General features: G+C 69.2%; 804 protein-coding genes, 12 tRNA genes, 3 rRNA genes and 46 pseudogenes (2 of these 865 running past the window's edge). 386 read left to right on the forward strand and 479 right to left on the reverse strand.

Features of this window, described 5'->3' with window-relative positions; translation table 11 throughout:
• Positions 1 to 829: the 3' portion of a helix-turn-helix transcriptional regulator gene (locus OG306_RS15365; RefSeq protein WP_266746738.1), read on the forward strand. It extends 134 nt beyond the left edge of the window; only the last 829 of its 963 coding nucleotides appear in the window; the start codon falls outside the window, past its left edge; the stop codon is at positions 827 to 829.
• Positions 830 to 1,064: 235 nt separating this feature from the next.
• Here the strand turns inward: OG306_RS15365 and OG306_RS15370 are convergent, their stop codons facing one another.
• Positions 1,065 to 2,063 carry a sigma-70 family RNA polymerase sigma factor gene (locus OG306_RS15370; protein ID WP_266746739.1) on the reverse strand — a complete coding sequence of 333 codons (999 nt, stop codon included), beginning with the start codon at positions 2,061 to 2,063 and terminating at the stop codon, positions 1,065 to 1,067.
• Between the two features lie 148 nt (positions 2,064 to 2,211).
• Between OG306_RS15370 and OG306_RS15375 the strand changes: the two genes are divergently transcribed.
• Positions 2,212 to 2,751 carry a GNAT family N-acetyltransferase gene (locus OG306_RS15375; protein ID WP_371665381.1) on the forward strand — a complete coding sequence of 180 codons (540 nt, stop codon included), beginning with the start codon at positions 2,212 to 2,214 and terminating at the stop codon, positions 2,749 to 2,751.
• A 135-nt stretch (positions 2,752 to 2,886) separates the two neighbouring features.
• Here OG306_RS15375 and OG306_RS15380 read toward each other — a convergent pair whose 3' ends face one another.
• Positions 2,887 to 3,669, reverse strand: a complete 783-nt coding sequence (locus tag OG306_RS15380; protein WP_266906352.1) for a dioxygenase family protein — start codon at positions 3,667 to 3,669, stop codon at positions 2,887 to 2,889.
• A gap of 136 nt (positions 3,670 to 3,805) precedes the next feature.
• On the opposite strand from OG306_RS15380, the gene OG306_RS15385 reads away from it, so the two are divergent.
• A complete protein-coding gene (locus OG306_RS15385) occupies positions 3,806 to 4,318 on the forward strand; it encodes a MarR family winged helix-turn-helix transcriptional regulator (protein WP_266746742.1) in 513 nt (170 codons plus the stop codon).
• A gap of 88 nt (positions 4,319 to 4,406) precedes the next feature.
• On the opposite strand, the gene OG306_RS15390 is transcribed toward OG306_RS15385, so the two are convergent.
• A complete protein-coding gene (locus OG306_RS15390) occupies positions 4,407 to 5,939 on the reverse strand; it encodes an MFS transporter (RefSeq protein ID WP_266746743.1) in 1,533 nt (510 codons plus the stop codon).
• Positions 5,940 to 6,262: 323 nt separating this feature from the next.
• The gene (locus OG306_RS15395) at positions 6,263 to 6,925 is read right to left on the reverse strand and encodes a TetR/AcrR family transcriptional regulator (RefSeq protein ID WP_266752216.1); all 663 of its coding nucleotides are present in this window, start codon (positions 6,923 to 6,925) and stop codon (positions 6,263 to 6,265) included.
• 437 nt (positions 6,926 to 7,362) lie between these two features.
• Between OG306_RS15395 and OG306_RS15400 the strand changes: the two genes are divergently transcribed.
• Entirely contained in the window at positions 7,363 to 8,643 is a 1,281-nt protein-coding gene (locus OG306_RS15400) for a M6 family metalloprotease domain-containing protein (RefSeq protein WP_266746744.1), read from the forward strand.
• Here OG306_RS15400 and OG306_RS15405 read toward each other — a convergent pair.
• From OG306_RS15405 to OG306_RS15415, 3 genes are all read right to left on the reverse strand, one after another.
• A complete protein-coding gene (locus OG306_RS15405; RefSeq protein ID WP_371665382.1) occupies positions 8,630 to 10,387 on the reverse strand; it encodes a class I adenylate-forming enzyme family protein in 1,758 nt (585 codons plus the stop codon). The two genes, OG306_RS15400 and OG306_RS15405, sit on opposite strands and share 14 nt — an antisense overlap.
• Positions 10,388 to 10,543: 156 nt before the next feature.
• Complete coding sequence (locus OG306_RS15410) at positions 10,544 to 11,062, reverse strand: DUF1203 domain-containing protein (RefSeq protein ID WP_266752217.1); 519 nt, start codon at positions 11,060 to 11,062, stop codon at positions 10,544 to 10,546.
• Between the two features lie 120 nt (positions 11,063 to 11,182).
• Entirely contained in the window at positions 11,183 to 12,193 is a 1,011-nt protein-coding gene (locus OG306_RS15415) for a hypothetical protein (protein ID WP_371665383.1), read from the reverse strand.
• Between the two features lie 647 nt (positions 12,194 to 12,840).
• Between OG306_RS15415 and OG306_RS15420 the strand changes: the two genes are divergently transcribed.
• A tRNA-Arg gene (locus OG306_RS15420) sits at positions 12,841 to 12,916 on the forward strand.
• Positions 12,917 to 13,158: 242 nt separating this feature from the next.
• Entirely contained in the window at positions 13,159 to 13,365 is a 207-nt protein-coding gene (locus tag OG306_RS15425) for an Imm32 family immunity protein (RefSeq protein ID WP_371665384.1), read from the forward strand.
• A 226-nt stretch (positions 13,366 to 13,591) separates the two neighbouring features.
• Here the strand turns inward: OG306_RS15425 and OG306_RS15430 are convergent, their stop codons facing one another.
• Positions 13,592 to 15,388: a serine/threonine-protein kinase gene (locus OG306_RS15430; protein ID WP_371665385.1), complete on the reverse strand. Its 1,797-nt coding sequence runs from the start codon at positions 15,386 to 15,388 to the stop codon at positions 13,592 to 13,594.
• Between the two features lie 168 nt (positions 15,389 to 15,556).
• Here OG306_RS15430 and OG306_RS15435 point away from each other — a divergent pair, with 168 nt between their 5' ends.
• The 5 genes and pseudogenes from OG306_RS15435 to OG306_RS15455 all read left to right on the forward strand — a co-directional run bounded on the left by OG306_RS15435 (position 15,557) and on the right by OG306_RS15455 (position 21,830).
• The gene (locus OG306_RS15435; protein ID WP_371665386.1) at positions 15,557 to 15,826 is read left to right on the forward strand and encodes a hypothetical protein; all 270 of its coding nucleotides are present in this window, start codon (positions 15,557 to 15,559) and stop codon (positions 15,824 to 15,826) included.
• Positions 15,827 to 16,109: 283 nt separating this feature from the next.
• Positions 16,110 to 16,370 (forward strand): annotated as a pseudogene (locus OG306_RS15440) (UTRA domain-containing protein); the annotation flags it as partial.
• Between the two features lie 981 nt (positions 16,371 to 17,351).
• Complete coding sequence (locus OG306_RS15445) at positions 17,352 to 17,636, forward strand: DUF7336 domain-containing protein (protein ID WP_114245052.1); 285 nt, start codon at positions 17,352 to 17,354, stop codon at positions 17,634 to 17,636.
• A 310-nt stretch (positions 17,637 to 17,946) separates the two neighbouring features.
• Positions 17,947 to 19,209: an IS701 family transposase gene (locus tag OG306_RS15450; RefSeq protein WP_371665068.1), complete on the forward strand. Its 1,263-nt coding sequence runs from the start codon at positions 17,947 to 17,949 to the stop codon at positions 19,207 to 19,209.
• 542 nt (positions 19,210 to 19,751) lie between these two features.
• On the forward strand, positions 19,752 to 21,830 hold the full coding sequence (locus tag OG306_RS15455; protein ID WP_371665387.1) for a restriction endonuclease: 2,079 nt from the start codon (positions 19,752 to 19,754) through the stop codon (positions 21,828 to 21,830).
• Positions 21,831 to 22,168: 338 nt separating this feature from the next.
• On the opposite strand, the pseudogene OG306_RS15460 reads toward OG306_RS15455, so the two are convergent.
• Positions 22,169 to 22,390 (reverse strand): annotated as a pseudogene (locus OG306_RS15460) (tyrosine-type recombinase/integrase); the annotation flags it as partial.
• A 75-nt stretch (positions 22,391 to 22,465) separates the two neighbouring features.
• Here OG306_RS15460 and OG306_RS15465 point away from each other — a divergent pair.
• From OG306_RS15465 to OG306_RS15475, 3 genes are all read left to right on the forward strand, one after another.
• Complete coding sequence (locus OG306_RS15465; protein ID WP_371665388.1) at positions 22,466 to 22,642, forward strand: hypothetical protein; 177 nt, start codon at positions 22,466 to 22,468, stop codon at positions 22,640 to 22,642.
• 316 nt (positions 22,643 to 22,958) lie between these two features.
• Entirely contained in the window at positions 22,959 to 24,242 is a 1,284-nt protein-coding gene (locus tag OG306_RS15470) for an ISAs1 family transposase (protein ID WP_371665389.1), read from the forward strand.
• A 314-nt stretch (positions 24,243 to 24,556) separates the two neighbouring features.
• Positions 24,557 to 25,213 (forward strand): transposase, encoded by a 657-nt coding sequence (locus OG306_RS15475; RefSeq protein ID WP_368082241.1) that lies wholly within the window; start codon positions 24,557 to 24,559, stop codon positions 25,211 to 25,213.
• On the opposite strand, the gene OG306_RS15480 is transcribed toward OG306_RS15475, so the two are convergent.
• Positions 25,123 to 26,280: an IS30 family transposase gene (locus OG306_RS15480; RefSeq protein WP_432762221.1), complete on the reverse strand. Its 1,158-nt coding sequence runs from the start codon at positions 26,278 to 26,280 to the stop codon at positions 25,123 to 25,125. The genes OG306_RS15475 and OG306_RS15480 overlap by 91 nt on opposite strands.
• A gap of 49 nt (positions 26,281 to 26,329) precedes the next feature.
• Here OG306_RS15480 and OG306_RS15485 point away from each other — a divergent pair.
• A pseudogene (locus OG306_RS15485) lies at positions 26,330 to 27,076 on the forward strand (IS256 family transposase); the annotation flags it as partial.
• A gap of 168 nt (positions 27,077 to 27,244) precedes the next feature.
• Positions 27,245 to 27,394 (forward strand): hypothetical protein, encoded by a 150-nt coding sequence (locus OG306_RS15490; RefSeq protein WP_266746749.1) that lies wholly within the window; start codon positions 27,245 to 27,247, stop codon positions 27,392 to 27,394.
• 1,034 nt (positions 27,395 to 28,428) lie between these two features.
• Here OG306_RS15490 and OG306_RS15495 read toward each other — a convergent pair.
• The 5 genes from OG306_RS15495 to OG306_RS15515 are packed head-to-tail and all read right to left on the reverse strand — an operon-like array spanning position 28,429 to position 33,525.
• Complete coding sequence (locus OG306_RS15495; protein ID WP_266746750.1) at positions 28,429 to 29,631, reverse strand: PucR family transcriptional regulator; 1,203 nt, start codon at positions 29,629 to 29,631, stop codon at positions 28,429 to 28,431.
• 43 nt (positions 29,632 to 29,674) lie between these two features.
• On the reverse strand, positions 29,675 to 31,057 hold the full coding sequence (locus tag OG306_RS15500; protein WP_371665390.1) for an NAD-dependent succinate-semialdehyde dehydrogenase: 1,383 nt from the start codon (positions 31,055 to 31,057) through the stop codon (positions 29,675 to 29,677).
• A gap of 34 nt (positions 31,058 to 31,091) precedes the next feature.
• Positions 31,092 to 31,745: an RraA family protein gene (locus OG306_RS15505; protein WP_327259123.1), complete on the reverse strand. Its 654-nt coding sequence runs from the start codon at positions 31,743 to 31,745 to the stop codon at positions 31,092 to 31,094.
• Entirely contained in the window at positions 31,742 to 32,167 is a 426-nt protein-coding gene (locus OG306_RS15510) for a RidA family protein (RefSeq protein WP_266906343.1), read from the reverse strand. The genes OG306_RS15505 and OG306_RS15510 overlap by 4 nt, the downstream gene beginning before the upstream one ends.
• Positions 32,164 to 33,525 carry an MFS transporter gene (locus tag OG306_RS15515; protein ID WP_266746754.1) on the reverse strand — a complete coding sequence of 454 codons (1,362 nt, stop codon included), beginning with the start codon at positions 33,523 to 33,525 and terminating at the stop codon, positions 32,164 to 32,166. Before OG306_RS15515 ends, OG306_RS15510 begins: the two co-directional genes overlap by 4 nt.
• 339 nt (positions 33,526 to 33,864) lie before the next feature.
• Between OG306_RS15515 and OG306_RS15520 the strand changes: the two genes are divergently transcribed.
• Both OG306_RS15520 and OG306_RS15525 read left to right on the forward strand, forming a co-directional pair.
• Positions 33,865 to 35,547, forward strand: coding sequence for a thiamine pyrophosphate-dependent enzyme (locus OG306_RS15520; RefSeq protein WP_371665391.1), 1,683 nt, complete (start codon positions 33,865 to 33,867; stop codon positions 35,545 to 35,547).
• Between the two features lie 160 nt (positions 35,548 to 35,707).
• Positions 35,708 to 36,985, forward strand: a complete 1,278-nt coding sequence (locus OG306_RS15525; RefSeq protein WP_371665392.1) for a M20 family metallo-hydrolase — start codon at positions 35,708 to 35,710, stop codon at positions 36,983 to 36,985.
• Here OG306_RS15525 and OG306_RS15530 read toward each other — a convergent pair.
• The 3 genes from OG306_RS15530 to OG306_RS15540 form a co-directional block, all read right to left on the reverse strand.
• On the reverse strand, positions 36,954 to 37,091 hold the full coding sequence (locus OG306_RS15530; RefSeq protein WP_371665393.1) for a hypothetical protein: 138 nt from the start codon (positions 37,089 to 37,091) through the stop codon (positions 36,954 to 36,956). The two genes, OG306_RS15525 and OG306_RS15530, sit on opposite strands and share 32 nt — an antisense overlap.
• A gap of 315 nt (positions 37,092 to 37,406) precedes the next feature.
• Complete coding sequence (locus tag OG306_RS15535) at positions 37,407 to 38,357, reverse strand: hypothetical protein (RefSeq protein ID WP_371665394.1); 951 nt, start codon at positions 38,355 to 38,357, stop codon at positions 37,407 to 37,409.
• Positions 38,354 to 38,902: a SigE family RNA polymerase sigma factor gene (locus OG306_RS15540; RefSeq protein ID WP_266746758.1), complete on the reverse strand. Its 549-nt coding sequence runs from the start codon at positions 38,900 to 38,902 to the stop codon at positions 38,354 to 38,356. Before OG306_RS15540 ends, OG306_RS15535 begins: the two co-directional genes overlap by 4 nt.
• Positions 38,903 to 39,435: 533 nt before the next feature.
• Between OG306_RS15540 and OG306_RS15545 the strand changes: the two genes are divergently transcribed.
• Complete coding sequence (locus tag OG306_RS15545) at positions 39,436 to 41,253, forward strand: glycoside hydrolase family 15 protein (RefSeq protein ID WP_266906339.1); 1,818 nt, start codon at positions 39,436 to 39,438, stop codon at positions 41,251 to 41,253.
• Positions 41,254 to 41,298: 45 nt separating this feature from the next.
• On the opposite strand, the gene OG306_RS15550 is transcribed toward OG306_RS15545, so the two are convergent.
• Positions 41,299 to 42,138: an SDR family oxidoreductase gene (locus OG306_RS15550; RefSeq protein WP_266746761.1), complete on the reverse strand. Its 840-nt coding sequence runs from the start codon at positions 42,136 to 42,138 to the stop codon at positions 41,299 to 41,301.
• A 473-nt stretch (positions 42,139 to 42,611) separates the two neighbouring features.
• On the opposite strand from OG306_RS15550, the gene OG306_RS15555 reads away from it, so the two are divergent.
• Genes OG306_RS15555 through OG306_RS15565 form a run of 3 tightly spaced genes read left to right on the forward strand, consistent with a single transcriptional unit; the run spans position 42,612 to position 45,460 of the window.
• On the forward strand, positions 42,612 to 42,839 hold the full coding sequence (locus OG306_RS15555) for a ferredoxin (RefSeq protein WP_266746762.1): 228 nt from the start codon (positions 42,612 to 42,614) through the stop codon (positions 42,837 to 42,839).
• Entirely contained in the window at positions 42,836 to 44,227 is a 1,392-nt protein-coding gene (locus OG306_RS15560) for an NAD(P)/FAD-dependent oxidoreductase (RefSeq protein WP_266746763.1), read from the forward strand. The genes OG306_RS15555 and OG306_RS15560 overlap by 4 nt, the downstream gene beginning before the upstream one ends.
• Positions 44,228 to 44,239: 12 nt before the next feature.
• Positions 44,240 to 45,460, forward strand: coding sequence for a cytochrome P450 (locus tag OG306_RS15565; RefSeq protein ID WP_327259120.1), 1,221 nt, complete (start codon positions 44,240 to 44,242; stop codon positions 45,458 to 45,460).
• 29 nt (positions 45,461 to 45,489) lie between these two features.
• Here OG306_RS15565 and OG306_RS15570 read toward each other — a convergent pair whose 3' ends face one another.
• The 6 genes and pseudogenes from OG306_RS15570 to OG306_RS15595 all read right to left on the reverse strand — a co-directional run.
• On the reverse strand, positions 45,490 to 46,167 hold the full coding sequence (locus tag OG306_RS15570; RefSeq protein WP_327259119.1) for a GAP family protein: 678 nt from the start codon (positions 46,165 to 46,167) through the stop codon (positions 45,490 to 45,492).
• Between the two features lie 269 nt (positions 46,168 to 46,436).
• Positions 46,437 to 46,862: pseudogene (locus OG306_RS15575) on the reverse strand (tyrosine-type recombinase/integrase); the annotation flags it as partial.
• 80 nt (positions 46,863 to 46,942) lie between these two features.
• Positions 46,943 to 47,365, reverse strand: coding sequence for a DUF2785 domain-containing protein (locus OG306_RS15580; protein WP_371666245.1), 423 nt, complete (start codon positions 47,363 to 47,365; stop codon positions 46,943 to 46,945).
• Entirely contained in the window at positions 47,257 to 47,763 is a 507-nt protein-coding gene (locus tag OG306_RS15585; protein ID WP_371665395.1) for a hypothetical protein, read from the reverse strand. The genes OG306_RS15580 and OG306_RS15585 overlap by 109 nt, the downstream gene beginning before the upstream one ends.
• Positions 47,764 to 48,153: 390 nt before the next feature.
• Entirely contained in the window at positions 48,154 to 48,336 is a 183-nt protein-coding gene (locus tag OG306_RS15590) for a hypothetical protein (protein ID WP_266752741.1), read from the reverse strand.
• Positions 48,319 to 48,517: pseudogene (locus OG306_RS15595) on the reverse strand (hypothetical protein); the annotation flags it as partial. The gene OG306_RS15590 and the pseudogene OG306_RS15595, both read right to left, overlap by 18 nt.
• A gap of 357 nt (positions 48,518 to 48,874) precedes the next feature.
• Here OG306_RS15595 and OG306_RS15600 point away from each other — a divergent pair.
• The 4 genes from OG306_RS15600 (at position 48,875) to OG306_RS15615 (ending at position 53,824) form a co-directional block, all read left to right on the forward strand.
• Entirely contained in the window at positions 48,875 to 50,290 is a 1,416-nt protein-coding gene (locus tag OG306_RS15600; RefSeq protein WP_371665396.1) for a phenylacetate--CoA ligase family protein, read from the forward strand.
• Complete coding sequence (locus OG306_RS15605) at positions 50,287 to 51,210, forward strand: hypothetical protein (protein ID WP_266746768.1); 924 nt, start codon at positions 50,287 to 50,289, stop codon at positions 51,208 to 51,210. The genes OG306_RS15600 and OG306_RS15605 overlap by 4 nt, the downstream gene beginning before the upstream one ends.
• Positions 51,211 to 51,669: 459 nt before the next feature.
• Entirely contained in the window at positions 51,670 to 53,196 is a 1,527-nt protein-coding gene (locus OG306_RS15610) for an alkaline phosphatase (protein ID WP_266746769.1), read from the forward strand.
• 82 nt (positions 53,197 to 53,278) lie between these two features.
• Positions 53,279 to 53,824: a hypothetical protein gene (locus OG306_RS15615; protein WP_266746770.1), complete on the forward strand. Its 546-nt coding sequence runs from the start codon at positions 53,279 to 53,281 to the stop codon at positions 53,822 to 53,824.
• A 76-nt stretch (positions 53,825 to 53,900) separates the two neighbouring features.
• Here the strand turns inward: OG306_RS15615 and OG306_RS15620 are convergent, their stop codons facing one another.
• On the reverse strand, positions 53,901 to 54,380 hold the full coding sequence (locus OG306_RS15620) for a DUF1772 domain-containing protein (protein WP_266746771.1): 480 nt from the start codon (positions 54,378 to 54,380) through the stop codon (positions 53,901 to 53,903).
• Positions 54,381 to 54,472: 92 nt separating this feature from the next.
• Positions 54,473 to 55,126 (reverse strand): maleylpyruvate isomerase family mycothiol-dependent enzyme, encoded by a 654-nt coding sequence (locus tag OG306_RS15625; RefSeq protein ID WP_327259117.1) that lies wholly within the window; start codon positions 55,124 to 55,126, stop codon positions 54,473 to 54,475.
• 70 nt (positions 55,127 to 55,196) lie between these two features.
• On the opposite strand from OG306_RS15625, the gene OG306_RS15630 reads away from it, so the two are divergent.
• On the forward strand, positions 55,197 to 56,198 hold the full coding sequence (locus OG306_RS15630; protein ID WP_371665397.1) for a LysR family transcriptional regulator: 1,002 nt from the start codon (positions 55,197 to 55,199) through the stop codon (positions 56,196 to 56,198).
• Between the two features lie 86 nt (positions 56,199 to 56,284).
• On the opposite strand, the gene OG306_RS15635 is transcribed toward OG306_RS15630, so the two are convergent.
• From OG306_RS15635 to OG306_RS15695, 13 genes are all read right to left on the reverse strand, one after another.
• Entirely contained in the window at positions 56,285 to 57,103 is an 819-nt protein-coding gene (locus OG306_RS15635; RefSeq protein WP_266746774.1) for a fumarylacetoacetate hydrolase family protein, read from the reverse strand.
• A 42-nt stretch (positions 57,104 to 57,145) separates the two neighbouring features.
• Positions 57,146 to 58,342 (reverse strand): acyl-CoA dehydrogenase family protein, encoded by a 1,197-nt coding sequence (locus tag OG306_RS15640; protein WP_266746775.1) that lies wholly within the window; start codon positions 58,340 to 58,342, stop codon positions 57,146 to 57,148.
• Entirely contained in the window at positions 58,339 to 58,935 is a 597-nt protein-coding gene (locus OG306_RS15645; protein ID WP_266746776.1) for a flavin reductase family protein, read from the reverse strand. The genes OG306_RS15640 and OG306_RS15645 overlap by 4 nt, the downstream gene beginning before the upstream one ends.
• A gap of 98 nt (positions 58,936 to 59,033) precedes the next feature.
• The gene (locus tag OG306_RS15650) at positions 59,034 to 60,413 is read right to left on the reverse strand and encodes a purine-cytosine permease family protein (protein ID WP_266746777.1); all 1,380 of its coding nucleotides are present in this window, start codon (positions 60,411 to 60,413) and stop codon (positions 59,034 to 59,036) included.
• A gap of 152 nt (positions 60,414 to 60,565) precedes the next feature.
• Complete coding sequence (locus OG306_RS15655; protein WP_266746778.1) at positions 60,566 to 60,967, reverse strand: RidA family protein; 402 nt, start codon at positions 60,965 to 60,967, stop codon at positions 60,566 to 60,568.
• A gap of 11 nt (positions 60,968 to 60,978) precedes the next feature.
• Positions 60,979 to 62,529, reverse strand: coding sequence for an aldehyde dehydrogenase family protein (locus OG306_RS15660; protein ID WP_266746779.1), 1,551 nt, complete (start codon positions 62,527 to 62,529; stop codon positions 60,979 to 60,981).
• A gap of 57 nt (positions 62,530 to 62,586) precedes the next feature.
• A complete protein-coding gene (locus OG306_RS15665; protein ID WP_266746780.1) occupies positions 62,587 to 63,009 on the reverse strand; it encodes a cupin domain-containing protein in 423 nt (140 codons plus the stop codon).
• A 3-nt stretch (positions 63,010 to 63,012) separates the two neighbouring features.
• A complete protein-coding gene (locus tag OG306_RS15670; protein ID WP_266746781.1) occupies positions 63,013 to 63,747 on the reverse strand; it encodes a dimethylmenaquinone methyltransferase in 735 nt (244 codons plus the stop codon).
• 14 nt (positions 63,748 to 63,761) lie between these two features.
• A complete protein-coding gene (locus OG306_RS15675) occupies positions 63,762 to 64,697 on the reverse strand; it encodes a VOC family protein (protein WP_266746782.1) in 936 nt (311 codons plus the stop codon).
• A gap of 94 nt (positions 64,698 to 64,791) precedes the next feature.
• Positions 64,792 to 66,357, reverse strand: a complete 1,566-nt coding sequence (locus OG306_RS15680) for a 4-hydroxyphenylacetate 3-hydroxylase N-terminal domain-containing protein (protein ID WP_371665398.1) — start codon at positions 66,355 to 66,357, stop codon at positions 64,792 to 64,794.
• Positions 66,358 to 66,771: 414 nt separating this feature from the next.
• On the reverse strand, positions 66,772 to 67,677 hold the full coding sequence (locus OG306_RS15685; protein WP_266746785.1) for a LysR family transcriptional regulator: 906 nt from the start codon (positions 67,675 to 67,677) through the stop codon (positions 66,772 to 66,774).
• Positions 67,678 to 67,881: 204 nt separating this feature from the next.
• Positions 67,882 to 69,816 (reverse strand): MFS transporter, encoded by a 1,935-nt coding sequence (locus OG306_RS15690; protein WP_371665399.1) that lies wholly within the window; start codon positions 69,814 to 69,816, stop codon positions 67,882 to 67,884.
• A 171-nt stretch (positions 69,817 to 69,987) separates the two neighbouring features.
• A complete protein-coding gene (locus tag OG306_RS15695; protein WP_266746787.1) occupies positions 69,988 to 72,579 on the reverse strand; it encodes a D-alanyl-D-alanine carboxypeptidase in 2,592 nt (863 codons plus the stop codon).
• Between the two features lie 164 nt (positions 72,580 to 72,743).
• On the opposite strand from OG306_RS15695, the gene OG306_RS15700 reads away from it, so the two are divergent.
• The 3 genes from OG306_RS15700 (at position 72,744) to OG306_RS15710 (ending at position 74,993) form a co-directional block, all read left to right on the forward strand.
• On the forward strand, positions 72,744 to 73,466 hold the full coding sequence (locus OG306_RS15700; RefSeq protein ID WP_266746788.1) for a GOLPH3/VPS74 family protein: 723 nt from the start codon (positions 72,744 to 72,746) through the stop codon (positions 73,464 to 73,466).
• Between the two features lie 225 nt (positions 73,467 to 73,691).
• Complete coding sequence (locus OG306_RS15705; protein ID WP_266746789.1) at positions 73,692 to 74,561, forward strand: helix-turn-helix domain-containing protein; 870 nt, start codon at positions 73,692 to 73,694, stop codon at positions 74,559 to 74,561.
• Between the two features lie 225 nt (positions 74,562 to 74,786).
• Complete coding sequence (locus OG306_RS15710; RefSeq protein ID WP_266746790.1) at positions 74,787 to 74,993, forward strand: DUF397 domain-containing protein; 207 nt, start codon at positions 74,787 to 74,789, stop codon at positions 74,991 to 74,993.
• 136 nt (positions 74,994 to 75,129) lie between these two features.
• Here OG306_RS15710 and OG306_RS15715 read toward each other — a convergent pair whose 3' ends face one another.
• Positions 75,130 to 75,978 (reverse strand): hypothetical protein, encoded by an 849-nt coding sequence (locus OG306_RS15715; RefSeq protein ID WP_327259114.1) that lies wholly within the window; start codon positions 75,976 to 75,978, stop codon positions 75,130 to 75,132.
• 228 nt (positions 75,979 to 76,206) lie between these two features.
• Here OG306_RS15715 and OG306_RS15720 point away from each other — a divergent pair, with 228 nt between their 5' ends.
• Both OG306_RS15720 and OG306_RS15725 read left to right on the forward strand, forming a co-directional pair.
• Entirely contained in the window at positions 76,207 to 76,557 is a 351-nt protein-coding gene (locus OG306_RS15720; protein ID WP_266746792.1) for a hypothetical protein, read from the forward strand.
• 71 nt (positions 76,558 to 76,628) lie between these two features.
• Positions 76,629 to 77,411, forward strand: coding sequence for an SDR family oxidoreductase (locus OG306_RS15725; protein WP_327349612.1), 783 nt, complete (start codon positions 76,629 to 76,631; stop codon positions 77,409 to 77,411).
• Between the two features lie 7 nt (positions 77,412 to 77,418).
• Here OG306_RS15725 and OG306_RS15730 read toward each other — a convergent pair whose 3' ends face one another.
• From OG306_RS15730 to eccD, 3 genes are all read right to left on the reverse strand, one after another.
• Entirely contained in the window at positions 77,419 to 77,550 is a 132-nt protein-coding gene (locus OG306_RS15730) for a hypothetical protein (RefSeq protein WP_266746794.1), read from the reverse strand.
• A gap of 186 nt (positions 77,551 to 77,736) precedes the next feature.
• Complete coding sequence (locus OG306_RS15735) at positions 77,737 to 78,852, reverse strand: ADP-ribosylglycohydrolase family protein (RefSeq protein ID WP_266746795.1); 1,116 nt, start codon at positions 78,850 to 78,852, stop codon at positions 77,737 to 77,739.
• 404 nt (positions 78,853 to 79,256) lie between these two features.
• Positions 79,257 to 80,726 carry a type VII secretion integral membrane protein EccD gene (gene eccD / locus OG306_RS15740; protein ID WP_266746796.1) on the reverse strand — a complete coding sequence of 490 codons (1,470 nt, stop codon included), beginning with the start codon at positions 80,724 to 80,726 and terminating at the stop codon, positions 79,257 to 79,259.
• Between the two features lie 169 nt (positions 80,727 to 80,895).
• Here eccD and eccCa point away from each other — a divergent pair, with 169 nt between their 5' ends.
• Positions 80,896 to 84,861, forward strand: a complete 3,966-nt coding sequence (eccCa, locus tag OG306_RS15745; protein ID WP_327349610.1) for a type VII secretion protein EccCa — start codon at positions 80,896 to 80,898, stop codon at positions 84,859 to 84,861.
• Positions 84,862 to 84,964: 103 nt separating this feature from the next.
• Here eccCa and OG306_RS15750 read toward each other — a convergent pair whose 3' ends face one another.
• From OG306_RS15750 to eccB, 17 genes are all read right to left on the reverse strand, one after another.
• Positions 84,965 to 85,132, reverse strand: a complete 168-nt coding sequence (locus OG306_RS15750; protein ID WP_371665400.1) for a hypothetical protein — start codon at positions 85,130 to 85,132, stop codon at positions 84,965 to 84,967.
• Between the two features lie 241 nt (positions 85,133 to 85,373).
• The gene (locus OG306_RS15755) at positions 85,374 to 85,733 is read right to left on the reverse strand and encodes a hypothetical protein (RefSeq protein WP_327350192.1); all 360 of its coding nucleotides are present in this window, start codon (positions 85,731 to 85,733) and stop codon (positions 85,374 to 85,376) included.
• 261 nt (positions 85,734 to 85,994) lie between these two features.
• Complete coding sequence (locus OG306_RS15760) at positions 85,995 to 86,255, reverse strand: hypothetical protein (RefSeq protein ID WP_327349609.1); 261 nt, start codon at positions 86,253 to 86,255, stop codon at positions 85,995 to 85,997.
• Positions 86,256 to 86,429: 174 nt separating this feature from the next.
• On the reverse strand, positions 86,430 to 86,726 hold the full coding sequence (locus OG306_RS15765) for a hypothetical protein (protein ID WP_327349608.1): 297 nt from the start codon (positions 86,724 to 86,726) through the stop codon (positions 86,430 to 86,432).
• A gap of 319 nt (positions 86,727 to 87,045) precedes the next feature.
• Entirely contained in the window at positions 87,046 to 87,339 is a 294-nt protein-coding gene (locus tag OG306_RS15770; protein ID WP_327349607.1) for a hypothetical protein, read from the reverse strand.
• A gap of 126 nt (positions 87,340 to 87,465) precedes the next feature.
• Entirely contained in the window at positions 87,466 to 87,813 is a 348-nt protein-coding gene (locus OG306_RS15775) for a hypothetical protein (RefSeq protein WP_327350191.1), read from the reverse strand.
• A gap of 111 nt (positions 87,814 to 87,924) precedes the next feature.
• Positions 87,925 to 88,332, reverse strand: a complete 408-nt coding sequence (locus tag OG306_RS15780; protein ID WP_327349606.1) for a hypothetical protein — start codon at positions 88,330 to 88,332, stop codon at positions 87,925 to 87,927.
• 39 nt (positions 88,333 to 88,371) lie between these two features.
• A complete protein-coding gene (locus tag OG306_RS15785) occupies positions 88,372 to 89,106 on the reverse strand; it encodes a hypothetical protein (RefSeq protein ID WP_266906324.1) in 735 nt (244 codons plus the stop codon).
• A 12-nt stretch (positions 89,107 to 89,118) separates the two neighbouring features.
• Positions 89,119 to 89,424: a hypothetical protein gene (locus OG306_RS15790; RefSeq protein WP_327349605.1), complete on the reverse strand. Its 306-nt coding sequence runs from the start codon at positions 89,422 to 89,424 to the stop codon at positions 89,119 to 89,121.
• A gap of 21 nt (positions 89,425 to 89,445) precedes the next feature.
• Entirely contained in the window at positions 89,446 to 90,210 is a 765-nt protein-coding gene (locus OG306_RS15795) for a hypothetical protein (RefSeq protein ID WP_327349604.1), read from the reverse strand.
• 69 nt (positions 90,211 to 90,279) lie between these two features.
• Entirely contained in the window at positions 90,280 to 91,488 is a 1,209-nt protein-coding gene (gene mycP, locus OG306_RS15800; protein WP_327349603.1) for a type VII secretion-associated serine protease mycosin, read from the reverse strand.
• A gap of 95 nt (positions 91,489 to 91,583) precedes the next feature.
• Positions 91,584 to 93,104, reverse strand: a complete 1,521-nt coding sequence (locus OG306_RS15805) for a WXG100 family type VII secretion target (RefSeq protein ID WP_327349602.1) — start codon at positions 93,102 to 93,104, stop codon at positions 91,584 to 91,586.
• A gap of 31 nt (positions 93,105 to 93,135) precedes the next feature.
• Complete coding sequence (locus OG306_RS15810; RefSeq protein WP_327349601.1) at positions 93,136 to 93,642, reverse strand: hypothetical protein; 507 nt, start codon at positions 93,640 to 93,642, stop codon at positions 93,136 to 93,138.
• A 111-nt stretch (positions 93,643 to 93,753) separates the two neighbouring features.
• The gene (locus OG306_RS15815) at positions 93,754 to 94,035 is read right to left on the reverse strand and encodes a WXG100 family type VII secretion target (RefSeq protein WP_266746809.1); all 282 of its coding nucleotides are present in this window, start codon (positions 94,033 to 94,035) and stop codon (positions 93,754 to 93,756) included.
• Positions 94,036 to 94,072: 37 nt separating this feature from the next.
• On the reverse strand, positions 94,073 to 94,423 hold the full coding sequence (locus tag OG306_RS15820; protein ID WP_266746810.1) for a WXG100 family type VII secretion target: 351 nt from the start codon (positions 94,421 to 94,423) through the stop codon (positions 94,073 to 94,075).
• Between the two features lie 89 nt (positions 94,424 to 94,512).
• The gene (mycP, locus tag OG306_RS15825) at positions 94,513 to 95,706 is read right to left on the reverse strand and encodes a type VII secretion-associated serine protease mycosin (RefSeq protein ID WP_371666246.1); all 1,194 of its coding nucleotides are present in this window, start codon (positions 95,704 to 95,706) and stop codon (positions 94,513 to 94,515) included.
• Positions 95,707 to 95,885: 179 nt separating this feature from the next.
• Entirely contained in the window at positions 95,886 to 97,436 is a 1,551-nt protein-coding gene (gene eccB, locus OG306_RS15830; RefSeq protein ID WP_371665401.1) for a type VII secretion protein EccB, read from the reverse strand.
• Between the two features lie 317 nt (positions 97,437 to 97,753).
• On the opposite strand from eccB, the gene eccE reads away from it, so the two are divergent.
• Positions 97,754 to 98,932: a type VII secretion protein EccE gene (gene eccE / locus OG306_RS15835; RefSeq protein ID WP_323184048.1), complete on the forward strand. Its 1,179-nt coding sequence runs from the start codon at positions 97,754 to 97,756 to the stop codon at positions 98,930 to 98,932.
• 11 nt (positions 98,933 to 98,943) lie between these two features.
• On the forward strand, positions 98,944 to 99,699 hold the full coding sequence (locus OG306_RS15840) for a hypothetical protein (protein ID WP_371666247.1): 756 nt from the start codon (positions 98,944 to 98,946) through the stop codon (positions 99,697 to 99,699).
• 266 nt (positions 99,700 to 99,965) lie between these two features.
• Here the strand turns inward: OG306_RS15840 and OG306_RS15845 are convergent, their stop codons facing one another.
• Positions 99,966 to 102,545, reverse strand: coding sequence for a bifunctional FO biosynthesis protein CofGH (locus OG306_RS15845; RefSeq protein ID WP_266906316.1), 2,580 nt, complete (start codon positions 102,543 to 102,545; stop codon positions 99,966 to 99,968).
• A 93-nt stretch (positions 102,546 to 102,638) separates the two neighbouring features.
• Positions 102,639 to 103,406: a FadR/GntR family transcriptional regulator gene (locus OG306_RS15850; protein ID WP_266746815.1), complete on the reverse strand. Its 768-nt coding sequence runs from the start codon at positions 103,404 to 103,406 to the stop codon at positions 102,639 to 102,641.
• Between the two features lie 245 nt (positions 103,407 to 103,651).
• Here OG306_RS15850 and OG306_RS15855 point away from each other — a divergent pair, with 245 nt between their 5' ends.
• The 6 genes from OG306_RS15855 to OG306_RS15880 are packed head-to-tail and all read left to right on the forward strand — an operon-like array spanning position 103,652 to position 109,793.
• Positions 103,652 to 105,025, forward strand: a complete 1,374-nt coding sequence (locus OG306_RS15855) for an MFS transporter (protein ID WP_371665402.1) — start codon at positions 103,652 to 103,654, stop codon at positions 105,023 to 105,025.
• The gene (locus OG306_RS15860) at positions 105,025 to 106,761 is read left to right on the forward strand and encodes a dihydroxyacetone kinase family protein (RefSeq protein WP_266906312.1); all 1,737 of its coding nucleotides are present in this window, start codon (positions 105,025 to 105,027) and stop codon (positions 106,759 to 106,761) included. The genes OG306_RS15855 and OG306_RS15860 overlap by 1 nt, the downstream gene beginning before the upstream one ends.
• Entirely contained in the window at positions 106,761 to 107,282 is a 522-nt protein-coding gene (locus tag OG306_RS15865) for a ribose-5-phosphate isomerase (protein WP_371665403.1), read from the forward strand. Before OG306_RS15860 ends, OG306_RS15865 begins: the two co-directional genes overlap by 1 nt.
• Positions 107,282 to 108,130: a triose-phosphate isomerase family protein gene (locus OG306_RS15870; protein ID WP_266746819.1), complete on the forward strand. Its 849-nt coding sequence runs from the start codon at positions 107,282 to 107,284 to the stop codon at positions 108,128 to 108,130. Before OG306_RS15865 ends, OG306_RS15870 begins: the two co-directional genes overlap by 1 nt.
• The gene (locus OG306_RS15875) at positions 108,115 to 108,912 is read left to right on the forward strand and encodes a sugar phosphate isomerase/epimerase family protein (RefSeq protein WP_371665404.1); all 798 of its coding nucleotides are present in this window, start codon (positions 108,115 to 108,117) and stop codon (positions 108,910 to 108,912) included. Before OG306_RS15870 ends, OG306_RS15875 begins: the two co-directional genes overlap by 16 nt.
• Positions 108,912 to 109,793 carry a phosphogluconate dehydrogenase C-terminal domain-containing protein gene (locus OG306_RS15880; protein ID WP_266906308.1) on the forward strand — a complete coding sequence of 294 codons (882 nt, stop codon included), beginning with the start codon at positions 108,912 to 108,914 and terminating at the stop codon, positions 109,791 to 109,793. Before OG306_RS15875 ends, OG306_RS15880 begins: the two co-directional genes overlap by 1 nt.
• Before the next feature lie 219 nt (positions 109,794 to 110,012).
• On the opposite strand, the gene OG306_RS15885 is transcribed toward OG306_RS15880, so the two are convergent.
• From OG306_RS15885 to OG306_RS15895, 3 genes are read right to left on the reverse strand one after another with little or no spacing between them, the layout of a single operon-like run.
• Positions 110,013 to 110,381: a helix-turn-helix domain-containing protein gene (locus tag OG306_RS15885; protein WP_266746822.1), complete on the reverse strand. Its 369-nt coding sequence runs from the start codon at positions 110,379 to 110,381 to the stop codon at positions 110,013 to 110,015.
• Positions 110,382 to 110,383: 2 nt separating this feature from the next.
• Positions 110,384 to 110,752 carry a type II toxin-antitoxin system RelE/ParE family toxin gene (locus OG306_RS15890; protein WP_266746823.1) on the reverse strand — a complete coding sequence of 123 codons (369 nt, stop codon included), beginning with the start codon at positions 110,750 to 110,752 and terminating at the stop codon, positions 110,384 to 110,386.
• Positions 110,753 to 110,797: 45 nt separating this feature from the next.
• On the reverse strand, positions 110,798 to 111,082 hold the full coding sequence (locus OG306_RS15895) for a hypothetical protein (RefSeq protein WP_371665405.1): 285 nt from the start codon (positions 111,080 to 111,082) through the stop codon (positions 110,798 to 110,800).
• A gap of 108 nt (positions 111,083 to 111,190) precedes the next feature.
• Between OG306_RS15895 and OG306_RS15900 the strand changes: the two are divergent.
• Positions 111,191 to 111,478, forward strand: a pseudogene (locus OG306_RS15900) (RNHCP domain-containing protein); the annotation flags it as partial.
• Between the two features lie 227 nt (positions 111,479 to 111,705).
• Here the strand turns inward: OG306_RS15900 and OG306_RS15905 are convergent.
• Positions 111,706 to 112,518, reverse strand: coding sequence for an isocitrate lyase/PEP mutase family protein (locus OG306_RS15905; RefSeq protein ID WP_371665406.1), 813 nt, complete (start codon positions 112,516 to 112,518; stop codon positions 111,706 to 111,708).
• A gap of 99 nt (positions 112,519 to 112,617) precedes the next feature.
• Positions 112,618 to 114,246, reverse strand: coding sequence for an IS200/IS605 family accessory protein TnpB-related protein (locus tag OG306_RS15910; protein ID WP_371665407.1), 1,629 nt, complete (start codon positions 114,244 to 114,246; stop codon positions 112,618 to 112,620).
• A gap of 178 nt (positions 114,247 to 114,424) precedes the next feature.
• Between OG306_RS15910 and OG306_RS15915 the strand changes: the two are divergent.
• The 4 genes and pseudogenes from OG306_RS15915 to OG306_RS15930 all read left to right on the forward strand — a co-directional run.
• Positions 114,425 to 114,718: pseudogene (locus OG306_RS15915) on the forward strand (Scr1 family TA system antitoxin-like transcriptional regulator); the annotation flags it as partial.
• A complete protein-coding gene (locus OG306_RS15920; RefSeq protein ID WP_266746826.1) occupies positions 114,715 to 114,960 on the forward strand; it encodes a DUF397 domain-containing protein in 246 nt (81 codons plus the stop codon). The pseudogene OG306_RS15915 and the gene OG306_RS15920, both read left to right, overlap by 4 nt.
• A 184-nt stretch (positions 114,961 to 115,144) precedes the next feature.
• Complete coding sequence (locus OG306_RS15925; RefSeq protein ID WP_266746827.1) at positions 115,145 to 116,326, forward strand: hypothetical protein; 1,182 nt, start codon at positions 115,145 to 115,147, stop codon at positions 116,324 to 116,326.
• A gap of 21 nt (positions 116,327 to 116,347) precedes the next feature.
• Complete coding sequence (locus OG306_RS15930; RefSeq protein ID WP_266746828.1) at positions 116,348 to 116,998, forward strand: HAD family hydrolase; 651 nt, start codon at positions 116,348 to 116,350, stop codon at positions 116,996 to 116,998.
• A 115-nt stretch (positions 116,999 to 117,113) separates the two neighbouring features.
• Here the strand turns inward: OG306_RS15930 and OG306_RS15935 are convergent, their stop codons facing one another.
• Together OG306_RS15935 and OG306_RS15940 are read right to left on the reverse strand one after the other, a co-directional pair.
• On the reverse strand, positions 117,114 to 120,611 hold the full coding sequence (locus OG306_RS15935) for a hypothetical protein (protein WP_371665408.1): 3,498 nt from the start codon (positions 120,609 to 120,611) through the stop codon (positions 117,114 to 117,116).
• 236 nt (positions 120,612 to 120,847) lie between these two features.
• Positions 120,848 to 121,693, reverse strand: coding sequence for an LLM class F420-dependent oxidoreductase (locus OG306_RS15940; RefSeq protein ID WP_371665409.1), 846 nt, complete (start codon positions 121,691 to 121,693; stop codon positions 120,848 to 120,850).
• 272 nt (positions 121,694 to 121,965) lie between these two features.
• Between OG306_RS15940 and OG306_RS15945 the strand changes: the two genes are divergently transcribed.
• The 3 genes from OG306_RS15945 to OG306_RS15955 all read left to right on the forward strand — a co-directional run bounded on the left by OG306_RS15945 (position 121,966) and on the right by OG306_RS15955 (position 124,114).
• Entirely contained in the window at positions 121,966 to 122,589 is a 624-nt protein-coding gene (locus OG306_RS15945; protein WP_371665410.1) for a hypothetical protein, read from the forward strand.
• A 215-nt stretch (positions 122,590 to 122,804) separates the two neighbouring features.
• Positions 122,805 to 123,449 carry a DNA polymerase ligase N-terminal domain-containing protein gene (locus OG306_RS15950; RefSeq protein WP_266746832.1) on the forward strand — a complete coding sequence of 215 codons (645 nt, stop codon included), beginning with the start codon at positions 122,805 to 122,807 and terminating at the stop codon, positions 123,447 to 123,449.
• Positions 123,446 to 124,114, forward strand: a complete 669-nt coding sequence (locus tag OG306_RS15955; RefSeq protein ID WP_266746833.1) for an endonuclease — start codon at positions 123,446 to 123,448, stop codon at positions 124,112 to 124,114. The genes OG306_RS15950 and OG306_RS15955 overlap by 4 nt, the downstream gene beginning before the upstream one ends.
• A gap of 96 nt (positions 124,115 to 124,210) precedes the next feature.
• Here the strand turns inward: OG306_RS15955 and OG306_RS15960 are convergent, their stop codons facing one another.
• From OG306_RS15960 to OG306_RS15990, 7 genes are all read right to left on the reverse strand, one after another.
• A complete protein-coding gene (locus OG306_RS15960; RefSeq protein ID WP_327259095.1) occupies positions 124,211 to 125,656 on the reverse strand; it encodes an APC family permease in 1,446 nt (481 codons plus the stop codon).
• Positions 125,657 to 125,875: 219 nt separating this feature from the next.
• Positions 125,876 to 126,823 (reverse strand): PDR/VanB family oxidoreductase, encoded by a 948-nt coding sequence (locus tag OG306_RS15965; RefSeq protein WP_371665411.1) that lies wholly within the window; start codon positions 126,821 to 126,823, stop codon positions 125,876 to 125,878.
• On the reverse strand, positions 126,820 to 127,863 hold the full coding sequence (locus OG306_RS15970) for an aromatic ring-hydroxylating oxygenase subunit alpha (RefSeq protein WP_266906296.1): 1,044 nt from the start codon (positions 127,861 to 127,863) through the stop codon (positions 126,820 to 126,822). Before OG306_RS15970 ends, OG306_RS15965 begins: the two co-directional genes overlap by 4 nt.
• 70 nt (positions 127,864 to 127,933) lie before the next feature.
• Positions 127,934 to 128,737 (reverse strand): SDR family NAD(P)-dependent oxidoreductase, encoded by an 804-nt coding sequence (locus OG306_RS15975; RefSeq protein ID WP_266746837.1) that lies wholly within the window; start codon positions 128,735 to 128,737, stop codon positions 127,934 to 127,936.
• Positions 128,734 to 129,210 (reverse strand): VOC family protein, encoded by a 477-nt coding sequence (locus OG306_RS15980; protein ID WP_266746838.1) that lies wholly within the window; start codon positions 129,208 to 129,210, stop codon positions 128,734 to 128,736. Before OG306_RS15980 ends, OG306_RS15975 begins: the two co-directional genes overlap by 4 nt.
• 26 nt (positions 129,211 to 129,236) lie before the next feature.
• Positions 129,237 to 130,325: a C45 family autoproteolytic acyltransferase/hydolase gene (locus OG306_RS15985; protein WP_266906294.1), complete on the reverse strand. Its 1,089-nt coding sequence runs from the start codon at positions 130,323 to 130,325 to the stop codon at positions 129,237 to 129,239.
• Entirely contained in the window at positions 130,322 to 131,254 is a 933-nt protein-coding gene (locus OG306_RS15990) for a polysaccharide deacetylase family protein (RefSeq protein WP_266752221.1), read from the reverse strand. The genes OG306_RS15985 and OG306_RS15990 overlap by 4 nt, the downstream gene beginning before the upstream one ends.
• Before the next feature lie 246 nt (positions 131,255 to 131,500).
• Between OG306_RS15990 and OG306_RS15995 the strand changes: the two genes are divergently transcribed.
• The 4 genes from OG306_RS15995 (at position 131,501) to OG306_RS16010 (ending at position 133,573) form a co-directional block, all read left to right on the forward strand.
• The gene (locus tag OG306_RS15995; RefSeq protein ID WP_266746840.1) at positions 131,501 to 131,974 is read left to right on the forward strand and encodes an Lrp/AsnC family transcriptional regulator; all 474 of its coding nucleotides are present in this window, start codon (positions 131,501 to 131,503) and stop codon (positions 131,972 to 131,974) included.
• 117 nt (positions 131,975 to 132,091) lie between these two features.
• The gene (locus tag OG306_RS16000) at positions 132,092 to 132,568 is read left to right on the forward strand and encodes a DUF3995 domain-containing protein (RefSeq protein ID WP_266746841.1); all 477 of its coding nucleotides are present in this window, start codon (positions 132,092 to 132,094) and stop codon (positions 132,566 to 132,568) included.
• 55 nt (positions 132,569 to 132,623) lie between these two features.
• Complete coding sequence (locus tag OG306_RS16005) at positions 132,624 to 133,064, forward strand: RNA polymerase sigma factor (RefSeq protein WP_266752223.1); 441 nt, start codon at positions 132,624 to 132,626, stop codon at positions 133,062 to 133,064.
• The gene (locus OG306_RS16010) at positions 133,061 to 133,573 is read left to right on the forward strand and encodes a hypothetical protein (protein ID WP_266746842.1); all 513 of its coding nucleotides are present in this window, start codon (positions 133,061 to 133,063) and stop codon (positions 133,571 to 133,573) included. Before OG306_RS16005 ends, OG306_RS16010 begins: the two co-directional genes overlap by 4 nt.
• A gap of 13 nt (positions 133,574 to 133,586) precedes the next feature.
• On the opposite strand, the gene OG306_RS16015 is transcribed toward OG306_RS16010, so the two are convergent.
• From OG306_RS16015 to OG306_RS16065, 11 genes and pseudogenes are all read right to left on the reverse strand, one after another.
• Complete coding sequence (locus OG306_RS16015; protein WP_371666313.1) at positions 133,587 to 133,769, reverse strand: hypothetical protein; 183 nt, start codon at positions 133,767 to 133,769, stop codon at positions 133,587 to 133,589.
• Positions 133,770 to 133,849: 80 nt separating this feature from the next.
• Entirely contained in the window at positions 133,850 to 135,310 is a 1,461-nt protein-coding gene (locus OG306_RS16020) for an aldehyde dehydrogenase family protein (RefSeq protein ID WP_266746843.1), read from the reverse strand.
• Positions 135,307 to 137,046 (reverse strand): N-acyl-D-amino-acid deacylase family protein, encoded by a 1,740-nt coding sequence (locus OG306_RS16025; RefSeq protein WP_371665412.1) that lies wholly within the window; start codon positions 137,044 to 137,046, stop codon positions 135,307 to 135,309. Before OG306_RS16025 ends, OG306_RS16020 begins: the two co-directional genes overlap by 4 nt.
• A gap of 227 nt (positions 137,047 to 137,273) precedes the next feature.
• Positions 137,274 to 138,395: an LLM class flavin-dependent oxidoreductase gene (locus tag OG306_RS16030; RefSeq protein ID WP_266746845.1), complete on the reverse strand. Its 1,122-nt coding sequence runs from the start codon at positions 138,393 to 138,395 to the stop codon at positions 137,274 to 137,276.
• Positions 138,396 to 138,539: 144 nt separating this feature from the next.
• Positions 138,540 to 139,337 carry an SDR family NAD(P)-dependent oxidoreductase gene (locus OG306_RS16035; protein WP_266746846.1) on the reverse strand — a complete coding sequence of 266 codons (798 nt, stop codon included), beginning with the start codon at positions 139,335 to 139,337 and terminating at the stop codon, positions 138,540 to 138,542.
• Between the two features lie 10 nt (positions 139,338 to 139,347).
• Positions 139,348 to 140,256, reverse strand: a complete 909-nt coding sequence (locus tag OG306_RS16040) for a TIGR03619 family F420-dependent LLM class oxidoreductase (protein ID WP_371666248.1) — start codon at positions 140,254 to 140,256, stop codon at positions 139,348 to 139,350.
• A gap of 218 nt (positions 140,257 to 140,474) precedes the next feature.
• Positions 140,475 to 140,642: pseudogene (locus OG306_RS16045) on the reverse strand (isocitrate lyase/PEP mutase family protein); the annotation flags it as partial.
• 25 nt (positions 140,643 to 140,667) lie between these two features.
• Positions 140,668 to 141,489, reverse strand: a complete 822-nt coding sequence (locus tag OG306_RS16050; protein WP_266746848.1) for a M23 family metallopeptidase — start codon at positions 141,487 to 141,489, stop codon at positions 140,668 to 140,670.
• Positions 141,490 to 141,723: 234 nt separating this feature from the next.
• Complete coding sequence (locus tag OG306_RS16055) at positions 141,724 to 142,092, reverse strand: hypothetical protein (RefSeq protein ID WP_323183872.1); 369 nt, start codon at positions 142,090 to 142,092, stop codon at positions 141,724 to 141,726.
• Between the two features lie 1,665 nt (positions 142,093 to 143,757).
• Positions 143,758 to 144,060 (reverse strand): annotated as a pseudogene (locus tag OG306_RS16060) (hypothetical protein); the annotation flags it as partial.
• 400 nt (positions 144,061 to 144,460) lie between these two features.
• A pseudogene (locus OG306_RS16065) lies at positions 144,461 to 144,819 on the reverse strand (hypothetical protein); the annotation flags it as partial.
• Positions 144,820 to 145,006: 187 nt separating this feature from the next.
• Here OG306_RS16065 and OG306_RS16070 point away from each other — a divergent pair.
• A pseudogene (locus tag OG306_RS16070) lies at positions 145,007 to 145,234 on the forward strand (SDR family oxidoreductase); the annotation flags it as partial.
• 3 nt (positions 145,235 to 145,237) lie between these two features.
• Positions 145,238 to 146,110 (forward strand): MaoC family dehydratase, encoded by an 873-nt coding sequence (locus OG306_RS16075; RefSeq protein WP_266746849.1) that lies wholly within the window; start codon positions 145,238 to 145,240, stop codon positions 146,108 to 146,110.
• Here the strand turns inward: OG306_RS16075 and OG306_RS16080 are convergent.
• Positions 146,055 to 146,693 carry a TetR/AcrR family transcriptional regulator gene (locus OG306_RS16080; RefSeq protein ID WP_266752226.1) on the reverse strand — a complete coding sequence of 213 codons (639 nt, stop codon included), beginning with the start codon at positions 146,691 to 146,693 and terminating at the stop codon, positions 146,055 to 146,057. The genes OG306_RS16075 and OG306_RS16080 overlap by 56 nt on opposite strands.
• Positions 146,694 to 147,326: 633 nt before the next feature.
• Between OG306_RS16080 and OG306_RS16085 the strand changes: the two genes are divergently transcribed.
• Complete coding sequence (locus OG306_RS16085) at positions 147,327 to 148,460, forward strand: glycosyltransferase (protein ID WP_266746850.1); 1,134 nt, start codon at positions 147,327 to 147,329, stop codon at positions 148,458 to 148,460.
• Between the two features lie 89 nt (positions 148,461 to 148,549).
• On the opposite strand, the gene OG306_RS16090 is transcribed toward OG306_RS16085, so the two are convergent.
• From OG306_RS16090 to OG306_RS16110, 5 genes are all read right to left on the reverse strand, one after another.
• A complete protein-coding gene (locus tag OG306_RS16090; RefSeq protein ID WP_266746851.1) occupies positions 148,550 to 149,899 on the reverse strand; it encodes a dicarboxylate/amino acid:cation symporter in 1,350 nt (449 codons plus the stop codon).
• 482 nt (positions 149,900 to 150,381) lie between these two features.
• Positions 150,382 to 150,636: a DUF4229 domain-containing protein gene (locus OG306_RS16095; RefSeq protein WP_266752228.1), complete on the reverse strand. Its 255-nt coding sequence runs from the start codon at positions 150,634 to 150,636 to the stop codon at positions 150,382 to 150,384.
• A gap of 164 nt (positions 150,637 to 150,800) precedes the next feature.
• Positions 150,801 to 151,325, reverse strand: a complete 525-nt coding sequence (locus OG306_RS16100; RefSeq protein ID WP_266746852.1) for a GNAT family N-acetyltransferase — start codon at positions 151,323 to 151,325, stop codon at positions 150,801 to 150,803.
• A 128-nt stretch (positions 151,326 to 151,453) separates the two neighbouring features.
• Complete coding sequence (gene mqnE, locus OG306_RS16105) at positions 151,454 to 152,617, reverse strand: aminofutalosine synthase MqnE (RefSeq protein ID WP_266746853.1); 1,164 nt, start codon at positions 152,615 to 152,617, stop codon at positions 151,454 to 151,456.
• A 97-nt stretch (positions 152,618 to 152,714) separates the two neighbouring features.
• Positions 152,715 to 153,170, reverse strand: coding sequence for an Lrp/AsnC family transcriptional regulator (locus OG306_RS16110; protein ID WP_266746854.1), 456 nt, complete (start codon positions 153,168 to 153,170; stop codon positions 152,715 to 152,717).
• Positions 153,171 to 153,302: 132 nt separating this feature from the next.
• Between OG306_RS16110 and OG306_RS16115 the strand changes: the two genes are divergently transcribed.
• On the forward strand, positions 153,303 to 153,437 hold the full coding sequence (locus OG306_RS16115; RefSeq protein ID WP_266360696.1) for a hypothetical protein: 135 nt from the start codon (positions 153,303 to 153,305) through the stop codon (positions 153,435 to 153,437).
• Between the two features lie 8 nt (positions 153,438 to 153,445).
• Here OG306_RS16115 and OG306_RS16120 read toward each other — a convergent pair whose 3' ends face one another.
• From OG306_RS16120 to OG306_RS16150, 7 genes are all read right to left on the reverse strand, one after another.
• A complete protein-coding gene (locus tag OG306_RS16120) occupies positions 153,446 to 154,126 on the reverse strand; it encodes a UbiX family flavin prenyltransferase (RefSeq protein ID WP_266746855.1) in 681 nt (226 codons plus the stop codon).
• 107 nt (positions 154,127 to 154,233) lie between these two features.
• Entirely contained in the window at positions 154,234 to 155,169 is a 936-nt protein-coding gene (gene mqnP, locus OG306_RS16125; RefSeq protein ID WP_266906288.1) for a menaquinone biosynthesis prenyltransferase MqnP, read from the reverse strand.
• Positions 155,148 to 156,605: a menaquinone biosynthesis decarboxylase gene (locus tag OG306_RS16130; protein WP_266746857.1), complete on the reverse strand. Its 1,458-nt coding sequence runs from the start codon at positions 156,603 to 156,605 to the stop codon at positions 155,148 to 155,150. The genes mqnP and OG306_RS16130 overlap by 22 nt, the downstream gene beginning before the upstream one ends.
• A 229-nt stretch (positions 156,606 to 156,834) precedes the next feature.
• Positions 156,835 to 158,118 carry a Gfo/Idh/MocA family protein gene (locus OG306_RS16135; RefSeq protein ID WP_266906287.1) on the reverse strand — a complete coding sequence of 428 codons (1,284 nt, stop codon included), beginning with the start codon at positions 158,116 to 158,118 and terminating at the stop codon, positions 156,835 to 156,837.
• 12 nt (positions 158,119 to 158,130) lie between these two features.
• A complete protein-coding gene (locus OG306_RS16140; RefSeq protein WP_266746859.1) occupies positions 158,131 to 159,045 on the reverse strand; it encodes a carbohydrate ABC transporter permease in 915 nt (304 codons plus the stop codon).
• 32 nt (positions 159,046 to 159,077) lie between these two features.
• Positions 159,078 to 160,016, reverse strand: coding sequence for a carbohydrate ABC transporter permease (locus tag OG306_RS16145; protein WP_371665413.1), 939 nt, complete (start codon positions 160,014 to 160,016; stop codon positions 159,078 to 159,080).
• Positions 160,009 to 161,313, reverse strand: coding sequence for an ABC transporter substrate-binding protein (locus OG306_RS16150; RefSeq protein WP_266746861.1), 1,305 nt, complete (start codon positions 161,311 to 161,313; stop codon positions 160,009 to 160,011). Before OG306_RS16150 ends, OG306_RS16145 begins: the two co-directional genes overlap by 8 nt.
• Positions 161,314 to 161,507: 194 nt before the next feature.
• Between OG306_RS16150 and OG306_RS16155 the strand changes: the two genes are divergently transcribed.
• The 6 genes from OG306_RS16155 (at position 161,508) to OG306_RS16180 (ending at position 166,607) form a co-directional block, all read left to right on the forward strand.
• Positions 161,508 to 162,662 carry an ROK family transcriptional regulator gene (locus OG306_RS16155; protein ID WP_266746862.1) on the forward strand — a complete coding sequence of 385 codons (1,155 nt, stop codon included), beginning with the start codon at positions 161,508 to 161,510 and terminating at the stop codon, positions 162,660 to 162,662.
• 277 nt (positions 162,663 to 162,939) lie between these two features.
• Positions 162,940 to 164,226 carry a glycoside hydrolase family 16 protein gene (locus tag OG306_RS16160; protein WP_266906286.1) on the forward strand — a complete coding sequence of 429 codons (1,287 nt, stop codon included), beginning with the start codon at positions 162,940 to 162,942 and terminating at the stop codon, positions 164,224 to 164,226.
• Between the two features lie 162 nt (positions 164,227 to 164,388).
• Positions 164,389 to 165,057 carry a hypothetical protein gene (locus OG306_RS16165; protein WP_266906285.1) on the forward strand — a complete coding sequence of 223 codons (669 nt, stop codon included), beginning with the start codon at positions 164,389 to 164,391 and terminating at the stop codon, positions 165,055 to 165,057.
• Positions 165,058 to 165,406: 349 nt separating this feature from the next.
• Positions 165,407 to 165,802: a PLD nuclease N-terminal domain-containing protein gene (locus OG306_RS16170; RefSeq protein WP_266906284.1), complete on the forward strand. Its 396-nt coding sequence runs from the start codon at positions 165,407 to 165,409 to the stop codon at positions 165,800 to 165,802.
• Between the two features lie 70 nt (positions 165,803 to 165,872).
• Complete coding sequence (locus OG306_RS16175; protein ID WP_266752229.1) at positions 165,873 to 166,301, forward strand: nucleoside deaminase; 429 nt, start codon at positions 165,873 to 165,875, stop codon at positions 166,299 to 166,301.
• A gap of 123 nt (positions 166,302 to 166,424) precedes the next feature.
• Entirely contained in the window at positions 166,425 to 166,607 is a 183-nt protein-coding gene (locus OG306_RS16180) for a hypothetical protein (RefSeq protein ID WP_266746866.1), read from the forward strand.
• Positions 166,608 to 166,620: 13 nt separating this feature from the next.
• On the opposite strand, the gene OG306_RS16185 is transcribed toward OG306_RS16180, so the two are convergent.
• The 8 genes from OG306_RS16185 to hemL form a co-directional block, all read right to left on the reverse strand.
• Entirely contained in the window at positions 166,621 to 167,148 is a 528-nt protein-coding gene (locus OG306_RS16185) for an SRPBCC domain-containing protein (RefSeq protein WP_266746867.1), read from the reverse strand.
• 55 nt (positions 167,149 to 167,203) lie between these two features.
• A complete protein-coding gene (ccsB, locus tag OG306_RS16190) occupies positions 167,204 to 168,292 on the reverse strand; it encodes a c-type cytochrome biogenesis protein CcsB (RefSeq protein WP_266906283.1) in 1,089 nt (362 codons plus the stop codon).
• The gene (resB, locus tag OG306_RS16195; protein WP_266746869.1) at positions 168,289 to 170,064 is read right to left on the reverse strand and encodes a cytochrome c biogenesis protein ResB; all 1,776 of its coding nucleotides are present in this window, start codon (positions 170,062 to 170,064) and stop codon (positions 168,289 to 168,291) included. Before resB ends, ccsB begins: the two co-directional genes overlap by 4 nt.
• Before the next feature lie 5 nt (positions 170,065 to 170,069).
• Positions 170,070 to 170,834: a cytochrome c biogenesis CcdA family protein gene (locus OG306_RS16200; protein WP_266746870.1), complete on the reverse strand. Its 765-nt coding sequence runs from the start codon at positions 170,832 to 170,834 to the stop codon at positions 170,070 to 170,072.
• Between the two features lie 4 nt (positions 170,835 to 170,838).
• Positions 170,839 to 171,450 carry a TlpA family protein disulfide reductase gene (locus OG306_RS16205; protein WP_266746871.1) on the reverse strand — a complete coding sequence of 204 codons (612 nt, stop codon included), beginning with the start codon at positions 171,448 to 171,450 and terminating at the stop codon, positions 170,839 to 170,841.
• 67 nt (positions 171,451 to 171,517) lie between these two features.
• Positions 171,518 to 172,771: a hypothetical protein gene (locus tag OG306_RS16210; protein ID WP_266752230.1), complete on the reverse strand. Its 1,254-nt coding sequence runs from the start codon at positions 172,769 to 172,771 to the stop codon at positions 171,518 to 171,520.
• Positions 172,772 to 173,120: 349 nt separating this feature from the next.
• Positions 173,121 to 173,813: a histidine phosphatase family protein gene (locus OG306_RS16215; RefSeq protein ID WP_266746872.1), complete on the reverse strand. Its 693-nt coding sequence runs from the start codon at positions 173,811 to 173,813 to the stop codon at positions 173,121 to 173,123.
• Positions 173,810 to 175,117 carry a glutamate-1-semialdehyde 2,1-aminomutase gene (gene hemL / locus OG306_RS16220; RefSeq protein WP_266752232.1) on the reverse strand — a complete coding sequence of 436 codons (1,308 nt, stop codon included), beginning with the start codon at positions 175,115 to 175,117 and terminating at the stop codon, positions 173,810 to 173,812. Before hemL ends, OG306_RS16215 begins: the two co-directional genes overlap by 4 nt.
• Positions 175,118 to 175,443: 326 nt before the next feature.
• On the opposite strand from hemL, the gene OG306_RS16225 reads away from it, so the two are divergent.
• A complete protein-coding gene (locus OG306_RS16225; RefSeq protein ID WP_266746873.1) occupies positions 175,444 to 176,034 on the forward strand; it encodes a hypothetical protein in 591 nt (196 codons plus the stop codon).
• A 257-nt stretch (positions 176,035 to 176,291) separates the two neighbouring features.
• Here the strand turns inward: OG306_RS16225 and OG306_RS16230 are convergent, their stop codons facing one another.
• A complete protein-coding gene (locus OG306_RS16230; protein ID WP_266746874.1) occupies positions 176,292 to 176,852 on the reverse strand; it encodes an NAD(P)H-dependent oxidoreductase in 561 nt (186 codons plus the stop codon).
• Between the two features lie 123 nt (positions 176,853 to 176,975).
• Here OG306_RS16230 and OG306_RS16235 point away from each other — a divergent pair.
• A pseudogene (locus OG306_RS16235) lies at positions 176,976 to 177,617 on the forward strand (TetR/AcrR family transcriptional regulator); the annotation flags it as partial.
• A gap of 109 nt (positions 177,618 to 177,726) precedes the next feature.
• Here OG306_RS16235 and OG306_RS16240 read toward each other — a convergent pair.
• Both OG306_RS16240 and OG306_RS16245 read right to left on the reverse strand, forming a co-directional pair.
• Positions 177,727 to 180,429, reverse strand: coding sequence for a glycoside hydrolase family 65 protein (locus OG306_RS16240; protein WP_371665414.1), 2,703 nt, complete (start codon positions 180,427 to 180,429; stop codon positions 177,727 to 177,729).
• Entirely contained in the window at positions 180,429 to 181,190 is a 762-nt protein-coding gene (locus tag OG306_RS16245) for an HAD family hydrolase (RefSeq protein ID WP_266746876.1), read from the reverse strand. The genes OG306_RS16240 and OG306_RS16245 overlap by 1 nt, the downstream gene beginning before the upstream one ends.
• Positions 181,191 to 181,713: 523 nt before the next feature.
• Here OG306_RS16245 and OG306_RS16250 point away from each other — a divergent pair.
• Entirely contained in the window at positions 181,714 to 182,622 is a 909-nt protein-coding gene (locus OG306_RS16250) for a universal stress protein (protein WP_266746877.1), read from the forward strand.
• A 311-nt stretch (positions 182,623 to 182,933) separates the two neighbouring features.
• On the opposite strand, the gene OG306_RS16255 is transcribed toward OG306_RS16250, so the two are convergent.
• Positions 182,934 to 183,506 carry a TIGR03086 family metal-binding protein gene (locus tag OG306_RS16255; protein WP_266746878.1) on the reverse strand — a complete coding sequence of 191 codons (573 nt, stop codon included), beginning with the start codon at positions 183,504 to 183,506 and terminating at the stop codon, positions 182,934 to 182,936.
• Between the two features lie 90 nt (positions 183,507 to 183,596).
• On the opposite strand from OG306_RS16255, the gene OG306_RS16260 reads away from it, so the two are divergent.
• Both OG306_RS16260 and OG306_RS16265 read left to right on the forward strand, forming a co-directional pair.
• Positions 183,597 to 184,430, forward strand: a complete 834-nt coding sequence (locus tag OG306_RS16260) for a helix-turn-helix domain-containing protein (RefSeq protein WP_266746879.1) — start codon at positions 183,597 to 183,599, stop codon at positions 184,428 to 184,430.
• Positions 184,431 to 184,469: 39 nt separating this feature from the next.
• The gene (locus tag OG306_RS16265) at positions 184,470 to 185,006 is read left to right on the forward strand and encodes a GNAT family N-acetyltransferase (RefSeq protein WP_266746880.1); all 537 of its coding nucleotides are present in this window, start codon (positions 184,470 to 184,472) and stop codon (positions 185,004 to 185,006) included.
• 2 nt (positions 185,007 to 185,008) lie between these two features.
• Here OG306_RS16265 and OG306_RS16270 read toward each other — a convergent pair whose 3' ends face one another.
• Complete coding sequence (locus OG306_RS16270; RefSeq protein ID WP_266746881.1) at positions 185,009 to 185,446, reverse strand: GNAT family N-acetyltransferase; 438 nt, start codon at positions 185,444 to 185,446, stop codon at positions 185,009 to 185,011.
• 68 nt (positions 185,447 to 185,514) lie between these two features.
• Here OG306_RS16270 and OG306_RS16275 point away from each other — a divergent pair, with 68 nt between their 5' ends.
• Positions 185,515 to 186,255 carry a Mut7-C RNAse domain-containing protein gene (locus OG306_RS16275; RefSeq protein WP_266746882.1) on the forward strand — a complete coding sequence of 247 codons (741 nt, stop codon included), beginning with the start codon at positions 185,515 to 185,517 and terminating at the stop codon, positions 186,253 to 186,255.
• Between the two features lie 259 nt (positions 186,256 to 186,514).
• Here OG306_RS16275 and OG306_RS16280 read toward each other — a convergent pair whose 3' ends face one another.
• Positions 186,515 to 187,090, reverse strand: coding sequence for a TetR/AcrR family transcriptional regulator (locus OG306_RS16280; protein WP_371665415.1), 576 nt, complete (start codon positions 187,088 to 187,090; stop codon positions 186,515 to 186,517).
• Between the two features lie 134 nt (positions 187,091 to 187,224).
• Between OG306_RS16280 and OG306_RS16285 the strand changes: the two genes are divergently transcribed.
• Positions 187,225 to 188,682, forward strand: coding sequence for an FAD-dependent monooxygenase (locus tag OG306_RS16285; protein WP_266906279.1), 1,458 nt, complete (start codon positions 187,225 to 187,227; stop codon positions 188,680 to 188,682).
• Between the two features lie 64 nt (positions 188,683 to 188,746).
• On the opposite strand, the gene OG306_RS16290 is transcribed toward OG306_RS16285, so the two are convergent.
• Positions 188,747 to 189,121, reverse strand: a complete 375-nt coding sequence (locus tag OG306_RS16290) for a hypothetical protein (protein ID WP_323183873.1) — start codon at positions 189,119 to 189,121, stop codon at positions 188,747 to 188,749.
• A gap of 324 nt (positions 189,122 to 189,445) precedes the next feature.
• On the opposite strand from OG306_RS16290, the gene OG306_RS16295 reads away from it, so the two are divergent.
• Together OG306_RS16295 and OG306_RS16300 are read left to right on the forward strand one after the other, a co-directional pair.
• The gene (locus OG306_RS16295) at positions 189,446 to 189,781 is read left to right on the forward strand and encodes a YnfA family protein (protein WP_266746886.1); all 336 of its coding nucleotides are present in this window, start codon (positions 189,446 to 189,448) and stop codon (positions 189,779 to 189,781) included.
• Positions 189,782 to 189,835: 54 nt separating this feature from the next.
• A complete protein-coding gene (locus OG306_RS16300) occupies positions 189,836 to 190,594 on the forward strand; it encodes an SDR family NAD(P)-dependent oxidoreductase (RefSeq protein ID WP_266746887.1) in 759 nt (252 codons plus the stop codon).
• Between the two features lie 103 nt (positions 190,595 to 190,697).
• On the opposite strand, the gene OG306_RS16305 is transcribed toward OG306_RS16300, so the two are convergent.
• A complete protein-coding gene (locus tag OG306_RS16305; RefSeq protein WP_266746888.1) occupies positions 190,698 to 191,891 on the reverse strand; it encodes an RtcB family protein in 1,194 nt (397 codons plus the stop codon).
• A gap of 170 nt (positions 191,892 to 192,061) precedes the next feature.
• On the opposite strand from OG306_RS16305, the gene OG306_RS16310 reads away from it, so the two are divergent.
• The 3 genes from OG306_RS16310 to OG306_RS16320 all read left to right on the forward strand — a co-directional run bounded on the left by OG306_RS16310 (position 192,062) and on the right by OG306_RS16320 (position 195,587).
• Complete coding sequence (locus tag OG306_RS16310; RefSeq protein WP_371665416.1) at positions 192,062 to 192,913, forward strand: DUF3558 domain-containing protein; 852 nt, start codon at positions 192,062 to 192,064, stop codon at positions 192,911 to 192,913.
• Positions 192,914 to 193,124: 211 nt separating this feature from the next.
• Positions 193,125 to 193,913 (forward strand): DUF3558 family protein, encoded by a 789-nt coding sequence (locus OG306_RS16315; RefSeq protein WP_266906276.1) that lies wholly within the window; start codon positions 193,125 to 193,127, stop codon positions 193,911 to 193,913.
• Between the two features lie 249 nt (positions 193,914 to 194,162).
• The gene (locus tag OG306_RS16320) at positions 194,163 to 195,587 is read left to right on the forward strand and encodes a DUF2637 domain-containing protein (RefSeq protein ID WP_266906274.1); all 1,425 of its coding nucleotides are present in this window, start codon (positions 194,163 to 194,165) and stop codon (positions 195,585 to 195,587) included.
• Positions 195,588 to 195,740: 153 nt separating this feature from the next.
• Here the strand turns inward: OG306_RS16320 and lysS are convergent, their stop codons facing one another.
• Positions 195,741 to 197,507 carry a lysine--tRNA ligase gene (gene lysS, locus OG306_RS16325; protein WP_266746892.1) on the reverse strand — a complete coding sequence of 589 codons (1,767 nt, stop codon included), beginning with the start codon at positions 197,505 to 197,507 and terminating at the stop codon, positions 195,741 to 195,743.
• A gap of 227 nt (positions 197,508 to 197,734) precedes the next feature.
• Here lysS and argS point away from each other — a divergent pair, with 227 nt between their 5' ends.
• On the forward strand, positions 197,735 to 199,507 hold the full coding sequence (gene argS, locus OG306_RS16330) for an arginine--tRNA ligase (RefSeq protein WP_371666249.1): 1,773 nt from the start codon (positions 197,735 to 197,737) through the stop codon (positions 199,505 to 199,507).
• Between the two features lie 47 nt (positions 199,508 to 199,554).
• Here argS and OG306_RS16335 read toward each other — a convergent pair whose 3' ends face one another.
• Complete coding sequence (locus OG306_RS16335) at positions 199,555 to 201,036, reverse strand: helix-turn-helix domain-containing protein (RefSeq protein WP_371665417.1); 1,482 nt, start codon at positions 201,034 to 201,036, stop codon at positions 199,555 to 199,557.
• Positions 201,037 to 201,348: 312 nt separating this feature from the next.
• Between OG306_RS16335 and OG306_RS16340 the strand changes: the two genes are divergently transcribed.
• Positions 201,349 to 202,101 carry a DUF4232 domain-containing protein gene (locus tag OG306_RS16340; RefSeq protein WP_266746894.1) on the forward strand — a complete coding sequence of 251 codons (753 nt, stop codon included), beginning with the start codon at positions 201,349 to 201,351 and terminating at the stop codon, positions 202,099 to 202,101.
• A 93-nt stretch (positions 202,102 to 202,194) separates the two neighbouring features.
• Here OG306_RS16340 and OG306_RS16345 read toward each other — a convergent pair whose 3' ends face one another.
• Together OG306_RS16345 and OG306_RS16350 are read right to left on the reverse strand one after the other, a co-directional pair.
• Positions 202,195 to 202,998, reverse strand: a complete 804-nt coding sequence (locus OG306_RS16345) for a class II aldolase/adducin family protein (RefSeq protein WP_266752236.1) — start codon at positions 202,996 to 202,998, stop codon at positions 202,195 to 202,197.
• 5 nt (positions 202,999 to 203,003) lie between these two features.
• Positions 203,004 to 203,984, reverse strand: a complete 981-nt coding sequence (locus tag OG306_RS16350) for a C-terminal binding protein (protein WP_266906272.1) — start codon at positions 203,982 to 203,984, stop codon at positions 203,004 to 203,006.
• A 279-nt stretch (positions 203,985 to 204,263) separates the two neighbouring features.
• Here OG306_RS16350 and OG306_RS16355 point away from each other — a divergent pair, with 279 nt between their 5' ends.
• The 5 genes from OG306_RS16355 (at position 204,264) to OG306_RS16375 (ending at position 209,896) form a co-directional block, all read left to right on the forward strand.
• A complete protein-coding gene (locus tag OG306_RS16355) occupies positions 204,264 to 205,163 on the forward strand; it encodes an Lrp/AsnC family transcriptional regulator (RefSeq protein ID WP_266746896.1) in 900 nt (299 codons plus the stop codon).
• A gap of 180 nt (positions 205,164 to 205,343) precedes the next feature.
• Positions 205,344 to 206,999, forward strand: a complete 1,656-nt coding sequence (locus tag OG306_RS16360) for an amidohydrolase (protein WP_266746897.1) — start codon at positions 205,344 to 205,346, stop codon at positions 206,997 to 206,999.
• Positions 207,000 to 207,189: 190 nt separating this feature from the next.
• Positions 207,190 to 208,569 (forward strand): MFS transporter, encoded by a 1,380-nt coding sequence (locus tag OG306_RS16365; protein WP_327349591.1) that lies wholly within the window; start codon positions 207,190 to 207,192, stop codon positions 208,567 to 208,569.
• Between the two features lie 228 nt (positions 208,570 to 208,797).
• Positions 208,798 to 209,274 carry a hypothetical protein gene (locus OG306_RS16370; protein WP_266746899.1) on the forward strand — a complete coding sequence of 159 codons (477 nt, stop codon included), beginning with the start codon at positions 208,798 to 208,800 and terminating at the stop codon, positions 209,272 to 209,274.
• A 214-nt stretch (positions 209,275 to 209,488) separates the two neighbouring features.
• Positions 209,489 to 209,896: a hypothetical protein gene (locus tag OG306_RS16375; RefSeq protein ID WP_266746900.1), complete on the forward strand. Its 408-nt coding sequence runs from the start codon at positions 209,489 to 209,491 to the stop codon at positions 209,894 to 209,896.
• A gap of 65 nt (positions 209,897 to 209,961) precedes the next feature.
• Here OG306_RS16375 and OG306_RS16380 read toward each other — a convergent pair whose 3' ends face one another.
• On the reverse strand, positions 209,962 to 210,414 hold the full coding sequence (locus OG306_RS16380; RefSeq protein WP_266746901.1) for an ATP-binding protein: 453 nt from the start codon (positions 210,412 to 210,414) through the stop codon (positions 209,962 to 209,964).
• A gap of 151 nt (positions 210,415 to 210,565) precedes the next feature.
• Here OG306_RS16380 and OG306_RS16385 point away from each other — a divergent pair, with 151 nt between their 5' ends.
• From OG306_RS16385 to OG306_RS16400, 4 genes are all read left to right on the forward strand, one after another.
• Positions 210,566 to 211,351, forward strand: coding sequence for a helix-turn-helix domain-containing protein (locus OG306_RS16385; RefSeq protein WP_266746902.1), 786 nt, complete (start codon positions 210,566 to 210,568; stop codon positions 211,349 to 211,351).
• The gene (locus tag OG306_RS16390) at positions 211,348 to 211,599 is read left to right on the forward strand and encodes a DUF397 domain-containing protein (RefSeq protein ID WP_266746903.1); all 252 of its coding nucleotides are present in this window, start codon (positions 211,348 to 211,350) and stop codon (positions 211,597 to 211,599) included. Before OG306_RS16385 ends, OG306_RS16390 begins: the two co-directional genes overlap by 4 nt.
• A 24-nt stretch (positions 211,600 to 211,623) precedes the next feature.
• A complete protein-coding gene (locus OG306_RS16395; protein ID WP_266746904.1) occupies positions 211,624 to 212,292 on the forward strand; it encodes a maltokinase N-terminal cap-like domain-containing protein in 669 nt (222 codons plus the stop codon).
• 63 nt (positions 212,293 to 212,355) lie between these two features.
• Positions 212,356 to 213,147 (forward strand): DUF4253 domain-containing protein, encoded by a 792-nt coding sequence (locus tag OG306_RS16400; RefSeq protein ID WP_266746905.1) that lies wholly within the window; start codon positions 212,356 to 212,358, stop codon positions 213,145 to 213,147.
• Positions 213,148 to 213,212: 65 nt separating this feature from the next.
• On the opposite strand, the gene OG306_RS16405 is transcribed toward OG306_RS16400, so the two are convergent.
• Positions 213,213 to 213,767: a hypothetical protein gene (locus tag OG306_RS16405; RefSeq protein WP_266746906.1), complete on the reverse strand. Its 555-nt coding sequence runs from the start codon at positions 213,765 to 213,767 to the stop codon at positions 213,213 to 213,215.
• A 41-nt stretch (positions 213,768 to 213,808) separates the two neighbouring features.
• A complete protein-coding gene (locus tag OG306_RS16410; protein WP_327259081.1) occupies positions 213,809 to 214,423 on the reverse strand; it encodes a hypothetical protein in 615 nt (204 codons plus the stop codon).
• Between the two features lie 546 nt (positions 214,424 to 214,969).
• On the opposite strand from OG306_RS16410, the gene OG306_RS16415 reads away from it, so the two are divergent.
• The 4 genes from OG306_RS16415 (at position 214,970) to OG306_RS16430 (ending at position 217,917) form a co-directional block, all read left to right on the forward strand.
• Positions 214,970 to 215,206 (forward strand): hypothetical protein, encoded by a 237-nt coding sequence (locus OG306_RS16415; protein WP_353962461.1) that lies wholly within the window; start codon positions 214,970 to 214,972, stop codon positions 215,204 to 215,206.
• Positions 215,207 to 215,411: 205 nt separating this feature from the next.
• Positions 215,412 to 215,756, forward strand: coding sequence for a hypothetical protein (locus OG306_RS16420; protein WP_266746908.1), 345 nt, complete (start codon positions 215,412 to 215,414; stop codon positions 215,754 to 215,756).
• Between the two features lie 174 nt (positions 215,757 to 215,930).
• Complete coding sequence (locus tag OG306_RS16425; protein WP_266746909.1) at positions 215,931 to 217,130, forward strand: PLP-dependent aminotransferase family protein; 1,200 nt, start codon at positions 215,931 to 215,933, stop codon at positions 217,128 to 217,130.
• A 220-nt stretch (positions 217,131 to 217,350) separates the two neighbouring features.
• Positions 217,351 to 217,917, forward strand: coding sequence for a GNAT family N-acetyltransferase (locus OG306_RS16430; protein WP_266746910.1), 567 nt, complete (start codon positions 217,351 to 217,353; stop codon positions 217,915 to 217,917).
• 137 nt (positions 217,918 to 218,054) lie between these two features.
• Here OG306_RS16430 and hemB read toward each other — a convergent pair whose 3' ends face one another.
• The 6 genes from hemB to OG306_RS16460 form a co-directional block, all read right to left on the reverse strand.
• Positions 218,055 to 219,053 (reverse strand): porphobilinogen synthase, encoded by a 999-nt coding sequence (hemB, locus tag OG306_RS16435; protein ID WP_266746911.1) that lies wholly within the window; start codon positions 219,051 to 219,053, stop codon positions 218,055 to 218,057.
• A 126-nt stretch (positions 219,054 to 219,179) separates the two neighbouring features.
• Positions 219,180 to 220,850, reverse strand: a complete 1,671-nt coding sequence (locus OG306_RS16440; RefSeq protein WP_266746912.1) for a uroporphyrinogen-III synthase — start codon at positions 220,848 to 220,850, stop codon at positions 219,180 to 219,182.
• On the reverse strand, positions 220,847 to 221,833 hold the full coding sequence (gene hemC, locus OG306_RS16445; protein WP_266746913.1) for a hydroxymethylbilane synthase: 987 nt from the start codon (positions 221,831 to 221,833) through the stop codon (positions 220,847 to 220,849). The genes OG306_RS16440 and hemC overlap by 4 nt, the downstream gene beginning before the upstream one ends.
• A complete protein-coding gene (locus tag OG306_RS16450) occupies positions 221,830 to 223,323 on the reverse strand; it encodes a glutamyl-tRNA reductase (RefSeq protein ID WP_266746914.1) in 1,494 nt (497 codons plus the stop codon). The genes hemC and OG306_RS16450 overlap by 4 nt, the downstream gene beginning before the upstream one ends.
• Complete coding sequence (locus tag OG306_RS16455) at positions 223,320 to 224,087, reverse strand: redox-sensing transcriptional repressor Rex (protein WP_266746915.1); 768 nt, start codon at positions 224,085 to 224,087, stop codon at positions 223,320 to 223,322. The genes OG306_RS16450 and OG306_RS16455 overlap by 4 nt, the downstream gene beginning before the upstream one ends.
• Before the next feature lie 272 nt (positions 224,088 to 224,359).
• Positions 224,360 to 224,635, reverse strand: coding sequence for a glutaredoxin family protein (locus tag OG306_RS16460; protein ID WP_266746916.1), 276 nt, complete (start codon positions 224,633 to 224,635; stop codon positions 224,360 to 224,362).
• A 170-nt stretch (positions 224,636 to 224,805) separates the two neighbouring features.
• Between OG306_RS16460 and OG306_RS16465 the strand changes: the two genes are divergently transcribed.
• The 3 genes from OG306_RS16465 to OG306_RS16475 all read left to right on the forward strand — a co-directional run bounded on the left by OG306_RS16465 (position 224,806) and on the right by OG306_RS16475 (position 228,328).
• Entirely contained in the window at positions 224,806 to 225,780 is a 975-nt protein-coding gene (locus OG306_RS16465; RefSeq protein ID WP_266746917.1) for an HAD family hydrolase, read from the forward strand.
• Positions 225,781 to 226,136: 356 nt separating this feature from the next.
• Positions 226,137 to 226,913, forward strand: a complete 777-nt coding sequence (locus OG306_RS16470; protein WP_266746918.1) for an ECF subfamily RNA polymerase sigma factor, BldN family — start codon at positions 226,137 to 226,139, stop codon at positions 226,911 to 226,913.
• 224 nt (positions 226,914 to 227,137) lie between these two features.
• Positions 227,138 to 228,328, forward strand: coding sequence for a DUF5667 domain-containing protein (locus OG306_RS16475; RefSeq protein WP_371665418.1), 1,191 nt, complete (start codon positions 227,138 to 227,140; stop codon positions 228,326 to 228,328).
• A gap of 65 nt (positions 228,329 to 228,393) precedes the next feature.
• Here OG306_RS16475 and OG306_RS16480 read toward each other — a convergent pair whose 3' ends face one another.
• From OG306_RS16480 to OG306_RS16560, 17 genes are all read right to left on the reverse strand, one after another.
• On the reverse strand, positions 228,394 to 229,470 hold the full coding sequence (locus OG306_RS16480) for a lysophospholipid acyltransferase family protein (RefSeq protein WP_371665419.1): 1,077 nt from the start codon (positions 229,468 to 229,470) through the stop codon (positions 228,394 to 228,396).
• A gap of 15 nt (positions 229,471 to 229,485) precedes the next feature.
• The gene (locus OG306_RS16485; RefSeq protein ID WP_266746921.1) at positions 229,486 to 230,580 is read right to left on the reverse strand and encodes an NAD-dependent epimerase/dehydratase family protein; all 1,095 of its coding nucleotides are present in this window, start codon (positions 230,578 to 230,580) and stop codon (positions 229,486 to 229,488) included.
• Positions 230,581 to 230,764: 184 nt separating this feature from the next.
• On the reverse strand, positions 230,765 to 230,863 hold the full coding sequence (locus OG306_RS16490) for a 30S ribosomal protein bS22 (RefSeq protein WP_003948845.1): 99 nt from the start codon (positions 230,861 to 230,863) through the stop codon (positions 230,765 to 230,767).
• 109 nt (positions 230,864 to 230,972) lie between these two features.
• On the reverse strand, positions 230,973 to 231,185 hold the full coding sequence (locus OG306_RS16495; RefSeq protein WP_014046653.1) for a helix-turn-helix domain-containing protein: 213 nt from the start codon (positions 231,183 to 231,185) through the stop codon (positions 230,973 to 230,975).
• 128 nt (positions 231,186 to 231,313) lie between these two features.
• Positions 231,314 to 232,129, reverse strand: a complete 816-nt coding sequence (locus OG306_RS16500) for a phosphatase (RefSeq protein ID WP_266746922.1) — start codon at positions 232,127 to 232,129, stop codon at positions 231,314 to 231,316.
• Between the two features lie 122 nt (positions 232,130 to 232,251).
• Complete coding sequence (locus OG306_RS16505; protein WP_266746923.1) at positions 232,252 to 233,424, reverse strand: acetoin utilization protein AcuC; 1,173 nt, start codon at positions 233,422 to 233,424, stop codon at positions 232,252 to 232,254.
• Positions 233,393 to 234,598 carry an MFS transporter gene (locus OG306_RS16510; protein WP_266746924.1) on the reverse strand — a complete coding sequence of 402 codons (1,206 nt, stop codon included), beginning with the start codon at positions 234,596 to 234,598 and terminating at the stop codon, positions 233,393 to 233,395. The genes OG306_RS16505 and OG306_RS16510 overlap by 32 nt, the downstream gene beginning before the upstream one ends.
• Before the next feature lie 42 nt (positions 234,599 to 234,640).
• Complete coding sequence (locus OG306_RS16515; protein ID WP_266746925.1) at positions 234,641 to 235,285, reverse strand: HAD family hydrolase; 645 nt, start codon at positions 235,283 to 235,285, stop codon at positions 234,641 to 234,643.
• Positions 235,286 to 235,357: 72 nt separating this feature from the next.
• Positions 235,358 to 235,474: ribosomal RNA gene (rrf, locus tag OG306_RS16520) — 5S ribosomal RNA — on the reverse strand.
• 77 nt (positions 235,475 to 235,551) lie between these two features.
• Positions 235,552 to 238,676 (reverse strand): 23S ribosomal RNA (locus OG306_RS16525).
• 297 nt (positions 238,677 to 238,973) lie between these two features.
• Positions 238,974 to 240,499 (reverse strand): 16S ribosomal RNA (locus OG306_RS16530).
• The 16S, 23S and 5S rRNA genes sit together here, the layout of an rRNA operon.
• A gap of 790 nt (positions 240,500 to 241,289) precedes the next feature.
• Positions 241,290 to 242,099, reverse strand: coding sequence for a pyrroline-5-carboxylate reductase (gene proC, locus OG306_RS16535; protein WP_266746926.1), 810 nt, complete (start codon positions 242,097 to 242,099; stop codon positions 241,290 to 241,292).
• Between the two features lie 69 nt (positions 242,100 to 242,168).
• On the reverse strand, positions 242,169 to 242,957 hold the full coding sequence (locus OG306_RS16540; protein WP_327349589.1) for an ABC transporter permease: 789 nt from the start codon (positions 242,955 to 242,957) through the stop codon (positions 242,169 to 242,171).
• Positions 242,954 to 243,721 (reverse strand): ABC transporter ATP-binding protein, encoded by a 768-nt coding sequence (locus OG306_RS16545; RefSeq protein ID WP_327349588.1) that lies wholly within the window; start codon positions 243,719 to 243,721, stop codon positions 242,954 to 242,956. Before OG306_RS16545 ends, OG306_RS16540 begins: the two co-directional genes overlap by 4 nt.
• Before the next feature lie 94 nt (positions 243,722 to 243,815).
• Positions 243,816 to 244,583: a class I SAM-dependent methyltransferase gene (locus OG306_RS16550; RefSeq protein ID WP_266746929.1), complete on the reverse strand. Its 768-nt coding sequence runs from the start codon at positions 244,581 to 244,583 to the stop codon at positions 243,816 to 243,818.
• A gap of 69 nt (positions 244,584 to 244,652) precedes the next feature.
• Entirely contained in the window at positions 244,653 to 245,207 is a 555-nt protein-coding gene (locus tag OG306_RS16555; protein WP_266746930.1) for a hypothetical protein, read from the reverse strand.
• A 70-nt stretch (positions 245,208 to 245,277) separates the two neighbouring features.
• Positions 245,278 to 245,601: an SH3 domain-containing protein gene (locus OG306_RS16560; RefSeq protein ID WP_266746931.1), complete on the reverse strand. Its 324-nt coding sequence runs from the start codon at positions 245,599 to 245,601 to the stop codon at positions 245,278 to 245,280.
• A 124-nt stretch (positions 245,602 to 245,725) separates the two neighbouring features.
• Between OG306_RS16560 and OG306_RS16565 the strand changes: the two genes are divergently transcribed.
• A complete protein-coding gene (locus OG306_RS16565; RefSeq protein WP_371665420.1) occupies positions 245,726 to 247,996 on the forward strand; it encodes a serine/threonine-protein kinase in 2,271 nt (756 codons plus the stop codon).
• Between the two features lie 32 nt (positions 247,997 to 248,028).
• On the opposite strand, the gene ilvD is transcribed toward OG306_RS16565, so the two are convergent.
• The 4 genes from ilvD to OG306_RS16585 form a co-directional block, all read right to left on the reverse strand.
• Positions 248,029 to 249,879, reverse strand: coding sequence for a dihydroxy-acid dehydratase (gene ilvD, locus OG306_RS16570; RefSeq protein ID WP_266746933.1), 1,851 nt, complete (start codon positions 249,877 to 249,879; stop codon positions 248,029 to 248,031).
• Between the two features lie 157 nt (positions 249,880 to 250,036).
• The gene (locus OG306_RS16575) at positions 250,037 to 250,681 is read right to left on the reverse strand and encodes a TetR family transcriptional regulator (protein WP_266746934.1); all 645 of its coding nucleotides are present in this window, start codon (positions 250,679 to 250,681) and stop codon (positions 250,037 to 250,039) included.
• Positions 250,678 to 251,505: a sugar phosphate isomerase/epimerase family protein gene (locus tag OG306_RS16580; protein WP_266746935.1), complete on the reverse strand. Its 828-nt coding sequence runs from the start codon at positions 251,503 to 251,505 to the stop codon at positions 250,678 to 250,680. Before OG306_RS16580 ends, OG306_RS16575 begins: the two co-directional genes overlap by 4 nt.
• A 116-nt stretch (positions 251,506 to 251,621) precedes the next feature.
• Entirely contained in the window at positions 251,622 to 252,587 is a 966-nt protein-coding gene (locus tag OG306_RS16585) for a Ppx/GppA phosphatase family protein (protein ID WP_266746936.1), read from the reverse strand.
• A 40-nt stretch (positions 252,588 to 252,627) separates the two neighbouring features.
• Between OG306_RS16585 and OG306_RS16590 the strand changes: the two genes are divergently transcribed.
• Entirely contained in the window at positions 252,628 to 253,470 is an 843-nt protein-coding gene (locus OG306_RS16590; protein ID WP_266746937.1) for a hypothetical protein, read from the forward strand.
• Positions 253,471 to 253,552: 82 nt separating this feature from the next.
• On the opposite strand, the gene OG306_RS16595 is transcribed toward OG306_RS16590, so the two are convergent.
• A complete protein-coding gene (locus OG306_RS16595; protein WP_406735209.1) occupies positions 253,553 to 255,460 on the reverse strand; it encodes a BACON domain-containing protein in 1,908 nt (635 codons plus the stop codon).
• A gap of 215 nt (positions 255,461 to 255,675) precedes the next feature.
• On the opposite strand from OG306_RS16595, the gene radA reads away from it, so the two are divergent.
• Entirely contained in the window at positions 255,676 to 257,088 is a 1,413-nt protein-coding gene (gene radA / locus OG306_RS16600; RefSeq protein ID WP_266906265.1) for a DNA repair protein RadA, read from the forward strand.
• 80 nt (positions 257,089 to 257,168) lie between these two features.
• Positions 257,169 to 258,293, forward strand: a complete 1,125-nt coding sequence (gene disA / locus OG306_RS16605) for a DNA integrity scanning diadenylate cyclase DisA (protein ID WP_266746940.1) — start codon at positions 257,169 to 257,171, stop codon at positions 258,291 to 258,293.
• A 135-nt stretch (positions 258,294 to 258,428) separates the two neighbouring features.
• Here the strand turns inward: disA and OG306_RS16610 are convergent, their stop codons facing one another.
• Complete coding sequence (locus OG306_RS16610; protein ID WP_266746941.1) at positions 258,429 to 259,238, reverse strand: hypothetical protein; 810 nt, start codon at positions 259,236 to 259,238, stop codon at positions 258,429 to 258,431.
• 173 nt (positions 259,239 to 259,411) lie between these two features.
• Between OG306_RS16610 and OG306_RS16615 the strand changes: the two genes are divergently transcribed.
• The 6 genes from OG306_RS16615 to cseC all read left to right on the forward strand — a co-directional run bounded on the left by OG306_RS16615 (position 259,412) and on the right by cseC (position 264,799).
• Positions 259,412 to 260,095 carry a phosphatase PAP2 family protein gene (locus OG306_RS16615; RefSeq protein ID WP_266746942.1) on the forward strand — a complete coding sequence of 228 codons (684 nt, stop codon included), beginning with the start codon at positions 259,412 to 259,414 and terminating at the stop codon, positions 260,093 to 260,095.
• Between the two features lie 155 nt (positions 260,096 to 260,250).
• The gene (locus OG306_RS16620) at positions 260,251 to 261,153 is read left to right on the forward strand and encodes an A/G-specific adenine glycosylase (protein WP_266746943.1); all 903 of its coding nucleotides are present in this window, start codon (positions 260,251 to 260,253) and stop codon (positions 261,151 to 261,153) included.
• A 173-nt stretch (positions 261,154 to 261,326) separates the two neighbouring features.
• A complete protein-coding gene (locus OG306_RS16625; protein WP_266746944.1) occupies positions 261,327 to 261,977 on the forward strand; it encodes a SigE family RNA polymerase sigma factor in 651 nt (216 codons plus the stop codon).
• Complete coding sequence (locus OG306_RS16630; RefSeq protein WP_371665421.1) at positions 261,965 to 262,702, forward strand: hypothetical protein; 738 nt, start codon at positions 261,965 to 261,967, stop codon at positions 262,700 to 262,702. The genes OG306_RS16625 and OG306_RS16630 overlap by 13 nt, the downstream gene beginning before the upstream one ends.
• Before the next feature lie 10 nt (positions 262,703 to 262,712).
• Positions 262,713 to 263,420, forward strand: coding sequence for a two-component system response regulator CseB (cseB, locus tag OG306_RS16635; RefSeq protein ID WP_266746946.1), 708 nt, complete (start codon positions 262,713 to 262,715; stop codon positions 263,418 to 263,420).
• Entirely contained in the window at positions 263,417 to 264,799 is a 1,383-nt protein-coding gene (gene cseC, locus OG306_RS16640) for a two-component system sensor histidine kinase CseC (protein ID WP_266746947.1), read from the forward strand. Before cseB ends, cseC begins: the two co-directional genes overlap by 4 nt.
• A gap of 129 nt (positions 264,800 to 264,928) precedes the next feature.
• Here cseC and OG306_RS16645 read toward each other — a convergent pair whose 3' ends face one another.
• On the reverse strand, positions 264,929 to 266,545 hold the full coding sequence (locus OG306_RS16645) for an MDR family MFS transporter (RefSeq protein ID WP_371665422.1): 1,617 nt from the start codon (positions 266,543 to 266,545) through the stop codon (positions 264,929 to 264,931).
• 127 nt (positions 266,546 to 266,672) lie between these two features.
• Here OG306_RS16645 and OG306_RS16650 point away from each other — a divergent pair, with 127 nt between their 5' ends.
• Complete coding sequence (locus OG306_RS16650; protein WP_266746949.1) at positions 266,673 to 267,257, forward strand: TetR/AcrR family transcriptional regulator; 585 nt, start codon at positions 266,673 to 266,675, stop codon at positions 267,255 to 267,257.
• A gap of 20 nt (positions 267,258 to 267,277) precedes the next feature.
• On the opposite strand, the gene OG306_RS16655 is transcribed toward OG306_RS16650, so the two are convergent.
• Both OG306_RS16655 and OG306_RS16660 read right to left on the reverse strand, forming a co-directional pair.
• A complete protein-coding gene (locus tag OG306_RS16655; protein ID WP_266746950.1) occupies positions 267,278 to 267,988 on the reverse strand; it encodes a M23 family metallopeptidase in 711 nt (236 codons plus the stop codon).
• A 607-nt stretch (positions 267,989 to 268,595) separates the two neighbouring features.
• The gene (locus OG306_RS16660) at positions 268,596 to 271,124 is read right to left on the reverse strand and encodes an ATP-dependent Clp protease ATP-binding subunit (RefSeq protein ID WP_266746951.1); all 2,529 of its coding nucleotides are present in this window, start codon (positions 271,122 to 271,124) and stop codon (positions 268,596 to 268,598) included.
• A gap of 428 nt (positions 271,125 to 271,552) precedes the next feature.
• Here OG306_RS16660 and OG306_RS16665 point away from each other — a divergent pair, with 428 nt between their 5' ends.
• A complete protein-coding gene (locus tag OG306_RS16665; RefSeq protein ID WP_327259073.1) occupies positions 271,553 to 272,161 on the forward strand; it encodes an SCO3374 family protein in 609 nt (202 codons plus the stop codon).
• On the opposite strand, the gene OG306_RS16670 is transcribed toward OG306_RS16665, so the two are convergent.
• The 10 genes from OG306_RS16670 to OG306_RS16715 form a co-directional block, all read right to left on the reverse strand.
• A complete protein-coding gene (locus OG306_RS16670) occupies positions 272,140 to 272,475 on the reverse strand; it encodes a histone-like nucleoid-structuring protein Lsr2 (RefSeq protein WP_266746953.1) in 336 nt (111 codons plus the stop codon). The two genes, OG306_RS16665 and OG306_RS16670, sit on opposite strands and share 22 nt — an antisense overlap.
• A 144-nt stretch (positions 272,476 to 272,619) precedes the next feature.
• Positions 272,620 to 273,177, reverse strand: coding sequence for an amino-acid N-acetyltransferase (locus OG306_RS16675; protein WP_266746954.1), 558 nt, complete (start codon positions 273,175 to 273,177; stop codon positions 272,620 to 272,622).
• A gap of 9 nt (positions 273,178 to 273,186) precedes the next feature.
• Positions 273,187 to 273,699: a BlaI/MecI/CopY family transcriptional regulator gene (locus tag OG306_RS16680; protein ID WP_266746955.1), complete on the reverse strand. Its 513-nt coding sequence runs from the start codon at positions 273,697 to 273,699 to the stop codon at positions 273,187 to 273,189.
• A gap of 109 nt (positions 273,700 to 273,808) precedes the next feature.
• Positions 273,809 to 273,988 carry a hypothetical protein gene (locus OG306_RS16685; RefSeq protein WP_266746956.1) on the reverse strand — a complete coding sequence of 60 codons (180 nt, stop codon included), beginning with the start codon at positions 273,986 to 273,988 and terminating at the stop codon, positions 273,809 to 273,811.
• Positions 273,989 to 274,049: 61 nt separating this feature from the next.
• Positions 274,050 to 274,640 carry a hypothetical protein gene (locus tag OG306_RS16690; RefSeq protein ID WP_371666250.1) on the reverse strand — a complete coding sequence of 197 codons (591 nt, stop codon included), beginning with the start codon at positions 274,638 to 274,640 and terminating at the stop codon, positions 274,050 to 274,052.
• 138 nt (positions 274,641 to 274,778) lie between these two features.
• Positions 274,779 to 275,576: a type III pantothenate kinase gene (locus OG306_RS16695; RefSeq protein ID WP_266746957.1), complete on the reverse strand. Its 798-nt coding sequence runs from the start codon at positions 275,574 to 275,576 to the stop codon at positions 274,779 to 274,781.
• A complete protein-coding gene (gene nadC / locus OG306_RS16700; RefSeq protein ID WP_266746958.1) occupies positions 275,576 to 276,619 on the reverse strand; it encodes a carboxylating nicotinate-nucleotide diphosphorylase in 1,044 nt (347 codons plus the stop codon). Before nadC ends, OG306_RS16695 begins: the two co-directional genes overlap by 1 nt.
• Before the next feature lie 2 nt (positions 276,620 to 276,621).
• Positions 276,622 to 278,427, reverse strand: a complete 1,806-nt coding sequence (locus tag OG306_RS16705; protein WP_371665423.1) for an L-aspartate oxidase — start codon at positions 278,425 to 278,427, stop codon at positions 276,622 to 276,624.
• Positions 278,424 to 279,476 (reverse strand): pantoate--beta-alanine ligase, encoded by a 1,053-nt coding sequence (gene panC / locus OG306_RS16710; protein ID WP_327259663.1) that lies wholly within the window; start codon positions 279,474 to 279,476, stop codon positions 278,424 to 278,426. Before panC ends, OG306_RS16705 begins: the two co-directional genes overlap by 4 nt.
• A 122-nt stretch (positions 279,477 to 279,598) precedes the next feature.
• On the reverse strand, positions 279,599 to 280,549 hold the full coding sequence (locus tag OG306_RS16715; protein WP_327259071.1) for a Rossmann-like and DUF2520 domain-containing protein: 951 nt from the start codon (positions 280,547 to 280,549) through the stop codon (positions 279,599 to 279,601).
• Positions 280,550 to 280,739: 190 nt separating this feature from the next.
• Here OG306_RS16715 and OG306_RS16720 point away from each other — a divergent pair, with 190 nt between their 5' ends.
• Positions 280,740 to 281,984 (forward strand): threonine aldolase family protein, encoded by a 1,245-nt coding sequence (locus OG306_RS16720; protein WP_327259070.1) that lies wholly within the window; start codon positions 280,740 to 280,742, stop codon positions 281,982 to 281,984.
• On the opposite strand, the gene OG306_RS16725 is transcribed toward OG306_RS16720, so the two are convergent.
• Positions 281,963 to 282,148: a hypothetical protein gene (locus tag OG306_RS16725; RefSeq protein WP_327259069.1), complete on the reverse strand. Its 186-nt coding sequence runs from the start codon at positions 282,146 to 282,148 to the stop codon at positions 281,963 to 281,965. The two genes, OG306_RS16720 and OG306_RS16725, sit on opposite strands and share 22 nt — an antisense overlap.
• A gap of 105 nt (positions 282,149 to 282,253) precedes the next feature.
• Here OG306_RS16725 and OG306_RS16730 point away from each other — a divergent pair, with 105 nt between their 5' ends.
• Complete coding sequence (locus OG306_RS16730) at positions 282,254 to 283,369, forward strand: DUF5937 family protein (protein WP_266752240.1); 1,116 nt, start codon at positions 282,254 to 282,256, stop codon at positions 283,367 to 283,369.
• A 115-nt stretch (positions 283,370 to 283,484) separates the two neighbouring features.
• Here the strand turns inward: OG306_RS16730 and OG306_RS16735 are convergent, their stop codons facing one another.
• The 3 genes from OG306_RS16735 to OG306_RS16745 form a co-directional block, all read right to left on the reverse strand.
• Positions 283,485 to 284,093: an AAA family ATPase gene (locus OG306_RS16735; protein WP_327259068.1), complete on the reverse strand. Its 609-nt coding sequence runs from the start codon at positions 284,091 to 284,093 to the stop codon at positions 283,485 to 283,487.
• A 3-nt stretch (positions 284,094 to 284,096) separates the two neighbouring features.
• Positions 284,097 to 284,771 carry a response regulator gene (locus tag OG306_RS16740; protein ID WP_266906260.1) on the reverse strand — a complete coding sequence of 225 codons (675 nt, stop codon included), beginning with the start codon at positions 284,769 to 284,771 and terminating at the stop codon, positions 284,097 to 284,099.
• Positions 284,772 to 284,916: 145 nt separating this feature from the next.
• Positions 284,917 to 286,119: a sensor histidine kinase gene (locus OG306_RS16745; protein WP_266746965.1), complete on the reverse strand. Its 1,203-nt coding sequence runs from the start codon at positions 286,117 to 286,119 to the stop codon at positions 284,917 to 284,919.
• Positions 286,120 to 286,215: 96 nt separating this feature from the next.
• On the opposite strand from OG306_RS16745, the gene OG306_RS16750 reads away from it, so the two are divergent.
• Positions 286,216 to 287,199 carry an SAM-dependent methyltransferase gene (locus OG306_RS16750; RefSeq protein ID WP_266746966.1) on the forward strand — a complete coding sequence of 328 codons (984 nt, stop codon included), beginning with the start codon at positions 286,216 to 286,218 and terminating at the stop codon, positions 287,197 to 287,199.
• A gap of 154 nt (positions 287,200 to 287,353) precedes the next feature.
• A complete protein-coding gene (locus tag OG306_RS16755) occupies positions 287,354 to 288,496 on the forward strand; it encodes an NADH-quinone oxidoreductase subunit D (RefSeq protein WP_266746967.1) in 1,143 nt (380 codons plus the stop codon).
• A gap of 32 nt (positions 288,497 to 288,528) precedes the next feature.
• Here OG306_RS16755 and OG306_RS16760 read toward each other — a convergent pair whose 3' ends face one another.
• The 4 genes from OG306_RS16760 to OG306_RS16775 all read right to left on the reverse strand — a co-directional run bounded on the left by OG306_RS16760 (position 288,529) and on the right by OG306_RS16775 (position 292,154).
• Positions 288,529 to 289,539, reverse strand: coding sequence for a hypothetical protein (locus OG306_RS16760; protein ID WP_266746968.1), 1,011 nt, complete (start codon positions 289,537 to 289,539; stop codon positions 288,529 to 288,531).
• A gap of 92 nt (positions 289,540 to 289,631) precedes the next feature.
• Positions 289,632 to 290,621 (reverse strand): ABC transporter substrate-binding protein, encoded by a 990-nt coding sequence (locus OG306_RS16765; RefSeq protein ID WP_266906258.1) that lies wholly within the window; start codon positions 290,619 to 290,621, stop codon positions 289,632 to 289,634.
• A gap of 132 nt (positions 290,622 to 290,753) precedes the next feature.
• Entirely contained in the window at positions 290,754 to 291,428 is a 675-nt protein-coding gene (locus OG306_RS16770) for an ABC transporter permease (RefSeq protein WP_266746970.1), read from the reverse strand.
• Between the two features lie 3 nt (positions 291,429 to 291,431).
• Positions 291,432 to 292,154 carry an ABC transporter permease gene (locus OG306_RS16775; RefSeq protein WP_266746971.1) on the reverse strand — a complete coding sequence of 241 codons (723 nt, stop codon included), beginning with the start codon at positions 292,152 to 292,154 and terminating at the stop codon, positions 291,432 to 291,434.
• A gap of 162 nt (positions 292,155 to 292,316) precedes the next feature.
• Between OG306_RS16775 and OG306_RS16780 the strand changes: the two genes are divergently transcribed.
• Entirely contained in the window at positions 292,317 to 293,507 is a 1,191-nt protein-coding gene (locus OG306_RS16780; RefSeq protein WP_266746972.1) for an ABC transporter ATP-binding protein, read from the forward strand.
• Between the two features lie 152 nt (positions 293,508 to 293,659).
• Here OG306_RS16780 and OG306_RS16785 read toward each other — a convergent pair whose 3' ends face one another.
• Positions 293,660 to 294,781, reverse strand: coding sequence for an alpha/beta hydrolase (locus OG306_RS16785; RefSeq protein ID WP_266746973.1), 1,122 nt, complete (start codon positions 294,779 to 294,781; stop codon positions 293,660 to 293,662).
• Between the two features lie 141 nt (positions 294,782 to 294,922).
• Between OG306_RS16785 and OG306_RS16790 the strand changes: the two genes are divergently transcribed.
• From OG306_RS16790 to OG306_RS16815, 6 genes are all read left to right on the forward strand, one after another.
• Positions 294,923 to 296,764 (forward strand): phosphatidylglycerol lysyltransferase domain-containing protein, encoded by a 1,842-nt coding sequence (locus OG306_RS16790; protein ID WP_266746974.1) that lies wholly within the window; start codon positions 294,923 to 294,925, stop codon positions 296,762 to 296,764.
• A 93-nt stretch (positions 296,765 to 296,857) separates the two neighbouring features.
• Positions 296,858 to 297,655 carry a dihydropteroate synthase gene (gene folP, locus OG306_RS16795; RefSeq protein ID WP_266752241.1) on the forward strand — a complete coding sequence of 266 codons (798 nt, stop codon included), beginning with the start codon at positions 296,858 to 296,860 and terminating at the stop codon, positions 297,653 to 297,655.
• Positions 297,652 to 298,131, forward strand: coding sequence for a nuclear transport factor 2 family protein (locus OG306_RS16800; RefSeq protein WP_266746975.1), 480 nt, complete (start codon positions 297,652 to 297,654; stop codon positions 298,129 to 298,131). The genes folP and OG306_RS16800 overlap by 4 nt, the downstream gene beginning before the upstream one ends.
• 192 nt (positions 298,132 to 298,323) lie before the next feature.
• Positions 298,324 to 298,683 carry a dihydroneopterin aldolase gene (folB, locus tag OG306_RS16805; protein WP_266746976.1) on the forward strand — a complete coding sequence of 120 codons (360 nt, stop codon included), beginning with the start codon at positions 298,324 to 298,326 and terminating at the stop codon, positions 298,681 to 298,683.
• Positions 298,680 to 299,291, forward strand: coding sequence for a 2-amino-4-hydroxy-6-hydroxymethyldihydropteridine diphosphokinase (folK, locus tag OG306_RS16810; RefSeq protein WP_266746977.1), 612 nt, complete (start codon positions 298,680 to 298,682; stop codon positions 299,289 to 299,291). The genes folB and folK overlap by 4 nt, the downstream gene beginning before the upstream one ends.
• A gap of 144 nt (positions 299,292 to 299,435) precedes the next feature.
• The gene (locus tag OG306_RS16815; protein ID WP_266746978.1) at positions 299,436 to 299,918 is read left to right on the forward strand and encodes a DUF3180 domain-containing protein; all 483 of its coding nucleotides are present in this window, start codon (positions 299,436 to 299,438) and stop codon (positions 299,916 to 299,918) included.
• Between the two features lie 38 nt (positions 299,919 to 299,956).
• Here OG306_RS16815 and folE read toward each other — a convergent pair whose 3' ends face one another.
• The 6 genes from folE to dacB form a co-directional block, all read right to left on the reverse strand.
• Complete coding sequence (gene folE / locus OG306_RS16820; RefSeq protein WP_266746979.1) at positions 299,957 to 300,562, reverse strand: GTP cyclohydrolase I FolE; 606 nt, start codon at positions 300,560 to 300,562, stop codon at positions 299,957 to 299,959.
• A gap of 147 nt (positions 300,563 to 300,709) precedes the next feature.
• Entirely contained in the window at positions 300,710 to 302,740 is a 2,031-nt protein-coding gene (ftsH, locus tag OG306_RS16825; RefSeq protein WP_266746980.1) for an ATP-dependent zinc metalloprotease FtsH, read from the reverse strand.
• A gap of 212 nt (positions 302,741 to 302,952) precedes the next feature.
• Positions 302,953 to 303,492, reverse strand: coding sequence for a hypoxanthine phosphoribosyltransferase (hpt, locus tag OG306_RS16830; protein ID WP_266752243.1), 540 nt, complete (start codon positions 303,490 to 303,492; stop codon positions 302,953 to 302,955).
• A 100-nt stretch (positions 303,493 to 303,592) separates the two neighbouring features.
• The gene (gene tilS, locus OG306_RS16835) at positions 303,593 to 304,675 is read right to left on the reverse strand and encodes a tRNA lysidine(34) synthetase TilS (RefSeq protein WP_266746981.1); all 1,083 of its coding nucleotides are present in this window, start codon (positions 304,673 to 304,675) and stop codon (positions 303,593 to 303,595) included.
• Between the two features lie 199 nt (positions 304,676 to 304,874).
• Positions 304,875 to 306,008 (reverse strand): zinc-dependent metalloprotease, encoded by a 1,134-nt coding sequence (locus OG306_RS16840; RefSeq protein ID WP_266746982.1) that lies wholly within the window; start codon positions 306,006 to 306,008, stop codon positions 304,875 to 304,877.
• Positions 306,009 to 306,057: 49 nt separating this feature from the next.
• A complete protein-coding gene (dacB, locus tag OG306_RS16845) occupies positions 306,058 to 307,563 on the reverse strand; it encodes a D-alanyl-D-alanine carboxypeptidase/D-alanyl-D-alanine endopeptidase (RefSeq protein ID WP_371665424.1) in 1,506 nt (501 codons plus the stop codon).
• Between the two features lie 86 nt (positions 307,564 to 307,649).
• On the opposite strand from dacB, the gene OG306_RS16850 reads away from it, so the two are divergent.
• On the forward strand, positions 307,650 to 308,144 hold the full coding sequence (locus OG306_RS16850) for an inorganic diphosphatase (protein WP_003968257.1): 495 nt from the start codon (positions 307,650 to 307,652) through the stop codon (positions 308,142 to 308,144).
• A 189-nt stretch (positions 308,145 to 308,333) separates the two neighbouring features.
• Entirely contained in the window at positions 308,334 to 310,046 is a 1,713-nt protein-coding gene (locus tag OG306_RS16855) for a threonine/serine ThrE exporter family protein (RefSeq protein ID WP_266906250.1), read from the forward strand.
• 23 nt (positions 310,047 to 310,069) lie between these two features.
• On the opposite strand, the gene OG306_RS16860 is transcribed toward OG306_RS16855, so the two are convergent.
• A complete protein-coding gene (locus OG306_RS16860) occupies positions 310,070 to 310,765 on the reverse strand; it encodes a DedA family protein (RefSeq protein WP_266746984.1) in 696 nt (231 codons plus the stop codon).
• Between the two features lie 146 nt (positions 310,766 to 310,911).
• On the opposite strand from OG306_RS16860, the gene OG306_RS16865 reads away from it, so the two are divergent.
• The gene (locus OG306_RS16865; protein WP_266746985.1) at positions 310,912 to 311,277 is read left to right on the forward strand and encodes a YbjQ family protein; all 366 of its coding nucleotides are present in this window, start codon (positions 310,912 to 310,914) and stop codon (positions 311,275 to 311,277) included.
• 56 nt (positions 311,278 to 311,333) lie between these two features.
• Here the strand turns inward: OG306_RS16865 and OG306_RS16870 are convergent, their stop codons facing one another.
• Positions 311,334 to 312,092, reverse strand: coding sequence for a MerR family transcriptional regulator (locus tag OG306_RS16870; protein WP_266746986.1), 759 nt, complete (start codon positions 312,090 to 312,092; stop codon positions 311,334 to 311,336).
• Between the two features lie 137 nt (positions 312,093 to 312,229).
• On the opposite strand from OG306_RS16870, the gene OG306_RS16875 reads away from it, so the two are divergent.
• The 3 genes from OG306_RS16875 to OG306_RS16885 all read left to right on the forward strand — a co-directional run bounded on the left by OG306_RS16875 (position 312,230) and on the right by OG306_RS16885 (position 315,866).
• A complete protein-coding gene (locus tag OG306_RS16875) occupies positions 312,230 to 313,516 on the forward strand; it encodes an ion channel protein (RefSeq protein ID WP_266906248.1) in 1,287 nt (428 codons plus the stop codon).
• A 176-nt stretch (positions 313,517 to 313,692) separates the two neighbouring features.
• Complete coding sequence (wrbA, locus tag OG306_RS16880) at positions 313,693 to 314,352, forward strand: NAD(P)H:quinone oxidoreductase (protein ID WP_266746988.1); 660 nt, start codon at positions 313,693 to 313,695, stop codon at positions 314,350 to 314,352.
• Between the two features lie 89 nt (positions 314,353 to 314,441).
• Positions 314,442 to 315,866 carry a glutamate decarboxylase gene (locus OG306_RS16885; protein WP_266906246.1) on the forward strand — a complete coding sequence of 475 codons (1,425 nt, stop codon included), beginning with the start codon at positions 314,442 to 314,444 and terminating at the stop codon, positions 315,864 to 315,866.
• Between the two features lie 114 nt (positions 315,867 to 315,980).
• Here the strand turns inward: OG306_RS16885 and OG306_RS16890 are convergent, their stop codons facing one another.
• The 4 genes from OG306_RS16890 to OG306_RS16905 all read right to left on the reverse strand — a co-directional run bounded on the left by OG306_RS16890 (position 315,981) and on the right by OG306_RS16905 (position 319,694).
• Positions 315,981 to 316,622, reverse strand: coding sequence for a PadR family transcriptional regulator (locus OG306_RS16890; protein WP_266746990.1), 642 nt, complete (start codon positions 316,620 to 316,622; stop codon positions 315,981 to 315,983).
• 18 nt (positions 316,623 to 316,640) lie between these two features.
• Complete coding sequence (locus tag OG306_RS16895; protein ID WP_266906244.1) at positions 316,641 to 317,192, reverse strand: DinB family protein; 552 nt, start codon at positions 317,190 to 317,192, stop codon at positions 316,641 to 316,643.
• Positions 317,193 to 317,300: 108 nt separating this feature from the next.
• Positions 317,301 to 318,758, reverse strand: coding sequence for an aldehyde dehydrogenase family protein (locus OG306_RS16900; RefSeq protein WP_266746992.1), 1,458 nt, complete (start codon positions 318,756 to 318,758; stop codon positions 317,301 to 317,303).
• Between the two features lie 54 nt (positions 318,759 to 318,812).
• A complete protein-coding gene (locus OG306_RS16905; protein WP_266906242.1) occupies positions 318,813 to 319,694 on the reverse strand; it encodes a helix-turn-helix domain-containing protein in 882 nt (293 codons plus the stop codon).
• Positions 319,695 to 320,019: 325 nt separating this feature from the next.
• Between OG306_RS16905 and OG306_RS16910 the strand changes: the two genes are divergently transcribed.
• Positions 320,020 to 320,520, forward strand: a complete 501-nt coding sequence (locus tag OG306_RS16910) for an ATP-binding protein (protein ID WP_266906240.1) — start codon at positions 320,020 to 320,022, stop codon at positions 320,518 to 320,520.
• Positions 320,521 to 320,626: 106 nt separating this feature from the next.
• On the opposite strand, the gene OG306_RS16915 is transcribed toward OG306_RS16910, so the two are convergent.
• A complete protein-coding gene (locus tag OG306_RS16915; protein WP_266746995.1) occupies positions 320,627 to 320,869 on the reverse strand; it encodes a DUF397 domain-containing protein in 243 nt (80 codons plus the stop codon).
• Positions 320,870 to 321,145: 276 nt separating this feature from the next.
• Between OG306_RS16915 and OG306_RS16920 the strand changes: the two genes are divergently transcribed.
• Positions 321,146 to 321,637 carry a hypothetical protein gene (locus tag OG306_RS16920; RefSeq protein ID WP_266746996.1) on the forward strand — a complete coding sequence of 164 codons (492 nt, stop codon included), beginning with the start codon at positions 321,146 to 321,148 and terminating at the stop codon, positions 321,635 to 321,637.
• Positions 321,638 to 321,670: 33 nt separating this feature from the next.
• On the opposite strand, the gene OG306_RS16925 is transcribed toward OG306_RS16920, so the two are convergent.
• Together OG306_RS16925 and OG306_RS16930 are read right to left on the reverse strand one after the other, a co-directional pair.
• Positions 321,671 to 323,908 carry an FUSC family protein gene (locus tag OG306_RS16925; protein WP_371665425.1) on the reverse strand — a complete coding sequence of 746 codons (2,238 nt, stop codon included), beginning with the start codon at positions 323,906 to 323,908 and terminating at the stop codon, positions 321,671 to 321,673.
• Positions 323,909 to 324,074: 166 nt separating this feature from the next.
• Positions 324,075 to 325,277: a DUF2786 domain-containing protein gene (locus tag OG306_RS16930; RefSeq protein ID WP_266746998.1), complete on the reverse strand. Its 1,203-nt coding sequence runs from the start codon at positions 325,275 to 325,277 to the stop codon at positions 324,075 to 324,077.
• Positions 325,278 to 325,398: 121 nt separating this feature from the next.
• Between OG306_RS16930 and OG306_RS16935 the strand changes: the two are divergent.
• The 6 genes and pseudogenes from OG306_RS16935 to OG306_RS16960 form a co-directional block, all read left to right on the forward strand.
• Positions 325,399 to 326,205: pseudogene (locus OG306_RS16935) on the forward strand (ABC transporter ATP-binding protein); the annotation flags it as partial.
• Positions 326,206 to 326,546: 341 nt separating this feature from the next.
• Positions 326,547 to 328,696: pseudogene (locus tag OG306_RS16940) on the forward strand (ABC transporter permease).
• Between the two features lie 162 nt (positions 328,697 to 328,858).
• Complete coding sequence (locus OG306_RS16945) at positions 328,859 to 329,860, forward strand: DUF1259 domain-containing protein (RefSeq protein ID WP_266746999.1); 1,002 nt, start codon at positions 328,859 to 328,861, stop codon at positions 329,858 to 329,860.
• 241 nt (positions 329,861 to 330,101) lie between these two features.
• On the forward strand, positions 330,102 to 331,307 hold the full coding sequence (locus OG306_RS16950) for a cytochrome P450 (RefSeq protein WP_266747000.1): 1,206 nt from the start codon (positions 330,102 to 330,104) through the stop codon (positions 331,305 to 331,307).
• A 542-nt stretch (positions 331,308 to 331,849) separates the two neighbouring features.
• Entirely contained in the window at positions 331,850 to 332,908 is a 1,059-nt protein-coding gene (locus OG306_RS16955; protein ID WP_266747001.1) for a type III polyketide synthase, read from the forward strand.
• 143 nt (positions 332,909 to 333,051) lie between these two features.
• A complete protein-coding gene (locus OG306_RS16960; protein ID WP_266747002.1) occupies positions 333,052 to 334,746 on the forward strand; it encodes a bifunctional 3'-5' exonuclease/DNA polymerase in 1,695 nt (564 codons plus the stop codon).
• Between the two features lie 504 nt (positions 334,747 to 335,250).
• Here OG306_RS16960 and OG306_RS16965 read toward each other — a convergent pair.
• Complete coding sequence (locus tag OG306_RS16965) at positions 335,251 to 336,633, reverse strand: alpha-lytic protease prodomain-containing protein (RefSeq protein ID WP_266747003.1); 1,383 nt, start codon at positions 336,631 to 336,633, stop codon at positions 335,251 to 335,253.
• 127 nt (positions 336,634 to 336,760) lie between these two features.
• On the opposite strand from OG306_RS16965, the gene OG306_RS16970 reads away from it, so the two are divergent.
• The gene (locus OG306_RS16970; RefSeq protein ID WP_371665426.1) at positions 336,761 to 337,864 is read left to right on the forward strand and encodes a DUF2804 domain-containing protein; all 1,104 of its coding nucleotides are present in this window, start codon (positions 336,761 to 336,763) and stop codon (positions 337,862 to 337,864) included.
• 107 nt (positions 337,865 to 337,971) lie between these two features.
• Here OG306_RS16970 and OG306_RS16975 read toward each other — a convergent pair whose 3' ends face one another.
• Positions 337,972 to 339,126 carry a glutathione-independent formaldehyde dehydrogenase gene (locus OG306_RS16975; RefSeq protein ID WP_266747005.1) on the reverse strand — a complete coding sequence of 385 codons (1,155 nt, stop codon included), beginning with the start codon at positions 339,124 to 339,126 and terminating at the stop codon, positions 337,972 to 337,974.
• 1,208 nt (positions 339,127 to 340,334) lie between these two features.
• Between OG306_RS16975 and OG306_RS16980 the strand changes: the two genes are divergently transcribed.
• The 10 genes and pseudogenes from OG306_RS16980 to OG306_RS17025 all read left to right on the forward strand — a co-directional run bounded on the left by OG306_RS16980 (position 340,335) and on the right by OG306_RS17025 (position 346,372).
• Positions 340,335 to 340,748: an SseB family protein gene (locus tag OG306_RS16980; RefSeq protein WP_266747006.1), complete on the forward strand. Its 414-nt coding sequence runs from the start codon at positions 340,335 to 340,337 to the stop codon at positions 340,746 to 340,748.
• Positions 340,745 to 341,401: a hypothetical protein gene (locus OG306_RS16985; protein WP_266747007.1), complete on the forward strand. Its 657-nt coding sequence runs from the start codon at positions 340,745 to 340,747 to the stop codon at positions 341,399 to 341,401. Before OG306_RS16980 ends, OG306_RS16985 begins: the two co-directional genes overlap by 4 nt.
• 2 nt (positions 341,402 to 341,403) lie before the next feature.
• Positions 341,404 to 342,036: pseudogene (locus tag OG306_RS16990) on the forward strand (putative T7SS-secreted protein); the annotation flags it as partial.
• A gap of 159 nt (positions 342,037 to 342,195) precedes the next feature.
• Positions 342,196 to 342,501 (forward strand): hypothetical protein, encoded by a 306-nt coding sequence (locus OG306_RS16995; protein ID WP_266747008.1) that lies wholly within the window; start codon positions 342,196 to 342,198, stop codon positions 342,499 to 342,501.
• A 297-nt stretch (positions 342,502 to 342,798) separates the two neighbouring features.
• Positions 342,799 to 342,942, forward strand: a complete 144-nt coding sequence (locus OG306_RS17000; RefSeq protein WP_266747009.1) for a hypothetical protein — start codon at positions 342,799 to 342,801, stop codon at positions 342,940 to 342,942.
• A 214-nt stretch (positions 342,943 to 343,156) separates the two neighbouring features.
• The gene (locus tag OG306_RS17005) at positions 343,157 to 343,912 is read left to right on the forward strand and encodes a hypothetical protein (protein WP_266747010.1); all 756 of its coding nucleotides are present in this window, start codon (positions 343,157 to 343,159) and stop codon (positions 343,910 to 343,912) included.
• 335 nt (positions 343,913 to 344,247) lie between these two features.
• Positions 344,248 to 344,658: a hypothetical protein gene (locus tag OG306_RS17010; RefSeq protein WP_266747011.1), complete on the forward strand. Its 411-nt coding sequence runs from the start codon at positions 344,248 to 344,250 to the stop codon at positions 344,656 to 344,658.
• Positions 344,659 to 344,961: 303 nt separating this feature from the next.
• Entirely contained in the window at positions 344,962 to 345,351 is a 390-nt protein-coding gene (locus OG306_RS17015) for a RidA family protein (RefSeq protein ID WP_266752247.1), read from the forward strand.
• A gap of 473 nt (positions 345,352 to 345,824) precedes the next feature.
• Positions 345,825 to 346,115, forward strand: coding sequence for a hypothetical protein (locus OG306_RS17020; RefSeq protein ID WP_266747012.1), 291 nt, complete (start codon positions 345,825 to 345,827; stop codon positions 346,113 to 346,115).
• Complete coding sequence (locus OG306_RS17025) at positions 346,112 to 346,372, forward strand: hypothetical protein (protein ID WP_266747013.1); 261 nt, start codon at positions 346,112 to 346,114, stop codon at positions 346,370 to 346,372. The genes OG306_RS17020 and OG306_RS17025 overlap by 4 nt, the downstream gene beginning before the upstream one ends.
• A 485-nt stretch (positions 346,373 to 346,857) precedes the next feature.
• On the opposite strand, the gene OG306_RS17030 is transcribed toward OG306_RS17025, so the two are convergent.
• The 11 genes from OG306_RS17030 to OG306_RS17080 form a co-directional block, all read right to left on the reverse strand.
• A tRNA-Thr gene (locus OG306_RS17030) sits at positions 346,858 to 346,931 on the reverse strand.
• Positions 346,932 to 347,073: 142 nt separating this feature from the next.
• Entirely contained in the window at positions 347,074 to 348,609 is a 1,536-nt protein-coding gene (locus OG306_RS17035; protein ID WP_266747014.1) for an alpha/beta hydrolase, read from the reverse strand.
• Between the two features lie 157 nt (positions 348,610 to 348,766).
• Positions 348,767 to 349,972: a DNA polymerase III subunit delta' gene (locus OG306_RS17040; protein ID WP_266747015.1), complete on the reverse strand. Its 1,206-nt coding sequence runs from the start codon at positions 349,970 to 349,972 to the stop codon at positions 348,767 to 348,769.
• A 188-nt stretch (positions 349,973 to 350,160) separates the two neighbouring features.
• Positions 350,161 to 353,334, reverse strand: a complete 3,174-nt coding sequence (gene tmk / locus OG306_RS17045; protein WP_266747016.1) for a dTMP kinase — start codon at positions 353,332 to 353,334, stop codon at positions 350,161 to 350,163.
• Between the two features lie 299 nt (positions 353,335 to 353,633).
• Positions 353,634 to 356,501 (reverse strand): type I DNA topoisomerase, encoded by a 2,868-nt coding sequence (gene topA / locus OG306_RS17050; RefSeq protein WP_266747017.1) that lies wholly within the window; start codon positions 356,499 to 356,501, stop codon positions 353,634 to 353,636.
• A 340-nt stretch (positions 356,502 to 356,841) separates the two neighbouring features.
• The gene (locus OG306_RS17055; RefSeq protein ID WP_266747018.1) at positions 356,842 to 357,039 is read right to left on the reverse strand and encodes a hypothetical protein; all 198 of its coding nucleotides are present in this window, start codon (positions 357,037 to 357,039) and stop codon (positions 356,842 to 356,844) included.
• Between the two features lie 424 nt (positions 357,040 to 357,463).
• Positions 357,464 to 358,978 carry a N5-glutamine methyltransferase family protein gene (locus tag OG306_RS17060; protein WP_266747019.1) on the reverse strand — a complete coding sequence of 505 codons (1,515 nt, stop codon included), beginning with the start codon at positions 358,976 to 358,978 and terminating at the stop codon, positions 357,464 to 357,466.
• A gap of 128 nt (positions 358,979 to 359,106) precedes the next feature.
• Positions 359,107 to 359,730, reverse strand: a complete 624-nt coding sequence (locus OG306_RS17065) for a small secreted protein (protein ID WP_266747020.1) — start codon at positions 359,728 to 359,730, stop codon at positions 359,107 to 359,109.
• Between the two features lie 365 nt (positions 359,731 to 360,095).
• On the reverse strand, positions 360,096 to 362,558 hold the full coding sequence (locus tag OG306_RS17070) for a sodium-translocating pyrophosphatase (protein ID WP_266747021.1): 2,463 nt from the start codon (positions 362,556 to 362,558) through the stop codon (positions 360,096 to 360,098).
• Between the two features lie 306 nt (positions 362,559 to 362,864).
• Positions 362,865 to 363,341, reverse strand: coding sequence for an ATP-binding protein (locus OG306_RS17075; RefSeq protein ID WP_266747022.1), 477 nt, complete (start codon positions 363,339 to 363,341; stop codon positions 362,865 to 362,867).
• Positions 363,342 to 363,903: 562 nt separating this feature from the next.
• Entirely contained in the window at positions 363,904 to 364,257 is a 354-nt protein-coding gene (locus tag OG306_RS17080; RefSeq protein WP_003967428.1) for an STAS domain-containing protein, read from the reverse strand.
• Between the two features lie 78 nt (positions 364,258 to 364,335).
• On the opposite strand from OG306_RS17080, the gene OG306_RS17085 reads away from it, so the two are divergent.
• Positions 364,336 to 366,873: a DEAD/DEAH box helicase gene (locus OG306_RS17085; RefSeq protein ID WP_266747023.1), complete on the forward strand. Its 2,538-nt coding sequence runs from the start codon at positions 364,336 to 364,338 to the stop codon at positions 366,871 to 366,873.
• Here the strand turns inward: OG306_RS17085 and OG306_RS17090 are convergent.
• The 7 genes from OG306_RS17090 to ssd are packed head-to-tail and all read right to left on the reverse strand — an operon-like array spanning position 366,755 to position 371,819.
• Positions 366,755 to 367,288 (reverse strand): Rv3654c family TadE-like protein, encoded by a 534-nt coding sequence (locus OG306_RS17090; RefSeq protein WP_323183876.1) that lies wholly within the window; start codon positions 367,286 to 367,288, stop codon positions 366,755 to 366,757. The two genes, OG306_RS17085 and OG306_RS17090, sit on opposite strands and share 119 nt — an antisense overlap.
• The gene (locus OG306_RS17095) at positions 367,285 to 367,695 is read right to left on the reverse strand and encodes a TadE family type IV pilus minor pilin (RefSeq protein ID WP_266747024.1); all 411 of its coding nucleotides are present in this window, start codon (positions 367,693 to 367,695) and stop codon (positions 367,285 to 367,287) included. Before OG306_RS17095 ends, OG306_RS17090 begins: the two co-directional genes overlap by 4 nt.
• Complete coding sequence (locus OG306_RS17100) at positions 367,682 to 367,882, reverse strand: DUF4244 domain-containing protein (protein WP_266747025.1); 201 nt, start codon at positions 367,880 to 367,882, stop codon at positions 367,682 to 367,684. Before OG306_RS17100 ends, OG306_RS17095 begins: the two co-directional genes overlap by 14 nt.
• A 58-nt stretch (positions 367,883 to 367,940) precedes the next feature.
• The gene (locus OG306_RS17105; protein WP_266906230.1) at positions 367,941 to 368,738 is read right to left on the reverse strand and encodes a type II secretion system F family protein; all 798 of its coding nucleotides are present in this window, start codon (positions 368,736 to 368,738) and stop codon (positions 367,941 to 367,943) included.
• Positions 368,735 to 369,616, reverse strand: coding sequence for a type II secretion system F family protein (locus tag OG306_RS17110; RefSeq protein ID WP_371665427.1), 882 nt, complete (start codon positions 369,614 to 369,616; stop codon positions 368,735 to 368,737). The genes OG306_RS17105 and OG306_RS17110 overlap by 4 nt, the downstream gene beginning before the upstream one ends.
• A complete protein-coding gene (locus OG306_RS17115; protein WP_266906228.1) occupies positions 369,613 to 370,761 on the reverse strand; it encodes a TadA family conjugal transfer-associated ATPase in 1,149 nt (382 codons plus the stop codon). The genes OG306_RS17110 and OG306_RS17115 overlap by 4 nt, the downstream gene beginning before the upstream one ends.
• The gene (gene ssd / locus OG306_RS17120; protein ID WP_266752254.1) at positions 370,758 to 371,819 is read right to left on the reverse strand and encodes a septum site-determining protein Ssd; all 1,062 of its coding nucleotides are present in this window, start codon (positions 371,817 to 371,819) and stop codon (positions 370,758 to 370,760) included. The genes OG306_RS17115 and ssd overlap by 4 nt, the downstream gene beginning before the upstream one ends.
• Before the next feature lie 565 nt (positions 371,820 to 372,384).
• Here ssd and OG306_RS17125 point away from each other — a divergent pair.
• Positions 372,385 to 373,224: an HAD family hydrolase gene (locus tag OG306_RS17125; RefSeq protein ID WP_266747032.1), complete on the forward strand. Its 840-nt coding sequence runs from the start codon at positions 372,385 to 372,387 to the stop codon at positions 373,222 to 373,224.
• Positions 373,225 to 373,802: 578 nt separating this feature from the next.
• Here OG306_RS17125 and OG306_RS17130 read toward each other — a convergent pair.
• Positions 373,803 to 374,627 (reverse strand): oxidoreductase, encoded by an 825-nt coding sequence (locus OG306_RS17130; protein ID WP_266747033.1) that lies wholly within the window; start codon positions 374,625 to 374,627, stop codon positions 373,803 to 373,805.
• 102 nt (positions 374,628 to 374,729) lie between these two features.
• Between OG306_RS17130 and OG306_RS17135 the strand changes: the two genes are divergently transcribed.
• Positions 374,730 to 375,725 carry an ATP-binding protein gene (locus OG306_RS17135; RefSeq protein WP_266747034.1) on the forward strand — a complete coding sequence of 332 codons (996 nt, stop codon included), beginning with the start codon at positions 374,730 to 374,732 and terminating at the stop codon, positions 375,723 to 375,725.
• A 210-nt stretch (positions 375,726 to 375,935) separates the two neighbouring features.
• Here the strand turns inward: OG306_RS17135 and OG306_RS17140 are convergent.
• Positions 375,936 to 376,674: pseudogene (locus OG306_RS17140) on the reverse strand (hypothetical protein); the annotation flags it as partial.
• A gap of 395 nt (positions 376,675 to 377,069) precedes the next feature.
• On the opposite strand from OG306_RS17140, the gene OG306_RS17145 reads away from it, so the two are divergent.
• From OG306_RS17145 to OG306_RS17170, 6 genes are all read left to right on the forward strand, one after another.
• Positions 377,070 to 379,892, forward strand: coding sequence for a bifunctional SulP family inorganic anion transporter/carbonic anhydrase (locus tag OG306_RS17145; RefSeq protein WP_266747035.1), 2,823 nt, complete (start codon positions 377,070 to 377,072; stop codon positions 379,890 to 379,892).
• 229 nt (positions 379,893 to 380,121) lie between these two features.
• Positions 380,122 to 382,122, forward strand: a complete 2,001-nt coding sequence (gene acs, locus OG306_RS17150) for an acetate--CoA ligase (protein WP_371665428.1) — start codon at positions 380,122 to 380,124, stop codon at positions 382,120 to 382,122.
• A gap of 335 nt (positions 382,123 to 382,457) precedes the next feature.
• Complete coding sequence (nhaA, locus tag OG306_RS17155; RefSeq protein WP_266747037.1) at positions 382,458 to 383,870, forward strand: Na+/H+ antiporter NhaA; 1,413 nt, start codon at positions 382,458 to 382,460, stop codon at positions 383,868 to 383,870.
• A gap of 47 nt (positions 383,871 to 383,917) precedes the next feature.
• Entirely contained in the window at positions 383,918 to 384,451 is a 534-nt protein-coding gene (locus tag OG306_RS17160; protein WP_266747038.1) for a phage holin family protein, read from the forward strand.
• On the forward strand, positions 384,448 to 385,617 hold the full coding sequence (locus OG306_RS17165) for an alpha/beta fold hydrolase (protein ID WP_371665429.1): 1,170 nt from the start codon (positions 384,448 to 384,450) through the stop codon (positions 385,615 to 385,617). Before OG306_RS17160 ends, OG306_RS17165 begins: the two co-directional genes overlap by 4 nt.
• 105 nt (positions 385,618 to 385,722) lie before the next feature.
• On the forward strand, positions 385,723 to 385,926 hold the full coding sequence (locus OG306_RS17170) for a hypothetical protein (protein WP_266747039.1): 204 nt from the start codon (positions 385,723 to 385,725) through the stop codon (positions 385,924 to 385,926).
• A 197-nt stretch (positions 385,927 to 386,123) separates the two neighbouring features.
• On the opposite strand, the gene OG306_RS17175 is transcribed toward OG306_RS17170, so the two are convergent.
• The 3 genes from OG306_RS17175 to nth all read right to left on the reverse strand — a co-directional run bounded on the left by OG306_RS17175 (position 386,124) and on the right by nth (position 389,223).
• Positions 386,124 to 387,329, reverse strand: coding sequence for a MarP family serine protease (locus OG306_RS17175; RefSeq protein WP_266747040.1), 1,206 nt, complete (start codon positions 387,327 to 387,329; stop codon positions 386,124 to 386,126).
• 88 nt (positions 387,330 to 387,417) lie between these two features.
• Positions 387,418 to 388,314, reverse strand: coding sequence for an NUDIX hydrolase (locus OG306_RS17180; protein ID WP_371665430.1), 897 nt, complete (start codon positions 388,312 to 388,314; stop codon positions 387,418 to 387,420).
• A 63-nt stretch (positions 388,315 to 388,377) separates the two neighbouring features.
• Positions 388,378 to 389,223, reverse strand: a complete 846-nt coding sequence (gene nth, locus OG306_RS17185) for an endonuclease III (RefSeq protein ID WP_371666252.1) — start codon at positions 389,221 to 389,223, stop codon at positions 388,378 to 388,380.
• A 346-nt stretch (positions 389,224 to 389,569) separates the two neighbouring features.
• On the opposite strand from nth, the gene OG306_RS17190 reads away from it, so the two are divergent.
• Entirely contained in the window at positions 389,570 to 390,244 is a 675-nt protein-coding gene (locus tag OG306_RS17190) for a Crp/Fnr family transcriptional regulator (RefSeq protein WP_123460131.1), read from the forward strand.
• Between the two features lie 120 nt (positions 390,245 to 390,364).
• On the opposite strand, the gene OG306_RS17195 is transcribed toward OG306_RS17190, so the two are convergent.
• From OG306_RS17195 to OG306_RS17210, 4 genes are all read right to left on the reverse strand, one after another.
• A complete protein-coding gene (locus tag OG306_RS17195; RefSeq protein WP_266747042.1) occupies positions 390,365 to 391,195 on the reverse strand; it encodes an MBL fold metallo-hydrolase in 831 nt (276 codons plus the stop codon).
• On the reverse strand, positions 391,192 to 392,127 hold the full coding sequence (locus OG306_RS17200; protein ID WP_266906222.1) for an NUDIX hydrolase: 936 nt from the start codon (positions 392,125 to 392,127) through the stop codon (positions 391,192 to 391,194). The genes OG306_RS17195 and OG306_RS17200 overlap by 4 nt, the downstream gene beginning before the upstream one ends.
• A gap of 269 nt (positions 392,128 to 392,396) precedes the next feature.
• Positions 392,397 to 392,867: a RidA family protein gene (locus OG306_RS17205; RefSeq protein WP_266747044.1), complete on the reverse strand. Its 471-nt coding sequence runs from the start codon at positions 392,865 to 392,867 to the stop codon at positions 392,397 to 392,399.
• A complete protein-coding gene (locus tag OG306_RS17210; RefSeq protein WP_003967454.1) occupies positions 392,867 to 393,025 on the reverse strand; it encodes a DUF4177 domain-containing protein in 159 nt (52 codons plus the stop codon). The genes OG306_RS17205 and OG306_RS17210 overlap by 1 nt, the downstream gene beginning before the upstream one ends.
• A gap of 71 nt (positions 393,026 to 393,096) precedes the next feature.
• Between OG306_RS17210 and OG306_RS17215 the strand changes: the two genes are divergently transcribed.
• Positions 393,097 to 394,089, forward strand: a complete 993-nt coding sequence (locus tag OG306_RS17215) for an ArsA family ATPase (RefSeq protein ID WP_266747045.1) — start codon at positions 393,097 to 393,099, stop codon at positions 394,087 to 394,089.
• On the forward strand, positions 394,086 to 395,585 hold the full coding sequence (locus tag OG306_RS17220; protein ID WP_371665431.1) for an ArsA family ATPase: 1,500 nt from the start codon (positions 394,086 to 394,088) through the stop codon (positions 395,583 to 395,585). The genes OG306_RS17215 and OG306_RS17220 overlap by 4 nt, the downstream gene beginning before the upstream one ends.
• A gap of 14 nt (positions 395,586 to 395,599) precedes the next feature.
• On the opposite strand, the gene OG306_RS17225 is transcribed toward OG306_RS17220, so the two are convergent.
• Positions 395,600 to 395,950 (reverse strand): WhiB family transcriptional regulator, encoded by a 351-nt coding sequence (locus OG306_RS17225; protein ID WP_187438703.1) that lies wholly within the window; start codon positions 395,948 to 395,950, stop codon positions 395,600 to 395,602.
• Between the two features lie 386 nt (positions 395,951 to 396,336).
• Between OG306_RS17225 and OG306_RS17230 the strand changes: the two genes are divergently transcribed.
• Positions 396,337 to 398,577, forward strand: a complete 2,241-nt coding sequence (locus tag OG306_RS17230) for a transglycosylase domain-containing protein (RefSeq protein WP_266747047.1) — start codon at positions 396,337 to 396,339, stop codon at positions 398,575 to 398,577.
• A gap of 128 nt (positions 398,578 to 398,705) precedes the next feature.
• Here OG306_RS17230 and OG306_RS17235 read toward each other — a convergent pair whose 3' ends face one another.
• A complete protein-coding gene (locus OG306_RS17235; protein ID WP_266747048.1) occupies positions 398,706 to 399,170 on the reverse strand; it encodes a GatB/YqeY domain-containing protein in 465 nt (154 codons plus the stop codon).
• Between the two features lie 79 nt (positions 399,171 to 399,249).
• Between OG306_RS17235 and OG306_RS17240 the strand changes: the two genes are divergently transcribed.
• Positions 399,250 to 400,188 carry a metallophosphoesterase gene (locus OG306_RS17240; RefSeq protein ID WP_266747049.1) on the forward strand — a complete coding sequence of 313 codons (939 nt, stop codon included), beginning with the start codon at positions 399,250 to 399,252 and terminating at the stop codon, positions 400,186 to 400,188.
• Between the two features lie 101 nt (positions 400,189 to 400,289).
• Positions 400,290 to 400,363: transfer RNA gene (locus OG306_RS17245), tRNA-Pro, on the forward strand.
• A gap of 123 nt (positions 400,364 to 400,486) precedes the next feature.
• On the opposite strand, the gene OG306_RS17250 is transcribed toward OG306_RS17245, so the two are convergent.
• Positions 400,487 to 401,446 carry a hypothetical protein gene (locus tag OG306_RS17250; protein ID WP_371665432.1) on the reverse strand — a complete coding sequence of 320 codons (960 nt, stop codon included), beginning with the start codon at positions 401,444 to 401,446 and terminating at the stop codon, positions 400,487 to 400,489.
• Between the two features lie 123 nt (positions 401,447 to 401,569).
• Here OG306_RS17250 and OG306_RS17255 point away from each other — a divergent pair, with 123 nt between their 5' ends.
• Positions 401,570 to 403,267: a PE-PGRS family protein gene (locus OG306_RS17255; RefSeq protein ID WP_371665433.1), complete on the forward strand. Its 1,698-nt coding sequence runs from the start codon at positions 401,570 to 401,572 to the stop codon at positions 403,265 to 403,267.
• Here the strand turns inward: OG306_RS17255 and OG306_RS17260 are convergent.
• From OG306_RS17260 to OG306_RS17275, 4 genes are all read right to left on the reverse strand, one after another.
• Positions 403,197 to 404,039: a PE-PGRS family protein gene (locus OG306_RS17260; protein WP_371665434.1), complete on the reverse strand. Its 843-nt coding sequence runs from the start codon at positions 404,037 to 404,039 to the stop codon at positions 403,197 to 403,199. The genes OG306_RS17255 and OG306_RS17260 overlap by 71 nt on opposite strands.
• A gap of 182 nt (positions 404,040 to 404,221) precedes the next feature.
• Entirely contained in the window at positions 404,222 to 405,745 is a 1,524-nt protein-coding gene (locus OG306_RS17265) for a LacI family DNA-binding transcriptional regulator (RefSeq protein WP_371665435.1), read from the reverse strand.
• A gap of 30 nt (positions 405,746 to 405,775) precedes the next feature.
• Positions 405,776 to 406,135 (reverse strand): helix-turn-helix domain-containing protein, encoded by a 360-nt coding sequence (locus OG306_RS17270; protein ID WP_371665436.1) that lies wholly within the window; start codon positions 406,133 to 406,135, stop codon positions 405,776 to 405,778.
• Positions 406,136 to 406,338: 203 nt separating this feature from the next.
• Positions 406,339 to 406,590, reverse strand: coding sequence for a helix-turn-helix domain-containing protein (locus OG306_RS17275; protein ID WP_351086281.1), 252 nt, complete (start codon positions 406,588 to 406,590; stop codon positions 406,339 to 406,341).
• Positions 406,591 to 407,216: 626 nt separating this feature from the next.
• Here OG306_RS17275 and OG306_RS17280 point away from each other — a divergent pair.
• From OG306_RS17280 to OG306_RS17310, 6 genes and pseudogenes are all read left to right on the forward strand, one after another.
• Positions 407,217 to 408,134 (forward strand): hypothetical protein, encoded by a 918-nt coding sequence (locus OG306_RS17280; RefSeq protein WP_371665437.1) that lies wholly within the window; start codon positions 407,217 to 407,219, stop codon positions 408,132 to 408,134.
• On the forward strand, positions 408,131 to 408,829 hold the full coding sequence (locus OG306_RS17285) for an ATP-binding protein (protein ID WP_371665438.1): 699 nt from the start codon (positions 408,131 to 408,133) through the stop codon (positions 408,827 to 408,829). The genes OG306_RS17280 and OG306_RS17285 overlap by 4 nt, the downstream gene beginning before the upstream one ends.
• Before the next feature lie 97 nt (positions 408,830 to 408,926).
• Positions 408,927 to 410,219 (forward strand): hypothetical protein, encoded by a 1,293-nt coding sequence (locus tag OG306_RS17290; protein ID WP_371665439.1) that lies wholly within the window; start codon positions 408,927 to 408,929, stop codon positions 410,217 to 410,219.
• Between the two features lie 527 nt (positions 410,220 to 410,746).
• A complete protein-coding gene (locus OG306_RS17295) occupies positions 410,747 to 411,040 on the forward strand; it encodes a mobilization protein (RefSeq protein ID WP_371665440.1) in 294 nt (97 codons plus the stop codon).
• Positions 411,037 to 412,131: pseudogene (locus OG306_RS17300) on the forward strand (relaxase/mobilization nuclease domain-containing protein); the annotation flags it as partial. The gene OG306_RS17295 and the pseudogene OG306_RS17300, both read left to right, overlap by 4 nt.
• Before the next feature lie 121 nt (positions 412,132 to 412,252).
• A complete protein-coding gene (locus tag OG306_RS17310) occupies positions 412,253 to 412,795 on the forward strand; it encodes a DUF6882 domain-containing protein (protein ID WP_266745167.1) in 543 nt (180 codons plus the stop codon).
• Positions 412,796 to 412,871: 76 nt separating this feature from the next.
• On the opposite strand, the gene istB is transcribed toward OG306_RS17310, so the two are convergent.
• Positions 412,872 to 413,642: an IS21-like element helper ATPase IstB gene (istB, locus tag OG306_RS17315; RefSeq protein WP_266745168.1), complete on the reverse strand. Its 771-nt coding sequence runs from the start codon at positions 413,640 to 413,642 to the stop codon at positions 412,872 to 412,874.
• A complete protein-coding gene (gene istA / locus OG306_RS17320; RefSeq protein ID WP_371666206.1) occupies positions 413,639 to 415,234 on the reverse strand; it encodes an IS21 family transposase in 1,596 nt (531 codons plus the stop codon). The genes istB and istA overlap by 4 nt, the downstream gene beginning before the upstream one ends.
• 307 nt (positions 415,235 to 415,541) lie before the next feature.
• Here istA and OG306_RS17325 point away from each other — a divergent pair.
• Together OG306_RS17325 and OG306_RS17330 are read left to right on the forward strand one after the other, a co-directional pair.
• Positions 415,542 to 416,192: pseudogene (locus tag OG306_RS17325) on the forward strand (mobilization protein); the annotation flags it as partial.
• 102 nt (positions 416,193 to 416,294) lie between these two features.
• Positions 416,295 to 416,675: a hypothetical protein gene (locus OG306_RS17330; RefSeq protein WP_351083224.1), complete on the forward strand. Its 381-nt coding sequence runs from the start codon at positions 416,295 to 416,297 to the stop codon at positions 416,673 to 416,675.
• A 105-nt stretch (positions 416,676 to 416,780) separates the two neighbouring features.
• On the opposite strand, the gene OG306_RS17335 is transcribed toward OG306_RS17330, so the two are convergent.
• Positions 416,781 to 417,605, reverse strand: a complete 825-nt coding sequence (locus OG306_RS17335) for a DUF317 domain-containing protein (RefSeq protein ID WP_371665442.1) — start codon at positions 417,603 to 417,605, stop codon at positions 416,781 to 416,783.
• Positions 417,606 to 418,178: 573 nt separating this feature from the next.
• Between OG306_RS17335 and OG306_RS17340 the strand changes: the two genes are divergently transcribed.
• The 3 genes from OG306_RS17340 to OG306_RS17350 all read left to right on the forward strand — a co-directional run bounded on the left by OG306_RS17340 (position 418,179) and on the right by OG306_RS17350 (position 420,660).
• Positions 418,179 to 418,883 carry a nucleotidyltransferase domain-containing protein gene (locus OG306_RS17340; RefSeq protein ID WP_371665443.1) on the forward strand — a complete coding sequence of 235 codons (705 nt, stop codon included), beginning with the start codon at positions 418,179 to 418,181 and terminating at the stop codon, positions 418,881 to 418,883.
• A 239-nt stretch (positions 418,884 to 419,122) separates the two neighbouring features.
• A complete protein-coding gene (locus OG306_RS17345) occupies positions 419,123 to 419,791 on the forward strand; it encodes an HAD family hydrolase (RefSeq protein ID WP_371665444.1) in 669 nt (222 codons plus the stop codon).
• Positions 419,788 to 420,660: a DUF1932 domain-containing protein gene (locus OG306_RS17350; protein ID WP_371665445.1), complete on the forward strand. Its 873-nt coding sequence runs from the start codon at positions 419,788 to 419,790 to the stop codon at positions 420,658 to 420,660. Before OG306_RS17345 ends, OG306_RS17350 begins: the two co-directional genes overlap by 4 nt.
• On the opposite strand, the gene OG306_RS17355 is transcribed toward OG306_RS17350, so the two are convergent.
• Together OG306_RS17355 and OG306_RS17360 are read right to left on the reverse strand one after the other, a co-directional pair.
• Positions 420,636 to 421,187: a guanylate kinase gene (locus OG306_RS17355; protein ID WP_371665446.1), complete on the reverse strand. Its 552-nt coding sequence runs from the start codon at positions 421,185 to 421,187 to the stop codon at positions 420,636 to 420,638. The two genes, OG306_RS17350 and OG306_RS17355, sit on opposite strands and share 25 nt — an antisense overlap.
• A complete protein-coding gene (locus OG306_RS17360) occupies positions 421,187 to 422,194 on the reverse strand; it encodes an AAA family ATPase (RefSeq protein WP_371666253.1) in 1,008 nt (335 codons plus the stop codon). The genes OG306_RS17355 and OG306_RS17360 overlap by 1 nt, the downstream gene beginning before the upstream one ends.
• A gap of 209 nt (positions 422,195 to 422,403) precedes the next feature.
• On the opposite strand from OG306_RS17360, the gene OG306_RS17365 reads away from it, so the two are divergent.
• Genes OG306_RS17365 through OG306_RS17390 form a run of 6 tightly spaced genes read left to right on the forward strand, consistent with a single transcriptional unit; the run spans position 422,404 to position 428,334 of the window.
• Positions 422,404 to 423,096, forward strand: a complete 693-nt coding sequence (locus tag OG306_RS17365) for a class I SAM-dependent DNA methyltransferase (protein WP_371665447.1) — start codon at positions 422,404 to 422,406, stop codon at positions 423,094 to 423,096.
• Positions 423,093 to 424,409 carry a N,N-dimethylformamidase beta subunit family domain-containing protein gene (locus OG306_RS17370; RefSeq protein WP_371665448.1) on the forward strand — a complete coding sequence of 439 codons (1,317 nt, stop codon included), beginning with the start codon at positions 423,093 to 423,095 and terminating at the stop codon, positions 424,407 to 424,409. The genes OG306_RS17365 and OG306_RS17370 overlap by 4 nt, the downstream gene beginning before the upstream one ends.
• Before the next feature lie 13 nt (positions 424,410 to 424,422).
• A complete protein-coding gene (locus OG306_RS17375) occupies positions 424,423 to 425,565 on the forward strand; it encodes a glycosyltransferase family protein (RefSeq protein WP_371665449.1) in 1,143 nt (380 codons plus the stop codon).
• Between the two features lie 6 nt (positions 425,566 to 425,571).
• Complete coding sequence (locus OG306_RS17380; protein WP_371665450.1) at positions 425,572 to 427,167, forward strand: hypothetical protein; 1,596 nt, start codon at positions 425,572 to 425,574, stop codon at positions 427,165 to 427,167.
• The gene (locus OG306_RS17385; protein WP_371665451.1) at positions 427,119 to 427,673 is read left to right on the forward strand and encodes an FkbM family methyltransferase; all 555 of its coding nucleotides are present in this window, start codon (positions 427,119 to 427,121) and stop codon (positions 427,671 to 427,673) included. The genes OG306_RS17380 and OG306_RS17385 overlap by 49 nt, the downstream gene beginning before the upstream one ends.
• Positions 427,674 to 427,695: 22 nt before the next feature.
• Complete coding sequence (locus OG306_RS17390; RefSeq protein WP_371665452.1) at positions 427,696 to 428,334, forward strand: histidine phosphatase family protein; 639 nt, start codon at positions 427,696 to 427,698, stop codon at positions 428,332 to 428,334.
• Between the two features lie 32 nt (positions 428,335 to 428,366).
• On the opposite strand, the gene metG (OG306_RS17395) is transcribed toward OG306_RS17390, so the two are convergent.
• Entirely contained in the window at positions 428,367 to 430,088 is a 1,722-nt protein-coding gene (metG, locus tag OG306_RS17395; RefSeq protein ID WP_371665453.1) for a methionine--tRNA ligase, read from the reverse strand.
• Between the two features lie 335 nt (positions 430,089 to 430,423).
• Between metG (OG306_RS17395) and OG306_RS17400 the strand changes: the two genes are divergently transcribed.
• From OG306_RS17400 to OG306_RS17415, 4 genes are all read left to right on the forward strand, one after another.
• Positions 430,424 to 431,719 (forward strand): nucleotide sugar dehydrogenase, encoded by a 1,296-nt coding sequence (locus tag OG306_RS17400; RefSeq protein WP_371665454.1) that lies wholly within the window; start codon positions 430,424 to 430,426, stop codon positions 431,717 to 431,719.
• A gap of 12 nt (positions 431,720 to 431,731) precedes the next feature.
• Positions 431,732 to 432,682, forward strand: a complete 951-nt coding sequence (locus OG306_RS17405; RefSeq protein ID WP_371665455.1) for an NAD-dependent epimerase/dehydratase family protein — start codon at positions 431,732 to 431,734, stop codon at positions 432,680 to 432,682.
• A 433-nt stretch (positions 432,683 to 433,115) separates the two neighbouring features.
• Positions 433,116 to 433,400, forward strand: a complete 285-nt coding sequence (locus tag OG306_RS17410; RefSeq protein ID WP_371665456.1) for a hypothetical protein — start codon at positions 433,116 to 433,118, stop codon at positions 433,398 to 433,400.
• Positions 433,397 to 434,329 carry a hypothetical protein gene (locus OG306_RS17415; RefSeq protein ID WP_371665457.1) on the forward strand — a complete coding sequence of 311 codons (933 nt, stop codon included), beginning with the start codon at positions 433,397 to 433,399 and terminating at the stop codon, positions 434,327 to 434,329. Before OG306_RS17410 ends, OG306_RS17415 begins: the two co-directional genes overlap by 4 nt.
• An 89-nt stretch (positions 434,330 to 434,418) precedes the next feature.
• On the opposite strand, the pseudogene OG306_RS17420 reads toward OG306_RS17415, so the two are convergent.
• From OG306_RS17420 to dndB, 9 genes and pseudogenes are all read right to left on the reverse strand, one after another.
• Positions 434,419 to 434,955, reverse strand: a pseudogene (locus OG306_RS17420) (HNH endonuclease); the annotation flags it as partial.
• 115 nt (positions 434,956 to 435,070) lie between these two features.
• Positions 435,071 to 436,780 carry a hypothetical protein gene (locus tag OG306_RS17425; RefSeq protein WP_371665458.1) on the reverse strand — a complete coding sequence of 570 codons (1,710 nt, stop codon included), beginning with the start codon at positions 436,778 to 436,780 and terminating at the stop codon, positions 435,071 to 435,073.
• A 227-nt stretch (positions 436,781 to 437,007) separates the two neighbouring features.
• Positions 437,008 to 439,176, reverse strand: coding sequence for a hypothetical protein (locus OG306_RS17430; RefSeq protein ID WP_371665459.1), 2,169 nt, complete (start codon positions 439,174 to 439,176; stop codon positions 437,008 to 437,010).
• A gap of 222 nt (positions 439,177 to 439,398) precedes the next feature.
• Positions 439,399 to 441,141, reverse strand: coding sequence for an ATP-binding protein (locus OG306_RS17435; RefSeq protein ID WP_371665460.1), 1,743 nt, complete (start codon positions 441,139 to 441,141; stop codon positions 439,399 to 439,401).
• A gap of 385 nt (positions 441,142 to 441,526) precedes the next feature.
• Positions 441,527 to 441,997 carry a hypothetical protein gene (locus OG306_RS17440; RefSeq protein WP_371665461.1) on the reverse strand — a complete coding sequence of 157 codons (471 nt, stop codon included), beginning with the start codon at positions 441,995 to 441,997 and terminating at the stop codon, positions 441,527 to 441,529.
• Positions 441,998 to 442,300: 303 nt separating this feature from the next.
• The gene (gene dndE / locus OG306_RS17445; protein ID WP_371665462.1) at positions 442,301 to 442,678 is read right to left on the reverse strand and encodes a DNA sulfur modification protein DndE; all 378 of its coding nucleotides are present in this window, start codon (positions 442,676 to 442,678) and stop codon (positions 442,301 to 442,303) included.
• Positions 442,668 to 444,659, reverse strand: coding sequence for a DNA sulfur modification protein DndD (dndD, locus tag OG306_RS17450; RefSeq protein ID WP_371665463.1), 1,992 nt, complete (start codon positions 444,657 to 444,659; stop codon positions 442,668 to 442,670). Before dndD ends, dndE begins: the two co-directional genes overlap by 11 nt.
• Complete coding sequence (gene dndC / locus OG306_RS17455) at positions 444,646 to 446,139, reverse strand: DNA phosphorothioation system sulfurtransferase DndC (RefSeq protein ID WP_371665464.1); 1,494 nt, start codon at positions 446,137 to 446,139, stop codon at positions 444,646 to 444,648. The genes dndD and dndC overlap by 14 nt, the downstream gene beginning before the upstream one ends.
• Positions 446,136 to 447,263, reverse strand: a complete 1,128-nt coding sequence (gene dndB, locus OG306_RS17460) for a DNA sulfur modification protein DndB (RefSeq protein ID WP_371665465.1) — start codon at positions 447,261 to 447,263, stop codon at positions 446,136 to 446,138. Before dndB ends, dndC begins: the two co-directional genes overlap by 4 nt.
• Before the next feature lie 77 nt (positions 447,264 to 447,340).
• On the opposite strand from dndB, the gene dndA reads away from it, so the two are divergent.
• Positions 447,341 to 448,483: a cysteine desulfurase DndA gene (gene dndA / locus OG306_RS17465; RefSeq protein WP_371665466.1), complete on the forward strand. Its 1,143-nt coding sequence runs from the start codon at positions 447,341 to 447,343 to the stop codon at positions 448,481 to 448,483.
• Positions 448,484 to 448,487: 4 nt separating this feature from the next.
• On the opposite strand, the gene OG306_RS17470 is transcribed toward dndA, so the two are convergent.
• Together OG306_RS17470 and OG306_RS17475 are read right to left on the reverse strand one after the other, a co-directional pair.
• Entirely contained in the window at positions 448,488 to 449,933 is a 1,446-nt protein-coding gene (locus tag OG306_RS17470; protein ID WP_371665467.1) for a DNA phosphorothioation-associated putative methyltransferase, read from the reverse strand.
• Between the two features lie 194 nt (positions 449,934 to 450,127).
• Positions 450,128 to 450,277, reverse strand: a complete 150-nt coding sequence (locus tag OG306_RS17475; RefSeq protein ID WP_371665468.1) for a hypothetical protein — start codon at positions 450,275 to 450,277, stop codon at positions 450,128 to 450,130.
• A gap of 1,448 nt (positions 450,278 to 451,725) precedes the next feature.
• On the opposite strand from OG306_RS17475, the gene OG306_RS17480 reads away from it, so the two are divergent.
• Positions 451,726 to 453,801, forward strand: coding sequence for a type I restriction-modification system subunit M/S (locus OG306_RS17480; RefSeq protein ID WP_266752268.1), 2,076 nt, complete (start codon positions 451,726 to 451,728; stop codon positions 453,799 to 453,801).
• 35 nt (positions 453,802 to 453,836) lie between these two features.
• Here the strand turns inward: OG306_RS17480 and OG306_RS17485 are convergent, their stop codons facing one another.
• The 5 genes from OG306_RS17485 to OG306_RS17505 all read right to left on the reverse strand — a co-directional run bounded on the left by OG306_RS17485 (position 453,837) and on the right by OG306_RS17505 (position 459,756).
• Positions 453,837 to 455,174, reverse strand: a complete 1,338-nt coding sequence (locus OG306_RS17485; RefSeq protein ID WP_266904326.1) for an IS630 family transposase — start codon at positions 455,172 to 455,174, stop codon at positions 453,837 to 453,839.
• A 169-nt stretch (positions 455,175 to 455,343) separates the two neighbouring features.
• The gene (locus OG306_RS17490; protein ID WP_371665068.1) at positions 455,344 to 456,606 is read right to left on the reverse strand and encodes an IS701 family transposase; all 1,263 of its coding nucleotides are present in this window, start codon (positions 456,604 to 456,606) and stop codon (positions 455,344 to 455,346) included.
• Between the two features lie 92 nt (positions 456,607 to 456,698).
• Entirely contained in the window at positions 456,699 to 457,418 is a 720-nt protein-coding gene (locus OG306_RS17495) for a GNAT family N-acetyltransferase (protein ID WP_371665469.1), read from the reverse strand.
• Between the two features lie 160 nt (positions 457,419 to 457,578).
• Positions 457,579 to 459,276 (reverse strand): recombinase family protein, encoded by a 1,698-nt coding sequence (locus OG306_RS17500; RefSeq protein ID WP_266906214.1) that lies wholly within the window; start codon positions 459,274 to 459,276, stop codon positions 457,579 to 457,581.
• A gap of 132 nt (positions 459,277 to 459,408) precedes the next feature.
• A complete protein-coding gene (locus OG306_RS17505) occupies positions 459,409 to 459,756 on the reverse strand; it encodes a hypothetical protein (protein ID WP_266906212.1) in 348 nt (115 codons plus the stop codon).
• A gap of 429 nt (positions 459,757 to 460,185) precedes the next feature.
• Here OG306_RS17505 and OG306_RS17510 point away from each other — a divergent pair, with 429 nt between their 5' ends.
• From OG306_RS17510 to tatA, 3 genes are all read left to right on the forward strand, one after another.
• Positions 460,186 to 462,732, forward strand: coding sequence for a terpene synthase family protein (locus OG306_RS17510; RefSeq protein WP_266906210.1), 2,547 nt, complete (start codon positions 460,186 to 460,188; stop codon positions 462,730 to 462,732).
• A 389-nt stretch (positions 462,733 to 463,121) separates the two neighbouring features.
• Positions 463,122 to 464,168 (forward strand): sporulation protein, encoded by a 1,047-nt coding sequence (locus OG306_RS17515; RefSeq protein ID WP_371665470.1) that lies wholly within the window; start codon positions 463,122 to 463,124, stop codon positions 464,166 to 464,168.
• Between the two features lie 2 nt (positions 464,169 to 464,170).
• Positions 464,171 to 464,404, forward strand: coding sequence for a twin-arginine translocase TatA/TatE family subunit (tatA, locus tag OG306_RS17520; RefSeq protein WP_371665471.1), 234 nt, complete (start codon positions 464,171 to 464,173; stop codon positions 464,402 to 464,404).
• A gap of 132 nt (positions 464,405 to 464,536) precedes the next feature.
• On the opposite strand, the gene OG306_RS17525 is transcribed toward tatA, so the two are convergent.
• A complete protein-coding gene (locus OG306_RS17525) occupies positions 464,537 to 465,040 on the reverse strand; it encodes an FBP domain-containing protein (RefSeq protein WP_327259055.1) in 504 nt (167 codons plus the stop codon).
• 1,377 nt (positions 465,041 to 466,417) lie between these two features.
• Between OG306_RS17525 and OG306_RS17530 the strand changes: the two genes are divergently transcribed.
• Entirely contained in the window at positions 466,418 to 467,224 is an 807-nt protein-coding gene (locus tag OG306_RS17530) for an SGNH/GDSL hydrolase family protein (RefSeq protein ID WP_266747087.1), read from the forward strand.
• A gap of 305 nt (positions 467,225 to 467,529) precedes the next feature.
• Here OG306_RS17530 and OG306_RS17535 read toward each other — a convergent pair whose 3' ends face one another.
• A complete protein-coding gene (locus OG306_RS17535) occupies positions 467,530 to 468,369 on the reverse strand; it encodes a class I SAM-dependent methyltransferase (protein ID WP_266906206.1) in 840 nt (279 codons plus the stop codon).
• 143 nt (positions 468,370 to 468,512) lie between these two features.
• Here OG306_RS17535 and OG306_RS17540 point away from each other — a divergent pair, with 143 nt between their 5' ends.
• On the forward strand, positions 468,513 to 470,333 hold the full coding sequence (locus OG306_RS17540) for a S9 family peptidase (RefSeq protein WP_266752270.1): 1,821 nt from the start codon (positions 468,513 to 468,515) through the stop codon (positions 470,331 to 470,333).
• Between the two features lie 164 nt (positions 470,334 to 470,497).
• Complete coding sequence (locus tag OG306_RS17545) at positions 470,498 to 471,394, forward strand: SURF1 family protein (RefSeq protein WP_266906204.1); 897 nt, start codon at positions 470,498 to 470,500, stop codon at positions 471,392 to 471,394.
• Positions 471,395 to 471,500: 106 nt separating this feature from the next.
• Here OG306_RS17545 and OG306_RS17550 read toward each other — a convergent pair whose 3' ends face one another.
• The 5 genes and pseudogenes from OG306_RS17550 to OG306_RS17570 form a co-directional block, all read right to left on the reverse strand.
• The gene (locus OG306_RS17550; RefSeq protein ID WP_266906202.1) at positions 471,501 to 472,781 is read right to left on the reverse strand and encodes a hypothetical protein; all 1,281 of its coding nucleotides are present in this window, start codon (positions 472,779 to 472,781) and stop codon (positions 471,501 to 471,503) included.
• Positions 472,778 to 473,353 (reverse strand): SigE family RNA polymerase sigma factor, encoded by a 576-nt coding sequence (locus tag OG306_RS17555; RefSeq protein ID WP_266907678.1) that lies wholly within the window; start codon positions 473,351 to 473,353, stop codon positions 472,778 to 472,780. The genes OG306_RS17550 and OG306_RS17555 overlap by 4 nt, the downstream gene beginning before the upstream one ends.
• A 370-nt stretch (positions 473,354 to 473,723) precedes the next feature.
• Entirely contained in the window at positions 473,724 to 474,788 is a 1,065-nt protein-coding gene (locus tag OG306_RS17560) for an aspartate-semialdehyde dehydrogenase (protein ID WP_266747092.1), read from the reverse strand.
• Positions 474,785 to 476,056 carry an aspartate kinase gene (locus OG306_RS17565; protein WP_266747093.1) on the reverse strand — a complete coding sequence of 424 codons (1,272 nt, stop codon included), beginning with the start codon at positions 476,054 to 476,056 and terminating at the stop codon, positions 474,785 to 474,787. The genes OG306_RS17560 and OG306_RS17565 overlap by 4 nt, the downstream gene beginning before the upstream one ends.
• 390 nt (positions 476,057 to 476,446) lie before the next feature.
• Positions 476,447 to 476,724: pseudogene (locus tag OG306_RS17570) on the reverse strand (substrate-binding domain-containing protein); the annotation flags it as partial.
• 89 nt (positions 476,725 to 476,813) lie between these two features.
• On the opposite strand from OG306_RS17570, the gene OG306_RS17575 reads away from it, so the two are divergent.
• Entirely contained in the window at positions 476,814 to 477,038 is a 225-nt protein-coding gene (locus OG306_RS17575) for a hypothetical protein (RefSeq protein WP_266747094.1), read from the forward strand.
• Between the two features lie 111 nt (positions 477,039 to 477,149).
• Here the strand turns inward: OG306_RS17575 and OG306_RS17580 are convergent, their stop codons facing one another.
• The 3 genes from OG306_RS17580 to OG306_RS17590 all read right to left on the reverse strand — a co-directional run bounded on the left by OG306_RS17580 (position 477,150) and on the right by OG306_RS17590 (position 478,969).
• A complete protein-coding gene (locus tag OG306_RS17580) occupies positions 477,150 to 477,809 on the reverse strand; it encodes a DUF5063 domain-containing protein (protein WP_266747095.1) in 660 nt (219 codons plus the stop codon).
• A 167-nt stretch (positions 477,810 to 477,976) separates the two neighbouring features.
• Positions 477,977 to 478,576, reverse strand: coding sequence for a recombination mediator RecR (gene recR, locus OG306_RS17585; protein ID WP_266747096.1), 600 nt, complete (start codon positions 478,574 to 478,576; stop codon positions 477,977 to 477,979).
• 57 nt (positions 478,577 to 478,633) lie between these two features.
• Positions 478,634 to 478,969 carry a YbaB/EbfC family nucleoid-associated protein gene (locus tag OG306_RS17590; RefSeq protein ID WP_266752272.1) on the reverse strand — a complete coding sequence of 112 codons (336 nt, stop codon included), beginning with the start codon at positions 478,967 to 478,969 and terminating at the stop codon, positions 478,634 to 478,636.
• A gap of 356 nt (positions 478,970 to 479,325) precedes the next feature.
• Between OG306_RS17590 and OG306_RS17595 the strand changes: the two genes are divergently transcribed.
• Positions 479,326 to 480,111, forward strand: a complete 786-nt coding sequence (locus OG306_RS17595; RefSeq protein ID WP_266747097.1) for an SLATT domain-containing protein — start codon at positions 479,326 to 479,328, stop codon at positions 480,109 to 480,111.
• Between the two features lie 101 nt (positions 480,112 to 480,212).
• On the opposite strand, the gene OG306_RS17600 is transcribed toward OG306_RS17595, so the two are convergent.
• The 3 genes from OG306_RS17600 to OG306_RS17610 form a co-directional block, all read right to left on the reverse strand.
• On the reverse strand, positions 480,213 to 480,863 hold the full coding sequence (locus OG306_RS17600) for a hypothetical protein (RefSeq protein ID WP_266752274.1): 651 nt from the start codon (positions 480,861 to 480,863) through the stop codon (positions 480,213 to 480,215).
• 277 nt (positions 480,864 to 481,140) lie between these two features.
• Positions 481,141 to 481,905 (reverse strand): GntR family transcriptional regulator, encoded by a 765-nt coding sequence (locus tag OG306_RS17605; protein ID WP_266747098.1) that lies wholly within the window; start codon positions 481,903 to 481,905, stop codon positions 481,141 to 481,143.
• Between the two features lie 142 nt (positions 481,906 to 482,047).
• Positions 482,048 to 483,421 (reverse strand): aspartate aminotransferase family protein, encoded by a 1,374-nt coding sequence (locus tag OG306_RS17610; RefSeq protein ID WP_266747099.1) that lies wholly within the window; start codon positions 483,419 to 483,421, stop codon positions 482,048 to 482,050.
• Between the two features lie 85 nt (positions 483,422 to 483,506).
• Here OG306_RS17610 and OG306_RS17615 point away from each other — a divergent pair.
• From OG306_RS17615 to OG306_RS17635, 5 genes and pseudogenes are all read left to right on the forward strand, one after another.
• Positions 483,507 to 483,959: pseudogene (locus tag OG306_RS17615) on the forward strand (DJ-1/PfpI family protein); the annotation flags it as partial.
• Positions 483,956 to 484,426: a MarR family winged helix-turn-helix transcriptional regulator gene (locus OG306_RS17620; RefSeq protein WP_266747100.1), complete on the forward strand. Its 471-nt coding sequence runs from the start codon at positions 483,956 to 483,958 to the stop codon at positions 484,424 to 484,426. The pseudogene OG306_RS17615 and the gene OG306_RS17620, both read left to right, overlap by 4 nt.
• 166 nt (positions 484,427 to 484,592) lie before the next feature.
• Entirely contained in the window at positions 484,593 to 486,476 is a 1,884-nt protein-coding gene (locus OG306_RS17625) for a protein kinase domain-containing protein (RefSeq protein WP_266747101.1), read from the forward strand.
• Positions 486,477 to 486,593: 117 nt separating this feature from the next.
• A pseudogene (locus tag OG306_RS17630) lies at positions 486,594 to 486,845 on the forward strand (MFS transporter); the annotation flags it as partial.
• Positions 486,842 to 487,534 (forward strand): pyridoxamine 5'-phosphate oxidase family protein, encoded by a 693-nt coding sequence (locus OG306_RS17635; RefSeq protein ID WP_266747102.1) that lies wholly within the window; start codon positions 486,842 to 486,844, stop codon positions 487,532 to 487,534. The pseudogene OG306_RS17630 and the gene OG306_RS17635, both read left to right, overlap by 4 nt.
• 46 nt (positions 487,535 to 487,580) lie before the next feature.
• Here OG306_RS17635 and dnaN (OG306_RS17640) read toward each other — a convergent pair whose 3' ends face one another.
• On the reverse strand, positions 487,581 to 488,708 hold the full coding sequence (gene dnaN, locus OG306_RS17640; RefSeq protein WP_266747103.1) for a DNA polymerase III subunit beta: 1,128 nt from the start codon (positions 488,706 to 488,708) through the stop codon (positions 487,581 to 487,583).
• Positions 488,709 to 489,078: 370 nt separating this feature from the next.
• Here dnaN (OG306_RS17640) and OG306_RS17645 point away from each other — a divergent pair, with 370 nt between their 5' ends.
• On the forward strand, positions 489,079 to 490,557 hold the full coding sequence (locus tag OG306_RS17645; RefSeq protein ID WP_266752276.1) for a helix-turn-helix domain-containing protein: 1,479 nt from the start codon (positions 489,079 to 489,081) through the stop codon (positions 490,555 to 490,557).
• Positions 490,558 to 490,692: 135 nt separating this feature from the next.
• On the opposite strand, the gene OG306_RS17650 is transcribed toward OG306_RS17645, so the two are convergent.
• Positions 490,693 to 491,286, reverse strand: a complete 594-nt coding sequence (locus OG306_RS17650; protein WP_266747104.1) for a TetR/AcrR family transcriptional regulator — start codon at positions 491,284 to 491,286, stop codon at positions 490,693 to 490,695.
• 112 nt (positions 491,287 to 491,398) lie between these two features.
• On the opposite strand from OG306_RS17650, the gene OG306_RS17655 reads away from it, so the two are divergent.
• Together OG306_RS17655 and OG306_RS17660 are read left to right on the forward strand one after the other, a co-directional pair.
• Positions 491,399 to 492,220, forward strand: coding sequence for an SDR family oxidoreductase (locus OG306_RS17655; protein WP_266906190.1), 822 nt, complete (start codon positions 491,399 to 491,401; stop codon positions 492,218 to 492,220).
• Between the two features lie 48 nt (positions 492,221 to 492,268).
• A pseudogene (locus tag OG306_RS17660) lies at positions 492,269 to 492,603 on the forward strand (phosphate ABC transporter substrate-binding protein); the annotation flags it as partial.
• A gap of 71 nt (positions 492,604 to 492,674) precedes the next feature.
• Here OG306_RS17660 and OG306_RS17665 read toward each other — a convergent pair.
• Positions 492,675 to 493,958: an adenylosuccinate synthase gene (locus OG306_RS17665; RefSeq protein ID WP_371665472.1), complete on the reverse strand. Its 1,284-nt coding sequence runs from the start codon at positions 493,956 to 493,958 to the stop codon at positions 492,675 to 492,677.
• A 185-nt stretch (positions 493,959 to 494,143) separates the two neighbouring features.
• On the opposite strand from OG306_RS17665, the gene OG306_RS17670 reads away from it, so the two are divergent.
• Together OG306_RS17670 and OG306_RS17675 are read left to right on the forward strand one after the other, a co-directional pair.
• Positions 494,144 to 495,001 (forward strand): diacylglycerol kinase family protein, encoded by an 858-nt coding sequence (locus OG306_RS17670; RefSeq protein ID WP_266747106.1) that lies wholly within the window; start codon positions 494,144 to 494,146, stop codon positions 494,999 to 495,001.
• 68 nt (positions 495,002 to 495,069) lie between these two features.
• Positions 495,070 to 496,491 carry a hypothetical protein gene (locus OG306_RS17675; RefSeq protein ID WP_266747107.1) on the forward strand — a complete coding sequence of 474 codons (1,422 nt, stop codon included), beginning with the start codon at positions 495,070 to 495,072 and terminating at the stop codon, positions 496,489 to 496,491.
• Positions 496,492 to 496,582: 91 nt separating this feature from the next.
• On the opposite strand, the gene OG306_RS17680 is transcribed toward OG306_RS17675, so the two are convergent.
• Positions 496,583 to 497,128, reverse strand: a complete 546-nt coding sequence (locus OG306_RS17680; RefSeq protein WP_266747108.1) for a GbsR/MarR family transcriptional regulator — start codon at positions 497,126 to 497,128, stop codon at positions 496,583 to 496,585.
• A gap of 99 nt (positions 497,129 to 497,227) precedes the next feature.
• Between OG306_RS17680 and OG306_RS17685 the strand changes: the two genes are divergently transcribed.
• The 3 genes from OG306_RS17685 (at position 497,228) to OG306_RS17695 (ending at position 500,226) form a co-directional block, all read left to right on the forward strand.
• On the forward strand, positions 497,228 to 498,151 hold the full coding sequence (locus tag OG306_RS17685) for an ABC transporter ATP-binding protein (protein ID WP_266747109.1): 924 nt from the start codon (positions 497,228 to 497,230) through the stop codon (positions 498,149 to 498,151).
• Positions 498,148 to 499,788, forward strand: coding sequence for an ABC transporter permease (locus tag OG306_RS17690; RefSeq protein ID WP_266747110.1), 1,641 nt, complete (start codon positions 498,148 to 498,150; stop codon positions 499,786 to 499,788). The genes OG306_RS17685 and OG306_RS17690 overlap by 4 nt, the downstream gene beginning before the upstream one ends.
• Before the next feature lie 147 nt (positions 499,789 to 499,935).
• A complete protein-coding gene (locus OG306_RS17695) occupies positions 499,936 to 500,226 on the forward strand; it encodes a hypothetical protein (RefSeq protein WP_266747111.1) in 291 nt (96 codons plus the stop codon).
• A gap of 94 nt (positions 500,227 to 500,320) precedes the next feature.
• Here the strand turns inward: OG306_RS17695 and OG306_RS17700 are convergent, their stop codons facing one another.
• From OG306_RS17700 to OG306_RS17770, 15 genes are all read right to left on the reverse strand, one after another.
• Complete coding sequence (locus OG306_RS17700) at positions 500,321 to 501,568, reverse strand: cytochrome P450 (protein ID WP_266747112.1); 1,248 nt, start codon at positions 501,566 to 501,568, stop codon at positions 500,321 to 500,323.
• Positions 501,569 to 501,680: 112 nt separating this feature from the next.
• On the reverse strand, positions 501,681 to 502,361 hold the full coding sequence (locus OG306_RS17705) for a response regulator (protein ID WP_266747113.1): 681 nt from the start codon (positions 502,359 to 502,361) through the stop codon (positions 501,681 to 501,683).
• Entirely contained in the window at positions 502,358 to 503,707 is a 1,350-nt protein-coding gene (locus tag OG306_RS17710) for a sensor histidine kinase (protein WP_266747114.1), read from the reverse strand. The genes OG306_RS17705 and OG306_RS17710 overlap by 4 nt, the downstream gene beginning before the upstream one ends.
• 104 nt (positions 503,708 to 503,811) lie before the next feature.
• Complete coding sequence (locus tag OG306_RS17715; RefSeq protein WP_266747115.1) at positions 503,812 to 504,687, reverse strand: alpha/beta hydrolase; 876 nt, start codon at positions 504,685 to 504,687, stop codon at positions 503,812 to 503,814.
• 100 nt (positions 504,688 to 504,787) lie between these two features.
• On the reverse strand, positions 504,788 to 506,017 hold the full coding sequence (kynU, locus tag OG306_RS17720; protein ID WP_266747116.1) for a kynureninase: 1,230 nt from the start codon (positions 506,015 to 506,017) through the stop codon (positions 504,788 to 504,790).
• Complete coding sequence (locus OG306_RS17725; protein WP_266747117.1) at positions 506,010 to 506,858, reverse strand: tryptophan 2,3-dioxygenase family protein; 849 nt, start codon at positions 506,856 to 506,858, stop codon at positions 506,010 to 506,012. Before OG306_RS17725 ends, kynU begins: the two co-directional genes overlap by 8 nt.
• A gap of 256 nt (positions 506,859 to 507,114) precedes the next feature.
• On the reverse strand, positions 507,115 to 507,528 hold the full coding sequence (locus OG306_RS17730) for a DUF3151 domain-containing protein (protein WP_093899369.1): 414 nt from the start codon (positions 507,526 to 507,528) through the stop codon (positions 507,115 to 507,117).
• Positions 507,529 to 507,660: 132 nt separating this feature from the next.
• Positions 507,661 to 509,184 carry an MFS transporter gene (locus OG306_RS17735; protein WP_266906180.1) on the reverse strand — a complete coding sequence of 508 codons (1,524 nt, stop codon included), beginning with the start codon at positions 509,182 to 509,184 and terminating at the stop codon, positions 507,661 to 507,663.
• A 68-nt stretch (positions 509,185 to 509,252) separates the two neighbouring features.
• Positions 509,253 to 510,419, reverse strand: a complete 1,167-nt coding sequence (locus tag OG306_RS17740; RefSeq protein ID WP_266747119.1) for a MalY/PatB family protein — start codon at positions 510,417 to 510,419, stop codon at positions 509,253 to 509,255.
• Between the two features lie 95 nt (positions 510,420 to 510,514).
• On the reverse strand, positions 510,515 to 511,546 hold the full coding sequence (gene fbaA, locus OG306_RS17745; RefSeq protein ID WP_266747120.1) for a class II fructose-bisphosphate aldolase: 1,032 nt from the start codon (positions 511,544 to 511,546) through the stop codon (positions 510,515 to 510,517).
• Positions 511,547 to 511,759: 213 nt separating this feature from the next.
• Positions 511,760 to 512,299 carry an orotate phosphoribosyltransferase gene (pyrE, locus tag OG306_RS17750; protein WP_266747121.1) on the reverse strand — a complete coding sequence of 180 codons (540 nt, stop codon included), beginning with the start codon at positions 512,297 to 512,299 and terminating at the stop codon, positions 511,760 to 511,762.
• A gap of 130 nt (positions 512,300 to 512,429) precedes the next feature.
• Positions 512,430 to 513,227 carry an aldose 1-epimerase gene (locus OG306_RS17755; protein WP_266747122.1) on the reverse strand — a complete coding sequence of 266 codons (798 nt, stop codon included), beginning with the start codon at positions 513,225 to 513,227 and terminating at the stop codon, positions 512,430 to 512,432.
• A gap of 22 nt (positions 513,228 to 513,249) precedes the next feature.
• A complete protein-coding gene (locus OG306_RS17760; protein ID WP_266747123.1) occupies positions 513,250 to 514,278 on the reverse strand; it encodes a carbon monoxide dehydrogenase in 1,029 nt (342 codons plus the stop codon).
• 158 nt (positions 514,279 to 514,436) lie between these two features.
• Positions 514,437 to 516,038 (reverse strand): polyamine aminopropyltransferase, encoded by a 1,602-nt coding sequence (locus tag OG306_RS17765; protein ID WP_266747124.1) that lies wholly within the window; start codon positions 516,036 to 516,038, stop codon positions 514,437 to 514,439.
• Between the two features lie 85 nt (positions 516,039 to 516,123).
• Positions 516,124 to 516,645: a DUF2617 family protein gene (locus OG306_RS17770; RefSeq protein ID WP_266747125.1), complete on the reverse strand. Its 522-nt coding sequence runs from the start codon at positions 516,643 to 516,645 to the stop codon at positions 516,124 to 516,126.
• Positions 516,646 to 517,471: 826 nt separating this feature from the next.
• On the opposite strand from OG306_RS17770, the pseudogene OG306_RS17775 reads away from it, so the two are divergent.
• From OG306_RS17775 to OG306_RS17810, 8 genes and pseudogenes are all read left to right on the forward strand, one after another.
• Positions 517,472 to 518,227, forward strand: a pseudogene (locus tag OG306_RS17775) (aminotransferase class I/II-fold pyridoxal phosphate-dependent enzyme); the annotation flags it as partial.
• Between the two features lie 110 nt (positions 518,228 to 518,337).
• Complete coding sequence (locus OG306_RS17780; RefSeq protein WP_266747126.1) at positions 518,338 to 519,504, forward strand: pyridoxal phosphate-dependent aminotransferase; 1,167 nt, start codon at positions 518,338 to 518,340, stop codon at positions 519,502 to 519,504.
• Between the two features lie 614 nt (positions 519,505 to 520,118).
• A complete protein-coding gene (locus OG306_RS17785) occupies positions 520,119 to 520,811 on the forward strand; it encodes a hypothetical protein (protein WP_266747127.1) in 693 nt (230 codons plus the stop codon).
• 78 nt (positions 520,812 to 520,889) lie between these two features.
• Positions 520,890 to 521,051 (forward strand): hypothetical protein, encoded by a 162-nt coding sequence (locus OG306_RS17790; RefSeq protein ID WP_266747128.1) that lies wholly within the window; start codon positions 520,890 to 520,892, stop codon positions 521,049 to 521,051.
• A gap of 11 nt (positions 521,052 to 521,062) precedes the next feature.
• A complete protein-coding gene (locus OG306_RS17795; RefSeq protein ID WP_266752277.1) occupies positions 521,063 to 521,281 on the forward strand; it encodes a YbaB/EbfC family nucleoid-associated protein in 219 nt (72 codons plus the stop codon).
• Positions 521,282 to 521,573: 292 nt separating this feature from the next.
• Positions 521,574 to 522,059 (forward strand): hypothetical protein, encoded by a 486-nt coding sequence (locus tag OG306_RS17800; protein WP_266747129.1) that lies wholly within the window; start codon positions 521,574 to 521,576, stop codon positions 522,057 to 522,059.
• An 8-nt stretch (positions 522,060 to 522,067) separates the two neighbouring features.
• Entirely contained in the window at positions 522,068 to 522,823 is a 756-nt protein-coding gene (locus OG306_RS17805) for a LamG domain-containing protein (protein ID WP_266747130.1), read from the forward strand.
• A gap of 142 nt (positions 522,824 to 522,965) precedes the next feature.
• Entirely contained in the window at positions 522,966 to 523,550 is a 585-nt protein-coding gene (locus OG306_RS17810) for a sigma-70 family RNA polymerase sigma factor (RefSeq protein WP_266747131.1), read from the forward strand.
• Positions 523,551 to 523,553: 3 nt separating this feature from the next.
• On the opposite strand, the gene OG306_RS17815 is transcribed toward OG306_RS17810, so the two are convergent.
• Positions 523,554 to 524,525 carry a hypothetical protein gene (locus OG306_RS17815; protein WP_266747132.1) on the reverse strand — a complete coding sequence of 324 codons (972 nt, stop codon included), beginning with the start codon at positions 524,523 to 524,525 and terminating at the stop codon, positions 523,554 to 523,556.
• 1,964 nt (positions 524,526 to 526,489) lie between these two features.
• On the opposite strand from OG306_RS17815, the pseudogene OG306_RS17820 reads away from it, so the two are divergent.
• A pseudogene (locus OG306_RS17820) lies at positions 526,490 to 527,149 on the forward strand (FtsK/SpoIIIE domain-containing protein); the annotation flags it as partial.
• Positions 527,141 to 529,150, forward strand: a complete 2,010-nt coding sequence (locus tag OG306_RS17825; protein WP_371666254.1) for an FtsK/SpoIIIE domain-containing protein — start codon at positions 527,141 to 527,143, stop codon at positions 529,148 to 529,150. The pseudogene OG306_RS17820 and the gene OG306_RS17825, both read left to right, overlap by 9 nt.
• 109 nt (positions 529,151 to 529,259) lie before the next feature.
• Here OG306_RS17825 and OG306_RS17830 read toward each other — a convergent pair whose 3' ends face one another.
• The 4 genes from OG306_RS17830 to OG306_RS17845 all read right to left on the reverse strand — a co-directional run bounded on the left by OG306_RS17830 (position 529,260) and on the right by OG306_RS17845 (position 531,913).
• Positions 529,260 to 530,495: a hypothetical protein gene (locus tag OG306_RS17830; RefSeq protein WP_266906176.1), complete on the reverse strand. Its 1,236-nt coding sequence runs from the start codon at positions 530,493 to 530,495 to the stop codon at positions 529,260 to 529,262.
• 25 nt (positions 530,496 to 530,520) lie between these two features.
• On the reverse strand, positions 530,521 to 531,219 hold the full coding sequence (locus OG306_RS17835) for a hypothetical protein (RefSeq protein ID WP_266747134.1): 699 nt from the start codon (positions 531,217 to 531,219) through the stop codon (positions 530,521 to 530,523).
• A 31-nt stretch (positions 531,220 to 531,250) separates the two neighbouring features.
• Positions 531,251 to 531,547, reverse strand: a complete 297-nt coding sequence (locus OG306_RS17840) for a hypothetical protein (protein ID WP_266906174.1) — start codon at positions 531,545 to 531,547, stop codon at positions 531,251 to 531,253.
• A gap of 66 nt (positions 531,548 to 531,613) precedes the next feature.
• Entirely contained in the window at positions 531,614 to 531,913 is a 300-nt protein-coding gene (locus tag OG306_RS17845) for a WXG100 family type VII secretion target (protein WP_266747136.1), read from the reverse strand.
• A 392-nt stretch (positions 531,914 to 532,305) separates the two neighbouring features.
• Here OG306_RS17845 and OG306_RS17850 point away from each other — a divergent pair.
• Positions 532,306 to 532,725 (forward strand): annotated as a pseudogene (locus OG306_RS17850) (aminotransferase class I/II-fold pyridoxal phosphate-dependent enzyme); the annotation flags it as partial.
• Between the two features lie 137 nt (positions 532,726 to 532,862).
• On the opposite strand, the gene OG306_RS17855 reads toward OG306_RS17850, so the two are convergent.
• Together OG306_RS17855 and clpB are read right to left on the reverse strand one after the other, a co-directional pair.
• Positions 532,863 to 533,423, reverse strand: coding sequence for a YbjN domain-containing protein (locus OG306_RS17855; RefSeq protein WP_266747137.1), 561 nt, complete (start codon positions 533,421 to 533,423; stop codon positions 532,863 to 532,865).
• A 158-nt stretch (positions 533,424 to 533,581) separates the two neighbouring features.
• Entirely contained in the window at positions 533,582 to 536,167 is a 2,586-nt protein-coding gene (gene clpB / locus OG306_RS17860; RefSeq protein WP_266906172.1) for an ATP-dependent chaperone ClpB, read from the reverse strand.
• A 305-nt stretch (positions 536,168 to 536,472) separates the two neighbouring features.
• Between clpB and OG306_RS17865 the strand changes: the two are divergent.
• Positions 536,473 to 536,819: pseudogene (locus OG306_RS17865) on the forward strand (nitrilase).
• 181 nt (positions 536,820 to 537,000) lie between these two features.
• Here OG306_RS17865 and OG306_RS17870 read toward each other — a convergent pair.
• Entirely contained in the window at positions 537,001 to 537,321 is a 321-nt protein-coding gene (locus OG306_RS17870; RefSeq protein WP_266747139.1) for a (2Fe-2S)-binding protein, read from the reverse strand.
• Between the two features lie 427 nt (positions 537,322 to 537,748).
• On the opposite strand from OG306_RS17870, the gene OG306_RS17875 reads away from it, so the two are divergent.
• Complete coding sequence (locus OG306_RS17875; protein ID WP_266747140.1) at positions 537,749 to 538,756, forward strand: helix-turn-helix transcriptional regulator; 1,008 nt, start codon at positions 537,749 to 537,751, stop codon at positions 538,754 to 538,756.
• Between the two features lie 541 nt (positions 538,757 to 539,297).
• On the opposite strand, the gene OG306_RS17880 is transcribed toward OG306_RS17875, so the two are convergent.
• The 4 genes from OG306_RS17880 to dnaK all read right to left on the reverse strand — a co-directional run bounded on the left by OG306_RS17880 (position 539,298) and on the right by dnaK (position 543,524).
• On the reverse strand, positions 539,298 to 539,744 hold the full coding sequence (locus OG306_RS17880; protein WP_266747141.1) for a heat shock protein transcriptional repressor HspR: 447 nt from the start codon (positions 539,742 to 539,744) through the stop codon (positions 539,298 to 539,300).
• Between the two features lies 1 nt (position 539,745).
• Positions 539,746 to 540,930 (reverse strand): molecular chaperone DnaJ, encoded by a 1,185-nt coding sequence (dnaJ, locus tag OG306_RS17885; RefSeq protein WP_266747142.1) that lies wholly within the window; start codon positions 540,928 to 540,930, stop codon positions 539,746 to 539,748.
• 93 nt (positions 540,931 to 541,023) lie between these two features.
• Positions 541,024 to 541,674, reverse strand: coding sequence for a nucleotide exchange factor GrpE (gene grpE, locus OG306_RS17890; RefSeq protein WP_266747143.1), 651 nt, complete (start codon positions 541,672 to 541,674; stop codon positions 541,024 to 541,026).
• Positions 541,671 to 543,524 (reverse strand): molecular chaperone DnaK, encoded by a 1,854-nt coding sequence (gene dnaK / locus OG306_RS17895; protein ID WP_266747144.1) that lies wholly within the window; start codon positions 543,522 to 543,524, stop codon positions 541,671 to 541,673. The genes grpE and dnaK overlap by 4 nt, the downstream gene beginning before the upstream one ends.
• A gap of 453 nt (positions 543,525 to 543,977) precedes the next feature.
• Between dnaK and OG306_RS17900 the strand changes: the two genes are divergently transcribed.
• The 3 genes from OG306_RS17900 (at position 543,978) to OG306_RS17910 (ending at position 548,076) form a co-directional block, all read left to right on the forward strand.
• Positions 543,978 to 544,595 carry a sugar transferase gene (locus OG306_RS17900; RefSeq protein ID WP_371665473.1) on the forward strand — a complete coding sequence of 206 codons (618 nt, stop codon included), beginning with the start codon at positions 543,978 to 543,980 and terminating at the stop codon, positions 544,593 to 544,595.
• A gap of 102 nt (positions 544,596 to 544,697) precedes the next feature.
• Positions 544,698 to 546,965, forward strand: coding sequence for a (Fe-S)-binding protein (locus OG306_RS17905; protein WP_266906170.1), 2,268 nt, complete (start codon positions 544,698 to 544,700; stop codon positions 546,963 to 546,965).
• Between the two features lie 184 nt (positions 546,966 to 547,149).
• Positions 547,150 to 548,076, forward strand: a complete 927-nt coding sequence (locus OG306_RS17910) for a Yip1 family protein (RefSeq protein ID WP_266747147.1) — start codon at positions 547,150 to 547,152, stop codon at positions 548,074 to 548,076.
• A 109-nt stretch (positions 548,077 to 548,185) separates the two neighbouring features.
• Here the strand turns inward: OG306_RS17910 and OG306_RS17915 are convergent, their stop codons facing one another.
• Complete coding sequence (locus OG306_RS17915) at positions 548,186 to 548,686, reverse strand: phosphoribosyltransferase (RefSeq protein WP_266747148.1); 501 nt, start codon at positions 548,684 to 548,686, stop codon at positions 548,186 to 548,188.
• Positions 548,687 to 548,692: 6 nt separating this feature from the next.
• Positions 548,693 to 549,268 (reverse strand): dCTP deaminase, encoded by a 576-nt coding sequence (gene dcd, locus OG306_RS17920; protein WP_266747149.1) that lies wholly within the window; start codon positions 549,266 to 549,268, stop codon positions 548,693 to 548,695.
• 466 nt (positions 549,269 to 549,734) lie between these two features.
• Between dcd and OG306_RS17925 the strand changes: the two genes are divergently transcribed.
• Positions 549,735 to 549,805, forward strand: a tRNA-Gly gene (locus OG306_RS17925).
• Positions 549,806 to 550,025: 220 nt separating this feature from the next.
• Here the strand turns inward: OG306_RS17925 and OG306_RS17930 are convergent.
• The 3 genes from OG306_RS17930 to OG306_RS17940 all read right to left on the reverse strand — a co-directional run bounded on the left by OG306_RS17930 (position 550,026) and on the right by OG306_RS17940 (position 553,647).
• The gene (locus tag OG306_RS17930; RefSeq protein WP_371665474.1) at positions 550,026 to 551,234 is read right to left on the reverse strand and encodes a tyrosine-type recombinase/integrase; all 1,209 of its coding nucleotides are present in this window, start codon (positions 551,232 to 551,234) and stop codon (positions 550,026 to 550,028) included.
• Positions 551,234 to 551,446, reverse strand: coding sequence for an excisionase family DNA-binding protein (locus OG306_RS17935; protein ID WP_371665475.1), 213 nt, complete (start codon positions 551,444 to 551,446; stop codon positions 551,234 to 551,236). The genes OG306_RS17930 and OG306_RS17935 overlap by 1 nt, the downstream gene beginning before the upstream one ends.
• A gap of 1,829 nt (positions 551,447 to 553,275) precedes the next feature.
• Positions 553,276 to 553,647 (reverse strand): hypothetical protein, encoded by a 372-nt coding sequence (locus OG306_RS17940; RefSeq protein ID WP_371665476.1) that lies wholly within the window; start codon positions 553,645 to 553,647, stop codon positions 553,276 to 553,278.
• Between the two features lie 303 nt (positions 553,648 to 553,950).
• On the opposite strand from OG306_RS17940, the gene mobC reads away from it, so the two are divergent.
• The 4 genes from mobC (at position 553,951) to OG306_RS17960 (ending at position 558,188) form a co-directional block, all read left to right on the forward strand.
• A complete protein-coding gene (gene mobC / locus OG306_RS17945) occupies positions 553,951 to 554,397 on the forward strand; it encodes a plasmid mobilization relaxosome protein MobC (protein WP_371665477.1) in 447 nt (148 codons plus the stop codon).
• Positions 554,398 to 556,119 (forward strand): relaxase/mobilization nuclease domain-containing protein, encoded by a 1,722-nt coding sequence (locus tag OG306_RS17950; protein ID WP_371665478.1) that lies wholly within the window; start codon positions 554,398 to 554,400, stop codon positions 556,117 to 556,119.
• A 118-nt stretch (positions 556,120 to 556,237) separates the two neighbouring features.
• On the forward strand, positions 556,238 to 557,038 hold the full coding sequence (locus tag OG306_RS17955; protein ID WP_371665479.1) for a hypothetical protein: 801 nt from the start codon (positions 556,238 to 556,240) through the stop codon (positions 557,036 to 557,038).
• Positions 557,019 to 558,188: a helix-turn-helix domain-containing protein gene (locus tag OG306_RS17960; RefSeq protein WP_371665480.1), complete on the forward strand. Its 1,170-nt coding sequence runs from the start codon at positions 557,019 to 557,021 to the stop codon at positions 558,186 to 558,188. The genes OG306_RS17955 and OG306_RS17960 overlap by 20 nt, the downstream gene beginning before the upstream one ends.
• Before the next feature lie 162 nt (positions 558,189 to 558,350).
• On the opposite strand, the gene OG306_RS17965 is transcribed toward OG306_RS17960, so the two are convergent.
• The 5 genes from OG306_RS17965 to OG306_RS17985 all read right to left on the reverse strand — a co-directional run bounded on the left by OG306_RS17965 (position 558,351) and on the right by OG306_RS17985 (position 563,014).
• A complete protein-coding gene (locus OG306_RS17965) occupies positions 558,351 to 558,788 on the reverse strand; it encodes an NUDIX hydrolase (protein ID WP_371665481.1) in 438 nt (145 codons plus the stop codon).
• 30 nt (positions 558,789 to 558,818) lie between these two features.
• Positions 558,819 to 559,610, reverse strand: coding sequence for an SDR family NAD(P)-dependent oxidoreductase (locus OG306_RS17970; protein WP_371665482.1), 792 nt, complete (start codon positions 559,608 to 559,610; stop codon positions 558,819 to 558,821).
• On the reverse strand, positions 559,591 to 560,709 hold the full coding sequence (locus OG306_RS17975) for a hypothetical protein (RefSeq protein ID WP_371665483.1): 1,119 nt from the start codon (positions 560,707 to 560,709) through the stop codon (positions 559,591 to 559,593). Before OG306_RS17975 ends, OG306_RS17970 begins: the two co-directional genes overlap by 20 nt.
• On the reverse strand, positions 560,706 to 562,613 hold the full coding sequence (locus OG306_RS17980) for a nucleotidyltransferase domain-containing protein (protein ID WP_371665484.1): 1,908 nt from the start codon (positions 562,611 to 562,613) through the stop codon (positions 560,706 to 560,708). Before OG306_RS17980 ends, OG306_RS17975 begins: the two co-directional genes overlap by 4 nt.
• A gap of 131 nt (positions 562,614 to 562,744) precedes the next feature.
• Positions 562,745 to 563,014, reverse strand: a complete 270-nt coding sequence (locus OG306_RS17985; RefSeq protein WP_371665485.1) for a hypothetical protein — start codon at positions 563,012 to 563,014, stop codon at positions 562,745 to 562,747.
• A 187-nt stretch (positions 563,015 to 563,201) separates the two neighbouring features.
• On the opposite strand from OG306_RS17985, the gene OG306_RS17990 reads away from it, so the two are divergent.
• Together OG306_RS17990 and OG306_RS17995 are read left to right on the forward strand one after the other, a co-directional pair.
• Positions 563,202 to 564,521 (forward strand): tetratricopeptide repeat protein, encoded by a 1,320-nt coding sequence (locus tag OG306_RS17990; protein WP_371665486.1) that lies wholly within the window; start codon positions 563,202 to 563,204, stop codon positions 564,519 to 564,521.
• Between the two features lie 144 nt (positions 564,522 to 564,665).
• Positions 564,666 to 565,583: a restriction endonuclease gene (locus OG306_RS17995; RefSeq protein WP_371665487.1), complete on the forward strand. Its 918-nt coding sequence runs from the start codon at positions 564,666 to 564,668 to the stop codon at positions 565,581 to 565,583.
• A 123-nt stretch (positions 565,584 to 565,706) separates the two neighbouring features.
• Here the strand turns inward: OG306_RS17995 and OG306_RS18000 are convergent, their stop codons facing one another.
• Positions 565,707 to 566,612 (reverse strand): hypothetical protein, encoded by a 906-nt coding sequence (locus tag OG306_RS18000; protein WP_371665488.1) that lies wholly within the window; start codon positions 566,610 to 566,612, stop codon positions 565,707 to 565,709.
• A gap of 415 nt (positions 566,613 to 567,027) precedes the next feature.
• On the reverse strand, positions 567,028 to 567,579 hold the full coding sequence (locus tag OG306_RS18005) for an aldo/keto reductase (protein ID WP_371665489.1): 552 nt from the start codon (positions 567,577 to 567,579) through the stop codon (positions 567,028 to 567,030).
• Positions 567,580 to 567,605: 26 nt separating this feature from the next.
• On the opposite strand from OG306_RS18005, the gene OG306_RS18010 reads away from it, so the two are divergent.
• From OG306_RS18010 to OG306_RS18025, 4 genes are all read left to right on the forward strand, one after another.
• Complete coding sequence (locus OG306_RS18010; RefSeq protein WP_371665490.1) at positions 567,606 to 568,916, forward strand: UDP-glucose dehydrogenase family protein; 1,311 nt, start codon at positions 567,606 to 567,608, stop codon at positions 568,914 to 568,916.
• A gap of 1 nt (position 568,917) precedes the next feature.
• Entirely contained in the window at positions 568,918 to 569,382 is a 465-nt protein-coding gene (locus tag OG306_RS18015; protein ID WP_371665491.1) for a hypothetical protein, read from the forward strand.
• A gap of 107 nt (positions 569,383 to 569,489) precedes the next feature.
• The gene (locus OG306_RS18020) at positions 569,490 to 570,812 is read left to right on the forward strand and encodes a UDP-glucose dehydrogenase family protein (RefSeq protein WP_371665492.1); all 1,323 of its coding nucleotides are present in this window, start codon (positions 569,490 to 569,492) and stop codon (positions 570,810 to 570,812) included.
• A 27-nt stretch (positions 570,813 to 570,839) separates the two neighbouring features.
• Positions 570,840 to 571,337: a MazG-like family protein gene (locus OG306_RS18025; protein ID WP_371665493.1), complete on the forward strand. Its 498-nt coding sequence runs from the start codon at positions 570,840 to 570,842 to the stop codon at positions 571,335 to 571,337.
• A gap of 111 nt (positions 571,338 to 571,448) precedes the next feature.
• Here OG306_RS18025 and OG306_RS18030 read toward each other — a convergent pair whose 3' ends face one another.
• On the reverse strand, positions 571,449 to 571,775 hold the full coding sequence (locus tag OG306_RS18030) for a nucleotidyltransferase domain-containing protein (protein ID WP_371665494.1): 327 nt from the start codon (positions 571,773 to 571,775) through the stop codon (positions 571,449 to 571,451).
• On the reverse strand, positions 571,726 to 572,115 hold the full coding sequence (locus OG306_RS18035) for a hypothetical protein (protein ID WP_371665495.1): 390 nt from the start codon (positions 572,113 to 572,115) through the stop codon (positions 571,726 to 571,728). The genes OG306_RS18030 and OG306_RS18035 overlap by 50 nt, the downstream gene beginning before the upstream one ends.
• Positions 572,116 to 573,161: 1,046 nt before the next feature.
• Between OG306_RS18035 and OG306_RS18040 the strand changes: the two are divergent.
• From OG306_RS18040 to OG306_RS18050, 3 genes and pseudogenes are all read left to right on the forward strand, one after another.
• Positions 573,162 to 573,582 (forward strand): annotated as a pseudogene (locus OG306_RS18040) (UTRA domain-containing protein); the annotation flags it as partial.
• 293 nt (positions 573,583 to 573,875) lie between these two features.
• The gene (locus OG306_RS18045; protein WP_371665496.1) at positions 573,876 to 575,006 is read left to right on the forward strand and encodes a hypothetical protein; all 1,131 of its coding nucleotides are present in this window, start codon (positions 573,876 to 573,878) and stop codon (positions 575,004 to 575,006) included.
• 14 nt (positions 575,007 to 575,020) lie between these two features.
• Positions 575,021 to 576,673: an ATP-binding protein gene (locus OG306_RS18050; RefSeq protein ID WP_371665497.1), complete on the forward strand. Its 1,653-nt coding sequence runs from the start codon at positions 575,021 to 575,023 to the stop codon at positions 576,671 to 576,673.
• A 617-nt stretch (positions 576,674 to 577,290) separates the two neighbouring features.
• Here the strand turns inward: OG306_RS18050 and OG306_RS18055 are convergent.
• Positions 577,291 to 577,631: pseudogene (locus tag OG306_RS18055) on the reverse strand (tyrosine-type recombinase/integrase); the annotation flags it as partial.
• A gap of 75 nt (positions 577,632 to 577,706) precedes the next feature.
• Between OG306_RS18055 and OG306_RS18060 the strand changes: the two are divergent.
• From OG306_RS18060 to OG306_RS18085, 6 genes and pseudogenes are all read left to right on the forward strand, one after another.
• Positions 577,707 to 578,234: a SigE family RNA polymerase sigma factor gene (locus OG306_RS18060; RefSeq protein ID WP_326604919.1), complete on the forward strand. Its 528-nt coding sequence runs from the start codon at positions 577,707 to 577,709 to the stop codon at positions 578,232 to 578,234.
• 19 nt (positions 578,235 to 578,253) lie between these two features.
• Complete coding sequence (locus OG306_RS18065) at positions 578,254 to 579,219, forward strand: hypothetical protein (RefSeq protein WP_371665498.1); 966 nt, start codon at positions 578,254 to 578,256, stop codon at positions 579,217 to 579,219.
• A gap of 318 nt (positions 579,220 to 579,537) precedes the next feature.
• Entirely contained in the window at positions 579,538 to 580,080 is a 543-nt protein-coding gene (locus tag OG306_RS18070; protein ID WP_371665499.1) for a UDP binding domain-containing protein, read from the forward strand.
• 26 nt (positions 580,081 to 580,106) lie between these two features.
• The gene (locus OG306_RS18075) at positions 580,107 to 580,532 is read left to right on the forward strand and encodes a MazG-like family protein (protein ID WP_371665500.1); all 426 of its coding nucleotides are present in this window, start codon (positions 580,107 to 580,109) and stop codon (positions 580,530 to 580,532) included.
• Positions 580,519 to 580,807, forward strand: a pseudogene (locus tag OG306_RS18080) (penicillin acylase family protein); the annotation flags it as partial. The gene OG306_RS18075 and the pseudogene OG306_RS18080, both read left to right, overlap by 14 nt.
• Before the next feature lie 135 nt (positions 580,808 to 580,942).
• Complete coding sequence (locus OG306_RS18085) at positions 580,943 to 582,028, forward strand: LysR family transcriptional regulator (RefSeq protein ID WP_371665501.1); 1,086 nt, start codon at positions 580,943 to 580,945, stop codon at positions 582,026 to 582,028.
• On the opposite strand, the gene OG306_RS18090 is transcribed toward OG306_RS18085, so the two are convergent.
• Positions 582,000 to 583,427, reverse strand: a complete 1,428-nt coding sequence (locus OG306_RS18090) for an erythromycin esterase family protein (RefSeq protein ID WP_371665502.1) — start codon at positions 583,425 to 583,427, stop codon at positions 582,000 to 582,002. The genes OG306_RS18085 and OG306_RS18090 overlap by 29 nt on opposite strands.
• A 252-nt stretch (positions 583,428 to 583,679) precedes the next feature.
• Between OG306_RS18090 and OG306_RS18095 the strand changes: the two are divergent.
• Positions 583,680 to 583,874: pseudogene (locus OG306_RS18095) on the forward strand (SDR family NAD(P)-dependent oxidoreductase); the annotation flags it as partial.
• Positions 583,875 to 583,939: 65 nt separating this feature from the next.
• On the opposite strand, the gene OG306_RS18100 reads toward OG306_RS18095, so the two are convergent.
• A complete protein-coding gene (locus OG306_RS18100) occupies positions 583,940 to 584,947 on the reverse strand; it encodes a helix-turn-helix transcriptional regulator (protein ID WP_371665503.1) in 1,008 nt (335 codons plus the stop codon).
• 126 nt (positions 584,948 to 585,073) lie between these two features.
• Here OG306_RS18100 and OG306_RS18105 point away from each other — a divergent pair, with 126 nt between their 5' ends.
• From OG306_RS18105 to OG306_RS18120, 4 genes are all read left to right on the forward strand, one after another.
• Positions 585,074 to 585,811: an NIPSNAP family protein gene (locus tag OG306_RS18105; RefSeq protein ID WP_371665504.1), complete on the forward strand. Its 738-nt coding sequence runs from the start codon at positions 585,074 to 585,076 to the stop codon at positions 585,809 to 585,811.
• A gap of 551 nt (positions 585,812 to 586,362) precedes the next feature.
• Positions 586,363 to 586,605 carry a hypothetical protein gene (locus OG306_RS18110; RefSeq protein WP_266752281.1) on the forward strand — a complete coding sequence of 81 codons (243 nt, stop codon included), beginning with the start codon at positions 586,363 to 586,365 and terminating at the stop codon, positions 586,603 to 586,605.
• A gap of 683 nt (positions 586,606 to 587,288) precedes the next feature.
• Positions 587,289 to 588,530 carry a PP2C family protein-serine/threonine phosphatase gene (locus OG306_RS18115; protein WP_266747150.1) on the forward strand — a complete coding sequence of 414 codons (1,242 nt, stop codon included), beginning with the start codon at positions 587,289 to 587,291 and terminating at the stop codon, positions 588,528 to 588,530.
• A gap of 455 nt (positions 588,531 to 588,985) precedes the next feature.
• Entirely contained in the window at positions 588,986 to 589,216 is a 231-nt protein-coding gene (locus OG306_RS18120) for a hypothetical protein (protein WP_266747151.1), read from the forward strand.
• 374 nt (positions 589,217 to 589,590) lie between these two features.
• Here the strand turns inward: OG306_RS18120 and OG306_RS18125 are convergent, their stop codons facing one another.
• The 4 genes from OG306_RS18125 to OG306_RS18140 form a co-directional block, all read right to left on the reverse strand.
• Positions 589,591 to 590,034, reverse strand: a complete 444-nt coding sequence (locus OG306_RS18125; protein ID WP_266747152.1) for an NUDIX hydrolase — start codon at positions 590,032 to 590,034, stop codon at positions 589,591 to 589,593.
• A 30-nt stretch (positions 590,035 to 590,064) separates the two neighbouring features.
• On the reverse strand, positions 590,065 to 590,643 hold the full coding sequence (locus OG306_RS18130) for an SDR family NAD(P)-dependent oxidoreductase (RefSeq protein ID WP_266747153.1): 579 nt from the start codon (positions 590,641 to 590,643) through the stop codon (positions 590,065 to 590,067).
• Positions 590,640 to 590,855 (reverse strand): SDR family NAD(P)-dependent oxidoreductase, encoded by a 216-nt coding sequence (locus OG306_RS18135; protein WP_266747154.1) that lies wholly within the window; start codon positions 590,853 to 590,855, stop codon positions 590,640 to 590,642. Before OG306_RS18135 ends, OG306_RS18130 begins: the two co-directional genes overlap by 4 nt.
• 123 nt (positions 590,856 to 590,978) lie before the next feature.
• Entirely contained in the window at positions 590,979 to 591,449 is a 471-nt protein-coding gene (locus tag OG306_RS18140; RefSeq protein WP_266747155.1) for a hypothetical protein, read from the reverse strand.
• Positions 591,450 to 592,299: 850 nt separating this feature from the next.
• On the opposite strand from OG306_RS18140, the gene OG306_RS18145 reads away from it, so the two are divergent.
• The 6 genes from OG306_RS18145 (at position 592,300) to OG306_RS18170 (ending at position 595,836) form a co-directional block, all read left to right on the forward strand.
• Positions 592,300 to 592,572 (forward strand): hypothetical protein, encoded by a 273-nt coding sequence (locus OG306_RS18145; protein WP_266747156.1) that lies wholly within the window; start codon positions 592,300 to 592,302, stop codon positions 592,570 to 592,572.
• Between the two features lie 110 nt (positions 592,573 to 592,682).
• On the forward strand, positions 592,683 to 592,955 hold the full coding sequence (locus OG306_RS18150; RefSeq protein WP_266747157.1) for a hypothetical protein: 273 nt from the start codon (positions 592,683 to 592,685) through the stop codon (positions 592,953 to 592,955).
• A 268-nt stretch (positions 592,956 to 593,223) separates the two neighbouring features.
• Entirely contained in the window at positions 593,224 to 593,646 is a 423-nt protein-coding gene (locus OG306_RS18155) for a YjbQ family protein (RefSeq protein WP_266747158.1), read from the forward strand.
• A 228-nt stretch (positions 593,647 to 593,874) separates the two neighbouring features.
• A complete protein-coding gene (locus OG306_RS18160; protein WP_266747159.1) occupies positions 593,875 to 594,465 on the forward strand; it encodes a DUF5994 family protein in 591 nt (196 codons plus the stop codon).
• A 355-nt stretch (positions 594,466 to 594,820) separates the two neighbouring features.
• Complete coding sequence (locus OG306_RS18165) at positions 594,821 to 595,168, forward strand: transcriptional regulator (protein ID WP_266747160.1); 348 nt, start codon at positions 594,821 to 594,823, stop codon at positions 595,166 to 595,168.
• Positions 595,165 to 595,836: a nucleotidyl transferase AbiEii/AbiGii toxin family protein gene (locus OG306_RS18170; protein ID WP_266747161.1), complete on the forward strand. Its 672-nt coding sequence runs from the start codon at positions 595,165 to 595,167 to the stop codon at positions 595,834 to 595,836. The genes OG306_RS18165 and OG306_RS18170 overlap by 4 nt, the downstream gene beginning before the upstream one ends.
• A gap of 291 nt (positions 595,837 to 596,127) precedes the next feature.
• On the opposite strand, the gene OG306_RS18175 is transcribed toward OG306_RS18170, so the two are convergent.
• On the reverse strand, positions 596,128 to 597,138 hold the full coding sequence (locus OG306_RS18175) for a helix-turn-helix transcriptional regulator (RefSeq protein ID WP_266747162.1): 1,011 nt from the start codon (positions 597,136 to 597,138) through the stop codon (positions 596,128 to 596,130).
• A gap of 126 nt (positions 597,139 to 597,264) precedes the next feature.
• On the opposite strand from OG306_RS18175, the gene OG306_RS18180 reads away from it, so the two are divergent.
• Positions 597,265 to 598,002 (forward strand): NIPSNAP family protein, encoded by a 738-nt coding sequence (locus OG306_RS18180; RefSeq protein ID WP_266747163.1) that lies wholly within the window; start codon positions 597,265 to 597,267, stop codon positions 598,000 to 598,002.
• A gap of 487 nt (positions 598,003 to 598,489) precedes the next feature.
• Here OG306_RS18180 and OG306_RS18185 read toward each other — a convergent pair whose 3' ends face one another.
• The 4 genes from OG306_RS18185 to OG306_RS18200 form a co-directional block, all read right to left on the reverse strand.
• Positions 598,490 to 600,733 carry an APC family permease gene (locus OG306_RS18185; protein WP_266906131.1) on the reverse strand — a complete coding sequence of 748 codons (2,244 nt, stop codon included), beginning with the start codon at positions 600,731 to 600,733 and terminating at the stop codon, positions 598,490 to 598,492.
• A gap of 204 nt (positions 600,734 to 600,937) precedes the next feature.
• On the reverse strand, positions 600,938 to 601,777 hold the full coding sequence (locus OG306_RS18190; protein WP_266753019.1) for a transposase family protein: 840 nt from the start codon (positions 601,775 to 601,777) through the stop codon (positions 600,938 to 600,940).
• Positions 601,778 to 601,822: 45 nt separating this feature from the next.
• Positions 601,823 to 602,302, reverse strand: a complete 480-nt coding sequence (locus tag OG306_RS18195; RefSeq protein WP_371665505.1) for a hypothetical protein — start codon at positions 602,300 to 602,302, stop codon at positions 601,823 to 601,825.
• Positions 602,303 to 602,463: 161 nt separating this feature from the next.
• The gene (locus OG306_RS18200) at positions 602,464 to 602,988 is read right to left on the reverse strand and encodes a DUF5994 family protein (protein ID WP_266747165.1); all 525 of its coding nucleotides are present in this window, start codon (positions 602,986 to 602,988) and stop codon (positions 602,464 to 602,466) included.
• A gap of 276 nt (positions 602,989 to 603,264) precedes the next feature.
• Here OG306_RS18200 and OG306_RS18205 point away from each other — a divergent pair, with 276 nt between their 5' ends.
• From OG306_RS18205 to OG306_RS18225, 6 genes are all read left to right on the forward strand, one after another.
• A complete protein-coding gene (locus OG306_RS18205; RefSeq protein ID WP_266747166.1) occupies positions 603,265 to 603,825 on the forward strand; it encodes a DUF5994 family protein in 561 nt (186 codons plus the stop codon).
• Between the two features lie 226 nt (positions 603,826 to 604,051).
• Positions 604,052 to 604,327: a hypothetical protein gene (locus OG306_RS18210; protein ID WP_266747167.1), complete on the forward strand. Its 276-nt coding sequence runs from the start codon at positions 604,052 to 604,054 to the stop codon at positions 604,325 to 604,327.
• A gap of 93 nt (positions 604,328 to 604,420) precedes the next feature.
• Positions 604,421 to 604,693 carry a hypothetical protein gene (locus OG306_RS18215; RefSeq protein ID WP_266747168.1) on the forward strand — a complete coding sequence of 91 codons (273 nt, stop codon included), beginning with the start codon at positions 604,421 to 604,423 and terminating at the stop codon, positions 604,691 to 604,693.
• 443 nt (positions 604,694 to 605,136) lie between these two features.
• Entirely contained in the window at positions 605,137 to 605,289 is a 153-nt protein-coding gene (locus tag OG306_RS40920; RefSeq protein WP_327259022.1) for a hypothetical protein, read from the forward strand.
• Positions 605,290 to 605,625: 336 nt separating this feature from the next.
• Positions 605,626 to 605,706 (forward strand): tryptorubin family RiPP precursor, encoded by an 81-nt coding sequence (locus tag OG306_RS18220; protein ID WP_351032151.1) that lies wholly within the window; start codon positions 605,626 to 605,628, stop codon positions 605,704 to 605,706.
• A gap of 128 nt (positions 605,707 to 605,834) precedes the next feature.
• Entirely contained in the window at positions 605,835 to 606,881 is a 1,047-nt protein-coding gene (locus OG306_RS18225; RefSeq protein WP_266747169.1) for a cytochrome P450, read from the forward strand.
• A 422-nt stretch (positions 606,882 to 607,303) separates the two neighbouring features.
• Here OG306_RS18225 and OG306_RS18230 read toward each other — a convergent pair whose 3' ends face one another.
• Positions 607,304 to 608,080 (reverse strand): polysaccharide deacetylase family protein, encoded by a 777-nt coding sequence (locus OG306_RS18230; protein ID WP_266906129.1) that lies wholly within the window; start codon positions 608,078 to 608,080, stop codon positions 607,304 to 607,306.
• 140 nt (positions 608,081 to 608,220) lie between these two features.
• On the opposite strand from OG306_RS18230, the pseudogene OG306_RS18235 reads away from it, so the two are divergent.
• Positions 608,221 to 608,408, forward strand: a pseudogene (locus OG306_RS18235) (IS1380 family transposase); the annotation flags it as partial.
• 97 nt (positions 608,409 to 608,505) lie between these two features.
• Here OG306_RS18235 and OG306_RS18240 read toward each other — a convergent pair.
• The 3 genes from OG306_RS18240 to OG306_RS40925 form a co-directional block, all read right to left on the reverse strand.
• Positions 608,506 to 609,105 carry a hypothetical protein gene (locus tag OG306_RS18240; RefSeq protein WP_327349557.1) on the reverse strand — a complete coding sequence of 200 codons (600 nt, stop codon included), beginning with the start codon at positions 609,103 to 609,105 and terminating at the stop codon, positions 608,506 to 608,508.
• A 1,524-nt stretch (positions 609,106 to 610,629) separates the two neighbouring features.
• Positions 610,630 to 611,919, reverse strand: a complete 1,290-nt coding sequence (locus OG306_RS18245) for an LAETG motif-containing sortase-dependent surface protein (RefSeq protein WP_266747172.1) — start codon at positions 611,917 to 611,919, stop codon at positions 610,630 to 610,632.
• A gap of 231 nt (positions 611,920 to 612,150) precedes the next feature.
• Positions 612,151 to 612,399, reverse strand: a complete 249-nt coding sequence (locus OG306_RS40925; RefSeq protein WP_432762235.1) for a hypothetical protein — start codon at positions 612,397 to 612,399, stop codon at positions 612,151 to 612,153.
• 310 nt (positions 612,400 to 612,709) lie between these two features.
• Between OG306_RS40925 and OG306_RS18250 the strand changes: the two genes are divergently transcribed.
• Entirely contained in the window at positions 612,710 to 613,267 is a 558-nt protein-coding gene (locus tag OG306_RS18250; RefSeq protein WP_266747174.1) for a hypothetical protein, read from the forward strand.
• Positions 613,268 to 613,338: 71 nt separating this feature from the next.
• A complete protein-coding gene (locus OG306_RS18255; RefSeq protein ID WP_371665506.1) occupies positions 613,339 to 617,958 on the forward strand; it encodes a cation-translocating P-type ATPase in 4,620 nt (1,539 codons plus the stop codon).
• 95 nt (positions 617,959 to 618,053) lie between these two features.
• On the opposite strand, the gene OG306_RS18260 is transcribed toward OG306_RS18255, so the two are convergent.
• On the reverse strand, positions 618,054 to 619,184 hold the full coding sequence (locus OG306_RS18260) for a site-2 protease family protein (protein WP_266747176.1): 1,131 nt from the start codon (positions 619,182 to 619,184) through the stop codon (positions 618,054 to 618,056).
• Between the two features lie 463 nt (positions 619,185 to 619,647).
• Between OG306_RS18260 and OG306_RS18265 the strand changes: the two genes are divergently transcribed.
• The 5 genes from OG306_RS18265 to OG306_RS18285 all read left to right on the forward strand — a co-directional run bounded on the left by OG306_RS18265 (position 619,648) and on the right by OG306_RS18285 (position 623,389).
• On the forward strand, positions 619,648 to 620,379 hold the full coding sequence (locus OG306_RS18265) for a Na+/H+ antiporter NhaA (RefSeq protein ID WP_266747177.1): 732 nt from the start codon (positions 619,648 to 619,650) through the stop codon (positions 620,377 to 620,379).
• Positions 620,376 to 621,434 carry a PucR family transcriptional regulator gene (locus OG306_RS18270; protein WP_266747178.1) on the forward strand — a complete coding sequence of 353 codons (1,059 nt, stop codon included), beginning with the start codon at positions 620,376 to 620,378 and terminating at the stop codon, positions 621,432 to 621,434. Before OG306_RS18265 ends, OG306_RS18270 begins: the two co-directional genes overlap by 4 nt.
• Positions 621,435 to 621,777: 343 nt before the next feature.
• The gene (locus tag OG306_RS18275; protein WP_266747179.1) at positions 621,778 to 622,188 is read left to right on the forward strand and encodes a VOC family protein; all 411 of its coding nucleotides are present in this window, start codon (positions 621,778 to 621,780) and stop codon (positions 622,186 to 622,188) included.
• 126 nt (positions 622,189 to 622,314) lie between these two features.
• Entirely contained in the window at positions 622,315 to 622,755 is a 441-nt protein-coding gene (locus OG306_RS18280; RefSeq protein WP_266747180.1) for a helix-turn-helix transcriptional regulator, read from the forward strand.
• 10 nt (positions 622,756 to 622,765) lie between these two features.
• Positions 622,766 to 623,389 (forward strand): glyoxalase, encoded by a 624-nt coding sequence (locus OG306_RS18285; RefSeq protein WP_266747181.1) that lies wholly within the window; start codon positions 622,766 to 622,768, stop codon positions 623,387 to 623,389.
• A 138-nt stretch (positions 623,390 to 623,527) separates the two neighbouring features.
• Here OG306_RS18285 and metG (OG306_RS18290) read toward each other — a convergent pair whose 3' ends face one another.
• Both metG (OG306_RS18290) and OG306_RS18295 read right to left on the reverse strand, forming a co-directional pair.
• The gene (gene metG, locus OG306_RS18290) at positions 623,528 to 625,132 is read right to left on the reverse strand and encodes a methionine--tRNA ligase (RefSeq protein WP_266747182.1); all 1,605 of its coding nucleotides are present in this window, start codon (positions 625,130 to 625,132) and stop codon (positions 623,528 to 623,530) included.
• Between the two features lie 42 nt (positions 625,133 to 625,174).
• The gene (locus OG306_RS18295) at positions 625,175 to 625,402 is read right to left on the reverse strand and encodes a hypothetical protein (protein WP_266747183.1); all 228 of its coding nucleotides are present in this window, start codon (positions 625,400 to 625,402) and stop codon (positions 625,175 to 625,177) included.
• Positions 625,403 to 625,470: 68 nt separating this feature from the next.
• Here OG306_RS18295 and OG306_RS18300 point away from each other — a divergent pair, with 68 nt between their 5' ends.
• Together OG306_RS18300 and OG306_RS18305 are read left to right on the forward strand one after the other, a co-directional pair.
• The gene (locus tag OG306_RS18300; RefSeq protein WP_266752283.1) at positions 625,471 to 626,124 is read left to right on the forward strand and encodes a response regulator transcription factor; all 654 of its coding nucleotides are present in this window, start codon (positions 625,471 to 625,473) and stop codon (positions 626,122 to 626,124) included.
• Positions 626,121 to 627,371: a sensor histidine kinase gene (locus tag OG306_RS18305; protein WP_266747184.1), complete on the forward strand. Its 1,251-nt coding sequence runs from the start codon at positions 626,121 to 626,123 to the stop codon at positions 627,369 to 627,371. The genes OG306_RS18300 and OG306_RS18305 overlap by 4 nt, the downstream gene beginning before the upstream one ends.
• Here OG306_RS18305 and OG306_RS18310 read toward each other — a convergent pair.
• A complete protein-coding gene (locus OG306_RS18310; protein ID WP_371665507.1) occupies positions 627,305 to 628,999 on the reverse strand; it encodes a VWA domain-containing protein in 1,695 nt (564 codons plus the stop codon). The two genes, OG306_RS18305 and OG306_RS18310, sit on opposite strands and share 67 nt — an antisense overlap.
• A gap of 524 nt (positions 629,000 to 629,523) precedes the next feature.
• On the opposite strand from OG306_RS18310, the gene OG306_RS18315 reads away from it, so the two are divergent.
• Complete coding sequence (locus OG306_RS18315; protein WP_266747186.1) at positions 629,524 to 629,925, forward strand: RNA-binding S4 domain-containing protein; 402 nt, start codon at positions 629,524 to 629,526, stop codon at positions 629,923 to 629,925.
• Positions 629,926 to 629,975: 50 nt separating this feature from the next.
• Here the strand turns inward: OG306_RS18315 and OG306_RS18320 are convergent, their stop codons facing one another.
• The 4 genes from OG306_RS18320 to OG306_RS18335 all read right to left on the reverse strand — a co-directional run bounded on the left by OG306_RS18320 (position 629,976) and on the right by OG306_RS18335 (position 634,281).
• The gene (locus OG306_RS18320) at positions 629,976 to 631,934 is read right to left on the reverse strand and encodes an FUSC family protein (protein ID WP_266906125.1); all 1,959 of its coding nucleotides are present in this window, start codon (positions 631,932 to 631,934) and stop codon (positions 629,976 to 629,978) included.
• Positions 631,935 to 631,956: 22 nt separating this feature from the next.
• Positions 631,957 to 632,220 carry a DUF2630 family protein gene (locus tag OG306_RS18325; protein WP_266747188.1) on the reverse strand — a complete coding sequence of 88 codons (264 nt, stop codon included), beginning with the start codon at positions 632,218 to 632,220 and terminating at the stop codon, positions 631,957 to 631,959.
• 88 nt (positions 632,221 to 632,308) lie between these two features.
• Positions 632,309 to 633,307: an NADP-dependent oxidoreductase gene (locus OG306_RS18330; protein ID WP_266906123.1), complete on the reverse strand. Its 999-nt coding sequence runs from the start codon at positions 633,305 to 633,307 to the stop codon at positions 632,309 to 632,311.
• A gap of 89 nt (positions 633,308 to 633,396) precedes the next feature.
• Positions 633,397 to 634,281 carry a hypothetical protein gene (locus OG306_RS18335; RefSeq protein WP_266906121.1) on the reverse strand — a complete coding sequence of 295 codons (885 nt, stop codon included), beginning with the start codon at positions 634,279 to 634,281 and terminating at the stop codon, positions 633,397 to 633,399.
• 121 nt (positions 634,282 to 634,402) lie between these two features.
• On the opposite strand from OG306_RS18335, the gene OG306_RS18340 reads away from it, so the two are divergent.
• On the forward strand, positions 634,403 to 634,813 hold the full coding sequence (locus OG306_RS18340) for a hypothetical protein (protein WP_266906119.1): 411 nt from the start codon (positions 634,403 to 634,405) through the stop codon (positions 634,811 to 634,813).
• A 77-nt stretch (positions 634,814 to 634,890) separates the two neighbouring features.
• On the opposite strand, the gene OG306_RS18345 is transcribed toward OG306_RS18340, so the two are convergent.
• From OG306_RS18345 to OG306_RS18360, 4 genes are all read right to left on the reverse strand, one after another.
• The gene (locus tag OG306_RS18345) at positions 634,891 to 635,313 is read right to left on the reverse strand and encodes a universal stress protein (protein ID WP_266747192.1); all 423 of its coding nucleotides are present in this window, start codon (positions 635,311 to 635,313) and stop codon (positions 634,891 to 634,893) included.
• A 189-nt stretch (positions 635,314 to 635,502) separates the two neighbouring features.
• On the reverse strand, positions 635,503 to 636,156 hold the full coding sequence (locus tag OG306_RS18350) for an FMN reductase (RefSeq protein ID WP_266907676.1): 654 nt from the start codon (positions 636,154 to 636,156) through the stop codon (positions 635,503 to 635,505).
• Positions 636,157 to 636,179: 23 nt separating this feature from the next.
• On the reverse strand, positions 636,180 to 637,271 hold the full coding sequence (locus OG306_RS18355; RefSeq protein ID WP_266747193.1) for an LLM class flavin-dependent oxidoreductase: 1,092 nt from the start codon (positions 637,269 to 637,271) through the stop codon (positions 636,180 to 636,182).
• Positions 637,272 to 637,505: 234 nt separating this feature from the next.
• A complete protein-coding gene (locus OG306_RS18360) occupies positions 637,506 to 638,903 on the reverse strand; it encodes an FtsW/RodA/SpoVE family cell cycle protein (RefSeq protein ID WP_266747194.1) in 1,398 nt (465 codons plus the stop codon).
• Positions 638,904 to 639,377: 474 nt separating this feature from the next.
• Between OG306_RS18360 and OG306_RS18365 the strand changes: the two genes are divergently transcribed.
• Complete coding sequence (locus OG306_RS18365; RefSeq protein WP_371666255.1) at positions 639,378 to 639,740, forward strand: DUF6461 domain-containing protein; 363 nt, start codon at positions 639,378 to 639,380, stop codon at positions 639,738 to 639,740.
• Between the two features lie 189 nt (positions 639,741 to 639,929).
• The gene (trpS, locus tag OG306_RS18370; RefSeq protein WP_327259016.1) at positions 639,930 to 640,982 is read left to right on the forward strand and encodes a tryptophan--tRNA ligase; all 1,053 of its coding nucleotides are present in this window, start codon (positions 639,930 to 639,932) and stop codon (positions 640,980 to 640,982) included.
• A gap of 238 nt (positions 640,983 to 641,220) precedes the next feature.
• On the opposite strand, the gene OG306_RS18375 is transcribed toward trpS, so the two are convergent.
• The 4 genes from OG306_RS18375 to OG306_RS18390 all read right to left on the reverse strand — a co-directional run bounded on the left by OG306_RS18375 (position 641,221) and on the right by OG306_RS18390 (position 651,434).
• Positions 641,221 to 643,218 (reverse strand): NAD(P)-binding protein, encoded by a 1,998-nt coding sequence (locus OG306_RS18375; RefSeq protein ID WP_266906115.1) that lies wholly within the window; start codon positions 643,216 to 643,218, stop codon positions 641,221 to 641,223.
• Between the two features lie 30 nt (positions 643,219 to 643,248).
• Positions 643,249 to 648,285 carry a DNA repair ATPase gene (locus OG306_RS18380; RefSeq protein WP_371665508.1) on the reverse strand — a complete coding sequence of 1,679 codons (5,037 nt, stop codon included), beginning with the start codon at positions 648,283 to 648,285 and terminating at the stop codon, positions 643,249 to 643,251.
• A 166-nt stretch (positions 648,286 to 648,451) separates the two neighbouring features.
• Complete coding sequence (locus OG306_RS18385) at positions 648,452 to 650,590, reverse strand: flotillin family protein (RefSeq protein ID WP_266747198.1); 2,139 nt, start codon at positions 650,588 to 650,590, stop codon at positions 648,452 to 648,454.
• A 163-nt stretch (positions 650,591 to 650,753) separates the two neighbouring features.
• Positions 650,754 to 651,434 carry a hypothetical protein gene (locus OG306_RS18390; protein WP_266747199.1) on the reverse strand — a complete coding sequence of 227 codons (681 nt, stop codon included), beginning with the start codon at positions 651,432 to 651,434 and terminating at the stop codon, positions 650,754 to 650,756.
• Between the two features lie 314 nt (positions 651,435 to 651,748).
• Here OG306_RS18390 and OG306_RS18395 point away from each other — a divergent pair, with 314 nt between their 5' ends.
• Positions 651,749 to 652,819 (forward strand): PucR family transcriptional regulator, encoded by a 1,071-nt coding sequence (locus tag OG306_RS18395; protein WP_266747200.1) that lies wholly within the window; start codon positions 651,749 to 651,751, stop codon positions 652,817 to 652,819.
• A 188-nt stretch (positions 652,820 to 653,007) separates the two neighbouring features.
• Here OG306_RS18395 and OG306_RS18400 read toward each other — a convergent pair whose 3' ends face one another.
• On the reverse strand, positions 653,008 to 653,463 hold the full coding sequence (locus OG306_RS18400) for a tellurite resistance TerB family protein (RefSeq protein WP_266747201.1): 456 nt from the start codon (positions 653,461 to 653,463) through the stop codon (positions 653,008 to 653,010).
• A 164-nt stretch (positions 653,464 to 653,627) separates the two neighbouring features.
• Here OG306_RS18400 and OG306_RS18405 point away from each other — a divergent pair, with 164 nt between their 5' ends.
• Together OG306_RS18405 and OG306_RS18410 are read left to right on the forward strand one after the other, a co-directional pair.
• Complete coding sequence (locus OG306_RS18405) at positions 653,628 to 654,194, forward strand: BlaI/MecI/CopY family transcriptional regulator (RefSeq protein WP_371665509.1); 567 nt, start codon at positions 653,628 to 653,630, stop codon at positions 654,192 to 654,194.
• 7 nt (positions 654,195 to 654,201) lie between these two features.
• Positions 654,202 to 655,206, forward strand: a complete 1,005-nt coding sequence (locus OG306_RS18410; protein WP_266747202.1) for a M56 family metallopeptidase — start codon at positions 654,202 to 654,204, stop codon at positions 655,204 to 655,206.
• A 45-nt stretch (positions 655,207 to 655,251) separates the two neighbouring features.
• Here OG306_RS18410 and OG306_RS18415 read toward each other — a convergent pair whose 3' ends face one another.
• Positions 655,252 to 656,544, reverse strand: coding sequence for a cation:proton antiporter (locus tag OG306_RS18415; RefSeq protein WP_266747203.1), 1,293 nt, complete (start codon positions 656,542 to 656,544; stop codon positions 655,252 to 655,254).
• Positions 656,545 to 656,546: 2 nt separating this feature from the next.
• Positions 656,547 to 657,017 (reverse strand): cation:proton antiporter regulatory subunit, encoded by a 471-nt coding sequence (locus tag OG306_RS18420; RefSeq protein ID WP_266747204.1) that lies wholly within the window; start codon positions 657,015 to 657,017, stop codon positions 656,547 to 656,549.
• Positions 657,018 to 657,211: 194 nt separating this feature from the next.
• Between OG306_RS18420 and OG306_RS18425 the strand changes: the two genes are divergently transcribed.
• Positions 657,212 to 657,607 (forward strand): nitroreductase/quinone reductase family protein, encoded by a 396-nt coding sequence (locus OG306_RS18425; protein ID WP_266747205.1) that lies wholly within the window; start codon positions 657,212 to 657,214, stop codon positions 657,605 to 657,607.
• Positions 657,608 to 657,863: 256 nt separating this feature from the next.
• On the opposite strand, the gene OG306_RS18430 is transcribed toward OG306_RS18425, so the two are convergent.
• Together OG306_RS18430 and OG306_RS18435 are read right to left on the reverse strand one after the other, a co-directional pair.
• Positions 657,864 to 659,324 carry a flotillin family protein gene (locus tag OG306_RS18430; protein WP_266747206.1) on the reverse strand — a complete coding sequence of 487 codons (1,461 nt, stop codon included), beginning with the start codon at positions 659,322 to 659,324 and terminating at the stop codon, positions 657,864 to 657,866.
• 69 nt (positions 659,325 to 659,393) lie between these two features.
• Entirely contained in the window at positions 659,394 to 659,903 is a 510-nt protein-coding gene (locus OG306_RS18435) for an NfeD family protein (protein WP_266747207.1), read from the reverse strand.
• A 264-nt stretch (positions 659,904 to 660,167) separates the two neighbouring features.
• Between OG306_RS18435 and OG306_RS18440 the strand changes: the two genes are divergently transcribed.
• Complete coding sequence (locus OG306_RS18440) at positions 660,168 to 660,440, forward strand: DUF1876 domain-containing protein (protein WP_266747208.1); 273 nt, start codon at positions 660,168 to 660,170, stop codon at positions 660,438 to 660,440.
• A gap of 99 nt (positions 660,441 to 660,539) precedes the next feature.
• On the opposite strand, the pseudogene OG306_RS18445 reads toward OG306_RS18440, so the two are convergent.
• The 7 genes and pseudogenes from OG306_RS18445 to OG306_RS18475 form a co-directional block, all read right to left on the reverse strand.
• Positions 660,540 to 660,857: pseudogene (locus OG306_RS18445) on the reverse strand (hypothetical protein); the annotation flags it as partial.
• Positions 660,858 to 661,146: 289 nt separating this feature from the next.
• On the reverse strand, positions 661,147 to 661,446 hold the full coding sequence (locus OG306_RS18450; RefSeq protein ID WP_371665510.1) for a GNAT family N-acetyltransferase: 300 nt from the start codon (positions 661,444 to 661,446) through the stop codon (positions 661,147 to 661,149).
• 65 nt (positions 661,447 to 661,511) lie between these two features.
• On the reverse strand, positions 661,512 to 662,135 hold the full coding sequence (locus tag OG306_RS18455) for a hypothetical protein (protein WP_371665511.1): 624 nt from the start codon (positions 662,133 to 662,135) through the stop codon (positions 661,512 to 661,514).
• On the reverse strand, positions 662,132 to 663,430 hold the full coding sequence (locus OG306_RS18460) for an MAB_1171c family putative transporter (protein ID WP_266747210.1): 1,299 nt from the start codon (positions 663,428 to 663,430) through the stop codon (positions 662,132 to 662,134). The genes OG306_RS18455 and OG306_RS18460 overlap by 4 nt, the downstream gene beginning before the upstream one ends.
• A gap of 39 nt (positions 663,431 to 663,469) precedes the next feature.
• Positions 663,470 to 664,090, reverse strand: coding sequence for a toxin (locus OG306_RS18465; RefSeq protein ID WP_266747211.1), 621 nt, complete (start codon positions 664,088 to 664,090; stop codon positions 663,470 to 663,472).
• 6 nt (positions 664,091 to 664,096) lie between these two features.
• A complete protein-coding gene (locus OG306_RS18470) occupies positions 664,097 to 664,558 on the reverse strand; it encodes a hypothetical protein (RefSeq protein ID WP_266747212.1) in 462 nt (153 codons plus the stop codon).
• Positions 664,559 to 665,044: 486 nt separating this feature from the next.
• A complete protein-coding gene (locus OG306_RS18475) occupies positions 665,045 to 665,812 on the reverse strand; it encodes an SDR family oxidoreductase (protein WP_266747213.1) in 768 nt (255 codons plus the stop codon).
• A gap of 515 nt (positions 665,813 to 666,327) precedes the next feature.
• On the opposite strand from OG306_RS18475, the gene OG306_RS18480 reads away from it, so the two are divergent.
• A complete protein-coding gene (locus tag OG306_RS18480; protein WP_266747214.1) occupies positions 666,328 to 667,071 on the forward strand; it encodes a polyprenol monophosphomannose synthase in 744 nt (247 codons plus the stop codon).
• A 60-nt stretch (positions 667,072 to 667,131) separates the two neighbouring features.
• On the opposite strand, the pseudogene OG306_RS18485 reads toward OG306_RS18480, so the two are convergent.
• A pseudogene (locus OG306_RS18485) lies at positions 667,132 to 667,758 on the reverse strand (phosphoribosyltransferase); the annotation flags it as partial.
• A gap of 133 nt (positions 667,759 to 667,891) precedes the next feature.
• Between OG306_RS18485 and OG306_RS18490 the strand changes: the two are divergent.
• The gene (locus tag OG306_RS18490) at positions 667,892 to 668,701 is read left to right on the forward strand and encodes an HAD-IIA family hydrolase (protein WP_266747215.1); all 810 of its coding nucleotides are present in this window, start codon (positions 667,892 to 667,894) and stop codon (positions 668,699 to 668,701) included.
• 46 nt (positions 668,702 to 668,747) lie between these two features.
• Here OG306_RS18490 and OG306_RS18495 read toward each other — a convergent pair whose 3' ends face one another.
• On the reverse strand, positions 668,748 to 669,530 hold the full coding sequence (locus OG306_RS18495; protein ID WP_371665512.1) for an ABC transporter permease: 783 nt from the start codon (positions 669,528 to 669,530) through the stop codon (positions 668,748 to 668,750).
• 13 nt (positions 669,531 to 669,543) lie between these two features.
• Between OG306_RS18495 and OG306_RS18500 the strand changes: the two genes are divergently transcribed.
• Together OG306_RS18500 and OG306_RS18505 are read left to right on the forward strand one after the other, a co-directional pair.
• Positions 669,544 to 670,743 (forward strand): sensor histidine kinase, encoded by a 1,200-nt coding sequence (locus OG306_RS18500; RefSeq protein ID WP_266747217.1) that lies wholly within the window; start codon positions 669,544 to 669,546, stop codon positions 670,741 to 670,743.
• Positions 670,740 to 671,432 carry a response regulator gene (locus tag OG306_RS18505; protein ID WP_266747218.1) on the forward strand — a complete coding sequence of 231 codons (693 nt, stop codon included), beginning with the start codon at positions 670,740 to 670,742 and terminating at the stop codon, positions 671,430 to 671,432. Before OG306_RS18500 ends, OG306_RS18505 begins: the two co-directional genes overlap by 4 nt.
• 32 nt (positions 671,433 to 671,464) lie before the next feature.
• On the opposite strand, the gene OG306_RS18510 is transcribed toward OG306_RS18505, so the two are convergent.
• Positions 671,465 to 672,262 (reverse strand): VOC family protein, encoded by a 798-nt coding sequence (locus OG306_RS18510; RefSeq protein WP_266747219.1) that lies wholly within the window; start codon positions 672,260 to 672,262, stop codon positions 671,465 to 671,467.
• A gap of 309 nt (positions 672,263 to 672,571) precedes the next feature.
• On the opposite strand from OG306_RS18510, the gene OG306_RS18515 reads away from it, so the two are divergent.
• Entirely contained in the window at positions 672,572 to 673,522 is a 951-nt protein-coding gene (locus OG306_RS18515; protein ID WP_266747220.1) for an ion transporter, read from the forward strand.
• A 184-nt stretch (positions 673,523 to 673,706) separates the two neighbouring features.
• On the opposite strand, the gene OG306_RS18520 is transcribed toward OG306_RS18515, so the two are convergent.
• The 14 genes and pseudogenes from OG306_RS18520 to OG306_RS18585 all read right to left on the reverse strand — a co-directional run bounded on the left by OG306_RS18520 (position 673,707) and on the right by OG306_RS18585 (position 686,166).
• Positions 673,707 to 674,297, reverse strand: a complete 591-nt coding sequence (locus OG306_RS18520; RefSeq protein WP_266747221.1) for a CAP domain-containing protein — start codon at positions 674,295 to 674,297, stop codon at positions 673,707 to 673,709.
• Between the two features lie 414 nt (positions 674,298 to 674,711).
• Positions 674,712 to 675,536 (reverse strand): enoyl-CoA hydratase/isomerase family protein, encoded by an 825-nt coding sequence (locus tag OG306_RS18525; RefSeq protein WP_266747222.1) that lies wholly within the window; start codon positions 675,534 to 675,536, stop codon positions 674,712 to 674,714.
• The gene (locus OG306_RS18530) at positions 675,533 to 676,663 is read right to left on the reverse strand and encodes a cytochrome P450 (RefSeq protein ID WP_266747223.1); all 1,131 of its coding nucleotides are present in this window, start codon (positions 676,661 to 676,663) and stop codon (positions 675,533 to 675,535) included. The genes OG306_RS18525 and OG306_RS18530 overlap by 4 nt, the downstream gene beginning before the upstream one ends.
• A 327-nt stretch (positions 676,664 to 676,990) precedes the next feature.
• Positions 676,991 to 678,391, reverse strand: a complete 1,401-nt coding sequence (locus OG306_RS18535) for a cytochrome P450 (RefSeq protein WP_266747224.1) — start codon at positions 678,389 to 678,391, stop codon at positions 676,991 to 676,993.
• Positions 678,392 to 678,579: 188 nt separating this feature from the next.
• Entirely contained in the window at positions 678,580 to 679,170 is a 591-nt protein-coding gene (locus tag OG306_RS18540) for a GTP-binding protein (RefSeq protein ID WP_266747225.1), read from the reverse strand.
• Positions 679,145 to 679,519, reverse strand: a complete 375-nt coding sequence (locus tag OG306_RS18545; RefSeq protein WP_266747226.1) for a DUF742 domain-containing protein — start codon at positions 679,517 to 679,519, stop codon at positions 679,145 to 679,147. The genes OG306_RS18540 and OG306_RS18545 overlap by 26 nt, the downstream gene beginning before the upstream one ends.
• Complete coding sequence (locus OG306_RS18550; protein ID WP_266747227.1) at positions 679,516 to 679,920, reverse strand: roadblock/LC7 domain-containing protein; 405 nt, start codon at positions 679,918 to 679,920, stop codon at positions 679,516 to 679,518. The genes OG306_RS18545 and OG306_RS18550 overlap by 4 nt, the downstream gene beginning before the upstream one ends.
• Positions 679,917 to 681,158: an ATP-binding protein gene (locus tag OG306_RS18555; RefSeq protein WP_266747228.1), complete on the reverse strand. Its 1,242-nt coding sequence runs from the start codon at positions 681,156 to 681,158 to the stop codon at positions 679,917 to 679,919. Before OG306_RS18555 ends, OG306_RS18550 begins: the two co-directional genes overlap by 4 nt.
• A gap of 419 nt (positions 681,159 to 681,577) precedes the next feature.
• Positions 681,578 to 682,546, reverse strand: coding sequence for an SCO2400 family protein (locus tag OG306_RS18560; RefSeq protein WP_432762236.1), 969 nt, complete (start codon positions 682,544 to 682,546; stop codon positions 681,578 to 681,580).
• Positions 682,547 to 682,855: 309 nt separating this feature from the next.
• A complete protein-coding gene (locus OG306_RS18565; RefSeq protein ID WP_266747230.1) occupies positions 682,856 to 683,437 on the reverse strand; it encodes a Uma2 family endonuclease in 582 nt (193 codons plus the stop codon).
• 66 nt (positions 683,438 to 683,503) lie between these two features.
• Entirely contained in the window at positions 683,504 to 684,322 is an 819-nt protein-coding gene (locus tag OG306_RS18570; protein WP_266747231.1) for a L,D-transpeptidase family protein, read from the reverse strand.
• Positions 684,323 to 684,647: 325 nt separating this feature from the next.
• A pseudogene (locus OG306_RS18575) lies at positions 684,648 to 685,036 on the reverse strand (dioxygenase); the annotation flags it as partial.
• Between the two features lie 69 nt (positions 685,037 to 685,105).
• Positions 685,106 to 685,303, reverse strand: coding sequence for a DUF397 domain-containing protein (locus OG306_RS18580; RefSeq protein ID WP_266747232.1), 198 nt, complete (start codon positions 685,301 to 685,303; stop codon positions 685,106 to 685,108).
• An 11-nt stretch (positions 685,304 to 685,314) separates the two neighbouring features.
• Positions 685,315 to 686,166, reverse strand: a complete 852-nt coding sequence (locus tag OG306_RS18585) for a helix-turn-helix domain-containing protein (protein ID WP_266747233.1) — start codon at positions 686,164 to 686,166, stop codon at positions 685,315 to 685,317.
• A gap of 214 nt (positions 686,167 to 686,380) precedes the next feature.
• Here OG306_RS18585 and OG306_RS18590 point away from each other — a divergent pair, with 214 nt between their 5' ends.
• Entirely contained in the window at positions 686,381 to 686,803 is a 423-nt protein-coding gene (locus tag OG306_RS18590) for an ATP-binding protein (RefSeq protein WP_266747234.1), read from the forward strand.
• 185 nt (positions 686,804 to 686,988) lie between these two features.
• Here OG306_RS18590 and OG306_RS18595 read toward each other — a convergent pair whose 3' ends face one another.
• The 5 genes from OG306_RS18595 to OG306_RS18615 all read right to left on the reverse strand — a co-directional run bounded on the left by OG306_RS18595 (position 686,989) and on the right by OG306_RS18615 (position 692,712).
• Positions 686,989 to 687,864, reverse strand: coding sequence for an acyl-CoA thioester hydrolase/BAAT C-terminal domain-containing protein (locus OG306_RS18595; RefSeq protein ID WP_266747235.1), 876 nt, complete (start codon positions 687,862 to 687,864; stop codon positions 686,989 to 686,991).
• 148 nt (positions 687,865 to 688,012) lie between these two features.
• A complete protein-coding gene (gene aspS, locus OG306_RS18600) occupies positions 688,013 to 689,797 on the reverse strand; it encodes an aspartate--tRNA ligase (RefSeq protein ID WP_266747236.1) in 1,785 nt (594 codons plus the stop codon).
• A gap of 255 nt (positions 689,798 to 690,052) precedes the next feature.
• Complete coding sequence (locus OG306_RS18605; RefSeq protein WP_266747237.1) at positions 690,053 to 691,117, reverse strand: AI-2E family transporter; 1,065 nt, start codon at positions 691,115 to 691,117, stop codon at positions 690,053 to 690,055.
• Between the two features lie 50 nt (positions 691,118 to 691,167).
• A complete protein-coding gene (locus OG306_RS18610) occupies positions 691,168 to 692,124 on the reverse strand; it encodes a pirin family protein (RefSeq protein WP_266747238.1) in 957 nt (318 codons plus the stop codon).
• Between the two features lie 147 nt (positions 692,125 to 692,271).
• Positions 692,272 to 692,712, reverse strand: coding sequence for an SseB family protein (locus OG306_RS18615; RefSeq protein ID WP_072487501.1), 441 nt, complete (start codon positions 692,710 to 692,712; stop codon positions 692,272 to 692,274).
• Positions 692,713 to 692,884: 172 nt separating this feature from the next.
• On the opposite strand from OG306_RS18615, the gene OG306_RS18620 reads away from it, so the two are divergent.
• From OG306_RS18620 to OG306_RS18640, 5 genes and pseudogenes are all read left to right on the forward strand, one after another.
• Entirely contained in the window at positions 692,885 to 694,711 is a 1,827-nt protein-coding gene (locus OG306_RS18620; protein WP_266747239.1) for an acyl-CoA dehydrogenase, read from the forward strand.
• Positions 694,712 to 694,784: 73 nt separating this feature from the next.
• Positions 694,785 to 695,106, forward strand: a pseudogene (locus OG306_RS18625) (Uma2 family endonuclease).
• Between the two features lie 88 nt (positions 695,107 to 695,194).
• Entirely contained in the window at positions 695,195 to 696,493 is a 1,299-nt protein-coding gene (locus tag OG306_RS18630) for a M18 family aminopeptidase (RefSeq protein WP_266747240.1), read from the forward strand.
• 118 nt (positions 696,494 to 696,611) lie between these two features.
• Positions 696,612 to 699,632, forward strand: a complete 3,021-nt coding sequence (locus tag OG306_RS18635) for an AfsR/SARP family transcriptional regulator (RefSeq protein WP_371665513.1) — start codon at positions 696,612 to 696,614, stop codon at positions 699,630 to 699,632.
• A gap of 168 nt (positions 699,633 to 699,800) precedes the next feature.
• Positions 699,801 to 700,505: a DUF4232 domain-containing protein gene (locus OG306_RS18640; RefSeq protein ID WP_266747242.1), complete on the forward strand. Its 705-nt coding sequence runs from the start codon at positions 699,801 to 699,803 to the stop codon at positions 700,503 to 700,505.
• 108 nt (positions 700,506 to 700,613) lie between these two features.
• On the opposite strand, the gene OG306_RS18645 is transcribed toward OG306_RS18640, so the two are convergent.
• Complete coding sequence (locus OG306_RS18645; RefSeq protein WP_266747243.1) at positions 700,614 to 702,440, reverse strand: NHL domain-containing thioredoxin family protein; 1,827 nt, start codon at positions 702,438 to 702,440, stop codon at positions 700,614 to 700,616.
• 82 nt (positions 702,441 to 702,522) lie between these two features.
• Here OG306_RS18645 and OG306_RS18650 point away from each other — a divergent pair, with 82 nt between their 5' ends.
• The gene (locus OG306_RS18650) at positions 702,523 to 703,014 is read left to right on the forward strand and encodes an LURP-one-related/scramblase family protein (RefSeq protein ID WP_266747244.1); all 492 of its coding nucleotides are present in this window, start codon (positions 702,523 to 702,525) and stop codon (positions 703,012 to 703,014) included.
• A gap of 126 nt (positions 703,015 to 703,140) precedes the next feature.
• Here the strand turns inward: OG306_RS18650 and OG306_RS18655 are convergent, their stop codons facing one another.
• Positions 703,141 to 703,941: a carbon-nitrogen family hydrolase gene (locus OG306_RS18655; RefSeq protein ID WP_266747245.1), complete on the reverse strand. Its 801-nt coding sequence runs from the start codon at positions 703,939 to 703,941 to the stop codon at positions 703,141 to 703,143.
• Between the two features lie 170 nt (positions 703,942 to 704,111).
• On the opposite strand from OG306_RS18655, the gene OG306_RS18660 reads away from it, so the two are divergent.
• The gene (locus tag OG306_RS18660; protein WP_266747246.1) at positions 704,112 to 704,936 is read left to right on the forward strand and encodes a maleylpyruvate isomerase family mycothiol-dependent enzyme; all 825 of its coding nucleotides are present in this window, start codon (positions 704,112 to 704,114) and stop codon (positions 704,934 to 704,936) included.
• An 81-nt stretch (positions 704,937 to 705,017) separates the two neighbouring features.
• On the opposite strand, the gene OG306_RS18665 is transcribed toward OG306_RS18660, so the two are convergent.
• Positions 705,018 to 706,328 carry an MFS transporter gene (locus OG306_RS18665; protein WP_266747247.1) on the reverse strand — a complete coding sequence of 437 codons (1,311 nt, stop codon included), beginning with the start codon at positions 706,326 to 706,328 and terminating at the stop codon, positions 705,018 to 705,020.
• Positions 706,325 to 707,005 (reverse strand): GntR family transcriptional regulator, encoded by a 681-nt coding sequence (locus tag OG306_RS18670; RefSeq protein ID WP_266747248.1) that lies wholly within the window; start codon positions 707,003 to 707,005, stop codon positions 706,325 to 706,327. The genes OG306_RS18665 and OG306_RS18670 overlap by 4 nt, the downstream gene beginning before the upstream one ends.
• Positions 707,006 to 707,333: 328 nt before the next feature.
• Here OG306_RS18670 and OG306_RS18675 point away from each other — a divergent pair, with 328 nt between their 5' ends.
• Positions 707,334 to 708,233 carry a D-alanyl-D-alanine carboxypeptidase family protein gene (locus tag OG306_RS18675; RefSeq protein WP_266747249.1) on the forward strand — a complete coding sequence of 300 codons (900 nt, stop codon included), beginning with the start codon at positions 707,334 to 707,336 and terminating at the stop codon, positions 708,231 to 708,233.
• Positions 708,234 to 708,355: 122 nt separating this feature from the next.
• A complete protein-coding gene (locus OG306_RS18680) occupies positions 708,356 to 710,365 on the forward strand; it encodes a PA14 domain-containing protein (RefSeq protein ID WP_266747250.1) in 2,010 nt (669 codons plus the stop codon).
• 75 nt (positions 710,366 to 710,440) lie between these two features.
• Here OG306_RS18680 and OG306_RS18685 read toward each other — a convergent pair whose 3' ends face one another.
• Genes OG306_RS18685 through pdhA (OG306_RS18695) form a run of 3 tightly spaced genes read right to left on the reverse strand, consistent with a single transcriptional unit; the run spans position 710,441 to position 714,037 of the window.
• On the reverse strand, positions 710,441 to 711,844 hold the full coding sequence (locus OG306_RS18685) for a dihydrolipoamide acetyltransferase family protein (RefSeq protein WP_266747251.1): 1,404 nt from the start codon (positions 711,842 to 711,844) through the stop codon (positions 710,441 to 710,443).
• 10 nt (positions 711,845 to 711,854) lie between these two features.
• Positions 711,855 to 712,835, reverse strand: coding sequence for an alpha-ketoacid dehydrogenase subunit beta (locus tag OG306_RS18690; RefSeq protein ID WP_266747252.1), 981 nt, complete (start codon positions 712,833 to 712,835; stop codon positions 711,855 to 711,857).
• Between the two features lie 2 nt (positions 712,836 to 712,837).
• Positions 712,838 to 714,037, reverse strand: coding sequence for a pyruvate dehydrogenase (acetyl-transferring) E1 component subunit alpha (gene pdhA, locus OG306_RS18695; RefSeq protein WP_266747253.1), 1,200 nt, complete (start codon positions 714,035 to 714,037; stop codon positions 712,838 to 712,840).
• A gap of 341 nt (positions 714,038 to 714,378) precedes the next feature.
• Between pdhA (OG306_RS18695) and OG306_RS18700 the strand changes: the two genes are divergently transcribed.
• The 3 genes from OG306_RS18700 (at position 714,379) to OG306_RS18710 (ending at position 716,782) form a co-directional block, all read left to right on the forward strand.
• Entirely contained in the window at positions 714,379 to 715,038 is a 660-nt protein-coding gene (locus tag OG306_RS18700; protein WP_266752290.1) for a response regulator, read from the forward strand.
• A 195-nt stretch (positions 715,039 to 715,233) separates the two neighbouring features.
• Positions 715,234 to 715,668 (forward strand): pyridoxamine 5'-phosphate oxidase family protein, encoded by a 435-nt coding sequence (locus tag OG306_RS18705; RefSeq protein ID WP_266747254.1) that lies wholly within the window; start codon positions 715,234 to 715,236, stop codon positions 715,666 to 715,668.
• Positions 715,669 to 715,789: 121 nt separating this feature from the next.
• Entirely contained in the window at positions 715,790 to 716,782 is a 993-nt protein-coding gene (locus tag OG306_RS18710; RefSeq protein ID WP_266752292.1) for a phosphotransferase, read from the forward strand.
• 47 nt (positions 716,783 to 716,829) lie between these two features.
• Here the strand turns inward: OG306_RS18710 and OG306_RS18715 are convergent, their stop codons facing one another.
• A complete protein-coding gene (locus OG306_RS18715; protein WP_266906081.1) occupies positions 716,830 to 718,479 on the reverse strand; it encodes a protein kinase domain-containing protein in 1,650 nt (549 codons plus the stop codon).
• Between the two features lie 295 nt (positions 718,480 to 718,774).
• On the opposite strand from OG306_RS18715, the gene OG306_RS18720 reads away from it, so the two are divergent.
• The 6 genes from OG306_RS18720 (at position 718,775) to OG306_RS18745 (ending at position 726,592) form a co-directional block, all read left to right on the forward strand.
• Positions 718,775 to 720,427, forward strand: a complete 1,653-nt coding sequence (locus tag OG306_RS18720; protein ID WP_266747256.1) for a protein kinase domain-containing protein — start codon at positions 718,775 to 718,777, stop codon at positions 720,425 to 720,427.
• A 365-nt stretch (positions 720,428 to 720,792) separates the two neighbouring features.
• Positions 720,793 to 721,350 carry a hypothetical protein gene (locus OG306_RS18725; RefSeq protein ID WP_371665514.1) on the forward strand — a complete coding sequence of 186 codons (558 nt, stop codon included), beginning with the start codon at positions 720,793 to 720,795 and terminating at the stop codon, positions 721,348 to 721,350.
• Between the two features lie 84 nt (positions 721,351 to 721,434).
• On the forward strand, positions 721,435 to 722,064 hold the full coding sequence (locus OG306_RS18730) for a PadR family transcriptional regulator (protein WP_266747258.1): 630 nt from the start codon (positions 721,435 to 721,437) through the stop codon (positions 722,062 to 722,064).
• Between the two features lie 204 nt (positions 722,065 to 722,268).
• Positions 722,269 to 723,048 carry an ABC transporter ATP-binding protein gene (locus tag OG306_RS18735; RefSeq protein ID WP_266747259.1) on the forward strand — a complete coding sequence of 260 codons (780 nt, stop codon included), beginning with the start codon at positions 722,269 to 722,271 and terminating at the stop codon, positions 723,046 to 723,048.
• Positions 723,045 to 725,891 (forward strand): ABC transporter permease, encoded by a 2,847-nt coding sequence (locus OG306_RS18740; RefSeq protein WP_266906079.1) that lies wholly within the window; start codon positions 723,045 to 723,047, stop codon positions 725,889 to 725,891. Before OG306_RS18735 ends, OG306_RS18740 begins: the two co-directional genes overlap by 4 nt.
• A gap of 152 nt (positions 725,892 to 726,043) precedes the next feature.
• The gene (locus tag OG306_RS18745; RefSeq protein WP_323183884.1) at positions 726,044 to 726,592 is read left to right on the forward strand and encodes a bacterial proteasome activator family protein; all 549 of its coding nucleotides are present in this window, start codon (positions 726,044 to 726,046) and stop codon (positions 726,590 to 726,592) included.
• Positions 726,593 to 726,852: 260 nt separating this feature from the next.
• Here the strand turns inward: OG306_RS18745 and OG306_RS18750 are convergent, their stop codons facing one another.
• From OG306_RS18750 to pdhA (OG306_RS18780), 7 genes and pseudogenes are all read right to left on the reverse strand, one after another.
• Positions 726,853 to 727,839 (reverse strand): NAD(P)H-quinone oxidoreductase, encoded by a 987-nt coding sequence (locus tag OG306_RS18750; protein ID WP_266747261.1) that lies wholly within the window; start codon positions 727,837 to 727,839, stop codon positions 726,853 to 726,855.
• 235 nt (positions 727,840 to 728,074) lie between these two features.
• Positions 728,075 to 729,211 (reverse strand): potassium channel family protein, encoded by a 1,137-nt coding sequence (locus OG306_RS18755; protein WP_266747262.1) that lies wholly within the window; start codon positions 729,209 to 729,211, stop codon positions 728,075 to 728,077.
• Positions 729,169 to 730,620: pseudogene (locus OG306_RS18760) on the reverse strand (molybdopterin molybdotransferase MoeA). The gene OG306_RS18755 and the pseudogene OG306_RS18760 overlap by 43 nt, the downstream one beginning before the upstream one ends.
• Positions 730,621 to 731,012: 392 nt before the next feature.
• Positions 731,013 to 731,861, reverse strand: coding sequence for an NTP transferase domain-containing protein (locus tag OG306_RS18765; protein WP_266747264.1), 849 nt, complete (start codon positions 731,859 to 731,861; stop codon positions 731,013 to 731,015).
• Between the two features lie 97 nt (positions 731,862 to 731,958).
• Positions 731,959 to 733,488 carry a dihydrolipoamide acetyltransferase family protein gene (locus OG306_RS18770; RefSeq protein WP_266747265.1) on the reverse strand — a complete coding sequence of 510 codons (1,530 nt, stop codon included), beginning with the start codon at positions 733,486 to 733,488 and terminating at the stop codon, positions 731,959 to 731,961.
• Positions 733,488 to 734,519 (reverse strand): alpha-ketoacid dehydrogenase subunit beta, encoded by a 1,032-nt coding sequence (locus OG306_RS18775; RefSeq protein ID WP_266747266.1) that lies wholly within the window; start codon positions 734,517 to 734,519, stop codon positions 733,488 to 733,490. The genes OG306_RS18770 and OG306_RS18775 overlap by 1 nt, the downstream gene beginning before the upstream one ends.
• Positions 734,516 to 735,679 (reverse strand): pyruvate dehydrogenase (acetyl-transferring) E1 component subunit alpha, encoded by a 1,164-nt coding sequence (pdhA, locus tag OG306_RS18780; RefSeq protein WP_266747267.1) that lies wholly within the window; start codon positions 735,677 to 735,679, stop codon positions 734,516 to 734,518. Before pdhA (OG306_RS18780) ends, OG306_RS18775 begins: the two co-directional genes overlap by 4 nt.
• 264 nt (positions 735,680 to 735,943) lie before the next feature.
• On the opposite strand from pdhA (OG306_RS18780), the gene OG306_RS18785 reads away from it, so the two are divergent.
• Complete coding sequence (locus OG306_RS18785; RefSeq protein WP_266752295.1) at positions 735,944 to 736,450, forward strand: Lrp/AsnC family transcriptional regulator; 507 nt, start codon at positions 735,944 to 735,946, stop codon at positions 736,448 to 736,450.
• Between the two features lie 155 nt (positions 736,451 to 736,605).
• On the opposite strand, the gene OG306_RS18790 is transcribed toward OG306_RS18785, so the two are convergent.
• The gene (locus OG306_RS18790) at positions 736,606 to 737,199 is read right to left on the reverse strand and encodes a TetR/AcrR family transcriptional regulator (protein WP_266747268.1); all 594 of its coding nucleotides are present in this window, start codon (positions 737,197 to 737,199) and stop codon (positions 736,606 to 736,608) included.
• 123 nt (positions 737,200 to 737,322) lie between these two features.
• On the opposite strand from OG306_RS18790, the gene paaN reads away from it, so the two are divergent.
• Complete coding sequence (gene paaN / locus OG306_RS18795) at positions 737,323 to 739,023, forward strand: phenylacetic acid degradation protein PaaN (protein WP_266747269.1); 1,701 nt, start codon at positions 737,323 to 737,325, stop codon at positions 739,021 to 739,023.
• Between the two features lie 194 nt (positions 739,024 to 739,217).
• On the opposite strand, the gene OG306_RS18800 is transcribed toward paaN, so the two are convergent.
• From OG306_RS18800 to OG306_RS18810, 3 genes are all read right to left on the reverse strand, one after another.
• Positions 739,218 to 739,847, reverse strand: a complete 630-nt coding sequence (locus tag OG306_RS18800) for a TrmH family RNA methyltransferase (RefSeq protein WP_266752296.1) — start codon at positions 739,845 to 739,847, stop codon at positions 739,218 to 739,220.
• A gap of 140 nt (positions 739,848 to 739,987) precedes the next feature.
• Positions 739,988 to 741,280 carry an HTTM domain-containing protein gene (locus tag OG306_RS18805; protein ID WP_266747270.1) on the reverse strand — a complete coding sequence of 431 codons (1,293 nt, stop codon included), beginning with the start codon at positions 741,278 to 741,280 and terminating at the stop codon, positions 739,988 to 739,990.
• Positions 741,277 to 742,038 carry a DUF5819 family protein gene (locus OG306_RS18810; protein ID WP_266747271.1) on the reverse strand — a complete coding sequence of 254 codons (762 nt, stop codon included), beginning with the start codon at positions 742,036 to 742,038 and terminating at the stop codon, positions 741,277 to 741,279. Before OG306_RS18810 ends, OG306_RS18805 begins: the two co-directional genes overlap by 4 nt.
• A gap of 119 nt (positions 742,039 to 742,157) precedes the next feature.
• Here OG306_RS18810 and paaA point away from each other — a divergent pair, with 119 nt between their 5' ends.
• The 6 genes from paaA to OG306_RS18840 all read left to right on the forward strand — a co-directional run bounded on the left by paaA (position 742,158) and on the right by OG306_RS18840 (position 747,105).
• Positions 742,158 to 743,174 (forward strand): 1,2-phenylacetyl-CoA epoxidase subunit PaaA, encoded by a 1,017-nt coding sequence (gene paaA, locus OG306_RS18815; protein ID WP_266747272.1) that lies wholly within the window; start codon positions 742,158 to 742,160, stop codon positions 743,172 to 743,174.
• On the forward strand, positions 743,171 to 743,461 hold the full coding sequence (gene paaB, locus OG306_RS18820; RefSeq protein ID WP_266747273.1) for a 1,2-phenylacetyl-CoA epoxidase subunit PaaB: 291 nt from the start codon (positions 743,171 to 743,173) through the stop codon (positions 743,459 to 743,461). The genes paaA and paaB overlap by 4 nt, the downstream gene beginning before the upstream one ends.
• Entirely contained in the window at positions 743,458 to 744,159 is a 702-nt protein-coding gene (gene paaC / locus OG306_RS18825; RefSeq protein WP_266747274.1) for a 1,2-phenylacetyl-CoA epoxidase subunit PaaC, read from the forward strand. The genes paaB and paaC overlap by 4 nt, the downstream gene beginning before the upstream one ends.
• Positions 744,153 to 744,659, forward strand: a complete 507-nt coding sequence (gene paaD / locus OG306_RS18830; protein ID WP_266747275.1) for a 1,2-phenylacetyl-CoA epoxidase subunit PaaD — start codon at positions 744,153 to 744,155, stop codon at positions 744,657 to 744,659. Before paaC ends, paaD begins: the two co-directional genes overlap by 7 nt.
• Positions 744,660 to 745,718: a 2Fe-2S iron-sulfur cluster-binding protein gene (locus OG306_RS18835; RefSeq protein ID WP_266747276.1), complete on the forward strand. Its 1,059-nt coding sequence runs from the start codon at positions 744,660 to 744,662 to the stop codon at positions 745,716 to 745,718.
• A gap of 151 nt (positions 745,719 to 745,869) precedes the next feature.
• On the forward strand, positions 745,870 to 747,105 hold the full coding sequence (locus OG306_RS18840; protein WP_266747277.1) for an acyl-CoA dehydrogenase family protein: 1,236 nt from the start codon (positions 745,870 to 745,872) through the stop codon (positions 747,103 to 747,105).
• A gap of 95 nt (positions 747,106 to 747,200) precedes the next feature.
• On the opposite strand, the gene OG306_RS18845 is transcribed toward OG306_RS18840, so the two are convergent.
• The 4 genes from OG306_RS18845 to OG306_RS18860 form a co-directional block, all read right to left on the reverse strand.
• Positions 747,201 to 747,545, reverse strand: a complete 345-nt coding sequence (locus OG306_RS18845) for a rhodanese-like domain-containing protein (RefSeq protein WP_266747278.1) — start codon at positions 747,543 to 747,545, stop codon at positions 747,201 to 747,203.
• 46 nt (positions 747,546 to 747,591) lie between these two features.
• Complete coding sequence (locus OG306_RS18850; RefSeq protein ID WP_371665515.1) at positions 747,592 to 748,557, reverse strand: hypothetical protein; 966 nt, start codon at positions 748,555 to 748,557, stop codon at positions 747,592 to 747,594.
• 58 nt (positions 748,558 to 748,615) lie between these two features.
• Positions 748,616 to 750,076 (reverse strand): DUF2252 domain-containing protein, encoded by a 1,461-nt coding sequence (locus OG306_RS18855; RefSeq protein WP_266747280.1) that lies wholly within the window; start codon positions 750,074 to 750,076, stop codon positions 748,616 to 748,618.
• Between the two features lie 162 nt (positions 750,077 to 750,238).
• Positions 750,239 to 751,381: a hypothetical protein gene (locus tag OG306_RS18860; RefSeq protein ID WP_371665516.1), complete on the reverse strand. Its 1,143-nt coding sequence runs from the start codon at positions 751,379 to 751,381 to the stop codon at positions 750,239 to 750,241.
• An 89-nt stretch (positions 751,382 to 751,470) separates the two neighbouring features.
• On the opposite strand from OG306_RS18860, the gene OG306_RS18865 reads away from it, so the two are divergent.
• A complete protein-coding gene (locus OG306_RS18865) occupies positions 751,471 to 751,935 on the forward strand; it encodes a MarR family winged helix-turn-helix transcriptional regulator (protein ID WP_266747282.1) in 465 nt (154 codons plus the stop codon).
• Here OG306_RS18865 and OG306_RS18870 read toward each other — a convergent pair.
• The 3 genes and pseudogenes from OG306_RS18870 to OG306_RS18880 all read right to left on the reverse strand — a co-directional run.
• Positions 751,887 to 752,244 (reverse strand): annotated as a pseudogene (locus OG306_RS18870) (response regulator transcription factor); the annotation flags it as partial. The gene OG306_RS18865 and the pseudogene OG306_RS18870 sit on opposite strands and share 49 nt — an antisense overlap.
• The gene (locus OG306_RS18875) at positions 752,232 to 753,014 is read right to left on the reverse strand and encodes an ATP-binding protein (protein WP_266747283.1); all 783 of its coding nucleotides are present in this window, start codon (positions 753,012 to 753,014) and stop codon (positions 752,232 to 752,234) included. The pseudogene OG306_RS18870 and the gene OG306_RS18875, both read right to left, overlap by 13 nt.
• Positions 753,015 to 753,493: 479 nt before the next feature.
• Positions 753,494 to 753,576: transfer RNA gene (locus tag OG306_RS18880), tRNA-Leu, on the reverse strand.
• 315 nt (positions 753,577 to 753,891) lie between these two features.
• On the opposite strand from OG306_RS18880, the gene OG306_RS18885 reads away from it, so the two are divergent.
• From OG306_RS18885 to OG306_RS18915, 7 genes are all read left to right on the forward strand, one after another.
• On the forward strand, positions 753,892 to 754,764 hold the full coding sequence (locus OG306_RS18885; protein ID WP_266747284.1) for an FhaA domain-containing protein: 873 nt from the start codon (positions 753,892 to 753,894) through the stop codon (positions 754,762 to 754,764).
• A gap of 10 nt (positions 754,765 to 754,774) precedes the next feature.
• Positions 754,775 to 755,290: an FHA domain-containing protein FhaB/FipA gene (locus OG306_RS18890; RefSeq protein ID WP_266747285.1), complete on the forward strand. Its 516-nt coding sequence runs from the start codon at positions 754,775 to 754,777 to the stop codon at positions 755,288 to 755,290.
• Between the two features lie 129 nt (positions 755,291 to 755,419).
• Complete coding sequence (locus OG306_RS18895) at positions 755,420 to 756,916, forward strand: Stp1/IreP family PP2C-type Ser/Thr phosphatase (RefSeq protein WP_266747286.1); 1,497 nt, start codon at positions 755,420 to 755,422, stop codon at positions 756,914 to 756,916.
• Between the two features lie 22 nt (positions 756,917 to 756,938).
• A complete protein-coding gene (locus tag OG306_RS18900; protein ID WP_266747287.1) occupies positions 756,939 to 758,339 on the forward strand; it encodes an FtsW/RodA/SpoVE family cell cycle protein in 1,401 nt (466 codons plus the stop codon).
• Positions 758,336 to 759,793: a penicillin-binding transpeptidase domain-containing protein gene (locus tag OG306_RS18905; RefSeq protein ID WP_266747288.1), complete on the forward strand. Its 1,458-nt coding sequence runs from the start codon at positions 758,336 to 758,338 to the stop codon at positions 759,791 to 759,793. The genes OG306_RS18900 and OG306_RS18905 overlap by 4 nt, the downstream gene beginning before the upstream one ends.
• Positions 759,794 to 759,960: 167 nt before the next feature.
• The gene (gene pknB / locus OG306_RS18910) at positions 759,961 to 761,946 is read left to right on the forward strand and encodes a Stk1 family PASTA domain-containing Ser/Thr kinase (protein WP_266906076.1); all 1,986 of its coding nucleotides are present in this window, start codon (positions 759,961 to 759,963) and stop codon (positions 761,944 to 761,946) included.
• A 217-nt stretch (positions 761,947 to 762,163) separates the two neighbouring features.
• A complete protein-coding gene (locus tag OG306_RS18915; protein ID WP_266747290.1) occupies positions 762,164 to 763,225 on the forward strand; it encodes a restriction endonuclease in 1,062 nt (353 codons plus the stop codon).
• A 98-nt stretch (positions 763,226 to 763,323) separates the two neighbouring features.
• On the opposite strand, the gene OG306_RS18920 is transcribed toward OG306_RS18915, so the two are convergent.
• Genes OG306_RS18920 through OG306_RS18945 form a run of 6 tightly spaced genes read right to left on the reverse strand, consistent with a single transcriptional unit; the run spans position 763,324 to position 767,879 of the window.
• The gene (locus OG306_RS18920; RefSeq protein WP_266747291.1) at positions 763,324 to 764,058 is read right to left on the reverse strand and encodes a class E sortase; all 735 of its coding nucleotides are present in this window, start codon (positions 764,056 to 764,058) and stop codon (positions 763,324 to 763,326) included.
• Positions 764,059 to 764,085: 27 nt separating this feature from the next.
• The gene (locus tag OG306_RS18925; protein WP_266747292.1) at positions 764,086 to 765,498 is read right to left on the reverse strand and encodes a class E sortase; all 1,413 of its coding nucleotides are present in this window, start codon (positions 765,496 to 765,498) and stop codon (positions 764,086 to 764,088) included.
• Positions 765,495 to 766,133 carry an aminodeoxychorismate/anthranilate synthase component II gene (locus tag OG306_RS18930; RefSeq protein WP_266747293.1) on the reverse strand — a complete coding sequence of 213 codons (639 nt, stop codon included), beginning with the start codon at positions 766,131 to 766,133 and terminating at the stop codon, positions 765,495 to 765,497. Before OG306_RS18930 ends, OG306_RS18925 begins: the two co-directional genes overlap by 4 nt.
• The gene (locus OG306_RS18935; protein WP_266747294.1) at positions 766,130 to 766,312 is read right to left on the reverse strand and encodes a hypothetical protein; all 183 of its coding nucleotides are present in this window, start codon (positions 766,310 to 766,312) and stop codon (positions 766,130 to 766,132) included. The genes OG306_RS18930 and OG306_RS18935 overlap by 4 nt, the downstream gene beginning before the upstream one ends.
• A 56-nt stretch (positions 766,313 to 766,368) precedes the next feature.
• On the reverse strand, positions 766,369 to 767,085 hold the full coding sequence (locus OG306_RS18940) for a class E sortase (protein WP_266747295.1): 717 nt from the start codon (positions 767,083 to 767,085) through the stop codon (positions 766,369 to 766,371).
• A gap of 26 nt (positions 767,086 to 767,111) precedes the next feature.
• Complete coding sequence (locus OG306_RS18945) at positions 767,112 to 767,879, reverse strand: DUF881 domain-containing protein (protein ID WP_266747296.1); 768 nt, start codon at positions 767,877 to 767,879, stop codon at positions 767,112 to 767,114.
• Between the two features lie 140 nt (positions 767,880 to 768,019).
• On the opposite strand from OG306_RS18945, the gene crgA reads away from it, so the two are divergent.
• Complete coding sequence (gene crgA / locus OG306_RS18950) at positions 768,020 to 768,274, forward strand: cell division protein CrgA (protein WP_265543105.1); 255 nt, start codon at positions 768,020 to 768,022, stop codon at positions 768,272 to 768,274.
• Positions 768,275 to 768,575: 301 nt separating this feature from the next.
• On the opposite strand, the gene OG306_RS18955 is transcribed toward crgA, so the two are convergent.
• Positions 768,576 to 769,475, reverse strand: a complete 900-nt coding sequence (locus OG306_RS18955; RefSeq protein ID WP_266747297.1) for a rhomboid family intramembrane serine protease — start codon at positions 769,473 to 769,475, stop codon at positions 768,576 to 768,578.
• Between the two features lie 154 nt (positions 769,476 to 769,629).
• Positions 769,630 to 770,157, reverse strand: coding sequence for a peptidylprolyl isomerase (locus OG306_RS18960; protein WP_266747298.1), 528 nt, complete (start codon positions 770,155 to 770,157; stop codon positions 769,630 to 769,632).
• A 501-nt stretch (positions 770,158 to 770,658) separates the two neighbouring features.
• Here OG306_RS18960 and OG306_RS18965 point away from each other — a divergent pair.
• Entirely contained in the window at positions 770,659 to 771,402 is a 744-nt protein-coding gene (locus OG306_RS18965; protein WP_266752298.1) for a DUF5324 family protein, read from the forward strand.
• Between the two features lie 167 nt (positions 771,403 to 771,569).
• On the opposite strand, the gene OG306_RS18970 is transcribed toward OG306_RS18965, so the two are convergent.
• On the reverse strand, positions 771,570 to 772,343 hold the full coding sequence (locus OG306_RS18970) for an IclR family transcriptional regulator (RefSeq protein ID WP_266747299.1): 774 nt from the start codon (positions 772,341 to 772,343) through the stop codon (positions 771,570 to 771,572).
• 137 nt (positions 772,344 to 772,480) lie between these two features.
• Between OG306_RS18970 and hutH the strand changes: the two genes are divergently transcribed.
• Positions 772,481 to 774,016 (forward strand): histidine ammonia-lyase, encoded by a 1,536-nt coding sequence (gene hutH / locus OG306_RS18975; protein WP_266747300.1) that lies wholly within the window; start codon positions 772,481 to 772,483, stop codon positions 774,014 to 774,016.
• A 520-nt stretch (positions 774,017 to 774,536) separates the two neighbouring features.
• Here the strand turns inward: hutH and OG306_RS18980 are convergent.
• Both OG306_RS18980 and OG306_RS18985 read right to left on the reverse strand, forming a co-directional pair.
• A complete protein-coding gene (locus tag OG306_RS18980) occupies positions 774,537 to 775,220 on the reverse strand; it encodes an ABC transporter ATP-binding protein (protein WP_266747301.1) in 684 nt (227 codons plus the stop codon).
• Positions 775,217 to 776,305: an ABC transporter permease gene (locus tag OG306_RS18985; protein WP_371665517.1), complete on the reverse strand. Its 1,089-nt coding sequence runs from the start codon at positions 776,303 to 776,305 to the stop codon at positions 775,217 to 775,219. The genes OG306_RS18980 and OG306_RS18985 overlap by 4 nt, the downstream gene beginning before the upstream one ends.
• Positions 776,306 to 776,566: 261 nt before the next feature.
• Between OG306_RS18985 and OG306_RS18990 the strand changes: the two genes are divergently transcribed.
• Both OG306_RS18990 and OG306_RS18995 read left to right on the forward strand, forming a co-directional pair.
• The gene (locus tag OG306_RS18990) at positions 776,567 to 777,775 is read left to right on the forward strand and encodes a sensor histidine kinase (protein ID WP_371665518.1); all 1,209 of its coding nucleotides are present in this window, start codon (positions 776,567 to 776,569) and stop codon (positions 777,773 to 777,775) included.
• Entirely contained in the window at positions 777,772 to 778,407 is a 636-nt protein-coding gene (locus tag OG306_RS18995; protein ID WP_266747304.1) for a response regulator, read from the forward strand. The genes OG306_RS18990 and OG306_RS18995 overlap by 4 nt, the downstream gene beginning before the upstream one ends.
• 44 nt (positions 778,408 to 778,451) lie before the next feature.
• Here OG306_RS18995 and OG306_RS19000 read toward each other — a convergent pair whose 3' ends face one another.
• Positions 778,452 to 778,685, reverse strand: a complete 234-nt coding sequence (locus OG306_RS19000; protein WP_266747305.1) for a hypothetical protein — start codon at positions 778,683 to 778,685, stop codon at positions 778,452 to 778,454.
• Positions 778,686 to 778,772: 87 nt separating this feature from the next.
• Positions 778,773 to 778,845: transfer RNA gene (locus OG306_RS19005), tRNA-Ala, on the reverse strand.
• A gap of 171 nt (positions 778,846 to 779,016) precedes the next feature.
• Between OG306_RS19005 and OG306_RS19010 the strand changes: the two genes are divergently transcribed.
• Positions 779,017 to 779,565, forward strand: a complete 549-nt coding sequence (locus OG306_RS19010; protein WP_266747306.1) for a helix-turn-helix domain-containing protein — start codon at positions 779,017 to 779,019, stop codon at positions 779,563 to 779,565.
• An 81-nt stretch (positions 779,566 to 779,646) separates the two neighbouring features.
• Positions 779,647 to 780,984, forward strand: a complete 1,338-nt coding sequence (locus OG306_RS19015) for a serine/threonine-protein kinase (RefSeq protein WP_371665519.1) — start codon at positions 779,647 to 779,649, stop codon at positions 780,982 to 780,984.
• Between the two features lie 53 nt (positions 780,985 to 781,037).
• Here the strand turns inward: OG306_RS19015 and OG306_RS19020 are convergent, their stop codons facing one another.
• From OG306_RS19020 to OG306_RS19030, 3 genes are all read right to left on the reverse strand, one after another.
• Positions 781,038 to 782,465, reverse strand: a complete 1,428-nt coding sequence (locus OG306_RS19020) for a hypothetical protein (RefSeq protein ID WP_266747308.1) — start codon at positions 782,463 to 782,465, stop codon at positions 781,038 to 781,040.
• Complete coding sequence (locus tag OG306_RS19025) at positions 782,465 to 784,300, reverse strand: vWA domain-containing protein (RefSeq protein WP_371666256.1); 1,836 nt, start codon at positions 784,298 to 784,300, stop codon at positions 782,465 to 782,467. Before OG306_RS19025 ends, OG306_RS19020 begins: the two co-directional genes overlap by 1 nt.
• A 234-nt stretch (positions 784,301 to 784,534) precedes the next feature.
• Positions 784,535 to 784,669: a DLW-39 family protein gene (locus OG306_RS19030; protein WP_003958712.1), complete on the reverse strand. Its 135-nt coding sequence runs from the start codon at positions 784,667 to 784,669 to the stop codon at positions 784,535 to 784,537.
• 307 nt (positions 784,670 to 784,976) lie between these two features.
• Here OG306_RS19030 and OG306_RS19035 point away from each other — a divergent pair, with 307 nt between their 5' ends.
• Complete coding sequence (locus tag OG306_RS19035; protein WP_327259002.1) at positions 784,977 to 785,348, forward strand: DUF6344 domain-containing protein; 372 nt, start codon at positions 784,977 to 784,979, stop codon at positions 785,346 to 785,348.
• A gap of 245 nt (positions 785,349 to 785,593) precedes the next feature.
• Here the strand turns inward: OG306_RS19035 and OG306_RS19040 are convergent.
• From OG306_RS19040 to dnaA, 9 genes are all read right to left on the reverse strand, one after another.
• A tRNA-Ile gene (locus OG306_RS19040) sits at positions 785,594 to 785,667 on the reverse strand.
• Between the two features lie 70 nt (positions 785,668 to 785,737).
• On the reverse strand, positions 785,738 to 786,346 hold the full coding sequence (locus tag OG306_RS19045; protein WP_266747310.1) for a DUF3566 domain-containing protein: 609 nt from the start codon (positions 786,344 to 786,346) through the stop codon (positions 785,738 to 785,740).
• A 93-nt stretch (positions 786,347 to 786,439) separates the two neighbouring features.
• On the reverse strand, positions 786,440 to 789,064 hold the full coding sequence (gene gyrA / locus OG306_RS19050) for a DNA gyrase subunit A (RefSeq protein WP_266747311.1): 2,625 nt from the start codon (positions 789,062 to 789,064) through the stop codon (positions 786,440 to 786,442).
• A 46-nt stretch (positions 789,065 to 789,110) separates the two neighbouring features.
• The gene (gyrB, locus tag OG306_RS19055; protein WP_323183886.1) at positions 789,111 to 791,216 is read right to left on the reverse strand and encodes a DNA topoisomerase (ATP-hydrolyzing) subunit B; all 2,106 of its coding nucleotides are present in this window, start codon (positions 791,214 to 791,216) and stop codon (positions 789,111 to 789,113) included.
• 399 nt (positions 791,217 to 791,615) lie between these two features.
• Entirely contained in the window at positions 791,616 to 792,188 is a 573-nt protein-coding gene (locus OG306_RS19060) for a DUF721 domain-containing protein (protein ID WP_371666257.1), read from the reverse strand.
• A gap of 11 nt (positions 792,189 to 792,199) precedes the next feature.
• Positions 792,200 to 793,330: a DNA replication/repair protein RecF gene (gene recF / locus OG306_RS19065; protein WP_266747312.1), complete on the reverse strand. Its 1,131-nt coding sequence runs from the start codon at positions 793,328 to 793,330 to the stop codon at positions 792,200 to 792,202.
• A gap of 141 nt (positions 793,331 to 793,471) precedes the next feature.
• The gene (gene gnd, locus OG306_RS19070) at positions 793,472 to 794,350 is read right to left on the reverse strand and encodes a phosphogluconate dehydrogenase (NAD(+)-dependent, decarboxylating) (protein ID WP_266747313.1); all 879 of its coding nucleotides are present in this window, start codon (positions 794,348 to 794,350) and stop codon (positions 793,472 to 793,474) included.
• 131 nt (positions 794,351 to 794,481) lie between these two features.
• The gene (gene dnaN, locus OG306_RS19075; protein WP_371665520.1) at positions 794,482 to 795,612 is read right to left on the reverse strand and encodes a DNA polymerase III subunit beta; all 1,131 of its coding nucleotides are present in this window, start codon (positions 795,610 to 795,612) and stop codon (positions 794,482 to 794,484) included.
• Between the two features lie 1,061 nt (positions 795,613 to 796,673).
• On the reverse strand, positions 796,674 to 798,482 hold the full coding sequence (dnaA, locus tag OG306_RS19080; RefSeq protein ID WP_371665521.1) for a chromosomal replication initiator protein DnaA: 1,809 nt from the start codon (positions 798,480 to 798,482) through the stop codon (positions 796,674 to 796,676).
• 381 nt (positions 798,483 to 798,863) lie between these two features.
• Between dnaA and rpmH the strand changes: the two genes are divergently transcribed.
• The 9 genes from rpmH (at position 798,864) to OG306_RS19125 (ending at position 805,751) form a co-directional block, all read left to right on the forward strand.
• Positions 798,864 to 799,001 (forward strand): 50S ribosomal protein L34, encoded by a 138-nt coding sequence (gene rpmH, locus OG306_RS19085; RefSeq protein ID WP_030930485.1) that lies wholly within the window; start codon positions 798,864 to 798,866, stop codon positions 798,999 to 799,001.
• Positions 799,002 to 799,019: 18 nt separating this feature from the next.
• Positions 799,020 to 799,391, forward strand: a complete 372-nt coding sequence (gene rnpA / locus OG306_RS19090; protein ID WP_266747316.1) for a ribonuclease P protein component — start codon at positions 799,020 to 799,022, stop codon at positions 799,389 to 799,391.
• Positions 799,388 to 799,747 (forward strand): membrane protein insertion efficiency factor YidD, encoded by a 360-nt coding sequence (yidD, locus tag OG306_RS19095; protein ID WP_266747317.1) that lies wholly within the window; start codon positions 799,388 to 799,390, stop codon positions 799,745 to 799,747. Before rnpA ends, yidD begins: the two co-directional genes overlap by 4 nt.
• A 3-nt stretch (positions 799,748 to 799,750) precedes the next feature.
• Positions 799,751 to 801,010: a membrane protein insertase YidC gene (gene yidC, locus OG306_RS19100; protein ID WP_266747318.1), complete on the forward strand. Its 1,260-nt coding sequence runs from the start codon at positions 799,751 to 799,753 to the stop codon at positions 801,008 to 801,010.
• 14 nt (positions 801,011 to 801,024) lie between these two features.
• Positions 801,025 to 801,534, forward strand: coding sequence for a protein jag (locus tag OG306_RS19105; protein WP_114245516.1), 510 nt, complete (start codon positions 801,025 to 801,027; stop codon positions 801,532 to 801,534).
• A 109-nt stretch (positions 801,535 to 801,643) separates the two neighbouring features.
• Positions 801,644 to 802,360, forward strand: a complete 717-nt coding sequence (gene rsmG / locus OG306_RS19110) for a 16S rRNA (guanine(527)-N(7))-methyltransferase RsmG (protein ID WP_266747319.1) — start codon at positions 801,644 to 801,646, stop codon at positions 802,358 to 802,360.
• Positions 802,361 to 802,653: 293 nt separating this feature from the next.
• Positions 802,654 to 803,730, forward strand: a complete 1,077-nt coding sequence (locus tag OG306_RS19115; protein WP_323184049.1) for a ParA family protein — start codon at positions 802,654 to 802,656, stop codon at positions 803,728 to 803,730.
• The gene (locus OG306_RS19120; RefSeq protein ID WP_266747320.1) at positions 803,727 to 804,827 is read left to right on the forward strand and encodes a ParB/RepB/Spo0J family partition protein; all 1,101 of its coding nucleotides are present in this window, start codon (positions 803,727 to 803,729) and stop codon (positions 804,825 to 804,827) included. The genes OG306_RS19115 and OG306_RS19120 overlap by 4 nt, the downstream gene beginning before the upstream one ends.
• A gap of 306 nt (positions 804,828 to 805,133) precedes the next feature.
• A complete protein-coding gene (locus OG306_RS19125) occupies positions 805,134 to 805,751 on the forward strand; it encodes a GNAT family N-acetyltransferase (protein WP_266747321.1) in 618 nt (205 codons plus the stop codon).
• Between the two features lie 86 nt (positions 805,752 to 805,837).
• On the opposite strand, the gene trxA is transcribed toward OG306_RS19125, so the two are convergent.
• The 7 genes from trxA to OG306_RS19160 all read right to left on the reverse strand — a co-directional run bounded on the left by trxA (position 805,838) and on the right by OG306_RS19160 (position 815,479).
• Positions 805,838 to 806,167 carry a thioredoxin gene (gene trxA / locus OG306_RS19130; RefSeq protein ID WP_266747322.1) on the reverse strand — a complete coding sequence of 110 codons (330 nt, stop codon included), beginning with the start codon at positions 806,165 to 806,167 and terminating at the stop codon, positions 805,838 to 805,840.
• A 47-nt stretch (positions 806,168 to 806,214) separates the two neighbouring features.
• Positions 806,215 to 807,177: a thioredoxin-disulfide reductase gene (gene trxB / locus OG306_RS19135; RefSeq protein WP_266747323.1), complete on the reverse strand. Its 963-nt coding sequence runs from the start codon at positions 807,175 to 807,177 to the stop codon at positions 806,215 to 806,217.
• Between the two features lie 134 nt (positions 807,178 to 807,311).
• Entirely contained in the window at positions 807,312 to 808,268 is a 957-nt protein-coding gene (locus OG306_RS19140; RefSeq protein WP_266906067.1) for an anti-sigma factor family protein, read from the reverse strand.
• Positions 808,265 to 808,972 carry an RNA polymerase sigma factor SigM gene (sigM, locus tag OG306_RS19145; RefSeq protein WP_266747325.1) on the reverse strand — a complete coding sequence of 236 codons (708 nt, stop codon included), beginning with the start codon at positions 808,970 to 808,972 and terminating at the stop codon, positions 808,265 to 808,267. Before sigM ends, OG306_RS19140 begins: the two co-directional genes overlap by 4 nt.
• A gap of 155 nt (positions 808,973 to 809,127) precedes the next feature.
• Complete coding sequence (locus OG306_RS19150; RefSeq protein ID WP_266906065.1) at positions 809,128 to 810,840, reverse strand: protein kinase family protein; 1,713 nt, start codon at positions 810,838 to 810,840, stop codon at positions 809,128 to 809,130.
• 126 nt (positions 810,841 to 810,966) lie between these two features.
• Positions 810,967 to 813,132, reverse strand: coding sequence for a murein biosynthesis integral membrane protein MurJ (gene murJ / locus OG306_RS19155; protein ID WP_266747327.1), 2,166 nt, complete (start codon positions 813,130 to 813,132; stop codon positions 810,967 to 810,969).
• Positions 813,133 to 813,181: 49 nt separating this feature from the next.
• Positions 813,182 to 815,479, reverse strand: a complete 2,298-nt coding sequence (locus OG306_RS19160; RefSeq protein WP_266747328.1) for a DUF6049 family protein — start codon at positions 815,477 to 815,479, stop codon at positions 813,182 to 813,184.
• A 183-nt stretch (positions 815,480 to 815,662) separates the two neighbouring features.
• Here OG306_RS19160 and OG306_RS19165 point away from each other — a divergent pair, with 183 nt between their 5' ends.
• Positions 815,663 to 817,105 carry a CCA tRNA nucleotidyltransferase gene (locus OG306_RS19165; RefSeq protein ID WP_266747329.1) on the forward strand — a complete coding sequence of 481 codons (1,443 nt, stop codon included), beginning with the start codon at positions 815,663 to 815,665 and terminating at the stop codon, positions 817,103 to 817,105.
• Between the two features lie 127 nt (positions 817,106 to 817,232).
• On the opposite strand, the gene OG306_RS19170 is transcribed toward OG306_RS19165, so the two are convergent.
• From OG306_RS19170 to OG306_RS19180, 3 genes are all read right to left on the reverse strand, one after another.
• A complete protein-coding gene (locus OG306_RS19170; RefSeq protein ID WP_371665522.1) occupies positions 817,233 to 818,510 on the reverse strand; it encodes an MFS transporter in 1,278 nt (425 codons plus the stop codon).
• A gap of 124 nt (positions 818,511 to 818,634) precedes the next feature.
• Positions 818,635 to 819,717, reverse strand: a complete 1,083-nt coding sequence (locus tag OG306_RS19175; protein ID WP_266747331.1) for an inositol-3-phosphate synthase — start codon at positions 819,715 to 819,717, stop codon at positions 818,635 to 818,637.
• A gap of 61 nt (positions 819,718 to 819,778) precedes the next feature.
• Complete coding sequence (locus tag OG306_RS19180) at positions 819,779 to 820,486, reverse strand: PadR family transcriptional regulator (protein ID WP_266747332.1); 708 nt, start codon at positions 820,484 to 820,486, stop codon at positions 819,779 to 819,781.
• Between the two features lie 389 nt (positions 820,487 to 820,875).
• On the opposite strand from OG306_RS19180, the gene OG306_RS19185 reads away from it, so the two are divergent.
• Positions 820,876 to 823,602 carry a transglycosylase domain-containing protein gene (locus OG306_RS19185; RefSeq protein WP_327349543.1) on the forward strand — a complete coding sequence of 909 codons (2,727 nt, stop codon included), beginning with the start codon at positions 820,876 to 820,878 and terminating at the stop codon, positions 823,600 to 823,602.
• A 111-nt stretch (positions 823,603 to 823,713) separates the two neighbouring features.
• Positions 823,714 to 825,207: a glycosyltransferase family 87 protein gene (locus tag OG306_RS19190; protein ID WP_266747334.1), complete on the forward strand. Its 1,494-nt coding sequence runs from the start codon at positions 823,714 to 823,716 to the stop codon at positions 825,205 to 825,207.
• Positions 825,208 to 825,264: 57 nt separating this feature from the next.
• On the opposite strand, the gene OG306_RS19195 is transcribed toward OG306_RS19190, so the two are convergent.
• The 3 genes from OG306_RS19195 to OG306_RS19205 all read right to left on the reverse strand — a co-directional run bounded on the left by OG306_RS19195 (position 825,265) and on the right by OG306_RS19205 (position 828,047).
• On the reverse strand, positions 825,265 to 826,296 hold the full coding sequence (locus tag OG306_RS19195) for an alanine racemase (protein WP_093895066.1): 1,032 nt from the start codon (positions 826,294 to 826,296) through the stop codon (positions 825,265 to 825,267).
• A 104-nt stretch (positions 826,297 to 826,400) separates the two neighbouring features.
• Positions 826,401 to 827,519 carry a lipid II:glycine glycyltransferase FemX gene (locus tag OG306_RS19200; RefSeq protein WP_266747335.1) on the reverse strand — a complete coding sequence of 373 codons (1,119 nt, stop codon included), beginning with the start codon at positions 827,517 to 827,519 and terminating at the stop codon, positions 826,401 to 826,403.
• Between the two features lie 207 nt (positions 827,520 to 827,726).
• Entirely contained in the window at positions 827,727 to 828,047 is a 321-nt protein-coding gene (locus OG306_RS19205) for a hypothetical protein (protein WP_266747336.1), read from the reverse strand.
• Positions 828,048 to 828,325: 278 nt separating this feature from the next.
• On the opposite strand from OG306_RS19205, the gene rpsF reads away from it, so the two are divergent.
• The 4 genes from rpsF to rplI all read left to right on the forward strand — a co-directional run bounded on the left by rpsF (position 828,326) and on the right by rplI (position 830,038).
• Complete coding sequence (rpsF, locus tag OG306_RS19210) at positions 828,326 to 828,616, forward strand: 30S ribosomal protein S6 (RefSeq protein WP_015609864.1); 291 nt, start codon at positions 828,326 to 828,328, stop codon at positions 828,614 to 828,616.
• A gap of 74 nt (positions 828,617 to 828,690) precedes the next feature.
• Entirely contained in the window at positions 828,691 to 829,293 is a 603-nt protein-coding gene (locus OG306_RS19215) for a single-stranded DNA-binding protein (RefSeq protein ID WP_266747337.1), read from the forward strand.
• Between the two features lie 43 nt (positions 829,294 to 829,336).
• Positions 829,337 to 829,573, forward strand: coding sequence for a 30S ribosomal protein S18 (gene rpsR / locus OG306_RS19220; RefSeq protein ID WP_003967857.1), 237 nt, complete (start codon positions 829,337 to 829,339; stop codon positions 829,571 to 829,573).
• 18 nt (positions 829,574 to 829,591) lie between these two features.
• Positions 829,592 to 830,038, forward strand: coding sequence for a 50S ribosomal protein L9 (gene rplI, locus OG306_RS19225; RefSeq protein WP_266747338.1), 447 nt, complete (start codon positions 829,592 to 829,594; stop codon positions 830,036 to 830,038).
• A gap of 94 nt (positions 830,039 to 830,132) precedes the next feature.
• Here rplI and OG306_RS19230 read toward each other — a convergent pair whose 3' ends face one another.
• Positions 830,133 to 831,470 (reverse strand): MATE family efflux transporter, encoded by a 1,338-nt coding sequence (locus OG306_RS19230; RefSeq protein WP_266747339.1) that lies wholly within the window; start codon positions 831,468 to 831,470, stop codon positions 830,133 to 830,135.
• A gap of 477 nt (positions 831,471 to 831,947) precedes the next feature.
• Between OG306_RS19230 and dnaB the strand changes: the two genes are divergently transcribed.
• Positions 831,948 to 833,408: a replicative DNA helicase gene (gene dnaB / locus OG306_RS19235; RefSeq protein WP_266752307.1), complete on the forward strand. Its 1,461-nt coding sequence runs from the start codon at positions 831,948 to 831,950 to the stop codon at positions 833,406 to 833,408.
• Between the two features lie 225 nt (positions 833,409 to 833,633).
• Positions 833,634 to 833,816, forward strand: a pseudogene (locus tag OG306_RS19240) (hypothetical protein); the annotation flags it as partial.
• A 222-nt stretch (positions 833,817 to 834,038) separates the two neighbouring features.
• Here the strand turns inward: OG306_RS19240 and OG306_RS19245 are convergent.
• Positions 834,039 to 834,167 (reverse strand): annotated as a pseudogene (locus tag OG306_RS19245) (IS3 family transposase); the annotation flags it as partial.
• A 294-nt stretch (positions 834,168 to 834,461) separates the two neighbouring features.
• On the opposite strand from OG306_RS19245, the gene OG306_RS19250 reads away from it, so the two are divergent.
• Positions 834,462 to 834,974, forward strand: coding sequence for a SigE family RNA polymerase sigma factor (locus tag OG306_RS19250; protein WP_371665523.1), 513 nt, complete (start codon positions 834,462 to 834,464; stop codon positions 834,972 to 834,974).
• 41 nt (positions 834,975 to 835,015) lie between these two features.
• On the forward strand, positions 835,016 to 836,290 hold the full coding sequence (locus OG306_RS19255) for a hypothetical protein (RefSeq protein WP_266747341.1): 1,275 nt from the start codon (positions 835,016 to 835,018) through the stop codon (positions 836,288 to 836,290).
• Between the two features lie 634 nt (positions 836,291 to 836,924).
• Here OG306_RS19255 and OG306_RS19260 read toward each other — a convergent pair.
• Positions 836,925 to 837,524 (reverse strand): TetR/AcrR family transcriptional regulator, encoded by a 600-nt coding sequence (locus OG306_RS19260; RefSeq protein ID WP_327259000.1) that lies wholly within the window; start codon positions 837,522 to 837,524, stop codon positions 836,925 to 836,927.
• A gap of 123 nt (positions 837,525 to 837,647) precedes the next feature.
• On the opposite strand from OG306_RS19260, the gene OG306_RS19265 reads away from it, so the two are divergent.
• A complete protein-coding gene (locus OG306_RS19265) occupies positions 837,648 to 838,232 on the forward strand; it encodes a dihydrofolate reductase family protein (protein ID WP_266747343.1) in 585 nt (194 codons plus the stop codon).
• A gap of 98 nt (positions 838,233 to 838,330) precedes the next feature.
• A complete protein-coding gene (locus OG306_RS19270; protein WP_327258999.1) occupies positions 838,331 to 839,713 on the forward strand; it encodes a serine hydrolase domain-containing protein in 1,383 nt (460 codons plus the stop codon).
• A 94-nt stretch (positions 839,714 to 839,807) separates the two neighbouring features.
• Here OG306_RS19270 and OG306_RS19275 read toward each other — a convergent pair whose 3' ends face one another.
• Together OG306_RS19275 and OG306_RS19280 are read right to left on the reverse strand one after the other, a co-directional pair.
• Positions 839,808 to 840,260, reverse strand: coding sequence for a GNAT family N-acetyltransferase (locus OG306_RS19275; RefSeq protein WP_266752308.1), 453 nt, complete (start codon positions 840,258 to 840,260; stop codon positions 839,808 to 839,810).
• A 93-nt stretch (positions 840,261 to 840,353) separates the two neighbouring features.
• Positions 840,354 to 840,828: pseudogene (locus tag OG306_RS19280) on the reverse strand (MarR family winged helix-turn-helix transcriptional regulator); the annotation flags it as partial.
• Between OG306_RS19280 and OG306_RS19285 the strand changes: the two are divergent.
• Positions 840,793 to 841,109: pseudogene (locus OG306_RS19285) on the forward strand (MFS transporter); the annotation flags it as partial. The pseudogenes OG306_RS19280 and OG306_RS19285 sit on opposite strands and share 36 nt — an antisense overlap.
• A 150-nt stretch (positions 841,110 to 841,259) precedes the next feature.
• On the opposite strand, the gene OG306_RS19290 reads toward OG306_RS19285, so the two are convergent.
• Entirely contained in the window at positions 841,260 to 842,129 is an 870-nt protein-coding gene (locus OG306_RS19290; RefSeq protein ID WP_266747345.1) for a GNAT family N-acetyltransferase, read from the reverse strand.
• Between the two features lie 27 nt (positions 842,130 to 842,156).
• Between OG306_RS19290 and OG306_RS19295 the strand changes: the two are divergent.
• Positions 842,157 to 842,601, forward strand: a pseudogene (locus OG306_RS19295) (globin domain-containing protein); the annotation flags it as partial.
• Between the two features lie 55 nt (positions 842,602 to 842,656).
• On the opposite strand, the gene OG306_RS19300 reads toward OG306_RS19295, so the two are convergent.
• The 4 genes from OG306_RS19300 to OG306_RS19315 all read right to left on the reverse strand — a co-directional run bounded on the left by OG306_RS19300 (position 842,657) and on the right by OG306_RS19315 (position 845,866).
• A complete protein-coding gene (locus OG306_RS19300) occupies positions 842,657 to 843,136 on the reverse strand; it encodes an NUDIX domain-containing protein (protein ID WP_266747346.1) in 480 nt (159 codons plus the stop codon).
• A gap of 63 nt (positions 843,137 to 843,199) precedes the next feature.
• Positions 843,200 to 844,096 (reverse strand): LysR family transcriptional regulator, encoded by an 897-nt coding sequence (locus OG306_RS19305; protein ID WP_266906054.1) that lies wholly within the window; start codon positions 844,094 to 844,096, stop codon positions 843,200 to 843,202.
• A 195-nt stretch (positions 844,097 to 844,291) separates the two neighbouring features.
• Positions 844,292 to 845,422, reverse strand: coding sequence for a cystathionine gamma-lyase (locus OG306_RS19310; protein ID WP_266747348.1), 1,131 nt, complete (start codon positions 845,420 to 845,422; stop codon positions 844,292 to 844,294).
• A 66-nt stretch (positions 845,423 to 845,488) separates the two neighbouring features.
• A complete protein-coding gene (locus tag OG306_RS19315; protein WP_266747349.1) occupies positions 845,489 to 845,866 on the reverse strand; it encodes a phage holin family protein in 378 nt (125 codons plus the stop codon).
• A gap of 68 nt (positions 845,867 to 845,934) precedes the next feature.
• Here OG306_RS19315 and OG306_RS19320 point away from each other — a divergent pair, with 68 nt between their 5' ends.
• The 4 genes from OG306_RS19320 (at position 845,935) to OG306_RS19335 (ending at position 848,184) form a co-directional block, all read left to right on the forward strand.
• Positions 845,935 to 846,252 (forward strand): cupin domain-containing protein, encoded by a 318-nt coding sequence (locus tag OG306_RS19320; protein ID WP_266747350.1) that lies wholly within the window; start codon positions 845,935 to 845,937, stop codon positions 846,250 to 846,252.
• Between the two features lie 165 nt (positions 846,253 to 846,417).
• Positions 846,418 to 846,630, forward strand: coding sequence for a DUF5326 family protein (locus tag OG306_RS19325; protein WP_114249160.1), 213 nt, complete (start codon positions 846,418 to 846,420; stop codon positions 846,628 to 846,630).
• A 244-nt stretch (positions 846,631 to 846,874) separates the two neighbouring features.
• A complete protein-coding gene (locus OG306_RS19330) occupies positions 846,875 to 847,645 on the forward strand; it encodes an IclR family transcriptional regulator (protein WP_323183888.1) in 771 nt (256 codons plus the stop codon).
• A gap of 101 nt (positions 847,646 to 847,746) precedes the next feature.
• Complete coding sequence (locus tag OG306_RS19335) at positions 847,747 to 848,184, forward strand: SsgA family sporulation/cell division regulator (protein WP_266747352.1); 438 nt, start codon at positions 847,747 to 847,749, stop codon at positions 848,182 to 848,184.
• A gap of 81 nt (positions 848,185 to 848,265) precedes the next feature.
• Here OG306_RS19335 and OG306_RS19340 read toward each other — a convergent pair whose 3' ends face one another.
• The gene (locus OG306_RS19340; protein WP_371665524.1) at positions 848,266 to 849,588 is read right to left on the reverse strand and encodes a YibE/F family protein; all 1,323 of its coding nucleotides are present in this window, start codon (positions 849,586 to 849,588) and stop codon (positions 848,266 to 848,268) included.
• Positions 849,589 to 849,783: 195 nt separating this feature from the next.
• Here OG306_RS19340 and thiC point away from each other — a divergent pair, with 195 nt between their 5' ends.
• The 3 genes from thiC to OG306_RS19355 all read left to right on the forward strand — a co-directional run bounded on the left by thiC (position 849,784) and on the right by OG306_RS19355 (position 852,566).
• The gene (gene thiC / locus OG306_RS19345; protein WP_266747354.1) at positions 849,784 to 851,613 is read left to right on the forward strand and encodes a phosphomethylpyrimidine synthase ThiC; all 1,830 of its coding nucleotides are present in this window, start codon (positions 849,784 to 849,786) and stop codon (positions 851,611 to 851,613) included.
• A gap of 168 nt (positions 851,614 to 851,781) precedes the next feature.
• Complete coding sequence (locus OG306_RS19350; RefSeq protein ID WP_266747355.1) at positions 851,782 to 851,991, forward strand: hypothetical protein; 210 nt, start codon at positions 851,782 to 851,784, stop codon at positions 851,989 to 851,991.
• 407 nt (positions 851,992 to 852,398) lie between these two features.
• Positions 852,399 to 852,566, forward strand: a complete 168-nt coding sequence (locus OG306_RS19355; protein ID WP_266747356.1) for a hypothetical protein — start codon at positions 852,399 to 852,401, stop codon at positions 852,564 to 852,566.
• 130 nt (positions 852,567 to 852,696) lie between these two features.
• Here OG306_RS19355 and OG306_RS19360 read toward each other — a convergent pair.
• Positions 852,697 to 852,807: transfer RNA gene (locus OG306_RS19360), tRNA-OTHER, on the reverse strand.
• A 234-nt stretch (positions 852,808 to 853,041) separates the two neighbouring features.
• On the opposite strand from OG306_RS19360, the gene OG306_RS19365 reads away from it, so the two are divergent.
• The 4 genes from OG306_RS19365 (at position 853,042) to OG306_RS19380 (ending at position 854,546) form a co-directional block, all read left to right on the forward strand.
• On the forward strand, positions 853,042 to 853,377 hold the full coding sequence (locus OG306_RS19365) for a hypothetical protein (RefSeq protein WP_266747357.1): 336 nt from the start codon (positions 853,042 to 853,044) through the stop codon (positions 853,375 to 853,377).
• A complete protein-coding gene (locus tag OG306_RS19370; RefSeq protein WP_266747358.1) occupies positions 853,358 to 853,738 on the forward strand; it encodes a hypothetical protein in 381 nt (126 codons plus the stop codon). Before OG306_RS19365 ends, OG306_RS19370 begins: the two co-directional genes overlap by 20 nt.
• A 36-nt stretch (positions 853,739 to 853,774) precedes the next feature.
• On the forward strand, positions 853,775 to 854,209 hold the full coding sequence (locus tag OG306_RS19375; RefSeq protein ID WP_266747359.1) for a hypothetical protein: 435 nt from the start codon (positions 853,775 to 853,777) through the stop codon (positions 854,207 to 854,209).
• Between the two features lie 142 nt (positions 854,210 to 854,351).
• Positions 854,352 to 854,546: a GNAT family N-acetyltransferase gene (locus OG306_RS19380; protein WP_266747360.1), complete on the forward strand. Its 195-nt coding sequence runs from the start codon at positions 854,352 to 854,354 to the stop codon at positions 854,544 to 854,546.
• Positions 854,547 to 854,622: 76 nt separating this feature from the next.
• Here the strand turns inward: OG306_RS19380 and OG306_RS19385 are convergent, their stop codons facing one another.
• The 3 genes from OG306_RS19385 to OG306_RS19395 all read right to left on the reverse strand — a co-directional run bounded on the left by OG306_RS19385 (position 854,623) and on the right by OG306_RS19395 (position 857,973).
• Positions 854,623 to 855,447 (reverse strand): hypothetical protein, encoded by an 825-nt coding sequence (locus tag OG306_RS19385; RefSeq protein WP_266906052.1) that lies wholly within the window; start codon positions 855,445 to 855,447, stop codon positions 854,623 to 854,625.
• 181 nt (positions 855,448 to 855,628) lie between these two features.
• Complete coding sequence (locus OG306_RS19390; protein WP_323183890.1) at positions 855,629 to 856,687, reverse strand: metallophosphoesterase; 1,059 nt, start codon at positions 856,685 to 856,687, stop codon at positions 855,629 to 855,631.
• Positions 856,688 to 856,860: 173 nt separating this feature from the next.
• On the reverse strand, positions 856,861 to 857,973 hold the full coding sequence (locus OG306_RS19395) for a LacI family DNA-binding transcriptional regulator (protein ID WP_266747362.1): 1,113 nt from the start codon (positions 857,971 to 857,973) through the stop codon (positions 856,861 to 856,863).
• A 402-nt stretch (positions 857,974 to 858,375) separates the two neighbouring features.
• Here OG306_RS19395 and hisC point away from each other — a divergent pair, with 402 nt between their 5' ends.
• The 5 genes from hisC (at position 858,376) to OG306_RS19420 (ending at position 867,877) form a co-directional block, all read left to right on the forward strand.
• Entirely contained in the window at positions 858,376 to 859,455 is a 1,080-nt protein-coding gene (gene hisC, locus OG306_RS19400; RefSeq protein ID WP_266747363.1) for a histidinol-phosphate transaminase, read from the forward strand.
• Positions 859,456 to 859,760: 305 nt separating this feature from the next.
• On the forward strand, positions 859,761 to 861,269 hold the full coding sequence (locus OG306_RS19405) for a cytochrome ubiquinol oxidase subunit I (protein ID WP_266747364.1): 1,509 nt from the start codon (positions 859,761 to 859,763) through the stop codon (positions 861,267 to 861,269).
• An 18-nt stretch (positions 861,270 to 861,287) separates the two neighbouring features.
• On the forward strand, positions 861,288 to 862,289 hold the full coding sequence (gene cydB / locus OG306_RS19410) for a cytochrome d ubiquinol oxidase subunit II (RefSeq protein WP_266747365.1): 1,002 nt from the start codon (positions 861,288 to 861,290) through the stop codon (positions 862,287 to 862,289).
• 190 nt (positions 862,290 to 862,479) lie between these two features.
• Positions 862,480 to 865,998: a thiol reductant ABC exporter subunit CydD gene (gene cydD / locus OG306_RS19415; RefSeq protein ID WP_266747366.1), complete on the forward strand. Its 3,519-nt coding sequence runs from the start codon at positions 862,480 to 862,482 to the stop codon at positions 865,996 to 865,998.
• A 172-nt stretch (positions 865,999 to 866,170) separates the two neighbouring features.
• Complete coding sequence (locus OG306_RS19420; RefSeq protein ID WP_327258996.1) at positions 866,171 to 867,877, forward strand: GAF domain-containing sensor histidine kinase; 1,707 nt, start codon at positions 866,171 to 866,173, stop codon at positions 867,875 to 867,877.
• A 96-nt stretch (positions 867,878 to 867,973) separates the two neighbouring features.
• Here the strand turns inward: OG306_RS19420 and OG306_RS19425 are convergent, their stop codons facing one another.
• The gene (locus tag OG306_RS19425) at positions 867,974 to 868,840 is read right to left on the reverse strand and encodes a Cof-type HAD-IIB family hydrolase (protein WP_266747368.1); all 867 of its coding nucleotides are present in this window, start codon (positions 868,838 to 868,840) and stop codon (positions 867,974 to 867,976) included.
• A gap of 230 nt (positions 868,841 to 869,070) precedes the next feature.
• Positions 869,071 to 869,970 (reverse strand): LLM class flavin-dependent oxidoreductase, encoded by a 900-nt coding sequence (locus tag OG306_RS19430; RefSeq protein ID WP_266747369.1) that lies wholly within the window; start codon positions 869,968 to 869,970, stop codon positions 869,071 to 869,073.
• A gap of 103 nt (positions 869,971 to 870,073) precedes the next feature.
• On the opposite strand from OG306_RS19430, the gene OG306_RS19435 reads away from it, so the two are divergent.
• Together OG306_RS19435 and OG306_RS19440 are read left to right on the forward strand one after the other, a co-directional pair.
• Positions 870,074 to 870,385, forward strand: a complete 312-nt coding sequence (locus OG306_RS19435) for a hypothetical protein (RefSeq protein ID WP_266747370.1) — start codon at positions 870,074 to 870,076, stop codon at positions 870,383 to 870,385.
• 52 nt (positions 870,386 to 870,437) lie between these two features.
• Positions 870,438 to 871,646 (forward strand): hypothetical protein, encoded by a 1,209-nt coding sequence (locus tag OG306_RS19440; protein WP_266906050.1) that lies wholly within the window; start codon positions 870,438 to 870,440, stop codon positions 871,644 to 871,646.
• A 77-nt stretch (positions 871,647 to 871,723) separates the two neighbouring features.
• Here the strand turns inward: OG306_RS19440 and OG306_RS19445 are convergent.
• The 5 genes and pseudogenes from OG306_RS19445 to OG306_RS19465 form a co-directional block, all read right to left on the reverse strand.
• Positions 871,724 to 871,900 (reverse strand): annotated as a pseudogene (locus OG306_RS19445) (LLM class flavin-dependent oxidoreductase); the annotation flags it as partial.
• Positions 871,901 to 871,985: 85 nt separating this feature from the next.
• On the reverse strand, positions 871,986 to 872,528 hold the full coding sequence (locus OG306_RS19450) for an RNA 2'-phosphotransferase (RefSeq protein WP_266747372.1): 543 nt from the start codon (positions 872,526 to 872,528) through the stop codon (positions 871,986 to 871,988).
• Positions 872,529 to 872,693: 165 nt separating this feature from the next.
• On the reverse strand, positions 872,694 to 873,674 hold the full coding sequence (locus tag OG306_RS19455; protein ID WP_266747373.1) for a MerR family transcriptional regulator: 981 nt from the start codon (positions 873,672 to 873,674) through the stop codon (positions 872,694 to 872,696).
• Entirely contained in the window at positions 873,671 to 875,452 is a 1,782-nt protein-coding gene (locus OG306_RS19460) for an SDR family oxidoreductase (RefSeq protein WP_266747374.1), read from the reverse strand. The genes OG306_RS19455 and OG306_RS19460 overlap by 4 nt, the downstream gene beginning before the upstream one ends.
• Positions 875,449 to 876,300 carry a M24 family metallopeptidase gene (locus OG306_RS19465; protein ID WP_266747375.1) on the reverse strand — a complete coding sequence of 284 codons (852 nt, stop codon included), beginning with the start codon at positions 876,298 to 876,300 and terminating at the stop codon, positions 875,449 to 875,451. The genes OG306_RS19460 and OG306_RS19465 overlap by 4 nt, the downstream gene beginning before the upstream one ends.
• A 273-nt stretch (positions 876,301 to 876,573) precedes the next feature.
• Here OG306_RS19465 and OG306_RS19470 point away from each other — a divergent pair, with 273 nt between their 5' ends.
• The 6 genes and pseudogenes from OG306_RS19470 (at position 876,574) to OG306_RS19495 (ending at position 881,435) form a co-directional block, all read left to right on the forward strand.
• Positions 876,574 to 877,659 (forward strand): ABC transporter ATP-binding protein, encoded by a 1,086-nt coding sequence (locus OG306_RS19470; RefSeq protein WP_266906048.1) that lies wholly within the window; start codon positions 876,574 to 876,576, stop codon positions 877,657 to 877,659.
• Positions 877,659 to 878,567, forward strand: a complete 909-nt coding sequence (locus tag OG306_RS19475; RefSeq protein WP_266747377.1) for an ABC transporter permease — start codon at positions 877,659 to 877,661, stop codon at positions 878,565 to 878,567. Before OG306_RS19470 ends, OG306_RS19475 begins: the two co-directional genes overlap by 1 nt.
• On the forward strand, positions 878,564 to 879,475 hold the full coding sequence (locus tag OG306_RS19480; RefSeq protein ID WP_266747378.1) for an ABC transporter ATP-binding protein: 912 nt from the start codon (positions 878,564 to 878,566) through the stop codon (positions 879,473 to 879,475). Before OG306_RS19475 ends, OG306_RS19480 begins: the two co-directional genes overlap by 4 nt.
• A 30-nt stretch (positions 879,476 to 879,505) precedes the next feature.
• Positions 879,506 to 880,225: an ABC transporter permease gene (locus OG306_RS19485; RefSeq protein ID WP_266747379.1), complete on the forward strand. Its 720-nt coding sequence runs from the start codon at positions 879,506 to 879,508 to the stop codon at positions 880,223 to 880,225.
• 270 nt (positions 880,226 to 880,495) lie between these two features.
• Positions 880,496 to 881,038, forward strand: a pseudogene (locus tag OG306_RS19490) (hypothetical protein); the annotation flags it as partial.
• Between the two features lie 309 nt (positions 881,039 to 881,347).
• Positions 881,348 to 881,435, forward strand: a tRNA-Ser gene (locus tag OG306_RS19495).
• Between the two features lie 72 nt (positions 881,436 to 881,507).
• On the opposite strand, the gene OG306_RS19500 is transcribed toward OG306_RS19495, so the two are convergent.
• From OG306_RS19500 to OG306_RS19540, 9 genes are all read right to left on the reverse strand, one after another.
• On the reverse strand, positions 881,508 to 882,305 hold the full coding sequence (locus OG306_RS19500; protein ID WP_266747380.1) for an HAD family hydrolase: 798 nt from the start codon (positions 882,303 to 882,305) through the stop codon (positions 881,508 to 881,510).
• A complete protein-coding gene (gene serS / locus OG306_RS19505) occupies positions 882,302 to 883,591 on the reverse strand; it encodes a serine--tRNA ligase (protein WP_266747381.1) in 1,290 nt (429 codons plus the stop codon). The genes OG306_RS19500 and serS overlap by 4 nt, the downstream gene beginning before the upstream one ends.
• An 862-nt stretch (positions 883,592 to 884,453) precedes the next feature.
• Positions 884,454 to 885,389: a prephenate dehydratase gene (gene pheA / locus OG306_RS19510; RefSeq protein ID WP_266747382.1), complete on the reverse strand. Its 936-nt coding sequence runs from the start codon at positions 885,387 to 885,389 to the stop codon at positions 884,454 to 884,456.
• A gap of 27 nt (positions 885,390 to 885,416) precedes the next feature.
• Entirely contained in the window at positions 885,417 to 886,661 is a 1,245-nt protein-coding gene (gene efeB, locus OG306_RS19515; RefSeq protein ID WP_266752311.1) for an iron uptake transporter deferrochelatase/peroxidase subunit, read from the reverse strand.
• Positions 886,662 to 886,810: 149 nt separating this feature from the next.
• Positions 886,811 to 888,772, reverse strand: coding sequence for a copper resistance CopC/CopD family protein (locus OG306_RS19520; RefSeq protein WP_266906045.1), 1,962 nt, complete (start codon positions 888,770 to 888,772; stop codon positions 886,811 to 886,813).
• Between the two features lie 14 nt (positions 888,773 to 888,786).
• Positions 888,787 to 889,236, reverse strand: coding sequence for a copper chaperone PCu(A)C (locus OG306_RS19525; protein ID WP_266747384.1), 450 nt, complete (start codon positions 889,234 to 889,236; stop codon positions 888,787 to 888,789).
• On the reverse strand, positions 889,233 to 889,889 hold the full coding sequence (locus tag OG306_RS19530) for an SCO family protein (RefSeq protein WP_266747385.1): 657 nt from the start codon (positions 889,887 to 889,889) through the stop codon (positions 889,233 to 889,235). The genes OG306_RS19525 and OG306_RS19530 overlap by 4 nt, the downstream gene beginning before the upstream one ends.
• A gap of 87 nt (positions 889,890 to 889,976) precedes the next feature.
• Entirely contained in the window at positions 889,977 to 890,723 is a 747-nt protein-coding gene (locus tag OG306_RS19535; RefSeq protein WP_266906043.1) for a YcnI family copper-binding membrane protein, read from the reverse strand.
• 224 nt (positions 890,724 to 890,947) lie between these two features.
• Positions 890,948 to 891,751 (reverse strand): hypothetical protein, encoded by an 804-nt coding sequence (locus OG306_RS19540; protein WP_266747387.1) that lies wholly within the window; start codon positions 891,749 to 891,751, stop codon positions 890,948 to 890,950.
• A 259-nt stretch (positions 891,752 to 892,010) separates the two neighbouring features.
• Between OG306_RS19540 and OG306_RS19545 the strand changes: the two genes are divergently transcribed.
• Complete coding sequence (locus OG306_RS19545) at positions 892,011 to 892,538, forward strand: ATP-binding protein (RefSeq protein ID WP_266747388.1); 528 nt, start codon at positions 892,011 to 892,013, stop codon at positions 892,536 to 892,538.
• A 64-nt stretch (positions 892,539 to 892,602) separates the two neighbouring features.
• Here OG306_RS19545 and OG306_RS19550 read toward each other — a convergent pair whose 3' ends face one another.
• Positions 892,603 to 894,066, reverse strand: a complete 1,464-nt coding sequence (locus tag OG306_RS19550; protein WP_266747389.1) for an aminopeptidase P family protein — start codon at positions 894,064 to 894,066, stop codon at positions 892,603 to 892,605.
• Positions 894,067 to 894,206: 140 nt separating this feature from the next.
• On the reverse strand, positions 894,207 to 895,631 hold the full coding sequence (locus OG306_RS19555; RefSeq protein WP_266747390.1) for a PP2C family protein-serine/threonine phosphatase: 1,425 nt from the start codon (positions 895,629 to 895,631) through the stop codon (positions 894,207 to 894,209).
• A 567-nt stretch (positions 895,632 to 896,198) separates the two neighbouring features.
• Between OG306_RS19555 and OG306_RS19560 the strand changes: the two genes are divergently transcribed.
• The gene (locus OG306_RS19560) at positions 896,199 to 896,939 is read left to right on the forward strand and encodes a bifunctional DNA primase/polymerase (protein WP_266747391.1); all 741 of its coding nucleotides are present in this window, start codon (positions 896,199 to 896,201) and stop codon (positions 896,937 to 896,939) included.
• A 781-nt stretch (positions 896,940 to 897,720) separates the two neighbouring features.
• Here the strand turns inward: OG306_RS19560 and OG306_RS19565 are convergent.
• The 3 genes from OG306_RS19565 to OG306_RS19575 form a co-directional block, all read right to left on the reverse strand.
• On the reverse strand, positions 897,721 to 898,686 hold the full coding sequence (locus tag OG306_RS19565; RefSeq protein ID WP_266747392.1) for a DUF5926 family protein: 966 nt from the start codon (positions 898,684 to 898,686) through the stop codon (positions 897,721 to 897,723).
• A gap of 363 nt (positions 898,687 to 899,049) precedes the next feature.
• A complete protein-coding gene (locus OG306_RS19570) occupies positions 899,050 to 899,655 on the reverse strand; it encodes an ATP-binding protein (RefSeq protein WP_266747393.1) in 606 nt (201 codons plus the stop codon).
• 53 nt (positions 899,656 to 899,708) lie between these two features.
• Complete coding sequence (locus tag OG306_RS19575) at positions 899,709 to 900,542, reverse strand: glycerophosphodiester phosphodiesterase (RefSeq protein WP_266747394.1); 834 nt, start codon at positions 900,540 to 900,542, stop codon at positions 899,709 to 899,711.
• 219 nt (positions 900,543 to 900,761) lie between these two features.
• Between OG306_RS19575 and OG306_RS19580 the strand changes: the two genes are divergently transcribed.
• Both OG306_RS19580 and OG306_RS19585 read left to right on the forward strand, forming a co-directional pair.
• Entirely contained in the window at positions 900,762 to 902,273 is a 1,512-nt protein-coding gene (locus tag OG306_RS19580) for a S1C family serine protease (RefSeq protein WP_371665525.1), read from the forward strand.
• 45 nt (positions 902,274 to 902,318) lie between these two features.
• A tRNA-Ser gene (locus OG306_RS19585) sits at positions 902,319 to 902,408 on the forward strand.
• Between the two features lie 290 nt (positions 902,409 to 902,698).
• Here the strand turns inward: OG306_RS19585 and OG306_RS19590 are convergent.
• A pseudogene (locus OG306_RS19590) lies at positions 902,699 to 903,626 on the reverse strand (bifunctional DNA primase/polymerase).
• Positions 903,627 to 903,952: 326 nt separating this feature from the next.
• Between OG306_RS19590 and OG306_RS19595 the strand changes: the two are divergent.
• The 8 genes from OG306_RS19595 to OG306_RS19630 all read left to right on the forward strand — a co-directional run bounded on the left by OG306_RS19595 (position 903,953) and on the right by OG306_RS19630 (position 912,172).
• Positions 903,953 to 904,264: a hypothetical protein gene (locus OG306_RS19595; RefSeq protein WP_266747396.1), complete on the forward strand. Its 312-nt coding sequence runs from the start codon at positions 903,953 to 903,955 to the stop codon at positions 904,262 to 904,264.
• Positions 904,265 to 904,499: 235 nt separating this feature from the next.
• A complete protein-coding gene (locus OG306_RS19600) occupies positions 904,500 to 905,675 on the forward strand; it encodes an acyl-CoA dehydrogenase family protein (protein WP_266747397.1) in 1,176 nt (391 codons plus the stop codon).
• A 5-nt stretch (positions 905,676 to 905,680) separates the two neighbouring features.
• Entirely contained in the window at positions 905,681 to 906,640 is a 960-nt protein-coding gene (locus OG306_RS19605) for a bifunctional MaoC family dehydratase N-terminal/OB-fold nucleic acid binding domain-containing protein (protein ID WP_323183891.1), read from the forward strand.
• A gap of 1 nt (position 906,641) precedes the next feature.
• Positions 906,642 to 907,844, forward strand: coding sequence for an acyl-CoA dehydrogenase family protein (locus tag OG306_RS19610; protein ID WP_327258992.1), 1,203 nt, complete (start codon positions 906,642 to 906,644; stop codon positions 907,842 to 907,844).
• Entirely contained in the window at positions 907,841 to 908,284 is a 444-nt protein-coding gene (locus OG306_RS19615) for a MaoC family dehydratase (protein ID WP_266747400.1), read from the forward strand. Before OG306_RS19610 ends, OG306_RS19615 begins: the two co-directional genes overlap by 4 nt.
• Entirely contained in the window at positions 908,281 to 909,447 is a 1,167-nt protein-coding gene (locus OG306_RS19620) for a lipid-transfer protein (protein ID WP_266747401.1), read from the forward strand. Before OG306_RS19615 ends, OG306_RS19620 begins: the two co-directional genes overlap by 4 nt.
• Positions 909,448 to 909,733: 286 nt before the next feature.
• Entirely contained in the window at positions 909,734 to 910,378 is a 645-nt protein-coding gene (locus OG306_RS19625; protein ID WP_371666258.1) for a SigE family RNA polymerase sigma factor, read from the forward strand.
• A 144-nt stretch (positions 910,379 to 910,522) separates the two neighbouring features.
• Positions 910,523 to 912,172, forward strand: coding sequence for a long-chain fatty acid--CoA ligase (locus OG306_RS19630; protein WP_266747402.1), 1,650 nt, complete (start codon positions 910,523 to 910,525; stop codon positions 912,170 to 912,172).
• 87 nt (positions 912,173 to 912,259) lie between these two features.
• Here the strand turns inward: OG306_RS19630 and OG306_RS19635 are convergent, their stop codons facing one another.
• Both OG306_RS19635 and OG306_RS19640 read right to left on the reverse strand, forming a co-directional pair.
• Positions 912,260 to 916,312 (reverse strand): PAS domain-containing protein, encoded by a 4,053-nt coding sequence (locus tag OG306_RS19635; protein ID WP_266906040.1) that lies wholly within the window; start codon positions 916,310 to 916,312, stop codon positions 912,260 to 912,262.
• Positions 916,313 to 916,493: 181 nt separating this feature from the next.
• Positions 916,494 to 916,952, reverse strand: a complete 459-nt coding sequence (locus OG306_RS19640; RefSeq protein ID WP_266747404.1) for an SSI family serine proteinase inhibitor — start codon at positions 916,950 to 916,952, stop codon at positions 916,494 to 916,496.
• 198 nt (positions 916,953 to 917,150) lie between these two features.
• Between OG306_RS19640 and OG306_RS19645 the strand changes: the two genes are divergently transcribed.
• A tRNA-Ser gene (locus tag OG306_RS19645) sits at positions 917,151 to 917,241 on the forward strand.
• Positions 917,242 to 917,448: 207 nt separating this feature from the next.
• Positions 917,449 to 917,521: transfer RNA gene (locus OG306_RS19650), tRNA-Arg, on the forward strand.
• Positions 917,522 to 917,790: 269 nt separating this feature from the next.
• On the opposite strand, the gene OG306_RS19655 is transcribed toward OG306_RS19650, so the two are convergent.
• From OG306_RS19655 to sigJ, 4 genes are all read right to left on the reverse strand, one after another.
• Positions 917,791 to 918,237: a DUF6174 domain-containing protein gene (locus OG306_RS19655; protein ID WP_266747405.1), complete on the reverse strand. Its 447-nt coding sequence runs from the start codon at positions 918,235 to 918,237 to the stop codon at positions 917,791 to 917,793.
• Between the two features lie 75 nt (positions 918,238 to 918,312).
• Entirely contained in the window at positions 918,313 to 918,468 is a 156-nt protein-coding gene (locus OG306_RS19660; protein WP_266747406.1) for a hypothetical protein, read from the reverse strand.
• A 442-nt stretch (positions 918,469 to 918,910) separates the two neighbouring features.
• Positions 918,911 to 920,107, reverse strand: a complete 1,197-nt coding sequence (locus tag OG306_RS19665; protein WP_266747407.1) for an NAD(P)/FAD-dependent oxidoreductase — start codon at positions 920,105 to 920,107, stop codon at positions 918,911 to 918,913.
• Between the two features lie 93 nt (positions 920,108 to 920,200).
• Positions 920,201 to 921,145 (reverse strand): RNA polymerase sigma factor SigJ, encoded by a 945-nt coding sequence (sigJ, locus tag OG306_RS19670; protein WP_266747408.1) that lies wholly within the window; start codon positions 921,143 to 921,145, stop codon positions 920,201 to 920,203.
• Between the two features lie 311 nt (positions 921,146 to 921,456).
• Between sigJ and OG306_RS19675 the strand changes: the two genes are divergently transcribed.
• Both OG306_RS19675 and OG306_RS19680 read left to right on the forward strand, forming a co-directional pair.
• Complete coding sequence (locus OG306_RS19675) at positions 921,457 to 922,338, forward strand: DUF2797 domain-containing protein (protein ID WP_266752314.1); 882 nt, start codon at positions 921,457 to 921,459, stop codon at positions 922,336 to 922,338.
• A gap of 62 nt (positions 922,339 to 922,400) precedes the next feature.
• Positions 922,401 to 922,746 carry the 5' end (the start) of an amidohydrolase family protein gene (locus OG306_RS19680; RefSeq protein WP_266747409.1) on the forward strand. 533 nt of this gene lie beyond the right edge of the window, so 346 of the gene's 879 nt are visible here — the first part of the coding sequence; it begins with the start codon at positions 922,401 to 922,403; its stop codon lies beyond the right edge, outside the window.

The raw sequence follows: 922,746 nt of genomic DNA on the forward strand, positions 1-922,746 counted from the left end.
CGAACTCGGCTATCCGGTCGAGGCCTCACGCGGTTCGGTCGGCGGCTACCGCCTCGTCGCCGGCACCGCCATGCCGCCGCTGCTCCTCGACGACGAGGAGGCGGTAGCCATCGCGGTCGGCCTGCGGGCGGGTGCCGGGCATGCCATCGAGGGGGTCGACGAGGCGTCCGTGCGGGCTCTGGCGAAGCTGGAGCAGGTGCTGCCGTCGCGGTTGCGGTACCGGGTCTCGACCCTGCAGAACGCGACGATGCCGCTGACCCGTGGCGACGGCTCGACGATCGATCCGCACACGCTGACGGTGATGGCGTCGGCGGTCACCGGCCGGGAGCGGCTGCGGTTCGCCTACCGCGCGGGCGACGGCGCGGAGACGAAGCGGGAGGCCGAACCGTACCGGCTGGTGAGCACGGGGTGGCGCTGGTATCTCGTCGCGTACGACCTGGTGCGCGAGGACTGGCGTACGTTCCGGGTCGACCGGGTCAGCGAGCCTTTCGCGACCGGGACGCGGTTCACACCGCGTGAGCTGCCCACGGGGGACGCGGCGGAGTTCCTCGCCGGCTCGATCACCCGGCGGCAGCCGGAGCTGGCGGTGGATGTGGACTTCGCGGCCCCGGTGGACTTCGTGTCGGCGCGGCTGCCCGCCTCGTTCGGCCCGCTGGAGCGGACCGGCGAGAACAGCTGCCGGCTGCGGGCGGTGCTGTCGGACTCGCTCGAGTGGTTGGCGCTCCGACTCGCGCTGGTGGACTGCGAGTTCACCGCCCACGAACCGCCGCAGCTGGTGGAGTATCTGGGCGATCTGGGCGCCCGCCTGACTCGCGCGACGGCGCGCTGACTCATTGCCCGCCGGACGCGTCCAGGGGCGACGGCCGGGCGACCGCCGGGCAACGGCCGACGGCCGACGGCCGAGCGTCAAAAAAATACCTGCGAGCACCAAAATGCGTGCGAGAGCCAAAAGACGTGCGAGTGCCAAAAAAGAATGAGCCCCGGCGCCAGGGGGGGGTGGGCGCCGGGACTCAGCTCAGGGGGTCACGCGAAGCGACCTATTTGGGAGGATACTGGACCGAGGCTCAGGCCGCAGCGTCAAAACCCGTGTCGTGGGCCATTCGCTTCAGTTCGAGCAGCGCGTGCTTCTCGATCTGCCGGATCCGCTCACGGGTCAGGCCGTGCTGCTTGCCCACCTCCGTGAGGGTCCGCTCGCGGCCGTCCTCGATGCCGTACCGCATACGGATGATCGACGCGGTGCGGTTGTCGAGCTTGCCGATCAGGTCCTCCAGTTCCTCGCTGCGCAGCAGCGTCATCACCGACTGCTCGGGTGACACCGCGGAGGTGTCCTCCAGCAGATCGCCGAACTGCGTCTCGCCCTCGTCGTCGACGGACATGTTGAGGCTGACCGGGTCACGAGCCCAGTCCAGGACGTCGCCCACGCGCCCCGGCGTGGAGTCCAGCTCGGCGGCTATTTCCGCGTGCTCCGGCTCGCGCCCGTGCTCGCGGTTGAATTCGCGCTGCACCCGGCGTATCCGGCCGAGCTCCTCCACCAGGTGGACGGGGAGCCGGATCGTACGGGACTGGTCGGCTATGGAACGGGTGATGGCCTGACGGATCCACCACGTCGCATACGTGGAGAACTTGAAGCCCTTGGCGTAGTCGAACTTCTCGACCGCGCGCACCAGGCCCGCGTTGCCCTCCTGGATCAGGTCGAGCAGAGGCAGCCCGGCCCGCGGATAGCGGCGGGCGACAGCAACGACGAGTCGGAGGTTGGAACGGATGAATACGTCCTTGGCGCGCTCGCCCTCGGCGACCAGCGCCTCCAGCTCCGCGCGTGATGCTCCGCCGGCTTCGCTCTCCACCGTACCGTCGAGAATCTGCCGCGCGTACACACCCGCCTCGACGATCTGCGACAGCTCGACCTCCTTCGCGGCATCCAGTAGCGGCGTACGCGCGATCTCGTCCAGGTACATGCCGACCAGGTCGCGGTCGGCGATCTCTCCGCCCGAGGCGCGAACACTGCTTGCCCGGCTGGTCCCACCGGTGGCGGACGAACGACGGGCGACGGCACGGGTTGCCATGCGTGCTCCCTTGCTGAGTAGGTCGCGACACCCTCTCGGGTGCCCTGCATCCGATGGAAACAACGACTGGAATCCGGACAGAATTCCCATGCCTGGCATTCATTTTCGCGATCATGCAGTACCCTGTGCCGCCACGAGGGGAGATCGCATGCCGAACGCCCGGACAAAAGCGCTGGTCAGGCCGGGCACCGAAGGTGATTTGGCGGCACTCACGGACATCTACAACCATTACATGCGTGAGACCGCGCTCACATTCGATACGGACCCCTTTACACCTGAACGGCGTCTGCCGTGGCTTCGTTCCCACCCTGAAGACGGCCCGCACCGTCTCCAGGTTGCTCAGGATGTCCGTATTGTCGGCCCCGCCTCGATCCTGGGCTATGCCACCAGCAGCGCATTCCGCCCCAAGCCGGCGTACGCGACCTCGGTCGAGGTGAGCGTGTACTGCGCTCCGTCGGCCACCGGCCGCGGCATCGGCACGCTCCTCTACTCGTCACTGTTCGAGGCGCTGGCCGGTCAGGACCTGCATCGCGCGTACGCGGGCATCACTCAGCCCAACGACGCCTCGGTCCGACTGCACGAGCGCTTCGGCTTCCGCCACGTCGGCACGTACGCCGAGGTGGGCCGGAAGTTCGGCACGTACTGGGACGTGGCCTGGTACGAGAAGCGGCTGGGACCGCGACCCTAGAGCCCGGCCCCGGCCCGACCCCAACGCGGACCCCCGACCCCAACGCGGACCGGGCCCGCCGCCCGTTGCGGGCCGCGGGCGCCACGGGCCGCCCGGCTCCGCTCGCCGTCGGCCTCAGCCGAACTGCACCGGCCCTCAGCCGAACTGCACCGACCGCTTCGCGAGTCCCATCCAGAACCCGTCGATGACACTGCGACCCCGGTCCAGTTCGTTCCCCGACGCGCCGAGCGTCACGAAGAGCGGCGCGAAGTGCTCGGTGCGCGGGTGGGCCAGCCGACCTGCCGGGGACTTGTGCTCGAAGTCCAGCAGGGCGTCGATGTCCTGCGCCTGGAGCGCCCGGTTCCCCCAGTCATCGAACTCCGCCGACCAGCCGGGGGTGCCACCGCCCGCGTGCCGCAGGGCGGCCAGGTTGTGCGTGAAGAAGCCGCTGCCGACGATCAGGACGCCCTCGTCGCGCAGCGGCGCGAGCTTGCGCCCGATGTCCATCAGCCGCTGCGGGTCCAGGGTCGGCATGGAGATCTGGAGTACGGGGATGTCGGCGTCGGGGAACATCTCCACCAGCGGGACGTACGCCCCGTGGTCGAGCCCGCGGTCCGGGATGTCCTGGACCGGCATGCCGGCACCGCGCAGCAGCTTGCGTACGTTCTCGGCCAGCGCCGGGGCGCCCGGGGCCGCGTACCGCACCTGGTAATAGTGCTCGGGGAATCCCCAGAAGTCGTACACGAGCGGGACCGCCTCCGTGGCGCCGAGGGCGAGCGGGGCCTCCTCCCAGTGTGCGGAGACCATCAGGATCGCGCGGGGGCGGGGCAGAGAGGCGGACCAGGCGGCCAGTTCGCCGGGCCAGAGCGGGTCGTCGGCCAGCGGCGGTGCGCCGTGGGAGAGATAGAGGGCGGGCATGCGCTCCGCGGTGACAGTCATGACACTCCCCATCCGCTGCTGATCGAGGTAAGTCTTTTACAGGTGTCTTTGAGAAGGAAGGATTCTTTAAACTTCAAGCTCCTACCTCCCGAGACCTTAGCTCTATCTAGTTAAACTTTCAAGAAAAGGTCGTACAGTGGAGTACATGACCCCGGCATCCCCCGGCGAGCCGCGCTGGCTCTCCGACGAAGAGCAGTGCGTCTGGCGTGCGTACCTCCACGCCACGACGCTCATGGAGGACCATCTCGACCGTCAGCTGCAGCGCGATGCCGGCATGCCGCACATCTATTACGGGCTGCTCGTCCAGCTCTCCCAGGCGCCCCGCCGCCAGAAGCGGATGACCGAGCTGGCCAAGGACGCCAAGATCACCCGGTCCCGGCTCTCGCACGCCGTCGCGCGGCTGGAGAAGAGCGGCTGGGTGCGCCGCGAGGACTGCCCGTCCGACAAGCGCGGCCAGAACGCGGTCCTCACCGACGAGGGCTACGAGATGCTGCGCCGGTCCGCGCCGGGTCATGTCAGCGCCGTGCGCCAGGCGATGTTCGACCGGCTGACTCCCGAGCAGATGCGCTCGCTGGGCGAGATCATGCAGGTCGTCGCCACCGGACTGCAGCCGGAGGGCACGGACGCGGATCTCCCCTGGCTGCGCTGAGCCGCCCGCCGAAACGGCTCTGCCCCGGTCCCGTCGAACGGAACCGGGGCAGAGCCGCGTTCATACCACTTCAGTCTTCACGGCCACGTCAGTGGGCGACGACCGGGACCTTGAACTCGTCCTCGACACCGCCGGCGTCGCCCGAACCGGCGCCCCCGCCCACCGCGGCCGCCGAGGGACGACCGGCGTTGATGAAGGTCAGCGCGATCGCGGAGGCCGCCACCAGGATGCCGACGGCCCACCAGATGGCGCCGGTGAAGCCGTGCACCATCGCCTGGAGCTTCAGCAGCTCCGGGTCGGTGGCACCGAGCGCGGCGTGCGAGGTGGCGTACGCCGTCGCGGCCGAGGCGGCCACGGTGTTCAGCAGCGCCGTACCGATCGCGCCGCCCACCTGCTGCGAGGTGTTGACCATCGCGGACGCGACGCCCGAGTCCCTCGGCTCGACACCGTGCGTGGCCAGCGACATGGCCGGCATGAACGCCGTACCCATACCCAGGCCCAGCAGGAGCTGCGCGGGCAGGATGAGCAGGGTGTAGGAGGAACCGATCTCCAGCTGCGTGAGCAGCAGCATGCCGACGGCGGCGGTCAGGAAGCCGGGGCCCATCAGCTTGCGCGCCGGAACCCGGGTCATCAGCCGGGCACCGATCTGCGTCGAGCCGGTGATCATGCCCGCGATCATCGGGAGGAAGGCGAAGCCCGTCCTGATCGGCGAGTAGCCCCTCACGACCTGCAGGTAGTACGTCAGGAAGAGGAACAGCCCGAACATCGCGATGATGGCCAGACCCAGCGAGAGGTAGACGCCACCGCGGTTACGGTCCAGCAGGACGCGCAGCGGCATCAGCGGCGACGAGACCCGGGACTCGGTCACGACGAACGTCAGGAGCAGCACGCCGGACGCGACGAACATGCCGATGGTCAGCGCGTCCGACCAGCCCGCGGACTCGGCGCGGGTGAATCCGTACACCAGGGAGACCAGCCCGAGCGCGGACAGGACGACACCGGGGATGTCGAGCGACGAGCGGTTGCGGCTGCCGGCCGGCTCACGGATCACGAAGTACGCGCCGAGGGCCGCGACGATCGCGAACGGGATGTTGACGAAGAACGTCCAGCGCCAGTTCAGCGCCTGGGTCAGGAAACCACCGAGGATCAGGCCGACGGCGCCACCACCACCGGCGATCGCACCGTAGATTCCGAACGCCTTGGCGCGCTCCTTGGCATCGGTGAACATCACGGCGAGCAGGGACAGGGCCGCCGGCGCGAGCAGCGCGCCGAAGACGCCCTGGAGCGCACGGGAGCCGAAGAGCATGCCCTGGTTCTGCGCGGCACCCCCGAGCGCGGAGGCCAGCGCGAAGCCGATCAGGCCGACGACGAAGGTCCGCTTGCGGCCCCAGAGGTCGGCGATCCGGCCTCCGAAGAGCAGCAGCCCGCCGAAGGCGAGGGCGTAGGCCGTGATGACCCACTGCTTGTTGGCATCGGAGATACCCAGTGCCGTCTGGGCGTGCGGCAGCGCGATGTTCACGATCGTGGCGTCGAGTACGACCATCAGCTGCGCGAGGGCGATGAACGCCAGCGCTTTCCAGCGGCTGGGGTCCGGGAGTCGGATGTCGGCTGTTTTTGGCATGGCGGTATCCACCTAATGGCGCGCGGGAGCGCGGAGTCATGAACCGAGAGGTCGGCGAACGGGCAGTCGGTCAGGGACGGTCGAAAACAGCGACCGTCGGCGAAAGGCGGGCGGTGAAAGGCGGGCAGTGAAAGGGAAGACGGTGGGCGGGAGGACAGCGAAAGGGCTGGTCGCGAAAAGGCTGGCCGCAAGGCCGCGGCCCCGTGAGGACGCGGCCCGTGGGAGCACGAGGTGTGTGAGGGCGAGGCGTGAAAGCCCGGGTCATGAAAGGCATGGCGTGGTCGAGGTGCACCGGCCGCCCGGTGGCGGGCCCGGTGCGGGCGTCATGACCGGCGCCGCAGATCCTCCAAGGTCGCTGCCGTTCCGGGCAGCCGGGACCGGGCCGGGGTCTCCAGTCCGTCCAGGAACAGCTGTAGATGGCGGTGGGTGAACCGGTCGATGTCCAGGCATCCGATGCCGGGCAACGGCCGGGTGAGCTGGGAGAGGGCGACCAGTACGTCACCGACGGCAATGTCGGTGCGCAGGCGCCCCGCGGACATGGCGCGCGACACGAGCCCTTCGACGGCCTCTTCGAGACGTCGGCGCTCGGCGAGCAATTCGGGATGGTCCTTGTCGAAGCCGCCGGACAGCATCGGGCACAGCGCCCCGATCCGTTCGTCGGCCGCCGCGTGCACGAAGCGGCTGAGTGCGGCGAAGGGATCGGCCTCCTCGGCCGTCGCCTCCTCCGCGCGTTCGGTGGTACGGGAGGTGACCGCGAGCACGACTTCGTGCGTCAGCGCGGCCCGGTCGGGGAAGTTCCGGTACAGCGTGGCGTTGCCGACGCCGGCGCGGCGGGCCACCTCGTCGAGCGGCACGTCCGGCCCGAACTCGACGAACATCTCGCGCGCGGCCGTCACGATCCGCTCCCGGTTGCGCAGCGCGTCCGCCCGCGGACGGGGCGTCCGGGGCTGCGCCGCTCCGGTGGCGGTGCGGGTGACGGTATCCACGACGGCTCTCCCTGCCTTCCGACTCTTGCTGCTCGTGTTGCTCTTCTGGACCTTCTGGAGCTTCTGGCTCTTCTGGTCCTTCTGGTCCTTCTGGTCCTTCTGGTCCTTCTGGTCCTTCTGGTCCTTCTGGAGCCTCCGGGCCCGCTGACCCGTCCGGCTCTCGTCGCCACGCCCTTCGCCGCCGCGACGCTCTTCGTTCTTCATGGCGACCCCCTTCCGTAACCGGGGACCACCTCCCCGGTTCGCGGGGACACACGGTCAAACGGGGAAATGGTCCCCGGATATTTCCCCAGCACAATGTGACCTGACCCACATCTCCAGATCGGAAATACCAACCGATCGGCGCACTCAACGAGCGGTGCCGCACCACCCGTCACAGGCTGATCCGCAGAGCGCAGTCCGGGCCGGCCGACTGCCGCGGACCCCGAGGCGCCTCTATGCAGAATCCCCGCCACCGGATACGCAAGCACCGCCACCCGATCGCGCTCGCTTCGGCAACCGCCCTGATCATCGCCACTTTGGCCTCGGCCAGCAGCAATCTTCCGGTATCCAGCCGGGCCTCGGGCGGCCCGGCGGTGGCCACCGCCCGGGCCGCGGGGACAGCCCCGTGCCGCATACCGGCGACCATGGGCGTACAGATGTCGGAGGGCCTGCCGACACCGGAGGGCTACGCCCGCTCCACGGGTCGGATCCACGCCCTCATCCTGATGATCGACTTCCCGGACGCGCCGGGCCCCGGACCGGCGATGGACCGGTTCGACGAATTCTTCCCGCAGACCATCCACTGGTTCCGGACCGCCTCGTACGGGCGACTCACCTACGTCCCCGACGCCCCCGTGAAGTCCTGGCTGCGGATGCCACTGCCGTTCTCGGAGTACGGGATCGAGCGCGGATCACCCTACGAACCGGGCTACCGCCACCTCGTCCAGGACATCGTCGCGACCGCCGATCCGAAGGTCGACTTCAGCACGTACGACCTGGTCAACATCCTGGTCACCCCGAACGCCGGACCCTCCGCCCTGGACACCGTCCTGTCCGTGACCTTCTCCGGCAATCAGGACGCACCCCACGCGGACGGCGCGCCCCTCGGCAACACGTCCTTCATCTACAGCCACCAGGACGACGGCTCGGGGTCGTTCAAACGGAACGGATTCCGCGTCCTGCCGCACGAGAACGGGCACATCTTCGGCCTTCCCGACCTCTATACCGTGGAGGGCGGCGGCGCGGTCGGGCACTGGGACATCATGTCCGAGGACTGGGGGGCCGACAACGACCTGCTCGGCTGGCACAAATGGAAGCTCGGCTGGCTGGACAACAAGCAGATCAGCTGCGCCGCCAGGCCCGGCACCAGCGACCACGTCCTCGAACCGCTGGCCACCCGGGGCGGGACGAAGCTGGCGTTCGTCCCGCTGAGCGACGTGTCCGGCTACGCGGTGGAGGTACGGACGCAGGCAGGCAACGACCAGGAGGTCTGCCGGCCCGGCGTGCTCATCTACAAGGTGAGCACGGACGTCGACACCGGTCAGGGGCCAGTGTCCGTCATGGACAGCACCAAGGACAGCAGCGGCTGCACCCGGCTGCCCAATGTGCACGCCGAGCTCTCCGACGCCACCTTCCGGCCCGGCCAGACCTTCACCGACCGGGCCCACGGGATACGCATATCCGTGGTCGACAAAGAGGACAACGGGAACTACCGCGTACGGGTCACTCGCCCCTGACCACACCCCCGGCCGCCCGCCGCACCTCCGCCTCGGCGGGCCCGCGCAGCTCCCGCTTGAGGATCTTCCCGGTCGGATTCCGGGGCAGCGGCTCCTCGCGTACGAGCACGTGGGCCGGGACCTTGTACGCGGCCAGGCTCCGCCCGACGTGCGCCCGCAGCTCCTCGGCCGTGACGGTCGCACCGGCCCGCAGCCGGACCTCGGCCACGACCTCCTCGCCCAGGACCGGGTGCGCCACCCCCAGCACCGCGGCGTCCTCCACGTCCGGATGGTCGTGCAGGACCGCCTCGACCTCCACGCAGTACACGTTCTCGCCGCCGCGGATCACCATGTCCTTGATCCGGTCGACCACCTCGACCCGCCCCTCCCGCACCACCGCGAGATCACCGGTCCGCAACCACCCGTCGGTGAACGCCCGAGCGGTCGCCGCCTCGTCCCGCCAGTAGCCGCGGACCAGGGACTGGCCGCGCAGCCACAGCTCACCGACCTCACCCTCGGGCAGTGCCTCGCCCGCGGGACCGGCGATGCGTACCTCGGTGACGGGCGTCGGCCGGCCGACGCTGCCCGGGTGGAGCCGGTACTCGGCGCCGAAGTTCGCGAGGACACCCCCGCTGGTCTCGGTCAGGCCGTAGCCGTTGCGCGGCTCGATCCGGTCGCCGTGGCGGGCGGTCAGCCGCGCGACCAGATCGGGCGGGGCGGCGGCCCCGCCGGTGTTCAGCATCTGGAGGCTCTCCAGGCCGTCGCCCGTCCGCTCGGCCGCGGCAAGCAGTTGGAGCGCGGTTGTCGGGACACCCGCGTAGTGCGTGATGCCGTGCTCACGGATCAGCCGCAGCGCCTCCTCGGCGTCCCACTTCCGCATCAGGACGAGGGTGCCGCCCGCCGCCATCGCCGAGTAGAAGCCGGTGAACGCGGCGACATGGAAGAACGGGAACGTCAGCAGCGTCACGGGGGCGGGCCCCTGCCCCGGGATGATCCCGCGCCCGAGCGCGGAGGCGGCCCCGTGGTAGCGCGGGTTGAGTACGGCCCCCACCTGGGCGAGATGGGTGGCGACGGCGCCCTTGGGCCGGCCGGTGGTGCCCGAGGTGTAGATGATCGTCGCGTCGTCCTCGGGCCGGATCTCGACCTCGGGGGGCGCGGCGAGCGGATCGGGCCCGGGCAGGTCCTCGTACCGCTCGACGCCGTCCGGAACCGCGCCCTCCGCATGGCAGACGACGACGCGCGCACCGTTCTTCGCCGCCCAGCCGGCGACCCGCGGCAGCCGCTCGCCGTCCACCAGGAGCACCCTCGGCCCGGAGTCGTCCAGCGCGTACGTGAACTCGTCCTCCGTCCACCAGGCATTGAGCGGTACGGCGATCAGGCCGGCCAACTGCGCAGCCCAGAAGGCAATCTGCCACTCCGGGTGGTTGCGCATCGCGATGACGGCCCGGTCGCCCCGGCGGAGCCCGTACGTCCCGGTCATCCGGCACGCCAGTGCGGACGCGGCGGCGAAGAATTCGGCGTACGAGTAGCGGCGCTCCTGCGCGATCAGGAACGGCCGGTCCCCGAAGGCCCAGGTGGTCTCCACGAACTCTCGGAGCGTCCTGGGTCCGTCCGCGTACACGAGCGAGCCCGCGTGCGGCCCGTCCTCCACGCGCACCACGGCGAACGGGGCTCCCGGGTTGGTCAGCGCGGCTTCGATATGCGGCACGAACGACCTCTCTAAGCGCTTGCTCAGTACTCTTCGCGACGGTATGCCCGCGCTCATTGCCCGTCAAGGGAGCCGTCCGGCCCGGTCCCGACCGCAGATCGCCGCCTGCCGGCGTTCTACCCGGACTGTGCAACGGGATGACGGACAGTGGACGCCGAACCCGCGACAAGGCTGCAAAAGGGCAGCCCGATCCGCCGATCTGCTGGACGCGGTCTACGGTCGCCGCACCTCGAACTGGAAGCAGCCGTACTCCAGCGCCCGCACATGTACCAGCGCCACCTCCGGCTCGGCGAACGCCTCCTCGAAGACCCGGTCGAACCCGGCCTCGGCGTCGTCGGGGATCTCGAAGAAACGGCCCCCCACGATGTGTCCTTCGGCGTTGTAGCGGCGGATGGTGCGCAGCGCCCCGGGACGGGCGAAGGGATAGCCCCGGACTCCCCGCGGGGCTCCGCATTCATCGGCGTGGATGAAGACCGGCCCCGCCTCGTCGTAGGCCCCCGGCTCGGCGCCGGTCGCCATCGCCCAGCGGCGCAGCGGCGCATAGGAGACGAGTGCGACTCGTTCGCCGGGCTCGATGGCCCGCAGGCAGCACCGCAGCGGACTGCCTACGCAGTCGAGGGGGACACCGTCCTCGCGTGCGGTGTACGGCCGCAGTGGCTGTCCGGCGTCGTCGACGTGGCGGAGTTCTTCGAGTGCGGCGGGTGGGATGGGGCGGGGCGTGTACGTGGTGATGGATGTCATGGGTCCAGCGTTGGCGCATCCCCGGTGGCCCGCTGGCGGAATTCGGACGCGATGGTCCACCCGGACACCTGCGACGGATCCGGCGGCGTGCGCGGTACGCGGCGGAAGCGATCAGGGGGCGGGGCAGCCGTGCCGCTCGCCCGAAGCGGTGGCGTACGACTCCAGAATCCGCTTCAGCGCCGCGGGGTCACTCGCTCCATCCGTTCCGACGGCGCCGTCCGCCGCCTTGCCCTTGGCGCGCTCGAGCTTGAAGTAGGCGGTCCCGATGGCGCCCCCGCATTCGACGGTGCGGGTGTAGGCGCCCTTCACCGTGCCCGGGTACTTGTTGTCGAGATACATCTCCTCCTGCGCCGACGGCCCGTAGTAGCCGGTCATGCTGAACAGGCCCGACTTGCCCCGGCCCATCGCGCATTGTTCCGTCAGCGCACGCCCCGCGGGCTTCTCGGTGACGTCGGTAACGCGTAGCCGGGCAGCTTCACGCCCGGTCACCACGCCGCCGCACGTACCCGTCGCCCGGCCGACGGGCCGCGTCGTCCACTCCGCGCGGTCGACAGTTCCCGGACGTTCACCGAGCACGCCCTCACACTCGGCGCGACCGGCCGCTCGACGCGCCGTCTCCGTCGCGACCCGTGCCACTTGGAGCAGCTGCCGGGCGGAGAGGTCCTCCGTCTTCCTGCTCGTCTCGGCCGTGACGAGCAGACCGGCGCCCGCCATCGCCTTGCAGTCGACCAGCACAGCGGCTCCCGGCGAATACCCGCTCACGAAGGACCCGGTCCAACCGTGGCCGATCGGCGTCGCCGACGCGTCCGCGGCAGTCCCGCTCGACCGGTAGGAGGCCCGCGGCCATACCCGGAGCTTGAGGACCGGTCCGCTGTCATCACCCTGGGCCCAGACCGAGCACCACTGGGCGTCGTGCCCGCCCCAGTCGGCGGTGTGGCCGCGCGCCTTCAGCCTGGCACCGTCGAAGAACTGCCGCGCCTCCTCCACCGCGAGGGAACCCTGGCACCGGTCTGCGAGGTCTTCGCCGTCACCGCCCTTGGACCAGGCGCTCCAGGCCAGCCCGCCGGCAACCAGCACGAGGAGCAGCCCCCCGACGCACAGGGACAGTCTCAGCCGCGTCATTCGTTCCCCCCGGAAGCGGTTGCATCAGTCATACGCCCACAGCGGTCGGGCAGGCCTTGCACCCACCACGGTCCGCCGCCCGCCGACGCGTTCCGCAGGGGCGACTCCGCTTCAGATGATCTCCCCTGCACCCTGCCGTCCCTCCATAGCCTACGAGTTCGAACATCCGGGGCGACCAGGGCCCGGGATGGACGAGCAAGCATCGGCGTGACCGGGCCGGCCCGTACGTACAAGAGCGCAGCGAGAGGCGCGCCACGGGCCACAGCCACCGCTTCCGACCGAGAAGGGCGACCACTCGACCACCACGAAACGCCGGGCCCGGAAAGAACGGAGAGCCAGAACTCCTGGTCCGCGGCAAAGCGTTCACACGCCAGAAGGACCACGGCCCCAGGACCAGCCCGCCCGAACCGGCCCACCCCAGAAGCAGCAGGTGAGAGGAGTGCAGCCCGCGTCTCGCGCGGCTAACCCGATAGGGAAGCCCTTCACCGACACGGATCCGCTAGGCTGTCCCTGGTCGGTCGTTGGTACGTCCCGCTCTCTGCCCGAGCAAGATCGCAGAGGTAGCGCACCGCATCCGACCAGCGGGCTTGTGAACTTTGCCGGACATCCATTTCTTGTGTTTTCGGCAAGGTTTCCTTCAAGCCCTCGCCTTCGTAGCTCAGGGGATAGAGCACCGCTCTCCTAAAGCGGGTGTCGCAGGTTCGAATCCTGCCGGGGGCACCAGCGCAAAGGCCCCGGACCGATCTTGGTCCGGGGCCTTTGACAAGCACTACGCCGACCAGGCAGCGACCGAACCAGTGAACGTGAAACAGCGTCAACCCGCCCTGACCAACTAGTCAGCCACTCCGGCGCAGCGGGGGAACCTCAGGGGCGCCGTTCGCGAGTGCCGGCCGGAGCGTGGCGAGTGTCGTGGGGCTGAGTGGTGGGTTGGGATAGGGGGTCAAGGCTCGCTGTAGCGTGACCGCATGGATGAACCAAGGATCAAGGTGTACGGCTCGGGCACCGAGATCACCGTCGCAGCGAACGCCGCCGGTATGCGAGACCTGGCCGAGCGGCTTGTCAGCCTCTCCGATCCCGAGCTCCGAGACGGCTACCACGAGCATCTTGAGAGCGGCATCAACCTCGAAGACGGCTCGATCAGCTTGATCCTGGAACGCGACGACAACCTGTAGGGCTCTCGACCGCGGGCAGCCTTGTCAAGGCTGCCCAGCTTCCTGACATCAGCGCCCGACACCAACGAGCACGAACCGCACCGGCCAACGGCGAACGATGTCGGCTGGACAGCCAAGGAACGGCGGAGGTTCGTAGACGTCGCGCGTGTCCAGCGATCGACCTGATAAGGATGAGGCCAGGCCGCAAAGCCCGCGCGCAGCACGGGTCACCGTCCTGGCCAGGGCTCTAGCTGTTCTGCGCTGGCACGGTATCCCGCCAGATGGTGATATCCAGGGTGACGTACTGGCTGGCACTGGTGCTGGGCGACTGGCCCTCGAACGTCACGAGGGCGATGAGGCCGTCCTGTGTGGTTGCGCAGAGGTGCCTGCCTTGGGAGAACCGGCTCACGGAGATCTCCTGGGGCAGATAGCGGGTGTCCTGCTTGCAGGTGTCCAGGGAGCCCTGTTCGCCCCGGTCGAGCAGGACGAGCTTGGTGTTGTAGTGGCCGAAGGCACAGTCGGCGGTGCCGCCACACGACAAGTACAGGTCGTCGAAGTTCGAAACGTGTGGCACCAGTGGCTGGTCGCTGAACTTCAGGTAGTAACCGTCGGGCAGGTTGACCTTCTTGTGGATCTCCGGTTTAGGGGCGCTGCCTGTGGACGACCCGCCCGAGGGGTGCGCTGGAGAGGTCGCTCTGCGGGACGCAGTGGCGACGGGACCGATCCGCTTAGCGTCGTCGCCAGTACCGGAGCCACCGCCCCGCCCGAGATATCCGACGAGAGCGGCGGCGAGGAGTACGACGGCTCCGGCAGCACAGCTGAGGACGATGCCGGTCTTCCGACGCCGGACAGGAGGGGTGCCGGGTACGCCCGGCGCGACGGGCTGAGCAGGCCAAACGGACCGAGCCGTCTGCGTCGGTGCATACGGCGGGCCCGCCAGTGCCGGTGCTTGCCGAGGATGCGCTGGCACCATCGGAGGGTGCGACGCCATCGGTGCCTGCTGGGCCGATGCTCCGGCTGCCACGGCCGTCGGAGGGTGTTGCATCCCGCCGGGTGTGTTCGCCGGAGGCTGCTGCGGTACGGCAGGCCGGAATACCGCAGGCCGCTCAGGTGCCGTCGGCCCCGGCGATGGAGCGGCGTACCGCTGGGCGATGGCCGTAGTCAGGGCGCCCGGCAGCCAATCCTCGGGACGGCGCAGTTGAGTGGCGTCGGACGCCGCACTGCACAGGGCGAGGACTTCACTGAGCGACGGACGCTCGCCTGGATCCTTTGCCAGACAACGGCGGACAAGTTCGTCCAGTTCGGCTGGTAGTCCGGCGAGATCCGGTTCCTCGTGGACGATCCGGTAGAGGACCGCGTGGGACGGACCGTCCCCATGGGCGGACCTGCCCAGCACGGCGAAGGCGACGACCTGCCCGAGTGCGAATACATCTGACTGCGGCCCCACGGTACGGCCCGCCGCCTGCTCCGGCGACATAAAGGCAGGGGTACCGACGGTAACGCCGCTGCTGGTCAGCGCGGTGGTGTCGGCGGCACGGGCGATGCCGAAGTCGATGACGCGGGGGCCGTCGGCGGCGAGTAGCACGTTGGACGGCTTCAGGTCGCGGTGCACGATGCCGGCGCCGTGCACCACTTGCAATGCCTCGGCAACCCCGGCGGTGAGCAGCAGCACGGTGGGGGCGGGCAGTGGCCCGTGCTCGGCGACAGCGGAGGCCAGCGTGGGCCCGGACACGTAGGCGGTCGCCAGCCAGGGCTGCGGCCCCTCCGTGTCACTGTCGATCACTGGTGCTGTGTACAGGCCCTGCACCCGCTCGGCCGCCCGTACTTCCTGCGCGAACCGCCGCCGGAATTCCGGGTCCTCGGCGAACTCGGACCGGATCACCTTGAGCGCCACGGGACGTCCGCCTGGGGTGTGCGAGAGATACACCTTGCCCATGCCGCCCGCACCGAGCCGGGCAGCCAGCCGATACCCGCCGAGACTCAGCGGATCGTCAGCCCCCAGCGCCTGAAAGACCGCTTGAGTAAATCTGTCTGCACCGTTCATCGATCCCCCGAGACGCCTGTCACTCAGCAGCGCAAGAAGCTTAACGCGGAGCAGAAGCCCGACCGGGGGCATCGAACGAGCGAGACATCCGTAGCTTCCCAAGCTGAGATCCCACCAGGACACCGAAGTTGGGGTCGGTCAGGCCGGCCACTGTTGGACGATGACCGCGTGCATTACTTCAACAGGACAGGCTGGCTCGCGATCTTCACCGGCACGGAGACGGTGATCGGTCGGACCGTGGACGTGGACGCCTGGGACGAGGCCCCACCTGGAGCGAGCCGACCAGGTAGTGGCCGCCATACCCGGAGGGGCTGGCGCGCGTACTGGAAGAAAGAGGGGCCCAATAACGGGCCACTGACCGAGCAGCTGCTCGCATGGCCGGTCACCGCCAAGGAACGTGCCACCTCGATTACCGTCGACGCGCACGGACCCACGTAGACGACGCTTAGAGCGCCGATCGCCTCATCCAACCTGGGGACGAGTGAAGCGGTACCCACCGGGTGCGTGTCTAACTGCGTGACAACGCCGACGCACAGCGGCGGACAAACTCGGACACTTGCTGACCATCGCCGCAGGTCAGGAGCAAAGCAGGCCAAGGTTGCGCGCCCGCCCAACTTGCTTCGGGACGAAGCGGTTCTCGGACTGTCCAAGGTGGGCCGAAGTCGGCAGACAACACCAAAGCCCACGGCGTCTGAGCTGGTCAGAGCCGTGGGCTTCTCTTGAAGGAGGCCCCCACGCGGGAGCGGGCGTAGTGAACCGGATGGCAGCGATCGGCATCACGGTCAACCATGCGGTGGAGCAGCCGGAGCCGAGGCAAGCGACTGCCGAGGAGGCGTCGTTGCTCGGTGTCCAGAAGGCGGCGCTCGTCACGCACATCCGGCGGACGTACTACAGCGACGACGGTCGGCCCGTGGAGACGGCGGACATCGTGGTGCCCGCCGCTCATTGCGAGATCGTCTACGAGATCCCGATCAACCGGTAACTGACGGCATCCGCCGTAGCTGCGGCTCCCTTCGACCCGCCCGCCAGCTGCCGATTCCATTCGCCAGGATTCGCCACCCCCCACAAGGCGCTCACCAGGCACTTCTAAATGATCTACGTCAGCCGGAGCCTGCGCCAGTCCTCAACGCCACGGTTCGCTACGGGTTTTCGCCATGATTTCGATCATGGTTCTGGTTCGGAGGCTTGATGCTCCTGGTGACTTGGGGTTTCCTCTTCGTGGAGCCGAAAGGCTCCCGCCCTGCGCATAGGGCCTGGCTCCGGGCGACACCCCGGAGCCAGGCCCATATGCGGGGCTAGAGGCGGGTCCGGCCGAGTAGATCGCGGCCGGGCTCGCTTGCCGCCCAACCAGCCGTCCGGACTACCTCTGGCGCATCACATAAAGTGCTCGACGCACCCCGCGATGGCAGTGACCGCTGTAAGAATCAGGGCCGCTAACTGAACCCAGTCCGGTAACTGGCTTTGTCTGCGACGCCGTCTCCGCCGTGTCGATCGCTCCATCTGATCCGATCCCATCTCTCAATGTTCCCAACAGGGTTGGGACCCACCCGATTCAGGCAGGCGTGCGGGAGAGAGACGCATCGGACCCTCCACAAGTTAACCGGCGCTCCAGTGGCGCCAGCGGTAGTTCGGGGTGGCGAATGCTGGCGAACGAGCGCACACCAACTTCACTTCCCGCGTGTAGGGGAGGGGCCCTTGGGCCACCAGAAGACCGCGTAGAACGAAAGCCCTTGGGCTGACTCCGCCCGTGCCCCTTCCCGCCCGATCGGGCGGGAAGCCACGGGGAGAAACGGTGACTGGCAGGCAGCGCACAGCACAACGGCCCCTGACCGTTTCACCTGGTCAGGGGCCGTTCTACCTGGCGGTGGGTGTGGGATTTGAACTCACGGTGACATCGCTGCCACGACGGTTTTCAAGATGGCTGAGGACTTGACTCAACTCAAGCACTGATAGCTTCGGGAGCGTGATCGTTTACCCGCTTTGGCATGTTGGCCACCAGAACGAGGCCGGCAACAAACACTCGACCGTTCATGTCGACGAGTGCGGCGTCTTCATCGACGAGCAGGACGGCGACGACGTAAAACTGCTCGGCATCTACTCGACACGGGAGCGGGCAGAGGAGCGCATGAAGCGAGCCCAGCTGCTCCCGGGCTTCCGGGACGAGCCGGAGTGCTTCATCCTCGACGGTTACGAACTCGATGAAGACACCTGGACCGAGGGCTTCGTGCGGATCCCACCAGGCGAATAGCGGCAGTGACTGCCGCGAGAAGTATAGCAGCAAAGTACAGCAAGCCCACCAACCGCAGCCGACCGTCACCAGCCCCAGATAGCCGACTGACCAGGCGGGCAGACCCCAGCGACCGCCCTGCCTGCAGTTCGCATCGAGGGCAGTTGACATCCACAGCTGACATCAACGACGGCAGCACTGGGCGGCCACCAGCAGCGCCGAAGGCCGTGGCGCGAGCAGGGATGACAACTATCCGGCCGAACTCCTAATAGGGCTTTGTTAGGTACCCCGAATGTTCGGCCAGGGGTAGGGTTGTGATCTTCTTTCAGGTGTGACACCTGAGGAGATGGAGACGGTCCGCCCGCGCTTGGAGGCGTTCGCGGCGGAGATGCTCGGTTCACTGGCGCGGCGGGACCAGCGGGCCAAGGGTGAGTTGTACCTGCGCGGGCTGATGCTGGACGGTAAGCGCAAGTCGATGCAGCCGATGGCCGAGCGTCTGGGTGTGGACCATCAGCAGCTCCAGCAGTTCGTCTCCTCTTCCACCTGGAACTGGGGCAAGGTCCGTGAGCGGCTGGCCCGTTGGGCTGCGGCTCACATCTCGCCCGAGGCGTACGCGATCGATGACGTGGGCTTCCCCAAGGACGGCTACGACTCGCCGGGGGTGGCGCGGATGTACTGCGGCGCGCTGGGCAAGCGCGGAAACTGCCAGGTCGGGGTCAGTGTCAACCTGGTGTCCGACCGTGCCTCCTCGGCGGTCGACTGGCGTCTGTTCCTGCCCGAGAGCTGGGACGACGCCAAGAACGCGGACGATGCGCTGCTGGCCGAGGCGATCCGCCGCCGCCGGACGAAGGCCGGCATCCCCGACAGCGAGCGGCACCGGGAGAAGTGGCGCCTGGCCCTGGACATGCTGGACGAGGTTCGCGGGGACTGGGAGCTGCCCGACCTGCCGGTGGTCGCCGACGCCGGCTACGGGGACGCGACAGGCTTTCGCGAGGGCCTGAGCGAACGTGGGCTGGCCTACGCGGTCGCGGTCAAGGGCAGCACCACCGCCTACCCGGGTGACGCCGTCCCCCGGCGCCCGCCCTACAGCGGCCAGGGCCGCCCGCCCGGCCCGGCGTACCCCGACCCCCACACCACCTTGCGCCAACTCGCCCTGGACGAAGGACGATCCACGCTACGGACGGTGACCTGGCGCCAGGGCAGCAAGACCACCAGGAACAACCCCCGCGCCGAGATGCGCTCACGATTCCTCGCACTGCGCGTCCGCCCGGCCAACCGCACGATCCGCCGCGCCGTGGACGGTTCCCTGCCCGAGTGCTGGCTGCTGGCCGAGTGGCCGCCCGGCGCCGCCGAGCCCACCGACTACTGGCTGTCCACCCTGCCCGCCGACACCCCACTGCGCGAGCTGGTCCGCATCTGCAAGATCCGCTGGCGCATCGAGCACGACTACCGCGAACTCAAGGACGGCCTGGGCCTGGACCACTTCGAGGGCCGCAACTTCCCCGGCTGGCACCGCCACACCACCCTCGCCTCCCTCGCCCAAGCCTTCTGCACCCTGCTCAGACTCGACCCAAAAGCCCCTGCGCCGGCCTGACCCTCTACGCGGTCCTCCGCGAACTCCAAGCCCTCCTGGCCACCTGGACCGGCGCCTGCTCCATATGCGGCCAACCCGCCCCGGCACCCGAACCACACCACCGCACCTAACAAAGCCCTACTAAAGCGGGTGTCGCAGATTCGAATCCTGCCTGGGGCACAGCAAAGCAGCAGGTCAGGAGCCTTCCGTCCGTAAGGGCGGGAGGGCTCCGGCTTGCGGCACACATACAGCACACGCCCTCGTGTGCCCTTGGCGTGGGGAGCTGTGGCTGGTGATCACGAAGGACGAATTGACCCGGCGCCGCTACGAGCACCTCGTCGACCGTCTGGAAGGGCTCCTGCGGGCGAACCTGAAGCCGGAGTACGAGGGGTATTACGGCCAGCTGATCCTTGGTGCCGAGCGCCTGGACGAGCTGGGGTCAACTGTGGCAAGGACATGGGCGCACAACTGGTTGCCGACTAGAGTCGCCTCATCACTGCTGGTTATGGGGCCAGGGCTTGGTGCACGCACGCCGAGTCTCTGGTGGGGAGGGCCTGTAGAGCATGAGCCGTCGCTCCAATGGGTTGGTCGGTGTCTGGGCTGAAGCGCAGCGCCAACAGCAACGTCAACGTGAGGCGCAAGCCAGATACCAGCAGGATCAGGAAAGGCAACAACGCGCCTACCAGCGAGAGCTGGCGCGCAGCCACCGCGAGCAGAGAGCGGCCTACCGAGAGCAGCGCGAGGCAGAGGCCCGGCGGCGCACGGAGGAAATCGACGCGCGGGTCGATTCGTTGCAGGGTCTGTTGGCGGCAGGGTGCCGGGCTCCGGCGTTCAGGGCCGATGCACTGACTCGGGCGGAGCAGATCGAGGCGTTCTCCCCGGGACAGCTCGCGCACCCCATCCGCATGCCGGACCCGAACCAGTACCAGCCGCAGGGTGGTTGGACCGCCGCAAGGCGAGCTCAGGCGCAGGCGGAGGCCCGGTCCAGGTTCGAGCGTGACTGGCAGGCCACACAGGCTGCGGAAGCACAGCGTCAGCACCAGTTGGCCACCTACCAGCTGCAGTACCAACAATGGGCCGAAACCCAGCTGGGCGAAATCCGTCGGCATAATGCCGGCATCGCAGAGATGACAATGGGGCTTCGCAACGGAGATCCCGAGGCCGCGGTGGAGTATTTCTCCGCCGCTCTCTACGCCTCGACCGGTTGGCCTGAGGACCTGCCCCGTCAGGTGTCCGCAGCGTACGACTCCGGTGCGCGCCAGTTGGTATTGAACTGGGAGCTGCCCAAGTACGACGTCGTCCCGGAGGCGAAGTCGGTGCGCTACATGATCAACGCCGATCAGGAGAAGGAGTCGCCCCGACCGGTCACGCAGCGCCGCGCCCTGTACCGGGACGTACTCGCACAGTGTCTCCTGTTGGTTCTGCGTGACCTTTTCGCAGCCGATGAGTTCGGTGCGCTGGAATCGGTCGCGTTGAACGGGTTCGTGGACGATCACGACCCGACGACTGGCAGACGAGCACCCATGTTCCTCGGCACTGTCATGGCCTCGCGTTCAACTTTCGCAGAACTGCATCTGGAACAGGTGAACGCTGTCAACTGCCTGGTGGACGGACTTCGGGGGCAGCTGTCGTCGCGCCCCGATCAGTACGCGTCCGTGCGGCCCGGCCGGGTTCCCGAAGACGTCGGTAACGGTGTCGTCACCCATGGAGGCGACGAAGAGCCGGATCTGTACGAGATGGATCCAATCGCCTTCGAAGCGCTGGTCGCCGATCTGTTCCGAGCCATGGGCATGCAGGCCGTGACCACACAGCGCTCGAACGACGGTGGCGTGGACATCGATGCGCTGGATCCGACCCCGATTCGCGGGGGCAAGATCGTCGTACAGGTCAAGCGCTACCGCAATACCGTGCCCCCGACAGCCGTCCGCGACTTGTACGGCACCGTCCAGGACGCCGGCGCCAACAAGGGTGTGTTGGTCACGACGTCCGGATTCGGTCCCGGCTCGCACACCTTCGCCAATGGCAAGCCACTGGAACTGGTGGCAGGCTCCGAACTGGTCGACCTGCTGCACCGCCACGGGCTGCGCGGGCGACTGGGCAGCGGCGAACGCTCGGTGCCCGCCCAGCGGACAGCGCCGGAAAGTGAGACCAGCACGGACGACCACAACGTGCTGGGCATGTACTGGTCGGGCACCGTCGCCTTGGACGTGTGTGCGCTCGTCTGCCACGGCAACCGCGTTCTGGACGACGACCACTTCGTCTTCTTCAACAACCCCCAAACACCCGACGGCACGGTCCGGGCGCTCATCCCCGTCGCGCCGGACAGAGCCGCCATCCAAGTCTCCTTCGACGCCCTACCGGCGCGCGCTGACCGTCTCGTCGTCATTGCCGCGGTCGACCCTGTCGCCAACCCCTCGGCCGACCTGTCCGGCTTCGCCGACGCCGGCATTCGGCTGCTGGACTCCGAGAGAACTCCACTCGACCAGTTGGAAGTCTCCGACGGCCGCACCGGCGAAACCGCCCTCGTACTGGGGTCCTTCCGTCGCCGCGCGAACGGCGACTGGGAGTTCGTCACCGGAGGCAAGGGATACCGAGGCGGCTTGGAGGAACTGGTCCAGGAGTACGGCATCGATGTGGATTAGCGCCCCTGCCGACATGAGACCTCAAGCGGGGTGCCGCCCATCCTTCGTGTCTGTCACGAAGACCCGCTGCCGACCGCCTGCCGAGTAGCCCCCGCTTCAGAACGGATTCAGCACACATCAGGACGGGAAACCACGCGAACACGTGAGAACCCGGGAGAGGATTTCTTCCAGGCGAGGCACCCTACGCCCAATATTTCTGCAGGTCACAACCTCGCCCCGAGAAAACTCCTAAAGCGGGTGTCGCAGGTTCGAATCCCGCCGGGGGCACCAGGAAAAAGGCCCCGGACCGATCGTGGTCCGGGGCCTTTGACATCAGTTTTTGACATCAACGAGGGCGGTCACTCACGGCCGGGGCGCCTCTTGAGCAGCCGGTCCATGTGGCTGATGGCCTCGCGCTGCGTGTCGTGGACGACGTGCGTGTAGACGTCCATGGTGATGCTGATCTGGCTGTGCCCGAGGATCTCCATCACAACGCGTGGCGCGACCCCGGCCGCGGTGAGCAGCGTCGCGCAGCCGTGCCGGGCATCGTGCAGCCGGACGGCGCGGAGGCCGGCGGAGTCGGGCCTCGCCATTTGAGACTCCGTCGACCACATGCCAGTCTCAGGCTGAGTACGCTCCTCACGAGAGGAGGGCTCATGGAGTCAGCCGGGTACGCGTTCACGCTTCTGCTGTGGGGCGCCGCCATCGCTGTGTTCACAGTCGGTGTGATCGCCGCAGTGGTGGTGCCACGTTGGCGCCGAAGGATCATCGCCGGACTGGAACAGGCCGAGCAGGACCAGGAGGGCCGTGCCCTTCACGTGCCCGATCAGTAGGCGATGAGCGGGGAACCACGGGGAATCACGGCGCTTGGGTACCCGGGCCCAGGTCAGCGTCTTGCCTGGTCAGACCAGACCCGGGTACGTGGTCTTCCAAACTGGTGCACCGCCGATCAGGAGTAGAAGCCCCGGCCGTACTCCTCCGGCCCGACAGTGAAGTCGTTCGGACGATCACGGCGCAGCTCCTCATACCCAAGGCCCCGGGGAGAGTCGCGTTCGCCCGATTTGACCATGTGGCGGGCTCCGGACGCAGAGCGGGCACGGCACTTGTAGATCATGGAGTTCTCTACGCTTCACGATCTGCAAGGTTGCCGTGCCCGCTGCCTCATCTTCTCTCACCGCTGCTGCGCCCGTCACGACGCCCTCGCCCGTCGACCCGGCGGCGGTCGTGCCGCCCGGGCTCCTGGATGCCCTGGCCCGCGTGCCCGACCCACGCGCCCGTCGGGGGCGACGTTTCCAGCTGACCACCTTGCTCGCCGTCGGCGTCTGCGCGATGACCTGTGCCGGGCACAACTCCCTTGTCTCCATCGCGGAATGGGCACGGCGGTGTGAGCAGGAGGTTCTGGCCCGGCTCGGCTGCCCGTACGATCCCTTTGCCGGGCGCTACCGCGCTCCGGGTGAACGCACCCTGCGTGACGCGTTTGCCAGGGTCGATCCCGCGGCGCTGACCGCGGCCGGCTTCGCCCACCTGACCGCTCTCGCCACCGCACCCCTTGCGCCGGTGAACCCGGACGGCACCCGCGAGCGTGAACAGCGCCGCGCCCACCGCACCGCCCGACGCGTCCGTCCAGGCCACCAGACCATCCGCAGACGTGCGATCGCCGTCGACGGTAAATGCCTGCGCGGTGCAGTACGCGCCGACGGATCGAAGGTGTTCGTGCTCAGCGCGGTGCGCCACGACGACGCGCTGACCGCGGCCCTGCGTGAGATCGGCGCGAAAACCAACGAAATCCCCGAGTTCGCCCCGCTGCTGGACCAGATCGCCGATACCGACCTCACCGACGCGGTCGTCACCGTCGATGCCCTGCACGCCCAGACTGCCCATGCCCGCTACCTCGTGGAGCAGCGCAAAGCGCACTACCTGCTGTCCGTGAAGCACAACCAGCCCACCCTTGCCCGCCAGTTGGCGAAGCTGCCCTGGCGTGAGATACCCATCCAAGACCGTTCCCGCGACCGTGGTCACGGCCGTGAGGAAGTACGCGAGGTCAAGGTCGCCAGCGTGGACAACCTGCTGTTCCCGCACGCCAAACAGGTCGTACGCATCCACCGTAAGCGTCGCCGACTCGGCACGAAATGGTGGAGCACCGAGACCGTCTACGCAGTCACCGACCTCGCCGCCCACCAGGCCGACGCCGCCGAGATCGCCGCCTGGGCCCGCGGGCACTGGATGATCGAATCCACCGTCCACTGGTCCAAAGACGTCGTCTTCGGCGAGGACCTGCGCCAGGTCCGCCGCCACCGCACCCCCGTCGTCGTGAGTGTCTTCCGCGACCTGGCCCGCGCCGCCCTCCACCGGGCCGGTTGGGCCAACATCGCCAGTGGCCGCCGCGCTCACACCCGCCCCGAAGCCATCCTCACCCTCCACGGCATCCCGTGATCAAATCGGGCGAACGCGACTCTCCCCGGGGCCTTGCCTCATACCGGGCCGCGAACACGTCGATGGCTTCATGAATCGTGCAGCTCAAAGTTTCGCGGATCGTCCTGATCGCGAACATAATCCGATGATCGAGGATGTCGCGGTCTACGCTCGCCGGCAGTGCGGTCACGGGTCCTCCGAAGTCGCTGTACAGCAGCGGAGTACAGCAACGGCGCGGACCGCAGTCAACCGAGTAAGACCCCCTTGCCAACCTGCTGGACGCCCATGGGTCTGTACGGTAACCGGTGTAACTCCCGAGCTGGAAGCGACAGTTGATGACTGACGTGATGAGTGACATCAAGGCCGGGGAGGCCGCCGTGGGTGCGCTGGATGCTGTGGATGACAGTCTGGTTGCCGAACTGGTGGCCCGGGCCCAGGCCGGCGGAGTGAAGCTGACCGGCGAGGGCGGCCTTCTGGCGGAGCTGACGCGCAAGGTGCTGGAGTCCGCGCTGGAGGGTGAGCTGACCGACCACCTCGGACACGAGCCCGGTGAACGGGTCGAGGGCGGCCGGGAGAATTACCGCAACGGCCACCGGTCCAAGACCGTGACCACCGAGGTCGGCCCGGTGGAGATCGCGGTGCCGCGGGACCGGGCGGGCACGTTCGAACCGCAGCTGGTCAAGAAGCGCCAGCGGCGCCTGGGCGGCGTGGACGAGATGGTCCTGTCCCTGTCCGCGAAGGGCCTTACCCACGGCGAGATCTCCGCCCACCTGGCCGAGGTCTACGGCACGGAGGTCTCCACGACCACTGTCTCCACGATCACCGACAGCGTGATGGCCGGCATGGCCGAATGGCAGAACCGTCCCCTGGACAGCGGGCGGTTTCTAGCGGTGATTGCGAATCACGGAAACTGTGATGCTATGCCCCAGTCTTGCATGACCTCGGACGGAGTACGGTCTCCCAGGACCATTCGGGGGCGCTCGTTGAGCTGACGGGCCACGGCCGTCAGGTTGCGCAGGGAGTGGACCGTAAGGTCGGTGCCCTTGGGGAAGTACTGCCGCAGCAGCCCGTTGATGTTCTCGTTGGTGCCGCGCTGCCAGGGAGAATGAGGATCGCAGAAATAGATCCGGAAGCCGGAGAGGGCCTCTATCTCTTCATGGAGCACGAGCTCGCGCCCCTGGTCCCAGGTCAGGGTCCGCCGCAACGCTCGTGGCAGATCGGCGGTCTGCGAGACCAGGGCGTCGCGCATCGGCTGGGCCTTCCAGCCGTGCGGCAGGTGGATCAGGCGAACGAAGCGGGTCGTGCGGTCGACGAGGGTGCCTATAGCGGACCGCTGAGCGCGTCCGATGATGAGGTCTCCCTCCCAATCGCCGGGCGTTTCACGATCGTTGACCGTGGCGGGTCGGTCATGGACGAGCGTCATGTTCTTGATCTTGTTGGGTGAGACGACGCCACGGCGTTGCCGCTTGCGGCGGGTGCGTCCGGTGCGCAGTCGGCCCTCACGCTTGCCCAGAAGGCCAGCGAACAGGCCACGGTAGATCGTCTCCGGACAGGCCCGCATGCGAGGGTTGTTCGGGTGCTCGCGTGCGAGGTGTCGAGCAATCTGCTGCGGGGACCACTTCTCGTCGAGCTTCTCGCGCACTGCCGCGCGCAGGGGTCCGTGGTCGCGGAGTTTCTCTTCTTTGGGGCGTTGGCGACGCAGGAGCGCCTGGTTGTGTGCCCACCAGGGTTCGTACTCCCCGTTCTCCTTCCGGCCGCGTCCAATCTCCCGGTAGACCGTCGAAACGCTCTTGCCGATCTCGGCGGCGATGACGACCGGGCTCCGCCCGGCGCGCAGACCGTCGGCGATGGCGATCCGGTCGTCCTGGGTCAGGAAGCGTGGCGAGATGGGAGGGTCAGGAATGATCATGCTTCCAGCATCGATGAACCAGTTGGACCCGCAGCTCACCGATACGCCCACTTGGCGGGCGGCCGCTGCCCCCTTCAGGCCCTTGCGCCGCAGCTCGAAGTACCGCCGTCTGGCCGACGACGGCATGCGATTGGCTCCTCCACGAGGCATGCGAACCATCTCCCCTTGGATGTTCGCAACCACCGATCGAATTCAAGGCGTGTATCCGGTCGTCTTCATCGACTGCGTGAACGTGAAGGTCAGGGATGGGCAGGTCGCCAACCGGCCCGTCTACATGGCCTTGGCCGTGACGGCGGAGGGGCATCGGGACATCCTGGGCCTGTGGGTCGGCGACGGCGGCGAGGGCGCCAAGTACTGGCTGCAGGTCCTTACCGAGATCAAGAACCGGGGCGCCCGTGATGTGCTGATGCTGGTCTGCGACGGCCTGACCGGTCTTCCGGACGCGGTCAACACGGTCTGGCCTGCGACGATCGTGCAAACGTGCGTGGTTCACCTCCTGCGGAACAGCTTCCGTTACGCGGCCAGGCAGGACTGGGAGAAGATCGCGAAGGCGCTCAAGCCCATCTACACCGCGCCGACCGAGGACGCCGCCCTGGAACGCTTCATGGAGTTCAATGAGGCCTGGGGAAGGAAATACCCGGCGATCGTGCGGCTGTGGGAAAGCGCCTGGGCGGAGTTCGTCCCCTTCCTCCAGTTCGATATTGAGATCCGGAAAATCGTGTGCACCACCAACGCAATCGAGTCCGTCAACGCCCGTATCCGCAAGGCCGTGAGGGCCCGCGGGCACTTCCCCACTGAACAGGCCGCGCTCAAGTGCGTCTACCTCGCGGTGATGAGCCTGGACCCCAAGGGCACCGGAAGCAAGCGCTGGACCATGCGCTGGAAAGCCGCACTCCAAGCCTTCGACATCACCTTCGACGGCCGGCTCACTGCCGGACGCCGGTAGAAACAATCAACCGAGTCCCACCGTTCGCTGTACAGACCCCAGCCCATCGCCCCTCAGCGACCGGCGCGCCCATAGTTCGCATCGAGGGGGCGTCGACCCGTCGGAATGGCTCAGTCACTTATTAGACTCCGCCGACCACCGCTGAGCAGTGCGGCCAAGGGGAGACTCATGAGTGGTCAAGGCCTGATGCGGGACCCGCTCACGGCAGCGGACCGCCTACTGATCTTCCTGAAGATCATCGTGGCGGTGATCGTCTTGCCAGTTGCGCTCATGTGGGCTGCGGCCCTGTTGTTCTACGTACTGGTCGGCACGGCATAGCTCGCGTTGAGGTGAACTATCGAAGATGGGGGATTCAGACGCCCCAACCTGCCCTGAGTGCAGCCAAGCCATGCAGTTCGGCGGATTCGTCCTCTGTGTGCGGGAGGACGACGGTAGCGGACGTGCCGTGCTCTGTGGAAGTGCACCAGTCGCCATGTGTGGTGGAAATGGAAATGGGCCGACCGGCCGGATGAACCGTTGGAGGTCTGCCCAATACCGGAGCTGTTCCGCTGACATCCAGCGTTGACATCAACGACTATGGACAGCCGCAGCGTTCAGCGGTCGCGAATGGCCCGAGTGTGCACGGGTGGAGCCCTGACAGGCAGCGGGTGGATCGAACCCCTAAAGCGGGTGTCGCAGGTTCGAATCCTGCCGGGGGCACCAAGCGTTACCGCTCTGACCTGGGGTTTCTCCCCCAGGGAGGGGCTTCACTCGGCCTCGGACCTCTCGTCCGGGGCCGTTTGCGTGAGCGGAAGGACGTCCTCGTCGAGGGTGTCGGCACGGTGTCGAGGTCACGGTGACCCTGGTCGAGGGCGGCTCCGCCCGGGTCCGGCCAGTGTGCCGTGCATCGTGCGCCGCTCGACGGCTGGGCGACCCGCGCAGGCGACCGACATCCTGGTGCGCCCCTGCTCCTCAGTTGCGTCCAGGCGGTCCTTCGCGAGGCAGGGCCGCGTATCGGGGCCAGAGACGCGGCCGACCCGAGTTCGGCCGGCAGTACGTAGGCCGCGTGGGCCGGCCTTGCGGCACCGTAGCGCAAGTCGTGGAGCCGGACCGGCGGGAGACCGATCTCCTCGCACAGCTCGACGAACCGCCGTGTGGCGCGTTGGCGGGGTGGAGCATCTCGCCGTTCCCTCGGGGCACTTCTTGCCACTGCTCCGGCTGGTCGAACGCATAGCCCCCGGGGCCGATGCAGGGCGGGGCGCCGCTGCACGTTCGAAGTCGCCTACTGGATCGACGAATTGGGTCGGCGAGCGTGGCGCTGATCTTTTCCCTGGCGGTGTCGGCTTCGTCGCGTTGCGCGTCGGCACTGGGCGTCACATCTGTTGCAGGCGATGCGCGCTGAGGGCCAGGACGACCAGGGCCGCGTCCTCGGGGCGTCGGGGGTCGCGGCCGGTGATTTCGGCGAAGCGGTTGAGGCGTTGTTGGATCGTGTTGCGGTGGCAGTACAGGGCGGCGGCCGTGTCCGCCACCGATCCGCTGCCCGACAGATGGACCTGGACGGTTTCCAGCAGGCGTTCCGCCTCCGCAGCAGGAACCGCGGGAACTCCCGTGTACAGGCCGCCGAGCACGTCGGACGCCAGGTCCCGACCGAGGTCGCCGGCGCGGTGGACCAGGACGTCGAGCCAGTTGTCCTCCAGCCGGTGCGGTTCTGTGGCATCGGGCGGCAGCACGCGGGCCGTGGCGGTCGCGAGCGTCACCGCGCGGGGCACCTCGGTGAGTCCGGTCACCACGCGGGAAACGCCGCACGGCGTCCCGTGCAGCTGTGTCAGCACCACTTCCCGGGTGAGGCGCGGGCCCAGCTGGACCACCAGGACCATGTCCGAGGCGACCGCCTGCTGTTGCAGTGGGGCGTCGAGGTTGCGGAGGGCGTTCGCGACTCCCCGTAGCAACGCCTCGCCGCCTCCGGGCGCTACCGCGCACAGGAACTGCCCGGGCACCTGGAATCCGAGAGCCCGCGCCGCGTCCTGCAGCACGGTGGGGTTGCGGCCGTCGGTGTCCAGGAGCCGGCTGAACCACAGACGCCGCTCGTCCTCCGTCCGCCGCCCCATCTCCAGGACGGTGCGCTGATAGGCGGTCATGATGCCGGTGACGTGGCGCTCGACCGCCTCCCACACGTAGTAGGCGGAGGTGACCAGCTGCGCCCTGCCTTCCTCGCCCGCGCGGCGCACCAGGGCGGCCCAGACGACCCGGAAGTCCACACGGGCGGCCTGCAGCAGCGCATCCAGCGGAACGCCCTGCCGGGCACGCTGCTCGCCGACCCGCTCGGAGACGCCGGCGATGTGTTCCGGCACCGGCAACTGCGCGACGGTGCGCAGCAAGAGCTCGAACGCCTGCCAGGCGCTGTCGCGGAACTCGTGCCGGGAGACCAGGTCCGAGTAGGAGGCGCGGACCGGCCCCACGTACTCGGCCCACTCGTCGACCAGGCTGTCGATCTCCTCCAGGCACTCGCGGGCCAGAGCGACGACATGTGGGTCCGGCGAGGGCAGGGCGGCCGGGTGCGGATTCGGGGTGTGCATGTGCTCCATCGTGCCTCGTCCCCGCCGGGGTGGAAACGCCGAGTCAACTCGCCCGGCCGCGTACGCGGATCACCTTCCGGTTCACGAACTCCGCCATTCCGTAAGCCCCCAGCTCCCGCCCCACGCCGGACAGCTTGACCCCGCCGAAGGGGAGGTCCTCCTGGGTCTGGGAGGAGCCGTTGATCGAGACCATGCCGACGTCGAGCGCGTCGGCGACCGCCTTCGCGGCGGCGAGGTCGCGGCCGAAAACGACGCTGCCGAGGCCGTACGGGGTGTCGTTGGCGAGGCGGATCGCCGTCGCGGTGTCGGGGACTCGGTGGACGACCGCGACCGGGCCGAAGATCTCCTCCTGGTACGCCCGCATGCCGGGGGTGACCCCGGTGAGGACGGTCGGTTCGACGAAGGCACCCTCGCGGGCCGGCCGCTTGCCCCCCGTCACCGCCGTCGCGCCCCGCTCCACCGCGTCGTTCACCTGCGCGATCACGGCCCGGGCGGCCTCCTCGGAGGAGAGGGGACCGAAGGAGACGCCGTCGTCGGTGGGGTCTCCAACGGTCAACGCCCGCACCGCGTCCGTGAAGGCGCCGAGGAAACGGTCGTAGAGAGGGTCTACGACTATGAACCGCTTCGAGGCGGTGCACGCCTGGCCCGCGTTGCCCATCCGGCCCTCGACGGCCGCGGCGACGGCGGCCTCCAGGTCTGCGTCGGGAAGGACAACGAAGGGGTCGGAGCCGCCGAGCTCGAGGACGTACTTCTTGAGGTGGCGGCCCGCGACCTCGCCCACCGCTCTCCCGGCCCGCTCCGAGCCCGTGAGCGACACCCCCTGGACCCGAGGGTCCGCGATGACGCGGGCGACCTGCTGGTTGGTGGCGTACACGTTGATGTACGCACCCGCCGGCAGTCCGGCCGCCCGCATGATGTCCTCGATGGCCTGCGCCGACTCGGGGCAGTTCGGCGCGTGCTTGAGGACGACGGTGTTGCCGAGGACGAGGTTGGGGGCCGCGAAGCGGGCGACCTGGTAGTACGGGTAGTTCCACGGCATCACGCCGAGCAGCACGCCCAGCGGCTCGGACCGTACGACCACGTCGTCGCCGCCGTGGATGTCGAGCCGCTGGTCGGCGGCCAAGTCGGGGCCGTACTCCGCGTAGTACGCGAAGATCGCCGCCGACAGGTCCACCTCACCCAGGGCTTCGCGGGTGGTCTTGCCCATCTCGCGGGTGACGATCGCGGCCAGTTCCTCCCGCCGGTTCTCGAACTCCCGGGACACGGCGAGTACGGCGTCGGCCCGCTCTTCGACCGGGCGTCGCCGCCAGGCCGTGAACTCCGCTGCCGCCGCCTCGACCGCGCGGTCGACCGTGGCGTCGTCCGACGTCGGGTACCGCCGCACGAGAACGTTCGTGGCCGGGTCGACGATCTTGTATTCCGTCACGCGTGTCTTCTTCCTTCGCATAGCCAAAGGTGGATCAGCCGAGGTGCAGAAGCGTCCGGAGGTCCTCGCCCGCGCGGATCCGCCGCAGGAGCTCCGGCTCCGCCGCGTCCGACAGTTCCGCCTCGTGCACTACGGCGGCCAGCGCTGCCGGCGGCAGGGCGATCACGCCGTTGGCGTCACCGATGACGATGTCCCCCGGCGCGATGCGGACACCGCCGATGTCCACGGGCACCTGGTGCCGCCCGCCCCGACCGTCAAGCCTCTTGGTGGTCAGGCAGCTGGTGCCCCGGGCGTGGACCGGCAGGCCGAAGGCCGGGTCCGTGAGCGCGTCCACATCCGTCACCACTCCGTCGACGAGGATGCCGGCGGCCCCGCGCGCTCGCGCCGCCGCTACCGTGACGGCGCCGATCGGCGCGTGGGTGTGGTCGCCGCGCATGTCGACGACCAGCACCTCGCCGGGGCGCAGCGCGACGAGCGCGCGGTTCACCGCCACGGCGTCCGGGGCGTCGAGGGCGAGGGTGGCGGCCGTACCGGCCATCCGCCGTGGCCCGCCAAGTCGCCGGACGGCCGAGTCGACGAAGCCTTCTTCCAGGAAATGGCCAAGCGTCGGGAGGTCCACTCGACGCAGGCGCTCCAGCAACTCCCCGTGTGCGAGTCCGGCCTGATCGGAGGCGGCGGTGACGCTCACTGCCCCGCTCCTTCCTTGACCACCGCGATGCAGTCGATCTCCAGGGACACGCCCCACAGCCCCACGCAGACCGTCGTCCGCGCCGGCCGACGGCCGGCGAAGAACGCCTCGTACGCCTGGTTGTAGGGCGCGAGCTGGTCCGGCGAGCTGAGATAGGTGTTGACCTTGACGATGTGGTCGAGATCCGAACCCCCCGCGTGGAGAACGGCTTCGAGGTTGCGCAGCGTCGCGTGCACGTCGTCCTCGAAGGTGCCGTTCGACTGCCCCGGGGCGGCGGGTATCTGACCGGTGGTGAAAACGAAGCCACCGGCGGACGTCGCCTGGACGTAGGGGCCCACGGCGGCCGGGACGCCCGGCGCCGAGTCGATCCGCGTGATCCCGCATCCATTTGTCGCTGTTGCCGCCGTTGTCGCTGTGCTCATGCGACCGCCCCGATCGGGCGCGCGGCGGACCGGGACTCCACGCCCGGCTCGTCGATGTCCCCGAACCGTGTCTCCGCGAGCAGGAGCAGGGCCAGCAGGGACAAGGATGCCGCGCCGAGCACGTACCAGGCGATCGAGGAGCTGCTTCCGGTGGCCGACAGCAGCCAGGCGGTGACGGCCGGAGTCGCCGCGGAGCCCAGCAGGCCCGACAGCATGTAGGCGACCGAGAGGCCCGAGTACCGGACCCGGGTGCCGAAGAGCTCGGCGAGGAAGGTCGCGATGGGGCCGTAGTTGGCGGAGAACGCGAGCATCATGAGCGTGTAGGCGACGAAGACCCCGAGCGCCGATCCGGTGTCCAGCAGCCAGAAGAACGGGAAGGCGAGTACGGCCTCTGCCGCGATGCCCGCGTAGATGACGGGCTTGCGGCCCACCCGGTCGGACAGCCGGCCGAAGTACGGGATGGCCAGGAACGCGATGGCGCAGGCCACCATGACCGCCCACAGCATCAGGTTCTTGGAGTGTCCGAGGTCGTTGGTCCCGTAGCTCACGCCGGAGGCCACCATCAGGGTGAAGGTCGACCCCGTGGACAGGGTCGCTACGCCGCCCAGCAGCACCTGGCGCCAGTACCGGCTCATCAGCGCGAAGAACGGGATCCTGGCCTTGACGCCCTCCTCCCGGACTGCCTGGAAGGACGGCGTCTCCTCGATGTGGAGCCGGATGTAGAAGCCGATCCCGACGAGGATCGCCGAGGCCAGGAAGGGGATCCGCCAGCCCCACGAGTACAGCGCGTCACTGCTCGTGGTCGAGGCGACCAGCAGGAACGCCCCGTTGGCGAGCAGCGTTCCGATCGGCACCCCGATCTGGACCATGGAGCCGAAGAATCCGCGCCGGTTCTCCGGTGCGTGCTCGACGGTCATCAGTACGGCACCGCCCCACTCGCCGCCCAGCGCGAGACCCTGCACCACGCGGAGGCCGAGCAGCAGGAGGGGCGCGGCCACGCCGAGGGTGGCGTAACCGGGCACGAGGCCGATGGCGAAGGTGGCCACGCCCATCGTCGTCAGGGAGATCAGCAGCATGGACTTGCGGCCGAGACGGTCTCCGAAGTGGCCGAAGAGCACGGCGCCCACCATGCGCGCCAGGTAGGCGGAGGCGAAGGTCAGAAACGAGAGGATCGTGCCTACGGCCCCGTCGAACTCGGGGAAGAACACCTTGCCGAAGACCAGCGCGGAGGCGGTGCCGAACAGGAACAGGTCGTACCACTCGACCGTGGTGCCGACCATGCTGGCGAGGGAGATCCTGCGCATCTTCGTCGCGTCGAGCCGGCTGCCGGTGGTCGGCGGGAAAGCGGGAGCGGTCATGGGGACTCCGGTCTGAGGTCTGAGCCGAGGAATCGTCTGGGGGACTGGGGCTGAGCGGGCGCCGTCCGGTTGGCCAACGGTGCATCGACGACTTCGCCGACCACAAGGAGCAGAAGCACACCGCCACGGGGCGACGACTGTGCACATGACCAATGCGCCACGTCGCGCTCCGAATTCCGAGGGAAAACTTTCGTGTTACGGACCTGGTCCCCTCGCCCACGCCTGTTCATCTGCACATCGCAGCGCCGCTATCCGGGGGCCTTTGCCCCGTGTCTCCGGCCGCCTCGAAAGCAACACTGGCCGGGCAACCGCGGCCTCAAGAGAAGGAACAGACCCCCGATGGCGAACGTCGCACCCGAGCCCACCGACTCCCCCGAGCGCTCCCTCTCCGCCGGCCATCTGATCGTCGCGCAACTGGAGCGCGAGGGCGTCCGGCGGGTGTACGGGGTTCCCGGTGAGTCCTTCCTCGACGTTCTGGACGGCCTGCACGACTCGTCGATCTCGACGGTAGTGACCCGGCACGAGGGCGGTGCGGGCTTCATGGCGCTGGCGGAGGGCAGGCTGACGGGCCTGCCCGGGGTGGCGATGGTGACCCGGGGGCCGGGCGCCGCCAACGCCTTCATCGCCGTCCACACCGCGTACCAGGACGCGACCCCGATGCTCCTCTTCGTCGGGCTGGTCCCGGTGCCCGACCGCGGCCGGGAGGCATTCCAGGAGTTCGACCTCAGCGGGTGGTTCGGCAGCACGGCGAAGAAGGTCGTCATGCTGGACGACCCCACCGCCGCCGCCCGCGTCGTCGCGGAGAGCGTCCACGCGGCCCGCAGCGGCCGGCCCGGCCCGGTGGTGATCGGCCTTCCCGAGGACGTACTCACCCTCCCCGCGGGCCCCGCCCTCGGGGTTCGGCCGCTTGCGGTGCCGCGGCCCGGCGCCGCAGAAGCGGAGCTGAAGGAGCTGGTGCGCCGGTTCGAGGGCGCGCGGCGGCCCCTGGTCGTCGTAGGCGGAGAGGGCTGGACCGCGGAGAGCGGCCAGGAACTCATGCGCTGGGCGACACGGCACTCGATCCCCGTCCTCGCCGACTTCCGCGCGTACGACGCCGTCCCCCACGACCTCGAAGGCCTCGCCGCCTATGCCGGCTCGCTCGGCTACGGCCGTGGCGACCATGCGGCCCGGCTGCTGGACGAGGCCGACCTCACGGTCTTCCTCGGCGCACCGCGCGGTGACGTGCTCAGCGACGGATACGCCCGCGGCCTCGACTCGGAGACGGTGCTCGTCCTCCCCGGCGACGCACAGGGCCACTGCGGCCGCATCGACCAGTTCGTCTCGGCCCACGCGCCCGACTTCGTCCTCGACCTCGTCACCACGCCGGCGGCGCCGGACGCCGACGCCGCGTGGTTCGGGGCGGCCGTGGACACCCAGGCCCGCTTCGCCACTCCCCCCTCCGAGCCGACCGAGGAAGACACCCACGACACCTACGTCGACCTCACCGCGGTCATGGGCGTGCTGCGGGAGGAGCTCACCCACGACGCCGTCATCACCTATGGCGCCGGAAACCACGCCCTCTGGCCGGCCCGCTACCTCCCGCACCGCGCCCCGGCCTCCCTCGTCGCCCCCCGCAACGGCGCCATGGGCATGGGCATACCGGCCGCCGTCGCGGCCTCGCTGGCCTTCCCCGGACGCGAGGTCGTGTCGGTCGCGGGTGACGGCTGCTTCCTGATGAACGGTCAGGAACTGGCCACCGCGGTGGGACACGGCGCCGCCTTCGTCGCCCTGGTGGTCGACAACGGCTGCTACGCGACGATCCGCGAGCACCAGGAGGGCGCCTACCCGGGCCGCCCGTCCGGCACCCAGCTGACCAACCCGGACTTCGCGGCATGGGCCCGCTCGTACGGTGCGTACGGCGAGACCGTGACCTCGCACCGCGACTTCCGCGAGGCATTCCGGCGGGCCCGCGCGAGCGGCCTCCCGGCCGTGCTGCACCTGATCCAGGACCCGGCGGTCCGCGCTCCGGCGACCGCCGCCTGAGCCCCGAAGCCGCCCGCCCGATGAGCCGCGAGGCCACCCGCCCGATGCCCCCCGCCCCGCCCCACGATCGCCGGCGCCCCACCCGCCTCCGCCGAGGTGACCTCCCTCCCTCCGTGGACGCGTTCCCGCACCCCACCCCGCAAACCGACAGGACGTGATCATGAGCAACCCCGCCACCTCTTCCACGGCTCCGACCGCACACGACGTCACCCTGCTGGAGGACTTCGCGACTCTCTCGGCGTTCGGTGCCACACCCGGCGGTGGGGTCGACCGACAGGCTGCCACCCCCGCCGACGCAGAACAGCGTGCCTGGCTCCACCGGTGGCTCACCGCCCGCGGCGCCGAAGTGCGCTACGACGGTGTCGGCAACCAGTTCGGTCTCTTCACCGTCACACCCGGAGCCCCGTACGTCCTCACCGGCTCACACCTGGACAGCCAGCCGCTCGGTGGTCGCTACGACGGTGCGTACGGCGTCCTGGCCTCGGCCCACGCCGCGCACCGGGCCGTGGAACGGTACGGCGTCTCGGACGCCGCACCGAAGTACAACGTGGCCGTGGTCAACTGGTTCAACGAGGAAGGATCCCGGTTCAAGCCGAGCATGATGGGGAGCTCGGTGTTCACGGGGAAGCTGCCGGTCCGGACCGCCCTCACGACGACCGATCCTGCGGGCATCACGGTCGAAGCCGCTCTCCGCGAGATCGGAACGATCGGCGACTACGCCGGGCCGGACGTGGCAGCGTACGCCGAGATCCACATCGAGCAGGGCCGCGACCTGGAGAACAAGGGGATCACGATCGGCCTGGTGGATGCCACCTGGGCGGCACGCAAGTACCAGGTCGTGGTTCGCGGCGAGCAGTCGCATACCGGATCGGCGATCATGGCGGACCGACGCGACGCCCTGTTCGGTGCCTCACTCCTCGTCGTGGCGGTGCGCGAACTGGCCGAGCAGAGCATGGACATCCCGTTGCACACCTCGGTGAGCGAGATGACCATCGAGCCCAATTCTCCCGTGGTGGTCGCGCGCGAGGTGCGCATGCACGTCGATCTGCGTTCGCCCGACGAAGCGTTTCTCGACTCGGCGGCCAAGAAGCTGGCCGAGTCGATCCCCGGCATCGAGGAACGTGCGTCGGTCACCATCGAGCAGGTTCAGACACACGGTTGGGGCGTGGCGCCGTTCCCGGCGGCCGGGGTCGAGCTCGCAGCACAAGCGGCCGACGAACTGGGGCTCAGCCACCAGACCATGATGACCATCGCGGGACACGACTCGGTGAACATGAAGGATGTCGCGCCCTCGATCATGCTGTTCGTGCCCAGCATCGAGGGAATCTCCCACAACGAGGGCGAGTTCACGAACGACCAGGACATCAGCGCGGGCACCGATCTGCTGACCGAGGTGGTCCGCCGGCTCATGTCGGGTGCTCTGGACGGCGCACGGTGATCCGCGAGCAGAAACGGATGAGCTGGTACGCCTTGACGACCGTCGGCGCGCCGATGCCGGCCGTGAGCAGCTTGCCGCGCCGGCTCCGTACGCGAGCAGTCGTCACGTCAGCCACCGTTCCAGCCCCGAAGGTGGACAGGATGTGCAGCCGCATCACCGACCCGTTCCGCTCACGGGTGCGGTCGGTCGGCCGCGGTCTGGACCCAGCTCGACCAGTTCGAGCCGAAGCCCGAGCCCACGGAGTCACCCCCACGACGTTTCGCCGCATCATCGAGGCCCTGAACCTCAGCGGCTCGCAGCGGGGCCTTCTGGCTCGGTGTGGATTGCCACATCTGCACCGGCGGCCAGAAGGGCCCTCGTGCCGCACCGCTGACCGAAATCCGGGGCGCCACCCCCTGTGTGGCGCCCTGGCCGGGTGGCGCTACGGCAACCGCTTCTCGTAGTTCTTGTCCTTGTCGGAGTCGTAGACCAGCTTGCTGTCGGCGTCATAACCCTTGATGCGCGGGGCCGCGGTGACCTGCTGGTTCAGGACACCAGAGACGACGAACCAGCCGTGGTCCAGGGCGGCCTGGCTGGTGGCGCCGCCGTAGGAGACGGTCACCCGGGCCACTGACGGCTCGACGGTGCCGATGACACCCCACCTGAACGGTAGCTTCCAGTTGCCGCGGTCGAGGACCGACTGCTGGTAGAGCTTGCCGCCGTTGATGTCGGCCATCACGGGGCCGGCGCCCGGCACATCGTCGGAGCCTACGCTGGCGTTGAGGCCGTTCGCCTCGCCGTCCTTCACGTTGCAGATCAGTCGGGTCTGCTTCGGTTGCTCCTTCACCGCGACGACGTACATGCCATCGCCGATCACGTTGGAGTCGCCGGTGCTTTTCATCGCCAGGATGATCCGGTACTCCTCGGCCGCGCCCAAGTCCGTGCTGAAGTCGGCCGGGCCACGTGTGTGCGACTGGTCATATGCGAGGCACTTCTTCAGCCCGTCGACGGCCTGCCCGAAGGTGATCCCGTCGAGGAGCTGGTCCTCCGTGGCCGGCCGCGCGGGCCTCGCCGGCGAGGCGGACGGCGTCGGTGTCGGCGTCGCTGACGTCCGCGGTGTGGCGCTGACCGGCGGTGTCGATGCCACCGTGTTCCCACCCGCATCCCCGTCGGCCAGCGCGTACGCCCCCACGGGCATCGCCGCCAGCGTCACCAGGGCCGCCCCGGTCGCCGCCACCCGGCGTCGCCGCTCGACCGTGCCCCGGCGGCGGATCGCCGGATACGGTCCCGGCGCGGGCCGGATCGTGTTCGCGTCCTCGGCGAGCAGCTCGCGCAGCTGCTCCTCGAAGTCCCCGCTGGTTCCCGTCCCCTGCTGCTTCTGTTCCTCGTTCACTTGCTGCCTTCCTGCCCGGACGACACTCGGCTGCGGACAGGTTCGTCCACGACCTGCGCGAGCCCCGGATACGTACGCAACTTCGCCAGCGCCTTGGACGCCTGGCTCTTGACCGTGCCGGGCGAGCAGCCGAGCACCTCGGCGACCTCGGCCTCGGACAGGTCCTCCCAGTAGCGCATGACGACCACCGCCCGCTGCTTTGGCGGCAGTCCGGCCAGCGCCGCGAGCAGGGCGCTGCGCTCGTCGGCCCACGAGACGGCCTCGTCGCGCCCGGCCACCTCCGGCGGCGCCGCGGTCAGAGCCTCCGCAACCCGCCGCTTGCGGAACCGGTCGCTGTTGCAGTTGACCAGTATCCGCCGGACGTACGCATCCGGGCTGTCGCTGCGCGAGACGCGCCGCCATGAGCGGTACGCCTTGGTCAGCGCCGTCTGAGTCAGGTCTTCGGCGTAGTGCACGTCGCCCGTGAGCAGATACGCGGTCCGTACGAGATGGGACCACCGCGCTCTGACGAATTCTTGGAACTCGGCCTCTTGTTTGGCCTGCATCAAGCACCCTCCCTCGCCCTCCAGACCACAGTTTCGGCGGATTCGGTTGCCCGGGATCCGGTGCCTCGGGCAAACCGCGTGGCGGCCCTCGTCGAACAGAGGCGGTACACGGAGGCGGAGGTCGAAGCAGACGGCATACTGCGGGCCGCGACCCGTCTCGCCCACCTCACCAAGGTGTGGGAAATCGAGCTGTCCACTTTGGCCAACCTGGCAGCTGCCCACGCACCACTCAACCTCCGGCAACACGGCGCAACTCGGGCCTGGTGCCGTGCCGGCACACAAGCTGTCTACAAGCTGCGGTGACGGCAATCTCGGACGGCAACGTCGGCAGACTGACGCGGACTTGACCGCTTCCCGGAGCGCGTCCTGCGCCTTGCCGCCGGCTGGGCAAGCAGGTGATCCGTCCGAACGGTCGCCTCCTGACGCCTGCCGTCGCACCGCCCGCCCCTCGTGCCGCGTCCCATGGCAGCCTCGTCGCACAGGGCGGACAGTGGGATCAGGGGCATCAGGGGCATCAGGGAAGCGAGATGGTCATGGACCGTTACCCGCCCATTGCCGACCACGGCCTCGTCGGCGACCTGCAGACCGCTGCTCTGGTGTCGTCCCAGGGGGTCGTCGACTGGTTCGCGGCTCCCCGGTTCGACTCGCCCAGCGTCTTCGCCGCCCTGCTCGACCACGACCGCGGCGGCTACTTCCTCTTCGCGCCGGAAAGCCGGACCACCACCTGCAAGCAGCTCTACTACCCCGACACCGCAGTCCTGGTTACGCGGTTCATGTCGCCGGACGGGGTCGGCGAGGTATTCGACTGCATGCCGCCGGATCGCACCGGCACCCCGACGGACAGGCACCTGCTGATACGCGGAGTGCGGGCGGTGCGCGGAACGGTGCGCTTCACTTTGGAGTGCCGTCCGCGCTTCGACTACAGCCGGGCCACCCACCATCTCGACTTGCAGGACGGTACCGCCACGTTCCATGCACCGAACGTCACCGCCTTTCTGCAGAGCACCTTCCCCCTGCAGCAGGACGGCAGGGACGTGCGGGGTGCGGTGACCTTGAGGCCGGGTGAGGTGGCCGCAGCGGTGTTCACCGTCGGCGGACCCGATGGTGACCCTCCGCCGCCGGTCACCCCGGACTCGGCGATGGAGCAGTTCTGGGACGTGGTGGAATTCTGGCAGCGCTGGGTGCGCTCCTCCCGGTATCGCGGCCGGTGGCCGGGGGTGGTGCACCGCTCGGCCATCACGCTCAAGCTGCTCACCTACGCACCCACAGGTGCTCCCGTCGCCGCCCCTACCATGGGCCTGCCCGAGCAGATCGGGGGTGAACGCAACTGGGACTACCGCTACACCTGGGTCCGTGACGGCTCCCTGTCCGTGCGTGCCCTGCTCGACCTGGGGTTCGCCGAGGAGGCGGCGCAGTTCACGCGCTGGCTGAGCGACCGCCTCCAGGACCGGGAGGGCGTCGATGGCGAGCCGCTGCAGATCATGTACCGCGTCGACGGGGACCCCGAGCTGCCGGAAGAGGTTCTCTCGCACTTCGAGGGCTATCGGGGTTCGTACCCGGTGCGGGCCGGGAACGCAGCAGCCGATCAACTGCAGCTGGACATCTACGGCGAGGCGCTCTATGCCTTGTCGGAGGGGCGTGAGATCGCCGTGGGAGGCAGCTACCACGGCTGGAAGAACCTCGCGCGGACGCTGGACTGGCTCGCCGATTCCTGGGATCGCCCCGACGCAGGCGTCTGGGAGACCCGTGGTGGGCGCCAGGACTTCACCTTCAGCCGGGTGATGGCGTGGGTGGCCTTCGACCGGGGGCTGCGCCTGGCGAGAGAGCACAGCCGTCCCGCCGACGCTCCTCGTTGGACCACGGCTCGCGACGCGATCCTCGAACAGGTGATGGAGCGGGGCTGGAACGAGACGGAGCAGGCCCTCGTCCAGCACTACGGAAGCGATGTCCTCGACGCTTCGTTGCTGCTCATTCCGCGCGTCGGGTTCCTGGCGCCCAGAACGGTCAGCTGGCTGTCGACCCTGGACGCGATGGAACGCACCCTGATATCGGACAGCCTCGTCTACCGCTACGACCCTGCGGCCTCCCCGGACGGTCTGCGGGGCTCCGAAGGCACGTTCAGTCTCTGCACCTTCCTCTATGTGGACGCTCTTGCCCGCGCCGGGCGGATTCGTCCGGCGCGCTATGCCTTCGAGAAGATGCAGACCTACGCCAACCACGTCGGCCTGTTCGCTGAGGAGATCGGACCCAGTGGCGAGCAGCTGGGCAATTTCCCGCAGGCTTTCACGCATCTGTCCCTGATCATGGCCGCCGCCACCCTGGACAACGCCCTCGATCAACAGCGGGACTGAGAACGAAGGCCGCGCCTGCCCTCTCTCGAAGGCCGCCGTAGCGGTTCAGCCGCCGGTGGCGAAGCCGGGGAAGAGGGTCATGCCGCCGTCCACGTAGAGAGTGGTGCCCACCACGTAGTCCATGAGGTCCGAGGCGAGCCCGACGGCCGCGTGGGCGATGTCCTCCGGATCGCCGACGCGCCCGTAGGGAATCAGCTGCAACAGGTCCTTCTCGGCGTCGGGGGTGTTCCAGGCGCTGCGATTGATGGGAGTCCTGATGGCTCCCGGAGCAATTGCGTTGACCCTGATCCTGTGGGGCGCGAGCTCCTGGGCGAGCGTCTCCATCATCATCTGCACGCCGCCCTTGGAGGCCGCGTAGTTGACGTGGCCGGCCCAAGGGATGAGTTGGTGCACCGAGCTCATGCAGATGATCTTCCCGGCCGCTCGCGACACCTCGGGGACGACTCCCCTCCTCAAGAACTCCTTCGTCGCCTCCCGGGCGCACAGGAACTGGCCGGTGAGGTTGACGTCCAGCACCTTCTGCCACTGGGCCGTCGTCATCTCGGTGAACGGAGCGTCGCGCTGCAGCCCGGCGTTGGCCACGAGGATGTCGATGGTTCCGAACTCCTGCACCATCCGTTCGATCATCGCGACGACCTGGTCCTCCTGGGACACATCGGCCTCGTACGCCTTCGCGCGCACGCCGAACCCGGAGATCTCCCCGACCACCTGCTCGGCCTCCTCGCGCCCGGCGACGTAGTTCACGACCACGTCGGCTCCGGCGCGCCCCAGGCCGATGGCCGTCGCCTTGCCGATGCCGGAGTTCGCGCCGGTGACGAGTGCCTTCTGGCCCTTCAGCAGATGCGAGGGAATGACGCCCTGCGGGGTTCCCTGAGTCACGCTCACGCCGGTTCTCCTCCTCGACTGGCTGACCTCACGACCGCATGCGAGTCAGGTCGGCTCCTGTCGACACCGAATCATCCGAAAGCCCGGGCCACACGCCGGGCACGGACAGATTGCGCCGATCAGTCGAACGCGACCGGGCCTCGGAGACATGGGACTGCAGGAGCCGATCGGCAGCGCAGCCTTTCCCGGAGTGCGGGCAAAGTACGCGCGGGATACGCTGTTTGACAGGAAGGTGGAGTATCTCTGGGCGGTTCTACCCGCCAGTCGCCTTGCAGGCGATAACCAACCTTCTGCGGCGACCCGACGAGCGCGGTGCATCTCCTCGCGTCCGCGGAGCTGGGCAACGGTTACATGCCTTTTCTCGCGCCGTGTGCTCCTTGCGCTCCTTACGCTCCTTGCGCTCCTTGCGCTCCTTGCGCACCGAGTGGCGCCGGCTTCCGGGCCCGCAGCTTGTAGTCCCTGTGGAGGTCGGGATGAGAGTTGTCGTTGATCTTTCCCGATGTGAAGGGTATGCGCAGTGCGCCTTCCTGGCTCCGGACGCGTTCCGGATGCACGGCGAGGAAGCGCTGATGTACGACCCGAACGCCGACGACGCCCAGCGCGACCAGGTGCTGCGCGCCGCGGCGGCCTGCCCGGTCCAAGCGATTCTGGTCGACCGGCTGGAGGGACCGGACGCACCGGCGGAGGCGTCGCCGTCATGACCAGCGCCGACAATCTGCACGCGTTCAAGCGCGATGGCCGCATCGTGGTTGTCGGGGCGTCGCTGGCGGGCCTGCGGGCCGCGGAGGCGCTGCGCGACGAGGGTTTCACCGGATCGCTGACCATGATCGGCGACGAGCTGGGCGAGCCCTACGACCGGCCGCCCCTGTCCAAGCAGGTGCTGACCGGATGGGTGCCGGCCGAAAGCACCAAACTGCCGCGACGTCGTGACATCGATGCGGAGTGGCTGCTGGGTGTGCCTGCCGACGGGCTGGACCTGGGGACCAACCACGTGCGTCTCGCCGACGGACGCGACGTCCCCTTCGACCGGGTGTTGATCTCCACCGGGGTCCGGGCCCGGCCTTGGTTCGTCGAGAGCGAGGCGGCTCTGGACGGGGTCTTTGTCGTGCGTACGCGCGAACACGCCGAGGGCCTGAAGCGAGCCCTCGCCGCTGGCCCCTCCCGCGTCCTGGTCATCGGTGCGGGATTCACCGGCTCCGAGATCGCCTCGGTCTGCCGCGAACGGGACATCCCGGTGACCGTCGCCGAACTCGCGCCGGCCCCGCTGGTCGGGGCCCTCGGCGCCATGATCGGTGAGGTTGCGGCGGACATGCAGCGCGCTCACGGTGTAGATCTGCGCTGCGGTGTCAAGGTGACGCGACTGGAGGGCGACGCGCAGGGACGGCTTCGCCGCGCTCACTTCGACGACGGCACCACGATCGACGCCGACGTGGCGGTGGTGGCACTCGGGGGCATCCGCAACACCGAGTGGCTGCAAGGCTCGGGACTGGCGGCGGGTGTCTGGGGAATCGCCTGCGACACGGGCTGTCGCGCCCTCGACCTCAACGGCCTCGTCACCGACGATGTCTTCGTCGCCGGAGACGTGGCACGCTGCCCGAACCCGATCTACGAGTACCGGCTCATCTCGCTGGAGCACTGGGCCAACGCAGTGGAGCAGGCCGAGGTCGCGGCGCACAACATGGTCAGCTCCCAGGCGGATCGCTGGCCCCATCTGTCCATCCCGCTGTTCTGGTCGATCCAGTTCGGCGTCAACATCAAGTCCGTCGGCGTGCCGACCTTCGCCGACGAGGTGGTCGTCACCCAGGGGTCGGTGCCCGACCACCGCTTCGTCGCCGCATACGGCTACCGGGGCCGCGTCACCGCGGCAGTGAGCTTCAACAACGCGAAGTGGCTGGACCACTACCGAACGCTCATCGAGACGGCCGCACCCTTCCCGCCTCCCTGTCCCACGCCCGACCGGCCCGCCGACATGAAACCGGTGCCCGTCGACTTCCCCGGGCCCGTTCTGCTCGCCCAGGGCGCCACCGTCGTCGTCACCGGCCACGATCCGGGCGAGCGACGCGTCACGGCCGCGCGCCAGCACCGGTAGGAGGGACACGAGATGACCACGACCAAGACGCCCGACCTGCTGCGCCGGGTCCTCGACCACTCCTCCCGGGCCGACCCGTATCCGCTGTACGCCGAGCTGCGCAGGACACCGGTGGCCCGGCAGGAGGACGGCAGCTACGTCATCAGCACCTATCGCGAGATCACGGACATCCTGCACAACCCGCACCTGAGCTCGGACACCCGCAATCTCTCGCATCCGACGGCCGGAGCCGAGGAGCAGACCACGCCGGCGTTCATCAACCTCGACCCGCCCGAGCACGACCGCCTGCGGCGGATGGCGATGCGCCATTTCGGCCCCCCGCACACCCCGGGGCTGGTGACCGGCATGGAACCCGCCCTGACCGCCACCGTCAGCGACCTGATCGACGACTTTGCGGGCAAGGAGCAGATCGACGTCGTCGACGACTTCGCCTACCCGTTCCCCGTCACCGTGATCTGCCGCCTGCTCGGCGTGCCCCGCGAGGACGAACCGCGGTTCCGTCTGTGGGTGAACGACATCATCAACTCGATCGACTACGACCCCAAGACCGATCCGAGGGAAAAACTGGACAACGGCGTGCAGGCCCGCAAGGACTTGCGCCAGTACCTCGGCGGGCTGCTGGAGCAACGCCACGGCCGGCCGGGCGACGACCTGCTGTCACGGCTGGCCAACGACGACGGGCCCGACGGGCGGATGACCGACGAGGAAATCGTCAGCACCGCCAACCTGCTGCTGATCGCCGGCCATGAGACCACCGTCAACCTCATCACCAACGGCATGCTGACGCTGCTGCGTCACCCGCAGGTGCTCCAGCGCCTGCGCGACGAACCGGGCCTCGTCATACCCCTGGTCGAGGAACTGCTGCGATACGAGCCGCCCGTGCACATCATTCCCTGGCGGGCGGCGTACAGCGACATCGCTGTCGCCGACACCGTGATCCCCAAGGGCTCGCAGATCATGCTGATGCTGGCCTCGGGCAACCGCGATCCGGACCGCTTCCACGATCCCGACCGCTTCGACCCCGATCGGCGTGACAACCAGCACCTCGGCTTCGGCAGCGGCATTCACCTGTGCTTCGGCGGCCCGCTGGCCCGAAGGGAAACCCACATCGCACTGACCGAGCTGGTACGCCGCCTCGACCGGCCCAGGCTGGTCGCCGACCCGCCACCGTACCGGCGCAGCCCCGTTCTGCGCGGGCCGATCCATCTGCACATCGAGCAGGGCGACGGTTAGCGCGACGTTCGACGGTTAGCGCGACGATCTCACGTGGCGAGGATGCTGATGCCGTCGCCCAGGAGCTTGAGACCGAGCACGAAGAACAGGACGGCCATGACGGCGACGTTGTGCTGCGCGGCCCAGTCTCGCCAGTTGCCGAGGATGCTTCTGGCACGTTCGCCCATGGTCAGGTAGACGGCAAGTGGTGCGAGCACTCCGAGGGAGGCGACGACCACGAAAATCGCGAGCGTTCCGATCTGCTGTGGCACGGGGAGCCCGGCAGAGCTGATCGAGGCGCCCGCGGCGATGGTCAGGGGCGCGTTTTTGAGATTGGCCGCCGAAAGCAACAGCCCTAGACCGAGGATCTTGACGGGAGTGAAGCGGTCGATCGCTGCCATCCACTTCGGGAGCTGCGCCCGGGAGGCGTCTTGGGGGCGGCGCTGCCATTGACGGGCGCCGAAGAGGGCAAGGAGTGCGCCCAGGGCGAGCTTGAGGGCTCCGACCCAAGTGGCTGGGTGCTTGTGGGCCGAGGCTCCGCCTGTGCCACCGACAGCCAGCATGATCGCGCCGAGCGCTGCGAGCCCTAGCACCCAGCCGAGAGCGAACAGCAGTCCGCCCAGGCGCCCCTGCGGGGTGGCCAGGATGAGGATGATCGCCACGATCGGAAGGGGGCTGACTGCGACACCTGCGGCCAGGCCCAGCACATCACCGACGGCGTGTCCCACTGCGGCCTCCGGGGAGAGAGACGGATGATCCGGAGCGGACTGCCCATGTCGGCTGACTGGAAGCCGGCATGCCTGGCCCTTGTACAGGCGCAGCCCTCTTCGCCATCGTGAGGGTCTCCGGGCCCGGCATCCATCGGCCGGTGGCGAACGGGTGATCTCTGACCACCGGCCTGATGGCCTTGATCCTGCCTGGGGCACCAGTGCAAACGCCCCGGACCGATCTCGAGTCCGGGGCCTTCGACATCCACGTCTGGCATCAACGACGGCGGTCACCCACGGCCGGGCCGCCTTTTGAGCAGCCTGTCCATGTGGCTGATGGCTTCGCGCTGGGTGTCCTGGACTACGTGCGTGCAGACGTCCATGGTGATGGCTGATCCGGCTGTGCCCGAGGATCTCCATCACGACGCGAGGAGCCACCCCAGCCGCGGTGAGGATCGTGGCGCAGCCGTGCCGGGCAAATCGTGCAGGCGGATCATCCGGAGGCCGGCGGATTCGGCGACGCGAGTGAAGGAGCGGTAGACGTTCCGCGGCTCGACCGGGCGACCGGTCCGAGTGACGAAGACATGCCCGCCTTCTTGCCCCGACTCCCCTGCGCGAGCCTTGGCATCGACCTGGCGCATCCTGTGCCAGTGAAGGGGCGCGATGCACCTAGCCGGCAGCGGAACAGCCCGTCGGCGCCGCCCCTTGGGATCGTCCCTGCCTGGAGCGAGTGCAATCACGTCGAAGGCCTCACACAGCCTGGAACGATCTGTGCTGATGCTGGAGCTGCCCCGTGTCAGGCGAGCCAGCGGTAGGGCACGCGAAGGAGATCGCAAGCGTGGATGGCAACCGCATCGGCGTGCGGCGGGATGCCTTCGTCGGCAAGGCCACGAGTCAGGTGCAGGTGAAGGGACTGGAGGGTGGCAAAAGTGTTGAATGCCCAGACCGGGGCCGGCCCGGGGTCTATACCGTCCAGGGCTGCCACCACCACGGTCAGCCAGCCGGTGGCCTCTTCCTGCTTCAGACCAGGGGCCTGGAGAATGCGCGTGAGCGCACGGGCAAGCCGCGCATCCTCCAACTGGCTGTAGCGGTAGTCGGTCTGCTTGGCCGTCATCCTGCGGGCACACAGTTCAAGCAGTTCGGTGCGGCGGTCAGGCAGGGCCTTCGCGAACGCAGCAGCAGCGTCGGCGCCGTGCGCGACGGCGTGCAGCCACCCCAGGGAGTCGTCCCAGCCGCGTGTGCCCGATTCTCGGCCAGATACCAGGTCGAGAATCGGGCAAACCAGCGCTCAACAGCCTCCTTCGGCACAAGGCCGGGGACGGCGTTGCCCCGCGTCAGAACGGAGCACAGAACCAGCGGTGCGAAGGTTCGGGCCTGTACCTCGGGGTGGCTGAATCGGGTGGCGGCGGTGTCGCCGAGCGCCTGGAGGACCTCATCGAAATGCCCTTCCTTAATCCATTGCGCAACGCCGGTATAAGCGTAGTCGTCGCGGATCTCAGGATCCGCAGATACCAGCATGGCCGACAGCTCGGCGGCGAGCCGAGAAGCCGGGACGCCCTCGGGGAAGGGGAAGCCGTCGGCCGCGATCGACGCCCAGTCGACAAGATCAATATTCATCACATAAGGCTATACGCAGGGCGGACTTGGGGACGCCAGGGCACTGGGCACACGTCAAAGAGCCACACATGCCACCTGCGCGCCCGATCGAGCAATCATGGACGGGGAATAGCAGGGAACACCGGCAAGTGTCCCGGGAATGCACTCCTGCGGAGCTCTTACGGACACGGTGACACGTTGGCCGATGCACTCGGCTCCCTCCAGCTCCTTGGAATAACCGGGAGGTCTCGGCGTCGATCCGTACGGGAATACGTTGATGAACGAGCAGCGGTCTGCCGCCGCCCTCCAGGAGATCCGCGGTCTGAGGCAAAGATGCGGTGATGAGGGTCAGTTCGCAGCGCTGGACGAACCCGCAGCGATGCTGGAGCAACGCGCGGCCACCCCAGGCAGTTACCTGTGGTTTGCGCGCGACTGAAGCTCGAGCCACCACCGCGCCAGATCCAGCGGGGAGTCACGGGTGATCTCTGCTCGCTTGATGACGATCAGCCCTCCGCGATCGGGCACGGCCTCGATGTACCAGAAGCCGCCCTCCTCGTCAGCGTGGCGGAAGTGGTGCGCGTCGGGAACGAACACGTGACGCGGCACGGTCCGCAAGGCGGTCTCGACGGCGGGCGTACGGGCGTTTCCGTCAGCGCGGAGCTACTCGACCAGGGCGTTACGGAGGCGCTCGGCGCCCGCCGTGGGGGGGGGCGATCGTGTCGGTGTTCACCGCGCCGACGTCATCGGCGCTGGTCGTTGCCTCGTCGGGCGACGCGGCGGGGAGGCTGGGTGCGCTCCATGTGGCGGGAACTCGCAGTAAAAACGGGCCGATTGCATGTTTAGCGACGGGAGGTCGATCGTCTGATGACTCCTTGACAGGAGAATATTGCGCCATTGAGTATCGTCCTGCCTCTCCTGACCGGTGGAGGCTCAGTTATGAACGAGGCAGGGGGTTTTCGAATGTCCGCGATCGTTTCCACGCTCAAGCACACGAAGTACGTCATGGGTTCTCTGGCGGCGGTGCTCTTCACGAACTGCCCCAGCTGACGCGAGGGTGGGGTGGGCGGCCACGGTCGCCCACCCCACCACGTCGACGGGGCCGGGGGCGAGGGCGAGGGCGGGGGAAGGATCCATGTTCGACGCGGGGATACGGCAGTTCCGGATGGCGCTGGCCATGGTGCTCGGCCGTCCGATCAATGTGCGTTCCGCCGAACGGCTCGTCGAGGACGCGCTGGCAACACTCGCCGAGTTCGGCTCGCCCGGCGAGGACGTCGAACAGTTGCTGCGCGGCGCCGCTGCCGACCCGCAGATGCGCACCGACCTCACCAACAAGGCCCTGCGCCGCACCGCGAAACGCCTCGCGGCGAAGTCGCCTTTCTATGCCGACCACTTCGCGGCTGCGGGGGTCGACCCGGGTGCACTGACCACCGAGAACATCGACGCAGTGCCCGTCACCACCAAGACCGACCTGGTCAAGCGGCCCCGCGACTTCCTCTGCGGCGAGCCCTTCCTTGCTTCCCGGACCACTGGGACGACAGGCCGGCCCACCGAGATCTGGTACTCCCGCTACGAGGAGCGCCTGTGGCCCGCACTCGTCGCGCTCTCCCAGGTGCTGCGCGGCAACGTCCGCACCACCGACCTGGTCCAGTTCAACGTCAGCTCCCGTGCGACCGGCACGGCGTACGCGGAGATGCAGGTCGCCCGCTTGGCCGGAGCGGCGATCCGGATGGTGGGCCTGGTGCCGCCCGCGGAGACACTGGACCTCACGGCGGGCACCGACGAATCGGCGCCAACCCTGATGGCCACCTATCCCAGCTATCTGGGGCAGCTGATCCGACTGGCTCGCGAACGGGGACTCGGCCCCGCGGACTTCCGGCTGCGCCGCATCAATGTCGGCAGCGAAGTGCTCTCACCCGCCCTCGCGGCCGCCGCCGAGGAGACCTTCGGCGTCACCGTCCACGACGGCTACGGCATGACCGAGGTGACGCCGGTGGCGGGCGCGATCTGCCGGCAGCGGCATCTCCACATCGACGCGGGCATCGGCCTGGTGGAGGTCTGCGACCTCGACACCGGAAGGAAAGCCCTGCCCGAAGCGCTCGGCACGATCGTCGCCACGCCCTTCTTCCCCTACCGGGAGTGCATGCCGCTCTTCCGCTACGACACCCGGGACCTGGTGCGGCAACTGCCCGACGCGCCGCTCACCTGCGAGATGGCGAACGTGCCGGCGACCTCGCACATCCTCGGCAAGGCGGACCATGTGCTGCGCACCCAGGATGGCCCGGTGACCCCGCGCGAGATCATCGAGGTCCTCGACGCGCTGCCCGGCGCGCGCTGGCCCATGCGCTATCGCGCCGACGTGGTGGACGGTCGGCTTCATGTGGAGGTGGCTGCTTCCTCGGTGCCGGAGACGAGCGGCATCGCGCATCATTTCGCCGAGGCGGGCATCGCCGCCACCGTCGACGTCGTACCGGTGGAAGGACCTGAGCTGCGGCGCTACCGCTGCGATCTGGTCGAGAACAGCTTCGCCTTCGCCGGGTGGGCCTCATGACCGCCGCGCAGAGCGTGTTCTTCGTCCTCGTGACGCTCGCCGTCGCCCTGGGTGTCTCACTCGCCTCGGTCGCCTACTTCCGGCGGGTCACGCTGCCGCGCCCGGCCGTCGGTGCCTTCAACGGCAATGACATGGTCATCATGATGGGCTTCGTCGTCGCGCTGCCCTTCCTCTACCTCTCCCTTCCGGGCTGGCTGCTGCCGCCCGTGCTGGGGCTGACGCTGGCCGGTGGTCTCGCGGTCGGTTACGGGCCCGTCGTCCGGCGTGGACTGGTTCGCTGGTCGCTCATCGTCGGTCTGCTGGCCGCCGACTGGCTCGCCGCGCGCGCCGCCGAGGACGATCCCACCCACGCCCTGCCGTACTGGCTGGTCAACAGCGTGGTCATCATGATGATGGCGGTCGGCGCCGCCAACCTCAACGCGCAGGGCGGCTTGAAGCTGCGGCACATCTCCCGCTTCGCGCTGGCGCTCGCCGTGTATGACCTCTTCTTCGCCACCGTCGTGCCGCTCACCCAGAAGCTGTTCGACGCTGTGCAGGGCTACGCCTTCGCGCCATCGGCCGGGCTGCGCATGGGCGAGTTCGGTGCCGTCCTCGGCATGGGCGACCTCCTCGTGTACGCCCTCTTCACCACCGTGGCCTACAAGGCGTACGGACGTTCGGGGCTGACCTTGGCTCTTGGGCTGGTCGCCGTGTTCGGCGCGCTCGTGCCGACGCTGACACCCATCACGGTCGAGGCGCTCACCGGACACCTTCCGAAGGTTGTGCCCGCGCAGATCTTCTTCGGTCCGGCCGCGTTCTTCGGTTACGTCGTGCTGCGGCGGCGCGGCCCGGAGCGGCGCATGGCCGATGTCCGGCCGCCCGCGCGGCTCGCGACAGCCCACGGACAGCTGGAGGCCGCGAGCCCCCGCACTCGCGCGTGAGCCGTCAAGGGCCCTCGGGGCCCGGTCCGGCCTCGGGCTGAGTCCGGCCCGGGGCTGATGCGCCCCGCGTACAGCCTGGCCCGTCGACACAGAGCAGCGCGATCTCCCCGGACCTGTGCCTGCCGCACTGCCGGGGTGGCTCGGCTCCATGGCCGATCAGATCAACGACGAACAGCGGAGAACAGCCGCCTTTACGGCTTCCCGCCCGAGGAACACCCGCCATTCGTCCGGGCCCGCGGGATTCGCCCGCCACTGGCCAATATCGGAGCGAAGCAGGATCAGGACCGCGCCCTTGACACCTATGAGTTATCCGGTTGCGACATTTTTAAAGCATTGGGTTGGCGTTCTACATCGGCACGGCGCCCGGTATTGGTGCCGCGTTCATGTCCTGCTCCTACCGTTTGCCTCGCCCGGCCTGTCCCGGCGCATCGTCCAACGTCCGAGGAGAGCACCCCGCAAATGCGCAGCAGACCAAGCAAGATCCTGGCGGTTCTCGCCGTGACCGGTGCACTTGCCGCCAGCACCGCGGCGACCGCCAACTCCGCGCCCCAGCAGGGCGGCAATGGCAAGAAGCCGGAGATCCGTAACGTCATCTACCTGCTCGGCGACGGCATGGGCCGTACCCATGTCACCGCCGGGCGCGAGCGCTACTACGGCGCCGAGGGCAAGCTGAACATGGAGCGGCTGCCGAGCTATGGCGCGGTGGCGACGTCCGCCGTCGAGAAGGGCAGTGACCGGCCGGCGCTGGTCACCGACTCCGCCAGCGCGGCCACCGCGTGGTCCTCCGGTGTGAAGACGTACAACGCGGCCATCGGCGTCGACTCGTACGAGAAGAAGCTGCCCACGCTGATGGAGCAGGCCAAGAAGTCGGGCTTCGCGACCGGCAACGTGTCCACCGCCGAGATCACCGACGCCACCCCGGCCGCCCAGATGAGCCATGCTCTGCTGCGCGGCTGCCAGGGCCCGGTGTACTCCGACGCCGCGTGCCTGCCGAAGAAGGACGACGGGTCGTACGAGGACAAGCCCGCCGACAAGACCCTGATCACGCCGATCGCCCAGCAGATCGCCCGTAACGGCACCGCCGACGTGATCTTCGGCGGCGGCCTCGCACGCTTCGCGCCGGACGACCAGAAGGCGCTGGGGTCGCAGGGCTACCAGGTGCTCGGCAGCTTCGGCGACCCCGCGCTGCCCGCCCAGACCGCTGAGAGCCAGAAGGTCGCGACCAAGGCCGATCTCGACAAGGTCAAGAGCGGCAAGGTCGTCGGACTGTTCAACCGCGGGAACCTGACGGTCGAGACGTCCAAGGCCGGACTGCCCGCCGCCGCTCCGGAGAAGAAGGAGCCGACGCTCGCCGAGCTGACCAAGAAGTCGATCTCGCTGCTCGACGGCCGGTCCAAGAAGGGCTTCCTGCTCCAGGTCGAAGGCGCACTGATCGACAAGCGCTCGCACGCCAACGACGCGTCGCAGACCCTGGGCGAGATCAAGGCGTTCGACGACGCGGTCAAGGCCGCCACGGACTTCGCGAAGAAGGACGGCCACACCCTCGTCGTCGTGACGGCGGACCACGAGTGCGCCGGCTTCAACATCATCGAGAAGGGCACCTTCACCAACGCCGAGGCGGCGGCCCCGCCGGCCAACAACGACTCGGGCAACACGGCCAACAACTCCGTGCCCGCGCGCTCGTCCTCGGCCAACGTCAAGGACCCGGCCCGCTCCTCCGGCATCGTCAACGGCTCGGGTGCCGGCGACGCCAAGAACTTCGGCCCGGCCACCTTCCGTACCCCCGACGACCCGGCGGGTGTGAAGGACGGCAGCGAGGACGCCAGCCTCTGGCTGACCTACCTGTCCGGTAACCACACCGGCGCCGATGTGCCGATCTACGCGTACGGACCGGGTAACAGCGCCTTCGCCGCCAGCCAGGACAACACCGAGCTCTACGGCAAGATGTACCGCTCGCTGTTCGGCACCGCACCGCGCGGCCACTGACCCTCGCTCAGCCACACGATCCGGGGCCGGGAGGGGGTGCCCCTCCCGGCCCCGGGTCGTTCGTATTCCAGGAGCATGTCCGATGAGACACCCGATCCGCATCACGACGGCCGCCGCGCTGGGCGCTCTCGCGCTGACCGCTCTCACGGGCTGCGGCACCTCCGGGGGGACCGACCCGGGCAAGGGCGAGCCGCTCGCGGCCGCCACCTCGGCCACCGGTCTGCCCCTGCCCCCTCCCCGTTCCGCGCCGTCCCCGGCCGCGACGCTCCCGGCGCCCCCCGAACAGGGCGAGGTACGTGTCGAGGAAGGGCCGTTCACCGACCGCGTCCGCCTCACGCGGCTCACGCTCACCGGCGGGTCCGCCGTCAGCGGGCATCTGGCCATTACCTCCGACGTCAGCGATGTGCTCGCGCTGGAGCTGAGTGCCGCCTACTACGATTCCCAGGGTCGTTTCATCGGCACCGGCAGCTTCCAGTACCAGGAAGAGGGGCAGGACGCAGAGGGCGGCCATCACCACGACGGGCCGCGCGCGGCGGGCGAGGGCATCGACTTCAAGGCGCCCGCCACCAAGCTCACCGGCACCGCGGCGGCCGCCGTCGTCTCCGTCCCCGTCCTGGTCAACGAGTAGCCGGGCTGGTCGACGAGCAGCCGTCCTGGTCAACGAGCGGTCGGGCGTCCGGTACGGCCGGGCGCCGGACGGAAGGTCACTCCTCACCGTCGCCCTCGGCCGGTGGTTGCTTCAGGGCAAGGACGATCAGCAGCACGAACGCGGTGAGGGCGGTGAGCGTACGCAGGTTGTTGAACAGCTCCCAGCGCCGCAGGATTTCCGCGTGATCGACCGGGGCAGAGGTGAGCACCCACTCCTTGATCCGGCCGTTGATCGGCACGTTCCCGAGCCTGGTTATCAGGAAGGACGCGAGGGCCAGCAGACCTGCCGTACCCGCGAGCAGCCGGGCGCGGCCGCGTGTCAGGGCGGCGAGCGTCAGGGAGCTCAGCGTCGCTGCGGCCATCGCGGTCTGCATGGTGATGCCGTTCGTCTTCATCAGTTCGGCGTGGAACGACAGCCGCATGTCGAGCGGTACGGCGTTGAACGTGGGGACGAGGTTGGCCGCGCCGTAGCCGAATGCGCCGGCGAGAAGGCCGGTGGCGAGCAGGGCGAGTCCCTGGAGGAGTCGGATGCGCACGTTCGTCGGCTCCAGTACGTGGGGCTGATGGGGGACGGGTCCGGTGCACGGCCCGAGCGATGAGGACGGTGGAGGCCGGCGGGCTCCCGCAGTCACGCCTGAGCTGCCTCGAAGCGTTCGCACGGTCCGCCGTGGAGGCGCCCCGGAGGGAGCCTGCGGCCGTAGGCGAGCAGGAGGAGGTCCTGTGCCGCACCGGACACAGGCGTTCCGGCACCGAAGGACCAGTCGAGATCGTCGGCGCGGAGTTCGATGCCGTCGAGGTCGGCTCCGAAGAACTTGAGGGTCCTGGCGTCGATGCCCGCCAAGAGGATGCGCACGCGGTCTTCGGGAACCCGGCGGCCGAGGTCCAGTGCGACCGTGATGTCCAGGCCGTGGACCACGTCATGGCCCAGAGCCGCCTCGATCCCGCCGACCGGCGGCTTCCACGGGTGATCCGCGTTGTCCCTGAGAAATGCCGCGAGTTCGCCCGTGGCATGGCTGGCCGCGTCCCTACGGGCACAGCGATCGGTCATCGCGTGGAGCTTGCCGCGCGCCCGGACGAGCTCCCACACCATCGTGGGGAACGAGTACCGGAAACCCATCGTCATATGGGCCGCGACCTCCCGTACCCGCCACCCCGCGCACAGGGTCGGCGCGTCCCACTTCTCGGGCGGCAAACCGTCCAGCACGGCCGCCAGTTCCCGGCGTTCGGCCGCGATCGCCGCTCTGATGTCCCCTGTTGATCTCCGGTCCGTTGTGTTCCCCATGCCTCAAGGGTCGCGGCGGCCCTGCCATAAGTCCAAGAGTTTGTATTTCTCGCAGCTAGCATCATCCGTTATGGACATTCGGCAGTTGCGGTACTTCGTCACGGTGGTCGAGGAAGCCAACTTCACCCGTGCCGCCGCCCGATTGCACCTGGCACAGCCGGGGGTGAGTGCCCAGGTCCGGCAACTGGAGAAGGAACTCGGCCGGCCGCTGCTCGACCGTTCCGGCCGGTCTGTGACCCTGACGGAAGTGGGCGAGGCCGTCCTGCCGTACGCGCGGGCCGCGCTGGCCGCAGTCGAAGCGGTACGGCAGACCGTGGACGAGTTCACCGGACTGCTCCGCGGCCATGTCAACGTCGGCCTCATCTCGGGCACCGCGGGCGCCGCCATCCGTGAATTCGACGTGGCCACCATCCTGGCCGACTTCCACGACAACCACCCCCAGGTGGAAATCGTCCTGACCGAGGACACGTCGGAGCGGATGCTCGCCGCACTGCATCGCGGGGAACTCGACATCGCCGTCATCGGGCTCGCGGACGAGGAACCCCCGCCAGCCATCTCCTTCCAGGTCGTGATCGACGACCCCCTGGTGGCCGCCGTCGCCCCGGACGACCCCGCCCTCACGCACGCGGGCCGCACGAGCATTGCGCTGGCCGAGCTCCGCGATCGCCCGCTGATCAGCCTGCCGCGCGGCACGGGCATCCGCGGAGTACTCGACCGCGCGTGCGCGCAGGCCGGATTCCGGCCCCGCATCGCCTTCGAGGCGGCCTCCCCGCTGTTCCTTGCCCGGCTCGCCGTCCGCGGTCTCGGCGTGGCGGTGATTCCGGCCCTTCGGAACGACGCGGCGTCGGCCTCCGGGCTGCGGACGCTGGAGATCACCGGGCCACGGCTACGCGCCCGCATCGCTCTGGCCTGGCGGACGGACGGCCCCTCCGGCCCCGCCGCCGCGGCCTTCCTGGACCTGCTGCGTGCAAGCCTCACCGTGCCTGACGTGCGGGACTCATCGCAGAGCGAGCCTCGCCCCGTACGAGAGCACGGAGTACGGGAACACGGAGTACGGGAACCCGGCCTATAGGAGCACGGCGTACCTGGGCGCACTCCCCGACGTCATCGTGGGGCGTGAAGTGCCCCGGCCGCACCTGTGGACGTACGGCGCGGCGTTCAGACGATCGGCGTGGACACGGCGCCGATTCCGTCGATCGTCACCTCGACCACGTCGCCGGCCTTCAGGTACACCTGCGGCGTACGAGCCCGCCCCACTCCGCCGGGGGTTCCGGTGAGGATCAGGTCCCCGGGACGCAGCGGCAGCATGGTGGACACGTACGCGACCAGGTGGGCCGGGGTGAACAGCAGGTCCGCGACCCCGTGTTCCTGGACGGACGTCCCGTTGACCGTGGTGCGCAGGACCGCGGTGGTGGGATCGAATTCATCGGGCGTGACCAGGACCGGGCCCACCGGGGTGGAACGCGCCCAGATCTTGCCCTGCAGCCACTCCGTCGAACGGTACTGCCAGCCCCGCATCGAGATGTCGTTGGCGACCGTGAAGCCGGCGATGTACTCGCCCGCTTCCTCCTCGCCCACCTTGTACGCGGTCCGTCCGACGACGACGCCGAGTTCGCCCTCCCAGTCCATCTCGGGATCTTCCGCCACGGCCGCCACGGAGTCGGTGGGGCCGGTCAGGGTGTCGGCGAACTTCGCGAAGAGGGTGGGGTACGAGGGAAGGTCCCGGCCCATCTCCTGGATGTGGCCGGTGTAGTTGAGGCCGGCGCACAGCACCTTCGACGGGTTCGGTACGACCGTCTCCAGTTCGGCCTCGTCCACGCGGTGCCGGCTGCCGGTGGCGTTCCTCGCGATCTCCCGCCAGTTCTCGTTCGCCAGCAGGGCGCCGACGTCGGCATGGCCGGGGATCTCGGTGAGCACGTCACCGTCCAGCCGGGCCGCGATCGTCCCGTCGTGGGTGCGCAGGGTTGCCAGTTTCATGTCTCTCTTCTCCTCTTGTCCCGTTCGACGGCGCCGGCGCCGTCAGGCGTCGGTGGCGGCCGGCTCGGGGACGACCAGGTCGAAGAAGCCCCAGTGCGAGCCGGCGGGCAGCGTGCCCGACAGCATCCGGCCGCACTTCTGGGTCACGATGTGCGAGGAGCCCCGGTGCTGGCTTCCGGCATGGCTGTCGCGGAAGAAGCGCTGCAGGACGCCGTCCCGCATGACCTGCGCACCCGCGAATCGGTGCACGAGCTGGCTGATCTCCAGCGCGGTACGGGTGGCGAGGCTGCAGGCGAGCCGCGACATCGTCTCCTGCTCGTCGTTCAGCTGGGCTCCCGCGGCGAGCGTCGACTCGTTGTCGCGCAGGGTGTCGCGCAGCAGCGCCATCGTGCCCCGGACGTGCGAGAAGTGCCGCGCGAACTCGCCGAAGAACTCGTCGCTGGTGACCAGGGAGCCCTCCGCGGGGTCCTTGCGCCGGGTCAGCTCGCGCAGTTCGTCGAGCATGCGCCGCCCGACGCCCTGCGACCAGGCGGCCTGGTGCAGGCCGGCCAGCAGAGCAGGGCTGAGCCAGTGCGTGGAACGGCCTCGGCGGGCGTTCTCCGGGCCGATGCCGAACACGTACTTGTCCTCGACCAGCACGTCCTCGGCCCGGTAGTCGAGACTGGCGGTCGCGCGCAGTCCGAGCATCTCCCAGTTGTCGCTGATCCGCACGGCCGAGCGGGGAACGAGGCAGACCAGCCGCTCCCCGGTCTCCTCGACCGTCGCCGCGAGATTGAGGTGCGTGGCCATGGACACCCCGGGAGCGAACTGCCAGACGCCGCTCACCCGGTAGCCGCCGTCGACCCGTACGGCCCGGCCGGTGAACGAGGTCGACTGCCCCGCCACCAGCGGGCACCCGCCGTCGGCGAAGAGCTCGGTCACCGCCTCGTCGCCCAGGTAGGTGGCCGCCGTCGCCGTCTCACTCGTGACGGCGCGCACGAGCCAGCCCAGCGAGGCGTCGGCGTGCGACAGCTTCTCCACCACATGCAGGACCTGCAGGGGCGAAGCCTCCATGCCGCCGAGTTCGGCCGGCACGTGCAGCTTGAAGATTCCGCTGTCGCGGAGTGCGTCCTGCACCACGGGGGTCGGACGGCGCAGCCGCTCGCTGTCCGCGGCCTCGCTCTGCAGGAGCGGGTAGATCTCGTCCAGTTTCTCCAGCAGCCCGGAGAATTCCTCTTCCACCTGCGTGTGGACCGTCACGGTCGGCTCCTTTCGGACTGCGCGCCGTCCTTGGCGTTGTCTTCGGCGTCCTGGGCCAGCGCGCTCCACTGGCCGCGGTAGAAGAGCAGGGGCCGGGTGTCGTCCTGCTGGCCGTAGGACAGCACACGCCCGAGCACCAGGGCGTGGTCCCCGCCGTCGTAGCCCGCCCATGGCGTGCACTGGAAGTACGCCAGTGAACCGTTGATCCGCGGCGCCACGTCGTCCCCGACCCATTCGATGGGCTGGGACTGCGGCTTGCCCGCGAAGTGGAGCGCGGTGTCGAGCTGGTTGTCGCCGAGGACATTGACCGCGAAGGGGCGTTCGAGCAGATACGTCAGTGCGCGCGAGGTCCGCTGCATGGAGACCAGCACCAGGGGCGGGTCCAGGGACACCGAGGTGAAGGAGTTCACCGTGACCCCGTAGTAGCTGTCGTCCGCCTGGTAGGTGAGCACGACGACGCCGGTGGCGAAGTTGCCCAGCGTATTGCGAAGTTGACGGGGATCGGCGAGCGATGGGATCGCGGCGCTGGACGCGAGGGTCTTGGCGTCAGCGGCTTTCTCATAGATCTCGGAGTCCCACATGATGTCGGTCATCCCGAACCTCCTGGATGAATCGTGGGTTCGGCCCCCGAACGGAGGCCGGGGGCGGTACCGGCAGCCGCGTGCGTCGGACGCGGCTGCCGGCCTGGGGGTCAATGCGCCTCTGCGACGGCTTCCTCGCCCGCGACGAAAGAGGTGCCGGTGCCTTCGGGCAGCCATTTCCGCAGCACCGGGTAGAGGGCGAGCGACAGGGCGAACGAGACCAGGAAGCCGAGGGCGAAGACATCGGTGGCCATCAGGACCATGCCGACGGCGCCGGACAGGACCAGCGTGATGACTCCGGCCCAGTTCCACTTCTCCACCCGGTGCGTGCGGGCGTCGTACCGTGCCCGTCGCACCAGGTAGTAGTCCGCGATCATCACGCCGCACATGCCGAGGGTCATGGCTCCCAGATACGCCAGGTAGGAGCTGAACTGCTCCAGGATTCCGGCGGCGATCATCACCAGGGCGATGATGTTCCCGACGACCACCATCAGTGCCCGGCCAGGCTTCCTGCCGGTGAGGGAGTTCACCAGGTTGACCAGCGAGAGCGATCCGGAGTAGGCGTTGATGGCCTGCGCCTTGGCCTGGGCCGCGTAGATCGTGATGAAGCCCAGCCAGGCCGCGAATATGACGAAGAAGGCCCCGGTGTTCTGCATGACGAACGTGCTGCCCGCGGCGGCGGCCGCTTCCTGGCTCATGCCCGCGTTGTGGTGCATGAGGTAGTTGACGACGTCGGGCATGCCGCCGATCACGACGAGTGATCCCAGGATGGTCATCACGACGTTCTGGGTGATCGGCCCGGCCGCGGCCAGGATCGTGACGTCCCTGCGCGTCCGGCAGTAGCGGGCGAAGTCCGTCGTGACCAGGGCGATGGTGCCGGCCGTCGCGCCCATGACCGATATCGCGGCTTCGAAGCGCGGCCAGAGACCTCCGGGGACGACGCCCCCGTAGCTGAACACGTCCATCGGGTCGGCGCCCTGGATCACGTAGATCTGAATGATCATGTAGATCGTGACGAGCAGCGTGACAGCCGTCAGAACCCCGGACGCGCGCAGCGCGAGCTTGAGACCGAAGATGGCGAGGGCGATCCACAGTAGCGTCATGAGGCCGTAGATGAGGATGCGCATCGTCCACGAGTCGGGCAGGTCGAGCATCAACAGCGTGCCCTGGTAGAGCAGCGCCGCCTCCATGGCCAGGAAGCCGAGGATCATGAACGCGAAGATGACCGAGCCGATCGCCGAGCCCATGAAGCCGAATCCGAAGAACCGGGAGGTGATGGTGCTGGACATGCCCGTCTCGAAGGCCATCCGCCCGAGGGCTTTACCGAGGAACACGGCAAAGCCCGCGACGAGGACACCGACGATCAGGCCCACCGTGAAACCGGCCAGCACGACGGTGAAGCCCGCGATGGCGAACACGACGAGCGCGGTGGCGACACTGATCGGGCTGAGGGCGAGCTGGTACCCGCTCCTTCTTTCCGACGTGGGCACGCTGACCAGGGAGTGGTCCTCCGCCGCGGTCGCCAGCGTTGAATCGGTGGATCTGGGATTTCTTGTTTGTGAAGACACAGTTCCTACCCATCGGATGAATAGCACCGCGGCGGCGTTCCGCAGGGGGACGCTTCTGGTGTCGCCGCGAACGGTCAGTCCGTGCTGCAGCCCGCCACGGCGATGGCCTCGATCTCCAGCAGGATCTCGGGCTTGGCGAGGGCGGCGACCTGGACCAGGGAACACGCCGGGAAGTTGCCGGAGAAGAACTCCTGACGGGCCTTCCACACCGCGGTGTTGTCACTCATGTCCGTGACGAAGATCGTCATCTTGACGACGTCGTCCATGACGGCGCCGGCCGCCTCGACCAGGTCCTTGATCTTCTGGAAGACGACCTTGGCCTGTTCGTAGGCGGTGTCGCCGAGGAGGGTCTCCCCGTCCTGACCGCGGGCGGTCATTCCGGAGATCATGATCAGGTCGTCGATGCGGAGGCAGTTCGACCAGGTCTTCTCCGCCGGCTCTCGCACGGCGTCGGAGGAGAAACGTTCCTTCTTCATGGCTGTGATCCTCAGAGCTCGATCCGGCTGTCCCAGGCGGAAGTCCCGCCCCAGTTGACGCATACGCTCTGCCGGCGCATGAATCCCTTCCAGGCGTCGGAACCGGCCGTACGGCCACCGCCGGTCTCCTTCTCGCCGCCGAAGGCGGCGCCGACGTCAGCACCCGTGGTGCCCATGTTGATGCGCACGATGCCGCAGTCGCTGCCGCGGGCCGACAGGAAGGTTTCGATGTTGGTCAGGTTCGTGCTGTGCATGCCCGAGGCGAGCCCCTGGGCGACACCGTTGTGGATCTCGATGGCCTCGTCGAGATCGTCGTAGGTCAGCACCGAGACGATCGGTACGAACGTCTCCGACTGGGCGATCTCGAAGTCCGGTTCGACCCCGGTGACGATGGCCGGCTCGACGTACAGGCCCGGGCGCTCGATCACCTTGCCGCCGTACACCACGGTGGCTCCGTCGCTCTCGGCGCGGGCGAGGACGCGTCGGTAGTCCGCCACCGCCTGCTCGTCGATCAGGGGACCGACGACCGTGTCCTTCTCGCGCGGATCACCGATGGTGATCTGGTCGAAGGCCTTCTTCATCAGCTCGACCAGCTCGTCGGCGATGCTGGTGTGGGCGATGACGCGGCGGGTGCTCGTGCATCGCTGGCCGGTCGTACCGACCACACCGAAGGTCAGCGCCTTCGCGGCGAGTTCGAGGTCCGCGGTCTCGTCGACGATGCAGCCGTTGTTGCCGGAGCACTCCAGCTGGTACCGGCGGCCGAGCGTCTGTCCGACGATGTCGGCGACCTTCCGGCCCACGGTCGTGGAGCCCGTGAACGAGACCATGGCGACACGGGTGTCGGAGATCAGCTTCTCGGCGACCGCGTTGTCATCGGGGATGAACAGCGAGAAGACACCCTCGCATCCCATCTCCGCCGCGGCCTTGTTGACCAGCTTCTGCACCGCGATGGCGGTCAGCGGCACCTTCGGGCTCGGCTTCCAGACGACCGTGTTGCCGGCGATCGCGGAGAGGAACCCGTTCTGCGCCCAGACGGCGGCCGGGAAGTTGTACGCGCTGATGAGCCCGACGACGCCCAGCGGCAGCCACTGGTCGTACATGCGGTGCTCGGCACGCTGGGACTGCTGGGTGAACCCGTACATCATCCGCGCCTGGCCGGCGGCCAGCGTGGACATGTCGATCGCCTCGCGGAGCTCGCCCTTGGCCTCCATCGTCGACTTGCCGGTGTCCAGCGAGACGACGGCGGCCAGGCTGTCGAGGTTCTCCTCGATCAACTGGCCGATGCGGCGCACGAATTCACCGCGCCGCGGCGCGGGCACCATCCGCCACTTCTGCTGCCTCTCGACGGCGGCGGCCACGATCAGCTCGTAGTCCTGGGCGTCCGAGGCCGCGACGCGGCCCACGAGCTCGCCGTCGGCGGGGCAGTGTGCCTCGATGACCGGGCGGCCCTCGGTGGTTCCCCAGCCGAGCGAGTCCGTGTAGGTGCCGGAATGCACCTGGTCCAGGCCGAATTCAGCCAGCACCTTCTCGGTGTCGAACAGAGTCTTGGTGGTCTCGGTCATCATCGTTCCCCATCAACATCGCGGGTTCGGCAGGAATACGAAGAGGGCGCCGGCGCATCATTCCTTCGCAAGGAAGTCCCCGATCGTCTCGTCGGTGTGGTACTCGGGCTTCTCGTAGTAGTGCGGGCCGTCGTAGATCTCGACGAGCACGCTGCGCTCGTGTGCCAGGGTCGGGCCATGGGGGTGGTCCTTCGGGTTCATGTAGAACGAACCAGGACGCAGCCGGAGGCCGGAGTCGGTGTACTCGTAGTCGCCTTCGAGGCAGTACATGAACTGGTTCGAGGCATGCGTGTGCCTGGTCGGGATCGTGCCGCCCTTCTCGTACTCCAGAAGGGCGATGCTGGCGCCGGTGTCCGGGTTCTTGAAAAGGAAGTACTGGCGGAACCCGTAGTCGGGGTAGTCGATCCAGTCCTCGTCCTTGAGATCAGTGGCATGGATCAGGACTTCGAGCGACTTCATGCTTGCGGGGTCGATGTCCACGGTTCACTCCAAACCCGGGCGGCCGGCGGCCACCCACGTGTCGTATTCCTGGCGGCTCTCCGGTGTGGCGGGGAAGAGCCCGAAGAGGGACCGGCCTCGCTGGAGTTCGAGAGCCGCGAACTCCTCGTACGCGGTGGCGTCGGCGGCCTCCGCGGCGATTTCCGCGACCATGTCACGGGGGATGACGGCGACGCCGTCGCTGTCGCCCAGCAGCACATCGCCCGGGTAGACCGCCACTCCGCCGCAGCCGACGGGTTCGTCCAGCGCGACCGGGTGCAGGGCGATGGGGGTGGCCTTCGGCGCGTTGTCCCGCTGGTAGCAGGGCAGGCCGGTCTCCCTGATGGCCCCGGAGTCCCGGTAGCCGCCGTCGGTGACCGCGCCCGACACACCGCGGTGCCTCAGTCGCGCCGCCATCATGTCGCCCATGGACGCCGCGGCCGTGGAACCGAACGCGTCGATCACGAGCACCGCGCCGGGCGGGCACTCCTCGATCGCACGCCGGTGCAGGTTCTCGCTGCTCGCATAGTTGGTGAGGGTGTCGAGATCCTCACGTGCGGGGATGAACCGCAGCGTGTAGGCCGGACCCACCAGCGGCTGCTGGCCTTCCGCCAGCGGCCGGACGCCCGACATGATCACGTTCCGCAGGCCGCGCCGGAGCAGCATGTTGGCCACGGTGGCCGATCCCGCCAGCGTCAGCTGGGCGCGAACGGACTCGGGCAGCGGTTCGGCGCGGTCCACGCGCGCTTCCCCGGTCACTGGAAGAACTCCAGAGGCGGACGGTTGCCCCACTGCGTGGTCTCGCTGGCGGTCCCGTTGAACTTGGTCGGCCGGTAACTCGCGTCCACCGTGTCGCCATCGGTGTAGTGCTCGATACGGAAGCCGAACGGGTCCTTCCAGTAGTCGAAGATCTGGCTGCCGAGCATGTGGCGGCCGACTCCGACGTCGAGGCTGTAGCCCTCCTGGAGGAGGTAGTCGTGCGACGACATCACCGCATCCATGTCGGTGACCTCGAACGCGCTGTGGTGGACTCCCACCCAGTCCGACTGCAGGACGAGCATGAAGTGGTGGTCCACGAGCTGCTCGCCCAGGTCCAGCCGGACGAAGGTGCCCACGATGGGACCCTCCTCGCCCGGCGGGACGAAGTAGTCCGAAGGCAGGAAGTTGAACCTCTCGTTGAGCCAGGCCATGGACGCGTCGTGGTTCTTCACGTGGAGGACGAAGTGGCCCAGGCGCGCGATGGTGCACGGCGCGACGGAGACGCGGACGGAGGCGTTCACCCGGTTCTTGTCGCGGATGTTGTTCACCGCGAAGGGTTCCCGGTCCGCGATCGGCTCGGCCTTCTCGCGGCCCCAGATCGCCCGGATCCCGATGCCGTCGGGCATGGTCATCGAGACCTCGTAGCCACCGCCGGGCTCCGTCGACTCCCGGACCGGGGAGGACCCGGGCTTCGCGGCGAGCTCGACGAGGTCGTCGAAGGCGGCGACCTCGATCGAGGCACCGCCGAAGCGCTGCTTGTCGGCCTTGCGCGTCACATGGATGTGATGCTGAGCGCCCGTCCCCCGCATGTACAGGGTCTGGTCGTCGCTGCCCTCCGCCTTCGTCATTCCGAAGGCGGTCAGGAACTTCTCCATCACCTCGAGATCGGGCGCCTCGTAGGTGACTTGGGCAGCATCAATTGCCGTAGCCACGGGTCCTCCTGTGGTGGGTGGGAGCGCGGCGGCGAGCTCAGTCGCCCGCCGCCGGATGGGCCGGGGCTCCCTCGATGGAGAGCCGCACGGACGGTCAGCCCTTGAGGATGCTGACGTCGTCGGGGCCGATCAGGTCCGGCACGGTCCAGCCGTCCAGGTCGTATTCGTCCATGGCGCTCTGCGCGAAGTCCTTGCAGTAGTCAAGGAGACCGCTGCCCCGGGCGCCGAACAGGTTGGTCTGGCGCGTCACGTCGTTGCTGCCGATGTAGTTGATCTCGTACAGCTCGTGGCGGGCGCCGAACTCCGTGCCGATGGAGTCCCAGAGCATCTTCATGACCTTGACGCGCTCCTCGGCGTCGATGCCGCCCGTACCGCGCAGGTAGGTGTCCAGGTAGCCACGGATCTCCGGGGTCCTGAAGTCCTTGGCGTGGGAGTTGAGGTAGATCAGACCGCTGGCCACGACCTGCTCGATGATGTTCTTGATCTTCGGCATGGCCAGCTGGTTCATCACGCGGTACGCGCCGGCGAACTGCGGGTCGGGCTGGATCATGCCGCCCTTCCACGGCACCGCGCTCTTCGCCATCGCGTCCGACAGCGCCCAGAACGTGTTGCGCCAGGCGATGACCTCGCCGAGCTGCGACATGACGCCGTGGAACTGGCCCGCCCCGGTGACGTCGAGGGCCCGGGACAGCATGCCGACCAGGAAGTCCATCTTGACGGCGAAGCGGGTGCACCCGTGCAGGGAGGCGCGCTCCAGATAGCCCGAGTGGATGTTGTACTTGTTGGCCTGCTCGAGGTCGTTGTAGATGAACGCGTGCTCCCAGGGGATGAACACGTTGTCGAGCACGAGAATCGCGTCGTTCTCGTCCAGCCGGCTCGACAGCGGGTAGTCGAACGGGCTGCCCAGCACGGCCGCGCGGTACTCGTTGGACGTACGGCAGAGCAGCTTCACGCCGGGGGCGTTGGTGGGCATGATGAAGACGGGCGAGTAGGCCGGGTCCTGAACGGCGACCTGGCCCACGTGGCCGACGAAGGTGTAGTGCGTCAGGGCCGAACCCGTGGCCACGACCTTGGCGCCGGAGACGTAGAAACCGGCGTCGGTCTCCTTGGTGACCCGGACGAACACGTCCTTGCCCGCGTCGGCACCGAGACCGCGATCGACCGGCGGGTTCATGATGGCGTGGTTGATGTACCACGTCTTCTCCTGGGCCTTGCGGTACCAGTTGCGCGCGTTGTCCTCGAACCCGCGGTAGAACTCCGCGTTCGCGCCGAGGGTGCCGAGGAAGCAGCCCTTGTAGTCCGGGGAGCGGCCCATCCAGCCCCAGGTGATCTTCTGCCACTCGGCGATGGCGTCGCGGGAGGCCAGCTGCTCCTCGACGGTCTTCGGTGCCTGGTAGAAGCGGTGGGTGTAACCACCCCACTCCGTGGGCGCGGTGAGGATGTCCTTGCGCGCCGGGTCGTGCAGGGCGTCGTACATGCGAGCGATCATGCGGGCCGAGTTACGGAACGCGGGATGCTCGGCGATGTTCTCCACCCGCTCGCCGTAGATCCAGACCTCACGGCCGTCGTTGAGGCTTTCGAGATACTCATCTCCGGTGAAGGGGAGATATTCACGGCCGGCAGGATTGCTTGCCGCCTGATTCGCGCTTCCCTTGTTCATGAACCGAAAACCCTTCTGCTCACCCATGGATCGGGTCAAGGCGCCGGTTCAGGCAATACGCGATCAGCGATCCACCGAGAAGGATTTCCCTCACCGATCCGAAGCTGCCTGCGGCGTCGAATTGCCCGGAAGACTTACATGGCCGGTACTCCGGGGCAATAGATGGCAGGAGTCGCAGAGAGGCCCGGGCGCGCCGGTCGATGACCTGCTCCTCGACCGGCATCCAGCCCGAGAACAGCCCCTGAACAGGCATTTCGCAGATCGGCAGGGGCGCGGCAGGGAGGCCGCAGGGCACCCGCGAGTGATGCACGTCACACCATATTCATCTCGGTTTACGAGACGTGCACTTGCTTTTTCCCTCCCCTTCCATACGTGACTCAATAGAGGGGAGCATAGTTTCTTGTATGGCTCCGCTCACGATCCGATCGCACGTCGATGCTCAGCAACAATTCGAGTCGCTTGCAGCCAGCGCTCCATCAGCGGATTGATCTCGCCTTCGCGCCGCCACAGGAGCGTCGCCTGCATGGGAGCCAGCCATCGTGGGGGATCGAGGAGGGCCACCGAATCGCTTTTCCCCGCAATGCGCTCGGTCACGGGAGCGACACCCAGTCCGGCAGCAACAAAAGCGAGGGCGGTCTGCGGCGTGGAGACTTCGAGCACTTCGAAGGATTCATCATCCGACAGGGCTTTCTCGACGGCGTCGGGCATGCCGGCGAATGCCGAAATTCGATACGGCAGAATCCAACGCCCCCACCCTTTACCGCCGGGGTGCTGCTCTCTCGCCCGATAGCGCGGAACAGCGAGCTTGATGTCGATTCCCATGATGGGATACCAGTCGCAGAATTCGGCGACGAATCCAGCGAATTGGCTCGGCCCGAAAGGGATGCATCCCATGTCCAGCTCGCCGGCCCGGAGCCCCTGGATGATGACGTCGGGAGTGACGTCGGTCAGGCTCACGCGTGCGCCGGGGGCCTGTTCGAGGAACTCGGCCAGGACGTCGGCGATGATCTCGTTGATGACCATGGGTTCCACGCCGATGCGCAGATCTCCCACCGCGCCCTCGCCCATCAGCTTGAGCGTCTCCACGGTGCGATTCCGGTCGGCCACCAGGCGCTCGCCCTTGGAGAGGAGGTAGAACCCGGCCTGGGTGGGATGGACGCCTTTTGCCGTCCGCTCAAGGAGACGCACCCCGAGCTCCGCCTCCATCTTCGCGATGGCGTGACTCACCGGCGGCTGCGTCATGTTGAGGTTCTTGGCAGCCTGCGAAACCGAACCGGCCTCGACGACGGATCTGAAGTATTCGATTTGACGGAAGTCCATGCTTCCTGCCTTTCATGGCCCCCGAGAAATACCGACAAGCAGGCAGATTAGCCGCGATCGTTCATGAGCCCGACAGCCCCTCGGGCGTGCGGCACCCGTTGCCGGGTGGCTCAGGACCACGTGATGCGACACCCGCTGCCGGGTGGCTCAGGACGACGCAATGCGGCACCCCTTGCCGGGTGGCTCAGGGCGACGTGAGCGCGCTCAGCGCAGTTCCTCCGGGCACGGCGTACCGGGAGGCAGCTGGTAGGGGGCGGCGAGCCGGTACACGCCCGGCCGCGGCGCGAGCAGTTCCGTCCACTCGTCGCCGTCCTCGTTCTCGTCGGTCTTGATCAGGCAGCCGTTGGTGTTGAGATACGTCGGCGGGCTGTTCTGGTCCTCGCGCCGCTTGGACTCCTCGGTCTCCTGCGGCCGCTCGACGCTCTTGCCCTGGTCGTCGACCAGGGCAAGCCAGCGCGAGTACGGAATGCGGATCAGAATCCGGCCGGCGCTCTTCACATGGATGGTCAGCTCGTCCGCACCGGCCCGGTCCACCGTGGCGGGCGGATCGGCCAGCGGTACGGGGCTGTCGACCTCGAAGAGCCGCCAGTTGGCGTCGGACCAGACCGGCTTCAGATACGGCAGCCCGCCGTCGACGAGCTCCGCCTCCTGCACCGCGCCGGTGGAGTCCGGTGTCCCCCGGGGCAGCACCACGTAGTGCACCGCCCAGCGGTCGAGCCACTCGCGGTAGGCGGCGCTGTTCAAGGTGTCGTCGTAGAAGAGCGGGTTGCGCTCCATGTCCGCCTGCCGGTTCCAGCCACGGGCCAGATTGACGTACGGCGCGAGCGCGGACGCCTCCCGGTGGCTGCTCGCGGGCACGACCTCGACCCGCCCGCGCTCGGCCCCGACCTCCTGGAGTTCGTTGACCAGCGGGGCCAGCTCGCGCGTCCAGGACGCGGCGGGGGCGGTACGGACGATGTCGTCGACGCCCTTGAAGCCGATCCAGAAGTTCAGCCCGGCGAAGGCGAGAACCAGCGCGTACCAGCGCCGGGAGCGCGGCTCCGCGTACGGCAGCGCGGCGAGCAGCACCACCCCGGCGAACAGCATCGCCATCCGCGTGACGTTCGAGCCGATCTGCGAGTCGATCACATAGGTCAGCAGCGTCCCGACGCCGTACACGGCGGCCGCGGTACGGACCGTCTTCCAGTCGCGCGGTACGAGGACGAGGACGAGGACCGCGAAGAGGAACGGCAGCGACAGCGTCGCGATCGACATCGGCTGCGTACCGGAGAACGGGAACAGCCACGCGGACAGCGCCACGACCGCGACCGGTGCCAGGCCCAGCGCGTACGCGCCGGGGCGCCGTTTGTTCAGGAAGAGCGCGGCGGCGACCACGCCCAGGAACAGACCGGCGACGGGGCTGCTCGCCGTCGCCAGCGCGGCGAGCGGAGCGGCGACGGCGGCCTTCGCCCACCGCCTACGGGGGGCGCAGCGACAGCTGCTCCGGTGGAGCCGGTGCTCGCACCGGAGGTGGGGCCAGCAGAACACCGCGGCCACCGCGCCCACCGCGAACATCATGCCGAGCCCGAACGTCACCCGCCCGGACAGCGCGTTGCACAGGTACGCGAAGACCCCGGCGAGCGAGCAGGCGAGCGGATTGCGGACGGCCCGGACCCGGACCACGATCAGCGCGGTCAGCGCCGCCGACACGGTCCCGGCGACCATCATCGTCGTACGCACACCGAGCACGGACATCAGATACGGCGACACGACGCTGTACGAGACGGGGTGCATGCCCCCGTACCAGGCGAGGTTGTACGCGGTACCCGGATGCCGGCCGACGAACTCGGCCCAGGCGTCCTGGGCCGCGAGGTCGCCGCCGCTGTTCGCGAAGAAGAAGAACCACAGCACGTGGGTGACCGCGGCGGCCGCCGTCGCGATCGTCACCGGGTGCCGCAGCAGCCGCTCGGCACGGGTCCGCCGCGCCGGAGCGGTGCGCGGCCCCGGGGCGTCCGGGGCGGGGCGGTCCGGGGCGTCCGGGGCGGGCGCGGCTGTCCGCGTGCTGCCACTGCTGCTACCGCTACCGTTACTGCCCCTGCTGCCCCTGATGCCGCTGCTGTCGGCCGCCTCACGGCTGGGCTTCGGCTCCGCGGTGGTCACTACGGCTCTCCCCGTCTCCCCGTATCCGCCGGCCCCGTGCCCCGTACACCTGTGAGGACGCCTTCGCAGCATCCTTGAGTTGCTCCGGGACGCTAACACGTACGCAGTCGGGAAGAGGGTGCCGGGACCGGCACCCTCTTCCCCCACCGGGCCGTTCCGGCCATCGGCCGGTCAGCCGATCCGGGTCAGCTTGTCCCCGAACTTCGGCTCCGCCAGATCGCTCTGCAGCGCGACGGGCACCTTCACCTGACTGGCGCCCTCGCCCACGGTGAGCGTGCCGACGTGGGTGCCGGCCGCCGCCGAATGCGGGATCGTCTTTCCGTCGTCGGTCAGTTCGATCCTGACCGTGAGACCGGGCCAGCCGACCGCCGTCACGTCCTTGGTCGCGACCACCGGGGTGCTGCCGCCCAGCCCGTCGGAGACGGCGCCGACGACATCGCCCTTCTTGATGACCTTCGCGTTCTCCAGCAGATCCTGCGTCGCGATCATGACGTCCTTGCTGACCGCGTTGACCGTGTCGATGATGGACGGCTTGTGCTGGCCGAGAACGGCGCCGACGATCAACTGGTCGGTGTCGCCGACCATCTTGTGCGCGGCGAAGAGCAGGTTGCCACCGGCCTTGGTGGTGGTGCCCGTCTTGATGCCGAGCGAGTTGTTGTACGGAACCAGGCTGTTCCAGTTCGGCCACTGGTGGCCCGAGGGGTCGGTCCACGACGGCAGCACGGTGATCGCCATCAGCGCCGGGATCTCCACCAGCTTCTGGCCGAGCTTCACCTGGTCCTCGGCCGAACTGACCGTGGTCTCGTGAAGACCGGACGGATCGGTGTAGGTGGTGTTCGTCATCCCGAGCGACTTGGCGGTGTCGTTCATCTTCTTGACGAACGCCTCCTCCGAACCCGCGTCCCAGCGCGCCAGCAACCGCGCGATGTTGTTGGCGGAGGGAATCATGATGGCCGCGAGCGCCTGCTTCTCGGTGAGCTTGTCGCCCTTCTTCACCGTGTTGAGCGTCGACTCGTTCACCGCGTCGAGCCCGCCTTCCGCCTCGGCCTTGGCGTCGACCGTGATGGACGGACCCTCCTCGCCCTTCTTCAGCGGGTGGTCCTTGAGCACGATGTACGCGGTCATCGCCTTGGCCACGCTGCCGATCGGCACGCCCTTCTGCTCGCCGAACGAGCCCACCGTGCCCAGGCCGGTGGCCGCCATGTAGCCCTGGCCCTCGCCCGGCCACGGCAGCGACGGCTTGCTCCCCTTGAAGGTGTACGTCGGATTCGCCGACATCCGGAGCTCGGAGTCCGGGAGCGGGCGCACCATCTGCACGATCGCAAAGACGATCAGCAGGAGCAGGACCAGGGGGGTCCAGATCTTGACCCGGCGGACGGCGGTGCGGACCGGCGTCTCGGGCGGCGGGGGTGTGTTCGTCAGCTCGGCCAGCAGGTCGAGCGGCGGCTTGGGCGGCATCGGCTGCTGCGTGGTCCGCTCGGCGCCGGAGAGTGCGGGGGCGGCGGAGAGCGCGGGAGCGGCGGCCGGCGCCGGTCGTACGTCGTCCCCGCGCAGGGGTACGAACGTGCTGGTCCGCCCGGCACCGGCCCCGGGCTTCGAATCCGGCTCGGAATCCGGCTCCGGCGGGGTCTTCGACGCGGGCGGGGTGATCTTCAGCGCGGTCGTCGGCTGGTCGACCCTGGCCGCCGCCGGCGCCCTGAAGACGGCGGTCGGCTGATCGACTCCGCGCTTGCCCTCGGCGGTGTCGGCCTTGTCCGCGTCGTCGCTCTTGCCTGCGTCCTTGCCTGCGTCGTCCGCATCGTCCGCGTCGTCCGCATCGGCGGCGTCAGCGCGGTCCTTGGCGTCGGCTTCGGCGGCATCGGCGGCGTCAGCGCGGTCCTTGGCGTCGGCTTCGTCCGCATCGGCGGCGTCAGCGCGGTCCTTGGCGTCGGCTTCGGCGGCCTTCGCGGCCTCGGAGGAGGCGTCGTCGTCGGACGACTCGTCCGCACCGTCGGGCTGCGCCGCGGCGTCGGTGTCCGTGCCGTTGGCGCCATCCGCACCACCCGGGCTTCCCGTGCCGGACGCGTCGGCCTTCGGGCTCTCGTCGCTCCCGACGGGCTCGTCGCTTTCGGCGTCGTCCTTCGACACCCATGCTGCGACCGCCGCACGCAGCCGCGCGTCGCCCTCCTCGGGCTCTTCGGGCGCTTCGCCATCGGCATCGTCATCGGCGTCGGCGGGCTCGGTGCCATCCGCGTCCTCGGAGCCCTTGGGGCCCTCGGACTTCCCCGGGGACTCGACCGCCTTGTCGGCAGACTTTTCGGCGGGCTCCTCAAGGGGCTCCCCGACCGGCTCCTCATCGGCCCCAGAGGCCTCATCAGGCGCCTCCTCCGGGCCCGCGGCAACCTTCTCGGCCCCCTCGGAGCCCTCGGAGTCCTCGGAGCTCTCAGCCGCCGAGGAGCCCTCTCGCGCCCCGGGGTCGCCGGAGTCCGAGGAGTCGTCGCCCCGCCCGCCGTCCCCGACGGTTTCACTGCCCTCGCCGTCATCGGCTCCGGACGGCCCCGGCCTCGATCCCGTCCCCGTCCCCGGCCCCGTGCGGAAAACGGCCGTCGCCGTGTCCGTACCCCCGCCGGCCCCGGCCCCGGCCTCGGCCCCGGCGGACGGTTCGCGGAAGACGGCAAGCCGCGGATCGCCCTCGCTCCAAACCGTCCCCGACGACTTCTGCTGCTTCGACTTGTCGGGGGACTCGCCCGCCACCGATGCCTCCTCCATGCGGCGCGGGGACATCCCCGCGCTGTCCGAACCATCTACCAGTGTCCCGTGTGAACCACTGACCCGGCTGCTAGACGAGAACGACATACCTACTGGTTCCCGTATAAAGCACCCAGGCGCCCTCGACAGACCAATGTGAGAGGGGTCACCCTGTCATTCATCCACGCGGGGAGGCATGGATGGGCAGGAGCCGCAGAACAATTCCGGAGGAGCTTCTGCTGCTCGCTCTGGACCCGGCCACGGGTACCACAGCGCAGCCGCAGTCGCTCGACCTCGGCCTCGCCGGAGCTCAGCTAGTGGAGCTGGCTCTGGCAGGACGGATAGCCCCTGACGGGGATCGTATCGCCGTGGTGATGCCACGGCCGACAGGAGATCCAACTCTGGACTCCGCACTGGAACTGCTGCGCCGACGCGGCAGCCCGGTTCGGGCGGTCCACTGGATCGGCGGACCCCGGCTGGGGCTGCGCCAGATCTACCTCGCTCATCTGGAGCGGTGCGGCATGGTGCATGCCGTGGCGGGCCAGATGTGCGGAGTGCTGCCGACGACTCGCTACCAGGCGACGGAGACGGCAATCAGCCGGGACATCAGAACCAGGCTGGACAGTGCGATCCGCACCGGCGTACCACCGGACCCGCGGACCGCGGCGCTCGCCGCGCTGGCCCACGCGGTCGGACTCGGCAAGCACCTTTATCCCGGGAACGAGGGGCGTTCATCGCGCTCCAGGCTCCGGGACCTGATCAGACACGACCCGATGGGCGGACTCGTGGCCCATGCCGTGATGGACGTCCAGAACGGGGCGGTCGCACAGCCGCGCCGCAACCAGGCGGCCGGAATGCCGTTGCAATCGCAAGTCCAGTCGCAGTCACGCCGCGGCAGCATGGCGCACACCGCGGCCCACTAGGGCCTGTCGCCGTACGCACCGCAGCACCAACCGCAGCACCAACCGAATACCGCCGCACCGTCGTCCCCAAGACCCGGTTCGGGAGCCGCACCAAGCGCGGGGCAGCCGGAATACTGGCTGCCCCGCGCCCTTGCGTGTGACCATTTCCCAGCGCAGCCGGGGTCGGAGGTGGCAATCTGCTCAGCAGTAGATACGCACAGCTACATAGCCGGAGGTGCCGTTTCCGTGCCGTCCAACGTCAATCCCACCGTCAGACGACGCCGGTTGGGCCAGGAATTGCGCCGACTGCGCGAACTCAAGGGCATGACGGCCGAGGAGGTCGCGGAGCGACTGCTGGTCTCGCAGTCGAAGATCAGCCGTCTCGAAAACGGCCGCCGCTCCATCAGCCAGCGCGATGTACGCGACCTCTGCGGGGTGTACGAGGTCGAGGATCACCGGGTCGTCGACTCGCTCATGCAGATGGCCAAGGACTCGCGCCAGCAGGGCTGGTGGCACGCCTTCGGCGACATCCCGTACAGCGTCTACATCGGCCTGGAGACCGACGCCGAGTCGCTGCGGGTGTACGAACCCCAGGTGGTCCCGGGCCTGTTGCAGACCCGCGGTTACGCCGAGGCACTGATCAACGGCGCACTGCCGGAGGCCCCGCCGAGCGACATCGACAAGCGCGTCAACGTCCGGGCCCGCCGCCAGGACCGCATCACCGCCCTGGAGAATCCACTGCGGCTGTGGGCGGTGATCGACGAGTCCGCGCTGCGCCGGATGGTCGGCGGCAAGCAGGTCATGATCGAGCAGTTGGAGCAACTGGTCGAGCTGTCACACCTGCCTCATGTCACCGTGCAGGTACTGCCCTTCGACATGGGTGCGCACCCCGGCATCAACGGGCAGTACGCCATTCTCGAATTCCCGGACGCCGCCGACTCCAGCGTCGTCTATATCGAGGGCGTCACCAGCGACCTCTATCTGGAGAAGGCCAATGACGTGCAGCGGTACAGCGTCATGTACGAGCACCTGCGGGCACAAGCACTGAATGTCGAGCAGACCCGGCACTTCATCAGCGACATCGCGAAGCAGTACGCCGGGCGCTCGGGCGCGTAGATCCGAACAGCCCGCAAAGTCCGGTATGCAGGAAAAGAAGTGATGTCACGAGGAGGGGCGGCGGTAAGGTACACCGCCGCCCACCCGCAGCGGAAGGTCTTGGTGGTATATACCATCCGGTCGAGTGAACGCGCCCTTCACTCAAGAGACTTGGCGAGTAGCGTCGATCACGCCAACCGGAACGCTGTTGGTGTCCTTCACACGACTCTCTGAACCGGAGTGAACATGGCCATTCGTCAGGGTGCTACGGACAAGTGGACGAAGTCCTCGTATTCCGGGGGCAACGGCGCCTGCGTCGAAGTCAGGTCCCCTCTCACGCGGGCGATCGCGGTGCGCGACTCAAAGGCCCCCGAGGGCCCTTCGATCACGTTCGTCCCCGCCGCGTGGAACGCCTTCGTGCGTGACGTCGGCACGGGTGCCATCGACGCCTGACCACCCCTTCCCCCCATACGCATCGCAGCATCGGTTCCGGGGCTGCCGGTAGCCCTCTCGACTGGTCCGCCGTCCTGGCCGAGGGGGCTAGATGCCACTCGATGCCAGGCCGGCGGCTCAATGCCCGACCGGGCGCTCAGCGCAGCCGGTCGACATACAAATCGGTGCCGGGCACGGTCGGGATGAACGGCGCCACCAACTCCACCCGCCCCAGCCCCGATTCCGCGACCTCGGCGTCGAGCCCGGTGAAGTGCCCGGCCCAGCAGTCCCGCGGGTCCTCCTGAAGGAACCACAACAGGGTCAGCCGGGTGTCGACGCCCTCGACCTGCTTCACATAACTCATCCGGTCGCCCGGCAGCGGCGTGGGACGGAAGACGGTCACCATCGCCGCCGGCGAGCCGCCCAGCCGCTTCGGCAGCCAGCGCGAGCGCAGCCACTCCAGCAACTCGGCGCGCTGCTCCGCCCCTTCGGCGTCGATCACCTGAAGGACCAGCCCGCAGTAGGGGTGGTCGAGCGCATGGAAGTCCCGCGGCCCCGCGGCGCCGTCCCGGTAGACCGTCACCTCGTGGTCCTGGAAAGACGTGAACACATGGGTGCGGTCCTGGTAGACCCGGCCGTCCCGGTTCAGCCGCTTGTTGATCCCGACGGTCCACTTCATGTGATCGTCGTAGCGCCCGTCCGTCACCCAGTACGTGGACAGATAGCAGCCGGCGCCGACGGGCTGCGCGACCGCGGACTTCTCCGGGTAGCGCAGTTCCCGCAGCTCCCGGGTGGCCACCCAGCGGCGCCCGGCGAACATCCAGGGCATCGCCATCGCGCCCGCGTAGTAGTGATCGTCTTCATACCATCTGTGGTAGGCGTGCTCATGTCCAGCGTGAGGCTCGACCATGGTGATCAATGCATGCCCCACCTCAACCCGGTACGGACCAACCGAGGCCAACTTGGCGTAGAGATCCGAGTAGGTCCCCTCGCTGCCGTCACTCATCGCACTCCCTCCTCATTCCGCCCGGAACAGCCACCTGACGGTATGTCACTTCCAAACCAATGGGAATGCCTGTGCGATCGCTCATTCGCCTGCGTGAGCAGCGCGCAATGCGCCGGTGCATTCGCGGGCAATGGCTACGTTCAGGGGTGCCATGAACGTCCTGCCAGGAGGCACCATGAACCCGCTCGAGCGTCGACCCCTTCGCCGACCGAAGAGCCTTCCGAACCGGTGGCCGACGTCCACTCCCGCATCTCAGTGATCAGCACCCGCAAACAGGAGCTCATTACCGCCTGGGCCAAGGGCGCTGCCAGCGTGCGCGCCATGCACCCAGACGACTACTACCAGCTACTTTCCTCGATGAATGCCGAACTGACCACTCTGGAACAGCGGCTGGCGAATGCCACGACGCGACCAGCGGGACTACCGACCCGCAACTACGAGGCAGAGTGGAAGAACGGCAGTTTCGAACATCGACGCGCCATCGTAGGTGAGGCATTCACGGCCGTGTATGTCATGCCTTCCGGAAAGGGTCGAGCACCCTTCAACCCCGCACATATCCGCCCCGAGTGGGTCGAGTGACTTCCCTCCACCGACAGCCAGCCCTACTCTGGCGCCCCGTCAGGAGAACTGCCAGAGCCGGGAGGCCACCGATGTTGCTCGCAGGGAAGACCGTCATCGTGTCCGGTGTGGGCGCCGGACTCGGACATCAGGTCGCGGCGACGGTCGTCCGGGACGGCGGCAACGCCGTGCTCGGGGCGCGTACCGCCGCCAATCTCGCCAAGTCGGCCGCGGAGATCGACCCGGAAGGCCGGCGCACCGCCCATCTGACCACCGACATCACGGACGAGGCGCAGTGCGAGGCACTCGCCGCACTGGCGCTGGAGCGGTTCGGACGGATTGACGCGGTGGTCCATGTCGCCGCCTGGGACAGCTACTTCGGCGGGATCGAGGACGCCGACTTCGCCACCTGGCAGTCGGTCATCGACGTCAATCTCCTCGGCACGCTACGGATGACCCGCGCCTGCCTGCCCGGCCTCAAGGAGCAGGGCGGCTCGGTGGTCGTCATCGGCACGCAGTCCTCGGTGGCCGCACCGTCCCAGGTGCAGCAGGCGGCATACGCGGCCTCGAAGGGGGCGCTCACCTCGGCGATGTACTCCATGGCGCGGGAGTTCGGCTCGCACCGGATCCGGGTGAACACGGTACTGCCGGGCTGGATGTGGGGGCCGCCGGTGCAGGCGTACGTACAGTTCACGGCGCACACCGAGGGGGTACCCGAGGCCGAGGTCCTCGGCAGACTCGGCGAGCGCATGGCACTTCCGGACCTCGCCACGGACGGCGACGTCGCCGACGCCGTCGCATTCCTGGCCTCGGACCGGGCGCGGGCGATCACTGGGCAGTCCCTGCTGGTCAACGCCGGCGAACTGATGCGTTAGGACCGGCTCACGCACGGAACCGGTCATCCTTCTCCCTCTCGCCCCACCCTTCCCTCACCAGGTGCTCCTCGGACGCCAACGCCATCGCGGCGGTCTTCACCCGGGACATCGCCCCGGTCTTCTCCAAGGCGGCGCGCATACGGGGGACGCGGCGGTCACGGAGGGCGTGAAGGACTGACGCTCGCCGCCCTACGAGGTGGGGTGCGGAAAAGAACGTGACAGAGAACCGTTTCACTGTCACGTTCTTTTCCGCACCCCTGCCCTCGCCCGTGCTCCGCATGCCGGCCGCGCGGGCAGCGCGGGTCAGCCGCATGGGCAGCGCGGGTCAGCCGCGCGGGTAGCGGGTCAGCCAGCCCGGTGCGGCGGCCGACGGGCTGTGCAGGGCGGGGCCCTGTGTCATCTCCATCGCGAAGTCGTCGGCGAGTTCCAGCAGGGTGGCCCGGCCCTCCAGTTCGGCGAGCCAGGCCGGCGGCAGCGCGGTCTCGCCGTGCAACGCGCCGAGCAGCGCCCCGCACAGGGCCCCGGTGGCCGCGGAAGGGCCGCCGTGGTTGACGGCCAGCCGCAGGCCGTGCCGGATGTCCTCGCCGACCAGGGCGCAGTACACGGCGACGGCGAGGACGTCCATTGCCGAGTCCGTGGCGCCGAGCGACTCGATCAGGGCCGGTCCCGGGATGCCCTGGCGCACGGTTCCAAGGGCCCGCTTCAGCGCTTCGGAGACCGGTTCGTGCCCGGGCCGCTCGGTGAGCAGCGCCAGCGCGTGCTGGACGGAACCGTCCAGGGTCTCGGCGCGGGCCAGCCCGTGCACTATGACGGCGAGGGCGCCCGCGGAGAGCAGGGCGGTGGGGTGGCCGTGGGTCTGCGCGGCGCATTCGACGGCCAGTTGGAGGACGAGCTGCGGCTCCCAGCCGACGAGCAGCCCGAACGGCGCGGACCGGGTGAGGGCCGCCGAGTCCCGTGCGGTGGGGTTCTTGGGCTGGTCGAGGGTGCCCATGGTGGCGTCTCCGAGCCCGGTGAGGCATTCCCGGGTGGGGGCGCGGCGGGCGTAGAGCCACTCCTGCTGGGCGAGCCAGCCGTTGTCCTTGCGGCGCTCGTCGGGTCCCCAGTCGTGCTGGGTCGCCGCCCAGCGCAGATAGGCCCGGTGCACATCGGTGGGCGGGTGCCAGGCGCCGGTGTCGCGCCGGACCTGGGCGCGGATCAGCCCGTCGACGGTGAACAGGCTGAGCTGGGTGACGGCGGTGACGGTGCCCCGCCCGCCGTGCGCGGGCACGAAGTCGGTGAGGGCGTCGTCGCCGTGGGCCGCCCGGATCTCTTCGAGAGTGAGCCCGTCGACCCCCGCCCCGAGTGCGTCGCCGATGGCCCCGCCCAGCAGAGCGCCGCGCACCCGGCTGCGGAAGTCCTGCTGCTCGGCACGGCCCCAGACAGCTGTGGTCCCTGTGCTCACCGTGCCCCTCCCCGTTGGTCCGATCCTGTGCGACTGCGCGGTAACTGCGCAGCACTGTAATCGAGCGACCACGCGGATCACGGGGCGGAACAGTATGTACGAAGTGCTGGTTCGGTTCAGTTTTGCGCGGCATTCTCCGGGGATTCCCCCTGCATCCAGCGCCCCCTGCCGTCCGCGATCCGCAGCACGTCCCCGAGCGATTCGGCGGCCCGCGTCAGCGCGAACCGGAGCGCCCGCTCCCAGGTCGTTCTGCCCGGTCTGACGGGCCATCGGGACGTCGTCGCCGACCGCGCGTTGGCCCTCACCGCTTCGATGTGTGTATTGGGGGGGCGGCCCGATCGCGAAGGATGAAAGCGGGCACCGGGTTCAGCGCATCGCGCCGAACGTGTTACGAGCCCGGAAATCTAACCGCTGGTCATGCTGCGTGCCGAGGAGTACACGTCGAGGACGGCCAGGCAGAGGGGGACGAGCGCGAGGAGGAGAACCACCTCGGCCAGGTCGGAGAGACGGCCCCAGAAGGGTGACAGTCCCCCCTTCGGAATGATCAGAGCGATGCCGATCAGCAGGGCGGCACCGGCCGTGACGGCCGTGGCGAGCCACAAGGTACGGATGTCGAGCGGCCCTCGGTCCTGTTCCGTCAGGAGCTTGATGACAGCGCCGGCAGGCGGATTGAGCGACAGCCCCAGCACCAGCAGACCCAGGGCGGCGAGGCCCGCGCCCAGAACGGCGGCGACTTGGGCGGTGTAACGGAAGAGCCGTGCTCGCAACAGCATGGCCAGGCCTGCGACCAGCGCGAGGGTCTGGCCCCAGACGTCACTGGAGAAGCCCAGGACAGCGGCGGCCGCGACCACCACGACGCAGCAGCCTCCGACAAGGCCCAGCAGCAGCTCGTGCCCGCGCCGGGCCTGGGCCGCGATGCGTTCGGCGTCGACAGGATCGGGCTCGCCGACGCCCGGCTCGTTGTCGAGGTCGGCGTCCGTCGTGGGGCGGGGGGCGGCGTAGCCGATCGGCAGGTGGGCCACCCGCGCGGAGAGCCCGGGCAGGAAGGCGACGGCGCCGATCGCGACGACCGCGCAGACAGCGGCGGTCTCGCTGGGACGGGCGTCGGTGAGGATCGCGCAGAACGTCGCGAGGGTACCGACCGCCGAGGCGAAGACCAGGGCGACGAAGGGTGCGTCGCCGGTCGGCATCGCGGCGACGAGCACGGCCGAGACGCAGAGCACCGTGGCGCAGCCCAGCATGAACTGGAGACGTCCGATACCGGTGCCCGGGTCGAGTGCGAGGAGGCCGGACCCGGCGATCATCAGGTGCGGCAGGGCCGCGAGGCCGAGCGCGATTGCGGAGGCCCGGTCGCCGTAGCTCCGCGCCCTGACGCCGGCGAGCGTGACGAGCAGCGTGCCGACGGCGGCGGCAACGATGCCCGGCAGTCCATGCATGTCATGCCGGACCGGGTCGGAGAACCAGAGCACGAAGCCCATGAGCACGAGAAGGAGCGCGCCACCGAAACGACCGGAGACGCCCAACAGCTGGTCGCTCCACAGTGCGCGGTCGCGGCGGACGGCGGACGCGACCGCGTCGGCGACATCGTCGAAGACGGCCGGGGGGAGCGATTCGGCGAAGGGCCGAAGCCGCAGGACGTCACCGTCCAGGACCCGCTGGACGGCCAACGGGTGGGTGGCGTCCAGAAGGGTGCCGTCGCGGCGGGCCAGATGGTAGCCGGGGGGCGCCCCCGCTGGTGTGACCTGGCCGGTCAGCCGCAGGACCTCCGGCAGGAGATCGGCGACAGCGACATCGTCCGGGAGGGCGACATCGACACGGCCGTCCGGCGCCACGACCGTTACTCGGCAAAAACCGGTTGTCAGGGTCGAACTCACCTGGTGGATCCCCTCGTTCGCTGTACACCACGCTCCGGGCCAAGGGCGCCACCCTATCGGGGTCCCTCCCATGGCCTGCACGTAGGATTATTGGCGCGCGGAGGTAGGTCGCTGCCACGGGGGTGCCGGCCCGCAACTCTCCGGGCCGCACTGAGGGATTGATTCGCCGGTGACCCAGATCGTCGTCAAGCGCCCGCCCCGAGCCATGCCACCTGAGACATCTGCGGCGGAGGTGCGACTCGAGTCGCCTCCTGAACTGCCGCGTGGGCAGCAGGAGGGCATGGCCATGCAGTTGCTGCCGATGCTCGGCATGGGCTCATCGGTGGTGTTCTTCTTCATGCCCGGCTCACAGCCGTTCATGAAGATCATGGGCGTCATGATGCTGCTGTCGACAGCGGCCATGGCGATAGCGCAGGTGATGCGGCACCGCAAGGGAACCCAGGGCGAGGCCTCGGAGGGGCGCCGGGACTACCTGAAGTATCTCGCGCAGACCCGGCGGAAGGTGCGCCGTACCGCGCGGGTCCAGCGGGACGCGCAGTTCTATCTGCATCCGGATCCGGACCAGTTGTGGTCGCTGGTCGCCGAGGGCGAGCGGCTCTGGGAGCGGCGGATCGGCGACAAGGACTTCGGACAGGTCCGCATCGGTCTGGGACCGCAGCAGTTGTGGACACCGCTGGTGGCTCCGAGCACCGCGCCGCTGGATGAGCTGGAGCCGCTGTCGGCCGGTGCCATGCATCAGTTCCTGGCCACTCATGGTTCGCTCGACCGACTTCCCATGGCGGTATCCCTTCGCGCCTTCTACCACGTCGTGGTTTCGGGCGAGCCGGGTTCGGTACGCGACTCCGCCCGCGCGATGGTGGCCGGACTGGTCGCGCTGCACTCACCTGACGACCTGGTGGTCGCGGTGGTGGCAGCTCCGGATGTGACGGACCAGTGGGACTGGACGAAGTGGCTGCCGCACGCTCAGGTTCCCGGGTCGTCCGACGGGGCCGGCACGAAGCGGCTGTTCGGCGACAACCTGATGGAAGTCGAGGCACTGCTCGAAAACACCCTGGCGGGCCGGTCGCGGTTCAATCGCGAGGGATCCCCGCTCCTCGACCAGCCGCACGTGGTCGTCGTGCTGGACGGCAGTTTCGTGCCGGCCGAGTCGCTGCTCGCCTCTCCGGAGGGGCTGCAGGGTGTGACCGTCGTGGAGATCGTTCCGGAAGAGCTGGACGAGCCCCGCGGCGGACTGCACATCGCCGTGCGGCCGGGCCGGCTACGGCTGGAATCGGCCGCGGCCACCTATCACGGCACACCCGACTTCCTGCCGGTCGAAACCGCGGAGGCCCTGGGCCGTCAGCTCGCCCCGTTGCGGATGGGCAGCGGTACGGAGGACGACGAACCTCTGCTCGCCAACCTGGACTTCACGGATCTGCTGGGAATCGGCGATCCGGCCGCGATCGACACCAATACTGTCTGGCGGCCCCGCTCGACGGCCGACCGGCTGCGCGTACCGATCGGCATCGGCGAGGACGGCTCGCCCGTCATGCTCGACCTCAAGGAGGCCGCGCAGGAGGGTATGGGCCCGCACGGGCTGTGTGTGGGAGCGACCGGTTCCGGCAAGTCCGAGCTGCTACGCACCCTGGTGCTGGGCCTGGCGGTCACCCACTCCTCCGAGACGCTGAACTTCGTCCTGGCCGACTTCAAGGGTGGCGCGACGTTCGCCGGAATGTCCGAGCTTCCGCATGTCGCCGCGGTCATCACCAACCTGTCGGACGACCTCACCCTGGTCGACCGTATGCGGGACTCCATCACGGGTGAGCTGCAGCGCCGCCAGGAGCTCCTTCGATCGTCGGGCAACTACGCGAACCTCACCGACTACGAGAAGGCGCGCGCCGCCGGGGCCCCGCTGGAGCCCCTGGCCTCACTGGTCCTGGTGATCGACGAGTTCAGCGAACTCCTCACCGCCAAGCCCGATTTCATCGACATGTTCATCCAGATCGGCCGCATCGGACGGTCCCTGGGCGTGCACCTGCTGCTGGCCTCGCAACGTCTGGAGGAGGGCCGCCTGCGCGGCCTGGACACCTACCTGTCCTACCGGGTGGGCCTGCGCACCTTCTCCGCCGCCGAATCCCGTACTGCCCTCGGTGTGCCCGACGCCTATCACCTGCCCTCGGTCCCCGGCTCCGGTTTCCTGAAGTTCGGTACCGAGGGGATGACCCGCTTCAAGGCCGCCTACGTGTCGGGTACCTACCGGCCGGGAGTCGCCCCGGTCACCGGCGGCGGGGAACTCCCCATCGACCGACGCCCCGTGCTGTTCACCGCTACTCCGGTGGCGGTCCACTACCCCGAGCCCGATCCGGACGTCTCCTTCGCGCCCGGACAGCGAACTGACGATGCGCTGGCGGACACCGTTCTCGATGTCATCGCACGCCGCTTGGAGGGTCAGGGGCCCCTCGCCCATCAGGTGTGGCTGCCACCGCTCACCGAAGCACCTTCCCTCGATCAGATGCTGCCCCCGCTGGCGGTGACGCCCGAGCGCGGACTCCACTCCTCGCAGTACGCGCAGAACGGCGCTCTGATCATTCCCTTCGGTCTGGTGGACAAGCCCTTCGAGCAGCGGCGCGACTCCCTGGTGCGGGACTTCTCCGGCGCCGCCGGCCACATGCTGATCGTCGGCGGTCCCCGCTCCGGCAAATCCACCCTCCTGCGTGCCCTCATCGGCTCCTTCGCCCTCACGCACACACCGCACGAAGTGCAGTTCTACGGAATGGACTTCGGCGGCGGCGGCATGATCGCCGTCGAAGGTCTGCCCCACGTCGGTGGGGTGGCCTCCCGGCTCGACCCGGAGAAGATCCGCCGCACGGTCGCCGAGGTCTCCGGGATCCTCAACCGGCGCGAGGAGTTCTTCCGGGACAACAACATCGACTCGATCACCACCTACCGCCGGCTTCGCGCCGCCGGCCGGCTGCCGGGCGAGCCGTGGGGCGACGTCTTCCTGGTCATCGACGGCTGGCAGTCCTTCAAGACGGACTACGAGTTCCTGGAGCCCGTCGTCGCCGACATCGCTGCCCGGGGCCTGGGGCTGGGCGTGCACCTGATCGCCACCGTCGCCCGGTACATGGAGATGCGGGCAGCGCTCAAGGACCAGTTGCTCAACCGGCTGGAGCTGCGCCTCGGCGACCCGACCGACTCCGAACTGGACCGCAAGATCGCGGTGAACGTCCCCGTCGGCACACCGGGCCGCGGCCTGACGGCGGAGAAGCTCCACTTCATGGGCGCGCTGCCGCGCATCGACGACTCCGCGGGCGCCGGCGACGACCTGTCCGAGGCCACCGCCGCCTTCGTCCGGGCCTCGTCCGACAACTGGCCCGGCCCGCACGCCCCGCAGGTCCGCATGCTGCCCAGGAAGCTGTCCGCGCGTGAGCTGCCGAGCGGCCCCGAACAAGCGCGCGGTGGTGTCGCGATCGGCATCGACGAGATGAACCTCGCACCGGTCCTCGTCGACTTCGACACCGATCCGCTGTTCGCGGTCTTCGGTGAGTCGGAGTCCGGGAAGACCGCCCTGTTGCGGCTACTCATCAAGCAGATCACCGAGCGGTACACCCCGGAGGAGGCGTTGATCTGCGTCGGTGACTACCGGCGCAGCCTGCTGGAGTGCGTGCCCGAGCCGTACCTGGTCGGCTACGCGACGACGCACAACGCGTTCGAGACGTACCTCAACGACATGAACACCCTCATCAGCAGCCGCATCCCCGGACCGGATGTGACCCCGCAGCAGCTGCGCACGCGCAGCTGGTGGCGGGGGCCCCGGGCGTTCATCATCGTCGACGACTACGACCTGGTCGCCACGTCCTCCAACAACCCCATGGCGATGCTGGTCGACAATCTGCCGTACGCCCGCGACGCCGGGGTGAACTTCATCATCGCCCGCAGCAGCGCGGGGGCCGGCCGCTCCTCGTACGAGCCCTTCATCCAGCGCTTCAAGGAGCTCGGCGCCCAGGGCGTCGTCCTGTCCGGTCACCCCAGTGAGGGCGAACTTCTCGGCGATGTGAAGGCCCGCCCGCTGCCGCCGGGCCGCGGCCTGTTCGTCTCCCGCCGTAGCGCGCCTTCCCTGATCCAGACGGGCTGGCTGCCGACGGACCTGGACTGAGCGGGTCACCGCGGGAACGAGGAGGGGGTCAGCCCGGCCACGGGCTGACCCCCTCTTACGCTCTCAGTGGTACGTCACGAAGGAGGCGTGCGTCCTGAGCGGGTCAGGCGCCCTCGAAGGTCTCGCCGTCCAGCCCCGAGCCATCCGGCTCGTGCTGGAGCGCGCTCGTGCCGTCCGCAGGGATGTCAATGCAGTCCGACCGTTCCCGACGGCGGGGGGGGGACTTGTCCAGCTGGCCGCGCGGCTCGGCGTCGGCGGGGTACATGTCCACGCGGCGCACGCGAGTCCGTGCACGGCGCTCCGGTATTCAATCTTCGGTGAGACGGGACGCCGATGCCCGAACTGCGCATACTTCGACTACACCGAGGCGCCCGCCCCTTTCGCGCCGCCCTTGCCCAGGTTCCAGGGCTCGACGGTGTACCTTCCCGGGGCAAACCGCTCGACTGCGTTAACGATCAAGTCATGGTGAGCCGGCCTCCGTCGGCGCCAGAGGGAGTTTCCGAGCGAATACATCACAACCACTCTCGGCCCGCCCGTAGCGTTCCGCCGCCCCGGGGAAGCCGGCGCTTGACCTCCCGCACCGCATTGGCAGACCCCTTCTCGTCGCGGATGCGACGCAGACCCTGCTCGTCAACGGCCTGCCGCAGGGCGTCGATCGAGCCGACGTTCTGGGCGTACCAGCCGCGTTGCTCCGCCTGGCGCACTTTCTGTTTCCGGTGTGCCACCTGGCCCTCGGCCACCAACGGGCAGGCCAGGGACAAGACTGCGGAGAGCATCAGGACCGCCTCGGGGAGATCCGATCTCATCAAGAAGAACGAACACCCCAAGGCCACCAGGCCGATGGCCCAGAGAGCGACCCGCAATCCGTACATGAAGTCCACCCTGCCTGTTGATCCGAGAATTCCGCGCGCCCGGTCATGCACTGGGCGAAAGTCGGGCGTCGGACGGTGCCCAGGAGAAGGCAACGGCACCCGGCGCCGCGATCGCGCCGCTCAGGGTCACGACGTACTCAGCCGGGATGACGCCCGGCGTGACGTAGAACGCGCCCCGACAGCGCCACGCAGCGCTGGGCCCATGACGGCCTTATCCGTGCTTGTTCCGACCTTGACGACCGCGGTGAGCGAGTGGAGCGGTCACAGCGACTGGATCATCTTCAGGGCTTCACTCAAGGGACACCGAGGAAATTCGCGCCTGAACCGGCGAGCAGCCACTAGCAACCCTTTTTCGTCACGGATCCGCCGGAGCTCTGCCTCGTCCGTCACTATCAACCGCAGTTCGTCGACGGACGCAAATCTCTGTTCGTACCAATCTCTCTGGCGCCGCCTTTGCGCGTATCCCTCGAACCAGCTCGGGAGGAAAACGGCCAGGCCGTAGAGGAGTGCGAGCAACACCACGTTACGAGGCGTATGGAAGAACGTCACGTAAAAACAGGCCAGGGAGGCACACCAAAGCGGTAGTCGAATCCAGTACATGCGAAACCATCACCCGTCATTCAGAAGGTCCTGCCTTCCCGGCGTCATCAAGCACTGCCGAGCTAGCAGAATCAATTCGGCAGCGCCGCACCTGCATCAAACAGTCGCAGACGGCCACTTGCCTCCCCGGAAGGCACTGTTGTCGTTTGCTTCACCCTTGGCAACGGCTATTTGACCAGCCTGCGCTGTGAGCACCCCCACCAGCGCTACCACAAGTCCGGTGATGATGCCAGCATCCGACAGCGCTCCGGCTACGGCAGCCAGAAAGCCCACCGGCGCCCCTACGCCGGTGGCCGCGGCAGCGGCTGCCGCGATCATAATAACGATGGCCTTGATCAGAACGGCCGGCAACGCCAAATAGAATGCCGCTCCGGCCACCGCGCAAAGCGTCATGCCGTGGCAAGCTTATCGGAAGTCGTCTCGATCTGAGTGGCTGCGATGGGCTGACCCTTCACGGCCCCGACGTACGCTGTGGCGCCCTCACCCTGCGAACCCCGCGTGTGCGCTAACCGCGCTTCTTCCGCCGTATCTCATGCACCTCTGCGGCAATTGGGCAAAAAACCACCAGAACACTGAGGACGGCAATCAGGCTTTTAGGGGGAAGATCGCTCACGTTACCGGTGAACAGCGGTAGGCAGAACCATCCGAATGATGCCACTGCAACACCCCAGAGGGCCACGCGAGTTCTATTCATATCATCTTCCTCTTCAATTCAGGAAAAGCGCAGCGTCCATCGCCACGGACATCGCGACACCAGGGCGATCAGCGGCAGCAGGGTCACTACTCCTCCCAACACCGGTAGTCCCACATAACCGGCGACACCCGCCTCGCCCATGAACCCCATGTCTTCACCCATGATCAGCACGCCGACCACAAGGAAAATGAGTCCTTCGAAGAGCACCAGGCAGAACATCGCCGCGAGGAGCAAACCGAGGTAGAACCCGCCGCGGCGCACCCGCTCAGCGGGGAGCCAAAGCCCTTCGGTGGTGTTGGAGGGTGTGGTCATGATGTTTCCTTCGTTGAGTCTCGGGCGGCGAGTGCACGTCTCACAACTCTCCGCGGCCAAGCCGATCGGCATCTAGAGCACCGCACAGCGCCGAACCTTGACGGCCTTGGTGAGCGGGTACAGCGCTCACAGCGATTGGATCAACTTCAGGGCTTCAGGCAAGGGGCACCGAGGAAACTGACGCCTGAATCGGCGGGCAGCCACCAGCAACCCTTTTTCGTCACGGATCCGCCGGAGCTCCGCCTCGTCCGTCACGATCAACCGTAGTTCGTCGACGGACGCAAATCTCTGTTCGTACCAATCTCTCTGGCGCCGCCTTTGCGCGTATCCCTCGAACCAGCTCGGGAGGAGAATGCCCAGGCCGTAGAGGAGCATGAGCAACAGCACGTTACGAGGCTGATGGAAGAACACCACATAAAACAGGCCAGGGAGGCGCACCAAAGCGTTACTCGAATCCAGAGCATACGAGACCATCACCTGTCATTTCGTGGATGCCGCCTTCCCTGGCACCAACACGAACTCAGGGAGGGCACGCCGCCTCGCAGCACACCCTCCCTGATCCGGACCCGTCTGTGGCACGCGGGCTCACAATGCCTTGACCAGGGTTACTGCCACGTCCAACGGAAGCCGGGGAAGCTGGCGCTTGACCTCCCGTACCGCGTTGGCAGGCCCCTTCTCGTCGCGGATGCGACGCAGACCCTGCTCGTCCACGGCCTGACGCAGCGCGTCGATCGAGCCGAAATTCTGGGCGTACCAATCCCTCTGCTCCGCTCGGCGCGCACCCGGTGTCTGCCATGCCGAACGACCCTCAGCCGCTGTCGGGCAGGCCACAGCCAGGACGATGCAGAGAATCCAGACCGCCTTGGGGAGACCCGATTTCAACGAGAAGAACAGACCCACCAATGCCACCAGGCCGACGCCCCAGAGAACTACCCGCAATACACGCATTAAGCCACCTGCCTGTCGATCCGAGAACTCCACGCGTCCGGTCACGCTTTGGACGAAAGTCCGGCGCCGGAATGACGCCGGCCCTTACGGTGCTGCGACGGGCCAGTGGCCGTGAGGATAGGTCGACTCGTCACGCGCTTCGCCCTCGATCGCGGACATTTGCTGGGCCTGAGCACCCAGCAGCGCCAGTAGAGCGGTGGTGGCGGTGATGATGGCGGCAGTGCTCGCCGTAGTCTCTGCGACGACGAGGGCCGCCCCCGCCCAGGAGAAGACAAGGGAACCCAGCGCCACGATCGCGGCGATCATGCTCGCGATGAGCTGATACAGGACGACGCCCAGCGCGACGTAGAACGCGAGCCCGGCAGTGGCGCACAGCGCCAGCCCCGTGGCCACCTTGTCCGCGCTGGTGCCGACCTTGGCGGCCGCGATGGGCTGGGCCTTCACCGCCGTCGTGTAGGCAGTGGCAGCGTCACCTGTCCAGTGCTTGAGGGATTGAAGTTGGTCGGACGTGGTGCTGCCGGCGACGCCGCTGGCTTTCCCGCGGACATCCGACTGCCAGTCCCAAACATGGATGGCCATGTAGACGGGCGCCGCGATTCCTTGCAGAAGCTCCTTGATCTTGTTGAGGATCCAAGAGCCTGCCTCAATGAGCTTGTTCGCGGTCCAGATGATCGCATCCGCGACGAAGTCGGGCACGTACCAGTGATTCGCTGTGGATTCCGCCTTCGGGCCGACCTGATTCAGCTTGGTCGAGAGAGTCTCAATTCCCGAGGTGAGCTTTTTGGAAATCTCTTCGTATTGCGCCGCGTTGAAAGCCATTCGATTCCCCGTCTAGTAGGCGTGATCTACGTGCTTCTTCGTGTCGACTTCGTGATCGTCGTACGCCTTCGCATTCTTGTACAACGCCGTAGCGACTGCCGCCATCTGCACCTCACCCTCAGTGCTGCGTGCAGAAATCTGATCGATGACAGATTCGTAGGCCGAAACGAGGAGCTGGAACACTCCAGCCTGAAGGTGATTCATTCGCGTTCCTTCCACCGCGTTATGAACCGCCTTCATCGCGCCGCTCTGCTCATCCCACATCACCGCATCGGAACGCAGTCCGTCGGTGATTACTTTGAGGTCGGGGTCACCCAATGTCCTCAATCCCTTCAGGAGTTATTCAGCAAGACGCCGTGGGTCGCTCAGAATGGCCAGCGCTTCGTTCAACAGCCCACCGAGTTGCAGATTAGCCGCACCGTCCTCGGCGGCAGCCTCAAGAGTGCTGAGTTTGTCGCGGGCATCGGCCAGGGCCTCGTCAAACGCCTGGTTGAGCCCGATGGACGTCTGCCTCGCTGCCCACTGAGGATCCACCTCGCAGGAGAGCAGGGCACCCTTTGTCACGGTGAGAACGACCCGATGAGCGGTTGATCTGCCGGTGGCCCGTACCGGCTCGGGAACCGCCGCCGCGAGCTGCTCCACCGTGCTGAATGCCGAGAGTGCGTCCTCGGTCACCTCATCGAGGCTCCGCGGGACGACGTAGCGCAAATCCGGTTCAGGGAGTCCGGTTGTTGCCGAGGATGTCTCCGCCGCAACGGAAGGGCCGGATGCGGCAAAGGAATCATCCACCTGGTCGGCCTTGGCTCGCCAGTCCGCATCGGCAAAGGCCCGTGACAAGCCTTCCATCTGCGCGCTCATCGCCGCTCCGTAAGCCTCGCTGACGACGGCCCCGATAGCCTCGGGCGGCTGCCGACGCTGCCAGTCCGAGGCAGCCTTGATGAACTCCGGAAGCCCATCCGATGCCAATCGGATGGCCACAGCACCCTGTGCATCTGTGCCTTCGACACCCTGGGGCATCTGGTTCTGCATGTCCGTCATCATGTTCTGCAGCTTCAGAGCGTGCTGCTGGAACTGCTGCAGGCCGCTTATGAATTCTTCGTCCACAATGCCTACTCCTGGCCTATGCCCGTACAGGTGACTTCGAATGGATCGGTGGTGAGTGATGACACGAATTCAGCGCCGGAGAGCGGAAGCTCTCCGGCGCAGCAGGAACACCGCGCCGTCGATGACCACCACGGCGACTCCGATGGTGATCCAGACCATCGCGCCGACGCCCTTGCCGTCATCCGACTTCTCAGAGGCAGCGGAGGACGCCGGCTGCTTCGAGGGCTTCGAAGGGCCGGATCCGCCGGCGTCCGACGCCGAGGGCGACGGGGACTTCTTCGGGGACCGGGCGGCCACCAGGGGGTTCACGTCGGCGGGGCCCGGGTCTCCGGGGTCACCGAGGACGGCCACGCGGGGGCGGACCGTGCCGTAGCCGATGTAGCGGCTGGGGATCGCGCCCTCGGTCGGTTTGCCCGCGGTGTTCATCAGGACGCGGAGGACCTGATTGCCGGTCCAGGACGGGTGCATGGACCAAATGAGGGCGGCTGAGGCGGAGGCGATGGCCGTCGCCTGACTCGTGCCCCAGCTGCTGCAATATCCGGGTGTGCCGCCGCCACAGAGGATCGGGATGTCCTCACCCGGGGCGGCGAGCGCCACCTGGGGTCCTGACACCGAGAACTTCGCGACCGAGGACGTCTTGTCGACGGCCCCGATGCCCGCCACCCCTGCAGTAGCCGCCGGGTACCCGACGTAGTTTCCCGAGTCGCCGGTGTTGCCGCTCCCCGCCAGAAGCAGCTTCCCGCGCTGCACGGCGTAATCCACTGCCTGTTGGATCTGGGCCCGCTCGTCCTGATCGAGCATGAAGTACTCCCAGGCCAACGACATGTTGATGATCTTGGCTTCACTGTCGGCGGCGTACCGGATGGCCGCAAGCAGAGCCGAGAGGTGATTGGTGCCCGCCTCTTTGGAGGATCCGAAAACGGTCAGCGGGAGAATGCGCGCGTCCGGCGCAAGACCCTTCACACCCGAACCGTTCACCCCGTTGCCCGCGATGAGCATCGCCATGGCGGTGCCATGCCCGTCCTTGTCCTTGTGCGCACCCCGCTTGGGCTCGACGAAGTTCTTCCCGGGGAGCACTTTCCCCGTCAGTTCAGGAACGGAAGGGATTACGCCGGTATCGATTAGAGCGACAGTGATCCCTTTGCCGGTGCTGACTTTCCACATCTCAGCGGCCTGCATCCGGTCCAGGTACCACTCGCGGTCGCGCATGGTGTCCGCGGACGCGGCTGGGGCGATGGCGCCGCCGATGAGGAGCAGGAAACCCAGGACTGCCACCACCGCCGACGCACGCCTGCGTTGACGCCTGACCGTTGACCTCATGCCACCCACTCGTTCTCTGTCCGCCGTCTGGCGTCGCTGCTCCGGAACCGGCTCTAGTCGATCACGGGGGGAACAACGCCGTCGTCCCCCGTGGCCCAGGTCTCTTCGTCCTCGGCGAGGTATCCCGGATGCGCGCCATCACGTCGCTGCGAACGTCGCCCTGTGCCCTGGGACGCGCTGCCCATCGCACCACCCATCGAGCCCATCGCACCGCCCGTTCGCGGCGATTCGCGGACGAGCCCGGTGCCGCCCGGGGTGAATTCCCGTCCCACCCCCGGCTGCGTTCCGCGTGGTGTCCGCACGGTGCCACCGGGCTCGGTGACCAGGCGCTGCGAGCCGCCACCGAGGCCGACACCGGACCGCCCCCCAGTCGCTCCGGGACCGCCACCAGCATGGCCTGGCATCATTCCGTGGCCGGTCGACTGCCTTTCGCCGCCGATCACCGTTCCACGCGACGTGCCCCGGACCGGGCCGACCTCGGTCCGGCCCTGAGCCGGCGTACCGCCGTGGATGCCGGTGTCGGTCCGGGTGGTCATGGGAGGCCGGACGCTTTCCACGCCACCCCTGCCAGGGGCGATCATCGGAGGCCGGACGCTTTCCACGCCACCCCTGCCACCCGGCCCGGTGGGGGAAGTACGCCCGGCGCCGCCTCCGGGACCGAATGGACCCGAACGCGAGGGCATCACCACAGGCGGAAGAGGTGCCTGGTGTCCGCCGCCACCCGGGCCCTGAGGGGGGAATCCACCAGTGGGCGGGGGCGCGTTGGGTGCCGGGGCCTGCGGCATCGTCACCGTGTCGATGTTCGTCCCCGTGGTGTCCGGGGCCCCGGGCACCACGGCGACGTGCTGCGGCGTGTGGACGAGGGTGCCGTCCGGGGAGGACGGGGTGACGTCACCGGGGCGCACGGTGCTGTAGTGGTGATCGACCGTCGACGTGTTACCGGTCTGCGGACCTGTCCCTGAGCCCGTACTGCCGGAGTAGCTTCCCGGAGCCCCGTACCTCGTCTTCCCGCCGTCGACCGGCATGTCCGGAACTACTTCACTCGGCAGCGGCTTGAAGTTCGGCTCATCCTGCGAGGAGATCGACTGCTGGGCCATCAGGTAGTACGAGGCAAGCTTGTTCATCTGCGGAATGGCTTCGTTCCGCGCCGTCTCGACGGCCTTGATCCGGGCCTTTTCCTTCTCTTCGTCCGCGAAGCACATCTGCACGGCATCAGGGTGTCCCTGAATCACCTTGGCGACCTCGCTGAGCGCCTGGCCCGCCGTCTGCAAGGCGCTGCCCGCGTTGCCCGCGTAGTCGGCCAGCTTCAGGGTCTCCAGGGCGAAGTCGTTGCCCCACTCACGGAAGGCGTCACCGCCCTTGCCCTTCCAGGTAGTACGGCCGACGTGCTCCTTGAGCTCGGTGCCGATCTTCTCGATCTCGGTCTGCGCGTCGACGAGAGCGGTGCCGCGGGCAATGATCCCCGTGGGGTTGACGCCACTGACCATGTTGAGCATGTCCTGGTACGACGCGTGCTCGAAGTCGCTCGTGTTGTAGCAGGCATTGAGTGGTGGCAGCTTCTTTGAGTCACCCATGCTTGTCCCTGTCCCCCGTTCACTTCACGTGTTACAAGCCGTCTGTTCCGCTGGACGAACCCCCGCCGGTCTTGGCCCTGTCCTCTGCAGGCACTCCGGGATCCGTATCGGAGCCCGGCTTCCTGTAGTTGACCTCGGTGCGCTGCTGGATGGCGTGCAGACGATCGGCGTGTTCCTGGTCGACGTTCTGGTAGCCGCGGTCGGCTATGTCGACGGTGATGCCCATCGCTTCCAGTTGATCACCGAGCGTCTTGGAGAGCAGCGCCAAGCGCGCGTGCACCATGTCGTAGGCGCTGGACAGCCCCAGGGCCTCCGGGAACCCGGTGCCGTACGCGGCCGGGGTGACCTTCTGTTCAGTGATGCGGCTGTGCGCGGCCGGTGACCCGTCGAGCGTCGTGAGCAGTCTGTCCACGCGAATCTTGAACTTCTGCAGAGACTCGGTGGGCGTCTCCAGATCCGGCGCGCTCGGTCCCTTGCCCGGAAGGAACGGGCCGTACAGCGGCGTTTTCGGTCCATCGTCCGGAAGTTGATAACCCATGGAAGCACCTCCCCTAAAGTGCCGCGGAACCGCCCGCGCGGGTGTGGGACGCGGTCAGCGCATCCCACACCCACAGCATGCCGGTTCCGTCGTGATTCATCTGAGCCTGGGTCAGCCGTGGAAGCGCCTGGCCTGGGCCAGGTCATTCGCGCGGTAGCCCTCGGTGGCTTCCATGAGCTTCCTCGAAATGGTCGTCAAGGTCTCGTGCATGTGGTTCACCCTGATGTCCCAGCCACTGTGCCGGTCGTGGAACGCCTGCTGCGTCTCACCGTCCCACGTGGCAACGACGGCCTTGACCTTGGCGTTCAGCTCGTCGAGCTGGGTCTTGATGGTGTCGGCGGTCGACTTGACCTGGTTCGAGGCTTCGACGACCCCGGAGTACGTGATCTCCATTGAACGGTCTCCTGATGCGAGGCGGGATGAGGACGGGTTACGAAGAGACCTGGAACCGGTCCAGAACGCCGTTGCTGCCCAGGTTGCCGCCGTCGACGCCCTTGAAGCTGTTGAGCCGCTCCACTTCCTCCGCGTCGAAGCCGTCACGGCTCATCTCAACGGCTTCCTTGGTGAAGGCGAGGAGCTCCTTCAGGTTGCGCACGTCGAGGTTGACCTGCGTCTGGAGGCCGTTGTACGCGTTGGCCGCAACGCCCTTCCAGTGGCCTTCGACGGCGTCGATGACCCCGTTGAGGTGGGTGATCCTGCCTTCGAGCGTGTCATGCATATTGCCGAGTTCGCCGATGAGCTTGTCGATCTGATCGGCTGAAAGCTTGAGCTTGTCTCCCATAACGCACCTTCCCCCATGAATCGGATGTCGCGGGTTCCCCGAATGCCGAGTGCCACGTGTACATCGGACCAAAGTTGTCAATTATCACTTTAGCTTCGGCCGCCACTGATTCCAACCGCCTTCGCTCCGCGTCGAGTTGTTGAATAATCACCGGAATACCGGCGACGACGGTCTCGCAGCACGATCGCGGTGCCCGCGATCACTGCGATGAGAAGGCCCGTGGTGGCCAGCACATAGACCGAGATCCGGGTGATCCGCTCCTGCCGGGTCTCCCCCACCTGGAGGGCGATCGCCTCCGGTCCGACGGGACCGTCCGACACCGCACGATCCGGGACAGGGGCGTTCACCGGGTGTTCGTCGTCGTTGAGAGCGCGCACCGGATCGACCACTCCCCACCCGATGAAGTCATCCCGGCCCTTGACCGCGCGTTCAGCGGTCTGCTCGATCTGGGCTACCACCTGGGACTGCGTCCAGCGCGGGTGTTTCGCCCGTAGGAGGGCAGCGACTCCGGCGACGTAGGGGGCCGAGAAGCTGGTGCCGTTGTCGACACACTGGCCGCCCTTCGGCACGGTGGACACCATGTCGACACCTGGCGCCGCGACCCCCACGAAGGCCCCGGTCTGGGAGAACGGCGCCCGCTCGTCGTTGCGGTCCGAAGCGGCCACCGCCAGGACGCCCGGATAGGCCGCCGGGTACGTCGCCTTGACCTTGCCGGCGAGACCGTCGTTACCCGCGGACGCGACCACGACGATGTTGCTGCTCAGAGCCTCGCGCACCGCGAGCGCCAGGTCGGAGTCGGCCCGCAGGGGCTTGACGGTGTCCTGGGAGATATTGATGACGCGGGCGTGCTTCGCGATGGCGTGGCGGATGGCCGCCGCCATCGTCGCGGCGGTGCCGGTGCCTTTGTCGTCGTTCTGCCGGATGGGGATGATCGTCGCTTCCGGGGCGAGACCGACGAACCCCGTGCCCTGACGCGGGCGGGCCGCGATGATGCCGGCGACCTTGGTGCCGTGGCCGACGAGATCGGTGGTGCCATCACCACCGCCTCCCTTGCCCTTGGATTTCGAGGCATCCGTGGCCGGGTCCTGGGACTCGTCCTTCGACGGCGGAAGCAGGTCGGTTCCGGACGCCCGGTCAACAGCGGACTTCAGCTGCGGATTGGTGTCGTCGACACCGGTGTCGATCACCGCGACCCGGACCCCCTTTCCCTTGGTGTCCTGCCAGAGCTGGTCGAAGACCAGCCGCTGGAGTGCCCAGGGACGGCCCTGAATCTGCTTCGTCATCGGAAAGGTGCACTCGCCGCTGCCCTCGGAACCCGTCTGCGGGTCGGAGCCCTGTGCTGCCGCGGAAGCCTGCGCGAACCCCGGCAGGCCGGCGCCCGCCGCGCACATCAGGAGCAGCACGACGGCCGAAGAACGGAATCCATTGCGTGTGATCATCACGCGCTTCCTCCTCTCCGCTCTCAGGAACTCTGGGGCTGTTTGGCACTGTTGGTGTCGAGCCGGGGTCCCTTGGGCAGGAGGCCGGACCAGTTGTCCGGTACCGGCAGCGGCCGTACATCCTGGTAGCCGAGCCTGATCTGGGCCTGGTTGACCTCGGCAGCCGGCACCTCCGACGTCCCGGGCGTCGGGTCGGCCCCGATCTTGGAGGGATCCGCGCTGCTGTCGTTGTTCGTCTGCACGGCGTAGCGCAGCCCGGTATCCGTCACCAGAAAGAGCGAACCGGTGTTGGGGGAAGCTCCGTTGAACTGCCGGTACAGCACACCGCTGCCCGGCGTGACGTACGCGCTGGTGGCCCCGTCCTGGAAGCGGACCGGATACCCGGGGCCGGCCCAGGTGGTCAGTTTCGGCACGCCCGCCGAGGTGACGCCGTGCAGCACGTTGCAGACGGTTCCGGTCCGGGCCGACGTGTCGTTGGCCTGTGTCGGGACGTTCTTCGGCCAGCCGTACTTCGCGTAGAACTCGTCCGGGGAAGAGGTGAAGGACTGCGGTCCGACTTCGGTGGCCTGCGCCTTCTGGCCCAGCACCTCCGCCTCCGGGCTCGTCAGGAGCAGCCTGGCGACGAGGTCGGACACGGGCGCAACCGCCCCCGGCAGGACGACGTACTGCTGCATGCCGGTACCGGCCACGGCTTTGAGTACCGTGCCCACCTTGTCCAGGCGGGGGTCCAGGCCGCTGACGCCGGCCGGATCACCGACCTTGCCGGGCAACCGCGGGAAGTCGATGGGCTTGCCGGCGTGCAGGGTGCCGAGCCAGTCCTTGGTGACCTTCTGGGGCTGTGCGCCCTCGCTGAACAGTGAGCGGCGCAGCACCTCGTCCCGGGCCGAGGGCTTGTCGCCTCCGGTGGTCCCGATGACGTGCTGTGTGCCGTCCGCGTCCACCAGGTAGCGCGTGCCACCCCCGCCGTCCGCCTCGACGTAGAGGGCCTGGCCGCCGTGGAGCTGCTGCTTGCCGCCCACCTTGTCCGCCTCTCGGTCGGCGAGCAGGAAGACCGCCTTCTGCACGGTGTCACCGGCGCCGGCGCCCGGCTGCTCGCAGACCGCCCAGAGCTTGTTCCGGCCCGCCTCGTCCGCGCTGGGCAGCCGGTCGGGTGCGTACGGTATGCCGAGCATCGGACCGCGCTGCAGCTTTCCGTTGTCCAGTTCGGACTCCGCCACCTGCATCACCGAGGACTTGTCCGGATCCAGGAGCAGTTTCGCGGAGGAGAAGTTCAGCACCGGGTGCAGGCGCTTGACGCCTTTGGTCTCCAGGACGACGTATCGGGTTGTCGATTCACTCCCGACGATGACGTGGGCACCGGGGTCGTCCCAGCCGTCGGGAACCTTGGGCTTGAAGATGCCCCAGGCCCCGAAGCCCGCCACCAGCAGGGCGCCCACCACCACTCCCGGCAGCAGGGCCCGCAGCGGGCGCGGCGCCCCCTCGTCCGAACCGGCTGCGGACGGTTGCAGAAAGGAGGCGACCAGCCGCTTCTTCGCGAAGGTGTAGGCATTGAGTTCGTCCCGCCGTGATGCCATCTGCCCTACTTCTCCCCGTGGTTGTAGATGCCTCGCGAACCGCCCCCACTATGCCCGGCGCCGCTCGTTCACCGCCGTGCGGGTACATGCTTCAAGGAGCCGGCCGACGCCCCTGCCCGACCGGGCAGGCCGTGAACCCCCTTCGAACCCCTCATCGCCGGGCGTGGGACAGTGGGCGGTCGCGGGCCGGTGTGCGAAACGCGTCGGTCCGACTCGCACACGCCTTAGTGCCGTGACACGGAGGGACATACCGGGGGATGAGCAGCGCGACGACCGCAGTGATGAGTGTGCACCCGCAGCCGGGGCGGATCGGTGGAGTGCGGCTGCACCAGGTGGTGTTGATGGAGGTCGCCGGCGCGCTGATGCTTATCGCGTGGGTGACGAACAGGATCCTGTTGGTGCCGATGGGCCTGGTTGCGGCGGCGCTGGTGCTGCTGGCGGTGCTGCGGCGGCGAGGGCGGCCGGTGATGGAGTGGCTCACCGCCGTCATGGCCCTGCGTCGGCGGCTGAGGGCCGCGCGACGGCCGTGGTCCGCGGAAGGGGTGGACCCCGCGCTGGCGCCGGTCGTCGAGTGCGAGGCGGCGCTGCGGACGTACACCTACACCGACCGGCAGCGCGAGCGCACGATCGGGATGGTGGGTGACGGAACGTTCCTGACAGCCCTGCTGCTCGTGCAGCCACGGGACGAACCGCTGCGGATGGCCCGGGAAGCGCGTCCGCTGGAACTCGGGTTGCTGCACGACGCCCTGGAGGTGGACGACATCCGGCTGGAGTCGGTACAGGTCGTGCAGCACACGCAGCCCGCGCCCGGACCGCACCTGCCTGAACAGGCCGCGGCGGCACGGTCGTACGCGCCGCTCCAGGCCCAGGCCGGTACCCCCGCGATCCGGCTGACATGGATCGCGCTGAAACTCGACCCGGAGCTGTGTCCGGAGGCGGTGCAGGCACGCGGCGGCGGCATCGACGGAGCGCAGCGCGCGCTGTTGCGGGCCACGGATCAGCTGGCAAGCCGACTGGCAGGGGCGGGATTCGACGCTTCGGCCCTGACCGAGGCGCAGGTGACGTCCGCCCTCGCGACCTCGGCCGGGGTGAACCCGCAGGCCAGCGCGCTGGCGGTGCGGACGGATGCGCCGCTGCGGCGCACCACGGAGTCCACCCGCGCCTGGCGCTGCGACGACCGTTGGCACACGACCTACTGGGTCGGCCGCTGGCCGCACCTGGGCGCGGGTGCTGCGCCATCGGCACAACTGGTGGCACTCCTGACGTCGATGCCGGCGCTGGCCAGCACCTTCAGCCTGACGGTGTCGCGCGGAACCGGTGGCACACCGGCCGTCAGCGGATATGTCCGCCTCACCGCCCGCGGGAGTGATGAACTGGTCTCGGTGCGACGGCAGTTGGAGCGCGCCGCACGAGGAGTGAAGGTCGGCCTCGTACGGCTGGACCGCGAACAACTGCCCGGCGTGCTGGCCACCTTGCCCCTCGGAGGTACCCGTTGACCGCCCCCCGTATGACGCCCCCCGGCACTACCGGTCCGGCTGCTCCCGCCCCACCGGCGGCCGGACGGGGCAGGGCCGGGTTCGGACTGCTCGGCCCACGCCGCGGCCGGCACGTACTGCCCGTGGAACAGCTCGCCGCGCTGTCGCTGCCGCTCGGTGACGACGGAGTCGTAGCGGGCGTCGACGCGAAGGGGAAGCCCGCGGTACTCGGCTTCTTCCGCCCCTCCCAGCTCGATGTCGTGGTCATCGGCAGTGTGTGGACGGCGCAAGTACTGGCGCTGCGCACAGCCGGCACCGGTGCGCGCGTCGCCGTCGAGACGGCCAGGCCGCAGGCGTGGACGGGACTCGCGCAGGCCGCGGGCGGCGGGCAGCAGTGCATGACGGTGCACGACGTCAAGCAGGTGGGACCGCAGGGCGCGTCGGTCACCAGCCCCGTCCTGGTCGTGAGGGACTGCGGTATGCGCCCGCCGCGCAGCCGGCTGGCGACCGGGCCGTGGCAGTCCGTGCTGACGCTGCTGCCGTTCCTGGGCCCGACGGCGCCGAGGCTGCTCGGCAACGCGGGACTGGTCGGGATCCAGCGGGTCTCCCCGGAGGAGGCCGCGGTCCTCGCCCGGATTCTGCGGCTGCCCCGGGTACAGGCGGAGGCGCTGCCCGTACTCGGCGACGACATGGTGCTGTGGTGTACGACTCAGCACCGGAAGTTGGTCAAACTGCAACCGACCGATGTCGAGGCCGGGCTCATCGGAACCCCGCGCCGCCTGGACTGACTTGATCCTTGATCTGTGCGGTGGGTCCGCGGGTCCGCTCGTCGGGGAGCACAGCTGGTGCCGGGGGGCGTCGCCCGCCCACTGACGACGAGGAAATCCGACGCTGGACGACCACGCTGGACGGGCCACGCCGGTCGGCCGAGTCGGACGGGCCGCGCTGGACGGCCACGCCGGCGCGGGCCGGAAGCGGGCCGCCCCCGAACCGCTCGTGATCGACGCCGTGCCGGCCGATCGCGAGCGGTTCGGCTGACGAGCCCCCCGCCCTGCTAAGGCAGCACCGGCAGCAGCACCGGCAGGTGGCCGTCCGAGGCGGCGGCCGCCGTGACCCGCTCCTCGGGGACCTCCCCGTACAGCGTCGTACGCGGCTTCGCCGGCCGCCCGGCCAGCTCGGCGATGGCGACCAGGTCCTGGATGGAGCGGTACGAGCCGTAACTGGAGCCCGCCATCCGGGAGATGGTCTCCTCCATCAGCGTGCCACCCAGGTCGTTGGCACCCGAGCGCAGCATCTCGGCCGCGCCCTCCGTGCCGAGCTTGACCCAGCTGGTCTGGATGTTGGTGATGTGCGGGTGGAGCAGGAGGCGGGCCATGGCGGTGACGGCCCGGTTGTCACGGTCGGTGGGGCCGGGGCGGGCGATGCCGGCCAGGTAGACCGGAGCGTTGGTGTGGATGAACGGGAGGGTGACGAACTCCGTGAAGCCGCCGGTCTCCTGCTGGAGCCGGGCCAGGGTCCGCAGGTGGCCGAGCCAGTGGCGGGGCTGGTCGACGTGGCCGTACATCATCGTCGACGAGGAGCGCAGTCCCACCTCGTGGGCGGTCCTGATGACCTCCAGCCAGGTCGCCGTCGGCAGCTTGCCCTTGGTGAGGACCCAGCGGACCTCGTCGTCCAGGATCTCGGCCGCCGTGCCGGGGATCGAGCCGAGCCCGGCCTCCTTCGCGGCGAGAAGCCAGTCGCGGATCGACATGCCGGTGCGGGTGGCCCCGTTGACGACCTCCATCGGCGAGAAGGCGTGCACGTGCATGCCGGGGACGCGTTCCCGCACCGCCCGCGCGATGTCGAAGTACGCGGTGCCGGGCAGGTCCGGGTGGATGCCGCCCTGCATGCAGACCTCGACCGCGCCGACGTCCCACGCCTGCGCGGCCCGGTCCGCGACCTGGTCCAGGGAGAGGGTGTACGCGTCGGCGTCGGTGCGCCGCTGGGCGAAGGCGCAGAAACGGCAGCCGGTGTAGCAGACGTTGGTGAAGTTGATGTTCCTGGTGACGATGTACGTGACGTCGTCACCGACCACGTCACGGCGCAGGGTGTCCGCGATCCGGCAGAGTTCGTCGAGTGCCGGGCCGTCCGCGTGGAGGAGGGCGAGGGCCTGGTCGTCGGTGAGTTTCGTCGGGTCGTCGGCGGCCTGGCCGAGTGCCTGGCGTACGTCGGCGTCGATGCGGGACGGGACCATGCCGGGGGCGGCGGCCTCGCGGAGCGCGTCCCAGTCCCCGTACACCTCGTCGAAGTCCTCGCGGCGGTCGCCGGTGCGGCCCTCGGTGTCGATGGTGCGGTGCAGGTCGGTGCGGCCGGTGGCGCCGAACTCCTCGTCGGGTTCCTGCCAGGGCAGACCGGCGGGGATCGCGTCTTCGCGGGCCAGTCCCGTCTCCGGGTCGGCGAGGGCGCGGACGTGCGGGAGGAGGCGGGGGTCGAGCCAGGGTTCGCCGCGCTGGATGAACTCCGGGTAGATGGTGAGGCGTTCGCGGAGCGTGAAGCCCGACTCGGCGGTCTTCGCGGCCAGTTCATCGATGTGGGGCCAGGGGCGTTCGGGGTTCACGTGGTCGGGGGTGAGCGGGGAGACGCCGCCCCAGTCGTCGATGCCCGCGCCGATGAGCAGCGCGTACTCGGCGTCGACGAGGTTCGGCGGGGCCTGGATACGCGCGGACGGGCCGAGGATGTGCCGGGCGACGGCGATGGCCGCGGCCAGTTCCTCCAGCTCGACGTCCGGCATGCCGCGCATCGCCGTGTCCGGCTTGGCGCGGAAGTTCTGGACGATGACTTCCTGGATGCCGTGGTAGGCGCGGGCGGTCTTGCGCAGCGCGAAGAGGGAGTCGGCGCGCTCCTCGTACGATTCGCCGATCCCGATCAGGATGCCGGTGGTGAACGGGACGTTGGAGCGGCCCGCGTCTTCGAGGACGCGCAGGCGTACGGCCGGTTCCTTGTCCGGGGAGCCGTGGTGCGGGCCGCCCGGTTCGGACCACAGACGGGTGGCGGTCGTCTCCAGCATCATGCCCATGGACGGGGCGACGGGCTTGAGCCGCTGGAGGTCGGTCCAGGTCAGCACGCCCGGGTTGAGGTGCGGGAGGAGGCCGGTCTCCTCCAGGACCCGGATCGCCATGGCACGTACGTACGCGAGGGTGTCGTCGTACCCCTCGGCCTCCAGCCACTCCCGCGCCTCGGGCCAGCGGTCCTCGGGCCGGTCGCCGAGCGTGAACAGCGCTTCCTTGCAGCCCATGGCGGCGCCCTCGCGGGCAATGGCCAGCACCTCGTCGGGCGACAGGAACATCCCGTGACCCGCGCGCCGGAGCTTGCCGGGGACGGTGACGAAGGTGCAGTAGTGGCACGTGTCGCGGCAGAGCCGGGTCAGCGGGATGAAGACCTTGCGGGAGTACGTGATGACACCCGGCCGGCCCGCGGCTTCGAGCCCGGCGTCGCGCACCCGGGCGGCCGAGGCGGCGAGATCCGTCAACTCGTCGCCGCGCGCCTGGAGCAGAACGGCGGCCTCGGTCACATCGAGAGCGACACCGTCGCGGGCCCGCTTGAGGGCCCGCCGCATGGAGTTGGTGGTCGGGCGTCCGCGCTGAGGATCGGTCATGGAGCGAGCATACGATCGAGGCGCGCGGCCGAAACCCGGGCACTCCACTGAGCAGGACACCCCGGACCGGAAGTGCCCGTACAGGCAGCCGTTCTAGTTCGGCCGGTCCTCGCGCAGCGACAGGTTCAGCCGCTCGCTCGCCAGCCGCATGTGCTCCGCCATGGCCGCGTCCGCCGCCTCCGGGTCACCGGCCCGGATCGCGTCGAGCACCGCCCCGTGCTCGTGGAGTGTCCCGCTCACCGTGCCCTCGATGTCCCCGGCCCGCTCCATCCACACCTGGAGCAGCGCCCGGATCGAGTGCAGGATGTCGCTCAGGACGGTGTTGCGGGCGATGTTCGCCGTCTCCAGATGGAAGGCGATGTCGGCGTCGATGAACGCCTTGACGTCCGTGCCCGCCTCCCGCATCCGTTCCAGGTGGCCGGCGAGGCGTTCGACGTCCTCGGCGGAGGCCCGGTCCGCGGCGAGCCGCGCCGACATGCCCTCCATGAACGTACGGACCTCCACCAGGTCCTGCGTACGCCGCTGACCGAGCATCAGCCCCCAGTTGATCGCCCGCGGCAGGAACTCCGACGTCCCCTCGCGCACGTACGAACCCGACCCCGGCCGGATCTCGATGATGCCCAGCACGTCCAGCGCGGAGAGCGCCCCGCGCACGCTGGAGCGCGCGACCCCGAGCGCGTCGGCGAGCTGCCGTTCGGCGGGCAGCCGTGTACCCGGCTTCAGATTGCCCTCGGAGAGGTGGTCGAGGAGCCGCTTGGCCACCTCGCTGACCGAGGATTCACGCACGACAGGGCGCAGAAGTGACGTCAGATCGGGCACTTCGGACTGCGTGGAATCGGGCTCTTCGGGCTGCGTGGACACGTCGCCAAGTACATCAGACGTCGCCGTGTCCGGCTGGGGCGGGAGCACGGTAGCGCGCTCATCGGTCATCTTGACCCGCTCGTCGGAGCGACGTACGTCACTTTGGTTAATTGGTGACCAATTTTGGATTCGGGGCTAGCGTGTGTGCTGTCAGCGGGCCGGACATGGGTGTTTCTCCCCTATCCCCCCTTTGTCGCCATGTGACATAGAGCCGGACAAAGCGGTCCGGGAACCGAGGAGTCTCCATGGGCGCCACCGCGCATTCAGCCGAGAGATCAGCCGTCGAGAGATCGGCCATCAAGAAGGTCTCGGTCCGGCTCGTCCCGTTCGTGGCCCTGATGTTCTTCGTGAACTATCTGGACCGGACGGCGGTCTCCTTCGCCGAGCCGAACGGAATGGGTCAGGACCTCGCCCTCACCGCGGCGCAGTTCGGCTTCGCCTCGGGGATCTTCTTCATCGGCTACATCATTCTCGAAGTGCCCAGCAACATGGCGCTGCACAAGTTCGGCGCCCGCCGCTGGCTGGCCCGGATCATGGTGTCCTGGGGCATCGTCGCACTGCTGTTCACCTGGGTGCAGAACACCGAGCAGCTCTACACGCTGCGGTTCCTGCTCGGTGTCGCCGAGGCCGGCTTCTTCCCCGGCGCGATCCTCTTCCTGAGCCAGTGGGTGCCCTCCCGGCACCGTACGAAGGTGCTCGGCCTCTTCTACCTCGCCCAGCCGCTGACCACCGTGATCGGCGCCCCGCTGGCCGGCTGGTTCATCAACCAGCACGGGCTCTTCGGCCTCGAAGGCTGGCGCGTGATGTTCCTCGGCGTGTCCATCCCGGCGATCCTGCTCGGGATCATCGCCTGGTTCTACCTGATCGACCGGCCGGCCGATGCGAAGTGGCTGACGGCCACCGAGAAGGAGTGGCTGACCGCCGAACTGGCCGCCGAGAACGCCACGAAGACCGGCGCGGACGAGAAGACGAACCACGGCCGCGAGGCCCTGAAGGCCGCCTTCACCAACAGCCGCGTCTGGACCCTGGCGCTGATCTACTTCGGCTTCATCTACGGCCTGTACGCCCTGGCGTTCTTCCTGCCGACGATCATCAACGGCTTCCAGGAGCAGTTCGACACCTCGTTCAGCGTCATGGACAAGGCCCTGATCACGGCCATCCCGTACCTCCCGGCCGCGATCGTCCTGTTCTTCTGGTCTCGGCACGCCACCAAGCACGGCGTCGGCAAGTGGCACATCGCGGGCCCGGCCGTCGTCGGCGGCGTCTCCATCCCGATCGCCCTCTACATGGGTTCGCCCGCCGCCACCGTCGCGGTCATCACGATCACCGCGTGTGCGATCTTCGCCGCGCTGCCGGTCTTCTGGTCGGTGCCGTCGCAGTTCCTCACGGGCGCCGCCGCGGCGGCCGGTATCGCCCTGATCAACACCATGGGCAACGTGGCCGGTTTCGCCGCCGGATACGTCACCGGCTGGCTGAAGGACTTCAGCGGCGACTACTACCTGCCGCTGTTCCTGGTCGGCGCCTTCATGCTCATGTCCGCCGCGCTGATGCTGTGGCTCGCGAACCGGTCCAAGGGCCAGGACGCGGGCCGGGGCCGGTCCCTCGTGGAGGCCCACTGATGACCCGTCTGTTCAACGACCCCGCCGCCTTCGCCGACGAGGCGCTCGAAGGCTTCGTCGCCGCCCACCCGCGCCGGGTCCGTCAGGTCCCCGGCGGCGTGGTCCGCGCGACCCGCACCACACCCGGCCAGGTCGCCGTCGTCGTGGGCGGCGGCTCCGGCCACTACCCGGCCTTCTCCGGACTGGTCGGCCAGGGCCTCGCACACGGCGCCGCGGTCGGCAACGTCTTCGCCTCGCCCTCCGCCCACCAGGTCCGCCAGGTCGCGAAGGCCGCCCAGACCGGCGGCGGTGTCCTCCTCGCGTACGGAAACTACGCGGGCGACGTCCTCCACTTCGGACAGGCCGCCGAGCAGCTGGCCGCCGAGGGCATACCCGCCCGCACGCTCGGCGTCACCGACGACATGTCCAGCGCCTCCCCGGCGGAGGCCCACAAGCGCCGCGGGGTCGCCGGTGACCTGGTGGTCTTCAAGGCGGCGGCCGCCGCCGCCGAGGCCGGGCACGATCTGGCCGAGGTGACCCGTATCGCCGAGCTGGCCAATGCCCGCACCCGCTCGTTCGGCGTCGCGTTCTCCGGCTGCACGCTGCCGGGCGCCGGCCACCCGCTGTTCACCGTCCCCGAGGGCCGGATGGCCGTGGGCCTCGGCATTCACGGCGAGCCCGGCATGGGCGAGCAGTCCGTCCCGACCGCCGACGGGGCGGCCGAGCTCCTGGTGGAGACCGTGCTCGGTGAACTCCCCGAGGGCGTGGACAGCCCGTACGGACAGCGCGCGGCCGTCATCCTCAACGGGCTCGGCTCGGTGAAGTACGAGGAGCTGTTCGTCGTCTACCGCCGGGTCGCCCAGCTCCTCGCCGAGGCCGGGGTGCAGGCCGTCGACCCGGAGGTCGGTGAGCTGGTGACCAGCTTCGACATGGCGGGCGTCTCACTCACCCTGTGCTGGCTGACCGACGAACTGGAGCCGCTGTGGACGGCCCCGGCGGATACCCCCGCGTACCGCAAGGGCGTCGTCGAGGCGGCGGACCTCGTCACCGTCGATGTCGAGGAGCAGACCGCCGACGACACCGTCCCGGACGCGACCGACGAGTCGCGCGCGGCGGCCCGTACCGTCCTCGCCGCCCTCCGCACCCTCAAGGACACCGTCGACACGCACGCCGACGAGCTGGGCCGGATCGACGCGGTCGCCGGTGACGGCGACCACGGCATCGGCATGCAGCGGGGCGCCACGGGTGCGTACGAAGCAGCGGTCCGCGCCGCGGAGTCGGGGGCGGGCGCCGGCACCCTTCTGCTCCGGGCCGCCGACGCCTGGGCCGACCGGGCGGGCGGCACCTCCGGCGCCCTGTGGGGCGTCATCCTGCGGGCGATCGGCACGGCGCTCGGCGACACCGGTCGGCCGACGGCCCCCGTGGTCGCCGCCGGGGTCGCTCAGGCGTCGGAGGGCGTCATGCGGCTGGGCGGGGCCGAGGTCGGCGACAAGACGATGGTCGATGTCCTCGTCCCGTTCGCCGCCGCCCTGACCACCGCCACCGGCGCGGGCCGCCCCCTGCCCGCCGCCTGGGACACGGCCGCGAGCACCGCGCGAGCGGCAGCGGCGGCCACCGCCGGTCTGCTCCCGCGCATGGGCCGGGCCCGCCCGCACGCCGAGAAGAGCCTCGGCACCCCGGACGCCGGAGCCCACTCCCTGGCCCTGATCGTCCGCGCAGTCCACCCCGTTCTCGCCACGACCCTGGAGAAGCACTGATGCCCGACCAGCCGACGCCCGGCCAACCGCCGTCCGGCCGCCCGACGTCCGACCGGCTCCGCATCGTCGTCGGTTCCGACGACGCCGGTTACGCCTACAAGGAAGCCCTCAAGAAGGACCTGGAGGCCAGCGACCTCGTCGGCACCGTCACCGATGTGGGTGTCGACGCCGACGGGCACACCGCGTACCCGAAGGTCGCCATCGCCGCCGCGGAAATGGTCGCGCGCGGCGAGGCGGACCGCGCCCTGCTGGTCTGCGGCACCGGCCTCGGGGTCGCCATCGCCGCCAACAAGGTCAAGGGCATCCGGGCCGTCACCGCCCACGACTCGTTCTCCGTCGAACGCGCGGTCCTCTCCAACAACGCCCAGGTCCTCACCTTCGGCCAGCGGGTCGTCGGCCTGGAGCTGGCCCGCCGGCTGGCCGCCGAGTGGCTGACGTACCGCTTCGACGAGACATCGGCGTCGGCCGCCAAGGTCGCGCTGATGAACGACTACGAGAACCAGCAGGAAGCCGCAGCCTGATGCCCGCCGCTCCGCAGAACCACCCCCGGGTCACGATCGGGGTGAGCCTGAAGATGTACTTCGGCCACCACGAGACCCTGAACTGGGCGCGCCGGATCGCCGACACGGCCGCCCACCACCCCGCCGTGACCAGCGGCACCGCCGAACTGTTCGTGCTGCCCGCGTTCCCCGCGATCGTCCCGGTGGCCGGCATCCTCGCCGGTACGGGGGTACGGACCGGCGCGCAGGACCTGGCGACCGAGGACACCGGCCCGTACACGGGCGAGGTCAGCGGCACCCACCTCAAGGAGATCGGCGCGAGCTACGCCGAGGTCGGGCACGCCGAGCGCCGCCGCCTCTTCGGCGAGGGCGACACCGTGGTGGCCGCGAAGACGGCGGCCGCCCTGCGCAACGGCCTCACCCCGGTCCTCTGCGTCGGCGAGCTCGACCCGGTCGCCCCCGCCGAGGCGGCGGCCCGCACGGTCGCGGAGGCGGCACGCATCCTGGCCACGGCCGCCCACGACGGCGCGCCCGCCCCGGTCGTCATCGCGTACGAACCGCAGTGGGCGATCGGCGCTCCCGAACCGGCCTCCCCCGAGCACATCCGCACGGTGTGCGAGGCCCTGACGGCCTGGCTGGCCACCGGGCCCGCCCTCACCGGCAGCCGGGTGATCTACGGCGGCAGCGCGGGCCCCGGCCTGCTGACCGAGCTGGGCACGGGCGTCGGCGGACTGTTCCTGGGACGTTTCGCCCACGACCCGGCGGCGGTGGAACGCATCCTCGACGAGGCGATGGCCCTGCACGCCCCCGCTACCGCCCCCGCCGCCGCCCACTCCGTGGAAGGAGCGGCCCGATGGCCTACGGACTGAGCACGTACGCCTTCTTCTGGCGGATTTCCGAGCGGGCCCCGAAGCCGCTCACCGTGCACGACATGCTGGCGCAGACCCGGGACTTGGGCGGCGAGGTCTTCCAGATCTGCGACTACCCGCTGATCGAGACGTTCGACGACGCGCAACTGGACGCGGTACGCGCCACAGCGGCCGAGTACGGCATCACGCTGGAACTGGGCACGCGTGGCGTGCGCACCGAACACCTCCTCGACCACCTCCGCATCGCGCGGCGCCTGGGCGTCACTCTGGTCCGCTCGATGCTGAACACGGCGGACCACCGGCCTTCCGTGGCCGAGGCGACCGCCCTGCTGCGCGAGGCCGTCCCCGCGTACGCGGCGGCGGGCGTGACGCTCGGCCTGGAGACGTACGAGCGGGTCTCCACCGACGACCTGCTGTCCGTCGTACGCGGCGTGGACAGCCCGTTCCTGGGTGTCGTGCTCGACCCGGGCAACAGCGTCGCCCGCCTCGAACGCCCGGTGGACGTCGTCGACGCCACCGCCCCCTACGTGGTGAACATCCACGTCAAGGACTTCTCGTTCTCCCGCCGTGACGGCTGGGTCGGCTTCACCTTCGCCGGCTGCCTCCTCGGCGAGGGCCTCCTCGACTACGGCCACCTGATCGACAAGGTCCGGCCGGACGAGAAGGGCATCAACCAGATCGTGGAGCACTGGCTCCCCTGGCAGGGCGATTTCACCGCGACCGCCCGCCTGGAGGACCAATGGACCCGGCACAGCATCAACACCCTCATGAGGAGTAAGTAATGGCCACCGAAAACACGACCGCATCCACCACCGTTGCCGTCATCGGGGCCGCCGGCAAGATGGGCCAGCGCGTCTCCGACAACCTGGTCAAGAGCGACTTCACCACCCTCTTCGCCGAGAACTCACCGGGGGGCCAGGAGCTGATCCGCGAGCTCGGCCGCGAACTGACCGACGGCGCCGAGGCGGCGGCACGGGCGGATGTCGTGATCCTCGCGGTGCCGGACGTCGTGCTCGGCAAGGTCTCCGAGCAGCTCGTCCCGGTCATGAAGCCGGGCGCGATCCTGCTGACCCTGGACCCGGCCGCCGCGTACGCCGGTCTGCTGACCCGCCGCGCGGACGTGCACAACGCGGTGGCGCACCCCTGTCACCCGTCGGTGTTCCTGGAGCGCACGACGAAGGAGGAGTGGGCCGACACCTTCGGTGGCATCGCCGCCCCGCAGGAGGTCGTCGCCTCCTTCGAGCCCGCCGCCGAGGCCGCCGACCCGAAGGCCCAGGAGCTGGCCGAGGCCGTCATCTCCACGATGTACGCCCCGGTCGTCGAGGTCCACTGGGTGACCGTCAAGCAGCTCGCCGTCCTGGAGCCGACCCTCGTCGAGACGATCGCCTGCATGGTCGGCGCCCTGCTGACCGAGGCCCTCCACGAGACCGTCCACACGGTGGGCGTACCGGAGAAGGCCGCCCGCGCGATGCTGCTGGGCCACACCCAGGTGGCGCTGGCCAACACCCTCAAGGGCTCGAACCCGTTCTCCGACGCGTGCCTGATCGCGATGGACTACGGCCGCGAGTCGATCGTCCGCGACGACTGGAAGAACGTCTTCGACGACGCCGAGCTGGACAAGGTCATCACGCGGATGCTCAAGATCAAGGAGATCAAGCGCTGACCTGACGCTTTCGGCACTTTCGGTTCCGTACGGGCCGGGCACCCCGCCACGGACGGGCGCCCGGCCCGTACGCGTCATGACGCGGGAGGGAGGCGGGGCTGCCCGCACACCTGGTGCGTGGACGCGGGCCGCGTCGGCCGGCCGTCACGTGAACCTGTGGCACGCGTACGCGTCGAAAGGGCCCTCGCCACCCCTCGGCCACGCTCCATGCCACCATCGTCAGGCTGCCGAGGAACGCCCGTCCGCAGAGACTTCATCGGGTCGGCCGCTGTCGTGCGCGGTAAAGGAAAACGCTGAGGTATCACCGTCCAGATCGATGGTGAGTGAGGCATCCAGCGCCTTGGCAAGGCGCGTCAGCAGGGCCAGGGTCGGCACGGAGTCACCGCCCTCGATGTGGGAGATCTGCGGTTGTGTCATCCCTGCACGACGGGCCAGTTCAGTCTGCGACAGTCCCAGTTCGGTTCGTCGGTCGTAGACGGCCTGTCCCAGCGCGAAGGCGTACCCGGCCTCGACGTACGCGGATGACTCCTCAACCGTCTCGCCCAGGAGCTTCCTGGTCTGTCGCGTCTTCCACTGGGAATGGTCCACGGCTATTTCTCCTCACTCCGGTCATAGCTGTGTTCTGCCGCGCCGTGGTCTGCCTCGCACACCTTTTGCGCTTGCTGAGCACGCTCCACCTCAGCAGTCTCGCGCTGCTTGGTCTTCCGGAACACCGTCAGCAACACAATGCGCTTCTCGGGAGCGAGCCAGTAGGTGATGCGCACTGCACTGCCGTCCATGGTGAAGCGCAGCTCACGTAACTTGCCACCAAGATGTCTGGAGTAGGGCTCGGCCAGAGTGGTGGGCTTGTCCGCGAGCATGTCAGCGGCCCGTTCGACCTTGTCGTACTGGGCATCGGCAAGCAGTGCCAGCCATTGCCGAACCTCCGGCTCGATTTCGATTCGCCAAGGCACGTCCACGAGCACGACTATACAAAAATTTATATAGAGCGGGAGTCGAAACGTTCACTTGTGAGCTGCGAGCCCCGTTCGGTCCTGACGCCGGATCGCGTGTCGTTCTCCTGCCGGTACGGGCCGGGCGCCCCGCCACGGACGGGGCGCCCGGCCCGTACGCGCGTCGTAACCGTGCCGGCTCCAGGCCGTGCGGCGCGAACCGCCGGTCGGCATCGGGCCCGTCGCGACAGGACGGTCCACGGCACCGGGAGGCCGTCGCGTACACAGCTTCGGCAGCAGATCCTTGCCCATGGCCTGCATAGCCTCGAAGGTGATGTCCAGGCCCTGCCCGTTCATCGGATTCTCGTTGATCCTCTCGGACGGGCCTCCCGACCCCTGAGCCGGCCCGTAACCGGAAGCTTCTGTGCGTCCCGATAAATCGCTGGATCCGGCCTCGACACATTCGCACCGGGCACCGGGCACCGCAATCACTGCCCGCACTGCCTGACCAGCCTGCACGTCGATCTGCGGATACCGGGCGACCGCGCGTCCGACTGCCGCGGGCGGATGACGGCACTCAGTCTGTCCGTAAGGCAGGACGGCGAGTGGGCGGTCATCCACGAGTGCCTGACCTGCGGCGAGTTGAGCGCCAACCGCATCGCGGGGGACGACAACGCCCTCGCCCTGATGCGGATGGCGGTACGCCCGCTGTCGGACACCGCCATCCCCGTACGAGCACTGCTCACGCTCTGACACGGGGGCGCCCGGTCACCGCCGTCACGGCGACGGCGGTGACCGGGCGCCGAGGGCGGTGCGCGCGCCGTCTGGCGTGTCCGGGTCTGGCCGGCCGCTCGCGGAGCCGCGCGGCTCGGGCATGGTCGAGAAAAAACGTGACGTGTGGGGGGTGTGGTGTCACGTTGTGCGGATGGGTGTCCGGGACCCGTGAGCCCTGCGCTTGCGGCCGGTGACGGTCGGACGTATCACTCGGAGAGCAGCGCGTTGAGTTCGGGGAAGGCGATGCCTTGGGCGAGGGAGTCGTAGTCGCCGGTGCCGAAGAGCTTCTGTGCGGCGCGGCGGGCGACGGCGTAGGCGGCTTGTGCCACGCCCGAGCCGAGACTGATGCGAGCCACGCCGAGGGCGCCGAGCTCGGCAACGGTCGGGGCGCCGGGACCGGCCATGACGTTCAGCGGTACGGAGATGTCCCTGGCCAGCGCCGCGATGGTGGCGGTGTCGGTGACGCCGGGGACGAAGACGCCGTCCGCGCCCGCATCGACGTACATGTGCGCCCGGGCCAGGGTTTCCTTCAGCCGCGTGTCCGGGTCGCCGAGCCCGAACAGGAAGGTGTCGATACGGGCGTTGAGGAACAGGTCCGCGCCTGCCCGGTCGGCGCTCTGCCGGGCCGCGGCCAGCCGCGCCGCGAGCTCTGCCGGAGGCCGGGTGCCGTCCTCGATGTTGACACCGACGGCGCCCGCCGCGAGCACCCCGGAGACCGTTTCGGCAACGCCGGCGGCGTCGTTCCCGTACCCGCCCTCGATGTCAGCGGTGACCGGAACCGCGACGGCGGCGACGATTCGGGCGATCAGGTCAAGTGCTCGGTCGCGGCTAAGGACGTCGCCGTCCGGAGAACCCAGCGACCAGGCGACGCCGGCACTGGTGGTGGCGATCGCCGGGGCGCCCGCGGCCTCGATGACGCGGGCGCTCGCAACATCCCAGGCGTTGGCGAGCGGGAGGGGTACGGGCGGGATGTGCAGGGAGCGGAAGAGGCGGGCTTTGTCCGACTGTGTGGTGGTCACGGACGCAGTCAAACACCGACCGCCGCCCATCGTCTGGCAAGAATCCGACATGGACGTCGGCCTCGGATCAGTCGGGCAGAACGAGTGGTTCGACCGTTCCTAGCCAGTGTGCATGAGTGAGTCTTGGACCCACTGATGTGTACTGGGCGCATCCCGAACGGTGTTGGATGCACTCGGTCCCCGCTTTCGCGTCCCGTTCGGCGGCACGTCTCCAGGGGCGTGGTCCGTTGCGGGTGGGCGGGTTCCGTCACGCCCCCGTGCACCTGGCCCGGCCTGGGCGGTCCGATGCCCCGCACGATCTCTCCGGTCGTGTGGGGGCGGTGCCGTCCGACGCCGGACCGGGTGTCCGAGGGCGCGTCGTCCGATCGCGATACCGGCGGCATCATGACGGGACATCTTTCGCTTGGGGGTGACCAGTGGCTTCTGCCAGTGCTGGGCACCCCACATCGAGGTGTAGGCGGGGTCGACCGCGACAATGCTCAGGCCGTGTTCGGCGGCCATGGAGACCAGCCGGGCCTTGAGCTTCCCGGTCGGAATACCGGAGATCAGCTGCCGGAACCGTTTCCTGCGACCATGTTTCTCGCGGGTCTTCTCGGTCGTGAAGTCGAGGTCTTCGATGGCGATCGCGGTAACACCGGCCTGCTTGGCCCAGTGGAGCAGGCGGGTCAGTGCGTGGCGGATCTGTGCGTCGCGGTGAGCGGTGGTGCCGGACAAGTCGTAGGGGAAGCGGTGCGGGTCGCCGATCGGATTGCCATGCTGGTCGAGGTGGTAGGCGGCGAAATGATCAGCGTTGGTGTCCACGCCGATCACGCCCCGGGCGCGGGCGGTGGCCAGCGGGATGGTCTGGACGGCGGGGCGTTGCCAGGACGCGGTGAGGTACCAGCGGCGACGGTCGGTGTCGAGGTGGATGCGGTAGGCGACGGACCGGTTCGCGACAATGCGGTCGGCCCACTCCTGGCCCCGGTGCGTGAATGCCACGGTGGGGGTGAGGGTGTACCGGCCGTGCTTGGCGTTGGCCAGGTGTGCGAGCGGGGCGGGCAGTTTGATGCTGACCTCGCCGTCCGGGGTGACGCGGATCGTTTCGTTCCCGAACCGCTTCCCCGACTCGCCGTCGGCAGCGATGAACCAGCGCTCCGCCTCCCAGCGTTCCCGCCACTGTTCCTCGGTCAGCCGGGCCTGGGTGAGGTGGTGGCGGGTGTTGAGAAGGCGTCTGCCGCCCCGCACGACCCGGACGCGTCCGGCCTGCCGGTCACGGACCGCGGCAGCATGCCGCGCTTCCAACGCCGCGAGACGGCGGGACTTGTGGAACCACTCGCCCTTGGAACGGTAGCCACCGGCTGCCCGCTTGGTGCCCCTCGCGCCGACCGGGAGGGACAGGCGGTGCCGCAGCGTCCCGATCCCGGCCTCCAGACTCCGGATGTGCGCGGCCTGGCAACGGCGCGCCAGCGCCCACTGATCATGCGTGGCCTTGGTGATCGCCCCCGCGATCCGCGACGACGACTGTGCGGTCAGGTCCCGCTTGCGCGAAGCCCAGGTCTCCTTGCTGTGCTCCAGACCATCCGCACAACGGGCCCTGAGATCACGGGAAGCGAGCGCGCCCTGATGCTCACCGACCGCCCGCAGAACCTTCTCGTCCTGGGGCGTGAGGTGCTTGAGACGGTCCCGAACCGCCACCCCGCAAGGCCCGGGCACCACGAACGGTGCCGCCAGCTCCCGCACACCACCCACCACAACACCCCCTCCCACGAGACCGGACACCCGCTACCCAGCCCAACGAGCACCAGCCGCCAAGGTCACCCATTCGGCCCCAGAACCCCCGTTCCCACCCCCGCGAACCCGCCGACAGGACCCACTCCTGCTCACTAAAACTCACTTCAGCTCAGCAAACCGACAGCAGCTCACAACCGTTCACAGACAGCAGTTGCAGAGGCTCTTGGGTGCCGGCCGCATGCGAACTGTGGAACTTCAGGTCATGACAACCGACCGGGAAGAGCACCCCAGCCTGGATGCCTCGTTCACGCTCCTCACGCCCAAGGGCCGCCAGGAGGCGGCGTACACGGAGACATACGGTCATGCGCGGCTGATCACTGACCCAGAGGAAGTCCGGGTCTTCAGCGAACGCTATGGGATCATCCGAGCGCAGGCTCTCACCCCGAGGGAGTCCCTGACGCTGATCGAGAAGATGCTGGGAGAGCTATGAACACCGAGCAACTGCACTGGTTCAAGAGCAGCCACAGCGACGGCGAAGGCGGCAACTGCATCGAGGTCGCCTACGACTGGCGCAAGTCCAGTCACAGCTGCGGAGAGGGCGGCGCCTGCGTCGAGGTCGCGACCTGCCCCACCACCGTCCACATCCGCGACTCCAAGGTCACCCAGGGCCCCCACCTCGACGTCGCCCCCGCCACCTGGTCGGCGTTCGTCGCGTACGCGCAGCTGGGGTAGCCGCCCTGGGGAAGGCCAGGGAGACGATGTGGCCGTCGAAACCGAACGAACCGGCGATCCCGGCGGCCCAATTCCCCCGACGGTGCAAGCCCATGCACGATCGTGATCCCCGCGTGATCCCCACCCCGTAACCTCCCGTCGGCCAGGGGATTTGCGGGGTACGCAATCAAGGCGGGGGCAGGACATGACATACCGGCGCGCAGCGATACCGGCACTGGCCGGAGGACTGCTGCTCACGGCACTTCTGTGGTGGGCGGGGGCGAGCGTGAACGCGCTGCACCTGTCGGGCACCGCCGACGCGATCGGCGGGCGGGCGGCCGCCGATCTCGAATACTGGCTCAGTCCCTGGTCGTACGATCCCCCGGACTCGGTCCGGCTCGGCGCCGAGGTGTCCGGCGGGATCGGGGACACGGCCGTGACCGACGGCAGCCGCTACCTCTCGCTGTACGCGACCGGGATGCAGATCAGGTTCGTCGCGGTCTTCGCCTTCTTCATACCCGGGGCGCTGCTCCTGGTACGCAGGCTGCCGCCGGTACGCGGCCGGCTCGTGGCCGCACTGCTCGCGGTGTGGGCCTGGGGCCTGGTGGCCGGGACGCTGGCGGTGACCGTCTCCGCGCCGTGGCTGATCGCCGCGCGGGGGCGCGGCAGTTACCGCTTCCTGCCCCAGTTGGCGGGGGTGATCTCCTCCGGGCGGCAGATCCTGACGTTGATCGCGCTCGTCGCGGCGGCGGCCACCGTGCTCGTGGCGTGGGTCACCGCCAAGGGTGCCGGTGTGCTGCCACGGCAGAACGTTCCGGCACGCGCCGCCCGCCTGGCCGCCACCTCCGGGACCTTCGTCGTCGCGCTGTCCTTGGTGGTCCTCTCGTACCAGCCGGTCGCCGCGACCCTCCAGAGCGTCCCCGTGTCCGGGCGGCTGCTCTCCGAACCGGGCGATCTCCTGCGCCAGTGGCTGCTGCTCGGGGCCTGGGCGGGCCCGGCGGGTGCGCCGGTCGGCCACTGGCTCCTGTACCGCGCCCCCGACGTACTGCTGCTCGCCGTGGTGTGGTGGTCGCTGCGGTGGCTGCCCGCGCTGCTGACCCGGGCCACTGTTCCGGCGATGGCGGTCGGCACGGTCTGTGCGACCGTTATCGGGCTGCTGGCGAGCCAGTTGCTGCAGATCGTGACGACTGCGTCGGACTCGGGCATGCGCTGGGGGCTCGTACACCTGTCAGCCGGCCTCGGTGGCGGCGTCCCGGCCGCCCTGACCTGCGGTCTGGTGGCGGGCGTCGCGGCTGTCGTGACACTGCGGTTGACCGCAGGCCGCACGGAATCCACCGACGCCACGGCCCCCGGCCCGCCTGCCGCAATGCCGGACCCGCACGGGTGAGGGTGTCCCTATCCTGTCCGGATGACCACTTTCCCAGAACTCGTCATATTCGACTGCGACGGCGTACTCGTCGACAGTGAACGAATCGCCGTGCGCATCCAGGTCGAAGTGGGTGCCGAGCTGGGGTGGCCGCTCACGGCGGACGAGGTGATCGAGAAGTTCGTGGGCCGGTCGGCCGCGTCCGTCGGCGAGCTGATCGCCGCCCGTCTGGGGGCGGGCCCGGCCGCCGCCTGGCAGCAACGCTTCGAGGACCTCAACCGCGACGCCGTGGACACCGAACTCGTCGCGGTCGACGGCATCCACGAGGCGCTGGCCGCCCTCACGTTGCCCACCTGCGTGGCGTCGAGCGGCAGCCACGAGAAGATGCGCCACACCCTCGGCCACACGGGTCTCCGCGCACACTTCGAGGGCCGGATCTTCAGCGCGACCGAGGTCGCACACGGCAAGCCCGCCCCCGACCTCTTCCTCCACGCGGCCCGGCAGATGGGGGTGGATCCTGCGGCCTGCGTCGTCGTCGAGGACAGCAAGTACGGGGTCCAGGCGGCACGTTCGGCCGGTATGCGAGCGCTCGGCTACGCGGGCGGGCTGACCCCGGCACACTGGCTGGAAGGTCCGGACACCGTGGTCTTCGACGACATGCGCAAACTGCCGACACTCCTGACGGAGATCTGACTGCTGATCACCCCGGTTTCCTCGCACGTAGGGAACGTCGGGGCGAGCTCCACTCTGTTGGCCGGGCCCCTCACTCCCAGTGAGGGGCCCGGCCTTTTTGATCACACTGCCGATGTCAGCGGGCGACCGCCTTCGTCGCCTTGCTGGTGGCGGAACCGCTGGCGTGGCCGGTGCGGCGGGCGGTCACCTTCACGGTGATCTTCTTGCCGCGCTGCGCGGACTTGAGCGTCAGCGACGACTTGGTCGCACCCTTGATCACCTTGCCGTTCTCGTACCACTGGTAGGCGTACGAGGTCGGGGCGGGCGTCCAGGTGCCGTGGGCGGCCTTGAGCGTGCGGCCCACCTTCGCCGTGCCGGAGATCGTGGGCTGCTTGGTGGCCTTGGGCGCGCTGCCCGTGGCGATCTTGACCGAGGCGGTCGTCGCGGAGCCGTTGGCGTGGCCGGTTCGGCGGGCCGTGACGGTGACCGTGACCTTCTTGCCGAGCAGTGCCGCCGGGACGGTGTACGTGGACGCGGTCGCGCCCTTGATCGCCTTGCCGTCGGCCTTCCACTGGTAGGCGTACGAGGTGGCGGACGGAGTCCAACTGCCGGACGCGGCCGTCAGCTTGGCGCCCACCTTCGCCGTGCCGGTGATCTTCGGGGCGGTCGTCGCCCTGGGCGCCGCGCCCTGGGCGGCCGTGACCGCCGTCGAGGTGGCCCGGACGTCCGGGGTGCCGGTGCGGCGGGCCGTGACGGTGACGGTGAGCTTCTTGCCGAGCAGTGCCGCCGGGACGGTGTACGTGGACGCGGTCGCGCCGCTCACCGGCTTGCCGTCGGCGTTCCACTGGTACGCGTACGAGGCCGGGGCGGGCGTCCAGGTGCCGGTGGTCGCGGTGAGGCGGTCGCCGACGCGGGCCGTGCCGCCGATCGTCGGCAGTGCGCTGTTCCTGAGCGAGGCCGCTGTGACCTCGAAGGAGCCGAGCCCGTACTCCCAGTTGTTGTGGGTGATGACGCCGAGGTACCAGGTGCCGACGGGGGCCCCGGTCAGGTCGAGGACGGCCGTCAGGGTCTTCCGGTCCGCCGAGACCTCGACGGTGGTCGATTCGATCACCTTGCCGGAGAGCTGGATCTGTACCTTGTCGTCCTTGTGCAGGGACGTGCCGGTCACCCGGACCGTGACCTTGCCGCCGGCGGCGCCGGTTGCCGGGGAGACCGACCCGACGCTCACCTTCTCCGGGCCGCAGATGTTGGACGAGCAGACCGCCTCGGCCTTGTACGAGGTCCTGGATGCCGTCTCCGGCAGCGAGAGGACGAGGATGCTCGGTGTGGTCTCCTTGGTGTACGGCTCGCTCACGCCGCATTCGTAGCCGGTGGGGATGAAGCGCATGCAGCCGTTGTCGAGGCTCGAGTCGTACAGCGCGGGTACCGCCGTCTCGGTGGCGCCCGTCGTGTCGCTGATCTTCATGTCGAAGCGGTCGCGGTACGCGGTGGGCAGCGCGGCGCAGACCGCGGTGTGCTGCTCGTCGAGGGTGCCGGTGACCGGTCCGTATCCGTAGGCGACGCTGGGGACCTTCTCGCACTCGGCGGCCGGTCCCTGCGCGCCGGCGATGCGCAGGGCGTCGAAGCGGTAGGAGTCGGCGGCCTTCAGCTCCGACCGGACGGTGACCAGGACCTGGTAGTGGGTGGAGCCGGTGACGGCGCACGCCTGGTTCTTGTTGCACAGGGCGGTGCCGTCGGCGTCGTACACCACCACGTTCGCGGTGCCGAGCGCATCACGGACGTTGATGTGCAGGCTGTCCTTGGCGTCGGCGGTGGTCACCTGGCGGCAGCGCAGCTCGCCGGGGGCGCCCATCGCGCCGCCGGTGGACGGACCGCCGACCTTCGTCGCCGGATTCGGGGTACAGCTCTTCGCGGTCGCGGTGACGTCACGGCGGGTCAGGGTGTAGTCGGCGGCGGTGTCACGGCCGGTGACGAGCACGGTGTGGGCTACGCCGGGCGCCAGTTCGCAGGTCGTCCAGGTGGAGAGGGACGAGTAGATCGAGCAGACCTGCTTGCCGTGGGGGTCCAGGACGGTGAAGGCGGCGGCGGCCGTGGTGCCGGGGGCCGCCTGGAGCTGGAGGTTCTCCTGGGCGCTGTGGTCGTCGGCCGGAATGCTCAGGCAGTGCGAGAAGACACCGTCACCGGTGGAGAGCCGGGCCGTCGGACTCGTCGTGGTGAAGTTCCCCGCCGGAATGGCGGGACAGTTGCTCGCCGCGTCGGTGCGGTGCAGGGCGAGGGCGTACGAGCCGGTCGGCTCCGACGAGTCGTCGGTGGAGACCAGGGCGCGGAACGGGGCCTTGCCGGTGAGTGCGCACGTACCTGCCGAGAGGTCGCTCCGGTCGCATCGCTGAACGCCGTCGGCGTCGACGACGGTCACCTCGGGGCGCGGCTCGGTCCCGTTGAGGGACTTCAGCACGGCCAGGCGGGCGTCCGCGGGGAGCGGCAGGGCCAGACAGTCGATCTCACCGGCCGAGGTGAACGTGGAGCGGTACAGGCCGAGTTCGACGGGCTCGCAGCCGGTGGTGGCGGAGCCGTCGAAGATGAGGGTCGGGTCGTCGGTGAAGACGGTGTAGTCACCGGCGGCGGGAAGGCTGCAGCCGTTCCAGGTGGTGCAGACGGTCTTGCCGTCCCGGTCGTACACGGCGAGCACCGAACGGGCGCCGTCGTGAACGGAGTACACGTTGTAGCGTCCGGCGGCCGGGGCGGTGAACGTCTTGCAGCCGCTGGCCGGGTCCGCGGTCGTGGGTGCGGAGTTGTACGCGCTCAGGGGGACGTGGGTGCAGCCGGCCGGGTCGGAGATGCGGCGGACGGTGAGGGTGTACTCGGCCGGGAAGCCCCGCTCTGCGTAGCTGACCTGGGAGAGGACCCGGTACGGGCCGTCGCCGGACAGTACGCAGCCCTCACTGTCGTCCTCGTTGAAGGGGTGGCAGATCCGGGCACCGGTCTCGTCGGTGATCCACGACATGCTCTGGCCGTACACGGTCGTCGTGATCTTATTGGTGATCCGCTCACCGGGCCTGCCCGTGAACGGCTGGCACTGGATCGCGTTCGCCCCGGTCGCCGAGCCGACGACGGGTGCGGTGTCCCAGGCGGTGCTGATCTCCGGGGCGCAGCCCTTGGTGGTGCCGAGGGGAACGACGGCGACGGTGAGCCTGCTCGGCTCGGCCCAGGTGTTCACCAGTTGGAGCGTGAAGGCGCCCGCACGGGGCAACTCGCACCAGCCGGCGCCCCATTCGGGGTCGTAGCAGTCGATCTCCGTCTCGCCGTCGAAGACATGGGCGTACGTGTTCGCCGCGCTGTCGATGAGCACGACCTTGTGCAGGCCGGGCGCCTCGGCCGTGATGGTGAGGCAGGCCGTCCCGTCCGAGGGAACGGTCACGACGCCTTCGGCCGGGACGTCTTCGCCGAAGGCGGAGAGAGGCAGCGCGGCACAGTTCTCGTCGGCCGGGGCGGCAGCCGCGGGTGCGGGGGCCGCCTCGGCGGCGTACGCCCGGCCGGCGCCCGCGGGAATCAGTAGGGAGAGCAGGACGGACAAGGTGAGCAGCAGAGCGGTGTGTGCCGCGAATCTCGCGGCCGTACCTGGGCGGTTGGGCATTCCGTTCCCCCCGGACCGGTGAAGTGAGCACGTTCCGCCGGGACTTCGCGAACGACGAGCGAACGCGGTGCGGCCCGGAACGCACGCAACATGTGTGCGATTTGTAAAGACCGCATATGATAATCGCACACACGCGCCGTCCTGCGAACCCGTATTGCGGCCGGATGCCGGATGCCCGGAGAAGCGCCCCGCTACGGGGCGGGCGGCAGAGCCCGCGCCCCTTTGTCGGCGGGCCGCTACAGGTACTCCGCGTACGCGTCCAGCGTCCGCAGCACCTCCGCCTCTTCGGCCGGGGGCAGTTGGAGGACGACCTCCTCGATGCCCAGATCCGCGTAGTGCGCCAGCTTCCCCGGGCTCGGGAGTACCGCGTAGGGGACGACCTGGAGGTGCTCCGGGTCACGGCCGGCCGATTCCCAGACCTCGCGGAGCTTCGGTACGGACTCCGCCAGGCCCCGGCCGCCGATCGGGAGCCAGCCGTCCGCGTACTGCGCGATGTGCGCGAACAGCTTCGGGCCCGCCGCCCCGCCGATCAGGGTGCGGGGGCCGTTCACCGGGCCGCGGGGCTCCTGGATCGGCTTCGGGTACGCGTGGCTGGCGCGGACCGAACCGAACTCGCCCTCGTACGCCGTCGGTTCGTCCGCCCACAGGGCACGCATCAGGGCCATGCGGTCGCGGACGAGTTCCCGGCGCGTCGACCAGTTCACACCGTGGTCCGCGGCTTCCTCGATGTTCCAGCCGTAGCCGAGGCCCAGTGTGAACCGGCCGCCGGAGAGGTGGTCGAGGGTGGCGATCTGCTTCGCCAGGTCGATCGGGTCGTGCTGGGCAACGAGGGTGATGCCGGTGCCGAGGGCGAGGCGCTCGGTGACCGCGGCGGCCTGGGCGAGGGCGACGAAGGGGTCGAGGGTGCGGCCGTACTCCGGCGGGAGTTCGCCGCCCGCCGGGTGGGAGGTTTCCCTGCTGACGGGGATGTGGGTGTGCTCGGGCAGACAGAGCCCGGCGAACCCGCGCTGTTCGAGCTCGCGGGCGAGCCGCAGCGGCGTGATCGTCTCATCGGTGAGGAAGATCGTGGTGGCGATCCGCATACGAGGACTCCTCCGTCATGGTCCGGTGACGGCCCCAACGTATGCCGTGCGGTACGCGAAGCCGAGCGTCCGGAAGCCCGGAGGTCCGGAGGTCCGGAAGTCCGGAAGCCCGGGAGGCCGGGAGTTCGGAAGCCCGGGAGGCCGGGAGTTCGGAAGCCCGGGATCGGTCAATCCTCCCGCCATGTCCCGGGAGTTCACGGCGCGCGGCCAGGGCCGGGTACGTACGCTCGTCCCCGCCCGGCGCCGATTGCGCCCTCGGTAGAGTGACGGCCATGCGGATAAAGATCGTTACAGCCGTCATGGTCGGTGCGGTGGGCCTGTTGGTCACGGGGTGCGGGGGCGGAGATTCCGGCTCGGACGATGCCGGTAGCAAGTCGGCGGCGGCCTTCCCCGTGCTTCCGCAAAAAGTACCCAAGCCGCCGGCGATGCCGGAGGGGGAGCTGCAACCGTCGCCGGACGCCGACGCCCCGTTCAGCAGGAATTTGGCGTACGAGCTGCGCCGCAAGACCCTCGACATGGCCAAGGCCGAAGGGAAAACGGTCGGCGAGTGCCCGGATGACGTGGCCTCGAAGGCCGGTACGCGGGTGACCTGCACGATCACCTACGAGGGCCTCGAAGTGGTGTGGGATGTGACCATCGGCGACAAGTCCGGCTGGTCGGACAACGTGGTGGAATACAAAGCGGTCCCGCGCAAGGGCGTCCTTACCCGAGACGGCGCCGCCCGCCTGCTCTACGGCAACTACGACCCCGAACTCGTGCGCTGCAACAACATCCCCAAGGCCGTGCTGGTGCCGCTGAACGCGAAAACCAAGTACACGTGTCAGACCGTGGACAAGGGCAAGCCCGGCCTGGTCGAAGCGGCGAGGGTCACCGACGCCGGACCGCGGTTCTACTGACCACGACGCGTCGCTGCGCCGGCGGTCCGCAGGTGGGGCGCCCGAACCGGGCGGGCCCACTTCACCGACACCGACCGCCTCCACGTCAAGATACTTGACGTCGACATATGTGCCGTCTGCGCCGGTTTCGGCGTCCCTGTGCACGTCACGCCCGGGAGCGTCACAGTGGAAGGGGGGAGGGGGCACCCGGCGGGGCTGCCGGAGGAGGTATCCCGATGAACGTGACCGGCGAGAGCGGCGACCGGCTCCGGGACTACCGCGGCAAACGGCACTTCGACGCGACCGCGGAGCCGCGCGGAGACGGCGGGCGAACGGGTTCGGCGCCCTGTTTCGTCGTCCAGATCCACCAGGCCCGGCGCATGCACTTCGACTTCCGGCTGGAGGTCGGCGGCGTACTGAAGTCCTGGGCGGTGCCGCGCGGCCCGTCCGAGAACCCGCGCGAGAGGCGGCTTGCCGTCCCCACGGAGGACCACCCGCTGGAGTACCGCACCTTCGAGGGAGTGATCGCGAAGGGCGAGTACGGCGGCGGCACGGTGATCGTCTGGGACCAGGGCACCTACCGTCCGCTCAGCCACGACCGCTGGGGCGCGCCGGTGCCGTTCGAGCAGTCCCTGGAGGACGGGCACGCCACTTTCTGGCTCGACGGCACCAAGCTGCACGGCGAGTTCGCCCTCACCCGCTTCAAGGGCGGCAGCGGGAACGACGCCCCGGGCGAGGAGGTGTGGCTGCTGATCAAGGCGAAGGACGGCCAGGCCACCCATGACGGGCCGGACACGCCCGACCCGTACCGGGCACGGTCCGCCCGTACGGGGCGCACGCTGCAGCAGGTCGCCGCCGAGGAAGGGGGCGGGGCCCCGTGACCGCGCGCAGAACCGTGGAGGTGCTCCTCGACCGCTACGGCACCACCTATGCCGCCGAGGCCGGCATCCGGTTGCGGAACACACCGCAGCCGCTGTACCAACTCCTCGTGCTCAGCGATCTGTTGAGCGCCCGCATCCGGGCGTCCGTGGCGGTGGCGGCGGCCCGTGCACTGTTCGCCCACGGCCTGCGGTCCCCGGACAGGATGATCGGGTCGACCTGGCAGGAGCGCGTCGACGCCCTGGGCGAGGGCGGCTACCGGCGCTACGACGAACGGACCGCCACCCAGCTCGGTGCCGGGGCGGAGCTGCTGCTCGTCGAGTACGGGGGCGATCTGCGGCGGCTGCGCAGGGAGGCCGACGGCGACCTGGACATCCTGCGGTCCGGACTGCGCCGGACCCCGGGCATGGGCCCGGCCGGTGCGGACATCTTCGTCCGCGAGGTGCAGGCCGTGTGGCCGGAGACGGCACCGTTCCTGGACGGGAAGGCGCTTCAGGGCGCCGAGAAACTGGGGCTGCCCGCCTCGCCGGCGAATCTCGTACGGCTGGCGGAACAGGCCGGGCAGGCCGGGCAGGCCCACGAACAGGGGCCCGCCGAGCTCGCGGCGGCTCTGGTGCGTGCCGCGCTGGACAAGCACGTCGTGGACGACGTCGCAGCGTACGCGTGAGGCGTGAAGGCCCGAGGCCGAGGCCTCGGACCTGGGTCCTGAGGTCCGAGTACGCCCCGGCCGCCCCGGTGGGCCCGCCCCCGCACGGCGTACGCCCTACTCCGGCGGTCGCAGGTCCTGCACCCTCGTCCGGTACACCCACAGCAGCACGCCCGTCACCAGCACCGCCAGCGCGACACCGAGTTCCTTGTAGCCGCCGTACCCGGTGACCGAGAACCCGGTGGCGCCGACGACCAGGACGAGCGTCATGATCGCGGCGAGCAGCCAGGCCAGCGGGACGAAGAAGCCGGGGAGGCGGATCGGCCTCGGCAGGTCCGGGCGGTCCCTGCGCAGCAGCGCGAAGCCGGAGATGGCCAGGACGTGCGTGAGGATGTAGCCCAGGTTCCCGGTGACGAGGATGGCCAGCGGAGTCTTCAGGCACACCAGGACCAGCACATTGATGACCAGGGCGACCACCAGCGCACGGGTCGGGACGCCGCGCCGGTTCAGCACGCCCATCTGGCGGATCGTGATGCCTTCCTTGCCCATGTTGAAGAGCACCCGGGAGCCGTCGGCCAGTCCCGTGATCATGATGAGCAGCAGCGAGGCGATGAGGAAGACCGTCATCAACCCGCCTGCCCCGCCGGCGAGTTCCTGGAACGCGCCGACGTAGAACGTGGTCGGTTCCTCGCCGATCTTCTGCTCGCCCAGGTATCCGGAGAGGGCCAGCGGCAGCAGGACGAACACCCCGAGGGAGAAGAGCACTCCGGCCCGCAGGGCCCGCGAGGTGTCGCGGACGGTGTCCTTGTACTCGGGGGCGAAGGTGGCGCACACCTCCACGCCGAACGACGTCCACGCCATCACGTACAGCCACACCAGCGCCTCGCGGACCCCGCTCAGCCCGTGCAGGTCCCAGTGCAGTCCGGCCGTGGACCACTCGCCGCTGAGGAACGGCATCACGAGGAAGACCACGAGCGGCACCATCAGCATGCCGCCGGTCAGATAGATCACCCACATCGCGACGTGCAGCCCGATCGTGGCGGCGCAGAACAGCAGCACGATGACTGCCAGGCCCACAACGATGGGGAAACTGAGCTGTGCGGGCCCGAGTTCGGCGGTCCAGTTCTGGCCGGGGAACCACTGGGCCCGGACGAAGGAGCCGATGATGCCCGCGTAGATGGCGAGCGAGGTCGTCCACGGGAACCAGTAACCGACGCTGGCCAGCGGGCCGACGACCGGGGCCCGGGACTTCCAGCCCTCGGCGGCGTAGTGCGCGATGCCGCCGGACGACTCGGGGAACATCGCGGCGAGTTCGGTGTAGATCCAGTTGGTGGCCGTGGCCAGCACCATGGAGGCCGCCCACAGGGCGATGGCGCCCCAGGCGCCGAGACCGCCGATCGACGCGCCGAGCGAGGCCACGAGGGCGGCGGGCATCGTCAGCGACATGGCGAAGCCGTCGTACCAGCGCATCCGTTTGGCGAGGGCGGGCTGCTCCTGTCCGGTCTGCGGGGGACGGTCGGTGCCGTCGTGGTCCGTGGACGACGACGTGACGGGGTTGGACATGGGTGACCCCTTGGAAGAGCACGCGGAGTGCGGTGGGAGAAGGGGGCCGTACGGGCTCCGGCGGGCGCACCGCGCCAGGGTCCTTCGTTTGGATCAGGCCGGATCAGGGAGCGGGGCACGGTGCCGGGGCACACGAGCCCGGCGTGATCCAAACGAAAGGCCCCGGGTGCGTCACGCCGGAGCCCGTCCGGCAGGTGTGGGCGGGCGGGTCCGGCCGGCTCAGAGGTCGAGGACGAGCCGTGCCCCGCGGCAGCGGGATACGCAGATCAGCATGGTGGCGTCGGCTTCCTGCTCCTCGGGCGTGAGCAGCGCGTCGCGGTGGTCGGGAGCCCCGTCGATCACGGCGGTCTCGCACGTGCCGCAGATGCCCGCCTCGCAGGAGGACGGCACGTCGGCCCCGGCCGCCCGGACCGCGTCCAGCACGCTGGTGTCCGCGGGCACGCGCACGTCGAGGCCGCTACGGGCCAGGCGTACGTCGAAGGCGTGGTCGCCGTCCGGGGCCGGGGCCGGCGCGGTGAAGCGTTCCGTGTGGACCGGGCCCGGGTGCAGCTCGCGTACGGCATCGAGCAGTCCTCCGGGGCCGCACGCGTAGACGGTGGCCCCCGGCGCCGCGGCCAGGTATCCCGCCAGGCCGGGGTGGCCCGCCTCGTCCTGCGGGACGACGGTGACCCGGTCCGGCGGGAGTTCGCCGAGAAACGCCATCGTGGTGCGGGAACGGCCGCCGTACAGCATCCGCCACGGCTTGCCGACGACGGTCAGCCGGTGGGCCATCGCCAGCAGCGGGGTGATCCCGATACCGCCCGCGACCAGCAGATACTCGGGGGCGTCGACCAGTTCGAAGTGGTTTCGGGGCGCCGAGACCGCCACCCTGCTGCCCGCCCGCAGGCTCTCGTGCACGGCCGCCGAACCGCCGCGCCCGTCCGGCACCCGCAGCACGGCGATCCGGTACTGGCCGGTGTCCTCGGGGTCCGAGCACAGCGAGTACTGCCGGACGAGCCCCGGCGCCACATGGAGATCCACATGGGCCCCGGGCGTCCAGGGCGGCAGCGGCGCCCCGGACGGGTCGGCGAGCGTCAGCGACAGGACCCCGTCCGCGACGGCCCGCGCCTCCCGCACCTCCAGCACCCGGGTACCCGCCGGTGCCGCCACGTCGCACACCTCGGTCATGACGGCGTGCCGCCCGCCGCGTCTGCCTGCTTCGCCGTACGGTTCATCAACTCCACGAAGGCACGACGGTAGTTGATGGTGAAGAGGTCGGCGGGCACGGAGAACTCCGGCACCTCCGCGTCCCACGGGACCTCGCGCGGCGAGAGGTTCTCGACGACCGGCATGTCCTCCAGGTACACCATCTCCTCGATCCGCAGGCACTCCTCCAGGGAGTCGCCCTTGAAGTCGCGGTCGTTGGCAACTCCCCAGAAGATCTTGACCTGTTCGTAGCCGACGGGTGACGGGAAGCCCGCGACGACCCGGAGTCCGGCCTGCTCGTAGTGGTAACTGATGCTGGCAAAGCCGGGGGCCGTGCAGTGGTACGACATCATGCAGTCGCCCTGGTTCGCCCAGTCGCCGTTACCGGCGTCCAGCGGACGCTCCATGTGGACGTCGATGCCGTCGCGCCGCACCTGGAGCGGTTCGACGACCTCCGGGGTCGGGCCCATCGACACCTGGTGGACGAACGGGAAGTGCGCGACGTCGCGGAAGTTCTCGATCGCGGCGGCGACCCCGGTCGGCGAGTTCAGCGGGTTCGCGGCCAGCCACACCAGGTCGTGGCCGCGCCACTCCTCGGGGTCGTACAGCTCGGTGACCGGCTCCTCCAGCACCGTCCACACGTGCCCGAACCGCTCCACGGCCGGGTAGGTGCGGATCGCCGCCTTCGGCGGGATCTTCGACTGGTCGGGCAGCGAGGGCACGTAGGTGCAGCCGCCCTCGGCGCCGTCGAACCGCCAGCCGTGGTACGGGCAGCCGATCGAACCGCCGGTGACCTTGCCCTGCGACAGGTCCGCGCCGCGGTGCGGACATCGCCGCGCGGTCACCCGGGCGACGCCGTCGGCATCCCGGAACACGACGAGTTGCTCGCCGAGGAGCACGGCGGGTTCCGGGGTCTCCAGATCGACGGACCGGGCCACCGGGAACCAGCTGTGACGCATGGCCCGTTCGGCCTGTTCCCGTTTGGTCATGGGGGTGTCGGTGGTGCGGGGGGAAGTGGACATGAGGAACGTCCTTGTTCACGAGGGAGCCGAGCAGCGGCCCGGGAGTGGTATCGGAGGGGGTGGCGTCAGGTCAGATGCCGACGAGGAGCGCGCCGCCGTTGACGGGGATGGTCTGGCCGGTGACGAACGCACCGGTGTCGGCGGCCAGGAACGCGACCGCCTCGGCGATCTCGTACGGCTGGGCGAGCCGGCCGACGGGCACGGCGGCGACCTCCGCCTCGTAGTTCTCCGCCGGGACCATGCGCGTGGCGACGGCACCGGGAGCCACCGCGTTGACCGTGATCCGCTCGGCCGCGAACTCCTTGGCCAGGGTCTTCATCAGGCCCAACTGCCCTGCCTTGGACACCATGTAGCCGTAACTGTGACCGTCGGGCACCTGGCCCCACTGCGAGGACACGAACACCACCCGCGCGGCGGCGCTGCGCCGCAGATGGGGCAGGGCGGCCCGGGTCAGGTACAGCGGAGCCCGCACGTTGACGGCGAGCAGCCGGTCGAAGTCGGCGTCGTCGGTGTCGGCGAGCCCCGTCATGGAGAACATCAGGCCCGCGTTGTGGACCAGGATGTCGAGTCCGCCGAGCGCCGCCGCAGCGGACCCGATCAGGGCTTCGGCGCCCTCGCGGGAGGTGATGTCGGTGGTGAAGGTGTACGCCTCACCGCCCGCCTTCTCGACGGCGGCGGCGGTCTCGGCCAGCTCGGACGCGTCGAGGTCGGCGAGCGCGACCTTGGCGCCCCGGCCGGCCAGGGTGAGCGCGTGGGCGCGGCCCATGCCGCGGGCGGCGCCGGTGATCAGCGCGGCCCGGCCGGTCAGATCGTGCACGGAACCGGGGGCACGGACCTCCCCCTGGACGGCGGCGGTCGCGGCCACGGCGCTCATGCGGCGGCCTCCGGGTCCGTGCCGGTGCCGGCGTCCGTGCCGGTGCCGGCGTCCGTGCCGGCCTCCGGGTGCGGCTCGGTGACGTACAGCATGTTGCCGTCGGGGTCGTAGAAGGGCCGGTAGCGGTACCAGACACCGCTGGGGTGCTTCCAGACGATCTGCTCCTCGGTGACCCACTCCACCGTGCCGTCCAGCTCGGCGACGGCCGCGTCGAGGTCGTCGACCTCGAAGGCGAAGGAGTCCAGGCCCGGCGCGTTCTCGGCGTTGATCTCGGTGCGGCGCGGGGCGTGCTCACCCACCTCGGAGGTGAAGAGGTAGAGCGTGACGTTGCCCAGGTCGATGGCGGCCCAGCCCTCCTCCGGCTCGTAGGGGAGGTGGAAGGGCAGGCCCAGGACGCCGTGGTAGAAGTCCGCGAGGCGCGGCACGTCGTGGCTGAGGATGTCCATGTTGTCGATGCGCTTCAGTTGCAGCACGGGATCACTCCTTCGTGGATCAGAGGTCACCCGACAGCCTCTCCGGGCTTCGGGCGGGTGCAGGGCGGTCCGGGGATCACCCGCAGGGCGCGGGCGGCGGTGTCGAGGAAGACGGTCGCCAGGGTCCGGAACTCGTGGGGTCCTTCGGCGGCGGGATGCACGCACACGCCGCCGGTGTGGTCGCTCAGCGCGGCGAGCGCCTCGTCCGGGGTGAGGTCCGCGCCCCGGCCGTGGAGCCGTCGGCGGAGCACCTCGTACCGCACGATCGTGTCGGGGTCGGTGACCGGTTCGGTGTCGCCGTCGGCGGCGGGGCGGGTCAGGAAGTGGTTGGTGTGCAGCAGCAGACCGTCCGGATCGGGCAGCACATGGCCGATGCCGCCGGGCCATAGTTCGGCCGAGACGGCCGTCCTGCCCGCGGCGAGCGCGCCGACGACGGTGAGCGTGGTCGATCCGGTGGTCCCGGTGGACCCGGCGCTCCCGGCGATCTTCAGGGCGTGGGTGACGGTGGCCGCCTCGTCGAGGAGCCTGCGGGCCACCACGTGGACGGGCACGCCCATCCCGGAGCCGTCGCGCCGGTGGTGCAGGATGTTGAACAGGCAGCCCACGCCCCGGTCGTTGATGCCGATCTTGCCGACGACGCCGAACTCGGTGAGGGTGCGGGTGACGCGCCCGTCGGGGTGCGGGATCTCCCACTCCAGCCAGCTGTCGGCCAACGACTCGTACCAGTCCCAGTTCTGGGCCGCGACGGGCTCCGTCCCGGGCCCGCCGAGCGCCACGACGGTGGTGCACTCCCCGGGGCCCGGCCGGCCCGAAGCGAGGATCTCCGTACGGGCGTTGAGCGCGGCGACCCGGTTGACCGGCAGTCCCGCGCCCTCCGCGATGCCCCGGATCTCGTCGGCGAGGCCCGGCGCCCACGTGTGCACCCGGGCCAGTGCCGTCACACCGGACGCGTCCGTGTCGGGTACTCCGGCCCGGCCGAACAGCTCACCGTAGGCGTCGGCGGTGGCCCGTACCCGCTCGCGCCAGATCTCGCCGAACTCCCGCCCCCGGTCGCGGGGTTCGGCGACGGCGGAGGTGAACCGGGTGTGCGCCGACCGCACCGGCACGGCACTCACCGCGGGTCCGGGAGCAGCGCGGCCGGGAACGGCGGGGCCGGCAGCAGCGGGCGGACGTGGGTGGCGACGTCCGCGAGCGTGGCGTGCCAGGCGCCGCCCTGCCGCTCGATCTCCTCGACCAGCCGCACCAGTTCGGCGAAGCGCTGCGGGCGGCCGATGACCTCGGGGTGCATGGTGTACGTGACATGGCGGCGCTCGGCGCGGGCCGAGGTGTATTCGGTGAGCCAGGAGGTGTACAGCTCGCCGGGGGCCGCCGTGTTGCCGCCGGTGTCGATGTTCCAGCCGTAGCGCGGCCAGTCGTCCAGCGACCAGTGGACGGGCAGTTCGAGGAGCGAGCGCCCCTCCCAGCTCTCCCAGTACGGGCGGTCGTCGCCCATGCAGGAGGAGTCGTACCCGAAGCCGTGCTCCAGCAGCAGGTCGAAGGTCTCCGGGGTCATCTCCCACGAGGTGGAGCGGTACCCGGTCGGCACGGGTGCCCCGGCCCGGTCCAGCGCCTCAAGTCCGCGTTCGATCTCCGCGCGTTGCTCGTCGGCGCCCACCTTGTCGCTGCGCAGATGCAGATGCCCGTGGTGCGCCACCTCGTGGCCGTCGTCCAGGATCGCGCGGACGGTGTCCGGATACAGCTCGGCGGTGTGGCCCGGCACGAAGAAGGTGGAGCGGATGCCGTGCGCGGCCAGCAACCGCAGGATCCGGGGCACACCCCGGACCACGCCGTAGCGCCCCTCGGAGAGGGTGGTCAGCCGACGGGTGTACGAGGGACCCTCGCCGAGCCAGCCGGCCTCGGCGTCGACGTCGAAGGTGAGGGACACCGCCGCGCCGGCGCCGCCGGGCCAGGCGAAGTCCGGGGACGCGGAGAACACCGCGTACGCGGAAGGTTCGGAGGATTCGGGGGGTTCGTGCGGCCCGTGGGCCTGATCTGCCGGATGCATCGTCACGACTCGCTTTCGTACGCGACCACAACGGAAAACTACGCATCGCGTAGCTCTGGAGAGGCATGACTACGCGTTGCCATGCGCGAGCCAATGTACGGTGCGCAATACGCCATCACAAGGGGCTGGAGGGTGTGAAGTGCAGAAGATATTCAGGTGAAGTCACGCATTGCGCACCCACGCGATCTCACGGCTGCGCATTGCACGACAGACCGTCGCACCGAGAGAGTGCTTAGGATCGACAGCATGACCGACCTGGACGACCTCGATCACGCGATCATCGCGGCCCTGGAAGAGGACGGACGCCGCGCATTCCGCGAGATCGCCCGCTCCCTGAACGTCTCCGAAGGGACCGTACGGGCCCGGTTCCGCCGCCTGGAGGAGACCGGCGTACTCAAGATCGCCGCCTTCGCCGACCCGGGCCTTCTGCGCGCGGGACGCCTGGCCCTGCTGTTTCTCAAGGTCACCCCGTCGCACCACGAGTCCGTGGTGGCCGCGCTGTGCCGGCACCCCGAGGTCAGTTACGTCTCGACGATGCTGGGCAGGGCCGATGTCTTCGCCCAGGTCCTGGTCGCCGACGACAACGAGCTGTGGACCTTCCTCCAGCAGAAGGTCCGCCCGTTGGAGGGCGTCGAGGACACCGAGGCGGTCCCCGAAATCGCCGTCCACAAGCTGTGGTTCAACGGCAGGATCCCCCTGCCGACCCCGACGACGGACTGAATCAGCGGGCGTACCGGAATCTCCCGAACTCGCCGGAACGAATCGGCGATCCGGCTCCTCTGTGGGGTGACGCATCCCGTCACCACCGGCCACCGGCCCTCACAGAGGAGCACCCCCATGAACCCCACCCGGCGCGCACCCGTCGCGGCCGCCGCCGTCGCCACCGTCCTCACCGCCGACGGACTGCTGCACGTGCTCTGGTCCACCGGCATCACCTGGCCCGCGCACGACGCCACGTCCCTCTCCTACGCCGTACTCGGCATCGACGCGCCCTTCACCCCGCCCGTGGTCCTCCCCCTGGCCGCCGTGCTGTTCACCGGCGCCGCCCTGGTCACCGCCCGCGCCCGCCTGGGCCGCACCCACCGCCTGGGCCGGCTGCTCCAGGCCGGCACCGTGGCCGTCGCCTGCGGCACCGCGCTGCGCGGCCTCGCCGGGACCGCCTGGGCGTTCGGGCTGCGCACCGGGCTGGACGACGGGGCGGGCGACACGTTCCACTGGCTCAACCTGGCGCTCTACACCCCCGTCTGCCTGCTGCTCGCGGCCGCCGCACTCCGGGTGGCGGCCGGGGAGGAAGCCCCGACCCGTGACCGATGACCACGACCGCACCATCCGGCTGGTGCGCGCGGCCCAACACGGCGACACGATCGCCATGAACGAACTCCTCGACGCCCTCACCCCGTACGCGGACCGCATCTGCACGCCCATCGCCCTGGCCGACGGGCCGGACGCCGTCCAGGAGACCCTCGTCGCCGTCTTCCGCGGCCTGCGCTCCCTCAAGGAACCGGCGGCGCTGTACGGATGGATGCGCGCCATCGCCTGCCGGGAGGCGGTCCGTGTCGCGCGCCGCACCGCACGCTCCGTCCCGGCGGACCTCACCACCGTCCCTCAGCGCGGCGACCCGCAACTGGCCACCGACATAGGCGACGTCCTCGCCCGCCTCTCCCCCGAACACCGCGCCGTCCTCGTCCTGCGCGACGTCGAGGGCCTCGACGAACAATCCGCCGCCGCACTCCTCGGCCTGCGGGTCGGCACCGTCAAGTCACGGCTGCACCGGGCCCGGGACTCCTTCCGGAAGGCATGGACGTCATGACCGAATTCCCCCGCCCCCAGTGGCCCACCACCCCCGGCCTCGACCCGGTCCGCCGCCTGCACGCCCTCGCGGCGGGCGTCCGCGGCGCCCGCGTCACCACCCGCGAGATCCCCGCCCCCTACGCCACCGTCCACCCGCTCCTGGCGGACATCGACGGCGAACTGTCCCACCTGGTCCCCGACATGCGCCGCCTGAAGCTCACCCGCACGGACGGCGACCGCATCGAGGCCATGGCCCACAGCCGCTTCGGCATGCACGCCCGCTTCCACGGCGTGCGCCGCCCCGGCTGGCTCTGGCTGCAGAGCCGCTTCCTCCTGATCGGCCTGGCGGCCACCCCGTCCCCCACTGCCCCCGGCCACACCCTGGTCGCCTTCACGGGCGGCGTACGCGTCCCGGGCCGCGCGGCCCTGATCCCCATCGGCGTGGGCCGAGCAGGCCGCCGGGTCCTGGACCGTCTGGACGCCCGCCTGGGGGAAACCGGGCCGCACCGGGGCGGGCACGGTCACTGAGGCGATCCGGCCCTCAGTCCTCGACGACCAGCGCCGGAGTCTCCTTCGTCAGCACTTCACCGCGGAAGAACGAAGGGCTCCTGCGCGGGTAGAAGACACCGGTCGCCACGCCCGCCGTGACCGTGGCCTTCCCCGGGGTCCGCAACCGCGGGTGGACGCGGGCGTACGAGGCGGGCAGGGCCTCGTACGCGGACATCGCCAGGACCGTGCGGGCAAATTTTCCCGTGGGTGTCCGCTCAGCGGACACCCACGGGAACACGTACACCGCTCGCCGGTTCAGCCCGGCCAGACGATCGCCTGGAGTTCGCTGTACGCGTGCAGGGCGTACGAGCCGACGTCACGCCCGACACCGCTCTTCTTGAACCCGCCGAACGGGGCCTCCATGTTGCGCCCGATGGTGTTCACGCCGACCCCGCCGGCGCGCAGCCGCCGGGCCACCCGGAAGGCGCGTGCCACGTCCGAGGACCAGACGTAGTCGATCAGTCCGTAGTCGCTGTCGTTGGCGAGCGCGATGGCCTCCTCCTCGTCGTCGAAGGGGACGACCACGACGACCGGGCCGAAGATCTCCTCGCGGACGACGCGCATGTCGTTGGTGCAGTCGGCGAGGAGGGCCGGCGCGACGTAGAAGCCCCGGTCGGGTCCGGCCGGGCGTTCGCCGCCCGTGACGATCCTGGCCCCCTCCTTCCGCCCCAGCTCGATGTACGACTCGACGCGGTCGCGGTGGGCGGCGGAGATGACCGGCCCGACGACTGTTCCCCTGACCGTCGGATCGCCCACCGTCAGATGGCCCGCGTACGCGGCGAGCCGTTCGATCAGGGCGTCGTGGGCCGCGCGCTGGACGAGGACGCGGGTCGGGGCCGTACAGATCTGTCCGCTGTAGAAGGAGAACGTGGTGCCGATGCCCGCCGCCGCGGAGTCGAGGTCCGCGTCGTCCAGGACGACGGCGGCGCCCTTCCCGCCCAGCTCCATCAGCTGCCGCTTCATGGAGCGCCCGCACACCTCGGCGATGCGCTGCCCGACGGCGGTGGAGCCGGTGAAGCTGACCATGTCGACGTCCGGTGAGTCGACGGCCGCCTCCCCCGCGTCCGGGCCCGACCCGGTGACGACGTTGACGACGCCCGCCGGGACACCGGCCGCTTCGAGCGCCTCGGCCATCCGGTAGACGGAGAGCGGGTCCTGCGGTGCGGGTTTCACGACGACCGTGTTGCCCATGGCGAGTGCGGGGGCGATCTTGCCGGCCGGGTTGGCCCAGGGGTTGTTGTACGAGGTGATGCAGGTGACGACGCCGACCGGCTGGCGTACGGCCAGCGCCCCGAAGATTCCGGCCCGGCCCATCGGACCGGCCTCGTTGATCTGCGGTGCGACGGCTTCCTCGACCGGCTCCAGGGCGCCCTTGGCGTACCGGCGGAAGCGGGCGGCGCCGACGGCGACCTGCATGCCCCTGGCCGTTGCCGTGGTGGCGCCGCTCTCCGCCTGGGCGAGCGCGGCGTTGCCGGTCAGGTCGCGCTGCATCAGGTCGGCGGCCCGGTCGAGGATCGCGGCCCGCTCCTCGGGGCGGGTGCGGGACCAGGTGGCGAACGCCTCGCGGGCCGCGGCTGCCGCCGCGTACACCTGCGCGCGGCTCGCCTCGGGGGCGAGGCCGACGGTGTCCTCCGTCGCCGGGTTGATCACCTCGTAGTGGCCGTGATCCGGTTCGGTCCACTCGCCGCCGATGAAGAGGCGCTGGGGTGTGGTCACAGTGTGCTCACCGTCCGGGTGTCGCGGCCCGAGCGGAGCACCGTACCGGGGACCGCGCCGGTCACTTTGTCGTCGCGCAGGGTCTCCACGCCGTTGACGCGGACCGACACGATGCCGATGGCCTTGGCGTCGAGACGGGGGCTGTCGCCGGGCAGATCGTGTACGAGGGTGGCGGGCCCGGCGTCGATGCGTTCGGGGTCGAAGAGGACGAGGTCGGCGTGGAAGCCCTCCTCGATCCTGCCGCGGCCTCGAAGCCCGAAGAGGCGGGCGGGGTCGTCCGTGAGCATCTTGACGGCCTGTTCGAGAGGGAGGAGCTTGCGTCGGCGCAGGCAGTCGCCGAGGAAGCGGGTGGTGTACGGGGCCCCGCACATCCGGTCCAGGTGCGCGCCCGCGTCGGAGCCGCCGAGCATGACGTCCTCGTGTTCCCAGGTCTGCCGGCGCAGCTCCCAGGAGTCGGGGTCGTTGTCGGTGGGCATGGGCCACAGCACCGTACGCAGGTCGTCGGCGGCGCAGATCTCGACGAGGCAGTGGAAGGGGTCCTGGCCGCGTTCGGCGGCGATGTCGCGGACGACGCGTCCGCTCAGTCCCTCGTTGGCCGCGCTGTACGTGTCCCCGATGACGTACCGACCGAAGTCGGCGAGCCGGCGGAAGACGCCGGCCTCCTTGCTGTCGGCGCGGCGCAGCATCTCGGTGCGGGTGGCGGCGTCGCGGAGCCGTTCGATGCGTTCGGGGACGGGCAAGGCAAGGATGTCGCCCCAGCCGGGGATGAGGTTGAGGGCGCAGAAGGTGCCGAGCGACATGTTCATGGGCGTGAGGATCGGCATGGTGAGGGCGACGATCCGGCCGCCGGCCCGCCGGGCGCGTTCGCTGGGGACGAGCTGGCGGGGGACGCGTTCGGGGATGGCGGCGTCGATGGTGAGGACGTTCCAGTTCAGCGGGCGTCCGGCGATGGCGGTCATGTCGACGAGGAGGTCGATCTCCTCGTCGGAGAACTGGTCGAGGCAGCCCGCGACAATCGCTTCGAGCTGCGTTCCCTCGTGTTCACCGACGGCACGGGAGAGGGCGAGGAGCTCCTCGGGCAGCGCGTGCCGGGAGGCGACGGGTTGTCCGTCCCCGTCGGAGTGGGTGGCGGACTGGGTGGTGGAAAGGCCCCAGGCCCCGGCGTCCATGGCGTCGTGGAAGAGCGCCAGCATGGCGGCCAGCTGCCCGGGTGTGGGCTGTCCGCCGATCGCGTCGGCGCCCATGACGTGCCGGCGCAGGGCGCAGTGGCCGACCATGAACCCGGCGTTGACGGCGATCCGCCCTTCGAGGGCGTCGAGGTATTCGCGGAAGCTGGACCAGGTCCAGTCGACGCCCTCCTCCAGGGCCTTGAGCGCCATGCCCTCGACCCGCGCCATCATGCGGCGGGTGTAGTCGGCGTCCTCGGGGCGTTCGGGGTGGAGCGGGGCGAGGGTGAATCCGCAGTTGCCACCGGCGACGGTGGTGACGCCGTGGTTCATGGACGGGGTGGCGTACGGGTCCCAGAAGAGCTGGGCGTCGTAGTGGGTGTGCGGGTCGACGAAGCCGGGGGCGAGGACGAGTCCGGTGGCGTCCTCGGTGGTGACGGCCTCCTCGGTGAGCGTGCCCGGTTCGGCGATGACGGCGATGCGCCCGTCGCGCAGGCCGATGTCGGCGGGGTACGAGGGTCCGCCGGTGCCGTCCACGACGGTCGCTCCGCGGATGAGGTGGTCGAGCATGACGGGGTTCCCTTCTGTGGTGTGTGGGGGGCCGGGGTGCGCACGGCCGCACCGCGCACCCCGGCCCCACGGAGCGGCGGTCCGGGAAGACGCCGCTGGTCGGGGGAGTCAAGCCCCTCCGGCGAGGCTGAAAACCAAGCCCGACCGGCAAAATCAAGCCCCTCCGGCGATTGAGGAGCGGGGGTCCGGGGGCAGCGGGGTTCGGGGGCAGCGCCCCCGAGACTCCCCTACGCCGCGCCGCGGAACCGCGAGGTCCGATGCACCGGATCCGTATCGATCTCCGGAATCACGTGTTCCCCGATCAGCTTGATCGAGTTCAGCGTGTCCTCACGGCTCATCCCCACCGGCAGCCCGAAGCTCAGCTGATCCGCCCCCGCCTGCTCCCACCGCTTGCACTGCCGCAGCACCTCGTCGGGATCGCCGCAGATCATCAGCTCCTCCGCGATCAGGAGCTCGATGATCTCCTCGGAGTACTCCGGCAGCAGCTCGGGCCACTCCGGTATGCCCTCGGGCCGGGGGAACGTGTCGTGGTAGCGGAACAGCAGCGACTGCAGGTAGTTCAGCCCGCCGCCCACCGCGATCTCGACGGCCTTCGCGTGCGTCTCGGCGCAGATGGCCGTGGACGTGACCATGACGTTGTCATTGACGAAGTCCCCGACGGGTTCGGCGTCCTTGACCGCCGTCTTGTAGGACTCGACGACCCACTCCATGTCGGAAACCTTCTGCACGCTGAAGCCCAGCACGCCGAGCCCCTTCTTCCCCGCCATCGCGTACGAGGACGGCGACCCGGCCGCGTACCACATCGCCGGGTGCGACTTCCCGTACGGCTTGGGCAGGATCTTGCGCGGCGGCAGCGACCAGTGCTTGCCCTGGAAGCCGACGTACTCGTCCTGGAGCCACATCTTGGGGAACTCGGCGATCGTCTCTTCCCAGAGTTCCTTGGTGTGGTTCATGTCGGTGATGCCCGGCATGAAGCCCAGGATCTCGTGGCTGCCGGCCCCGCGCCCGGAGCCGAATTCGAAGCGGCCCTCGGAGAGGTGGTCGAGCATGGCGACCTTCTCGGCCACCTTCACCGGGTGGTTGACGGGGGCGAGCGGGTTGAAGATCCCGGATCCGAGGTGGATGCGGTCGGTGGCGTGCGCGAGGTAACCCAGGTACACATCGTTGGCCGAGAGATGCGAGTACTCCTCCAGGAAGTGATGCTCGGAGGCCCAGGCGTACTTGAAGCCGGACTTGTCCGCCTGGATGACGTACTCGGTCTCCTCGATCAGCGCCTTGTGCTCAGCCCCGGGGTCGGTCCTGGCCCGCGCGGCGGGCACGTACCCCTGTACAAAGAGCCCGAATTCCAAGGGGGTTCACCGTCCTCAATCGTTTCTGACGCATCGTCAGTTCTTGATGCTCCAGACTGTTCCACCGGCACCCGCACCCGTCAATACCTGACGCACCGTCAGGTCCACTGGAGGGGATCCCGGGGAACGGCCGGAGGCGGCCGCTCAGAACAGGCTGACGCCCGCCAGCCAGCCCCCGTCGATGACGAACGGCTGCCCGGTGATGTACGAGGAGTCGTCCGAGGTCAGGAAGAGCGCCAGCGCCGCCACCTCCTCCGGCCTCCCGATCCGCCCCAGCGGTACGAGCTTCCGGTACAGCTCGGCCACCGCCTCCCTGGACTCCTCCGGGTCCGCGGTCGGGTCCAGCGCCGCCGGGTTGGTCATCGCGGTGTCCACGGCCCCGGGGCACAGTGCGTTGACCCGTATCCTCTTTGCCGCCAGCTCCACCGCCGCCACCTTCGTCAGCCCGAGCACCGCGTGCTTGGTGGCGGCGTACGCGCCCACGAACGCCATGCCCGTGAGCCCCGTGTACGAGGCCGTGTTGACGATGGTCCCGCCGCCCGCGGCCTCGATCTCGGGCGCGACGTTCTTGATCCCGAGGAACGCGCCCACCTGATTGACCTGCACCACCTGCTGGAACTCCTCCAGCGGCGTGGCCACCAGCTCGTTGAACCGCAGGATCCCCGCGTTGTTGACCAGCCCGTCGATCACCCCGAAGGCGTCCTTCGCCGCGGCGACGGCGGCCTGCCAGTCCTCCTCCCGGCTCACATCCAGATGGACGAACCGGGCGACGTCCTCCCCCAGTTCCTCCCTCAACCCCTTGGCCAGCGCCTCGCCCTGCTCGTCGAGCACATCGGCGATCACCACCCGCGCACCCTCCGCCACGAAGAGCCGCGCCTCCTGCTCGCCCTGTCCGCGCGCCGCACCGCTGATCAGCACGGTGCGCCCGTCCAGCTTGCCCATGACCTGACTCCTACCTGTCGAGATGGGGTGCGACCTCGGCGGCGAACGCCGTCATCTGGTCGGTCAGTTCGCTACGGCTCCGGCTGCGGAACCGCACCTGGATCTGGTGAACGCCCATGGCCCCGTACGCGCGCAGCGACTCGGCGAGCACCTCCGGCTTTCCGGCGAGGGTGCGCCGCCCCACGGACCACTCCGGCTCACCGACGTACAGCGGCTCGGTGATCGCACCGATGACGATCGGATCCTCGATCCCGGCCGCCTCGCGCAACTCCTTCAGCCGGGCGATCTGCGCGGGCAGCTTCTCCCGCGGATCGCCCTGCGGCAGCCAGCCGTCGCCCCGCACCGCGGCCCGGCGCACGGCGGCGGGCGAGGAGCCGCCCACCCAGAGAGGCACCCGCTCCTGGGCCGGCCGCGGCAGCTGCCCGAGACCGGCGAAGGAGTACCGTTCCCCCGCGAACTCGGGGTACTCCTCGGGACCCAGCGCCGCCTTCAGCGCGTCGATGGTCTCGTCGAGGACCCCGCCCCGCCCGTCGAAGTCCGCCCCGAGCGCCTGAAACTCCTCCGGTACGTGCCCGGCCCCGACACCGAGGATCAGCCGGCCGCCGCAGAGGTGGTCGAGGGTGGCGTACTGCTTGGCGGTGGCCAGCGGGTGCCGCAGGCCGACGACGGCGACATGGCTCATCAGCAGGACCCGCTCGGTGATCCCGGCGAGAAAGGAGAGAGTGGCGACCGGGTCGTACCAGACGGTACCCATGACTCCGGCGAGCCGCCGCGGAATCGCGACGTGGTCACAGCTCGCCAAATAGGCGAAGCCGGTACGGTCCGCGGTGCGGGCGATCTCCGCGAGATCGGCGGGGGTGGCCACGGCCTCCCACCCCTCGGCATAGATGGTGCTCTGTGACTGGACCGGAAGCTGCATCCCGTACGGCAGCGGCCCGGTGAGCGGTATCGGCACCGACCGGCCTCCTCCCCGCTTGAATCTGACGCATCGTCACTTGACGGCGCGGGGGCCATCGTCGTACCTGGCGTCGCATCAGACAAGGGGCGGGAGCGGTCGACCCGGTACGCCGCGGCGGGAGGCGACCGCCGCCGGGCCCGGCACAAGAGGGCCGCCATGGCTCTGACACGGCCCGCCGCGGCATCGGTCTCGGCAGGCGCCTCGGCCCGGCGCAGGATCTCGTCCTCCTCCGCGGCGTCCGTGCGGTCGCGCCTGCGCTCCCGTACGAGGTTGAGCTTCTCCAGGTACTGATCCAGCGGGAGCACCTGCTTGCCGTCCGCGTGACCGCACCGGCGCGGACGCTTCTGGTGGGGAGCCGCGCCGGCCGGCCGGTCAGCAGTCCGGGATCACGGCGCCGTTGTTGTCCCGGGCCTCGTCATTGCCCCAGCGGGACAGGTAGTAGGCCGAGACGTACGCGCCGCGCCCGTTCTTGCCCGCGTACACCGTGTCCAGGTCCGTCTTCAGCCACCAGTGGTTGTAGCTGGAGCCCGAACCGACCTGGGCGCCCCACGCCTTGCAGTAGACGTAGTTGGTGCCGGCGTTCAGCACGCCCTGGGCGTCGGCCGTGTTGGGTGCCGCGTAGCCCGTGGCGTTGGCGAAGGTGTCGACCCAGTACTTACCGCCTCCGCCGCCACCGCAGCCGTTGTCGCTGGTCAGGTACTTGCTGTAGTACGAGCCTGGGTAGGGGGCCAGCGACTGTCCGTTGATCGCGATGGTCTGGCCCACACCGTTGTACAGCTGCTCGTAGTGGATGTGGGCACCGCTGCTGTTGCCGGTGGAGCCGGTGACGCCGATCTGCTGGCCCTGGGAGACGGAGGCGCCGTCGGCGACGGAGTACGAGGCGAGGTGGAAGTAGTACGTCTGCCAGCCGCCGCCGTGATCGATGGCGATGTAGTTGCCCGCACCGCTGGGCTGGGAGTAGCGGTGGGCGGTTCCGCCGGACGAGGCGAGGACCGGGGTACCGGCCGTGGCGCCGCCGTCGGTGCGGACGAAGTCGAGGGCCGATCTGACCTCGGCCGAGTGGTGGCTGTAGGTCCAGGTCTGGCCGCAGGGGAACGGCGCCTTGAAGTTCGGGGCCGCGGCGGCGGGGGTCGCGGTGAGCAGCCCCGCGACGAGGGCCACCAGGCCCAGCAGGGCGATACGTATCGAGCGCATGCGCGGTCATCCTCCGAGTCGATTCCGAGTGGAGCACCGAGGTACGGGAGAGCCTTCCGGGTTGAACGGACCCAAGAGTGCCGGAAGTTCGATTGCCCCGTAAGACCTGTGGAGCTCGGCGGAAACGACATGGAGCTGCCGCAGCAGACGACCTTCATCTGCTGCGGCAGCGACTTCGGGAACTGTCCCGAACCCTAAGCGGGTTCCTGGCCATTCCCCTTCGAACTAGTCACGTCACGCGCTGGCGGGAATGCAGACCGCGTAAGACTGGACGGTCTGCGGACCGGCACCGTTGTTGTACGCGGACACGTGCCAGGTGTTGGTCGGGGTGTCCGGGTAGCTCGCGGTCCAGCTGATCTCGTTGTTCTGGTTCTGGTTCAGGGCACCGCCCCCGGTCAGCACGGTCCCGGCAGGGCACACAGCATTGATGTCCTGGACGCTGCCGCCGGCGGGGATGAGCGTGGCGGCGCTGGTGGCGGTCTGAGACGGGCCGACAGGCCCCGTCGCGCCGGTGGCGCCGGTCGCGCCCGTCGGACCCGCAGGCCCGGTCGCACCGGTGGCGCCGTCAGCACCATTGGTACCAGCCGCACCCGTCGGACCCACAGGACCCGTCGCACCGGTCGCACCATCAGCACCGTTAGTACCAGCCGCACCCGTCGGACCCACAGGACCCGTCTCACCGGTCGCACCATCAGCACCGTTAGTACCAGCCGCACCCGTCGGACCCACAGGACCCGTCTCACCGGTCGCACCATCAGCACCGTTAGTACCAGCCGCACCCGTGGCACCCGTGGCACCGGTCGGACCCGCAGGCCCGGTCACACCATCAACACCGTTGGTACCAGCCGCACCCGTGGCACCGGTCGGACCCGCAGGCCCGGTCACACCATCAACACCGTTAGTACCAGCCGCACCCGTGGCACCCGTGGCACCGGTCGGACCCGCAGGCCCGGTCACACCATCAACACCGTTGGTACCAGCCGCACCCGTCGGACCCACAGGACCCGTCGCACCGGTCGCACCATCAGCACCGTTAGTACCAGCCGCACCCGTGGCACCGGTCGGACCCGCAGGCCCGGTCACACCATCAACACCGTTGGTACCAGCCGCACCCGTCGGACCCACAGGACCCGTCGCACCGGTCGCACCATCAGCACCGTTAGTACCAGCCGCACCCGTGGCACCCGTGGCACCGGTCGGACCCGCAGGCCCGGTCACACCGGTCGCACCATCAACACCGTTAGTACCAGCCGCACCCGTCGGACCCACAGGACCCGTCGCACCGGTCGCACCATCAGCACCGTTAGTACCAGCCGCACCCGTGGCACCCGTGGCACCGGTCGGACCCGCAGGCCCGGTCACACCGGTCGCACCATCAACACCGTTAGTACCAGCCGCACCCGTGGCACCCGTGGCACCGGTCGGACCCGCAGGCCCGGTCACACCATCAACACCGTTGGTACCAGCCGCACCCGTGGCACCGGTCGCACCCTGCAGACCCGTCGCACCCGTCGGACCGGTCGCACCAGTCGCACCAGTCGCACCATTAGCACCGTTGGCACCGGACGCACCCGTGGCACCGGTCGCACCCTGCAGACCCGTCGCACCCGTCGGACCGGTCGCACCGGTCGGACCGTGAGCACCGACCGCACCAGACGCACCCGTGGCACCGGTCGCACCCTGCAGACCCGTCGCACCCGTCGGACCGGCCGGACCGGTCGCACCATTAGCACCGTTGGCACCCGCCGGACCCGTGGCACCGGTCACACCCTGCAGACCCGTCGCACCCGTCGCACCCGTCGGACCGGTCGCACCGGTCGCACCATTAGCACCGTTGGCACCCGCCGGACCCGTGGCACCGGTCACACCCTGCAGACCCGTCGCACCCGTCGCACCCGTCGGACCGGTCGCGCCATTGGCACCGTTGGCACCGGACGCACCCGTGGCACCGGTCACACCCTGCAGACCCGTCGCACCCGTCGCACCCGTCGGACCGGTCGCGCCATTGGCACCGTTGGCACCGGACGCACCCGTGGCACCGGTCACACCCTGCAGACCCGTCGCACCGGTGGGACCGGTCGGACCGGTCGTGCCGGTCGTGCCGTGGGCACCCGTCGGACCCGTCGGACCCATGGGCCCCGTGGGCCCCGTCGGACCGGTGGGACCGTTGCCCGGGAAGCTGTCGCAGAACGGCACTGCGGTCTGCGTCGAAATGTAGCGGGCGCTCATCCAGCCACTGCCATTGGACAGCAGGTACCACAGCGAGTTCCCGCCGACGTTCTGGCCGTCCACCTGGCAGGCGATGGACACTGTGCCGCCGGACGGCACGTTGCCCACGATCTGCGACTGGGTGGTGGGGCCGCTGCGGATGTTCTGAGAGGTCTGGGAGATGACCGTCCCGGACACGCTGGCCGCCACCCGGCTCGCCATCACTCGGTTGACCGCCTGCGAACCCGTGAGGTTCGGCGTTCCGTGAGCGATGTCCATGGGGCACAGCGCCAGGGTCATTCCCAGCGACATGGCACCCAGGATGGAACGGGACAGAACGTCCCGGCTTCTCGATTTGCGCATCTTGATTCCTTACCGGATCTGCATGGATCGGAGCCTGGACTGTGGCAGCAGCGGCAAGTCAATGGCATATGCGCCACGCCGGTCATCTACCGTCTGGATGCAGACCGCTCCCCATGCGAGTGAGAAGAGCTTCGGCCATCTGCCCCTTTTTTCAGCCTGGTTAAGCCGGTTGAGCATTTCGACCCGATGCCCGGATTAACTGCAATCCATCTTCCGCGCCAATTTACCTTGGACATTGCTCCATTGAGCCGGATTGGCAGACGTATATGACTAATCCAGGATCCGGAAAAGGCTCGGAAACCGTCCCGCCCGGTGACAACGGCCGCCGCCTGTGCGGTCACTTCCGGTACATCGCCTCGATCTCCTTCTCGAAGTCCCGTGCGATCGCGGTGCGCTTCAGGATGACGAGGTCGTCCAGGAAGCCACGTCCGTACGCGGCCGCGAGGCGCTGGTGGCTGGTGGCCGCGAGGCGATCCTGCTCCTCGCGGGTGATGCCCCGGCGGCGGGCGGTCACCGCCGCGTGGTCGCCCATCGAGAGGCCGGTGCGGGGTTCGGCGTTGCGCGGGATGTCCGGGACGAGATGCCGTGGACGTACGCGCGCAAGTGCCTTGATCCCGGCCCCTGTCGACGTTGCCCGGCGAGCGGTGAGCAGCTGCTGGTCGGAGACCTGCGCGTACGGACCGCCGGAGCGGGCGAACGGGGTGCGGCTGCCGCCGATCACCGCGACCCTGCGGGGCTGCGGAGTGCGAGGGGCATCATCTCGGCCGGCTCATCTCGACCAGCTCCTGACCCTTCAGTAACCTTACTTTGGAGTAAATCCAGGATCGAGCAGGGAGTCCGGACAATGGCCGATCGCTATCTGCACTTCACCGGCACAGCACCCGGCCGGTTCCTGACCCGGCGGCTCGGCCTCCCGCAGGCGCAGGACGAGTTGACCCGTACCACCGACCACGGTGTCACGGTCAACGCGGTGGCCCCGGGCTTCATCGAGACGAAGATGACCGCGGCCGTCCCCCTCTTCATCCGGGAGGCGGGCCGCCGGATGAACTCTCTTGCGCAGGGCGGTTTGCCGGTCGATGTCGCCGAGACCATCGCCTGGTTCGTCCAGCCCTCGTCGACGGCCGTCAACGGCCAGATCGTGCGGGTCTGCGGCCAGAGCCTGCTGGGTGCGTGACCCATGCCGAATCTGAACGTGACACTCGTACGGGCAGCTGTCACGTTCCCGTTCAAGAGGGCCCCTCGCCCGGGCGCCGCCGTACCCACCGGCCGGGCGGTCCTCCCGGCCGCGCCGATCGCACCGGGCCCCCTCGCCTCGTACCGACGGGTCTGCGGCTTCTCCGGAACGGGCGCGCTGCCGCTCACGTACCCGCATGTGCTGGGCTTCCCGCTCGCCATGCGGCTGATGACGGCCAGGGGGTTCCCGCTGCCGGTCGTCGGGCTCGTCCACACCTGGATCGAGATCACCCGCCACCGGACCCTGCGCCCGGCCGATCCGCTCGAACTCACGGTGTACGCCGACGGGTCGGCCCCGCACCGGCGCGGCACCGAGGTCACGTTGGTCACCGAGGCACGGCTGGCGGGCGAGCTGGTCTGGGAGTCCCGCAGCGGCTATCTCTCCCGGCACGCGACGCGCGCGCCCGTCGCCACGGGGGCCCCGGCCCCGGACCCGAGCCCGGTCCCCGAGCTTCCCGCCGTCGCCGAGTGGTGGCTCCCCGGCGATCTGGGGCGCCGTTACGGTGCCGCGTCGGGCGACCGCAACCCCATCCACCTGTACGCGCTCACCGCCCGGCTCTTCGGCTTCCCCCGGGCCATCGCCCACGGCATGTGGACCGTCGCCCGCTGCCTGGCCGCGGCACCGCGGCCCGATGAAGTCCGGTGGGTCCGGGCCGACTTCAGGGCTCCCGTCCTGCTGCCCGCCACCGTCATCTACGCGGCGGACCCCACCGGCTTCCAGTTGCGCGGCGCGGACCGCATCCACCTCACCGGGACGACACTCAGGTCGCCCGGTCCGCGGCCCGGTTCGTCGGCTGCCACGGACGGCCGTTCATAAGGTTCTCCAGCCCCGCCCAGGAGAAGTTCATCAGAGTGGCCGCGGCCTCCTTCGCCGAGATGCCCGGGGTCTCGTTCGCCCACCCGGCGAGCGATTCCGCGGCCCCCACGAGCGCCTGCGCCAGCCCCGCCACATCGCGGCCGGGGAGCGCCGGGTCGTGGTGCGCCTCGCGTGCCGCGGCCCCGATCAGACCCGTCACGAACGCCACGATCTCGTCCCGCATCGCCGTGACCTCGGCGGCGAAGGGCTCCCCGTGCGTGCGCGCCTGGCGGTGCAGCACCGACCAGCCGTCCGGATGCTCCGCCGTGTGCCTGAAGAACGCGCGCAGCCCGGACCACAGTTGCCGGTCGGCCGGAAGTCCCGGCTCCGCCCCGGCACGTACCGCGTCGACCAGTGCTTTCGCCTCGCGCCGGATGCAGGCGGTGAAAAGCTCTTCCTTGGAGTTGAGGTACAGATACACCAAGGGCTTGGACACCCCGGCCAGCTCGGCGATCTCGTCCATCGACGCGGCACGGTATCCGCGCTGCCCGAAGGTCCGCACGGCGGCGTCCATCATCTGCTGCTCACGCACGGCACGCGGCATCCGTCTGCTCTTCACAGCACCCACGTCGACTTCCTCCCGCCCCGCTGCGCCACTCCCCGGTAAGAGTACGGCGCGGGTCTCCTCGGCGTCGTACGGAGCAGTGGCGGCCCGGTTCCGGTTGATCGGTTCGCGGACGGGGCCCATGCGCACCGTGCCCGCCGGAACACGACCCGGAAATTGTCGCCGCCCGACGGAACGGCAATGCCGCTGCCGGCAACCGGACGCGCCTGCGCCGCCGCGGCCGCGGGGCTCGCAAACCCGGCGACGATGAGGGCGACCGTGGTGCCGGTCGGCCACGCACGCCGCCGCGGAACCGGGCCGAGAGAGGACCGGGTCCTGTGTTACCGGGTCCTGTGTTACCGGGTCCTGTGTTCAGGACTCATTCACTGCTCCCTCCAGAGCTGGCTCAAGTAAAGCCACAACGAAGGAAGTTCACGCTTCCGCCGGTTCATCGGATCGCGGCAGGAGTCCCTTGACCGCCGAGCGGGTCCGTTTAACGCATGGGCCTACCGGCCACGTCCAGCCGGGTGTCCTCGCCTTGATGCATCCGGGCTGTTCCGGCGTGCCGCAGTCGCGCCGCCCGGCCCCGTACGTAAGGTCACGCGCACCTGTCCGCCGGGAATTGGTGTTGCCATGAAACCGTCCATCTGCCTGTGCATGATCGTCAAGAACGAGGCCGCGGTCATCGAACGTTGCCTCACCTCCGTCCGCAACCTGATCGACACCTGGGTGATCTCCGACACCGGCTCGACCGACGGAACCCAGCAGCTGATCCGCAACGCACTCGACGGCCTCCCCGGCGAGCTCCACGAAGAGCCCTGGGTGAACTTCGGCCACAACCGAACGCTGAACATCGAGCACGCCCACGGCAAGGCCGACTATCTGCTGCTCCTCGACGCCGACCTGGTGATCCGCCGGGAGGGTCCGCTGCCGCCGCTGACCGCCGACTCGTACATGCTCCGGCACGAGGGCACCACCGAATACCGGATCAAACGCCTGGTCCGCGGCGACCTGCCCTGGCGGTACGTGGGCGTCACCCATGAGTACCTCACCACCGACCGGCGTGACGACCAGCGGAATCTCGACGCCCTCGTCATCGAGGACTACGCCGACGGCGGCTCGCGGCACGACAAGTTCGAACGCGACGCCCGGCTGCTCGGCGCCGAGCTGAAACGCGACCCCTCCAATGCCCGTACGGTCTTCTACCTGGCACAGACCATGCGCGACATGGGCAACATCGCCAAGGCGGCCGCCCTGTACGAACGCCGCGCGCAGATGGGCGGCTGGGACGAAGAGGTGTACTACGCGCTGCTGCAGGCCGGGATCCTGAAGGCCGAGGCCGACGACTGGCCGGCCGCCATGGACGCCCTCTCCCGCGCCTGGGAGTCACGCCCGCAGCGACTCGAAGCCTGCTACGAACTCTCCTCCCGGCTGCGCCGCCTCGGCCGCTACCGCACCGCGCACGCGTTCGTCCGCGCGGCGCTCGACCGGGAAGCACCGCCGGACGACCTGCTGTTCGTCCAGCCGTGGGTGTACCGCTGGGGCCTGCTCTTCGAGTTCTCGATCACCGCCTACTGGGTCGGCGACTACGCGGGCTCGCTCCGCGCCTGCGACCGCCTGCTGGCGATGCCGGACCTGCCCGACGCCTATCGCGAGCAGACGCGCGCCAACCGGAACTTCGCCGAGCAGCGGCAGTCCGCCCGGAACACGTCGTCGGTCTTTCGCCAGGCCGGGCCGGCGGCCTCGCCTGTCGGGGCGGCCCGGTAGCCCCGGGCCCCGCCCCGTACACGACACGACAGGGGCGCCCCCGGTCCGTGCCTACGGACCGGGGGCGCCCTTGCGTACGTCACATGCGGCTACGCGGCGACCGGCACGCGCTGCGGCTCGTCGTCACGCACCTCGGCGTCGACCGGGGAGGACGAGGCCGCGTTGTACGCGTCGCGGTCGAGGATCTTCTCGCGGGCCGAGACGATCACCGGGACCAGCGCCTGGCCCGCCACGTTCGTGGCCGTGCGCATCATGTCCAGGATCGGGTCGATGGCCATGAGCAGACCGACACCCTCCAGCGGGAGGCCCAGCGTCGACAGCGTGAGGGTCAGCATGACCGTGGCGCCGGTGAGGCCGGCGGTGGCCGCGGAGCCGATCACCGAGACGAACGCGATCAGGACGTAGTCACCGACACCCAGCTGGACGTCGAAGATCTGCGCGATGAAGATCGCGGCCAGCGCCGGGTAGATCGCGGCGCAGCCGTCCATCTTGGTGGTGGCGCCGAACGGGACCGAGAAGGAGGCGTACTCCTTCGGGACGCCGAGGCGCTCGGTGACCTTCTGGGTGACCGGCATCGTGCCGACCGAGGAGCGGGAGACGAACGCCAGCTGGATCGCCGGCCAGGCGCCCTTGAAGAACTGCAGCGGGCTGAGCTTGGCGACGGTGGCGAGCAGCAGCGGGTACACACCGAACAGCACCAGGGCGCAGCCGATGTAGACGTCTGCGGTGAACGTCGCGTACTTGCCGATGAGGTCCCAGCCGTAGTCGGCGATCGCGTAGCCGATGAGGCCGATGGTGCCGATGGGGGCGAGGCGGATGACCCACCACAGGGCCTTCTGGAGGAGCTCCAGGACGGACTCGCTGAGGGTGAGGATCGGCTGGGCCTTCTCGCCGAGCTTGAGCGCGGCGATGCCGGCGACGGCGGCCATGAAGACGATCTGGAGCACGTTCAGCTCGGTGAACGGGGTGATCACGTTGTCCGGGATGATGCCGGTGAGGAAGTCGAGCCAGGAGCCCGCGTGTTCCGGCAGCTTGCCGTCCTTCGGCGTGAGACCGGTGCCGGCACCCGGGTTGGTGATCAGGCCGATCGCGAGGCCGATCGCGACCGCGATCAGCGAGGTGATCATGAACCAGAGCAGCGTGCGGGTGGCCAGCCGGGCGGCGTTGTTGACCTTGCGCAGGTTGGTGATCGACACCAGGATCGCGAAGAAGACGAGCGGCGCGACGGCCAGCTTCAGCAGCTGGACGAAGATGTGGCCGACCTTGTCGAGCGTGGTGTAGAGCCAGTTGATGTCGTACGTACGGGCAAGCCATCCGAGGACGACACCGAGGACGAGACCGGCGACTATCTGGGCCCAGAACGGGACCTTGGGTATACGGGAACCGGAGCCGGATGGGCTGTCGGTCGCGGCGGCGGCGGACGCGGGATTCGCGGACACGGAAACACTCCAGGGGTGGCGCACCGGGGCGCACGGGGGATGTTGTGCGAGGGACGGGGGTGCGGCGCCCGCGTCAGGGGCGGCGCCGCTGCATGGTGCCGGTTCAGACGTTGCGGCAACAGACCGCGGACATACAGCGGCAGAGATCGACATGCAGGCGCTCCACGAGCGGGACGCTCGCGGCGAATCGATGGCGCACTACTGTCTTCATGGCGAACACGTTAACACTTGAACTTTGAGAACCTCAAAGGTCTTCTTTGATCCTGCTCGGGTGGCGACACGGCCCCCAAAGCGCCCAATACGCCTGCAGGAACGGCAAAACCCCAGCACAGGAGCAGCCGCTCCAGCGCTGGGGTTTCGTACGGAAAGGGTGCGGGTGTGAGGAAACTTACGTAGCCCTTACGAGGTCTTGCGCAGCCTTACGGGGCTTGCGCAGCCTTACGGGGACTTGTGCAGCCGCCCGCGTCGTCCTCGGCCGGTCGTCACTGGGTGACGTGGTCCTCGCGGGTCCGGTTGGCTTCGAGCCGCGCCTTGGTGCGGCCGACCGTGGACACGATCTGCTCGGACATCTCGTCACGCTGCTTGCGCAGCAGCACGTAGCTGAGCGGCGCGGACAGGACCAGGGCGAGGAGGATCACCCAGATGAGATTGGAGCCGCCCGCCCCGGAGGGCAGCAGGCCGAAGTGGACGGCCACGGCCGCGACGGCGAAGCAGCCTACGAAGATGCTGAGGCGCATCGCGGTGTACCGAATGGTCGCGCTCGGCTTGGCAGCGGACACAGTTGGCCCCTCTCTCTACGTACGACAGTCCTGCGATCCTGCCCGACCAGTGAAGCATGCCCCGGAATCGATCACTTCGGAGGGCTGCGCCGTAAGGGGTGCGCCGCGTCCGCCGCGGGACCTCAGCCGAGCGGCAGGAGCATGATGATGTCGTCGCGGTCGTCCCCCTCGGCCACCCGGATCGCGTCGGGCACCCGCCCCACCTCCTTGTATCCGCACGAGGTGTAGAACCGGTCGACTCCGGTGCCTCCGCGGCAGGTGAGCCGGATGGCCTCGATCCCCCCGATGCCCCGGGCGGCGTCCGCGGCGGCGTCCATCAGGTCGCGCCCATAGCCCTTGCCCTGATGACGGGGATGGACCATCACCGTGTAGAGCCAGAGCCAATGGGTCATCAGCCGGTGCGTGTTGAGGGCGAGGAAGGCCGTGGCGGCGACGGCACCCTCCTGGTCGCGGCCGACCAGGAGGCGGGTGTGCCCCTCGGCCATGGCGACGAGGTGCCTGACCAGCTCGGGCCGGACGTCGTCGATCGTGACGGGCGGTACGAAGCCGACCGCGCCGCCCGCGTCGGAGACATCGACCCACAGCTCGGTGATGCCGTCCCGCAGGGCGCGGTCGACCTTCGGGTCCAGCTCAAACGTAAGTGCCATAGCGGCAGATTAACTATTACCGACCCGTCGCCTCAAGCCATGTCCAGTACGCGAGAAGGCCCCTGCACGAGCAGAGCCCCGGCCGACGGCCGGGGCTCTGCTCGCACGGGGCTACTGACGACGGAACGTCAGACGCGCATCGGCTGCGGCGACTCGCGCCGCCCGGCGTCCGGGCCCAGGTACTCGCGGATGATCTCGTACCGGGTGTTGCGCTCCACGGGCCGGAAGCCCGCATCCCGGATCAGGTCGAGCAGATCCTCGCGGCCGAGCTTGTTCGGCGTGCCGTAGTTGTCCGCGTCGTGCGTGATCTTGTACTCGACGACCGAGCCGTCCATGTCGTCCGCGCCGTGCTGGAGCGCGAGCTGGGCGGTCTGCACGCCGTGCATCACCCAGAAGACCTTGACGTGCGGGACGTTGTCGAAGAGGAGCCGCGAGACGGCGAAGGTCTTCAGCGCCTCGGCGCCGGTCGCCATCGTCGTCCGGGCCTGGAGCTTGTTGCGGACCTTGCCGTCCTTCATGTCCACGAAGTCGTGCTGGTAGCGCAGCGGGATAAAGACCTGGAAGCCACCGGTCTCGTCCTGCAGCTCACGCAGCCGCAGCACGTGATCGACGCGGTGCCGGGGCTCCTCGATGTGCCCGTACAGCATCGTCGCCGGGGTCTTGAGACCCTTCTCGTGCGCCAGGCGGTGAATGCGCGACCAGTCCTCCCAGTGGGTGTCGTGGTCCACGATGTGCTGCCGGACCTCCCAGTCGAAGATCTCCGCGCCGCCGCCGGTCAGCGACTCCAGACCGGCCTCGATCAGCTCGTCGAGGATCTCGGAGGCGGAGAGCCCGGAGATGGTCTCGAAGTGGTGGATCTCGGTGGCGGTGAACGCCTTGAGGGAGACCTGCGGCAGGGCCTCCTTCAGCGCGCTGAGTGAGCGCGGGTAGTAACGCCACGGCAGGGTGGGGTGCAGCCCGTTGACGATGTGCAGTTCGGTGAGGTTCTCGCCCTCCATCGCCTTCGCGAGCCGGACGGCCTCCTCGATGCGCATGGTGTACGCGTCCTTCTCGCCCGGCTTGCGCTGGAACGAGCAGTACGCACACGACGCGGTGCACACGTTGGTCATGTTGAGGTGCCGGTTGACGTTGAAGTGCACGACGTCGCCGTTCTTGCGCATCCGCACCTCATGGGCGAGGCCGCCGAGCCAGGCCAGGTCGTCCGACGCGTAGAGGGCGATGCCGTCCTCACGGGTCAGCCGCTCCCCTGCGCGGACCTTCTCCTCCAGCTCGCGCTTGAGCCCAACGTCCATGCGGCTGCCTCCCAGGTGTCGACGTGCTGTGCGTTTCCCGGTGACAGGTGATACCGGGCGAAACCCCCGGTCCCCCGGGGGCTCCACCACGGTACGCCTACACCTCTTCGGGAAGTTCCCCGACCCGGTTCTCCCACTTGGTGGAGAGCACGATCGTGGTACGCGTACGCGAGACGCCCCTCGTACCGCTGAGCCGGCGAATGGTCCGCTCCAGGCCGTCCACGTCACCGACGCGCACCTTGAGCATGTACGAGTCGTCGCCCGCGATGAACCAGGCGTCCTCGATCTCCGCGAGGTCCTTCAGCCGGCGTGCCACGTCCTCGTGATCGGCCGCGTCGGAGAGCGAGATGCCGATCAAGGCCGTGACACCGAGCCCCAGGGCGGCGGCGTCGACGGTGGCGCGGTAGCCGGTGATGACACCGGCGGTTTCCAGCCGGTTGATGCGGTCGGTGACGCTGGGCCCGGAGAGCCCGACGAGCCGTCCCAGCTCGGCGTACGAGGCCCTGCCGTTCTCCCTGAGGGCCTGGATGAGCTGCCTGTCCACCGCGTCCATATGACTGAAACCTTCCATTGTTCAGCAGTACCGCGAGTTTACGTGTAGAATCTAAGGCATGCAGGCGCCATCGCCTGCAAATCTTCTCGAAAATCCAAAAAACGCTTTCGAATCCTCAGGAGTGAGAACACCGTGTACACGATCGAGATGGCCTACGCCCGGATGCGCGAGCTGCAGGACCTGGCCAACCGCTCGCGTGCCCACCAGCCCGCCGCCGCGCACCGGGTCGACAAGACCCGCACCCCGCGCGCCAAGAAGAAGCGCTGACCACCGGCTCAGCCATCCCTGCGAGAGCCGCCACCGAGCTCTCCCTCCCACCGGCGGTACAGGCCGTGCGGCACCCCCGCCGCGTCCAGCACCCGCCCCGCGACGAAGTCCACCAGATCCTGGATGTGCGTCGCCCCCGCGTAGAACGCCGGAGAGGCGGGCAGCACCACGGCGCCCGCCTCGTCCAGGCTCACCAGATGCTTCAGCGTCTGCCCGTTCAGCGGGGTCTCCCGCACCGCGACGACCAGCTTCCGCCGCTCCTTGAGCGTCACGCTCGCGGCCCGCTGGAGCAGATCCTTCGAGAGCCCGAGCGCCACCCCGGCCACGCACGCCGTCGACGCCGGGACGATCAGCATCCCCTTCGCCGGGTACGACCCCGAGGACGGCCCCGCGGCGAGATCACCGGCCGGCCAGTGCCGTACGCGCTCGATGTCCGCGTCGCCCACGTCGAAGGTGTGCGGCTTGCCGTCCGCCCCCCGCGCCAGCCAGCTGCGCAGATCCTCCCGCCAGTGCGCGTCGCGGAACGCGATCCCGGTCTCGTCCAGCAGCGTCAGCCGCGAGGCCCGGCTCACCACCAGATCGACGCTCTCCCCCGCAGCCAGCAGACCACGCAGCACGGAGGCCGCGAATGGGGTGCCCGAAGCGCCGGAAACCCCGACAATCCAAGGCTGTCGCTGGTGCTGACTCACTGAAGTCCCGGAATCCACACACCCGAGCCTATCCGGCGCACCAAGCGGCCACGCTCAGGAGTTCGGGTCCGCCGGGAGGCTCGTGGGCGGCATCCGCCGGACCGCCCCTATACCGTCAGTCCGCGCACCAGCAGGTCGAGCAGCGCGCACGCGAACAGCGCCATCCCGATGAACCCGTTGACCGAGAAGAACGCCCGGTTCAGCCGGGACAGATCGTGCGGGCGCACCACCCGGTGCTCGTACACGAAGGCGACGGCGACGATCACCATGCCGATCCAGTAGAAGAGTCCCGCCTGAGTGGCCAGCCCGAACCAGACCAGCAGCCCGGTCGTCACCACATGGCAGACCCGCGCCCCCCAGAGCGCGGCCGGGATCCCGAACCGGGCCGGTACCGACAGCACCCCGTGCGCCCGGTCCGCCTGGACGTCCTGGCAGCCGAAGATCAGGTCGAAGCCGCCGATCCAGATTCCGACGGCGAGACCGAGGATCACCGCGTCCCACGACCAGCTGCCGGTCACCGCCAGCCAGGCGCCGATCGGCCCTATCGCCTGCGCGATGCCGAGGATGGCGTGCGGGTAGTGGGTGAACCGCTTCCCGTACGGATAGACCACCATCGGCACGACGGCGACCGGCGCGAGTGCCAGACAGAGCGGGTTCAGCAGCGCGGCCGCCCCGAGGAAGACGACGACGGCGATGATCGCCCCCGTCCACGCCGACTTCACGGACACCGCGCCGGTGACCAGTTCCCGGCCCGCGGTGCGCGGGTTACGGGCGTCGATCTCCCGGTCGATGATCCGGTTGCAGGCCATCGCGAACGTCCGCAGCCCCACCATGGCGATGGTGACGAGCAGCAGCGTGAGCCAGTGGATGGACTTGTCCGCCTGGAACATCGCGGTCAGGGCGGCGATGTAGGCGAAGGGCAGCGCGAAGACCGAGTGCTCGATCATCACGAGCCGCAGGAACGCCTTGACCCTGCTGTTCGGCTGTACGGGCCCTGAGCCCAGTGCTGCTTCGGCGGCGCTCACAGTCCGTATTCCTTCCATCGGCGGTCGACCTTCGCCGCCGTCCCGGGGTCGGACTCGACCATCTCCGGCCAGCCCCCGTCCCGCGTGTAGCCCTCCTCGGGCCACTTCCTCGTCGCGTCGATCCCCGCCTTACCGCCCCAGAACTGCTGGTAGGAGGCGTGATCGAGATGATCGACGGGTCCCTCGGCGACGGTCAGGTCCCGCGCGTAGTCCGTGTTTCCGAGCGCCCGCCAGGCCACCTCGTGCAGATCGTGGACGTCGCAGTCGGAGTCCACGACCACGATCAGCTTGGTCAGCGACATCATGTGCGCGCCCCAGACGGCGCTCATCACCTTCTGGGCGTGCTTCGGGTACTTCTTGTCGATCGAGACGATCGCACAGTTGTGGAAGCCGCCCGCCTCCGGCAGGTGGTAGTCCACGATGTCCGGCACGATGATCTTGAGGAGCGGCAGGAAGAACCGCTCGGTGGCCCGCCCCAGCGGTCCGTCCTCGGTCGGCGGCCGGCCCACCACGATCGACTGGAGCAGCGGACGCTTCCGCATCGTCACGCAGTCGATGGTCAGTGCGGGGAACGGTTCCTGCGGCGTGTAGAAGCCGGTGTGGTCGCCGAACGGTCCCTCGGGAAGCATCTTCCCGGGCTCCAGCCACCCCTCGATGACGACCTCCGCCTGCGCCGGGACCTGCAACGGCACGGTCTTGCAGTCGACCATCTCGATCCGCTTGCCCTGGATGAACCCGGCGAAGAGGTACTCGTCGATGTCCCCCGGCAGCGGCGCGGTGGAGGCGTACGTCACCGCGGGCGGCGCCCCGAACGCGATCGCGACCGGCAGCCGCTCCCCGCGCTTGGCGGCGACCTGGTAGTGGTTGCGGCTGTCCTTGTGGATCTGCCAGTGCATTCCGATGGTGCGCCGGTCGTGGCGCTGGAGCCGGTAGAGGCCCAGGTTCCGTACGCCGGTCTCCGGGTGCTTGGTGTGCGTGAGCCCCAGGTTGAAGAAGGAGCCGCCGTCCTCGGGCCAGGTGAAGAGCGCGGGCAGCAGGTCCAGGTCCACGTCGTCGCCGGTGAGAACGACCTCCTGCACGGGGGCGCTCTCGGACTTCACCTTCTTCGGCGGCACGTGCACCATCGACCCGAGCTTCCCGAAGGCCTCCCGCACCCCGACGAAGCCGTGCGGCAGCTCCGGCTTGAGCAGCCCGCCGATCTTGTCGCTGATATCGGCGTACGACTTCAGCCCGAGCGCCTTGAGCAGCCGCTTGTCGGTCCCGAAGACGTTCATGGCCAGGGGCATCGACGACCCCTTGACGTTCTCGAAGAGCAACGCGGGCCCGCCCGCCTTGTTCACCCGGTCGACGATCTCGCCGACCTCCAGATACGGGTCGACCTCGACCTTGATGCGCTTGAGCTCGCCCTCGCGCTCCAGGGCCCGGAGGAGGGAACGAAGATCGTCGTAAGCCATGCCGTCCAGTTTGTCATTACCGTCGGCGATCCCCTGGGGTGCCCCACCTCGGTGACCCTCGGACGGAACAGGGACGCGCCCGCGCCACGGTCGTCCGGACGCGTCCGGACGACCGGCTTCGCCGGGGCTACGGCCGCTGGAAAGAAGGAGGCCGGGAGAACAGGTCGTCCTCACTGTTCTCCCGGCCCGTCCTCTGCGGAGCCCGGAGGCCTCCGATACGCCCGGCGGGTCAGCCGGCGACCACCGCCGCCGACGGGGTCACCGCGTCGTCCATCCGGACCACCGTCCCCGTGTGACGGGCGTGTTCCGCCGCCCAGACCACCAGGTGGGACTGGAGTGTCTCGGCCGGTCCCGACGACACCAGCTCACGGTCACCGGAGGCCACCGCCGCGACGAACGCGCGCAGCATCTCGTTGTCCGCGCCACCGTGGCCGTCCGCCGCCGACGCCCCGCCGTCCGGGTCGAAGTCGAAGACCTCGCGGGTGTCGGTGAGGAAGTCGTGGAGCGTGACGGTACGGCCGTCGCCCTCCAGCGATCCACGGGTTCCGAAGACGCGGGTCTTGCGGAAGTCCAGGCCGGTGAAGGCCGTCATGGTGAACGAGGCGGTGGCACCGCCCTCGTACTCCAGATTCACCACCTGATGGTCCACGACGTCATTGCGGCCGTTGTAGACGCACTCCCCGTACGGGCCGTCCGTGAGTGCCTTGGTCACGCCCGCCGGGGTCACGTCGTCGGTGAGCACGCCGAGCGGCCACCGCTCGAAGACGGGGTCGCCGAGGAAACGCTCGTAGATGCGTACGGCGGAGTATGCGCAACTCCGTTCGATCGGGCAGCTCATGCAGCGGTTCCCCGCCTCCGCCGGCTTGTTCTCGGGGCGGAAGTGGTACAGGCCTCCGAAGGAGGAGACCTGCCGCACGGGCTTGCCGACCACGTGTCCCAGCCAGTCGATGTCATGGCACGACTTGGCCAGCAGCATCGAGGACGACTCCGCTTCGACGCCCCACTGCCCACGTACGTAGGAGTGCGCGTGGTGCCACCAGCCGACGGGTTCGAGGTGTTCGACGCTGACCACGTCACCGATCCGGCCGGACACGATCAGTTCCTTGAGCTTCAGCGAGTACGCGGTGTAGCGCAGGACGTGGCAGACGGCGAGCAGCACGTCGTTGCGGGCGGCCGCGTCCACGATCCGCCGGGCGTCCGCCTCGCTGGGCGCCATCGGCTTCTCCAGCAGCAGCGCGTAGCCGCGGTCGGCGAGTGCGACGGCCGGTTCGGCGTGCATCCGGTCGGGGGTGGCGACGATCGCCGCGTCGGCGAGCCGGGGCCCGGCCGCCAGTTCCGTCCAGTCGGCGAAGACCCGGTCGGGCGGCAGGCCGAACTCGTCGGCGAGAGCCTGTCGGCGTACGGGATCGGGGTCGGCGACCGTGGTGACGGCAGCGATGCCTTCGGCCGCCGCGATACGTGCGTAGGAGGCCCCTCGGGCCCCGGCACCGACGATCGCAAGGGTGACGGTCACGAGAAACTTCCCTTACTTGACGGCACCTTGGAGGATGCCCTTGATGAAGTGACGCTGGAAGAAGAGGTAGAGCAGCACGATCGGCGTGATCACGATGATCGTGCCGGCGGAGAGCAGGGGGATGTTCTTGCCGAACTGCTGGACGAACTTGCCGAGTCCGGACGGTGCGGTACGCATGGCCGGATCCTGGATGAGCACCAGGGCCAGCAGGAACTGGTTCCAGGCCCACATGAAGTAGAGGATGCCGAGCGTGGTGAGGGCCGGTCCCGCGGTCGGCAGCAGCACTCGGGTGAGCGTCCGCCAGCTCCCGGCACCGTCCACGGAGGCGGCTTCGGTCAGTTCGCGGGGCAGCGACTCGAAGTGCGTACGCATCCAGAAGACGCCGAAGGGCATGAACAGGCCGATCAGCGGCAGGATCACGGCCCAGTAGGTGCCCAGCAGGCCGACGCTCCCCAGGTCGTAGTAGAGGGGGATGACGATCGCCTCGTACGGCAGCGCCATGCCGAGCATCAGGAGCGCGAACAGCGGACCTTTCGCCTTGAGCTGCATCGTGGCGAGGCCGTATCCGGCGAGAGTCGCCATCGCGAGCGCCAGCGGTACGACGCCGAGGGCGATGACGGCGCTCGACTTCAGCAGCGAGCCGAACCCGGCCGTCGTCCACGCGGTGGCGAAGTTCTCCCAGTGCGGATCGGACGGCCACTCCAGGCCCGGCGAGAGGTTCGTCTCGGGCTGGAGTGCCGCGGAGAACAGCGCGAGGAAGGGGAAGAGGACCGAGACCGCGGCGATGATCAGGGCCAGTCGGGGCAGCTGCTTCGTCACCAGCCCCGTCATGGGCCGCGCCTGCTGCCCGGCGTGGGTGGGTACCTGCCGCCCCTCGCTCGAAGGCGCCTGCGGCCCGGTGTCGTGCTGTGTCATCTGCATGGTCATCCGTGGTGCTCCAGAGAGGTGCGTGCCATCGGTCAGCGCTCCTGCGAGAGCCTGTTCAGGCCGTACATGACGGCGCAGGTGAGCAGGGACAGCACAGTGGCGAGTGCGCACGCCGTACCGACGCGGCCCGCGGTGAAGACGAGTTGGTAGACCTGGACGCCCGGGACCATGGTCGAGTAGCCGGGCCCGCCGCCGGTCATCACGTACACCACGTCGAACCCGGCCAGGGCCGCGATGACGGTGACGGTGCAGGCGACGCCGATCTCCTTGCGCAGACCGGGCACGGTGATGTGCCAGAACTCCCGCAGCTTGCCGCAGCCGTCGAGCCTGGCCGCCTCGTACAGCGACGGCTCGATCTTGCCGATGCCGGAGAGCAGCAGCAGGAAGCAGAGTCCGGTGCAGACCCAGGTGCCGATCAGGCCGACCGCCGGGAAGGCGTAGGTGAAGTCACCGAGCCAGGCACGGGCCACACTGCCGAGACCGACGGCGCGCAGAATCTCGTTGAGCGGGCCGTCCTCGCTGTAGATCCACTTCCAGACGACGCCGACCGCGACGAGCGGAAGGACCTGCGGGAGGAAGATGACGGTGCGGATGACCGGCATGGCCCGCCACGGGGTGGCCGCGGTGAGCGCTGCCAGCACCAGGCCGAGGGCGACCGGGACGACGGTATAGAAGATGATGAAGCCGAACGCGTGCAGCAGGGCCGCGCGCAGTGCGGGCTCGTTGAACACGGCGGTGTAGTTGTCGAACCCCGCCCAGGTGGCGGCGCCGATGCCGTTCCAGTTCCAGAACGATACCCACACGCTGTGGATCCAGGGCGCGATGACGAAGAGACCGTAGAAGAGCAGCGCGGGCGCCGTGTAGAGGAGCGGTACGAACCGGCCTCGGCGGCGGGGCTGCCGCACCGCCCCCCGCCGGGCGGCGCCGGTGCGCGGCGCCGCCCGGTGGGTACGGACGAGCGTGTCAGCCATGCGTGTTGGCCCACTCGCCCTGGATCGCCTTGATGAATCCGGCGCTGTCCGTGCGGCCCGCGAGGAGTTCCTGCGTGGCCGCGGTGAGCTTGTCGTTCATCGTCGCCGTGGCGTTGTTGTTGAAGCCGACGAGTCCGTTGTCCGCGTTGACCTTGGACCACGCGGCCACCACGTCCGCCATCACGGTGTTCGCCTCCGGCTTGGCGACGGAGAGGTCTGCCGGCATGAAGCCGGCCTTGAACTCCGCCGCCGCCGCCTGGGGCGAGTGCAGGAAGTCGAGGAAGGCCGCGGCCGTGTCCGGATTCTTGGAATGGCTGGAGACGGCGTATGCGACGGACGTACCGATCGCGGTGGCCTCGGTGCTGGGGAACGCGATGAAGCCCGCGTCCTTGCCGAGCTTCTTGCCGATCGTCGCGGCGTCCCAGTTGCCGTCGACGAGGTAGACGCCCTCACCCTTGGTGAACTTGTCGACGGCCGTCTGCAGGTCCGCTCCGTTGGCACCCTTGGGCAGATAGCCCTTCTTGTTCCACTCCGTGAGCTTGTCGACGGCGGTCCGGTTGCCCGCGGTGTCGAAGGTGGCGCCCTTCTGGCCGAAGGTCCACTTCGCCGCCTGCCCGGCGCCGTCCTGCGACTGGCCGATCAGCTGGATCGGGAAGGAGGCGTGACCCTGTGCGTTGCCGAGCTGGAGCGGGAGTTCACCGGCCGCCTTCGCCTTGCCGAGTGCCGCGTCGAACTCCTCCAGAGTGGCCGGGGGCTTGGTGATGCCCGCCTTGGCCGCCTTGGCCTTGTTGTAGTAGACGCCCACGAGCGAGAAACCGGCCGGGGCCGCGTACAGACCGCCCTGCCCCAGCGTGCTGCCGTCCTTGTCGACGCGCCACTGGTTGAGCTGGGTGCTCGGGTACGTCTTCTCCCAGCCGTAGGCCTTCGCGTACGGGGACAGATCGCGGACGAGGCCGTCCTTGACCGTGGTGCCCACCGAGTTGAGCAGCACGATGTCGGGGCCGGTCTTGGAGTAGAGCGCCAGGTTGAGGCTCTTGTTGTAATCGTCGTAGTTGGTGTCCTGGTACTTGACGGTCACATTGGGGTGCTTGGCCTCAAAGGCCTCGATGATGGCCTTGACCGCGGAACCCGACTCCGGCGTGGAGACCAGCTCGAGTGTCACGTTCTTGTCCGGAACACCCGTCTTGACCGGGCCGGTCGCCGAGTCGGCCGCCGAGTCGCTGCCTGCCCCCGGGGCACACGCGGTCGCGGACAACGCGACCACGGCGGCTCCGGCCAGAACCTTGCTGATCTTCATCGACGTTGCTCTCCTGTGCACAGGGGACGGAAGTGCTGATGTGGCAGGATGACGCGCAGAGGGTGCCAACTCAGCGACATTCGAAAGAAACTTTCCTTCGAAAGGATGAGATACGTGCTCTCGCTCGTCAAGAGGCAAACAGCGGGCAAATTACCCGGCACCGGAAGATGGCGGCACGGAGGCACGAGGGGGACATGAAGAACACGGACGTTCTGCCCGGCGGCGACCAGAGCGCACTGCGCCACCTCAACACCAGCCGGATCCTGCAGCTCCTCTACGAGGGCCCGCCCTTGGCGATCAACACCATCTCCCAGGTCACCGCCCTCTCCCGGCCGACGGTACGGGGCATCGTGGGCTCCCTGGTCGAGGCCGGCCGGCTCACGCTCGCCGGTCAGGACACGGCTCGCACCGGCGGCCGGCCGGCCCAGCGGTACGCCTTCGACGACAACGCCGGACGCCTCGCCGGTGTCCACATCGACGCCCACGGCATCGCGGTACGGATCACCGACCTCAGCGGCACCGAACTGACCACCGCCCACCGCGAGACGCCCACCCCGCTCGATGCGGACGAACGGCTGCGGGCAGCCGCGGACCTGGTACGCGAGCAGCTGCCCGCGGGCGGCTCACCGCTGTGGGCGGTCGGCGTCGGCACCCCCGGGATCGTGGACGCCGAGGGGGCCGTACGGCTGAGCGTCGCCATCCCCCAGTGGTCCGGCGTACGCCTCGCCGACCGGCTGGCCGAGCTGCTCGGCCGCCCGGTCGTCGCCATGAAGGACACCAACCTGGCGGTCCTGGCCGAGCACCGCGTCGGCGCCGCCCGGGGCACGCCGGACGTCCTGTACGTCCACATGAGCAACCGGCTCGGCGTCGGCATCCTGGTCGACGGCAGGCCGTTCACCGGGCGGACGGGCGCGGCGGGCGAGATCGGCCGCCACCCCGGGCTGGGCTGGAACGAAACCCCCGCGAGACTCCGCATCGACGCCGGCACCGCGCACGACGACACGGAGGAGGCCGCCCGGCTGGTCTTCGCCCGCGCCCGGCACGGCGACCCGACGGCGCGGACCGCGGTGGACGCGTACGTAAGGGCGCTGGCCGCCGGCATCGGCGCGATGGTGCTCGCCGTCGACCCGCAGCTGATCGTGCTCGGCGGCAGCCTGTCCGGCGCCGGTCCGGACGTCCTGGAGGCGGTCCGTCACCAACTGACCCAGGTCTGTTACGAGGTTCCGCCGCTCACCCTCACCGCGCTGAGCGAGGACGCGGTGTCCGTCGGCGGGGTCGAGGCCGCCCGCGACCTGGTGCGCGACCGGCTCTTCTCGGCGGAACCCCGGGCGGGCGGCCCGCAGAACTGACGCGGTGCCGGTACGGGGCACCCGGCGCCGAGAACGTCGGGTGCCGGGTGCCGGACATCGGGTGCGGGACATCGGGTGCGGGACGCGGATGTCGGACGGCCGGTCCGCACGCACCGGCCGGCGGTCCGGTATGCCCGTGACTGTTGACAGCGTGCAAGCGCGACGGCACATTACGCAGGAAACTTTCTTTTGAAAGTCTCTCAACTGCCTTGCGAGCTGCCCTGTGCGCCGCTCGGGCAGCCCTCCCGCTTCTCCTCTCCTCGACGAAGGAGTCACCTTGAGACACCGCCGTCTCCGCATCCCCCTCATCGGCGCACTGACCGCCGCGCTCGGAGCGCTGGGTGCGCTCGCCGGTGCACCGGCCGCCACCGCCGCCGACTTCCCGCCCAACCCGACGGCCAAGTCCGGCTATTCGCTGGACTTCCAGGAGGAGTTCAACGGCACCTCACTGGACTCCGGTAAGTGGCTGCCGTACTACCTCCCCCACTGGGCCGCCGAACGCGAGAACGCCAAGGCCCGCTACACGGTCGCGAACGGCGTACTCACCGAGCGTCTGGACCAGGACACCCCTGCCTGGAACCCGAGTTACGACGGCACGGTGAAGATCTCCAGCATCCAGACGTACGAGAAGGACTGGTGGCACCGGTTCAACTCCTCCATGCCGAACGACCATCACGAACCCGACTTCGACGGATACTCGACCAAGTACGGCTACTTCGAGACCCGCGCCAAGCTCTCCGACGCGGGCGGCGGCGGCCACCAGGCACTGTGGCTGGTGGGCACGGAGGACACCAGCAGCGCCTCGGCCAACTCCGAGATCGACTTCATCGAGACGTTCTTCAGCAAGCCGGACACCTGGCGGATCGCCGCGTACGGCTGGGGCGACCCGGACTTCCTCGGCAGCTGGGAGGGGTACGAGGACCCGGTACCGAGCGGGAAGCCCACTCAGGAGTTCCACGTCTACGGCATGGAGTGGACGCCCACCCAGCTGAACTTCTACTACGACAACCAGCTCTACAAGACCATCAACGACGCGCCGGACATGCCGATGGGCATGATCCTCGGTATCTACACGGATGCCGGTTCGGGGCAGCACAACGACGTCTGGCCGAAGACATGGTCGGTGGACTATCTCCGGGTCTGGAAGAAGAACGGCGGCTACCCCGACAGCGGGTACCAGCGGCTGAAGAACCGGCAGACGTCCCAGTACATGCACATCGAGAACAAGACCGGCAAGGTCGAGTACGGCACTTTGCAGCCCACCGCGTGGAGTTCGCAGTGGGCCAAGGAGACCACCTCCGGCGGCTACACCCGCTACCGCAACCGCTGGACCGGCGAGTACCTCCAGGCGTCGCCCGCCGACGGGTACGTCCACCACGGGGCGGCGACGGCGGACGCGACCACGGCCGACTGGACGGAGGAGACCACCGAGGGCTATCGCCGCTTCAGGAACCGGGCGACCGGCGGCTACGCACACACGGAGGATCTGACGGGGTACGTACAGCAGGGCAACGTGCCGGCCGGCTACTGGACGAGCCAGTGGTCGCCGGAGCCGGCGCAGTGAGCCGCCGTACGACCACCCGGCACCACGCCCGGTGAGTCCTCGTACGGCCCCCCGGCGCCTCGCCCGGTGAGCCGTCGCTGACCGTCCACGGGCGTGCCCCGGGCAGCACCGCCTCGACGGGGCTGCCCGGGGCACGCCCCCCTGCCTCAGGAGCCCTCCCCCATGCGTGCACGCCTCGCGCTGCCTCTCGCTCTGCCCGCCGTCGCCGTTCTGCTCGTCGGCGGCTGCGACTCCGCGCCCTCCGCGCCCCGTACGTCCACCGCGCCGGGCGCCGCACGCGGCTCCGCGGAGTCCGGCGGACCGCCGTCCGGTCCGCAGAACCGTTCCCTGTGGACGCTCATCGACGACCGGGGCAAGGCGGTCACCACGCTCGCCGACGACGATCCGGACGTCACCGCCATCCGCAAGACGGTGGTCCTGCACTCGGGTGCGGTCGACAACCGCGACGCCGACTCGGCCGAGACCGGCGTGAAGGCCGAATTCTCCTTCTACAGCGCCGAGTTCGAGCGCGCTCTCGACTCGCAGCACTACGGCACCCGGGTGGCCGCTCTCTTCCACGACAACGCCCTGGCCACCCACCAGGTGAAGATCGCCTGGTACCGGTCGACGGTGTACCGGGACCGGCGGACCGCGAAGGCGGAGATGGACAGCGTCACCGAGTTCACCGCCGGTGATTCCGCCTACCTCAAGAAGCACGGACTGACACTGAGCACCCCGTACACCCAGCACCGCACCCTCGATCTGATCAAACGCGACGGAACCTGGGTCATCACCGGCATCCAGAAGACACCGCTGCAACGGCCGGCGCCCAAGCCCGTCCCCCGGTCCTGACCGAGCGGCGGGCGGTCCCACGACCGCCCCGGCCGCCCGGATCACCGCTGCCCCGAGCCGGCGGCCGACATGCGTGTGGCGGGCCTCACCTGCACCCGGGTGTACGGCGTCGAGGGCCCCGCCCGGGCCCAGCTGAAAGCGGCCGAGCAGCACACCGGAGGGTCCCTCACCGCATCGCGGATGTCCGCCTCCGCGCCGACCGCGGCCCGCATGGCGCAGCCGTACCCCGGCCTGCCGGCCGCCGGTTTCCCACCTGCTCGCCGTGGGACGTCATGGACACCGGCTACTCTGGGCGCGTCACCGGGGCGGGACAAGCCCCGCCATCTCTCCGCGGGGGGACCTTTCCACCATGTTCCGGGCCCTGATCTATCTCCTGCCTCTGGCGCTGACGATCTACGCGTTCATCGACTGCCTGAACACCCCCGAGGACGAGGCCAAGCACCTGCCGAAGATCGCCTGGGTCTTCATCATCCTGCTGTTCTGGATCGTCGGCCCGATCGTCTGGCTGGCCGCGGGCAAGATGCGCGAGGTGCCCGCCGGGGGCCGTACGCCCTCCGAATGGCACCGCAATCACCGCTCGCAGTGGGTGGCGCCGGACGACAATCCGGAGTTCCTGAACGCGCTGAAGGAAGAGAACAAGAAGGACGAGTCGCTCCTCAAGGACTGGGAGGCGGATCTGCGCCGCCGCGAGGAGGAACTCAAGCGCCGCGAGAGCGGGGAGAGCTCAAGCCCCTCCAGCGATTGAGGAGTGGCGGTGCGGGGGCAGCGCCCCCGGCAACGGCTACCAGGAGCACGCACGCGTGAACGACAGGGCCATGCTCGCCACCGCCCTCGCCGAAGCCCGGACCGGGCTCGCCGAGGGCGGCATCCCCATCGGCGCCGCGCTGTACGGGCCGGACGGCTCGCTCCTCGGGCGCGGGCACAACCGCCGGGTGCAGGACGGCGATCCGTCGCTGCACGCGGAAACGGCCGCCTTCCGCGCGGCCGGGCGGCAGCGTTCGTACCGGGGCACGACGATGGTGACGACGCTCTCCCCGTGCTGGTACTGCTCCGGCCTGGTACGGCAGTTCGGGATCTCGCGGGTGGTGATCGGCGAGGCGCGGACGTTCCACGGGGGGCACGACTGGCTGGCCCGGCACGGGGTCGGGATCGTGGTGCTCGACGATCCCGAATGCATCGCGCTCATGCGGGACTTCGTACGGGATCGGCCCGGCCTGTGGAACGAGGACATCGGCGCCGGCTGATACACCCGGCCCGTCCCGCGGGCCCATCGTTCGAAAACCTGCACCTCACTCCAACACCCGGCAGTCCGGCGACCGGCGGCTCCCCCGGCGGACTGCCGGAGCTTCCTTGAACTGCCGGCCACGGTGGCGAAGAAGCCCGCGGGCCAGATCGGTCCGACCGGTCACCAGGATCTGGCCGACGGCCAGATCATGAACAAGGCGGTGCCGGTGGTGGAACCGGCGCCCGAGAACGCCCGGCAGCGGTTCGTCGCGATCGCCCGGCCGGAGGGAGCGCCGCCCGGCCCGAGGTGCCTGCCGCCGTCGTAGAGGGAAGTCGCGGTCACCGCGCGGCGGCCGCGTACTCCTCGCGCAGCTCCGCCCACCGGACCGGGGTCCATCTCGTCCAGTCGGCGGGATAGCCGTCGAGCGCGTCCACGAGGAAGCGGAAGTGGTCGTGCCACTCGGCGAGGCGGTCCAGGCACAGCGCGTCGTCGCCCCGGAACTCGTGCCTGAAGCGCAGCAGCACATGGTCGCCGCGCGGTGGCTCCAGGTGGAAGCGGACGCGGCCGTGGGCCCCTTCGAGGGTGTATTCGGCGACCCGCTCGACGTCCCAGGCGGTGACGGTACCGGAGGCGGCCGAGGCGCGCCCGTTCCGGTCGGCGGTCAGCCGGCGCAGCGTGATCGCGCCGCCGATGTGCGGTTCGAACGGATCGGCGGCGCCGAGCCAGCCGGCCAGCCCCTCGGAACTGGCAACGGCTGCCCACACCCGTGGAACGGGGTGGGGCAGCCGTAGCAGAAACCGCAGAGTGTGCAGGTCACCGTCGGTTTCACTGGTGCCACGCTCGATGACGGGGGTCGCATCGGTCATGGTTCCAGCGTGGCCCGGTGCACCGGGATCCGCACCCTTACGGGGCGGGCGCGGGTCAGACCCCGGCGTAGGAGTGCTTGCCGGTGACGAAGATGTTCACGCCGTAGTAGTTGAAGAGCCAGCAGCCGAAGGCGATGAGGGCCAGGTAGGCGGCCTTGCGGCCCTTCCAGCCGGCGGTGGCGCGGGCGTGCAGGTAGCAGGCGTACGCGACCCAGGTGATGAAGGACCAGACCTCCTTGGGGTCCCAGCCCCAGTAGCGGCCCCACGCGTCGCCCGCCCAGATGGCGCCCGCGATGATCGTGAACGTCCACAGCGGGAAGACGGCGGCGTTGACGCGGTACGAGAACTTGTCCAGCGTCGCGGCGGCGGGCAGCCGGGAGAGCACGGACTGGGCGAACGAACCGGGCTGCCCGCCGTCCGCGAGCTTGCTCTCGTAGCTGTCGCGGAAGAGGTAGAGCAGGGTGGCGACCGCGCCGATGTAGAAGACGGCACCGCAGATGATGGCGGTGGAGACGTGGATCCACAGCCAGTACGAGTGCAGTGCCGGCACCAGCTGGGCACTGGAGGTGTAGAGCACCGTGGTCGCGATGCCGAGGTCCAGCAGGACGGTGGTGACCAGGAGCAGGCCCATCCAGCGGACGTTCTTCTTCAGCGCGAGGAGGGTCAGGTACGCGCCGACCGCCACCGTGGAGAAGGTGATGGAGAACTCGTACATGTTGCCCCAGGGCGCACGCTGCACGGACAGCGCACGGGCGATGACACCACCGGCCTGCACGACAAAGGCGAGCACGGTCATGGAGACCGCCATGCGTCCGTACAGGTCGCCCTTGAACGTGCCGCCGGCCGCGCCGGGCCCGTCCGGGACGTCGCGGGAACCGGCGGCGGAGCGCGTGATGATCTTCGGGCGGTCCAGTACGGCGGTGCCGCCGCCCTTCTGCGCGACCTGCACCTTCACCGAGGCCCCGGCGGCCTCGGCACCGGCCCCGGTCAGCGCGGCTGCGGTACGGCCGACCTTGCTGCGGCTGCCGAACACCCACTCTGCGATGTGCGCGAAGAAGGCCAGGGTGTACACGGCCATCGACGAATAGATCAGGACATTACTGGTGTGCGCCAGGTTCTCGTTGGTTGCGGCGGCGAGATTCACTTCTCAGCCCCTTCGGCAGGTTCTACGGAGGATTCTTCGACGGAGCCGGAATCGGATCCGGGGTCGGTGTCGGGGCCGGGCGCGGTGGGCGCGACGGCGTTGAGCGTGACCGCGAGATCGGCCAGCTCCTCGGGAAGCTTCGCGGACTCGCTGCGGCCGAGACCCGCCATTTCGACGACGGTGACGCCGTCCGCACCGCGTACGGCCCGCACCCAGATCCGGCGCCGCTGGATGAACAGCGAACCCGCGAGTCCGGCGATCGCGGCGATGGCTCCGGTGAGCGCCCAGCCGCTGGCGGGCTGCTCGGAGATCTGGAAGCTGGCCCACTCCTCGACGCCCTCGAAGGTGATCGAGCCGGCGCCGTCGGGCAGCTTCATCGTGTCACCGACCGCCAGGCGCTGCTTGAGCTGATTGCCCTTGCTGTCCTTGAACTCCGTCATCTTGGACTTGTCGAGCTGGTACACGTTCTGCGGCAGTCCGGAGTCGACACCGAGGCTGCCGTAAGAGCCGTTGAGAGCGAGCCGCGGGTTGTCGGCGGCGGGGAACTGGGAGAACATCGTGCCCTGGTTGTCGCCCGCGAAGGTCGGCACGAAGAAGGCCTGGAAGCCCAGCTGGGTCTTCTTGCCGTTCTTGTCGCGGTAGCCGTCCATCACCTTGATCGCCCCGGTCGAGGTGACGTTGCTGTCGATGGGCAGCAGCGGCACGGCGTTCCGGTAGACCACCTTGCCGCTCGCGTCCTTGACGGAGACGACGGGCGCGTAGCCGTGCGCGTTGAGGTAGACCTTGGTGCCGTCGACGACGAGCGGCTTGTTGACCTCGATGACGGCCTTCTGCGGCTTGCCGTACGCCCCCTTCTCGTACGTCACATGGGCCTCGTAGGTCCGCGGCGTACCGGCCTGGGGGCCGCTGCGCTCGTACGTACCGATGAACTTGTCGAGCTTGAAGCTGAACGGTGCGAGCGAGTTGTTGTCGAACAGCGAACCGGACTTGAAGTCGTCGTACTGGGTCAGCGTGTTGGAGAAGCCGTCGCCCTCGACGACCAGCTTGGCGCCCTCGGACTTGAAGAGCTGCCCGAAGGCGAACGCCACCAGCATCACGATCAGGGCGATGTGGAAGACCAGGTTCCCGGCCTCGCGCAGGTAGCCCTTCTCGGCGGCGACCGCGTCCCCCGCGGTGTGCGCGCGGTAGCGGCGACTGCGCATCATGGCGAGCGCGGCCTCGCGGACCTGCTCGGGCTCGGCCTCGGTGCGCCAGGTGGTGTATACGGGCAGCCGGGTCAGGCGCTTGGGCGCGCCCGGCGGGCGGCTGCGCAGCTGGCCGATGAACTGGCCGGTGCGCGGCACGATGCAGCCGATGAGCGAGACGAACAGCAGGATGTAGATCGCGGAGAACCACACCGAGCTGTAGACGTCGAAGAACTGGAGCTTCTCGTAGATCGGCGTGATCGTGGTGTGGGCGTCCTTGAAGGCCTGCACCTTCATTTCGTCCACGCTGTTCTGCGGGATCAGCGAGCCGGGGATGGCGCCGAGCGACAGCAGGAAGAGCAGGATCAGCGCGACCCGCATCGAGGTGAGTTGCCGCCAGAACCAGCGGGCCCAGCCGATGGCGCCCATGGCCGGCAGGGTGACCGCGGACTCCTCGCGCGGGGCGGTGGAGAGCTGGGAGCCGGCCGCGCCCAGTTCGCGGGCGTTCTCCCGGTCCTGCTCGTCCCGGATCTCCCGCTCGCCCCGGTGCTCGCGCTCCGGGGCCGGGTTGGACTTGGTGTCGCTCATGGAACTCAGATCCCCACAGTGAAGCCGTTGGACCAGCCCTGCAATGCCTGCATCATGCTGCCCCAGACACCGGTCAGCAGGAGCAGCCCGGTCGCGATCATCATGACGCCGCCGATCCGCATGACCCATGCGTAGTGGCGCTTGACCCAGCCGAAGGCGCCGAGCGCCTTGCGGAAGGCGACCGCCGCGAGCACGAAGGGCAGACCGAGCCCGAGGCAGTACGCGACGGTCAGTATCGCCCCGCGTCCGGCGGTGCCCTGCTCCATGGCGAGGATGCTCACCGAGCTGAGCGTCGGGCCGAGGCACGGGGTCCAGCCGATCCCGAAGAGGGCGCCCAGCAACGGTGCGCCCACCAGCCCGGTCACCGGCCTCTTGTGGATACGGAACTCACGCTGCGTCATCCACGGCATCAGGCCCATGAAGAAGATCCCCATCAGGATCATCAGCACGCCGAGGATCTTGGTGAGCGTCCCGCTGTGCTCCTGGAGGGTCTGGCCGAAGAAGCCGAAGAGCGCGCCGCCGGAGACGAACACGGCGGTGAAGCCGAGCACGAAGAGCGAGGCGCCCGCGACCATCCGCCCCCGCCGGGCCTGCGCCAGGTCCGTGCCGCTGACTCCGGTGACGTAACTGAGGTAACCGGGGACGAGCGGCAGGACGCACGGCGAGAAGAACGAGACGAGCCCGGCGAGTACGGCGACGGGCAGGGCGACGATCAGCGCCCCGTTCACGACGGTCAGGTTCTCGCCCTGGACCGCGGCAAGGGTGTGCACGGAATCACTTCTCCGCGATCAGCGGGTCGATCATCTTGTGCAGCTGGTCGGCGTCGAGCGCGGCCAGCGAACGGGCGGCGATCTTCCCGTCCCGGTCCAGCACCACGGTCGACGGAATGGCCTGCGGACGCAGCGTGCCCTTGGGGAAGCGGAGCATGAGCTTGCCGGTCGGGTCGAAGATGCTCGGGTAGGGGACCCCGTAATCCTTCTCGAAGCTCAGCGCGGGGCCCTTCTGGGCGTCGCGCGTGTTGATCCCGACGAACTGGACGTTCTTGTCCTTCGTCTCCTTCGCCACCTTCGCGAAGTACTGGGCCTCCAGACGGCAGGGCCCGCACCACGAGCCCCACATGTTCAGCACGACGACCTTGCCCTTGTAGTCGGCGACGTCGAGCTGCTTGCCTTCGAGGGTCTCGCCGTCGAGCTTCGGGGCGGCCTTGCGATCACTCTTGGCCACGGTGGAGATTCCGCCACTGCCCGTGACGAAGTTCGTATTGCCACCGCCACCCGTCTTGTTGTCGTCGCCACCGCACGCCGTCAGCGTGAGTGCGAGCGCGACGACCGCTGCGGGGGCGGCGAGCAGGGTGAAGCGGCGTCGAGGTGCCCGGCCATAGCTCATGTGAAAAGTTTCGCATGGCGGTTACGGCGATCTCGGGCACCCCCCTCGGTGCCCGTAAAGCCCGTTGTCAGGCCTGTTTAAAGAAGGCGTTCCAGCCGCCTTCGGGCGCCTGTCCGACGTCCAGCGTGCGGAGCTTGTCGAGCACGGCCGGGGTCTGCACGTCGAGCCAGTCGACGAACTGCTTGAAGGAGACCAGCCGCACATCCGGCTTCCCCGCGATTTCCTTGATCGCTTCCTCGACCGCATCCATATAGATGCCGCCGTTCCACTGCTCGAAGTGGTTTCCGATGTAGAAGGGCGCGCGATTCGTCGTGTACGCGCGGTCGAAACCGGCGAGATACGACTGGGTGGCCTGCTCGCGCCAGCCCGGATATCGGGAGGGTATGCCCTTGGTCGAATTCTGCGACTGGTTGGCGAGGATGTTGTAGTCCATCGAGAGGACTTCGAAGGAGTGCCCGGGGAACGGCATGCCCTGCAGCGGCAGGTCCCAGATGCCCCCGCGCTTGTGGGGCCACACCTGTATGCCGCCGGGCGAACTGGCGTCGTAGCGCCAGCCCAGCCTGCTCGCCGTGGGCAGCAGATTGTCCTGGCCGAGCAGGCAGGGGGCGCGGCCGCCGATCAGTTCCCTGCGGTAGTCGAAAGGCAGCGGATCGAGGTCGGTCCAGCCGGTGTTGGTGCGCCATTCGGTGACGAAGGAGACCGCCTGATCGATTTCGCTCCGCCAATCGGAGGGCGACCAGTTCGCGACCGATCCGGAACCGCCGCAGAAATGCCCGTTGAAGTGGGTGCCGATCTCATGCCCGTCGAGCCAGGCCTGCCGGACGTACTTCAGCGTCTGCTTGATGTGGTCATCGGTGAGATATCCGATGTCGGAAGCGCCGACCGGGTTGTTGGGCGGCCGGTACATGGACTTCTTCGACTCGGGCAGCAGATAGAGGCCGGAGAGGAAGAAGGTCATCGCCGCGTCGTGCTCCTTGGCGAGTTCGAGAAAGCGCGGGAAGAGCCCGTTGCCGACCTCGCCCGCGCCGTCCCAGGAAAAGATCACGAACTGCGGCGGCGTCTGCCCGGGTTCGAGCGGAACCGGCGCTGCGGGCTGGTGCGGCTGCTTCCCGGTGTCCGAGGTGGAACCGTCGCCGATCTCCCGGACGTCCTTCTCCGCAGGCCCGGTCCCCCGGGTGTGCCCGTCGGCACCCTTCTCCCCGGTGGCCCCCGTATCCGCCCCCGATGGACCCGTGCCGGAGGAACCGCACCCCGCAAGACCGATCCCGGCCGCGGCCCCAAGTCCGGCTCCGAGCAAGCCCCTTCGGCTGATCTCGCGCATGAGTTCCCCATCTGCGGTCATTTTGGCCTAAAACCATATAAACTGGCGAAGGCTTAGATGAGGGAAACAGCGCAGGGGTTCCGCGATTTAGCATATTTTTCTTTGTATGACCAGACCCGGTACGCGACCGAACGTATGACCCGTCACAGGGGCGATCGCCCGGCCGGCCACCCGCCTGACCACTCGGCTGATGGCACGGGTGAGGGCGTGGGTGAGGCATGACCGATCGCCGGACGGGCGGCGACATCAAGCCCGTCCGGCGATCGAGGACAGAACGGCGACCGGACGACCGGCGAGGCGGGCAGGGCGGGGCGGGGCCCGGCGCACACCACCCCGCCTCGCCGGACGGCTACGCGCCGAACGCCTTCGACTTCCCCTTCACCGGCTTCGCCCCGGCCCGCAGATGAGCCGGCACCAGATCCCGCGCCGGCTCCGTGTACCCGACCGACACGATCTTGTCGCCCTGGTACGTGAAGCTGGTCAGCGACGCGAGCGTGCACTGCCGCTTGCGCGGGTCGTGCCACAGCCGCCGCCGCTCCACGAAGCTCCGCACGATCCAGATCGGCAGCTGATGGCTGACGCACACCGCCTCGTGACCACGCGCCGCGTCACGCGCGGCGTCCAGGGCACCCATCATCCGTACGACCTGCTCGATGTACGGCTCGCCCCACGACGGCCGGAACGGATTCGTCAGGTGCTTCCAGTTGTCCGGCTTGCGCAGCGCCCCGTCGCCGACCCCGAAGGTCTTGCCCTCGAAGACGTTGGCGGCCTCGATGAGCCGGTCGTCGGTGGCCAGGTCGAGGCCGTGCGTCTTGGCGATCGGCGTGGCGGTCTCCTGGGCCCGCTCCAGCGGGGAGGCGACGACATGGGTGATGTCGCGGTCCTTCAGGTGCTCGGCGACCCGGTCCGCCATCTGCCGGCCCAGCTCGGAGAGGTGGTAGCCGGGGCGGCGCCCGTACAGCACGCCCTCCGGGTTGTGCACCTCTCCGTGCCGCATCAGATGGACGACGGTGACGTCCTTGTTGCTGGCGTTCCCGCTCATGCGGTGGCCTCCGATGCGGCGCGGGCGGCGGCGGGCAGGGCGGCGGCGATGCGCTCGACGGCCTGCGTGTCGTGGGCCGTGGAGACGAACCAGGACTCGAAGGCGGACGGCGGCAGATAGACGCCCTGCGACAGCAGCGAGTGGAAGAAGGCGGTGTAGCGGAATGCCTCCTGCTGCTTCGCGTCCTCGTAGTTCCGCACCGGCCGGTCCGTGAAGAAGACGGAGAACATGTTGCTCGCCCTCTGCACGGTGTGCACCACGCCTTCCTTGGCGAGCGCCTCGCTGACCAGTCCGCGGATCTCCGCGGAGACCGCGTCCACCTTGGCGTACGCCGCGTCGTCGAGCAGCCGCAACTGCGCGAGACCGGCGGCGGTGGCGACCGGGTTCCCGGAGAGGGTGCCCGCCTGGTAGACGGGGCCGGCCGGGGCCAGGTGCGCCATCACGTCCGCGCGTCCGCCGAAGGCCGCGGCCGGGAAGCCGCCGCCCATGACCTTGCCGAAGGTCATCAGGTCGGGCCGCACCCCGTCGACGCCGAACCAGCCGGCCTTCGAGGTACGGAATCCGGTCATGACCTCGTCGGAGATGTAGAGCGCTCCGTTGGCGGCGCAGATCTCCTTGAGCCCGGCGTTGAAACCGTCCAGCGGCGGTACGACACCCATGTTGCCCGGCGACGCCTCGGTGATGACGCAGGCGATCTCGCCGGGCTGCGCGGCGAACGCCTCCCGCACGGCGTCCAGGTCGTTGTACGGCAGCACGATCGTGTCGCCGGCCTGGGCGCCGGTGACGCCGGGGGTGTCCGGAAGGCCGAAGGTCGCGACCCCGGACCCGGCGGCGGCCAGCAGCGCGTCGACGTGGCCGTGGTAGCAGCCGGCGAACTTCACCACCTTGGCCCGGCCGGTGAACCCGCGGGCAAGACGGATCGCGGACATGGTCGCCTCGGTGCCGGACGACACCAGCCGCACCTGCTCCACGGGCTCGACCCGGGCCACGATCTCCTCGGCGAGCGCGACCTCGCCCTCCCCGGGCGTACCGAACGAGGTGCCGTGGCCGACCGCTTCCTGAACCGCGGCGATGACCTCGGGGTGGGCGTGGCCGAGGATCATCGGCCCCCACGAGCACACGAGGTCGACGTACTCACGGCCGTCGGCGTCGGTGAGGTACGGACCGGTACCGGACACCATGAAGCGGGGCGTGCCGCCCACGGCCCGGAAGGCACGGACGGGAGAGTTGACGCCGCCGGGCGTCACGAGGGACGCGCGGTCGAACAGCGTCTGCGAGACTGGGGCTTCATATTGATAAGGCAGTTCGGTCATGACCTGCGACTTCTCCGACTCCGGGGGGCTAGTGACCTCCCCAGGGTAGGACAGCGCCCGTACGCGGCCGGGCGCGGAAGATTCCGGCCACCGAAAGCCCGGCGGACACATCCGTCGCGCGACGACCGGGCGTCGGCCCCTCACGTCTGCGAAACTGGGCCGATATAGGGAAAGCTCACACAAGCCATGGTGTCCGAGCCACGGACGGTCTTGCGGACAGGTGTTTCACCGCGCGCCCGTGGGGGAGGTCACTGACACGATGATCGGGTTGCGCAGCGGGGGCTGTGTCTCCTAAGTAGTAGTCGGGTGGATGAGATATGCATCGCGGTGGCGGAGTGGGCGAAGGGACCGACGACCTGGGGCCCGAGCCTGCCCGGCGGGGTCGGCACCGGCGTGAGGCAGAGCGCAGACAGGGCATACAGGCCGGTGGGGCGCAGGGTGGCGGAGCCGGAAGCAGGAGTGGTGGCCGGGTGGGGGTGACCTACAAGTACTTCGGTGCCCCCGACGGGGCCACTGCGGCACGCGTGCCCATTTCGATGCGCCCCGAGGAGCTCGGGGGCGACGAACTGGGCATGGGTGGCATGTTCACCAAGATCAAGCCGGAGACGGTGGCGGCGATGGTCCTCACCGGCATCCAGGGCGTACCCCTGCACAGGGTCCCCCCGCTGGAACTGGTCGTACTCCACCCCGATTACGCGGTGGTCAAGCTTCCGATGACGGTCGTCGACCCGCTGCGCGACGTCGGCGAGGAGTCGGTGGGCGCCGCAGCCTTCATCTGGTCCACGGTCCCGGACCGGGGCGGCCCGCGCGACGCGTTCAACGTCTACCAACTGCTGCACGAGTGGCAGGACTTCTCCCACCGGCTGCACGACGCAGGGCATCAGGCGTACTGCCTGGTGTGGCCCTGAATCAGGGGTTCCTCGCGGGCAGGGCAGATCAGAGCAGGACGAGGCTCATCGGGCCGGAGTGCGGGGGGCGGGTACATCGGGCCGGAGTGCATCGGCCCGGAGTGCATCGGCCCGGAGTGCATCGGTGCGGGGGCTGGGTACATCGGGCCGGACGGGGCGGCCGGTGATGTCGGCCTCGCCCACGCCGCCTGTGCGGTACGGCTTTGTGCGGCGGCGGCTCGGCATCCTCTGCGGGCCGCCGCCGCACGTGGCGGGGGTCAGGCAGCGGCGGACGTGGCCTGCTCGGACACCTGGCGGATGACCTCGGTGAGCGCGGTGACGACCTCGGTGTCATCGGCGGGGTGGGTCTCGGCGAAGCGCGTCACGGAGCCGGGGATGGACAGCTTGACGTCCTCCAGGACCACACCGCCTGCGATCCCGGCGGACTTGCGGGCATCGTCCTGCGCCCACACGCCGCCGTACTGACCGAAGGCGGTGCCGACCACGGCGACCGGCTTGCCGGAGATGGCGCCGGCGCCGAACGGGCGGGACAGCCAGTCGATGGCGTTCTTCAGGACGGCCGGCATGGTGCCGTTGTACTCGGGCGAGAACAGCAGGAAGGCGTCGGCCCGGCCGGCTGCCTCGCGCAGCTGGACGGCGGCGGTCGGGACGCCTCCCTCGACGTCGGTGTCCTCGTTGTAGAAGGGCACGTCGGCCAGACCCTCGTACAGCTCGATGTCGACGCCCTCGGGGGCGTGCTTGGCGGCGGCTTCGGCGAGCTGACGGTTGTGCGAGCCGGCGCGGAGGCTGCCGACGAGTGCGAGGACGCGTACAGACATGAGGAACTCCCAAGAGGGCAAAAAACTTCGGAAACGGCTTCAAGCGGACCACGGTCCGTTGAAATTTGTACCACTTAACCGGACCGCGGTCCACTTCTCTCTTCCGGACGCTACTCTGAGTCCATGACCGGTCCCGATACCCCGCCGCTCAGACCGTCCGACCCCGGCGATGCACGGACGAGTCTCCCTCTCGCCCCGACCGATGAACCGCCGCAGCTACGGGCGGACGCCGCACGCAATCGCACCCGCCTGCTGGACGCGGCCTCCCGGCTGATGACCCGGTGCGGAGCGGCGGACCTGACCATGGAATCGGTGGCCGCCGCCGCAGGGGTCGGCAAGGGCACCGTCTTCCGGCGCTTCGGCGACCGGGCCGGTCTCCTGATCGCGCTCCTGGACCACCGGGAGGTGCAGTTCCAGGCCGCCTTCCTCTCGGGTCCGCCGCCCCTGGGCCCCGACGCCCCCGCGGCGGAACGGCTGCACGCCTTCGGGCCCGCCGTCCTGCGCCACGAACGCGATCACCACCCCCTGATCCTGGCCGGCCGGACCGACCCGCTGCGCACCTACGCCGTCCCGGCCAGCCGTCTGCGGGTCAGCCACATCGCGATGCTGCTGCGGGGGGCGCAGGTGACGGGCGACCCGGAACTGCTCGCGCACACCCTGCTCGCGTCCGTCGACACCGCTCTCGTCCACCACCTCACGCAGGAGCGCGGCATACCCCTGGAGCGCCTGGAGGAAGGCTGGCACCACCTGGTCACACGGCTCGGGGCGCCCCGGCCGTCGGACCGGGCGGACTGTACGGACTCGTCTGACCGGACGGACTGTGCCGACTCGCGCGACCTGGCGGCTAAGGACCCGGCGGTGGAGGGCCCGGCGGTTAAGGACCCGGCGGTGGAGGGCCCGGCGGTGGAGGGCTGTGACGGGTCGGGGGCAGATCGAGCCAGCGGGCCGTACCGGGTGTGATCACATGGGTGTGGCCACCCAGGACGACCCGGACGGCCGGGTCGTCCGAGTCCGGTACGGCGATCCGGAGCCGCTGGGAACGCAGACGCAGGTCCACGTCCCAGTGGCGGCGGAACCGGATCCGCATCCCGAATTTCGAGAGCTGCGGCAGCGTGGCCGGCGCGAGCCACAGTGCGTCGTCGCGGGTCTCCAGCCCCGTCATTCCGCGCTGCACGAAGTCGAGGGTGCCCGCCATCGCCCCCAGGTGAATGCCCTCTTCGGTGGTGCCGCCCTGGATGTCGGCCACGTCCCCGGTCAGGGCCTCCACGCAGTACTTCCACGCCTCCTCGCGGCGCGCCCGGGCCAGAACCCATGCATGGACCAGGGAGCTGAGCGTGGAGCCGTGGCTCGTACGCGCGAGGTAGTAGTCGACGGTGGCGCGCCAGCCGTCCTCGTCCAGCGAGTACCCGAGCCGCCGGAAGAGACCCGCGAGTTCTTCCGGTGAGAAGAGGTAGCCGAGCATCAGCACGTCGGCCTGCTTGGACGCCTGGTAGCGGTTGGCCGTGTCGCCCTCCGCCTCCAGGATCCGGTCCAGCCGCCGGATGTCCCCGTACCGCCTCCGGTACCCCGCCCAGTCGAGCTCCTCCAGCTCCCCGTAACCGGCGAACTGGCTGATGACGCCCTGGTGATACGGCACGTGCAGCCGGCGGGAGATGTCCTCCCAGCGTTCCGGTTCGGCGGAATCGAGACGCATTTGGTCGCACAGCCGCCGCCGCCGTGTCTCGGGCAGCGTCCGGTACAGCTCCGTCGAACGTGACAGAACCCAGGCCGCTGTCACGTTCGTGTACGTGTTGTCGTCGAGGCCTGGCGCCTCCGTTCCCGGATAGCCGTCGTGGTACTCGTCCGGCCCGACGACACCGCGGATGCGATACCGGGCCAGGGACTCGTCCCATGTGGCGCTGTCCGCCCAGAACCTGGCGATCTGCAACAGCATCTCCGCACCCCTGGAGTAGAGGTACTCCGTGTCCCCGGTGGCCTGGCAGTACTGCCACACGTTGTACGCGACGGCCGAGCCGACATGGTGCTGCAGCCGGGAGCGGTCGGGCAGCCACCGCCCCGAGTGCGGGTTGAGATGGAGTTCCTGGGTCTCCTCGCGTCCGTTGGCGGCGCTCTGCCAGGGGTACATCGCCCCCGCCCGGCCGGCCTCGCGCGCCGCCCGGCAGGCCGCGGGCAGCCGCCGGTAGCGGTAGTCGAGAAGGCCCCGGGAGACTTCCGGGAGATGCAGATTCAGGAACGGCAGTACGAACAGCTCGTCCCAGAAGACATGGCCGCGGTACGCCTCGCCGTGCAGCCCTCTGGCCGGTACGCCGACGTCGAGTCCGGCGGTGTGCGGGGAGAGCGTCTGCAGTACGTGAAAGAGGTGCAGCCGCAGAACGCGTCCCGCCTCGCCCGGGACGTCCAGCCGGACCTGCCGCCACAGGTCGGCCCAGGCCTGCCGGTGCGAGGACAACAACTGTGCGAAGTCCGGGGCCCTTCGCACCGCGGCCACGGCTGCCCGCAACGGGCTGCCGATCGCAAGGTCGCGGGTGGTGTGGAGGGCGACCGTCTTGTCGACGGCGACGGTGGCGGTGGTGTCGGAGTCCGGGTCCAGCGGCAGGACCAGCCGCTGGAAGACCGTCTTCTCCGTCTGCCGGGGGTGGGGATGGAGGTGGGGGCGAGGGTGAGGGCGGGCATCGGATCCCGGGGCGGAGTCGGGGGCGGAGTCGGGGGCGGAGTCGGAGTCGGGGGCGGAGTCGGGGGCGGGGGCGGAGTCGGGGGCGGGGGCGGAGTCGCGGTCGCAGTCGGTACTGATGTCGGTGTCGGGGCCGGTTTCACCGCCGTACACCGCCAGCGTGCGGGCCGCCAGCGCGACACCGATGTCCGACTCCACCGTGCGGCACTTCAGCGACACCACACCGTCCTCGTCCGCGCCGGTCACCCAGCCGGTGAGGTGCTGGTTCGACAGATCCCGGTACCGCGCGACGCCGGAGTTGCGGACGCCACCATCGATCCCGGACTCCACCTCGATCACGCCCGCCCACCTCTCCGCCCGGAACACCGTGTGCAGGGCGGCGAGATGCGGATCGCCCATGTGCACCAGACGGCACTGCTCCACGTACAGCCGCCGGCCCGCCTCGTCCTCGTAGACGGATCGGCGGGTCAGCGTGCCACCGCGCAGATCGAGTGACTGGCCGTGTTCCACGAGGTGTTCGTGGTCCGGGGTGAGCCACGGTCCCGGGGCGGCACCGGCAGGGCGGATGCGATAGTGCAGCGGCAGCCAGTTCGGGAGGTTGACCAGGTCCTCGTTCTCGACCCGGCGGCCCCGGACCGTGGAGGTCAGCCGGCTGTAGCAGCCCGCCACATAGGTGCCGGGGTAGTGCGGCCACGCCTCGGACGTCGTCTCAGGCGTCCCAGGCGTCGTAGGTGGCACAGGTGGCACAGGTGGCACAGGTGGCACAGGCCTCATAGATGTCACAGGTGTCTCGGACGCGGCTCCGCGGGTGGCGAAGTACCCGTTGCCGAGCGTGCACAGCGCCTCCCGCAGCCGTTCCTCCTGCGGGTCGTACCCCTCGTACGACCAGGTCCAGGCCTGCGTCATCAGTCGTCACCGGCCGTCAGCAGCTCCCCCGGATCGGACACCACGAGGTCGGCGCCGTGGTCGCGCAGTTCGGCGGCGCTGGTCGGGCCGCCCGTTCGGTCCACACCGACCACGAGTCCGAAGCCGCCCCGACGCCCGGCCTCGACCCCGGCCAGCGCGTCCTCCACCACGGCCGTGTCCCGGACCGGGACCCGCAGGCGCCTCGCCGCTTCGACGAAGAGCGCGGGGTCCGGCTTTCCCGGCAGCCGCAGCCGTTGCGCCTCGTTCCCGTCGACCACGGCGTCGAACCGGTCGATGAGGCCGGCCCGCGACAGCAGTTCCGTCGCGTGCCGGGACGCGGATACGGCGGCGCACGGCATCTGTTCGCCGCGCAGCACGTCGAGGAGACGGACCGTGCCGGGCCAGACGTCGACCGGGTCGGTACGCAGGCTCTGCGTGAACAGCTCGTCCTTGCGGGCCGCGATCGCCCACACGGTCGCGGTTCCGGGCGCGTCGTCGGGGCTGCCTTCGGGGAGGTCGAGCCCCCTCGACGCCAGGAACGCGGCCGCGCCGTCCCTCCGCGAGCGGCCGTCGACGTGGCGCAGGTAGTCGCCGACGGGATCGAAGGGCCGCTGTCCCTCGACGGCCGACAGACAGGAATCGAACGCCTTCTTCCAGGCTGCGGCGTGACTCCGGGCGGAGTCGGTGATCACTCCGTCCGTGTCGAAGACCACGGCCCGCACGGAGCGCAGGCACGGTGCCGGGGACAGTGCTGCTGCCACGATCAGGGTCCCTTCGTCAGGGGCGCTGTTTCATGCCACCACGGTTCCGGCGCAGGGGCACGGCGTGGCTCCGTACGATGTCCCGGCGTCACGACGCCCCAGTGGTCCCAGTGGTCCCAGTGTTTGCATGGCGCGAGGGGCCGTACGGAGCCCGGGACGGCACGAACGGCCCAACCCACCGGAACAAGATCTGTTCCATGCTGGAGGGACATCGAACGTTCCCGATCTCCCGGGGGTCCCGATGCTCAGCCGGCCACTCGACGACACGACGATGAGCGGCCTCGTAGCCGATGCCACCGCCGCCCCTCCCTGCACAACGCCCAGCCCCGGCAGTTCCGCTACCCGTGCGCCGGCCGGACCCTGCCGACCACCCCCGGCGATCACGCCGTGGACTGGCTGCGCGCCGGTCAGGCGCTGGACCAGATACTGACCATCGAGCCGTAGAAGCAGAACCGAAGAAACAGAACCGTAGAAACAGAATCGAAGAACCGTAGAGACATCCGTACGGAAGGCGGTGGGAGCGATGCGGCTTCCCGTAGTCGTCGGAGTGGACGGATCAGAGGGCAGTCTCCGCGCCCTGGACTGGGCGGCGGCGGAAGCGGCCCGCTCCCAGCACCCCCTGCGCGTCGTCCACGCCTCGCTGTGGGAACGCTACGAGGGCATGCGCCCCGACTCCGACAGCGAGCGTCCCACCGAAAAGGCCCTCGCCGAGCATCTCGTCGCCACCGCCCGTGAACGCGCCCAGCGGCTCGGGCCCGAGGTGGCCGTGACGGCCTCCGTAGAACCCGAGGACCCGGTGGCCGCACTCGTCAGGGAGAGCCACGAGGCGGCCATGGTCGTCCTCGGCTCCCGCGGCCGCGGGAGGATCGCCGGGATGCTCCTGGGCTCCGTCAGTCTCGCGCTCTCCGGCCGGTCCCACTGCCCGGTCGTGGTGATCCCGGCGAGGACACCGGACACCCCGCCGCAGTCCGGCCGCGTCGTCGTCGGGATCAGCGACGCCGCGGAACCGTCGGCGGCCACCGTCTTCGCCCTCGCCCAGACCGCTTCGCGCCACGGCGAACTGGTTGCCGTACGGGCCTGGCGCCGCCCCGCCCACCACGCGGTGGTCCATCCGCTCATCTCGGGTTCCCCGGCCTCCGCGCACCACCGGCAGGCCGAGGAGCACCTCGAAGAGGTACTGGCGCGGCTGGACCGGACCGGCGCCCCGGACGTCACCGTCCACAGGTCGGTGGTGCAGGGGCCGGTCCACCAGGAATTGATCGAAGCCGCCAAAGGCGCGGAACTGCTGGTCGTCGGCGCGCGGCGGCCCAGCGGATGGCACGGCACCCACCTGGGCCAGGTGAACCACGCGATGCTGCACTACGCGCCCTGCCCGGTCGCCGTCGTCCCCGACGCCTACCACCGCCCCGAGCCCGGGCCCGATACGGACTGAGCGGAAGGTTCCGCAGCACCGTCGGGCGCCGTCCAGCCCGTGGGGGCGAGGAGCTCTCGGCGGCCGGGTCGACGAGCTCGGAGCGCGTCGAGGTCCGCTCGGCGGGATCGGATCCCGGCGACGCCGTGAGCGACAACGTCCGCACGAAGGCGGGGAGGCAGCGTGGATCGGCAGCCTCTACGACGACGGCCCGGACGCACCTCCTCCACCACCCGGCGCCACGCACCGGACGGACGCACCTCCTCCACCACCCGGCGCCACGCACCGGACGGACGCCGGCCCGGACGTCGGTCCAGCCCCCGATTCCGGTATCACGCGCCGGACGGACGCCAGCCCGGGTCCCGGCCGGTCAGCGCCAGCACCTGCTCGAAGGGGCCGGCCCCTTGCGGTACGGGGTACGGGTCGCCGAACACCTTCGCCTCCCGGGCCATCGGCGCCATCGCGGCCAGCCCCGGACCGATCTCGTTCAACACGGACTCGTCCGGCACGAACTCCTGGCCGGTGGCCCGCGCAAGGTCCCACGCGTGAACGGTCAGATCGCCCAGCACCATGTTCCCGACAGTCCTGGCCGGCAGCCCCATGGCCCCCGCGGTGCCCTCGTCGGCCCCGGGCACGGCCCAGGCCGCCACCAACTTGGCCGTCTCCTCGCCGAAACGCGCCCGCCAGTCCCCCGTGACGGCGTCCGGCACCGCACCGAAGTCGGCCTCCTTCCTGGCCGCCAGGGCCTGGAAGTTGACGACCACTTGGAAGAGGTGGTTGATCAGGGCCCGTACGTCGTACTCCGCGCACGGCGTGGGGTCCCCCAGCCTGTTGTCGTCTATCCCGGCCAGCACGGGAACTGCCCGTCCGGCGGCCGTTTCCAGCAGCTCGCTGATTTTCTCCATCCTGCGACCCTGCACGCCGGGACGGCCGGGCGCTTGAAGAAACGCGACATCGCTCCCACTGAGTTCCGTGCCCGCCGTAGGATCGCGGCCATGCCAGGTCCGCGACGCGACACCCGGGGCATCGTCGACGCCCCCGAACTCTTCGCGCAGGTACGCTTCCGCCGCCGCGAACCCGCCCCCGGGCTGCGGCCGTACCTGGAGCACTACTGGCTCATCGACTGGGATCTGCCGGAGCCCTACGTCTCCCATCTGGTGCCGCACCCGTCTGTGAACCTGGTCTTCCAGCGGTACGGGACCGGGGGTGGGCCCCGGACCGGTGAGGACCACCACGGCGCCGGGTTGGCCGAGATCTCGGGCATCGGCCTGGAGCTCTTCACGCAGAAGCTGGAAGGGCGGGGACGGGTCTGCGGGGTGCAGTTCCGGCCCGGCGGATTCCACCCGTTCGCACCGAACCGGCCGGTCTCCGCGTGGACGGGGCGGCGGCTTCCCGCGGACGAGGTGTTCACTCCGCCCGCCCCGCCGTCGGACGTGCTGGACCCGGTGGACGAGGACGCGCGGGTGGCGGCGCTCGACGCGTACCTGCTGGCGCTCGGCCCGGAACCGGACCCGCAGGCCGAGCGCGCGATGGCCCTGGCCGACCTGATCCGTACGGACCGCACGGTGCGCCGCGTCGACGAACTCGCCCGCGTCGAGGGGCTGTCGTCGCGCTCGCTCCAGCGGCTCTTCGCCACGTATGTCGGAGTCGGCCCCAAGTGGGTCATCCTCCGCTACCGCATCCATGAGGCGCTGGAGCGGGCCGCATCGGATCCGGAGGTGGACTGGGCGGCACTCGCGGTGGAACTCGGCTACAGCGACCAGGCCCACCTGGTCAGGGACTTCACGGCAACGGTCGGCGTCCCCCCGACATCGTTCGCCCCACACTGACCCTGCACCACTGTCAGTGTCCCGTTCTACAGTTTCGACATGGAACGCACCGCTTCATCTTCCGTACGGATCGAGCCCTGGTCGGAGACCGACCTGGAACTGCTCCGCCGTGCCAACGCACCGGAGTTGATGGACCATCTGGGCGGACCCGAGTCGGAGGAACTGCTCATAGCGCGCCACGAGCGCTATGTGGAGATGAGCGCGGGCCGCACGGGCCGGGGCAGGATGTTCCGCATCGCCCTGGCCGGCGGGGACGAGGCCGTGGGCACGATCGGCTTCTGGGAGCGGACCTGGCAGGGCCGGAAGGTGTACGAGACGGGCTGGGCCGTCCTCCCCGGACACCAGGGCCTGGGCATCGCGACGGCCGCCACGACAGCCGTGGCCGAGCAGGCCCGCGCCGAGCACAGGCACCGCTATCTGCACGCCTATCCGTCGGTCGACAACGGCGCGTCGAACGCGGTGTGCCGCAAGGCGGGCTTCACCCTGATCGGAGCGTGCGACTTCGAGTACCCACCCGGCCATGCGCTGCTGACGAACAACTGGCGGCTGGACCTCACCCCGGACGAGGAGGGCTGACCTCAGTCCAGGTCGAGGGCCTTGTCGAAATTGAACGCGCCGATGCTCAGCCGCTCCCGCAGATAGAAACGGTGGGCGTCGGTGCGCTGCGTACCCGAGTCCAGATTGAGGTACAGGCAGCCGGCCGCCCTGGCCCGCCCTTCGATGTGCCTGAGGAGCCGGCGGCCGACACCGGTGGAACGAGACCCTTCGGCAGTCACCAGATCGTCGACGTACAGCATCCGGATCCGGCTGGTGTTGTGGACGACGCGCCAGCCGGCCGCGCCCACGCAGGCGCCCTCGTCGTCATAGGCGGCGCTGAACCGCAGCCCCTGCGGGTGCCCCTGCTCATACACCTCCCCGAAGAGGTCCTCGGTGAGGTGCGGGCGGAGTTCACGCAGTACGGGAAGCAGGTCGGCGGCCAGTCGGGCATCGCCGGGTTCGAGATCGAGGATCTTCATGCGGGAACTGTAGGCACGCGAGGAGAAAGCCCTCGCCGACACACCCCACCCGATGACATCCTGACGGGGTGAACGGACCGCAGATCCACCTCGAAGTCGCCCCCGAGCTGCGGCTCTTCGTCGCCCATGAACGCCGCCGGGGGCGCTCGGCCGTGACCACCGACGGCGCGTCCACCCTCGGCCATGTCGTGGAGTCGCTCGGCATCCCGCTCACCGAGGCCGGGCAGCTCCTGGTCGACGGCCGCCCCGTATCCGTCTCCCACATCCCGAGAGCGGGCGAAGTGGTCGAGGTGCGCACCGTGGAACGCCCCCAGCACGTCCCGGGCGCGCCTCTGAGGTTCCTGCTCGACGTCCACCTCGGCACGCTCGCCCGGCGGCTTCGGCTGCTGGGTGTCGACGCGGCGTACGAGAGCGAGGACATCGGCGATGCCGCACTGGCCGCCCGGTCCGCGGACGAGCGCCGCGTACTGCTCTCCCGGGACCGCGGGCTGCTGCACCGGCGGGAGATCTGGGCCGGGGCGTATGTCTACAGCGACCGGCCGGAGGACCAATTGCGGGACGTGCTGGAACGGTTCACCCCGCATCTCGCCCCCTGGACCAGATGCACCGCCTGCAACGGCCCGCTGAAGGCTGCCGACAAGGATTCCGTCAGCGGCCGGCTGGAACACGGAACCCGGCGCTCGTACGACGTCTTCGCGCAATGCACGGAGTGCGACCGGGTCTACTGGCGAGGCGCCCACCACACCCACCTGGACGCGATCGTCAAGAAGGCGCTCCACGACTTCGCGTCCGCTCCCCCGCAGCCCTGAGAGCCGAGGAACCCCCACAAACCCCTGGAACCCTACGAACCCAAGGAACCCCAGGAACCCTACGAACCCAAGGAACCCCAGGAATCCCAGGGTTCGCATACTGACGGGCTACCCTCCCGCAACGCCGCGGCCTGCCGAGTGCTCAGCGCGGCAGCCGCCCCGCACCGCGCCGCACACTGCGGTGCCCCCGGGATTTCCGCGGCACGCAGAGGGTGCACGAGGCGGTCACTGTCGGCCGACCCGCTGCTCTACGGCCGCTCTACGGCCGCTCGGCGGTCAGGTAGCGCTGAACGGTGGGCGCGAGCCAGGCGATCACTTCCTCGCGCGGCATCGAGACGGCGGGTTCGATCCGCAGGACGTAGCGTGCGAGCGCCATCCCCAGGATCTGCGAAGCGACGAGAGCCGCACGGCGCGGGGCGGCAGCCGGGTCCGGGCAGACGCCGACCGCTATCGGACCGAGTTGTTCGGCCAGGACCGCCTTCATCCGCTCGGCTCCGGCGTCGTTGGTGACACCGACCCTGAGCAGGCCCGTGAGCACGTCGTCGCCCTCCCATCGGTCCAGGAAGTGCGCGACGAGGGCGGCGCCTATGTGTTTGCCCGGTATCGCGCCCAGCTCGGGCATCCGCAGGTCGATCACGGACGCGGCGGCGAACAGACCCTCCTTGTTGCCGTAGTAGCGCATCACCATCGACGGGTCGATGTTCGCGTCACGGGCGATGGCCCGGATCGTGGCGCGCTCGTACCCGTCGGCGGCGAACCGCTCGCGCGCGGCTTCGAGAATCGCGGCCTTCGTGGCGTCCGAGCGGCGGTTGGCGGTAGCGGGCTTCGTCTTCATGCCAACAACTGTAGGCCAACAAGTGTTGACACGCCAGTCACGGCAGAGTTACCGTTGCCAACAAGCGTTGACCAACGGTTGTTGGCGCGAATTGCACGAAGGTGCCAGCTGACGAACGGGCCCAGGAGGCAGACATGACCACCACCCCGCGCACCACACCCGACACCGTCGACGTCCTCGTCGTGGGCGCGGGCCCCACCGGCCTGCTGCTCGCGGGCGACCTGGCCGCCCAAGGTCTCTCGGTCGCACTCGCGGAGCGCCGCCCGCACGAGACCAGCAACATGACCCGCGCCTTCGCCGTACACGCCCGTACGCTCGAACTGCTCGACACCCGCGGTGTGGCCGACGAGCTCATCAAGACGGGCACCCCTCTCTCCGCCCTCCGCTTCTTCGGCAAGCTCTCGCTCGACCTCTCCCGGCTGCACACCCGCTTCCCCTTCGTGCTGATCACCCCGCAGTACGAGGTGGAGCACCTGCTGGAGCGCCGCGCCCGCACCACGGGCGTCCATCTCCGTTACGGCACGGAACTGACCGCGCTCCATCAGGACGCCTCATCGGACACCGTCACCGCCGAACTGCGCCAGGCGGACGGCAGCGTGACCACGCTCAGGGCCCGCTACCTCGTCGGTACCGACGGCGTGCGCAGCCGAGTGCGTCAGGCGCTCGGTCTCCCCTTCCCCGGAGATTCCGTGATCCGGTCGATCGTCCTCGCCGACGTCCGGCTCGCCGAGGAGCCCCCGGACCTCCTGACGGTCAACGGAGTGGGGGACGCCTTCGCCTTCATCGCCCCCTTCGGCGACGGCTGGTACCGCGTGATGGGCTGGAGCCGCGCCCACCAGGCCGCCGACAGCGACCCCGTCGACCTCGATGAACTCTGCGAGATCACCCGCCGCGCCTTCGGCGCCGACTACGGCATGCACGACGCGCGCTGGATCTCCCGCTTCCACAGCGACGAACGCCAGGTGCCCGCCTACCGCACCGGCCGGGTCTTCCTCGCCGGGGATGCCGCCCACGTCCACTCCCCCGCAGGCGGGCAGGGCATGAACACCGGCCTCCAGGACGCCGCCAACCTCTCCTGGAAGCTCGCCGCCGTTCTGCGCGGACAGACGACCGCCCCGGAGGCGCTGCTCGACAGCTATCACGCCGAACGGCACCCGGTCGGCGCAATGGTGCTCCGCTCCAGTGGCGCACTCATCCGCCTCGCCATGGCCCGCACGCCGCTCCAGCGGACGGTCCGAGCGCTCGCCGCCACCGTGCTGTCCACGGTCCGGCCCGCCGCCGACAAGGCGATCGGCCAGGTCTCGGGCATCTCGATCGCCTACGCGGCCCCGCGCGGCGCCCACCCCCTCACCGCGAAGCGCGCCCCGGATCTGAGCCTGCGGGAGGGCCGCCTCCACCAACTCCTGCGCGACGGCACGTTCGTCCTCGTCACCCCCGCCGACGCCACCACTCCGGCATCGCCCATCCCCTTGGTGCACGCCCACTGGAGGAGCGACCGCACCACCTCGCTGCTCATCCGCCCCGACGGCTACATCGCCTGGGCGAGCGACCACGCCGACCAGGCGGCCCTGCAGACCGCACTCACGCTATGAACACCCACCTCGCACCCGCAGCATCCACAGCGCCCGTCGTGCCGGCATCGCGGGCCGCCGACGGTCAGAACACGTACTCGTCCCCAGTGGCCGGGGCCAGTACCTCGTGGTCGTTGTTCTGCGGGTTCCGGTCGGTCGCCCCGCCGTTCCACAGCGTGTCGACCCGCACGACGACCTCGTCCGGCTGCCCCGCAAGCTGCAGTTCGACGGCGAGCTGCCGCCCCTCCGTCTCGTCCGTGCGCAGCGCACCCGTCCGGCACAGCACGGTCAGCCGGTCCGCCTGCAGACAGCCTTCCGGAAGCTCCTGCCGCCCGGAGAGCATCACCGATGTACGCACCCGCACGGTCATATCGGCCAGGTTCGACGGACCATAGTTCACGCTCTGCACCCAGACGCCGAGCCCCGAACCCCACAGCGAGACATGCCCGTGGTGCGACACGTCCGCCTCGGGCGAGATCCCCCCGGCTGCCGCCCCCGCCCGATTCCCGCTCCCAGCCCCAGCCGCAGCCGCAGCCGCAGCCGCGCCACCCATCCCGAGCACCACAGCCATAGCCACAGCTACCGCCGCTGCGGCCGCAGCAGGCTCCACAGGCGCACCTCTACGTGTCACTACCATGCCCCGAAGATACAGATCGCCCCGAATCATCCATATTTACCCACCAGTTCGGCGCGCCTTCCCCCGCGCCTCGCCCACGGCTCCTCCTCGGCCCGGGGCCTCGCCCCCTGGCCCCGGCTTCCTCCCCTCCCATGACACGCTGAGTCCATGGTCGTCGCCCGCTCTGTAGCCCTGTTCGTCGTCGCCGCGCTTTTCGAGATCGGCGGCGCCTGGCTCGTCTGGCAGGGCATACGTGAACACCGGGGCTGGATCTGGATCGGCGCCGGCGTCATCGCACTCGGCGTCTACGGTCTTGTCGCCACGCTCCAGCCGGACGGCGAGTTCGGCCGCATCCTCGCCGCGTACGGCGGTGTCTTCGTCGCGGGCTCGATCGCCTGGGGCGTCGTCGCCGACGGCTACCGCCCCGACCGCTGGGACGTGATCGGCGCGCTGATCTGCCTGGCCGGCATGGCCGTCATCATGTACGCCCCCCGCAACCACTGACCGCACGCCTGCCTATCCTGACCCCGTACCGATCTGCTGTCCGAGGAGTCCGCCATGGCCGCCACCCCGATCGCCGTCATCACCGGAGCGAGCAGCGGCATCGGCGCCGCGACCGCCCGCCGGCTGGCGTCCGCCGGCTACCGCGTGGTCCTGACCGCCCGCCGCAAGGACCGCATCGAGGCACTCGCTGCCGAGATCAACCAGGCGGGCCACCAGGCAACGGCCTACGCCCTGGATGTCACCGACCGCGACGCCGTGGACGAGTTCGCCACGGCGTTCCGCACCCTCGCCGTCCTCGTCAACAACGCGGGCGGCGCGCTCGGCGCCGACCCCGTCGCCACCGGCGACCCTGCCGACTGGCGCCAGATGTACGAGACGAACGTCATCGGCACACTCAACGTCACCCAGGCCCTGCTCCCCGCGCTCACCGAGGGCGGCGACGGCACGATCGTGATCCTCTCCTCCACCGCGGGCCTCTCCACGTACGAGGGCGGCGGCGGCTACGTGGCCGCCAAGCACGGCGAACACGTCCTGGCCGAGACGCTCCGACTGGAGATCGTCGGCACCCCGGTCCGCGTCATCGAGGTGGCCCCCGGCATGGTCAAGACGGAGGAGTTCGCCACCACCCGTTTCCGCGGCGACACCGAGAAGGCGGCAAAGGTCTACGCGGGCGTCGAGGCCCCCCTCACCGCCGACGACGTGGCCGACACCATCACCTGGGCCATCACCCGCCCCAGCCACGTCAACATCGACCTCTTGGTGGTCCGCCCCCGCGCCCAGGCCTCCAACACCAAGGTCCACCGCACCGCCTGAGCCCTCCGGGACCCTGAACGGAGCAGCCGGACGGGCCCGGACACAAGCGAGCCCCGGACGCGCAATCCAGCCCGGGGCCCTCGTTTCTCATGCGTAAGGGGCCTCAGCCCTTCACGCACACCACCTGCTTGAGCTTGGCGACGACCTCCACCAGGTCCCGCTGCTGCTCGATGACCTGCTCGATCGGCTTGTACGCGGCCGGAATCTCATCCACGACGCCGGAGTCCTTACGGCACTCCACGCCCCGCGTCTGATCCTCCAGGTCCCGCGCCGTGAAGCGCCGCTTCGCCGCGTTCCGGCTCATCTTCCGGCCGGCGCCGTGCGAGGCCGAGTTGAAGGACTTCTCGTTCCCTAGGCCCTTCACGATGTACGAGCCGGTGCCCATCGAGCCCGGGATGATTCCGTACTCACCGGACCCGGCACGGATCGCGCCCTTCCGGGTGACCAGCAGGTCCATGCCCTCGTAGCGCTCTTCACTGACGTAGTTGTGGTGACAGCTGATCTCCGGCTCGAAGGTGACCTTGGCCTTCCTGAATTCCTTGCGGACGACTTCCTTCAGGAGCCCCATCATGATCGCGCGGTTGCGCTTCGCGTACTCCTGAGCCCAGAACAGGTCGTTCCGGTAGTCCGCCATCGGTGGGGTGTCGGCGATGAACACGGCCAGGTCACGGTCGATCAGGTTCTGGTTGTGCGGCAGCTTCTGCGCCTGCCCGATGTGGAAGTCGGCCAGTTCCTTGCCGATGTTCCGCGATCCGGAGTGCAGCATCAGCCAGACGGAACCCGACTCGTCGAGGCAGAACTCGATGAAATGGTTTCCCGATCCGAGCGTTCCCATCTGCTTCGTGGCTCGTTCCCGACGGAATTTGACCGCGTCGGCCACCCCGTCGAACTCTCCCCAGAAGTCGTCCCACCCCTTCGACGAGAGGCCGTACACCCGGTCCGGGTCCACGGCGTCGTCATGCATGCCGCGACCCACCGGAATGGCCTGCTCGATCCTCGACCGCAGCCGGGACAGGTCACCCGGCAGGTCGTTGGCCGTCAGGGACGACTTCACCGCGGACATCCCGCAGCCGATGTCCACGCCGACCGCCGCCGGACACACCGCTCCGCGCATCGCGATCACCGAACCGACCGTCGCACCCTTGCCGAAGTGGACGTCCGGCATGACGGCGAGCCCCTTGATCCAGGGCAGGGTGGCCACGTTGTGCAACTGCCGCATCGCAACGTCCTCGACCGAAGCCGGGTCGGCCCACATCCGGATCGGAACCTTCGCGCCCGGCACCTCTACATACGACATACTTCCTCGATTCCCCCGAAAAGCCTGAAAGCGCAAAACCGGTGCCAAGATCGACAAATAAGTCGGCCGACCGGCAATCACAGCGGCGCGTGCGATACACATTGTCTCCACCGGTCGCCACCGAGCGGCAAGCGTTTTTCGCACGAAGGGAGCCCAGGACCGTGCGACGAATGGCGTACGTACCCGGCACCGCGCTATTGGCAGCGCTTGTCGTCGGCTGCAGTGCCAGCACCGGAACGGGTGGCTCCGCCCCCGACAGCAAGCCCGGCGAGGCAACCGCCGCGACCGCCGCTCCGGGCAAGTACCGCACCCTCCTCGATCCTTGTCGCGCCGTCGCGTCGTCCACCCTGAAGGACCTGCTTCCGGGCGCCGCCGAGCTGCCCGAGGACCAGCAGAAGAAGGTGTACGACGGCGCGGCCACCGTCACCTACGACACCGACCGCCGCGTCGGCTGCCGCTGGAAGTCCGAGGCCTCCGACTCCTCGCGCACCCTCTTCGTCGACTTCGAGCGGGTCGTGTCCTACGACCCCTCGGTGAGCGATGACGACCGGGCTCGCGAGGTGTACGGGAAGAAGGAGGCCGCCGCCGGCCTGTCAGCGGACGCGAACACCGATGCCGCCACCGACGCCGCCACGCCCGGCAGCACGAAGAAGCAGACGCCCTCCGCCTCGGCCTCCAAGGACAAGAACGCGGACGAACCCGGAGGCGACAGCGCCGACAGGAACAACAGCGCAAACACCGACGGCATTACGGCTGACAGTTCCGGAAGTTCCGACGAGAACCTCGCCCCGCGCACCCTCGACGGCATCGGGGACAGTGCATTTCTGGACGATCTGCTCACCCGGGCTGGTTCCACCACACAGAACCGCACGGTGAGCGTGGTATTCCGCACATCGAACGTCATCGTGACCGTCCAGTACACCGAGCAGCCGACCGTCTCCACGGTGGTCCCCGACAGCAAGGAACTGCAGGAGAAGGCCCAGTCCCTGGCCCGGAAGCTGGTCGAGAAGTTCAGCGAATAGCCCCGCCCGGGGCGCCCCGGACCGGCACCGTCCCCGCCCGCCGAGCACCCGACCGAGGCGGCATCCGATCGCTGTCCGTCGTACCGTGGCCCTCCGGAACACCAACCGGAACACACCAACCGGGACACCACCCAAAACGCCCCCGGCTCCTCCCGGAACGTCCGCCGACCACCTGGCAGCCCGACCGCCGCGCCACCCGAGTGAAGGAACCATGCACCGTTCAGCCCCGCGACTCTCCCGCATACTCGCCTGCGCCGCCGTTCCGGTGATGCTCGTCGTCGCCGGCTGCTCGTCGGATTCCGGCGGCAAGGACAAGAAGGACTCGTCGGCTTCGTCCTCGTCGTCCGCGGCACCGAGCGCAAAGAAGTCGGAAGCGAGCGTCGCGCCCGCCAAGTTCGCCGCGCTGCCCGACCCGTGCAAGTCGATCGCCAAGAAGACGGTCACCTCCCTGGTCCCCTATGCGAAGTCCAAGAGCGGCACGCCTGCCAACTCCAGCGACATGTCGTACCGCGCCGGCTGCTCCTGGAACGGCCTCGCCGACAAGGGCGTGCACGGTTCCCAGTACCGCTGGCTCGACGTCGGCTTCACCCGCTTCGACTCGGACCAGGCCCTGGGAAGCGGCGCCGAGCGGGCGCAGCAGGACTACGCGAAGCAGGTAGCCAAGGCCAAGGCGGCCGAGGGTGCGAAGAAGGTCGCCGAGGGGCCCGTCAGCGGCATCGGCGAGCAGGCCACCAAGATCACGTACGACCTCACCAAGACGAGTGAGGACTTCAAGTACGCAACGATCGTGGCCCGTACGGAGAACGTCGTCGTCACCCTCACCTACAACGGCGCGGGTTACGCGGGCGCGAAGACCCCGTCCGCCGACGACATCCTGAAGGGCGCCGAGAAGGCGGCCAAGGAGGCGGTCGCCTCGGTCGCCACCCCCGCCGCCGCCGACACGAAGCCGGACGCACCGGGCAAGTCCGCCGAGCCCAGCAAGTCCGCCAAGACGAGCTAGCCGACGCGGCAGGGCGCGGCAGGCCCCTCGGGACGCCCCTCAACACCCCTGCCCAGAAGCAGTTTTACGAAGCCCATCACCAAGCCCGTTACGAGGCCCGGTTCTCCCCCGAGTACCGGGCCTCGCCCCTCCCCGCGCAACACGCCGCGCCCTCATGTGCCAGGCTGTGCCCGCCGGAAGTCGAAGCAGGACGTCGAAGCAGAGCATCAGCGCAGGGCGTCGGATACGGGAAACGGGGAGGGGAAGCGGGTGGCCGCGATGCAGCTGACACGCACCCACCGAATACTCATCGGGCTCGTGGTCGCCGGTGCGGTGCTCATCGCCGCGATCGGTTTCGCGGGCTCGTACGCGGCGGTGCGCGAGCTCGCGCTGCAGAAGGGCTTCGGGAACTTCTCGCTGGTCTTCCCGATCGGCATCGACGCGGGTATCTGTGTCCTGCTCGCCCTGGACCTGCTGCTGACCTGGATGCGCATCCCCTTCCCGCTGCTGCGCCAGACGGCCTGGCTGCTGACCGCCGCGACGATCGCCTTCAACGGCGCCGCAGCCTGGCCCGACCCGCTCGGCGTCGGCATGCACGCGGTCATCCCCGTGCTGTTCGTCGTCTCCGTCGAGGCCGCCCGGCACGCCGTGGGCCGGATCGCCGACATCACCGCCGACAAACACATGGAAGGCGTACGGCTCACCCGCTGGCTGCTCTCTCCCGTACCGACATTCAAGCTGTGGCGGCGCATGAAGCTCTGGGAACTCCGGTCCTACGAGCAGGTCATCAAACTCGAACAGGACCGACTGATCTACCAGGCCCGCCTCCAGGCCCGCTTCGGCCGCAACTGGCGCCGCAAAGCCCCCATCGAATCCCTGATGCCACTACGCCTGGCGAAGTACGGCGTCCCACTGGCCGACACCGGTCCATCCGGCCTCGCCGCCGCAGGCATCGAACCGGCTTTGCTACCCCCCGCCCCGGCGCCGGCCCTGACCTCGTCCGGGCCGGACGAGTTCCCGGAACTGCCGTACGCAGAGCCCCACCCGGAGCAGCAACCCCAGCAGCACCCGGAACAGCAATCCCAGCAGCACCCGCAACAGCAACAGCAGCACCTCGCAGAGCAGCAGCACGCCCACCCCTCCGAGCCGGCCCATCCCTCCGAGCCGGCCCCCGCCTCCGAGGAGTGGCCGCAGGAGGGCCCCGGCTCGCACGACAGCCCCTGGTTCGCGGCGGCCCACGTCCCGGACGACGCGTACGAGGGTGCGTACAACCCGACGTACGTCGAGGGCCTGGAGCCGACCCCGATCATGGTCCCGTCGGGCGCCGGCGGCCGCACCCGCCCCCTGGGCAACGTGGGCACCATCGGCACCGTCCCAGGCCCCCGCACCGCGGAACACCAGGAATCGCAGCCCCAGCCGCAGCCCGAGGAGCCGGAACCCCGGCCCGTGCAGCAGCAGGAGCCCGACCCGTCCGAGTGGGCCGAGGCCGAAGTCGAGTTCGGCAAGATCGCGTACGAGGTGTTCACCGCGTACACGAAATCGCACCAGGACTACCCGAGCGCGGAGGTCCTCGACATACACCTCTCCGACGGCCACAACGTCCGCCATCCCCGCAGCGCGGCCCTGCTCCGCCGCCTTCTGCCGGGATTCAAGCAGCGCTTCGACACCGAGATGGCGGAGAACCACATCGCGTAGGACCCCGCCCCGCCCGTCCCGGCGTTCAAAGCCGGAACCAGCACGGACGCGACGAACACGCGCCGAACACGCGCCGAGCACGCGACGGAACCGGCAACGGCAGAGGGCCGTCACCCGAATCAACGGGTGACGGCCCTCTGTGCTGACTACCTCCTACGCGCCCAGCAGCCTGCGCACCCGGTCCGCCCCCACGGCCAGCAGCAGCGTCGGCAGCCGCGGTCCCGTGTCCCGGCTGACCAGCAGCCGGTAGAGCAGCGCGAAGAACGACCGCTGCGCGGCCTTCAGCTCGGGCGTCGGCTTGGCGTCCGGCTCCAGGCCCGCCAGGATCTTCGGCACGCCGTAGACGAGCGTGGTGAGCCCGTCCAGCGACCAGTGCGTGTCCAGCCCTTCCAGGAGCAGCCGCAGCGACTCCCGGCCCTGCTCGTCCAGCGAGCCGAGCAGTTCCTTGTCCGGCTCGTCGCGGACGATGGTGCGGGCCTCGGCCGGGACCTGACTGGTGATCCAGTTCTCGGCGCGGTCGAGGCGGGGCCGGGCCTCGTCGAGCGAGGTCAGCGGGTTCTCCGGGTCCAGCTCGCTCAGGATGCGCAGCGTCTGCTCGTCGTGCCCGCCCGTGATGTCGACGACCGACGCGAGCGTGCGGTACGGCAGCGGGCGGGGCGTGCGCGGCAGCTCACCTGCGGCCGTGCCGATGGCCCGCGCGTACGCGGCGGCGTCGGCCGGCAGCACCGAGCCGTCGGCGACCTTGCGCGCCAGCGAGTCCCACTCGTCGTAGAGCCGCTGGATCTCCTGGTCGAAGGCGATCTTGAAGGACTGGTTGGGCTTGCGGCGCGCGTACAGCCAGCGCAGCAGCGGCGCCTCCATGATCTTCAGCGCGTCGGCCGGGGTCGGCACGCCGCCCTTGCTGGAGGACATCTTCGCCATGCCGGAGATGCCGACGAAGGCGTACATCGGGCCGATCGGCTGGACGCCGTCGAAAACCTCGCGGACGATCTGGCCGCCGACGACGAACGAGGAGCCGGGCGAGGAGTGGTCCACACCGCTCGGTTCGAAGATCACGCCTTCATACGCCCAGCGCATCGGCCAGTCGACCTTCCAGACCAGCTTTCCGCGGTTGAACTCGTTCAGCCGGACGGTCTCGGCGAAGCCGCAGGCCGTGCAGGTGTAGTTCAGCTCGGTGCTGTCGTCGTCGTACGACGTGACGGTCGTGAGGTCCTTCTCGCAGTTGCCGCAGTAGGGCTTGTACGGGAAGTAGCCGGCCGAGCCGCCACTGCCGTCGTCCTCGCCGGCCGCGCCGGAACCCGCCTCGGCCTCCAGCTCGGCCTCGTCGACCTTCTTCTGCTGCTGCGGCTTCTTGCCGCCCTTGGCGCCCGCCGCACCCGGGTCCTTCTTCGTCCGGTACCGGTCGAGGACGGCGTCGATGTCGGCGCGGTGCTTCATCGCGTGCAGGATCTGCTCGCGGTACGTGCCCGCCGTGTACTGCTCGGTCTGGCTGATGCCGTCGTACTCGACGCCCAGCTCGTCCAGTGCGGCGGTCATGGCGGCCTTGAAGTGCTCCGCCCAGTTCGGATACGCGGATCCGGGCGGGGCGGGCACCGAGGTCAGCGGCTTGCCGATGTGCTCGGCCCAGGACTCGTCGACCCCCGGGACGCCGCCCGGAACCTTGCGGTAGCGGTCGTAGTCGTCCCAGGAGATCAGGTGCCGCACGGTGTACCCGCGGCGGCGGATCTCGTCGGCGACGAGGTGCGGGGTCATGACCTCGCGGAGGTTGCCCAGGTGGATCGGGCCCGACGGGGAGAGGCCGGACGCGACGACGACCGGTTTGCCAGGCGCACGACGCTCCGATTCGGCGATGACATCGTCCGCGAAGCGGGAGACCCAGTCGGTCTCGGTGCTGCTCTGACTCTGAGCCACGGTCTGCACGTCCTTCTCTCTTGTGGGGCTCGCAGGGACAAACCCCTGGCAGGGGCAAAACTCCTGGCAGGGACAAACCCCTGGCAGGGCAAAACCCTTGGCAGGGACAAACCCCTGCGGGACTCGTAGGGCATTGCCCATTGTCCCAGGTCCCACCGACAGCGCGAAAACGGCTTTACTCGCCGTGGAATACTGGGTGTGATCCCTTGTACTCCTACGGAAACGGCAGCCAGCCCATGGCCTCGGTCAATTCCCTCGCTTCCACGCTCCAGCAGCAGCTGGCGGACGCCCTGACGGCAGCTCTGCCGGATGCCGGCACCGCGGACCCGCTGCTGCGACGAAGCGACCGGGCCGACTTCCAGGCCAACGGCATCCTGGCCCTCGCCAAGAAGCTCAAGGGCAACCCGCGCGAACTGGCGTCCCAGGTCACCGCCGCGATCCCGGCGGGCGGCCTGATCAAGGAGATCGAGGTCTCCGGCCCCGGCTTCCTGAACGTGACGCTCGCCGACCGGGCGATCATCGAGACCCTCGCCGCGCGTGACGCGGACGACGAGGGCCGCCTCGGTGTCCCGTACAACAGCGCCGCGGGCACCACGGTCATCGACTACGCACAGCCGAACGTGGCCAAGGAGATGCACGTCGGTCACCTCCGTTCCGCGGTGATCGGGGACGCGATGGCGCAGATCCTGGAGTTCACGGGCGAGACCGTGGTCCGGCGCCACCACATCGGCGACTGGGGCACCCAGTTCGGCATGCTCATCCAGTACCTGATCGAGCACCCGGGCGAGCTGAACCACGAGGCCGACGGCGGCGCGGCGGACGGTGAGGCCGCCATGTCCTCCCTGAACCGGCTCTACAAGGCCTCGCGGGTGCTGTTCGACTCCGACGAGGAGTTCAAGGCCCGCTCCCGGGACCGGGTCGTGGCCCTCCAGGCCGGTGACGAGGAAACCCTCGCCATGTGGCAGCGCTTCGTCGACGAGTCGAAGATCTACTTCTACTCGGTCTTCAACAAGCTCGACATGGAGATCCGCGACGCCGACATCGTCGGCGAGTCCGGCTACAACGACATGCTGGCGGAGACCTGCCGCCTGCTGGAGGAGTCGGGCGTCGCCGTCCGCTCCGAGGGCGCGCTCTGCGTGTTCTTCGACGATGTGAAGGGCCCGGACGGCAACCCGGTGCCACTGATCGTCAAGAAGTCGAACGGCGGTTACGGCTATGCGGCGACGGACCTCTCCGCGATCCGCGACCGGGTCCAGAACCTCAAGGCGTCCACCCTGCTGTACGTGGTGGACGCGCGGCAGTCCCTGCACTTCAAGATGGTCTTCGAGACGGCCCGCCGGGCCGGCTGGCTGAACGAGGACGTCAAGGCCGTGCAGCTCGCCTTCGGCACGGTGCTCGGCAAGGACGGCAAGCCGTTCAAGACCCGTGAGGGCGAGACGGTCCGGCTGGCGGACCTGCTGGACGAGGCGATCGACCGGGCGTCCGCGGTCGTGCGCGAGAAGGCACAGGACCTCACCGACGAGGAGATCACCGAGCGGGCCACGCAGGTCGGCATCGGCGCGGTGAAGTACGCGGACCTGTCGACGTCGGCCGCCCGCGACTACAAGTTCGACCTGGACCAGATGGTGTCGCTGACCGGCGACACGAGCGTGTACATCCAGTACGCGCACGCCCGTTCCCGCTCCATCAAGCGCAAGGCGGGCGAGCGGAAGCCCCAGCCGCACCCCGAGCTGGAGCTGGCCCCGGCCGAGCGCGCGCTGGGCCTGCACCTGGACCAGTTCGGCGAGATCGTGGCCGAGGTCGCCGCCGCGTACGAGCCGCACAAGCTGGCCTCGTACCTCTACCAGCTGTCGTCGCTGTTCACGACGTTCTACGACCAGTGCCCGGTGCTGAAGTCCGACGTCCCGGCCGATGTGGCCGAGAACCGCCTCTTCCTCTCGGACCTCACCGCCCGCACCCTGCACCAGGGCATGGAGCTGCTCGGCATCAGGACGCCCGAGCGCCTCTGACCGGGACGTCAGTCAGCCCGTACGCACCGGCCCGGTGGCCGTGACCGCTAGTCCCACTCCTTGGTCACCCACTGGGCCGTGTCGTACCGGTACATGTACTTCGGCCGCGCCTGGATGCTGCTGGTACGGAACGGCTTCCCGCCGTCGTCGATACGCAGCGTCCCCTTCCGGCCGCCGCTGCTCCACTCCAGCTCCAGGTACCAGCTGACGTCGTGCCCTTCGACATGGGCGTTGAGGTCGAACACCTCCACATCGGTGGAGGACACCTGGAACGGGAAGTTCTTCGGCGGCACCCGCACGTCCCCCTGCTGCCCCGCCACCGGGGTGAGGGTCGGCCGGCTGTCGTCGAGGTCGATGTCGAAGGACTGCGGTGTGATGCCGCTCCCGCAGCCGTCCCCCATCGAGTACGCCGACCACGCCAGCGGCACCTTCCGGGACAGTGTCCGCACATGCAGTCCCTTCAGCACGACGGCCTGCCCCGACTTCCCCTGCACGGTGAGTTCGAGCAGCATGCTGCCACCGTCCACCCCACCGAGCGCCCTGGCCCAGCCGCGGGTGTCCTGCGGTGCGGGCGGCGGAGGCACGTCATCCGGCTTCTGGTCCAGCACGTAGTGCTGACCGCAGGGCTCTTCCCAGTTGTACGAGCTGATGGTGGCGCTCAGCGGCACACCCCCGCTCTGCTGGCCACCCGACCCGGCTCCCGTGCCGTGCCCCCCGGACGTGGCGGTTCCATGGCCGGGCGCCGGGGACGAGGCACTTGCCGTACCGGACGGGGCCGGCGTACCCGACTTCTTCCCTGCACCGGGCGGATTCTTCCCCCCACCGGGCGGAGCGGTGAGGCTCGCGTCGAGGCGGGGCCGGGTGGACACGGGCCCGTCCGGGTCCTTTGCGTCCACGGCGGGGGCGTTGCTGAGATCGTCCATGCCCGTACCCGACAGATTGCTGACGACGATCGAGGTGGGCACGATCAGCGCGACGACGGCGACGGCCGCGAGCAGCACGCGCGCCCGTGCGGAGGCCAGGAACCGCCGGGGCCGGCTCGCCCCACCGGCCACGATCGCGGGCTCGGATCCGGGTTCGGGTTCGGGCGTGCGCTCGGACGCGTCACCACCAGCCTCGGCCCCGGAGCCACGAACCGCCTCCGGACCCGATTCGAAAACCCCGTCCCGCACCGGCTCCGCAGGAGCAGGAGCAGGAGCAGGAGCAGGAGCAGGCACAGGAACAGGAACAGGAGCAGGAGCAGGAACAGCCGCAGGCACAGGAGCCCCGGCGGCGGGGCGCCGCCGGGTCGCATCCGCCACGATCCACCGCCGGTGCAGCTCCACCAGCTCCTCCGGGCTCGCCGCACACAACCGCGCCAGCCGTTCCACCGGGGCGTACTCGTTCGGCACCGCATCACCGTTGCAGTACCGGTGGAGCGTCGACGTGCTGACGTGCAGTCTTCCCGCGAGAACCCCGTAGCTGCGCCCCGAACGGTCCTTCAGTTCCTTCAGCAGAGCCGCGAATTCCCCGGCCTCCGGCGTCGCCACTTCGGCATTCCCCCTCCTGGTCCGTCCCGGAACACCGTTCCAGGGACGTGGAATCTGCCCAGGTCACAGTACGCGCAGGCATTCCAGCTTCCCGAATGGGCTGTTCGGCGTTGCGGTCGGATTCCGCCGCCCCGCAAGCTGTGAACACACCGCAGCGACCACCGGGACAACGCAGTGCGAATCCACTCCCGCATCAAGCTCATCGATGCCGTGGCCATCGGAGTGATGATCGTGTCCACCGCGATCGTCATGGTTCTGATCTGCCACAACTGACCGAACGACATCACCAGCCCACACACGGGGAGTACCACCATGCGCAGCAACCGCATCCGCACCACCGCCCTCGCCGCGACCGCTCTGCTGGCCGCCCTCTCGCTCACCGCCTGCGGCGGCAACGACAACGGGAACGACGACAAGGCAGGCGCGGTGGCTCCGGCGGCAAGCACCACCCCCACCACCCCCGACACGGGCAAGGACACCCAGGAAACCGACAGCGGCACGGCCGATGCCCCCGCCAAGAACGCCTCCGACGCGTCCAAGGGCTCCACCGGCGCCACCGGCTCCACCGGCGGTCAGAAGAGCAACGCCGGCGCCACCGGCGGTCAGAAGAGCAACGCCGGCACCACCGGAAGCGGCAGCAAGTCAGCCGTGACCTGCACCGGCGCGAACACCAAGGTCACCGTCAGCAAGGTGAGCCGTCCCATCAACCACCTGCTGCTCACGGCGACCAACACCGGTTCCGGCCCCTGCTACGCGTACCACGCGCCGAAGCTCCAGTTCGACGACGCCCAGGCCGTCTTTCCGATCCTCCGCGACAGCATCCCGCAGGCCGTGGTCACCCTTGCGCCGGGCCAGTCCGCCTACGCCTCGATCGGGCTGTCCGGTGAGCCGGACGGACAGGAGCTGTACAAGGGCACCCACCTCGCGGTGTACTTCGCCGGCAAGAGCGACCAGGGCTCCACGGGCGCCCCCGCCGAGCTGACGCTCCCCGCCGGCACCTCCTGGGGCAACAACGGCTTCGTCACCTACTGGCAGAGCGAGATGGCCGACGCCCTCACGTACTGAGTCCCCAACTGACGGCGCGGAGGCTCTGGTTAACCGCCCCAGAGCCTCCGCATCAGTTCGTCACTCCCGGCAGTTCGTCACTCCCGGCAGTCCTCAGTCCCGGTAGTCCGGAGCCACCCGGTCCAGCAGTCGCAGCATGGCCGCCCATGCCAGGTCGTAGGCGACATCGTCCTGAAGGTCGCTGTCCGCGGCCGCGTCGCCCGCGAGCTGCCGGGCGGTGTACTCGCAGGTCCCGGCCGGGGGAATGATCAGCGCTCCGCCGCCCGCCTGGGCGGTGACCTGGATCTCGCAGGCCTTCTCCAGGTAGTACATGCGCAGGAAGGCCTGGGCCGCGCTCCCGCCCACCGTCAGCAGACCGTGATTGCGCAGGATCAGCGCCGGATGGCTGCCGATGTCCTCGACCAGGCGCTTCTGCTCGTCGAGGTTGAGTGCCACGCCCTCGTAGTCGTGGTAGCCGACGCGGTTGTAGAACTCCATCGACATCTGGTTCAGCGGCAGCAGCCCGTCGCGCTGAGCGGCGACCGCGCAGCCGGCCCTGGTGTGGGTGTGCAGGACGCAGTGCGCGTCCTCGCGCGCGGCGTGGATCGCGCTGTGGATCACGAAGCCCGCGGGATTGACGGGGTGGGGCGTGGGCTCGACCGGATTGCCCGACAGGTCGATCTTGACCAGGTTCGACGCGGTGATCTCCTCGAAGAGGAGGCCGTAGGGGTTGATCAGGAAGTGGTGATCGGGCCCCGGCAGCCGCAGCGAGATGTGGGTGAAGATCAGGTCGGTCATCCGGAAGTGCGCCACGAGCCGGTAGACGGCGGCGAGTTCACGACGCAGCCGGGTCTCCTCGGCAAGATCCGCGCCGCTCCCGCTCCCCTCGGCGAGATCCGTGTCGTGGACGGTCGGCAGTTCGGTCACGAGGGAGCTCCTTCGAGCGTCGGGTCGACCACGGGGGTCAGCGGGCGCCCGGTGCGGTGCCAGGCGATGACGTTCTCGGCGGGCGCGCACACGTACGCCCGCTGCGAGGTGTCGGACAGGTAGGCGCTGTGCGGGGAGAGCTGGATGCGCGGGTGGGCGCGCAACGGGTCGTCCGGCGCCGGGGGTTCGACCGGGAACACGTCCAGGGCCGCGCCCCGGAGCCGCCCGCCGTCCAGCGCGGCCAGCAGCGCGGCGGTGTCGACGAGTTCACCGCGGGCGACGTTCACCAGGTAGCCGCCCGGTCGCATACGGGCGAGCAGTTCCGCGTCGACCATGCCGCGGGTCTGCTCGGTCAGCGGCGTGTGCAGCGAGAGCACGTCGCAGCCGGCGACCAGCTCGTCCCGGTCGAGCCGCTCGACGCCGGACGGCCACCCGGCCGCGTCGGCGTGCGGGTCGTACGCGGCGACGCGCCCGAAGACCGGACCCGCGATCCTGGCCAGCTCCCGCGCGATGCGCCCGAATCCCATGAGACCGAGCGTCAGTTCACCGGCCCGGCGCGGCAGTTCGGCGAACTCGGTGCTCCAGCCACCGCCGCGCACCGTGGCGTCGGCCTGGGGCAACGCGCGTACGAGGCAGAGCGCGGAGGCGAGCGCGTGCACGGCGACGTCCTCGGTCGCGGCAAACGGAAGGTTGCTCACCCACACTCCGCGCCGGAGCGCCTGCGCGGTGTCGATCATGTCGTAGCCGGCGGACATGGTGGCCACCATCCGCACACCGGGGAGGCGGTCGAGCAGCGCGGCGTCCACCGGCGCGTAGCCGACGATCAGCGCGACGGCGTCGCGTGCGGCCGCCACGATCGCGTCCGGGTCGCGGCTGCCCACGACCCGGGTGTCGAAGCCCGCCTCGGCCAGCAGCCGCATCCCCGGACCGACATCGAGTTCCTCGGGGTCCGTGAACACCACCAGGGGCCGGCTCATCCCATCCTCCTCAAGCTGCACAAGCTCCTCCGGGCCTTCAGCCACAGCTGGCCTTCGGTCGCCGCAGCCCTTCAGCCACAGCGAAATACTGATTCGTTCGTCTCAGTTGCACTGAACTTACGTTTCATCCGGCAAAATTGTCCAGGGACAGTGATGCGTATGCCGGTGAGGCGCATCACTCGCCTCATCCCCCGTAGCCCCCGCGCCCCGGTGGTCAAGAATGGGGCCCGCCCCGGGCGCACCCGCCCCCGGGCAACCGAACCGAGGGGAAGCGCCCAGGTGGATCTGGACCGGACCGATCTGGCCGTAGTCCGCGAACTGCAGACGGACGGCCGCCTGACGTACGAGACGCTGGCGCAGCGCGTCGGACTCTCCCGACCCGCCACCCGCGCCCGCGTGCAGCGGCTGCTGGCGGGCGGCGGCGTACGCGTGGTGGCCGTCGTGCATCCCGCCGTACGGGAGCTGACCGCCTCGGCCCATCTGTCGATCGGCGTGAGCGGACCGGCCGAGCCGGTGGCACGCGCGATCGCCGCCATGCCGCAGGCGCCGTTCGTCACCCTCACCGCGGGCAGCCGCGCGATCATGGCGGAGCTGCGCACCAAGGGGCTGGCGGAGCTGGACCGGGCCATCGAGTCGATCCGCTCGCTGGACGGCGTCGACGCCGTGGACCCGCTGATCTCCCTCCGGCACCTCAAGGACCCCTACCTGCTGGCGGGCCGGCCCGATGTGCCGGAACTGGACGCGACGGACCGGCTGATCCTGGACGAGCTGGAGCGCGACGGGCGGCTGCCCTTCGCCGAACTCGCCGAACGCGTCGGACTTTCGCCGGGCGCCGCCCGCGCCCGCACCCTGCGCCTCCTCGACGGCGGCGTAGCCAAGGTGCTCGCACTGGTCCGCCCCGATCTGCTGGGGCTCGGCGTCCTGTGCGGGTTCGCCGTACGCCTGGACGGCGAGCGGGACACCGTCGCGCGGCACATCGGCGGATGGGACCGGATCTCGTTCCTCTCCGCCTGCATGGGGCGCGCGGAACTCGTCGGGACGATCAGCGCGAAGTCGCTCGCCGCGGTGCGCGACACCCTGGAGGACATGCGGGCATGCGCGGGCGTGCGCGCCGTGGAGAGCTGGGTCCATCTGGAGCTGGTCAAGGAGCGGTACGACCTCACCACCACCGGCTCATGAGCGGGATGCCAGACGATACGTAAGTCAAAATCCGCATCACATTCCGAAAAATTTGTGAGCCGGGGGTCTAGGCAAGACATCGTCTGCTGCATATCGTCCATGCGAACGAATCGGCCGTCACGGACTCTCCGTTTGCGCGGCCTCCCTCATGGACGTCCCAGGTCGAAAGCAGGCCCCCTCATGCACCACCCCCTCGACGACGCCGACCGCACGCTCCTGGTGACCGGCGCCGCCGTCGCCGCCCCCGGTACCACCGAACGCGCCGAGGCACTGGCCGTCCGCGGCGGCCGGGTCGTCCACATCGGCACCACCGACGACGCCCGCGCCGCACTCGGCGGCCGGGCCGACGACGTCCTCGAACTCGACGGCGGCCTCGTCCACCCCGGCTTCGTCGACGCCCACTGCCACCCCGTGATGTACGGGCAGGCACTCGCCTGGGTCGACTGCCGCCCCGAACGCGTACCGGACATCGAGACACTCGTCGCCGTCCTGACCGAAGCGGCCCGCGAACTGCCCGCCGGGGTCCCGGTGCGCGGCTTCGGCTACGAACACCGCCGCCTCGCCGAGCGCCGCCACCCCACCTGCCACGACCTCGACCGCGTCGCCACGGACCGCGAGGTGTACGTGATGAACGCCTCCGGCCACGGCGGCGTCGTCAACTCCCACACCCTGCGCACCTGCGGCGTCACCGCCGGCACCCCCGACCCCGAGGGCGGCAGCATCGGCCGGTCCGCCTCCGGCGAGCCCGACGGACAGCTCTGGGACGCCGCCTGCGACCTGCTCACCGGCCCCGGCGGCGTGAAGATCGGCAACCACGGCCCGAACTTCCACCTCTCCGAGCCCGACGCCATCATGGCCGACCACCTCCAGCGCGCCCAGGAGGTCTTCCTCGCCGCCGGAGTCACCACCGTCGGCGACGCCCAGGCGTCCCGGCGCGAGATGGAGACGTACCTGCGCGCCCGCGCGGACGGCTCACTGCGCCTGCGCGTCTCCGCGTACCTCACCTCCGCGCTCCTGGACACCGCGCTCGAACTGGGCGTCGTGAACGGCTTCGGCGACGACCTGTTCCGCGTCCAGGGCGTCAAGTTCTACGCCGACGGCACCCTCGGCGGCTGGACCGCGTACTTCCCCGAGGGTTACGCCGCCGACTGCTGCCACCACGGGCAGCTCTACCACTCCGCCGAGGAGTACGCCGAGCTCGTCGGCCGCGCCCACCGCGCCGGGCTCCAGACCGCGACCCACGCCCAGTCCCCGTATGCCATCGGCATGGTCCTCGACGCCGTCGAAAAGGCGCAGGCGGACCGGGAGCGCCCCGGCATCCGCCACCGCATCGAGCACTCCGGCCTGCCCACCGACGAACAGATCGCCCGCATGGGCCGGCTGGGCGTCGTCCCGGTCATGCAGCCCCAGCACCACCTGCGCACCGGCGACGGCACGCTGACCGCCGTCGGCGACCTCGGCCACCGCTACAACCCGGCAGGCACCTGCCTGGCCGCCGGCGTGCCCGTCGTCTTCAGCTCGGACGCGCCCGTCGCCCCGCCCGCCCCACTGGAGGCCGTCTCCGCCGCCGCGACCCGGCGCACCGTACTCGGCACCGTCCTCGGCGACGCCTCGCTGCGGATGCCCGTCGCCGACGGGCTGCACGCGCACACCGCCGCGGCCGCCCGCGCCCTGCACCGCGAACACGCCGTCGGCGCCCTGGCCCCCGGCATGCTCGCCGACTTCGTCGTCCTGGCCGGCGACCCGCTCACCACCGACCCGGCGGAACTCGCCTCCATCGGCGTACGCGAGACCTGGATCGGCGGCACCCGCGCCTGGGCAGCCCCCGGCCGCTGATCCACCGCTCCCTCCACTCCCACCGCTCCCACCGCTCCCCCGCTCCCACCGCTCCCCCGCTCCCACCGCTCCCCCGCTCCCTCACCACTCCCCCACTCACGCACCTTCCGCCGCCCCTCCCGCCCCCGGAGGCACCGTGTCCCCGTCCCCCTCCCCATCCGCGTCTCCATCCCCATCGCCGGCCGCGTCCGTGCGGCCCGCCACCGGGCAGAGCCCGTACAGAGCCGCCGTCGCGGCACTGGCAGGCACATCCATCGAGTGGTACGACTTCTACGCGTTCGCCACCGCCGCGGCGATCGTCTTCAACGACGTGTTCTTCCCGCCGGACATGTCGCCGTATCTCAGGACCCTGTCCGCCTTCGCGACCTTCGCCATCGGCTTTCTGCTGCGCCCGCTCGGCGGCATCGTCTTCGGGCACATCGGCGACCGCGTCGGACGCAAGAAAACCCTGGTCATCACGTTGGTGATGATGGGCGTCGCATCCTTCGCCATCGGCCTGCTGCCCACGTACGCCCAGGTCGGCGCACTGGCGCCGATCCTGCTGATCGTGCTGCGGCTGGTCCAGGGCATCGCGATCGGCGGTGAGTGGGGCGGCGCGGTGCTGATCGCCGTGGAGAACGCCCCGCGCGGCAAAGCCGCCTTCTTCGGATCGTTCGCCCAACTCGGCTCCTCGGTCGGCGCGTTGCTGTCGACCGGCGCCTTCAGCCTGATGAACCTCTTCGGGCACGACGCGTTCATGAGCTGGGGCTGGCGCGTACCGTTCCTGGCCTCCGCCGTGCTGGTGATCGTGGGCCTGGTCGTCCGGGTCAAGCTGGAGGAGTCCCCGGTCATGGAGGAGGTGCGCAAGGAACAGCAGACGAAGCAGGCGAAGGATGGGAAGGAAGAGACCAAGCTCCCGGTGGTCGAGGTCTTCCAGAAGGCCTGGCGGACCGTCCTCGTCGGCGTCTTCGCCCTGGCCACCGCGACCGGCGGCTACTACGTCGTGACGAGCTTCCTGCTCTCGTACGGCACCGGCGACCTCCACCTGTCGGAGTCGATGCTGCTCAACGGCCTCACCCTGGCGGCGTTCCTGGAACTCCTCGTCACCCCCTGGCTGTCGTGGCTCGCCGACCGAGTGGGCTCGCACAAGGTCGTCATCGCCGGACTCGTGGGCGTCATCGTCCTGGCCCTGCCGCAGTTCACGGTGCTGGGCACCGGGAGCGTCTTCCTCATCTGGCTGATGATGCTGGCCATGCGTCTGGTGATGTCCGCGCTGTACGGGCCGATCGCGTCGATCCTCGTCGAGGGCTTCGCGCCGCACGTCCGCTACACCGGCATCTCCCTCTCCTACCAGATCTGCAACATGATCTTCGGCGGTCTCGCCCCCCTCGCCGCGGTCTCCCTCGCGGCAGCGGCGGGCGGTCACTACTGGCCGCCGGCCGCCATGCTGATGGCCATCTCGGCGATCGGCATCGCGTGCACGGCCCGCCTCCATCGCCTTGGCAAGGCGCAGGCGCAGGCACAAGCGCAGACGCCCGACGGACCGACCCAACCCCCGATGACACCCAAGCCGGTACCGACCGCTCTGTGACATCTGCGGATACGGCCCGCCGGTTCGTGTACCCCCTCCCGTCAAGGACCACGGGCGGGGGTACGCGCATGCACGGAGCCGGACGCACCGGTCGTGGACTCAGGGGATGGTCACGGGTGACTCATCGCCGAACCGCGCCTGTCCCACGCTACGGTGGCCCGCCGGAGCCGGGGCGCCGACGCCCCCGGTGCAGGGCTCCGAACGTGCCCCGACCGTCCAGGACAGGTAGTGATCGACATGCCTCAATCACAGAACCGGAAATCACAGACCCGAACCCTCGCCAAGAAGAGTGGACGCTGGATTCCGTACGTCGTATTCGGAGTGACCCTTGCATGGGTCGGAGGGGTCGCGTTCGAAATTTCCCGCGAAACGCCTGCCGGGGCATCCACACCGAGTGAGCTCAAAACTCAGGTAGGGGAATACGTACGCGAGGGAAACTCAGACGACCTGAATGATCTGTTTACAGAGGACAGCGTCGGCGACTCCTACGCGAAAAACTATTTGGCGCACCTTGAGGATGCCAAGCCGAGTCGGCTGGAAGTGTCCATCGATGACCACCAAGGAGTTTACGCACTGACCCTTTCAGGGGTGACGAAAGAAAGAGGGAAAGTCTGCACTTCGTGGCAGGTAAAGCAGAAGGGTGGCCGATGGTTTTTGGACGCGGCGCCACTCGTCCGACCGAACCCGTGCGCCACCACACCCTGACCCGCTACCCCTCACAGGGCCTCGCCGACCTCGCAGCGCCTCGCGGGCCTCGCCGCACAACCGATCGGCAACACCGGCAGCGCATCCGCCGAGCCCCTCCGCAGCACCAGCCAGAAATCAGACAGATCCAGATGGCCGGAAAAGGACTGTCCGAAGTAGATCTTCCATGGTTTTGTTTCGTGACCCTGCTCGCGAAAAAATGGAGGATCGCTCGATGAAGAAGGCCCTCTCCCTCGTGGCGGCAATCGGGATGAGCACTATCGCTTTCACCGGTAGCGCACAAGCCGTCGACGTCCAGCCGCTCTCGGCCACCGGCTGCACCGGAAACGCCGGATCCACCGACGGCTCCGGATCGGTATGCATATCCGTCACCGGGACGGGCCTGAAAGTCGACAGCGTATCGCTGAGCAAGAAGTCGAATAACCGGGCCTGGACGGATTACGCGCAGATCGATTTCACCGACGGCTCCGGTGGCTACATGAGCGCGACGGTGAGCGCCGCGCGGGTCGAGACCAAGACCGTCGGCTTCAAGTGGGGTCTCAACGCCGCGAACAACAGCAAGGTCTGCGGATACTGGCACAACTATCCGGGCACCAAGGCCTGCGTGACGATCCACAGCTGACGGACCCGATGAGGGGCCGCACCCTGCGCACGCGCGGGACGGCCCCCCTCCTCACCCCTCACCCCTCATCCCTCACCCAGTCGGGCGTGACCGGCCACGAGGTCCCCGCCGAAAACGCCGGGCCGGCCGAACGCGCACCACACGATCTTGCCGGGATTCCGCTCCCCCACCCCCCACCGGTCGGCGACCGCCGCCACCAGCAACAGCCCCCGCCCGGACTCCCCGTCGGGCTCCCGCACTCCCGGTTGCCCGCCCCCGCTGTCATGGACCTCGACGCGCAGCGCCGCCCCGCCCTCCTCCAGCAGCAACCGCACCAGATACCCCCGCCCCGGCGGCGCTCCGTGCACCAGCGCGTTGGTGGCCAGCTCGCTCACACACAGCAGTACGTCGTCCAGCCGCGCCCCGAACCCCCAGTCGGCGACCGCTCCCCGTACGAACTCCCGTGCCGCAGGCACCGACCGGCGTTCACGCCGGTAGAACCGCTCACGCAGCAGCGAGAGTTGCATCGTCTCGTTCATGGGACGAGAGTCACACTCCGTGACTACGCTGCCGCAGTATGCGCACCCGTACACATTTCTTGTACGGGTCGTGCGCGCGTGACGTACGCACGTAGGTGGGAGTTCGATCCGTATGCACCCCAGGAAGCGACAGCGCAAGAACGCGTCGGCAATGAAACTCGTAGGCAAACTGGTCGGCGTGTTCCGCGTCGCGGCCGGCCTGACCCAGGCCCAACTCGCGGACCGGGTGGGCCACCAGGTGGAGACGATCGCCTCCATCGAACAGGGCAGACGCGCGCTGCTGCCGGAACTGGCCCGTCGATTGGACGGGTTGCTGGAGACCAAGGGGGCACTGGAGACGGCGGTGGGAAACATGCCGGAGGTGGACCTGATCCCGGCGTGGGTCGAGGAGTACCTGGACCTGGAACGGGAAGCCCTGGCCCTGTCCTGGTACGACAACCAGGTGCTCCCCGGACTCCTCCAGACGGAGCCGTATGCCCGAGCCGTCTTCCGCAACCGAATCCCCGTCTTCGCCGAGGATGAGATCGCCATCCAGACCACGGGCCGTCTGAAGCGCCAGGAGATCCTGCACCGCACCACACCCCCCACCATCAGCTTCGTGGTCTGGGAACCGGTCCTGATGCTTCAACTCCTCGACGACCAGGGGCATGCGGAGCAACTCAACCACCTGCGGACATGTGCCGCACTCCCCGGCATCTGCCTCCAGGTGCTACCGCTTCACCATCGAACCCATGCAGGACTGGACGGCCCCTTCATCCTGCTGGAGACACCGGACTACCAGCACGTCGCCTACTCCGAGACGCAGCGCGGCAGCCTGCTCGTCACCGACCCCGACGAGGTCAGCATCCTCGCCCAGAAATATGCGATGCTGCGAGCCCAGGCCCTCAGCCCCGAAGACACCGTGGGCCTGCTGGACCGTCTGCTGGGAGAGCAATGAGCACTGAACGCAAGTGGTTCAAGTCCAGCTACAGCGGCAGCGAAGGCGGGCAATGCCTCGAAGTCGCGTACGACTGGCGGAAGTCGAGCTACAGCGGCAGCGAGGGCGGGGCCTGCGTCGAGATCGCCGCGCACCCCGCCGCGATCCACATCCGCGACTCCAAGAACCCCGACGGCCCCACCCTCACCGTCGCGCCCACCACCTGGACGGCCTTCGCCGGCTTCGCCGCCGACCGGCGTCTCGTCTGAGCCCACGGGAGGGATACCACCACCATGGCTGTCATCCACAACACCACCACCCTGACGCCCACCAAACTGGAACTGCTCACCACCTGGCTGCCCGCACAGCCCTGGTACCGCGGCAAGGCGGGGCAGCAGCCCGAGTTGGCCAGGACCGGCGGATTCCGGCTGGACGACCCGGAGGGCGAGGTGGGGATCGAGTTCATGGTGGCCACCGACACGTCGGGGGACCAACCCGTCGCGTACCAGATCCCGTTCAGCTACCGAGGCGCGCCGATCCCGGGCGCCGACGAAGCACTCATCGGTACGACGGAGCACGGGGTGCTGGGGAAGCGGTGGGTGTACGACGGGACGCGTGACCCGGTCCTCGTCGCCCAGCTGTTCGCACTGGTCGTCGGCGAGGCCGAGCCGCAGATGCAGAGCACGAGCAACACCCCCGACCCGTCCGTGACCGGTTGGTTCGCGGAGACCGGCATCAAGGCCGCGCTCGCCTCCACGACCGTGACCGACGCCCCGGACGGTACGGACCTCCTCGTGGAGACAGCACCCGACGGACGTCGGCTGGCCATCCACATCAACCGCGTTCTCCAACCCGGCCAGGACACCTACGAGCAGGCACTCGGCCACGTCACCGCAGACGTACCACTGCCCGACGGCACCAAGGCACGCACCGCGTTCGCCGTCGTCCACGCACACCCATAACCACCCGGGTTGGCCCCCGGTCGTATCCCGTCGTTGTCAGTGGCCGCGTCTAGAGTCGCGGTCATGGCGACGCTCCCGAACCCGCTCCCGTCCCTGGCCACGTCAGGGCTCCAACTCCCGCCCGGCTCACTGGTGGACGCCACGCTCGACGGCGTGTGGCACGAGCCATTGCTCTGGTGCGGGGACGAGCCCGCGTCGTACGGGACGTGGGCCGGGCTGCGTGAGGCGGGCCGGCCGGTCGGGCTCATACCCGTACTGATCGACGGCGGCAATCGCGACCAGTGGCCCGACACCTGGGACCTGGCCCCGGACAGGACGTCGTACCCCGGTGATCACGACGCCGAGGAAGTGCTCGGCGAGTACTGGGCGGACTGCGCACCCGACGAACTCGACGCCGCCGAGGACGAGTGGCCGGGCCTGGCACCCGCCCCGTCCGTCGACGGGCAGTCCACCCCGGACGGCCTGGCGGCCGAGATCGCGGACGAGTGCGTCGGCCCGGACGGCTGGTTCCCCGGTACCCGGGCGGCGCTCGTCCCGGCCCGGCGCAGCGCGGACATCCCGGCGGCGATCGGCTGGTCGGGACCGGTCAACTACGAGGACGACGTGGCCCGGCTCTGCGCCGTGCTCCGCTCCTGGGAGGACCGTTTCGGCATACGGGTCGTGGTGCTCGGCTTCGACACCCTGACCGTGTCCGTCGGACGCCCGCCCACCACCCTCTCCGAGGCACGGGCGCTCGCCGCCGAGCACTTCGCGTTCTGCCCGGACAACATCAACCAGAACCCGCCGTATGACCTGGATGTGTACGCCGAGAAGATGGTGCTGAACCAGGAGACCTGGTCGTTCTGGTGGGACTAGCGGACCACGGCCTGGGCGGTGGCCCGCGCCCCCTGGGGTGCGGGCCACCGGTCTCGCACTCGGTCTCAGTTGCAGAACTCGGCCTGGGCTTTCAACGCTGCCACTGGCGCCTTGCCCTTGCCATACTTGGTGGCGCAGACTACAACCCCGATTTCGGCGTCGGCCCAGGTAAAGAGTTTCCCTTTAACCCTGGTGCCATCAAGGCATTTCAGAGACAAAGGAATCGTAACCTTTTCCACTGCGGCATATCCGACGTATTCCTTCTTTTCCTTGACGCCGGACAGGAAATGGTCCATTTCCGAGAGAGCATCACTGGTTCCGGAAGCGATGAGGTCCGACTCATCCCCGATGGCCGCCAGAACGGCGGCTTCGTCCACGCGGTCGGATTCCCATTCGACCTTGGCAGTGACAGGTTTATCGACCAGGACGACGTTCTTTTCGTCTCCCCATGCAGGATCCACCTTCCGGATCGCCGTGAATGTCCAGTTGCGCGGAATCTTTTTCACCGGGGGAGCACTGAAGGCGGTGCTCCCGCAGCTCGTTCCCGCCGCGGAGCTCGTGGCGGTCGCATGCCCGGACGTCTTGGGGGTGCCGCTCGCCGTGCAGCCGGTTGCCGACATGGCGACGACGGCAACAGCAACCCATGCCGGACGTGGCCTCATCAGCAGTAGCTGCTCTTGGCGAGGGCCGCCATGCTTCCGGACGGCTGGGCGATGTCGCACTGGGCCGCTCCCACTTCCTGCACGTGGTGGGATTTGCCGGTGCCCTTGGCCGTGACGAGCATATTGCCGGAGCCGCTGGAGCAGGTGTTCTTCTCCCAATTGCCCGTGACCTGGACACGTCCCGCATAGGTGACCACGTACTTCTGCGGCTTGACCGTGGCGGTGACGGAGACCGACGTGGAGGAGGTCGACGAGCCGGAGGCGGCGAGCGAAAGGCTCGTGCTGGCCGACAGCTTGCCGATTACCGCGCTGGCCTCGGCCGAAGCACCGCTTGTGTACGTGATTCCGGCGGTAAGCGTCAGCTGATGTCCGGTGGTGAAGTTGGACGACATGTCGGAGGAGGTGCCGTTGTAGTGTCGCGTCGCGTGGGTGATCTTCTTCGGCTTGGCGACGTTGGTCACGGTGTAAAAGGTCCCCGAGTAGCCGTCACACGGAATGGCCAACACACCGACGTCTCCGTTGGCGCTCTTGACCGAAGGCGGCTGCGGCTCGGCAGCGGAAGCCGTCGAGCCGGCGCCGGCCACGACACCGAGAGCGAGAAGAGCTGCTGCCACAGGGCGGTGGGCCATACCGAAAGAGCGATTCACTTACTTCCCCTATCTTCCATGTACGCGAGTTTCAAAAATGCGTGGGCGAAATTTCAGCACGATTACGCATTTGGGCATCCGACAGGCAACCCGGAGCGCCTGAGGCTTTGACTGACTCGCGGGGCCGAAGTCGGTTGATCGAAAACTGCTTGAGATGCAGCGAGAATGTTTGCTCGTGGCTTCCATCCCCTGCCCTCACCGCTTCCATGTCACCGGAGCAGACGCACGGTAACACCAGAAGATCTCTGAGAAATAGAGATCGGCGGGAATCTCGCGACAGTAAAAGAAGGGTAATCTCCCTCAATCCACGCAATGCGGCTTCGGACAGGCGGCGCACTTGAGGGTTACTTGAGCCTCGCCGGAGAGAACAGGCCTTCGGCATAGGCGCCCGATGCCCGTTTCATGATCATATGGGCCTGAAGAGGACAAGCCACCTGCTGGTATCGCGGGCGTGTGCCGGAGGCCGGCGACGAAGGCAGATGACTGGGACGACCACCCCCATGAGCAGCTCTTCTGAACGCCTCCGAAGCGGAGATCAAGGAGGACTTCCTCCGCTCGAACACTTCCCTGGGCCTCACCGAGGCTTCAGCTGCGGCACGGACCGGACACGGCACCCGCCCCGTCACCGCGACTCACCTGCTCCACGCCGTGATCTGGATCCGCAGCCGCTACGCGTCCGTGCCCGACTATCTCTTGGCGCACGGCGCCAAGGAGGCCGAGTTGCAAGCGTTGCACATCGCCTTGACCTGACGCGGTCCAGCGACACAGCCACTGGTCGGGGGCTCACCGGCCGCCGGGCGGTCTGTGCGGGCCGCTGTAGCCGCCGCCGATGAGATGCGTGCGTCGGGAAACGTGGCGTAGGGCAGGCCGCCGTACGATGCGTCGCACTCTGCCGCCCGGCAGATGAGTACGACGACTCATGTGCCGTATTCGACCACCCGATTGAATCGCACGCATGCCCGACAACGTCATGGACAGCCGCCCCCGGCACACCTGGATAGCCTCGCTGATCTCCACGGTCGTGACGCTTCCGCTCGCATTCATCGCCCTGGCCTTCACCATGATCTCGCCGATCGCCTGCGACTACTGCTCGGAAGCCGAATCCGACCGGTTCAGCAGGAGCTTCGATCCCGCGTGGACGGTGTTCTGCTGCGGTCTGGTCCTGGCCCTGATCACGCTGGTCGCGAGTTGGGTGATCAACCGGCGCAGACCGCCGGCCTGCGTCGTGCTCGCCGTACTCGCCCCCGGCACAGTGGTCCTCGCGTGGGTGGTGTTCACGGCCCTGGTCGACTGGCCCTGAGTTCCCTACAGGTCCTGAGACGGTCTGCCAATTCAGCGGCTGATCCCGGTTGTTGAGTGCGGTCACCTGGTGAAGGGCGACGGCCGCCGGGGCGGTGTCGGGGTGGGCCGCCGCACGGCGACCGCATCGTGGAATCTCCCTGGACGGCGGACCGAGGCTTCGTAATGTGCAGACATGACAACCACAGCCGATATCGCCGCCGCCGTCCCCGCTCTTGCCGCTCGTACCGCCGACGTGGGCGGGTCGCCCGTACGGGAGATCCTGGCGCTGACCGCCCGCCCCGAGGTCATCTCGTTCGCGGGCGGCCTCCCCGCCCCCGAACTCTTCGACGCGGAGGGCATCCGCGCGGCCTACGACGCGGTGCTGCGCGAGTCGCCGCGGCAGGTGCTGCAGTACTCGACCACCGAGGGCGACCCGTCGCTGCGTACGGCCGTCGCCGCCCGGCTCACCACGCGCGGCCTGCCGACCGACCCCGCCGACCTGCTGATCACCGGCGGCTCGCAGCAGGGCCTGTCGCTGCTGGCCTCGGCCCTGTTGGAGCCCGGCGACACCGTTCTGGTCGAGGACCCCAGCTATCTCGCCGCGCTGCAGTGCTTCGGACTCGCCGCCGCGCGGATCATCCCCGTCCCCACCGATGAGGACGGCATCATGCCGGACGCGCTGGACGCGCTCGTCGCGGCGGAACGGCCCAAGCTGCTGTATCTGGTGCCCAACTTCCAGAATCCGACCGGCCGAACGCTGTCGCTCGCACGCCGGCAAGCGGTCGCGGAGGTGGCGGCACGGCACGGGCTCTGGATCGTCGAGGACGACCCGTACGGCGAACTGCGCTTCAGCGGCAAGCCTGTTCAGTGGATCGCGGGCTGCGCCGGGGCAGAGGACCGCACAGTGCTGCTGAGCAGCTTCTCCAAGGTGATGGCCCCCGGGCTGCGGCTCGGCTGGCTGCGCGCCCCGGCCGCGCTCCGGCGCGCCTGCGTCATCGCCAAGCAGGCCGCCGACCTGCACACGTCGACCATCGACCAGGCCGCTGCGGCCCGCTACCTCGCCGACTCCGACCTGGACGCCCACCTCGCCACCGTCCGCGACGCCTACCGCGAGCGCCGCGACGCCCTGCTCGCCGGACTGGCGGACGCGTTGCCCGCCGGAAGCAGTTGGAACCGGCCGGACGGCGGCATGTTCCTCTGGGCCCGTCTCCCCTCCGACCGCGACGCGACCGTCCTGCTCCGGCAAGCGGTCGCCCACAACGTGGCCTACGTCCCCGGCGCCCCCTTCTTCGCGGGTGACCCGGACCCGGCGACGCTGCGCCTGTCGTTCACCACCCACACCCCGTCCGAGATCGCGGACGGCCTGAACCGCCTGGCCAAGGCCCTCCGCTGACCCCAGCCCCACCAGGCGCAGCCCCGCCCCCGTCCCGTCCCGGGGCGCATCGGATCGACGGCGTCGAGACACTCACCGGCCGAGGCGCTCGGTCGCAGCGGCAATGCCGGTGAGTGCGGCCAGGCGCGGCCACGCACTCCAACCGGGTGACGGGAGGCGGCCGCTCAACGCCCTGACGAGGCCGACGCCAAGTGGCAACGTCGCCGCATACGATCAACCGATGAACGCCGCCATCCCACTGCACGCGGGCGCGACGCCGTCCGCCCCCGCTCTCGTTCTTCGGCCCTGGCGCATGGAGGACGTCGCCGCACTGGTCGAGGTGTGCCAGGACTCCGCCGTGCGCCACTGGACGGCCGTGGCCGTGACCAGCGGCGCCGACGGGGCGCGGTGGGTGCGGGCCCAGCAGGATAGCTGGGCAGCAAAGCACCGGTTCGGCTTCGCCGTCCTTGAAGCACAACCCGACGCGGTTCACGAACGATTGGCAGGCGGCATGGTCCTCAAGGAAGTCGCACCCGGCAAACCCTCAGCCGAGGTGGGCTACTGGACCGCGGCACACGCTCGGGGGCGGGGTGTGGCCCCTCGCGCCCTGGAGGCCCTCACCAACTGGGCCTTCGACACCTTCGGCGCGGACGGGCTGAAGCGTCTCGAACTCCTTCACCAGGAGGACAACCTGGCATCGTGCCGCGTCGCGCGGAAGAGCGGGTACGAGTTCGACAGAGTCCTGCCCGCAGCCCCGCCCGCCTTCCCCCTCGATGGCCATCTGCACATACGACACGCGGATTCCTGAGTTCCGCTCGCCTTCTGCTTCTACGGACCGGCCAAGGCCGTCGCCCCCCGCAACGTCCACCCGAGCCGGGCGCGGAGTCCGGCGCGGGTTCAGGAATCCGCACGAGATCGGCCGCGGACGAAAGGACAAGCCGAGCCCTACGCGCGCCCCAGCCGCTGCGCGACCTCCGTCGCCCAGTACGTCAGGATCATCTGCGCCCCGGCCCGCCGGATCCCGGTCAGGCTCTCCAGAATGGCCGCGTCCCGGTCGATCCAGCCGCGCTCCGCCGCCGCCTCGATCATCGCGTACTCGCCACTGACCTGGTACGCGGCGACCGGCACGTCCACCGAGTCGGCGAACTTCGCGAGGATGTCGAGGTACGGGCCGGCCGGCTTGACCATGACCATGTCCGCGCCCTCTTCGAGGTCGAGCGCCAGCTCGCGCAGGGACTCACGGGTGTTCGCCGGGTCCTGTTGGTACGTCTTGCGGTCACCCTTCAACGACGACCCGACGGCCTCGCGGAACGGCCCGAAGAACGCCGACGAGTACTTCGCCGTGTACGCGAGGATCGAGACGTCCTCGTGGCCCGTCTGGTCCAGCGCGTCACGGACGACGCCGACCTGGCCGTCCATCATGCCGCTGGGACCGACCACATGGGCGCCGGCGTCGGCCTGGACCTGGGCCATCTCGGCGTACCGCTCCAGCGTCGCGTCGTTGTCGACGCGGCCGTCGGCGGTCAGGACACCGCAGTGGCCGTGGTCCGTGTACTCGTCCAGACACAGGTCCGACATGACGACGAGCTCGTCACCGACCTCCTCGCGCACCGCGCGCAGACCAACCTGGAGGATCCCGTCCGGATCCGTGCCCGCCGAGCCCCGGGCATCCTTCTTCTCGTCCGTGGGGACGCCGAAGAGCATGATCCCGCAGACGCCGGCCGACACCGCCTCGACGGCAGCCTTCCGCAAGGTGTCCAGGGTGTGCTGCTGGACGCCGGGCATGGCCGAGATGGCGACGGGCGCGTCGATGCCCTCGCGCACGAACGCGGGCAGGATCAGGTTCGCCGGGTCGAGCCGTGTCTCGGCGACCATGCGCCGCATCACCGGGGTCGTCCGCAGCCGCCGGGGGCGGGAGCCGGGGAAGTTTCCGTACACAGTCATGCTTCGAGACTAGACCCCTGCACATCACCGATTTACCGACACCGGCGCCGGAAAAGCGTCACAACGGCGACGGGCGGCCCGGCCGCCGAAGCAGCCGGACCGCCCGGTCCTCACACCTCACACACGTCAGGTCGTCGTACGACGCCGCCGTGCCCCCGGACGCCGCTCGCTCGGCCGCGTCACCGGGTCACCGGCCTCCTTCGCCGCCTCCCGGCGCTGCGCACCGAACTCGGCGAGGGCCTCGGCCAGCCTGTGCACCGAAGGCTCCGGCGACAGGACGTCGACGCGCAGCCCGTGCTCCTCGGCGGTCTTCGCCGTCGCCGGGCCGATACACGCGATGACCGTCACGTTGTGCGGCTTGCCCGCGATGCCGACGAGGTTCCGTACGGTCGACGACGAGGTGAAGAGCACCGCGTCGAACCCGCCGCCCTTGATGGCCTCACGCGTGTCGGCGGGCGGCGGCGAGGCGCGGACCGTGCGGTACGCGGTGACGTCGTCGACCTCCCAGCCCAGCTCGATGAGCCCGGCCACCAGCGTCTCGGTGGCGATGTCGGCACGCGGCAGGAAGACACGGTCGATCGGATCGAAGACCGGGTCGTACGGCGGCCAGTCCTCCAGCAGACCGGCGGCCGACTGCTCACCGGACGGCACCAGGTCCGGCTTCACACCGAAGTCGACGAGCGCGGCGGCGGTCTGCTCACCGACGGCCGCGACCTTGATCCCGGCGAAGGCACGGGCGTCGAGCCCGTACTCCTCGAACTTCTCCCGCACGGCCTTCACCGCGTTGACGCTGGTGAAGGCGATCCACTCGTAGCGGCCCGTGACCAGGCCCTTGACCGCACGCTCCATCTGCTGGGGCGTACGAGGCGGCTCGACGGCGATCGTCGGGACCTCGTGCGGCACGGCACCGTACGAACGAAGCTGGTCGGAGAGCGACGCCGCCTGCTCCCTGGTACGCGGGACGAGCACCTTCCAGCCGAACAGGGGCTTGGACTCGAACCACGCGAGCTGGTCACGCTGGGCGGCGGAGCTGCGCTCACCGACCACGGCTATGACGGGCTGGTGCCCGTCGGGCGACGGGAGGACCTTCGCCTGCTTCAGAACCTGGGCGATCGTCCCGAGGGTCGCCGTCCAGGTGCGCTGGCGGGTGGTCGTACCGGCCACCGTCACGGTCAGCGGGGTGTCCGGCTTGCGGCCCGCCGCGACCAGCTCACCGGCGGCCGCGGCCACCGAGTCGAGCGCCGTCGAGACGACGGCCGTCGCGTCGCTCGCGCCGACCTCGGCCCAGCAGCGGTCCGAGGCGGTACGGGCATCGACGAACCGGACGTCCGCGCCCTGCGCGTCCCGCAGCGGCACACCGGCGTACGCGGGCACGCCCACCGCGTTGGCGACGCCCGGCACGACCTCGAAGGGGATACCGGCGGTGGCGCAGGCGAGCATCTCCGCGCCGGTGTTCCCGTCCAGTCCCGGGTCGCCGGAGACGGCACGAACGACCCGCCTGCCGCCCTTCGCTGCCTCCATGACAAGATTGGCCGCGTCCCTGAGAACGGGAACACCGACGGCTGCTGACTGCGCGTCAACAACCGTCAGCTCAGGCGTGCTTACGCCCGCCCGCGCATGGCAGCGAACAACGCCGAGAACGTCCGGCTCGGCGACAAGGACGTCCGCGCTCGCGAGCGCCTCGACGGCGCGCAGAGTCAGCAGTCCCGGGTCGCCGGGACCGGCGCCGAGGAAGGTGACGTGCCCTTGTGCGGACAGGGCCGGAAAGTCGGATGCGGCGGGGCCGGTGGGGCTCAAAGTGCTCGCTCCCCCATAAGACCGGCCGCACCCTTGGCGAGCATCTCGGCCGCGAGTTCGCGACCGAGGGCCGCCGCGTCGTCGTGCGACGTGGGGACGGGACCGGTGGTGGACATCTGTACCAGCGAGGAGCCGTCGGTGGAACCGACGACACCGCGCAGGCGCAGTTCGTTGACAGCCTGTCCGTCGACCAGGAGGTCGGCCAGCGCACCCACAGGTGCGGAACAACCGGCCTCCAGGGCGGCGAGCAGGGCACGCTCGGCGGTCACGGCGGCCCGGGTGACCGGGTCGTCGAGCTCGGCGAGTGCGGCGGCGAGGTCCGCGCTGGTCGCAGCGCATTCGATCGCCAGTGCTCCCTGACCGGGAGCGGGCAGGACGGTGTCGACCGACAGGAAGTCGGTCACCTCACCGGTCCGGCCGAGGCGGCTGATACCGGCCGCGGCGAGTACCACCGCGTCCAGCTCCCCGCTTCGGACAAATCCGATACGCGTATCGACGTTCCCCCGGATCGGCACGGTCTCGATGGCGAGGCCGTGACTACGGGCGTACGCGTTGAGCTGCGCCATGCGGCGCGGCGAGCCGGTGCCGATGCGGGCACCGGACGGCAGCTGCTCCAGGGTCAGCCCGTCCCGCGCCACCAGTACGTCGCGCGGGTCCTCGCGCACCGGTACGGCGGCCAGCACGAGGCCCTCGGGCTGAGTGGTCGGCAGGTCCTTGAGCGAGTGGACGGCGAAGTCCACCTCGCCGCGCAGCAGCGCGTCGCGCAGCGCGGCGACGAACACACCGGTGCCGCCGATCTGCGCAAGGTGCTCCCGGGAGATGTCGCCGTACGTGGTGATCTCGACGAGCTCGACGGCGCGCCCGGTCACCTCACTGACCGCGTCGGCGACGAGGCCGGACTGCGCCATGGCGAGCTTGCTGCGCCGGGTGCCCAGCCGGAGCGGTGCGTCGGTCCGTGCGCGCTGGGGTGAGTTGTCGGTCATGACCGCCCTCGATTCGGGTCGTTCAGGTCTGCCCGGGAGACGGCGGCGACCGTCTGCGGGTCGAGGTCGAAGAGTTCCCGCAGCGCATCGGCGTACCCGGCGCCGCCGGGCTCGCTGGCGAGCTGCTTGACCCGCACGGTGGGCGCGTGCAGGAGCTTGTCGACGACGCGGCGCACGGTCTGCGAGATCTCGGCGCGCTGCTTCTCGTCCAGGTCGGGGAGGCGTCCGTCGAGCCGCGCGATCTCGCCCGCGACCACTCCGGCGGCCATCGTGCGCAGGGCGACGACGGTCGGGGTGATGTGGGCGGCGCGCTGGGCGGCGCCGAAGGCGGCGACCTCGTCGGCGACGATCGTGCGCACCTGGTCCACATCGGCGGCCATCGGGGCATCCGCCGACGCCTCGGCGAGCGACTCGATGTCGACCAGGCGCACGCCGTCGAGGCGGGCGGTGGCGCCGTCGATGTCCCGCGGCATGGCGAGGTCGAGCAGGGCGAGGCGGACGGGGCCGGCGCCCTGCGCGGGCACGGTGGCCCGGCGGACGGCCTGGCGCACCGTACCGGCGGTGCCGTTCTCCACCCAGGCGGCATGCCGGTCGGGGGCGGCGGGCGGCGCGGGGACGGAGGCGGCGGGCGCCTCGTGCGCGGGGTCGAAAGCCAGGCCGAGCGCTCCGGCGACGGCCTCGGCGGTCAGGACGAGACCGGTCGCACCGGTGCACGAGACGACGACGTCGGCACGTGTCAGTTCGTCGGCGACGGCGGCCATCTCCACGGCGTGGGCGGCCACTCCGGTACCGCCGGGCTGGCCCAGGATCTCGACGAGCCGGTCGGCGCGGGCCCTGGTCCGGTTGGCGACGACGATCTCGGCGACACCGGCACGGGCCAGCGTCGCGGCGGCCAGCGAGGACATCGAGCCGGCACCGATCACCAGCGCGCGCTTGCCCCGGGCCCAGTCGGTGACGTCCGCACCGGCCGCGAGCTGTTCGAGACCGAAGGTGACGAGCGACTGCCCGGCCCGGTCGATCCCGGTCTCGCTGTGGGCCCGCTTGCCGACCCGCAGGGCCTGCTGGAACAGATCGTTCAGCAGCCGGCCGGCGGTGTGGAGCTCCTGCCCCAGTGCCAGCGCGTCCTTGATCTGGCCGAGGATCTGGCCCTCGCCGACGACCATCGAGTCCAGCCCGCACGCCACCGAGAAGAGGTGGTGGACGGCCCGGTCCTCGTAGTGCACATAGAGATACGGAGTGAGCTCGTCCAGACCGACGCCGCTGTGCTGGGCGAGGAGCGTGGACAGCTCGGCGACGCCCGCGTGGAACTTGTCCACGTCGGCGTACAGCTCGATGCGGTTGCAGGTGGCCAGCACGGCAGCCTCGGCCGCGGGCTCCGCGGCAAGGGCGTCCTGGAGCAGCTTGGCCTGCGTCTCGGCAGCCAGCGAGGCCCGTTCCAGTACGGAGACGGGGGCGCTTCGGTGGCTCAGCCCCACTACGAGAAGACTCATGCCGGCATCACGGCGGGCATGTCCCCGTCAGGTCCCTTCCGGCTGCCGGTGGCGGCGCGCGCGGGCGGCGCGGCCGCGTCCGGGCTGCTCTCGGTGGTGTCCTCGCCGGCCTTGCGCTGCTCGTGGAAGGCGAGGATCTGGAGTTCGATGGAGAGGTCGACCTTGCGGACGTCGACGCCGTCGGGCACGGAGAGCACCGTCGGCGCGAAGTTCAGGATGGAGGTGACGCCCGCGGCGACGAGCCGGTCGCAGACCTGCTGCGCGGCACCGGCCGGGGTCGAGATGACGCCGATCGACACGCCGTTCTCGCTGACGATCTTCTCCAGCTCGTCGGCGTGCTGAACGGGGATCCCGGCGACGGGCGTTCCGGCCAGCGCGGGATCGGCGTCGATCAGCGCGGCGACCCGGAAACCACGGGAGGCGAAACCGCCGTAGTTGGCGAGCGCGGCGCCGAGGTTACCGATACCGACGATCACGACCGGCCAGTCCTGGGTGAGCCCGAGCTCGCGGGAGATCTGGTAGACGAGATACTCGACGTCGTACCCGACACCACGCGTCCCGTAGGACCCGAGGTAGCTGAAGTCCTTGCGCAACTTGGCAGAGTTGACCCCCGCCGCAGCCGCGAGTTCCTCGGACGAGACCGTGGGGACCGAGCGCTCGGAGAGCGCGGTCAGTGCGCGCAGATACAGCGGAAGTCGGGCGACGGTGGCCTCGGGAATTCCTCGGCTACGGGTCGCCGGTCGGTGAGTTCGGCCAGTTGCCACGGTGCTCCTGCGGGATGAGCGGGGCTGCAGGCGGCCGTATGCAGCAGGACCGCCCCGTCGAATGCAGGCTATGTCTTTGTGAACACGTGCACAAAGATGGTGTCCGTTTTGTCCGGTCAAAGTGACCGGGGTCACGCACATTCGTCGCGCGATCCCGGAACCGGGGATCGCATCAGCCCGTTGCAGGCCCGAAGGGGGCAAAGCGGCACACTCTCCTCACAACCATTCCCCCGAGATCACTCAAAACGCCCACGATGGTAACCGGGTTTCACTCACGAAAGCAGTGCGCTGCGCAGCCTCGCCGGGTCCACCCGCCAGAACGTGTGCTGTTCGTTATCAATCAGGACAACCGGAATCTGCTCCCAGTACTCCCGGTGCAGCTCCTCGTCCTGATCGATGTCCTTCTCCTCCCAGGACGCGCCGGTCTCCTCACACACCTCCCTCACCACCGTCCTCGCGTCGTCACAGAGGTGACATCCGGGCTTCCCGACCAGGGTCACCACCCGGTCCGCGGGCTTCTTCCTCGTACGTCGCAACAGGGCACTCATGCCTTCATTCTGCGCCGAACGGGACCGCTGCCCCGAGCAGGAGAGGAGCCAGTCCCACCCTTGATCCCTTACGCCCCGAATCGCCCGATTAACAATTCGGCAGCCGAGAGTTCACGGCACGGCATCCCGGCAGGTCCGGAACGGCCGAACCGACTGGCTATGCTCACGACATGGCCGCTCTTGGATGGCTCACACCCCGTAGGCGCCCCGCGACAGCACGGAGCGTGCTGGCAGGCGAGGCTGCAGCTGAGGCAGCGCGGAAGTCCGCCCTCCCCGGCGAACTCCCCGGCGAACTCCCCGACGACCAGCCCGCCGCCGGTCAGGGCGGCTCCGCCCCCGCCGAGGCCGAGGAGCCGGCCTTCCCCGTCGTCGGCGACGACCGGGCCGCCGCCTTCTTCGACCTGGACAACACCGTGATGCAGGGCGCGGCGATCTTCCACTTCGGCCGCGGCCTGTACAAGCGGAAGTTCTTCCAGCGCCGCGAGCTGACCCGGTTCGCCTGGCAGCAGGCCTGGTTCAGGCTGGCCGGCGTCGAGGACCCGGAGCACATGCAGGACGCCCGCGAGAGCGCCCTGTCCATCGTCAAGGGCCACCGCGTCTCCGAGCTGATGTCCATCGGCGAGGAGATCTACGACGAGTACATGGCCGACCGCATCTGGCCCGGCACCCGCGCCCTCGCCCAGGCCCACCTGGACGCCGGGCAGCGGGTCTGGCTGGTCACCGCCGCCCCGGTGGAGACCGCCACGATCATCGCCCGCCGCCTCGGCCTGACCGGCGCGCTGGGCACCGTCGCCGAATCCGTCGACGGCGTCTACACCGGCCGTCTGGTCGGCGAACCGCTGCACGGCCCCGCGAAGGCCGAGGCGGTCCGCGCCCTGGCCGCCGCCGAGGACCTGGACCTCGACCGCTGCGCAGCGTACAGCGATTCGCACAACGACATCCCGATGCTGTCCCTGGTCGGCCACCCGTACGCGATCAACCCGGACGCCAAGCTCCGCAAGCACGCCCGCGCCCTCGACTGGCGGCTGCGGGACTACCGGACGGGCCGCAAGGCCGCCAAGGTCGGTATCCCGGCCGCGGCGGGCGTCGGCGCCCTCGCGGGCGGCACCGCGGCCGCCGTCGCGCTGCACCGCCGCCGCCGCTGACGCACACCCGTTCGTTCCCCGGCGGGGGCCGCCGAGCCACGCCCGGACACCCGGCGCCGATCGGGATCCCTTGCTCACCGGCCGCTCCCGCCAGTCGGATTGCCCGCACCCGACCACAACCCGTCGCACCCGCAGGCAGATCCCGAACTAATCCGATCAATAACCGGTCACGATGTGCTACTTGATGCATCGATTAGTTGCTACAGAAGCGACGTAATCGATGATTTGAGCAACTGGGTGTAGCACTGCCTGTACGAAGCGTTATTCTCCTCAGACGCATTCCGGAACCCACCACTCACTACGACGAGTGACGGTTTCGTACTGCACGTGATGGAAGCTCTGCCTCTGGGAGTCCCGTGTACCCACACGTCGGGGTTGACGCCTCGGGCCTGGCTACGCTCCGCGCAACGGTCGCCGACCGCTTGCGCGGTTTCGTCCCCACCGCGTACGCCGTACCCGCATTTGCCACCCCTGCACCTGCCGGCCCTTGCTACGCCCTGGCCGAACGCGGTGCGGCGGTCGGAAGACGCAGCAACCGCGGCGCACCTACTACGTCCACCGTCCGCCGGCCCACCGCCGACAGCGACAGCGCGCGCATGATGGATCTCGTCGAGCGCGCACAGGCCGGCGAGGCCGACGCCTTCGGCCGCCTCTACGACCAGTACAGCGACACCGTCTACCGCTACATCTATTACCGCGTGGGCGGCAAGGCGACAGCGGAGGACCTCACCAGCGAGACCTTCCTGCGCGCCCTGCGCCGCATCTCCACCTTCACCTGGCAGGGCCGCGACTTCGGCGCCTGGCTGGTCACGATCGCCCGCAACCTGGTCGCCGACCACTTCAAATCCAGCCGCTTCCGGCTGGAGGTGACCACCGGCGAAATGCTCGACGCCAACGAGGTCGAGCGCAGCCCCGAGGACTCCGTCCTGGAGTCCCTCTCCAATGCCGCACTGCTGCAAGCCGTGCGCCGACTCAACCCCCAGCAGCAGGAATGCGTGACCCTGCGCTTCCTGCAGGGCCTCTCGGTCGCCGAGACCGCCCGGGTCATGGGCAAGAACGAGGGCGCGATCAAGACCCTGCAGTACCGCGCCGTCCGCACCCTGGCCCGGCTCCTTCCGGACGACGCCCGCTGATCCCACCCCGGCCGAATCACTCTCGGCGATATATTCATCACGCACTGGTCCGATCATCTTTCTTGCGTAACCCATGTGCCGCGCCCCTCGTTGTGCCGGTTGCAGGCCCCCTGTCGTCACCCCATGTCCGCCGACACTCACTCATTCGTGTGGAAGCGCTCAAGGTGTGCAACCTTCCGGACGCTCAGGGGAGTCGACCGTCATGACGAGAGGAGGTGCCGCCAGTGATCGCAAACGTTTCGGCGCACCGGCGGGCGAACGCCTTCGCCCAGGCCCTGGAGGAGCAGTCGCTCCGCGGTGCGGCGGCCGTACAGCCCGAGGAACCGGCCGAACCGGCCGACCACGGACCGCTGTTGGCCCTGGCGAACGGCCTCGGTGAGCTACCGCGGCCCGAATTGGATCCCGAAGTCAAAGTGGTGCAACGAGCTCAGCTCGTCGCCGCCATGGAGGCCATGTTCGCCGAGGGCGGCGAATCCACGGGTCCTACGGTGCCCGAACAACGGACCAAGGGGGCCCACCGGGCCTCCCCGCTCCGGAAATTGCGTCCGCGCTCACGCTGGGCGAAGGGCCTCGCGGCCGGCGGGCTCACCGTCGGAGTGGCGGCGGGGGCCTTCGGCGGAGTGGCCGCTGCCAGTTCCGACGCCCTGCCGGGTGATTCGCTGTACGGGCTCAAACGCGGCATGGAGGACATCCACCTCACCATGGCCAGCGGCGACGCCGACCGCGGCGAGGTCTACCTCGACCAGGCATCGACCCGGCTCAGCGAGGCCCGTCGGCTGATGGAGCGCGCCCGCTCCGGCGATCTCGACCACGAACAGCTCGGCGAGGTCAGGCGCACGCTCAACGGCATGACGCACGACGCCACCGAGGGCCACCGCCTGCTCCACGCGGCCTACCAGCGGGACGGTGCCATCGGCCCGATCCAGACCCTGGAGTCCTTCTCCCGCTCGCACCGCAACAGCTGGAGCAGCCTGCGCGACCGGCTGCCCGTCCAGCTGACCGATGTGGGTGACCAGGTCAACTCGGTCTTCGCCGCCATAGACGAAGAGGTCGAACCGCTGCAGTCACTGCTGCCCCGCACCCCCGGCAGGAGCGGTGATTCGCGGCAGTCGGACGCCACGGAACAGGCCACGGGATCGTCCGGTACGGACCACTCCGCGCCCTCGTCACCGGAGGCCTCGCACGGCCGTACGGACCCCAGCGCCGCGCCCCACCCCTCGGCCTCCGGCAGCGCCCCGTCCGACGGCCTGATCGGCGGCAGCACGGACGGCCTCCTCGGCACCCCGCCCCCGGGCACCCTCCCGTCCGCCGACGGCCGGATCAGCTCCCCGCCCACGCCGGACGTGACCCTGCCCCCGCTCCTCCCCGGCCTGCTCCCGGGCCTGGGAATCAACAGCGAGGACCTGAACGACTGACGCCACCTCGGTCACCGGACGGGCACGAAGAGACAAGCCCGTCCGGTGAGCCGGTGATCACCGGCTCAGAAGAACACCGACCGCCGCTGCACCAACAACTTGTACAGCGTGTGCTGAATCTGCTCCCGCACCTGATCCGTCAGATTGAACATCAGCATCGGATCCTCCGCCGCCTCCACCGGATACCCACTCGTGGAGATCGGCTCGCCGAACTGGATCGTCCACTTCGTCGGCAACGGCACCGCCCCGAGCGGCCCCAGCCACGGAAACGTCGGCGTGATCGGGAAGTACGGAATGCCCAGCAGCCGCGCCAGCGTCTTCGAGTTCCCGATCATCGGGTAGATCTCCTCCGCCCCCACGATCGAGCACGGAACGATCGGCACCCCGGCCCGCAGCGCCGTGGAGACGAAACCGCCCCGCCCGAAGCGCTGCAACTTGTACCGCTCGCCGAACGGCTTGCCGATGCCCTTGAAGCCCTCCGGCATCACCCCGACGAGCTCGCCGCGCCGCAGCAGCCGCTCCGCATCCTCCGCGCAGGCCAGCGTGTGCCCGGCCTTGCGGGCGAGCTCGTTGACCACCGGCAGCATGAAGACGAGATCGGCGGCGAGCAGCCGCAGGTGCCTCCCGGCCGGGTGGTTGTCGTGCACGGCGACCTGGAGCATCAGTCCGTCGAGCGGCAGCGTCCCCGAGTGGTTGGACACGATGAGCGCCCCGCCGTCGGACGGGATGTTCTCGATGCCCTTCACCTCGACCCGGAAGTACTTCTCGTACATCGGGCGCAGCATCGACATCAGGACCTGATCGGTCAGTTCGTTGTCGTACCCGAACTCGTCGACGTCGTACTCACCGGTGACCCGCCGTCGCAGGAACGCGAGCCCGCCCGCGATCCGCCGGTCCCAGCTGCCCCGCTCCGCCCCTTCCACGGGCTGCCCGGCCCACTGCGGCTCCCCCTGCGGCATCGGCAGCGCGGCGTCCTGCTGCCCGGGAAGGGCGCTGACGGCCGCCGTCCCGACCATCGGTGCGCCCGCGGAGGGCCCCTGCCCCCGGCCGCCGCCCCCCGCGGACCGGCGCCGCGCGGAGCGCGACGCGCCGCCCGCCCGCGAACGGTCGTCGTCGAACGGAATGACCTTGGCATCCGCCATCGTCGATGCGCTCCTCTACCTGCCGCTGGGGGTCGGGTACGTGTCGCCCGCCCCGGTGATCCCCGGACCGTCGCCGGCCACCCCGGTGAACGGCATGGCGGCCACTCTGTCGACCGCCCTTCCCGCCACCTCGGGCGGCAGCAGCCCCGGCCCCTGACTGCGCGCGAACTCCGCGAACGTCTCCGCGGTGGTGAACTCCGGTTGGAAACCCAGCGTCTCGCGCATCTGAACGGTGGAGACCACCCGGCCGTGGGTGAGCAGCCGGATCTGCTCCGGCGAGAAGTCCGTCATGCCGACCGTACGCAGCGCCTGGCCCACCCAGGTGACGGCGGGCAGCAGCAACGGCATCGTCGGCCGCCCCAGCCGCCGCGAGCACTGCGAGAGCAGCAGCACACCGTCCCCGGCGATGTTGAAGGTGCCGCTGTTCAGCGTCCCGCGCCTCGGCTCGCGCGAGGCGATCCCCAGTACGTCGACGACATCGTCCTCGTGCACGAACTGGAGCCTCGGGTCGTAACCGAACACCGTGGGCAGTACGGGCAGCGACAAATAGTCGGCGAGCGGTGAATCCGCCTGCGGCCCCAGGATGTTCGCGAACCTGAGCACGCACACGGCGACGTCCGGCCGACGGCGCGCGAAGCCCCGTACGTACCCCTCGACCTCCACCACGTCCTTGGCGAAGCCCCCGCTCGGCAGGGACTTGGGCGGAGTAGTCTCGGTGAAGACCGCCGGATCGCGGGGCGCGGAGCCGTAGACGTTCGTACTGGACTTGACGACCAGTCGCCGCACGCTCGGCGCCTTCTGACAGGCCCCGAGCAGCTGCATGGTGCCGATGACGTTGGTCTCCTTGACCGTCGTCCGGCCGCCCGTGCCGACCACCTTCGCGGAGACGTCCAGATGGACGACCGTATCGACGGAGTGCTCGGCGAGAACTCTGGCGATCGCGGGCTGGCGGATGTCCGCCGACACGAAATCGGCGTCGCCCAGACGGTGTCCGGGCGTGACCGCGTCGACGGCGATCACCCGGTCCACTTCCGGATCACGCTGGATGCGCCGCACGAAGCGGCCGCCCAGCTGCCGGGCCGCTCCCGTGACCAGCACGACCTTCCCCAAGATCAGCGCCTTCCGTCGAAAGGTTTCCCCTGGCCGTCACCGTAGCGGGTGGATGTTGCCCTGCGATGACCGCACGGCTGCCTTGTGCCGAGACTTTGGCCCGAATGCGGGTACCACCCCACAACGCGCCGCAGCCCTCCCGCCACAAGGGCGGAAGGGCTGCGGATTCACGAACTGCGTTCGCCTACTTCTTGTTGCGACGCTGAACGCGCGTGCGCTTGAGCAGCTTGCGGTGCTTCTTCTTGGCCATCCGCTTACGCCGCTTCTTGATAACAGAGCCCACGACTACCCTCGCTCACTTCTCTTCACTGGTGCGGGGCGTCTGGGCCCACACGACCTACGTCGGCCTAGCCTACCCGCCACCGCGTGAGGGACGTAATCCGAGGTGAACCTCAGGCGGACTCCACCCCCACAAAGGACTCGCGGAGATACTCGTGAACCGCTTGCTCCGGAACCCGGAATGACCTGCCCACCCGGATCGCCGGCAGATGACCGCTGTGCACCAAGCGGTACACGGTCATCTTCGACACCCTCATGACCGAGGCGACTTCCGCCACAGTCAGAAACTTGACCTCGTTGAGAGGCCTCTCGCTGCCAGCAGCCATGACCCACCTGTACCTTCCGCACGAGACGCGCACCGGCTTCCCCTCCGGTGACTCTTCGTCGTTGTGCGCTCACTCCCCAGATTAGGGGCGGGTGATGCGAGTGGGGAAGAGGAGAGACGATCGGCCGCCTACTGTGACAGACACGCCCGATTGAGTACATAGCGCGTGAGCGGCCGGTAGTAGGCGGACCGTACGGCGTCATCGATCGGAACGGCGACCGACACCCGCCCCTCCGCCTCCCCGACGAACAGCGCGGGATCGTCCGTATCCGCCAGACCGATCGCCTCGATGCCCAGCTGACCTGCCCCGCAGACCCATCCGTGGTCCCCGACGACCAACTCCGGCAGCCGCTCGCGCCCCTGCGCCGCGGACTCCAGAACGACCCGGACCGGCAACGGTGAATGGGTATGTGCGCCGGTGTCACCGCCGGGAGTCCGCGCGCCCGGTTCGCGCACCATCGCGACTCCTCGTACGTAGTCCAGGTTGTGTGTGCGTACGCCGAACCGGGTCGTTATGTCGATACATCGGCCCTGCGCAGGAGTGAGTACGGGACACCCTGCCGCCGACAGGGCGTCTGCCAGCTCTGCGTAGAAACCGAGCAGTCGATGCGGATGACCGGTCCCGAACAGCACCGGCACCCGCCGGACCGCCGCATGCGACAGCCGCTCCGCGAAGGAATCCAGAGCTGCCAGAGTCCGCTCCGGATCGATCACGTCCGGGCCCGAAACATGAGCGGGATCGCCCGAAACACCACACTTGTCGGCCATCAGACGAAGAAGATCGGACTCTTCCCAGCGCCACTCGGGGTCGAGGCCGAGCGTCACCCGAGGGTCGCGGGCCGCGAAGAGCCGATAGCTCCGCAGGCTCACTTCCCTCGATGTGGCCACGGGCCCGGCCAGCCGGGCCGCCAGCAGATGCGCACGCAACGCTCCGGTGCTCAACACCCCACCGATGCTGCCCCAACCACCCGGACGGGGGGCCAGAAGCCCGGTTACGCCCCACAGTTGGCGTAACCCATACTCACCACCGCACGAAAACGGCCGCACCCCGACCGCCCCCGCCCGTCTCAGGCCAGCAGCCCCCGCAACGGGAACGCCGCCCGCCTGGTCGCCCGCACCGCCTGGTCCACCCGGTCCGCGGGGTCGTACCCCTCCTCCCACGACTTCCAGGAAGGAATACGCCCGTCCGTCATCCGGGCCGGCCCCGGCTGCCGGGTCCGCGCGTACACCTCGTCCCGCCACGAGGCCGGAATCACCGACTCGGGATCCACCGGCGCGTGCGCGGCGATCCCCACCAGATGCGTCCAGGACCGCGGCACCACGTCGACCACCGCGTAACCGCCCCCGCCGAGCGCCACCCAGCGCCCGCCCTCCGCGTACTCGTGGGCGAGATCGTGACAGGCAGCCATCACCGCCCGCTGCGCGTCCAGCGACACCGCCAGGTGGGCGAGCGGGTCCTCGAAGTGTGTATCGGCCCCGTGCTGACTCACCAGCACCTGCGGCCGGAAGTCCGCCAGCAGCTCCGGCACCACCGCGTGGAACGCCCGCAGCCAGCCCGCGTCCCCCGTACCGGCCGGCAACGCCACGTTCACCGCACTGCCCTCACCGGCCCCGCCGCCGGTCTCCTCCGGCCAGCCGGTCTGCGGAAACAGCGTGCGCGGGTGCTCGTGCAACGAAACGGTCAGAACCCGCGGGTCCTCCCAGAAGGCAGCCTGCACACCGTCCCCGTGGTGCACGTCCACATCGATGTACGCGACCCGCTCGGCACCCAGCTCCAGCAGCCGCGCGATGGCGAGCGCCGGATCGTTGTAGATGCAGAACCCCGCCGCGCCGCCCGGCATGGCATGGTGCAGCCCGCCCGTGAAGTTCACGGCGTGCGCGGTGTCCCCACGCCACACCGCCTCGGCCGCGGCCACCGACTGCCCGGCGATCAGCGCCGACACCTCGTGCATCCCCGCGAACGCGGGATCGTCGACCGTCCCGAGCCCGTAGTTCTGATCGGCGTGCTTCGGATCCGCCGACGCAGCACGCACGGCAGCCACATAGTCCTCGCGGTGCACCAGCCGCAGCGTGGACTCGCCGGCGGGCCTGGCCGCCACCACATCCACCGCGCGGTCGAGCCCGAACGCCCGCACCAACCCCATCGTCAGAGCGAGTCTGACGGGGTCCATCGGGTGACTCTCGCCGAAGTCGTATCCCGTTACTGCGTCATCCCACATCAACTGTGCGCGGCCGCTCATGGCCGCCACCGTATCGGGCAGGTTCCGCGCCGAACGACTTGGCGTACACGAGCGTTGCAAGGACCAGCACCATCGGTACGAGCATCGCCCCCCGGTAACTCCAGGCGTCCCCGAGCGCCCCCACGAGCGGCGACCCCACCAGGAATCCCACGTAGTTGAAGACATTCAGCCGCGCGATGGCCGTATCGCTCGCCCCGGGGAACATCCGCCCGGCGGCGGCGAACGTCTGCGGCACGATCACACACAGCCCGAGGCCCAGCAGAGTGAACCCGAGCATCCCGACCCATGCCCCACCGGCCAGCGCCACCACAGCGAACCCGACCGCGGCCAGCACACTCCCGAACCGCACCACGGCCACCGCCCCGAACCGCCGCACCCCGAGGTCCCCGACAGCCCGCCCCAGCAGCGTCGTCACCATGTAGACGTTGTACGGAACGGTCGACAGCTGCTCCGAACTCCCCAGCACGTCCTGCAGATACTTGGCGCTCCAGTTGGAGACCGTCGAATCCCCGATGTACGCAAAGCTCATCACCAGACAGAGCGGCATCAGCAACTTGAACGAGACCGACGCAGCCCCCTTCCCCTGCCCCTCCACCGGACTCGCCTCGACGGACGCGCCCTCGGCGTACCACCGGCTCCCGATGAGCGCGACAGGCAGCAGCACGACAACCGCCGGCAGGTACGAGACCAGCAGCGACAGATCCCAGTGCGCCCCGGCCCACGCCATGGACGCCCCGGCGATCCCGCCCAGGCTGTACGAGGCATGGAAACCCAGCATGATGGAACGCCCGTACGCCCGCTGGAGGCTGACCCCCATCATGTTCATGGAGGCATCGAGCGCCCCGACGGCAAGTCCGAACACGCCGAGCGCCAGAGCCGCCTCCCACAAGGTGCTCCCTGCCCCGACACCAAGCAGCGCAAGCAGCACAACGGGCTGCGCCCACCTCAGTACGATCCCGGGCCGTACCCGCGCGACCACCTTCTCGGTGACGACGCTGCCCACCCCGGCCAGGATCGGCACCGCGGCCAGGAACACCGGCAACAGCCCGTCGGATATCCCGTACCGGTCCTGAATGGCGGGAATCCGCGTCACGAGCAGGGCAAAGGTGACTCCCTGCACGAAGAAGCTCAACGCGAGGGAGGCCCTGCCGTGCCGCAAGCGAGCATGTGTCATGGCCGCGAGCGTAGGGCCAGTTTCTACCCATGGGTAGATGGATCAGGCGAGCAATTCCCGCAGTTGACTCATGTCGGAGAAGTGCCCGGTCACCCCGGCGAGTCGGTCCGAGGGCATCATCGACGTAAACCCGTACACATCCATCCCCGCGGCCCGGGCCGCCTCCACTCCAAGCGGACTGTCCTCGATGACGACGCACCGCTCGGGAGGAACGCCCATGCGCTCGGCGGCGAACAGGAACAGATCGGGCGCCGGCTTTCCGCGCGCCACATCGTCCGCGCTGAAGATCCAGTCCTCCTCGAACCACTGGTCGATCCCGGTCTTGCGGTGCCCGACCCGGATCCGCTCATGACTCCCGGAGGACGCGACGCAATAGGCGACCCCGTCGGCGACGAGCTTCCCCAGCACGTCGTCCACGCCCGCCACCGGTTCCAGCTCCTGCTGGAAGGCCGCGAAAATCCGTGAGTGGAGCGTCTCCTCGAAGTCCGCGGGCAGCTTCTCCCCTGTCCTTTCCTCGACGAGGTCGTGCACTCGATGCACGGCAGCTCCCATGTAGTCGCGAAGGCACTCCTGGTACGAGGTGGGGTGTCCGAGTTCCGTGAGGTACTCGGACAGGATGGTGTTGGAGATCGGCTCGCTGTCCACGAGCACACCGTCGTTGTCGAAGATGACCAGTTCGTAGCGCATGGATCGAGCCTAGACGCTCCGAACGCAGAAAAGCCCCGTGCCACAAGGGCACGGGGCTTTCCCGTAAAAGGAGTTCGGCGGCGTCCTACTCTCCCACAGGGTCCCCCCTGCAGTACCATCGGCGCTGAAAGGCTTAGCTTCCGGGTTCGGAATGTAACCGGGCGTTTCCCTAACGCAATGACCACCGAAACACTATGAAATTAACCAACACCGGAACAACACGGCCGTTCGTTATTTCAGAACAAACACAGTGGACGCGAGCAACTGAGGACAAGCCCTCGGCCTATTAGTACCAGTCAGCTCCACCCGTTACCGGGCTTCCACATCTGGCCTATCAACCCAGTCGTCTACTGGGAGCCTTAACCAATCAAGTTGGTGGGAATACTCATCTCGAAGCAGGCTTCCCGCTTAGATGCTTTCAGCGGTTATCCTTTCCGAACGTAGCCAACCAGCCATGCCCTTGGCAGAACAACTGGCACACCAGAGGTTCGTCCGTCCCGGTCCTCTCGTACTAGGGACAGCCCTTCTCAATATTCCTACGCGCGCAGCGGATAGGGACCGAACTGTCTCACGACGTTCTAAACCCAGCTCGCGTACCGCTTTAATGGGCGAACAGCCCAACCCTTGGGACCGACTCCAGCCCCAGGATGCGACGAGCCGACATCGAGGTGCCAAACCATCCCGTCGATATGGACTCTTGGGGAAGATCAGCCTGTTATCCCCGGGGTACCTTTTATCCGTTGAGCGACAGCGCTTCCACAAGCCACTGCCGGATCACTAGTCCCGACTTTCGTCCCTGCTCGACCCGTCGGTCTCACAGTCAAGCTCCCTTGTGCACTTACACTCAACACCTGATTGCCAACCAGGCTGAGGGAACCTTTGGGCGCCTCCGTTACTCTTTAGGAGGCAACCGCCCCAGTTAAACTACCCATCAGACACTGTCCCTGATCCGGATCACGGACCGAGGTTAGACATCCAGCACGACCAGAGTGGTATTTCAACGACGACTCCACAACCACTGGCGTGGCCGCTTCAAAGTCTCCCACCTATCCTACACAAGCCGAACCGAACACCAATATCAAACTGTAGTAAAGGTCCCGGGGTCTTTCCGTCCTGCTGCGCGAAACGAGCATCTTTACTCGTAGTGCAATTTCACCGGGACTATGGTTGAGACAGTCGAGAAGTCGTTACGCCATTCGTGCAGGTCGGAACTTACCCGACAAGGAATTTCGCTACCTTAGGATGGTTATAGTTACCACCGCCGTTTACTGGCGCTTAAGTTCTCAGCTTCGCCGACCCGAAAGTCGGCTAACCGGTCCCCTTAACGTTCCAGCACCGGGCAGGCGTCAGTCCGTATACATCGCCTTACGGCTTCGCACGGACCTGTGTTTTTAGTAAACAGTCGCTTCTCGCTGGTCTCTGCGGCCACCCCCAGCTCGGAGAGCAAGTCTCCTCACCAGTGATGGCCCCCCTTCTCCCGAAGTTACGGGGGCATTTTGCCGAGTTCCTTAACCATAGTTCACCCGAACGCCTCGGTATTCTCTACCTGACTACCTGAGTCGGTTTAGGGTACGGGCCGCCATGAAACTCGCTAGAGGCTTTTCTCGACAGCATAGGATCATCCACTTCACCACAATCGGCTCGGCATCAGGTCTCAGCCTTAACGTGTGACGGATTTACCTACCACACGGCCTACACCCTTACCCCGGGACTACCACCGCCCGGGCTGGACTACCTTCCTGCGTCACCCCATCGCTTACCTAGTACAAGTCTGGTTCGTCGGCTCCACCACTACCCTCAACTCCGAAGAGATCGGGCCGGCTTCACGGACTTAGCATCGCCTGATTCAGTATTGGGCGTTTCAAAGCGGGTACCGGAATATCAACCGGTTGTCCATCGACTACGCCTGTCGGCCTCGCCTTAGGTCCCGACTTACCCTGGGCAGATCAGCTTGACCCAGGAACCCTTAGTCAATCGGCGCACACGTTTCTCACGTGTGTATCGCTACTCATGCCTGCATTCTCACTCGTGAACCGTCCACAACTCGCTTCCGCGGCTGCTTCACCCGGCACACGACGCTCCCCTACCCATCCCAGCAGGCGTTGGCCCTATACGCTGGAATGACACGACTTCGGCGGTACGCTTGAGCCCCGCTACATTGTCGGCGCGGAATCACTTGACCAGTGAGCTATTACGCACTCTTTCAAGGGTGGCTGCTTCTAAGCCAACCTCCTGGTTGTCTCTGCGACTCCACATCCTTTCCCACTTAGCGTACGCTTAGGGGCCTTAGTCGATGCTCTGGGCTGTTTCCCTCTCGACCATGGAGCTTATCCCCCACAGTCTCACTGCCGTGCTCTCACTTACCGGCATTCGGAGTTTGGCTAAGGTCAGTAACCCGGTAGGGCCCATCGCCTATCCAGTGCTCTACCTCCGGCAAGAAACACACGACGCTGCACCTAAATGCATTTCGGGGAGAACCAGCTATCACGGAGTTTGATTGGCCTTTCACCCCTAACCACAGGTCATCCCCCAGGTTTTCAACCCTGGTGGGTTCGGTCCTCCACGAAGTCTTACCTCCGCTTCAACCTGCCCATGGCTAGATCACTCCGCTTCGGGTCTTGAGCGTGCTACTAAAACGCCCTATTCGGACTCGCTTTCGCTACGGCTTCCCCACACGGGTTAACCTCGCAACACACCGCAAACTCGCAGGCTCATTCTTCAAAAGGCACGCAGTCACGACTGTTGCTCCGAAGAACAACAGCGACGCTCCCACGGCTTGTAGGCACACGGTTTCAGGTACTATTTCACTCCGCTCCCGCGGTACTTTTCACCATTCCCTCACGGTACTATCCGCTATCGGTCACCAGGGAATATTTAGGCTTAGCGGGTGGTCCCGCCAGATTCACACGGGATTTCTCGGGCCCCGTGCTACTTGGGAAATTCTCAAACGAGCCGTTGATGTTTCAGCTACGGGGGTCTTACCCTCTACGCCGGACCTTTCGCATGTCCTTCGCCTACATCAACGGTTTCTGACTCGTCGACCAATCGGCAGATTGATCAAGAGAACTCCCGCAACCCCGCATGCGCAACCCCTGCCGGGTATCACACACATACGGTTTGGCCTCATCCAGTTTCGCTCGCCACTACTCCCGGAATCACGGTTGTTTTCTCTTCCTGAGGGTACTGAGATGTTTCACTTCCCCTCGTTCCCTCCACACTGCCTATGTGTTCAGCAGCGGGTGACAGCCCATGACGACTGCCGGGTTTCCCCATTCGGACACCCCCGGATCAAAGCTCGGTTGACAGCTCCCCGGGGCCTATCGTGGCCTCCCACGTCCTTCATCGGTTCCTGGTGCCAAGGCATCCACCGTGCGCCCTTAAAAACTTGGCCACAGATGCTCGCGTCCACTGTGCAGTTCTCAAACAACGACCAGCCACCCACCACCCCGCCCAAACAGGCGAGTTCACTGGGGCCGGCAACTGAAGGCGACCTCACGGCCGTACCCTCAGATACCCAACAACGTGCCCGACCCGACAAGCCATCCCCACGTTCCACGCCGAAGCAGTACTAGTGAACAACAACCTGTCGTGCCGAATAGTCAACGTTCCACCCATGAGCAACCACCGTCGAACATTTGCCGACGTAGTGGCCTCTGACCAGGCAAGCCCGGTAAGAAGTGCTCCTTAGAAAGGAGGTGATCCAGCCGCACCTTCCGGTACGGCTACCTTGTTACGACTTCGTCCCAATCGCCAGTCCCACCTTCGACAGCTCCCTCCCACAAGGGGTTGGGCCACCGGCTTCGGGTGTTACCGACTTTCGTGACGTGACGGGCGGTGTGTACAAGGCCCGGGAACGTATTCACCGCAGCAATGCTGATCTGCGATTACTAGCAACTCCGACTTCATGGGGTCGAGTTGCAGACCCCAATCCGAACTGAGACCGGCTTTTTGAGATTCGCTCCGCCTCGCGGCATCGCAGCTCATTGTACCGGCCATTGTAGCACGTGTGCAGCCCAAGACATAAGGGGCATGATGACTTGACGTCGTCCCCACCTTCCTCCGAGTTGACCCCGGCAGTCTCCTGTGAGTCCCCATCACCCCGAAGGGCATGCTGGCAACACAGAACAAGGGTTGCGCTCGTTGCGGGACTTAACCCAACATCTCACGACACGAGCTGACGACAGCCATGCACCACCTGTACACCGACCACAAGGGGGGCACCATCTCTGATGCTTTCCGGTGTATGTCAAGCCTTGGTAAGGTTCTTCGCGTTGCGTCGAATTAAGCCACATGCTCCGCTGCTTGTGCGGGCCCCCGTCAATTCCTTTGAGTTTTAGCCTTGCGGCCGTACTCCCCAGGCGGGGAACTTAATGCGTTAGCTGCGGCACCGACGACGTGGAATGTCGCCAACACCTAGTTCCCAACGTTTACGGCGTGGACTACCAGGGTATCTAATCCTGTTCGCTCCCCACGCTTTCGCTCCTCAGCGTCAGTAATGGCCCAGAGATCCGCCTTCGCCACCGGTGTTCCTCCTGATATCTGCGCATTTCACCGCTACACCAGGAATTCCGATCTCCCCTACCACACTCTAGCCTGCCCGTATCGACTGCAGACCCGGGGTTAAGCCCCGGGCTTTCACAACCGACGCAACAAGCCGCCTACGAGCTCTTTACGCCCAATAATTCCGGACAACGCTTGCGCCCTACGTATTACCGCGGCTGCTGGCACGTAGTTAGCCGGCGCTTCTTCTGCAGGTACCGTCACTTTCGCTTCTTCCCTGCTGAAAGAGGTTTACAACCCGAAGGCCGTCATCCCTCACGCGGCGTCGCTGCATCAGGCTTTCGCCCATTGTGCAATATTCCCCACTGCTGCCTCCCGTAGGAGTCTGGGCCGTGTCTCAGTCCCAGTGTGGCCGGTCGCCCTCTCAGGCCGGCTACCCGTCGTCGCCTTGGTAGGCCATCACCCCACCAACAAGCTGATAGGCCGCGGGCTCATCCTTCACCGCCGGAGCTTTCAACCCCGTCCCATGCGGGACAGAGTGTCATCCGGTATTAGACCCCGTTTCCAGGGCTTGTCCCAGAGTGAAGGGCAGATTGCCCACGTGTTACTCACCCGTTCGCCACTAATCCACCCCGAAGGGCTTCATCGTTCGACTTGCATGTGTTAAGCACGCCGCCAGCGTTCGTCCTGAGCCAGGATCAAACTCTCCGTGAATGTTTTCCCGTAATCGGGACAACACAACACGAGAGCGGAACGATCAGCCGGAATAAGACCGATCGTTCACAGCGTCCTCGCTGTGTAATTGCCTACCGGAACCGTGAGGCCCGGCAGGACTTTCAAAGGAACCACCAACCTGCCGAAGCAGGCCGGGGTATCAACATATCTGGCGTTGACTTTTGGCACGCTGTTGAGTTCTCAAGGAACGGACGCTTCCTTTGTACTCACCCGCAGAACATTCTCTGGGGTTTTCCTCCGGCGCTTTCCCTTCGGTCTTGCGTTTCCGACTCTATCAGACTCTTTCGTGTCCGATTCCCGGTCGAAGCGGGTTTGCTTTCCAGTTCTTCGCTTTCGCGTTTCCCTTTCCGGCGAGTCCGACTCTATCAGATCCTTTCGGGCCTGATTCCCAGTCAGCGGGATTTGTCTTCCCGGCCGTTGGGCCGTTCCGACGAGTGAGACTTTAGCGAATCCTGGGCCTCGACGCTAATCGGGGCCGTGTTCCTTCGAACGCGGATTCCTCATTTCGCAAATGCGCACAGAAAGTCGGGCGACAGATGTCGCTGACCGATGTGGTTACTGCGGAATGGCTGTCCGGGGACCGACCGGAGTCGGCGCTCACGTCGGACAACTCGGAGCACACTACGGATGTGGGCGTGTCGTGTCAACCCCGGGCCGGGCTGGTGGCTCGGGCGTGGGCGCGAACCCACCGCCGTGGCGTTGCACGGCGGTGGGTTCGCGAAGGTGGTGCGCAGTAGATGCAGGGGGTGGGCGCGGGGCCTGCCGCCCGTCAGCCGTTGCCGGAGGCGAGTTCGCGGCTGCGGTCGCGAGCGGCTTCGAGAGCAGCGATGAGGGCGGCGCGTACGCCGTGGTTCTCCAGCTCGCGGATGGCGCTGATGGTGGTGCCGGCCGGGCTGGTGACGGCCTCGCGGAGCTTGACCGGGTGTTCGCCGCTGTCGCGGAGCATGACGGCGGCGCCGATGGCGGCCTGGACGATCAGCTCGTGGGCCTGGGCGCGGGGCAGGCCGAGCAGGATGCCCGCGTCCGTCATCGCCTCGACGAGGAAGTAGAAGTAGGCGGGGCCCGAGCCGGAGAGGGCGGTTGCCGCGTCCTGCTGGGACTCGGGCACGCGCAGGGTCTTGCCGACGCCGCCGAAGATCGCCTCGGCGGCGGCGAGGTGTTCGGTGGTGGCGTGGCTGCCCGCGGAGATGACGGACATGCCCTCGTCGACGAGGACGGGGGTGTTCGGCATGACGCGTACGACCGGGGTGTTCGCCGTGAGGCGGTCCTCGATGAAGGCGGTCGTGATGCCCGCGGCGGCACTGATGACCAGGCGGTCGGCGGATACGTGCTCGGCGAGTTCGTCGAGGAGCCGGCCCATGTCCTGGGGCTTGACCGCGAGGATGAGGATGTCGGCGCGCTTGGCGGCCTCGGCGTTGGTGACGGAGTCGACGCCGTAGCGGTTGTGAAGTTCCTCGGCGCGCTCGGAGCGGCGGGTGGTGACCAGCAGGTTCGCCGGGCGCCAGCCTGCCCGGATCATTCCGCTGAGCAGGGCCTCGCCGATCTTGCCGGTGCCGAGGACTGCAACTGTCTGGGTCATGCGGTTCACCCTCCGGGCGGTACTCGCGGTGCTCGGTGCTCGTGCCCGTCATCCTCGCACCGGGGCCGGTCAGGCGGTACGTCGGCGGAGCGTGGCCGCGCCGAGGGTGAGGACGAGGAGCGCGCAGCCCGCGACGACCAGGACGTCGCGGACGAAGTCGCCGGTGACGTCCGTGTGGTGGAGGACCTCGTTCATGCCGTCGACCGCGTACGACATGGGCAGGACGTTCGAGATCGCTTCGAGTGCGGGTGCCATCCGGTCGCGCGCGGTGAACAGTCCGCAGAGCAGGAGCTGCGGGAAGATCACCGCCGGCATGAACTGGACGGCCTGGAACTCGGATGCGGCGAAGGCGGAGACGAAGAGGCCGAGTGCCGTGCCGAGGAGCGCGTCGAGCAGGGCGACGAGGAGCAGCAGCCACGGGGAGCCGGTGACGTCCAGGCCGAGTGCCCAGACCGAGAGTGCGGTGGCCAGGAGGGACTGGACGATGGCGACGGCGCCGAAGGCGAGGGCGTAGCCGCCGATGAGGTCGCCCTTGCCGAGCGGCATGGCGAGGAGGCGTTCGAGGGTGCCCGAGGTGCGTTCGCGCAGGGTGGCGATCGAGGTCACCAGGAACATCGTGATCAGCGGGAAGATGCCGAGGAGCGAGGCGCCGATGGCGTCGAAGGTGCGGGGGCTGCCGTCGAACACGTACCGGAGCAGCGTGATCATCACGACCGGGATCAGGAGGAGCAGCGCGACGGTGCCCGGGTCGTGGGTGAGTTGGCGCAGGACGCGGGCGGCGGTGGCGAGGGTGCGGGCCGGGCTCAGGGGCGGTGTGGCCGGGCGGGGGCGGGAGCCGGGGTTCGGGTGCGTGCTCATCGGGCGGTCTCCTGACGGATGGCGGCCTTGTCGACCAGGTGGAGGAATGCCTCTTCGACGGTGGCGGCGCGGGCAGCGGTGCGCAGTGCCTCGGGGGTGTCGTCGGCGAGGATCTCGCCCTCGCGCATGAGGAGCAGCCGGTGACAGCGCTCGGCCTCGTCCATGACGTGGGAGGAGACGAGGAGTGTGGTGCCGCGGTCGGCCGCGAGGGAGTGGAAGAGGTTCCACAGGCCGCGGCGGAGGACCGGGTCGAGGCCGACGGTCGGTTCGTCGAGGACCAGGAGTTCGGGCGTGCCGAGCAGGGCCACGGCGAGGGAGACGCGGGTGAGCTGGCCGCCGGAGAGGGTACCGGCGAGGGCATCGGCGTGGCTGGTCAGGTCGACCTCGGCGATCGCGCGGGTGACGGCGGTCCGGCGTGCGTCGCGGTGCCTGCGGCCCGGCTGGAGGATCGCCGCGAAGTAGTCGAGGTTCTGTCGGACCGTCAGGTCGGTGTAGACGGACGGGGCCTGGGTGACGTACCCGATGCGCGGGCGGAGGGTGGGGGCGCCCGCGGGGCTGCCGAGCACGTCGAGGGTGCCGGTGACCTTGGCCTGGGTGCCCACGACGGCGCGCATCAGGGTGGATTTGCCGCAGCCGGAGGGGCCCAGGAGGCCGGTGATTCTGCCGGGTTCGACGGTGAAGTCGAGGCCGCGGAGGACGGTGCGGTTGCCTCGTACGACGGTGAGGCCACGGGCCTCGATGGCAGGGCCCGGAGAATTCATCATGCGATGAATTTTGATCCTGGCGTGTCCCTTCGTCAAGGGGGGTTGGTGATGGTGGGGTTGGTGATGGTGGGGGTGCGGGTGGCGGGGGCGGCGGCTACGGACGGATCGCCACGCTCAGGTCGACCACGTAACCCTCCTCGACCGCGCCGTCCGGGAAGAGCTCTGCCAGCCGGTCGCGCTCCTCGGTGAGGAACCGGCGTGCAGGTTCCTCACCGAGGACGAGGAAGGCGGAATGGCTGCCGAGGTTGGCGAGGTGGGTGTCCAGGGACACCCGTCGGGTCCAGGGCACCGTGCGGTGTACGAAGTCGAACTCGGACGGCAGGTCGCGGAGGGGCACGGACGAGCCGTGGGCACTCTCGCCTGCGCCGAAGAAGCGGCGCAGCCGGGCGTCCTGCTCGGCGATCCAGGAGACGGAGTGGTCGGAGACGTTCCACCAGAGGGCGAGTGCGCCGCCGGGACGCAGGACGCGCAGGGCCTCGGAGGTGGCGCGGCTCCGGTCGGTCCAGTGCCAGGACTGGGCGTACGTGATCAGGTCGGCCGATGCGGTGGCGAGGGGGAGGCGGTTTCCGTCGCCGCGCACGACCGGTACGTACGGGAGTGCCCGGTGCAGTTCTTCCGCCATGCCGGGGCCCGGTTCGACCGCGGTGACCCGGGCGCCCCTCTCGTGGAGGAGCCGGGTGGCGATGCCCGTGCCCGCGCCGACATCGATGGTGCAGGCGCCGCGCAGGGGGCGGCCGGACAGGTTCTCGACGGTGTCGAAGAGGGCGGGCGGGTAGCCGGGGCGGGCCGCGGCGTACTGGGCGGCCGCGCGGTCGAAGGAGAGGGCGCGGGGCGCGGCCGGCGTGGGATCGGAGAGTGGCATGGGGCCATCGTGCCCCCGCGCGGCGGGCCCATGCCCAGACCTGCGGGGACCCCCGGTGCGCGTGGGGTGCTACTTGCGCTTGGGGCGCTTGCCCTTGGTCGTCTTACGGGCGGCCGGGTTGCCGGTGCGGGCCGAGCGGCGCTTCGTGTAGCGGGCGAGTGCCTCCTCGTACTCCGTGCGGCGCAACTGTTCGCCCGGTGCCTCCTTGAACGTACGGAGGAAGTACGCGAGCAGCGAGCCGACGAAGCCGATCGTCTTGAGACCGCGCAGGTTCGCCTCGCGCGCCGGATCGGCCGGGCGGCGGCTGAATCCTTCCCAGGTCCTGCGGAAGGCGACGGCGCTGCAGATGGCGAACATCAGGACGACCAGGATGCCGACGAGGTTGCCGACGTCGGCGATCTCCAGCCCCTGGAAGGCGAAGCGGAGTACGAAGCAGGCGGCGGCCGCGGCGGCGAGGGAGCCGACCGCGGCCCCGGTGCGTCGCAGCCCGTAGCCCCCGTCGTGGTCGACCCAGGTCGTACCGAAGAAGAGCAGGGGCTCGGGCTGCGGGCCGGCCGCGGTGGAGCCGGGCGTATCGCTGCCGGACCTGTCGCCGGTGCCGGGGGCTTCGCTGTTCTCGCTCACGAGGTCGATTATCCCCGGGCGGGCCGCGGTCCCGGGTGCGGTCCCCCGGTCGCGGCCCCCGCCGTGCCGGTCAGTCGCAGCGCGGGGCGATGTATCCGTCGCTGCCCGTGTGGACGTAGGCGTCCGACACGAACTGGCCGTTGGCGATGTTGTCCCAGATGTTCGAGGTGCCGTACGGGCCGGTGACCCGCTCCCCCGGCTTCTGGCAGTAGACCGCGACCTTCACTCCGTACGGCAGTGTCCTGACGATGCCGTACTGGGTGCCCGGTCCCGTGCGGACGTTGACGCGGTAGCCGGGCGCGATGGGGTACCTGGTGACGTCGGCGGTGCCGGCGAGCGTGGTCACGCCCTCGGACGCTTCGGCGGTGCTGTCGATGTGCTCTTCCGAGGCCATGAGGCCCTCCCCCGTTGAGAGACGGTGTGTACGACGCGCAGGCTACAAGCCCCGCCCGTATCGCACGCACCATCGACTAGGCTCCGTGCGTCGCGCTTGCGGACGAAACACACGGGGGTGGGCGATGCCGCCGCTGCGAGGTACCGGAGCCAATCCGGAAGCGGAGCATCCGGAATACGCCGGTCATTACCGCCTTGAGGCATGTCTCGGCGCAGGCGGCATGGGCGTCGTACACCTGGCGCGCTCCACCTCGGGGCTGCAGCTGGCCGTCAAGGTGGTGCATCGGCGCTACTCCCAGGACCCCGAGTTCAGGGCCCGTTTCCGGCAGGAGGTCGGGGCCGCGAGGCGGGTCAGCGGGGCCTTCACGGCGCCGGTCGTCGATGCCGACCCCGATGCCGCACGGCCGTGGATGGCCACCCTGTACGTGCCCGGCCCCACGCTCGCCGACCAGGTGAAGCGGAACGGGCCGATGGCTCCCGCCGAACTCCGCAGGCTGACGGCCGGACTTGCCGAGGCGCTGCGCGACATCCATCGGGCCGGGGTCATCCACCGCGACCTCAAGCCGAGCAACGTGCTGCTCTCCGACTCCGGGCCCAAGGTCATCGACTTCGGGATCTCCCGGCCGTACGACAGCGATCTGCGCACCGAGACGGGCAAGCTGATCGGCTCGCCGCCGTACATGGCGCCCGAGCAGTTCCAGCGGCCGCGCGAGGTCGGGCCCGCCGCGGATGTGTTCGCCCTGGGCGCCGTGCTCGTCCACGCGGCGACCGGCCGGGGGCCCTTCGACTCCGACAGCCCGTACATCGTGGCCTACCAGGTGGTGCACGACGAGGCGGACCTGACGGCCGTGCCCACGGAGCTGGCGCCGCTGATCGGGCAGTGCCTGGCGAAGGACCCCGCTGAGCGGCCCACTCCGGACGACATCATGGCGGCGCTGCGCCCTCCTTCGTACGACGCCGCAGCGTTCATACCGTCGCAGCGCAGGCCGGGCACCATCGCGGCCGGGCCCGGTGCCACGGCGGACCCGGACCCGGGGATCGTGGCGCGGGCGGACGCGGACACGCATGCGGGCGTGGGCACGGCTGCGCGGGGCAGGAAGGCGACCCCCAACCGCGGCGGCAAGCGGCGGTGGCTGGCAGCCGGGGTGGCGCTGCTCGTCGTGGGTGCCGGTGGGGTGTGGGCGGCCGGTGTCATGGACAACTCGGGTGGCCTGGGTGAGTCGGGTGGCTCCGGTGGGTCGGGTGGGGCGAAGGGCTCTGCGGAAGCGGTCGCGCCGTGGCAGACGCCGCTTCTGGCCTCGGGCAACTCGACGCCGGTCTGCTCCGCGGCGAGCCGCGGCGACGACGGCGCCATCAGTGATGACGGCAAGGACGGCAAGGACGGCAACGGCAAGAAGGCGGCCGGCCGGTCCATGGCGCTGTACTGCACCGCTGCCGGTATCGGCGCCGCCCGGCTGGACCCCGCGGACGGCCGGGTGCTGTGGTCCCATGGCGCCGCGAACGCTCCGTCGGCCGGCGTCGTGTCGGTCTCCGGAGATCTGGTGCACACGGCGGTGCCGGGCGGGAAGCTCCGGGCGTACGACCCCACCGAGGGCAAGCAGGTCTGGCAGGCGGATCTCTCCCCATACCTCGGCGCCCCCTTCGCCGCGGGCGACACGCTGCTGCTGGTCGCCGAGGACGGCACGACCGAGGCCCTCGACTCGGCGACCGGCGTGTCCCGCTGGCGGCATCCGCTCGCCGGGCACCGGCGCCCGGACTTCACGCTGTACGACGCCGCATCGGGGCTGGCCTACGCGTTCGAGCACTCCGCCTACGGGTCCACCACGCTGGTCACGGCCGTCGACGCGCGGGCCGGGCGCGTGGCCTGGCAGCGGCGGCTGGACGGCATGCTCACCCCGGTGGGGACCTCGGACGGCGCACTCGTCCTGACGTCCATGAACGGGGACACCCAGACCATCGGGCTCGTCCGCTACGACCCGGAGCGGGGGCGCGTCGCCCGGGTGGCGCTGCCGTTCCGGATGAACGAACCGGAGGCCGTGGTGGGCGGGGACACCGTCTATCTGCTGGCGCACGGCGGGACCCTGGTGGCCGTCGACATGCGTCCGGCCGGCGGCGAAGCCGTTCTCTGGCAGCTGGAGACCGCTGCCGGGCGGACGTCGGCGCCCGTCCTCGCCGGTGGACACCGGCTGTACTTCTCGGCGGCGGACGGGCGGCTGATCGCCGTGGACACGGAGCGCGGAACGCTGCTGGGACAGACAGGTCCCCGGCTCCGGGACGGGAAGCTCACGTACGCCTCGACGCTGCCCGCCCCCGTCGCCGCCGGCCGGGCCGTCTTCGGGACCGCGCCCGACGGGTCCGTGTTCGCCGTGGACGGGCAGGACCCCGCTCACTGGTGAGAGCGGGGTCCGTCTTCGTTGCCGGGTCCGGTTCAGCCGAGCTTGGACACGTCCCGCACCGCGCCCCGGTCCGCGCTCGTCGCCATCGCCGCGTACGCGCGCAGCGCCGCGCTGACCTTGCGGTCGCGGTTCTTCGGCGCGTAGACGCCGTTCAGCGCCTCGCGGCGGGCGGTCAGCTCGGCCTCGGGGACGAGGAGCTCGATCGAACGGTTCGGGATGTCGATCCTGATCCGGTCGCCGTCCTCGACGAGCGCGATCGTGCCGCCGGACGCGGCCTCCGGCGACGCGTGGCCGATGGACAGCCCCGACGTACCGCCGGAGAAGCGGCCGTCGGTCACCAGGGCGCAGCTCTTACCGAGGCCGCGGCCCTTGAGGAAGGACGTGGGGTAGAGCATCTCCTGCATGCCGGGGCCGCCACGCGGACCCTCGTAACGGATGACGACGACGTCGCCCTCCTTGATCTCCTTGCGGAGGATCTTGTCGACGGCGTCCTCCTGCGACTCGCAGACGACCGCCGGGCCCTCGAAGGTCCAGATCGACTCGTCGACGCCCGCCGTCTTCACGACGCAGCCGTCCACGGCGAGGTTCCCCTTGAGGACCGCGAGGCCGCCGTCCTTGGAGTACGCGTGCGCCAGGTCGCGGATGCAGCCGCCGGCCGCGTCCAGGTCGAGGGTCTCCCAGCGCTCGGACTGCGAGAAGGCGGTCGCGGAACGGACACAGCCGGGGGCCGCGTGCCACAGCTCGACGGCCTCCGGGGAGGGGGAACCGCCGCGGACGTCCCAGTTCTTCAGCCACTCGGCGAGGGAGCCGGAGTGCACCGAGTGCACGTCCTCGTTGAGCAGGCCGCCGCGGTGCAGCTCACCGAGGATGGCGGGGATGCCGCCGGCCCGGTGGACGTCCTCCATGTAGTACGTGCCGCCGGGGGCCACGTTGGGCGCGACCTTCGACAGGCAGGGGACGCGGCGCGAGATCTCGTCCATGTCGCCGAGGTCGTAGTCGAGCTCCGCCTCCTGGGCCGCGGCGAGCAGGTGCAGGATCGTGTTGGTGGAGCCGCCCATCGAGATGTCGAGCGCCATGGCGTTCTCGAACGCGGCGCGGGTGCCGATGGAGCGGGGCAGGACCGTCGCGTCGTCCTGCTCGTAGTGGCGCCTGGTGATCTCGACGACCGTGCGGCCGGCCTCCTCGTACAGCGCCTTGCGGGCGGTGTGCGTGGCGAGGACCGTGCCGTTGCCGGGGAGGGACAGGCCGAGGGCCTCGGTCAGGCAGTTCATCGAGTTGGCGGTGAACATGCCGGAACAGCTGCCGCAGGTGGGGCAGGCGTTCTCCTCGATGCGGAGGATGTCCTCGTCCGAGACGTTCTCGTCGACGGCGTCGCTGATCGCGTTGACCAGGTCGAGCTTGCGGACCGTGCCGTCGACGAGGGTGGCCTTGCCGGCCTCCATCGGGCCGCCGGAGACGAAGACGGTCGGGATGTTCAGGCGCATCGCGGCCATCAGCATGCCGGGGGTGATCTTGTCGCAGTTGGAGATGCAGATCAGCGCGTCCGCGCAGTGCGCCTCGACCATGTACTCGACGGAGTCGGCGATCAGGTCGCGGGAGGGGAGGCTGTAGAGCATCCCGCCGTGGCCCATCGCGATGCCGTCGTCGACGGCGATGGTGTTGAACTCGCGCGGCACGGCGCCCGCGGCCTTGATCGCGTCGGAGACGATCCGGCCGACGGGGGCCAGGTGCGTGTGGCCGGGGACGAACTCGGTGAAGGAGTTGGCGACCGCGATGATCGGCTTGCCGATGTCCTCGCTCGCTACGCCCGACGCCCGCATAAGGGCGCGGGCGCCCGCCATGTTGCGGCCGTGGGTGACAGTGCGGGACCTCAGCTGGGGCATCGTCTCTCGCTCCTTCGACGTGAAATGACTGTTTCCGAGCGTACGCCTCCGGCTCCAAGATCTGGACACGGTGTCCGGCATACGGGATGGGGTGCTCGGTGGGTGAGCGGGGTGGGAGTGCGGGCCGAAAGTGCGGTGCAAAGGGGCCGTCGCCGGGTTACTCCGCTTCCGTCAGGTAGCGCTGCAGCGTCGGTGCCACCATCTCGATGATCTGCTCCGGGTCCGCCGAGGCCAGTGGTTCCGCCCGGACGACGTAGCGCAGCATCGCGATCCCGAGCATGTGCGAGGCGGCCAGTTCCGCGCGGAATGTTGCGTCCGGTACGTCCAGCGTCTCGGCCACGCGGTCCAGGAGGCGGCGCAGGACGAAGCCGCGGAGGACCTTCGCCGCCGCCTCGTGCGTCAGCGCGGACCGCATGATCGCCAGCAGGGGGGCCCTGGACACCGGGTTCTCCCATACGGAGATGAAGGAGCGGGCCAGCCGCTCCCCCATGCCGTCCGGGCCGCTGCCGAGGACGGCCGGGAGCACCAGGGCCGGCTCGAAGGAGAGCGCGATGGCGGCCGCGAAGACCTCGTCCTTCGTGCCGAAGTAGTGGTGGACAAGTGCGGAGTCGACGCCTGCCGCCTTGGCGATGCCCCTGATCGACGTCTTGTCGTAGCCGCGCTCCGCGAACTCGGTGCGGGCCGCCTCCAGGATGCGGCTGCGGGCGTCGGGGCCGGCGCTCCGGGACGTGCGGGAGGGTCGCCCGCGGCGCTTGGGGGCCGGGTGCGCGGGGCCCTCGTCGTCGGTGTGGCCGCCGGTCACCGGCGCGGCGCCTCGGCCGAGGACGACGCCAGGTGAAGCCGGGTGAAGGCCAGCGCCTCCGCCAGGTCGGCCTCGCGTTCGGCGGTGGACATGGCACGGCGGGTGTTGACCTCGATGACGACATGGCCGTCGAAGCCGGTACGGGCCAGGTGTTCCAGGAGTTCGGCGCAGGGCTGGTCGCCGCGGCCGGGCACCAGGTGTTCGTCCTTGTTGGAGCCCTTGCCGTCGGCGAGGTGGATGTGGGCGAGCCGGTCGCCCATCCGGTCCACCATCGCCATGCCGTCGGTGCGGGCCGTCGCGGTGTGCGAGAGGTCCACGGTGAAGTGCCGGTAGTCGTCGTTGGTGACGTCCCAGTCGGGGGCGTACGCGAGCATCTCGCGGTCCCGGTAGCGCCACGGGTACATGTTCTCGACGGCGAACCGCACGTCGGTCTCGTCGGCCATGCGCCAGATCCCGGTGACGAAGTCGCGCGCGTAGTTGCGTTGCCAACGGAACGGCGGATGGACGACGACGGTCGTCGCCCCGAGCTTCTCCGCGGCGGCACGGGCCCGCTGGAGCTTCACCCACGGATCGGTGGACCAGACGCGCTGGGTGATCAGCAGACAGGGCGCGTGGACGGCGAGGATCGGCACCTGGTGGTAGTCCGAAAGCCGTCGCAGGGCCTCGATGTCCTGGCTGACGGGGTCGGTCCACACCATGATCTCGACGCCGTCGTAACCAAGACGCGCGGCGATCTCGAAGGCCGTCGACGTCGACTCCGGGTAGACGGAAGCCGTCGACAGGGCAACCTTCGCATTCGGGATGCGCACCACTGGTTCTGCCACTGGGACAGCGTACGGGCAGTGGTACGCCCCGCCGAGGGACCCGGGCGGAAAGTGAGAAGGGCCATGGCCGGCTTCCGGTCACCTGCGCGGGGCGGCGTGGAGCCTGCGCGCGGCGCTCAGTGCAGCGCGGCCCGCTCCGTCGGCTCCGTGGGCTCCGTCGGCAGGTGGTCCAGGCGGCGCAGAATGATGCCCTCGCGCAGCGCCCAGGGGCAGATCTCCAGCTCGTCGACCCCGAACAGATCCATGGCGCCCTCCGCGACCAGCGCCCCGGCCAGCAGCTGCGCGGCCCGGCCCTCGGAGACCCCGGGCAGAGCGCCCCGCTGCTCGGTCGTCATCGCCGCCAGCTTCGGCACCCACTCCTCCAGCGCCTTGCGGGTGAGGGCGCGCTGCACGTACAGGCCGTCGGTGGAGCGTGCGGCGCCCGCGATCCTGGCGAGCTGCTTGAACGTCTTGGAGGTGCCGACGACGTGGTCCGGGCGCCCGAGGCGGGTGAACTCGCCGACACTCCGGGCGATCCGGGCCCGTACATGACGGCGCAGCGCCCGCACGTCCGCCGGGTCCGGCGGATCGCCCGGCAGCCACCCGGCGGTCAGCCGGCCGGCCCCGAGCGGCAGCGACACCGCGGCGTCCGGCTCCTCGTCCATGCCGTACGCCATCTCCAGCGAGCCGCCCCCGATGTCCAGGACCAGCAGCCGCCCCGCCGACCAGCCGAACCAGCGGCGGGCGGCGAGGAAGGTGAGCCGGGCCTCCTCCGCGCCGCTGAGGACGGCGAGGCCGATGCCCGTCTCGTCCAGCACCCGGGCCAGCACCTGGTCGGCGTTGCTCGCCTCCCGTACCGCGGACGTGGCGAAGGGCAGAACGTCCTCGCACCCCTTGTCCTCGGCGGCCTGGAGCGCGTCGGTGAGCGTTGCCACGAGCCGGTCGACACCGTGGGGGCCGATCGCCCCGTCCTCGTCGAGGAGTTCGGCCAGGCGCAGCTCCGCCTTGTGCGAGTGCGCGGGCAGCGGACGCGCACCGGGGTGCGCGTCCACCACCAGCAGATGCACCGTGTTCGAACCCACGTCGAGGACTCCGAGTCTCATACCAGGAACGCTACCGGGGCGGCGGACTTACTCTTGGCGCGTGCCAAAGACGAAAAAGGCGAAGCCGGGCAAAACCACGAAGAAACAGAGAACGAAGCAGGAGATGCAGCAACAGGAAGCGAACGGACCGAACCGGTCCGAAGACGAAACGGGTATCGACTTCGCCCGCGCCTGGGTCGAGTTCCCCGACCCCGCGGACGACGAGCAGATCTTCCGCTGCGACCTGACCTGGCTGACCTCCAGGTGGACCTGCATCTTCGGCAGCGGTTGCCAGGGCATCCAGGCGGGCCGCGCGGACGACGGGTGCTGCACGCTGGGCGCGCATTTCTCGGACGAGGACGACGAGAAGCGGGTGGCGGGCCACGTCGAGCGGCTGACCCCCGAGCTGTGGCAGTTCCACGACGTCGGTACGGAGACGGGCTGGGTCGAGGTCGACGACGACGGGGAACGCCAGACGCGGCGCTGGAAGGGTTCGTGCATCTTCCAGAACCGTCCCGGGTTCGCGGCGGGCGCGGGCTGTTCGCTGCACATCCTGGCGCTGCGGGAGGGCAAGGAGCCCCTGGAGACCAAGCCGGACGTCTGCTGGCAGCTGCCGATCCGGCGCACGTACGACTGGATCGACCGGCCCGACGACACGCGCGTGCTCCAGGTCTCGATCGGCGAGTACGACCGCAGGGGCTGGGGTCCGGGCGGTCACGATCTGCACTGGTGGTGCACCTCGGCGACGTCCGCGCACGGGGCCGGGGAGCCGGTGTACGTCTCGTACCGGCCGGAGCTCATCGAGCTGATGGGCAAGGAGGGCTACGACCGGCTGGTCGAACTGTGCGAGGAGCGCCTGTCCTCGCTGCTGCCGATGGCACCGCACCCGGCGGATCCGGCGTGACCGCCGGGGTGTGACAGCGGCGGGCCGCGCCGGGGTGTGACGGGACGGGCCGCCGAGGTGCCTTCCCGCCGTTCGGCCCGTTTCAGCCTGCCGGGGTCGTGGTGCCCGTACCCGTCCCCGGGTCGGTGGGGACCGATGGTCCGGACGGGTCCGGGGACGGTGTCGGATCGGTCGGTGACGGTGTGGGATCCGGGGAGCCCGTCGGGTCGGGGGTCGGGTCGGTCGGGTGCGTGGGATCCGGCGAGGACGGCGGCGGATCCGACGGTACGGACGGGCCCGGGGAGTCGGGCGGGGCGGGCGTCCCCGGATGTCCCGGGCCGCCGGGGGGCGGTGTCGTCGCGTCGTGTCCCCGTCCCCGGATCGCCACGACCGAACCGGATGGGGCGAGGGCGATGCGCGCGCTCCAGGGACCGGCGGGTTCCCGCAGGTGGTCCACGTGGACGCGGATCGTGACGCTCTCGCCCGCGGCGAGCGTCCCCGAGGAGCTGCTCAGGCGCAGCCAGGACGCGTCCGCGCGGGCCGACCACGCGACCGGGGCGCCGCCCGAGGCGGTCAGCCGGATCAGTGTCGTGCCGCCGGACGAGCGGGCCTCGACGGTGAGACCGCCGAGGCCGCCCCGCGCCGGACCCGAGCTGATCACCTCGGCCGAGACGTCCGGACCGGGGCCGTCCTCGAAGGGGCCGCCGGGGCCGGGACGGGCGTTGCCCGCGTTCTCGTAATGGCCGTCCGAGGTGCCGTCGAGGTCCTGGCGGGCGTCCGCCTCGGTCGCGGTGACCGAGGAGCCCTCGTGGCCCTCGCCGGTCAGCGGCGCGCCACGGTAGGCGGTCCACAGCGCGATCACCGGGGCCGCGACGACCGTCGCCACCACCGTCGTCGTCACGACCCTGGCCCGCAGCCGGTCCCGGCGCGCGGCGTGGTCCTTCGGGTCCATGGGGAAGCCCGCCCGGTCGAAGCGCGGGCCGCCGGACCGGTTCCGCTGGGCGTGCACCATCGCGACGTACGCGGACGGCCGCGGCGCCTCGACGACCGGCAGCGCGGCGGCCGGGGTGACGGCCGCGCCCGGCCAGGGCCCCTCGGCACCGGCTCGCTCGGCGGCCCGGCGGCAGCGGGGGCAGTCGTCGACATGGCGGACGAGTTCGCGGCGCAGGGTGGCCGAGAGCAGGACACGGTGGTCGCCGGTGAGGCGGGCGATGGTGGGGCAGTTGCCGGTCTCGACGACGGCGAGGGCGGCGCGGGTGCGTTCCACCTCGCAGGCCGCGGCGGCCAGGAGCTCCCGGGCGGTTGCCGGTTCGAGGCCCAGGACGGAGGCGACGGCGCGCGGGGCGAGGCGGTGACGCACGGCGAGTTCGAGCGCTTCGCGCTGTTCGGGGGTAGTGCCTGCGGCCTCCGGCCAGGCCAGCTGGGCGAGTTCGCGGCGGTGCGCCTCGGCGGCGGCCTGGGATTCCGGGGCGGGGGCGTGGCCCGCCGGGGAGCCGCCGGACGGGGAGGGGGCGGCAGCGCCCTTCCCGACGGCGGTGGGGGGCGTACGGCGTCCCGCACGCGCCCCCTGGGCGGCCGTCCCGCTCGGCTGCTTGCCCGGGGGCCCGCAGGCCGTCCGGTTCGCCTCCCGCCCCGTCTCCGGCTCGGGCTGCGGTCTTCCCGAGGGCTTCCCGGCCTTGTGGCGGTGCGCCCGACGGCCCTGCTTCTGTTCGGCGAGCTTGCGCAGACACATCCATCGGGCCAGCGCGTACAGCCAGGATTTACGTTCCTCCTCACCCGCCGGGCACCGGCCGTCCTGCCGTTCCGCGATCGCCAGCACACCGCCGAGCGCCTCAGTGGCGGCATCGTGGTCGCAGAGCACGGAGAGGCAGTAGGTGAACAGGCCGTCGAGATGCGGCTCGTAACGTGCGGGAGGCCGCCGCGGCGGGTGCGTCGAGGAGTGGGGCGCACGGCGCCGCGCCCGGTGTGCGCCGGTGGTGTGCGTTGGGGGCTCCAGTCTGCTGCTCGTCACCTGGCGACCGTAGGCAGCACAGAGCATGCCTTTAGCGCCCCTTCGGCACATTTAATCCTTACGGGTGAACGTATCGCTCGAAAGGGGACAGGAATCCCGGTTTCAGGGAGCCGAAATCCCTGAAACCGAGCAAAGCGACCCGCCACTGCCGTACCGGGCGCCGCCCGCGGACCGTGCCCGACGGCGTTGTCCGACCCCACCTATACGGTTGCGCCATGGCTGCCCGTACGAAATCCGCGAAGGACCGGCCGTCCTACCGCTGCACCGAATGCGGCTGGACGACCGCCAAGTGGCTCGGCCGCTGCCCCGAATGCCAGGCATGGGGGACGGTCGAGGAGTTCGGCGGCGCCCCCGCCGTGCGGACCACCGCGGCCGGCCGGGTCAGCACCGCCGCGCTCCCCATCGGCCAGGTCGACAGCCGGCAGGCCACCGCCCGGTCCACCGGCGTCGGTGAGCTGGACCGGGTGCTCGGCGGCGGGCTCGTCCCGGGCGCCGTCGTGCTGCTCGCGGGCGAACCGGGCGTCGGGAAGTCGACGCTGCTGCTGGACGTCGCCGCCAAGGCGGCGAGCAGCGACCACCGCACCCTCTACGTCACCGCCGAGGAGTCCGCGAGCCAGGTGCGCCTGCGCGCCGACCGGATCCGGGCGATCAACGACCATCTGTATCTCGCCGCCGAGACGGACCTGTCCGCGGTCCTCGGCCATCTGGACGCGGTCAAGCCGTCGCTCCTCATCCTCGACTCCGTACAGACCGTCGCCTCGCCCGAGATCGACGGGGCCCCCGGCGGCATGGCGCAGGTCCGGGAGGTCGCCGGTGCCCTCATCCGGGCCTCCAAGGAGCGCGGCATGTCGACGCTCCTGGTCGGCCACGTCACCAAGGACGGGGCGATCGCCGGGCCGAGGCTGCTGGAGCATCTCGTCGATGTGGTGCTGTCGTTCGAGGGCGACCGCCATGCCCGCCTGCGGCTCGTACGCGGCGTCAAGAACAGGTACGGCGCGACCGACGAGGTCGGCTGTTTCGAGCTGCACGACGAGGGCATCACCGGCCTCGCCGACCCGTCCGGGCTGTTCCTCACCCGGCGCGACGAGCCGGTGCCCGGCACCTGCCTGACCGTCACCCTGGAAGGCAAGCGGCCGCTCGTCGCCGAGGTACAGGCGCTGACCGTCGATTCCCAGATCCCTTCACCCCGGCGCACCACCTCGGGGCTGGAGACGTCCCGGGTATCGATGATGCTGGCCGTTCTGGAGCAGCGCGGCCGGATCAGCTCGCTCGGCAAGCGGGACATCTACAGCGCGACGGTCGGCGGAGTGAAGCTCTCCGAGCCCGCCGCGGACCTCGCGGTCGCGCTGGCGCTGGCCAGCGCCGCCAGTGACACACCCCTTCCCAAGAACCTGGTGGCGATCGGCGAGGTGGGCCTCGCGGGCGAGGTCAGACGTGTTACGGGGGTCCAGCGCAGGCTGGCCGAGGCGTACCGCCTGGGCTTCACGCACGCGCTGGTTCCGACCGATCCGGGAAAGGTCCCGGCCGGTATGAAGGTCACAGAAGTCGCCAACATGGGCGATGCTCTGAGCGTGCTCCCGCGCCGGTCTCGCGCACAGGCCCCACAGGAGGAGAGCGCACGCCGGTAGACTTTGCCCTGGTCTCGCCCGTCCGTACGAACGGTATGAATGACGTAAGGGCACCGCAAACCTGTGACCGGAGGAGTGCAGTGGCAGCCAGCGACCGGGCAGCATCGCCCGGAAAGTCCGGCCAAGGCACCGGTAACGAGACGCTGATGCGCGCCTCATTGAGTGCCGTCGCGCCCGGAATGGCGCTGCGGGACGGCCTGGAGCGCATTCTCCGCGGCAATACCGGCGGGCTGATCGTGCTCGGCATGGACAAGACCGTCGAGTCGATGTGCACCGGCGGATTCGTGCTGGACGTGGAGTTCACCGCGACGCGCCTGCGGGAGCTGGCCAAGCTCGACGGGGCACTGATCCTCGACAAGGACATGACCAAGATCCTGCGGGCCGGTGTGCAGCTGGTCCCGGACGCCTCCATCCCCACCGAGGAGACCGGCACCCGCCACCGCACGGCGGACCGGGTCTCCAAGCAGTGCAACTTCCCGGTCGTCTCCGTCTCGCAGTCGATGCGTCTGATCGCGCTGTACGTCGACGGGGAGCGCCGGGTCCTGGAGGAGTCCGCCGCGATCCTCTCCCGCGCCAATCAGGCACTCGCCACCCTGGAGCGGTACAAGCTCCGGCTCGACGAGGTCGCGGGCACGCTCTCGGCGCTGGAGATCGAGGACCTGGTGACGGTCCGGGACGTGACGGCCGTCGCACAACGTCTGGAGATGGTCCGCCGGATCGCGACCGAGATCGCGGAGTACGTGGTGGAGTTGGGCACCGACGGCCGGCTTCTCTCGCTCCAGCTCGACGAGTTGATCGCGGGCGTCGAGCCGGAGCGCGAGCTGGTCGTGCGCGACTACGTGCCGGAGCCGACCGCGAAGCGGTCCCGTACGGTCGCCGAGGCGCTGACCGAGCTCGATGCGCTCTCCCACACCGAGCTGCTCGAACTCCCGGTCGTGGCAAGGGCACTGGGGTACAGCGGCTCGCCGGAAACGCTGGATTCGGCGGTCTCGCCGCGCGGCTTCCGGCTGCTGGCGAAGGTGCCGCGGCTGCCCGGGGCCATCATCGACCGGCTGGTGGAGCACTTCGGCGGCCTGCAGAAGCTCCTCGCCGCCAGCGTGGACGACCTCCAGACGGTCGACGGGGTCGGCGAGGCGCGGGCGCGGAGCGTGCGCGAGGGACTGTCACGGCTGGCCGAGTCGTCGATCCTCGAACGGTACGTATAGCGGCACGCGCAGCGGTGCGCGGCATGAGACGCGGCATGGGGCCCGGGAAACCGGGCCCCGCAGTGTTTTTCCGGGCGCCCGCCCCTCGGCCCGTCTCGGCCCGTCTCAGTCCTTCTCAGTCGCTCTCAGTCCCTCTCAGTCCTTCGCGAGGACGAAGGAGGCGCGCTGCACCGGCTCGCCCGGCGCCTTCGCCTCGACCAGATACGTACCCGGCCCCGCGGTTCCCGACGGCGGCGTGGCGCACTGTGGGACGCTCTTCCGGCGGTCCCACTCCACGGTGTGGACGACGGTCGCACCCGCCGGGACCTTCAGCAGCAGGCTGCCCGCGTTCCGCGGGCAGTCCTTGGAGGACCACACCTGGCTGTCGTCGCCACCGGCCTCGGTGATGGTGAGCACCGCACTCTTCGGCCCGAAGTCGGCCTTGCAGTCGGTGGACGAGGTGTTCCTGGCGACCAGGCGGAACTTCGGCTTCTGGCCGGGGCCGTAGCTGAGTTCGGTACTCAGGCTCAACTTAAGTGCGCTTGCGGCGCAGTTGGGGAGCGGTGAGTTCGGCGGGACCTGCCGACCGGTCGTCTCGGCGCCGTCGCCCGCGCCACCGGCTCCGGTGCCCGATCCGCTGCCGGTGTCCGTACCGCCACCGCCCGCGCCGCCGCCGGTACCCGTACCGCTGCCGCCTCCGTCGCCGCCGCCCGTGTCGTCCGACTCGTCGCGCCCGCCCGGCTGTTGGCTTATGGCCGGGCCCGACGGGGTGGGGCCGGGGGTGATCTCGTGCACGGGATCCGATCCACCGGGCCGGGAATCGTCCGTGGTCTTCTTGTCACCGCCGGAGGTGACAGCCCATACGATCAGCGCCGCGAGCAGCGCAACCAGCGTCGCCGCCACCGCCCTCCGTCGCCAGTAGATGGTGGAGGGAAGCGGCCCGATCGGATTACGCAAAGATCCCACGGCGCAAACTGTACGAGAGATCGGCGCCGACTCCCGCCCCACCCGCCGCCCGTCCCCTAAGTTTTGCGGATCATCATCCCGGGACGGCCCCTTCCGGCCCCGCACTTCCGCCGGTTCGGCCCACTGGGATCGCCGAAGATGACCACTCGATTTCGTTGACTACCCTCTGTCACATGGATAGTTCAGTTACTGCCCCGCTCTACCGGGACATCACCGACTTCGCTCATGACATGCCGTCATGGGTTCAACACCTGGCCGAAATATGGACGGAGCTCGGACTCCTGGTCTTCGGCGTCCTGTTCATCACCGGGTGGTGGCGGGCCCGCCGGGCGGACGAGCGCGCCCTGGCCCTGGCGGTGCTCGCGCCCCTCGCGACGGCTTTCGGCTATGTGGTCAGCGAGGTGCTCAAGTCGATGGTGAACGAGGAGCGGCCGTGCCGGTCGGTCGTCGGGGCGGCGGCCTCGCTGGTGCCGTGTCCGCCGACGGGCGACTGGTCGTTCCCCAGCAACCACTCCGCGATCGCCGGCGCGGCAGCCGTCGCCCTGGCGATCGCCCGGCCGCGGCTGGCCTGGCTCACCGTGCCGATGGCCCTGCTGATGGCCTTCTCCCGGGTCTTCGTCGGGGTGCACTATCCGCATGACGTGGCGGTCGGACTGCTGCTGGGTGCGGCGGTGTCGGCCGCGATGGTCGCCGTGCTGTACCGCCCGGCACGGTCGCTCGCCCGGACGGTACGGGACAGCGGGGCGCCGGTGGCGGCCCTGGTGTCGGGGCCGGGCACGGCGCCGGGCCAGGGGCGGGGTACGACGACGGCGGGCCGGTCCCGGCGGCGGCACGGAGGGTCCCGGCGGCGGCGCTGACGGCACCGACGGCCCCGGGGGGAGACCCCTTGGGCCGGTTGCCGGATTCCGCGGGGACAGACGGGTGGCATTATCACCCCAAGGGCCCTCACGAGGAGCGACACCACCGTGCGCTGAGCCCTCGTCTGCCCTTCCGTGCCAGGATCGTGGGTGCGATGACTGCCATGACTGCGACACAGACGCCCCCCGCTTCCCTCCACACTCCCGTCATCGGGTGGTTCGAGCAGCACGCCCGCGATCTGCCCTGGCGCCGTCCCGAAGCGGGCGCCTGGGGCGTGATGGTGAGCGAGTTCATGCTGCAGCAGACCCCCGTCAGCCGGGTCCTTCCGGTGTACGAACAGTGGATGGCCCGCTGGCCGCGCCCGGCCGACCTGGCCGCCGAGCCGCCCGGTGAGGCGGTCCGCGCCTGGGGACGGCTCGGCTACCCGCGCCGCGCGCTCCGCCTGCACGGGGCCGCGCAGGCCATAACTGAACGGCACGGCGGCGACGTACCGAGCGAGCACGGTCAGCTGCTCGCCCTGCCCGGGATCGGCGAGTACACCGCGGCGGCCGTGGCCTCGTTCGCCTACGGGCAGCGGCATGCCGTACTGGACACGAACGTCCGCCGGGTGTTCGCCCGGGCCGCGACCGGCATCCAGTACCCGCCGAACGCGACCACCGCCGCCGAACGCAAGCTCGCCCGCGCGCTGCTCCCCGAGGAGGACGAACGGGCCGCCCGCTGGGCCGCCGCGACGATGGAGCTCGGCGCCCTCGTCTGCACCGCCAAGAACGAGGACTGCACGCGGTGCCCGATCGCCGGGCAGTGCGCCTGGCGGCTGGCCGGTAAACCCCCCCACCAGGGGCCCGCGCGGCGGGGCCAGTCCTACGCCGGTACGGACCGGCAGGTGCGCGGGCGGCTGCTCGCCGTACTGCGCGAGGCCGTGGCACCGGTGCCGCAGTCGGCCCTGGACGCGGTGTGGGACGAGCCGGTGCAACGCGCCCGGGCACTGGACGGACTGGTCGCGGACGGCCTCGTCGAACCGCTGCCCGGCGGCCAGTACCGGCTGCCGATGAGCTGAGCCACGGCTCTCCTCCCCCTCGCTGTTACACAACCGATGGACAGCCGTGCGTCGGTGTATGGCTGCTCCGCACAGCCCCGTGACAACAGCTCCGTAGCGTCAGCGACGTCAGCCCGACCGGATCGATGGCCGGCGGCGGCGTACGGGGTTCTACGGGGACGGAGGCGGTTGGAATGGCGCAGGGCGAGGTGCTCGAATTCGAGGAGTACGTACGCACCCGGCAGGACGCGCTGCTGCGCAGTGCGCGCCGGCTGGTCCCCGACCCGGTGGACGCGCAGGACCTGCTGCAGACCGCCCTGGTCCGTACGTACGGCCGCTGGGACGGCATCGCCGACAAGTCCCTCGCCGACGCCTATCTGCGCCGCGTCATGATCAACACCCGGACCGAGTGGTGGCGGGCCCGCAAGCTGGACGAGGTCCCCACCGAGCAGCTGCCCGACGCGAGCGTCGAGGACGGCACCGAGCAGCGCGCGAACCGCGCCCTGCTGATGGACGTGCTGGGCGTGCTGGCTCCCAAGCAGCGCAGCGTCGTCGTGCTGCGACACTGGGAGCAGATGAGTACGGAGGAGACGGCGGCGGCCCTCGGCATGTCGACCGGTACGGTGAAGAGCACGCTGCACCGCGCGCTGGCACGGCTGCGCCAGGAGCTGGAGAGCCGCGAAGCGGCGAGCACGGAGGCCCGGCTCCGGGAGGAGCGGGGACGTGCCGCGGCCGGCCGCGCTCCGGCCACTGGTACTCCGGTGCGTGCGCGGGCAACGGCGCGGGTACGGGAGCAGGCGGGCGGGCGGATGGACGAACGGGGGCGGGAGCGGTGCGCGGCCTGACAGCCAGCGATGACAGCGACGACGACCGTTGCGGCGCAAGGGACGACGGTGGCCCCGTGGCCACCGTCGGACGCGGCCGGTTCCTGACCGGCTGGGCGGCGGGCACCACAACCCTGGTCGGGCTCGCCGCCTTCGGGCTGTTCGCCGTCGGCTGCTCCACCGGCGGCACGGGCACCCGGGACGAGGGCCCGGCGGGCACCCAGCCGGTTGCCCGGGTCACCCCGAGCGCCCATGCGCCGTCCACGGCGAAGCCCACGCCCCGGGTCGATCCGGTGGCGCTGCTCAAGAAGGACCCCAAGGTCGGCGAGCGGGTCAGGACGGACCTGAAGCCGTGCAGCGGTTCCGAGTACCCGGTGGACACCTCGTACGGCACCCTGACCGGCAGCTCCTCGGCCGACGTCGTGGTCAACGTGATGACGTGCGGCGACTCGGTGGGCGTCGGCACGTACGTGTACCGCCCGCGGGGCAACGGCTCGTACGAGAACGTGTTCGCCATCGAGCAGCCCGCGGTGTACGGGACCATCGATCGCGGTGATCTGGTGGTCACGGCCCAGGTGTACGGGAAGAAGGACTCGGTCGCGTACCCCTCCGGCGAGGAAGTGATCACCTACACCTGGGCGAACAACCGGTTCAGCGAGCACGACCGGGTGCACAACGACTTCAACCGAGCCGTCGGTGACGGAGAGGCCGGGCTTCCGGAATCCACTGAACCGGCGCGGAACTGAGAGCAGTCCGATGGCCGAGACCCACGTCCTGTTCGTCGAGGACGACGACGTCATCCGAGAGGCCACCCAGCTGGCGCTGGAGCGCGACGGCTTCGCGGTCACCGCGAAGCCCGACGGCCTGTCGGGCCTGGAGGCGTTCCGGGCCGACCGTCCCGACATCGCGCTGCTCGACGTGATGGTGCCGGGCCTCGACGGGGTCAGCCTCTGCCGTCGCATCCGCGACGAGTCGACCGTCCCCGTGATCATGCTGTCGGCCCGGGCCGACTCGATCGATGTGGTGCTCGGCCTGGAGGCCGGCGCCGACGACTACGTCACCAAGCCCTTCGACGGGGCGGTCCTGGTCGCCCGGATACGTGCCGTGCTGCGCCGCTTCGGCCATGCGTCGGGCGGCGGGCAGCCGGGCAACGGGGAGCCGGACCAGCAGCCCGTCGGCGGGGTGCTCGTCTTCGGCGACCTGGAGATCGATACCGAGGGCATGGAGGTCCACCGGGCCGGCGAGCACGTGGCGCTGACCCCGACCGAGATGCGGCTGCTGCTGGAGTTCTCCGCCGCGCCCGGCACGGTGCTCTCCCGCGACAAGCTCCTGGAGCGGGTCTGGGACTACGGATGGGGCGGTGACACCCGGGTCGTGGATGTCCATGTGCAGCGGCTGCGCACCAAGGTCGGCCAGGACCGGATCGAGACGGTCCGCGGCTTCGGCTACAAACTCCGGCCATGAAGCGGCTTGCTCTGCGGACGGGGGTCCGCTGGAAGATCAGCATCGCCATCGCGGCGGTCGGCGCGCTGACCGCGGTCGCGCTCAGCTTCGTCGTCCACAACGCCGCGCGGGTCTCGATGCTGGAGAACGCGCGCGAGGTCCAGCTGGAGCGGCTGACATACGCGCAGCTCCTGTACGAGGCCAAGAAGACGCAGAAGGCCGACCCCCGGTTCGGCGCCAAGCTCAACGACCCGACGATGCCACGCAGCCTGCGCGCGGAGACCAGCAGGAACCGGCGCGCCACGCATGTCGAGGAGCTCAAGAACGGGGTGCCCGATGTGTGGGCGGCCGTGCCGGTCGGCAACGGCAATGTCCTCTCGCTGCACACGCATTTCGCCGATCGCAGCGCCACGATCATGAGTGACCTGGACCGGGCGCTGATCATCGGCTCGGTCTCCGTGGTGTTCGGCGGCTGCGCGCTGGGCGTGCTGATCGGCGGGCAGCTGTCGCGCCGACTGCGCAAGGCGGCCGCCGCGGCCGGCCTGGTCGCGGAGGGCAACACGGACGTACGGGTCCGGGAGGCCGTCGGTGGTGTCGTCCAGGACGAGACCGATGAGCTGGCCCGGGCGGTGGACGCGCTGACTGACGCGCTCAACGAACGGATCGAGGCGGAACGCCGGGTCACCGCGGACATCGCGCACGAGCTGCGTACGCCGGTGACGGGTCTGCTGACGGCCGCCGAGCTGCTGCCGCCGGGCCGTCCCACGGAGCTCGTACGGGACCGGGCGCAGGCGATGCGCACGCTGGTCGAGGACGTGCTGGAGGTGGCCCGTCTGGACAGTGCGTCGGAACGGGCCGAGCTGCAGGAGATCGCGCTGGGCGAGTTCGTCAGCCGGCGGATCGCGCTGCTGGACCCGGATGTGCGGGTGCGGGTCGTCCACGAGTCCTGGGTCAGCACCGATCCGCGCCGGCTGGAGCGGATCCTCGGCAACCTGCTGGGCAACGCCGCGAAGCACGGTGCCACGCCGGTGGAGGTCACGGTCGAGGGCCGGGTGGTACGGATCCGCGATCACGGTGCCGGGTTCCCGGCGGCGCTGCTGCGTGAGGGGCCGAGCCGGTTCCGTACCGGAAGCAGCGACCGGGCCGGGCACGGCCACGGTCTCGGGCTGACGATCGCGGCCGGCCAGGCGCGGGTCCTCGGGGCCCGGCTGACCTTCCGCAACGCGGGGCCGGAGGGGGCGGCGAAGGGCACGGGCGGGGCGATCGCCGTGCTGTGGCTGCCCGAGCACGCGCCGACGAACACCGGCAGCTTCCCGGTCCTGCGCGTGTCCGAACAGCGCACGCCGGGCAGCGGGGACGGGGAGAGCACGGAATCCGTCCGCAGACGGACCGGCGGCTGAAGCGGATACGGGAGAGGCTCCCGGGGCGTGGTGCCCCGGGAGCCTCTCCCGTACGCGGGATCTTCCGCGCACATCGTGCGGTGAGCCGCTCGTACGCCGTTCGTATGCTGCTCGTACGCCGCGGAAGGGTCAGACGGCCTCGGTCTGCTTGGGAGCGACGGCCGCGTCCCGCGCCTGCGTGTCGTCCGACGACGTGGTCTCCGGGCCCGCGCCCCGCAGCGGGACCTCCTTGACGAAGACCGAGGCGAGCAGGGCGATGACACCGACCGAGGCGCCCACCAGGAACGCGATGTGCGTACCGGACGACACCGCGAACTGGTACGCCTCACGCGCCTGCGCCGGCAGCTTCGCCAGGCTCGCCGCGTCCAGCTGGGCGGACTTCGCGGTGGCTGCCCCGCCGCCGCGGGCCATCATCTCGTCCTGCACCCGTCCGGTGAACAGCGCGCCCATGATCGCGACGCCGAAGGAGCTGCCGAGCGTACGGAAGAGGGTGGTCGCGGAGGAGGCGACGCCCATGTCCTTCATCTCCACGCTGTTCTGCGCGACGAGCATCGTGATCTGCATCAGGAAGCCCATGCCCGCGCCGAGCACCGCCATGTAGACGCCCGACGTCAATCGCGTGGTGGCGGTGTCCATCTGGGAGAGCAGGAACAGACCGGTCACCATCAGGGCGGAGCCCACGATGGGGAAGATCTTGTACTTCCCGGTGCTGGTGGTGACCCGTCCCGCGATCAGCGAGACCACCATCATCGCCAGCAGCATCGGCAGGAGCAGCAGGCCCGAGTTGGTCGCGGAGGCGCCCTGGACGGACTGCTGGTACAGCGGCAGGAAGAGCACCGCTCCGAACATCACGAAGCCCACCATGAAGCCGACGACGGACATCAGGGTGAAGTTGTGACTGCGGAATATGTGCAGCGGAATGATCGGTTCTGCGGCCTTGGTCTCGACGAAGAGGAAGCCGACGAGCGCGGCGACACCGATCGCGATGAGCTCCATGATCACAGCGGAGTTCCAGTCGTACTCCGAACCACCCCAGGTGGTGACCAGCACGATCGCGGTGATGCCGAGGGTCAGCAGCCCGGCACCGAGGTAGTCGACCTTCGCCGCGGCGCGCTCTCGCTTCGGCAGATGCAGTACGGCGGTGACCATGGCGAGGGCGACCGCGCCGAGCGGCAGGTTGATGTAGAAGCTCCAGCGCCACCCGAGGTGGTCGGTGATGGTGCCGCCGACCAGTGGTCCGCCGATCATGGCGATGGCCATGACACCGGCCATCATGCCCTGGTACTTGCCGCGTTCGCGCGGCGGTACGAGGTCGCCGATGATCGCCATGACGCCGACCATCAGACCGCCCGCGCCGAGCCCCTGGACCGCCCGGAAGCCGATCAGCTGGCCCATGTCCTGGGCCATTCCGCTCAGCACGGAGCCGACCAGGAAGATCACGATGGACGTCAGGAAGACGCCCTTGCGCCCGTACATGTCGCCGAGCTTGCCCCAGATGGGGGTGGAGGCGGCGGTGGCCAGGGTGTACGCGGTGACGACCCAGGACAGGTGCTCCAGGCCGCCCAGGTCGCCGACGATGGTCGGCATGGCCGTGCCGACGATCAGATTGTCCAGCATGGCGAGCAGCATCGTGATCATGAGGGCGAGCATCACCACCCGCACACTGCGCTGCTGCTTGCCGGGTTTTCCGGCAGGCAGGTCGGCACCGGCCGCCTTTCCGCCGGCCGTCTTCTTCAGATCGGACATTGGTCCCCCACTCCCCTGATCCCCTGTGCGGGGCAGACACTTACTTGCCGCCCGGCTAGTTGACTACACTGGGGAAAGTAGACCCGTAACTAGCCGGGCGTCAAGTAAGTTTTTGAAGGAGAGCCTCATGGGCCGCACGCCGCAGCAGCGCCGTGGCAACACGCGCCAGCGCATTCAGGACGTCGCCCTGGAGCTCTTCGCCGAACAGGGCTACGAGAAGACCTCGCTCCGCGAGATCTCCGAACGGCTGGATGTCACCAAGGCCGCGCTGTACTACCACTTCAAGACCAAGGAAGACATCCTGGTCAGCATCTTCGAGGACCTCAACCGTCCGGTCGAGGAGCTGCTCGCCTGGGGCAAGGAGCAGCCGCGCACCCTGGAGACGAAGAAGGAGATCCTCAGCCGCTACAGCGAGGCCCTGACCGCCGCCGCCCCGCTGTTCCGCTTCATGCAGGAGAACCAGGCGGCCGTACGGGACCTCAGCATCGGGGCGACCATCAAGGAACGCGTCATCGCCCTGGTCGACCTGCTCCAGGAACCCGGCGCGTCACTGACCGACCAGGTGCGCTGCTTCACCGCGCTCTTCGCAACGCACGCGGGCATGTTCGCCCTCAAGAACCTCGAAGGCGACCCCGAGGAGAAGCGCAAGGCCATCCTCGAAGTCGCCTTCGAACTCATTACCCGGGCGCACGGCCCGGAGTCCGCCGAGTAGCGGGGTCCGTCCCGGTCGGATCAGACCGAGACGCCCTCCTTGTGCAGGAAGCTGACCGGGTTGACCGCGGAACCGTAGTCGGCGGTGTGGCGGATCTCGAAGTGCAGGTGCGGGCCGCTGGAGTTGCCGGTGTTGCCGGAGAGGGCGATCTTCTGGCCCGTCTTCACGGTCTCGCCGATGCGCACATCGATCTGCGCCAGGTGGGCGTACTGCGAGTACGTGCCGTTGGCGTGCTTGATCACGACGGCGTTGCCGTACGCGGGACCGTCGCCGCCGCCGTTCGGGCCGGCCTTCACGACGGTGCCGCCGTGCACGGCCTTGACCTTGGTGCCGATCGGCACGGCGAAGTCCTGGCCGGAGTGCTTGTGGGCCCAGCGGCTGCCGTCGTTGCCGAAGCTCGCGCTCAGCTGGTAGCGGCTCACCGGAGTCTCCCAGCCGGCGGCCTTCTTCGCGGCCGCCTTCTTGGCCGCCTTCTCCTTGGCGACCTTGGCGACCTCGGCCGCCTTGGCCACCTTGGCCGCCTTGCCCTGCATGGCCGCCTGCTGGGCGACCGACTCGGCCGCAGAGTTGTTGATCAGGCTCGCAACGCCGGGAGAACCTGCCGTGGCGGCCGCGAACGCAGCGCCCGCACCGAGAACCATCGACGTCCCCAGGCCGGCTGCCACCACGGCGCCACGGACACGGGACAGGGACGGACGGCGGGAGTGCTGGAACGAAACGCGCTTCGACATAAGCGGAGAACCTCCGGAGATGACTGGACCCGACACTCCGGCCGGGCTGGCCATTCCTTGGTAACCCGCACCCCCACCTATGCCCAAATGCCCCATCTACGAACAAAAGCCGTAGCGACACCCTCGGGAATTCGCTGCCGACGGTCCCGCGCACCCGCCGCCGGGACGCACCGAAACTCCTTTTTCGGACAGGTTTAACCCCAGCTCCAAACCGGTCGAACCGGACTAAACATAGCGATTCAGGCTCCTCCGCTTGGGGCCCCGAAACCCCCTCCCCACGCAGGGGCAAAGGTCCCTGCCGCGACCGCGGCACCCTCTCCTATCGCGGCTAGTAGGCCCCGAAAGGGCTGTGTGCCTTGTCACCGCCGGTGGGACCGAAGCCCGTCCGATCCGGGACCTTCGGCCGACGGGTGAAGTCGATTTCCGGTTCACCGTTCCGAGGTGCTCGGCACCGATCGCGGCCCGGGCACGGGGCACAACACGGGCACGGGCACGGGCACGGGGCACAGGGCAGCAAAAAGGGGCTGCCCCGGACCGTTTCTCACGGTTCCGGGGCAGCCCCTTCAGGCGCTCAGGCGCTCAGGCGCTCACACGCTTCGGCGCGTCCTCACACGTCCTTCGACATGTTCGGTCCCGCGCCGCCCGCCGCCTGCTCGATCGGGGGGACGTCGGGCAGAGCCGACTTCTCCTCGCCGCGGAAGGTGAACGCCTTCTCCTCGCCCTCGCCCTCGGTGCCGACGACCACGATGTGACCGGGGCGCAGCTCACCGAAGAGGATCTTCTCGGAGAGGATGTCCTCGATCTCGCGCTGGATCGTCCGGCGCAGCGGCCGGGCGCCCATCACGGGGTCGTAGCCCTTCTTCGCCAGGAGCGACTTGGCTTCCGAGCTCAGCTCGATGCCCATGTCGCGGTCCTTCAGGCGCTCGTCCACCTTGGCGAGCATGAGGTCGACGATCTGGATGATGTCTTCCTCGGTGAGCTGGTGGAAGACGACCGTGTCGTCTACACGGTTGAGGAACTCGGGGCGGAAGTGCTGCTTGAGCTCTTCGTTGACCTTGACCTTCATCCGCTCGTAGTTCGTCTTGACGTCGCCCTGGGCGGCGAAGCCCAGGTTGAAGCCCTTGGAGATGTCCCGGGTCCCGAGGTTGGTCGTCATGATGATGACCGTGTTCTTGAAGTCCACGACCCGGCCCTGGGAGTCGGTCAGGCGACCGTCCTCCAGAATCTGGAGCAGGGAATTGAAGATATCGGGGTGGGCCTTCTCGACCTCGTCGAAGAGGACGACGGAGAACGGCTTGCGGCGCACCTTCTCGGTGAGCTGGCCGCCCTCTTCGTAACCGACGTAACCGGGGGGAGAACCGAAGAGGCGGGAAACCGTGTGCTTCTCGCTGAACTCCGACATGTCGAGGGCGATCAGCGCGTCCTCGTCACCGAAGAGGAATTCGGCGAGCGTCTTCGACAGCTCCGTCTTACCGACACCGGACGGGCCGGCGAAGATGAACGAACCACCGGGGCGCTTCGGGTCCTTCAGACCGGCTCGCGTACGGCGGATCGCCTGCGAGAGGGCCTTGATGGCGTCCTTCTGGCCGATGACTCGCTTGTGGAGCTCGTCCTCCATGCGCAGCAGCCGGGAGGACTCCTCCTCCGTCAGCTTGAAGACCGGGATGCCGGTCGCGGTGGCCAGGACCTCGGCGATCAGCTCGCCGTCGACCTCGGCCACGACGTCCATGTCGCCGGCCTTCCACTCCTTCTCGCGCTTGGTCTTCGCGGCGAGGAGCTGCTTCTCCTTGTCGCGCAGGGACGCGGCCTTCTCGAAGTCCTGCGAGTCGATCGCGGACTCCTTGTCGCGGCGGACGCCCGCGATCTTCTCGTCGAACTCGCGGAGGTCCGGCGGCGCGGTCATCCGGCGGATGCGCATCCGGGAACCGGCCTCGTCGATCAGGTCGATCGCCTTGTCCGGCAGGAAGCGGTCCGAGATGTACCGGTCGGCCAGCGTCGCGGCCTGGACCAGCGCCTCGTCCGTGATGGAGACGCGGTGGTGGGCCTCGTAGCGGTCGCGCAGGCCCTTGAGGATCTCGATGGTGTGCGGCAGCGACGGCTCCGCGACCTGGATGGGCTGGAAGCGGCGCTCCAGCGCGGCGTCCTTCTCCAGGTGCTTGCGGTACTCGTCGAGCGTCGTCGCACCGATGGTCTGCAGCTCGCCGCGGGCCAGCATCGGCTTGAGGATGCTGGCGGCGTCGATCGCGCCCTCGGCGGCGCCCGCACCCACCAGGGTGTGGAGCTCGTCGATGAACAGGATGATGTCGCCGCGGGTGCGGATCTCCTTGAGGACCTTCTTCAGGCGCTCCTCGAAGTCACCGCGGTAGCGGGAGCCGGCGACCAGCGCACCGAGGTCCAGGGTGTAGAGGTGCTTGTCCTTGAGGGTCTCGGGCACCTCGCCCTTGACGATGGCCTGCGCCAGTCCCTCGACGACCGCCGTCTTGCCGACGCCGGGCTCGCCGATGAGAACCGGGTTGTTCTTGGTACGACGGGACAGCACCTGCATGACCCGCTCGATCTCCTTCTCGCGCCCGATGACCGGGTCGAGCTTGGATTCGCGAGCGGCCTGGGTGAGATTCCGGCCGAACTGGTCGAGCACCAGGGACGTGGAGGGCGTGCCTTCCGCGGGGCCGCCCGCGGTTGCCGCCTCCTTGCCGCCCGAGTACCCGGAGAGCAGCTGGATGACCTGCTGCCGCACCCGGTTCAGGTCGGCGCCCAGCTTCACGAGGACCTGGGCGGCGACACCCTCACCCTCGCGGATCAGGCCGAGCAGGATGTGCTCGGTGCCAATGTAGTTGTGGCCGAGCTGGAGGGCCTCACGGAGCGACAGCTCCAGGACCTTCTTGGCCCGGGGGGTGAAGGGAATGTGCCCGGACGGGGCCTGCTGGCCCTGACCGATGATCTCCTCCACCTGCTGGCGGACCGCCTCGAGCGAAATCCCGAGGCTCTCCAGGGCCTTAGCGGCGACACCCTCACCCTCGTGGATTAGGCCCAGGAGGATGTGCTCGGTGCCGATGTAGTTGTGGTTGAGCATCCGGGCTTCTTCCTGAGCCAGGACGACAACCCGCCGCGCGCGGTCGGTGAACCTCTCGAACATCGTTAATCGCTCCTCAGAGCGGTCAGGCAGTAAGGGGTCGGTCCCCTCCCTGTCCTTCCGCAGCTTAGTCCCGCAAGCGGGGACCGCTCATTCCAACTGCCGACACCGTCCTTGGCCTCCCGCCCCGAACGCCGACATCTGCTCCAACCCGATGGTGCGAGACGATGTTCCCGCAGGCCAGGCAGATACGCCCTTCGTCAGTACGCCGATGGCGAACGTGAGATGCCCGGGCCTGCGTGTCGCCCCTCCCCACTAGGGATGTCTTACCCGCTATTACAGACAGTCCATGCGGCGCACGCCGGTTCCCTCCGCTATGGGCGAACATATTTACGCTCCCTCATACGCCCCTACGCCCCCATGTCGGACACACTGCGCAACCGGTCGCGGACTCCGCGTAACCGTTGATGCGGCTCGGCCGTTCATCCGGCATGGCCATCGTCGTCCCGCCTCCCCCGCCGTCGTTCGCCGACGGGCGGAAGAGCCTAGACGCCTGCGCATGGTGGGCACGGTGGTACGAACGCGAGCTCGGCTGGGCAACGGAGGGCACCACACCGGTGCGGTTGCTGACCGGGCTGCGGTTCGACGTCCTGCAGGTGCCCGCGGCCGTCGGCCGTGCGGCGCTGCGGCGGGTCGGCCGGAGCGGGCCGGTGGCGCTGGCGGGCGCACGGATGAGCCTGCTGGTCGCGGCGGGAAGCGCCGACGAGCTGCCCGGGCTGCTCGACTGGCTGGAGTGGGGCGGAGTCACCCTCGCGCTGACCGCCATCGGTGCGGGCGGCCGGATCACCGCGCCGGTGCCGCCCGGCGGGGTGCCGAGCCGGCCGGGGGCCGCCGTATGGCTGCGGCCCCCCGGGCTGCGGCACGAGGAAGAGCCGGAGCTACCGGCCCTGAGCGGCCTCGGGAGCAGGGGTGGGGGTGCTCCCGATCTCGTACGGCTCGTGGACGCGGTGGCGACGGAATGCCACCGGGTCCGGTTGATGCGCGCCCGAACGGGGCGGTCGACCGATGAGTCGACAGCTCAGCCGTTGGCCTTCTCGTAAGCCTCACGGATGTCCGCGGGAACACGACCGCGGTCATTCACATTGTGACCGTTCTCGCGCGCCCACTTACGGATCTCCGCGGTGTCCTTGTTGCCACCCGTAACAGCGCGGCCCTTGCCGCGGCCGGCCGCCGCGCGGCCACCCGTGCGCCGGCCACCCTTGGTGTACGGCTCAAGAAGACCACGGAGCTTGTCCGCGTTGCTCGTGGTGAGGTCGATCTCGTACGTCTTGCCATCCAGAGCGAACGTGACGGTCTCGTCCGCCTCGCCGCCGTCGAGGTCATCGACAAGAAGGACCTGAACCTTCTGTGCCACCGGATTTCCTTTCATCGAAAATGCAGTACGCGGAAAGGAAACCGCTTTTCTCCGAAAAACACAAACCCTCGGGAGAGGTTCAGGATCGCAAGAAGACGGGAAACGTGCGCGATTCGGACATAGGGCTACGGCTTCTTGTGACGGTCACAGGTGCAGAAGCATCCGGCTGTTGCCCAAGGTGTTCGGCTTCACTCGTTCGAGACCCAGGAACTCTGCTACACCCTCGTCATAGGAACGCAGCAGCTCGCTGTAGACATCTCCGTCGACCGGCGTCTCTCCGATCTCCACGAAGCCGTGCTTCGCGAAGAAGTCGACTTCGAAGGTGAGACAGAAAACCCGGCGTACGCCCAGCCAGCGGGCGGTCTGCAGCAACTTGTCCAGTACTTGATGTCCGACTCCGGCGCCCCGGATGCCGTGGTCGACCGCGAGAGTGCGCACTTCGGCCAGGTCTTCCCACATCACGTGCAGTGCACCGCAGCCGATGACCCGGGCGTCCTCGTCGCGTTCCGCGATCCAGAACTCCTGGATGTCCTCGTAAAGAGTCACCGTCGCTTTGTCGAGGAGGATGCCTTCACGTACGTACCCGTCGAGGAGACGGCGGACCGATGCCACATCGCTGGTCCTGGCACGGCGGACGGTGATGGCCACGTTTATAACCGACGGTTCGGTACGCAAATCCGTATGCGGAAGCTCTGAGGACATACCCCGACGCTATCGCCCGGACTCCGGGCCCGTGCCATCGGCCGGATCTCCGGGCCGTTCATCGGTTGACTCATCGGTCGGTTCATCGGTCGGTTCATCCGCGGCTTCGCGCTTGCCTTCATCGGGCGCTTCCCGCGTCCGGGGCTCGGAGGGACCGGGCAGGTCGGGTCTGACGATCCGCATGGCGTCCCGGAGTGCCTCGCGCTGCTCGGCGGACATCATGCCGAAGAACGCGACGAGAGCGGCGGCGGGGTTGTCACTGCGCGACCAGGCCTCGTTCATCAGTGCGGCCGAGTACGCGGCACGGGTGGAGACCGCCGTATATCGATATGCGCGGCCATCTACTTCCCTGCGCACCCAGCCCTTCTGATGGAGATTGTCCATTACCGTCATGACGGTCGTGTAGGCGATGGAGCGTTCCTGCTGAAGGTCCTCGAGGACTTCCCGCACGGTGACCGGACGGTTCCATTGCCAGACCCGCGTCATCACGGCGTCTTCCAGATCTCCCAATTGGCGGGGCACAATGTCACTTTAGTGCTAGATGCCGGGAATGCTCGGTTATTTACGCAACGAAAGGGCGCACGACTCCTGACGAGTCGTGCGCCCTTTGCGTGCTGCGAGAAGCGGAGTGTCAGACTCCGTCGGTCCGGGGGGTCTGCTGGACGGACTCGGCGCGGCCGAGCACCGAGTCCACGGCCGCGTCCTCCTTGGCCTTGTTGGGACCGCCCTGGCTCTTGACGATCGTCACGACGAGGCCGATGAAGAAGGCGGCCATCACCACGGGGGGCACGAGCGCGGATACGTAGTCCATGGCGTCCAGAGTAGCGAGGCCGGTGCGGACCTCCGCGCACCCCCTCCGGCTCGCGGCGCGGCTATCCCGCGGCGCGCTGCTGCTGCGGCGGCGGGGCCGGGCGGCGGGGCGGGAAGACTTCGGAGGGCTTGGGCGCCGGGCGCCCGGGCGACGGGGCGGGCCGCCCCGGCCGGGCCGGGGCCACCGGGGTCTTCGGCTGTTCGGGTTCGGCTTCGTCGGCCCGGCCGCCGGGCAGGGCGAGAAGCCGGCTGCGGGGTGCGGGGGCCACCGCAGACACGGCACGTCCGGCGAGGCGGGCCCGTACCGAGCGCTCCGCGAGCACCTGGCAGCGCTCCAGGAGGGCCGCGACCACCGGTCTGTGACGCAGGGCGCGCAGTGCGGCGAGGTCGTCGGGACGGGGGTCGTATCCGCCCGCCAGGGCGTCCTGGAGCAGCTCCAGGTAGCCGCTGACGGAGCCGGGGAGGGCGTTGCGGTAGCGGACGAGGTCGGCGAGCAGGAACGTGCGCAGCCGTCCCGCCTCGCCGACCGCCTCGTCCACGGCGCCCGCCAGCCGCAGGCAGTCCTGGACGTCCTCGTCGGGCAGGGACGTGGGGTGAAGGGCGGTGGAGAGGGCGCGTCGGAGCACACGCAGCTCGTCCGCGCTGAACGCCATACCGCCGCGTGATCCGTAAGGCGTGGGCATAACGCGACAATACGTGCTAAATGGACAAAATCCGCTTAACGGGTCGTCGGCGGCGCGGCGGCGGTTCCCGGTCCGCCGCGCCGTTCCCGCAGGTACGCTCCGTAACCGCTACATCCGGGCGATGTTCCGCTCGTACACCAGGCGCAGACCGATGAGGGTGAGCCAGGGCTCGTGCTCGTCGATGACGGAGGACTCGCCCAACACCATCGGCGCAAGGCCGCCCGTCGCGATGACGGTGACGTCGTCGGGGTCGGCGGCCAGCTCCTTCTTCATCCGTGCGACCACACCGTCGACCTGGCCGGCGAAGCCGTAGATGATGCCCGCCTGCATCGCCTCGACCGTGTTCTTGCCGATCACGCTGCGCGGCCGGGCCAGCTCGATCTTGCGGAGCTGGGCGCCCTTGACGCCCAGCGCCTCGACCGAGATCTCTATGCCCGGCGCGATGACACCGCCGGTGTACTCGCCGCGGGCGGAGACCGCGTCGAAGGTGGTGGCCGTGCCGAAGTCGACGACGATCGCCGGACCGCCGTACAGGTCGACGGCGGCGACCGCGTTGATGATGCGGTCCGCGCCGACCTCCTTCGGGTTGTCCATCAGGATCGGCACCCCGGTCTTGATGCCCGGCTCGACGAGGATTGCGGGGACGTCGCCGTAGTAGCGGCGGGTCACCTCACGCAGCTCGTGCAGGACGGCCGGGACCGTGGAGCAGATCGCGATGCCCTCGATGCCGTCGCCCAGCTCCATGCCCAGCAGCGGATGCATGCCCATGAGGCCCTGGAGCAGCACCGCGAGCTCGTCCGCGGTGCGACGGGCATCGGTGGAGATCCGCCAGTGCTCGACGATCTCCTCACCGTCGAACAAGCCGAGGACGGTGTGGGTGTTGCCGACGTCGATGGTGAGCAGCATCAGGCGCCGGCCCCGTCGGTGTCGCGGAAGTCCAGACCGATGTCGAGGATCGGCGAGGAGTGGGTGAGCGCGCCGACGGCCAGGTAGTCGACGCCCGCCTCCGCGTAGGCGCGTGCGGTGTCCAGGGAGAGCCGGCCGGAGGACTCCAGGACCGCGCGGCCGCCGACCAGGGCGACCGCCTCGGCGGTCTGCAACGGGGTGAAGTTGTCCAGCAGGATCAGGTCGGCGCCCGCGTCGAGGACCTCGCGGACCTGCTGCAGGGTGTCGACCTCGACCTCGATCGGTACGTCCGGGAACTCGTCCCGTACCCGCTTGAAGGCCTCGGCCACGCCGCCGGCCGCGATCACGTGGTTGTCCTTGACCAGCGCCGCGTCCGACAGCGACATGCGGTGGTTGACGCCGCCGCCGCAGCGCACCGCGTACTTCTCCATGGCGCGCAGGCCCGGGGTGGTCTTGCGGGTGTCGCGGACCTTGGCCTTCGTGCCTTCGAGGACGTCGGCCCAGGCGCGGGTGGCGGTCGCGATGCCGGAGAGCCTGCAGAGCAGGTTGAGCGCGCTGCGCTCGCCGGTGAGCAGGTCGCGGGTGCGGGTGGTGACAGTCAGCAGCTTCTGGCCGGGGACGACGCGGTCGCCGTCCTCGACGTGGCGCTCGACCGCGAACTCGTCCGTGCAGACGATGGACAGGACGGCCTCGGCGACGCGCAGACCGGCCACGACGCCCGCCTCCCGGGCGGTGAAGTCGCCGGTGGCCACGGCGTCCTCGGCGACGGTCGCGACGGTGGTGACGTCGACCCCGCCGTCGAGGTCCTCCTCGACGGCGACGTGCGCGACGTCCTCGACCTGGACCGGGTCCAGGCCCGCGTCGGCCAGGAGCTGGGCAAGGTCGGGGTCGAGGCCGCACTCCAGGGGGTCGAGCCGGTAGTACTCGTCCTCGCCGCAGCCGCAGCCGTCCCCGCAGCCGCCCTGGGACGGTGCGGGCGCGCCGATCTGGATCAGCGGTACGTCCACGGGTGTGGGGCGCGGATTCTCTTCGGGCGTGCTCACGGTTACGGCTCCTCGGTGACGTCTACGGGGTGGATCAGGGGTGCTGCTGCTGCGCAGTCTGGTGCCTGCGCCGGGCGTACGGGCCCGAATGCCTCGGTCTCCGTCCGACGGAGGACGGGTTGACGCTCCGGGGTGAGCCGGACGACGAGGTGGCGGCGCCAGTTCTCGTCGTCGCGCTCGGGCCGGTCCTCGCGCCAGTGGCAGCCGCGGGTCTCCTCGCGCCGGCGGGCGGCGGCGACCAGGACGCGCGAGACGAGCAGCAGATTGGTGGCCTCCCAGGACTCGACGCCGGCCACCGCGACCTTGGGCTCGGCCTCGCCGGCGGCACGGGCGGCGCTGTCGTGCAGGGCCTCCAGTTCCTCGGCGGCGGTAGCCAGGCTCTCGGCGGAACGCAGGACTCCGGCACCCCGGGTCATGATCCGCTGGATCGTGCCGCGCGCCTCGGGGGCGAGCAGCGGCAAGGGGGCCGGGGAAGGCGAGGAGGCCGGGTGGGGCGAGGAGGCGGGGAGGGGTGAGGGGGCGGGGCGGGGGCTTCGGCCGGCGGTCGCGGCGCCCGCGCGGGGCCGGTCCTCGATGATGTCCGCCGCGATGCGCTCGGCAAAGACGAGGCCCTCCAGGAGGGAGTTGGACGCCAGCCGGTTCGCGCCGTGCACGCCGGTGCACGCGACCTCGCCGCAGGCGTACAGACCGGGCACGGTCGTACGCCCCCGCAGGTCGGTACGGATGCCGCCGGAGGCGTAGTGCGCGGCGGGTGCGACGGGGATGGGTTCGGTGATCGGGTCGATGCCGTGGGCGCGGCAGGCCGCCAGGATGGTGGGGAAGCGCCGTTCCCACATCTCGGCGCCGAAGTGACGGGCGTCGAGATACATGTGCTCGGTGCCGTGCAGCTGCATCTGGCGGGTGATGGCCTTGGCGACGATGTCGCGCGGGGCCAGTTCCGCCAGTTCGTGCTGCCCGGTCATGAAGCGCGTACCGGACGCGTCGACGAGATGGGCGCCCTCGCCCCGTACCGCCTCCGACACGAGGGGCTGCTGGCCCTCGGAGTCGGCGCCGAGGAAGAGGACCGTCGGGTGGAACTGGACGAATTCGAGGTCGGAGACCTCCGCGCCGGCCCGCAGCGCCAGGGCCACGCCGTCGCCGGTGGAGACCGCCGGGTTGGTGGTGGCGGAGAAGACCTGGCCCATGCCGCCGGTGGCGAGGACCACGACGGGGGCGCGGACCGCGCCGACGCCGTCGTGCTGGCCCTCGCCCATGACGTGGAGGGTGACGCCCGCGGTACGGCCCTCGTCGTCGGTGAGGAGGTCGAGGACAAGGGCATTCTCAACGGTGTGCAGGGCGGCTTCGCGGACCGCCTTGACCAGGGCGCGGGAGATCTCGGCGCCGGTCGCGTCACCGCCCGCGTGGGCGATGCGGCGGCGGTGGTGGCCGCCCTCGCGGGTCAGCGCGATGTCGCCGCTGTCCGTGGTGTCGAAGTGGGCGCCGGTTCCGATCAGCCGGCGCACGGCGTCGGGGCCCTCGGTGACCAGGGTCCGTACCGCGGCCTCGTCGCACAGGCCCGCGCCCGCGACCAGGGTGTCGTCCAGATGCTGCTGGGGCGTGTCGCCCTCGCCGAGTGCCGCGGCGATGCCGCCCTGCGCCCAGCGGGTGGAGCCGTCGTCCAGGCGGGCCTTGGTGACGACGACGGTGGCGAGACCCGCGGCCGCGCAGCGCAACGCGGTGGTGAGACCGGCCACGCCGGATCCGACGACCACGACGTCGGCGTCGATGGACCAGCCGGGGGCAGGGGCGGTCAGCCGTATTCCGGTCACGTGGTGGCTCCGAAGGTCAGCGGGATGTTGTCGATGAGGCGGGTCTTGCCGACCTTCGCCGCGACGGCGAGGATCGCGTCGCCGGTGGTGCGGTCGTCGGGGATCTCGGTGAAGTCGGCCGGGTCCACAAGTGCCAGGTAGTCCAGGGCGAGCGGCGGCTGTTCGGCGGACGCGTCGTCGAGGATCAGTCGCGCGGCGGCGCGCACCGCGGCGGGTCCGTCCACGGGGCGGGCCAGGGCCACCGCCTGGGTGTCGGCGGCGGCGCGGGTCTCGCCGAGCGCGGTGAGCGCGGCGGCCCGGCCGGTGGTCGCCGTGGTGGTCTGCGCGCGGGCGTGCAGCGCCTGCTGGGCGGCGAGCCTGTCGCGCGCCGCGAACAGGGCCCGGGACAGGGCGAGGGCGGTGTGCCGCTCCTCGGCGTCCAGGAAGCGGTTGCGGCTGGAGAGCGCGAGGCCGTCCGGCTCGCGGACCGTCTCCACGCCGACGATCTCCACGGGGAAGTTCAGATCGCGCACCATGCGGCGGATCAGCGCCAGCTGCTGGGCGTCCTTCTGCCCGAAGAACGCGGCATCGGGGCGGGTGAGGTGCAGCATCTTGGCGACGACGGTGAGCATTCCGTCGAAGTGCCCCGGCCGGGACGCGCCTTCGAGCCGCTCGCCCATCGGGCCCGCCGAGATCCGGACCTGCGGCTCACCGCCGGGGTACACCTCGTCGACGGACGGCGCGAAGACCGCGTCCGCCCCGGCGGCACCGGCCACGGAGAGATCGGCGTCGAGGGTCCGTGGGTAGCGCTCCAGGTCGGCGGCCTCGCCGAACTGGAGCGGGTTGACGAAGACGGTGACGACGACCTGGCCGCCCGGGCCCGCGGCCGCGCGTGCGGTACGGATCAGGGTGGCGTGGCCCTCGTGGAGGGCGCCCATGGTCATGACGACGGCCCGCACCCCCTTGAGCGGCGCGAACCCGGCGAGCTCGGCAGCCGTACGGAGGAGGGTGGCCGCGTGGGCGGCGCCGGGGGCCTGCGGCGAGGCGGCGGGGCGGGAAGCGGGGGGCATGGGGGGCATGGGGGGCATGGGGGACTGAGCGGGCCGGGGCGGTGGGGTGGGCTTGTGCGACTGGGCTGTCGGAGGCGTGGCGCCCCGCGTGTGCGGTGCGTCGGGCCTGCCGGTCGTGTTGGTCATCGGGGCTCCTGTGATCCCGCGCCGCCCACGGTGTCGGCGCCGTCGGCCAGCACGCCGAGGAGGGCCTCGGCCAGCTCCGGCTTGAGCATGCCGTGGGCGAGCGCGCGGTCGGCCGTGGCGCGGGCCATCGCGAGGTAGCCGGCCACGGCCTGCGGAGCGTGCCGGCGCAGCTCGCTCATGTGCGCGGCGACCGTACCGGCGTCGCCTCGGGCCACCGGACCGGTCAGGGCGGCGTCACCGGAGCGCAGGGCGTTGTCGAGGGCGGCGCCGAGGAGGGGGCCGAGCATCCGGTCGGGTGCGGCGACCCCGGCCGTACGCAACAGCTCCATCGACTGGGCGACCAGCGTGACCAGGTGGTTCGCGCCGAGAGCGAGCGCCGCGTGGTAGAGCGGGCGGGACTCCTCCGCGATCCATTCGGGCTCGCCGCCCATCTCGATGACCAGCGCCTCCGCGGCGAGCCGCAGCTCCTCGGGGGCGGTCACGCCGAAGGAACAGCCGGCCAGCCGCTGGACATCGACGGAGGTGCCGGTGAACGTCATCACCGGGTGCAGGGCGAGCGGCAGGGCACCGGCCCGCATGGCCGGGTCCAGCACCCGTGTCCCGTACCGTCCCGAGGTGTGGACGAGCAGCTGTCCCGGCCGCACCGAGCCCGTCTCGGCGAGGCCCTCGACCAGGCCGGGCAGGGCGTCGTCCGGAACGGTCAGCAGCACCAGCTCGGCGCGCGCGAGTACTTCGGCGGGCGGCACCAGCGGTACGTCGGGGAGCAGGGTGGCCGCCCGGCGAACCGACGCGTCGGAGACGCCCGACACGGCGACCGGTCGGTGCCCGGCGAGCTGCAGGGACGCGGCGAGAGCAGGGCCGACGCGGCCCGAGCCCACGACGCCGACCGTGAGTCGGGCGGGGCGGTCCCTCGCGTCGAGGGGCTCCTTGGGGGTTGATGCATTCACGCGGTGGTGACCTTCCGTTCCAGTCCGCGGGGGGTACCGGACGATTTCTCTGCATGCTACGCCAGCGTTTCGCCCCGGCCCCTGGCTGTCCACAGCCTGTGGGAAAACTCCCGGCGGGCGCTCGGCCCGAGGTCCCTGTGAGCCCGAAAAACGTGCGGACTCCGGCTGCTGCCTGCGTGATGATCGTCCCATGACAGAGATAGCAGAGACGGCAGAGACGGCGAGCACGGAAGAGCAGGCACGGCACCCGGAGGGGGATGCGCAGGCACAGGAACAGTCGCCGGAGGACGTGCAGCGGCTGCGCAGGCTGAAGGCCCGGCGTGCGGCCGAGCGGGTCCTGATCAGGGTGCCCGTGCACCTCCCGCTCGGTGAACGGCTGGCCGCGCTGGCGGCGGGGGCCGCAGCGGTCACCGATCTCGACCGTCCTGCGGACGTATACGGCGATGGCGTCGTCGCCGAACTGGAGCAGCGGATCGCGGACCTGCTGGGCATGGAGGCCGCCGCGTTCTTCCCGACCGGGACGATGGCGCAGCAGGTCGCGCTGCGCTGCTGGGCCGGGCGGACCGGAAATTCCACCGTGGCGCTGCACCCCCTGGCCCACCCCGAGGTGCACGAACGCGGCGCGCTGGGAGCGGTGAGCGGGCTGCGTACCGTCCATCCGACGTCCGAGCCCAGGCCGCCCACGGCGCAGGAGATCCGCGACTTCGCCGAGCCGTTCGGCACGCTGATGCTGGAGCTGCCGTTGCGTGATGCCGGTTTCGTCCTGCCGACGTGGGAGGAGCTGGAGGCCGTGGTGGCGGCCGCCCGGGAACGCGATGCGGTGGTGCATGTCGACGGCGCGCGGCTGTGGGAGTGCGCCCCCCACTTCGGGCGGGAGCTGCCGGAGATCGCGGCGCTCGCGGACAGTGTGTACGTCTCGTTCTACAAGACCCTCGGCGGAATCTCCGGGGCCGCGCTGGCCGGCCCCGAGTCCCTGATCCAGGAGGCCCGCACCTGGCGCCACCGGTACGGCGGGCAGCTCTTCCAGCAGTTCCCGGCGGCGCTCGCCGCGCTGATCGGCCTGGACCAGGAGCTGCCGATGCTGCCGTCGTACGTGGCCCAGGCGAAGGTGGTGGCCGGGGCACTGGCCGAGGGCTTCGCGGCGGCCGGCGCCGGGTGGTTCCGGGTGCATCCGGAACCACCGCACACGCACCAGTTCCAAGTGTGGCTGCCGTACGAGGCGGACGTCCTGACGGAGGCGGCGGTGCAGCAGGCGGAGGAGACGGGCGTGGCGCTCTTCCAGAACTGGCACCCCGCGGCCGCGGGCCCGCCCGGGGTGGCGTTCACCGAGGTCACGGTGGGCCGGGAAGGGCTGGAGTGGACGGCACAGGACGTACGGGAGGCGGTGGCGGAGTTCATGAACCGGGTGGTGGCTCAGCTCCGTTCGTCGGACTGACGTCCGTCGGGCCGTGCGGACCAGGTGCGGCGGCGGTAGCGGCCGTAGTGGTCCCGGACGGCCCGCAGCACGGCCCGGTCGTGCCGGCCCGGCGGTGCCGGCGGCGGTTCACCGTGCCGGGCCGCGCGGTAGCTGTCGATCACGTGCTGTTGAAGGGCGTTCATGGCCTCGGCGTGGGCCGGGACCGGCCCACGGCGCTCGTCGATTGACGAGCGGCGTCAAGTGGCGCGTGGCCTTCAGCGCTCACCCCGCACTATGGAGGGGTGAGCGTGCACATCGACATCGTGGGGCTGGCGCCCGGGAGCATCGTCTTCGAGACCTCTCCCCTCGCCGAGCTGGGGCTGGCCCTGCATGCCCTCTCCGAGCCCGGACACCACCCGGGGCTGCACGGCTGGGCGACGGCGACCGCCAGTGCGCTGGAACCCGACCTCGCCGACCGGCTGCACGAGGCCGAGTTCCTGTGGCGCAACACGTTCTCGGACATCTTCCTGGCGTTCGCCGGAGTGCGTGGCGGCAACGGCAGGACGGGCGCGAACCTCGCCGAGGACCTGGACATCCTCGACCGGCTGGACGACGAGCGGTTCGTCGCCGCGGCCCTGGAGTTCACCTGCTCCAGCCTGTACGGGATCGGCGCGCCCTCCCCGCTCAGCGACGCGCTGATGCGCGCCCGCGCCCTGGACATGGCGGCGGCGCGCGGCCCCCAGCAGGTGGAATTCGCCCAGCAGCTGCTGGACGATCCCGCCCCCGTACGCCACTGGATCCGCCGCCTGTTCGAGGACTGCGACCAGGCGTTCTTCGCCGACACCTGGCGGCGGGTGCGGGTCCAGCTGGTCGCCGACGCCCGGCACAAGACGGATCTGCTGCGGCGAAAGGGGCTCGGCGAGGCGGTGGGCGCGGTGTCCCCGGCACTGTCGCTCGACGAGGCAGGGACCCGGATCAGCGCCGACAAGCTGACCGAGGGCCGGGCCAACGCGGCGGACCCGGCTGTCGGCCGCCCCGGGCTCACCCTCGTCCCGTCCGCCTTCGGCTGGCCGCACCTGAACCTGCTGTACGCGCCCGGCTGGCGCCCGGTGATCCACTACCCGGTGCACCACCCCGAGCTGCCCTCCCCTGCCTCCGTGGAACTGCTCCAGCTGCGCATGGAGGCACTGGCCCACCCGATGCGGATGCGCCTGTGCCGCCATCTCGCCCGTTCCCCGTACACGACCGGCGAACTCGCCGAGACGTACGGCATCACGGCGCCCGAGGTCTCCCGGCACCTCGCCGCGCTGAAGAAGGCGGGCCTGGTCACCACCCGGCGGCGCGGCCGGTACGTGCAGCACCAGCTGGACCTGACCGTGGTGGCGCGGCTCGGCAGCGACTTCCTGGAGGGCATCCTGCGCTGAGCGGCGCTCCCGATTCGCGCCGGGCGACGACCGGCCCGACCAGCCGCGTCGACCGGCCCGACCGGCTGTCGGCCGTATCGACCGGCTGGACCAGCCGTCGGCCGTATCGGCCGGCTCAGTCGAAGCGGATGTGTTTGATCCCCGTCCACGTGCGCCGCACCCGGTGCCGCAGCGCGCTGTCCGTGTCCGGCAGGATGCTCAGCCCCGCCGATCCGGCGATCCGGTCGGCGACCTGCGGGACCGTCAGCCGGTCGGTGGCGAGGTGTTCGGCGAACTCCGGCTCCGCGAGCCGTTCGAGGCAGTGATCCAGCTTCGCCACGGCGAAACTCTCCCGCTTCAGCCCCCGCCCGAACCCGCGTTCGCTCAGCCGCCGCAGCACCGTGGCCCGTTCGGCGAGCAGCGCGAAGTGGTGCACGGTGTGCCCGTCGTCGCGCAGCCGTCCGATGATCTCGGCGAAGTAGCCGGGGTCGACGAGCGTCATCGGGGCGATCACCGGTCCCGGATGACCCCGCAGCGCCAGTCCCAGCACCTCGCGCACGCCGTCCCGCCAGGCCGTCAGGTCCTGGAAGTCACCGCGTAGTCGCGGCGGAAGCATCCGGTGCAGCCCGAACCCGACGTGCTCGGGGTCGCAGACCACGCTGCCGGGCAGTCGCCGGTTCAGCTCGTAGGCCGTGTGCGTCTTGCCGCCGCCGAACGGCCCGTTGATCCAGAGCAGCGCCCCCACGGTTCAGCCCATCCCGCCGCCGGCCCTGACCAGCCCCGTCTCGTACGCGAGGACGACGACCTGCACCCGGTCGCGCAGGCTCAGCTTGGTGAGGATGCGGCCCACGTGCGTCTTCACGGTCGCCTCGGAGAGCACCAGGCGTGCCGCGATCTCGCCGTTCGACAGTCCCTGCGCGACCAGCAGCATCACTTCGCGTTCACGTTCGGTGAGCTTCGCGATGCCCTTGTGCTGCGGTTCGCTGGTGCCGCTCGGCAGCAGCGATGAGAAGCGGTCCAGGAGCCGGCGGGTGGTGGACGGGGCGACGACGGCGTCGCCGCTGTGCACGGAGCGGATGGCGGCGAGCAGTTCGGCGGGCGGCACGTCCTTGAGCATGAAGCCGCTGGCCCCGGCCTTCAGCCCGGAGAAGGCGTACTCGTCGAGGTCGAACGTGGTCAGGATGAGCACCTTGGGCGCATCCGGCTGCGCGCAGATGCGCCGGGTGGCCTCGACACCGTCCAGCCTCGGCATCCGGACGTCCATCAGCACCACGTCGACGGCGGTGGCGCGCAGGATCCCGATCGCCTCCGCGCCGTCGCCGGCCTCGGCCACGACCTCCATGTCCGGCTGGGCGGCGAGCACCATCCGGAAGCCGGTGCGCAGCAGCACCTGGTCGTCGACGAGCATCACGCGGATCGCCATGAGGGGTCCTGTCTCCTGTCTGTCCTGCGCCTGTACTGCTTTTCTGTACCGCGTCACTTCTGTACCGCGTCTGTCCTGCGCCTGTACTGCGTCTCTGTACCGCGTCCGTCCCGCGTCCGTCCCGGGTCCGGGAAATGCCGGAGGTCTAGTGGGCCGCCTTGAGCGGCAGCAGGGCGCTGATCCGGAACCCGCCGCCGGGCCGCGGCCCGGCGTCCAGCGTGCCGCCGACCATGCCGACCCGTTCGCGCATGCCGATCATTCCGTGGCCCGCGCCGTCGGCGCCGCCGTCCACGTACAGCTCGTGCGCCGCGCCCCGCCCGTCGTCCTCGACCAGCAGCCCGAGCCCGTCGTCGAAGTAGACCAGCCGCACACTGGCCCCGGCGTCCGGACCGCCGTGCTTACGGGTGTTGGTCAGCGCCTCCTGCACGATGCGGTACGCGGTCAGCTCGACCCCGCTGGGCAGCGGCCGCGGGGTGCCCTCGATCTTGAAGTCGACGGCCAGCCCGGTCTTCCTGACCTGCTCGATGAGATCCTTGATCTGCTCGACGTCGGGCTGCGGGACGTACTCCCCGCTCTCCGGGGCGTCCCCGGTCCGCAGCACCCCGAGCAGCCGCCGCATCTCCGCGAGGGCCTGCCTGCCGGTGCTGGAGATGGTCTCCAGGGCCTGCCGCGCCTGGTCGGGGGCCGCGTCCATGACATACGCCGCGCCGTCGGCCTGCACCACCATCACCGAGACGTTGTGCGCGACGACGTCGTGGAGTTCGCGGGCGATACGGGCCCGCTCGGCGGCCACCGCGACCTTCGACTGCGCCTCGCGCTCCCGCTCCAGCCGGGCCGCGCGCTCCTCCAGCTGGCTGAAGTAGGCGCGCCGGGTACGCATCGAGTCGCCGAGCACCCAGGCGAGCACGAACGGCACGGTCAGCACGATGACGACAAAGACCTGCTGGGGCCAGCCGGGGTGCGGTGTGTCCTGCGGCCAGCGCAGCTGGGCGGCACCGGCCGCGCACAGGGCGCAGACCAGCGCGAGCCGGGACGCCCACCGCTCCCCGAGGGCGGCCACGGTGAAGACGATCACCAGCATCGCGAAGTTCACGACGCCGGGGATGACCCCGAACGCCAGTTGCACGACGCCCATCGCGATGGCGAGCAGCAGCATCTTCTCCGGCGCGCGCCGGCGCAACGCGACGACGGTGCAGAGCCCGATGCTGATCAGCAGGGTGGCCGGCCGCCCGCCCGCGCGATCCGCAGGCGCCACCATGGACAGGCCGGAGAGCCCGAGGAGGAAGACGGCCCAGAAGCCGTCGACGCCCGTCGGGTGTCTGCGGATGAAGTCGTAGAGGCGCTGCACGTAACCCAGCGTAGGGACAGGCGACAGGTGCACGGGTCAGCCGAAGGGCCGATCCGGCTCCAGGGACCGTACTCCCCAAGGTGGAGACTTGGAAACGTGACGGATGAGTGGCGTGGGTGGCAGGAGGCGGCAGAGACCGCTTTGTACGGAGACGGGGGCTTCTACCGGAGCCCGGAAGGGCCGGCGGGCCACTTCCGTACCTCCGTCCACGCGTCCCCGCTGTTCGCCTCGGCCGTCGCCCGGCTGCTGGTCAGGACGGCACGGGAGCTCGGCACCGACTCGGTCGACCTGGTGGACCTGGGGGCGGGGCGGGGCGAACTGCTGACGGGGGTGCTGGCGGCTCTGCCGGCCACGGGCGCCGACGGTCTCGCCGTACGGGCGTACGCCGTGGAGCTCGCCGCCCGCCCCGACGGTCTGGACCCCCGGATCGAGTGGGTCGCCGAACCGCCGTCGGGAACGCGCGGACTGCTGTTCGCCAACGAGTGGCTGGACAACGTCCCGACCGATGTCGCCGAGACCGATGCGGACGGCGTGGACCGGTATGTCCTCGTCCGGACGGCGGACGGTGCGGAACGGCTGGGCGGGCCGGTGTCCGGGGCCGACGCCGCGTGGCTGCGCCGCTGGTGGCCGTCGGCCGGACCGGGCAGCCGGGCCGAGATCGGGCGCCCGCGCGACGAGGCCTGGGCGCGGGCGGTGGCCACGCTGGCCGAGGGGCTCGCCGTGGCGGTGGACTACGCCCACGTACGGGAGGCGCGGCCCCCCTTCGGCACGCTGACCGGCTTCCGGTCCGGCCGCGAGGTGCGACCGGTGCCGGACGGCAGCTGCGACCTCACCTCGCACGTGGCCCTGGACGCGTGCGCGACGGCGGCCGGGGGCGGGACGGTGCTCCCCCAGCGCGAGGCGCTGCACGGCCTCGGCATCGATGGCGGACGCCCGCCCCTGGCCCTGGCCTCGGCCGACCCGGCCGGCTTCGTACGGGCCCTCGCCTCTGCGGGCGAGGCGGCGGAACTCACGGCCCGGGGCGGCCTGGGCGACTTCGGCTGGCTGATGCACCGAAGAATCAGCCCCTCCTGCGATTGAGGCACGGGGCCCGGGGCAGCGCCCCGGTCAGACCAGCCCCTCCGGCGCTTGAGGCGCGGGGGCCCGGGGCAGCGCCCCGGTCAGACCAGCCCCGTCGGCGCTTGAGCCGCGGGGCCCGGGGCAGGGCCCCGGACGCTCAGGGAATACTGGCGGTATGACGGAGACGACAGTCGGCATCGGCGGCGCAGCGGAGAGCACCGACATGGTGCTCAACATCGGCCCCCAGCACCCCTCCACCCACGGCGTGCTCCGTCTGCGCATCGTCCTCGACGGCGAACGCATCCAGCACGCCGAACCGGTCATCGGCTACATGCACCGCGGCGCGGAGAAGCTGTTCGAGGCCCGCGACTACCGGCAGATCGTGATGCTCGCCAACCGCCACGACTGGCTGTCGGCGTTCTCCAACGAGCTGGGCGTCGTGATGGCCGTCGAGCGCATGCTCGGCATGGAGGTCCCGGAGCGCGCGGTCTGGACGCGGACCCTGCTCGCCGAGCTGAACCGGGTCCTGAACCATCTGATGTTCCTCGGCTCGTACCCGCTCGAACTCGGCGGGATCACTCCGGTGTTCTACGCCTTCCGCGAGCGCGAGGAGCTCCAGGCCGTGATGGAGGAGGTCTCCGGCGGCCGGATGCACTACATGTTCAACCGGGTCGGCGGCCTCAAGGAGGACCTCCCCGCGGGCTGGCTCGGCCGCGCCCGGGACGCCATCGCCTCCGTCCGGTCCCGGATGGACGTGTACGACGACCTGGTGCTCGGCAACGAGATCTTCCGGGGCCGCACCCGTGGCGTGGGCGTGCTGTCCGCCGGGGCCGTGCACGCGTACGGGGTGTCCGGGCCGATCGCCCGCGCCTCGGGCGTCGACTTCGATCTGCGGCGCGACGAGCCGTATCTCGCGTACGGGGAACTCCAGGACACCCTCAAGGTCGTCACCCGCACCGAGGGCGACTGTCTGGCCCGCTTCGAATGCCTGCTGGAGCAGACGCACAACGCCCTGGATCTGGCGGACGCCTGCCTGGACCGGATGGCCGGCCTGGCGCCCGGCCCGATCAACCAGCGGCTGCCCAAGGTGCTGAAGGCCCCCGAGGGCCACACCTACGCGTGGACCGAGAATCCGCTCGGCATCAACGGCTACTACCTGGTGTCCAAGGGTGAGAAGACCCCGTACCGGCTGAAGCTCCGCTCCGCGTCGTACAACAACATCCAGGCGCTCACCGAGCTGCTGCCGGGCACGCTGGTCGCCGACATGGTGGCGATCCTGGGCTCGCTCTTCTTCGTCGTCGGCGACATCGACAAGTAGGCCCGACCGGCCCGGCCCCGGCTGCGCGGCGTCTACGAGATGGCGCTGCGCAGCTCCACCACATCGAGCTGCTCGGTCTCGTCGTGCGCGGTCAGGTCGATGACCTTGCCGACGGCCCGGTTCCCGGTCGTGCCCGTGCGGTGCGCGGCCAGTGCCTCCTCGCCCACCACGTCCGCGAGGTCCTCGTTCTGCACGGACTCGATCGCGGCGCGCGCCTTCTGCGTACCGAAGAAGTCGAAGCTGCCCTGCGGCACCGGATGGCGGCGCAGCGCCGCGTGCGGAGCGATCGGGCTGGCGGCCGGCACGGCGCGCGCCGCGGGCAGCGCGGCGGACGGCCGGGGCGCCGGAAGGGCGGTCGTCGGACGGAGGTGCTGTGCTCCGGACGCGTCCGGGGCCGCCGCGTGCTTCCCCTGCCGCTCCTCCGCCTCCCGGGCGCGCTCCGCGAGATCCCGCTTCCTGGCCTGCTCGGCGGTACGGCGCGCCTCCTGGAGGGCCCCGTTGCGCGAGAGGTCCTCCAGCGCCTGGGCGGCGCGCAGATAGGCGGCCGGCGTCGGTGTGCTGCGCGCCGCGGGCAGTTCCCGGGGAGTCGCGGCTTCGAGCGCGAGCTGCCTGCGGCCCTCCAGCGCACTGGCCCGCTCGGTCTCGGCGTTGGCGTACCGCCGCAGCAGCGCGGCGTGCTCCCCGCGCAGGTTGGCGAGCTCCACGCGCTTGCGGCGCAGCTTCGTCTCCAGCCGGGCGCGCAGCTCCCGCGACTCCTCCAGGTCGGCCTCCAACTCGGCCATGCGCTCCTCGGCCCGCCATTCGTCACCGGCTCGGGCGCGCGTCAGCTCCGCGAGACGGCGGCCCGCGTCCCGGTCCCAGCTGCGCATCAGATACGCGCCGGTCACGGCCGCGGCCGCCGCGGCGGCCACCAGACCGCGCAGGATCAGGGGCTCGGCGAGCAGCCAGGCGCCCCCCGCACAGAGAACCGACACTCCGACAACGGCCGAGGGCGGAAGGATTCTGTGCAGAGGTGGCGAATGGCGATGACGTCCACGTGGCATGGCCTGAAATTTACCGTGCGCAGGACGCACTTGGGGAGCCGCCGGCCAATCTGTTCCCACCCGGTTACCTGACGGTCCCCCATCCTCGATCTCTACTTCTTGATGAGGCCCTTCGACCGCAGATAGTCCTTGGCCGCGTCGGCGGGCTTTGCGCGCTCGGCATCCACCTTGCGGTTCAGTTCCGCGAGATCCTCGGTGGTGAGGGCCTTGGTGAGCTTGCCGAGTGCGTCGGCAATGTCCTGGGAACCCGCGTCCTTGGCATTGACGACCGGCAGAACGTTGTCCGCGTTCTGGAGCTTCTTGTCGTCCTCCAGGAACACCAGGCCGTAGCTGTCGAGCACCGCATCCGTGGTGGTGGTGAGGACCAGCTGGTCCTTGCCGTCCTTGACGGCCTGCTTGGACTGCGGTGTACCGACTCCCTTGGGGTCGATGCCGGTGACATTGATGCCGTACGTCTTCTTCAGGCCCGGCGCGCAGAACGGCCGCACCTCGCACTCGTCACCCGCCGCGATCTTCACTTCGGTCTTCGACCTGCCGAGATCCGAAAGCGTCTCGAGCTTGTTCTTCGCGGCGAATTCCTTGGTCACCGCGAAGGCGTTCTGGTCGACGGCTCCGCCGGCCGGGAGGACCTTCAGTCCGCGCGGAGTGGCGAGCTTCTCCAGCGCCGCGACCGTGGCGGCCGCGTCACCGGAGGCGACCGGCTTCTTCTCGGCCGCCTTCGCACCGTTCACCTTGGCGTTGAGGAATTCGGCGATCGTCGCGGCGTATTCGGGGACGACGTCGATCTCGCCCTTCTCCAGGGACGGTTCGTACAGTTCCCGGTTGGCCACCGTGGTGACCGAGGTGCTGTATCCGGCGTCGCCCAGGATCTGTGCGTACAGCTCCGCGAGGACCTTGGACTCGGTGAAGGACGCCGCGCCGACGACGAGCGAACCCTTCTTGCCGGAGCCGCCGCCGGAGTCGCCGGAGGACGCCGAGCCCGCCTTGTCCTTCTCCAGGCTGTCGCCGCCGCAGGCGGCGAGCGAGCCGGCCAGCGCGACCATGCCGATGACCGCGCCCGCTATTCGCGAGGTCTTGCTCATGAGGTGTTCTCCGTCCACAGCAACAGGGCTATTTGAGATGAGATCCGGGGATCGAGGATCGAGGATCGGGGATCGGGGATCGGGGATCGGGGATCGAAGGTCCGGGGGCCGGGGGCCGGGGGGGCGGGGGCGTCATGCCGTCCTGCGGCGGCGCAGCGGTGACAGCAGCCGGTCCAGACCCACCAGCACCGCCTCCACCAGCAGGGCGAGTACGGCGACGAGCAACGCCCCCGCGACCACCTGCGGTGTGTTGTACGTGTTGAATCCGGCGGTGATGATCCGGCCGAGGCCGCCCTGGCCGACCATCGCGGCGATCGTCGCCGTGGCGACCACCTGGACCGCGGCCGAGCGCAGCCCGGTCATGATCATCGGGTAGGCCAGCGGCAGCTCGACCCGCACGAAGAGCTGGCCGCCGGACATTCCCATGCCCCGCGCCGCCTCGGCCACCGACCGGTCGACCTCCGTCATCCCGACATAGGCGTTGGTGAGCAGCGGCGGCACGGCGAACAGCACCAGCGCGGTGATCGTCGGCACGTATCCGGCGTTGCGCAGCGGCGAGACCATGAAGAGGGCCAGCACCGCGAAGACCGGAACCGCCCGCCCCACATTGGAGATGTTGACGGCCAGCGCACCCCCCTTCCCGATGTGCCCGAGGTACAGGGCGACCGGCAGCGCGATCACACAGGCCAGGGCGAGCGCGACACCGCTGACGTACAGATGCTCGGCGAGCCGGTGGGCCGCCCCGCTCTCCCCCGTCCAGTTGGCGCCGGTCGTGAGCCAGGTCCAGGCCTCGCCGAGAACTCCCATCGTTCAGACCGCCTTTGCCGTGGCACCCGCGACCGCACTCTCGCCCGCGCGAGTGGTACGTATTCGGGTCCAGGGGGTCAACAGCCGCTGGAGGCCCAGCAGCAGCAGATCGGCGACGACCGCGAGCAGTACGCACAGGACCGACGCGGTGAGCACCTGGGCCTTGAAGAAGCTGGGCAGGGCGTCCCCTATGAGGTTGCCCAGGCCGCCTCTGCCGATGATCGATCCGACCGTCGTCAGCGCGATCGTCGAGACGGTGGCGATCCGTATACCTGCCATCAACGCGGGCATGGCAAGAGGGAGTTCGACCTCCCACAGCAGCCGGACCGGCCCATAGCCCATCCCCTTCGCGGCTTCCTTCGCCTCCTGCGGAACCGCTTCGAGGCCCGCCAGGATGTTCCGCACGAGAATGGTCAGGGAATACAGCACCAGGCCGGTGACGACCAGCGCCGCGGAGAGACCGAACAGCGGCAGCAGCAGCGAGAACATCGCGAGGGAAGGCACGGTGTACAGCACCGTGGTCAGCCCCAGCACCGGTCCGGCGAAGCGGCGGCTGCGGCGGGCGACCAGCGCCAGCGGAAACGCCACCACGAGCCCGATCAGCACCGAGACCACGGTGATCCAGATGTGCTGGACCGTCGCATCGGTCAACTCCTGGCTGCGGGAACGGAGATACTCCCCGCAGATCCAGTCGTTCGTGACCATGCAGTTCTGTGCAGCAGCCATCCGTCCCCCACCTCCCGATTACCGCTCGTACCGAAGTGCCGAAGCACCGGCGCACCCGAAGTACCGATGTCCAGCGACCCTATCCCCGACCACTGACAATCGCCGAGGCCGTTGTATTCCAGCAACATGTCCTTCACAGAACACGCGCGACAATGGGGAACCATGATCCGTTTCGAGCACGTCACCAAGCGGTACGCGGACGGCACCACCGCCGTCGACGACCTTTCCTTCGAGGTCGCCGAGGGTGAACTGGTCACGCTCGTCGGACCGTCGGGCTGCGGCAAGACGACCACCATGAAGATGGTGAACCGGCTGATCGAACCGACCGGGGGCCGGATATTCCTCGACGGGGACGACATATCCGCCATCGACCCCGTCCAACTGCGCCGCCGCATCGGCTATGTGATCCAGCAGGTGGGCCTCTTCCCGCACCGTACGGTCCTGGAAAACACCGCGACCGTTCCCCACCTCCTCGGCTGGAAACGGGGAAAGGGCCGCGAGCGCGCGGCAGAACTCCTCGACCTGGTCGGACTTGATCCTTCCGTTTATGGCGACCGCTATCCGGAACAGCTCTCCGGCGGTCAGCGCCAACGCGTGGGCGTGGCAAGGGCGCTGGCCGCCGACCCGCCCGTACTGCTGATGGACGAGCCTTTCGGCGCGGTCGATCCCGTCGTACGGGAACGGCTGCAGAACGAATTCCTTAATCTCCAGGAACAGGTCCGTAAAACCGTGTTGTTCGTCACGCACGACATCGAGGAAGCGGTCCGGCTCGGTGACCGTATCGCCGTCTACGGACAGGGCTCGATCGAACAGTTCGACTCACCGGCGACCGTGCTCGGCGCGCCCGCCACTCCCTATGTGGCGGACTTCGTGGGCGCCGACCGCGGCCTCAAACGCCTCTCCGTGACCCCCATCGAGGTGGGCGACCTCGACCAGCCACCGGTCGTCCACCTCGACGACTCCCTGTCGAGGGCAACCGAACGGCTGCGGGCCGAAGGGGCGCGTTGGGCCGTCGTGCTGGACGGCAAGGACAATCTGCACGGCTGGATCCCGGCCGACGCCACCACCATCACCGCGGCCAAGGACACGGTGCGCGCCCACGCCCGCAGGATGGAGGCGTGGCTGCCCGTCGGTGCCCCGCTCAAACAGGCGTTCGCCACCATGCTCCAGCACGACGCCGGCTGGATCGCCGTCATCGACAAGGAGAGCACCGGCCGCTTCCTCGGCGTACTCACCCCGGCCCGGCTCCATGAGGCGCTGCGCCGCTCGATCGACGCGGACGCGCAGGACGTCCCACGGGCCGAGGTCGCCGTCGAGACGGTGGAGAGCATCACCAAGACCGCCTCACGGTGAGCCGGGAGCGGGGGGCCGGTGAGCCGGGAGCCGGAGGCCGTGGCCGGCAGCCGGTGAGCCGGAGGCCGGTGAGCCAGCAGCCGGAGGCCGGTGAGCCGGTGCCTGGGGCAGGAACCGGGACCTGCCCCACCTCGTCGCGCTCCGTCCCCGGATCAGCTCTCGCTCAGCCGGCTGCTCATCCAGTCCAGCGCCGAAGGAATCTCTCGCCGCCAGGTGTTGAAGTTGTGCCCACCGCTGTCGAGCACGATCGACGAAGCCTGGGCGGGCGGCTTCACCTTGCTGAGGAACCGCATCGTGGAGTGGTAGTTCCCCTCGCCGTGCTTGGAGGTCGTGACCAGGAACGACGAGTCGGGCTGCGGCAGGTTGTCCAGGCTCCACATCAGATCGGAGCGCTCACGCGCGCTCTGGTCGCCGTGGAAGAGGTCGCCGGTCGTCGGGTCCTCGGCCGCCTTGTAGTACGCGGAGAGCCCGGCGCTCGCGGCGAACCGGTCCGGGTGATGGAGCCCGATCTTCAGCGCACAGTAGCCGCCGGTCGAATTGCCCATGATGCCCCAGTTGCGGGCCAGCTTTCCGACCCGGTACGCATCCGAGACCACCTGCGGCAGATCTTCGGCGAAGAACGTCTCGGTCTGCGGCCCGCCCTTCACGTTCACGCACTCGGTGTCCCGCGGCGGCGCCACCGTCGGCCGCAGCATCACCAGGATCACCGGCTGCGACCGGCCGGCCTCCACCCGATCGCGTGCGGTCCGCGGATAATCAAGGCCCTTCAGGAGGTTCTCCGAGGCACCCGGGTAGCCGGTGAGAACCACCACCGCGGGGAACTTCCGGTGGGCGAACGCCGGCCGGAAGTACTCCGGCGGCAGATACACGTACGCCGAACTCTCGATCTTCGACCGCCGCCCCGAGATCACGACCTTGTCGATCCGGCCGCTCACGGCGGGCTGCGAACTGCGAGGCCCGTCCGGCAGCTGCGTCCCGACCCGGACGATGTTCTTGGCGGCCAGCGTTCCGGCCGCGTGGTCCGTGACCACCCCCAGATCCTGCTTCTGCCCGAACAGATCGGCCCAGGAACCGTAGAAGAGGAAGGAGTTGTTGGCCACCAGCCCGACAGTGACGAAGACCGTCACCTGAGTAGCCAGCAGCAGGCCGACCCTGCCGAACACCGCGGGCACGCTGCGCCGGGCCAGCCGTGGCCAGAGCCAGACCGTGGCACCGAAGAACACCACGGCCAGCACGATGGCCAGCGCCAAGAACGTCTTGCTGGTAAGACCCATGGGGGGGTGCGCTTTCTTGTCTGGAATTTTCCGGCCAACGGGTGAACCCCCGCCGCGGAAGCCTCGTCCTACAGGTCGCACATCGTCCGGAAGGCCCTCGGCCGAAGGACTCAAGAATCTCTCGCGGAACCACGGGAAGCGATGTCTGTCACGCTAGATGGGGATAAATCAGGATCGGTTCCGAGTCCTGTACGTAAGTTCGTACGGGGCCCGCGACCCGGTTCAGTACCGGCACTGGTCGGTACCGCCTGCACCGTCGTCGGCCTGGTCGATGTCGCCGCGGGTGTCTTCCCACGCTTCCGGAACAGCCGGATGCATACCCTCGCCGAGGTGCTCCCAGGCGCCCTCGGACCGTTCGCCGCCGCTCTCTCCCTGAGCGCGGGCGTCCTGCTGCTGCTCCTCGCGCACGGCCTGAAGCGGCACAAGCGGCGGGCCTGGCGGGCGGCCGTCGTACTGCTGCCGGCCGGCGCGCTGGCGCAGTTCGTCTACCGGCACTCGGTGATCGGCACGCTCGTCTCGCTCGCGCTCTGCCTGCTGCTGGTCCGCCATCGCGGTGAATTCGCCGCGCTCCCCGATCCCAGGAGCCGCTGGCGGGCCCTGGCAAACTTCGTGCTCCTCGGCGCGGGTTCGCTCGGACTGGGCCTGATCGTCGTCAGCGTCCACCCCGGCCGCGTCGTGGGGAGCCCCAGCGTCGCCGACCGTCTCCAGCACGTGCTGTACGGGCTGTTCGGCTTCGAAGGCCCCGTCGAGTACGCCGGAGTCACCTCCTGGACCGTGGCGTACTCGCTCGGCGCCCTCGGTCTGCTGACCGCCGTCACCACCATCTACCTGGCCTTCCGCCCCGAGCACCCGGCCGCCCGCCTCACCGAGGACGACGAGGCCCGGCTGCGCGGCCTGCTGGAGAAGCACGGCGGCCGCGACTCGCTCGGCCACTTCGCGCTCCGCCGCGACAAGGCCGTCGTGTTCTCCCCCAGCGGCAAGGCCGCCGTCTGCTACCGCGTCGTGTCGGGGGTGATGCTGGCGAGCGGCGACCCGATCGGTGACGTGGAGGCCTGGCCCGGCGCCATCGAGCGCTTCATGGACGAGGCCAAGGCCCACTCCTGGACCCCTGCCGTGATGGGCTGCAGCGAGACCGGCGGCGAGGTCTGGACCCGCGAGACCGGACTCGACGCGCTGGAACTGGGCGACGAGGCGGTGGTGGATGTCGCGGATTTCTCGCTCGCCGGGCGCGCGATGCGCAACGTACGCCAGATGGTGAAGCGCATTGAACGTCTTGGCTACGAGACCCGGGTCCGGCGCGTCCGCGACATCGGCGAGGCCGAACTGGACCGCATCCGGCTGGCCGCCGCCGACTGGCGCGGCACGGACAACGAGCGCGGCTTCTCCATGGCGCTCGGCCGGATCGGCGACCCGGCCGACGGGGACTGCGTCATCGCCACCGCCCACAAGGCCGACGAACACACCGCCGACTCCCCGTACGGCGACCTGAAGGCCGTGCTCCACTTCGTCCCGTGGGGCGATGACGGCATGTCCCTCGATCTGATGCGCCGCGACCGCTCCGCCGACCCCGGCATGAACGAGCTGCTGATCGTCGCCGCCCTGCAGGAGTCCTCCCGGCTCGCCGTCGAACACGTATCGCTGAACTTCGCGATGTTCCGCTCGGCGCTCGCCCGCGGCGAGAAGCTGGGTGCGGGACCGGTGCTGCGGACCTGGCGGGGACTGCTGATCTTTCTGTCGCGCTGGTTCCAGATCGAGTCGCTGTACAAGTTCAACGCCAAGTTCCGGCCCCGCTGGGAGCCCCGTTTCGTGGTGTACCGCGCCGCCCGCGACCTGCCCCGCATCTCCCTCGCGGCCATGCAGGCGGAGGGCTTCGTGAACCTCGCGCTGCCCCGTCCCTTCGCCCGCCGGTTCCCGCGCCGCCGGCCCCGCCCCTGCGCCCACACCCCTGCGCCGGGCCAGGAGCACCACGCCCGCGCGGCGTAACAGCACGCCGTGCGGGCCTACGCTGGTCGCATGAGTACGTTGCGTGGACGAGGCACGGTCCGAGGCCTGCCGGAGTGGGACCGCTGCGCGGTCATGGGTGTCGTCAATGTGACCCCGGACTCCTTCTCCGACGGGGGCCGCTGGTTCGACACCACGGCCGCGATCAAACACGGCCTCGACCTGGTCGCCGAGGGCGCCGACCTGATCGACGTCGGCGGCGAGTCGACCCGCCCCGGCGCCAGCCGGGTGGACGCCTCGGAGGAGCTGCGGCGCGTGGTCCCGGTGGTCAGGGGCCTGGCGTCCGAAGGGGTCACGGTCTCCGTCGACACGATGCGGGCCCGGGTCGCCGAGGAGTCGGTCGCGGCCGGAGCCGCCCTGGTCAACGACGTGAGCGGCGGTCTCGCCGACCCGGACATGGTCGGTGTCGTCGCGGCAGCCGGCGCGCCGTTCGTCGTGATGCACTGGCGTGGCTTCAGCCAGTCCATGAACAGCCGCGCGGTGTACGAGGACGTCGTCGCCGAAGTCGTCACGGAGCTGCGGGAACGGATGGACGCCGTGATCGCGGGCGGTGTCGCCCCGGAACGGATCGTGATCGACCCCGGTCTCGGCTTCGCCAAGGACGCCGGCCACGACCTCGCCCTTGTCGCCCACCTGGACGAACTGCGCGACCTGGGCCGCCCGCTGCTGGTCGCCGCCTCCCGCAAGCGCTTCCTCGGCCACGTGCTGGCCGGCGAGGGCGCCGCCCCGCCACCCGCCCGCGAACGCGACGCCGCCACCGCGGCGATCTCCGCGCTCTCCGCCCACGCCGGCGCCTGGGCCGTCCGGGTCCACGAGGTCCGGGCCACGGCCGACGCCGTACGGGTCGCCCGCGCAGTCGAGGGAGCCGCGTGAGCGGGCGCGACGAGCACGCGGAGGCGGCCGCCGACATCGCGGCCGTCGAGCAGGCCAACACCGCCTTCTACGAGGCGATGGAACGCGGCGACTTCGAGGAACTCTCCGGGCTCTGGCTGCCCGGCGAGGACCTCACCGTCTCCTGCGTGCACCCCGGCTGGCCGGTGCTCACCGGGCGCGGCGAGGTACTGCGCAGTTACGCCCTGATCATGGCGAACACCGAGTACATCCAGTTCTTCCTGACCGATGTCGGGATCTCCATGACCGGCGACACGGCCCTGGTGACCTGCACCGAGAACATCCTCAGCGGCGGCCCCGCGGAGGACGGCAACGCGCTCGGACCGCTGGTCGGCCAACTCGTCGTGGCCACCAATGTGTTCCGGCGCACGCCGGACGGCTGGAAGCTCTGGTCCCACCACGGCTCGCCCGTACTCACCGAATCCGACGACGAGGACGAGGAAGAAAGCCCGTCCTGACGAGAACATCCGCGCGACGGGGGGTTGGAAGCGGGTGATGGGGGTAATAGCGGGTACCAGTCGCGCGGGGCCCTGTCCATAGCCCCCGCGGGCGGGCACTGTCGGTGCTCGCAGGTAGATTCGAGAGTGAGAACAAGGCCGTCCGCACGCGGCCGCGTGTCTCTACGCCCAACGACAGCAGGAGTGATTCGCGTGGATCGTGTCGCGCTGCGCGGCCTCAAGGCCCGTGGACACCATGGCGTCTTCCCCCGGGAACGGGAAGAGGGCCAGACGTTCATCGTGGACCTGATCCTAGGCCTCGACACCCGCCCCGCGGCAGCCGCCGACGACCTGACGAAGACCGTGCACTACGGCATCGTCGCCGAGGAAGTCGTCGACGTGGTGCAGGGGGAACCGGTCGACCTGATCGAAACGCTCGCGGAGCGCATCGCCCAGAGGTGCCTCAAGCACGAAGGAGTCGAGGAGGTGGAGGTCGTGGTGCACAAGCCGGACGCGCCGATCACCGTCCCCTTCGACGATGTGACCATCACCATCACCCGGAGCCGAGTATGAGTGCATTTTCCACCGAAGGGCAGAGCGACCCGACCGTACAGCCGGTGCCCGCCTCCGTGGTCGAGCAGGTGGACGCCGCGGACATCACCCTCTCCAACCCCAAACGCGCCGTGATCTCCCTGGGCGCCAATCTCGGCAACCGCCTGGAGACCCTCCAGGGCGCCATAGACGCCCTGGAAGACACCCCCGGCCTGCGGGTCAAAGCTGTCTCCCCGGTCTACGAGACCGAGCCCTGGGGCGTCGCTCCCGGCTCCCAGCCCTCGTACTTCAACGCGGTGATCGTGGTGAAGACGACACTCCCTCCGTCCTCGCTCCTGGAACGCGGCCAGGCCGTCGAAGAGGCTTTCGAACGGGTCCGCGAGGAGCGCTGGGGCCCGCGCACCATCGACGTCGACATCGTCGCGTACGCGGACGTCGTCTCCGACGACCCCTCGCTCACCCTCCCCCACCCCCGGGCCCATGAGCGGGCCTTCGTCCTCGCCCCGTGGCACGACGTCGACCCCGAGGCACAGCTGCCCGGCGCCGGCCCCGTCTCGGAGCTGCTGGCCGGTCTCGGCCGTGAGGGCGTACTGCCCCGGACCGATCTGGAACTCCGGCTGCCCGAGTAGTCGTTAGGCTCAACGGACACGGAACGGTGGCGGCACACACCACGGACGACCGACCGACCACTGACCACTGACCACTGACCACTGACCACTGACCACTGACCACTGACGGCACGGACGCACCGACGGCGAAGGGCGGATCACTCGGTGAAGCAACTACGGCTCGGGATACTGGCCGGCCTCTTCGTCGCGGCTGGGGTGCTCTCCTGGGGCGGCGCCCGCCTCTGGGACTCGCTGAGCAGCCTGCCGAGCGTTCCCCTCGCCGCGCCGATCGTGCTCGCCGTGATCGCCGCCATCCTGCTCGCGACGGCACTCTCCATCCGTTCCCGGCTGCGCGCCCAGCGCGAGCGCCGGCCGGGAGCCAAGGGCGTCGAGCCCCTGATGGCGGCCCGGGCAGTCGTCTTCGGCCAGGCCAGCGCCCTGGTCGTCTCCCTGGTCTCCGGCATGTACGGCGGCACGGGCGTCTACCTGCTCGGCTTCCTCGACATCCCGGCCCGCCGCGACCAGGCGATCTACGCGGGCCTCGCGGTCCTCGCCGGGATCGCGGTGGTGGCCGCGGCCCTCTGGCTCGAACGCATCTGCAAACTCCCGGAAGACGAGGACAAGGACAAGAGCTCGGCGGCCGCGTAGGAGCCACCGAGCTCTCCCCCCACAGGCCGCTGGGGAACTCAGCGCGCCATGATCAGGCTCATGGCCTCGGCGCGCGTCGCGGGGTCGCGGAGCTGTCCGCGGACCGCCGAGGTCAGCGTCTTGGCGCCGGGCTTGCGGATACCGCGCATCGACATGCACATGTGCTCGCACTCGATGACGACGATGACGCCGCGCGGCTCCAGGATCTCCATGAGCGAATCGGCGATCTGGGTGGTGAGCCGCTCCTGGACCTGCGGACGCCGGGCGAACACATCGACGAGACGGGCCAGCTTCGACAGACCGGTGATCTTGCCGCTGGTCGCCGGAATGTACCCGACGTGCGCGACGCCCCTGAACGGCACCAGGTGGTGTTCACAGGTACTGAAGACTTCGATGTCCTTGACCAGCACCATCTCGTCGTGGCCCAGGTCGAACGTGGTCGTCAGGACATCCTCGGGCTCCTGGTAGAGGCCCGCGAATATCTCCTTGTACGCCCTTGCCACCCGGCCCGGTGTCTCGCGCAGTCCCTCACGGTCCGGATCCTCGCCCACCGCGAGAAGAAGTTCACGTACGGCGGCCTCGGCCCGCTTCTCGTCGAACTCGCCGATCGGACCCTGGCCGTCCAACGTCACCGGGTCGGTCATCTGTGCCTCGTTCCTTTGAGCTGTCACCCGCACACGCATCCGCACGGGCGTACGAAAAAGCCGCGCCCCCACAGGCTAGAACCTGCGAGGGCGCGGCATCCATTCCGGACCCGGTACGACCCCGTGACAGGGGCCACACCAGGGCTTCTATGCCTCGGGCTGGTCCTCCGGGATCACCTCGGTGGCCGGGACGGTGTCCGTGGGGACGACCGAGCCGTTCGCCGCGGCGGCGCCGTTGGTGAGGGCGAGCTCCTTCGGCGAGAGCACCGGCGGCCGCGTCGACGGAGTGCGTCGGGCGGAGCCGGTCCATGCCGGACGGGACGGACGCTTCACGATCGGGGCGAAGATCTCGGCGATCTCCTCCTTGCCGAGCGTCTCCTTCTCCAGAAGCTGGAGAACGAGGGCGTCCAGCACGTCACGGTTCTCGACGAGAATCTCCCACGCGTCGTTGTGCGCGGTCTCGATGAGCTTCTTGACCTCTTCGTCGACGAGGGCCGCGACCTCTTCCGAGTAGTCGCGCTGGTGGCCCATCTCCCGGCCCACGAAGGGCTCGGTGTTGTCGCCGCCGAACTTGATCGCGCCGAGCCGCTCCGTCATGCCGTACTGCGTGACCATCGCGCGGGCCGTTGCGGTGGCCTTCTCGATGTCGTTCGCAGCGCCGGTGGTCGGGTCGTGGAAGACCAGCTCCTCGGCCGCGCGCCCGCCCAGCATGTACGCCAGCTGGTCGAGCATCTCGTTGCGCGTCGTGGAGTACTTGTCCTCCTCCGGGAGCACCATCGTGTAACCGAGGGCGCGGCCGCGGGAGAGGATCGTGATCTTGTGGACCGGGTCCGACTGGGGGGAAGCCGCCGCGACCAGGGCGTGTCCGCCCTCGTGGTACGCGGTGATCTTCTTCTCCTTCTCGGACATGATCCGGGTCCGCTTCTGCGGGCCCGCCACGACGCGGTCGATGGCCTCGTCGAGCATCTTGTTGTCGATCAGCTTCAGGTTGCTGCGCGCCGTGAGGAGCGCCGCTTCGTTCAGCACGTTCGACAGGTCGGCACCGGTGAAGCCCGGCGTACGACGGGCGACGGCGCCGAGGTCGACGTCCTTCGCTACCGGCTTGCCCTTCTGGTGCACCTTGAGAATTTCGAGACGGCCCTGCATGTCCGGCCGGTCGACCGCGATCTGCCGGTCGAAGCGGCCCGGGCGCAGCAGCGCCGGGTCGAGGATGTCCGGCCGGTTCGTGGCGGCGATCAGGATGACGCCGCCCTTCACGTCGAAGCCGTCCATCTCGACGAGCAGCTGGTTCAGCGTCTGCTCGCGCTCGTCGTGACCGCCGCCCATGCCGGCGCCGCGGTGGCGTCCCACGGCGTCGATCTCGTCGACGAAGACGATCGCCGGGGCGTTCGCCTTGGCCTGCTCGAAGAGGTCACGGACCCGGCTGGCACCAACACCGACGAACATCTCGACGAAGTCGGAACCGGAGATCGAGTAGAACGGGACGCCCGCCTCGCCCGCGACGGCGCGTGCGAGCAGCGTCTTGCCCGTACCAGGAGGCCCGTACAGCAGGACACCCTTGGGAATCTTGGCGCCGACGGCCTGGAACTTCGCCGGCTCCTCGAGGAACTCCTTGATCTCCTGGAGCTCCTCGACGGCCTCGTCCGACCCCGCCACGTCGGCGAACGTCGTCTTCGGCGTGTCCTTGGTGATCAGCTTGGCCTTGGACTTCCCGAACTGCATGACCCGGGAGCCGCCGCCCTGCATCTGGTTCATCAGGAACAGGAAGACGACCACGATCAGGACGAAGGGCAGCAGCGAGAGGAGGATCGAGATGAACGGGGACTGCTTCGACGGCGAGACGGTGTAGCCCTTGTCGATCTTGCCGCTCTCGAACTTCTGCTGCAGCGTGTCGGCCAGCTGGACACCCTGGTCGCCGATGTAGCTCGCCTGGAACTTGCTGCCGGACTCGCCCGAAAGCTTCTGGTCCTTCTTCAACTCGATCTTGATGATCTGTTCGTCACCGGTGGTCAGCTTGGCCTGCGCCACCTGGTCCTTGCTGATCGCCTGGATCACCTTGCCGGTGTCCACCGATTCGTAGCCGCCCTTTGAGCCGACGACCTGCATCAACACGACCACGGCGAGGACGGCCAGCACGATCCACATGACCGGCCCACGGAAGTATCGCTTCACGTCCATCCATACGGGGCGATAACGCCCCGTCCCTCCTGCCCGTAGGTAAATGCTGCTGTGAGAAAAGACTGTTCTTCGGACGGTACCCCAGCATTGTCACCCGAGACTGCCGGGGACGTCTGTCAAAATCTGCCTTCGAAGACTCAACGGCGGGAGTCCGGTGAAAGGTTCCCGGCGCCCCGGCCCGGTCGGGCCGGACCCTGAGGACGGGAAGGCGGTCAGCCGCCGTAGACGTGCGGGGCCAGCGTGCCGACGAAGGGGAGGTTGCGGTACTTCTCCGCGTAGTCCAGCCCGTATCCGACGACGAACTCGTTGGGGATGTCGAATCCGACCCACTTGCAGTCGAGCGCGACCTTGGCCGCGTCCGGCTTGCGCAGCAGGGTGCAGATCTCCAGGGACGCGGGCTCGCGCGAGCCCAGGTTCGACATCAGCCAGGACAGGGTCAGGCCCGAGTCGATGATGTCCTCGACGATCAGGACGTGCTTGCCCTTGATGTCGGTGTCCAGGTCCTTGAGGATCCGGACGACTCCGGAGGACTGGGTGCCCGCGCCGTACGACGAGACGGCCATCCAGTCCATCGTGACGGGGGTGGACAGCGCGCGCGCCAGGTCCGCCATCACCATCACCGCGCCCTTGAGGACGCCGACGATGAGCAGGTCCCTGCCCGCGTACTCCGCGTCGATCTTCGCGGCCAGCTCGACGAGCTTCGCGTCGATCTCTTCCTTGGTGAGGAGCACCGACTGAAGGTCGGTGCCCATGTCCTTCTCGTTCACCCGCGTCTCTTTCTCTGCCTGCCCGGTCCGGGGCGATGCCCGGTACCTGCGCGGCCGCTCGCCTGCATTGTCAGCCGCCCGTGCTTCAGCTCTGCCGAATCACCAGTCTGCCACCCTGCCGCCTGGCTTCCACCCGGCCGGGCAGGTTGATGGCCCGCTGGCCGCGCCAGCCGGTGATCAGACGGTCGACTTCCTCGATGTGCCGGGCGAAGAGGGAACCGGCCGGGGAACCCGCCTCCATGGCGGCCCGGCGCAGCACCCGGCGGCGTACGGCCGGCGGCAGCGCGTACAGCTTGGCGCACTCCAGCCGGCCCGCGTCGTCCCGAACGGCGCGGTCGGCCTCGGCGGCCCAGGTGTCCAGGGCGTCGGCGTCGTCGCGGGAGAGCTGCGCCGTACGGGCCAGGGCCTCGACGACGCCCTTGCCCAGCGCCTTCTCCAGGGCGGGCAGGCCCTCGTGGCGCAGTCGGGAGCGGGTGTAGGCGGGGTCGATGTTGTGCGGGTCGTCCCAGACGGGCAGCGACTGGACGAGGCAGGCCTTGCGGGCGGTCTGCCGGTCGAGCTGGAGGAAGGGGCGGCGGTAGCGGCCCGCCGGTCCCGACGCGGCAGCCATGCCGGAGAGCGAGCGGATGCCGGAGCCGCGAGCGAGGCCCAGCAGCACCGTCTCCGCCTGGTCGTCTCGGGTGTGGCCGAGCAGGACGGCGGCGGCGCCGTACCGCTCGGCGGCCGCGTCGAGGGCGGCGTAGCGGGCGTCGCGGGCCGCGGCCTCGGGTCCGCCCTCCTGGCCGACCTGCACGGCGACGGACTCGACCGGGTCGAGGTGCATGTCGGTGAGGCGGTCGACGACCTCGGCGGCCCGGGTGTCGGAGCCGTCCTGGAGGCCGTGGTCGACGGTGATGCCGCCGGCCCGGACGTCGAGTTTGCGGGCTTCGAAGGCGAGGGCGGAGGCGAGTGCCATGGAATCGGCGCCGCCGGAGCATGCCACCAGCACCAGGGGGGTATCGGGGCGTTCGGGGAGTGCGGCGCGCTGTCTGCCCGCGCCGGCTTCGGCAAGCTGGGGGTGCGGGGTGCGCCGGGTGTGTTCGGCGCACCGGGTGTGTTCGGTGAGTACGTCGTGGAGTACGCGGCGGACCGCCAGGCGTATCGCCGCGACCGCAGGATGGGGACCCATGTCCGGTGCCCTTCGTGAAGTTTGGGGAGGCGCCTCCGAGTGCCGGGACGGGAAGTCTGCCGTCACTCAGAGTGCGTCGATGGTGACAGAGGTAAGCCGTCCATCGAGCATTGCACGCCTTCCCATGCCCCTACGGTCCCTCGGATGGGTGATTACCGGCGCGTTCTTGTTCTGTCGTACGCCGTCCGGCCCGTCGTGATCAGGACTCTGCCTTACGGTGCACCCTCGCGATCCAGTCCGCCGGCTTCGCGATCTCCGCCTTGGTCGGAAGGGTGTTCGGCGAGGTCCAGACCCGGTTGAATCCGTCCATGCCGACCTCCTCGACCGCGGCGCGGACGAATCGTTCGCCGTCCCGGTACTGGCGCAGTTTGGCATCGAGACCGAGGAGCTTGCGCAGCGCCTGGTCGAGCCGGCTCGCGCCGCGCGCCCTGCGCTGCTGGAACTTCTCCCGGATCTCGCCGACGGAGGAGACGACCTCCGGGCCGACGCCGTCCATCACGTAGTCGGCGTGCCCTTCGAGCAGGGACATCACGGCCGTGAGCCGGCCGAGGATCTCGCGCTGGGCGGGTGTCTGGACGAGTTCGACGAGGCTGCGGCCGCCGTCCTCGCCCTCCTCGCCCTCGGGCCGGCCCCCGGCCAGGGACTGGGCCGCCTCGCGGAGCCGCTCCAGCACGGTCACCGGGTCGACGTCGGTCTCCTCCAGGAATGACTGGATCTCGCCCTGGAGGTGGTCCCGGAGCCAGGGCACCCCGGTGAACTGGGTGCGGTGGGTCTCCTCGTGGAGGGCGACCCAGAGCCGGAAGTCGTGCGGGTCGACGTCCAGTTCGCGCTCGACGTGCACGATGTTCGGGGCGACGAGCAGCAGCCTGCCGCCGCCGTCGGCCGAGGTCGGGAGTTCGCGGGTGACCGGGGCGAACGTCTCGTACTGGCCGAGGACCCGGGAGGCGAGGAACGACAGCAGCATCCCCACCTCGACGCCGGTCACCTTGCCGCCGACCGCGCCGAGCACGGCGCCACCGGGGCCGCCGGGGCGCCGCTCCTGCATCTTGCCCAGCAGGGGGCGGAGCAGTTCGCGGAAGCCCGCGACGTTGGCCTTGATCCAGCCGGCCCGGTCCACGATCAGGACCGGGGTGTCCTCCGGATCGGTCCCCTCGGGGATCATTCGGGTGAAGGAACGGACGTGCTCCTCCGAGGCCTTGGCATGCCGACGGAGCTCCGCGACGACTTCGCGGGCCTCCTCCCGGCTGATCTCGGGCCCCGGCCGCACGAGTCGGGTCGCGGTCGCCACCGCGAGATTCCAGTCGACCATCTCGGCACCACCGATGCTCGTCATGCGTCAACGGTACGTGCTCGGGTCCGTCCGCGGTGTGGTGTCGACCGGCTCACCCGGCTCGGGTGGCAAGGCTGGTGGCGAGGGCGTCGAGGGAGGACTGCGCCTCGGAGGGGGATGTCGTACCGGAGGCCAGGAAGGCGAAGGCGAGCAGCCGGCCCTGCCGGTCGACGACCGTCCCGGCGAGGGAATTCACTCCGGTGAGGGTGCCGGTCTTGGCGCGGATCAAGCCGGTGCCCGCGGACTTCTCGGTGTAACGGCCGCTGAGGGTGCCGCTGAACCCGGCCACGGGAAGGCCGGTGAGGACGGGGCGCAGTTCCGGGTAGTGCGGGTCGGCGGCGCGGGCGAGGAGGCCGGCCAGCAGTCCGGCGGTGACCTTGTCCTTGCGGTTGAGCCCGCTGCCGTCGGCGAAGTTCGCGCCGGTCAGCGGCAGGTGGAGCTTCTTGAGCTGTGCGGTGACGGCCCGTCGGCCGCCCGCGAAGTCGGCCGGTTCGCCCGTGGCCAGGGCGGTCTGCCGGGCGAGTGCCTCGGCGATGTCGTTGTCGCTGTTGGTCAGGGCCCGTTCGACCAGGGCGGAGAGCGGGACGGAGAGGTGTTCGGCGACCGGCCGGGACCCGCCGGCCGGGCGGCCGGGCGCCGGGCCGGACCCGGTGGCGATCCCGGCGTCGTGGAGCAGCTTGCCGAAGGTCCGGGCAGTGTCACCGGCCGGGTCCTCGCTGCGCGGGGCGGGTCCGCTGTCGGTGCTGTCGAGCCTGCCCTCGCGGGTCATCAGGGCGGTGACGGGCGCGATGTTCTCGTTGGGGCCGATCGGGTGCCGCGCGGGACCGGAGTAGCGGGAGGTGTCGTACGTGAGGCGGACCGACTTCACGCCCCGGTCCTTCAGGGCGCGGGCGGTGTCGGCGGCCAGCTTGCGCAGGGCGGCCTTGTCGAGGGTGGGATCGCCGCCGCCGACCAGGGTGAGGCCGCGGGAGTCCGGGGACGCCCGGACCGTCGTGGCGATGCGGTGGCCGGGGCCGAGCGCGCTCAGCGCGGCGACCGAGGTGGCGATCTTGACGGTGGAGGCGGGCGTCATGGGCGTGTCGGCGCCCTGGCCGTACAGCCGCTCGCCGGTGGCGGTGTCGATGACGACGGCGGTACGCACGGCGCCCAGGGCGGGGGCCTTCAGCAGGGGGCCGAGGGTGGCGCGGAGGGCGGCCGCCGCGCCGTCCGGGTTGCCGCGGGCGTCCGGAGCGGCGTTGTCGACCGCGGCGGAGAGCGGGGCAAGGACGGCCGGGGCGCTGGGTGCGGGTTCCGGTCCGGACGGGGTGACGGGTTCGTGATCTGCGCCACCTGTACGGTTGCGGGCGGCCGCCCAGTCCTGCTCGGCCTTACGCTGACCCGAGTCCCAGGGGCCGGCGGCAAGGACGACGCCGGCCGCGAGCATCAGGCCCAGGCCGGCGGAGACAGCCGCGAACTGCCGATCGCTCAACCCACGCAATCTGATCACGCCGCCCGACCGGGCGAGCCTGCTCAGCTTGTCCAGCGGGTTGACCGATGGTCCTTTCACCGGCTCGTCCACCGTTGACCAGCCCCTTTCGCGAGCACACATCTGCGTGGGGGACACTTAATCACCAGTCGTATGTGTTGATCATGGAGGAGCCACCCGTGGAGTTCGACGTCACCATCGAGATCCCGAAGGGTTCGCGGAACAAGTACGAGGTGGACCACGAGACCGGTCGGATCCGCCTGGACCGTCGACTCTTCACCTCGACCAGCTACCCGGCGGACTACGGTTTCGTCGAGAACACCCTCGGCGAGGACGGCGACCCGCTGGACGCGCTGGTCATCCTGGACGAGCCGACCTTCCCCGGCTGCCTCATCAAGTGCCGTGCCATCGGCATGTTCCGGATGACGGACGAGGCCGGCGGCGACGACAAGCTGCTGTGCGTGCCGGCCTCCGACCCCCGGGTGGAGCACCTGCGCGACATCCACCACGTGTCGGAGTTCGACCGCCTGGAGATCCAGCACTTCTTCGAGGTCTACAAGGACCTGGAGCCCGGCAAGTCCGTCGAGGGCGCCGACTGGGTGGGCCGCGCCGAGGCCGAGGCCGAGATCGAAGCCTCCTACAAGCGCCTTGAGGCGCAGGGCGGCGCGCACTGACGACCTGCGGGTCGCGGCCGGCCTCCGGCCGAGGTACGTCGCACGGTTCCGTTTACGGTTCCGTGCCGGAAGCGGGCGGTACTCCCTCCGAGGGGGTGCCGCCCACTTCGCGTTTGCACCCTTGTCCGTGGCCATACTGGGCAGCAGCGCGACCGAGGACGCGCAGCCGATGAGGAGCGAGGTCGAGTCGTGGCGGAACCGGGCGGTCCGGAGGACCAGAAGCCCCAGTCCGACGAGGCGCGCAGCGCCTTCGTCCCGCCGGCCGGGGTGGGGCGACGGACGTCTGCGTCCGAGGACGACCAGCCGACCTCGGAATTCGCCATTCCGACCGGTCTGGCGGCCGAGCCCCAAGGACCGGGCCCGGCTTCCGCTTCGGGCTCCGGTTCCGGTACCGGTACCGCCTCCGGCTCGGACACGATCGGCTCCGCCTTCGCCCCGCCGAGCACGTACAGCGCCCAGCACGCGCCGCCCGCCTTCACCCCGGCGCACGGCAGCCCGATGATCCGGCTGACCAAGGAGGCTCCTTGGCAGGACCGGATGCGCACGATGCTGCGGATGCCGGTCGCCGAGCGGCCCGCACCCGAGCCGGTGCAGAAGCACGACGAGGCGGGGCCCGCGGTGCCGCGTGTGCTCGACCTCACGCTGCGTATCGGGGAGCTGCTGCTCGCGGGAGGTGAGGGCGCCGAGGACGTCGAGGCGGCGATGTTCGCGGTGACCCGCAGCTACGGCCTTGACCGCTGCGAGCCCACCGTCACCTTCACCCTGCTGTCGATCTCGCACCAGCCGTCGCTGGTCGACGACCCGGTGACGGCGAGCCGCACCGTACGCCGTCGTGGCACCGACTACACCCGGCTGGCCGCCGTCTTCCGGCTCATCGACGACATCACCACCGAGGATGTCGACGTCTCGCTGGAGGAGGCCTACCGGCGGCTGGCGGAGATCCGGCGCAACCGGCACCCGTATTCCGGCTGGGTGCTGACGCTGGCCGGCGGCGGTCTCGCGGGGGCCGCGTCGGTGCTGGTCGGCGGTGGCACGCTGGTCTTCATGGTGGCCGCGATCGGCGCGATGCTCGGCGACCGGCTCGCCTGGCTCTGCGCCGGGCGGGGGCTGCCGGAGTTCTACCAGTTCGTGGTGGCGGCCATGCCGCCCGCCGCGATGGGTGTGGCGCTGACCCTCACCCACTGGTCGGACGTACGGCCGTCCGCGGTGATCACCGGTGGGCTGTTCGCGCTGCTGCCGGGACGGGCCCTGGTCGCGGGCGTGCAGGACGGGCTGACCGGCTACTACATCACGGCCGCCGCGCGCCTGCTCGAAGTCATGTACCTCTTCATCGGCATCGTCGTCGGCGTGCTGCTCGTGCTGTACATGGGGCTTCAGCTGGGCGCCCAGCTGAACCCCGAGACCCGGTTCGTCGCCCATGACCGGCCGGTGGTGCAGATCCTGGCTTCGATGGCGCTCTGTCTCGCCTTCGCGATCCTGCTCCAGCAGGACCGGTCCACGGTGCTCGCGGTGACCCTCAACGGCGGTGTGGCCTGGGTGATCTACGGGGCGATGGCCAGGACCGGCAACATCTCACCGGTGCTGGCGACAGCGACGGCGGCCGGCCTGGTGGGCCTGTTCGGGCAACTGCTCTCGCGCTACCGGTACACCTCGTCGCTGCCGTTCATCACGGCGGCGATCGGTCCGCTGCTGCCCGGTTCCGCCACGTACTTCGGTCTGCTGGGCGTGGCCCAGGGCAATGTGAACGCCGGACTCGCCTCGTTGTCGACCGCGGTGGCGACGGCGCTGGCGATCGCGATCGGAGTGAACCTGGGAAGTGAGATCTCCCGGCTGTTCATGCGGGTGCCGGGAGCTGTCGGCGGGGCAAACCGCCGCGCGGCCAAGCGGACGCGCGGCTTCTGAACCGCCGACGCTGCGGCTCGTGGTCAGCGCTTGGCGTGGCGGCCGCGCTGCACCGCGGACGAGCCGGGGCCCTCCACGCCACCGGCCGCCGCCTCCTTCTTCGACCTGGAGCGGGCCCGCAGGAACTCGATCGCGATCGGCACCACCGAGATGAGCACGATCAGGATGAGCATCGCCTCGATGTTCTGGTGCACGAACTCGATCTTGCCGAGCGCGGCCCCGAGCAGCGTGACGCCGACGCCCCAGAGCACGCCGCCGATGATGTTGAACGTGATGAACGAGCGGTAGTTCATCCGGCTCACACCGGCGATGATCGGCGTGAACGTACGCACGATGGGCACGAAGCGGGCCAGGATCAGCGACTTCGGCCCGTACTTCTCGAAGAACTCATGGGCCTTCTCGACGTTCTCCTGCTTGAAGAGGCGGGAGTCCGGGCGCTTGAAGAGCGAGGGGCCGACCTTGCGGCCGAAGAGATACCCGACCTGGTCGCCGATGATCGCCGCGAGAGCGACCAGGAGGCAGACCAGCCACAACGGGGTCTTCAACTGGCCCGTGGTCACCAGCAGGCCCGTGGTGAACAGCAACGAGTCACCGGGCAGGAAGAAGCCGATCAGCAGTCCGGACTCGGCGAAGACGATGAGGAGGACGCCGGGGAGTCCGAACGTGTTGATCAGATAGTCCGGGTCCAGCCAGCTCGGTCCGAGCGCAAGCGTATTCAAGGGTCCGGGCTCCTGGATCGTTCGATGGCGGCTGCGTGGCCGCCCAAAGCTATCAACGCAAAATGACGGCCCGGGGTTCCAGTGGACCGCGCGATCACGCGAACCGTGCCAACCGGGACAAAGCTCTCTCCAGGAGGTATCACGCGATGAATATCGAGGATTTCGGCGGCGGGCAGACGGACCACTCGGATGTCCTGGTCGTCACCACGAACGACGTACCGGGCTACCAGGTGACCCGGGTGATCGGTGAGGTGTTCGGCCTGACCGTACGCTCCCGCCACCTCGGCAGCCAGATCGGCGCCGGACTGAAGTCCATGATCGGCGGCGAGCTGAAGGGGCTGACCAAGACGCTCGTCCAGACCCGGAACCAGGCGATGGAGCGGCTGGTCGAACAGGCCAGGGCGCGGGGCGCCAACGCGGTGCTGATGATGCGCTTCGACGTGACCGAGGCGGCCGACGTGGGCACCGAGGTCTGCGCGTACGGTACGGCGGCCGTGATCAGCAAGATCTGAGCGACGGCCGGTACGGGGCAAGGACACCCGCTCCCGTACCGGCCGTGCGGCACGCGTTACGAGAGGCGCTCCGCGTTGGCGTCGATCGCTGCCCTCAGATGGTCGGCCAGGCCCGGCCGCATCGACTCGTAGTACGCGCGAAACCGCGGGTCGGACACGTACATCTCGCCGAGCCCCCGGTGGATCTCGGGGGTGCACTCGTAGAACCACCCGGTGATGTGGAGCCGGTGCGCCTCGGCCAGGTCCATCGCCCGCTCGCCGGTGGCGGGTTCGCCGTCCTCCATCAGATCGACGTAGGCGGCGCTCCAGTCGGCGACCTCCGCCTGCATCCGCTTCCAGTCCTCCTTGGTGTAGCGGGCGGCCCGGCGCTGCGACTCGGCGTAGGCAGCGGTGCCGCCCCAGCGGCGTTCGGCCTCCTCGGCATGCTCCTCCGGGTCCTTGCCCCCGAACACCTCGAACTTCTCCTCGGGCGTGAGGTTGATGCCCATCTTCCGTGCCTCCATGGCTGTCTCGACGGCGGCTGCCATCTTCCGGAGCTCGCCGATCCGGCCGGTCAGCAGCCGGTACTGGCGGCGCAGGTGCTCCTGCGGGTCCGCGGCCGGGTTGTCGAGCAGTACCGCGATCTCGTCGAGCGGGAAGCCGAGCTCCCGGTAGAACAGGATCTGCTGCAGCCGGTCGAGGTCGGCGTCGTCGTAGCGGCGGTGGCCCGCGTGGCTGCGCCCGCCGGGCGACAGCAGCCCGATGCCGTCGTAGTGATGCAGGGTGCGCACCGTGACCCCGGCGAATCCGGCGACCTGTCCCACGGAGTAGTCCACGACTCCCCGCTCCCTTCTCCGTTCTCGGTACATACCGAGCCTGAGTCCTGACGCGACGTGAGGTGCAAGCCCGAGACGCCACTCGCCCCGGCGCCATTCGAGGCGTTATGCGGCTTTTGCGTCTATAGGGTGAGCCGATGGCCACAGATTCTCCGGCCCCGACCGGAACCGCTCCCGAGCCCACCCCCGCGCAACGGCTGCTGCCCGTCATCGTGCCCGCCCTGGCCGTCGGGGTCGCCTCGGCGCTCATCCTGCTCGGCGTCAGCCTGCTCGCGGAGAAGCTGCAGGACGTCCTCTGGGGAACGCTCCCCGACGCCCTCTCCATCGGCCGCTACTCCAGCCTCTGGATGATCGTGACGCTCACCGCGAGCGGGCTAATGATCGGGGTGCTCATCCGGGTGGTGCCGGGCCATGCCGGTCCCGATCCGGCGACCACCGGGCTGGTCGACCCGCCGCTCGCGCCGGGCGTGGTTCCCGGGCTGCTGCTCGTCACCGCCCTCACCCTGGCGAGCGGGGTCAGTCTCGGTCCGGAGAATCCGATCACGGCCGCCAACATCGCGCTGGCGTACTGGCTCGGCCGCCGGTTCGCGCCGGGCACGACGGCGGAACTGTGGATCTCCCTGGCTGCGGCCGGCACCATCGGCGCGCTGTTCGGCACCCCGGTCGCCGCCGCGCTGATCCTCTCCGAGACCCTCGCCTCCCGCGCCGGACCGGGTGCGCTCTGGGACCGGCTGTTCGGCCCGCTCGCGGCGGGCACCGCCGGTGCGCTCACCATGACGCTGCTGGCCCATCCCAGCTTCGACCTGTCGCTGCCCGCCTATACCCGCCCGCACTGGGGCGACCTGCTCTCCTCGGTCGTCATCGCCCTGGCGGGTGCGGTGCTGGGCCTGCTGGCGGTGTACGCCTTCCCGTACGCGCACCGGTTCTTCCAGGCCCTGGGACACCCGGTCCTGGCACTGACCCTCGGCGGGCTGATGCTGGGGCTGCTGGGCGCACTGGGCGGTCACCTCACCCTGTTCAAGGGGCTCGACGAGGTGAAGGAGCTCGCCGTCGATCCGAGCGGTTGGTCGGCCGGGCAGTTCGCGGTCATGGCCGTGGTGAAGACGGCCGCGCTGCTGGTCGCGGCGGTCTGCGGCTTCCGGGGCGGCCGGATCTTCCCCGCCGTCTTCGTGGGGGTCGCACTGGGGCTCTGTGCCCATGCCCTGGTCCCGTCGGTGCCGGTGGCGCTCGCGGTGACCTGTGCGGTGCTGGGAATTCTGCTGGCCATCACCCGGCAGGGCTGGCTGAGCCTGTTCACCGCGGCGGTGCTGGTCGGCGACGCGGCCATGCTCCCGATCCTGTGCGTCGCCTCGCTGCCGGCCTGGCTGCTCGTGACCGGGCGGCCCCAGATGCAACTGCACGAGGACGGCACGCCGCTGAGGTGAGCCCGCCCCGGAGCCATGCCCCGGAGTCGTAGCCGGGAGCCGTGGCCCGGAACAGCGTCCCGAGCCGTCATCCCGCGCCGCCGCTCGACGCGCCGGGCGCCCCCTTCTTCCGTATCGTCAGATCCGTATGGATACACATGGATACATCCCGTAAGGCGCCGCCGGAGGTTTCCGCCATGCCCACGCCCGTCAACGTAGCCGTCATCTACTACTCGTCGACCGGCACCGTCGCCGCGATGGCCAGGGCCATCGCGCAGGATTCCGAGAAGGCCGGTGCGGAGGTACGGCTGCGCAAGGCGCGCGAGCTCGCCCCGCAGGCGGCCATCGACTCCAACCCGGCCTGGGCCGCCAACGCGAAGGCGACCGCGGACATCGCCGAGGCCTCGCCCGACGACATGATCTGGGCGGACGCCGTGATCTTCGGTACGCCGACCCGGTTCGGCAATGTCACCTCCCAGCTCAAGCAGTTCATCGACACCCTCGGCGGCCTCTGGCAGGCGGGCCGCCTGGCGGACAAGGTCTACAGCGGCTTCACCTCCACCAGCACCACGCACGGCGGCCAGGAGTCCACGCTGCTCGCGCTCTACCACACGGTCCACCACTTCGGCGGCATCCTGGTCGCCCCCGGTTACACGGATCCGTCGAAGTTCGTCGACGGCAATCCGTACGGCACCTCGCACGTGGCGGGCCAGGGCGACATCCCGGTCGGTGTGCAGACCCTGACCGCCGCCCGGGTCCAGGCCGAACGCGTCGTCAGGTTCGCCCGGGCCATCAAGGACGGCCTCGCCGCCGAGAGCCCCTCCGCCGGTCCCGGGCCGGACCGGCCAGGAAGCTGACCGCGGCACCCCGCGCCAGCAGCACCGCACACCCACAGGACCGTCGCGGGTCACGAGGCCCGCCGAGAGCCGGGAAGGGCTGTCCGCCGATGCCTCTGCACAAGGGTTCGCCGCACGGTACGGAACCGTCCGCGAAACGCCGAAGGCTCGCCCTCAACCCGTTCTTCGGGGAGGCCGACCCGATCGCCGGCATGGAGTTTGCGCCGCCCCGGCACCGGCTGCCCGACGGGCCGATGCCGCCCTCGACCGCGTACGGCCTCGTCCATGACGAGCTGATGCTCGACGGCAACGCGCGGCTCAACCTCGCCACCTTCGTCACCACCTGGATGGAGCCCCAGGCCGGGGCGCTGATGGGCGAGTGCCGCGACAAGAACATGATCGACAAGGACGAGTACCCGCGCACCGCCGAGCTCGAACGGCGCTGTGTGGCGATGCTCGCCGATCTCTGGAACGCCCCCGATCCCGCGACCGTCGTGGGCTGTTCGACGACCGGCTCCAGCGAGGCCTGCATGCTCGCCGGACTGGCACTGAAACGCCGTTGGGCGGCCAGGAACGCCGATCGCTACCCGGCGAGCGCCCGGCCGAATCTGGTCATGGGCATCAATGTGCAGGTCTGCTGGGACAAGTTCTGCAACTTCTGGGAGGTCGAGCCCCGGCTGGTCCCGATGGAGGGCGACCGCTTCCATCTCGACCCGCAGGCCGCGGCCGATCTCTGCGACGACAACACCATCGGCGTGGTCGGCATTCTCGGCTCCACCTTCGACGGTTCGTACGAGCCGATCGCGGAGCTCTGCGCGGCCCTGGACGCTCTCCAGGGGCGCACCGGCCTCGACGTCCCCGTCCATGTGGACGGGGCGTCCGGCGCGATGGTGGCGCCGTTCCTGGACGAGGACCTGGTGTGGGACTTCCGGCTGCCCCGGGTCTCCTCCATCAACACGTCCGGGCACAAGTACGGCCTGGTCTACCCGGGCGTCGGCTGGGCGCTGTGGCGCTCGCCCGCAGAACTGCCCGAGGAGCTGGTCTTCCGGGTCAACTACCTGGGCGGCGACATGCCGACCTTCGCGCTGAACTTCTCCCGGCCCGGAGCGCAGGTGGTGGCGCAGTACTACACCTTCCTGCGACTGGGCCGGGACGGCTACCGGGCCGTCCAGCAGACGTCCCGGGACGTGGCCCGCGGGCTGGCCGAGCGGATCGAGGCGCTCGGGGACTTCCAGCTCCTCACCCGGGGCGACCAACTGCCCGTCTTCGCGCTGACGACCACGCCGGACGTACGGGCGTACGACGTCTTCGACGTGTCGAGGCGGCTGCGCGAACAGGGCTGGCGGGTGCCCGCGTACACCTTCCCCGCCAACCGTCAGGACCTGTCGGTGCTGCGCGTGGTCTGCCGCAACGGCTTCTCGTCGGACCTCGCCGATCTGCTGCTGGAGGACCTGCGCCTGCTGCTGCCCGGGCTGCGCAGCCAGTCGCACCCGTTGAGCCGCGACAAGCAGGCGGCGACGTCCTTCCACCACTGAGGGCCGGGTAGGACCTCAGTGGTGGATATCGGCAAAAACCCCCACACCTCCCGTAGTCAAACTTGACCAGCAGATTCGAAGGTGAACCCCGCCACCTTCATTCCTCACACTGGATTACTCGTCGTCGCCGGGATCCGGGACACCCGTCGCGTACGGGTTCTCCTGCCCCTCGGCGAGCACGCCGACGAAGGGTTCGCCCTCCCCCGCGAAGGTGTACGCCCCGCCCTCGATACGGGCGATCAGCCCGCGCGTCCACTGCGCCCCGGCGTCCGCCGTGTGGACCCACATGTTCATGATCTCGCCGATGTGGCCGAGCGATTCGGGCCCGGCCTCCGGCGTGTAGTAGTCGGTGACCGAGGCCCGCCAGACCGCCAGACCGGCCACCCGCTTCTTCAGCAGCTCGATCACCTCGGCCCGCTCCAGATCGACGATGCCGCCGAGGCCCGCGGAGAGCACGTCCAGCTTCTGGTCGTACGAGGTCAGCGCCGCGCGCAGCAGCGCGAGGTACTCCTCGTTGCCGCGCGCGGTGATCTCGTACTCGGTACGGGGCGGGCCGCCCGCCGCGCTCGGGGCGGTCTCGTGGGGGACCAGCAGCCCCTGCTTCGCCATCTGTTTCAGCGCGTGGTAGATCGACCCGGGTTTGGCGTTGGACCACTCGTGGGCGCCCCAGTACTCCAGGTCGTTGCGGACCTGATAGCCGTGCGCCCGGCCGTGCTGACGCACGGCGCAGAGGACCAGCAGCCGGATCGCGGACATGTCACGCACCCCTTCTATTCAACTTTGATCAGCGTAGCGGGCCGCCTCGGCGACCAGCTCGAACGCGGTGCGGCCGTCCAGGGACTCGCGGATGATGTCGGCGTGCCCGGCGTGCCGGGCGTGCTCCTCGACGAGATGGAGCAGCAGCCAACGCATCGACACCCGCCCCTCCTTCGGGAACCAGGGTGCTTCGGGCAGCGGGAAGGTGTCGTCCAGGCCGGGCACCGAGCGGATGAACTTCTCGACCTCGGCCGCGACGCCGTCCCAGAACTCCAGCATCTGCCCCACGGTCTCGTCGCCGACGAGACGGAAGCTGTCCGCCCAGGTCTCCTCGGTGCGGGCGGCCCCGTTCGGCTGCTGCTGGGCCATCCGCAGCCAGTTCAGCTCGGTCTCGGCGACATGCTTGAGCAGTCCGGAGAGCGAGAGCTCGCTGGCGCTGGGCCGGCTCGCCGCCTGTTCCTCGGTCAGACCGATGAGCGAGCGCCGGATTGCGCCGCGCTGCGCCTCGACGAAGGAGAGGAGCGCGCCGCGCTCGTCGCCGGTGGCTTCCGCGGGAACGTGAGTGACCATGGTGTCCGCCCTGTGTCCGTGCCGATTTCTCCTGACACCGACCAAGTTACGGACCCTTGCGGTCAGCTTCCGTTCGACTCCGGCAGACCCGGCAGCGGAGGCGTCAGGTCAGAAAGGGAACGCGCTCCGGCCGTGCTGGATGGAGATCCACTTCTGGGTGGTGAAGGCGCCCACGGTCGCCTCGCCGTTCAGCCGGCCGATCCCGGAGGACTTCTCGCCGCCGAAGGCCACCAGCGGATCGTCCTGGACGGTGGAGTCGTTGACGTGGAACATCCCGCTGACGACGCGCCGCGCGAACCGCACTCCGCGTTCGACGCCTCGGGTGTGCACGGCGCCGCTCAGCCCGTACGGGGTGGCGTTGGCGATCCGTACGGCTTCGTCCTCGCCGTCGAACGGCACCAGCAGCGCCACCGGGCCGAATATCTCCTGGGACAGCAACGGGGAGCCCTCGGGGAGCCCGGTGAGCACGGTCGGCTCCACGAGGTTGCCGCGGGTCCGGCCCCGTACGAGCGCGGTGGCCCCCTCGGCGAGCGCCTGGTCGACCAGGGCGGTCAGGGCGTCGGCCTGGAAGGTGTTGATGACCGGGCCGATCTGGGTCCCCGGGTCGCGCGGGTCGCCGGTCCTCAGCGCGGCCACCCTGGCGGTGAACTTCTCAGTGAACTCCCGTTCCACACGGCGGTCCACCAGGATGCGGTTGGCGGCCATGCAGACCTGCCCCTGGTACACAAAGCGGCTGAAGACGGCCGCGTCGACCGCGTAGTCGATGTCCGCGTCCTCCAGCACCACCAGGGCGCTGTTGCCGCTGAGTTCGAGGACCGTCCGCTTGAATTGCCCGGCCGCCGTCGCGCCGACGTGACGGCCCACCCGGTCCGTGCCCGCGAAGGAGATCACCTTGGGTACGGGATGCTCGATGAACGCGTCCCCTATTTCCGCGACATCGGTGATCACGATGTTGAGCAGTCCGGCGGGCAGCCCGGCGTCCTCGAAGATCTTGGCGATCAGTCCGCCGCCGACGACCGGGGCGTTCTGGTTGGGCTTGACGACGACCGCGTTGCCGAGCGCGAGGGCCGGTGCGACCGACTTCATCGTCACCAGGAAGGGGAAGTTGAAGGGGCTTATCACCCCTATGACGCCGACGGGCTGCCGTTGGACACGGTTCTCCTTGCCGTCCACCGCGGAGGGCAGGACGCGGCCCACGGGAAGCAGCGCCCGCTGGATCGCGTCGCGCAGGAATTCCTTGGCGACCCGGACCTCGTACTCCGCCTTGAGGCGGGTGCCGCCCAGTTCATCGACGATCGCCTCGACGATGCCGTCGTGCAGTTCCTCGGTGATGCGCAGGGCCCGTTCCAGAACACCACGGCGTTGGTACGGGCCGGTGGTGGCCCAGGACCGCTGGGCGCGTTCGGCAGCGCGGTAGGCCAGATCGACCTCCTGCTCGGTCGCGATGGTGATCGCGGCGAGTTTCTCCCCGTTGTAGGGATTGAAATCGATGATGTCCCACGAGCCGGTTCCGGTCCGCCACTCACCGTCGATGTACTGGTCGGCCAGCTCGCAGAAGAAGGACATGCGATCCCTTAACTCAGGTGCAGACTTCCGTCGATCCGTCATCGTACTGATGAATCACGTCAGTTGGAGCAGACCACGGAGCAGATCGCGGCTCTCCTCCGGACCAGGGCTGTCCTGGTGAAGTCGCTTCATGGCCTTTTCGTACTGAGCGACTTCTTCGGCCTTGTCCAGATAGAGCGCACTTGTCAGCTGCTCCAAGTAGACAATGTCCGACAGATCGGATTCCGGGAATCGGAGCATCGTAAAAGAACCGCTCTCGCCGGCATGCCCGCCGAAACTGAAGGGCATCACTTGAAGAGTGATGTTGGGCTGCTCGGACATCTCGATCAGATGCCGCAGTTGCCCACGCATGACGTCGCGGTCGCCGTACGGCCGGCGCAGCGCCGCCTCGTCCAGCACGGCGTGGAATTGGGGTGCGCGTTCGGAGACGAGAGCCTTCTGCCGCTCCAGCCGCAGCGCCACACGGCGGTCGATCTCGGCGGCGGGTGCGTCACCCATGCCCCGGGTGACGACCGCGTGCGCGTAGGACTCGGTCTGCAACAGACCGTGTACGAACTGGACTTCGTACACCCGGATGAGCGATGCCGCGCCCTCCAGACCGATGTACGTCTGGAACCATCCGGGCAGTACGTCTCCGTAACTGTGCCACCAGCCCGCCACATTGGCCTCGCGGGCGAGGCCGAGCAGGGCGTCGCGCTCCGCATCGTCCGTGACACCGTAGAGCGTGAGCAGGTCCTCGACGTCCCTGGCCTTGAAGCTCACCCGTCCCAACTCCATGCGGCTGATCTTCGATTCGGAAGCCCGGATGGAGTAGCCGGCCGCCTCACGGGTGATACCGCGTGAGTCGCGCAGCCGCCTGAGCTGCGAGCCCAGCAGGATGCGCCGCACCACAGATCCACTCGACTCGCCTGCCGCCACTGGTCCGGTCCTCCCCATCGCTTCCTGGACACCGGGGCTCCCCCTGAACCCCAAGTGCCGGATTCTGCCATCAAAACGCTTCAGCCCGTACTCGTTCGATTACGGAAATGAGAAGACTCCCGCAAAGCTACGAAAACACCCGCCGGAAGAAATGACCAAGAACCGGCACGGGTTCGGACAGGTCCGGCGCGTGCACGTGCATCTGCCCTTGCATCTGCCCTGCGCATTCGGAACCATGGCCCTCGCGCACCTGCGTGCTCGTTCGTGTTGTGCCGCTGTACCCGTAGTGCCGATACAGCCGCGAATCCCGGGAGTGCCTCGCATGGGGACGAATGGATCGACGATGCTCGAGCCGTTACGGCAGGGGCTTCCCCCCATCGATACCTCGGCCGTCTCCGGATCGGCGACCTGCACATTGCCCGCCCAGTACGAAGCCGTGGGCGGGGCGCGGAGGTTCACCAGGACGACGCTGAACGGATGGGGTCTGGACGAGCGTTTCGACGATGTCGCACTCGTCGTCTCCGAACTCGTCACCAACGCCCTGCGGCACGCCTTGTCCGCCGACTTGGCGCCGGATCCTCAGATACCGCCCGTACGGCTGCACTTGATGCGCTGGAGCTCGCGCCTGGTGTGCGCCGTGCGCGACCCCAGTCGCAAGAGCCCCATCGCCTCCGAGGCTCCCGACTCCGCGGAGTCGGGCCGGGGCCTCTTCCTGGTGGAATCCTTCAGCGACTCCTGGGGCTGGCATCCCACCCCCGTCATGGGGACGGAGGGCCCGGACAGCATGGCGGCACCGCGCGGCAAGGTGGTCTGGGCACTGTTCCGGCTGTCCGACACGGTGTGATCCGCGCTGCCCGACGGTGAGCGGCGGGCAGCGGGCGATGGGCGGCGGGCGATGGGCGGCGGGCGATGGGCCGGCCGGTCGCCGGATGCCGGCCCGTGGGATGCGGTCAGCCGCCCGCTATGAGGTGGTCGAACTCCCCGTCCTTCACCCCGAGCAACAGCGCCTCTATCTCGGCCGGCGTATAGACCAGGGCCGGCCCGTCGGGGTGGCGCGAATTCCGCATCGCCACATCCCCGCCGGGCAGTTTCGCGAACTCCACGCAGGATCCCTGGGAGTTGCTGTGTCTGCTCTTCTGCCAGACGACTCCGCGAAGCTCTGTGGCCGCCATGCCGTTGTACACGTGGTGCACAGGACGCTCCCCGAGTTGCAAGGTGCAAGTGTCAACTGTCTCGGATCATAGCTCTGTTCAAATATCCCTGCATGAGCAGATGCATGAGCGGATGCACGTGCACGCGGGGTGTTCTCGTGATTACAGCTCTGCGATTACAGCTGTGGACGCAGAGATAGACGTACGGGTTGTCTGTTCGGCTCCACCTCGCTGCGTTTACCCCGGGTCGGGCCCTCCATCCCGGAGCCGCGCACTGGTAGCTTGGCGCGGTCTTTCGTCGACCAGGGGGAATTCCACATGCGCGAAGTCCTACGAACCGGCGTCGTCGTCGCCGCCGGACTCGTCACCGCCGCCGCACTGACCGGCTGCAGCAGTGACAGCGAGAAGAGCGACTCGGGCAAGGGTGCCGACGCCGCGAAGTCCAGCCAGGCTCCCGGCGCCAGCGGCAGCAGCAGCGGTGGGGGCGGCGATTCCGGGGCCGGTACCGCGGCGCTGGAAGGCGGTTGGGCCGGGAAGACCGACGACAAGGCGGTGATCATGTCCGTCGCATCCGGGAAGGCCGTGCTCGTCACCGAGCAGCAGGCCTGCACCGGCACCGTGCAGGACACGGGCAAGGTGATGCTGACGCTGAAGTGCGCCGACGGCGACACCCGGCGCACGACCGGAGCCATCGAGTCCAACGACGGCAAGACCATCGTCGTGTCCTGGGACAGCGGCACGAAGGACACCCTGGCCAAGACCGCCCCGGGAGCGCTCCCGTCGGGGCTGCCGGATCTGCCGGCCTCCTGACGGCCGACTGCGCCGCTTTTCGTTGCTCAGTCCTCAATTCGCCTGGTTCGAGGGAGGGTTCGGGTTCGGGTTCGGGTTCGGGTTCGGGTTCGGGTTCGGGTTCGGGTTAGGACCCGGCTTCGGACCCGGCTTCGGTTTCGGTTTCGGTTTCGGCGTGCCGTCCAGGCCGCGGGAGAATTCGTCCAGGGCTTCGAGGAGGAGGCCGACCCCGTTCCGTACGAACGGGGCCGCCTCCCCCGCGTCCGTCTGCTGCCGCGCATCCCACTGCGCCAGCGCCTCCCGCACCTCCGCCCAGTCCGGTACGCGCCGCTCCCGCACCTCCTTCGCGCCCTGTTCGGTGGCCCGGCGCAGCGCCTCGGCCAGGCGCGCGGCGGCCGGCACGGGGGTGGCGCCGCCGCACGGAAGGTGGGCCTCCAGCAGCATCGCGACCCGGCCGAACTGCGCGAGGGCGTGCTGGGTGTCGTCGGCGGCGGCGCGGGAGAGGCCGCGGTTGCGCACCGGTTCGTGCTGGGCGGTGGCCAGCGCCTCCTGCCAGGCGACACGGGCCTCGCGGGTGTGGAGCAGCGCGGAACGCACGTCGTCGTGGCCGCGCTCGGCCGGGTCGGCGTACTGATCGACGACCGAGGCGGCGTACCGCCCGTCCGCCTTCAGCCAGTCTCCGAGCCTGCCGCGAAGCCGCGGGGTCTCCCAGGCCGGGTAAGCGGCGTACGAGATCATCGCGAGGAGGCCGCCGACGAGGGTGAGGACGACGCGTTCGAGCACGGTCTGCGACCAGTTGCCGCCCGCCATGCCGAGCAGGAAGACGACATACGCCGAGACGCAGGCCTGCCCGACCACGTACCCGGTGCGCATCAGCAGATACATCAGCAGGGCGCAGAGCACGGAGAGCACCGCGGCCAGGGTCACACCGGGGTGGGTGGTCTGGACGATCGCGGTGGCGAGCGAGACGCCGACGATCGTGCCGCCGAAGCGGGCCACGGAACGCCCGTACGTCTTGGAGAACTCCGGCCGCATCACCATCACCGCCGCCATGGGCGCCCAGTAGCCGTGGCCGAACGGCAGCGCGGTGCCGATGAGATAGCCGACGGCCGCGACGACGGACACCCGGACGGCGTGCCGCAGGATCGGTGACCCCGGGCGCAGTTCCGCGCGCATCGCCTTCGCGATGACGGGGACCAGCCGCAGCAGGGTGGGGCGGCGGCGGTGCGGGGCGGCGGGTGTCCCGTCCGCGGTGGCCTTGATGGTTTCGGCGGCCTCGGCGGCCCTGGCGTCCTGCTCCTTCGTCCCCTCGCCCTCGGCCGTCTCGATGACGTCGGAGAGCAGCGCGCCGAGCCGGTCGGCGGCGCGCAGCGGCGGGCCGGTGAGGAGCGTGCCGGTGTCCGGGGTCTTCAGCGTGGCCACGGCGGACGGGGACAGCTCGACCGGGTCGCCGTGCCGGATCGCGCGGGCCGCCGAGTCGAGCACCGATCCGGCGGCGGCGAGCAGCTCACGGACCCGTGCCCGCTCCGGCCCTTCGGACGGCACCAGCAGCGACGGGTCGGCGAGCGAGGCAAGCACCGGTCTGATCCGTTCGGCGATCCTTCGGGAGCCCCGCAGCTCGGGCGGCCGGCGGCGGGCCTGGCGCGGGGTGACCGCGGCCGCGCTGCGGGCCGTCATCAGCGGTACCGGGTCGAAGAGTGCGACCGGGTCGTGGCGCAGCCGGCGGGCGTAGTCGGCCTCGGCGGCCAGCGCGTCGGCCAGCGCGTCGCGCTGGGCGCCCCATCTCCGTACCGGGAACAGGACGATCAGCGCCGCCTGCACCACTCCGCCGAACAGGATCATCGCGGCGTGCACGGCCGAGTTGGCGACGGAAGTGGGCAGGGTGACCGTGACCAGCATGATCGCCACGTTCGACGCCGCGATGATGCCGGCGGTCGGCCCCGCCGCCCAGGCCAGGCCCGCGACGAACGTCCAGAGCACCAGCAAGGCGAGGAACAGCGGCAGCCGGGAGCCGGTGAGATAGCCGAGGAACGTCGATACGGCGAGGCTCGCCCCGGAGACCAGGGCGAGGACCGGCCGGGGGCGCCAGGTGCGCTGGAAGGTGGCAATGGCCGCGTGGAACGCGCCGAACGCGGAACTCGCGGCGACCGCGGGCCCGAAGAACGCGAGGCTGATCCCGAGGACGAGAGCGAGACCGGCCGCACCGCGGATCGCGATGAGCGGTTCGAGACGTCGTCGCTCGATCGACAGCCCCGAGCGGGCGGTCTCCTTCAGCGCCCGGAGCCAGCTCATATCGAGAGCCTAACCGGAATTACCGATTAGCCCGACTTGTCGGACATTGGCTCACGGAGACGGTGGCTACCGCTTTCCCCGTCCGCTTTCCCCGTCCGCTTTCCCCGTCCGCTTTCCCCGTCCGCCGGGCGGCGCCTGCCTCTTCCCGCGTCCGCGAGGACGGTACCTACCTCTTCTCGCGTCCGCCGCGGAGCTCCGGACCGCTCCCGCCCATCCGCGCCCGGTCCGCCGCGTCCGTGCCATGGGTCCAGCCGTCCAGGTCGGTGGCGCCCCGGACCCGGGTGGTCGTGGTCTCGGGGAACATCCGCTCGGCGGTGTCCGTGACGGCCATGTCGCGGGCCGCGAGCACCGGGAGCAGCCGAGGGCTGCCGGACCCGGCCGGTCCGGCGCCGCTCCCGCCGCCGGCCTCGGTGTCGGCCTCGGCGGTGACACGGGCGGTGTCGGCGGCGAGCCGGCTGCCCAGGCGCTGGGCGTACGCCATCAGGAACGACTGCCGGAACGTCTTGGTCCGCTTGCGCCCGCCGGCCCGCTGGCCCGCCTCCGCCTTCGTCATCGCCGCCGTGCCCTGGACCAGCAGGGAGGTGTACAGCAGTTCCACGGCGTCCAGGTCCGGCTCGAAGCCGACCACCGTGGAGAAGCCGAGGTCGCTGTTCCACACCGCACGGCAGCGGTTCGCGGCGGCGACCGCGTCGAGCAGGATCGCCTTCGCCGTCTCGTACGGCGCGTCGACCCCGATCCGGCACGCGCCCGGCGCCTCCTTGCTGTGGGTACGGGCGGCGAGCAGGGCCTCATCGATGGAGTGCCGGGCCATCAGCTCTTGCGCCTTGGTGGTGAGGGCCTCCGCCTCTTCCGGGAAACCGGTCGCTTCCGCTTTGGCGAGCAGGGCGCGGATCCGGGTCAGCATCCGCGGTTCGTCGTGCGCGGGCGGCAGGTGGAGCCCGTGCGGGGAGGTGCCGGGCGGCGGACCGACCGGTTCGATGGCGGGGAGCCGGAGCAGCAGCCGGTACAGGCCGAGGAGGGCGGAGGCGTAGGAGAAGCGGTCCGGCCGGTTCCGGGGCGGCGCGACGGGGAGACCGTCGAGCTGCGACCGCCAGCGGGGCGGCAGCGACGCGTACCGCCCCGTCTCCGAGGTGATCAGCCCGGCGACGAGGCCGGCCGCTGTCTCGTCGAGGTCGCGGCGGACGATGCGTACGAGATCGGCGGGCTGCCAGCCACGCGCCCAGGCCCGACGGACGAACTCCTCGCCGCGCCGGACGAGTTCCGCGTCGGCCGTCGGGTCGGCGGCCAGGAGGGAGGCTCCGGCGTCGAGACCGGCGTCGCCGTCCGAGTAGAGGGCTGCCGAGAATGCCTGGTCGATCACCGGTTCCATGAGGTCAGGGTAGGCAGGACAGTGGGCCGGGGTAGGGCTGGCCCCACCCCGGGTACGGGGCCGAGTGGTCGTGAGCGTGGGGCGCGGAAACGGTTCGATCGGGAGCATGACTTTCGAGGACATGACTTCCCCACATGCGCCCGCCGCGGCAGCCGCGTCCCCTGCCGCAACCGCGTCCGCCGCGTTCTCCGAGCCCGCGGGGGCCCCGAGCGCCGCCGACGCCGTACGGCTTCGCTCCGTACGCCGCACCTACGGCGAGGCCGAAGCTCTCGCCGGCATCGACCTCACCGTCCGCCCCGGTACCTTCACCGCTGTCATGGGTCCGTCCGGCTCCGGGAAGTCCACGCTGCTGCACTGCGCGGCCGGGCTCGACCGGCCGACATCCGGCACCGTCGAGGTGGGCGGGGTGGATCTGACGGGGCTGAGCGAGCGTCGGCTGACGCTGCTGCACCGGGACCGGATCGGCTTCGTCTTCCAGTCGTTCAACCTGGTCCCTTCGCTGACCGCCGCCCAGAACGTCGCGCTGCCGCTGCGGCTCGCGGGCCGCCGCCCGTCCCGTACCGAGTTACGGGAATCCCTGGCGCGGGTCGGACTGGCCGACCGGGCAGGGCACCGGCCCGCCGAGATGTCGGGCGGCCAGCAGCAGCGGGTGGCCCTGGCCCGGGCCCTGATCACCCGGCCCGCGGTGCTCTTCGGCGACGAACCGACCGGTGCGCTGGACACCGCGACAAGCCAGGAGGTGCTGGTGATGCTGCGGGAGCTGGTGGACCGGGAGGGGCAGACGGTCGTGATGGTCACCCATGACCCGGTGGCCGCGGCATATGCGGACCGGGTGGTCTTCCTGGTCGACGGGCAGGTGGCGGACGACCTGACCGGGCTGTCGGCCGAGCGGATCGCGGCCTGGATGGCGACGCGGTGTGCAGGGCCTAAGGGATGCACGGGACGCACGGGGCATACGGGGCGTACGGGATCTTCCGAAGGCGCCGCAGGAGCCCACCGGACGACCGCGGACACGGACACGGACGCTGACATCGCAGGTCACGCAGGTCACGCAGGTCTTGTCGGTCACTCGGGCCACACGGACACGGACGTCCTCGGTCACTCAGGCCACGCGGACGTCACCGGCCACGCGGGGATCACCGGCCGCGTGGACGTCACCGGCCACGCGGGGATCACCGGCCGCGCGGACGTCACCGGCCACGCGGGGATCACCGGCCACGCGGACGTCACCGGCCACGCGGGGATCACCGGCCACGCGGAAGGCGCGCCGTGCTGACCGTCGCTCTGGCCACCCTGCGTATGCGCTGGACCACCCTCATCGGCACCTTCGTCGCACTCGCGCTGGGTGTGGGGCTGATCGCGGTCATGGGGCTCGGCCTCGCCTCGGCCCTCGGCGCGCCGGAGCGGGCGCCGCAGCGGTTCGCCGGAGCGCCGGTGGTGGTGATGGGCAACGACACCCTGACCGTGGAGGTGCGGCGCGGGCCGTCCACGGACCGGGTCAGCCGCAGACTCATTCATCCACACCCTGTGGATATCGAACTCCTGCGTGCCCTCCGGGCGCTCGGCCCGGTGACGCGGGACGACGGGAACAGCGCGCGCGGCGGCCCGGACGCCGTGGGTGTGGACGCGCCCCCGCCGAGGTGCGCCGTGTCATCGGCGACCGCGCCCTGGTCCTCACCGGGGACGACCGCCGCCGCGCCGACCCAGCGGCGGCGCGGGACGCCGAGGGACTGGTCACCGTGAACGCCCTGCTCGGCACGGCGGGCGGCGTCACCGCCTTCGTCGCGGTCTTCGTCGTCGCGTCGACCTTCGCCTTCGCGGTGGCACTGCGCCGACGCGAGTTCGGGCTGCTGCGCACGGCGGGCGCCACACCGGGCCAGCTCCAGCGGCTCCTGCTGACCGAGGCCGCCGTGATCGGCACGCTCGCCTCCGCCGCGGGGTGCGTGCTGGGCCTGCGGGGTGCGCCACTGCTGGCCGGGCTACTGGTCGACGAGGGGATGGCACCGTCCTGGTTCACCGTCCGGCCGGTCGCCTGGCCGCTCCACGCCTCCTTCTGGACCGGTCTCGTCGTGGCGTTCGCGGGGGTCTGGGCGGCGTCGCGGCGGGCGGGCCGAATCGGCCCGGCCGAGGCGCTGCGCGAGGCCGACGTCGATACGGGCGTGCTGCCGCCGGCCCGTCGGCTGCTGGGCTTCGCCCTGCTCGCGGGGGCCGCGTTCCTGATGGCGAAGTCCCTCGTCACCGACCCGTCCGCGCTGCTGAAGCGGAAGACGTACACCACGCAGCCGATGGCCCTGATCACGGCCGCCGCCCTCCTCACGCCACTGCTGGTACGCCCGTTGGCCCGGCTGGTCCGGCTGCCCGGAGCGACCGGAATGCTGGTGACCGCCAACGTGTCGGCATCGCTGCGGCGTACGGCTGCGGTGGCGGCTCCGGTGCTGATCACGGTGGCGCTGGCGGGTTCGGTGGCCGGTTCCGCGGCGACGGTGTCGGCGGCGAAGGCGGCCGAGGTACGTGCGCACACCCGGGCCGATCTGGTCGTGACGGGCGAGGAGCTGAGGGTCCGGCCGGTGCCCGGCGCCACGCTGTCCGCGTCCGCCTCGACGGCCGTGTACGTACGCGAGGAGGGCACCGCTCTGCTCGCGTCCGAGGCCCGCGCCGTGGACGACGCGAAGGCCCTGGCGACGGTCGGGCGGCTGCCGGTGGTGGCGGGCGACATCCGGGATCTGGACGACCGCTCGATCGTGGTGAACGAGGAGTGGGCGCAGCACACGGTGGGCGCGACGGTCCGGGTGTGGCTCGGCGACGGGCGGCCGGCCGAGTTGCGGATCGCGGCGGTGCTGGCGCTCGGGACGGGCAACAACGGGGTCTACGTCACGAGGGCGAACGCCCCGGCGGCCCCGGTGGACCGGATCGACGTACGGCTCTCGCCGGGCGCGGACCGGGCCGCCGTCACCGCGCGCCTGCGCGACACCGGCGGCACCGTGCGGCCGACGGAGCAGTGGCTGGCCGCGACCCATCCGCGTACCGGTCCGCAGACCCGGCTCGGCCTGGCCGTGATCCTGGGGATCGCGCTGGTGTACGCGGCGATCGCCCTCGCCAACACGATGCTGATGGCGGGGTCCGTACGCTCCTCGGAGCTGAACGCGCTCCGGCTGGCCGGGGCCACCCGGTCCCGGGTCCTGGCCGTGGTGGCCGGGGAGACCCTGTTCGCGGTGGCGATCGGGGCGCTGCTCGGACTGGCCGTGACCGCAGTGAATCTGGCGGGCCTTGGCGCCGCGCTGGCCTCGCTCTCCGCACCGGTGACGGTGTCGGTGCAGTGGCCGCTGGTGGGCGGTGCGGCCGGGGTGTGCGCGGTGGTCGCGGTGGGGGCGGCGCTGCTGCCCGGAGCGGTGCGGTGCCGCTCGACGCCGGTGCACTGAACCACCGACGCCGAGCGGTCGGCGAGAGGTCCGGCCGGACCGTACGGGACCGGTCCGACAACGTGATTGGTCCATCCGGCCCCACCCGCTGACGGCATATCCACTTTCACCCTTTCACCCAGGTTTCACATGATTTCATCTCGCCATGGAGGCGATCAAGTGATGACTGGTGACCGACAGCAGGACACACAGGCACGGGCGATCACATCGCGGCGACGCGTACTGGCGGCGGCCGCACTCACACCGGTGCTGGCCGCCGCGGGGCCGGCCACCGCGTGCACCCTGCCCGCCGGAATGCCCGGGCCGGGGCACCGCAGGCGGGTCAAGCCGGTGCCGACCGGTCTGACGGACTGGGCGGCCGTCGCGAAGGCGCTGGGCCGTACCGGCAACATGCTGCGCGGAACGACGTACCACACGAGCTTCCCCCGGCGGGACCTCCACGTGGTGTCCGATGGCGTCGTCGTCACACCGGAGCTCGCGCTGGGCACGCATGTGGCCTTCGTCCGCTACGCCGACGGCAGCACGATGCTGATGGGCGACGTGGTGGTCACCGAGCGCGAGTTGCAGCAGGTGACCGACGCCTGGCAGGCGCACGGAATCGAGCAGACCGCGCTGCACAAGCACCTGCTCGCCCAGATCCCCGACATCTGGTGGATCCACGCCCACGCCCACGGCCACGACGCGGTGGCCCTGGCCCGCGGCCTGCGCGCCGGATTCGACCGTACCGGGACCCCGCCCGCCCAGCCGCCCGGCCCGCCGGTCCAGGTCGACCTGGACATCGCCGGGATGGAGGCGGCGCTCGGCGCGAAGGGTTCCACCGATGACGGGCTGTACAAGGTCATCTTCGTCCGCCGCGAGACCATCGCGGACGGGCATCTGATCCTGCCCCCCGGCCTGGGATCGACCAGCGCGCTCAACTTCCAGCCGCTGGGCGGCGGCCGGGCCGCGCTCAGCGGTGACTGCGTCATGCTCGCCGGTGAGGTCCAGAACGTACTGAAGGCATTGCGGCGCGGCGGGATCAAGCTCGTCGAGCTGCACAACCACCACCTGGCGGACGACCCCCGCCTGTTCTTCACCCACTTCTGGGCCGTGGGCGACGGCGTCGAGCTCGCCCGCGCGGTGCGCCCCGCGGTGGACGCCACCGACGTCGTACCGTCCGGCTGAGACCGGCCGCTCACGCCGACCTCACGCCGACCCCGGCGAACGCGCCGCACCCGCCGCACCGGCCGCACGGGGTCGCCGGACCGATTTGCGCCGGTCCAGCGACCCCGGCCGCCGATTCCGTTCTGCATATGGACCAATCGGCCCGAAGTGGCGCGTGCCCGTGCGGGTGACCGGGCACCCATGTCCCGTCCAGCCCGCATCTTCCTCGAACTGCCCGTCAGATCCCCCTCTGGAGCTCCGTATGGAACCGGTCGCCGCCGCACGGCACTGCCCGTTCGACTATGCCGAGGCCCTCGAATTCGACCCGGTGCTCAGGCACTTGATGACCGAAGAACCCGTCTCCCGCATCCGGCTGCCGCACGGCGACGGCGAGGCGTGGCTCGTCACCGGCTACGACGACGTGCGCACGGTGACCACCGACCGGCGCTTCAGCCGGAGCGCCATCATCGGCCGGAACTTCCCGCGCATGACCCCTGAGCCGATCGTTCAGGACGAAGCGATCAACGTGATGGACCCGCCGGCCAGCAGCCGGCTGCGCAGCCTGATCTCCAAGGGATTCGCGCCCCGTCACATGGAGCGCATGAAGGTGCGTACCCAGCATGTCGTGGACGAACTGCTGGACCGCATGGAGGAGCACGGTGCCCCCGCCGATCTCTTCGAGCACCTGGCGGCCCCGCTGCCCCTGACCACCATCTGCGAGGTCCTCGACATCCCCGAGGCCGACCGCGCACAACTGCGTGCCCATGCCCGGACCATGATGGACACCACCGTCGAGAACAAGGAAGCCGCGGTACGCGCCAAGGCCGATCTCCGCGCCTACTTCCAGAAATTGACGGCCGAGCGGCGCGCGAACCCGGGCGACGACCTGATCAGCGCGCTGGCCACGGCGCGCGACGGGGACGAGATCCTGGGCGATCAGGAACTGACCGTCATGGCCATGGTCCTGCTCATCACCGGCCAGGACACCACCACGTACGAGATCGGCAACATCGCCTACACGCTGCTCACCAGGCCCAACGAGCTCGCCATGCTGCGCGAGCGCCCCGACATGCTCCCGCAGGCCATGGAGGAACTGCTGCGCTTCATCCCGTTCCGCAAGGGCGTCGGCATCCCCCGGGTCGCCCTGGAGGACGTGGAGCTGAGCGGGGTGCTGATCCGGGAGGGAGACATCGTGCACGTCTCCTACCTGACGGCCAACCGCGACCCCCGGAAGTTCGACCGGCCCGACGAGCTGGATCTGGAGCGCGAGAATCCGTCCCACATGACGTTCGGCTGGGGCGGCCACCACTGTCTCGGCGCCCCGCTCGCCGCCACGGAACTCCAGGCCGCCATCGGAACCCTGCTGAAGCGCTTCCCCGCTCTGAAGCTGGCGACACCGGCCGAGGAAGTGCGGTGGAACAAGACGTCGATCTGGCGCTATCCCCTCGAACTGCCCGTCACCTGGTGACAGGGCGTACCGCGCGTCCGCGCAGGGGCCGTGCGGACCGTACGGTTCGTGACTGTCATCGATGATGCGTCGCAGCAGGGCGCCCGGCAACCCGGATCCATCCGGGGCACCGAGCGCCCTTTTGCGCACTTTTTGCACCTCTATTGCACCTCTATTGCACCCCTCTTACACTCCTCTTGTACGTCGTCGCGTCGGCTCGGAATCCGCACCGATCCGCTGGGACATGTGCGCCGATCCGTCCGCGATACGGCGGACATCCGCTCGACGTGCGGCCCTGATTCTTCTGCCGTAGCGTGATCCCCGACGGCCACCCAGCCGTGGCGGATCAGCATCCGCCCACGAACGGCTAGAACTCAGTCTTCGAAGGTCGGCCCGTCCGCGCCCGTGCCAGGGGTATCGAACCCGGCGCAGGAATCCACCAGAACTCTGTCTCGCGCGCCGCCGCGCGTGACGGAACAGTGGTGGCCACTCCCGCGTCGGTTCATACCCCGTGACCGGTTCCGGGCCCGGCGGTGTGGACCAAGTCCGCTAGGAGGAGTTCCATGGCGGTTCTCTGCAAGCCGGCCATCGAGGTTCCCGAATACGTCATCACCAACGAGGAAACTCTCGAGCTGGCTCAAAGGTTGCACGGCAACCATCCGCAGATCGACCTGGTCCTTCGCTTGATCGAACACACCGGGGTGCAGAAACGGCACCTGATCCAGCCTATCGACAAGGTGCTGCAGCACCCGGGCTTCGACGCCCGCAGCGTCACGTACGAGGAACACACCAAGGCCCGGGTGCCGGCGGTGATACGCCGGGCACTCGACGCGGCCGAACTGGAGCCGCAGCAGATCGACTTGATCGTCTACGTCTCCTGCACCGGCTTCATGATGCCGCCGCCGACCGCGTGGCTCATCGGCGCGATGGGCTTCCGCCCGGAAACCCGACAGCTGCCGATCGCCCAACTCGGCTGTGCCGCGGGCGGCGCCGCCGTCAACCGGGCCCATGACTTCTGCACGGCGTACCCCGAGGCGAATGTGCTGGTCGTCGCCTGCGAGTTCTGTTCGCTCTGTTACCAGCCCACCGACCTGAGCGTCGGATCCCTGCTGTCCAACGGCCTGTTCGGCGACGGCATAGCCGCCGTCGTACTCCGGGGCAGGGGTGGCACCGGTGTCCGTCTGGAACGCAACGGCTCGTTCGTCATCCCGGAGACCGAGGACTGGATCTCCTACGCGGTCCGCTCCACCGGGTTCCACTTCCAGCTCGACAAGCGGGTGCCCGGAACCATGGAGCCCCTCGCTCCGGTGCTGAACGCCGTCGCGGAGGAGCACCACTGGAACGCCAGCAAGCTGGACTTCTACATCATCCACGCAGGCGGCCCGCGCATCCTGGACGACCTGAGCCGCTTCCTCGACGTGCCGCCCGAAGCGTTCCGCTTCAGCCGGGCCACGCTCACCGAGTACGGCAACATCGCCAGTGCGGTGGTGCTCGACGCCCTCGGCCGCATGTTCGACGAGGCATCGGCCCTGGACGGCCACCGCGGCCTGATGGCCGGCTTCGGTCCCGGCATCACCGCCGAGATCTCCCTGGGCACCTGGACGACGGACGCCGCGTCCTGACGCGTCCCGCCTCCGGCCCGCCCGACGTGCTCGGCCCTCCGGACCCTCCCGGGCGCGGGGTGGGGTGAAGCCTCCGCAGCGACCCACCCCGCCCCGCGCTCGTCTCCCGGCCGCTGTCAGTGCCGGGTGTCAGACTCGACGACATGACCGAACGTTGGGCTCTGGCCACCACGGAGACCGGCGGCGCCCGCCTCGTCCCGCTGGATCCCACCGGCCTGCCCACTGCCCCGGTCCTGACCGAACCCGACCTCGTGGAGGCCGTCCGCTCCCGCCCGGACGTCACACGCTGGGTCTGGCGGTCCACCGCCGAGATCTACCCGCGCCTGCTCGCCGCCGGCGTCCCCGTGGCCCGCTGTTACGACATCGAGGTCGCCGAATCCCTTCTCCTCGCCCACGAGGGCCGTCTCGGCGAACCCCGGTCCGCAGCCGCCGCCCACGCCCGCCTGCGCAACGCCCCCGTACCCCCCGACCCCCCGCCCCGCTCGGCCGAGCCCGGCTCACAGTCCTCCCTCTTCGAGCCGCAGTCCGGCACGGGACTGCCGTTCGACGACCTGCTCCAGGTGTACGCCGCGCAGCTCCGCCGCCACGACGCCACGGCGCACCCGGGCCGGATGCGCCTGCTGACGGCCGCCGAATCGGCCGGCACGATGGTCGCCGCCGAGATGAACCGGTCCGGTCTCCCCTGGCGCGCGGACGTGCACCGGGCAGTGCTCCACGAACTGCTCGGCGAGCGCTACGCGGGCGGCGGCGAACCCCGCAGGCTGGCCGAGCTGGCCGACGAGGTGTCGGCCGCCTTCGGCAGACGGGTCCGCCCCGACCTCCCCGCCGACGTGGTGAAGGCGTTCGCGCAGGCCGGTATCAAGGTGAAGTCCACCCGGCGCTGGGAGCTGGCGGAGCTGGACCATCCGGCGGTGGAACCCCTCATCCAGTACAAGAAGCTGTACCGGATCTGGACGGCGCACGGCTGGAGCTGGCTCCAGGACTGGGTGCGCGACGGCCGCTTCCGCCCCGAGTACCAGCCGGGCGGCACCGTCAGCGGCCGCTGGACGACCAACGGCGGAGGGGCGCTGCAGATCCCCAAGGTGATACGGCAGGCGGTCGTCGCCGACGAGGGCTGGCGCCTCGTCGTCGCGGACGCCGACCAGATGGAGCCCAGGGTCCTGGCCGCGATCTCCCGCGACCGCGGCCTGATGGAGGTGGCCGGCCATGACGGCGACCTCTATACGGCACTGTCGGACCAGGCCTTCCAAGGCGACCGGGAACACGCCAAGCTCGCCCTCTTGGGCGCGGTCTACGGCCAGACGTCGGGCGACGGCCTGAAGAACCTGGCCGCCCTGCGCCGAAGATTTCCCCTGGCCGTGGCCTATGTCGACGACGCGGCGAAGGCGGGCGAGGAGGGCCGTCTCGTACGGACGTGGCTGGGCCGGACCAGTCCGCCCGCCGCCGGAAGCGGGGACGACGACGAGGCCGGCATCCCGCAGGAGAGCACCGAACAGCCTTCCGCCGATGGCGAGTTCACCCCTGGTTACGCCTCGTCGAACGCCCGGGCGCGGGGCCGCTTCACCCGCAACTTCGTGGTGCAGGGCAGCGCCGCGGACTGGGCTCTGCTGCTGCTGGCCGCTCTGCGCCGGGCGATCGGCTCCGCCGGTCTCCGGGCCGAGCTGGTCTTCTTCCAGCATGACGAGGTGATCGTGCACTGCCCGCGGGAGGAGGCCGAGGCGGTCGTGGAGGCGATCCGGGCGGCCGGTGAGCTGGCCGGGCGGACCGTCTTCGGTGAGACGCCGGTGCGGTTTCCGTTCACAACGGCGGTGGTGGAGCGCTACTCGGACGCGAAGTGATCACCCTCCGGAACCCGACCCCGACCCCGAACCGGAACCCGGGACGGAACCCGACTCCGAACCGGAGGCTGTCCCGGAATCAGCTCCTCCGTCTTGCCGTTGTCCACCCGCGCCGGGCTCCGTGGCAAGCCGGGAAGAGTGTCCCGAAGCCGGTTCGTCCCCGAACCCGGCCAGCCCGTGTTCGTAGTGCGCCGGACGCAGATGCTGATGCCGATGGCGGGCATTGAGCTGATGGATGACGAACGCTGCGATCGCGATCATCACGAGGACGACCACGACAGTGACCAGGGTGTCCATACGGTAGCGGCCCCCTTCGATGCGCAGGCCGACAGAACCGGCTCACCGGGAGCCGTACACATCCAGGCTACTCCGCGGCCCGCCGGCCGCCCCTCGGACAGCGGACCGTTCGCGCCCCGGCAGCACGACACCGGAGGTGCCCGGGCCGGATGCGCTCCGGCCCGGGCACCTCCGCGCGACGGTGGTACGCCTGCGCCGTACTGCTGTCTACCCGCGTTCCCACAGCGCGGGGACGTTCGGCGGTTCCCAGCCGGCCATGGCCGAGTGCGCCTGCAGACAGCGGTACGCAACCCCGCCGTACGTGACGCGGTCTCCCGCGTTGCAGAACGTTCCGGCCGCCCAGCCGCCGCCCGGGTCGGTCGGCGGATCCGTCGGGTCGGTGGGCGGATCGGTCGGGGTGCCGTTGGTGACCAGGGTGAGGCCGTACGCCTGGAGCGCCGGGTTCACCGGCTGGAAGTACGTCGTACCGCCCTGCGTGCAGTTTCCGGAGCCGCCGGAGGTGATCCCCTGCGCCTGGCTGCCGGAGATGAACGAACCGCCGGAGTCGCCCGGTTCGGCGCACACGTTGGTACGGGTGACGCCGGAGACGGTGCCCTCCTGGTACGTGACGCTGGTGTTGCGCTGCTGAACCGTTCCGCAGTGCCAGCCGGTCGTCGAACCGGAGCGGCAGACCGACGATCCTTCCAGCGCCTCGGTGGACCCGGTGACCGGCACGTCACCGTTGCCGTACCCGTTCACCAGGGCGCGCGGCGTCCAGTTGGTGTTGGTGGCGACCCAGGAGTAGTCGCGGCCCGGGAAGACGGAGCCCTGGAAGGAGCCCTGCGCCTGCTGGTCGTAGCCGCTGGTGCCGACCCCGGGCGTCCCGCAGTGACCGGCGCTGACGAAACCGGACTGGCTGCTGCCGCGCTTCACGGGAAAGCCGATGGAGCAGCGTCCCAAGCCGTTCATGTAGTACGCGTCACCACCTCGCAGATCCGTGAACGTACGTGGTTCCTCACGTGATTCACGTACCGTCACCAACGCGTGCGGCACATCCGCCGCGGCGAGAAAGGCATCGGCGGCCGAGGCGCGGGCGGCCTGCACGACCACGCGGTTGGTGGCCACGTCGACGTACCAGGCGGGTATGCCCTCGGGGGCCTTGCGCAGCGCCACCCGGTCCAACGCGGCCTTCGCGGTGTCGAGTTCGGCCCGGCTGTGGGCGACGACGACCGCCTTCGCGCCCGCCCGGCCGATCCGGGTGGCGTCCGCGGCATCGGTGGTGGCGACGGTCAGAGCGGCGTCATCACCGCTCACCCGGGCCCCGGCGAAGTCCGCGCCGAGGGCACGCTTCAGCCCGGCGGCGACGGCTGCCGCCCGGGACTCGTGACCGATCCCGCCGCGCGCCTCGGCCGCGGTCAGTCCGAGGTCACGGCGCATGGCCTTCAGCAGACCGGGCGAGAGCTGGTCGGTACTCACGGCGGTAGGACCGGTGGGGCGGGGTGCGGGATCGGCGGACGCGCTGCCGGTCAGACCGGCCAGCGCGAGTACGCCGACGGCCACGGTGGCGGTGCACGCGGCCAGGGCACGTCTGCGGAGGAGGAACGGCTCCACGGAACTCTCCTTGACGTCGGGGGAATTGACGTCAAGGTAGCCGCGTACACGTCACTCTCAGGAGATCCCGTTCTCCCCCCTCACTTCGCGTTATGGGGCATGTGAACAGCAGCGATAGGCTCCGCGCATGGCCACGCACGAACGTGAGATCAACGAGCCCGTCGATCTGTGCCTGCCGGACGGCCGGCTGAATCCGGCAGCCCGCGGCTGGTCCAGGCAGCCACTGCACCGGGCGAACCTGCGGGGCTGGGGCCGGACGAAGCGGTGGGATTACTGGTGCGTGACCACCCCGACCCATCTCGTCGCGCTGACCGTGAGCGACCTCGACTTCCTGGCCCTGAACACGGTGTACGTACTGGAGTACGGGCCGGACGGTGTGGCGGACGAGCACACCGTCGGCACTCCCGCCGGCATTCCCGCCCACGCCGGGTTCGAGCGCACCGCGATCATTCCCGGCGGACGCGGCGTCCGTCTCCCGGAGACGATCGCGGGCGCGGCCGGCTCCCCCGCCGTGGTGGTCGGTCCGCTCCGCCCCTCCGGCGGCCGGGTCAGGATCGAGATCCGTGAGGAGGACGGCGGCACCCGGCTGCGGGCCCGCTGCCTGACCCCGTCCTCACCGAAGGAGCCCGTGGAGGTCGACCTCTTCGCCGCTCTGCCCGCCGGTCACGAGACGTTGTCCGTCGTCGTGCCCTGGAGCGAGCGCCGCTTCCAGTACACGTCGAAGCACACCGCCCGCCCCGCCACCGGCACGGTCCGGATCGGAAACCGGGTCCTGGAGTTCGGCGATGACGCCTGGGCCGTGCTCGACCACGGCCGGGGCCGCTGGCCGCGCTCCGTCGACTGGAACTGGGGAGCCGCCTCGGGCCGTACGGACGGCCGTACGGTGGGGCTGCAGTTCGGCGGACGCTGGACGTCGGGCACTGGCGCGACCGAGAACGCGCTCTGCGTCGACGGACGGCTCACCAAGATCGGTGAGGAGCTGGAGTGGCGCTGGTCGCCCACCGACTTCATGACCCCCTGGACCATCGCATCGTCCGGCGAACGGCCCACGGTGAACCTGACCTTCATCCCGTTCCACAACCGCTCGACCCGCACCGACGCGGGCCTGATCGCCAACCGCACCGACCAGTGCTTCGGCCACTACAGCGGCCGTGTCCGGGACGACGAGGGCCGGGAGATCGTCGTGGACCGGCTCCTCGGGTGGGCCGAGGACGTCCATATGCGCTGGTGAACTGCCGGGCGGCCGGGCGGCCGCCGGACGGTCCGCCGCTGTGTAGACGCTCGGCGGGCCGCTTGCCCCGGGAGCGGGCGTCGGGGCAAGCGGCCGGGGTGCCGGATTCAGCCGGCGCCGTCGGGGTGGAGGACGACCTTGGTCCAGCCGTCGTCACGGGCGTCGAAGTGCTGGTATCCGTCGGGGGCCTGGTCCAGCGGCAGCTCGTGGGAGACGATCCACGACGGCTTCGCCTTGCCCTGCTCGATCAGGGCGCACAGCCGGCGGTTGTAGGCCTTGACGTTCGCCTGCCCCGTGCCCATCGACTGGCCCTTGAACCAGTACAGGCCGTAGTCGAAGGCGACCTCGCCTTCCTCCTTGTACAACTGGTCCGGACTGCCCGGGTCGTGCGGCAGGAAGACACCGACGACGCCGATGGTGCCGGTGAACTTCACCGAGTGCACCAGGTTGTTCAGCGTCAGGTTCGGATGCTCCTTCCCCTGCGCGTCGTGCGCCTGGTAGCCCACGCACTCACACCCGCGGTCCGCGCCCAGGCCGTTGGTGTGCTCATTGATCTGGTCGATCGGTGAGGCCTTGGAGTCGTCGATGGGGATGGCGCCGATCTCCTCGGCCAGCCGCAGCCGGTCCGGGTGACGGTCCACGACCATCACCTTGGCGGCGCTCTTCAGGTTCGCCGACAGGGCCGCCATCAGGCCGACGGGTCCGGCGCCGTAGATGACGACGGTCTCGCCCGGCTGCACGCCGGCGAGTTCGGTGCAGTGCCAGCCGGTCGGAAAGATGTCGGACAGCATCACGTAGTCGGTCTGCTTCTCCCGCGCCTCCTCCGGCAGCACCAGGCAGTTGGAGTCGCCGTACGGCACCCGCAGGAACTCCGCCTGACCGCCGTTGTACGGGCCCATTCCCGCGAAGCCGTACGCGGCGCCGGCCATCTTCGGATCCACGGGTGTGGTCAGACAGAACGCCGTCAGCCCGCTGTCGCAGTTACGGCAGAAACCGCAACTGATGTTGAACGGCAGACAGACCAGGTCCCCCACCCGCACCCGGTCGACACCGTCGCCGACCTCGACGACCTCACCCATGTTCTCGTGGCCCAGGACGCGCCCCGTCTCCATGTCCGTGCGCCCCTCATACATATGCAGGTCCGACCCGCAGATGTTCGTCGAGGTGATCTTCACCAGCACGTCCGTCGGCCGTTCGATCCTCGCGTCCGGCACCTCCTTGACGCTCACCGACCGTGGCCCGTCATACACCAGCGCCTTCATGGAATTACCTCCACAAACCTCATTTCGAAACATGCTCCGTTTCGAAATTCACATGATGCAGATTCAGCAATCGCGCCGCCCGCGCCCACCGCTTCGAACGATCCTGCGCGGAACATTGCAAGCAACACAGACTTCGCACGGATGAAAAACCGCACGCCCGAAAACGGCATTCCCTGCCGCCTGAGCCCGGATCCACCTGGGCCGAACCGGGGTGCCCGGGCCGACCCTCCGGCCATCCCGGACACATCTGCCCCGGACGGGACTCGCCGTCTCTTCAACCCTCCCACCAGGGCACCACCTGTCAACCGGGAGGCAGGGCAAGAACTACTCGACCCCCCGGACTGCCGCGCCCTGCCAGGACCCGTTCCCGGACGACTCACCGTCATCGCGCAGAACATCCACGACCGGACTACTGCGGAAAACTCGACGGACACGAAATTTTCTGCGGGACGAAAACCGAATCACCCCACTTCTCATCAGGGTAAGACGCCGCTCCGGCCACGTCGCTGACGAATCGTTTCCAGGCCGCTGCCGCCATTAGGAAAGTGAACGGTTTCAGCGTCGCGCGTGGCTGGGACCCCGCACCTCTCGCTCGGAGTGGATGTAGATGAGGTCCAGAAACTTCTTTGCATGCCATGTGACCTCTCTGCAGACGTCGGCAAATCGCTCTTCGGTAAGCATGCGGCGAAGGCCAGCCATCAGTAGCGCCATGCGCATGACCAATCGAACAGGACTTTCCCCGTCGAAATCGAACCGCGACGGTCCGTCGACGCAGGCGAGGGCCAGCGCCCAAGGATCACGCGGTGGCGGCCTGGCATGGGTGGCTGCGCCGCATCGATCGGCCAGGTTGCATGGTGCCTCGGCGTGCTGTCCAGTGGCGTTTTGCCTGATCAGAGCACGTGCGACAGGTTGACCCGAGCTACCACGTGATGCACCGTCCAAAGGCGTCTGTCCACCGGTGGTCCACCGGGGGGGCCTGTCACCGGCCCGCCGGTGAGACTGCCGCTGGGCTTCCGGCGATGCTGCCGACCGGTCGGAGAGCCGAGCGGAGGTGACTGTGGGGCCTCTACAAGCCATCCGCCAGTGGGTTCCTCCACGGATCTGTTTTGAGGCGAATCGGCATCGAGCAGCATCTTCGTGAGAACCGGCCTGTCATGCCGTGCGTCGTGATCTACGGTGCCATCAGTCACCTACGAGGGGGAGGGCCCGTGGAGCGTACAAGGACAGCGCTCGCCGAGCGCATCGCCGAGCGTAGAAGAGGAGTTGGCGACCCGCGGGCGTTGGTCGGTGAGATGCGGCGTTCGGCCCTTCTGGTGCCGACAGCCGGTGAACGCCTGTGGTCGGCGCGGTTGGGCGGGGTGCGGTGGATCTGTGGGTTCACCGATGAGACCGCACTGGCCCGGTTCGCCCTCCACCACGGGGCGGGGGACCAACCCTTGGATTACGCGGCGCTGTTGGGCGCACGCATCGTCGACGAGGTCGTGCCGTCCCTGGGCGAGCCCGCCGGTCTCGCCGTCGACGTCGCCACGGAGGACGGGTCGATGTTCTTCCCGCCGGTCGTCGGCATCGTTCCGGAGTCGGTCGCCGTCGACGCCGGTGAGGCACAGGGGGAGAGGTCATGAGCGGTGACGGGGCTGATCTGCGTCTCGACAAGGCATCTGTCGACAAGTTCACCAAGGGTGTGGGCGCGACCATCGACGAGCTCGGTGATCTCGGTGGTGCCACGGGTTCGGTGATGGGCAAGGGCTTCTCGGAGTTGGCGATGACCGGGATGGAGGCCGGGCATCATGGTCTCGCGGTCGATTTCGAGGACTTCTGTGAGCGCTGGGAGTGGGGGGTGCGTGCCCTGGTGCGGGACGCCAGCGGGCTCGCGAACCGGCTCGGCCTGGCGGCGGGTACCCAGTGGGAGCACGACCAGTACCTCGCGGGCACGCTCAAGGTGGGTGCCAACTCCCTGTTCGGCGGGAACCCGCACGCGAGCGAGGAGGAGATCGCGGGGCAGGACTGGGGCGACATCTTCACGCCGGACTACCTGAACCCGGACTTCAGCCCCGAATCGTTCGAAAAGGCCGGCCAGGACATGGAGCAGACCTGGAAGGACACCGGTCGCACCGTCCTCACCGAGGGCTACGGCGGTCGGCAGTCCGAGATGTTCAACAACGCGCTCGGCCTCTCCGACGACCAGTTCAACCAGGCGCTGGACGACACACTCGGCCCGTCACCGGAAGAGCGCGCCCAGCAGACCCAGCAGCAGGGTGAGTCGGGGGAGAACTGAGCATGGGTATTGGCGACTTCCTCAGTGACATCACGCCCGACTCGATTGAGGACGCGATCGAGGACGGCGTCGAGTGGGTCGGCGACCGGGTCGAGGACGTCGGGAACTGGACAGCCGACCGGCTGGACGACGTCGGCTGGGAGTCCGGTGCGGACTGGGTGCGCGAGCAGTCCCGTTCGGTCGCCAACCGGATGGGCGCGGAGGTCGACGAGATGGACCTCGGGCAGACCGAGGACAAGACCAAGCTGATCTACGGCAGCCCAAGCAAGATCAACTCCACCGTCGCGAAGCTCCGCGCCTTCCAGTCGGCCTTCGATGGCACCGGTGACGGTCTCAAGGGCCTCGATTCCGGACAGCTCAAGGGCGAGACGGCCGACGCGTTGCGCACCGCGGTGGGCACTCAGCCGCCCAAGTGGTACGCCGCCGCCGATGCCAGTGCGAAGGCGATCGGAGCTCTCGACGCGTTCGCCGACACCGTCACCTGGGCGCAGGGGCAGGCGCAGACGGCGATCGACAAGTGGAAGGCGGGCGTCAAGGCCTCCGAGGGTGCCGCGGACGCCCACCGCAAGAAGGTCGACGACTTCAACAGCGCTGTCGACCGCTACCTGCTTCAGAGATCGCCGGTAGAGCCACCGTGCAACTCCCGGTGAGCGCTGCCCACGATGTCCTCAAGGACATGGGAATCAACGTTCCCCGAATAAAATCTTACGAGGGAATCAGTGATGCCCTCGAGTGGGATATACCAAAACTTTCACCCGACCAGGTAAAGCAATTCGTAGCGGAGGCCTACAAGCATGGATAACAACCCTGGTGGGGAACTCCAAATCTATTCAGTAGAGGCTACGGATGCTGCGACTGCCACATGCATTGTCCGCTGCGTAGGCGGCGTGGTGCGCACCGGTCAACAGTTCAAGACCCGCCCGACCGCTGACACAACAGGAGATCCAGTGCTCCTGAGTCTCAACTGGATCAAGCGCTATGAAAAAGCCATGGACTTCCTCGATCCACCCCACAGCGGCGTGATCCAATTGTCAGGGAATGGGTTGAACTCCCTAAAAAGAGGCGTAATCCTCGTTTCTGTCACGATGGGTGAGCCATGATGACTCCAGGCCTTCTCCGGAGGGGTGCGGTTCGCGACCCGGAGCGAGCACGCCGACCAATGGGGCAAGCTACTTAACGGCGGTGACGGACTGACCGCCACAACACGAATATCCAGGTCGTTGGCCGGCCAGTTGCGCTACCACGCGGGCAGGTTGGACGGGGTCGGCCCCGGCTACTGCGCCGACGACGGTCAACCCGTCCGGATCAACGAGCAGACGAGTGGGCCTTCCTGGAGCAGGCGAGAGTGAAGTTCTCATCCCCAACATGATCAACCGGCCTGCGGTGCGAAGTTCCGGGTGATCGAATGGGACGTTGCCGTTCCCTTGCTCTCCAACGGTGTCGAGCGCTCACGCGCCCACTCGTACTGCAACGAGTGTCCGGCCTGCGGGGGCCATCTCGACACCAACGCGCTGGAGTTCATCACACCCGAAACGTCGTGAGGCGCGTTCAGGCCTCGCCCGGCCAGGCCAGTACGGACCCGCACTGGGCCGACGTCGCCTTCGCGCAGGCGGATGATGAGTGTGCCGTCGCAGATGACCATGCCCGCCGAAGCAGCCACGAAGTAAGCACTGCCCCGATGTCGTAAAGGGTGGGATTCCCGCCAAGCGCAGTTGTACGACTACGGCTGTGCAGATCTGATGAGGAGCAACCTCGGTGAGAATCACTATGGACGGCGACTGGACCGCGAGTATGACGGGCGAGCCCCTGGCCATCGCGCCGCGCTTCCGCTTCCGGGACTTCCGTGTGTACATCGGAACGTACACGGATGTGAAGGAGCGCTCGCAGTTCCAGCTCGACACGTTCGGTAGCACGGAATGGCTGTGGGACACGCCCGACGAGCTCCGCTTCGATCCGGCGAGCCGGGAACTGGTCGGCGCGGAGTTCCACGTCCCCGGTGAGTCCGCGGACGACGAGGACAGTGTCCGCGTGCCCGTCACACCCGCCGTCCGGCCGGGCGGGCTCCGTGCGGAGGAGGCCCGGGACTTCCGCATGGAGACGACCACGGAGCTGTGCCGTGCTCCCGGGGACACCGTGCTGACCTGCCTGCGCGACCTCGATGTCCTCGACGAGCCGCTGGAGGCCCGCATCGGAATCGCGCCCGACGTGGCGCTCCTCGTCCAGCACGGCACAGACGTCGGCTGGAGCCTCACGGATCCCGTGCGCTACCTGACCAGTGGGTTCGCTGCCCCGGACCCGGCTCCTCCCGCCCCGGCCACGCGGGTCCTGTTCACCCAATGCATGGACCTGGTCACCACGTCGTACTACGAGATAAGCGACCGCAACCCGGCCGCCCTGAGCAGACTCCCGGCGCTCGATGACGCGCTGCGTAACCAGCGCGAGGACCGCCACCGGGCCGACGCCCTGCTCGCGCTCATCGCTGAACTGGTCGAGGACTACGGGAACCGCTGACGGTCATGGATCGGCACAGCACATTGACGGGATCGGGTGAATACACGGACGCATGGAGACACATTCCTCGGTGCTTACGGAATGGGGCAGTCCAGAGGCACTCGCGCGCGCCCATTCGAAGTTCGGAACGGAGAGGCAGCAGGCGTACGGGCCGCCAGTCGGTGATGTCGTTCACGACGGACCCGGAGGTCGCGAAGTACTTCGCCGAGGGTGGGCCTGTCTACCCTGCCGTGATCCATCCGAGCGAAGGGATCTGGCAGAGCCTGCCCGGAGCAGGCGAGAGTGAGGTCCTGATCCCCCAACAGGATCGAGGAGGGCCCGTAGGCGGGCTGACAGTGAGATTTCGCAAGTGGGACACGCAGTACTTTCCGGCCGGAGAACTGGTCAGGGCTGACGAGCCGATCGCAGGCTTCGACGAGTTGGAGGACCACCTGCTCGCCGACCACCCCCGGATGCGCCGCATCCACGGGGCGCGGACCGATTCGCAGGAGCGGGCCGGGTCGTCGCCGGTGCAGCGGCGCTGGACCCGGCCGCGCAGTCCGCAGCCGGTCCACAGAGCCGAAGGCGTCGCGGTACGGGCCGCACCGTTCGGCCTCGGTGGCGGCGATCTCTCGGGGCAGGACGGGGTGCGGGTAGGGGCGGCCGCTGCCGGGGACGGGTGCGTCGGCGGTGCGGTCGAACTCGTAGGCGCGGTTCTCCGGGGCGGACGGGGATGGACCACCAGGGCTGTCCGGGTGTGGTGGTGAAGACGTGCCGGACGTTGTAGAGGCTGCTTCTTGGTCGGTGAGGAAGGTGGTGCGGGATGTTACTGAGATTCGTCGCGCGATGTCGCTCGCCACAACTCCTGAGCTGCGGCGATGCCTGAGTCACAGGCGGCTTCACTCGAAGATCACCTCTCATCTTCCGCCGGTGCAGGTAGCCAAGGCGCGGCACAAGCTGCGGCCGCCGGCTCAACAGGCGGCGACAAGGCAGTAGTTGGTGCCCTATACCGTTGCCTCGTTAACTGCCGTTCGAGGAGGAAACCTGTGTCGGATGAGTCAGAAGAGACCATGCTCACCCACATCCCGCCCGACGGAGTCGCCCCGGGAAACGGCTACAGCCATGTGGTTGTGGGCGAAGGCCGACTGGTTTTCATCTCCGGGCAGGTCGCACTGGACGAACAGGGAAATGTGGTCGGCGAGAACGACGCCGCCGCCCAGGCCCGTCAGGTCTTCGAGAACCTGCGGCGCTGTCTGGCGGCAGGCGGCGCTACGTTCGCGGAGGTCGCGAAATTCACCTTCTACGTAACCGACGTCGCCATACTGCCGGAGGTGCGGGCCGCCCGCGACGCGTACATCGACACCGCGCGTGCGCCGGCCAGTACCGCAGTACAGGTCACCGCCCTGTACCGGCCGGAGCTCATGCTGGAGGTGGAAGCCCTGGCCGTAATCCCCTGGTGACTCGGTAACCCTCTGACCGGGCGGTTGAACGGTTGCTGATGATCTTCGAGTGAAGCCACCGAGGACTCCGACATCACCGGCCTTCAGGGATTGGGGCGAGCGACATCACTCGATGAATCTCAGTAGACGTCCCTGAAAATGCCTACGAGTGCGGCAGTTTGCGCAGCTTGACACCGACGTGATCGGTAAGCGTGCCTGCCGACGAAGAGGTGCAGATTTGGGGCGACACCTTGCCCACGAAGGGTATGTGAAAGGTCCTCCCGGTATCTCTTGGGCGAGCGCCGGGAGGGCCGTGCAGCGCGCGGAGGCGCTGTGCTCACGGTAGAGGCTGACCCGGCGCGATCAACAGCCTCTGGTTGTTGGCGTAAGGGTGCTCGCCGCCGGCCAGGCCGTCGTTGAGCCGGACTCCGAAGGGGGCGCACGCGGAATACGAGCTCGCCCACGGTCCGAATCCCGCCAACCATCAGCCCGGCGTGGATATCGGCGGAGGCACCCTCTCCGGCGGAAAGATCTACTTCGGTGAACGGGCCGTCGCCGCTGAGTACGCCGGGCCCCCTGGCGTGAACTTCGCCAAGGGCATGGTGAAGTACGAGACGCATCCGTCGCTCCTTGAGGAGTTCGGCCAGCATACGAAGATTCACGACTTCAGCGGCCCCAACGGGGCGGCACGCCTAGAGTTCGAAAGTCCCGTGGGAAAGCTGGACCGCTTCAACGAACTGACCCAGGGCCGCAGTTGGGTGTCCATATACGGAGGACCGAAATGACGTTCCATGCTCATCAGGAACTCGATGTGACCGTGGTCGCGGTCGCCCCGGTAGGAGCCGAGGTCGACGTCGACGGAGAGATCGGATTCATCGACCAGGTGAAGCACCCCTCCTGGTGGGACGAGAGCACCGCCCCGCCCCAGGCTGGGGACCGGCTGCACGTCGTCGTGCTCGACGCGAGTCGGGAGCCGCCCCGGTTCAGCGCCCTGCAACGGGACATCGACATCGCGCGGCGGCTGCGGGACGCCGGCGCGTGAGAGGCACGAAACCGGCCTCCACGACTCCCACATGGGTCCTCGGCCGCGTTTCGTTACCCATCCCCGGTTCCGAGGTTCCCTGCCGGCGAATGCCTGGTCCGTCAGAGGGGTAATGCCCGCAAGGAGGTACCCGTACCACGTCCGAATTCTTGTCCGATACCCACGAGAGCGGCAGACCACGGCCAGTGCTGCCGTCATGAGCCAGAGAGCCAGCCGTTCCCGTCGGAATCTGAGCAGGACTGCACCCCCGCTGCCCGGCTGTCCCCCGCCTGTCCACCGGGGACCCGCGATACGAGGCGGAGTCAGCCACCTGGAGACACAAAAGACCAGTTCAGAGACACAAAACTGGATTCCCACCACAGAAGCGACACCTCTGGCCTACGCATTACGATGTGCAGACCACAGGTGCCCGATTTGCCCGAATTCCAAGGTGAATAAAAGAGAAAAACCCCAGGTCACGGCGAGTGAGTCCTGGGGTTAATCCGAGCCGCCTTCGGGATTCGAACCCGAGACCTACGCATTACGAGTGCGTTGCTCTGGCCAACTGAGCTAAGGCGGCACACCCTGTCGCACCATGGTGCGATCAGCAGCGTCGCCAAGTCTACACAGTTTCCGGGGGTGCTCCGCACCAGCCCGGTTCCGGACCGTTTTCGCAGGTCAGTGGCAGTCCAGTGGCAAGTCAGCGGCAGAGCCGGGCGGGATCAGGAGCACTGCTTGCCCTCGCTCGGCGGGGTGCCGTCCAGGAGGTAGGTGTTGATCGCCGTGTCGATGCAGTCGCTGCCGCGGCCGTAGGCCGTGTGGCCGTCGCCGCGGTAGGTGAGGAGGGTGCCGGAGGAGAGCTGGCCGGCCAGGGACTCGGCCCACTTGTACGGGGTGGCGGGGTCGCGGGTGGTGCCGACCACGACGATCGGGTCCGCGCCCTTCGCCTCGATGCGGTGGGGGGTGCCGGTGGGCCGGACCGGCCAGTGGGCGCAGTTCAGGGCGGCCCAGGTGAAGGTCCTACCGAAGACCGGGGACGCCTTCTCGAAGCGTGGAAGCGCCCGGGCGGCGGCATCGGCGTCGGCGAAGGCGGGCGGCAGGTCCAGGCAGTTCACGGCGGCATTGGCGGACATCAGGTTCGCGTACGTGCCGTTCGGTTCGCGTTCGTAGTAGCTGTCCGACAGGGAGAGCAGGCCGGAGCCGTCACCCTTCTCCGCGCCGGTGAGGGCCTCGCGGAGCTGGGGCCAGGCCGACTCGTCGTACATCGCGGCGATGACTCCCGTCGTGGCGAGGGATTCCGTGAGCCGACGGGAGTCGCCGGTGGGGATCGGCCGGGCGTCGAGTTGGGCGAAGAGCTGCTTCAGGCGGGTGGCCGCGTCGGCGGTGGAGGCGGTACCGAGCGGGCAGTCCGCCTTTTTGAGGCAGTCGGCGGCGAAGGACTGGAACGCGGTCTCGAAGCCCGCGGTCTGGTCACGGTTCACTTCGACGGCGGGGAGCGACGGGTCCATCGCCCCGTCCAGGACCAGGCGGCCGACCCGGGCGGGAAAGAGCTCGGCGTACGTCGCGCCGAGGTAGGTGCCGTACGAAGCGCCGACGTAGTGCAGTTTCTCGTCACCGAGCAGGGCGCGCAGCATGTCCATGTCCCGTGCCGTCTCGACGGTGGAGACATGCGGCAGGATCTCGCCGGAGTGGCGCGCGCAGCCGCCGGCGAACTCCTTGTAGGCGCCGCTCAGTCTGGCGACCTCGCCGGCGTCGTCGGGTGTCTGGTCGACCTGGGTGTAGGCGTCCATCTGCGGACCGGTGAGGCACTCGACGGGCTCACTGCGGCCCACTCCGCGCGGGTCGATGGCGACCATGTCGTAGCGGGCCCGGACCTGGGCGGGGTAGCCGACGGCCGCGTAACTCTGGAGATAGCCGATGGCCGAACCACCGGGGCCGCCCGGATTCACCAGGAGGGAGCCGATCCGCTTGCCGGGTCCGGTGGCCTTCGCACGGGAGACGGCCAGCTTGATGTCACTGCCGTCCGGCTGCGTGTAGTCCAGGGGCGCCTTCATCGTCGCGCACTGGAACCCCTCGACGCCGCAGTCCCGCCAGTCCAACTGCTGCGCGTAGTACGGCTTGAGCGCGGTGGGGACGGATGCGGCGGACGGGACGGACGGCGACGCGCTCGTGGAACTGCCGCCGCTGCAGCCGGAGATGAGGAGGCCGGCAGCGCCGAGCGCGGTGGCGAGGATGCGGAGCGGGCGCCTGGTGTCCATCCCCGGAGCGTAGTCGCCGCGCGACGACTCACCCGATTTCCCGCTCATACGGGTGAAAAATATGACAGAAAGTGACACAAAATAACACATACGGATGCATGACGATACATGGCGACGCGCGTTGACGAGTGAGGACGAACGGCGGCGGTGCCCGGCCTCAGCCCGCGCGCAGCGCCATCGTCATCGCCTCCACCGCGAGCAGCGGGGCCACGTTGCGGTCCAGCGCCCGGCGGCAGGCGATCACCGCCTCTATCCGGCGCAGAGTGCGCTCGGGTGTGGAGGAGCGGGCGATGCGGTCGAGGGCGTCCTGCGTGTCCCCGTTGGCGATGGCGATGCGCGAGCCCAGCTGGATCGCCAGTACGTCGCGGTAGAAGCCGGTCAGGTCGGTGAGCGCGAGGTCGAGGCTGTCGCGCTGGGTACGGGTCTTGCGGCGCTTCTGTCTGTCCTCCAGCTCCTTCATCACCCCGGCCGTACCGCGCGGCATCCGCCCACCCGCGGCGGCACCGAGCGCCGCCTTCATCTCCTCCGTCTCCTTGGCATCGACCTCCTCCGAGACCTGCTTGGCATCGTCGGTGGCGGTGTCGATCAGCTCCTGCGCGGCCTTGAGACAGCCGCCGATGTCCTCGACGCGGAGCGGCAGCTTGAGCACGGCGGCACGACGGGAACGGGCTGCCTCGTCGGTGGCGAGGCGGCGGGCCCTGCCGATGTGGCCCTGGGTGGCACGGGCGGCGGACGCGGCCCGCTCCGGATCGATGCCGTCGCGCCGGATCAGGACGTCGGCCACCGCGTCCACCGGCGGCGTGCGCAGGGTGAGGTGACGACAACGGGAACGGATGGTGGGCAGCACGTCTTCGAGCGAGGGCGCGCAGAGCAGCCACACCGTGCGCGGCGCGGGCTCCTCGACCGCCTTCAGCAGGACGTTCCCCGCGCCTTCGGTGAGCCGGTCGGCGTCCTCCAGGACGATGACCTGCCAGCGGCCGACAGCCGGGGAGAGCTGGGCGCGGCGGACCAGCTCGCGGGTCTCCTTCACACCGATGGAGAGCAGATCGGTACGGACCACCTCGACGTCGGCGTGGGTACCGATGAGGCTGGTGTGGCAGCCGTCGCAGAAACCGCAGCCCGGTGCGCCGCCCAGGGCCCGGTCGGGGCTGGTGCACTGGAGGGCGGCGGCGAAGGCGCGGGCCGCGGTGGAACAGCCGGAGCCCGGCGGACCGGTGAACAGCCAGGCATGGGTCATCTTCGACCCCGGAGGCACCGGCTCCCCCGTGGAGATGGCGGTGACCAGCGCATCGGCGTCCCGGGCGGCGGCACCGAGCTGCTTCTGCACCCGGTCCTGGCCGACCAGGTCGTCCCATACGGTCATGGGTCACCGCCCTTCCGGTGGTGTGCGCCGCGCGGCTGTCGTGCGATGCGGTCGCGTGGCTGTGATGTCGCTGCTCGTCGATCCGGCTTCCCATTGTGAGGGACGGGTCTGACAATCCCGGCAACACGGCGGGACGGCGGGAGTTCGGCACGGCTGCCGGGCGGGCCCGCCCGGCAGCCGCACCCGGATCAGCGGCGCGGGCGGCGCCCCCGGCCCGAGGAGCCCGAGCCCTCGTCGTCACGGTGGTCGCCCAGCAGCTCGTCCGCCAGCGTCGGCAGATCGTCCAGCGGAGTCTCCTCGGCCCAGTCGGGGCGAGGCCGCCGGCCCCGGCGCTCCTCCTGTTCCTGGCGTTCCGGACGCTCCCGCTGGTCCCGGACCGGCCGCGGGGCCGCCGTGTGCGGGTCGCCGATCTGCGGAAGTTCGCGGGTGCGCTCGTTCTCGTTCTCCTGAGCGGGCTCCGCCGGGCGCTCGTCACGGAAGATGCCCCGCGGAACCCGGTCCGCCGGATTCGTCTCCCGGGCGTCGTGCACGTCCCGTACCGGAGGAAGAACCGCCGTCTCGTCCGCACCAGGGCGCTCGGTACGGCCCGAACGGTCGTGGATCTTCGGAATCATCGCCGTCTCGGCCTCGTCGGACGGCGCGGATCCGGGCGAGGACGGGGTGACCGGCGACGGCACCGGCTGCGTCACCTCGTTCGGGTTGACGATCGGAGTCGGCACCGTGATCTCGTTGTCCGGCACGGACGCCGACGCGGCTTCCTCCGCCCGGGCCGACTCCGCCGCGGCAGCCGCCTCGGCCTCGGCCCGCCGACGCGCCTCCTCGGCCCGCAACAGCGCCTCCTCGGCCTTGCGCTGCTTCTCCAGCCGCCGCGCCTCGGCCTCCTTGCGCAGCCGGGCCTCCTCCTCGGCCTGCCGGCGCAGCCGGGCCTGCTCGGCCTCGTGGGCCGCTTCCTCGGCCTCCCGCCTGACCCGCTCCTCCTCGGCCAGACGACGGGCTTCCTCGGCGCGCTGCCGGGCCTCCTCCGCCTGCCGCTCGGCCTCGCGCCGGCGTGCTTCCTCCAGCTCGCGGCGCTTGCGTTCCTCCTCCTCGGCACGGAGCTTGGCGAGCTGTGCCTGCCGCTCGCGCTCCAGCCGCTCCTCCTCGGCCTTGCGGGCCGCCTCTTCCTCGGCCTTGCGCCTGGCCTCCTCCTCGGCGGCCTTGCGCGCCTCCTCCTGGGCCTTGATCTCGGCCTCGGAGAGCGGAAGGAGCTGGTCGAGCCGGTGGCGTACGACCGTGGTGATCGCTTCCGGATCCTGGCCCGCGTCGACCACCAGGTAGCGGGTCGGGTCGGCCGCGGCCAGCGTCAGGAAGCCGAACCGCACCCGGGTGTGGAACTCGGGCGGCTCGGACTCCAGCCGGTCGGGCGCCTCGGTGAACCGTTCTCGCGCGGTCTCCGGGGCGACATCCAGCAGCACCGTCAGATGCGGTACGAGTCCGCTCGTCGCCCACCGCGAGATCCGGGCGATCTCGGTCGGGGAGAGATCACGGCCCGCGCCCTGGTAGGCGACGGACGAGTCGATGTAGCGGTCGGAGATGACGACCGCGCCGCGCTCCAGCGCCGGACGGACGAGCGAGTCGACGTGCTCGGCGCGGTCGGCCGCGTACAGCAGTGCCTCGGCCCGGTTGGAGAGCCCGGCCGACGACACGTCGAGCAGGATCGAACGCAGCCGCTTGCCGACCGGGGTGGCGCCCGGCTCACGGGTGACGACGACCTCGTGGCCCTTGGCACGGATCCACTCGGCGAGCGCCTCGACCTGGGTGGACTTGCCGGCGCCGTCGCCGCCCTCCAGGGCGAGGAAGAAACCGGTCGCGGCGGGCGCGACGGCCGGGTCGCCGCCGCGCAGCGCCTCGCGCAGATCGCGGCGCAGCGGCACGCCGGAGCGGTCGTCCGTCTTCGCGAGGACGATCACGGCGACGGGCAGCAGCAGCGCGCCGATCAGCATCAGGGCGAAGGCCGCTCCGCCGTGGTCGAAGACGAAGTCACCCGAGGTCAGCCGGTGGGTGCCGATCGCGGCGGCCAGCAGCGGACCCGCGAGCGCGCCGAGCGCGATGAGCACCCGTACGACGGCCTGGAGGTGTTCCGTGGTCCTGGCCCGGCGGAACTCCTCGGTCTCCTGGTCCACCAGGACATGACCGGTGCCGGCAGCGACACCTGCCGCGTATCCGGTGAGCACCGCGATCATGAGCACGGTCGCCGTGTCCGGCACGAGGCCCAGGGCGAGGAGCCCGATGCCCGTGACGGCGATGGCCAGCGCGAGCAGCCGGCGCCGCGACAGCGCGGGCAGCACCTTCCCCGCGGTACGGATGCCGACACCCGTGGCGCCGGTCAGAGCGAGGATCAGCAGGGCGAAGGTGGCGGGCCCGCCACCCAGTTCGGCGGCGTGCAGTACGGCGACGGCGGCAGCGGCGGCGATGGCTCCGGCGACGATGGCCGAGGCGCCGACGATCAGCGGCACGGCTCCGGTGCGGCCCTTGTCGGGTCCGCTGCCGGCCGACGGCCGGCGCAGGCCCTCCAGCGGCGAGCGCGGGCGGGGCGTCTGCGTACCGGGCAGTTCCAGGAAGTACAGGGTGGAGATCGAGGCCGAGAAGAGCCCGGCCGCGATGTACGAACCGAGGGCCGCCTGGTGGAGCGAGAACCACTCCAGGCCCGAGCCCAGCAGAGCGCCGACGAGCGTGGCGATCAGCAGGACGGCCGCGGCGGCCGGAATGGCGGCGAAGTCGGTACGGACGGAGAGCCGGCGCAGTGCGTCGAGATGGTCGGGCAGCGGGCGTACCGCAGCGCCCTCGGGGGGCGGGGCAGGCAGCAGCGCGGGGGCTGCGCCGTCCTTGGCGACGGTCCACAGGCGTTCGGCGGCGCCGACGACGAAGACGGTGATAAGGATCATCATGAGTGCCTTGTCGGGCATCCAGTCGATCCACAGCGGTGCGACGACCAGCAGCGCGAGCCGCAGCCCGTCCGTCCCGATCATCAGCCACCGCCGGTCCAGCGGTCCTCCGGGCGCGGTGAGCGTCGTCAGCGGCCCCAGGAGTACGGCTCCGAAGAGCAGGGTGGCAAGGATCCGGGCACCGAACACCGCGGCGACGGCAAACGCCGCCCCTCGGTATCCAGCTCCGAATGAGCCCTCAAGGACCGCCGCTTGCAGCGACATCAGCACCAGCACGAGAAGGGCGAGTGCATCGCCGATACTTCCGACGAGCTGGGCGCTCCACAACCGCTTCAGCGGGGGAACACGCAACAGGGCCCGTACGGCGCGCTCGCGTGAGTCTGCGGCAAGTGTGTCGGAGGTGGGGCTCACGACCGTTGGCTGCTCGGCTCGCGTCATCCGCCCAGCCTATCCGGAGCGGAGGGGTCCCCGGAGGCCCAGCCCGAACATATGGGCGCCCGGCCGGTTCCGGTGCTTCCGGCCCCGCCCGGCGCCCCCGGCATTTCCAGCCCCTCCGGCGCTTGAGGAGCGGGATCCGGGGCAGAGCCCCGGTTACAGGGTAGGAAACAGACCCGCCGCAGGCGCCACCCACCCGCCGCACCCGTCCGACCCAGCGCGCCCACCCCCGCCTGAACCCGCGCAAACGCCGGAGGGGGCTGGAACACCCAGCCCCCTCCGGCGTACTCGACGCGTACCGCTCAGTCCTCCACGGACGACGTCGCAGCCGTCTTCTTCGCCGCCGTCGCCTTCTTGGCGGCCGTCTTCTTCGCGGTGGTCGTCTTCGCGGCGGTCTTCTTGGCCGCGGTCGTCTTCTTGGCCGCGGCCGTCTTCTTGGTCGCTGTCTTCTTCGCGGTCGCCTTCTTGGCCGGGGCCTTCTTCGCCGTCTTCTTGGCGGGCGCCTTGGCGCGCTTCTCGGCGAGCAGCTCGTAGCCGCGCTCCGGCGTGATGGTCTCGACGCTGTCGCCGGTCCGCAGCGTCGCGTTGGTCTCGCCGTCGGTTACGTACGCACCGAACCGCCCGTCCTTGACCACGACCGGAGCCCCGCTCACCGGGTCCGTGCCCAGTTCCTTCAGCGGCGGCTTCGCGGCGGCGCGGCCGCGCTGCTTGGGCTGGGCGTAGATCGCGAGGGCTTCTTCAAGGGTGATGTCGAAGAGCTGATCCTCGGAGGTCAGCGACCGCGAGTCCGTGCCCTTCTTCAGGTACGGACCGTAGCGGCCGTTCTGCGCGGTGATCTCGACGCCCTCGGCGTCCTCGCCGACGACCCGCGGCAGCGACATCAGCCTGAGCGCGTCGGCCAGCGTCACCGTGTCCGGCGACATCGACTTGAAGAGCGAGGCCGTCCGCGGCTTCACCGCGTTCTTGCCGGTCTTCGGGGTGCCCTCGGGCAGCACCTCGGTGACGTACGGGCCGTAACGCCCGTCCTTGGCGATGATCTGGTGCCCGGTGATCGGGTCCGCACCGAGCTCGAAGTCGCCACTCGGCTTGGCCAGCAGCTCCTCCGCGTACTCGACGGACAGCTCGTCGGGCGCCAGGTCCTCCGGCACGTCCGCGCGCTGGTGGCCCTCTGAGTCCTTCTCACCGCGCTCGATGTACGGGCCGTACCGGCCGACGCGGAGCTTGATGTCATTGCCGACGGGGAACGAGGAGATCTCCCGCGCGTCGATCGCGCCGAGGTCGGTGACGAGCTCCTTCAGACCGCCGAGGTGGTCGCCGTCGCCATTGCCCGCGTCGGAGGCCGCGCCCGCTCCGGCCGTGTCGTCGCCGCCCGCGCCGAAGTAGAAGCGCTTCAGCCACGGCACGGCCTGGGCCTCGCCCCGCGCGATGCGGTCGAGATCGTCCTCCATCTTCGCGGTGAAGTCGTAGTCGACGAGCCGGCCGAAGTGCTTCTCCAGCAGGTTGACCACGGCGAAGGAGAGGAACGACGGCACCAGGGCCGTGCCCTTCTTGAAGACGTAGCCGCGGTCCAGGATCGTGCCGATGATCGAGGCGTACGTCGACGGGCGGCCGATCTCGCGCTCTTCGAGCTCCTTGACCAGCGAGGCCTCGGTGTAGCGGGCCGGCGGCTTGGTGGCGTGGCCGTCGACCGAGATCTCCTCGGCGGACAGCGCGTCGCCCTCGGCGACCTGCGGGAGGCGCCGCTCGCGGTCGTCGAGCTCGGCGTTCGGGTCGTCGGCGCCTTCGACGTACGCCTTCATGAAGCCGTGGAAGGTGATCGTCTTGCCGGACGCGGAGAACTCGGCGTCCCGGCCGTCGCTCGCCCGGCCGCTGATCTTGACGGTGACGGAGTTACCGACCGCGTCCTTCATCTGGGAGGCGACGGTCCGCTTCCAGATCAGCTCGTAGAGCCGGAACTGGTCGCCGGTGAGGCCGGTCTCGGCAGGGGTGCGGAAGCGGTCGCCGGAGGGGCGGATCGCCTCGTGCGCCTCCTGCGCGTTCTTGACCTTCCCGGCGTACGTGCGCGGCTTGTCCGGCAGGTAGTCGGCGCCGTACAGCTGCGTGACCTGCGCCCGGGCCGCGGAGATCGCGGTGTCCGAGAGGGTCGTGGAGTCGGTACGCATATAGGTGATGAAGCCGTTCTCGTACAGCTTCTGCGCGACCTGCATGGTGGCCTTGGCCCCGAAGCCCAGCTTCCGGCTCGCCTCCTGCTGGAGGGTCGTCGTCCGGAACGGGGCGTACGGGGAGCGGCGGTACGGCTTCGACTCGACGGACCGTACGGCGAACGTGGCATCGGCGAGCGCGGCGGCCAGGGCTCGGGCGTTCGTCTCGTCCAGGTGCAGCGTCTGACCGGAGCCGGACTTCAGCCGGCCGTCCGGACCGAAGTCACGGCCCTGGGCCACCCTACGGCCGTCGACCGCGCTGAGGCGGGCGGCGAGGGTCGACGGGTCGGAGGCGTCACCGGTGCGGCCGGTGGCGAAGGCGCCGGTCAGGTCCCAGTACTCGGCGGAACGGAAGGCGATGCGCTCGCGCTCCCGCTCGACGACGAGACGGGTCGCCACGGACTGGACCCGGCCGGCCGACAGGCGCGGCATGACCTTCTTCCACAGGACCGGCGAGACCTCGTAGCCGTAGAGGCGGTCGAGGATGCGGCGGGTCTCCTGGGCGTCGACCATGCGCTGGTTGAGCTCGCGCGGGTTGGCGACGGCGGCCCGGATCGCTTCCTTGGTGATCTCGTGGAAGACCATCCGGTGGACCGGGACCTTGGGCTTCAAAACTTCCTGCAAGTGCCACGCGATGGCTTCGCCCTCGCGGTCCTCATCGGTGGCGAGGAAGAGTTCATCGGACTCGGCCAGCAGCTGCTTGAGCTTCCTGACCTGCGCCTTCTTGTCCGCGTTGACGACATAGATGGGCTGGAAGTCATGCTCGACATCGACGCCGAGCCGACGGACCTCGCCGGTGTACTCGTCGGGGACCTCTGCGGCGCCGTTCGGCAGGTCGCGGATGTGCCCGACGCTCGCCTCGACGACGTATCCGGGGCCGAGATAGCCCTTGATCGTCTTCGCCTTGGCAGGCGACTCGACGATGACGAGTCGGCGGCCGCCCTGTGCGGTCTCGCTGGTCGGGGACAACTTCGCTCTTCTCTCCGGTCGACACTCAGTGGGCATCCGGGCAGCGCGATGACGCTGCCGACGGTGCTGTCGCTGCGGAGTGTGACGGTACAACCCGCCCCCGTGTCAAACGGCAAAAGCCCGCAACGGCCACTCGAACGGTAACCCGACTTCCGCCATTCCTGCCGCCCGGACCGCTCGCTCCCCTGTGGGCACGGTCGCCGCCTGCGGGTTTCCGAGTGCTGCGGCGGCACGGCGGAGCGGGACTTTCGGCGTCGGGCACCCGGGCGCCCCGGGCGCGTTCTCCGCCTCCCCGCCATGGCTGCCGAGACCCTGGGGGCCGGATCCGGTGGGACGCGGATCAGATGCGGGTGAAGCACCACACACCGAGGACGAGAAAAAGTACGCCGAACACAGTGGCGAGAGCGGCGGAAGCGATGGGGCTCACTCCGTGCGCCACCGGCGCACGGTGCAGCACGCGCGCCCCCGTCCACAGCAGCAGTGCGGCGCCGAACAGCGCGAACGCCGTTCCGGCGAAGACCGCAGGTCCGCTCTCCATGTCCGTACGCCTCCCATTTCTGCCCGGCCGGGGCCCATGCCGGTCCGGTCCGGTCCGGTCCGGGGGAGGCTGTCACCCCAGGACGTCGTGGACGCGAACCCCGGGTGAATGGCCGGAATCACACACCCCGCAAGTTCGGGGCCCGGGGCCGGGGGGGACGACACCGCCCGGTGAGCCAACCGGAATCCGCGGCCTCCGTGACGGATCGGAGACGGTGAACGCGAAGGCGCTGATGGCGAGCCGGTTCCTTGCGTACGGCGGTACGCGCTCGAACCGGAACGGAGCCCGGTGACGGAGCCCGGTGTAGGAGCCCGGTGACGGAGCCCGGTGTAGGAGCCCGCCCAAGGCTGCGGCAGCGAGGGAGACAGCCGCCCGGCCCGGGCTCACGGCAACGTGATCGGCTCGATCAACTCGAACGATGCGATCAACTCGTCGACGGCACCGGCTCCAGGAAGCCCTCCTCCACCAGTAGCCGGATCGCCTGCGGAGTGCGGTCGCGCAGCAGCACCGGGTCCTCGTTCATCAACTGGGCGATCGCGTCCAGGATCCGGCCCGCGGGCAGCGTCCCGTCGCACACGCCCGCGAAGCCGGCGCCGACGGCGTCGACCTTCGTCGCACGCCGCATGCCACGGTTCTGACGGAGCACCACATGCTCGGGGTCCTCCGCACCAGGGAGCCCGACCTGTTCCTGCACGACCTCGGCGGCGAGGGTGAAATGCCCGGCCAGGAGCGCCGCGTCATCCTGTTCGCGGAGGTAGTCCTGACGGACGAAGTGGGCCTGGACAGCGGGTCCGAGCGGCTGCTCCACCGCGTGCGGCCACTCCTCGATCACGACGGACGGATTCCCGGCGGCAGCAGCGGCGGACTTCCGCAGGGTGATCCAGCCGAAGCCCACGCCCTTGGTCTTGCGGGCCTCGAACTCGTCCAGCCAGGCGTCGTACCGCGCGGCGTACTCGGTGGGATCCGTGCGGTGGTCGCCGCTGTCGCGCAGCCACAGCTCCGCGTACTGCGTGACGTCCTGAACCTCGCGCTGCACGATCCAGGCATCACAGCCGTGCGGCACCCAGGAACTCAGCCGGGTCTGCCACTCCTCGCCCTCGATGTGCTGCCAGTTGGCGAGAAAGTGGGCGTACCCGCCTTCGTTCAACCGGTCGCCCGCCTGCTGCACCAGGGTCCGGCACAGGTCGTCGCCGCCCATGCCGCCGTCGCGGTAGGTGAGGCGGGCACCGGGCGAGATGACGAACGGCGGGTTGGAGACGATCAGGTCGTACGTCTCCGTACCGACGGGCTCGTACAGGGAGCCCTGACGCAGATCGGCCGCGGCGACGCCGGAGAGGGCGAGCGTCAGCCGGGTGAAGTCCAGCGCTCGCGGGTTGAGGTCGGTGGCGGTGACCCGGGTGGCGTGCTGCGAGGCGTGCAGCGCCTGGATGCCGGAGCCCGTACCGACATCGAGCGCGGAGGCGACAGGTGTACGGACGGTGATGCCCGCGAGCGTGGTGGACGCCCCGCCGACGCCGAGGACCACGCCCTCCTCCCGTGAGCCGATGCCGCCCGCGCCGCCGACCGCGCACCCCAGGTCGGAGACGATGTACCAGTCCTGCCCTTCGGGGCCGCCGTACGGCCGCACGTCGACCGTGGCCCGCACTTCGCCGGCGGTGTGGGTCACCCAGCCGTCCTCGACGCACTCGGCCAGGGGGAGCGCGGCGCACGCCCGCTCGTACGGGACCGGGTGCTGGAGCAGGAAGAGCCGCACCAGCGTGTCGAGCGGGGAGGCGCCCCGGGTGGCCCGCAGTGCCGGGACCGTCTCGCTGCGGGCGAGCGCGGCATAGGCGGGGGCACCGAGCAGGTCGAGGAGCCCGTCGGCGGTGAAGGCGGCGGCGAGCAGGGCTGCACGGAGCCGGGGCGAACGGTCGGGCACGGGGAGGCTGGTCGTACTCACCCCCTCATTGTGGCCGCTCCCACTGACAACGGCAGCGGCCCGGCGCCCACCGGGGCCGCCGGGCCGTACGCACAACGGCCGCAGTCGCTACAACCGCCGCACCTGCTACGGCTGCCGCGGCCGTTCGGTTACGACTTCTTGCTGGGCGAGGCGGACGGCGACGGGGAGCCCGGCTTCGGGGAGGCGGTGTTCGGCGCCACCGAGGCCGTCGGCTTCTGACAGCCCTTCTGCTTCGCCATCGCGGTGGCGACCTCGCCGGACTGGAGCTTCGTCAGGGCCTTGTCACCACCGTTGCTGATCTTGTTCAGCTCATCCGCGATGCCCTTGAGGCCGTCGGCGAACTTCGCCTGGTCCTTCGTGTCGAGGGCGTCGACCTTCTTCTCCAGGTTCGCGTACGCCGCGGAGGAGGCGTTCAGCTCCTTCACGGCCTCCTTCTGCGTGGTCTCGCCACCGTCGACCGGCGGCGCGCCCGCCGAATCGACAGCCGCACCCAGAGCCTTGTACGCCTGCGAGATCTGCTGGAATGCGGCCGAGTCGGTCCTCTGGACGTCGGCGGGCTTGCTGTTGTCCGCGGTCTGCTGCTGGATGGCGGCGTTGGCGTTCGCGATCTTCTGGAGCTGGGGCTGAACCTTGTCACAGACCGTCTTGGCCCAGTCGTTCACCTTGTCGCTGTTGTCGTCGCTGCTGCAGCCCGACAGCGTAAGTACCAGTACCGCACCGCCGGACAGCGCGGCCGCAAGCTTCTTGTTCACCGGATCGGTCCCTTCCAAGGCTCTCGGCCCCGGAACTTACACGTCGGGCGCCCTCCATCCGGGTGCCGGGCATCCAAAGAGAGATCTTTTGTAGCCATTTGCACCAAGGGAAATGAGGGAGATACAACTCACCCACGCGGCTCTCCAGAGCCCTCCGGGCGGGTGAACACCTGCACGAGCAAGCACCCGGACGGGACCCCCGACGGGGGCACCGCCCGGCACCCCGGCCGATGCCCCGCCGCCGGGCCGCCGAAGAGACCGCGGGCGGACGACACACCAGAGTGCGTCGACCGCCCGGTCATTGGCCGAGGGCGGCTACGTACCGCCACCCTCGCCGCCCTCGCCGCCCTCTTCCCGTCACCGCTTCACGAAACCGCCGCCTCTCCGGGCGACTCGGCGGGCCTGCCTCCGCCACCGGCCCCGCCACCGGCCCCGCCACCGGGGCCCTCCTCGTCACCCACGGCGACCCCACGCCGTTTCGAGACGTAGACGGCGCCGATGATGACGACGATGGCCAGCGCCGCGACCGCCGCCCGCACGCCGGCGCTCGCGTCCTGCCCGTAGCTGAACTGCACCACCGCCGGGGCAATGAGCAGCGAGACCAGGTTCATCACCTTGAGCAGAGGGTTGATCGCCGGACCTGCCGTGTCCTTGAACGGGTCGCCGACCGTGTCACCGATGACGGTCGCGGCATGGGCCTCACTGCCCTTGCCGCCGTAATGGCCGTCCTCGACGAGCTTCTTGGCGTTGTCCCACGCACCACCGGAGTTGGCGAGGAAGACCGCCATCAGCGTGCCGGTGCCGATGGCGCCCGCGAGATACGAACCCAACGCCCCGACACCGAGTGTGAACCCGACGGCGATCGGCGCCAGGACCGCGAGCAGGCCGGGCGTGGCGAGCTCGCGCAGGGCGTCCTTGGTGCAGATGTCGACGACGCGTCCGTACTCCGGCTTCTCGCTGTAGTCCATGATCCCGGGGTGCTCGCTGAACTGCCGTCGCACCTCGTAGACCACGGATCCGGCGGACCGGGACACCGCGTTGATCGCCAGCCCGGAGAAGAGGAAGACGACCGCGGCACCGAGGATCAGGCCCACCAGGTTGTTGGGCTGCGAGATGTCCAGGCTGAGGGTCATCTCCCCGGCCTTGGCCCCCACGCTGTCGACGGCCGTGGCGATCGCGTCGCGGTACGAGCCGAAGAGCGCCGAGGCCGCCAGTACGGCCGTGGCGATGGCGATGCCCTTGGTGATGGCCTTGGTGGTGTTGCCGACGGCGTCCAGGTCGGTGAGGACCTGCGCGCCGGCGCCGGTGACGTCGCCGGACATCTCCGCGATGCCCTGCGCGTTGTCGGAGACCGGGCCGAAGGTGTCCATGGCAACGATGACACCGACGGTGGTGAGCAGCCCGGTCCCTGCCAGGGCCACCGCGAAGAGCGCCAGCATGATCGACGTACCGCCGAGCAGGAACGCCCCGTAGACGGCCAGGCCGATCAGCAGGGCCGTGTAGACAGCGGACTCCAGACCGATGGAGATACCGGCAAGTACGACGGTGGCCGGGCCGGTCAGCGATGACTTGCCGATATCCCTGACGGGGCGCCGGCCGGTCTCGGTGAAGTAGCCGGTCAACTGCTGGATCAGAGCGGCCAGCACGATGCCGATGGCGACGGCGACCAGGGCGAAGACCCGCGGGTCACCGCCGTGCGAGGTGATGGTGCTGTCGGTGACACCGCGCAGATCCGTGTACGAGGACGGCAGATAGACGAAGACGCCCACGCCGACCAGGACGAGCGAGATCACCGCGGAGATGAAGAATCCGCGGTTGATTGCGGTCATTCCGCTGCGGTCGGCGCGCCGCGGGGCGACCGCGAAGATCCCGATCATCGCGGTGACCACACCGATCGCCGGAACGATCAGTGGAAAGGCCAGTCCGGCGTCGCCGAAGGCGGCCTTGCCGAGGATGAGCGCGGCGACGAGCGTCACGGCGTACGACTCGAAGAGGTCGGCGGCCATGCCCGCGCAGTCGCCGACGTTGTCGCCCACGTTGTCGGCGATGGTGGCGGCGTTGCGCGGGTCGTCCTCCGGGATGCCCTGCTCGACCTTGCCGACGAGGTCGGCTCCGACGTCCGCGGCCTTGGTGAAGATGCCGCCGCCGACCCTCATGAACATGGCGATCAGCGCGGCACCGAGACCGAAGCCCTCCAGCACCTTCGGAGCATCGGCGGCATAGACGAGGACCACACAGGAAGCCCCGAGCAGGCCGAGGCCCACGGTGATCATGCCAACCACGCCACCCGTGCGAAAAGCGATCTTCATCGCCTTGTGCGAAACGGCGGTGAGATCTTTTTCGGGTTCGCCCTCCGCGGGAGTCGCCTCCCGAGCGGCAGCGGCCACGCGGACATTGCTGCGTACGGCGAGCCGCATCCCGATGTATCCAGTGGTCGCCGAGAAAAGCGCACCCACCAGGAAGAACAACGAACGGCCCGCGCGCTGCGACCAGTTGTCGGCCGGAAGCAGCAGAAGCAAGAAGAAGACCACGACGGCAAAGATGCCGACGGTGCGCAGCTGCCGGGCCAGATAGGCGTTCGCGCCTTCCTGGACGGCTGCCGCAATCTCCTTCATGCGGTCGGTGCCCTCACCGGCCGCCAGCACCTGACGCACCAGCAGTCGGGCGACGACCAGTGCGGCAACGGCAACGACCGCGACGACGGCCACGATGACGCGATTGTCATCGGTGAGAACCGCGGCCGCGAGAGACGCGGGCCGGCTGGAAGGGGTGGAAAGTGCGGAATCTTGCGTCAGTCCTGCCAGTGGGGTGTTGAAGAACTCCGCCATACGTCCTCCTTGACGCTCAGCGCTCAAGACGTGGACGGATTGTAAGGAGCGGAAGCCGATCAAAACAGTGCGCGGTAAATGTAATTGACCTTCACGGGCGGCTCGGTAAATGATCGCGCCCACGAATCGACCCGAATGCAGTAATGGCGCAGGCGCATTTTCCGTAGATCAATGATCACACAGAAATGAAAAAAGGCCCTGTTCAGCAGGGCCTCAATGACGGATCAAGAAATATGTCGGGGATGGTTCGGGGGAGGGATCCGACGGGATCGGGACCGGCGAACCGCCCGTGGTGGCTGCGGAGTCTCAGGGAAGCACCGTCACTGGCGTCTTCGGCCAGCTCATGCGGATCACTCCGCCGTTGGCTCCCGACCTGACCTCCACATCGTCGACGAGGCCGCTGATGACCGCGAGACCCATCTCGTCCTCGCCGTCGGCGTCGGCATCCGGCCCATCGAGCCCCACGCCGGGCGTGGCGTCGCGTGTCACGGGGGCCCCGGCGGATCCGCCGGGCTCGGGCTCGGCGCCCGGTCCGGGCACCTCGTCGCCGACCTCGATCGAGAAGGACTTCTCCTCCTCGATCAGGACGACCGAGACGGGAGCGGTGATGCCATGACTGCGGTGCAGCCCGACTGCGCGGCTGCAGGCTTCACCGACGGCGAGTCTGACCTCGTCGAGCACGGCTTCATCGACCCCTGCCCGACGCGCCACGGCGGCTGCCACGAGGCGGGCCGTCCTGACGTGTTCGGGCTGGGCACTGAAGCGGAGTTCAACGGTGGCCATGGGATCCCCTCAGACGTACGGGTGTGCATCCCGGCGGCCCGGGCACACTGCCCGGATACCCCGGCTCTTCTTCGGGTCTTCTTCCGGTTTTCTTTCCGCGTTCATTCGGACTGCTTCCGGATTTCTTCGTTCATTCGGACTGCTTCCGGATTTCTTCCGGAACCGACGAACCCGACGACCGACCTGGTCGGCGGCCGCGCGGGGCAGCCGGCCCACTGACCTCCGTCTGCCGACCGGCGGACGGACTCCGACCGGCGGACGGGCCACTCCCGGGCAACCGAACAACCGACGGCCGACCGACAAGCGGCTACCCGCCGGACGACCGGTCGGCAGGCAACCGACGACCCACCGGTTGGCCGACCGACAACCGACCGGACGCCGACCGGCTGCCCGGCAACCGGAGCACCGACTGCCCGGTCTCCCGACCGCCGACACCGATCGCCCGGCCGACTGCCTGACTGCGACAACCGGCCGTTCAGGCCACCTGCGCGGCACCGGCCGCCGGTCAGGGCTACCGGTACACCGGCCACTGGTCGGACCGCGGACGACCGCGGACCGGCCGTCAGTCGGTGGCCGCAACGGCCTCGTCGACCGTGGTGTGAATCGGGAACACCTTGGTCAGACCAGTGATCCGGAAGATCTTGAGAATGCGCTCCTGGTTGCAGACCAGGCGCAGCGAGCCCTCATGGGCCCGGACACGCTTCAGGCCGCCCACGAGCACGCCGAGGCCGGTGGAGTCGAGGAAGTCGACGCCTTCCATGTCGACAACCAGGTGGTAGCTGCCGTCATTCACCAACTCGACCAACTGCTCGCGCAGCTTGGGCGCGGTATACACATCAATCTCGCCACCGACCTCGACGACCGTACGGTCGCCACCAGGGCCGGACACATTGCGAGTCGACAAGGACAGGTCCACGGATCCTCCAGCACCTTGCTATCGAGCGGTCGCCCCTCGGTCTCCCCGGCGGAGCCAGGGGACGGATCGCCAGCCGCAATGGCATTCAATCACTTACCAGCAGCCATGCACGACGCCTTGGGACCATTGTCCGTCACGCCAGTGACACACTCGGTGCCGATGGCCAAGAATCACCGCCCCAGTCGACCAGCCGAGAACAGGGACTCGCGCCCCTCTCCGGCCATGGTCCTCGACCGGCTCGCCGCAGTGGCGGGCCGGTCCGCGCGCATCACTCATACGGAGCACTTGCCCCCGCGCACGGGAACCCATGCCATCTGGCCCGATCGCATCCGGCCAGAAGTGATCGCCGCGATCCAGAAGGCCGGAATCGACCATCCGTGGGCGCACCAGGCGGCCGCCGCCGAGCACGCCCTGGACGGCGAGTCCGTGATCATTGCCACGGGCACGGCTTCCGGCAAGTCGCTCGCGTACCTCGCCCCGGTACTCACCACCCTGCTCGACGGCTCCGAGGCCCCGAACGGCCGTGGCGCGACCGCCCTGTATCTCGCCCCCACCAAGGCCCTGGCCGCCGATCAGAGGCGCGCGGTGAAGGAACTCGCGGCACCACTCGGCAACGCCATCAGGCCTGCGGTCTACGACGGCGACACCCCCGTCGAGGAACGCGAATGGGTGCGCCAGTACGCCAACTACGTCCTGACCAATCCCGACATGCTGCACCGCGGGATACTCCCGTCCCACCCCCGCTGGTCCTCCTTCCTGCGCGCCCTGCGCTTCGTGGTCATCGACGAGTGCCACACCTACCGCGGTGTCTTCGGCTCCCACGTCGCCCAGGTGGTACGCAGGCTGCGCCGCCTGTGCGCCCGCTACGGAGCGGATCCGGTCTTCCTCCTCGCCTCGGCCACCGCGGCTGAGCCATCCGTCGCAGCGGGCCGCCTCACCGGTCTCCCGGTCAAGGAGGTCGCCGACGACGCCTCGCCGCGCGGCGAGCTGCTCTTCGCCCTGTGGGAGCCGCCCCTGACCGAGCTCCACGGTGAGAAGGGCGCGCCCGTCCGCCGTACCGCCACCGCCGAGACCGCCGACCTCCTCACCGATCTGACCGTCCAGGGCGTCCGCTCGGTCGCCTTCGTACGCTCCCGGCGCGGGGCCGAGCTGATCTCCGTCATCGCCAAGGAACGCCTCGCCGAGGTGGACCGCTCCCTGCCCGCCCGGGTCGCCGCCTACCGCGGGGGCTATCTCCCCGAGGAGCGCCGCGCCCTGGAGCGCGCCCTGCACTCCGGGCGGCTGCTCGGTCTTGCCGCCACCACCGCCCTCGAACTCGGCGTCGACGTGTCCGGCCTGGACGCCGTCGTCATCGCCGGCTATCCGGGCACCAGGGCGTCGCTGTGGCAGCAGGCGGGCCGCGCCGGACGCTCCGGCCACGGCGCCCTGGCCGTCCTGGTCGCCCGCGACGACCCGCTGGACACCTTTCTCGTGCACCATCCCGAGGCCCTGTTCCAGCAGCCCGTGGAGTCGACCGTCCTCGACCCGGACAACCCGTACGTCCTCGCCCCGCACCTGTGTGCCGCCGCTGCGGAGCTCCCGCTCACCGAAGCCGATCTGGAGCTCTTCGGCCCGGCCGTGGCCGAACTGCTGCCGCAGCTGGAAGCCGCGAAGCTGCTACGCAGACGGGCGTCGGGCTGGCACTGGACCCGCCGCGAGCGCGCCGTCGATCTCACCGACATCCGGGGCGAGGGCGGTCGCCCCGTCCAAATCGTCGAGGAGGGCACCGGCCGACTGCTGGGCACCGTCGACGAGGCTGCCTCGCACACCGCCGTCCATGAAGGCGCCGTCCATCTCCACCAGGGCCGCACCTATCTGGTCCGGAAGCTGGATCTGGAGGATTCGGTGGCCCTGGTCGAAGGGGCCAACCCGCCGTACTCGACGACCGCCCGCGACACCACCGCCATCGCCGTCCTGGAGACCGACACCGAGATCCCATGGGGTGACGGGCGGCTCTGCTACGGCTCGGTGGAAGTCACCAACCAGGTCGTCTCCTTCCTGCGTCGCAAACTGATCACCGGCGAGGTCCTCGGCGAAACCAAGCTGGATCTGCCGCCCCGCACTCTGCGCACGCGCGCCGTGTGGTGGACCGTCACGCAGGATCAGCTCGACGCCGCCCGCATCAACCCGGAGATCCTCGGCGGCGCCCTGCATGCCGCGGAGCACGCGTCGATCGGGATGCTGCCGCTCTTCGCCACCTGCGACCGATGGGACATCGGTGGCGTCTCCGTACCGTTGCACCCGGCCACCCTCCTGCCCACGGTCTTCGTGTACGACGGACATCCGGGCGGTGCCGGATTCGCCGAGCGGGCCTTCCACACCGCCCGCGCATGGCTGACCGCGACCCGCCAGGCCATCGCGTCCTGCGAATGCGAGGCCGGCTGCCCGTCCTGCATCCAGTCCCCCAAGTGCGGCAACGGCAACGATCCATTGCACAAACGCGGCGCCGTGCGTCTCCTCAGCGAACTCCTCCGGTGGGCTCCGCCGGAGCCCGGGGAGCCGAGCCCTCCGGAATCGTCGGAGGTGACGGCTCCAGAGGGTCGGGAACAGCCACCGGAGGGCCCGCCCGGGACCTGACCTCCGGTTCGTACGGCCCGAAACGCACCTGGGCCGTCACATCGGCGACCTCTCCTCGCACCACGCACCGGACCACCACGGCCCCCTGTGCCGCGGCCACTTTCTCGGCCGCCCCGCATGCTTCCTCGGCCCCTTGCAGGGCCCGGTCGGCCGCGGCCAGAGCCGCCAAGTCCGCCGCGCCGCCGGCCAGGTGCCGAACGGCGACCACCTTCCCGAGCGCCAGCACGACAGCGAACACCACACACAAAGTAGCCATGGTCATCGCCACCCACACCGTCGCCAGCCCCCTGTCCCGGCCCGCCAGGCCCTGGTCCGGCTCGCGGCCCCGTCCCCGTCCGTGACCCGGGCCGCCGGACCCATGTACGTGGAGCCACCCGGTCACAGCCGACGCGGCACCCCGTCCCATCCCGGTCATGGCGTCATCCCCACCGTGTCCTCGGCCAGTGCCGCCGCCTCCGCATGAAGCGTCAAAGCCAGCGGGCCGAGTCCGGGGGTGGGCGCCGCCACCCGCACCCGCCACAACTCCCCGGCCCGCTCCATCGCGATTTCGGCCCCGCCGGGTGCGGCCGAACGGGCGACTTCCAACACCTGTGGCTCCGGTTCCGAACGGGCCGCCGCCCTCGCCCCCGCTCTGGCCGCGTCCACGCACCGGATCTGGGCGGAGGCGGCCATCAGCGCCCAGACCAGGGCCAGGGCGAACACCACCAGTACCGGAATCGCTAAGGCCGCTTCCGCCGTCACCGCACCCCGGTCCCCGCCCGCGCCCGCAGTCCCCGAACGGCCCCCGGCACACGCCCCGGAACCATTCCTAGAACTTCGCATCGAGTGCGTCCTTCACCAGCGACTGCAGCGCGGACATGACCGGCTGGCTGGTCACCACCTTGTAGAGCACCGCCGCGAACGCACAGGCCGCGATCGTCCCCACCGCGTATTCGGACGTCGTCATTCCGTTGTCCGACCGGACTCGGCGCGCCATGCTCCGCACCCAGCCCCTGATTCGCTGCACCATTTCAACCCCCGCGAAATGCGTAATTAATACTGAATAGATAATTTTGGGCGCTTTTCATTCAGCCGGAGTGAAGCAGGCCGGTCGCCAGCCCGATCACCACCGGCGCCACCCCGACGGCCAGGAATGCGGGCAGAAAACAGAGCCCGACCGGTGCGGTGATCAGCACGCCTGCCCGCTGGGCGCGCGCCACGGCCGCGCTCGCCCGCTCCGCCCGCATCGCCTCGGCCAGCCGCGCCACCGGCTCCGCCGCCGGAGCTCCGGTCGATCCCGCCCGGTCCAGGCAACGGGACAGCGCGCCGGCGCCCGGTATCTCCCCGAACCGCCCCCAGGCCACCGCCGGTTCACCACCGAGCCGGATCTCCGCCGCCGTCCGCGCCAGACACACGCCGACCGGTCCGCCCAGCGAATCCCCTACCGCCTCCGCCGCCTCCCGGGGGCCTGCTCCGGCCGAAATGCATGCCGCCAAGAGATCTGCCGCCAGCGGAAGTTGGCGTGCGGCCTCAGCCATTTCCGAAGCACCGGCACCCTGTTCGCCGCTGTGCCGGGCCCGCTGCCACCGCCGGGCGATGTACGCCCCGGCAAGCCCGGCCGCGCACCCCAACAGGCCGCCGACCAGGACCACGCCCGTCGCCACAGCCCCCAGCGGTGCGATCCACTCCTTGGCTGCCCGGGCGCCGGAAACCGCACGCCCGGGCCGACGCTTCTCCGCACCGATCGCCATCAGCGCCGCACCCCGGCGGCGTACCGCCCGCCTCCGCCGCCGCCCCGACAGGGCGAGAGCCAGATACAGGCCCAGGCCCAAAACCCCCCACACCGCCGCCACCAGGTGGGCGGCACCTCCGATGACTCCGTTCATGCCGCCTCCCCTGCCCGTACGATCCGTCCGGCCCAGCAGAGCCCGGCAGCCTCCAGCAACCCACCCGCCACCAGACAGACCAGCCCGGCCGGCGTGTGTAGCAGCACCTCCAGCGGATCCGCTCCGAGCGCCGCCCCCAGTCCCAGCCCAAGCACCGGCAGCAGCGCGAGCACGGCCACCGTCGACCAGGCACCCGCCAGTTGGGCCCGTAACTCCTCGCGTCTGCATCGCTCGGACCGCAGTGCACCTTCCAGGCGGTCCAGCCCCGCCGCGAGCCCGGCCCCACCGTCCGCCGCCACCCGCCAGCAGGCCGCGACCCCGGCAAGCCCGTCCAGACCCGGCTCCCGTGCCGCCTGCCCGAGCGCCCCCGGTACATCGCCACCGAACCGTGCCGCGGCGGACACACCGGCCTCCGCCGTTCCCATCACCCCGGTCCCGCGGACTGCGACGAGCAGCGCCTGCCCCGGCTCGTGTCCGGCCCGCAGCTCACCCACGACTGCGCCGCACAGCGCCACCACCCCATCGGCCCGGCGTTCCCGCTTACGCGTCAGGGCCTGTCTCCGCAGCCACCGCCGCACCAGCGGCACCGCGACCGCCCCGGCCAGCAGCGGAAGCACGGACTTCCCCAGCACCGCGATGGCCAGCGCCACCGGCAGACAGAGCCACTCCCGCCGCTCCCGCAACCGCGCCTGGAACCACGCCCGAATCCGCTCCCAGCGCGCACGCAGCGGCGACTCCACCACTCCATCGACGAACAGCACCCGGGCCCTCCGCCGCCCCTGGTCCTGCGCCACCACCAACCAGGCCGCCACCGCGCCGCACAAGACCGCCGCGCAGCCCGCAGCCGCCGACAGCCCCGGCGCCGCACCGCCGCTCACAGCGCACCCCCGATCAACGACCGCAGCCGCTCCCAGCCTCGTTCCCGCACGAATCCGCCGGCGCCCCAGCGCAGCGCCGGCACGGTCACCACCAGCCCGGCCGCGTCCCGCTCCAGCACCTGCACCTCGGCGATCCGCCGCTGTCCGGCCCGGTCCCGTACGAGATGGACCACCACTGACAGCGCCGCCGCCAACTGGCTGTGCAGTGCTGCCCGGTCCAGCCCCGCCGCCGTCCCCAGCGCCTCAAGACGGGCTGGTACATGCTCGGCAGCATTGGCGTGAACCGTCCCGCAACCGCCCTCGTGCCCGGTATTCAGCGCGGCCAGCAGTTCGGTGACCTCGGCACCCCGCACCTCCCCGACGACCAGCCGGTCGGGCCGCATCCGCAGCGCCTGCCGCACCAGGTCCCGAAGAGTCACCCGGCCCGCCCCCTCCTGATTGGCGGGGCGCGACTCCAGCCGCACCACATGCGGATGGTCCGGCCGCAGCTCTGCCGAATCCTCGGCGAGCACGATTCGCTCACGCTCCCCGACTGCACCCAGCAGACTCGACAGGAGGGTCGTCTTTCCGGCTCCCGTCCCCCCGCTGATCAGATAGGAGACCCGGGCGTCCACCAAGGCCCGCAGCACCCGGTCGCCGTCCGGTGGCACCGTCCCGGCCTCGACCAGTTCCTCCAGCGAGAAGGCCCGCGGGCGTACCACCCGCAGCGACAGACACGTCGAGCCGACGGACACCGGCGGCAGCACGGCGTGCATACGGGTGCCGTCCGGCAGCCGTGCGTCCACCCAGGGCCGGGCGTCGTCGAGCCGCCGCCCCGACACGGCCGCCAGCCGCTGCGCCAGCCTGCGCACCGCGGCAGCGTCCGGGAACGTCACCGCAGTGATTTCGAGCCCGCCGCCCCGGTCCACCCACACCCGGTCCGGCGCACAGACCAGCACATCCGTCACTGCCGGGTCGGCGAGCAGCGGTTCCAGCACTCCGGTCCCGACCAGCTCGCCGCGCAGCTCATCGGCCGCACCGAGCACTTCAGCATCACCGAGCAGCCGCCCCTGGGCACGCAGTGCGGCCGCGACCCCGGCCGGGGTCGGCGCCGCGCCGCTCTGCGCCAGCCGCTGCCGTACAGCGTCGAGCAGCGTCTCGGTCATGACGCATCCCCAGCGGTGCGGCTCCCGACGCCCTCCGGGGCGAGCGCCCGCTCCCAGAAGGCCGTGCAGAACCTGGCCAGTGGACTGCGCGCACTGCTGCCGGGGGGTGCCCCGCCGTCCTGGGCCGCCAGCAGCCCGGTTTCGAGCGGGAGTTCACCAGCAAGCGGCAGCCCAAGCGCTTGCGCCACCCACCGTTCGTCGATGCCCGCCGCGTACGGACCGCGCGCCACCACCCGCAGGTCGTCCAGGACCATTCCGGCCATCGACGCCACCCGCTTCGCTGCCGCGACCGCCCGAAGCTCCCCCGGGACCACCAACAGCCCGACGTCCAGCTGCGCGAGCGCCTCGGCGACCGCCTCGTCGACCCGGCGTGGCAGATCGACGACAACCACCCCGCCGAGCCTGCGCGCGGCGGCCAGCACAGCCTGTATGGCCGGCGGCGGGATCACCACCCAGTCGTCGCGGCCCCAGCTGAGCACCCGCAAACCGTGCAGTGCGGGAAGCGACTCCTCCAGCGCGCCTCCGCCGACCCGCCCTTTGGAATGGGCGAAATCCGGCCACCTCATTCCCTCGGTCCGTTCGCCGCCGAGCAGCACATCGATGCCCCCGCCGAGCGGGTCACCGTCGATCAGCATGGTCCGCCGCCCAGCCCTGGCCGCCGTCACCGCGAGGGCGCAGGCCAGTGTGGATGCGCCGGAACCGCCCCGCCCGCCGATCACCCCGACGGTGAGTGCCGGCCGGCCCACGCCTTCCGCCGCATTGGCGATCTGGTCGACGAGCCAACCCTCGGAGTCGGGCAGCCTCAGCACATATTCGGCCCCGATCTCGACAGCGCGACGCCAGACGTCCGGGACATCCTGGTCCCGGCCGACGAGCATCACACCGCGCCTGCGCGCCACCCCGCGGCACCGCTGGGCAGCGTCGTCCCCCACGAGAATCATCGGGGCCTGATCCCAGCTGCCTCTGCGCTCGGGCAGCGAGTGATGAACTTCCGGTTCCGCTCCGGCGGCAGCGCACAGCCGCAGCAGATCGTCGAGGAGTTCCACATCCTCGGTCACGATCAACGGTCCGCCCCGCCGCACTTCGGCGCTCGGCAGACGATCCCGTGCGTTGGATTCAGCCACAGTCTCCACCCCCTTCTCACTGCACCTTCATCACAGTTCGCGCTGATCTCGAAGCGTTCCGGGATCAGCGATTCCACAACCCGCGGACTTCGCGGCTGGAATCACCGTGCAGCGCTTCGGAAAATCGTGTGGATCTTGCTCAAAAACTGTGGACAACCCCACCGCTGTGAATAACTCGGTCACTCATACCGGCGACTTCCGGAGAGCAGCACTTCCGCTACGCACCGTGACGGGGCACGATGGTGGGAGACGGGCGAGAAGTGGACCGTCGTAGCCGAAACAGAGGCGGAATGCTTGATTCCAAACCGCAGAAATGGGTCCGGACATGCGACGACCCCCGCCGGGGGGGAGAGCGGGGGTCGTCCCCACGGCCGACTCGGGGGGGGAGGAGCCGGACCGGGTTAGCACGGTCGCGAACGATCCGTGACTTCCATGGTGTACCCGAGAGCCTTCTCAGGCAAACCCACGCGCCAGAGTTTACGCCGAATGGTGGGCCCCTATGCTCTGCCTTGTGGAAAACCGCTTCTTGCCGCGCACAGCAGCCTTCTTCGACCTGGACAAGACGGTCATTGCGAAGTCTTCGACGCTGACCTTCAGCAAGTCCTTCTACCAAGGCGGACTGATCAACCGCCGCGCCGTACTGCGCACTGCGTACGCACAGTTCGTGTTCCTCGCCGGGGGTGCAGATCACGACCAGATGGAGCGGATGCGGGAATATCTCTCCGCGCTCTGCAAGGGTTGGAACGTACGGCAAGTGAAGGAAATCGTTGCCGAGACCCTGCACGATCTGATCGACCCGATCATCTACGACGAAGCGGCGACGCTCATCGAGGAGCACCACACCGCCGGACGCGATGTGGTGATCGTCTCGACCTCGGGCGCCGAGGTCGTCGAGCCGATCGGCGAGCTGCTCGGCGCCGACCGAGTCGTCGCCACCCGAATGGTCGTCGGCGACGACGGCTGCTTCACCGGCGAAGTGGAGTACTACGCCTACGGACCGACGAAGGCCGAGGCGATCAAGGCACTCGCGGTGTCGGAGGGGTACGACCTCTCGCGTTGCTACGCCTACAGCGATTCGGCGACCGATGTACCGATGCTGGAATCGGTCGGACACCCGCACGCAGTGAATCCGGACCGCACTCTGCGGCGCGAGGCGACCCTCCGCGAGTGGCCGGTTCTCGTCTTCGACCGACCGGTCCGGCTCAAGCAGCGGCTGCCCGCTTTCACGATGCCGCCGCGTCCCGCGCTGGTCGCGGCGGCGGCGGTGGGTGCGGCCGCGGTCACGGCGGGACTGGTCTGGTACACCTCCCGTCGCCGCTCCATCAATCCCTCCATCTGACCTCGCGACCCGGGCGGCACCCCGATGCCGTGAACCCGCCGCCCGACCCCGCCAATGGGGCCGGACGAGGCAACCACCTCGACCCAATTCACCGACTGAACCAAGTTGTCCAACTCGCCCATAATTGAACCTAAAAGTAAAGAAGTGTGGCCAGCACTACCGCTCACACCGGCCCTGGAGTACAAAGGACTCAACGGCCCGCGAGACCAAGGATGTCCGAGAGGATTACCTGTAACGCAGAGAAGGCCCCACGGACCGAGCATGAAAACCGAGCACCCACGCGACGTCGACCCGTCGATTACGGGCCAGCCGCACCAGGGAACGGGCAAAGTCCCCGACCTGATGGGCACATATCGAGGACGCCTGGTAACTGGGTAGACATGCCAGCGGCGGTACCGAGGACGGTACCGCCGCAACCCTTGCACCGGGCCGTGAAGTTGCCCCGGCGAGGTCACCGCGAAGCCGCCCTTGGCCCGGTGGAATCACCGCACTGAAGTTACGACCCTGCCGTTATGCGGTGGAGTTTCGCGGCTGACAATTCAGCCCGTCGCACCCGGCACCGCAACACCGCCGCCTCGCTACGCGGCGCCGCGCTGCAGCGCCTCGCACACCGCCGTCGATTCCCTGACTCCCAGTTCCACAGCGCGCCCGCAGTGCGCGATCCAGGTCGCCAACCCGTCCGGCGTCCCCGAAAGGTAGCCATCGAACGCCGCGATATACGCCGCCCGGCCCTGCTCGGCGTGCCCCACCTCGGCGGGGCAGATCGATTTGGGGTCGAGCCCGCTCCCGATCAACACGATCCGCTCGGCGGTCCGTGCGACGAGGCCGTTGTACGAACCGAAGGGGCGCAGGGCCAGCAGTTCACCGTGCACAACCGCCGCCGTCACCAACGCAGGCGCCGAAGTGCCCGAAAGGATCAGCCCGGAGAGCCCTTCCAGCCGTCCGGCCACCTCGTCGGCGCCCGGCAGCGGCGCTTGAATCAGCGGTTCGTCCACGGGTTCGCCCGCCAGCCGCGGTCGGCCGACAGCGTCCTCGGGTTCGGCGCCGCCGGCCGCAACCAGATGCAGCCGTGCCAGAACACGCAAGGGCGACTGCCGCCAGATGGAAAGCAGTTGACCCGCTTCGGCGGTCAGCCTCAGGGCCGCTCCGATCACATGCGCCTCACCGTCTCCACTGAAGTCGGTGCGTCGGCGCACCTCCTCCAGGTTCCAGTCGGCCCCGGACAGTGCCGCCGAGCCACGGGCGCCGCGCAGTGCCGCTTCGGCGGTGACCTCGTTGCTTCGGCGCCGCATGACACGGTGACCGTAGACGCGGTCGACGGCCTTGCGTACGGAGTCCACCGCATCGGCGACTCCCGGCAGGGCGCCCAGGGCGGCGAGCGGATCAGAGGCAGGCGTACTCATAGCTAGCGAGGCTACGCGCCCCCCACTCCGTTACGACCCGGGAGTGGCCTTCTTCACGAAGTGTGACAGCAGAACGCGACCACCCCGCTACCCTAGGTGAACATGAAGATCGCTTTCGTAGGGAAGGGCGGCAGCGGCAAGACCACGCTGTCCTCGCTCTTCATCCGCCACCTTGCCGCCAATGAAGCCCATGTCGTCGCGGTGGACGCCGACATCAACCAGCACCTCGGGGTCGCGCTCGGCCTCGACGACCAGGAAGCCGCGGCGCTCCCCGCCATGGGGGCCCAGTTGCCTCTGATCAAGGAGTATCTGCGCGGCAGCAATCCCCGTATCGCCTCCATCGAGACGATGATCAAGACGACTCCGCCCGGCGAGGGCTCGCGACTGCTGCGGGTCCGTGAGGACAACCCGATCTACGACGCGTGCGCCCGTACGGTCCGGCTCGACGACGGGGAGATCCAGCTGATGGCCACCGGGCCGTTCACCGAGTCGGATCTGGGCGTGGCGTGCTACCACTCCAAGGTCGGTGCGGTGGAGCTCTGCCTCAACCATCTCGTCGACGGCTCCGAGGACTACGTCGTCGTCGACATGACAGCCGGATCGGACTCCTTCGCTTCCGGGATGTTCACCCGTTTCGACATGACGTTCCTGGTCGCCGAGCCGACCCGCAAGGGAGTCTCGGTATATCGCCAGTACAAGGAGTACGCGCGGAACTTCGGGGTCGCGCTGAAGGTCGTCGGCAACAAGGTGCAGGGCGAGGACGATCTGGATTTCCTGCGCGCCGAGGTAGGCGACGACCTGCTGGTCACTGTCGGGCACTCCGACTGGGTACGGGCTATGGAGAAGGGCCGTCCCGCCCGCTTCGAGCTGTTGGAGGCGGACAACCGGATGGCTCTGCAGGCACTGCAGAACGCCGCGGAGGATTCGTACGAACAGCGGGACTGGGAGCGATACACCCGGCAGATGGTGCACTTCCATCTGAAGAACGCGGAGAGCTGGGGCAACGAGAAGACGGGCGCCGACCTCGCCGCCCAGGTCGACCCCGCCTTCGTGCTGGACGAGCGGTACGTGCAGGACGGCGCCGCCCAGCCGGCCTGACCGTCGGCTCAGCCAACCCGGTCAGTCGGCCCAGTCGATCTGGTCGGCCGATGCCCCGGCCGGGAAGAGGCGTTCGTACCGCCGGGATGTCGTTGACATTCCTTCCGCCGGGGCGCCGTTGCACCCCTTATCAGGCGCCGGTTCACAGCAGTACCGGTCCTCAGCCGAAGGACGCTCAGCTCGGTGGCCGCGCACGGCCACCGAGCACCGTCACCGGGGGCCGTCGCCGAGCCGACGACGGGGCTGATACGCGTCGGATCCGGCGTGAGCCGTGCCGGCCCCCGATGTCCGGCCCGCTTCCGCCGCCGAGTCTCCGCCTCCACCGAGGAACTCTGTCCAGCCCTTCACCGGGGACCGGCCGACGTCGAGCGTGCCAAGCTTCGCCGGCATTGCCGGGTCCTGCGCGTCGAGCCAATCGGCCAGTTGCCGGAAGGACACACAGCGGACGTCCTTCTTGGTGCAGACCGTCGCGATGGTCTCCTCGACGGCGCGCATGTACGTGCCACCGTTCCAGGACTCGAAGTGGTTCCCGGTGATCAGTGGGGCGCGGTTCCGCCGTACACACGGTCGAGGCCTGGATCAGGCCATCGCTCTGGTTGCCCCAGTACTCGTGCCGACTCGGGTCGCCCTGTGTCGTACCGGACTGGTTGAACATGAAGTTGTAGTTCATCGAGAGGTCTCGAACTTCCACCCCGGGACCGAAACAAGCTGCATCGAGAGGTCCCAGATACCGTCCTTCTTCTTCGGCCAGACCTGTGTTGTTGACCTTCCCGCTGGAGTCGTACCGGAAGCCCATGGCCCGCGCTGCGGCGACCATATTCTTCTGCCCCTCCAGACATGGGGTAAGGCCGCCGATGAGCTCCTTGTCGTAGTCGAAGGGAAGCGGCTCCTCGTCCTTGAGACCGGGGTCGTTGCTCTTCCAGCTCTTCACAAAGGACTTGGCCTGGTTCAGCTTCTGGCTGTCCTCCCGGAGGAGCAGCCGGCCACCGCAACCAGCGCAACAGCCACGACGCCCAGGGCGACCCGTCCGGCAGCGGTCCTCTTCGCGGCAGCCAGCATCCACTCACCCTCTTCCTTGCAGCCGATTCGCGTCGAGGTGCCGACACGGCGCGGCCAAAGCCGCATGCAGCCTTGCCGGAATCAGTACGATAACCCGCGCAAAAAGCTACCTATTCACCTGAACGGGTGATTGACCGGGCCATTTAATCTCAAGCATGGACATGAATCTTTACTCTCCATTACGATCTATTTACTGAGAGTTGAGAAATCCCGCCGCTGCAAGCCGTGCCCCACGGCCGCGTCCCCCACGTTCCGCGACCGCACTGCCCCGGAGGAGACGGGAAAATGTCTGCCTACGTACCCACTCGTCATGACCGCCCACCCCGCAGTTCGCGCCCACCCCGCGCCTGGGGGATCAAACGACCACACAGCCCGCCACCGCCGCGTCGCGGCGGACGATTCCGCATCACGGGCGCCGACCTGTCCGCCTCGGTCACGGTCTTCCTGCTCGCCGTCCCCATGTCGCTCGGCCTCGCCGTCGCCATGGACGCCCCGCTGGAAGCCGGTCTCATCTCGGCCGCCATTGGCGGTATCGTCGCCGGGTTGCTCGGCGGCACACCCCTCCAGGTCAGCGGCCCGTCCGCCGGACTGACCGTGGTCACAGCCGAGTTGATCCAGATCTACGGCTGGCGTACCACCTGCGCGATCACCATCGGCGCCGGACTGCTGCAGATCCTGCTGGGCTCACTGCGGGCGGCGCGCAGCGCCCTCGCCGTCAGCCCCGCCATCGTGCACGGCACCCTCGCCGGAATCGGCGTGGCCATCGCGCTCGCCCAGCTGCACATCGTGCTCGGTGGCTCGCCCCAGAGTTCCGCGGTCGCCAACACCCTCGCCCTTCCCGACCAGTTGGGGCGGGTGAGCCCGGCCGCACCCCTGATCGGCGTGCTGACCATCGCCGTCCTGGTCCTGTGGCCGCGGATTCCTGGGCGGATCGGCCGGGTGTTACGGCGGATTCCGGCCGCCCTCGCCGCAGTGGTGACCGCGACGGCGGTGGCCGCGCCGGCAGCACCCGGGATCGCCCGGGTCGACCTGCCGTCCTGGCGCTCCCACGCACTGCCGGAGATGCCGCAAGGTCCCGTACTCGCCCTTGCCACTGCTGTGTTCACTGTGATGTTGGTGGCCAGTCTGGAGTCGCTGCTCGCCGCGGTGGCCGTGGACAAGCTGTCGGCCGACCGCGCCGGTGAGCGAACAGCCGCCCGGTCACAGGCCGGCCCGCCTTCGGCGTCCGCGGCGGTGTCGGTACGGGCGTCGGCGCCGCCGGCCCCGCCCGCCAGGCGTTCCGATCTCGACCGTGAGCTGCGCGCCCAGGGCATCGCCAACACCCTGTCCGGACTCGTGGGCGGGCTCGCGGTGTCCGGTGGTGCGGTGCGCAGTTCGGCAAACGTGCGGGCAGGGGCGACGGGCCGCGCCTCCACCGTGCTGCACGGCGTCTGGATGGTTCTCGCCATCGGGCTGCTGGTTACCGTCCTGGAATGGATCCCGCTGGCCGCCCTCGCCGCGCTGGTCATGATGGTCGGCATCAAGATGGTGAGCTTCGCCCACATCCGCAATGTCCATAAGCACCGAGAATTCCTGGTGTACGGGGCGACGATCAGCGGCGTGGTCCTCTTCGGTGTGCTCAAGGGTGTGGCGATCGGCATCGCGGCGGCGGTGGCCGTGGCACTGCATCGGCTGGCCCGGACCAGGATCACCGTGGCCGATCAGGGTGAACGGCATCTGATCGTCGTGCGGGGCCAGTTGACGTTTCTCGCGGTGCCTCGGCTCAGTCGGACGCTTGGACAGTTGCCGCAGGGCGGGGACGTCGTCGTCGAGCTGGACGGCTTCTTCATGGACCATGCGGCGTACGAGGCCATCCAGGACTGGAGCCTTGCCCAGAAGGCCCACGGCGGCAGGGTTGCTTTCACCGGCAGGTCAGGCGGCCGGATTGCCGAGCCCACCTCGTCGGCGCACTTCTGTTGTCGCCCCTGGACGCCATGGCGGAACCATCACTGCCACGACCGGCCCGAGCAGACGCCCGACACCCACCCTGGCCCCGGCGCCCCCTTCGGCGGCTCCCGCACCGGCCTGGACCCCGTCCGGGGAGCGGACACGAGCCCCTCTCCCAGCACCGTCGACGACCACAGCTCCGAATCCGGCTCCGCCCCTGATGTCGGTCCCGCTTCCGGCCCCGGAGCCCACAACACTCACGATCCGGCCACGCCCGCCACCGCCCCACGCCGGACCGGCGGCAACCGCCTGGCCAGCGGCCTGAGTTCGTTCCAGCGCAACACCGCCCCGCTGGTGCGCGAGGAGTTGGCCCGGCTGGCTCGCGAGGGTCAGTGCCCCTCCCAGCTCTTCATCACCTGCGCGGACTCCCGCCTGGTCACCAGCATGATCACGGCGAGTGGCCCGGGCGACCTGTTCACCGTGCGGAACATCGGCAATCTGGTGCCCCCGCCGGATACCGATTCGGGTGACGACTCGGTGGGTGCCGCGATCGAGTACGCGCTGGATGTGCTGCAGGTGGAGTCCATCACCGTGTGCGGGCACTCCGGCTGCGGCGCGATGCAAGCTCTGCTCGACGCCGAGCCCGCGCCGGACACTCCTCAGACGTCCCTGTGGCGCTGGCTGAAACACGGGCTGCCGAGCCTGGAACGGATGGCGTCCCGGCATCACGCCTGGGCACGGATCTCCGGTCGGCTGCCGACCGATGCGGTGGAGCAGCTCTGCCTCACCAACGTGGTCCAGCAGTTGGACCATCTACGGGCCCATGAACCGGTGGCCCGGCGACTCTCTGAGGGCACGCTCCAACTGCACGGGATGTACTTCCACGTGGGCGAAGCGCAGGCCTACCTGCTGACCGAGGGCGCGAGCGCCGGACTTGCGCTCGACGAGGTCTTCGACCGCGTGGACCCGGGCGTCACCCCCGACAACGCTCCGGCTCGGGCGCCGGCCGAAACGAAGGCCCCGCTCGAACCCCACGCCCTTGCCGAGGCTCGCACCCATACCTCGGCCGCTTCCCGCGTCACCGGCGACGCCGACACCCTCGGGTCGACCGCCGTTCCGGGAGGCCCCTCCTCCCCGGGCGATCCTTCGGATCCCGGCCGGTTGGAACGTACTGGCGTCTGAACCGCATTCGTCCCCGGTCCGTGAGACCTTGTGGTCCCGCCTCCGCAACACACCGTGTGACTCCGTATGCGCATCGTGCCGCTGGCCCCCATGTCGGCCGGCGCGGCGTCGCATCGCGTCAGCCGTACGGGGAGGCGGGACCGTGTCTCCATGCACGCCCATACACGAGACATAGGTCTAAACCAATTTCGGGCAGACACTTGTCACCCGGCCTTTGGCCTGATGAGCTATGCCCCGGGACACAACGGACACCCTGGGAATGGGAGATGTCGTGAGCAACGAAAGCTTGGCCAATCTGCTTCGTGAGGAGCGGCGGTTCGCACCGCCTGCCGATCTGGCCGCGAACGCCAACGTCAAAGCGGAGGCGTACGAGCAGGCCGAGGCGGACCGGCTGGGCTTCTGGGCCGAGCAGGCCCGTCGCCTGACCTGGGCCACGGAGCCGACCGAAACGCTCGACTGGAGCAACCCGCCCTTCGCGAAGTGGTTCGCGGACGGCAAACTGAACGTCGCGTACAACTGCGTGGACCGCCATGTCGAGGCCGGCCATGGCGACCGGGTCGCCATCCACTTCGAGGGCGAGCCCGGCGACAGCCGCGCGATCACTTACGCCGACCTCAAGGACGAGGTCTCCCGGGCCGCGAACGCACTCATCGAGCTCGGTGTCGGCAAGGGCGACCGGGTCGCCGTCTATCTGCCGATGATCCCCGAGGCCGCGATCGCGATGCTGGCCTGCGCCCGCATCGGCGCCGCGCACTCGGTGGTCTTCGGCGGCTTCTCCGCCGACGCCATCGCCGCCCGCATCCAGGACGCGGACGCCAAGGTCGTAATCACCAGCGACGGTGGTTACCGCCGGGGCAAGCCGTCCGCACTCAAGCCCGCCGTGGACGACGCCGTCTCCCGTATCGACAGCGTCGAGCACGTCCTGGTGGTGCGGCGCACCGGCCAGGACACCGCGTGGACCGAGGGCCGCGACGTCTGGTGGCACGAGATCACCGGCCGGCAGTCCGCCGAGCACACCCCTGAGGCGTTCGACGCGGAGCAGCCGCTCTTCGTCCTGTACACCTCCGGTACCACGGGTAAGCCGAAGGGCATCCTGCACACCTCCGGTGGCTACCTCACGCAGGTCGCGTACACGCACCACGCAGTCTTCGACCTCAAGCCGGAGACCGACGTCTTCTGGTGCACCGCCGACATCGGCTGGGTGACCGGCCACTCGTACATCGTCTACGGCCCGCTCGCCAACGGCGCGACGCAGGTCATGTACGAGGGCACGCCCGATACCCCGCACCAGGGGCGCTTCTGGGAGATCGTGCAGAAGTACGGCGTCACGATCCTCTACACCGCGCCGACCGCGATCCGTACGTTCATGAAGTGGGGTGACGACATCCCCGCCAAGTTCGACCTGAGCAGCCTTCGGGTCCTCGGTTCGGTCGGTGAGCCGATCAACCCCGAGGCGTGGATGTGGTACCGCAAGCACATCGGCGCCGACAAGTGCCCGATCGTGGACACCTGGTGGCAGACCGAGACCGGCGCGATGATGATCGCGCCGCTGCCGGGCGTGACGGAGACCAAGCCGGGAAGCGCCCAGCGCGCCCTGCCCGGCATCTCCGCCACGGTCGTCGACGACGAGGCCAACGAGGTTCCGAACGGCGGGGGCGGCTATCTCGTCCTCACCGAGCCGTGGCCGTCGATGCTCCGCACCATCTGGGGCGACGACCAGCGTTTCATCGACACCTACTGGTCCCGCTTCGAAGGCAAGTACTTCGCCGGCGACGGCGCCAAGAAGGACGAGGACGGCGACATCTGGCTGCTCGGCCGGGTCGACGACGTGATGCTCGTGTCCGGGCACAACATCTCGACCACCGAGGTCGAGTCGGCGCTCGTGTCACATCCGTCGGTTGCCGAGGCCGCCGTGGTCGGTGCCGCCGACGAGACGACCGGCCAGGCCATCGTGGCGTTCGTGATACTGCGGGGTACGGCTGCGGCCTCCGACGAGCTCGTCGCGGAACTGCGCAACCACGTCGGTGCCACGCTCGGCCCGATCGCCAAGCCGAAGCGGGTCCTGCCGGTTGCCGAGCTGCCGAAGACCCGCTCGGGCAAGATCATGCGTCGTCTGCTGCGTGACGTCGCCGAGAACCGCGAACTGGGCGACGTCACGACGCTCACCGACTCCTCGGTGATGGAGCTCATCCAGACCCAGCTGCCGTCCTCCTCCTCCTCGGAGGACTGAGCCCAGGTTCCCCCCTCGGAGGACTGAGCCCAGGTTCCCCTCCTCGGAGGACTGGCCCAGGCTCGCTCTTCCGAAGCCGGACGCAGGTTCCGCCTCCGGCGCGCCTGCAGGGGATCGACCCGCAGTGAGTACGTCCCCGAGGGCATCCGGCAAGGCGCCGGGTGCCCTCGGGCATTTAGGGTAAAGATCACCGGTTACATCCCCGCATACCCCAGGTACAGTGGCAGGCGCATCAACAAAGTAATAAGAAATCTCCACAGGGTGTGCCGGGAAGTCTGGTCGGCAAGTGCATCAGCCATGCCATCGCTGCCGTACCGACCCGGAGGTCCTCAATCGTGGCCGCGCCCACCCCCGCACCCCCTTCTCCCGAGTCCCGTCGTACCTTTCTCGGGCGCCTGTCCCTCCCTGAGCGGAACTACCTCGCGGATGCCCTGCGCACCGAGACCGTCGGCGGCGTCATCCTGCTGGTCGCCGCGGTGGCGGCCCTGGTGTGGGCGAACACTTTTGGTTCCAGTTACGCAGCCGTCAGCGACTTCCACTTCGGTCCCGGTTCGCTGGGCCTCAACCTCTCCGTGGAGCACTGGGCGGCGGACGGGCTGCTCGCGGTCTTCTTCTTCGTCGCGGGCGTCGAACTGAAGCGGGAACTGGTCGCGGGCGAATTGCGCGATCCCAAGGCGGCCGCTCTCCCCGTCGTCGCCGCGCTGTGCGGAATGGCGGTTCCGGCCGTCGTGTACACGCTCGTGGCCGTGACCGGCGGAGGTTCCACGGGCGGCTGGGCCGTCCCGACCGCCACCGACATCGCCTTCGCCCTAGCCGTCCTCGCGGTCATCGGGACGTCCCTGCCGAACGCGCTGCGCGCCTTCCTGCTGACCCTCGCCGTCGTCGACGACCTCTTCGCGATCTTGATCATCGCGGTCTTCTTCACCGAGACGATCAACTTCACGGCGCTCATCGGCGCCTTCGTCGGCCTCGCCGTCTTCTATCTGCTGCTGCGCAAGAACGTGCGCGGCTGGTACATCTACGTACCGCTCGCCCTAATCATCTGGGGCCTGATGTACAACAGCGGCATCCACGCCACCATCGCCGGTGTCGCCATGGGCCTGATGCTCCGCTGCACGCGGCGGGACGGCGAGGCCCACTCCCCCGGCGAGCACATCGAGCACCTGATCCGCCCGCTGTCGGCCGGTGTCGCCGTACCGCTGTTCGCCCTCTTCGCCGCCGGGGTCTCCCTCTCCGGCGGCGCGCTGGCGGGCGTCTTCACCCGGCCCGAGACGCTCGGTGTCGTCCTGGGGCTCGTCGTCGGCAAGGCGATAGGCATCTTCGGCGGTACGTGGCTGGCCACCCGCTTCACCAAGGCTGAGCTGAACAAGGACCTGGCCTGGGCGGATGTCTTCGCGGTCGCCTCGCTCGCCGGGATCGGCTTCACCGTGTCCCTGCTCATCGGCGAGCTGGCCTTCGTCGGCGACGAGGACATGATCAACCAGATCAAGGCCGCCGTGCTGCTCGGCTCCCTGACGGCCGCCGTACTCTCCGGTGTACTGCTCAGACTCCGGGTACGCAGATACCGGGCGCTGCACGAGGAGGAGGAGCGCGACGAGGACGAGGACGGCGTGCCCGACGTCTACGAGCAGGACGACCCGGAGTACCACCTGCGGATGGCCGCGATCTACGAGAAGAAGGCGGCCGAGCACCGACGCCTTGCCCAACTGGCGGGGGCAGCGAGCGTCAAGCCGGACAGTCCGGCATGATCTGACACCAGATGTGTTGAGCAGGAGAGCAGAAGAGGGAGTCAGGGATGAGCGACCCCGGCAGCAATGCGGGCAGCACCGACCGCAGTCTCGGACAGTTGGTCGCCGCGGCGACGGCCGAGATGTCCGCACTGGTGCACGACGAGATCGCCCTGGCCAAGGCCGAAGTGCGGCAGGACGTCAAGCGCGGCGTCACCGGGAGTGCGGCGTTCGTCATCGCGGGCGTGCTGGTTCTGTTCGCGATCCCGGTGCTGAGTTTCGCGGCGGCGTACGGAATCCACAACTTGGGACTCGGCCTCGCGTGGTCGTTCCTGATCGTGGGCGCGGCCTTCATCGTGCTCGGGGTGTTGCTCGCGCTGTTCGCCGTCGCCAAGTTCAAGAAGGTGAAGCCGCCGGAGAAGTCCATCGCCTCGGCCAAGCAGACGGCGGCCGTGCTGCAGGGCGTCAAGCCGCACCCGCGGCCCGCCGTCACGGTGGGGACGAGCCGTCCGGCGGTCGTGGGCAGCACGCTGGCGGACAAGGCTCTGGAGAAGTCTCCGGTCCAGGACAAGGCGACCGCTGTGGCACGCTCGTCCACATGACGGTCCCCGATTCCAGCGCATCCGCCCCAGAAGGCCCGGAAGGCTCAGTTGGCCGGGAAGTCCCACTTGGCCCGGAAGATCAGGTAAGCGAAGTACGTCAGGTGGGTCAGGCAAGCCAGGCAGGCCAGGTGAGCCAGGTAGGCCCGGGCGACCTCAGCGCGCCCCGGTCACACGGTTCGTCCGACCCGGCAGGCGTGGCGGGCCGGGCGGGTGCGGCCGGTCCGTCGGCCCCGTTGGGCGCGGCCGGTGCCGGTGGGCCGGTGCGGATCGACGGGCCGTGGACCCACCGGGACGTGGCGGCCAACGGCGCCCGCTTCCACATCGCCGAGCTCGGCGAGGGGCCGCTGGTGCTGCTGCTGCACGGCTTTCCACAGTTCTGGTGGACCTGGCGCCATCAGCTCACCGCACTCGCCGACGCCGGTTTCCGCGCCGTGGCAATGGACCTCCGCGGCGTCGGCGGCAGCGACCGTACGCCCCGGGGTTACGACCCCGCCAACCTGGCACTCGACATCACCGGCGTCATCCGTTCGCTCGGCGAACCGGACGCAGCGCTGGTCGGCCACGACATGGGCGGCTACCTCGCCTGGACGGCCGCGGTGATGCGGCCGAAGCTGGTGCGCCGCCTCGTTGTCTCCTCGATGCCGCATCCACGCCGCTGGCGCTCGTCGATGCTCGCCGACTTCGCGCAGTCCCGGGCGGGCTCGTACGTCTGGGGTTTCCAGCGCCCGTGGGTGCCGGAGCGTCAGCTCGTCGCGGACGACGCGGCGTTGGTGGGCCAGCTGATCCGCGACTGGTCGGGCCCCCGGACCCCGGAGTTCCCCGACGACGCGGCGATCGACGTCTACCGCCGCGCGATGTGCATTCCGTCGACGGCACACTGCTCGATCGAGCCGCACCGCTGGATGGTCCGCTCCCTGGCCCGTCCGGACGGAATCCAGTTCAACCGGAGGATGAAGCGGCCGGTGCGGGTGCCCACACTGCACCTGCACGGTTCACTCGATCCGGCGATCCGCACGCGGAGCGCGGCGGGGTCCGGCGAGTACGTCGAAGCGCCGTACCGTTGGCGACTTTTCGACGGCCTGGGACACTTCCCGCACGAGGAGGATCCGGCCGGCTTCTCGGCCGAACTCATCAACTGGCTCAAGGATCCTGAGCCCGACCGGTAGCCGTGCGGCACAGTTGTCCGACGAACAGCCAATTGCCTGGCGCATAAGCCAATTGGCTGGCGGATGGGTGGTTACCGACCATGAGGCACGGGCAGACGTCGGGGTATGGGCTGGACGCACGACTTCGGTGACGCAGCACGCAACCGCCGCTCGACCGCCACGGCGGGTCCGAGCACTCATGAGGGGGGCGGCCCCCAGGGCCGAGTGCAAGATATGCATGTTCTGCATGATCCCCGGCTCGGTATCCCGCGCATTCTGCGCCGTCGGGCCCGCTGGGTCTCGGCGCGACTGCGCCATCCACGCGGATGAGATCCGCCCCGGCCGACCGGTGAGCGTTCACCGGCCGGGCGGGACTTCCACCGCTCTTCCCCGGCTGGCACCGGTCTGCCCGCGTGGATCGTCGGCGCACATCCCGTACGCCGTCTGAAGCGACCCCACCGAGCAGGTGGGGTCGCTCGGTGCGACCGTGCGCGCCCGGTGGAGTTGCTCGATCCGCCCGCGCGCGCCTAGAGCGCGCACGCCTGGCTGTCGACCTGCTGGTTGGCGGAGCGGCCGTGCGCGATGTCCTGGCGGATCTCGTCGGCCGTCAGCGCGTACCCGGTATCCGGGTCGTCGCGCGACTTCGCGAAGACGACCCCGTACACCTTGCCGTCGGGGGTCAGCAGCGGTCCGCCCGAGTTGCCCTGACGGACCGTCGCGAAGAGCGAGTACACATCGCGGCGGACGGTGCCCCGGTGGTAAATGTCCGGGCCGTCGGCGTCGATACGGCCCCGGACGCGCGCGGCGCGTACGTCGTACGAACCGTTCTCCGGGAAGCCCGCGACGATGGCGCTGTTCCCGGTCCGGGCGTCGTGATCGGTGTCGGTGAACTTCAGCGGCTTCGCGTCGAGGTCCGGGACGTCGAGGACGGCGATGTCGCGCTGCCAGTCGTAGAGGACGACCTTCGCGTCGTACAGCCGTCCCTGGCCGCCGATCTGGACGGTCGGCTCGTCGACGCCGCCGACGACATGGGCGTTGGTCATCACCCGGCGGTCGGAGAAGACGAAGCCGGTGCCTTCGAGGACCTTGCCGCAGCTCGGGGCCGTACCGACGACCTTGACGATGGACTCCTTGGCGCGGGCCGCGACGGGGCTGCCGACCAGCGCCGGGTCCGGGGCCCTGACCTCGGTGATCGGCTCGTCGGCGAAGGGGCTGAAGACCTGCGGGAAGCCGTTTTGCGCGAGGACCGAGGAGAAGTCCGTGAACCAGGTGGAGGCCTGGGTGGGCATCACGCGGGAAATGCCGAGCAGGACCGAGGAGCTACGGACCTCCTTGCCGAGCGTCGGCAGTGAGGTACCGGCCAGTGCCGAGCCGATCAACCACGCGACCAGCAGCATCGCGACCACGTTGACCAGGGCGCCGCCGGTGGCATCGAGGGCGCGTGCGGGCGACCACGTGATGTACCTGCGGAGCTTGTTTCCCAGGTGGGTAGTAAATGCCTGCCCCACCGAGGCGCAGACGATCACGATGATGACGGCGACGACGGCTGCCGTCGATGAGACCTCGGAACCGTTCGTCAGCTGGTCCCACAGGACCGGCAGCAGATAGACGGCGACGAGACCGCCGCCCAGGAACCCGATCACCGACAGGATGCCGACGACGAACCCCTGGCGATAGCCGATGACCGCGAACCACACGGCGCCGGCCAGCAGCAGGATGTCCAGCACGTTCACCGTCTATAGCCTCGCAGATTCGTCACCGGGCCCGGGCCTTCGGCTGGGTCCGGGCACGGCCGGACAGCACAGCACGGGAGTCAGCCTGTCATGCGCGCCAGTCGAGCGGCACCTGCTTGGCTGTGTCCCACGGGCGCTCCCAGCCCGCGAAGTGCAGGATCCGGTCGATCACTCCGGCCGTGAAACCCCAGACCAGGGCGGATTCGACCAGAAATGCCGGGCCTCGGTGGCCGCTCGGATGGACCGTGGTCGCGCGGTTGGCCGGATCCGTGAGATCCGCCACGGGAACGGTGAAGACCCGGGCGGTCTCACCCGGATCGACGACCCCGACCGGGCTCGGCGACCGCCACCAGCCGAGAACCGGTGTCACGACGAAGCCGCTCACGGGGATGTAGAGCCGGGGCAGCACGGCGAAGAGCTGGACCCCGCGCGGATCGAGGCCGGTCTCCTCCTGCGCTTCCCGCAGAGCGGCCCTGAGCGGCCCTGTGGTCGCCTGGTCGCCGTCCTCCGGGTCCAGGGCGCCACCGGGGAAGGATGGCTGCCCAGCGTGGGAACGCAGGCTTCCGGATCGCTCCATGAGGAGCAGTTCAGGGCCGCGCTCGCCCTCCCCGAACAGTACGAGTACGGCGGACTGCCGCCCGGCGCCGCTCTCGGGTGGCAGAAAGCGGCTGAGCTGGTCCGGCTCGATGGCCTGCGCGGCGCGGGCCACGGGCATGAGCCAGTCGGGCAGGCCTTCGGCCGTGACGGTGATGGCACCGCCGTGCCCGGAGCCTGCCGGGGCAGTGGCCGCTGCTGCGACCGCCGCCGCGGGGCTGACGGACGCGGGGCCCACCGTCGTGCGGTGGACCGGCACGGAATGCACCACCACGGGTGCGGCTGCCGCTTCCACGATCTGCTCGTCCACGATCGGCTCGGCCGCAGCTTGTTCGTTCGTGTTCTGCCCGTGGGTGTTCTCTTGGTGCGTGCTCTGTTCGTGCGTCTTCATAGGCACCCCTCGTCTCACAACGCCTGTCGTCACGCATTTCGTTCCGGAGCGAACGCCCGTGCGTCAATCGGCTCCGAGGGCCGTCGCGGGCTTGCCCGGGAAGCCCGGCGGCGGACTCAGCCGCTGACCGGGCTGACCGCCCATCTCGTACTTCAGCAGCTTTCTGGCTTTCTCCGGGTCCGTCTCGCCCTCCCCGTAGGCGGGGCAGAGCGGGGCGATCGGGCAGGCCCCGCAGGCGGGCTTGCGGGCATGGCAGATGCGGCGGCCGTGGAAGATCACACGGTGGGAGAGCATCGTCCACTCGCTCTTGGGGAAGATCGCGCCGATCTCGGCCTCGATCTTCTCCGGGCTCCCCTGTTCCGTCCACTTCCAGCGGCGGACCAGGCGCGCGAAATGGGTGTCGACGGTGATGCCTGGGACGCCGAAGGCATTCCCGAGCACGACGTTGGCGGTCTTGCGGCCGACCCCCGGCAACGTGACGAGATCAGTGAGACGGCCCGGTACCTCACCACCGAAATTGTCCCTGATCGCCATGGAGAGGCCTATCAGCGACTTCGTCTTGGCCCGGAAGAAGCCGGTCGGCCGGATGAGCTCTTCCAGTTCCTCCGGAACGGCCGCCGCCATGTCCTCGGGGGTGGGATAGGCGGCGAAGAGCGCGGGAGTGGTCTGATTGACTCTCAGGTCGGTGGTCTGGGCGGAGAGGACCGTGGCGACGAGAAGCTCGAAGGGGTTCCTGAAGTCCAGCTCGGGGTGGGCGTACGGGTACAGCTCGGCGAGCTCACGGTTGATCCTGCGGGCGCGGCGGACCATCGCCAGATGCGATTCCGGTTTCGGTTTCGCACCGGCTTTCACTCCGGGCTTCGCGGACTCAGCCGACTTGGCGGGCTTCACGGACGCCGCGGGCTTCACCGGCTTCACGGACTTCGCTCCGCCCTTCGGAGCCTGCCCGGCCAGAGGGCGTTTTGTCGCTTTTTTCGGGCGACTCGCGCCCTGTTCGCCCACAGCGGAATCACGGCCTTCCGGCACCCCATCAGCCCCCTTGGCCTGCACTCTCACCGGCGATTTGGACACCCGGCCAGCCTAGAGCCACACACTGACATCTGCCCCGGTCACCGCGCATCCGCCCCCGATCGGCCCCCTGCCGCACGGTTCGGCACGCCCGTGCGTCAAACTGGTTTGTGATTGATCGCACTGTTTTACCGTCCGGCATGATGGGGACCACGGTTCCCTGAACAGGCCGACAAGGAGAGAACTCGTGGACGACGTTCTGCGGCGCGCCCCGCTTTTCGCGGCGCTCGATGATGAGCAGGCCGCGGAGCTCCGCGCCTCGATGAGTGAGGTGACCCTCGCACGCGGCGACGCGCTCTTCCACGAGGGCGACCCGGGCGACCGCCTCTATGTGGTCACCGAGGGCAAGGTGAAGCTCCACCGCACCTCGCCGGACGGGCGCGAGAACATGCTGGCGGTCCTCGGCCCCGGCGAGCTGATCGGTGAGCTGTCGCTCTTCGACCCGGGCCCGCGCACCGCGACCGCGACCGCGCTGACCGAGGTCAAGCTCCTCGGTCTCGGTCACGGCGACCTCCAGCCCTGGCTGAACGTCCGCCCCGAGGTGGCCACGGCCCTGCTGCGAGCCGTCGCACGCCGGCTGCGCAAGACCAACGACCAGATGTCCGACCTGGTCTTCTCGGACGTACCGGGCCGTGTCGCCCGCGCCCTCCTCGACCTGTCGCGCCGCTTCGGCGTCCAGTCGGAGGAAGGTATCCATGTCGTCCACGACCTGACTCAGGAAGAGCTGGCCCAGCTGGTCGGCGCCTCCCGCGAGACGGTCAACAAGGCGCTCGCCGACTTCGCCGGACGCGGCTGGCTGCGCCTGGAGGCGCGCGCCGTGATCCTGCTGGACGTGGAGCGCCTGGCGAAGCGGTCCCGCTAGCCGGCCGAGATCTGCCGACGGGACGGGGCGCCGGACCGGACGCCGTCTTCGTACGCAAGTACACAAGGCCCTGCTACGCGGTCCCGCCGCGCGGCAGGGCCTTGCGCGTATTCGTCCTGCCTAGATCAGGCCGTGCTCGCCCAGATACTCCAGCTGCGCCAGCACCGAGAGTTCCGCCGCGGGCCACAGGGACCGGTCCACATCCGCGTACACCCGCGCCACCACCTCCGACGCCGTCCGGTACCCCGCCTCGACCGCCGTCTCCACCTGGGCCAGCCGGTGCGCGCGGTGCGCGAGGTAGAACTCGACCGCGCCCTGCGCGTCATCCAGCACCGGGCCGTGTCCCGGCAGCACCGTGTGCACGCCGTCGTCGACGGACAGCGAGCGCAGCCTGCGCAGCGAGTCCAGGTAATCGCCGAGCCGCCCGTCCGGATGCGCGACGACCGTCGTGCCGCGTCCGAGGATCGTGTCCCCCGTCAGCACCGCCCGGTCGGCCGGCAGGTGGAAGGAGAGCGAGTCCGCGGTGTGCCCCGGGGTCGGCACGACACGCAGCTCCAGACCCCCGGTGGTGATCACGTCGCCCGCGGTCAGCCCCTCGTCGCCGAGCCGCAGCGCGGGGTCCAGGGCCCGCACCTTCGTACGGGTCAGCTCCCCGAAGCGTGCCGCGCCCTCCGCGTGGTCGGGGTGCCCGTGGGTGAGCAGGGTGAGCGCGATCCGGCGGCCCGCCCGCTCGGCGGTGTCGATGACGGCCCGCAGATGTATGTCGTCCAGCGGCCCCGGATCGATGACGACCGCGAGGTCGGAGTCGGGCTCGGCGATGATCCAGGTGTTGGTGCCGTCCAGCGTCATCGGCGAGGCGTTGGGGGCCAGGACGTTGACGGTACGGGTGGTGGCGGGCCCGGACAGAACTCCGCCGCGTGGCTGTCCGGGCAGCGCGTGCGCGTCGCTCATCCCGCTTCACCTCCCGCACCACCCGCACCACCCGCACCACCCGCACCACCCGCACCAGCAGGGCCGCTCGGGATGTGCTTGGTGAACTCGTCGTGCCCCGGCCAGCTCAGCACCAACTCGTCACCCTCCAGCCGCGCCTGTGCGAGTACGGGGGTGAGGTCCTGGGAATCCGCCGCCTTCAGGGCCTCGGCGGCTGTCCCGTACGGCCTGAGCGCTCGTAGCGTCGACACGGTCGGCGGCATCATCAGCAACTCGCCCCGGTCGTAGCCGTCGGCCGCCTCGCCGGGCCCGATCCACACCGTACGGTCGGCCTCCGTGGAGGCGTTGCGGGTGCGCTGGCCCTCGGGGAGCGCGGCGACGAAGAACCACGTGTCGTAGCGGCGCGGCTCGAACTCGGGGGTGATCCAGCGCGCCCAGGCGCCCAACAGATCGGAGCGCAGCACCAGACCTCGCCGGTCCAGGAACTCCGCGAAGGACAGCTCGCGCCCGACCAGTGCCTCGCGATCGGCCTCCCAGTCGGCGCCGGTGGTGTCGCTGACGACCGTGTCGGCGGTCGGGCCGGCGAGGAGAACGCCCGCCTCCTCGTACGTCTCACGGACCGCCGCGCAGACGATGGCCTGGGCCTCGGCCGGTGTATCGACGCCGAGCCGTGCGGCCCAGCTCTCCAGCGCGGGTCCGGCCCAGCCGACGAGCCGGTCGTCGTCACGCGGGTCGACTCCGCCACCCGGATAGGCGTACGCGCCGCCGGCAAAGGCCATAGAGGCGCGGCGGCGCAGCATGTGGACCGCGGGGCCGCCCTCGGTGCCCGTGGCAGGGTCCCGGAGCAGCATCACGGTGGCGGCCCGCCTCGGGGTCGCGGCCGTCAGCTCGCCCGCGGCGAGTGCCCGGATCCGGTCGGGCCATTCCGGTGGGTACCACTGACCATTGGACATGGCCGGAGGCTATCCGGAAACCGCGCCGATGTTCGAGAGGCATGTTGATCCGTGCATGCCCCGTACACACGTGATCCCGTCCGGTCGCCACGACCGGACGGGATCAGAGAATCGGGTGGCGGACGGCAAGCACACTCAACGGCAGCGCCCTGCCGGACCGGCAGGGCGGTGCGGCTCGAGCCCCACCGCGGCGACCGTGCGGCTCAAGCCCCACCGCCCCGGCGGGCCAACACCTCAAGCCCCACCGCCTCCAGCAGACGACCTGCTGCTCAGGCGTCGACCAGCTCGACCTGGACCTCGACCTCCACCGGCGCGTCAAGCGGCAGCACCGCGACGCCCACCGCGCTGCGCGCGTGCACGCCCTTGTCGCCGAGGACCGCGCCCAGCAGCTCGCTGGCGCCGTTGATCACGGCGGGCTGCCCGGTGAAGTCGGATGCCGAGGCGACGAAGCCCACGACCTTCACGACCCGTGCGATCCGGTCCAGATCGCCCGCGACGGACTTCACCGCGGCCAGCGCGTTGAGCGCGCAGATCTTCGCCAGTTCCTTGGCCTCCTCGGCCGTGACCTCCCCACCGACCTTGCCGGTGACCGCGAGCTTGCCATCCACCATCGGCAGCTGGCCGGAGGTGTACACGTAAGCCCCCGACCGCACGGCCGGCTGGTACGAGGCCAGCGGCGGTACGACGTCCGGCAGCGTCAGCCCGAGCTCGGCGAGCTTCGCCTCGACGGCGCCCGCCACTACGCCTTCTCCCGCTTCAGGTAGGCCACGAGCTGCTCGGGGTTGTTCGGGCCGGGAACGACCTGGACCAGCTCCCAGCCGTCCTCGCCCCAGGTGTCCAGAATCTGCTTGGTCGCGTGCACGAGAAGGGGCACGGTCGCGTATTCCCACTTGGTCATGGCCCGACTGTAATACCTGGCACGCACAGCCTCGTGCGTAGCCCGCGGCCCGACTGGTTAGGCTCGAATACGTGAGCAGGTTCCAGGTCGTCAGCGGCAAGGGTGGTACCGGTAAGACCACGGTCGCCGCCGCCCTCGCGCTCGCCCTCGCGACCGAGGGCAGGCGCACCCTCCTCGTGGAGGTCGAGGGCAGGCAGGGCATCGCCCAGCTCTTCGAGACGGAGTCCCTTCCGTACGAGGAGCGCAAGATCGCCGTCGCACCGGGCGGCGGCGAGGTGTACGCCCTCGCGATCGACGCCGAACGCGCCCTTCTCGACTACCTCCAGATGTTCTACAAGCTCGGCAGCGCGGGCCGCGCCCTCAAGAAGCTCGGCGCGATCGACTTCGCCACCACGATCGCGCCCGGTGTACGGGACGTGCTGCTGACCGGCAAGGCCTGCGAAGCCGTACGCCGCAAGGACAAGCAGAACCGGTACGTCTACGACTACGTGATCATGGATGCCCCGCCCACCGGACGCATCACCCGCTTCCTCAATGTGAATGACGAGGTGGCGGGGCTGGCCCGGATCGGCCCGATACACAATCAGGCGCAGGCCGTGATGCGGGTGCTGAAGTCCCCCGAGACCGCGGTCCATCTGGTGACGCTCCTGGAGGAGATGCCGGTCCAGGAGACCGCGGACGGCATCGCGGAGCTGCAGGCGGCCGAACTGCCGGTCGGCCGGGTCATCGTGAACATGGTGCGCCCGCATCTGCTGGACGAGGACGCGCTGCGCACCGCCGCCGGCGGCCGCCGCAAGGAGATCGCCAAGGCGCTGACCCGGGCGGGCGTGACCGGCTCCGCGGGGCTCGTGCGTCCCCTGGTTGAGCAGGCCGCCGAGCATGCCCAGCGGGTCGAGCTGGAGCGCGAACAGCGTGCGGTGCTCGCGGACCTGGAGCTGCCGGGGTACGAACTCCCGCTGCTCGGAGAGGGCATGGACTCGGCCGGGCTGTACGACCTGGCGACCGAACTACGCAAGCAGGGCGTGGGCAACGGGGAGGGACAGGGACAAGGGGTGGGCACATGAGACGGGATGCGGACACGGCCGAAGCCACCGCCACGGACACGCACGAGGCCGCGACCGCAGCCACGGACACGGCCACCGCAGCCGACCCCGCACCCGTACCCGCACCCGCACCCGCACCCGCGCTGGACACCGACGCGCTGCTCGACGACCCCGGTATCCGGATCGTCGTGTGCTGCGGTTCGGGCGGAGTCGGCAAGACCACGACCGCCGCGGCGCTGGGCGTACGGGCGGCCGAGCGCGGTCGTAAGGTCGTCGTCCTGACCATCGACCCGGCCCGCAGGCTCGCCCAGTCCATGGGTATCGACTCGCTGGACAACATCCCGCGCCAGGTGCCGGGCATCACGGGCGACGGCGCCGGGGAACTGCACGCGATGATGCTCGACATGAAGCGGACCTTCGACGAGATCGTCGAAGCACACGCGGACGGCGAGCGGGCCCGCGCGATCCTGGAGAACCCCTTCTACCAGTCCCTGTCGGCCGGTTTCGCGGGCACGCAGGAGTACATGGCGATGGAGAAGCTCGGCCAGCTGCGCGCGCGCAACGAGTGGGACCTGATCATCGTGGACACCCCGCCTTCGCGTTCCGCACTGGACTTCTTGGACGCGCCGAAGCGGCTCGGTTCGTTCCTGGACGGGAAGTTCATCAAACTGCTGATGGCCCCGGCGAAGATGGGCGGCCGGGCGGGGATGAAGTTCCTCAACGTGGGCATGTCGATGATGACCGGCACCCTCGGCAAGCTGCTCGGCGGTCAATTCCTGCGCGACGTACAGACTTTCGTGGCGGCGATGGACACCATGTTCGGCGGCTTCCGTACCCGGGCCGATGCCACGTACAAACTTCTGCAGGCACCCGGTACGGCGTTCCTCGTCGTCGCGACACCGGAGTGGGACGCGCTGCGCGAAGCTGCGTACTTCGTGGAACGGCTGGCCGCGGAGGAGATGCCGCTGGCCGGTCTGGTGCTCAACCGCGTCCATGACAGCGGCGCCGCCCGGCTCTCCGCCGAGCGCGCCCTGGCAGCCGCAGAAAATCTTGACGGGGTCGGCATTGTGGATCAGCTGTCAGGGAAAGCTGGACTTGGTGACCCGGCCGAGTGGTCGGTCGCGCCTCCCAAAACCGATGGCACCCCGAATACCGCCCCCGCAGCCCTTCCTGATCATTCCGAGCACGAGGCCGAGCACAAGGACACCGAAGACCGCGAACCAGACCCGGATACAGACCCGGGCACAGACCAGGGATCAGACCCAGCAGAAGACCCGGTAGAAGATCCCGAGGCCGCTTCCGTCGAGCAGTTGACCGCAGGCCTGTTGCGACTGCATGCGGAACGAATGCAGGTAGTCGCGCGCGAACAGCGCACACGCGACCGCTTCACCGCGCTGCATCCCGAAGTAGCCGTGACCGAAGTGGCCGCGCTACCCGGTGACGTACATGACCTCGCGGGGCTCCGGGCCATCGGGGACCGGCTCGCGACCGGTTCCGCACCGGCCGGAGCTGCGTAGCCGCCCTTTCGCCGCTATCCCACCGCGGCATACCTCTCGTGCAGTTCGTCGTCGTCCAGCCCGATCGCCACGGGCAGGATGCCCGCGGACTGCTCGTACTCGCTGCGCGCGGTCTCCAGCAGCCGGCGCCACGACGTGACGGTGGGCCGCCTGCGCAGCAGTGCGCGGCGCTCCCGCTCCGTCATTCCGCCCCACACGCCGAATTCGACGCGATTGTCCAGCGCATCGGCCAGGCACTCGGTCCGCACCGGACACCCGGTGCACACCGCCTTGGCCCTGTTCTGCGCTGCCCCTTGTACGAACAGTTCATCCGGATCGGTAGTGCGGCAGGCTGCCTGCGCACTCCAGTCGGTTACCCAGCCCATCACGGCGCCGTCCTCTCCCGAATCGAGGCTCCCCCACGGCGGTAGCGGCATATTCACCGCTGCCAGTTGAGGACGTTACGGAAGGCGGCGACAGCACAACACCCCCTTCGGGCCCAATCTTGGATGGCCCGAACGGACTATGCGTATGCGGCAGATCACCCAGGGGAGTGAGGTGAGGACATACGGGAGTATCCCCACGGAATCGGGACAGTTCTCCCGGATCACAACGGGCGTTCACTGACACAGGAGGCGAATTCGGGACCGCCTGAACTCATGGCCGGATTGTGCGCGGGGGTTGATACAAAACGGGACTGCTGTGACAGTTGAGAGCAGCTTAGGCCAAGGCATATACGTGTGTCCGGCGAATGAGAACGTAGGCTGCCCCCATGCCAAAGAAGCGCTCGGGCGGGGGTCTCACGACGACCCAGCAGGCCGCCAAGTTCCTCGGTGTCGCCGCACTTTCCGGAGTTGTGCTGGCGGGCATCGCACTGCCGGCCGCCGGAGCACTGGGTCTTGCCACCAAGGGAACGGTCGAGGGGTTCGACGAGATCCCGGCCAATCTCCAGACTCCACCGCTGAGCCAGCGCACCACGATCCTGGACAGCAAAGGCGGAATGATCGCCTCGGTGTATTCGCGCGACCGCACGGTGGTCGAGCTGAAGGACATCTCGCCGTACATGCAGAAGGCGATCGTCGCGATCGAGGACGCCCGCTTCTACAAGCACGGGGCCGTCGACCTCAAGGGCATCCTGCGCGCGCTGAACCGCAATGTGCAGTCGGGCGGAACCGCGCAGGGTGCGTCGACACTCACGCAGCAGTACGTGAAGAACGTCTTCGTCGAGGAGGCCGGTGACGACCCGGACAAGGTCGCCCAGGCCACCCAGCAGACCCTGGGCCGCAAGATCCAGGAGCTGAAGTACGCGATCCAGGTCGAGGAGAAGCTCGGCAAGACGCGGATCCTGACGAACTACCTGAACATCACGTTCTTCGGGCAGCAGGCGTACGGCGTCGAGGCCGCCTCCCAGCGCTACTTCTCCAAGTCGGCGAAGGACCTGACGCTGGAGGACGCCGCGATGCTGGCCGGCATCGTGCAGTCGCCGAGCCGCTACGACCCGGTCAACGACCCGGCGGAGGCGACCAAGCGCCGCAACACCGTGCTCCAGCGGATGGCCGACGTCGGCGACGTCACACAGGCCGAGGCCGACAAGGCGAAGGCGACCCCGATCAAGCTGAAGGTGAAGAAGCCGAAGAACGGCTGCATCACCGCCGTCAGCGGCGCGGGCTTCTTCTGTGACTACGTACGCAACGTCTTCCTCACCGATCCGGCCTTCGGCAAGACCAAGGAGGACCGGGCCAAGATCTGGAACCGGGGCGGTCTGACGATACGGACGACGCTCGACCCGCAGTCCCAGCAGTCGGTGCAGGCCTCGATCAAGAGCCATGTCTACAAGTCGGACAAGGTCGCGACGGCCGTGACGCTGGTCCAGCCGGGCACCGGCAAGATCATGGGCATGGGCCAGTCCAAGCCGTACGGCTTCGGGCCCAACGAGACCCAGTACAACTACTCGGTCAACAAGGACATGGGCGGCTCGAACTTCGGCTTCCCGACCGGTTCCACGTTCAAGCCGTTCGTGGCAGCCGCCGCCATAGCGCAGGGGAAGCCCGCCACCCAGGTCTACTCGTCACCGTACGAGATGCCCTATCCGTCGATGCAGACCTGCGACAAGCCGTACGTGAACCTGGACGGCGCGCGGGTGCCGAACGAGGACAAGTCGGAGCACGGTCCTTACGCGCTGAAGGAGGCGATGGCCAAGTCGGTCAACACCTACTTCATCCAGATGGTGCAGGACATCGGCCTCTGCCCCGTGACACAGATGACCGACAAGCTCGGCGTGGTCCAGGGCAACGGTGAAAAGCTCCCCCAGTCCCCCGCCATCGCACTCGGCTCGAAGGGGCTCTCTCCGCTGACGATGGCCAGTGCGTACGCCGCTTTCGCCAACCGCGGCACGTACTGCACGCCGGTCGCCATCGAGTCGGTCAGGACCGCGGACGGCACCTCGCTCCCCGTGCCGAAGACCAGCTGCTCGCAGGCGATGACGGAGACGACGGCCGACACCATCAACACCCTGCTGCGCGGCGTGGTCGACTCCGGTACCGGTCAGCAGGCGGGCCTCACCAGCCGCGACAACGCGGGCAAGACCGGTACGACCGACTTCCGCAAGAACGCCTGGTTCGTCGGCTACACCCCGAACATGTCCGGCGCGGTCTGGGTCGGCAGTCCGACCCAGACAGTCGAAATGGTGAACATCACCATCGGCGGCGTCTACCAGGCCAAGGTGTACGGCGGACAGGTCCCCGGACCGATCTGGCGGGACGCGATGACGGGCGCCCTCAATGGAGTGGCCGCCCCCTCCTTCAATACCGTCGACATCCCCGATCCGCAGAAGGACAGGGACGACGAGGGGGACAGGGGCAGGCCGGGCGCCGGCGGCGCCAAACCCGGCAAGCCCGGCAAGAAGCCCGGCGACAAGAACCCGTTCCCCGGCATCAGCATCCCGCCGAACATGATCGGCGGGAACACGGGCGGCCACCGCGGCCAGACCAACGGCGGCACGCAGGGCCCCTGACCCGTACGGCTCACGCACATGAAGGTGGGGCGCCCGGACCGAGATCCTTCCCGGTCCGGGCGCCCCACCTTCGTACGTCCTCTTCCGTATGCCGTTTTCCGTACGTCCTCGTTGTACGCAGCCCGGTCTCAGCCCGCCAGGAGCTTCTTCACCGCGGCGGCCACCCGGCCGCCATCCGCGCGCCCCGCGACCTTCGGGTTCACGATCTTCATGACGGCGCCCATCGCCCGCGGCCCCTCGGCCCCCGCGGCCTTGGCCTCCTCGACGGCGGACGTCACGATCGCGCCCAGCTCGTCGTCGCTCAGCTGCTTCGGCAGGTACGCGTCGAGGATCTCGCCCTCCGCCTTCTCACGCTCGGCCTGCTCGGTCCGGCCGCCCTGGGCGAAGGCCTCGGCCGCCTCGCGGCGCTTCTTCGCCTCCTTGGCGATCACCTTCTGCACCTCGTCGTCGGAGAGCTCGCGCGCCGTCTTGCCGCTGACCTCCTCCTTCGTGATGGCGGTGAGGGTCAGTCGGAGCGTGGACGAGGTCAGCTCGTCACGCGCCTTCATGGCCGTGGTGAGGTCTTCCTTGAGCTTGGACTTGAGCGTGGTCATGTGCTGATTGTGGCAGGTACGAGGCGCCCGTCGCCCTCCGGTTTTCTTCCCGCCGCACGGTGTCTGCGACGATGGGCACATGCGCGCACGCTACGGAGTACCCCTGAAAGTCACGGCAGTCGGCGCAGCGGTCGGCGCAGCCGGCCTCGCCTACGCCGCCGGATTCGAGGCCCGCTCGTTCCGCCTGCGGCGGGTGGCCATCCCCGTACTCCCGCACGGGGCTCGCCCGTTGCGCGTACTCCAGGTCTCCGACATCCACATGGTGAGCGGCCAGCGCAAGAAGCGCGCCTGGCTGCAGTCACTGGCCGGCCTTCGTCCGGACTTCGTCGTGAACACCGGCGACAACCTCTCCGACCCCGAGGCCGTACCCGAGCTGCTCGACGCACTCGGTCCGCTGATGGCGTTCCCGGGCGTGTACGTCTTCGGCTCGAACGACTACTACGGTCCCAAGCTCCGCAACCCCGCCCGCTACCTCTTCGAAAAGGTCCAGGGCACGCACGGCCTCAACGGGAACGCCCCCGCGGTCGGCGTCGTCCACAACCCCTGGGAGCCGATGCGAGACGCCTTCGACGAGGCGGGCTGGCTGGGCCTGTCCAACACCCGCGGCAGCCTCAAGATCGACGGCCTGGAGATCGCGTTCACCGGCCTGGACGACCCGCACATCAAGCGCGACCGCTACGCGGAGGTGTCGGGCGGCCCCGAGACGGGCGCCGACCTCTCCATCGGCGTGGTCCACGCCCCCTACCTGCGCTCCCTCGACGCCTTCACGATGGACGGCTACCCCCTGATCCTGGCCGGTCACACCCATGGCGGCCAGCTCTGCATCCCCTTCTACGGGGCCCTGGTCACCAACTGCGACCTGGACACGGACCGGGTCAAGGGCCTCTCCACCCACTCGGTCGACGATCACCGCGCCTACCTCCACGTCTCCGCAGGCTGCGGCACCAACCGCTACACCCCGGTCCGCTTCGCCTGCCCGCCCGAGGCGACCCTGCTGACTCTGACACCCCGGGACTGAGCGCCCACGGCCCCCTCGCCCTCAGCTGCACATAAACCGGATTTCGTCTGCGGGCGCGGGTGGGCTAAAGTAATCGATGTCGCCGGGACACCGGTGACGATCGGGGTGTAGCGCAGCTTGGCAGCGCGCTTCGTTCGGGACGAAGAGGTCGTGGGTTCAAATCCCGCCACCCCGACAGCTGAAATACCAGGTCAGGGGCCTGATTCACTTAGTGGATCAGGCCCCTGAGTGGTTTCCAGGGCTCTTTTGGGAGCCGTTTGGGAGCCGACTTCGGGATCGGCTCCCCGCAGGGAGCCGATCAGGAAGTGGCGGCCGTACGCCTGCTCCGGTCGTCGAGGACGATGACGGCGGGGCCGTTCTCCTTCTCCGACTCGTGTGTCACCTGGTCCACCGCGAGGGCGGTCCTGCGGTAGACGGCCGCGGCCAGGGCCCAGGTCGCCGGGTCCTGGTCCTTCCCGGACGCGGCGCTCGTCTCGTGGTCACGAATCACCTGCCACATGGTGGTGAGCAGGGCGAGCAGGGACCTGCCCGACAGTGATGTCTGGATGCGCCCGTCGTCTACGTCGTCGACCTGCTCCGGAAGGCGGAAGTGGGGGCGGCCGCTGGTCTGCTCGGCAATGAAGTCCCACGTCTCGCGATGGCAGACCAGCTGTGCGGAGGCGATGGACGCCGCGGACAGCAGTCGCCCCAGGTGAGCCCTGTCGTCCTCTTGGCCTGCCGCAGAAATATCTTCGCGGGGACTCTTGGCGGGAGACTCGAGTGGCGCGGCGATCTCCCCTGCGGCGCGGGCTTGGCCGTGAGCGGTGCGGACTTCTTCAAGCGGATCCACCTGGGCTTCGTTCCCCTCGACAGGTTCGATGGCTTTGGATGGTGCCGCCGACGCTTCCGCCCCGTGCGGGTCTTCGATGGCAGCCGGCTGCTCCACCGGATCGGCGACGACGACTGGCGCCGGGAGATCCGGCGCCCGCGCCTCAGGGGGCGCCTTGGTGTTCTGCTCCATGCGCTGGCTCAGGGCCTCCAGGCTGCTTCGGGTGTCGGCCAAATCGGTGATCATCCGCTCCTGGCGCCGACGAAGCTCGCGGTTCTCCTCACGCAGCCCGAGCGTCCCCTGTGCCACAGACTCCAGGACCTTCTGGCGGCTCTGGTCCAGGGTCACGTACAGCGCACTCAATCCCGTGGCCGGATCCTCAAGTGCTGTGCGTATCACTTCGAGTTGACTGAGCGCCTTGTCCGTCTTCTCGGCCGATCTCCACGCCATGCAACTCTCCCTCTACCGACAGTGACGACCGCAGATGTCTCCCCGACTCAGGGTCGGACAATGCGATGATTTCCAGCCGAATCACTATTCCGCTTGTGCACGGATCGGCAGACCGGTACGACCATGACCATGCACCGTTGGTCGCGTCTCAACGATCGCCAGCTGACCCTGCTCACCCGCATCGGAGACGGGTCCGACCCCGTCACGGCGGACAGCCCCGAGCTCGCCGTCACCGCCCGCGCTCTCAAAGGCCGTGGTCTGATCACCATGCCGAGGCACGGTGGGAAGTGGCGGGCGGAGATCACTGATGCGGGGCGCTTCTATCTGAAGCATGGTCATCACCCGGACCGGCCGGAGCGGGCTCCGCAGAAGCAGCGGTCGGCGCCGGCCCAGCCCAAGTCACAGACTCCCCTTCCCCCTCGGCAACAGGCCGCGCCGCCAGACGAGAAGAAGCCAGCCCCGCAGCCGCCCGTGAAGCCGCCACGGCAGTCACCGGCGAAAGTCGGCACGACCTTGATCGCAGAGGTGCAGAAGGCTGGGCGCTTCCTCCGTGTCCCGGACCCGAGCGACGAGGAGCGGGCCCGCTACCGGAGAGCATTCGACGCGGCGCGGCAGTGTGCTCCTGAGGGATACCACCTCAAGTACAGCGGGCGGGCAAAGGGAGACTTCTTCCTCGGCCTGCTCAGGGTGACCGGCGAGGACGACACCGAGTGGAACCGAATCCGCCTGGCACGCAGCCGTGTGATCACTGACGTTGACGACGTGATCGCTGCGGTGACCGCGGACCACAGCGCCTTTGAGGTTTCGGAGGAGGTCCTTCCCCGGGTGCTCTCACTGCTCCGGCTCCTCGCCGAGCAGGCCCTCGTCCTCCATGGCGAGATCGCGGTGTCCAAGAAGCGCAGGCAGCCGAGACCCCTGCTCACCATCCACGGCAGAACGTACGAGATCAGCTTCCGCGAGCGGGAGAAGCAGGTTCGATACGTGCCCAAGCAGCCGGGCCGGCGTACCTACGACTGGCAGCGGGTCACTCCGGCGCACCGGTTCGAGCCGTCCGGCGAGCTGGAGCTGCATTTCAGCCAGCACTCGGGCTACAGCTACGCCTCCGGCTGGAAGAAGGACTGGGCCGACACCTCCAAGAAGCCGCTGGAGGACCAGATCGGTTCGGTTTTCCGAGCGCTCAAGGCGCGTGCTGAAGAGCAGGAGCGGGCTCGGCTGGAGCGGGAGGCTGAGCAGCGACGGCTGCGGGAAGAGCGGGAAGCGGAACAGCAGCGACTGCGCAAGGAGCGGGAGCGGCAGGAGGAAGAGCGCCGTCGTCGGGAAGCGGAGGAGAAGGAACGTAAGCAGCGGGAGTGGGAGGCGGCTGTCAGCGTCGCGTCCATCAAGGCAGTGGACGCGGTGCGTGCCGAGCACTTCGGCACGGCCTTGGAACAGTGGCGGGCCGCAGGGGAGATCAGGGACTTCTGCGCAGCTCTGGACGAAGCCGCCGCCACGTCCGACGACGTCCTCGATACCGAAAGGCTGCGGGAGTGGTCGGCGTGGGGGAAGGCCGAGGCCGACCGGCACGACCCCACCGTGAGCGGCAGGGGACTGGCCGGCCGCAGCTTCCACGCGAAGCCGACGGGAGACCAGCTGCGGCCGTTTCTCGACGGCTGGCACCCACAGCGGCCGGAGAAGGAGAAGCTGCCGAAGAAGGAGAAGTCTCAGGCGGAAGTCGCGCCACCCAAGCCGGAGCCAGACCGGCAGCGCGACTTCAGCGACGAACGTCTGGACCAAGGCTGGAGATATGGACGCCAAGGTCGCGCTCAATGGTGGAGGCGATGACGCCATGCCCGCGGTCGCGTAGGGCTGTCACCGCGCGCTCGACCAATTGCCCGAGCCGGATGACCTCGGCGCGCAGGGCGACCAGTTCGTCGTAGCGCTCGGACTTGTCCTCGCCGCACCACGCCCGCACGGCCCTCAGGATGGCCGCTTCCGCGTCCAGCTTGCGGTCGTCCCGGCGGCTGTAGGAGTACCAGGAGGACTGGGCACGTTCCTGCTCCAGGCTCTGCTGCTTGCGGTCCACCTCCGGCAGGATCGTGTCGGCGAGGCGGTCGGCAACATGACGGGCGAGGCGTTCTGTGACCGGCCAACCGGCCAGGCACAGGCCGTCGCGGTTCTCGTAGACCATAGGGTCGTCCCGCAGTTCCGCGGCGTCCCTGCCGACGAGCGGTGCGGTCTCATCCAACCGGCCCATGTCCAGAATCCCGGCGTCCGGGACGCCTCGTCGTAGGCGCAGTTTGCTCTTCGGTCGGACGAACCCGAGGATCAGCCGCGCGGCCTCGAAGTCTGTGCTGCCTCTCACGTGTCGCGATGCCTCGGCCAATGCCAGTTCCGCCTTGTCGTCCGCGCGGAACGTTTCGACCTTCGCCCACGGCGCAACGAGGGAAGTGGGATTGGCCCATTCCTGCAGGCCGGCGGCGTCGCCTTCGAGGAACCGCACGTGGACCCAGCCAGTCCTGCCGGGGCCGCCCACACGAACGATCTCTACCTGGCGAACCGCGCTGCCCAGTTCCTTCGGTCTCGCGCGGTATGCCCAGTGCTCGCCAATCTCCATGTGCCTATTGAGCCAGGTCTGTTGATGCCGGCGCCCGTCGATTTGCCAAAACCACCAGAAGGAACCGAGCGCCCCAGAGTCCCGCCGACGTGATCAGGCCCGGTGGGTAGGCCCAGCGCGCTTCGAGCGACGAGGAAGCACCTGTGCCCCGTAGGGGACACAGGCGCAACTCACCGCTGGCACTACGCCAGGTCAAGTGCCTGCCTGCGTGCGCGCAGAAGGTCATCGAGCACGCGCACCGGTGACGTGGGACGCATGGCAAGCCGCGCGTCTAGAGCCGCCTCCCACTGTTCGGTCAGACCGAGCATGAGCCGCTTGCGCATGCCGGGCGTGACGTGGGCGTAGCGCGCCGAGACCGATCCGTCGATGTGGCCCATGCGCTCGTCCATGAGCACCTTCTCGGTGCCGAGGTCCTCCATCATGGTCCGGTGGGTGTGGCGGAGCCCGTGGGGTGTGAGGCCCTTGGCGATTGGGAGCCAGCATGAGTCGGCCCGCGCACCGGCGCCGCGCCCTCGCGCCGGGACACCAGGCCAAGGTTCGCCGAGTAGCGGCACAGGCCGTGGTTCTTGCGGCGCCTTCTTCGGGTACCAGCCTGAGACCGCAGGGGTGAACAGCCATGTCGCGAAACCGTTCCTGCGCCAGTGGGCTGCGTGCGTCGGCACCGCGCCGCCCCGTACGAAACCGAGGTCCGCGATGGCCTTCTCGACCCGTACCCGCGTGGCTTCGGCGACATGGTCGGGGCGGTTAAGGACATTGGACACCGTCCCTGTGGAGACGCTGGCCAGGCGCGCGACGTCGACGAGCTTCGCACCCAGGTGGCCACCCGTACGAGCCGTGCCCTGCCCGCGGAAGACGTAGGTCCTGCCGTGGCACGAGCAGGGAGTCGGCTTCGTGCGGGCGATGTGGTTGGCGACCAGGGCCGACAGCCAGTCCATGGAGTCGATGGTGCGGTAGCTGTCGTCCTTGGGTGGGCAGCGCACCAGCTCCCCCGAGTCGAGTTCGTACAGCTGCCACTCGACCCGAAAAGCCGCGGGACGGACGAACTCGGTCTCCAGGCCCACGATCTCGCCCCAGCGCTTGCCGGTGTATCCCTTGAGGACGACAGCGACGAACTCGTCATCGCGGCCGGACAGCAGGGCGGCTCTCTCGGCGGTCAGCAGGATGCCGACCGCGTCGGTGACGACCTTCTCCGGCCCGCGGTCTCGTGAGCGGCCGGCGCGCTTGCCGCGCCCGCGCCTCCTGGCCGCCGGGTTGGACGTGATCAGGCCCTCGTCGATCGCGTCCTCAAAGATCAAGTGGAGTGTCGAGCGCCAAGTCTTGACGCTGGAGGCCGCGTACACGGCCTTCTCCTTCTTCTCCCAGACATCGACGTCGATGCGCAGGATGCCGGCGAGCCCCTTGTCCTCAAAGTCGGGGAGCAGGTGCTCCTCGATGTGGCGCTTGTAGTTCTGCATCGTCGAGGCGGCCAGGTCCTGGGCGCCGTACCAGCGGCTCGCGTACTCGCCGAAGGTCTCCTGGCCGAGTGCCGGGTCACGCCAGTCGCCGCGCCGGTACTTGTTCTCGGCCTCGCTCGCGGCGCGCTGGGCCTCGCCCTTGGTGGCGAACTTGATCGCCTTGCCACTCTCGTCGATGACCGTGAGGTGCTTGCCAGGTGCGGTCTTGTACCGGCCGCGCCAGTAGTTTCCGCGCTTCTCCGCGAAACCCACGCTCCTCCTTTCCTTTGATACGTGGTCGCGTCAGGCGACGGTGCTGAACTGGCTCTGCCTGACGCGGGACGGAGGCCGCGCCCGCAGGCGGGTTGTCGGCGCGGCAAGCTGGGGGCGCTGGGGCGCGTTCGCCTGCTGGCCGTGTGCCTTTGCGGCGGTCCGAGCTGTGAACGGCTGGGATGCCCGTGCGGGCCGTTCCTCATGGAGCCGGATGATCTCTGCGAGGTGTTCTGCAGTGAAGCGATACGCGCGGCCAACCCGGGTGAAGGGGATCAGCCGCCGACGGGCCCGGTCCTTGACCCACCAGGCAGAGCAGCCGAGAACAGCAGCAATTTCCTCGGGGAGGTAGAGGCGGGACAGCGCTACCTCGGTGCCTGGCTGCTCAGCCACGCGAGATCGCCTCCTTCGCGGTACGGAGGCGGAAGGGCAACAGGGCAGGGGAAATGGCCTCTCGGTGCAAGGAGGTTCCTTCTCTGGCGCGGCCGTGCGGATACGGATACGCCGGTCTTGGTGGTTCAGGTACGGGCGAGGTGATGTACGTAGCGGCTGCCGGGTGTTGGCCCACCCGGGCAACGCCGTGAGGGCTCGTTCCGCTAGCTCGTCTCGGCGAGCAGGGCGAGCGGCGAGACGCCGAGAGCGGCTGCGATGGCGACGAGGTCGTCGACGTCGCAACGGCGCTGTCTGCATTCGATGCGGGACAACATCGTGATGGTCATGGGGCGGCCGAGCGCGGTGACCCGTTCGGCCAGCTGACGCTGGGCGAATCCGCGTGCTGTGCGGGCACACACAATGGCGCGGGCGGTCAGCACGCCGGCCGGACCAATTCCCAGAGGGCTTTCAGGCATGGGTCAGTTGTAGCTTCGATTGCGCGGTTTCGGTAACCGGCGATCCGCTGCTATATTCCGCGTCTTTGTTGTCAGATCTGGTCCCCTGGGTCCCGCGAGCGACGCAACATAGCCCGGAATCCGCCGTTGGCCAAATTTCTCCAACCACCCTGATGCCCTATCGCCTACCGGGTCTCTGACGTGGGGTTCCTGCATCGCCCGGCTACCTCGCACGCCCGCCAAAGCCGCACCAAAACTGGTTTACCGGTTGCCCCTTTTATGCCGCTTCTTCGTCAACCGCCAATTCGGGTTTACCGTTTTAGGGAAGCCGCGCACGATGCGTTCGCCGAGAGCTGTTTGCTTTCTCGGCAGAATGCTGGACTTGTGCGGGGAGGGTGTGGCTGTCTTGGCCATGCGCCCGGAACCCCTGCGGCGCCGAGCACATGAAGAAACCCCCGGCGGGCCAACGCCGGGGGCCAAGAAGTCCCTACCGATATCGCCCGTACCTGAACGATCAAGACGGTGGCGGTTGCAACGCCACCGGGTGAGGAACCGTCTATGCCCCAACAAGCTACTGCCTTCGTGGCCGTAGTCGCATCCTCGTCGCCGAACTCCTCTGCTCTGCCCACGAAGGCGGGGCGATAGACATGGCGCGGATACGCACCATCAAGCCGGAAGCCTTCATCTCCGAGTCGCTCGCCGCGGTGAGTGTCCATGCCGAGCGGACCTTTTTCGGCCTACTCACGCAGGCAGACGACCATGGCCGCTTCCGCGACCAGGCCGCCGTCATCGCCGGCGCCTTGTGGTCCCTGCGCCCCGAGCACGGCCCGCTGGAGGTCGAGGACGACCTCACGCAGCTCGACGGTGCCGGTCTGATCTGCCGGTACGAGGGCGACGACGGCAAGCGATACCTGCACATCGTCGCCTGGGCTCGCCACCAGAAGATCAACCGGCCCAGCGGCAGCCGCTGCCCGGCCTGTCCGCACCACCAGGGCGGCCGATCGGCCGAGGCCGCCCCGCCTGGTCACGGCGTCCTCCGTGAACAGGCCGTGAGCCCTCATGGGGGAAGCCCTGAGGGGTCCCGCGAATGTAGTGAGCCATCCGTGAACCGGGAAACCGCAGGTCAGGGCAATTTCAGTGAGTCCTCACCACAACGCCGGGAGATTGCAGTGAGGACTCAGGGTCCGGATCTAGGACCTAGGATCCTGGATCTAGGATCACCTCCGGTGGGGAGCGCAAGCGCCCCCGCGCCCCAGGCTGCCTCGAGTTCGGTCTCGGCCAAGAGTCTGGTAGGCGAGTACGTCGCCTCATGTGAACACCGGCCGCCCAGCGACGTGCTCGGCCACCTCGGCCGAGTGGTCACCAAACTGCTCGGCGAGGGCGTCGCACCCGACCACATCCGCGCCGGGATGAGCCGCATGCGTGCCAAGGGCTTGTCCGTAAGCCTGCTGCCGAGCCTGGTCAACGAGGCCATGAACACTCCGCGGGCAGCTGCCGCCCCGCACCGAGCGTGGACCAACCCGGCGCCCGCTGACGTCGAGACGGCCTACGGGGGCCAGCTGTGACCACAGCCACCACCAGCCGGGAACCGCAGCGCATCAACACCCTGGCGGCCCGCCTCGGCTCGATCCTCGCCGACCGGGGCATCGACGCAACCGCCACACCCGCCGAGGCCCCTTCGGAGCGGGTGACCGCACTGGAACTGGCCGAGGCCCGCATCCCGCCTCGCTACCGCCACGCCCTCGCCGGCCACCAGCAGGTCGCCGCCTGGGTCGACGAGGTGGCCCTTGCCGCACGGCCCGGACCGAGCGGCACCCGGGGCATCGCACTCGGACCATCGCTCCTGATCGCCGGACCCACCGGCACCGGCAAGACGCACCAGGCGTACGGCGCGGTGCGGTCACTGCTGACCGCCGGTGTGCGACTGCGGTGGGAGGCAGCCACCACGGCCGACCTGTACGCCCGCTTGCGCCCACGCCCTGGCCACGACGCCGAGCGCGACCTCGCCACTCTCGGCAGCTGCCCGCTGCTGATCCTGGACGACCTCGGCGCGGCCAAGCAGTCGGAGTGGACCGAGGAGATCACGTACCGGCTGATCAACCGCCGCTACACCGACCTGCTCCCCACCCTCATCACGACGAATCTGCCGACCGCCGCGCTGCGCGACGCTGTCGGCGACCGCGTCGCCTCCCGTCTCGCCGAGATGACCACGACCGTCGTCCTCACCGGCGCCGACCGCAGACGCCAGCCCGCCGCCTGACCGCACGGCGCCGACCGCACCTGCTCGCCTTCACCACGCCGCCCGCCCGCGCCCACGCCTGCCCACACGGCGCGGCGGGCCTCTGGAGACCCCCTGTATGACGCAACTCGCCCTGCCCGCACTCGGGCGCTGGAACGCGATGTCTCTCGCGCTTACCGCCCTTCTGGTCGCATGCACGGTGCTGCTGGTCGGCTGGCTGATCTACCGACGCGCTCTCCGGAACCGCGGCAAGCGACAGCCCGGAACGCCCACAGTCAGGGTCGCCGCACTGGCTGCGGTCGGCTGTACTGCCTACAGCGCCGACACCAGCTGGCGGTTCGCCGCCGACTACCTGGACATGAGCGGCACCACCGAGCGCACCGCGATGTTCGCCGCTGCCGAACTCGCCCTCTTCGCCACGGCACTGCTGGCGCGGCAGAACCTGCACGGCCCCAAGCAAGCACCCGGCCTGCCCGGCATCCTGACCTGGGTGATCACCGCTGTGCAGGTGATCCCCGCGTACGCCGAGTCGGGTGTGGTCGGCGGCACGGTGCGGGCCTTCGTAGGCCCGGTCATGGCCGCACTGCTCTGGCATCAGGCCATGGGCATCGAACTGCGCATCCGCACGCCCGAGGCCGCCTCCCACAGCGTCCTCGCCCGGATCGGACGCGAAGTACGCGAACGCCTGCTCTCCCGCCTTGGGATCGCCGAACGCGATCGTGATGCCGCGCAGATCACCCGCGACCGTGCCACCCGCCGAGCCGTCGCCTTGGCCGCGCATCTAGCGGAGCGAACCCAAAAGCAGCGCGCCAGCTGGCGAGGCCGGCGCACTTCACGACGGCTGTCACAGGCCATCGCCCAAGCCTCGGTGGGCATCGACCAGCACCAACGCGAAGTGCTGCTGCACCAGCTCGCCGTCCGCCGTCACGCGACAGCGCTGGCCACGATCGAACTGCCATCGCCTTGGACCGCTTTCACTCCGAACGAGGGCACCACGCGCCATGTCGAGACAACTCCCCCGCGCAGCCGATCGGGTGCCGACTACGCCTCGGAGACCGAGGAAGCCACGGAACACCCCGCCCCTGGGCTTCGTCCCGAGTTCCTGCCTCCTCGATCCGTGCAGAGCCAACTTCCCCTGCACGATTCGGCACCCACTCCCGAGAGCACCGTGTCGCGCTCCGAAGAAGACGTCCCTACGCCGCAACGCTACGGACGCCCTCCCGGTGCCGAAATGGACGAACTACTCGCCATCGGCCGCGAGGCCATTGCAGTGCACGGAACGGGGACCCGCGCCGTGCTGCGGAACGCCATCCGCAACGCCGAACTCACCATCTCCGAGAACCGGCTCACCGAACTCAAGGGGCTCCTAGCCGCTGAGCAGGGCGCCAAAAACAGCCTTCCCACGGGCTGACCGGATATCCGGTCAGCCAGAAACGCTGGCACGGGGACCTGCGGACCATCAGCTCCGCCTGGCCCCAGCCCCCTCATTCGCGCCGCTATGCCAGACACGGCCCTCCCCCTCGAACCAACGGGAGGCAGGGCTACTGCCCATCAGCCGGCCTGATCCGCCAATCCCCCCTCTCCCACCAGGAGCTTCTCTCCATGCACGATTCGTGCACCAGCAGCCCGGACCACCACCAGAACGAGACACAAGCCACCCCAGCCCCAGGCGAAGCAAGTTGGAGGTTCGGACACTCCCCCGCGGGGGGAGCGTCCGAACCCGATCCCGCCCCAGGGGTGGCGGGGCCCGACCCGCGCCAGGGGGCGCCGGACGGAAAGGCTGCGACCGAGGGCGGATCGCAGCCAAGTACAGCCGTCCGCCAGCGCCGGCCAAAGGGCACATCACGTCCGCGCGACAAGAAGCAGCGCTCAGCCCAGAGCGTCCGCCTCAACGAACGCGAACACACCATCATCCAGACCGGCGCCGATGCCGTCGGCATGAGCATCGCCGGGTTCCTCGCCCATTCCGCCCTGGCCGCCGCCCGCGACCAAACCCGCACCGCCGCGACCATCGCCGCCGACCACGACGTCCTCACCGAGCTCTTCGCCACAGGCCGCAAGCTCGGCTGGGCCGGCAGCAACCTCAACCAGATGACCAAGACCCTCAACTCGGGCGGCGACATCGACAGCGCCCGCATCGAGGAAACCCTCACCTACGTCCGCCGCGCGGCCACCGCCACCAGGGCGGCCGTTGAGCGGATCAACAACCGCCAGATAGACGGGACCACTTGATCCCCCGCATCCACAAGCAAGGCAGCAGCACCCGCGGCCTGCTCAACTACCTCTACGGCAAGGGCACCCGCGAAGACCACGTCGACCCGCACCTGGTCGCCTCCTTCGACGACATGGCGCCTGACCCCGGCCGCGACTTCTCCGCGACGAAGGAAGACCTCCAGCGGCTTCTCGACCAGCCACTGCACCTCCTCGACGCAGAGCAGCGGCCCGCCCAGCACGTGTGGCACTGTTCCGTACGCGCGGCACGCACCGACCGCATCCTGAGCGACGAGGAGTGGGGCGACATCGCCCGCCGCATCGTGGCCGCCACCGGCATCGACTCCGGCGGCCCAGACGACGCCGGGTGCCGGTGGGCCGCTGTCCGCCACGCCGACGACCACATCCACATCATCGCCACCCTCGTACGCGAGGACGGCCGCCGCCCCGAGCACCACCGCTCCGGCCAACGCGCTCAGGCCGAAGCGCGCCTCATCGAAGCCGACTACGACCTACACCGCGTCACCCCCGGCGACGGCACCGCAGCCAAACGCCCCACCAGCGCCGAGCGCCACAAAGCCGAACGCCAAGGGCGGGAGCGCACGGCGCGGGAGCAGCTGCGCGAGACTGTGCGCGGCGCCTCGGCCGGCGCCGCCTCCACGGATGAGTTCTTCGACCGTCTGGCCGCCAACGGTCTGCTGATCCGCAAGCGGATCGCACCGTCGGGCGACCTGCTCGGCTACAAGGTCGCGCTGCCCGATGACCGCAACAAGGACGACGAGCCGGTCTTCTACTCCGGCTCCACACTCGCCCCCGACCTGTCCCTGCCCCGCATCCGCGAACGCTGGGCCCTTCACGCAGAGGCGGTCTCCGAGCGCGGGCCTGAGCCGGTGCAGCCCGCCCTGCCGCCGGTGACCCATCCCGCGTTCGCTCGGCGCCGGGCTGCCGCTGCCACCTGGCAGGCTCTGTTGATCATTGATCACGGCGATGACGGCATGGCAGCAGCACAGATCTCCGCAGCAGGGGAGGTCCTGGACGCGCTCGCCCAGACCTCTGCTGCCCACACCCGTGCTGAACTCCAGCAGGCGGCCTCCGTGTTCGAGCGGGCCAGTGTGGACGATCACGTAATTCCCCGGCCGTGTGGTCACGTAATTCCCCACCCTGTCGGTGGCGAGGTGTCAGGTGTAAGAGGCCGTCGTCGACTGGTCGGTGGCCTCTGGCAGACTCCGCGGCATGGGTATGTTCAAGCGGGCCAATGAGCCGGAGAGTGCTGGTCAGGCTGGAGAGCGAGCCGACCTGAGCCCCCTGCTTCTGCAGGGCGAAGACATGATCGAACAGTTGGGTCGTGCCCACATGTCTTGGGGGCTGGGTTCAGCGGACCGCTGGGATCTGGACCAGACGACCGGCATCATCACCTGGACCTTCCCCGACAAGACGGCGACAGCGCCCGCTCAGATCCTCGGCAGTTTCAGCCCCGGCTCGGGCTCATGGCTGTGGGCCTGGGCCAACAAGAGCATCCTGCCCGATATGAGCCGGGACGCCCGCAGGTTCCGTGACTGGGCAGAAGCCAACGGGCATCCCGCCCTTGCCCAGCCGGAGATCAACGCCGATGAGCAAGGTGCGTCGACGCTCGTGGCATTGGCTGTCCGGGTCACCGGAGCGGCGGGCTACTACAAGGGTCCGGGAGGCAACTCGGCCGTGATTATCACCTTCGGGCCGGTCACCCTCACCGCTGCGGACGGCAAGGTCTCCACGTTCAACATCAATATCAACTAGCGTCGGCGAACCGAGGCCGAGGCGCCTGAGCCCCACGGCCCAGGCGCCGATCCGATGATTCCCATGGTCAGCTGCCCTATGAGGCTGCTGTTCCGTTCTTGTCGGCCGGGTTCCTGGGGCGTTTGTTGGGTCGGTAGCTGGGACCGTTCATGATGACCTGGTGGCTGGTGTTGATCAGCCGGTCGAGGAGCGATTCGGCGACGACGGGGTTGGGGAACAGGGGATACCAGTCGCTGGGAGCCCGGTTGCTGGTGATGATCAGAGATCGTCCCTGCCGCTCGCTGACCAGCTCGTAGAGGTCGTCGGCCTGGGCGGCGGTCATCTGGCGCATGGCGAAGTCGTCGAGGATCAGGACGTCGGGGCGGATCAGCTCGCGCATGCGCTTGTCCCAGGTCCGGTCCGCGTGGCCGCCGGCGAGCTCGGCCACGATTCGGCTGGTCTTGGCGAAGCGGACGTTCGCGCCCTGGCGGACGGCGAGGTGCCCCAGGGCCTGGGCGATATGGGTCTTGCCGACCCCGACCGGCCCGAACAGAATTACGGACTCACCGGCGTGGAGCCAGCGTAGAGCGGCCAGGTCCCGGATCTGGGCGGCGGGGAGCTTGGAGGAGGCGGTGAAGTCGAACTCTTCCAAGGTCACCTGCTGCTCGAACTTAGCCCGGTGTAGGCGGCGTTGGAAGGCGACGGTCTCGCGGCGGGTGATCTCGTCCTGGCAGAGGACCTGGAGAAAGTCGAGGTGTCCGAGCTCTCCGCCGTGGGCCTGGGCCAGGCGGGCGTCAAGGGTCTCCATCATCCCGGACAGCCGGAGAACTTTCAGTGACTCGCGCAGGGCGGTGTCCATCACGCTCATCGCACGGCCTCCTCAGCGTCGTCGTGGCCCTGGTCCTCGTGGAGTCCGCCCAGTGTCTGGGCGGGGATGTCGGTGGGGAACAGGCCCCCGGGGCCGTGGAGGAAGGCCGCGGCGCCGGCGTCGCCGGTCTCCGGCTCGGGGTCGGTCTCGGTGCCGGCGATCAGGATGCCCTTGATGGTGCGGTAGGAGGGGTCACCGACCGTGAGGGCCTTCGCGCAGGCGGCCTCCAGGCGGACGTCGCTGTACTTCTTGCGCAGTCCGAGGATCCCCTGGGCGGCGCGGAGTCGGTAGAGGGCGTTCACCTCCAGCAGTTGGTCGACCACCTCCCGGCAGCGGTCCCCGACCTCGGATGCCTGGGTCCGGCACCAGAGCGGGGTCTTCATCTGGAAGGCGATCTTCTCCGGCGGGTAGTCGCCCTTGTCGGTGCGTTTTCCCTGTTCCAGGGCGGCGTGCGTCTTGACCAACCGACCCTCGTGGAAGACCTGAACCATGGTCGCTGTGGAGCGGGCATCGACACGGCGGCCGATCAGCTTCCAGGGCACCGAGTAGAGGGTGCGGCCGACCTTGACGTGGATGTCCGGGCCGACGGTGGCGGTGGACCAGCGGGCCAGTACGAAGGGCTTGTCCGGCAGCGGCAGCAGGGCCGGGGCCTCGACCGCGTCGAACACCGCCAGCGGGGCGGCCCCGCCCAGCGGCTTGCACTGCCGACCGCCGGCGGTCTCCCTGGCCCAGATGAGGGCTTCGGCCTGCATGTGTTCGAGCGAGGTGAACTGGCGCCCGCTCCAGAACGAGTCGCGGACGTAGGGCATCGGGCGCTCGACCCGCGGCTTGTCCTTGGGATGGACCGCTCTGGCTGGGTCGACCAGGGCGCCGTAGTAGAGGGCGAGTTCGGCATACGCCTTGTTGGTCTTCGGGTCGTAGAGGTCGGGCTTGTCCACCCCGGTCTTGAGGTTGTCCGGCACCAGTCGACGCGGGACGCCTCCGAAGAAGCTGAACGCCTCGGCGTGGGACTCGGTCCAGGCATGCTGGTCCATGTGGATCACCGGGCGCACGAACATGTGCCGCGAGCAGGGCAACACCATCACGAAGGCCCAGATCCGGTGGCGCTTGCCGGTGCCCGGGTTGATCCACTGCCCCATGAAGCCGTAGTCGATCTGGGCTTCCGAGCCGGGCTCGACGTCGTCGCGGAGCACCGTGACCTTCGACCTGGCCGCCTCATCGGGCAGGTTCTCGTGAACCCACCGGCGGAAAGAGGAGATCGACGCCTTCAACTTCCGCTCGTCACGAAGCCGTTGATGGATCGTGGTAACGGTGGTGGTCTCCAGCAGAGCCTTGATGTAGTCGCGGTGCTGCTCGATCTCGGGCCAGGTGATCTGGTTCAGTCCCCGTTCGGCCTGACCCGGGAACCAGGTCTTGATCAGCTTGGCCCAATCCGCCTCACCCATCGGCGGCCCGCCTGGGACGATCCCGGCCGCCTCGGCCGGCGCCAGGTACTTCCTGATCGTCTTGCGATCCACCCCCAGCGAGGCGCCGACCTGCGACTTCGAGCGGCCCGCATACCAGTGGACGTAGATCTCGATGATGTCGACCACGGTGAACGTTCTCCTTGCCATCCGGTTCGTCCATCGACCTCTCGGTCTCCAGGCCGAAGGACAACGACGACTCCAAGACGCCCAGGACCCTCGACCCGGCTCGGGCATGCCCATGGGGAAACTGGAGGAATCGGCAGAGATGACCAGTAGGCGATCAAACCACTCGAACAGGGATATCAACTGCCCGGTCCGGTGCCCCCAGGCCCTCGCCCGCGGTCACCGTCCCCATGGGGAATCGTGATCGCGGGGGTGGGGAATTACGTGACGCTGAACCCGCACGAAGTGGGGAATTGCGTGATCGCTGACAGCCAGCCGCTCCCACGTGCGCGCCGTACGCGGGCACGACCGTGCCCTGCGGCAGGCTGCCCACGATCTCGTCCACAGCGGCCCCGCCCTGGGCCGCGGCGAAGACGGAGCCACCACGGCGATGGTCATCGACATGGCCGTCTTCCTCGCCATCACCGCGGCGAACTGGCACGCCAAAAGGCACCACAGCCAGCAGGCAGCCGCAGCCCAGCAAGCCGCCGAGCATCTACGCACCGCCTACCAGGCCGCCGCAGCCCACCCCATCGCCACCCTCCGCCAGCGAGGCCGACGCCTGGCACCACGTGTTCAGCAACGGCAAGCCGATCTCCTGCGCAAGGCACTGCCAGAGCTCGCCGAACGAATCCAAGCCGAGCCCGGCTGGCCCGCCCTGGCCGCCACCCTCGCCGAAGCCCAGCAGGCAGGCCACGACCCGGCCGCACTGCTCGCCGAAGCCACCCGACGCCGCGAGCTCGACACCGCCGCCTCAATCAGCGACGTCCTCGTCTGGCGCCTGCGCCGCAGCGCCCACCTGCCCGCCGCACCCGGAAACCCCCAGGCCACACCCGCCCAAGATGCCAGGCGCACCCCGACTTCAGCACCCGCCACACCACCGACGGCCAGGGCAGCGAACCACCCCAGCCGTCAGCGTTGATCGGTGAAAACGGGCGGAATATAGCCGACGATCACCGGTTAGCCAAACCGGCGATTCTCCAGACCATTGATGCTCCCAACCGATTCCGTGAGGAGCACCCGTATGCCCGAGCCCGAATTCCGAACCGACATCGTCGCCCTTCTCTGCGACGCGGACTTCAAACAGCGACCCGATACCCACACATGGACCCACCGCGACGGACGCCCGTTCAGCAAGGAGGAACAGGCTCGCGTCTTCAGGGCAACCCGCGCAGAGCTCGAAGAAGTACGTGAACAGATCGCGCGGTACCGGAAGTACGTGCAGGAAAAGACCGAAGCCGCAGAAACCATGCAGCACTTCCTCGCCCCGTTCATGCAGCAGCTCACCCAGAAGGACCTCGGCAACGCCACCCAGCTCATGAGAAAGGACGAACGGACCGAGTTCGATCGTCTGTTCGCCCTCCTCTTCGAACCAGAGCGTCCCTTCGCTGCCAACACCTTCTGATAGTCCCTGAGCACCATCACTCAGTAGTGCCAACGAGCTGACAGAGCAGCGCGAAAGCCGGGCCTCCCGAACGGGAGGCCCGGCTTCATAGCGCGGGAGTACTGCTCAGCTGGCAGGGGCACGCAGGAGCTGGTCCCGCGTGCTCTCTGGCAGCACCCGGCGTAGAACCGGTGCGGTGGAGCTGAGCGAGGAAGCGAACGCGGCGACAAGACTGTGCGGCACGCTGGCGCTGAATGACGCAGCCCACAGGTACGGGGCGCCTACACCCGACTCAGCCCATGCCTGCCAGCCCGTCACCCCTGGCTCCCCCGCCTCGATTCTCAGGGCGCGGGGATCGGTGTCCTGAATGAGGGATGGGACCTCACCGAAGCTGAGATGGGAGGTGAAGGTGGGGTGCATCGCCACCGAGTCGGGCTGGTCGACGTCGCGGAGCCAGCCGTGCTCCGCGACAGCGTCCATCACAAGCTCGGGACCCGTGAGCGCCGTGGTGGGCTGGTCTCGGGCGCCGAGCGCGAGGAGAAAGTCGCAGAGGACCTCGCCCGGGATGCCGGGGGTGAAGTAGGCCGACCACCGCGCAAGCGCGTTGTCTGGGTGCTCGCGGGCGGAAATCTGCCAGGCGATCGGCAGCTCGCCCAGGTGAAACGGCTCATCCGGCAGCACCCATTGGGCCCACCGGAGGGTGTCGGGGCTGATGTGGAGGACGGTGCTGCGCACGACCTGCCGGTCCTCCGGTGCTTCGTTGGGCTCCTGCCGTCCGCGGACGATCACGAGGCTTGTCCAGCCGAGGCCGGCGAGCGTGTCAGCGACGGCGTCGTAGAGACGTCCGTCATCACCGGCCAGGTGCCGGGGACCGACCCAGTACGCAGGCAGAGCGCCCCGGTCCGGGGTCGACGGGTCGAGCAGAGGGTCGGGATACAGGAGCGCCTCCAAGGGCTGGGTGCGGGTCTACTTGCCGTCGGCACGCGGCGAGGGCGGGGCGGCGGCGCCTGAACGGGAGCCTGCCGGTTCAGAGCGACGGCTACCTCGGGCGGCAGGCGCCCGAGCCGGCTGCCAGCGTCGCGCCCTCAGCCAGATAGACGAGTGGAGAAGCCGCGGCTAGTGGGAGCCACGGGCGCGGCGATCACCTCTCTGACCTGGGGTTCTGTGAGGTCGTCTACGTTGACATCCCTCCGCACCCGCTGGCCAGTCTTTCGCGACTCTTGCCTGTCTGCCCCCGGCGAACTGGGACACGGGCTACGCTCCTACGTCGCTCAAAGCGCCGCATTGGAGCTGTCTACCCCAGCCACGCCCCTCTGTGAGGCAGCAGCGTGAGCCGCGTCGATGTCACCGCCGACGGAGGCCAAGGCCGTCACCTGAGACCATTCGCCGCCTTCTCGCCCGCTGACAGGTGACCTCCGACCTAGGGACATGCCATATGGGCGGCAGCCGACCTCAGGGTGCAGCACTGCCGTATCCCCGAAGAAACCCCGTGCGCACGACAAGCAGAGTGCTGATAGTTACTGCATGGATGCGATTGACGCTGCGCGTGCCGTTGTAGAGGAACACCACCCTGACGCTCGGGCTGCGTTCCTGGGAGGCAGCGTCTTGACGGGCCGCCGCACGGCGATGTCGGACCTCGACATCGTGGTGCTCCTCCACGGATCCCCAGCCCCGTACCGGGCCAGCCTCCGGAACGGTGGCTGGCCGGTGGAGATGTTCGTGCACACCCAAACGACGTGGCACGCGTACGTCGAGCGGGAAGTGCGCAAGCGCCGGTCACCGCTGCTCTGGATGTGTGCCGACGGGCTGCTGCTCTTCGACACCGATGGGGTCGGGGCGCACCTCGCCGCTGAGGCCCAGAAGCTGACCGCCGCGGGGCCACCCACGGTGTCCGCTGAAGAGATCGATGACTGCCGCTACGCGATCACCGACCTCCTCGACGACCTCGCGGGGAGCACCGACCAGAGCGAACGGCTGTTCATTGCCACCGAACTGGTGAGACGAACCGGCGAGTTGGCGCTGGCTGTTGGCGGGTGTTGGAACGGGGGCGGGAAGTGGCTGGCACGCCGTCTTGAGACCACGGCGCCAGGGCTCAGCATGCGGCTGCACGATGGCCTACGTGAAGTATTGGAGGGGCGGATTGAGCCCCTCGTGGCAGTCGTGGACGAGGTGGTGGAGCAGGTCGGCGGCCGGTTGTGGGTCGGGTACAAACGCGGTGGAACTCCATGAACGAGGTCGCCGTAGGGCGGCAGGCCCGCGTTGGAGTGGTCGCGCATCGCGCACGTACAGCTTGACCTCACGGTGTCGCACAGAGACGCCCAGTCGTTTCCCACATAGGGCGGGTCGGACCTCACGGGTACGCGTACTGAAGGGCACCGACGGACCCTCCGGATACGCAACCTCGGGATCACCACCGTGAAGTCCCCTCTTCAGTAGCGGCGCATCCACTCCGGCTATGGTCGTCACCTATGCAGCGGCTGGTGCTCTTCGATCTCGACAACACCCTGATCGACAGGAACGGCGCCATCCAAGATTGGGCCGCTCAGTTCGCCGCTCGGTACTCCCTCACTGACCACGCCTCCACGCAATTGGTCGAGTCAGTCCAGGAGCGAGCGTTCCCGGCTACCTTCGAAACCATACGGGCGCAGTACCGTCTCCAGCCCTCCGCCAATTCGCTGTGGAGGCAGTACCGCTCCGACATCGCGGCGGCGGTCAGGTGTCCCGAGAGGGTACTCGCGGGCATGGATGCCCTACGAGCCACCGGCTGGCGAGTCGGTATCGCCACCAACGGGGCGACCGACATCCAGAACACCAAGCTCAAGGCAACCGGCCTGATCGGACGCGTTGATGGCGTCTCCGTCTCGGAGACCGTCGGTGCACGAAAGCCCGAGACCGCCGCCTTCGAGGCGGCAGCCGTAGCGTGCGGCTCCCGCCTTTCCCAAGGCGGCTGGATGGTGGGCGATAACCCGGAGACCGACATTGATGGAGGTCGTCGAGCGGGCCTACGCACGATCTGGATCCACAACGGGCGGGCCTGGCCTGATCGGCTCTCCGCACCTGATCATTGCCTACCCGACGCGGAAGCGGCCATCACGCTGCTGCTGGCCGATGACTGTTCGAGGAGTGTGGCTACGTGAAGTCCGATATCGCTGCGGTGGGGCTGCTGCATCCGGGCAGCATGGGTGCGGCTTTCGCAGCTCAGCTCCGAGCCCAAGGCACGACCGTCCTCTGGTGTCCTGTCGGCCGCAGCGACGCTTCCCGGCAACGTGCGGAACTCGCGGGCATGGAAGCAGTCGATGATCTCGGGCAGCTCCTACGGCGCGTCGACCTGGTCGTCTCCTTGTGCCCGCCGGCAGCCGCCGAGGAAGTCGCAGCGGCGGTGGCCGAGCACGGTTTCCGGGACGGGACGTACGTCGAGGCCAACGCGATCACTCCGCAGAGGGTCCGAGCTGTCGCCGCCTGCCTGCCTGACGCAGCCGTTCTCGACGGTTCTGTCGTCGGCTCTCCTCCGGTCGGGGGAAAGCAGCCGACGCTTTACCTTTCCGGCCCCCCGCGTCACGTCGCGCTGGTTGCCGACCTCTTCGAGGGGACCGATGTGCGCACACGCTCCCTGGGGACTGAGATCGGGCAGGCTTCCGCTCTGAAGCTCGCATACTCCAGCTATCAGAAAGCGTCCCGCGTCTTGGCCGCCGTGGCATACGGGCTGGCCGACGCGAACGGCGTCGCGGACGAGCTCCTGCAGATCGCCTCCAAGCGCACCGGCAGCTATCTGACGGAGACGGACTACATTCCCAAGACCGCCGCTCGCGCCTGGCGGTGGGCGCCCGAACTGGAAGACGCCGCAGACCTGCTCGCCGAGTCGGGACTGCCATACCACTTCATGCGGGAGATTGCCGCTGCCCTTCACCGCTGGGACGAGGTCCACGACAGGTCCCTCACCATCTCCCGTGTTCTCGAACTGCTGAGTTCAGCGGACGCCCGTCACACAGACGCGCGTACAAGCTGATCAATGAGGACTGCCGCGTCTCCAGGCGAGGAGACTTCGGTGTCCACACGGAGATCCCAGGCAGAGTGATCGTTGGTGGCGAGATCCTGCTCCGTAGCGTCCCATGCGGCGAGTCGGGCCTCCGTATCGCGATCGCCCCGGCTCGTCGAGCGGACTGCCGTGACCCCCCGAGAGCACCACACCAGCACCGTCGACCAGGCGGCGGGGTACTTGGCGGTCACCGCCTCTACGCCTGCGACCTGGCCGAGGTGGAGGATGGGAATGCACCCACCCTCCATGGCCAGCCCGAGGCCGGGGCGGTCAACAACGTAGGTGTTTCCGTATCGGTCATTGCGGTATATGAGGTCGCCGCGCCTCTCCAGCTCCGCCAGCTGACCCGGGGTACCCATCCGGTAACCCTCAGACTTGCCGCTGCCGATTTTGATTCGGCTGAAGAGGACATAGCGCGAGTCGAGTTCGGCAAGAGCTGCCGTCACTGTGTCCTTTCCGGCGGCAGGCGGCCCGTACAGCAAGATTCCCTGGTTCATCAGAACACCGTTCCCAACACCTGTCGTACCTGATCAGTGAGGGAGATCGCCGCGCCGAGGCGGTTGTCCACCACCATGTGGTCGACGGCAGGGCGCAGTTCGACGTCAACCGTTTTGACGTACTCGTCCCAGTGCTGAAGCTTCCAGCTGTCGCGGGCGGCGGACCGGAAGCTGATGTACTCGCGCATCGTTTCCACATCGCACTTGATCCAGACTATGGAGACGCTGACACCTCGGGCCTCGCATCGGTTGGTCAGCCGCTGGATCCAGCGGACGTCTATCACCTCTGAGATGAACGGTGCTGTCAGCACCGTGCTGATGGAGCAGTCGATGTTGGCGTAGGCGGTCTCCAGCAGGCACTGGTACTCCAGGGGCCGCACCTGCTCACGGTAGAGCTCGGAGTGCCGGTCGTTGGGCTCGCTGCCCATCTCCACCAGAAGTCGCTCGACCAGGGGACGCGTGATGGGGTCCTTGTCGAGGACGGGCCATCCCGTGAGCTGGGAAATGAAGCGGGAGAACTCCGACTTCCCACTGCCTGCGAAGCCGCCGACGATGAGCAGCGACGGGCGATGAGGATCTCCGCCCGTGTGCCGACGCTTCCACGCGTCGATGATCCGCTGCTGAACGTCGAGATCGCCGCAGGCATCTGTTCCTGGCGTGATCTGAGAGAGTGCCCGCTCGACAGCAAGAACGTGGGCGCCGTTGCGGGATTCCGCCGACGGCGTGAGGTCCAGGTGCGTGGCCTCGTCGGGCAAGGGGTGGCGGAATCCGAGCTCAGGTTCCGTGCCTCGGTAGAGAAGGCAGTACGCGCGCCGATAGTGCGGACCCGGGTATACCTCGCCCTGCTCGTGCTGCCAGAGTGTCTGGAAGTTGGCCGCAGGCACCACGATAGCGGCCCTTGTGGCCACTTCACGCAATCGCTCGCCGGCACGCTCGAGGGTTAATCCGTGTGCCTCGCGCACCTCACGGAGCTTGTCCGGGCGCCATCCCGCACGGCTCCTCGCCACGTCAGTTACCGCCTGCCCATTGGTCAACACGATCGGGACAGTAAGTCTGCCCCGTGCGAAGTCGTGTGTAAGCAGATGTTGAAAAGTCAGGGTGCTCGCCGATGAACGGCCTCACTAGCCCGCCGTGATACACGGATGACCTGCGCCCCGCTGTCATGGACCTTGCCAGCCCGCCGAGTTCTCAACTGGCGGCCGAACACTACTGGTTCATGAAGGAGCTGAGAATGCTCGACATCGGAGAGCAGCGCGGCGCATCGGCTGAATGGTCCGATCAGCAAATCGCCTACTACCGCGCGAGGGCTGACGAGTACGACACCGCGTACGCGGACCGTATGGGTATGCCCCAGCTCTCGCACGTGCTCGATCGGCTGCCCATCAGCGGAGACGTCCTGGAGCTGGCGTGCGGAACGGGCCAGTGGACCCACCTGCTCTCCGGGCGCGCCCGCAGCCTGACCGCGGTGGACGCCGCGCCCGAGATGCTGGCTATCGCGCAACGTCGCCTGGAGGGTTCGACGACTCGCTTCATCGAGGCGGACATCTTCAGCCAGGTCTCGGACCGCCAGTACGACACCGTGTTCTTCGCCTTCTGGCTCAGCCATGTGCCGCCCGCGTACCTGGAACCCTTCTGGAACGCCCTGCGGAAGGCTCTGAAGCCCGGTGGCTGCGTGGTCTTCCTCGACGACTCCCGCGCGAAGGCGGAGATCGAGGAGACGATCGAGGGACGTGCGGTTCCGACGGTTCGCCGGAGACTCTCCGACGGAAGTCAGCACCTGACCGTCAAGGTGCTTTACGACGCCGACGGACTCACGAAGCGGCTGGACGCCCTGGGCTGGGAGTCTCACGTCGAGCAGGCCGATCGCTACCACTACATCGGAGTCGCGCGGCCTCAGGTCCACTCATGACCGGCATCAACGGATACCCGGCGTCCCCCACGGTCCGCGCCGGCCACAGCATCCGACTGCACATCGCCACTTCTGCGGATCGCTTCCGGCTCGACTTCTACTGCTGGGGCTCGACACCCAAGCACACGGGGCACATCGAGTGGCCCGGACGGGACGCCGCACCCGGACGGTACGACCAGGACTGGCAGTGGCCGGCCTACGACTTCCTCATACCGCGAGACTGGCAGTCCGGTGTCTACATCGGAGTCCTGAGCACGGGGTTCCGTCCGAGCCGGCCGGTCATGGACGCTCGCGAGGCCAGATTCCTTCTGGTCGTCACGCCCTCCGTTCCCTCTGGCCGCAAGGTCCTCTACAAGATCCCTGTTTCCACCTACCACGCGTACAACACGGCGGGGGGCGGAAGCCTCTACAGCGCCTCCCAAGTGACGCTGCGCCGGCCCGGAGGCGGTGTCGGCGGGCCGGTCAAGGGCCTGCCCGACCCATACGACACCACGTCGCCTCGGCAGACGTTCGCGCACTGGGATGCTCCCTTCATCTCCTGGATGGAGGAAAACGGGATCCAGAGCGACTACTGCACGGACCTCGACCTCGACGAAGGCCGGCTCCTTGGCGACGGATATCGCCTCCTGGTCTCCTCCGGGCACGACGAATACTGGACCGCCCAGACCCGTCGGAACGTGACCGCCTTCCGCGACACAGGCGGCAACATCGCCAACTTCGGTGCCAACAGCTGCTGGTGGCGAGTGAGTCTCGAGGAGGATCGCTCGGCCCTGGGGTGCGCGAAGTTCCCTCCCGACGCCCTTGCCGGAACGGACCCGGACAGCTCGTACGGCTGCCCTGACCACTGGTGGGAGTCGGAGCCCGAGAACGCCCTCCTGGGCGTGAGCTACCGGAACGGCGGCGGGCACTGGGACGGCCCGCGCGCGCCCCTCGGGTTCACCGTCACCGACGCGGACCACTGGGTGTTCTCCGGAACGGGCCTCAAGACCGGTGACACCTTCGGCCACGACCGAGCGCTTGTCGGCTACGAATGCGACGGAGCCGCATACGAGGTCGACGGACAGGGCCGCCCGCAGTCAACCGGCCAAGACGGAACACCGAAGGACTTCAAGATCCTCGGCATCGCCCCACTGCCGTCCGACTGGAACTTCGCAGCCCGAGAGCCGATACCCAGCCCCCGCGCGGCCACCCTCGGCCTCTACACGGCGACCGGCACCGTCTTCACCGCCGCCACCACTGACTGGGCCCGGCTGCTCGCCTCCGATCCCCATGTTGCGGCCATCACTCACAACGTCATCACCCGGCTCGCCTGACGAAGGGAACGTCGTGTCTGCACTCACACGGCCGCTCAGCGTGATCATCGGCGTCAACGGCATAGGCATGGGGCATTCCGTCAGGCAAAGCGTGATCGCCCAGTACCTGCGCGACCGCGGGCACCAGGTACGGATCGTCACCAACGGGAGCACCCGGGTCGAGTACTTCCGCGACCTCGGCTTCCCCGCGTGGGACGGTTGGATGCCGACGCTCCTTGCCCGCGACGACCGCATCCACGCGGCCGACGCCTTACGCACCAACATCCGGAAGACTCCCGCCGGCATCAGCCGACACCTGCACCTACGCCGGATCATCAGGGAAACCGGCGTCCCAGACGTGTTCATCACGGACTACGAGCCCAACACACCTCGTCTGGCCTACCACTTCGGCAGACCGCTCATCTCGGTAGACCAGCAGAGCAAATACCGGCACCTCGACCTGCCGCCGGTCGGCCGGTACGCACGCACCGCCGACGAGCAGCGGCTGCGCTACTTCACCCCTCGCGCCGACCGGTCCTTCATCTGCTCCTACGTCCCCCTGGAGGCCGACGACCGGAAGCTGGAGTTCATCGCCCCCGTCGTTCCGGACTTCGTCCGTTCCGCCCAAGTCACGACCGAGCCGGTGACCACGGCCTACTTCTCGCGGTACTTCGGTCACGGCCCCGAGGACTCCGTCCGCACCCTCGCCGACGTCTTCCGTCAGTACGTCCCCGACCGGACCCTGCGGATCTACGCGCACTCGGACGAGGCCGAGAACCTGCGCCAGTACGCCGACGACAAGATCGAAATCTGCCCGTTCGACCGCCAGGCGTTCATCTCCGACCTGGCGCGCTCCGAGGCCGTCTTCTCCAACGCCGGCTTCAACCTCATCAGCGAAGCATTCGTGCTCGGCAAACCGGTCCACCTGGTGCCGCTCCCGACGTACGACCAGCACTGGTGCGCCAAGGTGGTCCACGAGGCGGAACTCGGCACCAGCGCTCCACGGATCGAGCGCGGGGCGATACTCGACTTCCTCAACCGGGCCCGGGAACTTCGCGCCAACGTCGAACGCCATCGGGACCAGCACCTCACCCAAGACCCCCGGGAGCGAATCGCCTCCTACCTGGAAAGCCTGCCCGCAGCCAGTGGGCGGGTCCCTTCCTCGTCCGTCCGGTAGGCGGCCATGGAGCTACCTTCACTGCCCGCCTACGTGACCACCGCCGTGGTCGTGGCGGCCGTCATGTTCTGCTACCGCTTCGCCGTCTCTCCGACGGTCCGGGCACTGTCCTCTCGGCCAACGGTCTCGCGAGCGACGCTCGCGACTGCAGTTCCCTCCTCCCTGCTCGCCTTCCTCCCTGCGCCAGACCCCGGCCCTTTCCGCTGGTTCGTCGTATTCGTGATCGCCCTGCTGACTTGGCAGGGCACCACGAGCGACTACGACGTGACCCAACCCATCAGCCCACAGCGCTGGGCCAAAGTGGTGCTGCTGCTCCTCGCGGTGGCCTCCTGCTTCTGGACACCGGCCCTGCTGCCGTGGCTCGCTGTCTACTGCGGCCAGCTGCGCGGTTGGAAGCACCACGCGATGATGCCGCTGCGGCTGCTCAAGGCGTACCTCGCTTGGTTCTTCGTGGTGACAGTCCTCGACATACCAGAATCCTCAACCGGGCTCGTACTAGTGCTCGGCTGCGTCTCGCTCTCCCACTACGTCAAGCCGGCGTGGAGCAAGGCCCGGCTCGGGCCGCGACCCTGGTCCTGGGCCTGGTACAACCGCACCCACTACCTCACAGCCTCCGCGTACTCCTGGGGATGGGCACGCTTCCTGCCCCCTGAAACCGTGGCCGGCATCCTGCGCCGCGCACGCGCCGTGGACCGCCCTCTCAACATCCTGACGGTGCTGGTCGAAACCGCCGGCCTCATCGCGTTCCACAACCACCGACTCCTCGTCGCCGTCTTGGCCGCGACGGCCATCTTCAACCTCGCCGTCGTCCTCGCCTCCGGCATCTTCTTCTGGGAGAACATCTGCACCAACGCCGCACTCGCGCTGACCGTCGCACTGCTCCCTGATCCGGAGTACGCCGCAGCGTTCGGCTGGCCGACCGTCGTCATCGCACTCCTGATTTTCATCCTCAGCACGGCTGACCTGCTGTGGCAGCCGTGGCACCTCGGCTGGTGGGACTCACCGTTCACGGCACGCGTCAACTGGCAGGTGGAAACAGCCTCCGGCGCAACACTCGGGCTCTACAACGACTTCATGTGCCCGTACGAGCGCGAGTTCGGCCGCGTCCTGGGCTACTTCCTCACCAGCGAGCCCATCCTCCACGGCCACCTCGGCATCGTCTGGGACCGAGGGCTGCGCGACCGCATCGTCCACGCAGCAGACGACCCCGCCGAGCTACACCACCTCAAGCAGACCTACGGCCGAGCGCAAGTGGACGAGGAACAGGCACGCGAGCACATCGCCTTCCTGACCACGATGTTCATCCAGCTCAACGCAGGTACGCCGAAGGGCCCGCTGCCCCGGCGGCTGCGCCGGCTCAAGGCCCCCGGCGGCCAGCTCTACCAGTGGGGCGACCTTCTTCCCTACCGCGGCGAGGAACCGGTGCGCCGCATCACCATCCGCTACCAGGAACGCTGCTACCGCCCTGACACCGGCGACTTTGTCCTGCTCGCCGACCGTGTCGTGCAGGAAATCCACCTACCCGCCGTTACGACCGACCACGGGAGTCCTTCATGCGCAAAGTCTTCATCGACTGCGGAACCAACCTCGGAATCGTGCTGAGCCGCTTCATCCACGAGCTCCCCGACCACGACTTCTATGCCTTCGAACCCAACAAGGAGCTGCTGCCGGCCATCCGCCGCCAAGTCGAACGAGCCGCCCACTCGCCCCGCGTCGAGGTCTCTCACAGCGCCGTATGGACACACGACGGGATGATCAACCTCTTCCTTGGCCACCATGAGAGCTCCACCGTGATGCCCGGCAAACGCGTCCCGCCGGTGTACGACCAGCAGATCGACTACGGCTCACCGGTCCCGGTACCCGCCACAGACTTCAGCGCCTGGCTGCGCCAGACCGTCACCCCGGACGATCACGTCGTCGTGAAGATGGACATCGAGGGCGCCGAGTACCCCGTACTCACGAAGCTGGTCGCCGACGGGACGATCGGCCTCATCTCCGTCCTCTACATCGAGTGGCACTACGACCGCTTCCCCACCATGACCCGAGCCGACCACGACCAGCTCGTCGCCGCCGTATCCGCCTTCGTCGACGTCCGCGACTGGGACTGAACTGAGAAAGGGACGGACCACCATGAGCACGAAATACATCTACCTGGTCAAGCACGGTGAGACCGAGGAAAACGCCCGTGGTATCCACCAGGGCAGGACTGTCGGCGGCACACTCAGCAAGCGCGGACGCGACGACATCCGCACCGTTGGCCGCGCCCTCGCCGCAGCCGGACTCACGGCCGACCAGATGCTCGTCAGCCCGATGTCCCGATGTCGTGAGTCAGCCGCACTCCTGACGGCCGCGCTCACACCGGCCGAGGCACGTGTGGACGACCGACTGGCGGCGAAGAACAGCGGCCATCTTGGCGGCCGGCCCAGAAACCTCGCGGTGGCAGAAGCGGCCCGTCAGGATGTCCCCATCCATCAGCTCCGCACGCCGGGCGGCGAATCATCTGAAGACGTACAGGCCCGTTACATGCGCCTGTGGGGCGAGCTCTGCACAGGACCGCATCGCACGACCGTCCTGGTCGGCCACGGCGGCGGAATCGCCTGCCTCCTGCTGAAGCTCACGCAGCACGGCTTCGAGCACTACCTCGAGTACGTGCCCGGCTCCGGATGCGTGACGTGGGTCGAGATCGACGAGAATGCCCCTCGAATCCGGCTGATGAACGTGCCCCCCGCTGAGTTGGCCGGGCACCTCACCACCCGTACCGCCCGATGAAGCCGGGATCGGTACGGGCACGAGAGGCACCGTCAGGCGTCGGCTCCGCCGAAGCGGGTCCGGTAGGACTCCAGGTCCTCCTCCGAGATCTTCGCGAAGAGCACCGGCGGCACGGTAAAGGCTGTACCGGCCGGGACAGCGTCCAGGGACTTGGCCTGCTCGGCGGTCACCCAGGTCGCGGTGTCGCTCTCCAGGGCGAAGGCACCGCGCATTGCGGCAGCCGAGGCCGGGATGAACGGCTCGGAGACGATCGCGTAGAGGTGGATGAGGTTCATCGCCGTACGAAGGGTCAGGGCCGCACCCTCCGGGTCGGTCTTGATCTCCAACCAGGGGGCCTTCTCCTCCAGGTAGGAGTTGCCCGCCGACCACAGGGCGCGCAGCGCGGCCCCGGCCTTGCGATACTGGAGGGCCTCCATGTACTCCTCGTACTCGGCCAGCAGCCGCGCGATCTCCTCGCCCAGCCGCGCCTCCACCTCGCCGGCCGCATTCCCCGCGGGGACATCGTCCCCAAACCGCTTACGGGAGAAGGACAGCACGCGGTTGACGAAGTTGCCGAGCGTGTCGGCCAGGTCCTTGTTGACCGTGGCTGCGAAGTGCTCCCAAGTGAAGGACGAGTCGTCGGACTCCGGGGCGTTGGCGATGAGGAAGTAGCGCCAGTAGTCGGCGGGCAGCAGATCCAGGGCGGCGTCCGTGAAGACACCGCGCTTCTGGGAAGTGGAGAACTTGCCGCCGTAGTACGTCAGCCAGTTGAAGCCCTTGACGACGTCGACCTTCTTCCACGGCTCGCGGACGCCGAGCTCGGTGGCCGGGAACATCACCGTGTGGAAGGGGACGTTGTCCTTGGCCATGAACTGGGTGTAGCGGACGGTGTCGTCGGCCTCGTACCACCACGACTTCCAGTCGCGGGTCTCGCCGTCCTGCGCCGTGTCCGACCACTCCTTCGTCGCGCCGATGTACTCGATCGGGGCGTCGAACCAGACGTAGAAGACCTTGCCCTCGGCCGCGAGCTCCGGCCAGGTGTCGGCCGGGACCGGGACGCCCCAGTCCAAGTCGCGGGTGATCGCACGGTCGTGCAGGCCCTCGGTCAGCCACTTGCGGGCGATGGAGGAGGACAGGTGCGGCCACTGCTCCTCGTGCCGGGCCACCCAGGCTTCCACCTCGTGCTGGAGCTTGGACTGCAGCAGAAACAGGTGCTTGGTCTCGCGGACTTCCAGCTCCGTGGAGCCGCTGATCGCGGAGCGCGGGTTCAGGAGGTCGGTCGGGTCGAGTACGCGGGTGCAGTTCTCGCACTGGTCACCGCGAGCCTTGTCGTAGCCGCAGTGAGGGCAGGTGCCCTCGACGTACCGGTCCGGCAGGAAGCGGCCGTCGACAGGCGAGTACACCTGGCGGATCGCCCGCTCTTCGATGAAGCCGTTCTTGTGGAGCTGACGTGCGAAGTGCTGCGTGATCTCGACGTTCTGCTGCGAGGAGCTGCGGCCGAAGTAGTCGAAGGCCAGCTGGAAGCCGTCGTATACGGCCTTCTGTGCATCGTGGGCCTGCGCGCAGAACTCGGCCACCGACAGTCCGGCTGCCTTGGCCGCCAGCTCGGCCGGTGTCCCGTGCTCGTCGGTGGCGCAGATGTACAGGACGTCGTGACCGCGCTGGCGGAGGTACCGGGAGTACACATCCGCCGGAAGCATCGACCCGACCATGTTGCCCAGGTGCTTGATCCCGTTGATGTAGGGAAGCGCGCTGGTGACCAGGTGTCGAGCCATCCTTGGATGCTCCATTTCGTACGTAAGGCGCCGGTGGCAGTGCCGCGGCGGGCCCAAGTCGGGAGGCGGCAGCAGGCGCGACCACTCAGGTCGCTCAGTCGTGTCACGCACGGTGACGGGTCGAGTCTGCAGGCCGTCGTCATCGTATCGAATCCGGGCAACCCCCCGGCGAGCTGTTTATCCCTCGGACGAACCCCCGTGAAAAAGGCACTCGGCCGTCCGAGACAGGCGGCCAAGCGAGTCTCGTACGGCCGAGGCAGTCCTCATCTTAGGGCCACCGTGCCCCGGCAGTTCCGCACGCAGTGTTCGCACCCCACTCCAAAGAGACGGTCCGCATGATCGAGAAAAGCGAGATCCAGCAGCGCCGCGTCCTCGTCGTGGGCCAGGGGTACGTCGGGCTCCCTCTTGCAATCAGGGCTGCCGAGGTCGGGTACCACGTCGTCGGCCTCGACGTTGACACCGAGCGCGTGAAGCGGCTGGTGGCTGGGCAGTCGTACATCGAGGACGTTCCAGACGCGAGGCTGGGTCCGGTCCTGGCCTCTGGGGCCTATCGCCCGAGCCTCGACACTGCTGACTGCGCGGACTTCGATCTCGCGATCGTCACCGTCCCCACGCCCCTCCGGGATGGGGCGCCCGACCTCTCGCACGTCGAGGACGCGGCGTGGATGCTCGGCCGCCACCTCAAGCCTGGGGCGACCGTCATCCTGGAGTCCACTACATACCCCGGCACGACCGAGGAGCTCTTCGGCCCGATCCTTGAACGCGCGTCCGGCCTGGCTGCCGGCCACGACTTTTGCCTCGGCTACAGCCCCGAGCGCATCGACCCCGGCAACCGGGAATGGCGGCTGGAGAACACTCCCAAGGTCGTCTCCGGCATCGACGCAGCATCGGCGTCAACCATCCGGGAATTCTACGGCTCTCTCGTCGACACGATCGTTCTGGTCGGCACCTGCAAGGAAGCCGAGCTGGCGAAATTGCTGGAGAACACCTTCCGGCACGTGAACATCGCCCTGTCCAATGAGCTCGCAATGTTCGCCCACGACCTGGGCATCGACATCTGGGCCGCCATAGATGCTGCGGCGACCAAGCCCTTCGGCTTCATGCGCTTCACACCAGGACCTGGCGTCGGCGGTCACTGCCTGCCCATCGACCCGTCCTATCTCTCCTGGCGGGTCCAGCGAACCCTGGGCCGCAGCTTCCGCTTCGTCGAGCTGGCGAACGACGTCAACAGCCACATGCCCGACTACGTGGTCCGACGACTCGTCGACGGCCTCAACGAGCGTAAGAAGGCCCTCAACGGTTCCCGGATTCTGCTGCTCGGCCTCGCTTACAAGGCCAACACCGGGGACGCCCGTGAGACGCCGGCGTCGCGCATCGCCGAGCTGCTCATCGGCATGGGGGCCGAAGTCCAGGCGGTCGACCCTCACGTCGTCGACGACGCTCACCCCCGTGCGGCCGGCCTGAAGAACCTCCGGCGAGTCGACGTCACACCCGACTGCCTCGCGGCAGCCGACGCCGTCGTCCTCCTCGCCGACCACGACGCCTTCGACTACGCCCTGATCGCCGCACACGGCCCGTACATCCTCGACTGTCGCCGTCGGCTCGTCGGCGCGCACGTCGACTCTCTCTGAAAGGGAAGCCACGTGAAGATCGTGATCACCGGCGGCGCCGGGTTCATAGGAAGCAGCCTCGCCCGGGCCCTGACCGAGTGCCGCGAAATCAGCCAGATCCGAGTGGTCGACAACCTGTCCACCGGCTACAAGGCGAGCATCGCGGACCTCGACGTCGACTTCTTCGAGGGTGACGTCCAGGACGTAGCCATCCTGGACCAGGCATTTCACGGCGCTGACGCAGTCGTCCACCTGGCCGCCCTGCCTTCCGTACCGCGCTCGATACGGGACCCCCTGGCCAGCCACCACGCCAACGCAACCGGCGCCCTCCAGGTACTCGAAGCCGCCCGCCGAGCCGGCAACCTGCACGTCATCGCCGCCTCCTCGTCCTCCGTCTACGGCGCGAACCCGCACCTGCCGAAGCACGAAGACCTCACTCCCACCCCGATGAGCCCGTACGCGGTCACCAAGCTCGCCACGGAGACGTACTTGGGCGCGTACCACCACAGCTTCGGCCTGCCGGTGCTGCCCTTCCGCTTCTTCAACGTCTACGGCCCCGGCCAGCGTGCCGACCACGCCTACTCCGCGGTCATCCCGAAGTGGATCGGCGCGGCACTCGCCGGCCAGCCGGTGAGCGTGCACGGCGACGGCACCCAGACGCGAGACTTCACGTACGTGGGCACCGTATGCAGTGTCCTCACCGACGCCCTCCTGCGCCGGGTCGTGGAACCTCGCCCTGTAAACCTGGCATTAGGAACCCGCGTACCCCTACTGGACCTGATTCCGACAATCGAGACCGCGACTGGTCGCCTCGTCCGGCGGAAGCACGTGCCTGGTCGCGTCGGCGATGTCCCGCACTCCCAAGCCGACAGCAGCCGCCTGCGAGCGCTGTTCCCGACAGTGGCACCCGTAGCGCTTGAGGAAGGTGTCTCCGCGACAGTGGACTGGTTCCGTACCTCGGTCATGAGCGCGGTTCCGAGCTGAACCGCGTCTGGGCCCGATGGGATCGGGGCGGGGCGCGACCACATCGGCGCCCCGCCTTCGGCCACTGTGCACAGGGGGTGGCAGACGGGCCCCACACGTACGTCTCTCGCCGGCACTCCCGATGTCGACGGTTGCTCCGAGCCGATTACTGCGCTCAGCGACAGCAGAGGTGCACTGGTGTTCCACAGGCCGAGGTGTCGCGGTGGACAGCAATGATCGCGTTCTCCGTCGCGAACCGCTCGGTTGGCCGCTGAAGTGCGCAGCAACCAAGAAGATCACCAAATCCGTATTCGAGCAGCCCCCACCCATAGCTGTTAGTAACTGAGGGAAGAGCAATTCACGCTGCCCTGCTCTTGAGCGGTGAACCGCACGCTACAGGCGACGCACATCATCGGAACGACCGGCCCTCACCGACGAGGACATCACCCGTAACTTGAGCACCTACCAGCAGCAGGTCACACCGTTCATCGACTTCGAGCACGCTGAGCTGCGCTTCAACGGCGAGTGGCTCAACAAGGTGAACCTGCCGCAGCTGGTCGAGATTCTCGCGCGGGTACCGGTCTCCATGTCACTCCAGCACGAGGACTTCCGTACCCGGCTCGCCGAGGGGCAGGGCCTGTCCGTCGCTGAGTTCGTCTACTCCGTCGTGATGGCGATGGACTCGGTGGCCATCACAGCTGATGTCGAGCTGGGCGGAGTCGGCCGGGCTCCAAGATGAGCAAGGGCAACTACGTCGGTCTGACCTCATCTCCCGATGACGTATACGGTTCGCTGATGTCCATCCCCGACCACCTGACCGAGCCGTACCTCCAGCTCCTCACCGAGTGGACGGACGACGAGATCCGGGTGGTGACCAAGCGCCTGAAAGAGGGAACCGCGCACCCGATGGCGGTGAAGCGGATCCTGGCCGGCGAGGTGGTGGCCGCTCTCCACGGACGGGACACCGCGGCTGCCGCCCGCGCGGAGTTCACGGCCCGCTTCTCCAAGCAGTCCTTCGGGGACACCCAAAACCTCCCCGTCGTCTCCCTGAAGGAGCACGCCGAGGACACCCTCGGGGCCCTGCTCAGCCGCACGCTGGGCTTCGCCCCCAGCCTCTCGGCCGTGCGTCGGGTGGCCCAGCAAAAGGGTCTCCGTCTGATCCGTGAATCAGACGGGGAAATGCACAGACTGCGGAAAGTTTCGGCTCCGAAGCTACCAATTGACGGGCATCGACCGGAGTCCGCGCAGCAGTCCAGCTCGGCCCCACGCCAGTTCCTTTACACGCCAGCGGCGTGCCAAGCACCGATGGGCGCCATGTCCGAACACGAAATGATCCTTGACGTCCCGGCTGATCTTGCAGGAGTTGCCAGCCTGGGCTGCTCCTCCGATATCTACCTGACTGGCCAAGCTGTAGCCAAGCCGGGTGGCCCCTATACCTGGCAGCACGCCAACCGCTATCTCTTCGGCAGCAGTGTCGGACTCACGAGTCGTTGCCCAATCCAAGGGTCATGCTTACGGCATACAACCATGAGGTTTGTAGGCGTCAATGCACCTTTGATTATGCGAGGAGCTACAAAGAGTTCATCGGTTGTTAGGCGCGCGCCGCACCCGCCTACTACCTCGCATCTCGCGCGCGTGGCAACCATACGCAACATCCAAAGGGGTTGAGGCACGGATATATGGCCGAGCGATGGGTGTTGTATCACACCAATTGACCACGCTTTGGCGTCATATACACTCCACAGACTACTTTTCGCATTGTTGCACCAGCCACACGCCAACCTGAGGTTAGCTGCGTTCGTCTTACCGCCTTCAGCCACCGGAATAACGTGATCAAGTTCGACTCTCAGATGTCTTGGATTAACACCTCGCGGTCTCGTGAAGTCGACCAACTTGTGGGGAGCCAAGGGAACCCGCGACCGGCGAAGAAAAAGGTTCTTAGCGTGCTCCGAGAATCGGTATCCACACAGGTAACACCTCTGCAAGGGTTCGTCCCTGAACCAGACGGCATCGCGAAGCGCCCTATCGATACGCTCACGCCGAACATTGCGCCGCGCCTCTACTTCCCTCCAAGCGAAGGTAGTAAGCTGACGTGCAGCAGACTGAATTTCATCCTGCGGCGCCATGGGGTCGATTTCACGGAGGCGCTCTGAAATCTCGACGAGCAGATGGCCGATATTCTGTGAATTTCGCGCATATCTGCCAAGGTCGACGAGGCCTTCAATGAACCAACGACCGACAGTCATCGAATAGTCGGCCCGGAGGATCCATTCATTCTTCCCCAAAAGGCCCATGGGTGCACTATGTTGTGCGACTTCCCTCAGCGAGGCTTCCGACCACCTATCCGGAAGCGCCTGGCCGAGTACTCGATAGAAATCGCGAATCGCATGAGTGTCCACTTTAGAAAACTTAAGGCTTGAACGTCTTCGGCAGCGTCATGGGAACTTTTCGATATTCATGCCAGTTCTGTGACCACAATTCCTTGACCACCTTCTGGTCCTTCTTAACCCGCGCCAACTGCCAATCGCGATTGAAGTATGAACGGCTCACACGCCCATTCTTAAGCCATTCATCCAGCGTACGAGAGAAGTCATCCAAACTGTCTAGGGCCTCCCCCGCAGTGTAAATGTAGTCAAAGTAGTCACACGCCAAGATTGTCAATGAAATCTTATTGAATAGGTTACTCTTGGCTGTGCTACCCCAACCATTAAATGTGTCCGTATCGACAGGGTCTCCGAAATAATCACGGATACGCGTGTAAAAATAGACGAAGATGTCACGCCACGGACCATCGGGACGGGACCAGTCTTGGTCGCGTTCCGCGTCTGAGTCACCGGTCACCAATCCACATCGGGGGAAATATTCCGCCTTCCACGCGCGAGCGTAGTCAACCTTGCCGTGATAGGGCCGGCCACCGCGCAGTTCCCGGAAAATGGAAACAAGCCCTTGGAGTACACTCCACTGAAGTAGACCCGTTCGATCTCCGTCCATGCCAGTCTGCACCAAACCACGAAAGGGGCTCTCTTCGGCCCTGGTCAGATAGGCGACGGCTTGCGAGTCCTCAAGCTTAATGCCTGCATCACGAAGACGCTGAGCCACGCTCTGCAGTTCCCCGCGGCTGAGACTTGTGGAAACAATCGTGCCCAGCAACGCTTTCCCCATAGGAATAGCCTTCTGATTCACCACCACAAACTGGAAAACGTGCTCGCTCGGGCTGTCGTCCATGAGGAGCGAAAACGGCAGTTTCCGCGAACTCTCGAACATCAGGCGCTGTTCGGCCTCCTTAGGATCCTGTCCCGATTCGACTGCGCTGAGGATGAAGTTCCTTCCCTGATCGGTCTTGAGCGCCTCTGTGGCCGAAACCACTGCGCCTCGCAACCTGTGCTGACCATCAACAAGTACCACCGGCTTTAGGTACCCCAGCAGAGCCTCCTTAGTGAAACCTTGAACTTCGTCGGCATCCTGGATATCGAGATGTTCCAAGACCCGTATCCGCCCCTTGAGCTCGGTGTAGAAATCGACAAGGTGCGTTTCCTCGGCAAGCATGACCGTAGCGGCATCGTCGCTATCGTCACTGCTTGATTCATCGACAGTCACTATCTCGGCGTCGTCGTCTTGATTGTCACTTCCCTCGCTGACGGGAGAAAATGTCGGATCCAGTCTTTGACTCTCGCGTTCCAGGAGGACGGCAACGCGAGTTTCGTCGACTACACTGTCACTAAGAATGCCAACTCGCCCCTCAAGGCGGGACACCAGGCGTCTGAGAAGTTCAATCATGGGAACTTCTGCATAGTCTTCGTAACTAATCTTGAGCTGCCCAAATGCCGAGCCTGGCTCGAGTTCGCGGAACTCGATCAACGCGTCATCTTGTAGAGCGCCAAGCAAAGGATTTTGCGTCACATTTTGATGATTGCTGAAGAATTCAGTCAACTCTCGAACTCGACCTCTGTCTTCCTCTCGCTGAAAACCTGATGTTTCATCCTCGGCCAAGCGCCGGCGCTGAGGTACACCAGCCCACTGTTCGATCTCCACAGCCGGGGCCGAAAACAGAATTAGTGGCTTACTCTCCGAGGTCTGCCACGAACGAAACGCATCATAGGTGCGAATTACTTCGCTCACCTGTACCTCCTGCTTTGCCGACGTCCTGGATGCTGATAATAACTAATTCCCGCAAGCGGCGGTCGTGCTAAACGTCTGAAGGTGGCCTATGGCCCACCATCCGGGCGATTGTAAGCCGCAGACTGGGTATTCCTTCCGGAGGCTGTGGCTATCCATGGCCGGAGAGACGAAGACGCTCGACCAGCTCGACGCCTACGCCTCCACCGAATTTCTGCCCATTTCCTCTATTACGACTCTGCGGCAGCATCATCCAGGTTGAGTTCCCCTTGCTTGCTGCGGCGCACCGGCTGGCTCAGCCAAGCTTCGAATTCGTTGTCCGGCATGCCGAACCAGTCCTTAAGCGCCTTCCTGAGCGCAGTGTTCGCTTGCTTCTCCGCAATGGGGCGGAGTTCATCTTCCTTTGCTGTCGGTTGGTTGGTCTTGAGAGCCTTGAGCTGTTGCTTGATGCACAGATCCAGGTACATGCGTCGAGCCTCGCCGAGCTTCCTGTCGAACTCGCCGCGGTCCGGCACCCATGAAGCTACGTGTGACCAGGCTGTGGGAACAGCCAGCGCCTGCATCCAGAAATAGCGAAAGTAGACAGCCTGAGCTGACTCCATGTTTCCAATCTGATTGATCGGATTCGTGATGCCGGTCTTATTGAAGGCGGCCTTTCGGTCACGGGCCCGGCTGTGCTCGATTTGAAAGAAGGCATTCCAGGCATCGACGAGAGATTCAGCGAAGGTCGGCAGATCTTTGAGCTCTACACCGCCCGGCTGCGTTTTCCGAATTTCCCAGAGTGACCCCATCGTCATAACAAGGCCGAGCTGGCACGCATGAGTGTTGAGCACGCTGTACGCATCTTTGCATCGTTTGACGCGTTCAGGGCGAGTCGACGCCAGGTACTCCTGAGCGCGGTACTGGTCGAAATCCTCCTCCTTCCCCCTTAGCGCCTCCCAGGCCCGAATGACATCCGATTTAGGAACTCGGCGATCCGTACTGTCCCTATGCTCCAGGTAGTGATCGTGACTGTCCCGGAGTGTCCAAAACACACCGACACCACCAAACAGAGCATCGTGAGCCAGTGCTGCAAAGGTATCGGCCACATGCCAGTCATCCTTCAGCTTGGTCAAGGCACTGGCATGTGCTGCATAAGGAGCGGTCCTCGAGAGCAGTGTCAGGATTGCCTTGCCCCACGTTTCCTTGAACCGTGCGCTAATCGCCTCCATCTTGCCTAGGGGAAACTGCTTGTCCCCAAGAGTGTCTCGATCGAAGGGGATTCCTCCATCCTCGAAGTACCTCTCGAGAAGCGTGGCTACGTCGAGCTGGCTACGCATAAACTCGTCGCGCTGTAGTTCGCTCTCCTTACCGGAGATTCCTTGTGCGACGTTGGTGAGGTACTTCGACGGACCGAAGATGCAGCGGTTCACGGCCATCTTGAGAAGGTTGATGTTCGTGAGGACCGACCACCGCGCGGGCCTGTGGCTGTTGACCTCCGGGTTGTCGTACTCAACGGCGTACAAAGGAAGGTAGGAGTCGTCGCTGCGGCTTCGTAGCTCGCTGAGCATGCTCCGCGTGAGGACATTGGAAAGTTCAGCGTCTGAGAGCAGGATGATGCGGGACTCGCTCGGAGGGCGCGCCTCCTTGTTGACGTCAACAAAGAGCTTTCGGGCAGCTTCGTGGGGTCGGGAACCTTCCCCTGTCTGCTCCGGGAACCAGCACACAGTGACCGGGACCTCGACCTTCGAGAGGTCGGGCTCACCGGCACCGTGCTGCTCCAGCACGCGCCGCACCTGATGCTCATAGAAGGAGCGGTACTTGACCGCGGACGTGTCCTGCCATGAGTTGGTCAGGGTGCGTTCGATCGCGAGGAGCGCCATCGCACGATGCTGGCCGTCAAGGACAACCAGGCTCGACTCGGAACGGTTCCACCACAGCTTGCCCACATTTGCACCGTGTGGCTGTCCGTCGGAAGCGAGTAGCCGATGGACCTGGAAGGCGCTGCCTGCACGTTGCTCCTGCCAGCTGGCCTCGTCGGCGTTGATAGACGCCAGCTCCCCGAGCGCTGGGAAAGAGGTAGGTCGTTTGCTGCGGAAGGGAAGTAGAACGGCCACGATCGGAGGAAAGAAGGCGGGGCCTGTCGTCTGTGGTTTGAGCAGGTAAGGAATCAGGTTAACTGCCACGCGGTGATCGTCGAGGTCGCGCTGGAGGAGTTGGTTGAAGTCCAGGTCGCCGGCGTCCATGACTTCGCGGACGGGGGCCAAACTCTTTGTGAGTTGACGCTCAGGCGTGTCTGCTTCACCGCCCAGCCGCGCCTTCGTCATGATGTAGTCGACCCGCCCCGCAGGAGTGTCAAAACTGCCCCACGTTCCCTGCACGTAATCACGGAACGTGAGCCTGCTACCCGAGCCGAACATCCTTCACTGCCTTCCTACGCTGTATCAGTTGCGGCGCCGGCAGACTCCGCTGCGCGGTCGCGATGGGTTGCCGTCAAGTCTTCTGACGACATCTTGCAGGTCACAGGGTTCTTATGGGGCCCAATGCAGCAATTGATGCTGGTGCTGCTGACAAAACAAGCCATGCCAGCTTGATTTGGCCCATCCGCGCCGGAGGACCGGGCCCCCGGCGCGGGCCAGAAATCACTCGTCCTTCAGCTCTTCTTTGAGCATGGCACCCGTGAACATGCCCCAGTAGGTGCGCAGTTGGCTGAACTGCTCGTCAGGGTTCTCGTGCTGGGCTTCAGCACGCGCGTAGCCCATGAACAGAAGGTCGATCGCGGCCTCGGCTCGGCGTGCCAGGTCGAGGATGTCCTCCGGGCTCATGCCGTCGGCACCATCGTCGGCGATCTTCTTGAGCGGTCCGTACACATCACGGAAGAACGAATGCCGGTGGTTGAACTTCACAACCGACTTGCCGTTGAGATGATGGACCTCAAGGAACTCTTTGCCCGGCCAGCTCCCGTCAAGCAACGTGATGGGCTTGGTCCGGACCTGCTCTCGGAGCTCAGCAATCTTGACTGCGTCGGTCTCAGCGCTCAGGCCCATGTCCTCCGCGGCGTGCTGGACAACCTCCTCTTCCTGCTCCGCTGTGACGTCCCTGCCTGCAAGGCCGCGGGGCAGGCTGGGATCGGTGCGTTCGGCGACGGCCATGCTGCTGCTGTGCTCACCTTTACTGAGGCGCTCGCGAGCTTCAACATCTCCCCAGTACTGGCGGATCTGCACGCGAGCTTGAGACATCGGGCGCTTGAGCCAGTCATGCAGTTGGTTGCGCAGCTTCGTTACAGGCTCGGCACCACGCTTCACGTTGCGCACTTGGAAGTAGTCGTCCAGGTCGGCCGGGAAGGTCACCTCGATGCCGATGTATCGGGCAACCTTGTCGTTACGACTTGCTGAGTCGAGGAGCCGCGGAACAACGTCGTAGTAGATCTCTCGACCATTGCGCAAGATGCTGACCCTAGCCGCATTTTCGGCGTTGATCTGGAACTCCCGAATGTCCTCGCCTCGGTGGTCGCATTCACCGCCGGCACCTTTCCAGGGACGAAATTCAGCCGGCACCAGTGCGACGGAAACGTGCACTTTGTGACCCTCGACCTCCAGGTCGCCTTCCTCGATAAGGTGGCCACGAGGGTCGAGCTTCTGAGGCTTGTACCTGGAGATGATTCGAGGGTTGTCCCGCAGGAACAGCGGATCGTGCAACGTGACTACCTTGTTCTCGAGCTCGAAGGTGCGTCCTGTATCGATGTAGGTGCGGTAGGCGCGCGCGATGAACTTGCGCAGATCGGAGAGCTTCTCATCCAGGGATGTTCCGTACGTTCCCCCGCTGTGCAGGCGGTCGATCTTGCCGAAAATGACCACGGTTCCAGAGGCTAGCGGTCGGCCATCCCGCCCGACCATGAGTTTGCCCGCTTCTTCGGGCCAGTCCGTGACCACTTGGGTCGCGATGTATTGCTGCTTGCCGTCGCGTACCTCCTCAAGGTCGACGTAACTGTGATGGATCTGGGGGTCGCCCGCACGTTTGCTGTAGACGTCGATGCGCTCTCCCAGGCTGAGCCCAGCGAGCTTGAGACCCATCCCGAAGCGGCCAAGGCCGTCACGCTGGTTATAGCGGGCGCTGTAGCCCATCGACAGGACGTTATGCATGATCGATGGATCGATTCCCACGCCGTTGTCGGCGATGATGAAACTGTGGATTGACTTCTTCTTGGGCCCGTAGAGCGGGAGGACGCGCATTAGCGTCGCCTCGGCCTGAATCGAGTTGTCCAGCGGTTCACCGATGGCTGCCGTGAGGTCGAAGCCAGCATCACGCATTGATTCCAGGGCGCGGTCGATTTGGATGATGTTGGCGCGCTGATCATCGGGTGCCAGGAAAATGGGGTTCGTCATTGTGCGTCCTCATTCCTTAGGGTGGCGGTTTGTGGCAGACACCGAAATTTCTGTGCTGCCCGTTGTGTGGGCAGGCAGAAGAGGCAAGCAGTCTCGTGAAAGTTCGGGCGATCCGGATGGATGCGGTTTGCCAGTTCGGGTGAGAGTGCATGAAATAGAGCGCACTCCATCTCGAAGGCATTCGCGGGGTTGTAGTGCACGTCGTAGGTGAAGTACGCCCCGGTACGATCGGTGCAGTGTCGGAGCAGGCGCCGCCGGATGTCTGTGTCGCTGCGTCCGACATAGCGCGGCACACCCGTGGCCGTGTAGAGCACATAGGTGCCGACTACGTGGGACGGGATGAGTGCCCGTATGAGCCAGGGGCTCATACGCATGAGCCGGGCGCTCACGCGACCCTCGCCGATGCGGTCCAGAGCTGACGGGCACTCTTTCGTGCACGGCTGATTCTCTCCCGCATGCGTGTCACAGGCAGTCCCTGTCGATCAGCCAGGCTCTCGGCGTCTTCGCCCTGCGCGATCGCCTGGAGGACGGCGCGGTGGGCCGGCGAGATGCCAGGCTCCGTGCGGAGCCACTCGCTGAACTCGACGACTGGATAGCCCTGGTCCGCCACCCCGTGCTCGGAGTGAGCCTCTTCGAGGGTGCTGCAGGGGGTGATGACCTTGCGACGTTCCAACGTCTCGTAGGCATGACCCATGGCTGACCGTACGCGGTACTCCGCAGGCGTGGACTCGTCAGAGGGGTTGCGCAGAAGTTCGTCGAGTGCGCGGTCGATCCTGTCGAGCTGGTAGGCGTCGCTGGTGCCGAGGGCGCGCTGTTGCAGCGCAATAACGGCCCCCTCAACGGGGTAGCTGATCATGTTCGCTCCGTCTTGTCTGGCGGCGAGCCCCATGCGGTGGCTCGCGTCCGAAGGTGAAGCTGTGCTTATGCGGTTGTCTTGCGAGGGTACTCGACGACAGCCGACTCCCGAGGTGAATCCCCTTGTTTGGTACGGCGGCTGACTGTCCCTCATCTATAGAGGTCGGGTGGCTAACCCCGTTGTTGCAGTGGCTCTGGAAATTTCCCGCAGGCACTGGCTGCCGCGGCAGATTCGCTGTCCAGAACGCACTAGGGCCCGCCCCTCCAAGAGGAAGGACGGGCCCAAGGGTGCTGCGCCTAGGGGCTACCCCGTGGCGGTGGAGACGAGCTGCTCGATGGAACGGAGGTCGCTACGGCCAGCCAAGAAGCCTATTCCGCGGTGCAGGTGGACCGTCAGCGTCCTGGAAAGCGCCTCGTCCGACGGCTCTTCACCGTCCATCAGACACCGTTGCTTCAGTAGAGCGAGGTAGATGTCTCCGTAGGGACTGGAGAACGTCTTCCACGACATTTCGACGTTGGAGTCGGTCGTGACTTCCTTGACCAGCGGGGTGGACGGGTCACGTAGTGACAGGGCAAGTGCCCACCTGCACAGCTCATTCCACTGGGTCAGACCAGTGTTGCGCTTCAGCCAGATGAGCTGCTCTTTCGCCGTTTGCGAAAGGCGAACTGTCTCAAGCGACATGCGTGACTCCCGCGGTCCACCAGTATCCAGCTTCAACGGTGGTAGTGAACGTCGTGTCGTCGTGAACGAGGGTGTAGGTGTGCGCGAGGGATGGCTTCAATCGACCCAGAAGGTTCTCATCGATCTCTTCGTCCGTGGACAGCAGGAGCACTTGCCGTCCAGCATTGGGGAAGTAGCGATCGACCAGATGCTGACGGTGCCGGCTGTCGAGACGGCCAAGCGGTGTGTCGATCACGCTCGGCAGCCGGTTACCGGCAACCTTAGCGAGACCCCAGAGGAGCGAGATGGCCAGTAGCTGCCGCTCGCCGGCGCTGAGTCGTCCGGGATCAATGGCTTCTCCGTCCGAGTCCGCAAGAGTGAGGTTGAACTTATCCGTGTCGATCCGCAGGTCGTGAATGAGGCCGTTCTTGCGCATCAATGCCTTGAAGCTCTGAAGGACAGCGACTTCCAGGCGGCTGATGTGCCGCCGTAGCAGAGCAGCGCCGAACTTCTCGAGTGTGTCCCGTGCCTTGTCGGCATAGGTCACGATGCGATCGAGTTCCTCGATCTCGATCAGCGTCTTGACACGCTTCTGTTGTGCTCGTTCCAGGTCAGCACCAATCCGATCGCGGCGGTTCCTTGCCTCAGCCAGCAGTTCCTCACCGCGCCTGAGTTCAGCCTTGGCTACGGCGAGTTCGTCTATGGCCTCGCTGCGCTCTTCGACGAGATCCTTGATGAGCTTCTTGTCTGGAACGCCCGCTAGGAGGCGATCGGCATCGTCAAGCTGATCAACCGTGTCTGCGGATTCTCTGAGGAGCTCGCGTGCCCGGGTCGCGTCTCGGGTGAGTGCTTCGTTGAGCGCCGAGAGTTGCTGGAGAGTATCCGAAGGCAGGTCAAGGCTCTGCTTCAGCTCGACCGCATTCTCGCGCTTGTTGCGGTCAGTGGTTAGCTTCCGCTTCAAGGCCGTGCGGGCAGCAGCCGGAACTGACGCAGGAAGTTGGTCAAGGAGCCATGCATCGCGCTCCTCTAGGACGCCAACGACTCGTGTGGCGTCATCAGCTTCCTTCTCGCGTTCTGCCTGGTTCCGGAGAGTGGCAAGCTGCTGAGGGAGCATGAGGAGGGGAAGAGGGCCTTGAGCAAGAGAGCGCAGGGCATGGCGCTGTGACGTCAGGCGATCGGCGATAGCTGCTCGATCGCCTTCCAGCTCCTTCTGCCGCTCGAAAAGCTTTCCTCCTGCCCGCTCGAATGACTTCTCTACCTTGTTAAGGCGTACCTGTAGACGGTCGCACCTGGACCGGGTGCTGCCGAGCGTTTGAGTGCGGTCCGCGACGTCCACCTGCGCCGCTTCGTGCTCGGCTTCCTGGGTTCGGATCTGGTCGATGATGGCCTGGTCCTCGTTGGACAACCGCTGCCGGCGCTGTAGCGCAAGGAGATCGGTGCGGAGCTGCTCCACCGTGCTCACGCCCAGGAGGGAATGGACTGCGGACTCGATGACAGCGGCTGCACGTTCGGGGTCCGCGAGAGACTCGACCTTTTCCCCATCGAAGAAGAAGAGCGAGGCCACTTCCAGGGGGAGGATGTCCTCGACATGGTCGGGCCAGCCTTCGCTAAGAATGCGGTCATACTGGCCGCCCACAAGAACGTTCAGGTGTTCCTTGAGCTGCTTGCCGCTCAGGCGCCAGCTCCTGATCACGCGGTAGTGCCTCTCGTGGCCATCCACGATGACGGAGAACTCCAGAGCGATCTCTGCACCCTCGGTAGGGTTCGCCTTACGATTGATGCTCTCGCGCAGGTAGGAATCGTATGAGCGACTCCCCCGACCGCTGCAGCGTGCCCGCGGGCCATAGAGGACCAACTGGATGGCGTCGAGCAAGGTCGTCTTGCCGCATCCGTTGAGCCCACCGATCAGAATGATCGGACGCCCCGGTTGAACTCTCAGATCAAGGGACTGCTTGCCGCGATAGGCGCCAAAGTCGTGGAGTTCAATGTTATGAAGGTGCATCAGTGATCTCTTCGTTCAGCGTCAGGTAGGTCGGGGCTGTGTCACGGATCTCCCGCTTACGCTTCGCGAACGCCAGGGCGTCGTCCTCGTTCTCGTAGAAGCCCTTCTTGATCGTCTTCTCCAGCTCCTTGAACAGTCCGGAGCGTCGAGTCATCGTTCGGTGCTGCCGCTCGACCGCGAGGAGTTCGCGGGTCATCGTGAAGTGAATATCGTCGCCATCGCACACTTCCTTGAGGAGGTCAATCTCCTCTGCCCCCAGGACAAGCTGCTCGTCGAGAGGCCGCCCCGGGAACGTCTCACCCGTAGCCTTCTCATAGATCGCTGGCAAGGTGTCCTCGACCTCGTGCTTGTCGAAGACCCAGATACGGCGGATCTCGTGCAGTTCCTCCATCGTGATCAGCTCGATGCCACGTACGCTCTCTGGGGCGATCCGCCTCACGAGGGTCTGCGCTTCGAGAAGCTTCCTGAGCCATGTCTGTCGCGCTTCTTGCGTGTAGGGCCCGTGGATGACGCCGTCGTTGAAGAGTTGGACACTGCCGTTCATGCGGCGAAAGTCCCGGGTCTCCCGTTCCTTTGATACGTCGTCGAGCTCATTGCGGAGAGCGAGCAGGGGCCGCATCCACTCCTTCTCCTCGTCGTTGCGGATCATGGCAGTCATGGACTTGTCCTTGTCCACAAGAGTGCAAGTCCAGCACCCGAAGCGGCTGTCACCGCAGGAAGGCGTGGTGTCATCCACAACCAGTGGGCACTCGGAGTCCTCAGAGGCCCCCTGGTACATGGTCAGTAGATCCTTGTTCCGATGTCCCCATGCGTTGGAGTACTGCATCAGGAACATCCAGACCTCATCGGTCCCCCACGCTTCGATGGGGCTGTAGACGAGGGAGTTCGGCAGGTTCCCGTTGGGCGAGAGGCGGTCCCGAACACGACGCTTCTCGTGCTTCTCCATGACACGGGCACGTGCCTGGCTCTCCGTCTTTCGAATACCGAGAACGAGGATTGCCTCCCCGTGACGCCGTACGACGCGGCGGATGAACGCGTTCGACGGCTTGATCTTCAACCGCTCTGTGCACCAACGGAACTTAGGGCGCGGGGCTGGGTAACCGCGACCGATGAGATTGACCCAGAATGTGTCCTTGACCTCAGGGATCAGCCGGTGCGGCTCAATGGGGAGCTGCTGTTCCGACGCGGCCTTGCCCATGGTGTCGAGAGACTGAGTGACCCAGGCAGCCACGACGGGATTCTCAACAAGCGTGTCCGTACTGATCACATGCACTGGTTTGGTGCGCTGCTCTGCCGGCAGCCCCTGGAGAGCCAGCCAGACGAGCTGCAGTACGGCAGTAGAATCCTTGCCGCCGCTGTAGCCGATGACCCACGGCACCTCGTCAGCTGTATAGAGCTCACGAATCTCTTCCGTGAGCTCACTGACTACTTCAGCGAGCGCCCTCCCTTGGAAGGGGGCCGTCGGCTTTGGGGTGCTCATGAAACTCCTTGCAGGTATGCGTCCTCTACACGCTGCTCTTCCGGACTGAGCTCGAGCTTCATGTGATGACGCAGATAGTTCACAGTCAGTGTCAAGTTCTGATGGCTCTTCGACACACGCCCGCCGATCATCGCGCGACCTTCCCAATCCGGGTTGGTGCGGGACCAGTCAACCGAGGTCAGGGGCTTTAGCTTCGACTGCCACACCTTGGGGGACTCGGAGTTACGCAAGAGCGAGTTGCCGATCCGCCCGAGGGCATGCAGGGCGATCCCGTGGCTGTGGATGTAGTCCTTGCGCACCTCCGGCGCCACAAGCTCCCGGCGCCGCACCATCCCCCACTCGGGCACAACTGCGTCAACTGCCTCCCAATACGCCTCGACCAGTTGTTGGGCCTTGTCCTTTTTGACGTCCAGTCCGTGTAGGAGTGACTGGGTGGCAGAGCAGAGAGCGCTGAGAGTGAAGAGCTTGCGTGAGCGTTGAGCGAGGTTGCTGTTCTCCAGGTCGACGTGACCTTTGAAGACCGGGGACTTCATGGCCAGGAGACGGGTCATGATGGCTAGGTCATCGCGGTGGTCGTACAGCACGCCGATCGAACGCTGCGGGCGCACGGCATGCCGGTTGAGGTCCGCGAACATTTGCTGGCATCGGGCGAGTCCAGCGTCATGGAAGAAGACGACTGCGATCGTCTCCTCGCCGAGGTCGGGATTCTCCTTCAGCGCCTGCTCGATGGCCGCGCGCCGATGCTGCCCGTCGTTGATCAGGAAGCGAGCGGCCATCGGGATGCGGATCTGGCCGGCGCGCATCCCCATGCCGGAGTCGGAGATGCTCTCGAACTGCATCTCTCCATCGACGGATGCCGTGAGTGCGCTGAAGACGTAGTCGTCCGGATTCTCAACGATGTAGCGAGTAAGCGCAGGAAGGCGTCCCTTGTTCAAGATGCGCTGGGCACGAACCTCTGGTGCCAGCTCGTCCTCGTCGAACAGGAAGATCTTCGGGATGAGCCGCAAGGGACACATGGACACGTAGAACTCGCGCCCCGCCTGGACGCCCCGGATGGCCGGAAAGATGTAGTCAAAGCCTGCGGAGGTGGCGGTGTCAGCGAGCTGCGAAGAGGATGATCCCACGCGTGCAACGGTATCGTACGTCAGGTAAATGACGTACAGGATGCGCTCGATTAGCGTTCAGGGGTGTGGTGGGGCTCGTGGTTACCTATCTCGATGTTGCGGCGACGACGCGTGTGGACCCGCGTGTGGCCGACGTGGTGATGCACTGGATGACCGAGGACTTCGGGAACGCCGGGTCCCGAACGCACGAGTACGGGACCCGCGCAAAGCGTGCCGTGCAGCAGGCGCGCGAGTACCTCGCCAGCACGGTCCACGCCGAACCGGACGAGTTGATTTTCACCAGCGGGGCTACCGAGAGCAACAACATCGCCCTGCTTGGCCTTGCCCCCTACAGCGAGCAGAGCGGTCGGCGTCACATCATCACCTCGGCAATCGAACACAAGGCAGTGATTGAGCCCCTGGAGCACCTGCAGTCCCGCGGGTTTGAGGTCGACTTCATCAAGCCAGGCTCATCGGGTCGGGTCCCCGTCGAGGCAGTGATGGAGCGGCTGCGTCCGGACACGCTCCTCGTCTCCCTAATGCACGTGAACAACGAGACGGGTGTTGTCCAGCCGGTGGCCGAGCTTGCTGCGCTCTTGAGGGAGACCCCGACATACCTGCATGTAGATGCAGCGCAGGGATACGGGAAGGTCCCTCAAGACCTAACCGCACCCATCGACATGATGAGCGTCAGCGGCCATAAGATCGGTGCTCCCAAGGGCGTGGGAATGTTGGTTATTCGCCGCCGTGGCTGGGAGAGGCTGCCACTGCAGCCGATCATGTTTGGTGGCGGTCAGGAACGCAAGCTGCGCCCCGGTACGTTGCCGGTCCCGTTGATCATGGGCCTTGCCGAAGCAGCGAAGATCTTCGAGAAGGACCACGCTGAGTGGAGCAGGAACGCGGAGAACCTCCGTAACCGGCTTCTGGATGCTCTCGCGAAGACACGGTTCCGGGTCAACGGGGACCAGAATCACACGGTTCCCCACATCCTTAACCTGTCCTTCGACGGTGTGGACGCTGAAGCGCTCATCGTCATGCTGAAGCAACACGTAGCTGTTGCAACAGGCTCCGCGTGCACAAGCGCCTCCTACACCCCCAGCCATGTCCTCACTGCGATGGGGTTGCCCGAGAAGGTGGCCGAGAATGGACTCCGGCTGTCCTGGTTCCCGAGCCAGGCAGCTGACCTTGATGTAGAGGAACTGGCGGCCCGAATCGCGGGCATGCAACCCGACTCTGCCTGACGCCTCAATCTGCCGGTCGACGCACCAGCCGATGCCCTCGAAGCGCCCGTCCGCAGCGAATGAGCTCTGCCTCCCAGCCGCCCTCTGTGCCGATGAGATGAGGATGCTCGTACAGCCCCGCCCGCACCTCGGCGGCTGTTAGGCGCCTGTACCTATCCGCGTCTGGATCGTCGCGACTGAGGAATTCGTGCTTGCGGTGGAGCAGCGGTCGGTTCTTGGAGTCGGCGTAGGAAGTGTGGGATGTCTCGAGGGTTTTTAGTTCTACCTGGTACGAGGTCAAGATTCGGGGGTGGGGATCGCTGTCGAAGTCCGGGTAGTCCAGCCAGCTAACGGCTCGGCCCTGATGGCGTAGCTTGGCGAGAGTCCATGCTTGAGGGCGGCCGGCTGCGATCGAGGCACAGTGCTCGTAGAGGCGTAACACTGTGGGCATTCGGTCAAGGGCTCGCCGGTGTACGTACAACGCAGACGGCGTCATCTTTCCGACCGCTGAAGCGTTCATAGCCCCGCGGATGTATCCGTCGTCGCGCAGCTTGAGCAACAGCCGGTCGGATCGCTGGCACGCCTCCTTGTACGAGGCGAAGAATGCACGGACGTCGAATTGGATGCTGAGCGGGAGGCTGCTGAATGGACTGCGACCATTGAAGAGTTCGACGCCAAGGAAGAGCAGAGTGTTCAGCGTCGTCCTCTTGGAGCTCTCCTGCATCTTGACGTGGTCGGCAGAGTCGCGAACGAGGCGACGGACCTCGTTTGGACGCAGGTGTCCGAGTAGCTCGGCCACCGGCTGGGGGACTTCTTCCATGCGCGGCAGGCGACCGCGCCGTTCAGCGTGATCGACGACCGCAGCGATCGCCGAAGTTGTGTCACCGGATGCAAGCCACTCGGTGTCGGGGATAATGCGTTGAGCAAGGAAGCGAAGCCGCTCCGTCTCATCTTTGAACGCGTAGACAATCCCGGGCGCCGCAGAGACTGTCCGCACGCCAGTTACGGCCTCAACGTATGAGCGCAGTTCGCCTGTGGCGTAGAGGTGTTGGAACGTGTGCCGACTGGTGAGCAGCCCGTCGCCGAACGCCTCTCCCCTGACCTTCGACTTCTCCCACGTCAGTCGCGCAGAAGCGACAAGTACTTTGCCAGTGAGGTCCCACGCTTCCTTCAACGCCTTGCGACGCTCGTGCGGGTCTTCGATGACGTTCAGTACGTAGGTAAGGAGCACGACATCCGCTGACTCCAGCGTGGTGCAGGGTTGGTAGAACGGGTCCCAACCGACTGTCTGAACGTTCAGCTGCTGGAGTGCGCGCACATCGCCGCCTCGGCCGCAGCCGTAATCAAGGACCGTGCATCCGGCAACTACCTGTTTGTCGATCATCGCTTGTCTGGCCGGCACCGAGACGCTTGCTCGGCTGATCGCGGTCAGTCTGCGGTCACTGCTCCAAGCCTTCTGTACCACGCTCACGCCCTCACACAACTTGGTGACAAGCGAGGTTAGCGGTGGCTGCTCTTCGGTTGCGAGCTATCGGGGGAAGTTGGACGGCCAAGCTGCGTGATCTCGAACCAGCGTGCAACGCCAGCGGGGACGGGTCACCACCTAGCAACGTTCGCTCGGTTAGCAGTGAGCTTTTGCGTGGCCAGTATCGGAATCACGCCAGCTCATTTCGACTTCGTAGCCTGACGCTCGCGGCGCTTCTTCTTGACCCAGTCGTGCATGGCCTCGATAAGCGCGTCGGACGGACTGCGCTCCTCGCTCGCAGCGAGCGCTTCAAACTCATCGCGGAGCTGTTTGGGCGGACGGAAGCCCATGACTCTCGTCTGCCCTGTGCGTGGCCTGCCGACCATGACGCCCCTTCGGTTTCTGTTTAACAGAACCTAGCACTCAGCTGCAGTGATCCGTTGACACGGACCGAAGATCGAGGCATTCTCGTTAAACATTAATACCTCGTGAGCATGAGAAAGAGGAGAGAAAGCCCTATGAGTTGCCGTCCAAGCTGCGAGGGTGGAGGGTCACATGGCTGCCGAGCGTGGCCGATCTGGAGGGTTCGCTGGAAAGGCGACACTCTGGACCGGAACTGGTTCCACGCTTGCGGACGTCACCTCAACCAAATCGCCCTAAAGCAGGCTGGGGATGCAGGCGTGGAACTCGACCTCGTTCGCGTCCTTGCCGCTTGAACCCGTGGTGACGACCCCAGCACTCTCACCTTCGGAAGGCTCGGGGCGTAACGCCCCTGGCGCGCTGTGGGGAAGCCGCGGGCTCATCACGATCTTGTCAGCCCTTGTAATGCATAGGTCTCGGCCCCGCACCCGCCCGACTCGGCCTCCGTCCACGATCGAGTGAATCACCCAGCGGCAGTCCCACGTCAACAAGACATCGGGGGTCACCGCTATCGCATTGCCAGGTCCAACATGAGGAGAGTTCCCCTGGGAGCCATCTGGGAGCCGACCCGCTCCCCGAGCCCTCGCGGGACCACGCGACGCCCGCTCCCGCCAACGGCGTGACCTGCACGAACGCCTTCCGTGCTGGCAGCGATCCCACCCGAACCTCGTTCGGGACGAAGAGGTCGTGGGTTCAAATCCCGCCACCCCGACAGCTGAAACACCAGGTCAGGGGCTTGATCCACTCAGTGGATCAGGCCCCTGAGTGGTTTCCGGGTCGCTTTGGGGGCCGACTTCATATCCAGGCTCCCAAACGGCTCCCGTCAACCGACACCAAGACCGCCGGAACAGGCTCCGAGCACGCCCACCCGCGATCGACCAGACAGCGCCGAACCGAGAACGAGCCCAGGCCGCCTGCGACCGCAAGGGATGTGACCTGCGTCACATCTCGAACCACCCTCCCACTGATCAACAAGCGCTGCACCCCCCTCTGCACGCCCATGAACAGCGATCTCCTTTCGGGATCCATGCGCAGCATTGCTGCGCACTGCTTGCGCGCTTCCCCCACGCAGGACTCCGGGCACACGTCTGCCGATGATCGCTGCTAAGTTCCTCTCCGTTCAGCCTCTGCATCCATACCTGCCATACACGGTCACGATCAGAGGGCATGCGCAGCGACGCTGCGCAGTAATGACTTCGGGATCGGGGACAGGGGGCACGGCAGAGTGAAGGCGTTCTTCGAACTGCTTGGGAAGGCGATGCAGAGCACGGTCATGACACTGCGCCTATGTCTGCTGATGCTTGTTGCCGCAACGGCGTACGTCATCAGCCAACTGAAGTAAGCCGGCATGGAGCGAGGAGACCCATACGTGGAAACCATGGAGACGAAAAGCAACGCCGCAGAGGTAGTTGATCGGCTTTGGCGAGCGTACGCGCCCTACCAGCGGGGTCGGAACACGTTCGGCGACCTTACGTCCATGCTCGCAATCCTGGTGCTTGCGGCATTCGTTGAGTCGGTGGGCGAACCGAAAGACGAGTTCGTCAAGCGGTGGGCTCGAGCTGTCGCGGAGGCCCGTATCGGTCTCTCGCCGCTGATGGACCTCCGCGCGGCGATGGCTAGCGCCAGCAGGCATAGGCACTTTCCTGCACTCGACCTCCGCAACCTTGATGTCGGACTCCTCGACGGTGACGAAGAGTCGGGCGACGTACCGTGGGCAGCTGCCTTCCTCACCGCGCTGAACCAGCGTCCGTCTCTGGCCAAGGCCGGATTGGCGGAAGTCTGCGAGCTGCTCCTAGAACGCCACGTACAGGAGAGCACCTTTTCGGCAGGGGAGTTCTACACACCGCGCACGGTCGCGCGCCTGCTCATCGAGTCTGCATCTCCTCAGCCCGGAGACCGGATCCTTGACCCGGCCTGTGGGTCCGGCGGTCTTCTCGCGGCCGCAGCACAGTGGATCGCCGAGTCCGGCCGCGTCGACGAAGCTACTTTCGAGGCATACGCCACGGATCGCAGTAATCCGCGGCTGGCGATGATGAATCTGGCCATCCATGGGGTGGATCAGCCAGTCGTAGGTGCCTCCGACCCTGTGTCGCTGTTTCAGCGCCGGGGTGACGGCCTTGCCGACCGGGTGCTGAGCAATCCGCCGTTCAACCAGCGTATCGAGGACATCGGCATCGTCGACTGGCCCTTCGGTCAGCCTCCCGAGTCCAATGCGAACTTCGCCTGGCTTCAGCTCGCGTGGAGTCGGCTGAGCAAGAACGGGACCGCCGCGATGATCATGCCGCAGGGAGCCGCCTGGTCCAACGGTCGCCAGGCGGAGATCCGCACGAGGATGATCGCCGGCGGTGCACTCCTCGCCATCATCGCGTTGCCGCCAAATCTCTTTTATGACACCTCCATCCCCGTACACATCTGGGTACTTGCCCGCGACAAGTCCCGCCAATTGCCGGTCGACGAAGCGAATGCCGTCCTCTTCATCGACGCCGGCCAGCTCGGTATGCAGGCGCCGCGGCAACCGCGTGTGTTGACCGCAGACGACATAGAGCGCATCAGCAGTCGGCTTCACGCGTGGCGGCGGTCTCCTCGCGCAACGCCCGATGAACCAGGGTTCTCTCGTTCGGTCACTCACGAAGAGATCGTTGAGAACGATGGCAGTCTCGACCCCAGGCTGTACGTCGACGTCGAGCAGGAGCGACCGACGACGGCAGCGGACATGAGTCGCATGCTCGATGAGCTGGATCGGCATGACGAGGCGACGTCCAGTTCGGCCGTCGACCTCCGGAAGAGCTTCAGTGTGTGCGAGCGGTTGACCCGCAGCGGGATCGAGCCTCCGCGCGTGACGCTCCGGAGCGTCGTGAACGGCACAGCAGAGGGAGTGTTCGAGAACTCAACGCCAGGTCTGCTCCTCGCCGGGCCTTCGGGAAGCCTCGTCCGCGTCGAGGACTACGTAGCCGGCGGCGGCGTTCCCGTCGTCATGCCCAAGGACCTGACAGGCAACGGTTTCAGTGTGGCGAGCATCAGATACATCACCGAGCAGCAAGCCGAACATCTGCAACGCTTCCGCCTCCACCGTGGCGACGTCGTGCTGGCACGCCGTGGAGAGCTGGGGCGATGTGCTGTCGTCCGTGAAGAGCAGCAGGGCTGGGTCTGCGGAACCGGCTGCTTCGTGCTTCGGCCCCCCACCGAGCTCAACGCCGACTATTTCGCGGCGTATCTTCGCAGTCCGGAGGCACGCAAGTGGCTCGAGTCCCACTCCACGGGAAGTATGACCATGAAGACCATCTCTCTCAACGTATTGGGTGAGTTGCCGGTGGTACTGCCTGATCTCGGGACACAGCAGGCGATCGCCGGCGCGATGACGCGACTGGACGAACATGAGCGACTCTTGCGAGAGCAGCTCGCACTGACGCAGAAGATCCGCAGTGACGCACTGAATGGGATCCCGTCGAGCTAGTGTCCTGCGCCAGAAATGGCGAGCTTATTTTCTTGTCAGGATTCGGTGCTGGGTGGGGTGATCTTGGCGAGGTAGTCGGCGAGTGAGTTGAGGATCTCGTCGGCGGTCTTCGTCCAGGTGAAGGGCTTCGGGTCCTCGTTCCAGGTTGCGATCCACGCTTTGATGTCGTCTTCCAGCGCCTTTACGGAAGTGTGGACGCCGCGGCGGATGAGCTTGTCGGTCAACAGGCCGAACCAGCGCTCGACTTGGTTTATCCAGGACGAGCCGGTGGGGGTGAAGTGCACGTGGAAGCGAGGGTGCCTGGCCAGCCAGGTCTTGATCTCTGGAGTGTTGTGGGTCGCGTAGTTGTCGCACACCAGGTGCACGTCGAGCTCGCTGCGGACGGCCTTGTCTATCGTGACCAGGAACTTCTTGAACTCGATCGCCCGGTGGCGGCGGTGGAGTTCACCGATGACGGTGCCGTCGGCGATGTTGAAGGCGGCGAACAGGCTGGTGATGCCGTGCCGCAGGTAGTCGTGGGTGCGACGCTCGGGCATGCCCGGCATCATCGGCAGCACCGGCTGGGAGCGGTCCAGAGCTTGTATCTGGCTCTTCTCGTCCACGCAGAGCACCACCGCCTTTTCGGGCGGGTTGTGGTACAGGCCGACGACATCGACGACCTTGTCGACGAACTGCGGATCGGCGGAGAGTTTGAAGGAGTCCTGCAGGTGCGGCTTGAGGTCGAACCTCTTCCAGATCCGCCCGATGGTGGATTTCGACAGTCCGGTGCGTTTGGCCATCGAGGCGCGCGACCAGTGTGTGTCCCTGCCCGGCGTCGACTCCAAGGTCGCCACGACGACGTCCTCGACCTGGTCGAGCAGGATCGACGGGGGCCGTCCCGGACGCCGTTCGTCCATCAGCCCGTCCAGGCGACCGGTGACGAACCTCGACCGCCAGCGGTTGACCGTCGCCTGCGCCACCCCGAGTTCGGTGGCGACCTGCTTGTTCGTCCTGCCCTCCGCACACCGCAGCACAATCTTCGCGCGCAGCGCCAGGAACTGCGCAGTCTTCGCCCGCTTCGCCCAGCGGGTCAACTGCGCGCGCTCGGTCTTGCTGAGTACCAGCTCCGACTTGCGCCGGCCCGGCCGCGGCTCGTCGACCAAGCCCGCCATCCGTAGGTCCACGAACCGGGAGCGCCACTTGCGTACCGTCGCCACGTTCACGCCCAAGTCAGCCGCCACCTGGGAACTTGACGCGCCATCCGCGCAAGACAGGACGATCCGCGCGCGCTCAGCCGGACGAGATCCCGCCCCACCACCCACCCAACGCGACAACTCAGCGCGCTCCTCCTCGGACAGTACGACCTCGACAGCACGCGGACCCCGATGCGACATGAAAACAGCCTACAGACTTACAGCCGCAATTTCCGGCGCGGGACACTAGTAGGGCTTTGTTAGGTGCGGTGGTGTGGTTCGGGTGCCGGGGCGGGTTGGCCGCATATGGAGCAGGCGCCGGTCCAGGTGGCCAGGAGGGCTTGGAGTTCGCGGAGGACCGCGTAGAGGGTCAGGCCGGCGCAGGGGCTTTTGGGTCGAGTCTGAGCAGGGTGCAGAAGGCTTGGGCGAGGGAGGCGAGGGTGGTGTGGCGGTGCCAGCCGGGGAAGTTGCGGCCCTCGAAGTGGTCCAGGCCCAGGCCGTCCTTGAGTTCGCGGTAGTCGTGCTCGATGCGCCAGCGGATCTTGCAGATGCGGACCAGCTCGCGCAGTGGGGTGTCGGCGGGCAGGGTGGACAGCCAGTAGTCGGTGGGCTCGGCGGCGCCGGGCGGCCACTCGGCCAGCAGCCAGCACTCGGGCAGGGAACCGTCCACGGCGCGGCGGATCGTGCGGTTGGCCGGGCGGACGCGCAGTGCGAGGAATCGTGAGCGCATCTCGGCGCGGGGGTTGTTCCTGGTGGTCTTGCTGCCCTGGCGCCAGGTCACCGTCCGTAGCGTGGATCGTCCTTCGTCCAGGGCGAGTTGGCGCAAGGTGGTGTGGGGGTCGGGGTACGCCGGGCCGGGCGGGCGGCCCTGGCCGCTGTAGGGCGGGCGCCGGGGGACGGCGTCACCCGGGTAGGCGGTGGTGCTGCCCTTGACCGCGACCGCGTAGGCCAGCCCACGTTCGCTCAGGCCCTCGCGAAAGCCTGTCGCGTCCCCGTAGCCGGCGTCGGCGACCACCGGCAGGTCGGGCAGTTCCCAGTCCCCGCGAACCTCGTCCAGCATGTCCAGGGCCAGGCGCCACTTCTCCCGGTGCCGCTCGCTGTCGGGGATGCCGGCCTTCGTCCGGCGGCGGCGGATCGCCTCGGCCAGCAGCGCATCGTCCGCGTTCTTGGCGTCGTCCCAGCTCTCGGGCAGGAACAGACGCCAGTCGACCGCCGAGGAGGCACGGTCGGACACCAGGTTGACACTGACCCCGACCTGGCAGTTTCCGCGCTTGCCCAGCGCGCCGCAGTACATCCGCGCCACCCCCGGCGAGTCGTAGCCGTCCTTGGGGAAGCCCACGTCATCGATCGCGTACGCCTCGGGCGAGATGTGAGCCGCAGCCCAACGGGCCAGCCGCTCACGGACCTTGCCCCAGTTCCAGGTGGAAGAGGAGACGAACTGCTGGAGCTGCTGATGGTCCACACCCAGACGCTCGGCCATCGGCTGCATCGACTTGCGCTTACCGTCCAGCATCAGCCCGCGCAGGTACAACTCACCCTTGGCCCGCTGGTCCCGCCGCGCCAGTGAACCGAGCATCTCCGCCGCGAACGCCTCCAAGCGCGGGCGGACCGTCTCCATCTCCTCAGGTGTCACACCTGAAAGAAGATCACAACCCTACCCCTGGCCGAACATTCGGGGTACCTAACAAAGCCCTACTAGGGCCTGGTCCTGGCCCCAGGCAGTCTTCAGCAGAGCGGGAAATGCCTTGTCCACGCCGTCTCAGGACCGGATGGTCCGCAGGACGGCCGCCTCCGCGTCCGACTTGCGGCCGTCCCGGCGACGGTATGAATCCCAGGAGGGCTGCGCGCTCCTGCTCGACGTCCGCTCTCCCGGCCAGGCTTCACGGATGTAGCTGTGCCGCCGTCGAGTGCCGCCTCCCACTGCTCGGTCAGCCCTAGTATGAGGCGCTTGCGCATGCCAGGGGTGACACGTGCGTAGCGCGCTGAGACCGAGCCGTCGATGTGGCCCATGCGCTCGCCCATGAGGACCTTCTCCGTGCCGAGGTCCTCCATCACCGTCCGGTGTGTGTGGCGAAGGCCGTGGGGCGTGAGGCCCTTGGTGCCGCAGCCCTGGCCCTGGAAGCAGCGGCCGAGCCAGAAGCCGGTGCGGGCCTCGCCGGTAGTGGCGAAGTCGCGGACGGAGAGGTTCTGCTGGCCGATGACCTGGCCGTTGCGGAAGACTGCCAGGAGCAGGCGCCAGTTCTCGCGGGTCCAGTCGCCTCGCGCCCACCAGTGGTTCTGCGCGACGCTCCTGGCCCGCTCGGCCGGCGGCGCGGAGGCCCAGGGCTGCGGGAAGTACACGGCGCCGTCGGGGACGACTCCGTCGGCGGCCACCTGAGCGAGGGCGTCAAGCTCGTCGTCCGAGGGGAGACCAGGGTCATCCCCGCCGCCGAGGTCCACACTCACCGCCACTCTCTGGCGCGCCGCCACCGGCACCTGGCCCTTCGACTACACGGCCGGCGACAGTCCAGAGCGCCCCTTGACCGGGCCGGGAGCCCGACAGCTGAACACCGGTGGGCGACTGCCGCTCACGGTTGCCCCGCAGTGGGCCGACTTCCTCGCCGTTCTACGAACCGCCACAGCCAGCACACCCCAAGACCGCCCTACCACGCCCCCAACGCAATGGGTAACTCGGGCATGAGTCACCCTCCGTAGCGTCTTGATCTTGATGCTGGTCGTCGGCGGTGCGCTCACGCACGGGTATGCGGTGCCGGATGGTGATCTTCTCGGGGCCGACGAGGACGTCCTTGACGAGGAGCCTCAGGACGCGCTGGCGCTCGGGGACCTCGGCTGTCCCAGCGTTCTCGCGGAGCTGGGCGAGGAAGCCTTCGAGGTCGTCAGCGAGCTTGAGGTAGGCGTCGCGGTCGGCGAGCTGGGCTTCCAGCGCGTCGAGTTGGCCACGCAGGTTACTCTCCCGGGCCCGCAGGCCGGGCATCCGGGCCCGCAGTTCATCGATGGTGACGAGCTGTTCCTGGAACGCCTCGATCATGCGCGTGATCGCTGCGGTGGCCTTGGCCAGGGCCAGTTCGAGACGGCTGCGCTGGCGGGTGGCGGGGTCGGAGGTGCGGGCACGGTCCAGCCGCTTGTCGATCTCGGACCGGATCAGGTGCGGGTCGGCGATCATGCCGATGATGTGGTCCCAGACGACGGTGTCGAGGTAGTCGGCGCGGACGGGCTTGTTGGTGCAGACCCGGCCGCCCGCGTAGCGGTAGTCGTCGGAGCCCAGGCACCGGTAGTAGTAGATCTTCTTGCCGGAGGAAGTAGTGGTCGAGGTGCGGTAGTAGCCGTATCCGCAGCTCACACACGCCGACAGCCCCTGAAGCAGGGAGGGGACCTTGCTGTTGCGCGAAGCGAAGCGCTTGTTGTCGGCGAGCCGCTGGGCGGCGCGTTCGAAGGTGGCCGGGGTGACGAGCGCGGGAACGGGGATGGTGATCCACTCCTCGCGGGGGCGGTCGGCGGTCTTGACGGCGCGCGGAGTACTGCGGCCCTCCAGGCGGGCCCGGCGGTTCAGGCCCGGGGACTCGTGGAGGATCTGGGTCTTGCCGAAGGCTGCCTGCCCTTGGTAGGCGGGGTTTTTGAGCATGCCCCAGACCACGCTGCGGTCCCAGCGGGTCTTGCCGGTGCGGGTGGGAGTGCCGCTGTCGGTGAGCCAGCGGGTCAGGTCCGCGATGGAGACCCCGTCGTCGGTATAGCGGCGGAACAGCTCGACCACCAGCGCCGCCTCGGACTCGACGATCTCGTAGGTGGCCCCGCACTCGGGGGTCTTGCGCAGGTAGCGGTAGCCGAACGGGGCTCCGCCCAGCACGTTCACCGCCCCCGAGCGGGCCCGGTAGGTCTTCCCGCGCCGGTAGCGTTCCATCAGCTGGGCCTTCTCGTACTCGGCGAACATGCCCTGGAACTGGACCATCAGCTGGTCCTCGGGGCTGTCGCCGCGTGGGCCGCGGACGAACTCCACCCGGGTGCCTGCCCGGGCGAACTCCTCGACCAGCAGGGCCTGGTAAGCGAACTTGCGGGCGAGGCGGTCGGGCGCATAGCACAGCACCACATCCACGCCGACCTGGGCGACCAGGTCGCGCAACCGCTCCAGCGCGGGCCGCACCAGGGTCGCCCCGGAGTGCCCCTCGTCCTCGAACACCCACTCCTCGGGCAGCTCAAGACGCTGTTCTGCGACGTGCGCGCGCAGGGCCGCGGTCTGCGAGCTGATCGTCTGGTCCTTCTTCTGCCGGGCCGAGGACACCCGGGCGTAGATCGCCACGCTGGTCATCGCTCACTCCTGCCTGCTCCAGGCGATCCCGTATCCGGGCCCGCCGCTGCGGAACCAACGCCGCATAGGCCGCGGACAAGTCCGCCGCCGCATGACGGTCGAAGACCGCCTCCACCTCCACCGGCCGGCCGCTCACCTGCCCGGCCGCCCCTCCGGGGCACCCCGCTCAAGGAATTCGGCCAGGGCCTGGGCCACCACCGCGGAGATCGCCCGGTCGCTCTCGTGGGCACGGGCGCGGATCTGTCCTGCCAGCAATTCCGGCAGCTTGACAGTGAACACCACGCTCGACTCGGGGACTTCGAGATGTCCAGCGGCCATGGCCTGCTCCAGATACCGGCGTGCCTGACGCACCGACACCCCGTACCTACTCGCCAACGTGCGGGCGGCTGCGGCCACGGGCGCACCCGCCCCGACCAGATCCGCGGCGGCGTTGACCCGCCGGGCGTACTCGACGCTATCGACACGATCACCACGCACCATGTCACAAACCTACTACCCATTGTGACGCTCCTTACCCTCCGCGCGAGGAAGGAGTTCCAAGCGCCGGTAGCCGAGCGTCACCTCGAAGCAGAAGTTGCCCATTGCGTTGGGGGCGTGATGGCTCTTCGTCTGGCCAACCTCCTGGAAAGGCCCCGGCTTCCGGGCCGACGCCGAGGAACGGCGATCGGAGCCGCAATGGGCGGCCCGCAGGACGATCCGCCCGTCACCGTCCGCGACGCCGGGCGGTGTTCACTCGTTCGGCTGGTCGACGGATACGGCACCGGTGCTTCGTGGCGTCGGCCGGGAGAATCCCGCGTGGAGCGTTCTCGCCGCGTGGTGCCTTCCTTCTCCACGGAACCTGCCCGGTGCGGACGGCTCCTGTCGGCCCAGCGGGTGGTGTCGTGGCGGAGGGCTTCTTTGATGGTGCGGGTGAGCGACGGTCCGGCAGTACGCAGGGCGTGCAGCCCCTGGTGGCCCACGGCCGAGCGGGCGGCTGTGGCGTGGGCACGCCGGTGGGGGCTGGCGGTGGAGGACTTCGAGGTACGGCGGCTGGCACGCATGGGGCACGGCCGGATGGCTGGTCGCGTGGCTCCGGGAGCCTCTCCCGGGGAGCTGGAACTGCTGGCTTGCTGGGGGGCGTTCATCACGCTCGTCGACGACGGCTTCGACCGGCCCGGTGGTGTCTCGTCGGCCTCGGAAACCCGGTCCGTACTCGATCCCCTGGTCGCGGTGGTCACCGGCGCAGGGACGGGGGCGCGGACGCCGGCGGTCGCGGCTCTGCGGGACCTGTGGCAGCGGACGATGGTGGGGACCGAGCCGGCGTGGTGCGCACGCTTCGCCGCGGCGTACGCGTCGTTCGCGGAAGCGACCTTCCAGGAGCTGCGGTGGCGGGAGGAGGGCCACATGCCCTCCTCGGAGGAGTACGTCCGGCTGCGCCGTCTCACGATCACCGTGGAGCCCCTGCTGCTGGTGGCCGAGCGCTCCTCGTGGACGCCGGCGGGCGCGAAGGACGCCGAGGCGCTGTACGCGGCCTGTGCCGATGTCGTCGCCTGGACCAACGACCTGTTCGACGCCGGATCGGAGCGTCCGGGACAGATCGGGCTGGTCGACGTGCTGGCCCGGGAGCGGGGCGTCGGCCGCGGCGAGGCGGCAGCAGCCGCCCGCGCGATGCTGGAGGAGAGGCTGGACGAGTTCGAGACGGCCGCCGCGCGGGTGCCGGCCGCCGGCTCCCGGTCGCGAGCCGGACTGATCCGCACGTTCCTGGACGGCACGGTCGCCTGGCAGTACGAGACACAGCGTTACCGCGCCACGCTGCCTTCCCAGCGCGGGGGACGAGAGCCCCGGGCGGACCGGGTCGAAGCGGCCATAGGTGCGCTGGAGCGGCGGCTGGTGCTGGCAGTCGCGCCCGGCGGGGACCTGCCGGACCGGTGCGCGAGCCGTGTCCTGGAAACCTCCCTGTTCCTGGCCCTCCTCCGGGCCCGCGGCAGCCATGGGCACGAGCAGCGGCAGCTGACCCGCTACCTCGAAGAGCGCCGCCCGGACGCCGATCCGCTCGACGCCTTGCTGATCGACGCCTGCCTGCGTCCGCACACCCTGCCCACCGACGCCGCCGGCGCCACACGTCCCCTGGCCGGTGGTCTTTCGCAGGCAACGGGAAGCCGCGGCCGGTTCAAGCGCAGTGTGCTGCACGCCGTGCTCCATCTGCTGGGGGGCCTGCGCCTGGACGCCGCCGACGCCCCGCCCCCGGCCGCCACCCCCGCACTGTCCACCTTCACTCTGCTGAACCAGCTGGCGGTACGAGCCGTCTATGCCCAGGCCACCGGCTACCCGCACGCGCTCTCCACCCGTGAGCGCTTCCAGTTGTCCGACCTGCTGGCCGACGCCGGGGGAAGACTGCTGTGGGAGGCCAGCGCCAGCACCCACTTGCTCGGGCTCAACACCCTGCAGTCCTTCCGCCCCGGCCACCCGCTGATCGACGACGCCGTGACCGGTCTGCTGTTTGCGCGTGACGCCGACGGTGGGGTGCCGTTCCTCGACAGCCAGGACATGTGGAACACAGCCTTGGGCGGCCTGGTGTTCCTCAGCCGTCCCGCGCTACGGCCGTACACGGCGCGGATGGGCGCGTTCGTCGCCGCCCACCAGGCGTCCGACGGCGGATGGCCCTTCGCGAGCGGGGTACGCCAGACCGATGTCGACACCACCTGCCGTGCCATGGAGTTCCTCCAGGCCCTGGACCCGCACCGCTACCGCCACCACCTGCAACGGGGTGCCGCCTACCTCGCCGCGATGGCCGGTCCCGACGGCGGCTTCCCCACCTGGATGGAGAGCGACCGTGCCGATCTGGACATGACCGCGGGCGCCGTCCTCGCCCTCGCCCCGCACGGTCCGGACCACCACCGCCTCGTCACCACCGCCACCCGCTTCATCCTCGACGCCCAGCACCCCGACGGCACCTTCACGCCTGGTTGGACCGTAAGCGAATCGAGCGTCATCCTGCGCGCCGTCGACGCGCTCGACGCGGCACGCGCCGTCCCGGCCGCCGACCTCGCAGGGATCGAAGCCGCGACCGCCCGGGCCGCAGCCCGACTGATCGCCACTCAGCAGCCCGACGGGGGCTGGGGCCATACGCCGGACAGCGCCAGCGACGCCCTCTCCACCGCACAGGCTCTCCCCGTCGTCGCCCGGTATGGTCCGCCCCACGCCACAACCGCCGCCACCGCCTACCTCCTCGCCGGCCAGAGCGAAGACGGTTCCTTCCCCTCCCCGCCCGACCAGGTCGGCCCCCGCCCCCTTCCCTTCGACTACCCGGTCATCTCGGATCTGTTCGCACTCGCCGCCCTCGACCGGATCTCTCGTCTCCGCAGGACCGGCCCAGACCTGTACGACGCCCCAGGCCCTGTACAGCCCGTGCCGGTAGAACCTCCCCAGCCGCGTCCCTCGACCCGGGTCGTGCCCAGTGGGACGTCGGCAAGGTGACCGCTGCGGCCGCGGAATAGATCACGGAAATGGTGGCACCCACTCAGCGGCCGAGCCACGGGATCCCCGGGGAAGGGACTCACCCACCACCCCGTGGCTCGTTCCGGTCGGGAGGATCGGTTGATCCTGATCGACGGAGAGAGCGGTAGCCCCCTGGCGTCATCGTAAAGGCACGGCAAAACACGCTCGTCAAGCGCGTATCGCGACCGGTTGAGCGACGCATTTCGGACGTTCCAGCCGCCGGGCCCCAGATGCACTGGACGGCGCCACAACGCCCCCTATGCTTCTACAGATCTGTAGAACGCGGAGTGCTCACGGCCGATGATCCCGGCCCTCACCCGCGGCCTTCCCCTGCCTCAACGCACGCACATAAGGGAGTGGACGCCACGATGGTGTTCAAACGGCTGCTCGGCTCGCTCGGCGTGGGCGGCCCCATGGTGGACACGGTCCTCGCGCCGGGCGCGGTGCTGCCCGGCGGCGGGCTCTCGGGCGAGGTCCGCCTGACCGGCGGCGGCGCGGACTTCGACATTGAGCACATCACCCTGGAACTGGTCGCCCGGGCGGAGGCCGAGTACGAGGACGGCGAGAGCCATGGGACCGTCGCCTTCGACCGGTACGTCGTCGGCGGCGGCTTCCGCCTCGCGGAGGGTGAACACCGCAGCGTCCCCTTCACCGTGAACCTGCCGTGGGAGACGCCGATCACCGAACTGTACGGACAGCAGCTGGGCATCGTCCTGGGCGTGCGCACCGAGCTGTCGGTGGCCGGCGCGAAGGACAAGGGCGACCTGGACACGCTCACCGTCGGCCCGCTGCCCGCGCAGGAAGCGGTCCTCGAAGCCTTCGGACAGCTCGGCTTCGGCTTCAAGTCCGCCGACCTCGAATACGGCCGCATCGGCGGCACCGGCCAGCGGCTCCCCTTCTACCAGGAGATCGAGCTGACTCCGGCGCCCCAGTACGCCCACGCGGTCAACGAGATCGAGGTGACCTTCCTCGCCACGCCCGGCGGCATGGAGGTGATCCTGGAGGCCGACAAGCGCGGCGGCCTCCTCTCCTCCGGTCACGACGCACTCACCCGTTTCACCGTCTCCCACGACGACGTTCCTCACCACAACTGGAAAGACCTGGTCGACGGCTGGGTCCGCGAACTGATCGAGCACCGCTCGTCGTACGGCTCCAACTCGTCGTACGGACAGGTCGGTTACAGCCACCATGGTGAGGCTCACCACGGCGACCACGGCGACCACGGCCACCACGGCCACCACCAGGAGCATCACCACGACGGTCGCCGGTCCGGTCCCGGTTTGGGAACCGCCATCGCGGCGGGCGCGGCCGGACTCGCCGTCGGCGTGGTCGGCGGCATGGTCGCCGCTGAAGTCGTGGACGAGGTGGGGGACTTCTTCGAAGGGGACGGCGAGGGCGAGGGAGGCGAGGACTGACCATGTTCGGCATCAGCGAGATCGCGATCATCCTCATCGTCGTCATACTCGTCGTCGGCGCGAAGAAGCTGCCCGAACTCGCCCGCAGCGCGGGCAAGTCGGCCCGGATCTTCAAAGCCGAAGCGCGGGCCATGAAGAACACGGACGCGGACAACACCACGGAACCGGCGCCCCGTGTCATTTCCGGCGAGACGCTCCCCCCTCGGAGCCCTGAGCAGGGCACGCGCCCTCAGTGACGCGTGCCCTACGGACGGTGTGTGCGGCTGCGCCCACAGCCGCGCACACCGCCCCGCACGTTCACCGAGAAACCGGAACGCCGGTGCGCGGGTCGGCTTCTCCACGGAAATGCGGGGTGCGCCCGTCGGGGGTCACCCCGCGGTGACCTTGGCCGCAAAGGCATCCAGATTGTCCGACATGCGCGCGAGGCGTTCGTCCATGGTCAGGGACTCCTCGTACCGCGCGTAACGCAGCTTCGGCTGCCGCTTGCCGCGCAGATACAGGGGGCAGGCGAGGTCTCCACAGATGTAGATACCGACCGTGTTGCCCTCGCGGCCCCGGGCGCCCGCCAAAGGGGCGGCGAGCAGGGAGACCCCGGAGGAGGCGTGGCCGGTCAGGCAGATCTGGCACATGCTGGACTTCACGGCGCTGGTGCGCCTCGCGGAGGGTATCCGCAGAGAGACCCCCAACGGGCCCTGTGGCCGGGGCAGCACGAGATGCGCCCTGAGCGGCGCTCCCGGATCCACCCACCCCAGGAAGTCCAGGTCCTCCCAGGGCAGTTCTGCGAAGTCGAGCGACAGCCGAAGCCGCGCCGCGTCGCCCTTGGTGCAGTTCACGAAGGATGAGCGGATCTGTTTCTCACTGAGCGGTTCCACGGGCGTCGACCCTACGTCTGCCCCGGCCTGCACGCATCTCAATATCCGACCCGGCCCGCACGCATCTCCGATGTCCGACCCGGCCCGCACGCATCTCCGTTGTCCGCCCCGGCCCGCACGCATCTCCGATGTCCGCTTGATCCGCCGGGCAGCGCCTGCCGCCGCCCGGAGTTCCGCCACGCTCGGTACGAATCTCATGACAGTCCGAGAGCACTCATGGCCACCTCGTGCGATACGAGCACGCGGGAGCGGGTCACGGCTTCTTCAACACCGACACGGAGCATCCGCCCGAAATGCACCCTTCGCACTCGCATGCGAATCTGAAGTTGCCCGTCGTCCGAGAACCGCTACAGGAGGCACGATCGTGGGCAAGAAGCAGAGTCGGCAGAACCGCGGTGCCCGCACCGGCGGCCATGAACGCAGCGCTGCTCCGGAGACGAAGGAACAGACGCAGCGAACGACTGACCAGGACACGGTGCACGCGATCTCAGAACAGGTCTCCCATCGGAAGCAGCGAAGGTTCGGCCACAACTGATCCTGGGAGATCTACGACAACCGCCCTCTGCGGTGGCACCCGGCACGGGTGCCACCGCAGAGGGCGGTTTTGTTTGAACCGGCCGTACGCGCGATGCATGCAGGAGCACGGGGTGTCCGACTTCTCCGGCACCGGCACCGGCGGCCACTTCCAGGAATCCGCCTGGGACGCGACATCGGCGGGTGCCGAGCGAACCGCGCGCGTGCGCCCCGGCCATCGGCATCCCGGAGGACGCGGCCACGCCCGAGGGCTGAGGCAGCGGGAGCCGCGGACGTCGTGGAGGGCGCGGGCGAACGGCCGGCGGCGGAAGCGGGCATGGCAGCGGGCGGCGCTGACCGGGAGGACCTGGCCCGGTCGATGGCCGAACGGCCGCCGACGACCGCCTGAACCTCGAGAGAGGCATCGCCGGACATCGGATGCGTGACACCCCCCGCACCCGATCTCCCGTCCCCAGAAACGGAATTCGGCCCCGCCGCAAAGCCAGGTGAATGCCACCGGCCGAGCACGTACGCAGGAAGCAGCGCCGGCAGGCATGCAGCCCTCCGGGCGCGCCGCACTCCCCGGACACCCCACGCCATCCGGAACCACCGGGCGGCCCCTCACGGATGGCGCGACGGCCCCGAAGGTACGCGTATCCGGCAAGGCCGCACGAGCCTCCGCTCGCACCATTCGAGGTGCGTCCGGAGGTTTATCTACGCGCGGAGCTTCGATGCCCGAACGATCATTCGGGCATATCAGACCAGTTCTTCTCCAGCTATTACCGGCGGGTACCAAGAGCTGCTAGAAACATGGCGCTCCATCAACCCCCCACCCACCCCCCACACTTCGGAGGGCTGACAGCCATGTCAGTACGGAGATTCTGGGCGTCCGCATCCACTCTGCTCCTCGCCGCCGTGGCCGCTCTGGGCGTCGCCCAGCCGGCCTCGGCAACCTCCTCGGCCGCCGCCGGCGGGTACGTCGCTCTCGGCGACTCGTACTCGTCCGGCGTCGGCGCGGGGAGCTATCTGTCCAACAGCGGCGACTGCCGCCGCAGCACCAACGCCTACCCCTATCTCTGGGCAGCTGCGAACTCACCTTCGTCCTTCGCCTTCGTCGCCTGCTCTGGCGCCACGACGAGTTCGGTGGCCGGCAGCCAGTTGGGCGCGCTGAACTCGTCCACCGGCCTGGTCAGCGTCACCGCCGGCGGCAACGACGTCGGCTTCGCCGATGTCATGCAGGACTGTGTGCTGTCCAGCGAGGCCACCTGCCTGAGCAGTGTCCGATCGGCCGTCTCGCAGATGCAGAACTCGCTGCCGTCCGGCCTGGGTTCGCTCTACAGCGCCATCCGTTCGCGGGCTCCGCAGGCGCATGTCGTGGTGCTGGGCTACCCGCGCTTCTACCAGTTGAGCGGGACCTGCATCGCCGGGCTCACGGAGAACGAGCGGGCGGCCATAAACAATGCGTCCGATGTCCTGAACGGCGTCATCGCCAAGCAGGCGGCCAACGCCGGGTTCACGTTCTCCAGCGTGGTGGACGAGTTCACCGGGCACGAGCTGTGCTCCGGTAACGCATGGCTCCACAGTGTGTCGATCCCCGTCTACAACTCGTACCACCCGAAGGCCGCCGGACAGTCGGGCGGCTACCTTCCGGCCTTCCGCTCGGCCGCGTAGGACGCGGACGAGGGAGGTAGGACCGGCGGGTACGGACGTACAGAGGTACAGAGGTACAGCCGGCGATACAGAGATGCGGCGGGCTGCCGGGAGCGGGTGCTTCCGGTAGCCCGCCACAGGTCTGTGGCGGTTCCGGTTCCGGTTCCCGTTCAGCTTCAGGTTCCCGTTCAGGTTCCGGTTCCGGTTCCGGTTCCGGTTCCGGTGCGGGTGCAGGTGCAGGTGCAGGCAAGTCGCTTCCGGTACGGGCGTTGGTGTCCGAGCGGTGCGGAGCAGGTGCCGCGCGGGTGGCGGTCGTGGAGGCCCGGTTACGCGGTCTCGGCCGGCCGCGACGCCTTGATCGAGTACATCAGCGGGATGCGTGGACGGTCGGCGGGGAAACGGAAGGAGCCGTCGTCCTGCCGCTCCAGCGTAGAGAAACGGGCGAAGAGCGAGATGTCGTGCTCGTGCAGGAACTCGATGCGCAGCCCGGCGGCGGCCAGCGCCGACACCACGTCGCCGATCGGGTGCTGCCATTCGACGCTGCGATTGTGGACGGTCGGTGCGTCGAAGTCGGCGTACGTGCCCGGCGTCTCGTCCACCCACGCGTCGCGGCTGAAGTAGTCGTGCACGACCTTCGTACCGGTCGAGTCGTCGAGACAGTCCGTGATCGGGTGGAACTCCGCGAGGTAGAGGAATCCCCCGGGCGCCACGAGTGAAGCTGCCGTCTCGGCCCAGCGCCGGGTGTCGGGCAGCCAGTTCAGCGCGCCGACGCCGGTGTAGACGATGTCGTACGAGGAGTCCGGGACGGCCTCTGCCGCGTCATGGACATCGGCCGTGACGAACGCCGCCCGGTCCTGGGTGAACCCGAGCTCGCGGGCCAGGCCGCGCGCCGTCTCGACGGCCGGTTCGGAGAAGTCCAGACCGACGACGTGCGCGGCGCCGTGCCGGGCCCAGGAGAGGGTGTCGACCCCGATGTGGCACTGCAGATGCAGCAGTGACTTGCCCGTGACGTCCCCGACCTCGGCGCGTTCGAAGTCGCGCAGCGCGTCCTTGCCGGCGCGGAAGGCGTCGAGGTCGTAGAAGTCGCTCACGGCATGGATGGGGACCCGCTCGTCCCAATGGGCACGGTTGGCCCGCTGCCAGTCGTCGGGGGTCGATGCATGCATGCCCGGGAGGTTATCCACAGGCTGAGGGCAATGCGAACGGATTGTCGGCGTTCCGGCGCAGAATGGGGGACATGACTGAGACCACTGGCTCGACGGCACCGTCCGCACAGGCGACGACCGTTTCCCTGCCCGCGAGCGCCTCCATGCCGGAGTGGGAGCAGCGTTTCCGGGCGCCGCGGGTGTCGTTGCCCGACTGGGCCGAAGACGCGCCGCACCGCGCCCTGTTCGTCTCCAACGCCACAGGTACGTACGAGCTGTACGCATGGGACCGTGCCACCGGCGAGCAGCGCCAGGTGACCGACCGGCCGAACGGGACGACGGACGGTGTGCTGACGCCGGACGGCGAGTCGATCTGGTGGTTCAGCGACACCGACGGGGACGAGTTCGGAGTGTGGATGCGCCAGCCGTTCCACGGCGGCAGCGGGGGCGAGGGCGAGGACACGGTGGACGAGCCGGCGGCACCCGGCCTCGGTGCCTCGTACCCGGCCGGGCTCGCGATCGGACGCGACGGCACGGCGGTGATCGGCCGTTCGACGGACGAGGACGGGACGACGATCCATGTCGTACGGCCCGGGGCCGCACCCGTCGAGATCTACCGGCACCGGGAGTCGGCGGGCGTCGGTGACCTCTCGTACGACGGGACGCTGATCGCCCTGGAGCACACCGAGCACGGCGATGCGATGCACTCCGCGCTGCGGGTGGTCCGGCCGGACGGGTCGACGGTCGCCGAACTGGACGACACCGAGGGCGGTACGAGGGAGCTGGGCCTGTCCGTGCTGGGCTTCGCCCCTGTCCCCGGGGACACGAGGCTGCTGGTCGGGCATCAGCGACGGGGCCGCTGGGAGCCGATGATCTGGGATCCGCTGACGGGCGTGGAGACGGACCTCGCGATCGATCTGCCCGGTGATGTGAGCGCCGAGTGGTATCCGGACGCCTCCGCGCTGCTCATCGTGCACGGCTTCGAGGCCCGCAGCGACCTGTGGCGGTACGAACCGGGGTCCGGTGGTGCTCCCGTGCGGGTGGAGACTCCCGCCGGTTCGGTGTCGGGTGCCACGGCCCGGCCGGACGGCACGGTGGAGTACCTGTGGTCATCGGCCGCGCAGCCGCCCGTCATCAGGTCCACCTCGGGCGCTGTGGTGCTCGATCCGCCCGGCTTGAAGGCTCCGGCTTCCGTGCCGGTGGAGGACGTGTGGGTGGACGGGCCCGGTGGCCGCGTCCACGCGCTCGTACAGCGCCCCGCCGCCCCGGCCGAGGGGCCGTTCCCCACCGTCTTCGAGATCCACGGCGGCCCGACCTGGCACGACAGTGACGCCTTCGCCTCCGGTCCCGCCGCCTGGGTGGACCACGGCTACGCGGTCGTCCGGGTCAACTACCGCGGCTCCACCGGATACGGCCGCGCCTGGACGGACGCGCTCAAGCACCGGGTCGGCCTGATCGAGCTGGAGGACATCGCCGCGGTGCGGGAGTGGGCGGTGAAGTCCGGGCTCGCGGACCCGGAGATGCTGGTCCTGGCCGGTGGCTCCTGGGGCGGCTATCTGACCCTGCTCGGCCTCGGTACGCAGCCGGACGACTGGGCCCTGGGCCTGGCGGCGGTCCCGGTCGCCGACTACGTCACGGCGTATCGCGACGAGATGGAGGACCTGAAGGCGATGGACCGCACGCTGCTGGGAGGCACGCCGGAGGAGGTTCCCGAGCGCTTCGAGGCCTCGTCCCCGCTGACGTACGTCGACGCCGTCCGGGCGCCGGTCTACATCTCGGCGGGCGTCAACGACCCGCGCTGCCCGATCCGCCAGGTCGAGAACTACGTGGACCGGCTGAAGGGCCGTGACGCGGTGCACGAGGTCTACCGGTACGACGCGGGGCACGGTTCGCTCGTCGTGGAGGAGCGGATCAAGCAGGTCCGCCTGGAACTCGACTTCGCCCGACGCCACCTGGCCCCGCAGTCGGGCCCGTCCAGCGAGTAGGGGCTTCTGTTCCGTCCTGGGCTTCTGTTCCGTCCTGGGCTTCTGGTCCGCCCGGCTGCTGTTCCCGTCCTGGGCGTCCGTTCCGTCCGGTACGGGCGACCGCCACCGGGCGTCGGTCGGCACCCCGCGCCGGGCGGCCGGAGCGGGGACCGTACCGTGGAGGTGTGTACCGGTTCCTGCTGACCCCACGATGGTGGGGGATCAACCTCTTCGTCGTGCTGGCCATTCCGTTCTGCGTCTTCATGGGCACCTGGCAGCTCGGCCGCTTCGAGGACCGCGTGCAGACGCATGCCGCCGCCGAGAAGCAGCCCGCTCCGGGTACGAGGGCCGCCAAGCCGATCGACGACCTCCTGCCCGTGGACACGGTGACGTCCGGCCGCCCCGCGACCGCGACCGGCCGGTACGCCGACCAGTTCCTGGTGCCCGGCCGGGAGTTGGACGACAAGAGCGGCTTCTACGTCCTGAACCTGCTCCGTACGGACAGCGGCAAGGCCCTGCCCGTGGTGCGCGGCTGGCTGCCCGGCGAGCCCGGCCGCACCGCCGTGCCCGCCGTACCGACCGGCAAGGTCACGGTCACCGGCGACCTCCAGGCGTCCGAGAACGCCGGCACGGCGGGCGTCGACGCGACGGGCGGGCTCCCGCACGGACAGGTCGGCATGATCAGCGCCGCGTCCCTGGTCAACCTCGTCCCGTACGACGTCTACGACGCCTGGGTGACGCTCCAGGACACCGGCGCCGTCGGCGCGCTGCGCCCCGTACCGGCCGCCGCGCCGCAGGGCACCGGGCTCGATCTGAAGGCCTTCCAGAACCTCGGCTACACCGGGGAGTGGTTCGTCTTCGCCGGGTTCGTGCTCTTCATGTGGTTCCGGCTGCTCCGCCGCGAAGCCGAAGCGGCGCGCGACCTGAAGCTGGGCCTCGTCGCAGACACGGATGGGGTTGCGGGCCCGGATGCGGCTGCCGGCCCGGATGGGGGTGCGGCTGCGGGCCCGAGCGCCAAGAGCGGCGCGGTCACCCGCCCGGTGGATCCCGCCGACCCCGACGTGAGCGTCGGCGCCGTCTGAGGACGTACACACGTGAGGGGGTCCACCCGCCGAATCGGTTGGTGGACCCCCTCACGCATGCGTCATACGCCGTGCACCGAAAACCGCGCCGTGCCCGCGCCCAGCGTCACGTGGCGGGGGCCAGCACCCCGGTCCGGTAGATCGTGCCCGCGCAAGCGTTGGTGATCTTCGTCTCCGCGACCGGCGCACCCGCCTCCGGCGTGTGTGTGACGGCGACACTGCCGTCCAGCGCCCCGTCGCCGTCCTCGCTGCCGGACTGCGGATTCATGTCGGCGGACCCGTCCGCGCCGCCCGTACCGGGACCGGCGGCGGTGGCGCCGCCCGTGCCGTCCGCGCCGCCCGTCGGGGTCGGGCTCGGTGAGCCTCCGGCGGTCGGGCAGATGTCCTTCGGCACCCAGGCGAACTTCACCTCGTACGCCATGGACGGCTTCAGCAGCACCGTCCCCTGCTCCTGCGAGGGGTCGGGCAGCCCGGACGCCGCGTCACCCGCCGTGTGCTGGACAACCGTGATAGCGGCCGGGTCGGCCGCACCCATCGCCTGAAAGCCCACGCTTCCGCTGCTGCTCACCGAACAGTCCGTGCCGGAGACGTTGACGATCCGGAAGGTGCCGTACACCGTGCCGTCGGCACTCGCCGCGCCCGTCTCGGCCGAGGCGACCGAGAGCTGCCCCGGGTCGCAGTCCGGCTGGGACGCCGCCTCGGACGCGGTCGGGTCGGCGACCCCGCCGGCCAGCCCGCCGTCGGTGTCCTGGCCGCGGCCGTCGGACGGGCTGCCCGTGCTCGCGGGACGGTTCGGGCCGCCGTCGGCCGGCCCGTCGCTGCCACCGCCGTCGCTCTTCCCACCGGTCCCCGAATCCCTCTCGGTGCCGTTGCCGCCCTGCGCCTGCTCGCCGTGTCCGGCTATCGCGGGATTGGCGGCGTTCGAACCGTCGGAGTTCGCCACATGGACGAAGGCCGGGACGGCCGTGCCGATGAGCAGTGCCGCCGCCGCCATGCCGACGGCGGCCTGCCGTCGCCTGGCGCGCCGGGCGGGCACCGCTCGCTGCAGAAGGTCGAGCGTGCCGTCGCCGGGTTCGATGTGCTCGACGGCCCCGTGCAGCATGCGGCGCAGCGCGACCTCGTCCATGTCCGCACCATCGCCCGCACCCGGGTTCACCTGCGAGGCGCTCTCCGACCCACGTTCCTGCGACCCACTCTTCTCCGGCCCGCGCTCCTGCGGCCCGTCGCGCTCCGACCCGTCGCGCTCCGGCCCGTCGCGCTCCGGCCCGTCGTTCACCATTTCGCTTCCAGTCAGGTCATTCCAAGGCTCACGATCACGGCCGATCTCACGGCCGTTCTCGTGGCCGTTCTCACGGCCGTTCTCGTTCCTGTGGTCGCGCCGGCTCATACCTGCGCCTCCATCACGACGCGCAGCGCCGCGATCCCACGCGAGCCGTAGGCCTTGACCGAGCCCAGGGATATGCCCAGTGTCTCGGCCACCTGAGCCTCCGTCATGTCCGCGAAGTAACGCAGCACCAGAACCTCCCGCTGGCGCCGTTGCAGCCCCCGCATCGCCTTGATCAGCGCGTCCCGCTCCAGTTGGTCGTACGCGCCCTCCTCCGCGCTCGCCATGTCCGGCATGGGCTTGGAGAGCAGCTTCAGCCCGAGGATGCGGCGGCGCAGCGCCGAGCGCGACAGGTTGACGACGGTCTGGCGCAGATACGCGAGTGTCTTCTCGGGTTCCCGTACCCGGTTCCGCGCCGAGTGCACGCGGATGAACGCCTCCTGCACGACGTCCTCACACGAGGCGGTGTCGTCCAGGAGCAGAGCCGCGAGGCCGAGCAGCGAACGGTAGTGGGCGCGGTAGGTCTCGGTGAGATGGTCGACCGTGGTTCCGGCAGCCACGCCCTCCTCAGCGCCCTCGCGCTGCGACGGCAGCCGTGCGGGACGCGCCGCGGGCATGGGCGCGATCACCGGCATACCGCCGGGCGCGCGGGGCCGTCTGAGCGGCCGCACCGAAGCGCCGCGCAGGGGGCCCACCACTGTGATATCGAGAACCTCTGCCACGCCAGTTGGACACGTTTCTCCCCGTCAGGGTTGTACGCGCGCAGCACCGCGTTCAACACGGTGCGACATGCCCTCATACGTACCTGCTCTTCCCCGAATGCCCCAACTGTGCGCCCCGCCGCGCAAGAGGTGAACGCATAGACGCGCACTGTCCGGCCAGCGGTTGCAGCAGGCCGAAAGGTCATCGTCGGACACCCTGACACCCCAGCTCAAGAGGTTCAGACCTTCAACTTGCTCACAGGACATTCACAGAATGCGTATAAACAGGTCCGATCAGGAGCGATCAGGACCGAGGGAATTCGGCGGCCACCGATTCGGCGATCTGCGCCACGTTCAGCGCCGCGCCCTTGCGGAGGTTGTCGCCGCAGACGAACAGTTCCAGACCCCGGGGATCGTCCAGCGACCTGCGCACCCGTCCGACCCAGGTCGGATCGGTGCCCACGACGTCGGACGGTGTCGGGAAGTCCCCCGCCGCCGGACTGTCGTACAGCACCACGCCCGGGGCCGTCGCCAGGATCTCGTGGGCCCGGTCGACCGCGATCTCGTTCTCGAACCGCGCGTGCACGGACATCGAGTGCGTCGCGATCACGGGTACGTACACACACGTCGCCGCCACCCGCAGGCTCGGCAGATCCAGGATCTTGCGGCACTCCTCACGGATCGCCAGTTCCTCCGACGACCAGCCGTCACCGGCCTCGGTCCCGGCCCAGGGCACCACGTTGAGGGCCACCGGTGCGGCAAAGGGGCTGCCTCCGGCGTCGCCCACGGCCCGCCGTACGTCTCCGGGCTTCGTGCCCAACTCCGTACCGGCCACCATCGACAGCTGTTCGCGCAGCGCCGCAACGCCGTCGCGGCCCGCCCCGCTCACCGCCTGGTACGAGGAGACGACCAGTTCCCGCACGCCGAATTCGGCGTGCAGCGCGCCGACCGCGACGATCAGCGAGAGCGTCGTGCAGTTCGGGCTCGCGACGATGCCGCGCGGCCTGATCCGTACGGCATGCGGATTGATCTCGGGCACGACCAGCGGAACGTCCGCGTCCAGCCGGAACGCGGCGGAGTCGTCGATCACGACCGCGCCCTTGGCGGCGGCGATCGGCGCCCACTGCGCGGAGACGTCGTCGGGCACCAGGAACAGCGCCACGTCGACACCGTCGAAGACGTCCTCGGCGAGTTCGAGGACTTCGCTCTCCTCGCCGCGTACGACCAGCTTGCGGCCGGCCGAACGCGGCGAGGCGATCAGCTTCACCTCGCCCCAGACATCCGCGTGCTGCGAAAGGATCTGGAGCATGACGCCGCCGATCGCCCCGGTCGCTCCGACCACCGCGAGCGAAGGACGGCCCGCGGTCATCGGCCGGTGCCCCCGTAGACGACGGCCTCGTCGGAATCGCTGTCGAGACCGAAGGCGGTGTGTACGGCGCGCACGGCCTCGATGACATCATCGGCGCGGGTGACGACCGAGATGCGGATCTCGGATGTCGAGATCAGCTCGATGTTCACCCCGGCGTCCGAGAGCGCCTCGAAGAAGGCCGCCGTGACACCCGGGTTGGTCTTCATGCCCGCGCCGACCAGGGAGATCTTCGCGATCTGGTCGTCGTAGCGCAGCGACTCGAAGCCGATGGTGCCGCGGTTGCGCTCCAGGGCGTCGATGGCCTTGCGGCCCTCGGCCTTCGGCAGCGTGAACGAGATGTCGGTCAGACCGGTCGACGCGGCGGAGACGTTCTGCACCACCATGTCGATGTTGACCTCCGCGTTCGCGATGGTGCGGAAGATCGCGGCGGCCTCGCCCGGCTTGTCGGGTACGCCGACGACGGTGATCTTGGCCTCGGAGACGTCATGGGCGACTCCGGAGATGATCGCGTGCTCCACCTTCTGGTCCCCTTGCGGCTCGTTGCTGACCCAGGTTCCGCGCAGTCCGGAGAAGGACGAGCGGACGTGGATCGGGATGTTGTAACGGCGTGCGTACTCCACGCACCGGTGCAGCAGCACCTTGGAGCCGGACGCGGCCAGCTCCAGCATGTCCTCGAAGGAGATCCAGTCGATCTTCCGGGCCTTCTTCACGACCCGCGGGTCGGCGGTGAAGACACCGTCCACATCGGTGTAGATCTCACAGACCTCGGCATCCAGCGCGGCCGCGAGCGCGACGGCGGTGGTGTCGGACCCGCCGCGGCCGAGCGTGGTGATGTCCTTCTTGTCCTGGGACACACCCTGGAACCCCGCGACGATCGCGATGTTCCCCTCGTCCAGCGCCGTACGGATACGGCCCGGCGTCACATCGATGATGCGCGCTTTGTTGTGGACCGAGTCGGTGATGACGCCTGCCTGGCTGCCCGTGAACGACTGGGCCTCGTGGCCCAGGTTTTTGATCGCCATCGCCAGCAGGGCCATGGAGATCCGCTCTCCGGCGGTCAGCAGCATGTCGAACTCACGCCCGGCAGGGATCGGGGATACCTGCCCAGCGAGATCGATCAACTCGTCCGTCGTGTCGCCCATCGCTGACACCACGACAACCACCTGGTTGCCGTTCTTCTTGGCATCGACGATTCGCTTGGCGACGCGCTTGATGCCTTCGGCATCGGCTACGGAGGAGCCTCCGTACTTCTGCACGACAAGGCCCACGTGCGCTCCTCGCTCAGTCCATTACTGCGGTCGGCTCAGTTTAACGAGCAGTCCGGAATCGCCCCGTCGATACCACATTGTGAGATATCCCGCTCAGTACGTGATCATCGGCGCGTCGCTCCGAACTGCTCGTACGGGGCTGCTGCCCGCCGATCGGGCCCGCACTCCCGTATGTGGTCCAGCCCACACGCACGGTGCGCCGGGTCCACGATGCACGAGCAGTCCACCTCCAGCGTGGACCGGAACCCCACGGTCCGCCCTTCGGAGGCCTCCACCATGCGTACGCCGCTCCGCACATTCCCCGCGCTCCCCGCGCTCCCCGTGCTCACTCCGGTAATACGGGGCCCCGACTGCTGACGCCACACCCGGCGTGCCGCACCCGAGCGGGTGGATGCACTCCTGAAGCAGCCGGGCCATCACCCCGGCCATCCCTTCCACCGGCTGCCGCACGGCGGTCAGAGAGGGCCTGCACGTGACGGCCACGCTCGAACCGTCGAAACCGACCACGACTACGTCGTGCGGCACACGTCTGCCCTGCTCCCGCAGCACCTGGCACACGCCCTGGGCCATGAGGTCGTTGGCCGCGAACACCCCGTCGATCCCCGGGTGCTCGCTCAGCAGCCTGCCATGGCCTCCGCGCCGCTGTCGCGCGTGAACCCGCCCTCGGCACGGGCGCGAACCGACGATACGCACCGCCCCACCCCCTTGAATGCCCCATGTGTGACCCATGAGGTGGGTGGGGGCACATGTGAAGGAGGTGGGGACACATTCCCTGAACGTGCCGCCACCCCCCTCGTTCATCTCCTGGCCGCACCCACTACCGCAGCATGCTGATCTCCTCGTCGGTGAGCGCACCGGAGAAGGCCCGGACCTGGTCGACGGCCCCGTGCAGGTACTCGCCCCACCCGTCGCGGTCGGACAGCGCCTCGTCGCAGCCGACGCGGGGGTGACGTCCACGCAGCGGACCTCCGCCACCCCGTGAACGCGTTCGACGAGGCGTCTGGACGGCTGTGTGTCACGTTGCCGCGAGGGGCCGGGGCGCATCCCGCCCGGGGCGCGTCCCGCCGGGCGTCGCCCGCTACTGCACCGGCCGCTACTGCACGGGCCGCAGTCCCAGCGGTCCCGCGATCTCCTCCGCCATCACCCGGCCCGCCTCCTCGGCCAGGTCGTCGTCGACCGCATCCGAGTCCGTGTCCAGCCCGTCCAGTTCCTGGAGGGGCTGGTTGAGCCGGATGTGGGCGATCAGGGACTGGAGGGCGCGCAAGGTGGCGGATGCGGTGGAGCCCCAGTTGGAGAAGTAGGAGAACTGCCACCACCACAGGGCCTCGGTCGTGCGGCCCTCTTCGTAGTGGGCCAGGCCGTGGCGCAGGTCGGTGACCAGGTCGGCCAGGCCGTCGGAGATACGGGCCGGGACCGGGGCCTTGCGCGGCTCGTACGGGTCGAAGACCTCGGAGTAGACATCGATCGGCTCCAGCAGGGCGGCGAACCGCTCGCGCAGACCGTCGGCGTCCGGCTCCGCGCCGAGATCCGGCTCGTAGCGCTCGTCGGGGACGATGTCCTCGTACGCGCCGAGCCTGCCGCCCGCCAGCAGCAGCTGGGAGACCTGGAGCAGCAGGACGGGGACGGCCTCCTCGGGCTCCTCGACCTTGGACACCTCGGTGACCGCGACGATGAACGTCTTGATCTGGTCGGCGATCTGGACGGCGAAGTCGTCCGGATCCTGCGTGACGGAGTTCAGCGTGGCGTCAGACATCGAGGGGACCTCCCGTGGGCACGGTCGCGAACGGTGAGAAGAACATAGCGTCGCTGAACGTAAAGCCGTCGTGAGTCGACGCAAGAACATCAGACGTCGCGGTCGTGAAGGCATCACGCATCGTGAAAGCACCAGACGTCGTGCAGGCATCACACATCGTGGAGGTGTCAGACATCGAGCAGGCGCCTCCCCTCGAAGGCGCGGCCCAGGGTGACCTCGTCCGCGTACTCCAGATCGCCGCCGACCGGCAGACCACTGGCCAGTCTGGTGACCCGCAGGCCCATCGGCTTGATCATCCGTGCCAGGTACGTCGCGGTGGCCTCGCCCTCCAGGTTGGGGTCGGTGGCCAGGATCAGTTCCGTGATCGACCCGTCGGCGAGACGGGCGAGCAGTTCACGGATGCGCAGGTCGTCGGGCCCGACGCCCTCGATCGGACTGATCGCGCCGCCGAGCACGTGGTATCGGCCCCGGAACTCACGGGTCCGCTCGACCGCGACGACATCCTTCGGTTCCTCGACCACACAGATGACCGTCTGGTCGCGGCGCGCGTCCCGGCAGATATTGCACTGTTCCTGCTGGGCGACGTTGCCGCAGACCGAACAGAACCGGACCTTGTCCTTGACCTCGAGGAGGGCATGGGCGAGACGGCGCACATCGGTCGGCTCGGCCTGCAGGATGTGGAAAGCGATCCGCTGCGCGCTCTTGGGACCGACGCCGGGCAGCCTGCCCAACTCGTCGATGAGGTCCTGAACCACGCCTTCGTACAACGGGATCGCCTTCCTGGTCCTGAGTTATGAATACAACGTACGAGTTCCGGCCGCAGGTCAGAAGGGGAGACCGGGCATACCGCCGAGCCCCTGGGTCAGCGGGCCGAGCTTCTGCTGCTGAAGCTGCTGCGCGTTCTCGTTCGCCGCCTGTACGGCGGCGACGACGAGGTCCGCGAGCGTCTCGGTGTCCTCCGGGTCGACGGCCTTCGGGTCGATCACCAGGGCCCGGAGCTCGCCGGAGCCGGTCACGGTCGCCTTCACCAGACCGCCACCCGCCTGACCCTCGACCTCGGTCCTGGCCAGTTCCTCCTGGGCCGCCGCGAGTTCCTGCTGCATCTTCTGGGCCTGCTGCAGCAGCTGCTGCATATTGGGCTGACCACCACCGGGAATCACGGTCACTCCTGGCAATTCGACGACAGAATGTTTCGGTACGCCGAGCCTACGTGGTCACCGCGCAGCGCGCCCCACCCACTGGCAAGCAACTCTTTCGAGTGAGTTTGAAGCACCCTCGGCGAGACTCCTATACCTGATCACAGGCCCCGTACACCCGGGAATACTGCGATTTCGACCCCACGGCCCACCATTCGGCGGTAGGAAGGGCATGCACATCAGACACACAGGCGCACCGCTCGTCACGCAAAGTTACGCACGCGGGACAGTCGGCCGCGCCGGAGAGCGGTGATCAGCCCACCGTCGAACACACCGCCACACATCAGGCGTCGCTACGCAGAATGCAGAGGAGTACCCCGGTGAGTCAGCCGGAGATGCAGCCCGAAGGGCCGCCCCGCAACGAGCCCGGTTCGACCGGCTCGGCCGGTTCCTCCGGTTCGGGCTCCCGCGCACGCGGCCGGGGCCGGGATCTGACCGGCGCACCGTTCCCGCTCGGCGACTGGGGCGAGCCCGCCGAACGCCTCGACGAGCTGTACCGCTGGGTCGAGGCCGATGCGCTGCGCACCGCCGACTGGTATCTGAACGACCGGGTGTGGAAGCGGCGCGGCGCCAGGGCCCTGCGGATCAGTACGGCGGCCGGGGCGGTCGCGGGCGCCGCGCTGCCGTTGCTCGATCTCACCGGTGCCCTGAGCGGGGCGGCGGGATGGGGCTATCTGTCCCTGCTGCTGGGCGCCGCGAGCATGGCCTGCGACCGGTTCTTCGGTCTGACCTCGGGCTGGATAAGGAACCTCGCCACCGCCCAGGCCGTGCAGCGGCGGCTTCAGGTGCTGCAGTTCGACTGGGCGTCGGAGTGCGTACGGGAGGTGCTCGGCCCGACCGAGGGCACGGCCAGCGAGGCCGCCGAGCGGTGCCTGGGGGTGCTGCGGCGGTTCTCGGAGGACATCACGGAGCTCGTGCGGACCGAGACCGCGGACTGGATGGTGGAGTTCCGGGCCGGGCCTGCGCCGATGGGGATGCAGGCGTTGTCGTCGGGCAGCGGGGGCGGGGGGCGTACGGACCAGGGGGCGCTGCCGGGCCGGTTCCCGATGCAGACGATGGCCCGGCCGAACATGCCGCGGCAGCGGCCTCCGGAGTCCCCGCGGTGATTGCGCCGCGGTGACGCCGGGGCGCCCGGCCGTCGCCTGCACGGGTGCCCCGGCACCCGATACCGGCACCCGGCATCAGCACCCGGCATCGGGTATCCGCTTCAGCTGAAGATGATCATGGACCCCTGGGCGAGGCTGCGCGTGGCCGCCGCGTGCAGACCCAGCCAGACGTGCCGCTCACGGGCGAACGGACTGTTGTCGTACGGAATCGGGCCCGCCGGTTCCTCGAGGGACGTCGGCGCTGCGGGTGGCAGCGGGGCGGCCGGCGGGTTCGCCGGATCGATGCCGATGGACGGAGCCACGAACTCCAGCTCCCTCAGCAGCCCGTGCGCGGAACCGAGCGGGCCGCCGCCCGCCAGCAGGTCGTCGCTGGAGAGCGGAGCGGCGAAGTCCAGCGGGACGTACGCCCCCGCATGGTCGTAGTGCCAGACCAGGTGGGACTGCCGGGCCGACGCCTCGAACATCTCCAGCAACTGCTCGTAGTCCCCGCCCAGTTCGTCGACGGGCGTGACGGCGAGGCCGCTGAGCTGGAGCAGATGGGCGCGGCGCAGGAAGTGCAGGGCGTCGTAGTCGAAGGCCGCGACCGGAGCGACGTCGCCGGTCAGGCCCGGCATGTAGGCGTACACGGGGACGGGCGGCAGCCCGGCCTCGCTCAACACCTTGTCGTAGACGGCTATCTCTTCGGCGAACGGGTTGTCGGGGCTGTGGCACAGCACATCGACGAGGGGGACCAGCCACAGGTCACAGGCCACGAAATCTCGCTCTCCCACGGGTGCGCATCAAAGTCATCGGTATCGGATCAGGTTCATCGGGTTATTCACGACGGTCGGGACAGCGTAATGCGGTGGGCTCATTGCGCACAGTGGCCGACGGCCGCGGGCAGGAGCCGGCCGTATTCCGTAACCGCCCGTCCGCAGCCGCCGGTCCGCAGTCGCCCGTGCGTAACCGCCGGTCCGCAGTCGCCCGTGCGTAACCGCCGGTCCGCAGTCCCCGCCCCGCAGTCGCCCGGTCATTGCGGCGGGGCTCCGGTTACGGCCGCGACTGCGGCTCCTCGGCGGGCGGGGCCTGTCCGGCCGGCTCCGGATCGTGGCCCGGATGCGCCGGGTCTCCGGCCGCGAGCCGGTCCGCCCAGTTCAGCGCGTGCGCGTTGTAGTCGTCCATCACCGCGCACACCGCGTCGCGGTCGCCGAGGGTGATCGCCGCGACGAGCTCCGGATGGCCGTGCCACAGCCACTCCCGGGCACCCACGTCGTGGCGCAGATACGGCACCGCGAACACCCATGCCTGGACGCGCAGCCGGTGCAGGAAGTCGCTGATGTACGTGTTGCCGACGAGCGCGCCCAGCTCACGCCAGAACCGCAGGTCGTAGCCGATGAGGATGTCGAGGTCGCCGCCCTGGGCCGCCCGTGCGGCCTCCTGGGCCCTGCGGCGCACGGAGACCAGATGGTCCCGCTGCGCCACCTTCTGCGCGACCGACAGCACCGGCCCGCAGAAGAGGCCGCGGATGACTCCGTCGATGACCAGGGTCCGCGCCTCGACCATCGACCGGTAATCGGCCACGGTGAACTCCCGCACGCGGAAGCCGCGGTGCTGATCCGATTCGAGCAGGCCCTGCGCGGAGAGGTCGAAGAGCGCCTCGCGTACCGGAGTCGCGGAGACGCCGTACTGCTCGGCGATCTGCTTGACGGTGAACTCCCGCCCCGGCCGCAGACGCCCGGCAAGCACTTCGTCCCGCAGCGCGTCCGCGATCTGCTGCCGCAGCGTACTGCGGGTTACAGCTCCGCTCGCGCGCATGGCGCCCCTCCCCTTTTCGGCTTTCGATCACCTTAAGCCAGGGCCGCCCTGCCCGGATCCGGGCAGGGCGGGGCGGGGGAGGGGCGTGGCGGGTGCGGCCGGGCAGGGGGCGCTGGTCCGCGGGGCCGCGCGGGCCCCGCGGCTACACCGTGTGCTCGTCCGCGACCGACAGTGCCGCGTCGAGAGCCGCGAGGCCCTCCTTGGCCTCGGCCTCGGTGATGTTGCAGGCCGGAACGGCGTGGGTGCGGTTCATGTTGATGAACGGCCACAGGCCGTTCTTCTTCGCCGCCGCGCCGAAGGCCGCCATCGGCGCGTTGGCCTCGCCCGCCGCGTTGTACGGGACCAGCGGCTCGCGGGTCTCCTTGTTGCGGACCAGGTCCAGCGCCCAGAAGGCACCGAGGCCGCGGACCTCGCCGACCGACGGGTGGCGCTCGGCGAGCTCGCGCAGGCCGGGGCCGAGGACCGTCTCGCCGATGTGGGCGGCGTTCTCGATGACCTTCTCGTCCTCCATCACGTGAATGGTGGCGACCGCGGCCGCGCAAGCCAGCGGGTGGCCGGAGTAGGTCAGTCCGCCCGGGTAGGCGCGGGTCTCGAACGTGGCGGCGATCTCGGCGGAGATGGCGACGCCGCCGAGCGGTACGTAACCGGAGTTGACGCCCTTGGCGAAGGTCATCAGGTCCGGCACCACGTCGAAGTGGTCGGCGGCGAACCACGTGCCGGTGCGCCCGAATCCGGCCATCACCTCGTCGAGGATGAAGACGATCCCGTACCGGTCGCAGATCTCGCGCACGCCCGCGAGGTAGCCGGGCGGCGGCGTCATGATGCCCGCCGTGCCGGGGATCGTCTCCAGGATGATCGCGGCGATGGTGGCGGCACCCTCGAAGGCGAGGGTGTCCTCCAGGTGCTGGAGCGCGCGGGCGCACTCCTCGGCCTCGGTCTCGGCGTGGAACGGCGAGCGGTAGAGGAACGGCGCCCAGAAGCGGACGACTCCCGCCGAGCCGTTGTCGGACGGCCAGCGTCGCGGGTCGCCGGTCAGGTTGATCGCGGTGGAGGTGGCGCCGTGGTACGAGCGGTAGGCGGAGAGCACCTTCGTACGGCCGGTGTGCAGCCGGGCCATCCGGACGGCGTTCTCCACGGCTTCCGCGCCGCCGTTGGTGAAGAAGATCTTGTCCAGGTCACCGGGGGTGCGCTCGGCGATGAGGCGCGCGGCCTCGGAGCGCGCCTCGATCGCGAACGCGGGAGCGAAGGTGGCGAGTTTGCCCGCCTGCTCCTGGATCGCGGCGACGACGGTGGGGTGCTGGTAGCCGATGTTGGTGTAGACGAGGCCGCTGGTGAAGTCCAGGTAGCGGTTGCCGTCGTAGTCCCAGAAGTACGCCCCCTCGGCGCCGGCGACGGCGAGCGGATCGATCAGGCCCTGGGCGGACCAGGAGTGGAACACGTGCGCGCGGTCGGCGGCCTTCACGGCCGCACCGGCAGCGGGGTCGACATGCGGGGCATGCGGGGCATGAGGGGTCATGCCGTGAGCGTAGGCCGCGCCGGGAGCGGATCGACATGGCCACCTTGTATGGCGTGGGGCGCTCTGGTGGGCAGGGTGTCGCGTCGGGCTGCGCGTCCAGCCCGATCTCGCGCTCGCGGAGCTGCGCCCCGAGGACAGCGCGCTGCTGATCCTCACCGGCGCCGGTCTCTGGGACTCCGGCGACGAGCTCGCCCCCTTCGCCCGGACGGCCCGCGCCTTCCTGGACGCCGGGGTTCCGGTCGCCGCGATCTGCGGTGCGACGGCGGGGCTGGCCCGCGAGGGGCTGCTCGACGGCCGCGCCCACACGAGCGCGGTCTCCTTCTGTCTCGCGGCCACGGGGTACGGGGGTGGTGAGCGGTACGTCGACGCGGACGCGGTGACGCACGGCGACCTCATCACGGCCGGGCCGACCGAACCGGTCGCGTTCGCCCGTGAGGTCTTCGCACGGCTCGGGGTGTACGAGGGCGCGAAGCTCGACGCCTGGTACCGGCTCTTCCACGACTCGGACGCGAGCGCGTACGAGGTGTTGCAGGGGTGAGCCGCGCGCAGCAGGACTCGCTCAGCCGGACCGCGCTCGGCATCTTCCACCTGAACGGCCATTTTCTGGCGGTGTCGCAGAAGTTGGCCAGGCCGGCCGGGCTGACCGCAGCGTGGTGGCAGGTCCTCGGGGCGGTGCTGGCCGAGCCGTTGCCCGTGTCCGGGATCGCCCGCGCCATGGGGATCACACGGCAGAGCGTGCAGCGGATCGCGGATCTGCTCGTGGGGAAGGGACTTGCGGAGTACGTACCGAATCCGGCCCACCAGCGCGCGAAGCTGCTCCGCCCCACGGAGGAGGGCCGGGCAGCCATATCCCGGATCGGCCCCGGCCACGCGGAGTTCGCGGCGCGGCTGGCGGAGGAACTGGGGGAGGCGGAGTTCGCGGAGACGGTACGGGTGCTGGAGCGGTTGTCCGCGGCGGTGGAAACGGTGAGGGCGGCAGGCGTTTCCAGCTCGTCCGGCGCCTGAGGACGGAACCACCCCCAGCCCGTCCGGCGCTTGAGGACAAAACCGGAGGGAGGAATCGCCGGACACCCGGCGGACGGGCGTGAATTACCGGACCCACCGGGGCACACCCCGCGCCGCTATTCTCGACCCGTTCCGGCGTATCGCCGCACGGGGGAGGACGCACACCATGGAAAAGCTCGGGCCCGCCGCCCCACAACGCATCGGCGCCTACCGCCTGCTGGGCAGGCTCGGCGCAGGCGGCATGGGCCAGGTCTATCTGGCCCGCTCCGACCGCGGCCGCACCGTCGCGATCAAGCTGGTACGCGGCGACCTCGCCGTGCAGCCGGAGTTCCGCGACCGCTTCCGCCAGGAAGTGCGGGCCGCCCGCCAGGTCGGCTCCGCCTGGACCGCCCCCGTGCTCGACGCCGACACCGAGGCCGCCGTGCCCTGGGTCGCGACCGGATACGTCGCCGGGCCCTCCCTCCAGGCCACCGTCTCCGGTCGCGCGGGCGCCCGCGCGGAGGCGGCTTCCGGAACGTACGGTCCCCTGCCCGAGCGTTCGGTTCACATCCTGGGTGCCGGTCTCGCCCACGCCCTCCAGGCCATCCACGCCGCCGGACTCATCCACCGCGACCTCAAGCCCTCCAACATCCTGCTGACGATCGACGGGCCGCGCGTCATCGACTTCGGCATAGCCCGGGCACTCGACACCGTGGCCGGCGGCGGCCTCACCCGCACCGGGGCCCTGGTCGGTTCGCCCGGTTTCATGGCCCCCGAGCAGGTGCGCGGCGAGCGTGTGACCCCGGCGTGCGACGTGTTCTGCCTGGGCTCGGTACTGGCGTACGCGTCCACCGGTCGGCTTCCGTTCGGGTCGTCCGACAGCGGCGTGCACGCGCAGATGTTCCGGATCGCCCAGGAGGACCCGGACCTGACCGGCGTCCCCGTGGACCTCGTCGAACTGATCAGGGACTGCCTGAGCAAGGATCCGGCCTCCCGCCCGACGACGGACGCGATCCTGGAACGCCTGGCCGACGACGATACGGCGGAACCCTGGCTTCCGGGTGCGCTCATCGCCCAACTCGGGCGTCATGCGGTCAAGTTGCTCGACTCCGAGGACCCGGAGGAGTCGGCGGAGGAGGTGGCCGAGGAGGCTCCCCTACCGGACATGGCACCCCCACCGCCCCCGACTCCCGCGGACCGTCCCGTCCGCACACTCCCCACGATCGTCGGCGCCCCGACCCCGACCCCCGCGCCCGCCCCGCCCCCCGGACCCCCCTCTCCCGCGTACGGCTACCCGCAGTTGCCCGCCCAGCCGCACCCCGGCCAGGGCTTCGGCCCTCAGCAGAACCACCCCGGGTACGGATATCCGCAGCAGCACCAGCCTCGGAACCACCCACAGCAACCGCAGCAACCGCAGCCCGGCTTCGGTGCCGCACCGCCGTACGGTCCCCTCTACCCCGGCGCCCCGCAGCCCGTCCCCGAGCCCGTCCGCCGCGGCAAGGCATCGACCATCGCGCTCATAGCCATCGCCGTGCTCGTGGCCATAGGCGCGGGCGGGTCCGTCTACGCGCTCATGAGCGACAACGGGCCGGGGCACGACCCGTCCCCCACCGCCTCCCCGTCCGCATCGGACTCGCCCGGCGTCGACGACCCTTCGCCCGTGGACCCGGACCCGGATCCGCCCTCCTCCGACGACCGGAAGAACAGCGACGGCCCCGTCCCGGCCGGCTACCTCGGCACCTGGTCGGGCTCCATCGACAACGCCGCGGGCCACTCCACCCGGAACCTCGTCATCCGGCAGGGCACGGTCGGCCAGACCGTTCTCACGCTCACCGCGGACGGCCCGCTCGACACCGGCGGCTCCTACCACTGCGTCTTCCAGGCGGCCCTGACCGCGGAGCCGTCCCCGAGCGGGCCCGTCGAGGTCGGCCCGTCCACGGTCACGGTCGGCGAGCCCATGTCGTCCTGCACCGCGGGCAAGGCCACCACGCTCAACCTGCTCCCGGACGGCTCCCTGCGGCGCGAGAACACGGACAGCGGCGAGCAGCTCACGTACACCAAGGCCGACTGATCAACCCAGCAGCGCGGACACCGCGTTCAGCACCGTTGACTCAGGACCAGCTCGGCAAGGCCATCGGTTTCTCGGCAGCGGCCGTGAGCGCGATGGAGACCTGCGCGCAACCGGCCAGGCCAGGACTACCTGCCCCGGCGTGTGGGCACCGCAGGGGGCATCACTCTGGGCCTGGCCGTCAGCATCGGCGGTATCGCCGGACCGGTCATCGGCGCCGTCGCCACCTCCTTACAGACCGCCCTCGCACCGCTGATCGTCCTGCCCGCGGTCGGCCGGATTCTCCTGCGTACCCTGAACGAGCCCGAGTTGCTCGATGCGGCCACCGGCCGCCCGTCGGCCACGACACAAGCAAAGGACCCGAACCCGTGACCGACACCGTGAGCGTTCCGCCCCATGACCGGCAGCTGCCGGAGACCGCACGCACCCGCCACCGCCGCCTCCGTGAGCAGGGGAGCCTCGACCGCGACGTACTCGACGCGATCCTCGGGGCCGGCTTCGTCTGCCATCTCGGTGTCACCGTCGACGGAAACCTCCTGGTGGTCCCCACCGTCTACGGCTCCGACGGCACCACCCTCTACTTCCACGGCTCCGTCGCCAGCCGCAGCCTGGTCGCCTCCCCCGAAGCGACCGTCTGTGTCACCGTCACCCATGTCGACGGCCTCGTCCTGGCGCGTTCGGTCTTCGAGCACGGCGTCAACTACCGCAGTGCCATGGTCTTCGGCATCCCCCGCCTGATCACCGACCCGGACGAGAAGCTCGCGGGCCTGCGCTGCCTGACCGAGCAGGCGACACCCGGCCAGTGGGACTACGCCCGCCGCCCCAGCCGCAAGGAACTCGCCGCGACGTCCCTGCTCGCTCTGCCGCTGGACGAGGCATCGGTGAAGATACGTACCGGGGCACCGGACGACGGCGACAGCGAGGACGCACAACTCGGCCTGTGGGCGGGCGTGCTGCCCCTGCACACGACCTGGGGCGAACTGCAACCGGACCCCCTGCTGCCCCCGGGCATCCAGGCCCCGGCCCATCTGAGCCAACGGGCCCGCACAGCGATGGACTGAACCGAGCCGGGCGCTCACGGGGCGTCCGGGGCGTATCCGGACCGCGCTAGACCAACGGCCTGGCCGACATCAACAGATGCTGGTGGACCGGGCGCGCCGCCTCGTCCGCCGCGTCTGCCCGGGAGGCCCATCCGGTGACCATCGCCCGCTGACCTGGGCCCAGCAGCTCGAACCGGACCACGGGTGCGTCGAACGAGGCCAGGGCGTCCATCAGATACGACGGGTTGAAGGCGACCGTCAGCTCGTCGGTGTCCCCGAGCGCGGCGGGCAGACGCTGGGAGGCGACATCGTCCTCGTAACCCGCCTGAAGGAGCACCGAGTCGCCGGAGAACGTCAGGTGGAGCGGGCTGCCGCCCTCCGCGACCACGGCGACGCGCTTGACGGCCTCGACGAGGGGCGCCCGGTCCAGGACCGCGCGGGCGGGGTCCGTCATCGCGAACAGCTTGTCGTGGCGCGGCAGTCGGCCGTCCAGCAGACGCACCGTGGTCCGCATCCCGGCCAGTTCGAATCCGACCGAGCCGCCGTCCAGAGCGAGTTGGACCATTCCGGCCCGGCTGAAGGAGCGGGCGATCTCGGTCAGCCTGCGGGCGGAGATCACGACATCGGCCGAGACGCCGTCCTGCCCGGGTTTCCACGCAAGCGTGCGTACGGCAAACCGGTAGCGGTCCGTCGCAGCGAGGGTCATCGTGTCGCCGTCGAGCGCCAGCCGGATACCGGTCAGGGTCGGCAGCGTGTCGTCCCGGCCGGCCGCCACCGCGACATGGGCGACGGCCACGGCGAACTCCTCCGCGTCCACAGCACCGAGCACCTCCGGCAGCGGCGGAAGCGCCGGATAGTCGTCGAACGGCAGCACCGAGAGCCCGAACCGGGCGCTGTCACCGGCCAGCGAGAACCGTGAGCCCTCGACCTCGCACTCCACCGCACCCTCGGGCAGCACCCGGCACACATCGAGCAGCCGGCGGCCCATGACCAGCACCTTCCCGGCCCGTACGGTCTCCGCCTCCACCTCGATGCACGCGGACGCCTCGTAGTCGAGGCCCGAGATGCGCAGCCGCCCGTCGGCCGCCTCCAGCAACAGCCCGCCCAGCACGGGAACGGGCGAGCGCGTGGGCAGCACCCGGGCCGCCCAGGCCACGGCGTCGGTCAATGCGCTGCGCTCCATACGGAACTCCATGACGGCGGCCTCTTCCAGTCGTCTCGGATCGTGATCGTGAACGTGGTCCTGATCGTGATCCGACCCTAGGGGCCGCCACTGACAACGCGAGAAGAAGCGAACCGGTTGCGGCCGACGACAGCGACCACCCCCGTGAGCCGCCGTCCCCGTGCCCCTCCCCCGAAGGGGGCCGCAACCGTGTTCGGACTCTAGGACTTCGAGTAGGCGACAGAAAGATTCAGTTCGCACTGTGTGGGCCGCCGGGGGTATCAGTCCGCACAGCCAGACCGGTACGCTGCACTCCGGTTTTTTTGGCATGAGCGCAATAACGCAGGAACACAGAAGCGGAGGACGCGTGCACGCGCGGGAACGGGCCGACGACGTACTGCGGATGTACCGGCTGGCCCGATCCGGCGGATCGCAGGAGCTCCTGCGCTGGGTGTCCGGCCGGGCGGAGGGCTGGGCCGGACTGCTCGACGGTGACGGCACCGTTCTGCACGGCGTGACCCGGCCCCCGGACCGTACGGGCGTCGAGGCCGCCGCGCTGGCCACCGAGGGCGTGAGGGAACTGGCGTCACTCGGCGCGCACTCCTTCTCGTTCGACAGGGGGCCGCACACCGCGTTGTTGTTCCCGCTGGACGGCCCGCCGAACACCTCTCCCCCGGTCCTGGCCGTCGTCGCCCCGCGTCCGCTGCCGGACGGGCTCTCCACACTGCTCTCCGACGCGGCGATGCCCCTCGCCATGTGCTGGGCCGCGGAGACCGTGGAACGCAAGCGCCGCCGTGTCGACCTCGCGGAGTCCCGCAGCCGGGAAGCGGTGCTGCATCTGCTCATGACCGGCCAGCTGTCCATCGCGCATCAGGTGGCAGGTGCTCTGAAGCCCACGCTGCCCGACCCCGTCCGGGTGTGCGTCGTGGAGTGCCCGGGCGGGCGCCGGGACGAGGTGGCACGGATCTGCGCGGAACTCTCCGGCGGCCGGTCCTGGATCGTGCGGTGCCCGGTGTACGCACGCCATCTGATCCTCATCGCGCCGGCCGACCCGGACGCAGCCGAACAGCCGCTCGGCCGCCGGGTCGCGGATGAGGTGGACGAGTGCGTGGTGGGGGCGAGCGAGGACGTGCCGCTGTCCGACACGGCGACCGGTTACCGGCAGGCGTTCCACGCCCTGGCCGTGGCCCGCGGACTGCCCGTACGGCACGCCCGTTTCGGCTCGGCGCCGGAGGCCGCCCTGGTCGTCGGTGCGGCCGGTGCGCGGTGGGCTGACGCGCTGCTGCGCCCTTTGCTCACGTATCTGCCGCGGCGCAGCCACGACCCGGGCAGCCAGGAACTCGCGGCGACCCTCACCTCCTGGCTCGCGTTCTCCTCGCATGCGACCCAGCACCTGAAGATCCACCGGAACACCCTGACCGCACGGCTCCGGCTGATCGGCGAGCTGCTCGGCCTCGACCTGAACCGGGTCGCCGACCAGTCCGCCCTCGACCTGGCCCTGCGCATCCGCGCCACGCCGACCGTGTCCGGGACGGTCCGCCCGGACGAGGCGACGCCGGAGCCGTCCCACCGACTGGACGACGTCCTGCGCGGCCCGGCCGCCCAGGAATGGGCGGCCCAGCAGCTGCGCCCGCTCACCGCGTCCCGCTCTTACCGGACCGCCGCCGACCCGCGGGCAACGCTCCGCACCTGGCTGGAGTGTGAGGCCCAACTCGGCCCGACGGCCGCCACGTTGGGCATTTCGGTGCCGGGGGCCCGTAAACGCCTCGCGCGGCTTGAGTCGATTCTTCAGCGCTCGCTGCTGCAGACGCCGAGCGCTCGTTACGACCTGTGGCTGGCCTTCCGGGCCCTGGACATCGCGGGAGCGGACGCCGCCCGATGAACCGAAACGGGGGCGTGTCCGGCCGGGCCGGGCACGCCCCCGTCGGGTGGGGGGGATCCACAGCTGTGAAGCATGCGGAACGTCGGACCGGTCGGCCGGTCAGCGGCCGGCAGTACTTGCGCCCGGCCACGCGCGTCAGGTCAGGGAGTCGAGCCAGCGGACGAGGCGGGCACCTTCACGGGTCATGATCTCCGGATCGCGCAGAGCGCTGGAGAGCAGCGACATGCCCTGGTAGGCGCCGACAAACGTCAGCGAGAGACCCTCGGGGTCGGCCGCCCCCAGCTCACGGAACTGCTGCTCCACCCAGTCCAGCAGCCGACGGATGACCTGGCCCACCGACAGGTCGAGACCGCCCTCGGCGCACTTGTCGAGTTCGACGGCGAGGGTGCCGGTGGGGCAGCCGTAGCGGGCCGCGGTGTCGCGCTGCCCGACCCACGCATCCACGAGGCCCTTCAGGCGTTCGCGCGGATCGGCGAGCTGATCGAGGCGGCCGGTGAGGGCTTCCAGGTACCTCGTGTGTTCGGAGAGGGCGGCTTCGACCAGCTCACCCTTGGTCTTGAAGTAGTAGTACACGTTGCCCGCCGGGACGTCGGCGGCGTGGGCGATGTCCGCGATGGTCGTGCGTTCCACGCCCTGCTCGTGCAGGACCCGGGCGGCAGCCGCCGTCAGCCGCTGCCGCTTTTCGGCAGCCTTCGTCCGGGGACGCCGGGAATCCTTTGAGTCAGTCACCCGACTGACTATAGACAGCAACCGGTCCGACTGTGCTAGCGTCCCGTCAACGAAATAAGTGAGTCGACTAACTAACTCGACTCACCGACTCTTCTCAACGAGGGAGACCGGCATGATCGTGGTGACAGGTGCGACCGGGAACGTCGGGCGGGCGCTGGTGCAGATGCTTACCGAGGCCCGGGTGCCGGTGACGGCCGTGGCCCGGCACATCACCGACGCCGATGTGCCGCCGGGGGTTCGGGCGACGGCTGCCGACCTGGCCGAGCCGGCCGGTCTGCAGGTCGCGTTCGACGGGGCGGAGGCGCTGTTCCTGCTGGTGGCGGGCGACGACCCGCACGGCATTCTCGAGGTGGCGAAAACCGCCGGGGTCCGCAAGGTGGTGCTGCTGTCCTCGCAGGGTGCGGGAACCCGTCCGGAGGCGTACCGGCATCCCCTTCTGTTCGAGACGGCCGTGCGGGAGTCCGGGCTCGACTGGACGGTTCTGCGGTCGGGCGGGATGGACACCAATGTCCTCGCGTGGGCCGAGTCGATCCGTACCAGGCGGGAGGCCGCAGCACCGTTCGGTGACGTCGGTCTGCCCTTCGTCGACCCGGCCGACGTGGCCGCGGTCGCCGCCGCTGTCCTGCACGAGGACGCTCACACGGGTGCCACATACACCCTGACCGGTCCCGCGCCGACCACCCCGCGCGAGCGGGCGACGGCGATCGCGGCCGCGCTGGGCGAACCGGTGCGGTTCACCGAGCAGACCCGCGAGGAGGCCCACACGCTGATGGCGCGGTTCATGCCGCTTCCCGTGGTCGAAGGAACGCTGGCCATCCTTGGCGAACCCACCGAGGAGGAGCAGCGGGCGAGCCCCGACGCCGAGCGCGTCCTGGGCCGGGCGGCGGGCACCTTCGCCGCGTGGGCCGAACGCAATGCCGCGGCCTTCCGCTGAGCACTCCGAACCGCACCGCCGGGCCGGGCAGTCCCAAGTCATCCACGGCGCTGCGAACTCGACTCCACCGAACAGGTCCTGGCCACCGTCGGCCGACTCGACGGCGCGATCGGCTACAGCGAACTGCGCTCCGGAACCAAGCTGCCGGGAGCGCACCAGCTCGCCATCGACTCCACCGTCCCGTCCGCCGACACGATCGGCTCCAGCACGTACCCGTACCGGAGATCGAGTACGCCTACACTTACGGCCAGCCGCCCGCCGACTCCCTGGCCTCCAGCTTTCTGGGCTGTCTGAGCCGGGGGAACGGCCAGGACGTGATCCGTACGCACGGGCCCCTACCGTGCGCGACACCGCAGGGGCTGCGGATCTGCGGCGAGGACTGACGGGACGCCAGGAGGGCCGGGACTCACCGTCCCGGCCCTCCTGGCGCGTTCGCAGCTCCTTGCAGAAACTCCTACAGGAAGGATTTGATCTCGATGGTCTCGGTGCGGCCGGGGCCGACACCGATCGCGGAGATCGGGGCGCCGGACATCTCCTCCAGCGCCTTCACGTACGCCTGAGCGTTCTTCGGCAGATCGTCGAAGGTCTTCGCCTTCGTGATGTCCTCGGACCAGCCCGGCAGCATCTCGTAGACCGGCTTCGCGTGGTGGAAGTCGGTCTGGCTGTACGGGAGTTCCTCGACACGCTTGCCGTCGATCTCGTACGCGACGCACACCGGGATCTGCTCCCAGCCGGTCAGCACGTCCAGCTTGGTGAGGAAGAAGTCGGTGAGACCGTTGACCCGGGTCGCGTACCGCGCGATGACCGCGTCGAACCAGCCGCAGCGACGGTCGCGGCCGGTGGTGACACCGCGCTCGCCGCCGATCCGGCGCAGCGCCTCGCCGTCCTCGTCGAGCAGCTCCGTCGGGAACGGGCCCGCGCCGACGCGGGTGGTGTACGCCTTGAGGATGCCGATGACCCGGCTGATCTTCGTCGGGCCCACGCCGGCACCGGTGCAGGCGCCGCCCGCGGTCGGGTTCGACGAGGTGACGAAGGGGTACGTGCCGTGGTCGACGTCGAGCAGCGTGCCCTGACCGCCCTCGAAGAGGACGACCTTGCCCGCATCGATGGCGTTGTTCAGGACCAGCGTCGTGTCGGCGACGTACGGCTTGATCTGCTCCGCGTACTGGAGCATCTCCTCGACGATCTTGCCGGGCTCGATCGCGCGCCGGTTGAAGACCTTGGCGAGGAGCTGGTTCTTCTGCTCCAGGGCCGCCTCGACCTTCTGCTCCAGGATCGACTCGTCGTAGAGGTCCTGGACGCGGATGCCCACGCGGTTGATCTTGTCGGCGTACGTCGGACCGATGCCACGGCCCGTCGTACCGATCTTGCGCTTCCCGAGGAACCGTTCCGTCACCTTGTCGACCGTGACGTTGTACGGGGTGATCAAATGGGCATTGCCGCTGATCAGCAGCTTGGACGTGTCCACGCCGCGGTCGTTCAGCCCACTCAGCTCGGAGAGCAGGACGGCCGGGTCGACGACGACACCGTTTCCGATGACCGGGGTACACCCCGGCGAAAGGATTCCGGAGGGGAGGAGATGAAGTGCGTACTTCTGGTCACCTACGACCACCGTGTGGCCGGCATTGTTGCCGCCTTGGTAACGCACCACATAGTCCACGGATCCACCGAGGAGGTCGGTGGCCTTTCCCTTGCCCTCGTCACCCCACTGAGCACCGAGCAGCACAAGTGCGGGCACAGGCGTACACCCCTTCCGGGCGGGGCATGTCCAAGGTCAGGGGGCGTACGTAAACGTCGTACATGCCGTACGAGATGTACGACAAGGCCTGAACCGTCGAACCGGGTGCCCCGGAATAGACGAAGCCCCTGGCGCAATAGCGCAAGGGGCTCTTGCACCAAGATGCTACCCGAGGAAGGACCGAGGTGTCGGCTGCCCAGCCCCCCGGCGACGGTGCGCACCAGCTGCTGGTGCTCATCGACCCGGTAGCCCGCCGGACCGACGGCGAGTCCGTCCGTATCGCGAAGGACGTGCTCAGTGCCGGTTCGCACGCCAAAATCTGCCTGCCCGACGGACCCGAGGAGTTCGCGCGGGCCTTGTCCCGCCGGGGAAGTCGGCGGCCGGTGGTGGTCGGCGACGACCGGGCGCTGCGGCGGGCGGTGGCCCTGCTGCACCGGGAGCGGGAGCCTGCCGGGACTGCACTCGCGCTGATCCCGGTCGGCGCGACGGCCGCGCTGGAACTCGCCCATTCGCTCGGCGTGCCCCGGGGCGCGGTGGCGGCGGCGCGTACCGCGCTGGACGGTGCCGTCCGCAAGCTCGACCTGCTGGTCGACGACAGCGACGGCGTCGTCCTGGGCGCGGTGCGCATCCCGGCCTTGAGCGCGCTGCCCGGCGAGGTGGCCGACCGTACGGGGGTCACGGCGGTCTGGGACACCTGCCGCTCCCTGGTCCGCACCCTGGTGCGCCCCACCCCGCCCCCGTTCCCCGCACCACCACGCACGCACCGGCTGCGGGTCGAGGCGGACGGTGTCCTGCTGAACGATCTGGACCGCCCGGTCGAGTCGGTGACGGTCACTCCGCAGGGCGGTGACGGCGGCCTCGCGGAGGTGGTGATCCGCCCTCCGTCGGCCGACCCGGTCACGGCGGAGGCGAAGGCCGTCACGGTCTCGGGCGCGGACTTCCGCTACCGCGCGGACATACAGGTCGGCGGCCCTGTACGGACGCGGACGTGGACGGTGCGGGCGGGCGCCTGGGGGCTGATGCTGCCGGTGGTCGAGGGGTAGCCTCCGGCGCGGGGCACGTCGGACGGGCCAGGCGGGCCGGCGAGGCCGGGCAGAAGGGCGGGCTGGGGATGTCGGACGGTTCGGGCGAGGCGGACGGACCGGGGACGGGCGCGGGGGCGGTGCGGTCGCGCCCGGTCGCGCTGGACCTGCCGGGGACGGCGGACGCGCTGGAGCGGTACCGGACCTCGGCCTGGCGCTGGTTCGGCGGCGGCGCGGTGGGGGTGTGGTCGGTGGTGTACATCGGGGTGTGTCTGGACGGATGGCCCGGGTCTCCGACGCTCGGCGGTTTCAGCGGGGCGTTGCTGGCGGGCGGGGCCCTGGTGCGGCACCGGGCCCGGCAGATGCGGCGGGTGCTCGGCGCCGGGCCGTGGGTGGCCCACTCCTCGGTCGCCCTGCAGCGCGGCAGCAGCGGGGCTGCGGTGGTGCTGAGCGGGCCCGGAACGGATGAGCTGCTTCCGCTGGCCCCGTCGACGCCGCAGTGGCGCTTCCCGCTGCTGAACGACCCCGGCGGGATGCTGTGGTGGTGCGGCGATCCCCGCAAGGGGGGTGTGCTGGCGCCGCCCGGCGGTACGGAACTGATCTGGGCGAAGCCGGTGCGAGGCCGCCGGGCCCGTTCGATCGCGGCCCGCCCGCAGGTCAGCGACCTCCGCACGCGCCCGGCCCCACCCCAGCCGCAGATCGCTACGGGCGCTATGAGTCATGCGGGCGGTACGGATGGTACGGGCGATGCATACGTTACGGGCGCTATGAGTCATGCGGGCGGTACGGGCGATGCATACGTTACGGGCGATGTGGGTGATGCGGGCGTGGTCGGGGCGGCGGAGGCTGTCACGGCCGCGGAGGCGGAGGCGGCGGCAACGGTTCCGGCGCCGGTGGCCCAGGCGCGGAGGCGGCGGCCCTGGTGGCGGGGCGTCTTCCGCTGGGTGTTCGTCCTCGGCTGCCTCCTCATGGCGCTCGCCACCTGGTGGTCGGCGGCGTCCGACGACGACCCGTACGTCGACCTGACGGTGATCGGTGAGCGCGGCGACGGCCGCTGCGTCGTGCGGTGGACCGATCCGTTCGGCGGGCAGGAACGCACGGGGCTGTTCCACTGCGCCCGGTACCGAGCCTCGGTGGAGGGCTACGAGAGCGGCTTCGCCGTGTCGTACCCGCCGTTCAAGGGCGATCTGTACGACTTGGAGCTGCGTGGCACCCCGGCCTTCGTGGTGACGGACGTCGTCGGGTTCAGCGGGCTGGCGCTGATCGCGTTCGGGGCCGTCGGCGGGGTGGTCCGGCTGGTCGTACAGGGGCCGCTGCACAGCCGGAGACTGCCACCGCACGCGCTGCCCGACCGCCCGTGGGCGCGTAGCGGCCCGATCGCCGGACCGGACGCTGGGCCGGGCGCTCGACCGGGCGCTCGACCGGGCGCCGGACCGGATGCCCGGCCCGACGCGGAGCCCGACGCGGAGCCCGACGCGGAGCCCGGCCCCGCGCCCGCGCCGCCGCGCTGAACGGGATCCTGGGGCTCCACACCACCCGGCGGACATTCGGCATCGGGCGTGCGCGATCCGGTTACCTACCCCGATTTACGCCTGCCCACCGTTACTCGCGCCCGCTCACCGTCGGGAGATCGAGCGTCTTGCGGTGCTCGCTCCAGCGGTCCATCACCCCGCCCAGCTCCGCCTGCATGAACTCGAAGAACGCCGCTGTCTCGGCGAGCCGGGCGCCGGCCGGGGTGTGCTCGCCCAGGGTGCGGGCGCCTTCCTTGAGCGTGCTCTCCCAGCGGGTGAGCACCCGGTCGCGCTGGGTGAAGGTGGTGTACCAGACCTCGTCGTGCAGGCGGTAGCGGTCGCGGCGCGAGCCAGGGTCGCGCTCGCGGCCGACCATGCTGACCTGCGTGAGGTAATTGACCGCGCCGGACACGGCCGCAGGGCTGATCTGCAGCGCCATGGCGAGCTCGGCGGAGGTCATCGACCCGTCGTCGTCCGCGAGGAGCGCGGCGAAGACACGGGACGCCATCCGCTGCATCCCCGCCTCGGTCATCTCGGACGCGAACCGCTCCACGAACCGCGACACGGCCTCCGCGTCGCGCTCATCGCGCGCGTTCTGTTCGGTTTCGCGCGTGTTCTGTTCGGTTTCGCTGGTCATCGCCCGTCGTCTCCCCTGATTCCCGGCCCCCGCCGTGAGCCCAACTTTATACGCTTCCTTAACTTCACAACTTTGTGAAAGTAGCGTACTTTCAGAAACATGACGAAGGCGATCACGGTGGCCGGGCTGCACAAATCCTTCGGCCGGACACACGCACTGGACGGCCTCGACCTCACGGTCGAGACGGGCGAGGTCCACGGCTTCCTCGGGCCCAACGGGTCCGGGAAGTCCACCACCATCCGGGTGCTGCTGGGTCTGCTGCGGGCCGACTCCGGCGCCGCCCAACTGCTCGGCCGCGACCCCTGGATCGACGCGGTGGAGCTCCACAGACGCGTGGCGTACGTTCCGGGTGACGTCACGCTGTGGCGCAACCTCTCCGGCGGCGAAGTGATCGACCTGTACGGGCGGCTGCGCGGCGGCCTCGACCCGGCCCGGCGCGCCGACCTCGTCGAGCGGTTCGAGCTCGATCCGACGAAGAAGGGGCGTACGTACTCCAAGGGCAACCGGCAGAAGGTCGCCCTCGTCGCCGCGTTCGCCTCCGATGTGGATCTGCTGATCCTCGACGAGCCGACGAGCGGGCTCGATCCACTGATGGAAGAGGTCTTCCAGGGCTGCGTCGCCGAGGAGCGGGCGCGCGGGCGGACGATCCTGCTGTCCAGCCACATCCTCAGCGAGGTCGAATCGCTCTGCGACCGGGTCAGCATCATCCGCCAGGGGCGGACGGTGGAGACGGGGTCGCTGGCGGACATGCGCCACCTGACCCGTACGAACATCAGCGCCGAACTGGCCGGTGCGCCCAACGGGCTCGCGCGGCTGCCCGGCGTCCACGACCTCGACGTCCAGGGCCTGCGGGTCACGCTCCAGGTCGACACGGACAAGCTGGACGCCGTCCTGAAGTCGCTCTCCGCATCGGGTGTACGGACGCTGACCAGCACCCCGCCCACCCTGGAGGAGCTCTTTCTGCGTCACTACGCGGCCGGTGCGACCGACAGCGGCGAGGGTGCGGGGGTGGCGGAGCGATGACTGCCGTGACCACGACCGTGCCGGCCGGGGCGGGACGCCGGGCCGGGGCCGGGACCGGGGCGGGACAGCTCGCCGGTACCTGGCTCCTGCTGAGGCTCGCGTTGCGGCGCGACCGGATCATGATGCCGATCTGGGTGATCGTGCTCGGCGGCTCCTTCTCCTCCGTCGGCGGATCCTTCGCCTCGCTGTACGACACCGCCGCCGGACGCGCCGAACTCGCCGCGTCGATGAACGCCAACAGCTCGCTCCGCGCGCTCTACGGGCCGGTCTTCAACGACTCCGTCGGCGGGCTCGTCAGCTGGCGGATGGTCGGCTTCGGTGGAGCGATGGCGGCCGTGATGAGCCTGATCGTCGTCATCCGGCACACCCGCGAGGAAGAGGAGACCGGCCGTCAGGAAATGCTCTCCTCCGCCATGGTGGGGCGTCGCGCCCCGCTGACCTCCGCGCTCCTCGCCGCGCTGATCGCCAACGCCGCGCTGGCGCTGGTGATCGCGGCCGGTATGGCCGGGTCCGGCGCGGGCGGCGCCGGAGCGGTGGCGCTCGCCCTGGCGGTCGCCGGGATCGGTGTGCTGTTCGCCTGCACCGCCGCGATCACCGCGCAGTTCACCGAGAGCGCCCGGCTCGCGAAGGGTCTCACGGCGGCGGTGATCGGTGCCGCTTTCGTCCTGAAGGCGGCGGGCGACTCGGCGACGGGCGACGGCTCGTCCGTGCTGACCTGGCTCTCCCCCATCGGCTGGGCGGAGAACGTGCGCGCGTACGCGGACGAACGCTGGTGGGTGCTGCTCGTCATCGCCGCCGCCGTCGCCGTCCAGGCCACCCTCGCCTACTCCCTGACCGGACGGCGCGATGTCGGCATGGGCTTCCTGGCGACCCGGCCCGGCCCGGCGCAGGGGCGGATCTCCACGGCGTTCGGTCTGGCGCTGCGGCTCCAGCGAGGTGCGCTGATCGGCTGGACGCTGTCCTTCGCCGCGGCCGGCGTCGTCTTCGGCGGGCTGACCGGCGGGGCGGCGGACCTCGTCGGCGACAACGCGAAGACGAAGGAGATCTTCGAGCGGATGGGCGGACAGGCCGGTCTGACCGACGCGTTCCTCGCGGCGATGGTCTCCATGCTCGGGATGGTCGCCGCGCTTTACATCGTCGCGTCGGTGCTGCGGCTGCACGGCGAGGAGACCGCCGGGCGCGCCGAACCGGTGCTGGCGGGCGGGGTCGGCCGGATCGGGTGGGCGGCCAGTCATCTGGTCATCGCGTTCGGTGGCGCGGCCCTGATCATGGCGGTGGGCGGCCTCGGCCTGGCCGCCGGTTACGGACATGAACTCCCGGCCGTGCTGGGTGCGTCGCTGGTGCAACTGCCCGCGGTCTGGCTGCTGGGCGGGATGGCAGTCCTGCTGTACGGGGCGCTCCCGAAGGCGGCCGTGGCGTCCTGGGGCGTGGCCGGGATATGCCTGGCGCTGGGGTGGATCGGGCCCGCGGTCAATCTGCCGCAGCCGGTGATGGACGTGTCCCCGTTCACGCATCTGCCGAAGCTGCCGGGGGGCACGGGGATGGAGTGGGGGCCGGTGCTGGCGCTCACCTCGGCTGCGGTGGTGCTGGTGGGGGCAGGGATGACAGCGCTGCGAAGACGCGATGTCCTCACGTGACGGGGAAGGGCGGCACGGAGAGCGGCGGCGAGGGCGGCCTCGGGATGAGGACGGGACTGCCCCGGAAGTGCAACCTTCCCGTGGTGCGCACGCGTCCCCCGGATCGTGAAGAACCGAAGCGAAGCCGTCCGGGGAGTCGTCGGATGCATGGTCGCCGCCGCCGGTGGGGTTGCGGGGATGCTCGCCTGGGCCCCCTACGGCCGGCGCGGCATCTTCGGCGGCTTCGAGGGCGTGTCGAAGTGGGATGTGCTCTGGTTCGGGCTGCCGGTCATGACTCTCGGCGGCATCGCTGCCGGAATCACCCTCTTCGCCCTCGTCCAGGGAAAGTGGCGGCAGGCGCTCGGGGCGGGGGTGCTCCTCACGGCCCTCGTCGGCTTCGGGGTCGCGCTCGACGTCCTGGCCGGCCCGCCACTGAACTGCGATCCGGGGCCGTGCTGAGTCCCGGCCCCGCCCCTGCCTCACCCTCCCCCGTCCGCCAGCCGTCATCCCCCATCGCCCTCCGCCCTCCGCCCTCCGCCGTTCGCTCACTCCGTCACAGCTCGACGCGCAGTTCCTTCAGGCCCCTGATCACATAGCCCGGGTTCCACTCGGGTTCGGCCGTCAGGCACAGGTTCGGGGCCCGGCGCAGCAACTCACCGAAGGAGGCGGCAAGTTCGACGCGGGCCAGCGGGGCGCCCAGGCAGAAGTGGATGCCTGCGCCGAAGCTGATGTGCGGGTTCTCCCGGCGGGCCAGGTCCAGGGTGTCGGGGGCCGGGAAGCGGGCCGGGTCGCGGCTGGCGGAGCCGAAGAGGAGGGCGACCTCGGAGCCACGCGGAATGACCGTGCCGTCGATCTCGATGTCGTCGAGGACCCAGCGCTCGAAGAGCTGGAGCGGGGTGTCGTACCGCATCAGCTCCTCGATCGCCGTCGGCAACAGCCCGTGGTCGGCGCGCAGGGCGGCCAGTTGCCCGGGGTGGCGCAGCAGGGCCCACCAGCCGTTCACCGTGGTGTTGACGGTCGCCTCGTGGCCCGCGTTGAGCAGCAGGACGCAGGTGGAGATCATCTCCTGTTCGCTCAGCCGCTCTCCCTCGTCGTGGGCGGCGATGAGTGCGGAGATCAGATCCGAACCGGGGTTCTTGCGCCGCTCCTTGATCAGCTCGCGCAGATACGCGGAGAAGTCGAGCGAGGCACGGACGGCGGCGCGGGCGGTGTCGTCGGACGGGTTGAGTTCGTACATGCCGCAGATCGCCGCCGACCAGGGCCGTAGCGGGGCGCGGTCGGACTCCGGGATGCCGAGCATCTCGGCGATGACGGCGACGGGCAGCGGCTCGGCGACCGATGTGAGCAGATCGCCGCCGCCCGCCTCGACGAACGAGTCGACCAGCCCGGCGGCGAGCCGTCGGACGGTCGGGACGAGCTGCTCGACCGTACGCGGGGTGAACGCCTTGGAGACCAGGCGCCGGATCCGGGTGTGGTCGGGGGCCTCCAGGTCGAGGAGCCCCTGCCCGTTGAGGGTGTGGAAGGGCTCGTGCTCGGCGGGCGGCGGCGTACGGCCGAACTCCTCGTGGGTGAAGCGGTGCAGGTACGTACGGCCCAGGCGGCGGTCGCGCAGCAGGGCGGACACGTCGGAGTGGTGCGGTACGAGCCACTGGTCGGTGGGCTCGAAGTAATGCACCCGGCCGGTGGCCCGCAGCCCGGCGTAGGCGGGGTACGGGTCGGCGACGAACGCCGGCGACCAGGGGTCGAAGGGGCGGACGGGTTCGAAGGAGCCATCGGCCGCGGAACGGGAAGACGGGTACATGTACGGACGCTAACCGGGCGGGACGGCCGCCGACCACCCTCCCCGGACGCCCCACCACCGACCCGCCTCGCCTCGGCCCAGCCCAGCCGGGCCCACCTCTGCCCACCTCCGCTCAGGAAGGTGTGACCAGCCGGGCCTCGTACGCGAAGACGGCCGCCTGCGTGCGGTCGCGCAGCCCCAGCTTCACCAGGATGCGGCTCACATGTGTCTTGATGGTGGACTCGGCGACCACGAGACGGGAGGCGATCTCCGCGTTGGACCGGCCCTGGGCGATGAGCACGAGCACCTCCGTCTCGCGCTCCGTGAGGTCGCCGACCCGGGCGAAGGCGGGCGGGCGCGGGACCTCGGCGAGCTTGGAGAACTCGTTGATCAGCCGCTTGGTGACGGTCGGGGCGAGCAGCGCCTCACCGCCGGCCACCACTCGTACGCCGTCGGCGAGTTGACGGGCGGAGGCATCCTTGAGCAGGAAGCCGGACGCCCCGGCCCGCAGCGCCTGGTACACGTACTCGTCCAGGTCGAAAGTGGTCAGCACCAGCACCTTGGCGTCCGCGTCGGCGGCGACGATCTCGCGGGTGGCCTCGATGCCGTTGAGCTCGGGCATCCGGATGTCCATCAGCACCACGTCGGGGCGCAGCGCCGCGACCTGCGCGATGGCCTGCCGGCCGTCGACGGCCTCGCCGACGACCTCGATCCCCGGCATGGCGTTGAGCAGCACCGAGAACCCCTCGCGGACCATCATCTGGTCGTCGACGATCAGCACCCGGATGGGCGGGACGGCGGAGGTGGCGGTCATACCTGCTCCACCTGCGCCTTGTGCGACTCCTGCGCCTTGTGCGTCTCATCCGTATCGCGGGCGGGCTGGACGGGGATGAACACGGTGATCTCGTAACCGCCCTCCGCCGTCGGCTCGGCCGTCATGTCGCCGTCCAGCATCGCGACCCGCTCCCGCATCCCCGTGATCCCGTGGCCGGCCCCCGGCGAGGGCTTCACCGGACCGGTCGGCGGCCCGTTGACGACCCGCAGACCGAGTCCGCCCAGCACATAGCCGATCTCGACCTTGGCGGTGGCGCCCGGTGCATGGCGCAGCGTGTTGCTGAGGGCTTCCTGAATGATCCGGTACGCCGACAGCTCGACGCCCTGCGGCAGTTCACGTACGGCGCCAGTGATCGTCTTCTCCGTCTCCAGACCCGCCTCGCGCACATTGACGAGGAGCCCGTCGAGCTGGGCGAGGGTGGGCTGCGGGGCGTCCGGCGCCTGGTAGTCCTCGGCCCGTACGACGCCGAGGACCCGGCGCAGTTCGGTGAGGGCGGCGACCGCGTTCTCCCGGATCGTGACGAAGGCCTGCTCCAGCTCGGGCGGCGGATTCTCCACCCGGTACGGGGCGGCCTCGGCCTGGATTGCGACGACCGACATGTGGTGCGCGACCACGTCGTGCAGCTCCCGGGCGATGGTGGTGCGCTCCTCCAGGAGCGTGCGCCGGTCGCGTTCCACGGCGGTCACGGTGCGCTGCACGGTCACCTCGCGTTCCGCGTCGCGACGGATCTGCACCACGGTCACCACCAGCAGCGCGAACGCGGACACCACGGCGAAGGCAGTGGTGTTCGACGTGGGGTGCCAGCCGACGTTCTCCAACACGGTGCCGAGCAGCACCGTGAAGCCCCACATCCAGGCAGCCGTACGGGGGCGGGTCCGGGCGGCGACCACGACCAGCACCGTCAGATGCGAAAGGAAGGCGCTCGGCGTCCAGGGCCAGGAGCCGCCATTGACGACCGCCGTCAACGGGGTGAGCGCCATCGATATCCAGAACGCACCGACCGGCCTGACCAGTGTCATCAGCACGGTGACCGCCGGAAGCAGCGCGAGCACGATGACGTCGGGCACGAAAGGCAGCCCGCCGGAGTCCACCGAGACGAGGCCCATGAAGGCCACGAACAGCGCGACCGCCCCGACCAGCGCATGGGGTGTCCAGACGGCACGCTCACGCATCCGCTTCGGCAGCCGTCGCACCAGCGGCCCGTCGGTCCGCATCTGCTGCAGCGGACGGTAGGCGAAGGCGTTACGGAACAGGTCCTGCCGCAGGCCATCCAACGCCCCGGCGGCCACTCGGTACTCGGGGCTTCTTCTCTTGGTCTCGGTCACGTTTCCACGGTAGGGGCCGAACCGGCGCGGGTCGTCAGCAGTGATACGGATCCTGCGCCGTCCGTCTCAAGTACTACGGGGCCCGCACCGCCGTCGGCCCCCGCTCACCAGGCAAGCTGGGCGAGCTCCTCCGCCACCACCGCACACGCGTCGCTCGCCGGATCGATCAGCGGATAGTGGCCGACGTCGGGCAGCAGAGTCAGGCCCACCGTCTCGCCCGCCTTTGCCGCCGCGTCGACGAACGCCTCCGCGACGGCCTGCGGCACATCGACGTCGGTGGTGCCCTGCACGACGGTGGTCGCGATGCCGGTGGGCAGCAGCACGGCCGGGTCGGCGTGCGCGGCGCGCTCCTCGAAGTCCTCCTCGCGGCCGAGGAACTGGCCGACCGCCCCCGAGCAGACGTTCAGCTCGACGGCCGTGGTGAAGTCGGCGATCGGCGCGAGGGCGACCACGCCCCGCAGCGGCGGCGGTGCGGGCAGCCGCCACGGCGAACCCTCGGGCAGTACGTGCCGGGCGGCGGCCCACAGGGCGAGCTGCCCGCCGGCGGAGTGCCCGGTGACGACGATCCGCCGGGCATCGGCCTCCGGGAGCTCCCGGGCCAGCAGCGCCGGCAGCGCGTCCATCGCCGCGGCGACATCGTCGAAGGTCTCCGGCCAACGGCCCGCGACCGGACCGGAACCCCGCTGCTGCGGGATCTCGCTGCCCCGCCGGTACTCGACACTGGCCACGGCGAAGCCGCGCCGGGCCAGGAAGTCCGCGAACGGCGACACATGCTGCCGGTCGTACGGCGCCCGCCACGATCCGCCGTGCAGGACGACCACGACCGGCGCCCCGGTCCGCCCGTCGCGCGGGGCGTAGAAGTCGATCAGCTGGTCGGGGTGGTTGCCGTAGCCGGCGGATGTGTCGGGGGCGACCGGTGGATGCGAGAGGGCCGACTCGGTCTCGGCTGCGTCACGATCACGCGCGGCAGAATCCGACATGCTGCTCCAACCGTCCTGTAGCTGAGCCCAACTGGCCTGACCTGCGGGGACGGTACCAGTACGGAAGGCTCCCGTCCCCGCCGAGGATCACGGCAGGAGCTCAGCTCCCCCCGGAGGCGTCCGCCTGCTCCTCCGGGGACCCCTCCGCCAGCACCTCACCCAGCACTCGCGCCGCCCGCTCCACGTCCGTGAAACCCACGTACAGCGGGGTGAACCCGAACCGCAGCACGTCCGGCCGCCGCAGATCCCCGACGACGCCCCGTGCGATGAGCGCGCTCATCACCGGCTCCGCGTCCTCGCACCGCAGCGCGACCTGACTGCCGCGTTCCGCGTGCGCGGCCGGGGTGAGGGAGGTGACCCGGCCTTCGGGCACGTACGCGGCGACACACTCCAGGAAGAAGTCCGTCAGCGCCAGGGACTTGGCCCGTACCGCCTCGACCGGCACTCCGTTCCACACGTCGAGCGACGCTTCGAGCGCCAGCATGGACAGGATGTCGGGGGTGCCGACCCGGCCCCGTACCGCACCGTCCGCCGGGGCGTACCCGGGTGTCATGCCGAACGGGTCGGCGTGCGACGTCCACCCCGGCAGGGGCGAGTCGAAGGCCGCTTGGTGGCGCTCGGCGACGTACAGGTAGGCGGGCGAGCCGGGGCCGCCGTTCAGGTACTTGTACGTACAGCCGACCGCGAGGTCCACGCCGTGCGCGTCGAGCCCGACCGGCAGGGCGCCCGCGCTGTGGCACAGGTCCCAGACGGCGAGGCCACCCGCCGCGTGCACGGTGGCGGTGAGTCCGGGCAGGTCGTGGAGCCTGCCGGTGCGGTAGTCGACATGGTTGAGCAGGACGGCGGCGGTACGCGGACCGAGGGCGTCCGGTACGTCGGCGGGGGCGACCGGGACGAGCCGGTGGCCGGTCATCCGGGCCGCGGACGCGGCGATGTACCCGTCCGTGGGGAACGTCGTCGCGTCGACGAGGATCTCGTCGCGTCCACCGGGCGCCAGCCGGGTCGCGGCGACGACGGCCTTGAAGACGTTCACGCTGGTGGAATCGGAGACGACGATCTGCCCAGCGGCGGCCCCGACGAGCGGGGCGATCCGGTCGCCGATCCGCTCGGGCGCGGTCCACCAGCCGCTCTCGTCCCAGGACCGGATGCGCAGCTCGCCCCACTCGCGGGTGAGGACCTCCTGCACCCGGGCGGGTACGTGGGCGGGCAGCGCGCCCAGCGAGTTGCCGTCGAGGTAGACGGTGTCGTCGAGGGTGAACAGCTTGCGCAGATCGGCGAGCCGGTCGGCGGCGTCGAGTGCCGCGGCCCGCGCGGCGAAGGTCTCAGACATGGCTGCGCGCCGTCCACAGCTCGGGGAAGACGTTCTTCGTGGCCCGCTTCTCCAGCCACGCGACCCCGGCGGAACCGCCGGTCCCGGTCTTCGAGCCCATCGCCCGCCGGGTGGCGACGAGATGATCGTTGCGCCAGCGCCACACCAGTTCGCCGACGTCGGTCAGCGCCTCGCCGAGCCTGACCAGTTCGTCGTGCTGGTCCGGGTTGGCATAGATCGCCGCCCAAATGGCCTCGACCTCGGGGGACGGTTCGTACTTCTGCGTGAGGTCCCGCCCGAGCACGGCCTGCGGTACGGGGTGGCCGCGCCGCGCGAGCAGGGCGAGCACCTCGTCGTACAGGCTCGGTTCGGCGAGCGCCTTCTCCAGCTCGGCGTGGACGCGGGGCGCGCCCCGGTGCGGCACGAGCATGGACGCGGACTTGTCGCCGAGCAGGAACTCCATCCGCCGGTACATCGCCGACTGGAAGCCGGAGCCCTCGCCGAGGGCGGCGCGGTAGGAGTTGAACTGGGCGGGGGTGAGCTGGGCGAGCGGCGTCCAGGAGGCGTTGAGCGCCTCCAGTTCCCGCACCGACCGCTTGAGCGCGTCGCGTGCGACGGTCAGCCGGTCCTCGCGCAGGGCGTGCGCGGCGGTCTCCCACTCGTGGACGATGACGGTGAACCACAGCTCCATGACCTGGGTGGTGACCAGGAAGACCATTTCGCCCGGGTCGTCGGAGCGAAGGTGCTGGAGATGGGTCAGGACATCGGCCTGGACGTAGTCCTCGTACGGAGTCGTTCCCGCGAAGTCGAGGTGCGGGGTCTGCGCACCGGTGGCTTCGGGGTCGGGGTGGATCGTCGACATTGCTGTCTCCTCGACACGAGCTTCCGGGTAGCGGTCCGCCCCTTCCGTGAGGTGGTGGAGCTCCGGTCCCCTGTCGGCATCCTAGACGGGGCCCGCGCGAGTGCGCAGACCCCGCAGACGTGGGGCTCTGTCTGCGGGGTCCGGTATGTGTGCGACCGGCCCGGTACGACCAGTGAACGTTCAGCCGTGAACGTCTGAACGCCTGAATCTCGGAACGCCTGAATGTCTGAACGCCGGAACCGGAACGCCGGAACGTCTAGCCGAGGGTCTCCGCGGCGGTCGGCGAGGAGTCGCGGAGGAACGTCGAGCAGCGCTCGTACTCCTCCTGCTCACCGATCGCCTGGGCGGCCCGCGCCAGGGCGTGCAGGGCGCGCAGGAAGCCGCGGTTCGGCTCGTGCTCGAACGGTACGGGGCCGTGGCCCTTCCAGCCGGCCCTGCGCAGCGCGTCGAGGCCGCGGTGGTAGCCGGTACGGGCGTAGGCGTACGACTCGATGACGCGGCCGCCCTCGAACGCCTCGTCGGCGAGCTGTGCCCAGGCCAGGGAGGAGGTCGGGTACTTCGCGGCGACATCGGCGGGGGCCGTGCCGTTCGCGAGCAGCTCGCGCGGCTCCGGGTCGTCGGGCAGGTGGGTCGGGGGAGGTCCCCCGAGCAGGTTCTCGTGGATCGACATGAGTTCAAGTGTGCCTGTCACCTGCGCGCCGGGGTACCCGGGAGCCGTACGGAGGGCCGGATCACGCCGGGAGGTGCCCGGGTGCGCCGCGAGGAGCCCGTACGCGCCGGTGCGATGGCGGTCCGTAGCGGGTCAGTTCGCGCCCTGGTCCCCCTTCTCCTCCTGCACGGGCTCCAGGGGCGGGGCGGCGACGCCGCAGTGCACCGTGCACTTGGGCCGCGGCTTCGCCTCCTCGTCCGCCGTTACGGCCGGCTTCCGTACGGTCGCCCAGGCGATCAGTGAGCCCAGTACGAGCAGCCCGGCGCACATCGGCATGGCCCGCCGGAACGTCGAGGCGAACTCGCCGGCGTTCCGGTAGGCCTCCGGGCCCATCCCGGCGAGCAGCGGGAGCGCGGCCACCGCGATCAGCCCGGCGGCACGGGCGGCCGCGTTGTTGATCCCGCTGGCGAGGCCGGCCCGTGCGGTGTCCACGGAGGCCAGGACGGTCGCGGTGAGCGGTGCCACCATGGTGACGAGTCCGACGCCGATCACACCGACCGCGGGAAGCACGTCGGTGAGATAGCCGGATACGGAGCTCGATCCCGGCCCGACCCGCAACATCAGCAGCATTCCGGTGGCAGCAACGAGTGGGCCGACGGTGAGCGGGATGCGGGGTCCGATGCGCTGCCCCAATTCGCCCGAGGCAGCCGAGAAGAGCAGCATCAACACGGTCGTGGGCAGCAGGGCCGTGCCGGCGCCGAGGGCCGAGTAGCCGGCCACGACCTGGAGCTGGATCGCGGAGAGGAAGAAGTAGCCGCCGAGCGCCGCGTACACACAGAGGGTGATGATGTTGACGACGGTGAACTGCCGGGACGCGAACACCGACGGCGGCAGCATCGGGTCCGGCCGCCGCCGCTCCAGCCGTACGAACGCCGCCCCGAGCACGATCCCGCCGACGGCCGCCCCGATCACCGCACCGGACGCCCCCTGTCCCGGCGCCTCGATCAGCGCGTACGTCACCAGGGCGAGGGCGAGCGCGCCGAGCACGGCGCCCAGTACGTCGAAGCGTCCGTGCGCGTGCGGGTCACGCGATTCCGGTACGTGGCGCAGCGCCACCGGCAGGCAGACCGCGGCGAGCGGCACGTTGAGCAGGAACACCCACCGCCAGCCGGGCCCGTCGACGAGCCATCCGCCGACGAACGGCCCGACGGCGGCGCCGACCCCGCCGAGCCCCGACCACAGCCCGACGGCGCGGGCCCGGTCGTCCGGATGGAAGCTTGCCTGGATCAGCGCCAGCGAACCGGGAGTGAGGAGCGCCCCGCCGATGCCCTGGAGGGCACGGGCGGCGATCAGGACGGCGGCGTTCGGCGCGATACCGCACAGCACGGACGCGGTGGCGAACCAGACGACGCCGACGACGAAGACCCGCCGCCGTCCGTACCGGTCACCGAGGGCGCCCCCGAGGAGGATCAGCCCGGCGAGCGTCAGCATGTAGGCGTTGACGGTCCACTGGAGGGCAGCCAGGTCGGTGCCGAGGTCCCTGCCGATGCGGGGCAGGGCCACGTTGATGACGGTGGAGTCCAGCATCGCCATGCTGGAGCCGAGGACGGTGGTGAGGATGATCCAGCGTCCGGGTGCGGAGGCGGCACGAATCCCACCGGCGGGTGTCTCGCCCATGCGAGCAGCATCCCCGCTCCCCGTCCGCGCGGCCAGTCCACAGCGCGCCACCACCCGCACACCCCGAATCAGCGCGCCACCACCCGCACACCCCGAATCAGCGCCTCCACGCCCGCCTCCGCCTTGGACCGGGGGCACCCGACGTTCAGCCGTACGAAGCCCTCGGCCCCGTACACCGTCCCCGGCATCACCGCGACCTTTTCCCGCTCGATCAGCACCCGCTGCAACGCCTCGTCGTCGTCGACACCCGCCGGGCGCAGATCGATCCAGGCCAGGTATCCGGCCTGCGGCGGCTCCCAGCCCAGTTCCGGGAACGCCCCGTTCAGCCGTTCCGCGACCAGCGCCAGGTTCCCGGCGACATACGCGCGGGCCTCGTCCAGCCACGCCCCGGCCTCCCGGTACGCGGCGATGTGCGCGGTGAGCGACAGCACCGCCGGGGAGGCGAGCCCCTCCGCCGTCTCCATGCGGCGCAGGAACTCCGTCCGGTCGGCCGGGTCGCCGATCAGTCCGTACGAGCCGTTCAGCGCCGGGAAGTTGAACGCCTTCGACGCGGAGGAGATCAGCGCCCAGCGCCCCTCGCCGCCGACCCGCGTCCACGGCACGTGCACGCGCCCCTCGTGCACGAAGTCCGCGTGGATCTCGTCGCTGATCACCGCGACCCCGTGCCGGGCGGCGAGCGCCGACATCTCCCGGAGTTCGGCCTCCGCCCACACCCGGCCCGTCGGGTTGTGCGGCGAGCAGACGAGCAGGACCTTGCTGTCGGAGCGGGCGAGCTCGCGTTCCAGCGCGGCCGTGTCCCCCACCGGCACGCCGCGCAGTTCGCGCCCGAGCCCGGTGATCGCCTTGCGGAAACCGTCGTACGTCGGGGCGTGGACGACGACGCCGTCGCCGTCGGCCGTCCACATCTGCAGCAGCTGCGAGAGCTGACTGAGCACGGACGGCCCGTACACCAGCTGCCCGGCGTCTATCCGGGTCCCGTGCCGGGTCGCGTACCAGTGGGCTATCGCCGAGCGGAAGTCGTCCTGCTGCCACATCGTGTAGCCGAACACCCCGTGGTCGAGCCGGGCCCGCAGCGCGTCCAGCACCTCCGGCGCGGTCTCGAAGTCCATGTCGGAGATGGTGAACGGCAACAGCCCGTCCACCCCGAACCGGTCCGCGACCCCGTCCCACTGGACGCACCAGGTGCCCCGTCGGTCGACGGCGGTGTCGAAGTCGTAGCGCGCACTGGAACTCACGGCGATCCCTCATCACTCTTCTCGGACATGCCGTGGGCCCGGCACCCCCACGGTCTCTGGGATGCCGGGCCCACGGCCACGCTTCGTGCCGGCCGCTACTTCAGCTTGGTGCCGGTGGAACGCAGGTTGGCGCAGGCCTCCGTGACGCGCTTGGCCATGCCCGCCTCGGCGGACTTGCCCCAGCTGCGCGGGTCGTAGACCTTCTTGTTACCGACCTCGCCGTCGACCTTCAGCACACCGTCGTAGTTGCGGAACACGTGGTCCACGATCGGGCGGGTGAAGGCGTACTGGGTGTCGGTGTCGAGGTTCATCTTCACGACGCCGTTCTCCAGCGCGGTGGCGATCTCCTGCTCGGTGGAGCCGGAGCCGCCGTGGAAGACGAAATCGAAGGGCTGGCTACCAGCTGTCTTGCCGTACTTGGCGGCGACGCCCTCCTGGAGGTCCTTCAGCAGCTCGGGACGGAGCACGACGTTGCCCGGCTTGTAGACGCCGTGGACGTTGCCGAAGGAGGCGGCCAGCAGGTAGCGGCCCTTCTCGCCCAGACCGAGCGCCTCGGCGGTACGCAGCGCGTCGTCGACGGTCGTGTACAGCTCGTCGTTGATCTCGTGCGTGACGCCGTCCTCCTCGCCGCCGGTCGGGGTGATCTCGACCTCAAGAATGATCTTGGCGGCGGCGGCCTTGGCGAGCAGCTCCTGACCGATGGCCAGGTTGTCGGCGAGGGTCTCGGCCGAACCGTCCCACATGTGCGACTGGAACAGCGGGTTCTGGCCCTTGGCGACGCGCGCGGCGGAGATGTCGAGCAGCGGACGTACGTAACCGTCCAGCTTGTCCTTGGGGCAGTGGTCGGTGTGCAGCGCGACCGTGACGTCGTACTTGGCGGCGACGATGTGCGCGAACTCGGCAAGGGCGACGGCGCCCGTGACCATGTCCTTGTTGTACTGGCCGCCCAGGAACTCCGCCCCACCGGTGGAGATCTGGACGATGCCGTCGCTCTCCGCCTCCGCGAAGCCGCGCAGTGCAGCGTGCAGGGTCTGGGTCGACGTCACATTGATGGCCGGGTAGGCGAACTTGCCTGCCTTCGCCCGGTCGAGCATCTCGGCGTAGACCTCGGGGGTTGCGATGGGCATCTGTCCGCTCCTTGGGATGTGCGGGTGTGCGTTGCTGGTTCCCTGACCTGGGGGCGACGTCATCGTCGCCCCCATCTTCCCAGACTCTCGCTCCGGCTCCACCCGGCCCGGTGCCCCCGTGCCCGGGCAGACGATCCACGGGGACGCGCCAAGGGTGGGCTGTTTCACGTGAAACAGCCCACCCTTGGAGAAAGCCGCAGGTCAACCCGTACGTCAGGCGAGATCGAGGTCCGCCACCGTGTAGGCGTGGACATACGGGAGACCGGCCTCGGCGATGGCCGGAGCCGCACCCCGCTCCACGATCGTGGCGACGGCGACGACCTCGCCACCGGCCTCACGCACCGCTTCGACGGCCGTCAGCGGCGAACCGCCGGTCGTCGAGGTGTCCTCGACGACGAGACAGCGGCGGCCCTTCACGTCCGTGCCCTCGATACGGCGCTGCATCCCGTGCGCCTTCTGCGCCTTGCGGACGACGAACGCGTCCAGTTCCTGCCCGCGCGCGGCGGAGGCGTGCAGCATCGAGGTGGCGACCGGGTCGGCGCCCAGCGTCAGCCCGCCCACGCAGTCGTAGTCCAGTTCGGCGGTGGCGTCGAGCATGACCTGACCGACCATCGGAGCGGCCTTGCCGTCCAGCGTGATGCGGCGCAGGTCGATGTACCAGTCGGCCTCAAGACCCGAGGAGAGGGTCACTTTGCCGTGTACCACGGCCTTGTCCTTGATCTGCTGGAGCAGCTCAGCACGTACGTCAGTCATGGCTACGAGCTTAAGGCGCCCACTTCACGGCCCACGCCGACCGGTCTGACGGCTCCCGCCGGAGCACGCGGCCCGAGCCCGGGCCCACGCCCGGATCAGAGCCTGTGCCCGAATCAGAGCCCCACTCGGATCAGAGTCGGCGCCAGCTCCAGGTTGTCGCGATCTCCAGCGGTTCGATCGGGGTGACGTACTGGGGGGCGGTGTTCAGGCCGTTCGGCGGACCGGACTGCGGCTCCACGCAGACCGCCTCGGCCTGCTCGTCGTAGATCACGACCCATTCGGCCCGGCTCTTCACGGTCAGCTCCAGCTGTTCCGGCCAGGTGAGCGTCACGTCGACGCCGTCCGGCATCCCGAAGCAGTCGTCCCACGGGCCGGGCCGGGGCGCAATGCGGCGGCCGGTCGGCAGATGGTTCTCGCCCCGCTCCTCCTGCCAGGCCGCGTCGAAGGCCAGCTGTACGTCCTTGCCGCCGCCGAGATCGCGCAGGAACCAGGGGTGCCAGCCGGCCTGTGCCGGGAACGAATCCCCGTACGTCTCGACGCCGAAGGCGAGCGTGAGCGAGTCCTCGGCCAGTTCGACCGTCTGGGTCACCCGGCCCGGATAGGGCCAGGGATCGGCGAGGTCGTAATAGAACGCGGCCTCCCGCTCGCCCACCCGGGCGGTGCTCCAGGCCGTGTCCCTGCCGGTGCCGTGGATGGCGTGCGGCGGGGCGTTCAGCGGCAGCCGGTGCGAGACGCCGCCGTTGCGGAAGAGCCCGTTCTCGGTGCGCCCGCACCACGGCACCATCGGGAAGCAGCCGTACCGCTCCCCCTGCCGCAGCAACTCGGTGCCACCGATCCGCAGGCTGCTGATGCGACAGCCGTTGTCGGGGCTCACGGTCAACTCTGCGTCGCCGACGGAAAGCCGGACGTCCTTCTCGCTGCTACTCACCCGACCGACATTACTGGCGCGGCTACCTCCGCCGCCTCAGCGCCCGGCTCACCACGACCGCCGACGCGAGCGCGAGCGCCGCGGCGGGAGCTACCCAGCGGAGTGCGGCGCCCGCGGTGGTCGAATCGGGTGACGGTACGGGCGCGTACCGGCCGCGCGGCGGCGCGTGGTCGACCTCCTCGGCGCTGCGGCCGATCATGGTCCGCCTGGCGTGCGCGGCCTCGGCCGGGGGGCCGTCGGGGACGGTGAACTCCACCGCTGCCTCGGGATCGAGCGACGGCGGGGGAACAGGGGCGTCGAAGACGGATCCCGTGCCCGGGGGCTTCTCACCGGCGGGCGCCTCGTCCGCGGCGGCGTCATCCGCACCGGAGTCGCCGGCATCGTCGACGGCGCCGGTGACATCGGTGGCGGCGTCGGCGAGGTCCGCGCCGGAGTCGTCGACGGCATCCGGAGCGGCGCCGCGGGCGCGGGCCACGCCGGTCGTGTCGGCCTCCTCGGCCGCCTCCTCGATGGCCTGTTCCACCGCGTCCCCGACGGACCGCTCGGCCTCGTCGAGAACCTCGCCCACCGCCTCACCACCCGTGGAGCCGTCCGCACCACCCTCCGCCAGCGTCTCCGTCACCAGCTGCTGTGCGAAGCGGTCCAGCAGGCGGCAGGCCGCCGCGAGCGCCGCCGCCGGGTCCAGGTCCAGGATGCGGCCCTCGCCGCTCGCCGTACCCGCGAACCCGATGGCCGTACCGCCGTCCTTCCGTGTCAGGCCGATCGTCAGGACCAGCTTCGCCGAACCGGTCCCCCGGGCCTCGACGCCCTCGCCCGTCACCAGGATCCCGGCCCCGTCCGGACCGTCCTGCGGGGAAGCGGTGAACCGCAGCGCGCCGCGGTACGTGATCGTGTGGCCGTCGACCCGGACCTTGAGCCGGCCGGACAGCGGGCCCGCGGACGCGTCGGCGTCCTGCTGGAGCCCCGGTACGCAGCGCGCGACGCGGGCGGGATCGCCCAGCGTCCGCCGAAGGGCCGGGACCGGAACCGGAACGAACACCTCATGCTCCATGGAAACCGAGCCTACTCAGCCCCGGCCGTCCCGTCAGCGATTCCGCGTCGCGGGGCCGCCGGGCTCACGGCGTACGAGGCCCGGCCCACCGCCCCTCCCCGCACCCTTCCCGGCACACACCGAGCCCGGCCAAACACCCCTCCCGCGCCGCGCTCGGTTCACCGCTCCTCCCAGTACCGCGGATGCACCAGCGTCGACGGCGGCAGCGGCCCGCGCGGCCGGGCGCTCTCCGCGTCCCGCCCCGCGCACACCAGCGAGGGCTGTGTCAGCGACCGCAGCTTCGGCACCCCGGGGCCGAGCCGGAGCGCGGGCGCCGTGCCCCGGCCGGCGAGGACGAAGCCCCAGCCGTCCTCGGCCCGCGCCCGGTGCGTGGCCCGGTCGGGGCCGGCCGCGAAATCGGGGAGCCGGCCGCTGATCCGGTACGGGCGGGTGCGCAGGCCCGCCGCCCTCATCGACGCATCCACCGTCCAGTACGTACGCGGCCGGGTGACCGGCGGGCCCCCGTGCACCACCAGCCGGCCGCCCGGGGCGAGGGTCTCGGCGATCAGACCGTAGAACTCCGCCGAGTACAGCTTCGTGCTGTCGGAGATCCCCGGGTCGGGCAGATCGGAGATCACCACGTCGTACCTGCCGTGCGCCCCTCGCAGCCAGTTGAAGGCGTCCGCGTCGACGGCCGTCAGCCGCGGATCACGGAACGCGTGGGCGTTCAGCGCCGAGAGCGCGCGGTCGGTACGGGCCAGCCGGGTGAGACCGGAGTCGAGCTCGACGAGGGTGACGCCGCGTACCTCCGGGTAGCGCAGCACCTCCCGTGCGGCCAGGCCGTCGCCGCCGCCCAGGATCAGGACGCGGGCGCGCGGCCCGCTCATCGCCGGATGCACCAGCGCCTCGTGGTAGCGGTACTCGTCGCGCCCGCTGACCCGCAGTCGCCCGTCCAGATACAGGTCGAGGGAGCCGCGGCCCGCCCCCGTCAGCACGACCTCCTGCACCCCGGTCTGCACCGCGACCCGCACCCCGTCCCCGTACACGGCACGCCGCGCCGCCCGCTCGAAGTCGTCGACCAGCGCGGTCGCGGTGGCGAGCACGGCGATCACCATGACGTTGACGAGGATCAGCAGCCACCGGGAGCGCGAGGTGAGGTCCCGCCGGAACACCCACAGCACCAGCGCCCCGCCCGCCGCCGCGTTGACCGTGCCGGTCAGCAGCGCCCCCGTGAGCTGGCCGAGCACCGGCAGCAGCAGGAAGGGGAATGCCAGCCCGCCGACCAGCGCGCCCACGTAGTCGGCGGCGAACAGATCCGCGACGGTCCCGCCCGCGTCCTGCCGGTCGACCCGCTGGATCAGCGTCATCAACAGGGGGATCTCCGCACCGATCAGGACGCCGATCGTGAGCGAGAACCCGACCAGGGCGAACCGCGACTCCCCGATCCAGGCGAACGACGCGTACAGCACGATCGCCGAGGAACCGCCGACGAGTGCGAGCGCCGCCTCGATCAGCCCGAAACCGACCGCGGCACGGCTGCGTAAACGTTTCGCGAGGAGCGAGCCGACGCCCATCGCGAACACCATCACGGAGAGCACGACGGACGCCTGGGTGACCGAATCACCGATCAAGTAGGAAGCGAGCGCCACCAGTTCGAGCTCGTACACCAGACCGCAGGCGGCACAGACGAAGACAGCGGCCAGCACGAGACACCGGCCGGTCCTCGGCCGTACGGGAAGACACGCCGCGCCCCCTCGCAGCGACACCTGCTGGTCGATCATGAGGCGAACGCTACGTCACAATAAGGTGGCCGCCTGTCACCCACAAGGATGTAAGTGGCGTACTCACCAGGGAGTTGGGTCCGTGTCAGTGTGCTGCCGCCGGAATCCGCATCCCCACTCGGGTACGCGTCACCACCAACTGCCCCTCCTGCGGATACGCATGCCAGGTGCGCCACCGCACCTGGCCCTCGGTCCGCTGGCCGAGCATGGCGGTGAAGGCGTGCGGGCTGCCGGGGAACGTCCCGGCGAGACCGTGGGGATGGTCGGCCACGAGCGCGAGGAGTTCCTGCGCGCGCCCGGCGAACGAGCCCGCCGAGAGCGTCTCGACGCGCGCCGCGAACTCGTACTCCCATTCACCGAGCCGTTTGGCGACCCCGAGCGGCAGCGGTGTGCTGCTGCCGGGGATGCACGCGACGGTTTCGGAACAGGTACCCCGGTCCTCCTCCAGGAGGACCTGGTGGGAGGCGCCGAGCAGGCGCATCTGAAGCCGGGCACCCGCGAGATCGAGGTCGAGCACGGCCAGGGCGGGGAGCGGTTCGCGCCCCAGCGCCCAGGCCAGGTCGGCAGCACGGGTGTCGGAATAGGCCGTCTGGAGGGTCGTGAGCATGGGTCGGCTCCGCAAACAAGCGTGGACACATGGACAGTGGACGCCTCCGACGTGCTTGCACGCGGGAGGGGGGAAGCGCCCGATCAGGTCCAACTGGGGTCCGAGGGCTGGATGTTCTCTCCATCGAGGGAATCACGAATAAGCCGCATCCACAGGGTTTTTACCCAACTTGCCGTGGTTTCCATCCCCTCGGGGGTCTCTCGGATCATCTGTTCACCGGCATCTCGCAAAACGCCCAACAAAAAGGTGTCCGGCGGGAGTTCACCCGCCGGACACCTGTCGGGCACCGGACCGCGAGGGTCCGGCACCGGGCGAAGGACATCGCCCGGTCACGGACCAGCTGCCCCGTGTCAGCTGCCTCCGCCGCATCCGCCCCCGCCGCCGCACGACGAACCGCCACCGCACGAGGAGTGGCCGCCGCCGCACGAATGCCCCCCGGAGTGACCACCGGAGTGACCACCCGAGTGACCACCGGAGTGGCTGCTGCTGCCACCGCCGCAGGAGGAGCCACCGCCGCTGTCACCGCCCGCCCACCAGCTGCCGCCCGCGGCGCTGCCACCGCCCGCACCCCGGCGCGCGCTCCGTCCGCGCGACTTCTTTCTGTTCCCGGCCCCCTTCACGAGCGAGACGATCAGTCCGATCACCGCCGCCGCGATCACCACTCCGACAAAAGTCCCCACCGACCTCACGTCCTTCCGTTCCCCCGAAAGAGGTCCTTCGCTTCCGTCTGCTCGGTCCGCTTCTTGCGTGAGTGGGGGATGCCCTCGCCCCCGCACGGCCAAAGCAGACTTGAGCAACTCCAGAGCTTCCGCGCAGGATGGCGGCCATGACACAGGGACGACCGCTGCTCAACCGCCGCCTCGCAGAGTTCGGCACGACGATCTTCGCGGAGATGTCGGCGCTTGCCGTACGGACCGGCTCCATCAACCTCGGCCAGGGCTTCCCCGACACGGACGGCCCTCAGGAGATCCGCGAGGCCGCGATCCGTGCCCTGCGGGCCGGGCACGGCAATCAGTACCCGCCGGGCCCCGGCGTACCCGAACTGCGCACCGCGATCGCCGACCACCAGCAACGGCGCTACGGGCTCGTCCATGACCCCGACACCGAGGTCCTGGTCACCGCGGGCGCCACCGAGGCCATCGCCGCGGCCCTGCTGGCCCTGCTGGAGCCCGGCGACGAGGTGATCGCCCTGGAGCCGTACTACGACTCGTACGCCGCCTGCATCGCCATGGCGGGCGGCAGCCGCGTCCCCGTCACCCTCCACCCCGACGCGGCCACCGGCACCTACCGCCTCGACCTCGACGAACTGCGCGCCGCCGTCACCCCCCGCACCCGGCTGATCCTGCTGAACAGCCCGCACAATCCCACCGGCACCGTCCTCACCCGTGAGGAACTCGGCGCGATCGCCGCACTGGCCTGCGAGCGCGACCTCCTGGTCGTCACCGACGAGGTCTACGAACACCTGGTCCTCGAGGGCGAGCACCTCCCGCTCGCCGGCTTCCCCGGGATGCGCGAACGCACCGTCACCATCGGCTCGGCCGGCAAGACGTACTCCTTCACCGGCTGGAAGGTCGGCTGGGTCAATCCCCTTTCGCCTACCTATTGGACACTGGCCGCGTGAGCGCCCGTTTGGGCATAGTCCAGGATGGCGCTCGAAGAATCGACGGATACCCGGGTGAGGATGGTAAAGACATGGGCGGCAGGCCGCTGCTGAACCGCAGGCTGGACGGGCTCGGGACGACGATCTTCGCGGAAATGTCGGCACTGGCGACAGCGACGGGCGCGATCAACCTGGGCCAGGGCTTCCCGGACACGGACGGCCCGGAGTCAGTACGCGAGGCCGCCGTACGAGCGCTGCGCGACGGCCGCGGCAACCAGTACCCGCCGGGCCCGGGCATCCCGGAGCTGCGTCAGGCGATCGCCGACCACCAGCGCCGCTTCTACGGCCTGAGCTTCGACCCGGACACGGAGGTCCTGGTCACCGCAGGGGCGACGGAGGCGATCGCCGCGACCATGCTCGCCCTCCTCGAACCAGGAGACGAGGTCATCGCCTTCGAGCCCTTCTACGACTCCTACGCTGCCTGCATCGCCATGGCGGGAGCGAAGCGCGTACCGCTCACCCTGCGCGCGCCGTCCTTCCGCCCGGACCTGGACGAGCTGCGGTCCAAGATCACCCCGCAGACCCGCCTCCTTCTCCTCAACACGCCTCACAACCCGACCGGGATGGTCCTCACCGCCGAAGAGCAGAGCGCCATCGCCGCACTCGCCATCGAGCACGACCTGCTGGTCGTCACCGACGAGGTGTACGAGCACCTTGTCTATGAGGGCACGCACCGCCCCATCGCGGCCCTGCCCGGCATGCGTGAGCGCACCGTCTCCATTTCGTCCGCCGGCAAGACCTTCTCGTTCACCGGATGGAAGGTTGGCTGGGTCACGGCGAACGGCCCGCTCGTCTCAGCGGTCCGGACGGCCAAGCAGTACCTGACGTACGTCAGCGCGGGCCCCTTCCAGTACGCGATCGCCGAAGCGCTGCGCCTGCCGGACTCGTACTTTGACAGCTTCCGCACCAACCTCCGTCGCAAGCGCAATCTGCTCGGCGACGGCCTGCGCGCGGCCGGGTTCGAGGTCTACCAACCCCAGGGCACTTACTTCATCACCACCGACATCACCTCCTTCGGTGAGAAGGACGCCTACGCCTTCTGCCGCGCCCTCCCCGAACGCTGCGGCGTCGTCGCCATCCCCAACTCCGTTTTCTACGACGACCTCGACGCCGGCCGCAGCCAGGTCCGCTTCACCTTCTGCAAGAGGGACGACGTCCTCCAGGAGGCAGCCAGTCGGCTGCGGCGCCTGGCGTCTTGAACCCGCGTCCCCTTCATCCCGAATGAAGTACGGACCCCAACCTGACCAGGGGCTTTACGTGCATCCCGGCCCGGCGCGGTCCCGAGCCGCCTGCGCCATTCGGCACCGGTCCCCACGAGAGGAGGGACCGGTGGCGACTGGCGCGGCGTCGTTTTCCGGACGCGCCGGGGCGGGCGGCGCGGAGGAGTCCGGGGGGCGAAGGGCCGGGTGCCGGGGAGCTGTTGACCATGGCGATCAGGACGGCGATCCCGGCGATGGTGAGGACACAGCCCGCGATGATCAGGGTGCGCTGAGTAGGCCGAGCTCCTCCGCAGTAATGTCTCCGCGTCGGCGAGGCCACGCTGCGCGAGCTGTTGGACGCCTGACCGACCGAACGCCCGGCCCGGCGCGTATGCCGTACCCGGCTCCTACACCGGTCACAGGCCGAGCGGACTCTCCCCTCCACTGCCCCGGACAAGGCGTCGCCGCATATCCCGGCGCACCGGCGCACATCCAGGGGCGGACAGGTCCGCTGTCTCACAGGCCTGTCACAACTTAACGGCACACCGAACCACTTCCGGATCGGACGCGTAATCACCAGTGACACATTTATGCCGCACCTCCTGAGGAAATTCATGACGCGCAGATGGCCGCTCATCACCACGATCACCGTATTGACCATCGCGCTGGCCTTCGTCGTCGTCCAACTGGTGCGCGGCCAGGACTCCGGGAAGGAACAGGCCGGGGCGAAACCGGGTGGGGCGAAACCGGCCGCGTCGAGCCCCGGCGTGCCGGGAGGGCTGGAATCCGCGTCGTCGACGCCCAAGAAGCACGACGACAAGGGCGAGAGCCAGGCGCCCTCCGGGGTTCTCCCCAGCCCGGGGACCACTTTCCCCAGCACGGGGACCACGAGGCACACCTCACCGACGGGGCAGACGACCGCCCAGGCCAAGATCCCGGAACACGCCGCGGACAAAACCCGTACGACGACTCCGGCGCCCGTCGTCATCAAGCCGGTCGCGAAGCTGCACGCCGCCACGTCCTGGAAGTCCGACCGGCTGCAGCTGGGCATGCAGGCCGACGGCAACCTCGTGCTCTACGACCGGCAGGAAAAGCGGGTGCTCTGGGCTGCCGGCACCTCCGGCGAGGGCAACATGGCGGCCTTCCAGGATGACGGCAATCTCGTCATCTACACCGCAGCCGGTCGAGCGATATGGGCCTCGAACCCCGCCGGCTTCACCAACGCCACCCTGGTCATCCAGCCCGACGGCAACGTCGTCATCATGGCCGGTGGGAAGCAGGTGTGGGCCACGAACACGCACATCTGACGCCGACAGCAGGCCCGTCCCGGGCGCCCCACAGCCGCCACCACGCCTCTTCTTCCCCAACGCAGGGAACGTGACGCCATGTCCGACAACGGTCGGATCGACTTCGCCGCGCCGGCTCACCAGGCCCGCCGTACGGAGGGCGAGATGGCGGGCGTCCAGGAGGACCTGACGAAAGTCCAGGCCACCGGCTACGGCACGACGGTCTGGTCGCGGCGACGGTCTCCGGCGACGGCCGGATAGTCGCGCTGCGCATCGATCCCTCGGTGATCGACCCTGACGATCCGGAGATCCTCGCCGACTTGATCATCGTGGCGGTCGACAGCGCGAACCAGGCCGTGCAGGAGCAGCGGGCGGCAAGTCTGGCCGTCGTCACCGACAGCTTCAACGGCCTCCTCTCGGGACTGCGTCCGACGGGACCGGGACATCCCGGACCTCGCACCTCGGGCGGGGGCGGCTTCGCCGCGAACTGATCCGCCGACCCCGCGCGCCCCGGCCGTACTCCCTGAACGGGATCTGCCGGTCGCGGTGCGCGGGCTCGTGTCCTGACGGAAGCCCCTGTGTCCGCCCCGGCGCCAAGGTCACAGCACAGATGAAGAGCCTCGATGTCCCGCATCATCTTCCATCGCCCCCCCAGGGTCGTCCCGCCACAGCTCCCGACGGAACCGGTGGTGCTCTCGGCGCCGCCGTAGCCGGTCGGCAAGGACTCGGGCGCGAACTGGATCTACATGCTCATGCCCCTGCTGTCCAGCATCAGCATGGCTGATGTCCGGCGGCAGAAAGCTACTGATTCTGCTGGGCATCGCCTTCGTGGTGCTGTCGATCGGCGTCACCGTTGCCGTCCGGATGCAGATGCGTGGCCAGGCGCGCAAGAAGAAGATGCGAGCCCGGGACCTCTACCTGGAGCATCTGGTCGAAGTGCGGGGCGTCGCCCGGCAGGTCGCCGAGAACCAGCGACTGGTCGCGGCGTGGTCCTTCCTGGTGAACAGCCGGGGAAGGACGGCGGACGCCGGCGACCGCGTCGTGAACACTCGGGAACGGTTGGCGGACGATGCGCCCGCGCCGCCGGAACGTCGCAACTCCCCATGTTCCACTGCCCCGGACAAGGCGTCGCCGCATATCCCGGCGCACCGGCGCACATCCAGGGGCGGACAGGTCCGCTGTCTCACAGGCCTGTCACAACTTAACGGCACACCGAACCACTTCCGGATCGGACGCGTAATCACCAGTGACACATGCCGCACCTCCTGAGGAAATTCATGCCGCGCAGATGGCCGCTCATCACCACGATCACCGTATTGACCATCGCGCTGGCCTTCGTCGTCGTCCAACTGGTGCGCGGCCAGGACTCCGGGAAGGAACAGGCCGGGGCGAAACCGGGTGGCGACGCCGAGTCGCTGCAGGGCCTCGGCTGGTGGCCCCTGCACCAGTCCGGCACCGCGAAGGCCGGCGAGCACGACGCCGTGGTCAGGGGCGGCACGCAGTGGACCGACGGCCCCGAGGGCGGCGCCGTGCAACTGGACGGCACCAGCGGATACGCGGACTCCAACACCCGGCTCGACACCGTGGGCAAGGACTACTCGGTCGCCGCGCGGGTGCGCCTCAACCCCCAGGGCATGACCGGCATCCACACCGCCCTGTCCCAGGACGGCGACCGGATCAGCACGTTCTTCCTCCAGTACTCCGGCCCGGACGGGAACTTCGCCTTCAGTTTCAGCGGTGCCCGTACGGTCGCGAAGACGCCCGAGAAGCCGCAGCCCGGCCGCTGGTACCACCTGACCGGCACGTACAGTCAGAAGGACCACCGGATGCAGGTCTACGTGGACGGCCGGCTCGCGGGAACCAGGGTGGCCTCCAGCAGCGTGAAACCCACCGGCACTGTGGTGATCGGACGCGGCAAGTTCGATGGGAAGGCGGCCGACTACTGGAACGGTGACATCGCCGACGTACATGCCTACAACCGGGAGTTGACGTCCCGTGAGGTGGGCTCGCTTTCCTCTCGCGAACCGGACTGACCGGCGCTGACGGGGCGAGTTCACCGCCGCCGCAGGCTGACGGGCGCCGCACGGGCGCACGGCGGTTCGCGGCGGCGCCTGCCGGTTGTCCCGCAGCCGGCGGAGCCCGTCTTCCCCACAGACGACCGGAGAGGAAGGGCGCTTGTCGAACAGCGCTTCGACCGAAGACCTCATACCTGGCCCCCGCGCCGCGGAACCCCACCCCGACGAGTTCCTCAGAGCGCTCTACCACTTCCACGGCAGCGCGTTGCTGCAGTTCGCCGCACGGCGGCTGGAGGGCGACTGGCACCGCGCCGAGGACGTCGTCCAGGAAGTCGCGATACGCGCCTGGCGGCACGCCGAGGAACTCGACCCGACCACGGATTCGGTGCGGCCCTGGCTGTTCACCGCGCTGCGCCATCTGGTCATCGACGGTCACCGGGCCCGCCAGGCCAGACCACCGGAGACCGGCGACCCCGAACTCGCCCACCTGCCGGTGTCCGACGGCGTGGACCACATGCTCACCTCCCAGGTGCTCACCGACGCCTTGGGGGACCTGCGGCCGGCACAGCGCGAGGTCCTGCTGCACGTGCACTACCTGGGACGCAGCGTCAACCAGACGGCCAAGGTCCTCGGCGTGCCGCCGGGCACCGTCAAGTCCCGGACGTTCTACGCCGCCCGCGCCCTGCGCGAGGCACTGCACAGCCGCGGGCTGTACGCGGACGGCCTGTACCGCGAGGCCGGATGACACTTATGCCATACGTCCCGCGTGCCGGGTGATCTCCAGGCCGAGCGGCCCGGTGTCGAGCGATCCGTCCGCACCGGCACGCCAGCGCCACCCCGTGGGTGCCTCGCCGACCACCAGCAGCGCGTCCCCACGCCGCAGACCGGCCAGTGCCCCCTCCCGTCGCGGGAGCTGCGAGGCGTCCACGACGAACAAGTGCGGCGCCTCGCCCTGGACGGCGATCCGGCTGCTGCCCTCGATCAGCCGGAAGATCTGGGTGACGTCGGGCGAGCCGGGCTCCGGCGCTCCCGTGCCCGCCGACGCCGCCACCGTGGCGAACGCATCCTCCAGGCTGGCCGCGTCGTGCAGTCGCGAGGTCCGCAGCTCGTCGCCGGAAAGGAGCCGGCCGTCGGCCAGGGATCCCACCAGGGTGACCTCGGCGAGCGCCCCCACAGGACCGGCGAGCGCCTCGGTGACGACGGCCCGCACCAGGCTGCGCACCTCCTTGTCCGGACCCGTCACCGAGACGGGCCCCGTTGCCCGGGAGAGGTCGACCAGCACGCGGTCGGGTCCGTCCAGGCCCACCGTCACCGTCAGCGCGTACGGCAGGGCCGGTTCGCCCTCCGGGCCGGGGCGGTGCAAATCGTCGGGCGAGATCGTCCAGCGCTCGCCGTCCGCCTCGACGCTCCAGGGCGCGGGGGCGGCCTCCTCGGCCCCGGCCAGCAGCAGTGCGAGCCGCTTCTCGGAGTAGACGACGGCGTACAGGTCGGGCAGCGACCGGCCGGAGCGCAGGCATTCGCCCGTCAGCCGGCGCAGGCCCGCGTTGACCACGTCCAGCGCCTCCCGGCCCACGACGGCCGCCGAGGCGGCGACGGGCTTCGACGGGCGGGGGCGTCGCCCGGGCTTCGGCGGGCGGGGCCGTCGCTCGGTGACGATCAGCGCGGCCACCGCCCCGATCAGCGCCAGCCCCAGCACCACGGCCAGGACGTACCAGATCATCTTCTGACTCCTTGTCGGGACGCCCCGGCGACGGAGCCGGGAGGGTCGAGAACGGGGGCGGCACAGTCGCTGCGCCGTGCCCCCGATGGCCACTACGGCGCCCGTCGGCGGATGGTTCACCGGTGCGCCGGGTGAACCATCCGCCGACGGGCGCCGTAGGTCCCGTCAGTGGCACGGCAGCCGCCGAGTGCGGCTGCCGAGGCCCCCATTCACGCCGGCTGGAGGACGTTCTCGTGTCGTTGATGTTGACCGTGGTCGAGGAGGGCGGTGAAGCGTTCGACGTCCACCTCGACGCCGATCCCGACACGCCTGTGCGCGCTGTCGCGGAGGCGCTGGCCGGGGCAGGAGGCGTCCACCAGCCCCCGGAGGGCCTCGGCCTGTACGCCGGCGACCGGCTGCTGCCCGCCGATATGCGGCTGCGGGACGCGCCGCTGCACCACGCGGCCATCGTGGGCCTGGGCCGCACGGCGGGCACCGTGTCGGCCGAACCGGCCGGGCTGGTGGAGGTCCGTACGGTCGGTGGGACCGGCGCGGGCACCGTGCACCGGCTCGACATGGGGGAGTACCGGATCGGGCTGGCCCACGACGGGACCGCCCAGGTGCTGCGCGCCGTACCGGACCGTCCGTTCGCCGTCCTGGCGGTGGGCCCCCAAGGACGCTGCCGTATCGCGCCCGACGCCTCCGCGCCGGGCGGCGGCACTCTGCAACTGGACCGCGAGGACCTCGCCGAGGCGACCGCCTGGCCGGCCGGCGCACAGCTCCTCGTCGGAGAAAGCCTGCTCGAACTCGCCCTCCCGCAGAAGCCGGACGCGGCCGTGCAGCCGTCGGAGGACGGCACCGGCTGGGACTACAACCGGCCGCCGCGACTGCGGCCGGCCGAGAACGCCACCCGCTTCACCCTGCCTTCCCCGCCCGCCCCGCCCGCCGCCCGGCCGCTCCCGTGGATCACCGCGGCGGCCCCGCTGGTGATGGCGGGGGCCGGGGCGCTGATATTCGACCGTATGTCGATGCTGCTGTTCGGGCTGCTCTCCCCGGTCGCGGTCCTCGGCAACTATCTGATGAGCCGGCGCACCGGGCGCCAGACCCACTCCGGCAGTGTCGCCGCCTACGAGGAGAAGAAGGCACGCATCGAGGGCGACGCGACGAAGGCCCTGGCGGCCGAACGCACCGCCCGGCGCCACGGTTTCCCGGACCCGGCCGAGGTCCTCCTGACCGCCGTCGGCCCCCGGCGCCGCCTGTGGGAACGCCGTACCTCCGACGCCGACTTCCTCGAACTGCGCATCGGAACCGCCGATCTGGCCTCCGACGTGGTGCTCCAGGACCCGACGAAGGATGAACACCGCCGCGAGGACCCGCGGACCGCGTACGACGTCCCGGTGACCGTTCCGCTGCGGGAGCACGACGTCCTGGGCATCGCCGGCGAGGGCCCGGCCGCGCGCGCCGTGGCGCGCTGGGCAGTCGCCCAGGCCGCCGTCCTGCACAGCCCCCGTGACCTCCAGATCCATCTGCTGACGACCGGCGAACGGGGCCGGGACGGCTGGTCCTGGCTGCGCTGGCTGCCGCATGTGCGCAAGAAGTCCGGCGACACCCCGGCCAGCATCGGCTACGGCGCGGAGACCTGCGCCCGGCGGGTCGCCGAACTCACCGCGCTGATCGTCGAGCGCGCCGGACGGAAGGACCGGCGGAGCCGGCCCGCCGGGCCCGACGTGCTCGTCATCCTCGACGGAGCCCGCAGGCTGCGTTCGCTGCCCGGCGTGGCGCAGATCCTGCGCGACGGACCGGCCGTCGGCGTCCGCGCGGTCTGCCTGGACGCCGAGGAGCGGCTGCTGCCCGAGGAGTGCCACGCCGTCGTCGCCGAGGAGCCCGGCGGAACCGTACGGGTGGGACGCTCCGGGAGGGGCACCGTCGGGGGCATCCGGCCCGACGCGGTGTCCCTGGACTGGTGCCGTTCGCTGGCCCGCGCGATGGGCCCGCTGCGGGACCCGGGCGGGGCCGACGAGGAGGCCGCGGTGCTTCCCGGCTCCGCGCGGCTGCTCGACGTCCTCGCCCTCGACCCGCCGCAGGCCGCCGGCATCCGGGCGCGCTGGACGGCCGGGGGTCGCTCGACCCGGGCGGCCGTCGGCGTCTCCCTGGACGGCCCGTTCTACCTGGACCTGCGGCGCGACGGCCCGCACGGGCTGGTCGCCGGCACCACCGGCTCCGGCAAGTCCGAACTCCTCCAGACGCTGGTCGCCTCGCTCGCGGTGGCGAACCGTCCGGACGCGATGACGTTCGTCCTGGTCGACTACAAGGGCGGCTCCGCGTTCAAGGACTGCGTCGACCTGCCGCACACCGTCGGCATGGTCACCGACCTCGACGCCCACCTCGTCGAGCGGGCCCTGGTGTCGCTGACGGCGGAACTTACCCGGCGCGAGCACATCCTCGCCGCGGCCGGCGCCAAGGACATCGAGGACTACGTCGAACTGCTGGAGCGCAACCCGGCGGGCCGCGCGCCGATGCCCCGGTTGCTCATCGTCATCGACGAGTTCGCCTCGATGGTGCGCGACCTGCCGGACTTCGTGAAGGGTCTGGTCAACATCGCCCAGCGGGGCCGCAGCCTCGGCATCCACCTGATCCTGGCGACGCAGCGCCCCAGCGGCGTCGTCTCCTCGGAAATCCGCGCCAACACCAACCTGCGCATCGCGCTCCGGGTGACGGACGCCGGCGAGAGCCAGGACGTCCTCAACTCCGCCGAGGCCGCCGGGATCTCGCAGGGCACCCCCGGTCGCGCCTATGTGCGCTTGGGCCAGAACTCCCTCGTGCCGTTCCAGTCCGGACGGGTCGGCGGCCGTCGGCCCGGTGCCGCGGCGACCTCGCTGCCGGCACCCTGGGCGGTGACGGTCGGCTGGGAACGGCTCGGCGAGCCGCTCCCGGCGCGGCCCCGCGGCGCGGCCGTACCCGCCGAGGTGGAGACCGACCTCACCGGGCTCGTCACGGCGATCCGCGAAGCGGACCGGGAGATGGGCATCCCCGCGCAGCACAGCCCCTGGCTCCCGCCGCTGCCCGAGGTCCTGGTCGCCGGCGAACTGCCGGCGCCCCCGCCCTCGGGCTACGACCTCGCGCCCGTCGCGTACGGCGTGGTGGACCTGCCCGCACAACAGGCCCGGCTGCCCCTGGTGATCGACCCGGCGACGCTCGGGCACCTGCACATCATCGGCTCGCCCCGGCAAGGCAGGTCGCAGACACTGCGCACCATCGCCGGCACCCTGGCCTCCGCCCATTCCCCGGACCGGCTGCACATGTACGGCATCGACTGCGGCAACGGCGCGCTGCTGCCCATCGAGGGGCTGCCGCACTGCGGGGCCATCACCCAGCGCACCCAGCCCGACCGGGTGGCCCGGCTGCTCGCCCGGCTGACCGGGGAGCTGACCCGGCGCCAGGAGATGCTCGCCGCCCGCGGCAGCGCCGACCTGCCGGAGCTCCGCCGCGCCCTGCCGGAGGCTGAACGGCCGCCGCACATCCTGCTGTTCATCGACCGGTGGGAGGTCTTCGACAAGCAGCTCGGCGAGTACGACTCCGGGAACCTGCTGAGCTCCGTGCTGACCCTGCTCCGGGACGGCGCGAGCGTCGGCATCCACCTGGTGATGACCGGTGACCGGGCGCTGTTCTCCAGCCGGGTCAACGGCTCCACCGAGGACAAGCTCGTGCTGAAGCTGAACGAGAAGTCCGAGTACGGGATGATCGGTATCACCCAGCGCAACGTGCCCGACGAGATCCCGCCGGGCCGCGCGTTCCGTGCCGCCGACAAAGCGGAGGTGCAGATCGCGCTCCTCACGGACAACCCGGAAGGCCAGGCGCAGGCCGTGGCGCTCCAGCAGATCGCCGAGTACTGCCGCGAGCGGGCGGCCCAGCTGCCGGACTCCACCCGCCCGTTCCGCGTCGACACCCTGCCGGACCGGCTCACCTGGGAGGAGGCGACCCGGTACGTGCCGCAGCCGCTGCCGTCCGCACGGTGGGCCCTGTCCGGTGTCGGCGGCGACGAACTCACCGCGTTCGGGCCGGACTTCGCCATCACGCCGACCTTCCTCGTCGCCGGACCCGCCCGCTCCGGCCGCAGCATCGTCCTGGCGACACTGGCACTGTCGCTGCTGTCGGCCGGGACGCCCGTCGTCGTCGGCGCGCCCGCCAGGTCGCCGTTGCGCCAACTCGCCGGACGGCCCGGGGTCCTCGCGGTCTTCGACGAGTCCGACATCGACCCCACCGCGCTGGAGGAGGCGCTGGCGTCCTCGCCGCAGGGGGCCGTGGTGATCCTGGACGACGCCGACCTGCTGCTGAAGACAAAGGCCGAGCCCGTCCTCACCCAGATCGCCAAGTCCGGTGCCGAGAACGGCCGGGGCCTGGTGATCGCCGGGCAGACCGACCGGCTCTCCTCCGGCTTCTCCGGCTGGCACACCGAGGCCCGCCGCAACCGGTGCGGTCTGCTGCTGAAGCCGCAGAACATGAGCGACGGCGAACTGATCGGCGTCAAGGTGCCCCGCAGCCGCCTGGGCGCGACCCGCCCGGGGCGGGCGATCCTGCACCTGGGCGACGGCGTGCTGCGCACCGTCCAGGTCCCGGAGACGGTGCTTCCGCCGGCCGGGAGCTGAGCGCCTGTGCGGGGGGTCCGACACCGGCTCTGAGGTCCCACGGCAGAGGGCTCCCGCCCCGGCGACGGCCGGGGCGGGAGCCCTCACGCATGACGGGACGCGGCCCGGATCAGGTCGATCCCTCCACGTAGCTGGGGTCGTGCTTGATCGTGTTCGTCGTCCCGTTGGGGACGGCGCCGTTGATCGCCCAGGCGAGGCCGGCCAGTCCGATGAGGTTCGAGCTCTGGTCGATCCACCCCGCCGTCTTCGTCCAGATGTTGGTGAGGCCCGGCAGCTGCTTGAGGACGTCCGGTGTCTTCAACACGCCACCGGGGATGTTCTTCAGCAGGTTCGCGACCAGGTCGCCCGGGTTCTTGAACCCGGTGAACGACTTGATGGCGGGGACCACGCTCTTGAGGTTGATCTGGATCGCCTTGAGATCGCTCGTGACGGTCTTGAGGGTGTTCGCGATCCCGCCCAGATTGGCGATCTTGATCAGGCCGACGCCGCCGAGCACCAGCCCCAGGCCGCTGAGAACCATGTCGAGCACATCCCACTCGCCCGACTGAATACTGTCGACGATGTTCATGATGAAGGGGACGGCAGCGGTGACCAGACTGGCGATCGTCAGGACGAGCCCCAGGCCCTGCAATCCGGGGATGAGCATGGCGATGATGCCCAGGGCGGCGCTGATGAAGCCGAGCACCTTCTTGAAGATGTCCTTGATCTTCTCCCACAGGCTCTTGCCCGGGACCGCCTCGCTCGTCGCCTCGTCCAGGGCGCGGGCCGCCGTCGAGGCGTCCGTCTCGCGCAGCTCCCGCGCGTCCTCGGCGAGCATGCGGGCGGCGTCGAGATCCCGCTGGGCGCTGTCGGCGCCCCCCTGCGCCGCGGACTGGTCGTTCCGGGCATTCTCCATGGCCTGCCGCGCACTGCGCCGGGCCGCCTCGTCGTCCGGCGGGGGCGGGTCCGCCGCGTCCAGGCCGCTGATCACGGACCCCGCCGCGGCGGCGGCATCGGTGGCCCGCTGCAGCCGCTCCTTGGCGTCCCGTCCGTCGACCAGGGCGTTGTCGGCCTTGCGCTGATGGTCCCCCAGCTGGTCGGCGTAGGTGTCCAGCGCGCGGGCCGCCTTGTCGTACGAACTGTGCAGCTTCTCCACCTGATCGGCCAGGTCCCCGAGCTTGTTCCGGAGTTTCTCCATGGCCTTGCCCTCGCCGAGCTGGCTGTTCTTCAGGCCGCTGACGATGGGGAGCGCCTGGTCCGCGTCGTCGGCGACGGACCGGTACTGGCCCGCGAGCTTCCCGAGCATCTCCGCATCGCCCGGCGTCGGGTCGTCCGAGAACCCGAAGACCGTCTCCCAGTCGGACACCGCTGGCCGCACCATTGCCACGCCCTCACTTTCCGTTCTCGTCCGTGCCCTGCGGGCTCTGTGCGGCCGGCACAGCCGTGCCCTTGCTCTCGACTTCCACGAAGCGCAGCGTCCCCGCGATGGCGTCGAACACCTCGAAGAACTGGTCCTTGAGCTCCACATTGGGCGTGGAGCTGGAGACCAGCAGGTATTCCCGGCGGTTCGGGATCGGGAACAGCGTGTGCAGCAGCGCCGTACGCACCGGCGTGCCCTTGTAGTCGATGTCCTCGATCGAGGCGATCCGCCCGACCGGTCCGACGTCCGGAAGCTCCAGCAGATCCACCTCGCGCGGCGGGTACCCGCTGCTCTGCGGGTCCCCGGCCTGCATGCTCGCCCCGAACAGCACCTCGGCCAGATCCGCCGACTGGTCCTCCGGCACGGGCATCCGCAGCACGACGGACGTGGCGCTGAGCATCGCGTCCCCGCCGGGGAACCTGACCATCCCCGCCGCTTCGAGCGCCCCCCGGGCGTAGGCCTCTCGGGCGGTCCGGCGGGTGTCGCGGATCAGGCCGTCGAGCCGCTCGCGGGAGAGTTGCGGAACCCCCTTCGCCTGGTGCTCGATACGGCGGCGGATGGACGCGTCCCGGGTGCTCGGGTCGAGGTCCAGATACCACCAGGAGCCGGGGTAGCGCAGCTTGTAGTGCGCGGGCGCCCCCGTAGCCCGGTCCGTGACCGGATGCGTCATGACGCATGTCCTTTCTGCCAGCAGGCTCTCGTCAGGTCTTCTTGGAGTCGTCCAGCACCTTGACGGTCTCGTCGTCCGTCTGCATGAAGGCGTCGGAGATCTTCTTCGTGTTCTCGGAGAAGACCTTCACGTTGTCCTGCACCTTCTCGTGGCCCCTGCCCCATGCGCCGTCGAAGTCGGCGAGGGAGTCGGCGAGCGTCGAATCGCCCACATCGTCCTTCGATCCGACGTCGCTGAGCCGCGCGGTGCTGTTGATCCGCTGCCCGATGTCCTCAAGTGACTTGACCGTCTCGTTCAGGTCGTCAAGCGGGACGCTGATGCGGGTCATCGGTTCCTCCTCTCCGGCCGCCGTCCGGTCCCCCCGCAGAAGGGCGGGACCGGACACAAGGGCACGTCAGCCGATGGAGCCGGACGTCTGGTCGTCGGTGTCGACGAACGCGTCGGCGACCTGCTTGATGAACTCGCTGACGCCCTGCAGGCCCTCGATCGCCTTGTCGGTGCCGTTCTTGTACTCCTCCCAGAACGGACGGAACTTGCTCTCGGAGCCCGGCGTCGCGTAGGCCGCCTCGACCATCTCGTCCATCTTGGTGTTGGCCTCGTGGAGGCTCTGCTGCATCAGTTCCTTCTGGTGCTGCAGCCAGGTCGACGCCTCCCGCATCTCTTCCGGGCTGATCTTGATTTTGCCGCCGTCCATGCCGGTTCCTTCTCTCGTCTCGGGTCGCCGCGGTCGCTGAGCCGCGCACACCGGGCTGTACGGGGCACCCGGCGGGGCGGTTCACGCCTGTTGCGGAACAGTGACGAAAGTGGCGGGCCGACGCCCTGATCAGGCCTGCGACCAGGCCTCCATGGCCCGCAACAGCCCATCACCGGCTCCGGAGTGACCGTTCCCTCACCGAACCGGAGCAGATGCGTTCCTGACGGTCGGCGCCGGTCTGGTCGTCGTCGTCCGCCTGGGATATCCGGCAGTCGTCCGCCTGGGATATCCGGCAGTAGATGGCGGCCGGCTCACCGGTGGTACTGGGGAGGCCTCTGGTGGGCTTGTGGCGCGACACGCGAATGAGTTACGAACAAGGGGTGGCCCGGGCCACCGCGAGCCCCGAGCTGGTCACCGCCGTCCGCTCGGCGAAGCAGTTCCTGACGTACGTGTCCGCGGGCCCGTTCCAGTACGCGGTCGCCGAGGCACTGCGCCTGCCCGACAGCTACTACGACGGGCTGCGCGCCGAGCTGCGGACCAAGCGGGATCTGCTGAGCGACGGCCTCACCGAGGCCGGTTTCGAGGTCTACCGCCCGGCCGGCACCTACTTCGTCACCACCGACATCCGCCACCTCGGCGAGAGCGACGGCTTCGCGTTCTGCCGGTCCCTGCCCGAGCGGTGCGGGGTCGTCGCCATCCCGAACGCGGTCTTCTACGACCACCGGGAGCAGGGCGCACCGTTCGTACGGTTCGCCTTCTGCAAGCGTGACGACGTGCTGGCCGAGGCGGTGTCCCGGCTGAAGCGGCTGTAGCCGCTGAAGTGACACCGGCGGCTCCGACGGCTGTAGCGGCTGAAGTGACTCCGGCGGCTGAAGCGGAACGCGGTCCGGCCCGGGGCGGTGGTCATGAGACCGCCGCCCCGGGCCGGACTGTCACTGCTGTGCGGGGCTCAGGCGCCCGGAGGGGTCGGGTCCCCGCCGTCCGTCTTCTCCTCGGCCGGCGTCAGGCCCAGACGCTCCTGCAGCCACTTGTCGAACTCGATCGAGGCGCGCACCCAGCTGACCGTCGACGAGACGAAGTGCTCCAGGCTGACGCCCGTACCGATGAGCATCTGCGCCTCACCGATGAGACGGACCGAGACCTCGGTGTCCTCGGAGCCCTCCTCGGGCTCGTGGGTGTGCGTGTAGACCTTGGGCCACAGGGTGCGGCGGTTCCAGTCGTCGATCGCGTCGAGAAGGACCGGACGCTGGTCCGCGGCGTGCGGGCGGTCGTAGAACGTACGGACCGAGAAGACCTGCTGCTCGTCCTCGCCGCGGAACATGAAGTACGTGCGGAAGTCCTCCCACGGCGCCGCGAGGTCGCCCTCGTCGTCGACGACGTACTTCAGCTCCATCTGTTCGAGGAGCTGCTTGACGAGGTCCTGGTCAGGGACAACGGGGCCCTCGGGTCCTGCGGCCTGCGGTTCGGGCTGGCCCCCGAAATTAGGAATCGAGGACGGATCGATGCTCACCGTGTTTTTCCCTTCGTGCGGTTGCCGCCATCCTCTCCCATGGCAGGCGGGGGATGGCAAGCCCGGACGGGCCCGATCCGCCACGAGCTGACACGCAGCCGGTGCGGACCGGGCCCGTCCGGGACCGTACAGGGTGACCACCACGGGGGCCGGGGCGGCTACGACGCGGGGCCGACGCGCAGGCCGTCCCCGACCCGGTTCACCCGGACGGTCTCCCCGTCCTTGACCTCGCCTGCGAGGATCTCCTTCGCCAGCCGGTCGCCGATCGCCGTCTGGATGAGGCGGCGCAGCGGCCGTGCTCCGTAGGCCGGGTCGTTGCCCTCCTCGGCCAGCCAGGCCAAGGCCTCCGGCGTGACGTCCAGGGTGAGCCTGCGCTCGGCCAGACGCCCCGCGAGCCGGTCGATCTGGAGCTTCGCGATGTGCGAGAGCTCGTCGCCGGACAGGGCGGAGAAGACCACCAGGTCGTCGAGCCGGTTGAGGAACTCCGGCTTGAACGAGGCCCGTACGACCTCCAGGACCTGTTCCTTCTTCACCTCGGGCTCGGTCAGCGGGTCCATCAGGAACTGGCTGCCGAGGTTGGAGGTCAGGATCAGGATGGTGTTGCGGAAGTCCACCGTCCGGCCCTGTCCGTCGGTGAGCCGGCCGTCGTCGAGGACCTGGAGCAGGATGTCGAAGACCTCCGGGTGGGCCTTCTCGACCTCGTCCAACAGGACGACGCTGTACGGGCGGCGGCGGACCGCCTCCGTGAGCTGGCCGCCCTCCTCGTAGCCGACGTAGCCGGGCGGGGCGCCGACCAGCCGCGCCACGCTGTGCTTCTCGCTGTACTCGCTCATGTCGATGCGGACCATGGCCCGCTCGTCGTCGAACAGGAAGTCGGCGAGCGCCTTCGCGAGCTCCGTCTTCCCGACACCGGTCGGGCCGAGGAAGAGGAACGAGCCGGTGGGACGGTCGGGGTCGGCGATTCCGGCGCGGGTACGGCGTACCGCATCCGACACCGCCCGTACGGCCTCGGTCTGCCCGATGAGGCGCTTGCCGAGCTCGGCCTCCATGCGGAGCAGCTTCTGGGTCTCGCCCTCCAGCAGCCGGCCGGCCGGGATACCGGTCCAGGAACCGACGACGTCGGCGATGTCGTCCGGGCCGACCTCCTCCTTCACCATCGTGTCCTTGGCGGCCTCCTGCTCGGCCTCGGTCGCCTCCGCCAGCTCGCGCTCCAGACCGGGGATCTCCCCGTACAGCAGCTTGGAAGCGGTGTCGAAGTCGCCGTCGCGCTGGGCGCGTTCGGCCTGGCCGTGCAGTTCTTCGAGGCGTTCCTTCAGTTCACCGACGCGGTTGAGGCCCTGCTTCTCCTTCTCCCAGCGGGCGGTGAGGCCGCGCAGCTCCTCCTCCTTGTCGGCGAGGTCGCGGCGGAGCTTCTCCAGGCGCTGCCTGGAGCCGGGGTCGGTCTCGTTCTTGAGGGCCAGCTCCTCCATGTGGAGGCGGTCGACGGCGCGCTGGAGTTCGTCGATCTCGACAGGCGAGGAGTCGATCTCCATACGCAGCCGGGACGCCGACTCGTCGACCAGGTCGATGGCCTTGTCGGGGAGGAAGCGGGAGGTGATGTAGCGGTCGGACAGGGTCGCGGCGGCCACCAGCGCGGAGTCCGCGATGGAGACCTTGTGGTGGGCCTCGTAACGGCCCTTGAGGCCGCGCAGGATCGCGATGGTGTCCTCGACGCTCGGCTCCGCCACCAGCACCTGCTGGAAGCGGCGTTCCAGGGCGGCGTCCTTCTCGATCCGCTCGCGGTACTCGTCGAGCGTCGTCGCGCCGACCATGCGGAGCTCGCCGCGGGCCAGCATCGGCTTGAGCATGTTGCCCGCGTCCATGGCGGAGTCGCCGCCGGCGCCCGCGCCGACGACGGTGTGCAGCTCGTCGATGAAGGTGATGATCTGCCCGTCGCTCTCCTTGATCTCGGAGAGGACGGTCTTCAGCCGTTCCTCGAACTCACCGCGGTACTTGGCGCCCGCGACCATCGCGCCGAGGTCGAGCGAGACGAGCCGCTTGTTCCGCAGGGACTCGGGGACGTCACCCTTGACGATGCGCTGGGCGAGCCCCTCGACGACGGCGGTCTTGCCGACGCCGGGCTCGCCGATGAGCACGGGGTTGTTCTTCGTACGCCGCGACAGGACCTGGACGACGCGCCGGATCTCCTGGTCGCGTCCGATGACCGGGTCGAGCTTGCCTTCCCTGGCGGCGGCCGTGAAGTCCGTACCGAACTTCTCCAGGGCCTTGTACTGACCCTCCGGGTCGGGTGTGGTCACCCGGCGCCCTCCCCTGCTCTTCTCGAACGCGTCCAGCAGCCTCTTCGCACTGGCTCCCTGAGCGCTCAGGATCTCACCGGCCCGGCCGCCCTCGGCGGCGATCCCGATCAGCAGGTGCTCGGTGGAGATGTAGTCGTCGCCGAGCTCCTTCGCGCGCTGCGCGGCGTCCGCGATGACGGCGAGCAGCTCACGGTTGGGCTGCGGCGGGGCGACGGTCGACCCGGTGACGCTGGGCTCCGCGCCCAGCAGCCGCTCCGTCTCGGTGCGTACGGCGATCTGGTCGGCCTCGACGGCGGCGAGCAGGTCGATGATGTTCTCGTTGTCCTCGCCCGCGAGCAGCGCGAGCAGCAGATGCCCGGGGGTCAGATCGGGGTGTCCGTCCTTCACGGCCCTGCTGGTGGCCGCGTTGATGGCGTCCCGGCTCTTGTTGGTCAGCTCGGCGTCCACGTGCGCTCTCTCCTCCTTGCGGTGACTGGTCTCTCCACAACACTGACTTAGTCAACGTGCACAAAGTTGAGTCTATTTCACTCAACCTAGTCCATCGCCTCTTCCGAGTGCGATTCCGGGTGCGATTCCGAGTGCGATTCCGGGTGCGATTCCGGGTGCGATATCGAGTCCGGTTCCAGTTCCGACTCCGACTCCGACTCCGACTCCGACTCCGACTCCGACTCCGAGTCCGAGTCAACCGGCCGGAGAGAACCCCCGCCACCGCAGGGGCGGGCTACGGATGCGCACTCCCTAGCCTGTTCCCCATGGCAGTCGACGTGACCGATCCGAGCCCCGTGGTGCCGGTGGGCGTGACGTACGAGCCCGCGGCCGGGCTCGCCCGCGTCATCACCGACAAGGGCAGCCGGACAAGGGCAGCCAGAAGGTCGCCGACATCCTGGCCGCGGGCCCGTCCGGCGCCCGGGTCGCGGCCTGCCGGGTCGGCCGCGGCCGCTGGGCGATCCTGGAGGGCCGCGCGACGGTACACACGGAACCGGGCGTGATCGCCGACGCGGTGCGCCGCTACGCGGAACGCTACGAACGCACACCGGCACCCAACCCGGACGGGGTCGTCATCGAGATCGCCCTGGACCGGGCGCTCGGCAGGGCGTGAGCGGGACTTCGGGCTCCGGGCTCCCGGCGCTTGTGGCCCGAGGTTTCCTGGGGCTTCCCGGGGGCTTCCCGGGGGCTTCCCGGGGGCTTCCCGGGGCAGCACAACGGCGCCATCGCGTTCAGGTCACGATGACGCCGTTGTGTGGGGGAGTGCCGAGCGACGTGTAACGACGGGGGATCGCTCAGGCACTGCGGGGGGTGGCGGAAATAGTCTCTGGCTCGAACAGCTGGTGGTCCCGGCGGTCGAGGTTGACGAAAATCATGTCGTACCGAATCGCGCAGCGAACGGGCTGCGGAGCCCCACGCGGCTTGCGGAGGCACCGGTAGGCACGCACTTCGTCGTCGTCTTCACGTGCGACGACGATGGGGTCGCCGAACAGAGTGACCATCAGCGAGTCGCCACAGCGGGGGATGGCAGTGACGAGATCGATGAAGTGCCAGCCTGATCGGTAGGCCGTAGCCATTTCCCGCCGGAAGGTCCGGTCGTCCGGCGGGATGGTCACGCGCCTGCCGACTTCCCTGGAGCTATGTCCCAGGCCAGGTCGGATGCCGCCAAGTTCCCGCTCCGCGCGCCCGCAGTGCCGGCGGGGAGCATGTCCCAGGCGAGGTCGGGGGGTGCAACGGCCTGCACCTGTACCCCAGCCGCCCCGGCGGGCGCACTGTCCCAGGCGAGGTCGGGGGGTGCAACGGCCTGCACCTGTACCCCAGCCGCCCCGGCGGGCACGCTGTCCCAGGCAAGGTCAAGGGTACCGATCGCCCCGAATGTCAGCCCGGCGGAGAAGGCCGCAGCAAGCACCGAGCGAAGCATCTTGTTACTCATAGTGGGCTTCGTCCTCACTTCCAAGGTTTCCTCTCCCCCGCATGACAAGACGATTGCTCATTGAGGCACGTCAATGCCACAGAAGCGATGCATCATGTTCCTGCAGATTCATGTTCCTGGGGGGTGGGCAAATGGTCGTAAATGAAACAAACGCGACACATCATCACCCCGTCAGCGCTCTATGCGCCGAGGGAGCACGGCTGTACGCCAGCGCGCTGAGCGTGGGCAAGATAATGCGCACCGAGGTGGCGGCGGCTCCCTGCCTGCTGGAGTTCGCGCTGCTCCACCCCGACCCCGACGACGACACCTGGCTCCGGCCGGCGCCGCCGTCCGCCGCACTGACTCAGCTGCTGCACCCGATAGAGCGTGAGATCCAGGACCGTCGACGCCTCACGGTCGAACTGACGGATGCGTTCGAACCCTTCATGGCCATCAGCGCCCAGGCGCCGCCGACCACTCATGCGATCACGGTGCTCGAAGGCATCGACCGAATCAATGCGTCCATCGAACTCGCCCTGACCGAGTGCAGGTCGGAAGTTCTCACCATCCAGCCCGGCGGCGGGCGCAGCGAGGACGCACTCAACATCGCGATGGAACGCGGGAACGTCCTCACGCAGCGCGGCGTCGGCATGCGCACCCTCTACCAGCACACGGCCCGGCACAGCCATGGAACCCTCACCTACGCGGCACGCATGGCAGAGGGGAAGGTAGAGATCCGCACCCTCGAAGAGCTCATAGAACGGCTCATGATTTTCGATCACACCGTCGCTTTCATCCCCGCCACGGACGATCGGAGAGTGGCGCTGGAACTGAGACACCCAGGCATTGTGGAGTACCTCGTCAGCGTCTTCGAGCAGTTCTGGCAGCGTGCAGTCCCCCTGCAGGAGCAGATCCCGTACGACCCGACACTCGAAGGCATCTCCGGGGTGCGGCACTCCATCGCGAAACTCCTCGTCGAAGGTCACGTCGACGAGGCCATCGCTCGCCGCCTCGGCATGAACGTACGGACATGCCGCGCCCATATCGCCAAGCTCAGCGTCGCTCTCGGGAGCAACAGCCGGGCGCAGCTCGGCTACCTGATAGCCCGATCAGGAATCCTGGAACAGGGACCGCCCTAATCGGACCACGAACCAAGGCGCACCAAGTCGGACCAAAGGGGACCGCCACCGCAATACAGGCGAGAACGACCGCGGCCCCCGACGCCGGAGAGGTTCATCACCGGGTACGACGAGCCCCTCCTGCCGCCTACGCTTTCACCGCTGCCCTCTTGTCGCATTGCCAGAAGTGGGGGCATAGATGGACAGAGACGAGGACGAACTCACCACTCCCACAGAGACGGCGCATCGTGCGAGGCGGCCCCAAGCTCTACGCCGAGGCACTGAGCACCGGACGGATCGCGCGGGCCGCGCTGGAACCCGCTCCCTGCCTCACCGAGATGGCACTGCTTCACCCCGATCCGCAGGACAGCGCCTGGATGCTTCCCGTACGGCCCTCGTCCGGCCCGGCCCGGCGCCCGCGTCCCGCAGCGCCTCGCGCGTCTCGATGGACCGGATGGACTCGACGGACTCGATCGACTCGATGAACGAAGGAAAAAGGCCCGTCACCCGTGAAGCACACGGGTGACGGGCCTTGTCCGTCGTGCGGATACGCCTGACCCGCTCAGTCCTTCGGCCGCTTCGGCCGCCAGACCACCAACGCGCTGGTCTGCTGCACGTCCTGGTACGGCACCAGATCGCGCCGGTACGAGGCATGCACCTGGGCCTCGCGCTGCTGCATCGCCGCCGCCGCGCCGTCCACCGCCGCCGAGAGTTCGGCGACGCGCTGCTGGAGGGCCGCGACCTGGTTCTCCAGCTCGATGATGCGCTTGATGCCGGCGAGGTTGATGCCCTCGTCCTGCGACAGCTGCTGCACGGTGCGCAGCAGCTCGATGTCGCGGGCCGAGTAGCGCCTGCCGCGCCCGGCCGTGCGGTCGGGCGAGACCAGGCCGAGGCGGTCGTACTGGCGCAGCGTCTGCGGATGCAGGCCCGAGAGCTGGGCCGCGATCGAGATCACGTACACCGGTGTTTCATCGGTCAGTTCGTACGGATTACGTCGTCGGCCGTCCACCTCAAGCTCCCTTCGCTGCCTGGAAGAGTTCTGCCCGCGGGTCACGGCCCGCAGTCGCCTTCCGGTAGGCCTCCAGTGCTTCCCTGGCCTCGGTGCTCAGGTCCCTGGGCACGGTCACCTCGACGGTGACCAGCAGATCGCCCCGGGTGCCGTCCTTGCGTACGGCGCCCTTGCCCCGGGCGCGCATCGTACGCCCGTTGGGGGTGCCGGCCGGCAGTTTCAGGGTGACCGGCGGGCCGCCGAGCGTGGGCACCTTCACCTCGCCGCCGAGCGCCGCCTCCGTGAAGTCGACGGGCACGGTGACGGTGAGATTGTCGCCCTTGCGGCCGAAGACCGGGTGGGCGTCGACATGGACCACGACGTACAGATCGCCGGCCGGTCCACCGCGCTCGCCCGGACCGCCCTTGCCGCGCAGCCGGATCCGCTGACCGTCCGAGACGCCCGCCGGAATCCTGACCTGCATGGTCCGGGAGGACTTCGCCCGTCCACTGCCCTTGCAGACATCGCAGGGGTCCTGGGCGATGAGACCCCGGCCCTTGCAGTCCACGCAGGGGTCGGTGAGCGAGAAGCCGCCGCCGGTGCCGCGCGACACCTGCCCGGTGCCGAGACAGGTCGTGCAGACCCTGGGGGTGCCGTTCTTGTCACCGGTGCCGGAACACGCCTTGCAGGGCGCCTGGCTGGACATCCGCAGCGGGACCGTGGCCCCCTCGACCGCCTCGGTGAAGCTGAGCGTCACCTCGGACTCGATGTCCTGGCCGCGGCGCGGCTGCACCCGCGTCCCCGTACCGCCCCGGTTGAACAGGCCGCCGAAGACATCGCCCAGACCGCCGCCGCCGAAACCGCCGGCTCCGCCGCCCTGGCCCCCGCCCTGGGCGCCTCCGAAGAGGTCGCCCAGGTCGAAGTTGAAGTTGCCTCCCGCGCCCGGGGGGCCGGCCCGGAAGCCGCCGTTGCCGAAGAGGGCGCGCGCCTCGTCGTACTCCTTGCGCTTCTTGCTGTCGCCGAGGATGTCGTTCGCCTCGGAGATCTCCTTGAAGCGCTCCTCCGCCTTGTCGTCGCCCTTGTTGGCGTCCGGGTGGAACTCGCGGGCGAGCTTCCGGTACGCCTTCTTGATCTCGGCGTCGGTGGCGTCCTTGGGGACGCCGAGGACCTTGTAGTAGTCCTTCTCGACGAAGTCCTTCGTGCTCATCGACGTCCCTCCTTCCGGACGATCGGCCATGCGACCGGCCCGTTGGCCGGTCGCACGGCCGGGCGGTGGGCCGCGAGGTGGTCAGACGGGATGTCAGACCTCCTCGGTGCCACCGCTCTCCTCGTCGGTTGCCTTCTCTTCCTTGGCCGCGGCCGGTGTCGCACCCGGCTGGGGTTCGGCCACCGCCACCCGCGCGGGGCGGATGGTGCGCTCGCCGATCCGATACCCCGGCTGCAGGATCGCCACGCAGGTCGTCTCGGTGACGTCCGGCGCATACGAGTGCATCAGGGCTTCGTGGATCGTCGGGTCGAAGGGCTCGCCCTCCTTGCCGAACTGCTGCAGGCCCAGCTTGGCGACGACCGTCTCCAGTGATTCGGCCACCGACTTGAACCCGCCCACGAGCTCGTCGTGGTCCCGGGCCCGGCCGACGTCATCGAGCACGGGCAGGAGCTCGGACAGGAGACCCGCTACTGCGATCTCCTTGACCGTGGCCCGGTCCCGCTCGACGCGACGGCGGTAGTTCTGGTACTCGGCCTGGAGCCGCTGGAGGTCGGCCGTACGCTCGTTGAGCGCCGTGCGGACCTGGTCCAGCTGTGCCGTCAGACCGACTGTCTGTACTCCGTCCCCGGCCGCCGGCGCCTCCTCCTCCGGAGAGGAGGGGGCATCCTTCGGCTCAGCTCCGTCGGAGGCAGCGCCGGAGGGGACATCGGGCTTCTCCTCGAAGCCCGGAGTCTCCTCGGTCACACCGCACCGCCCTTCGCGTCCTTCTCGTCGTCCACGATCTCGGCGTCGACGACGTCGTCGTCGGCCTTGGCCTGCTGGGCGCCCGGCTGCGGGTCGCCCTGCGGGCCGCCGTCGGCCTGGGCGTTGGCGTACATCGCCTGGCCCAGCTTCTGGGAGACGGCCGCGACCTTCTCGGTGGCGGTACGGATCTCGGCGGTGTCCTCGCCCTTGAGCTTCTCCTTCAGCTCGGTGAGCGCGGTCTCCACCTCCGTCTTCACCTCACCGGGGACCTTGTCCTCGTTGTCCTTGAGGAACTTCTCCGTCTGGTAGACGAGCTGCTCGCCCTGGTTGCGCGACTCGGCGGCCTCGCGGCGGCGGTGGTCCTCCTCCGCGTACTGCTCGGCCTCCTCACGCATCCGGTTGACCTCGTCCTTCGGCAGCGAGGAGCCGCCGGTGACGGTCATCTTCTGCTCCTTGCCGGTGCCGAGGTCCTTGGCGGCGACGTGCATGATGCCGTTCGCGTCGATGTCGAACGCGACCTCGATCTGCGGGACGCCACGCGGGGCCGGCGGCAGGCCGGTCAGCTCGAACATTCCGAGCTTCTTGTTGTACGCCGCGATCTCGCGCTCGCCCTGGTAGACCTGGATCTGGACGGACGGCTGGTTGTCCTCGGCCGTCGTGAAGATCTCGGAGCGCTTGGTCGGGATCGTGGTGTTGCGCTCGATGAGCTTCGTCATGATGCCGCCCTTGGTCTCGATGCCGAGGGACAGCGGGGTGACGTCGAGCAGCAGAACGTCCTTGACCTCGCCCTTGAGGACACCGGCCTGGAGCGAGGCACCGATGGCGACGACCTCGTCCGGGTTCACACCCTTGTTGGCCTCCTGGCCACCGGTCATCTCCTTGACGAGCTCGGCGACGGCCGGCATACGGGTCGAGCCACCGACGAGAACGACGTGGTCGATCTCGGTGAGCTGGATGCCCGCGTCCTTGATGACGTTGTGGAACGGCGTCTTGCAGCGGTCCAGGAGGTCGGCGGTGAGCTGCTGGAACTGCGAGCGCGTGAGCTTCTCGTCCAGGTGCAGCGGGCCCTCGGCGGACGCCGTGATGTAGGGCAGGTTGATCGACGTCTCGGTCGAGGACGAGAGCTCGATCTTCGCCTTCTCCGCGGCCTCGCGCAGACGCTGGAGCGCCATCTTGTCCTTGGACAGGTCGACGCCGTGCCCGTTGGCGAACTGCTTCACCAGGTAGTCGACGACGCGCTGGTCCCAGTCGTCACCACCGAGGTGGTTGTCACCGTTGGTGGCCTTCACCTCGACAACACCGTCGCCGATCTCCAGCAGCGATACGTCGAACGTGCCGCCACCGAGGTCGAAGACGAGGATCGTCTGGTCGTCCTTGTCGAGCCCGTACGCCAGCGCGGCGGCCGTCGGCTCGTTGACGATACGCAGGACGTTCAGGCCCGCGATCTCGCCGGCCTCCTTCGTCGCCTGACGCTCGGAGTCGTTGAAGTACGCGGGAACGGTGATGACCGCGTCGGTCACCTTCTCGCCCAGGTACGACTCGGCGTCCCGCTTCAGCTTCTGCAGCACGAAGGCGCTCATCTGCTGCGGGTTGAAGCTCTTGCCGTCCAGGTCGATCTTCCAGTCAGTGCCCATGTGGCGCTTGACGGAGCGGATGGTCCTGTCGACGTTGGTCACCGCCTGACGCTTGGCGACCTCGCCGACCAGCACCTCGCCGTTCTTCGCGAAGGCGACGACGGACGGCGTGGTCCTGGCGCCCTCTGCGTTGGTGATGACGGTGGGCTCGCCGCCTTCGAGAACGCTGACGACGGAGTTAGTCGTGCCCAGGTCGATGCCGACCGCACGTGCCATTTCAATTCCTCCAGCTTGACTACTTGAGTGCAACTGACTCAAGGATGCACGACGGCCGTCCCAGTGTCAACAGAGTTGAGTCGAGCGGACTCAACTATCGTGCACGCACTTCGCGCGCATCGAGAGATCACCAACGACACCCACCCGCTCTGCGGGCCGGGCAGCCCCCACCCATCATCGCTCCATGGGATCGTTCTGTCACAAAACGCCGCCAAGCGTGCAAACCAGGCAATCGATCGGCTCGATCCGCCCGACCCCAGGCAGGTGCGAACGATGCAGAGGCAGAGACAGAGACAGAGACAGAGACAGAGACAACAGGGGCAGAGGCGCACCCGGACACACGGACAGGGACAGGAGCGGAGACAGGCAGAGCGGGTACGGCGGTGGCAGCGGCTGCGGGCGCGGGCGCGCGCGCGGGTGCGGCAGTGGCCGTCGGTGCGGCGATGGGCGCCGGTGCGGCGGTGGCAGCGGCCGTCGGCCAAGCGCGTACTGGATCTGACGCTCGGCTCGATCCTGCTGGCCCTGGCCGCCCCTCTGCTCGCCGCGGGCACCCTTGCCCTCGCGGTACGGCGCCCTCCCGGCGGGGTGCTGTCCCGATCACCCCGGATCGGCCTGGACGGCCACCTCTTCGTACTGCGCTCGCTGCGCACCCGCCGGCTGCGGCTGGATCTGCTCTCCCGGCTGCCGCACGTCGTACGGGGAGACCTCTCCCTGGTCGGGCCGGCACCCCTGACACCGGACGACGACCGGGCCGCCGAAGCCGTCGGCCCGAGTGCCGCCGGCACCCCCGCATCCATCCCCGCCCCCGTCGCGAGACACTGGCGGCAGGAACTGAAACCGGGCCTCACCGGCCTGGCGCAGGTACGTTCCCGTTCCGGAATGCCGTGGGACGAGCCCGCCCTGCTCGACCAGCACTACGCCGAGCACCACTGGGTGGGACTCGACCTGGCCATCCTGGCGCGAGCCGTGCACGCCCCCCTGTACCGGGCGGTCCACGGAGTCACCCGGCGCGGCAAGGCGCACCTGAGCGACACAAATCACCGCCGGTGCGGCTACAGCGCGGCGGAATAAGTGGATAGTGTCAGCACAGACTGATTAAGTTACTGCTTAGTAATTGCCAGTATCCCCTTGTAGACGCTGGATCCCACCCTCGCAGGCCCGAGGAGCCCCCAAATGCAACTCGCCGCGATCATCGTGTCGCTGGTGCTGACTGTGGTCGGCGTTGCGCTCATCGCCCGAGCCGTCGCGCAGATCTACCGGTTCGTCACGCTCGGACAGCCGGTCCCGGCGGGCAGCCGCACCGACAATCCGAAGCAGCGCACGATCACCCTGGTCAAGGAGTTCCTCGGCCACACCCGGATGAACCGGTGGGGGATCGTCGGCTTCGCGCACTGGTTCGTCGCCATCGGCTTCCTGACGCTGCCGCCGACGCTGCTCCAGGCGTACGGGCAGCTCTTCAAGGCCGACTGGGTCCTGCCGATCATCGGCGACTGGCCGCCGTTCGAGATGTACACCGAGTTCATCGGTCTGATGACGACGGTCGGCATCCTCGTACTGATCGCGATCCGGCTGCTGAACCTGCCCTCGCGGGCCGGCCGCAAGTCCCGCTTCGCGGGCTCCAAGGCCTGGCAGGCGTACTTCGTCGAATACGTCATCCTCGTCATCGGCCTGGCCATCCTGACCCTGCGCGGTCTGGAAGGCGCGATCCACCACGTGGACGGCTACGAGGCGTCGTACTTCATCTCGTACCCCCTGGTCCTCGCATTCAAGGGCCTCGCGCTCGGCACGCTGCAGAACCTCATCTACTTCACCGCGATGATCAAGATCGGCACCTCGCTGATCTGGATGATCACGGTCTCGCTCAACACCAACATGGGTGTCGCCTGGCACCGCTTCCTCGCCTTCCCGAACATCTGGTTCAAGCGGAACGCGGACGGCGCGGTCGCGCTCGGCGCACTCCAGCCGATGACGTCCGGCGGCAAGGAGATCGACTGGGAGGACCCGGCCGAGGACGCCGTCTTCGGTGTCTCCCAGGTCGAGCAGTTCTCCTGGAAGGGCATCCTCGACTTCTCCACGTGCACGGAGTGCGGTCGCTGCCAGTCGCAGTGCCCGGCCTGGAACACCGGCAAGCCGCTCTCCCCGAAGCTCCTGATCATGTCCCTGCGCGACCACGCGCACGCCAAGGCCCCGTATCTGCTGGCCGGCGGCGGCAAGGACATGGAAGGCGACGAGAAGGCGTCCGCGGAGCAGTTGAAGGACGTTCCGGCCGCGGCCCTCGCGGAGGCCGAGCGGCCGCTGATCGGCACGGTCGAGGAGAACGGCGTCATCGACCCGGACGTGCTGTGGTCCTGCACCACCTGCGGTGCGTGCGTGGAACAGTGCCCGGTCGACATCGAGCACATCGACCACATCGTCGACATGCGCCGCTACCAGGTGATGATCGAGTCCGCGTTCCCGTCCGAGGCGGGCACGATGCTCAAGAACCTGGAGAAGAAGGGCAACCCCTGGGGTCTCGCCAAGAAGCAGCGCGTCGAGTGGACCAAGGAGGTCGACTTCGAGGTCCCGATCGTCGGCAAGGACATCGAGGACCTGTCCGAGGTCGACTACCTGTACTGGGTCGGCTGCGCGGGCGCTCTGGAGGACCGCGCCAAGAAGACCACCAAGGCCTTCGCGGAGCTCCTCCACATCGCGGGCGTCAAGTTCGCGATCATGGGCGGCGACGAGAAGTGCACGGGTGACTCGGCCCGCCGCCTGGGCAACGAGCCGCTGTTCCAGCAGCTCGGCCAGGAGAACGTCGCGATGCTGAACATGGCGTTCGGCGAGGACGACGAAGACGCGGAGACGAAGAAGCCGAAGTCGTCGAAGAAGATCGTCGCGACCTGCCCGCACTGCTTCAACACCATCGCGAACGAGTACCCGCAGCTCGGCGGCGAGTACGAGGTCATCCACCACACCCAGCTGCTCCAGCACCTCATCGACGAGGGCAAGCTGATCCCGGTGACGCCGGTCGAGGGCCTGATCACCTACCACGACCCGTGCTACCTGGGCCGTCACAACAAGATCTACACCCCGCCTCGCGAGATCATCGCGAAGGTCCCTGGTCTGAGGAACGAGGAGATGCACCGCCACAAGGAGCGCGGCTTCTGCTGCGGCGCCGGTGGTGCCCGGATGTGGATGGAGGAGCGGATCGGCAAGCGCATCAACAACGAGCGCGTCGACGAAGCTCTGTCGCTCAACCCCGACATCGTCTCCACGGCCTGCCCGTTCTGCCTGGTCATGCTGACCGATTCGGTCAACGGCAAGAAGAACGACGGCACGGCGAAGGAGTCGATCCAGGTGGTCGACGTATCGCAGCTGCTGCTGGACTCCGTGAAGACCCCGGCCGACCCGGCCGGGGAGACGGAGACGGCGGACGCACCTGAGCCGGAGCCGGTGAAGTAGCTCGGGCTGTCGTGCGACAGAAGCGGCCGGACCTGCCTCGGGGGCAGGACCGGCCGCTTCTGCCTCCACCCCCTGGGCATCCCTCCGGAGCATCCCCTAGGGGATGTCACAGCTCGGCCGCAATGGCGGGTGGGATTCCCGGGCCCTCTCACCACACCCGCGCGGACCAGGTACGTTCGATGACGTGGCTGGATTCAGGATCGGACGCGGCCGGGACAACCGCACCCCGCAGCAAGCGCAGCAGCAACCGCAGCAGCAGCCGTACGGCACACAGGCACCACCGCCGTACGCGCAGCAGCCATGGCCGCCGACGGGAGGCAACGGCGCCCCGCCCCCGTACAACAACGGCGGCTACGGCAACGGCAGCGGCTACAACGGCGGAGGCGGCCACGGCGAACCCGAGTACTTCGGCGACCCGTACCAGCAGCCCCATCACCCCCACGGATCACCCCAGCAGGGCGACCCGTACGCCAACTCCCCCGGCCACACCCAGGCGTTCAGCATCGGCGAGGACCCGTACGGCGACGGCAACACCTACCGCGCCGGCCAAGCCCCCGCCCAGCCCGCAGGCCCGCGGCTGCCGTGGAAGGACCTGCTCACCGGCATCGTGCTGCGCCCGGGACCGACGTTCTGGCAGATGCGCGACTACCCGGTCTGGGGCCCGGCGCTCATCGTCACGTTCCTGTACGGCCTGCTCGCCCTCTTCGGCTTCGACCAGGCCCGGGACGACGCGATCCACGCGACGATCTCCACGGCGGTCCCCTACGTCGTCATCACCGGCATCTGCTTCGTCATCGGCGGCCTGGTCCTTGGCGCGGTCACGCACACCCTCGCCCGCCAGCTCGGGGGCGACGGCTCCTGGCAGCCGACCGTGGGCCTCTCGATGCTGATCATGTCGATCACGGACGCCCCGCGCCTGATATTCGCGCTCTTCCTCGGCGGCGAGAACTCCCTGGTCCAGATCCTCGGCTGGATCACCTGGCTCGCCTCGGCCGCGCTTTTCACCTCGATGGTGAGCAAGTCGCACGACCTGCCGTGGCCGAAGGCCCTGGCCGCGTCCGCGATCCAGCTGCTCGCACTGCTGTCGATCATCAAGCTGGGCACGATCTGACGCCCCCGCCCGCACAGATGTGAAGGAACCCCTGGTCCTGGGACCAGGGGTTCCTTCACATCTGCAGAAGCCAGGAGCAAGCACACACGCCACGCGTAACGCGTCACGCTCACGCGTCGAGAACCTGCCCGCTGCGCCGTACGACGGGCTTGTCCACGCTCCACGGGAAGTTGATCCAACGATCGGTCTTCTTCCACACGTATTCGCACTTCACCAGCGAATGCGGCTTCTCGTATATGACCGCGCTGCGCACCTCGGCGACATGATCGATACAGAAATCGCGCACCAGCTTCAGCGTCTTCCCGGTGTCGGCGACGTCGTCGGCGATCAGAACCTTCTTGTCCGAGAAGTCGATGACATTCGGAACGGGCGCCAGCATGACCGGCATTTCCAGGGTGGTACCCACCCCGGTATAGAACTCCACATTCACCAGATGAATATTCTTGCAGTCCAAGGCATAAGCGAGCCCGCCCGCGACGAACACCCCGCCCCGCGCGATGCTCAGCACGACATCGGGCTCGAACCCGTCGTCGGCAACGGTCTGCGCCAGCTCACGCACGGCATGACCGAAACCCTCGTACGTCAGGTTCTCCCGCATCTCACCGCTCATCCGGCATCACACCTGGGTTCGGTGGAAATTCATGAACGACCGCGACGCGGTCGGTCCGCGCTGGCCCTGGTACCGCGATCCGTACCGCTCGGAGCCGTACGGGAACTCCGAGGGCGAACTGAGCCGGAACATGCACAGCTGCCCGATCTTCATCCCCGGCCACAGCTTTATCGGCAGCGTCGCGAGATTCGACAGTTCCAGGGTCACGTGCCCGGAGAAACCGGGGTCGATGAACCCGGCGGTCGAATGCGTCACAAGACCGAGCCGCCCCAGCGAACTCTTGCCCTCCAGCCGCGACGCGAGATCGTCGGGCAGCGAGATGACCTCGTACGTGGAAGCGAGCACGAACTCACCGGGGTGCAGGATGAACGCCTCGTCCCCGTCCGGCTCGACCATGCGCGTCAGATCGGCCTGCTCGACGGCTGGATCAATATGTGGATAGCGGTGGTTCTCGAACACCCGGAAGTAGCGGTCGAGCCGCACATCGATGCTCGACGGCTGCACCATCGACACATCGAACGGATCAATGCGTACACGTCCGGCGTCGATCTCGGCCCGGATGTCCTTATCTGAGAGAAGCACGCCCCGAGGATACGCAGAACGCGCGGGCCCGCCCCAATCCGGGACCGCCCCGCGCGCCTGACACCGCTCCTACCGCTGCTCGAACACCACAGGCACGGCATGCCGAAGCCGCGCACAACGAGGACAGCGAATGAGCCGCCCGGGACCGATCCGCCCGGACCCGAGCTGCTGCATCGGGAACGAAGCGGTAGCGAAAACGTGCCCTTCGGCACAGCGGACGACGGTGCGCTCCATGGAGTCCATCAAGTCCCTTCCCCAACAAACCGTGGACGAGAACGCCACATTAGGGGATGAACAGGACGCCACTCCAGGCGGCACTCCGACCCCTCACGCTACGCCCCCAACTCCCGCCCCCGGCACCCGCATCCACCCTCCCTCGCAACAAAAAGGCCCCGCGGCTCAAACGCCGGGGACCTGGCATGGGGTAGAGTGTGCAACGGTGCGCGACGGATCAACGATGCGCTTCGCGGGTGTAGTTTAATGGTAGAACATGAGCTTCCCAAGCTCAGAGCGCGAGTTCGATTCTCGTCACCCGCTCTTTGATGAAGGCCCTGGTCAGAGACCAGGGCCTTGTTTGTTGTCTAGACCACTTTTAGGGCCCGTGCCATTCGCGTGCCATAACGACCCTCCCGACCTGCATCAATAGTGGATCCGTCACTCCCCAGGCCGAGCGCTCCGCTACCGGGTCCCGCATCGTGAGATCACTTCCAAGTCGCCTGCGTCACATACACGGTGCGGACGGTCTGCTCCTGCCCGATCAACGCCGCGCGGCCCGTGGGGCGGATGGTCCGAGCGGGCGCGGCACCAGCGGGTGAACGGTCGCGCCACCACTCCCCGTGGCGGCGGCCGACTGCTGGCGGCGTACGTCGAGATCGATGTTGGCGGCAAGCCTGCGCTGGTGTTCCTTGGTGGAGTGCTGGTAGATCAGTTGCGCGCGCTCGGAGGACTGGCCGGCTCGGACCATGAGGTCCTTGAGCTTGGCACCGGTGTCGGCCGCGAGCGTGTTGCCTGTGTGCCGTAGGTCGTAGAAGCGGAAGCCTTCGGGCAGCCCGGCCTTGTCCCGGGCCCTGCGCCACTTGCGGCCGAACGTAGTGCCGCGCAGTACCGCCCCCCTCTCGCCGACGAAGACAAGCCCGTCCGGCCCCGGCTGGGCAAACCATTCCAGGTGTCGGCGAACGTCCTCGTGGAGGAATGACGGCAGCACGATCTCCCGTCGGCCCGCCCGGGACTTGGGAGCGCCGACCACGCGGCGACCTGTGTTGAGCTCCGGTGCGGCACGGCGAACCCAAAGCGCACTGGAGTCGAGGCCCACGTCCCGCCGCCGAAGCTCGGCGAGTTCCTCGGGTCGCATCGAGGCGAAGGCTCCGAGCAGAACCATGAGGCGCCAGCGCAGGCCGATCACCTCTGCCGCGGCGAAGACCTGGTCGACCGTCGCCACGGGTCGCTCGTCAGCATCCTCGCGACCTGCCCCGCGGATACGGCAGGGGTTCTTGCGCAGCATGTCGTCCTCGACGGCGGTCTCCATCACGGCCTTGAGAAGCCGGTACGACTTGGCCACCGTGGTGGCACCGGTGGCGGACAACCGCTCCGCCCGCCAGGCTCTGACCCGAGCGGGGCTGATCATGTTGACGTTCATCTCGCCGAACGTCGGCTCCAGGTGAAGCCGGAACAGCCGGCGGTACAACTCAGCCGTGGTCGGGGCCAGGCCGCGTTCCGCGATCCAGCGCGTGGCGTAGTCGGCGAACAAGACTTCCCCGGCGGTCGGGGCGAGCCAGTCGCCCCGCATCTGATCCGCTTGGACCTGGACGAGGAACGCCTCCGCGTCGCGCTTGGTCTCGAAGGTTTCCGGCGCGGGCCGGAGGGTGTCATCGGCCGTGCTGGGGTAGCGGGCTTGATAGCGCCCCGAGGGCAGTTGCCGTATCGCACCGAATGTGCGGCGCGGAGCCTTCTGGCGCGGACGGGCCATCAGGCCGCAGCCCTGAATCCGGAGCGGCGAGTACGGACCGGCTCGACCGTCCGCGCCTCCACGTAGGCATCCAGCGCGGTGTCGGAGATGCGGACGTGCTTGCCGACCTTGACGTACCGGACACGGCGCTCGGAGACGAGGCGACGGATGAACCGCTCACCGACGCCGAGGCGTTCGGCTGCCTCGGCCACGCTGAGAAGACGATCAGCCATTCGAGACCACCTCCTCCCACGGGTCGGCGGGCCACGGGGCGGCGATCACTGCGGGTCGGGGCAAGGATGTTCCTTCTACGAGGCGGCGGGTCAACAACCGATGCGCCCATGCGGGGGCACGCCCGCTGAGGCAGACGTACGGGCATCGCGACCGCTTCGAGCTATCGCGCTTCCCCCGCTGGGACTATTTCGGCATCCCGTAAGTGATACCTCTGCATCGCCGGTTTGGTTAACCGGCGATGTGCGTCTATGTTGCCTCGACTCCCAGCAGATTTCGGGAGTATCGGAGTTGGGGATCCGGCCCAAATTTTGCTGACCTGAAGCCAAAGGTGAATCGGTCACGGGCGCCATCAGCATGAACTTCTTGGTGAACGGCCGATTCGGGTCTATCGTTTTTGGACCGCGTTCCGCCGGCGTTCGCCGTCGGCTGCTCGCTTTGTGCGAAGTAACCCTGGACTTGCGCGAGGCGATGTGGCTTCCTTCTTGATCCAGTCGCTGAAATGAAGGCCGCCCGGATCGGCCTTCGGTGCGCCAGCTCCGTCCGACGGCAGCACCGCCGTCGCGACGATTCGCGGCCACCACCACCCCCTGCTTCGAGGAGCCGCCGAACCATGAGCCACGATGCCCGCGTCTGGGTATGGGACCACAGCCTCAGCAAAGGCACTGCCCGCATGGTCCTCACCTTGATCGCCGATCGCTGCATCGACCACACCTGCACGGCCTACGCCTCCGTCCCAGCCCTGATGCGACGCGCGAACGCGTCGCGCAGCGCCGTTCGGGACGCGCTGGACAAACTGGTCGCCAGCGGCGAGATAGTCCGCCTCGACGGACGCAAAGGGCCTCGCGGGGAATCGTATTACCGCCTCCCCGAAGCCGCCCGTTTCATGACCGAGGACGTTCGAAATCCGACCCATCAGGAGGGCCAGATTCCAACCCCCGAGGTACCGGAATCCGATACCTCCAGCAGCAATGCGGACGGGCCGGAATCCGACCCCGGGGTACAGAATCCAACCCCGGGGGGTGCCGGATTCCGATACCTCGGGGGAGCAGAATCCGACCCCCAGAACAGAAGTGAACCAATAGGAACCAGTAGGTACAGCAGCAGTGCACCCATCCCCGCCTCTCAATGGCAGATCGACGCGGGCAGCGACTCCTGGCTGCGGAGCGAGGGGCACCTCACCCGCCTTGGCGAGGAGGGCGTACGAGTGGCGGACGACAAGTGGCGGGCCTTCCGGGCCGGCGCGTCTCCACGCTCGGGTGCCGCGTGGGGTGCCGACTGGCGAGCGTGGATCACTCGCGAGCGGAGCCCCGCCCCAGTAGCGCCCCACGCAGCCGCCAGCCCCAGTGGCGGGTCAGCGAGCCCCAAAATGACCCGGTCGGAGGCGCACCTGACAGCTCTGCTGGCAGCCCTCGATGAACCGGTCCCGACGGTGTAGCGCCCTCGCCTGCCCGGCCGGTCCGCGAGGTGCGGGGACAGTGGGGACCGGTCCCCGCACAGCTCGGTTCGCTGGGGACGGTCCCCCTGACGGGCAGTCGGGGACCGGTCCCCGACTCAGGTGGGGACCGGTCCCCACCAAGTTCACCCCTGTCCCCTGCCTCTTCGGGGACCGGTCCCCGGATAACTCCGTCCTCTTCGGGGACCGGTCCCCGAAGAGGCAGGGAAACCGCAGGTCAGTGCGGACCGTCTACGCCATACGGTCGGCCCCCGAGCTCACGCCTCAGGGCTCAGAGCTGCGGGACCAGGCCAGCGGGGGCCGGCAGCCGACGCAGTCGGTCCCCGCCGCGTGTGCAACGAGCCGTGCCCAGGTCCCTCGGATCGGCATCGTGCTTCATGCCGGTAGCTGCCAACGGGTGCTGGCGAAGCGTGTGACGGCGGAGTCGAGGAGACGGCCGAACTCTGCCGGGGTGCTGATCCGGGGACCTTCGGTGAGGACCTCGTACTCGGTCAGCGCATCGAGGTCTGCCCAGCCTCCGCGATACAGGACAAGGTGTAGTTCTGCCCATCCGTCACTGCCTTGGATGCGCAGACCGATCGAATCCGGATCGCTTACACGGGCCCGGTCGGTCTCCAGCGGCTGCGGCCAAGGCGCAAGGCCGTCCCGCCAGGTGATCGGACGGGGAGCGAGTCCCGCCGCACTCCAGGCAGAGAGGCGCTCGGTGATCTCGGCGGCGGCCGAATCGAGATCGATGACGTGGCCCATGGAGCAATCCTCCCCGGTCGCCCCTCACCCGCAAGGCCCTGACCGAGTTCCGGCCAGCCCAGCCGTCCAGGGCCGACGACCAGTCAACGTTCGACACCCAACCCCCACCTCGGAAAGAGTCCCATGCACGGCGCGCAGCACGAGCCCCCCAGCAGACCGAGACAGCAGATGAATCGCCCCCAGGCACCAGGCGGAGCAAGGTATGGCGTTGGACCGTCCAAGGGCCGGTCCACCACAGTGCCCGCCCCAGGGGTGGCGGGTATACCTGGGAGCGAGGGCGCTCCCAGGACGAACGACGGCGCGGTGCGGGCCGCTGAAGAGGCCGCGCTCCACCGAGTCGCCAGCCGTCGTGCGCGCCAGGACGTCCAGCGCACCGAGCGGGTTGATGTCCGCTACAGCGTGGAGGAGAAGAGCGAGATCAAGGCCGAGGCACAGCGGCTCGGGCTGGCCGGCGCTCACTTCGTCGGGGCCTTGATCATGGCCCACCTCCACGGCGACTACGCGTTGCTCGACCGGCGCACTGCGGTGGACGACTTGATCGACGAGCTGGCCGCGCTGCGTACGCAGGTCGCGCGGATCGGTACGAACGTCAACCAGATCGCCCACCGCCTCAACGCAGGAGGCGATCCACACCCTGGGGACAAGACGGTGCTGACGGAGGCCGCGCGGATTCTGGTCCTGGCCCGCCAGGCAGCCACAACGATCGACACCGCCGCCGACGTGGCCGCCACACAGCACCGGGCGGTCTGATTGATCGCGAACATCGTCAAGCCCGGCCACAAGACCCGCGGCGTCCTGAACTACCTCTACGGACCCGGCCGTGCCAACGAGCACACCGATCCTCACCTCGTCGCCTCGTGGGACGACTTCGCCCCCGACCCCGGCCGCGACCCGGAGGCCACCCTCGCCCAACTCAGCACAGCCCTCGACCTGCGCGTGAAACAGGCCGGTGCCAAGGCACCGAAGGAGCATGTGTGGCACTGCTCGGTCCGGACCGCACCCGAGGACCGAAGCCTGTCGGACGAGGAGTGGGCCGCCGTAGCCCGCCGCTTGCTCAACGCAACCGGCATCGCTCCGGACGGCGACCCCGACGCCTGCCGGTGGGCCGCCGTCCGCCACGCCGAAGACCACATCCACATCGTCGCCACCAAGGTCCGCGGCGACCTCCGCCCATCACGGAACTGGAACGACTTCCTGCGCGCCGACAAAGAACTCGCCGCCATCGAGAAGGAATACGGGCTCCGACAGGTGCCGCACGGAGACCGCACCGCCGCCAAACGCCCCACCCGCGCTGAGCAGGAGAAGGCCCGCCGCATGGGCAATGCCCGCACCTCCCGCGAGCACCTGGGCACCATCGTCCGCACCGCAGCCTCAGCGGCCACGACCACAGCGGAGTTCTTCCGGATCATCGAGGGGACCGGCGCCCTCGTCGACGTCCAGTACTTCCCGTCCGGCGACGTCCGCGGCTACAAGATTGCCCTCAACGACGACACCAACGCCCAGGGCGAGCCGGTGTGGTTCTCCGGTTCCACCCTCGCCCTCGACCTCTCCTATCCCAGGATCGCCGAACGCCTGACGGCCACCGAGGCAATACCGGCGGTGCGGACTGGCGCCACGGCCTGGCGGCGGTTCGCCCTCGCCGTCGACCAGACGCCCGATCACCTCGCCCAAGACGAGGACGAGGCAGGACAGGCCCACATCACCGTCCTTGCCGAGGCCCTAGACGCACTCCCTCTGGTAGCTCCTGTCGGCCTCCGTCCGCAGCTCCTCCAGGCCGCCACCATCTTCGAGCGCGCCGCCCGATCCCGTATCCGCGCCCAGCACCAGCAGACCCAGGCCACCCGCTGCGCGGTGAAGGCGGTCCTGCGCGAGCCCGCCCCGCAGGACGGAGCCCTCCTCACGATCGTCCTCGACGCCCTCCTGCTCGCGGTCATCGCCGCCCAGCACTGGCATCGCACCCGGGAACACCACCAGCAGGCCGAAGCCGCCCGCCAGACCATCACGCACCTCCGCACCGCCTACCGGGCCACGGCCACCGAGCCCTTGACCACGCTTCGGCAGCGCGGGGCACGGCTGACTGAGACTCTGCGCCGCCGACAGGAGAACACCCTGCGCCGGGCCCTTCCCGAGCTGGCCGAACAGATTCTCGCGGAGCCCGGCTGGCCGACTCTCGCCGCCACCCTCGCGCGGGCCGAAGCCGTCGGCCACAAGCCCACCGCTCTCCTCACCGAAGCCACCGCCCGGCGGGAAACCGACACTGCCACCAGCCTCAGCGAAGTCCTCACCTGGCGCCTCCACCGTCTCGCCGACCTGACCGCCGACACCACCAGCAGTGCCGCGGCACCCCGGCCGGCCGCCTACCGCCCGACCAACACAGGCGGCTCCCGGGGCAAGGAGCACAGACCAGCACCAATGACCAATGGCCCAGCAACTCCCCCACGCGCCACGGCCTCCTGGGGGCCGCGCTGGTGACAAATGGGCAACAGACACGCCGAGCACCAAAGCAGTTGTGCAAAATCTCCGACATCAACTAAAGTCAGAGCCGCACTGGAATGCTTCAATGCGTAGTCCGACCCGAGGAGTCGTCCGCATGAGTATGCCTTCGTCGTCGTGGACGACCGACCTGTTCGGCGAGCACGCAGCAGATGCCCGCCGCCGCGTCGGGCAGGGCCTTCGCAACATGCAGGCCAACGCACAGGCCGCACAGGAACAAGCCGCCTCCCGCACCACCCGCGTCTACGGCACCAGCCGGTACGAGAACCAGTACGAGCGGCTTCAGGACGAACTCATGAAGGTCCCTGGCGCCCGTGCGGTCAAGCCGTTCGGCTTCTCGTACGAGCTGATGCTCATCGGCAACGGGCTGCTCTACCCGTTCCGGTACTCCAAGACCAAGTCAGACGTACGTAGCGCACGCATCCCCAGCCAGTCCCGGCTGGTGCAGGAGCTCTTCACGTTCGCGCCGACGCCGAAGCACATCCAGGACCCGTTCGACCTCGACTTCGGGCCGGCCGTCCCGATCGCCGAGCCGCGCGGCGCTCTGGCGACAGTCCCGGAGGGCACCCAGCTGGTTCTGGTTCCCTTCGCCTGCAACGCCTCCGAGCTCTTGGAGGCGTACTGGGGCATCGCGGCGCTCGGGATGAACCGGCAACTGGAGTGGGCCACCGATCCCGAGCCGCTCCACCTGCCTCAGGAGGTCACCTCGTACACGCTGCGCCCGATCAGCATTCCGAGCCAGGTCACGGCACACACCGGCTTCGCCGAAGGAATCGAACCCACCCTTACGCTGTCCTCTCGTGCCGCCTCGGACCAGGCCCTGCACGTACCCGTGCAGACCGAGGCAGAACCCATTGAGGACCAGAGCAGCGAAGACGATGCGACCCATCAAGCATGACCTCATTCCCGGTACGGAAGAACGAGGCGCAACGCCGCGCGCCGTCTACGACGCCTTCGATCCCACCCGGGTGACGCAAGCTCGTCGTCTGGCGGAGATGACGAAGAAGGACGTGGCGGCCGGGCTCGGGGTGACGCCTGCAGCCGTGGGGCAGTACGAGACAGGGGTGTCGAAGCCACGACCTGACTTGATCCCCCGGCTCGCAGAGGTCCTCGGGGTTCCCGTGACGTTCTTCCTGCTGGGGAGGCCGGCGAATCGGCTTGACGCTTCCATGGCGCATTTCCGAAGTCTGCGCAGCACACCGAAGTCCCAGCGGGAACGTGCGCTCGCGTTCGCCGAGCAGGTCTGGGAGCTTACGTACGCGCTGGAACAGCGGGTCCAGTTGCCCCTCGTCGATCTCCCCGGCTTCGCCGGTGGGGAGGTCCATCCCGGCGAAGAGCTGTCCACCGATCCTGTATCCGCTGCCCGCGAGCTTCGCAGGCGCTGGGGTCTCGGCGACGGCCCTGTCACGCATCTGGTGAGGCGGATGGAGTCCCACGGGATCGTGGTGGTCATACCGCCTGCCAGTGATCCCTCCGCCGCGAGCGTGGACGCCTTTTCCACCCGGGCAGCACGGCCACTCGTCGTTCTGACCGCCGCTCGGGCCGACGACATCTACCGGCACCGGTTCACGGCCGCCCATGAGCTGGGCCACCTTGTGCTTCACGCCGATGCCACCGGTGACAGCCGTCAGGAGAAGCAGGCTGATGCCTTCGCCGCCGAGTTCCTGACCCCCCAGGACAGCATCCTGCCGTTCCTGCCGCGGCGAATGGATCTTGCACGCCTGGCCGAGCTCAGGGGAGTCTGGGGAGTCTCCCTCCACTCGCTCGTCTACCGATGCCGCGAGCTGGGGCTGATCTCCGACGCAACTGCCAGCCGGACGTATCAGCGTCTACGCGCTCTCGACGGCCAGCCGGGCTTCACCGCGGAATCCGTCTCGAACTTCCCCGGTGAACGGCCTTCGCTGCTTGGGCAAGCATTCGAGCTGGCTGCCAGGGAAGCGGGCCTATCGGTTTCCCGACTGGCTCATGAGCTGGCGTGGACAAGCGAGAGGGTGCAGAACCTGCTGGACGTTCAGGAACAGAAGCCGGTGCTCCGGCTGGTCCAATAGCAGCGCCGCTCGGCCCGAGGAAACGTGGGCGCGGCTCTCTCCCGTTGCTACGCCCAGAGCTTGCGGCATCGAGCCGACGTTAAGCCAGTAGCGCGTACGGACGTCATCAGGGCCGACTCAACTCAGAGTCGGCCCTGATGACGTGATGACGTACTCGAAGGCTCAGAGCGATGTCTCGACTCCGAGGCTTCCCGCTTTGATGGCTCCCCGTAGGACGTGGGCGATCTCCTCGGGCTTGAGGTCGATGCCGTCGAGCCCCTCCATGGTCAGCGGAATCTCCTCCAGTGCGTATTCGCCGCGGCCTTCGGCGCTGAACTCGGGACCGGTGCGGTCGTCGAAGGACCAAGTCGCGATACGGGCGAAGTAGAAGAGCTGCCGCTCATCGTCGGACTCCATCGTGTGGAGGAGGCGGATGATGTCGGCCTTTCCCGCGATCTCCTCGTGGATCTCCCGGTGGAGGGCCGCCTCCCTGGACTCATCGCTGGGTTCGACGCCGCCGCCGGGCAGGACCCAGTATTCGGGGATGCCGGGCCTGGTGCGGCGGATGACCAGCATCGTTTCGTCTGCGGTGACGAGGACGGCGCGGACTCGTTCCATCATTTCGGTTTGTCTCCTTGCTTGTTGGTGGTCTCAGTGCAGCAGCCAGCCGCCGTCGACGTGGACGGACTGCCCCGTGATGAACGAGGCGGAGGGGCCCACGAGAAACGCCACCAGGGCCGCGACATCCTCGGGCCGACCACGGCGCGGGACACACTGGCGCTTGATCTGGTCCTCCGGCCGCGCACGGTGCTGGGCGGGGAGGGTGTTCTCGGCCTCGACCTGAATGGCACCGGGCATGACGGTGTTGACGCAGATCCCGTACGGGCCCAGTTCGCGGGCGAGGGAGCGGGTCAGTCCCAGTAGCCCTGCCTTCGCGGTGCTGTACGCGACGAGGTTCGTCCGGCCGGCGCGGGCGTTGACACTGCCGATGTTCACGATCCGGCCCCAGTGGCGTTCGATCATGCCGGGGGTGAGCACGTGGCAGGTGCGGTAGTGAGCGGTGAGGTTCAGGTCGAGGGAGTAGTTCCAGGCGGTCTCGTCGGTGTCCTGCCAGGCAACGCGGGGGTAGGAGCCGGCGTTGTTCACCAGGATGTCGACGGGTCCGATTTCAGCGCGGACGAGGTCGGCCATGGTCTGGACGGAGCCTGGATCGGTCAGGTCGGCGTTCACCGCGATACCGGGGCTGCCCGCGCGTTCGAAGGCGGTGAGGAGGGCGTGGGCGCCGGGGTCCTGGCCGAGGTGGTTGACCGCGACGGTTGCTCCGGCGGTGGCGAGCGCCCGTCCGATCTCGGCGCCGATGCCGGTGGCCCCGCCAGTGACGAGGGCGGTGCGGCCCTGGAGCGGCCGGGTCTGGAGAGGGGTCTCAAGCAGGGGCAGGGACATTGCTGCTCCGTTCGCCGGGGCGGGGGTGAGGGGCCGGTGTGGTGGTGAAGAAGGTGTCGAGTGTCATGTGCGGGGCCTGACTCTCGGCGAATTTGATCAGGACGAGCAGGAGGTCGTGTCCGGTCAGCCGGGAGGGCGGGATGACTCCGAGGACGCGCAGGGCGAGGAAGGCGCGGATCTCCTCCAGGCAGCTGCCGTGCTCGCCGCAGAGACCGTCCAGGACGCGAGTGAGGGCCGCAGTGCGGCCGGGGCCGGTGTTCCAGGAGTACCGGACATCGATGTGCCGACTGCTCCGGTGCAGTTCCAAGTGCTCGACGCGCGGGCGGGCCAGGGGCGGCAGAGCGAGGCGGAGGGTGCGGGCGTACACGTCGGGCTGGTAGCGGGGGACGAGCCAGCCGCCCAGTGCCATCAGGTACCAGAGCAGGTTGGCGGCCTCGCCCGCGACGGTGTTGCGCCCGGTGAACTCGAAGTCGAGCCAGCACAGCGGGTCGGCGATGTTGGGTTCCGTGGGGTCGCCCTGCGTCAGACCGGCAAGCCGGCGGCTGTCGGGAGCCAGGGCATGGCGGAGGCTGTCGATGGCATCGGCGACGTTCAATGTCAGCGGCCTGCCGTTGGCCGTGAGGGTGAAGTCGGCCAACTCCCGGAGGGTGAGGGTCGTATCGGTGTGGGGCAGAGCGAGCGGCAGGTCACGGCGCAGGTACCAGCGGTCCAGTCGGCTACCGGGGCAGATGCGGTCGAGGTAGAGGTCCGGGACGCACTCGGCCAGCGGCACGCTCTTCCCGGTCTCCTCGGCCGCTGCCCGCAGGTCGGCGCAGACGCCGTCCACGAGGCGGTCCAGGCGGGGCTGGACCGCCGGTTCGCGGTCGGCGAGGGCGATCACGTCGCCCATTAGCAGCTCGCACCGGGCGGTAGCGAAGACGTTCTCGTAGACGAGGAGCTGCCTGTCCGGTAACGCGATCTGCCCGTGAAGGGCCGGAACTGCCATGCGGGAGGCGAGCCGTGCCCATCCCTTCGCCTCGGCTTCGGCCCGCTCCCGGGTGGCCACCGGCTTGCGGAAGACACCCGTTGTTGCCATGGACCGTCGGACGTTCGCGCTCACCGCGTCTCTCCAGGAAGGGTGTCCAGCCAAGCCTGGAGAACGAGGAGTGCGAGCGCTTCGGCAGCGAGCGGCTCGGTGCGGGCGGTCGTGACCAGGCTCGTGTCCTGCCGTGTGGCGTCGAGGAGGACGGTAAGGGCGTCGCTGTCGGAGGGGCACTCGATCCCACTGAAGCGGAGCTGAATCTTCGCGAGCAGCGCGGTGACCTTGTAGAGGGCGCGGAGGTCGGGGCTTCCCTTGAGGAACTGGCGGCGGATCTCGATGGCGGCCTGGATGCCGTCGCGCAGGCTTGCAGCGACGTCGGTGGCCGCGTCCGGAGCGGGCAGAGCCAGGCCGGGGGTGGACCACAAGGGGACCAGCGACCCGCTGCCGATGAGAGCGAGGACGTGAAGGAGTCGAGAGGTGATGGCGCCGGCCCGGCACTCGGCGCGGGTCAGTACGGTCATGCCCAGCTTGACCCCGCCGAGTTCGGTCTCCAGATCCGAGAGGATCTGGCGCATCTCGTCGAGGGAGGAGGTGTCGGCCACGACAAGGACGTCAAGGTCGCTCCAGCCGTGCTGGTACTTGCCCCGGGCACCGCTGCCGGTGACGGCCAGCAGATCGATCAACGGGCGCAGGCCGGTGGTGCGGTCGAGAAATTCGGCCAGGTAGGACTCCAGGTTTACGGGGAGTCCGAGCGCGTTGACCGGCATAGTGGAGGGCTGGTGCTCCGGCCAGCGGCGATCGAGCGCGATGCGGTCCAACCGCCGCTCCAGCTCCAGGCGCGGCCCGTCGTTGCCGATGACCTCATGGGCGATCGAGACGATCTTGTCCGCGCCTCGTTCCCTTTTGATGGGGTCGCGGTCGGCGACGTCCTGGGCGCCGGCGGTGCCCCGCCGGGTGCGCCTGGCCTCAGACGCGTTCAGGTAGGCGACGGTGAGCTGAGGTCCGAGCATCCGGGCGAGTTCGGCGGTCGAGTCGAAGTCGTGCAGCGACTCGATGCTGACGGAGTCGAGGAAGTGGTGGGCCTGGCAGAAGCGGTCCAGTGAGTCCACGATCAACTCGGCCTGCACGACTGACCCCAGCCGATACGGGTCATGGATCCCCGCCCGGTCGGCCGCGTCCTCGATGAGGTACCCGATCTTGAGGCGCGCGTGGCCGTGCTGGGTGCGCAGGTACTCGCCGGCCGTGCTCTTGCCGCTCTCCGACATGCCGCCAAGCGCGATGACATGCACTCCTGCCAGAGCCCTCCCGGGCACCTCCGGGTGCAGGGGCGCCAGGAGCCCGCGGACCTCGTCCTGGACGGCGATGGTCGGCCGGTCGCCGATGCGGATGGACATCGGAAAGCGACCGTCGTCGACGAGCCGGTTGACCTGCTCGTGGAGGTGGCGCTGGTAGGCCGCGTAGATCCCAGTGGCCGTCACCTCGTGGGCCAGGCTCCGGCGGGTACCTTCCTCCGGGTCGTCGCAATGCAGGAGGACGAGGGCGTGCTCGCTCTCCTCGGCGGCTCGCAGGTCGGTCTCGTACGGGGCCAGCAGGAGTCGGGCTCGGTCTGCGGCCTGCGCGGCGTCCAGGCCATCTCGTACGGCGACCGTCGCGGCGACGGACGCCTCCAGCATCGGGATGCCCCGGTCCAGCAGGCGCACCGGAGCGGAGAAGGGGTGCCGGTAGCGTTCAAGGTAGGAGGTGGCGAGGACATCGGCGACCTCCTCGACCGGGCCGGTCTCGAACCACCAGCGGGCCATGCCATCGGCCTTGATGGCGGTCCAGCGGGGGTCGTAGTGGTGGAGCGGGCCTGCTGAGGTCGCAGCCGGGCCCATGCGCCGGCCGAGGATTCCGATCTGCTTGGTCTTCCCGGTGTTGTCGGGGCCGCTGAACGCGACCGACACGGGGAGGGGATACGTGTCGCTGTTGTACGGACTGGACATCGGCTTCCCTTCACTGGTGATGCGCAGTGGGTACGCCTGCAAGGCGCCATGAGCACCCTGCGGCGAGAACTCGATGGGGCTCCGTCCTCGCCCCGGCCGAGAGGCAAGGACGGGCCGGAATGCCTAAATGCCTATACGGGGCCGTCGGCCAACGGAACGTCCTCGGCGCTGAGCGTCAGCTGCGCCGACGGGACCTGTGCGGAGGAGAGCTCGGTGTGGGCCAGAAGTCCGACCATGGCGAGCCCGGCAGCCGTGCCTAGGGCCCAGACCCAGCTCAGGTGGGTCTCCAGCGGGTCGGGTACGTGGGCACGGCTCCATCGGGCCGCCTCTCGCGCAGCGGAGCCTTGTGACGCACTGGGCTGGCGCGAGAGCGGAATCGTGCGGGTCCGTGTGTTGTCCATGGGCATCGCCACTGTCGGTTCCTCTCAACGTGTCCGGGCAGCGCCAACAGGCCCTGTTCAGGGCCTATTCGAGCCATTCGGAGATCTGCGGAGTGATGTTCAGTGAACGACGGGCCGCACTCCCGAGACAGGGCCCACGATGTAGTCCTGCGTAATCCCGCGTAATCCAGGTGGGGAGGGTGACGGGGTGCCGAAGAACCCGGCCGTCGCGGAACTGATCAAGCGGGCCTGCCAAGAACGCGGCTGGGGGCCCTCGGAGTTGGCGCGTGCCCTCGGCCTCGCCGAATGCGGTGACCCGCGCCGCCTGCAACGCCAGCACGCCCGGCGGTGGATAGAAGGCGAACGAACCCCTGGCCACTGGTGGCCCTACATCGCCCAGGTGCTGGCACTGGATCCCGAAGCGATCAACCTCCCGGAGCCCACGCCTGCGGCACCCCACACAGATACCGTTGCATCAGTCCTGAACCTGGGAAGGAGCGACGTGGAACGCCGGGAGTTCATCCTCGCCTCCAGCGGATACGCGCTGTCCGCACTCGGCCTGCCCGACATGGACAGCATCACCCGCCGAACCAAGACCGCCCTTCCCGGAGCGGTCCGCGTCGGCCAGGGCGAGGTGGCCGCCGTACGGCACATGGTCAAGGCCCTCGGCGACTCCGCCTCCGAACTTGGTGGCGGGCACGCCCGCCACCTGGCCGTCCGCTACCTCACCCAGGACGTCGCCCCCTGGCTGGAGGGCCACTTCACCGAAGCCACCGGCCGCGACCTGTTCGCCGCCACCTCCCAGCTCGTCCACCTCGCCGGCTGGATGGCTCAGGACGAAGGCGACACCCCCGAACTGCGCGGACTCGCCCAGCGCTACTACGCCCACTCCTTCCGCCTGGCGGCGGAGGCCGGCGATCCGGAGCTGTCTGCGACGGCTCTCCGCGGTCTCGCCGTCCAGTGCGTCGACCTCGGCTACCGGGCCGAAGCCGTCCAGCTCGGCGAAGCCTGCGTGGAGTACGGTCACCAGCTCGACAACCAGCGGGCCGTCGCCTACTACGAGGCCACCCTCGCCAACGCCGCCGCCCAGGACGACGACCGCCGCATGGCCACGAAGCACCTCGCCCTGTCGGAGACCGCCATCGGCAAGCCGACCGCCGCAACCGGCGACTCCTGGGCCGCCCACTACTCCCCCGGCCGCTGGGCCCACGAATCCGGCATGATCCTCTCCCGCCTCGGCGACCTCGACGCCGCCGAGGAACACCTCCACCTCGCCCTCGACATCCACGGCCTCGACCGCCGCCGCACCCGCGCCATCGTCCTCGCCGACCTAGGCGGCGTACGCCTGCGCCAAGGCGACGTCGATGGCGCCATGGCCACCTGGAGCGAGTTCCTGGACTGCGCCGACGGCATCCGCTCGGTGAAGGTCCAGGCCGCCTTGCAAGACATGCGAGTCCGCCTGCGCCGGTACACCGGAGTTCCAGAGGCCCAGCAACTCCGCGAGCAGGCAGCGCGCATCTCAGGCTGATCTCGGTGCCAACTCTGTCAGTAGCGGGTGATAAGCCTGTTCTTCAGCCAATCAGCCCGGCACCACCTGAAGGTCAACCGCCCAGTCGGTGCGGGGTGCATGCACCACGCGGACCGACACCGCACTTCACTGACAAGGATCACCATGCTCGACTTTCACGAGTTGGCGCCGGACGGCGAGGGCCTGGAGCAACTAGTCCGAGAGCTGGCACTGGCTCTCGGCTACAGGGCCAAGTGGTCCGGCCGGGGAGCGGACGGCGGACGTGACCTTCTGCTGGAAGAACCTGGGGTCGCCCTGCTGGGAGCGAAGACGCGGAAATGGGTGATCTCGTGCAAGCACATGGCACATGCCAAGGATGGTGCAGGGCGCTCGGTCAACGGTGAAGACGTAGGGAGTATCGGCGGCATCGTGGATGCCGTTGCGCAGCACGACGCCGACGGCTTCCTCCTCGTCTGCTCCACCCAACCCTCAAGCGCCCTGGTGTCCAGACTGGAATCGATCGAGCGAACCAAGGGCGTGCACACCCACGTGTGGGATGGAGTGGAACTTGAACGCATGCTCGCCACTCCCCGAGGCTGGGCGGTGGCCCAGCGGTTCTTCCCGGTGAGCGCCGAAGCCAGCGGGTGGAAAGTCTTCGCCACGAGCGAGCCCAACCGTTTCATCGGTATCACCCGCGGCTTCTACCTCCGTGTCGCCAACCGACACGGAAGCGCAGTCGGATTCCCACTCAAATGGATCGACGAACGTCTGGACAGAGTCGCCTCGATCGCATTGCCCGTTGGGCACGAAATTCGCCCCCGGGGTGTCTTCTACGACGACAAGCACGGCGGGTTCGTCTGGTACCTCGACTACTTGCACGGATATCGAAGTTGGCAGCGCGAGGAGATCGAGCCGCCGATGAATGAGTACACATTGCGTCAGCAGCTTGGCGACGATGGCGTCTCCTTTGATGACGGACAATACGACAACTTCGAGATCACCTTCAGAAAGGTCAACCGGGGTCACGACGCCTACGACGCAGACCACTACCGGTACTACGAGAGCGTCCCCAGCTACGTCTAGGCCGCCAGCCTCGCATAGTTCATGTGAAGCCCCATGCCACACGGCTGAAAAGTTGCAGCCGAGACTCCCTGGGCCGGGTTGACGAAGACTCCCAGCAACACTCATTCCCCCTGCGTCCGCCTGCTAGAAGGGCGTCTCTGCATGCTCTCGCAACCAGAAATTGGCAGGTCTAAATCCGGGGCGCAGAGCGACCTGCACCAACGTCCATCCACCCCAGAAGTCGCCGATTTGGCCAGAGTCCATGCCGTGCACAATGGCGGAGACTGGACGGTCGCGATTATACATAGACATCTCCGCCCCTTTAGGCCAGTGCGGCTCGATAAGTGACGAGAAGCAGAAGGATTCGAGCTCTGCGACAGCCTGCTCGACCCCGAATCCGGCATGCGTTGAATTACCCACGGAATGGGTGAAGTGAGCCATGAATCGCATCTTTTCGGTTTGCCGGCGATGCTCGAAGTCCACTGACGCCAAGAACGTCGCTGCCGTGAGGGACGGACGCTCCCTGGTGGGGGCCAAGGCGACTGTGCTGCCAGCACTGCCATCGTGCCGATAAATAGCAGCATCTTGGTAGCCGGTGTCCTGAAGAGCGCTGGTCACGTACTGGCGAAGAAGACGGCGCTCTCCAATCTCCACCATAGTTGGACTCTCCCACTCAACCCTCATGGCGAGAATGGCACGTGCCCCTACGGCGGGGTGTGGATCCGTGGGTTCTTCGATCGGGTGATCGACGTGGGCCGCACCCGAGGCGATCAGCCACAGAGCATGAAGGTCTCTCTCCTCCTTGGCGGTGTCACCAGCTGGCACCGTCTGCGCAAGTGCACGAGCCAGCAGCTGCACTAGACCCCATGACGGAAGCCGACTACCAGTGAACGCGTCGTGGATGCGGCTCCTGCTGGCCACCCCGGCGCCAACGCTTCTGGTGAGGTCGCGAACCGAAGGTAGCCCGGCGCGCTGGTGCAGGTCGTGCAGAGCGTTGTTGAGGTCACGCAGCGGGCCGAAGGGCAGGTCCGGCCTCTTCAAACGCGCCACGCTCTCCCCCTGTGTCCCTCGGCGTCAGAGTCCGTCCGATTCTGTCCGACGTTGCCAGGCGCCGTCCATCAGCGTCTTGGGAACCCCCGGACGGCACACGCTGGAGCGGATACATCGAACGACCTGAAGGAGTTGCCGTGTTGGGGGTTTCCTGGACCGCAGTCAGTGAAGGTGTGATTGCCGAAGCGCTGGGGTCGCTCGCAGCCATGGCTGTGGTGACCGCGGGCGCTCTGCTGCGGAAGCGGTTGCGTCGCGACACAAGGCAGCACCCGGCGAATATCCTTGACGACGCGGAGAACAGGCATGGTGCGGAGCAAGGGCCTTGCTAGCACAGCTGGCTCGATTCCTGTCATCCGCTCTTGAACGAAGCCCCAGGTCAGCCGACCTGGGGCTTCGTCTTTGTGGGACCCGCCAATCAGGTCGACATGGCGTCCAGAGCGGCGAGGTCCTCCGGGTCGAGGAGCAGGTCGGCTGCCGCGGTGTTGTCCTCCAGGTGGGCCACCGAGGAAGTGCCGGGGATCGCGAGTACGACCGGTGACCTGGCCAGCGTCCAGGCGAGCTTGACCTGTTCGGGAGAGGCTCCGTGCCGGGCGGCGATCCGGGCGAGAGGTTCGGTCGGCTCGGGGCGCCCCAGGCTTTTCAAGGAGAAGAACGGGACGAACGCGATGCCCTGCCGGGTGCAGGCGTCGAGGACTTCCGGATGTCGGCGGTGGAAGAGGCCGTACATGTTCTGCACCGCCGCCACCGGAGCGATCCGCTGCGCACTGGCGAGCTGCCCGATGGTCGTGTTGCTGAGGCCGAGGTGCCGGATCGGCCCCTCCTCCCACAGGGCGGCGAGCGTTCCGAATCGTTCGGCCACTGCTTCGTTGTCGTCCTCGTGGAGCCGCAGATCGACGAAGTTGAGGCGGTCCCAGCCGAGTTCGCGCAGAGTGCGGTGGACGCCGGCGACCAGGCGCCGCCCGCGCACTGGCCCCGCACCTGACCCGCCCGACCGTGATCATCGGCAAGTCCACGGTCACCGTCGGCACCTCCCGCGACCTCGGCGCACTCCTTGCCCGGCTCTCCCCGGCCGGTGAGGACGTGGAGGTCGTCTGGAACCCGGAGTTCCTCCGCGAGGGCCACGCCATCGACGACACCCTGCGCCCCGACCGGATCGTGGTCGGTGTCCCCTCGGCCCGCGCCGAGGACGTCGTACGCCAGGTCTACGCGCCGCTCCTCGCCGACGGCATCCCGCTCTTCGTCACCGACCCGGCCACCACCGAACTGATCAAGGGCGCCGCGAACGCGTACCTCGGCATGAAGATCTCATTCATCAACGGCGTCGCCGACATGTGCGCCGTGGCCGGTGCCGACGTCCAGCAGCTCACCGAGGCCATCGGCGTCGACCCGCGCATCGGTCGAGGCGGCCTCAACGCCGGCCCGGGCTACGGCGGCGGCTGCCTCCCGAAGGACGTCCGCGCCTTCACCGCCTCCGCCCGCGCCCTGGGTGCCACCAAGGCCGCGACCCTGCTGCGCGCGGCGGAGGAGGTCAACGAGTCACACCCCACCGCCGCGCTGAAGCTCATCGAGCAGACCCTCGGCCGCCCGGTGGACGGCGTACGCGTCACCGTCTGGGGCGCCTCCTTCAAGGCCGGCACCAACGACGTCCGCGAATCCCCGGCCCTGGCGATCGCCTCGCTGATGCACCAGCGCGGCGCGACCGTCACCGTCCACGACCCGCACGCCCTGCCCACCGCACTGCGCCGCAACCCCGAACTCGACTACGCCGACACCCTCGACGCCTCCGTCCAGGGCGCCGAAGTCATCGTCCTGGCCACGGAATGGCCCCACTTCCGCGAGGCCGACTCCAAGGCCCTCGCCTCACTGGTCGCGGCCCCGGTCCTCGTCGACCTCCGCAACCTCATCGACGCCGACGCCTGGCGCATGGCCGGATGCACCGTACGCCAGCTCGGACGACCCCGCTGCGGGCCGCACCCTCCCAGCCGGCTACCGGAGCCTGGACGTGCAGATCGCCTCTGTGCCCTACGCGCCGCCGCCCGCTGTCCGGCAACTGCCGTGGAACGTGCTCTCCACCGGAATCCGGTTCAAAGACCGCCCCGGCACGCCGACCCGCGTGCCGGACCTGTCCGTCCTCGCGAACCTGCGACCGTTCCAGGTGGAGATCGGATGCGGTACGTCGGTCGAGGCGGGCATCCCGCCCCTGCACCGGCTCCACGAGATCTACCGGGTCACCGACCGCCAGGGCCACGAGCCGCGGGAGCACCGCTTCACCCTCTCCCCGACAGCGGACACACTCCTCCATGAGGTGCTGACGGAGCCGGAGGAGAAGACGGCGGAATTCGTGGAGATGTTCCGTGCCTGCTTCCTGTCCGAGCCGACCCCAGCCATGTGGGCACTGAAGGAACTGAAGGACGCCGGGCACCTCGTCGGTCCGGTCATCACCAACAACTACGACGTGCTCGCCGCGCGCGCCGGGCTCGACGAGTGCTTCATGCGCCGCTACGACCAGGCCGTACCCGACGTCGAGTGGGTCGACGGCGCCAAGGCCCTCCTCGTCGTCGGCCTGCACGCGGACCGACGCAAGGTCCAGGCTCGCGCCCGTGATCGCGGCATGCAGATCGTCTACCTGGATCCGGAGGGCTTCTGGCACGACGGCCAGTTCATGCCGTACCCGTTGGAGGGGCCCCAGGACGGCGATCTGGTGTGCCGAGCAACCGCCGCTGAGGCGCTGCCCGCACTCGTCAATCTCCTGAAACAGCACGCTGGTTGATTGACCTGCGCGAAGAGGGCCGCGCCGGGTGGTGGCGCTAGCGTGACGCACCCGGCCGGCCCGGACTCACCGGGCGGGCGAGAGGCAAGGAAAGGAGCGTCGACCCCATGCGCGTATCCGTCATCGGCTGCGGTCACCTGGGCATCCCCCACGCCGCTGCCATGGCCGAGATCGGCCACGAGGTCATCGGCGTGGACCTGGACCAGGCGAAGATCGACCGCCTCAACGCCGGCGAGTGCCCCATCTACGAGGAGGGCCTCCCGGAACTCCTCGCCACCCACACCGCATCCGGGCGACTGCGGTTCACCACCAGCCTCACCGAGGCGGCCGAGTTCGCCGACGTCCACTTCCTCGCCGTGGGCACGCCCATCGACGCGGACGGACGGAGCTACGACACCGGCCAGGTCTTCGGCGCCGCCCGCGTCCTGGCCCCGCACCTGTCCCGTCCGACCGTGATCATCGGTAAGTCCACGGTCACCGTCGGCACCTCACGCGACCTCGGCGCTCTCCTCGCGCGTCTCTCCCCGGCCGGTGAGGACGTGGAGGTCGTCTGGAACCCGGAGTTCCTCCGCGAGGGCCACGCCATCGACGACACCCTGCGACCGGACCGGATCGTCGTCGGCGTCCCCTCGGTCCGCGCGGAGGACGCTATGCGCCAGGTCTACGCACCTCTCCTGGCGAACGGGATCCCGCTGTTCGTCACCGACCCCGCCACCGCCGAACTCATCAAGGGCGCCGCCAACGCCTACCTCGGCATGAAGATCTCCTTCATCAACGGCGTCGCCGACATGTGTACCGCCGCCGGAGCCGACGTCCAGCAGCTCACCGAGGCTATCGGCCTCGACCCCCGTATCGGCCGCAGCGGCCTCAACGCCGGTCCCGGTTATGGCGGCGGCTGCCTCCCGAAGGACGTCCGCGCATTCACCGCCTCCGCCCGCACCCTCGGCGCCACCGAAGCAGCAACCCTTCTACGAGCCGCCGAGGAGGTCAACGAATCGCGGCCCACCGCCGCGCTGAGGCTCATCGAGCAGACTCTCGGCCACCCCGTCGACGGCGTACGCATCACCGTATGGGGAGCTTCCTTCAAGGCTGGCACCGACGATGTCCGCGAATCCCCGGCCCTGGCGATCGCCGCCCTCATGCACCAGCGCGGCGCGACCGTCACCGTCCACGACCCGCACGCCGTGCCCACGGCACTGCGCCGCCACCCGGAGCTCGACTACTGCGAAAGCCTTGAAGGCTCCATCGCGGCAGCCGAGCTGATCGTCCTGGCCACCGAATGGCATCACTTCCGCGAGGCCGACCCTAAGGCCCTCGCCCCACTGGTCGCGGACCAAGTCCTCGTCGACCTCCGCAACCTCATCGACGCCGATGCCTGGCGCATGGCCGGATGGACCGTACGCCAGCTCGGACGCCCCGCACAGGAATAGCCGAAGCCATCGAACCGGAGGTCCGCCATGGACACCCTGTGGGACAACATTGAGAAGCTCTCCGCCGTCTGCCGAGCGGCTGGCGCCCATCTGCCCGACGAGGAGCTCAAGAGCCTCCAGGTCGGCAAGGTCGCCGAGGAAGCCGGCGAGGCCATGCATGCCCTCCACGGCCTGAAGGGCCTCACGACCTGCGGCGACGACCACGACTGGTCCGAGGTCCAGAACGACCTCGTCGGCGCCGTCATCGCAGCCCTCCTGGCATGCAATACATCGATCCCACCGGTGCCCGCGCCACCTTCGACGAGATCCTCCACCGGCGGACGCGCAGGGGTCGCGAAGCCGCTGCTCCGGCCTGACGAATTCCGGACATGGCCGTCGACCGCTCCAGGTGAGCGCGGTCGACGGCCACGTCCGGCACACAAGCTGCGGCAGGCACCTGCTCCCAGCGCGGTAGAACTTTCCCTACTTCATCAAGGCGGCTCGCTCTGCTCGCCGCGCGCTCCCCGGCTCACCGCCGGGGCCTGACGCTTCTGCCTTCGGCCCGCTCTGGCCCCGGCTACGCCGGTCGCGCGGCTGAAGCGAGCACCATGGTGGGGAGAAAACCCGCTGTGGCTGGGGCGGTCGGCCCGCGGCCCGTCACCTCAAATGTGACTCACTGCTGCCCAGAATTAGCACTGCGCTCTCTCTTGCAACAAAGCCCACATCTTCCTCCTCCTCCTTATTCAACAAGGTGATATCAAGCTGCACCCCATAAGCATCCCATGCGCGCCGACAGGCGCTTACGCGAAACCTGCGAGCCATCTCTTCTCGACCACGCCCATAAACAAGAATTAGGTCAACATCAGAGCCCGCGCGAAGCCCGCCACGCGAGGACCCAAACAAGTAGACAACCCAGGAAGAGTCCAAAAATTCGCTACTCGCGGTCTCGCGGAGCAATGTAATCAAGGAACGCATCTCCATCATAGTTCAACGCCCCCATCCACTCGTAAAACTTAAACAGCCCAACACTGATCGACTTCGCATAATCCTTAGCTTGGCCCGTGTAATGATTCCAAGCACTGACCGTGAGAATACACGTAACAGATGGGTGCTCTTCTAGAATTTCCTGCACGTCGGCCACACCGACGGTGTAGACATTGGTGACATAAAGCACCACAGCAGTTTTGCTCGTGCGGACGATTTTATAGACCTGCGGAGTGATTTCCGTATAGTCAGAAACGGCATTATTTGCGCCCAAGGCCCGCCGTACCGCCTTAAGCGATTCCGGGTGCGGATACCTGTCGCTTCGACTTCCTTCTGGCATGCCATAATCTCTTCTCAGTAAAGAATCTGGTTCATTTCTTCAGGAAACCTAGGAACCGCGGACGAAGTTGCGCCAAATGCATGTTTCCGCTCGAACTCTTCGACATGTATGCGAAATTTTTCCAGCACCGCAACCTCGACGGAGGACAACAGATGCACGTTAGAGTCTAGGATCCTAAGAATCATTCGATTGTTAGGGACAATCACCTCGCGCACTCGCACCCTCCAAACGTCGACAGCATCCGACAAGGGGTTCCATGAAGATTCCGAGTCAGGCCCGAAGGCTTCGAACGTAGCCCGATTAGAGCGAAAGTAGGGTTCAAGCACAGACCTAACTTCTTCACGTCGATCAAATGAACGCACACCGAAAGCGCCAGAGATTCGCTCCTCGTGTGAACTTTTCCAGCTTCGCAGCAAATCGACGGGATATGCCGCTTCTTGCGAGTCCACAACCTTGTGGCAGATCAAGCAAAGAAGTATCAGATTTCGTTCGAGCGCCAACGCGCTGGGATTGATTGCAGAATTAGCTCGGGGCCCCTTGGGAGACGCGGCTATGATATGCGCCATCTCGCCGACATTAACCCGAGCTTTATTCACGGCCCTAACCAAGACAGGGCTCAGGCAGCTCGGGTTTTGGCAACGCCCTGCCGAGTCTGCATACAGATTCCTTATGTCGTTAGCGCCTATCGCCCTTGCCGCATTCTTGCACCCCGCCATTGCCCCCCCGGGCCGCTCATTTTGGGTCCACAACCCAGCTTTCAATTTCAATTACCCCATTACGGGAACTCAGTGGCCACCGGTACACTTGAAACTATTTCGAGCCTCTGAAGCCCCGGCATCGGATAGCTTAGCGTCCTGGTTTCGATCAGTCGCGAAAACGCGGTGACACAGGTCCTGAGGCGAACATCCGTCACAACGCCCTTGACAGCACAGGCCCTGACAACCAACGGCCCGATCGGCTGCTCCCGCCACTCGTCATCGCGGCTGACCCTGGCTGCGATGCGTAGGGTCAGCGCTCCGGTGATCGTGCCTGCCTCGGGCTGCTGCATCGCTGAGCATGCGGCCAGCCGATCTCGCTACAGCAACCGCAGTGACCCCAAACAGCGTGCACCGACTGCGGGACGACCGCTGACCGGCCGCGCCGTCCCCAGCGACCCACCACCTAGAGCGACGGGCCGCACCACATCCGCACTAGAAGGGGCTCTCGGCAGGCAGGGCACTGGGAGAGCCGGACCGACGCGAAAGTGCCGGCCCCAGCAGAGATCGCGACGCGGCTCGGGATCGCCGAGGGCGAGCTGTGCGTGCGTACGACGTACGAATTCCTGGCGGACGGCAGGCCCGTGCAGCTGTCGACGAGCTGGGAGCCGTACGACCCACTGCCGGCACACTCGTCATCCTCCCCGAAGGAGGGCCACACGCCGGGGCTGGAGTCGTGAACCGCATGGACGCGATCGGATTCACCGTCAGCCAAAGGGGGCAGCCCGTGACCGACAGGTACCACGCCTGGGTAAGGCATGAATGCCGACGCCCTGGGGTGGTTGAGGCGCGCATCCATGCGGCACCCCTGTAGTGATAATAGAACATACGTGCGAATACGTCCGCGCCTGGCCCCGTCACCCCAACCCGAAGGGCAACTTACTGAAAGCCACCGCAAACAGCGACGTGACGACCTACTATCAGTCCTCATCGGCCACTTGTGTACTTTCCGCCCCATACTTGCCGTCTACGTTTAGCCGATGAGTCACCGATGGAGCCGCACCTGTGATTGGTACCGCTGTCAAGAAGGAAAGGGATGGCGGATACCACGCCATTAAAGGTTTCGCGTATCAGTTTGATGCATCCCTTCTCCGTGCATTCGATAACCCGAATGCCACGGTTGAACTTGAAGGGAAGCAGGACTTGGCCGTGGAAAATTACCACATCCAGGTCAAGCATCGCACTGATCGTTTTTCGATCTCGGCTATTGCACCTGCAGTGCAGCTTATGTTCCGTCAGTTCATTTCGGACAACGGTTCTCAATTTTTGTTGCACTGCCACTTCGCTGACCAAAATCCTGGCTCAGAGCGAGAGTTGACGGCGCAGGAGCTGGACCGAATCCTCGCAGACTTTCCGGAGGACTTTGATAGTTCTATCAGCGCCAAGTTCCTCAGTGCATGTCGAATTGGGTTCCGAGGAAACTACATCGATCAGTTTAATGAGGTACTAGCGAAGATATCGCAACACTTTCGGACACGAGATGTGGATGAGGCAACCTATTTTCACGCGATTCTGCATGGGTACGTACGGGACATCATTCTTTCGAATCCGATCGGAAGTCGAGAGATCTCGCTTCGTTCCTTGCGTGCAGCTACTAGTGCCGCCCGAACCGCGATCTTCGAATCTGCCTATGCTGAGCAGCGTGGATACGACCGATACCTTAAGTCGGTGAGAAAGCGCTACACGTTTCGAACAGTGAATGTTGCGGCCGAACGAGTCTTCTCCTTCGAGTGCGACCCCATGACCGACGCCGAGTCGCTAGCTGAGGTTGCTGTCATGTTGCAGAATAAATACTGCAGTCTGAAAGTGGGTGGGAAAGCTCCGTACCTGACATTCCGGGGAGCACCGGATGAACTCGGAATCAAAAAGGCTCTCTGGGATGCAGGCGCTCGATTCAATGATGGGACGGGCTACCACGGTGGCATCTTTCGGATGGACGAACTCATTGACCCTCCCGCACGAGACCTGAAGCTCAAGGTAGTTGCGCCAACGCACCTGCCTGCGCTTCTGGAGCAAGTTCGAATCAGAGAGTTTCACGACTTTTACCTGGGCAGCCCTCTCCGGACGCCAGAAAATGCAGCCAAGGCATCGCATGTGTTTCTCCGGAGCTTTGAAGACCTCTTGCAAGTCCTTTGAGAAGTGAGACGAAAATGACACCGGAACCGATGGCTGAAGTAGTTGCTGTCTACCCGAACCGGGTAAAGATCGCTGTTAACGACATAGAAGCCCTCGCCCATGATGACTTGGTCGAAGTAGGTTCCTACTTGAAGGTCTATGACAGCACTGAGAGTGCGATTATCGCCATCATTGAGAATTACTCCATCGAGTTGCGTCCATCGAAGGATGGTCAACTCGATCGCGTTTATATGATTGAAGCAGTCCCTCTGGGAATTATCGACAGGGATGGGCATTTCGAGCGCGGTGGCGGAGGTATCGCCATCCCGCCCAAAACCGTTTCAATTGCGTTGAAGAACGAAGTTCAAAAGATCTACAACACCGTTGACCGAAAGAATCGCTTCCACTTCGCCCAGTTGGCTCAAGACGAGGAAGTCGATGTTCCCGTCGACGGTAACAGATTCTTCAGTAGGCACATTGCTGTTGTTGGCTCCACCGGTTCTGGAAAATCTCACGCAATGGCCCGCATCATTCAGAAAGCCACGGAGATTAGAGATGAGGAAGCAGGCCAGCAATACGCATTGAACAATACGCATGTCATCATTTTTGACCTTCACGCAGAGTATCGAAGTGCCTTTCCGGAGGCCAACCAGATCGGTGTTGACTCTCTAGTTCTTCCATATTGGCTACTTAACTCTGAAGAGCTACAGGACCTATTTATCGAAAGCAATGAGGAGCAGTCTCACAATCAGATTGCGATCTTGAAAAAGAGCATCACTGAAGGGAAGCGCCTCTCCTTCTCCGGATCCGACGAGCGAAAGGATCTGATTCACTACGATTCGCCACTGTTCTTCGATATCGACAAGGTCCTCAGTGACATCAAAGCCAAAAATGAAGAGCGAGTCACAACTGTTACGGCCACCGGAAAGCCGAGTGAAAAGGCGGGCCCTCTATTCGGCAAGCTTGACAACTTCCTCACGCGTCTGGAAAACAGGAGAAACGATCGCCGCCTGGACTTCTTGCTAGGCGCCCGGGCAAAGAGTACAAAGTTGGAGGAGGTACTGCGTCAGTTCACTGGGTACGTGAAAGGGGCGCACTCCAATGTAACGGTAATCGACCTAAGTGGCGTTCCCTTCGAAGTCCTGAGTTTGACAGTTTCATTGGTGTCTAGATTGCTTTTCGACTATTCTTACTATTTCAAAAAGAGCAACGCGGAGGGGCGTAGCGAAACGCCGCTATTGTTGGTATACGAAGAGGCGCACAAGTACGTTCCAAAGAGTGCACTGTCCAAATACAGTTCCTCGCGAAACGCAATCGAACGAATTGCAAAGGAGGGGCGAAAGTACGGCATTACAGCAGCTATTGTCAGCCAACGTCCGGCCGAAATCTCTGAAACAATTTTCTCGCAATGCAACAATTTTCTTGCTATGCGGCTAACGAATCCCGAAGATCAGAATTATGTGAAGCGGCTAATTCCTGATTCGCTTGGGCCCCTAACAGACGCCCTTCCGATGCTGTCTTCCGGGGAAGCTCTACTCATCGGGGATGCTGCTGTCATGCCATCTCGTGTGCGACTTGACCACGCGCACCCGCCACCATCATCCAGTGACGTCCTATACCTACGTGAGTGGGCACGCCCCTGGCACGACGTTCCCTTTGAGCCGCTCGTGCAGGACTGGGAGAAATAGGCAGATGGTGACCAAAATTCTTGTGTCGCGGACATGTGCCCCTACTTGCAACTCCGCGCAAGCGCTACCCACTCTTAAATCAGCTCCCATCCCTTCCGCCCTGGGCCGCGACGTCTCGGCTTTGCCTGGGTCGAAGGTGGTCAAGATGGAAGCCCCGCGACACGCGCCACGCTCCGGCCCGCACTCGCGAACGGTGCCCGAATCTGTCCCGGCGTCTGAGCGCCCCCGCCGGCGGCATCGGTATAGGGCTGCAGGGGCCGTGTTGCAGCAGACGTGCGAGAGGGCCAAGGCCACTCTCCAACAGGCAATCGATGACAGCGGCTTGGCACGCGATCACGGTAACCGCGCTGTGAATCACGCACTCAGGAAAGCGGCCCTGCCGCGGATGGAAGCCCGTGCCACATCCGTGCCAGAAGGGGCGGATCCCAGCGGTCAAGAGCGGTCAAGCGGGACGTCTCACAACTGATCATCAGCAGCCGTTCGCACTGGTCAGCGTCAAGACTCCCCCTGACAGTCCGGTGATTCCCAAGCTCAGAGCGCGAGTTCGATTCTCGTCACCCGCTCCACACAAAAGCCCCAGGCCAGTGGCCCGGGGCTTCTTTGTTGTCTAGACCGGTCTAAGCGTCACACACCACCTCCGCACCACCTTGACCGTCTTTCCGCTGTTCAGAGGCCTTCCCCCGAGCGGCCCTGACCATCTTGTCCAGCCCACTCGCGACCTCTTTCTGCCGCTCGTGATCCGAGTGCTGATAGATCAGCGCGACCCGCTCGGTCGACTGACCGGCCCGCACCATCATGTCCTTCAGCGTCGGGCTGGAGCAGGTCGTGAGGGTGTGCCCGGTGTGACGGAGATCGTAAAAGCGGAAGTTGCCGGGCGGCCAACCTGCGGCCGAGCACTTCGCCACTTTCGCCCGAAGGTGGAACGGCGGAACGGGTTCCCCCGCTCCGCCAGTGACAAGGTGAACCGTCCATGGCGTCTTAGGGGTGAGAGCGGTTCGCGAGAGCGCGGCCGGAAGGGGAGGACACGGATCGCATGGGCGCGTTCGGCGGCAGACACGAGGACCGGCTGGCGGAGTTCCAGGAGTTCGCGAGCACGGCCGGCCCCTGGCTCTTCCGTACGGCGCTACTGCTGACCGGCGGGGACTGGCACCAGGCGGAGGATCTGGTGCAGACGGCGCTGGCCAGGGCCTTCGCCTCCTGGGGACGAGTGCGGCGCGCGGACAACCGGGACGCCTACGTCCGCACCGTCCTGGTCCGCGTCCATCTCTCGCAACGACGGCTGCGGCGCAGCACGGAGCGGCCCGTCGAGGGGGTGCCCGACAGTGCGTTGGACGTTCATGGCGACCCGGCCCTGCGCGTGGCGCTGCTCGCGGCCCTGGCCCAGCTATCGCCCAAGGACCGGGCCGTGCTGGTGCTGCGCTACTGGGAGGACCGAAGCGTCGAGCAGACCGCCTCGGAGCTCGGCCTGCGCCCGGGCACGGTGCGCAATCGCAGCATGGCCGCGCTGGCCAGGCTCCGCGAACTGCTGGGCAGCGAGCGCGAATCGCTCACCACGATCTGAGAGAAGGGCAGGGACGGACATGAAGCTGGACGAGCACGAACTGAACAAGGTCATGGGGGAAGCCGTCAGCCATGTGCGACCGCCGACGCGCGCCCTGGTCGACGGTGCGACGCGCCAGGGCAGGCGGATGCGCAGCCGACGCCGGATCGCGGTCGGCGCGGGCGTGCTCGCGGTCGCCGGGGTGGTGGCGGGAGCGTCGCTGTTCGGCGCGTACTTCCCGACGTATACGGACGGTGTGGAGACGCTTTCGGCAGGGCCAGGCGCCAAGCCGGGCAAGGTGACAATCCCCGACTTCTCGAAGCTGCCGAAGAATCCGCAGCCGCCGGCCGGGACAGAGCGGATCACGGGGCGGGCGACCGTGCAGACGCTGAAAGAGCTGATGCCCCAGGAACGGACCTCGGGGTACGAGAGCCAGCAGAGTCCCCCGATGGGGTACGAGGTCTTCGGCCGGCTCAACACCGAGGGCTGGCCGGCCGGGGCGGAGGTGCAGGTCAATCTGCAGCCGAGCTTCGGGCGCGACATGTTCGTCCAGCAGCACGGGGCGGAGCTGGCGCACACCCTGAAGGGGTTCTACTCCTGCGAGCACCGCGTGCCGGAGGGCGGGAAGATGTCCGCCTGCCGGGTCTCCAACCTGCGCGACGGCTCGGTGCTGATGGTGTACGAGGACCGGTCCGGGCTGCTGCTGAGGCGGCACGCGGATCTGCTCCGTACGGACGGCACGCGGGTCGTCGTGGGCACGTCCAACGGCGCGGACATCGAGGATGGGCCCGTGGTCGATCTCCACCCACCACTGAGTCTTGACGAGTTGCGCGCGATCGTGACGAGTTCGCGCTGGCAGTACTTCGTAGACCCGCAGGTCAACCAGAAGGCGAAAAGTCTCAAGCCGCACACGGACCGGAGCCAGCAGATCCCGGCCGACGGCTCGATTCCCACCGACGACTCTCCGGGTACCACGGCGAAGCCGTCCAGCTCGACCAAGCACTGATCGTCCCAGAGGCGGACCACGCCGATCACGGCCATCGCGAGATAGTCACGACTGCCAACCACCGTCAGATGCAACCCAGTTCGACCGCGTGGGGCGTTGGTCGGCGACATCTGTGGCGTAGAGGGTGACATGAGCGAGGCCACTGCAGGGCCACGTCGGCGGTCGCGCGGGCGGCGAGGAGATGGGCGAGCGCCTTCTCGAACTGCTCGGGCAGCGTCTCCACGACGACCTTGCCAGGTGTCTTTCGCTGCGTCGATCGCCGCCAGGCGCTCGTGGAGATCCGCGAGAGCGTCCCCTTCCGGCGCCGGGACGAGGTGCTTGCGACGGAAGCGGTGCCCTCGGTGCTCCGCCTTCACCGCCTCCGCCAGCGCCCTCGGAGCCACCGAGGCAGCAACCCTTCTGCGGGCCGCCGAGCAGGTCAACGAGTCCCGTCCCACCGCCGCCCTGAAACTCATCGAGCAGGCCCTCGGCCGCTCCGTCGAGGGCGTGCGCGTCACCATCTGGGGCGCCTCCTTCAAGGCCGGCACCAACGACGTCCGCGAATCCCCCGCCCTGGCAGTCGCTTCCCTGATGCACCAGCGCGGCGCCATCGTCACCGTCCACGACCCGCACGCCGTGCCCACCGCGCTGCGCCGCAACCCCGAACTCGACTACGCCGACGCCCTCGACGACTCCGTCCAAGGCACCGAACTGATCGTCCTGGCCACCGAATGGCCCCACTTCCGCGAGGCCGACCCCAAGGCCCTCGCCCCACTGGTCGCGGACCCGGTCCTCGTCGACCTCCGCAACCTCATCGACGCCGATGCCTGGCGCATGGCCGGATGGACCGTGCGCCAGCTCGGACGACCCGCACAGGAATAGCCGAACCCATCGATCGGAGGTCCGACGTGGACACCCTGTGGGACAACATCGAGAAGCTCTCCGCCGTCTGCCGAGCGGCAGGCGCCCATCTGCCCGACGAAGAACTCAAGAGCCTCCAGGTCGGCAAGGTCGCCGAAGAGGCCGGCGAGGCCATGCACGCCCTCCACGGGCTGAAGGGCCTCACCACCTGCGGCGACGACCACGCCTGGTCCGAGGTCCAGAACGACCTCGTCGGCGCCGTCATCGCCGCCCTCCTGGCCATGCACTACATCGACCCCACTGGCGCCCGCGCCACCTTCGACGAGGTCCTCCACCGCCGCACCCGCAGGGGCCGCGAGGCCACCTCAACGAGGGACGGCACCGCCATGAACAGCACCGCAGCCGGCGCCACCGAACTGCGTAGCGTGCTGGCGTTCGACGGCGACTGCGGACGCACCCTACGCCGACAATGATCTGCGTGCCGTGCTCGGCGATCCGGTACAGGGCGGCCTGGCCAAGCCCTACTGCGGCAACGGTGAGCTGAGCGCCTGCCGGGGACACCCTGCTGGGCGCGCTGCGGCAGGCCGTGGACAAGCCCGCCACCGAGGTCTACCCCGACGACGCCAACTGCGCGGCCGGGGACCAGTGGTGCGCGGACGCCGTCATCCACCGCCCGATCGGCGGGATCAGCCAGAACACCATCAACTGGCAGAACCGGCCCACCTACCAGCAGGTGGTGGAGTTCCCCCGCACACCGCTGATCCGGCACCGGAATCGAGGCACCCGGCCGGTACCCCAACCGGCCGAGCGTGGAGGGCAGTTGCCCGATCGCAGCCCGCTGAAGAGGATGAGCTGAACGCAGGCAGAGGCAGACACCACCTCCGTGCCCGGCCGATGGGACTACCCACCGGCGCTGCTCGATACCACCATGGACCAGCTCCGCACCCTGCTCGCGGTACGCGAGACGGGCAGCGCGCTGGGCGCCGCGAGATTACTGGGCCGCAGCCAGTCCAGTGTGCAGAAGCAGCTCGACACCATGAACCGGAGCTATGGCGAGCTCTGCGGCGAGCCCCTAGTACGCAAGCGGGGCCGTGGCGAGAGCGTGCTGTTCACCGCCACCGGCGTGGCCCTCGCCGAGCTGGCACGCGGCACCCTGGACGGGTGGGCGGAGGGTGCCGAGCGCTGCCGCAGCCGATCCGGCGCCCGGCTCGCCGTCGGCTCCACCCGCTACACCCTCGGCTTCCTGCTGAACGCGGTGGAACGAGTGACGGACACCTTCCAATCGGAAGGAGTGCGGCTGACGGTCGCTCATGTACGTACCGCCGAACTGCTCGGCAAACTCGACAGCCATGACCTCGACCTGGTCTGCGGCAGCACCCTGACCACCGGCGCCGGCGATGAGCGCCTGGCCCGCTATGAGGTGCTGGAGTGGCGGCGCAGCGGTCTGGCGCTGGTCTCCAACCTCTTCGAGCGGCGCCTGCCCTGCCCCACAGTGGCCGTGAGCGAACTGCCCGACTGCCCCCTCGCGGTCTCCTCGGACGGTCTCATCGCCGGCTTCCTGCACGGTTGGTTCGGCGGGCGCTACCGCGAGGAGCTGCGGATCGCCGCCGCCATCGACACCCTCCCGTACGGTCTGGAACTGCTGACCTCCCGGGTACTGCGTGGCTGCCTGCTGGTCACCCAGGGGATCGGCGAGGCGCTGGCCGACGGCTGGCTCCTGGAGGAGAACGTCCAGCCCATCCCAGGGGGCGCGTCCCGGTCGCTGGCAGACAAGGGGCTGCGCACCCTGGAGCTGGTGGACGATGTCTCCTCCGGACTCGCGGTGCTGTCCGGGGCCTTCGTACGGGCCGGTGAGCGCACCGCACTGGCCCCGGGCCATCCGCTCAATCTGCTCTGGGGCGGCCTGCGCCGCGAGCACGCCCGCCACCAGAGCGCCGAGCTCAGTGGTCCAGCAGACCGGCCGCGTTGATCCGGTGCAGATGGATGAGCACATCGTGCGAGGGCAGCAGCGATACGGGGTACACCGCGTGATCCGGGTACGAGGTGCCGATGCTGCGGGTCGGCCGGGCGACCGCCAGCCAGTTGCGGGCCGCCGTCGGCGCGGTGCGCAGGTCCACCATGTAGTCCCGGTAGCGCACCGCGTCCAGGGTGCGCTCGTTGCTGCCCCGCTCGGCGGGACCGACGGTGTACCGGGTCAGCGCGCCGTTCGGCCCGTCGGCGTTGAACGAGCCCTGGTCGAAGGCGAACCCCACGCTCAGATAGGACGAGCCGATCTTGTCGCGGATGAACGCGCCCTGCATCCTCGGGTACTCCTTCGGGGAGTAGGTGTCGTAGGCGACATGGGCGTTGTGCGCGGAGAGCAGCACCCGGTCCCCGGTGTGCCGCTGCCACCACACCGTGTTGTCCGCCATCACCTGGTCGCGGTAGCGCATGGCCGCGGCGCCCTGGGTGGGCTCGGTGAAGTCGTAGCTGTACCCGGTGGCGGTCTGGTCGATGGCACGGGCATGCTGCACCGCCCAGGTGTACGCCTCCTGCTCGGCCTTCCCGCCGCCCGGCCGTTGGCCCTGCAACAGTGCCAGCGCCTGCCCGGTGCGCTGCGCCATCTCCTTCCGCTCGGCGATCGGCTTGGCCAGATAGGCGTGGACATAGGTGTCCACGTCGGTGGTCGGGCGCAGCCCCTGGTACAGAGCGGTGAACTGGGGCAGTAGCGCGGGGAAGCGCTGCCCGACGTACGAGGCCACCCGGTCGTACAGGTCGGGCCCGGCGTAGCCGAAGTCATCGCCCATGAACTGCACCGGGTCGCCGGGGTGCGCCACGTTCCACGAGCGCATCCACTCGATCAGCCGCAGGTATTCCTGGTTCTGCCAGACCTGGTAGGAGTTGCGGAACTCGTCCCGCATGATCTGCCGCGGGTCGCCCTTGCCGTACTGCACATAGTCGTTGAGTCGCTGACCGGTGCTCCAGGGCGCCTCCAGCGCGAAGGTGCGGAAGCCCTTCTCCTGGACCAGGTAGCGGAACGCGCGGTGCTTGAAGGAGAAGAACTCGTGTGAACTGTGGGTGGCCTCGCCGATGCCCACGATGGTGGCGTTCCCCACCATCCGCCCGAACGGGCGCAGATCGCGGAAGCCGCCGGTGGGTTCGGTGGACAGCAGCGGATGCGCGGCGCGCTCGATGGCGCGCACCGCGTCCTTCTCCTGCGGATCGCCGGGGGTGGCCGGGCCGCGGAGGTGAGCCGCGGAGGTGGTGGCGGGGGCGTGCGTCGGTGCCGGCCCCATCGCCTGGACCGGGGCGGCGGCCACCACCAGTGCGCTGGTGCACAGGGCCGCGGAGACCAGGAGCCTGTTCTGCTTTCGCGTTAGTCGTGTCATGGCTTCCAGCGTGGCGAGCGGCCCGGTGATGATCCATCCACCCCACTCCCGGATCCGGGGGTGGGGCTAGGTCCACCGGCGATGGGGCTGGGTCCACCAGGGGGTGGAGGCAGCCCCACCCCGCTGCTTGCTGTGCGCGTGACGCCATCCGCGCCTCCGACACCCCGGTACGCCCCCTTCCAGGGGAGCAAACCGACCGCTTAGTATGCGCCTCGGTGGCGTCCGGCCAAGGGAGTGCTGACAGCGGACACGGTGCGCGGTGCGGGAGTTGTGGTGACCGGGGCGGGCGGCGGAGGTGCCGCGCTGGCCCGCCGATTCGCCGCGGAGGGTGCCCGGGTGGTGGTGAACGACCTGGACGAGGCCAAGGCACGCACGATCACCGAGGAGATCGGCGGGACCGCCGTACCCGGTGACGCCTCACATATCGTCCAGCGCGAGTTCGATTCTCGTCACCCGCTCTTCCACGAGGCCCCAGGTCAGCGATCTGGGGCCTCGTCGTTGCCCAGACTTCTCTAGGCGTCGCGGACCAGCGCACCCCCTGGCCCCTTGTTCTCGTAGGCTCGGGCGAGTATCCCCACGGTGGCGGCCATGGCCTGGCGGAGTTCGGCCGGTGCAACGACCTCGACATCCCCACCGAGCCTCAGCAGCTCGCCGCAGGCGTGCTCGGTGCCCTCGACCGGGATGACCGCCTCGACCCATCCGTCGTCGCCGACGGCGGTCGCGGTGGAGTCGACTGCCCGCACCACCTCCGGGGGGACGTTGTCGGGCAGGCGCCGGCGTCCCCGGGGAGACAGGCGGACGGTGGCTGTGCCGGTGTAGCGGCGAGCCTGGAAGTCATCGAGGTAGGAGACCCAGTACGCGCCCAGGTCGAAGTCCTGCGGCCGGTCGAACCGCTCGTCGCCCAGCACCGCGTCGAGGACTTGGGCGACGCGGTAGGTCGCGGTCCCCTTGTCGGTGGCGGCCACGAGGTACCAGGTACCGGACTTGAGTACCAGGCCGTAGGGGTGGAGGTGGCGATTCACCTCCTGCGGGGCGCGCCAGCGGCGGTAGCGCACATCCACCGCACGCCGGGTGAGCACCGCGTCGACGAACAAGGGGAGATGCGGTATCTGTTCGGGTTCCCGGTACCAGCCGGGGGCGTCCAGGTGGAACACAGCCGCGGCCCGTGCCGCCTCCTCGCGCAGTCCTGCCGGCAGCGCGGCGAGAAGCTTCAGCCGGGCCGCCGACATCTCGGCCGTGAATCCCAGGTCGGCGGCGGGCCCGGGCAGTCCGGCAAAGAACAGTGTCCGCGCCTCGCCCTCGCTCATCCCGGTGAGACGGGTGCGGTAGCCGTCGAGCAGCTGGTAGCCGCCCCCGCGGCCCGGCTCCGCGTAGACCGGGACCCCTGCTGACTGCAGGCGCGCCACGTCACGGTAGGCGGTGCGCACGGACACGTTCAGCTCGTCGGCGATTCCCCGCGCGGACATACGGCCCCGCGATTGCAGCAACAGCAGCACCGAGAGCAGTCGACTGGCAGACATGCGCGCATTCTCCCCGGAAACCCTGACAGCACCTGTCACACAGCTCCCCTACCGTCGAACCACTTCCCGGCTACGACCGAACAGGCCGGGAGCCCTGCACGGAGAACACCGAACAGGAGTCTTGCTGTGCCACCCACCGAACTCGTCGGCCCACTGGCCGTGATCGAGCTTCGCCAGTACACGCTGCGTCCTCGCCGGCGCGACGAACTCATCGAGCTGTTCGACCGGGAGTTCGTCGAATCCCAGGAAGACGTGGGGATGAGTGTGCTCGGCCAGTTCCGGGACCTCGACGATCCGGACCGCTTCGTCTGGTTGCGCGGATTCCGGGACATGGAGGCGCGCCATCGCGCGCTCACGAACTTCTACGGCGGACCCGTCTGGGCCGAGCACGGTCCGCAGGCGAACGACACCATGATTGACTCCGACGATGTCCTCCTCCTGCGCCCCGTGTCGGCCGGGGGCGGCTTCACCGGCTCCCTGTCCGGGCGGCCCCCGGTCAGCGCTACGGCGCCTGACCGGTTCGTGTCCGCCACCGTGTGGTCCTTCCCTCCCGGACGGCAGGACGGCATCGCGCTGATCCGGGACGGCTTCCTCCCCGCGCTCCAGGAGACGGGACCCGCACCGCTCGCCTTCCTGACCACCGAGCACGCGCACAACACATTCGCCGGGCTGCCGGTCCGCGCCGGCGAGAACGTCGCCGCGATCTTCACCTCGTACCCCGACGAGAGTGCGCACCGTCGGCATCTCGCCGACCTGCAAGTCCACCCCCTCGCACGGGACGAGATCCTGCCGGGTGTCGAGCGGGAACAGACAGCGGCACCTCAGGTACTCCGGCTCGGGCCGACCGGTCGCTCGCTGATCTGACTCCGAACCGGCGCCTGGGGAGAGGCGGTCGAGGGCGCCTGCAGCAAGGCCGTGCCACAACGTGCCAGTGAGGACGGTGAACAGCGGACAACACAGGGTTCGCCAGGGCAGCCAGAACAGGGCCAGGAGTCATCATTCCCGCAGGTCAGAGGCCACTCACCTGCCGAAGCGCCGGGTGATTCCCAAGCTCAGAGCGCGAGTTCGATTCTCGTCACCCGCTCCATGACGAAGGCCCAGGTCAGTGACCTGGGCCTTGTTTGTTGTCTAGACCTCTTCGACCTCTCCGTGCCCCCCGCGTGCCCCAACTCGCCGGAATTCCCTGCTCGGAGGGGGCGCGACGCACCACTTGCACCACCTGCCCGCCGGACCTTCTCAAATCACGAGACCCATTTCACGTGACCTGCGACATACGCCAGTCACGTCGCGCGAATTCGCTCCTACAAAACCGCCGTCGAATGAGCCCCGCTGGGCGCGGCCCACAATCGACCGCTCGGCGAGTGAGCCGCGAGAAGCGGCGCATCCTGTGGTGGTGGCGCTCGTTGCTCCGGGACATGAAGAAGATCATCATGCTCGCTACCCTGCCGCTCGCGATCGTCGGCATGGCGGCCCCGGCGCACGCCGACAACGACAGCAACTTCGGCAGCGGCGTCAACGCCGCCAACAACTGGAACTTCACCGAGTCCGTGGCGTGCCTGCAGGAAGTCGCCGCCGTGCCTGTTATCGGTGATTGGGTCGGTGACCACACCAACAACTGCAGCAACGGCAACATGATCGACCACGCCCTGGAAAGCTGAGAAGCTGCGGGTGCCCCGCGCAGTCAGCGACGGCGGGGGGCGCCTGCACGAGACACCTGCCGCGCCTGGGCGGACACTTGCCGGAGGCGGTATCTGGGGACACCGACCCCTGCCCATGCCAGATGCATGCTCATGACTCCCCTGGTCGGAGGTCATCATGCGCATCGGCCACACCGCGGACACCGGCGCCCTTCGGGCCGGGGGCGCCACTGCCGGCACCGCAGCTATTCGGCGCCGACACCGCGAACCCCTGTACCGGCCGGCCGCAGCCAGGTCGCGGAAGGAGGACCCGTTTGAGCAGGGGCCATGCATGCCAACTGTTCTGACCGGGTGGGACATGCCGCCTCTGGCGTAATCGGCTCGTTGGGCCGGTTGGCGGTGTCAGGCTGTACGGGTTGATCACTGTCGTGCGAGGAGCCCTGTGCGTATGGGGCGTGTGAACGTTCTTTCGAGCGGATCGCCGTTGACTGCCCGCTGGATCCGAGTATGTCGGGATGTGCGTCGGGTCGGGGGCACCGTGAGCCGGAATATGTGGCTGGGGTGCTGAAGGCGTCGGCGCCTAGAGGGAGGGAGAAGCTGCTCCCCATCCGGGGTGGCACCGCTTCGTACCGCTTCGTACCGGCTCCACACAACCGACCGCCCACTGAATTCCCATGCCGCGACACGAAGGGATGCAAGCACCGATGTCCGAAGGCGGGCGAAAGCCGAGCAAGTTCGGGGTGGACCGGTCGGAGGGGTTTGGTGAGCGGTTGCTGGGTTTGCTGCTGGACCGGGCTCACGAGATGCCGCCGCAGTTGATCGCCCCGCTCGTTGCGGAAGAGGTGGCCAGGGTCGGTGGCCGGGACCTCTCGATCCTCTTGCAGGACTACGAACAGATGCTGCTGGTGCCGCTGCCGGGCCAGCGGCTGACGGTCGGTGACCCCGAACCGGTCGAGGACTCACCCGCCGGCAAGGCGTTCCTGAGCCGCAGAACGGTAGAGGTACCGCAGGACGGCACCGTGCGGATGTATCTGCCACTGCTGGACGGCAGTGACCAGGTCGGGGCGATGGCCGTCACCCTGGACAGCGTCGATGACGACGACCGGCGGTTGCTGCGCAGACTCGCCGGGCTGGTCGCGGACATGATCGTCACCAAAGACGCCTACACCGACCTGTTCTTCCAGGCCCGACGCAGCGCCCCGATGAGCGTGGCCGCAGAGATCCAGTGGTCGTTGCTGCCCCCGCTGTCGATGACTGTTCCGCAGGTCGAGGTGGCCGGAATTCTGGAGCCCGCCTACGACGTGGCCGGCGACAGCTTCGACTACGCCCTCAACGGCGACATCCTTCATGTGGCCATGATCGACGCGATGGGCCACGGTCTGGACGCGGCGACCATGGCGACGGTGGCCATCGGGGCCTACCGCCACGCGCGACGGGCCAACACCGGTCTGTCCCAGGTGTATGCATTCATGGACAAGGCCATCAATGAGCAGTTCGGCCCCGACCACTTCGTCACCGCCCAGATGATGTGTCTGAACATCGCCACGGGCCGGCTGCAATGGGTCAATGCCGGCCACCCGGCACCGCTGCTGATCCGTGGCCGCGCCGTGGTGGATCGGTTGGAGAGCCCGACCACATTGCCGGTCGGCTTCGGCGGTGAGGAGCCGGTAGTCAGCGAGCGGATGCTGCAGCCCGGGGACCGGTTGCTGTGTTTCACCGATGGCCTGATTGAAGAGCATCAAGCCGGTGGTGAAGAGTTCGGTGAGGAGCAACTCATCGAGTGGACCAACCGAGCCGTCCGTGACCACACGGCGGTGCGGCCGGTGGTGCGCGCGCTCTCCCACGCCCTGAAACAGGAACGAGGCGGCGTCACCAGCGACGACGCGACCATCTTCCTCATCGAGTGGCGCGGCGGCGACGCCGATCATCTCGCCACCCTCGATTGAGCCGACAGCCACCGCCGCTACGGAGCCGACGGAGCCGAAGCCCCCGCAGCCCATCCGCCGTTCGCCAAGCCGCCCTCGGCCCGGAGGACGAGGGCAGCCGTCACCGCCGGAACTGTTGAACCTCCGGACGCCACTTTTGCTTGTCTGCGCTGTGGGCTCATCCCAGGCGGGCGTTCGTCACTCAGCGTGCCTACTTCACAGTAGGCCAGAGCCCACTCTCGCGCATAAAGCCAGAACGCCCCATCGGCGGATAATGGATGCGGGGACGTACACCGCCCCTCCTCCTCACAGCCGGCGCAGCGATTCGACCTGGAGACGGTGCCCTGTCTGCATGAGGCACTCGCCGATGCCCGGCATGAGGGCAGTCGGCAGACCATCCTGGACATCTCCCAAATCTGCTTCGGGGACTCCTCGAATCCGGCGGAAGTGGGCAATCTGCACCGCCATGAGTCCTCATGCCTCGTGGGCCACCGCCGAGCAGCGCGGCGCCCACAGGGCTTGGCACCCCCGCCCTGGTCAGGGACCTGCTCATCCCCACCGGCCGCCGCAAGGGCCAGAGCCCCAGCCTCTCCAGCATCTGCCGGGCGCTGGCCGAGCACGAGAAGACCCAGGCGTGCCCGGAGGCCGTCGAGACGGCGCACGCCGACTTCGCCGCCCTCCAGCAGCGCGACCGCAGCCCCAAGTAGTTACTCAGCGCTACACGCCACCTGGCGGTAGCTATACGAGGACGGGGCCGTGAGGCCCATGAGTTCGTGCGAACTGAAGGAGCTTTGGGGCGAACTCATTGGTCTTCAGCCTTGTCCGGCGGCTCTGGCCCTTGGGTTCACGGGAACCGATGGCTGCGAGTCTGCCCCAGCCCAAGTCGGGCCGGGGCAGCGCCCGGAAGCATCACCCGATGGAGTGTGACGGCAGCCCAGGCGGAACGAGACGGGGCGTCGGCGAGGCCCCTCGACCAGGACACGCCACGGCGAGTCTGCGAGCGTCCGCGGCCGTCGCCGTGCCGGGTTCCCGAATGGAGGACCTCGCCGGTTGAGACAGTCCATTCCCCGCTTCTGTCCGCCTAGTTCGGGATGACCCTCGCCTCGGCAAAGACCCCGTCCCCGACGGCGTCCCGCAGGATGTGTGCGATCTCTTCGGGTTTGAGGTTGATGCCGCCGATCCCGGCCGCAGTCAGCGGGATCTCCTCCAGCGCGTATTCGCCCCGGCCTTCGGCGCTGAACTCGGGTCCGGTTCGGTCATCGAAGGACCATGCCTCGATGCGGGCGAGGTAGAAGAGCTGTCGCTCGTCGTCAGTCTCCAGCGTGTGCAGGAGGCGGACGATGTCGGCCTTGCCGGCGATCTCCTCATGGATCTCCCGGTGGAGGGCGGCCTCCCGGGACTCGTCGGTGGCCTCGACGCCGCCTCCGGGCAGGACCCAGTAGACGGGGATGCCGGGCCGGGTGCGGCGGATGACCAGCATCGTGTCGTTCGGGGTGACGAGGACAGCGCGGACTCGCTCGATCATGTGGTGCTCTTTCCTTGGTTGTTGGCGGTCTCAGTGCAGCAGCCAGCCGCCGTCGACGTGTACGGATTGCCCAGTGATGAACGACGCGGAGGGGCCGACGAGGAACGCGACCAGGGCCGCCACGTCTTCGGGCCGCCCACGGCGGGGAACGCACTGCCGCTGGATCTGGTCTGCAGGGCGGGCCCGGAACTGGGCCGGGATGGCGGTCTCGGCCTCAACCTGGATGGCTCCGGGCAGGACGGTGTTGACGCAGACGCCGTACGGGCCGAGTTCGCGGGCGAGGGAACGGGTCAAGCCCAGCAGCCCGGCCTTCGCGGTGCTGTACGCGACGAGGTTGGTGCGGCCGGCGCGGGCATTGACGCTGCCGATGTTGACGATCCGGCCCCACCGGCGTTCGACCATGCCGGGGGTCACCGCGTGGCAGATGCGGTAGTGGGCGGTGAGGTTCACGTCGAGGGAGTAGTTCCAGGCGGCCTCGTCGGTGTCCTGCCAGGGGACGCGGGGGTAGGAGCCGGCGTTGTTCACGAGGATGTCGATGGGGCCGATCTCGGCGCGGACGAGGTCGGTCATGGTCTGGACGGCGCCGGGGTCGGTCAGGTCGGCGTTCACCGCGATCCCGGGGCTGCCGTCTCGCTCGAAGGCGGCGAGGGGAGCATGGCGTCGGGGTCCTGGGCGAGGTGGTTGACGGCGACGGTGGCTCCCGCGGTAGCGAGTGCCCGTCCGATTTCGGCGCCGATGCCGGTGGCGCCGCCGGTGACGAGGGCGATGCGGCCCTGCAGGGGCCGGGCCTGGAGAAGGCTTTCAAGCAGGGGCAGGGACATTGCTGCTCCGTTCGCCAGGGTTGGAATGAGGGGCCGGTTCGGTGGTGAAGAACGTGTCGAGGGTCGTGAGGGGGTCCTGGCTCTCGGCGAGCTTGATCAGTACGAGCAGGAGGTCGTGGCCGGTCAGCCGGGCTGCCGGGATGACGCCGAGGATGCGCAGGGCGAGGAAGGCGTGGAGCCCGTCCGGGCCGGCGCCCTGCCCCCGCAGACCGTCCAGGGACCGCGTGATGGCCGCGCGGCGGCCGGGCCCGGTATGCCAGGAGTACCGGACGTCGATGTGCCGGGTGCCCTGAGCAGCTCCAAGTGCTCGATGTGTGGGCGGGACTGGGGCAGCAGGGCGAGGCGGAGGGTGCGGGCGTACACGTCAGGCTGGTCGCGGGGAACGAGCCAGCCGCCCAAAGCCATCAGGTACCAGAGCAGGTTCGCGGCTTCGCCCGCGGCGGTGTAGCGGCCGGCGAACTCGAAGTCGAGCCAGCACAGCGGGTCGGCGATGTTGGGTTCGGTGGGGTCCCCCTGCGTCAGCCCAGCAGGCCACCGTCGGTCAGGGGCCAGCACGTGGCGGACGCTGTCGATGATGTCGGCGACGTTCAGCATCAGCTGCCTGCCGTTGGCCGTGACGGTGAAGTCGGCCAGCTCCCGGAGGGTGAGGGTCGTATCGGTGTGGAGCAGGGCGATCGACAGGTCACGGCGCAGGTACCAGTGGTCCAGTCGGCCGCCGGACCGGATGCGGTCGACATGCGCAACGCCTTGTCGGCTTCGCGAGAGCCCCTCACCAACATCACTACCGCGCCGGCAGAGCTTCCGGGAGCCGACTTGCTCACCGCAGTCACCCAGTGAGCGAGGGCGGCCGCCCCGGCTCGGCCCGCCTCGCCTTCAGTGCCGGTATGGCCGGTTGCCGGCCGGTGATGCCGAGGTCAGCAACGTGATCAACACTGAGCTCAGCGACGCCCTCACGACCCTCGGCGCGGTCGTCTGTACCGTCGGCGCGCGGTCCGACGCGGCGGTCGTGGTCAGCGTTGGCAGAGGTGGTGTACCCAAGTGCCCTCACCGACACCCCCCGCAGCGCTGGAGGACCTCTTCTCACGCCCCGACCGCCGAGGGCGATAGGGCACGGGCCGCCCCCACGAACGCCTGGTCTCGTGTGGGTTCGGTGGACCGTCGGCCGGAGTACGGTGAACCCATCGGGATATTTCGAGCGCTCCCACCGCTTGCCGGTATCCCTCTCGGTGAAAGCGAGAGGGACGCAAGCTTTCACAGCAGCGATGTCTTGCCGGAGCAGGAAGACCGGCGGTGGGTCCGGCCGGTTCATCCCTCCGTCCATCGGCAACTCGCCGCGGACAGCACGATAAGGGCGGTGAGGACGCCAACCGTTCCATGACTGGCGGTAGGTGTGAGCCTTCGCCTCACCCCGTGGGCACCTCACCCGCCTGGCAAAGAGGCTGGCATGAGACCTGTAGAACCGATGCCTTCGGCAGGGATGGCCGAGGTCCGTATCGTCGCCGCATCCCCCGAGGCCGCCCGCCGCGTCACAGAAGTTCTGCGGCACTGCTTCCCTGCCACCGAACAGCGCAGCTACCCCGCCGGCCACGATGGCGGGACCCGGCTCCACATCACTGTGGACACCACGCACACGCCCGAGCCCAATGGGACGGCCCTGCCGTGGCTGGTGACCAGCAAGTCAGCCGCGCGTGACCGCCCGCATCCGGACGAGGTCTGAGGGAGCCGGGCCTCAGATAAGCAGCTGCGACAGAATCGGCGCCTCGCCGGGCATCCCAGCACCCCTCCGCCGCGATAAGCACGGCGCCTTTTCTCCCAGAGGTGGCAGTCATGGCATCACTAGCCGACCGGAAGGCGTACCGCGAGAAGATCATGCAGGCTCTGTACGAGGCCACTGAAGGCAACCGCCTTCTGGGGATCACCGGGGCGAAGCTGCTCCAGGAACTCGCGATCCCCCAAGAGGATCTGGCGGCCGCCTGCACCTATCTGGTCGGCGAGGGCCTGATCACGGTCGACTGGGCCGCGGGCAATACGCCGGTCATGATCACGCTGACGCACCAAGGCATTCGACGTATGGAGTCTGAAGAGGAAGAGCACGGTTGACGCGGAGCCCGGGCGTAGTCCGAGCTGCCCGGACTACGCGGTGCCAGGTACTCCAGGTGCCGTTGGCCGGGGGCTGGACGCAAAGGGATGCGTCTGGGGCCGGGCAGGCGAGGAAGTCGCGGTCCAGGTCTCGCTTACGGGACTCGGATGAGACGGCATGAGGGACCTGTCCAGGTACGGGAGCGCGTGTGCCCTCACCGGCGGAGTCCCGGAGGAACAACCCATCCGGCCGTCAGTGCTCGGGCTCCGCAACGGGTATCGGTGAACCATGGCTGGCACCTTCACCACCCGCACGATCAACATCACAACCGGCTCCACGGAGACCCTGCACGACCTCACGAACGCATGCTCCGCGTTCCTCCGAGAGGTCGCTCACGGGCGAAACGGACTGCTGAACATCTTCACCCTCCACGCGACGTCCGGCCTGGCCATCATCGAGACCGGCGCGGGCAGTGACGATGACCTGTTGGCGGCCCTCCGCGACGTTCTTCCCGCGGACGACCGCTGGCAAGACCGCCACGGCAGTCCTGGCCACGGCAGGGCCCACATGCTCCCGGCTCTGGTCCCACCACACGCCACATTGCCCGTAGTCGACGGTGAGCTGGAGCTGGGGACCTCGCAGTCCGTCGTACTGGTGAACACCGACCGGGACAGCCCCGAACGCCAAGTCCGGCTGTCTTTCCTCAGCTGACCACACCACCCACGCGGCCCTGCGGCTGACAGTCCCCTGCCGGCAGCCGGTGCCGTACGAGACCGTCCAGTTGCCCGCACGGGAGGCTCCGTATCGGTCCGGCGGGTCTTACCACGAGTAAGGTGGAACTACCGAGGGCACTTCGTACACCAGTCTCCGTGCTCGTGTCGTTTTCGGCGATTCACGACACCGGGCGGGTTTCGATCGGCCCGGGGCAGGGTCCGCGTCATGATCACGACCATTCGGTATACGCATGCGGTCGAAGGCCGGACCTCTTCACTGCCCCTCCGACTCATGCTGGCGCCGGCCGGTACCGCTCCGGCTCTGCTCGACGGTGCGTGGTGGCCCCGCTCCCGCGACCTCACGGCAGAACTTCCCGCACTGACGGCCGTCCTCGACCCGCTGTGGGGGCGGATCACCCACGTCACGGTAAACCCCACGTTCTGGCCGGTCATCCCACGGAAGGTGCCCGTCGACGGGCATGTGGTGGGTGTCGGCTGGTTCAAGGCCGAGCAAGATCCCCACAAGCTGCTGCTGCTCTCCTACAGCACCGGCCGTTGGGACCTGCTGGTGATTCCGCCGGAGACCATCCCCGCCACAGCCGCCCGGCTCATGGCGGAGGCCGCCTATCCGCTGGGCACCCTCACCGCGAGCGCCCTGATGGAGGAAGCGGAGCAACGCCGGATCGCGGAGGAGATGGAGCTGTCCCTGGTTTCGGTCTGGGACTCCGAAGGCGGCCATGGAGCAAGCCTGCCGACATCACGTTCCCCCGCCCAAGCAATCGTTGCTCAGGTACCAGATGCGGTGGAAGGTATCTGAGTATCGTGGAAACCTTCGAGAGCGCGGCATCGATTCCCGTCCCGCGCCGGAAGAAAGCCCCGGGCCAACAGCCGCCTTCGGTACTCATGCCCCATCCGTGCCCTTCAGAGCGGTCAGCACCGGTCAATAGCGGTACTGAGGCGCCCCCGGATGGCGCCCCCTCAAGGGCATTCCTGCAGTTCAGAGCGGTTTATGGGGGCTGAGCGCCAGTGATTCCCAAGCTCAGAGCGCGAGTTCGATTCTCGTCACCCGCTCCACGTGAAAGCCCCAGGCCGGCGGCCGGGGGCTTCTCTGTTTGCAGCGCTGTGTCACCACTGACCGAGTACCCGGGGGCCTCTTCCTGGATAATCGAGGCATGGCATCACAGCCCAGTATTTCCGATCTCCGCCGTGCCAAGTTCGCCCGGCGCGTGCCCGCAGCACTCACCGAGCTTGCCGGCCCCGAGCACGGCACAGTGAGCCTGCCGCTCCACCTGGCGTGGTCGGGACTGACCACTTTCAACCTCGATCAGCCCCGGCTGCGGATGAGCTACTACCGCATCGTCCTGGCCGAGGGCCAGCACGACGATCTGGTCCGATACCTCAATCGCGGCCTCCTCATCGACCTGTGGCCCACACTGCGCACACTGATCAGCCGTGATGTCCGTGAAGTGTGGGAACGCTCCTTCGACGAACTGGCTCACAGCGCGCAGGCCGCTGCGTGAATCTCACGGATCTCCACCGCCGCTTGCTTGCGGACGTACTCGCCGTAGGCGGTGCCTACCCTCTGGCGCTTACCGGTGGCTACGCGGTCCAAGCGCACGGTCTGGTCGACCGGCTCAGCCAGGACCTCGACGTCGCGACCGAGAACGCCGATCGCATGGACGACATCGCTACTGCCGTGCGTATCGGCTTGGAGCAACGCGGGTGGCAGGTCAGCGCTCTGGAGACAGACCCGCTGTCCGCGCGCCTGATCGTCACCGACCCCGCCACCCGTGAGAAGTGCGAGGTCGACATCCTCAAGGAAGCACTCTGGCGACCGCCCGTACACACCGAGCACGGCTTGGTGCTGTCCCTCGAGGACGTCGTCGGAACCAAGGTCCGCGCGCTGGCCGACCGCGGACTCGCCAGGGACCTGATCGACGTACAGGCCGCCGCGAACCGCTGGAGCCCCATCGAACTCGAAGAGCTCGGACGGCGCCACGCCCGCGACTCCTTCGACCTGAGCGAGCTTCAAGCGCGGCTGGGCGGAGCCGACTGGATCGACGACACGGAATTCGCCGCCTACGGACTCGACGAGCAGGCAATCACCAGGCTGCGGCAGTGGGCACAGACATGGGCCGACGACATCGTGGAACGGCTCCAGGAGCTGGAGACTCCGCACGATGACTGACGACCTCACAGATACCGACCGCTCGGCAAGGATGCGATTCGCGACAGGCTGCCCCACCCTGCAGCTGCCGTGCCCCATCCGTGCCCTTCGGAGCGGACAACAGCGGTCAAGCACGGCCACCAGAGCCCGCACCATCCCCACCTCTGAGCACCAAACAAGCAGGTCAGCGACCTGCACACTGAGCAAGCACCGTTGATTCCCAAGCTCAGAGCGCGAGTTCGATTCTCGTCACCCGCTCTTCCACGAGGCCCCAGGTCAGCGACCTGGGGCCTCGTCGTTGCCCAGACCTCTCTAGGCGTCGCGGACCACCTGCGCACCACCTGGCCCCTTGTTCTCGTAGGCTCGGGCGAGTATGCCTACGGTGGCGGCCATAGCCTGGCGGAGTGCGGCCGGTGCAACGACCTCGACGTCCCCACCGAGCCTCAGCAGCTCGCCGCAGGCATGCTCGTTGCCCTCGACCGGGATGACCGCCTCGACCCATCCGTCGTCACCGACGGCGGTCGCGGTGGAGTCGACTGCCCGCACCACCTCCGGGGGGACGTTGTCGGGCAGGCGCCGACGCCCCCGGGGAGACAGGCGGACGGTGGCTCTGCCGGTGTAGCGGCGAGCCTGGAAGTCATCGAGGTAGGAGACCCAGTACGCGCCCAGGTCGAAGTCCTGCGGCCGGTCGAACCGCTCATCGCCCAGCACCGCGTCGAGGACTTGAGCGACGCGGTAAGTCGCGGGCCCCTTCTCCGTGGCGGCCACGAGGTACCAGGTACCGGACTTGAGTACCAGGCCGTAGGGGTGGAGGTGGCGATCCACCTCCTGCGGGGCGTGCCAGCGGCGGTAGCGCACATCCACTGCACGCCGGGTGAGCACCGCGTCGACGAACAAGGGGAGATGCGGTGTCTGTTCGGGTTCCCGGTACCAGCCGGGGGCGTCCAGGTGGAACACTGCCGCGGCCCGTGCCGCCTCCTCGCGCAGTCCTGCCGGCAGCGCGGCGAGCAGTTTCAGCCGGGCTGCCGACATCTCGGCCGTGAATCCCAGGTCGGCGGCGGGCCCGGGCAGTCCGGCAAAGAACAGTGTCCGCGCCTCGCCCTCGCTCATCCCGGTGAGGCGGGTGCGGTAGCCGTCGAGCAGCTGGTAGCCGCCCCCGCGGCCCGGCTCCGCGTAGACCGGGACCCCTGCGGACTGCAGGCGCGCCACGTCACGGTAGGCGGTGCGCACGGACACGTTCAGCTCGTCGGCGATTCCCCGCGCGGACATACGGCCCCGCGATTGCAGCAACAGCAGCACCGAGAGCAGTCGACTGGCAGACATGCGCGCATTCTCCTCGGAAACCCTGACAGCACCTGTCACACAGCTCCCCTACCGTCGAACCACTTCCCGGCTACGACCGAACAGGCCGGGAGCCCTGCATGGAGAACACCGAACAGGAGTCTTGCTGTGCCACCCACCGAACTCCTCGGCCCGCCTGCCGTGATCGAGCTTCGCCAGTACACGCTGCGTCCCCGCCGGCGCGACGAACTCATCGAGCTGTTCGACCGGGAGTTCATCGAATCCCAGGAAGACGTGGGGATGAGTGTGCTCGGCCAGTTCCGGGACCTCGACGATCCGGACCGCTTCGTCTGGTTGCGCGGATTCCGGGACATGGAGGCGCGCCATCGCGCGCTCACGGACTTCTACGGCGGACCCGTCTGGGCCGAGCACGGTCCGCAGGCGAACGACACCATGATCGACTCCGACGATGTCCTCCTCCTGCGCCCCGTGTCGGCCGAGGGCGGCTTCACCGGCTCCCTCTCCGGGCGGCCCCCGGTCAGCGCGCCGACGCCGGACCGGTTCATGTCCGCCACCGTGTGGTCCTTCCCTCCCGGACGGCAGGACGGTATCGCGCTGATCCGGGACGGCCTCCTCCCCGCGCTCCAGGAGACGGGACCGGCGCCGCTCGCCTTCCTGACCACCGAGCACGCGCACAACACATTCGCCGGGCTGCCGGTCCGCGCCGACGAGAACGTCGCCGCGATCTTCACCTCGTACCCCGACGAGAGTGCGCACTGTCGGCACCTCGCCGACATGCAAGCCCATCCCCTCGCACGAAACGAGATCCTGCCGGGTGTCGAGCGTGAACAGACGGCAGCACCTCAGGTACTCCGGCTCGCGCCTACCGGTCGCTCGCTGACCTGACTCCGAACCGACGCCTCAGGCGAGACGGTTGATGGCGCCTGCGGCAAGGCCGCCCCCACATCGGGAAGGCCGTACCACGACGTGCCAGTAAGGGCGGTGAACAGCGGACAACACAGTGTTCGCCAGGGCAGCCGGAGTGGGGCCAGGAGTCATCATTCCCGCAGTTCAGAGGCCACTCGCCTGCCGAAGCACCGAGTGATTCCCAAGCTCAGAGCGCGAGTTCGATTCTCGTCACCCGCTCCAAGACGTAGGCCCTGGTCAGAGCCTCGATCGTGCCCGCCTGCCGGGAAGAGCGTAAGAACGGCCGCAGTTCCTCCGGCACGCCAGTCGCCCTCTGACCAGTACGGATCGTGCGATCCGTGGTTGCACGCCCGTCGCTGAACACCCTGAGAAACATCGGTCAAGCGGCAGTCGGGGATTCAGGCCGAGGTGGGCGATGTGGTGATCGGCATGCCGCAAAGCCACGAGCGCGGCCACGGGGAGGTGGCTACACGTGGAAAGGGACGGTGGTGATGACGATCTTCGGCAGCGGGCGCAGTGCGTGTCGCAGCCGTGGGGCGATCCTGCTGTGCAGCAGGCGGTACCGCCAGCGCATCGTGACGATCTCCGGCAGGATGACCGTCAAGGTGAGGTCCGGGCGCTTTGCGTGCAGGGCTTCGATGTAGTGGACCAGTGGTGCGACGATCGCGCGATAGGGGGAGACCACTACTTCCAGCGGGAGGTGGTCGCCCCACAGGGTCCAGTACTCGCGGAAGCGTTCGGCCTCGTCCTCCTCGGCGCTGACGTGAAGTGCGAGTACGGGCTGGTGGAGCGAGGCGGCGTAGGCCAGTGCGCGCATGCCGGCCAAGTCCATGGTCGCGATGGGGACGACCGATAGGTGGCGGATCTCCTCGGGTGTCTCCTCGTCCTCTTCTTCCGTCCAGGCGTCGGGGACACCCTCGGGCAGCTGCGAAGTTGTCGCCGGGGACTGTGCCGCGCCGCGGCTGGGGTGTGCGGGGATGATGGGGGTGGGCAACTCAATGGCGTGCGGGTGCAGACGAAGCGCCTTGCCGACGGTCTCGTAGTGGCGCCGGATGCGCATCGTCACCACGAGAAACAGTCCGACGGCGAGCACGGCGACCCATGCGCCCTCGGTGAACTTGGTGATGCCGGCGGTGAGGAAGACGACGGCCGACAGCAGGGCACCAGTGGCATTGAAGAACAGGCTCTTGCGCCAGTGGCGGTCACGCAGGCGCCACCAGTGGACCACCATTCCGGCCTGGGACAGCGTGAAGGCCAGGAAGACACCGACGGCGTACAGCGGGATCAGGGATGCCGTCATGCCGCTGAAGGCCACGTAGACCAGCGCCGCCGCGATCGACAGCAGAATGATCCCGTTGCTGAAGGCGAGGCGGTCGCCCAGGCGCAGAAAGATCTGTGGGGCGTGTCGGTCACGGGCGAGCAGGAACAGCACGCGGGGAAAGTCGTTGTAAGCGGTGTTCGCCGCGAGCAGCAGGACCGCGGCCGTGGCGGCCTGCGTGAGGATGTACAGCGGTCCAGAGCCGAAGCTGCGGTGGGCGAGCTGGGAGAGGACCGTCTCCTGGGTGCTGGGCACGACACCGTCGAGTCGGACCATGGCGACCGTGCCGGCGAACAGCACGATGAGCAGACCAACCATCCAAGTCAGCGTGGTGCGGGCGTTGCGCCACTCCACGGGCTTGAATGCCGGCACCGCGTTGGAGATGGCCTCGATACCGGTCATCGCCGTGGACCCGGAGGCGAAGGCGCGCATCACCAGCAGTACGCCGACGCTCTCCGTGGCGTTCAGGTGCGGAGCCGCAGTGGGGTGGAAACCACGGCCTGCGGCGTCGACGAGGCCCACGGCGACGAGCGCGAACACCGCGATGATGAAGGCGTAGGTCGGCGCGGCGAACAGTGCGCCGGCCTGCCGGATGCCCCGCAGGTTCCCGGCGAGCAGCAGGGCGATCACGCCGACGCCGATCGGGACGGCATCGGTGGCGAGTGAGGGAACCGCCGAGGCGATCGCCGCGACCCCGGAGGCGATCGACACGGCTACCGTGAGGATGTAATCGGTCATCAGGCCGGCGGCGGCGATCAGCCCAGGAACGCGGCCCAGATTGTCGCTGGCGACGATGTACGAGCCACCGCCGTGTGGATATGCGCGGATCGTCTGGCGGTACGACACCCCCACCGCCAGCATCAGGAAGGCAATCGTTGCGGCGATCGGCACGGAGTAGGCGAGTCCCGCGGCGCCGCCGAGCACAAGGACGGCGAGCATGGCCTCGGGCCCGTAGGCAACCGAGGAAAGGGCGTCGGCGGACAGGACGGGCAACGCCACCAGCTTGCGCATCCGCTCCTGCGCGATCGCCGTGCTTTTCAGAGCGGCCCCGAGGACGACGCGTCGCACGTGGTAGCCCAAGCGGCCCAGTCGGCCAGGGGGCCGCTCTCCTGCGGCCTCGTCGGGGGCGAACGGTTGTCCGCCGAGAGGCGAGACGCTGACCAGACGACCCCAACCGACAGGCTGGATCTCCGCAGGGGGCGGAAATCTGCCCAGATCGGAATCCACGGGGAGTGCCCGGTGCCACGCCTCGGGAGCCGACACCCGCCCCCACTCACGCCCTACCCGACGCAGCAGCCGCAGCTGCTCCTTGTCGAGCCCCGGCAGGACGGCCGACGTGCTCAGCGCACCACACCGACCTCCATCACCGTCATCACTCTGCGCATGCGCCATATGGCGCAGTGTCCCCTATGGGCGCCTGCCCAAGCTGCACCTTCGCGGCAACCCTCATCCCTCTCACCGAAGGAGCGCCGCAGCCTCGACGGCTTCCTCATCGAGTGGTGTGCATCGTGAAGTAGCAGGTCACGGGCCTGGTGTGCGTCGGTATCGAGGTGCTCACGCTGGTGGTGGGCGGGTGACTTCGGTGGAGATCGTCGGTCAGCGGGCGACTTCCCGGTTCGTAAGGACCAGCAGGGCCCGTACCAGCGCGGTCGCCCACTTCGGGTCGGTGCGGACCTTGCCGAGCACGCGCCAGTTCTTCAGGTGCGCGAAGCCGTGTTCGACCGGGGCCCGGACCGCGGCCAGCGCCTTGTTGGACAGCTTCTGTCCCCTGGTCAGTGGCTTGTTGCGGGCAGCCTTGTAGCCGGTGATCACAGCCGGGTCGGCGTCCGGGCCGCTGTCGTCGAGGCCGACGAAGCCCAGGTCTGCGATCGCTCCGAGGCCGGCCGCGCGCAGATGGGCGGTCAGTTTGTCGTGGCGGCACGCGGTGATCTCCGAGGTGCGTCCGGGCCTCACCGCGCTCACCCAGGCCAGGCGTCCCTTGTCGTCGGTGAGCGCGATCACGAGCAGGCCGTGGCACTTGTGCTTGCCGGAGTAGTTCTTGCGGTTCTCGGTCCCGGTGCGGCGGCGGGTGCGGATCAGGGAGCCGTCCAGCAGCACCACCCCGCCACCCGATCGGGCGATCTTCTTGAGCGCGCGGTCCAGGCGCGGGGCGCGGGCGGCCAGCAGCCCGACGACTTCCCGCACCCACCGGGTCACAGTGGTGCGGTGCACCCCGTTCCCGCCGGCCAGGTCGCCGGGCCGCTGGTCACAGCGCAGCACGGCCAGCACGAGGCCGGCGATCTTCCCTGCGGGCAGGGCCCGCCACCGCGATCCGATCTTCTTGCAGTGGCCGCGGATCAGGTCGGCGAGCCAGTTCAAGGTGGCGCTCGACAGCGGCAGGCGGGCGGTGTAGACAAGACCGTCGGGGCCCTCGGCAAGACTGTTGTTTTTCTTCACACAAACTCAACTGCCGCCGGGGGCCTTCCAGTTACGGTGGCACGGCTACAGGCGTGCGGTGAACTTCCCGTCGCCGCGTTTGTGCAGCCAGCCGCGGTCCGCGAGCTTGACCAGTTTCGCCCGCAGCGGCTCCAGTTTCCCGCGCACCTCCACCTGTAGGCCCAGCTCCTCGCCCACCGCCCGCACCTGCACCGGACCGCCGGCGGCCCGCACGATCACCAGGATCCGGCGGTAGTCGCCGGGTAGCGCGGTCTCGTCCACGCTGTCGCCGCGGTGCGGAACCAACAGCACCGCACGCCCCGCCACCCGCGCAGGCGCAGGCGCAGGCGCAGGCGCAGGCGCCGGCGCGGAGGCGGCTCGCTCCCCAGCGATCTGCTCGCTCACCCGCGCCAGGACCCGCTCGGCGACGGCGAGTTCGTTCCGCTCGGCCCGCACCTGGTCCAGCCGCTTGACCAGCTGTTCTTCCAGTCCGTTCAGTTCCGCGCGGCGCGCGGCGATCCGTTCCCGCACCTCAGGATCCACCATGCCCGGGAGCGTAGGAGCCGCACGGGCGGTAACGGACCAGAACCCGCGAAGACCCCCCTGCCCGACGATCTACACGGCAGACTGTCGCGCGCGACCAGCACGAGCGCCTCGACACCGACGCACACCAGGCCCGTGACCTGCTACTTCACGATGCACACCACTCATCGCTCACCGCGTTCGCGGCCCGTCCGCGGTTCCTCCGCGGGAACCGGGTGTGCGCGACGGGTGCCGGTATCGATGAGGATCTGCTCGGCCTGCGTGACGTTGCCGGCCTGGACGGCCCTGCCCATCGCGGCGCGGGCTGCTTCAGGTGTCGCGTGCGGCGGGACCACCAGCAGGGTGAAGTGGTCCTGGTCGCCTCGGGTGATCAGGATGGTGTCGTCACCGACCGGGAAGGAGTCGATGTGGACGACCCGGTCGTCGATGACCAGACGGGTCGGCAGTTCTTCCCAGGCACCGGCGTCCAGGCCGACGCGCAGGATGGGACCGAGGTGCTCGGTCAGCGCGGCGATCAGACCGGGGAGCTCAGCGCCGATGTCCTGAGAACGCGGCCACCACGCGCCGTCGAGAACTTGCTCGCGGGTGTGCGTGGTCGCCAGTCTCAAGAGGGCCGTCCCGGGTCTGACGGCCTGGTGGTCCGCGTCCGGCAGAAGGTGCGGGTCGCAGGAAGCGTCGGATTCGGCCATGTGTGTTCACCCGCCTTCCGGGGCGGTGCGTCCGCCCGGCGAGGTCACCTCGTCACTTCACCGTACTCCGCGTGCCGGGGAGCGCGCCGCGCGGCGGCTGAGCCGGACCCGCGTTCGCCAGGAAGGTTCCTGGTCACGCGCGCCTTTACGGACCGTCGGCCGGAGTAAAGTGAAGAGACCGGGAGTACTTCGCACACGGGCTCTCTCGCCGGTGTCGTTCTCGGCGAGCAGCAATACCGGGACGTCGAAGACGAGCCCCGGGGACAGGTTCGCGTCATGACCGCGACCATCGACCGCACGATCATCAGCGAGCGCGTACCTTCGTCACAGGCCCGCCTTTCCTTCACTCCGGCAGGATCGCCTCCGGGTCTCCTGGACGGCTCCTGGTGGCCTCGCTCTCGCGATCTTTCCCGCGAACTCCCCGCTCTGACGGACGCGCTGGACGCGCGCTGGGACCGGATCACTCATGTCACGGTGAACCCGACCTACTGGCCCGTGGTGCCGCGAAGAGTGCCGGTGACCGGGCACACGGTGCACGTGGGCTGGTTCACCGAAGAGCAGGACCCGAACAAACTGATCCTCTTCTCCTACACCGCGGGACGCTGGGACCTGCTGGTGATCCCGCCGGAGACCGACGTTGCCGCCGCCGCCCGGCTGATGTCCGCCGCAGCCACTCCCGGCGGCCTCCTGACCGCCAGCGCTCTCATGGCGAGCGAGGACGCCACCCGTGACGCGCGGGAGACGCTGTGGCAGGAAGAAGGGTGGGAGACCGAAGGCGGAGCCGCCTCGGCGGCAGGGAACCCGACCGGGCTCCTGTCCTCAGCCCGAGGGAAGTGAGGGGCGTGGAGACGATCACCGCCGTGACCGTGATCACCAACTCGGTCAGCGCGGAAAGGTTCCTGATCCATCGGTTCCCCGCGCAGCAGACCGAGCCCTCTGAGCCGCCCGTAGCCACCCACCGCGAGCACCACGCCGGGGGGCCCTGGAGGACACCGGCCGCTGGGGGCGCTGGGTGTGGCGCGACGGCATCACACCCACCGACACGTCATCCCTGTCATCCCTGATGAGCGAGGTCACCGTGAAGTCACCAGAACTCCCCTCGCCCGGCAACGCCGACGTGCGCATCGTCGCCGAGTCCCCCGAAGTCGCCCGTGAGGTCGCAGAAGCTCTCCGTCATTGCTTCGGCGCGACCGAACAGCGCAGCTACCCCGTGGACGGCGCGGGCGGAACCCGCCTCCACCTCACCGTCGACACCACTCACACGCCACAGCCGGCACGGCCCTGGCTGGTATCCAGCCAAACCTCCCAGGACGCCCGCACACAGACGGACGAAATCTGAAGCGAGGGCCCACAAGGGGCGGCGGGGCAGGCGTACCTGCCGCACCTGTCCCACAGGCTCCGATTCGGTGCCCGGCACGAGTGGGCGGCGATCATGGCAACACTGCAAGAGCGGAAGCACTACCGCGACGCGATCATGAAGGCCCTGTATGAAACCACGGAAGGCAATCGCTTCCTTGGCGTTACCGGGGCAAAGCTGCGCGACGGTCTTCAAATCCCTGAGCAGGACCTGGCAGCAGCCTGCGCATATCTGGTGGGCGAAGGGCTCGTCACCGTCGACTGGGCACAAGGAAACACACCCGTGATGGTCACACTGACGCACCAGGGAATCCGGCTCATGGAGGCCGAAGAAGAGGAACAGAGCTGACACCACGCAAAAGACGGCTCCGGGGGCCGAGGCACCCCATCGACACGGAATGCCCACTTGTGCGGTAAATATCCCGTGAATACCATAAGAGGTGGGTCCGCGCACTCTCACGCGCAACGACCTGAAAGGGCGCCCCCGGCGGGTATACGCCGGGGACGTTGGCAGCACGGATCGAGTGGCCGCCGCTGCCAACCGTGCGATAGAGCTCGGTTGTCCTACGGGTTCCGGACCGCCGGTGCTGCAGTTGCCTGGGACAGCGCCACAACGGCTTCGGGCGGGGGCGACGGCGGTACAGGGCGAGGTTGGCCCGCTCCCCATGCAGAAACGGAACGTTCGGGGCACACCCCAGGACGAGCCCACTGACCCGCGAATTGCCCGAAAAGCCCACTCGCCCTGGCGTAACTCTGTGGGGGCGAGCCGGGCCTGAAGGGGCCTCTTTCTACGTGAAGCACCGTATCCGGCTGAGATCCGTGTCCGCCGCTGTCGTCATCGCCACAGCGGGTGGCCTACTTGCCGCCGTACCGGCCTCGGCTGCTGTCACCTGCGCATCCCCGGTGTTCAAGCGCCAGTTCTTCGCGAACACCTCGCGTCCGTAGCGCCGGACTTCGGCCGTACGTCCCAGCACCCGATCCGCACGCCGGACGGCCAGGACACCACGCGTCCGCGCCGGGGCCGGTCACGCCGGTCAGCGCGGGCCCGCGCCACTGGGTGTGCCTGCCGGGGTCGGTATATCGGTGTACGGGACGCATGGTGATGGACCGTCAGGAGCCTTTGTGGCTGTGGTGTTTCAGGGGCCTGCCGAGGTTTCTGGCTGCTTGTGGTTACCGTGTGACCGGGTGGGGTAGCTACTGCGCGTTATTGAGCCTGCGGACCATTTCACGGCTCTCCGGTACCGCCGAGATGTGTGACGTCCCCCGAGAGGAGGTGCAGTGATGAAGCTTCTCTTCGCTATCCGTAACAAGGTCGCAGCTACCAAGAGCCTCAAGGCGAACGCCTGGTACCTCTGGTACTGAGCGCGCGCCGCTGCTGTGCGGCCGAGGCGACACCGTTGTCCGACGCCTGCCCTGGGGAGGCGGCGCCGGACAATGCTCAGCCGCAAGGTTCCTCCCGGCTACCCCTTCCCACCGCACCGGAGCCCACGATGCCGCCGTCATCCACAGTGCGCCCGCGCACCACCGTGTTCGCCCCGCGCCTGGCCGCCCTCATCGACGACCACATGGGCCGGGACGTCTTCCGGCTGGAACCCGACACGATCGGGGTCGCGGGATTCGAGGTCGCCGACCGCATCCTCGCCGCACGCCGGGCCACCGAGACGGAACGCCCCACTTTCAAACCGCTGCACGGACATTCCATATCGCGCGGCGAGGCTTCCGGCGTCACCCGCACGATCGGTCATGACGTACGCGAGGCGCTGGCCAAGCCGGCGCCGAAAGACGTGGACCTCTCCGGTTCCTGGCCGCTGACCGGGCACCTCTTCCTGCGCGACCTCATCCTGGGACAGGATCCCTACCGGCTGCGCCTGCTCATGAGCCGCAACCTCGAACTGACCCCCAAGCTCACCTGGTCGGTCATCGCGGTCGGCGCCGCCCTGCCCGGCTGGCCCCGGCCCAGCGAGCGGCTCACCGGGCTCGCGGGACGGGCGGCGGGGGCCACCGGCTACCAGGAACGCCGGTACGCGATGGGTATGTACCGCCGAGCGGCCGCCCCCGTGTGCTTCACCGTCTCCACGCTCGTCGCCAACGCCCTGTGGCTCGGATCGCCCTTCGGCGACAGCACGCCCAACCGCCACATCATCCATGAGGCGTTGCGACTGCTGCCGCCCTCCTGGAACATCCTGCGCAATGCCTCGCCCGAATACCCCGCCATCGATGACCGGATCGGCGAGCGGGACGACGTCCTGCTGCTGCCCCTGCTGTCGCACCGGGACCCGGCCTTGTGGGACGCCCCGGACAGTTTCCGCCCGGAACGCTGGAAGGACCTCGACCCCGACACCGCCCCCGGCTACCTGCCCTTCGGCCACTCGTCGGAGCGCTGCTGGGGCCGGCACATGGTGATGCCCCTCGCCGAACTGCTGCTGGACCTCATCCGCGGTTCCGGACTGGTGGTCGACCCGGACCAGCGGGTCGGCAAAGTGCCCCTCCTCGGCCTGTTGGGCGTGGACGACGTACGGCTGACGCACGGGGCCTGAACGACTCCTCACCCGCGGCCCCGCCCCGCACAGCGGGGAAACCCCGGAACCTGCGCCACCACACCCCGTTACCCCACGGCCGGATCATCTCCCTCCATCTCGCCGGCGCGCTTCGCGAAGGTGCGCCACCGTAAGCACCGGTGATTCCCAAGCTCAGCGCGCGAGTTCGATTCTCGTCATCCGCTCCATGAAAGAGCCCCAGGCCGGTGGCCAGGGGCTTCTTTTGCACTCGCCCAGGGTGGAGACTTGCTTACCGTCGGCCTGCGGTGTGCGGAACGTGGCCGTCCGGCCGTTCTTGATCACCTGAGACTGGTCCCGTTCTTGATCACCTGAGACTGGTCGGAGGTTGCGACGACCACCTTGTTCATGTCTGTCCGCCGGTGCCGGGGGCCGGGTCCGATGCCGGTGCGGGCGAGCCCTACTCACCGCACAGGGAGGCCGAAGGAGTACCCCTGCTGCTTCAGCCAGGGCAGGATCTCGCGCAGAGCGGCCAAGGTCTGGGAGCGATCCCCTCCCGCGTCGTGGAAGAGGACGGTCGGCCCGTTGGAGATCTCTCTCTTGACGGTGGCGACCATGGTGTCCACACCGGGACGCTCGAAGTCTTTGGAGTCGACGTTCCAGCCCAGCGGCCGCATCCCCCGGGACGCGGCGAGCTGTCGGCTGTACGGGGTGAAAGCACCGCCCGGGGCCCGGTAATACTGCGGCCGGACGCCTCCGGACGCCTTGGTGATCATGCGTTCGGCATCCAGGATCTGCTGGGACTGGTACGTCTCGGACTTGGTGTCCATGGTGGTGTCGTGCGAGACAGTGTGGTTGCACAGCCGGTGGCCGTCTGCCACGACCTCCTTGACCAGGTTCGGGTACGCCTGGGCCTGCGTGCCCACCATGCAGAACGTAGCCTTCACACCGCTGTCCTTCAGCAGTTGCAACACCTGCGGCGTCCAGACCGGGTCCGGTCCATCGTCGATGGTGATGTTGACGCCCCGGGCGCCGCGGTCCGAGGCGTGCGCGATGTCCGCCGACACCTTGGCCACCTGGTCCTGGTGCTGCGCGTCCGGCGCGGAGACACGCGCTTGAGGACCCCCTCCGACGGGGCCGGCCTGTGCGGTCCACACCGAGGTGGCGGCGGCCATCACTGTCACCCCGAGCGCCGTCGCGAGAAGCCGACCGTGCCATCCCCTTCCCTTATGCCTTGCCATGTCCGCCCGCCCCTTTGCTGTCTCCGCCGATGCCGTGCCCCCATGAAGACATACGAACGCCCGTAAAAGATCCCTCTGTTACCGATCGCTGACGAATTCGCAGGGGGCCGACGACAAACGCAGGAGCTCCGCGACAGATGAGCACCAACACCAAGGACATCCCGATCGCGCAGCCGGCACTGCGGCACCGACAGCGCCGTGTCGAGGACCGCATCAGCAATGCGCGCGCCACCGGCCCACGCAACCTCCCCTCCCCTGCACGGCCCAGAACCAGGCCTGGCTGGAGATCGCCCAGCTCGCACTCGACCTGCCGGCCTGGATGCCGTTGGGCCGGCGGCCTGCGCACACGCCCCAACGGACGAAGAAGAGCCCGTCAGCAAGCTGACGGGCTCTTCGCGAAAGATCGAGGCTAACCTGCCATCAGGTCAGATCGTCGGTGTGTCATCGACGATCTCCTTGTGCGGTTCGACAATGAACCTCCAGCCATCGCTGGGCTCCAGGAACCGCACTCGGGTCGGGTAGATGTCCAGGGCACGGCGGTCGCGGTTTTGGCTGTTCGTGTTCTTCCGCCCCCGGGCCGGCTCCTCGTACAGGTCGACCTTGACGTCCGGCACCGCGACGGATTCCTCGCTCCAGCGCTGAACGATCCCCGCGCCGAACGCGTCCCGCGCAGCGGAGTAGAGCGAATCCAGGGATTCCTTGTTCCCGTCGGGCACGAAGAGGGCGAGGTTCAGAAGGACGCCGGCGCTCTGGAGAACCTCGATTTCTTCCCCTGCCTTGTCGGCAATCCAGATCCCGCGCTCTTCGACATTGTCCGGGAGGACATGCATTTCCTCACCGAAGATCGTCCTCGCGATGAAGGACCCTCCTTCGAAATTCTTACCCGGCTTCGTAAGGAAAGCCGGAGCGTAGCAGTCGAGAGGAAGGCCATCCATCTCCGCCGAGACGAAGATGTCGTCCTGGAGGCCCAATTCTGAAACCTCTCCGGCCGTAAGACGTCGAGCCGTAACCTTCTCGGTATTCACGCCATTCCCCTTTTTTCGCGGCGTCCTGTAAATTCATTAGGACTATACCATGAAAGCGAACAGTCGGTCCCTTTACGCACACCTTCGCGTTCACGATAGTACAGGCAACCCTCCGAGTAATTCCTTTCGACAGAACAGCAGACAAATCCTCTCGAATCGCCGACGAAACGCAACCCGTAGAGAAATACGGTGAGGCCCAAGAGGTGGCTCACCGCTTCGGCGGGCTTTCGGAATCAAGTCGGCCGCCAAGTGAAATGCGAGCGGTCTTGGCCGAATGGCAACCCGGCGACCCAATCGAGCGAACCACGGCGGTCGCCTCTCCGACAGGGCACTTCACGCCTCGCCCCTACGGCCGCCTTCGCGGGGCCGCCGTCTCTTCACCCACGGCCCAGGCGGATCGATTGGAGTAGTACCGGCGCTCCCAATCCAATCGATCCGCACCAGCACATTACGCGCGTTCGGTTCTCGTCACGCGATCCACAATGGAGGCGCTAGTCAGACACCGGGACCTATTTGTTGTTGGCCGGCCGACGGCCACTCCGCAACGATTGACGGACAAGAGCGTACGCGGCTGACAGCGGTGTTACAGGCCCCAGGGATGCTGCGAGAGCCCATCCGGGTGGCGCGCGCTGTGCATCCCGTTCGGCAGGGATCGCGTTGATGATGTCGATCCCACCGTCGCATGGTCGGAAAAGTCATCCGAGTTTCCTCGGCGCAAGGATGACGCCCGCCGTCTCGAAGTCTGCGACCTTGCGCAGCAAGGGATCGAAAGTCGTGGGCAGGTTCGTGGGAGTCCCCATATATGGGAGTCCCATATAGAGGTGCGTGTACGTGCGGAAATCGGGCACCTCGGTCTCGTCCGCCGAAACGGTCCGCCAGTGGTCACCTGGGCCGGCCCGCTCCGACGTTCGGTTCACGTCCGCGCGGAGATGGATCACCGCTCCACTCGCCTTGATCACGGAAGGGGTCACTTTCCATCGACCGATAGGGGGTCACGGTTCAAAGCACGCCGGCACTCGTCCATTCACGTCCGAAGGCCGAGCATCGAAAGCCGCTCCGCGCTCCCCCCACGAACAGCAACCCGGCCGGCGACACTGCGTGCGAGTACCGCCCTCGCCGCCCGTTACGGACAGCGCGGACCGGCATGGAGGGAAAGAGCAGCCGCCGAGCCCGATCCCTGCGCGGTGGCGGACCGGACGGGCACATGGCTTTATTCGCGAGTGGGTCGTGAAGCAAGTGGAGAGGCATGACTCGTCTTGGGCACGAGGGCGGTGTGCCGCAGGCGGCCGACGCCTCGGTGCGGGAGTGCAGCAGATGCCGGGCGGGCTGCAGAGAAAGGTCTGGACTGCCTGCTACGGGCCCTGCCGCCGCGCTCCGGACTCCGGGCCCGTAGGCGTTGGTCCGCAGGTGGCTACGCGCCGGGGCGGCCTTGTCACCGCAGCGGGCCCGACACCTCTCGGTGTCGGGCCCGCTGGGCGGTCGGCGCGTGGGCCGGGGCGCCTGGTCGGCACCCCGGCTCATGCGTCAGGCGTGGAAGCCGGCCTTGCGACGGCGTGCGACGAACACCGCGCCCGCACCGATCGCCAGGGCCGCGCCGCTCGCGAGGGCGAGCTGCGACGTCGCGGAGGACGAGCCCGTGGCGGCGAGGCTGCCGCTCACGGGACTGGCCGACGCGCCGCTCTGCGGCTTGAGGTCCGCGGTGTTCGGCTTGGTCTTGCCGGGCTTGGCGTCGTCGACCTTGCCGGGCTTGGCGTCGTCGACCTTGCCGGGCTTGCTTCCCGCGGCGGCGATCAGGAACTCGTAGCCCTCGAAGTCCGCGCTGCCGCAGATGCGACCGTCGTCGTTGAAGTAGTCACCGCCGACGAAGGTGACGCCGTTGCCCGCGGGGGCCGAGGCGTCGATCGTGAGGCGCATCTTGACGTCGGCGTGGGCGCCCGCCTTCAGCGGGCCGATGGCGTCCATGTAGTTCCTGTTGTCGACGGTCTTCCACGTCGAGGACGAGGCGGACAACCACTGCAGGTGCACCAGGTCGTCGATGCCCTTGAGCCCGCTCCGGTCGGTCGCCTCGATGTGGGCGAACGGAAGCACCTTTTCCATCGTCTCGTCGGTGCCGTTGGTCACCCGGAGATTGAAGTTGACCTTCGTGCCGGCGGCGACTGTGGACGGCAGACCCGCGAGGACCATGGTGAGCTTGGCCTCGGCGAAGCAGCCCGAGCCGTCCCACTCCCTCGCCTCGGACAGTGCCTCGTTGGCGGCGGTCTTGGCAGCGAGCGCCGCCTTGGTGGCCTTCTTCGCCTGGTCCAGCGTCCGGGCTGCGGCGAACCGCTCGTCGTCACGCGCGTCCAGGGCCTCCACGACCTTGGCATCGGCGGCGGCCTTGGCCGCACCGGCGGCTACGGCGGCGGCTTCTGCCGTGGTGAGAGTCGTCGCCGCGGCGGTCTTCTCCTCCTCGGTGGCCGTCTCCGGGAGGGCGTCGACCGCCGCCTTGGCGTCGACGACCGCCTGGTCGGCGTCGGTCTTCGCGGAGGCGGCGTCGGCCGCCGCGGCCTCGGCGGCCTTGGCCGCCACGGCCAGGGGAGCGGTGTCGGACATGACCGCTTCCAGAGCCGCGCGGGCGGCGCTCTCGGCCGCTACGGCATCGTCGTACGCCGCCTCCGCTGCTGCGACGGCCTCTTCCAGCTCCGTGATGGACGGCAGGTGCTGCGTCTGCGCTGCCGGCTTGTCGTCGGCGAACGCGGGGGTGACCGACAGCAGGAGGGCAGGCGTGGTCACTGCGGCGGCAACAGCTGTGGCAAGAATCCGGCGAATCTTCACAAGAGCCCTTCGGGGTCCGAAAAGAGAAGAAAGGGTCGCAGCGGAATGGGACACGCAGATGCGACTTGAGGTGATCGTATGGCCGGGGCAACGGTCGACCGTCACAAGTTTTTCACCTGTTTCGGCCGACACCACAACACCGGGACAGACAGAAAAGACGAAAGGGTGCAGTTGCTTTCACTGCCTGCGCTTTCACTGTGAGGAATGCCACATGCCCCTGAATGCGTCGCTCTACGCCCCCCCGGCGACGCTCCACCCGGCGAGCGCCCGCACCTCCACGTACGCGACCCTGCTGCCGGAACGCATCCCATCCCGGCAGACGTCGCCTGTGACGTCGACCGTCCCGAAGACCCGGAGGCACTGGTCCACTGCGCTCACCACCTGGGCGGCCAGGAGAAGAGCCGGGGCGTTTCCGTCGAGGAACTCCACAGGGAAGCGATCGAGGCCGCGAAGCAACTCGCACGCCGCACCGCGCCCCACCCGTGCCCCTCAGAGCGGTGACCAGCGGTGGATACGGGACCTTCGCCCACCTCGGGAGTGAGCCACCAGGGCCACCGTTTCCGCAGGTCAAGGGCTACTTCGACGCCCAGCGTGCCATGGATTCCCAAGCTCAGAACGCGGGTTCGAAGATTCACGGCCCAGCGGACTTCACCGCCGACTACGTCATACGGCGGCAATAAATATGTCCAGACTTGCCGAATTTGCCGGATATGGTCAAGGTTGTCGGAAAGGTGAGATGCGTCACGACCTCACTTGCATGTCTCACCTGCCCTACAGAGGGAGAGCGACCATGACTGGCAGTTCCCATGCGCATGGCTCAGGGGACACGAAGGTGCGGCACCCCGTCCAGGAGACGCTGGCGCACCCCGTGCAGATGGTGACGACGGCAGTGGAGAAGGTCCCTGGCGCCGAGAAGGTCAAGGTGGTCTTCGACGGTGTTCTGGACTCCGTCGGGATCGTCTCGCCCCATGCACGGCGTGTCGCGGCGTACACCGGTGCCGGGCTGCTCGGCGTGGCCGGTGTGGTCGAGTGGCCAGTGGTCGCGGCGGGCGCTGCCGTGGTGTGGCTCACGCAGCCGCGTCCCAAGGATGCGGCGGCGGTCCAGGCAGCAGGCGAGGCCCGCGCCGAAGGACTGGAGGCGAAGCACGCCGCCAAGTCGGCCAAGGCGTCGACCGCCACCAGGAAGGCAAAGACCCGTCCGGGCAAGGCCACGTCGGGGACGGCGAAAACCCGCGCGCCCAAGTCGACGAGCACCTCGGGCACGGCAAAGGCCCGCTCGACCAAGCGCGCCACCACGAGCGCCACGAACACCTCGCGCACCAAGGCAGGTGGGCGGAAGAAGCCTTAGACGCCGGCCTTCCACCCGCTCCGACGACCGTTCCGTCCCCGGCCCGTGCGGTACGCCCGCGAAGGTGAGACATGCTTCTCCGCTTGCTGACCGGGCTGCCCGCCGTGGCCCTCCAGAACGCCTTGGCTGCCCCCGTCGAGGCCACCCGCCGGATCGCCCCGCCGGCCACCGACACGGCGCGGATGGTCGCTGAGCTTGTGAGCGCCGGTGCGCGTGGCGTTGCAAGCGGCGCGGCGGCGGTGTCGGCGACCGCACTGCGGGTCGGCAGGGTCGCTCGCAACGCCGTGACCCCTCAGGTCGGTTACTGGCGTGCCGGGTCCCGCATGCACCTCGCACTGCGGCAACATCCGGACGCGCAGGAGTCCACCGTGGAGCGCCTCGAAGCCGCCTGCGAGAAGGTGGCCGTCGAGCTGGCCGAGCACCCCGATGTGCTGATCGCCTACTGGGACGGCGGCCTGGGGCGTCTGGTCATGGAGACCACCGAGGGCGCGGTCGACGAGCAGTTGGTGGACCGGGTGTCCGAACTCGCCGCCGAACACGGGCTGGTGCACGTCGCCGACCAGACGCTGGAACACACGCACCCGGGTGCAGCCGGGGGCGTGCGCGCCAATGCTGTCGCCGTGGCGTGCGACGCGGCGGGCATCGCCACCGCCCTCGCGGCGAGAACGGCCTTTCTGAAGCCCGTGCCGGAGGTCGTCGTGGCCGCGGTCGTCGTGATGCGCGAGGACTCCCGGGTACGGACGGTGCTGAGCCGCGCGCTGGGCTCGGACCTGGCCGATCTGGTGCTCGCCGCGGCCCATGCGGCTGTCTGCGGGATCGGGCAGTCGCCGAGTCCGCTCCTGCTCGACGCGGCACTGCGGACCGCCCAGTTGGTGGAGTCGGTTGCCCAGCTCGCGACGTTCGACGCCCTGCACGACACGCTGTGTGCCCCGGACAGGCCGACCGTGGCCGACGACGATGTCGTACGTCCGCCGCTGCGTTCGTGCCCCGGCGAGCAGTATGCCGACGCCGCGATCAACGGGATGCTGGGCGGCGCCATCACCACGCTCCTGTTCACCCGCAGCCTCGATGGGGCGGCCGAGACCGCACTGGCCGGTTCGCCCAAGGCTGCGCGCTACGGTCCGGCGGCCTTCACCGCGGCGCTCGGCAGTGCCCTGGCGCGCGAGGACGTGCTGGTCCGCAACCCGGAGCGGCTGCGGAGACTGGAGCTCGTGGACACCGTGGTCCTGCATCCCGAAGCGCTGCGCAGCACCCGGCGCACCGTGCTCGAGGTCCATCCCAGCATGACCGGCTGGGATCACCGTCGGCTGTGGCGGGCGTCCACCGCAGCCCTGAGTGCGCCCGGGGACGGGGCAATGCCGTCCGGGGAGCCGAGGCTCGGCCTGCGACCGGTGCCCGACGAGATGGCGTCGAGCACGGTTCTTTCGGACACGGGACTGCCGGACACGGGACTGATGATCGCGTCGGTGCGCGGCACAGATGTCGGTACGGTCCTGGTCGGCCGGGAGGTCGACCCGATGGCCGAGGCCGTGTTGGACGCGGCACGCCGGGCCGGCCTGCACGTTGTTGTACTGGACGACCACTCACTCGGTGAGTTCGGGACCCTGGCCGACCAACTCGCCTCCGTCGAACTCCCGTTGGCCGACGTGGTGGCCGGCCTGCAGAGCGACGGGCGGACGGTCCTCACGGTGGCGCGCGTGCCGGTCGACCGAGCGACACCGCAAAGGGCGTTGACCGCTGCCGCCCGCGACGTACTCAACGGGCTGCTCCGCAGCGACATCGCCGTCGCCGTCGCCGACGAGCGCAGCGCTGTCGTCTGGGACGCGGACATTCTGCCCCTGCGCGGGCTGGAGGGTACGTGGCGGTTGCTGTCCGCCGTGCCCGCGGCACGGGCGGTCAGCCGACGGGCCAAGTTCCTCGCCGAGGCGGGCGCCACGCTCTCCGAGCTCCTGGTGCTCACCCGCGGGGCCCGGACGCAACGGGTCCCCTTCCCCCTCGAACTGCGGATCAGCCCGGTCAACATCGCCACCGCCGCGGCTCTGGTGTCGGGCTGGTGCACCGCACTGGGTACTGCCACCGGTACGCCCCCGCACCCCAGGCCGCGGGTGCCTTGGCACGCTCTGCATCCGGAGGAGGTCATGGCCCGGCTGGCGAGGGCGCCGCGGGCCGCGCCCACCGCATGGGCGACGGTGCGGACCCGGGCCGACCACGTCGTGGGCGCCGCAGCCACCCACCCGGCCTTCGCGCCGGCGCGGCTCGGCGCACGTCTGGCAGGCGCCACGTGGGCCGAACTCGACGATCCGTTCACCCCCATCCTGCTGATCGGTGCCACCGCGTCCGCACTGCTGGGATCCGCCGTGGACGCGTTCCTCGTCGTCGGCGCCGTCGCGGGGAACGCCGTGGTCGGCGGAGTACAGCGGCTGCGCGCGGAGCAGGCGCTGTCCGAGCTCGTCACAGGGCAACGGCGAACAGCCCGGCTTCTGCCCGACGTGTCAGCAGATGAGGCGTCCGTCGTCGAGGCCGAACGACTGGCGCCCGGCGCAGTGATCGAGTTGCGCACCAACGACGTCGTGCCGGCCGACGTGCGCCTGCTGGAGGTCAGCGGCTTCGAGGTCGACGAGTCCTCGCTGACCGGCGAGTCACTGCCCACCCGCAAACAAGTGGCCGCCGTATCGGAGGCGTCCGTCGCCGACCGCAGTTCCATGGCCTTCGAGGGCACCACTGTGGTGGCCGGCCGTGCCCGCGCCGTGGTGGTGGGCACCGGCGACCAGACGGAGGCCGGCCGCGCGGCGTCCCTCGCCGCCCGGGTCCCCACCTCGGCAGGGGTCCAGGCACGACTGCACCAGCTGACCCGCCGGGTCCTGCCCCTCACCCTCGCCGGCGGCGCCGCGGTGGCCGGGCTGTCCCTGCTGCGCGGCCGCCCGGTGCGCACCGCGCTCCAGGGCGGGCTGGCAGTCGCGGTGGCCGCCGTCCCCGAAGGCATGCCCTTGGTGGCGACGGTGGCGCAGATGGCCGCGGCACGGCGGCTCAGCAGGCTGGGTGTCCTGGTACGCACGCCGCGCAGCCTGGAGGCCCTGGGACGCGTGGACACCATGTGCTTCGACAAGACCGGGACTCTCACCGAGAACCGGTTGCGGGTGGTCCGTCTGGTCACTGCCGACGGCGCCGAGCACCCGGCGTCCGGCCCCGAAGCGGAACAGATCCTTCGCATCGCCGCCCGAGCCTGCCCCCGCGTCGCCGAGCAGCCGGGCGTCCACGCTCACGCCACCGACGAGGCCATCCTGGTGGCCGCCCCGCGCGAGACCGGGTGGACCAGCGTGCGGGCCCAGCCCTTCGAGGCGAGCCGGGGCTACGCGGCCACCATCGGGCGGGACGCCGACGGCGAGGACATGTTGGTCGTCAAGGGGGCGCCTGAAGTCATGCTGCCGTGCTGCCCCGATGCGGATCCGACAGCCGTCGAGACGGCACATGCTCTTGCCGCCCAGGGCCTGCGGCTGCTGGCCGTCGCCCAGCGCCGCCTCGCGGCGGACGAGGCGGCGGAGGCCCTGGACAAGCCTCTTGAACTGCTGGAACTCATCGGCTTCGTGGCACTTGCCGACAGCCCTCGCGCCAGTTCGGCCCCGCTCGTGGCCGGTCTCGGCGAGATCGGCGTACGACCCGTCATGCTCACCGGCGACCACCCTCAGACCGCCCGTTCCGTGGCGGTGGCTCTGGGCTGGCCATCGGATGTCACGGTCGTCACCGGCGACGAGCTGGCCGCGCTCGACCGGGCGGGGCGGGCGGGCCTGCTCCGGGACTGCGGTGTAGTGGCCCGCGTCGCTCCCGAGCAGAAGCTGCAGGTGGTCGAGGCGCTCCGGGAGGCGGGACGCGTCGTGGGCATGGTCGGGGACGGCGCCAACGACGCCGCCGCCATCCGCGCCGCCGATGTCGGGATCGGCATCGCGGCACGCGGATCGGCCGCCGCGCGCAACGCCGCGGACCTCGTGATCACCAACGACGAACTGTCGGTTCTCATCGATGCCATCGGCGAGGGCCGTGCCCTGTGGCGCAGCGTGGCCGACGGGATCAGCATTCTGCTCGGAGGGAACGCCGGCGAGGTCGGCTTCTCCGTACTCGGCACCTTGCTGTCCGGTACATCGCCACTGTCGACGCGTCAGCTGCTGCTGGTCAACCTGCTCACCGACATGTTCCCGGCGATGGCGGTCGCGGTCACTCCCCACGATCCGGAACCCACCGGTGAGCCCGGCGCAGCCGAGGGCGCACCCGTGGGTCTCGCCGTCCTCGGCCCGCCACTGACCCGCCAGATCCGCCACCGTGGCGTGATCACCGGAATCGGCGCGGCCATCGCATGGCTGCTCGGCAGGCTCACTCCGGGCTCGGCGCGGCGCACCAGCACGATGGCCCTGTGCGGTGTGGTCGGCGCCCAGCTCACCCAGACCGTCGTCGGACGCCGCCACAGCCCATTGGTCCTGGGCACCGTCCTCGGCACCGCCGCCGTGCTCATCGCCCTCGTCCAGACGCCGGTCGTCAGCCACTTCTTCGGGTGCACGCCGCTGGGCCCTCTGGCGTGGGCCGGCGTGGCCGTCGCCGTCGGCGCCGCCGCCCTCGGGCCCCGCGTACTGCCGCAGGCCGAGCGGCTGCTGGCCGACCTCACCTCGCGAGTGCCTCCCGTGGTGCGGCTCGTCCACTGACGAGCTCCGGACCGCCGGTGCCGTAGTTGCCCGGGACAGCGCCACAACGGCTTCGGGCGGGGGCACATCGCCGACGACGCTGCGGGCCCCCGGGCTCAGTCGGGCCCTTGGCCCCCCAGTGTGCGCCGCTGGATCAGCCGTGAAATGTCCTTCGCGGTGACGATCCCCACCAGATGGTTCCCGTCCACGACGAGAATGCGCATGCCAGTACCCGGGCGGAGCTTGTCGAGAGCCTCATTCAGAAGATCACCCGGGGCGGCAACCGCGCACTGTGACAACGGGATCGCCACGTCGCGCACGCGCAGCGCCTCCTGGCGCGCTCCCGGTATCCGGGCAAGCCTGCGTATCTGAACGATCCCGCTGGGACGACCTTCGAAATCGAGCAGCGGCACGGCGGAATGGCGGGAGTTCACTGCCACTTCGGCGATGAAATGCCGGATGGTCAGCCAGTCGGCGCCGGTGGTCACCGGGCTGGACATGGCATCGGCGACCTTGACGCCCCGCAGTTCTGTGTGGATCACGGCACGCTGCCGTTCCGCGCCGGCGACGACCGTGATGAAGAGACCGACGAAGACGAGCCACAGCCCGCCCGGCGCCCCGCGCAGGAAGGAGATCCAGCCGAAGGCCATCAGCAGCCCGCCCACGACCTGACCGCTTCGGGAGGCCACCCGATCCGCACGTTCCCGGTCTCCGGTACGCCACCACAACAGCGCCTGCACCACCCTTCCGCCGTCGAGCGGCGCAGCGGGAAGGAGGTTGAATGCGCCCAGGAACAGGTTCGCCCAGCCGAGCCACACCAGAACGGCGGCGGGCACCGCCCAGCCGGACATCGCGTGCAGCCCGATTCCCGCTCCGAATGCGGCGCCTCCGATGACCAGGCTGGTGAGCGGCCCGCTGATCGCCACCGCGAAAGCCACCGCGGCCGTCGGCGGTCGCCCCATCCGGGTCATCCCGCCCAGCGCCCACAGCGTCACATCCTGTACCGCGATCTTCTTCCTGCGGGCAGTCGCGGCGTGGGCCGTCTCGTGGAGCAGGAGGCTGCCCATGAGCAGCAGGGCTCCCACGGCACTGGCGAAGGTGTACACCGCGTCCGGGCGCCCTGGAGTCCATGCGGGAAGGGTCTGGCGGCCGAGGCCGTACGCGAACACAACCACCAGCAGCGGCACGCTCCAGTGCATCCGCAGTGGTACCCCGACAACTTGTCCGACACGGACCGAGCCGTTCATCGTCGTCTCCCGTCGGCCCGGCACCCGGTCCACCGGGCAGGCCCTCGCGACCTGACTCCATGAACCGACCAGCACGGCACCCACCCACCATTGTCGCTCTCTTGTTGTCACCAACACGCGTCTGTTGTCACCAACACGCGTCATCGTCCGCAGCCGCGTCGGAGCTGGACGTCGACAGGACTGAACGGATCTGTCGGCAATTGCCAGGAGAGCCGCTCAGCATGCCGCTACCGTGACACGGCGGAACCGCCGGCAGTGTCGGGGCAGGCAGGCCCCGCTCGCACTGGCTGCATGTCGGGCTGCGCCCTCCCGGGAGCATGCGCTGCCCTCGTGGACTCCGCTCGTGCTGGATAGGCTGTGCGGAACGCGTCAGGAATCGCGCGCTGGTGTGCCGGGAAGTCTGGTCGGCGGTCTGGAGACAGGTGTCTCCCGACGTTTGCCGATGTCCCCGGAGGACTACCCCATGCCGGATACCCCACGCGAGCGTTTCCCCTTGCTCGGCCTCTTGCCGTGGGACGAGCGCCCGGCGGTCAGCGAGACGCTGCGGACCGGAACCGCCGGCGGTCCGGTCCTTCCGGCCGTGGCGGTCGTGGCCCTGATCCGGGCGAATTCTGCCGGGCGCGGTGCGTACGAGTCGGTGGGCGATGCTCATGCCGGGGTCAGCTCCCTGGCGCTCGGCCTGTCGGTCGGGCACCGGGCCTCGGACGGCCTGCTGACGGTTTGCTTTCTGGTCGCGGGCATCGAGCTGAAGCGCGAGCCGGCCGTCGGTGAGCTGCGGACCCCGGCGACAGCGGCGCTTCCGTTGGTGGCCGAGGTGTGCGGCATGGCCGTTCCGGCTCTCTCGTACGCGAGCGTCTCGGCGGTGGGGGGCGGTTCACCGTCGGGGTGGGCGATACCGATGGCCACCGGCATGGCGTTCACGCCGGCCGTCCTCGCCGTCCTCGGCACCAGTCTTCCCTGGGCGCCGCGCGCGTTTCTGCCGGCCTTTGCGGTGGCCGACGCTCTCGGCCCGATCCTGATCACCGCCCTGTTCTTCATCGCCGACGGCATCCCGGACATCTGCCGGCGCGAACAGCGCGTGCCGGTCGTCGCCACCGGCGCGAACCACCGCGTGCGAACCGTTCTGCACAGCATGGGCCTGGACCGGTCCCTCAGCTACCCCGACGACAAGCCACGACACGAGGAGCACCGGTGAGCACCCCCGAGGCAACCACTGACTGCTTCCATGGATACACGGACCTGCTGGCCACGGCAGCCGCGACCGGACGCCGTCTCACTCGCCGCGAACTCGATGCCCTGCGCACATTCGGCGAGCAGGCCGCGGGAAACGGGGCGGCGTTGCGCCAGGTCGTCTCGAACCATCTCGAAGCCGCTCGTTCGGCCTGGCCGGGCCCACCCGTACCGGTCGACAGCGCCCTCGCCGTCATGTCCCAGGCCATCGACGCACTGGCCGAGGGATACGACCAGGCCCAGCACTTCGCCATCCGGCAGCAGGAAGCCGCCCGCCGCGAATTCATCGATGACCTCCTCTACGGACGCAGCAACCTCGGCCGTCTGGCCGAACGCGCGGAACGCTTCGGCCTGCGTCTGTCCCACGCCCATGCCGTCGCCGTGGCCCAAGGTGCCGTCCCCTACGCCGAAGGCGACGAGGTGCCCCGGAAGGTGGAACGCGCGGTGACCGGCCGCTTCGGGGCACGACAGATCCTCCTCACCACGAAGGAAGGACGGCTGATCTGCATAGCCCCCGGCGACCAGCGCGACGTGCTCACCTACTTCGCCAAACAGGCCCATGCCGCAACCGACGGCGGACGCACCGCGATCGGCCGCACCCACCGCGGAGCCGGCGGCGTCGTCCACTCCTACGAAGAAGCCCTCAACACCCTCGACCTCGCTATCCGCCTCAGCATGGACGCCCCTGTCCTCCACACCTCCGACCTGCTGGTCTACCCCGTCCTGACCCGCGACCGCCAGGCGATGGCCGACCTCGTACGCACCGCCCTCGGCCCCCTCCTCCAAGCACGAGGCGGCCCCAAAACCTCCCTCGACACCCTCACCGCGTATTTCGAAAGCGGCTGCAATGCAACCGAAACAGCGCGCCGGCTCTCCCTCAGCGTCCGCGCCCTCACCTACCGCCTCGAACGCATCCACCAGCTCACCGGAACCAACCCCACCGACCCCCACCACCGCTACACCCTCCAAACCGCCGTCATCGGCGCCCGCCTCCTCAACTGGCCCGACCAGCGCCTCTGACCCCGACGTGTCCTCTCCGACGCCACCTCGGCCCTCTCTCCGACAGAGGCCCCGATTCGTCTACATCGGTGGGAAGCCGCTCCTGGCACTCGACCTGCAGAGCGGTCAGCAGCGGTGAACAGGGGCGCCGGGAGACCACGCCGGGAGAACCTCCAGAGCGACGTATCAGCACCGTTGATTCCCAAGCCAGGAAGGCGAGTTCGGCTCTCTTCGCCCGCTCGTGCGCCGAAACTCCGGGCCGGATGACCGGGGCGGATGACCGGGCCGGACGACCGGGGCTGGTGGCCGGACCGGTCAGGAATCGAGAAGCACCGGTCACCGGGCCGCAACTAACGTGATGGCCATGGACCTCACCATTCACACGGCCATCCTCCCGCACGACGACCCGGACGCCGCCGTGGCCTTCTACCGCGACACCCTCGGCTTCGAGATCCGCAACGATGTCGGACAAGGCAAGATGCGCTGGATCACCGTCGGTCCCGTCGGCCGGCCCGGCACCTCCATCCTCCTGGCGCCACCGGCCGCCGACCCCGGGGTCACCGAGGACGAGCGGCGCACCATCGCCGAGATGATGGCCAAGGGCACCTACGGCTGGATCCTCCTGGCCACCCGCGACCTCAACGGCACGTTCGAGAAGGTGCAGGCCGGCGACGCCGAGGTCGTGCAGGAGCCGACCGAGCAGCCGTACGGCGTCCGCGACTGCGCCTTCCGCGACCCGGCGGGCAACCTGATCCGTATCCAAGAGGTGCGCTGAGGCGCCCGGTAGTCGGTTCGGCCTCGATGGCCGGTGCCACGACCGCCTCGCCGCCCGTCTCGGGAGGCAACCCATGTGCTCACGAACACCGATGACGGGAGTTCCCCCATGTGTCATCCTGCCTGGATGAGCGCACTCACCGCGGCGCAGCGCCTGAGCGACCTCGCGCGGCTGCGCCGCGTTCGCGATCGGATCGACCGGGAGTACGAGCAGCCGTTGGACGTCGAGGCGCTCGCCCGCGGCGCGAACATGTCGGCCGGACACCTCAGTCGCCAGTTCCGGCTGGCCTACGGTGAGTCGCCGTACGCCTATCTGATGACGCGGCGCGTCGAACGCGCGATGGCGCTCCTGCGCCGTGGCGACCTCAGCGTCACCGAGGTCTGTTTCGCGGTCGGCTGCTCGTCACTGGGCACTTTCAGCAGTCGCTTCACCGAGCTGGTCGGTGTGTCTCCCAGCGTCTACCGGCGCCGGGAGGCGAGCGGTGCGGCGGGGATGCCGTCGTGCGTGGCCAAACAGGTGACCAGACCGGTCAGGAATCGAGAAGCGCGGGCGACGAGCCGTAACTAGCTTGACCACTATGACCTCCATCGAGTCCATCACCCTTGAGGTGGCCGATCCCACGGCCGCCGACCGCTTCTGCACCGCCTTCGGTCCGGGTGCTCAGGTGCACCTGCGAGCCTCGGAGGCACCGACGACCGGGTTCCGTGGGTTCACGCTGTCGCTCACGGTGCCCCGGCCTGCCGACGTCACCGGCTTCATCGGTGCCGCGCTCGACGCCGGTGCCACTTCACTGAAGCCTGTCTCGAAGTCGTTCTGGGGCTACGGCGGCGTCGTACAGGCTCCGGACGGGACGATCTGGAAAGTCGCGACCTCCGCGAAGAAGGACACCGGCCCGGCCACCGGGCGGATCGAGCAGACCGTGGTTCTGCTGGGGGCCACGGACGTGGCCGCGAGCAAGCGGTTCTACGTCGACCGCGGCCTCACCGTGGCGAAGAGCTTCGGGAGCAAGTACGTCGAGTTCGCCTCGCCGGCGAGTTCCGTCAAGCTGGCCCTGTACGGGCGCCGTGCCCTCGCCAAGGACGCCGGTGTCCCCGTCGACGGCAGCGGCTCGCATCGGCTCGTGCTGGGCAGCGATGCCGGGTCCTTCACCGACCCGGACGGGTTCGTCTGGGAGGCCACGCCGGTGACGCCCGCGCCCTGATCCGTCGCACCGCGGCCCGGCCCGACCGACCGTTGTGCTCACGACGGCCCGGTCCGGTACCTCGACGACAGAACGCCCGGCCGGGAAACCCCGGCCGGGCGCCTGTACGCATCCCGGACCCTCGCCGTGGGTACGTGCTTACGCCGGCTTCTCCTCCAGGCGGGGGAACAGCACCGCGCCCTTCGTCACCGTCGAGCCCACCGGGAGCCGGCCCCAGGTGCCCGCGTCCTGTACGCGCTGGTCGGACAGCGCGCCCAGGGACGGCTCGGCGCCGAGGGAGTCCCAGAGCTTCTGCGAGGTCTCCGGCATCACGGCGTTCAGCAGGACCGCGACGCCGCGCAGCGACTCGGCGGCCGTGTACAGGATCGTCGCGAGGCGGGCCTGGCCCTCGGGGGACGTGTCCTTGGCGACCTTCCAGGGCTCCTGCTCCGTGATGTAGCCGTTGACCTGCTTCACGAAGTCGAAGACCGCCAGGATGCCGGCCTGGAAGTCCAGCTCCTCGCCGATCTTCTCGTCGGCCGTCGCGACGGCCTTCGCCAGCCCCTCCTGGACCGCCTTCTCGGCGTCACCCGCGGCCGTGGCCTCGGGGAGCGCCCCGCCGAAGTACTTGCCGACCATGGCGGCGACGCGCGAGGCGAGGTTGCCGTAGTCGTTGGCGAGCTCGGAGGTGTAGCGGGCGGAGAAGTCCTCCCAGGAGAACGAGCCGTCGCTGCCGAAGGCAATGGCGCGCAGGAAGTACCAGCGGTACGCGTCCACGCCGAAGTGCGAGGTCAGGTCCTGCGGCTTGATGCCGGTCAGGTTCGACTTCGACATCTTCTCGCCGCCGACCATCAGCCAGCCGTTGGCCGCGACCCGGCCCGGCAGCGGCAGGCCCTGCGCCATCAGCATCGCGGGCCAGATCACCGCGTGGAAGCGCAGGATGTCCTTGCCGACCAGGTGCACGTCGGCCGGGAACGTTCCGTCGAACTTCTCCTGGTTGGCGCCGTAGCCGACCGCCGTGGCGTAGTTCAGCAGGGCGTCGACCCACACGTAGATGACGTGCTTCTCGTCCCACGGCACCGGGACGCCCCAGTCGAAGGTCGAGCGGGAGATGGAGAGGTCCTGCAGGCCCTGCTTGACGAAGTTCACGACCTCGTTGCGGGCGGACTCGGGCTGGATGAAGCCGGGGTTGTTGGCGTAGAACTCCATCAGCTTCGGGCCGTAGGCGCTCAGCTTGAAGAAGTAGTTCTCCTCCTTGAGGATCTCCACCGGCGTCTTGTGGATCGGGCACAGCTTGACGCCGTTCTCGTCCTCGATGAGGTCGCCGGGGAGCTTGTACTCCTCGCAGCCCACGCAGTACGGGCCCTCGTAGCCGCCCTTGTAGATCTCGCCCTTGTCGTACAGGTCCTGCACGAACTCCTGCACCCGGTCGGTGTGCCGCTTCTCCGTCGTACGGATGAAGTCGTCGTTCGCGATGTTCAGGTGCTCCCAGAGGGGCTTCCAGGCCTCCTCCACGAGCTTGTCGCACCACTCCTGCGGGGTGACGTTGTTCGCCTCGGCAGTGCGCATGATCTTCTGACCGTGCTCGTCCGTGCCGGTGAGGTACCACACCTTCTCGCCGCGCTGGCGGTGCCAGCGCGTGAGCACGTCGCCTGCGACGGTCGTGTAGGCGTGGCCCAGGTGAGGAGCGTCGTTGACGTAGTAAATGGGGGTCGAGACGTAGTACGCCGTCGCCCCCTGCTTCTCGGATCCAGTGGCCGCCATGGTCGAAATCCTAACGGCCTGCGGAAGATCCACTCACCCCGATCAGGGTCGGCCGCCCTCGGGCCCGGGGCCGAAGGGGTCCTCGGCGTGGACGGAGAAGGCGATCATGTCCAGCAACTCCGCCGGGGGGTCCGCCGAGGGCGGCGGGGTCACCGAGCGGGCCACCGACGGCCGGTCCACGCCATGGTGGTCCGGAACCTGGCCCAGCAGTTCCGCCAGGTCCTTCGCCGGAGCCCGGTGACAGGCTGTGCGGAGACCTTTGCGAAACATGCTTTCCCGTAACAAAGACGCATCCTGGGAGAGAGTGGACGCGCATGCACGAGGCAGGGGACATCACGATGCGGGTACTGGTCGCCGAGGACGAGGAGATGCTGGCGGAGCTGGTCGCCACCGGGCTGCGGCGTGCGGGGTTCGCCGTCGACACGGTGTACAGCGGCGACGCCGCCCTCGCCTACCTGGGGCTGCACGACTACGACGTCGTCGTCCTCGACCGCGATCTGCCACGGGTGCACGGTGACGACGTGGCGCGCGGGCTGGTCGCTTCCGGCTCCCGGACCAGGATCCTGATGCTCACCGCCGCCGGTTCCATGGAGGACCGGGTCGCCGGGCTCGATCTCGGCGCCGACGACTATCTGGGCAAGCCGTTCGAGTTCCCCGAGCTGGTGTCGCGGGTACGGGCGCTGCGGCGGCGCAGCGCCCGCCCCGTACCGCCGCAGCTGGAGCGGCACGGCATCCGGCTCGACAGCGTGCGGCGCACCGCTTCCCGGGAGGGGCGGGAGCTCGACCTCTCGCCGAAGGAGTTCTCGGTGCTCCAGCTACTGCTGGAGGCGGACGGCGGGACCGTCAGCGCGGAGGAGCTGCTGGAGCGGGCCTGGGACGCCAACGCCGATCCGTTCACCGGCGCCGTACGCGTCTGCATGAGCAAGCTGCGGGGCAAACTCGGCGAACCGGCCCTGATCCGTACCGTGCAGGGCGTGGGGTACGCCCTGTGAAGCGCCCGTCACGCCTCCCGCGCATCGTCCTGCGCGCCGCGCGTGTCCCGCACGTCCAGCACTCCACGATCCGGACGCGGATCGCGCTCGTGTACGGCGGGGTGTTCCTGGTGCTCGGGACGGCGCTGCTCGCCACCGTCAACCTCGCCTCCCGCGCCGGTACGGACTCCCAGGCGCGCGCCATCGCCCGCACCGCCGCGGTCGTCCAGCCCGGCTACGCGGTGAACGGTCCCCTCGTCACCCGGCGGACTCTCGGCCCGCCCACCGTCTACGACCTCACCGACCACGTCAGCGACGCGGCCGGTCATCAGCTGCTCATCTGGTCCGTGGCCGCGCTGCTCGTCATGACGGCCTGCGCGGTCGCGGTGGGGTGGTGGACCGCGGGGCGGGTCCTGCGGCCCGTCCACGCCATGACCGCGAAGGCGCGCCGGCTCTCCGAGCACACCCTGCACGAACGGATCGCATCCACCGGCCCCGACGACGAGCTGAAGGAGCTCGGCGACACGCTCGACGCGCTGCTGGCCCGGCTGGAGAAGGCGTTCGACAGCCAGCGCCGGTTCATCGCCAACGCCTCGCACGAACTGCGCACCCCCCTCGCCACCCAGCGGGCCGCGATCCAGATCGGTCTGGACGACCCGTCCCAGGAGGATCTCGTGCGGACCCGGCAGACGCTCCTGGACAACAACCGGCGCAGCGAGCGGCTCATCGAGGGGCTGTTGGTCCTGGCGCACAGCGAACGCGGACTCGCGACGGGCGAGCGGGACGCGGTGGACCTCGCGCAGGTGGTGGCGGAGGAGGCGGCGCGGCACCCGGGTGTGAACGTCGACGCCGGACCGTGCGCGGTACGCGGGAACCGGCTGCTGCTCGCCCAGCTGGTGGCGAATCTGCTGGCCAACGGCGTCACGTACAACGTGCCCGACGGGACGGTGGACGTGTCCCTGGTGACGGTCGGCGGCGAGGCGCTGCTGGAGGTGCGCAACACCGGGCCCCTGGTCGACGCGGCGGACATCCCCGGGCTGTTCGAGCCGTTCCGGCGGGGCGAGGGCAAGGACCGGATGGGACGGGGGTCGGGACTCGGACTCTCGATCGTGCGTTCTATTGCGGTGGCGCACGGCGGTACGGTCACGGCGGTGCCGGGCCCCGTGGGTGGGCTCGCCGTGACCGTACGCCTGCCGGTGGATCAGCCTTCGGGCGCCGCTTCGCGCGCCGCGACCCAGGCGGGGAGGGCGGCGAGGACCTCGCGGTAGAACGTGGCGTCCGCGACCTCGCGGGGGGCCGGGCCCGCGTGGAAGAACCCGGCGTTCGGGACGTCCAGCTTCCGCAGGAAGTCGAAGCCCTTCGCGTCCTCGTCGCCGAACGCGACGAACTGGAAGAACAGCGGCAGCCGCGCCGCGTCGGCCAGCGCCTGCTTGGCGGGCTGCTTGGCGTCCGGCGGGCCGTCCGTCTGGAAGATCACCAGCGCGGGGCCGGTCGCCTCCGACTTCTCGTAGTGCGCGACGACCTCTTCGACGGCGCGGTGGTAGTTCGTACGGCCGAGGCGGCCCAGGCCCGCGTTCAGTTCGTCGATCCGGCCCTCGTGGGCGGCGAGGTCGACCGTGCCGGTGCCGTCGATGTCGGTCGAGAAGAAGACGACGGGGACGGTGGCGCTCTCGTCCAGGTGCGCGGCGAGGGCCACGGTGCGGTCGCCCAGGTGCTGGGCGCTGCCGTCCTTGTAGAACGGCCGCATGGAGCCGGAGCGGTCGAAGACCAGGTAGACGGTGGCGCGCAGCCCGGTCAGCCCGTGCGCCTCCAGCGCGGCCCGGGCCGCCGTGTACGGCTCGACGAGCCCGGGCGCACTGGACTTGACCCGGGCGAGGGGGAGGGCGGGCTGGGCTGCGTCGGAGGCGGGGGTCGCTTCGGACGCCGGGGCGGGGGCCGACGTGGCCTCCGGCTCGGGCTCAGGGGCAGGGACGGGGGCGGGGGCGGCCTCCGGCTCAGGCTCGGGGGCGGGTGCGGCAGCGGTGACCGGCTCCGGCTCGGTCTCGGGGGCGGGTGCGGCCTCCGGCTCAGGCTCGGGGGCGGGTACTGCAGCGGTGACCGGCTCCGGCTCCGGCTCGGTCTCGGGTGCGGGTGCGGTTGCGGTCTCCGGCTCGGCGGGGGCCTCCGCCGTGGCGGGTTCGGGCTCGGCGACGGGAGCGACGGGCTCGGCCTCGGTGGTGGCGGGCTCCGGCTCGGCGACAACGGCGACAGGCTCGACCTCAGCGGTAGCGGGCTCGGTCCCGGTCTCGGTCTCGGTGGCGGCAGCGGCCTTGGGCTCGGCCGGGGCCTCCTCCGGGGCCTCGGCCTTGACGGGCTCGGCCTCCGGCTCGTCCTCGACGGCAACGTCGGCCTCGGCGACGGCCGTGGACTCCGGCTCCGCGACCGGCTCGGCCCCGGTCTCGGTGACCTCCGCAGCCACCGGCTCCGGCTCGGCCCCGGTCTCGGTGGCCTCCGCAGCCACCGGCTCCGGCTCGGTCTCAGTGGTGGGTGCGGCCACCGGCTCCGTGGCCTCGGCCTCCGCCGGCTTCGGCTTCGGCTTCGGAGCCGAGCCCTGGGAGGGGACCGTGGACAGGGACGCCTTGTCAAAGGCCGCCGCCACCAGGTCCGATGCCAGACCGCTGTCGCCGGTGGCGGACCGGGGCGAGGTGGGGGCCGGCACCGAGGCCTTGATGGCCGGGGCGGTTTCGCGCACCGGGGCGGATTCCTTGGCGGGCTCGTCCACCGTCGTCGTGACCGGCTCCGACTCCGCGGGCGCGGTGCGTTCGGTCTGGGGCGGGACCGTGGCCGTCGGCGCCGGCGCGTCCTGCTCCGCGCGGTCGCGGCCGAACACCTTGCGCAGCAAGCTCCGAATGCCCATGGGCGAGGCCTTTCGCGTGAGTTGGGTGCGATAAATGTCCGACCTGCGGGATTCATCCCTGGCCAGGGCGGATACGTAAGGTTAGCGGCCGGATCCGGCCGTTCGGCGGTGCGGCCCGCCCGTGGGACAACTGAGCCGCAACCGAGTTCCGACCGAGTCCTGTGCGCATGCCGTGCCGACCTGATGTACGTCGTTCAAATGTGCCCACCTGGTCCCGAGTTGTCTCGTTGGCGTGAGCGGACGCACATCTGACGAACCGTCAGGCGCACCGTTGCCCGTTTTATCCGCATGTACCGTCAAGAAGGGCTCCCACGTGGGAAAACGCTCTCGCAGAACACGGTTCGCGGCCTGTGCCCTGGTGGCAGGGGCGATGCTTTCCGGCCTCGTTCCGGCAGTCGGCACAGCCGCCGCCCAGGCGGCTGCCCCGCCCTCCGCAGCGCCGGCCGTGGCCGACCCTCCACCGGGTACCGAGTCCTCGCCCACCGGACCTGACCCGGGGCCCGCGCCGCACTAGAGTCGGCTGCATGGTTTCCGGTGAGGCGCCGCAGGCGGAGGGCAGCGTTCGGGTCGACGTCTGGATCTGGTCGGTCCGGCTGACGAAGACCCGTTCGCAGGCCGCTGCCGCCTGCCGCGCGGGTCATGTGAAGGTCGCCGGTGAGCGCGCCAAGCCCGCCCAGGCGTTGCACGTCGGCGACGAGGTACGGCTCCGGCACGCGGGCCGGGACCGGATCGTCGTCGTGTCGAAGCTGGTCAAGAAGAGGGTCGGCCCTCCGGTGGCGGCGGAGTGCTTCGTCGACAACAGCCCGCCCCCGCCGCCGCGCGAGGCGGCGATCCAGGTTCCGGTACGGGACCGGGGCGCGGGGCGTCCCACGAAGCGGGACCGGCGGGAGATGGAGCGCCTGCGGGGGGCCGGGCCCACCCCCTGACGAGGAACGCGCGGGCCGCGGCCACGGCCATGGCTGCGACTACGGCACGGCTACGGCTGCGGTGACGCGATCGCCCGCGCCGCCGCCACCTCCTGGCGCAGCGGAGCCAGTACCCCTTCCTCGTCGCCCGGGAGTTCCGCGCGTACGCCGACCAGGGTCTCGCTCGCGCGTATCCCCTCGGCCAGTTCCCGCAGCTGCTGCTGGATCCCGGCCACTTCCGCGGCGGGCGGTTCCGGTGCTCCGTGGTCGACGCGGACCCGGGCCGCCGTCGTCGCGTCCACGATGCGTTCGACCGCGACGACCAGCGGCCACCAGGCAGCGGCCCGGCTGCCGACCGGCGGCGGTTCGGTCAGGGCGCGCTGGAACTCGGAACGTACGACGGACAGGTCGCGGTAGATGCGACGCCTGGCCCGCACCCGTTCCGCCCGGTCGCCGGGGCCGCCCGGCTCGAACGCGTACGCCACGTAGTCGGCGATGTCCGTCACCGCGTCCGCGAGCCGGTGGCCGATCCGGACGTGCCAGCTCTCCGGCCACAGCAGATAGCCCGCCACCAGCACGATGGCGCAGCCGATCAGGCTGTCCAGGAAGCGCGGCCAGACCAGGTGGAAGCCCTGGTGGTTCAGCAGGTCGGACAGGAGCAGGATGACCGGGGTGATGGCCGCGGTCTGGAACGCGTACCCCTTCGCCGTGAACGCCGGGATCAGGGCGGCGAGCACCACCATCACCGGCACGTCCCACCAGCCGATCGGCACCGCGGCGAGGATCGGCGCAGCGATCACGAGACCGGCCGCGGTGCCCACCGAGCGCAGCACGGCCCGCGAGAACACCGAGCCGAAGTCCGGCTTCAGGACGAACGTGACGGTCAGCGCGACCCAGTAGGAGCGGGGCACCGGGATCAGGGAGGTCAGCGCCTGCGCCAGGCCGATGCAGAGGGCCAGGCGCAGCCCGTACCGCCACGAGGGCCCGGAGAGCAGCACGTCGCGCGCCGTCCGCCGGATCCGTACCCCGAGCGCGGCGGGGCGGCCGAGCCGGTCGTCGACGTTGTACGGGTCGGGGTCGGCCTTGTGCACGACGGCGGCCGCGTGCCGCAGCGCAATGTCCACCGCCCGGGTGGCGGGTGAGTCCGGGGCGGGCAGGGTGAGTTCGGCGTCGCCGGTGCGGCTCTCCTCGACGGCGGCGGCGAGTTCGCGTACCGCCGCCGGGATCTCGTCCGGGAGCGGGCGCCGCCGGACGTGTACGGCGGGCGCCGCCTCGACGAGCGGGATGACGACGTTGAGCTGGGCGAGCAGCCGCACCATGGCGTTGCTGCGGCCGTGGTAGCGGGCTCGGCGGGCCAGGATCAGGTCGTAGGAGGTGTTGAGGGACTGGGTGACGGCGTGCCGCTGCTCCTCGTACGAGTCGGTGCCCGCGGCGGCGAGCAGGTCGGCGACCGCGAGGTAGGTGTCGGCGACCGCGACCCGTTCCGGCAGTTTGCGCCGCAGCGGCCACGCCAGCAGCGTCATGGTGAGGACGAACAGGCCGCCGACCGTCAGCAGTAGCGGCGCCACCCACCAGGGCTTCGGCATCGGGAGCCCCGCGCCGACCACCGCGTTGAGCAGGAGCAGCAGCCCGGACACGGAGGCGACGGCGCCGATCGTCGACATCATGCCGGAGACCAGAGCGACCAGCGTCAGCGCGGCGACGGCCGTCCAGCCGGTCCCGAACACCAGCGTGCCCAGCATGATGCCGAGCGCGCCGAAGAGCTGCGGTACGGCGATGTTGAGGATGCGCATCCGGTACGCGTCGGCGGTGTCGCCGATGACGCCGGAGAGCGCCCCCATGGAGACGAGCGCGCCGTACACCGGCCGGTCCAGGGCGAAGCCGACGGCCAGCGGGCCGGCCAGGGCGAGGGAGGCGCGGACGACCGCGGCCCAGGGAATGGGCGTGGCCGGCTGGGGACGGAGTCCGCTCAGCAGCCAGGGGGGCGGTGCGGCACGCCTGCGTCCGGGTCCGGCCTCCGTGTCGGTCAATGCGTCCCCCTGTGTGGTGCGTTCAGCCCCGGTAGCCCTCGACCTCGTCGGCCGGCCGTACCGTCGCCGCGGACGGGTCCTCGCCGAACTCCCTGAGAGCGCGCCGCTGGCGCAGCAGGTCCCAGCACTGGTCGAGCCTGACCTCCACCGTACGCAGGCGGGATCTCTCGTCCTCGCTGAGGCCCGATTCCCCGGTGGAGCGGTTGCGCAGGTCCCGTTCCTCGGCGATGAGTCCGCCGATGTTGTCGATGATGTCGTGCTCGATGTCGCGTTCCCGGTCGTCCATGGTGTCTCCTTCGGGTCTGCGTCTCCTTCGGGTCGCGTCTCCTTCGGGTCTGCGTCTCCTTCGGGTCTGCGCGGCGCGTGGTCCGGGTTCAGAGCGCGATGACGGTCTTGCCGCGTGCGCCGCCCGTACGGTTCCGGTCGAGGGCCTGCGGGGCCTTCTCCAGCGGGAGTTCGATGTCGATCGGCACGCGCAGTACGCCTTCGGCGGCGCCCGCGGCCAGGACGTCGAGCAGGACCGGGCTGGGTTCGAGCCGGAAGTCGATGCCGGTCACGTCCGCGGGGAGCGCGGCCCCGGCGGCGACGCCCCGCGTGGTGAGGGCGATCCCGCCGGCGCGTACCGGCGCGGCACGGGCGGCGAAGGCGTCGGGGGTGGTGGAGACCAGGTCGACCAGTGCGTCGACACCGTCCGGGCAGCTCTCCCGTACTGCCGCTTCGAGGGGTCGTTCCGTCGTGTCGATCGTGACGGTGGCGCCCAGGGCCGCCATCCGCTGGTGCTCGTCGCCGTGCACGGCCGCGATCACGCGCACGTCGCGGGCCGAGGCGAGCTGGGTCAGACAGCTGCCGACACCGCCCGCCGCCCCGATGACCAACAGGCTCTCGTGGCCGCGGAGCACCACGGCCTCCAGGATCTGGGCGGCCGTCATCCCGGCGGACGGCAGGGCGGCCGCGGTACGGAGGGAGAGGCCGGCCGGCACGAAGGTGATGGCGGAGTCCTGCGGGACGGACACGAACTCGCAGTAGGTACCGGCGCGGGCCGCCGGCCCCCCGGCCCGGGCGAAGACCCGGTCGCCGGCCCGGCCGGAATCCTGGGCGTCGCCGATCCGGCCGAAGACCTGGTCGCCGACCCGGAAGCGGTTCGCGCCGCAGCCGATCATGTCCACCCGGCCCGCGAAGTCCACGCCGACGACCAGCGGGAACACGCGCGGGGCGGGTCCGGCGTCCGGTGAGCCCCGGGCGGCCTGCCAGTCGCACGGGTTGAGTGCGGCGTACTCGATCCTGACCCTGACCTCCCCGGCTCCCGGCTCGGGCTTGGGCAGCTCCACCAGTGCGGGTTCGGCCCCGAACGTGCTGACGGCTATGGCTCGCATACGGAAGACCTCTCAGTCGCCCCCGATCCGGCAGTCACGAGAACCACTCTTCCCCGGCGCGCCCGCCGCCGCACGTCGAACCGGGCCTGCTACGGAACCGTCCGCCGCCGCGCCGCCCACCGCTTCCCGAGCACCGCGCACACCGCCACCGCCAGCCCCGTCCCGAACACGATCCATGCCGTCGTGCGCAGGGAGCCCGTGAGCGCGTCGTACACCGCCGCCGCGGCGCCCGTCTCGCTGTCCGGCACCTCGGCGAGCACCCGGTCGCGGGCGACCGCGATCACCGCACGCAGCACGAGCGCCCCGAGCGCGAAACCGGCCCCGGCCACCGCCGCCGCCGAGAGCGCGGCGCGCCCGGAGCGCCCGCGCCCCGGACCACCGCGCGCCCACGCCACGAGCACGGTCAGGGCGGCGAACACGACCGTGCCCACGGCGGGCCAGATACTGGCGGCGCGCAGCCACCGGAAGGTCTCGCGCAGCTGGTCGGCGCGGTCGGCGGAGATGAGCGTGATGTCGGTGTGCTGGACCGGAATCCGGTCGGCGAACGGCACCCCGTTCCCCTCCAGATTCCGTTTGACCTGTTGGGTGACGGGTGCCAGGTCGATGGTCACGGCCTGGCCGGTGTTGCCGTTCAGGGCAGCGGTGACGGCCTCGTGGGCGGTGTGGTTGGCGGTGTTCCACGCGGCCCGGAAGGCGTCCGTGGTGGTGAAGGACATGACCGCCTGGTGGAGGAAGTCCCGCACGGTGCTCTGGAGCGGACCGGCGTCGATCTGCTGCATCGTCGCATCGGTGATGAGGTCGCCGACGGTGCTCTGCACATGCGGGTCGGCGGCGAGCGGGGCGACCGCGGCCACGTAACGGTCCGTGTTGTCGATCTCCAGATCCACCCAGGCGGAGAGCGCGCTCAGCGGGACGAGCACGGCGAGCAGCACCAGCACCACCGCCGCCGTGACCGCCGAGAGATACGTCCGCATCCCTCCAGGGAATCCCGTACGGAGGCGGTGCGCTGCGGGCCGTACGCCATCCGAGTTGCCGGGCGGCGCGGCGGGGTGTGCTCTGGAGGGACGAAGAGGGCGACGGAAGGAGTTCTCCGCCATGGCCACTCATGCAGCGATGCCGACACGCGGACGGGCCCGGAGACGGTCACGTACACGTCAGCACAGCGCGACCACCTGGGCCATTCCCGTCACGCTGGGTGCGGCGTACGGCCTCTACATGTCGTTCATCCTCCGCAACCACGGCGCGAGCGGCGGCCGGCAGTTCTGGTACGGCCTGATCACCGCGGTGGTGCTCGCCGTCCTGTGCTTCGCGCTGGGCCGGATCCAGCACACCCTGCTGCCCCTGGTGCGGGGGTTTGCGTACGGCGCGCTGACGGCCGCGGCGATCGGCCTGCTGGTCGGGGTGACCGGTTCGAGTGTGCTGCGGTCCTCGGCGCTGGGACTGGCGGTCGGCCTCGGGATGTTCATCACGACGTTCTACATCTTCTACACGCACGAGCGGACGTGAGCGCGCTCCCGGCGCATCGGGACATGAGGACGGGCCCGCGCTCGGCGCGGGCCCGTCCTCATGTCCTTCTGTCGCGCTCAGTCGCGTACGACCGTCACCGGGCATGGTGCGTGCTGAGTGACGTGGAGGCTGACCGAGCCGAGCAGCGTCGCCTTGAAGCCGCTGTAGCCGCGCGCCCCGACGACCAGCAGGTTCGCGCCCTTGGCGCGTTCCAGCAGGGACTGGGCCGGGTTGCCGATGACCACGATCTTGCTGACCTCGGCCGCGCCCTCGGCGCCCAGGGCCTCCTCCAGCGATTCGGTGAGGGCCACGGTCGCGACGGCCTGCGGGTCGAAGTCCTCCGGCATGCCCGGCATCATGGACGCCCAGCTCGTCGCGGGGTACTCCCAGCTGTTCACGGCCTCCACGGTGTCGCCGGTCAGTTCCGCCTGGCGTACGGCCCAGTGCAGCGCCTTGATCGACGACTCGGAGCCGTCAACGCCCACCACGATCCTGCCCATCTCTGCCTCCAGCTCGGTTCGGCTCAGTGCGCAGAGGCGTCGTGCGAGAAATCCCCGCACGACGCGTCTTTCATTCCAACTCTAATCAAACCGGACAGGGTTTGAGGCGGCGGGGCCACCTGGGCGGGCCCACTCGGCCGTGACCCCTCCGTCGTGACCGCTCGGCCATGACCACTCGGCCATGACCACTCAGTCGAGCCGCAGATCGGCGAGCTGCTGCTCGAACGGCACGACCTCGTCGTCGAGCCCGAGCGTCCTCGGCGCCCCGGAGACCGCCCGGCCACCCGCGATCATGGCGGCGAGCTCGCCGCCCGCGCGCCGGATGCGGGACGGCAGGCCGTCGGTGTACTCGTCGCCGGACGAGCCCCAGTCCTCCGACGCCGCGTACACGGAGGTCGGTACGACGGTGGCCCGCAGGTACGCGAAGAGCGGGCGCATCGCGTGTTCCAGGACGAGCGAGTGGCGGGCGGTGCCGCCCGTCGCCGCGATGACGACGGGCTTGCCGGTCAGCGCCGTGTTGTCGATCAGATCGAAGAACGACTTGAACAGTCCGCTGTACGAGGCGGTGAAGACGGGCGAGACGGCGATCAGTCCGTCCGCCTCCGCCACCTCCTTGATCGCCTGCTCCAGGGCGCTCGGCGGGAACCCGGCCACCAGGTGGTTGGCGATGTCGACGGCCAGGTCGCGCAGCTCGATCACCCGGACCTCGACCGTGCGGTCCTGTTCGGCCAGCAGGCGTTCGCGGGCGGCGCCGGCCAGCCGCTCGGCCAGCAGCCGGGTCGAGGAGGGGCTGGAGAGCCCGGCCGATACGGCGACGATCCGCAGGGGTTCGGTGGCGAACACGGTGGACGTGGTGGACACGGCGATCAGATCTCCTTCGTGGCCGTACGGGCGGCGGCGACGGCCGGGTGCACGGGGGCGGAGTCCGGGACTCCGGCCGGCCGCAGGTTGGCGAACTCCTTGCGCAGCACCGGGACGACCTCCTCGCCGAGGATGTCGAGCTGCTCCAGGACCGTCTTCAGCGGCAGTCCCGCGTGGTCCATCAGGAACAGCTGGCGCTGGTAGTCGCCGACGGCGTCCCGGAAGGACAGGGTCCGCTCGATGACTTCCTGCGGCGAGCCGACGGTCAGCGGGGTCTGCTGCGTGAAGTCCTCCATCGAGGGCCCGTGTCCGTAGACCGGCGCGTTGTCGAAGTACGGGCGGAACTCCCGTACCGCGTCCTGCGAGTTCTTCCGCATGAACACCTGGCCACCGAGGCCGACGATGGCCTGCTCGGCGGTTCCGTGCCCGTAGTGCGCGTACCGCTGCCGGTAGAGGTTGACCATCTTCCTGGTGTGCTCGATGGGCCAGAAGATGTTGTTGTGGAAGAAGCCGTCGCCGTAGTACGCGGCCTGCTCGGCGATCTCCGGGGAGCGGATCGAGCCGTGCCAGACGAACGGCGGGACGCCGTCCAGGGGGCGGGGGGTCGCGGTGAAGGACTGGAGCGGCGTACGGAACTTGCCCTCCCAGTCCACGACGTCCTCGCGCCACAGCTTGTGCAGCAGGGCGTAGTTCTCGATGGCGAGCGGGATGCCCTGGCGGATGTCCTTGCCGAACCAGGGGTAGACCGGGCCGGTGTTGCCGCGTCCCATCATCAGGTCGACGCGGCCGTCCGCGAGGTGCTGGAGCGTCGCGTAGTCCTCGGCGATCTTCACCGGGTCGTTGGTGGTGATGAGCGTCGTGGACGTGGACAGGGTGATGTGGTCGGTGCGGGCGGCGATGTAGCCGAGCGTGGTCGTCGGGGAGGACGGGACGAACGGCGGGTTGTGGTGCTCGCCGGTCGCGAAGACGTCCAGACCGACCTCCTCCGCCTTCTGCGCGATGGCGATGGTGGCCTTGATCCGCTCGTGCTCGCTCGGTGTCCTGCCGGTCGTCGGGTCGGTGGTGACGTCTCCGACGGTGAAGATCCCGAACTCCATGGCGCCCGCCTCCGTTTTTGTTGAACGTTGAACTATGTGAACACACCCTACAACGGAACGCCCCCCTGACCTATTCCGCACCGGCGGGGCGGGCCGGGGCAGTGCATACCCTGGACACGCCGCGGAGGCCGGGTGCGCCCCTGTCGGACGGAGGCGGGCCGTGAGGCGAGGGCAGCGAGAGCGAGCACTGGAAGGAGCGCGGCACGGCATGCTGGGTTTCTTTTCGGTTCTGAATCAGCCGTCGGCGTCGGGGTTGGGGGTGGAACGGCGTGCGGTGTCGCTGATGCGGATCAGGATGCCGACAAGGGCCCAGTTGGCGATGACGGAGGAACCGCCGTACGCCAGGAACGGCATCGTCATACCGGTCAGCGGGATCAGGCCCGTCACACCCCCGGCGACGACGAAGACCTGCAGCGCGAACGCGCCCGACAGGCCGATGGCGAGCAGCTTGCCGAACGGGTCGCGGGCCGCGAGGGCGGTGCGTATGCCGCGCTCCACGATCAGGCCGTAGATCAGCAGGATCGCCATGATGCCCGTCAGGCCCAGTTCCTCGCCGAAGGTGGCGAGGACGAAGTCGGAGTTGGCAGCAAACCGGATGAGGTCGGAGCGGCCCTGGCCGAGGCCGGTGCCGAGGGTGCCGCCGGAGCCGAACGCCCACAGCGCCTGCATCGACTGCTCGGAGTGACCGTCCACGCCCTGGCGGCTGAGCAGGTATTCGCGCATGGGGTCGAGCCAGGCCTGGACACGTTGCTGGACGTGCGGCTCGAAGGAAGCGACGCCGACGGCGCCGACCGCGGACATCAGCAGACCGAAGACCATCCAGCTGGTCCGCTCGGTGGCGGCGTACAGCATGATGATGAACATTCCGAAGAACAGCAGCGACGTGCCGAGGTCGGTCTCGAAGACCAGGATCAGGATCGAGAGGAACCAGACGACCAGGATCGGGCCGAGATCACGGCCGCGCGGCAGGTACAGGCCCATGAAGCGGCGGCTGGCCAGGGCCAGCGCGTCGCGCTTGACCATCAGATAGCCGGCGAAGAAGACCGCGAGCACGATCTTCGCGAACTCACCGGGCTGAATGCTGAAGCTGCCGACGTGGATCCAGATCTTGGCGCCGTATATGTCGGCGCCAAGGCCCGGGACCAGCGGAAGCAGCAGCAGAAACAGCGCACCCACCATGGATATGTAGGTGTAGCGCTGTAGGACACGGTGGTCCTTGAGGAACATCAGCACCAGGACGAACAGCGCGATGCCCATCGCCGTGTACATCAGCTGCCGTGGCGTGGCTGTTCCCGCCTGCTTGATCGACTGCAGCAGCTCGGACTGGTCCAGCCGCCAGATGAGGACCAGGCCGAGTCCGTTCAGCAGCGTGGCCAGCGGCAGCAGCAGCGGGTCCGCGTACGGTGCGGACTTCCGTACGACGAGATGAGCGACCCCGGCCAGCAGGCCCAGGCCCAGGCCGTAGCTCAGCAGGCCGGACGGCACTTGGTTGTTGATGGCCAGGCCCACGTTGACGTAGGCCAACACCGGGATGACGACGGCGAACACCAGCAGCGCGAGCTCGGTGTTGCGGCGGCTCGGCGCGCCGACCGTGGATGTGTGGTGCGCCGACGTGTTCGTAGCACTGCTCATCGTGTGACAGAGCCCCTCACGGCTTGCCTACTGCTGACTGCTGACCGCACCGCGAGACGACCTTCTGCTCTTCCTTCGAGAGACCGGGGCTGGGAGTGGGTGCGGTAGCGGTCCTGGACGGGGATGGCGACATCGAAGCCGGCGGAGTCGGCGGAGTCGGTACCGCTGTGGCCTTGGATGCCGTCCTAGACGTGAAGAAAGCATGTGTGGTTCCTGTGGCCGTTGTACCGCTGGTGACCAGCAGCTCCGGGACAGGTCGGCCACGCCCGTCGATGCACCACCGCTCGGCCGGTGGGCCACCGGGCCTGGACGCCAACGAGTCCGCCGGCGGCAAGTACGGCGCGTTCGTGACGAACGAGCGCGTCCTCGACACCGAGAAGTACAGCGTCGACATCGTCGCGCCCGGTACGGGGCTGACGCCGAACTGCCCAGTTCCTCACCCGACAGCAAGCCGCCCATCTGTACGACAGCAGCCTGCCGGAGGGATCAGTTCTGCGTGCCGGGGCGCTGGGCGACTGGTCGTTCTGCTTTGAGGACTGCGGGGTCATGGGCATGATGCCAGGCCCCCTGTCCGCGCTGTCCTACGGCACGGAGACCTTCAGTGTCCTGCTGGGCGGGGACGGCATGAACGGCTTCGCTCACTGGCGTGACGGGCAGCGCACCGAGCGGTTCGAGCCCGGCTTCACCATCGCGTCCGCCCACGAGGCGTCGCACCGCGGCTTCGTCCACGATGGCCCAGAGCTGAAGCGGGTCAGTGGGCGCGCTGGCGGACCGCTGGGGGTACGGGGCGCGGCGCGGGCCCGGAAAGGTCGTGTGGGCGGAGTTCGGCTCCGTTAAGCTCGGCCCATGACCTCCGTACCGTGCCGAAACTGGTGGCGCTCCTTCTAGGAGCGGCCACCTCCATCTGCACGGAACAGGGCCGTTCGAAACGGACGGCCCTTTTCTCTGCCCTCGTACGGGTGCGGATGCCGGTGGTCCCGGCGGGCCGTCCTCCACGCAACCAGCACTCGCGAGGAGAGGAACCCCATGGGCAGCACCGTCACCACCGCACCGCCCGAGCAGCGCGCCACCGACCTGGAGGCGCGGATCCGGCAGGCCCCGGAGAAGTTCCGGGTGATGACCGGGGACCGGCCCACCGGGCCATTGCACCTCGGGCACTACTTCGGCACCCTCCACAACCGCGTCCGGCTCCAGGAGCTCGGGGTGGACGTCTTTGTGATCATCGCCGACTACCAGGTGCTCACCGACCGGGACGTCGCCGACCGGCTCGGCGAACACATGGAGGGGATGCTGCTGGACTATCTGGCCGTCGGGATCGACCCGGCACGCTCGACGGTCTTCAACCACAGTGCCGTGCCCGCGCTCAATCAGCTGATGCTGCCGTTCCTGAGTCTGGTCTCCGTCGCCGAGCTGAACCGCAATCCCACCGTCAAGGACGAGATCGTGCACTCCCGGCAGTCCGCCGTCAGCGGGCTGATGTTCACGTATCCCGTGCACCAGGCGGCCGACATCCTGTTCTGCAAGGGCAACCTGGTGCCGGTCGGGCAGGACCAGCTGCCGCACCTGGAAGTGACCAGGACCGTCGCCCGCCGCTTCAACGAGCGGTACGGGACGGTGTTCCCCGAACCGGACGCGCTGCTCTCCGCCGCGCCGCTCCTGCTCGGGACCGACGGCACCAAGATGAGCAAGAGCCGGGGCAACTCCATCGCGCTCGGCGCCACCGCCGACGAGACCGCGCGGCTGATCAAGGGCGCGAAGACGGATGCCGAGCGGCACATCACGTACGAACCCGAGGCCCGGCCCGGGGTGTCCTCGCTCGTGCTGCTGGCGGCGCTCTGCCTGGACCGCGATCCGCACGCCGTGGCCGAGGAGATCGGCGGCGGGGGTGCCGCCGCCCTCAAACGGACGGTGACCGATGCCGTCAACAGCCGGATGGCGCCCATCCGGGCCCGGCGGGCGGAGTACGCGCAGGACATGGCGTACGTACGGTCGGTGCTCCGGGCCGGCAACGAGCGCGCCCACGAGATCGCCGGGGCGACGCTGGACGAGGTGCGGGGGGTGATGGGCGGGGTGTTGTAGCGGCGGGCGGTCAGGTGGCGGCTTCCGGCCAGGCGCCCCGTGCCGCCACCTCCAGGATCCGTGCCGCGATGTTCCAGGCGTCGTCCGCGCCGCTGTGGTGGCGGCCCTCCAGGGGAGGCCCGCCACCTTCAGGGCCTGGGCCCGCCGGGCCCGGATGGGCGCCATCCGGGCCCGGCGGGCAGGGAACGGGGACGCGGGCCGGCACCCGGATCTCGCGGGCCGCACGGCCACCCGTGGCTCAGCGGTGCGTCAACGAGCCCCGCCTGCCGAGCAGTTCGGCCAGGCCCCGGCGGGTCGCGGCGATCACCACGCGGTCCTCGGGGCGCAGCACGTACCCGGGATGCAGGTCCCAGACCAGGCCCGACGGGCGGTCCGGGGACGCGGGGGCGGGCATGGCCAGGTCCGGGCGGCGGTCCTCGGGCGGGGTGGCGTCCAGGGCGAGGACGCGCCAGGAGCCCGCCCGGAACGCCTGCTCCACCGTGCGGCCCTCCAGCTGCCGATGCCCCGCGACCTCGATCGCCGCGAACAGCATCACCTTCCGCTCGACCGGGATCGCGCCCAGGATCTGCCGGCCCATCATGGCGACCGCGAAGGACGGGGCGGCCAGGTGGGAGACGGAACGGGAGCGGGTCAGGGCCTGCGGGTGGGCGGTGCGCAGGGTGCGGTAGACGGCGGTGGCGAACTCGTCGTCGAACAGGCGCAGGGTGACGCGTAGATCCGGCTTGACCGAGCGGGCGTACAGCGCGGCCTCCAGGTTGGTGGTGTCGACGCTGGTCAGGGCGAGGAGTGCGCGGGCGCGCTGGATCTTCGCCGCCTCCAGGACACCCTCCTGCGTGACGTCGCCGAGGACCACCGGCACGTGCAGCCGCCGGGCCACGGGGATGCCGCGCGCGTCCGGATCGTCCTCCACGCACACCACGGGAATGCCGAGCTCACGCAGCCGGACGAGGACCCGTGTACCGATCTTGCCGAGGCCCAGCAGCACCACATGGCCGGAGAGGCCGCGCGGCGGGCGGCGCAGGGACGATGCCGTCCGGAGCGAGCCGAAGGCCTCCAGCACACCCGCCACGAGCAGCGGCAGCAGCATCAACCCGGCGACACCGGAGAGGAGTTGGATGAGCTGGCGGGCCGTGGGGTCGCCGATCGCCGGGTCGCCCATCGCGAACAGGTCCAGCAGCGTCAGATACGCGGCGTGCAACGGGTCGTCGCCGGTGGTGAGCGTGGACGCGACGGCGAGGCCCAGCACGGCCAGCCCGACCCCCAGCGCCGACCAGCGCAGCCGCCGCGAGAAGAACTGGCTGAGCGGCGCTCCCCTGCCGCTCATCCGGGGCGACGGACCGGCCGGGCCCGCCTGGCTGACCGCTTCCAGGACGACCGTGCCGCGGCCCGTGGCAGCGGCCACCTGCCGTTCGTCGGGCAGGAGTTGGGGCCCTTCGTCGCCGCTGCTGTCGGAGCCCTCCGTGCCCGCCGGGTCGTGGGTGGTGGAGGAGAGCAGCGCGAGGGTGCACAGGCCGGGGTCGGCGGTCCGGCCGCCCTGGGGCGGGGTGCGTTCGGCGGCGCGCAGCAGCAGGCCCTCCGCCTGGATGACCTTGCTGGAGCCGGTGAGGGCGGTCGCCGCGAGGGCGGGCGCGGCGGTGTCGGCATCGGAGAGGACGGTGGTCGAGGTGTCCAGCGCGGCCCGGTCGAGACCGGGTGCGGCGACGGCGGCGGCCTGGTCGAGCAAAGTTTCCAGATACTGGCCCAGCTTGCGGTTGTAGAGCCGGATGACCAGCCGGAGACGGGGGTTGAGACGGCGGGCGGCCAGCGCGGCGCGGATGTTGCGCTCGTCGTCGTCGTAGACCAGGGCCAGCGCGGCGGCCTGTGCGACGCCGGCCTCCTCGAACACCTCGTCGGAGGGCTCCGCCGCCTCCAGGATGCGCACCGCTTCCACTCCGGCGTTGGTGTCGCCGCTCCCCGGAGCGGCGGGCCAGCTGGTCCCGCCGTTGCGGTTCATCGCCTGCGACATCCGGCCGAACAGGGCCGCCGCCCGGCCCCGCCCGGTCAGTGGCAGTTCCGGCCGGTGCTCGTCGCGTCCGGGCGGCAGGACGAGGGTGACCCGTTCTCCGTACACATAGCGCAGCTCGCCGGCGAGCCGCTGGGCCAGCGCGTCGTCGCCGCAGACGACCATGTGTCCGCTGAACGGGGAGCGTTGGGGCTGATGGGACTGTTGGGGAAGTGGAGGCACGGGACCCAGCATGCCTTGCTCCTCTCCGTCGCACCTGGCCGATCAGTGATCTTCCTCGGCGGCTTCGCGCGGCGGCGCCGCGTGCCGGGCCTGCGGGTTGGTGAGCAGATGGCGCGGGTCCGCGACCCGGACGATCGCCGACTCGACCGCCGCGATCCGGTCCGCGAGCAGCCCCAGCGCCGCGACCGCTCGCGTCACGGGATCTCCGTCCGGGCCGCCGAGCGTCTGCGTACGGACGTAGGCGGCGGTGATCGCGGACCAGCGCGCGGACTGTTCGGGGGTGAGACGGCCGCGCAGCGCGGCGAGTTTCAGGAGGTTGGACTCCGCACCGGTGGTCAGCGTCTGGGCCTCGCCCGCGTAGTGGTCGTCGATGACCTCGGACAGCTCCGCCTCGTTCATCACCGACACGATCCGCTCGGCGATCTTGTTCATGTTGCGGTACGAGCCCTGGAGCCGGAACGGCGGCTCGGTGCGCGTCGCGTCCGTCTGCGCGGCGGAGGCGATGTACGCGGCGTTCACGGCGAGGACCGTGTCCCGGGCCCTCAGCAGGTGGCGCAGGACCGCGACGATCCGGTCCACCTCGGCGGGTGTGTACGGGTGGTCCAGCCGGTCCGCGCCTGCTGCGGGTTCGGTGCCGGAAGCGAGCCGTACGAACAGCGCGAGATCCTCGCGGGACCGTCCGGCGAGCGGTGCCAGCACCGGGTTCGCGGTCAGCGCGTTCTCGATGAAGCTCAGCGCGAAGACGTCCTCGCGGCCACTCAGAACCTCGCCGAGGTTCCAGACGTCGGCCCGGTTGGCGAGCATGTCGGGGACCCGGAACGCCGCCCCGGACTCGGTGTACGGATTGCCCGCCATGCACACCGCGAACCGCTTGCCCCGCAGGTCGTAGCTGCGGGGTTCGCCGTCCCGGACGCCCTCGATCCGGCGGGTGGCGTCGCAGAGCGGGATGAACTTCTGGAGCAGTTCGGGCGAGGTGTGCTGGATGTCGTCGAGGTAGAGGAGCGTGTTGTTGCCCGCCTCCAGGGCGAAGTTGATCTTCTCGATCTCCTGGCGGGCGGTCGCGGAGCGCGCCTGTGCCGGATCGAGGGACGTCACGTCGTGCCCGAGGTTGGGTCCGCTGATCTTGACGAGGACGAGGCCGAGCCGGTCGGCGACGTACTCCATGAGCGTCGTCTTGCCGTAGCCGGGCGGCGACACGAGCAGCAGCAGGCCCTGCGAGTCGGTGCGCCGGTCGGCGTCGGCGGTGCCGATCTGCTTGGCGAGGCTGTCGCCGATCAGCGGCAGATACACCTCGTCCAGCAGCCGGTTGCGGACGAACGCCGACATGACGCGCGGCCGGTGGTCGTCCAGCCGCAGCCGGGTCCGCTCGGTGGTGACGAGCGCGGTGCGCAGGCGCTGGTAGGCGCGGAAGCCGGGCACGGCGGTGGTACGGAACTCGGCGGCGCGGGCGAGGAGTTCGTCGAGGCGGACGGTGAGCCGGCCCCGGTCGACGCGCGGGTGGGTGCCGAGCAGGCCGTCCACGGTGGCGGTGAGCGGCGCCTCGCACTCGTACCGCGCGAGCACCGGCTCCGGGCAGAGCTCCACGGCGACGGCCTCCGCCAGATCGCCCGCGTCGGTCTCCGTGCCGCTCGCGGCGGCGTACGAGGCGAGCCAGCCCTCGACCAGCTGGCGCCGGGCCGGGAGGTCGTCGCGGAGGGCGGCGAGGTCCTCGTCGTACGCCGAAGAGCCCGTCGCACGGCGGAACTTGTCCAGGAACTCCACGACGGCGGCGCTCGTGACGAATCCGGCGGGGCCGCTCGTCAGCTCCTCGAAGAGGTACGCGGCGACAGCCCGGGAGGCATCGGGGCCGGACGCGTCGGACCGGGAGGGCCGAGATTCTCCTCCCCCGGAGTCCCCGCCCCGGGAGCCGTCGGCCCGGATGACGTCCGCCCACTCCTCCTGAAGGGCCGCGATGGCCGGGGCGAGGCCGAACGTCTCGCGGGCGCGGGCCAGCGAGAGGGCCCGACGGGTCCAGGAGGCGCGCCGGGACTCGTCCGTCCCGTACGCCCAGAAGAGCTGCGCCGCCGCTCGTACGGTGGGCGGGCAGCGCAGCAGGCCGGCCCCGGCGTGCAGCGCGAGCAGAGTGGTGAGGATCGCGGTGGCGTCCTCGTCGTGGACTCCGCGCTGGTAGCCCTCGTCGTACCCGGATGCCGCCGACTCCCTCACCAGTGCGGCCAGTTCGTCGGCGTCCAGGCCGGCAAGCGTGTCGGCGCCGCGCTCGTCCAGGAGCCGGGCGGCCAGGTGTTCGGCGCGGTAGACCTGCGGGGACTCGGAGGGCAGCGTCCGGTCCCAGTACGGGCGGGTCGCCTCGAACTCCGGGTCGGTGACCGGCGCCCGGTAGTCCGTGCCGGTGAGCGCGAACGCCAGCCGGTCCCCGTGCGGGACGAGCGTCAGGTCGAACGGCTGGGTGTTCACGGCGAACCGGTGCCGGCCGAGGCGGATCGTGGCGCCGCCGTCCGCGTACAGCTCACTGCGGTCACGGAGTGCTCGCCCGGCCTCCTGCCGGGCGGCCAGCAGCTGCCCGTCCAGCTCCTCGGCGCGCACCGGGTCACCGAGTTCGCGCAGCTCCTGCGCGGTGCGGCGGACCTTGGCGACCATCGGGTCGGAGGCGAAGTACGTGTGGACGGCGTCCAGGTCGGGCAGGGCGGCCAGCCGCCGGGAGACCGTCTCCAGGACCCGGGCCGCCGAATCCGCCAGCCGCTCCGCCCGCCGGGCACGGGCGTCCTGCAAGGTCTGCTTGCGGGCCGAGAACGCCTCGTAGACCTCCGTGCGCCGCTCGGCCAGCTCGGCGAGGAAGTCGTCGAACTCCGCGAACCGCGACTCCAGGTTCTCCAACTGGAGGAGCAGTCGGGCGAGTTGATCGTCACAGGCGTCCGGGGTGTCCGCCGCGGCCAGCGCCCCCGTGACGGCCTGCCCGAGCAGCGCGAACTCGGCCGCGAACTCGGCGCGGCCCTCGTGGTCCAGGAGTTCACGGCGGCGCGCGTCGAGGGTGGCGCGGGCCCGGTTGACCCCGCCGAGGACCTCGGCGATCCGTTCCAGGATCGACGTGCGGACCGTCGCGTCACCGATGTCGAGCCCGGCGACGACGTCCGTGACGGTGCCGAGGCCCTCCGTCATCTCTGTCAGCCGGTCGCCGAGCGCCGTCGCGTCCACGACTCCGGTGAGCGCGGACGCCTCGGCGGTGAGGCGGGCGATGTCCTCGTGGTAGCCGGCGAACGCGTCGTCGCGGCCGAGGAACGCGACGGCGCGCCGGGCGGCCGTTTCGATGTCCTCGGCCGTGGCGGCGGTGAGTTCGGCGATCCGCTCGGTGTCCGCGTACCGCATCTCGGCCAGCGTCGCCAGATGACCGTGCGCGCGGCGCAGTTCGGTGATCCGGTCGATCCAGGCGGCGGCCGAGCCCGGGGCCTCGCCCCGGATGCGGCGGACGAGCGCGGTGAGCCGGTCGGCCGTCTCGGTGAGTGCGTCGGCGGCCTGCCGGGTCAGCTCCCGCACCGTCTCGAACTCGCCGAGGACCTGCTGCGCGGTGTCCCGCAGTTCAGCCAACGGTTCGGCGAGCGAGCCGAGTTCGGGATCGGTCAGCCAGTGGTAGCGGTCGCGGGCGCGGGCGCAGTCCGCGACGAGCCGCGCGTACACGGCGGCGGTCGGAGTCGTCTCGGCGGCGCTGTGCGCGAGCGCGAGGCAGTCGGAGATGCCGCGCACCAGGTCGGCGTTGCCGACCCGGGCGAGGGGGCCGCTCCCGGCCGGGCGGGAGGCGGCGTAGGTGTCGGAGACGTACGGGGTCTGCCAGCGCTGCAACGGATGGACCCGGGCCGGTTCGTCGCCCGTGGCGCCGGCCCGCAGGAGGACCAGCGTGCCGGAGTCCAGCAGGGCGTGGCCGCGGCCCTGGAGGGGAGTGGCGACCTCCTGCCGGATCAGGTTGTAGGGCAGGAGCAGACTGCGGCCGTCGTCGGGGGAGCGGAAGACGTAGAGGACGTCCTCGCCGTTCGGGGAGCGGACCGTGCCCTCGAAGACCGGGTCGGTGAGCGGTTCGGCGATGTCGAAGGTCTTGGCGGTGCCGGTGGTGAGGTAGTAGCCGCCGGGGAAGATGATCCCCTGGTCCTCCGGGAGCCGGTGGCAGGCGGGCCCGATGAGGTCCAGGCGCAGGACCGTGCCGAGCAGCGAGTTGAAGACCAGGTGACGCCAGGACTCCTCGTTGTACGGGCGGACCCGGAGCAGGACCAGCGGGCCGATCACGGCATGCTCGACGTCCGCGTCGGCGAGGGACTGGAGGGGTTCGGAAACCGGCTCCTCGTAGATCCCGTCGGGGGTGTCGGTGTCGTTGACCGTCTTGACGGTGAGGGTGCCGCCCAGCGTGTCGACGAACAGGACGGCGCCCGTGCCGTCGCCGTCGCCGCCCACCGCGATGTGCGGGTGCCGGCCGAGAACGTGGGACTCGCGGCCCGCGACGGTCCAGCTGAAGTCGTGCGACGGCGGGAAGACGTGGTCGCGGTCGCCGCGCGCGTCGCGGAACGCACCCGGCGAACCGTCCGCGGCCAGCGCCCAGCGCAGCACCCGGATGCCGTCGGCGCTCTCCCCGGTACGGAAGACGGCGAGCAGCCGGCCGTCCACCCGGCGCAGCCGCAGGAGCCGGGCGTCGCGGTAGTAGCGGTGCAGGGCGGTGAATTCGCGTACGAAGGCCTCGTCGTCGAGCAGGCCGCCCCCGTCCGCGGGCACTTCCTCCAGCTCGGGGCCGTACAGGGCGAGTACGTCGCCCACCCTGGCCGGGTCCGCCGCCCCCGGCCCCCGTTCGAACCCGAACAGCAGCCGGCCGCCGACGGCCACCAGATCGCGGGGTACGGATGCCTGCTCGGTACGGATCTGCTCGGTGCCGGTCAGCCGGAGCTCGGTCGAGCCGAACTCCTCGGTGCGCCGCGCGTTCAGCGCCTCGGCGCGGCTCGCGAGTTCGGCTGCCCGGTCGTTCAGCCGGCGCCGCAGCACGTCGTACGTTCCCGCGTCCACGGGGCCGCCGGCGGCCGGTGCGGTTGTGGTGTCGGGTTCCATCCGTGCGACTCTCCCTACAAGGTGTGCGGTGCGGGCCACTCAGCCCGTCCGGCGTTTGAGGACGGACGGTTCGCCGGAGCAGGCCCGGCTCACTGAACGGTCCGGCAAAATCGAGCCCGTCCGGCGAGCGAGGACAAAGCGGCCACCGGACGGGCTCGGGTCGGCCCTACGCGACCGGCGACCCGTTGCGCGGGGCGGGCACGTCGGAGGCGGCCACCCCGGGCACCCCTTCCGCACCCCCCAGCGCGGACACCGGCACATCCGCCAGTCCCAACTCCCGGGCCGCGGCCAGCAGCTGCTGCACCTGCCCCGGCGCGACCCCGGTCCCCGGCGCCCGCATCATCCGCATGAGCAGCGCCGACACCGTCAGGTTCTGCACGTCGCCCGTCGACACCGATCCCAGCACCCGCGTCAGATCGTCCGTGAACGACGACGTGCCGTTCAGCCACGGCCCCACGAGCGCCTTCGCCGTGTCCGAGTTCTCGACGAACCCGTCGAAGCTCTTGCCCATCGAGATGGACGAGACGAGCCGGTCGAAGAAGACCGACTCCCCGCCGACGATGTCGATGTCGGCGTTCTCCAGCCCCGTGGCCAGCACCGTCGCCTGCGACTCGGCGACCTGCCGCTGCACGTCGAGCCCGGCCAGCCGGATCTCCTTCTCCGCGGCGAGCCGCAGCCGGTACTCCTCGTGCCCGCGCGAGGCGTCGTCCAGCGCCGCCATCGCCGCGGCCTTCTCGGTGAGCCCCGCCGCCTCGGCCTTCAGCTTCTCGCCGATCATCGCCGCGTCGGCCGTGGCCTGGGCCTGCATACCCTCCGCCGCGGCGAGCGCCTTGAGCCTGGACCCCTCCGCCTCGGCCTTGAGCCGGGCGGACGTGGCCTCGGCCTCGGCGAGACCGGTCTTCTCGATGACGTCGGCCTCCGCGTCACGCACCTGGACCTCCGCGAGGCCGGGCGCCGCGGACTCCGCCTGGATGCCCTCGGCCAGCCGCAGCTTGGCCTGTGCGTCCAGGTCCGCGGTCTTCAGCCGGGCCTCGGCGAGCGTCAGCTGCTCGGCTGCCAGGTGGGTGGCCGCCGCCTCGGCGGCCTCCGCGGCCTTGATGTCCTTGACCAGCTTCTCCTGGGCCTCCGCCTCGGCGGCGATGATGACCGACCTGCGGGTGCGCTCCGACTCCTCCACGGCCCGCAGCGTCTTGATGGACTCCTCCTGCTCCGCGACCGTACGGTCCACGGCGATCCGCTCCCGGATCACGTCGGCGACCTCGCGGCGCTCGGCCTCGACCTCCTTCGTCGCGGCGATCCGGTCGAGTTCGGTCTGCCGCTCGCGCCCGATGACCTCGATCAGCCGGTCCTTCTCGATGCGCTCGTTCTCCACGGCGATGACCCGCTCGCGGTTCTTCTGCGCGACGGCGATCTCCCGGGCCTGGTTCTCGCGCTGGATGCCGAGCTGCTCCTCGGTGCGGATGAACGCGGTCTGGGCGCCGAGCCGTTCCTCCTCCTGGACCCGGGCGGTCGCGGACTCCTCGCGGGCCCGCAGCGTCTCGACCTCGCGGCGCTGCTTGATCTCGGCCTCGGCCTGCCGGCGCTCCAGCTCCAGAATGGTCTCCCGGGCGTCGACGTTCTGCCGGGTGATCTCCTTCTGCTCGGTGCGCTGGTACTCGTTGGTGCGGACGTGCTCGATCGCGGTCAGCTCGGTGATCTTGCGAATGCCCTGCGCGTCGAGGATGTTGCCGCCGTCGAGCTGTGTCATGGGCGTCTGCTCAAGGAAGTCGATCGCCGCGTCGTCGAGGTGGTAGCCGTTCAGGTCCGTGCCGATGACCCGGATGATCCGGTCCCGGAACTCCTCACGCTTGGTGTAGAGATCGACGAAGTCCAGCTGCTTGCCGACGGTCTTGAGCGCCTCGGCGAACTTCGCGGCGAAGAATTCCTGGATCGCCACCTTGTCGCTGGCCCGCCCCGTACCGATGGACTGGGCGACCTTGATGACGTCCTCGACGGTCTTGTTGACGCGGACGAAGAAGGTGATGTGGATGTCGGCGCGGATGTTGTCCTGGCAGATCAGTCCCTCGCGCCCGGTGCGGCGGATCTCGATGGTCTTCACCGAGATGTCCATGTACTCGGCCTTGTGCAGCACCGGCAGGACGACGGCCCCGGTGAAGGTGACATCGACCTTCTTCGTCTTGGAGATGATCAGTGCCTTGCCCTGTTCCACCTTGCGGAAGAGCCGGCTGATGACGAGGAGCAGGGCGACGGCGATGAGCAGAACGACGGCTACGAGCACACCGAAGCCCAGGGTGATGGCATCCATGGCAGTCCTTGGCAGCTGATGAGAGGAAAGTGAAGAGGCGGGTGGGTCCGCCGGACGGTTTCGGCGCGGCGGTACCGGCGAGACGTTTCGGCAGGGCGGTACCGGCGCGGTGGCGGTGGCAGGAGGGCAGTCGGGCAGACGGGCAGACGGGCAGACGGGCAGGTCAGCCGGAGCGTGGTGGTCCCGGATCCAGCGCCTTGTCGTACGGCGAGACCCAGAAGAACTCGCCCTCGTCGTCGTACGCGTACAGGAGCCCGGCACTGCCCGAGGTGAGCGCGGTGAGTTCCGTACCGTCCGCGTCGTGCGCGCCCTTCGCGCCGTCCGCGCCATGCACGGCATTCGCCGAACCGAGCAGTCTGACCTGGACGATCGCGGTGGAACCGTCGGCCGCCGCGACCTCGGCCTGGCCGAAGTCGGAACTGACGGAGCCCGTACGGATGGTGCAGATCCGGCCGAGGAAGTCCTGTCGCGACGGAGGTGGCTCCTCCGGGAAGCGCCGGCGCACCAGGCGCACCAGCACGCGCGTCACGGTCCAGGAGATCAGCAGCGCCCCGGCGAGCACGGCGCAGGCGAGTCCGGCGCGGGTGAGGCCGGTGACACCGCTGCGGTGCAGCAGGACCGTACCGGTCAGACTCGTGAACCAGCCGACGACGACCATCACGGACACCGTGACGGTGACCGGCACTCCGCCGGCCCCGGCCATGCCGGTGCCGAGATCCCCGTCGAAGGAATGGTGGTCGGCCGCGCCGACCAGTACGAGGAGCCAGAAGAAGACGACCACGGCCAGCGCGGCGCCGAACAGGACGGCCGGAAAGGCGGTTCCCGCGTTCAGGAACTCCTGCATCGGTCCACCCCCTGTCTGTTCGTGCGGGCGATCTTCGTGCGGGGTTCGTTCGTGGGAGGCGATCCGGTGGTGGGTGACTCCGGTGCTGTGGCGCCGCGCATCGCGGTGCCACAGCAGCCGGATCTCCCCCGTACCCCCGTACCCCCGTATCCCCCGTGTTCCCCCGTGTGGTGCTGACCGGATCGTCTCAGTCGGGGCCGTCCGTCGCACTGCCGGAATCCGGCAATCTTTATAGGTCCTTGATGCCGGGCACCGGCACCGGCCCTTATGCGTTGAGTGGGTGTCGACGTCGTGCCAGGACTTGAGGAGTGCTCGTGCCGGAGCCGGAGATTCCCGACGAGTATGTGGAGGACTACGCCCGCATACTGGCCGATGTAGCCGCCACCGGCCGCCGGTTGACCCGGGAGGAGCTGGAGGCGCGCCGGTTGCTGGGCCGGGAGGCCGCCGAGGCCGGATTCCAGTTGCGCGCCCTGGTCGGCCTCCATCTCGCGGCGACCCGTACCGCCTGGCCGCGCACCGCCTCCACCGACGCCGCGTCCACCGACTGCGTGCTGGCCGCGGTCGAGCAGGCCGTCGACGCCTTCGCCGAGGGCTTCGAGCGGGCCCAACGGCTCACCGTGCGGCGCGAGGAGGCGGCGCGGCGCGAGTTCATCGACGATCTGCTGTACGGGCGCAGTGATCTGGGCCGGCTCGCCGAGCGGGCCACCCGGTTCGGGCTGCGGCTCTCGCGCGCCCACGCGGTCGCGGTGGCGACGGGCCCGGAGGCGTACACGGAGACGGACTCCGTGCCGCGCGTCGTCGAGGCGGCGCTCCTCGCGCGTTTCGGCGGCCGGAAGATCCTGATCACGACGAAGGACGGACGGCTGGTCTGCATCGCCCCCGCCAGCCAGCCCGATGTCCTGCGGTATTTCGCCAAGCAGGCGCACGCGGCGACGGACGGCGGCCGGGTCGCGGTCGGCCGCCCTCACCATGGCCCCGGGGGCGTGGTCCACTCCTACGACGAGGCGCTCGAAGCGCTCGACCTGGGGGACCGGATGGATCTGGACGAGCCGGTGCTGTACGCCGCAGACCTGCTCGTCTATCCGGTACTGACCCGGGACCGGCAGGCGATGGTCGATCTGGTGCGCAGTCAGCTGGGCCCGCTCCAGCAGGCCCGCGGCGGTGCCGAGCCCCTCCTGAAAACGCTCACGGTCTACTTCGACGCGGGCTGTGTGGCCGCGGAGACGGCGCGCCGGCTGTCGCTGAGCGTGCGGGCGCTGACCTACCGGCTGGAGCGGATCCAACAGCTGACCGGCGCCGATCCGTCCGACCCGATGCACCGCTACACACTGCAGACGGCGGTCATCGGCGCCCGGCTGCTGGACTGGCCGGCCAAGGAGGTGTGACAGCGGGCCTGTTCCAGGAGGCCGGGGCCCGGAAGAAGGTGGCCGGAGGTGCGCATCGGGGGGAGTAGCGCACCTCCGGCCTGCCGGGCGCGGACCGCTGGTCAGTCGGTCCGCGGTCTTCCGGCGGTACGGGGCAGGGCGGGAGGGGCCGGGGGGCCGGCCGACGGGCCGCCCTGCAGGGGAGAGACCTACAGGTCGAACTCGTGCGGCGGAAGGTCGAGCGCGAAGCACGCCTCCCGCACAACGGCCTGCTCCGACTTGTCGAAGTCGCCGTCGGCACCGCCGATCACGATACCGATCTGGATGACGGCACGGGCCTCGGCGGGCTTCTTCTTCGCCTTGCCGATCTCCTGGAGCACGCTGACCTTGCCGAAGGCGAAGTCGGCGGTGAGCTTGTTCACGTAGTCGTTGAAGCGGCGCTGCAGATCGTCCGCCGGGAAGTTCTGCAGGACCTCGTTGGAGGAGATCAGTGAGGCGACGCGCTGGCGCTCGGACGGGTCGATGGAACCGTCGGCGGCGGCGACCAGGGCGCACATGGCCATGCTCGCGTCGCGGAACGCCCCGCTCTTCAGGTCGTTCTTCTTTGCTTCCAGCTGCGACTGCATCGACGAAGCGGATTCCTTGATCCGATCCCACAGTGCCATGTCGTCTTCTCCATACGTTGCGTTGCGTTGTGTTGCCGGAATGAGAACCAACTCTACAGACGTGTAGAAGTTAGCAGGGCGGGTGCCCGCTGTGTCCCGGAAACAGCAGTAAGTAGGATGCTGCGACGCCGCGGCTGACGCGGTATCGCAGAAGGGCGGATCAGATGGACTCGGCCAGGCCCGGCCACCCACCGGACAACGAACCGCCCCACGAAGAAGTGCCCGACCCGGTACGCCCCTATGCGGCACGCACCGGCCGCGTGGGCCCGGACACCCGGCGGCTTCGCCGGCGCGGGCAGGGCGAACTGGAGTCCCAGGTCCTCGCCGTACTGCACTCGGCGAACGGCCCCGCGACCGCCGGCTGGGTGCAGGAACACCTCGACGGCGCCCTCGCGTACACCACCGTCATCACGATCCTCTCCCGCCTCTACGCGAAGAACGCCGTGACCCGGTCCCGCGAGGGCCGCTCCTACACCTGGACGTCCGCCTCCGACGAGGCCGGTCTGGCGGCCCTGCGGATGCGGCGCGTACTGGACGGCGAACGGGACCGGGACGCCGTGCTCGCCCACTTCATCTCGGCCCTCTCCCCCGGCGACGAGGAACGGCTGCGCGCGCTCCTGGCGCGGGCGGCGGCACCGGACGACCCCGGTGAGCCGGCCGGCCCGGACAGTCCGTGCGGTCCGCGCGATCCGTCCGATCCGGGTAACTCCCCCGACGCGGAAGGCCGATAGCGGTCCGATGGGTCTCTTCGTCTGTCTGCCGCTCGTGCTCCCGCTGACCGCGCTGCCGGTCGCGCGCCTCGCCGAACAGCATCTGCACCCGCGCAGCGCGACTCTGCTGCTCACCGTCGTCGGCGCGCTGCTCGCCCTGTGCAGCACACTGTGCCTGGCCCTGCTGATGGTGGTCGGCACGGCCCAGCTCCCGGGCAATCCGCTGCCGGACGGCTGGTCGGACCCCGAGGTGCGGAACGCGGTGCCGTACGAGGTGAAGGCGGGCATCGTCGCGATCGGGGTGCTGGCGGCGGTGCTCGGGGCGTGCGGATGGACGGTGTACCGCCATGTGCGGCTGCGGGTCCGGGCCGGGCGCGCCCTGTCCGGATCTCCTTCCGTCACCACCGGCGACGTCGCGGTGCTCCCGGACCCGGAGCCGTACGCCTACGCGCTGCCCGGAAATCCGGGCCGGGTCGTCATCTCGACCGCGATGACCGAGTGTCTGGACGCCCGTGAGCGCCGGGCCCTGATCGCCCACGAGCGGGCCCATCTGGCCGCCCGCCACCACCGCTACCTGCTGGCCGTCCAACTCGCGGCGCGCGCCAACCCGTTCCTTCTGCCGTTGCGTACGGCGGTGGCGTTCAGCACCGAACGGTGGGCGGACGAGGAGGCCGCGCGAGCGGTCGGCGACCGGCGGGTGGTGGCCGTCGCGGTCGGCAAGGCGGCACTCTTCTCGCACGGGGCGCCGGACGCCTCGGTCGGCTTCGCTGCCTTCGCCGCCGCCGGCCCTGCTTCCGCCGCCTCCTCCGCTCCTGCCCCGGACTCGGCTACCGCTTCGACGGCGGGCCCCGTACCGCGCCGGGTGGCGGCGCTGCTCGCCCCCGTTCCGCAGGCGCGGCTGTGGCCCCCGTCGTCCGCCCATGCCGCCCTGGCACCGCTCGTCGCAGCGGCGGGCACGACGAGCTCGGCGCTGTCGTCGCTCAACGCGACGGTGTCGCTGGTACAGATCCTGCACGCGGCGACCCCGCTGTGAGCCGTACGAAGCAGCCGGGCGCCGCCGCGCCGCCGCCGTTTCGGCTCAGTCGGCCGAGGAGGCGAACTCTTCCTGCGCGGCGGGCGCCGGAAGGCCCGCGGGAACGCTGTCGCCTTCCTTGACGCCGACTCCCTTACCGCCGGTTCCCGTACCGCTGCTTCCCGTACCGCTGCCGCCGTCCCGGCCCCGCCACGCCTGGATCCTGCCCGCGACCGGCTGGGTCCAGCGGGCGGTGAGCGGTCCGACGATGACGAGGATGAGGACGTACGCGGTGGCTATCGGCCCGATACGCGGCTCGGTCGCCACGGCCAGACCGGCGATGACGATGGAGAACTCACCGCGGGCGACGAGCGTTCCACCGGCCCGCCACCGCCCGCGCGAACCGATCCCGGCCCGCCGAGCCGCGTACCATCCGGTGCCGATCTTGGTGAGGACAGTGACGACGGCCAGCAGTGCCGCCGGGAGCAGCACCGGCGGAATCGCGGACGGATCGGTGGAGAGTCCGAAGAACACGAAGAAGACGGCGGCGAACAGATCCCGCAGCGGCGTCAGCAGTTTGCGCGCGCCCTCGGCGACCTCGCCCGAGAGCGCGATCCCGACCAGGAACGCCCCGACGGCCGCCGAGACCTGCAACTCCTGCGCCACACCGGCCACCAGCACCGTCAGCCCGAGCACCACCAGGAGCAGCATCTCCGGATTGTCGGAGGAAACGGCCCGGCTGATCAGCCGCCCGTGCCGCAGCGCCAGGTAGAGCACGAACCCGACGGTGCCGAGCGCGACCAGCAGCGCGATGCTGCCCCCGGCGAATCCCACGCCCGCGAGCATCGCAGTGAGCAACGGCAGGTACACGGCCATCGAGAGGTCCTCGATGACCAGCACACCGAGGATGACGGGCGTCTCCCGGTTTCCCAGCCGCCCCAGGTCGGTGAGCACCTTCGCGATGACCCCGGACGACGAGATCCAGGTGACCCCGGCCAGTGCGACGGCTCCCACGGGCCCCCATCCGAGCAGCAGCGCGGCCACCGCCCCCGGGGTCGCGTTGAGCACGAAGTCCACGGCACCGGAGGGGTATTGGGTCTTGAGACTGGTCACCAGTTCCGATGCGCTGTACTCCAGGCCGAGCAGGAGCAGCAGCAGAATGACGCCGATCTCGGCGCCCACGGCGGTGAATTCCTCACTGGCGCCGAGCGGCAGGAGCCCGCCTTCCCCGAAGGCGAGCCCCGCCAGCAGATAGAGCGGAATCGGCGAAAGGCCTATCCGCCCGGCGAACCGCCCGATGATGCCCAGTCCCAGAATGACGGAGCCGAGCTCCACCAGCAGTGCGGTCGTGTCGTGCACGGTCAGCCCTCCGCAATAATCTCGGAGAGCGCATCGACGCCCTCCCTCGTACCGACGACGACGAGCGTGTCCCCGATGGCCAGCCGGAAGTCCGGCCCGGGTGACGGATGCACACTGTGTGTCCGCAGCACGGCCACGATCGAGGCCCCCGACCGCGTCCGCGCCTTCGTGTCACCGAGCAGTCGCCCGCCGTACGGGGAGCGCGTCCCGAGCGGTATGTGCTCGGTGACGAGATCGATGCCCTCGGTCCGTACCGCGTCGATGGGCGCGGCGTCGATGAGGTGTGCGAGGCCGGTGGCCTCCTGCGGTGTCAGGGGTACCGACAGGCGGCACGAATCGGGATCGTCCTGGTCGTAGAAGCCGATGAACCGCCGCCCGTCGTGGTGGACGACGACGGAGATGTGCTGTCCCGACTCGGTCGTGTAGTCGTACTGCACACCGACTCCGGGCAGCGTGGTGCGGTGGGTTCCCATGGCTTCCTCCCGAGTGGTGCGACGGCATGGCGACGCACTTGGTGATCTCTTTAGTTGCGCATTACTTTATCCGGAGGGTTCCACCGGTCCCGGCACACGCGCGCGGAGCGGGGCCCACGGCTACACTCGCCCGGGCCGGACGGCGGCCGGGGCCGCCGTCCGGGCGATCGCAGCAACCGGCGGAAGGGCCGAGAATGTCGCGTAGCCGAGAGCTCAAGTTCCGGGCGGTCACGTCGTTCCAGCGGCATGTCGCCAACCCGCTCACCAGGCGGTTGCCTTCCCAGACCCTCCTGGAGACGACGGGCCGCACGTCCGGCCTCCCGCGCCGCACCCCGGTCGGTGGCCGGCGCATGGGCCAGGCGTTCTGGCTGGTCTCGGAGTACGGCGAGAAGTCGCAGTACGTCCGCAACATCCGGGCCGACCCCCGGGTCCGGGTCCGGATCAAGGGCCAGTGGTACTCGGGCACCGCCCACCTGCTCCCCGAGGACGACGCGCTCGCCCGGCTCAAGGCGCTCCCGCGTGGCAACAGCGCGGCGGTGCGGGCCCTGGGGACGAACCTGCTGACGGTACGGGTGGATCTGGCGGAGTGACGCCGGGGCGGCGACCGCCACGAGCCGGGAAGTGCGTGTATCGGGAACGTACGCGCGCCCTGGACACGCTCGTGTCCGGGACATGCTCGTATCCGGGACATGCTCGTAAGCGGACATGCTCGTAAGCGGGACGTCCTCGTATCCGGGACATGCTCGTACCCGGGACATCCTCGTAAGCGGGACGTTCGCGGGCCCCGGACATGCGCGTGCCCGGCCGGTGCGGTGCCGGCCGGGCACGAACAGGGTGTCGGCCGGATCAGTCGGTGATCTCGATCTTCCCGTCGGGGGATGCCGCCGGGGACGCTGCGGGAGACGCGACCGCACCGTTCGAGGCCGACGTCACGGCTGCGGCACCGCCCTTGAGGTTCTTCAGCAGGGCTGCCAGGTCGACTCCCGTGGTGGAGCTGAGGAGTTCCATGCCCTGGGCGACGTTGTCCGTGACCGTGCGCGCCAACTGGCTCGCGCCGTCCGTGGAGATGACGGTCATCTTGTCGATGGCGCTCAGCGGCTCGGCCGCCTTGGCGACGACCTGCGGCAGCACCTCGACCAGCATCTGGAGCACGGCCGCGTCGCCGTACTGCGCGAACGCGTCCGCCTTCTTCTGCATGGCCTCGGCCTCGGCCGCACCCTTGGCCGCGATGGCCGCGGCCTCCGCCTCGCCCTCGATGCGCACGGCGTCGGCGAGGGCCGAACGGTGCAGCTTCTCGCCCTGACCGGTCAGCCGGGAGCGCTCGGCGTCCGCCTCGGCCTCCTTGACCTGGGCGATCCGGCGGGCCTCGGCCTCCTGCTCGGCCTGGTAGCGGGCGGCGTCGGCGGGCTTGCGGACCTTGGTGTCGAGTTCGCGGTCGGTGAGCGCGGCCTGGCGCTGGGCGACCTTCTCCTGCTCCTCCAGGACTTCCTGCTGGCGGGCCGCCTCGGCGAGCGGGCCCGCCGCGTTGGCCTTGGCCGCGGCGGCTTCCGTCTCGGCCTTGATCTCGGCCTGCTTGAGGTAGAAGGTCCGCTCGGCGATGGCGATCTCCTCGGCCGCCTTGAGCCGGGCCTGCTCCGAGGCGCGCTTGGCGATCGCCTCGGCGATGTCCGCCTCCTGCTTGGCGCGGGCGGCTTCGGGGCGGCCGAGGTCTTCGAGGTAGGAGCCCTCGGTGGTGATGTCCTGGATCTGGAAGGCGTCCAGGATCAGGCCCTGCCCGGAGAGGCTGGCCTCCGCCTCCTCCGCGACCTGGCCGGCGAACGCGGCACGGTCGCGGATGATGTCCTCGACCGACATCCGGCCGACGATGGCGCGCAGCGCGCCGGAGAGCACTTCCTGGGTGAAGCCGACGATGCCGTTCTGCTGCTGGAGGAAGCGCTGGGCGGCGGCCCGGATCGCTTCCTCGCTGCCGCCGACCTTGACGATCGCGACGCCTTCGAGGTTCGACTTCACTCCGCGCAGGGTGACGGCTCCGCGGACGGCCACCGGGATGTGCCGGCTGGACAGGTCGAGGGTGAACTTCTGCTGGACGAACGGGACGACGAAGACTCCGCCGCCGACGACGACCTTCTGGCCGCTGTTGTCGATGCTGGTGCGGCCCGTCACCGGGTCGGTCGACTTCTTGCCGCGGCGTCCGGTGATGATGAACGCCTCGCTGGGCCCGGCGACCTTGTAGCGGGTGATGACGACGAGGGCGAGCAGTATCAGGAGTACGACGACTCCGATGACTGCGGTCACGACTGGGCTCATAAGGGTGTCCCCCCTGCCTCCCTGTGGGGACGGCAGCTTGTTTTCGGACGGTGTACCGGCCTGCGGTGATCAGCGCTCGACGGGGCGGACCGTGACCGAGGTGGTCGACAGCGTGGCCTCCACCCAGATCTCGGTGCCGCGTTCGACCGGCTCCGGACTCTTCGCCGACAACTTCACGGTCTGGCCCGCCAGGCGCAGCAGGACCTCGCCGTAGCCGTCGGCCGGGATCGCGGTGACGACCGACCCGGACGTGCCGACGAGATCTTCGCCGCGCGGGGTGGTGCTGGTCTGGTCCCGCATCAGCGCCCGGCTGAATTTCCAGGTCAGCCAGGCCGCGACGATCCCGGCGAGCACTCCGGCGGCGGTCGCGGCGACCGTACCGACGCCGGTGGTGCCGAGCACGATCGCGCCGCCGAAGCCGAGCATCGAGAGGAAGCCCGCGATGACGGGGAGGGAGAGAAGGCCGTCGAAGAGGCCGTCCAGTACGCCCCCGAAGAGACCTTCGAGAATGCCGTCGAAGATCAGGGACAGGGCCAGCAGAACGATTCCCGCAATGCCGAGACCGAGAAACAAGGTCACGCGATCACCCTCCCCGATCCACGAATTCCATCGAACTGGCTGGATGATCCCATATACACCAGGCAACGGACACTGCCGGGTTACGGCAATCTTTTACTCGCCTTTGATGCCGGACGGCTGTTCGGACCCAGTTGTCCACAGCCTGTGGACGGTCCGGCCCCCCGGATTCTCGCCTCCCCGGGCGGACCACGACCGCCCGGAGCCGGTCCCGTTCGTGGTGCAGGGGCGGGGGAACGGGAGCACCCTGGTAGGGAGGTGATCGTCATGATGCGTACAGCAGTCGGGTGGCATGTGGAGATGGAATTCGAGGAGGACAGTCAGCGCACCCGTGCGGCCGCACTGGTGCGGCTTCCGGACGGGGCCGAGGTGCGCGCCCACGGATATGCGAGCCGTCACCCTTCCGACAAGCAGCAGGCGAGGGTCGGCGAGGAGATCGCGGGGGCCAGAGCACTCAATGAGCTGGCGATGAAGATGCTGACGAAGGCGCACGACGAGATCGACGAGGTGTCCGGCCGGACGTCGCACCCGCTGACCTGAGCCGGGATCGCGGAGCCCCGGGCATCCACCCGCCCGGGCCGCGTGTGGGCATCACCTGCGCCACCGGTTGATCCGGGCCGTCGCCGGAGGGACGACGCGTCAGCCCAGCTCCAGGCTCGTGATGCCGAAGAGGCCGGTGTGGTCGACGTCCGGTGACGGACCCGTGTACATCCGGGCGGTCTCGAACGACGGACTGAGGCCCAGCTCTTCCGCGAGGCGCACGGCCGCCGGGTTGATGTCGGTGCCGGGCGGGACGGGGAGACCGGCGGGCGGCCGGCCCTCGTAACGCATCGTCGTCCAGGCCGGACGGAAGCCGGATCTACGGTAGTTGGGCTGCTGCGCCACCACCCCGTCCAGTCCGACGTTGCGCCCGTTCAGCCGTGCCATGCCTGCCTGCCAGAGCCGGCTGCCGTAACCGTTCCTGGGCAGTGAACATAAGTTGCACTGGCACGCCCCGAACGGTCTTGGGCGCACTGGTCCTCCGCTTTCGCGTCCTGGTCGGCGACGCATATCCCGTATGCGGTCCGTCGCAGGTGGGCGGAATTCCTGCGACCTGGCCATGTGGGTGTGGCCAGAGGCGACGGGGAGGCCCCGAACCATCACTCCGGTGATACGGGGGCCCCGACTGCTGACGCCACACCCGGCGTCCCAGATCGCGTCACACTTACGCACATCCGCCAGGCGCGCCCACGGAACGTCGCGTCGTTCACTCAATCGTGCCCATGTTCGCCAAAACGAGGTACCGGACCAGCAGTTGTGAGCTCTGCCCGCGCAGCTCGGGGCGGGTGAGGTAGAAGCCGAGGAACCCATGGCCAAAGCCGTAGCGGATCACGGAGACGCAGGAGACCGGGTCGCCGTCGAGCCGGCCGATCAGGAATCCGCGCGGGTCGGCGGCGAAGAAGGCGTGACGGTCGGTCAGCCCGGGGTTCCAGCCCTCCGCGTGGGCCCATTCGGCCAGCGTGGTGAGGCCGTCGGCGCTTGCGGTGGTGATCTCGAAATTCGGCACGGGGCACCTGTACCCGCGGGCGATCGGTTCGACGCCCGCCCCCAGGCCGGTCGCCCGCGCCCGGATCACACGAGGAGGAACGCGCCCGCCGTCGCGGCCCCCAGCGACGCACCGGCGACCGTCTGCGCCACCGAGTGGTACCCGAGCGCGACCCGCGACCAGCACACCGCGACCGTCATCGCGTACGCGAGCAGCCACCACGGCGAGTGGACCGCGGCGGACAGCGCGACGACGGCCGAGGCGACCGCGGCGTCCACCGAGATCTTCCAGACCGTGTTGACGGCCAGGAGGATCACGGTCATCGCCCAGAGGGCGAGCATCGCCACGAGGATGCCGGTGGGGGCGCGGCCCAGGACCATCACCAGCGAACCGGCGCCGATGGAGCCGAGGATGACGAAGAAGATCGGGGCCCGCTTGGTGCGGTCGACGACATGGCGGTCGCCCCAGGTGCCGCGCCCGCGCTCCCATTCGATGTAGCCGGCGGGGACGAGTCCGGCACACAGGGCGCCGAGGAATCCCCAGAGGAGACCGGTCCAGTGACCGGCGGCGGCCAGACCGATGCCGAGCATGCCGACCAGCAGGACGTTGCGGGGCTGGAATATGTCGGTGACGGTGCGCGCGGTGCCGATGCGCGGCGACACGGGGGCGTCGGCGCTCTCGGCGGTGTCGGCAGTGCCGGTGGTGGTCATGCGGTCTCCTCCAGGGAGGGCGTGGGGGGCGTCCCGGTGGCGTCGGCGGTCGCCGCGGCCCCGGCGTGTTCCAGTACGCGCAGGGCCCGGTCCTCCGTGACCGTCCGGTAGGCGGCGGCCACCCGTACCAGCCAGGCCACCTCGCCGTCCTGGTCGGTGGCGTGCTGGGTCCCGACCGTGGCGGCGGTCGTGGCGGGCGCTCCGGCGTTCCTGGCCCGCAGCGCCGCCTTGATCCAGTACGCGTCGGCGAGCGGTCCGGCCTTCTCGCGGTCGGGGGTGCCCGCCGCGGCGGCGGCCTCGGCGGCCGGGAGCAGCGTGTCGGGGACGTAGTGGCGCAGTTTCTCGACGGCGTCGGCGATGTCCGCGACCCAGCGGTCGACGCGCAGGTCCGCGGGGGTGCCGAAGCGGGTCAGTTCGCGGGCCAGCGAGGCCGGGGGGTCGAAGGGCTGGTCGGGGAAGGCCGTCATCAACTCGCGCCAGAGGCCGTGCAGTTTGGCCTGGGCCCGCCACAGCTTCGCCCGGCGCTGCCCCTTGCCGAGGGCGGGGATGGACGCGCCCACCGCGAAGAAGGCGAACAGCACCACCTGCGCGGCCTCGGTGACCTCGTCGAACCGGAGGGCGAAGGACTCGCTCGGGGTGTCGACGACGCTGACCCACAGGAACAGGGTCCGGCTGACGGTGTATCCGACCCCGATGAACATGGCGAAGGTCATCATTCCGAGGCCCACGCGCAGATGGCGCGTCCCGGCACCGGCGGTGGCCAGCGCCCACTGGTACGCGCAGACGGCCGACGCGGCACCCAGGTAGAGATAGAACACGCTCATGTACAGCGTGGCGCCCCACTGTCCCGCGTGGTCGGCGACGAAGCGGTCCGAGGGCACGGACCGGTCGACGACGGTGAAGAACAGCACCGTCAGCAGGATCAGCGTGGCGATCGACGCCTTGGCCGCGACCTGCTGGATGGCGCGGGCGAACCGTACGTGCCGCGGGACGGTCCCGGCGTCGGGGTACCGGCCGTAGATCGCGACGATGTAGCTGAGGATCGCCAGGATCGCGATCGTCGCCGTGTAGTGCTTGATCAGGACGGCGAGGTCGGTGACGGCGCTGTCGTTGAGCGCGATACGCACGGCCCGGGTCTTGGTCCACAGGGCGGCGGCGAAGCCCGCGTAGCAGCCCCACAGGGCCCGGCGGCGCTTGTCTTCTTCGTCGCCCCACAGCGCGGCCGGCATGCGCCAGAGGGCGACGGCCGTCATCAGGGCCGCTACGAGATAGCCGGCGAGGTCGAGCGGGGTCACGGCGGAATCCTCGGGGTGGGAAGTGGGGGAGCTGCGGTGTCAGGCGCGGCGGAACAGGCCGCGGCGGCGGCTGGCGACGGGGCGGGAGAGGGAGTTGGCCAGCCGCCCCACCATGTCGTCGCTCGTGACGTCCCTGGCCATCCGGGGAATGAGCGACGCGCCGAACTCTGCCATGCGTTCGTCGTGGGTGTCGTACTGCGCGCGGGCCTGTACGCTGCCGTTCCCCGCCACGATCGCGTCGGCGATCGAGGCGGCCACCGGCGGCGCGCCGGTGCCGGTGGGCCGCGGCGAGGGGTCGGTTCCCAGGACCCGGCTGATCAGCGAGGTGTCGAAGACCGGCAGCAGCCGCCGCAGCTGTTCCGGGTCGAGCGAGGTGCCGTGGTCGAACCATTCGTGGCACAGCTCGTGCAGGATGACGTGCTGGGTCTGGTACGCGGTCGGCCGGCGCCGGTAGAGCACGAAGCTGGTCCCGCCGGTCTTCAGCCGCAGACCGCAGGCGGCGTTGACGCGCGCCAGCCGGTCGGGCATCTCGTGCAGCACGATGGTGCGGCCACGGGCCGCCTCCATGTTCGCCACCAGTGCGTCGACGGAGAAGGGTGCGGGGATGGGCAGGTCGGCCAGCCCGGCCTCGCACTCCTTCCGTAGTTCGCGCAGGGACATGCAGACCTACTTCTCCGGCGCGCCGTGCGCGGCGTCGCCGCCGCCCGTGTCCTGCCGGTCTCTGGCGTCCTCCAGCAGGGAGAGCGCGAACTGCAGCAGCTCCGGCGGGAGTCCGTCCGCGTCGACGCCGCGCCCGGCCAGTCCGCTGATCTCCCCCGTACGCCGCTTGGCGAGGAACTGCAGACCGGCGACGACGTCGTCGACGACCTCCGACTCCTCCTTGAAGAACCGCCAGTCGACGCCGAAGCCCAGGCCGAGCGCCTTGAGGATGTCCTCGGACGGCTGGGTGACCTTTCCGGCCAGGATGTTGGAGAAGTAGCTGTGCGAGAGGGAGCTGCCGCGCTCCTTGACGAGATCGGCGAAGACCCGCCCCGAGATCTTCTGACCGGGGAACGTCTTCTCCACCATGTACTCGACCTTCTGCTGCAACGTCCGCAGCTCCGGCATGCGTTCCTCGCCGCTGCCCATCCGGCCCCCCACGCATCCGTCCCCGTCCGACCGGTGCCGCACGGTCCTCGATTCCGTCAACGGGGTCGTACTGTAACGAACCCAGCCACGGCGTTATCGGCGCGGGAGGCGGAATCCTGGGGCGAACCAGGAGGCGGCGCGCGAGGCCGTACGGGAGTGGGCTTGCGTAAATACTCTAAGTCACTGTTAACTCGAAAAAACATGGGCAGGGGGCCACGAGGGGAGTCCCCTGCCCACGAAGTAGGCCCGAATAAAAGGGACATGCGCCACACATTGGTGTAGCCCTTCACGACGGGGGATGCGTGAAGGGCTACCCACTCATTATGGCTGCTGGTCAGGTCGGCATCAACTGACCGCACAGTCAGTGGGACGACGGGGTTGAAGAAATCCGGAAGTTCCGGACGGGCGGAGCGCGTTCGGCGATCCGGACGGCCCCGGGCCGCCGACCGTGCGCCGGCAGTTCGGGTCCTTCCTCTCCCTCGTCCGCTACCGCCCGCCCGCGACCCGCAGCACCGCCCCCGTCACGTAGGACGCCTCGCGCGACAGCAGCCACGCGACGGCGGCCGCGATCTCCGGGGCCGCTCCCGGGCGGCGGAGCGGGATGCCGGACGCGGCCGCGGTCGCACGGCCGGGGTCGCCCGCGGTGGCGTGCATGTCGGTGTCGATCATCCCGGGGGCGACCGCGTTGACCCGGATGCCGTCGGGCCCCAGTTCCTTGGAGAGCCCGATCGTCAGGGCATCCACCGCCGCCTTCGTGGCGGCGTAGTGGACGAAGTCCCCGGGGCTGCCGAGGGTGGCCGCGGCCGAGGAGACATTGACGATCGCGCCGGAGCCGTTGGCCGTCATGTCCTTCGCGGCCCGGCGGCAGCACAGCAGACAGCCGAGGAGATTCACGTCGAGGACCCGGCGCAGCGTCTCGGTGGACGTGTCGGCGAGCCGGCCGAGCGGGCCCGTCACCCCCGCGTTGTTGACCAGTCCGGTGACGGGGCCGAGCTGTACGGCCGCGGTGTCGAAGAGCCGTTCCACATCGGCCTCCACGGCGGTGTCCACCCGCACCGTGACACAGCGCGCCCCCGCGGCCCGCACCGCCGCCGCGGTCCGCTCGGCGGCCTCGGCGTCGTGCACGAAGCCCAGGGCGAGGTCGTGGCCTTCGGACGCCAGCCGGACACAGGTGGCGGCGCCGATGCCGCGACTGCCGCCGGTGACGACGGTGACGGGGCGCGATGGCGAGGGAGCGGTGTTGCCGACTGCCACGGGAGGAACCTCTCGCTCTCGGGTCGGGTGTGCACGTCGCATCGTACGGAGAACGCCTGCCGTTGGAGTGGCACCCGGCGGACCACGGGCGTGGTGTGCGACGGGGCGGTGCGTCCGAGCCTAGGGTCGGCGGCTGACGGACCGCTGCCGGCGTGGAACGGGTTGAATCGCCCGGGACCGGTGGCGGTTCCTCCCCAACGGCGTTCCCCTGCCACCGCCTCGCATCGCGGCGGCAGGGGACGCCGACCGACTCCCCCGTCGGACAGACCCTGGGTCCGCCACCCGTACGGCCCGGGTCCGGGGGGCGTGCACGGCGTTCGTGGTGTGGCTGTTCGCCCGCGGTGTCTGTCGGCCCCGGGCCCGGACGGGCCCCGGAAGCGGCGCCCCTGCCGCGCCCTCACCGCACTGACGGATGCCGGAGGAGAAGTGTGACGAGAGGCCCGGGCGGCGGATGCTAGGCTCGCGCGATCCTGCGCGAAGAACGACGCAAAAGCACCTTAAGCGGACATGGGGGAATGGCCGTGGAGAAGACCTCACCGAAGACCGTGGTGGTCGTGCCCACCTACAACGAGCGGACGAACCTGCCTGTCCTCGTGGACCTTCTGATGGATCTGGGCCTGCCCGGCCTGCACATTCTCGTGGTGGACGACAATTCGCCGGACGGTACGGGCGAGGTCGCGGACGAGCTCGTGGCCCGCACCGCCGGGGTGGTCGGCGTGCTGCACCGCAAGGAGAAGGACGGGCTGGGGCGCGCCTACGTGGCGGGGATGACGCGTGCGCTCGCCGAGGGCGCGGACGTGGTGGTCCAGATGGACGCCGACCTCTCCCACCCGGCGTCCAGGCTCCCGGTCATGATCGAGACGCTGTTCGCCGAGGACGCCGCCGTGGTGATCGGCTCCCGCTACGTCGCGGGCGGTTCCCTCGCCACGGAGTGGCCCTGGCACCGCAAGGCGCTCTCCGCCTGGGCGAATTTCTATGTGAACGCGATCCTGCGGCTGGGGGTGAAGGACGCCACGGCGGGCTTCAAGGCCTGGCGGGCGTCGACGCTGAAGACGATCGATGTGCCCTCGGTCCGCAGCAACGGCTATTCCTTCCAGGTGGAGATGAACTACCGCACGGTCCAACGCCACTTGAGAATCGTCGAGGTACCGATCCGCTTCGAGGAGCGGGTCGAGGGCGAGTCGAAGCTCGGCCTGGGCGTGCAGATCGAGTCCGCCATCGCCCCGTGGAAGCTGCTCTTCGGCAGGAACAGCCGCTGAACGAACGAGAGTTATCCCCGTTCCTCAGTCGGTGCCCGGCGTCACATGTCCGCGATGCCGGGCCTGCGCCAGCAGGGAGATGACCTCCGCGTCGGAGGTCTGCCCGAAGTCCCGGTACCACTCGCCGACGGCGTAGAACAGGCGCGGCATGAACAGACATACCACGTCGTCCGCGCTCTCCCGCAGCCGGACGACCGCGTCCGGCGGCGCCACCGGTACGGCTGCCACGATGCGTGCCGGGTGCTGTGCCCGTACCACTCGGCAGGCGGCCTCGGCCGTGGCGCCGGTCGCGATGCCGTCGTCCACGACGATCACGGTCCGGCCCTCGACCGGCGTCCGCGGCCTGCCCGCGCGGTACGCCTGCGCGCGCCGTGCGAGTTCCGCCGCCTCGACGCGTTCGATCGCCGCGAGATCCTGCTTCCCGACCCGGATATGGCTGACGACGTCCTCGTTGAGGACGCGTACGCCGCCCTCGCCGATGGCCCCGAAGGCCACCTCCTCGTGGTGCGGCACACCGAGTTTTCGGACCACGATCACATCGAGCTCGGCACCGAGTGTCTGCGCCACCTGGAAGGCCACCGGGACTCCGCCGCGGGGCAGGCCCAGCACCACGGGGCTCTCCCGCTCCAGCTCCCGGAGCGCCTCGGCCAGCTGCTGTCCCGCGTCCGTACGGTCGGCGAACAGCACGGCGGTTCACCCCCAACCAGGGGAGAGAGGGACGGCACGGGTACGTGCACGAGTAGGTGGGTGTCCCCTTCGCTTCCCTTCTTCGAAACAACCCCAAGTGCGGCGGGCGCGCAACTCGGGCAGGGTCGGTCACATGGAAGGAATCGGAGCGGTCCTGATCGACATCGACGGTGTTCTCACGGTGTCCTGGAAGGCGCTGCCGGGCACCGTGGCAGCCATGGGGCGGCTGCGCGAGGCGGGGCTCCCGCTGGCCCTGGTCACGAACACCACCTCCCGCACCCGCGCCACGATCGCCGGGAAACTGGCCGCCGAGGGTTTCCCCGTCTCGGCCGACGACATCCTCACCGCCCCCGCCGTCACCGCCGCCCACCTGCGAGAACACCACCCCGGCGCCCGCTGCCTGCTGATCAACACGGGTGACATCCGGGACGACCTGACGGGCGTGACACTCGTCGACGAGGACGAATGCGGTCCGGGTCACGGCGCCGAGCCGGACGTCGTCGTCCTCGGCGGGGCCGGGGACGCCTTCACCTACGCGGCGCTCAACCGCGCCTTCCGCCATGTTCGACGCGGTGCCCGGCTCGTCGCCATGCACCGCAACCTGTACTGGCGCACGGCCACCGGCCTCGACCTCGACACCGGGGCCTTCCTCCTGGGGCTGGAGCGGGCCGCCGGCGTCGAGGCGGAGATCACCGGCAAACCCGCGGGGTCGTTCTTCACCGCCGCCCTGGCCCACCTCGGCGCCACTGCGGCCCGGGCCCTGCTGGTCGGCGACGACATCGAGACCGATGTCCTGGCGGCCCAGCACGCCGGGCTCACCGGCGTGCTCGTGAGAACCGGCAAGTACCTCCCCGAGACCCACCGGGCGGCCACCGGCACCCCGGACCACGTGATCGACTCCTTCGCCGATCTGCCGGCCCTGCTGGAGCGGCTGGGGGCGTGACGGCCGGGGCGGCGCCCACCCCTCACGCGCCCCGCACCCCGCCCGTTCACGCGTCCCGCAGCCGGAACACCGCCACCCCCGCCTGCAGCGCCGCTCCCGCCCAGGCAGTGAGGACGCCGAGGCCCGGCCAGGGGGCGATCGGCAGGATGTCCAGGTTCCGGGTGGCCTGGACCGCCAGGCCCGCCGACGAGGGGGCGAGCTCCTGCAGGCGTTCCCGCCAGGTCTCGTCGGCGACCATCAGCGCCACCACGGGAAAGGCGTACAGCAGGCCGAGCACGGCCGTGATCGCGCCGGCCGTGTCCCGTACAGCCGTCGCCGTTCCCAGGGAGAGGAGGGCGATGAGCCCCAGGTAGAGCACCGAGCCCGCGGCGGCACGCAGGGTCGGGGGCTCGGTGAGGGAGAGTGCGGCCGTGCCGAAGCCGTTGCCGGGAAGGAGGAGGCGGCCGGCCAGCAGTGAGCCGAGGACCGCGAGTGTGCCCGCCGCCACGACGGCCCCGGTGACGACGGTCGCTTTCGCGGCGAGAACCCGGACGCGGCCGGGCACCGCCGCCAGCGTGACGCGGATGGTGCCCGTGCCGTACTCGCTGCTCATCGCCAGCACCGCGAGAACGGCGACCGCCGCCTGGCCGAGCCAGACACCGGTCAGGCAGAGCTTGACGGTGTCCTCGTGGCACTCGGCCGGGGACGGGCACTGGCCGGTGGCCGCGGCGCCGAGCGCCACCGTGAGTGCGACGACGGCGAGCAGCAGCCACTGCGGCTGCCGGCATCCCTCGCGCAAGGGATGGCGGGGACGACCGGTGAGGGGGACGCCAAGGGGCGCCGACGCCATGACAATGGCGTGTATGAGCGATGGCGCGTGCATGAGCGAAGGAATCATGCGGAAGGCGCGGAGGATTGCCCTCTCGCCCGACGGACCGGTGGTGGCCGCGGTGGCACTGGGGCTGCTCGCGGCCGTGGAGAGCGCCGGCCGCGCCGGCGCCGGGCAGCCGGATCTTCCGCTCACGCTGCCGCTCGCCATACTGCTCGGCCTGTGCACCACGCTGCCGCTGGCGCTTCTGCGCGTCCACCCGGCCGCCGCGGCCACCGCCGTCACCGCGGCGAGTCTCCTGGCACTCGCGGGCTACCGGGACCTGACCCTCGCCGGGCTCGTCGCCCAGTTGCTCGCCCTGCACCGCCTCGGCAACCGCGGCTCCCGCCGCCTGGCCGTGCTCCTCGTGGTGCCGTACGTCGCGGTGGCGCTCACCGACCCCGACGACACGGTCCTGCGCGTGTACGCGGTGACGGCCGCCGTACTCTCGGCGGCGGCCGTCGCGGACGGCATCGGCCGCCGCACCCGGGCCGAAGCGGTGGCCCGCGACGCCACCGAACGGGCCATCGCGGACACGCTCCTCGAACACGTGGCGCGCGGCGAACGGGCCCGCATCGCCCGCGAGCTCCACGATGTCGTCGCCCACCACATCTCGGTGATCTCCGTCCAGGCGGAGACGGCCCGCCTCACCACCCCGGGCATGCCCGAGGCCGGGGCGAAACGGCTGCGGGACATCGGCGACACGGCACGCACCGCACTGACGGAGATGCGACGACTGCTCGGCGTACTGCGCGAGGACGCGGGCACACCACCGGTCACCCGGAAGCCCCAACCCGGCCTCACCCAGCTCAACGAGCTGCTGGACGAGGCCCGTGAGGTCGGCGGTGCGGGCGCCCGGCTGATCGTCAGCGGCCCCGTGAGCCCGCTCGACCCGGGCATCGAGCTCACCACGTACCGGATCGTCCAGGAAGCCCTCACCAACGCCCGTAGACATGCCCCCGGCGCGGCCGTGGACGTCGAGCTGCGCTACGCCCCGCAGGCCCTGGACCTGCGCATCAGGGACAACGGCCCGGGACCGGACCGCTCCGGCTCCGGCGCCCGGGGCCATGGCCTGCTCGGTATGCGCGAGCGCGTCGCGGCGGTCGGCGGCGAACTGCGCACGGGCCCGGCACCGGGCGGCGGCTTCCTCGTCGAAGCACGGCTCCCCGTCGACACGAAGGAGGCCCTGCGGTGACCGCGACGACCACCCGGATCGTCGTCGTGGACGACCACGAGGTGGTGCGCGCCGGATTCGCCGGACTCCTGGACACCCAGCCGGACTTCATGGTGGTCGGGACGGCGTCCGACGGCGCGGAGGCGGTACGCGTCTGCGCGGAACAGCGCCCCGACGTCGTGCTGATGGACGTCCGGATGCCGGGCACGGACGGCATCGAGGCCACCGCGCGGATCAGGGCCGCCGCCCCGGACGGCGGCGGCCCGCGCATTCTCGTCCTCACCACGTTCGACCTGGACGAGCATGTCTACGACGCGCTGGCCGCCGGGGCGGGCGGCTTCCTGCTGAAGGACGTCACCGCGGAGCGTCTGTTCGACGCGGTACGCGTGGTCGCCGCGGGCGAGGCCCTGCTCGCGCCCACCGTCACCCGTCGCCTCATCGGCGAATTCGCCCGCATGCGCCGCACGGCCCCGGCCCCGGCCTCGCCGACCGCCCCGCTCACGGCGCTCACCCCGCGTGAGACGGAGGTACTGCGCCTGATCGCCGAGGGCCTGTCCAATCCGGAGATCGCGGCCCGGCTGAGCGTCAGCGAGGAGACGGTCAAGACCCATGTCAGCCGCATCCTGAACAAACTCGGTCTGCGGGACCGCACCCAGGCGGTGGTCGCGGCGTACGAATCCGGTCTGGTGGTGCCGCGGACCGGGAGATGAGCCGGGGCACGGACGCGTGGCCCCGGACCACGTCAGGACACCGGAGACGTCCTGGGCATCTCGCCCTCGGTCGTGTTGACGTCGATCACGGAGAACGGCGCGCCCTGCGGATCCGTCAGCGCGGCGAAGCGGCCGAAAGGAATGGTCATCGGGCCGAACCGCAGGACCGCGCCGCGCTCGGTGGCCTTCGCGACGGCCGCGTCGCAGTCCGGGACGGTGAAGTACACATTCATGTACGGCGGCACCTCGGGCGGGAATTCGTCGCCCATCTTCATCCGCCCCATGACCGTCTTGTCGCCGAGGTTGAACAACCTGAAGTCGACGTGCTCGTCCTCCATCTTCACCACGCTGTACGGGAAGACGGCGGGGAAGAACGCATCGGACTTCTCGGGCTCCCGGGTGAACACCTCGGCCCAGCAGTACGCACCGGGCACGCCCTGCGCCTCGAAGCCCTCATGGGCGCCCGCCTGCCACACGCCGAAGGTGACACCGCTGGGATCGCGGGCCAGCAGCATCGTGCCGAACTCGCCGACCTCCATGGGGTCCATCAGCGTCTCGCCGCCGTTCTCACGGATCTTCGCGGCGGTGGCGGCGGCGTCCGGCGAGGCGAGGTAGAGACACCAGGACGGCTGCCCCTCCTGGCCCGGCATCGGGGGCACGACGGCGGCGACCGCCTTGCCGTCGGCGTACGCCTGCGTGTAGTCGCCGAACTCCGTCGAGGACTCGCCGAACGTCCAGCCCAGCACATCACCGTAGAAGCTCTTCGCGCCGTCGAGATCGGGGAACATCGCATCGGCCCAGCACGGGGTGCCCTCCGGTTGTACAGCCATGACGTCGACTCCTTCGTCTTCTGCGTACTCGCGCGTACGCGCGCTCGGCGGGTGGTACGGCCTTTCACGCTAGCCAGCCCACCGATTCCCCGCGCGCCGGACGCGAGCCGCCACACCGACGGCGTAGCGGTACGGATGCGAACGGGTGGAGCCGGGGAAGGCCGCTCGTGGCCCACCGCGACCGGCCCGCCTCGGCGTCCGGTGCGAGGCCCGTGACGACGCCCTTTAAGATCCACTTCTGTTGGCGAGTGGCAACGAGCGGCAACCGGCCTGCGGGGACCGTACTTCTGCGAGGAAACGAATCACACCATGTCCGAACAGGTCGCCGCTCACTTACGGCGTGAGATCGCCGTACGCAGCCGTCGGATCCTGGACTCCTCGGCCTTCGACGGCATCGTGTTCTGCCTCATCGTGACCAACGCGGCGCTGCTGGGAGTCGAGACGTACAGCGGCGTCGTGCAGCAGTGGCACGACGTCCTCAAGGTCGCGGAGCACGCCTTCCTCGCCGCGTTCACCGCGGAGATCCTGCTCCGCGCCGCCGCTCACGCCGACCGGCCCCGGGACTTCTTCCGCGACCCCTGGAACGTGTTCGACGTACTCGTCGTCGCGCTGGCCTTCCTGCCGTTCGCCCGCGAGAACGCGACGGTGCTCAGGCTCCTGCGGCTGGCCCGGGTGCTGCGCGCCGCGAGGTTCCTGCCCCAGCTGCGCATCGTGATCGTCGCGGTGGGCAAGAGCCTCCCCGGCACGCTGAGCTTCCTGCTCGTCGGGGCGCTCCTGCTCTACGTGTACGCCATGGTCGGCTGGGTCTTCTTCGCCGGCGACAATCCCGAGCGCTTCGGCTCGCTCGGCCGAGCCGCGCTCACCCTCTTCCTCCTCATCACCCTCGACGGCCTCGGTGACGCGGTCCGCGCGGCCCTGGAGATCTCCCGCTGGACGATCCTCTACTTCGCGTCGTTCGTCCTGCTCGGTTCCTTCCTGCTCGTCAACCTCCTCATCGGCGTCGTCATCAACTCCCTCGAAGAGGCACGCGAGCTGGAGAAGGAACGCGAGCTGGAAGAGAGCGCCCGGGACGCGACGCCCCCGGGACCCCGGCTGCCTCCCGCCGACACGGCCGAAGCGCTCCGGGCGCAGATCGACGCAGCTCGCCGGGCCCTGGACTCCATCGAGGCGGACCTCGCGGAGACCCGGCACTCGTGCGGCTGCCGAGGCGCGGGGGACGGAGAAGGGGAACCCGTGGCGGTCGGGGAGCCCGGTACGTAGGCCGGTCCTCGCCCTCGCGTCGCCGTCCGATGGCGCGAAATCCCGTTCGCGTGGCGGCACATGGAGAAGAGGCGGCACGGTGGCGAAGTCATCACATTCTGTGCGTCACTGTGCGCACAGAGCAGCCCCGGCGGTGCACCAACACCATCCGAGGGCCTCACCCGGCCGTGGCCGAGCGGGTTGTTCACCGGGCCGCTCCGAAGTCCTGCGTCCAGTAGTTGCCGGGCTGGGCGACGCCCACGCCGATCTCCTTGAACGAACAGTCGAGGATGTTGCGCCGGTGACCGGGGCTGTTCATCCAGCCCGCCACGACGTCCTCGGGGGTGGTGTAGCCGCGGGCGACGTTCTCGCCGTACGCCCTCCAGTCGTAACCGGAGCCCGTGATGCGGTCGCTCGCGGCCGATCCGTCGGAGCTCGTGTGGGACATGTTGCGGTGGGACGCCATGTCCGCGCTGTGGGCCCGGGCCGCCTTCGTCAGCTTCGCGCTCTTGGCCAGCGGCGAGCACCCGGCCTCGGCGCGTACGCGGTTGACGAGCGTCAGTACGCGGGCGGCGGCACGGGACGCCGGAGCCGCGGGCTCCGAAACGCTCACGGGTGCGACGGACTTCGGGACGCTCCCCTGTGCGGTGCGGGGCCACCCCGCCCCCACAGCCGGCGTGTCCTGGGGGGTGTAGGCCATGGCGGCGGAGGGCACACCCACGGCCCCCACGGCGACGACGGTGACGACGGCGGCGGTGATCTTCCGGTGGGACGTCTTCCTGCGGTGCTTCCTCATGCGTGACCTCGCTCAATAGTCGCGGAGCGGCCCCGTACAGCGTCGTTCCTGGACCGGCTTCCGGAACGGGCGGCAAGCGGAAGTACTGCCCGGGTCCGTCCAACCGACAGGTGGGCGGGAGTGCCTGGCGGGGCGCATGCCGAGGAACGTAGCGCGCGTATACCTGCGCCGAGGCGGACAGACATCACCATGCCGTCCAAGTGGCGGCTACCCATCAGTGTTTTGAGTGGCAAAAAGCTCGGCGGCCGGTGTCGCCCGCCGGTTGCGCACCCTCCGGCTCCGGCGTCGACGGTGCGGAGCGGACGGTCCGGCCTCGCACGCGTACCGCGTCCGAGTCCTCGTCCACGCCCAGTGCCACGCGAGCACGGACCACCAACCCGGCACCCACCACGTCCTCGACCGCCTCGCCGAGGGCTAACGCACCGGTACGGCCCCCGCGCCCGTCCCCCCGGCGTCGCGGGTCCGGCGGGTCGCGGCCGCGACGGTGGCCATCAGCTCCGCGTCCAGGACGGACGAGTCGGCCAGCCGCGTCGCGGCTGCGTACGAGTTGAGCAGGGCCTTCGTGACGCGCAGGGCCGCCTCGGGCCGGCGCACGATGGGCTTGGCCCACGCGTCGACCGCCGCGTCGAGTTCGTCCTCGGGCACGACGCGCTGGAGGACCGACAGTTCGTACGCCTCCGCCGCCTTGAAGGGACGCCCGGTCAGAATCAGTTCGCGCACCCGGGCGGCGCCGACCTCGTGGAGCAGGCGCGGCAGCATTCCGCCCCAGGCGGTGGGCAGGCCGAGCGCCAGTTCCGGCAGCCGGAATCCGGCGGTGTCGGCGCCGACGCGCAGATCACAGGCGAGGGCCAGTGCCATGCCCGCGCCGATCGCCTTGCCCTGGACCCGGGCGATGGTGACGGCCTGGCTGGTGGTGAGCGCCTCGCAGACGCGGCGGCCCTTCTCGGCCGCGATGCGGATGCCCCGCCCGGTGGGGTCCTCGTCGAGCCAGTCGACGAACTCGTTGCGGTCGCCGCCCAGCGAGAAGTGCTCGCCGGCCCCGCTGAGCACCACCACCCGGACATCGGGGTCCGGCAGGGTCAGGATCGCCAGCAGATCGTCCAGCATCGCTTCGGTGACCGCGTTGCCGGTGTCGGGGCTGTTCAGCTCCACGCGCAGGATGCCGCCCTCCCGCGCGGTGCGTATGGGGCTCGGTGCCGCCCGGTACGGCGACAGGTACTCGGTGAGAGAGAACTTCATATGGCTACATTCATCGAGGTCACACGTCTGAAGACCAGACGGGACGCGTAGTTGGGCGCCGTCACGGCGCGCAGGGTGGGGAAACGTTTCAGGAGCTGGGCCAGGAGCGTACGTGCCTCCAGGCGGGCGAGAGCCGCGCCCAGGCAGTAGTGCACACCACCCCCGAAGGTGAGGTTGGTGCCGGTGCGCGTGACGTCGAAGGCGTCCGGGTCCTCGGTGCGCCGGGGGTCGTGGTTGGCGGCGCCGAACACGACGTGGACCATGGTGTCCTTCGCGATCGGCACGCCCGCCAGGACCGTGTCATCGGCGGCGATCCGCGTGTTGATCTGGATCGGCGGGTCGTAACGGAGAACTTCGTCGACGGCCGCGTCGATGTAGCCGGGGTTCTCCCGGAGCCACTCCCACCGGCCGGGCTCCGCCAGCAGCAGGCCCACCATGGACGACAGCAGCGTCGCGGTGGTCTCCAGCGAGGCGATGGTGACGAACATGGTCAGACGGTAGAGGATCTCGTCCGCCGCCTCGCGGTCGGGCGCCATCGCGTCCCAGGTGTGTATCCAGCCGGTCACGACATCGTTGCCGGGGTTCGCGCGGCGCTGCTTCACCAACTCGGTGAAGTACGCGCGTAGATGCAGGGTCGCTTCTTCGGATACGGCGAGTTCGCTCTTGGTGGGCAGCAGCTCCTGGGCGTGCACCTGGTTGTGGGTGATCTCCAGGATGTGGGCGTAGTCCTCGGGCGGGATGCCCAGCCAGGTGCCGATGGTGCTGATCGGGAGCTGCTCGCTGACCGTACTGACGAAGTCGGCCTCGCCCCAGCGCAGTTTGTCGGCGAGCTCGTCGAGAAGGCGGGTGACGTGCTCCTCGATCTGTGGGGTCAGCCGCTGGATGGTGGAGCGGTCGAAGAGGTTGCCGAGGCTGCGGCGCTGGCAGGTGTGCTCGGGCGCGTTGAGGCGCGCGAGCGTCTTGGTCATCTCCTGGGTGGCGATGGCGTCCCACTGCCGGGCGTCCTCCTGGCGTTCCTGCCAGGCGAAGTCCGGCGCCAGCCAGTTGCGACCGCGAAGCACCTCGCTGCACGTGTCGAAACCGGTGACGAAGTACGCGTCCCAAGGAGCGCGTACGACATCCCCCATGGCTCTCAGTTCCCCCAGAAGGGCGTAGGGATCAGCCTGCCCCTCCGGTGATTTGAGACGTCGCAAGAGGGAGATGAGGGCACGGCGGTCGACGGCAGGCCGGTCGGTGCCACATATAGCGCTCACGCAGAGTTCCTCGCCTTGGGCTCATGGTTACGGCCAGAACCTACCCCTCCGCATATATCTGCCAAGCGTCGATCTTTGTTGCCCGCATCACAGGCAAATGTGTCGCTGACCCCTTGTTATATGCCGACAGGCCGTCAACTTCCCTTGCTCTCCAGGCGAGTTATGCGTACATGCCGTCCGAATTCCGGTCGCTGGACGGCGTCACACCCGGAACACGTCCAGGAAGGAACTCCACCAGCCCTTCGTCTTCTTCTGCGGCTCGATCTGGTCGTACCGCGCGGCGGGAACCTCCTCAAGAGGGGCGGTACGGGACGAAACAGACGGCTGGGGTGCCGTGTTCGCGGCCTTCGCCGCCTGGCGGGCCGGACTCGGGCTGAACCGGACCGGCAGCGATACCAGGGCCCGGTGGAACGGTCCCGGCCGCCACTCGACCCCGGAGGCCGGAACGGCGAGGGTGAGGTCCGGCACCGAGTTGAGGATCTTCTCGATCGCGGTGAGGGCGATGAGCTGCGCGGGGGACTTCGCCGGGCAGACGTGCGGACCCGCGCCCCAGGCCAGATGGGCGCCCTTGCTCAGGGTCTGGCGGGCGTCGGTGAGCGCGGGATCGCTGTTCGCTGCGGCGAAACTGATCAGTACAGGGGAGTCCGCCTTCAGCGTCACGCCGCCGAGGTCGATGTCCTGGACCGGGTAGTGCGTCGCGTAGTTGGCGATCGGCGGGTTGTTCCAGAGCACGTCGTCGAGGGCGTCCTCGACCAGCAGCCCGGTACCTCGCCGCTGCGAATTCCCGGTGTCATCGGACAGCAGGAGGAGCAGCGCGTTGGCTATGAGGTTGCGTTCCGGCTCGATGCCCGCGCCCATCAGCATGACGAGCTGGTCCTTGAGCTCCTCGTCCCGCAGGCCCGCCGGGTGCTGGATGAGCCAGGAGGTGATGTCCTCGCCGGGCTGGCGCCGCTTGAGCGCGACGAGTTCCATCAGGCACTCGGTCAGCTCGGTGTTGGCCCGCAGTACGTCCTCGCCGTCGAAGATCGCGGACATGCCGCGGGTCAGCCGGTCGCCGATCTCGCCGGGGCAGCCGAAGAGCTGGTTGAACAGCAACAGCGGCAGCAGCTTGGCGTAGTCGCCCAGCAGGTCGGCGGAGCCGCGTTCGATGAACTGGTCGATGAGGTAGTCGGCGATGCGCTCGACGTCCCGGCTGAGCCGGGTGGTGTTGAGCCGGCCGAGGCTCTCGGTGACCGCCTTGCGCAGCCGCAGGTGTTCGGTGCCGTCCGTGAACAGGCAGTTGGGCCGGTACGCCATCATGGGCACGACCGGGCTGTCGAGCGGTACGCGTCCCTCCCGCAGTGCCGCCCACCGCCGCGAGTCCCGGGCGAAGTAGGAGGGGTTCTGCAGGACCCGGAGCGCGGCCTCGTGCTGCACGATGAGGGTGGCCTCCACGCCGGGGGCCAGCTCGATCGGAGCGGCGAGCCCGTGCGCCCGGAACGCGTCGTACACACGCTGCGGATCGGACGCGAACTCCGGTCCGTAGAGGGACGTCTGACGCTCACCACGCATCGGGCACCCGGTGGGGGCGCTGTACGGGGTGGCTCCCGGCGACGAGTCCATGTGTGATTCCTCGGTGTGATCGCGGGCCTCGCGGGACCCGGACGGAGAACGGAGAACGGAGATCGGGCCGCCCGCCCCGTTCGTACCGCGGGCGGAGAACGGGGATCGGGCGACCCTTTACGTGGGTACCGGCGGCCGGAGAACGGGGGTCGGGCCATCCGTACCGGAAGACGGCGGGCGGAGCAGGGTCAGGCCACCCGGGCGAGCAGGTGCTGGACCAGGGTGATCAGGGCCTGCGCGGACGACTTCTCGTCCCGGGCGTCGCAGTACACGACCGGGGTGTCCGGCAGCAGGTCGAGCGCTTCGCGCAACTCGTCCTCGGCATGCCGGGAGTACGGGTCGAAGCTGTTGACCGCGACCGCGTACTCAAGCCCGTACGTCTCGACCAGGTCGATCACCGGGAAGGTGTCGGCGAGACGGGCCGGGTCGACCAGGAGCAGCGCGCCGAGCGAACCCCGCGCCATGTCCTCCCACAGCTCGACGAAGCGCTGCTGGCCCGGCGTACCGAACAGGTACAGCACCAGCTCGTCGCTCAGGGTCAGACGTCCGAAGTCCAGGGCGACCGTCGTGGTCACCTTGCCGGGCGCGCCGCGCAGATCGTCGATGTGCGCGCCGGCCTGCGTCATCCGCTCCTCGGTGCGCAGCGGAGTGATCTCGGAGAGGGTGCCGATGAGCGTCGTCTTGCCCACGGCGAAGTGTCCGACGACGAGGATCTTCGCCGCACGCTGTACCGCGTCCGACACATAGATGCTCTCAGCCGAACCGGACGTGGAGTCCATGCAACACCTCTTCGAGGATCTTCCTGTCAACGAGTTGAGCCGGCGGTGGCGCCTTGCGGCGTATCAGATGTCCTTGTTCCGTTAAATCGTTCAGCAGCAGCCGAGCCACTCCGACGGGCAGCTCCAGATGGCCCGCGACCTCGGCCACCGACAGATAGCCGCCGGAACACAGGTCCCAGATCGCCCGGACCTCGGGGCTCGGGTTCGGGGGCCGCTGACGGTCGGGGGCGATCATGACCAGAGTGACGAGGGAGAGGCCCTCGGCGTCGGGCAGGCCGCGTCCGCCGGTGATGACGTAGGACCGGACGAACCCGCTGCTGACCGCCTGCTCCTCGCCCGGCGTCGTCATGCTTCGCTTCCGGCGTTCTGGCGGAGCGGCGTGGTCATCGCCTTCCCCAGCGCGGTGACCTGCTGCTGCATACGGAAGGACATGGCCTCCATGTCCACGTCGGCCGCGGCGGCCGCCGCCAGGTAGGCGCCGGTACCCGCGGCGATCAGGAAGATCCAGCCGTGCTCGTACTCAAGGAGGGTCTGCCGCCAGCGACCGGGGGTCTGGGTGCCGATGAAGGGGGCGACGGCCCGGCTCAGCGACTGCATGGAGCTCATCGCCGCTGCCACGGTCTCCGCGTCGTCCCGGCCGATCTGGCTGGAGTTGGCCAGTAGCAGGCCGTCGGCGGAGACGAGGATCGCGTGCCGAGCGCCGGGTACCTGGAGCACATCGTTGAGCACCCAGGACAGATCGGGGTTCACTGGATCTCGGGTCCTTCCATCGTCGTCGTGTCACGTCCGGACCGGGTTCCGCGCTGGAACGCACCCAGGCGGGAGGCGGTCTCCTCGTTGCTGCGCGCCGGCTCGGGTTCGGCCGACGGCACCACGGACACCGGACTCTTGCGACGACGCTTGGGCAGGCCGCCGGCGGTGGTGAAGGACGCGGCGGGCTGCGGAGCGGGGGCCGGCTGTGCGGCCGGGGGGAACAGCGGAGTCGGAGCGGGCGCGGGCGCCTGGCGGTACGGAAGCGCCGCCACGTCCGCGTCACGGCCACCGGCGGCCGCGGGGGCCGCGACGGCGGCCGGGGGCGCGGGCGCGTCGCCGGTGAGAAGCTCGTCGGGCAGGAGAACCACCGCGCGTACGCCTCCATAAGGGGATACGGAGTCCACCGAGACCTTGAACCCGTAGCGGGCGGCCAGCATGCCGGAGACGGCGAATCCGAACTGTGGGGGAATGCCCAGGCTGGAGACGCTGATCGCGGCCCGGGGCGCGAGGAGAGCCGCGGCGCGGTCCTTCTCCTCCTGGCCCATGCCGAGGCCCGCGTCGTCGACGATGAGGCAGACGCCCTTCGGGACGGCCTGGATGTTGATCTCCACCGGAGTGCCGGGGGCGGAGTAGTTGGTGGCGTTGGCGAGCAGCTCGGCGAGGACCACCGCGACGGGTTCCACGGCCTTGCTGACGACGGAGAAGTTGACCTGTCCGTTGACCCGGACCCGGTCGAACTGCCGGATGCGGCCCTGGGCGCTGCGGGCGACGTCGAAGACGGACGCGACGGTCTCCCGGCGTCCGAGCCAGCCGCCGCACAGCACCGCGATGCCCTGCGCCCGGCGGCCGAACTGGCTGTTGGCGTGGTCGATGGCCATCAGGTCGGCGAGCATGTTGGGGTCGTCGCCGTATTTCTTCTGGGCGTTCTGTACGACCACTTGCTGCTCGTCCGCGAGCCCCTGAAGAGTACGCACGGCCGCCTTGAGGACGGCCTTGGTCTCCTCTTCGGCGTCCTTGCGGACCTCGGCCATTTCAGCGGCCTGCCGGTGCAGCAGACCGGTGTGGGCGACGTGGACCTCGTCCCGTTGCCGCTGCAGCGCGTCCCGCTCCTCCCGTAGTCGGGAGTTCTGTCTGCGAAGCCCGATATTGGTCTTGCGAGCCCGCAGGACGGCACCGACAGCTACCAGTGCTACGACAACCAGCGCCCAGAGGAGCAGGCCCTGTGCAAATGTCATGAGACTCACTTCAAGTGCCATGGCTGGGAAACGGCTTGACGCTTCCTCATGTGCCATGCAAACCAGGCTCATTGAGTCACGGCATGGATCACGCGGGGAAGGCCCCTCCGAAAGTGGGGCCGAGGAATTCATCCCTTCCGGAATGCCCCCATACGCCATCAGCCCACTGGAAGTAAGATGATCTTAGCATCGGCCTGTCTGGGAAATGTCAAGACCAACACGCCAGTTGCACTCTTGACGCGGAATGTTCACATCCACGCGGCCTGATGGCCCGTCGAGAGCCCTCATACAGCGTGCGGTTCGCGAGACCGGCCGTGTTCGCGGCGTGTGCATGCACCGCCCGGCCGCACAAGTCCGGCCGGGCGGTGCATGTTTCCGTCACAGCTAGCAGACGCCGGCGTGCGAGGACAACGGGGCAGTCAGCCGACGCACAGAACGAGCAGGCACAGCTGCTTCCGAGGTGCCGGCTCGGCCACCGACGTGTCCGGCGGGGGATTCGCAGCCGATGCGTCCGCACCGGTCCGCTCGGTGGAAGCGGGCGCGGTCGTATCGGGGACTGCGGCCGGGACCGGAGCCGGGGCGGGGTCTGTGGCGACGGCGTTGTCGACGTGCGTCACCTTGGACGACGCGGGTGCGCTGTGCGACGTCGCGCTCGTGGTCGCGGGGGGTTGAGCCACGGCGGCGGCCGCCGGCTGCCGGTCCGTCCGCACCGTGGCGGGCGTGGCGACGGTGATCTTCCGGTGCCGGCCCGTCGGCGTGGACGGATGAGAGCCGTGATCCCCCGAAACCCTGGTCTCCGGCTGCTCCGACACCGAGTCGGTGGTCGTCGTACGTGGCGCCGCGGTCACCGGGTCCGGCGGTGAGGCCGCCTGCGTGTGGCCGGCCGAAGGCCTGGTGGTCGGCATCGCGGCAACGGTCAGGCCGCCACCGACAAGAGCAATGGTCGTAGCGGCCAGGGCCCGACGCCGGTGCTTCTTCCAGCGCGCCAGCTGCCGGCGCCGGGCCGCCCGGCCCTGACCGGTACCGATGGGGACGGCGCCTTCGAAGCCGCTGAGTGATTCAGTGCCCGCCGCAGTGACCGATTCGGCGCCCGATTCAGCGCTCACCGCAGTGACCGATTCAGTGCCCGGCACAGTGTCCGACGCGTCCGACATCGTGTCTTCGAACGCGGCGCTACCCATCCATGCCGCATCGGAGCGATGAATGCCACGGTAGGACACCGAAGCGGGGACCTCCTCCGGACGCCAGGCCTCCCCCGCCGCCGCGATAGTGGCGACCGTGCCGTGGATGCGTCGGGCAGGTGGGGCGATGTCCGGAGCGTATGCGCCGCACCCTGGACACACGAGTGCCCCGTTGAGATTCCGGCGGCACGTGGAGCAGTAGTCCATCTGCGATCTTTCTGTGCTGACTGTGCCGCCGGTCGACCGGCGACCTGTTTCACGTTCGCACGCGGGGTCGAGCGGCCAGTAACGCTAACGGCACCGGCCGAACGTGGTGCGCAGCCCTTGTGGTGCTCCTGCGAAGATTTGCCGACGGTGGTACGCCGTTGCTGCCTGGGGTCGCCTCCCGGTGGGCGCGACGGTGACGCAGGGCGCGGTGCTGTTCCCCCGCCTGGAGGAGAAGCCGGCGTAACGCACAGGAAAGGCCGGGACGACACGAGCGGTCCCGGCCTTTTCCACTGCTCCGCCGCCTTCGGGTCAGCGGACCCAGTTCTTCAGCGGCTCCGTGTCCAGTTCGATGCCCACGGGGTCGGGCAGTTCGACAGTCTTCCCGTACGGAACCGTCACCACCTGCTCGTACCGCACGCCGTCGGGCTGCGAGTGCACCTTGACCTCGCAGGTGTCACGGTCGATCAGCAGATAGACGGGAATGCCGGTCTCGGCATACGCACGCGGCTTCTCCACGCGGTCCCGGCGGTCGGTGTCCTCGTCGTACGAGGTGACTTCGACGACCATCAGGACACCGTCGGGGCCGGCCCACTCGCCCTGGCCGACGAAGGCGCCACTGCGGGCGAGCGCACCGTCCGGGCGGGCGTTCCCCTTGCGGTACGTCTCGATTCGAAGGCCCTGTTCGGCGTAGAGCCAACGGTCCGGATCGGCCTGCATGCAAAGGCGCGTCAGCCATTCGATGATCCGCCCGTGATCCCCGTCCGGCGCAGCCTTGACTCCCAGTTTTCCGTTCACGAACTCCAGACGCAGTGCTTCTTCGGTGCGTATGGCGTGGCGGGCGAGGTCCTCGAAGACCTCCTGGGTCAGCACACTCTCCTCAACCACACCCATCACTGCCTCCTGAAGGAAACCGGGCTGCTTCCAGCGTACGGGCCCGCCACCCGGCCCGTGCCCGGTTCACCGCTCCAGCCCCTCCACGTCCCCTATGACGACGACCGGCTTCTTCTCCGGGTCGAGGATGCGGAGCAGTTCCCTCATCCGGTTCTCGGGGAGTGAGATGCAACCCTGGGTCGGACCGCCGTGGTCCACATGGATCCAGATGCCGCCACCGCGTTCCTGGCCGAGCGGGCGCACCGGGTCCAGCGGGGAGGCGCCGGGGACCCGGTTGTAGTCGACGGCGACGACGTAGTCGAAGGAACCCTCCAGGGTCTCCCCCTCGAACCCTTCACCACTCACCGCGAACTCCGGGCGCTGCTCGTACGGGAACGCGGTCTCCGGGGGTTCGAAGCGACCGCCCGCCGCCGTCAGTCCATAGACCCCCACCGGGGTGCGGAGGTCGCCCTCCCAGTGCTCGTCGGTCCAGCCGTTCAGGCCATTGTGGGCCGGCCAGCGGCCCGTGGCCGCGCGCCAGCCCCCGGCGGGATCGTCACGGGTATAGAGGACCGCAGTAGACAGGCTGGAGTCGTAGGAATCGCCCGTGACGACGAGCGCCTGCCGGGCGCCCGCCGGGATCCCGCCCCTGGTGCGCGGCCCCAGCGCGGGGATCTCACGGGGTACGAGGCGTGGCGCGTACGGACCGGGGGCGGCCCGCCCCCGGTCCCCGGCGGCTTGTGGACCCGCGACACCGGCGGAAGCAGAGGACGCCGCCCGGACCTCCTGGGTGCCGCCGGCGGTCTGGGAGGTATTGCCGCAGGCAGTGAGCAGCAGAATCGTTCCTGCACAGATGGCGTACGGGGGACGCCGGGCGGCCGATGGACGGTTCGCGGACACGGGCACTCCTCAGCGGTCGTGGGTGAAGACGGCACAGGCGGGGCTCCCCGTCATGCTTCGCCCCGCCGAACCCAGTTAACGCCGCGTCGCCGATGCGCGAATCCGCACGTGGGCCATACGGCTGTACCGCCCGCCGGACACACACATGAAAGGGGCCCGGAACCATGTCGGTCGTGTAGGTTCCGGTCCCTTCCCGCCCGTAGGGGCGCGGAGGCCTGAGGACAGGTCAGAGATCCGTGCCGTCGTACGCCTCGTCCGGGTCCACACCCATCGTGATCGAGCCGACGACACCCCGCGCCATGTGGCGCTTGCGGTACGAGAGCTTCATCAGCCCGCCCGTGGCCCCGCTCCGGTCGTAGATCCCCGGCGCGCCGCAGTGCCAGATGTCGACGGCTGCGTGCGCGACCGGCTTGCAGGTGCCGGAGTCGATCACCTTGAGCCGGAGGGTGAGGGGGATGCCCTCCTTGTCCTCGTGATGTCCTTCCGGAACTTGTCGGCGTCGATGTAGTACGGCCCCTCGGTCGTCTCCGAGGTGAGCCGGTAACACACCTCTCCCGATCCACCGCCGGACTTCTTGGCACCGGCCGTTTCCTCGTCGGCCGAGGCACTGGCAACGGCACTGGCCCCGATCCCGGCGGCCACGATCGTCGCATCCCCGGCGAGCACCATCCTGCGCCGCGTCATGTCCTTCTTGTGCGCGGGCCGTTGAGTCCCTGTCATGAACGCCGAGGCCAGACAGGGAAGCTGGGAGTGGCGTGCGGGCTGTGCGTTGCGGTGAGGCCGCGGCCGTCACACCCGGCCGAGCCGCCCGCCCTTCACATCCCGGACGAGCCCGGCAAACGCCACGGACGTGACCACCAGTTCCGTACCGGGATCATCGCCCTCGCGGAGCCGTATCCGGTCCCCGGCGGCGGCGAGCTCGACGCAGTCCGAGGAATCACCCCCGCCGGAGAACGAGGACTTCTGCCACATGGTGTCCGGAGTCATGCCGGGACCTTTCACACGCTTTGCACGAGGCGATGAATGAAGTCCCGTGACTCTACGACCCCGAGCGCTACGCCCTCCACCTTGCGCATGAGCTCCCGGTAGCGGCTGAGTTGTGCCTCCGCGTCAAGAAGAGCACCACCATGCGGTGTGTCCATCAGTACGGTGTCCAGCTGCGGCACCGATCCGCCGGCGTAGACAAGCGGGTCGCAGACTCCAGCGAAACCGTCCACAGCAAATGGCACCACGCGCACAGATACATGCTGTAGTTCCGACTGCTGAAGAATGTGCTCCAGCTGCCCCCGGGCAATCTTGCTGTCGCCTGCTCGAATCCTCAGCGCCGCTTCGTGAATCACCGCCTGATAGGGCACGGGACGGTCACCCGCCAGGATCTCCTGGCGCCGCAGCCGGAACCGTACGCGCAACTCAAGCTGTTCATCCGAGAGGCCCGGCACCGTGGAGGCAAAGATGGCCCGGATCTGCTCCTCGGTCTGAAGCAGCCCGGGAATCTGCACACTCTGAAACGTTCTCAGGTGGGTAGCGCTGTCCTCAAGTTCAGCCAGATCGAGGTAGCCGGAAGGCACCGACTCCCGAAACGCTTCCCACCAACCACGGGCCCGCTCGGCCGCCATCGCCGCGAGGGCCTCGACGAGTGCGACGTCGTCGCACGCGTAGTGACTGGCGAGGTAACGGACACGCTCCGCGCTCACACCCACGCGTGCCGATTCCATCGCCGAGATCTTGGTCTCGGCGATTCCGATGACCCGCGACGCTTCACGACCGCTCAGACCCGCTCGCTCCCTGAGCTTTCGCAGCTCGACACCGAGCCGTTCCTGACGGGCAGTGACGATACTTCTCGCCGGCATACAGCCCTCCCTCCAAGCGAGTTGAGTGATCGCAGTATCCCACCACCGCTTGACCGGGGTTCATTTGAACCCCTACCGTTTGTGACGCGACGCACACGCTGCGAAACCGGGACCCCGGAAGCGCACCGCCCCGCCATGCCATGACGGGTACGGCATGCCACCGCCCACAGACTGCCGCGCCCACAACCCCTCACGCACCAACGGGAGTTCCCGTATGCCGAACTCGCCCACGAGCACCGACGCCCCCTGGGAATACACGCTCTACATCCCTCACGACCCCCGCGCGGTCACGGTCTCCCGCCGCACTCTGCGCCTGATCCTCACCCTGCACGGCCTGCTCCCCCTCTCCGAAACCGCCGAGCTCGTCGCCACCGAGCTGGTCAGCAACGCGGTACGCCACACCAAGGGCCCGGCCGCGTTACGTCTGCGCTGGGCAAGCCGCGTACTGCGCATCGGCGTCTGGGACGCGGACCCCACCCCACCGGCGCCACCGCTGTCCGCATCCGCAGAAGCCGAAAACGGGCGCGGGCTCGACCTCGTCCGCAACTGCACTGATGGCTGGGGCTGGTATCAGCTCAGCAGCAACGGCAACTCAGGCAAGTTCGTCTGGTGCGAACTTGCCTCTATCGGAGCATGAGTTGCTCCGGTCCTCGTCCCAATGCCGTATCAACCAACCTTGATCTAACTGTGAGTTGACACCCTGGCCGATCACCAGGAAATCAAGAGGTCCACCAGATCGAAACCGGCCGAGCAACCCCTGCCGTTCTCCACCTGGAGCCTGGTCAGGCTCGCCGACTTCCCGGTCGCCGTTGGCGTGGCCGGTCAGTCTCCGCCATGGAGATCTCCACGGAGCGCGGCAACGATGTCCGACCAGGCCCTGGCACCGAGGGCCGCGTCGGTCTCCGCGGTGCCGCCGTAGCGGAACTGCCCGGAGTGCCTGGCAGGCCCTTCCCCGGGCAAACGGGGTCGGTGTCCGGCATCGGATGAGGTCACGAGCCTGGCTGGGCGTTGCCCTGCCAACGCGCGCCGTGCGGCCAGTTCCTGCGCGAATTCCAGCGACGGCCACATCTGATCGTCCCCGCCCGCAACGAGCACGATCTCCGCGGCGGATCGTTCGATGGGGATCGCGGCCTTCTGCGCAGCCTCGGTAAAGGCCTGCCAACTTTGCTCGTAGAGCGTCCGGCAGGCGATCGGCGCGCCCTCCGGCTCTTGCGGGGTCCAGTGCTCGTCGTAGGGAACGAACGGGACGGGCTCACCCTTCCAGGTCCACGACGACCGATAGGGGTAGGCATCCCCGTCGGTTCCGGGGCCGACGTTCGCCCAGACCACGGAGGTGGGCGACAGGGCCACCACCGCATCGACACGCGGATCGCGGACCGCCACGAGCAGTGCCGCCTCGGCGCCCTTCGACAATCCCAGCACACCGACTCTGCCGCTTCCCCGGGCTTTCAGGAAATCGATCGCCTCGACGAAGGTCTCCAGGGGAATCTCGCAGATTCCCTCTGGCTGGCGCTCACCACCGAACCAGCGAATCGACAGGGCGGTCATCCCCGCGCGGGCGAGAACACGACAGCGGTCGGTGTCAATACGGCCACTGGAACCAGCCAGCACCAGCACCCCCACCGCGCTGCCTCCCTCGGGCTCCACCAGAACACCCTCGCAAGGCTCACTGAGGGTGCGCTCGATGATTTCCATCATTCCCCCTGATGTGGTCGCGTCTCGCGATCATCTCAGCAGGCACCGAGTCGACCGCGCGCCGCTCCCACGTCTGCCGGAAACGGCGAACATCCCCCGGCCGACCCGGCCGGGGGATGTTTCACGTGGAACCAGGTTGTACGGGCGGCTGCTACTTCTCCGCCTTGTCCTTCGCCGATGCCGCCGGCTTGCGGAGCTGGATGTTCAGCTCGCGCAGGCGGGACTCGTCCAGCTCCGTCGGGGCGCCCATCATCAGGTCCTGGGCGTTGCCGTTGAGCGGGAAGGCGATCGTTTCGCGGATGTTGGGCTCGTCGGCCAGGAGCATCACGATGCGGTCGACTCCCGGGGCGATGCCGCCGTGCGGCGGGGCGCCGAGGCGGAAGGCGCGGAGCATGCCCGCGAACTCGTGCTCGACGGTCTCGCGGTCGTAGCCGGCGATCTCGAAGGCCTTGAGCATCACATCGGGCTCGTGGTTGCGGATGGCGCCGGAGGACAGCTCGATGCCGTTGCAGACGATGTCGTACTGCCAGGCGAGGATGTCGAGGGGGTCCTTCTCCTCCAGGTCCTTCATGCCGCCCTGGGGCATCGAGAAGGGGTTGTGGGAGAAGTCGATCTTCCCGGTGTCCTCGTCCTTCTCGAACATCGGGAAGTCGACGACCCAGCAGAACCGGAAGACGCCCTCCTCGAAGTGGCCGGCGCGCTTGGCGGCCTCGACGCGGACGGCGGACATGATCTTCGAGACCTCGTCGAACTCGCCCGCGCCGAAGAAGACCGCGTGGCCGGGGGCGAGGGACAGACGCTCGGTGAGGGTCTTGATGTCGGTCTCGGTGAGGAACTTGGCGATCGGGCCGGTGAGGCCGCCGTCCTCGCCGACGCGGACCCAGGCCAGGCCCTTGGCGCCGTGCTGGACGGCGTAGTCGCCGAGGCCGTCGAAGAACTTCCGGGACTGGCCGGCGGTGTCCGGGACCGGGAGGGCGCGGACGTGCTTGCCGGCGAACGCCTTGAACTCCGAGTCGGCGAAGATGTCGGAGATGTCGACCAGTTCCAGCTGGGCGCGCAGGTCCGGCTTGTCGTTGCCGTACTTCAGCATCGCCTCGCGGAACGGGATGCGCGGGAACGGCGAGGTGACGTGGCGGCCGTTGCCGAACTCCTCGAAGAGCTCGGTCATCAGCTTCTCGATCGGCCGGAAGACGTCCTCCTGCTCGACGAACGACATCTCGACGTCGAGCTGGTAGAACTCGCCGGGCGAACGGTCGGCGCGGGCGTCCTCGTCGCGGAAGCACGGCGCGATCTGGAAGTAGCGGTCGAAGCCGGAGATCATCAGCAGCTGCTTGAACTGCTGCGGGGCCTGGGGCAGGGCGTAGAACTTGCCCGGGTTCAGGCGGGACGGGACGACGAAGTCGCGGGCGCCCTCGGGGGACGTCGCGGTGAGGATCGGGGTCGCCATCTCGTTGAAGCCGAGCGCCACCATCTTGGCGCGGATCGAGGCGATGACGGCCGAGCGCAGCATGATGTTGCGGTGCATGCGCTCGCGGCGCAGGTCCAGGAAGCGGTACTCCAGGCGCCGCTCCTCGTTGACCCCGTCCTCGGCGTTGATCGTGAAGGGCAGCGGGGCGGCCTCGCCCAGCACCTCGACCTCGGTGACCTCGATCTCGATCTCGCCGGTCGGGAGCTCCGGGTTCACGTTGTCGGCGCCGCGCGCGGAGACCTTGCCGTCAATCCGTACGACGGTCTCCTTGGTGAGCTTCGCCAGGGCCTCGTTGCCGGGGGTGCCGGGACGGGCGACGAGCTGCACCAGACCGTAGTGGTCGCGCAGATCGATGAAGAGGATGCCGCCCAGGTCTCGGCGATTGTGCAGCCAGCCGCTCAGTCGGACGTCGGTGCCGACGTCAGAGGCGCGGAGCTCGCCGCAGGTGTGGGACCTGTACCGATGCATTCTCGTTCATCCAGTCTTCGCGGTTCGGGGTGGATTCAGCCTCCCCAGGCTACCGCCCGCACCCGTACCAAATCATTGACATTGACATTTCAAGATCATCCGAGGGCCGGGAGACGACCTCCGAGGGGTGCCCGGACCGTTCCCGTTCCGCGCCCGGAACGGCCTCGGGCGGCTGCCCACGGTGGTGTCCGCAGCGCAGACCTTCTCGGAGTAGGGCAATACCCGGCACCACCGGCGCGCACGACGGTTCCGTCCTCAGGCGCCGGACGGGCTGGAGCGCCCGCCCCGCTCTCCGCGCAGTTCACCGAGGATGCCGAAGGCCGCCGCGCAGGCCGGCACCGCGAGCAGCATGCCCAGCAGGCCCGCCACACTGGCGCCCGCGGTGATCGCGATCATGATGGTGGCCGGGTGCATCTGGACCGTACGGCTCTGGATCATCGGCTGCAGGACGTGGCCCTCCAGCACCTGTACCGCGAGCACGACCCCCAGCGCCCAGAGCGCGATCACGAACCCCCGGTCGGCGAGCGCGACGAGCACCGCGACCGTGCCGGAGATGAACGCCCCGAGGTAGGGGATGTAGGCGCCGACGAAGACCAGCGCACCGAGCCCCACCGCACCCGGCACTCTCAGGATCAGCAGACCCACGGTGATGCACACCGCGTCGATCAGCGCGATGAACGTGGTGCCGCGCATGAAGCCCTGCACGGCCTCGAAGGCCCGCCGCCCCATGGCCTCGACCAGGTCCCCGGTGCCGCGCGGGGCGATCGAGTGGGCGAGGCCCGCGGCCTTGTCGGAGTCGCGCAGGAAGAAGAAGGTCAGCAGGAGGGCGAGGACGCTGGTCGCGATCAGCGAGCCGATCAGGCTGATCCCGGACAGGAGCCCGCCCGCGGCGCTCGCGCCGAACTTCTGGACGAGTTTCTGGGCGTTCACGGCGAGGTCGTTCACATTGGTCTGCTTGCTGATCCCGAAGTGGTCGACGACCCACTGCGCGGTGTCCTTCAGCGAGCGGAGGATCTGGTCGCCGGTGTCGACCAGCGCGGTGACGACGATGTAACCGGCCCCGCCGACCACCGCGACGAGCAGGGCGCAGGTGAGCCCCGCGGCCAGCGAACGGTTCATTCCGCGGGCGGTCAGCCGACGGTGGACCGGTCCGAGCAGCGCCGTACCGAGCAGCGCGAGCAGTACGGGCGTGACCGCGGTCTTGAAGATGACGCACAGCCAGACGGCAACCGCAGCAACCCCGGTGACGAGGAGAACGACACCGCACCAGGCGGCTGTGCGCCGCGCACCATCGGGCAGGAGGGGCTTGGGGGTCTGCACCCTCCCACCCGATCACGGTGCGGGTGTGATGTCCACTCCGTCCACGGGTGTCACATTCCGTGGACCGCGGGCACCGTACCGAGGCGGCCGGCCTGGAAGTCCTCGAAGGCCTGCTTCAGTTCGGCCTGGCTGTTCATCACGAACGGTCCGTAGTGCGCCATCGGCTCGCGGATCGGACGTCCGCCGAGCAGGACGACCTCCAGGTCCGGGGTGTTGCCGTCCTGCTTCTCGTCCGCACGGACGGTCAGCGAGGAACCGGCGCCGAAGACCGCGGTCTGCCCCATGTGGACGGGGCGGTGCTCCGCGCCGACGGTGCCACGCCCGGCGAGGACGTACGCGAGTCCGTTGAACTCCTCACGCCAGGGCAGGGTCACCTCGGCGCCGGGGCGGACGGTGGCGTGGATCATCGTGATCGGGGTGTGCGTGATGCCGGGGCCCTCGTGCCCGTCGAGCTCACCGGCGATGACGCGGAGCAGCGCGCCGCCGTCCGGGGAGGCGAGGAGCTGGACCTGGCCGCCGCGGATGTCCTGGTAGCGGGGGGCCATCATCTTGTCGGCCTTGGGCAGGTTCACCCAGAGCTGGAGGCCGTGGAAGAGGCCGCCCGACACCACGAGGGACTCCGGCGGCGCCTCGATGTGCAGGAGGCCGGATCCGGCGGTCATCCACTGGGTGTCACCGTTCTGGATGGTGCCGCCGCCACCGTTGCTGTCCTGGTGGACGAAGGTTCCGTCGATCAGGTACGTCACGGTCTCGAAGCCGCGGTGCGGGTGCCACGGGGTGCCCTTCGGCTCTCCGGGCTGGTACTCCACCTCACCCATCTGGTCCATCATGATGAACGGGTCGAGGTACTTGTAGTTGATCCCGGCGAACGCGCGGCGAACCGGGAAGCCTTCGCCCTCGAATCCGCTCAGCGCCGTGGTGACGGCGAGCACGGGACGGGCCGTGGCGTCGCCCGAGGCGGCGACCTTGGGCAGGGTCAGCGGGTTTTCGACGGTCACTGCGGGCATGGGAGCCACCTCCGGGATTGTCCTGAGCTCAATTTAGTTGAATGGTGAACATCCCGCAAGGCGACATTCATTCCCGCACCCCGCCACCACGACGAGAAGGGGCCCGTACCTGGCGGTACGGGCCCCTTCTCGAACGAAGACCGGAGGTCAGCCGTACATACGGCGCATCGCGAAGTCGACCATCTGCTCCACGGCCTTGGCGTCGAAGACCATGCGGTGCTCGCCCTCCATGTCGAGGACGAAGCCGTAGCCGGTCGGCAGCAGGTCGATCACCTCGGCCCCGGTGATCACGAAGTACTTGGACTCCTTGCCCGCGTACAGCCGCAGCTCCTTGAGCGTGGTGAACATCGGGATCACCGGCTGCTGGGTGTTGTGCAGCGCGAGGAATCCGGGGTTGTCGCCGCGCGGGCAGTAGACCTTCGACGTCGCGAAGATCTGCTGGAAGTCCTCGGCGGACAGCGAGCCGGTCGTGAAGGCCCGTACCGCGTCCCCCAGGGACGGCGGCGAGGGCTCGGGATACAGCGGCTGCTCGCCGTAGCCGCCACCCATCTGCTGCTGTGCGCCGGGGTTCTGGTCGTAGCCGTACATGCCGCAAAGAGTAATCGGACACATCAAGCCCTTGAGGGGTTGCGTCTTATTACTGGCGGGTAGCATCATCGTAGAGGTCAGCTGATATGCGCACCGCCAGCTCGTCGCCCACCCGGCCCACGCCCCCTCCCGGGGTGCTGCACGCCACTGCTATTGATTACGGAGCCTTCCCATGGGGCACTACAAGTCGAATCTCCGCGACATCGAGTTCAACCTCTTCGAGGTCCTCGGGCGCGACAAGACGTACGGCACCGGCCTGTTCGCCGAGATGGACGTCGAGACGGCGAAGAGCATCCTCGACGAGGTCGCCCGCCTCGCGGAGAACGAGCTGGCCGACTCCTTCGCCGACGCCGACCGCAACCCGCCGGTCTTCGACCCGGAGACCAACACCGCACCGGTCCCGGAGACCTTCAAGAAGTCGTACCAGGCGTTCATGGACTCCGAGTACTGGCGTCTGGGCCTGCCCGAGGAGATCGGCGGCACCACCTCCCCGCGCTCCCTGATCTGGGGCTACGCGGAGCTGCTGCTCGGCTCGAACCCGGCCGTCTGGATGTACTCCTCCGGCCCGGCGTTCGCCGGCATCCTCTTCGACGAGGGCAACGAGGCGCAGAAGAAGATCGCCGAGATCGCCGTCGAGAGGCAGTGGGGTTCGACGATGGTGCTGACCGAGCCGGACGCCGGTTCGGACGTCGGCGCGGGCCGTACGAAGGCCGTCGAGCAGGAGGACGGCTCCTGGCACATCGAAGGTGTGAAGCGCTTCATCACCTCGGGCGAGCACGACATGTCCGAGAACATCATCCACTACGTACTGGCCCGCCCCGAGGGCGCCGGCCCCGGCACCAAGGGCCTCTCGCTCTTCATGGTCCCGAAGTTCCACTTCGACTGGACCACCGGCGAGCTGGGCGAGCGCAACGGCGTGTACGCGACGAACGTCGAGCACAAGATGGGTCTCAAGGCGTCCAACACGTGCGAGATGACGTTCGGCGACCAGCACCCCGCCAAGGGCTGGCTGATCGGCGACAGGCACGACGGCATCCGCCAGATGTTCCGCATCATCGAGTTCGCCCGCATGATGGTCGGCACGAAGGCCATTGCGACCCTCTCGACCGGTTACCTGAACGCGCTGGAGTACGCCAAGGAGCGCGTCCAGGGCACGGACCTGTCGCAGTTCATGGACAAGACCGCCCCCAAGGTCACCATCACGCACCACCCCGACGTGCGCCGCTCCCTCATGACGCAGAAGGCGTACGCGGAGGGCATGCGCTCCCTCGTCCTCTACACCGCCTCCGTCCAGGACGCGATCCAGGAGAAGGAGGCCGCCGGCGAGGACGCCAAGGCACTACACGGCCTCAACGACCTGCTGCTCCCGATCGTGAAGGGCTACGGCTCCGAGAAGTCGTACGAGCAGCTGGCGCAGTCGCTCCAGACGTTCGGCGGCTCCGGGTACCTCCAGGAGTACCCGATCGAGCAGTACATCCGTGACGCCAAGATCGACACGCTGTACGAGGGCACGACGGCGATCCAGGGCCAGGACTTCTTCTTCCGGAAGATCGTCCGCGACCAGGGCGCCTCGTTCAACGCGCTCTCCGAGGAGATCAAGAAGTTCCTCTCGGGCGCCCAGGGCAACGAGGAGCTGTCCGGTGCGCTGGACTCGCTCGCCAAGGCGGCCGTGGACCTGGAGGCGATCGTCGGCACGATGATCAACGACCTGACCGCGACCGGCGAAGACGTCAAGAACATCTACAAGGTGGGCCTCAACACCACCCGCCTGCTGATGGCCTCCGGCGATGTCGTCGTCGGCTACCTGCTGCTCAAGGGCGCGGCCGTCGCGGCCGAGAAGCTGCCGGCCGCCGCCGCGAAGGACGTCGCCTTCTACCGGGGCAAGATCGCCGCCGCGAAGTTCTTCGCCGCGAACGTCCTGCCGGGCGTCTCCACCGAGCGGGCGCTCGCCGAGTCCGTCGACAACTCGCTGATGGAGCTGGACGAGGCCGCGTTCTAGGCTCTCCCTCTCAAGATCGTCAACACGCACCGTCACCCGGACACGCTTTCGGGTGGCGGTGCTGTCGTATCAGCTGGATACGCTGAACGCACGGCCGAGAAATCACGACCGCCGAGGCAGCTACCAGGCAGCCGATGTCCTGCTCGCCGTCGAGGTCGTCTCGCCCGATTCCGAGGCCAGGGACCGCGACACCAAGCCGCACAAGTACGCAGGGGCGGGCATCCCGAATTTCTGGCTCGTCGAGATGACCGAGAACGGCCGACCCGTGGTCTGGACCTACGCACTCGACCCGGTCAACACAGGCATACGCCTCCACCGGCGTCCACCACGACCGGCTGAAGCTCTCCGATCCGTACGACATCGACATCGACCTGACCGCCATCGACCGGCTGTAGGCCCCCGCCCCGGCCTGGTGGACACCCCGCGGTATGGCCCGCGGACGACGGTGAAACCTGCCCGTCCGGCCTCGTTACAGTGAAGAACATGAGTTCCTCCCTCCGCTTCGACCGCGGTCACACCGACGACCTGATGGCCTTCCTGATGGCTTCCCCCTCCCCGTACCACGCCGTGGCCACCGCGGCCGAGCGGCTGGAGAAGGCCGGATTCCGCCAGGTCGAGGAGACCGCGGCCTGGGACGGCACCAGCGGCGGGAAGTACGTCCTGCGCGGCGGTGCGATCGTCGCCTGGTACGTGCCGGAGGGCGCCGCGGCGCACACCCCGTACCGGATCGTCGGAGCGCACACCGACTCGCCGAACCTGCGGGTCAAGCCGCTGCCCGACACGGGGGCGTACGGCTGGCGGCAGGTCGCCGTGGAGATCTACGGCGGAACGCTCCTCAACACCTGGCTCGACCGTGACCTCGGCCTCGCCGGCCGCATCTCGCTGCGCGACGGCACGCACCGGCTGGTGAACATCGACCGGCCGCTCCTGCGCGTACCGCAGCTGGCCGTGCATCTGGACCGGTCGGCCAACCCCGACGGGCTGAAGCTCGACCGGCAGAAGCACATGCAGCCGATCTGGGGGCTCGGGGACGTCGAGGAGGGCGACCTGATCCGGTTCGTCGCCGAGGAGGCGGGCGTCGACGCCGCGGACGTGACCGGCTGGGACCTGATGCCGCACCCCGTCGAGCCGCCCGCCTACCTGGGCCGGGACCGCGAGCTGCTGGCCGGGCCCCGGATGGACAACCTGCTCTCCGTGCACGCGGCGACCGCCGCGCTCGCCGCCGTCGCCGGGCAGCCGGACTCCGAGCTTCCGTACATCCCGGTCATGGCCGCCTTCGACCACGAGGAGAACGGCTCGCAGTCCGACACCGGCGCCGACGGACCGCTGCTCGGCACGGTCCTGGAGCGTTCCGTCTTTGCCCGCGGCGGTGCGTACGAGGACCGCGCCCGGGCCTTCGCCGGGACCGTCTGTCTCTCCTCCGACACCGGCCACGCGATCCACCCCAACTACGCCGAGCGCCACGACCCGACCCACCACCCGGTGGTCAACGGCGGACCGATCCTCAAGGTCAACGTCAACATGCGGTACGCGACCGACGGCAGCGGCCGGGCCGTGTTCGCGGCGGCGTGCCGGAAGGCGGACGTGCCGTGGCAGACGTTCGTCTCCAACAACTCGATGCCGTGCGGCACCACGATCGGCCCGATCACCGCCGCCCGGCACGGCATTCAGACCGTGGACATCGGCGTCGCGATCCTGTCGATGCACAGCGCCCGTGAACTGTGCGGTGCGGACGACCCGTACCTGCTGGCCAACGCGCTGGCGGCTTTCCTGGTGGGCTGAGCGCGCCGGCCGCGCCGACCGGGCGCAACCCTTCGCCGGCTCCACGGCACCCCCGATACCCTGGGTCATTGCCCGTGCCCCCATCTCGGGTGCACCCCGCCCGGAAGGGAACCGGTACGTGGAGTTCCGGCTGCTCGGCACCGTCTCCGTCGACACTGGCACCGGGCCGTTGCCGCTCGGCCCGGCCAAACGCCGCAGCCTGCTGGCCGCGTTGCTGCTGTCCGCCAACACACCCATATCCGTCGGCCGGTTGACGGAATCCCTGTGGGACGACGAGCCGCCGCTGCACGCCCGCAGCATCATCCAGGGGCATGTGTCGCGGCTGCGCGCCCTCCTGGTGGGCGCGGACGCGGAGGCGTACGGGGTGGAACTGATCACGCTCGGCGACGCGTACGTGCTGCGGCTGCCGGAAACCCTGCTGGACTCACAGCGGTTCGAGGAACTGCTGATCCTGGCGCGGGAACAGCGCAGCGCCGCCGACGCCGTGCTGATGCTCAAGGAGGCCCTGTCCCTGTGGCAGGGCCCGGCGCTCACCGGCGCGTTCGCCGGCCCGCCGCTCCAGGCCGCCGCGCAATCGCTGGAGGAGTCGCGGCTGGCCGCGGTCGAGCAACTGGCATGCGCCTACGCGGCGCTGGGGGAACACAGCCGGGCGGCATCGGTGCTGCGGGCGGAAGCGGTCGCCCATCCGATGCGGGAGTCGCTGGCGGCGGCGCTGATGACGGCGCTGTACCGGGCGGGGCGTCAGTCGGAGGCGCTGGACTGGTTCCACCGCACGCGGCGGCTGCTCGCCGATGAGCTGGGGATCGACCCGGGCCACGAACTCGCCGACGCGTACGCGCTGATCCTGCGCGGCGAGCCCGGCCCGGACGTGCGCGCCGAACCGGCCGACCGCTCGTGGGTCTTGAGCAGCGGTACGGGGGGAAGAGGCGCCGGGACAGGAGCCGGTGTCCGGCCGGAAGCCGGAGGACGAGCCGGTACGGGAGCCGGGGCCGGCGTCGGAGCCGGTACGGAAACCTGGCCGGCAGCCGGTACGGGAGCCGGGGCCGGAGCCCGTACGGAAGCCGGAGCGCGAGCCGGTACGGGAGCCGGGGCCGGAGCCCGTACGGAAGCCGGAGCGCGAGCCGGTACGGGAGCCGGGGCCGGAGCCCGTACGGACAGCACGCCCGGCCCGCCGCCGCCGCCCTGCCCCCTGGCTCCGCCGCCGCCTCTCGTCGGGGAGCCGCACCCCACCGATCTACTGCCCCGCGCACCCCGCGGCTTCCACGGCCGGGTCCCCGAACTGGCCGCGCTCACCCGGGCCGCGGCGGGCGAGGCACCCGTCTGTCTGGTCACCGGACCGGCCGGAGTGGGAAAGACCGCGCTGGCCCTGCAGTGGGCGCACCGCAACCCCGCCGCCTTCCCGGACGGACGGCTCTTCGCCGATCTGCGCGGGTTCAGCGACACCGGAGAGCCCGCGCTGATCGAGGTCCTGCGCGAGTTCCTGCTGGCGCTCGGCGTCGCACCGCGCCGCGTCCCCGAGTCCGTGCCCGCCGCGGCCGCGCTCTTCCGGTCCCTGACCGACCGGCGCCGGCTGCTCGTCGTCCTCGACAACGCCCGCGACTCCGCCACCGTCAGGCCCCTGCTGCCGGGTGGCACCGACTGCGTCACGCTGGTCACCAGCCGGCACCGGCTGGAAGGTCTCATCGCCTCGGAGGCGGCCCGCCCCGTCCCGCTCGACGTACTCGAACCGCAGGACGGCACGGCCCTGCTGGCCGGTGTGCTCGGCGAGGAACGGGTCCTCGCCGAACCCGTTGCCGCCCGCCGGCTCGCCGGCCTCTGCGGCGGACTGCCGCTCGCCCTGCGCGTCACCGCGGCCCGGCTTGCCGGACGTCCGCAGCGGACGCTGGCCGGGATGGCCGACGAACTGGCAGACGAACGCAGCCGGCTGACGTACCTCGACGTCGACGACACCGGTGTCTCGGCCGCGCTGCGGCTGACCGTGCAACAGCTTCCGCCGGACGCCGTCCACCAGTTCACCCGGCTCGGCCACCACCCCGGCAGCCACTTCGACCCGCACACCGCCGCCGCACTCGCCGGCACGGACCCGGTCGCCGCCGCCGCAGCGCTGGAACGGCTCGCCACCGCCCACCTCGTCACCGAAACGGCACCCGGCCGCTGGGGACTGCACGATCTGGTCCGCCTCTACGCGCGCGGCCTGGACCCCGCGTGCGGACCCGAGGCCCTCGTCTGCGTCCTCGACCACTACATAGCCACCGCGCTCGCCGCCGCCGACACGGCCGAACCCGCCGGCGAGCCCTGCTTCGTCCTGCCGGACGGCTACCACCGCCCCGCCGCCGTCAGGGACTTCACCGACCGGGCGGCGGCGATGAGCTGGCTGGCCGCCGAACGCGACGATCTGGCCCTGGCCGCCGTCGCGGCCCGGACCGCCGGGCTCGACGACCGGGCCTGGCGGATCATCCTGCTCCAGTGGCCGCAGGTGGTGTGGCGGGTCCGGGACGGCTGGGCCCCGCTGCTGGAACTGGCCCTGGACTCCGCCCGTGCCGAGAACGATCCGTATGCCGAGTCGCGGGTGCTCAATCTGCTGGGCTGGGTGCTGACCGAGGAGGGCAGGCACGCCGAGGCCGTCGCCCTGCTGGAGCGCTCGCCCGCCCTCGCCCGGCAGGCCGGAGACCGGCTCGGCGAGGCGACGGCGCTGATCAACCTGGCCATCGTCCAGGCCGAACAGGGCGAGCTCGACCTGGCGCTGGAGGGCTGCGAACGGGCCGTCGGCCTGGCCCGCGAGGAATCCGACGCGCACACCGAGATGCTCGCCCTGCAGCACCTCGCCCGGATGCAGCTCACCGCCGACCGCCCGCAGGACGCCCTGCACTCCGCCCGGACGGCGCTCGACCTCGGGCCCGAGCACGAGGAGCCCACGCTCCGGATGCTGCTGCTGACCGTCAGCGGCGAGGCCCGGCTGGCACTCGGCGAGGAGGACGACGGCATCCGGCTGCTGGACCTGGCGGCGAGGGAGGCGGAAACCGCCGGTTACGACGAGGGCGCGGTCCGGGCCCTCGAAGCGCTGCTACGGGTGACGGCACGGACGGAGTACCGCAAACGGTACGACGAGGCGGTCCGGCGGCTCATCAACGGCGGCTGAGCCGCTCACCCGCGGTGACGTGAGAGTGGCGGTCCCGGACGTCAGCGGGACGTCAGCGGGACGCCAGCGGAACGTGAGCGAAGCACCCCAGACTCATACATGTCAGCAGGTCAGTGGCGCTCGCCAGTGACCAGGCGTCCGCCGCACCGTCACACTCGGGGAAATTCCATGAGCACGCTCCGCAACCGCACCACTGTCCTCGCCGCCGCGACCACCGCGGTGCTCGCCCTGGCCCTGACCGCCTGCGATGGGGACGACTCCGGTACGAAGTCCGCCGGCCCGGCGTCGGGCAACTCCGCAGCCGCCTCTTCGCCGGAGACTCCGAAGGACGCCTCCGCCGCAAACACCGACACCGCCAAGGGCAGCGGTACGGCGGGCGGCAGCACCACGACGGGCGGCGACACCAGCGACAGCTACGCCTACAAGCACCCGTGCAAGAGCGGGGACCTGTCGGTGCGCGTGTACCCCCGCGAGGGCTCGGCCACCCAGCAGGTGATCGAGGTCAACAACACCGGCGCGAACTCCTGCGGCCTGAGCTACTTCCCGCAGGTCAGACTGGGCGCCTCGAAGGCCTCGGACCACAGTGGCGACATCAAGCCGGCCGTACCGGGCGGCCTGGGCGGCGCACCCGCGTACCCGGTCAAGCCCAAGACGGCCGCCATCGCGGTGATCGACCTCAACCCGAGCGGTGCGAACGGCCTGACCTGGATCGACGAGATGAACGTGCTCGCCGACGGCGACCACATGGCCAACGCGGAGACGCAGAACTTCGAGCTCGGCCCCGATGTGAAGGTGCTCGACCCGAAGCTCGGCCTGTACCGGAGCACGGTCGCCGAAGCGGTGAGCTCCATGAAGCAGGCGGGCACCTCCTGACCCGCTGAGCCGGGCCGTACGACGAGCCCCGCGGGACGCGGCCCCTACCCCGCCGCACACACCGCACCCGGCGCAGAAGGCCCTCCGTGTCCGGGGCTCCGCGCGCCGTCAGGCCTGCTCGTCCATCCCTGCCAGCACCAGCGGCAGCCGGGGCGTTCCCTCCGCGGTCACGCGGACGGGGACGCCCCAGTCCTGTTGGTGGACATGGCAGGCCGGGTACTCGTTCGCCGGGTCGTCGTCGCAGGACGCCGCCATCGCGGACACGTGTAGGACCCCCTCGGTGACACCGTCGGCCAGCACCAGGTCACGGAAGAGATCGGTGCCCGGACCGGAGCCCTTCGCCAGCAGCTCGGGCGGGGTCGACGAGATCAGCAGGCGGGTCGAGGGACCGTACCGGGTGTCCAGCTTCTGCCCGGCGGGCGCCTGGAAGACCACATCGAGCCGGAGCGTGCCCGGGGCGATCTCGGTGGCCGCGCGCCGCGTGTGGTGTGCCTGGCCGGCGACGCGCACGGCCTCCTCGGGAAGCCGCAGCCGGGTCAGCCGGTGCCGGGCGGACTCGACGACGACGAGATCGCCGTCGGCCAGGACGGCGTCGCTGGGCTCGCGCAGATCCGTGGCGAGGGTGGTGACCTCGCCGCTCACGGGGTCGTAGCGCCGCAGCGCGTGGTTGTAGGTGTCGCAGACGGCGACGGACCCGTCGGGCAGCGCGGTCACGCCCAGCGGGTGCTGGAACAGCGCCTGCTCCGCTCCGCCGTCGCGGTGTCCGAAGTCGAAGAGTCCGGTGCCGACGGCCGTACGGACGACGAAGCCGGTGCCGTCCCGCTCGACGTACCGCAGGGCGGACGTCTCCGAGTCGGCGATCCACAGCCGCTCCCCGTCGGCCGACGTGGCGAGGCCGGACGGCTGGGCGAACCAGGCCTCGTCGGCCGGCCCGTCGACCAGGCCCTCATTGGTCGTGCCCGCGGCGGCCCGCACGGTCCCCGTCGCGGGGTCGTACGTCCACAGCTGGTGCACGCCCGCCATGGCGATCCACAGCCGGTCCGCGAACCAGGCGACGTCCCAGGGGGAGGACAGGTCGACCTCGCGGGCCGGGCCCGTCGTCGGCGAACCCTGCCACCACTGACGGCCCGTGCCGGCGAGGGTCGTCGTCACCCCGGTGGTGAGGTCGAGGGCGCGAATCGCGTGGTTGACGGTGTCGGCGATCGCGATCCGGCCGTCGGGCAGTACCGCGAGCCCCTGCGGCTCGGAGAACCGGACCTCGTCGGGCCCACCGTCGGTGAACCCCCTGTCCCCTGTTCCGACGTGACGGCGAACCGTTTCACCGTCCCGTTCGATCTCGACCAGGCGGTGCCGGGTGGTGTCCGAGACGAGGAAGCCGCCGTCCTGCAGGAGCAGGGCCTTGCCGGGGAACCGGAGATGCGTGGCGACCGGCTCGGGTGCGACGTAGGGGCCGTCGCCGCGGCGCAGCGTGCCCTTCGCCCCGTGCTCGGTCTCCAGCTCCTCGACCAGCTTCTCGATGGCGTGCGCGTGGCCCTCACCGGCGTGCTGGGCGACGATGTAGCCCTCGGGGTCGATGACGACGAGCGTGGGCCAGGCGCGTACGGCGTACTGCTTCCAGGTCGCCAGCTCCGGGTCGTCGAGGACCGGGTGGTGGACCTCGTACCGCTCGACGGCGTCGACGACTGCCTGGTGCTCGGCCTCGTGGACGAACTTCGGCGAGTGCACACCGATGATCACGACGGTGTCGCGGTGCTTCTCCTCCAGTTCGCGCAGCTCATCGAGAACATGGAGACAGTTCACACAGCAGAAGGTCCAAAAATCCAGGATCACAATGCGTCCTCGCAGGTCAGCGAGGGTGTACTGCTGTTCGCCTGTATTGAGCCAGCCCCCCTTGCCGATCAGCTCCGGGGCCCGGACGCGCGCACGTGTTGCCATGTGGACAGTCAACAACACCATGGCCCGCACTCATTCCGGAGGGTCCACGTATTCCGGGCGGTCCTGGGGGAACCTGTGAGCCATGAGATTCCTGGTGCGTGAACGGCTCTTCTCTGTAGGCGACGACTACTGGATCGAGGACGCGGACGGTCGCAAGGTCTTCCTCGTCGACGGCAAGGCCATGCGGGTGCGTGACACCTTCGAGCTGAAGGACGCGCAGGGCCGGATTCTGGTCGAGATCCGGCAGAAGCTGCTCAGTCTGCGCGACACGATGCTCATCGAGCGGGACGGCGAGCAGCTCGCCAAAGTCAAGCGCAAGCGACTGTCGCTGCTGCGCAACCACTACCGGGTCACGCTGGTGGACGGTACCGAGCTCGATGTCAGCGGCAAGATCCTGGACCGGGAGTTCGCCATCGACTACGACGGGGAGCTGCTGGCCCAGGTCTCGCGGCGGTGGCTGACCGTCCGGGACACGTACGGCATCGACGTCGTACGGGAGGACGCCGACGTGGCGCTGCTCATCGCCGTATCAGTGTGCGTCATCGTGCTCGCCGACAAGGAGTACGAGGACTGACGGACTCGAAAAACAAGTCCGTCGAGGGGGTCCCCCATGCTCTTAAGGCCATAGGGAACTTGAGGACAAAACGATCAGCGGGTGGGTCCGGCGATGACATCGAACCCGGTTTCACGTGAAACGTGACTACTCGCCCGTCTCGGGCGGAGCCAGCCCCAGCCGCCGGTCCTTGAGCGCCGGGAACTGCTCGCGCGTGGCAGCGACCTTCGACGGGTCGAACTCCACGCTCAGCACCTCCTCGTCGGCGCCCGCCTCCGCGAGCACCTCGCCCCACGGGTCGACGACGATGCTGTGTCCGGCCTGCTGGATTCCGGCATGGGTGCCCGCGGTCCCGACGGCCAGGAGGTACGACTGGTTCTCGACGGCGCGGGCCCGGGCCAGCAGCGTCCAGTGGGCGCGGCGGCGCTCGGGCCAGCCCGCGGCGACGATCAGCGTCTCGGCGCCCGCGTCCACCAGGCCGCGGAACATCTCCGGGAAGCGCAGGTCGTAGCAGGTGGCGAGGCCCAGGGTGGTCTGCGGCAGGGCGACCGTGACGAGGTCCTCGCCGGCGCCCATCATGACCGCCTCGCCCTTGTCGAAGCCGAAGCGGTGGACCTTGCGGTACGTGGCGGCCCGCTCGCCCTCGGGCGTGAAGACGAGCGCCGTGTTGTAGAGGGTGCCGTCGGCGGCGCGCTCGACGAAGGAGCCCGCGTGCAGCCAGACCCCGGCGTCGGCCGCGGCCTTGGCCATGATGTCGTGGGTGGGTCCCTGGAGCGGTTCGGCCTCGTCGGCGAAGGAGGTATACGCGAAGGCACCGACCGGCCAGAGCTCTGGTAGAACCACCAGATCCGCACCGCGCTGGTCCGCGATCAGCGAAGCCGCGCGCTGCCTACGGGAATTGACCGATTCGTCCGGGTCTACTGCGATCTGGATGAGGGAGGCGCGCACACTACCACCGTCCTGGCATTCGAGCCGTCAACACGGGCCTACGATCGTCACACGAAAGCACTGCCGGGGTGCCTGCTCGCAGCGTAACTTAGCGATCGAACCTCCCACGCAGTCCGCCGCCCGCGCCCAGCACTCCAGCCCATGCACCGCAGAACCGCACGAGGGGTCCCGTGACCGTCCATCCCAGCCTCCAGACCTACGCCGATGCCTGGACCCACTCCATCGAGTCGATCGCCGAGCTGGTGAAGCCACTCGCCGAGGGAGAGTGGAACAGCCGTACACCGTGCCCCAACTGGTCGGTGCGTGACATCGTCTCGCACGTCATCGGCATGGAGAGCGAGCAGCTCGGCGACCCGCGTCCGATCCACACGCTGCCGCGCGACCTCTTCCACGTACAGAGCGACTTCGCCCGGTACATGGAGATGCAGGTCGATGTGCGGCGTCACCACACCGCGCCGGAGATGACCTCCGAGCTGGAGTACACGATCATTCGCCGCGCACGTCAGCTGCGTAACGAGACCCGTGCCCCCGAGACCACGGTCCGGGCGCCGCTGGGCGCCGAGCAGACCCTCGAACTGGCGCTTCGGATGCGGGCCTTCGACGTCTGGGTGCATGAGCAGGACCTGCGGACGACGCTGGGGCGGCCTGGCAATCTGGACTCCCCCGGCGCCTTCGTCGTCCGGGACACCCTGCTCGCCGGGCTGCCGAAGGTGGTCGCCAAGGACGCGGGCGCACCGGCCAATTCGGCGATCGTGCTCGATGTGCACGGGGCGCTGGAGTTCCTTCGCACGGTCAGGGTCGACGCGGAGGGCCACGGCTCGGTGGACGGTTCGCCGTCGCTCGGGCCCGCGGTGACGCTGGCGATGGACTGGGAGACGTACTACCGCCTCGCCTGCGGGCGGGTGCGCGCGGCCGCGGTCGCGGACCGGATCAAGATCGAGGGCGACCCGGACCTGGCGGCGGCGATCCTGCAGAACTTCGCCGTGACGCCGTAGCGCCCCGGCGCCGCACCCCGGTGATCGGCGGCGCCCGTCGTGCGAGGACGGGCGCGCCGCCGATCCGGCGCGACAGGCGCGTCACACGGGCACGTGCACGGCCTCCACGCGGCTGATCACATGGTGGTCCCGCTCCCGGTGCGTGGCTCGGGAGTGCAGCCGCAGAATCTGTACGACGCCGAGCGACTCCAGTACGAAGACCGAGGCGAAAGCGATCCGGTAGTTGTCCCCGGTCGCGTCCAGCAGCACGCCGACGGCGAACAGCGTGGTCATCGAGGCGATGAAGCCGCCCATGTTGACGATGCCCGACGCGGTGCCCTGGCGCTCCGGCGGGTTGGCGGGCCGTGCGAAGTCGAAGCCGATCATCGAGGCGGGACCGCACGCGCCGAGCACCACGCACAGGACGATCAGTAGCCACATCGGCGCGTGGTCGCCCGGGTAGAAGATGGCCGACGCCCAGAGCAGCGCCGTCCCCGCGACCGTCCCGAGGGCCAGCGGCGCGCGGGCCGCGTGGTGGCGGGCGATGATCTGCCCGTAGACCAGCCCGAACGCCATGTTGGAGAGCACCACCAGGGTGAGCAGCTCACCGGCGGTGGACCGGCTCAGCCCCTGCGCCTCCACCAGGAACGGCAGCCCCCACAGGAGCAGGAACACCATGGCCGGGAACTGCGTGGTGAAATGCACCCACATACCGAGCCGGGTGCCGGGCTCCCGCCAGGCGGCGGCGATCTGCCGGCGTACGTAGGCGGCGCCCGCGTGCTCGGCGGGCGGCGGCTCGTGGCCCTCGGGGTGGTCCTTCAGGAACAGCAGAAGGAGTACGAGGACGAGAACCCCGGCGGCGGAGCTGCCGACGAAGGTGGTGGTCCAGCCGAATCCGTGCAGGGCCCGCGCGATGAAGAGCGTCGAAACGAGGTTGCCCGCCATCCCGAAGAGCGCGGCGACCTGCCCGATCAGCGGACCGCGCCGCGCCGGGAACCAGCGGGCGCCGAGCCGCAGCACACTGATGAACGTCATCGCGTCGCCGCAGCCGAGCAGCGCCCTGGAGGCCAGCGCCATGCCGTACGAGGGGGAGAGCGCGAAGCCCAGCTGCCCCAGGGTGAACAGGACGGCCCCGAGGGTGAGGACCTTCTTGGTGCCGAGCCGGTCGACCATCAGGCCGACGGGTATCTGCATGCCCGCGTAGACGAGCAGCTGAAGGATGGAGAACGTGGAGAGCGCGGAGGCGTTGACGTGGAACCGGTCGGCGGCGTCGAGTCCGGCGACACCCAGGCTGGTGCGGAAGATGATGGCGACGAAGTAGACCGCGACACCGATGCCCCAGACCCACACGGCCCGCCGGCCGCCGGGCGGATCACCGGGCAGGGACAGGGTGGGCGCCGCGGCGGAACTCATCGGTCCTCACCCCTGACGAGCACCTTGACCCGGCTGACATGACGCCGCACGACCTGCGCGGCACCGTCCGCGTCGCCGGACCTGATGGCCTCCAGCAGCTCACCGTGCTCGGTGATGTTCGCGGCGATCCTCCCCGGGTGCGCCTCCATCACGGCGACGCCCATCCTCAGCTGACGGTCGCGCAGCTGGTCGTAGAGGCGCGAGAGGATGTCGTTGCCCGCGTTGCGCACGATCTCGGCGTGGAAGCAGCGGTCCTTCACTGACACCGCGGCCAGATCCCCCGCCTGGGCCAACTGCCGCTGCTCTTCGAGAAGTTCTTCGAGCCGCCCGATCAACCGCGCGGAGGCGGGCACGGCCTTGCGGACCGCGAACTCCTCGACCAGCAGCCGGGTCTCCACCACGTCCGCGATCTCCTGGGCGGAGACGGCGAGCACGAGAGCCCCCTTCTTCGGATACAGCTTGATCAGCCCCTCGGCCTCCAGCCGCAGCAGCGCCTCACGCACGGGCGTACGGGAGACTCCGACGGCCTCCGCGAGATCGCCTTCGGTGAGGAGCGTGCCGCCCTCGTAGCGGCGGTCCAGGACGGCTTCCTTGATATGGGCGTAGACGCGCTCGGCGGCGGAGGACTTCTCGGCGGGCTTCACACGGGGCTTCACGACTGGGGGTGCGGCAGGCATGTACACAGCATAGATACAAGATGCGTGCACGATGGCACACGTCCGGGATCCGGACGGTGAAACCTCGGCCGACCGCGTCGGAACCGACCGATGGAGCGGGACGGACCCGCACGGCGTGACGCGATCGACATCAACGACATCGCGTACGGGGCGATGGGGCCCGGATCCGGCGGGGGCGCACCGGACGACGCGCCGAGCCTTGCCCTGAACCACCCGTGGCCCCGGAATTGCCCCAGGAATCAGCACATCCATCCCCGGGTCTCATGAGTCTGATTACCGAGCGGCATCCTTATGAGGCCGCATTCCAGGGGCATTTGGAGCGTTCAAGTTGAAAATCGGCATCAAGGGTATAAACCGTATTTCGGCCGCTGCCACCGTGGCCCTCACCGCGGGTGCTGTCATCGCGGGAAGCGCGTTCGCCTCCACGGCGCAGGCCGCGACACTGCCCACCCCCACGATTACCGCCAAGGGCGGTTACGTGATGAACAACGGCACCGCGAAGTCCCTGTACTCCAAGGCCGCGGACACCCGTCGCTCCACCGGCTCCACCACCAAGATCATGACTGCCAAGGTCGTCCTGGCACAGAAGAATCTCAACCTGGATTCCAAGGTCACGATCCAGAAGGCGTACAGCGACTACATCGTCTCCAAGGGCGCCTCGTCGGCCCACCTGATCGTGGGTGACAAGGTCACCGTCCGCCAGCTGCTGTACGGCCTGATGCTGCCGTCCGGCTGCGACGCCGCGTACGCGCTGGCCGACAAGTTCGGCTCCGGCACCACCCGGGCGGCCCGCGTGAAGTCGTTCATCGGCAAGATGAACACCCAGGCCAAGTCGCTCGGAATGACGAACACCCACTTCGACTCGTTCGACGGCATAGGGAACGGCTCGAATTACTCGACGCCGCGCGATCTGACGAAGCTCGCGAGCAACGCGATGAAGAGTTCCACGTTCCGCACGGTCGTGAAGACCAAGTCGACCAAGCAGAAGGTCACCACGAAGAGTGGTGGCTACCGCTACATGTCGTGGTCCAACACCAACACGATGCTCAGCAGCTACAGCGGCGCGATCGGCGTGAAGACCGGTTCCGGCCCGACGGCCAAGTACTGCCTGGTCTTCGCCGCGACCCGCAACGGCAAGACGATCATCGGCACGGTGCTCGCCTCCACGAACGCGACCACCCGGACCGCGGACATGAAGAAGATCATGGACTACTCCTTCAAGAAGTAGTCCTCCAACCCCGCTCCCCGGGTCGCGAGGAGGGGCCCGCCGTGCCGTACAGCGGGCCCTTTCCTGCACCCGGCCGCGGGCTCTCTCCCCCCGTCATTCTGCCTGAAAGGGCAATACGCACATTGACCACCATTCCTCGTGGGCGGCTTCGCAGCGTCGCCGCGCTGTCGGTCGCCGCGACCTCCTGCAGTCTGCTCACCGCCGTGAGTGCCACGCCCGCTGCTGCGGCGACCAGTTGCACCTCGCCGGTCTTCAAGCGGCAGTTCTTCGCGAACACGTCGTTCTCCGGTACGCCGAAGAAGACCGACTGCGACTCTGTCATCGACCAGAACTGGGGCACCGGCGCCCCCGCCTCCGGCCTGCCGAAGGACAACTTCGGTGTCCGCTGGTCCCTGACCCGGGACTTCGGCTCCGGCGGCCCTTTCGCCTTCACCGCGGCGACCCGTGACGGCATTCGCGTGTACCTCGACGGGGTGCGCAAGGTCGACATCTGGAAGAACGTCTCCACCACCCAGAAGAAGACGGTCAACGTCACCGTCCCCGCCGGGAAGCACTCCCTGCGCATCGACTTCGTCAACTGGACGGGCCCGGCCAACGTCAAGTTCGGTTACGCACCGAGGACGTCGGCCACCGTCGACAAGGTCAAGCCGCTCAGCCCGGTCGGCGTGAAGGCGGTCCTCGACAACGCCACGGCGAACGCCAAGGTGACCTGGTCCGCGAACAAGGAAATGGACCTCGCCGGCTACCGCGTCTACCGCCGGCCCAAGGGATCCAGCACGTTCACCCTCGTGAAGACGACCACCGCAACCTCGTACGCGGGGGTCCCGCCCGAGGGCGGGAAAACGTACTACTTCGAGGTCCGCGCCTATGACAAGGCCGGGAACGTCTCCACCGGCAGTACGGACATACCGCTGACCACCGTCGCCGTCATCCCCCCGGCGGACTTTGCCGCGAAGGGCATCGACGCCGGGATCGTGCTGACCTGGAAGCCTGTCCCGGGCGCGGTCCGCTACAACCTGAAGCGCGACGACCAGCACGGTCACGTGTCGGTCCGCTCCGTCACCGCCACGGCCTTCACCGACACCACGGTGAAGCGCTCCGAGAAGTGGACCTACCAGGTGGCCGCCGTGGACGGCGCCGGACGCGCCTCCGCGTACGGCCCCGCCGTCACGGCCTACCGTCCGGTCGCGGCGCCGCGGAACATCGTCGCGACGCCGGGGATCAGCAGTGCGACCTTCACCTGGACGACCGATCACTCCGTCGACGGCGATGTGTACGACTTCCACGTCTACCGTTCCGAGACGCTCCCCGTGGACACCTCGGCCGCACCGATCCGCTGCAGCACCACCTGGAAGACGCTCGGCGACGGGCGGCTCCAGTACACCTGCACCGACACCTCCCCGGCCGGCGGCCTCACCTACCACTACGTGATCAAGGCCTACGACAACTCGGGCAGGGAGTCGGTTCCTTCGGCCACGGTCGAGGTCACCACGCTCGCCAGGGACTGGACCCCGCCCGCGCCGGTCACCGGGCTCACCGCCAAGGCCACCGAGTACGGCATCGAGCTGCACTGGAACGCCAACACCGAGCCCGATCTCAAGCGGTACGTGGTGTACCGCGGAGAGCTGATCGACGGCGAGGACGAGCGGGTCTGCTACGGCACCTCGTCCGAGTACCTCGACGCGGCCACCACGTCCTACACCGACGAGCGGCTGCCCGACGGTGAGGAGCGGTGCTACTTCATCGACGTCGAGGACACCTCCGGCAACTCCAGCTTCCGGATGACGCACAGCGCCGAGGTCGCCGTCGTCACCGAGCTGGACCTGACTCCGTCCGTCGAGACCCCGGCGGGCTCCCCGCTCACGCTCACCGCGACCCGGGGCACCACCGGTACCTCGGTGGACCTGTCCTGGAACACGGTCGCCGATGCGACGGGCTACCTGGTCGAACGGTGGAACCCGACCGCGGGCGCGTACGAGAAGCTGACCGCCGATCCCGTCACGGACGTGTCGTACACGGACGCCACCGCCCCGACCGGCACCACCCACTTCTACCGGGTGACCGCCGTGTACGCCGACGACACCCGGTCGGCGCCCTCCGCGGACTGGGTGATCCTGGCCCCCGCCGAGTGACCTGACCCGGCAGAAAAGCGGGCCTGCGCGGAAGGAATCCCCGCGCAGGCCCGCTTCTTCCGTCTCACACGGCCATCAGGACCAGGTGATCAGCCGCTTGGGCTGCTCCAGGATCGCGGCGACATCCGCCAGGAACTTGGAGCCGAGTTCGCCGTCGATCAGACGGTGGTCGAACGACAGTGCCAGCGTGGTGACCTGACGGGGCTTCACCTTCCCCTTGTGGACCCAGGGCTGGAGCTTGATCGCGCCGACCGCGAGGATCGCGGACTCGCCCGGGTTCAGGATCGGCGTACCCGTGTCGACGCCGAAGACGCCGACGTTGGTGATCGTCACCGTGCCGCCCGCCATGGCCGCCGGGGACGTCCTGCCCTCACGCGCCGTGGAGACCAGCTCGCCCAGCGCCGCGGCGAGCTCCGGCAGGGTCATGTCGTGCGCGTCCTTGATGTTCGGCACGATCAGACCGCGCGGGGTGGCGGCGGCGATGCCCAGGTTGACGTAGTGCTTGCGCACGATCTCCTGGTTCGCCCCGTCCCAGGCGGAGTTGATCTCCGGGTTGCGCCTGATCGCGACGAGGAGCGCCTTGGCGATGATCAGGAGCGGGTTGACCCGGACCCCCGCCATGTCCTTGTCTTCCTTGAGCTCCGCCACCAGCTTCATCGTGCGCGTCACGTCGACGGTCACGAACTCCGTGACGTGCGGCGCGGTGAAGGCGCTGTCGACCATCGCCTGGGCGATGGCCTTCCGCACACCCTTGACCGGGATACGGGTCTCCCGCACACCGGCAGCGACGGAAGCCGGCGCCTCGGCGGCGGGGACCGGCGCCGCCTCCACCGCGACGGGGACCTGCGCCTGGGCCGGTACGGGCGTGGCCGCCGCGTGCACGTCCTCGCGGGTGATGATCCCGCCCTCGCCGGTCGGGACGATCGTCGCCAGGTCGATGCCCAGGTCCTTGGCCAGCTTGCGCACCGGCGGCTTGGCCAGCGGCCTGCTCTCCCGGACGGTCGCGGCGCCGTGGCCGTTCAACTCGCCCTGGATCGCGGCCGCCGCGGCGGGCGCCGGGACCTCGGCGCCCTTGCGGGCGCGCCGCTTCGTGGAGGTCTCGGCGACGCCGTACCCCACGAGGACGGGCTGACGTCCCTTGGGAGCCTCGGGCTCCGGTTCCGGCTGCGCGGCCGGCTCGGGCGCCGGGGCCGCGTCACCGGTGCCCGGGGCCACGTCCACGGCGATGATCACCTGGCCGACGTCGACGGTCGCGCCCTCGGGGAAGCGCAGCTCGTGCACCACCCCGTCGTACGGGATCGGCAGCTCCACGGCCGCCTTCGCCGTCTCGACCTCGCACACGACCTGGCCGTCGGTGACGGTGTCGCCGGGCTGGACGTACCACTTGAGGATCTCGGCCTCGGTCAGTCCCTCGCCCACGTCGGGCATCTTGAACTCACGGAAGCGAGCAGCGTTGGAAGTGTCGGTCATCGTTGTCACGCCCCAGTCCTCAGTACGCCAGCGAACGGTCGACGGCGTCGAGCACACGGTCGAGACCCGGCAGATACTCGTCTTCCAGCCGCGCCGGCGGGTACGGGACGTGGTAGCCGCCGACCCTCAGCACCGGTGCCTCCAGGTGGTAGAAGCAGCGCTCGGTGATCCGGGCGGCGATCTCGGCCCCGGAGCCGTAGAACACCGGCGCCTCGTGGACCACGACGAGCCGGCGGGTCTTCTCGACCGAGGTCTGGATGGCGTCGAAGTCGATCGGGGACATCGAGCGCAGGTCCAGGACCTCGATCGACTTGCCCTCCTCCTGGGCGGCCGCGGCCGCTTCCAGGCAGACCTTCACCATCGGCCCGTACGCGACGAGCGTCAGGTCGGAGCCCGTACGCGCCACCGCGGCCCGGTGCAGCGGACCGGGGATGGAGTCGGTCTCGACCTCGCCCTTGTCCCAGTAGCGGCGCTTCGGCTCGAAGAAGATGATCGGGTCGTCGCTCTGGACGGCCTGCTGCATCATCCAGTAGGCGTCGCTCGCGTTCGAGGGCGAGACCACCTTCAGGCCCGCGACGTGCGCGAACAGGGCCTCGGGGGACTCGCTGTGGTGCTCCACGGCACCGATGCCGCCGCCGTACGGAATCCGGACGACGACCGGCAGCTTGATCTTGCCGAGCGCCCGGGCGTGCATCTTCGCAAGCTGCGTGACGATCTGGTCGTACGCGGGGAAGACGAAGCCGTCGAACTGGATCTCCACGATGGGCCGGTAGCCGCGCAGGGCCAGGCCGATCGCCGTACCGACGATGCCGGACTCGGCGAGCGGGGTGTCGATCACCCGGTCCTCGCCGAAGTCCTTCTGGAGTCCGTCGGTGATCCGGAAGACACCGCCCAGCTTGCCGACGTCCTCACCCATGATGAGGACCTTGGGGTCGGTGTCGAGAGCCTTGCGCAGCGACTCGTTGAGAGCCTTCGCGATGGACATCTTTTCCATGGCCATGGCTACTTGCCCTCCTCGGCGGAGTCGGAGTCGGCGAACGATGCCTGGTAGGCGGCGAACTGGGCGCGCTCCTCGTCGACGAGCGGGTTCCCGTCGGCGTAGGCGTGGTCGAAGATCGCCATCGGGTCGGGATCGGGCATCGCCCGTACCGCCTCTCGCACCCGCTTGCCGAGGGTCTCGCTCTCCTCGTCCAGGGCGGTGAAGAACGCCTCGTCGGCGCTGCCCTGCTTCTCCAGGTAGGTGCGCAGCCGCAGGATCGGGTCCTTGGCCTCCCAGGAGGCGCGCTCCTCGTCCGCCCGGTACTTCGTCGGGTCGTCGGAGGTGGTGTGCGCGCCCATCCGGTAGGTGAACGCCTCGACGAGCGTGGGCCCTTCCCCCCGGCGGGCCCGCTCCAGCGCCGACCTGGTGACGGCCAGGCAGGCGAGTACGTCGTTGCCGTCGACCCGGACTCCGGGGAAGCCGAAGCCCTGGGCGCGCTGGTAGAGCGGGACGCGGGTCTGCTTCTCGGTCGGCTCGGAGATCGCCCACTGGTTGTTCTGGCAGAAGAAGACGACCGGGGCGTTGTAGACCGCGGAGAAGGTGAAGGACTCGGCGACGTCTCCCTGGCTGGAGGCGCCGTCGCCGAAGTACGCGATCACGGCCGAGTCCGCGCCGTCCTTGGCGACGCCCATGGCGTAGCCGGTGGCGTGCAGGGTCTGCGAGCCGATGACGATCGTGTACAGGTGGAAGTTGTTGCTGTTCGGGTCCCAGCCGCCGTGGTTCACACCGCGGAACATCCCGAGCAGATTGGTCGGGTCGACACCCCGGCACCAGGCGACACCGTGTTCGCGGTACGTCGGGAAGACGTAGTCGTCGTCGCGCAGGGCCCGGCCGGAGCCGATCTGGGCGGCCTCCTGGCCGAGCAGCGAGGCCCACAGGCCCAGCTCGCCCTGGCGCTGCAGGGCGGTCGCCTCGGCGTCGAAGCGGCGGGTCAGGACCATGTCCCGGTACAGGCCGCGCAGTTCTTCGGCGGTCAGGTCGATCTCGTAGTCGGGATGCTCCACCCGCTCGCCCTCGGGCGTCAGCAGTTGCACGAGCTCGGGCTCGGAACTCTGGGGCGTCTTGGCGGGCGTCTTGGCGGACGTCCTAGCGGGCGTTTTCACGGCGCTGGTCCGCTTACTGCTGCGTCGCGGTTTGCTCGCGGCAGTGCTCTCCACGGTCACGTGCGTGCTCCTCCGTCGGTCCGGCCCCCGGGGTCTGCCGGGAAACCAGTGCGGCTCGCCTGTGTCCGTACCCGTGCACGGGGTGGGTGCCGCTCGGTCCGGGAAACAGGCGTGACAGGTGCCCCGGCGAGCGCCCTGCCAAAAGCACGTTACCCAGTACGCCGCATAACTGCGAAACCCTATCTGACCTGCAATTTTGCTTGGATTTCCAAGTAAATCGAAAAAGTCGGGAACTCTCGCTGGTCACAGCACTGGGAACAGCCTTGCAGGCTGCCGGGACAACGGCACGTTATCCCGCCGTTCGGCGGCAGGGAAGAGGCGAGTGTGTGAGACTGCGTTTTGTGCGCGAACAAGGAAAAATCACCGTTTTTCTGCTGGACGACCACGAAGTCGTCCGGCGCGGAGTCCATGAATTGCTCTCGGTCGAGGACGACATCGAGGTCGTCGGCGAGGCCGGCACGGCGGCGGACGCGCTGGTCCGCATCCCCGCGACCCGCCCCGACGTGGCGGTGCTCGACGTACGGCTGCCGGACGGGAGCGGGGTGGAGGTCTGCCGGGAGATCCGTTCCCAGGACGAGAGCATCAAATGCCTGATGCTGACCTCGTACGCCGATGACGAGGCACTGTTCGACGCGATCATGGCGGGCGCCTCGGGGTATGTGCTGAAGGCGATCCGCGGCAGCGAACTGCTGAGCGCGGTTCGGGACGTGGCGGCCGGGAAGTCGCTGCTGGACCCGGTCGCGACCGCCCAGGTGCTGGAGCGGCTGCGCGACGGAAAGAAGGGCCGGGGCGACGACAAGCTCGACAGTCTCACCGATCAGGAGCGCAAGATCCTCGATCTGATCGGGGAGGGGCTGACGAACCGGGTGATCGGCGAGCGGCTGCACCTCGCCGAGAAGACGATCAAGAATTATGTCTCCAGCCTGCTCTCCAAACTGGGCATGGAACGGCGCTCGCAGGCCGCCGCGTACGTGGCCAGGCTGCAGGCCGAGAAGGGCTGAGAACGAGGCGGGACAGCGAGAGGCGGCGGGAAGCGGCGGGGCGGCGCGGCAGCCGGACGCTGCGGGGCGCGGCCGGAAGCACCCGGGCGCGCACGGAGCGGCCGTGGTCGTCGGTGGTCTTCGGGACTTTGGTCCCGGCCCACCTGGGGCTGCGGCCTCTTTCTACGGTCTCCCCGGTGGCGGAGAGTGAAGGGCATGTCCTCTGAGGAACTCCACGCGATCGATCTGCTCGGCCGCGTCCCCTACGGCCGGCTGGCGACGAGCATGCGAGCCCTCCCGATACTGGCGATCGCCCGTCACATCGTCGTCGACGGCCGCGTCGTCCTGCGGATGCACCGCGGCCTCGGCTACCACGAGGCCTGCGACGGCACGGTCGTGGCGTACGGGGCCGACAACTTCAACACCACGCCCTCGGGGGACGACGGCGAGCTGTGGTCCGTACAGTTCACCGGTCCCGCCGAGATCGTGCACCCGACCCCCGAACAGCGGGAGCGCTTCGGCGCCGACCCCACCCGGATGAACGGGGAGCCCTTCGCCCCGGCCTACCTCGGGGTCGACCCGCACTTCGCCTCCGTGCACACATTGGGCCTCCCACGCAAGTCAGCCGAGCCGCAACGCAGCGTGATCTAACATCTGGTAAGTGCCGCGCTCATCTGTAACCCTTCCGTCTGCTCCGCCGGTCGGCGAGGTGCTGTGCTCCTCCGCGCCCCGCTCCGCAGTGCCTCGGCCACCCGTTCCTCCGGTGGACGAGGTGCTGCGCCGCTACCCGGACGCCGGTGAACCCCTCACCTGCAAACCAGTCACTCAAGGCCTCCTCAACCACGGCTACCGCGTCTCCACCACCCGCGGCCGCTACTTCCTCAAGCACCACCTCGACGACGCCACCGCCGACCGCGCCACGATCGTCCGCCAGCACCGCGCCACCCAGCGGCTCCAGTCACTCGGCGTGCCCGTCGCCCCGCCCGTGGAGGACACCGAGGGCGACACGGTGACGGAGATCGGCGGCCGGTGCTACGCCCTGCACCCCTGGGTCGACGGGCTGCACCGGGCCGGCGCCCAGCTCACCGCCGCCCAGTCTCAGCGGCTCGGGGCGCTGCTCGGGGCCGTGCACACCGGGCTCGAACAGGTCATGGAGGCGGGCACGGGGCTCGCGGGGCGGTCCGGCGGGTACCGGAGCCCCGACGCCGCCGACACGTTCGCGCTGATCGACGACCTGCTGGCGGCCGCGCGCGGGCGCCGCCCCCGGGACTCCTTCGACGAGCTGGCCGAACACCGTCTCCTGGAGCGGCGGGCCCTGCTGGAACAGCATGCCGACCGCAGACCGCCCACCCCCGGCGTCCCGGCCACCGGGTGGGTGCACGGCGATTTCCACCCGCTGAACGTCCTCTACCGGGGCACGGACCCGGTCGCGATCGTCGACTGGGACCGGCTGGGGGTCCAGCCCCGCGCGGAGGAGGCGGTACGGGCCGCGGCGATCTTCTTCGTGCAGCCGGCCGGGAAGCTGGAGCTGGAGAAGGTACGGGCGTACGCGGGGGCCTACCGGCGGGCGGCCGGGGCGGGGGCGGCGGAACTGGCCGCGGCGGTGCACCGCGTGTGGTGGGAGCGGCTCAACGACTTCTGGATACTGCGCTGGCGGTACTGCCTGCACGACCGAAGGGCCGACCCGCAGTTCCCTGCGGTGTCGGCCCTGGCGGTCTGGTGGACGCGCGAGTACGAGGCGGTGTGCGAGGCGTTCACGGGGTGAGACCTCGCGCGTTCACGGAGTGGGAGCCCGCCGTGAACGCTGCGGGGTCACGGGGTGGTGCCGCCGCCCGATACGGGATTGCCGCCAGGTCCGCCGAGGGACCCCCCGGCCGCATCGCTGCCCGTAGCGCCCGTACTGCCCGTACTCGTATCGGTGCCGCCGCTGTCACCCGCACCCGAGCTGCTGCCGTCGCCCGTACCTGAGCTGTCGCCGCTCGTACCGGTGCTGCCGTCGCCCGTACCTCCCGCGCCGCCGGTCGCCGTACCCGTACCGCCGTCGCCCGTATTCGGCGCGGACGGTTCCGTCGACGGAGGCTCGGACGACTGGCTCGGGGTGACCGGCGGGGTGTAGGGCCGCTGCTTCGGGGGCGAGTTCTGCTGATTGCCGGTGGAGCTCTCCGGCAGTTGGCTCTGCTCGCTCTGCTGGTCGCTCGGCTCGGGCGAACTCTCCGGCGAGGACGGTGAACTGGAGGTCGTCGCGGGCGTCTTCTCCTGCTTCGTGTCGCCGATGTCCGCGGCGTAGACCGCGATGGCGACACCGGCCCCGATCGCGATCAGCGCGAGCACGATGAACAGCCACAGCTTGCCTCGGCCGCCCCCACCTCCGCCCCCGTGTCCGCCTTCGTAGCCCCCGTCGTCGGGGTTCATCGGCGGCAGGATCGGGCCCTGCGAGGTGTCCCCGTGCTGCGGGTGGCCCATCGCCATCGTGCCACCGGTGATCCCCATCGCCGGCGTGTGGCCGCCCTCGTGCATCGCGACCGGGCCGGTGTTCCACGTACCCGTGTGGCCGCCCTGCACCTGGAGCATCTGCAGGCCGTACTGGACGAGGCCGCGCATCTCCTCGGCGCTCTGGAACCGGTCGTCCGGGTCCTTCGCGAGCGAGCGCATGACCATCCCGTCCAGCTCCGGCGGCACCGCGCCCAACACCTCGGACGGCGGGACCGGAATGTCCTGCACATGCTGATATACGACGGAGAGCGGCGTCTCGCCCGTGAACGGGGGCCGCAGCGCCAGGAGTTCGTACAGCAGGCAGCCGGTGGCGTAGAGGTCGGATCGGTGGTCGACGGCCTTGCCCAGCGCCTGCTCGGGGGAGAGGTACTGCGGCGTGCCCATGACCATGCCGGTCTGCGTCATCGTCGACTGCGCGCCGTGCAGCGCACGGGCGATGCCGAAGTCCATCACCTTGACCGCGCCCGAATTCGTGATGATCACGTTGGCGGGCTTGATGTCACGGTGCACGATGCCGTGCTGGTGCGAGTACGCGAGGGCTTCCAGCACGCCCGAGACGATGATCAGGGCCTGCTCGGGCGGCGGCGCCTCGGCGCTGAGGAGCAGTTCGCGGATGGTGCGGCCCTCGACGAGCTCCATCACGATGTAGGGGACGGTCTGGCCGCCCACCACGTCCTCGCCGGAGTCGTACACGGCGACGATGGCATGGTGGTTGAGGCCCGCGACCGACTGCGCCTCGCGCGTGAACCGGGCCTTGGAGACCGGGTCCTCCGCGAGATCGGAACGCAGGAGCTTCACCGCGACCGTACGTCCCAGCCTGACGTCCTCGGCCGCGAAGACCTCCGCCATTCCGCCCCGGCCGAGCCGGTGGGTCATCCGGTAACGTCCGTCACCGACGACGCCGTCGATGCCCCAGGAGTCGGTGCCATCCGAAACTCCGCCGCCGTTTGCTTCGGAATCGGGTGCCATCAGTCCTCGCCGTCGTATCTGTCCGCGCGTCCGCGGGTTCTCACGGTGTCTAGCTGCATTGCCACGTCACGCTACAGCCTCTGCCGGGCACACCGTTTCCGAGAGGGACCGGTCATCCAATCGCCCGGCGCGCCGCCCGGGCAAATTCGATGCGGATCCTGTAACGCTTCCGAGACGCTTCTTGTGCGTAGGGTCACGGAACGGGCACCCGGCTTGACGTGTCGTACCCCTCGGGCAGACTTGGCGCGTAATTAGGGATCATCGCGTCAGTCGCGCGCCGAGGGGGAAGCAAGTCATGAGCCAGGACGGCGCACACGGCGCTCAGGGGCGCTACGCGGGCGGTTCGGTCGCCGGCGGCCGATACCAGCTTCGCGACCTGCTCGGCGAAGGCGGGATGGCGTCCGTATATCTGGCCTACGACTCCGCTCTGGACCGCCAGGTCGCGATCAAGACGCTCCACACGGAGCTGGGCCGCGAGCAGTCGTTCCGCGAGCGGTTCCGGCGCGAGGCACAGGCCGTTGCCAAACTGCAGCACACCAACATCGTCTCGGTCTTCGACACCGGCGAGGACGAGCTCGGCGGCGCGGTGATGCCGTACATCGTCATGGAGTACGTGGAGGGGCAGCCGCTCGGCTCCGTACTCCAGGCGGACATCCAGCACTACGGGGCGATGCCGGCCGACAAGGCGCTCAAGGTGACGGCCGATGTGCTGGCCGCGCTGGACACCAGCCACGAGATGGGCCTGGTCCACCGCGACATCAAGCCCGGCAATGTGATGGTGACCAAGCGCGGTGTCGTGAAGGTCATGGACTTCGGCATCGCCCGCGCCATGCAGTCGGGCGTCACCTCGATGACGCAGACCGGCATGGTCGTCGGCACCCCGCAGTACCTCTCGCCCGAGCAGGCCCTGGGCCGCGGGGTGGACGCGCGCTCCGACCTGTACTCGGTCGGCATCATGCTGTTCCAACTGCTGACCGGGCGCATCCCGTTCGACGCGGACTCGCCGCTCGCCATCGCGTACGCGCATGTCCAGGAGGAGCCGGTCGCGCCCTCCACCATCAACCGGTCGATCACCCCGGCGATGGACGCGCTCGTCGCCCGCGCGCTGAAGAAGAACCCGAACGAGCGCTTCCCCAGCGCCGCGGCCATGCAGGACGAGATCGCGCGCGTGCTGAGCGCGAGCGGGCAGCCGGGTGCCCCGGTGATCGTCGCGGGCGGCGGCGCCCCGGCGAACAGCGGTTCGGGCGTCGGCTCGGCGGTCTTCCCGCCGGTCGACCAGTCCACTCCGGCGCCGCAGAACGTGCAGATGCCGTACCAGCCGGGCCCGTACCAGTCGGGGCCGTACGGTGCGCCGGCCCCGGCGCCCACTCCGGCCCCGTCATACGGCTATCCGCAGTCGGCTCCGGCGTATCAGAGCCAGGCGCCGATGTCTCCCATGTCCCCGATGCGGCAGCAGACCCCGCCGCCGTACACGATCGCGCCGCAGCCCCAGACGCAGGGCGGCTCCGGCGGGGGCGGCACCAGGCGGAACATGCCGGTGATAGTCGGCTCGATCGTCGTCGCGCTGGTCGCGATAGGCGGGCTGATCACGGTGCTCATGCTGAAGGACAACCCGGGTACGAAGGGGGCCTCCCCCAGCGAGTCGTCGGCGTCGAGCGAGCACAAGGATCCGGAACGGAACCGGACGATGAAGACCGATGCGTGCACGGACCCCATGGAGAACAGCGACGACCCGAACAAGGTCGACGCACCGAGTTTCCTCTACAAGGACATCCTCTCCGCGAAGGCGTGCGCGGACGCGGCGGGCTGGACGATCAAGCAGATCAAGGTGCCGGGGAACGCCTACGCGGAGGACCAGGTCATCGACCAGTTCCCGACCTCCGGAACCGCCGTGCCCAAGACGGGCGCCCACTTCGAACTCCGCATCGCGACGGGCGACCCGGCCTGACCCCGTCCTGAGCCGGCGCGGTACGCGCGTGCACGGCGGGCGCGGTACGCGGCAATGACGGGGGTGAGGGCGACCCCCCGAAGGCGTCACATATCCGAGATGCCGGACATATCGCCACATGTGACGCTGACCGCATGGCTCAAGGACTTCTCCCATCGCGACCCACGAGGTGTGTGGTCTGCCTCATATTCTCGGCGGGCGCGGCACTGGGGGCCGCGCCAGGCCAGGCGCACGCGGACCGCCGCGCCCCAGGCGGGGCGCCAGGGGCGGTCAGCGGCTCGGTGACTCCTCCCGCGAGGGCCTCCGCCGCACCTTCCGCCCACCTGTCCACCGACCCCAGTGCCCCAGGCGCCCAACCGTCGGACGTGGGGTCGGCCATCCCTTCGGTCACCTCTTCGGCCGAACCCTCGGCCATACCGACGACCACCCCCTCGGACGGCGGCTCGGCCGCCCCCGCCCCCGCGCCCCCGGCGCCTGCGCCGCCCTCCTCCCCAGCATCCGGTTCCGCTTCGGCCTCCCCCTCCGGCCCGCCGTCCGCCGCCGCGAACACGAAGTCGCCGCCCCGCGAAGCACAGTCCCCGCTCGCCGGGCGCGAGGCCGGTGAGGGGCGGCTGCGACCCGGACGGCCGCTCGCACCCGCGGACAGTTCTTCCACCGAGGCCGACGAGGCCGAAGCGCCCGCCGAGCCCGTCCAGCCCGACGCACCCGACACACCCGACACGTGGCCCACGGCGACCGATCCGGAGCCGGTCCCCGCCGCGATACCCGCGGCGAGCACATCCCCCGAGCCCGGCCGACTCGCGCCGCAGGCCCTCGACAGGCCGGCCGTACAGCGCGTGCAGCGGATGTCCCTGGGCGCGGGAATCGCGCTGATAGGGCTGGGGCTGGGCTTCCTCGCGATCCGTATGCGCCGCTCGGCCTGAGATGGCCCCACGGTCCCGCAACCGGCGCGCAGGCACGCCGAGCGGCATTTGCATCGACCAACATACTGGGTATACATACTCAGTATGTCGATCCGTCACGGGCTACTGGCCCTGTTGGAGCAGGGGCCCCGATACGGCTCGCAGCTCCGCACCGAATTCGAGTCGCGCACCGGCTCCACCTGGCCGCTGAACGTCGGCCAGGTGTACACGACGCTGAGCCGGCTGGAGCGCGACGGCCTGGTCGTCCAGGACGACGAGGACGACCAGGGGCACGCCCTCTACGCCATCACCGACGACGGCCGCACCGAGCTGCGCAACTGGTTCGAGACGCCCGTCGACCGCATTAGTCCGCCCCGCGACGAGCTGGCCATCAAGCTCGCCATGGCGGTCGGCGCGCCCGATGTGGACATCCGGGCCGTCATCCAGTCCCAGCGCCACCACACCCTGAAGGCGATGCAGGACTACACCCGCCTCAAGGCACAGGCCCTGGCCGATGTCCCGGCCAACCGCGACGAGGTCGCCTGGCTGCTCGTAGTGGAACAGCTGATCTTCCAGGCGGAGGCGGAGGCCCGCTGGCTGGACCACTGCGAGTCCCGGCTGGCCCGCCTCGCCGAGGCCGCCGCCACGGAGCCGGAAGCCGAGGTACGTACGCCCGGCCGCACCCCGGCAGGCCGCGTCCCTGCCCGTATCACCCGTCCGCGCAGCCGGCACTGACCACCAACCACCCGCGTACACCCGGCACGTACCCGGACTATCCGGAACCCGGCGCCCCGCGCCCGCCGCCCGCCGCCCGCCGCCCGCCGCCCGCCGCCCGGCACAAACTCCGCAGCGCCCGCATACGCACCCGGCGCCGGCCACGGACCGCATCCGGGTCCGCCGCCGGCCGACATACCTGTTCCAAGGGGGGAACCACCCACCATGTCCTCACGCGCCCCGTCCCGATCCGCGTCCTCGTCCGGCACACCGCTGTCGGTCGACGCACCGGTGCTCGAACTCCGAGCGCTCACCCGCACCCACGGCACCGGCGTCGCCGAAGTACACGCCCTGCGCGGCGTCAACCTCGCCGTACACACCGGTGAACTCGTCGCCGTCATGGGCCCCTCCGGCTCCGGCAAGTCGACCTTGCTGACCATCGCCGGCGGTCTCGACACCGCGACCAGCGGCCAGGTCATCATCGAGGGCCAGGACATATCCGGCCTCGGCCGCAAGGGCGTCGCAGCCCTGCGCCGCCGCAGCGTCGGCTATGTCTTCCAGGACTACAACCTGATCCCGGCGCTGACCGCCGCCGAGAACATCGCCCTGCCGCGCGAGCTCGACGGGGTCTCCGTGCGCAAGGCCCGCAAGGAGGCGCGGGCGGCCCTGGAGGAGATGAAACTCCTGGAGATCGCCGACCGGTTCCCGGACGAGATGTCGGGCGGTCAGCAGCAGCGCGTCGCGATCGCCCGCGCACTGGTGGGGGACCGGCGCCTCGTGCTCGCCGACGAACCGACCGGGGCGCTCGACTCCGAAACCGGCGAGGCCGTGCTCGCACTGCTGCGCAACCGCTGCGACCAGGGTGCGGCCGGTGTGATGGTGACGCACGAACCGCGCTACGCCGCCTGGGCGGACCGGGTCGTGTTCCTCCGGGACGGTTCGATCGTCGACCAGACGCTCCCCGCCGACGCCGACTCGCTGCTGACCGCCGAGGGCGCCCAGTGAGCGTCTTCACGGGCTGGCGCGCCGCCCTCCGCATCGCCAGGCGCGACGCGACGCGGGCGAAGGGCCGCAGTGCATTGGTGGTCGCGATGATCGCGGTACCGGTGCTCGGCGTGACGGCCCTCGATGTGACGTACCGGAGCATGACGCCGACCGTCGCCGAGCAGCTGACCAACATAATGGGCTCCGCCGACGCGCTGTTCAGCGACGAGACGATGGGGCCCATCGAGCAGCTCCCCGATGGGGCGGTGAGCCACACCTACATGGGCGTGGACGACGCGCCGCCCGTGGAGAACGGCGACCCGCTCGACATCAGGACGACGTTCCCCAAGGGTTCGCGGGCGATCAGCATCCAGTCCGTCCCTGCGAGTGTCACCACCCGGTACGGCATCACGAACACCGACATCGTCGAGATCCGGACGTCGGACACGATGGCCCGCGGCAAGATCGACCTCGTGCGCGGCGCCTACCCGCACGGCAAGGGCGAGATGGCCGCCACGGAGCCGTTCATGAAGGCGACCGGGCTGCACGTCGGCTCGACCACCACCGTGCGCAACTCCGGCCGGACGTACACCGTCACCGGCGTGGTCGAGCTGCCCGGCGAGCTGAAGACCGAAGCGCTCTACGCCGACCCCGGTGCGGTCATCGCTCCGTGGAAGGCCGAGGCCGACCACGACAAGAAGGTGCTTCCGCCGAACGCCGGGTCCATGGACTGGCTGGTCAAAGGCCCCGCAGGGGTCGGCGTGACCTGGCCGCACGTCATGGCGGCCAATAAGTCGGGCGTGCTCGTCACGTCCCGGCAGGTCGCCCTCGACCCGCCGCCGGACTCCGAGATCCCGCTGATGGCCAGGAACCCACAGACCGGCGACAGGGGCTCCGAAGAGCTCAGTACGCCACTCGTCACCGTGATCGCCATGGCGGTCCTGGAGATCGTGCTGCTCGCCGGACCCGCCTTCGCGGTCGGTGCGCGCCGTTCCCGCCGTCAGCTCGGCCTCCTCGGCACCTGCGGCGGAGACAGGCGCCATGTCAGGGCCGTGGTGCTCGGTGGCGGTCTGGTGCTCGGTGGCATCGGAGCGGTGACGGGTGTCGTGGTCGGTCTCGGGCTCACCGCGGCTTTCCAGCCCGTGATCGAGAGCTGGGCCGGACACCGGTTCGGCTCTCTGACGATGCCGCCGCTGGAGTTGCTGGGCATCGCCGCGATCGGCCTGATCACCGGCTTGTTGGCGGCGTTCGCCCCGGCGATCGTGGCGAGCCGGCAGTCCGTACTGGAGTCGCTGACCGGCCGGCGCGGCGTCCGCCGCTCCTCCCGGGTGCTGCCTGTCCTGGGCACCTGCGTGCTGGCGCTCGGTGGCGCGATCGCCCTCTTCGGCGGCACCATCGGAGGTTCGGCACTGGTCGCCGGCGGATCCATCGTCGCCGAACTCGGTCTGCTCGCCTGCATCCCGGTGATCGTCGGCTTCCTCGGGCGGCTCGGCAGGAGGCTGCCCCTCTCGCCCCGGATGGCGCTGCGCGACGCCGCCCGCAACCGTGGTCGTACCGCTCCCGCCGTCGCCGCGGTCATGGCGGCCGTCGCGGGTTCGGTGGGCATCGCCACCTACATGTCCAGCTACTCGGCCGAGTACGAGTACAACTACGTCCCCTTGCTCACCAAGGGAACCATCGTTCTCTCGTCCTTCGACGAGGAGTCGGCCGAGCGGCTACCGCTGGCTCGGACGGCCGTGGAGCGGAACACGGCCGTCACCGGCGGACACGCGGACTTCCGACGGGTCTGGGCGGGCAGCGACTGCCGCCTCTACGAGGACAACCACTGCGGCACGCTGAAACTGGTCAAGCCCGACGGCAATGCACACAGTTGTCCGCTCACCCGCAAGGGGGCCAAGGAACTCGCCGCGCGGCTCTCCGCCGACGAGCACAAGAAGCTGACGCGTTCCCCCGCCTGCCTGACCGACCTGATGGCATCGAGTTTCTTCAGCACGGACGAGAGCAACATCGTCGTCGCGGATGCGGCCCTGCTCGACACGTATGTGAAGCTCGACGACCCCGCGGCCGCCGAGGCGCTGGCCGCCGGCACACCGGTACTCCTCAACCCGGTGTACGCGAAGAACGGCGAGGTGACCATCAAGTCGGTCCACCAGTACAGCGAGAAAGACAAGAAGAACTGGAAGCAGCACCCGGGCAAGGCACGGACCGCCGTCGACCAGCTGAAGGTGTACGTGGCCCCCGCCAGGTACGCCGCCACCCCCGGAATCCGCATGATCCTTCCGGAGCGGACCGCGGAGCGGCTCGGTCTGCACACCAGGGCGGCCGGAAGCGTGTATGCCGTCGCCCACGCCCCGACGAACGCCGAGGACCAGCGGGTTTCCGGTGCCATCGCGCAGGCCGGCGGCGGAATGTGGATGCGGTCCGATTACGGCCCCGGCCGGCAGGACAACACCGTACTGCTGATCCTGACCCTGTTCGCCGGGGTGGTGACCCTGGGCGCGGCCGCGATCACGACGGGCCTCGCCAAGGCGGACGCGGAGGCCGACCTCAACACCCTGAGCGCGGTGGGCGCGCCACCGGGCGTGCGGCGGAGGCTGTCCGGCTTCCAGTGCGTGGTGGTGGCCCTCACGGGTGTGGTGCTCGGCACCCTGGCGGGTCTGGTGCCCGCGGTGGCGCTACGTCTCGTCGACCTGCGGGAAGCACTGGCGCAGATGCGGATGGACCCCACCCAGTCGGCGTACACGCCGATCGTGCTTCCCTGGACGGCCATCGGTCTGCTCGTCGTCTGCGTTCCGCTGCTGGCCGGGCTCCTCGCGGCAGCGCTGACCCGTTCGCGCCTGGCCCTGGCACGGCGGGCCGGGTGAGGTTGCCAGCGGTGCGGTCGGCGGTGTGACCGGCTACGGCCGGACCGGCTGCCGTGGGCCGACCGGCCGATTCGGTGCCCCCGAAAACGGTGGATCAACCGTTTGCGGGGGCACCACCGTGTAGTGCGGCAGGTGTGCGAGACAATGGCGCCATGGAAATGCCGAGGAATGAACGGTCGCAGGAGCACCCCCAAGTCCTCGTGGTGGGGCAGGACGGCATGGCGATCGGCGGCGGTGGCACTGACGACGAGTCGCGTGAGGTCCCGGTGACGGAGATGGTCGAACAGCCCGCGAAAGTCATGCGCATCGGCAGCATGATCAAGCAGCTCCTGGAGGAGGTCAGGGCTGCTCCTCTCGACGAGGCGAGCCGGGTCAGGCTCAAGGAGATCCACGCGAGCTCCGTGAAGGAGCTGGAGGACGGCCTCGCGCCGGAGCTGGTGGAGGAGCTGGAGCGGCTCTCCCTGCCGTTCACCGAGGAGTCGGTGCCCTCCGAGGCGGAACTCCGGATCGCGCAGGCCCAGTTGGTCGGCTGGCTGGAGGGCCTCTTCCACGGCATCCAGACGGCGCTGTTCGCCCAGCAGATGGCGGCGCGGGCCCAGTTGGAGCAGATGCGCCGCGCCCTTCCGCCGGGGAGCGGCCACGAGGACGAGGACGGCAGCGGGGACCAGCACGGGGCCATCCGGTCGGGGCCGTATCTGTAGTCGATACGCCGCTATCTGTAGTCGATACGCCGCTCCGGCCCGTACGGTGCTCCGGCCCGTACGCCGCTCCGGCCCGTACGGCACTCCGGTCCGTACGTTTCGATGACGTAGCAACGCCAAGGCCCGGCACACGCCAAGGCCCGGCACACATGGTCGACGACCTGGGTGCCGGGCCCCGTTGTGCGGTGCGTGCGAGCGTGCCCGGTGGCGGGCGCAGGGACAGGGGCGGGTGTCAGCCCGCGGGAGTCAGCCTGCGGGAGTCAGCCTGCGGGTGTCCGCAGAAGCACCTTCCCGATGTGCGTGCTGGACTCCAGCACCCGGTGGGCCTCGGCGGCGTCGGGCATCGGCAGCGTGCGATCCACGACCGGCCGTACGACACCGTCGGCGATCAGCGGCCAGACATGCTCGCGCACGGCGGCGACGATGGCGGCCTTCTCGGCGAGCGGACGACCGCGCAGTGAGGTCGCGGTGATGGCGGCCCGCTTGTGCAGCAGGGCGTTCAGATTCAGCTCACCCTTGACGCCGCCCTGGAGGCCGATGATGGCCAGCCGGCCGTTGACGGCAAGTGCCTTCACGTTCCGGTCCAGGTACTTCGCGCCGACGATGTCGAGGATGACGTCCGCACCGGCGCCGTCCGTCGCCTTGCGCAGCTCTTCGACGAAGTCCTGCTCCCGGTAGTCGATCAGGATATCGGCGCCCAGCTCCGCACAGCGCGCCAGCTTCTCCGGTCCGCCCGCGGTCACCGCGACCCGTGCGCCCACGGCCTTGGCGAGCTGGATCGCCATAGTGCCGATGCCGCTGGATCCACCATGCACCAACAGCGTCTCGCCGGGGCGCAGATGGGCCACCATGAACACGTTCGACCAGACCGTGGCCGTCACCTCGGGCAGTGCCGCCGACAGCGCCAGATCGACTCCGTCCGGTACGGGCAGCAGCTGCCCTGCGGGTACGGCGACCTTCTCCGCGTAACCGCCACCGGCGAGCAGCGCACACACCTCGTCGCCGACCGACCAGCCACTGACGCCGGGCCCGATCGCCGAGATGCGGCCCGCGCACTCCAGGCCCGGGTACGGGGAAGCACCGGGCGGCGGGTTGTAGAACCCCTGCCGCTGCAGCACATCGGCGCGGTTGACCGCGCTGGACACGACATCGACGAGGACCTCGCCCTCGCCGGCTACCGGATCGGGCACCTCGGCCCATACGAGCGCCTCGGGGCCACCGGGTTCGGGGATCGTGATCGCATACATGGCGGCGAGGCTACTCCGTGGCACGGAACGGACGGAGCCGCGGAGCTGGACGGGCAACCATGCGGCGCCAGGAGGCGACTCCATGACGCGATGGGCCGAGCGCTGGGAGCGAGCCGGAACGACGGGAGCAGCGAGAGCAGCGAGAGCAGCGAGAGCGAGCCGAATCGGTAAAGTGCCCACCATCGACCCGAGGATGACGCCCATGACGAGCTCGCGCCGCCCGCGCGGTGCCCGGCTACGGGCGGGGCGCGCCTGGCACCGGGTGGCTCGGCGGTGGTTCGTTCGAGGCACGCACGATGGTGATCAAACGGTCCGTCAGCTGCAGAGGGCTGGCCGCCGGATCGTCGTATCCGAGCAGTCGATGCCCCCGCAACACGCTGACGACGAGGTCCTCGGTCTCCCGGACACTCTTGCCCACCTCGGCCTTTATCACCGGCCGTTCGACGAGGTCGAGACCGCTGCCCTGCTGGATCAGGTCTTCCATCACCGTGCCCGCGCTGGGACTGAGGACGGAGAGGCCGAGCAGCCGTCCCGCCGCGCTGGCGCTGGTGATCACCGCGTCGGCGCCGGACTGCCGAAGCAGCGGGGCGTTCTCCTCCTCGCGCACCGCGGCGACGATCTTCGCGCCGCGGTTGAGCTGCCGCGCCGTCAACGCCACCAGCACCGCCGTGTCGTCGCGCTGCGTGGCGATGATGATCTGACGCGCCTTCTGGAGCTCGGCACGCAGAAGAACTTCGCTGCGCGTCGCATCGCCGACCACACCCACGAAGCCTTCGGCGTTGGCGATCTCGATCACCTTGCTCGCCGGGTCGACGATGACGATCTGTTCCTTCTTCAGGCCGGTGGCCCGCAGGGTCTGGATGGCCGAACGGCCCTTCGTGCCGAAGCCGACGACAACGGTGTGGTCACGCAAGTTGGCTCTCCAACGCTTCAGCCGAAAATCCTCCCGGGTCCGTTCCGTAAGGACCTCAAGAGTGGTACCGACCAGGATGATCAGGAACAGCACCCGCAACGGTGTCACGAGCACCACATTGGTGAGCCGGGCGGCGTCCCCGTACGGGGTGATGTCGCCGTATCCGGTGGTGGAGAGGGTGACCGTCGCGTAGTACACCGCGTCCAGAAGGTCGACGTTGTCATCGGCGGCGTCGTGATACCCACTGCGGTCGAGCCAGACGATCAGCACGGTGACGGCAAGCACTATCAACGCCATCATCAGCCGTTTGGCGACCTGCCGCGCCGGTCCTTGGACGACCCTGCGCGGGAGCTCCACCCGCGTGGGCGCGACATGCTCGTCGGCGTGCCTGGCCATCGCATCGTGGCCGGGAAGTTTCACGTGAAACACCCTTCCGTCCACGGCGTCGCCGAGGCCCACGGCAAGTCGAGGATCTCCACCCCGGTGCCGGACCGTACCCCGCCCGGAGGTATGACGGCCAGTCCGTCGGCCGCGGCAATCCCCCGGAGCATCGCCGGACCGTTGTAATGCAGCGGTACGACGTACTCGGCACCGCTGCCGGCTCCCACGTTGCCGAGATTACGGGCACTGTCGTCACGGCCGCCCGCGCGGTGGACAACGGGTACCAGACGGGTGTCGTGCGGGTGCCCGTGCACCTCGTCGCGCACCACGGCCCAATACGGCGCCTCCGGCGCATGGCCGGCCAGCCCGCGGAGCAACGGCTCAGCGAGCGTGAGAAGCCCGGAGATGGCGGCCAGCGGATTGCCCGGCAGCCCGACGAGGTACGGGCCCGCATTCGGCCCCTCCGCCCTGAGCCTGGCCAGCAGCATCGGGTGGCCGGGGCGGACGGCGACGCCGTCGACCAGCAGCTCGGCCCCGATCTCGGCAAGGACCGGGTGGACGTGGTCGACAGGGCCAGAGGCCGTACCGCCGGTGGTGATGATCAGATCCGCGTCGGAGGCGGTGAGGGCGCGCCGGAGGACCACGGCGTCGTCGTCGAGGCGCTGCGGGGCGGAGACCTCGGCACCCAGGGCGCGCAGCCAGGGGCCGATCATCGGGCCGAGCGCGTCACGGATCAGCCCGTCGTGCGGCAGCCCACTGGTCAGGAGTTCGTCACCGAGAACGAGGACATCGACGCGGGGGCGGGGGACGGTGCCCAGCTCGTCGTACCCTGCGGCGGCGGCCAGGCCGAGGACCGCGGGCGTCACCAGGGCGCCGGCGGGCAGGAGTTGATCGCCGGAACGGCATTCCTAGCCTCGGGGCCTGATGTCCTGTCCTGGATGCACCTGGTGCGTCGCGTGGAGCAGCCCCTTGGACTCGTCCACGCGAGCGTGCTCGCTGCGGATCACCGCGTTGGCGTCCGCCGGGATGCGTGCGCCGGTGGCGATCCGTACGGCATCGCCGTCGGGGAGCGCGGCGGGGACGTGGTGCCCGGCCAGGATGCCCTGTTCTCGGCTCGGACGTGGGCTGAGGCGGGCACTCGGGCGTGGGCTTGTGTCGCCCTCCTCGCTTCCGCTTCCTTCGACTTCGCGGATGGCCCATGGTCCCGGTCCGGTGACGACCCAGCCGTCCATGGCGGAGGTGTCGAAGGACGGCAGATCGGTGAGTGCGACGAGCGGTTCCGCGAGGACGTGTCCGAGTGCCTGATCGAGGGGGAGCCGCCGGGTACGGACGGGAACGTCACGGCCCGACCGCGCGGCGAGCGCGCGCGCCTCCCGCCAGGGGTGCGCCCGGCCGGCCGGAGACGGGTACGGGGATGCGGATGCGCGCTCTTCGGCGGGGCGGGGCCGGTCCGTGGAGTTCGACGACCCCACGGGACAGGGCTCCATGAAGAGGGGCCAACCAGCAGACTGAGCTCGGTCCACGGACCGAGGCAGATCCGTGAAGCCGAGCCGATCCGCAGGCCGAGGCTGATCCACGGAGTGAGGCCGTCGTGACGGTTGGGGCTCATCCAACGACCGGCGCCCAACCAGCGCGAGGGCCTGTTCAACGGCCCGGTCCTCCTCGGCAGCCCGGCCCTCCCCGGCAGCCCGGCCCTCCTCGGCGGCCCGCAGTTCCTCCTGGGTCGGCCACCGCTCGCCCGACGCCGGACTGTCACGCGCCGAGGCCCCGCCACCCTCGGAAGGCCCCGCGTCCACCGAGGCCCCCGCGTCCACCGGCGCAACGCCCATCGATGCGGCGTCGATCACCGGGAGCGGGTCGGACCTGTCGTTGCCGGCCGTCATGTGGTCTCGTTCTCATCCGCCCACCGGAGGGCCAGCGCGGCGGCCTTGCGGGCGGCCTCGGTCACCGCTGCCGGGCCGTCGCCGTCGCTGCTCGCCTTCGCCGCCGCGTACCCGACGAGGAACGTCGTCAGGGGCGCGGCGGGACGGGCGACGCCGTGGGCGGCGTCACGGGCGAGATCGAGCAGGACGTCGGTGTCGACGTCGAGTTCGATACCCAGTTCGTTCTTGACTGCGTTGATCCATTCATTCAGCACGGTCCCATGCTCTCTGATACGGGCCCGGGCCGACGCAATGTCCTCCCAGGTGTCGCAGTCGAAGGAGGCGAGGGGGCCTGCTTCCACCCGGGCAAGATCGAGCTCGTTCGTCAGCAACCGCAAGGGAAGCCCGGACAGAGCGCCGTGCTCGGTAGCGATCAGGGCGAGCTCGCGGCGCAGCGGTTCGCCACGGTAGACGGCGACGAGAGGCTGATCGCGACCGTCCTGGTCGGTGCACAGGGCCCCGTCCCGCCGACCATCACGAGCGGCGGCCAACAACGCCCCGACGGTGCTCTCCGCGAGGAACGGCAGATCGGCGGAGAGCACGAGAACCCATTCCGCGCCGGTACGCCGGACACCGGCGTCGAGCGCGGCCAACGGGCCGCCGCCCTGCGGTTCCTCACGCGTCCAGGTCACGGCACGCAGGGTGGGCCGACGCCCGCCCACCACCACGGTGGTCGAGGCGTCGGTGCAGGCCGCGAGCACCCGGTCGAGCAGCGCACGGCCACCGACCCGGATGCCGGGCTTGTCGGCGCCGCCGAGCCGCTTGGCGGCTCCTCCGGCAAGGACGATGGCGTCATACGCGGTCATGCTCCGAGTATGCGGGCCACGGCCCCCGCCGATCCTCCCCGGTCCGCAATCCGGCAGATCCACCGGGGAAGCAACGGGAGCCCGCAGCCGAATCCGCCTACAACGTGCGCAGGAGCACCGCCGGTTGTTCCACGCAGTCGGCCACGTAGCGCAGGAATCCGCCCGCCGTACCGCCGTCACAGACCCGGTGGTCGAAGGTCAGCGAGAGCTGGACAACCTGGCGTACGGCCAGCTCACCTTCGTGCACCCATGGCTTGGGCACGATCCGGCCGACTCCCAGCATCGCCGCCTCCGGGTGGTTGATGATCGGGGTGGAACCGTCGACCCCGAACACGCCGTAGTTGTTCAGCGTGAACGTGCCACCGGTCAGCTCTGCCGGGGTCAGCCTCCCCGCCCGGGCCGCCTCGGTCAGCCGGACGATCTCGGCCCCGATCGACTCCGCGTTCCGGGCCTGCGCATCCCGCACGACGGGGACGACGAGGCCCCGCTCGGTCTGCGCCGCGAACCCGAGATGGACCTCCGGCAGCCGCACTATCTCCCGCGCTTCCTGATCCACCGTGGCGTTGAGCTCGGGGAACCGGGCCAGCGCCGCGGTGCAGATACGCGCCAGCAGGGCGAGCACCGACACCTTGGGCCCGGCCGCCGGACCGCCGGCGCTGTTCATCGCGGATCTGGCTGCCATCAGCTCGGTGGCATCGGCGTCGACCCAGCACGTCGCATCGGGGATCTCTCGCCGACTGCGCGCCAGCTTGTCGGCGACCGCGCCCCGTACGCCGCGCAGCGGAATGCGCTCCACGGCCTGACCCGTGGCCCTCTGCGACGCCGACGGCCGTGCCGGAGGCAGCGACGTCGACACCGAAAACGGCCCTTGTCCCGGCTCGGGCACCCGTGCCGACACGGGCACCGGGACCGCGTCCGCCGAAGGGGCCGCCGCCCCCTCTGCCTGCGCCCTGATCGCGGACTCGACATCGGCACGCGTGATCAACCCGTCCGGCCCGGAGCCCACCAGCTGCCGCAGATCGAGGTCATGCTGCCGCGCCAGTTTCCGCACCAGCGGGGAGACAACGGCCACCGGCCCCTTCACCGCATCCGGAGCGGGAACAGAAGCAGATGCCGCGGGCGCAGCCGTCATGTACGCGGCAGCATGCGCCACCACCGCCTCGGGCCGGACCCGTCGACGGCGTGCCACGGGCGCACCTGTCCCGTACCCGACCAACACATTGCCGGACGACTCCACCTCACCGGCCCCGCCTCCGGCCCCATCTCCGGCCCCGGAATCGGAACCGGAACCCGCCCCGCCCGAACCGGCCCCGGGCCTCACGGCCGACACCACCGCCCCTGCCCCCGAACCCACCAATCCCGCAGCCCCCAGGCCCCCCTCGGACCCCACAGCCACCGTCAACAGCGGTGCCCCGACCGGAAGTTCCACGCCCTCCTCGCCGAACCGTGCGGTCACCACGCCCCCATAGGGGCACGGCACCTCCACCATCGCCTTGGCCGTCTCGACCTCGACGACCGGCTGGTCGATGGCGACGACATCGCCGACCTCCACCAGCCAGCGCACGATCTCCGCCTCGGTCAGCCCTTCGCCGAGGTCCGGCAGCTTGAATTCGAGTACCTGTGGCATCAGCTCTCCGCCTCCCACTGCAAGCGGGCGACTGCGTCGAGCACCCGGTCCACACCCGGCAGATGGTGCCGTTCCTGCATCGGCGGCGGATACGGAATGTCGAATCCGGTGACCCGCAGCACCGGCGCCTCCAGATGGTGGAAGCAGCGCTCGGTGACCCGGGCCGCTATCTCGCCGCCCGGGCCGCCGAAACCGGAGGACTCATGGACGATGACCGCACGCCCCGTACGCCGCACGGAGGCGGCGACAGTCTCGTCGTCGAACGGAACCAATGAGCGCAGGTCGACGACTTCGAGATCCCAGCCCTCTGCCACGGCCGCCTCCGCGGCCTCCATGCAGACCGGCAATGACGGCCCGTACGTGATCAGCGTCGCGCTGCGCCCGGTCCGGCGGACGACTGCCCGTCCGATCGGTTCCACGGCCACCGGCGCCTCGGGCGACCAGTCCGCCTTCGACCAGTAGAGCCGCTTCGGCTCCAGGAAGACCACCGGATCGTCGGAGGCGATCGAGGCCCTCAGCAGCCCGTACGCGTCCTCGACCGTGGCGGGCGTGACGACGTGGAGACCGGGCGTCGCCATGTAGTACGCCTCCGAGGAGTCGCTGTGGTGCTCGACCCCGCCGATCCCGCCGCCGTACGGCACCCGGACCGTGATCGGCAACGGCATGGCGCCGGCCGTCCGGTTCCGCATCTTGGCGACATGGCTGATGAGCTGCTCGAACGCCGGATAGGCGAAGGCGTCGAACTGCATCTCCACCACCGGCCGCAGCCCGTACATCGCCATACCGACGGCCGCGCCGAGGATGCCCGCCTCGGCCAGCGGGGTGTCCGTGCAACGGTCCTCGCCGAACTCCTTCGCCAGACCGTCGGTGATCCGGAAAACCCCACCGAGCGTGCCGACATCCTCGCCGAGGACGTGCACCGTCGGATCCTCGGCCATCGAATCGCGCAGCGCTCGCCCGAGCGCCTGCGCCATGGTTGCCGGCTTGGCCTTCGCCGTCCGCTCTCCGGCCGGCGCCGCTGCGGTGGTCATCGCCCGCCCTCCAGGTCGTTGTGGCCGTGCTGGTCCTGCTCGGCCTCCAGCTCGACACGCAAGCGGGACGCCTGCTCCCGCAGTTGAGTGGTCTGCTCCTCGTAGACATGGGTGAAGAGGTCCATCGGTTCAAGCTCCGGATCGGCGTTCATCCGCTCGCGCAGAGCTGCCGCCATCCTCTCCGCGTCCGCACGCGTGTCCTCGATCCCGTCGTCGCCGAGCAGTCCCCGTCCGGTCAGCTCCCGCTCCAGAAGCTTGATCGGATCGTGTGCACGCCACGCCTCCACTTCGCTGTCGACGCGGTAACGCGTGGCATCGTCGGCGTTCGTATGGGCTTCCATGCGGTACGTCACCGCTTCGACGAGCGTCGGCCCGGCACCGCTCCGGGCCCGTGCCACCGCCTCACCGAGAACTTGGTGCACGGCGGCCGCGTCATTGCCGTCCACCAGCCGACCCGGCATCCCGTACCCCACGGCCTTGTGTGCCAGGGACGGAGCCGCGGTCTGCTTCGCCAGCGGCACGGAGATCGCGAAACCGTTGTTCTGCACGAGGAAGACGACCGGGGCCCGCCAGACGGCCGCGAAATTCAGCGCCTCGTGGAAATCGCCCTCGCTGGTCCCGCCGTCACCGACCATGGCCAGTGCCACCACGTCGTCACCCTTGAGCCGCGCCGCGTGTGCCAGGCCCACGGCGTGCGGCAGCTGAGTGGCGAGCGGGGTGCAGAGCGGGGCAATGCGGTGTTCGCGCGGGTCGTAACCGGTGTGCCGGTCACCGCGCAGCAGCGTCAGTGCCTCGACCGGGTCGAGGCCGCGCGCCACGGCCGCCAGCGTGTCGCGGTAGCTGGGAAACAGCCAGTCCCGCTCCTCCAGCACCAGTGCGGCCGCTACCTCGCAGGCCTCCTGCCCCGTGCTCGACGGGTAGACAGCGAGCCGGCCCTGCTTGGTGAGAGCGGTGGCCTGTGCGTTGTACCGGCGTCCGCGCACCAGCTCCGCGTAGAGCCGCAGCAGCAACGCGGGGTCGGCATCGGCCACGGCGTCCGTACCGAGCACGCGATACGGCTCGGGGTCCGGGAGCAGCGGCGCGGGATCGGTGAGCGGCTTCCAGGCCGGGGGCGGCGTGGGCCGGTAAGCGGCCGCGCCGGGCAGCTCTTGGACCGTCATGACAAGCACCTCCTGGCATCGAGGGGTTTCGAGCGGCGTCTGTCGGCATCGGGGGATCGTCCGATGCCGAGGGGTGTCGAAATACATCGAAATGTCGAGCGCTGTCCGAGGCGCGGATATGCCGTGCCTCACCTACCGATTGTTCGGTCGCGAGCGCATTTTGGCTACAGGCGCCTTCAGCCTGTGGACAAACGGTTCTCCACAGCCTGGGATAGGGGCAGGTCGTCCAGGACAGGGAGGCGCGGGCACATGTCAGCTGAACAAATGGCCGACGGGGGCGAGGAACCCGGCCAGGTTCCGCCCGCGCGCCCGCTGGACGCCGTCGACCGCGACATCCTGCGGTTGCTCCAGACGGACGGCCGCGCCTCGATACGGTCGGTGGCAGACCGCGTCCATGTCTCACGCGCCAACGCGTACGCCCGGATCAACCGGCTCATCGACGACGGTGTGATCCGCGGTTTCAGCGCGCGCGTGAACCATGAGCGGGCAGGACAGGGCGCCTCCGCGTACATCACGCTCAAGATCGTCCAAAATTCCTGGCGCACCGTGCGCGAGCAGCTCCAGGCACTGCCCGGGGCCACTCACATCGCACTCGTCAGCGGCGACTTCGATGTCCTACTGCTGGTGCACACCCCGGACAACCGGTCGCTGCGCGAACTGGTCCTGACCAGGATCCAGGCCATCCCGGAGGTGCTCTCCACCCGCACACTCCTGGTGTTCGAGGAGACTGACCTGGCCACGGGCCCGGCCAGGCCCCCCGAGCTCACGTAATGGAACGAAGCGGACGGAAGACGAAGCGGGATGGAATACGGACTCCGGACCGAGACGGAACCTCCCGTTCACACCACCCGAGGCAGCGGTCACACCGAAGGCGCAGTCGCCCAGGCCTGCCCGCTCGTCAACGTTTCAGCTCAGCGGTGATCCGCTCAACGACTGGACCGCATCCCCTCGAAGGCCACCAGGACGAGCATGTCCGCCAGCCGCTCACCATCGACGCCACCGTCCGGCTGCGGCCGGTACCACTCCACCAGCGAGTTGACCATCCCGAAGAGCAGCCGCGTCACCAGCCGTATGTCCACGTCGGAGCGGAGATCGCCATCCGCGACCGCCGCTCTGAGCAGATCGGTCACCCGGTGGTCGAACTCGCGTCGCCGCTCCATGGCCCAGCGCTCGGTCTTCGTGTTGCCCCGCACGCGCAGCAGCAGCGTGACATAGGGCAGTTCGGCTATCAGCACATCGACGGTGCGACGGGTGACGTACTCGACCCGCTCGATCGCCCGCCCCTGCGTCGCCCCCGCCTCGTCGAGAATGCCGAAGAGCCCGTCCAGCGCCCGGCTCACCGCACGGCGGAGCAGCTCCTCCTTGCCCGCGACATGGTGATAGATGGACGACTTGGAGATGCCGGCGGCCCGGGAGAGATGCTCCATGGACGTGCCGTCGTAGCCGCGCTCGTTGAAAACACGGACAGCGACGGTGAGCAGAGTCTCCGGGGTGTACGTGTCCCGCTTGGCCGTGGTCATGTCCGCGATCCTCCCCTACGAGTTGTCCACAGGTTTGGCGGGCCCCCTTGTCCCGACCGATCGTTCGGTTACTCTAACTCTGTCCGCCCGTCCCTGCCCAGCTCGATGAGGAGTTGGTCCGTCATGGCCGCCGAGCTCTCCCCGCACCTGTTGTCCGAGAAGCACCGCCCCACGCTCGACCAAGCCCTCGACGCGATCCGCACGCGCGCCTACTGGTCTCCGCATCCCGAGCATCCGAAGGCATACGGCGAGGGCGGCGCCCCCGGCAGCCTGAGTGCCGCCGAGGGCAAGGCCGCGTTCGACGCCGTGCTGCACACCCGGCTCGACCTCGGCCAGCCGGGCACCGACGGCTGGACGGGCGGAGAGATCTCCCCGTACGGGCCGGAGCTCGGCGTCGAATATCCGCACGCCGACCTGGATGTCCTGCTGCCGGCGATGCGTACGGGCATGGCCGCCTGGCGTGCGGCGGGCCCCGAGACCAGGGCCCTGGTCTGTCTGGAGATCCTCGCGCGGATCAGCGCCAGGACCCATGAGTTCGGCCACGCCGTGATGCACACCAGCGGCCAGGCCTTCATGATGGCGTTCCAGGCGGGCGGCCCGCACGCGCAGGACCGCGGCCTGGAAGCCGTGGCGTACGCGTACGCGGAGCAGATCCGCACCCCGCTGAGCGCCGACTGGTCCAAGCCGCAGGGCAAACGCGACCCGCTCCAGCTGCACAAGTCGTTCACCGCGGCGCCGCGCGGCGTCTCGCTCCTGATCGGCTGCAACACGTTCCCCACGTGGAACGGCTATCCGGGCCTCTTCGCCTCCTTGGCCACCGGCAATCCCGTCCTGGTCAAGCCGCACCCGCGCGCCGTGCTTCCGCTCGCGCTCACGGTGCAGCTGGCGCGCGAGGTGCTCGTCGAGGCGGGCTTCGACGCCAACCTGATCGCTCTGGCCGCCGAACGGCCGGGCGAGGGAATCGCGAAGTCTCTCGCGATGCGCCCGGAGATCAAGATCATCGACTACACCGGATCCACCGCCTTCGGCGACTGGCTGGAGACCAACGCCCGCCAGGCCCAGGTGTACACGGAGAAGGCCGGCGTCAACAGCATCGTCCTCGATTCCACGGACAACTACCGAGGAATGCTTGCCAACCTGGCGTTCTCCCTCTCCCTGTACAGCGGTCAGATGTGCACCACTCCGCAGAATCTGCTGATCCCCCGCGCCGGCATCACGACCGACGACGGCAACAAGTCGTACGACGAAGTCGTCGACGACATCGCCGCCGCGGTGAACGGGCTGCTGGGCGACGACGCCCGGGCGAGCGCACTGCTCGGCGCCCTGGTCAACCCCGATGTGAAGGCCCGCCTGGAGGCGGCGGCGGAACTGGGTGAAGTCGCCCTGCCCTCGCGCGAGGTGGCCAATCCGGAATTCCCCGATGCCGTGGTCCGCACTCCCGTCGTCGTCAAACTGGACGGCACCAAGCCGGACGACGAGGACCACTTCTTGTCGGAGTGCTTCGGACCGGTCTCCTTCGCCGTAGCGGTCGACTCGACAGCCGACGCCGTGGAGCTGCTCCGCCGCACGATCCGCGACAAGGGCGCGATGACGGTCGGCGCGTACACCACCTCACCGGAGGTGGAGCGCGCGGTGGAGGACGTCTGCCTGGACGAGTCGGCCCAGCTCTCCCTGAACCTGACCGGCGGGGTGTACGTCAACCAGACTGCGGCGTTCTCCGACTTCCACGGCTCGGGCGGCAACCCGGCAGCGAATGCGGCCCTGTGCGACGGAGCGTTCGTAGCAAACCGCTTCCGCACAGTGGAAGTCCGCCGCCAGGCATAACCCCGCCTCGCTCTCCTGTTCTCCCGTCCCTCACGGAATCGTTCACCCCCGCCGCGGGCTTCTTTCCAGCCCTCCGGCGTTTGAGGAGCGGGGGTTCGGGGGGCGGAGTCCCGGTCGCGGAAAGGGGCCGGGAGAAGGGGCGGGCAGGGCCGGCCCGCCCCAGGCACCCACAGGCACCGCCACCCGGCCCACACCTACCCCGGAATATCCGCATACCGCTGCACCCACGCATGCATGGCAATCGCAGCCGCGGCCCCCGCGTTGATCGACCGCGTCGACCCGAACTGCGCGATGGAGCACACCATCGCCGCGTGCTTGCGGGCCTCTTCCGTCAGTCCGGGCCCCTCCTGCCCGAAGAGCAGCACACACCGCCGCGGCAACTCGGTCCGCTCCAGCGGCACCGCGCCCGGCAGGTTGTCGATCCCGATGATCGGCAGACCCTCCGCCGCCGCCCACGCGGTCAGCGACTCCGTGTCGGGGTGGTGCCGTACATGCTGGTAACGGTCGGTGACCATCGCGCCGCGCCGGTTCCAGCGCCGCCGCCCCACGATGTGGATCTCCTTGGCGAGGAAAGCGTTCGCGGTACGCACCACGGAGCCGATATTGAAGTCGTGGCCCCAGTTCTCGACCGCCACGTGGAAGTCGTGCCGCCGCAGATCAAGATCGGCGACGATCGCTTCCCGCGTCCAGTACCGGTAGGCGTCACCCACGTTGCGCCGGTCGCCGTGAGCGAGCAGCTCGGGGTCGTACCGCTCGTCCACGGGCCAGGGCAGCGGGTGCGGCCCGACGCCGATCTCCATTCCGAACCCGTCGTCGTACTGCATCGGTTCCGCGGCCGTACCAGGTTCTCCGGCCGGTACGGACGCGCCGGGCGATTCAAGCCCCGGGGACTCCTCGATCAGCGATTTGCCGCCGGTACTGCCGGTGCCACCAATGCCGCCGATGCTGCTGCCGCTCTCACTACTCACCCGACGAGCGTATGGCCCCCGTCGTCGCTGTGCTGCGGGGCCTCCTCGTCATCTGCGGCACGCCGCTGCCCCGGCACCTTGCCCATGCGCGAGAACAGCAGCTCCCGCCCGAGAGTCACGCGGCCGCCGAACCACACCAGGAAGACGGTCGGCAGGAAGACGGAGTCGGCGGCGATCATCGCCATCGAGAAAAAGGGCAGTCCGAGCAGCAACGCGATGCCGGCGTGCTCGCACATCATGGCGACGAGCAGCACATTCTTGACCCGCCGGTTGAACAGGGTGAAGGGGAAGGCGACCTGAACAATGACCGTGCCGTACGTCAGCAGCATCACCATCACACCGCTGGACGCGAGGATGTCCGACAGTCCGGGCCACGGTGTGAAGTAATCGAGTTTTAGCGGGTAGTACAGCGCCGTGCCGTCCTGCCACCGCGAACCCTGGATCTTGTACCACCCTGCCGTCGCGTAGATCACACAGACCTCGGCCGCGATCACGACGAGGGTCGCGTTGTGGGCGAGGTTGGCGATGACGTCGAGCAGGGTGCGCGCTTCGCTCTCCGGTGCGCGACGATTCACGACCCACCAGGCGCCGTGGCCGACCCAGAGGAGCCAGAAGAGCACCGGCAGCCACGAGGTACCGCCGAGACCGTCTGTCACGGTGGTCACCGTCAAAACCAGGCCGAGCACCACCCAGAGAACCGGACCGGCCACATCCCCCCGCACCGAACGCCGATGACCTTCGACGTCCGCATCCACATCTGCACCAGCCGGCGGGCCCGGAGCGCGGCCCACACGACCCGCCCGCCCCGCACGAGCAGCACGCCGGGCATCCAACGACCAGACCTGCCCGCAACGCGTCAGCACGAGATAGATCGCCATCAGGTGGATGACGTTGTCGCCACCGTCGCCCAGAAAGATGCTGCGGTTCTGCAGGGAGAGCACACCGACCATGAAGAGGACCGATGTGGCGCGGGTGTGCCAGCCGACCATGAGCAGCACGGCGGAGAGCAGAGCCACCGCGTACACGGCCTCGAACCAGACCGTGCTGTCCGACCACATGAGCGTGGTGAAGGCTCGATTGCCGGATATGAGCTGCTGCGCCATGTCCCAGCGCCATGGGGCGTCGGGGCCGTACATCTCGTGGCGGTGCGGCAGTTCGCGCAGCAGGAACAGCAGGTAGGTGGTGGAGAAACCGATCCGGATGACGGCACTCTGGTACGGGCCGAGGGCCGAGGAGGTGATGCGCTGGATGCCACGGGCGAGCTTGCGATCGAAAGTGGACGTAATCACTTGTCCGCTCCCTTGTCGCTCTCGGAGAGGTCTGCGTCGGTTACGGTCCACCACGGCAGCACCCGGTAGGACGGCTTCGTACTGATCCGTTCCTCGCTCCAGCCGGGCGCCGCGATGGACCGCACCTCGGAACGGATCTGGATGCGCTCTACGGTGCCGCCGTAGTCGTGCTCACCGAGGCGCCGCATCGCGATGCGGCGGATGTAGCGCTCGGAGAGCTCACCGCGCAGGCCGTTCGCCCGGTTCTCGTTGTCGTGGGAACCGACGTAGAAGTCCCAGCTGCGGCGCAGCTCGTTCTGATGGATGTGGCTGGGAAGAAGATTGCCGCGTATCGCCTTGCCGTCCTCAGCGGAAAGGCTTATCCAGGGGGTGGTGCGGCGGCCGCTGGCGCCGGCTGTCTCGGCGCGTACGTGAACGGCCACGTTCTGCTGGAGCGGGTTCGGAGCGAAGAGCTTCCAGTTCTGTTCGAACTCTGGATAGATCCAGTCGTCGACCGCCTGGCCGTGCTGCTTGGTCAGCGTGTTGGAGGGGGCGACATGAAGAAACACCATGGCCAGTTGGCCGCATGCGAACAGCCCGATGACGGACAGCGCGATCGCGGCAACGATCTGGTACGGAAGGGACAGGGCAGCTATGCCGCCACGGAGACCTGAACCCGGCTCCTGACCGGTGCCGGACGGCGTGTCCTCGCTCTGCCCCGGCCCTGGTCCGGCGCTCCCGTTCCCGCCTCCGACACCCCTGTCGTCGTACGAATCCATCCCGCCCCGATCCCCGTCGACCCCCGGCCAGTTATCCACAGGGTTGACACCCTACGGGCCGCCGACTCACCATTGAAGGCAATGAACCGAACGATCGGTCGGTCGGTAGGGAGTCCGGGATGACGGCAGTGACTGCGGACCAAGCGGCGCAGGCAGGAATTGGCAGGCCTGCAGGGGCCGACGATGCCCTGGAGGCGGCCTTCGACGCCGCGGTGGCGGCAGACGAGCGCATCGAGCCGCGCGACTGGATGCCGGACGCGTACCGCGCCTCGCTGGTCAGGCAAATGGCCCAGCACGCCCACTCCGAAATCATCGGCATGCAGCCGGAGGCCAACTGGATCTCGCGAGCGCCCTCACTGCGCCGCAAGGCGATCCTGATGGCCAAGGTGCAGGACGAGGCCGGGCACGGGCTCTATCTGTACAGCGCCGCGGAGACCCTCGGCACCGGCCGTGAGGAGTTGCTCGACAAGCTCCACGCGGGCCGCCAGAGATATTCATCGATCTTTAATTACCCGACGCTGACCTGGGCGGACGTCGGCGCGATCGGCTGGCTCGTGGACGGCGCCGCGATCACCAACCAGGTGCCGCTCTGCCGCTGCTCCTACGGCCCGTACGCCCGGGCGATGGTCCGCATCTGCAAGGAGGAGTCCTTCCACCAGCGCCAGGGGTACGAGCTGCTGCTCACCCTCAGCCGCGGCACCCCGGCGCAGCACGAGATGGCTCAGGACGCGGTGAACCGCTGGTGGTGGCCGTCCCTGATGATGTTCGGCCCGCCGGACGACGCATCGGCCCACTCGGCGCAGTCGATGACCTGGAAGATCAAGCGGCACTCCAACGACGAGCTGCGGCAGCGCTTCGTGGACATCTGCGTTCCCCAGGCCGCAGCGCTGGGGCTCACCCTTCCGGACCCGGATCTCCGGTGGAACGAGGAGCGTGGACATCACGACTTCGGGGAGATCGACTGGAAGGAGTTCCAGGAAGTCCTCAAGGGCAACGGCCCGTGCAACGAGCAGCGCCTCACCCAGCGCCGGCGGGCGCACGAGGAGGGCTCCTGGGTCCGGGACGCGGCACTCGCGTACGCGGAGAAGCACACAGGAGTACGGAACGCGGTACGGAACGAGGAGGCGACAGCATGAGCAGCTCGACCGATTGGCCGCTGTGGGAGGTGTTCGTGCGTTCACGCCGCGGGCTGTCCCACACCCACGCGGGGAGCCTGCACGCCCCGGACGCGGAAATGGCCCTGCGCAACGCGCGCGATCTGTACACACGCCGCTCCGAGGGCGTCTCCATATGGGTGGTCCCGTCCGCACAGGTCACGGCCTCCTCGCCGGACGAGAAGGACTCCTTCTTCGAGCCGGCCGGTGACAAGCCGTACCGGCACCCGACGTTCTACGAGATCCCGGAGGGGGTGAAGCACCTGTGACCGCGGCCCTCGCCCTGGGCGACGACGCGCTGGTGCTTTCGCACCGCCTGGGGGAGTGGGCCGGCCACGCCCCCGTACTGGAAGAGGAAGTGGCCCTGGCCAACATCGCCCTGGACCTGCTGGGACAGGCCCGGGTGCTGCTCTCCCTCGCCGGGGACGAGGACGAGCTGGCGTACCTGCGCGAGGAACGCGCATTCCGCAACGTCCAGCTGGTCGAGCAGCCGAACGGCGACTTCGCCCACACCATCGCCCGCCAGCTCTACTTCTCCGCCTACCAGCGCCCTCTGTACGAACAGCTGGCGGCCGGCGAGAGCCGGTTCGCCGGGCTGGCGGCGAAGGCGGTCAAGGAGGTCGCGTACCACCAGGACCACGCGGAGCACTGGACACTGCGGCTCGGCGACGGCACGGACGAGAGCCATGGGCGGATGCAGCGCGCGGTGGATGCCCTGTGGCGTTTCACCGGAGAGTTGTTCCAGCCCGTCGAGGGTGTGGAGATCGACTGGCAGTCGCTGCACAACGGCTGGCTGGAGACCGTCACCGCGGTGCTGGAGAAGTCCACGCTGACCGTTCCGACCGGGCCGCAGTCCGGAGCGTGGACGGCGGGCGCGGGCCGCCAGGGCATCCACACCGAACCATTCGGCCGGATGATCGCGGAGATGCAGCATCTGCATCGCAGCCACCCGGGGGCAACATGGTGACCGAGACCCTCCTGAAGGAGGAGCTGTACCGGCTCGCAGGCTCTGTGCCCGATCCCGAACTGCCCGTACTGACCCTGGACGAGCTCGGAGTGCTCAGGGGTGTGGACGTACTCGCGCCCGGCAAGGTCACCGTGCGTCTCACCCCGACCTACACCGGCTGCCCGGCGATCGAGGCCATGTGCTCCGACATCGAGCGGGTGCTGCATGACCACGGCATACCGGAGGTTTCCGTGGTCACCGTGCTCTCGCCGGCCTGGTCGACGGACGACATCAGCGCGGAAGGGCGGCGCAAGCTGGCCGAGTTCGGCATCGCACCCCCGCGCCCGCACGACGCCACGGCTCCCGCAGGCAGCCCGGTGCCGCTCACGCTCTCGGTGCGCTGCCCGCACTGCGGCTCGACCGATACGGAGCTGCTGAGCAGGTTCTCCTCCACCGCCTGCAAGGCGCTGCGCCGGTGTGTGACCTGTCGCGAACCGTTCGACCACTTCAAGGAGTTGTAGATGTTCCATCCGCTCCGGGTCCGCGCGATCGAACGGCTCACGGACGATTCGGTGGCCGTCACCCTCGCCGTACCGCCCGAGTTGCGCGAGACCTTCCGTCACCAAGCCGGTCAGCACCTCAATGTGCGCTACACCGTCGATGGCGAAGAGATCCGCCGCTCGTACTCGATCTGCTCCCCGGCCACCGCGGAACCGGCCGATCCGGTGCTGCGGGTGGGCATTCGGCTCGTCGACGGCGGCGCGTTCTCCACTTACGCGCTGAAAGAACTCGCCGTCGGTGATCTGGTCGAGGCGATGGCCCCGATGGGGCGCTTCGTACTCACGCCCCGCGCCGGACATTTCGCGGCAATCGTCGGGGGCAGCGGGATCACCCCGGTGCTGTCGATCGCGGCGACACTGCTGGCACGTGAGCCCGACGCCAGTTTCTGTCTGATCCGCAGCGACCGGACGGCGGTCTCGACGATGTTCCTGGACGAGACCGCCGACCTCAAGGACCGCTACCCGGACCGGTTTCAGCTGGTCACGGCGCTCTCCCGGGAAGAGCAGCAGGCAGGCCTTCCATCCGGCCGGCTGGACCGCGAGCGGCTCACCGAACTGCTGCCCGCGCTGCTTCCGGTGGCGGACGTGGACGGCTGGTATCTGTGCGGGCCGTTCGGACTGGTACAGGCGGCCGAAGGCGCGCTGCACGGCCTGGGCGTCGACCGGCCCCGTATCCACCAGGAGATCTTCCACGTGGACGACGGCCCGAACGCGCCGGCCCGCCCCCGGGCCGAAACGCCGGCTCACAGCAGACTCACCGCGACCCTGGACGGCCGCTCCGGCACCTGGCCGGTAGAGGACGGCGAATCACTGCTGGAGACCGTACTGCGCAGCCGCTCCGACGCTCCGTACGCCTGCAAGGGCGGCGTGTGCGGAACCTGCCGGGCGTTCCTGGTCTCGGGCGAAGTGCGAATGGACCGCAACTTCGCGCTGGAACCCGAAGAGACGGGCGCGGGCTATGTGCTGGCGTGCCAGTCGCATCCGGCCACTCCAGAAGTGGAACTGGACTTCGACCGCTGACCGCCGACCGGCCACCACCGGCCACACCCCATGTCACCCGCCTCCACATCTCCTCCCGGCCTCCTCCTGTTCCCTTCTCATAGAACCTGTTCTATCTTGACGCTCCGTCAGGTCCGGTTACAGGAGCAGCGGTTCGCGGGAGGCCAGGGCAGTGGACTTCACCTTCACCGAGGAACAGCAGGCAGCCACAGAGGCGGCGAGGGCGGTCCTCTCGGGCGTAGCGCCCGACGGGGTTCCCAGCCCGGCTCTCGTGCCGGGCGCGGTGGCCGAGGACATCGACCGGACCCTGTGGGCCAGGCTCGCCACAGGCGACCTGCTGGGCCTGACGCTGTCGCCGGAGCACGGCGGGGCGGGGCTCGATCTCGTCGCGCTCTGTTTGGTGCTGCGCGAGTCCGCCAAGGTGCTTGCGCGGGTGCCGTTGCTGGAGACGTGCACGGTCGCGATGGCGCTCCAGCGCTATGGCGACCCGGGGCTGGCTGCCGAGTTGCTTCCCCTCGTCGGCCGCGGCGAGTTGGTCCTCACCGTCGGGGCCAATGGCCGCTCCGGCCACGACCCGGCCGAGCTCGCCGTCACTGCGCACCGCGACGTCCCCACGCGGAGCGACCGGCCCGGTGAGGTATCCGGCAAGGGGCCTGACGAGGCTCCCGACGAAATTCTTGGCGCTGCGACCGGCGATGCCTCTGGTGGCGCCGCGGGCTGGGTACTCGACGGGGTGCAGTCAGGGGTGCCCTGGGCGCAGGCCGCGGACTGGATCGCGGTTCCCGCCCACACGGGGGATGGCCGGGCCGTTCTCGCCCTGATCCGGCCCGCCGACGAAGGCGTCACCCTGGCAGAACAGGTCTCCACCAGCGGTGAGCTGTTCGCCGAGGTCCGGCTGGATTCGGTAAGGATCAACAGCCGCTCGTTGATCGACACCGCCGGGGCCTGGGAGTGGCTGCGCGCCCTGCTCACCACCGGGACGTGCGCGCTCGCGCTCGGCCTGGGCGAGGCAGTGCTCGCCATGACGAGCGAATACACCGGCAAACGCGAGCAGTTCGGCTTTCCGGTCGCGACCTTCCAGTCCGTCGCCGTGCAGGCCGCGGACCGTTACATCGACCTGCGGGCCATGGAAGTAACGCTCTGGCAAGCAGCCTGGCGGATCTCCACCGGGGCCGACAGCGCGCTGCCCCCCGAGGGCGACATCGCCGTGGCGAAGATCTGGGCATCGGACGGTGTCCGTCGGGTCGTGCAGACGGCACAGCATCTGCACGGCGGCTTCGGCGCCGACACCGACTACCCGCTGCACCGCTTCCACGCCTGGGCGAAGCAGATCGAGCTCTCCCTCGGCCCGGCTGCGGCGCACGAGGAGTCACTGGGTGACCTCCTGGCCGCACACCTCCTCGGCTGACCCCCGACCCGACCCTCAGCCGACGCCGCCCGAGCCGCCGAGCAGTCGCGCGGCCCGAAGGACCCAGCAGCCGGGCAACCGAGCTGCCACCCGGCTCAGAGCACGAAAGCCGGGGTGCCGTTGTCGGTGACCATCGACCGCCCGGCACCGTCCCAGGCAAGCATCCCGCCGTCGATGTTCACCGCGTCGATGCCCTGCTGCACCAGGTACTGGGTGACCTGGGCGGACCGGCCACCGACCCGGCACATCACGTGCACGCGCTGACCGCTCTCAGCAGCCTCGGTCAGCTCACCGAAGCGACCCACAAAGTCACTCATCGGGATGTGCAGAGCGCCTTCGACGTGCCCGGCCGCCCATTCGTCGTCCTCGCGGACATCCAGCACAAAGCCGCCCGACGGAACCGCCGCGACATCCACCGAGGGCAGCGGGACGAAATTCATGGGTCATGCCTTCTCTCGTACGTACGCTCCAGAGTCACCAGGAACGCTACTGCACCAGACCCGCCAGCTCCGCCTCACGCTGAGCGACCTCGCCCAGCAGCTGATCGGCGATCTCGTCGAGCAGCCGGTCCGGATCGTCGGGCGCCATCCGCAGCATGGCTCCGATCGCGCTCTCCTCAAGCTCCTGAGCGAGCACCGTCAGCAGTTCCTTGCGCTGGGTCAGCCAGTTCAGCCGGGCGTAGAGCTCCTCGCTCTCGCTGAGCTCCGTCTCCGGCGTCACCGGCCCCGCCGCCCACTCCTGCGCCAGTTCGATCAGCAGCGCCTCGTCACCACGCCCGTAAGCGGCGTTGACGCGGGTGATGAACTCGTCCCTGCGTGCCCGCTCCGTCTCGTCCTGCGCCAGGTCCGGGTGGGCCTTGCGCGCCAGCTCGCGGTAGAGCTTGCGCGCCTCCTCGGTCGGCCGGACCCGCTTGGGAGGCCGGACCGGCTGCTCGGTCAGCATCGCCGCCGCCTCGGGGGACAGCCCGTCGGAGTCGATCCAGTCGTGGAACAGCTCGTCGACACCCGGCATCGGCATCACGATCGCCCGGGCCTCCTGAGCCTTGCGGAGGTCTTCGGGATCACCGGTCCTGGCAGCCCGGGCCTCCGCGATCTGCGCGTCGAGCTCATCGAGGCGGGCGTACATCGGCCCAAGCTTCTGGTGGTGGAGCCGGGAGAAGTTCTCGACCTCGACCCGGAAGGTCTCCACCGCGATCTCGAACTCGATCAATGCCTGCTCCGCCGCCCGTACCGCCTTGGCGAGCCGAGCCTCGGGCCGAGCCCCCTCCGTATGCCCGCCGACAGCGCCGCCGGTCCCATCAGCAGCACCGGCGCCCTCACCAGCACCGACACCGGCTGACCGGCCGTCCGGCGCATCCGGCGCATCCGGCGCATGCTGATCGTGCTGCCGGTCGTTGTCCTGCCGGTCATCGTCGTTCCGGGTGGTCGGCACCCCGGCGGCTTCGTGGGTCACTCGTCCAGCGTATGGCCACCTCCGACACCCCGATGACGCGCGGTCGGCTCAATGCCCCTCACACGCCAGGTTCGGCGGCTATTCGCCCCGCCCCGATGGCCCGTACCAGCTCCGTGTGGTCCGCCTCCGTCCGGTCCGCGTACGTCACCGCGAACGCCGCCACCGCCTCGTCCAGCTCTTCGTTCTTGCCGCAGTAACCCGCGATCAGTCGCGGATCGGCGCTGTGCGCATGGGCCCGCGCCAGCAGCGCACCGGTCATCCGGCCGTAATCGTCGACCTGGTCGGCTGCCAGGGCCGCCGGGTCCACGCTGCCCTTGCGGTTCCGGAACTGCCGCACCTGGAAGGGGCGCCCCTCCACGGTGGCCCACCCCAGCAGGATGTCGCTGACGACCTGCATCCGCTTCTGTCCGAGCACCACTCGGCGCCCCTCGTGCGCCACCCCCGGCACGTCGAACCCGGCAGCCGGCAGATACGGCGACAGTACGGAGGGCCGCGCCTCCTTCACCTGCAGCACCAAGGACTCGCCACGGTGATCGAGCAGGAGCACCACGTACGACCGGGTGCCGACGCTCCCCGTGCCGACCACCCGGAACGCCACGTCGTGGATCGCGTACCTGGCGAGGAGCGGCACCCGGTCCTCCGAGATCGTGCCCAGATAATCGCCGAGCCCCGCCGCCACCGCCGCGGCCTCGTCGTCCGGTACCCGCCGCAGCACCGGCGGCGCGTCGATGAAGCGACGTCCGCCGCCCCCGGAACCCTCGGTGGACTTGGCCGCGAAACGGGCGCTGGTGTTGTTACGGGCCTTTTCCGATACCCGCTCCAGGGTGCCGAGCAGATCCCGCGCATCGGTGTGCGAAACCAATTCCTCGTCTGCGATGGCGTTCCAGGCGTCGAGCGCGGGCATCTTGGCCAGCAGCCGCATCGTCCGCCGGTAGGCGCCCACCGTGTCGTATGCACCCTGGTGGCAGGTGTCCTCGTCCGCCCCGGCCTCCCGCCCGGCGAGCACCAGCGATGTGGCGAGGCGCTTGAGGTCCCATTCCCAGGGACCGAACATGGTCTCGTCGAAATCGTTCAGATCGATGACCAGGCTGCCACGTGCATCGCCGTACAGCCCGAAATTGGCCGCGTGCGCATCGCCGCAGAGCTGAGCGCCCACCCCGCTGACGGGCGTGCCCGCCAGGTCATGGGCCATCAGCCCGGCCGAGCCTCGCAGAAAGGCGAACGGTGTGGCCGCCATCCGCCCCACCCGGATCGGGGTGAGCCCGGGCACCCGGCCGCGGTTTGACTCCTCGACCGCCTGCACGGCATCGGGCCGCCGGGCCGGAAGGTCCAGAGAGGAGTGAGAGGCCCTGGACACTCTCTCCCGCAAAGCCTTGCCCACCCTCCTGGGCGACTGCGGCGCGCTCCCGCCCACCGCGGCCACCCCATCCTCCCGGCGAGCGAATCCGGGCACGACCGGAATACGCGGATTCCCTTGTACAGCCCGCTGAACCGGCACTGTCGCTTCGATTTTGCCCATGGCGCGCGGCCTCCCCCACCCTCGCCCTGCGCTCCTGGCCCGACGCCCTGTCGCAGATCAATTGCGACGAAGGTACCGCCGTCCGCCAAAAGCCGTCTGCCCCTGTGGAGAACTCACGTTCCGGCCTGTGGACAACACCCCATGGGCAACGCTCTGCCCTGGTCAGACGCCGACGGCCTCTTCCAGCTCCTCTTCCAACTCCCCTTCCAGCTCTTCCTCGTCGTCCACCTCGGTCCGGGCTTCGGCCCTGACGTGTCGCCCCCGTCCCTGTGCGGCCCCGGCCTCGACCGTTCCCCCGGCCGCCCCTGCCGGAGCAGCCTCCACCGCGACCTTCCGCCTCCTCGCCTCGACCAGCCCTGCCGCACCCATCACTGCCAGACCCACCACGAGCACCAGCACATTCCGGCCGAGCGCATGTCCGCCGAAGTACACATGGCTGCGTACGCCCTCGACGAAGCCCGCACCGTTCCAGAAGGAGTGCAGCGCACCGAAGAAGCCGGGCTGCAGCTCCGGCCGGAAGATGCCGCCGGAGCTGGTGAAGTTGAGCATCACGAAGAGCACCATCACGCCGAGCGTCGTCCACCGCTTGAGGAAGGTGTGCAGCCCGACGCCGATCAGCAGAATGCCCGCCGAGTAGAGCCAGGCCATCGCCCAGAGACCGCCGAGCCCGTGGTCCACGAGACCGAACAGCGGACCGGCGAAGACCGCTCCGATCAGGCTCACCACGAGGGACGCGGCAGCCGTCAGCGCGGCCCTGATCCGCAGCGGAAGCACCGCGCCCGCGCCGCCGATCACCGCGACCGAGGCGTAGGAACCGATGCTCACCGCAACCAGCAGGAAGAAGATGCCCTGGCCGGTCGGATCGCCGTCCGCGGTCGGTGCCGTGTCCGTCACCTTCAGCGGATGACCGTGCTCGGCGGCGACCTTGGTGAAGATCTTCTCGACCACCGTGGCGCTGGTGTCGGACGCCGCGCGGGCCACCAGCAGCTCGGGGTGCTTCCCCGGCAGGTAGGCACCGTAACTGGCCTGTGTCTTCAGGTGATTCACCGCCGCTGCGCGATCGGGGACCGTGTGCACACTCAGCGCCCCGTCGCCCTTGTCCTGCAGCGTCTGCGCGAGCACCTGCGCGCTCGGCCCCGACCCGACCACGTCCACCCTCAGCTCGTGCGGCTCAGGGGCGTGAAACGCCCCGAGGTAGGCGAGCCCCATGCCGATGCACATCAGCAGCGGCGTGACGAGATGGCTCAGCACATGACGCAGAGCGGCTGCGGTGGAGCCGGCGGCGGCACTCGGGCCTGAGGACATGCGGACACTCCAATAGTTGGCTTTTACAACTCCTAACCCGTTGTACTATACAACTGAATCCCCAGGGAGACGAGACGGAAGGCGAACCAGTGCCAGGCGACCCCGTAGAACGCGAAGAATCGCTGAATGTCATCCAGCGCGAACTGACCGCCTTCGCGCGTCGCGCGCGGGCCGCGGCAGCCCGCCTCCATCCGGAACTGCCCCTGGTCTCGTACACGCTGCTGGCGCACATCGACGACCAGCACGGCTGCCGGGCAACGGATCTTGCCGCGCACTACATGCTGGACAAATCGACGGTCAGCCGGCAGGTCGGCACTCTGGAAAAGCTGGGCCTGGTCGAGCGCCACCCGGACCCGGACGACCATCGCATCCAGGTACTGCACCCCACCGAGGCAGGAACCCGGGCACTCGCCTCGACGCAGGCCAGCCGCCAAGCCGCGTACCAGCAGCGTCTCGCCGAATGGACAACGGACGACCTCGCCAGGTTCGCGGAGTACCTACTGCGCTACAACTCGGCAGGCGACGCCGGCGCAACCACCCCGCAGAACACCTGACCTGCACCCGCAGCCTGCACCCGGTTCTCGCAAACCCAGCTTCGCCAGGATCCGGCTCACATACGTCTTCACCGTCGCCTCGCTCATGTGCAACCGCCTGCCCGCGTCCGCGTTGGAGAGCCCCTCCCCGAGCAGCGCCAGCACCTCGCGTTCCCGCCCGCTGAGCGCCGCCACCCGCTGTCGCGCGTCCTCGCCCCGCACCGCCGTCCGGCCCAGGGTCAGCTGATCCACCACGTGCCGGGTGACACCGGGTGAGAGATGGGCATCCCCGGCCGCCGCTGCTCGCACCGCCTGGATCAGTTCGGCCGGAGGCCGAAGCCGCCGGCCGGCGGCACAGCACCAGGGCTCCGGCTCCTGCCCCGCAGCCCAGCGCGACCGCCGCCTCTGCTTCTTCTGCTTCCGCTCATCGCCAACTCCCGCTCGGAAACCGTCCGGTCCATGACCGGACCACCGTTCCCCAGCGGGGCCATCCGGGACTGCTGCCGGAAGTCGTCCTCCGCATCGGCCAACGGCGTGCCCGCCGCACCGCCGGGCACGCCCTCGGCGCCATAGGGAAGCACCCCGGCCACCCGGAAGCCGCCGTCCTGGGTCCGGCCGGCGTACACCATGCCGCCGACCAGCCGGGCCCGCTCACGCAGACCGGGCAGCCCCTGCCCACCGCTCACCACCTCACCCGCAGGCTGCGCATGCCACTGTGGAACATTGACGATCTCGACGACGAAGGAATCCGGCTCGTAGCGCAGCTCGACCGTGATCGCCCCACCCGGCGCATGCTTGTACGCATTGATAAGTGCTTCCTGGACGACGTGGTACGCCGCATGGTCCGCGGCCGCGGCCAGTGCCCGGATCCTTCCCGTACGGCGAAGCTCCACGGCGCTTCCGGCAGCCCGCGCCGCCGCCGTCAACTCCTCGATGCCGGCGGTACCCCGCGCCGTCGGCTGTCCGCCCTCACCGCCCCGCGCCGGTACCTCGACACCGTCCCGGAGGATGCCGACGACCTCACGCACTATCAGCAGCAGCGTGAATCCGCCGGACAGCCCGGCCAGGGCGGCCGTCATCACCAGCACGGTCACCGGCATCCGGCGCCTCATCAAGGACAGCACCACTACGGCGGCCGACAGCGTCCACAACCGCGGCTCTCCGCTGCGCAGCAGTTCTTCCGTCCCGGCCCGCCAGCAGCCCGAGCACCACGGCCGGCACGGCCTCTCCGGCCGTTCTGCGCCGGGACCACAGCTCCGGCGCCGCACACCACTGCCGGCCGCCCGGAGCTTCGATATCGGGTACACGCCCCGCACCCTGGGCAGCCCCGCACACCCGCGACGCCTCACTTTCGTCGCACCCGCTCACGACGAAAGCAGCCACACCCCGGTCGCAGCCCATCGGCCACGGAGACAGCGAGCACGCCATACGCGACGGGCATGGCCGGCGACCGACATAACAGGCACGCCGAGCGCCCTCGAGCACCAGCAAGAACCGACGTGCACCCGTGGGAGCCGACGTGCACCCGTGGGAACGAAGAAGCCCCACAGACCGTTTGGCCTGTGGGGCTTCTCTCTTGTGCGCGAGGGGGGATTTGAACCCCCACGTCCCAAAGGACACTGGCACCTGAAGCCAGCGCGTCTGCCGTTCCGCCACTCGCGCAAGAGTGGTGTTTTCAGACTCTCTCACCGTTTGGTGCGAGCGCCTGGCGACATCCGGAAGATTAGCACGCTGGACAGGGTGGATTCACATCCGTTGTTTCACCGAACGCCTGGCGGGAAACGGGAACGCCCAGCGGCCGCCCCCACTCCTCCTCAGTGCACCCCTCGTGCGGGACACTGTGAGGAGGCCGCCTCTACGATCCGTGTGAGAGGTGACACTCATCCACAGGGCAGACAAGGGGAACCAGCCGATTTCCCGACGCGTGGATACGATCAGTAAGCAGTACAGGGACGACTACAACGGAGGAGGTGCCCCATGGGAGTCATGAAGCGTTTCGAGCAGCGTCTCGAAGGTCTGGTCAATGGCACCTTCGCCAAGGTCTTCAAGTCCGAGGTCCAGCCGGTCGAGATCGCGGGAGCCCTCCAGCGCGAGTGCGACAACAACGCAACGATCTGGAACCGCGAGCGGACCGTCGTCCCCAACGACTTCATCGTCGAGCTCAGCACCCCCGACTACGAGCGACTCAGCCCGTACTCGGGACAGTTGGGCGACGAACTCTCCGGCCTGGTCCGCGACTACGCCAAGCAGCAGCGGTACACCTTCATGGGCCCCATCAAGGTCCATCTGGAGAAGGCCGACGACCTGGACACCGGGCTCTACCGGGTGCGCAGCCGCACCCTGGCGTCGAGTTCGTCACAGCAGCAGGATTCCCAGGGCCGGCCGGGACAGCCCGGCCAGCCCCCCCACCCGGGCCCGGGGCGTCCCGCGCAGTCCACCGGCGGTTACGGCTATCCGCCCAGCTCCGCCCCGCCCATGCCCGCGGCGCCGCCGCCGGGCGCAGGCAGGCCCGGAGCGCCCAGTACCGACCGGCACCCGCCGGCCGGACCCAGCCCCCTGCCGAACGCGCAGGTGCGGCGCTGGATCGAGATCAACGGCACCCGCCATCAGATCTCCCGCCCGACGCTGGTGCTGGGACGCAGCACCGACGCCGACGTGCGGATCGACGACCCCGGCGTATCGCGTCGGCACTGTGAGATCCGGACCGGAACGCCCTCAACGATCCAGGATCTCGGGTCCACCAACGGCATCGTGGTAGACGGGCAGCACACAACCCGCGCTACGCTCCGCGACGGCTCGCGGATCGTCGTGGGCAGCACCACCATCGTTTACCGGCAAGCCGAAGGGTGAAGCGGGGGCAATGTCAGAGCTGACCCTGACGGTCATGCGGCTAGGATTCCTGGCTGTTCTGTGGCTGTTCGTAATCGTGGCCGTCCAGGTCATTCGCAGCGACCTGTTCGGTACGCGCGTCACGCAGCGCGGCTCACGCCGCACCGCGAACGACGCTCGACCGCCACAGACGCGCCAGAATCCTGCGGCACCGCCGCAGCAACGCCAACAGCCCGGCCGCCAGCGCCGGGGGGCACCCACAAAGCTGGTCGTCTCCGAAGGCACTCTCACCGGCACCACGGTGACGCTCCAGGGACAGACCATCACGCTGGGCCGGGCCCATGACTCAACGATCGTGCTGGACGACGACTACGCGTCCAGCAGGCATGCCAGGATCTACCCCGACCGTGACGGACAGTGGATCGTCGAGGATCTCGGGTCCACCAACGGCACATATCTCGACCGGACCCGACTCACCACCCCGACGCCTGTTCCGCTGGGCGCGCCGATCCGGATCGGCAAGACCGTCATCGAGCTGCGGAAGTAGTACGACAATGAGCGAGCGGAGCGAGCGAGCCGCGACGGCCCGGGCAACGGACCCGGCCCGGCTCCCGACCGGAGGGTGGGCAGTGTGGCTCGAGACCGGCTGTACCCCGAGCCGACGGGTGAGGTGCGCATGAGTCTTTCCCTGCGCTTCGCCGCCGGATCGCACAAGGGCATGATCCGAGAGGGCAACGAGGACTCCGGCTACGCCGGTCCGCGCCTTCTCGCCATCGCCGACGGCATGGGCGGCCAGGCGGCCGGTGAGGTCGCCAGCTCCGAGGTGATCTCCACGCTCGTCCAGCTCGACGACGACGTCCCGGGCTCGGACATCCTCACTTCGCTCGGTACGGCGGTCCAGCGGGCCAATGACCAGCTGCGCATGATGGTCGAGGAGGACCCCCAGCTGGAGGGCATGGGCACCACGCTCACCGCCCTGCTCTGGACCGGCCAGCGCCTCGGCCTCGTCCACGTCGGCGACTCCCGCGCGTACCTGCTGCGTGACGGCGTACTCACCCAGATCACCCAGGACCACACCTGGGTGCAGCGGCTGGTCGACGAGGGCCGGATCACCGAGGAAGAGGCCACCACCCACCCGCAGCGCGCTCTCTTGATGCGTGCGCTGGGCAGTGGCGACCACGTCGAACCCGATCTCTCCATCCGTGAGGTCCGGGCCGGCGACCGCTACCTGATCTGCTCCGACGGTCTCTCCGGCGTCGTCTCCCACCAGACGATGGAAGAGACCCTCGCCAGTTACCAGGGTCCCCAGGAGACCATCCAGGAGCTGATCCAGCTCGCTCTGCGCGGCGGCGGCCCGGACAACATCACCTGCATCGTCGCCGATGTCCTCGACGTCGACAGCAACGACACCCTGGCCGGGCAGCTCAACGACACCCCGGTCATCGTCGGCGCGGTCGCCGAGAACCAGGCCGCCCAGCAGAACGACGGCGGCGCCATGCATACCCCCGCCGGACGAGCGGCCGGCCTCGGCCGTCCCGTCCCGCCGCCCGCCGGCGGCTTCGGCCCGCCCGGCAGCGGCGACGACGTCGGCTACGGTGGAATGCCGGACGGCTCCTTCGACGCGTACACCGACGACGACTTCGTCAAGCCCCGCGGCGGCCGCAGGTGGCTCAAGCGGTCCTTCTACACCGTGCTCGCCCTCGCCGTCGTCGGCGGCGGTCTCTACGGCGGCTACCGCTGGACCCAGAACCAGTTCTATGTCGGCGCGAAGAACGAACACGTCGCGCTGTTCCGCGGCATCAGCCAGGACCTGGCGTGGGTCTCGCTCTCGAAGGTCGAGAAGGACCACCCCGAGATCGAACTCAAGTACCTGCCGCCCTACCAGCGCAATAAGGTCGAGGCGACCATCGCCGAGGGCAACCTCACCGCCGCGCGCGAGAAGATCGGCGAACTCTCCGTCCAGGCGTCCGCCTGCAAGAAGGACGCCCAGCGACGCGCGGCCGCGAAGGCCGGCTCCGACGAGGGCCAAGCCAGTGGCACGGACTCCGACGCCGCCAAGACGTCCGGCACCTCCGACGCCACCAAGACCAAGCCGACCGCAGCGACTCCCACTCCTGGTCCCAGCCTCTCGGAGGAAGAGAAAAAGCTGGTCCCGCAGTGCGGTAAGCAGTAAGCCGTAGGGAGCCTTCAGCACCATGAGCGTTGTCACCAACACGACCACGATCGGCGCGATCGACGCACCGAGCCGTCGCAACACCGAACTGGTTCTGCTTCTCTTCGCCGTCTTCATCTCGGTGTTCGCGTACGCCAACGTGGGCCTCGCCCTCAACGGCGAACTGCCCTCCGGCATGCTCGGATACGGACTCGGGCTCGCCCTGCTCGCAGGCGTCGCACATCTCGCGGTCCGCAGATTTGCCCCCTACGCGGACCCGCTTCTGCTGCCGCTGGCCACCTTGCTCAACGGTCTGGGACTGGCGATCATCTGGCGCCTGGACCAGTCGGAAAGGTTCCAGGCACTGAAGACCTTCGCACCCGCTGCGTCCAAGCAGCTGATGTTCTCCGCTGTCGGCGTCGGGCTGCTCGTCGTCGTACTGGTGGCCCTCAAGGACCACCGCATCCTGCAGCGCTACACCTACATCTCCATGGTCGTCGCGCTGTTCTTGCTGATCCTTCCGATGTTCTTCCCCGCGGTGAACGGCGCCAAGATCTGGATCAAGATCCCCGGCGTCGGCACAATCCAGCCAGGGGAGTTCGCCAAGATCATCATTGCGGTGTTCTTCGCCGGCTATCTCATGGTCAAGCGCGACGCGCTGGCCCTGGCCAGCCGCCGCTTCATGGGCCTCTATCTGCCGCGGGGCAGGGACCTCGGGCCGATCCTCATGGTCTGGGCCTTCTCGATCCTCATCCTGGTCTTCGAGACCGATCTGGGCTCGTCCCTGCTGTTCTTCGGCATGTTCGTCGTCATGCTGTACGTCGCCACCGAGCGCACCAGCTGGATCGTCTTCGGTCTGCTGATGTCCGCAGTCGGCGCCGTCGGTGTGGCCGCATTCGAACCGCACGTCCAGCAGCGTGTCACGGCCTGGCTCGACCCGTTCGCCGGATGGGGCAAGGTGGCCGCCAGCGAGCAGATGGCGAAGTCCCTGATGGCGTTCGGCTCCGGCGGCACTCTCGGCACCGGCCTCGGCCAGGGCAATTCCGACCTGATCGGCTTCGCCGCCAACTCCGACTTCATCCTCGCCACCGTCGGCGAGGAGCTCGGCCTCGCCGGGATGATGGCCGTCCTTCTCGTCTACGGTCTGATCGTCGAGCGTGGTGTCCGTACCGCGCTCGCCGCCCGCGACCCCTTCGGCAAGCTGCTCGCGATCGGGCTCTCCGGCTCCTTCGCCATTCAGGTCTTCGTCGTCGCCGGCGGTGTCATGGGACTCATTCCGCTGACCGGTATGACCATGCCGTTCGTCGCGGCAGGCGGATCGTCAGTGATCGCCAACTGGGCCCTGATCGGAATCCTGCTCCGTATCAGCGACACCGCCCGCCGCCCCGCCCCGGCCCCCGCCCCGTCCTCCGACGCCGAGATGACCCAGGTGGTCCGACCGTGAACAAGCCCCTTCGCAGGATCGCGATCTTCTGCGGGCTGCTCGTCCTCGCTCTCCTGGTCCGTGTCAACTGGCTCCAGTACGTGCGTGCCGACGAACTGAACGCGAACAAGCACAACCGCCGCGTCCAGATCGAGCGGTACGCACACGAGCGCGGCAACATCATCGTCGACGGAAACCCCGTCACCGGGTCCGTCGAGACCAAGGGCAGCGACTTCAAGTACAAGAGGGTCTGGAAGAACGGCCCCATGTGGGCGCCCGTGACCGGCTACTCCTCGCAGGCGTTCGACGCGTCGCAGCTGGAGAACATCGAGGACGGAATCCTCACCGGCAACAGCGACCAGCTGTTCTTCGACCGCACGCTGTCCCTCTTCACCGGTGAGAAGAAGACCGGCGGCAACATCGTCACCACTCTCAACGCCGCCGCCCAGAAGGCCGCCTTCAAGGGGCTCGGCAACAAGAAGGGTGCCGTAGCCGCGCTCGACCCGCAGACCGGCGCCATCCTGGCCCTCGTCAGCACCCCTTCGTACGACCCCTCGGTCTTCGCGGGCAATTCCCTCAAGGACGCGGAAGCCCGGCAGCAGCTCCTGAACGACAAGGACAAGCCGATGCTCAACCGGGCATTGCGCGAGACCTACCCGCCGGGCTCGACGTTCAAGGTCGTCACCGCCGCGGCCGCGCTGGAGAACGGGCTGTACACCAGCATCGACGAGGCCACCAGATCGCCGCTGCCCTACCGGCTCCCGCAGACCACCGGCAACCTGGAGAACGAGGGCAACATCCCGTGCAAAAACGCCTCGCTCCGGGAAGCACTGCGGTGGTCCTGCAACACCGTCTTCGGCAAGATCAGCGATGACCTCGGTAACCAGAAGATGATCGACGAGGCCAATAAGTTCGGCTTCAACAAGGAAATCTTCACTCCGGTACGTGCCGACGCCAGCGTCTATCCCAAGGACAACCGGCCGCAGAACGCCATGGCCGGGATCGGCCAGGCGTCCAACCGCGCCACCCCGCTGCAGATGGCGATGGTCGCCGCCGCGGTCGCCAACGACGGCAAGCTGATGCAGCCGTACATGGTCGCCGAGCGCCAGGCCCCCGGCCTGGATCCGATCTACACCCACGAGAAGGAGCAGTTCAGCCAGCCCCTCTCGGGTGAAAACGCCCAGAAGCTCCAGCAGATGATGGAGACCGTCGTCGCGAACGGCACAGGGCAGAACGCCAAGATCCCGGGCGTCACCGTCGGCGGCAAGACGGGTACGGCCCAGCACGGTCTGAACAACAGCGAGAAGCCGTACGCCTGGTTCATCTCGTACGCCAAGACCGGCAGCGGCTCCCCGGTCGCCGTCGCCGTGGTCGTCGAGGACGGCCAGGCCAACCGTGACGACATCTCCGGTGGTGGTCTGGCCGCCCCGATCGCGCAGGCTGTGATGAAGGCGGTCATCGACAGCAGGAGGTGATGCCCATCACATCGGGTGCCATACCTGCACATTGGGATACCGGTCAGATATCAGGTCCGGACTCCGGGCCGATCAGGTAGTGCGCGGCCGGTAGCGTATGCGCGAGCAGCACACCGCCGGACCACACACCGGTGCGGTCGGGACTGACGGAGAGGGCTGGAACAGTTATGGAAGAGCCGCGTCGCCTCGGCGGCCGGTACGAGCTGGGCTCGGTGCTCGGCCGTGGTGGCATGGCCGAGGTCTACCTCGCACACGACACCCGGCTCGGCCGCACCGTAGCTGTGAAGACGCTGCGGGCCGACCTGGCCCGCGACCCGTCCTTCCAGGCCCGGTTCCGCCGTGAGGCCCAGTCCGCCGCCTCGCTCAACCACCCGGCGATCGTCGCGGTCTACGACACCGGCGAGGATTACGTCGACGGGGTCTCCATCCCGTACATCGTCATGGAGTACGTCGACGGATCGACGCTCAGGGAACTTCTGCACTCCGGCCGCAGGCTGCTGCCCGAGCGCACCCTTGAGATGACCGTCGGCATCCTCCAGGCACTGGAGTACTCGCACCGCGCGGGCATCGTCCACCGCGACATCAAGCCGGCGAACGTCATGCTGACGCGCACCGGCCAGGTCAAGGTCATGGACTTCGGCATCGCCCGCGCCATGGGCGACTCCGGCATGACGATGACCCAGACCTCGGCCGTCATCGGCACCGCCCAGTACCTCTCCCCGGAGCAGGCCAAGGGCGAGCAGGTCGACGCGCGTTCCGACCTGTACTCGACCGGCTGCCTGCTCTACGAGCTGCTGACGGTCCGGCCGCCGTTCATCGGGGACTCACCCGTCGCGGTCGCCTACCAGCACGTACGGGAAGAGCCGCAGCCGCCGAGCAACTTCGACCCCGAGATCACGCCCGAGATGGACGCGATCGTGTTGAAGGCCCTGACCAAGGACCCCGACTACCGCTACCAGTCGGCCGACGAGATGCGCGCCGACATCGAGGCCTGCCTCGACGGCCAGCCGGTCGCCGCCACCGCGGCGATGGGCGCGCCCGGTTACGGCGGCTACGACGGATACGGCAACGACCAGCCGACCACCGCACTGCGTGCCACGGACCAGAACGGCGCACCCACGTCCATGCTGCCCCCGGTCAACCCGGACGACGGCGGCTACGGCTACGACGACCGACCGGACCGCAGGCGCCAGAAGAAGAGCAACATCTCGACGATCCTGCTGATCGTCGCGGGCGTCCTGGTGCTGATCGGCGCGATCCTGATCGGCCGGCAGCTTTTCAGCGACACCAACAACGACAGCAGCAAGGTCGATGTGCCGAACATGGTCGGCTTGACCGTGCAGCAGGCAGAGAAACACGCGGAGAACGCCGACGTCGTCCTCAAGGTCGACTCGAACGAACCCTGCGAGGACCAGCCCAAGGGCAAGATCTGCAGCCAGACCCCGACCACTGCGGACGGCAAGATGGCGAAGAAGGACACCGTCACGGTCGTCGTCTCCACCGGCGCGCCGAAGGTCGAGGTCCCGGCCGTCGTGGAGAAGACCGAGGCGACCGCCCGTAAGGAGCTTGAGGACAAGGGCTTCACCGTGAACGTCACCGCGGTCGAGTCCGAAATGACCGAGGGTACCGTCATCAAGCAGGACCCCGAGGGCGGCGCCAAGGCCGAGAAGAACTCCGAGGTCACGATCACGGTCGCCAAGCAGGCCCTGCTGGAACTCCCCGACGTTCGCACCCGCACGTACCAGGATGCAGAGGCCCAGCTCAGGGGCATCGGGTTCACAACCATCTCGCGTGTCGACATCGACTCGCCCCAGGCGGTGGACATCGTGGTCGAGCAGTCCCCCGGAGTCGGCAAGCAGGCCAAGGACGCCCCGATCGTCCTGAAGGTCTCGAAGGGCCCGCCGCAGCCGGAGCAGACCACGGTTCCCGACCTGCAGGGCAAGACCCTCGGCGAGACGAAGGACCTGCTGGCCGGGGCGAGCCTGCAGCTCGGCCAGGTGGACGGGCCGAATGACGACAACGCCAGAGTCGTCCTCTACCAGCCCCAAGTGGGCCAGCAGGTCGACAAGAACAGCGCGGTCAGCGTCCGGACCGTGCAGGGCGGTGGAGACGGCAACATCTTCGGCGGCCCGTCCGGCTCACGCCGGCACTGACCCCGAATCGTCCCGACTGCCAAAGGGCCCCGGCACCGCAACGGTGACCGGGGCCCTTTGCTATGCCCTGCCACGACGCCTCCGGCCCGGCATACCGCACATGCAGCCGCAAACCGATCGTGTCTTCATATGTGCTGACTCGTTGGACGGATGGGGTGACGTGGGGATCAAGCCCCGTTCCCAGCTCGCACCAACATCCGAGACGAGCCGAGAGGGCATGAACGTGATCAACGATGCAGTACTGCTCGTGATCAACGATGCAGTACTGCTGGAGTCGAGGTCTCTACGAGCAAGCATCGTGGAGCGAACGGAAGCGCTGGACAGGGTCAAAGTGCTATCCCTGCTGCCGGACGGTATGCATGTCACGACTGCGATGGTGGCAGCGTACTTCCAGGTCGGCATCAAAGCGATCGAATCCCTGGTAGTCGACCACCGACAGGAACTGGAAGCCAACGGCTACCGAGTTTTGACAGGTACAGAACTGACCTCCTTCAAGGAGGTCAGTGGGATTCAGTCCCGGTCAAGAGCCCTCGCGCTCTACTCAAGGCGCACCGTCCTCAACGTCGCCATGCTCCTCCGGGACAGCGAAGTCGCACGTCAGACACGTACATATCTGCTCGATATGGAGTACGTGGCACGGAATCAGCCTGTGGATAACTCTGTCCACAGGGGACCGGAGTCCCTCGACGACCGCATCGACCGACGCATCACCCACATCCTCGGGACGACCGTCGTCCCCATGTTCAACGCCCTCATCGAGGCCTCCGGTGAGCACCTCAAGGAGCTGATCTCGCTCCGGGACGACGTTGCGAAAGTCGAGCAGAAGCTCTGCAATCACCATCACCGACTGAGGCACCTTGAGCACGCCCAGGGCCCGCGCCCGTACACCGGAATCATGGCGTCCATCGACGCCATGAACTGGCGGGAGTTCGAGCACCACGTCGCCGTACTGCTCCGCCGCGACGGCTGCACGGACGTCGTGGTGCACGGCGGCCCCGGCGACCGAGGCGTGGATGTCACAGCGGTGACCGCGGACGGCCGCAGCATCGTCGTGCAGTGCAAGAGCTTCGCGCCCTACCGTCCGGTGTGGAGCGGAGAGCTGCAGAAGTTCCTCGGCGCCTCTTTCGTCCAGCACGGGGCCGATGTGGCTCTCTTCGTCGCCACGACGTCCTTCACACCCGACGCACGCGCCATCGCCGAGACCTACGGCATCACCCTCGTCGACCGCGCTCACCTCGAAAAGTGGAGCGCCGGAGTACCGCTGCGGATCCTGAGGTAGCCGTCGCAGGGAAGGGAAGCGGCCCGAAGTCGCAAAGACTAGTTGCGACTTCGGGCCTTCACCATCCTAGAACGACTGAGCTCCTCGAAGGAGCTCAGTCACGATTGCCGCAGCTCCGCCGGCTTCGTGCGGTCCTTGTCCACCTTCTCCGTACGCACCAGCTCGCCCCACACGATGTAGCGGTACTTCGACGTGTAGACCGGTGTGCAGGTCGTCAGCGTGACGTAGCGGCCGGGCTTCTTCGCGCCCGATCCCTTCGGCACCGCCTGCAGTACATCGACGTTGTACTTGGACGTCTCGGGAAGCTCCTTGAAGACCTTGTAGACGTACCAGGTGTCCCTGGTCTCGAAGACGACCGCGTCACCCGTCTTCACCTTGTCGATGTTGTGGAACTTGGCACCGTGCCCGTCGCGGTGCGCCGCCAGCGTGAAGTTGCCCTTCTTGTCCCAGGGGAGAGCCGACTTCACCGGGTCCGTGTAGTAACCCGCGATGCCGTTGTTGAGGTTCTCGGTGTCGGTGCCCTTCTTGACGAGCACCTCGCCGTTCTTCATCGACGGAACGTGCAGGAAGCCGATGCCGTCCTTGGTGTCCAGCGCACCCGGTCCGCCCGCCCAGCGGTCCCGGACAGTGTGGCCCTGCTTGGAGGCCTCGCGGTCGGCGAGCACGTTCGTCCACCAGAGGGAGTAGACGACGAAGAGACCCAGCACCAGGCCTGCGGTGATCAGCAGTTCGCCGAAGAAACTGACCGCCGTCGCGACGGGATGGCGGTCTCTGCGCCGCGGCGGGGGCGCGGACTCCCCGATTCGCTCTTCGTGCTCGGTCCTCGCTGCCACCGCACCCGTCCCTGTCGTGATGATGTTTCAGCCGACGAGCGCGTCGGGCTTGCCCTTGCTGCGCGGTCGTTCGTCGACCATCTTGCCCCAGACGATCAGACGGTACGTACTCGTGAATTCCGGCGTACAGGTCGTCAGAGTGATGTACCGCCCCGGCCCGGTGAACCCCGAACCGGGCGGAACCGGGCCGATCACCGAGACGTTGGACGGCGAAGTCTGCGGAAGGGTCCTCGTCGCCTCGTACGTGTAGTACGCGTCCTGCGTCTCGACCACGATCAGGTCACCGGGGCGCAGCCTGTTGATGTAGCGGAACGGCTCGCCGTGCGTGTTGCGGTGGCCCGCCAGCGCGAAGTTGCCCTTCTTCGCGGACGGCATCGCGGTGCGCAGCGTGCCCTCGCTGTAGTGGCCGACCATGCCCCGGTCGAGGACCTTTTCCTTGCTGATGCCCTCGGCGATCGGAGCGACCACATCCAGTTTGGGGATGTGGATGATGGCGAATCCCTGCCCCGCCTCGAACACACCCGGGTTGCGGTCGCCCTTCGCCCAGTCGTCCTGGATCTTGTGCGTCTCCTTGCCGGCGTACTGGTCGGCGCGCACATTCGTCCACCACAGTTGGTACGTGACGAACAGCAGCATCAGCACACCGAGCGAGATGAACAGCTCTCCGACGACCCGGCTGGCGACAACGGCCGGGCTGTCCTTGGCCGCGCGCGCCGCGCGTCGTGCCTCGACGCGCGACATCGGTTTGGCGGCCGACGCAGATGCCGTGGCCGACGCCGCGGATTCCGGCCGCGGTTCGGCACGTCGGCGGCCACGCCCCTTCGCGGCGCGTCGGCGCTCGGCACGGCCTCCGGTGCGCGGTTCCGGATCGGCCTTCTCGGGTCCCGCGCCCGACTCCGAACCCAGGCCCGACACCGGCTCCGGCTCCGGCTCCGGCTCCGGCTCCGGCTCCGGCTCCGGCTCCGGCACAAAAACCGGCTGCCGGACCGTCAACGCCTGATCGGCCAGGTGACGCGCGGCCGCAGCCCGCAGTCCGACCGTCTCGTCGTCCGGCGGGAGGGGAACGGGGGCGGGCTGCGCTCGGGGTACCTGCGCGGGCGCCTGCTGCCCGTACCAGTCCCGCTCGAACCCCTCGGGGTCGTACCACTCCCGCGGGGTCTGTTCGGGCGTCTGCGCCCCTTGTGGCGCCTGTGAGTGGGCCGGCCCTTGCGGCTGCGCCGGGGATGGCTGATCCGGCGCCCGGTGCAGTCCCCGCCCCGGCTCCTCCGACGGGATGCCGTCGGAGGAGGACCACTGCGAGGCATGCTGCCCGGGCAGCGGATCGTTCAGCGGATCCGCCAGCTGGTCGACCGCCGCCTCGAACGCGCCCGCGGCCTCGTACGCTCCTTGCTCGTACGGGCCGTCCTGTCCGGCGTCGTGCTCGGGACGGAGTGCGGTCACGCGACGGCCTTGCCCACCACCGGCGCGAGCCCCGCCGACCTCGCGACGGCTCCTGTGTCGCCGCACTGCGCCAGCCAGTTGGCCAGCATCAGATGGCCGTGCTCGGTCAGCACCGACTCCGGGTGGAACTGCACACCCTCCACCGCCAGTTCCCGGTGGCGCAGCCCCATGATGATGCCGTCGGCCGTGCGCGCGGTCACCTCCAGCTCCGCCGGCACCGTGTCGGGTTCGGCGGCGAGCGAGTGGTAGCGGGTCGCGGTGAAGGGGGACGGCAGGCCGGTGAAGACCCCGGTGCCCTCATGGGTCACCAGCGAGGTCTTGCCGTGCAGCAGCTCCGGGGCGCGGTCCACCACACCGCCGTACGCCACGGCCATCGACTGCATCCCGAGGCAGACCCCGAAGACCGGGACGCCCGTGGCCGCGCAGTGGCGGACCATCTCCACGCAGACACCCGCCTGCTCCGGGGTGCCGGGGCCGGGCGACAGCAGCACCCCGTCGAAGCCGTCCTGGGCGTGTGCCGTGGTCACCTCGTCGTTGCGCAGCACTTCGCACTCGGCGCCGAGCTGGTAGAGGTACTGGACGAGGTTGAAGACGAAGCTGTCGTAGTTGTCCACGACGAGGATGCGGGCACTCACTGGCCGCCCCCCGTTCCGGTCGAGCCGTCCACCGTCACATCGCCGAACGGAAGCAGCGGCTCCGCCCACGGGAAGACGTATTGGAAAAGCGCGTAGACGACAGCCAGCGCCAGCACGAGCGAGATGAGCGCACGCACCCATGCGTTGCCCGGCAGATGCCGCCAGATCCAGCCGTACATGCTGTCCCCTCCATTCGGTACGGGACCAGACTAAAGGGCCGGGGCACGAGCGTGGGTCAGCTGTGGAAAGCCGCCGGCCTGCCGTCGCTCACGGGCTGGGTCGCGTCGAGGTGCGCCCAGGCGATCAGCCGGTGGCTGCTGCCCCACTCGGGGTCGCAGGTGGTCAGCGTCAGATAGCGGCCGGGCCCGTCGAAACCGGACTTGCGGGGTACGGGATCGATGACCCCGATGTCGCTCGGCACCGTCCGGTAGGGCTTCTTGTCGATGCGGTACGTGAACCACGTCGTCCCGTCCGTCAGCAGCACCGCGTCGCCCGGGCGCAGCTTCGGGAAGTCCTTGAACGGGTCCCCGTACGTGCGACGGTGTCCGGCCACGGCGAAGTTGCCCGTCGCGCCGAGGCGAGCGGTCCCGCGGTAGTGGCCGAGCCCCTTCTGCAAGGTCCTGACCTCGGTGTTCTCCAGGACGGGCCACTCCCAGCCCTTGCCGAAGCGGGGGATGTACAGCATCGCGAACGGCTTGCCGTCGCGGTACGCCGCGGGGGCGGGCTGCGCCGACGGTGTCGGGGAGGTGCCCGGCGCCGGGGACGCGCCCGGCGCGGGGGCGGACACCGCGCCCCGCGCCCACTGGTTCTGCAGGGTGTCGATCTGTCCCTCGGTCGCGTCGGCGGCCTTCACGCCGGTCCAGAACAGCACGTACACCACAAAGAGCACAATCAGGGCACCGACGGTGATGCAGAGTTCGCTGAACGTCCTCACGATCAGTCGCACCGACACCGCGTCGGCCTCCCCACAGCTGCTCGCTACTTCGACGGCTCCGCATAGTGGAGATCCACTGTGCCCGAGTAGCCGGGAAGAGTCACCGCCTCGTGCTCGTCGACTTTCCAGCCGAGCCCATATGCCTTCACGTACAGCAGGTAGTTGCTGATCGCCTGGGAGTCGTCGAGGGCCTGCTTGAGCGCGGCCGGGTCACCCACTGCGGTGATCTTGTACGGCGGGGAGTAGACACGGCCCTGGAGGATCAGGGTGTTGCCGACGCAGCGGACCGCGCTGGTGGAGATGAGCCGCTGGTCCATGACCTGGATGCCCTGGGCACCGCCCTGCCAGAGGGCGTTGACGACCGCCTGCAGGTCCTGCTGGTGAATGACCAGGTCGTTGGGTTGCGGGTCGGGGTAGCCGGGGTTCGCGGTGGCGCCCAGCGGTGCATCATTGAGTGTGACGGACACGGACCGGCCGGAGAGCTCTGTGGTGCCCGCGGCACGCGCGAGCTCCTTGAGCCGGGCGTCCTCCGCCTCGGTGCTGCCGCGGTCGCGCCGCACGAGGGCGTCGATGTCCCCGCGCGCGGTGGCATTGGTCTCGTCCAGGTGGGCGTTCTTGCCGCTGCGCTGCTGGATGAGGTCGGAGAGCTTCAGCAGCGAAGAGTCCGTGCGGATGTTGGTGCCCTTGGCCGTGTTGGCGCTGGTGACGAAGATCAGTCCGGCAAGGGCGAAGACAGCGGCGGTGAGCACCCGGACCGGGTGCCGGAAGGTGCGCCGGACCGGTCCTCGGGAGGAGTCGGCAGAATTGCTCAACGTACCCTTATCTCCTTCGGCGCCGCGGAAGCACTACGCTAACGGACGCCCGGGGGAGGCAGCATTCCCCCTCGCGCCCCGCCCGGCGCCAGCCACAGTTCCCTGCGCGGTAACGCAGCGCATCGACAGGAGAGTTCCTCGTGCCGAAGTCACGTATCCGCAAGAAGGCCGACTTCACGCCCCCTCCGGCGAAGCAGGCAACCAACATTAAGCTGACCAGCCGCAGCTGGGTGGCGCCGGTGATGCTGGCGCTCTTCCTGATCGGTCTGGCCTGGATCGTCGTTTTCTATGTGACCGACGGCGATCTGCCGATCAAGTCGCTGGGGAACTGGAACATCGTCGTCGGCTTCGGCTTCATCGCCGGCGGCTTCGGTGTCTCCACGCAGTGGAAGTAGTGCCGCAGGGCGCCTGATCCCACAGCGGGGTCCGGTTCCGCAACCCTTGCCCCGAGTTACCCACAGCGTTATCCACAGGCGGGGGAAAAGGTCAGACGATCTGTGGATAACCCCTTGGCTGTTGACGCCGATGTGACTGCAGCCTCCCTCATCGAGGGATGGCACGCCCCTTGTCCCTGCTGGAAAAACCCAGCTCAGCGACAAGGGGCACAGTTGTTCCCACGGAATGCACAAGATCCGGCACGCGCTGTGGACAACTGACCGGGGGAACGTCCAGGGAGCGCCAGGGAACGGCGTCCGCTCAGGTCAGCGCGGCTGTTCTGGCGACGACGATGGCGACCACAGTCGCCAGGACCAGGGCGCAGGTGCCGTACTGCACCAGTGCGCGCCGCTCGCGGGGTGCGTGCACCATGCCGATCGCGATCAGCGTGCCCGCGATCAGACCGCCGACATGTGCCTGCCAGGCGATTCCGCCCCAGGGGTTGAAGGTGATGACCAGGTTCACCGCGAGAAGCGCGAAGACCGGGCGCATGTCGTAGTTGAGCCTGCGCATGAGCACGGCGGTGGCGCCCAGCAGGCCGAAGATGGCGCCGGAGGCGCCGAGCGAGGGCTGATTCGGTGCGGCGAGCCAGTAGGTGAGAGCGCTGCCCGCCAGGCCGGAGAGCAGATAGAGCGTGAGGTAGCGGGCGCGGCCGAGCGCCGCCTCCAAGGGGCCGCCGAGCCACCACAGTCCCAGCATGTTGAACGCGATGTGCCACACCTCCTGGTGCAGGAACATCGACGTCACCAGCCGGTACCACTGGCCCTCCGCAACACCCTCCGGCGGGCCGCCGTAGTAGAAGTTGGCCCGGCCGAGGAGCGTCAGGTCCTGGAGCAGCGACCCCTTCACGTACACCACGATGAACACGGCGACATTGAGAGCGAGCAGGATCTTGGTGATGAGCCGGGGGTCGGCCGTGATGGGGGCGCCGGCGACCGTGCGCGGCCGGGCGGCGCCCGGGCCGTGTCCCGTACCGGCTCCCTGGCGGGCGCAGTCCGGGCACTGGAAGCCGACCGAGGCGTTGACCATGCACTCGGGGCAGATCGGGCGGTCGCAGCGGGTGCAGCGGATGTGCGTACCGCGACCGGGGTGGCGGTAGCAGCTGAGCGAGCCGTCCGTGGCGGCGGACCGGTCCTGGTCCCCCGGCGGCTGCTGGTCCATCGGTCCCATCACTTCCCGGTCCCCTCGGTGCTCGTCGTGGCGGCAGCACTCACAACGCAGCCCTGCTCGTCCGCTATGTAACAAGTACGGATGAGCAGGGCGGTTGGTTCCCGAAAGGACAATCAGAGCGTGACCATTCGATGACTACCGGCGATCATCGGTTCTCGATGACGACCGACTCGATCACGACGTCCTGCAGCGGACGGTCGGTGCGGGAGTTGGTCTTGGTGGCCGCGATCGCGTCCACGACCTTCTGGCTGGCGGGGTCGACGACATCGCCGAAGATGGTGTGCTTGCCGGTCAGCCAGGCTGTCGGCGAGACGGTCACGAAGAACTGCGAGCCGTTGGTGCCCGGGCCGGCGTTGGCCATGGCCAGCAGGTACGGCTTGTTGAAGCCGAGGTCGGGGTGGAACTCGTCACCGAACTCGTACCCCGGGCCACCGGTGCCGTTGCCCAGCGGGTCACCGCCCTGGATCATGAAGCCGCTGATGACGCGGTGGAAGACGGTGCCGTCGTACAGCCGGTCCGTGGACTTCTTACCGGTCTCGGGATGCGTCCACTCACGCTCGCCCTGGGCGAGCTCGACGAAGTTCTTGACCGTCTTGGGCGCGTGGTTCGGCAGGAGCCGGATCTCGATGTCGCCCTGATTGGTCTTCAAGGTGGCGTAAAGCTGCTCGGCCACGATCTGCCTTCCGTGAGTCTTCGGTGAGTCTTCGGTGACGTCGGGTCCGCGAGGGATGACGTCAGGTCCGCGGTGACGTTCCACCGATCCTCGCACGGACCTTCCGCTCCGGCGCCCGACCGCCACCCCGAACGCCCTCCGCTCACCTTCTTGCCCGATAGAGCGCCCGTGCTGCCCGTAGAACCGTCCTGCCCGATCGGGTCCCCGTCGCGCCGAGGCCGCGCCCGCCACCCTCTTCGCCTGCGGCTTCCCCGATGCCCCGTGCGTGCCGCTCCCCGCAGGAACAAATGCGGCCAAGTGCGTGACCAACCGGCGCGGGCTGGACCGAACCGTGGCATTGTCGTCGGCAAGCTCCCCTTGCACCGCATTGCCCGAAAGCGTCAGTCATGACCCCGGATGACCCGTATGCCTGCCCCGCATGCCGTGCAGGCCTTCGGCGGGCATGATCTCGAAATGGGTGGAAAGGCGGAGTACCTACCCGCCACCAAGGAGGAGGATCCCGTGACCCGCATCGACAGCGTGCGCGCCGCAACCGACTCGGCCAAGGACAGCGTGCAGCACGCCGCGGAAGTGGTGGCGCCCTACGCCGACTCGGCCAAGGACCAGGCCGCACATCTCGCGTACGAGGCCCGCACACGGCTCGCGCCGAAGGTGTCGAAGGCAGCCCAGCAGGCCCGAGTCCAATACGGCACGCATCTCGCGCCACGTATCGAACTGGCCCGTGCCCATGTGCCCCCCAAGGTCGACGAGGTGGCCCAGCGCGCCGCGCTCCGCACCCGACAGGTCGCGCGCAGCGCCGCGGACTACACCGTTCCGCGCGTCGAGCACGCGATGGCCGTCGCCCAGCCCGTGGCGGAGGAGGCCTCGGTCCGCAGCGCCGCCGCGCTGGCGGCACTGCGCGGGCAGGTCACCGCGAAGGAGATCAGGCAGCTCGCCAGGAAGCACGAGCGGCGGGCGAAGGCCGGCCGGTGCTTCAAGGGTCTCGCCGTGGCCGGCATCGTGGCGGCTGCCGCCTACGCCGCCTGGCGGTGGTGGGACAAGCAGGCCAACCCGGACTGGCTGGTCGAGCCGCCCGCTCCCACGGAGGTCTCCGACCGCGCACCGCTGACCTCGGTCGACGGCAGCGGTCCGTCTTCGCTCGACCCGGAGGACGAGGTCAGGCAGGCCGACGCGGAGAACAAGAAGAGCAAGGGGACGGACGGTCCGGAGGGTGTCGACGGCACCGATCGCGACGACCGCCGCTGAGCAGTCCCCGGACGGCGGAGCGGGCGTCGGAAGGCCTTGAGGTCTTCCGACGCCCGCTCCGCCGTCCGCGGAGTCCGCGGGACGCGGAAGCGGAAGCGGCAGCGGAGACGGGACGGGGACGGCAACGAGGGCGGTAGCGGCAGCGGACAGTTCGCGAGGCCGGGTCGTCATCGGGGTGTTTTCGGGACGCCCCCCACGCGGCGGGTCAGTTCGCGGGCGGTCTGCGCGACGTGCCCCGCGATCTCCTGGCGTTCGGCGGCACTCCCCGGCCGGCTCGGGAACGTGACGCACACGCCGGCGATCGGATGGGCGTGGTGATCGAACACGGGGGCGGCGATGGAGGACAGGCCGACGGTGATTTCGCCCTCCTCGGTGGCGTACTGCCTACGGCGCACCTCGGCCAGCAGGGCACGCAGCGCGGTCAACGAGGTGGGCCCCGCGTCGTTGCGCTGGACGAAGGACGACCGGTCCGGGAAGAGCGCCCGCACCTGCGCGGCCGGCAGATGGGCCAGCACCGCCCGGCCGCTGGCGGTCAGCTGGGCCGGCAGCCGCACACCCACCTCACTGACCAGGGGAGCGCGGCCGGGGGCCCGTTCCTCGATGACGTAGATGACCTCGCGGCCGTGCAGCACCGCGAGGTTGGCGTTGTGCCCGGTGCGGTCCACGAGCTTGGCCAGCGGCACCCGGGCCAGCCGCTGGAAGGGCTCCTGGCGCGCGTACCCGGAGGCGAGCTCGAAGGCGCTGACGCCGAGACCGTAGCGCCGCTCCTCGGGCAGGTGGGAGACGAAGCCGTCGGCGGCCAGGGTGTCCAGCAGGTGGTAGGTCGTCGAGCGGGGCAGCCCGACGTCGCGGCTGATGGCCGCCGCGGGCACCGGGGCGGCCTGGGTCGCCAGATAGCGCAGCACGGCCAGGACCTGCGCGGCAGCCGGGACGATGCTCATGCTCCGACGATAGACCCGGCGTCGTGTGGACCCTGTGTCTGGGATCCCAGACACAGGGAGTGCAGGTGTCTGGGATCCCAGACATAACCTTGGGGCAGCCAGTCGCGGTGTGCCCCCGCAACCGGCTTCATGGAGACATGACTGTTGATGTTGGTGTCGGCCCGCTCTCTGCCGACGATGTCGTGTCCGTTGCCCGCCTGGGAACTCCGGTGGCCCTGTCGCCGGAGGCATTGAAGGAGATCGCCCGCAGCCGCGAGGTGATCCGGGGCCTGGCCGACGAGGTGGTGCCGCACTACGGCGTCTCCACCGGTTTCGGGGCGCTGGCCACCCGCCACATCCCTGGCGAGCTGCGCGCGCAGCTGCAGCGCAGCCTGGTGCGCTCGCATGCCGCGGGTTCCGGCCCCGAGGTCGAGCGCGAGGTCGTCCGCGCGCTCATGCTGCTGCGCCTGTCGACGCTGGCGACCGGCCGTACCGGTGTGCGCACGGAGACCGCCGAGGCCTATGCCGCGCTGCTCAACGCCGGCATCACCCCCGTTGTCCACGAGTACGGCTCGCTCGGCTGCTCCGGCGACCTGGCCCCGCTCGCCCACTGTGCGCTCGCCGTCATGGGCGAGGGCACGGTCCGCGACGCCGACGGCATGCTCAAGCCGGCCGCCGAGGCGCTCGCCGCCGCCGGGATCACCCCGGTCGTGCTGGAGGAGAAGGAGGGCCTCGCGCTGATCAACGGCACCGACGGCATGCTCGGCATGCTGGTGCTGGCCGCCCACGACCTGCGCCGGCTGCTGCGCACCGCCGACATCGCCGCCGCCATGAGCGTCGAGGGCCAGCTCGGTACGGACGCCGTGTTCGCGGCCGACCTCCAGGCGCTCCGCCCGCACCCGGGCCAGGCCGACAGTGCCGCGAACCTGCGGGCCCTGCTCGCCGACTCGGGCATCGTCGCCAGCCACCGCACGCCGGAGTGCACGCGGGTACAGGATGCGTACTCGCTGCGCTGCTCGCCGCAGGTGCACGGCGCGGTCCGCGACACCCTCGCGCACGCCGAGCTGGTGGCCGCCCGCGAGCTGGCGAGCGCCGTCGACAACCCGGTGGTCACGCTGGACGGCCGGGTGGAGAGCAACGGCAACTTCCACGGTGCGCCGGTCGCCTGTGTGCTGGACTTCCTCGCCATTTCCGTCGCCGACCTGGCCTCGGTCTCCGAGCGTCGTACGGACCGGTTCCTGGACCCGGCCCGCAACCACGGGCTGAACGCCTTCCTGGCGGACGACCCGGGCGTCGACTCCGGCCACATGATCGCCCAGTACACGCAGGCCGCGATCGTCTCCGAACTGAAGCGGCTGGCCACCCCCGCCTCCGTCGACTCCATCCCTTCCAGCGCCATGCAGGAGGACCACGTCTCCATGGGCTGGTCCGCGGCCCGCAAGCTGCGCCGCGCGCTGGACGGCCTCGGCCGCGTCCTCGCGGTGGAGGTCTGCACCGCGGCCCGCGCGCTGGACATGCGCGCCCCGCTGACGCCGTCACCCGCCACCGCGGCGGTACGCGACGGCCTGCGCGAAACGGTCGAGGGCCCCGGACCCGACCGCTGGCTCGCTCCCGAGATCGAGGCCACCGTGCAGTACGTCGCCTCCGGCAGTGCGATCGCCGCGGCCGAGTCCGTTACCGGTCCTCTGGCCTGAACCACCTGTGCGCGCTGCCCGGCGAGTACTCTCCGGGCAGCGCGCACAGGCATCACAGGGGCGTGCACAAGCCCCCGCCGCGGGGGCTTGCGCGCCGGTTCGCGTCGTCGTCCCCCGCGGTCGGTCACACCGTGCGGGGCGCCGTGCCCCGTGAGGTCACCATGCGGTGGATCAGGCGCGCGCACGGCGCGCGCCGGCGCGCGCCGTGCGCTGGTCGACATCCGTCTGCTCCCCGCCGGATCTGTGGCAGCAGTCCGGCGAGGATGAGCAGCCACGCGAGGACGGCGATCCACAGCAGAGCGCGACCGGCCGTTGCGAGCTGGTGGATGCCGGTGGCCATCGCTGCGGCCCCGGCGGCGGGGCAGTCCCGCCCGACCGTGCGGAAGGAGGTGCTTCGTCACCCGTCCATCGCGCCGTGCCCGGAGCGGCGCCACCATCGGGGAGGTCTGCGCGGGTCCGGGCCGCGGCCTGCCGGCCGCCGCACCCGGCCGCGCGCGGCCCGCCGTCGGCGTCGGTGTGGTCAGCGGGCGGGTGCGGGCAGGGTGAGGCGTCCGTCGTGGACTTCGGCGATCTGGTCGACGGCGGTGAGGTGCGCGCGGTCGTGGGTGACGAGGACGGTGGCGGTGGCCTTTTGGTGGGTGAGCCGGGTGATCAGGTCGATGACGGCGGCGCCGCGTTCGTGGTCGAGAGCGCTGGTGGGTTCGTCGACCAGAAGGACGGTGGGGTCGTTCATCAGGGCGCGGGCGATGTTGATGCGCTGGCGCTGGCCGCCGGAGAGCTGGTGGGGACGCCGGCCCGCCTGGTCGGCCAGGCCGACGGCGTCCAGCAGTTCCATCGCGCGCGGGCGGGCCCTGGACGGGGAACGGCCGTCGATCCGGGCCATGACCTGGAGCTGTTCGGCCGCGGTGAGGGAGGGCAGCAGGTTGGGCTGCTGGAAGACGATGCCGATCTTGTGACGGCGCAGGGCCGTCAGTTCGCCGCGGGTCATGCCGGTGGTACTCACACCGTCGATGGTGACAGTGCCGGCCTCGGGGGTGATGAGGGTGGCGGCGACGGCGAGGAGGCTGGACTTCCCGGAGCCGGAGGGACCGACGACGGCGGTGAGGCTGCCCTTGGGGACGTCGAGGCCGACCCGGTCCAGGGCGGTGAGGCGGCTCTCGCCGTCGGGGTAGGTCAGGGTGATGTCGGTCAGGTTCAGGCTCATCGTGCGCTCCCCAGGGCGGTCAGCGGGTCGACGGAAGTGATGCGGCGGATGGACAGCGCGGCCCCGAGCCCGCCGAGCAGGACCATCACGGCGGCCGGGACGAGGACGGTTGCCGGGGTGAGGAGGAAGGGCACGGCCGAGCCGGACACGACGGCGCCGACAGCGGCGGCGATTCCGGTGCCGAGCAGGGTGCCGCCCACCAGGAGGACGACGGCCTGGCCCAGGGCGTCCTTCAACAGGTCGGCGGTGGAGGCTCCCAGGGCCTTCAGGACAGCGACATCACCGCTGCGCTGGATGGTCCACACCGTGAAGAAGGCGCCGATGACCAGCGCGGAGATGGCGAACAGGAAACCGCGCATCATCTGCAGGGAGCCGTTCTCGGAGGTGTAGGAGCCGATCGCGGACAGCGAGTCGTCCTTGGACACCGTCTTCGTGCCCACGGCCTCGTCGGTCGCGTCCACCGTGGCGCCCGACGTGGTCGTGAGGGCGATGACGGTCGCGACGGGGCCGTCGTAGCCGTTGGTGGGCGGGGCGATCCTCTGCCAGGTGGTGAGGCTGGTCCAGACGACGGGGGTGTGGCTGAAGGACGCGTCCCCGCTCGTGGCGGCGACGGTCAGCCGCCGGCCGGCGACGGTGACCGTGTCGCCCGGCTCCACACCGAGACCGTCGGCGGCGGCGGTGGACAGCACCACCGAACGGTCGTCGATCTTCCCGCTGTCGGGGGCCAGGCCGGAGCCGGGCCGGACGCCGAAGACGGACACGCCCTCGTTCTGGTCACCCGCGGTGGCCCTGGTGGTGGAGATGCCCAGCGGCTCGGCGCTGCTCACCCCGGGCGCCTCGGCCCACCGCTGCCACTGCTCACGGGTGACCGTGGAATTGGAGTACGACACGTCCTGCCCGCTGCTCGGAGCGGCGAAAGCGATCCGGTCCGCGGACAGGCCCGTGATCGCGGAGATGTTCTGCCGGCCGAGCCCGGCGGTCAGCCCGGACAGCAGCCCGACCAGCAGCGTGATCAGCACGATGACGGTTCCCATCAAGGCGAAGCGCCCCTTGGCGAACCGGAGGTCTCTCCAGGCGACGAACATTTCAGGCCTGTCCTTTCACGCGGTGGAATCGGTACGTCTTCCCCTGTGGATTCGGTACGTCTCCACGTGTGGGATCGGTACGTCTCCACGTGTGGGATCGGTACATCCCCACGTGTGGGATCGGTACGTCCCCACTCTCGCCGCCGCCCCCATGCCGAGGCATCGCGCCCAGGATCGGACTTTTGGAATCAAAGGACGGCGCCTGCCCTCCACCTTTTGATTGATGCCCGGTATGAGCCGTTTCCGTAGACTGGGTATCTCATGAGCACCCTCACTCCCACCACCAGGGCCCTGACCTGGTGCCTGCACCTGCTGATCATCGGCCTGCTCGCCCTGACCGTGGTCCGGGCCCTGGGCACGGGGGAATCCCGAACGGGCCTCATCGTCGCCGTCTGTACGGCGCTGGGGGTGGCGTACGCCGTGGGCCCGCTGCTGCCCCGTATCAGCGGCTCCCGCCGGGCCGCCGCGCTGTGGCTGGGCGTGGTGGGCGCCGTCTGGCTGGTTCTGCTGGTCCTGACCGCCGACGCGCTGTGGCTGGCGTTCCCGCTGTATTTCCTCCAGCTCCATCTGCTGCCCCGGCGCAGCGGCCTGATTTCGGTCGTTGCCACCGCCGTCGCGGCGATCGTGGCCTTCTCCGCCCACCAGGGCGCCTTCGCCGCTGCCAACGCGATCGGCCCGGCACTGGGCGCGGCCGTCGCCGTGGCCGTGGTGTGGGGCTACCAGGCGCTGTACCGGGAGAGCGAACAGCGCCGACGGCTGATCGAGGAACTCACCACCACCCGCGCCGACCTCGCCGCCGCCCAGCACACCGCCGGCGTCCTGGCCGAACGCGAACGCCTCGCCCGCGAGATCCACGACACCCTCGCCCAGGGCCTGTCCAGCATCCAGTTGCTCCTGCGCGCCGCCGAACGCGCCCTGCCCGCCCGGCCCGAGGCCGCCGAGCGCTACATCGACCAGGCCCGCCAGACGTCCGTGGACAACCTCGCCGAAGCCCGCCGGTTCGTCGCGGCGCTGACCCCGCCGGCCCTGGAAGGCACCACCCTGGCCGGAGCCCTGGAACGGCTGTGCGCCACGACCAGCACCCAGCATCCCCTCACCGCCCGCTTCCGCCTCACCGGCGAGCCCGTACCCCTGCCCACCGCCCACGAAGTCGCCCTGCTGCGCATCGCGCAGTCCGCGCTGTCCAACACCGTCCGTCACGCACACGCCACCACGGCCGAGGTGACCCTCAGCTACCTCGACGACGAGGTTGCCCTCGATGTCGTCGACGACGGCACCGGCTTCGACCCCACCCGCCTGCCGGCTCCCGATCCGGCCACCGGCGGTTTCGGACTGGCCGCCATGCGCGCCCGCACGCACGCCCTCGGCGGCACCCTCAGCATCGAATCCGCCCCCGGCCGAGGCAGCGCCCTCGCAGCGCAACTCCCCGCCCACCCGGCACCCCGACCAGACGACGAGGCCCAGCCGTGACCGACACCCCCATCCGTCTGCTGCTCGCCGACGACCACCCGGTCGTACGGGCCGGACTGCGCGCCGTACTGGAGACCGAATCGGACTTCACGATCGTGGCCGAGGCCGCCACGGCCGAGGAAGCGGTCACCCTGGCCGGCGAACTCGACATCGACGTCGTTCTGATGGACCTGCAGTTCGGCCGGGGCATGAACGGATCCCAGGCCACCGCCGCCATCACCGCGCGCCCCGGCGCACCCCGGGTCCTGGTCGTCACCACCTACGACACCGACGCCGACACGCTGCCCGCCATCGAAGCGGGCGCCACCGGTTACCTCCTGAAGGACGCCCCGCCCGAGGAACTGGCCGCCGCCGTACGGACCGCCGCCGCCGGGCGCACCACCCTTGCCCCCACCGTCGCCGACCGGCTCATGAATCGCCTGCGCACCCCCCGTACCGCCCTGACCCGCCGCGAGACGGAAATCCTCGGTCTGGTCGCCGACGGCCTGTCCAATCAGCGCATCAGCGACCGGCTCAGCCTCACCCAGGCCACCGTCAAGTCCCACCTGGCCCACATCTACGCCAAGCTCGGCGTCGACTCCCGCACCGCCGCCGTCGCCACCGCCACCGACCTCGGCCTCATCCGCCGCTGACGGCCGGCGCATGACGGCCGTCAGCGGCGGATGAGGCCCCCTGTTCAGCTGTGCAGAGCGAGGTAGGGCGCGAGGGCGAACAGGGTGATGACCTGGGCGTATTTCAGATTGCGCGTGGGCAGTGCGCGGGCGGTCTTCCCTCCCAGCAGTACGCCGGCCGGCTCCGGGACGCCGACCGGAGCGGCCAGGGGCCGGTCGATCGCGCCCCGGGCGGGACAGCCCGCGGTACCCACGCCGGCGCCGGGCGCTCCGCCGCCGATGGCCCCCTCACCCGACACGTCATGAACACAAAAAAAGTGCCCCGAGCCACGCAAAAAAGGTCCCCTGGCCGCGTTTCCGCAGTCCAGGGGACCCTTCTGTCGATGTGGAGCCTAGGAGATTCGAACTCCTGACATCTGCCTTGCAAAGGCAGCGCTCTACCAACTGAGCTAAGGCCCCGAAAACGGACAGCACCGGACGCTTCAACGTCTCGGCGACCGCCGCAGACCAGAGTACCGGGTACCCCCCGGAATCTTGCAAAAAGACAGGGACTCCCGGTCCGCGACCACGCTCCGTAAGATGCTCGACGAGGTTCGCAGCAGCGAAGCCGCAGCGAAGGGGAGACGCGCCATGGATGCAGCTCAGCAAGAGGCAACAGCAAGAGCCCGGGAACTTCAGCGCAGTTGGTACGGAGAGCCTCTCGGGGCGCTCTTCCGCCGGCTGATCGATGATCTCGGCCTGAATCAGGCCCGGCTCGCCGCGATCCTCGGGCTGTCCGCCCCCATGCTCTCCCAGCTGATGAGCGGCCAGCGGGCGAAGATCGGCAACCCCGCGGTCGTCCAGCGCGTCCAGGCGCTCCAGGAACTGGCCGGTCAGGTGGCCGACGGCAGCGTCAGCGCGGGAGAGGCCACCGACCGCATGGAAGAGGTCAAGAAGTCCCAGGGCGGCTCCGTCCTCACCGCCACCAGCCAGACCTCCCACTCCGGCAGCGCCCCGACCGTCCGGCGCGTGGTGCGGGAGATCCAGTCGCTGCTGCGGTCCGTCGCGGCCGCCGGTGACATCATCGATGCCGCCGGCTCCCTCGCCCCGACCCACCCGGAGCTGGCAGAGTTCCTCAAGGTGTACGGCGCGGGGCGCACCGCGGACGCGGTGGCGCACTACGAGGGACACCAGAGCTAGGGCCTGTCCGACAGGCCCTGGGGCACTACCCCCGAGAACCGGGCACGAGCCGGAACAGGAACTGGGAGCGGGCGCAGCGCAATGGGTGAGGTCTTCGCCGGTCGGTACGAACTGATCGATCCGATCGGACGTGGTGGGGTCGGCGCCGTCTGGCGCGCCTGGGACCACCGGCGCCGCCGTTATGTGGCGGCCAAGGTCCTCCAGCAGAGCGACGCGCACACGCTGCTGCGCTTCGTCCGCGAGCAGGCGCTGCGGATCGAGCATCCGCATGTCCTCGCCCCGGCCAGCTGGGCCGCGGACGACGACAAGGTCCTGTTCACCATGGATCTGGTGAGCGGCGGTTCGCTGGCCCATGTCATCGGCGACTACGGGCCGTTGCCCCCTCGTTTCGTCTGCACGCTGCTCGACCAGCTGCTGTCCGGGCTGTCGACGGTGCACGCGGAGGGCGTCGTGCACCGGGACATCAAACCCGCCAACATCTTGATGGAGGCCACCGGCACCGGGCGGCCGCATCTGCGGCTGTCCGACTTCGGCATCTCCATGCGCAAGGGCGAGCCGCGCCTCACCGAGACCAACTACGTGGTGGGAACGCCGGGTTACTTCGCGCCCGAGCAGATGATGGGCGCGGAGCCCGACTTCCCCGCGGACCTGTTCGCGGTGGGGCTGGTGGCGCTGTATCTGCTGCAGGGGAAGAAGCCGGACGCGCAGGCCATCGTCGAGCACTTCGCCGCGTACGGAACTCCCAGCGCCCCGGAGGGAATTCCCGAGCCGCTGTGGCAGGTCCTCGCGGGGCTGCTGCAGCCGGACCCCCAGGCCAGATTCCGTACGGCCACGGGCGCGCGCAAGGCGCTGACGGCCGCGGTCGACATGCTGCCGGAGCTCGGCGCCGACGACGATCCGGTGGAGGTCTTCGACCAACTCGGGCCGCTGCCCACCGGCTTCGGACCCGACGGACCGGTCACGCCCCCCAGAACGGCCGTGCAGGACGCGCACCCCGTACAACCCGCACACCCCGGCGCCGCGGCTCAGCACGCCGTACAGCAGCCCTACACACCGCCTCCGGTCCCGATGTCGGAGACGGGCAGCTTCCATCTTCCGCCGCCTCCGCAGCAGCCCACGCCGACGCCCCAGCAGGCACAGGCAGCCACGCCTCCCACTCCGCTCCCGGCGCACGCGGCTGCCCCGGTCGCCGCGCACGCACCCGATCCCTCGCAGGCCCCCACCACCCCGGTGCACCACGAGCCGGCACTCACCCAGGCGTACACCGCCGGGCAGCCGCAGGGCCCCGCTCCGGGAGCAGGGTTTGCCGCGCACATGCCGCGGAAGCGGCCGGGACCGCCCCCGAAGGTGGCGGTCCCGGTCCTGCTGGTGGCGCTGATCTGTTTCGCCGTGGGTGTCTGGGCGCTGACCCAGAGCTGAGTGCGCCGTCGGCCGGAACCCCGCCGCCGTACGCGGCAGCGGCTTTGGCCCGGCTACCAGGCCTGCGGCGGGCCTCCGTAAGGCGGTTGTCCGCCCCCGCCCGGACCGCCCGCGGCCGGACCGTTCGAACCGGGCGGAACCGCCGGAGCCTGCGCAGCCGCGAAAGCCTCCGGACCCGCCATGGCCGCCGGACCCATTGGGGCGGGCACCGCGCGGCGCCGTGCCAGCAGCGTCCACACGCCGAGCCCGAGCACCAGCACAGCACCCGCGCTGATCCCGGCCACGCCGACCGCCCTCATGGTGTTGCTCCTGGCGGCCTCGGGATCGCTCCGGCCGCTCTTGGCCATGTCCCTGTCGTTCTGCGTGACCGAGAAGTTCCCCGCGCCCCCCGCGTACGGCGACGTCCCCGCCTTCCCCTCCACCTTGATCTTGAGGACCAGCGGAATCGCCCGGTCACCGTACGACTTCGCGACCTTCGGACTGAGCGTCACCGACAGGTAGTACCAGCCGGCGAACCGCATGGCGCTGACGCTGCTGGTGGACGCGTAGCGGTTCTCGTACGCCACCGGGGGCAGCGGATCCAGCGATACGGACGCGGGCTTGCCGGAGTACGACAGCGGGCTCACGTCGTCGACGTGGCCGTGGGCCGGATTGTCCAGGGACATCGCGAGCGCGTTGCCGATGTACTCGTCCGAGGCGTTGTTGTTGCTCAGGTCGGCCGTGACGAAGATCTGCTGGTCCCAGTCCACCGGCACCCGGTAGAAGCGGGTCTGCCCCGGCGCGATGTCGTCACGCCACTCGCCGGTTTCCAGGCTGGTCGCGTTGTAGTAGCTGGTACCGCCGGAGCGCTTCTGCGGGGCGGCCGTGGGCGGCTCGGGGGAGGCCGACGGCCAGTGCTCCGGTGCCTCGGTCGGCATCGAACCGGCCGATTTCAGCTGCGGTTCCGACTCGTAGCGCAGCTCCAGGTCCCACTCGCCGGGTGACGAGGTCGCCTTGCTCTCCCGCTCGATCAGGACGTTGTACGTGCCCGCTTCCTGACAGGTACTGCTGTCCTTCTCCACGTTCCGGTAGGCGTACGCCGCGATCGGACGCGGGAATTCCGCCGACTCGAACCGGGCGTCCTCCGAACTGCACTGCCGGTCCGTGCTGTCCCTGATGCTGACCTTGATGCCGTCCCCGTAGGCGACCTGTCCGCCGTCCGTGGGCACGGCCACCGCCGAGACGTACGCGTCCGTCTTCGCGTCGAGGTTCAGGCGGTAGTAGAGCTTCTCACCGCGCTTGATCGAGCTCTTGTAGACCGATCCGGGCGTGAGTGCCGACGCCTCGGTGCTGACCTCCGCGCCGCTGACCGTCTTCGCCCCGGGAGCGAAGGTGTACGCGGTGTCCTCCCCGGCCGCGTACGCCTGCCCCGGCAGCGCCGCCGTCGCGCACATCGCCGCGACGGCGGCCAGCGCCACCCGGCCCCTGTTGCGCTGCCTCATCACGCGCTTCCCCTCGTCGTCTGTGCGGCGCGCCCGCGACGCCCGCGCACGAACGCGAGCCCCGCGATCACCACCACCACGGCGCCCGCCCCGGCAGCGGCCGCAATGCCGGTCCATCCTGCCCCGCCCGTACCGCTGCTGTCTCCGACGGCGCTCGAATTGCCCCGCTTGTCCTTCTTCTTGGCCACGACAGCGGCATGGTGCTCGGGGCCGGCCAGCTCGTCGCCGAGCACCGACACCCGCAGCACCACTCCGATCCGCGCGTTCTGCGCGATCTCGGCGGCCCCCGCCCCCAGCGTCACCGAAATAAAGAAGTCGCCCCCGGCGTGCACGGGCTGGACGGCGGAGCGGTACTCGTACCGATTGGTCCAGGCGACCGGCACCCCGCCCATCCTGACCGCCGACGGACGGCCGTTGTACATGGTCCTCGGTGTGAACTCGCCGCCACCGGTGAGCGGGAACCGAGCAGGGGTGAACAGCTGCGTCGCGCCGTACGAGTACGTGGCGACGCCTCTCCCCACCGTGGGCTCGTCTCCGAACTCCACGTCGTAGCGCACCTGCTGGCCCCAGCCGGCCGGGACCTTGTACCAGAGGGTCTGCGACGGAAGGATCCGGTCGCGCCAGACACCCGGGCCGAGCTCCTCGGCGTCGTTGAAGCCGGTACCGCCTCGTACATCGCGGGGGTCGCCGGCGGGCAGCACGGCGTCCTTGCCGCCCTTGCCGTACTCCGACTGCGACTGGCCGAGGACGACCCCCTTCGCCGGCGGCGCCTCCACCCCATGGACGAGTTCGAGCGGCCAACGCGCGTCGTCGGAACCCTTCTTGCTCTCCCGCTCCACCACCAGCCAGTACCGCCCCGCCCGGTCGCAGGCGCGGGTGCCCCGCTCCGCCGGGATACGGGCGACCGCCGAGGTCAGCGGGGTCGCGCCCTCCTTCTGGTAGAAGCGCGCGGTGTCCGTCACGCACGAACTGTCGGTACCGTACGCGATGCTGGTGCGCAGCGCGTCGAACGTATCGACGGCCGCCCCGGGCTGCGGCACCGCCGTCACCGAGAAGTCCGCCGTCGAAACGGCATCCAGACCGACGGCGTAGTACCGCTTCTCACCGGGCCCGATGGTGTCGAGATACTGCCCGGGTACGAGCACGGGCGCCCCCGCACGCGTCGCCGCGCCCACGACCCGCTCGCCCCGGAACCGGTAGCCGTCCGCGGAGAGCTGGGACGCCCGTTGCAGCTGCCGGGCCAGCGCGGCGGCGTCCGGCGCGTCGTAGTAGCGGCCGTTGCCCGCCGCCGCGACGCATTCGAGCTGCTCGCGGGCCGCGCCCTTCACCTGGAAGCCGACGGTGTCGATCCGCAGCCCGGTCCCCTCCCGGGCCAGCTGCTCGGCGACCTCGCAGGGCCGCGGCGCACCGCAGTTGTCCTCGCCGTCGGAGATCAGCAGGATCGTGCGCGTACCGACGACCCCTCCCGCGGGTCGTGGGAGGTCCTCAAAGGCCCTGCGGAGGGACAGCCCGACAGGAGTGTCACCCCGGGGCTCCACGGCCGCCACGGCCCGCTTCACGGCCGCCCGGTCGAGCCTGCGGACCGGCTGTACGAGCCTGGTGTCCGCGCAGCCCCGGGGGCGGTCGGCGCCGTACACCCGCAGCCCGGTCGGATACCCCTCGGGGAGGTTGTCGACGACGGAGCCGACGGCCGTACGGGCACTCTCCATCCGGGTGCGCCCCGTACCGTCGTCGTCCGCCATGGAGCCGGACGAGTCGAGCACCATGACCGGGCTGCCGCCCGGACCGGCGCCCGCCTCCCGCGAAGCGCCGGGCGTGGCCGCCGCGACCGGCATCGTCCCCGCCACCAGGGCGAGCAGCGCCCCGCCGATCCATGCCCCCGCAACCGCAGTGCGGCGGCAGTGGTCGTGTGTCCTCACGCGTGCCCCCCGACCGAAAAACCCGACCCTTTTGCTCCAGCAACCTATTGATTTGCTTAGGCGAACTCAAGAGCACAGGCGTCACGGTCCCGCAACAGCACGAAGCCCCGGCCGCTCGGCGACCGGGGCCCGCAATCAGGCTGTTCTGTCTCACACACCCGAACCTGCGGGCACGGAGTCAGTCGCCTCCGTCCACAGATCCTGCTCGGCGCGATCCGCCTGGATCTGGCGGTACACGAGGAGCCCGCCGATGGCGGCCAGTGCGACCAGGAGAAGCTTCTTCACCGCGCGACCTCGTCTTTCCTTGACGTAGGGGACTTCTGCCGCCCGACTATACACACCGGCCGATATCGATCGGTGACCTACCTGCGACCCAATTGGCGCCCGGGGAAAAGCGATCACGCGGGGAATCGCTCCGCCGGAGATCACGCCCCCGCCGGCCGCCCCGCGGGGACCCGTCGAGGCCGGTTGCACCAGACGAGTGGTGTTCATCTGAAGATCGGCGGATCCGCGGCGTCGGTCCGCGAAATCCAGGGCCACATCCACATCATCGGAAAGGTAAGCAAACCGGACTACCCGAAAGCGAGGGGCCATGAGCACCTTCAAGGCCAAGAACCTCTGGACCGCCTTCATCACCGCCTTCTTCGCCCTCCTCGCCGCGCTGGGGCTCATGAGCACCCCGGCGGTGGCCGCGGAGCAGAACGCCCCGGAGCCGACCACCACGAACCAGGAGCACACGGCTGCGACCGCGGCAACCGCGACCACTCCGTCGGTCCGCTGGACCCTTCCGCGTGACAGGGCGCTGCCACCCACGACGAAGCAGCGCATCCGCGCCGAGGCACACGGCTCCTCACCCGCCGCCCGCCAGCTGTCCGCCGACACGACGGACGCCGCGGAATCCAGGAACACCGCCCACGCCACCCACGGAGCCCCGGCGGGGGACGCGTCCCTCCTCCCCCCGTGAGAGCCGCACAACTGACGTACAGAGCCCCCGGACCGGTTCACACCGGACGGGGGCTTCTACGTGCGCTCCACGCCCCGCTTCGTGCGCTCCACGCCCCGCCCGGCCCCTCCCGACGCGACGCCTCCACCCGCAACCCGCACCGCCACCCGTACCCGCACCGCCATCCACACCAGGCGTGTACCGCACCGATCACACGCAGAAGGCCCGGTGTCTCCGAGGAGATACCGGGCCTTCTGTTATCACTGTGGGGCTAACAGGATTTGAACCTGTGGCCTCATCCTTATCAGGGATGCGCTCTAACCAACTGAGCTATAGCCCCGCCGCGCTGCGCGCTGACTTCTGAAGATTAGCGCACGTCGGGGCCAGTCCCAAAATCGATACTCCGCGCGCTACTCGTCCTCGGCCAGCGTGAGCTCGACGCCGCCCACGAAGCCCGCCGACAGGTTGTAGATGAACGAGCCCAGCGTTGCCAGCGCGGTCGCCAGCACCACGTCGATCACCGCGATGACCGAGGTGAAGATGAGGACCCGCGGAAGCGACAGGAACGACTGAAGATCGAAGCCGCCGCTGTCGTTCGAACCGGTGGCCTCGCTGATCGTGCCGCCCACCGTCTCGAAGACGCCCATCGCGTCCATCACCATCCACAGCACCGCCGCCGCCACCACCGTGCAGATACCGAGCGCGATGGAGAGCAGGAAGCTCACCTTCATCACCGACCACGGGTCGGCCTTGGCCACCCGCAGTCGCGCCTTGCGGGTACGCGGAGTCGTCCGCGCCCCCGTCCGCGGCAGCCGGGACGCCTGCGCGGCGCCGGCGCCCTGCGCACCGCCCTGCGTGCCGTGCGGCCTGCCGCCCTGGGTCCCGCCCGCGGGCGAGGGATACGCCTGCGGCGGGTGGTACGGCCCACTCGCCTGCCCCGCTGCGGGCTCGCGCTCACCGGGCAACGGCCCGGTCGCGTAACCCTCGTACTGGGGCTGAGGCCCCCGGGTGTCCGTCACAGTGCCCCCTTGGGAGTCCGTGGCAGGGCCACGGGCACCGTTCGCTCCAGCTCCGGAAGCGGCCGAACCGGCGCCCGTGGCTCCACTCACGCTCTACTCCTCGTGCTCCCCGGCCGAAGGCGAGGTGCCTTCGACGTTGCCCTCGACCGTGCTCTCGGCAGCACCCGCCGCCGCGGCCTCGGCGTCCTCGGACCCCTCGACCTCTTCGGCCTCACGACCGGCTTCGGCGTTGCGTGCGATACCTACGACGGCATCGCGCTTGCCCAGATTGATCAGTTGGACGCCCATGGTGTCACGGCCCGTCTCCCTGACTTCATTGACTCGCGTACGAATCACACCACCACCGAGCGTGATAGCGAGGATCTCATCCGTCTCCTCGACCACCAGCGCGCCGACCAGCGAGCCCCGGTCCTCCACGATCTTGGCGGCCTTGATGCCCAGGCCACCACGACCCTGAACCCGGTACTCGTCGACGGGAGTCCGCTTCGCGTACCCGCCGTCGGTGGCAGTGAACACGAACGTACCCGGCCGGACAACATTCATCGAGAGCAGTTCGTCGCCTTCGCGGAAACTCATGCCCTTGACGCCCGATGTGGCACGGCCCATGGGGCGCAGCGCATCGTCCGTCGCGGTGAACCTGATCGACTGGGCCTTCTTGCTGATGAGCAGCAGATCGTCCTCGGCCGACACCAGTTCCGCACCGATCAGCTCGTCGTCGGAGCCGTCCGCCGTCTCCCGCAGGTTGATCGCGATGACGCCGCCGGAACGCGGTGAGTCGTAGTCCTTCAGCGCGGTCTTCTTCACGAGACCGCCCTGCGTGGCCAGGATCAGATACGGCGCGGCCTCGTAGTCACGGATCGCCAGGATCTGGGCGATCCGCTCGTCCGGCTGGAAGGCCAGCAGGTTGGCGACGTGCTGACCACGGGCGTCACGGCCGGCGTCCGGAAGCTCGTACGCCTTCGCCCGGTACACCCGGCCCTTGTTCGTGAAGAACAGCAGCCAGTGGTGCGTCGTCGACACGAAGAAGTGGTCGACGATGTCGTCTTCCTTGAGCTTCGTACCGCGCACGCCCTTGCCGCCGCGCTTCTGCGAGCGGTAGTCGTCCGTCTTCGTACGCTTCACATAGCCGCCGCGCGAGATCGTGACGACGATGTCCTCCTCGGCGATCAGGTCCTCGATGGACATGTCACCGTCGAAGGGCACCAGCTTGGAACGCCGGTCGTCGCCGAACTTGTCGACGATCGCCGCCAGTTCCTCGCTGACGATCTGCCGCTGCCGCTCCGGCGACACCAGGATCGCGTTGTACTCGTTGATCTTCGCCTGGAGCTCGTCGTGCTCGGCCGTGATCTTCTGGTGCTCCAGCGCGGCCAGCCGGCGCAGCTGCATCTCCAGGATCGCGTTCGCCTGGATCTCGTCGATCTCCAGCAGGCCCATCAGGCCCTCGCGCGCCACCTCGACCGTCTGGCTGCGCCGGATGAGGGCGATGACCTCGTCGATCGCGTTCAGCGCCTTGAGCAGACCACGCAGAATGTGCGCCCGCTCCTCCGCCTTGCGCAGACGGAACTTCGTACGCCGGACGATGACCTCGATCTGGTGCGTCACCCAGTGCCGGATGAACGCGTCGATCGACAGGGTCCGCGGCACACCGTCGACCAGGGCCAGCATGTTGGCGCCGAAATTGGTCTGCAGATCGGTGTGCTTGTACAGGTTGTTCAGAACGACCTTGGCAACCGCGTCGCGCTTCAGCACGACCACCAGACGCTGACCCGTGCGCGACGAGGTCTCGTCACGGACGTCCGCGATCCCGCCGATCTTGCCGTCCTTCACCAGGTCGGCGATCTTCTGCGCCAGGTTGTCCGGGTTGGTCTGGTACGGAAGCTCCGTCACGACCAGGCACTGCCGGTTCTGGATCTCCTCGACCGCGACGACCGCCCGCATCGTGATCGAGCCACGGCCGGTGCGGTACGCCTCCTCGATGCCCTTGCGGCCCACGACGAGCGCACCCGTCGGGAAGTCCGGGCCCTTGATCCGCTCGATCAGCGCGTCCAGGAGCTCCTCCTGGGAGGCCTCCGGGTGCTCCAGGTACCACTGCGCACCGTCCGCTACCTCGCGCAGGTTGTGCGGCGGGATGTTGGTCGCCATACCGACCGCGATACCGGCAGAACCATTGACCAGGAGGTTCGGGAAACGCGCCGGCAGGACCGTCGGCTCCTGGTTGCGGCCGTCGTAGTTGTCCTGGAAGTCGACGGTCTCCTCGTCGATGTCCCGGACCATCTCCATGGACAGCGGCATCATCTTGCACTCGGTGTACCGCATGGCGGCGGCCGGGTCGTTGCCCGGAGAACCGAAGTTGCCGTTGGAGTCCACCAGCGGCATCCGCATCGACCACGGCTGCGCCAGTCGCACCAGTGCGTCGTAGATCGACGAGTCACCGTGCGGGTGGTACGTACCCATGACGTCACCGACGACACGGGCACACTTGTAGAAGCCCTTCTCGGGCCGGTAACCGCCGTCGTACATCGCGTACAGCACCCGGCGGTGGACGGGCTTGAGACCGTCCCGCACGTCCGGCAGCGCACGCGAGACGATCACGGACATCGCGTAGTCGAGGTAGGAACGCTGCATCTCCGTCTCGAGCCCCACGGGCTCGACACGCATGCTTACGCCGGCGGCGGCCGGCTCCTCTTCGGGTGTCACAGGGGTGTTCTCGTCGGCCATTGCTGGTCAAAGTCCTTTCGAGCTGCGGCTTGCTGGTACGGCCGACTCAGATGTCGAGGAAGCGGACGTCCTTGGCGTTGCGCTGGATGAACGAGCGCCGCGCCTCGACGTCCTCGCCCATCAGCACCGAGAAGAGGTCGTCGGCCTGCGCCGCGTCGTCCAGCGTGACCTGGCCGAGGACCCGGTGGTCGACGTCCATCGTGGTGACGCGCAGCTCCTCGGCGTTCATCTCGCCGAGACCCTTGAAGCGCTGGATCGAGTCTTCCCTGATCCGCTTGCCGTTCTGCTTGCCCAGCTCCACCAGGGCGTCGCGCTCCCGGTCCGAGTACGCGTACTCGAAGTCGTCCCGGCCCCACTTGATCTTGTACAGCGGGGGGCGGGAGAGGTACACGTGCCCGGCCTCGACCAGCGGACGCATGAAACGGAAGAGGAACGTCAGCAGCAGGGTGTTGATGTGCTGACCGTCGACATCGGCGTCCGCCATCAGAATGATCTTGTGATAGCGGAGCTTCTCGATGTCGAAGTCCTCGTGGACACCGGTGCCGAAGGCCGAAATCAGCGCCTGGACCTCGGTGTTCTGCAGGATCTTGTCGATCCGGGCCTTCTCGACGTTCAGGATCTTGCCCCGGATCGGCAGGATGGCCTGGTACATCGGATTACGGCCCGACTTCGCCGAACCACCGGCGGAGTCACCCTCGACGATGAAGATCTCGCACTTCGTCGGATCGTTGGACTGGCAGTCGCTCAGCTTGCCCGGCAGCGAGGCACTCTCCAGGAGCCCCTTACGACGGGTCAGATCACGCGCCTTGCGGGCCGCGACACGGGCCGTGGCCGCCGCGATGCCCTTGCGGATGATGTCCGCGGCCTCGTTCGGATTCCGGTCGAACCAGTCCGTCAGCTGCTCGTGGACCACCTTCTGGACGAAGGTCTTCGCCTCGGTGTTGCCCAGCTTGGTCTTCGTCTGCCCCTCGAACTGGGGCTCGCCCAGCTTCACCGAGATGATCGCAGTCAGACCCTCGCGGACATCCTCACCGGTGAGGTTGTCGTCCTTCTCGCGCAGCAGCTTCTTGTCCCGCGCGTACCGGTTGACCAGGGAGGTCATCGCCGCGCGGAAACCCTCCTCGTGGGTGCCGCCCTCATGCGTGTGGATCGTGTTCGCGAAGGAGTAGACACCCTCGCTGTACTGCGTGTTCCACTGCATCGCGATCTCGGCCGAGAGGAGACGCTCCTTGTCCTCGGCCTCGATGTCGATCACCGACTGGTGAATGACGTCGCCCTTGCGGGAGTTGAGGTACTTCACGAAGTCGACGATGCCGCCCTCGTAGTGGTACGTGACCGTACGGACCTGCTCCTCCTCGGCGCTCTCGGCCACCTCGGCGACTTCCGCACCCGCCGTCGCCTTCGCCGACTCACGCTCGTCCGTGAGCCTGATCGTCAGACCCTTGTTGAGGAACGCCATCTCCTGGAAGCGGCGCGACAGGGTCTCGAAGGAGTACTCGGTGGTCTCGAAGATGTCCCCGTCGGCCCAGAACGTGACCGTCGTACCCGACTCGTCGGTGGCCTCATTACGGGCCAGCGGAGCGGTGGGCACACCCAGCTTGTAGTCCTGGGTCCAGCGGTAACCGTCCGTCCGGACCTCGACGGAGAGACGCGACGACAGCGCGTTCACCACGGAGACACCGACACCGTGCAGACCACCGGAGACGGCATAACCGCCGCCGCCGAACTTACCGCCGGCGTGCAGGACGGTCAGCACGACCTCGACCGCCGGCTTCTTCTCCGACGGCACGATGCCGACCGGGATACCCCGGCCGTTGTCGACCACACGGACCCCGCCGTCGGCGAGGATCGTGACGTCGATCGTGTCCGCGTGCCCGGCCATCGCCTCGTCGACCGAGTTGTCGACAACCTCTTGCACGAGGTGGTGGAGGCCTCGCTCACCGGTCGAGCCGATGTACATGCCAGGTCGCTTGCGGACCGCGTCCAGGCCCTCGAGGACGGTGATCGCGCTGGCGTCGTACGAGGGGGTGACCTCGCCGGAAGCGGATGCCTCGGCCGAGGCGATCACCTCGCCGCTCTCACCGGGTGTGGACGGAATGTTCTCGTTGGGGTTGCCGGAATCGGCCACGAAGCGCCCTTTCTGGCACAGCACAGGCCGTTCTCCGGACAGTCGGGAGCGGCTGCGTTCGGCTTGTATCGACGACTCCCGCAACGGTGCGGGATTGTTCACCAGTCTACCGGTAGCGCCGACACGAATGGGGGTTTGCCGGTACCTGAGTACGCATGTGCCGCCCTGAATGAGCGCCTGACGACTCCCCATATTCAGGAAGGGCTCCCAAGAGCCCCACGCGGGCATTGAGCGCTTCGGCCTGTCAACCTTTCGCTACCGTGAGGGACGCCCCACTCCCCCCGTGCGGCTTCAATCACTACATACCGGTACAACACGGATGCGACGGACAGCACCACCGAGAAGACGGCACAGCAATCCGACCGCCTTCCGAGCACACCCCACAGACCTCTCAGGGACGCGAAAACCCCAGCTCAGACGCCCTCAGCCATATGTATCGCCAGGACCGGTGCTCCCTGGCGCCCGCAGTGGACCGAACCTGCGCTGCGGACCCCCCGGCCCCAACACCTTGATCATCCGCACCGTGCCGTGCCCCAGATCCGCATTCAGCCGGGCCACCAGCTGCGGCGCCAGCAACCGCAGCTGCGTCGCCCACGCCGTCGAATCGCACTGCACCGTCAGCACCCGCTCGTCCGGATCCTCGTCGTACCGCAACGGCACACAGTGATTCGCCAGATCTTCACCCACGATCTGCGGCCAACGCCCCATCACCCCGCCCACCGCCGCCGGTGTCTCCCAGCCACGCTCAGTGATCAGACGATTGATCGCGGCACCCAACGGCAACGGATCCCGCCCGTCCGCCCGCGCCCCCGAACGCAGCCCACCACCCCGCCTGGCCTGCTTCTTCTGCTGCGCCGCGGCACCACGCGCCCGCGCCTGCTCCTTCGCCGCACGCAACGCCACCCGCGCCAGATCCACCCCCGACGGCTCCGGCTGCTTCTCCTCCACCGGCCGCCCCTGCGGCGGCTCCCCAGAAGCCCCGGCGGCCCCGGACACCTCACGGCCGCTCACAGCCGCTCCACCTCACCCGCGGACACCGCATACCGCGCCCCCGCCAGAACCCCCGGAACGTCGTCGTCCACCGCCGCCGTCACCAGCACCTGCTCACCCGGAGCCACCAACTCCGCCAACCGCTCACGACGACGCGCATCCAGCTCCGCGAAAACATCGTCCAGCACCAGCACCGGCTCATTGCCCTCGCTGCGCAGCAGATCGTACGAAGCCAGCCGCAGCGCCAACGCGTACGACCAGGACTCACCATGGCTCGCGTACCCCTTGGCCGGCATACCCCGCAGCCCCAGCAGCAGATCATCACGGTGCGGCCCGACCAACGTCACACCCCGCTCGATCTCCTGCTTACGGACCTCCACCAGGGCCGCGATCAGCTGCTCGTACAGCTCCTCTCGCGTACGCGCCGAACCCACCCCCGCACCGACCGAACTCCGGTACTCCAACGCCACCGGACCACCGCCCGGCGCCACATCCCCGTACGCCTTGTCGGTCAACGGCTGCAACGTGGCAATCAGATCCAGCCGCTGCGCCAGCAGCTCCGCACCCACCCGGCCCAGATGCTGGTCCCACACATCGAGCGTCGACAGATCCATCGACCGGCCACCGTGCCTGCGCGCCATCGCCGCCGACTTCAGCAAGGTGTTGCGCTGCTTCAGCACCCGCTCGTAGTCCGAACGCACCCCCGCCATCCGCGGCGAACGCGCCGTGATCAGCTCGTCGAGAAAACGCCGACGCTCCCCGGGATCGCCCTTGACCAGCGCCAGATCCTCCGGCGCGAACAGCACCGTACGTACGATTCCCAGCACATCACGCGGCCTGACCTGCGACGACCTATTGATCCGGGCCCGATTGGCCTTGCCCGGATTGACCTCCAGCTCGATCAGCTGCGAACGCTCGCCCTCTGTGACAGCCGCTCGGACGACAGCCCGGTCCGCTCCCATCCGCACCAGCGGCGCGTCGGAGGAGACCCGATGGCTGCCGAGCGTCGCCAGGTAGCCGACGGCCTCCACCAGATTCGTCTTGCCCTGCCCGTTGGCCCCCACGAAAGCGGTGACGCCCGGTTCGAGAGGTACCTCGACCCGGGCGTACGAGCGGAAGTCGGCCAGCGAGAGATGCGTCACATGCATGGTGTACGCCGACCTTCCCGGCTTCCTGCTCCGTGCTCCGTGGTGCGGGTCGGACCTGACGGCCCGGCCCGCTCCTCGTTGCGGTTACTTCGTGTTCTGCTTCTTGCCGATCAACTTCTTGTCGACCTGCTTCTCGCCGATCTACTTCTTGTTCTCGACCGCGTGGCCACCGAACTGGTTGCGCAGCGCCGCGATCATCTTCATCTGCGGGGAGTCGTCCTGCCGCGAAGCGAAACGCGCGAAGAGCGACGCCGTGATGGCGGGCAGCGGCACCGCGTTGTCGATCGCCGCCTCCACCGTCCAGCGGCCCTCACCGGAGTCGGCGGCGAAACCACGGAGCTTGTCGAGGTGCTCGTCGTCGTCCAGCGCGTTGACCGCCAGGTCGAGCAGCCAGGAACGGATGACCGTGCCCTCCTGCCAGGAACGGAAGACCTCGCGCACATCGGTGACGGAGTCGACCTTCTCCAGCAGTTCCCAGCCTTCGGCGTAGGCCTGCATCATGGCGTACTCGATGCCGTTGTGGACCATCTTCGCGAAGTGGCCGGCGCCGACCTTGCCCGCGTGGACGGAACCGAAGTCGCCCTCGGGCTTCAGCGCGTCGAAGACCGGCTGGACCTTCGCCACGTTCTCGGCGTCGCCGCCGTACATCAGCGCGTAGCCGTTCTCCAGGCCCCAGACACCGCCGGAGACGCCGCAGTCCACGAAGCCGATGCCCTTGATGCCCAGCTCGACCGCGTGCTTCTCGTCGTCCGTCCAGCGGGAATTCCCGCCGTCCACGACGATGTCACCGGGCGAGAGGAGGCCGGCCAGCTCGTCGATGGTGGCCTGGGTCGGGGCACCGGCCGGCACCATCACCCAGACGACCCGCGGGCCCTTCAGCTTGCCCACGAGCTCTTCGAGGCTGCGGACATCGGAGACGTCCGGGTTGCGGTCGTAACCGATGACGGTGTGGCCTGCGCGGCGGATGCGCTCGCGCATGTTGCCGCCCATCTTGCCGAGGCCGACGAGACCGAGCTCCATCAGAGATTCCTTAAGCGTTGTGCCGATTCGTACCCGAAGCCGAGCCTACGCCCGGCCGGGGACAGACCGACGGGCATGCTCGGCGCTGAGCGTGCCCGTCGGAAGCTGTCCATGCGGGACCGATGGCCTGATCAGCCGGAAAGACGGACCGGCATGATCAGGTACTTGTACGCCTCGTCCGCCTCGGCGTCCACGGCCGGGCGGCCGCTGAGCAGCGCGGGCTTGGTGGACGTCGTGAAGGAGAGCTGGGCGGCCGGGGAGTCGATCGCGCTCAGCCCGTCCAGCAGGAAGGTCGGGTTGAAGGCGATCGAGATGTCGTCGCCCTCCAGCACCGCGTCGACCCGCTCCACAGCCTGTGCGTCATCACTGGAACCCGCCTCCAGGATCAGCACACCCTGCTCGAAGCTGAGGCGCACCGGTGTGTTCCGCTCGGCGACGAGGGCCACACGCTTGACGGCCTCGACGAACGGCGCGGTCTCGATGACCGCGACCGAGTTGAACTCGGTGGGGAACAGCGTGCGGTACTTCGGCAGATCGCCTTCCAACAGTCGCGTGGTCGTGCGCCGGCCCGCTCCCTCGAAACCGATCAGTCCCTCACCGGCACCCGAGCCGGACAGCGCCAGCATCACCGTGTCACCGCTGGTCAGGGCCTTGGCCGTGTCCAGCAGGGTCTTGGCGGGCACCAGGGCGACAGCCGACGCATCCGGGTTCTCCGGCTTCCAGAGGAACTCGCGGACCGCGAAGCGGTAACGGTCGGTGGAGGCCAGGGTGACGGTCTCGCCCTCGATCTCGATCCGCACACCGGTCAGGACCGGCAGCGTGTCGTCACGGCCCGCGGCGATGGCGACCTGGGCGGCGGCCGAGGCGAAGACCTCACCGGGGACCGTGCCGGTCGCGGTCGGCATCGCGGGCAGCGCCGGGTACTCCTCCACAGGAAGGGTGTGGAGTGTGAACCGCGAGGAGCCGCAGACCACGGTCGCCCGTACACCGTCTGTGGAAATCTCTACCGGGCGGTTGGGAAGGGCCCGGCAGATGTCGGCAAGCAGCCGGCCGGAGACCAGCACCGTGCCGTCCTCCTCGACCTCCGCGTCCACCGAGACCCGGGCCGAGACCTCGTAGTCGAAGCTGGAGAAGCTGAGAACGCCGTCCTCAGCCTTCAGCAGAAGACCCGCAAGAACGGGCGCCGGCGGACGGGCCGGGAGGCTACGGGCCACCCAGGCCACAGCCTCCGCGAGTACATCGCGCTCCACCCGGATCTTCACCGGAACCGCCTCCTGCTGTTGCTCGCTCGCCCTGCTGGCCTTCGTCGTCCGATCGCGTCTCCCGCCGATGACAGCAGGAGGACGACGGGACCAGTCTGACGTACGGCACCGACACTCGGTGCTGCTCGGGGTCAAGTCGCGACAACAGGCTCGGAGCGTCCCGGCCCCGAGTTGTGCACAGGCCCCACTTCGAAGCGGATTCCGGGCTAACTATAGGTGGCAGTAGTAGTAGGGCCTGTGGAAACGGTGGATAACGTCGTTTTCGCAGGTCAGGCCCAGTTTTTTGTCCACCGACCCTGTGGGTGGCACCAGTGGACAACTCGGTGTTTCTGTGGACGGCCGAAAGTTCTGCACACCCGGTACACAGGGCAAGGGGGTTTCTCCCCAGGGCTGTCCCCAGCTTTACCCAGGTTCCCCACAGCCCAACCGACCCTCTCGGTGTGACGCCTTTCACTCGGCACAGTGAAAGGCGCCGTCGCGTTGCCGAACAGTGGACAGGGATGTGGAGAAGCCCGATCAAGCTGGGGACAACACAGCCCGCGCTGTGGGCCGCCGGTGGACAACATCATCGACCCCCTGTGGACGAAGATGTTGTCCACAGGCTGTGGATCATTGTTGACCACAAATCCCCAGGCCCTTGACCTGGCCTGATGGAGTATCGGCAGTCGCCCCTGTGGAAGCAATATGGGACAACTTCTGGGTCCCCAGGCTGTGGAGGGGAAAATCTCCCCAGATCTGTGGAGAACGGGCGCCCGACGGCAGGTATTCGAACACCGCGACCGCTGCGGAGCCGCGGAGTCCGGCGCGGGAGGGGCTTCCGAGCGGGTTTCGCAACGGTCTCGGAGGGGGTTGGAGTGACTCCGGAGCGGGTTTCGGCGGCTTCGGAGTCACTTGGGAGAGGCTCGGACGGGGCTTCGTAGAGCCTTCGGAAGGACTCGGAGGGGCTTCGGAGGGACTGCGGCGCGGGACTCCGGACAACGAAGAAGGGCGCCTGCGGAACCCGGTGAAGGTTCCGCAGGCGCCCTTCCGGCGCGTACGGGGCGTATGCGTGCGGCGGCCCGTCAGCCGTTCTTGATGCGGTTGGTGAGCTCCGTGACCTGGTTGTAGATGGAGCGTCGCTCCGCCATCAGCGCGCGGATCTTCCGGTCCGCGTGCATCACCGTCGTATGGTCGCGGCCGCCGAACTGCGCCCCGATCTTGGGCAGCGAAAGATCGGTCAGCTCCCGGCAGAGGTACATCGCGATCTGGCGGGCCGTCACCAGCACGCGGCTGCGCGAGGTTCCGCAGAGATCGTCCACCGTCAGACCGAAGTAATCCGCGGTCGCCGCCATGATGGCCGTGGCCGTGATCTCAGGGGCCGAGTCCTCGCCACCGGGGATCAGATCCTTCAGCACGTGCTCGGTCAGCCCGAGATCGACCGGCTGGCGATTGAGGCTCGCGAAGGCCGTGACCCGGATCAGTGCCCCCTCCAACTCCCTGATGTTCCGGGAGATACGGGAGGCGATGAACTCCAGTACCTCCGGCGGGGCGTTGAGCTGCTCCTGCACCGCCTTCTTACGGAGGATCGCGATCCGCGTCTCCAGCTCCGGCGGCTGGACATCGGTGGTCAGACCCCACTCGAAACGGTTCCGCAGCCGGTCCTCCAGGGTCACCAGCTGCTTGGGCGGCCGGTCCGAGGACAGCACGATCTGCTTGTTGGCGTTGTGGAGCGTATTGAAGGTGTGGAAGAACTCCTCCTGCGTCGACTCCTTGCTCGCCAGGAACTGGATGTCGTCGACCAGCAGGATGTCCACATCGCGGTAGCGCTTGCGGAAGGTGTCGCCCTTGCCGTCACGGATCGAGTTGATGAACTCGTTGGTGAACTCCTCGGAGCTCACGTACCGCACCCGGGTGCCCGGGTAGAGGCTGCGCGCATAGTGCCCGATGGCGTGCAGCAGATGGGTCTTGCCGAGTCCCGACTCCCCATAGATGAAGAGCGGGTTGTACGCCTTGGCGGGCGCTTCGGCGACCGCGACCGCCGCGGCGTGCGCGAACCGGTTGGACGCGCCGATGACGAACGTGTCGAAGAGATACTTCGGATTCAGCCGGGCCGCCGGCTCACCGGCGCCGGGCGCGGCGGCGGTCTGCGCGCCCATCGGCCCGGTGGCGCCGCCGGGCCGTCCGGTGCCGGCGCCGCCTTGCCGGTGCTGGGCCTGGGGGTCCTGCATGTCGTGGCGCTCGGGGCGCTGCTGCTCGTAACCCTGACGCTCGGACGGCTGCGGCCGGTAGTCGTGCTGCGGCTGCTGGGGACGGCCGCCGGCGTACGGCTCCCGCCACTGCTCCGCCGAGGTGTCGCGGTCCTGGAATCCGCCGAGCCGGGGCTGCTGCCAGGAGAGGTCCTCCTGGGTGCGCGGCCACGCACCGGGGTCGCGGCGCCGCTGCTGGTAGTCGGGGTAGGCGGGCCGGGCGGTCGGCATGCCGTCGTCCGAGGGCCGGTGCCCGTATCCGTCGTACGCGTCATTGTGCTGACGCTCATCGTGCTGCGGTCCCTGGTAGCGGTGCTGCTGAGGCTGCGGGGACTGGTGCATCGGGGGCGCGGGCGGGTTCGGAGGTTCGCCCGCGGAGTCGTCGACGGTGATCGCGATGCGGATCGGGCGGCCGCATTCGCGGCTCAGCGTCTCGCTGATGAGCGGCGCGAGCCGGCCTTCCAGTACGCGCTTGCCCCATTCGTTGGGGACGGCGAGCAGCGCGGTGTCGGCGACCAGTGCGAGCGGCTGGCAGCGCTCGATCCACTGCTTGTCCTTCGGCTCGATGCCCTGCTGGCCCTCCCCGAGGAGTTGCTCCAGCACTCGTGGCCACACTGCGGCAAGATCGGCAGGTACATCAGCCACAAGGCACGCTCTCTCGCTGGTCCCACGAATGTGTGGTTCTCGGGACGGGATGGTTCGGGATGGGTGAGGACCGGCAGGCAGGAAGAAAAAGAACCGGGGTTCAACCACGGTAGTCAGGCGGACCCGCGTGGTTCAAGTTGTTGTCCACAGCCTGTGCATAGCGCGGGGTGCGCTAGAGCTGGTTTGACCGGATGGTCTGGCCGCGCGTACCGTGGCCAGGTCGAGTTGTCGATGGCTGCTGCCGCCTGCCTCCGATGGGCAAAGATCACGATCTGTGATCGTGAAGCGGTGCACTAGAGCGTTTACGCGAGTCTCTCGTGGGCGCACGGTGACAGCCAGGCGATGTCCCGCCAACACACGAGTCATTTCTGGAGCCCCCGAGTGAGCAAGCGCACCTTCCAGCCGAACAACCGTCGTCGCGCGAAGACCCACGGCTTCCGGCTGCGGATGCGCACCCGTGCCGGCCGCGCGATTCTCGCGTCCCGCCGTGGCAAGGGTCGCGCCAACCTGTCCGCCTGATCGCTTACAGGTCATGACGTGCTGCCTACCGAGAATCGGCTGAGGCGGCGCGAGGACTTCGCGACCGCAGTACGTCGAGGACGCCGGGCCGGCCGCCCGCTACTCGTCGTTCATCTACGCAGCGGTGCAACGGACCCGCACGTGACTGGGGAGAGTGCTCCCCCGCCGCGTGCGGGTTTCGTTGTCAGCAAAGCTGTGGGTGGAGCGGTCGTACGCACAGCGGTGAAGCGCAGGCTTCGCCACTTGGTCCGCGAACGACTGGCCCTGCTGCCCCCCGGTAGCCTGGTTGTCGTACGAGCGTTGCCCGGAGCGGGTGACGCCGACCATGAACAGCTGGCCCGAGACCTGGATGCCGCTCTTCAGCGGCTGCTGGGAGGGGGCGCGCGATGAAGTACCCGCTGCTGGCTCTTATCAAGTTGTACCAGTGGACGATCAGCCCACTTCTCGGGCCTGTCTGCCGTTACTACCCGTCGTGTTCCCACTATGGATATACGGCGATCGACCGGCACGGAGCGATCAAGGGAACTGCGCTGACGGCCTGGCGCATCCTGCGGTGCAATCCGTGGTCACCCGGTGGCGTGGACCATGTTCCACCGCGCAAACGTCCGCGTTGGCACGAACTGCTGCGTACTGCCATACGCGGTGGCAAGGGCGGGGACTCCGCCGCTGATGTGCCTCCCGGGGGGTCGGTTTCCGAATCCCCGAGCCCGGCCGCAGAGACCTCGCCCAATGCTCAAGGAGCTTGATTAGTGGACACGATTGCCAGTCTGTTCAGCTTTATCACCTGGCCCGTTTCATGGGTCATCGTCCAGTTCCACAAGTTGTACGGAGCGATCTTCGGCGATGACACGGGCTGGGCCTGGGGCCTGTCCATCGTGTCCCTGGTGGTACTGATCCGGATCTGCCTGATCCCGCTTTTCGTTAAGCAGATCAAGTCGACCCGGAACATGCAGGTGCTCCAGCCGAAGATGAAGGCGATCCAGGAGCGCTACAAGAGCGACAAGCAGCGTCAGTCCGAAGAGATGATGAAGCTGTACAAGGAGACGGGCACCAACCCGCTCTCCTCGTGCCTTCCCATCCTGGCGCAGTCGCCGTTCTTCTTCGCCCTGTATCACGTGCTCTCGGCCATCGCCTCGGGCAAGACGATCGGTGTCATCGACCAGCCGCTGCTCGACAGCGCCCGTAAGGCACACATCTTCGGTGCTCCGCTCGCTGCCAAGTTCATGGACAGCGCGTCGGACGTCAGCGCTCTCGGTGCCTCTCTGCTCGATGTCCGGGTCGTCACCGCGGTCATGATCGTGATGATGTCGGCGTCGCAGTTCTTCACCCAGCGCCAGCTGATGACGAAGAACGTCGACCTGACGGTCAAGACGCCGTACATGCAGCAGCAGAAGATGCTGATGTACATCTTCCCGCTGATCTTCGCCGTCATGGGGATCAACTTCCCCGTCGGTGTCCTCGTCTACTGGCTGACCACCAACGTCTGGACCATGGGTCAGCAGATGTACGTGATCAACCAGAACCCGACCCCGGGCAGCAAGGCGCAGGACCAGTACCTGGGACGTCTGCTGAAGAGCGTCACCGCTCACGGTGAGGTGCGTGGCAGGACCAAGCGCAATACGGTCAAGCGGATCGTGTCCAAGGGTCCGGACCGTAACGACATCGAGCGGAAGTTCATCACGGGACTGGCCAAGCTGGGCCTCGCCGCCCAGGAAGACGGCACGGTGATCAAGAGCGACACGGCTGTTGCCGAGGCCGAGGGCGGAGCCGCGCAGCGGCGTCAGCAGCCCAAGCGGCAGACCAAGGCCCAGCGCCAGACCGCCGCCCAGCAGGCCAAGGAGGCCGGTTCTGCCGAGCCGGAGTCCAAGACCTCCCTGGACAAGCGGGACGCATCACAGGACGACGACAAGCCCAAGCCGGCGGGCAAGCCCGCGTCCGGCTCCTCACGCCAAGCCAAGTCCGGACAGCGCAAGGGTCCGCAGCGGCCCAAGCACCCGTCCAAGAAGTAAGAAGGAGTCCATCCGTGACGGAAGGCACCACCTCCACGGCCGCTGAGGGCAGCGACACCTTGACCCGCCTCGAGCAGGAGGGTGAGATCGCAGCGGATTACCTCGAGGGTCTGCTCGACATCGCCGATCTCGACGGCGACATCGACATGGACGTCGAGGCGGACCGGGCCGCGGTCTCGATCATCAGTGACTCGGCACGTGATCTGCAGAAGCTCGTGGGCCGCGACGGTGAGGTGCTGGAGGCGCTCCAGGAGCTGACGCGGCTTGCTGTGCACCGGGAGACCGGTGACCGCAGTCGTCTGATGCTGGACATTGCTGGGTTCCGGGCCAAGAAGCGGGCCGAGCTCGCCGAGCTGGGTGCCAAGGCCGCGGACGAGGTCAAGAGCACCGGTGAGCCGGTGAAGCTGGACCCGATGACGCCGTTCGAACGCAAGGTTGTGCACGATGCGGTTGCGGCCGCCGGTCTGCGCAGCGAGTCCGAGGGCGAGGAGCCGCAGCGCTTCGTCGTCGTTCTCCCGGCCTGACCAGACCCTTGTTCTGTCGGCCCCGTCTGTTCGCAGGCGGGGCCGATCTTTGTCAGCCTGATAGTCAGCCACCCACAGTGCGGTAGTGCGGTATGGAAGGACGGTTCCCGTGACGGCGGAAGTAGAGCTTCCCCAGGCGCCTGAAGGCGCGCGGGCGGTTTTCGGCGAGTTCTTCCCGGAGGCTGTCCGGTACGCGGAACTGCTGGCGGATGCTGGGGTGAAACGGGGACTGATCGGTCCACGTGAGGTACCGCGGCTTTGGGAGCGGCATCTGCTGAACTGTGCCGTGCTCTCCGAGGTCGTGCCCGAGGGCGTCACGGTCTGCGATGTGGGCTCTGGCGCGGGCCTTCCGGGTATTCCGCTCGCACTGGTGCGTCCGGACCTCAAGATCACCTTGTTGGAGCCCTTGCTGCGGCGGACGAATTTCCTTCAGGAGGTCGTCGAACTGTTGGGGCTGAGTCATGTGACGGTTGTGCGCGGTCGGGCCGAGGAGGTTCTGGGGACCCTTCAACCGGTTCACGTCGTTACGGCTCGGGCTGTGGCACCGCTCGACCGGCTGGCTGGCTGGGGCGTTCCGTTGCTGCGTCCGTACGGAGAGATGCTGGCGCTCAAGGGGGACACCGCCGAGGAGGAGATCGTCGGCGCGCGGGCGGCCTTGAGCAAGCTCGGTGTGGTGGAGACCGAGGTGCTGCATGTCGGCGAGGGCATCGTCGATCCGATGTCCACGGTGGTGCGAGTGGTGGTCGGGGAGAGTCCGGGCGGTGTGAGGTTCGCCGCAAAGAGGGCCAAGGCCGCGAGGGCGAGCCGTACGAGGCGCCGTCGCTGACACGCTCCGGCCACGTTGCGGAATCAGCCGGTACATGCAGTTTGCGCCGCCTGTTGGTGATGCTCCCGGTAAGTAGTCGTATGTGCCCCACGCGGAGTGTCGTGCCCCCGTAGTTACGCTGCGGGGGCATCGTGTTTCACGTGAAACGTCGCTCTCTGCTGCATGGGATCATCAGCCGCGGTCGTGCGGCTGCCGCGCCGCGGCATCGCAAGCCCGTTAGAGCTATGGAGTTGTCCACAGAAGTGGATTCATCCACAGAAGAGCGGGCCTCGCTGGTTCACGACCCCGAAAGCATGGCAGGCTCTGTGCATTGTGAGCCTGAAGTCGAGGAGAGTGAATCCTTGCGGTCCGACGCCAACATCGCGGGACCGATGACCGACCCGGTCCCCGGTCCCCGAACCGAATCGGCGGAGGAGGGTGTTTCACGTGAAACACCGCCGCCGATGGATGACACACCCATCGGTCGCGCGGCCCAGCTGGCGGTCGAGGCCCTAGGCCGCGCTGGCGAGGGCCTGCCCCGTCCTGACCGGACGCGCGTCATGGTGGTGGCCAATCAGAAGGGTGGAGTGGGCAAGACGACCACGACGGTCAACCTTGCAGCTTCGCTAGCGCTTCACGGCGCACGTGTTCTGGTGGTGGACCTCGACCCGCAGGGGAATGCCTCTACGGCTCTGGGTATCGATCACCATGCCGAGGTTCCCTCCATCTATGACGTCCTGGTGGAGAGTCGGCCGCTCTCCGAGGTGGTTCAGCCTGTTCCGGACGTCGAAGGCCTCTTCTGCGCACCCGCCACGATCGATCTCGCCGGTGCGGAGATCGAGCTGGTGTCGCTGGTGGCGCGGGAGAGTCGACTGCAGCGGGCGATCCAGGCGTATGAGCAGCCGCTGGACTACATTCTGATCGACTGCCCGCCCTCGCTCGGCCTGCTGACGGTCAACGCCCTGGTCGCCGGCGCCGAGGTGCTGATCCCCATTCAGTGCGAGTACTACGCGCTGGAGGGGCTGGGGCAGTTGCTGCGGAATGTGGACCTGGTGCGGGGGCATCTCAACCCCGACCTTCATGTGTCCACGATTCTGCTCACCATGTATGACGGAAGAACCAGGCTCGCTTCGCAGGTCGCGGAGGAGGTGCGCAGTCACTTCGGTAAGGAGGTGCTGCGGACGAACATTCCGCGGTCGGTGCGGATTTCGGAGGCACCGAGCTACGGGCAGACCGTGCTGACCTATGACCCGGGTTCGAGCGGGTCGCTTTCGTACCTCGAAGCTGCGCGTGAGATCGCGTTGCGGGGTGTCGGGGTGCAGTACGAGGCCCAGCATGCCCACACGGGCAGCGGGAACAGCCAGCAGAGCATTTCGGAGGGGATCCAGTGAGTGAGCGCCGAAGAGGGTTGGGGCGTGGGCTAGGTGCCCTGATCCCCGCCGCTCCGCAGGAGAAGCAGATGCCGTCCGCGGGGGCGGGATCGGCCTCTTCCGGGGCGGGTCCGGTGATGACGGCAGAGCGGGGGGTGGCCGCTGCGAAGGTGGCCACTCTTGCGTCCGCTCCGGTTGTGCCGGAGCCGAGTGCGCCGGTTTCGGAGCCCGAGGCGTCCGCAGCATCGGTGGGAGCCGCAGGGGCGTACTTTGCCGAGGTTCCTCTCGGCTCCATCACCCCTAATCCGCGTCAGCCCCGTGAGGTGTTCGACGAGGATGCCCTTGCCGAATTGGTCACCTCCATCAAGGAGGTGGGCCTTCTCCAGCCCGTTGTCGTGAGGAAGACGGGTCCGGAGCGCTATGAGCTCATCATGGGTGAGCGGCGCTGGAGGGCGTGCCGTGAGGCGGGTCTGGAGCGGATCCCGGCGATCGTCCGGGCCACGGACGACGAGAAGCTGCTCCTGGACGCACTTCTGGAGAACCTTCACCGGGCTCAGCTGAATCCGTTGGAGGAGGCGGCCGCCTATGACCAGTTGCTCAAGGACTTCAAGTGCACGCATGACCAGTTGGCGGACCGGATCGGGCGGTCCCGTCCGCAGGTGTCCAACACACTGCGTCTGCTGAGGCTTTCGCCTCCAGTGCAGCGCAGGGTCGCGGCCGGGGTCTTGTCGGCGGGGCATGCGCGGGCACTGTTGTCCGTGGATGACTCGGAGGAGCAGGACAGGCTGGCGCATCGCATTGTGGCCGAGGGGCTCTCTGTGCGGGCGGTCGAAGAGATCGTGACCCTCATGGGGTCCAGGCCGACGAGTCCTGCCAAGTCCAAGGGGCCGCGGGCCGGTGGACGGGTGTCGCCGGCGTTGTCCGATCTTGCTTCCCGGCTCTCGGACCGCTTCGAGACCAGAGTGAAGGTCGACCTCGGGCAGAAGAAGGGAAAGATCGTCGTCGAGTTCGCGTCCATGGAGGATCTGGACCGCATTCTCGGCAGTCTGGCACCGGGCGAGGGGCGGGTGCTGGACCGGGAACCGTCTGAGAACCCTGCCGAGGACGACGAGGGCTGATCTCTGCCGGATGAGTGTTGGGGTGGGCTGTGTTCCGATGGATACCGGAACACAGCCCACCCTTTGCTTTCTCTCGGTATCGGCTTCATCCGTGGGTGGATACGATGCGTTCTGGTATGGCACATCCGTTCTGAGCCACCTCGGTGGGGGGAGGGCCATGCGATCAGTGAGCCACTGCCGACGGGTGGCAGTGGGGCTGGGCCTGGGGGCCGCCGTCGGAGGGTTCGCCGGCAGTCTGCTCCTGGAACGGAGTGCACTGACGGCCGCACACGATGCGGCGGGCGAAGGAAGCGAGGAACAGCTTTCATGGGGCGCCGGCTCGTACCGCTCACACTGGACAATCTTTCCGATCTCCCGAAGCGCTGCCGCTCGTGTGTCTTCTGGGAGCTTGATCCGGTCAGCGGCGAAGCTGCAGTAAAGGCGGGAACGTCCGAGCTGGAGAAAGAGTCATGGATTTCGGCCGTTCTGCTGGAGTGGGGTTCGTGCGGTCGCGTCGTCCACGTCGACGATGTGCCGGTGGGCTTCGTTCTGTACGCACCACCGGCCTATGTACCGCGTTCGACTGCCTTTCCTACGAGCCCCGTCTCCCCCGATGCCGTGCAGCTGATGACTGCCTGGATCATGCCGGGGTACCAGGGGCAGGGGCTGGGCCGGGTCATGGTGCAGACCGTCGCCAAGGACCTGCTGCGTCGGGGATTCAAGGCGATTGAGGCTTTCGGCGATGCCCGGTGGACGGAGCCTGCCTGCGTGCTTCCCGCGGATCATCTCCTCGCGGTCGGCTTCAAGACCGTACGGCCGCATCTTGTCCATCCGCGGCTGCGACTCGAACTGCGGACGGCGCTCTCGTGGAAGGAAGACGTCGAGCTGGCACTGGATCGATTGCTGGGTGCTGTCCAGAAGGAACCGGCGCTGCGGCCGCTGTGATCCGAACGAACATGACCACGTGAAACGGGTCCATCCCCTGCCAGGGGATGGACCCGTTTCACGTGAAACATCGAACCACGGCTCTTCTAGCTGATGAAGCCTTCGAGGTCGCGGAGGAGTGCGGCCTTCGGCTTGGCTCCGACGATGGTCTTGGCGACCTCGCCGTCCTTGTAGACGTTCAGGGTCGGGATGGACATGACGCCGTACTTGGCGGCCGTGGCCGGGTTCTCGTCGATGTTGAGCTTGACGATCTCGATCTCGTCGCCGTGCTCGGCAGCGATGGCTTCCAGGGAGGGTGCGATCTGGCGGCACGGACCGCACCAGGCGGCCCAGAAGTCCACCAGTACCGGCTTCTCGCTCTTCAGGACTACCTCGTCGAAGGAGTCGTCGGTCACGTTCTTCAGGTCGCCGGCCACGGCGGCCTCCTTAACTTCTTAGGGGTGTGTGGGGTGAGAGACGTGAGTCAGACGGTGGCTGCGGCGGCCTTCTCGTCGTCGGCGAGCGCAGCGAGGAAGCGCTCGGCGTCGAGAGCGGCCGAGCAGCCGGTGCCGGCAGCGGTGATGGCCTGTCGGTAGGTGTGGTCGACGACATCACCGGCGCCGAAGACGCCGGTCGCGTTGGTGCGCGTGGAGGGGGCATCGACCTTGAGGTAGCCCTCGTCGTCGAGTTCGAGCTGCCCCTTGAAGAGCTCGGTGCGCGGGTCGTGGCCCACTGCGATGAACAGACCGGTTACCGCGAGCTCGGACGTCGCGCCGGTCTTGGTGTTCCGAAGGGTCAGGCCGGACAGCTTCTGCTCGCCCTGGATTCCCGCGACCTCGCTGTCCCAGGCGAACTTGATCTTCGGGTCGGCGAAGGCGCGGTCCTGCATGGCCTTGGAGGCACGCAGCGAGTCACGGCGGTGGACGATGGTGACGGACTTGGCGAAGCGGGAGAGGAAGGTTGCTTCCTCCATCGCGGTGTCGCCGCCGCCGACCACTGCGATGTCCTGGTCCTTGAAGAAGAATCCGTCACAGGTCGCGCACCAGGAGACGCCGCGGCCGGAGAGGGCGTCTTCGTTGGGCAGGCCCAGCTTGCGGTGCTGGGAGCCGGTCGTCACGATGACGGCCTTGGCGCGGTGCACCGTGCCGGCGGTGTCGGTGACCGTCTTGATGTCGCCGGTGAGGTCCACGGAGATGACATCGTCGGGGACGAGCTCGGCGCCGAAGCGCTCGGCCTGGGCGCGCATGTTGTCCATGAGGTCAGGGCCCATGATCCCGTCCGGGAAGCCCGGGAAGTTCTCCACGTCGGTGGTGTTCATCAGAGCACCGCCGGCGGTGACGGCGCCCTCGAACACCAGCGGCTTCAGCGAGGCGCGTGCGGTGTAAAGGGCGGCCGTGTAGCCCGCGGGGCCGGAGCCGATGATGATCACATTACGGACGTCGCTCACGGGTTTCTTCCTCGTCTCTGCAGACTGCCTACTGTCCACGCCTGATGGGGTCGGTTCAACGACTCTCACCCAACCCAACGGATCCTACGGGGGATGCATTCCCGACGTGCCGGGGCGGCGTTCCGGCCTGATTCTCAGGGGCGCGCGTAGGCGTGGATCAGCAGTAGTTTCGCTTTGGTGGCGGGCTTTTCCCGGACGCAGGCGGCGTCGACGACATACGCCTGGACGCGGGTCGCGTCGGAGGGGTGCGGCAGGACGACGAGGAAGGCGTCCGTGCCCTCGTAGGTGCCTTCTTCCACGGCGAGGGCCGCGGTCTTCCGTCCGATGCCCTGCTCCACACAGAGCGGGACGGACACGACGGGCGCACGCAACGGCGTTCGGGGTGACTCGGATCCGGGAGAGTCGTTCCTGGGCGTCGACTGGCTGTCGACGGAAGGCGATGCCTGCTTCTCGGCGTCGGTTCCGTCCGGACCCGATGATTTTGTGCCGGCACTCAGAAGAAGTGTCTGGACCTGGCCTTCGAGGGTGGACGGCGTGAAGGTTCCTGTGCGCTTTGCTGTGGAGCTGGAGCCGTGGTCCGTTGCCTTGAGGCTGGCATCCTCCTGGGACGACTGGACGTTCTGCAGCATGAAGACGCTCACGCCGACCACGGCCGCGCCGAGGGCGGTGCCGAGCACGGCGGTGCGGCGGCGGCGCCGGGCCGACCGGCGGCCGGGTCCGGTGTTCGCCCGGGGATGCCCGGCAGGGCGGTCCGAGAGACTGGGCTCCGCGTCCGGCTTCTGCGCGATGGAAGGTTCTGTTTCACGTGAAACATGCGGCACTGCGCCGATGGGCGCCGTGGTGCTGAGAGCCTCGGCGGCGAGCGCGGTGTCAAGGCGGTCCACGACATCGTCGGGCATGTGCTGGGGTGCGGGCACGGTGCCGAGCAGCTCGCGGATCTCCACGAGTGAGGCATGGACATCGCCGCAGAGCTCGCAGTCGTCCACATGGCCCCGTACCTCTGCCGCACGTGACGGCGGCAGCAGCCCCTCCGTGAGATCGGAGATCTCCGAGACATCCGGGTGCTGGGTCGTTTCGGTCGTTGATGTCATGCGCGCCCACCTCCGCCCTTCACTGCAGCAGGATCGTCGCTTGTCCCCGCGTCCCTCGGCCCCGGTGCGGATGGGACGGATGCGCGCGGCGTCCGGTTCCTTGCCACGGCGGGTTCCTCGGCTCCTGCGTCCTCACTGCGTAGGTGGGTGAGCAGAGGAGCCAGCCGGGCTCTGCCCCGCGCGCAGCGGCTCTTCACGGTGCCTGTCGGTACGTCGAGGACGCGTGCCGCCTCCGCCACGGGGTAGCCCTGCATGTCCACGAGGACCAGGGCGGCGCGCTGCTCCGCGGGGAGAGTGGCCAGTGCGGCCAGGAGCTCGCGGTGCAGGTCCCGGCGCTCCGCCGGGGCCTCCGCGGACTCGTGCGGTTCGAGTAGCTGGTCGAACCGTTCGGTGTCATCGACCGGCGAGGTCTTGCGGGTGGCCGCCTTGCGGACCCGGTCGAGGCAGGCATTGACGGTGATGCGGTGCAGCCAGGTGGTGACGGCGGACTGGCCACGGAAGGTGTGGGCGGCCCGGAAGGCGGAGACCAGCGCGTCCTGGACGGCGTCGGCGGCTTCCTCACGATCGCCCAGGGTCCGCAGTGCCACGGCCCACAGCCGGTCGCGGTGGCGTCGTACGAGCTCGCCGAAGGCGTCGGGTTCACCGGCCACATGGCGAGCGAGGAGGTCTGAGTCGCTGAGTGGTTCCGACGGCTCGGCGGCCACCTCCCCTCCCTCCCTCTCTGCGTCAAGGTGCGTCTGTCTATCACGATTCGAGTGGGCAGGGGCAGAGGGCGGAAGCCGAACAGTACGAGATCGACAGGCCGGCCCGGACGGTGCGCGAAAGGCCGGTGGGAGCGGGCTCCCACCGGCCTTTCGCGTCAGCCGAGTACCGAGATCTCCGAGATGCCGCCACGGAAGCCGTCGGACGTCCCGTCCGACGGCAGCTCCATGATGTGGATCAGCACGTAGCGGGTCCGTACGGGCTTGGCGAGGGATTCCTTCAGTTCGCTCCCCACCGTCGCGAGCTTGGTGAGGCGCTGAGGGAAGTCCGAGAGGGACGACGGGGCCGATGCGTTCGCATCGGCCGCGAGTGCTTCGACCTTCTGCCCGCTGCGGTACATCTCGACCTTGATGCCGTTGACGTCCTGGACACTGCCCAGATCGACGACTATGCCGCTGCCGTCCCGGCGGTTCGAGATGTTGCCGAAGTTGGCGTAGCCCTTGTAGCGGTAAGTGATCCAGGCAGTACTCGCATCGCCGTCGATGGCCTTAGGCGCGTCCTCCGGCTTCATCCCCGAACCGCTGGGCATGAACTCCGTCGCACCGGTTATCCGCAGCGGCTTGAGCGGGGCCGGAGGCTTGTTGTCGTCGTTCTCCGGGGTCGTCTGCGTGGTGTCGTCGTTTCCCGAGTCCTTGCTGAGGAGCGTCTCGGCGAGCTGCCAGCTGCCGAGGCCCAGTGCGGCGATGAGTAGCGCGGATACCGCCCACTTGAGGACCTTGCCGGTGCGGCTCTGGAGCGGGGCCGGGGGCACGGCGATCACCGGCTGCGTAGTGACACCGGGGCCGGCGGGCGGGCGCCCGTAGGTGCCCTGCTGGTAGGTCGTGCGCTGGTACTCCGGGGGCGCAGTGAAGGTGGGCTCCGGAGGGCGGATACGGGGCATCGCAGCGACGGCCTTGGCCAGTTCGTCCGGGGTGGTGCACGGCTGCTCCTGCCGGGAGGCAGTGGCGCCGTCATTGACGAGTGCGCGCATGGCGATCTCGGACAGGCCACGGTGGACACCGGCCCGTACCTGGTCCGGCGCGATCAGCCCCACACCCTTGGGCAGGCCGGACAGACCGTAGGCATCGGTCTCGTACGGCCAGCGCTGGGTCAGTGCGGCGTAGAGCAGGGCGCCGATCGCCTCGGTGTCCGCGCGCTGCGGGCCGTCGGCGGTGATACCCCTCAGTGCGGCGTTCACGGCGAGGCCGCGGATCCGGTACTGCCCGGTCGAGCTGCGCAGCACCGCGCCCGGGGTCAGCCTCAGATGCGCGAGACCCTCGCGGTGCGCGGCGGCCATGGCCTGGGAGACCTGGCTGACGAGCTGGTACGCGTCGTGCGCCTCCATCGGCCCCGCGGTCAGCAGCGAGGTGAGCTCGGTGGCGTCGGGAAGCCACTCGTGGACGACGTAGACGAGGTCGTCCTCCTCGACCGCGTCGAGCACCTGCACGAAGCGCGGATCGCCGAGCAGCGCGGAGGAGCGGGCCGCGGCCAGCACCGAGCGGGCTCGGGGGTGGTCGGCGGGCAGCAGATGGACGCCGACCGCGCGGCGCAGTTTCTCATCGACAGCGCGCCAGCTGCTGAACCCGTCCAGACGGGTGACGCACTCTTCGAGTCGGTAACGTCTGGCCAGTTTGTGCCCGCTGTGCAGATCAGGGGTCGGCAGAGTGGCCTCGGGGCTGATGCGCTCACCGTCCGTGTCCTGAGGCTCGTTGCCCGTTGTGTCCTGAGCTTTCGCCGTCCCGTCGGTCGTGGCCTCGTCCGCCTTGGCGGCCAGCGGTTCATCACCGCTGTTGTCGGCCACGTCGACGGCAGCCGTGCTACGTTCCGCCACCGTCGTTCCTGCCTCCCCATCCGTTGCGCGATGCCAGCCAGCCCTGCACAGTCACGCCAATTGTGCCCACACTCCGGCGTTATGCACGACACGCAAGGAGCGGTGATGGTTGTGCGGCTGTGATCCTCAGCGCCCGAGCCGCCCTCGGACCATGCCGACCATGCCGTTGATCTCTTCGATCCGCATCCGCTTGGCGGCGACGAAGAAGACGCCCAGCAGAACGGCCCCACCGCAGATCAGCGCGACGAGTGAGCCGAAGGCGCTTTCACCGAGGCCCATGAGAACAGCGAAGCCGACGCCGCCGCCGAGCGCCGCTGCCGGGATGGCGGCCAGGCACAGGCGGGCGTAGGTGCGGACGACGTGGGCGCCGTCCAGATCGCCGCCCAGCCGGTTGCGCAGCCGTCGCCACGCGATGCCCACGCCGACGGCGTAGGCGAGTCCGTACGCGGCAGCCATGCCGACCACGGCCCACTGCGCCGGCAGGATTACGTAGCAGAGAGCCGAGGCGGCCGCGTTGACCGCGGCGACGATGACCGTGTTGTAGAAGGGCGTCCGGGTGTCCTCGTAGGCATAGAAGCCTCGCAGCACCACGTACTGCACGGAGTACGGGATCAGGCCGAGACCGAATGCCATGAGGATGAAGCCCATGGACCGGGCCGCTTCGGTACCCGCGGAGGCATACAGCAGGGTGCACATCGGCAGGCCGAGGGCGAGGAACATGAAGGCCACCGGCACGATCGCCACGGCTGAGTTCCGCAGGCCCTGGGAGATGTCGTCGCGGACGGCGCCCGGGTCGTCGTCGTGGGCGGCGCGGGAGATGCGGGGCAGCAAGGCCGCCATGACCGACACGGTGATGATCGCCTGCGGCATGCCCCAGATGAGCTGAGCGTTGGAATAGGCAAGGAAACCGGTGCCGTCCTTGCCGGACAGTTTGCCCGCCGATGTCGCGAGCTGGGTGACGACGATTACGCCTGCCTGGTTGGCCAGCACGAACAGGACGGTCCACTTGGCCAGCTTGATCGTCTTGCCGAGCCCGTGTCCCTTCCAGTCGAAGCGCGGCCGGAAGCGGAAGCCGGCCTCGCGCAGGTACGGGATCATGGCCAGGGCCTGGACGATCAGGCCGAGCAGCGTGCCGATGCCCAGCAGCCGGACGCCCTCCGGCGGGATTGTCTGAACCCCCATCTGGGATTCGGCGGAGGTGCCGTAGACCCAGATGAACATGCCGAACGTGAAGATCATGACGATGTTGTTGAGGACCGGGGTCCACATCATCGCGCCGAACCTGCCGCGGGCGTTGAGGATCTGGCCCATCACGACATGCACGCCCATGAAGAAGATGGTGGGCAGGCAGTACCGGGCGAACGTCACGGCGACGCTGTTGGCGGCCGTGTCCCCGGCGATCGTGGGCGACATCATGTGGATCAGCCACGGAGCGGCGAAGACCGCGAGCGCGACGATCACACCGAGCGCGACCATCACCAGCGTCAGCAGACGGTTGGCGTAGGCCTCGCCGCCGTCCTCGTCGTCCTTCATGGATCGCACGAGCTGGGGAACGAAGACCGAGTTCAGCCCGCCACCGACGGTGAGGATGTAAATCATCGTCGGCAGGGTGTACGCGATGGTGAAGCTGTCGCCGAGAAGTGCCGCACCGAGCGCGGCGGTGATCACGAGGCTGCGGACGAATCCGGTGAGCCGGGACACGAGCGTGCCGGCCGCCATCACCGCACTGGACTTCAGCACGCCGGAGGCCCGGCCGCCGGACTTGGGCGGTGCGGGCGCCGGGGCCGGGGCAGGCTCGGGCTCGGCCGGGACGGGGGAGGGGCCTGCCGGGCCCTCCTGGTCCCGGAACAGGTGGGCGAAGGCGTCAGGCTGTTCACGGTCGTGGGATGCCTGGCTGACGAGATCGTCGACCCCGACGAACTGGGTGGTCGCCGGGTTGTCGCCGTACGGCAGGTGCCGCGACGGTCCGTCGGGCTCGGGGGGTGGGGTCTGTGCCCAGATACGCGGGTCGGGCGGGTACTGCGCCGCGGGCGGCTGCTGGTAGAGCGGCTGGGGCTGCTGGTAGGTGCCAGGGGGCGGCGGCGGGTGCGCGGCGCGGTCGTACAGCGCCTCGGTCACCGGATCCTGGACGGACAGGTCCTGGGCCCGGTAGGGATCGTAGGCGTACGCGGACTGCAGGTACGGATCGCGCGTCGGCGGAACCTGGTCCGGTGCGGGAGGGACCGGAGGCCCACCGGAAGACCCGGCTCCGCCCGCACCCTGACCGCGGTCATCGTCGTACGGCGCGTTCATCGAAACCCCACCTCATCGTCCCCGGCCGACCGGCCACGACAGACATCGCTCAACGTTCCACTTTCTCACCCGGGCCCGACGGTGCCCCGCTTTCCGGACCGGTGTCCGGCGTCGGGTCACTCGGCTGCTCGGGATCGCTGCCGTCGCCGCCGGCCGCACCACCGGCGTTGGCCCGCTTGCGCCGGGTGTACATCTTGATGCCTGCGAGGACCAGAAGCAGCAGCCCGCCGGCGATCACCAGCAGCACGGTCGGGGTGAGCTCGGAGACCTTCACGGTGAAGGTCATCTCTCCGCCGTACGGCGTGCCGTCCTCGGTGTAGAGCTGTGCGGTCATCTGCACCTGACCGTTGATGTTGGCCGCGGCGTCGAACTTCACGGACTGGCTGTGCCCGCCGGCGATCCGGATCGGCTGCTCCGCCACGGCCCCGCCGTTGTTCAGCTTGAGCCGGGTCGCGTTCTCCGACTTCAGCCGGAGGACCAGGTGGTCCACGCCCTGCAACAGCCTGTTCTGCACGGTCACCGGGATCGTCGCGCTGCGGCCGGACAGGGTGACGTCCGACTTCGAGATGAGCTGTACCTCGTTGATCAGACCCTGCAGGTAGGTGCGTACCGAGTCCCTGTACTGCTGGGCCTCCAGCGGCCGGCCGCGCCACGACGTCGACATGGACCGGTTGACTGCGTTGCCGAAGGGGGTCACCACGCGCTCCGGCCGGGCAAGGATGACCTGGAAGTTGTTGAGCGAGGCCTGGGTGGACTTGATGTCCTGGAACGCCTGGGTGGGCAGCTCCTGGCTGCGGAGCCGCTTCGGGTACTTGGAGGAGCCGGGGATGCTGGTCGTCGCGTCCGCGTCGGGCTTCGCCTCGGCCGCGTCGACGAGCCCGAGGGGCTGGGTCCAGCGTTCGTCGTCGAGGGAGTGCAGAGCGGCGGCCATCGACTGGGCCTGGGCGACCGTCGGCATCCGCTGCGGCGCGACGACGATGCTCCGTTCCTCGTCCGTGTCCTGCTCGGTCAGGGCGAGGGTCTGCGCGAGGAACTTCTGTACGGCGAGGGTGGACTTCCCCGCCTTCGACATATCGCCCTGGAAGGCCGTGGAGAGCCGGGCGTCGGCGACGACGGCGGTGGTACCACCGCCGATGGGACGGGCCGAGGTCGGCGTGTACGGGAGACTGCCGGTCTCCTGGAGGCTGTCGCTGCGGGCGATCACGTTGTGTGCGCCGGCCGAGGTGGCCACGTCGACGATCGACGGATCCACCGCCCCGTCGACGGGCCACGCGAAGTCGGTCGACGGCTTCACATGCAGGATGGTCTGCACCGTCGTCCCGGCCACATCCGTGGCGGTCTGCAGGTGGCCGAGGGTGCCCGATACGTTCTTGCCACGGTGTGCGAGGGACGCCAGATCGGGATCGGCGAACGGCAGCGCGACGACCTTTCCGTCCGACACCGCGGCTTCCAGCGAGGTCAGCCACTTCTTGGCGACGGCCTGGTTCTTCCCGGCGACGGTGGTGTCGCCGGACTTCACGCGGTAGTTCCGTGCCATCGCGTCGACGCTGGCCAGCAGATCCGGGTCGATGACCCATGTCACAGGCAGCTGGCTGCCCAGCGAGACCAGCTGTTCCAGGCGCCCGCCCGGCGCGAGTTCGGCGGCCAGGTCGTCATTCGCGAACACGGGTGTCTGCTGATCGTCGGAGCCCGTTTCGGCGGTGACGTGGGGCGACGCGATGAGCGGCCAGAGATAGGTGACCTTCGTCCTGGAGTCACGCTCCTCCTCCTGCCAGGGCAGGAAGGTGCGCTGGATCCCCAGCACGTGGTCGTACCGGGCCCGGGAGGTCTGCCCCGACAGCGAGACACCGAGCTGGTAGACGCCGTCGTCGCCGAGCCCCAGCTTGTCGACCGGGACGGACAGCGTGAAGTCCTGGCTGATTCCGGAAGAAAGCTTCGCGAACCTCACCGTGTACTTGCCGCCGAGCGGGGCGGGGTCGCTGCCGGGGACGTAGCCGGTGCGCTTGGCCGCGGCGTCGATCGACATCCTGCCGTAGAGCCTCGGCCCCACTCGCAGGTCGACCTCCGCTTGCGTGATCGTCTCCTTGCCCCTGTTGGTCACGGTGCCGGAGACAGTCAGCGTGTCCCCCTTCACCGGTGCGCTCGGAGCGAGAGTGTCCAGGGACACATCGACCGTCTCGGAGCCGGTGGGGGCCTTGGCGGTCCCACCGGCCTGCGCGGCGGACGCGGTCGGTCCGGCCAGCAGCACGGCGACGAGCGGCGCCCCGATGATCGTGGCGGCTGTGCGCCGCAGCCACCGGCGGGCAGGAGAGGGACCGATCCCCTGAATGTCTGCCGCCTCGGCCACGCGCCTACCCGTCCCTCGTCGTCGTCAGCTGGTGTCGATGGTTGTCGGTTGCTGCGTCCCCGCATGGTAACGATGTGCGCGAGTGCCAAGTGCTGGGGAGTCCGCTACGTGATCGGAAGAGTCTCGCAGGGCGGGACGAAACCAGGACGACCGGGCCGGTCCGGGCACGTACCCTTTTCTGTTGTGTCGAACGCCAATGAAGACAGCTCCCGTGCCCTGACCCAGGTGCAGCACCGCGCAGTCAGCGAACTACTGCGGGTGTCACCGGTCGCCGACGATCTCGCACGCCGTTTCCAGGATGCCGGATTCACTCTCGCTCTGGTCGGCGGCTCGGTCCGGGACGCGCTTCTCGGCAGGCTCGGGAACGACCTGGACTTCACGACGGACGCCCGGCCCGAGGCCGTACTGAAGATCGTCCGGCCGTGGGCCGACTCGGTGTGGGAGGTCGGGATCGCCTTCGGCACCGTGGGTGCCCAGAAGGACGGCTACCAGATCGAAGTCACCACATACAGATCGGAGGCGTACGACAGGACCTCACGCAAGCCCGAGGTGTCCTACGGCGACTCCATCGAGGAAGACCTCGTCCGTCGTGACTTCACGGTCAATGCCATGGCCGTCGCGCTGCCGCAGAAGGACTTCGTCGACCCTCATGGCGGTCTTGAGGACCTGGCCCGCCGCGTGCTGCGCACCCCCGGAACGCCGGAGGAATCCTTCTCCGACGATCCGTTGCGCATGCTGCGTGCTGCTCGCTTCGCCGCGCAGCTGGACTTCGACGTCGCCCCCGACGTGGTCACGGCGATGACGGAAATGGCCGGGCGTCTCGAGATCGTCTCCGCCGAGCGGGTCAGGGAGGAGCTCAATAAGCTGCTGCTCTCCGCCAACCCTCGCAAGGGTCTGGCACTGCTCGTCGGTACGGGTCTGGCACAGCAGGTACTGCCGGAGCTCCCCGCACTGCGTCTGGAAAGTGACGAGCATCACCGGCACAAGGATGTCTACGAGCACTCGCTGACCGTCCTGGAGCAGGCGATCGACCTGGAGGAGGACGGGCCCGATCTGGTTCTGCGCCTTGCCGCTCTCCTCCACGACATCGGCAAGCCCAGGACGCGGCGCTTCGAGAAGGATGGGCGCGTCTCGTTCCATCACCACGAGGTGGTGGGCGCCAAGATGACCAAGAAGCGGCTGACCGCGCTCAAGTACTCCAACGACACGGTCAAGGACGTCTCGAAGCTCGTGGAGCTTCACCTGCGTTTCCATGGTTACGGCGACGGCGAGTGGACCGACTCCGCGGTGCGCCGCTATGTGCGTGATGCGGGCCCGCTGCTGGAGCGGCTGCACAAGCTGACCCGCTCGGACTGCACCACGCGGAACAAGCGGAAAGCTGCCGCCCTCTCGCGGACCTATGACGGGCTCGAGGAGCGCATTGCGCAGCTGCGGGAGCAGGAGGAGCTGGATGCCGTCCGGCCCGACCTGGACGGCAACGAGATCATGAAGACGTTGGGTGTCGGTCCCGGGCCGGTGATCGGCAAGGCCTACGCGTTCCTGCTGGAGCTGCGGCTGGAGCACGGGCCGATGGAACACGATGTGGCGGTCGAGAAGCTCAAAACGTGGTGGGCCGCGCAGGGCTGAGGCGGCTGAGGCCTGATCGGTCGGAGATCGGAAACGGGTGCGGTCATGTTTCACGTGAAACATGACCGCACCCGTTTCGGTGGGGGCGCTGTTTCACGTGAAACAGCGCCCCTCGCCACAGCGCTTCTCACGTATGCCGGAGCGCCCTCTCGGTGCGGCTCCACCGGAACAGCGGCACGGCGACGACCGCATAGAGCACGGCCACTCCGATCACCACTGCGAACGACTGCCCGTCAGAAGGCAGCATCAGGGCGGAGACCGCGGCAGCGCCCACGAACGCCACGTTGTACAGCACGTCGTAGAGGGAGAAGACCCGGCCGCGGAAGGCGTCGTCCACCGAGGTCTGCACCACCGTGTCCGTCGCGATCTTCGCCCCCTGAGTGATGAGTCCGAGGACGAATGCCGCGACGAGTATCGGCGCGGGAACGAACCACAGCCCCAGCGCGGGTTCGAGGACGGCGGCCGCTGCCGCGCACACCGCCATCCAGCGGAACCGCCCGAGCCATCCCACCGCCCACGGTGTCACCACGGCCGCCGCGAAGAAGCCCGCACCCGATATCCCCACAGCCAACGCGAGGAGGGCCAGGCCTTCGGATTCGCTGTCGGACCAGGCATACCGGCACAGCATCAGCACCATCACGGTCAGTGCCCCGTAGCAGAAGCGGATCACGGTCATGGCGGCCAGCGCGCGGGTGGCCTGCTTTCGCTCCGCCAGATGGCGCAGCCCGTCGGCGAGCCCCCGAGCTGTAATGGCCAGAGCCTTCCGCAGCCGGATGCGGCTCCCGTCCTGATCCGGTCCGAGGAGTCCGGTGGCCAGACTCAGGGAGGCCAGTGCCGAAGCGAGGTAGAGCGCCGCGCTCAGCAGCACCACCGCAGCGTCGGAGTCGGCGAGCAGCAGCCGCACGATGAACGCGAGGCCGCCACCGGCCGTGGCGGCGAGCGTGCCCGCGGTCGGCGAGAGCGAGTTGGCCAACACCAGCCGGTCGCTGTCGACGACACGCGGCAGCGCGGCCGAGAGCCCGGCCAGCACAAAGCGGTTGACCGCGGTGACGCACAGCGCCGAGACGTAAAAGAGCCAGTCGGGTGCGGCGCCGAGGATCAGGAATGCGGTGCAGCAGGCGAGTGCGGCGCGCAGCAGGTTGCCGTACAGAAAGACCTGCCGGCGTGGCCAGCGGTCCAGCAGGACGCCGGCGAAGGGGCCGATGAGCGAGTACGGAAGGAGCAGCACGGCCATGGCGGAGGCGATGGCCCCCGCCGATGCCTGTTTCTCGGGGGAGAAGACGACATGCGCCGCCAGTGCGACCTGGTAGACGCCGTCCGCCGACTGGGAGAGAAGCCGTACGGCGAGCAGGCGACGGAAGTTCCGAAGGCGCAGGAGTACGCGCAGATCACCGACGACTGGCATGTGATCAAGGGTCACATACGTTGAGGGTCCCCGGGTGGATGACCCGGGGACCCTCAACGGTGCGGAAAGGAAGGAGCGTTGCCGCTCGTCACCGAGCCGCGTCGACGCGCCGTGTCCGGTCGCGTCAGTCGGTGACCTCGCCCTTGATGAACTTCTCGACGTTCTCGCGGGCCTCGTCGTCGAAGTACTGGACCGGCGGGGACTTCATGAAGTACGAGGACGCAGAGAGGATCGGGCCACCGATGCCGCGGTCCTTGGCGATCTTCGCGGCGCGGACGGCGTCGATGATGACACCGGCGGAGTTCGGGGAGTCCCACACCTCGAGCTTGTACTCCAGGTTCAGCGGAACGTCACCGAAGGCACGGCCCTCGAGGCGCACGTAGGCCCACTTGCGGTCGTCCAGCCAGGCCACGTAGTCCGACGGACCGATGTGGACGTTGTCCGCACCGAGCTCGCGGTCACGGATCTGGGAGGTGACGGCCTGCGTCTTGGAGATCTTCTTGGACTCCAGGCGCTCACGCTCGAGCATGTTCTTGAAGTCCATGTTGCCGCCGACGTTCAGCTGCATCGTGCGGTCCAGGATGACGCCCCGGTCCTCGAAGAGCTTCGCCATCACGCGGTGCGTGATGGTGGCGCCGACCTGCGACTTGATGTCGTCGCCGACGATCGGGACACCGGCCTCGGTGAACTTGTCCGCCCACTCCTTGGTGCCGGCGATGAAGACCGGGAGAGCGTTGACGAACGCGACCTTGGCGTCGATGGCGCACTGCGCGTAGAACTTCGCGGCGACCTCGGACCCGACGGGCAGGTAGCAGACGAGGACGTCGACCTTACGGTCCTTCAGGATCTGGACGACGTCGACCGGGGCCTCGGTCGACTCCTCGATGGTCTCGCGGTAGTACTTGCCCAGGCCGTCGTGGGTGTGGCCGCGCTGGACGGTGACGCCGGTGCTGGGAACGTCGGCGATCTTGATGGTGTTGTTCTCGCTCGCACCGATGGCGTCCGCGAGGTCGAGGCCGACCTTCTTCGCGTCGACGTCGAAGGCGGCGACGAACTCGACGTCCCGCACGTGGTAGTCGCCGAACTGGACGTGCATCAGGCCGGGCACCTTGCCGGCCGGATCGGCGTCCTTGTAGTACTCGACGCCCTGGACCAGCGAGGCGGCGCAGTTGCCCACGCCGACGATGGCTACGCGAACCGAACCCATTCCGGTTGCTCCCTGTGTGTAATGGATGTTCCCGATGAAGTCCCGCGGATCTGCGGGGACCTCACTTTGAGGTGTCGTCGGACGGATCCGGCAGGGTGTCACCCCGGTGCCGGGGCAGGCCGCCCGTCTCTCCTGCTGTGTTCTGCTGAGCTTCGCCCCCGGGCGAGGACCGTCGCTGATCCCGTCCCGACCGCTCGCTCTCGATGAGCTCGTTCAGCCAGCGCACTTCGCGCTCCACGGACTCCATGCCGTGCCGCTGCAGCTCAAGTGTGTAGTCGTCGAGACGCTCGCGGGTGCGGGCCAGAGAGGCCCGCATCTTCTCCAGGCGCTCCTCCAGCCGGCTGCGCCGGCCTTCCAGCACCCGCATCCGCACCTCGTGCTCCGTCTGCCCGAAGAAGGCGAAACGGGCTGCGAAGTGCTCGTCCTCCCAGGAGTCGGGGCCGGTGTGCGAAAGCAGCTCCTCGAAGTGCTCCTTACCTTCCGCCGTCAGCCGGTAGACGATCTTGGCGCGGCGCCCGGCCAGTGAGGAGGCGGGGGCGACCGCACGGCCGGCGGCGGGCGGAAGGACGGCCGGGGCTGTTCCCGGCTCCTCGATCAACCAGCCGTTGGCGACCAGCGTCTTGAGGCAGGGATAGAGGGTGCCGTAGCTGAAGGCGCGGAAGATCCCCAGCGACGTGTTGAGGCGTTTGCGCAACTCGTACCCGTGCATCGGGGACTCGCGGAGCAGACCGAGAACAGCGAATTCGAGGATGCCGGAGCGTCTGCTCAACTTCGCCTCCTCCTTCTCCGAGTGCTCTCGCAGAGCCCTGTGCCGAGCTGATGTACCGAGCTGATGTATCGACTCGATACATCATGACGATAGATCGGTCGTCGCCCTGGGACAAGAGGGGGCTTCGTGAACGGCGTCACATCGCGAATTCATAGGCACCGACTTGCGTTGTTTGGGGTGAAGTTCGGCCCTAGGAGGGTTTTGACCGTGCGTAGTCTGTGCGGCATGCAGACCACCGGGAACCGCGAGACGGCCGCGCGCGTCAGTCTTCGCGGACCAGTCGGAGGTACTGCGGATGAGCCTGTCGCAGGGCTGGGCCGTCATTCGGGGGGACCGGATCTCAGCCGCCGCTTCCAGGCGTTCTTGCCTGCCCGAGGAGTAGTCGTTCCATGAGCGAGCACCGTCGCAAATCGCCCCAACCGCAAGGTGGCGGGCGGGCAGCGGCCAGACGAGCCGCCCAGCAGTCCTCCGGACGCCGAGCCGCCCCGTCACGCGGAGTAAGTTCCGAGTCACCGTCCGAGTCGCCCTCCGGTTCGCGGGGCGGGGACAGCCCGTACGGCGGGCGTGCGGCGGCCAGACGGGCCGCCCAGCGCGGCGGCCGTGACGGCGGCGGTGGTGGAGGTGGCGGTCGTCGTCGCGGTGGTGGCGGTGACAGCGGATACGAGGGCCCGGGACGGGGGCGTGGCCGCGGTGGCCAGGGTCCCGTCAAGAAGCGCTTCATCGACTACCCGCGCGCCGGGAAGTACGGCGCGCGGCGCTGGGTGCCGTCCTGGAAGCTCGTCTCCAGCCTTTGCATCGGCTTCCTCGGCCTGCTCATGGGCCTGGCCGGCATCGCGTACGCGATGGTCACCACGCCCAAGGTGAACGAAACCGCGAAAGCGCAGAACAACGTCTATTTCTGGGACAACGGCAAGCAGATGGTCGCCACGGGCGGTGAGGTCAACCGTCAGATCATCGGGTACGCGCAGATCCCTGAAGCCATGCGGAACGCGGTCATCTCGGCCGAGAACAAGTCCTTCGAGCACGACAGGGGCATCGACCCCATGGGCATCGCCCGTGCTCTGTACAACATGGCGACCGGCGGCCAGACCCAGGGTGGATCGACGATCACCCAGCAGTACGTGAAGAACTCCTACTTGTCCCAGGACCAGACCCTGAGCCGGAAGTTCCAGGAAATCTTCATCACGCTCAAGGTCACCAACGAGAAGGACAAGAACGGGATCATCACCGACTACCTCAACATCTCGTACTACGGACGAGGTGCGTGGGGGATCCAGGCGGCGGCCCGTACGTACTACGACAAGGACGCCACAGAACTGAACCCGAGCGAGTGTGCGTTCCTGGCCACGCTGCTCAAGGGCGCCACCTACTATGATCCGGCGGGCGCTGCCGAGGTCGATTCCAAGCAGGCCACCGCGGCGAAGAACACCGTACGGGCCAAGAAGCGGTGGAAGTGGATCCTCGACGAAGAGGTCAAGGACAAGCGCCTCTCGCAGGCGGAGCGCGACAAGTACACCGAGTTCCCGATGCCCAAGCCGCCGAGGAAGAACGCCCAGCTGGGCGGCCAGACCGGATATTTGGTCGACCTCGCCAAGACGTACGCCATCAGCAACGTCAAGGGCATGACGGCGGAAAAGCTCGCCCAGGGCGGCTACGAGATCCACACCACCTTCAACCACAAGAAGGTCGACGAGCTCAACGCCGCGGTCAAGAAGGTCTACGACAGCAAGATCAAGCCGAAGGAACGTCCCGACACGGACACACACGTCGAGTTCGGCGGCGGGTCGGTGAATCCCAAGACCGGTGCCATCGAGGCGATCTACGGTGGTCAGGACGCGACCAAGCACTACACCAACAACGCCAACCCCACCGGTGCGCAGGTCGGCTCGACCTTCAAGCCGTTCGTGCTGGCGGCAGCGATGGAGTACGGCAGACGCGACCCCTTGAAGGGGGAGGACCAGGGTCTGTCGGACCGCGAGAAGGTCTCGCCACTGAGCATCTACAACGCCAACGACAAGTTGAAGATCAAGAAGTACAACGGCGAGATCTGGGTCAACGAGAAGGGCAAGGAGTGGCTGCAGACCAACGACGGCCATGAGTCGAGGGGCAACATCACCCTTCGCGAGGCGATGCAGCACTCCGCCAACTCCCCGTACGTACAACTCGGCATGGACGTCGGCACCGACAAGGTGAAGGACGTCGCCATTGCCGCCGGGCTCAAGGACGACGACACCATGGCGGATTCACACGTACCGTCGTTCTCCATCGGTACGTCCTCGGCGAGTGCGATCCGTATGGCCGGTGCGTATGCGACCTTCGCCGCCAGCGGTCAGCAGCGCGAGCCCTACTCGGTCACCGAGGTGAAGTACAAGGGTGAAGCCATCTACCGGCACAAGGACGTCACCAAGCGCGCTTTCGATGCCAATATCGCCGACAACGTCACCGACGTCCTGAAGAACGTCGTCGAGCACGGAACCGGTACCCCCGCGCAGCTTCCCGGCCGCGACGTAGCGGGCAAGACGGGTACGACGGACGGCAACAGGTCGGCCTGGTTCGTCGGCTACACCCCGCAGCTGTCGACGGCCATCAGCATGTACCGGCTGGACGACGACGAGAAGAACAAGGACCGCGAGTTCGAGAAGATGTACGGCACGGGTGGCGAGAAGCAGATCCACGGTGCCTCGTTCCCGGCCCAGGTCTGGCACGACTACATGGCGGACGCGATGAAGGGGCAGCCGATTGTGACGTTCCCGGAGCCGCAGCCGATCGGTGACAAGGTCTACGGCGGCGGTGCGCAGAGCCCCAAGCCCACGCCCACCGCCGTGGAGTCGCCCTCGCCGTCCGCCTCGCCGTCCGAGTCGCCCTCGATGACCCCGTCCCCGCCCGCTCCCGACCCCAGCGAAACCTGTCGCCCATGGGACAGGAACTGCCAGGACAGCAACGGCGGGACCAGTACCGGCGCTGCGAACGGCGGAGACGTCGGCGGTCCCAGCACCGACCCGTCGACGTCCGCCTCCCCACCGGACGGCGGAAATGGCAACGGAAATGGCAACGGCAACGGGAACGGCAACGGCAGCGGGAACAATGGCGGGATCTTCGGAGGTCCGGGCGGCTGACGCCCGTCCGCCCGCAGAGACCGGCGACCCGGTCCGGTCATGAGGGCCGCCGCACCACACGGTGCGGCGGCCCTCGTCGTTCCCGCTGCCCCGTACGGCAGGATGAGCGGCATGCCAAGCGCAGAAGAGACGAGTGTGCACGAGGAACGGCCCGTCGTACGGCCCACGCACCAGGACGAGATCGCCGAGGCCGGCAGCGAGCTGATCGGCGGGCGGTCGGGGCGCTGGACACGGCTCGGCAGCACGGCACTCACGCCCGTGGGCGTCATCGCTCTGGTGGCCCTCGGGATGTTCGTGCTGGGCATGGTGCAGAAGCTGCCCTGCTACAACTGGGCGTGGTTCAGGGGCGCCGGCTCGCAGTACACGCACGCCTGCTACTCGGACATTCCGCATCTCTACGTGGCACGTGGCTTCTCCGAGGGCCTCGTACCGTACTTCGACCGGCTGCCCGGCGACATGCAGTACCTGGAGTACCCCGTTCTGACGGGCGTGTTCATGCAGATCGCGTCCTGGCTGACGCCGGGCGGATCCATTCAGCACCGTGAGCAGATGTACTGGATGGTCAACGCGGGCATGCTGATGATCTGCGCCGTGATCATCGCCGTCTGTGTTGCCCGTACGCACCGGCGCCGCCCCTGGGACGGGCTGCTCGTCGCCCTCGCGCCGGCCTTCGCGCTCACTGCGACGATCAACTGGGACCTGCTGGCCGTCGCGCTGACGGCCGCGGCGGTGCTCATGTGGGCCCGGGGACGGGCAGTGGCGTTCGGCATCCTCATCGGGCTCGCCACGGCTGCCAAGCTCTATCCCGTGCTGCTGCTGGGGCCGCTCTTCGTGCTGTGCTGGCGGGCGGGCAAATGGCGGGAGCTCGGCCTGGCGGCGCTCGGGACGGCGGCGTCCTGGCTGGTGGTGAACCTGCCCGTGATGGCCTTCGCGCCCGAGGGGTGGAACAAGTTCTACACGTTCAGTGAGGAACGGGGCATCGACTTCGGTTCCTTCTGGCTGATCATCACCCAGCGCACCGGCAACACGATCGAAGTCTCGACCGTCAACGACCTGTCGATCCTGCTGATGCTCGTGCTGTGCGCGGCCATCGGCGCGCTGACGCTGATGGCGCCGCGCAGGCCGCGCTTCGCACAGCTGGCCTTTCTCGTCGTCGCCGCGTTCATCCTCGTCAACAAGGTCTACTCGCCGCAGTATGTGCTGTGGCTGATCCCCCTCGCCGCCCTTGCGAGGCCGCGCTGGCGAGACTTCCTGATCTGGCAGGCGTGCGAGGTCATGTACTTCCTGGGCATCTGGATGTACCTCGCGTACACGACGAGCGGGGACAAACACCAGGGGCTCCCCGTGGACGGATACCAGCTGGCGATCATCCTGCATCTGCTGGGCACGCTGTACCTATGCGCCGTCGTCGTACGCGACATCCTCATGCCGGAGCGGGACGTCGTGCGACGCGACGGGTCGGACGATCCGTCCGGCGGGGTGCTCGACGGCGCTCGGGACGTGTTCGTACTGCGGCGGGCGGCGCATCCGCCACGCCATGCCGTGCCCGCCGTGGAGGGGCCGCGGGTGGACTGGGGCGAGGCCCACGGTCCGGTCGCGGACTGAGACGGGGCGCTCTCCGGAGTCCCGGACAGCGCCCCTGCATGATCCGAACGAGCGGCCTTAGCGGTCGACGAGGCGGTCGAACTGGGTGGTCGTGTGGCGCAGGTGGGCCACCAGCTCGTCGCCCACCTTCGGTTCCTGCGCGTCCGAGGGAACGAACAGGATCGACACCTGCATGTGCGGCGGTTCGGCGAACCAGCGCTGCTTGCCCGCCCAGACGAACGGGGACAGGTTGCGGTTGACGGTGGCCAGGCCCGCGCGGGCGACACCCTTGGCGCGCGGCATCACGCCGTGCAGGGCCTTCGGGGCCTCCAGGCCCACACCGTGCGACGTCCCGCCCGCGACGACCACCAGCCAGCCGTCCGAGGCGGCCTTCTGCTGGCGGTAGCCGAAACGGTCGCCCTTGACGACGCGTGTGACGTCCAGAACGGCGCCGCGGTACTCCGTCGCCTCGTGGTCGCCGAGCCACAGCCGGGTACCGATGCGGGCGCGGAAACGGGTCTGCGGGAACTGCTGCTGGAGCCGGCCCAGCTCCTCGGCGCGCAGATGGCTGACGAACATGGTGTGCAGCGGCAGCCGGGCCGCGCGCAGCCGGTCCATCCAGCCGATGACCTCCTCGACCGCGTCCGAGCCGTCCGTACGGTCCAGCGGCAGATGGAGGGCGAAGCCTTCGAGGCGTACGTCCTCGATGGCGGCGTGCAGCTGCCCCAGTTCCTCCTCCTTGACCCCGTGGCGCTTCATCGAGCTCATGCACTCGATGACGACCCGCGCGCCCACCAGGGCGTGCACACCGTCCACGGAGGAGACGGACCGGATGACCCGGTCGGGCAGCGGCACCGGCTCCTCGCCCCGGCGGAACGGGGTGAGGACCAGCAGATCGCCGCTGAACCAGTCCTTGATGCGGGCCGCCTCATAGGTGGTGCCGACGGCGAGCATGTCGGAGCCGAAGCGGATGGCCTCGTCGGCGAGGCGCTCGTGACCGAAGCCGTATCCGTTGCCCTTGCAGACCGGGACGAGGCCGGGGAACTGGTCGAGGACGGATTTCTGGTGCGCCCGCCAGCGCGCGGTGTCGACGTAGAGGGAGAGCGCCATGGCCGGTCCGGAACCCTTCTGGTGGCTGCGGTGTGTGGGAGGTGTACGGAGTCGAAGTCCCATTGAAACCAATGAAGCAGGTTTCGTCAGTGGGACGACGCGTATCAGCGGCGCGACATGTAGATGTCGAGCGCCTTGTGCAGCAGCTTGTTGAGCGGGAAGTCCCACTCGCCGAGGTACTCGGCAGCCTGCCCGCCGGTGCCGACCTTGAACTGGATCAGGCCGAAAAGGTGGTCGGTCTCGTCGAGTGAGTCGGAGATGCCGCGCAGGTCGTAGACGGTGGCCCCCATGGCGTACGCGTCGCGCAGCATCCGCCACTGCATCGCGTTCGAGGGCCTGACCTCGCGCTTGTGGTTGGCGGACGCGCCGTACGAGTACCAGACGTGCCCACCGACGATCAGCATGGTCGCGGCCGCGACGTTCTCGTCCTCGTGCCGGGCGAAGTACAGCCGCATCCGGTTGGGGTCCTCGTTGTTGAGGGCCGTCCACATGCGTTCGAAGTAGCCCAGCGGACGCGGCCGGAAGTGGTCGCGTTCCGCCGTGATCTCGTACAGCCGCTGCCACTCGGCGAGCTCCGCGTAGCTGCCCTGGACGACCTCGACGCCGGCCTTCTCGGCCTTCTTGATGTTGCGTCGCCACAGCTGGTTGAAGCCCTTGTGGACGTCTTCGAGCGACCGGTTCGCCAGCGGTACCTGGAAGACGTAGCGGGGCTGTACGTCACCGAAACCGGCGCCGCCGTCCTCGCCCTGCTGCCAGCCCATCTTCCGCAGCCGGTCCGCGACTTCGAAGGCACGCGGCTCGATGTGGGTGGCCTCTACGTCGCGCAGCCGCTTCACGTCCGGGTCCTGGATGCCCGACTTGATGGCGGCCGCGTCCCAGCGACGGATGATGACCGGCGGGCCCATCTTCACGGAGAAGGCGCCCTGCTGCTTGAGATGCGCCAGCATCGGCTGCAGCCAGTCGCTCAGGTTCGGGGCGTACCAGTTGATGACCGGGCCCTCGGGCAGATAGGCCAGATAGCGCTTGATCTTGGGCAACTGCCGGTAGAGCACCAGGCCGGCGCCAACGAGCTGTCCGTTCTTGTCGAACCAGCCCAGGCTCTCCGAGCGCCACTCGGCCTTCACGTCCGCCCATGCCGGAACCTGCATGTGACTCGCCGCAGGCAGATTCTGGATGTAAGCCAGATGCTGCTCTCGGCTGATGGTCCTCAGGGTCAGGCTCATGCGGGGCGCTCCTCGGCAGGTGTGTCCCCATCGGTCAGGGGCTCCGGCTCTCGCGCCGAAGCCTACTGTGACCGGGGAGCGCCCCGTCTGGCCCTATGGGGCCTTGCCGGTCCGGCCTGGACGGGAAGGGACGGACAGGCAAGGCCCCGTCCCTTCCGGGCGCCGGGCCTCGCGGTACCGGCTGTATCCGGTTGTGTCCGTCTCGGATCAACCCACCACGCCGCCGAAGAGGCCGCCGTGGGCCATGCCCAGGAAGAACCCGATGGCGGACGCGCCCATGCCGATGATCAGGGGGAACCGTTCCCGTGTGGTCACCGAGATGTACTGCCCGTACGCACCCGTCAGGATTCCGACGAGTCCGGCCCACGAACTGACCAGATGCAGGTTGTGGAACATCGCCGTCACGAAGGCGAGCGCCCCGAGGAGAAGCGTCACCGCGACCAGGATTGTCTGGAGCGGATGGGGCCTGCCGTCCGTGGCGAGAAGAGAAACCCGGGGACGGGGACGGGATCGTGTGACCTGTGCCATGGAGACCTCCTGGGCCGGAAGGTGGCGCGATGTGGCGCCACTCACACCCGATGTGTCCAGATTGCGTCTCTTGGGCACCGGATTTCAACCGGAAGCCGGTGTGCGGGTACTCTGTATGGTCTGCACCGGTGTCTGCCCAGGCCAGCATGTCAGCCCCCTCTCGATGGAGGGTGTTGTCAGTGGCGGCTGTTTTACTCGGAGACATCGATGCTTACGCATCACGACCCTCCTGCCACGGAACGACCGTGGCCGCTGAGTCCAAAGGAGGTGGGTTCCACATGCGTCACTACGAGGTGATGGTCATCCTCGACCCCGATCTCGAGGAGCGCGCTGTCTCCCCGCTGATCGAGAACTTCCTCTCCGTCGTCCGTGAGGGCAACGGAAAGGTTGAGAAGGTCGACACCTGGGGCCGTCGTCGTCTCGCTTACGAGATCAAGAAGAAGCCCGAGGGCATCTACTCGGTCATCGACCTGCAGGCCGAGCCTGCGGTCGTCAAGGAGCTCGACCGCCAGATGAACCTGAACGAGTCGGTCCTCCGGACCAAGGTCCTCCGTCCCGAGATCCACTGAGCATCTAGCTCAGCGGTCATCGGGTTCGAGTAGCAGCAAGCAGCCAGAAGCAATCCCCGCCGAGAGGTTCACCCATGGCAGGCGAGACCGTCATCACGGTCGTCGGCAATCTCGTCGACGACCCCGAGCTGCGCTTCACCCCGTCCGGTGCGGCGGTCGCGAAGTTCCGTGTCGCGTCCACTCCCCGCATCTTCGACCGGCAGACCAATGAGTGGAAGGACGGCGAAGGCCTGTTCCTCACCTGCTCGGTCTGGCGGCAGGCGGCGGAGAACGTCGCCGAGTCGCTCCAGCGAGGCATGCGCGTTGTCGTGCAGGGCCGGTTGAAGCAGCGGTCCTACGAGGACCGCGAGGGCGTCAAGCGCACGGTCTACGAGCTGGATGTCGAGGAAGTCGGCCCCAGCCTCAAGAACGCCACGGCCAAGGTCACCAAGACCACCGGTCGCGGTGGTCAGGGCGGCCAGGGTGGATACGGCGGTGGCCAGCAGGGCGGCGGCAACTGGGGCGGCGGTCCCGGTGGCGGTGGCCAGCAGGGTGGCGGCGGCGCTCCCGCCGACGACCCGTGGGCCACGAGCGCGCCGTCCGGCGGTCAGCAGGGCGGGGGCCAGCAAGGTGGAGCCGGTTGGGGCGGAAGCTCCGGCGGTTCCGGCGGCGGCTACTCGGACGAGCCTCCCTTCTAGGGCGGCTCGTACCCCCACTTCTTGATCACACAGGAGAAACACCATGGCGAAGCCGCCTGTGCGCAAGCCTAAGAAGAAGGTCTGCGCGTTCTGCAAGGACAAGACCCAGTACGTGGACTACAAGGACACGAACATGCTGCGGAAGTTCATTTCCGACCGCGGCAAGATCCGTGCCCGCCGCGTGACCGGCAACTGCACGCAGCACCAGCGTGACGTCGCCACGGCAGTCAAGAACAGCCGTGAGATGGCGCTGCTGCCCTACACGTCCACCGCGCGATAAGGGAAGGGTGACCGAATCATGAAGATCATCCTCACCCACGAGGTCTCCGGCCTCGGTGCTGCGGGCGACGTCGTCGACGTCAAGGACGGGTACGCCCGTAACTACCTGGTTCCGCGGGGCTTTGCCATCCGCTGGACCAAGGGTGGCGAGAAGGACGTGGCGCAGATCCGCCGCGCCCGCAAGATCCACGAGATCGCCACGATCGAGCAGGCCAACGAGATCAAGACCAAGCTCGAGGCCGTGAAGGTCCGTCTGGCCGTTCGCTCCGGCGACGCCGGCCGTCTCTTCGGCTCCGTGACCCCGGCCGACATCGCCTCGGCGATCAAGGCTGCCGGTGGCCCCGACGTCGACAAGCGTCGCGTCGAGCTCGGCTCGCCGATCAAGACGCTCGGCGGACACCAGGTGTCCGTGCGTCTGCACCCCGAGGTCGCTGCTCAGCTCGGCATCGAGGTCGTTGCTGCCTGATTAAGGGCACAGCTCACCAGAGCAGGTGAAGGGCCGTACCCCGCGGGGTACGGCCCTTCACTGTTTCACGTGAAACGGGGCGTCGCCCGGTGGCTCAGCGGGTGGCGCCGGTGACGATCCACCGGCCCGACCGGGTGCGCAGCCAGAGTGTGGCCATGCGGACGGTCATCATCAGGGCCATCGCCCACCACAGTGCGGTCAGGCCGCCGCCGAATACCGGCACCAGCAGAGCCACGGGGGCGAAGGCAGCCAGCGTGACGAGCATGGCCCAGGCCAGATACCGCCCGTCTCCGGCACCCATCAGTACCCCGTCCAGGACGAAGACCACGCCCGCGATCGGCTGGGACAGTGCCACCACCAGCAATGCCGGGAGCAGTGTGTCCTGTACGGAGCGGTCGCTGGTGAACAGGGGGACGAACAGTGGCCGGGCAAGGACGATCAGTGCCCCGAACACCACTCCGGAAGCCATGCCCCACTGCACCATGCGGCGGCATGCCTCGCGTGCACCCTTGGCGTCCTCGGCCCCCAGATAGCGGCCGATGATGGCCTGCCCCGCGATGGCGATGGCGTCGAGCGCGAAGGCCATCAGGCTCCAGAGCGAGAGGATGATCTGGTGCGCGGCGATCTCGGTGTCACCGAGTCGGGCGGCGACCGCTGTGGCGATCAACAGGACGGCGCGGAGCGACAGCGTACGGACCAGCAGCGGAACGCCCGCCTGGGCGCTGGCTCTGATGCCTGCGGCGTCGGGACGAAGCGAGGCGCCGTGCCGGCGCGCCCCTCGCACCACCACGATCAGGTAGGCGGCGGCCATGGAGACCTGTGCGATCACGGTGCCCCAGGCCGACCCGGCGATGCCGAGGCCGGCGCCGTAGACGAGTCCCGCGTTGAGGGCTCCGTTGGCTGCGAAACCTCCGACGGCGACATAGAGCGGGGTTCTGGTGTCCTGCAGTCCGCGGAGTACGCCGGTCGCTGCCATCACGATGAGCATGGCCGGTATGCCGAGGCTGGAGATCCTGAGATACGTGGTGGCGTAAGGGGCCGCGGTGTCGGAGGCGCCGAAGATGTCCACGAGCCAGGGTGCTGCGGGGAGCGTGAGGGCGATGACGACGATGCCGAGCAGGAGGGCAAGCCAGATGCCGTCCATGCCCTGGCGGATCGCGGAGGCCAGATCGCCCGCACCGACCCGTCGCGCCACTGCCGCGGTGGTGGCGTACGCGAGAAAGACGAAGACGCTGACGGCGGTGGTCAGCAGGGCGGCGGCGACGGCCAGACCGGCCAGCTGCGGTGTGCCGAGATGGCCGACGATGGCGCTGTCGACCATCACGAAGAGCGGCTCGGCGACGAGTGCGCCGAAGGCAGGGACGGCGAGCGAGATGATCTCGCGGTCGTGCCGTCGGCGGCTGGGCGGAGAGGTTGCCGGGGCCTGGATCATGGGGGTCAATCTAATCTTCCACAGGTAATGGATGCAATGGCTATGCAGCCCTTACATTTACTCACGGTCGGCGTTCTCTCGTGTGCTGTTTGTCGTGATCTTGTGCCGACTTGAAAAGTTTTTCTCCCCCACAGCCCGTGGATGGAGAAAGCCCAGGTCAGGGCCCTGCTGGTCAGGGTGCTATGAGTTTGTCCACAGTGCTGTCCCCCGCTCCGTGCACAGGTTCCGCGGGGTTCTCCACAGCATCTGGTCGGTCGTCCACATGCCCTGTGGATAACCAGATTGGCTGACGGTGCTGAGCGGCCTACCGTGGTCCGGCGCCCGCACCCCGTTCCGGCCCTGGAACCCCGCAGAACTCGACGCACCGGAACCGGAGTCGGGCGTCTTGTTTGTCGGTGCTGTGCCGTAAGAAAGAGTGGCATGGCGAGGTCCGCGGAGCGGACGGGAGGAGGCGGCCCGGTGAGCATTCCCGAGCCTTTGGACGACCCCTGGGCCGACACCGGTCCCAGCGACCGTCTGCCCGTCACCCGCCAGCGCCGTGGCGAACGCGGGGACCGCGCGGAACAGCACGAACGCGGCCGGGAGAGCGGCGGATGGGAGGGCGGCTCCCCCGGTTTCGAGCGGGTGCCGCCCCAGGACCTCGATGCCGAACAGTCGGTCCTCGGCGGCATGCTGCTGTCCAAGGACGCCATCGCCGATGTCGTGGAGATCATCAAGGGGCACGACTTCTACCGCCCCGCCCACGAGACCGTCTACCAGGCGATCCTCGACCTCTACGCCAAGGGCGAGCCGGCCGACCCGATCACCGTGGCCGCCGAGCTGGTCAAGCGCGGTGAGATCACCAAGGTGGGCGGAGCTCCGTATCTGCACACCCTCGTCCAGTCCGTGCCGACCGCGGCCAACGCCTCGTACTACGCGGAGATCGTCCACGAACGCGCCGTCCTGAGACGGCTCGTCGAAGCCGGGACGAAGATCACGCAGATGGGATACGCGGCCGACGGCGATGTCGACGACATCGTGAACTCCGCGCAGGCCGAGATCTACGCCGTCACCGAGCAGCGCACCAGTGAGGACTACCTGCCGCTCGGCGACATCATGGAGGGCGCTCTCGACGAGATCGAGGCGATCGGTTCGCGCAGCGGCGAGATGACCGGGGTGCCGACCGGCTTCACCGACCTCGACGCCCTGACGAACGGCCTGCACCCGGGCCAGATGGTCGTTATCGCGGCCCGCCCGGCCATGGGTAAGTCCACGCTGGCGCTGGACTTCGCACGGGCCTGTTCGATCAAGAGCAACCTGCCCAGCGTGATCTTCTCCCTCGAAATGGGCCGCAATGAGATCGCGATGCGACTGCTCTCGGCCGAGGCGCGGGTGGCGCTGCACCACATGCGTTCCGGCACCATGACCGACGAGGACTGGACGCGGCTGGCCCGCCGGATGCCGGATGTCTCGGCCGCCCCCCTCTACATCGACGACTCCCCGAACCTCTCCATGATGGAGATCCGGGCGAAGTGCCGTCGCCTCAAGCAGCGCAACGACCTCAAGCTCGTGGTCATCGACTATCTGCAGCTGATGCAGTCCGGCGGCTCGAAGCGCGCCGAGAGCCGCCAGCAGGAGGTCTCGGACATGTCCCGAAACCTCAAGCTGCTCGCGAAGGAACTGCAGCTCCCGGTCATCGCGCTCTCCCAGCTGAACCGTGGCCCCGAGCAGCGCACGGACAAGAAGCCCATGGTCTCCGACCTGCGTGAGTCCGGATCCATCGAGCAGGACGCCGACATGGTGATCCTGCTGCACCGCGAGGACGCCTACGAGAAGGAGTCCCCCCGCGCCGGCGAGGCCGACCTGATCGTGGCCAAGCACCGTAACGGCCCGACGGCGACGATCACCGTGGCCTTCCAGGGCCACTACTCGCGCTTCGTGGACATGGCACAGACCTGAGCGCGGCCCCAGCTGTGGGGTCTCGCGATCCGTGGCGGAATCTTGTGGATTCAGGCGGATGCCCGGCGGATCGCGAGAAGCCCCAGGTCAGAAACTCGGGCTGGTCCGGTCGACGTGAGGAACCGTCATCATCGCGAGACGGCGGATGTCCGCCACGGCCTGAGACAGCGGACAACGTTCCTGTTCAGGGCCTCGGCGTCCGCCATCGGCGGCGAGACCCTACAGCTCGTGCACCGGCTCAGCCACCGTCCCGAAGTGTCGCCACGGTCGAGGTGCCGACTGCTGCTGACCGTCAGGACCGGCGAGCAGATCCGGGACCTGCTCGACGTCCTCCCCGACACCTTCGACAAGCTCCCGGAGACCTTGGACGTGGCGTCCAAGAAGGACATCGTCAGCCAGCTGGAGTGAATCGTTCCGGGTTCGATCGAGACTCCAGGTTCTGACTGTGCCCTGGGGTTTCGCGGTAGTAGCTGGTCTCGTATTCGGCGGGCGGGATGTGCCCTCTCTCACCGTGGAGTCGGCGGTGGCAGTACCAGTCGGAGCGGTGGCGGCGAAGCCGCGGTCCACGAGGTCCGGGGCTCGTTTCACGCTCGCGTCCGGCACCGTGGTGACCACCTGTTTGCCGCGGACCGTGCCTGCCGGCCCGAGCTTGCGCATGAGCCGCTCGACGGTGCACCGGGCCACCGTGTGGCCCTGCCGGTGCAGCTCGCGCCAGACCTTCCTCGCCCCCGTGGACACGAAAGTTGGCCTGATGGACACCGCTGATCAGCTCCTTGAGTGCGGCGTCGCAGCTGCCGGGCCGAGGGCCTGGCCAGGCGCTTCCCGGCCGCGTAATACGTGAAGGGGGCGATCTTGCAGGCGTGCTCGGTAAAGACCCCGCAGATCTCAAAAGCGGTCTGAGCGCTGGAGGGGACCGGCACCTCGGTGGTCGGGGGCTGCGGGAACTACTCGCCGATGAGTTCGCGGAGAGAGGAAGCAACTCGGGTGAAACATCCCGCCGCCCCCACCGCATCTAAATGGTGTAGGCGACTAGCCAAGGGGGGAGGGCGGCGGATGAGACGGTCCCAGGAGAGCGCCTTCCGGGAGTTCGCGGCGGTCCGCATGGGGCATCTGTTCCGTTCGGCGTGCCTGTTGACCAGCGGCGACACCTATCTCGCCGAGGATCTGGTGCAGGAGACGCTGGGGCGGATGTATGTGGTGTGGGGTAGGTCGTCGAAGCTCGGCAATCCGGCGGCGTACGCGCAGACCGTTCTTGTGCGTGTCTTTCTGGCGCACCAGCGGCGGCGTTCGGCGGGAGAGCGGCCGAGCGACGAGATTCCCGAGGTCTCGGAGACGGCCGCGCAGGGTGACGCCTCGCTGCGGCTCATGCTCCTGGACGCGCTGCGGAAGCTGCCGGCGAAGGACCGGGCGGTGGTCGTGCTGCGGTACTGGGAGGACCGGTCCGTCACGGAGACTGCGGACGTCCTCAACGTCAGCTCCGCAGCCGTACGCACCCGCAGCACCCGTGCGCTCGCCCGGCTGAGGGTGCAACTGGGCGGCAGCATCGGAGAGTTCGCCGCGCACTGATCAGCCCGACTGACTATGACGAGAAATGGTGGTGGTTTGGCATGTCTGGAACGCAGGAGGACCTGGACGCGTTCGAAGGCGGGCTCGGTGACGCGCTACGCCGCACCGGGGAGGTCTTCTCCGTGGAGGGGCGCCCGCTGGTGGACGGCGGCGTCGTGCGCGGCCGGCGGGGGTTGCGGCGCAGGCGGGTCGCGGCCGTGACGGGCAGTGTCGCGGCGCTCGCCGTTGTGGGGTTCGGGGCGTCGTACACCACGGGGGCGTTCGGCGGCGGCTCGGGGCAGGGTGGGGCGGGCGTGGCCGCGCAGCCGAAGGTACAGGAGACCGGCCCTTCGACGAAGTCGTCGCCCGGCAAGGGGCCGCAGCTCTCGGCGCAGCAGGTGATCGAGAGGTTGGAGGGGCTGCTGCCGGAGGGGAAGGTCAGCGGGCGGGCAGGGCGCGGTACGGCCGACCGGTTCGGGCCATCGGCGCAGCTCGTCTTCGACGATGGCGAGGGCAAAGCTGCGATCGGCGTGAGCGTCGGCGCCATCGACCCGGACGGCACGGAGGCGGAGCAACAGCTCGAATGCCCCGACAAGACCTTCGTGCCGTACGACTCCTGCCGGAACGAGACGCTTGCCGACGGTTCGCGCCTGATGGTGTTGCGCGGGTACGAATACCCTGACAAGCGCGTGGACACCAAGTGGTGGCACGCCTATCTCGTGACCCCCGACGGATACACGGTCGATGCCAGCGAGTGGAACGCGCCCGCAGAGAAGGGCGCCGCCGTTTCACGGGCCGAGCCCCCGCTCACTGTTGCGCAGTTGAAGGGACTCGTCACCTCCGACGAGTGGCGGCCCGTGATGAACGCTCTGGGAAAGGCGGCCCCGGAGCCGGTACAGCAGCCGCCGGCTCAGGGGCAGGACGGCCGGGCGATCCTGAGAAAGCTCAAGTCGCTGCTGCCCGTGTCCGCGAAGGTAGCCTCCGAGCGCGGTGACGACGGATACGCGTACGTCGTCGTGAATGACGGCAAGGGCGCGAGCCTGGTGCAGATCAACGTGCAGCCGAACATGTCGGACGTGGAGGGGGAGCTGTTCGGGGCCGGGGCGGAGGTGCTGCCGGACGGGACGAAGGTCGTCACGCAGCAGGGCCCGGGCGAGAAGGGCGGCGTGGGCGTGGTGATGTGGACCGCCGACACCATCCGTACGGACGGCCTCCGGGTCGTGGTGTCCGCGTTCAACTCCGGGTCCCAGAACGCGAAGGCCACACGGCAGGCACCCGCGCTGACCATGCAGCAGCTGAAGTCGATCGCTACGAGCGGGAAGTGGGCTGGAAAGTAGGACCGTGGGCAACGCGCCTGCTTGCGGTAGTTCGGGAGGCGGATCACCCTTCGGGGTCGCCGCCTCCCGCTTCGTGTTGCGTAGGTGAGCGTTGCGTGGCGCTGTTGCCTTGCCCGGGCGTCCTCGCAGCCGCTGTCGCAAACCGTCGCCACCCTGCTGGACGACACCGGAGCGCCCGCAGTTGGTACACCTGCGCGTACGCCGGCGCACAGCGTCCCCGCACACCCGGAGAAGCAGGCTGCTGCGCCCCGCGGCGTAGCGTCGCGCACTGCCTGTCGGCTGAACCCGCATGCCCGGGTTCGGCCGACGTCGTTCGCAGGGGGTCCGATCTGTGGGCACGGATGAACGGTCCCTCGACTGACGCTGGAAGAGCCGTCGTTATCGTCACGCTCGGTTTACTTCACCGCTCGTCGTGGTGGCGTAAGGAAATGCCATGTTCGTGAGACTGAGCGGTTCCCCCCGAACTGAGACAGCGGAAGAACCGCTGGTCAGCGAGCATGGCCGGTGCCACGAGCGGCGAGATCCTACAGCCCCACGGAGGAGCGCCTCGAACAGGTTCCGATGGGCCCGCACCCACAAGATCCGCCTTCGCCCGCGAGCCTTTCCGGTTTCGGACTGCTTGGCCCGGGCGCGCTCAGGACAGCGGGATGACGCGCGTGACCACCAGCTCCACCAGCTGGCTCACGGTGGCTTCGGTCGGGGAACCGCTCTCGGGGCCGGTGAGGACGGCGGGCAGGGTGAAGTGCTCCAGCAGCAGGCCCGTCATGGCCAGGTACAGGACCAGGAAGGCGTCCGCGTCGCCCGGCAGGCCCGCTGCCCGGTGGAACCGGGCGCTCTCGTCGACGTTGGCGCGGACGGTCTGCGTCAGGCGGTCGCGGAGCGCCGGCCGGCGGGTTGCCTCCAGGCGGAGTTCCAGCATGGCGAGGTAGCCCGTGCGGTCGTCGTCCATGCGCTGCACCAGCCAGCGCATCAGGTCGGCGACCAGCGCACGCGAGGGCGTCGGGCGCATGGCCTCTTCGACCTTGGCCGGATCGGGGGTCATCCGGACGGTGATACGGGCGGCCGCCTGCATGAACAGGTCGTCGCGGTTGGCGAAGTAGTTGGACGAGGTGCCCACCGGGACACCGGCGCGTGCATCGACGGCGCGGAACGTGAGTCCCCGCGCACCGTCGTCCGCCAGCACTTCGATGGCTGCATCGACGAGCGCTGTCCTGCGCTCGGGGTTCCTGGCCATGCGTAGGCCTCCCTCATCTTCTCTTCGGTTCTTTCGCGGAAAGGGATTGCATAACCACTACACATGAAGCACTCTAGTTGAAGTGGTTGCGGCTCCGATAGGCCGCGCCGGAACGGGGATCCTGTGCGCAAGCTGACCTACTTCATCGCCTGCTCCATCGACGGTTTCATCGGAGATCCGAGCGGTGACGCGTCGTCCTTCTACCAGTTCGTGGACGAGGAGTTCCTCGAGTTCCTGAGAACGCAGTACCCGGAGACGGTATCGACCGAGGGTCGCAAGGCTCTCGGCTTCCACGACGCCGCGAACCAGCGGTTCGACACGGTGATCCAGGGGCGGGCCAGCTACCAACTGGCACTGGACGTCAACATCACCAGCCCGTACGCCCAGCTCCGCGAACTCGTGGCTTCGCGGACCCTCAGGGAGTCACCCGACCCGAACGTCGAGCTCGTCTCCGACGACGTGGTCGCAAGGGTCCGGGAACTCAAGGCGGAGGACAGCGAGCTCGGGATCTGGCTCTGCGGCGGCTCCCAGCTCGCCGGAGAACTGATCGACGAGATCGACGAGCTGGTGATCAAGACATATCCGATCGTCTACGGTTCGGGCATGCCGATGTTCGGCTCGGATTTCGCGCCCACCGTGTTCGCGCTGGACTCGGTTCACATCTTCGACAACGGCGCCCTGGTCAGGTCCTACAGCCGGACGTGCTGAACGGGCGGTCGGGCGGCGACGACGGCGGTGGCGGGGCGTGGCTCAGGTGACGTGAAATGCGTTCGCCACAGCTCGGGTTCTGCGGGTAGTTGTTGAACATGACCACCCCATCTGAACAGTTGCTCCCCGGTACGCAGCGCGCTCTGCTGCACCGCATCGCCACCGCGCAATCGGAAGGCCGCGCGCCCTCGCTCGTCGCCGCGGTGCAGAGGCAGGAGCAGACCGTCTGGAGTGGCTCCCGCAGCTGCGTGGACGACCACGCCCCCGACGCCGACACACAGTTCAGGATCGGCTCGATCACCAAGACGTTCACCGCGGTGCTGGTTCTGCGGCTGCGCGACGAGGGGCTTCTGGACCTGGACGACCCGCTGGAGAAGCATCTGCCCGGCACGGGCGTCGGCGGAGTCACTGTTCACCAACTCCTGGGCCACAGCGCGGGACTGGGCGCCGAGTCGCCCGCCCCCTGGTGGGAGAGGACCCCCGGCGCCCTGCGACCCGAGCTCGCGGACGTACTCGGTGAGCAGACGAGGATGCACGTCCCGGGCCGCCGGCACCACTACTCGAACCCCGGCTATAGCCTGCTGGGCGCGCTGGTCGAGAAGGTGCGCGGGGCGGGCTGGGCGGACGTGCTGCGACGCGAGATCCTGGAACCGCTCGGCATGTACCGCACGAGCCCCCAGCCGCAGGCACCGCACGCGGGGGGCTGGGCCGTGCATCCCTGGGCCGATGTCATGCTGCCCGAACCGACCGAGGATCTCGGGCTGATGGCCGCGGCCGGCCAGCTCTGGTCCACCACCGGCGACCTTCTCCGCTTCGCGGCCTTTCTTGCCGAAGGAGACGACCGGGTGCTCTGCGCCGCCTCCGTGGAGCAGATGCGTGAACCGTCCGCGCCGATCGAGTCCGTCGACTGGGAGTCGCATTACGGCCTGGGTCTTCAGCTCGTACGGAGGGACGGCCGCACGCTCTTCGGGCACACGGGCTCGCTGCCCGGCTTCCTGGCCGCGTTGTGGTTCAGCGTCGAGGACGACGTGACGGCCGTCGTCCTCACCAACACCACGTCCGGGCCGATGATCGGAGATGTTGCCGCAGACCTCGTGAAGATCGTCGCCGAGGCCGAGCCGCGCATTCCGGACCCCTGGCGCCCCCTGCCCGAGGCGGACGCGGAGCTTCTCGCGCTGACCGGCCCCTGGTACTGGGGCACGCGCGCGAACGTCCTGCGACTGACCTCGGACGGTGGGCTGGAGCTTCAGCCCCTGCGAGGCAATGGCCGAGGTGCCCGTTTCACCGCACGGCCCGACGGAACTTGGGTCGGTCTCAACGGCTATTACGCAGGGGAGACGCTGCGCGTCGTCCGCAACGGCGACGGCAGCGTGAACCATCTCGATCTGGGTTCGTTCGTCTTCACGCGGGAGCCGTACGACTCCGCGGCGGCCATTCCCGGCGGTGTGGACGAAGGCGGCTGGCGAGGACTCGGAGCCTGAGTGCCACGCCACTTGAGAACGCCTCGTTGCCTGCGCAGCACGCAGCTGGCCCCTGCCGTTTCACGTGAAACGGCAGGGGCCGGTCCGACCCCGGTCACAGCGTGAGCTTGAAGCCCACGTGGCTGGCAGTGAAGCCGAGCCGCTCGTAGAAGCGATGAGCATCGGTCCGGGTTGCATCGGATGTCAACTGGACCAACTGGCAGTGCAGACGCCGGGATTCGTCCACGGCCCATTCGATCAGCCGGGTGCCGAGACCGCTGCCGCGTTCGGCGGCGTGGACGCGGACGCCCTCGATGACCGCGCGGGTCGAGCCGCGCCGGGAGAGTCCGGGGATCACGGTCAGCTGCAGAGTTCCGACGACGCGGTCCCCGCGCACGGCGACCACCAGGTGCTGGTTCGGGTCGTCCGCCAGCCGCTGGAACGCGGCGCGGTACGGGGAGAGGTCGTCCGGTGACTCACGCTGTGCACCGAGTGGATCGTCGGCGAGCATGGCCACGATCGCGGGGATGTCGGTGCGGGCCGCGGGGCGTATTTCCAGATCGCTCATGATCGGCACCCTACGCAGCCCATGCGCATGGCGGACTATTTTCCCGGCCTGTGCGGGGACCGGCCACGGTTGCGGGGCGACTCGTGCGACCGGTACGGGGGCCTTGAGCTCTTCGACCGCCCGGACGAGCGAGGCCGGCTCGGGGTTCCTGGCGGCTTCGTCGAGTGCGGCGCGCAGCGCGGTGTCATTGGTCGACCGGGCCTCTGCGAGCAGGGCGAGACCGGCCTCGGTGACGTCGGTGCAGATGCCCTGGCGATCGGTGTCGCAGAGGTGCCGGGGCAGCAGTCCGCGGTCCTCGAGCCGGGTGACCAGGCGGGTGGTGGCGCTCTGGCTGAGAACGACGGCGTCCGCAACCTGCTTCATCTGAAGATGGCCGCCTGGGCCGCTGTGCTGCCTGCTCAGGACGTCGAGGAGGGAGTACTCCCGCACGCTGAGCCCGTGCCCGCTCTGCAGAGCCCGCTCGATACGGGCCTCGATCTTCCCGTGGAGCAAGGAGAGTCGCGCACCAGCCCTGGGACAGGGCGGTCAGCGCGGGGGACTGGGCTTCGCCATCGTGCCGCCGCTGCAGAAGCGGGTGCCCGACCAGGCCTCCGGTGCTCCGACTCTCGCATCCGCCATCACCATCGGTGCCTTCAACCTGGGTAACGCGCTGTCGGCCCGGCTCGGCGGTCTCGTCATCGCAGCGGGCCTCGGCTCACCGCGCCCAACTGGGTCGGCGCCGTTCCGGCCGCTAGCGCCCTGGTTCTCGCGTTCGTCTCCAGTGCTCTGGAACATCGCACGGTCCCCCGGAGCCGACTTGTCGCCCGGCACAGTCCGGAACCGCTCGCGGCACCCACGGCCCACCACTGACGCTCTCACACCCACCAGGCACCGCATCGTGCCGCACCATGAAGTCACCCCATGAGCACCCTCACTGTCTCCGCCGCCCGCTGATGTTCCCGGACGCGGAAGTGCTCATCTCGGCGGCCGCAGCGCCGCCGATTCGCCGAGCCGGGTACGTCAGCCCATCGCCACGGTCAGCGGAGCGTAGCGACGGGTCCAGTCGCCCGGCAGGTCCGAAGTCCCATACGTCATCACCGTGGTTCCGGAGCCCGCCTGCAGACCGCACTCCTTGAACCAGGCGAGCAGGTCCGCATGGCGTGCGTCGATGTCCGCGCGCAACGGCAGATCCGTCGCCTCGGCGAGCGAGGTGACGAGGGCCTGAGCCGTGGCCGTGTCGGGCGCGACCAGCGGGCCGACCACATGCGTACGGTCGCTCGGCCAGGTCGTCGCGTAACCGACGAGCTTTCCGCCGGCCTCCGCGATCCGGATGTGGTCGGCATACGCGGGAAGCCGGGCGAGGACATGTGTCCGGTCCGTGCCGAAGACGTCCGCGTCCAGCCGGACGATGGCTTGCAGGTCCATTGCCGTGGCCGGACGTACGGCCGCGGCAATCACCGCGTCCCCGGGCGGCCGGAAGAACCCGGTGACCCGCTGGACGCGGCCCACGACCGAGAACCCGAGCTGTTCGTAGAGAGGTTGACCCGCAGATGTCGCGTACAGGCTGAGAGGCGTGTCCGCGGCCTCGTCCATGACATGACCCATCAGCAGCCGGGCCACTCCCTGCCGCGCGTACCGTTCGGCGACGAGCAGCACGCCGATGGCAGCCAGTCGCGGTCCGTAGGAGGTCACCACACAAGCGGCCATCAGGCCCTCGCCGCCGGGATCGTCCAGGCCGTAGCCGGTTCCTGCGGAGAGGAGCAGGCCCCACCGGTGCTCATCGCGTGGCCAGCCGCGGTTCTCGCAGAGGTCGGCGCAGGCGACCAGGTCGCCCGGGCTGAGACGTCGGACAGGCAATGCGGCGAGCGGACGCGACTGTGGGACGGTCATGAAGGTCAGGCTGTCCGACGCGTTGATCGTTCGTCCACTCCTTTACCTGATCCGGTATCGGATCAGGCTTCCCACAGTGGTCTGCTCTGCCTGGGCGGTAGCACGGGCATCGCGCCCATCAAGGCGCTCGTCGAGGATGTCGCCGAGCACGGCGACCGGCGACCTGTGGAGGTGTTCTACGGGGCGCGTACCGATCGCGATCTGTACGACATCGACACGATGATGCGGCTCCAGAAGACCTGTCCCTGGCTCGCGGTCGCGGCCGGTGGTCTCCACCGGCCCGGGAACGGCGGGCGGTCCGAAGGGGCTGCTGCCCGAGGCGGTGCGCGCGTACGGGCCGTGGCACGAGTACGACGCCTGTCTCTCCGGCCTGCCCGGCGTGATCCGCAGCAGTGTGGACGTGCTCAGGGGCATCGGCATGCCGGCCGAGCGCATCCGGCACGACGCAGTCGAGGAACTGGCGGCCACCGGCCCGCCTGACCCGAGGAGCAGCAGCCCACCGGCCACGCCCCACGAGCGGCAGCCGGTCAGCCCAGGTCAGGGGCATGCATCGCTCGTACGCCCTCGATATTGCCGTCCAGGTAGTGCCGCAGCGACAGTGGCACGAGATGAACCGCGGCGATCCCCATCCGGCTGAACGGCACCCGTACGACGTCGTACTCCCCGCAGGGGTCGTCGATCTCCGGGCCGTGGCGCCGGGACAGGTCCATGGACTCCAGCCGGCAGACGAAGAAGTGCTGGACCTTCACGCCCTTCACCCCGCCGCCCTCGATGTGCTCCACGGTGTCGACGAAGCAGGGAACCACATCGGTGATCTTGGCGCCGAGCTCCTCGTCCAGTTCGCGGTGCAGGGCGTCGACGACGGTCGCGTCCTCGGGCTCGACCCCGCCGCCTGGTGTGAGCCAGTACGGATCCACCCCGGGCTTGGTGCGCTTGATGAGGATGAGGTCGTTGCCGTCGAGCAGGATGGCGCGTGCGGTGCGCTTGACCACGGGACGTTCGGTCATGGCAAGAGCGTGGCCCACGGAACGGGTTCTGAAACACCTGACCCGTGCCGGGCCGCCCTGCGCTCACCAGGCGGCGGCGGCACGCAGTAGCCACTCATGCGCCCGCGCGATGTGCGGCAGTGGGAGCGTGCCGGTCCGCACGGCCAGGAAGTAGGTGCGCAGCGGGGGCACGGGGGGATCGAGGAGCGCCACCACCTCGCCCCGTTCCAGCGCCCCCTCGCACAGATAGCGCGGCAGTACGGCGATCCCGGCACCGGCCGCCGCGCATTCGAGGACCGCCCGGAGATCCGGTGCGATGACGGTTCCCGCGACGACGGGCCGGCTGTCGAACACGGCGGCCCAGTACCGGGAGACGAGCGGCAGGCTCTCGTGCACCTCCACGACCGGCAGCTGGTCCAGCACCACGGGCCCTTTGTGCCGCAGCGTCCCAGGTCCCAGCCGCCCGGCCCAGCGCGGCGCCGCGATCAGTACATGCTCCTCGTCGCACAGCGGCGTCGCGGTGAGCAGCTCACCGCGCGGACGGGCCGTGGCAATGGCCAGGTCATGGTGCCCGGCGGCCAGCCCCTTTAACGTCTCCTCGGCGTCGGCGAAGAACGAACTGCGCAAGGCCAGACCCTGGGCGATGAGCGGGGTGAGTGCCGGCAGGGCGCGCGACGACGTGAACTCGGGCGGTCCGGCCAGATGCAGGGTCCGTACGCCCGACTCCTCGTCGAGCTCGGTCTCGGCGATCTCGATCAGCGCGTCCAGATGGGGCGCTGCCCGGTGCGCGAGTTCGTCGCCGATGGTCGTCGGGGTCACGCCGCGGGCCCGGCGCAGGAAGAGCGGGCGGCCCAGCTGCCGCTCCAGGGTGCGGATCTGCGAGGTGACGGCGGGCTGGGAGAGGCCGAGCAGGGCGGCGGCCCTGGTGAAGGAGCCGGCTCGGTGCACCGTGACGAATGTGCGCAGCAGGGCCAGGTCCATGTCCTGTCCCCTCCAGCCCTCGCGATGCTTCGGTTCCGTACAACTATAAATATGTCGATAGGTCGCTGTCGCTACTGCGATTGGACACTGACGGAGAGTCAATTAGCCTTGTTCGGGTGGTTCTTCGTATGGGAACCAGGACGGTCCGAGCCACGAGGGGGGGAGGCTCGGACCGTCCGTACCGCCGGTGCCGGCTCAGCTCCCGCCGAGCGCTGCGTCCAGTGCCCGCTCCACGTCGGCCACCAGGTCGTCCGGGCTCTCGGCGCCGACCGAGAAGCGGATGAAGCCCTCCGGTACGGCGTCACCGCCCCAGCGCGCCCGTCGTTCCGCGGTGGAGCGCACGCCGCCGAAGCTCGTCGCGTCGTCGACCAGATGCAGCTCGGTCAGGAAGCGCTCGGCCCGTTCGCGGTCGGGCAGCACGAACGACACCACGGAGCCGAAGCGCCGCATCTGCCGTACGGCGTTCGGATACGAAGGGTCGGTGGGCAGTCCGGGATACCGCAGACCGGTCACTCCCTCGCGCTTGCCCAGCGCCTCGGCCAGGGTCAGGGCGGTGGCGCACTGCCGGTCGATCCGCAGCTCCAGCGTGGCCAGCGAACGGTGTGCGAGCCAGGCCTCCATCGGACCCGGGATCGCACCGACGACCTTGCGCCAGCGCCGTACCCCCGCTGCCAGCTCGGGATCGCGGCAGGTCACATGGCCGAGCAGGATGTCTCCGTGCCCGGTCATGCCCTTGGTGTCACTGGCCACGGAGAAGTCGGCCCCCAGTTCCAGCGGGCGCTGGCCGAGCGGTGTGGCGAGGGTGTTGTCGACGGCCACCAGCGTGCCGGCCGCGTGCGCGGCCCCGACGAGCCGGCGTACGTCGCAGACGTCGAGCCCCGGATTGGACGGGGTCTCGATCCATAGCAGCTTGGCGCCGTCGAGGACCGCCAGCTGGGCGTCGCCGCCGGTTGGTGCGGTCCGTACCTCGACGCCGTACGCCTTCAGCTGCTCACGCACCAGCGGCAGCGCCTGATATCCGTCGTCGGGCAGCACGACCACGTCGCCGGAGCGCGCCTGGGACAGCAGCACGGCCGAGACCGCCGCCATTCCGGAGGCGAAGACGGTCGTCTCGACCGGCTCGCCCGGCGCCTCCAGCTCGCCGATGGCGCGCTCCAGGTGGGTCCACGTCGGATTGGTGTCCCGGCCGTAGGTGTACGGGCCGACCGGTTCACCGGAGAGATGGAAGTGTGCGGCGAAGGCGGGACCGGGCAGCGTCGGCTCGAACTGCTGCGGTTCGGGCAGCCCGGCCCGTACCGCCCGGGTTCCGTCACCCATGGTGCTCATACCGTTCCTCACTTCCCTCCCCGGCGTGCCACCGGTCCGGACTGCACTGTCTCAAGAGGTGTCGGGTCAGTCCTCGTCGGGCAGGACCACGTTCAGTGCCCACGACACGATCGAGATGATCAGGCCGCCGAGTACGGCGGTCCAGAAACCGTGGACGTGGAAGCTCAGGTTGAACTGCCCGGCCAGCCAGGAGGTCAGCAGCAGCATGAGCGCGTTGACCACCAGGGTGATCAGACCCAGCGTGAGGATGAAGAGCGGCAGGGTGAGCAGTTTCACTATCGGCTTGACCACGAAGTTCACCAGGCCGAAGAGCAGGGCGACCACGATCAGCGTGAGTGCCTTGCGCCCGGTGCTGCCGCCGCTCAGCGTGATGTCCTGGAGCAACCAGATGGCCACGGCCAGCGCACCCGCGTTGGCGATCGTCTTGACTACGAAATTCTTCATGTGTCTGATCGTGGCAGACAGGATCGGTGGCGGACACCGGCGGAACAGAGGCAAGGGGCGGACGGGCCATGAAGGCATTCAGACTGGACGAGCTGGAGGCGGAACGGGCCGCGAACGACGGTGCGTATCTGCAGTTCGTGAAGGAACGGAACATGTCCGTCGGCCTGTACGCACTGGACGCCGGCGACCTTGACCCGCAGCAGCCGCACAAGGAGGACGAGGTCTACTTCATCGTCAGCGGCCGCGCCTCGATCACGGTCGGCATGGAAACCACCCAGGTGGGAAGAGGGAGCGTGGTGTACGTCCCGGCCGGGGTGGCCCACAAGTTTCACCACATCACCGAGGACCTGCGGGTCATGGTGGTCTTCTCGCCGCCGGAGAGCTGAGCCGCGCTCCCCGGAGGGCCGGGCTCCGGTATCAGGGATCCCTAGGGGGTCGATCAGGGGACTTCAAGGGCTGCGAGCCCCCGCCGACCCCCTCCGCGCGTCTAGCATCGAAGTATCGGAGCAGCGGAAACAGGAACTCACAGAGACGAGGCAAGGACGATGGCCGTGCGGGAGATATTCGCGGGGATGCCCTGGTGGGTGAAGTGGATCGCGGTGCCGGTCATCGCGATCGTTGTGTTCGGCGGTCTGATCGCCAGCGTGGTCGGGTTCGTGATCGGTCTGCTCTTCAAGGTTCTCGTCTTCGTGATCCTGGTCGGCGGACTCGTCTTCGTCGTACGCAAGTTCATGTCGTCGTCCTCCTCGCGTGGTGACTGGTAGGACGATCTGAAGACGGCCGGGGCGATTAGCCCAGCTGAGCTAAGCAGAAGACGAAACGCCCCCTCTCGCGGATGCTGCCGATATGGTGGCAGTCCGCCGCCACGGCCTGGGAATTAACTGTCCGTCACCACCCTGACCAGTGGTTTGTGCGGCATTCGGTCTGCGAACCCCAGTCATGCGGCGGTCTGTGGGGGCGGCCCCCACAGGCGGGCTGACCGCCCGTCACCATGCCTGGGGGTGACTGTTGACCACGGCATCGAGCACTGCTGTCCCGACGTTGATCGGTTCGGTTCAGCGAGCGCTGAGGCTGCTGGAAGCCGTGGGTGCCCATCGAGACGGGGCGCCCGCGAAGCAGTTGGCCAGGGAAGCGGGCCTTCCCCTTCCCACTGCCTACCATCTGCTGCGCACCCTGGCCCATGAGGGCTATCTGCGCAGGGAGAACGGCGTTTTCCTCTTCGGGACCGCCGCTGAACGCCTGGTCGGTGAAGGTTCCCTGCAGAATCGTCGCAGCAGAATGGCGGAGTCGCTGAGCCGCTGGCGCGACGTCATCGGCGCGCCGGTGTACTGCGCCGTCTACCGCGAGGGCGAGATCGAACTCGTCGCCGTCGCCGACACCCCGGTTACCCCCGCGGTGGACGAGTGCGCGTCCTTCAGGGAGACCGGGCACGCCCATGCCATCGGTCAGTGTCTGCTGAGCCGGCTCGACGAGAAGGCTCGTGAGGATCATCTGGACCGGCACCCGGTACGGCCGCTGACCCGCTACTCGGTGAGGGACCGCGCGGCGCTCCTCGAGCGGTTGCGGTCGCTGGAACGAATGGAACCTGTCATCGAACGACAGGAGTACGCCTTGGGGACGGTCTGCGCGGCCATCCCGATCACTGCCGGATTCACCGCCGCCGCGATGGCCATTTCGGTACCCCTGGAGCAGGAAGACCGGTTGCTCCCCGCAGTCGAACAACTACGTGGCGAAGTGGCCAACCTCTTGCGTTCGTTCGTGTTCTCTATCAGTATCTGAAAAATCACTCCTTGTGATCTGCTATCGCGTGCACCACGATGGCGTCAATAGGGCCATGGGGGATCATTCCTGGCCAGATTCATCTACTGCGGGGTTGAACGATGCGCGAGTCGGTTCAAGCTGAGGTCATGATGAGCTTCCTCGTTTCCGAGGAGCTCTCTTTCCGGATCCCGGTGGAGCTCCGGTACGAAGTGTGTGATCCGTATGCGATCCGGATGACCTTCCATCTGCCCGGCGACGCCCCCGTCACCTGGGCATTCGGTCGTGAGCTGCTGCTCGACGGCCTCAACAGCCCCAGTGGCGACGGCGATGTGCACATCGGACCCACGGAGCCCGAGGGGCTTTCCGATGTACATATCCGGCTCCAGGTCGGCGAGGACCGCGCCCTCTTCCGGGCCGGTACCGCGCCACTTGTGGCCTTTCTCGACCGGACGGACAAACTCGTGCCGCTCGGGCAGGAGTGCACGCTGGGTGACTTCGAGGGCAATCTGGAAGAGGCCCTGGGCCGGATCCTCGCCGAGGAACAGAACGCCGGCTGAAGAGTACGGGGTCTCGGACCGGCCCGCCGGTCGAACGCGACACCTGCCGAATGGGTGAATCGCTCTCCGTGATGGAGGCGTTCAAGACTTCGCCCTACGACGGCGGCCTCTCCCGGCCCGTACGGGTGCTGAAGCCCCGGCTTCCGCGCCGAGCCCTGTGCGGTCCGCGGAGACGACCAGCGCGGCGAGCGCCGTCGTCACCGGCACCGAGGCGACCAGTCCGATCGAGCCGACCAGCGTTCGTACGATCTCCTCCGCCACCAGCTCGCTGTTGGCCACCGTCCCCACACTGCTCCGGGCGATCGAGAACAGGAGCAGCAGCGGCAGCGCCGCGCCCGCGTAGGCGAGCACCAGCGTATTGACGACCGAGGCGATGTGGTCGCGCCCGATCCTGATCCCTGCCTTGTAGAGCCCCCGCGCACCCATCATCGGGTTCGCCTGGTGCAACTCCCAGACCGCAGATGTCTGGGTGACCGTCACATCGTCGAGGACCCCGAGCGAACCGATGATGACACCGGCCAGCAGCAGGCCGCTCATGTCGATGCGCGGGTACAGGCCGTGGATGAGACCGGTGCTGTCGTCGGTGTTGCCCGTCAGGCTCGCCCAGCCGATGAAGAGTGATCCGAGCAGCCCGATCAGCAGGAGCGAGATCAGTGTGCCGATCACCGCGACCGAGGTGCGGGCCGTCAAGCCGTGGCACATGTAGAGCGCGATCAGCATGATCGCACTGGCCCCGATCACCGCGACGAGCAGGGGATTCGAGCCCTGAAGGACGGCCGGGAGGATGAACAGGGTCAGTACCGCGAACGACACGGCGAGCGCGACCAGTGCCATCACCCCGCGCATCCTGCCCACCGCGACCACGACCAGGGCGAAGACCCCGGCCAGCAGCGCCATCGGGAACTTCCGGTTCACATCCGTCACCGAGTACTGCAGATCATGGGGCGCGTCGGGGGCGTACGCCACGACCACGCCCTGACCCTGGCGCAACTGACGCGGTGCGTCGGGCTGGACAATCTCGACGAAGGCCCGGCCCTTGTCGTGGCCGGTCGTCACCTCGACGGTGGCCTTCTCGCACAGCCCCGGCCCGCTCCCCGACGGTGGGGTGGTCTCGCCGCTGATGGGCATCTGGGAGGCGTTCACGTCCTTGCAGTCCACCTTGTCGACCTTCACCACCTTCGCCTGCTGGGTCTGCCGGTCGAAACCGACACCGGTCCGATCGTGCGGGGGCGCGCCACCCGGCCAGAGCACCACCAGGCCGACGACGACCGCGGTGGCGAACGGGATGAGCGCGGCCGCGATGACCTTGCGCAGATGCTTCGAGACGGGCGCTGCGGGGCCATGGCTGTGCGAGTGGCCGTGCTGATGGCCTCGCGGTTCGGAGTCGATTTGGGGGGACGTCACCGGCCGATCATCGCAAGTGAGAGGGGCCCTCTGTTCATTGCGCCGGACGGGGCGCTAGCGTTGAGGGACCTTTGCACACGCGGGAGCTCGGAGCACCGGGCTGAGAGGGCGCTGATATCCGTACATCCGTACGGGACAGGCTGCGCCGACCGCCGAACCTGTTACCGGGTAATGCCGGCGTAGGGAGTAGGTCTCATGACCACAGCGGACGCACACACGCCTGCCTCGAACCAGAGCGCCGAGGCCGGGAAGTCCATCGGCTGGCACAAGGGATACGTCCAGGGCTCACGCCCAGACCTCCGGGTGCCGGTCCGTCAGGTGCACCTCACCAACGGCAAGGACGTGACGCTGTACGACACGTCGGGGCCGTACACCGATCCCACCACCGAGACCGATGTCCGTCGCGGACTCGCACCGCTTCGGGAGAACTGGATCACCGCGCGCGGCGACACCGAGGAGTACCCGGGCCGTCCCGCACGCCCCGAGGACGACGGGCTCAAGCACACCTCGCCGCGGGTGGGGTCTCCCCTGCTCGAGCGAAGCCGAGAGCTCGGGGAAGGACTGCGCAACCTCGACGCGGTCTTCCCCGGCCGGCCCCGGCTGCCCCGCCGCAGCCGGGACGGGCAGCCGGTGACCCAGCTCGCGTATGCCCGCCGGGGTGAGATCACCCCGGAGATGGAGTACGTGGCGATCCGGGAGAACGTCGAGCCGGAGGTGGTGCGCGAGGAGATCGCTGCAGGCCGGGCCGTACTGCCGGCCAACGTCAACCACCCCGAGATCGAACCGATGATCATCGGGAAGCGGTTTTTGGTGAAGGTCAATGCCAACATCGGCAACTCCGCGGTGACGTCCTCCATCGAGGAGGAGGTGGAGAAGATGACGTGGGCGACGCGCTGGGGCGCCGACACCGTCATGGATCTGTCCACCGGCCGCAACATTCACACCACCCGTGAGTGGGTACTGCGCAATTCCCCCGTGCCGATCGGCACCGTTCCCCTCTATCAGGCGCTCGAAAAGGTCGACGGCCGGGCCGAGGAGCTGACCTGGGAGATCTACAAGGACACCGTCATCGAGCAGGCCGAGCAGGGCGTCGACTACATGACGGTCCACGCCGGCGTGCGCCTGCCGTACGTCCCGTTGACCGCCCGGCGCAAGACCGGCATCGTCTCCCGCGGCGGTTCGATCATGGCGGCGTGGTGTCTCGCGCACCACAAGGAGTCGTTCCTGTACGAGCACTTCGAGGAGCTCTGCGAGATCCTCGCCACGTACGACGTGACGTACTCGCTGGGCGACGGTCTGCGCCCCGGCTCGATCGCCGACGCCAACGACGAGGCCCAGTTCGCCGAACTGCGCACACTCGGCGAACTGAACACGATCGCCAAGCGGCACGGTGTCCAGACCATGATCGAGGGCCCGGGCCATGTCCCGATGCACAAGATCAAGGAGAACATCGACCTCCAGCAGGAGATCTGCGAGGAGGCGCCGTTCTACACGCTCGGCCCGCTGACCACCGATGTCGCTCCGGCGTACGACCACATCACCTCGGGCATCGGCGCGGCGATGATCGCGTGGTGGGGCACGGCGATGCTCTGTTATGTCACGCCCAAGGAGCACCTCGGCCTGCCCAACCGCGACGACGTGAAGACCGGCGTCATCACGTACAAGATCGCGGCCCATGCGGCGGACCTCGCCAAGGGGCACCCGGGGGCGCAGGACTGGGACGACGCGCTCTCCGACGCCCGTTTCGAATTCCGCTGGGAGGACCAGTTCAATCTGGCTCTCGACCCGGTCACGGCACGGGAGTTCCACGACGAGACGCTGCCCGCCGAACCGGCGAAGACCGCGCACTTCTGCTCGATGTGCGGGCCGAAATTCTGTTCGATGAAGATCAGTAGAAGCATCACAGAGCAATTCGCCCCGGATCTTGCTGTGACCAGCGACGATGATGTTCAAGCGGGGATGCTCGCCAAGTCGAAGGAGTTCGCTGAGGCGGGCCACCGCGTCTACCTGCCTATTGCGGACTGATCTTCTGACGGCTGAGTGTCCCTCAGCACACGTAGGGGCACTCAGCCGTCACCAGCTTGCCACTTCACTGGGCCGTGAGCACTCGCGCCAAAGCAGCTCCTGGCCAAAGCCGCTCCGCCGCCCGCGTGGTAGCGTGCCGCGCTGCCCAACTTGACGCCGGAGGCATACATGGCCAGCTACGAAGAACACGAGCAAGCTGCCATCGACCTTTTGGCGCCGCTGAGAGGTGCCATGGGAGGAACAGTCCAGCCGGACTACCGCTTGCAGATGGCTCAGGTGGAGGCGCTTCTGGCGCTCGCCGCAGCCATAGCCGGCCGTCACCAGGGGGACGGAGCTCCGGGGCAGCCGCCGATCCCGAACGGCCCTGCTGGCTTCTGACGAGGAAGGCCGCCGAAGCTTCCATGCGGTGTTGGGCCGTGCGAGGCGAACCGACGAGGTCGCGTGCCCGCTGCGCGCCTGATTCGGTGGACAGGGACGGGGAAACAGAGGGAATAGCGGTAAGCGCTGGACTCATCTGCAGGTCGGCGTCCTGCCAGCTCAGCAGACATCCGCATACGAGATCTTCCAAACTGGTGATGAGGCTGACATCAACGCTGATGCACAGCGGCGAAAGTCGGCGTGCACCAGCAGCGTTCACTTTCGCTTCATTCCTGCTTCGGGCAAGAGCACTTGGTGGATGGACCCTAGGGCCCTGCGCGCACGACTGTTAGGTTGAGGTCCCTGTAGGGGGCATGGCGGGGTACTGCTGAGAGGCCGCGGTCCGCGAGAAGGAGCGGGGGGGCGTCGTGACGGGACCAGGAAGCGGCTACGCCGTAGGTTGGGGCACGCTCAGCCTGATCAACGCCGGCTTGGCACAAGGGAAGAACCGTCGGGGGCTGAACTGGTTCCTACTCTCCTTGATTCTCGGCCCCGTAGCCACGCTGCTGATCGTGTTGCTCGACGCCAAGGACTAAAGGCGATTCATGAGGCAGCCAGGTACTGATCCACGACGCGACAAGGCCGAACCAGGGTGAGACAGCCTTCATGCAGAAGGGGTGCCCCTAACCGAGGGACACCCCTTCTGACCAGCACGTCTCTGACCTGAGAAGGCGGTGGGATTCGAACCCACGGGGACGCTTTCACGTCCTCACGGTTTTCAAGAGGGTGCTGCGGGAAACCGCTACCTCGTGGCTGACCTGCGCGTACCCGGCCCTCTGGTGCCCTTACCGCCACCGGCGGTCCACACCTGGTCCACTGGCTCCAGGACCGGGTGAGTGGCGATCCAGATCGTTCACTGGCCTACACCCTCACCGAGCCCGATTCATCTCCTCCAGCATTCGCGCTGCATCAGCCTCGTTGATCTCCCATCGATCCAGGTCTCCGCTGACCTTGAAGAACGGTTCGAGTGCGGCAAGGGAGGGGCACCACCTGATCGGCCTACAGATGCCCGTGAGCCTGATCACGGACGCGCCGATCACCCAGGCACTCAACGGCGGCGGCCCGCTGGTCGAGGCACAGGATGCTGGAATGATCACCTTCGGCTCCGCGCCCCTGCATGGCGGCGAACTCCTCGACGCCATGACACCCGAACTGATGGACCTGATCCGCCCCGGCCTCTCACCTGGCGCCGCCGGCCTGCTGACCGCCGGTTCCTGCCCGGCCCTGGATGTCGTGCTGACCTCGGTCAGCAGCCTCGACCACTGGAACGATGCTGCCAAGGCTCTGGCCGCGCCCCTCACCCGCGAACAGCTCAGGAGAGTGACCGATGAACTTGCCACCGGATGAGGCCACCCGGACGCTGATGGAGGCCGCGCACCGACGGGCCGCCGAAGCGATCGGCCTGACCTGCACGGGGCCGATGGCGTGGGGCTTCGCGGGCTTCACTCTGGGCCGCCGGTCGGGCCCGTACTGGCTGCGTGTCAGCCGCAGCCTGGTGAAGAACGCCGGACGCAAGCACGGGCAAGGGATCGTCGGCGCGAATCTCCTGGTACCGCGCGACGTGCCGCGTCCGGTACTCCACGGAACGTATGACTGGGCGCAGGGTGAGTACGCCTTCGAGGCTGAGGTGCTCGACCTGGTGGAGCACCCAGTCGTCTCGCCCCGGAGCCCAGACCTCGTCCGCAACCCTGCCCTGCCCGAGCAGTGAGGGCTGCTGAGGCGGGCGCTCTATCGCCTGGCGGAAGTGGACGGGGCCAAGGAAACAGTGCGGGACGAGTGGATCGAGCGGGCTTTCCCCCAGTTCCTCGGCATCCCCGCCCCGTCCAAGATCGAGCGCGTCACCGGTCACGGCGACCTCCACTGGGGCAATCTCACCGGAATGCCGCTGACCCTGCTGGACTGGGAGCGCTGGGGCCGTGTGCCGGTCGGCTACGACCCCGGCCTCCTCCACGCATACAGCCTCCGCGTGCCACTCGTGGTCACCCGCATCCGCAGTCAGTTCGCTTCCGTCCTCGACATCCCCGCCGGCCGCATCGGCGAGCTGGCCGCACTCGCGGAAATGCTCCAGGCCGTGGCGCGGGGCTTCTACCCCAAGCTGGCGCCTCTCCTGCTGATCCGCGCTGAAGAGCTGACTGGGGTTCGTCCACCGGTCTCGGCCCCGGCTGAGGTCTCAGCCTGACTGCCACCCCATCCTGACCCCGGCACTCCTCCCCTGTGCCGGGGTCTTCGCGTTCTATCCCCCTGCCCCGTGGAAGCGCACCGCTGGCGGCTTCGGTCGGTGTTCTTCTCCCTGCTCTGACGGGCACTTCGGTGAGTTGCCCATGTACCGCCTTCAGGCGGTCACCCACACGGACAACGCGGCCGCGCTCGCCGTTCTCGTCAGGTCGGGGTTCGTCCAGGAGGGGATACGGCGATCCGCGTGTCTGCACCGGGGGCGCCGCCATGACGTCGCGGTGCTCTCACTGCTCCGCCCCGAGTGGGAGGCGCTGGCGCGCCCGAAGCCATGGGACCGCTGACCCACGCTGGTCCCGGCGCGCGGGCGCGTCGGCCGACGCGGTGTTCCTGGTGGGGGAACGTGTCCCCCAGGCCCTGTCAGTCCGGTTCATGCTCCGGGCCGCCGAAGTCGGGACTGGTGAAGTCCGGGCTGGTGAAGGTCGGGCGGGGGCCCGCCGCCGGGCCGTCGTCGGGGCTGGTGAAGTCCGGCCGGCTGTAGCCGATCTTCGGAATGCGGTGCTCCGAGCGGTGCGGGGTGCGTGCCGCGGGGCCGGCCGCGGGGTCGGCGAGCGCGTCTCTGAGGAATGGCAGAATGCCGCGCTCCAGCAGTGCGTGGCGCCACGCCTCCCTGGCACGCGCCACATCCTCCGGAAGCTCGCTCCCGGGATCTTCGGCGGGCTGCGACGTCGATCCGTTGCGCAGTGCGGTGACGAGCAGTCCGACGGCGGCGACCAGGATGGCGGCGGCCATGACCGCCGCGAAGAACCAGCCCGCGGCGACCATGGTGGAGGCGAAGGACGGAGGCGGGCTGAGCAGTTTCAGCAGATAGCCGGCCAGCAGGAATATGAACGCGGCGGTGCCGGCGAGCACGGGGGCCAGAACCGTGACGACAGCTCCTATGCCGGCGCCCGACTGGCTCTGAGGGTTCATACCGGACCCGGGACCGGCGTCCTCGTCCACTTCCTCGTCGGGTCCGCGCAGCTCTTCGCGGGCCTTCACATAGTGCTCGTACTCGGTGGCGGCCGTCGCGGTGATCAGCGCCGTGGCGTCCAGCGCCATGGTGCGCAGCTGCACGGCGTTGAGCCGCTCACCGACCGCGGCCAGATCCTGTCGTTCATGGGCATGGCGCAGTGCGTCGTCGAGGATCCGCTCGTACTCGGGGCGGTCCTCGGCCAGCAGGTGCGGAGCGCTGTTCATGTGCATCCCCCGATGCTCCGTTGGGCCTGAATGCCCGCTCGGACCGGGCAGTTGGGCGGAAACGGAGGAGAGCCTGCTACTGATACGCCGATGGTAGAGCGCCCACGGCACGGGGTGACAGGGGGTTTCCGTAAATAGGCCCGGTGGTCGGCGTGGTCAGGTCGTGAAGCGTCTTCCCGGATGGACGTCAGTCATGCAGAGGCAGTTGGACGACCAGTAGCTTTCCGGCCATGGTCACTCCGCCGTCCATGGCGATGGCGAGCCCGTCCGCGTACACGTGCGGGCCGTCGACCACGGGACCGGAAGCGTCCTCTCCGTCCTCCGAGCCGACCTCGCCGAGTAGGTACGGGATGGGGCTGTGACCGTGGACGATGCGCTGTCCGCCGTAGGCCGACAGCAGCTCCCGTACGGCCTGCGGCCCCGACTCGTCGCGGAAGGCGAACCGCTTCGTGAGCTTCCGGAAGAGGTCCCAGCACTCATCGGCGTCGTTACGCGTGAGAATGGCGTGCACGGTGTCGTTGACGTCCTCGATGGTACTGCCGTAGTCGAGGTATGCCGTCGTGTCGGAGTGGGTCAGCAGATGCCCGTCCTCCTCGACGATCGCGTCAAGCCGGGACATCCACTGGAGGTGGACGTCCTGGAGCCGCTCCATGTCGTTCTTCTGGCCGCCGTTGAGCAGCCAGGCGGCCTGGAAGGTGGCGGTGCCGGCGCCGGAGTTGACCGGGGTGTCGCCGAACCGCTTGGCGCCGATGAGCAGCAGTTCGTGATTGCCCATCAGGGCCTTGCAATAACCGCCCGCGGCCGCGGCCTCGGCGGAGAGGCGCATCACCAGGTCGATGACGCCGATGCCGTCGGGTCCCCGGTCGGTGAAGTCGCCCAGGAACCAGAGCCGGGCATTGCCCGCGGACCAGTTGCCCTCGGCGTCGATGAGGCCCTGCTCGGCGAGGGCGGCGTGGAGCTCGTCCAGATAGCCGTGGACGTCGCCGACGACGTACAGCGGTCCGAGCCCCGGCTCCGGGGCGGGCCGCGGGTCGGGGAAGGCCCGCACCTGGACGGTGTCACCGCGGTTGATCACCGGAAGGTCGCGTGCGGTGGGGGTGTACCCCTCCGGCAGCTCGTCTCCCGGAACGGCGTTGCCCGGATGCGGCGGTGAAGGCGGCACCGCAGTCTGCGCATAGGGCGGTACGCGGAAGTCACGCAACGTCGCAGTCCGCACCACGGGTTCCTGACCGGCCCCCTGTGTCATCGACCCCTCCACCACCGTCGCGCCGCCGTACACCTGACGGGCCCTGCTGGTCGGGGCGGTCCGCGGTGTCGTGCGCCCATCATAGGAATGCGAATCGTGCTCTGTGACGCACCAGGGGTGGTGAATCCCGGCGCACGTCAGGTTCACCGGTCGATTGGTCCGAAATCGCCTGATCAATCCCCGGTGGGGGAGCGAGGCGCACTGACCGTGGTGCGGGGTGGACGGCGTTGCGAGGACGTCCGGACGATGAGCTCCGTCGGTATGACCTGCTCCACCGGCCCGTCGTGTTGCACGCCTTCGATGGCGTCGATCAGGAGCTGGACGACCGCCGTGCCGATCCTGCGCGGCTTGAGCGAGAGGGTGGTGATGGGGGGCTCGGTCGTCGCGTACACGGTGGACTCGCTGCAGCAGACCAGCAGCAGGTCCTCGGGGACGCGCAGGCCGTATCGGCGGGCGGCGGCCAGCAGATCGGTGCCGTTGGGGTCGAAGAGCCCATAGACGGCATCGGGCCGGTCCGGGCGGGCGAGAAGCCGGTCGGCGGCGACTGCGCCCGCGCACGGGTCGTGGGCGGGGTAGGACTCGTACACCGGGTCCTGGCCCACGCGCTCGCACCAGTGGAGGTACGCGGTGGTGGAGAGACGGGTGTACGTGTCGGTGGTGGTGCCGGTGAGCAGGCCGATGCGGCGCGCTCCGGCGGCGGCGAGATGGTCGAGAAGGTCGAGCACGGCGGCCCGGTGGTCGTTGTCGACCCAGGCGGTGACCGGGAGGGTGCCGGCCGGACGGCCGTCCGAGACGACGGGCAGCCCCTGGCGTACGAGTTCCGTGACGACCGGGTCCTGGTCGGAGGGGTCGATCACGACGGTGCCGTCGAGAGCGACGTTCGACCAGACGTCGTGGCGTGAGGTGGCGGGCAGGATGACGAGGGCGTAGCCGCGGGCGAGCGCGGCGGAGGTGGCCGCTCTGGCCATCTCGGCGAAATAGGCGAACTCGGTGAAGGTGAAGGGTTCGTCCCCGTAGGTCGTCACGGTCAGGCCGATGAGGCCGGACTTGCCGGTACGGAGGGTTCGGGCCGCGGCGGAAGGGCGATAGCCCAGGCGCTCTGCGACCTCGCGGACATGGCGGCGGGTGGCGTCCGGGAGCCTGCCCTTGCCGTTGAGCGCGTCGGAGACGGTCGTGATGGAGACCCCGGCGGCGGCGGCCACATCCCGGATTCCCGCTCGTCCTTGCCGACCGCCGCGCCGGGGTGTCTCCGACCGGCTCACCTGGTGCTTTCCTGCTGCTGTCATGGCGAGCCGATAGTAGGGCTCGGAAGGGAGGTTGGCCCGGCCGCATATTCACTCATTGACAGGCACGTTTCTGCATGATCATGGAATATCAAATGCCTTGAAAAACAAGGGCATTGGCGAGACTGACCGTAGTGTGTCATGCATCGAACCCGATGGGCCTACTAAATGGTCGATGTTTCGAAGAGGTCTCATCTCACCTCTTCGAGGGACGCGCGCCACGGAGTGAGCCACCGGCGCGCGTCAGAGAGGGAAGCGCTCCCCCCGTCCACGGCCGCGCGGGACGAGGGGAGCTCCGGTCCCGGCCGCGCGGGGCGTTCGGGACGCTCCGGCCATTCGCAGCGGAGCCCAATCCTCATAAGGTGAGCAGTATTGATGTGTACAGACGGTCTAGGAGGACCTGCGGTGAGCGAGACGAGCCCCAAGCTGCGCGCCGAGCTGGACGGCGTCCCCGCCTATGTGCCGGGCAAGCCGGCTGCTGCCGGTGGACCGGTTGCGTTCAAGCTGTCCTCCAACGAGAACCCCTATCCCCCGCTGCCCGGGGTGATGGAGACCGCCCTGGCGGCGGCCGCGAACTTCAACCGCTACCCGGACATGGCCTGCACCGGTCTGATGAACGAGCTGGCCGACCGCTTCGGTGTGCCCGTCTCGCACCTCGCCACCGGAACCGGCTCGGTCGGTGTGGCGCAGCAGCTGCTCCAGGCCACCTCGGGTCCGGGGGACGAGGTCATCTACGCCTGGCGTTCCTTCGAGGCGTACCCGATCATCACGCAGGTCAGCGGTGCGACCTCGGTGAAGGTCCCGCTGACCGAGGGTGACGTGCACGACCTCGACGCGATGGCGGACGCGATCACGGACCGCACCCGGATGATCTTCGTCTGCAATCCCAACAACCCGACCGGCACCGTGGTGCGCCGGGCCGAGCTGGAGCGGTTCCTGGACCGGGTGCCGGGCGATGTCCTGGTGGTCCTCGACGAGGCGTACCGGGAGTTCATCCGCGATGCCGAGGTGCCGGACGGCATCCAGATCTACCGGGACCGGCCCAACGTGGCGGTGCTGCGGACGTTCTCCAAGGCGTACGGCCTGGCGGGTCTGCGGGTCGGTTTCGCCGTGGCCCACGAGCCGGTGGCGGCCGCGCTGCGCAAGACGGCGGTGCCCTTCGGGGTCAGCCAGCTCGCACAGGACGCGGCGGTCGCCTCGCTGCGTGCCGAGGACGAACTTCTGGGACGGGTCGGCTCCCTGGTGTGCGAGCGGGACCGGGTGCAGCGGACGCTGGCGGACCAGGGGTGGACCGTTCCCCGGTCCCAGGCGAACTTCGTCTGGTTGCGGCTCGGGGACCGTACCGCCGACTTCGCCGCGGTGTGTGAGCGGGCCGGTGTGATGATCAGGCCGTTCGCGGGCGAGGGGGTGCGGGTCTCGATCGGGGAGGACGAGGCGAACGACCTGTTCCTGAAGGTCGCGGAGTCGTACCGCAGGGAGCTGTAGAGCGGCGCAGGCCGCTTGCGGGCACCGGAAGGTCCAGGGCCCCGTACCTCGTTCGGCGAGGTGCGGGGCCTTCGCGTTCGGGGCCGGGAGGTGTCCGGACCGGGGTGTTCCGGGAGTGTCTGCTTCGGGGTGATTGATCGGAACATCCCAAGAGGGGTACCCCGCCCGAACGTCCCGAAAGTCCGTGCGCCATAATTGCTTGTGAATGTGAACGCGTTCACAAGCGTGTCCTGTTCCTCCCGTGATTAGTCGGATTTCAAGGGCAGACTGCCGCTGTGACTACGGCGACGTAAGGAGACGACGACGTGGAGCTAGCTCTGGCGCCGGAAACCCTGGCGCGATGGCAGTTCGGTATCACCACCGTCTACCACTTCCTGTTCGTCCCCCTGACGATCTCTCTCGCCGCGCTCACCGCCGGCTTGCAGACCGCCTGGGTGCGGACGAACAACGAGAAGTACCTCAGAGCCACGAAGTTCTGGGGGAAGCTCTTCCTCATCAACATCGCCATGGGTGTCGTCACCGGCATCGTCCAGGAGTTCCAGTTCGGTATGAACTGGTCCGACTACTCGCGGTTCGTCGGCGACATCTTCGGTGCCCCGCTCGCGTTCGAGGCATTGATCGCCTTCTTCTTCGAGTCCACGTTCATCGGGCTGTGGATCTTCGGCTGGGACAAGCTGCCGAAGAAGATCCATCTCGCTTGCATCTGGATGGTCTCCCTCGGGACCGTCCTGTCCGCCTACTTCATCCTGGCGGCCAACTCATGGATGCAGCACCCGGTCGGCTACCGGATCAACAAGGAGCGTGGCCGGGCCGAGCTCACCGACTTCTGGCACGTACTCACCCAGAACACCGCGCTTGCCCAGTTCTTCCACACCATCACCGCCGCCTTCCTGGTCGGAGGCGCGTTCATGGTCGGCATCGCCGCCTTCCATCTGGCGCGCAAGAAGCACATCCCGGTGATGCGGACCTCGCTGCGGCTCGGACTGGTCACCGTCGTGATCGCCGGACTTCTCACCGCCATCAGCGGTGACCAGCTCGGCAAGGTCATGTTCAAGCAGCAGCCGATGAAGATGGCCGCCGCCGAGGCGCTCTGGGAGGGGCAGAACTCGGCCCCCTTCTCGATCTTCGCGGTCGGCGATGTGGCCAAGGGGCACAACACGGTGGAGATCTCCATCCCGGGGGTACTGTCCTTCCTCGCGGATGACAGCTTCACCTCGTACGTCCCCGGCATCAACGACATCAACAAGGCCCAGCAGGAGAAGTTCGGCCCCGGCGACTACCGGCCCAACATCCCGGTCGCCTTCTGGAGCTTCCGCTGGATGATCGGCTTCGGGATGGCGTCCTTCGCCCTCGGCATCCTCGGACTGTGGCTGACGCGACGGAAGTTCATGCTGCCGACGGCGATGCGGACCGGTGAGGACGAGGTTCCTCATCTGGTTCTCTTCAAGAACAAGGCCCTCAGTCCGAAACTCGCCAGGTGCTACTGGATCCTCGCGCTCTGGACGATGCTCTTCCCGCTGATCGCCAACTCCTGGGGCTGGATCTTCACCGAGATGGGCCGTCAGCCCTGGGTCGTCTTCGGTGTGCTCCAGACCCGCGACGCGGTCTCCCCCGGCGTCTCGCAGGGCGAGGTGCTCACCTCGATGATCGGCTTTACCCTGCTCTACGCCGCGCTCGCAGTGATCGAGGTCAAGCTGCTCGTGAAGTACATCAAGGCCGGACCGCCGGAGCTCACGGAGGCCGACCTCAACCCGCCCACCAAGATCGGCGGCGACCATGACGACGCCGACCGGCCGATGGCCTTCTCCTACTGAGAGCAGAGGAGCTGAGAGATGGAACTCCACGACGTCTGGTTCGTACTCATCGCCGTCCTCTGGACCGGCTACTTCTTCCTGGAGGGATTCGACTTCGGGATCGGTGTCCTCACCAAACTGCTGGCCCGCGACCGCAAGGAGCGGCGGGTTCTGATCAATACGATCGGACCCGTCTGGGACGGCAACGAGGTGTGGCTGCTCAGCGCGGGCGGTGCGACCTTCGCCGCCTTTCCCGAGTGGTACGCCACTCTGTTCTCCGGCTTCTACCTGCCGCTGCTGATCATCCTGGTCTGCCTGATCGTGCGGGGTGTCGCCTTCGAGTACCGCGCGAAGCGGCCCGAGGAGAGGTGGCAGGCCAACTGGGAGCACGCGATCTTCTGGACCTCGCTCATCCCGGCGCTGCTCTGGGGCGTGGCCTTCGGAAACATCGTGCGCGGCGTCAAGATCGGTGCCGACATGGAGTACGTGGGTAACTTCTGGGATCTGCTCAACCCGTACGCCATCCTCGGCGGACTGGTCACGCTCACCCTCTTCACCTTCCACGGTGCCGTGTTCGCGGGGCTCAAGACGGTCGGGGACATCCGGGAGCGGGCGCGCAAGCTGGCGCTGAAGCTGGGACCGGTCACCGCGGTGCTCGCGCTCGGCTTCCTGATCTGGACCCAGATCGACAACGGCGACGGCTGGAGCCTGCTGGCGCTGATCATCGCCGCCGTCGCCCTGATCGCCGCGATCGGCGCGACCGCGGCGGGACGCGAGGGCTGGGCGTTCGCGCTCTCCGGCGTGACTGTTGCGGCCGCGGTCGCCATGCTCTTCCTGGCGCTCTTCCCGAACGTCATGCCGTCCTCGCTGAACGACGCCTGGAGCCTCACGGTCACCAACGCCTCGTCCACTCCGTACACGCTGAAGATCATGACCTGGTGTGCGGGGATCGCCACCCCCGTCGTCCTGCTCTACCAGGGCTGGACCTACTGGGTGTTCCGCAAGCGCATCGGCACGCAGCACATCGCCGAAGCGCACTGAACGCACCCGGGGCCTGTCCGGTGCTGATCCGCCGGGCAGGCATCCCGGACCTGTCCGGGATCGAAACGCCGGGCACGTATCCGGGGCCTGTCCTCGCCCGAACCACCGGGCACGCATCCGGGGCCTGTCGGGACCCGGAGCGGCGGACAGGCCCCGGCCCATCGACCGAGTTCGCTAGGGGCTGTTTCACGTGAAACCGATCGACCCGCGCCTGCTCCGCTACGCGCGCGCCACCCGCTTCTTCCTGGCCGCCGTGGTGGCGCTCGGAGTCGTCGGGGCGGCGCTGGTCATCGCCCAGGCCATGCTCGTCGCCGACGTGGTGGTGGGCGGGTTCGAGGACGGGCTGACCGTCTCCGGACTGCGGACCCCGCTGATCCTGCTCGCGGCGGTGGCGCTCGGCCGCGCGCTGGTCTCCTGGCTGACCGAACTGGCCGCGTACCGGGCCAGCGCCGCGGTCAAGTCCGAACTCCGCGGCCGGCTGCTGGACCGGGCCGCGGAACTCGGGCCCGGCCTGCTGAGCGACCGGCGCACCGGTTCCCTGGTGACGCTCGCCACCCGGGGCGTCGACGCGCTCGACGACTACTTCGCACGCTATCTGCCCCAGCTCGGACTCGCGGTGGTCGTGCCGGTGGCGGTCCTGGCCAGGATCGTCACCGAGGACTGGGTCTCGGCAGCGATCATCGTGGTCACGCTGCCGCTCATTCCGCTCTTCATGATTCTCATCGGCTGGGCCACCCAGTCGCGGATGGACCGCCAGTGGCGGCTGCTGTCCCGGCTCTCCGGGCACTTCCTCGACGTGGTCGCCGGACTGCCGACGCTGAAGGTGTTCGGCCGTGCCAAGGCGCAGGCCGAATCCATCCGCGCCATCACCTCGCAGTACCGGCGGGCCACGCTGCGGACCCTGCGGATCGCGTTCCTGTCGTCCTTCGCCCTGGAGCTCCTGGCGACCCTGTCGGTGGCCCTCGTCGCCGTCACCATCGGCATGAGGCTCGTGCACGGCGAACTCGACCTCTACACCGGTCTGGTGGTGCTGATCCTGGCCCCCGAGGCGTATCTGCCGATCCGCCAGGTCGGAGCGCAGTACCACGCGGCCGCCGAGGGGCTCTCGGCCGCGGAGGAGATCTTCTCGGTCCTGGAGACCGAGCCCCGGCGGGGTGGCACGGCGGACGTCCCGGAGTCGCTGCGGCTGGAGCTGGAGGGTGTGACCGTACGGCACGAGGGCCGCGGCGAGCCTTCGTTGGACCATGCCTCGCTGGTGGTGGACGAGGGGGAGACCGTTGCCCTGGTCGGCCCGAGCGGCGTCGGGAAGTCCACCCTTCTCGATGTGGTGCTGGGCTTCACGGCACCCGACGAGGGGCGGGTACGGGTCGGCGGCGTCGATCTGGCGACCCTCGCCCCGGAACGCTGGCGGGAACGGATCGCCTGGGTCCCGCAGCGCCCGTACCTCTTCGCGGGCACGATCGCGGAGAACGTACGGCTGGCCCGGCCGGACGCGGACGACGGCGCGGTGGCGGCGGCGCTGCGGGACGCCGGGGCGTACGACTTCGTGGCGGAACTGCCGGACGGCGCACAGACGCTCCTCGGCGAGGACGGTGCGGGCCTCTCCGCCGGTCAGCGCCAGCGGCTCGCACTCGCGCGCGCCTTCCTCGCCGACCGCCCGCTGCTGCTGCTCGACGAGCCGACCGCGAGCCTGGACGGCGAGACGGAAGCGGGGATCGTCGAGGCGGTACGGAGACTGGCGCAGGGGCGGACCGTGCTGCTGGTCGTGCACCGCCCGGCGCTGCTTCCGCTGGCCGACCGGGTGGTGAGACTGGAACCTGGAGCGACACTCCGGCCGGAGAAGCCCGAGGGATCCGTTGCCGTGCCACGTCCTGCGGACGCATCCGCCGCAGGACGTGCCGCGGTGCCGGAGCCCGAGACGCTGCGGGACACCGCGGCCCGCCCCGGACAGGTCCTCGCCAGGGTCCGGGAAGCTGCCGGGGCGCAGCGCGGACAGCTGGCACTCGCGCTGCTGCTGGGAAGCCTCGCCCTCGGCTCGGCCGTCGGGCTCATGGCCGTCTCCGGCTGGCTGATCTCCCGCGCCTCGGAACAGCCTCCGGTCCTCTATCTGATGGTCGCCGTGACCGCGACCCGCGCCTTCGGCCTCGGACGGGCCGTCTTCCGCTATGCCGAGCGCCTGGTGTCGCACGACGCGGTGCTCAAGATGCTCGCCGAGTTGCGCGTCGCGGTCTACCGCGGGCTGGAACGCATCGCGCCGGCCGGCCTGCGCCGGAGCCGGCGCGGGGACCTGCTCTCCCGGCTCGTCGCCGATGTCGACGCCCTGCAGGACTACTGGCTGCGCTGGCTGCTGCCCGCCGGGACCGCCGTCGTCGTGGGAGCGGCGACCGCCGGGTTCATCGGCTGGCTGCTGCCGGCGGCGGGCATTGTGCTGGCCACCGGACTGCTGCTCGCCGGAGCGGGGGTGCCCCTGGTCAGCGGCGCCTGCTCCCGCCACGCGGAACGCCAACTGGCCCCTGCACGTGCCGATCTGGCCACCCGGATCACCGATCTGCTCGGCGGGACCGCCGAACTGACTGTCGCGGGCGCCCTGCCCGCCCGCAAGGCGCGGACCCGGGAGGCCGATGGCGTCCTGACTCGCATCGCCGCCCGTGCGGCGACCGCCACCGCGCTCGGCGGCGGCCTCATCGCCCTGATCGGCGGCCTCACCGTCGTCGCCACCGCACTCGTCGCCCTTCCCGCCGTGCACGATGGGCGGCTCGCGGGTGTGGAGCTCGCGGTCGTGGTACTTACGCCGCTGGCCGCCTTCGAGGCCGTGACCGGTCTGCCGCTCGCCGTGCAGTACCGGCAGCGGGTCAAGCGCAGCGCGGAGCGGGTGTACGAGGTGCTGGACGCCCCGCCGCCCGTGCGTGAACCGGACAGCCCGGCCGGGACGCCCGCATCGCCCTTCCCGCTGGAGGTACGGGGGCTGTCCGCCCGGTACGCGGGAGCGGAAAGGGACGCCCTGGACTCCGTCGACCTGCGCCTGACGGCCGGTCGGCGGATCGCGGTGGTCGGGCCTTCCGGCTCCGGGAAGACGACCCTCGCGCAGGTCCTGCTCCGCTTCCTGGATGCACGGGAGGGGACGTACCGGATCGGCGGCGTCGACGCCTGCGTGCTGGAGGGCGACACGGTGCGGGGGTTCGTCGGGCTGTGTGCCCAGGACGCCCATATCTTCGACAGTTCCATCCGGGAGAACCTGCGGCTGGCCCGTACCGGCGCGACGGACGAGGAACTGCGAGCCGCCCTCGACAGGGCACGGCTGCTCGACTGGGCCGAAGCGCTGCCCGCCGGGCTCGACACTCTCGTCGGCGAACACGGCGCACGCCTCTCCGGTGGCCAGCGCCAGCGTCTCGCCCTGGCCCGTGCGATCCTCGCCGACTTCCCCGTACTCGTTCTGGACGAGCCCGCGGAGCACCTCGACCTGGCGACCGCGGACGCCCTGACCGCGGACCTGCTGGCCGCCACCCGGGGGCGTACGACGGTACTGATCACCCACCGTCTGCAAGGACTCGAAGCCGTCGACGAGGTGGTGGTGCTGGAGGCCGGCCGGGTCGTGCAGCGGGGCCCGTACGCCGATCTCACCGCCGAGGAAGGCCCATTGCGCCGGATGCTGGAGCGCGAGCGGGAGACCGAAGGGGTGGCCGAGGAGGCGCTGGGCGTACGGGCGTGAGCGGGAGAGCGCAGAGCTTCGGGGGAAGCCGTCGGCGCGCGGGTGTGAGCGGGATCGCGCAGAGGTTTTGAGGGGGCCGTCGGTGTGCGGGTGTGAGCGGGGCGGCACGGAAGTCGACTTTCCTCACCAATGAGGACTTTCCTCACTAATAGGCACTAACTAGTCTCGGGGTATGCCAGAGCCGGACCCGAAGGACTCACTCGAAGCCGCGACCCGGGCGACCCGCAGCCTGCAGGGCCTGTCCACCGAACTCACCGCCCGGGTACCGCAGCTGCTGGAAGCCATGCGTTCCGTCGGCACGGGCCTCGAACTGCACTCCATCCTCGACCGGATCTGCCAGACGGCGGCCGAACTCGCCCACTCCCGCTACGCCGCCATCGGCGTCGTCGACGAGGAGGGCGAGGGGCTCTCCGATTTCGTCACCTACGGAGTGCCGGACGAGGTGGCGCACGAGATCGGCCGCCGCCCCGACGGGCACCACGGACTGCTCGGCGCGCTGATCCACGACCCTGTCCCGGTGCGGCTCGCCGATCTGACGGCCGATTCCCGGTTCGCCGGATTCCCGCCCGGCCATCCCCCGATGCGGACCTTCCTCGGCGTCCCGATCCGGGTCCAGGGGGAGATCTTCGGAAATCTGTATCTGGCGGAGAAGAACGGCGGGGGCGAGTTCAGCGACTACGACCTGCACATGCTGCGGGTGCTCGCCACGGAGGCCGGAATCGCCATCGGCAACGCCCGGCTGTACGAGGCGGCACGCCGGCGTGAGCGGTGGATCGACGGGTCGGTGGCGGTGACCACCGCCCTGCTCTCCGGCGGTGACGCCGATGACGCGCTCTCCGTCGTCGCCGAACAGGCCCGCCACCTCGCCGCGTCCGCCGCCGGGATCGTGCTGCTGCCGGCCGAGGGGGGCGGCTTGGAGATCGTCGCCGTCTCCGCGGAAGACTCCTGCGCCCCGCTGGGGGTGATCATCGGGCCGGAGAGCCCGGTGGTGGCGAGGCTGCTGAGCGGCGAGGCGGTCTTCATCGACGACTCGGCCACCGATCCCCGCATGATCACCAGGCTCGCCCAGCACTTCGGCCCGAGCATGCTGCTGCCCCTGCGCAGTGGAGGACGGGTGCTGGGGGCGCTCGCCACCCCTCGCGCCCGGGGCGACAGGCCGTTCACGGAGACGGAACGGACCCTCGCCACCCAGTTCGCCTCGCAGGCCGCGCTCGCGTTGATGATGGCCGAGGCGCAGCGGGACCGGGAGCGGCTCGCGGTGTACGAGGACCGTGACCGGATCGCCCGTGATCTGCACGACCTGGTCATCCAGCGGCTGTTCGCCACCGGAATGATGCTGGAGAGCGCCCAGCGCCGGTCGGTCGTGCCCGAGGTGCAGACGGGTGTCGGCCGGGCGGTCGATGAACTGGACGTGACCATTCAGGAGATCCGTACCGCGATCTTCGCGCTGCAGCAGGAACCGGCCGAGGTGCCGTCCGGGCTGCGCACCCGCGTGCTGCGCGAGATCAACATGGCGGCGGTCCCGCTGGGGTTCAAACCCTCGCACCGTTTCCTCGGCCCGGTCGACTCGCTGGTCGGCGAGCTGACCGGCAAGAACCTGATCGCGGCGCTGCGGGAGGCGCTCTCCAACGCCTTCCGGCACGCGGAGGCCTCGTCGATCGATGTGGTCGTCGACGCGACCGTCGCACTGCCCGACGGGAGGGACGCGGTGCGGCTGTCGGTCGCCGACGACGGGGTGGGCATCCCGGAGGGCGGCCGGCGCAGCGGCCTGCGGAATCTGGCACGCCGGGCGGAAGCGCTCGGTGGCGCAAGTTGGTTCGGACCCGGCATCGGGGAGGACGGGGGCGGCACGACGGTGGTGTGGGAAGCGCCGATCTGAGGCCGCCGGGAGCTCCGGGGCCCGGCCCCGCAGGGGTGTCGGAGCGTGGGTTCCAGCGGTGCGCGTCGGCGTGGAGTATCGGGAGCAGCGCGCGCCTCAGCGCGGGGCGTCGGACGTCCGGTGCTCGGCGAGGATGCGCTCGATGACGACCGCGACGCCATCGTCGCCGTTGGCGGCGGTCCGGCCGGACGCGGCGGCGAGCGCGGCCGGGTGGGCGTTGCCCATCGCGTACGAGGTGCCCGCCCAGCTGAGCATCTCCACGTCGTTGGGCATGTCGCCGAAGGCGACGACCTCGGCGGGCGAGATGCCGCGCTCGGCGCAGCAGAGCGCCAGGGTGCTGGCCTTGGAGACCCCCGGGCCGCTGACTTCCAGCAGGGCCGTGGGGCTGGACCGGGTGAACGAGGCCCGGTCGCCGGCTGCCGTACGGGCCAGGGCGAGGAAGTCGTCCGGAGCCAGTTCGGCGTGGTGGGCGAGGAGCTTCAGTACGGGGGCGCCGGCGCCCGGTGTCTCCTCGTGGAGCAGTTTCTCCGCGACGGCGACGGTGGCACCCGGGTCCAGGTGGAAGGGCGGGTAGGCCGGCTCGTAGTGGATGCCGGTGGTCAGTTCGACGGCGAAGGAGGTGCCGGGGGCGGCGGCACGCAGGGTGTGCACGACGTCGAGGGCGATGTGGCGTGCCAGCGGGCGGACCTTGACGAGCTTGCCGTCCGCGTGCAGATCGGCCACCGCGGCGCCGTTCGCGCAGATCGCCAGGCCGTGGCCGTGGACATGGTCGCTGACGACATCCATCCAGCGCGCCGGGCGTCCGGTGACGAAGAAGACCTCGATCCCGGCCTCCTCGGCGGCGGCGAGCGCGGCGACCGTACGGTCCGAGACGGTCTTGTCGTCGCGCAGCAGGGTGCCGTCCAGGTCGGTGGCAATCAGCCGGGGAGCGGCAGGCGAAGGCGAGTCGGTAGCTGAGGTCACGGGCTCATTCTCGCGTACGACGGTGCACGGGCGTGCAGAGGGGCGCGCACATGAGGATGCGCGCCCCTGACCGGGGGACATGCCTGACGCATATGCCAGCAGGTCGGGTCCGAGTCGGTCCGCGAGGTCCGGGCCGCGCCGACCGGTCCGGTGCGGGCCGGCCCGTACTGGGCCCGCGGGCCGGCCCGCCCGGGCCCGCCCGGGCCGCTCGTGCTGGTCCGGGTGTCCGGTCAGCGGCCGAGCTGGGACAGGCCCTCGGTGGCGATGCGCTCGAAGATCTTCTCGTCCGCGGCGAAGTCGGAGTCGGGGACCGGCCAGTGAATGACGATCTCCGTGAAGCCCAGCGCGAAGTGGGTGCCCGCGAAGTCCACGAAGGCGTCGAAGGACTTCAGCGGACGGTCCGGTGTGAAACCGGTGAGAAGGATCTTGTCCAGCTCGGCGACATCCCGGCCGCTGGACTCGCAGGCCGCGCCCAGCTTGGTGAGCTGCCCGCGCATGGCCTCCACGGACTGCTCCGGGGTGCCCGCTTCGTACAGCTTCGGGTCGCCCGTGGTGACCCATGCCTGGCCGTACCGCGCGGCGAGCTTCATCCCGCGCGGCCCGGTGGCGGCCACCGCGAAGGGCAGCCGCGGCCGCTGCACACAGCCGGGGATGTTCCGGGCCTCGTTCGCAGCGTAGAACCGGCCTTCGTACGTCACCGAGGACTCCCGCAGCAGCTGGTCGAGCAGCGGTACGAACTCGTCGAAGTGATCAGCCCGTTCGCGCGGCGTCCAGGCCTCCTCGTCGCTCCGGCGCAGCGTCGTGGCATCGAATCCGTTGCCGCCGGCGCCGATGCCGAGGGTGACGCGTCCGCGGGAGACGTCGTCCAGAGTGATGAGGTCCTTGGCCAGCGTGACGGGGTGCCGGAAGTTGGGGGAGGTGACGAGAGTGCCCAGGCGCAGCCGTTGGGTGGCGGCGGCCGCGGCGGTGAGAGTCGGTACCGCGCCGAACCAGGGTCCGTCGCGGAACGTCCGCCAGGACAGGTGGTCGTAGGTGTAGGCGGCGTGGAACCCCATGTCCTCGGCGCGCTGCCAGAACTTCTGGCCCTCGTTCCAGCGGTGGATCGGAAGAATCACAGTGCTCAGACGCATGCCTCAGACGATACGCGGGGCTTTCCGCTGCCACGGATGTGCCGCCGGAGCCAGAACCAGGAAGCCGCGTCGGCGTCGCAATGGAGGCCGCTACGGTGGCTTCATGGACATGCCGGGCGAAGCCGAACTCGAAGCCCTGATCGACGAGGCGACTGTCGACGCCTATGGCGAGGACGAGCAGTTGACCGGTCTGTTCACCAAGATCGAGGAACACCTCGGCCTGCCCTTCACCACCGCGGTCCTCGGCGTCGAGGTGACCGTGCGCGGCATCGACCTCACACCGGACGGCCGGATCGTCACCCTGTGCTCTCGTGGCGGCATGCGGCAGTCGATCGGAATCCTGGAGCTGCCGCTGCCCGTCCCGGCGCCTGAGGGCTCGGAGTGGATCGAGGCATACCGTCACTGGGCGGGTTGAGGCCGGACACCTCACACTTCAAGCGGAACCGGTGTGCACGGAAGGGCTGGACATGGCTGACCCCGAAGAGGGCGCGAATCAGGGCGCCGGTGGACCGTCGCTGACGGATCTCATCGAGCGCAGTGCCACGTTGAAGGGGCGACTGGTCGCCTTCGCGCAGAGCGCCCGCTTCGACCGGTGGTTGACGCCCCTCCTACTGGAGGCCGCAGGGCCTGAACGGCAGTTGGACGAGGGCGAGGCGATCCGGATCACCGACCACTTCATCCTGCGATACCGCCTGCCGGGCGGCTCGACGGTGGTGGACCGGTTCGTCGCCGCACGGAAGGACTTGACCGCCTCCGACCGGGAGATGCTGCTCGGTTGGCGTGACCCGGTCGAGGGAGTCTTCGAGATCCGGCGCAAGGAAAGGGATGCCGTCGTCCTGCTCAACCTGGTCAACGACCTGGAATTTCGCACGTACTCGAATGTCGGGCCGACCGCGTTCCGTGGAGTGTCCAAAGGAGGATTTCTCCACACCTGCCTGGTACCCGTGCACTCGACAGGCGGGGCGTGGCTGGTGTCCGGGGCGATGTCGTACTACCCCAGGTCCAGCGCCGTCGAGATCGCCCAAACCGCCCTCCGCCTTGCCACCAGCCAGCCCGAGCTGGTCTTCCGCAACCCCGCGAAGATCGAGCAGGGATGGCAGCGGATGCGGGAGGACCGAGCCGCATTCATCGAGTTCTGCGGCAGCGACGAACTGGTCCTTCCGCCTGCCGAAGCCGAGGAACGACTCAACGCCTACTACCGCCGACGCCAGGAGGCAACTGTCGGCGGACAGCCCGGTCGTGCCCGGGGCAGGCGGCTCCCCGGCCTGGGCCTGCCTTTCTTCGAACTGCCGTGGGAACTCGCGGACTCGGACACCATCGGTGTCATCTACGATCGTGTCGACGGGCTCAACTTCTACGCGGACTACGGGATGCTGCAGGACCTCTTCGAGGACCCCGCCCTCGCAGGCCGCAGAGAGCACCAGGACCTGCTGCGCACGTACCTGCGCGAGGAGTCAATCACGCCACTGCCGATCCGCCGACTGGCCACCGCTCACCCGGAGGCGGCCGACGTGGTGTTCCGGAAGCTCCTGCGGAAACCCGGATTCACTTGGAGCGAGCACGGTGATGCGCTGCTGCGCCGGCGCAAGCCCTGGTACTACGAGAACGAGCCGCGCCCTGGGGTGTCCCTTATCGGCGACCGCCTGAGTGAGCTGCTCGGTGCGGGACGGCGCTGAGCGCCTGTGCGGAGAAGCCAACCGCTGGGCAGGCTGCGATGGGCGAACGAAGCCTGACCGAGGTGACGAGGGTGCGGCGCAGCCGCTGCGGTGAGGGTCGGTACCGCACCGAACCACGGTCCATCGCGGAAGGTCCGCCAGGCCAGGTGGTCGTAGGTGTAGGCGGAGTGGAACCCCAGATCCTCGGCGCGCTGCCAGAGCTTTTGGCCCTCGCTCCGGCGGTGGATCGGCAGAATGACAGGGCTCAGACGCATGTCTTGGACCTGACCATACGGGGCCAGAAACGGGTGGGTCCGCCTCCGCGGAAGCGCACAGGCCCTCGGCCCGCCGGTCGCCGGATCAGCCGCGGAATCTCAGGAACGCCGGCGGCACGGCAGCGGTGAGCCAGACTCCGTTGGCGCTGACGTAGAAGGTGTGGCCCGCGCGGTGCAGGGCGCCCGCGTCCACGGACAGGACCACGGGGCGGCCGCGCCGGGCCCCGACCCTGGTCGCGGTCTCACGGTCGGGCGAGAGGTGGACATGCGTGCGGTTCATGGGTCGCAGCCCCTCCCTGCGGATGGCGTCCAGCGCGCTGCCGACGGTGCCGTGGTAGAGGTACGCGGGCGGCTCGGCCGGCGGGAGGGCGAGGTCCACCGGGACGGTGTGGCCCTGGCTGGCGCGAATACGGCCGTTCTCGACGGCGAAGCGCTGTTTGTCGTTGACGGCAACTACATGGTCGAGCTCGCTCCGGGTGATCGGGAAGTTGTTGCGGGCCGTGGCGCGCAGCAGTTCGCCGATCGGCACCCGGCCGTTGGCGTCGAGCGTGATGCCGATCCGCGCCGGCTGGTGCCGAAGGTGTTTGGAGAGGTACTTGGACACCTTGACGGTGCGTCTTTCGTCCATTCCGTCAGAGTGCCCGTGGCGCTCGCTCACGCGCATCCGGATTTCACCTCGATTCACTACAGTAATTTTATTCGCTGTAGCAATTTCTGTCCACAGGTTTGATCCACAGCCAACTCAAGTTATCCACAGTCGAATTGGCGATTCTGTGGACAAGTGGCGGAGGAATCAATCGTTGTGAGTAATACACTTTACTTCGTTGGTAAATGAGGCAAGTGTGTCCAATGTCCGTGATTGCACCTCGCGTTCTGCCGCAGCTGCGATGAAGGCGGATACGTTCTCCGATCCAACCAGGCGTTGTACGGACCGAATTGTCTCCGGTGGCAGACCCACAGGGCACATGGCGGATGGCGAGGTTGCCGAGGTGAGCGGCCTGTCCGAGCCGAGGTGGTGTTCCAGATGCCGGGTGGCGAACACCCGCATCGCACGTGCCAGTTCGGCGTCCACCGTCTGCTGGGCGAGCGGGCGCAGCTTGCGCACCATCGTGGCCGCTTCCGCCGCGTCCGAGTCCGTCGGTGGGCGATGACCGAGATACCGCGCGAAGACGTGCTCGGTGGTGAACTCCAGGAAGCGTGAGGCGATGTGCTCGACCTGGCCGCGAAGCTCCCTCAGATGGCCGGAGATTGCGCTGAGAGGTACGCCGGCGGCGTGCAACTCGACTGCTACGGCCAGCTCTTGCGGGCTCGGGACCAGGAACTCGTCATCCCGCCCCGGTATGCGTTCGAGCACGCCGAGGTCCACCGCCTCGGCGACCGCCTCGTCGTCCGGATTGCCGCCGAACCTGGCGTTCAGCTCGGCCCGGGTGATCCGGTCGGCCTGCTCGTCCGTCCAGGGGCCGTGCACCTCGGCGACGAGCCCGAGCACCCCGCCCAGGCCGCGACCCGTGTCCCAGGCCTCCAGGAGTTCCTTGATGCTGGCCAGGGTGTAGCCGCGATCCAGCAGATCGGCGATCTGCCGGAGCCGGGAGAGGTGGGTGTCGCGGTACACGTTGGCCCGGCCGCGCCGTTCCGGCGTCGGCAGCAGGCCGCGGTCCTGGTAGGCGCGGATCGTCCGGACCGTGGCGCCGCTCGCATGCGCCAGGTCCTCGATCCGGTACTCGGCGGCGGCGGACCGGCCGGCCGCCGCCGACGAGTACCCGCGGCCGCTCACAGCGGCGGCTTCAGCCGGGCGATCCCGCGCAGCGCACCGGGGCTGAAACGGGACAGGAACCGGGCGCCGCGGGCCTCCGCGGTCACCGGCACGACGGCCTGGTTGCGAACCACCGCTTTGAGGATCGCGTCGGCGACCCTCTCCGGCGGATAGTTGCGGAGCCCGTACAAGCGGCTGGTCCGCTTCCGCAACCGCTTCTCCTCCTCGGCGTCGGCACCGGCGAAGTGCGTCGTCGCGGTGATGTTCGTGTTGACGATGCCCGGGCAGATCGCGCTGACTCCGATCGACCGGTCGGCGAGCTCGGCCCGCAGGCACTCGCTGAGCATCAGTACGGCGGCCTTGGAGGTGCTGTAGGCGGGCAGCGCCCGGGAGGGCTGATAGGCGGCGGCGGAAGCCGTGTTGACGATGTGGCCGCCCTGACCGCGCTCGGCCATCTGCCTGCCGAAGATCCGGCAGCCGTGGATGACCCCCCACAGATTGACGTCGAGGACGTTCTTCCAGTCCTCGCTCGTCGTCTCCAGAAAGGAGCCGGACAGACCGATCCCGGCGTTGTTGACCAGGACGTCGACGATGCCGTACTCGCCGGCGACCTTCTCGGCGAGCTTCTCCATCGCCTGTTCGTCGCTGACGTCGACCGCTTCGCCCCAGGCCGCCGGGGAGCCGATCAACCGGGCCATCTCCGCCGTCCTGGCCGCGCCCTCCGCGTCCCGGTCCACGGCCACCACCCGGGCACCCGCCTCGGCGAAGGCGAAAGCGGTGGCCCGGCCGATGCCCCCGGCCGCGCCCGTCACGAGGACCAGTTGTCCGCCGAACCGGTCCCCGTACGCCCCGGTCGGCGCGGTGTCCTGCACCGGTCGGCCCTCGGCCCGCGCCGACTCGTTGGCGGCGACGAACTCGCTGATCCAGGAGGCGATCCGGTCCGGCCTGGTGCGCGGCACCCAGTGCTTTGCGGGCAGCGAACGGCGTACCAACTGAGGTGCCCACAGCTCCAGTTGGTCGTACAGCTTCTCCGACAGGAAGATGTCGCCGGTCGGTGTGATCAGCTGGACCGGTACATGCGCATAGGCGTCGGTACGCGGTCGGCGCAGCCGGGTTCGGACGTTGTCGCGGTAGAGCCAGGCGCCGTGCGCCGCGTCGCTGGGCAGGGAGGACGTCGGATAGTCGCCCGGAGGCACCTTCTCCAGCCGCTGGAGGATCCGCGGCCACTGCCTGCCGAGCGGGCCGCGCCAGGCGAGCTCGGGCAGGACCGGCGTATGCAGCATGTAGACGTACCAGGACTTGGCGCCCTGTCCCAGCAGTTGGCCGACGCGGCGCGGGGTGGGCCGGGCCATCCGTTGCTTGATCCAGTGGCCGAAGTGGTCCAGGGAGGGCCCGGACATCGAGGTGAACGAGGCGATCCGGCCCTCGGTCCGCTTGACCGTGGCGAACTCCCAGGACTGGACCGACCCCCAGTCGTGCCCGACCAGGTGCACCGGCCGGTCCGGGCTCACCGCATCGACGACGGCCAGGAAGTCATCGGTGAGCTTCTCCAGGGTGAAGCCCCCGCGCAGCGGCTTCGGCGCCGTGGACCGGCCGTGCCCGCGTACGTCGTACAGCACGACGTGCCACTGATCGGCCAGCTGCCTCGCCACGTCCGACCAGACCTCCTTACTGTCCGGGTAGCCGTGGACGAGCACGACCGTCGGCCGTGACTCGTCACCCAACTCGGCGACGCACAGCTCGATTCCGCCCGTACGGACCCGGCGCTCGCGCGCCCCCGGCAGACTCTGCGGACTCATGCCGTCACCCTCTCCTCGGCCCAGCGCCGCACATGCGGCAGATCGTCGTCCAGCCAGAAGGCGCTCTGTTCGGGGTCCTTGGAGTCGGTGACCACCAGGATCTCCTCGAACTTGGCGCCCGTACCCCGGAATCCGAGGTGGGGTTCGACCGCCCACAGCCCGGGCTGCGGCGGATGGTCGGAGAAGCGGTACGGACTCCACAGCGGCGACCAGCCGTCCCGGTGTCCGTGCAGTGCGTCGCTCACAAGCCCCTTGAGCGACTGGGTGCCGAAGCCGAACACATGCGGGGACCAGCGGCGTTCGGTGACGCGGTCGACCTTGTGCGCGATGACGCCGAAGGGATACGCGCGATGTCTGTTGGCGTACCCCTGCTTGATCATCAGGCGTTCGACGTCCTCGTAGATCTCACGCAGCGGGCGCCGCTCCCGCACTTCGCGCAGAATCAGCTCGCGGTGGACTTCCAGATCGGCCAGGAGCTTGTCGTGCAGCGGGCTGAGACCGAGGCAGCCGGAATAGCCGATGTCCGCCGTGAACCCCTTGTACACCGGGGCCATGTCGAGGATGAACGGCATCCCCGGCTCCAGCTTCCGATGGGTCGGGAAGAACTGCAGGGGCACTTTGAAGCCGGCGAAGGCCGTGCGGTCCCCGAACCAGGCGAAGGGGAGGTGGAACCAGTCCCGCACCCCGCGCTCGCGCAGCCAGTCGCGCTGCATCCGGGCCGCCTCGCGCTCGGTCACCCCCGGCCGGAGCCGGGCGGCGACCGCCTCCGCGCAGTCGTACGCGAGACGCTGCACCTCTCTGAACCCCCGCAGCTCCGGGGCCTGTTCGTCCTTCACTGCCGAGGCCATGCCACCGTCCGTTCCCTGCTGTGTGCGGTACGTGTCCGTAACGTGACACTGATGAATGTGACAATGTCCGGCGACTACGTCAAGAGGTGTGTGAAGACCTGTGGACAACTCCGGCCCTCCCCCTCGCGCTCCGGCCCCGGCCCCGACATTGGCCTCTGCCCTCGGCTCCGGCCAGCGCCCCGACGTCGGCCCTCACCCCGGCTCCGGCCCGCCCCCGACTCCGGAACTCCTCCCTTGTGGTGGCCCCCTACGGGTCCGTACGCCTGGAGTCTGATGCGGATCCAGCCGCCTGGGCTGACGCCCACTGTGGCCCGCGCCACTATCTTCGAAGACGTGACTGTGATCGCGACCGAAAGCCTGAGCAAGCGGTTCCCCCGGGTGACCGCGCTTGACCGGCTCTCCTTGGACATCGGACCCGGTGTGACCGGCCTGGTGGGTTCCAACGGGGCCGGCAAGTCCACATTGATCAAGATCCTGCTGGGTTTGTCCCCCGCCACCGAAGGCCGGGCCGCGGTGCTTGGGCTCGACGTCGCCACCAGTGGCGCCGCCATCCGGGAGCGCGTCGGCTACATGCCCGAGCACGACTGCCTGCCACCGGACGTCTCGGCCACCGAGTTCGTCGTTCACATGGCGCGGATGTCCGGACTGCCACCGACGGCGGCGCGCGAGCGGACCGCCGACACCCTGCGCCACGTCGGTCTGTACGAAGAGCGCTACCGCCCCATCGGCGGCTACTCGACCGGCATGAAGCAGCGCGTGAAACTGGCCCAGGCACTGGTCCACGACCCGCAGCTGGTGCTGCTCGACGAGCCGACCAACGGTCTGGACCCGGTCGGCCGCGACGAGATGCTGGGGCTGATCCGCCGTGTATACACGGACTTCGGCATCTCGGTCCTGGTCACCTCGCACCTCCTGGGCGAGCTCGAACGCACCTGTGACCACGTCGTCGTCATCGACGGCGGGACACTGCTGCGCTCCAGTTCCACCAGCGACTTCACCCAGACCACCACGACCCTCGCGGTCGAGGTCACCGACAGCGACACCCACCCGGACGGCACCGACGCGCTGCGCCAGGCCCTCACCGGGGCCGGCGTCAAGCTCGTGGGCCACGACGGTCTCGACGGGCAGGGGCTGCCCGGTGCGGGCCACATCCTGCTGATCGAGGCAACCGGCGAGGAGACGTACGACATCGTGCGAGACAGCGTCGCCGCGCTCGGACTCGGTCTCGTACGGATGGAGCAGCGGCGCCATCACATCGCCGAGGTCTTCCGTACCGAAGGGGAACCGCAGGCCGCAGCCGTGGCACACACCGCGCCCGCGGTTGTCGGGGCCGTACAGCAGAAGGGGAGCGGTCGGTGATGAGCACTGAGACCGGGGCCGTGAGCGGGAGCGAGACCTCCCGGATCCACAACATCGGGTACCGCTCCTACGACGGCGCGCGGCTGGGCCGCGGCTATGCGCGGCGCTCGCTCTACTCGCAGTCCCTGCGAGGTTCTTTCGGACTGGGGCGGTCCGCCAAGTCCAAGGTGCTGCCGATGCTGCTCTTCGGTGTGATGTGCATGATCGCGGCGATCATCGTCGCCGTCGCCATTGCCACCCCGGGAAGCACGGCTCTGCCGATCAAGTACACGGCGTACGCGATCTATCTGCAGGCCGTCATCGGCCTCTTCCTTGCCGCGCAGGCACCCCAGTCGGTCTCCCGGGACTTGCGTTTCAAGAGCGTGCCGCTGTATTTCTCACGGCCGATCGAGCGGGTCGACTATGTCGTCGCGAAGCTGACGGCCATGGCGTCCGCGCTCTTCATTCTCACCGGGGCGCCGCTCGTCATCCTCTATGCGGGCGCGCTGCTCGGGAAGTTCGACTTCGTCGAGCAGACCAAGGGGTTCGGACAGGGGATGGTGTCGGTGGGGCTGCTCTCCGTACTCTTCGCAGGTCTGGGGCTGGTGATGGCCGCGCTGACACCACGCCGCGGTTTCGGTGTCGCCGCCGTGATCGCCGTGCTGACCATCTCCTACGGCGCGGTCTCCACGGTCCAGGCCATCGCCTGGCAGACGGACTCCGCCGGGGCCATCGAGTGGCTGGGGCTCTTCTCCCCCATCACGCTGATCGACGGTGTGCAGACCGCGTTCCTCGGGGCCAATTCGGCCTTCCCCGGAGGGGAAGGCCCGGGGGCCGGGGCCGGCGTGGTCTATCTGATCGCTGTTCTCGCGCTCGTCGCCGGCTCGTACGCCGTACTGATGCGCCGCTACCGGAGGGTCGGGCTGTGACCACCATCGAGATCGACCACACCTCGCGCTGGTTCGGCAATGTGGTCGCCGTCAACGACGTGAGCATGACGGTGGGCCCGGGTGTCACCGGGCTGCTCGGCCCCAACGGCGCGGGGAAGTCCACGCTGATCAACATGATGGCCGGCTTCCTCGCCCCGTCGACGGGCACCGTCACGCTCGACGGGCAGACGATCTGGCGCAACGAAGCGGTGTACAAGGAGATCGGGATCGTGCCCGAGCGGGAAGGGATGTACGACTTCCTGACCGGCCGCGAATTCGTCGTCGCCAATGCCGAATTGCAGGGGCTGAGTGACTCGGAGGCGCAGAAGGCGCTGGCCACGGTCGAGATGGAGTACGCGCAGGACCGCAAGATCTCGACGTACAGCAAGGGCATGCGCCAGCGCGTGAAGATGGCGTCCGCCCTGGTCCACGAACCGTCGGTACTGCTGCTCGACGAGCCGTTCAACGGGATGGACCCGCGCCAGCGGATGCAGCTGATGGAACTGCTGCGACGGATGGGGGCCGAGGGCCGTACGGTGCTCTTCTCCTCCCACATCCTCGAAGAGGTCGAACAACTCGCCTCGCACATCGAGGTGATCGTGGCGGGACGGCACGCGGCATCCGGTGACTTCCGGAAGATCCGCCGGCTCATGACGGACCGCCCGCACCGCTATCTCGTACGCTCCAGCGACGACCGCGCCCTGGCCGCCGCGCTCATCGCCGACCCGTCCACGGCCGGTATCGAGGTGGACCTGGGAGAACAGGCCCTGCGTATCCAGGCGGTCGACTTCGGACGTTTCACCGAGCTACTGCCGAAGGTCGCACGTGAACACGGAATTCGCCTTCTGACCGTTTCGCCGTCCGACGAGTCCCTCGAATCGGTCTTTTCCTATCTCGTAGCGGCCTGAGTAGTGGCCTGAAAGGAGCTGTGAAGCGTCATGTACGACCCCACAGTCGCCCGGCTCACCTACCGGGCCCTGCTCGGCCGGCGCCGGGCCGCCATCCTCTTCGTCCTGCCCGCCCTGCTGGTGCTCATCGCCGTCGCGGTACGGATGTTCGCGGGAGCCGATGACCAGGTCGCCTCGGATGTGCTGGGCGGCTTCGCCATCGCCACGATGGTGCCGCTGATCGGCGTGATCGCCGGTACCGGAGCCATCGGTCCCGAGATCGACGACGGATCGATCGTCTATCTGCTGGCCAAGCCGGTGAAGCGGCCGACGATCATCTTCACCAAGCTGATCGTGGCCATCGCCGTCACGATGGTCTTCTCCGCGCTGCCCACGCTGATCGCGGGACTGATCCTCAACGGCAACGGCCAGCAGATCGCGGTGGCGTACACCATCGCCGCACTGGTCGCCTCGATCGCGTACAGCTCACTGTTCCTGCTGCTGGGCACGGTCAGCAGGCACGCGGTCGTCTTCGGCCTCGTCTACGCCCTGGTGTGGGAGGCCCTGTTCGGCACTCTGGTGCCGGGGGCGCGCACGCTCAGCGTGCAGCAGTGGTCCCTCGCGGTCGCCGAGAAGGTCGGCGGCGCGGGCACGATCACCTCCGACGTCGGGCTGCCGGTCGCGACCGTCCTGCTGGCGGCGGTCACGGTCGTGGCGACCTGGTACGCAGGGCAGAAGCTGCGCGCGCTGAAGCTGGCCGGGGAAGAGTGAAGGGGAAGACCGACCGGGTAGGAGCGACCGGGGAAGAGTGACCGGGGAAGAGTGACTGGAGGGCATCCTCCGGAGATTTCCCTTCGGACACCTCGCTCTGTGTTCCGTTTCTGATCACAGCCGCACTCATCACTCATCAACCCTCGCCTTCAGGGCGGGGGTTGATGCATTTCGGACAGTAGTACGCGTAACTGTACGGTTATCGGTTCGTTGGGCAGGGTGCGTGGAGGCAACTGGAATCCGTGGTGTCGTAGCTTTCGTGAAACAGCAGAGGTCGTCAAAAAGGTGACCCAGCGGCATCGAGTCGAGGTTGCAGAGAATGGGCTCACGCTTCTGCGCGCCTCTGAGCTGCGGGAATTCCATAGGGACATGTTGTCCCTATGGGGCGGAGGGGAGGACGAAAGTTATCCACAGGCCGCCACTCGGCTCACCCTCTACACCCGCAGGACCGTGCTCAACGTCGCGATGCTTCTTCGCGACAGCGACATCGCCCGATGCGTCCGTACCTATCTGCTCGACGTCGAGCAGGACCTGCGCGCGGGCTACGCCTCGCTCGAACACCGCGTCACCCGGGTCGAGAGCTGCCTCGCCGGAGTGGGCAGCGCGCTTCAGGAGCTCGGCCCTGTCCTCAATCGGATGTTGCTCCGACTCGACAGCCTCGACCGGAGGCTGGACGTCACACATCAGGTCGTCGGAGCCATGAGCGTGCGGCTGGGGCACGTGTCCGAGGACCTCGTCCGTATCGACGGCAGGATGGATGATCTCGTCCGCCACCTGAAGGATCTGAGCCGCCGAGGCAACAAGCAGCGCTGATCCGACGGACGTGCGCGGCCCTTCGGTGCTGCCCGGAAATTGGGTGGCACCGAAAGGTAGCGCCGGGCACAGTAGTTGGTGCGGCACATGCCGAAGGCGGTGCAGAACGCCCCGACAGGATCGTCCACAGGCCGACATGCACTCCACAGGCCGGGAGAGGAGCGCGACGATGACCGAGAGTCCGAGTCCGTCGAGTTCCCAGCAGGGCGGGCCCGAGCCGGCACCGGAGTAGTCACCGACGACTCCGCCGTGCCGATCGGAGCAGGACGCCCGGGGCGGTTTCTCTGCGCATCGCGCGGCCGCCCTCCCGGAGGATTGGCCGAGTGGTAAGGCAGCGGCTTGCTAAGCCGTCGTCGGGGCGGTGAACCCCGCGCGCGTTCGATCCGCGCATCCTCCGCAGCAGCAGCGCCGTCGAGTACGACCAGCCCAGCGCCGTCGAGTACGACCAGCCGTACGGGTACCCGTACGGCTACAGCAGCTGCTCCAGCACCACAGCTATGCCGTCGTCCTCGTTGGACGCGGTGATCTCCTGGGCCACGGCCTTCAGATCCGCATGCGCGTTGGCCATCGCGACACCCCGCTGCGCCCAGGCGAACATCGGGATGTCGTTCGGCATGTCGCCGAAGGCCAGGGTGTCCGCGGCCGTCACACCCAGCCGGCGCGCGGCCAGCGAGAGGCCGGTCGCCTTGCTCAGTCCCAGAGGCAGGATCTCCACCACGCCCGGACCGGCCATGACCACGTCCACCAGATTCCCGACAGCCGCTCGCGCGGCCTTCGCCAGTGCGTCGTCGTCGAGATCGGGATGCTGGATGTACACCTTGTTCAGGGGGGCCGACCACAACTCGGCCGGGTCCTCGGCGAAGACGGCCGGAAGGGGACTTTCCTGTACGCGGTAGCCGGGACCGACCAGCACATCGCCGTCGAGCCCGTCGCGGCTCGCCGCCAGTGCCAACGGGCCGACCTCGGCCTCGACCTTGGACAGCGCGAGACCGGCGAGCTGCCGGTCCAGCGTCAGCGAGGTCAGCAGCTTGCGTTCGCCCGCGTGGTAGACCTGCGCGCCCTGGCCGCAGACCGCGAGCCCCTCGTAGTGCAGGTCGTCCAGGATGTGCCGGGTCCACGGAACCGCGCGGCCGGTGACGATGATGTGTGCGGCACCGGCCGCGGTGACCGCGGACAGCGCCGCACGGGTGCGTTCGGAGACCGTCTCGTCGTTACGCAGCAGCGTGCCGTCGAGATCGGTCGCGATGAGCTTGTACGGAAAGGTCACTTGGCGACCGGTTCCAGAACCTCGCGCCCGCCCAGGTACGGCCGGAGCACCTCCGGCACCCGCACCGATCCGTCGGCCAGCTGGTGGTTCTCCAGGATCGCCACGATCGTGCGCGGTACGGCGCAGAGCGTGCCGTTCAGTGTGGCCAGCGGCTGGAGGACCTTTTTGCCGTCGCGGGTTTCGCGCATCCGGACGGACAGGCGGCGCGCCTGGAAGCTGTCGCAGTTCGATGCGGACGTCAGCTCGCGGTACTTGCCCTGCGTCGGGATCCACGCTTCGCAGTCGAACTTCCGGGAGGCCGAGGCCCCCAGATCGCCGGTGGCGACATCGATCACCTGGAAGGGCAGCTCAAGAGCGGTGAGCCACTGCTTCTCCCAGTCCAGGAGCCTGCGGTGCTCGGCCTCGGCGTCCGCCGGGTCGACGTACGAGAACATCTCGACCTTGTCGAACTGGTGGACGCGGAAGATGCCTCGGGTGTCCTTGCCGTACGTACCGGCCTCGCGGCGAAAGCACGGCGAGAAGCCCGCGTACCGCAGCGGCAGCTTGTCGGCCTCGATGATCTCGTCCATGTGGTAGGCGGCGAGCGGGACCTCGGAGGTGCCGACCAGGTAGTAGTCGTCCTTCTCCAGGTGGTACACGTTCTCCGCGGCCTGGCCGAGGAAACCGGTGCCTTCCATGGCGCGCGGGCGGACCAGCGCCGGCGTCAGCATCGGGACGAATCCGGCTTCGGTGGCTTGCGCGATCGCCGCGTTGACGAGGGCGAGCTCCAGCAGCGCGCCGACACCCGTCAGGTAGTAGAAGCGCGAACCGGAGACCTTGGCGCCGCGTTCCATGTCGATGGCGCCGAGCATCTCGCCGAGCTCAAGGTGGTCCTTGGGCTCGAAGCCCTCGGCCCCGAAGTCACGGATCGTGCCGTGTGTCTCCAGGACGACGAAGTCCTCCTCGCCGCCGATCGGCACGTCCTCGTGGACGATGTTGCCGAGCTGGAGCAGCAGGCGCTTGGCCTCTGCGTCGGCTTCGTCCTGTGCCGAGTCGGCCGCTTTGACGTCGGCCTTCAGCTGCTCGGCCTTCTTCAGGAGCTCGGTGCGCTCCTCGGGCGAAGCCTTGGGGATGAGCTTGCCGAGCGCCTTCTGCTCGGAGCGGAGTTCGTCGAAGCGGACACCGGACGACCTGCGCCGCTCGTCGGCGGAGAGGAGGGCGTCGACGAGCGCGACGTCCTCTCCACGGGCGCGCTGGGAGGCGCGAACACGGTCGGGGTCCTCACGGAGCAGGCGAAGGTCAATCACCCCTCCAGGCTACCGGTGTGTGCTTCTCCAGCTCGAACCGATATTGCCAGGCGTGTCATTTTGCCCGAATTGACCGAATTAGTAATGCTGATGGGTGGGGCATTGACTGAACTCGATCCCGATCGAGCGCGGCTGATTCCGACTGTTCTCGGCTGTCAATAAAAAAGAGCTTATTCCCCTAAAAGGGGGCGGAAGGCGTCGGCCGCCTTGACGTATCTTCCTTGCCTGGAAGGGCAGTTGACGCTCGCTTGTCCACAGGCGCGGCTGCTTCTCAGAGTTATCCACAGGCTGTGAAGAAGAGTTGTGGATACCGGAGGAGATCGTTCCGAAAGTCGCTTCGGGGCTCACGGATTACCCGCTCAAACCCGCTTCAGACGCTCGTTCGGGTGGGAATTCTCCATCCTGAAGAGTTGATCAACGGAATTGGTGCGACACAGGGCTTCCGGCGTGACCTGTCGGCCTGTGGATGCACCTGGGGTGACTGGAGCGATATGTCGACCATGTCGCATTGGGGTGCTGGTGAGTGTCGACTTGTCCCCAGGTCGAGAACCACCCCTGTGGATAACTCTGTGGATGCCGAGAATCGGCAGAACGGATCGGCGGATTCTCGGATCGGCAGATGGTCACTGGTGGCTGTGCGGACGCGCCGCGGTACTGATGGTGCGTACGGGCCGACATCCGTGGCGGCCCGTACCACTGGATCTGCCCTGCCCTGCCCTGCCCTGCCCCGCGCTTCCCCGCCCACGACCGCCGATCCGCGTACGTCGGCCTATGAACGACGGCCCCGGACCGCCGGTCCATGACCGCCGGTCCATGACCACCGGTCCATGACCACCGGTCCATGACCACCGGCCCCGGACCGTCAGCCCCGCCCGTCCAGATTGCGGGCCAGCCAGTCGGAGGCCTCCATGAACTCCGCGTCCGACGTACCCGCCCGCAGCGGCCGTACGTCCTCCCGCGCCACCCCGGCCCGTGGGTACGACCCGAGGAACCGCACCTTCGGACAGATCCGCTTCAGTCCCATCAACGCCTCGCCGACCCGGCGGTCCGAGATGTGCCCCTCGGCGTCCACCGCGAAGCAGTAGTTCCCGATTCCGGCCCCCGTCGGCCGCGACTGGATCAGCATCAGGTTCACCCCGCGCACCGCGAACTCCTGGAGCAGTTCGAGCAGCGCGCCGGGGTGGTCCTCGCCCAGCCAGATGACCACCGACGTCTTGTCCGCACCCGTCGGCGCCGCCGGCCGGGCCGGACGGCCCACCAGGACGAACCGGGTCTGCGCGTTCACCGCGTCATGGATCTCGGTCACCAGCGGTTCGAGCCCGTAGGTCGCCGCCGCGAACTCACCGGCGAAGGCGGCGTCGTACCGGCCCTCCTGCACCAGCCGGGCGCCATCGGCGTTGGAGGCCGCGGACTCCCACACGGCGTCCGGGAGATGGGCGGCCATCCAGTTGCGCACCTGCGGCTGCGCGGCCGGATGCGCGGTGACCGACTTGACGTCCGACAGCTTGGTACCGGGCCGCACCAGCAGCGCGAAGCTGATGGAGAGCAGCACCTCGCGGTAGATCATCAGCGGTGCGCCGGTGGTCAGCTCGTCGAGCGTCGCGGTGATGCCGCCTTCCACCGAGTTCTCGATCGGTACGAGTGCTGCCGCGGCCTCGCCGTTGCGCACCGCGTCCAGAGCCACCGGTACGGAGACCATCGGGACGAGTTCGCGGGTGGCGGCTTCCGGGAGCGTACGGAGGGCGACCTCGGTGAAGGTGCCTTCGGGGCCGAGATATGCGTAGCGCGTGGCGGACATACCGTCACCCTAATGCGCCCCGGTCGCTCAGGACTCCAGGAGCCGCTGCCCCACGTACTCGCCGTCCGCCGCACCGCCCGGCACCGCGAACAGGCCGCTGGCCTCGTGCCGGATGAACGGCGACAGGGCATCGCCCCGGTCGAGCTTGCGCTGCACCGGAACGAACCCCCGCAGCGGATCCGCCTGCCAGCAGATGAACAGCAGCCCCGCGTCCGGCGTGCCGTCCGCCGCGATGCCGTCGTGGTACGAGAAGGGGCGCCGCAGCATGGCCGCGCCGCTGTTCTTCTCGGGGGAGGAGATCCGGGCGTGGGCGTTGTCCGGGATCAGGAGCTTGCCGTCGGGGCCCGCCTTGTCGAGGTCCATCGCGGTGGTCTCGGTGCCGCCGCTCAGCGGAGATCCGTCCTTCTTGCGGCGCCCTATGACCTGTTCCTGCCGTTCGACCGGGAGCTTCTCCCAGTCGTCGAGCAGCATCCTGATCCGGCGTACGACGGCGTACGAGCCGCCGGCCAGCCAGTCGTGCTTCTTGTCCGTCCCGTCCGTGACGAAGATGCGCCGGTCGAAGTCGCTCTCGGCGGGCTCGGGGTTGTTGGTGCCGTCGATCTGGCCCATCAGGTTGCGGGCGGTCATCGGCCGCGCGGTGGCGCCGGGGCTGCGGTTGAAGCCGTTCATCTGCCAGCGGACCCTGGCGGCCGGGGCGGCCTCCTTCTGCACGGCACGCAGCGCGTGGAAGGCGACGAGTGCGTCGTCGGCGCCGATCTGTACCCAGAGGTCACCGTCGGAGCGCTTGGCGTCGATGTGGTCGGAGGAGAAGGGCGGCAGCGGGTCGAGTCCCGGTGGCCGGTGGCCGACCAGGCCCGTGCGTTCGAAGAAGGTGCGGCCGAATCCGAAGGTGACGGTCAGCGAGGACGGTCCGGCATCCAGCGCGATCCCGGTGTCATGGCCCGCGCCGTCCGCAGCACCGCTGTCGGCGGGTTCACCGGCCATCAGCCGGCCGGCCACGGCCGACCACCGGCGCATCAGGGCAGCTGCTTCCTTCCGTCCCGCGCCGGGCGCCAGATCGAAGGCGACGAGATGGCCGCGTGCCTGAAGCGGAGTGGTGATCCCCGGTTGATGTTTCCCGTGAAACATCAACCGGGTGGAGCCGACCGCGGTCAGCGCGGTCGGCTCGTCGGGCCGGGTCGCGGCATAGCCGGTAGCACCGCCTGCCACGCCCAGGACCAGCCCGGTCGCACCGGCCGCACCGGCGCTGCCGAGCAGCCGCCGCCGGGAGATGGCACCGCTGCCGGGCGCTTCGCCGTCCCTGCTGCCTGCGGAGGTCTTGCCATTGCCGGGGGAGGTCCTGCGGCTTTTCGCGCCGGACCCGCCGGACCTGCTGGCTCCGCTCGTTCCGCTGATTGCGCTGTTTCCACTCACGATGCTGCTCAGCCGATCTTCACGTTCTTGTCGATGGTCGTCTGATCGATGTCCGACGTACGTACGGTCACCGCCACCTTCCAGGTGCCCGCCATCGGGATCTGGACGCCGCTCGCGGTCCAGTGGCCCTCGGTGAGCCGGACCGGGGTGACGGGAAGCGGGCCGATGTCCTTGGACTCCAGAGTGAAGGCGAGCTTCAGTTCGGGGACGTCCATGGCCTTGCCGTCGGTGCTGTCGACCCAGATGTGGATCTCATTGGCACCGGTACGGGCGGGCTCGACGTCCATCCGTACCGTTCCCTTGCCGTTCTGGCCGCCCGTGTCGAAGGGCAGCGTCAGATTGACCGGGCCTTCGACTGCCGGGGCGGCTGCCGCCGTCGAGCCGCGGGCCGCTTCCTCCTCGGTACGTCCCGGCTCGGTCGAGGTCAGCACGGTCGTCACGGCCAACAGCGCCACGGCGACCCCGACTTCCGCCAGCACCGAACGGCGCAGCCCGGACCGGTCGGGGTCGGCATCGCGGACCCGCTTCTTCTCGGCGGTGGCGACGGCGGCCCGCTGCCGGGCGAGCTGAGCCGCCCGCGCGGGGTCCTCGACGGCGGACGACGGTGTGGCCGGGGTCCGGGACTCCTCGACCGCGACGTCGGCCCCGGCCCCGACCTCCGCCTCTGCTCCCACCACGTCGGCGCTGCTCGTGACCAGCCGTGCGGTCCAGCGGCGCGAGATCCAGGCGATCCCGATCAGGACGGCGACGAGCCCCACCTTCACGAGCAGCAGTTGTCCGTAGCCGGTGCCGCTCAGCGCGGACCAGGTGCCGACCTGGCGCCAGGACTGGTAGATCCCGGTGGCCGCGAGCACGAGCACGCTGCCGAACGCGACCCGGGAGAAGCGTCGTACGGCAGCCGCTCCGATGTCCGGCGTCCGGTACAGCGCGACCAGCAGGGCCGTCAGCCCGCCCAGCCAGGCGGCGACGGCCAGCAGGTGGAGCACGTCGACCGGCATGGCGATGCCGGGCTGGATCCCGGTCGAGGCATGTTCGGCGAGTGCCCAGGTCCCGGCGATCCCGGCGGCGATCACGGTGCCGCCGATGGCCAGTCCGAAGGTGAGGTCCTTCTTCTCGCGCTCGTCCTCACGCTTCGCGTACGCCCCGAACAACACGGCGATGAAGAGCGCGGAAGCGCCGAGCAGCAGCAGCCGGGATACGAGCGCTGCCCCGGGCTTGGTGTCGAGCACGGCCGTCAGGCCGTCGAGGTCGAAGGCGTCCGCCAGTTTCCCGGAGCCGGTGTACGGGTTGCGCAGGAGCAGCATGGCCAGGGTGGCCACGGTGAGGGTCATCCAGCCGCGTACGACCAGGCGTTGCAGCGGGCGTGCGCCGGCCCCGCGCTGCCAGCAGGCCAGCACGAAGGCCGCGCCACCGGCCAGCAGGATGAAACCCGCGTACGCGGCGTAGCGCGCGATGCCGTAGAGGGTGCCGACGAGGCCGCCCCCGGCCTCGCTCGTGGGGAGGGCGACGGTGGTCTTGGAGGGGGCTCCGATGGAGAAGGTGAAGGCGCCCGAGACGGGGTGGCTGTCCGCGGAGACGGCCTGCCAGGCGACGGTGTACGTGCCGTCGGGCAGTCCGCTGTGCAGTGAGACTCCGTATTTCACGGTGGAGCCGCTCTGCAGATCACGCGGTGCGGCGCCGGTGTCGGCGCGTTTGCCGTCGGGGTCCAGGACCCTGACGGAACTGTCGCTCATGGCGACCTGTTCGGAGAAGGTGAGCGTGACCTGCTTGGGTGCGGTGTCGACCACCGCCCCGTCCTGCGGATCGCTCCCGGTGAGTGCGGCATGCGCGGACGCGGGGCCCGCGCCGCCGAGCAGCAGGCCGAACACCATGCCGACGAGGGTGGCGAGGAGTGCGGCCGCGGCAAGCAGTCGGCGCGGTGCGGGAGCGGCCGGGGGCGGTCCGAAGTGCGGGGCGGTGGCGGCTGTCATGGCGAGTCAGTCCCTCACTGCTTCTTCGGGTTGTAGGTGGTCTCCTTCACGGGAAGGTCGACCTTTATCGGGTCGGCCTTCTCGAAGTGCAGCTCCACGGGTACGCTTTCGCCCCGCTTGGGCTGCTGCTTGAGCTTCATGAACATGATGTGGCTTCCACCGCGTTCCAGATCCAGCTCGCCGCCCGCGGGTACGTCGAAGGACGTCACCATGCGCATCGTCTGGTTTTTCGTCTCGTGGATCGTGATGTCGTCCGAGAGGGAGCTGGTGACCGAGGTGAGCCGGTCGGAGGTGCCACCGCTGTTCTGTACGACGAGGAATCCGGCTGCCATGTCGCTGACGGGCTGCGGCATGAACGCGCCGGTCACCTTCAGTTCGGGTTTGCTGTCCGAGGACGAGCACCCGGCCAGCGTCAGCCCGGTGGCGAGGGCGACGACGCCGACGAGGGTGGTGCGGCGGTTCACGGAGTCTCCCCCTTGATGATCTTGGGGAGGTCCTTGGTGTAGTCGTCGGGCGAGGTGTCCTCGCTGTACAAGAGGTATCCCTGGTCGGTCTTCGGGGAGAACGCGATGACCTGGGAGCCGTGCATCGAGACGACCGTGCCGTCCTTCTCCTTCTTCGGGGCGTCGATGCCGATGCCGATCTGGCGTGCGCCCGCCTGGATGGTCGGGAAGTCGCCGGTGAGGCCGATGAAGGAGGCGTCCTGGGACTTGAGCCAGCTGCCGAGCGAGGACGGGGTGTCCCGTTCGGGGTCGGTCGTCACGAAGACGACCTGGAGCTTTTCCTGGTCGGCCTCGGGGAGCGACTTCTTGGCGATGGCGATGTTGCTCATGATGAGCGGGCAGACGTCGGGGCAGTTGGTGTAGCCGAAGTAGATCAGCGTCGGCTTGCCCTTGGTCTGCGCGCGGAGGTCGTACTTCTTGCCGTGGGTGTCGGTGAGGACGAGGTCGGGCTTGGTGAACGGCTGGTCGAGCACCGTCGCGGCCTTGGTCTTGGGCTGGACGGACACATCGGCGATGGGCTTCTTCGCGCCGCTGTCGTCGCTGCCGCCGCAGGCGGACAGGGTGAGTGCGGCCGCGGCGACGAACGCCGCGGCCAGCACAGTTTTCTTACGCATGGAGCACTGATTCCTGATGGGTCGGTAGGGCTGTGGGACTGGTGGAGATCCGGGAGCTAGTTGCTGCGTGGGACTGGTGGGCTTTGGTCAGGCGACGCGGCGTCGGCCTGCGAGGACGCCGAAGGCGACACCCGCGATGCCGATGACGATGCCGACGATGCCGAGGACGCGGGCCGTGGTGTCGCTGGAGGACGCGGCTGCCGCGGCCGTCGTCTGCTTGTCCGCGGTCTGCGCGGTGGCGTCGGCACCGCTCTTGTCGCCGGCGCTCGCGCCGTGCTCGCCGGCGGTCGCCGCGGTCAGCTTGAGGACCGGTGCCGGGCTCTCGGGCTCCTCGGCCCCGTCCTTCTGCTCCTCGATCCAGCGGACGACTTCCTTGTTGTCGTACGTCTGGATGGCCTTGAACACCAACTGGTCGGTGTCCTCGGGAAGCTGGCCGATGGAGAGCGGGAACTGCTGGAAGTCGCCCGGGCGGATGCCGCGGTCGTTCTTGTCGCCCGTGGCGGTCCAGGTGACCTTGGAAACGGCCTCGTTGATCTTCTGGCCGTGCATGTCCAGCGGCTTGGCCAGCTTGCTCTTGGTGACCTGGATGTCCCAGCCGGGCACGGCCTGCGGCATGACGGAGGCCAGCGGGTGGTCGGTCGGGAAGTTGACCTCGACCTTGGTCGTCGAGGCGTTGTCGCGCTCGTTGGGGACCTTGAAGTTGACGGTGGCGTAGCCGCCCTTGGCGGCCTCGCCCTGCGGCTGCACGCTGACGTGCGCGGAGGCCGTACCGGCGAGGATCAGGACGGTGGACGCGGCGACGCCGCCGGCGAGGGCGATGCGGGAAACGTTCATGACAGGGATCACTCCACAAAGGCACGAAGAAAAGGTGGTCCGGCGCGCGGGTGCGCGACGGCATCGCGACACCTCTTCCCCACATGCGGCGTACGTGCACAACGTGTACGGCACCGACTGGTGCGACACCGGCTCGAACGCGCCGGGTGGTCCGTGCGCCGGGTGGTCCGTGCGTCGAGTGGTGCGTACGTCAGTGGTGCGTGCATCGGGCGGAGGGTGTCGCGTCAGGCTGCGAGTGCGTATGCGGGTGGCGGCCCGCGCCTGATCACCATGTGCTGCAACGGGTCCCCGGTAGCGGGAGCCGGGGCGTCGGCCGCGGTACGGAGGGTGCGCGGCCCGGTCGCCGGGCCGCCGGGAAGTCCGGCGCGCAGGGCGTTCACGAGCGCGAGCGCGGCGCGCAGCGCACGCAGCCGGGCCCCGGCGGCGACCTGTTGGGCGCCGTGTGCGGAGAGCCGGGCCAGCCGGAACAGGGCGATCTCGCCGCGCCGCAGCAGCCAGCCGCTGGCCACGGCGGCCAGCAGGTGGCCGAGCAGCATGGGCAGGCTGGGCAGCAGACCGGCGAGGCCGGCCGGGTCCGAGACGGCTGTGGAGGCCATGTGCTGGTGGCCCCGGGGCACCACCGACGCCGGGTCGATGCCCGCGGTGGTGACGATGCGGTGCGCTTCGGCGGCGTTCAACTGCGCCGGGCCCATGCCGCACACGAGGCCGGCCGCGAACCGGATCAGTGGGTCCTCGCCCGCCGCGGTGTCCGTCGGGGCGGGGTGCGTCCCCACGCCGAAGAGGGTGTGCAGGGCGACCTGTCCGCCGGCCAGTGCGGCGACGATGGACGGCAGCGAGCGCTCGCGTCCGGCGAGCGGTGCCACCACCGCGAAGACCCCCAGGAATCCGGCGAGCAGGGTCCACCAGGGAACGGCCGCGCAGGAAGCCAGGGAGTGACCTGCCGCGGACAGCGCGATGCAGACCGCGGTGAACACCGCGGCCCTCAGAAGCCGCAGACCGGCTCCCGCGCGTGCGACAGGCATAGACATGGCGGGGCCATCATCGCACCGCGCCTGGGGCCTCCGTACGGCAGGTCCGGAAGGTCACCTTCCATCCGATGGGATGCGGTCGGGGCTGCTGTGGCCGGGTTCGGACACCGGGCGGTGAGATCAGCCGGGTTCGGCATACACGGGTGTACGGAGTGCTGGTATCCGCCGAATGAGCGGTCTCACATCCGGTCTGTGCTTACGAACGCCCCTGCGCGGCAATACGTATCGGTATGTCGAGCCGCAGCCAGGAGGCTGGAGCATGAGCATCTGGTGGTCCCTCCATTTGCGGCGCGAGGCTGCGAGCGTTCCGCTCGCCCGGCGTTTCCTGCTGGGCACGATGGAGACCGCGGGCGTGGATCCGGAGATCTCCTTCGACCTGTCGGTCGCGCTCACCGAGGCCTGTGCGAACGCCGTTGAGCACGGCGGCGACCACAGGGTCCAGGGTGAGCAGAGCGACGACCGGGATCCGTGGGACGTATGGGACGAGCTGCCCGGGACGGCCTCCGGGCAGTACCGGGTCACCGCCTATCTGGACGGCGAGAAGTGCCGTATCGAAGTCGCCGATTCGGGGCCGGGTTTCCCCGCCAGGCGGACGCTGCGCACGTCCGCGCAGCAGCGCGATCCCCTGCAGTACCCGCCGCTCGGCGCGGAGGACGGCCGGGGGCTCTGTCTGATCGAGCAGCTCGCCGACCATGTGCACTTCGGCAACCGTCCCGGCTGTGGAGCCGTGGTGAGCTTCGACAAGGTCCTGAAATGGCGGAAGGACGCCCTGCTCATGGTGTCCTGAGCGGGGCGCCCTTCGGCGCGTGGAACCCGTGACCGGGCCTGCCGGGCAGGCCGGGCCGTTCGGATCAGCCCTTGAGCTGCGCCATCCACGCCTCGACCTCGTCGGCCCGGCGCGGCAGCTTGTCGGAGAGGTTCCGGTTGCCGTCCTCGGTGACGAGGATGTCGTCCTCGATCCGGACACCGATGCCCCGGTACTCCTCGGGCACGGTCAGGTCGTCGGCCTGGAAGTACAGACCGGGCTCGACCGTGAGGCAGACGCCGGGCTCCAGCGTGCCGTTGACGTACGTCTCGGTGCGTGCGGCGGCGCAGTCGTGGACGTCCATGCCGAGCATGTGGCCGGTGCCGTGGAGCGTCCAGCGGCGCTGGAGGCCCAGCTCCAGGACCTTGTCCACGGACAGGTCGCCCAGCAGGCCCCACTCGACGAGCTTCTCGGCGAGTACGCGCTGTGCCGCGTCGTGGAAGTCGCGGTAGTCGGCGCCGGGCTTGACGGCCGCGATGCCGGCCTCCTGCGCCTCGTACACGGCGTCGTAGATCTTCCGCTGCAGCGGCGTGAACGTGCCGTTGATCGGAAGGGTGCGCGTCACGTCGGCGGTGTAGAGGTCGTTGGTCTCCACACCGGCGTCGAGCAGCAGCAGCTCGCCGGAGCGTACCGGGCCGTCGTTGCGTACCCAGTGCAGGGTGGTGGCGTGCGGGCCGGCGGCGCAGATCGAGCCGTAGCCGATGTCGTTGCCCTCGATGCGGGCGCGCAGGAAGAAGGTGCCCTCGATGTAGCGCTCGCTGGTGGCCTCGGCCTTGTCGAGGACCTTCACGACGTCCTCGAAGCCGCGTGCGGTGGCGTCGCAGGCCTTCTGCAGCTCGGCGATCTCGAAGGCGTCCTTGACCAGTCGGGCCTCGGAGAGGAAGACGCGCAGTTCCTCGTCGCGCTCGGCGGTGACCTTGTCGGTCAGCGCGGCCTCGATGCCGGTGTCGTGGCCGCGGACGTTACGGACGGGGCCGGTGGCCTCGGTCAGCGCGGCCGTCAGCTCGCGCACGTCCTTCGCCGGGATGCCCAGCAGCTGCTCGGCCTCGGCGAGGGAGTGACGGCGGCCCACCCACAGCTCGCCCTGGCCGTCGAGCCAGAACTCGCCGTTCTCGCGGTTGGAGCGCGGCAGCAGGTGGATGGTCGCCTCGTGCCCGTCCTCGGTCGGCTCCAGGACGAGGACGCCGTCCTGGGTCCGGTCGCCGGTGAGGTACGCGTACTCGGTGGAGGCGCGGAAGGCGTACTCGGTGTCATTGGAGCGGGTCTTCAGGTTGCCCGCGGGAATGACCAGACGCTCACCGGGGAAGCGCGCGGAGAGCGCGGCGCGGCGGGCGGCGGTGTGCTCGGCCTGGGCGATCGGTTCGAGGCCGTGGAGTTCCGTATCGGCCCAACCGGACTTCATGTTCGCGGCGAGTTCATCGGAGACGGCCGGGTACAGGCCGTTCTTCCGCTGCTTGACCGTTTCTTCTTCCTCGGTCTCCGGGGTCTCCGGGATGAGCTCCTCAGCCACGATTTGTTTCTCCTTGATACGACACTGGACCCCGTCCATCGTACGGGCGTACGGAAGGGGGCACAGGGCCGGAAGAGCTGTTACACCGAGCCCGGCCGGGAGCGGGCCGTACGAGTCGGCCGGGGCGGGCCGTTGCGCTCTCACTCGAAGCGCGCGGCCAGAACGACCACGTCCTCGGCGCTGTCGTCCTGGTCGAGCCCGTCGGGCAGGACGGTCCGCAGTACGTGGTCGGCGACGGATCCGGCGTCGTCACGCAGCGCCTTCGGTACGCGCGCCGCCGCGGAGTGGAGCCGTGCGAACGCCCGGTCCATCGAGTCGCCGGTCCGGCGCAGCAGCCCGTCGGTGTAGAGGAGTACGGTCTCGCCGGGCGCCGGGATGATCTCCACGCTGGGCGCTTCCCAGCAGGCGAGCATGCCCAGCGGCGCGGAGACCGAGGTCTCGATGAACTCGGTGCGCCGGTCACCGATCACGAGCGGCGGGGTGTGGCCGGCGCCGGCCAGGAGGATCGTGCGGCGGGCGGGTTCGCAGTAGGCGAACAGGGCAGTCGCGGAACGGGCGGGTTCGGTCAGCCGCAGCAGCAGCTCCAGATCGGAGAGCACGGCGACCGGATCTTCGCCCTCCATCACGGCGTACGCCCGCAGGCCGGCGCGGAGCCGGCCCATGGCGGCCAGGGCGCTCGGCCCGGAGCCGTTGACCGAGCCCACGGCGAGACCGAGTGCGCCTTCCGGCAGCGCCAGCGCGTCGTACCAGTCGCCGCCGCCCTGCGGTGCCGTGCGATGGCGGGCGGCCAGCTGTACGCCGGGGACCCGGGGCAGCCGGGTGGGCAGCAGCTCCTCCGTGATGGTGGCGACATCGGCCCTGGCCCGCTCCAGTTCCAGCAGCCTGGCCAGATGCTCGCCCGCGTGTCCGGCGTAGAGGCCGAGGAGATGGCGTTGACGTTCCAGCGGTTCGGCGGGTTCGTCGTACAACCAGACGGCGGCACCGAGCCTGCCGGTCGCTTCGGCGGTGAGCGGCAGGGCGTGGCTGGCGGCGTATCCGAGCCGGGCGGCGACCTCGCGGCGGTGGGGGTCGAGGCTGCTGTCGCCGAGCAGATCGGGGGTGGTCAGGGCGCTTTCAGCGTTCGGGAGGCCTTCCAGGATCCGGCCGTAGGAGGTGGCGCTGCGCGGCACTGTCTCAAGGTGTCCGAGCTCTGCGTGGGCGAGGCCGAGGCCAATGGTGCTGACGGGGCCGCGGCGGTCGGACGGTTCGAACACGACCAGTCCGCGACGGGCGCCGACCAGGGCGGCTCCGGCGTCCAGCAGTTCGTGCAGGGCGTCGTCGAGCGTGCTGGTTCTGGCCAGTCGCTCGGTGAGTTCGTGGAGCGTGGTGAGATCGGAGATCCAGGCGGCCAGCCGGTCCTGGATGAAGCCTCCGGGGGCGGCCGACACTCCGGACAGAGAATCGACAGTGTGCGCTGAAACAGGAACCACGGGATCGATTCCAGCCACTTTTGGCAGGTGCGGGGCGCTCATGGCAGTCGGCTTTCCCGCCGGTGCGATTCGTTGAATAGCATCGCAAACCCCCATGTCATTCTGCGCCGCTATCAGTGCATCCACATGTACACGTAGCATCCACATGTACACGTACAAGTAACGCGATGTCCAGCATTGTCCCTGCGGGATTTATGGTGTCCGAGCTACTGTCAAGTTGGCTGAAAAACGCACCCTGTGGCGGCTATTTGCGGTCGACTGGGTGTGCCCGACAAGGGGTGTTCTCCGGGTGAAGTCCCGGAGGAAGCGTCATTTCGGGCGTGCTGGGTACGTAATCGATGATGACCAGGGGCAGTTCTGATCGCCCCGGAACCCGGCAGCGGGCCCGGACGTCCTCTCTTGTGACGGCCGCGCCCCACCCCCGAGTGGCGGGGTCTGCACCGTGGGACGACAGGCGCGATACGTGCGCCGCTCCCCGCCATGATCGTATCCGGATCCGTCTCGCCTCTGCTCGACCAGGCTCGGCCCATGCTCGGTACCGACGACCCACCCGTACCGCAGATTTGAAGAGCATGTACGCACAGTGAATTGACGAACACGTGTTGTGACGTGCACGTGGTGTGATGTGGACCCTCGGCGTTCAACGGAAAGGAACGAGCGCTCATGCGCGAGATCCTCGGTAGGCGACGCAGGCTCCGGCTCCGGCTCCGGCTCCGGCGCAGGGGAAGGCCCGCCCAGCTCGACGCGGTCCTGACCTGTGCCACCGCATGGCAGTGGCCCGTGCTCCCCGGAGTGGGACCGGAGGCGGCCGGTGGCCGCGGTGACCGCGGCCGTGGCTGCGCCTGTCCCGATCCCGAGTGCGTCGTACCCGGCGCACACCCCTTCGATCCCGGTCTCCTCGCGGCGACCACCGACGAACGGATGGTGCGCTGGTGGTGGACGAACCGCCCCACCGCTCCGATCGTGCTGGCCACCGGCGGTCGTGCCCCGTGCGCGCTGAGCCTGCCGGCCGTGGCCGCCGCCCGGGCGCTGGCCGAGCTGGACCGGATGGGCACGCGGCTCGGCCCCGTGGTGGCGACGCCGACCCGGTGGTCGCTGCTGGTCGCCCCGTACACCCTCGAACGGCTCGGTGAGCTGCTGCACGCCCAGGACTGGGTGCCCAGTTCGCTGCGGTTCCATGGCGAGGGCGGCTATCTCGTTCTCCCGCCGTCCGAGGTGGGCGCGGGGCAGGTGCGCTGGGAGCGGGCTCCCGCGGCGGGCCCCCGGCCGGGCTCGAACCGGGGAGCCTCCGTCCCCGTCCTCGGGCCCGCCGCGCCGTGGCTGCCGGATGTGGGTGCGGTGCTCGACGCGCTCGTCGAGGCGAGCAACGGAGCGCCGGACGGCGGCAGTCGGCTCGCCTACTGACGCGCGGGACACGCGGTCGGCTCATTCCTTCGGGTGTGAGCCGACCCGAGTCACCGTAACAAAAGGGGCGCGCGAGGCCGGGACGTTCATATTCCGTAGATATCCCCGTCAGGTCATCAGGAATTCGGGCGGAACCGATACCTGTCGTCAGTAGTGGCAGGTATCCACGGGTCAATGGGGGCGACAGGTGTCTGGGGATGAGGCCGTGAGACTTTTCCGGATCCTCTCTCCGCCCCGGTTCTCTCACCCTCGTTCTCTTGTCGGCCCATACAAAGTCTGCCGCTGCAAAGTGGGCCGGTGTGAAGGGGGCCGGTGCAGGGCTTTCTGATGGATCTTCCGAATCCCCCGAGGGATTCCTCGAAAATCTATTCGAATAACTCTGCGGGAGGCTATGCGCGAAGCATTTCCGGGTGTGCGGCCGCTGTGAAGGGTGGGCGTACCGTCAATCCGGGCTCTGGCGTGCCGGGTTGACGGTGGCGCGCAGGTGCTGTGGAGCCGCGGCGGTCGGGGACGGAGAGGCTCGGTGGCCCCCCCGGGGGGGCGTACCGGCGAGAGGGGGATGTGCGCGGGCTCGTGCGCCGCGTCGTGCGCTGTGCGCCGTATCCGGAAATGAGGATGCCCGGTCGCTGGCGACGGGGGATGCACCAGCGACCGGGCTTCTAGAACGGTAACAAGAGATCTGCCGTTCGCAAATTCGATCTCATGTATTCGGACAGCGATTTACCTGCGAGTGCGGGGAGTTGTGACGTGCATCACCGCATGGCCCCGGGAATCGTCACTGTCAGCTGAGCGTCACTTGGCGGTTGGTGAGCCCGCCGCGGGCCCGCCGCTCCTCGGCGGTGAGCGGAGCGTCCGAAGCGAGCGCCGCGGTCAGCCGCTCGGCGAGCTCGGCCGCGGGCTTCTCGCACTCCGCGGCCCCCATCGCACTCGGCAGATCCCAGACCGGGACCATCAGCCCGTGCGCCCGGAAGGAGCCGACCAGCCGCGTCCCCTCGCCCAGCGACGACGTGCCGGCGGCGTGCAGCCGGGCGAGTGCGTCGAGGAGCTGCTCCTCGGGGTGGGGCATGACCCAGCGCAGGTGGTTCTTCTCCGGGGTCTCGCACCAGTACGCGGCGTCCACGCCGGAGAGTCGCGATGTCGGGATCGCCGCCTCGTTCGCCCGCTCCAGGGACGCGGACACCTCGGGCGTGGCGTTCTCCGCGTCCGGAACCCAGAACTCGAAGCCGGAGTGGACCACGGGCTCGAACGTCGCGCCGGGGTCGAGCAGGTCCTGCAGCCGCGGACCTTCCGCCGGTGCGCGCCGGGCGGCCACGGGCGAACCGGGATCGGCGACCAGCGCCCGCTGCAGCGTGTCCGCGAGGTCGCGGCTGAGGTCACCGGACGGGGTGTCGTTCTGCAGGGCGAGCAGCACCGAACCGTCGTCGCGGCGGAGCGCCGGCCATGCCATCGGAAGGACGGTCGCGAGCGTCACCGAGGGCACGCCCTCGGGCAGTCCGTCCTTCAGAGTCAGCTCGACCGTGGCGGCGGGCACCAGCTCGCGCAGAGCGACCCAGTCGCACTCACCGGCCAGCCCCTCGAAGGGCCGGTGGACGAGCTCGGTCACGGCCTGGGCGGCGGCGCGGCCGTGGCACGCCTTGTAGCGGCGGCCCGAACCGCACGGGCAGGGCTCGCGAGCCCCCACCACCGGGATCTCGCCATCCTTGAGCTGCTGCTTCCCGGCCTTGGTCTGAGGGCGCTTCTTGGCCATGGTGGGCTTTCTCCCGATTGCGACAGTGCGGTCTGGGCCGCGAGCCTAGCGGCCCGTGTCGCGTCCGGGGCACATGCGCCCGCCCGCCCGGCGGTTGCGGAGGTACGGAACGCCCGCGTGTATGCCCGCCGGCCTGGGCGCTTGTGCGTCCGCCCGCCGATCCGCCCGCCGATCCGCCCGCCGATCCGCCCACCGATCCGCCCACCGATCCGCCCACCGATCCGTGTGCCGGTGCGTGTGCCGATCCGTGTGCCGGTGCGTGTGCCGGTGCGTGTGCTGCGTACCGCAGCCGTCGCATACTCCCGCACCCTTGCTCGTACCGCAGCCGTCGCACACTCCCGTGTCCGCGCCTGGGCGGGAACGTCAGCCCACGTCGTCGAAGGCGTCCGCGAAGCCCAGCCCGTCGAGGCCCGGTACACCCGCTACTCCCGACACCCGCCCGTGCCCCTCGCTGACGAGGACCCACACGGTGACTTCGCCGGAAACGCTGTCGCGTACGCCCCATTCCTCGGCGAGCGCGCTGATGATGTTGAGCCCGCGGCCGCCGCGCGCCGTCACCGACGGTGTGGCAGGAATCGGTCGGGTCGGACCGCCTCCGTCCGTCACTTCGACGGTCAGCCCGCCCGTTCGGTCCATGCGCCACGCGGCGCGGATGTCGCCTTCACCCACATCGGTGTGCCGCCCCAGTGGCCTGCCATGCCGGCAGGCGTTGCTGAGTAGTTCGGAAAGGATCAATACAGCATCGTCGACGACCGAATCCGACACCCCGTAGTTGCGCAATTGCTCACGCATCCGGTGCCGCGCCTGACCCACGCCCGCAGGACCATGGGGTACGGCCATGCTCGACGACGTGGGCACTTCCTGTGCCACCACCAACGCCACCCCCGAGACCTCCTTTGCCCCACGCCACGGAGTGGATGCCCCCCTGGGCTGGACCGGAAACCGGCCAATCGCCTGCCAGTGACGCACTCGAAACGATCGAATACGGTTCGAATGCGCCGGTGCACTCCGTGTAACTGATGTTAAGAGCGTCCCAGTTGTGACAGAACCTGCTTCGGGCGGTTCGTGATGATCGCCTCGACTCCGAGGTCGATGCAGAGCTCCACGTCCTCTGGTTCGTCGACCGTCCAGACGTGTGCGCGATGGCCCGCACGGTGCAGGCGCTCGATGTAGCCGGGGTGACTGCGTACGATCCGCATCCCCGGACCGGCGATCCGCGCCCCCGCCGGCAGCCGCCCGTCACGCAGACGTGGCGAGACGAACTGCATCAGATAGACGGCGGGCAGGGTGGGTGAGGCGACCTGGATGCGGTGCAGGGAGCGTGCCGAGAAGCTCATGATCCGCACCGGTGACGGGCCGTCGGCCGGCGGCGCGTCGAGTTCGAAGCGCTTCAGCAGGTGCAGCAGCCGCTCCTCGACCTGGCCCGCCCAGCGGGTCGGGTGCTTGGTCTCGATGGCCAGCTGGAGCGGGCGCCCGGCGGCCCGCGTCTCGGTGACCAGTTCGAGCAGCCGTTCCAGGGTGAGTACGGACGTGAGCTCCCCCGGCACCGGGTCCCAGTCCGGGGACTCCGACTCCTCGCGGTCCTTCCAGGAACCGAAGTCGAGGGCGGCGAGCTCGGAGAGCTCCAGTGCGGAGACGGCGCCGCGGCCGTTGGAGGTGCGGTTCACCCGGCGGTCGTGTACGCAGACGAGGTGACCGTCGGCGGTGAGGCGTACATCACACTCCAGGGCATCGGCGCCGTCCTCGATCGCCTTCCGGTAGGCGGCCAGGGTGTGCTCGGGAGCGTCGTCGGACGCGCCCCGGTGGGCGATGACCTGGATGGGAGGGTGCGTGGATTGCTGCCGTGCGTGGGTCACTGCGTCATGGTGTCACCGAGGAGGGAGTGCTGGGTACAGCTCGCGCCGCGACTCCGCACGCCTCGCACCGGAGGTCCGTTTTGCCGGATGTAAAGATTGGCGTGCGGATGCACAGGTCCTGCTTACAGTGGCCTGACGTGTCTTGGGAAAAGCTGTCCCGGGACACGTACACAGCGGATCTCTTGCCGAAAATGATGTGGAACCGAGGAGTAAAGAGCTGTGAGCACAGAGAACGAGGGCAACGAGGGCACTGCGGGCGAGGCCGTTCCGTCCGTTCCGTCCGTACCTCCAGTGCCGGCCGACGCTCCTCGTCAGGAGCCGCCCGGGAGCACGCCCGCGTCCCCACAGGGACCCACGCCCGCCCCGGCGCACCCGGAAGCTCCGGATGCGGCGACCGCGCGGCAGCCGGTCGCCCCGATGGGCGAGCCGGCCGACGCGACCGCGCACACGGCTCCCCTTCCGGCCGCGCCCACCCCTCCCCCCGGGTTCCAGTCGGCCGCCGAAGCCAACTGGCCCCCGCCCCCTCCCGCCGTCCCCGCGTACGCACACCACGGTGCGGACGGCGGCGGTCCGGTCTGGGGTGCCCCGGCTCAGCTCCACTCCCCCGATGGCCCGCGCAAGCGGGGCACGGGCGGCGCCCTGGTGGCGGCGGTGGCGGTGGCGGCGCTGGTCGCCGGCGGTATCGGCGGCGCCCTCGGCTACTGGGCGGCCGACCGGAACGGCGGCGGCTCGACCACGGTCTCGGCGTCGGTCGATCCGCAAGACCTCAAGCGTGACCCTGGCACGGTCGCGGGTGTGGCGGCCAAGGCGCTGCCCAGCGTGGTCACCATCGATGCGCAGGGTGGTGACGGCGGGGGCGGTACGGGGACCGGCTTCGTGTACGACAAGGAGGGCCACATCCTCACGAACAACCACGTGGTGGCCTCCGCGGCGGACAGCGGCCAGCTCACGGCGACGTTCTCCAACGGCAAGAAGTACGACGCCGAGGTGGTCGGCCGGGCGCAGGGCTACGACGTCGCCGTTCTGAAGCTGAAGAACCCGCCGTCGGGGCTCACCCCGCTGTCCCTCGGCAACTCGGACCGGGTCGCGGTCGGCGATTCGACGATCGCGATCGGTGCACCGTTCGGTCTGTCCAACACGGTGACCACAGGCATCATCAGCGCCAAGAACCGGCCGGTCGCCTCCGGTGACGGTTCCGGTGGCAGCAACTCGTACATGAGCGCCCTGCAGACCGACGCCTCGATCAACCCGGGCAACTCCGGCGGCCCGCTGCTCGATTCGCGCGGCGCTGTCATCGGCATCAACTCCGCCATCCAGTCGGCCGGCAGCAGCGTCGGTCAGACCCAGGCGGGCTCCATCGGCCTCGGCTTCGCGATCCCGATCAACCAGGCGACGAACGTCGCCCAGCAGCTGATCAAGACCGGTCAGCCGGTCTACCCGGTGATCGGTGCCACGGTCATGATGGACGACAAGACCGGCGGCGCGGTCATCTCCGACCGGGGCGCGGGCGGCACATCAGCCGTGTCGAAGGACGGCCCCGCGGCCAGGGCCGGCCTCCAGGCGGGCGATGTCATCACGAAGTTCAACGACACCGTGATCGACAGCGGTCCCACCCTGATCGGTGAGATCTGGACCCACAAGCCCGGCGACCGGGTGACCGTGACCTACAAGCGCGACGGCAGGACGGCAACGACCGAAGTCACCCTGGGGGAGCGCAAGGGCGACAGCTGACCGGCTAGGCTGTCTCGCGTCATCGGTCCTTGGACCGATGACGCGGGTGGGTTGCCCGAGCGGCCTAAGGGAACGGTCTTGAAAACCGTCGTGGCAGCGATGTCACCGTGGGTTCAAATCCCACACCCACCGCCACACGTCGGCGAGCACGCTGACCAGAAGGGGCGCCCCTCATCAGGGGCGCCCCTTTCTCGTGGCCGGGCGTTCTGGGCCGGTGGTTTACAAGCCGTTCGGCCAGTGCGCCTGCGGGGCCGCTCCGAACGGTCCGGGCTGCTGCGGCGGTGGTACGGGCAGCGACGGTGCTGTGCTCCTGGTGTTCTTCATGAGTGCCCCCGTACACCTTCGGCCCGGCGTCCGGGTGGGGACCGTCAAGTACGTCTGTGCCCGCTCGACGAGAGACCAGGTGCAGTCGATCTCGTTGCCTGTCACATCGTCGGGCTCGATGGTCCGGACGGGGCGGTTCCGGGCCCGTTCTCGTTCTCGGTCTCGTCCTCGTACCTCGTGGTGAGGCGGGCCGCCGAGGCGATGGTGGCGCGGGCCTCGCGTTCGGTGAGGCCGGTGCGGACGGCGGCGTGGGTGAGGGCGTCCGCCAGGGCGTCGCCGAAGCCGTGTTCGTAGGCGCGGCAGGCTGCCCAGAAGAGCCGTGTGTTGCGCTGGCCCTCGTGGGCCGCGAGGACGAACCGGACCAGTCCCCGGCCCTCTTCGGGCCGGGCCGTGGGGTGGTGAGGGCGTACGGGGGGCTTGAGCAGGTGCAGGAGTGCGCGGGGGCAGGAGGCCGGCGGGAGGTCGGCGGTGCCCGGGGCGAGCCGGTACGTGCCATGGGCGGTGACCGAGCCGGGGCCCACCAGGTAGCCGCCGGCGCCCCGGACGTCGATGCCGGGGGCGAGGCGGCTCGCGGAGTTCGGTACGCGGACGCCGGGCGGGCCGGTTCAGCCAGATGTGGCGGCCGCCGCTGGGCGTGAGCACGATGACGGTCGGCGGGATGGTGAACAGGTGGTGCAGGGCGAGCTGCTGGAGTGATGCGGCGGAGTCGTTGCCGGTGGTGCCGATGTCCAGGTCGATGCCGATGAGGTGGTGCGGGGGCCGGCCGCATGCGATGCCGTAGCCGGTGGCCCAGGGGGCGGCGGCGAAGAGGGCCCGGACGGCGGCGGGGTTCGTGGTGGCGTCGTGGACGCCGTGTCCGGGAAGGCCGCAGGCGCCCCGGCAGGTGACCGGCCGGTCCTCGTTGCGGTGCGGAGAGGGCAGGGCGGGGAGCTTTCCGGCGGAGAGCGGGATGACGGGGAGCCCGCGCTCGGCGGCGGAGAGCGCGTGGGCCAGGGCCAGGGTGGCGGTCTGCCGGTCGATGGTGGCCATGGTTTTATGGTCGTACAGATGTTCGAAGAAGGGAAGGGGTGGAGGTGCCGGTCGACTAGGGCGCCGGAACGCCTCTTCTCTTGCGGGGTACGGGATCGGGTGGGGCTGGAGGCTACTGGAGGGGGCGCGTGAGGGTGTGAGCTGGGGCTTTGGCGGCGCGAGTGGGTTTATTGGATGTTCCTCACACTTGCGGGGGAATCGGATCGCGTGGGTGGTTCGCCGGTGATCAGGTGGGCAACTCTGCTGTCGCGACGTCGTGACCAAGCCGGGGCGGTCGGCCAACTGCCCCGGAAAAAGCAGTACTTTCGGTTCCTGGAGGAATTGACATGGCAAGCATCCGTACCGCTCGTGCCCTCGCCGCCGTTGCAGCCCTGCCTCTCGCCGCCGCACTCTTCGGTGGCGTGGCCCAGGCCGACAGCGGCTCGTTCGCGAACGACGGATCGAACGCGGCTGTTGCCACGGTCGTCGGCAGCGGCGTCGGCGGCAACAACTCCGGCAATTCGTCCACGTCGCAGCAGCAGGCCGTCGGCTCCGGCGCGTCGAACCAGAGCAACTCCGCGCAGGTGAACGGCTCGGGGTTCACCGTGGTCGACCAGCGCAACACGAATCTCGCGGTGAACTTCACCAAGCTCTGGTGAGCCGGCGCCCGGCCATGAGCCGGTCGGGGGGCCGGGTCATGGCTGGTGGAACGGCGGCCTGCGCGAGGGCACTTGGGTGCACTCGCGCAGGCCGCTTCGCGTTGGGTCGGCGATCGGGTCGGGGTGTCGTCGACCTTGACAGGGCGAGTGAATCTGACGGACAGTCAGAAACCTTGAGTGCGTGCCCGGATCCATACGTCCGTATCCGCACGCCTGTGTCCGGGAGGCAACTGTCGTGCACCTTGCCCAGACGGAGCGTCAGCAACAGCTGCGCGCCGAACTCCGCACGTACTTCCACAAGGTGATGCCCAGGAGGGACGCGAGGACGGCGTCCGCGGCCGAGGACCCGGCCGGACAGCGCCGGCTGCTGCGCCGGATCGGCACGGACGGGATGCTCGGGCTCGGCTGGCCCGTCGAGTACGGCGGCCAGGGCCGCGGATCCGACGAGCAGTTCGTCTTCTTCGACGAGGCATACCGGGCGGGAGCGCCCGTCTCGATGGTCACCCTCAATACCGTCGGACCGACGCTGATGAAATATGGGACCGCCGAGCAGAAGGCGTACTTCTTGCCCAGGATCCTCCGCGGCGATCTCGTCTTCGCCATCGGCTACAGCGAGCCGGAGGCCGGTACGGACCTCGCGGCGCTGCGCACCAGGGCGGTGCGGGACGGTGACTCCTGGGTGATCGACGGGCAGAAGATCTTCACCAGCAACGCGCAGAACGCGGACTGGATCTGGCTCGCCTGCCGTACGGACCCGGATGCGCCGAAACACCGCGGCATCTCGATCATTCTGGTTCCGACGGACGCCCCCGGGTTCTCCTGGACGCCGATCGAGACCGTGGGCGGGCTGACCACCACGTCCACCTACTACGACGGGATACGGGTGCCCGCCACCCATCTGGTCGGCGCGGAGAACGACGGCTGGGGGCTGATCACCAACCAGCTGAACCATGAACGGGTGGCCCTCGCCGCCATCGGAATGCAGGCCGAGGACTGCTACGAGTCGGCGCTCGCCTTCGCCCGCACCCCCGACCCGGTCACGGGCCGGCGTCCGGCCGACGAGCCGTGGGTGCGGACCCGGCTGGCCGAGGCGTACGCCCGGCTGGCGGCGACACGCCTGCTCAACTGGCGCCTGGTGGGTGATGTCGGCGCGGATTCCCTGGCCCCCGGCGACGCGAGCGGCGTGAAGTTCGCGGGAACCGAGAGCGCGGTCGAGGTGTACCGGATCTGCCAGGAGATCACGGGCGAGACCGGGACGATCCGGGGCGGTTCGCCCGGCGCCTTCGGGGACGGGGAGCTGGAGCGGATGAACAGGGCGGCGCAGATCAACACCTTTGGGGGTGGAGTGAGCGAGGTGCAGCGGGAGATCGTCGCGACCATGCGGCTCGGCATGAAGAGGGGCAAGCGGTGACGGGCGTGCGGGAACGACGGGAGGAGCGGGGGGAACGGGACGGGCCGGACCGGTTGTACGAACGGCTCAAGGAGTTCGAGGGGCGGGCTGCCGCGACCGCGGGCGTCGGCAAGGACCCGGTCAACGAGCCGATGATCAGGCACTGGTGCGAGGCGATGGGGGACACCGGCCCCGCCTACACGGGACCGGACGCGATCGCCCCGCCGACGATGCTCCAGGCGTGGACGATGGGCGGTCTGTCGGGGCACACCGACCGCTCCGAGGCGTACGAGGAGCTGCTCGGGCTGCTCGACGGCGCGGGCTGCACCTCGGTGGTCGCGACCGACTGCGAGCAGGAGTATCTGCGGCCGCTGCGGCCCGGCGACCGCATCACGTTCGACGCGGTGATCGAGTCCGTCTCGGAGCGCAAGACGACCAAACTGGGGACGGGGTACTTCGTGACGACGCGGATGGACGTCCGGGCGGAGGGAGAGCTCGCCGGGACGCACCGCTTCCGGATCCTCAAGTACGGCCCGGCCGCGGCGAAGCGGGCGACGCGTCCGGGCGGCCGGAGCCCGCGCCCGAGGCCGGTGATCAACCGGGACAACGCCGGGTTCTGGCAGGGCGTTGCCGAGCACCGGCTGCTGATCCAGCGGTGCGGCGAGTGCGCCACGCTGCGCTTCCCCTGGCTGCCCGGCTGCAACGCGTGCGGCTGCCAGGAATGGGACACGGTCGAGGCGAGTGGCGACGGCACCGTTTTCAGCCATGTCGTGATGCACCACCCGCCCTTCCCCGCCTTCAGCGCCTCGGACGGGGGCGGACCGTACGCGGTGGCGCTGATAGAGCTGGCGGAGGGGATACGGATGGTCAGCAATGTGATCGGGGTGCCGTACGACAAGGTGCGGACGGGGATGCCGGTGCGGCTGGAATTCCTCCGCGCGGACCCGGAGCTGGAGCTTCCGGTCTTCCGGGGAGGCGAGGGGTGACATGGACTTCGTACCCACCGAGGAACAGACCGCGGCGCAGGGGCTGGCGGCGCGGATCTTCGGGGATCTGTCGACGCACGAACGCCTGGCCGGGGCCGGCACGGGGACGGACACCGAGCTGTGGAAGGAGCTCTGCGCGGCCGGACTGACCGCGGCGGTCGAGGAGATCGGGCTGCTCGGCCTGGTGCTGCTGCTGGAGGAGCAGGGCCGAACGACGGCGCAGGTGCCGTTCGCGGCGAGCTGTGTGTACGGGCTGCTCGCCGTCGCCTCGCACGGCACCGACGAACAACGGGACCGGCTGCTGCCCCCGCTGCGGGACGGCACGGCCGTCGCAACCGGGGCGTTCCCGGCATGCGGCGGGATGCGGGCGGACGGCGAGGGGCGGCTGAGTGGCAGCGTGCCGTACGTGCCGTGGCTGCGCGACGCGTCCCTCGTCCTCGTCGCGGACTCGGACCGGGGGCTGTGGATCGTACGAACCGGTGATCCGGGTGTGGCGACGGAGCCGGTCGAGACGACGGCACCGTGGTCGGCCGCGCGGCTCGTCCTGGACCGGGCGCACGGGGAGCGGCTCGGTGGTGAAGGAACGCGTGGGGAGGGGTTTGGTGGTGAAGGAACGCGTGGGGAGCGGCTCGGTGGTGAAGGAACGCGTGGGGAGCGGCTCGGTGGTGACCGGGCGCGTGAGGAGCGGCTCAGGGGAGCCGGGGCGTACGGGGAACCGCTCGGGCACGTCGAGAACGTCAGTCGCGCCGAAGCGTACGAACATGTGCTGGCTGCAAGCCGGATCGCGTTCGCCGGGCTGCAGGCCGGGGTGTGCGCCGGTTCGCTGGCCCGGGCCGTCGCCCACACCAACACCCGGGAGCAGTTCGGGCGTCCGCTCTCCACCAAGCAGGCGGTTCTGCTGCGGGCCGCCGACGCCCATATGGACACCGAGGCGATACGCGTCACCGCGTACGAGGCGGCATGGCGCCATGACACGGGGCTGCCGTACGGGACGCAGGCGCTGACCGCCGCCTGGTGGGCGTCGGAGGCCGGGACACGGGTCGTGCACGCCGGACAGCATCTGCACGGCGGAACGGGCGCGGACCTCGACCACCCCGTACACCGCCACTTCCTCTGGGGCCGTCAGCTCGACGCCTATCTGGGATGCGGCAGCGAAGTACTTCAGGAACTCGGCCAGTCACTGGTGAAGGAGGGACCGGAGTGAAGGTCGGCGAGAAGCTGGCACCGCTGGAGATCGTGGTGACCCGCACCCTGATCGTGGCGGGCGCCCTCGCCTCCCGCGACTACCAGGACGTGCACCACGACGCGGAACTCGCCCGGGAGAAGGGCTCCCCGGACATCTTCATGAACATCCTGACGACCAACGGCCTGGTCGGCCGGTACGTCACCGACCGCTTCGGCCCGTCGGCCGTGCTCCGCAAGGTCGCCATCAGACTGGGCGCGCCCAACTACCCGGGGGACACCATGGTCCTGAGCGGCACGGTCACCGCCCTCGGGAACGACGGGACGGCCGAGGTGTCGGTCGTCGGAACCAACGGTCTCGGCAGGCATGTCACGGGCACGGTGACGCTGACGGTGACCACGCCTGCGCATGAGCCTGCGCCTGCGACCATGACAGGCAGCGCTTCTCAGGGGGCCGCATGAGCCTGCGCGGAGCCGACTCGCTCGGTGGCAGAGCGGCGGTCGTGGGGATCGGGGCGACCGAGTTCTCCAAGGACTCCGGTCGCAGCGAACTCAAACTGGCCGTCGAGGCGGTGCGGGCCGCCCTCGACGATGCCGGGCTGACCCCCGCCGACGTCGACGGTCTGGTCACCTTCACCATGGACACCAGCCCCGAGATCACTGTCGCCCAGGCGGCCGGCATCGGTGAGCTGTCGTTCTTCTCCCGCATCCACTACGGCGGTGGGGCGGCCTGCGCCACCGTCCAGCAGGCGGCGATGGCCGTGGCGAGCGGAGTGGCCGACGTCGTGGTCTGCTACCGCGCGTTCAACGAACGTTCCGGGCGCAGATTCGGCTCCGGCGTGCAGCAGCGGGAGCCCACCGCGGAGGGCACGGCGCTCGGCTGGAACCTCCCCTTCGGGCTGCTCACGCCGGCCTCCTGGGTCGCCATGGCCGCCCAGCGCTATCTGCACACGTACAACCTGACGCCGGAGGCCTTCGGCCATGTCGCGGTCACCGACCGGCGCCATGCCGCCCGCAACCCCGCGGCGTACTTCTACGGAAAGCCGATCACCCTGGCCGATCACGCCGCGTCGCGGTGGATCGTCGAACCCCTGCGGCTGCTCGACTGCTGTCAGGAGACCGACGGCGGGCAGGCGATCGTCGTCACCAGCGCGGAACGGGCCCGGGACCTGCCGCAGCCGCCCGCCGTGATCGTCGCCGCCGCACAGGGGGCCGGGCGGGCGCAGGAACAGATGACCAGCTTCTACCGCGACGATCTGACCGGGCTGCCGGAGACGAGGGTGGTCGCCCGGCAGCTGTGGCGGAGCTCCGGCCTCTCCCCGGCCGACATCGATGTGGGCATCCTCTACGACCACTTCACGCCGTTCGTCCTGATGCAGCTGGAGGAGTTCGGCTTCTGCGCACCGGGCGAGGCGGCCGACTTCGTCGCGGCCGACGCGCTGCCCCTGAACACGCACGGCGGCCAACTGGGGGAGGCGTACCTGCACGGGATGAACGGCATCGCGGAGGCGGTCCGGCAGATCCGGGGCTCGTCGGTGAACCAGCTGTCCGGGGCGGCCCGCACCCTGGTCACGGCAGGCACCGGCGTACCCACCTCTGCGCTGATACTGGGCGCGGACGAATGACTGGGGGGTCGACCCTGAGCCCCGAAGACGACGGCTCCACCTACAGGAGGTCGGGCAGGCCCCACCCCTACACCCTGAGGCGGACGCCGTTTCGGGACCTGGGGCCGATCCCCGGGGCGGCGCCCGCTCCTAGCGTGGAGCCATGACCACGTCAGTCTGCACGGGCACCTCCGGGGGAGCTGCTATCACCGGACACATCCCGCACGGCTCGTACACGACGCACGGAGCGCACATCGCGAACGCGCCGCACATCGCGAACGCGCCGCACATCGCGAACGCGCCGCACATCGCGAACGCGCCGCACATCGCGAACGCGCCGCACACCGCGAACGCGCCGCACACCGCGAACGCGCCGCACGGAGCGCACACGACGTACACCGCGCACACGCCGTTCGCCCCGCGCGCTTCGTCGTACGCCTCACGGGCTCCGCACGCCCCGTATCCGTCGTTCTCCTCGTTCGTACGGGCACGGGGGCCCGTACTGCTGCGCGCCGCCCGCTCGCTCACCGCGAACCCGAGCGATGCCGAGGATCTGCTGCAGACCGCTCTCACCAAGACGTATGTCGCCTGGGAACGGATCGAGGACCACCGGGCGCTCGACGGCTATGTCCGCCGGGCGCTGCTGAACACCCGGACGTCGCAGTGGCGCAAGCGCAAGGTCGACGAGTACGCCTGCGACGAACTGCCCGAGCAGGAGACCCCGGGGGCCCCCGACCCGGCGGAGCACCAGACGCTGCACGACGCGATGTGGCGTGCCGTGCTGAAGCTCCCGGACCGGCAGCGCGCGATGGTGGTCCTGCGGTACTACGAGGATCTGAGCGAGGCCCAGACGGCCGAGGTGCTCGGGGTGTCCGTCGGCACGGTGAAGAGCGCGGTGTCGCGGGCGCTGGGCAAGCTCAGGGAGGACCCGGAGCTGGCTCCGGTCCGCTGACCCCGGGCGACGACGGCGTGCCGGGCGGACCCGGTTCTGCCGGACGATACCGATTCGTACTCCCGGGACTAGTGACGTACCGCCTGGTATGTGAGCAGAATCAGCGGAACCTTACTGCCGCGTAGCGCCCACCGGGAGGACGCCGTGCTGAGCACCATGCAGGACGTACCGCTGACTGTCACCCGCATCCTCCGACACGGGATGACCCTTCACGGGAAGTCGCAGGTCACGACCTGGACCGGCGAGCCCGAGCCGCAGCGGCGCAGCTTCGCCGAGATCGGCCGACGGGCCACCCAGCTGGCGAACGCGCTGCGCGACGAGCTCGGTGTCGACGGCGACCAGCGTGTAAGCACCCTCATGTGGAACAACGCCGAACACGTCGAGGCGTATCTCGCGATCCCCTCGATGGGCGCCGTCCTGCACACCCTCAACCTCCGGCTCCCCGCCGAGCAGCTGATCTGGATCGTCGAGCACGCCGACGACAAGGTCGTCATAGTCAACGGCTCCCTGCTACCGCTGCTCGCGCCGCTCCTTCCCCATCTGACGTCGATCGAGCACGTGATCGTCACGGGGCCGGGCGACCGTTCCGTCCTGGACGGCGCGGCGCCCCGGGTGCATGAGTACGAGGAGCTGATCGCCGGCCGCCCGACCAGCTACGACTGGCCCGAGCTCGACGAACGCCAGGCCGCCGCCATGTGCTACACCTCCGGCACCACCGGCGACCCCAAGGGCGTTGTCTACTCCCACCGCTCCATCTACCTGCACTCCATGCAGGTCAACTCGGCGGAGTCGATGGGGCTGACCGGCAAGGACACCACGCTGGTGGTCGTCCCCCAGTTCCATGTGAACGCCTGGGGGCTGCCGCACGCGACGTTCATGGCCGGCGTCAACATGCTCATGCCGGACCGGTTCCTGCAGCCCGCCCCGCTCGCCGACATGATCGAGCGCGAGAGGCCGACCCACGCCGCGGCCGTCCCCACCATCTGGCAGGGGCTGCTCGCCGAGGTCATCGCCAACCCGCGCGACCTCACTTCCATGGCCCGCGTCACCATCGGCGGCGCCGCCTGCCCGCCGTCTCTCATGGAGGCGTACGACAAGCTCGGCGTCCGGCTCTGCCACGCCTGGGGCATGACGGAGACGTCACCGCTCGGCACCATGGCCAACCCGCCCGCCGGGCTGGCCGAGGAAGAGGAGTGGCCCTACCGCATCACCCAGGGCCGCTTCCCGGCCGGCGTCGAGGCACGCCTGGCCGGCCCCGGCGGCGAGCTGCTGCCGTGGGACAACGAGTCGGCCGGTGAGCTGGAGGTACGCGGCCCCTGGATCGCCGGGGCCTACTACGGGGGCGCGGACGGCGAGGACCTGCGCCCCGAGGACAAGTTCAGCGAGGACGGCTGGCTGAAGACCGGTGACGTCGGTGTGATCAGCGACGACGGCTTCCTCACCCTGACCGACCGGGCCAAGGACGTCATCAAGTCCGGCGGCGAATGGATCTCCAGTGTCGAGTTGGAGAATGCGCTCATGGCGCACCCGGACGTGGCCGAGGCTGCGGTCGTCGCCGTCCCGGACGAGAGGTGGGGCGAGCGCCCGCTCGCCACGGTCGTGCTCAAGGACGGCGCCGCCGCCGATTACGAGGCGCTGAAGAGGTTCCTCGCCGAGTCCGGCATCGCCAAGTGGCAGCTGCCGGAGCGCTGGACGGTCATTCCGGCGGTGCCGAAGACGAGCGTCGGCAAGTTCGACAAGAAGGTGATCCGCAGACAGTACGCGGAGGGCGGGCTGGACATCACCCGGCTCTGACCGGGCCCGGGCCCGGACGGGGTGTACGACGAGGGCGGTACGGAAGAACCCGTACCGCCCTCGTCGTGATCCCCGGCTGACCGCCGGTCAGTTCGTGCCGATCTTCGCGAGCAGGTCGACGATGCGCGACTGCACCTCGTCGCTCGTGGAACGTTCGGCCAGGAAGAGTACGGTCTCGCCCGAGCCGAGCTTCGGCAGCTCGGACCCGGTCATGTCGGCGGAGGTGTAGACGACCAGCGGGGTGCGGTTCAACTGGCCGTTGGCGCGCAGCCAGTCGACGATCCCGGCCCGGCGACGGCGTACCTGCATCAGGTCCATCACCACCAGGTTGGGCCGCATCCGGGTGGCGAGCGTCACCGCCTCGTTGTCGGTGGAGGCCCGCGCGACCTGCATGCCGCGCCGCTCCAACGTGTCCGTCAGCGCCAGCGCGATCTCCTCGTGCTCCTCGATCAACAGGACCCGCGGCGGATGCTGTTCGCTGTCGCGCGGGGCGAGCGCCTTGAGGAGTACGGCCGGGTCGGCACCGTACGCCGCCTCCCGCGTCGCCTGCCCCAGACCGGCCGTCACCAGGACCGGGACCTCGGCGGCCACGGCGGCCTGACGCAGTGACTGCAGCGCCTTGCGGGTGATGGGACCGGTGAGCGGGTCGACGAAGAGCGCGGCGGGGAACGCCGCGATCTGGGCGTCGACCTCCTCGCGGGAATGCACGATCACCGGCCGGTAGCCGCGGTCGCTCAGCGCCTGCTGGGTGGAGACATCGGGCGCGGGCCAGACGAGCAGCCGGCGCGGGTTGTCCAGCGGCTCCGGGGGCAGCTCGTCGTCGACCGGCTGCGGCGACGGACGATTGGCGACCTCGACCGCGCCACCCGGACCGTCCAGCGGCTCCGGCCCCTCGGCGCCCTCGTCGGGTGCCCCTATGGCATACGCGCGTCCCTCGGCCTCCGCAGGAGCCGACAGCAGCTGCCCCGAACCCGGGTTCGGGACCTGTACGGCGCCGGACGGAGCGGCCGGCGACGCAGCGGGCTGCGACACGGCCGCCGGGGAAGGAGCGGCCGGGGCCGACGCGGCCTGCGGCAGTGCGGCCTGCGGGGTGTGCTCGTCCTCCGGCGGGGCGGCGAGCTTACGGCGCCGTCCGGCACCGCCGAGCGTCTGGTTCTGCTGGTGCGCGATGTGCTGGGCGAAGGGCACGCCCTGCCCGAGCGTCCGCACGCTGAACGCGCGCCCCTGCGTCGAGTCCGACGAGTCACCGGGCATCGGAGCCTCCGCGGGCAGCGGTTGCCTGCGCGCGTCCGGCACGGGCGCGATGTTCCGGGGACGGCTCTCCGTGACGGGCGTGGTGCCGGTGGTGTTCGTGGTGTGTCCGGCCGTGGGCCACTCCGGATCGCCGCCGGGGTGGCTGTCGGGCCGGTCATCGGTCTGCGCGGGCTGCTGGGCCTGCGCGGTCTGCGGGACCTGCGGGGTCTGCGGGACCTGCGCGGTCTGCGGGACCTGCGGGGGCGCGTCGGCGTGACGTGCCCGGCGCCGCCCGGTCGGTACGGGGTGAGCCTGGGGCGGAGTGTGCTCCTCGTCCGGCGCGATGCGTACGGCGTCGTGGCGTCCGGGCAGCGAGGCGTCCGCGTCGACGGCCGCGGGCGGGATCCGGTCGGCATCCGCGGGCGGCAGAGCGAACGCGGTACGGGGCCCGGCCGGCTCGGCCTGGGCGGACCGCTCCTGGGCGGCCGCCAACGCCCGCCGCGCCCGCCGCCCGGTCGGCTGAGACGCCGATGCGTGCACAGCCCCCTCCCCGCCCGCTGAGAGGTCTTCGCCCTGCGAGAGGCCTTCGGAGGCGGAAGCGGAGGCGAAAGCGGAATCGGAGGAGACAGCGGAAGCGGAAGCGGGAGCCGGCAGAGCCAACTGGTTCTCGCCGCCCTGGTGCGCCCGGTGGCCACCCGCCGGCACCGGAACACCCTGCGGCGGCACCGTCCGGCCACGCTGCGGACGGCCACCGCCACCCTGCGCGCCCTCGGCCGCCGTCACCACCGCCCCTTCGGACGGCGCGGAGGCGGCCGGAGGCAGCGCCAACGCCTGCCCCGTCCCGGCCCCCTGCTGCTCGTCAGCGGGCTCCCCGGGCCGCCGGCCCTGCTCGGGCAGCTGAGCCGGAAGCGCGTGCTGAGTACCGGTCTCGGCCGGGCTCGGCCGCCCCCGCCTGCGCCCCGATCCCTCGCCCTGCTGGACGGGAATCATGTCGTGCGCGCCCGGTGTCTCCTGAGCCGCGGGTTCACGACGCGCCCGGCGCCGCCCCGTCGGCTCGGCTGCCGCGGTATCACCGGAACCGGAACCGGAACCGGACTCGCCGCCCGCCCCGGAACCACCCACAGGGCTCTCCAGGAACGCGTCCGTGGAGGCCCGCCGTCCCCGCCGCCGTCCACCGCCCGCCGCACCCTGACCGGCCATCGACTCGGCCCCCGCCTCGGAGCCCGGCTCAGGCGCAGAACCCGCCTCCGGCTCGGGCGCCGGTGGCATCACCGTTCCCGAGCCCTTGCCCAGCGGCACTTCGAGTACGTACGCGCTGCCGCTCATCCCCGGCACCTCGTGCGTCTGGAGCACGCCGCCGTGCGCCCGTACGATCCCGCGCACGATCGGCTCGTGCACCGGGTCTCCCCCGGCGAACGGTCCGCGCACCTCGATCCGTACGACCTCACCGCGCTGCGCCGCCGCGACGACGACCGTCGAGTCGACGTAGCCGCCGCCCGGCACCACGCGGGCCTTGCCGGTCGAGTCGACCCCGGCGACATCCGCGACCAGATGGGCGAGCGCGGTCACCATCCGGGCCGCGTCCACCTCGGCCTCGATCGGCGGCGCGTGCACCGCGAACTGGGCCCGCCCGGGACCGATCAGCTCGACGGCCGCGTCGATACCGGCCGTCACGACCGAGTCGAGCAGCACGTTCGCCTTGACCAGGTCCTCCGAGCCGGCGTCCAGGCGCTGGTAGCCGAGCACGTTGTCGACGAGCGTGGTCATCCGGGCGTAGCCCGCGGCCAGGTGGTGCAGGATCTGGTTGGCCTCCGGCCACAGCTGGCCGGCCGGGTCGGCGGCGAGCGTGGAGAGTTCGCCGCGCAGCTCCTCCAGCGGCCCGCGCAGCGACTCGCCGAGCACGGCGGTGAGCTGGGTGTGCCGGGCGGTCAGCGCGGCCAGCTGTTCGGCCTGCGCTTCCAGCTCGGCGGTGTACCGCTCGGACCGGTCGGCCTGTTCCGCGCTGTGCCGTTCCGTCAGGGCGGTGACCTCGGCGGTGTGGCTCGCGGTCAGTTCGTCGACCTCGGCCCGGTGCTGCTCGGCGAGCTCCTCGTACGGCCGGCGGTCGGTGAACGTCATGACCGCACCGACCAGCTGGTCCCCGTCCCGGACCGGCGCCGTGGTCAGGTCGACCGGCACCTGCGCACCGCTCTTGGACCACAGCACCTGCCCGCGCACCCGGTGCTTGCGGCCGGACCTGAGAGTGTCGGCGAGCGGCGACTCCTCGTACGGGAACGGCTCGCCCTCCGCCCGCGAGTGCAGGATCAGCGGATGCAGGTCCTGGCCGCCCAGGTCGCTGGCGCGGAAGCCGAGGATCTGCGCGGCGGCGGGGTTGACCAGGACGACCCGGCCGTCCGTGTCCGTACCGACGACACCCTCGGCCGCGGCCCGCAGGATCATCTCGGTCTGCCGCTGCGAACGGGCCAGTTCGGCCTCGGTGTCGACGGTGCCCGACAGATCCCGTACGACGAGCATCAGCAGCTCGTCACCCGTATAGCTGCCGCTGTACGTGCTCTGGAAGTCGTTGTACGCGGCCTGCCCGTCCTCCAGGCTGGCGCTGGTGACCTCGACCGGATACTCGGTGCCGTCGGTCCGCCGTGCGGTCATCCGCGTCGGCTTCGTACGGCCCCGGTCGTCGGCGGACTCGGGGCGGCGCATCGACCCCGGGATCAGCGTGGAGTCGAACTCCGGCAGCAGATCGAGGAGCCCGCGCCCGACGAGTGCCGTGCCCGGCGTCTCGAACATTTCCAGCGCGATGGTGTTGGCGTTGACGACCGTGCCGTTGCAGTTGACGAGCAGCAGCCCGTCAGGAAGTGCATCGAGTATGGCTGCGAGGCGAGCAGCGCCTCGGGATGGCCTGCTGCTCACGACGACGCTTCCTCCCTGGTTACCGCACCTTGCCGACAGCGGGCCCCATCTTGCCCCTCGGGCCGCAGGCTGTCACGGAAGGAGTCTAAAGGCAGGGAAGGGGCGTAGGTCGGCGGATGAGGGGGAGCTCTCACCAAGGTTGTGTGCACGGGGTACTGCGGAAAGGCGTACAGACCGCCGCTCATCGGACGCTGGGGAGCACGGGCCGCAGATTGTTCCAGCGCGAGATCTCGCAGCCGTTGCCCCGCGTCAAGACGGTGTCGATGCTCCGCCCGCGCCAGGTCCCGGTGACCCGGGCGGTGGCAGGTCCCCCGAATTGCTGCGTGCACATCGCGTCCCGGGGCACCGGTGCGAACGGGGCCGCGCCCTCGTCCGCCAGCTCGTCCAGCCGGTTGCAGGCCTGCTGCGCCGCCGGGTGGCTGCCACCCGACGGTCCGCACTCCAGCTCGAAGACGCCGTCGGCCGCGGGGTCCCCCGAATCCGAGACCGTCACCGTCAGCCGGGTACGGGCATCGTCCCCATGCAGCAGCGGGAGCGGCAGTGGCAGTGGCAGGGGCCCGGTGGCCGCGGTCGCGGCCGGCACGGCGGCGGACAGCGCGGCGAGGGACACGACGGCGGTGAGGGCGAGACGGCGCAACATGCGGACTCCTGTGTTCGTGCACTTCGACGGGGGCGAACGGCCTCCACCCCCACTAACGCTCCGCACGCCGCGGCGTTGCGCAACCGCAGGCGCTTTGCCCTCGTGCCCGACTGCCTAGTACCGTAGGCACCGGTTGGTGACGCGGCGCTCAGCTGTGTCATCATCTGACACACCACTCGCGCTCGCGCGAGGTGTGCTGGAGGCGTCGCCTAGTCCGGTCTATGGCGCCGCACTGCTAATGCGGTTTGGGTCTTAAAGCCCATCGAGGGTTCAAATCCCTCCGCCTCCGCCCCATCACCGAAGCCCCGTGCCACTGGCACGGGGCTTCGGTCGTATCCGGACCGGGGCGGCGTACGGCGGGCGCCGCCCGGCACCACCAAAACGGAGTGTTTTCGCAGGTCGGAGGTGGTGTGGCTTAAGGATTTCGCGCTACGGCGCAGGTCATGTAATGTTGTTCTCGCAACGCCGACCAGGCAGAAAAGCCCGGAACGCACAAGCACTCGTAGCTTAACGGATAGAGCATCTGACTACGGATCAGAAGGTTGCAGGTTCGAATCCTGCCGAGTGCACACAGTTCAGAAGCCCCTCGGGATCATCCCGAGGGGCTTCTGACATCAACGGGTGACATCAACGTCGTTTGCGGCTGCCGTTCGTTGTTCCGGCCATTCGCCTACATCGGCCGCGCCGACGACGTCATAGGGGCATCCGCCTACAAGATCTCGCCGTTCGATCCGCGGCACTAGTAGGGCTTGGTCAGGTCGGTGCGAGTGCTGGTACGTCGCGGTGACAGGTGGGGCAGGCGCCGGTCCCCGCGGTAGACGGCAGTTTGCCGCGCCAGTCAGGGGAGCTCGCGGTATTCGGTGATGAGGTAGTCGGCCTCGTCATCGATGGCATTCTCCAGCCAGTCGATGTGAATCTCAGTGGGGTGTCCATCTGCGGCAAATACCGTCTCCGCGACTTCAGCCTGGCCTGCACGGGCCTTCTGGACATCAGTGAGGAGACCGCCAAGCGTCGGGACATCCTGCGGATTCTCCTCGACCGTGCGCCGGGCCGGCTCGTCGAGGCCGATCGCTTTGACGACCTTCCCGTTTCCCACGGTGATCCGGTACTCCCCAAGGCCGCTCCGCTCTCCGGACTCGGAGAGAAGCCGGAAGGAATACCGATGCGGTTCGGACCATCGGGCTGCCTTTGCCTGGCCACCGCCTCCGGCGGTGGCCGGTGTGGACCCTGCGTCGCAGCCGACCACGGCGAGGGCAAGCGCAGCGGATGCGACGAGCAGGTACATGCCGGATTTCGTCACGGTTAGGCCTTTCAGCAGCTCAATTGCCCCTTCGACGGCATCGCGATTGATTCGGTTCCCCTAGCCAGTCTCCTCGTTAACGTCCTCGAGTCCCCGTGCGTCGTCCATGCGCTCGGCAGCCGCGCGCAGGGTTGTCTGCATCACGTGGGCGTAAGTGTCCAGCGTCATGGTGATCGTGCTGTGGCCGAGGGTTTCCACGATCGTGCGGGCGTCCACACCCTGGGCGAGCAGCGACTGACATCAGCACCTGACATCAACGTCGGTGCACGCAGGGATACACCGGCGTACAGGTGCATCATGGTCAACGGGTCCAGTTAGCCGTGACAGACCGAATGATCCGTGTGCGCACCCGCCTACGGATCAGAAGGTTGCAGGTTCGAATCCTGCCGAGTGCACAGCAGACGAGAGGCCCCCAGGAGAAATCCCGGGGGCCTCTCGCTTTTGCGTTGACGGCAGTCTTGACGGGCCGTGGAGCAGAAGCGGGTCGAGGCCGGGCGGCCGGGGCGAGCGCCCTGTTCGAATCGGCGAGCCGGAATTCGTGGTGATCCTTCGCGAGTGCCGGCCGCCCCGTTGCCGGGGCGGCCGGCCTGCGTGCCTTCACCCACCTGTTCGGGCCGGGGCCCGAGTTGTCGTTCATGCACGCAGAAGCCCGGCAGGGTCAGGCCGACGCCTTGACGGCCGAGGCCGCCCGGGCCCGCTTCTGCACGACGCGGCGGCGCCGGGTCGGCATCCCGAACGTCGGGTTGGCGACGCCCCAGGCCGCGCCTTTGCAGACCAGCTCCTTGTAGACGGCGGCGAGCCGTCCGGTCAGGGCCGCCCGGACGGCGCGGTCGTCGGCGGTGACGTACTGGATCACGCCTTCCTTGCGGCCCAGTGAGATGCACTGGTTGAAGTAGCGGAGCGGCGTGTTCGGGAGCTTTCCGCCGGTCAGGCGTGCCGCGATGGCGTCGGCGGCCTGCCACGCGGTGGGGCCGCCCGAGGCGCACGACATCCGCAGCGGCTTGTCGCCGGGGCCCATCACCATGGCCGCGTCGCCGATGGCGTACACGTCCGGGTGCGAGACCGAGCGCATGGTCCCGTCGACCACGATCTGGCCTGTGCCGGTGACCTCCAGAGCGGTGGCCTTCGCGATCGGGTGGACCGCGAAGCCGGTGGTCCACACGGTGACCGCGGCCGGGACGGACGTGCCGTCGGCGGTGGCGACGCGGTCGGCCTCCACGCCGGTGACGGCGGTGTGCTCGTGCACGGTGACGCCGAGCTTGTCGAAGACCTTCCGCAGGTGTCGGCGGCCCTTGGGCGAGAGCCAGTCGCCGAGCCCGCCGCGGGCGACGAGGGCGACGTCGAGGTCCGGGCGGGCCTCGGCGATCTCGGTCGCGGCCTCCAGGCCGGTGAGGCCGCCGCCGACGACGACCACGGACTGTCCGGCGTCCAGGCCGGCCAGACGCTCGCGCAGCCGGAGCGCTCCGGGGCGGCCGGCGATCTCGTGGGCGTGCTCGGCGGTGCCGGGGACGCCTTGGGTGTTCCAGCCGCTGCCGAGGGCGTACACGAGGCTGTCGTACTCCAGCTCCTCGGTGCCGTTCGCGTCGAGGGCGGTGACGGTCCTGCGGTCGACGTCGACGCCGGTGACCTCTCCGAGCTTCAGTTCGACGCCGGTGCCTGCGAACATCTCGCTGAAGGGCCGGGGTTCGAGGTCCTGGCCGACCGCCAGCTGGTGCATCCGGACGCGCTCGACGAAGTCGGGCTCGGCGTTGACGAGGGTGATGGCGACGTCCTCGCGGCGCAGCCGCTTGGCAAGGCGCCCGGCGGCGAAGGCTCCGGCGTATCCGGCTCCGATGACGATGATGCGGTGCTGCATTTCCTGGCTCCTGTCTCGCGCGGGTTCGCCCCTTGAACCGGGCAGCCCGCCGTTTCCTGACAGGAACGGGATGTGAAGCACCTCACATCGGCGTCAGAAGGCGTGGAACAGAGGTTCCCCGTGGTCGGTGGCCGCCCACCGCCGGGTCGCCCGTTCGAGCTTGTCGGGGTTGACCTGGTTGCGGAACGCGGCGATGCCCTCGGCGGTGACCTCCAGGCACATGATGCCGATGACCCGGCCGTCGACGACCGCCACGACGGCGGGGGCGCCGTTGGCGGTCGTGGCGTAGACCTCGGGGGAGCCGCCGGCGATGGCGCGCTTGGCCTTGCCGGGTTTGAACAGGCCCCGCATGAACTTCGCGACCGCCAGGGCGCCCTCGAACGCCTTGGCACGGGCCGGGACCTTCCCGCCGCCGTCGCCGATCGAGAGGGCGTCCTCGGTGAGCAGCCGCACGAGCGGCTCGGTCCGGCCGCTGGTGGCGGCCGCGAGGAACTCCTCGACGATCCGCCGGGCGGCGGCCTCGTCGATCTCGGTACGGGCCCTGCCGTCCACGACGTGCTTCTTGGCGCGGTGGAAGATCTGCTGGCTGGCGGCCTCGGTGATGTCGAGGATCTCAGCGATCTTCCGGTGCGGGTAGTCGAAGGCCTCCCGCAGCACGTACACCACCCGCTCGTTGGGGGAGAGGCGCTCCATGAGGGCGAGGACCGCGTACGAGACCGATTCGCGCTGCTCGGCGGTGTCGGCCGGGCCGAGCATCGGGTCCCCGGCGAGCAGCGGCTCTGGCAGCCACTGGCCCACATAGGTCTCGCGCCGGGCGCGGGCCGAGGTGAGCTGGTTGAGACACAGGTTGGTGAGGACCTTCGTCAGCCAGGCCTCGGGGACCTCGATGCGGTCGACGTCGGCGGCCTGCCAGCGCAGAAACGTGTCCTGCACGGCGTCCTCGGCATCGCTCGCGGAGCCGAGGAGGCGGTAGGCGATGGCCTCCAGGCGGGGCATGGAGGCCTCGAACCGGTCCATGTGGTTCGTGGTCAGAGCCATGGCCCGGATCCTAGCCTTCACGGCGCGCGGCGGACCTTGGGCTGCGGCCCTGCGCCGCACGACCGGTGCTGTTCGACTTGCCGGACGCAGTGGATCGCGGTGACCGGATCGAACGCTTCATCCGTCCGCTACCGTTTCTCCGGGGCCTTGCAACGGCCTTGATGGCCGTACGGATCAGATGGTCGCAGCCTCGAATCCTGCCGAACGCACAGTGGCAAGAGGCCCCTCGGATTCGCCATCCGCCGTTGTCCGGGGGCCTCTTGGCTTTTCCCCCGCAGGTATCGGAATCCGGGAGTTCACACATGGGGTGCATGGGGTGGCAGTGCACCGGGCTGCGGTGGCCGGATGCGCAGGGGGTGCCCGTGCTGGGGTGGCGGCGGGGCGGGGTCGTGCGGGTGAGTGCGCCGGCGTACGGGACGGAGCTCGGGTTCCGGGCCGTCGGGCGGCGGCACTGTGTCGGGGCGCGCGGGAACGCGTGTCCGGTGGCGGCCGTGGTGGCGGGGCGGAGCACGGGGGCGCGGTGCCCGGAGTGTGCGCGGCTGGACCGGGCGCATTCGGTGGCCGCCGACACGATCGCCGACGACCCCCGGACGTACCGCGTATATCTCGCCTGGTTCGGGCCGGGGATGGTGAAGGTCGGGATCACCGCCGAGGAGCGGGAGGCGGCGCGGTTGCGGGAGCAGGGGGCCGTCGTGTTCAGCTGGCTGGGACGGGGGCCGTTGATGGCGGCGCGGCGGACCGAGGAGCTGCTGCGGTCGGCGCTCGGGGTGCCGGACCGGATTCCGTACGCCAGGAAGCGGGCCGTGCGCGCGGTGCTGCCGGGGGCGGCGGAGCGGCGTGCCGAGGTGGCGGAGCTCTACGCGCGGGCTGCGGCGCTGGAGGGGGCCGGGTGGCCGGAGTCGTTGGAGCGGTTGCCGTTCGAGGCGGTCGATCACGCCGGGGTGTTCGGGCTGGACGGCGCCGTCGAGGTGGCGTGGGCGGTCACCGAGTTGGTGGACGGGGGTGCGGTCGCGGGGCGGCTGGTGGCGGCGGCCGGGCCCGATCTGCATCTGGAGACGGTGACGCACGGGGTCGTGGTGCTGGACACCCGGCTGATGACCGGCTGGGAACTGGAGGGCGCCGACGCGCGGGCCGGGGTGGGGGTGCCGGTGGTCGGCATCGGGGCCGGTGGCGTACAGGGCGGGCTGTTCTGAGATCGTCGGAACCGTTCGGGGGGAGTCGGAAACCGTCCGGACGGAGAGAGAGGGGGCGCGGAATGAGTGGTGACGCCGACGACGTCGTGCGGTTCCGGGAACGGCTGGGGCTGCCCGGGATCATCGATGTCCACACGCACTTCATGCCGGAACGGGTGCTGCGCAAAGTCTGGGCGTATTTCGACTCCGCGGGCCCGCTGACCGGGATGGAGTGGCCGATCGAGTACCGGCACGACGAGGACGAACGCCTCGCGCTGCTGCGCTCGTTCGGTGTGCTCCGGTTCACGTCGATGCTCTACCCGCACAAGGCCGGGATGGCGGCCTGGCTGAACGGCTGGGCGGCCGACTTCGCGCACCGGGTGCCGGACTGTCTGCACACCGCGACCTTCTTCCCGGAGGAGGGCGTGG

This window comes from Streptomyces sp. NBC_01241, from assembly GCF_041435435.1.
In the GTDB taxonomy this organism is placed as follows: Bacteria; Actinomycetota; Actinomycetes; order Streptomycetales; family Streptomycetaceae; genus Streptomyces.

Coding starts and splice junctions, on each gene's coding strand:
- OG306_RS18670 (WP_266747248.1), bottom strand. CDS start 707,005: ATGCCTGCCGCACCCCCAGTCGTGAAGCCCCGTGTGAAGCCCGCCGAG.
- OG306_RS16350 (WP_266906272.1), bottom strand. CDS start 203,984: ATGAGCCGGCCCCTGGTGGTGTTCACGGACCCCGAGGAACTCGATGTC.
- OG306_RS18455 (WP_371665511.1), bottom strand. CDS start 662,135: ATGACCACCACCGGCACTGCCGACACCGCCGAGAGCGCCGACGCCCCC.
- OG306_RS18915 (WP_266747290.1), top strand. CDS start 762,164: ATGAACGTGATCAACGATGCAGTACTGCTCGTGATCAACGATGCAGTA.
- OG306_RS17095 (WP_266747024.1), bottom strand. CDS start 367,695: ATGCGAAGTTCTAGGAATGGTTCCGGGGCGTGTGCCGGGGGCCGTTCG.
- OG306_RS19545 (WP_266747388.1), top strand. CDS start 892,011: ATGAGCATCTGGTGGTCCCTCCATTTGCGGCGCGAGGCTGCGAGCGTT.
- OG306_RS18030 (WP_371665494.1), bottom strand. CDS start 571,775: ATGATGGAGATGCGTTCCTTGATTACATTGCTCCGCGAGACCGCGAGT.
- OG306_RS16420 (WP_266746908.1), top strand. CDS start 215,412: ATGCCCGACAACGTCATGGACAGCCGCCCCCGGCACACCTGGATAGCC.
- OG306_RS16620 (WP_266746943.1), top strand. CDS start 260,251: ATGACTGCCATGACTGCGACACAGACGCCCCCCGCTTCCCTCCACACT.
- OG306_RS17085 (WP_266747023.1), top strand. CDS start 364,336: ATGGCATTCAATCACTTACCAGCAGCCATGCACGACGCCTTGGGACCA.
- pyrE (WP_266747121.1), bottom strand. CDS start 512,299: ATGACTGACGTACGTGCTGAGCTGCTCCAGCAGATCAAGGACAAGGCC.
- OG306_RS17370 (WP_371665448.1), top strand. CDS start 423,093: ATGACCGGCATCAACGGATACCCGGCGTCCCCCACGGTCCGCGCCGGC.
- OG306_RS17930 (WP_371665474.1), bottom strand. CDS start 551,234: ATGGCCCGTCCGCGCCAGAAGGCTCCGCGCCGCACATTCGGTGCGATA.
- OG306_RS17960 (WP_371665480.1), top strand. CDS start 557,019: ATGCGACCCATCAAGCATGACCTCATTCCCGGTACGGAAGAACGAGGC.
- OG306_RS16695 (WP_266746957.1), bottom strand. CDS start 275,576: ATGCTGCTCACCATCGACGTCGGCAACACCCACACCGTCCTCGGCTTG.
- OG306_RS16430 (WP_266746910.1), top strand. CDS start 217,351: ATGAACGCCGCCATCCCACTGCACGCGGGCGCGACGCCGTCCGCCCCC.
- OG306_RS18425 (WP_266747205.1), top strand. CDS start 657,212: ATGTCGCGTAGCCGAGAGCTCAAGTTCCGGGCGGTCACGTCGTTCCAG.
- OG306_RS17055 (WP_266747018.1), bottom strand. CDS start 357,039: ATGGAGAGCGGACCTGCGGTCTTCGCCGGAACGGCGTTCGCGCTGTTC.
- OG306_RS18060 (WP_326604919.1), top strand. CDS start 577,707: ATGGGCGCGTTCGGCGGCAGACACGAGGACCGGCTGGCGGAGTTCCAG.
- OG306_RS16565 (WP_371665420.1), top strand. CDS start 245,726: ATGCCGCCGCTGCGAGGTACCGGAGCCAATCCGGAAGCGGAGCATCCG.
- pheA (WP_266747382.1), bottom strand. CDS start 885,389: ATGTCCGCCACGCGCTACGCATATCTCGGCCCCGAAGGCACCTTCACC.
- OG306_RS15585 (WP_371665395.1), bottom strand. CDS start 47,763: ATGAATATTGATCTTGTCGACTGGGCGTCGATCGCGGCCGACGGCTTC.
- OG306_RS17025 (WP_266747013.1), top strand. CDS start 346,112: ATGACGTTCCATGCTCATCAGGAACTCGATGTGACCGTGGTCGCGGTC.
- OG306_RS16770 (WP_266746970.1), bottom strand. CDS start 291,428: ATGGGAGTTCTCGGCGAGGCCTGGACCTGGCTCACGACCGGCGCCAAC.
- OG306_RS19620 (WP_266747401.1), top strand. CDS start 908,281: ATGAGCCTGCGCGGAGCCGACTCGCTCGGTGGCAGAGCGGCGGTCGTG.
- paaN (WP_266747269.1), top strand. CDS start 737,323: ATGGCCGCCGAGCTCTCCCCGCACCTGTTGTCCGAGAAGCACCGCCCC.
- OG306_RS19370 (WP_266747358.1), top strand. CDS start 853,358: ATGAACTTGCCACCGGATGAGGCCACCCGGACGCTGATGGAGGCCGCG.
- OG306_RS18785 (WP_266752295.1), top strand. CDS start 735,944: ATGGCCGACGGGGGCGAGGAACCCGGCCAGGTTCCGCCCGCGCGCCCG.
- OG306_RS18590 (WP_266747234.1), top strand. CDS start 686,381: ATGCCGAACTCGCCCACGAGCACCGACGCCCCCTGGGAATACACGCTC.
- OG306_RS15510 (WP_266906343.1), bottom strand. CDS start 32,167: ATGAGCACAGCGACAACGGCGGCAACAGCGACAAATGGATGCGGGATC.
- OG306_RS17515 (WP_371665470.1), top strand. CDS start 463,122: ATGGTGTTCAAACGGCTGCTCGGCTCGCTCGGCGTGGGCGGCCCCATG.
- OG306_RS17935 (WP_371665475.1), bottom strand. CDS start 551,446: ATGGCTGATCGTCTTCTCAGCGTGGCCGAGGCAGCCGAACGCCTCGGC.
- OG306_RS15625 (WP_327259117.1), bottom strand. CDS start 55,126: ATGGGGAACACAACGGACCGGAGATCAACAGGGGACATCAGAGCGGCG.
- OG306_RS16755 (WP_266746967.1), top strand. CDS start 287,354: ATGACGGAGACGACAGTCGGCATCGGCGGCGCAGCGGAGAGCACCGAC.
- OG306_RS18385 (WP_266747198.1), bottom strand. CDS start 650,590: ATGGATGCCATCACCCTGGGCTTCGGTGTGCTCGTAGCCGTCGTTCTG.
- OG306_RS18465 (WP_266747211.1), bottom strand. CDS start 664,090: ATGTCCCTGCGCGAACTACGGAAGGAGTGCGAGGCCGGGCTGGCCGAC.
- OG306_RS19215 (WP_266747337.1), top strand. CDS start 828,691: ATGGCAGGCGAGACCGTCATCACGGTCGTCGGCAATCTCGTCGACGAC.
- OG306_RS18720 (WP_266747256.1), top strand. CDS start 718,775: ATGAGCCAGGACGGCGCACACGGCGCTCAGGGGCGCTACGCGGGCGGT.
- OG306_RS18255 (WP_371665506.1), top strand. CDS start 613,339: ATGCTTCTCCGCTTGCTGACCGGGCTGCCCGCCGTGGCCCTCCAGAAC.
- OG306_RS16035 (WP_266746846.1), bottom strand. CDS start 139,337: ATGGGCAAGCTGGACGGGCGCACCGTGCTGATCAGCGGTGCGGCGCGC.
- OG306_RS16385 (WP_266746902.1), top strand. CDS start 210,566: ATGAAACTCGTAGGCAAACTGGTCGGCGTGTTCCGCGTCGCGGCCGGC.
- OG306_RS17765 (WP_266747124.1), bottom strand. CDS start 516,038: ATGATCGACCAGCAGGTGTCGCTGCGAGGGGGCGCGGCGTGTCTTCCC.
- OG306_RS17965 (WP_371665481.1), bottom strand. CDS start 558,788: ATGATGGAACGAGTCCGCGCCGTCCTCGTCACCGCAGACGAAACGATG.
- OG306_RS17605 (WP_266747098.1), bottom strand. CDS start 481,905: ATGCGCGCGAGCGGAGCTGTAACCCGCAGTACGCTGCGGCAGCAGATC.
- OG306_RS17400 (WP_371665454.1), top strand. CDS start 430,424: ATGATCGAGAAAAGCGAGATCCAGCAGCGCCGCGTCCTCGTCGTGGGC.
- OG306_RS18390 (WP_266747199.1), bottom strand. CDS start 651,434: ATGCAGGAGTTCCTGAACGCGGGAACCGCCTTTCCGGCCGTCCTGTTC.
- OG306_RS18645 (WP_266747243.1), bottom strand. CDS start 702,440: ATGGCAACACGTGCGCGCGTCCGGGCCCCGGAGCTGATCGGCAAGGGG.
- OG306_RS17485 (WP_266904326.1), bottom strand. CDS start 455,174: ATGTCGCATCGGGGTCCGCGTGCTGTCGAGGTCGTACTGTCCGAGGAG.
- OG306_RS16955 (WP_266747001.1), top strand. CDS start 331,850: ATGGCGGTTCTCTGCAAGCCGGCCATCGAGGTTCCCGAATACGTCATC.
- OG306_RS16295 (WP_266746886.1), top strand. CDS start 189,446: ATGGTCGTCGCCCGCTCTGTAGCCCTGTTCGTCGTCGCCGCGCTTTTC.
- OG306_RS16495 (WP_014046653.1), bottom strand. CDS start 231,185: ATGGCTGCTGGCAGCGAGAGGCCTCTCAACGAGGTCAAGTTTCTGACT.
- OG306_RS17685 (WP_266747109.1), top strand. CDS start 497,228: ATGACGAAGGCGATCACGGTGGCCGGGCTGCACAAATCCTTCGGCCGG.
- OG306_RS15770 (WP_327349607.1), bottom strand. CDS start 87,339: ATGACCACACCCTCCAACACCACCGAAGGGCTTTGGCTCCCCGCTGAG.
- OG306_RS19430 (WP_266747369.1), bottom strand. CDS start 869,970: ATGCGTCTGAGCACTGTGATTCTTCCGATCCACCGCTGGAACGAGGGC.
- OG306_RS15495 (WP_266746750.1), bottom strand. CDS start 29,631: ATGCACACCCCGAATCCGCACCCGGCCGCCCTGCCCTCGCCGGACCCA.
- recF (WP_266747312.1), bottom strand. CDS start 793,330: ATGCATGTGACGCATCTCTCGCTGGCCGACTTCCGCTCGTACGCCCGG.
- OG306_RS19035 (WP_327259002.1), top strand. CDS start 784,977: ATGAGCACCTTCAAGGCCAAGAACCTCTGGACCGCCTTCATCACCGCC.
- OG306_RS15945 (WP_371665410.1), top strand. CDS start 121,966: ATGCGGATAAAGATCGTTACAGCCGTCATGGTCGGTGCGGTGGGCCTG.
- OG306_RS18275 (WP_266747179.1), top strand. CDS start 621,778: ATGGACCTCACCATTCACACGGCCATCCTCCCGCACGACGACCCGGAC.
- OG306_RS18520 (WP_266747221.1), bottom strand. CDS start 674,297: ATGAGGAAGCACCGCAGGAAGACGTCCCACCGGAAGATCACCGCCGCC.
- OG306_RS15785 (WP_266906324.1), bottom strand. CDS start 89,106: ATGGCTTTCAACGCGGCGCAATACGAAGAGATTTCCAAAAAGCTCACC.
- OG306_RS19450 (WP_266747372.1), bottom strand. CDS start 872,528: ATGGACGAAAGACGCACCGTCAAGGTGTCCAAGTACCTCTCCAAACAC.
- fbaA (WP_266747120.1), bottom strand. CDS start 511,546: ATGCCCATCGCAACCCCCGAGGTCTACGCCGAGATGCTCGACCGGGCG.
- OG306_RS17260 (WP_371665434.1), bottom strand. CDS start 404,039: ATGGAGATTGGCGAGCACTGGGCATACCGCGCGAGACCGAAGGAACTG.
- OG306_RS17235 (WP_266747048.1), bottom strand. CDS start 399,170: ATGACCACGCTCAAGTCCAAGCTCAAGGAAGACCTCACCACGGCCATG.
- OG306_RS16285 (WP_266906279.1), top strand. CDS start 187,225: ATGACCACCACCCCGCGCACCACACCCGACACCGTCGACGTCCTCGTC.
- OG306_RS17230 (WP_266747047.1), top strand. CDS start 396,337: ATGCCAAAGAAGCGCTCGGGCGGGGGTCTCACGACGACCCAGCAGGCC.
- OG306_RS16655 (WP_266746950.1), bottom strand. CDS start 267,988: ATGTCGAAGCGCGTTTCGTTCCAGCACTCCCGCCGTCCGTCCCTGTCC.
- OG306_RS16250 (WP_266746877.1), top strand. CDS start 181,714: ATGCGGCTTCCCGTAGTCGTCGGAGTGGACGGATCAGAGGGCAGTCTC.
- OG306_RS17070 (WP_266747021.1), bottom strand. CDS start 362,558: ATGGCGGAGTTCTTCAACACCCCACTGGCAGGACTGACGCAAGATTCC.
- OG306_RS15855 (WP_371665402.1), top strand. CDS start 103,652: ATGGGCGCCACCGCGCATTCAGCCGAGAGATCAGCCGTCGAGAGATCG.
- OG306_RS18090 (WP_371665502.1), bottom strand. CDS start 583,427: ATGACACGACTAACGCGAAAGCAGAACAGGCTCCTGGTCTCCGCGGCC.
- tilS (WP_266746981.1), bottom strand. CDS start 304,675: ATGGGTCCCCATCCTGCGGTCGCGGCGATACGCCTGGCGGTCCGCCGC.
- argS (WP_371666249.1), top strand. CDS start 197,735: ATGGCCTCGGTCAATTCCCTCGCTTCCACGCTCCAGCAGCAGCTGGCG.
- OG306_RS18835 (WP_266747276.1), top strand. CDS start 744,660: ATGTTCCATCCGCTCCGGGTCCGCGCGATCGAACGGCTCACGGACGAT.
- folE (WP_266746979.1), bottom strand. CDS start 300,562: ATGACCGACCCGGTGACGTTGGACGGCCAGGGTCCGATCGGCGAGTTC.
- OG306_RS16390 (WP_266746903.1), top strand. CDS start 211,348: ATGAGCACTGAACGCAAGTGGTTCAAGTCCAGCTACAGCGGCAGCGAA.
- OG306_RS17760 (WP_266747123.1), bottom strand. CDS start 514,278: ATGGAGCATGAGGTGTTCGTTCCGGTTCCGGTCCCGGCCCTTCGGCGG.
- OG306_RS18210 (WP_266747167.1), top strand. CDS start 604,052: ATGAGCGAGGTCACCGTGAAGTCACCAGAACTCCCCTCGCCCGGCAAC.
- OG306_RS16890 (WP_266746990.1), bottom strand. CDS start 316,622: ATGTCCGCGATCCGGCTGCTGGTCCTCTGCGCCGTGCGTCAGCACGGC.
- OG306_RS16585 (WP_266746936.1), bottom strand. CDS start 252,587: ATGAGACTCGGAGTCCTCGACGTGGGTTCGAACACGGTGCATCTGCTG.
- hemB (WP_266746911.1), bottom strand. CDS start 219,053: ATGACTGTGTACGGAAACTTCCCCGGCTCCCGCCCCCGGCGGCTGCGG.
- OG306_RS16660 (WP_266746951.1), bottom strand. CDS start 271,124: ATGTTCGAGAGGTTCACCGACCGCGCGCGGCGGGTTGTCGTCCTGGCT.
- OG306_RS19350 (WP_266747355.1), top strand. CDS start 851,782: ATGGCCAGCTACGAAGAACACGAGCAAGCTGCCATCGACCTTTTGGCG.
- OG306_RS16145 (WP_371665413.1), bottom strand. CDS start 160,016: ATGGCTGACACGCTCGTCCGTACCCACCGGGCGGCGCCGCGCACCGGC.
- OG306_RS16790 (WP_266746974.1), top strand. CDS start 294,923: ATGTCTGTCACGCTAGATGGGGATAAATCAGGATCGGTTCCGAGTCCT.
- dndC (WP_371665464.1), bottom strand. CDS start 446,139: ATGAGCACCCCAAAGCCGACGGCCCCCTTCCAAGGGAGGGCGCTCGCT.
- OG306_RS16395 (WP_266746904.1), top strand. CDS start 211,624: ATGGCTGTCATCCACAACACCACCACCCTGACGCCCACCAAACTGGAA.
- OG306_RS17790 (WP_266747128.1), top strand. CDS start 520,890: ATGTCCGACAACGGTCGGATCGACTTCGCCGCGCCGGCTCACCAGGCC.
- OG306_RS16960 (WP_266747002.1), top strand. CDS start 333,052: ATGACCGAACGTTGGGCTCTGGCCACCACGGAGACCGGCGGCGCCCGC.
- OG306_RS17160 (WP_266747038.1), top strand. CDS start 383,918: ATGAGCGACCCCGGCAGCAATGCGGGCAGCACCGACCGCAGTCTCGGA.
- OG306_RS19140 (WP_266906067.1), bottom strand. CDS start 808,268: ATGACATCAACGACCGAAACGACCCAGCACCCGGATGTCTCGGAGATC.
- OG306_RS16725 (WP_327259069.1), bottom strand. CDS start 282,148: ATGAACGCCCTTCAACAGCACGTGATCGACAGCTACCGCGCGGCCCGG.
- OG306_RS16665 (WP_327259073.1), top strand. CDS start 271,553: ATGGCCATCGTCGTCCCGCCTCCCCCGCCGTCGTTCGCCGACGGGCGG.
- OG306_RS19555 (WP_266747390.1), bottom strand. CDS start 895,631: ATGGGGGTTTGCGATGCTATTCAACGAATCGCACCGGCGGGAAAGCCG.
- OG306_RS16985 (WP_266747007.1), top strand. CDS start 340,745: ATGAGCGGTGACGGGGCTGATCTGCGTCTCGACAAGGCATCTGTCGAC.
- OG306_RS17015 (WP_266752247.1), top strand. CDS start 344,962: ATGCTCACCCACATCCCGCCCGACGGAGTCGCCCCGGGAAACGGCTAC.
- OG306_RS19535 (WP_266906043.1), bottom strand. CDS start 890,723: ATGAACGTTTCCCGCATCGCCCTCGCCGGCGGCGTCGCCGCGTCCACC.
- OG306_RS17610 (WP_266747099.1), bottom strand. CDS start 483,421: ATGACCCCTCATGCCCCGCATGCCCCGCATGTCGACCCCGCTGCCGGT.
- OG306_RS18195 (WP_371665505.1), bottom strand. CDS start 602,302: ATGGTGGATCCTGAGGTGCGGGAACGGATCGCCGCGCGCCGCGCGGAA.
- OG306_RS15950 (WP_266746832.1), top strand. CDS start 122,805: ATGAACGTGACCGGCGAGAGCGGCGACCGGCTCCGGGACTACCGCGGC.
- OG306_RS17330 (WP_351083224.1), top strand. CDS start 416,295: ATGCCCGAGCCCGAATTCCGAACCGACATCGTCGCCCTTCTCTGCGAC.
- OG306_RS17130 (WP_266747033.1), bottom strand. CDS start 374,627: ATGAGTACGCCTGCCTCTGATCCGCTCGCCGCCCTGGGCGCCCTGCCG.
- OG306_RS19665 (WP_266747407.1), bottom strand. CDS start 920,107: ATGCAGCACCGCATCATCGTCATCGGAGCCGGATACGCCGGAGCCTTC.
- OG306_RS18500 (WP_266747217.1), top strand. CDS start 669,544: ATGAGCGATGGCGCGTGCATGAGCGAAGGAATCATGCGGAAGGCGCGG.
- OG306_RS19310 (WP_266747348.1), bottom strand. CDS start 845,422: ATGAGCACCATGGGTGACGGAACCCGGGCGGTACGGGCCGGGCTGCCC.
- OG306_RS18610 (WP_266747238.1), bottom strand. CDS start 692,124: ATGCCCGCAGTGACCGTCGAAAACCCGCTGACCCTGCCCAAGGTCGCC.
- OG306_RS18125 (WP_266747152.1), bottom strand. CDS start 590,034: ATGATCGAGCGAGTCCGCGCTGTCCTCGTCACCCCGAACGACACGATG.
- OG306_RS15455 (WP_371665387.1), top strand. CDS start 19,752: ATGAGCCGTCGCTCCAATGGGTTGGTCGGTGTCTGGGCTGAAGCGCAG.
- OG306_RS16910 (WP_266906240.1), top strand. CDS start 320,020: ATGCTCGAGCCGTTACGGCAGGGGCTTCCCCCCATCGATACCTCGGCC.
- OG306_RS18855 (WP_266747280.1), bottom strand. CDS start 750,076: ATGGGCAAAATCGAAGCGACAGTGCCGGTTCAGCGGGCTGTACAAGGG.
- OG306_RS16075 (WP_266746849.1), top strand. CDS start 145,238: ATGCCGAATCTGAACGTGACACTCGTACGGGCAGCTGTCACGTTCCCG.
- OG306_RS15715 (WP_327259114.1), bottom strand. CDS start 75,978: ATGAGTGACGGCAGCGAGGGGACCTACTCGGATCTCTACGCCAAGTTG.
- OG306_RS18340 (WP_266906119.1), top strand. CDS start 634,403: ATGGCCACTCATGCAGCGATGCCGACACGCGGACGGGCCCGGAGACGG.
- OG306_RS17815 (WP_266747132.1), bottom strand. CDS start 524,525: ATGATCTGGTACGTCCTGGCCGTGGTGCTGGGGCTGGCGCTGATCGGG.
- hpt (WP_266752243.1), bottom strand. CDS start 303,492: ATGGGCACCGACCTTCAGTCGGTGCTCCTCACCAAGGAAGAGATCGAC.
- OG306_RS17195 (WP_266747042.1), bottom strand. CDS start 391,195: ATGAGCGACGCGCACGCGCTGCCCGGACAGCCACGCGGCGGAGTTCTG.
- hemC (WP_266746913.1), bottom strand. CDS start 221,833: ATGACCGACAACTCACCCCAGCGCGCACGGACCGACGCACCGCTCCGG.
- OG306_RS18620 (WP_266747239.1), top strand. CDS start 692,885: ATGGGGCACTACAAGTCGAATCTCCGCGACATCGAGTTCAACCTCTTC.
- OG306_RS19205 (WP_266747336.1), bottom strand. CDS start 828,047: ATGGCACAGGTCACACGATCCCGTCCCCGTCCCCGGGTTTCTCTTCTC.
- OG306_RS18890 (WP_266747285.1), top strand. CDS start 754,775: ATGTCAGAGCTGACCCTGACGGTCATGCGGCTAGGATTCCTGGCTGTT.
- OG306_RS17365 (WP_371665447.1), top strand. CDS start 422,404: ATGAAGGAGCTGAGAATGCTCGACATCGGAGAGCAGCGCGGCGCATCG.
- OG306_RS18555 (WP_266747228.1), bottom strand. CDS start 681,158: ATGACATTTGCACAGGGCCTGCTCCTCTGGGCGCTGGTTGTCGTAGCA.
- cseB (WP_266746946.1), top strand. CDS start 262,713: ATGGCCGAGACCCACGTCCTGTTCGTCGAGGACGACGACGTCATCCGA.
- OG306_RS16310 (WP_371665416.1), top strand. CDS start 192,062: ATGGCGTACGTACCCGGCACCGCGCTATTGGCAGCGCTTGTCGTCGGC.
- OG306_RS17785 (WP_266747127.1), top strand. CDS start 520,119: ATGACGCGCAGATGGCCGCTCATCACCACGATCACCGTATTGACCATC.
- OG306_RS17940 (WP_371665476.1), bottom strand. CDS start 553,647: ATGGGCCACGTCATCGATCTCGATTCGGCCGCCGCCGAGATCACCGAG.
- acs (WP_371665428.1), top strand. CDS start 380,122: ATGCCCCGGGACACAACGGACACCCTGGGAATGGGAGATGTCGTGAGC.
- OG306_RS16405 (WP_266746906.1), bottom strand. CDS start 213,767: ATGTCGGCAACCGGCTGCACGGCGAGCGGCACCCCCAAGACGTCCGGG.
- OG306_RS17075 (WP_266747022.1), bottom strand. CDS start 363,341: ATGGCCACCGTTGAACTCCGCTTCAGTGCCCAGCCCGAACACGTCAGG.
- OG306_RS18510 (WP_266747219.1), bottom strand. CDS start 672,262: ATGGCTGTACAACCGGAGGGCACCCCGTGCTGGGCCGATGCGATGTTC.
- OG306_RS17715 (WP_266747115.1), bottom strand. CDS start 504,687: ATGTCGGATTCTGCCGCGCGTGATCGTGACGCAGCCGAGACCGAGTCG.
- OG306_RS16515 (WP_266746925.1), bottom strand. CDS start 235,285: ATGCGCTACGAACTGGTCATCTTCGACAACGACGGTGTGCTCGTGGAC.
- OG306_RS16240 (WP_371665414.1), bottom strand. CDS start 180,429: ATGACGCAGGCCTGGACCTGGTCGTACGAGGGGTACGACCCGCAGGAG.
- OG306_RS17540 (WP_266752270.1), top strand. CDS start 468,513: ATGCCGGAGTGGGAGCAGCGTTTCCGGGCGCCGCGGGTGTCGTTGCCC.
- paaA (WP_266747272.1), top strand. CDS start 742,158: ATGACGGCAGTGACTGCGGACCAAGCGGCGCAGGCAGGAATTGGCAGG.
- OG306_RS15425 (WP_371665384.1), top strand. CDS start 13,159: ATGGATGAACCAAGGATCAAGGTGTACGGCTCGGGCACCGAGATCACC.
- OG306_RS17995 (WP_371665487.1), top strand. CDS start 564,666: ATGCTCGACTTTCACGAGTTGGCGCCGGACGGCGAGGGCCTGGAGCAA.
- ftsH (WP_266746980.1), bottom strand. CDS start 302,740: ATGGACGTGAAGCGATACTTCCGTGGGCCGGTCATGTGGATCGTGCTG.
- OG306_RS19270 (WP_327258999.1), top strand. CDS start 838,331: ATGACCACCCCATCTGAACAGTTGCTCCCCGGTACGCAGCGCGCTCTG.
- OG306_RS19440 (WP_266906050.1), top strand. CDS start 870,438: ATGGCTGACCCCGAAGAGGGCGCGAATCAGGGCGCCGGTGGACCGTCG.
- thiC (WP_266747354.1), top strand. CDS start 849,784: ATGACCACAGCGGACGCACACACGCCTGCCTCGAACCAGAGCGCCGAG.
- OG306_RS17725 (WP_266747117.1), bottom strand. CDS start 506,858: ATGTCGACGATCCACCCCGACCCCGAAGCCACCGGTGCGCAGACCCCG.
- OG306_RS16255 (WP_266746878.1), bottom strand. CDS start 183,506: ATGGAGAAAATCAGCGAGCTGCTGGAAACGGCCGCCGGACGGGCAGTT.
- mqnE (WP_266746853.1), bottom strand. CDS start 152,617: ATGGACGTTGGGCTCAAGCGCGAGCTGGAGGAGAAGGTCCGCGCAGGG.
- resB (WP_266746869.1), bottom strand. CDS start 170,064: ATGAGCGACACCAAGTCCAACCCGGCCCCGGAGCGCGAGCACCGGGGC.
- OG306_RS15755 (WP_327350192.1), bottom strand. CDS start 85,733: ATGTACGGATTGCGGGTCGCTCTCTGGGCCATCGGCCTGGTGGCCTTG.
- OG306_RS16100 (WP_266746852.1), bottom strand. CDS start 151,325: ATGGCACTTACGTTTGAGCTGGACCCGAAGGTCGACCGCGCCCTGCGG.
- OG306_RS19185 (WP_327349543.1), top strand. CDS start 820,876: ATGAGCGAGCACCGTCGCAAATCGCCCCAACCGCAAGGTGGCGGGCGG.
- OG306_RS16540 (WP_327349589.1), bottom strand. CDS start 242,957: ATGAGCACGCACCCGAACCCCGGCTCCCGCCCCCGCCCGGCCACACCG.
- OG306_RS18440 (WP_266747208.1), top strand. CDS start 660,168: ATGATGCGTACAGCAGTCGGGTGGCATGTGGAGATGGAATTCGAGGAG.
- OG306_RS15555 (WP_266746762.1), top strand. CDS start 42,612: ATGAGAGTTGTCGTTGATCTTTCCCGATGTGAAGGGTATGCGCAGTGC.
- wrbA (WP_266746988.1), top strand. CDS start 313,693: ATGCCCACGCCCGTCAACGTAGCCGTCATCTACTACTCGTCGACCGGC.
- OG306_RS18175 (WP_266747162.1), bottom strand. CDS start 597,138: ATGTCTGCCAGTCGACTGCTCTCGGTGCTGCTGTTGCTGCAATCGCGG.
- folK (WP_266746977.1), top strand. CDS start 298,680: ATGAGTGCATTTTCCACCGAAGGGCAGAGCGACCCGACCGTACAGCCG.
- OG306_RS16360 (WP_266746897.1), top strand. CDS start 205,344: ATGCACCACCCCCTCGACGACGCCGACCGCACGCTCCTGGTGACCGGC.
- OG306_RS16970 (WP_371665426.1), top strand. CDS start 336,761: ATGGCCACGCACGAACGTGAGATCAACGAGCCCGTCGATCTGTGCCTG.
- OG306_RS16010 (WP_266746842.1), top strand. CDS start 133,061: ATGACCGAATTCCCCCGCCCCCAGTGGCCCACCACCCCCGGCCTCGAC.
- OG306_RS18790 (WP_266747268.1), bottom strand. CDS start 737,199: ATGACCACGGCCAAGCGGGACACGTACACCCCGGAGACTCTGCTCACC.
- OG306_RS17905 (WP_266906170.1), top strand. CDS start 544,698: ATGCAACTCGCCGCGATCATCGTGTCGCTGGTGCTGACTGTGGTCGGC.
- OG306_RS16450 (WP_266746914.1), bottom strand. CDS start 223,323: ATGAGTCTTCTCGTAGTGGGGCTGAGCCACCGAAGCGCCCCCGTCTCC.
- OG306_RS16920 (WP_266746996.1), top strand. CDS start 321,146: ATGCGCGAAGTCCTACGAACCGGCGTCGTCGTCGCCGCCGGACTCGTC.
- OG306_RS18580 (WP_266747232.1), bottom strand. CDS start 685,303: ATGACTCCGGACACCATGTGGCAGAAGTCCTCGTTCTCCGGCGGGGGT.
- rpsR (WP_003967857.1), top strand. CDS start 829,337: ATGGCGAAGCCGCCTGTGCGCAAGCCTAAGAAGAAGGTCTGCGCGTTC.
- OG306_RS17310 (WP_266745167.1), top strand. CDS start 412,253: ATGGGTATGTTCAAGCGGGCCAATGAGCCGGAGAGTGCTGGTCAGGCT.
- OG306_RS17295 (WP_371665440.1), top strand. CDS start 410,747: ATGAGCATCGCCGGGTTCCTCGCCCATTCCGCCCTGGCCGCCGCCCGC.
- OG306_RS19250 (WP_371665523.1), top strand. CDS start 834,462: ATGAGACGGTCCCAGGAGAGCGCCTTCCGGGAGTTCGCGGCGGTCCGC.
- OG306_RS16425 (WP_266746909.1), top strand. CDS start 215,931: ATGACAACCACAGCCGATATCGCCGCCGCCGTCCCCGCTCTTGCCGCT.
- OG306_RS18355 (WP_266747193.1), bottom strand. CDS start 637,271: ATGGAGTTCGGGATCTTCACCGTCGGAGACGTCACCACCGACCCGACG.
- OG306_RS18250 (WP_266747174.1), top strand. CDS start 612,710: ATGACTGGCAGTTCCCATGCGCATGGCTCAGGGGACACGAAGGTGCGG.
- OG306_RS18690 (WP_266747252.1), bottom strand. CDS start 712,835: ATGGCCATGGAAAAGATGTCCATCGCGAAGGCTCTCAACGAGTCGCTG.
- dnaJ (WP_266747142.1), bottom strand. CDS start 540,930: ATGAGCACGAAGGACTTCGTCGAGAAGGACTACTACAAGGTCCTCGGC.
- OG306_RS16000 (WP_266746841.1), top strand. CDS start 132,092: ATGAACCCCACCCGGCGCGCACCCGTCGCGGCCGCCGCCGTCGCCACC.
- OG306_RS15635 (WP_266746774.1), bottom strand. CDS start 57,103: ATGAAACTGGCAACCCTGCGCACCCACGACGGGACGATCGCGGCCCGG.
- OG306_RS17115 (WP_266906228.1), bottom strand. CDS start 370,761: ATGACCGAGACGCTGCTCGACGCTGTACGGCAGCGGCTGGCGCAGAGC.
- OG306_RS17100 (WP_266747025.1), bottom strand. CDS start 367,882: ATGGTGCAGCGAATCAGGGGCTGGGTGCGGAGCATGGCGCGCCGAGTC.
- OG306_RS17145 (WP_266747035.1), top strand. CDS start 377,070: ATGTCTGCCTACGTACCCACTCGTCATGACCGCCCACCCCGCAGTTCG.
- OG306_RS15685 (WP_266746785.1), bottom strand. CDS start 67,677: ATGGACTTCCGTCAAATCGAATACTTCAGATCCGTCGTCGAGGCCGGT.
- OG306_RS17125 (WP_266747032.1), top strand. CDS start 372,385: ATGCTCTGCCTTGTGGAAAACCGCTTCTTGCCGCGCACAGCAGCCTTC.
- OG306_RS15990 (WP_266752221.1), bottom strand. CDS start 131,254: ATGCATCCGGCAGATCAGGCCCACGGGCCGCACGAACCCCCCGAATCC.
- OG306_RS18595 (WP_266747235.1), bottom strand. CDS start 687,864: ATGATGGAAATCATCGAGCGCACCCTCAGTGAGCCTTGCGAGGGTGTT.
- OG306_RS19395 (WP_266747362.1), bottom strand. CDS start 857,973: ATGACAGCAGCAGGAAAGCACCAGGTGAGCCGGTCGGAGACACCCCGG.
- dnaN (WP_266747103.1), bottom strand. CDS start 488,708: ATGGAGTTCCGTATGGAGCGCAGCGCATTGACCGACGCCGTGGCCTGG.
- OG306_RS18480 (WP_266747214.1), top strand. CDS start 666,328: ATGGCCGTGGAGAAGACCTCACCGAAGACCGTGGTGGTCGTGCCCACC.
- OG306_RS17705 (WP_266747113.1), bottom strand. CDS start 502,361: ATGACCGCCACCTCCGCCGTCCCGCCCATCCGGGTGCTGATCGTCGAC.
- OG306_RS15645 (WP_266746776.1), bottom strand. CDS start 58,935: ATGACCGACATCATGTGGGACTCCGAGATCTATGAGAAAGCCGCTGAC.
- OG306_RS19560 (WP_266747391.1), top strand. CDS start 896,199: ATGCGCGAGATCCTCGGTAGGCGACGCAGGCTCCGGCTCCGGCTCCGG.
- OG306_RS15710 (WP_266746790.1), top strand. CDS start 74,787: ATGGCCATTCGTCAGGGTGCTACGGACAAGTGGACGAAGTCCTCGTAT.
- OG306_RS15845 (WP_266906316.1), bottom strand. CDS start 102,545: ATGACCGATCCTCAGCGCGGACGCCCGACCACCAACTCCATGCGGCGG.
- OG306_RS15975 (WP_266746837.1), bottom strand. CDS start 128,737: ATGAGCGCCGTGGCCGCGACCGCCGCCGTCCAGGGGGAGGTCCGTGCC.
- OG306_RS16085 (WP_266746850.1), top strand. CDS start 147,327: ATGAAACCGTCCATCTGCCTGTGCATGATCGTCAAGAACGAGGCCGCG.
- OG306_RS17555 (WP_266907678.1), bottom strand. CDS start 473,353: ATGCCGGTGATCGCGCCCATGCCCGCGGCGCGTCCCGCACGGCTGCCG.
- cydB (WP_266747365.1), top strand. CDS start 861,288: ATGGAACTCCACGACGTCTGGTTCGTACTCATCGCCGTCCTCTGGACC.
- OG306_RS16265 (WP_266746880.1), top strand. CDS start 184,470: ATGGAACGCACCGCTTCATCTTCCGTACGGATCGAGCCCTGGTCGGAG.
- OG306_RS19530 (WP_266747385.1), bottom strand. CDS start 889,889: ATGCGTAAGAAAACTGTGCTGGCCGCGGCGTTCGTCGCCGCGGCCGCA.
- OG306_RS17225 (WP_187438703.1), bottom strand. CDS start 395,950: ATGGGCTGGGTAACCGACTGGAGTGCGCAGGCAGCCTGCCGCACTACC.
- OG306_RS19010 (WP_266747306.1), top strand. CDS start 779,017: ATGGATGCAGCTCAGCAAGAGGCAACAGCAAGAGCCCGGGAACTTCAG.
- OG306_RS17835 (WP_266747134.1), bottom strand. CDS start 531,219: ATGACGCATCCGGTCACGGACCGGGCTACGGGGGCGCCCGCGCACTAC.
- OG306_RS18640 (WP_266747242.1), top strand. CDS start 699,801: ATGAGCACGCTCCGCAACCGCACCACTGTCCTCGCCGCCGCGACCACC.
- OG306_RS18285 (WP_266747181.1), top strand. CDS start 622,766: ATGACCTCCATCGAGTCCATCACCCTTGAGGTGGCCGATCCCACGGCC.
- OG306_RS16110 (WP_266746854.1), bottom strand. CDS start 153,170: ATGGACGCGGTGGACAGGCAGCTCATCCAGGCCCTCAGGGAGAACGGC.
- OG306_RS18215 (WP_266747168.1), top strand. CDS start 604,421: ATGGCAACACTGCAAGAGCGGAAGCACTACCGCGACGCGATCATGAAG.
- murJ (WP_266747327.1), bottom strand. CDS start 813,132: ATGAACGCGCCGTACGACGATGACCGCGGTCAGGGTGCGGGCGGAGCC.
- OG306_RS16875 (WP_266906248.1), top strand. CDS start 312,230: ATGGCCACAGATTCTCCGGCCCCGACCGGAACCGCTCCCGAGCCCACC.
- OG306_RS16015 (WP_371666313.1), bottom strand. CDS start 133,769: ATGTCCGCGTACGAGGCCCTGCCCGCCTCGTACGCCCGCGTCCACCCG.
- OG306_RS18205 (WP_266747166.1), top strand. CDS start 603,265: ATGACCGCGACCATCGACCGCACGATCATCAGCGAGCGCGTACCTTCG.
- OG306_RS17800 (WP_266747129.1), top strand. CDS start 521,574: ATGTCCGGCGGCAGAAAGCTACTGATTCTGCTGGGCATCGCCTTCGTG.
- OG306_RS16675 (WP_266746954.1), bottom strand. CDS start 273,177: ATGTCCTCAGAGCTTCCGCATACGGATTTGCGTACCGAACCGTCGGTT.
- OG306_RS16900 (WP_266746992.1), bottom strand. CDS start 318,758: ATGTCCTTCTTCTGCGAGCTGGCCGACCAGTACATCGACGGTGAGTGG.
- OG306_RS17770 (WP_266747125.1), bottom strand. CDS start 516,645: ATGCTCACGACCCTCCAGACGGCCTATTCCGACACCCGTGCTGCCGAC.
- OG306_RS18860 (WP_371665516.1), bottom strand. CDS start 751,381: ATGTCCTCAGGCCCGAGTGCCGCCGCCGGCTCCACCGCAGCCGCTCTG.
- OG306_RS15880 (WP_266906308.1), top strand. CDS start 108,912: ATGGCCACCGAAAACACGACCGCATCCACCACCGTTGCCGTCATCGGG.
- OG306_RS15810 (WP_327349601.1), bottom strand. CDS start 93,642: ATGGGTTATCAACTTCCGGACGATGGACCGAAAACGCCGCTGTACGGC.
- tmk (WP_266747016.1), bottom strand. CDS start 353,334: ATGACGCGAGCCGAGCAGCCAACGGTCGTGAGCCCCACCTCCGACACA.
- OG306_RS15615 (WP_266746770.1), top strand. CDS start 53,279: ATGAGACACCCGATCCGCATCACGACGGCCGCCGCGCTGGGCGCTCTC.
- OG306_RS16130 (WP_266746857.1), bottom strand. CDS start 156,605: ATGGCTTACGACGATCTTCGTTCCCTCCTCCGGGCCCTGGAGCGCGAG.
- metG (WP_371665453.1), bottom strand. CDS start 430,088: ATGGCTCGACACCTGGTCACCAGCGCGCTTCCCTACATCAACGGGATC.
- OG306_RS18750 (WP_266747261.1), bottom strand. CDS start 727,839: ATGTATGCGATCACGATCCCCGAACCCGGTGGCCCCGAGGCGCTCGTA.
- OG306_RS16185 (WP_266746867.1), bottom strand. CDS start 167,148: ATGACCGATGCGACCCCCGTCATCGAGCGTGGCACCAGTGAAACCGAC.
- OG306_RS16505 (WP_266746923.1), bottom strand. CDS start 233,424: ATGAGCGGCCGCGCACAGTTGATGTGGGATGACGCAGTAACGGGATAC.
- OG306_RS19290 (WP_266747345.1), bottom strand. CDS start 842,129: ATGACCGTCCCACAGTCGCGTCCGCTCGCCGCATTGCCTGTCCGACGT.
- OG306_RS19170 (WP_371665522.1), bottom strand. CDS start 818,510: ATGCCAGTCGTCGGTGATCTGCGCGTACTCCTGCGCCTTCGGAACTTC.
- OG306_RS15375 (WP_371665381.1), top strand. CDS start 2,212: ATGCCGAACGCCCGGACAAAAGCGCTGGTCAGGCCGGGCACCGAAGGT.
- OG306_RS15995 (WP_266746840.1), top strand. CDS start 131,501: ATGACCGACCTGGACGACCTCGATCACGCGATCATCGCGGCCCTGGAA.
- OG306_RS19380 (WP_266747360.1), top strand. CDS start 854,352: ATGTACCGCCTTCAGGCGGTCACCCACACGGACAACGCGGCCGCGCTC.
- OG306_RS18715 (WP_266906081.1), bottom strand. CDS start 718,479: ATGGCACCCGATTCCGAAGCAAACGGCGGCGGAGTTTCGGATGGCACC.
- OG306_RS16545 (WP_327349588.1), bottom strand. CDS start 243,721: ATGATGAATTCTCCGGGCCCTGCCATCGAGGCCCGTGGCCTCACCGTC.
- OG306_RS15380 (WP_266906352.1), bottom strand. CDS start 3,669: ATGACTGTCACCGCGGAGCGCATGCCCGCCCTCTATCTCTCCCACGGC.
- OG306_RS15920 (WP_266746826.1), top strand. CDS start 114,715: ATGAACACCGAGCAACTGCACTGGTTCAAGAGCAGCCACAGCGACGGC.
- OG306_RS19260 (WP_327259000.1), bottom strand. CDS start 837,524: ATGGCCAGGAACCCCGAGCGCAGGACAGCGCTCGTCGATGCAGCCATC.
- eccB (WP_371665401.1), bottom strand. CDS start 97,436: ATGGCATCACGGCGGGACGAACTCAATGCCTACACCTTCGCGAAGAAG.
- OG306_RS16785 (WP_266746973.1), bottom strand. CDS start 294,781: ATGGGTCTTACCAGCAAGACGTTCTTGGCGCTGGCCATCGTGCTGGCC.
- OG306_RS19475 (WP_266747377.1), top strand. CDS start 877,659: ATGAGCACTGAGACCGGGGCCGTGAGCGGGAGCGAGACCTCCCGGATC.
- OG306_RS17700 (WP_266747112.1), bottom strand. CDS start 501,568: ATGTACCCGTCTTCCCGTTCCGCGGCCGATGGCTCCTTCGAACCCGTC.
- OG306_RS18220 (WP_351032151.1), top strand. CDS start 605,626: ATGAAGCTTCTCTTCGCTATCCGTAACAAGGTCGCAGCTACCAAGAGC.
- OG306_RS18775 (WP_266747266.1), bottom strand. CDS start 734,519: ATGACCACCGCAGCGGCGCCGGCCGGAGAGCGGACGGCGAAGGCCAAG.
- ilvD (WP_266746933.1), bottom strand. CDS start 249,879: ATGCCCCAGCTGAGGTCCCGCACTGTCACCCACGGCCGCAACATGGCG.
- OG306_RS17180 (WP_371665430.1), bottom strand. CDS start 388,314: ATGAAGACGCACGAACAGAGCACGCACCAAGAGAACACCCACGGGCAG.
- proC (WP_266746926.1), bottom strand. CDS start 242,099: ATGACCCAGACAGTTGCAGTCCTCGGCACCGGCAAGATCGGCGAGGCC.
- OG306_RS19195 (WP_093895066.1), bottom strand. CDS start 826,296: ATGGCGCTCTCCCTCTACGTCGACACCGCGCGCTGGCGGGCGCACCAG.
- pknB (WP_266906076.1), top strand. CDS start 759,961: ATGGAAGAGCCGCGTCGCCTCGGCGGCCGGTACGAGCTGGGCTCGGTG.
- OG306_RS16775 (WP_266746971.1), bottom strand. CDS start 292,154: ATGGCTGCTGCACAGAACTGCATGGTCACGAACGACTGGATCTGCGGG.
- OG306_RS15895 (WP_371665405.1), bottom strand. CDS start 111,082: ATGAACGGGCAGGGCCTGGACATCACCTTCGAGGCTATGCAGGCCATG.
- OG306_RS18225 (WP_266747169.1), top strand. CDS start 605,835: ATGCCGCCGTCATCCACAGTGCGCCCGCGCACCACCGTGTTCGCCCCG.
- OG306_RS18295 (WP_266747183.1), bottom strand. CDS start 625,402: ATGTTTCGCAAAGGTCTCCGCACAGCCTGTCACCGGGCTCCGGCGAAG.
- rpsF (WP_015609864.1), top strand. CDS start 828,326: ATGCGTCACTACGAGGTGATGGTCATCCTCGACCCCGATCTCGAGGAG.
- OG306_RS18165 (WP_266747160.1), top strand. CDS start 594,821: ATGGCATCACAGCCCAGTATTTCCGATCTCCGCCGTGCCAAGTTCGCC.
- OG306_RS18185 (WP_266906131.1), bottom strand. CDS start 600,733: ATGGCGCATGCGCAGAGTGATGACGGTGATGGAGGTCGGTGTGGTGCG.
- OG306_RS18100 (WP_371665503.1), bottom strand. CDS start 584,947: ATGTCTGCCAGTCGACTGCTCTCGGTGCTGCTGTTGCTGCAATCGCGG.
- OG306_RS15655 (WP_266746778.1), bottom strand. CDS start 60,967: ATGAAGAAGGAACGTTTCTCCTCCGACGCCGTGCGAGAGCCGGCGGAG.
- OG306_RS18265 (WP_266747177.1), top strand. CDS start 619,648: ATGCCGGATACCCCACGCGAGCGTTTCCCCTTGCTCGGCCTCTTGCCG.
- OG306_RS15475 (WP_368082241.1), top strand. CDS start 24,557: ATGACTGACGTGATGAGTGACATCAAGGCCGGGGAGGCCGCCGTGGGT.
- OG306_RS19460 (WP_266747374.1), bottom strand. CDS start 875,452: ATGAGTCCGCAGAGTCTGCCGGGGGCGCGCGAGCGCCGGGTCCGTACG.
- OG306_RS16740 (WP_266906260.1), bottom strand. CDS start 284,771: ATGGCGATCCGCGTGATGCTCGTCGACGACCAGGTGCTGCTGCGCACC.
- OG306_RS15545 (WP_266906339.1), top strand. CDS start 39,436: ATGGACCGTTACCCGCCCATTGCCGACCACGGCCTCGTCGGCGACCTG.
- OG306_RS17505 (WP_266906212.1), bottom strand. CDS start 459,756: ATGGTGCGTGGTGATCGTGTCGATAGCGTCGAGTACGCCCGGCGGGTC.
- OG306_RS19115 (WP_323184049.1), top strand. CDS start 802,654: ATGGCAGGCTCTGTGCATTGTGAGCCTGAAGTCGAGGAGAGTGAATCC.
- gnd (WP_266747313.1), bottom strand. CDS start 794,350: ATGGAGCTCGGTCTCGTCGGCCTCGGCAAGATGGGCGGCAACATGCGC.
- OG306_RS18745 (WP_323183884.1), top strand. CDS start 726,044: ATGGAAATGCCGAGGAATGAACGGTCGCAGGAGCACCCCCAAGTCCTC.
- OG306_RS17645 (WP_266752276.1), top strand. CDS start 489,079: ATGTACCGGCTGGCCCGATCCGGCGGATCGCAGGAGCTCCTGCGCTGG.
- OG306_RS19640 (WP_266747404.1), bottom strand. CDS start 916,952: ATGTTGCGCCGTCTCGCCCTCACCGCCGTCGTGTCCCTCGCCGCGCTG.
- OG306_RS18560 (WP_432762236.1), bottom strand. CDS start 682,546: ATGGACTACTGCTCCACGTGCCGCCGGAATCTCAACGGGGCACTCGTG.
- OG306_RS17200 (WP_266906222.1), bottom strand. CDS start 392,127: ATGTCCAATGGTCAGTGGTACCCACCGGAATGGCCCGACCGGATCCGG.
- OG306_RS16975 (WP_266747005.1), bottom strand. CDS start 339,126: ATGAAGGCGCTGGTGTATGACGGGCCACGGTCGGTGAGCGTCAAGGAG.
- OG306_RS18735 (WP_266747259.1), top strand. CDS start 722,269: ATGTCCTCACGCGCCCCGTCCCGATCCGCGTCCTCGTCCGGCACACCG.
- OG306_RS17170 (WP_266747039.1), top strand. CDS start 385,723: ATGGGCTGGACGCACGACTTCGGTGACGCAGCACGCAACCGCCGCTCG.
- OG306_RS18025 (WP_371665493.1), top strand. CDS start 570,840: ATGGACACCCTGTGGGACAACATTGAGAAGCTCTCCGCCGTCTGCCGA.
- OG306_RS16685 (WP_266746956.1), bottom strand. CDS start 273,988: ATGGACTACGTATCCGCGCTCGTGCCCCCCGTGGTGATGGCCGCCTTC.
- OG306_RS17915 (WP_266747148.1), bottom strand. CDS start 548,686: ATGAGCGGTGAGATGCGGGAGAACCTGACGTACGAGGGTTTCGGTCAT.
- dndE (WP_371665462.1), bottom strand. CDS start 442,678: ATGTCGCTTGAGACAGTTCGCCTTTCGCAAACGGCGAAAGAGCAGCTC.
- OG306_RS18410 (WP_266747202.1), top strand. CDS start 654,202: ATGGGTCTCTTCGTCTGTCTGCCGCTCGTGCTCCCGCTGACCGCGCTG.
- OG306_RS19390 (WP_323183890.1), bottom strand. CDS start 856,687: ATGACACAGGGGGCCGGTCAGGAACCCGTGGTGCGGACTGCGACGTTG.
- OG306_RS18325 (WP_266747188.1), bottom strand. CDS start 632,220: ATGGACGACCGGGAACGCGACATCGAGCACGACATCATCGACAACATC.
- OG306_RS18230 (WP_266906129.1), bottom strand. CDS start 608,080: ATGGCAAGGCATAAGGGAAGGGGATGGCACGGTCGGCTTCTCGCGACG.
- rplI (WP_266747338.1), top strand. CDS start 829,592: ATGAAGATCATCCTCACCCACGAGGTCTCCGGCCTCGGTGCTGCGGGC.
- OG306_RS16465 (WP_266746917.1), top strand. CDS start 224,806: ATGGCCGCTCTTGGATGGCTCACACCCCGTAGGCGCCCCGCGACAGCA.
- OG306_RS19200 (WP_266747335.1), bottom strand. CDS start 827,519: ATGAGCCTGACCCTGAGGACCATCAGCCGAGAGCAGCATCTGGCTTAC.
- OG306_RS19190 (WP_266747334.1), top strand. CDS start 823,714: ATGCCAAGCGCAGAAGAGACGAGTGTGCACGAGGAACGGCCCGTCGTA.
- OG306_RS16280 (WP_371665415.1), bottom strand. CDS start 187,090: ATGAAGACGAAGCCCGCTACCGCCAACCGCCGCTCGGACGCCACGAAG.
- OG306_RS18540 (WP_266747225.1), bottom strand. CDS start 679,170: ATGGACTCCACGTCCGGTTCGGCTGAGAGCATCTATGTGTCGGACGCG.
- OG306_RS18430 (WP_266747206.1), bottom strand. CDS start 659,324: ATGAGCCCAGTCGTGACCGCAGTCATCGGAGTCGTCGTACTCCTGATA.
- OG306_RS18585 (WP_266747233.1), bottom strand. CDS start 686,166: ATGCCGGCGAGAAGTATCGTCACTGCCCGTCAGGAACGGCTCGGTGTC.
- OG306_RS15935 (WP_371665408.1), bottom strand. CDS start 120,611: ATGCCCAACCGCCCAGGTACGGCCGCGAGATTCGCGGCACACACCGCT.
- OG306_RS15605 (WP_266746768.1), top strand. CDS start 50,287: ATGACCGCCGCGCAGAGCGTGTTCTTCGTCCTCGTGACGCTCGCCGTC.
- OG306_RS19175 (WP_266747331.1), bottom strand. CDS start 819,717: ATGGGTTCGGTTCGCGTAGCCATCGTCGGCGTGGGCAACTGCGCCGCC.
- OG306_RS16720 (WP_327259070.1), top strand. CDS start 280,740: ATGACAGAGATAGCAGAGACGGCAGAGACGGCGAGCACGGAAGAGCAG.
- OG306_RS17220 (WP_371665431.1), top strand. CDS start 394,086: ATGAGACGGGATGCGGACACGGCCGAAGCCACCGCCACGGACACGCAC.
- OG306_RS17435 (WP_371665460.1), bottom strand. CDS start 441,141: ATGACGAACCCCATTTTCCTGGCACCCGATGATCAGCGCGCCAACATC.
- OG306_RS16225 (WP_266746873.1), top strand. CDS start 175,444: ATGCATCGCGGTGGCGGAGTGGGCGAAGGGACCGACGACCTGGGGCCC.
- OG306_RS15525 (WP_371665392.1), top strand. CDS start 35,708: ATGAGCAACCCCGCCACCTCTTCCACGGCTCCGACCGCACACGACGTC.
- OG306_RS18980 (WP_266747301.1), bottom strand. CDS start 775,220: ATGAGCCTGAACCTGACCGACATCACCCTGACCTACCCCGACGGCGAG.
- OG306_RS17385 (WP_371665451.1), top strand. CDS start 427,119: ATGCGCAAAGTCTTCATCGACTGCGGAACCAACCTCGGAATCGTGCTG.
- folP (WP_266752241.1), top strand. CDS start 296,858: ATGGGTGTCGTCAATGTGACCCCGGACTCCTTCTCCGACGGGGGCCGC.
- OG306_RS19125 (WP_266747321.1), top strand. CDS start 805,134: ATGGGGCGCCGGCTCGTACCGCTCACACTGGACAATCTTTCCGATCTC.
- OG306_RS17280 (WP_371665437.1), top strand. CDS start 407,217: ATGGCGCGGATACGCACCATCAAGCCGGAAGCCTTCATCTCCGAGTCG.
- OG306_RS18135 (WP_266747154.1), bottom strand. CDS start 590,855: ATGTCCCTGCCCCTGCTTGAAAGCCTTCTCCAGGCCCGGCCCCTGCAG.
- OG306_RS15940 (WP_371665409.1), bottom strand. CDS start 121,693: ATGCGGATCGCCACCACGATCTTCCTCACCGATGAGACGATCACGCCG.
- OG306_RS18375 (WP_266906115.1), bottom strand. CDS start 643,218: ATGCTGGGTCCCGTGCCTCCACTTCCCCAACAGTCCCATCAGCCCCAA.
- OG306_RS19255 (WP_266747341.1), top strand. CDS start 835,016: ATGTCTGGAACGCAGGAGGACCTGGACGCGTTCGAAGGCGGGCTCGGT.
- OG306_RS16215 (WP_266746872.1), bottom strand. CDS start 173,813: ATGAGCGGGAACGCCAGCAACAAGGACGTCACCGTCGTCCATCTGATG.
- paaB (WP_266747273.1), top strand. CDS start 743,171: ATGAGCAGCTCGACCGATTGGCCGCTGTGGGAGGTGTTCGTGCGTTCA.
- OG306_RS17380 (WP_371665450.1), top strand. CDS start 425,572: ATGGAGCTACCTTCACTGCCCGCCTACGTGACCACCGCCGTGGTCGTG.
- OG306_RS19565 (WP_266747392.1), bottom strand. CDS start 898,686: ATGGCCAAGAAGCGCCCTCAGACCAAGGCCGGGAAGCAGCAGCTCAAG.
- OG306_RS17690 (WP_266747110.1), top strand. CDS start 498,148: ATGACTGCCGTGACCACGACCGTGCCGGCCGGGGCGGGACGCCGGGCC.
- OG306_RS15960 (WP_327259095.1), bottom strand. CDS start 125,656: ATGTCCAACCCCGTCACGTCGTCGTCCACGGACCACGACGGCACCGAC.
- OG306_RS17560 (WP_266747092.1), bottom strand. CDS start 474,788: ATGACCGCGGGCCGTCCTTCGCTCGCGGTGGTCGGAGCGACCGGGGCG.
- OG306_RS15805 (WP_327349602.1), bottom strand. CDS start 93,104: ATGGGTGACTCAAAGAAGCTGCCACCACTCAATGCCTGCTACAACACG.
- OG306_RS18955 (WP_266747297.1), bottom strand. CDS start 769,475: ATGGACCAGCAGCCGCCGGGGGACCAGGACCGGTCCGCCGCCACGGAC.
- OG306_RS17210 (WP_003967454.1), bottom strand. CDS start 393,025: ATGACCAAGTGGGAATACGCGACCGTGCCCCTTCTCGTGCACGCGACC.
- OG306_RS17655 (WP_266906190.1), top strand. CDS start 491,399: ATGATCGTGGTGACAGGTGCGACCGGGAACGTCGGGCGGGCGCTGGTG.
- OG306_RS17730 (WP_093899369.1), bottom strand. CDS start 507,528: ATGTCGATCCACGAGAACCTGCTCGGGGGACCTCCCCCGACCCACCTG.
- OG306_RS16380 (WP_266746901.1), bottom strand. CDS start 210,414: ATGAACGAGACGATGCAACTCTCGCTGCTGCGTGAGCGGTTCTACCGG.
- OG306_RS19230 (WP_266747339.1), bottom strand. CDS start 831,470: ATGATCCAGGCCCCGGCAACCTCTCCGCCCAGCCGCCGACGGCACGAC.
- OG306_RS16615 (WP_266746942.1), top strand. CDS start 259,412: ATGGATAGTTCAGTTACTGCCCCGCTCTACCGGGACATCACCGACTTC.
- OG306_RS18875 (WP_266747283.1), bottom strand. CDS start 753,014: ATGCCGGTGACCGTGCTGGTGATGACGGCCGCCCTGGCCGGGCTGTCC.
- OG306_RS16840 (WP_266746982.1), bottom strand. CDS start 306,008: ATGACGAGCATCGGTGGTGCCGAGATGGTCGACTGGAATCTCGCGGTG.
- OG306_RS15815 (WP_266746809.1), bottom strand. CDS start 94,035: ATGGAGATCACGTACTCCGGGGTCGTCGAAGCCTCGAACCAGGTCAAG.
- OG306_RS18380 (WP_371665508.1), bottom strand. CDS start 648,285: ATGGAACCCGACACCACAACCGCACCGGCCGCCGGCGGCCCCGTGGAC.
- OG306_RS15840 (WP_371666247.1), top strand. CDS start 98,944: ATGACGCCCCCCGGCACTACCGGTCCGGCTGCTCCCGCCCCACCGGCG.
- OG306_RS15660 (WP_266746779.1), bottom strand. CDS start 62,529: ATGACCGAGACCACCAAGACTCTGTTCGACACCGAGAAGGTGCTGGCT.
- OG306_RS16480 (WP_371665419.1), bottom strand. CDS start 229,470: ATGGCGGATGCCAAGGTCATTCCGTTCGACGACGACCGTTCGCGGGCG.
- OG306_RS16650 (WP_266746949.1), top strand. CDS start 266,673: ATGGGCCGCACGCCGCAGCAGCGCCGTGGCAACACGCGCCAGCGCATT.
- OG306_RS19015 (WP_371665519.1), top strand. CDS start 779,647: ATGGGTGAGGTCTTCGCCGGTCGGTACGAACTGATCGATCCGATCGGA.
- OG306_RS16050 (WP_266746848.1), bottom strand. CDS start 141,489: ATGCGCTCGATACGTATCGCCCTGCTGGGCCTGGTGGCCCTCGTCGCG.
- OG306_RS17840 (WP_266906174.1), bottom strand. CDS start 531,547: ATGACCCGCATCAGCGTCCCGCTTGACGACCTGAACGAGACGGTCAAG.
- OG306_RS17135 (WP_266747034.1), top strand. CDS start 374,730: ATGAAGATCGCTTTCGTAGGGAAGGGCGGCAGCGGCAAGACCACGCTG.
- OG306_RS16865 (WP_266746985.1), top strand. CDS start 310,912: ATGAATATCGAGGATTTCGGCGGCGGGCAGACGGACCACTCGGATGTC.
- gyrA (WP_266747311.1), bottom strand. CDS start 789,064: ATGGCCGACGAGAACACCCCTGTGACACCCGAAGAGGAGCCGGCCGCC.
- OG306_RS15610 (WP_266746769.1), top strand. CDS start 51,670: ATGCGCAGCAGACCAAGCAAGATCCTGGCGGTTCTCGCCGTGACCGGT.
- OG306_RS19470 (WP_266906048.1), top strand. CDS start 876,574: ATGCGGATCCAGCCGCCTGGGCTGACGCCCACTGTGGCCCGCGCCACT.
- OG306_RS17415 (WP_371665457.1), top strand. CDS start 433,397: ATGAGCAAGGGCAACTACGTCGGTCTGACCTCATCTCCCGATGACGTA.
- OG306_RS17345 (WP_371665444.1), top strand. CDS start 419,123: ATGCAGCGGCTGGTGCTCTTCGATCTCGACAACACCCTGATCGACAGG.
- OG306_RS19485 (WP_266747379.1), top strand. CDS start 879,506: ATGTACGACCCCACAGTCGCCCGGCTCACCTACCGGGCCCTGCTCGGC.
- OG306_RS19420 (WP_327258996.1), top strand. CDS start 866,171: ATGCCAGAGCCGGACCCGAAGGACTCACTCGAAGCCGCGACCCGGGCG.
- OG306_RS18065 (WP_371665498.1), top strand. CDS start 578,254: ATGAAGCTGGACGAGCACGAACTGAACAAGGTCATGGGGGAAGCCGTC.
- OG306_RS16005 (WP_266752223.1), top strand. CDS start 132,624: ATGAACGAACTCCTCGACGCCCTCACCCCGTACGCGGACCGCATCTGC.
- OG306_RS15400 (WP_266746744.1), top strand. CDS start 7,363: ATGCAGAATCCCCGCCACCGGATACGCAAGCACCGCCACCCGATCGCG.
- OG306_RS15870 (WP_266746819.1), top strand. CDS start 107,282: ATGCCCGCCGCTCCGCAGAACCACCCCCGGGTCACGATCGGGGTGAGC.
- OG306_RS16165 (WP_266906285.1), top strand. CDS start 164,389: ATGCGTGCACGCCTCGCGCTGCCTCTCGCTCTGCCCGCCGTCGCCGTT.
- OG306_RS17290 (WP_371665439.1), top strand. CDS start 408,927: ATGACGCAACTCGCCCTGCCCGCACTCGGGCGCTGGAACGCGATGTCT.
- OG306_RS17530 (WP_266747087.1), top strand. CDS start 466,418: ATGTCAGTACGGAGATTCTGGGCGTCCGCATCCACTCTGCTCCTCGCC.
- cseC (WP_266746947.1), top strand. CDS start 263,417: ATGAAGCGGCTTGCTCTGCGGACGGGGGTCCGCTGGAAGATCAGCATC.
- OG306_RS18200 (WP_266747165.1), bottom strand. CDS start 602,988: ATGGCCGAATCCGACGCTTCCTGCGACCCGCACCTTCTGCCGGACGCG.
- OG306_RS15875 (WP_371665404.1), top strand. CDS start 108,115: ATGGCCTACGGACTGAGCACGTACGCCTTCTTCTGGCGGATTTCCGAG.
- sigJ (WP_266747408.1), bottom strand. CDS start 921,145: ATGGCTCTGACCACGAACCACATGGACCGGTTCGAGGCCTCCATGCCC.
- OG306_RS18035 (WP_371665495.1), bottom strand. CDS start 572,115: ATGCCAGAAGGAAGTCGAAGCGACAGGTATCCGCACCCGGAATCGCTT.
- OG306_RS16645 (WP_371665422.1), bottom strand. CDS start 266,545: ATGTCCGATCTGAAGAAGACGGCCGGCGGAAAGGCGGCCGGTGCCGAC.
- OG306_RS17105 (WP_266906230.1), bottom strand. CDS start 368,738: ATGAACGGAGTCATCGGAGGTGCCGCCCACCTGGTGGCGGCGGTGTGG.
- OG306_RS16205 (WP_266746871.1), bottom strand. CDS start 171,450: ATGAGCTATGGCCGGGCACCTCGACGCCGCTTCACCCTGCTCGCCGCC.
- paaD (WP_266747275.1), top strand. CDS start 744,153: ATGGTGACCGAGACCCTCCTGAAGGAGGAGCTGTACCGGCTCGCAGGC.
- OG306_RS19520 (WP_266906045.1), bottom strand. CDS start 888,772: ATGACAGCCGCCACCGCCCCGCACTTCGGACCGCCCCCGGCCGCTCCC.
- OG306_RS16945 (WP_266746999.1), top strand. CDS start 328,859: ATGACTGGTGACCGACAGCAGGACACACAGGCACGGGCGATCACATCG.
- OG306_RS17240 (WP_266747049.1), top strand. CDS start 399,250: ATGCGCGCACGCTACGGAGTACCCCTGAAAGTCACGGCAGTCGGCGCA.
- OG306_RS17165 (WP_371665429.1), top strand. CDS start 384,448: ATGACGGTCCCCGATTCCAGCGCATCCGCCCCAGAAGGCCCGGAAGGC.
- OG306_RS18115 (WP_266747150.1), top strand. CDS start 587,289: ATGTCCGAAGGCGGGCGAAAGCCGAGCAAGTTCGGGGTGGACCGGTCG.
- OG306_RS16460 (WP_266746916.1), bottom strand. CDS start 224,635: ATGAGTGCCCTGTTGCGACGTACGAGGAAGAAGCCCGCGGACCGGGTG.
- OG306_RS18310 (WP_371665507.1), bottom strand. CDS start 628,999: ATGGGCATTCGGAGCTTGCTGCGCAAGGTGTTCGGCCGCGACCGCGCG.
- OG306_RS17255 (WP_371665433.1), top strand. CDS start 401,570: ATGACCATGCACCGTTGGTCGCGTCTCAACGATCGCCAGCTGACCCTG.
- OG306_RS16625 (WP_266746944.1), top strand. CDS start 261,327: ATGGCGCAGGGCGAGGTGCTCGAATTCGAGGAGTACGTACGCACCCGG.
- OG306_RS18420 (WP_266747204.1), bottom strand. CDS start 657,017: ATGGGAACCCACCGCACCACGCTGCCCGGAGTCGGTGTGCAGTACGAC.
- OG306_RS15865 (WP_371665403.1), top strand. CDS start 106,761: ATGCCCGACCAGCCGACGCCCGGCCAACCGCCGTCCGGCCGCCCGACG.
- OG306_RS18900 (WP_266747287.1), top strand. CDS start 756,939: ATGAGCGTTGTCACCAACACGACCACGATCGGCGCGATCGACGCACCG.
- OG306_RS18810 (WP_266747271.1), bottom strand. CDS start 742,038: ATGGATTCGTACGACGACAGGGGTGTCGGAGGCGGGAACGGGAGCGCC.
- OG306_RS17355 (WP_371665446.1), bottom strand. CDS start 421,187: ATGAACCAGGGAATCTTGCTGTACGGGCCGCCTGCCGCCGGAAAGGAC.
- OG306_RS19435 (WP_266747370.1), top strand. CDS start 870,074: ATGGACATGCCGGGCGAAGCCGAACTCGAAGCCCTGATCGACGAGGCG.
- OG306_RS18665 (WP_266747247.1), bottom strand. CDS start 706,328: ATGAGTTCCGCCGCGGCGCCCACCCTGTCCCTGCCCGGTGATCCGCCC.
- OG306_RS17780 (WP_266747126.1), top strand. CDS start 518,338: ATGGGCGGCAGGCCGCTGCTGAACCGCAGGCTGGACGGGCTCGGGACG.
- OG306_RS15725 (WP_327349612.1), top strand. CDS start 76,629: ATGTTGCTCGCAGGGAAGACCGTCATCGTGTCCGGTGTGGGCGCCGGA.
- hutH (WP_266747300.1), top strand. CDS start 772,481: ATGACTGTTGATGTTGGTGTCGGCCCGCTCTCTGCCGACGATGTCGTG.
- OG306_RS17695 (WP_266747111.1), top strand. CDS start 499,936: ATGGTCGCCGCCGCCGGTGGGGTTGCGGGGATGCTCGCCTGGGCCCCC.
- OG306_RS16300 (WP_266746887.1), top strand. CDS start 189,836: ATGGCCGCCACCCCGATCGCCGTCATCACCGGAGCGAGCAGCGGCATC.
- OG306_RS16765 (WP_266906258.1), bottom strand. CDS start 290,621: ATGAGCAAGACCTCGCGAATAGCGGGCGCGGTCATCGGCATGGTCGCG.
- OG306_RS15925 (WP_266746827.1), top strand. CDS start 115,145: ATGACATACCGGCGCGCAGCGATACCGGCACTGGCCGGAGGACTGCTG.
- OG306_RS15930 (WP_266746828.1), top strand. CDS start 116,348: ATGACCACTTTCCCAGAACTCGTCATATTCGACTGCGACGGCGTACTC.
- OG306_RS15820 (WP_266746810.1), bottom strand. CDS start 94,423: ATGGGAGACAAGCTCAAGCTTTCAGCCGATCAGATCGACAAGCTCATC.
- OG306_RS15700 (WP_266746788.1), top strand. CDS start 72,744: ATGGGCAGGAGCCGCAGAACAATTCCGGAGGAGCTTCTGCTGCTCGCT.
- OG306_RS18800 (WP_266752296.1), bottom strand. CDS start 739,847: ATGCAGTACGACGACGGGTTCGGAATGGAGATCGGCGTCGGGCCGCAC.
- OG306_RS15860 (WP_266906312.1), top strand. CDS start 105,025: ATGACCCGTCTGTTCAACGACCCCGCCGCCTTCGCCGACGAGGCGCTC.
- OG306_RS17475 (WP_371665468.1), bottom strand. CDS start 450,277: ATGGGCTTCCGTCCGCCCAAACAGCTCCGCGATGAGTTTGAAGCGCTC.
- OG306_RS15775 (WP_327350191.1), bottom strand. CDS start 87,813: ATGGTCTCGTATGCTCTGGATTCGAGTAACGCTTTGGTGCGCCTCCCT.
- OG306_RS16510 (WP_266746924.1), bottom strand. CDS start 234,598: ATGACACATGCTCGCTTGCGGCACGGCAGGGCCTCCCTCGCGTTGAGC.
- OG306_RS17805 (WP_266747130.1), top strand. CDS start 522,068: ATGCCGCGCAGATGGCCGCTCATCACCACGATCACCGTATTGACCATC.
- OG306_RS18970 (WP_266747299.1), bottom strand. CDS start 772,343: ATGAGCATCGTCCCGGCTGCCGCGCAGGTCCTGGCCGTGCTGCGCTAT.
- OG306_RS18400 (WP_266747201.1), bottom strand. CDS start 653,463: ATGGCACTGTGGGATCGGATCAAGGAATCCGCTTCGTCGATGCAGTCG.
- OG306_RS15430 (WP_371665385.1), bottom strand. CDS start 15,388: ATGAACGGTGCAGACAGATTTACTCAAGCGGTCTTTCAGGCGCTGGGG.
- OG306_RS19385 (WP_266906052.1), bottom strand. CDS start 855,447: ATGCACATGAACAGCGCTCCGCACCTGCTGGCCGAGGACCGCCCCGAG.
- OG306_RS18615 (WP_072487501.1), bottom strand. CDS start 692,712: ATGTACGGCTACGACCAGAACCCCGGCGCACAGCAGCAGATGGGTGGC.
- OG306_RS18020 (WP_371665492.1), top strand. CDS start 569,490: ATGCGCGTATCCGTCATCGGCTGCGGTCACCTGGGCATCCCCCACGCC.
- OG306_RS19675 (WP_266752314.1), top strand. CDS start 921,457: ATGGGGTGGCAGTGCACCGGGCTGCGGTGGCCGGATGCGCAGGGGGTG.
- OG306_RS15630 (WP_371665397.1), top strand. CDS start 55,197: ATGGACATTCGGCAGTTGCGGTACTTCGTCACGGTGGTCGAGGAAGCC.
- OG306_RS18160 (WP_266747159.1), top strand. CDS start 593,875: ATGATCACGACCATTCGGTATACGCATGCGGTCGAAGGCCGGACCTCT.
- OG306_RS17500 (WP_266906214.1), bottom strand. CDS start 459,276: ATGACCAGCGTGGCGATCTACGCCCGGGTGTCCTCGGCCCGGCAGAAG.
- dnaK (WP_266747144.1), bottom strand. CDS start 543,524: ATGGCACGTGCGGTCGGCATCGACCTGGGCACGACTAACTCCGTCGTC.
- OG306_RS19320 (WP_266747350.1), top strand. CDS start 845,935: ATGAAGGCATTCAGACTGGACGAGCTGGAGGCGGAACGGGCCGCGAAC.
- yidD (WP_266747317.1), top strand. CDS start 799,388: ATGAAGTACCCGCTGCTGGCTCTTATCAAGTTGTACCAGTGGACGATC.
- OG306_RS18145 (WP_266747156.1), top strand. CDS start 592,300: ATGAGACCTGTAGAACCGATGCCTTCGGCAGGGATGGCCGAGGTCCGT.
- OG306_RS18630 (WP_266747240.1), top strand. CDS start 695,195: ATGAGTTCCTCCCTCCGCTTCGACCGCGGTCACACCGACGACCTGATG.
- OG306_RS15370 (WP_266746739.1), bottom strand. CDS start 2,063: ATGGCAACCCGTGCCGTCGCCCGTCGTTCGTCCGCCACCGGTGGGACC.
- OG306_RS18330 (WP_266906123.1), bottom strand. CDS start 633,307: ATGCGAGCCATAGCCGTCAGCACGTTCGGGGCCGAACCCGCACTGGTG.
- OG306_RS15390 (WP_266746743.1), bottom strand. CDS start 5,939: ATGCCAAAAACAGCCGACATCCGACTCCCGGACCCCAGCCGCTGGAAA.
- OG306_RS15490 (WP_266746749.1), top strand. CDS start 27,245: ATGAGTGGTCAAGGCCTGATGCGGGACCCGCTCACGGCAGCGGACCGC.
- OG306_RS18515 (WP_266747220.1), top strand. CDS start 672,572: ATGTCCGAACAGGTCGCCGCTCACTTACGGCGTGAGATCGCCGTACGC.
- aspS (WP_266747236.1), bottom strand. CDS start 689,797: ATGCATCGGTACAGGTCCCACACCTGCGGCGAGCTCCGCGCCTCTGAC.
- OG306_RS16150 (WP_266746861.1), bottom strand. CDS start 161,313: ATGAAGATCAGCAAGGTTCTGGCCGGAGCCGCCGTGGTCGCGTTGTCC.
- OG306_RS16400 (WP_266746905.1), top strand. CDS start 212,356: ATGGCGACGCTCCCGAACCCGCTCCCGTCCCTGGCCACGTCAGGGCTC.
- OG306_RS18990 (WP_371665518.1), top strand. CDS start 776,567: ATGAGCACCCTCACTCCCACCACCAGGGCCCTGACCTGGTGCCTGCAC.
- OG306_RS19315 (WP_266747349.1), bottom strand. CDS start 845,866: ATGAAGAATTTCGTAGTCAAGACGATCGCCAACGCGGGTGCGCTGGCC.
- OG306_RS18050 (WP_371665497.1), top strand. CDS start 575,021: ATGACACCGGAACCGATGGCTGAAGTAGTTGCTGTCTACCCGAACCGG.
- OG306_RS17985 (WP_371665485.1), bottom strand. CDS start 563,014: ATGGACAACACACGGACCCGCACGATTCCGCTCTCGCGCCAGCCCAGT.
- OG306_RS18935 (WP_266747294.1), bottom strand. CDS start 766,312: ATGTACGGCTGGATCTGGCGGCATCTGCCGGGCAACGCATGGGTGCGT.
- OG306_RS15730 (WP_266746794.1), bottom strand. CDS start 77,550: ATGCGCGCCGCCTTGGAGAAGACCGGGGCGATGTCCCGGGTGAAGACC.
- OG306_RS19305 (WP_266906054.1), bottom strand. CDS start 844,096: ATGGACCTGGCCCTGCTGCGCACATTCGTCACGGTGCACCGAGCCGGC.
- OG306_RS18495 (WP_371665512.1), bottom strand. CDS start 669,530: ATGGCGTCGGCGCCCCTTGGCGTCCCCCTCACCGGTCGTCCCCGCCAT.
- OG306_RS18360 (WP_266747194.1), bottom strand. CDS start 638,903: ATGAGCAGTGCTACGAACACGTCGGCGCACCACACATCCACGGTCGGC.
- OG306_RS17430 (WP_371665459.1), bottom strand. CDS start 439,176: ATGTTCGGCTCGGGTAGCAGGCTCACGTTCCGTGATTACGTGCAGGGA.
- mqnP (WP_266906288.1), bottom strand. CDS start 155,169: ATGGAAGGAATACGGACTGTGAGCGCCGCCGAAGCAGCACTGGGCTCA.
- OG306_RS18525 (WP_266747222.1), bottom strand. CDS start 675,536: ATGAAGTTCTCTCTCACCGAGTACCTGTCGCCGTACCGGGCGGCACCG.
- OG306_RS17845 (WP_266747136.1), bottom strand. CDS start 531,913: ATGGACGGCGGCAAAATCAAGATCAGCCCGGAAGAGATGCGGGAGGCG.
- OG306_RS17250 (WP_371665432.1), bottom strand. CDS start 401,446: ATGGCGTGGAGATCGGCCGAGAAGACGGACAAGGCGCTCAGTCAACTC.
- OG306_RS17875 (WP_266747140.1), top strand. CDS start 537,749: ATGTTCCTGGGGGGTGGGCAAATGGTCGTAAATGAAACAAACGCGACA.
- OG306_RS18345 (WP_266747192.1), bottom strand. CDS start 635,313: ATGGGCAGGATCGTGGTGGGCGTTGACGGCTCCGAGTCGTCGATCAAG.
- OG306_RS15415 (WP_371665383.1), bottom strand. CDS start 12,193: ATGACGCGGCTGAGACTGTCCCTGTGCGTCGGGGGGCTGCTCCTCGTG.
- OG306_RS19540 (WP_266747387.1), bottom strand. CDS start 891,751: ATGTCTATGCCTGTCGCACGCGCGGGAGCCGGTCTGCGGCTTCTGAGG.
- OG306_RS18545 (WP_266747226.1), bottom strand. CDS start 679,519: ATGACGACGCCGGGCGAGGAGCAGGCGGTCAGCAGCGGGTTCGTCCGG.
- OG306_RS17675 (WP_266747107.1), top strand. CDS start 495,070: ATGTCGGACGGTTCGGGCGAGGCGGACGGACCGGGGACGGGCGCGGGG.
- OG306_RS17035 (WP_266747014.1), bottom strand. CDS start 348,609: ATGGACACCAGGCGCCCGCTCCGCATCCTCGCCACCGCGCTCGGCGCT.
- OG306_RS19610 (WP_327258992.1), top strand. CDS start 906,642: ATGGACTTCGTACCCACCGAGGAACAGACCGCGGCGCAGGGGCTGGCG.
- OG306_RS18260 (WP_266747176.1), bottom strand. CDS start 619,184: ATGAACGGCTCGGTCCGTGTCGGACAAGTTGTCGGGGTACCACTGCGG.
- OG306_RS15600 (WP_371665396.1), top strand. CDS start 48,875: ATGTTCGACGCGGGGATACGGCAGTTCCGGATGGCGCTGGCCATGGTG.
- OG306_RS16995 (WP_266747008.1), top strand. CDS start 342,196: ATGGATAACAACCCTGGTGGGGAACTCCAAATCTATTCAGTAGAGGCT.
- OG306_RS15520 (WP_371665391.1), top strand. CDS start 33,865: ATGGCGAACGTCGCACCCGAGCCCACCGACTCCCCCGAGCGCTCCCTC.
- tatA (WP_371665471.1), top strand. CDS start 464,171: ATGTTCGGCATCAGCGAGATCGCGATCATCCTCATCGTCGTCATACTC.
- OG306_RS18490 (WP_266747215.1), top strand. CDS start 667,892: ATGGAAGGAATCGGAGCGGTCCTGATCGACATCGACGGTGTTCTCACG.
- OG306_RS17625 (WP_266747101.1), top strand. CDS start 484,593: ATGGAAAAGCTCGGGCCCGCCGCCCCACAACGCATCGGCGCCTACCGC.
- OG306_RS16260 (WP_266746879.1), top strand. CDS start 183,597: ATGCCAGGTCCGCGACGCGACACCCGGGGCATCGTCGACGCCCCCGAA.
- OG306_RS17275 (WP_351086281.1), bottom strand. CDS start 406,590: ATGCCTGAAAGCCCTCTGGGAATTGGTCCGGCCGGCGTGCTGACCGCC.
- OG306_RS18300 (WP_266752283.1), top strand. CDS start 625,471: ATGCGGGTACTGGTCGCCGAGGACGAGGAGATGCTGGCGGAGCTGGTC.
- OG306_RS17970 (WP_371665482.1), bottom strand. CDS start 559,610: ATGTCCCTGCCCCTGCTTGAGACCCCTCTCCAGACCCGGCCGCTCCAG.
- OG306_RS17090 (WP_323183876.1), bottom strand. CDS start 367,288: ATGACCGGGATGGGACGGGGTGCCGCGTCGGCTGTGACCGGGTGGCTC.
- OG306_RS16895 (WP_266906244.1), bottom strand. CDS start 317,192: ATGGTCACTCACGTTCCCGCGGAAGCCACCGGCGACGAGCGCGGCGCG.
- dndD (WP_371665463.1), bottom strand. CDS start 444,659: ATGCACCTTCATAACATTGAACTCCACGACTTTGGCGCCTATCGCGGC.
- OG306_RS18315 (WP_266747186.1), top strand. CDS start 629,524: ATGGTTTCCGGTGAGGCGCCGCAGGCGGAGGGCAGCGTTCGGGTCGAC.
- OG306_RS16690 (WP_371666250.1), bottom strand. CDS start 274,640: ATGGCGTTCAGCGCGGACGAGCTGCGTGTGCTCCGACGCGCCCTCTCC.
- OG306_RS15680 (WP_371665398.1), bottom strand. CDS start 66,357: ATGAACAAGGGAAGCGCGAATCAGGCGGCAAGCAATCCTGCCGGCCGT.
- OG306_RS17535 (WP_266906206.1), bottom strand. CDS start 468,369: ATGCATGCATCGACCCCCGACGACTGGCAGCGGGCCAACCGTGCCCAT.
- panC (WP_327259663.1), bottom strand. CDS start 279,476: ATGCCCCCCGCTTCCCGCCCCGCCGCCTCGCCGCAGGCCCCCGGCGCC.
- mycP (WP_371666246.1), bottom strand. CDS start 95,706: ATGACGAAGCAGATTCAGGGCCGTCCCTGGGCACTCCAGCGGCTGGTC.
- OG306_RS15565 (WP_327259120.1), top strand. CDS start 44,240: ATGACCACGACCAAGACGCCCGACCTGCTGCGCCGGGTCCTCGACCAC.
- OG306_RS15515 (WP_266746754.1), bottom strand. CDS start 33,525: ATGACCGCTCCCGCTTTCCCGCCGACCACCGGCAGCCGGCTCGACGCG.
- OG306_RS17580 (WP_266747095.1), bottom strand. CDS start 477,809: ATGTCTGACGCCACGCTGAACTCCGTCACGCAGGATCCGGACGACTTC.
- OG306_RS17735 (WP_266906180.1), bottom strand. CDS start 509,184: ATGGGCGAGACACCCGCCGGTGGGATTCGTGCCGCCTCCGCACCCGGA.
- OG306_RS16305 (WP_266746888.1), bottom strand. CDS start 191,891: ATGTCGTATGTAGAGGTGCCGGGCGCGAAGGTTCCGATCCGGATGTGG.
- OG306_RS19275 (WP_266752308.1), bottom strand. CDS start 840,260: ATGAGCGATCTGGAAATACGCCCCGCGGCCCGCACCGACATCCCCGCG.
- OG306_RS15695 (WP_266746787.1), bottom strand. CDS start 72,579: ATGTCCCCGCGCCGCATGGAGGAGGCATCGGTGGCGGGCGAGTCCCCC.
- OG306_RS18985 (WP_371665517.1), bottom strand. CDS start 776,305: ATGTTCGTCGCCTGGAGAGACCTCCGGTTCGCCAAGGGGCGCTTCGCC.
- OG306_RS15560 (WP_266746763.1), top strand. CDS start 42,836: ATGACCAGCGCCGACAATCTGCACGCGTTCAAGCGCGATGGCCGCATC.
- OG306_RS15480 (WP_432762221.1), bottom strand. CDS start 26,280: ATGCCTCGTGGAGGAGCCAATCGCATGCCGTCGTCGGCCAGACGGCGG.
- OG306_RS16210 (WP_266752230.1), bottom strand. CDS start 172,771: ATGCGCGAGATCAGCCGAAGGGGCTTGCTCGGAGCCGGACTTGGGGCC.
- kynU (WP_266747116.1), bottom strand. CDS start 506,017: ATGTCTGAGACCTTCGCCGCGCGGGCCGCGGCACTCGACGCCGCCGAC.
- istB (WP_266745168.1), bottom strand. CDS start 413,642: ATGAGCGTGATGGACACCGCCCTGCGCGAGTCACTGAAAGTTCTCCGG.
- OG306_RS17440 (WP_371665461.1), bottom strand. CDS start 441,997: ATGATCAGCTACCCCGTTGAGGGGGCCGTTATTGCGCTGCAACAGCGC.
- OG306_RS17480 (WP_266752268.1), top strand. CDS start 451,726: ATGGAGACGAAAAGCAACGCCGCAGAGGTAGTTGATCGGCTTTGGCGA.
- OG306_RS18650 (WP_266747244.1), top strand. CDS start 702,523: ATGAGATTCCTGGTGCGTGAACGGCTCTTCTCTGTAGGCGACGACTAC.
- OG306_RS15970 (WP_266906296.1), bottom strand. CDS start 127,863: ATGTCCACTTCCCCCCGCACCACCGACACCCCCATGACCAAACGGGAA.
- OG306_RS17340 (WP_371665443.1), top strand. CDS start 418,179: ATGGATGCGATTGACGCTGCGCGTGCCGTTGTAGAGGAACACCACCCT.
- OG306_RS19465 (WP_266747375.1), bottom strand. CDS start 876,300: ATGGCCTCGGCAGTGAAGGACGAACAGGCCCCGGAGCTGCGGGGGTTC.
- OG306_RS16905 (WP_266906242.1), bottom strand. CDS start 319,694: ATGGGGAGGACCGGACCAGTGGCGGCAGGCGAGTCGAGTGGATCTGTG.
- OG306_RS18885 (WP_266747284.1), top strand. CDS start 753,892: ATGGGAGTCATGAAGCGTTTCGAGCAGCGTCTCGAAGGTCTGGTCAAT.
- OG306_RS18155 (WP_266747158.1), top strand. CDS start 593,224: ATGGCTGGCACCTTCACCACCCGCACGATCAACATCACAACCGGCTCC.
- OG306_RS17955 (WP_371665479.1), top strand. CDS start 556,238: ATGAGTATGCCTTCGTCGTCGTGGACGACCGACCTGTTCGGCGAGCAC.
- OG306_RS16155 (WP_266746862.1), top strand. CDS start 161,508: ATGAAGAACACGGACGTTCTGCCCGGCGGCGACCAGAGCGCACTGCGC.
- OG306_RS18140 (WP_266747155.1), bottom strand. CDS start 591,449: ATGCTGAACGTCGCCGACATCATCGACAGCGTCCGCCACGTGCTGGCC.
- OG306_RS18530 (WP_266747223.1), bottom strand. CDS start 676,663: ATGGGGGATGTCGTACGCGCTCCTTGGGACGCGTACTTCGTCACCGGT.
- OG306_RS18335 (WP_266906121.1), bottom strand. CDS start 634,281: ATGCGGACGTATCTCTCGGCGGTCACGGCGGCGGTGGTGCTGGTGCTG.
- OG306_RS18150 (WP_266747157.1), top strand. CDS start 592,683: ATGGCATCACTAGCCGACCGGAAGGCGTACCGCGAGAAGATCATGCAG.
- OG306_RS19655 (WP_266747405.1), bottom strand. CDS start 918,237: ATGTACCTGCTCGTCGCATCCGCTGCGCTTGCCCTCGCCGTGGTCGGC.
- OG306_RS18765 (WP_266747264.1), bottom strand. CDS start 731,861: ATGACCGCGTATGACGCCATCGTCCTTGCCGGAGGAGCCGCCAAGCGG.
- OG306_RS16950 (WP_266747000.1), top strand. CDS start 330,102: ATGGAACCGGTCGCCGCCGCACGGCACTGCCCGTTCGACTATGCCGAG.
- OG306_RS16270 (WP_266746881.1), bottom strand. CDS start 185,446: ATGAAGATCCTCGATCTCGAACCCGGCGATGCCCGACTGGCCGCCGAC.
- OG306_RS16930 (WP_266746998.1), bottom strand. CDS start 325,277: ATGGAACCGGTGATCGACCAGGCATTCTCGGCAGCCCTCTACTCGGAC.
- OG306_RS16040 (WP_371666248.1), bottom strand. CDS start 140,256: ATGCAGCTTCCGGTCCAGTCACAGAGCACCATCTATGCCGAGGGGTGG.
- OG306_RS15965 (WP_371665411.1), bottom strand. CDS start 126,823: ATGACCGAGGTGTGCGACGTGGCGGCACCGGCGGGTACCCGGGTGCTG.
- OG306_RS16560 (WP_266746931.1), bottom strand. CDS start 245,601: ATGGCCTCGGAAGAGCACATCGACAGCACCGCCGAAGCGTCCGAGGGC.
- OG306_RS16340 (WP_266746894.1), top strand. CDS start 201,349: ATGCGCAGCAACCGCATCCGCACCACCGCCCTCGCCGCGACCGCTCTG.
- OG306_RS18730 (WP_266747258.1), top strand. CDS start 721,435: ATGTCGATCCGTCACGGGCTACTGGCCCTGTTGGAGCAGGGGCCCCGA.
- radA (WP_266906265.1), top strand. CDS start 255,676: ATGGCTGCCCGTACGAAATCCGCGAAGGACCGGCCGTCCTACCGCTGC.
- OG306_RS16550 (WP_266746929.1), bottom strand. CDS start 244,583: ATGCCACTCTCCGATCCCACGCCGGCCGCGCCCCGCGCCCTCTCCTTC.
- OG306_RS16230 (WP_266746874.1), bottom strand. CDS start 176,852: ATGTCTGTACGCGTCCTCGCACTCGTCGGCAGCCTCCGCGCCGGCTCG.
- OG306_RS19300 (WP_266747346.1), bottom strand. CDS start 843,136: ATGACCGAACGTCCCGTGGTCAAGCGCACCGCACGCGCCATCCTGCTC.
- OG306_RS16925 (WP_371665425.1), bottom strand. CDS start 323,908: ATGAGCTGGCTCCGGGCGCTGAAGGAGACCGCCCGCTCGGGGCTGTCG.
- OG306_RS15465 (WP_371665388.1), top strand. CDS start 22,466: ATGGAGTCAGCCGGGTACGCGTTCACGCTTCTGCTGTGGGGCGCCGCC.
- OG306_RS17390 (WP_371665452.1), top strand. CDS start 427,696: ATGAGCACGAAATACATCTACCTGGTCAAGCACGGTGAGACCGAGGAA.
- OG306_RS16315 (WP_266906276.1), top strand. CDS start 193,125: ATGCACCGTTCAGCCCCGCGACTCTCCCGCATACTCGCCTGCGCCGCC.
- OG306_RS16760 (WP_266746968.1), bottom strand. CDS start 289,539: ATGCCACGTGGACGTCATCGCCATTCGCCACCTCTGCACAGAATCCTT.
- OG306_RS18470 (WP_266747212.1), bottom strand. CDS start 664,558: ATGGGCAGCGGCGAGGAACGCATGCCGGAGCTGCGGACGTTGCAGCAG.
- OG306_RS15765 (WP_327349608.1), bottom strand. CDS start 86,726: ATGACGCTTTGCGCGGTGGCCGGAGCGGCATTCTATTTGGCGTTGCCG.
- OG306_RS16780 (WP_266746972.1), top strand. CDS start 292,317: ATGATCCGTTTCGAGCACGTCACCAAGCGGTACGCGGACGGCACCACC.
- OG306_RS16175 (WP_266752229.1), top strand. CDS start 165,873: ATGCTCGCCACCGCCCTCGCCGAAGCCCGGACCGGGCTCGCCGAGGGC.
- OG306_RS18845 (WP_266747278.1), bottom strand. CDS start 747,545: ATGAATTTCGTCCCGCTGCCCTCGGTGGATGTCGCGGCGGTTCCGTCG.
- OG306_RS18895 (WP_266747286.1), top strand. CDS start 755,420: ATGAGTCTTTCCCTGCGCTTCGCCGCCGGATCGCACAAGGGCATGATC.
- OG306_RS18280 (WP_266747180.1), top strand. CDS start 622,315: ATGAGCGCACTCACCGCGGCGCAGCGCCTGAGCGACCTCGCGCGGCTG.
- OG306_RS18120 (WP_266747151.1), top strand. CDS start 588,986: ATGCCTCGTGGGCCACCGCCGAGCAGCGCGGCGCCCACAGGGCTTGGC.
- OG306_RS16080 (WP_266752226.1), bottom strand. CDS start 146,693: ATGCCGCGTGCCGTGCGTGAGCAGCAGATGATGGACGCCGCCGTGCGG.
- OG306_RS18535 (WP_266747224.1), bottom strand. CDS start 678,391: ATGGACTCGTCGCCGGGAGCCACCCCGTACAGCGCCCCCACCGGGTGC.
- OG306_RS16140 (WP_266746859.1), bottom strand. CDS start 159,045: ATGACCATGCAGATGACACAGCACGACACCGGGCCGCAGGCGCCTTCG.
- OG306_RS17550 (WP_266906202.1), bottom strand. CDS start 472,781: ATGAGCCGGCGCGACCACAGGAACGAGAACGGCCGTGAGAACGGCCAC.
- OG306_RS16170 (WP_266906284.1), top strand. CDS start 165,407: ATGTTCCGGGCCCTGATCTATCTCCTGCCTCTGGCGCTGACGATCTAC.
- metG (WP_266747182.1), bottom strand. CDS start 625,132: ATGGCGGCCACTGGATCCGAGAAGCAGGGGGCGACGGCGTACTACGTC.
- OG306_RS16095 (WP_266752228.1), bottom strand. CDS start 150,636: ATGCGCCTCAGCATCTTCGTAGGCTGCTTCGCCGTCGCGGCCGTGGCC.
- OG306_RS16025 (WP_371665412.1), bottom strand. CDS start 137,046: ATGCTCGACCACCTCATCCGCGGAGCGACCGTCGTGGACGGCACCGGC.
- OG306_RS16885 (WP_266906246.1), top strand. CDS start 314,442: ATGCCTCTGCACAAGGGTTCGCCGCACGGTACGGAACCGTCCGCGAAA.
- OG306_RS18770 (WP_266747265.1), bottom strand. CDS start 733,488: ATGCCACAGGTACTCGAATTCAAGCTGCCGGACCTCGGCGAAGGGCTG.
- OG306_RS19025 (WP_371666256.1), bottom strand. CDS start 784,300: ATGCCGGTCGCGGCGGCCACGCCCGGCGCTTCGCGGGAGGCGGGCGCC.
- OG306_RS18110 (WP_266752281.1), top strand. CDS start 586,363: ATGAAGAAGATCATCATGCTCGCTACCCTGCCGCTCGCGATCGTCGGC.
- OG306_RS19020 (WP_266747308.1), bottom strand. CDS start 782,465: ATGAGGCAGCGCAACAGGGGCCGGGTGGCGCTGGCCGCCGTCGCGGCG.
- OG306_RS19595 (WP_266747396.1), top strand. CDS start 903,953: ATGGCAAGCATCCGTACCGCTCGTGCCCTCGCCGCCGTTGCAGCCCTG.
- OG306_RS18565 (WP_266747230.1), bottom strand. CDS start 683,437: ATGGGTGTGGTTGAGGAGAGTGTGCTGACCCAGGAGGTCTTCGAGGAC.
- pdhA (WP_266747267.1), bottom strand. CDS start 735,679: ATGACGGTCCAAGAGCTGCCCGGCGCGGCCGCTTACCGGCCCACGCCG.
- OG306_RS18405 (WP_371665509.1), top strand. CDS start 653,628: ATGGACTCGGCCAGGCCCGGCCACCCACCGGACAACGAACCGCCCCAC.
- OG306_RS16375 (WP_266746900.1), top strand. CDS start 209,489: ATGAAGAAGGCCCTCTCCCTCGTGGCGGCAATCGGGATGAGCACTATC.
- OG306_RS15405 (WP_371665382.1), bottom strand. CDS start 10,387: ATGAGCGCGGGCATACCGTCGCGAAGAGTACTGAGCAAGCGCTTAGAG.
- trpS (WP_327259016.1), top strand. CDS start 639,930: ATGGGCAGCACCGTCACCACCGCACCGCCCGAGCAGCGCGCCACCGAC.
- OG306_RS17680 (WP_266747108.1), bottom strand. CDS start 497,128: ATGACCAGCGAAACCGAACAGAACACGCGCGAAACCGAACAGAACGCG.
- OG306_RS19335 (WP_266747352.1), top strand. CDS start 847,747: ATGCGCGAGTCGGTTCAAGCTGAGGTCATGATGAGCTTCCTCGTTTCC.
- OG306_RS18705 (WP_266747254.1), top strand. CDS start 715,234: ATGTCCTCTGAGGAACTCCACGCGATCGATCTGCTCGGCCGCGTCCCC.
- OG306_RS15540 (WP_266746758.1), bottom strand. CDS start 38,902: ATGCAGGCCAAACAAGAGGCCGAGTTCCAAGAATTCGTCAGAGCGCGG.
- OG306_RS17040 (WP_266747015.1), bottom strand. CDS start 349,972: ATGACCGTATGGGACGACCTGGTCGGCCAGGACCGGGTGCAGAAGCAG.
- OG306_RS17980 (WP_371665484.1), bottom strand. CDS start 562,613: ATGTCCAGTCCGTACAACAGCGACACGTATCCCCTCCCCGTGTCGGTC.